This is a genomic window from Austwickia chelonae, assembly GCF_003391095.1.
GTDB lineage: Bacteria > Actinomycetota > Actinomycetes > Actinomycetales > Dermatophilaceae > Austwickia > Austwickia chelonae_A.
On sequence record NZ_CP031447.1, the window covers coordinates 1,612,598 to 2,535,343 of the forward strand.

At 64.0% G+C, this 922,746-nt stretch carries 803 protein-coding genes, 19 tRNA genes, 2 other RNA genes, 10 pseudogenes, 2 CRISPR repeat arrays and 6 riboswitches (2 of these 842 only partly in view); of the genes and pseudogenes, 340 read left to right on the forward strand and 494 right to left on the reverse strand.

Annotation, left to right across the window (positions count from 1 at the left end; genetic code table 11):
• The 4 genes from DX923_RS07040 to DX923_RS07055 all read right to left on the reverse strand — a co-directional run.
• Positions 1–111: the beginning of a carbon starvation CstA family protein gene (locus DX923_RS07040; RefSeq protein WP_116113698.1), read on the reverse strand. 2,166 nt of this gene lie to the left of the window's left edge; only the first 111 of its 2,277 coding nucleotides appear in the window; it begins with the start codon at positions 109–111; the stop codon falls past the left edge of the window.
• Between the two features lie 326 nt (positions 112–437).
• Complete coding sequence (locus DX923_RS07045; protein ID WP_116113700.1) at positions 438–1,040, reverse strand: GNAT family N-acetyltransferase; 603 nt, start codon at positions 1,038–1,040, stop codon at positions 438–440.
• Complete coding sequence (locus tag DX923_RS07050) at positions 1,037–1,561, reverse strand: dihydrofolate reductase (protein ID WP_116113701.1); 525 nt, start codon at positions 1,559–1,561, stop codon at positions 1,037–1,039. Before DX923_RS07050 ends, DX923_RS07045 begins: the two co-directional genes overlap by 4 nt.
• Positions 1,558–2,349, reverse strand: a complete 792-nt coding sequence (locus DX923_RS07055; protein WP_116113703.1) for a thymidylate synthase — start codon at positions 2,347–2,349, stop codon at positions 1,558–1,560. Before DX923_RS07055 ends, DX923_RS07050 begins: the two co-directional genes overlap by 4 nt.
• A 413-nt stretch (positions 2,350–2,762) precedes the next feature.
• Here DX923_RS07055 and DX923_RS07060 point away from each other — a divergent pair, with 413 nt between their 5' ends.
• From DX923_RS07060 to DX923_RS07085, 6 genes are all read left to right on the forward strand, one after another.
• Positions 2,763–4,448 carry a ribonuclease J gene (locus DX923_RS07060; RefSeq protein WP_116116206.1) on the forward strand — a complete coding sequence of 562 codons (1,686 nt, stop codon included), beginning with the start codon at positions 2,763–2,765 and terminating at the stop codon, positions 4,446–4,448.
• 409 nt (positions 4,449–4,857) lie between these two features.
• Positions 4,858–7,392, forward strand: coding sequence for an FtsK/SpoIIIE family DNA translocase (locus tag DX923_RS07065; RefSeq protein WP_116116207.1), 2,535 nt, complete (start codon positions 4,858–4,860; stop codon positions 7,390–7,392).
• Between the two features lie 103 nt (positions 7,393–7,495).
• Positions 7,496–8,947, forward strand: coding sequence for a 30S ribosomal protein S12 methylthiotransferase RimO (gene rimO / locus DX923_RS07070; RefSeq protein WP_116113704.1), 1,452 nt, complete (start codon positions 7,496–7,498; stop codon positions 8,945–8,947).
• Positions 8,944–9,606 (forward strand): CDP-diacylglycerol--glycerol-3-phosphate 3-phosphatidyltransferase, encoded by a 663-nt coding sequence (pgsA, locus tag DX923_RS07075; protein WP_116113706.1) that lies wholly within the window; start codon positions 8,944–8,946, stop codon positions 9,604–9,606. Before rimO ends, pgsA begins: the two co-directional genes overlap by 4 nt.
• The gene (locus tag DX923_RS07080) at positions 9,603–10,097 is read left to right on the forward strand and encodes a CinA family protein (protein WP_116113708.1); all 495 of its coding nucleotides are present in this window, start codon (positions 9,603–9,605) and stop codon (positions 10,095–10,097) included. Before pgsA ends, DX923_RS07080 begins: the two co-directional genes overlap by 4 nt.
• A 156-nt stretch (positions 10,098–10,253) precedes the next feature.
• Complete coding sequence (locus tag DX923_RS07085) at positions 10,254–10,553, forward strand: helix-turn-helix domain-containing protein (protein WP_116113709.1); 300 nt, start codon at positions 10,254–10,256, stop codon at positions 10,551–10,553.
• 57 nt (positions 10,554–10,610) lie between these two features.
• On the opposite strand, the gene DX923_RS07090 is transcribed toward DX923_RS07085, so the two are convergent.
• The 3 genes and pseudogenes from DX923_RS07090 to DX923_RS07095 form a co-directional block, all read right to left on the reverse strand.
• Positions 10,611–12,437, reverse strand: a complete 1,827-nt coding sequence (locus DX923_RS07090; protein ID WP_116113711.1) for a S8 family serine peptidase — start codon at positions 12,435–12,437, stop codon at positions 10,611–10,613.
• Between the two features lie 204 nt (positions 12,438–12,641).
• Positions 12,642–13,160: an Lhr family helicase gene (locus DX923_RS17130; protein WP_430732301.1), complete on the reverse strand. Its 519-nt coding sequence runs from the start codon at positions 13,158–13,160 to the stop codon at positions 12,642–12,644.
• A 655-nt stretch (positions 13,161–13,815) separates the two neighbouring features.
• Positions 13,816–17,421 (reverse strand): annotated as a pseudogene (locus DX923_RS07095) (DNA glycosylase AlkZ-like family protein); the annotation flags it as partial.
• 24 nt (positions 17,422–17,445) lie between these two features.
• Here DX923_RS07095 and DX923_RS07100 point away from each other — a divergent pair.
• The 6 genes from DX923_RS07100 (at position 17,446) to dapF (ending at position 23,370) form a co-directional block, all read left to right on the forward strand.
• Positions 17,446–17,667, forward strand: a complete 222-nt coding sequence (locus DX923_RS07100; RefSeq protein ID WP_116113713.1) for a DUF3046 domain-containing protein — start codon at positions 17,446–17,448, stop codon at positions 17,665–17,667.
• 238 nt (positions 17,668–17,905) lie between these two features.
• Positions 17,906–19,030: a recombinase RecA gene (gene recA, locus DX923_RS07105; protein WP_162873108.1), complete on the forward strand. Its 1,125-nt coding sequence runs from the start codon at positions 17,906–17,908 to the stop codon at positions 19,028–19,030.
• Between the two features lie 175 nt (positions 19,031–19,205).
• On the forward strand, positions 19,206–19,706 hold the full coding sequence (locus DX923_RS07110; RefSeq protein WP_205413115.1) for a regulatory protein RecX: 501 nt from the start codon (positions 19,206–19,208) through the stop codon (positions 19,704–19,706).
• Positions 19,707–19,905: 199 nt separating this feature from the next.
• Positions 19,906–21,387 (forward strand): tRNA (N6-isopentenyl adenosine(37)-C2)-methylthiotransferase MiaB, encoded by a 1,482-nt coding sequence (gene miaB / locus DX923_RS07115; RefSeq protein WP_240322823.1) that lies wholly within the window; start codon positions 19,906–19,908, stop codon positions 21,385–21,387.
• Positions 21,388–21,473: 86 nt separating this feature from the next.
• Complete coding sequence (gene miaA, locus DX923_RS07120) at positions 21,474–22,382, forward strand: tRNA (adenosine(37)-N6)-dimethylallyltransferase MiaA (protein ID WP_116113718.1); 909 nt, start codon at positions 21,474–21,476, stop codon at positions 22,380–22,382.
• Positions 22,383–22,491: 109 nt separating this feature from the next.
• Complete coding sequence (gene dapF / locus DX923_RS07125; RefSeq protein WP_240322789.1) at positions 22,492–23,370, forward strand: diaminopimelate epimerase; 879 nt, start codon at positions 22,492–22,494, stop codon at positions 23,368–23,370.
• 33 nt (positions 23,371–23,403) lie between these two features.
• On the opposite strand, the gene DX923_RS07130 is transcribed toward dapF, so the two are convergent.
• Positions 23,404–24,150: a class I SAM-dependent methyltransferase gene (locus DX923_RS07130; RefSeq protein ID WP_240322790.1), complete on the reverse strand. Its 747-nt coding sequence runs from the start codon at positions 24,148–24,150 to the stop codon at positions 23,404–23,406.
• A gap of 169 nt (positions 24,151–24,319) precedes the next feature.
• Here DX923_RS07130 and hflX point away from each other — a divergent pair, with 169 nt between their 5' ends.
• The 9 genes from hflX (at position 24,320) to DX923_RS07175 (ending at position 37,674) form a co-directional block, all read left to right on the forward strand.
• Positions 24,320–25,900, forward strand: coding sequence for a GTPase HflX (gene hflX / locus DX923_RS07135; protein ID WP_116113721.1), 1,581 nt, complete (start codon positions 24,320–24,322; stop codon positions 25,898–25,900).
• A gap of 108 nt (positions 25,901–26,008) precedes the next feature.
• Positions 26,009–27,991, forward strand: a complete 1,983-nt coding sequence (locus tag DX923_RS07140; RefSeq protein ID WP_116113722.1) for an ATP-dependent DNA helicase — start codon at positions 26,009–26,011, stop codon at positions 27,989–27,991.
• Positions 27,992–28,018: 27 nt separating this feature from the next.
• A complete protein-coding gene (holA, locus tag DX923_RS07145; protein WP_116113724.1) occupies positions 28,019–28,996 on the forward strand; it encodes a DNA polymerase III subunit delta in 978 nt (325 codons plus the stop codon).
• Positions 28,997–29,219: 223 nt separating this feature from the next.
• Positions 29,220–29,480 (forward strand): 30S ribosomal protein S20, encoded by a 261-nt coding sequence (gene rpsT / locus DX923_RS07150; protein WP_116113725.1) that lies wholly within the window; start codon positions 29,220–29,222, stop codon positions 29,478–29,480.
• 146 nt (positions 29,481–29,626) lie between these two features.
• Positions 29,627–30,265 (forward strand): lysoplasmalogenase, encoded by a 639-nt coding sequence (locus DX923_RS07155; RefSeq protein ID WP_162872834.1) that lies wholly within the window; start codon positions 29,627–29,629, stop codon positions 30,263–30,265.
• A 218-nt stretch (positions 30,266–30,483) separates the two neighbouring features.
• Positions 30,484–33,423, forward strand: a complete 2,940-nt coding sequence (gene leuS, locus DX923_RS07160) for a leucine--tRNA ligase (protein WP_116113728.1) — start codon at positions 30,484–30,486, stop codon at positions 33,421–33,423.
• A 52-nt stretch (positions 33,424–33,475) separates the two neighbouring features.
• Positions 33,476–34,327, forward strand: a complete 852-nt coding sequence (locus DX923_RS07165; RefSeq protein ID WP_240322824.1) for a DegV family protein — start codon at positions 33,476–33,478, stop codon at positions 34,325–34,327.
• 220 nt (positions 34,328–34,547) lie between these two features.
• Positions 34,548–35,327, forward strand: coding sequence for a helix-hairpin-helix domain-containing protein (locus DX923_RS16675; RefSeq protein ID WP_240322791.1), 780 nt, complete (start codon positions 34,548–34,550; stop codon positions 35,325–35,327).
• A 1-nt stretch (position 35,328) separates the two neighbouring features.
• On the forward strand, positions 35,329–37,674 hold the full coding sequence (locus tag DX923_RS07175; RefSeq protein ID WP_116113731.1) for a ComEC/Rec2 family competence protein: 2,346 nt from the start codon (positions 35,329–35,331) through the stop codon (positions 37,672–37,674).
• Positions 37,675–37,685: 11 nt separating this feature from the next.
• Here the strand turns inward: DX923_RS07175 and DX923_RS07180 are convergent, their stop codons facing one another.
• From DX923_RS07180 to DX923_RS16465, 4 genes are all read right to left on the reverse strand, one after another.
• Positions 37,686–38,624: a LysR family transcriptional regulator gene (locus DX923_RS07180; RefSeq protein ID WP_116113733.1), complete on the reverse strand. Its 939-nt coding sequence runs from the start codon at positions 38,622–38,624 to the stop codon at positions 37,686–37,688.
• Between the two features lie 92 nt (positions 38,625–38,716).
• On the reverse strand, positions 38,717–39,412 hold the full coding sequence (gene lexA / locus DX923_RS07185) for a transcriptional repressor LexA (protein WP_116113734.1): 696 nt from the start codon (positions 39,410–39,412) through the stop codon (positions 38,717–38,719).
• Positions 39,413–39,560: 148 nt separating this feature from the next.
• Complete coding sequence (locus tag DX923_RS16150) at positions 39,561–40,103, reverse strand: hypothetical protein (RefSeq protein WP_162872836.1); 543 nt, start codon at positions 40,101–40,103, stop codon at positions 39,561–39,563.
• A gap of 332 nt (positions 40,104–40,435) precedes the next feature.
• The gene (locus DX923_RS16465; RefSeq protein WP_205413116.1) at positions 40,436–41,152 is read right to left on the reverse strand and encodes a DUF6318 family protein; all 717 of its coding nucleotides are present in this window, start codon (positions 41,150–41,152) and stop codon (positions 40,436–40,438) included.
• Between the two features lie 488 nt (positions 41,153–41,640).
• On the opposite strand from DX923_RS16465, the gene nrdR reads away from it, so the two are divergent.
• The 3 genes from nrdR to DX923_RS07215 all read left to right on the forward strand — a co-directional run bounded on the left by nrdR (position 41,641) and on the right by DX923_RS07215 (position 45,967).
• Positions 41,641–42,105: a transcriptional regulator NrdR gene (gene nrdR / locus DX923_RS07205; RefSeq protein WP_116113742.1), complete on the forward strand. Its 465-nt coding sequence runs from the start codon at positions 41,641–41,643 to the stop codon at positions 42,103–42,105.
• Positions 42,106–42,182: 77 nt separating this feature from the next.
• Positions 42,183–45,077 (forward strand): vitamin B12-dependent ribonucleotide reductase, encoded by a 2,895-nt coding sequence (locus tag DX923_RS07210; RefSeq protein WP_116113744.1) that lies wholly within the window; start codon positions 42,183–42,185, stop codon positions 45,075–45,077.
• A 179-nt stretch (positions 45,078–45,256) separates the two neighbouring features.
• Complete coding sequence (locus DX923_RS07215; RefSeq protein ID WP_116113745.1) at positions 45,257–45,967, forward strand: DUF6308 family protein; 711 nt, start codon at positions 45,257–45,259, stop codon at positions 45,965–45,967.
• A gap of 88 nt (positions 45,968–46,055) precedes the next feature.
• Here DX923_RS07215 and DX923_RS07220 read toward each other — a convergent pair whose 3' ends face one another.
• Positions 46,056–47,354, reverse strand: a complete 1,299-nt coding sequence (locus DX923_RS07220) for an FUSC family protein (protein WP_162872838.1) — start codon at positions 47,352–47,354, stop codon at positions 46,056–46,058.
• 37 nt (positions 47,355–47,391) lie between these two features.
• Here DX923_RS07220 and DX923_RS07225 point away from each other — a divergent pair, with 37 nt between their 5' ends.
• On the forward strand, positions 47,392–48,645 hold the full coding sequence (locus tag DX923_RS07225) for a DUF445 domain-containing protein (RefSeq protein WP_116113748.1): 1,254 nt from the start codon (positions 47,392–47,394) through the stop codon (positions 48,643–48,645).
• A gap of 60 nt (positions 48,646–48,705) precedes the next feature.
• Here the strand turns inward: DX923_RS07225 and DX923_RS07230 are convergent, their stop codons facing one another.
• Positions 48,706–50,514 carry an AMP-dependent synthetase/ligase gene (locus DX923_RS07230; RefSeq protein ID WP_116113750.1) on the reverse strand — a complete coding sequence of 603 codons (1,809 nt, stop codon included), beginning with the start codon at positions 50,512–50,514 and terminating at the stop codon, positions 48,706–48,708.
• A 207-nt stretch (positions 50,515–50,721) separates the two neighbouring features.
• On the opposite strand from DX923_RS07230, the gene DX923_RS07235 reads away from it, so the two are divergent.
• The 6 genes from DX923_RS07235 to DX923_RS07260 all read left to right on the forward strand — a co-directional run bounded on the left by DX923_RS07235 (position 50,722) and on the right by DX923_RS07260 (position 60,650).
• Positions 50,722–52,248, forward strand: a complete 1,527-nt coding sequence (locus DX923_RS07235; RefSeq protein WP_116113751.1) for an ABC transporter substrate-binding protein — start codon at positions 50,722–50,724, stop codon at positions 52,246–52,248.
• Positions 52,249–52,255: 7 nt separating this feature from the next.
• A complete protein-coding gene (locus DX923_RS07240; protein ID WP_116113753.1) occupies positions 52,256–53,206 on the forward strand; it encodes an ABC transporter permease in 951 nt (316 codons plus the stop codon).
• Positions 53,203–54,084, forward strand: coding sequence for an ABC transporter permease (locus tag DX923_RS07245; RefSeq protein ID WP_240322792.1), 882 nt, complete (start codon positions 53,203–53,205; stop codon positions 54,082–54,084). Before DX923_RS07240 ends, DX923_RS07245 begins: the two co-directional genes overlap by 4 nt.
• Entirely contained in the window at positions 54,081–55,868 is a 1,788-nt protein-coding gene (locus DX923_RS07250) for a dipeptide ABC transporter ATP-binding protein (RefSeq protein WP_116113754.1), read from the forward strand. Before DX923_RS07245 ends, DX923_RS07250 begins: the two co-directional genes overlap by 4 nt.
• Positions 55,852–59,220, forward strand: coding sequence for a TM0106 family RecB-like putative nuclease (locus DX923_RS07255; RefSeq protein ID WP_116113756.1), 3,369 nt, complete (start codon positions 55,852–55,854; stop codon positions 59,218–59,220). Before DX923_RS07250 ends, DX923_RS07255 begins: the two co-directional genes overlap by 17 nt.
• 119 nt (positions 59,221–59,339) lie before the next feature.
• On the forward strand, positions 59,340–60,650 hold the full coding sequence (locus tag DX923_RS07260; protein WP_116113758.1) for a bifunctional o-acetylhomoserine/o-acetylserine sulfhydrylase: 1,311 nt from the start codon (positions 59,340–59,342) through the stop codon (positions 60,648–60,650).
• 56 nt (positions 60,651–60,706) lie between these two features.
• Here the strand turns inward: DX923_RS07260 and DX923_RS07265 are convergent, their stop codons facing one another.
• The gene (locus DX923_RS07265) at positions 60,707–62,581 is read right to left on the reverse strand and encodes an AMP-dependent synthetase/ligase (RefSeq protein ID WP_116113759.1); all 1,875 of its coding nucleotides are present in this window, start codon (positions 62,579–62,581) and stop codon (positions 60,707–60,709) included.
• Positions 62,582–63,022: 441 nt separating this feature from the next.
• Between DX923_RS07265 and DX923_RS07270 the strand changes: the two genes are divergently transcribed.
• On the forward strand, positions 63,023–64,381 hold the full coding sequence (locus DX923_RS07270) for an FAD-dependent oxidoreductase (protein WP_116116212.1): 1,359 nt from the start codon (positions 63,023–63,025) through the stop codon (positions 64,379–64,381).
• A gap of 40 nt (positions 64,382–64,421) precedes the next feature.
• Here DX923_RS07270 and DX923_RS07275 read toward each other — a convergent pair whose 3' ends face one another.
• Positions 64,422–64,742: a putative quinol monooxygenase gene (locus DX923_RS07275; RefSeq protein ID WP_116116213.1), complete on the reverse strand. Its 321-nt coding sequence runs from the start codon at positions 64,740–64,742 to the stop codon at positions 64,422–64,424.
• Between the two features lie 179 nt (positions 64,743–64,921).
• Between DX923_RS07275 and hrpA the strand changes: the two genes are divergently transcribed.
• Positions 64,922–69,070 carry an ATP-dependent RNA helicase HrpA gene (hrpA, locus tag DX923_RS07280; protein WP_116116214.1) on the forward strand — a complete coding sequence of 1,383 codons (4,149 nt, stop codon included), beginning with the start codon at positions 64,922–64,924 and terminating at the stop codon, positions 69,068–69,070.
• A 37-nt stretch (positions 69,071–69,107) separates the two neighbouring features.
• On the opposite strand, the gene DX923_RS07285 is transcribed toward hrpA, so the two are convergent.
• Entirely contained in the window at positions 69,108–69,539 is a 432-nt protein-coding gene (locus tag DX923_RS07285) for an HIT family protein (protein ID WP_116113761.1), read from the reverse strand.
• A 224-nt stretch (positions 69,540–69,763) separates the two neighbouring features.
• Here DX923_RS07285 and dxs point away from each other — a divergent pair, with 224 nt between their 5' ends.
• On the forward strand, positions 69,764–71,626 hold the full coding sequence (gene dxs / locus DX923_RS07290) for a 1-deoxy-D-xylulose-5-phosphate synthase (protein ID WP_116113763.1): 1,863 nt from the start codon (positions 69,764–69,766) through the stop codon (positions 71,624–71,626).
• Between the two features lie 104 nt (positions 71,627–71,730).
• Here dxs and DX923_RS07295 read toward each other — a convergent pair whose 3' ends face one another.
• The 5 genes from DX923_RS07295 to DX923_RS07315 all read right to left on the reverse strand — a co-directional run bounded on the left by DX923_RS07295 (position 71,731) and on the right by DX923_RS07315 (position 79,123).
• Positions 71,731–73,260 (reverse strand): helix-turn-helix domain-containing protein, encoded by a 1,530-nt coding sequence (locus tag DX923_RS07295; RefSeq protein ID WP_116113764.1) that lies wholly within the window; start codon positions 73,258–73,260, stop codon positions 71,731–71,733.
• A 294-nt stretch (positions 73,261–73,554) separates the two neighbouring features.
• Positions 73,555–75,669 (reverse strand): 3-hydroxyacyl-CoA dehydrogenase NAD-binding domain-containing protein, encoded by a 2,115-nt coding sequence (locus tag DX923_RS07300; RefSeq protein ID WP_116113766.1) that lies wholly within the window; start codon positions 75,667–75,669, stop codon positions 73,555–73,557.
• Complete coding sequence (locus DX923_RS07305) at positions 75,666–76,886, reverse strand: thiolase family protein (RefSeq protein ID WP_430732302.1); 1,221 nt, start codon at positions 76,884–76,886, stop codon at positions 75,666–75,668. Before DX923_RS07305 ends, DX923_RS07300 begins: the two co-directional genes overlap by 4 nt.
• Before the next feature lie 203 nt (positions 76,887–77,089).
• Complete coding sequence (locus DX923_RS07310; RefSeq protein WP_240322793.1) at positions 77,090–78,514, reverse strand: HRDC domain-containing protein; 1,425 nt, start codon at positions 78,512–78,514, stop codon at positions 77,090–77,092.
• A 27-nt stretch (positions 78,515–78,541) separates the two neighbouring features.
• Positions 78,542–79,123 carry a DUF3000 domain-containing protein gene (locus tag DX923_RS07315; protein WP_116113771.1) on the reverse strand — a complete coding sequence of 194 codons (582 nt, stop codon included), beginning with the start codon at positions 79,121–79,123 and terminating at the stop codon, positions 78,542–78,544.
• 155 nt (positions 79,124–79,278) lie between these two features.
• On the opposite strand from DX923_RS07315, the gene hemE reads away from it, so the two are divergent.
• Entirely contained in the window at positions 79,279–80,310 is a 1,032-nt protein-coding gene (hemE, locus tag DX923_RS07320) for a uroporphyrinogen decarboxylase (RefSeq protein ID WP_116116215.1), read from the forward strand.
• A 90-nt stretch (positions 80,311–80,400) separates the two neighbouring features.
• The gene (gene hemQ / locus DX923_RS07325) at positions 80,401–81,105 is read left to right on the forward strand and encodes a hydrogen peroxide-dependent heme synthase (RefSeq protein WP_116113773.1); all 705 of its coding nucleotides are present in this window, start codon (positions 80,401–80,403) and stop codon (positions 81,103–81,105) included.
• A 136-nt stretch (positions 81,106–81,241) separates the two neighbouring features.
• Here the strand turns inward: hemQ and DX923_RS07330 are convergent, their stop codons facing one another.
• The 3 genes from DX923_RS07330 to DX923_RS07340 all read right to left on the reverse strand — a co-directional run bounded on the left by DX923_RS07330 (position 81,242) and on the right by DX923_RS07340 (position 84,659).
• Positions 81,242–81,523: a hypothetical protein gene (locus DX923_RS07330; protein WP_116113774.1), complete on the reverse strand. Its 282-nt coding sequence runs from the start codon at positions 81,521–81,523 to the stop codon at positions 81,242–81,244.
• A 145-nt stretch (positions 81,524–81,668) separates the two neighbouring features.
• Positions 81,669–82,088 carry a peptide-methionine (R)-S-oxide reductase MsrB gene (gene msrB, locus DX923_RS07335; RefSeq protein WP_116116216.1) on the reverse strand — a complete coding sequence of 140 codons (420 nt, stop codon included), beginning with the start codon at positions 82,086–82,088 and terminating at the stop codon, positions 81,669–81,671.
• Between the two features lie 129 nt (positions 82,089–82,217).
• Entirely contained in the window at positions 82,218–84,659 is a 2,442-nt protein-coding gene (locus tag DX923_RS07340) for a lamin tail domain-containing protein (RefSeq protein WP_116113776.1), read from the reverse strand.
• A gap of 208 nt (positions 84,660–84,867) precedes the next feature.
• Here DX923_RS07340 and DX923_RS07345 point away from each other — a divergent pair, with 208 nt between their 5' ends.
• Positions 84,868–86,064, forward strand: coding sequence for an alpha/beta hydrolase family protein (locus DX923_RS07345; RefSeq protein ID WP_116113777.1), 1,197 nt, complete (start codon positions 84,868–84,870; stop codon positions 86,062–86,064).
• Between the two features lie 100 nt (positions 86,065–86,164).
• Here DX923_RS07345 and glgX read toward each other — a convergent pair whose 3' ends face one another.
• A complete protein-coding gene (glgX, locus tag DX923_RS07350) occupies positions 86,165–88,402 on the reverse strand; it encodes a glycogen debranching protein GlgX (protein ID WP_116116217.1) in 2,238 nt (745 codons plus the stop codon).
• 452 nt (positions 88,403–88,854) lie between these two features.
• Between glgX and DX923_RS07355 the strand changes: the two genes are divergently transcribed.
• From DX923_RS07355 to DX923_RS07370, 4 genes are all read left to right on the forward strand, one after another.
• Positions 88,855–88,927, forward strand: a tRNA-Gly gene (locus DX923_RS07355).
• Between the two features lie 42 nt (positions 88,928–88,969).
• Positions 88,970–89,043, forward strand: a tRNA-Cys gene (locus DX923_RS07360).
• An 11-nt stretch (positions 89,044–89,054) separates the two neighbouring features.
• Positions 89,055–89,131, forward strand: a tRNA-Val gene (locus DX923_RS07365).
• A gap of 135 nt (positions 89,132–89,266) precedes the next feature.
• Positions 89,267–89,340: transfer RNA gene (locus DX923_RS07370), tRNA-Val, on the forward strand.
• A gap of 111 nt (positions 89,341–89,451) precedes the next feature.
• Here the strand turns inward: DX923_RS07370 and DX923_RS07375 are convergent.
• Positions 89,452–90,405 carry a DMT family transporter gene (locus DX923_RS07375; protein ID WP_116113779.1) on the reverse strand — a complete coding sequence of 318 codons (954 nt, stop codon included), beginning with the start codon at positions 90,403–90,405 and terminating at the stop codon, positions 89,452–89,454.
• 60 nt (positions 90,406–90,465) lie between these two features.
• Between DX923_RS07375 and DX923_RS07380 the strand changes: the two genes are divergently transcribed.
• Positions 90,466–90,972: a MarR family winged helix-turn-helix transcriptional regulator gene (locus DX923_RS07380; protein WP_116113781.1), complete on the forward strand. Its 507-nt coding sequence runs from the start codon at positions 90,466–90,468 to the stop codon at positions 90,970–90,972.
• A gap of 90 nt (positions 90,973–91,062) precedes the next feature.
• Here the strand turns inward: DX923_RS07380 and DX923_RS07385 are convergent.
• Positions 91,063–91,136: transfer RNA gene (locus DX923_RS07385), tRNA-Ile, on the reverse strand.
• 185 nt (positions 91,137–91,321) lie between these two features.
• Complete coding sequence (locus DX923_RS07390) at positions 91,322–91,588, reverse strand: hypothetical protein (RefSeq protein WP_006502042.1); 267 nt, start codon at positions 91,586–91,588, stop codon at positions 91,322–91,324.
• A gap of 456 nt (positions 91,589–92,044) precedes the next feature.
• Here DX923_RS07390 and DX923_RS07395 point away from each other — a divergent pair, with 456 nt between their 5' ends.
• Positions 92,045–92,554 (forward strand): DUF3145 domain-containing protein, encoded by a 510-nt coding sequence (locus DX923_RS07395; RefSeq protein ID WP_116113783.1) that lies wholly within the window; start codon positions 92,045–92,047, stop codon positions 92,552–92,554.
• 111 nt (positions 92,555–92,665) lie between these two features.
• Here DX923_RS07395 and DX923_RS07400 read toward each other — a convergent pair whose 3' ends face one another.
• The 6 genes from DX923_RS07400 to aceE all read right to left on the reverse strand — a co-directional run bounded on the left by DX923_RS07400 (position 92,666) and on the right by aceE (position 100,582).
• Positions 92,666–93,919 (reverse strand): beta-ketoacyl-[acyl-carrier-protein] synthase family protein, encoded by a 1,254-nt coding sequence (locus DX923_RS07400; RefSeq protein ID WP_116113785.1) that lies wholly within the window; start codon positions 93,917–93,919, stop codon positions 92,666–92,668.
• Positions 93,920–94,070: 151 nt separating this feature from the next.
• Positions 94,071–94,319, reverse strand: coding sequence for an acyl carrier protein (locus DX923_RS07405; RefSeq protein ID WP_116113786.1), 249 nt, complete (start codon positions 94,317–94,319; stop codon positions 94,071–94,073).
• 106 nt (positions 94,320–94,425) lie between these two features.
• Positions 94,426–95,490, reverse strand: a complete 1,065-nt coding sequence (locus tag DX923_RS07410; RefSeq protein WP_116113788.1) for a beta-ketoacyl-ACP synthase III — start codon at positions 95,488–95,490, stop codon at positions 94,426–94,428.
• A complete protein-coding gene (locus DX923_RS07415; protein ID WP_162872839.1) occupies positions 95,487–96,440 on the reverse strand; it encodes an ACP S-malonyltransferase in 954 nt (317 codons plus the stop codon). The genes DX923_RS07410 and DX923_RS07415 overlap by 4 nt, the downstream gene beginning before the upstream one ends.
• Positions 96,441–96,519: 79 nt before the next feature.
• Positions 96,520–97,704 carry a PucR family transcriptional regulator gene (locus tag DX923_RS07420; protein WP_240322794.1) on the reverse strand — a complete coding sequence of 395 codons (1,185 nt, stop codon included), beginning with the start codon at positions 97,702–97,704 and terminating at the stop codon, positions 96,520–96,522.
• 109 nt (positions 97,705–97,813) lie between these two features.
• The gene (aceE, locus tag DX923_RS07425; protein ID WP_116113792.1) at positions 97,814–100,582 is read right to left on the reverse strand and encodes a pyruvate dehydrogenase (acetyl-transferring), homodimeric type; all 2,769 of its coding nucleotides are present in this window, start codon (positions 100,580–100,582) and stop codon (positions 97,814–97,816) included.
• A gap of 225 nt (positions 100,583–100,807) precedes the next feature.
• On the opposite strand from aceE, the gene DX923_RS07430 reads away from it, so the two are divergent.
• The 7 genes from DX923_RS07430 to DX923_RS07460 all read left to right on the forward strand — a co-directional run bounded on the left by DX923_RS07430 (position 100,808) and on the right by DX923_RS07460 (position 106,041).
• A complete protein-coding gene (locus DX923_RS07430; protein WP_116113794.1) occupies positions 100,808–101,227 on the forward strand; it encodes a DUF3052 domain-containing protein in 420 nt (139 codons plus the stop codon).
• Positions 101,228–101,306: 79 nt separating this feature from the next.
• Positions 101,307–101,786, forward strand: a complete 480-nt coding sequence (locus DX923_RS07435; protein WP_116113796.1) for a redoxin domain-containing protein — start codon at positions 101,307–101,309, stop codon at positions 101,784–101,786.
• 97 nt (positions 101,787–101,883) lie between these two features.
• A complete protein-coding gene (locus DX923_RS07440) occupies positions 101,884–102,927 on the forward strand; it encodes a zinc-binding dehydrogenase (RefSeq protein ID WP_116113797.1) in 1,044 nt (347 codons plus the stop codon).
• A gap of 177 nt (positions 102,928–103,104) precedes the next feature.
• Positions 103,105–103,177, forward strand: a tRNA-Val gene (locus DX923_RS07445).
• A 1-nt stretch (position 103,178) separates the two neighbouring features.
• Complete coding sequence (locus tag DX923_RS07450) at positions 103,179–104,087, forward strand: Nif3-like dinuclear metal center hexameric protein (protein WP_116113799.1); 909 nt, start codon at positions 103,179–103,181, stop codon at positions 104,085–104,087.
• Positions 104,084–104,821: a zinc ribbon domain-containing protein gene (locus tag DX923_RS07455; RefSeq protein WP_116113801.1), complete on the forward strand. Its 738-nt coding sequence runs from the start codon at positions 104,084–104,086 to the stop codon at positions 104,819–104,821. The genes DX923_RS07450 and DX923_RS07455 overlap by 4 nt, the downstream gene beginning before the upstream one ends.
• An 8-nt stretch (positions 104,822–104,829) precedes the next feature.
• Positions 104,830–106,041, forward strand: a complete 1,212-nt coding sequence (locus DX923_RS07460; protein ID WP_116113803.1) for a bifunctional RNase H/acid phosphatase — start codon at positions 104,830–104,832, stop codon at positions 106,039–106,041.
• 44 nt (positions 106,042–106,085) lie between these two features.
• Here the strand turns inward: DX923_RS07460 and DX923_RS07465 are convergent, their stop codons facing one another.
• Complete coding sequence (locus DX923_RS07465; protein ID WP_240322796.1) at positions 106,086–106,778, reverse strand: peroxide stress protein YaaA; 693 nt, start codon at positions 106,776–106,778, stop codon at positions 106,086–106,088.
• 220 nt (positions 106,779–106,998) lie between these two features.
• Here DX923_RS07465 and DX923_RS07470 point away from each other — a divergent pair, with 220 nt between their 5' ends.
• Both DX923_RS07470 and rnpB read left to right on the forward strand, forming a co-directional pair.
• Entirely contained in the window at positions 106,999–107,877 is an 879-nt protein-coding gene (locus DX923_RS07470; protein ID WP_162872840.1) for an HAD family hydrolase, read from the forward strand.
• 26 nt (positions 107,878–107,903) lie between these two features.
• An RNA gene (gene rnpB / locus DX923_RS07475) (RNase P RNA component class A) lies at positions 107,904–108,293 on the forward strand.
• 57 nt (positions 108,294–108,350) lie between these two features.
• Here rnpB and DX923_RS07480 read toward each other — a convergent pair.
• Positions 108,351–109,808, reverse strand: coding sequence for a GuaB1 family IMP dehydrogenase-related protein (locus DX923_RS07480; protein WP_116113807.1), 1,458 nt, complete (start codon positions 109,806–109,808; stop codon positions 108,351–108,353).
• 119 nt (positions 109,809–109,927) lie between these two features.
• On the opposite strand from DX923_RS07480, the gene DX923_RS07485 reads away from it, so the two are divergent.
• Positions 109,928–110,590, forward strand: a complete 663-nt coding sequence (locus DX923_RS07485; protein WP_116113809.1) for an MBL fold metallo-hydrolase — start codon at positions 109,928–109,930, stop codon at positions 110,588–110,590.
• A gap of 16 nt (positions 110,591–110,606) precedes the next feature.
• On the opposite strand, the gene ppgK is transcribed toward DX923_RS07485, so the two are convergent.
• The gene (gene ppgK / locus DX923_RS07490) at positions 110,607–111,380 is read right to left on the reverse strand and encodes a polyphosphate--glucose phosphotransferase (RefSeq protein WP_116113811.1); all 774 of its coding nucleotides are present in this window, start codon (positions 111,378–111,380) and stop codon (positions 110,607–110,609) included.
• 51 nt (positions 111,381–111,431) lie between these two features.
• Entirely contained in the window at positions 111,432–112,301 is an 870-nt protein-coding gene (gene map / locus DX923_RS07495; protein ID WP_116116219.1) for a type I methionyl aminopeptidase, read from the reverse strand.
• 166 nt (positions 112,302–112,467) lie between these two features.
• Here map (DX923_RS07495) and DX923_RS07500 point away from each other — a divergent pair, with 166 nt between their 5' ends.
• Positions 112,468–112,689, forward strand: coding sequence for a methionine aminopeptidase (locus tag DX923_RS07500; protein WP_116113812.1), 222 nt, complete (start codon positions 112,468–112,470; stop codon positions 112,687–112,689).
• 66 nt (positions 112,690–112,755) lie between these two features.
• Here DX923_RS07500 and DX923_RS07505 read toward each other — a convergent pair whose 3' ends face one another.
• Entirely contained in the window at positions 112,756–113,163 is a 408-nt protein-coding gene (locus tag DX923_RS07505) for an SRPBCC domain-containing protein (RefSeq protein ID WP_116113814.1), read from the reverse strand.
• Between the two features lie 242 nt (positions 113,164–113,405).
• Here DX923_RS07505 and DX923_RS07510 point away from each other — a divergent pair, with 242 nt between their 5' ends.
• From DX923_RS07510 to DX923_RS07530, 5 genes are all read left to right on the forward strand, one after another.
• Entirely contained in the window at positions 113,406–114,743 is a 1,338-nt protein-coding gene (locus tag DX923_RS07510) for a glutamine synthetase family protein (protein WP_116116220.1), read from the forward strand.
• Between the two features lie 10 nt (positions 114,744–114,753).
• Entirely contained in the window at positions 114,754–117,747 is a 2,994-nt protein-coding gene (locus DX923_RS07515; RefSeq protein WP_116113815.1) for a bifunctional [glutamine synthetase] adenylyltransferase/[glutamine synthetase]-adenylyl-L-tyrosine phosphorylase, read from the forward strand.
• Between the two features lie 124 nt (positions 117,748–117,871).
• Positions 117,872–118,522, forward strand: coding sequence for a response regulator (locus DX923_RS07520; RefSeq protein WP_006502018.1), 651 nt, complete (start codon positions 117,872–117,874; stop codon positions 118,520–118,522).
• Between the two features lie 163 nt (positions 118,523–118,685).
• On the forward strand, positions 118,686–119,129 hold the full coding sequence (locus DX923_RS17135) for a universal stress protein (protein WP_116113817.1): 444 nt from the start codon (positions 118,686–118,688) through the stop codon (positions 119,127–119,129).
• 99 nt (positions 119,130–119,228) lie between these two features.
• Positions 119,229–120,989 (forward strand): GAF domain-containing sensor histidine kinase, encoded by a 1,761-nt coding sequence (locus DX923_RS07530; protein ID WP_116113819.1) that lies wholly within the window; start codon positions 119,229–119,231, stop codon positions 120,987–120,989.
• A gap of 25 nt (positions 120,990–121,014) precedes the next feature.
• Here the strand turns inward: DX923_RS07530 and DX923_RS07535 are convergent, their stop codons facing one another.
• Positions 121,015–121,992: a 3-oxoacyl-ACP synthase III family protein gene (locus tag DX923_RS07535; protein ID WP_116113820.1), complete on the reverse strand. Its 978-nt coding sequence runs from the start codon at positions 121,990–121,992 to the stop codon at positions 121,015–121,017.
• Between the two features lie 100 nt (positions 121,993–122,092).
• On the opposite strand from DX923_RS07535, the gene DX923_RS16680 reads away from it, so the two are divergent.
• On the forward strand, positions 122,093–122,617 hold the full coding sequence (locus tag DX923_RS16680; RefSeq protein WP_240322798.1) for a site-specific integrase: 525 nt from the start codon (positions 122,093–122,095) through the stop codon (positions 122,615–122,617).
• A 234-nt stretch (positions 122,618–122,851) separates the two neighbouring features.
• Positions 122,852–123,028 carry a hypothetical protein gene (locus DX923_RS16685; protein ID WP_240322825.1) on the forward strand — a complete coding sequence of 59 codons (177 nt, stop codon included), beginning with the start codon at positions 122,852–122,854 and terminating at the stop codon, positions 123,026–123,028.
• A 22-nt stretch (positions 123,029–123,050) separates the two neighbouring features.
• On the opposite strand, the gene glnA is transcribed toward DX923_RS16685, so the two are convergent.
• Positions 123,051–124,475, reverse strand: a complete 1,425-nt coding sequence (gene glnA / locus DX923_RS07545) for a type I glutamate--ammonia ligase (RefSeq protein WP_116113822.1) — start codon at positions 124,473–124,475, stop codon at positions 123,051–123,053.
• 193 nt (positions 124,476–124,668) lie between these two features.
• Between glnA and DX923_RS07550 the strand changes: the two genes are divergently transcribed.
• Positions 124,669–125,130 (forward strand): RDD family protein, encoded by a 462-nt coding sequence (locus DX923_RS07550; RefSeq protein WP_116113824.1) that lies wholly within the window; start codon positions 124,669–124,671, stop codon positions 125,128–125,130.
• A 306-nt stretch (positions 125,131–125,436) separates the two neighbouring features.
• Here DX923_RS07550 and DX923_RS07555 read toward each other — a convergent pair whose 3' ends face one another.
• The 3 genes from DX923_RS07555 to lipB form a co-directional block, all read right to left on the reverse strand.
• Complete coding sequence (locus DX923_RS07555) at positions 125,437–126,171, reverse strand: DUF4191 domain-containing protein (RefSeq protein ID WP_116113825.1); 735 nt, start codon at positions 126,169–126,171, stop codon at positions 125,437–125,439.
• Between the two features lie 66 nt (positions 126,172–126,237).
• On the reverse strand, positions 126,238–127,260 hold the full coding sequence (gene lipA, locus DX923_RS07560; RefSeq protein WP_116113827.1) for a lipoyl synthase: 1,023 nt from the start codon (positions 127,258–127,260) through the stop codon (positions 126,238–126,240).
• Positions 127,261–127,417: 157 nt separating this feature from the next.
• Entirely contained in the window at positions 127,418–128,050 is a 633-nt protein-coding gene (gene lipB, locus DX923_RS07565; RefSeq protein WP_116116221.1) for a lipoyl(octanoyl) transferase LipB, read from the reverse strand.
• A 138-nt stretch (positions 128,051–128,188) separates the two neighbouring features.
• Here lipB and DX923_RS17140 point away from each other — a divergent pair, with 138 nt between their 5' ends.
• On the forward strand, positions 128,189–129,865 hold the full coding sequence (locus tag DX923_RS17140; RefSeq protein ID WP_116113829.1) for a serine/threonine-protein kinase: 1,677 nt from the start codon (positions 128,189–128,191) through the stop codon (positions 129,863–129,865).
• Positions 129,866–129,945: 80 nt separating this feature from the next.
• Here the strand turns inward: DX923_RS17140 and sucB are convergent, their stop codons facing one another.
• The 4 genes from sucB to DX923_RS07590 all read right to left on the reverse strand — a co-directional run bounded on the left by sucB (position 129,946) and on the right by DX923_RS07590 (position 136,909).
• Positions 129,946–131,613: a 2-oxoglutarate dehydrogenase, E2 component, dihydrolipoamide succinyltransferase gene (sucB, locus tag DX923_RS07575; protein WP_116113830.1), complete on the reverse strand. Its 1,668-nt coding sequence runs from the start codon at positions 131,611–131,613 to the stop codon at positions 129,946–129,948.
• Positions 131,614–131,672: 59 nt separating this feature from the next.
• On the reverse strand, positions 131,673–133,055 hold the full coding sequence (gene lpdA / locus DX923_RS07580; RefSeq protein WP_116113832.1) for a dihydrolipoyl dehydrogenase: 1,383 nt from the start codon (positions 133,053–133,055) through the stop codon (positions 131,673–131,675).
• Positions 133,056–133,188: 133 nt separating this feature from the next.
• Positions 133,189–135,351, reverse strand: a complete 2,163-nt coding sequence (locus tag DX923_RS07585; RefSeq protein ID WP_162872842.1) for an acyltransferase family protein — start codon at positions 135,349–135,351, stop codon at positions 133,189–133,191.
• A gap of 49 nt (positions 135,352–135,400) precedes the next feature.
• Positions 135,401–136,909, reverse strand: coding sequence for a leucyl aminopeptidase (locus DX923_RS07590; RefSeq protein WP_162872843.1), 1,509 nt, complete (start codon positions 136,907–136,909; stop codon positions 135,401–135,403).
• 147 nt (positions 136,910–137,056) lie between these two features.
• Between DX923_RS07590 and gcvT the strand changes: the two genes are divergently transcribed.
• Positions 137,057–138,166 (forward strand): glycine cleavage system aminomethyltransferase GcvT, encoded by a 1,110-nt coding sequence (gene gcvT, locus DX923_RS07595; protein WP_116113837.1) that lies wholly within the window; start codon positions 137,057–137,059, stop codon positions 138,164–138,166.
• 29 nt (positions 138,167–138,195) lie between these two features.
• Here gcvT and DX923_RS07600 read toward each other — a convergent pair whose 3' ends face one another.
• From DX923_RS07600 to DX923_RS07610, 3 genes are all read right to left on the reverse strand, one after another.
• A complete protein-coding gene (locus tag DX923_RS07600) occupies positions 138,196–138,801 on the reverse strand; it encodes a bifunctional adenosylcobinamide kinase/adenosylcobinamide-phosphate guanylyltransferase (RefSeq protein ID WP_116113839.1) in 606 nt (201 codons plus the stop codon).
• A 21-nt stretch (positions 138,802–138,822) separates the two neighbouring features.
• Positions 138,823–139,608: an SCO2322 family protein gene (locus DX923_RS07605; RefSeq protein WP_116113840.1), complete on the reverse strand. Its 786-nt coding sequence runs from the start codon at positions 139,606–139,608 to the stop codon at positions 138,823–138,825.
• Positions 139,609–139,884: 276 nt separating this feature from the next.
• Positions 139,885–140,532 (reverse strand): TIGR03085 family metal-binding protein, encoded by a 648-nt coding sequence (locus DX923_RS07610; protein ID WP_116113842.1) that lies wholly within the window; start codon positions 140,530–140,532, stop codon positions 139,885–139,887.
• A 72-nt stretch (positions 140,533–140,604) separates the two neighbouring features.
• Here DX923_RS07610 and hisI point away from each other — a divergent pair, with 72 nt between their 5' ends.
• The 15 genes from hisI to DX923_RS07685 all read left to right on the forward strand — a co-directional run bounded on the left by hisI (position 140,605) and on the right by DX923_RS07685 (position 157,843).
• Positions 140,605–140,991, forward strand: coding sequence for a phosphoribosyl-AMP cyclohydrolase (hisI, locus tag DX923_RS07615; RefSeq protein ID WP_116113843.1), 387 nt, complete (start codon positions 140,605–140,607; stop codon positions 140,989–140,991).
• The gene (locus DX923_RS07620; RefSeq protein WP_116113845.1) at positions 140,925–142,526 is read left to right on the forward strand and encodes an anthranilate synthase component I; all 1,602 of its coding nucleotides are present in this window, start codon (positions 140,925–140,927) and stop codon (positions 142,524–142,526) included. The genes hisI and DX923_RS07620 overlap by 67 nt, the downstream gene beginning before the upstream one ends.
• A complete protein-coding gene (locus tag DX923_RS07625; RefSeq protein ID WP_116113847.1) occupies positions 142,523–143,098 on the forward strand; it encodes a Trp biosynthesis-associated membrane protein in 576 nt (191 codons plus the stop codon). Before DX923_RS07620 ends, DX923_RS07625 begins: the two co-directional genes overlap by 4 nt.
• Before the next feature lie 244 nt (positions 143,099–143,342).
• Positions 143,343–143,543, forward strand: a complete 201-nt coding sequence (locus DX923_RS07630) for an HGxxPAAW family protein (RefSeq protein WP_116113848.1) — start codon at positions 143,343–143,345, stop codon at positions 143,541–143,543.
• A 174-nt stretch (positions 143,544–143,717) separates the two neighbouring features.
• A complete protein-coding gene (gene trpC, locus DX923_RS07635) occupies positions 143,718–144,539 on the forward strand; it encodes an indole-3-glycerol phosphate synthase TrpC (RefSeq protein ID WP_116113850.1) in 822 nt (273 codons plus the stop codon).
• Positions 144,536–145,786 (forward strand): tryptophan synthase subunit beta, encoded by a 1,251-nt coding sequence (gene trpB / locus DX923_RS07640; RefSeq protein WP_116113852.1) that lies wholly within the window; start codon positions 144,536–144,538, stop codon positions 145,784–145,786. The genes trpC and trpB overlap by 4 nt, the downstream gene beginning before the upstream one ends.
• Positions 145,783–146,607 carry a tryptophan synthase subunit alpha gene (gene trpA, locus DX923_RS07645; protein ID WP_116113854.1) on the forward strand — a complete coding sequence of 275 codons (825 nt, stop codon included), beginning with the start codon at positions 145,783–145,785 and terminating at the stop codon, positions 146,605–146,607. Before trpB ends, trpA begins: the two co-directional genes overlap by 4 nt.
• Positions 146,607–147,098 (forward strand): MauE/DoxX family redox-associated membrane protein, encoded by a 492-nt coding sequence (locus tag DX923_RS07650; RefSeq protein WP_116113855.1) that lies wholly within the window; start codon positions 146,607–146,609, stop codon positions 147,096–147,098. The genes trpA and DX923_RS07650 overlap by 1 nt, the downstream gene beginning before the upstream one ends.
• 237 nt (positions 147,099–147,335) lie before the next feature.
• Positions 147,336–148,118, forward strand: a complete 783-nt coding sequence (locus DX923_RS07655) for a DsbA family protein (RefSeq protein WP_116113857.1) — start codon at positions 147,336–147,338, stop codon at positions 148,116–148,118.
• Positions 148,118–148,990, forward strand: a complete 873-nt coding sequence (gene lgt, locus DX923_RS07660) for a prolipoprotein diacylglyceryl transferase (protein ID WP_116113859.1) — start codon at positions 148,118–148,120, stop codon at positions 148,988–148,990. Before DX923_RS07655 ends, lgt begins: the two co-directional genes overlap by 1 nt.
• A 302-nt stretch (positions 148,991–149,292) precedes the next feature.
• Positions 149,293–153,840 carry a glutamate synthase large subunit gene (gltB, locus tag DX923_RS07665; protein WP_116113861.1) on the forward strand — a complete coding sequence of 1,516 codons (4,548 nt, stop codon included), beginning with the start codon at positions 149,293–149,295 and terminating at the stop codon, positions 153,838–153,840.
• A complete protein-coding gene (locus DX923_RS07670) occupies positions 153,833–155,290 on the forward strand; it encodes a glutamate synthase subunit beta (protein ID WP_116113862.1) in 1,458 nt (485 codons plus the stop codon). The genes gltB and DX923_RS07670 overlap by 8 nt, the downstream gene beginning before the upstream one ends.
• 131 nt (positions 155,291–155,421) lie before the next feature.
• Complete coding sequence (gene pyk / locus DX923_RS07675; RefSeq protein WP_116116222.1) at positions 155,422–156,840, forward strand: pyruvate kinase; 1,419 nt, start codon at positions 155,422–155,424, stop codon at positions 156,838–156,840.
• 104 nt (positions 156,841–156,944) lie between these two features.
• Positions 156,945–157,027: transfer RNA gene (locus tag DX923_RS07680), tRNA-Leu, on the forward strand.
• 144 nt (positions 157,028–157,171) lie between these two features.
• Positions 157,172–157,843: a response regulator gene (locus tag DX923_RS07685; RefSeq protein ID WP_116113864.1), complete on the forward strand. Its 672-nt coding sequence runs from the start codon at positions 157,172–157,174 to the stop codon at positions 157,841–157,843.
• Positions 157,844–157,936: 93 nt separating this feature from the next.
• On the opposite strand, the gene DX923_RS07690 is transcribed toward DX923_RS07685, so the two are convergent.
• A complete protein-coding gene (locus DX923_RS07690) occupies positions 157,937–158,380 on the reverse strand; it encodes a PaaI family thioesterase (protein WP_116113865.1) in 444 nt (147 codons plus the stop codon).
• Positions 158,381–158,484: 104 nt separating this feature from the next.
• On the opposite strand from DX923_RS07690, the gene polA reads away from it, so the two are divergent.
• Entirely contained in the window at positions 158,485–161,157 is a 2,673-nt protein-coding gene (gene polA / locus DX923_RS07695) for a DNA polymerase I (RefSeq protein ID WP_116113867.1), read from the forward strand.
• Positions 161,158–161,211: 54 nt separating this feature from the next.
• Here the strand turns inward: polA and DX923_RS07700 are convergent, their stop codons facing one another.
• The 3 genes from DX923_RS07700 to DX923_RS07710 form a co-directional block, all read right to left on the reverse strand.
• Positions 161,212–162,246 (reverse strand): alpha/beta hydrolase, encoded by a 1,035-nt coding sequence (locus DX923_RS07700; RefSeq protein ID WP_116113869.1) that lies wholly within the window; start codon positions 162,244–162,246, stop codon positions 161,212–161,214.
• Between the two features lie 74 nt (positions 162,247–162,320).
• A complete protein-coding gene (locus DX923_RS07705) occupies positions 162,321–164,024 on the reverse strand; it encodes a formate--tetrahydrofolate ligase (RefSeq protein WP_116113870.1) in 1,704 nt (567 codons plus the stop codon).
• 68 nt (positions 164,025–164,092) lie between these two features.
• Positions 164,093–164,941 (reverse strand): class I SAM-dependent methyltransferase, encoded by an 849-nt coding sequence (locus DX923_RS07710; protein WP_116113872.1) that lies wholly within the window; start codon positions 164,939–164,941, stop codon positions 164,093–164,095.
• Between the two features lie 284 nt (positions 164,942–165,225).
• On the opposite strand from DX923_RS07710, the gene rpsA reads away from it, so the two are divergent.
• The 3 genes from rpsA (at position 165,226) to coaE (ending at position 169,175) form a co-directional block, all read left to right on the forward strand.
• Complete coding sequence (gene rpsA / locus DX923_RS07715; RefSeq protein WP_116116223.1) at positions 165,226–166,683, forward strand: 30S ribosomal protein S1; 1,458 nt, start codon at positions 165,226–165,228, stop codon at positions 166,681–166,683.
• 341 nt (positions 166,684–167,024) lie between these two features.
• The gene (locus DX923_RS07720) at positions 167,025–167,936 is read left to right on the forward strand and encodes a glycerophosphodiester phosphodiesterase family protein (protein WP_116113873.1); all 912 of its coding nucleotides are present in this window, start codon (positions 167,025–167,027) and stop codon (positions 167,934–167,936) included.
• 45 nt (positions 167,937–167,981) lie between these two features.
• Complete coding sequence (gene coaE / locus DX923_RS07725) at positions 167,982–169,175, forward strand: dephospho-CoA kinase (protein ID WP_116113875.1); 1,194 nt, start codon at positions 167,982–167,984, stop codon at positions 169,173–169,175.
• Positions 169,176–169,230: 55 nt separating this feature from the next.
• On the opposite strand, the gene DX923_RS07730 is transcribed toward coaE, so the two are convergent.
• Together DX923_RS07730 and DX923_RS07735 are read right to left on the reverse strand one after the other, a co-directional pair.
• Positions 169,231–169,746 (reverse strand): hypothetical protein, encoded by a 516-nt coding sequence (locus DX923_RS07730; RefSeq protein WP_116113876.1) that lies wholly within the window; start codon positions 169,744–169,746, stop codon positions 169,231–169,233.
• Between the two features lie 11 nt (positions 169,747–169,757).
• Positions 169,758–170,252 carry a hypothetical protein gene (locus DX923_RS07735; RefSeq protein ID WP_240322799.1) on the reverse strand — a complete coding sequence of 165 codons (495 nt, stop codon included), beginning with the start codon at positions 170,250–170,252 and terminating at the stop codon, positions 169,758–169,760.
• 331 nt (positions 170,253–170,583) lie between these two features.
• Here DX923_RS07735 and DX923_RS07740 point away from each other — a divergent pair, with 331 nt between their 5' ends.
• The 8 genes from DX923_RS07740 to DX923_RS07775 all read left to right on the forward strand — a co-directional run bounded on the left by DX923_RS07740 (position 170,584) and on the right by DX923_RS07775 (position 180,492).
• Complete coding sequence (locus DX923_RS07740) at positions 170,584–170,958, forward strand: hypothetical protein (protein ID WP_162872845.1); 375 nt, start codon at positions 170,584–170,586, stop codon at positions 170,956–170,958.
• A 128-nt stretch (positions 170,959–171,086) separates the two neighbouring features.
• Positions 171,087–173,156: an excinuclease ABC subunit UvrB gene (uvrB, locus tag DX923_RS07745; RefSeq protein WP_116113881.1), complete on the forward strand. Its 2,070-nt coding sequence runs from the start codon at positions 171,087–171,089 to the stop codon at positions 173,154–173,156.
• Positions 173,157–173,275: 119 nt separating this feature from the next.
• Positions 173,276–174,259, forward strand: a complete 984-nt coding sequence (locus tag DX923_RS07750; protein ID WP_116113885.1) for a TerC/Alx family metal homeostasis membrane protein — start codon at positions 173,276–173,278, stop codon at positions 174,257–174,259.
• Positions 174,260–174,703: 444 nt separating this feature from the next.
• Positions 174,704–175,858: an acyl-CoA dehydrogenase family protein gene (locus DX923_RS07755; protein WP_116113887.1), complete on the forward strand. Its 1,155-nt coding sequence runs from the start codon at positions 174,704–174,706 to the stop codon at positions 175,856–175,858.
• A 39-nt stretch (positions 175,859–175,897) separates the two neighbouring features.
• Positions 175,898–176,653: an SDR family oxidoreductase gene (locus DX923_RS07760; RefSeq protein WP_116113888.1), complete on the forward strand. Its 756-nt coding sequence runs from the start codon at positions 175,898–175,900 to the stop codon at positions 176,651–176,653.
• Positions 176,650–177,678 (forward strand): phosphotransferase family protein, encoded by a 1,029-nt coding sequence (locus tag DX923_RS07765; protein ID WP_116113890.1) that lies wholly within the window; start codon positions 176,650–176,652, stop codon positions 177,676–177,678. Before DX923_RS07760 ends, DX923_RS07765 begins: the two co-directional genes overlap by 4 nt.
• A 37-nt stretch (positions 177,679–177,715) precedes the next feature.
• Positions 177,716–178,966, forward strand: a complete 1,251-nt coding sequence (locus tag DX923_RS07770; RefSeq protein WP_116113892.1) for an acyl-CoA dehydrogenase family protein — start codon at positions 177,716–177,718, stop codon at positions 178,964–178,966.
• Positions 178,963–180,492 (forward strand): long-chain-fatty-acid--CoA ligase, encoded by a 1,530-nt coding sequence (locus DX923_RS07775; RefSeq protein ID WP_116113893.1) that lies wholly within the window; start codon positions 178,963–178,965, stop codon positions 180,490–180,492. The genes DX923_RS07770 and DX923_RS07775 overlap by 4 nt, the downstream gene beginning before the upstream one ends.
• Before the next feature lie 55 nt (positions 180,493–180,547).
• Here the strand turns inward: DX923_RS07775 and DX923_RS07780 are convergent, their stop codons facing one another.
• The 4 genes from DX923_RS07780 to DX923_RS07795 form a co-directional block, all read right to left on the reverse strand.
• Positions 180,548–182,056 carry an acetyl-CoA hydrolase/transferase family protein gene (locus DX923_RS07780; RefSeq protein ID WP_116113895.1) on the reverse strand — a complete coding sequence of 503 codons (1,509 nt, stop codon included), beginning with the start codon at positions 182,054–182,056 and terminating at the stop codon, positions 180,548–180,550.
• A gap of 134 nt (positions 182,057–182,190) precedes the next feature.
• Positions 182,191–183,084 (reverse strand): EamA family transporter, encoded by an 894-nt coding sequence (locus DX923_RS07785; RefSeq protein ID WP_430732294.1) that lies wholly within the window; start codon positions 183,082–183,084, stop codon positions 182,191–182,193.
• On the reverse strand, positions 183,078–183,752 hold the full coding sequence (locus DX923_RS07790) for an MBL fold metallo-hydrolase (protein ID WP_116113896.1): 675 nt from the start codon (positions 183,750–183,752) through the stop codon (positions 183,078–183,080). The genes DX923_RS07785 and DX923_RS07790 overlap by 7 nt, the downstream gene beginning before the upstream one ends.
• Before the next feature lie 33 nt (positions 183,753–183,785).
• Positions 183,786–184,517, reverse strand: a complete 732-nt coding sequence (locus DX923_RS07795) for a maleylpyruvate isomerase N-terminal domain-containing protein (RefSeq protein WP_162872847.1) — start codon at positions 184,515–184,517, stop codon at positions 183,786–183,788.
• A gap of 62 nt (positions 184,518–184,579) precedes the next feature.
• Between DX923_RS07795 and uvrA the strand changes: the two genes are divergently transcribed.
• From uvrA to DX923_RS07850, 11 genes are all read left to right on the forward strand, one after another.
• Positions 184,580–187,621: an excinuclease ABC subunit UvrA gene (gene uvrA, locus DX923_RS07800; protein ID WP_116113900.1), complete on the forward strand. Its 3,042-nt coding sequence runs from the start codon at positions 184,580–184,582 to the stop codon at positions 187,619–187,621.
• Between the two features lie 52 nt (positions 187,622–187,673).
• A complete protein-coding gene (locus DX923_RS07805) occupies positions 187,674–188,147 on the forward strand; it encodes a Rieske (2Fe-2S) protein (protein ID WP_116113901.1) in 474 nt (157 codons plus the stop codon).
• A 42-nt stretch (positions 188,148–188,189) separates the two neighbouring features.
• On the forward strand, positions 188,190–190,145 hold the full coding sequence (gene uvrC, locus DX923_RS07810) for an excinuclease ABC subunit UvrC (RefSeq protein WP_116113903.1): 1,956 nt from the start codon (positions 188,190–188,192) through the stop codon (positions 190,143–190,145).
• Positions 190,146–190,165: 20 nt separating this feature from the next.
• The gene (rapZ, locus tag DX923_RS07815) at positions 190,166–191,092 is read left to right on the forward strand and encodes an RNase adapter RapZ (RefSeq protein WP_116113904.1); all 927 of its coding nucleotides are present in this window, start codon (positions 190,166–190,168) and stop codon (positions 191,090–191,092) included.
• 1 nt (position 191,093) lies between these two features.
• Positions 191,094–192,038, forward strand: coding sequence for a gluconeogenesis factor YvcK family protein (locus tag DX923_RS07820; protein WP_116113906.1), 945 nt, complete (start codon positions 191,094–191,096; stop codon positions 192,036–192,038).
• A 56-nt stretch (positions 192,039–192,094) separates the two neighbouring features.
• The gene (gene whiA / locus DX923_RS07825; protein ID WP_116116225.1) at positions 192,095–193,075 is read left to right on the forward strand and encodes a DNA-binding protein WhiA; all 981 of its coding nucleotides are present in this window, start codon (positions 192,095–192,097) and stop codon (positions 193,073–193,075) included.
• Between the two features lie 275 nt (positions 193,076–193,350).
• A complete protein-coding gene (gene gap, locus DX923_RS07830; RefSeq protein ID WP_116113907.1) occupies positions 193,351–194,355 on the forward strand; it encodes a type I glyceraldehyde-3-phosphate dehydrogenase in 1,005 nt (334 codons plus the stop codon).
• A gap of 103 nt (positions 194,356–194,458) precedes the next feature.
• Positions 194,459–195,667: a phosphoglycerate kinase gene (locus tag DX923_RS07835; protein WP_116113909.1), complete on the forward strand. Its 1,209-nt coding sequence runs from the start codon at positions 194,459–194,461 to the stop codon at positions 195,665–195,667.
• A gap of 3 nt (positions 195,668–195,670) precedes the next feature.
• Positions 195,671–196,459: a triose-phosphate isomerase gene (gene tpiA / locus DX923_RS07840; protein WP_116113910.1), complete on the forward strand. Its 789-nt coding sequence runs from the start codon at positions 195,671–195,673 to the stop codon at positions 196,457–196,459.
• Between the two features lie 186 nt (positions 196,460–196,645).
• Positions 196,646–196,891: a preprotein translocase subunit SecG gene (gene secG / locus DX923_RS07845; RefSeq protein ID WP_116113913.1), complete on the forward strand. Its 246-nt coding sequence runs from the start codon at positions 196,646–196,648 to the stop codon at positions 196,889–196,891.
• A 62-nt stretch (positions 196,892–196,953) separates the two neighbouring features.
• The gene (locus DX923_RS07850) at positions 196,954–197,304 is read left to right on the forward strand and encodes an RNA polymerase-binding protein RbpA (protein ID WP_116113915.1); all 351 of its coding nucleotides are present in this window, start codon (positions 196,954–196,956) and stop codon (positions 197,302–197,304) included.
• Between the two features lie 96 nt (positions 197,305–197,400).
• Here the strand turns inward: DX923_RS07850 and DX923_RS07855 are convergent, their stop codons facing one another.
• From DX923_RS07855 to tkt, 4 genes are read right to left on the reverse strand one after another with little or no spacing between them, the layout of a single operon-like run.
• The gene (locus tag DX923_RS07855; RefSeq protein ID WP_116113916.1) at positions 197,401–198,330 is read right to left on the reverse strand and encodes a glucose-6-phosphate dehydrogenase assembly protein OpcA; all 930 of its coding nucleotides are present in this window, start codon (positions 198,328–198,330) and stop codon (positions 197,401–197,403) included.
• Positions 198,327–199,871 (reverse strand): glucose-6-phosphate dehydrogenase, encoded by a 1,545-nt coding sequence (gene zwf / locus DX923_RS07860; RefSeq protein WP_116113918.1) that lies wholly within the window; start codon positions 199,869–199,871, stop codon positions 198,327–198,329. The genes DX923_RS07855 and zwf overlap by 4 nt, the downstream gene beginning before the upstream one ends.
• Complete coding sequence (gene tal / locus DX923_RS07865) at positions 199,872–200,978, reverse strand: transaldolase (RefSeq protein ID WP_116113920.1); 1,107 nt, start codon at positions 200,976–200,978, stop codon at positions 199,872–199,874.
• Entirely contained in the window at positions 200,975–203,125 is a 2,151-nt protein-coding gene (tkt, locus tag DX923_RS07870) for a transketolase (protein ID WP_116113921.1), read from the reverse strand. The genes tal and tkt overlap by 4 nt, the downstream gene beginning before the upstream one ends.
• A gap of 272 nt (positions 203,126–203,397) precedes the next feature.
• Here tkt and DX923_RS07875 point away from each other — a divergent pair, with 272 nt between their 5' ends.
• Positions 203,398–204,369 carry a heme o synthase gene (locus DX923_RS07875; RefSeq protein WP_116113923.1) on the forward strand — a complete coding sequence of 324 codons (972 nt, stop codon included), beginning with the start codon at positions 203,398–203,400 and terminating at the stop codon, positions 204,367–204,369.
• A 46-nt stretch (positions 204,370–204,415) separates the two neighbouring features.
• Here the strand turns inward: DX923_RS07875 and DX923_RS07880 are convergent, their stop codons facing one another.
• Positions 204,416–205,411 (reverse strand): COX15/CtaA family protein, encoded by a 996-nt coding sequence (locus DX923_RS07880; protein ID WP_116113924.1) that lies wholly within the window; start codon positions 205,409–205,411, stop codon positions 204,416–204,418.
• A 275-nt stretch (positions 205,412–205,686) separates the two neighbouring features.
• On the opposite strand from DX923_RS07880, the gene DX923_RS07885 reads away from it, so the two are divergent.
• On the forward strand, positions 205,687–210,918 hold the full coding sequence (locus DX923_RS07885; RefSeq protein ID WP_116113926.1) for a carboxyl transferase domain-containing protein: 5,232 nt from the start codon (positions 205,687–205,689) through the stop codon (positions 210,916–210,918).
• A gap of 84 nt (positions 210,919–211,002) precedes the next feature.
• Here the strand turns inward: DX923_RS07885 and DX923_RS07890 are convergent, their stop codons facing one another.
• Together DX923_RS07890 and DX923_RS07895 are read right to left on the reverse strand one after the other, a co-directional pair.
• Complete coding sequence (locus tag DX923_RS07890) at positions 211,003–211,809, reverse strand: ABC transporter permease (protein WP_205413007.1); 807 nt, start codon at positions 211,807–211,809, stop codon at positions 211,003–211,005.
• The gene (locus DX923_RS07895; protein ID WP_116113927.1) at positions 211,806–212,504 is read right to left on the reverse strand and encodes an ABC transporter ATP-binding protein; all 699 of its coding nucleotides are present in this window, start codon (positions 212,502–212,504) and stop codon (positions 211,806–211,808) included. Before DX923_RS07895 ends, DX923_RS07890 begins: the two co-directional genes overlap by 4 nt.
• Before the next feature lie 151 nt (positions 212,505–212,655).
• On the opposite strand from DX923_RS07895, the gene DX923_RS07900 reads away from it, so the two are divergent.
• From DX923_RS07900 to panC, 15 genes are all read left to right on the forward strand, one after another.
• Positions 212,656–213,438 carry a helix-turn-helix transcriptional regulator gene (locus DX923_RS07900; protein ID WP_240322552.1) on the forward strand — a complete coding sequence of 261 codons (783 nt, stop codon included), beginning with the start codon at positions 212,656–212,658 and terminating at the stop codon, positions 213,436–213,438.
• A complete protein-coding gene (sufB, locus tag DX923_RS07905; RefSeq protein WP_116113929.1) occupies positions 213,435–214,850 on the forward strand; it encodes a Fe-S cluster assembly protein SufB in 1,416 nt (471 codons plus the stop codon). The genes DX923_RS07900 and sufB overlap by 4 nt, the downstream gene beginning before the upstream one ends.
• Complete coding sequence (gene sufD / locus DX923_RS07910) at positions 214,850–216,040, forward strand: Fe-S cluster assembly protein SufD (protein WP_116113930.1); 1,191 nt, start codon at positions 214,850–214,852, stop codon at positions 216,038–216,040. The genes sufB and sufD overlap by 1 nt, the downstream gene beginning before the upstream one ends.
• Entirely contained in the window at positions 216,037–216,369 is a 333-nt protein-coding gene (locus tag DX923_RS07915; RefSeq protein ID WP_116113932.1) for a non-heme iron oxygenase ferredoxin subunit, read from the forward strand. Before sufD ends, DX923_RS07915 begins: the two co-directional genes overlap by 4 nt.
• A gap of 40 nt (positions 216,370–216,409) precedes the next feature.
• Positions 216,410–217,168, forward strand: coding sequence for a Fe-S cluster assembly ATPase SufC (sufC, locus tag DX923_RS07920; protein ID WP_116116228.1), 759 nt, complete (start codon positions 216,410–216,412; stop codon positions 217,166–217,168).
• Positions 217,168–218,526 carry a SufS family cysteine desulfurase gene (locus DX923_RS07925; RefSeq protein ID WP_116113933.1) on the forward strand — a complete coding sequence of 453 codons (1,359 nt, stop codon included), beginning with the start codon at positions 217,168–217,170 and terminating at the stop codon, positions 218,524–218,526. The genes sufC and DX923_RS07925 overlap by 1 nt, the downstream gene beginning before the upstream one ends.
• Positions 218,526–219,002, forward strand: a complete 477-nt coding sequence (gene sufU, locus DX923_RS07930; RefSeq protein WP_116113935.1) for a Fe-S cluster assembly sulfur transfer protein SufU — start codon at positions 218,526–218,528, stop codon at positions 219,000–219,002. Before DX923_RS07925 ends, sufU begins: the two co-directional genes overlap by 1 nt.
• A complete protein-coding gene (locus DX923_RS07935; RefSeq protein WP_116113937.1) occupies positions 218,999–219,367 on the forward strand; it encodes a metal-sulfur cluster assembly factor in 369 nt (122 codons plus the stop codon). The genes sufU and DX923_RS07935 overlap by 4 nt, the downstream gene beginning before the upstream one ends.
• A 126-nt stretch (positions 219,368–219,493) precedes the next feature.
• Complete coding sequence (locus DX923_RS07940) at positions 219,494–220,072, forward strand: TIGR03086 family metal-binding protein (protein ID WP_116113939.1); 579 nt, start codon at positions 219,494–219,496, stop codon at positions 220,070–220,072.
• A 319-nt stretch (positions 220,073–220,391) separates the two neighbouring features.
• A complete protein-coding gene (locus DX923_RS07945; RefSeq protein ID WP_116113941.1) occupies positions 220,392–220,778 on the forward strand; it encodes a hypothetical protein in 387 nt (128 codons plus the stop codon).
• Between the two features lie 655 nt (positions 220,779–221,433).
• Positions 221,434–222,645, forward strand: coding sequence for a tyrosine-type recombinase/integrase (locus DX923_RS07950; protein ID WP_116113942.1), 1,212 nt, complete (start codon positions 221,434–221,436; stop codon positions 222,643–222,645).
• 15 nt (positions 222,646–222,660) lie between these two features.
• Positions 222,661–223,542: a Rossmann-like and DUF2520 domain-containing protein gene (locus tag DX923_RS07955; protein WP_162872849.1), complete on the forward strand. Its 882-nt coding sequence runs from the start codon at positions 222,661–222,663 to the stop codon at positions 223,540–223,542.
• 119 nt (positions 223,543–223,661) lie between these two features.
• A complete protein-coding gene (gene panD, locus DX923_RS07960) occupies positions 223,662–224,075 on the forward strand; it encodes an aspartate 1-decarboxylase (RefSeq protein WP_116113945.1) in 414 nt (137 codons plus the stop codon).
• Complete coding sequence (gene panB / locus DX923_RS07965; protein WP_116113947.1) at positions 224,075–224,938, forward strand: 3-methyl-2-oxobutanoate hydroxymethyltransferase; 864 nt, start codon at positions 224,075–224,077, stop codon at positions 224,936–224,938. The genes panD and panB overlap by 1 nt, the downstream gene beginning before the upstream one ends.
• Before the next feature lies 1 nt (position 224,939).
• The gene (panC, locus tag DX923_RS07970; protein WP_116113948.1) at positions 224,940–225,800 is read left to right on the forward strand and encodes a pantoate--beta-alanine ligase; all 861 of its coding nucleotides are present in this window, start codon (positions 224,940–224,942) and stop codon (positions 225,798–225,800) included.
• On the opposite strand, the gene DX923_RS07975 is transcribed toward panC, so the two are convergent.
• Genes DX923_RS07975 through DX923_RS08000 form a run of 6 tightly spaced genes read right to left on the reverse strand, consistent with a single transcriptional unit; the run spans position 225,789 to position 231,597 of the window.
• Positions 225,789–226,367: an HhH-GPD-type base excision DNA repair protein gene (locus DX923_RS07975; RefSeq protein WP_116113950.1), complete on the reverse strand. Its 579-nt coding sequence runs from the start codon at positions 226,365–226,367 to the stop codon at positions 225,789–225,791. The two genes, panC and DX923_RS07975, sit on opposite strands and share 12 nt — an antisense overlap.
• Positions 226,368–226,384: 17 nt before the next feature.
• Entirely contained in the window at positions 226,385–227,506 is a 1,122-nt protein-coding gene (locus tag DX923_RS07980; protein ID WP_116113952.1) for an ATP-binding protein, read from the reverse strand.
• Between the two features lie 60 nt (positions 227,507–227,566).
• Positions 227,567–228,400: a hypothetical protein gene (locus tag DX923_RS07985; protein ID WP_116113953.1), complete on the reverse strand. Its 834-nt coding sequence runs from the start codon at positions 228,398–228,400 to the stop codon at positions 227,567–227,569.
• Positions 228,400–229,410, reverse strand: a complete 1,011-nt coding sequence (locus DX923_RS07990; protein WP_116116229.1) for a transketolase family protein — start codon at positions 229,408–229,410, stop codon at positions 228,400–228,402. The genes DX923_RS07985 and DX923_RS07990 overlap by 1 nt, the downstream gene beginning before the upstream one ends.
• A 1-nt stretch (position 229,411) precedes the next feature.
• The gene (locus DX923_RS07995; RefSeq protein ID WP_116113955.1) at positions 229,412–230,314 is read right to left on the reverse strand and encodes a transketolase; all 903 of its coding nucleotides are present in this window, start codon (positions 230,312–230,314) and stop codon (positions 229,412–229,414) included.
• Positions 230,311–231,597 carry an aminotransferase class III-fold pyridoxal phosphate-dependent enzyme gene (locus tag DX923_RS08000; protein WP_116113957.1) on the reverse strand — a complete coding sequence of 429 codons (1,287 nt, stop codon included), beginning with the start codon at positions 231,595–231,597 and terminating at the stop codon, positions 230,311–230,313. The genes DX923_RS07995 and DX923_RS08000 overlap by 4 nt, the downstream gene beginning before the upstream one ends.
• An 830-nt stretch (positions 231,598–232,427) precedes the next feature.
• Between DX923_RS08000 and DX923_RS08005 the strand changes: the two genes are divergently transcribed.
• The gene (locus DX923_RS08005; RefSeq protein WP_162872850.1) at positions 232,428–233,657 is read left to right on the forward strand and encodes a glycosyltransferase 87 family protein; all 1,230 of its coding nucleotides are present in this window, start codon (positions 232,428–232,430) and stop codon (positions 233,655–233,657) included.
• A 51-nt stretch (positions 233,658–233,708) separates the two neighbouring features.
• On the opposite strand, the gene DX923_RS08010 is transcribed toward DX923_RS08005, so the two are convergent.
• The gene (locus DX923_RS08010; RefSeq protein ID WP_116113961.1) at positions 233,709–233,882 is read right to left on the reverse strand and encodes a CsbD family protein; all 174 of its coding nucleotides are present in this window, start codon (positions 233,880–233,882) and stop codon (positions 233,709–233,711) included.
• A 323-nt stretch (positions 233,883–234,205) separates the two neighbouring features.
• Between DX923_RS08010 and DX923_RS08015 the strand changes: the two genes are divergently transcribed.
• Positions 234,206–234,562 carry an RNA polymerase-binding protein RbpA gene (locus tag DX923_RS08015; RefSeq protein WP_116113962.1) on the forward strand — a complete coding sequence of 119 codons (357 nt, stop codon included), beginning with the start codon at positions 234,206–234,208 and terminating at the stop codon, positions 234,560–234,562.
• A gap of 74 nt (positions 234,563–234,636) precedes the next feature.
• Here DX923_RS08015 and DX923_RS08020 read toward each other — a convergent pair whose 3' ends face one another.
• The 3 genes from DX923_RS08020 to lnt are packed head-to-tail and all read right to left on the reverse strand — an operon-like array spanning position 234,637 to position 237,599.
• On the reverse strand, positions 234,637–235,146 hold the full coding sequence (locus tag DX923_RS08020) for an FxsA family protein (protein WP_240322554.1): 510 nt from the start codon (positions 235,144–235,146) through the stop codon (positions 234,637–234,639).
• On the reverse strand, positions 235,143–235,973 hold the full coding sequence (locus tag DX923_RS08025; protein ID WP_116113965.1) for a polyprenol monophosphomannose synthase: 831 nt from the start codon (positions 235,971–235,973) through the stop codon (positions 235,143–235,145). The genes DX923_RS08020 and DX923_RS08025 overlap by 4 nt, the downstream gene beginning before the upstream one ends.
• 27 nt (positions 235,974–236,000) lie before the next feature.
• Positions 236,001–237,599, reverse strand: a complete 1,599-nt coding sequence (gene lnt / locus DX923_RS08030) for an apolipoprotein N-acyltransferase (RefSeq protein ID WP_116113966.1) — start codon at positions 237,597–237,599, stop codon at positions 236,001–236,003.
• A gap of 378 nt (positions 237,600–237,977) precedes the next feature.
• On the opposite strand from lnt, the gene DX923_RS08035 reads away from it, so the two are divergent.
• Entirely contained in the window at positions 237,978–238,901 is a 924-nt protein-coding gene (locus DX923_RS08035; protein ID WP_116113968.1) for a 5'-3' exonuclease, read from the forward strand.
• A gap of 2 nt (positions 238,902–238,903) precedes the next feature.
• Here the strand turns inward: DX923_RS08035 and DX923_RS08040 are convergent, their stop codons facing one another.
• The 12 genes from DX923_RS08040 to dop all read right to left on the reverse strand — a co-directional run bounded on the left by DX923_RS08040 (position 238,904) and on the right by dop (position 251,454).
• Complete coding sequence (locus tag DX923_RS08040) at positions 238,904–241,732, reverse strand: DEAD/DEAH box helicase (RefSeq protein ID WP_116113970.1); 2,829 nt, start codon at positions 241,730–241,732, stop codon at positions 238,904–238,906.
• Between the two features lie 69 nt (positions 241,733–241,801).
• On the reverse strand, positions 241,802–242,554 hold the full coding sequence (gene tatC / locus DX923_RS08045; protein ID WP_162872851.1) for a twin-arginine translocase subunit TatC: 753 nt from the start codon (positions 242,552–242,554) through the stop codon (positions 241,802–241,804).
• Between the two features lie 59 nt (positions 242,555–242,613).
• Positions 242,614–243,030 carry a Sec-independent protein translocase subunit TatA gene (gene tatA, locus DX923_RS08050; RefSeq protein ID WP_116113973.1) on the reverse strand — a complete coding sequence of 139 codons (417 nt, stop codon included), beginning with the start codon at positions 243,028–243,030 and terminating at the stop codon, positions 242,614–242,616.
• Positions 243,031–243,095: 65 nt separating this feature from the next.
• Entirely contained in the window at positions 243,096–244,121 is a 1,026-nt protein-coding gene (locus DX923_RS08055; protein ID WP_116113974.1) for a helix-turn-helix transcriptional regulator, read from the reverse strand.
• Positions 244,118–245,119, reverse strand: coding sequence for a helix-turn-helix transcriptional regulator (locus tag DX923_RS08060; RefSeq protein WP_240322555.1), 1,002 nt, complete (start codon positions 245,117–245,119; stop codon positions 244,118–244,120). The genes DX923_RS08055 and DX923_RS08060 overlap by 4 nt, the downstream gene beginning before the upstream one ends.
• Before the next feature lie 69 nt (positions 245,120–245,188).
• Positions 245,189–245,572: an FKBP-type peptidyl-prolyl cis-trans isomerase gene (locus tag DX923_RS08065; RefSeq protein ID WP_116113978.1), complete on the reverse strand. Its 384-nt coding sequence runs from the start codon at positions 245,570–245,572 to the stop codon at positions 245,189–245,191.
• Positions 245,573–245,622: 50 nt separating this feature from the next.
• A complete protein-coding gene (locus tag DX923_RS08070; RefSeq protein ID WP_162872852.1) occupies positions 245,623–246,618 on the reverse strand; it encodes an FKBP-type peptidyl-prolyl cis-trans isomerase in 996 nt (331 codons plus the stop codon).
• A 129-nt stretch (positions 246,619–246,747) separates the two neighbouring features.
• Positions 246,748–248,115, reverse strand: coding sequence for a Pup--protein ligase (gene pafA / locus DX923_RS08075; RefSeq protein WP_116113981.1), 1,368 nt, complete (start codon positions 248,113–248,115; stop codon positions 246,748–246,750).
• 3 nt (positions 248,116–248,118) lie between these two features.
• On the reverse strand, positions 248,119–248,841 hold the full coding sequence (gene prcA / locus DX923_RS08080) for a proteasome subunit alpha (RefSeq protein ID WP_116113983.1): 723 nt from the start codon (positions 248,839–248,841) through the stop codon (positions 248,119–248,121).
• Complete coding sequence (gene prcB, locus DX923_RS08085) at positions 248,838–249,656, reverse strand: proteasome subunit beta (RefSeq protein WP_116113984.1); 819 nt, start codon at positions 249,654–249,656, stop codon at positions 248,838–248,840. Before prcB ends, prcA begins: the two co-directional genes overlap by 4 nt.
• Positions 249,653–249,847, reverse strand: coding sequence for a ubiquitin-like protein Pup (locus DX923_RS08090; protein WP_116113986.1), 195 nt, complete (start codon positions 249,845–249,847; stop codon positions 249,653–249,655). Before DX923_RS08090 ends, prcB begins: the two co-directional genes overlap by 4 nt.
• A 32-nt stretch (positions 249,848–249,879) precedes the next feature.
• A complete protein-coding gene (gene dop / locus DX923_RS08095; protein WP_116113987.1) occupies positions 249,880–251,454 on the reverse strand; it encodes a depupylase/deamidase Dop in 1,575 nt (524 codons plus the stop codon).
• Between the two features lie 80 nt (positions 251,455–251,534).
• Between dop and DX923_RS08100 the strand changes: the two genes are divergently transcribed.
• Positions 251,535–252,149: a class I SAM-dependent methyltransferase gene (locus DX923_RS08100; RefSeq protein ID WP_116113989.1), complete on the forward strand. Its 615-nt coding sequence runs from the start codon at positions 251,535–251,537 to the stop codon at positions 252,147–252,149.
• A gap of 47 nt (positions 252,150–252,196) precedes the next feature.
• On the opposite strand, the gene DX923_RS08105 is transcribed toward DX923_RS08100, so the two are convergent.
• Positions 252,197–252,775: a TetR/AcrR family transcriptional regulator gene (locus tag DX923_RS08105; protein ID WP_116113991.1), complete on the reverse strand. Its 579-nt coding sequence runs from the start codon at positions 252,773–252,775 to the stop codon at positions 252,197–252,199.
• Between the two features lie 183 nt (positions 252,776–252,958).
• Here DX923_RS08105 and DX923_RS08110 point away from each other — a divergent pair, with 183 nt between their 5' ends.
• A complete protein-coding gene (locus DX923_RS08110) occupies positions 252,959–253,978 on the forward strand; it encodes a ribose-phosphate diphosphokinase (RefSeq protein WP_116113992.1) in 1,020 nt (339 codons plus the stop codon).
• An 8-nt stretch (positions 253,979–253,986) separates the two neighbouring features.
• Entirely contained in the window at positions 253,987–254,403 is a 417-nt protein-coding gene (locus DX923_RS08115) for a DUF3054 domain-containing protein (RefSeq protein ID WP_116116231.1), read from the forward strand.
• Between the two features lie 81 nt (positions 254,404–254,484).
• On the opposite strand, the gene DX923_RS08120 is transcribed toward DX923_RS08115, so the two are convergent.
• From DX923_RS08120 to DX923_RS08135, 4 genes are read right to left on the reverse strand one after another with little or no spacing between them, the layout of a single operon-like run.
• Complete coding sequence (locus tag DX923_RS08120) at positions 254,485–255,195, reverse strand: peptidyl-tRNA hydrolase (protein ID WP_240322556.1); 711 nt, start codon at positions 255,193–255,195, stop codon at positions 254,485–254,487.
• The gene (arc, locus tag DX923_RS08125; protein ID WP_116113994.1) at positions 255,192–256,904 is read right to left on the reverse strand and encodes a proteasome ATPase; all 1,713 of its coding nucleotides are present in this window, start codon (positions 256,902–256,904) and stop codon (positions 255,192–255,194) included. The genes DX923_RS08120 and arc overlap by 4 nt, the downstream gene beginning before the upstream one ends.
• Positions 256,901–257,992, reverse strand: coding sequence for a tRNA (adenine-N1)-methyltransferase (locus DX923_RS08130; protein ID WP_116113996.1), 1,092 nt, complete (start codon positions 257,990–257,992; stop codon positions 256,901–256,903). Before DX923_RS08130 ends, arc begins: the two co-directional genes overlap by 4 nt.
• Positions 257,993–258,003: 11 nt before the next feature.
• Positions 258,004–259,197: a M50 family metallopeptidase gene (locus tag DX923_RS08135; RefSeq protein WP_162872853.1), complete on the reverse strand. Its 1,194-nt coding sequence runs from the start codon at positions 259,195–259,197 to the stop codon at positions 258,004–258,006.
• 124 nt (positions 259,198–259,321) lie between these two features.
• Between DX923_RS08135 and DX923_RS08140 the strand changes: the two genes are divergently transcribed.
• Positions 259,322–260,134: a RecB family exonuclease gene (locus DX923_RS08140; RefSeq protein WP_116113999.1), complete on the forward strand. Its 813-nt coding sequence runs from the start codon at positions 259,322–259,324 to the stop codon at positions 260,132–260,134.
• Here the strand turns inward: DX923_RS08140 and DX923_RS08145 are convergent.
• Together DX923_RS08145 and metH are read right to left on the reverse strand one after the other, a co-directional pair.
• Positions 260,077–260,829: an HAD family hydrolase gene (locus DX923_RS08145; RefSeq protein ID WP_116114000.1), complete on the reverse strand. Its 753-nt coding sequence runs from the start codon at positions 260,827–260,829 to the stop codon at positions 260,077–260,079. The two genes, DX923_RS08140 and DX923_RS08145, sit on opposite strands and share 58 nt — an antisense overlap.
• Positions 260,826–264,386, reverse strand: a complete 3,561-nt coding sequence (gene metH, locus DX923_RS08150; RefSeq protein ID WP_116114002.1) for a methionine synthase — start codon at positions 264,384–264,386, stop codon at positions 260,826–260,828. Before metH ends, DX923_RS08145 begins: the two co-directional genes overlap by 4 nt.
• A 154-nt stretch (positions 264,387–264,540) precedes the next feature.
• Here metH and DX923_RS08155 point away from each other — a divergent pair, with 154 nt between their 5' ends.
• Positions 264,541–265,389, forward strand: a complete 849-nt coding sequence (locus DX923_RS08155) for a PAC2 family protein (RefSeq protein ID WP_116114004.1) — start codon at positions 264,541–264,543, stop codon at positions 265,387–265,389.
• Positions 265,390–265,420: 31 nt separating this feature from the next.
• Here DX923_RS08155 and mshC read toward each other — a convergent pair whose 3' ends face one another.
• From mshC to DX923_RS08175, 4 genes are all read right to left on the reverse strand, one after another.
• Positions 265,421–266,689: a cysteine--1-D-myo-inosityl 2-amino-2-deoxy-alpha-D-glucopyranoside ligase gene (gene mshC, locus DX923_RS08160; protein WP_116114005.1), complete on the reverse strand. Its 1,269-nt coding sequence runs from the start codon at positions 266,687–266,689 to the stop codon at positions 265,421–265,423.
• Between the two features lie 35 nt (positions 266,690–266,724).
• The gene (locus tag DX923_RS08165; protein ID WP_116114007.1) at positions 266,725–267,639 is read right to left on the reverse strand and encodes an SCO1664 family protein; all 915 of its coding nucleotides are present in this window, start codon (positions 267,637–267,639) and stop codon (positions 266,725–266,727) included.
• Entirely contained in the window at positions 267,567–268,136 is a 570-nt protein-coding gene (locus DX923_RS08170; RefSeq protein WP_116114008.1) for a DUF3090 family protein, read from the reverse strand. Before DX923_RS08170 ends, DX923_RS08165 begins: the two co-directional genes overlap by 73 nt.
• A gap of 102 nt (positions 268,137–268,238) precedes the next feature.
• Complete coding sequence (locus DX923_RS08175) at positions 268,239–268,928, reverse strand: MSMEG_4193 family putative phosphomutase (protein ID WP_116116233.1); 690 nt, start codon at positions 268,926–268,928, stop codon at positions 268,239–268,241.
• An 80-nt stretch (positions 268,929–269,008) separates the two neighbouring features.
• Between DX923_RS08175 and DX923_RS08180 the strand changes: the two genes are divergently transcribed.
• Positions 269,009–269,983, forward strand: coding sequence for a magnesium and cobalt transport protein CorA (locus DX923_RS08180; RefSeq protein ID WP_116114010.1), 975 nt, complete (start codon positions 269,009–269,011; stop codon positions 269,981–269,983).
• A gap of 88 nt (positions 269,984–270,071) precedes the next feature.
• Here the strand turns inward: DX923_RS08180 and DX923_RS08185 are convergent, their stop codons facing one another.
• Together DX923_RS08185 and DX923_RS08190 are read right to left on the reverse strand one after the other, a co-directional pair.
• Positions 270,072–270,923 (reverse strand): undecaprenyl-diphosphate phosphatase, encoded by an 852-nt coding sequence (locus DX923_RS08185; protein WP_116114011.1) that lies wholly within the window; start codon positions 270,921–270,923, stop codon positions 270,072–270,074.
• A gap of 181 nt (positions 270,924–271,104) precedes the next feature.
• Positions 271,105–271,428 carry a primosomal protein gene (locus DX923_RS08190; protein WP_116114013.1) on the reverse strand — a complete coding sequence of 108 codons (324 nt, stop codon included), beginning with the start codon at positions 271,426–271,428 and terminating at the stop codon, positions 271,105–271,107.
• Between the two features lie 252 nt (positions 271,429–271,680).
• Here DX923_RS08190 and DX923_RS08200 point away from each other — a divergent pair, with 252 nt between their 5' ends.
• The 10 genes and pseudogenes from DX923_RS08200 to DX923_RS08245 all read left to right on the forward strand — a co-directional run bounded on the left by DX923_RS08200 (position 271,681) and on the right by DX923_RS08245 (position 282,174).
• The gene (locus tag DX923_RS08200; protein WP_162872854.1) at positions 271,681–272,274 is read left to right on the forward strand and encodes a hypothetical protein; all 594 of its coding nucleotides are present in this window, start codon (positions 271,681–271,683) and stop codon (positions 272,272–272,274) included.
• A complete protein-coding gene (locus DX923_RS08205; RefSeq protein WP_116114018.1) occupies positions 272,274–273,641 on the forward strand; it encodes a glutathionylspermidine synthase family protein in 1,368 nt (455 codons plus the stop codon). Before DX923_RS08200 ends, DX923_RS08205 begins: the two co-directional genes overlap by 1 nt.
• Complete coding sequence (locus DX923_RS08210) at positions 273,641–274,057, forward strand: DUF350 domain-containing protein (RefSeq protein ID WP_116114019.1); 417 nt, start codon at positions 273,641–273,643, stop codon at positions 274,055–274,057. The genes DX923_RS08205 and DX923_RS08210 overlap by 1 nt, the downstream gene beginning before the upstream one ends.
• Before the next feature lie 118 nt (positions 274,058–274,175).
• Positions 274,176–274,814, forward strand: coding sequence for a copper resistance CopC family protein (locus tag DX923_RS08215; RefSeq protein WP_162872855.1), 639 nt, complete (start codon positions 274,176–274,178; stop codon positions 274,812–274,814).
• A gap of 51 nt (positions 274,815–274,865) precedes the next feature.
• Entirely contained in the window at positions 274,866–275,408 is a 543-nt protein-coding gene (locus tag DX923_RS08220) for a DUF1707 SHOCT-like domain-containing protein (RefSeq protein ID WP_116114023.1), read from the forward strand.
• Positions 275,409–275,527: 119 nt separating this feature from the next.
• On the forward strand, positions 275,528–277,915 hold the full coding sequence (locus DX923_RS08225; protein WP_116114024.1) for an ATP-binding cassette domain-containing protein: 2,388 nt from the start codon (positions 275,528–275,530) through the stop codon (positions 277,913–277,915).
• Between the two features lie 186 nt (positions 277,916–278,101).
• On the forward strand, positions 278,102–279,742 hold the full coding sequence (locus tag DX923_RS08230) for an ABC-F family ATP-binding cassette domain-containing protein (RefSeq protein ID WP_116114026.1): 1,641 nt from the start codon (positions 278,102–278,104) through the stop codon (positions 279,740–279,742).
• Between the two features lie 15 nt (positions 279,743–279,757).
• Positions 279,758–280,843: an MFS transporter gene (locus DX923_RS08235; protein WP_240322557.1), complete on the forward strand. Its 1,086-nt coding sequence runs from the start codon at positions 279,758–279,760 to the stop codon at positions 280,841–280,843.
• A gap of 132 nt (positions 280,844–280,975) precedes the next feature.
• Positions 280,976–281,089 (forward strand): annotated as a pseudogene (locus DX923_RS08240) (IS481 family transposase); the annotation flags it as partial.
• A gap of 572 nt (positions 281,090–281,661) precedes the next feature.
• The gene (locus tag DX923_RS08245) at positions 281,662–282,174 is read left to right on the forward strand and encodes a hypothetical protein (protein WP_116114027.1); all 513 of its coding nucleotides are present in this window, start codon (positions 281,662–281,664) and stop codon (positions 282,172–282,174) included.
• A gap of 25 nt (positions 282,175–282,199) precedes the next feature.
• Here the strand turns inward: DX923_RS08245 and DX923_RS16160 are convergent, their stop codons facing one another.
• Complete coding sequence (locus tag DX923_RS16160; RefSeq protein WP_162872856.1) at positions 282,200–282,367, reverse strand: hypothetical protein; 168 nt, start codon at positions 282,365–282,367, stop codon at positions 282,200–282,202.
• Positions 282,368–282,608: 241 nt separating this feature from the next.
• On the opposite strand from DX923_RS16160, the gene DX923_RS08250 reads away from it, so the two are divergent.
• Positions 282,609–283,241, forward strand: coding sequence for a TetR/AcrR family transcriptional regulator (locus DX923_RS08250; RefSeq protein WP_162872857.1), 633 nt, complete (start codon positions 282,609–282,611; stop codon positions 283,239–283,241).
• 24 nt (positions 283,242–283,265) lie between these two features.
• Entirely contained in the window at positions 283,266–283,823 is a 558-nt protein-coding gene (locus DX923_RS08255) for a hypothetical protein (protein WP_116114031.1), read from the forward strand.
• Here the strand turns inward: DX923_RS08255 and DX923_RS08260 are convergent.
• Positions 283,817–285,328: a DUF6297 family protein gene (locus tag DX923_RS08260; RefSeq protein WP_116114032.1), complete on the reverse strand. Its 1,512-nt coding sequence runs from the start codon at positions 285,326–285,328 to the stop codon at positions 283,817–283,819. The two genes, DX923_RS08255 and DX923_RS08260, sit on opposite strands and share 7 nt — an antisense overlap.
• Positions 285,325–285,975, reverse strand: a complete 651-nt coding sequence (ccmA, locus tag DX923_RS08265) for a heme ABC exporter ATP-binding protein CcmA (RefSeq protein WP_116114034.1) — start codon at positions 285,973–285,975, stop codon at positions 285,325–285,327. The genes DX923_RS08260 and ccmA overlap by 4 nt, the downstream gene beginning before the upstream one ends.
• Before the next feature lie 111 nt (positions 285,976–286,086).
• On the opposite strand from ccmA, the gene DX923_RS08270 reads away from it, so the two are divergent.
• The 4 genes and pseudogenes from DX923_RS08270 to DX923_RS08280 all read left to right on the forward strand — a co-directional run bounded on the left by DX923_RS08270 (position 286,087) and on the right by DX923_RS08280 (position 292,406).
• Positions 286,087–289,293 carry a DEAD/DEAH box helicase gene (locus tag DX923_RS08270; RefSeq protein WP_116114035.1) on the forward strand — a complete coding sequence of 1,069 codons (3,207 nt, stop codon included), beginning with the start codon at positions 286,087–286,089 and terminating at the stop codon, positions 289,291–289,293.
• Positions 289,294–290,175: 882 nt separating this feature from the next.
• A pseudogene (locus DX923_RS17145) lies at positions 290,176–290,382 on the forward strand (hypothetical protein); the annotation flags it as partial.
• 258 nt (positions 290,383–290,640) lie between these two features.
• On the forward strand, positions 290,641–291,063 hold the full coding sequence (locus tag DX923_RS16690; protein WP_240322558.1) for a hypothetical protein: 423 nt from the start codon (positions 290,641–290,643) through the stop codon (positions 291,061–291,063).
• 253 nt (positions 291,064–291,316) lie between these two features.
• A pseudogene (locus DX923_RS08280) lies at positions 291,317–292,406 on the forward strand (IS630 family transposase).
• Between the two features lie 101 nt (positions 292,407–292,507).
• Here DX923_RS08280 and DX923_RS08285 read toward each other — a convergent pair.
• Positions 292,508–292,583: transfer RNA gene (locus DX923_RS08285), tRNA-Lys, on the reverse strand.
• A gap of 294 nt (positions 292,584–292,877) precedes the next feature.
• Between DX923_RS08285 and tdh the strand changes: the two genes are divergently transcribed.
• Entirely contained in the window at positions 292,878–293,927 is a 1,050-nt protein-coding gene (gene tdh / locus DX923_RS08290; RefSeq protein ID WP_116114038.1) for an L-threonine 3-dehydrogenase, read from the forward strand.
• A 42-nt stretch (positions 293,928–293,969) separates the two neighbouring features.
• Positions 293,970–295,181, forward strand: coding sequence for a glycine C-acetyltransferase (locus DX923_RS08295; protein WP_116114040.1), 1,212 nt, complete (start codon positions 293,970–293,972; stop codon positions 295,179–295,181).
• Between the two features lie 88 nt (positions 295,182–295,269).
• Here DX923_RS08295 and DX923_RS08300 read toward each other — a convergent pair whose 3' ends face one another.
• Together DX923_RS08300 and DX923_RS08305 are read right to left on the reverse strand one after the other, a co-directional pair.
• Positions 295,270–295,680, reverse strand: a complete 411-nt coding sequence (locus DX923_RS08300) for a GroES family chaperonin (protein WP_205413008.1) — start codon at positions 295,678–295,680, stop codon at positions 295,270–295,272.
• Positions 295,673–295,936: a DUF3618 domain-containing protein gene (locus tag DX923_RS08305; RefSeq protein ID WP_116114042.1), complete on the reverse strand. Its 264-nt coding sequence runs from the start codon at positions 295,934–295,936 to the stop codon at positions 295,673–295,675. The genes DX923_RS08300 and DX923_RS08305 overlap by 8 nt, the downstream gene beginning before the upstream one ends.
• A 96-nt stretch (positions 295,937–296,032) precedes the next feature.
• Here DX923_RS08305 and bcp point away from each other — a divergent pair, with 96 nt between their 5' ends.
• Complete coding sequence (gene bcp / locus DX923_RS08310) at positions 296,033–296,497, forward strand: thioredoxin-dependent thiol peroxidase (protein ID WP_116114043.1); 465 nt, start codon at positions 296,033–296,035, stop codon at positions 296,495–296,497.
• Between the two features lie 170 nt (positions 296,498–296,667).
• Positions 296,668–296,749 (forward strand) — tRNA-Leu (locus DX923_RS08315).
• A 131-nt stretch (positions 296,750–296,880) separates the two neighbouring features.
• On the opposite strand, the gene rdgB is transcribed toward DX923_RS08315, so the two are convergent.
• From rdgB to clpS, 5 genes are read right to left on the reverse strand one after another with little or no spacing between them, the layout of a single operon-like run.
• Positions 296,881–297,534: an RdgB/HAM1 family non-canonical purine NTP pyrophosphatase gene (rdgB, locus tag DX923_RS08320; protein ID WP_116114045.1), complete on the reverse strand. Its 654-nt coding sequence runs from the start codon at positions 297,532–297,534 to the stop codon at positions 296,881–296,883.
• Complete coding sequence (gene rph / locus DX923_RS08325; protein WP_116114046.1) at positions 297,531–298,280, reverse strand: ribonuclease PH; 750 nt, start codon at positions 298,278–298,280, stop codon at positions 297,531–297,533. The genes rdgB and rph overlap by 4 nt, the downstream gene beginning before the upstream one ends.
• Before the next feature lie 48 nt (positions 298,281–298,328).
• Positions 298,329–299,135: a glutamate racemase gene (gene murI, locus DX923_RS08330; protein ID WP_116114048.1), complete on the reverse strand. Its 807-nt coding sequence runs from the start codon at positions 299,133–299,135 to the stop codon at positions 298,329–298,331.
• A gap of 49 nt (positions 299,136–299,184) precedes the next feature.
• Positions 299,185–299,832 (reverse strand): DUF2017 family protein, encoded by a 648-nt coding sequence (locus tag DX923_RS08335; RefSeq protein ID WP_116114049.1) that lies wholly within the window; start codon positions 299,830–299,832, stop codon positions 299,185–299,187.
• Positions 299,833–300,123 carry an ATP-dependent Clp protease adapter ClpS gene (clpS, locus tag DX923_RS08340; protein ID WP_205413009.1) on the reverse strand — a complete coding sequence of 97 codons (291 nt, stop codon included), beginning with the start codon at positions 300,121–300,123 and terminating at the stop codon, positions 299,833–299,835.
• 64 nt (positions 300,124–300,187) lie between these two features.
• Here clpS and DX923_RS08345 point away from each other — a divergent pair, with 64 nt between their 5' ends.
• Positions 300,188–301,444 carry a nicotinate phosphoribosyltransferase gene (locus DX923_RS08345; protein ID WP_240322829.1) on the forward strand — a complete coding sequence of 419 codons (1,257 nt, stop codon included), beginning with the start codon at positions 300,188–300,190 and terminating at the stop codon, positions 301,442–301,444.
• A 23-nt stretch (positions 301,445–301,467) separates the two neighbouring features.
• Positions 301,468–302,064 (forward strand): isochorismatase family protein, encoded by a 597-nt coding sequence (locus tag DX923_RS08350; protein WP_116114053.1) that lies wholly within the window; start codon positions 301,468–301,470, stop codon positions 302,062–302,064.
• A 28-nt stretch (positions 302,065–302,092) separates the two neighbouring features.
• On the opposite strand, the gene DX923_RS08355 is transcribed toward DX923_RS08350, so the two are convergent.
• The 4 genes and pseudogenes from DX923_RS08355 to DX923_RS16165 all read right to left on the reverse strand — a co-directional run.
• On the reverse strand, positions 302,093–303,343 hold the full coding sequence (locus tag DX923_RS08355) for an acetyl-CoA hydrolase/transferase family protein (RefSeq protein WP_346218080.1): 1,251 nt from the start codon (positions 303,341–303,343) through the stop codon (positions 302,093–302,095).
• A gap of 73 nt (positions 303,344–303,416) precedes the next feature.
• Positions 303,417–305,408, reverse strand: coding sequence for an acyltransferase family protein (locus DX923_RS08360; RefSeq protein ID WP_162872859.1), 1,992 nt, complete (start codon positions 305,406–305,408; stop codon positions 303,417–303,419).
• Between the two features lie 126 nt (positions 305,409–305,534).
• Positions 305,535–306,350 (reverse strand): RDD family protein, encoded by an 816-nt coding sequence (locus DX923_RS08365; protein WP_162872654.1) that lies wholly within the window; start codon positions 306,348–306,350, stop codon positions 305,535–305,537.
• 279 nt (positions 306,351–306,629) lie between these two features.
• A pseudogene (locus tag DX923_RS16165) lies at positions 306,630–306,698 on the reverse strand (DUF2510 domain-containing protein); the annotation flags it as partial.
• A gap of 83 nt (positions 306,699–306,781) precedes the next feature.
• Here DX923_RS16165 and DX923_RS08370 point away from each other — a divergent pair.
• The gene (locus DX923_RS08370; protein ID WP_116114058.1) at positions 306,782–307,327 is read left to right on the forward strand and encodes an Lrp/AsnC family transcriptional regulator; all 546 of its coding nucleotides are present in this window, start codon (positions 306,782–306,784) and stop codon (positions 307,325–307,327) included.
• 33 nt (positions 307,328–307,360) lie between these two features.
• Here the strand turns inward: DX923_RS08370 and DX923_RS08375 are convergent, their stop codons facing one another.
• The 6 genes from DX923_RS08375 to DX923_RS08395 form a co-directional block, all read right to left on the reverse strand.
• Positions 307,361–309,115 (reverse strand): DEAD/DEAH box helicase, encoded by a 1,755-nt coding sequence (locus DX923_RS08375; RefSeq protein ID WP_116114059.1) that lies wholly within the window; start codon positions 309,113–309,115, stop codon positions 307,361–307,363.
• Between the two features lie 121 nt (positions 309,116–309,236).
• Positions 309,237–309,578, reverse strand: coding sequence for a DUF3039 domain-containing protein (locus tag DX923_RS08380; protein ID WP_116114061.1), 342 nt, complete (start codon positions 309,576–309,578; stop codon positions 309,237–309,239).
• 53 nt (positions 309,579–309,631) lie between these two features.
• On the reverse strand, positions 309,632–310,186 hold the full coding sequence (locus tag DX923_RS08385) for a YqgE/AlgH family protein (protein ID WP_116114063.1): 555 nt from the start codon (positions 310,184–310,186) through the stop codon (positions 309,632–309,634).
• A gap of 9 nt (positions 310,187–310,195) precedes the next feature.
• Positions 310,196–312,526, reverse strand: a complete 2,331-nt coding sequence (locus DX923_RS16695; protein WP_240322559.1) for a DEAD/DEAH box helicase — start codon at positions 312,524–312,526, stop codon at positions 310,196–310,198.
• A 42-nt stretch (positions 312,527–312,568) separates the two neighbouring features.
• A complete protein-coding gene (locus DX923_RS16925) occupies positions 312,569–312,691 on the reverse strand; it encodes a hypothetical protein (RefSeq protein ID WP_275895828.1) in 123 nt (40 codons plus the stop codon).
• Between the two features lie 80 nt (positions 312,692–312,771).
• A complete protein-coding gene (locus DX923_RS08395; protein WP_205413010.1) occupies positions 312,772–313,152 on the reverse strand; it encodes a VanZ family protein in 381 nt (126 codons plus the stop codon).
• 135 nt (positions 313,153–313,287) lie between these two features.
• Between DX923_RS08395 and DX923_RS08400 the strand changes: the two genes are divergently transcribed.
• On the forward strand, positions 313,288–313,668 hold the full coding sequence (locus DX923_RS08400; RefSeq protein WP_116114064.1) for a thioredoxin family protein: 381 nt from the start codon (positions 313,288–313,290) through the stop codon (positions 313,666–313,668).
• An 88-nt stretch (positions 313,669–313,756) separates the two neighbouring features.
• Here the strand turns inward: DX923_RS08400 and ssrA are convergent.
• The 6 genes from ssrA to ftsE all read right to left on the reverse strand — a co-directional run bounded on the left by ssrA (position 313,757) and on the right by ftsE (position 318,671).
• Positions 313,757–314,124, reverse strand: a transfer-messenger RNA (tmRNA) gene (gene ssrA / locus DX923_RS08405).
• A 135-nt stretch (positions 314,125–314,259) separates the two neighbouring features.
• Entirely contained in the window at positions 314,260–314,673 is a 414-nt protein-coding gene (locus tag DX923_RS08410; RefSeq protein WP_116114066.1) for a pyridoxamine 5'-phosphate oxidase family protein, read from the reverse strand.
• Positions 314,674–314,813: 140 nt separating this feature from the next.
• Positions 314,814–315,284: an SsrA-binding protein SmpB gene (gene smpB / locus DX923_RS08415; protein WP_116114067.1), complete on the reverse strand. Its 471-nt coding sequence runs from the start codon at positions 315,282–315,284 to the stop codon at positions 314,814–314,816.
• A 146-nt stretch (positions 315,285–315,430) separates the two neighbouring features.
• The gene (locus DX923_RS08420) at positions 315,431–316,684 is read right to left on the reverse strand and encodes a M23 family metallopeptidase (protein ID WP_162872860.1); all 1,254 of its coding nucleotides are present in this window, start codon (positions 316,682–316,684) and stop codon (positions 315,431–315,433) included.
• Between the two features lie 315 nt (positions 316,685–316,999).
• Positions 317,000–317,902, reverse strand: coding sequence for a permease-like cell division protein FtsX (gene ftsX / locus DX923_RS08425; protein WP_240322561.1), 903 nt, complete (start codon positions 317,900–317,902; stop codon positions 317,000–317,002).
• A gap of 76 nt (positions 317,903–317,978) precedes the next feature.
• Positions 317,979–318,671: a cell division ATP-binding protein FtsE gene (gene ftsE / locus DX923_RS08430; RefSeq protein ID WP_116114072.1), complete on the reverse strand. Its 693-nt coding sequence runs from the start codon at positions 318,669–318,671 to the stop codon at positions 317,979–317,981.
• A 367-nt stretch (positions 318,672–319,038) separates the two neighbouring features.
• Between ftsE and DX923_RS08435 the strand changes: the two genes are divergently transcribed.
• From DX923_RS08435 to DX923_RS08450, 4 genes are read left to right on the forward strand one after another with little or no spacing between them, the layout of a single operon-like run.
• Positions 319,039–320,535, forward strand: a complete 1,497-nt coding sequence (locus DX923_RS08435) for a methylmalonyl-CoA carboxytransferase subunit 5S (protein ID WP_116114074.1) — start codon at positions 319,039–319,041, stop codon at positions 320,533–320,535.
• Between the two features lie 34 nt (positions 320,536–320,569).
• The gene (locus DX923_RS08440; protein ID WP_116114075.1) at positions 320,570–322,126 is read left to right on the forward strand and encodes an acyl-CoA carboxylase subunit beta; all 1,557 of its coding nucleotides are present in this window, start codon (positions 320,570–320,572) and stop codon (positions 322,124–322,126) included.
• 31 nt (positions 322,127–322,157) lie between these two features.
• Positions 322,158–322,442, forward strand: a complete 285-nt coding sequence (locus DX923_RS08445; RefSeq protein ID WP_116114077.1) for a hypothetical protein — start codon at positions 322,158–322,160, stop codon at positions 322,440–322,442.
• 12 nt (positions 322,443–322,454) lie between these two features.
• Positions 322,455–322,817, forward strand: a complete 363-nt coding sequence (locus DX923_RS08450; RefSeq protein WP_116114079.1) for a biotin/lipoyl-containing protein — start codon at positions 322,455–322,457, stop codon at positions 322,815–322,817.
• A 96-nt stretch (positions 322,818–322,913) separates the two neighbouring features.
• Here DX923_RS08450 and DX923_RS08455 read toward each other — a convergent pair whose 3' ends face one another.
• From DX923_RS08455 to DX923_RS08525, 15 genes are all read right to left on the reverse strand, one after another.
• Positions 322,914–323,789 (reverse strand): CPBP family intramembrane glutamic endopeptidase, encoded by an 876-nt coding sequence (locus DX923_RS08455; RefSeq protein ID WP_162872861.1) that lies wholly within the window; start codon positions 323,787–323,789, stop codon positions 322,914–322,916.
• Between the two features lie 177 nt (positions 323,790–323,966).
• A complete protein-coding gene (gene dgoD, locus DX923_RS08460) occupies positions 323,967–325,115 on the reverse strand; it encodes a galactonate dehydratase (RefSeq protein ID WP_116114082.1) in 1,149 nt (382 codons plus the stop codon).
• Positions 325,116–325,132: 17 nt separating this feature from the next.
• Positions 325,133–325,945 (reverse strand): carbohydrate ABC transporter permease, encoded by an 813-nt coding sequence (locus DX923_RS08465; protein WP_116114084.1) that lies wholly within the window; start codon positions 325,943–325,945, stop codon positions 325,133–325,135.
• Position 325,946: 1 nt separating this feature from the next.
• Positions 325,947–326,942 (reverse strand): carbohydrate ABC transporter permease, encoded by a 996-nt coding sequence (locus DX923_RS08470; RefSeq protein ID WP_240322562.1) that lies wholly within the window; start codon positions 326,940–326,942, stop codon positions 325,947–325,949.
• Between the two features lie 5 nt (positions 326,943–326,947).
• Positions 326,948–328,228 carry an ABC transporter substrate-binding protein gene (locus tag DX923_RS08475; protein WP_205413011.1) on the reverse strand — a complete coding sequence of 427 codons (1,281 nt, stop codon included), beginning with the start codon at positions 328,226–328,228 and terminating at the stop codon, positions 326,948–326,950.
• A 243-nt stretch (positions 328,229–328,471) separates the two neighbouring features.
• Positions 328,472–329,593 carry a peptide chain release factor 2 gene (gene prfB / locus DX923_RS08480; protein WP_116116240.1) on the reverse strand — a complete coding sequence of 374 codons (1,122 nt, stop codon included), beginning with the start codon at positions 329,591–329,593 and terminating at the stop codon, positions 328,472–328,474.
• A 26-nt stretch (positions 329,594–329,619) separates the two neighbouring features.
• Positions 329,620–330,873: a phospholipase D-like domain-containing protein gene (locus DX923_RS08485; RefSeq protein WP_116114085.1), complete on the reverse strand. Its 1,254-nt coding sequence runs from the start codon at positions 330,871–330,873 to the stop codon at positions 329,620–329,622.
• Positions 330,874–330,969: 96 nt separating this feature from the next.
• Complete coding sequence (locus DX923_RS08490) at positions 330,970–331,233, reverse strand: hypothetical protein (RefSeq protein ID WP_162872862.1); 264 nt, start codon at positions 331,231–331,233, stop codon at positions 330,970–330,972.
• A 306-nt stretch (positions 331,234–331,539) separates the two neighbouring features.
• Positions 331,540–332,076 (reverse strand): pilus assembly protein TadG-related protein, encoded by a 537-nt coding sequence (locus DX923_RS08495; RefSeq protein WP_162872863.1) that lies wholly within the window; start codon positions 332,074–332,076, stop codon positions 331,540–331,542.
• Positions 332,077–332,078: 2 nt separating this feature from the next.
• A complete protein-coding gene (locus tag DX923_RS08500; protein WP_240322564.1) occupies positions 332,079–332,507 on the reverse strand; it encodes a pilus assembly protein in 429 nt (142 codons plus the stop codon).
• Positions 332,507–332,926: a TadE family protein gene (locus DX923_RS08505; RefSeq protein ID WP_205413147.1), complete on the reverse strand. Its 420-nt coding sequence runs from the start codon at positions 332,924–332,926 to the stop codon at positions 332,507–332,509. The genes DX923_RS08500 and DX923_RS08505 overlap by 1 nt, the downstream gene beginning before the upstream one ends.
• Complete coding sequence (locus DX923_RS08510) at positions 332,926–333,126, reverse strand: hypothetical protein (protein WP_116116241.1); 201 nt, start codon at positions 333,124–333,126, stop codon at positions 332,926–332,928. The genes DX923_RS08505 and DX923_RS08510 overlap by 1 nt, the downstream gene beginning before the upstream one ends.
• Before the next feature lie 132 nt (positions 333,127–333,258).
• Positions 333,259–334,194 carry a type II secretion system F family protein gene (locus DX923_RS08515; protein ID WP_116114095.1) on the reverse strand — a complete coding sequence of 312 codons (936 nt, stop codon included), beginning with the start codon at positions 334,192–334,194 and terminating at the stop codon, positions 333,259–333,261.
• Entirely contained in the window at positions 334,191–335,051 is an 861-nt protein-coding gene (locus DX923_RS08520; protein ID WP_116114097.1) for a type II secretion system F family protein, read from the reverse strand. The genes DX923_RS08515 and DX923_RS08520 overlap by 4 nt, the downstream gene beginning before the upstream one ends.
• Positions 335,048–336,280: a CpaF family protein gene (locus tag DX923_RS08525; RefSeq protein ID WP_116114098.1), complete on the reverse strand. Its 1,233-nt coding sequence runs from the start codon at positions 336,278–336,280 to the stop codon at positions 335,048–335,050. The genes DX923_RS08520 and DX923_RS08525 overlap by 4 nt, the downstream gene beginning before the upstream one ends.
• A gap of 205 nt (positions 336,281–336,485) precedes the next feature.
• Between DX923_RS08525 and DX923_RS17150 the strand changes: the two genes are divergently transcribed.
• A complete protein-coding gene (locus DX923_RS17150) occupies positions 336,486–336,740 on the forward strand; it encodes a hypothetical protein (RefSeq protein ID WP_430732266.1) in 255 nt (84 codons plus the stop codon).
• On the opposite strand, the gene DX923_RS08535 is transcribed toward DX923_RS17150, so the two are convergent.
• The 3 genes from DX923_RS08535 to DX923_RS08545 form a co-directional block, all read right to left on the reverse strand.
• Positions 336,718–337,464: a pentapeptide repeat-containing protein gene (locus tag DX923_RS08535; protein WP_240322566.1), complete on the reverse strand. Its 747-nt coding sequence runs from the start codon at positions 337,462–337,464 to the stop codon at positions 336,718–336,720. The two genes, DX923_RS17150 and DX923_RS08535, sit on opposite strands and share 23 nt — an antisense overlap.
• Positions 337,465–338,091: 627 nt before the next feature.
• Entirely contained in the window at positions 338,092–338,691 is a 600-nt protein-coding gene (locus DX923_RS08540; protein ID WP_116114102.1) for a CHAP domain-containing protein, read from the reverse strand.
• Positions 338,692–339,247: 556 nt separating this feature from the next.
• Entirely contained in the window at positions 339,248–340,822 is a 1,575-nt protein-coding gene (locus DX923_RS08545; protein WP_240322567.1) for a nitronate monooxygenase, read from the reverse strand.
• A 207-nt stretch (positions 340,823–341,029) separates the two neighbouring features.
• Between DX923_RS08545 and DX923_RS08550 the strand changes: the two genes are divergently transcribed.
• The gene (locus DX923_RS08550) at positions 341,030–345,457 is read left to right on the forward strand and encodes an FtsK/SpoIIIE domain-containing protein (RefSeq protein ID WP_162872864.1); all 4,428 of its coding nucleotides are present in this window, start codon (positions 341,030–341,032) and stop codon (positions 345,455–345,457) included.
• Here the strand turns inward: DX923_RS08550 and DX923_RS16170 are convergent.
• Positions 345,367–345,762, reverse strand: coding sequence for a hypothetical protein (locus DX923_RS16170; protein ID WP_162872865.1), 396 nt, complete (start codon positions 345,760–345,762; stop codon positions 345,367–345,369). The two genes, DX923_RS08550 and DX923_RS16170, sit on opposite strands and share 91 nt — an antisense overlap.
• 546 nt (positions 345,763–346,308) lie before the next feature.
• On the opposite strand from DX923_RS16170, the gene DX923_RS08560 reads away from it, so the two are divergent.
• Entirely contained in the window at positions 346,309–346,557 is a 249-nt protein-coding gene (locus DX923_RS08560; protein WP_006503122.1) for a WhiB family transcriptional regulator, read from the forward strand.
• A 71-nt stretch (positions 346,558–346,628) separates the two neighbouring features.
• On the opposite strand, the gene DX923_RS08565 is transcribed toward DX923_RS08560, so the two are convergent.
• Both DX923_RS08565 and DX923_RS08570 read right to left on the reverse strand, forming a co-directional pair.
• On the reverse strand, positions 346,629–348,119 hold the full coding sequence (locus DX923_RS08565) for a sensor histidine kinase (RefSeq protein WP_116114108.1): 1,491 nt from the start codon (positions 348,117–348,119) through the stop codon (positions 346,629–346,631).
• Positions 348,120–348,298: 179 nt separating this feature from the next.
• Positions 348,299–353,197 (reverse strand): NAD-glutamate dehydrogenase, encoded by a 4,899-nt coding sequence (locus tag DX923_RS08570; protein WP_162872866.1) that lies wholly within the window; start codon positions 353,195–353,197, stop codon positions 348,299–348,301.
• Positions 353,198–353,391: 194 nt separating this feature from the next.
• Between DX923_RS08570 and DX923_RS08575 the strand changes: the two genes are divergently transcribed.
• From DX923_RS08575 to DX923_RS08585, 3 genes are read left to right on the forward strand one after another with little or no spacing between them, the layout of a single operon-like run.
• The gene (locus tag DX923_RS08575; protein WP_162872867.1) at positions 353,392–353,589 is read left to right on the forward strand and encodes a hypothetical protein; all 198 of its coding nucleotides are present in this window, start codon (positions 353,392–353,394) and stop codon (positions 353,587–353,589) included.
• Positions 353,579–353,977 (forward strand): hypothetical protein, encoded by a 399-nt coding sequence (locus DX923_RS08580; RefSeq protein WP_116114113.1) that lies wholly within the window; start codon positions 353,579–353,581, stop codon positions 353,975–353,977. Before DX923_RS08575 ends, DX923_RS08580 begins: the two co-directional genes overlap by 11 nt.
• Before the next feature lie 9 nt (positions 353,978–353,986).
• On the forward strand, positions 353,987–354,490 hold the full coding sequence (locus DX923_RS08585; protein ID WP_116114114.1) for a DUF2505 domain-containing protein: 504 nt from the start codon (positions 353,987–353,989) through the stop codon (positions 354,488–354,490).
• Positions 354,491–354,508: 18 nt separating this feature from the next.
• Here the strand turns inward: DX923_RS08585 and DX923_RS08590 are convergent, their stop codons facing one another.
• The 3 genes from DX923_RS08590 to DX923_RS08600 are packed head-to-tail and all read right to left on the reverse strand — an operon-like array spanning position 354,509 to position 358,562.
• On the reverse strand, positions 354,509–356,386 hold the full coding sequence (locus DX923_RS08590) for a wax ester/triacylglycerol synthase family O-acyltransferase (RefSeq protein ID WP_116114116.1): 1,878 nt from the start codon (positions 356,384–356,386) through the stop codon (positions 354,509–354,511).
• Between the two features lie 47 nt (positions 356,387–356,433).
• Positions 356,434–357,909 (reverse strand): AAA family ATPase, encoded by a 1,476-nt coding sequence (locus DX923_RS08595; protein WP_116114117.1) that lies wholly within the window; start codon positions 357,907–357,909, stop codon positions 356,434–356,436.
• Positions 357,909–358,562: a hypothetical protein gene (locus DX923_RS08600; RefSeq protein ID WP_116114119.1), complete on the reverse strand. Its 654-nt coding sequence runs from the start codon at positions 358,560–358,562 to the stop codon at positions 357,909–357,911. Before DX923_RS08600 ends, DX923_RS08595 begins: the two co-directional genes overlap by 1 nt.
• Before the next feature lie 234 nt (positions 358,563–358,796).
• On the opposite strand from DX923_RS08600, the gene DX923_RS08605 reads away from it, so the two are divergent.
• Positions 358,797–359,015, forward strand: coding sequence for a helix-turn-helix transcriptional regulator (locus DX923_RS08605; protein WP_116114121.1), 219 nt, complete (start codon positions 358,797–358,799; stop codon positions 359,013–359,015).
• Positions 359,016–359,028: 13 nt separating this feature from the next.
• Here DX923_RS08605 and DX923_RS08610 read toward each other — a convergent pair whose 3' ends face one another.
• Positions 359,029–359,679 carry a hypothetical protein gene (locus DX923_RS08610; protein ID WP_240322568.1) on the reverse strand — a complete coding sequence of 217 codons (651 nt, stop codon included), beginning with the start codon at positions 359,677–359,679 and terminating at the stop codon, positions 359,029–359,031.
• A 155-nt stretch (positions 359,680–359,834) separates the two neighbouring features.
• Here DX923_RS08610 and DX923_RS08615 point away from each other — a divergent pair, with 155 nt between their 5' ends.
• Together DX923_RS08615 and DX923_RS08620 are read left to right on the forward strand one after the other, a co-directional pair.
• Positions 359,835–360,497 (forward strand): LysM peptidoglycan-binding domain-containing protein, encoded by a 663-nt coding sequence (locus DX923_RS08615; RefSeq protein WP_116114124.1) that lies wholly within the window; start codon positions 359,835–359,837, stop codon positions 360,495–360,497.
• Positions 360,494–361,036, forward strand: a complete 543-nt coding sequence (locus tag DX923_RS08620; RefSeq protein WP_116114126.1) for an Rv3235 family protein — start codon at positions 360,494–360,496, stop codon at positions 361,034–361,036. Before DX923_RS08615 ends, DX923_RS08620 begins: the two co-directional genes overlap by 4 nt.
• Before the next feature lie 42 nt (positions 361,037–361,078).
• Here the strand turns inward: DX923_RS08620 and secA are convergent, their stop codons facing one another.
• The 10 genes from secA to ahcY form a co-directional block, all read right to left on the reverse strand.
• Positions 361,079–363,820 (reverse strand): preprotein translocase subunit SecA, encoded by a 2,742-nt coding sequence (secA, locus tag DX923_RS08625; protein ID WP_116114127.1) that lies wholly within the window; start codon positions 363,818–363,820, stop codon positions 361,079–361,081.
• Positions 363,821–364,036: 216 nt separating this feature from the next.
• A complete protein-coding gene (locus DX923_RS08630) occupies positions 364,037–364,339 on the reverse strand; it encodes a GNAT family N-acetyltransferase (protein ID WP_116114129.1) in 303 nt (100 codons plus the stop codon).
• A 61-nt stretch (positions 364,340–364,400) separates the two neighbouring features.
• On the reverse strand, positions 364,401–365,639 hold the full coding sequence (locus DX923_RS08635) for a winged helix-turn-helix domain-containing protein (RefSeq protein ID WP_240322569.1): 1,239 nt from the start codon (positions 365,637–365,639) through the stop codon (positions 364,401–364,403).
• On the reverse strand, positions 365,626–366,378 hold the full coding sequence (locus DX923_RS08640; protein WP_116114132.1) for a response regulator: 753 nt from the start codon (positions 366,376–366,378) through the stop codon (positions 365,626–365,628). Before DX923_RS08640 ends, DX923_RS08635 begins: the two co-directional genes overlap by 14 nt.
• Positions 366,379–366,552: 174 nt before the next feature.
• On the reverse strand, positions 366,553–367,188 hold the full coding sequence (hpf, locus tag DX923_RS08645) for a ribosome hibernation-promoting factor, HPF/YfiA family (RefSeq protein WP_116114134.1): 636 nt from the start codon (positions 367,186–367,188) through the stop codon (positions 366,553–366,555).
• Positions 367,189–367,389: 201 nt separating this feature from the next.
• Positions 367,390–368,184 carry a ComF family protein gene (locus DX923_RS08650; protein ID WP_116114136.1) on the reverse strand — a complete coding sequence of 265 codons (795 nt, stop codon included), beginning with the start codon at positions 368,182–368,184 and terminating at the stop codon, positions 367,390–367,392.
• Between the two features lie 56 nt (positions 368,185–368,240).
• The gene (locus DX923_RS08655) at positions 368,241–370,052 is read right to left on the reverse strand and encodes a GerMN domain-containing protein (protein WP_116114137.1); all 1,812 of its coding nucleotides are present in this window, start codon (positions 370,050–370,052) and stop codon (positions 368,241–368,243) included.
• On the reverse strand, positions 370,049–372,058 hold the full coding sequence (gene mtrB / locus DX923_RS08660) for an MtrAB system histidine kinase MtrB (protein WP_240322570.1): 2,010 nt from the start codon (positions 372,056–372,058) through the stop codon (positions 370,049–370,051). The genes DX923_RS08655 and mtrB overlap by 4 nt, the downstream gene beginning before the upstream one ends.
• A gap of 5 nt (positions 372,059–372,063) precedes the next feature.
• Positions 372,064–372,741: an MtrAB system response regulator MtrA gene (mtrA, locus tag DX923_RS08665; RefSeq protein ID WP_116114141.1), complete on the reverse strand. Its 678-nt coding sequence runs from the start codon at positions 372,739–372,741 to the stop codon at positions 372,064–372,066.
• Positions 372,742–372,912: 171 nt separating this feature from the next.
• Entirely contained in the window at positions 372,913–374,379 is a 1,467-nt protein-coding gene (gene ahcY / locus DX923_RS08670; protein ID WP_116116243.1) for an adenosylhomocysteinase, read from the reverse strand.
• Between the two features lie 201 nt (positions 374,380–374,580).
• Between ahcY and DX923_RS08675 the strand changes: the two genes are divergently transcribed.
• Positions 374,581–375,516, forward strand: a complete 936-nt coding sequence (locus DX923_RS08675; protein ID WP_116116244.1) for a DUF808 domain-containing protein — start codon at positions 374,581–374,583, stop codon at positions 375,514–375,516.
• Positions 375,517–375,577: 61 nt separating this feature from the next.
• Here DX923_RS08675 and DX923_RS08680 read toward each other — a convergent pair whose 3' ends face one another.
• Together DX923_RS08680 and DX923_RS16700 are read right to left on the reverse strand one after the other, a co-directional pair.
• Positions 375,578–376,228 (reverse strand): class F sortase, encoded by a 651-nt coding sequence (locus DX923_RS08680; protein WP_162872868.1) that lies wholly within the window; start codon positions 376,226–376,228, stop codon positions 375,578–375,580.
• A 31-nt stretch (positions 376,229–376,259) separates the two neighbouring features.
• Positions 376,260–376,430, reverse strand: a complete 171-nt coding sequence (locus DX923_RS16700) for a hypothetical protein (protein ID WP_240322571.1) — start codon at positions 376,428–376,430, stop codon at positions 376,260–376,262.
• A 13-nt stretch (positions 376,431–376,443) separates the two neighbouring features.
• On the opposite strand from DX923_RS16700, the gene DX923_RS16705 reads away from it, so the two are divergent.
• Positions 376,444–377,115: a hypothetical protein gene (locus DX923_RS16705; RefSeq protein ID WP_116114147.1), complete on the forward strand. Its 672-nt coding sequence runs from the start codon at positions 376,444–376,446 to the stop codon at positions 377,113–377,115.
• 461 nt (positions 377,116–377,576) lie between these two features.
• Here DX923_RS16705 and DX923_RS17155 read toward each other — a convergent pair.
• The 5 genes and pseudogenes from DX923_RS17155 to DX923_RS08725 form a co-directional block, all read right to left on the reverse strand.
• Positions 377,577–377,939, reverse strand: a pseudogene (locus DX923_RS17155) (Ig-like domain-containing protein); the annotation flags it as partial.
• Between the two features lie 279 nt (positions 377,940–378,218).
• Complete coding sequence (locus DX923_RS08705; RefSeq protein ID WP_116114152.1) at positions 378,219–379,598, reverse strand: mycothione reductase; 1,380 nt, start codon at positions 379,596–379,598, stop codon at positions 378,219–378,221.
• 52 nt (positions 379,599–379,650) lie between these two features.
• Complete coding sequence (locus DX923_RS08710; protein WP_162872870.1) at positions 379,651–380,829, reverse strand: SIS domain-containing protein; 1,179 nt, start codon at positions 380,827–380,829, stop codon at positions 379,651–379,653.
• 267 nt (positions 380,830–381,096) lie between these two features.
• The gene (locus DX923_RS08720) at positions 381,097–382,509 is read right to left on the reverse strand and encodes a phosphomannomutase/phosphoglucomutase (protein ID WP_116114155.1); all 1,413 of its coding nucleotides are present in this window, start codon (positions 382,507–382,509) and stop codon (positions 381,097–381,099) included.
• A 71-nt stretch (positions 382,510–382,580) separates the two neighbouring features.
• A complete protein-coding gene (locus DX923_RS08725) occupies positions 382,581–382,976 on the reverse strand; it encodes a DUF3499 domain-containing protein (protein ID WP_116114157.1) in 396 nt (131 codons plus the stop codon).
• A 191-nt stretch (positions 382,977–383,167) separates the two neighbouring features.
• On the opposite strand from DX923_RS08725, the gene DX923_RS08730 reads away from it, so the two are divergent.
• A complete protein-coding gene (locus DX923_RS08730) occupies positions 383,168–383,548 on the forward strand; it encodes a metallopeptidase family protein (protein WP_116114159.1) in 381 nt (126 codons plus the stop codon).
• A 15-nt stretch (positions 383,549–383,563) separates the two neighbouring features.
• On the opposite strand, the gene DX923_RS08735 is transcribed toward DX923_RS08730, so the two are convergent.
• A complete protein-coding gene (locus tag DX923_RS08735) occupies positions 383,564–383,833 on the reverse strand; it encodes a WhiB family transcriptional regulator (RefSeq protein ID WP_116114160.1) in 270 nt (89 codons plus the stop codon).
• A 324-nt stretch (positions 383,834–384,157) separates the two neighbouring features.
• Between DX923_RS08735 and DX923_RS08740 the strand changes: the two genes are divergently transcribed.
• Together DX923_RS08740 and DX923_RS08745 are read left to right on the forward strand one after the other, a co-directional pair.
• A complete protein-coding gene (locus DX923_RS08740) occupies positions 384,158–385,150 on the forward strand; it encodes a 2-phospho-L-lactate transferase CofD family protein (protein ID WP_116114162.1) in 993 nt (330 codons plus the stop codon).
• A gap of 4 nt (positions 385,151–385,154) precedes the next feature.
• A complete protein-coding gene (locus tag DX923_RS08745) occupies positions 385,155–385,847 on the forward strand; it encodes a TIGR03089 family protein (protein WP_116114163.1) in 693 nt (230 codons plus the stop codon).
• Between the two features lie 42 nt (positions 385,848–385,889).
• Here the strand turns inward: DX923_RS08745 and DX923_RS08750 are convergent, their stop codons facing one another.
• Complete coding sequence (locus tag DX923_RS08750) at positions 385,890–386,153, reverse strand: peptidoglycan-binding domain-containing protein (RefSeq protein WP_116114165.1); 264 nt, start codon at positions 386,151–386,153, stop codon at positions 385,890–385,892.
• Positions 386,154–386,328: 175 nt separating this feature from the next.
• On the opposite strand from DX923_RS08750, the gene DX923_RS08755 reads away from it, so the two are divergent.
• The gene (locus DX923_RS08755) at positions 386,329–387,105 is read left to right on the forward strand and encodes a CoA transferase subunit A (RefSeq protein WP_116114167.1); all 777 of its coding nucleotides are present in this window, start codon (positions 386,329–386,331) and stop codon (positions 387,103–387,105) included.
• Positions 387,106–387,108: 3 nt separating this feature from the next.
• Complete coding sequence (locus DX923_RS08760) at positions 387,109–387,750, forward strand: CoA transferase subunit B (protein ID WP_116114168.1); 642 nt, start codon at positions 387,109–387,111, stop codon at positions 387,748–387,750.
• A gap of 63 nt (positions 387,751–387,813) precedes the next feature.
• On the opposite strand, the gene DX923_RS08765 is transcribed toward DX923_RS08760, so the two are convergent.
• Positions 387,814–389,817, reverse strand: coding sequence for a SpoIID/LytB domain-containing protein (locus DX923_RS08765; RefSeq protein WP_116114170.1), 2,004 nt, complete (start codon positions 389,815–389,817; stop codon positions 387,814–387,816).
• A gap of 275 nt (positions 389,818–390,092) precedes the next feature.
• On the opposite strand from DX923_RS08765, the gene DX923_RS08770 reads away from it, so the two are divergent.
• Positions 390,093–391,607, forward strand: coding sequence for an FG-GAP repeat domain-containing protein (locus tag DX923_RS08770; RefSeq protein WP_116114172.1), 1,515 nt, complete (start codon positions 390,093–390,095; stop codon positions 391,605–391,607).
• Positions 391,608–391,719: 112 nt separating this feature from the next.
• Here the strand turns inward: DX923_RS08770 and DX923_RS08775 are convergent, their stop codons facing one another.
• From DX923_RS08775 to DX923_RS08795, 5 genes are all read right to left on the reverse strand, one after another.
• Positions 391,720–392,706: a Gfo/Idh/MocA family protein gene (locus DX923_RS08775; protein ID WP_116114173.1), complete on the reverse strand. Its 987-nt coding sequence runs from the start codon at positions 392,704–392,706 to the stop codon at positions 391,720–391,722.
• Positions 392,706–393,794, reverse strand: coding sequence for a DegT/DnrJ/EryC1/StrS family aminotransferase (locus DX923_RS08780; RefSeq protein ID WP_116114175.1), 1,089 nt, complete (start codon positions 393,792–393,794; stop codon positions 392,706–392,708). Before DX923_RS08780 ends, DX923_RS08775 begins: the two co-directional genes overlap by 1 nt.
• A gap of 344 nt (positions 393,795–394,138) precedes the next feature.
• Positions 394,139–395,428, reverse strand: a complete 1,290-nt coding sequence (locus DX923_RS08785; protein WP_116114177.1) for a nucleotide sugar dehydrogenase — start codon at positions 395,426–395,428, stop codon at positions 394,139–394,141.
• Between the two features lie 180 nt (positions 395,429–395,608).
• Entirely contained in the window at positions 395,609–396,925 is a 1,317-nt protein-coding gene (locus tag DX923_RS08790) for an HD-GYP domain-containing protein (RefSeq protein ID WP_116114179.1), read from the reverse strand.
• On the reverse strand, positions 396,922–398,592 hold the full coding sequence (locus tag DX923_RS08795; RefSeq protein WP_162872872.1) for an HD-GYP domain-containing protein: 1,671 nt from the start codon (positions 398,590–398,592) through the stop codon (positions 396,922–396,924). The genes DX923_RS08790 and DX923_RS08795 overlap by 4 nt, the downstream gene beginning before the upstream one ends.
• 552 nt (positions 398,593–399,144) lie before the next feature.
• On the opposite strand from DX923_RS08795, the gene DX923_RS17160 reads away from it, so the two are divergent.
• Positions 399,145–399,219, forward strand: coding sequence for a 50S ribosomal protein bL37 (locus tag DX923_RS17160; RefSeq protein WP_370626381.1), 75 nt, complete (start codon positions 399,145–399,147; stop codon positions 399,217–399,219).
• 70 nt (positions 399,220–399,289) lie between these two features.
• Here the strand turns inward: DX923_RS17160 and rsrA are convergent, their stop codons facing one another.
• On the reverse strand, positions 399,290–399,598 hold the full coding sequence (rsrA, locus tag DX923_RS08805) for a mycothiol system anti-sigma-R factor (RefSeq protein ID WP_116114183.1): 309 nt from the start codon (positions 399,596–399,598) through the stop codon (positions 399,290–399,292).
• Entirely contained in the window at positions 399,595–400,263 is a 669-nt protein-coding gene (locus tag DX923_RS08810) for a sigma-70 family RNA polymerase sigma factor (RefSeq protein WP_430732267.1), read from the reverse strand. The genes rsrA and DX923_RS08810 overlap by 4 nt, the downstream gene beginning before the upstream one ends.
• Positions 400,264–400,596: 333 nt before the next feature.
• Here DX923_RS08810 and DX923_RS08815 point away from each other — a divergent pair, with 333 nt between their 5' ends.
• From DX923_RS08815 to ppk2, 4 genes are all read left to right on the forward strand, one after another.
• The gene (locus tag DX923_RS08815; protein WP_116114185.1) at positions 400,597–401,088 is read left to right on the forward strand and encodes a DoxX family protein; all 492 of its coding nucleotides are present in this window, start codon (positions 400,597–400,599) and stop codon (positions 401,086–401,088) included.
• Positions 401,089–401,098: 10 nt separating this feature from the next.
• On the forward strand, positions 401,099–402,583 hold the full coding sequence (gene aroA / locus DX923_RS08820) for a 3-phosphoshikimate 1-carboxyvinyltransferase (RefSeq protein ID WP_116114187.1): 1,485 nt from the start codon (positions 401,099–401,101) through the stop codon (positions 402,581–402,583).
• Complete coding sequence (gene rsgA / locus DX923_RS08825) at positions 402,583–403,614, forward strand: ribosome small subunit-dependent GTPase A (RefSeq protein WP_116114188.1); 1,032 nt, start codon at positions 402,583–402,585, stop codon at positions 403,612–403,614. Before aroA ends, rsgA begins: the two co-directional genes overlap by 1 nt.
• Positions 403,615–403,690: 76 nt before the next feature.
• Positions 403,691–404,581, forward strand: coding sequence for a polyphosphate kinase 2 (gene ppk2, locus DX923_RS08830; RefSeq protein WP_116114190.1), 891 nt, complete (start codon positions 403,691–403,693; stop codon positions 404,579–404,581).
• Between the two features lie 21 nt (positions 404,582–404,602).
• Here ppk2 and DX923_RS08835 read toward each other — a convergent pair whose 3' ends face one another.
• Entirely contained in the window at positions 404,603–405,112 is a 510-nt protein-coding gene (locus DX923_RS08835; protein WP_162872873.1) for a DUF2231 domain-containing protein, read from the reverse strand.
• A 78-nt stretch (positions 405,113–405,190) separates the two neighbouring features.
• Between DX923_RS08835 and hisN the strand changes: the two genes are divergently transcribed.
• Positions 405,191–405,982, forward strand: a complete 792-nt coding sequence (hisN, locus tag DX923_RS08840) for a histidinol-phosphatase (RefSeq protein ID WP_116116247.1) — start codon at positions 405,191–405,193, stop codon at positions 405,980–405,982.
• Between the two features lie 24 nt (positions 405,983–406,006).
• Here the strand turns inward: hisN and DX923_RS08845 are convergent, their stop codons facing one another.
• The 4 genes from DX923_RS08845 to DX923_RS08860 form a co-directional block, all read right to left on the reverse strand.
• The gene (locus DX923_RS08845; protein WP_116114193.1) at positions 406,007–407,227 is read right to left on the reverse strand and encodes a pyridoxal phosphate-dependent aminotransferase; all 1,221 of its coding nucleotides are present in this window, start codon (positions 407,225–407,227) and stop codon (positions 406,007–406,009) included.
• A gap of 70 nt (positions 407,228–407,297) precedes the next feature.
• On the reverse strand, positions 407,298–408,650 hold the full coding sequence (locus tag DX923_RS08850; RefSeq protein ID WP_116114195.1) for a M16 family metallopeptidase: 1,353 nt from the start codon (positions 408,648–408,650) through the stop codon (positions 407,298–407,300).
• Complete coding sequence (locus DX923_RS08855) at positions 408,647–409,924, reverse strand: M16 family metallopeptidase (protein WP_116114196.1); 1,278 nt, start codon at positions 409,922–409,924, stop codon at positions 408,647–408,649. Before DX923_RS08855 ends, DX923_RS08850 begins: the two co-directional genes overlap by 4 nt.
• 89 nt (positions 409,925–410,013) lie before the next feature.
• Entirely contained in the window at positions 410,014–411,429 is a 1,416-nt protein-coding gene (locus DX923_RS08860) for an NAD(P)/FAD-dependent oxidoreductase (RefSeq protein ID WP_116114198.1), read from the reverse strand.
• Between the two features lie 1,005 nt (positions 411,430–412,434).
• Between DX923_RS08860 and DX923_RS16180 the strand changes: the two genes are divergently transcribed.
• From DX923_RS16180 to DX923_RS08880, 3 genes are all read left to right on the forward strand, one after another.
• Complete coding sequence (locus DX923_RS16180; protein ID WP_162872874.1) at positions 412,435–412,617, forward strand: hypothetical protein; 183 nt, start codon at positions 412,435–412,437, stop codon at positions 412,615–412,617.
• A 497-nt stretch (positions 412,618–413,114) separates the two neighbouring features.
• Entirely contained in the window at positions 413,115–413,714 is a 600-nt protein-coding gene (locus tag DX923_RS08875) for an AAA family ATPase (RefSeq protein WP_116114203.1), read from the forward strand.
• A complete protein-coding gene (locus tag DX923_RS08880) occupies positions 413,711–414,814 on the forward strand; it encodes a hypothetical protein (RefSeq protein WP_116114205.1) in 1,104 nt (367 codons plus the stop codon). Before DX923_RS08875 ends, DX923_RS08880 begins: the two co-directional genes overlap by 4 nt.
• Positions 414,815–415,050: 236 nt before the next feature.
• On the opposite strand, the gene DX923_RS08885 is transcribed toward DX923_RS08880, so the two are convergent.
• From DX923_RS08885 to DX923_RS08895, 3 genes are read right to left on the reverse strand one after another with little or no spacing between them, the layout of a single operon-like run.
• Positions 415,051–415,839: an FAD:protein FMN transferase gene (locus DX923_RS08885; RefSeq protein WP_116114207.1), complete on the reverse strand. Its 789-nt coding sequence runs from the start codon at positions 415,837–415,839 to the stop codon at positions 415,051–415,053.
• A complete protein-coding gene (locus DX923_RS08890; RefSeq protein ID WP_116114208.1) occupies positions 415,836–416,345 on the reverse strand; it encodes an FMN-binding protein in 510 nt (169 codons plus the stop codon). Before DX923_RS08890 ends, DX923_RS08885 begins: the two co-directional genes overlap by 4 nt.
• A 14-nt stretch (positions 416,346–416,359) precedes the next feature.
• Positions 416,360–417,811, reverse strand: coding sequence for a ferredoxin reductase family protein (locus DX923_RS08895; RefSeq protein ID WP_240322574.1), 1,452 nt, complete (start codon positions 417,809–417,811; stop codon positions 416,360–416,362).
• Positions 417,812–418,059: 248 nt separating this feature from the next.
• Here DX923_RS08895 and DX923_RS08900 point away from each other — a divergent pair, with 248 nt between their 5' ends.
• Positions 418,060–418,497, forward strand: coding sequence for a hypothetical protein (locus DX923_RS08900; protein WP_162872876.1), 438 nt, complete (start codon positions 418,060–418,062; stop codon positions 418,495–418,497).
• A 44-nt stretch (positions 418,498–418,541) separates the two neighbouring features.
• On the opposite strand, the gene DX923_RS08905 is transcribed toward DX923_RS08900, so the two are convergent.
• From DX923_RS08905 to DX923_RS08915, 3 genes are all read right to left on the reverse strand, one after another.
• On the reverse strand, positions 418,542–419,090 hold the full coding sequence (locus tag DX923_RS08905; RefSeq protein WP_162872877.1) for a L,D-transpeptidase: 549 nt from the start codon (positions 419,088–419,090) through the stop codon (positions 418,542–418,544).
• Positions 419,091–419,402: 312 nt separating this feature from the next.
• Positions 419,403–419,476, reverse strand: a tRNA-Met gene (locus DX923_RS08910).
• A gap of 194 nt (positions 419,477–419,670) precedes the next feature.
• A complete protein-coding gene (locus DX923_RS08915; protein WP_240322575.1) occupies positions 419,671–422,832 on the reverse strand; it encodes a UPF0182 family membrane protein in 3,162 nt (1,053 codons plus the stop codon).
• A 135-nt stretch (positions 422,833–422,967) separates the two neighbouring features.
• On the opposite strand from DX923_RS08915, the gene DX923_RS08920 reads away from it, so the two are divergent.
• Positions 422,968–423,498 (forward strand): PPA1309 family protein, encoded by a 531-nt coding sequence (locus DX923_RS08920; protein WP_116116248.1) that lies wholly within the window; start codon positions 422,968–422,970, stop codon positions 423,496–423,498.
• A gap of 4 nt (positions 423,499–423,502) precedes the next feature.
• On the opposite strand, the gene DX923_RS08925 is transcribed toward DX923_RS08920, so the two are convergent.
• Both DX923_RS08925 and DX923_RS08930 read right to left on the reverse strand, forming a co-directional pair.
• The gene (locus DX923_RS08925; RefSeq protein ID WP_116114216.1) at positions 423,503–424,585 is read right to left on the reverse strand and encodes a YlbL family protein; all 1,083 of its coding nucleotides are present in this window, start codon (positions 424,583–424,585) and stop codon (positions 423,503–423,505) included.
• On the reverse strand, positions 424,582–425,019 hold the full coding sequence (locus tag DX923_RS08930) for a molybdenum cofactor biosynthesis protein MoaE (RefSeq protein ID WP_240322576.1): 438 nt from the start codon (positions 425,017–425,019) through the stop codon (positions 424,582–424,584). The genes DX923_RS08925 and DX923_RS08930 overlap by 4 nt, the downstream gene beginning before the upstream one ends.
• Positions 425,020–425,120: 101 nt before the next feature.
• On the opposite strand from DX923_RS08930, the gene DX923_RS08935 reads away from it, so the two are divergent.
• From DX923_RS08935 to DX923_RS08945, 3 genes are read left to right on the forward strand one after another with little or no spacing between them, the layout of a single operon-like run.
• Complete coding sequence (locus DX923_RS08935; protein WP_240322577.1) at positions 425,121–426,662, forward strand: zinc-dependent metalloprotease; 1,542 nt, start codon at positions 425,121–425,123, stop codon at positions 426,660–426,662.
• 14 nt (positions 426,663–426,676) lie between these two features.
• Positions 426,677–427,240, forward strand: coding sequence for an NUDIX hydrolase (locus DX923_RS08940; RefSeq protein WP_116114220.1), 564 nt, complete (start codon positions 426,677–426,679; stop codon positions 427,238–427,240).
• A 3-nt stretch (positions 427,241–427,243) separates the two neighbouring features.
• Positions 427,244–428,050, forward strand: a complete 807-nt coding sequence (locus DX923_RS08945) for a YwiC-like family protein (RefSeq protein ID WP_116114222.1) — start codon at positions 427,244–427,246, stop codon at positions 428,048–428,050.
• Positions 428,051–428,092: 42 nt separating this feature from the next.
• Here DX923_RS08945 and DX923_RS08950 read toward each other — a convergent pair whose 3' ends face one another.
• The 5 genes from DX923_RS08950 to DX923_RS08970 form a co-directional block, all read right to left on the reverse strand.
• The gene (locus DX923_RS08950) at positions 428,093–429,169 is read right to left on the reverse strand and encodes an ABC transporter substrate-binding protein (protein ID WP_116114224.1); all 1,077 of its coding nucleotides are present in this window, start codon (positions 429,167–429,169) and stop codon (positions 428,093–428,095) included.
• Complete coding sequence (locus tag DX923_RS08955) at positions 429,166–430,047, reverse strand: ABC transporter ATP-binding protein (RefSeq protein WP_240322578.1); 882 nt, start codon at positions 430,045–430,047, stop codon at positions 429,166–429,168. Before DX923_RS08955 ends, DX923_RS08950 begins: the two co-directional genes overlap by 4 nt.
• A 17-nt stretch (positions 430,048–430,064) precedes the next feature.
• Positions 430,065–431,222, reverse strand: coding sequence for a FecCD family ABC transporter permease (locus DX923_RS08960; protein WP_116114227.1), 1,158 nt, complete (start codon positions 431,220–431,222; stop codon positions 430,065–430,067).
• Between the two features lie 15 nt (positions 431,223–431,237).
• The gene (locus DX923_RS08965) at positions 431,238–432,074 is read right to left on the reverse strand and encodes a (2Fe-2S)-binding protein (RefSeq protein WP_116114229.1); all 837 of its coding nucleotides are present in this window, start codon (positions 432,072–432,074) and stop codon (positions 431,238–431,240) included.
• 42 nt (positions 432,075–432,116) lie between these two features.
• Positions 432,117–432,298, reverse strand: a riboswitch (cobalamin riboswitch).
• A gap of 38 nt (positions 432,299–432,336) precedes the next feature.
• On the reverse strand, positions 432,337–432,894 hold the full coding sequence (locus DX923_RS08970) for a M48 metallopeptidase family protein (RefSeq protein WP_116114231.1): 558 nt from the start codon (positions 432,892–432,894) through the stop codon (positions 432,337–432,339).
• 170 nt (positions 432,895–433,064) lie between these two features.
• On the opposite strand from DX923_RS08970, the gene DX923_RS08975 reads away from it, so the two are divergent.
• Positions 433,065–433,724 carry a hypothetical protein gene (locus tag DX923_RS08975; protein ID WP_116114233.1) on the forward strand — a complete coding sequence of 220 codons (660 nt, stop codon included), beginning with the start codon at positions 433,065–433,067 and terminating at the stop codon, positions 433,722–433,724.
• A 14-nt stretch (positions 433,725–433,738) separates the two neighbouring features.
• Positions 433,739–435,106 (forward strand): ABC1 kinase family protein, encoded by a 1,368-nt coding sequence (locus DX923_RS08980; RefSeq protein WP_116114235.1) that lies wholly within the window; start codon positions 433,739–433,741, stop codon positions 435,104–435,106.
• A 92-nt stretch (positions 435,107–435,198) separates the two neighbouring features.
• On the opposite strand, the gene DX923_RS16190 is transcribed toward DX923_RS08980, so the two are convergent.
• From DX923_RS16190 to DX923_RS08995, 4 genes are all read right to left on the reverse strand, one after another.
• Positions 435,199–435,351: a hypothetical protein gene (locus tag DX923_RS16190; protein ID WP_162872878.1), complete on the reverse strand. Its 153-nt coding sequence runs from the start codon at positions 435,349–435,351 to the stop codon at positions 435,199–435,201.
• 255 nt (positions 435,352–435,606) lie between these two features.
• On the reverse strand, positions 435,607–435,876 hold the full coding sequence (locus tag DX923_RS08985) for a WhiB family transcriptional regulator (protein ID WP_116114236.1): 270 nt from the start codon (positions 435,874–435,876) through the stop codon (positions 435,607–435,609).
• Between the two features lie 111 nt (positions 435,877–435,987).
• The gene (locus DX923_RS08990; protein WP_162872879.1) at positions 435,988–436,179 is read right to left on the reverse strand and encodes a hypothetical protein; all 192 of its coding nucleotides are present in this window, start codon (positions 436,177–436,179) and stop codon (positions 435,988–435,990) included.
• Positions 436,180–436,307: 128 nt separating this feature from the next.
• A complete protein-coding gene (locus tag DX923_RS08995) occupies positions 436,308–438,482 on the reverse strand; it encodes an ATP-dependent DNA helicase UvrD2 (protein ID WP_116114240.1) in 2,175 nt (724 codons plus the stop codon).
• A gap of 414 nt (positions 438,483–438,896) precedes the next feature.
• On the opposite strand from DX923_RS08995, the gene DX923_RS09000 reads away from it, so the two are divergent.
• The 3 genes from DX923_RS09000 (at position 438,897) to DX923_RS09010 (ending at position 442,574) form a co-directional block, all read left to right on the forward strand.
• Positions 438,897–440,423, forward strand: coding sequence for an amidase family protein (locus tag DX923_RS09000; protein ID WP_162872880.1), 1,527 nt, complete (start codon positions 438,897–438,899; stop codon positions 440,421–440,423).
• Positions 440,424–440,685: 262 nt separating this feature from the next.
• Positions 440,686–440,949, forward strand: coding sequence for a mycoredoxin (locus DX923_RS09005; protein ID WP_116114244.1), 264 nt, complete (start codon positions 440,686–440,688; stop codon positions 440,947–440,949).
• Between the two features lie 80 nt (positions 440,950–441,029).
• Complete coding sequence (locus tag DX923_RS09010; RefSeq protein ID WP_116114246.1) at positions 441,030–442,574, forward strand: phosphotransferase; 1,545 nt, start codon at positions 441,030–441,032, stop codon at positions 442,572–442,574.
• Positions 442,575–442,600: 26 nt separating this feature from the next.
• Here the strand turns inward: DX923_RS09010 and DX923_RS09015 are convergent, their stop codons facing one another.
• From DX923_RS09015 to moeB, 3 genes are all read right to left on the reverse strand, one after another.
• Positions 442,601–446,113, reverse strand: coding sequence for an ATP-dependent DNA helicase (locus DX923_RS09015; RefSeq protein WP_116114248.1), 3,513 nt, complete (start codon positions 446,111–446,113; stop codon positions 442,601–442,603).
• 1 nt (position 446,114) lies between these two features.
• Positions 446,115–449,273 carry an ATP-dependent helicase gene (locus DX923_RS09020; protein ID WP_116114249.1) on the reverse strand — a complete coding sequence of 1,053 codons (3,159 nt, stop codon included), beginning with the start codon at positions 449,271–449,273 and terminating at the stop codon, positions 446,115–446,117.
• A gap of 104 nt (positions 449,274–449,377) precedes the next feature.
• Complete coding sequence (moeB, locus tag DX923_RS09025) at positions 449,378–450,649, reverse strand: molybdopterin-synthase adenylyltransferase MoeB (protein ID WP_240322579.1); 1,272 nt, start codon at positions 450,647–450,649, stop codon at positions 449,378–449,380.
• A 34-nt stretch (positions 450,650–450,683) separates the two neighbouring features.
• On the opposite strand from moeB, the gene DX923_RS09030 reads away from it, so the two are divergent.
• The 3 genes from DX923_RS09030 to DX923_RS09040 all read left to right on the forward strand — a co-directional run bounded on the left by DX923_RS09030 (position 450,684) and on the right by DX923_RS09040 (position 453,532).
• Entirely contained in the window at positions 450,684–451,376 is a 693-nt protein-coding gene (locus tag DX923_RS09030) for a TetR/AcrR family transcriptional regulator (protein ID WP_346218081.1), read from the forward strand.
• Positions 451,377–451,405: 29 nt separating this feature from the next.
• The gene (locus DX923_RS09035; RefSeq protein ID WP_116114251.1) at positions 451,406–451,630 is read left to right on the forward strand and encodes a DUF3107 domain-containing protein; all 225 of its coding nucleotides are present in this window, start codon (positions 451,406–451,408) and stop codon (positions 451,628–451,630) included.
• Positions 451,631–451,990: 360 nt separating this feature from the next.
• Entirely contained in the window at positions 451,991–453,532 is a 1,542-nt protein-coding gene (locus DX923_RS09040; protein ID WP_116114253.1) for a DEAD/DEAH box helicase, read from the forward strand.
• Positions 453,533–453,661: 129 nt separating this feature from the next.
• Here DX923_RS09040 and DX923_RS09045 read toward each other — a convergent pair whose 3' ends face one another.
• Together DX923_RS09045 and DX923_RS09050 are read right to left on the reverse strand one after the other, a co-directional pair.
• Entirely contained in the window at positions 453,662–454,273 is a 612-nt protein-coding gene (locus DX923_RS09045) for a MarC family protein (RefSeq protein WP_116114255.1), read from the reverse strand.
• Positions 454,270–455,115, reverse strand: coding sequence for a PHP domain-containing protein (locus DX923_RS09050; RefSeq protein WP_116114257.1), 846 nt, complete (start codon positions 455,113–455,115; stop codon positions 454,270–454,272). Before DX923_RS09050 ends, DX923_RS09045 begins: the two co-directional genes overlap by 4 nt.
• Before the next feature lie 50 nt (positions 455,116–455,165).
• On the opposite strand from DX923_RS09050, the gene DX923_RS09055 reads away from it, so the two are divergent.
• Entirely contained in the window at positions 455,166–455,786 is a 621-nt protein-coding gene (locus DX923_RS09055; protein WP_116114259.1) for a class I SAM-dependent methyltransferase, read from the forward strand.
• 315 nt (positions 455,787–456,101) lie between these two features.
• Here DX923_RS09055 and DX923_RS09060 read toward each other — a convergent pair whose 3' ends face one another.
• On the reverse strand, positions 456,102–457,010 hold the full coding sequence (locus tag DX923_RS09060) for a type IV toxin-antitoxin system AbiEi family antitoxin domain-containing protein (protein ID WP_116114261.1): 909 nt from the start codon (positions 457,008–457,010) through the stop codon (positions 456,102–456,104).
• 244 nt (positions 457,011–457,254) lie between these two features.
• Positions 457,255–458,310 (reverse strand): MaoC family dehydratase, encoded by a 1,056-nt coding sequence (locus tag DX923_RS09065; protein ID WP_116114263.1) that lies wholly within the window; start codon positions 458,308–458,310, stop codon positions 457,255–457,257.
• Positions 458,311–458,670: 360 nt separating this feature from the next.
• Here DX923_RS09065 and DX923_RS09070 point away from each other — a divergent pair, with 360 nt between their 5' ends.
• The 5 genes from DX923_RS09070 to lpdA (DX923_RS09090) all read left to right on the forward strand — a co-directional run bounded on the left by DX923_RS09070 (position 458,671) and on the right by lpdA (DX923_RS09090) (position 463,477).
• Positions 458,671–459,309, forward strand: coding sequence for a GNAT family N-acetyltransferase (locus DX923_RS09070; RefSeq protein WP_162872881.1), 639 nt, complete (start codon positions 458,671–458,673; stop codon positions 459,307–459,309).
• Between the two features lie 27 nt (positions 459,310–459,336).
• Entirely contained in the window at positions 459,337–459,729 is a 393-nt protein-coding gene (locus DX923_RS09075) for a GntR family transcriptional regulator (RefSeq protein WP_116114267.1), read from the forward strand.
• A complete protein-coding gene (locus DX923_RS09080) occupies positions 459,726–460,592 on the forward strand; it encodes an ABC transporter ATP-binding protein (protein WP_116114269.1) in 867 nt (288 codons plus the stop codon). Before DX923_RS09075 ends, DX923_RS09080 begins: the two co-directional genes overlap by 4 nt.
• Positions 460,585–461,958 carry an ABC-2 transporter permease gene (locus DX923_RS09085; protein ID WP_162872882.1) on the forward strand — a complete coding sequence of 458 codons (1,374 nt, stop codon included), beginning with the start codon at positions 460,585–460,587 and terminating at the stop codon, positions 461,956–461,958. Before DX923_RS09080 ends, DX923_RS09085 begins: the two co-directional genes overlap by 8 nt.
• A gap of 121 nt (positions 461,959–462,079) precedes the next feature.
• Positions 462,080–463,477: a dihydrolipoyl dehydrogenase gene (gene lpdA / locus DX923_RS09090; protein ID WP_116114273.1), complete on the forward strand. Its 1,398-nt coding sequence runs from the start codon at positions 462,080–462,082 to the stop codon at positions 463,475–463,477.
• Positions 463,478–463,989: 512 nt separating this feature from the next.
• Here the strand turns inward: lpdA (DX923_RS09090) and DX923_RS09095 are convergent.
• From DX923_RS09095 to DX923_RS09125, 7 genes are all read right to left on the reverse strand, one after another.
• The gene (locus DX923_RS09095; protein WP_162872883.1) at positions 463,990–464,712 is read right to left on the reverse strand and encodes a tRNA-dependent cyclodipeptide synthase; all 723 of its coding nucleotides are present in this window, start codon (positions 464,710–464,712) and stop codon (positions 463,990–463,992) included.
• A complete protein-coding gene (locus tag DX923_RS09100; protein ID WP_116114277.1) occupies positions 464,705–465,553 on the reverse strand; it encodes a DUF1684 domain-containing protein in 849 nt (282 codons plus the stop codon). The genes DX923_RS09095 and DX923_RS09100 overlap by 8 nt, the downstream gene beginning before the upstream one ends.
• Positions 465,554–465,644: 91 nt before the next feature.
• Entirely contained in the window at positions 465,645–467,399 is a 1,755-nt protein-coding gene (locus DX923_RS09105; RefSeq protein WP_116114280.1) for a thioredoxin family protein, read from the reverse strand.
• Between the two features lie 329 nt (positions 467,400–467,728).
• A complete protein-coding gene (locus DX923_RS09110; RefSeq protein ID WP_205413012.1) occupies positions 467,729–469,129 on the reverse strand; it encodes a purine-cytosine permease family protein in 1,401 nt (466 codons plus the stop codon).
• Between the two features lie 24 nt (positions 469,130–469,153).
• Positions 469,154–469,573 (reverse strand): hypothetical protein, encoded by a 420-nt coding sequence (locus tag DX923_RS09115; RefSeq protein ID WP_116114282.1) that lies wholly within the window; start codon positions 469,571–469,573, stop codon positions 469,154–469,156.
• An 806-nt stretch (positions 469,574–470,379) separates the two neighbouring features.
• Entirely contained in the window at positions 470,380–473,103 is a 2,724-nt protein-coding gene (locus DX923_RS09120; RefSeq protein ID WP_116116253.1) for a phosphoenolpyruvate carboxylase, read from the reverse strand.
• A 160-nt stretch (positions 473,104–473,263) separates the two neighbouring features.
• Entirely contained in the window at positions 473,264–474,976 is a 1,713-nt protein-coding gene (locus DX923_RS09125) for a threonine/serine ThrE exporter family protein (protein ID WP_116114284.1), read from the reverse strand.
• A gap of 152 nt (positions 474,977–475,128) precedes the next feature.
• Between DX923_RS09125 and DX923_RS09130 the strand changes: the two genes are divergently transcribed.
• Positions 475,129–476,634 carry an aminopeptidase P family protein gene (locus DX923_RS09130; protein WP_162872884.1) on the forward strand — a complete coding sequence of 502 codons (1,506 nt, stop codon included), beginning with the start codon at positions 475,129–475,131 and terminating at the stop codon, positions 476,632–476,634.
• A gap of 97 nt (positions 476,635–476,731) precedes the next feature.
• On the opposite strand, the gene DX923_RS09135 is transcribed toward DX923_RS09130, so the two are convergent.
• From DX923_RS09135 to DX923_RS09190, 12 genes are all read right to left on the reverse strand, one after another.
• Positions 476,732–479,188, reverse strand: coding sequence for an ABC transporter permease (locus tag DX923_RS09135; protein WP_162872885.1), 2,457 nt, complete (start codon positions 479,186–479,188; stop codon positions 476,732–476,734).
• Between the two features lies 1 nt (position 479,189).
• A complete protein-coding gene (locus DX923_RS09140) occupies positions 479,190–479,906 on the reverse strand; it encodes an ABC transporter ATP-binding protein (RefSeq protein ID WP_116114290.1) in 717 nt (238 codons plus the stop codon).
• A 152-nt stretch (positions 479,907–480,058) separates the two neighbouring features.
• The gene (locus DX923_RS16470; RefSeq protein ID WP_205413013.1) at positions 480,059–480,910 is read right to left on the reverse strand and encodes a general stress protein; all 852 of its coding nucleotides are present in this window, start codon (positions 480,908–480,910) and stop codon (positions 480,059–480,061) included.
• Between the two features lie 297 nt (positions 480,911–481,207).
• Positions 481,208–481,618 (reverse strand): META domain-containing protein, encoded by a 411-nt coding sequence (locus tag DX923_RS09150; RefSeq protein ID WP_116114291.1) that lies wholly within the window; start codon positions 481,616–481,618, stop codon positions 481,208–481,210.
• A 259-nt stretch (positions 481,619–481,877) separates the two neighbouring features.
• Positions 481,878–483,074: an acyl-CoA dehydrogenase family protein gene (locus DX923_RS09155; RefSeq protein ID WP_116114293.1), complete on the reverse strand. Its 1,197-nt coding sequence runs from the start codon at positions 483,072–483,074 to the stop codon at positions 481,878–481,880.
• A gap of 262 nt (positions 483,075–483,336) precedes the next feature.
• Complete coding sequence (locus tag DX923_RS09160) at positions 483,337–484,257, reverse strand: CPBP family intramembrane glutamic endopeptidase (protein WP_162872886.1); 921 nt, start codon at positions 484,255–484,257, stop codon at positions 483,337–483,339.
• A 280-nt stretch (positions 484,258–484,537) separates the two neighbouring features.
• Complete coding sequence (locus DX923_RS09165; protein ID WP_116114297.1) at positions 484,538–485,536, reverse strand: ornithine cyclodeaminase family protein; 999 nt, start codon at positions 485,534–485,536, stop codon at positions 484,538–484,540.
• A complete protein-coding gene (locus DX923_RS09170) occupies positions 485,533–486,468 on the reverse strand; it encodes a sulfite exporter TauE/SafE family protein (RefSeq protein ID WP_116114299.1) in 936 nt (311 codons plus the stop codon). Before DX923_RS09170 ends, DX923_RS09165 begins: the two co-directional genes overlap by 4 nt.
• 436 nt (positions 486,469–486,904) lie before the next feature.
• Positions 486,905–487,318 carry a GntR family transcriptional regulator gene (locus tag DX923_RS09175; RefSeq protein ID WP_240322580.1) on the reverse strand — a complete coding sequence of 138 codons (414 nt, stop codon included), beginning with the start codon at positions 487,316–487,318 and terminating at the stop codon, positions 486,905–486,907.
• 93 nt (positions 487,319–487,411) lie between these two features.
• The gene (locus DX923_RS09180) at positions 487,412–489,079 is read right to left on the reverse strand and encodes a CocE/NonD family hydrolase (protein WP_116114303.1); all 1,668 of its coding nucleotides are present in this window, start codon (positions 489,077–489,079) and stop codon (positions 487,412–487,414) included.
• A gap of 295 nt (positions 489,080–489,374) precedes the next feature.
• Positions 489,375–490,247 (reverse strand): HpcH/HpaI aldolase/citrate lyase family protein, encoded by an 873-nt coding sequence (locus DX923_RS09185; protein ID WP_205413014.1) that lies wholly within the window; start codon positions 490,245–490,247, stop codon positions 489,375–489,377.
• A gap of 5 nt (positions 490,248–490,252) precedes the next feature.
• Positions 490,253–491,362: an HpcH/HpaI aldolase/citrate lyase family protein gene (locus DX923_RS09190; protein ID WP_116114305.1), complete on the reverse strand. Its 1,110-nt coding sequence runs from the start codon at positions 491,360–491,362 to the stop codon at positions 490,253–490,255.
• A 207-nt stretch (positions 491,363–491,569) separates the two neighbouring features.
• Between DX923_RS09190 and DX923_RS09195 the strand changes: the two genes are divergently transcribed.
• Genes DX923_RS09195 through DX923_RS09205 form a run of 3 tightly spaced genes read left to right on the forward strand, consistent with a single transcriptional unit; the run spans position 491,570 to position 494,676 of the window.
• Complete coding sequence (locus tag DX923_RS09195; protein ID WP_240322581.1) at positions 491,570–492,838, forward strand: magnesium transporter MgtE N-terminal domain-containing protein; 1,269 nt, start codon at positions 491,570–491,572, stop codon at positions 492,836–492,838.
• Positions 492,831–493,541 (forward strand): DUF1003 domain-containing protein, encoded by a 711-nt coding sequence (locus tag DX923_RS09200; RefSeq protein WP_116114308.1) that lies wholly within the window; start codon positions 492,831–492,833, stop codon positions 493,539–493,541. The genes DX923_RS09195 and DX923_RS09200 overlap by 8 nt, the downstream gene beginning before the upstream one ends.
• A gap of 10 nt (positions 493,542–493,551) precedes the next feature.
• Positions 493,552–494,676, forward strand: coding sequence for an Mrp/NBP35 family ATP-binding protein (locus DX923_RS09205; protein WP_162872887.1), 1,125 nt, complete (start codon positions 493,552–493,554; stop codon positions 494,674–494,676).
• Between the two features lie 82 nt (positions 494,677–494,758).
• Here the strand turns inward: DX923_RS09205 and DX923_RS09210 are convergent, their stop codons facing one another.
• Together DX923_RS09210 and sigE are read right to left on the reverse strand one after the other, a co-directional pair.
• Positions 494,759–495,130 carry a twin-arginine translocase TatA/TatE family subunit gene (locus tag DX923_RS09210; RefSeq protein WP_116114313.1) on the reverse strand — a complete coding sequence of 124 codons (372 nt, stop codon included), beginning with the start codon at positions 495,128–495,130 and terminating at the stop codon, positions 494,759–494,761.
• 101 nt (positions 495,131–495,231) lie between these two features.
• On the reverse strand, positions 495,232–495,840 hold the full coding sequence (sigE, locus tag DX923_RS09215; protein WP_116114315.1) for an RNA polymerase sigma factor SigE: 609 nt from the start codon (positions 495,838–495,840) through the stop codon (positions 495,232–495,234).
• Between the two features lie 248 nt (positions 495,841–496,088).
• Here sigE and DX923_RS09220 point away from each other — a divergent pair, with 248 nt between their 5' ends.
• Complete coding sequence (locus DX923_RS09220; RefSeq protein WP_116114316.1) at positions 496,089–496,721, forward strand: O-methyltransferase; 633 nt, start codon at positions 496,089–496,091, stop codon at positions 496,719–496,721.
• A gap of 99 nt (positions 496,722–496,820) precedes the next feature.
• On the opposite strand, the gene DX923_RS09225 is transcribed toward DX923_RS09220, so the two are convergent.
• On the reverse strand, positions 496,821–496,997 hold the full coding sequence (locus tag DX923_RS09225; protein WP_006502999.1) for a DUF3117 domain-containing protein: 177 nt from the start codon (positions 496,995–496,997) through the stop codon (positions 496,821–496,823).
• Positions 496,998–497,304: 307 nt separating this feature from the next.
• On the opposite strand from DX923_RS09225, the gene DX923_RS09230 reads away from it, so the two are divergent.
• Positions 497,305–498,024 (forward strand): enoyl-CoA hydratase-related protein, encoded by a 720-nt coding sequence (locus DX923_RS09230; protein ID WP_430732268.1) that lies wholly within the window; start codon positions 497,305–497,307, stop codon positions 498,022–498,024.
• A gap of 12 nt (positions 498,025–498,036) precedes the next feature.
• Here DX923_RS09230 and DX923_RS09235 read toward each other — a convergent pair whose 3' ends face one another.
• The 7 genes from DX923_RS09235 to dapE form a co-directional block, all read right to left on the reverse strand.
• On the reverse strand, positions 498,037–499,338 hold the full coding sequence (locus DX923_RS09235; RefSeq protein ID WP_240322582.1) for a hypothetical protein: 1,302 nt from the start codon (positions 499,336–499,338) through the stop codon (positions 498,037–498,039).
• Positions 499,335–499,691 carry a DivIVA domain-containing protein gene (locus DX923_RS09240; RefSeq protein ID WP_116114320.1) on the reverse strand — a complete coding sequence of 119 codons (357 nt, stop codon included), beginning with the start codon at positions 499,689–499,691 and terminating at the stop codon, positions 499,335–499,337. The genes DX923_RS09235 and DX923_RS09240 overlap by 4 nt, the downstream gene beginning before the upstream one ends.
• Before the next feature lie 90 nt (positions 499,692–499,781).
• Positions 499,782–500,534 (reverse strand): TIGR00730 family Rossman fold protein, encoded by a 753-nt coding sequence (locus tag DX923_RS09245; RefSeq protein ID WP_116114322.1) that lies wholly within the window; start codon positions 500,532–500,534, stop codon positions 499,782–499,784.
• Between the two features lie 70 nt (positions 500,535–500,604).
• Positions 500,605–501,507: a LysR substrate-binding domain-containing protein gene (locus DX923_RS09250; protein ID WP_116114324.1), complete on the reverse strand. Its 903-nt coding sequence runs from the start codon at positions 501,505–501,507 to the stop codon at positions 500,605–500,607.
• Positions 501,508–501,683: 176 nt separating this feature from the next.
• A complete protein-coding gene (gene ahpF, locus DX923_RS09255) occupies positions 501,684–503,255 on the reverse strand; it encodes an alkyl hydroperoxide reductase subunit F (RefSeq protein WP_116114326.1) in 1,572 nt (523 codons plus the stop codon).
• Between the two features lie 231 nt (positions 503,256–503,486).
• Positions 503,487–504,050: an alkyl hydroperoxide reductase subunit C gene (gene ahpC, locus DX923_RS09260; RefSeq protein ID WP_116114328.1), complete on the reverse strand. Its 564-nt coding sequence runs from the start codon at positions 504,048–504,050 to the stop codon at positions 503,487–503,489.
• Positions 504,051–504,270: 220 nt separating this feature from the next.
• Positions 504,271–505,365, reverse strand: coding sequence for a succinyl-diaminopimelate desuccinylase (gene dapE, locus DX923_RS09265; protein WP_116114330.1), 1,095 nt, complete (start codon positions 505,363–505,365; stop codon positions 504,271–504,273).
• 77 nt (positions 505,366–505,442) lie between these two features.
• Between dapE and dapD the strand changes: the two genes are divergently transcribed.
• Together dapD and DX923_RS09275 are read left to right on the forward strand one after the other, a co-directional pair.
• Complete coding sequence (gene dapD / locus DX923_RS09270; protein ID WP_116114332.1) at positions 505,443–506,381, forward strand: 2,3,4,5-tetrahydropyridine-2,6-dicarboxylate N-succinyltransferase; 939 nt, start codon at positions 505,443–505,445, stop codon at positions 506,379–506,381.
• 82 nt (positions 506,382–506,463) lie between these two features.
• Positions 506,464–507,276 (forward strand): hypothetical protein, encoded by an 813-nt coding sequence (locus DX923_RS09275; RefSeq protein WP_162872888.1) that lies wholly within the window; start codon positions 506,464–506,466, stop codon positions 507,274–507,276.
• 18 nt (positions 507,277–507,294) lie between these two features.
• Here DX923_RS09275 and dapC read toward each other — a convergent pair whose 3' ends face one another.
• From dapC to DX923_RS09310, 7 genes are all read right to left on the reverse strand, one after another.
• Entirely contained in the window at positions 507,295–508,461 is a 1,167-nt protein-coding gene (gene dapC / locus DX923_RS09280) for a succinyldiaminopimelate transaminase (protein WP_240322831.1), read from the reverse strand.
• A gap of 32 nt (positions 508,462–508,493) precedes the next feature.
• A complete protein-coding gene (fdxA, locus tag DX923_RS09285) occupies positions 508,494–508,814 on the reverse strand; it encodes a ferredoxin (protein WP_116114338.1) in 321 nt (106 codons plus the stop codon).
• Positions 508,815–508,961: 147 nt separating this feature from the next.
• Complete coding sequence (locus DX923_RS16930; protein WP_116114340.1) at positions 508,962–510,872, reverse strand: VanW family protein; 1,911 nt, start codon at positions 510,870–510,872, stop codon at positions 508,962–508,964.
• On the reverse strand, positions 510,869–511,426 hold the full coding sequence (locus tag DX923_RS09295; RefSeq protein ID WP_240322584.1) for a flavin reductase family protein: 558 nt from the start codon (positions 511,424–511,426) through the stop codon (positions 510,869–510,871). Before DX923_RS09295 ends, DX923_RS16930 begins: the two co-directional genes overlap by 4 nt.
• Entirely contained in the window at positions 511,423–512,316 is an 894-nt protein-coding gene (gene mshB, locus DX923_RS09300; RefSeq protein WP_116114342.1) for an N-acetyl-1-D-myo-inositol-2-amino-2-deoxy-alpha-D-glucopyranoside deacetylase, read from the reverse strand. Before mshB ends, DX923_RS09295 begins: the two co-directional genes overlap by 4 nt.
• A 163-nt stretch (positions 512,317–512,479) precedes the next feature.
• The gene (locus DX923_RS09305; protein WP_240322585.1) at positions 512,480–514,960 is read right to left on the reverse strand and encodes a sodium-translocating pyrophosphatase; all 2,481 of its coding nucleotides are present in this window, start codon (positions 514,958–514,960) and stop codon (positions 512,480–512,482) included.
• Positions 514,961–515,189: 229 nt separating this feature from the next.
• On the reverse strand, positions 515,190–516,455 hold the full coding sequence (locus tag DX923_RS09310; protein ID WP_116114344.1) for an aminotransferase class I/II-fold pyridoxal phosphate-dependent enzyme: 1,266 nt from the start codon (positions 516,453–516,455) through the stop codon (positions 515,190–515,192).
• Between the two features lie 149 nt (positions 516,456–516,604).
• On the opposite strand from DX923_RS09310, the gene DX923_RS09315 reads away from it, so the two are divergent.
• The 5 genes from DX923_RS09315 (at position 516,605) to DX923_RS09335 (ending at position 521,559) form a co-directional block, all read left to right on the forward strand.
• Positions 516,605–518,011, forward strand: coding sequence for an amidase family protein (locus tag DX923_RS09315; protein ID WP_116114346.1), 1,407 nt, complete (start codon positions 516,605–516,607; stop codon positions 518,009–518,011).
• 89 nt (positions 518,012–518,100) lie between these two features.
• Complete coding sequence (locus DX923_RS09320) at positions 518,101–519,009, forward strand: ABC transporter ATP-binding protein (protein ID WP_116114348.1); 909 nt, start codon at positions 518,101–518,103, stop codon at positions 519,007–519,009.
• A gap of 2 nt (positions 519,010–519,011) precedes the next feature.
• On the forward strand, positions 519,012–519,803 hold the full coding sequence (locus tag DX923_RS09325; protein ID WP_116114350.1) for an ABC transporter permease: 792 nt from the start codon (positions 519,012–519,014) through the stop codon (positions 519,801–519,803).
• A gap of 20 nt (positions 519,804–519,823) precedes the next feature.
• Positions 519,824–520,954, forward strand: a complete 1,131-nt coding sequence (locus DX923_RS09330) for a sensor histidine kinase (protein ID WP_205413015.1) — start codon at positions 519,824–519,826, stop codon at positions 520,952–520,954.
• On the forward strand, positions 520,951–521,559 hold the full coding sequence (locus tag DX923_RS09335) for a response regulator transcription factor (RefSeq protein WP_116114354.1): 609 nt from the start codon (positions 520,951–520,953) through the stop codon (positions 521,557–521,559). Before DX923_RS09330 ends, DX923_RS09335 begins: the two co-directional genes overlap by 4 nt.
• A gap of 6 nt (positions 521,560–521,565) precedes the next feature.
• On the opposite strand, the gene DX923_RS09340 is transcribed toward DX923_RS09335, so the two are convergent.
• The 4 genes from DX923_RS09340 to DX923_RS09355 form a co-directional block, all read right to left on the reverse strand.
• The gene (locus tag DX923_RS09340) at positions 521,566–522,918 is read right to left on the reverse strand and encodes a pyroglutamyl peptidase (protein WP_116114356.1); all 1,353 of its coding nucleotides are present in this window, start codon (positions 522,916–522,918) and stop codon (positions 521,566–521,568) included.
• A 142-nt stretch (positions 522,919–523,060) separates the two neighbouring features.
• Entirely contained in the window at positions 523,061–523,732 is a 672-nt protein-coding gene (locus tag DX923_RS09345) for a methionine ABC transporter permease (protein ID WP_116114358.1), read from the reverse strand.
• The gene (locus DX923_RS09350) at positions 523,729–524,709 is read right to left on the reverse strand and encodes a methionine ABC transporter ATP-binding protein (protein ID WP_116114360.1); all 981 of its coding nucleotides are present in this window, start codon (positions 524,707–524,709) and stop codon (positions 523,729–523,731) included. Before DX923_RS09350 ends, DX923_RS09345 begins: the two co-directional genes overlap by 4 nt.
• A 3-nt stretch (positions 524,710–524,712) precedes the next feature.
• On the reverse strand, positions 524,713–525,558 hold the full coding sequence (locus DX923_RS09355; RefSeq protein WP_116114362.1) for a MetQ/NlpA family ABC transporter substrate-binding protein: 846 nt from the start codon (positions 525,556–525,558) through the stop codon (positions 524,713–524,715).
• A 264-nt stretch (positions 525,559–525,822) separates the two neighbouring features.
• Between DX923_RS09355 and DX923_RS09360 the strand changes: the two genes are divergently transcribed.
• The 3 genes from DX923_RS09360 to DX923_RS09370 all read left to right on the forward strand — a co-directional run bounded on the left by DX923_RS09360 (position 525,823) and on the right by DX923_RS09370 (position 529,137).
• Positions 525,823–526,989: a PucR family transcriptional regulator gene (locus DX923_RS09360; protein ID WP_116114364.1), complete on the forward strand. Its 1,167-nt coding sequence runs from the start codon at positions 525,823–525,825 to the stop codon at positions 526,987–526,989.
• Positions 526,990–527,189: 200 nt separating this feature from the next.
• Positions 527,190–527,951, forward strand: coding sequence for a 3-hydroxybutyrate dehydrogenase (locus DX923_RS09365; protein WP_116114366.1), 762 nt, complete (start codon positions 527,190–527,192; stop codon positions 527,949–527,951).
• A gap of 16 nt (positions 527,952–527,967) precedes the next feature.
• On the forward strand, positions 527,968–529,137 hold the full coding sequence (locus tag DX923_RS09370; protein WP_116114368.1) for a thiolase family protein: 1,170 nt from the start codon (positions 527,968–527,970) through the stop codon (positions 529,135–529,137).
• An 80-nt stretch (positions 529,138–529,217) separates the two neighbouring features.
• Here the strand turns inward: DX923_RS09370 and DX923_RS09375 are convergent, their stop codons facing one another.
• The 7 genes from DX923_RS09375 to DX923_RS09405 all read right to left on the reverse strand — a co-directional run bounded on the left by DX923_RS09375 (position 529,218) and on the right by DX923_RS09405 (position 537,008).
• Positions 529,218–529,844, reverse strand: coding sequence for a TetR/AcrR family transcriptional regulator (locus DX923_RS09375; protein ID WP_116114370.1), 627 nt, complete (start codon positions 529,842–529,844; stop codon positions 529,218–529,220).
• 129 nt (positions 529,845–529,973) lie between these two features.
• Entirely contained in the window at positions 529,974–531,383 is a 1,410-nt protein-coding gene (locus DX923_RS09380; protein WP_205413016.1) for a GntP family permease, read from the reverse strand.
• Positions 531,384–531,449: 66 nt separating this feature from the next.
• Positions 531,450–532,643, reverse strand: a complete 1,194-nt coding sequence (locus DX923_RS09385) for a thiolase family protein (RefSeq protein ID WP_116114372.1) — start codon at positions 532,641–532,643, stop codon at positions 531,450–531,452.
• A gap of 88 nt (positions 532,644–532,731) precedes the next feature.
• The gene (locus DX923_RS09390) at positions 532,732–533,391 is read right to left on the reverse strand and encodes a 3-oxoacid CoA-transferase subunit B (protein WP_116114374.1); all 660 of its coding nucleotides are present in this window, start codon (positions 533,389–533,391) and stop codon (positions 532,732–532,734) included.
• Between the two features lie 2 nt (positions 533,392–533,393).
• Positions 533,394–534,047, reverse strand: a complete 654-nt coding sequence (locus DX923_RS09395) for a CoA transferase subunit A (RefSeq protein ID WP_116114376.1) — start codon at positions 534,045–534,047, stop codon at positions 533,394–533,396.
• 321 nt (positions 534,048–534,368) lie between these two features.
• Positions 534,369–536,285 carry a translational GTPase TypA gene (gene typA, locus DX923_RS09400; protein ID WP_116114378.1) on the reverse strand — a complete coding sequence of 639 codons (1,917 nt, stop codon included), beginning with the start codon at positions 536,283–536,285 and terminating at the stop codon, positions 534,369–534,371.
• A gap of 231 nt (positions 536,286–536,516) precedes the next feature.
• Positions 536,517–537,008: a (deoxy)nucleoside triphosphate pyrophosphohydrolase gene (locus DX923_RS09405; RefSeq protein ID WP_116114380.1), complete on the reverse strand. Its 492-nt coding sequence runs from the start codon at positions 537,006–537,008 to the stop codon at positions 536,517–536,519.
• Between the two features lie 163 nt (positions 537,009–537,171).
• On the opposite strand from DX923_RS09405, the gene DX923_RS09410 reads away from it, so the two are divergent.
• Positions 537,172–539,613 (forward strand): sodium-translocating pyrophosphatase, encoded by a 2,442-nt coding sequence (locus tag DX923_RS09410; protein WP_116114382.1) that lies wholly within the window; start codon positions 537,172–537,174, stop codon positions 539,611–539,613.
• Between the two features lie 93 nt (positions 539,614–539,706).
• Here DX923_RS09410 and DX923_RS09415 read toward each other — a convergent pair whose 3' ends face one another.
• Positions 539,707–540,537: an LppX_LprAFG lipoprotein gene (locus DX923_RS09415; protein ID WP_116114384.1), complete on the reverse strand. Its 831-nt coding sequence runs from the start codon at positions 540,535–540,537 to the stop codon at positions 539,707–539,709.
• Positions 540,538–540,781: 244 nt separating this feature from the next.
• On the opposite strand from DX923_RS09415, the gene DX923_RS09420 reads away from it, so the two are divergent.
• From DX923_RS09420 to DX923_RS09435, 4 genes are all read left to right on the forward strand, one after another.
• Positions 540,782–541,210, forward strand: a complete 429-nt coding sequence (locus tag DX923_RS09420; RefSeq protein ID WP_116114386.1) for a CBS domain-containing protein — start codon at positions 540,782–540,784, stop codon at positions 541,208–541,210.
• A 111-nt stretch (positions 541,211–541,321) separates the two neighbouring features.
• Positions 541,322–541,900 (forward strand): TetR/AcrR family transcriptional regulator, encoded by a 579-nt coding sequence (locus DX923_RS09425; protein ID WP_162872889.1) that lies wholly within the window; start codon positions 541,322–541,324, stop codon positions 541,898–541,900.
• Between the two features lie 175 nt (positions 541,901–542,075).
• A complete protein-coding gene (locus DX923_RS09430; protein ID WP_116114390.1) occupies positions 542,076–543,773 on the forward strand; it encodes an oleate hydratase in 1,698 nt (565 codons plus the stop codon).
• A gap of 348 nt (positions 543,774–544,121) precedes the next feature.
• Complete coding sequence (locus DX923_RS09435; protein ID WP_116114392.1) at positions 544,122–544,925, forward strand: type 1 glutamine amidotransferase; 804 nt, start codon at positions 544,122–544,124, stop codon at positions 544,923–544,925.
• A 43-nt stretch (positions 544,926–544,968) separates the two neighbouring features.
• Here the strand turns inward: DX923_RS09435 and DX923_RS09440 are convergent, their stop codons facing one another.
• The 6 genes from DX923_RS09440 to DX923_RS09465 all read right to left on the reverse strand — a co-directional run bounded on the left by DX923_RS09440 (position 544,969) and on the right by DX923_RS09465 (position 553,019).
• Positions 544,969–547,512, reverse strand: coding sequence for an NAD(P)-binding protein (locus tag DX923_RS09440; RefSeq protein WP_116114394.1), 2,544 nt, complete (start codon positions 547,510–547,512; stop codon positions 544,969–544,971).
• Positions 547,513–547,643: 131 nt separating this feature from the next.
• Positions 547,644–548,090 carry a deoxycytidylate deaminase gene (locus DX923_RS09445; protein WP_116114396.1) on the reverse strand — a complete coding sequence of 149 codons (447 nt, stop codon included), beginning with the start codon at positions 548,088–548,090 and terminating at the stop codon, positions 547,644–547,646.
• Between the two features lie 49 nt (positions 548,091–548,139).
• Positions 548,140–549,576: an FG-GAP repeat domain-containing protein gene (locus DX923_RS09450; RefSeq protein ID WP_116114398.1), complete on the reverse strand. Its 1,437-nt coding sequence runs from the start codon at positions 549,574–549,576 to the stop codon at positions 548,140–548,142.
• Between the two features lie 327 nt (positions 549,577–549,903).
• Positions 549,904–550,683, reverse strand: coding sequence for an alpha/beta fold hydrolase (locus DX923_RS09455; RefSeq protein WP_116114400.1), 780 nt, complete (start codon positions 550,681–550,683; stop codon positions 549,904–549,906).
• 104 nt (positions 550,684–550,787) lie between these two features.
• A complete protein-coding gene (locus tag DX923_RS09460; protein WP_162872890.1) occupies positions 550,788–552,197 on the reverse strand; it encodes an MFS transporter in 1,410 nt (469 codons plus the stop codon).
• 225 nt (positions 552,198–552,422) lie between these two features.
• Positions 552,423–553,019: a TetR family transcriptional regulator gene (locus DX923_RS09465; RefSeq protein WP_116114404.1), complete on the reverse strand. Its 597-nt coding sequence runs from the start codon at positions 553,017–553,019 to the stop codon at positions 552,423–552,425.
• Between the two features lie 276 nt (positions 553,020–553,295).
• Here DX923_RS09465 and DX923_RS09470 point away from each other — a divergent pair, with 276 nt between their 5' ends.
• From DX923_RS09470 to DX923_RS09485, 4 genes are all read left to right on the forward strand, one after another.
• Positions 553,296–554,162 carry a hypothetical protein gene (locus DX923_RS09470; protein ID WP_116114406.1) on the forward strand — a complete coding sequence of 289 codons (867 nt, stop codon included), beginning with the start codon at positions 553,296–553,298 and terminating at the stop codon, positions 554,160–554,162.
• Positions 554,163–554,173: 11 nt separating this feature from the next.
• The gene (gene recQ / locus DX923_RS09475; RefSeq protein WP_116114408.1) at positions 554,174–556,102 is read left to right on the forward strand and encodes a DNA helicase RecQ; all 1,929 of its coding nucleotides are present in this window, start codon (positions 554,174–554,176) and stop codon (positions 556,100–556,102) included.
• Positions 556,103–556,185: 83 nt separating this feature from the next.
• A complete protein-coding gene (locus tag DX923_RS16475) occupies positions 556,186–556,659 on the forward strand; it encodes a DUF2812 domain-containing protein (protein WP_205413017.1) in 474 nt (157 codons plus the stop codon).
• A 54-nt stretch (positions 556,660–556,713) separates the two neighbouring features.
• Positions 556,714–557,262 carry a hypothetical protein gene (locus DX923_RS09485; protein ID WP_116114410.1) on the forward strand — a complete coding sequence of 183 codons (549 nt, stop codon included), beginning with the start codon at positions 556,714–556,716 and terminating at the stop codon, positions 557,260–557,262.
• A gap of 354 nt (positions 557,263–557,616) precedes the next feature.
• Here DX923_RS09485 and DX923_RS09495 read toward each other — a convergent pair whose 3' ends face one another.
• From DX923_RS09495 to ychF, 6 genes and pseudogenes are all read right to left on the reverse strand, one after another.
• Positions 557,617–558,054 (reverse strand): hypothetical protein, encoded by a 438-nt coding sequence (locus DX923_RS09495; RefSeq protein WP_205413018.1) that lies wholly within the window; start codon positions 558,052–558,054, stop codon positions 557,617–557,619.
• Positions 558,055–558,209: 155 nt separating this feature from the next.
• A complete protein-coding gene (locus DX923_RS16720) occupies positions 558,210–558,623 on the reverse strand; it encodes an Abi family protein (RefSeq protein ID WP_346218102.1) in 414 nt (137 codons plus the stop codon).
• Positions 558,608–558,733 carry an Abi family protein gene (locus tag DX923_RS16725; RefSeq protein ID WP_240322586.1) on the reverse strand — a complete coding sequence of 42 codons (126 nt, stop codon included), beginning with the start codon at positions 558,731–558,733 and terminating at the stop codon, positions 558,608–558,610. The genes DX923_RS16720 and DX923_RS16725 overlap by 16 nt, the downstream gene beginning before the upstream one ends.
• A 12-nt stretch (positions 558,734–558,745) precedes the next feature.
• Entirely contained in the window at positions 558,746–558,934 is a 189-nt protein-coding gene (locus DX923_RS16730; RefSeq protein ID WP_240322855.1) for a hypothetical protein, read from the reverse strand.
• Positions 558,930–559,040, reverse strand: a pseudogene (locus DX923_RS17015) (Abi family protein); the annotation flags it as partial. The gene DX923_RS16730 and the pseudogene DX923_RS17015, both read right to left, overlap by 5 nt.
• Positions 559,041–559,343: 303 nt before the next feature.
• Entirely contained in the window at positions 559,344–560,423 is a 1,080-nt protein-coding gene (ychF, locus tag DX923_RS09505; protein WP_116114412.1) for a redox-regulated ATPase YchF, read from the reverse strand.
• A 117-nt stretch (positions 560,424–560,540) separates the two neighbouring features.
• On the opposite strand from ychF, the gene rmuC reads away from it, so the two are divergent.
• Positions 560,541–561,776 carry a DNA recombination protein RmuC gene (rmuC, locus tag DX923_RS09510; protein ID WP_116114414.1) on the forward strand — a complete coding sequence of 412 codons (1,236 nt, stop codon included), beginning with the start codon at positions 560,541–560,543 and terminating at the stop codon, positions 561,774–561,776.
• Between the two features lie 27 nt (positions 561,777–561,803).
• Here the strand turns inward: rmuC and DX923_RS09515 are convergent, their stop codons facing one another.
• The 4 genes from DX923_RS09515 to DX923_RS09530 form a co-directional block, all read right to left on the reverse strand.
• Positions 561,804–563,093, reverse strand: coding sequence for a glycosyltransferase (locus DX923_RS09515; protein ID WP_116114416.1), 1,290 nt, complete (start codon positions 563,091–563,093; stop codon positions 561,804–561,806).
• A gap of 25 nt (positions 563,094–563,118) precedes the next feature.
• Positions 563,119–564,591 carry an oligosaccharide flippase family protein gene (locus DX923_RS09520; protein WP_116114418.1) on the reverse strand — a complete coding sequence of 491 codons (1,473 nt, stop codon included), beginning with the start codon at positions 564,589–564,591 and terminating at the stop codon, positions 563,119–563,121.
• Between the two features lie 68 nt (positions 564,592–564,659).
• Positions 564,660–565,340: a sugar transferase gene (locus tag DX923_RS09525; protein ID WP_116114420.1), complete on the reverse strand. Its 681-nt coding sequence runs from the start codon at positions 565,338–565,340 to the stop codon at positions 564,660–564,662.
• Positions 565,337–566,497 carry a DegT/DnrJ/EryC1/StrS family aminotransferase gene (locus DX923_RS09530; protein ID WP_116114422.1) on the reverse strand — a complete coding sequence of 387 codons (1,161 nt, stop codon included), beginning with the start codon at positions 566,495–566,497 and terminating at the stop codon, positions 565,337–565,339. Before DX923_RS09530 ends, DX923_RS09525 begins: the two co-directional genes overlap by 4 nt.
• Positions 566,498–566,681: 184 nt before the next feature.
• On the opposite strand from DX923_RS09530, the gene DX923_RS09535 reads away from it, so the two are divergent.
• From DX923_RS09535 to DX923_RS09545, 3 genes are read left to right on the forward strand one after another with little or no spacing between them, the layout of a single operon-like run.
• On the forward strand, positions 566,682–568,199 hold the full coding sequence (locus tag DX923_RS09535) for an O-antigen ligase family protein (RefSeq protein WP_116114423.1): 1,518 nt from the start codon (positions 566,682–566,684) through the stop codon (positions 568,197–568,199).
• Between the two features lie 7 nt (positions 568,200–568,206).
• Complete coding sequence (locus DX923_RS09540; protein WP_162872891.1) at positions 568,207–569,100, forward strand: glycosyltransferase family 2 protein; 894 nt, start codon at positions 568,207–568,209, stop codon at positions 569,098–569,100.
• A gap of 10 nt (positions 569,101–569,110) precedes the next feature.
• Positions 569,111–570,235, forward strand: a complete 1,125-nt coding sequence (locus DX923_RS09545; protein ID WP_162872892.1) for a glycosyltransferase — start codon at positions 569,111–569,113, stop codon at positions 570,233–570,235.
• A gap of 52 nt (positions 570,236–570,287) precedes the next feature.
• On the opposite strand, the gene DX923_RS09550 is transcribed toward DX923_RS09545, so the two are convergent.
• The gene (locus DX923_RS09550; RefSeq protein ID WP_116114428.1) at positions 570,288–571,289 is read right to left on the reverse strand and encodes a 4-hydroxy-3-methylbut-2-enyl diphosphate reductase; all 1,002 of its coding nucleotides are present in this window, start codon (positions 571,287–571,289) and stop codon (positions 570,288–570,290) included.
• Between the two features lie 132 nt (positions 571,290–571,421).
• Between DX923_RS09550 and xseA the strand changes: the two genes are divergently transcribed.
• On the forward strand, positions 571,422–572,708 hold the full coding sequence (gene xseA, locus DX923_RS09555; RefSeq protein WP_116116261.1) for an exodeoxyribonuclease VII large subunit: 1,287 nt from the start codon (positions 571,422–571,424) through the stop codon (positions 572,706–572,708).
• A gap of 5 nt (positions 572,709–572,713) precedes the next feature.
• Positions 572,714–572,971 (forward strand): exodeoxyribonuclease VII small subunit, encoded by a 258-nt coding sequence (locus tag DX923_RS09560; RefSeq protein WP_116116262.1) that lies wholly within the window; start codon positions 572,714–572,716, stop codon positions 572,969–572,971.
• A gap of 34 nt (positions 572,972–573,005) precedes the next feature.
• Here the strand turns inward: DX923_RS09560 and DX923_RS09565 are convergent, their stop codons facing one another.
• The 5 genes from DX923_RS09565 to DX923_RS09585 form a co-directional block, all read right to left on the reverse strand.
• Positions 573,006–573,716 (reverse strand): DUF4245 family protein, encoded by a 711-nt coding sequence (locus DX923_RS09565; RefSeq protein ID WP_162872893.1) that lies wholly within the window; start codon positions 573,714–573,716, stop codon positions 573,006–573,008.
• Between the two features lie 68 nt (positions 573,717–573,784).
• A complete protein-coding gene (locus DX923_RS09570; RefSeq protein WP_116114432.1) occupies positions 573,785–575,038 on the reverse strand; it encodes an ABC transporter ATP-binding protein in 1,254 nt (417 codons plus the stop codon).
• Positions 575,039–575,070: 32 nt separating this feature from the next.
• Positions 575,071–575,934 carry a carbohydrate ABC transporter permease gene (locus tag DX923_RS09575; RefSeq protein WP_116114434.1) on the reverse strand — a complete coding sequence of 288 codons (864 nt, stop codon included), beginning with the start codon at positions 575,932–575,934 and terminating at the stop codon, positions 575,071–575,073.
• A 3-nt stretch (positions 575,935–575,937) separates the two neighbouring features.
• A complete protein-coding gene (locus tag DX923_RS09580) occupies positions 575,938–576,879 on the reverse strand; it encodes a carbohydrate ABC transporter permease (protein ID WP_116116263.1) in 942 nt (313 codons plus the stop codon).
• 26 nt (positions 576,880–576,905) lie between these two features.
• Positions 576,906–578,213: an extracellular solute-binding protein gene (locus DX923_RS09585; protein WP_116114436.1), complete on the reverse strand. Its 1,308-nt coding sequence runs from the start codon at positions 578,211–578,213 to the stop codon at positions 576,906–576,908.
• Between the two features lie 412 nt (positions 578,214–578,625).
• Here DX923_RS09585 and DX923_RS09590 point away from each other — a divergent pair, with 412 nt between their 5' ends.
• On the forward strand, positions 578,626–580,347 hold the full coding sequence (locus DX923_RS09590) for a fumarate hydratase (RefSeq protein ID WP_116114438.1): 1,722 nt from the start codon (positions 578,626–578,628) through the stop codon (positions 580,345–580,347).
• Positions 580,344–581,009: a carbonic anhydrase gene (locus DX923_RS09595; protein ID WP_116114440.1), complete on the forward strand. Its 666-nt coding sequence runs from the start codon at positions 580,344–580,346 to the stop codon at positions 581,007–581,009. Before DX923_RS09590 ends, DX923_RS09595 begins: the two co-directional genes overlap by 4 nt.
• A gap of 83 nt (positions 581,010–581,092) precedes the next feature.
• On the opposite strand, the gene glmM is transcribed toward DX923_RS09595, so the two are convergent.
• From glmM to rplM, 3 genes are all read right to left on the reverse strand, one after another.
• Positions 581,093–582,451: a phosphoglucosamine mutase gene (gene glmM / locus DX923_RS09600; protein ID WP_116114442.1), complete on the reverse strand. Its 1,359-nt coding sequence runs from the start codon at positions 582,449–582,451 to the stop codon at positions 581,093–581,095.
• A 335-nt stretch (positions 582,452–582,786) separates the two neighbouring features.
• On the reverse strand, positions 582,787–583,281 hold the full coding sequence (rpsI, locus tag DX923_RS09605) for a 30S ribosomal protein S9 (RefSeq protein WP_116114444.1): 495 nt from the start codon (positions 583,279–583,281) through the stop codon (positions 582,787–582,789).
• A gap of 42 nt (positions 583,282–583,323) precedes the next feature.
• Positions 583,324–583,767 carry a 50S ribosomal protein L13 gene (gene rplM / locus DX923_RS09610; protein ID WP_116114446.1) on the reverse strand — a complete coding sequence of 148 codons (444 nt, stop codon included), beginning with the start codon at positions 583,765–583,767 and terminating at the stop codon, positions 583,324–583,326.
• Positions 583,768–584,010: 243 nt separating this feature from the next.
• Between rplM and DX923_RS09615 the strand changes: the two genes are divergently transcribed.
• Complete coding sequence (locus DX923_RS09615) at positions 584,011–584,613, forward strand: ArsR/SmtB family transcription factor (RefSeq protein WP_116114448.1); 603 nt, start codon at positions 584,011–584,013, stop codon at positions 584,611–584,613.
• Positions 584,614–584,752: 139 nt separating this feature from the next.
• Here the strand turns inward: DX923_RS09615 and DX923_RS09620 are convergent.
• The 33 genes and pseudogenes from DX923_RS09620 to rpsJ form a co-directional block, all read right to left on the reverse strand.
• Positions 584,753–585,738 (reverse strand): annotated as a pseudogene (locus DX923_RS09620) (IS481 family transposase).
• A gap of 119 nt (positions 585,739–585,857) precedes the next feature.
• The gene (gene truA / locus DX923_RS09625; RefSeq protein WP_116114450.1) at positions 585,858–586,742 is read right to left on the reverse strand and encodes a tRNA pseudouridine(38-40) synthase TruA; all 885 of its coding nucleotides are present in this window, start codon (positions 586,740–586,742) and stop codon (positions 585,858–585,860) included.
• Positions 586,743–586,874: 132 nt separating this feature from the next.
• Positions 586,875–587,309: a 50S ribosomal protein L17 gene (gene rplQ, locus DX923_RS09630; protein ID WP_116114452.1), complete on the reverse strand. Its 435-nt coding sequence runs from the start codon at positions 587,307–587,309 to the stop codon at positions 586,875–586,877.
• A gap of 59 nt (positions 587,310–587,368) precedes the next feature.
• The gene (locus DX923_RS09635) at positions 587,369–588,385 is read right to left on the reverse strand and encodes a DNA-directed RNA polymerase subunit alpha (protein WP_116114454.1); all 1,017 of its coding nucleotides are present in this window, start codon (positions 588,383–588,385) and stop codon (positions 587,369–587,371) included.
• Positions 588,386–588,723: 338 nt separating this feature from the next.
• On the reverse strand, positions 588,724–589,332 hold the full coding sequence (rpsD, locus tag DX923_RS09640) for a 30S ribosomal protein S4 (protein WP_006502880.1): 609 nt from the start codon (positions 589,330–589,332) through the stop codon (positions 588,724–588,726).
• Between the two features lie 35 nt (positions 589,333–589,367).
• Entirely contained in the window at positions 589,368–589,775 is a 408-nt protein-coding gene (rpsK, locus tag DX923_RS09645; protein ID WP_006502879.1) for a 30S ribosomal protein S11, read from the reverse strand.
• A gap of 209 nt (positions 589,776–589,984) precedes the next feature.
• Positions 589,985–590,362 carry a 30S ribosomal protein S13 gene (gene rpsM, locus DX923_RS09650; protein WP_006502878.1) on the reverse strand — a complete coding sequence of 126 codons (378 nt, stop codon included), beginning with the start codon at positions 590,360–590,362 and terminating at the stop codon, positions 589,985–589,987.
• 184 nt (positions 590,363–590,546) lie between these two features.
• On the reverse strand, positions 590,547–590,660 hold the full coding sequence (gene rpmJ, locus DX923_RS09655) for a 50S ribosomal protein L36 (RefSeq protein ID WP_006592630.1): 114 nt from the start codon (positions 590,658–590,660) through the stop codon (positions 590,547–590,549).
• 135 nt (positions 590,661–590,795) lie between these two features.
• Positions 590,796–591,017 (reverse strand): translation initiation factor IF-1, encoded by a 222-nt coding sequence (gene infA, locus DX923_RS09660; RefSeq protein WP_006502877.1) that lies wholly within the window; start codon positions 591,015–591,017, stop codon positions 590,796–590,798.
• Positions 591,018–591,276: 259 nt separating this feature from the next.
• Entirely contained in the window at positions 591,277–592,122 is an 846-nt protein-coding gene (gene map, locus DX923_RS09665) for a type I methionyl aminopeptidase (RefSeq protein WP_116114456.1), read from the reverse strand.
• A complete protein-coding gene (locus DX923_RS09670) occupies positions 592,122–592,727 on the reverse strand; it encodes an adenylate kinase (RefSeq protein WP_116114458.1) in 606 nt (201 codons plus the stop codon). The genes map (DX923_RS09665) and DX923_RS09670 overlap by 1 nt, the downstream gene beginning before the upstream one ends.
• A gap of 169 nt (positions 592,728–592,896) precedes the next feature.
• The gene (secY, locus tag DX923_RS09675; protein WP_116114460.1) at positions 592,897–594,207 is read right to left on the reverse strand and encodes a preprotein translocase subunit SecY; all 1,311 of its coding nucleotides are present in this window, start codon (positions 594,205–594,207) and stop codon (positions 592,897–592,899) included.
• Between the two features lie 140 nt (positions 594,208–594,347).
• Positions 594,348–594,830, reverse strand: a complete 483-nt coding sequence (rplO, locus tag DX923_RS09680) for a 50S ribosomal protein L15 (RefSeq protein WP_116114462.1) — start codon at positions 594,828–594,830, stop codon at positions 594,348–594,350.
• 2 nt (positions 594,831–594,832) lie between these two features.
• Positions 594,833–595,015 (reverse strand): 50S ribosomal protein L30, encoded by a 183-nt coding sequence (rpmD, locus tag DX923_RS09685; protein ID WP_040321845.1) that lies wholly within the window; start codon positions 595,013–595,015, stop codon positions 594,833–594,835.
• A complete protein-coding gene (gene rpsE, locus DX923_RS09690) occupies positions 595,015–595,668 on the reverse strand; it encodes a 30S ribosomal protein S5 (RefSeq protein WP_006502871.1) in 654 nt (217 codons plus the stop codon). Before rpsE ends, rpmD begins: the two co-directional genes overlap by 1 nt.
• A gap of 40 nt (positions 595,669–595,708) precedes the next feature.
• Positions 595,709–596,083 (reverse strand): 50S ribosomal protein L18, encoded by a 375-nt coding sequence (gene rplR / locus DX923_RS09695; RefSeq protein WP_116114464.1) that lies wholly within the window; start codon positions 596,081–596,083, stop codon positions 595,709–595,711.
• A gap of 3 nt (positions 596,084–596,086) precedes the next feature.
• The gene (gene rplF / locus DX923_RS09700) at positions 596,087–596,626 is read right to left on the reverse strand and encodes a 50S ribosomal protein L6 (protein ID WP_116114466.1); all 540 of its coding nucleotides are present in this window, start codon (positions 596,624–596,626) and stop codon (positions 596,087–596,089) included.
• 22 nt (positions 596,627–596,648) lie between these two features.
• A complete protein-coding gene (gene rpsH / locus DX923_RS09705; protein WP_006502868.1) occupies positions 596,649–597,047 on the reverse strand; it encodes a 30S ribosomal protein S8 in 399 nt (132 codons plus the stop codon).
• An 85-nt stretch (positions 597,048–597,132) separates the two neighbouring features.
• Positions 597,133–597,318, reverse strand: coding sequence for a type Z 30S ribosomal protein S14 (locus DX923_RS09710; protein WP_006502867.1), 186 nt, complete (start codon positions 597,316–597,318; stop codon positions 597,133–597,135).
• Between the two features lie 2 nt (positions 597,319–597,320).
• Positions 597,321–597,890: a 50S ribosomal protein L5 gene (gene rplE / locus DX923_RS09715; RefSeq protein ID WP_205413019.1), complete on the reverse strand. Its 570-nt coding sequence runs from the start codon at positions 597,888–597,890 to the stop codon at positions 597,321–597,323.
• Entirely contained in the window at positions 597,890–598,255 is a 366-nt protein-coding gene (gene rplX, locus DX923_RS09720) for a 50S ribosomal protein L24 (protein ID WP_116114468.1), read from the reverse strand. The genes rplE and rplX overlap by 1 nt, the downstream gene beginning before the upstream one ends.
• Before the next feature lie 4 nt (positions 598,256–598,259).
• Positions 598,260–598,628, reverse strand: coding sequence for a 50S ribosomal protein L14 (gene rplN / locus DX923_RS09725; RefSeq protein ID WP_006502864.1), 369 nt, complete (start codon positions 598,626–598,628; stop codon positions 598,260–598,262).
• Positions 598,629–598,745: 117 nt separating this feature from the next.
• A complete protein-coding gene (rpsQ, locus tag DX923_RS09730) occupies positions 598,746–599,033 on the reverse strand; it encodes a 30S ribosomal protein S17 (protein ID WP_006502863.1) in 288 nt (95 codons plus the stop codon).
• Positions 599,033–599,260: a 50S ribosomal protein L29 gene (gene rpmC / locus DX923_RS09735; protein ID WP_116114470.1), complete on the reverse strand. Its 228-nt coding sequence runs from the start codon at positions 599,258–599,260 to the stop codon at positions 599,033–599,035. The genes rpsQ and rpmC overlap by 1 nt, the downstream gene beginning before the upstream one ends.
• Positions 599,260–599,679, reverse strand: a complete 420-nt coding sequence (gene rplP, locus DX923_RS09740) for a 50S ribosomal protein L16 (RefSeq protein ID WP_116114472.1) — start codon at positions 599,677–599,679, stop codon at positions 599,260–599,262. Before rplP ends, rpmC begins: the two co-directional genes overlap by 1 nt.
• On the reverse strand, positions 599,679–600,515 hold the full coding sequence (rpsC, locus tag DX923_RS09745) for a 30S ribosomal protein S3 (RefSeq protein ID WP_116114474.1): 837 nt from the start codon (positions 600,513–600,515) through the stop codon (positions 599,679–599,681). Before rpsC ends, rplP begins: the two co-directional genes overlap by 1 nt.
• Entirely contained in the window at positions 600,515–600,883 is a 369-nt protein-coding gene (gene rplV / locus DX923_RS09750) for a 50S ribosomal protein L22 (RefSeq protein WP_116116265.1), read from the reverse strand. Before rplV ends, rpsC begins: the two co-directional genes overlap by 1 nt.
• 26 nt (positions 600,884–600,909) lie before the next feature.
• Positions 600,910–601,191 carry a 30S ribosomal protein S19 gene (gene rpsS, locus DX923_RS09755; RefSeq protein ID WP_116114476.1) on the reverse strand — a complete coding sequence of 94 codons (282 nt, stop codon included), beginning with the start codon at positions 601,189–601,191 and terminating at the stop codon, positions 600,910–600,912.
• A 15-nt stretch (positions 601,192–601,206) separates the two neighbouring features.
• Complete coding sequence (rplB, locus tag DX923_RS09760; protein ID WP_006502857.1) at positions 601,207–602,043, reverse strand: 50S ribosomal protein L2; 837 nt, start codon at positions 602,041–602,043, stop codon at positions 601,207–601,209.
• Positions 602,044–602,067: 24 nt separating this feature from the next.
• Positions 602,068–602,370, reverse strand: coding sequence for a 50S ribosomal protein L23 (gene rplW, locus DX923_RS09765; RefSeq protein ID WP_116114478.1), 303 nt, complete (start codon positions 602,368–602,370; stop codon positions 602,068–602,070).
• Positions 602,367–603,023 carry a 50S ribosomal protein L4 gene (gene rplD, locus DX923_RS09770; protein WP_116116266.1) on the reverse strand — a complete coding sequence of 219 codons (657 nt, stop codon included), beginning with the start codon at positions 603,021–603,023 and terminating at the stop codon, positions 602,367–602,369. The genes rplW and rplD overlap by 4 nt, the downstream gene beginning before the upstream one ends.
• A 4-nt stretch (positions 603,024–603,027) precedes the next feature.
• Positions 603,028–603,684, reverse strand: coding sequence for a 50S ribosomal protein L3 (gene rplC / locus DX923_RS09775; protein ID WP_205413020.1), 657 nt, complete (start codon positions 603,682–603,684; stop codon positions 603,028–603,030).
• Between the two features lie 11 nt (positions 603,685–603,695).
• Entirely contained in the window at positions 603,696–604,004 is a 309-nt protein-coding gene (gene rpsJ, locus DX923_RS09780; RefSeq protein WP_006502853.1) for a 30S ribosomal protein S10, read from the reverse strand.
• 382 nt (positions 604,005–604,386) lie between these two features.
• Here rpsJ and DX923_RS09785 point away from each other — a divergent pair, with 382 nt between their 5' ends.
• Positions 604,387–605,631 carry a glycosyltransferase family 4 protein gene (locus tag DX923_RS09785; RefSeq protein WP_162872894.1) on the forward strand — a complete coding sequence of 415 codons (1,245 nt, stop codon included), beginning with the start codon at positions 604,387–604,389 and terminating at the stop codon, positions 605,629–605,631.
• A 96-nt stretch (positions 605,632–605,727) separates the two neighbouring features.
• On the opposite strand, the gene tuf is transcribed toward DX923_RS09785, so the two are convergent.
• The 22 genes from tuf to DX923_RS09895 all read right to left on the reverse strand — a co-directional run bounded on the left by tuf (position 605,728) and on the right by DX923_RS09895 (position 627,371).
• Positions 605,728–606,921 (reverse strand): elongation factor Tu, encoded by a 1,194-nt coding sequence (gene tuf, locus DX923_RS09790; protein WP_116114482.1) that lies wholly within the window; start codon positions 606,919–606,921, stop codon positions 605,728–605,730.
• A gap of 124 nt (positions 606,922–607,045) precedes the next feature.
• Entirely contained in the window at positions 607,046–609,148 is a 2,103-nt protein-coding gene (fusA, locus tag DX923_RS09795) for an elongation factor G (protein ID WP_116114485.1), read from the reverse strand.
• Positions 609,149–609,266: 118 nt separating this feature from the next.
• The gene (gene rpsG / locus DX923_RS09800) at positions 609,267–609,737 is read right to left on the reverse strand and encodes a 30S ribosomal protein S7 (protein WP_116114487.1); all 471 of its coding nucleotides are present in this window, start codon (positions 609,735–609,737) and stop codon (positions 609,267–609,269) included.
• The gene (rpsL, locus tag DX923_RS09805) at positions 609,737–610,111 is read right to left on the reverse strand and encodes a 30S ribosomal protein S12 (protein ID WP_006502848.1); all 375 of its coding nucleotides are present in this window, start codon (positions 610,109–610,111) and stop codon (positions 609,737–609,739) included. Before rpsL ends, rpsG begins: the two co-directional genes overlap by 1 nt.
• A 386-nt stretch (positions 610,112–610,497) precedes the next feature.
• The gene (locus tag DX923_RS09810) at positions 610,498–614,388 is read right to left on the reverse strand and encodes a DNA-directed RNA polymerase subunit beta' (RefSeq protein ID WP_116114489.1); all 3,891 of its coding nucleotides are present in this window, start codon (positions 614,386–614,388) and stop codon (positions 610,498–610,500) included.
• A 177-nt stretch (positions 614,389–614,565) separates the two neighbouring features.
• The gene (gene rpoB, locus DX923_RS09815) at positions 614,566–618,051 is read right to left on the reverse strand and encodes a DNA-directed RNA polymerase subunit beta (protein ID WP_116116268.1); all 3,486 of its coding nucleotides are present in this window, start codon (positions 618,049–618,051) and stop codon (positions 614,566–614,568) included.
• A 450-nt stretch (positions 618,052–618,501) separates the two neighbouring features.
• Positions 618,502–618,891 (reverse strand): 50S ribosomal protein L7/L12, encoded by a 390-nt coding sequence (rplL, locus tag DX923_RS09820; protein ID WP_006502845.1) that lies wholly within the window; start codon positions 618,889–618,891, stop codon positions 618,502–618,504.
• 67 nt (positions 618,892–618,958) lie between these two features.
• Positions 618,959–619,576, reverse strand: a complete 618-nt coding sequence (gene rplJ / locus DX923_RS09825; protein ID WP_116114491.1) for a 50S ribosomal protein L10 — start codon at positions 619,574–619,576, stop codon at positions 618,959–618,961.
• A gap of 330 nt (positions 619,577–619,906) precedes the next feature.
• Positions 619,907–620,626, reverse strand: coding sequence for a 50S ribosomal protein L1 (gene rplA, locus DX923_RS09830; protein ID WP_116114493.1), 720 nt, complete (start codon positions 620,624–620,626; stop codon positions 619,907–619,909).
• 213 nt (positions 620,627–620,839) lie between these two features.
• A complete protein-coding gene (rplK, locus tag DX923_RS09835) occupies positions 620,840–621,268 on the reverse strand; it encodes a 50S ribosomal protein L11 (protein ID WP_116114495.1) in 429 nt (142 codons plus the stop codon).
• Positions 621,269–621,366: 98 nt separating this feature from the next.
• On the reverse strand, positions 621,367–622,134 hold the full coding sequence (nusG, locus tag DX923_RS09840; RefSeq protein WP_116114497.1) for a transcription termination/antitermination protein NusG: 768 nt from the start codon (positions 622,132–622,134) through the stop codon (positions 621,367–621,369).
• A gap of 68 nt (positions 622,135–622,202) precedes the next feature.
• Positions 622,203–622,481 carry a preprotein translocase subunit SecE gene (gene secE, locus DX923_RS09845; RefSeq protein ID WP_240322587.1) on the reverse strand — a complete coding sequence of 93 codons (279 nt, stop codon included), beginning with the start codon at positions 622,479–622,481 and terminating at the stop codon, positions 622,203–622,205.
• A gap of 131 nt (positions 622,482–622,612) precedes the next feature.
• Positions 622,613–622,685 (reverse strand) — tRNA-Trp (locus tag DX923_RS09850).
• Positions 622,686–622,841: 156 nt separating this feature from the next.
• Entirely contained in the window at positions 622,842–623,906 is a 1,065-nt protein-coding gene (locus DX923_RS09855) for a UDP-N-acetylmuramate dehydrogenase (protein WP_116114501.1), read from the reverse strand.
• Positions 623,906–624,343 carry a MaoC/PaaZ C-terminal domain-containing protein gene (locus tag DX923_RS09860; RefSeq protein WP_116114503.1) on the reverse strand — a complete coding sequence of 146 codons (438 nt, stop codon included), beginning with the start codon at positions 624,341–624,343 and terminating at the stop codon, positions 623,906–623,908. The genes DX923_RS09855 and DX923_RS09860 overlap by 1 nt, the downstream gene beginning before the upstream one ends.
• Positions 624,340–624,789, reverse strand: coding sequence for an FAS1-like dehydratase domain-containing protein (locus tag DX923_RS09865; RefSeq protein ID WP_116114505.1), 450 nt, complete (start codon positions 624,787–624,789; stop codon positions 624,340–624,342). The genes DX923_RS09860 and DX923_RS09865 overlap by 4 nt, the downstream gene beginning before the upstream one ends.
• Positions 624,790–624,873: 84 nt before the next feature.
• Positions 624,874–625,044 (reverse strand): 50S ribosomal protein L33, encoded by a 171-nt coding sequence (rpmG, locus tag DX923_RS09870; RefSeq protein WP_006502836.1) that lies wholly within the window; start codon positions 625,042–625,044, stop codon positions 624,874–624,876.
• A 111-nt stretch (positions 625,045–625,155) separates the two neighbouring features.
• Positions 625,156–625,229: transfer RNA gene (locus DX923_RS09875), tRNA-Met, on the reverse strand.
• A 53-nt stretch (positions 625,230–625,282) separates the two neighbouring features.
• Positions 625,283–625,355 (reverse strand) — tRNA-Thr (locus DX923_RS09880).
• 87 nt (positions 625,356–625,442) lie between these two features.
• Complete coding sequence (locus tag DX923_RS09885) at positions 625,443–626,042, reverse strand: energy-coupling factor transporter transmembrane component T family protein (protein WP_116114507.1); 600 nt, start codon at positions 626,040–626,042, stop codon at positions 625,443–625,445.
• A complete protein-coding gene (locus DX923_RS09890) occupies positions 626,036–626,734 on the reverse strand; it encodes an energy-coupling factor ABC transporter ATP-binding protein (protein ID WP_116114509.1) in 699 nt (232 codons plus the stop codon). The genes DX923_RS09885 and DX923_RS09890 overlap by 7 nt, the downstream gene beginning before the upstream one ends.
• Positions 626,735–626,738: 4 nt before the next feature.
• A complete protein-coding gene (locus DX923_RS09895; protein WP_116114511.1) occupies positions 626,739–627,371 on the reverse strand; it encodes a biotin transporter BioY in 633 nt (210 codons plus the stop codon).
• Between the two features lie 313 nt (positions 627,372–627,684).
• Here DX923_RS09895 and DX923_RS09900 point away from each other — a divergent pair, with 313 nt between their 5' ends.
• Complete coding sequence (locus tag DX923_RS09900) at positions 627,685–629,226, forward strand: Re/Si-specific NAD(P)(+) transhydrogenase subunit alpha (RefSeq protein ID WP_116114513.1); 1,542 nt, start codon at positions 627,685–627,687, stop codon at positions 629,224–629,226.
• 5 nt (positions 629,227–629,231) lie between these two features.
• Entirely contained in the window at positions 629,232–630,719 is a 1,488-nt protein-coding gene (pntB, locus tag DX923_RS09905) for a Re/Si-specific NAD(P)(+) transhydrogenase subunit beta (protein WP_116114515.1), read from the forward strand.
• 95 nt (positions 630,720–630,814) lie between these two features.
• Here the strand turns inward: pntB and aroQ are convergent, their stop codons facing one another.
• The 5 genes from aroQ to DX923_RS09930 form a co-directional block, all read right to left on the reverse strand.
• The gene (aroQ, locus tag DX923_RS09910) at positions 630,815–631,273 is read right to left on the reverse strand and encodes a type II 3-dehydroquinate dehydratase (RefSeq protein ID WP_116114517.1); all 459 of its coding nucleotides are present in this window, start codon (positions 631,271–631,273) and stop codon (positions 630,815–630,817) included.
• Positions 631,270–633,069 (reverse strand): NAD-dependent malic enzyme, encoded by a 1,800-nt coding sequence (locus DX923_RS09915; protein WP_240322588.1) that lies wholly within the window; start codon positions 633,067–633,069, stop codon positions 631,270–631,272. The genes aroQ and DX923_RS09915 overlap by 4 nt, the downstream gene beginning before the upstream one ends.
• A gap of 84 nt (positions 633,070–633,153) precedes the next feature.
• Positions 633,154–633,957, reverse strand: coding sequence for an enoyl-CoA hydratase (locus DX923_RS09920; protein ID WP_116114519.1), 804 nt, complete (start codon positions 633,955–633,957; stop codon positions 633,154–633,156).
• Positions 633,958–634,006: 49 nt separating this feature from the next.
• Positions 634,007–634,804 carry a helical backbone metal receptor gene (locus tag DX923_RS09925; RefSeq protein ID WP_116114521.1) on the reverse strand — a complete coding sequence of 266 codons (798 nt, stop codon included), beginning with the start codon at positions 634,802–634,804 and terminating at the stop codon, positions 634,007–634,009.
• A gap of 65 nt (positions 634,805–634,869) precedes the next feature.
• A tRNA-Tyr gene (locus tag DX923_RS09930) sits at positions 634,870–634,953 on the reverse strand.
• A 172-nt stretch (positions 634,954–635,125) separates the two neighbouring features.
• On the opposite strand from DX923_RS09930, the gene DX923_RS09935 reads away from it, so the two are divergent.
• The 3 genes from DX923_RS09935 (at position 635,126) to DX923_RS09945 (ending at position 638,281) form a co-directional block, all read left to right on the forward strand.
• Entirely contained in the window at positions 635,126–635,623 is a 498-nt protein-coding gene (locus tag DX923_RS09935) for a YajQ family cyclic di-GMP-binding protein (RefSeq protein ID WP_116114523.1), read from the forward strand.
• A gap of 83 nt (positions 635,624–635,706) precedes the next feature.
• Positions 635,707–637,209 (forward strand): amino acid permease, encoded by a 1,503-nt coding sequence (locus DX923_RS09940; RefSeq protein WP_205413021.1) that lies wholly within the window; start codon positions 635,707–635,709, stop codon positions 637,207–637,209.
• Positions 637,210–637,261: 52 nt separating this feature from the next.
• Complete coding sequence (locus tag DX923_RS09945; RefSeq protein ID WP_116114525.1) at positions 637,262–638,281, forward strand: asparaginase; 1,020 nt, start codon at positions 637,262–637,264, stop codon at positions 638,279–638,281.
• A 38-nt stretch (positions 638,282–638,319) separates the two neighbouring features.
• On the opposite strand, the gene pepN is transcribed toward DX923_RS09945, so the two are convergent.
• The 5 genes from pepN to DX923_RS09970 form a co-directional block, all read right to left on the reverse strand.
• Positions 638,320–640,818, reverse strand: coding sequence for an aminopeptidase N (gene pepN / locus DX923_RS09950; protein ID WP_116114527.1), 2,499 nt, complete (start codon positions 640,816–640,818; stop codon positions 638,320–638,322).
• Positions 640,819–640,883: 65 nt separating this feature from the next.
• On the reverse strand, positions 640,884–641,738 hold the full coding sequence (htpX, locus tag DX923_RS09955; protein ID WP_116114529.1) for a zinc metalloprotease HtpX: 855 nt from the start codon (positions 641,736–641,738) through the stop codon (positions 640,884–640,886).
• A 57-nt stretch (positions 641,739–641,795) separates the two neighbouring features.
• Positions 641,796–642,248, reverse strand: coding sequence for a 4Fe-4S binding protein (locus tag DX923_RS09960; protein ID WP_116116270.1), 453 nt, complete (start codon positions 642,246–642,248; stop codon positions 641,796–641,798).
• On the reverse strand, positions 642,245–642,745 hold the full coding sequence (locus DX923_RS09965; protein ID WP_162872895.1) for an NADH-quinone oxidoreductase subunit C: 501 nt from the start codon (positions 642,743–642,745) through the stop codon (positions 642,245–642,247). Before DX923_RS09965 ends, DX923_RS09960 begins: the two co-directional genes overlap by 4 nt.
• Entirely contained in the window at positions 642,742–643,146 is a 405-nt protein-coding gene (locus DX923_RS09970; protein ID WP_116114533.1) for an NADH-quinone oxidoreductase subunit B, read from the reverse strand. The genes DX923_RS09965 and DX923_RS09970 overlap by 4 nt, the downstream gene beginning before the upstream one ends.
• 203 nt (positions 643,147–643,349) lie before the next feature.
• Between DX923_RS09970 and DX923_RS09975 the strand changes: the two genes are divergently transcribed.
• Both DX923_RS09975 and DX923_RS09980 read left to right on the forward strand, forming a co-directional pair.
• Entirely contained in the window at positions 643,350–645,263 is a 1,914-nt protein-coding gene (locus tag DX923_RS09975) for a 2-oxoacid:acceptor oxidoreductase subunit alpha (protein WP_116116271.1), read from the forward strand.
• Between the two features lies 1 nt (position 645,264).
• Complete coding sequence (locus DX923_RS09980) at positions 645,265–646,332, forward strand: 2-oxoacid:ferredoxin oxidoreductase subunit beta (RefSeq protein WP_116114535.1); 1,068 nt, start codon at positions 645,265–645,267, stop codon at positions 646,330–646,332.
• Positions 646,333–646,391: 59 nt separating this feature from the next.
• On the opposite strand, the gene DX923_RS09985 is transcribed toward DX923_RS09980, so the two are convergent.
• The 18 genes from DX923_RS09985 to DX923_RS10070 form a co-directional block, all read right to left on the reverse strand.
• Positions 646,392–647,027, reverse strand: a complete 636-nt coding sequence (locus DX923_RS09985) for a TetR/AcrR family transcriptional regulator (protein ID WP_116114537.1) — start codon at positions 647,025–647,027, stop codon at positions 646,392–646,394.
• Positions 647,028–647,439: 412 nt separating this feature from the next.
• Positions 647,440–648,441 carry a polyprenyl synthetase family protein gene (locus DX923_RS09990; RefSeq protein ID WP_116114539.1) on the reverse strand — a complete coding sequence of 334 codons (1,002 nt, stop codon included), beginning with the start codon at positions 648,439–648,441 and terminating at the stop codon, positions 647,440–647,442.
• On the reverse strand, positions 648,438–650,018 hold the full coding sequence (gene nuoN, locus DX923_RS09995) for an NADH-quinone oxidoreductase subunit NuoN (RefSeq protein WP_116114541.1): 1,581 nt from the start codon (positions 650,016–650,018) through the stop codon (positions 648,438–648,440). The genes DX923_RS09990 and nuoN overlap by 4 nt, the downstream gene beginning before the upstream one ends.
• Positions 650,015–651,604 (reverse strand): NADH-quinone oxidoreductase subunit M, encoded by a 1,590-nt coding sequence (locus tag DX923_RS10000; RefSeq protein WP_116114543.1) that lies wholly within the window; start codon positions 651,602–651,604, stop codon positions 650,015–650,017. The genes nuoN and DX923_RS10000 overlap by 4 nt, the downstream gene beginning before the upstream one ends.
• Positions 651,604–653,556: an NADH-quinone oxidoreductase subunit L gene (gene nuoL / locus DX923_RS10005; RefSeq protein WP_116114545.1), complete on the reverse strand. Its 1,953-nt coding sequence runs from the start codon at positions 653,554–653,556 to the stop codon at positions 651,604–651,606. Before nuoL ends, DX923_RS10000 begins: the two co-directional genes overlap by 1 nt.
• Positions 653,557–653,569: 13 nt before the next feature.
• On the reverse strand, positions 653,570–653,869 hold the full coding sequence (gene nuoK / locus DX923_RS10010) for an NADH-quinone oxidoreductase subunit NuoK (protein ID WP_006502811.1): 300 nt from the start codon (positions 653,867–653,869) through the stop codon (positions 653,570–653,572).
• Complete coding sequence (locus DX923_RS10015; RefSeq protein WP_162873119.1) at positions 653,866–654,633, reverse strand: NADH-quinone oxidoreductase subunit J; 768 nt, start codon at positions 654,631–654,633, stop codon at positions 653,866–653,868. Before DX923_RS10015 ends, nuoK begins: the two co-directional genes overlap by 4 nt.
• A gap of 14 nt (positions 654,634–654,647) precedes the next feature.
• Complete coding sequence (gene nuoI / locus DX923_RS10020; RefSeq protein ID WP_116114549.1) at positions 654,648–655,295, reverse strand: NADH-quinone oxidoreductase subunit NuoI; 648 nt, start codon at positions 655,293–655,295, stop codon at positions 654,648–654,650.
• The gene (gene nuoH, locus DX923_RS10025; RefSeq protein ID WP_116114551.1) at positions 655,292–656,704 is read right to left on the reverse strand and encodes an NADH-quinone oxidoreductase subunit NuoH; all 1,413 of its coding nucleotides are present in this window, start codon (positions 656,702–656,704) and stop codon (positions 655,292–655,294) included. The genes nuoI and nuoH overlap by 4 nt, the downstream gene beginning before the upstream one ends.
• Positions 656,701–659,172 (reverse strand): NADH-quinone oxidoreductase subunit G, encoded by a 2,472-nt coding sequence (locus DX923_RS10030; RefSeq protein ID WP_116114553.1) that lies wholly within the window; start codon positions 659,170–659,172, stop codon positions 656,701–656,703. The genes nuoH and DX923_RS10030 overlap by 4 nt, the downstream gene beginning before the upstream one ends.
• Positions 659,169–660,479 (reverse strand): NADH-quinone oxidoreductase subunit NuoF, encoded by a 1,311-nt coding sequence (nuoF, locus tag DX923_RS10035; RefSeq protein WP_116114555.1) that lies wholly within the window; start codon positions 660,477–660,479, stop codon positions 659,169–659,171. The genes DX923_RS10030 and nuoF overlap by 4 nt, the downstream gene beginning before the upstream one ends.
• Positions 660,476–661,342, reverse strand: coding sequence for an NADH-quinone oxidoreductase subunit NuoE (gene nuoE, locus DX923_RS10040; protein WP_116114557.1), 867 nt, complete (start codon positions 661,340–661,342; stop codon positions 660,476–660,478). Before nuoE ends, nuoF begins: the two co-directional genes overlap by 4 nt.
• Positions 661,342–662,697, reverse strand: a complete 1,356-nt coding sequence (locus DX923_RS10045; protein ID WP_116114559.1) for an NADH-quinone oxidoreductase subunit D — start codon at positions 662,695–662,697, stop codon at positions 661,342–661,344. Before DX923_RS10045 ends, nuoE begins: the two co-directional genes overlap by 1 nt.
• Positions 662,697–663,446 carry an NADH-quinone oxidoreductase subunit C gene (locus DX923_RS10050; RefSeq protein ID WP_116114561.1) on the reverse strand — a complete coding sequence of 250 codons (750 nt, stop codon included), beginning with the start codon at positions 663,444–663,446 and terminating at the stop codon, positions 662,697–662,699. The genes DX923_RS10045 and DX923_RS10050 overlap by 1 nt, the downstream gene beginning before the upstream one ends.
• Entirely contained in the window at positions 663,443–664,000 is a 558-nt protein-coding gene (locus DX923_RS10055) for an NADH-quinone oxidoreductase subunit B (RefSeq protein ID WP_116114563.1), read from the reverse strand. Before DX923_RS10055 ends, DX923_RS10050 begins: the two co-directional genes overlap by 4 nt.
• Position 664,001: 1 nt before the next feature.
• Positions 664,002–664,364, reverse strand: a complete 363-nt coding sequence (locus DX923_RS10060; protein WP_116114565.1) for an NADH-quinone oxidoreductase subunit A — start codon at positions 664,362–664,364, stop codon at positions 664,002–664,004.
• A gap of 144 nt (positions 664,365–664,508) precedes the next feature.
• Positions 664,509–665,864: a geranylgeranyl reductase family protein gene (locus DX923_RS10065; RefSeq protein ID WP_116114567.1), complete on the reverse strand. Its 1,356-nt coding sequence runs from the start codon at positions 665,862–665,864 to the stop codon at positions 664,509–664,511.
• A 167-nt stretch (positions 665,865–666,031) separates the two neighbouring features.
• Entirely contained in the window at positions 666,032–666,724 is a 693-nt protein-coding gene (locus DX923_RS10070; RefSeq protein ID WP_116116272.1) for a demethylmenaquinone methyltransferase, read from the reverse strand.
• A gap of 126 nt (positions 666,725–666,850) precedes the next feature.
• On the opposite strand from DX923_RS10070, the gene DX923_RS10075 reads away from it, so the two are divergent.
• Positions 666,851–668,230, forward strand: a complete 1,380-nt coding sequence (locus tag DX923_RS10075) for an isochorismate synthase (RefSeq protein WP_116114569.1) — start codon at positions 666,851–666,853, stop codon at positions 668,228–668,230.
• A gap of 66 nt (positions 668,231–668,296) precedes the next feature.
• On the opposite strand, the gene menD is transcribed toward DX923_RS10075, so the two are convergent.
• The 11 genes from menD to glmS form a co-directional block, all read right to left on the reverse strand.
• The gene (gene menD / locus DX923_RS10080) at positions 668,297–670,048 is read right to left on the reverse strand and encodes a 2-succinyl-5-enolpyruvyl-6-hydroxy-3-cyclohexene-1-carboxylic-acid synthase (RefSeq protein ID WP_116114571.1); all 1,752 of its coding nucleotides are present in this window, start codon (positions 670,046–670,048) and stop codon (positions 668,297–668,299) included.
• Positions 670,045–671,025 (reverse strand): hypothetical protein, encoded by a 981-nt coding sequence (locus DX923_RS10085; protein WP_116114573.1) that lies wholly within the window; start codon positions 671,023–671,025, stop codon positions 670,045–670,047. The genes menD and DX923_RS10085 overlap by 4 nt, the downstream gene beginning before the upstream one ends.
• Before the next feature lie 53 nt (positions 671,026–671,078).
• The gene (tsaD, locus tag DX923_RS10090; protein ID WP_116114575.1) at positions 671,079–672,164 is read right to left on the reverse strand and encodes a tRNA (adenosine(37)-N6)-threonylcarbamoyltransferase complex transferase subunit TsaD; all 1,086 of its coding nucleotides are present in this window, start codon (positions 672,162–672,164) and stop codon (positions 671,079–671,081) included.
• Complete coding sequence (gene rimI / locus DX923_RS10095; RefSeq protein WP_116114577.1) at positions 672,154–672,675, reverse strand: ribosomal protein S18-alanine N-acetyltransferase; 522 nt, start codon at positions 672,673–672,675, stop codon at positions 672,154–672,156. Before rimI ends, tsaD begins: the two co-directional genes overlap by 11 nt.
• Positions 672,672–673,355 carry a tRNA (adenosine(37)-N6)-threonylcarbamoyltransferase complex dimerization subunit type 1 TsaB gene (gene tsaB, locus DX923_RS10100; protein WP_116114579.1) on the reverse strand — a complete coding sequence of 228 codons (684 nt, stop codon included), beginning with the start codon at positions 673,353–673,355 and terminating at the stop codon, positions 672,672–672,674. Before tsaB ends, rimI begins: the two co-directional genes overlap by 4 nt.
• 66 nt (positions 673,356–673,421) lie before the next feature.
• Positions 673,422–673,946: a tRNA (adenosine(37)-N6)-threonylcarbamoyltransferase complex ATPase subunit type 1 TsaE gene (tsaE, locus tag DX923_RS10105; RefSeq protein ID WP_116114581.1), complete on the reverse strand. Its 525-nt coding sequence runs from the start codon at positions 673,944–673,946 to the stop codon at positions 673,422–673,424.
• Between the two features lie 113 nt (positions 673,947–674,059).
• Entirely contained in the window at positions 674,060–675,289 is a 1,230-nt protein-coding gene (locus DX923_RS10110; protein WP_116114583.1) for an alpha/beta fold hydrolase, read from the reverse strand.
• A complete protein-coding gene (gene alr / locus DX923_RS10115) occupies positions 675,286–676,440 on the reverse strand; it encodes an alanine racemase (protein ID WP_162872896.1) in 1,155 nt (384 codons plus the stop codon). Before alr ends, DX923_RS10110 begins: the two co-directional genes overlap by 4 nt.
• Positions 676,441–676,551: 111 nt before the next feature.
• On the reverse strand, positions 676,552–678,072 hold the full coding sequence (locus DX923_RS10120; RefSeq protein ID WP_116114586.1) for an NAD(P)H-hydrate dehydratase: 1,521 nt from the start codon (positions 678,070–678,072) through the stop codon (positions 676,552–676,554).
• A gap of 38 nt (positions 678,073–678,110) precedes the next feature.
• Positions 678,111–678,461 (reverse strand): holo-ACP synthase, encoded by a 351-nt coding sequence (locus tag DX923_RS10125; protein ID WP_116114588.1) that lies wholly within the window; start codon positions 678,459–678,461, stop codon positions 678,111–678,113.
• Positions 678,462–678,570: 109 nt separating this feature from the next.
• Complete coding sequence (gene glmS / locus DX923_RS10130; protein WP_116114590.1) at positions 678,571–680,424, reverse strand: glutamine--fructose-6-phosphate transaminase (isomerizing); 1,854 nt, start codon at positions 680,422–680,424, stop codon at positions 678,571–678,573.
• A 76-nt stretch (positions 680,425–680,500) separates the two neighbouring features.
• Here glmS and coaA point away from each other — a divergent pair, with 76 nt between their 5' ends.
• On the forward strand, positions 680,501–681,454 hold the full coding sequence (gene coaA / locus DX923_RS10135) for a type I pantothenate kinase (RefSeq protein WP_116116273.1): 954 nt from the start codon (positions 680,501–680,503) through the stop codon (positions 681,452–681,454).
• Positions 681,455–681,616: 162 nt separating this feature from the next.
• Here coaA and DX923_RS16740 read toward each other — a convergent pair whose 3' ends face one another.
• From DX923_RS16740 to mca, 6 genes are all read right to left on the reverse strand, one after another.
• Positions 681,617–682,360: a hypothetical protein gene (locus tag DX923_RS16740; protein ID WP_240322589.1), complete on the reverse strand. Its 744-nt coding sequence runs from the start codon at positions 682,358–682,360 to the stop codon at positions 681,617–681,619.
• A gap of 177 nt (positions 682,361–682,537) precedes the next feature.
• On the reverse strand, positions 682,538–683,851 hold the full coding sequence (locus tag DX923_RS10145; RefSeq protein ID WP_116114592.1) for a PhoH family protein: 1,314 nt from the start codon (positions 683,849–683,851) through the stop codon (positions 682,538–682,540).
• Between the two features lie 181 nt (positions 683,852–684,032).
• Complete coding sequence (gene mptB, locus DX923_RS10150; protein ID WP_240322590.1) at positions 684,033–685,694, reverse strand: polyprenol phosphomannose-dependent alpha 1,6 mannosyltransferase MptB; 1,662 nt, start codon at positions 685,692–685,694, stop codon at positions 684,033–684,035.
• Positions 685,695–685,791: 97 nt separating this feature from the next.
• Positions 685,792–686,553 carry an isoprenyl transferase gene (locus DX923_RS10155; RefSeq protein WP_116116275.1) on the reverse strand — a complete coding sequence of 254 codons (762 nt, stop codon included), beginning with the start codon at positions 686,551–686,553 and terminating at the stop codon, positions 685,792–685,794.
• A 13-nt stretch (positions 686,554–686,566) separates the two neighbouring features.
• Positions 686,567–686,854, reverse strand: a complete 288-nt coding sequence (locus DX923_RS10160; RefSeq protein ID WP_116114594.1) for a hypothetical protein — start codon at positions 686,852–686,854, stop codon at positions 686,567–686,569.
• Complete coding sequence (mca, locus tag DX923_RS10165; protein ID WP_162873121.1) at positions 686,851–687,774, reverse strand: mycothiol conjugate amidase Mca; 924 nt, start codon at positions 687,772–687,774, stop codon at positions 686,851–686,853. Before mca ends, DX923_RS10160 begins: the two co-directional genes overlap by 4 nt.
• Before the next feature lie 351 nt (positions 687,775–688,125).
• Here mca and DX923_RS10170 point away from each other — a divergent pair, with 351 nt between their 5' ends.
• From DX923_RS10170 to msrA, 3 genes are all read left to right on the forward strand, one after another.
• Positions 688,126–688,500 (forward strand): DUF4307 domain-containing protein, encoded by a 375-nt coding sequence (locus tag DX923_RS10170; RefSeq protein WP_116114596.1) that lies wholly within the window; start codon positions 688,126–688,128, stop codon positions 688,498–688,500.
• 281 nt (positions 688,501–688,781) lie between these two features.
• Entirely contained in the window at positions 688,782–689,273 is a 492-nt protein-coding gene (gene greA / locus DX923_RS10175; RefSeq protein WP_006502778.1) for a transcription elongation factor GreA, read from the forward strand.
• A gap of 152 nt (positions 689,274–689,425) precedes the next feature.
• Positions 689,426–690,133: a peptide-methionine (S)-S-oxide reductase MsrA gene (gene msrA, locus DX923_RS10180; protein WP_116116277.1), complete on the forward strand. Its 708-nt coding sequence runs from the start codon at positions 689,426–689,428 to the stop codon at positions 690,131–690,133.
• A gap of 19 nt (positions 690,134–690,152) precedes the next feature.
• Here the strand turns inward: msrA and DX923_RS10185 are convergent, their stop codons facing one another.
• From DX923_RS10185 to DX923_RS10265, 17 genes are all read right to left on the reverse strand, one after another.
• Entirely contained in the window at positions 690,153–692,735 is a 2,583-nt protein-coding gene (locus DX923_RS10185; protein ID WP_162872897.1) for a FlgK family flagellar hook-associated protein, read from the reverse strand.
• A 244-nt stretch (positions 692,736–692,979) separates the two neighbouring features.
• Positions 692,980–694,509, reverse strand: coding sequence for an amino acid permease (locus tag DX923_RS10190; protein ID WP_116114600.1), 1,530 nt, complete (start codon positions 694,507–694,509; stop codon positions 692,980–692,982).
• 236 nt (positions 694,510–694,745) lie between these two features.
• Positions 694,746–695,075 (reverse strand): hypothetical protein, encoded by a 330-nt coding sequence (locus DX923_RS10195; RefSeq protein ID WP_162872898.1) that lies wholly within the window; start codon positions 695,073–695,075, stop codon positions 694,746–694,748.
• A gap of 31 nt (positions 695,076–695,106) precedes the next feature.
• Positions 695,107–695,946 carry a Bax inhibitor-1/YccA family protein gene (locus DX923_RS10200; RefSeq protein WP_116114604.1) on the reverse strand — a complete coding sequence of 280 codons (840 nt, stop codon included), beginning with the start codon at positions 695,944–695,946 and terminating at the stop codon, positions 695,107–695,109.
• A 170-nt stretch (positions 695,947–696,116) separates the two neighbouring features.
• Positions 696,117–696,190, reverse strand: a tRNA-Leu gene (locus DX923_RS10205).
• A gap of 91 nt (positions 696,191–696,281) precedes the next feature.
• Positions 696,282–697,256 (reverse strand): exopolyphosphatase, encoded by a 975-nt coding sequence (locus DX923_RS10210; protein WP_116114606.1) that lies wholly within the window; start codon positions 697,254–697,256, stop codon positions 696,282–696,284.
• Positions 697,253–697,783: a DUF501 domain-containing protein gene (locus DX923_RS10215; protein WP_116114608.1), complete on the reverse strand. Its 531-nt coding sequence runs from the start codon at positions 697,781–697,783 to the stop codon at positions 697,253–697,255. The genes DX923_RS10210 and DX923_RS10215 overlap by 4 nt, the downstream gene beginning before the upstream one ends.
• Before the next feature lie 47 nt (positions 697,784–697,830).
• Positions 697,831–698,475: an FtsB family cell division protein gene (locus DX923_RS10220; RefSeq protein ID WP_116114610.1), complete on the reverse strand. Its 645-nt coding sequence runs from the start codon at positions 698,473–698,475 to the stop codon at positions 697,831–697,833.
• A 161-nt stretch (positions 698,476–698,636) separates the two neighbouring features.
• On the reverse strand, positions 698,637–699,926 hold the full coding sequence (gene eno / locus DX923_RS10225) for a phosphopyruvate hydratase (protein ID WP_116116278.1): 1,290 nt from the start codon (positions 699,924–699,926) through the stop codon (positions 698,637–698,639).
• Positions 699,927–700,117: 191 nt separating this feature from the next.
• Positions 700,118–700,783, reverse strand: a complete 666-nt coding sequence (locus DX923_RS10230) for a MazG family protein (protein ID WP_116114612.1) — start codon at positions 700,781–700,783, stop codon at positions 700,118–700,120.
• On the reverse strand, positions 700,780–701,475 hold the full coding sequence (locus DX923_RS10235; RefSeq protein WP_116114614.1) for a hypothetical protein: 696 nt from the start codon (positions 701,473–701,475) through the stop codon (positions 700,780–700,782). Before DX923_RS10235 ends, DX923_RS10230 begins: the two co-directional genes overlap by 4 nt.
• Positions 701,476–701,664: 189 nt before the next feature.
• Complete coding sequence (locus DX923_RS10240; protein WP_116114616.1) at positions 701,665–702,675, reverse strand: SDR family NAD(P)-dependent oxidoreductase; 1,011 nt, start codon at positions 702,673–702,675, stop codon at positions 701,665–701,667.
• 57 nt (positions 702,676–702,732) lie between these two features.
• The gene (mfd, locus tag DX923_RS10245; protein WP_116114618.1) at positions 702,733–706,350 is read right to left on the reverse strand and encodes a transcription-repair coupling factor; all 3,618 of its coding nucleotides are present in this window, start codon (positions 706,348–706,350) and stop codon (positions 702,733–702,735) included.
• Between the two features lie 48 nt (positions 706,351–706,398).
• The gene (locus DX923_RS10250; protein WP_116114620.1) at positions 706,399–707,586 is read right to left on the reverse strand and encodes a glycosyltransferase; all 1,188 of its coding nucleotides are present in this window, start codon (positions 707,584–707,586) and stop codon (positions 706,399–706,401) included.
• Between the two features lie 115 nt (positions 707,587–707,701).
• The gene (locus DX923_RS10255) at positions 707,702–709,033 is read right to left on the reverse strand and encodes a sugar transferase (RefSeq protein ID WP_240322591.1); all 1,332 of its coding nucleotides are present in this window, start codon (positions 709,031–709,033) and stop codon (positions 707,702–707,704) included.
• Positions 709,034–709,642: 609 nt separating this feature from the next.
• On the reverse strand, positions 709,643–710,302 hold the full coding sequence (gene pth / locus DX923_RS10260; RefSeq protein WP_430732271.1) for an aminoacyl-tRNA hydrolase: 660 nt from the start codon (positions 710,300–710,302) through the stop codon (positions 709,643–709,645).
• A gap of 7 nt (positions 710,303–710,309) precedes the next feature.
• On the reverse strand, positions 710,310–710,930 hold the full coding sequence (locus DX923_RS10265) for a 50S ribosomal protein L25/general stress protein Ctc (RefSeq protein ID WP_116116281.1): 621 nt from the start codon (positions 710,928–710,930) through the stop codon (positions 710,310–710,312).
• Between the two features lie 560 nt (positions 710,931–711,490).
• On the opposite strand from DX923_RS10265, the gene DX923_RS10270 reads away from it, so the two are divergent.
• On the forward strand, positions 711,491–713,302 hold the full coding sequence (locus DX923_RS10270; RefSeq protein ID WP_116114622.1) for an alpha/beta fold hydrolase: 1,812 nt from the start codon (positions 711,491–711,493) through the stop codon (positions 713,300–713,302).
• A 75-nt stretch (positions 713,303–713,377) separates the two neighbouring features.
• Here the strand turns inward: DX923_RS10270 and DX923_RS10275 are convergent, their stop codons facing one another.
• The 3 genes from DX923_RS10275 to DX923_RS10290 form a co-directional block, all read right to left on the reverse strand.
• Positions 713,378–714,358: a ribose-phosphate diphosphokinase gene (locus DX923_RS10275; RefSeq protein WP_116114624.1), complete on the reverse strand. Its 981-nt coding sequence runs from the start codon at positions 714,356–714,358 to the stop codon at positions 713,378–713,380.
• A complete protein-coding gene (glmU, locus tag DX923_RS10280; protein WP_116114626.1) occupies positions 714,355–715,830 on the reverse strand; it encodes a bifunctional UDP-N-acetylglucosamine diphosphorylase/glucosamine-1-phosphate N-acetyltransferase GlmU in 1,476 nt (491 codons plus the stop codon). The genes DX923_RS10275 and glmU overlap by 4 nt, the downstream gene beginning before the upstream one ends.
• 281 nt (positions 715,831–716,111) lie before the next feature.
• Positions 716,112–716,193: transfer RNA gene (locus DX923_RS10290), tRNA-Gln, on the reverse strand.
• Between the two features lie 145 nt (positions 716,194–716,338).
• On the opposite strand from DX923_RS10290, the gene DX923_RS10295 reads away from it, so the two are divergent.
• A complete protein-coding gene (locus tag DX923_RS10295) occupies positions 716,339–716,971 on the forward strand; it encodes a TetR/AcrR family transcriptional regulator (protein WP_116114630.1) in 633 nt (210 codons plus the stop codon).
• A gap of 146 nt (positions 716,972–717,117) precedes the next feature.
• A complete protein-coding gene (locus DX923_RS10300; protein ID WP_116114632.1) occupies positions 717,118–717,639 on the forward strand; it encodes a MarR family winged helix-turn-helix transcriptional regulator in 522 nt (173 codons plus the stop codon).
• Positions 717,640–717,690: 51 nt separating this feature from the next.
• Here the strand turns inward: DX923_RS10300 and DX923_RS10305 are convergent, their stop codons facing one another.
• The 15 genes from DX923_RS10305 to rsmI all read right to left on the reverse strand — a co-directional run bounded on the left by DX923_RS10305 (position 717,691) and on the right by rsmI (position 736,028).
• A complete protein-coding gene (locus DX923_RS10305; RefSeq protein ID WP_116114634.1) occupies positions 717,691–719,520 on the reverse strand; it encodes an ABC-F family ATP-binding cassette domain-containing protein in 1,830 nt (609 codons plus the stop codon).
• Between the two features lie 50 nt (positions 719,521–719,570).
• Positions 719,571–720,509, reverse strand: a complete 939-nt coding sequence (locus DX923_RS10310) for a 4-(cytidine 5'-diphospho)-2-C-methyl-D-erythritol kinase (protein ID WP_116114636.1) — start codon at positions 720,507–720,509, stop codon at positions 719,571–719,573.
• Positions 720,510–720,513: 4 nt separating this feature from the next.
• Positions 720,514–721,455, reverse strand: coding sequence for a 16S rRNA (adenine(1518)-N(6)/adenine(1519)-N(6))-dimethyltransferase RsmA (gene rsmA, locus DX923_RS10315; protein ID WP_116114638.1), 942 nt, complete (start codon positions 721,453–721,455; stop codon positions 720,514–720,516).
• Positions 721,456–721,597: 142 nt separating this feature from the next.
• Complete coding sequence (locus DX923_RS10320) at positions 721,598–722,455, reverse strand: TIM barrel protein (RefSeq protein WP_116114640.1); 858 nt, start codon at positions 722,453–722,455, stop codon at positions 721,598–721,600.
• Between the two features lie 138 nt (positions 722,456–722,593).
• Complete coding sequence (iolG, locus tag DX923_RS10325) at positions 722,594–723,583, reverse strand: inositol 2-dehydrogenase (protein WP_116114642.1); 990 nt, start codon at positions 723,581–723,583, stop codon at positions 722,594–722,596.
• Between the two features lie 92 nt (positions 723,584–723,675).
• Positions 723,676–724,692, reverse strand: a complete 1,017-nt coding sequence (locus tag DX923_RS10330; RefSeq protein WP_116114644.1) for a Gfo/Idh/MocA family protein — start codon at positions 724,690–724,692, stop codon at positions 723,676–723,678.
• Between the two features lie 357 nt (positions 724,693–725,049).
• Positions 725,050–725,892 (reverse strand): TatD family hydrolase, encoded by an 843-nt coding sequence (locus DX923_RS10335; protein WP_116114646.1) that lies wholly within the window; start codon positions 725,890–725,892, stop codon positions 725,050–725,052.
• Positions 725,889–727,727, reverse strand: coding sequence for a methionine--tRNA ligase (gene metG / locus DX923_RS10340; RefSeq protein ID WP_116114648.1), 1,839 nt, complete (start codon positions 727,725–727,727; stop codon positions 725,889–725,891). The genes DX923_RS10335 and metG overlap by 4 nt, the downstream gene beginning before the upstream one ends.
• A 118-nt stretch (positions 727,728–727,845) precedes the next feature.
• Positions 727,846–728,589 carry an SIMPL domain-containing protein gene (locus DX923_RS10345; protein ID WP_116114650.1) on the reverse strand — a complete coding sequence of 248 codons (744 nt, stop codon included), beginning with the start codon at positions 728,587–728,589 and terminating at the stop codon, positions 727,846–727,848.
• Between the two features lie 121 nt (positions 728,590–728,710).
• Positions 728,711–729,448, reverse strand: a complete 738-nt coding sequence (locus DX923_RS10350) for a succinate dehydrogenase/fumarate reductase iron-sulfur subunit (RefSeq protein WP_116114651.1) — start codon at positions 729,446–729,448, stop codon at positions 728,711–728,713.
• Positions 729,445–731,454 (reverse strand): fumarate reductase/succinate dehydrogenase flavoprotein subunit, encoded by a 2,010-nt coding sequence (locus tag DX923_RS10355; protein WP_116114653.1) that lies wholly within the window; start codon positions 731,452–731,454, stop codon positions 729,445–729,447. The genes DX923_RS10350 and DX923_RS10355 overlap by 4 nt, the downstream gene beginning before the upstream one ends.
• 16 nt (positions 731,455–731,470) lie before the next feature.
• Positions 731,471–732,196 carry a succinate dehydrogenase cytochrome b subunit gene (locus DX923_RS10360; RefSeq protein ID WP_116114655.1) on the reverse strand — a complete coding sequence of 242 codons (726 nt, stop codon included), beginning with the start codon at positions 732,194–732,196 and terminating at the stop codon, positions 731,471–731,473.
• Positions 732,197–732,524: 328 nt separating this feature from the next.
• Positions 732,525–733,751, reverse strand: coding sequence for an ornithine--oxo-acid transaminase (gene rocD / locus DX923_RS10365; RefSeq protein WP_205413023.1), 1,227 nt, complete (start codon positions 733,749–733,751; stop codon positions 732,525–732,527).
• Positions 733,752–733,885: 134 nt separating this feature from the next.
• Positions 733,886–735,001 carry an alanine dehydrogenase gene (gene ald, locus DX923_RS10370; protein ID WP_116114657.1) on the reverse strand — a complete coding sequence of 372 codons (1,116 nt, stop codon included), beginning with the start codon at positions 734,999–735,001 and terminating at the stop codon, positions 733,886–733,888.
• Positions 735,002–735,194: 193 nt separating this feature from the next.
• On the reverse strand, positions 735,195–736,028 hold the full coding sequence (gene rsmI / locus DX923_RS10375; protein ID WP_116114659.1) for a 16S rRNA (cytidine(1402)-2'-O)-methyltransferase: 834 nt from the start codon (positions 736,026–736,028) through the stop codon (positions 735,195–735,197).
• Between the two features lie 55 nt (positions 736,029–736,083).
• Here rsmI and DX923_RS10380 point away from each other — a divergent pair, with 55 nt between their 5' ends.
• Positions 736,084–737,739, forward strand: a complete 1,656-nt coding sequence (locus tag DX923_RS10380; RefSeq protein ID WP_240322592.1) for a dolichyl-phosphate-mannose--protein mannosyltransferase — start codon at positions 736,084–736,086, stop codon at positions 737,737–737,739.
• Between the two features lie 57 nt (positions 737,740–737,796).
• On the opposite strand, the gene DX923_RS10385 is transcribed toward DX923_RS10380, so the two are convergent.
• Positions 737,797–738,183, reverse strand: a complete 387-nt coding sequence (locus DX923_RS10385) for a hypothetical protein (RefSeq protein ID WP_116114662.1) — start codon at positions 738,181–738,183, stop codon at positions 737,797–737,799.
• A 153-nt stretch (positions 738,184–738,336) separates the two neighbouring features.
• Between DX923_RS10385 and DX923_RS10390 the strand changes: the two genes are divergently transcribed.
• Both DX923_RS10390 and DX923_RS10395 read left to right on the forward strand, forming a co-directional pair.
• The gene (locus DX923_RS10390) at positions 738,337–740,022 is read left to right on the forward strand and encodes a right-handed parallel beta-helix repeat-containing protein (RefSeq protein ID WP_116114664.1); all 1,686 of its coding nucleotides are present in this window, start codon (positions 738,337–738,339) and stop codon (positions 740,020–740,022) included.
• A gap of 160 nt (positions 740,023–740,182) precedes the next feature.
• Complete coding sequence (locus DX923_RS10395; RefSeq protein ID WP_116114666.1) at positions 740,183–740,599, forward strand: hypothetical protein; 417 nt, start codon at positions 740,183–740,185, stop codon at positions 740,597–740,599.
• A gap of 40 nt (positions 740,600–740,639) precedes the next feature.
• Here the strand turns inward: DX923_RS10395 and DX923_RS16195 are convergent, their stop codons facing one another.
• The gene (locus DX923_RS16195) at positions 740,640–740,966 is read right to left on the reverse strand and encodes a hypothetical protein (protein ID WP_162872899.1); all 327 of its coding nucleotides are present in this window, start codon (positions 740,964–740,966) and stop codon (positions 740,640–740,642) included.
• A 1,416-nt stretch (positions 740,967–742,382) separates the two neighbouring features.
• Here DX923_RS16195 and DX923_RS10400 point away from each other — a divergent pair.
• Both DX923_RS10400 and DX923_RS10405 read left to right on the forward strand, forming a co-directional pair.
• Positions 742,383–743,255 carry a serine hydrolase domain-containing protein gene (locus tag DX923_RS10400; RefSeq protein WP_162872900.1) on the forward strand — a complete coding sequence of 291 codons (873 nt, stop codon included), beginning with the start codon at positions 742,383–742,385 and terminating at the stop codon, positions 743,253–743,255.
• Positions 743,256–743,631: 376 nt separating this feature from the next.
• Positions 743,632–743,814: a hypothetical protein gene (locus tag DX923_RS10405; protein WP_162872901.1), complete on the forward strand. Its 183-nt coding sequence runs from the start codon at positions 743,632–743,634 to the stop codon at positions 743,812–743,814.
• 305 nt (positions 743,815–744,119) lie between these two features.
• Here the strand turns inward: DX923_RS10405 and DX923_RS10410 are convergent.
• The 6 genes from DX923_RS10410 to glp form a co-directional block, all read right to left on the reverse strand.
• Positions 744,120–744,192 (reverse strand) — tRNA-Ala (locus tag DX923_RS10410).
• Positions 744,193–744,289: 97 nt separating this feature from the next.
• Positions 744,290–745,117, reverse strand: coding sequence for a hypothetical protein (locus DX923_RS10415; RefSeq protein WP_116114672.1), 828 nt, complete (start codon positions 745,115–745,117; stop codon positions 744,290–744,292).
• Between the two features lie 169 nt (positions 745,118–745,286).
• Positions 745,287–745,913, reverse strand: coding sequence for a GNAT family N-acetyltransferase (locus DX923_RS10420; protein WP_116114674.1), 627 nt, complete (start codon positions 745,911–745,913; stop codon positions 745,287–745,289).
• Positions 745,910–746,416: a MogA/MoaB family molybdenum cofactor biosynthesis protein gene (locus tag DX923_RS10425; RefSeq protein WP_116114676.1), complete on the reverse strand. Its 507-nt coding sequence runs from the start codon at positions 746,414–746,416 to the stop codon at positions 745,910–745,912. The genes DX923_RS10420 and DX923_RS10425 overlap by 4 nt, the downstream gene beginning before the upstream one ends.
• On the reverse strand, positions 746,413–746,844 hold the full coding sequence (gene moaC / locus DX923_RS10430; protein ID WP_240322835.1) for a cyclic pyranopterin monophosphate synthase MoaC: 432 nt from the start codon (positions 746,842–746,844) through the stop codon (positions 746,413–746,415). Before moaC ends, DX923_RS10425 begins: the two co-directional genes overlap by 4 nt.
• Before the next feature lie 47 nt (positions 746,845–746,891).
• Positions 746,892–748,142: a molybdotransferase-like divisome protein Glp gene (gene glp / locus DX923_RS10435; RefSeq protein ID WP_116114679.1), complete on the reverse strand. Its 1,251-nt coding sequence runs from the start codon at positions 748,140–748,142 to the stop codon at positions 746,892–746,894.
• Between the two features lie 90 nt (positions 748,143–748,232).
• On the opposite strand from glp, the gene DX923_RS10440 reads away from it, so the two are divergent.
• The 3 genes and pseudogenes from DX923_RS10440 to DX923_RS17020 all read left to right on the forward strand — a co-directional run.
• Positions 748,233–748,886, forward strand: coding sequence for a 5-formyltetrahydrofolate cyclo-ligase (locus DX923_RS10440; RefSeq protein WP_162872902.1), 654 nt, complete (start codon positions 748,233–748,235; stop codon positions 748,884–748,886).
• Between the two features lie 30 nt (positions 748,887–748,916).
• Positions 748,917–750,536 (forward strand): potassium/proton antiporter, encoded by a 1,620-nt coding sequence (locus DX923_RS10445; RefSeq protein WP_240322593.1) that lies wholly within the window; start codon positions 748,917–748,919, stop codon positions 750,534–750,536.
• A 109-nt stretch (positions 750,537–750,645) separates the two neighbouring features.
• A pseudogene (locus DX923_RS17020) lies at positions 750,646–750,738 on the forward strand (FmdB family zinc ribbon protein); the annotation flags it as partial.
• 62 nt (positions 750,739–750,800) lie between these two features.
• Here DX923_RS17020 and DX923_RS17025 read toward each other — a convergent pair.
• Positions 750,801–751,172 carry a hypothetical protein gene (locus tag DX923_RS17025; RefSeq protein WP_346218105.1) on the reverse strand — a complete coding sequence of 124 codons (372 nt, stop codon included), beginning with the start codon at positions 751,170–751,172 and terminating at the stop codon, positions 750,801–750,803.
• Between DX923_RS17025 and cpaB the strand changes: the two genes are divergently transcribed.
• Together cpaB and mscL are read left to right on the forward strand one after the other, a co-directional pair.
• Positions 751,171–751,896: a Flp pilus assembly protein CpaB gene (gene cpaB / locus DX923_RS10455; protein ID WP_205413024.1), complete on the forward strand. Its 726-nt coding sequence runs from the start codon at positions 751,171–751,173 to the stop codon at positions 751,894–751,896. The two genes, DX923_RS17025 and cpaB, sit on opposite strands and share 2 nt — an antisense overlap.
• 152 nt (positions 751,897–752,048) lie before the next feature.
• Positions 752,049–752,441 (forward strand): large conductance mechanosensitive channel protein MscL, encoded by a 393-nt coding sequence (mscL, locus tag DX923_RS10460; protein ID WP_006502728.1) that lies wholly within the window; start codon positions 752,049–752,051, stop codon positions 752,439–752,441.
• A 120-nt stretch (positions 752,442–752,561) separates the two neighbouring features.
• Here mscL and DX923_RS16200 read toward each other — a convergent pair whose 3' ends face one another.
• Together DX923_RS16200 and DX923_RS10465 are read right to left on the reverse strand one after the other, a co-directional pair.
• A complete protein-coding gene (locus DX923_RS16200) occupies positions 752,562–752,789 on the reverse strand; it encodes a hypothetical protein (RefSeq protein ID WP_162872903.1) in 228 nt (75 codons plus the stop codon).
• 14 nt (positions 752,790–752,803) lie between these two features.
• Entirely contained in the window at positions 752,804–757,054 is a 4,251-nt protein-coding gene (locus DX923_RS10465) for a hypothetical protein (protein WP_116114687.1), read from the reverse strand.
• Between the two features lie 234 nt (positions 757,055–757,288).
• Between DX923_RS10465 and DX923_RS10470 the strand changes: the two genes are divergently transcribed.
• The 3 genes from DX923_RS10470 (at position 757,289) to DX923_RS10480 (ending at position 759,622) form a co-directional block, all read left to right on the forward strand.
• Positions 757,289–757,361: transfer RNA gene (locus DX923_RS10470), tRNA-Arg, on the forward strand.
• 361 nt (positions 757,362–757,722) lie between these two features.
• Positions 757,723–758,547, forward strand: a complete 825-nt coding sequence (locus tag DX923_RS10475) for a transposase family protein (protein ID WP_116114689.1) — start codon at positions 757,723–757,725, stop codon at positions 758,545–758,547.
• A 394-nt stretch (positions 758,548–758,941) separates the two neighbouring features.
• Positions 758,942–759,622 carry an endonuclease III domain-containing protein gene (locus DX923_RS10480; RefSeq protein WP_240322594.1) on the forward strand — a complete coding sequence of 227 codons (681 nt, stop codon included), beginning with the start codon at positions 758,942–758,944 and terminating at the stop codon, positions 759,620–759,622.
• Here DX923_RS10480 and DX923_RS10485 read toward each other — a convergent pair.
• Complete coding sequence (locus DX923_RS10485) at positions 759,590–760,108, reverse strand: methylated-DNA--[protein]-cysteine S-methyltransferase (RefSeq protein ID WP_116116284.1); 519 nt, start codon at positions 760,106–760,108, stop codon at positions 759,590–759,592. The genes DX923_RS10480 and DX923_RS10485 overlap by 33 nt on opposite strands.
• Before the next feature lie 156 nt (positions 760,109–760,264).
• Here DX923_RS10485 and DX923_RS10490 point away from each other — a divergent pair, with 156 nt between their 5' ends.
• A complete protein-coding gene (locus tag DX923_RS10490) occupies positions 760,265–760,672 on the forward strand; it encodes a VOC family protein (protein ID WP_116114693.1) in 408 nt (135 codons plus the stop codon).
• A gap of 81 nt (positions 760,673–760,753) precedes the next feature.
• Here DX923_RS10490 and DX923_RS10495 read toward each other — a convergent pair whose 3' ends face one another.
• Positions 760,754–761,872: a type I restriction endonuclease gene (locus tag DX923_RS10495; protein WP_116114695.1), complete on the reverse strand. Its 1,119-nt coding sequence runs from the start codon at positions 761,870–761,872 to the stop codon at positions 760,754–760,756.
• A gap of 277 nt (positions 761,873–762,149) precedes the next feature.
• On the opposite strand from DX923_RS10495, the gene DX923_RS10500 reads away from it, so the two are divergent.
• From DX923_RS10500 to DX923_RS10520, 5 genes are all read left to right on the forward strand, one after another.
• Positions 762,150–762,545, forward strand: coding sequence for an Rrf2 family transcriptional regulator (locus DX923_RS10500; protein ID WP_116114697.1), 396 nt, complete (start codon positions 762,150–762,152; stop codon positions 762,543–762,545).
• A gap of 40 nt (positions 762,546–762,585) precedes the next feature.
• On the forward strand, positions 762,586–763,278 hold the full coding sequence (ric, locus tag DX923_RS10505) for an iron-sulfur cluster repair di-iron protein (RefSeq protein ID WP_116114699.1): 693 nt from the start codon (positions 762,586–762,588) through the stop codon (positions 763,276–763,278).
• Entirely contained in the window at positions 763,275–764,012 is a 738-nt protein-coding gene (locus DX923_RS10510; protein WP_116114701.1) for an amino acid ABC transporter ATP-binding protein, read from the forward strand. Before ric ends, DX923_RS10510 begins: the two co-directional genes overlap by 4 nt.
• 321 nt (positions 764,013–764,333) lie before the next feature.
• The gene (locus DX923_RS10515; RefSeq protein WP_116114703.1) at positions 764,334–765,599 is read left to right on the forward strand and encodes a hypothetical protein; all 1,266 of its coding nucleotides are present in this window, start codon (positions 764,334–764,336) and stop codon (positions 765,597–765,599) included.
• An 83-nt stretch (positions 765,600–765,682) separates the two neighbouring features.
• Complete coding sequence (locus tag DX923_RS10520; RefSeq protein ID WP_116114705.1) at positions 765,683–767,722, forward strand: NAD(+) synthase; 2,040 nt, start codon at positions 765,683–765,685, stop codon at positions 767,720–767,722.
• 12 nt (positions 767,723–767,734) lie between these two features.
• Here DX923_RS10520 and hutG read toward each other — a convergent pair whose 3' ends face one another.
• On the reverse strand, positions 767,735–768,784 hold the full coding sequence (hutG, locus tag DX923_RS10525; RefSeq protein WP_116114707.1) for a formimidoylglutamase: 1,050 nt from the start codon (positions 768,782–768,784) through the stop codon (positions 767,735–767,737).
• 176 nt (positions 768,785–768,960) lie between these two features.
• Between hutG and hutU the strand changes: the two genes are divergently transcribed.
• The 4 genes from hutU to DX923_RS10545 all read left to right on the forward strand — a co-directional run bounded on the left by hutU (position 768,961) and on the right by DX923_RS10545 (position 775,894).
• Positions 768,961–770,652 (forward strand): urocanate hydratase, encoded by a 1,692-nt coding sequence (gene hutU, locus DX923_RS10530; RefSeq protein WP_116114709.1) that lies wholly within the window; start codon positions 768,961–768,963, stop codon positions 770,650–770,652.
• Between the two features lies 1 nt (position 770,653).
• The gene (hutI, locus tag DX923_RS10535; protein WP_116114711.1) at positions 770,654–771,934 is read left to right on the forward strand and encodes an imidazolonepropionase; all 1,281 of its coding nucleotides are present in this window, start codon (positions 770,654–770,656) and stop codon (positions 771,932–771,934) included.
• A gap of 213 nt (positions 771,935–772,147) precedes the next feature.
• Positions 772,148–774,136 (forward strand): PhoX family protein, encoded by a 1,989-nt coding sequence (locus tag DX923_RS10540; RefSeq protein WP_240322595.1) that lies wholly within the window; start codon positions 772,148–772,150, stop codon positions 774,134–774,136.
• A 108-nt stretch (positions 774,137–774,244) separates the two neighbouring features.
• Positions 774,245–775,894, forward strand: a complete 1,650-nt coding sequence (locus DX923_RS10545) for an AMP-binding protein (protein WP_116114715.1) — start codon at positions 774,245–774,247, stop codon at positions 775,892–775,894.
• Between the two features lie 51 nt (positions 775,895–775,945).
• Here DX923_RS10545 and DX923_RS10550 read toward each other — a convergent pair whose 3' ends face one another.
• Together DX923_RS10550 and DX923_RS10555 are read right to left on the reverse strand one after the other, a co-directional pair.
• The gene (locus tag DX923_RS10550; RefSeq protein WP_116114717.1) at positions 775,946–778,600 is read right to left on the reverse strand and encodes an AAA family ATPase; all 2,655 of its coding nucleotides are present in this window, start codon (positions 778,598–778,600) and stop codon (positions 775,946–775,948) included.
• Positions 778,597–779,745 (reverse strand): metallophosphoesterase family protein, encoded by a 1,149-nt coding sequence (locus DX923_RS10555; protein ID WP_116114719.1) that lies wholly within the window; start codon positions 779,743–779,745, stop codon positions 778,597–778,599. Before DX923_RS10555 ends, DX923_RS10550 begins: the two co-directional genes overlap by 4 nt.
• A gap of 114 nt (positions 779,746–779,859) precedes the next feature.
• Between DX923_RS10555 and DX923_RS10560 the strand changes: the two genes are divergently transcribed.
• Entirely contained in the window at positions 779,860–780,309 is a 450-nt protein-coding gene (locus tag DX923_RS10560) for a fluoride efflux transporter FluC (RefSeq protein WP_116114721.1), read from the forward strand.
• The gene (locus DX923_RS10565; protein ID WP_116114723.1) at positions 780,306–780,677 is read left to right on the forward strand and encodes a fluoride efflux transporter FluC; all 372 of its coding nucleotides are present in this window, start codon (positions 780,306–780,308) and stop codon (positions 780,675–780,677) included. Before DX923_RS10560 ends, DX923_RS10565 begins: the two co-directional genes overlap by 4 nt.
• Before the next feature lie 164 nt (positions 780,678–780,841).
• Here DX923_RS10565 and DX923_RS16935 read toward each other — a convergent pair whose 3' ends face one another.
• Positions 780,842–781,606 carry a C40 family peptidase gene (locus tag DX923_RS16935; RefSeq protein ID WP_275895829.1) on the reverse strand — a complete coding sequence of 255 codons (765 nt, stop codon included), beginning with the start codon at positions 781,604–781,606 and terminating at the stop codon, positions 780,842–780,844.
• A gap of 5 nt (positions 781,607–781,611) precedes the next feature.
• Positions 781,612–781,755, reverse strand: a riboswitch (cyclic di-AMP (ydaO/yuaA leader).
• 442 nt (positions 781,756–782,197) lie between these two features.
• Entirely contained in the window at positions 782,198–782,905 is a 708-nt protein-coding gene (locus DX923_RS10575; RefSeq protein WP_116114727.1) for a metal-dependent transcriptional regulator, read from the reverse strand.
• Positions 782,906–783,440: 535 nt separating this feature from the next.
• Between DX923_RS10575 and DX923_RS10580 the strand changes: the two genes are divergently transcribed.
• Positions 783,441–784,550 (forward strand): citrate synthase 2, encoded by a 1,110-nt coding sequence (locus tag DX923_RS10580; RefSeq protein ID WP_205413025.1) that lies wholly within the window; start codon positions 783,441–783,443, stop codon positions 784,548–784,550.
• 58 nt (positions 784,551–784,608) lie between these two features.
• Complete coding sequence (gene serC / locus DX923_RS10585; protein WP_240322596.1) at positions 784,609–785,736, forward strand: phosphoserine transaminase; 1,128 nt, start codon at positions 784,609–784,611, stop codon at positions 785,734–785,736.
• A gap of 268 nt (positions 785,737–786,004) precedes the next feature.
• Here the strand turns inward: serC and DX923_RS10590 are convergent, their stop codons facing one another.
• The 3 genes from DX923_RS10590 to DX923_RS10600 all read right to left on the reverse strand — a co-directional run bounded on the left by DX923_RS10590 (position 786,005) and on the right by DX923_RS10600 (position 787,828).
• The gene (locus tag DX923_RS10590; RefSeq protein WP_116114733.1) at positions 786,005–786,529 is read right to left on the reverse strand and encodes a MarR family winged helix-turn-helix transcriptional regulator; all 525 of its coding nucleotides are present in this window, start codon (positions 786,527–786,529) and stop codon (positions 786,005–786,007) included.
• Between the two features lie 142 nt (positions 786,530–786,671).
• Complete coding sequence (locus DX923_RS10595; protein ID WP_116114735.1) at positions 786,672–787,430, reverse strand: DUF3027 domain-containing protein; 759 nt, start codon at positions 787,428–787,430, stop codon at positions 786,672–786,674.
• Complete coding sequence (locus DX923_RS10600; RefSeq protein ID WP_006502690.1) at positions 787,427–787,828, reverse strand: cold-shock protein; 402 nt, start codon at positions 787,826–787,828, stop codon at positions 787,427–787,429. Before DX923_RS10600 ends, DX923_RS10595 begins: the two co-directional genes overlap by 4 nt.
• A gap of 421 nt (positions 787,829–788,249) precedes the next feature.
• On the opposite strand from DX923_RS10600, the gene DX923_RS10605 reads away from it, so the two are divergent.
• Positions 788,250–788,600 (forward strand): VOC family protein, encoded by a 351-nt coding sequence (locus DX923_RS10605; RefSeq protein ID WP_116114737.1) that lies wholly within the window; start codon positions 788,250–788,252, stop codon positions 788,598–788,600.
• Positions 788,601–788,633: 33 nt separating this feature from the next.
• Here DX923_RS10605 and DX923_RS10610 read toward each other — a convergent pair whose 3' ends face one another.
• Entirely contained in the window at positions 788,634–789,584 is a 951-nt protein-coding gene (locus DX923_RS10610; protein ID WP_162872904.1) for an endonuclease/exonuclease/phosphatase family protein, read from the reverse strand.
• On the reverse strand, positions 789,581–791,551 hold the full coding sequence (locus DX923_RS10615) for a M13 family metallopeptidase (RefSeq protein ID WP_116114741.1): 1,971 nt from the start codon (positions 791,549–791,551) through the stop codon (positions 789,581–789,583). Before DX923_RS10615 ends, DX923_RS10610 begins: the two co-directional genes overlap by 4 nt.
• Before the next feature lie 283 nt (positions 791,552–791,834).
• Between DX923_RS10615 and DX923_RS10620 the strand changes: the two genes are divergently transcribed.
• Positions 791,835–793,415 (forward strand): methyl-accepting chemotaxis protein, encoded by a 1,581-nt coding sequence (locus DX923_RS10620; RefSeq protein ID WP_162872905.1) that lies wholly within the window; start codon positions 791,835–791,837, stop codon positions 793,413–793,415.
• 74 nt (positions 793,416–793,489) lie between these two features.
• On the opposite strand, the gene DX923_RS10625 is transcribed toward DX923_RS10620, so the two are convergent.
• The gene (locus DX923_RS10625; RefSeq protein ID WP_116114745.1) at positions 793,490–794,419 is read right to left on the reverse strand and encodes a hydroxymethylglutaryl-CoA lyase; all 930 of its coding nucleotides are present in this window, start codon (positions 794,417–794,419) and stop codon (positions 793,490–793,492) included.
• 171 nt (positions 794,420–794,590) lie between these two features.
• Here DX923_RS10625 and DX923_RS10630 point away from each other — a divergent pair, with 171 nt between their 5' ends.
• The 8 genes from DX923_RS10630 (at position 794,591) to DX923_RS10665 (ending at position 801,952) form a co-directional block, all read left to right on the forward strand.
• Complete coding sequence (locus DX923_RS10630) at positions 794,591–795,298, forward strand: response regulator transcription factor (RefSeq protein ID WP_006502684.1); 708 nt, start codon at positions 794,591–794,593, stop codon at positions 795,296–795,298.
• 41 nt (positions 795,299–795,339) lie between these two features.
• Positions 795,340–797,094, forward strand: coding sequence for a sensor histidine kinase (locus DX923_RS10635; RefSeq protein ID WP_240322597.1), 1,755 nt, complete (start codon positions 795,340–795,342; stop codon positions 797,092–797,094).
• A gap of 359 nt (positions 797,095–797,453) precedes the next feature.
• Positions 797,454–798,599: a S1C family serine protease gene (locus tag DX923_RS10640; RefSeq protein ID WP_240322598.1), complete on the forward strand. Its 1,146-nt coding sequence runs from the start codon at positions 797,454–797,456 to the stop codon at positions 798,597–798,599.
• 164 nt (positions 798,600–798,763) lie between these two features.
• Complete coding sequence (locus tag DX923_RS10645) at positions 798,764–799,057, forward strand: WXG100 family type VII secretion target (RefSeq protein WP_116114751.1); 294 nt, start codon at positions 798,764–798,766, stop codon at positions 799,055–799,057.
• Between the two features lie 225 nt (positions 799,058–799,282).
• The gene (locus tag DX923_RS10650; RefSeq protein ID WP_116114752.1) at positions 799,283–800,596 is read left to right on the forward strand and encodes an inorganic phosphate transporter; all 1,314 of its coding nucleotides are present in this window, start codon (positions 799,283–799,285) and stop codon (positions 800,594–800,596) included.
• Positions 800,597–800,611: 15 nt separating this feature from the next.
• Complete coding sequence (locus DX923_RS10655; protein WP_116114753.1) at positions 800,612–800,902, forward strand: hypothetical protein; 291 nt, start codon at positions 800,612–800,614, stop codon at positions 800,900–800,902.
• A 157-nt stretch (positions 800,903–801,059) separates the two neighbouring features.
• Positions 801,060–801,482, forward strand: a complete 423-nt coding sequence (locus DX923_RS10660; protein ID WP_116114755.1) for a DUF3349 domain-containing protein — start codon at positions 801,060–801,062, stop codon at positions 801,480–801,482.
• A 185-nt stretch (positions 801,483–801,667) separates the two neighbouring features.
• Entirely contained in the window at positions 801,668–801,952 is a 285-nt protein-coding gene (locus tag DX923_RS10665; protein ID WP_116114757.1) for a DUF3349 domain-containing protein, read from the forward strand.
• Between the two features lie 116 nt (positions 801,953–802,068).
• Here the strand turns inward: DX923_RS10665 and groL are convergent, their stop codons facing one another.
• A complete protein-coding gene (gene groL, locus DX923_RS10670) occupies positions 802,069–803,700 on the reverse strand; it encodes a chaperonin GroEL (RefSeq protein WP_116114759.1) in 1,632 nt (543 codons plus the stop codon).
• A gap of 444 nt (positions 803,701–804,144) precedes the next feature.
• Between groL and DX923_RS10680 the strand changes: the two genes are divergently transcribed.
• A complete protein-coding gene (locus DX923_RS10680; protein WP_116114763.1) occupies positions 804,145–806,436 on the forward strand; it encodes a 2,4-dienoyl-CoA reductase FMN-binding domain-containing protein in 2,292 nt (763 codons plus the stop codon).
• Positions 806,437–806,479: 43 nt separating this feature from the next.
• Here the strand turns inward: DX923_RS10680 and DX923_RS10685 are convergent, their stop codons facing one another.
• The 3 genes from DX923_RS10685 to DX923_RS10695 all read right to left on the reverse strand — a co-directional run bounded on the left by DX923_RS10685 (position 806,480) and on the right by DX923_RS10695 (position 810,326).
• Entirely contained in the window at positions 806,480–806,764 is a 285-nt protein-coding gene (locus DX923_RS10685) for a DUF3263 domain-containing protein (protein WP_430732303.1), read from the reverse strand.
• A 181-nt stretch (positions 806,765–806,945) separates the two neighbouring features.
• Positions 806,946–809,501: an ABC transporter permease gene (locus DX923_RS10690; RefSeq protein ID WP_116114767.1), complete on the reverse strand. Its 2,556-nt coding sequence runs from the start codon at positions 809,499–809,501 to the stop codon at positions 806,946–806,948.
• Between the two features lie 3 nt (positions 809,502–809,504).
• The gene (locus DX923_RS10695) at positions 809,505–810,326 is read right to left on the reverse strand and encodes an ABC transporter ATP-binding protein (RefSeq protein WP_240322599.1); all 822 of its coding nucleotides are present in this window, start codon (positions 810,324–810,326) and stop codon (positions 809,505–809,507) included.
• A gap of 323 nt (positions 810,327–810,649) precedes the next feature.
• Here DX923_RS10695 and DX923_RS10700 point away from each other — a divergent pair, with 323 nt between their 5' ends.
• The gene (locus tag DX923_RS10700) at positions 810,650–811,339 is read left to right on the forward strand and encodes a uracil-DNA glycosylase (protein ID WP_116114770.1); all 690 of its coding nucleotides are present in this window, start codon (positions 810,650–810,652) and stop codon (positions 811,337–811,339) included.
• The gene (locus tag DX923_RS10705; RefSeq protein WP_116114772.1) at positions 811,336–812,166 is read left to right on the forward strand and encodes an SGNH/GDSL hydrolase family protein; all 831 of its coding nucleotides are present in this window, start codon (positions 811,336–811,338) and stop codon (positions 812,164–812,166) included. The genes DX923_RS10700 and DX923_RS10705 overlap by 4 nt, the downstream gene beginning before the upstream one ends.
• 11 nt (positions 812,167–812,177) lie before the next feature.
• Here the strand turns inward: DX923_RS10705 and DX923_RS10710 are convergent, their stop codons facing one another.
• Positions 812,178–813,233 carry a threonine aldolase family protein gene (locus DX923_RS10710; RefSeq protein WP_116114774.1) on the reverse strand — a complete coding sequence of 352 codons (1,056 nt, stop codon included), beginning with the start codon at positions 813,231–813,233 and terminating at the stop codon, positions 812,178–812,180.
• A gap of 108 nt (positions 813,234–813,341) precedes the next feature.
• Here DX923_RS10710 and DX923_RS10715 point away from each other — a divergent pair, with 108 nt between their 5' ends.
• Together DX923_RS10715 and DX923_RS10720 are read left to right on the forward strand one after the other, a co-directional pair.
• A complete protein-coding gene (locus DX923_RS10715) occupies positions 813,342–813,875 on the forward strand; it encodes a hypothetical protein (RefSeq protein WP_116114776.1) in 534 nt (177 codons plus the stop codon).
• A gap of 233 nt (positions 813,876–814,108) precedes the next feature.
• On the forward strand, positions 814,109–815,455 hold the full coding sequence (locus DX923_RS10720) for an L-lactate MFS transporter (RefSeq protein ID WP_116114779.1): 1,347 nt from the start codon (positions 814,109–814,111) through the stop codon (positions 815,453–815,455).
• Between the two features lie 72 nt (positions 815,456–815,527).
• Here the strand turns inward: DX923_RS10720 and selD are convergent, their stop codons facing one another.
• On the reverse strand, positions 815,528–816,556 hold the full coding sequence (gene selD / locus DX923_RS10725; protein WP_116116287.1) for a selenide, water dikinase SelD: 1,029 nt from the start codon (positions 816,554–816,556) through the stop codon (positions 815,528–815,530).
• Between the two features lie 497 nt (positions 816,557–817,053).
• Between selD and mutA the strand changes: the two genes are divergently transcribed.
• The 4 genes from mutA to DX923_RS10745 all read left to right on the forward strand — a co-directional run bounded on the left by mutA (position 817,054) and on the right by DX923_RS10745 (position 824,136).
• Positions 817,054–818,964 (forward strand): methylmalonyl-CoA mutase small subunit, encoded by a 1,911-nt coding sequence (gene mutA / locus DX923_RS10730; protein WP_116114781.1) that lies wholly within the window; start codon positions 817,054–817,056, stop codon positions 818,962–818,964.
• Positions 818,964–821,207: a methylmalonyl-CoA mutase gene (scpA, locus tag DX923_RS10735; protein ID WP_116114782.1), complete on the forward strand. Its 2,244-nt coding sequence runs from the start codon at positions 818,964–818,966 to the stop codon at positions 821,205–821,207. The genes mutA and scpA overlap by 1 nt, the downstream gene beginning before the upstream one ends.
• Complete coding sequence (gene meaB, locus DX923_RS10740; protein ID WP_116114784.1) at positions 821,200–822,240, forward strand: methylmalonyl Co-A mutase-associated GTPase MeaB; 1,041 nt, start codon at positions 821,200–821,202, stop codon at positions 822,238–822,240. The genes scpA and meaB overlap by 8 nt, the downstream gene beginning before the upstream one ends.
• A 210-nt stretch (positions 822,241–822,450) precedes the next feature.
• Positions 822,451–824,136: a phytoene desaturase family protein gene (locus DX923_RS10745; protein ID WP_116114786.1), complete on the forward strand. Its 1,686-nt coding sequence runs from the start codon at positions 822,451–822,453 to the stop codon at positions 824,134–824,136.
• Positions 824,137–824,168: 32 nt separating this feature from the next.
• Here the strand turns inward: DX923_RS10745 and DX923_RS10750 are convergent, their stop codons facing one another.
• Positions 824,169–824,486: a hypothetical protein gene (locus DX923_RS10750; protein ID WP_116114788.1), complete on the reverse strand. Its 318-nt coding sequence runs from the start codon at positions 824,484–824,486 to the stop codon at positions 824,169–824,171.
• Between the two features lie 180 nt (positions 824,487–824,666).
• On the opposite strand from DX923_RS10750, the gene DX923_RS10755 reads away from it, so the two are divergent.
• Positions 824,667–825,455 carry a cobalt-precorrin-6A reductase gene (locus tag DX923_RS10755; RefSeq protein ID WP_116116288.1) on the forward strand — a complete coding sequence of 263 codons (789 nt, stop codon included), beginning with the start codon at positions 824,667–824,669 and terminating at the stop codon, positions 825,453–825,455.
• A gap of 22 nt (positions 825,456–825,477) precedes the next feature.
• On the opposite strand, the gene cobA is transcribed toward DX923_RS10755, so the two are convergent.
• The 4 genes from cobA to DX923_RS10775 form a co-directional block, all read right to left on the reverse strand.
• Positions 825,478–826,497, reverse strand: a complete 1,020-nt coding sequence (gene cobA / locus DX923_RS10760; protein WP_346218085.1) for a uroporphyrinogen-III C-methyltransferase — start codon at positions 826,495–826,497, stop codon at positions 825,478–825,480.
• Positions 826,494–827,105, reverse strand: coding sequence for a cob(I)yrinic acid a,c-diamide adenosyltransferase (gene cobO, locus DX923_RS10765; protein ID WP_116114792.1), 612 nt, complete (start codon positions 827,103–827,105; stop codon positions 826,494–826,496). The genes cobA and cobO overlap by 4 nt, the downstream gene beginning before the upstream one ends.
• On the reverse strand, positions 827,105–829,324 hold the full coding sequence (locus DX923_RS10770; protein WP_116114794.1) for a putative cobaltochelatase: 2,220 nt from the start codon (positions 829,322–829,324) through the stop codon (positions 827,105–827,107). Before DX923_RS10770 ends, cobO begins: the two co-directional genes overlap by 1 nt.
• A gap of 68 nt (positions 829,325–829,392) precedes the next feature.
• Positions 829,393–829,474, reverse strand: a riboswitch (adenosylcobalamin (AdoCbl) riboswitch).
• 134 nt (positions 829,475–829,608) lie between these two features.
• Positions 829,609–830,040 (reverse strand): MarR family winged helix-turn-helix transcriptional regulator, encoded by a 432-nt coding sequence (locus tag DX923_RS10775; RefSeq protein ID WP_116114796.1) that lies wholly within the window; start codon positions 830,038–830,040, stop codon positions 829,609–829,611.
• A 189-nt stretch (positions 830,041–830,229) separates the two neighbouring features.
• On the opposite strand from DX923_RS10775, the gene DX923_RS10780 reads away from it, so the two are divergent.
• The 7 genes from DX923_RS10780 (at position 830,230) to cobM (ending at position 840,185) form a co-directional block, all read left to right on the forward strand.
• Entirely contained in the window at positions 830,230–832,479 is a 2,250-nt protein-coding gene (locus tag DX923_RS10780; protein WP_116114798.1) for an alpha-amylase family glycosyl hydrolase, read from the forward strand.
• 68 nt (positions 832,480–832,547) lie between these two features.
• Positions 832,548–833,846, forward strand: a complete 1,299-nt coding sequence (locus tag DX923_RS10785) for a sugar ABC transporter substrate-binding protein (RefSeq protein WP_116114800.1) — start codon at positions 832,548–832,550, stop codon at positions 833,844–833,846.
• Entirely contained in the window at positions 833,846–835,378 is a 1,533-nt protein-coding gene (locus DX923_RS10790; protein ID WP_116114802.1) for an ABC transporter permease subunit, read from the forward strand. The genes DX923_RS10785 and DX923_RS10790 overlap by 1 nt, the downstream gene beginning before the upstream one ends.
• Positions 835,375–836,250: a sugar ABC transporter permease gene (locus tag DX923_RS10795; protein WP_116114804.1), complete on the forward strand. Its 876-nt coding sequence runs from the start codon at positions 835,375–835,377 to the stop codon at positions 836,248–836,250. Before DX923_RS10790 ends, DX923_RS10795 begins: the two co-directional genes overlap by 4 nt.
• Positions 836,247–838,103, forward strand: coding sequence for a glycoside hydrolase family 13 protein (locus tag DX923_RS10800; RefSeq protein WP_116114806.1), 1,857 nt, complete (start codon positions 836,247–836,249; stop codon positions 838,101–838,103). Before DX923_RS10795 ends, DX923_RS10800 begins: the two co-directional genes overlap by 4 nt.
• Positions 838,104–838,143: 40 nt before the next feature.
• Complete coding sequence (gene cbiE, locus DX923_RS10805; RefSeq protein WP_116114808.1) at positions 838,144–839,421, forward strand: precorrin-6y C5,15-methyltransferase (decarboxylating) subunit CbiE; 1,278 nt, start codon at positions 838,144–838,146, stop codon at positions 839,419–839,421.
• Positions 839,418–840,185 carry a precorrin-4 C(11)-methyltransferase gene (cobM, locus tag DX923_RS10810; protein ID WP_116114810.1) on the forward strand — a complete coding sequence of 256 codons (768 nt, stop codon included), beginning with the start codon at positions 839,418–839,420 and terminating at the stop codon, positions 840,183–840,185. Before cbiE ends, cobM begins: the two co-directional genes overlap by 4 nt.
• Before the next feature lie 41 nt (positions 840,186–840,226).
• Here the strand turns inward: cobM and DX923_RS10815 are convergent, their stop codons facing one another.
• Complete coding sequence (locus DX923_RS10815) at positions 840,227–840,709, reverse strand: GNAT family N-acetyltransferase (protein WP_116114812.1); 483 nt, start codon at positions 840,707–840,709, stop codon at positions 840,227–840,229.
• A 126-nt stretch (positions 840,710–840,835) separates the two neighbouring features.
• Between DX923_RS10815 and DX923_RS10820 the strand changes: the two genes are divergently transcribed.
• Positions 840,836–841,414: a GNAT family N-acetyltransferase gene (locus tag DX923_RS10820; protein ID WP_116114815.1), complete on the forward strand. Its 579-nt coding sequence runs from the start codon at positions 840,836–840,838 to the stop codon at positions 841,412–841,414.
• Positions 841,415–841,596: 182 nt separating this feature from the next.
• The gene (locus DX923_RS10825; protein ID WP_116114817.1) at positions 841,597–843,111 is read left to right on the forward strand and encodes a glycoside hydrolase family 5 protein; all 1,515 of its coding nucleotides are present in this window, start codon (positions 841,597–841,599) and stop codon (positions 843,109–843,111) included.
• A gap of 43 nt (positions 843,112–843,154) precedes the next feature.
• Here DX923_RS10825 and DX923_RS10830 read toward each other — a convergent pair whose 3' ends face one another.
• Together DX923_RS10830 and DX923_RS10835 are read right to left on the reverse strand one after the other, a co-directional pair.
• On the reverse strand, positions 843,155–843,691 hold the full coding sequence (locus DX923_RS10830) for a DUF4870 domain-containing protein (protein ID WP_240322600.1): 537 nt from the start codon (positions 843,689–843,691) through the stop codon (positions 843,155–843,157).
• Positions 843,692–843,799: 108 nt separating this feature from the next.
• Positions 843,800–844,222 carry a DUF4870 domain-containing protein gene (locus DX923_RS10835; protein ID WP_116114819.1) on the reverse strand — a complete coding sequence of 141 codons (423 nt, stop codon included), beginning with the start codon at positions 844,220–844,222 and terminating at the stop codon, positions 843,800–843,802.
• Between the two features lie 566 nt (positions 844,223–844,788).
• Between DX923_RS10835 and DX923_RS10840 the strand changes: the two genes are divergently transcribed.
• The 3 genes from DX923_RS10840 to DX923_RS10850 all read left to right on the forward strand — a co-directional run bounded on the left by DX923_RS10840 (position 844,789) and on the right by DX923_RS10850 (position 847,658).
• On the forward strand, positions 844,789–845,691 hold the full coding sequence (locus DX923_RS10840; RefSeq protein ID WP_116114821.1) for a DsbA family protein: 903 nt from the start codon (positions 844,789–844,791) through the stop codon (positions 845,689–845,691).
• A 108-nt stretch (positions 845,692–845,799) separates the two neighbouring features.
• Entirely contained in the window at positions 845,800–846,402 is a 603-nt protein-coding gene (locus DX923_RS10845; RefSeq protein WP_162872906.1) for a hypothetical protein, read from the forward strand.
• Positions 846,399–847,658 (forward strand): MFS transporter, encoded by a 1,260-nt coding sequence (locus DX923_RS10850; protein ID WP_116114824.1) that lies wholly within the window; start codon positions 846,399–846,401, stop codon positions 847,656–847,658. The genes DX923_RS10845 and DX923_RS10850 overlap by 4 nt, the downstream gene beginning before the upstream one ends.
• A gap of 156 nt (positions 847,659–847,814) precedes the next feature.
• Here the strand turns inward: DX923_RS10850 and DX923_RS16940 are convergent, their stop codons facing one another.
• The 13 genes and pseudogenes from DX923_RS16940 to DX923_RS10910 form a co-directional block, all read right to left on the reverse strand.
• A complete protein-coding gene (locus DX923_RS16940) occupies positions 847,815–847,949 on the reverse strand; it encodes a hypothetical protein (RefSeq protein WP_275895830.1) in 135 nt (44 codons plus the stop codon).
• A 76-nt stretch (positions 847,950–848,025) separates the two neighbouring features.
• Positions 848,026–848,855: direct repeats of the CRISPR family, unit length 28 nt; unit sequence GGCTCATCCCCGCAGGTGCGGGGCTCAC.
• Positions 848,856–848,859: 4 nt separating this feature from the next.
• Positions 848,860–849,858, reverse strand: a pseudogene (locus tag DX923_RS10855) (IS481 family transposase); the annotation flags it as partial.
• Between the two features lie 169 nt (positions 849,859–850,027).
• A CRISPR array of direct repeats spans positions 850,028–855,548; the repeat unit is 28 nt; unit sequence GGCTCATCCCCGCAGGTGCGGGGCTCAC.
• Positions 855,549–855,613: 65 nt separating this feature from the next.
• Positions 855,614–855,979 carry a type I-E CRISPR-associated endoribonuclease Cas2e gene (gene cas2e, locus DX923_RS10860; RefSeq protein ID WP_116116290.1) on the reverse strand — a complete coding sequence of 122 codons (366 nt, stop codon included), beginning with the start codon at positions 855,977–855,979 and terminating at the stop codon, positions 855,614–855,616.
• Positions 855,980–855,987: 8 nt separating this feature from the next.
• A complete protein-coding gene (cas1e, locus tag DX923_RS10865) occupies positions 855,988–856,887 on the reverse strand; it encodes a type I-E CRISPR-associated endonuclease Cas1e (RefSeq protein WP_240322601.1) in 900 nt (299 codons plus the stop codon).
• Positions 856,888–856,928: 41 nt separating this feature from the next.
• A complete protein-coding gene (gene cas6e / locus DX923_RS10870; RefSeq protein WP_116114828.1) occupies positions 856,929–857,603 on the reverse strand; it encodes a type I-E CRISPR-associated protein Cas6/Cse3/CasE in 675 nt (224 codons plus the stop codon).
• Entirely contained in the window at positions 857,594–858,337 is a 744-nt protein-coding gene (gene cas5e, locus DX923_RS10875) for a type I-E CRISPR-associated protein Cas5/CasD (protein WP_116114830.1), read from the reverse strand. The genes cas6e and cas5e overlap by 10 nt, the downstream gene beginning before the upstream one ends.
• Entirely contained in the window at positions 858,337–859,467 is a 1,131-nt protein-coding gene (gene cas7e / locus DX923_RS10880) for a type I-E CRISPR-associated protein Cas7/Cse4/CasC (protein WP_116114832.1), read from the reverse strand. The genes cas5e and cas7e overlap by 1 nt, the downstream gene beginning before the upstream one ends.
• 62 nt (positions 859,468–859,529) lie before the next feature.
• Positions 859,530–860,159 carry a type I-E CRISPR-associated protein Cse2/CasB gene (casB, locus tag DX923_RS10885; RefSeq protein ID WP_116114834.1) on the reverse strand — a complete coding sequence of 210 codons (630 nt, stop codon included), beginning with the start codon at positions 860,157–860,159 and terminating at the stop codon, positions 859,530–859,532.
• On the reverse strand, positions 860,156–861,814 hold the full coding sequence (gene casA, locus DX923_RS10890) for a type I-E CRISPR-associated protein Cse1/CasA (protein WP_116114836.1): 1,659 nt from the start codon (positions 861,812–861,814) through the stop codon (positions 860,156–860,158). The genes casB and casA overlap by 4 nt, the downstream gene beginning before the upstream one ends.
• A 1-nt stretch (position 861,815) precedes the next feature.
• Positions 861,816–864,692 carry a CRISPR-associated helicase Cas3' gene (gene cas3, locus DX923_RS10895; RefSeq protein WP_162872907.1) on the reverse strand — a complete coding sequence of 959 codons (2,877 nt, stop codon included), beginning with the start codon at positions 864,690–864,692 and terminating at the stop codon, positions 861,816–861,818.
• A gap of 458 nt (positions 864,693–865,150) precedes the next feature.
• Positions 865,151–866,701, reverse strand: coding sequence for a precorrin-2 C(20)-methyltransferase (locus tag DX923_RS10900; RefSeq protein WP_116114840.1), 1,551 nt, complete (start codon positions 866,699–866,701; stop codon positions 865,151–865,153).
• Entirely contained in the window at positions 866,698–867,366 is a 669-nt protein-coding gene (locus DX923_RS10905) for a precorrin-8X methylmutase (protein WP_116114842.1), read from the reverse strand. The genes DX923_RS10900 and DX923_RS10905 overlap by 4 nt, the downstream gene beginning before the upstream one ends.
• Positions 867,367–867,399: 33 nt before the next feature.
• A complete protein-coding gene (locus tag DX923_RS10910; RefSeq protein WP_162872908.1) occupies positions 867,400–868,623 on the reverse strand; it encodes a precorrin-3B synthase in 1,224 nt (407 codons plus the stop codon).
• A 99-nt stretch (positions 868,624–868,722) separates the two neighbouring features.
• Positions 868,723–868,855: riboswitch (cobalamin riboswitch) on the forward strand.
• Positions 868,856–868,911: 56 nt separating this feature from the next.
• On the opposite strand from DX923_RS10910, the gene cobN reads away from it, so the two are divergent.
• Positions 868,912–872,667: a cobaltochelatase subunit CobN gene (gene cobN / locus DX923_RS10915; protein ID WP_116114846.1), complete on the forward strand. Its 3,756-nt coding sequence runs from the start codon at positions 868,912–868,914 to the stop codon at positions 872,665–872,667.
• A gap of 84 nt (positions 872,668–872,751) precedes the next feature.
• Here cobN and DX923_RS10920 read toward each other — a convergent pair whose 3' ends face one another.
• On the reverse strand, positions 872,752–873,390 hold the full coding sequence (locus DX923_RS10920; RefSeq protein ID WP_162872909.1) for a DUF4282 domain-containing protein: 639 nt from the start codon (positions 873,388–873,390) through the stop codon (positions 872,752–872,754).
• A gap of 242 nt (positions 873,391–873,632) precedes the next feature.
• A riboswitch (cobalamin riboswitch) is annotated at positions 873,633–873,802 on the forward strand.
• Positions 873,803–873,880: 78 nt separating this feature from the next.
• Between DX923_RS10920 and DX923_RS10925 the strand changes: the two genes are divergently transcribed.
• The 11 genes from DX923_RS10925 (at position 873,881) to DX923_RS16205 (ending at position 883,641) form a co-directional block, all read left to right on the forward strand.
• A complete protein-coding gene (locus DX923_RS10925) occupies positions 873,881–874,906 on the forward strand; it encodes a FecCD family ABC transporter permease (protein ID WP_240322602.1) in 1,026 nt (341 codons plus the stop codon).
• The gene (locus DX923_RS10930; protein WP_116114852.1) at positions 874,903–875,739 is read left to right on the forward strand and encodes an ABC transporter ATP-binding protein; all 837 of its coding nucleotides are present in this window, start codon (positions 874,903–874,905) and stop codon (positions 875,737–875,739) included. The genes DX923_RS10925 and DX923_RS10930 overlap by 4 nt, the downstream gene beginning before the upstream one ends.
• Positions 875,736–876,734: an ABC transporter substrate-binding protein gene (locus tag DX923_RS10935; protein ID WP_162872911.1), complete on the forward strand. Its 999-nt coding sequence runs from the start codon at positions 875,736–875,738 to the stop codon at positions 876,732–876,734. The genes DX923_RS10930 and DX923_RS10935 overlap by 4 nt, the downstream gene beginning before the upstream one ends.
• 26 nt (positions 876,735–876,760) lie before the next feature.
• Positions 876,761–877,234, forward strand: a complete 474-nt coding sequence (locus tag DX923_RS10940) for an FMN-binding protein (protein WP_116114856.1) — start codon at positions 876,761–876,763, stop codon at positions 877,232–877,234.
• On the forward strand, positions 877,231–877,962 hold the full coding sequence (locus DX923_RS10945; protein WP_240322603.1) for an FAD:protein FMN transferase: 732 nt from the start codon (positions 877,231–877,233) through the stop codon (positions 877,960–877,962). The genes DX923_RS10940 and DX923_RS10945 overlap by 4 nt, the downstream gene beginning before the upstream one ends.
• 102 nt (positions 877,963–878,064) lie before the next feature.
• Complete coding sequence (locus DX923_RS10950; protein WP_116114858.1) at positions 878,065–879,210, forward strand: acyl-CoA dehydrogenase family protein; 1,146 nt, start codon at positions 878,065–878,067, stop codon at positions 879,208–879,210.
• Positions 879,211–879,246: 36 nt separating this feature from the next.
• The gene (locus DX923_RS10955) at positions 879,247–880,413 is read left to right on the forward strand and encodes an MFS transporter (RefSeq protein ID WP_116114860.1); all 1,167 of its coding nucleotides are present in this window, start codon (positions 879,247–879,249) and stop codon (positions 880,411–880,413) included.
• Positions 880,414–880,761: 348 nt separating this feature from the next.
• Positions 880,762–881,229: a hypothetical protein gene (locus DX923_RS10960; protein WP_116114862.1), complete on the forward strand. Its 468-nt coding sequence runs from the start codon at positions 880,762–880,764 to the stop codon at positions 881,227–881,229.
• On the forward strand, positions 881,226–881,519 hold the full coding sequence (locus tag DX923_RS10965) for a winged helix-turn-helix domain-containing protein (protein ID WP_116114864.1): 294 nt from the start codon (positions 881,226–881,228) through the stop codon (positions 881,517–881,519). Before DX923_RS10960 ends, DX923_RS10965 begins: the two co-directional genes overlap by 4 nt.
• A 794-nt stretch (positions 881,520–882,313) precedes the next feature.
• Positions 882,314–883,174, forward strand: a complete 861-nt coding sequence (locus DX923_RS10970) for an alpha/beta fold hydrolase (RefSeq protein ID WP_116114866.1) — start codon at positions 882,314–882,316, stop codon at positions 883,172–883,174.
• 104 nt (positions 883,175–883,278) lie between these two features.
• Complete coding sequence (locus DX923_RS16205; RefSeq protein ID WP_162872912.1) at positions 883,279–883,641, forward strand: hypothetical protein; 363 nt, start codon at positions 883,279–883,281, stop codon at positions 883,639–883,641.
• 220 nt (positions 883,642–883,861) lie between these two features.
• Here the strand turns inward: DX923_RS16205 and DX923_RS10975 are convergent, their stop codons facing one another.
• The 3 genes from DX923_RS10975 to DX923_RS10985 all read right to left on the reverse strand — a co-directional run bounded on the left by DX923_RS10975 (position 883,862) and on the right by DX923_RS10985 (position 886,697).
• The gene (locus DX923_RS10975) at positions 883,862–884,218 is read right to left on the reverse strand and encodes a hypothetical protein (RefSeq protein ID WP_116114868.1); all 357 of its coding nucleotides are present in this window, start codon (positions 884,216–884,218) and stop codon (positions 883,862–883,864) included.
• Between the two features lie 246 nt (positions 884,219–884,464).
• Positions 884,465–885,706, reverse strand: a complete 1,242-nt coding sequence (locus DX923_RS10980; protein ID WP_116114870.1) for a methyl-accepting chemotaxis protein — start codon at positions 885,704–885,706, stop codon at positions 884,465–884,467.
• A 76-nt stretch (positions 885,707–885,782) separates the two neighbouring features.
• Positions 885,783–886,697 carry an SHOCT domain-containing protein gene (locus DX923_RS10985; RefSeq protein ID WP_162872913.1) on the reverse strand — a complete coding sequence of 305 codons (915 nt, stop codon included), beginning with the start codon at positions 886,695–886,697 and terminating at the stop codon, positions 885,783–885,785.
• 134 nt (positions 886,698–886,831) lie between these two features.
• On the opposite strand from DX923_RS10985, the gene DX923_RS10990 reads away from it, so the two are divergent.
• Positions 886,832–888,043 carry a glycoside hydrolase family 76 protein gene (locus DX923_RS10990; RefSeq protein WP_116114874.1) on the forward strand — a complete coding sequence of 404 codons (1,212 nt, stop codon included), beginning with the start codon at positions 886,832–886,834 and terminating at the stop codon, positions 888,041–888,043.
• Here the strand turns inward: DX923_RS10990 and DX923_RS10995 are convergent.
• The 4 genes from DX923_RS10995 to DX923_RS11010 form a co-directional block, all read right to left on the reverse strand.
• Positions 888,034–888,219 (reverse strand): hypothetical protein, encoded by a 186-nt coding sequence (locus tag DX923_RS10995; RefSeq protein ID WP_162872914.1) that lies wholly within the window; start codon positions 888,217–888,219, stop codon positions 888,034–888,036. The genes DX923_RS10990 and DX923_RS10995 overlap by 10 nt on opposite strands.
• A gap of 206 nt (positions 888,220–888,425) precedes the next feature.
• A complete protein-coding gene (locus DX923_RS11000; RefSeq protein WP_205413026.1) occupies positions 888,426–890,066 on the reverse strand; it encodes a solute symporter family protein in 1,641 nt (546 codons plus the stop codon).
• Positions 890,067–890,068: 2 nt separating this feature from the next.
• Positions 890,069–890,431, reverse strand: coding sequence for a DUF485 domain-containing protein (locus DX923_RS11005; protein ID WP_430732275.1), 363 nt, complete (start codon positions 890,429–890,431; stop codon positions 890,069–890,071).
• 244 nt (positions 890,432–890,675) lie between these two features.
• On the reverse strand, positions 890,676–891,143 hold the full coding sequence (locus tag DX923_RS11010) for an NUDIX domain-containing protein (RefSeq protein WP_116114882.1): 468 nt from the start codon (positions 891,141–891,143) through the stop codon (positions 890,676–890,678).
• Positions 891,144–891,348: 205 nt separating this feature from the next.
• On the opposite strand from DX923_RS11010, the gene DX923_RS11015 reads away from it, so the two are divergent.
• The gene (locus tag DX923_RS11015) at positions 891,349–892,596 is read left to right on the forward strand and encodes a S1 family peptidase (protein ID WP_116114884.1); all 1,248 of its coding nucleotides are present in this window, start codon (positions 891,349–891,351) and stop codon (positions 892,594–892,596) included.
• 168 nt (positions 892,597–892,764) lie between these two features.
• Here DX923_RS11015 and DX923_RS11020 read toward each other — a convergent pair whose 3' ends face one another.
• Positions 892,765–893,988 (reverse strand): helix-turn-helix domain-containing protein, encoded by a 1,224-nt coding sequence (locus DX923_RS11020; protein ID WP_162872915.1) that lies wholly within the window; start codon positions 893,986–893,988, stop codon positions 892,765–892,767.
• Positions 893,989–894,344: 356 nt separating this feature from the next.
• On the opposite strand from DX923_RS11020, the gene DX923_RS16210 reads away from it, so the two are divergent.
• Positions 894,345–894,596, forward strand: coding sequence for a hypothetical protein (locus DX923_RS16210; protein ID WP_162872916.1), 252 nt, complete (start codon positions 894,345–894,347; stop codon positions 894,594–894,596).
• Positions 894,597–894,894: 298 nt separating this feature from the next.
• Here DX923_RS16210 and DX923_RS11025 read toward each other — a convergent pair whose 3' ends face one another.
• From DX923_RS11025 to DX923_RS11055, 8 genes are all read right to left on the reverse strand, one after another.
• Complete coding sequence (locus tag DX923_RS11025) at positions 894,895–895,086, reverse strand: hypothetical protein (protein WP_116114889.1); 192 nt, start codon at positions 895,084–895,086, stop codon at positions 894,895–894,897.
• A gap of 167 nt (positions 895,087–895,253) precedes the next feature.
• A complete protein-coding gene (locus tag DX923_RS11030) occupies positions 895,254–895,823 on the reverse strand; it encodes an NADPH-dependent FMN reductase (protein ID WP_162872917.1) in 570 nt (189 codons plus the stop codon).
• A 184-nt stretch (positions 895,824–896,007) separates the two neighbouring features.
• Entirely contained in the window at positions 896,008–896,349 is a 342-nt protein-coding gene (locus tag DX923_RS11035) for a hypothetical protein (RefSeq protein ID WP_162872918.1), read from the reverse strand.
• A gap of 912 nt (positions 896,350–897,261) precedes the next feature.
• Complete coding sequence (locus DX923_RS16215; RefSeq protein ID WP_162872919.1) at positions 897,262–897,402, reverse strand: hypothetical protein; 141 nt, start codon at positions 897,400–897,402, stop codon at positions 897,262–897,264.
• Between the two features lie 1,487 nt (positions 897,403–898,889).
• On the reverse strand, positions 898,890–899,294 hold the full coding sequence (locus tag DX923_RS11040; RefSeq protein WP_240322604.1) for an antitoxin HicB: 405 nt from the start codon (positions 899,292–899,294) through the stop codon (positions 898,890–898,892).
• 316 nt (positions 899,295–899,610) lie between these two features.
• Positions 899,611–899,683: transfer RNA gene (locus tag DX923_RS11045), tRNA-Thr, on the reverse strand.
• Between the two features lie 241 nt (positions 899,684–899,924).
• Positions 899,925–900,797 (reverse strand): transglycosylase family protein, encoded by an 873-nt coding sequence (locus DX923_RS16945; protein WP_116114898.1) that lies wholly within the window; start codon positions 900,795–900,797, stop codon positions 899,925–899,927.
• 10 nt (positions 900,798–900,807) lie between these two features.
• Positions 900,808–900,962, reverse strand: a riboswitch (cyclic di-AMP (ydaO/yuaA leader).
• Between the two features lie 598 nt (positions 900,963–901,560).
• Positions 901,561–903,213, reverse strand: coding sequence for a serine/threonine-protein kinase (locus DX923_RS11055; RefSeq protein ID WP_116114900.1), 1,653 nt, complete (start codon positions 903,211–903,213; stop codon positions 901,561–901,563).
• Positions 903,214–903,500: 287 nt separating this feature from the next.
• On the opposite strand from DX923_RS11055, the gene DX923_RS11060 reads away from it, so the two are divergent.
• Together DX923_RS11060 and otsB are read left to right on the forward strand one after the other, a co-directional pair.
• A complete protein-coding gene (locus DX923_RS11060; protein WP_116114902.1) occupies positions 903,501–904,997 on the forward strand; it encodes an alpha,alpha-trehalose-phosphate synthase (UDP-forming) in 1,497 nt (498 codons plus the stop codon).
• Positions 904,998–905,001: 4 nt separating this feature from the next.
• A complete protein-coding gene (gene otsB / locus DX923_RS11065) occupies positions 905,002–905,799 on the forward strand; it encodes a trehalose-phosphatase (protein ID WP_240322605.1) in 798 nt (265 codons plus the stop codon).
• On the opposite strand, the gene DX923_RS11070 is transcribed toward otsB, so the two are convergent.
• Positions 905,781–906,848: a LacI family DNA-binding transcriptional regulator gene (locus tag DX923_RS11070; protein WP_116114906.1), complete on the reverse strand. Its 1,068-nt coding sequence runs from the start codon at positions 906,846–906,848 to the stop codon at positions 905,781–905,783. The genes otsB and DX923_RS11070 overlap by 19 nt on opposite strands.
• 174 nt (positions 906,849–907,022) lie before the next feature.
• On the opposite strand from DX923_RS11070, the gene DX923_RS11075 reads away from it, so the two are divergent.
• From DX923_RS11075 to DX923_RS11125, 13 genes are all read left to right on the forward strand, one after another.
• The gene (locus DX923_RS11075) at positions 907,023–908,312 is read left to right on the forward strand and encodes an extracellular solute-binding protein (RefSeq protein ID WP_116116292.1); all 1,290 of its coding nucleotides are present in this window, start codon (positions 907,023–907,025) and stop codon (positions 908,310–908,312) included.
• The gene (locus tag DX923_RS16220; protein ID WP_162872920.1) at positions 908,309–908,455 is read left to right on the forward strand and encodes a hypothetical protein; all 147 of its coding nucleotides are present in this window, start codon (positions 908,309–908,311) and stop codon (positions 908,453–908,455) included. Before DX923_RS11075 ends, DX923_RS16220 begins: the two co-directional genes overlap by 4 nt.
• Positions 908,452–909,408, forward strand: a complete 957-nt coding sequence (locus DX923_RS11080; RefSeq protein ID WP_116114908.1) for a carbohydrate ABC transporter permease — start codon at positions 908,452–908,454, stop codon at positions 909,406–909,408. The genes DX923_RS16220 and DX923_RS11080 overlap by 4 nt, the downstream gene beginning before the upstream one ends.
• Before the next feature lies 1 nt (position 909,409).
• Positions 909,410–910,321 (forward strand): sugar ABC transporter permease, encoded by a 912-nt coding sequence (locus DX923_RS11085; RefSeq protein WP_116114910.1) that lies wholly within the window; start codon positions 909,410–909,412, stop codon positions 910,319–910,321.
• Between the two features lie 149 nt (positions 910,322–910,470).
• Complete coding sequence (locus DX923_RS11090) at positions 910,471–911,547, forward strand: ABC transporter ATP-binding protein (RefSeq protein WP_116114912.1); 1,077 nt, start codon at positions 910,471–910,473, stop codon at positions 911,545–911,547.
• Positions 911,548–911,654: 107 nt separating this feature from the next.
• Positions 911,655–912,902, forward strand: a complete 1,248-nt coding sequence (locus DX923_RS11095) for a DUF4032 domain-containing protein (RefSeq protein ID WP_116114914.1) — start codon at positions 911,655–911,657, stop codon at positions 912,900–912,902.
• Positions 912,903–913,086: 184 nt separating this feature from the next.
• Complete coding sequence (locus DX923_RS16950; protein WP_275895831.1) at positions 913,087–913,209, forward strand: hypothetical protein; 123 nt, start codon at positions 913,087–913,089, stop codon at positions 913,207–913,209.
• Positions 913,210–913,420: 211 nt separating this feature from the next.
• Positions 913,421–913,975 carry a DUF4242 domain-containing protein gene (locus DX923_RS11100; protein ID WP_116114916.1) on the forward strand — a complete coding sequence of 185 codons (555 nt, stop codon included), beginning with the start codon at positions 913,421–913,423 and terminating at the stop codon, positions 913,973–913,975.
• Entirely contained in the window at positions 913,972–915,075 is a 1,104-nt protein-coding gene (locus tag DX923_RS11105; RefSeq protein ID WP_116114918.1) for a hypothetical protein, read from the forward strand. Before DX923_RS11100 ends, DX923_RS11105 begins: the two co-directional genes overlap by 4 nt.
• A complete protein-coding gene (locus DX923_RS11110) occupies positions 915,051–915,785 on the forward strand; it encodes an ATP-binding cassette domain-containing protein (protein ID WP_116114920.1) in 735 nt (244 codons plus the stop codon). The genes DX923_RS11105 and DX923_RS11110 overlap by 25 nt, the downstream gene beginning before the upstream one ends.
• Positions 915,778–916,968 carry an ABC transporter substrate-binding protein gene (locus DX923_RS11115; protein ID WP_162872921.1) on the forward strand — a complete coding sequence of 397 codons (1,191 nt, stop codon included), beginning with the start codon at positions 915,778–915,780 and terminating at the stop codon, positions 916,966–916,968. Before DX923_RS11110 ends, DX923_RS11115 begins: the two co-directional genes overlap by 8 nt.
• Positions 916,965–917,750 (forward strand): ABC transporter permease, encoded by a 786-nt coding sequence (locus DX923_RS11120; RefSeq protein ID WP_205413027.1) that lies wholly within the window; start codon positions 916,965–916,967, stop codon positions 917,748–917,750. The genes DX923_RS11115 and DX923_RS11120 overlap by 4 nt, the downstream gene beginning before the upstream one ends.
• The gene (locus DX923_RS11125; protein WP_116114924.1) at positions 917,747–918,337 is read left to right on the forward strand and encodes an NAD(P)H-dependent oxidoreductase; all 591 of its coding nucleotides are present in this window, start codon (positions 917,747–917,749) and stop codon (positions 918,335–918,337) included. Before DX923_RS11120 ends, DX923_RS11125 begins: the two co-directional genes overlap by 4 nt.
• 46 nt (positions 918,338–918,383) lie before the next feature.
• Here the strand turns inward: DX923_RS11125 and rlmB are convergent, their stop codons facing one another.
• The 5 genes from rlmB to ispF all read right to left on the reverse strand — a co-directional run.
• Positions 918,384–919,352 (reverse strand): 23S rRNA (guanosine(2251)-2'-O)-methyltransferase RlmB, encoded by a 969-nt coding sequence (gene rlmB, locus DX923_RS11130; protein WP_116114926.1) that lies wholly within the window; start codon positions 919,350–919,352, stop codon positions 918,384–918,386.
• A gap of 1 nt (position 919,353) precedes the next feature.
• Positions 919,354–920,802, reverse strand: a complete 1,449-nt coding sequence (gene cysS / locus DX923_RS11135; RefSeq protein WP_116114928.1) for a cysteine--tRNA ligase — start codon at positions 920,800–920,802, stop codon at positions 919,354–919,356.
• 97 nt (positions 920,803–920,899) lie between these two features.
• Complete coding sequence (locus DX923_RS11140; RefSeq protein ID WP_116114930.1) at positions 920,900–921,604, reverse strand: hypothetical protein; 705 nt, start codon at positions 921,602–921,604, stop codon at positions 920,900–920,902.
• The gene (locus DX923_RS11145) at positions 921,601–922,086 is read right to left on the reverse strand and encodes a hypothetical protein (protein ID WP_162872922.1); all 486 of its coding nucleotides are present in this window, start codon (positions 922,084–922,086) and stop codon (positions 921,601–921,603) included. The genes DX923_RS11140 and DX923_RS11145 overlap by 4 nt, the downstream gene beginning before the upstream one ends.
• 370 nt (positions 922,087–922,456) lie before the next feature.
• Positions 922,457–922,746: the 3' portion of a 2-C-methyl-D-erythritol 2,4-cyclodiphosphate synthase gene (gene ispF, locus DX923_RS11150; RefSeq protein WP_116114934.1), read on the reverse strand. The gene runs 241 nt beyond the window's last position; only the last 290 of its 531 coding nucleotides appear in the window; its start codon lies beyond the right edge, outside the window — the gene reads right to left on this strand; it ends in the stop codon at positions 922,457–922,459.

Below are 922,746 nucleotides of genomic sequence, written 5' to 3' on the forward strand. Positions count from 1 at the left end.
GGCTAGGTAGATTCGGGTCTTCCGCGTCAGACGCGAAGGCTCGTTCACAGCGATCGGAGGTAGCGCAGGGTCGTTCCGGACCTTGGCCTCCGTCACGGTGTCGACGCTCATTGTCGGCTCCTCGATGGGTGCTAGAACACGGGCAAGTTACCCATGGGTGTCAGCCCCGGGAAGCGCATCGCGCAAAGAATCGCCGACCGTTAGACGGTGGTGACCTGCACGAATACTCTCCCCTGAGTAGTTATGGGAGTGTATTCGACTCAGGGAGAATGATTCTGGCCTGTCCACCATGGACCGGAAGTACCGCTACATCGGGAATCTTTTCATGGTGATTCTTTCCGCGAGAAGGTCAGTAGTGATATACGCGGGCTTGACGTGAAGCACAGGCAAAGCGGAGAGCAGCATCGGCTCCGTCGAGCCTGACGCGCGGCAAGGCCTCACCGAAGGGGAGAACCTGTCCGCAGGGACACCACGAGACGCACCTCGGTCACCGTCCGTCCCTCGGGGTCGACCACGCGTTCCCGGCGGGCGCCATCGGCAACGAAACCCGCTCCCTGGAGGTGGGCCCGCATCTCCTCATGTCCGATCAGAACCCAGCTGATGAGTAGATCACCGCCCCGCTGCTCGACACTCTCTGCCACGGCAGCCATCAGCCGGCTGGCGTGGCCCCGGCACCGATGACGTTCGACGACGCCGAACAGGAGCAACTCGGTGGCATCCAGGTCCGGTTCGTCGCCCGGCGCCACCGCCGCTAGACCGACGATGCTCTCGTCCTCCGCTGCGATCAGGAGCAGGTGGTCGGCCGACGGCGGGGCGGACAATGAGGAGCGCCAGGCCTGAGCGAAGGACTCAGGGGTGCACAGGGCGAGGGCTTCGGCCGGCAGGACATCGGTGAAGGCGCCAACCCACAGATCTGCCTGGACCGCTCCGACCGCCTCGGCGTCGTCCGGGTTGGCTTGCCGAACAGTCGAACGAGAAGCCACGAGCCCGGTCGGTTCTGCGGTGGCGCGACGGCGGGGGAAGGGGAGCGGAACACTCATCGACAAGGCCTCGCTATACGTTGATAAGTGACGAAAGCGAAGGCGAAACGATCATCACGATCGGTCTCCGCCCATTGGGATGGTTCGAGCACGGGGAAATGGATCTCACCGGAGGCTTCCGCATCGACCTCGGTTACTTCGGCATGGGTCGCGAGGGGGAGGAAAGCTTCGTAGATCTCCCCACCTCCGATCACCATGATGTGATCGGATCCGGGCAGCGCACGGGCAGCCTCCAGCGCCGCCACCGGGTCATGGGCGACAGTAGCGCCTTCGGCGGACCACTCGGTGTCCCTGCTCAGGACGACGGCGGGGCGACCGGGCAAAGGGCGGCCGATCGCCGCCCAGGTGCGTCGGCCCATGATCAGCGGGTGCCCCATCGTCAACCGACGAAAACGCTGCTGGTCCTCACGCAGATGCCAGGGCTGGTCCTGCCCGTCTCCGATCACCCGGTTCGCGGCGATCATCGCGACCAGCACGATCTGCTCGCCGTCGAGGGCCTGGGGAGTCCTGGTGTGGGTCATACCGCGATCGGTGCCTTGATCGTCGGGTGTGGGTCGTAGCCGACCAGGCGGACATCCTCGATCAAGTGGTCCTCCAGTCGTTCCCGAGGAGCGAGCTCCAGCGTGGGCAGGGGTCGGGGTTCACGTGCGAGCTGGGTCCGGGCCTGATCCAGATGATTCAGGTACAGATGGGCATCTCCCAGGGTGTGGACGAAATCACCGGCTTCCAACCCGGTGGCTTGGGCGACCATGTGGGTCAACAACGCGTAAGAAGCGATGTTGAAGGGCACGCCGAGGAAGACGTCTGCGCTGCGCTGGTAGAGCTGACAGGACAATCGCCCTCTGTCGACGTGGAACTGGAAGAGGACATGGCATGGGGGGAGCGCCATCGAGTCGACTTCGGCGACATTCCAGGCGGACACGATGTGTCGTCGGCTGTACGGATCGGACCGGATGGCGGAGATCACCTTCGTGATCTGATCGATGCTGTTCCCGTCCGGGGTGGGCCAGGAGCGCCACTGATGTCCGTAGACCGGGCCGAGCTCGCCGTCGACGTCCGCCCACTCGTCCCAGATCGTGATGCCCTGCTCCTGGAGCCAGCGCACATTGGTGTCGCCGCGCAAGAACCAGATGAGCTCACCCACGATCGAACGCAGATGTAGTTTCTTGGTGGTCAGTACGGGAAACCCTGCGGACAGGTCGAAACGCATCTGGTGTCCGAAGACTCCGAGCGTCCCGGTTCCGGTCCGGTCGTCGCGGGGCGTTCCCTCATCGAGGATGCGTCGAAGGAGATCGTGGTAGGCCTGCACAGGGAAGAAGCCTAGGGCCTTCGGTCGGCAGGTTGTTCAGGCTTGCCGGGGCGGGCCGGTTCCGAGCTACGGGGGTGAGTTGTGATGCCCATCACAGTGGCGTGGCGTTGTCTGCGAATCGCCCGCTCGTCGATTCAGGATGGATCAGGTGGTCGTGGCGCCATCCGGACCCCCGAGCGGGTGACGCCACGGCTGCCGTCCACGTCAGAAAGCCTGAGGCTCGTGGCGCTGCTATCGCGCGGACAGCGTCGACGGGCCCTGCGCAGCGAACTTCCGGACACTTCTCCTCGACGAGGGTCTGTGGAAGAGGAACCAGGTCGATCCATGGGCGGCAGTGCCCTGAGGTGCCCATCGGCGATACCGTGAAGGGGAATGTCCTGTTCCTCCGCCACATCCTCAGGAGCCCGAATCACGTGAGCCATCCCCACCCCGAACTGACTGCACCCGAACCGCTTGCGCCGTCGGGCGTCCGAATCGTCGCCCTCGGTGGTCTGGGCGAGGTCGGACGCAATATGACAGTCGTGGAGTACAACTCCAAACTTCTCATCGTCGACTGCGGAGTTCTCTTCCCCGACGACCACCAGCCCGGAGTGGATTTGATCCTGCCGGACTTCGGTTACATCGAGGAACGAGTCGACGACATCGAGGCCGTCGTTCTCACCCACGGGCACGAAGACCATATCGGCGCAGTGCCCTACCTCCTGCGCCTGCGCAAGGACATCCCTCTGCTGGGGTCGAATCTGACGCTTGCGCTCCTGGAGGCCAAGCTCCGGGAGCACCGCATCAAACCGGTGCTGCGGAAGGTCGTCGAGGGAGAACGGGCCACGGTCGGCGGGTTCGACCTGGAGTTCCTCGCGGTGAACCACTCGATTCCCGATGCCTTGGCCGTGGCGATCCGTACCGAGGCAGGTCTCATACTGCACACCGGTGACTTCAAGATGGACCAGCTGCCGCTCGACAAGCGGGTCACGGACCTTCGGGGGTTCGCCCGGCTCGGCGAAGAGGGGGTGGACCTCTTCCTCACCGATTCCACCAATGCCGAGGTGCCCGGATTCACCATGCCGGAGAAGGACATCTACCCGGCGCTGGAAACTGTTTTCGAGAAAGCGGATCGGCGGATCATCGTCGCCTCGTTCGCTTCCCATGTCCATCGTGTCCAGCAGGTGCTCGATGCGGCAGAAGAATTCGGCCGCAAAGTAGCTTTCGTCGGTCGATCGATGGTGCGCAATATGACCATCGCCGAAGAACTCGGCTATCTCCGCGTTCCCGGTCGCACCGTGGTCGACGTTCGTAAGCTTCGCGACTTCCCTGACGATGAACAGGTGCTCATCTGCACCGGATCGCAGGGAGAGCCGATGGCGGCGCTTTCCCGTATGGCCAACCGGGATCACGCTATCGAGGTCGGGGAAGGGGACACCGTCATCCTTGCCTCCTCCTTGATTCCTGGAAATGAAAATGCCGTTTATCGGGTGATCAACGGATTGATGAGACTCGGTGCCACGGTGGTGCATCGCGGGAATGCCAAGGTGCATGTCTCCGGGCACGCCAGCGCCGGTGAGCTTCTTTACTGTTACAACGTCGTCCGTCCGACAAATGTCATGCCCGTCCACGGGGAGTGGCGGCATCTCGTGGCAAATGGTGCACTGGCCATCGCCACGGGGGTTCCCCGCGACCGGGTCGTTCTGGCCGAGAACGGTGTCGTTGTCGACCTGGTCGACGGCCTGGCCCGTATCGCCGGTGCGGTGGACTGCGGATATGTCTACGTCGACGGCTCCTCAGTCGGTGCGACCGACGAAGCCCTGTTGAAGGACCGTCGAATTCTGCGGGATGAGGGTTTCGTCACCGTCATCGTCGCCGTCGATGCCAGCAGGGGAAAGGTCTCCTCGGAACCGGAGATCCTGTCGCGCGGTGTCGCCGAGGATCAGGAGACCTTCCGCAAAGTGTCCCCCTTGATCGTGGAGGCCGTCGAGGACGCCATGGGTAAGGGTGTCGTGGACACCTACCAGTTGCAGCAGCTGATTCGACGAACGGTCGGTTCGTTTGTCGGCGGAAAATTGCGTCGTCGCCCGATGATCATCCCCGTCGTCGTCGAGGTCTGATCCATCCCCGGGTGCACCCGAGTCGTCCAGGTAATTTCCAGGTGCATCCGGGGTGGTCTGCAGAATTCCCATCTGTTTTGAGCAATCTGAACAACGATGTTTAATGTGGATTCTTTATATGGTCGTCGTTGCGATGAAAACGCAGGTCGAGGCTTTGGACGAAGGATCGGGGCGAACTTTGTCGGCGCGCCGACACGGCGATGTCCCTCTTCTCACCTAGCCTTCGATCGTGGTGAAGCGTGCCTCGTCCCCGAACCGTTCCCGGTCCGCCCACGACCCGTCGGGCAGACCCCGGGCCGGCCGTGGACCGGGAGCGAAGAACCGTACGTCCGGACGACCCACCTCGCACAGCGGGGGCTCCTCGACTCGGAGGAGTAGCGCGGCAGTGCCTGTCCGGGTGCTGCGTGGGATGTGGACGGGAGTAGCACAGGTGGCGGGGAAGACCGTGCGACGCACGGGCAACAAGACACAGAGTTCGACAGGCCGGGCTTCCGGGACGAATGCGAGGGCAAGCGCCAAACCCGCCGCATTGGAGCCGGAATACCGCAGGGACGGCGGAGGGCTGCTGCTCATCGCGCTGGCTGTTGTCGTCGCGGCACGGGAGTGGTGGGGGCTGCCAGGAGGGCTCGGCGATCTCATTCATGCCGTGGTCGCGGGCACCTTCGGCCGGGTTGCCTTCGTCCTGCCGGTCCTCTTCGTCGGTATGGGGGTCCGGGTGCTACGTCGCCCGGACGACATCCACGGAACCAACAGGATCGGCATCGGTATCGGCGCACTCGGGCTCTCCGCCTGTGGCATCGTGCATGCCAGCTTTGGAGTTCCGGTGCCCACGACCGGGTTCGAGCCAGTCCGTGACGCCGGCGGGATGCTCGGCTACATCGTCTCCGCCCCCCTGGTGGTAGGCCTCACGACCTGGGGTGCAGTGCTGCTGCTCCTGCTGCTGGGTTTCTTCGGCATGTTGGTCGTCACCGCGACTCCGGTACATCGGATTCCTGAACGTTTGAACACCGCCTATCACCGGTTGTTCGGGCTGCCCATCGAAGAAGTCTCTCGTCGTCCGCACCCGGCCGGAGTTCGACTCGGAGGTCGGCGTCGTGGCGAACCCGACCCTGATCTTCCCGGCGGACGGGACGGCGACGAGGCTTTCCTCCAAGCAGCCGAGGTCCACCGTGACCGTTCAGCACGTCTTCTCCGGAACCGGCGTCGTGCCGAGGAGGACCAGGAAGTTCCAGAGTCTGACCAGAACGTCAGCCGTCCTGAACGACGTCGTCCCGCAGCCGGCACCCCGGCCACTGCAGCCAGCCAGGCACCTGCGGTGCCTCCGGAGCAGCCTCGACCGCAGGTTCCTGCGGAGAAGACGGAGCTGCCCGCGCCGATCACCGCGCCCTTGCCCCAGCGGGTAGAACAGCTCGCCCTGGCGGGGGACGTGACCTACACACTCCCGGACCCTGCCGTCCTGGAACCAGGGACCCCACCGAAGTCACGTAGCGCGGCCAACGACCGGGTCGTCGAAGCGCTCACCGGTGTCCTCGACCAGTTCGGGGTCGACGCCCGGGTCACCGGGTTCACCCGGGGCCCGACGGTCACCCGATATGAAGTCGAACTGGGCGGGGGCGTCAAGGTCGAGCGAGTCACCGCATTGTCCAAGAACATCGCTTATGCGGTGGCTTCAGCCGATGTGCGCATCCTTTCCCCGATTCCAGGCAAGTCGGCGATCGGGATCGAGATTCCCAACACCGACCGCGAAAAGGTGAGCCTCGGCGACGTCCTGCGCAGTCAGGTGGCGCACAACAACCAGCACGCCATGGTGATGGGTGTCGGCAAGGACGTCGAGGGCGGCTACGTGATCGCCAATCTCGCCAAGATGCCCCACCTTCTCGTGGCGGGTGCCACCGGGGCGGGAAAGTCCAGTTTCGTCAACTCGATGATCACGTCACTGCTCATGAGGTCCACCCCTGACGAGGTCCGCATGATCCTGGTCGACCCCAAACGGGTCGAGCTGACGGCCTACGACGGCATCCCGCACCTGATCACCCCGATCATCACCAACCCGAAGAAGGCCGCGGAGGCTTTGCAATGGGTGGTACGGGAGATGGACGCCCGGTACGACGATCTGGCGGCCTTCGGCTACAAGCACATCGACGACTTCAACAAGGCCGTCAGATCTGGCAAGGTCAAGCCCCTACCAGGATCGGAGCGGGTCATCCAGCCCTATCCGTACCTCCTGGTGGTGGTCGACGAGCTCGCAGATCTGATGATGGTGGCGCCTCGTGACGTCGAGGAGTCCATCGTCCGGATCACTCAGCTCGCTCGAGCCGCAGGAATCCACCTCGTGCTGGCGACCCAGCGGCCGTCCGTCGACGTCGTCACCGGTCTCATCAAGGCGAATGTGCCTTCACGTATGGCCTTCGCGACCTCATCGCTGGCCGACAGCAGAGTCGTGCTGGACCAGCCCGGCGCGGAGAAACTCATCGGGCAAGGAGATGCCCTGTTCCTGCCGATGGGAGCCAGCAAGCCGATGCGAGTGCAAGGTGCCTGGGTCACCGAGTCCGAGATCCACCAGGTCGTTCGCCATGTCACGGAACAGCTGAAGCCGACGTACCGCGAGGACGTCACGGTGCAGGCCGAACGTAAACAGATCGATGAAGAGATCGGTGACGACCTCGAACTGCTCCTGCAGGCGACCGAGCTCATCGTGAACAGCCAGTTCGGGTCGACTTCGATGCTGCAACGCAAATTGCGGGTCGGTTTCGCCAAGGCCGGACGGCTCATGGATCTCTTGGAGACCCGCGGGGTCGTCGGCCCCTCCGAAGGCAGCAAAGCCCGTGACGTGCTGATCAAACCGGATGATCTCCCCGCGACCGTAGCGATGATCAAGGGGGAGGAGATTCCGGCGTCCAATGCTGCCCAGCCCGAGCCTGTCCCCCAGAGCGGGGGGCTCTGATCCGTCGAGGGAGCAGGCTCAGGGGTCCTGATCCGCGGCTCGGCGGGTTCACCCTGCGAGAGGCGCTCCTGTGGCACCCTGCGGTGACCCGTAAAGTGGAGTCATGACCGAATCAGCACAGCTGCGCGATCGTGCGCCCCAGCACGGATCAGTGGCCGTGGTGACCCTCGGGTGCGCCCGCAACGACGTGGACTCCGAAGAACTTGCCGGACGACTGGCTTCAGAAGGATGGCAGCTCGTCACCGATCCGGCCGAAGCCGACGTGGCCGTGGTCAACACCTGTGGTTTTGTCGAGCAAGCCAAGAAGGACTCCATCGACGCGCTGCTGGAAGCTGCCGACCTGAAGCAGTCCGGACGGACCAGGGCCGTGGTCGCCGTGGGTTGTCTGGCCGAACGTTACGGAGAGAAACTCGCGGACGAGCTCCCCGAAGCCGACGCGGTGCTCGGCTTCGACACCTATCGGGACATGTCCAGTCATCTCACGTCGATCCTGGCCGGTGAGCGTCCGGTGGCCCATGTGCCGGTGGATCGTCGGCGCCTGCTCCCGCTGACTCCGGCAGAACGGCAGTCTGCGGCGGCCGAGGTCTTCGTGCCAGGGCATGGCGAAGTCGGCAAAGAGGGGTTGGGTGGCCCGCGGGTACAGCGCGCCCGGCTGGACGGACGGCCGTGGGCCCCGTTGAAGATCGCCAGCGGGTGCGACCGCCGATGCGCGTTCTGCGCGATCCCCAGCTTCCGTGGCTCTTTCGTCTCCCGTCGGCCTTCCGACATCCTGATGGAAGCCGCCTGGTTGGCCGAGCAAGGGGTGAAAGAGCTCTTCTTGGTCAGCGAGAACTCAACTTCCTATGGCAAGGACCTGGGCGATCTACGTCTGTTGGAGTCGCTCCTCCCCGAGCTGGTCGAGGTGGCTGGTGTCGAACGGGTCAGGGTGAGTTATCTGCAGCCGGCCGAGACCCGGCCCGGTCTGATCGAAGCGGTCGTGAACACACCTGGAGTGGCCAACTACTTCGACCTCTCCTTCCAGCACTCCAGCGAGACCGTCCTGCGCCGGATGCGCCGCTTCGGGTCGACAGATTCTTTCCTGTCCTTGATCGAGCAGATTCGTTCGCTCGATCCGACCGCCGGTATCCGCTCGAATGTCATCGTCGGTTTCCCCGGGGAAACCGACGACGACGTCGACGAGTTGATGGGCTTCCTGGAGTCGGCCAGGCTCGATGTGGCCGGAGTCTTCGCCTACTCGGACGAAGACGGCACCGAAGCCGAGACCTATGAGGGAAAGGTCGATCCGGAGCTTGTCGCCGAACGGTACGAGCGGGTGCGTGCGCTCGCTGAAGAGCTCACCGCACAACGCGCCGAGGAGCGGGTGGGCGAACGGGTGACCGTCATGGTCGAAGGCGAGGAAGACGGCGAACTGGTGGGGCGGGCTGCGCACCAGGGGCCGGAAGTGGACGGAATGTGCCTGCTCAGCGGGGAGACCATTGGTCTGAGCGCAGGCGACTTCGTCGAGGGGGAGGTCATCGGATCAGATGGAGTCGACCTCGTCGTGGAGTTGATGTGAACCCTCAGGCCTCGAACACATCGCCGACAGGCGAACCCTCGGCAAGCCAGTCCTCGGTGGCGTCCGGTCCGCAAAATGTCCCACCCAGTCCGTGGAACCTGCCGAATGCGCTGACCGTTCTGCGCATCCTCATGGTTCCGCTCTACGGATGGTTGTTGCTCAGTGAGGGAGGCACGGACACCACTCTGCGATGGTGGGCTTGTGCAGTCTTCGTCCTTGCGATGATCACCGACCGGCTCGACGGCGAGATCGCTCGTGCGAAAGGGTTGATCACCGACTTCGGCAAGATGGCCGACCCTATCGCCGACAAGGCTCTGACCGGGATGGGCTTTATCGGGCTCTCTCTCATCGGTGACTTGTGGTGGTGGGTGACCGGGCTGATCCTCGCCCGGGAGCTCGGCGTCACCCTGCTGCGTTTCGTGGTGATCCGGTACGGGGTCATGGCGGCCAGTAAAGGCGGCAAGTTGAAGACCTTCCTCCAAGCAGTTGCTTTGGGAATGCTCACTGCCCCGGGTGGAGATTGGTGGTTGTGGCTGGCCTACGCGGTCACAGCGGCTGCCACAGTGGTAACCGTCGGCACGGGTGTCGATTACGTGCTCAAGGCGCGAGCCTTGGTCGTGGGGCAATCTCGCGACCGGAAAGTGGGAAGACAGGAATGACGACAGCCGGTGTGGATCGCTCCTCGAATGTGGTCGATGATCTCTGCCTCGCGGCACAGACTGTTGCCACAGCTGAATCCCTCACCGGCGGCTTGGTGGTCGCCAGCCTGATCGATGTCCCAGGCGCATCTGCTGTGGTTCGGGGCGGAATGGTCGTTTACCATCCCGACCTGAAGGTGTCGTTGGCGGGTGTCGACGACATGTTGCTCGCAGTGGGAGGGTCGGTTCAATCCGAGGTGGCCGCGCAGCTGGCGAGAGGAGCCCGTACCCGTTTTCGTGCGACCTGGGGGGTGGGCACCACCGGGGTCGCCGGTCCTGGAGTCTCGGACGGTAACCCTGCGGGGACGGTCTTCATCGCTGTGGACGGGCCAGGAGGAACCACCGTTCGCAGGCTGGAGTTGACCGGAGGTAGGCACCGGGTACGGTTGGCTGCTGTCGACGAGGTCCTGGACCTCCTACGTGAGTGCATCCGTCAGGCGAATGTCCGTTGACAGGCACCCTTGCACATCAACTGAGCGGCGCTCTGGGAACGGGCCGGTTATCCTGACAGTGGCGACATCGACACAGGTCGCTCCCAGCGCCTGCATGAAGCCGATATCCGGTTCCACGGATGATCCGATGATCAAGAGGTACAGGGAGGTAAGCGCATGATCCTGCTCAGGCGGGAGATGGGGGACGCGCTGCGGGAGTGCCGCACCTCCCAAGGGCGGACCCTCAGGGACATCTCCTCCGCTGCTTCGGTCTCTTTGGGATATCTCAGCGAGATAGAACGCGGCGAGAAGGAAGCTTCCTCGGAGCTATTGGCGGCGATCTGTGCGGCATTGTCGTTGCCGATGTCTCAGCTGCTGATCCGGGTCGCCGAGCGCGCAGAGGTGGCTGAACGGTCCTCCGCTCCTGTCGCCTTGCCGCTACCCCGCGAGAGTAACCTCAGGGCTTCTGCGGCGTGAGAACAGCCGTGCCTGGTCACCCCCGGAATGGCGGATCAGACAGGGGAGGGCCTGCGTTCAGGCCCGGGGAACAAGAGGGACGCCTGGTCTTCCGATGACCTGACGGGTGTCGTAGAAGAAAGGAACGGAAATGCTCCCCCCTGCCGTGGTGATCACCATGATGGTGTGGCCAAGAGCTCCGGGCGGGGTCTGGATCACCAACGAATTCTCCGAGGACGACAGCGTGGACGCTTGGCGCCCGCCGATCGTCACCCGGCCTCCGGCGAGGCCGTTGCCGCTCACGGCGATCACGTCTCCTCCTGCGGATCGTGCACCAGCAGGGTTCACCGATTCCACGGTGGGCGGGGCTGTCTGTGTGGGGCGGACGGCGTCCACCGCGCGCCATGCATCCACGATGCCTGCGCCGAAACCGCTGCCTCCTGAGGCGAAGGGCGTGACGCTGGAGACCAGGGCTGAACGGACCTGGGCAGGGGTCAAAGAGGGGTTCACCGACCACATCAGGCTGGCTATCGCTGACACATGAGGTGTGGCCATTGACGTGCCATAGCGGGAGGTATACGTCCATCCAGCAGGATCGAACGAACGGCCGGACGTATTGCCCAGCCCCCAGATAGCGGTTCCCGGTGCAGACAGGGCGACGGCACTTCCGGAGTTGGAGAAAGTGGCTCCGGTCCGCTCTTGGTTCGAGGCCGCTACGGTGAGCACTCCACGACAGTTGGCGGGGCTGTACCGGGAGACGTCGCTCCCGTCATTGCCTGCTGCGACGACCACCAGTGCACCTCGTGCCGTTGCCAGGTCGATCGCGCTCTGTTCGGTGGGGCTGCACACGCCAATCCCACCGAGGGAGAGGTTGATGATCTTCGCCGGGTGTGCATTGGCCGGGACCCCTGGAACCGGGCCGCCTGCTGACCAGACGATCGCATCGGCCACATCGCTGTCAGTACCACCGCATCGACCCAATGCGCGCACCGGCAGTATCCGTGCTCCTGGGGCGACCGAGGCCACTCCGAGGCCGTTGCCGGTGAGCGCGGCGATGGTGCCTGAGACGTGCAGACCGTGCCACGAAGACGATGTGGGGTTGGGGTCGTCGCACATTCCCCAGCTGTTCCAATCCCCGGAGTCGGTCGGGTCGGCGTCCCGCCCGTTGCCGTCGAGGGAGTAAGCGGCATCGCTGATGAAGTCGTAGCCGGGGAGGAAACGACCTTGGATATCGGGGTGGGGCAGAGACCCGGTGTCGATGACTGCCACGGTCGTCCCACTGCCGTCGCTGATCTTCCACGCGTCGGGTACCCGGATGGCCGGAAGGTCCCACTGTGCAGGGTAATAGGGATCGTCGGGGTCCGCTGAGATGGTGAACCTGCGCTCGGGCACGGCGTATTCGACTCCGGGTCGGGAGGCCAGCGCTCGAGCTGCGGAGGCCGCCTCCCCGTCGACCTCGATGACCATCGCTCCGGTTGCTGTGCGGCGAGCGATATCGACCTTGGTGCCGACCTCAGCGGCCGCAGCCATGAGTCGAGACTTCTCCTCGACTGCGGTACCTGCCGACCGGGTCAGTTTGAGGACGACACGGCCGGTGTACTTCGGCTTGTCGACCGGGCGCGTCGACGCTCGAGGTCGGTTTGTGGAAGATGAGGCGATGCCTGTCGCGAGATTTTCTCCGTCGTACCCATTCGCTTCCTCCCCATTCGTTTCCTCGGGGGCTTGGACCAAGGGGAAATCGACCTGCTGCGGTCGTGCGGGCCCTGCGGAAACTGGTGCGGACAGGACAGCCTGCCCGAGCGCGGGAGAAGGAATTTCTGCTGCATCCCCGGCAACCCAGAACACGGGGACGACCAGGAGGGTGCTCCCCAGCGCCGCCGAGGTGAGTGATCGACGCAGCGACATGACCGCTCCTTCCGCGGCGCAGGCCGCCAGGACTACCCGTGGTGGGCCTCACCCGGTGCCGTGCTCCCATCGTCCTGAGCGTGACGAAACTGAGCGACAAACCCCGTGATCAGTCACATTGTGATCGATCTCATGGCTGATTAGTCGGATATTTTCGGATGTGTCGTCGCTCCTGCCCGCTCTGGAGAAGACATGAATGCCGGATCAGCGGCGTAGCCGCAATCCTTTCGGCGTGGCTCGAAAACCGGCCTCCAGGAGTACCTGGACCATGACGTGGTCAGAGCCCAGCGCAGGCCGGCCGTCCACGTGCTCGACCTGCCCCAACTCGAACCGGCCGGAGCGCACAAGGGCGGCCAGGGCCCGGGCCGCAGCAGTCAGCGCAGAGGACCGTGCCGTATAGGTGATGAGCTGCTGCCCTGCTCGTTCGACATACAGCACCAACTCGCCCTCGATGAGCACGACCGAAGAACCTGCCTTGCGTGGCGATCTGACAGCCACCCCTGGATCGGCAGGTCTTGGCCACGGCAGAAATGTCCCGTAAGGATTCGCCGGATCGGTGGCTGCCAGGACGAGGACCTCCTGGGGGTGGGCGACCCGGTCTGTTCGCCGAGCGATTGCTCGCAAACGCTCTACCGCTGCAATCACTGCGAACTGCGAAGCGCCTAAACCGTCGACGAAGTATCCACGCCTCACCTGCCCGGCTTCCTCCGCTGCGGACAACACCCGATAGATCGGAGCGAAACCACCGACTGTTCCCTCCGCGCGCGCGGAAGCGCTTCACTGACGGTGACCCTACGGTGTCGGTACCGTCTGTTCCCTCCGCGCGCGCGGAAGCGCTGGTGACCAGGCCGTAGCGGGCCAGGAGCATCTCGGTAGTGGCATAGGCGCGACGAGTGGGATCGGGATCGGTCTCGGGCAGTGCCGTCCAGTGGCCGACCCCGGTGGCTGGAACCGGTGCGGTCGGTGGCCGATGGTACGCCCCGACGCGGGAATACCCGCCCGATAGCTCACCGAACGGGCGGCGTCCTCGCCGCATCGTGCGGACCTTGTTCGCCTGCCGGGAAGTCCTTGTCGCTGGCGGCTTGGCTCGAAGGCGGGCGCGTATCGGTGCGAAGCTGTCGTTGGTGACTTTCCCGGACCAGACCAGGTGCCACAGCGTCTCCAGGAGTTCTTGGTCCGAGGCTTCGCCGAGTTGTGAGGACAAGGCACGGAAAGGGAAGGACCCTCCTCCGGACAGAATGCGGAGCACGCGGTCGCCGAGGACGGCTCCATCGTTCTGCGGTGTCGCCGGGGGCAGAGCCAGGGTGAGCGGGGCCACCTCTGAGGGGTGCCAGGAGACCCATCCGTTCCGGGAAGCTCCGCCGTGGCCTTGCCAGAGCACCTGGCGTGAGGTCGCTACTTCCTCGAGATCCTCGGAACGGTATCCGGACACCCGGGACGGGAAGATCCAGTCCTCCCAGACGGCTGAGGGGAGGGCTAAGCCGGCAAGTTGGTCGATGACCTGCAGTACGCCCTCAGGGCCGTGTGTCTTCCCGCCGACCGACTGCCAGGCGGGGAGGAAGCGCCCCATCGTGTGCTGAGGTAGCGGGGCCACTTCGGCGCGCAGTGCGGCTGCGGAGCGGCGACGGAGCACACCGATGACCTCGATATCGGCATAGTCCGGTGGCATCGGTTCAGCTGAAGACCGTTGGCCTTTCTCCTGGGGGTGGAGTTTGCCTCGACGTAGCCGACCTTCGGCGACCAGCCGGTCCAGGACCTCGGCCGCGGCGGCGGCGCCGATCCCGAGCCAGGCGGAGGCCTCTGCGGCGGTGAATAGTGCGCGGGACCGGGCGTAGCGGGACATCAGGTCGCCGAGTGGGTCGTCGACGGGGCTCAGGAGCGTCGGTGGTAACCAGTCGGGCAGAGCGGTGCCGAGTGCATCGCGGAGGCGTGCCGCATCTTCCACGACGATCCACCGCGGTCCGTCGACCAACCGGATCTGTACCGTTCGGTGGGCTGTCGCCAATTCTTCGAGCCAACGCTCGACTCGGTGTCGAGCTGTGGGCGTGGTCCGGTTGCGGAGCCAGTCGCTGGTGACCGGACCGAATCTGCGGATCGTTTCGGCGATGTCCTCCAGGCCGCGGCAGTGTCGTTCCGGGGTCGCCTGTTGGCGTTCCTGGTCAACGGCGGAGACCACCGTAGGGTCGAGCAGGTCGGACAGCGGGATCGGCTGTTCTCCGCCGAGAAGGTCGGACAGCAGCTCGCTGTCGAGCCCGGATGCGGCCATTCTGCGTTCGGCTGAGGGGGCATCGCTCTCGTAGAGCGAACTGGCGACTCGGTCGAAGAGCAGGTTCCTGGCGTAGGGGGAGGCCGAGCGGGTCTGTACTTGATGGAGGACGATCGTCCCCGCTTTGATGCCATTCATCACGTCGATCAGTGCCGGGACGTCGAAGACATCCTGGACGCATTCTCTGACGGCCTCGGAGATGATGGGAAAGTCAATGAACCTACTGGCGATGTCGAGTAATTGGCTCGATCGGTGACGTTGCTGCCATAGTGCTTGGCGTCGTCCGGGAAGTGGCTTGGGCAGCAGCAGGGAACGCGCTGCGCATTCCCGGAACCTCGCGGCGAAGAGTGCAGATCCTTCGACCTGATTGGCGACCGACTCCATCACCTCCTCCGGTTCGATGATCAGGAAGGGGAGAAGATCGAAGCGATCCGTTCGCTCCGGGAGCAGACCCGAGGCGCCAGGATCACTGTCGGGCAATCGCAGGACGATACCGTCGTCATGATGGGTCAGGTGGGCGTCGACCCCGAAGTGCGAGCGGAGACGATCTGCGATCAGCAGAGCCCACGGGGCGTGCACCTGAGCCCCGTAGGGGGTGTGTACGACGACCTGTCGGTCCCCGAGTTCGTCCTGGAAGTGTTCGACGACGACGGTGTGATCGTCGGGTAACAGACCAGTGGCCTGCTGCTGTTCCTCCAGGTAGGAGACGAGGTTCTCCGCGGCGTAGATGTCCAGGCCCCCTTCCCGGACCTGGCGGAGTGCCGTGTCGCGGTCGAGGTTCGAGATCTCCCGGGCATAAGCACCGATCGCGGCGCCGAGTTCCGCAGGACGCCCGGCGGAGTCGCCCTTCCAGAAAGGAAGTCGTCCGGTCGATCCCGGTGACGGTGAGACGACCACCTGGTCATGGGTGATCTTCTCGATCCGCCAGGTCGAGGTGCCGAGGGTGAGGAGGTCGCCGACGTGGGACTCGTGGACCATCTCTTCGTCGAGTTCTCCGACCCGCCTCCCGCTGCCCTCTCCGGCGAGGAAGACGCCGTACGTTCCCCGGTCGGGGATCGTGCCGCCGCTGGTGACCGCGATCCGCTGGGCGCCTGGCCGAGCTGTGAGTCGGTCAGTGGTGCGGTCCCAGGTCAATCTGGGGCGTAAGGTGGCGAAGTCCTCGGCCGGATAGCGTCCGGAGAGCATGTCCAAGACTGCGGTGAGTGCGTGGCGGGACAAGGTGCGATAGGGCGCAGACCTGGACAGCAGAGCATGCGCGTCCTCGACGGACCAGTCGTCCATGCAGACCATGGCGACCAGCTGCTGCGACAGGACGTCCAAGGAATTGCGCACGATGCGCAGGGTTTCGATCCGACCGCTGAGCATCAAGGAAACGACGACCGCACTCTGCAGGAGGTCGCCGCGATGGCGGGGGAGGACGACCCCGGTGGAAATCGCACCAGCCCGGTGTCCTGCTCGACCGATGCGTTGGAGTCCTCCGGCGACACTGGGTGGCGATTCGACGTGGACGACCAGGTCGACCGCGCCCATGTCGATGCCGAGCTCGAGACTGCTGGTCGCCACGACGGCAGGGAGCTTCCCCGATTTCAGGTCGGTTTCGATGGCTGCGCGAAGCTCTTTGCTGACCGATCCATGATGTGCCCGAGCAAGGAGCGGAGCCGCGCCACGGGAGACGTTGGTGGGGGAGGAGACCGTGTGCAACCCCGCTGGGGGAAGCTCGGAGGCGACATCGGCTTGATCTTCGCCCAGTTCGTTGATCCGGGCGGTGAGACGCTCCGCCTGACGGCGACTGTTGGTGAAGACGATGGTGGAACGGTGTGCGGCGATGAGTTCGACGAGGCGGTTCTCCACATGCGGCCAGACTGAGGTACGCCGAGGATCGGCGGGGCCTGAGGTGACCTGGTCCGGCCCGGGTTCTCCGGGGTCGGACAGACGAGGAACCGGGACGACGATGCTCAGATCCCATCGCTTGCGTTCCTCCGAGCAGATGATCCGTACCGGTCGATCACCGGCCAGGAAACGGCCGACTTCTTCCGCCGGACGTGCCGTGGCGGAGAGTCCGATGCGTTGTGCAGGCGTCTCGAGGAGGGCATCGAGCCTTTCGAGGGTCAGCGCCAGATGCGCACCTCGTTTAGTTCCTGCGACGGCATGGATCTCGTCGATGATCACGGTGCTGACCCCACGTAGTCGGTCCCGCGCCTGCGAGGTCAGGAGAAGGAAGAGGGACTCGGGGGTGGTGATCAGGACGTCAGCGCCTTTCTTCACGAAGGCACGTCGCTCGGATCCCGGCGTGTCCCCGGAGCGGACGCAGACGCGAACGTCGGCTCGGGGGAGGCCGAGCTTTTCGCTGTGCTGGCCGATTCCGGTCAGCGGAACACGGAGATTGCGTTCGATGTCGGCGGCAAGGGCTTTCAACGGCGAGACGTAGAGGACACGGCATTGTCGCGTCGAATCATGTCGAGGAGGATTCCGTTGCAGATCGTCCAGGGACCACAGGAAAGCCGAGAGCGTCTTGCCTGATCCGGTTGGCGCGATCACCAGGGTGTGCGTACCGGTACGGATGGCCGACCAGGCCTGGGTCTGTACGGAGGTGTGCGCGGCGAAGGTTTCGCGGAACCATCTCGTGGTCGCAGGGGAGAACCCGCTCAAGGGATCGGGGTCGGCGTCCATGGCGTTCTTCAGCCTGGCACAGGACTGCGGTCGTGTACAGGAAGCCATCGCAGCGCATGTTTGACTGGACGGGTGCGACTCTCTGATTTCTGGCGACTCATGGACGACGAGTTCGGCTCGGCGCGGGGGCGGATGTTGGCCGAGAACCAGGCCTTGTCCGCCTTGGGCAGCTTGACTGGCTCCGCAGCGCTGGAACAGGGGGTCCCGGTGCGGGATGTCTGGACTGCGGTCTGCGAGGAGATGCAGGTTCCTCCGGAGCGTCGGTGGGGCAAGGAGCGCCCTCGTCGTCGATAGTTGTCCCGGAGGACGGCCACGGCGCATGTCCACGACCTCAATCGATCGAACACCTGTTCGGTTAAGCTGTGTCCACAGGGGTGGGGTTGTCGGCGTATTCGTACACAGGTGATTCCTGGGTGTGCAGCTGTGTCGGAGCCTGCCTCTAACGTCTGACCGGATGGTGACGCCTGGGTGTGTCCCCTCACGGTCGAAGGTAGACGGCCGAATCGATGATGAGCAGATGGGTGGGTGTGAGATGGCTGCTGCGGCAGACCAGAAGTTGAAGTCACTCGACACGGTGATGGCGCAGATCGAGAAATCGCACGGCAAGGGCGCAGTGATGCGGCTGGGTGACGACGTCCGCCCGCCGATCGAGGTCATTCCCACCGGGTCGATCTCGTTGGACGTGGCCCTCGGTATCGGAGGCCTTCCGCGGGGCCGGATCGTGGAGATCTACGGTCCGGAGTCGTCGGGCAAGACGACGGTGGCTCTGCACGCTGTGGCGAATGCGCAGAAGAACGGCGGCATCGCGGCCTTCATCGACGCCGAGCACGCCCTCGACCCGGAATATGCGAAGAAGCTCGGGGTCGACACGGACGCTCTCCTGGTCAGCCAGCCGGACACCGGCGAACAGGCTCTGGAGATCGCTGACATGCTGATTCGCTCCGGCGCTCTGGACATCATCGTGATCGACTCGGTGGCGGCGCTGGTCCCTCGAGCCGAGATCGAGGGCGAGATGGGTGATTCCCACGTCGGGCTGCAGGCTCGGTTGATGAGCCAGGCCCTGCGGAAGATCACCGGTGCCTTGAACAGCACCGGAACCACTGCGATTTTCATCAACCAGTTGCGCGAGAAGATCGGTGTGATGTTCGGCTCGCCGGAGACCACCACCGGTGGTAAGGCCTTGAAATTCTATGCTTCGGTGCGCTTGGACGTCCGTCGCATCGAAACCTTGAAGGATGGTTCGGAGCCGGTCGGTAACCGGACCCGCTGCAAGGTGGTCAAGAACAAGGTCTCGCCCCCCTTCAAACAAGCCGAATTCGACATCATCTATGGCCAGGGCATCTCTCGTGAGGGTGGTCTGATCGACATGGGCGTGGAGCACGGATTCGTCCGTAAGTCGGGGGCCTGGTACACCTACGACGGCGATCAGCTGGGCCAGGGCAAGGAGAACGCCCGCAACTTCCTCCGCGACAACCCGCAGTTGACTGACGAGCTGGAGCGCAAGATCAAGGGCAAACTCGGTATCGGTCCGGTTCTGACCCAGGAAGCACCGCAGGCCGCTCCTGCTGAACGGCAGAACACGTCCCCGGCTCGCGGCGCAGGCCGTGGCCGTCGCAAGGCTGAGAACTCGATGGCAGATGCCCCTGTCTCCTTCTGAGGAAGACGATCTGACCACGCGTCAGGAGATCGCTCGGCGTGTTCTGGCTGAGGCAGAGGCTTCGGCCAGAACACGCCGATCCGCGCTTCGCCCGGTCCTACCGGAATCCGACGCAACTGTTTTCGGCGAGCCGGATATGTCGCCGGACGAGGGCAGTGCCGACAGCGGAGGAGGCATGTTCTCTTCCGGCGGCCGGTCACCGGAGGAGAACGCGCGGAGCATCGTTCTACGTCAGCTGAACAGCGCGCCGCGCACCCGGGCGCAACTCGAACAGGCACTGAGCCGTCGAGGTTGTGACGAGGACGTGGCCAGACGGGTCCTGGACCGTTTCCAAGAAGTCGGTTTGATCGACGACGAGGCCTACGCGGGCATGTTGGTACGTAGCCAACGGTCGAACCGCAGCCTCGCCCGGCGAGCATTGCGGGTCGAGCTGCGCAAGAAAGGGGTTCCAGACGCCTTCGTCGAATCGGCGTTGGCAGAGGTCAGTGACAGCGACGAACAGGACGAAGCAAGGAAGGTCGTCGAGAAGCGGCTACGGACGATGCGAGGACTCCCTCGGGAGACCCAGGCTCGACGACTGGCCGGGGTACTTGCCCGTAAGGGGTATCCGGGCGAGATCGCTTACAGCGTGATTCGCCGAGCCCTTGAAGACCTGCCTGAACACCGACGCGACTAGGGAAAGCTCCGGGGCCCCTATGAGATGGTCGCTGTCGGACGAGCAGGATAAGACGGCAGCGGGGCCCACACCGTACTCTGGATAGTCGTCGCCGCGCTGCCCCATCGAGTGCCGTCGACGTACCCGCCCATAGTCCACACGCCTCCTTCGGAAAGTAGCCGTGACGAAGACCTACGACGTACGTACCCACGGGTGCCAGATGAATGTCCACGACTCCGAGCGACTCGCCGGTCTCCTCGAGACGGCCGGTTATGTCGACCTCGCCAGTTTGCCTGATCAGGACCGACCAGAAGTCGCCGACGTCGTGGTGTTCAACACCTGTGCCGTACGAGAGAACGCCGACAACAAGTTGTACGGCAACTTGGGGCAACTGCGCCCTGCCAAGCAGCGTAATCCGCAGATGCAGATCGCCGTCGGTGGATGCATGGCGCAGAAGGACCGGGAACTCATCGTCCAGCGTGCGCCGTGGGTCGACGTCGTCTTCGGCACACACAACATCGGGAGCCTGCCTGCGCTCCTCGATCGTGCTCGCCACAACAAACGCGCCGAGGTGGAGATCTTCGAGGCTCTGCAGGCCTTTCCCTCGACGCTGCCGACCCGACGGGATTCCACCTACTCGGGTTGGGTCTCGATCAGCGTGGGCTGCAACAACACCTGCACCTATTGCATCGTTCCTGCCCTACGTGGCAAGGAACAGGACCGGCGCCCAGGGGACATCCTGGCGGAGGTACGGGCCCTGGTGGAACAGGGGGTGATCGAGGTCACGCTGCTGGGACAGAATGTCAACACCTACGGTGTCGAATTCGGGGATCGTGGGGCCTTCGGCAAGCTGTTGAGGTCCTGTGGGCAGATCGAGGGTCTGGAGAGGCTCCGGTTCACCAGTCCGCATCCGGCGGCCTTCACCGACGATGTGATCGAGGCGATGGCCGAGACGCCCACGGTGATGCCTCAGCTGCACATGCCGCTCCAGGCTGGGTCGGACAGCGTTCTGCGGGCGATGAGGCGTAGCTATCGCAGCGACCGTTTTCTGCGGATCCTCGACCGGGTCCGGGAACAGATCCCGGAAGCAGCTATCACGACCGACATTATCGTGGGCTTTCCTGGGGAGACGGACGCAGACTTCGACGAGACCATGCGGGTGGTTGAGCAAGCGCGCTTCGCCAGCGCTTTCACCTTCCAGTACTCGATCCGTCCGGGAACTCCAGCGGCGACGATGGACGGTCAGGTTCCCAAAGCGGTCGTGCAGGAACGCTTCGAACGTCTGGTCGCTCTACAGGACGAGATCTCCTGGCAGGAGAATCGCAAGGTGGAGGGACGAACTGTTTCCGTCCTGGTCGCGCCCGGAGAAGGGCGCAAGGACGGGCAGACGGATCGGATGTCCGGCCGGGCAGAGGACAACCGTCTGGTGCACTTCTCGGTACCGCAGGAAGCGCGGGAGGCCGGCGATCTGGCACGCCCGGGTGACATCGTGGAGGTCGATGTCACCTATGGTGCGCCGCACCATCTCGTGGCTGACGGGGCCTTGTCCGGTGGCACCTACCGGGTGCGGCGGACCCGCGGCGGCCAGGCTTGGGCGGATTCGCAGGAAAACCCGGTCAGCGGCCGACCCATGGTCTCGTTGGGGATCCCACGCATCGGTGCCCCGCCGAAGGCTGAGGCCACTCCGTGCGGGTGCGACTGACTTTCGGGAACGGGGCCCGAGGCCGGTGTCCTGAAAGACATCGGTCGGTCTCGGTGCACAGAATCGAAGGGTGAGGAGTCATCGGCATGTCCGAGAAGGTGATCGCCGTAGTGGGTGCTACGGCGACGGGCAAGTCCGATCTGGCAGTGGCCTTGTCGCTCCATCTGGGTGGTGAGGTCGTCAACGCCGATGCCTCGCAGCTGTACCGGGGCATGGATATCGGCACGGCGAAGCTTCCCTTCCCCGCGCGTCGAGGCATTCCTCACCATCAGATCGATGTTCTGGAGATCACTCAGGACGCTGCTGTCGCCGCATACCAGAGCGCGGCCCGGGCCGATATCGAGAGTGTGCTTGCCCGCGGCCGGATACCGGTGGTCTGTGGGGGGTCTGGGCTGTACGTACGAGCAGCACTGGATGTCCTGGAGATCCCACCGACCGATGCCGCTGTCAGGGCGAGATGGGAAGAACGACTCGACGACGAGGGCGTCGAGTTCCTCTTCTCTGTCCTCGCAGTTCAAGACCCGACGGCCGCAGCGAAGATCGACCCCCGCAACGGGCGGAGGATCGTTCGGGCCTTGGAAGTCATCGAGCTCACCGGCCGGCCTTTCTCAGCCACGATGCCGCGACGTGAGTACGTGTTGCCGACGATCCAACTGGGATTGCGTGCTGCGCGTCCGGTTCTGGATGAACGTATCGAGCGGCGTACTCGCCGGATGTGGGCTGACGGATTGCTCGAGGAGGTCGAAGCCCTGGAGAGGGCCGGTTTGTCCGGCACTCGGACGGCTTCCCGGGCAGTGGGCTATGCCCAGGCCGCAGCGCAGCTCGCAGGCGACCTTTCCGAACAGGAAGCGATCGAGGACACCGTCCGCGCGACCAGGCGGCTGGTCCGTCGGCAGGAGTCGTGGTTCGGGGCCGATCCGCGGATCGCCTGGGTGGACGCCTGCGGCTCCGATGTGCTCGCGTCGGCGCTTGAAGCGATCGACTCAGCTTCCTGAATCACCAGGACATCGGCATCCACTCACCAGGCTTCCGGAGAGAGCGGCTTCGCAGACCGGGATACGGCCGTCGACAACGTTGTCGCGGGCTGCACGTCAGAATGGGACGGTGACGAAGAATGCGCAGTCGACCCTTCCCTTCACGAAGGGACATGGCACGGAGAACGATTTCGTGGTGGTGCCTGATTTCACCGGCGAGCGAGACCTCGATACGGAGCTGGTACGCAAACTGGCCGACCGGAGAGCAGGGATCGGCGCGGACGGGGTCATCCGAGTGGTTCGTACAGAGCAGGCCGCCGAGGCTCTGGTGCGGGCGCAGGCCGCTGAGGCCGAATGGTTCATGGACTACCGCAATGCGGATGGCAGCATCGCGGAGATGTGTGGCAATGGCACCAGGGTCTTCGCTGCTTACCTCATCAGAGAAGGTCTGGTTGAGGAGTCGGAATTTGCGATCGCGACGCGGGCCGGGGTCAAGAAGGTCAGCGTGGTGGGAGACCGGATCGCCGTGAATCTCGGCCCCTGGCGGGTGCTGGATCAGGAGCGGTTCGCTACGGACGGACATGACGCCGTTGTCGCGCTGCACCAGTCTGAGCCGTGGCCGGGCCTGTCGATGGACCTGGGAAATCCGCATACGGTCGTCGCGCTTCCTGATGACATCGATCTGTCCGCCTTGGACCTCTCGGTGATGCCTTCGGTGATCCCGGTTCCACCGCACGGCACCAATGTGGAACTAGCGCAGGTGACCGGCTCGAATCGGCTGCAGATGAGGGTCTTCGAGCGCGGGGTCGGCGAGACCAGGTCGTGCGGTACCGGGGCATGTGCCACAGCGCTCGCATTCATGCTGTGGAGTGGTGAGCCGCATGCGCACGAGCAGTGGCAGGTCGATCTGCCGGGTGGTTCGGTGCAGGTGACGGCGCTGCCTGGTGGGGAAGTGGAGTTGGCAGGTCCTGCGGAACTGGTGGCAGACGGGGTCTTCGTTCTCGGCTGAGCCGGGCCGGGGTCAGCGGCCCAGCGATTCTGCTCAGGCCGGATCTATCCAGGAGTCGTTCGGCTCCCGACGTACCCGCAGAACCCGGAATCCCTTCGCCGAGGCGTATCTGTCGACGTGGTAGCTCGAGGAGAGGGTGCCGTTCAGCCAGGATTGGAGAGAGTCGGCGCCGAGATTCTTCTGCACCACCAGGTAGGCCGTTCCACCAGGAGCGAGTCGCGGTAACCAGGTGGACAGCAAAGTGTGGAGCGCGGCTTTGCCGATCCGGATCGGAGGATTCGACCAGATCACGTCGAAGGTGGCTTCTTTATCCACCTGTTCCGGGAGGGCTGTTCGGACGTGGGTGAGTCCGAGCGATTGCGCATTGTCTGAGGTCAGAGCCAGCGCACGCTCGTTGACGTCGACGGCCCACACCGTCGCTTCGGGGGAGTGCATGGCGAGGGTCAGCGCAATCGGTCCCCATCCGCAGCCCAGGTCGAGGAAGGTGCCTTCCCGCGGTGGCTGAGGAGCTTCACGCAAGAGGACAGAGGTGCCCAGGTCGAGTCGATCGGTGGAGAAGACGCCGTTGGCGGTCCAGACGGAGACCTCGTGGCCTGCTAGACGGATGCGTAGTTGCCTACGTTCTTCGGTCACCTCCGGGCGGGCGGAGAAATAGTGCTGGGCAACGGCTTTCGGCGGAGTGCTCGGCTCTGGCCGGTTCTGCGGTCGGGTGGGGGTGATGTCGTTCACGGCCGTGTCCTGATCCGGGGAGACGAGAGGAGACATGCGGTCTGCTCGCATGCCGATGACAGTGGCTGACCTTCGTCCGGCGAAGGCCACACGAGTCCCATGCTAGTGCTGCTCAACGCCGAAAACGTGAGGCAGGCTGACGGCACCGTTGTCTTTGAGTGGCTGCCCGGAAGAAATCGAGTGGCTGTGTACGAGGTGGTCATGACACCCTGGAGTCACCATGACGCAACCCGATGACATCTTCTCCACCCGTGCCAGCGCTCTTGCCGATGACGACGACTGGCATCGTCACGACCCTGACTTCGTGTCCTACGACGGTGATCAGCTTGAACGTGAAGAACGAGCTGCGATGCGCCGAGTGGGTGGGTTGTCCACCGAGCTGGAAGACATCACAGAGGTCGAGTATCGCGAACTCCGCTTGGAGAAGGTGGTCCTGGCTGGGGTGTGGTCATCTGGGTCCGTTGAGGACGCAGAGAATTCGCTCCGGGAGCTCGCTGCTTTGGCTGAGACGGCCGGTTCTCAGGTGATGGCAGGGCTCCTCCAGCGACGACAGCGTCCGGACGCGGCGACGTTCTTGGGCTCGGGCAAGGCCGAGGAACTGCGGGATGTCGTCGTGAACGAGGGCGCCGACACGGTGGTCTGTGACGCCGAGCTGTCGCCCAGCCAACGTCGCGCGCTGGAGGACATCGTCAAGGTCAAGGTCATCGACCGGACCGCACTGATTCTGGACATCTTTGCCCAGCATGCGAAGTCGCGGGAAGGTAAAGCACAGGTCGAGTTGGCCCAGCTGCAGTATCTTCTCCCTCGACTGCGCGGCTGGGGTGAGTCGATGTCCAGACAGGCCGGAGGCCAGGCCGCTGGCGGTATGGGCATGGGGTCACGTGGTCCTGGTGAGACAAAGATCGAACTCGACCGGCGCCGTATCAACTCGAGGATGGCGAAACTCCGCCGGGAGATCCGGCACATGAAGACCACCCGAGACGTGAAACGTGGTGCGCGACGGGGAAACCAGGTTCCTGCCGTGGTTCTCGCCGGTTACACCAATGCTGGTAAGTCCTCGCTGCTGAACCGGCTGACCGGAGCAGGCGTCCTTGTCGAAAATGCTTTGTTCGCAACTTTGGATCCCACCGTGCGTAAAGCGGTCACGCCGGACGGGCGCCCTTATACCCTCTCCGACACGGTGGGTTTCGTCCGGTCGCTGCCCCACCAGCTGGTGGAGGCCTTCAGATCGACGTTGGAGGAGGTCGCCGACGCAGACGTTCTTCTCCATGTGGTGGACGGATCGCACCCGGATCCCTTTGCGCAGGTTGCTGCGGTCCGTGAAGTGCTGGCCGAGGTGATGGCCTCCGGCGCGGAAAAGGCCAGGCTGAACGCCGACGAGGAATCAGACACGGTGGCCAAGGACGCATGGTCCTCCGATCCTCGTGACCGGGCGGCGCGCAAGGACGGTGCCGAGATACGCACTGGGCCTCGGGAGATCGTGGTGGTGAACAAGGCTGACCTGGCGGACAGCGAGACCCTTCAGCAGCTGGTCCGTCGTGAACGTGACTGTCTGGTGGTCTCGGCGCGCACCGGCGAAGGCATGGAAGCTCTGATCGAGCGGATCGCGGCAGAGATCCCGCGTCCTCAGATCGATCTGACAGTGCTGATTCCTTACGATCGCGGAGAACTGGTCCATCGGGTGCATGAGCAGGCTGATGTCCTCCGTGAGGAACACATCGCCGAGGGCACCCGTTTGCAGGTCCGGGTATTGCCGGATCTGGCGGGTGAACTGTCACCTTTTGTGACAACCAGCTCCTGAACATCGCACGTCGTGACGGTGAGGCGGCCCCACCCGGCGGTAGGGCCGCCTCTTCCTGCCGGTTTTCGTCGTGTCGGCAGGGGCCCGGTCGCCCATTAGGGTGGTCCGGTGTCCACGCCTCCTGATTGCCGAATGCTGCTGAACACCGTCGTTTCCACGATGGGTGGGCGGGAACGCGCTGGTCAGCTGCAGATGGCGCAGGCAGTCGAAGCCGCCGTGGACACCCAACGGCATCTTCTGGTCCAGGCAGGAACCGGGACCGGTAAGTCCTTGGCTTACCTGGTCCCTGCTGTCGCACATGCCTTCGCTACGGGGAAACCCGCAGTGGTGGCGACGGCGACTTTGGCCTTGCAGTCGCAGATCGTCGACGGGGATCTTCCCCGGCTTGCCGAAGCACTCCGTCCGACGCTGGGGCGTGAACCCACCTGCGTCCTCGTCAAGGGGCGGCGGAACTACGTGTGCAGGTACAAGACCGATGGAGGTCTGCCTGACGATGACGAGGGGACGCTGCTGTCGGTAGGGGAGGTCGACAAGCAGTCGTCCTGGTTGGGTAAAGAAGTCCTCCGCCTGCGGGAGTGGGCGGGGCAGACTGATTCGGGTGACCGGGACGAACTGGTCCCCGGTGTGTCCGAACGTGCTTGGCATCAGGTATCGGTGAGTGCCCGCGAATGTCTCGGCGGGGCCTGCCCGGTCCGGGACGATTGTTTCGTTGAGATAGCCCGGGCTCGCGCCCAGGACGTCGATGTCGTCGTGACCAATCACTCCTTCATGGCGATCGACGCCTTCGAAGGCCGGCAGCTGTTGCCCGAGCACGATCTGCTCGTCGTCGATGAGGCGCATGAGCTGGTGGACCGGGTGACTGCCACCATCACCGACGAACTGACCTCCGGCATGGTGGAGAGCGCGGCCCGCAAAGCGGGACGGTTGGCCGATACTGCTGAACTCGTCGAAAGCGCAGAGGCGTTGCGGCAGGCTTTGGAGTCGCTGCCGGAAGGACGCCTGCGAATACTTCCTGAGGAGCTGGCCCAAGCCCTGGGCAGCGTGTTGGAGAGCTCGAGGGATGTCCAGTCCCAATTGAAAGCGGACGGCAGCGGGAAGAACGACCCCGGAAGTAATAGCGACCGGTTGTTGGCCCGGTCCGCAGTCGAAGAGATCTTCGAGGTGTGCGACCGCATTCTCGCCGGGCGTGAGATCGATGTTCTCTGGTCAGGCGAGGACCTGCGCAGAGGAATGGTCCTCCGAGTAGCTCCGTTGAGCGTGGCGATGATGATGAGGGAAAAGGTCTTCCAGGAACGGACCGTCGTCCTCACCTCGGCGACCTTGGAGCTCGGTGGCTCTTTCGACAGCGTGGCAGGCGTTCTCGGTCTGCAGGGGGAGGACGCACCTCATTGGGACGGGCTCGATGTCGGGAGCCCCTTCGACTATCGGCGACAGGCCATGGCTTATGTGGCTCGACACGTACCTGCGCCTACCCGGGAAGGCGCATCCCCGGTCGCGATGGACGAGATCGAGGCTTTGATCCGCTCTGCAGGGGGACGCACCCTAGGGTTGTTCTCCTCGATGAGGGCTGCCAGAGCGACCACCGAGGAGATGCGTGAACGACTGGGAGAGGACTATCCGATCCTCTGCCAAGGAGACGATCAGACCCCCACTCTGGTAAGGGAGTTCGCCTCCGATGCGCGGACCTGCCTGTTTGGCACGCTTTCCCTCTGGCAGGGAGTCGATGTCCCGGGGTCGGCCTGCCAACTGGTGATCATCGACCGGATTCCTTTTCCTCGCCCTGACGACCCTTTGGCGAGCGCACGCAGTGAGGAGGTGAGCCGTCGGGGCGGCAACGGTTTCATGGCGGTTTCGGCGACACATGCTGCGCTCCGCCTTGCACAGGGGGTGGGTCGTCTGATCCGACGTGATGACGACCGAGGGGTGGTGGCTTTCCTCGATTCACGCATGCTGACCGCGCGTTACGCAGGCTTTCTGCAAAGTTCGCTCCCTCCTTTCTGGGCAACGACCGACCGCGAGCTGGTGCTGGGAGCCTTGGACCGTCTGGACCGGACGGCCGCTCCGGTGGTGCCGCTACGGGAGCGGTCCTAGCCGGGCAGGACATGGCAGGCTGGGAGGATGCCTGCTGTTGTCTCTCCACCGCCGACCGTTCCGCCTTGTGTGCTGGTCCTGGGTCCTGAGGAATTATTGGCCCGGCGTGCGGTGTCCGATACCTTGGCGGTCCTTCGCGCTGAGGATCCGCAGATCGATGTGGTTCGGCTCTCGGCCATCACCTACGAACCGGGGCAGCTGTCAGTTCATGTCAGTCCGTCCTTGTTCGGGGGTCGTACCGCGGTGGTCATTCCCGATGCGGACGAGGCCAGGGAGGATCTGCAGAAAGAGCTGCTGTCCTATCTGGAGTGTCCTGCCGAACATGTGACTCTTGTGGTGGGGCACCGGGGAGGCAACCGGGGCAAAAAGATCGTGGACACCATGAAGAAGCGCAAAGCTCGGGTGTTGGAGGCCCCGGCAGTCAAGTCAGATCGAGACAAATCAGACTTCGTGGTGAACGAATTCCGCAGCAACCGGCGAAAAATCACCTCGGAGGCCGTGCGGGCGCTGGTGGAGGCGGTGGGCAAGGACCTTTCAGAGCTGGCTTCGGCCTGCGCTCAGCTGATCGCGGACACCCAAGGGACGGTCGATGAGTCCGTGGTGGAGACCTATCACGGGGGGAAGGTCGAAGCCACAGGGTTCAGAGTGGCTGATGCGGCTGTCGCCGGGCAGCAGGGAGAGGCCCTGGCACTGGCCAGGCACGCCATGGCTGCGGGAGTCGACCCGGTACCGATCGTTGCTGTGCTGGCGTTGCAGCTTCGACAACTGGTGAAAGTGGCAGGCGCACCCCGTGGATCGGGGGCTTCCCTGGCCAAGGACTTGGGTATGGCACCTTGGCAGATCGATCGAGCGCGTCGCTCATTGTCGGGGTGGGATGCCCACGGCTTGGGAGTGGCGATTCAGGCGGTGGCTGCTGCCGACTACGCGGTCAAAGGTGGCGGGCGTGACCCGCGCTATGCCGTGGAGCGTTGCCTCGTCCAGATCTGCCAGGCACGTCGAGGGTGAGTGGCGGGGATCCGCGCTGTCAGCAGCGGATCCCCGCCAGGAACCAGCTTTTTCCCTGGTGGCTTGGGGCATGCCGCTCGACGCTGGTAACGTTGAAGGTCGCGTGTGCGCCCAGGTCGTGTGCATCACGCAATCCGTAGCTCGTCCTTGGCCGGAGGTGACCACCCTCCGGAGGTGAGGCCGGGCCTGCCGCAGGCGGCAGTCGATCGACCAGGAGAGATTCGTGGCCAATATCAAGTCCCAGATGAAGCGCATCAAGACCAACGCCAAGCGCACCGAGCGCAACAAGGCGTACAAGTCCGAGCTGCGCACGTGGATCCGCAAGTTCCGTGAGGCTGCCGCCGCAGGCGACAAGGAAACCGCCACGGAAGCGCTGCGCCTGGCGAGCAAGAAGCTCGACAAGGCCGTGAGCAAGGGCGTCATCCACAAGAACCAGGCCGCCAACAAGAAGTCGGCGATGGCCAAGGTTCACGCCAAGCTGTGACCTGAGCTGCCTTCGTGGCAGTTCTCACGATGGTCGTACGCCCCAGAGGCGTGCGGCCATCGGCTTTTCTCCGCCCGACTCGTCGCAGGGTTCCAGCCTGCGGGAGGAAGACCGAATCCTCGGAGGACGGTAGAGTCCTCGCCATCATGAGCACCACTTACCTCGTCGGCTCTCTCGCCGCTGTGTCTGCTCTCGCCTGTTGGTATTCCGCGGCGAAGGGTGTCCAAATCATCTACCGCCCTACAAAGGTCGGAACCTTGGTTCTGCTCGTCGCGCTCGCGGCGAGTATGGGAGCTGCGGACAGTCTCCACGGGTGGGCCTTGCTGGTGGGATTGTCCTGTGGGCTGGTCGGCGACGTTCTTCTCCTGAGGAAGGACAACAGAGCTTTCCTCGCCGGGCTGTCCGCTTTTCTCCTCGGCCATCTGTGTTACGTGGTGGTGTTCGCGGTCTCGTGGTTGCATCCGGTGAACGCTCTTCTGGCTGCTGTGCTGGTCTCGCCTTTCGCGGTGCTCTCGTTGACTCGGGTGCGGAGCGGCGCCGGGCAGCGGTCCGGTTCGGTGATGGCTTATGCGACGCTCGGTTACGGCTCGATCCTGTCGGTGATGGCGATCGCGGCGGGGGCCACCGGCCAGCCGTTGACCTTGGCGGGCGGGGTGCTCTTCGTCGTTTCTGACACTGTCCTGGCTCTGGACCGCTTCGATGCGCCGCGTCCATATGCCGGGGTGGTGGTGATCATGACCTATCAGTTGGCGCAGGCGTTCATCGTGCTGGGCTCCTTGTCGTGACCACAAGGAGAAAGGCGCGTGTTCGCTTGAGGGTGGCTGCGCTAGCCTGGGCTCATGCGTAGCCTGCTGCTCCTTAGGTAGCCGCGTCGACTTTCCCGGGTCTCGACGCGGCTGGCCCCCTGGGCGGGGGTCTTTTCCATGTCAGAAGGTCGTACCCGGCGTCGGTGGCGACATGAGGTGTCGCACGCATCCGCACGAGCGAGCGAGGACGAAGAGCGATGAATGAGACCCCCTTCCGGTACACAGCTCAGCTGGCCGGTCAGATCGAGACGGCTTGGCAGGACCGCTGGGAGGAGGAACGGATCTTCCATGCTCCGAACCCGTCGGGTCCCTGGGCCGATCCTGACGGTGTAGCCGGACGGGACAAGCTCTTCGTGATGGACATGTTCCCGTATCCCTCCGGTGCCGGGCTGCATGTCGGACATCCTCTGGGCTACATCGCGACGGATGTCTTTTCCCGTTACCAGCGGATGACCGGGAAAAATGTGCTGCATTGCCTGGGCTATGACGCCTTCGGTCTGCCTGCGGAACAGTACGCGGTCCAGACCGGACAGCACCCTCGGATCACGACCGAGGAGAACATCGGGACGATGAAGCGACAGCTGCGGCGGCTGGGCCTGGGCCATGACGACCGGCGTTCGGTGTCGACCATCGATGAGGACTTCTACCGGTGGACCCAGTGGATCTTCCTGCAGGTGTACAACAGCTGGTACGACGAGCATGCTCCTCGACGGTCCGGTGAGGGCACCGGTCGCGCGCGTCCTATCTCTGATCTGGTGGAGAAATACAGCCAAGGTGAGCTGCCGACCCCGGATGGGCGCAGCTGGGCAGATCTGACTCCTCAGGAGAAACACGAGATCATCGACGACCACAGGCTGGCCTATGTCTCGGCAGCCCCGGTCAACTGGTGTCCGGGGTTGGGGACGGTGCTCTCCAACGAGGAGGTCACCAACGACGGACGCTCTGAGCGGGGAAACTTCCCGGTGTTCAAGCGGAGCCTGTCGCAGTGGATGATGCGGATCACTGCTTACGCCGACCGCCTGGTGGACGACCTGGATCGGATGGACTGGCCGGAGCCGGTCAAGCTGATGCAGCGCAACTGGATCGGCCGGAGCAATGGCGCCCAGGTGACTTTCCGCGCTGAGTCCGCAGACGGAAGCTCCCGGCCGGTCGAGGTGTTCACCACCCGGCCGGATACCTTGTTCGGCGCAACTTTCATGGTGCTGGCCCCTGAACATCCGCTGGTCGACGAGCTGACCCCGTCCGGTTCTTGGCCCGAAGGGATTCCCGCGGTCTGGACTGGGGGTGCTAGCGGACCTGCGGAGGCTGTGGCGGCCTATCGTCGAGCGGCTTCCCGCAAGAGCGATGTCGAGCGCCAGTTGGACAGCAGTCAGAAGACCGGCGTCTTCACCGGCGCTTATGCGGTCAACCCGGTGGACGGCCGACAGGTACCCGTCTTCATCGCCGACTATGTCCTGATGGGATATGGCACCGGGGCGATCATGGCCGTGCCTGCTCACGACGAGCGAGATTTCGCTTATGCCCAGGCTTTCGAGCTGCCGGTCATCGATGTCGTCAGCCCGACGGTCGATGGCATCGCAGATCCGTCCTGGCCCGGTTCAGCTGCATCCGGTGCGGCATTCTGCGGTGACGGCGTGGCGGTGAACAGTTCCTGTGGCGACCTGACGGTCGACGGGCTGACCGTCGGGGAAGCCAAAGCGCGGACGATTGACTGGTTGGAGAAGAACGAGCTCGGTCACGGGACTGTGACCTACCGTTTGCGTGACTGGCTGTTCAGCCGTCAGCGGTACTGGGGCGAGCCTTTCCCGATCGTCTATGACGAGGACGGGCAGGCGCACGCATTGCCGGAGTCGATGTTGCCGGTGCTGCTGCCTGAGGTCCCCGACTACAGCCCGAAGACTTTTGCCGCGGATGACGCCGATTCCTCCCCGGAGCCGCCGTTGTCCCGTGCCCAGGAATGGGTCGACGTCGAACTCGACCTCGGTGACGGTCCTCGCCGCTACCATCGGGAGACGAACACCATGCCCAACTGGGCCGGTTCCTGCTGGTACGAACTGCGTTATCTGGACCCGGCCAATGACTCGATGCTGGTGGATCCGCAGGTCGAGGAATATTGGATGGGACCGCGTTCGACCACGGTGGTCGGAGCACCCGCCGGGGCCTGCGATCCCGGTGGCGTCGACCTCTACGTCGGCGGTGTCGAGCACGCGGTACTGCATCTGCTGTACAGCCGTTTCTGGCACAAGGTTCTTTTCGATCTGGGCCATGTCAGCAGCGAAGAACCCTTCCGCCGGTTGTTCAACCAGGGCTACATCCAGGCCTTCGCCTACACCGACGAACGAGGCCAGTATGTCCCGGCAGCAGAGGTGGAGGAGGTTCCCTCTGCGGACGGTAACGACGAGCCGTCCTACTTCTGGCAGGGGCAGCCGGTGAACCGTGAGTACGGGAAGATGGGCAAGTCGCTGAAAAATGTGACCACCCCGGACGACATGTACGAACGGTACGGGGCAGACACCTTCCGGGTGTATGAGATGAGCATGGGTCCTTTGGAGGTCTCTCGGCCTTGGGAGACCCGAGCGGTGGTCGGCGCACAACGTTTCCTCCAGCGGCTGTGGCGCAATGTGATCGACGAGGTGACCGGCGAGGTTCGGGTCGTCGACCAGCCGATGGGCGAGGCCACGGCCAGGTTGGTCGCACGGACCGCTGACGGGGTCGCCGCCGACTACGCGGCTCTGCGGTTCAACACTGCCATCGCCAAGTTGATCGAGCTGAACAATGGTTTGACCCGGCTCGGTGAGGTGCCTCGGGAGGCTGCTGAACAGCTGGTGTTGATGGTGGCCCCGGTGGCTCCGCATATCGCAGAGGAGCTGTGGTCTCGCTTGGGCCATGCAGAATCGCTGACTTTCGTCTCCTTCCCGCAGGCAGATCCGAAAATGCTGGTCGAAGACACCGTGACCTGTGTGATTCAGATCCAGGGGAAGGTCCGGGACCGGATCGAGGTCCCGGCAGACATCACGGCTGACGCACTCGAAGAGCTCGCTCTGGCCACGGAACGAATCTCCGGCATACTCGAGGGCAGAACAGTGCGCAAGGTCATCGTGCGGGCTCCTCAGCTGGTCAACATCGTCGCCAGCTGACCCGGCTCACGCCTTGGGCCGTATCGCAGTTGTCACCGACTCGACGGCCTGCTTGCCGCAGGAAGCAACACGGCAAGCAGGCCTGACAGTTGTACCGCTCACCGCTTCGGTGGGGGTCGACAGCTATGTCGATGGTATCGATCGTCCTGGGGAGGAACTGAACCGAGATCTGGGAAGGAGCGGTCGAGTCATGACCTCTCGTCCGTCCCCTCAGGTTTTTCTGGACCATTACGAACGGTTGGCGGAGGCCGGAGCGTCCGAGGTCCTCAGCATTCACCTCTCCTCGGCTTTGTCCGGTACCTATGATTCGGCACGGATCGCTGGTCAGGTCGCTTCCCTGCCTGTCCATACCGTCGATTCGGCGACGATGGGCGCAGGGCTGGGGAATGCGGTGATGGACGCGCTTGCTTGCGTCTCCGCCGGGGGGAGTTCTTCAGAAGCGGCTGCGGTGGCAACCGAGTCGGGGAGAACTACTCGAGTTCTCTTCTGCGTGGCTTCTTTGGACTTTCTGCATCGTGGGGGACGCATTGGCGCTGCCTCGGCCTTCCTCGGCGCTGCCTTGTCGATCCGTCCGGTGCTGGAGCTGTCCGCGGGGCGGATCATGCCCCTGGAGAAGACTCGGACCATGAAGCAGGCCGTGGCGCGGTTGACTGATCTGGTCGACCTCCAGCTGGGCAGAGACACAGCAGTGTATTCGCTGTTCGGGCCGCCACGAGTGGTTGTGCATCATGTGGCAGCTCCAGATCGGGCACGCATATTGGCGGATGCTTTATCTGCCAGATGTGCTGATCATGTGGCGGAGCCTCCGATGGTGCAGGAGCTGGGTCTGGTCGCTGCCGCCCATCTCGGACCGGGAGCTGTGGGGGTCGTCATCTCTCCGCCGAGACACCGATCAGGAAGATAGTCGTCCACAACCTCGCCCTGGGTGAACGGTCGGTCCCCAGGATTCTGGCGCTATCCGGTGGGTAGCGCCTCTCCTTGGCACCCTGACGGGCATGCGTTCGACCTCTCCTGCACCCCCGTCGACAGATCGTGTTCTTGCCCTGGTTCGGCGAGGCCGGCCGAAGCCTGCCGACGACCCTGTGGAAATAGTTCTTCAGCCGAACAGCGGTCCGGATCAGCCCATGGCAGGTGGTTCGACCGTGCCCGGTCCGGGCGAAGAACGAACGGTGACGAGATCCGGATCTCGGGTGCGTTTGCTGACTCTTCCCCCGATGTTGCAGAGTTCCCGAGTACGGCCTGCCTGGGGTGCGATAGGGGGATTGGCCGTGCTGGGCGTCCTCGTTGCTGTGGTGTTCGGGGTACGCGTATTCATGACCTCGTCCGCGGCAACGCCGACCCCGGTGGTCGCATCGAATAGACCTGGTGATCTGCGACAGCAGCAGAAGTCCATCCCTGAAGGGAAACAATCCGCGGCATCACCGGTGACGACGCCCACCTCCACCGGTTCGACGGCGGGGACACTGGTCGTCCATGTCGTCGGACAGGTGAAGAAACCCGGTGTGGTGCGTGCAGCGTCCGGGGCGCGGGTCGAGGAAGTGATCGCAGCCTCCGGCGGGTTGACCGCTCAAGCGGACACCCGACAGGTGAACCTGGCCAGGGTGGTGTCCGACGGCGAGCAGGTGGTGGTCCCTGCTCACGGTGAGCTTCTCCCTCCGGGTCAAGGTGGGGGCGCATCTGGGGGGCCGGGAGGAAAGAGCTCCGCAGCACCAGGAAAGATCAACGTGAACACCGCCGATGCCACCGCCTTGGACGCTCTGCCTGGAGTAGGTCCGGTGACCGCTCGACGCATCGTGGAATGGCGGCAGTCCCACGGCAGGTTCAGTTCCTTGAAAGAGCTGCAGGAGATCCCGGGAATAGGGCCCAAGCTCGTCGAACAGATCATGCCGCTTGTCAGCCTCTGACATGGGGTCCTCGACCTCTCCAGAGGCACTGGATCTTCGGCTGGTGTTTCCTGCCGCAGTGGGCTGGCTGTCACTGGTCATCATGCTGCCCCATCGCCCAGCCACCATGTGGGTCGGCGCGGCGGCTGCGTCCTGTCTGGGCTTATCGATGTGGTGGTGGCGTCGCGGCGGTGCCTGGTCGGCACCGGCGACATCGGCTGCTGTCGTCACCGCCGTGTTGCTGACAGCTGGTGCGGCAGGAAGCGCCATCCGGGAAAGCGGAGGGATGGTGGATCTGGCCGCGCAGAAAGCTGTGGTCACTCTTGAGGGAAAGTTGGTCACCGATCCTCGAAGAACCAGTGACCAGGGCGGAGATCGGCCTGCGCGGTGGACGGCTCGAGTGCAGGTCGACCAGGTGGAAGCTCGGGGGAGCCGCCACCAGCTGAACGCTACAGTCCTGGCGATCGGGTCAACGCAATGGTCCGAGCGTCGTTGGCAGGAGAGAGTGCGTCTGTCCGGTCGGCTGATGCCGGCCGATCCCGGCCAGGATGTCATCGCCTTGGTCACCGTTCATGAGGGCGTGGAGCGGTTGTCCGCTCCAGGAGTGATTGCTGACCTGGCCGAGCACGTCCGTTCTGCCCTCCGGTCTGCCTCCAGTGCTCTGCCTGGAGATGCACCTGGGCTCCTGCCTGGTCTGGTGATCGGCGACACGGGGCAGGCTTCAGAACGACTGATCGCTGACATGAAGACCACGGGGATGACCCATCTTTCCGCGGTGAGTGGGTCGAATGTGGCTATCGTGTTGGCAGCAGCGCTGGCTGTTGCTCGCCAGGCTCGCCTTCCTCGACGGTTCAGGCCGATGATCGCTGCCTTGTTATTGGCTGTTTTCGTCGTCATGGCGCGCCCTGAGCCCAGCGTGATCCGAGCTGCGGTCATGGGCGCAGTCGGCCTGGTCGGGATGCAGACGTCCCGGAAAGGCGGCGGATTGCCGGCCTTGGGCACGGCGATGATCCTGTTGCTCCTGATCGACCCGTGGCTGGCGAGATCCTATGGGTTCGCATTGAGCGTGACCGCCACGGCAGGTTTGCTCGTGTTCGCCGGTCCGTGGAGCAGAGGGATCGCTCGTCGCCTGCCTGATCGGCTGTCTTTCCTCGGCGAGATGATCGCCATTCCGGTCGCGGCCCAGTTGGTCTGTGCCCCGTTGATCGTTCTGTTGTCCGGTTCGATCAGCACGGTCGGCATCATCGCCAATATGGTGGTGGCACCATTGGTGGCTCCGGCTACCGTCTTGGGCGTGGCCTCGGCGGTGGTTTCTTCCTTCCATGTCGGGGCAGGAACCGTGATCGCCTGGGGAGCTGCGGTGCCGGTTCTCGGCATCGCCGAAGTGGCCCATCGATGCGCCCGAGTCCCGTTCGCATCGGTGCCTTGGCCTGGGGGAATATCCGGGGCCTTGCTTTTGGGTGGGTTGACCGTCGTCGGGGTCGCCCTCTTTCCCTGGCTTCGACAGTTCGGATCTCGGTGTCCACTTGCCGTGATCGGTGTAGTGGCGCTGGTAGCAGCCGGATCGTTCCCGGTCGGTTCCAGCTCCTGGCCGCATCCGCAGTGGTCTTTCGTGGCCTGTGACGTAGGCCAAGGTGATGCCTTGCTTATCCGTTCGGGGGAGAGCTCTGCGGTACTGGTCGATGCGGGTCCGGTAGACAGCAGGGTGGGTGACTGCCTGACCCGGTTGAAGATCGACAGATTGGACGCCGTCGTCCTGACCCATCTGGACCGGGACCACAGCGGAGGGATCGAGCAAGTGCTCCAGGGATGGGAGGTGCAGGAAATCCTGCTGGGAGTGGTCGATGATCCGGAGCAGGAAACTCGTCGGATCGTGGCGCTGTCCGAGGGTCACGGAGTAGCTCTCCGGCGCGTCTCGCCGGACGAGCAGCTCCATTGGAGTAGGGCCCGAGCACAAGTACGTCTCCCTGCGGCGCCTTTGACCGCGGGTTCTGTCACGAACAACAACTCTGTCGTCTTAGACGTTCGCGTGGATCATCTGCGGTTGGTGCTCTTGGCGGATGTCGAGCGAGAGGCTGCTGCAGCGCTACGCCGCAGGATCAGCAAAGAGGGGGTGGGAGAGCCTGTCGATGTGGTGAAAGTGGCGCACCATGGTTCGGCGAACCATGACCCGGAACTGTTGGAGCAGTTGTCGCCCAAGTCTTTCGTGCTCTCCGTAGGTGCCCGTAATACTTTTGGTCACCCTGCCCCGTCCTTGATGGGGACCTTGGCCAAGGTGGGCGCGCCGATCTACCGGACAGACCAGGGTGGTGACATCCTGTTCTGCGTTTCCGAGGGTGAACTCACCGTACTACGGCCCGGATCGTGACCGAGACCGGATCAGACGGGCATGGACGGTGGGCCGAGGCGCAGAAGACGGCCGGCGCTATCCGCCAGCGCTTGGACGGTGGCCTCGACGGCGGGGACTCGTTTGAGATCCGGTGTGGTCACGGCCATGACGGTCCGTTTCGACGGGGGGTCAATCGGCAGGATGTGCACACCCGGGTTGGAGGCGCTACGCAGGATCAGGTCCGGGATAAGCGCGACGCCCAATCCCGCAGCCACGAATCCGAGAACTGCTACGTAGTCGTCGGTCTCGAAGGTGACTTTCGGAGCGAACCCGGCTCTCGAGCAGACTTGGACCAGATGGCCACGGCACCGAGGGCATCCCGCAATCCACGTGTCATCAGCCAGCTGAGCTATGTGCGCCACGGATTCCTGGGCCAGGGGGTGATCGGTGGGAACGACGAGGCGGACCTCGTCTTCCAAGAGCACCTCGGTCTCGAAGAGGTCGAGGTCCTCTTCTCCTCGCCCCAGGTCGGTTCCTTCATAGGTGAAGGCCACCGCGATATCGCAGTCGCCGGCGCGCAGCGCGGCCAGGGACTCAGGTGGTTCGGCCTCGGCGAACCGGACGTGGACGTCCGGGTAGCGTTCTCGGACGAGGGCCAGGGCCTGCGGAACCAGAGTGGCTGAGCTGGATGGAAAGGCCATGAGCCGGACCCGGCCGGCGCGCAGGCCGGCAATCGCTGCCACCTCCTCTTCGGCGGACTCGAGGGCGGCGAGGACCCCGACAGCGTGCCGGGAGAGCACCTGGCCTGCTTCGGTGAGTCGAACGCTGCGTCCGACCCGCTCGACCAGAACCGTTCCGGTACGTTGCTCGAGCCGACGTACCATCTGGGAAATGGCGGGCTGGGAATATCCCAGGGCAGTGGCAGCGGCAGTGAAACTGCCTTCGTCGGCGATTGCTTTCATCACCCGTAAGCCAGCAGCGTCGATCATGAAAAGAGGATAACGCAGCGTTATCGACGGTGGGTTATCCGGAATCGCTGTCGACGAGCGGTATGCCGCCGAAATAGAACCCTGTCGACGGATCAGATGCGGCGCAGGACAGCTGTCACCCGTCCTAGGATCACGACGTCGTCAGCAAGGATCGGCTCATGGACGTCGTTGTGGGGAAGCAACCAGATGTGGCCATCGCGTCGACGGAAGGTCTTCACTGTGGCTTCGCCGTCAACCAAGGCAGCCACGATCTCCCCGCTCTCCGCAGAAGGCTGTTTCCGGACCACCACCCAGTCGCCATGGCAGATAGCGGCGTCGACCATGGAATCGCCGTCGACCTGGAGCAGGAATAGCTCTCCACTGCCGACGACTTGCCGGGGCAGGGCAAAAATGTCTTCCACGCTTTGTTCGGCGACAACGGGTGGACCTGCGGAGATTCTGCCCAGAAGGGGAGCGTAGACAGGCCGTGGCTGTGCTTCTGGAACGGCGGAGTGCAGCGTGGGTGGCGGGGAAGACCGCCGGGTCTGAGATGTCGGTGCGACGTCGACCACTTCGATTGCCCTAGGCCGGTTCTGATCTCGTTTCAGATAACCTTTGCGTTCCAGCCTGGAAAGTTGATGGGCAACGCTGCTGGGGCTGGTCAGGCCGACGGCTTCCCCGATCTCACGCAGACTGGGCGGGTATCCGCGCTGATGAACCGCGCTGCGGATAACTTCGAGGATGTCTTTCTGCCGGGGAGTCAGGGTGACCAGATGGCTGGCCTGTAGAGGACGACGGACCGGAGTGATGGGTTTCCCCTCCTCTGCGTCAGCAGCTCATCTGTACCAGCTGTGTCCGGGATCATCGGGGGTGCTCGAATAGTTTTCCTGAGCGCCCCGTAGCGGACACGCCTTCTCCAGCGGTACATAGTACTGGTGTTCGAGAAGAAGGGGTGGGTCAGTCGCGTAGCCGGTTGCTCGCCGTGTGCACGGTGAGGCTGGGAAAAGAGGTCACTCTGGAGGAAATGCCGGGTAGGGCCGTCCACGGTCCGCCATCGATGCGATAGTTCGCGCCGAGAGCGACGGTGACCGAGGGCACGTAGACACCTGCACTGCGATAGGCATGGCGGATATCACCGGAGGGATAGGTGCCGCCGAGCGAGAGGGTCGGGCCGCTGGAGTCGCCGTCTCCGAAGGCGTATTCGATCTGTTGCAATGTCACTGCGATATCAACCTGGTGTCCCAGGATGGACGCGGAATGGGTACTTCCTGGTCGGTGCCCTTGCGAAGGCCAGGCCATCTGGAAATAGACCGGCAGGTTGACGAGGCTCTGGTTGTCTACCGGCTGCATCGAGGGGACAGGGGTGGCGAAGGAAAGATTCGTGAAAGCGCGTTGGACATCGGCGACAGTGAGTTCTTTCCGAGGAGGCTCTCCGGTGAGCTCCTCCGGTGCGCAGGCCGAGCCGAGGTAGGTCCAACTGGTTTCCCCCTGTCTGCGCATGTAGACCCGCGAGAGATAACCCCGCCCATTTTTGCGTTTTGCACAGGGCTCCACGGCTGCGAGACAGAAGACAACCTCAGGGTTGGACGGTGAATTTTCCGGGCAGCTGGGAATATCTCGATATTCTGTGGGTGGAGTCCATTCGGTCGGGACTTCCGTACCGGGTACGGTCCGATTCCTCGGCGTGGACGGTCGGGGTGAGGTTTGCTTTCCAGAGCCGTGGACCGAGGCGCCGTCGCGGTCGACCGAGCCGTTGAAGTGCTCATCTGCTGCATGTGAGACGAGGGGGAGGAACAGGAGGAATCCGACAAGGGCGGAGCTCATGCCCCTTCTCATGGCGTGGCCTTCCACGGAAGTATCTTGATCGACTCGATTCGCCAGCTCCCTGAAACCCACTGCAGGTGGGCCAGGTACTGGCGGGTTTCAGGGGAGCTCCATTCTCCGATCTTCAGTCCGTTTCGGTCGATCTTTTGGGTCGCGGTAAATTTCACTTTCACCACGACTTGGGTGTCGATCTGAGTATTGCTCTTGTATGCCACACATTCTGCGCTGAGGACGTCGAGTTCCGGCCCTGAGATCCGATGTCCTTCCTTGGCCAGCATGGCGACGTCCTCGTCCTGACGGAGACAGCTCTTGACATCCGGCAGGCACAAGCGGGGGAGCTGGCCAGGTGCTGGATTCTCCAAGGTCCTACTTACCGAGAGAAAGAAATGTCGAGCGAATTCTTCAGCTCCTCGCTTGTTCTCTTCTTTCGCTCCGGAAGGCATGGAGGTGAGCGTGTCGTAGCTTTCCGTCGTGGAGCTCGCCACAGGCGTCCTGCTCGTCTCCCGAGTGGCGGTTGGGGTTTTTTCTGCAGTGCCGCAGGAGGCAGCGAAGCACAGCGCGAGTCCGGCAACTCCTGCCATGAACATGTGCGGGTGACGACGGCCTTTCAGTCGTAGTCTTTTTGGGTCCGATCCCGCGCATTTTCCCTGATGATGCGAGGCTTTCCAGCAGGTCGCAACAGATCGCATATATCCGTTTTCCCACGTTTTAAGTCGATTGTCCAAGTCGGTTCCGTGCGTCCGTCATATGGTCGGAGCTGATCTCGCGACACGACATGTCGATCCGGGCCTTGGGTGGTTTTTCTGCGCCACGCCGGCCCCTGAGATCGATGGAGGATGCCGCGGTGCCTGGTGCAGCCCTCGGATGTCCCGTGGCGGGCCGGGATTGCCGGATGGAGCTTCCGCTGGCAGTTGGTGTCACATCTTCTCCGATACGGAAGCGCGCGCATCCGGAGTGTGGGTGAGAGCTTTGAGATGGCGAGACGACTCGGCGCGTCGCAGTTTGGTCCCCAGGGGTGCGCGGCCTTACGATCCCTACATCTAGTGGTGATCAACATGCTTTCCATCCACATGTAGTCCTCAGGCTATGGCGACTTCTCCACAGTCTGTCCACAGGGTCATCCACAGACGGCCTCCTCCACGGAGGAGCCCATGGCACGGAAGCCGCCCGAGCATCCGGCCCTCGACCGGGAACCATCGAAAGGAGAGGCGCTTTGCACTGCCCGTTTTGTCGACACACCGACAGCCGCGTGATCGACAGCCGGACATCCGATGACGGCACCGTGATCAGACGCCGTCGTCAGTGCCCTTCCTGCGAGCGCCGCTTCACCACCATCGAGACCGCCAGCCTGACTGTTCTCAAACGGTCCGGTGTCGGCGAGCCCTTCAGCCGCGCCAAGATCGTCGTCGGCCTACGCAAGGCCTGCCAAGGCCGACCGGTCAACGAAGACGACCTGGCTCGTCTGGCTCAGCGGGTCGAGGAGACCGTGCGGGCCCAGGGGCACGCCGAGATCGACGCCCACGAGATCGGGTTGGCCATCCTCCCGCCGCTACGTGAACTGGACGAAGTTGCTTACCTGCGCTTTGCGTCCGTCTACCAGGCCTTCGACTCGCTCGAAGACTTCGAAGGAGCCATCGCTCTGCTGCGTGCGGAGAAGCTCCCCGTCGAAGACGCCTGACCCGTCATTCAACGAACTTCAGATCGGCGGAATCCTGCGTCGATCACCACAGCGAATCCGCACCGGAAGGAACAGCCATGACGAAGACCACGGACGCGTGCGCCCGAGCGGAAGGCAGCTCGGCGAAGGGTGTGCGCGTGAAGCGGATCTTCACCACTCCCGGAGTGCATCCCTATGACGCGGTGACCTGGGAGCGGCGTGACGTCGTCCAGACGAACTGGAAAACTGGCGAGACGATCTTCGAGCAGCATGCCGTGGAATTCCCTGACTCCTGGTCGGTCAACGCCAGCACGATTGTCACCACGAAGTACTTTCGCGGTGCCGTGGGCACGTCCCAGCGCGAGTCCTCGCTGAAGACTCTGATCGACCGGGTCGTGCTGACCTATGTCCTGGCCGGCAAGGAGCATGGGTACTTCGCCGACGACGAATCAGCCGAGATCTTCGAGCACGAGCTGACTTACTGCTTGCTGCACCAGATCTTCAGCTTCAATTCGCCGGTCTGGTTCAACGTCGGCACTTCCAGCCCCCAACAGGTCAGCGCCTGCTTCATCCTGTCCGTCGACGACTCCATGGACTCGATCCTGAACTGGTACAAGGAAGAGGGGTTCATCTTCAAGGGTGGTTCCGGGGCTGGGCTCAACCTTTCTCGGATCCGTTCCAGCAAGGAACTGCTGTCCTCCGGCGGCACAGCTTCAGGCCCGGTCAGCTTCATGCGCGGTGCCGATGCCTCCGCAGGCACCATCAAGTCCGGTGGAGCTACTCGGCGGGCGGCCAAGATGGTCGTCCTGGACATCGATCACCCCGACATCGAGGAATTCGTCGAGACGAAGGCCCGTGAGGAGCACAAGATCCGTGCCCTGCGCGATGCCGGTTTCGACATGGACCTCGGCGGTCGGGACATCGTGTCCGTTCAGTATCAGAACGCGAACAACTCGGTGCGGGTCTCGGACACCTTCATGAAGGCCGTGGAAGAGGGCAGCTCCTTCGGCCTGACTTCTCGGATGACCGGTGAAGTGATCGAGAAGATCGATGCTCGTGGACTCTTCCGTAAGGTCGCCAAAGCGGCCTGGGAATGCGCCGACCCCGGCATCCAGTACGACGACGCGATCAACACCTGGCACACCAACCCTGAGGCCGGGCGGATCACGGCGAGCAACCCGTGCTCGGAGTACATGTCCCTGGACAACTCCAGCTGCAACCTGGCCAGCCTCAACCTGCTGAAATTCCTCCGGTCGGACGACACCTTCGACGCAGCCACCTTCGCGGAGGTCGTCGAGCTGGTCATCACCGCGATGGACATCTCGATCTGCTTCGCCGACTTCCCGACCGAGTCGATCGGCAAGACGACGGTCGACTACCGCCAGCTGGGTATCGGTTACGCCAACCTGGGCGCCCTGCTCATGGCCACGGGGCACGGTTACGACTCCGAAGGGGGCCGAAGCCTGGCCGCGGCGATCACCAGCCTGCTCACCGGGGCGGCCTACCGTCGCTCTGCGCAGATGGCCGGGATCGTCGGCCCGTATGCCGGCTACACCCGTGATACGGAGGCACACCAGCGGGTCATGCAGATGCACCGGGCGGCGAATGCCGAGATCCGGACCCTGGACGACATGGACCGGAGCATCCACGCCGAGGCTACGAAGGCCTGGGACGACGTGGTCGCGATCGGCGCGGAGCACGGCTTCCGTAACGCCCAGGCTTCGGTGCTGGCACCGACCGGGACCATCGGTTTCATGATGGATTGCGACACCACCGGCATCGAGCCCGACTTCTCCCTGGTGAAGTTCAAGAAACTGGTCGGCGGCGGCTCCATGCAGATCGTCAACCTGACCATCCCTCGGGCGCTGCGCAAGCTGGGGTACCAGGAGGAGCAGATCGAGGCGATCGTCGAGTACATCGCCGATCACGGTCACGTCATCGACGCTCCTGGTCTGAAGACGGAACACTACGAGGTCTTCGACTGCGCGATGGGCGTGCGAGCGATCTCCCCGATGGGACACGTCCGCATGATGGCCGCCTGTCAGCCCTTCCTTTCCGGTGCCATCAGCAAGACGGTGAACCTTCCGGAGAGCGCCACCGTCGAGGACATCGAGGACGTCTACCTTCAGGGCTGGAAGATGGGCCTGAAGGCGCTGGCCGTCTACCGGGACAACTGCAAGGTCGGGCAGCCGTTGTCCGATGCCAAGGCATCCAAGAAGGACGCCGTGGCGGAGGAGACGATTCCTGTGGTGGAGAAGGTGATCGAGTATCGTCCAGTGCGTAAGCGTCTGCCCAAGCGTCGCGAATCGATGACCACCTCGTTCACCGTGGGTGGTGCCGAGGGATATCTCACGGCTTCGACCTACCCCGATGGCGGGCTCGGCGAGATCTTCCTGAAGTTCGGTAAGCAGGGCTCGACCCTGGCCGGTTTGATGGACGCTTTCTCTTTGGCGGTCTCGGTCGCCGTGCAGTACGGCGTGCCGCTGGAGACCTACGTCGAGAAGTTCACCAACCTGCGCTTCGAGCCGGCCGGTTTGACCGATGACCCGGACGTGCGGATGGCCCAGTCGATCATGGACTACGTCTTCCGCAGGCTGGCGCTGGACTATCTGGACTTCGAGTCGCGCTCCTTCATGGGGATCCACACTGCGGAGGAACGGGCCCGTCAGCTGGAGACCGGTTCCTATGCGCCGGCCGCCGACGCCGAGGAAGAGATCGAGGAGGAGATCGAGAACTTCTCCCAGAGCGCGGGCGAGAGCCTGCGTCGGGATCTTGCCCGGCGGGAGAATCGCAAGATCGAGGTCTCCTCGGACAGCGGCGCGGCTGCGGCTCGTGAGGTCGATGTGAAGGTTCACAGTTCCGCCGAGCTCATGGAACAGTTCCAGGGCAAAGTCGCTGACGCCCCGATGTGCATGACTTGTGGGACGAAGATGCGTCCGGCAGGAAGCTGCTATGTCTGCGAAGGATGCGGCAGCACTTCCGGTTGTAGCTGATCTCGAGCTAATACCGGTGGGGTGACGACACGGACAGTCGTCACCCCACCGGCGTGTCGCCAGCTGCACTCAAGGGACCCTGCGGTGCGCCTTCCGTCATAGGACGTGGCTATGCTGGCCCTGGGCAGCGCAGCTCAGATGTTGTGCCGCCGTTGGATACGTCCGCGAAAGGTAGCGACATGGCGAACGATCGGTTGCCGGTCACCGAGGGTTGGCGAAATGCAGACCTGTACCTAGAACCTGCTCTGGACCGCGTCTGGACTGCACTGCGAGATCCGCGGACACCAGAACGTCTAGCCCGGTATTACACCCCGGATGCCAACTTCGCCGGTGCCACCTTCGTGGGCACTTGCCGCTCCGACCCTGAGAGCATCGACTGCGAAGATCTACTCGCGGTCACCCTGCTCGACGTGAAGATCCCCCCACGTGCGGTGCGTGCGCTCCTGGAGCCCGGCCCCACCCGGGAGAAGATCTGCGAGCTGCTCTCGACCGATCGACTTCCGATGGACGCCCGCCTGGAGGAAGCGACTCCCGAGATCCTGGCCAATATGGTCGAACTCTACGAATACCTCCGTGAACTGGTGCCCCCGACCCGTGAGCGTTACGAGGTCAACTGGGCTACGGCAGCGAAACTGTGTGCACGTAAACGGCCTGATCTCTTCCCGGTTCGCGATGAAGTCGTCTGTCGTTATCTGCGACTGTGGCCTTCGCGTTACCAGGTTGATTGGCAGGTCTTCGCTTGGATTCTCGGCCATGACGACGTGCGTGAGCAGCTGACCAGACTCGTCGAGCGCACTGCCGAAGAACCCGGGACAGTGGTGCCGGACCCGACGCATCTGCTGCGTCATCTCGACGTTGCTGTGTGGATGCACGCGCCACACCGCTTCTGAATCTCGTACGGCGGGGCCGGCCACGACTTTTCGAGGTGGTGGCCGGCCCCGCCGTTTCCGTGAGGCATTCGCAGATTGCTGCGGACGCTCAACGGCCGGTGGTGTCTGTTCCCGGTGGTGGCTGGCCGTTCTTCGCGGAGCGCACCACGCCCGGGATCCGCGGAAGATTCGGCATGACGTGGACCTTGCGGGCTCGTTCGCTCTCCGCCCGACGGGCTCGTTGACGAGAGCGCTCCTCCACGTCCAAGTGGCGGAGGACCGCCTCGATGGAGGCCAGGACCGATCCTCGCAAGAGCCACGCCGAGGGATTGTCCCGCCCGTCGACGAAATAGAGGTCGGTGAGGATGGCCCGGGTCTCGCGCAGGATCTCCAAGGTCTCGGCAAGTGCCTCCTCGGCCTCAGCCTGCCGCCCTTCTGCCTCAGCCACCACCAAAGTACCGAAGGCAGCGATGGCATCGCCCATGTCGATCAGGACGACGGAGAAAGCGCCCCTGAGCTCGTCGTCGTAACCCACCCCCCGTGCGGAGGGATGCCCTGCAGTGACAGGGAGCTCGTCCTCCAAGGATTGGAACATCGCGCGCAGGGACAGGATCGTGCGGTCCAAGGTGGACACTCCGCTGCGCAGGATGGGAACCACATCGGCACGAACCAGTGCTCGCGGGTTGAGTCGTCGGTTCTCCTCGACCTGGGCCACGGATTCGGCGGCTACTTCGACCAGGGGTAACAGCGAGTGGGTTTCGTGCAGCCAGGAGGTCACGCGTCTCCGATCGAGCTGTTCGGCCATCTCCCTGCCGGAGCGACGTACCGCCTCTGCCGTTTCTTCTGCGACCTCCAAGAGGGCCTCCTCCGCACTGTGCGGTGCCACCGAGGGGGGAAGGAGCAAGGAGAAGGCCGCGCCGACGCCTGCCCCGATCAGGGTGTTCAGAACGCGGGTCTCTGCCGCGATGTCATGGGCGTAGACGCCAAGGATCAGCATGGCGCTGATGGGTGCTTCCAGGAGGTTGTCGCCGAGTCGGAGGATCGACCCGATGAGCAGGGAGGCCGCGATCACCAGCCCTAGGCTCCACCACGACAGACCTACCCAGGTGGAGACGGCGATCGCGACGAGGACCCCGGTCAGCACGGAGAGAATCCGGAAGACCCCCATCTTCAGTGTGGCGTAGAGGCTCGTCTGGACCACCAGGAGAGCGGTCAGTGGGCCTGTCAGGTCGGTCAGCCCGGGGTTCACTGCCACGGCCAGGAGGTAGGCCAGGACGGCGGCAGAGGTCAGGCGGGTGACCGTCCACAAGGTCGGCACCGAGCGTCTGCGCAGACGAGACGGCTCCAGAGCACGGAATCGGCTCCGGTACAGGGATTCCCGTAAGGACCTGAGATAAGCGGAGTGCACACGCGCAGGATGTCACGGTGCTTGGAAGAATGCCCGCATGCCCACCATCGCTTTGTCCGTCGCCGACGAGCAACGCCGTCGCGACTTCATTCGAATGCGGCGCATCGCCACCTCCCTGTTGGTGATCGCCGCACTGATCTTCCTGGCCACTTTGCACCAGGGCGGTTTCTGGGGTTACGTCAACGCGGCCGCTGAGGCCGCCATGGTAGGAGCGCTGGCCGACTGGTTCGCCGTGACTGCGCTCTTCCGTCATCCTTTGGGGGTTCCGATTCCCCACACGGCGTTGGTTCCGAAGAAGAAGGACACCTTCGCCCGAGGTCTGGAGGATTTCGTCACTGGCAATTTCTTGACCGGAGAAGCTGCTCGTGAACGTTTCATGTCTGCCGATGTGAGTCGGCGTCTCGGTGTCTGGCTCGACGACGAGGAGAACTCCCGGAAGCTTGCCGACGAGTCCGCGCAGGTTCTTTCCCACGCGTTGACCAGGATCGAGGTCGAGGACCTGCGTACCTTGATCGAACATTCCGTCGTCCCTCGGCTCGATGACGAGCCGCTGAGTCCGATCGCTGGGGCGTTATTGGCCGAGGTGGTCCGTGACGGTCTGCATCATTCCTTGGTCGATCTCGTGGTCATCGAAGCCCACGCCTGGCTGCGGGACAATCCCGAGACCTTCAACGCCATCGTGGGAGAGCGTGCGCCGGGCTGGGCGCCTGGCTGGGTGAACGGCATGATCGCCGACCGGGCTCATCTCGAAGCGCTGCGCTGGGTCTGCGCAGTCCGGGACGACCCGGGACACCGGGTCCGTGCTGCTTTGGATGACCTGCTGAGCGATCTTGCGCGTGACATGCAGCAGGATCCAGCCACGATGGAACGTCTTGAAACTCTCAAGAGTCGCTTGCTGACCCACCCACAGACCTCAGACGCGGCGTTAGCCATCGCCGAGGTTCTCCGGGCTGGTCTGCAGCGTGCGCTGGAGGACCCGGCAGGTCTGTTGCGTGCACGGATCGCCAAGGAATTGCGGCGTCTGGGGGAGCGGCTGACCACGGAGCAGGACCTGCGGGAGCAGGTTGATGCCCGGGCCGGCGACGCTATCGCCTTCATGGTCGACACCTACGGTGGGGAGCTGGCCCCGATCATCTCCCAGGTGATCGCCCGCTGGGATGGGCAAGAAGCTGCGGAGAAGATCGAGCTTCATGTGGGGCGTGATCTGCAGTTCATCCGGATCAACGGAACATTGGTCGGTGGGCTGGCCGGTCTGCTCATTCACGCCTTCAGCCAGCTGGTCGCAGGTTGACGCGGATCGGTCTTCCCTGGTTGCCTGACTGCCGTCAGGGAAGACCGATCGTGGTGAGCGTCAGACTCGGGCGCTCTCCGGCCCGTACATGTCTTCGATGAGATGGGCGAAATGCTCCGCGACTATCCGGCGTTTCACCTTCAACGTGGGTGTCATCTCACCGGAGTCGATGGACAGCTCGCCAGGAAGTAGCCGAAATTTCTGAATCTGCTCATGACGGGCCATTCCCTGGCCTGCCGCGGTGATCTTCTGTTCGTAGAGGGCCTGGACATCCGGGTGATGGACGAGGGCGTCCCGGTCGGTGACCGGCCATCCACGGCTGCTGCCGATCTCTTCCAGGCCGGCGAAGTTGGGTTGGAGCAGCGCCACGAGGTATTTGCGGTTGTCTCCGACGACCACTGCGGACTCGATCAACGGATCAGCGGAGAGATGGTTCTCCAAGGGCGCCGGCGCGATGTTCTTACCTTGCGCAGTGATGATGAGGTCTTTGAGTCGGTCGGTGACATACAGATAGCCGTCCTCGTCGAGATGGCCGATGTCTCCGGTGTGGAACCATCCCTCGGTGAAGGCCTCTTGGGTGAGTTCTGGGGCATTCCAGTAGCCGTTGAAGACGTTGACTCCGCGGACAAGGATCTCTCCGTTGTCTGCGATGCGTACCTCACAGCCTTCGATCGGGCGGCCGACCGATCCGATACGCACCTGACCAACGGCATTACAGCTGATCATGGGCGCGGTTTCGGTGAGCCCGTAGCCTTCGTAGATGTCGAGATCGGCCGCGAGGAAGAAGTCGATGACTTCGCTCCGGATAGCTGCTCCGCCGCTGGACATCAACCGTTTGGGTCCTCCCACAGCATCTCGGACCCGGTGCAGGACGAGCTTGTCGGCGAGAGCATTGGCCGCGAGGAGATAGGGGGGAACCGGTCTTCCTGCTCGCCTGCGGGTCTGCGTGGCATAGCCGGTCCGAACGGCCCAGTCAAAGATCTTCCGTTTGGCGCCGGTTCCAGCCTGCTCATGCGCGACGGCGTACACCTTCTCGTAGAGGCGGGGCACTGAGCAGAAGGCATCGGGCTGGATCTCCACCATGGCCTCGGCGACTTCCCGAGGGTTGGTGACGTAGATGTTCTCCATCCCGTTGGCGAGAACGACCAGGGTCCACCCTCGTTCGAAGACGTGGGAAAGCGGCAGGAAACACATGCTGCGCAGGCCAGGGCTCAGCTGGAAGCGCGCGATCATGACCATGACCTCGGAGAGGAGGTTTCCGTGGCTGATACACACGCCTTTGGGTTCGCCTGTGGTGCCGGAGGTGTAGACGATGGTGGCCAGGGTGTCGGGAGTCATCGTGTCGATCCGCTTTTCGACAGCCGTGGCCGTTTCGGGAGCGACTGGCTGGTCGAGCAGTTCGGTCAAGGTGCCGTCGATGAGCCCGGTCGGCGCGTTGGCCACGTCTTCGGCCGAGGTCGACAGGGAGAAGACCTTGTCCAAGGCGGGGAGTTCGTCTCGGACCTGGGCCAGCCGCCGGGCTTCGGCTGCGCTACCGATGAAGACGATCGTTGCGCCGGAGTCGGCCAGGATATGCCGGACCTGTTCGGGGCTGGACGTCTGATAGATCGTCACCGTGATGGCCCCGGCGGACATGATACCGAGATCCGCCAAGGTCCACTCCGGGCTGTTGCCCGCGAAGATGGCCACTCGATCGCCGGGGGAGATGCCCAGCGTGGCAAGTGCTGCGGCGATCTGTCGTGTCTGGTTCTTCAGCGCGGCGTAGGAGAGCCGTATCCACTGTTCGGACCGCTTGACGCTGAGCGCTGTGCGGTGTCCGTGGAGCGAGGCAGACTCGTCAATCAGGCCGATCAGATGTGGGTGTTCCATGGGCCCTCCTTCGTGGTGAACCACCTTACGCCACCGTAACCTACTGGACCGTAACTTGGGTGTCCTGGAAGATGAATCCACTTCGATACAAAGTTGCTCGGCGTTCGCGGTGCTCTTCTGCGGGTGCAGCGCGGCAAGAACACGATCTCGGACGGCATACGATCGAGCGAGCCCCGCGAAGCGGGGGCACACACACGGAGGACAGGAATGACGCACAAGCCCCGCCGCGTACGCAGCCTCGCGGCGGTCACGGCCGTAGCCGGTCTGATCGCCGGATGCAGCGCAGGATCGTCGCAGCCGGGTTCCGACGGCGCCAAGGGATCCGGAGGGAACGGACAATCGCTCACGGTCGGCATGGTGCTCCCGCCGGCTTCTCTCGATTTCACGAAGACCGACGGCGCCGCGATCCCTCAGGCCCTACTCACCAATGTTTACGAAGGCCTGGTCAAAGTCGATCAGCACGGGAAGATCACCTCAGGCCTTGCCCGGTCCTGGCGAGTTTCGCCCGACCGGTTGACCTATACCTTCGAGCTGCGTGATGACGCCAAATTCACCAATGGCGCCGCCTTCACCGCCGAAGACGTCAAATTCTCCGTCGAACGTGCCAAGAAGGAATGGACGACATCGGTCGCCAAGACGATGCAGGCTGTCAAAGAGGTCAAGGTCGCTGACTCCAAGACGGTCCAGATCTTCTTGCACAAACCCAGCAACGACTGGTTGTTCCGCATGGCAGCCACCCGCGTAGGCGCCATGTTCTCCCGCACCGGTGTCGGCGATCTTGCCAAGACACCGGTCGGCACCGGCCCGTACAAGGTCGAGAAATGGACGCCGGGAGACTCTCTCGTCCTGACCCGTAACAAAGACTATTGGGGCGCAAAACCCCATCACGACAAAGTCACCTTCAAGTACATGGCCGACACCTCGGCTCTGAACAATGCGATGCTCACCGGAAGCATCGACATCCTCTCCGTCGTCCAGCCCGATGCCGTCGATCGGTTCAAGGACACCGAGAAATACGTCACCGTGAGCGGGACGACCAACAGCGAAGTCGTCCTGTCCTTCAACAATGCGCGCGGGCCTTTCGCCGACAAGGTGGTTCGGCAAGCCGCCCGCTCGGCCATCGACCGCAAGAGCCTGATCGAGAAATGCTGGGGTGGCAAAGGCCAGACCATCGGCAGCATGGTCCCGCCCAGTGATCCGTGGTACGAAGACCTCACCGCGGTCACCCCCTACGACCCGGCCAAGGCCAAGAGTCTCCTGGCGCAGGCCAAGATGCCCACCGTCACCATCCGCCTACGTCTGCCCTCCGTGCCCTACGCGGTTTCCTGCGGACAGGTCGTGAAGAGTCAGCTCGAACAGGTCGGTTTTGTCGTCAAACTCGACCAGCTGGAATTCCCCGCGTGGCTCACCAACGTCCTCCAGAAGAGCGACTACGATGCGTCGATCGTGGCCCACGTCGAGCCTCGTGACCTGGCTCAGGTCTACGGAAACCCCGACTACTACATCCACTATCGCAACCCTGCTCTCACTGCGGCGCTCGAAGCCGCTGACACTGGTGACGAAGCCACCCAGATCGCCAAGATGAAAGAGGCCGCTCGCATGATCGCCGAGGACTCCGCCTCCGACTGGCTTTTCCTCATGCCCAACCTCATGGTGGCGAAGAAAGGCGTCGCGGGGCTCCCGGAAAATCTCCTCAGCGAATCCTTCGACGTGACGGCAGTCACTCGTTCGTGACGACCTGATGGTGCTGACGCTCGCCCGTCGAGGCGCGGTGCTGCTGGCGAGTCTCTTCGTCAGCAGCACCGTCGTCTTCGGGTTCATGCAGGTGCTTCCCGGGGACCCGGCACGTGTCGCCTTGGGGATCACCGCTTCTGAAGAATCCGTTGCCCGGCTGCGTCAGGACTACGGGTTGGAGGAACCCCTCCTCACTCAGTATCTCTCCTGGACGTCAGGCCTGCTCACCGGAAACTTAGGCACGAGCTATGTCTCCGGTGAACAGATCGCCCCCCGTCTGTTTGACGCCCTCGCCGTCACTGGGTGGCTTGTCGCTGCTGCTTTGGTCGTCGCGGTCCTGATCGCAGGGCCACTCGGGATCGTGATGGCCGTTCGGCACCGTCACCTGGACGGCATAGCGCTGACAGTGCTCTCGCAGGTAGGGATCGCTATCCCGGCTTTCCTCGCCGGGATGCTTCTGGTCGCTCTCGTCTCCGTGCGCTGGGAGCTACTTCCCTCCTCCGGGTGGGTCGCGCCAGCGCGTGATCCTGGCGACTTCCTCCGCCATCTGGCTCTTCCCGCGCTTTCTCTGGGATTGGTGCAGTCAGCGGTGCTTTCCCGGTATATCCGCAGCGCGGTGCTGGACGTCCTACGTGAGGACTACATGCGCACCGCCCGCTCTAAAGGATTCACCCCTGCCCGGGCGTTACTACGCCATGGGCTACGCAATGCAGGAGTGCCAGTGGTCACGATCCTGGGGTTGCAGGTCTCCGCGATGCTCGTCGGAGCCGTCGTCGTCGAACGAGTCTTCGTCGTCCACGGGTTGGGCAGCCTCCTGCTGGAGGCGGTCCGTCTACGCGACCTGATCGTCGTCCAGGACGTGGTGATGTTGCTGGTCGCCATCGTCCTGGTGATCTCCTTCCTCACCGACGCGCTCCATGTCCTCATCGATCCCAGAGCACGGGTGCCGCGGCAATGAACAGGGAGACTTCTTCGGCCTCCTCCACTCAGGAGGCGCCTGCCCGGAACACTCGCAAACTGCTGGCCCGAGGCTCACTCCTCGCAGGTCTTCTGCTTGTCGGCGCGCTGCTGATCACCACCGTGCTGTCCTTCCTCTGGACTCCCTACGACCCGGTGCTGATCGACGACACCCCTCGTCTGCTGCCTCCTGATGGAGAACATCTGTTCGGTACCGATGCCTTCGGGCGCGATGTCTTCTCCCGGATCCTTCACGGCAGCAGGACGACCCTCTTCGTCGGAGTGATCGCGGTCGGCGTAGCGGCAGGCATCGGTATACCTCTGGGACTGACTGCTGCGATGTCCTCCAGGCAGTGGCTGGACGAACTGGTCATGCGGACTTCGGACGTCCTTCTTGCCTTTCCCGCGCTGTTGCTCGCCATCATGTCGACAGCCGTCTTCGGCGCCAGCACAGGGATCGCCATGGTCTCGATCGGAATCGCCAATGTCCCGGCCTTCGCTCGAGTTGCCAGATCCGGTGCGCTCGCGGTACTGGCCAGTGACTATGTGTCTGCTGCCAGGGTGGCGGGTCGTTCGCCCCTGACGATCGCTCGCTATCACGTCCTGCCGAATATCGCCAGCCTGTTGATCGTCCAGGTTTCCGTATCCTTCGCGATGGCGGTCCTGGCCGAAGCTGCGTTGTCCTATTTGGGGCTCGGTACTCCTCCGCCGACTCCGTCCTGGGGGCGGATGCTCCAGGAGAGTCAAGATTTTCTGTCTACCGAGCCGCTCCTGGCTTTTTTCCCGGGTGTGGCGATCGCGGTGGCGGTCCTGGGGTTCAACCTGCTCGGTGACGGCCTGAGGGATCTGCTTGATCCTCGTCTGGAGAGTCGACGATGACGACACTTTTGCGGCAGACAGATGCCGGGGAGCCGGAGGACGACGCGCTCCTGCAGATCCGTGGACTTCGGATCGCCACCTCCCGTCGCGAGCTGGTCCACGGCATCGACCTGGCGGTCCGGCGCGGCGAGCGAGTCGGCCTCATCGGCGAATCCGGCTCCGGTAAGACCCTGACCGCCTTGGCGGTGATGGGCCTGCTCGAAGAGCATCTCAGCGTCACCGGCCAGATCCATCTCGCTGGTGTCGAGGGGAACCTGCTCGACAAGAGCGAGAAAGCGTTATGCGACCTTCGCGGCTCCCGGATGGGGATGGTCTTCCAAGAACCGATGACTGCGCTGAATCCCACGATGAGGGTCGGCGCCCAGGTCGCTGAGGCGATGATCTTGCATGGACGTACCGACCGGGCTCAAGCACAGCGTGAGGTGCTCCGATTGTTGGCAGAGATGAGATTGCCCGATCCTGCTCAGGCTGCTCGTGCCTACCCGCATCAGTTGTCCGGTGGGCAACGGCAACGGGTCGTCCTGGCCATGGCACTGGCGAATTCCACCGATCTGTTGATCTGCGACGAACCGACTACTGCGCTGGACGTGACCGTTCAGGCCAATGTGCTCGACCTCGTCGTGCGGGGCGTCTCCCGCCCCGGGGCAGGACTGCTCTTCATCAGCCACGATCTGGGAGTGATCGCCACGGTCTGCGACCGGGTCGCCGTCATGTACGACGGGCACATCGTGGAGAGCGGCGGCGTTCAAGAGGTCTTGTCTTCGCCTTCACACGAGTACACCCAACGACTCATCGCTGCATCAGAGCTACGCGGACTGGAGGACCGTAAGGGTCCTGAACAGCTGGGACCACGATCCTCGATCAGGCTCTCCCCGAAAACTCGGGTTCGTCCTCCTGAACCAGGCGAACCAGCCGAGGACATTCCGCTGATCCAGGTGCAGGAAGTCACCCGGGAGTATCGACGTCCTCGGAGTTCACTGCGGGAACCGCCTCCGGTGGTCGCCGCACTTCAAGGGATCGACCTGACCGTCCGCCAAGGAGAACGCCTCGGGATCGTCGGTGAGTCCGGTTGCGGGAAATCGACCTTGTTGAGGTTGATCGCAGGCCTGGACAGCCCTACCCGGGGAAGGATCCTGGTGAATGGACAACAAGTGTCCGGGGTACCGGAACGTGGCTTGCGTTTCCTGCGCGCCAGCCTGCAGATGGTCTTCCAAGATCCACTGGGTTCACTGGACCCGAGGATGCGCGTCTACTCCTCGGTGCGCGAGCCACTCCTGGCCACCGGGCACGAAGGCCATCGAGAACGTATCTGGTCCCTGCTGGAGTCGGTCGGGATCGAGCCGGAGAGTGCCGCGCGTTACCCCCACCAGTTCTCCGGAGGACAGCGACAAAGGATCTCCATAGCCCGGGCCATCGGACCGTCCCCGGACATCCTCCTGGCCGACGAACCGGTGAGCGCACTGGACGTCTCAGCCCGGGCCCAGGTGCTGGCCGTCCTGGATCATCTGGTCGATGATCTGGGACTGACCCTCGTCTTCGTGTCGCACGATCTCTCCGTCGTCCGACATGTCTGCGAACGTGTGATCGTGATGAAAGCAGGCCAGATCGTCGAGGAAGGACCGGTCGAACAGATCTACACCGCTCCTCGGCATCCGTACACCCGACGCCTCGTAGCCAGTATTCCGACCGTGGACCGTGCGCTGTCCGGCGTGACCGCTGCAGACCTGGCCGCTGCCCGCGCTCAGGAACATCCCCCGGAGAGCAGCGATGCATCGACACGATGACCGTATCGTTCTCTCACCGACCGACCTGACCACTTTTCTCGCTTGCCCTCATGCCACCAGACAGGACCTGGAGGTCGCCAGAGGACACCGGCCTCCGCCGCCTCGAAGCGTGGACGACCAGCTGATGCTGATCTCCGCCCGAGGGATGGCCCACGAACGGGAATACCTGCGTCGCCTCGAATCCGAAGGCCGCCGAATCGTCGAGATCGGTCGTCACCCCGACCTGAGGCTGGCCGAGATCCGGACGGTCGAGGCCATGCGCTCCGGTGCCGATGTCGTCTACCAGGGGACCTTGTACGACGGGACCTGGTTGGGCTACGCAGACTTCCTGATCAAGGACCCCCACGCTTCGTCGGACTTCGGTGAATGGGCCTACGACCTGGTCGACACGAAATTGTCCCGTCACCTGAGTACGGCAGCTCTGCTCCAGCTCTCCACCTACGCCCGCAGGTTGGAAACGCTACAGGGTGTACCCCCTCAGCGACTGATCGTGGTCACCGGGGACGGTGAAGAGCGAGTCTGGCGTCCCGACGACGTAGAAGCCTATGCGGCCCGTACCCGCGACAGCCTGGAGAGTTTCGTCGCGGCGGCGCTGAACGACGACCCGTCCGCGTGCACCGAAGGTCACCCAGTGGCCCAATGCGCTCGTTGTCATTGGTTTCCTGACTGTCAAAGGCACTGGGAGAAGACCGATGACCTGAGCCTGGTCGCCGGAATGAGACACCAGTACCGAACTGCTCTGCGCGCTGCCGGGATCACGACGGTCGCCGGGCTCGCCACCGCAACGGATCGCCAGATCCCCGGCATCGGTCGAGGCGTTCACGAACGACTTCGTCGTCAAGCCGGAATCCAGATCGCTGAACGCGAGGACGGGCGTCCCCGCTACGACCTGCTTCCCCACGTTCCGGGCAAAGGGCTTGCCTCGCTGCCGACCCCGGACGCAGGCGATGTCTACCTCGACTTCGAAGGAGATCCCTTCGCCGGGGACGGGGTGGGGCGGGAGTACCTCGCGGGGATCTACGACCGGGAGGGTGGATTCCACACCTGGTGGGCCCATGATGACGGAGCCGAAGGACAACTGACCGCAGATCTCCTGGAGTTCCTGATACGGCGATGGCAGCAGCACCCAGGCATGCACGTCTACCACTACGCGCCGTACGAGGAGAGCGCGCTGAAGAGGCTCACCGGCCGACATGGTGTCGGTGAATCCGAGCTGGACGCGCTGCTGCGCGGGGGACGGCTCGTCGACCTTTACGCCGTGGTCCGGCAGGGGTTGCTGGTGGGCAAGCCGTCATATTCGATCAAGAAGCTCGAAGACCTGTACTGGGGGCACACCCGGCATGGTGAGGGGGACGAGGTCGCCGACGCGATGAGTTCTGTCGTGGAGTACGAACGTTTCCTCGAGACAGGGGAAGAACAGATACTTCATCGCATAGCGGAGTACAACAAGGAGGACGTTCGCTCGACCCTGGCTCTGCACGACTGGCTGGAGGAACGCCGCAACGAGCTGATCGAGCGCCTCGTCGCCTCAGGGGAAGCCCCTCCCGAACGGCCTTCCTCGAGCGGATGGGAAGAGGTCTCGGAGAGCGAATCAGCTGCTGCTGAAAAAGCGCTGGCAGAAAGGCTCCTCGCCGCAGGACATGAGCTCCTCGCCGGGCTGGTCGGGTGGCACCGACGTGAGGATCGTCCGGACTGGTGGGACTTCTTCCGTCGAGCCGAGATGAGTGATGAAGAACTCCTGGAGGACAGCGCCGCCACCGGACGCCCCGGGCCACCCTCCCCGGCAGGGGAGCGAGCAGGGAAGAACGGGCGGGTGACCAGCCGTTTCTGGCGGTATTCCTTCCCTCCGCAGAACTGCAAATTCCAGATCGACTCGGCTGTGTACGACGTGGACACGAGAACATCCTGCGGGAAAGTCATCGAGATCGACACCGACCGGGGGGAGATCGTCCTCTCCCGAAAAGCCTCCCTCGAGCCAGCGGCACCACGAGGTCTGATGCCCTCCGGGCCGATCGACAACACGGTCCTGCGCGGCGCGCTCACCCGCCAGGCCGAAGCATTCCTCGCCGGAGGCTCTCCCACCGGGATGGCACTGGTGCACCGGAAAGTCCCCGAATGCCTGGCGCTACTCCCGGAGGAGAGCCCCGCCGACGCGGTTCGCCGGATCGGATTGTCCTTGGACGGCAACGTTCTCGCCGTTCAAGGACCGCCCGGAGCGGGAAAGACCTATGCCGCGTCCAGACTCGTCCGCGCACTTCTCAGCCACGGGTACAAGGTCGGGATCACCGCGCAATCCCATGCCGTGATCCGCAATCTCCTCGACGAGATCGGACGGCCTGCACTACACAAGGTCGGTACGGTCCGGCCCGGCGTTCAAGATCCGTCCGGGGTCGTGGAGGTCGCCGACAACACAACGATTGCTCACGCCCTTGTCGACGGGCAAGCACAACTCGTCGGCGGCACAGCTTGGCTGTGGGCCCGCGATGAGATGGCCGGCTCCGTCGACGTCCTGATCATCGACGAAGCAGGCCAGTTCTCACTGGCCAACGCCGTAGCCGTAGCAGGAGCGGCCCGTTCGGTGGTCCTGTTGGGCGACCCCCAACAATTGACCCAGCCCACCAAAGCCGACCACCCACACGGAGCCGGTATCTCCGCCTTGGCGCATCTCATCGGGGAATCTGACGTCATCCCGCCCGACCGCGGCCTCTTCCTCGATGTCACCTACCGGATGCATCCCCAGGTCACCGCATTCGTCTCCCGGATCAGCTATGACGGACGCCTGCGTTCGGCCCCTGACCGGGAACGACAGTCGGTGCAGGCACCAGGTCTGATCCACGGTTCAGGTTTACGACAAGTCCCGGTCACCCATCAGGGAAATGTCCAGGACAGTCCCGAGGAGGCCCAGGTCGTGGCCCGGTTGGTCAACGACCTGCTGCAGGGGAAGTTCATCGACGCCCAAGGAAGTTCCCACCCGATGTCCACCGCGGACATCCTTGTGGTCGCGCCGTACAACGCCCATGTCACCCGACTGAGAACACAGCTTCCCGAGGGTGTCCGGGTCGGCACCGTGGACGCCTTCCAAGGGCAGCAGGCTCCGGTCGTGATCTATTCGACAGGTAGTTCCAGCGCTCTTGACGCACCACGGGGCATTTCCTTCCTGTACGACGTCCACCGGTTGAATGTCGCGGTGTCCCGGGCGAAGGCGCTTGCGGTGTGGGTTGGTTCACCGTCATTGTTGGACGCTGCGGCTGCCACGCCGGAGCAGATCAGATTGGTCAATGCCCTGTGTCTGTTCGCCGAACAGGCCGAGAAGATCGATGGGGGTATCGCCGGGTCGACGGTAGATCGCTAACCGTGTGATGGCACACATCCTCGGGTGATGCTCTGGTGTCTGAGATGTTTTTCTCAAATACTAGATTTCTCTCGCCGTGGTACGCCTGCCGCGTGCCACTTCTCGTCCCAAGGAGCGACATGACCGACTGGGCCTTCGAAACCCGCCAGATCCATGCCGGGCAGAGGCCCGACCCGGCGACAGGCGCCCGAGCACTGCCGATCTTCCAGACCACGAGCTATGTCTTCGAGGACGCCGAGACCGCTGCCAACCGTTTCGCCTTGTCCGATCTGGGGCCGATCTACACCCGCTTGGGCAATCCCACCACCGAGGTCGTCGAGAACCGGCTGGCCTCCCTCGAAGGTGGTGTCGGAGCGCTTCTCCTGGCCAGTGGGACTGCCGCGACGACCTATGCGATCCTCAACGTCGCTCAGGCAGGGGACCATGTGGTGGCTAGTGCGGCGCTGTACGGCGGCACTTACAACCTGCTCAAGTACACCCTGCCGCGGTTCGGTATCGAGACGAGCTTTGTTCAGGACACCGCAGATCTGGACCAATGGCGAGCGGCATTGCGCCCGAACACCAAGATCCTCTTCGGTGAGACCATCTCGAATCCCGACCAGCAGGTCCTCGACATCGAAGCTGTGGCTGGCGTTGCCCACGAAGCAGGGATTCCGCTGTTCGTCGACAATACGGTCGCCACGCCGTACCTGATCCGTCCCATCGAACACGGTGCGGACGTCGTGATCCACTCGGCGACGAAGTACCTGGCTGGTCACGGCACATCGATCGTCGGCGTTCTGGTCGACGCAGGCACTTTCGACTACACACAGGATCCCGAGAAGTTCCCACAGTTCAACACCCCTGCGGAGAGCTACCACGGGCTGGTCTACGGTCGAGATCTCGGTGTCGGTTCGCCTTTCGGTGCCAACCTGTCCTTCATCCTCAAGGCGCGTGTCGACCTGCTGCGGGACACCGGCGCGGCGGTCTCACCGTTCAACTCCTTCCTGTTGGCCATCGGCGTGGAGACCTTGTCGCTACGCATGGAACGCCACCTCGAGAATGCTCGCAAGGTTGTCGACTACTTGAACGGGCACTCGCAGGTCAAGTCAGTGAATTACGCTTCGCTGAAAGGAAATCGGGATTTCGACCGGGCTGCGAAGTATTGCCCCAAGGGCTCTGGAGCGGTCTTCAGCTTTGAGATCTCCGGTGGATTGGATGCCGGGAAGCGTTTCGTCGACGCGCTCGAGCTGCACAGCCACGTCGCCAATATCGGGGATGTTCGTTCCTTGGTCATCCATCCCGCATCGACCACGCACAGCCAAGGAAGCGACGAGGACCGGGCTGGAGCGGGCATTACCCCAGGGCTGATCCGGCTGGCCGTCGGTATCGAACACATCGATGACATCCTGGCCGACCTCGACAAAGGTTTTGCTGCCGCATTGTCTTGATCTCGTCCCTGTGGCCTGGGTGAGCCCAGGCCACAGGGAAAGCAACGGACGATTCTTCACTTCGGGCGGTGAGATTCGTCGTACAGTCGCTCGACATGCTCAGGGAAATGCTCAAGAACCGCTCGGCGACGTAATTTCATGCTCGGCGTCAGTTCCTCGTGCTCGATCGACAGATCACGTTCGAGAATCGAGAACTGTTTGATGGTTTCCCACCTATTAAGATTCGCGTTGAGTTGATCGATGTATTCCTGAACGAGGTCTCGTGCGGCTGACGAGGTCACGATCTGCTCGTAAGGCTGGCCTGTCATCCCATTCTTGGCAGCCCATCCGGTGATCGACTCCTCATCGAGCGTGACCAGTGCGCTGGCAAATGGTTTGCCGGCGCCGATGACCAGGAATTGACTGACATAGGGGCACAGCCCTTTGAAATGGGCTTCGATCTGTGCTGGAGCGATGTATTTTCCGCCAGAAGTCTTGAAAAGGTCCTTCTTCCGGTCGGTGATGGTGATGAATCCACGTTCGTCGATCTCGCCGATGTCACCTGTACAGAAATAGCCGTCCTCGGTGAATACTTCTTCGGTGGCTTCAGGTTTGTTGTGATAGCCCAGCATGACTCCGGGGCCCTTGACCAGCACCTCCCCGTCGGGGGCGATCTTGACATCGGTACCCGGCGCAGGCCAGCCGATAGATCCGAATCGGAAGGTTCCGGTATGAGGTCGGTTGACGGTGGTGAGCGCTGCAGTTTCGGTCAGTCCATACCCCTCGCAGATGAGTAGGCCGAAAGCAGCGAACCACCAACCTACTTCGGGATCGAGCGGAGCCGAACCAGAGATGAAGAAGCGGATGCGTCCACCGAAGCGTTCTCGCACTTTTCGCAGCACAAGAGCATCCGCGGCGATGTACTGCAGCAGAAGATGAGGAGGCAGCTTCCGCCCGGCCTGTCGATGGACCGCGACCTGCTGGCCGATGCCGAGCGCCCATTTGATGAGAAGAGCTTTCACTCCGGTGGCTTCGTCGAAGGTCATACCGACTTTGGCCTTGACCTTCTCGAAGATGCGCGGCGCGGCTCCCATCCATGTGGGCTTGACCACCGCAAGGTTGTCGACGATCTTGTCCAACCTGCCGTCGACTGCGGTGGGGAAGCCGACCTGGAGCGGGATGGACAGCAAGATCTTGCCGAAGACATGGGAGAGCGGCAGCCACAAATACTGCAGGTCGTCCTCGGTCATCAAGTTGATCGAGGCTATGGAGGCTCCGGCCCAGACGAAGGCGTCATGGGGGAGCTCAGCACCTTTGGGAGGGCCGGTCGTCCCCGAGGTGTAGATGATGGTGGCCAGATGCCGAGAGGTAAGCGCATCGATGCGCTCATCGACCGCGGTAGGGCTCCGCCGGAGGAACTCGTCACCCATCTCGGAGAGCTCGGCCAAGGTGATGACCCAACCGTCGTCATTGTCGACGAGAGGCTCGTCCTCGAAGCAGATGACCTTGGAAACCGAGGGGATCTCATTCCTGCGGCCACGTAATTTCGCAACCTGTCCTGCATCTTCGGCGAAGACGATACGAGACCCCGAATCGGCCAGGAGGTAGGCGACGTCTCCGGCATTCGTCGTGGGATAAACCGTGGTGGTGGCGCATCCTGCACACATCACGGCAAGGTCCGCGACGATCCATTCGAAACGGGTCGTGGAAGCGATCGCGACCCGATCACCGATCTGGGCGTTCAGGGCAAGCAGGCCAGCAGCCCAGGACCAGACGAGGTCCTTGGTCTCCGCCCAGGTGATATCGACGAGGGTGTCCTCCCGGAAGTACTTGTAGGCGACCTGGTTCCCTGACGTCAGGACTCGGTCGCGGAAGACATGCGCGATGCTCGGCCTGCGGTTCTCCAAGATTTCTTGGTCGATTTTTTCTTGTGCCACTGCGGGGCTGCTCATGTCGACTCCTTCGCTCCGTACCGTGCCGGGCGGGGCGACGTGGTCGGCGACATCGTGTCCGTCCTCGGAAGGAACGACGCGGCGGTGCGTCGATGCATCCGCTCCAGGGCTGGCTTTCAGGCTCTCATCGATGGATGCGTGTTGGGGCTTTTGTCGGGGTGTGACTCGTCACGAAGTAGAGGTTTGCAGCGAACGGGTCTTCCGGAGCGACGAAGAGCCACCTGATTTGATCAGGCTTGCGCACGACCTCGGGAATGGTGTGGGGGCATGGTCCGTTGTTCACCGCGCAGCCCTGTCCGCTTCCCTGATATCGCGGAGGGGCCTGGTCACGGCAATGGTGTGGATCTGGCCGTGACCCGTGAAGGACATCGAGCGCGGCGGTATCGGCAGTCTGCAGGATCTGCTTCTCCGGGCTCGGGAACAGAGAGATGGGTGGGAGACGTGCGGGTCGACATACTGGTGATCGGGTGGGGCAAGGCCGGGAAGACCCTGGCTGCGAGGTTGGCCGCCTCCGGTCGTTCGGTGGTACTGGTGGAGAGGTCTCCGCAGATGTACGGCGGTACCTGCATCAATGTGGGGTGTGTCCCGACGAAGGACCTGGTCGTGAGCGCAGAGATGCGCCGGGCTTCGGACGACCCTGCTGCCTATTTCGCTGAGGCCGTCGCCGAACGGAATTCCCTGGTAGGCGCCTTGAACCGCGCAAACCATGCCATGTTGACCTCGGTGTCGTCGGTGACTGTCCTCGACGGGAGTGCCCACTTCATCGGGCCCAAGCAGGTCGTGGTGGAGCGGGGCGGTGACGAGATCACGGTGGAAGCCGAGACGATCATCATCGGTACCGGCACCGTTCCGCGGAAGCCGACGGTGCCGGGAGCAGACGGCCCCCGCATCTTCGATTCCACGACGATTCAGCAGGTGGAACCGGTTCCACAGCGGTTGGTGATCGTCGGCGGCGGTTTCATCGGGCTGGAGTTCGCGAATATGTTCGCGCACTTCGGCGCGGCGGTGACCGTTCTGGACTCGGGTGTCGAGTTCCTCCCGAGGGTGGACCGGGATGTCGCGGTGGAGGTCCGGGAGACGTTGACCGACCGAGGCATCGATATCCGGCAGGGGCTGCAGATCGGGGAATTCCGCGACCGGGGCGACTTCGTGGAAGTACGTTCCGGTGATGCCTCCTTCGATGCCGATGCGGTGCTGGTGGCGACAGGACGGATGCCGGCTACGTCCGGACTCGGCTTGGAGGCGGCGGGGATCACGATGGATGACCGAGGTTATGTCGTGGTCGACGACCAGTTGCGTACCACGGTCGACGGGGTTTTCGCGGTCGGCGACGTGAACGGTGGCCCGCAGTTCACCTACATCTCCTTCGACGATTTCCGCATCGTGTGGGATGCCGTGACCGGTGAGGGGAAGCGTCGACGCTCAGATCGCAGGGCGGTCCCGAACAGCACCTTCATCACGCCTCCTTTGTCGCAGGTGGGGATGACCGAGCAGGAAGCTCGGGAATCGGGCCGAACGGTCGTGGTGGCGAAGAAGAAGGTCGCTTCCATCGCGGCAATGCCTCGGCCGAAGATCCTGGGGGAGACCCATGGTCTGATCAAGTTCCTGATCGACGCTGAAGAACGCACCATCTTGGGAGCGACCGTCTTCTGCACCGATTCTCAGGAGCTGGTCAACATGGTGGCACTAGCGATTCGCCTGGGCGCCACGGTGGAGGACCTGCGGGACGGGATCTGGACGCATCCCTCCAGCACGGAGGCCTTCAACGAAGTGCTGGCTGCGACCACCCCGCTGGTCTGAACCACGCGGGGACAGGATGCCGTCCGGCTGTGGTTCTGGACTAGTCGACGTGTAGCTCGCCCATCGGGCCCCACCCGTCGGACTCGAACTGGGTGTTGATGATCTGCGGGGTTGCGGACAGGTACTGCGGGAAGTCCTGCTGCATCTGAGCGAAGTGAGCGCTTTTCACGTGGGGCTCGGCACCATCGTCCTCGAAGGCTTCGACGAGGACGTAGGTGTTGGGCTCCTCGACGCTGCGGCTCCACTCGAACCAGAGGTTCTTCGGCTCGGCGAGTGTGGCCTGGGTGAACTCCCGCGAGATCTCAGGCCACCGATCGGCGTACTCGGGCTTCACGGGGAATTTCACGTTGATCAGGATCATGCCGTCCACTCTAGGTGCGTGACCCCGCCTGAAGCCCTCATGCTCGCGGCCTCGCATGGTGAGCCAATCTGCGGCTGCTCAGAGAAGATCGGTGCAGAAGCCGATTCGCCCGAGACCAGCCGCATCGGCTCGGTAAAACGGTTTGGGCTGCGATGGGCTCGCTGTCTATCCTGGTCAGCGTGCCATACCAGCCTCCGCAGCCGCCCCGCGATGAACCGGTCGACCCGACCAGTCGCAAGACCGGCGGTGGGAAGGGGCGTAGACCACCGCGTCATCCCGGTCGTCGCCAGCAGCCAGACCCTACTGCGGCGAACAACCGGCTCGAAGGGCGCAACGAGCGTGAGGCTCATCGCGTAGAGGGCAGGTCGACTCGACGGTCAGATCAACGTCGCAGCGAGCGGAGCCCTCGCGATGGGGAGCGTCGTGAGCAGAGGCGACGAGGTCCGGAGACTCCCGAGCAGAAGGCCGAGCGCATTGCGCGACGGGAAGCTGCCCATCAGCGGCGGCGCGCCTCCGTTCCCGAGATTACATACCCCGATCTGCCCGTCTCGGCGCGCAAGGACGACATCGCTCAGGCTATCCGTGACCATCAGGTCGTGATCGTCGCCGGGGAGACCGGATCGGGCAAGACGACCCAACTCCCGAAGATCTGCCTCGAACTGGGCCGCGGCATCAAGGGGACCATCGGCCACACCCAGCCGCGCCGGATCGCGGCCCGCAGCGTCGCCGAGCGTATCGCCGAAGAGCTCGACGTCGAGATCGGTGCGGCCATCGGCTACCAGGTCCGGTTCACCGACCACACGACCCGGGACACGCTCGTGAAGGTGATGACGGACGGGGTCCTCCTCGCGGAGCTGCAACGTGATCGTGACCTACGTCGCTATGACACGATCGTCATCGACGAGGCACATGAGCGCAGTCTCAACATCGACTTCATCCTCGGCTATCTCAAGCAGCTCCTGCCCCGTCGTCCCGACCTGAAGGTCATCGTCACTTCCGCGACGATCGACCCCGAGAAGTTCGCTGCGCACTTCACCGATGCGCACGGCAGGCCCGCGCCGATCATCGAGGTGTCCGGCCGTACCTTCCCCGTCGAGGTCCGTTACCGGCCGCTGGTACGCACCGAACCCAACCCGAAGCCTGGCGGTGACCCCCTTGAGATCGAGATCGACCAGGTCACCGGCATTTGTGAAGCCGTCGAGGAGCTGTGGACAGAAGGCGGAGGAGCTGCCGGGTCCGGTGGTACCGGGGGAGAGGGCGGACATGACATCCTGGTTTTCCTGTCCGGTGAGCGAGAAATTCGTGATGCCGCTGACGCCCTGAACGGCATGGGCCTTCCCGACACAGAGGTCCTGCCGCTGTTCGCCCGGCTGTCCGCAGCCGAACAGCACCGGGTCTTCGCCCGTCACTCCGGCCGTCGGATCGTGCTCGCCACGAATGTCGCTGAGACCTCCTTGACCGTTCCAGGAATCCGGTACGTCGTCGATGCAGGCACCGCGCGGATCTCGCGTTACTCCCAGCGCACGAAGGTGCAACGACTGCCCATCGAACCGATCAGCCAGGCGAGCGCGAATCAGCGTTCGGGCCGTTGCGGCCGGGTCGCGGATGGTATCGCGATCCGCCTGTACACCGAGGAGGACTTCGCCGGGCGTAGCGAGTTCACCGATCCGGAGATCCTGCGCACGAACCTGGCCTCGGTCATCCTGCAGATGACGAGCCTCGGGCTGGGGGACATCTCCCGCTTCCCCTTCGTGGATCGTCCGGACAACCGGATGGTGACGGACGGGCTGCGGTTACTGCATGAACTGCACGCCGTCGACCCCGACGAACCGGATCCGCGCCGCCGACTCACTTCGGTCGGACGGCAGCTGGCGGCGGTACCGGTGGACCCGCGGATGGCGCGGATGATCCTTGCTGCGGCGCAAGAGGGCTCGCTGCGTGAGGTGTTGGTCATCGTCGCAGCCTTGTCGATCCAGGATGTCCGGGAACGCCCGGCGGACAAGCAGACCCAGGCCGACCAGGCGCATGCGCGGTTCAAGGAGGAGCACTCCGATTTCGTCACTCTGCTCAATCTGTGGCGGTACGTGAAGACGGCGCAGAAGGAGAAGTCCGGCAGCGCTTTCCGCAGGATGTGCCAGGCCGAATACCTGCATTACCTGCGGATCCGGGAATGGCAAGACCTGCACCGGGAGCTGCGTTCGGTGGCACGTGATCTCGGTCTGGTCGAGAACAGTGCGTCCGCATCAGCAGACCAGATCCATCGTGCGCTCCTGACCGGTCTGCTTTCCCACGTCGGTTTACGGGACGCGGAGAAACGCGACTATCTCGGAGCCCGAGGTGCCCGTTTCGCGATCCAGCCCGGTTCGACGCTCTTCCGCCGCCAGCCAGACTGGGTGATGTCGGCGGAGCTGGTTGAGACGACTCGGCTGTGGGCCCGCACCAATGCCATCACCGATCCGGAGTGGATCGAGCATGCCGCCCAACACCTGGTGAAACGTAGCTATTCGGAGCCGCGCTGGTCCACATCGACAGCATCGGCCGTCGCCACCGAACGGGTCACGCTCTACGGCATTCCTCTGGTCGCTGATCGGACGGTCCAGTACGGACGCATCGATCCCGAGACCAGTCGCGACCTGTTCATCCGGCATGCACTCGTCGAGGGTGACTGGACGACCCCGCACCGTTTCTTCCACGACAACCGCAAACTGGTCGACAAGCTGACCGAATGGGAATCCCGTGCTCGACGGCGGGACATCCTCGTGGAGGACGAGGACCTGGTCGAGTTCTACGATCACCGTATTCCGAAGGACGTCGTCTCCGGCGCACACTTCGACAGCTGGTGGAAGAAAGAACATCGACGCCACCCCGACCTGCTGACCTTCACCGAAGAGGTGCTGGTGGCGGAGGCTTCCGGGGGGATCGACGAAGCCCTTGCCCGTGACTATCCGCAGGTGTGGCATCAAGGAGACCTGTCTTTGCGGCTGACTTATCAGTTCGAGCCGGGTACCGACGCCGACGGCGTGACCTGCCATATCCCTCTGGACGTGCTCAATCAGGTCGACGACCTCGGTTTCGACTGGCTCGTGCCTGGCATGCGGGCCGAGCTGGCCACCGCACTGCTGAAAAGCCTTCCCAAATCAACCCGGAAACATTTCGTTCCCACTCCGGACCACGCGCAACGTGCGCTGAGTCAGGCAGACCCCGTAGAGGGCTCGCTCACCGACGAACTGGCCCGTGCTCTGTGGATCAACACCGGGGTCCGGGTCGACCCGGACGAGTTCGACCTGGAACGTCTCCCGGATCATCTACGGATGACCTTCCGGGTCGAGGACCGGCGTCGTCGTCGACTCGCCGAGGGAAAATCCCTGACCGCACTCCAGGAGCAGCTTGCGCCGAAGGTTCGGAACACCATGTCCCGAGCCGCAGGAGGCTTGGAGAAACACGGCCTGACGAGCTGGTCCTTCGGGCAGCTCCCCAACACCTTCGAAGCCGAACGGGGGCGCAGCACCATCCAAGGGTTCCCCGCCTTGGTCGACGAAGGAGACACGGTCGCCGTTCAGGTCCTGGCCAGCCTTGCGGAGCAGGAGAGCGCGACACGTCTGGGTATCCGGCGGCTGTTGCTGCTCAACACGACCGCGCCTTGGCAACGAATCCTTGGGCTGTTGAGCAATACACAGAAGCTGGCCTTGGGACACAACCCGCACGGGTCGGTCCCTGCGCTCTTGGACGATGTCCTGGCGTGCGCTGTCGATGCCATCGTTGCGAGACTCGTCGCAGCCAAACCTGGGCGGAAGATACGCACCGAACAGGATTTCCAGGACGCGCTCGCCGCGGTGCGGCGTGAGATCGTGCCCCAGGTCATCGAGATCGTGGAACTCGTGCATCCGGTACTCGATCGAGCGTTGGCCGTGCGGCTGAGCCTGGACCGGATGAGGTCACCTGCTGCGGCGGATCTGAAGGCAGACCTGACTGGGCAGCTCGATGCTTTGGTCTACGGGGGATTCGTCGCCGCGACCGGTTTTGACCAACTGCGGCATCTTCCTCGCTATCTTGCCGGGATGATCGAACGGATCGAGAAGGGATCGGTCGACCTGAGGAAGGACGCCGAGCGTGCCGCTCAGGTGGCTCGGGTCGATGCCGAGCGCATCAAGGTCGTGGAGTCCTTGCCCGCAGGCGAGCGGGAGGCTGCGGATGTCCGAGCCCTGCGGTGGATGCTCGAGGAACTGCGGGTCAGCTTGTTCGCTCAACGGCTGGGCACTGCTGGTCCGGTCTCGGAGAAACGGATCTACAAGGCGATGGACGCGGTGGAGGATGCTCACGCACGCTGAACCGTGGGTGGGCATCCTCTCCGTCCTCGTGGCTCGGTCAGCTCCCGTCAGGAACCTGGCTGCCGTGTCCCATGGAACGCAACCGTTGGCGCAGCCGAGCCGCGTCGTCGTCCATTCGTTCGGGGGAGGGGTCGTGGTCGGCCCGGTCGATGTCGAAATCGGCAGCGGAGCTGGCCGGCCAGACGTGGAGGTGAAGGTGGGGGACTTCGAATCCCTGCACGAGGAGCCCGATGCGAGGGGACTTCCATTCCTGTTGCTGCGCTTGGGCGATGATCTGGGCCACTTGGCTGAGATGGGTGAACAGTTCTGGAGAGGCGTCGGTCCACTGCGCGATCTCTTCCCTCGGCACGACCAGGGTGTGTCCGGGGGTCAGCGGGGCGATGGTGAGGAAGGCGACGCACTGCGGATCCTGCCAGACGAACCGTCCTGGGATGTCACCGGCGATGATGCGACTGAAGATACTGGCCATGGCTCCACCCTAGACAAGCAGCCGGCTTCGGTTCCGGGGTGAGTTCTTCCTCGAAGCACGTGGCGGAATCGTCCAGCAACCAGGAAAGTCAGGGTTATTCCTTCTCCAGGGCGATGTTGTTCTTTGTCTACGGCCTGTATGAGGGTGGCGCTGTGGCTACGGTTCTCCTGCGGACGGCGTAGGCTCTCTCAGGACGAAATGGACCGGATGAAAGCGCACGTGAAGTGTCCCTGCTGGATCAGATCAATAACCCCGCGGACCTGCGGAGTCTCGACCATGACCAACTCGAGGAGTTGGCGGAGGAGATCCGTGCGTTCCTGGTGCGGGCAGTGTCGGCCACCGGCGGGCATCTCGGTCCCAATCTTGGGGTCGTGGAGCTCACGATGGTTCTGCACAGAGTGTTCGACAGTCCCCATGACACCCTTGTTTTCGACACGGGGCACATCAGTTACGTGCACAAGTTGCTGACAGGACGTCAGGATTTCTCGCAGCTCCGTTCAAAGGGCGGTCTGTCGGGTTATCCGTCGAGAGCCGAGTCGGAACACGATGTGGTGGAGAACAGCCATGCCTCGACATCGTTGTCCTGGGCGACCGGTATCGCCCAAGCGCGCCGTATCCGGGGCGAGGACGACCGGCATACGGTCGCGGTGATCGGTGACGGTGCTTTGACCGGCGGGATGGCCTGGGAGGCCTTGAACAATCTCGCGAGTGTCAAGGACCTTCCCCTGGTGATCGTGGTGAACGACAACACCCGTAGCTATGCGCCGACGATCGGAGGATTGGCCGAGCATCTGGCCTGGCTGCGGACGACCCGTGAGTACGAGAAGCTGCTGAGCTGGGGCAAGGAGACCTTGTCCCGGACTCCGGTGGTGGGTCGTCCCGCTTTGGGCACCTTGCACGGGATGAAGAAGGGTCTGAAGGACATCGTGGCGCCTCAGGGGCTCTTCGAAGACCTCGGGTTGAAGTACGTCGGCCCGGTAGACGGTCACGACCTACAGGCTGTCGAGGTCGCCTTGAAACAGGCGAAGGGCTACGGCGCTCCGGTGATCGTGCACGTGATGACTCGTAAAGGAAATGGTTATGAGCATGCGTGCAACCACGACGACGACCGTTTCCATGCGGTGGGTGTGATCAATCCGGAGACAGGTCTGCCTCTGGAGGTGTCGGGTCGTTCCTGGACTGACGATTTCTCGGAGGCGATCGAGAAACTCGGTGAGGAACGGGACGATGTGGTGGCTTTGACAGCAGCCATGCTGATCCCTGTCGGACTGAAGGGTTTTGCGGAACGTTTTCCGGATCGTGTATTCGATGTCGGTATTGCGGAACAACACGCGGTGACCATGGCAGCTGGTTTGGCGTTCGGTGGTCTGCACCCTGTGGTGGCTGTCTATTCCACTTTCCTCAACCGTGCTTTCGATCAGATGTTGATGGACTGCGCCTTGCACCAAGCTGGGGTGACTTTTGTCCTCGACCGTGCCGGGATCACCGGCAGCGACGGGGCCTCCCACAACGGAATGTGGGATATGACCTTGGCAAATATTGTTCCGGGGCTGGCGCTGGCCGCACCGCGGGACGGTATACGGGTGGCCCAGGCGCTGCAGGAGGCAGCCGAGGTCGACGATGCACCGACGGTCATCCGTTTCTCCAAGGGGAATCCGCCGGCGCCGATCGACGAGATCCGCAGCATAGGTGTCGTGGATATCCTGGCCGAGCCTGATGAGTACGACGAGGTCGATGATCTGGTTGTCGCCTTGGGCTCCTTCGTCCCGCTCGCTGTGCAGGTAGCTGAGCAGCTGACGGCACGGGGTCGCAGAGTCAGGGTGATCGATCCTCGTTGGTGTCTGCCTGTGCCGGGCGAACTCATCGATATTGCCCGAGGAGCAGCGCGGATCGTGGTGATCGAGGACAATCTCGTCGGTGGTGGTATCGGTGCGGCTGTGACTTTGGCCTGCTCTGAGGCTGGCTTGACCGCGCCGGTGAAGCAGTTCGGAGTACCCAAACGCTTCCTCGATCACGCAAGTCGTGGCCAGATCCTCGCAGAGGTCGGTTTGACCGCCGACTGCATCATGCAGAGGCTGCCTGACTGATCTTTGCGCGGTCGGTAGCTGTCTCACCGCTGAAATACGAAGAAGCCTCTGGTGCGACCCTCGTGAGAGGCGGACACCGGAGGCTTCTTCGTGTTTCAGGCGGGTCAGATGTCCCGGAAGGTGGTGACGCTGGCGCCGAGTGCGTTGAGCCGCTCGGCGAGGTCCTCGTATCCACGGTTGATCACGTAGACATTGCGGAGCACGGAGGTGCCAGGGGTGGCCAGCATCGCAATGAGGATGACCACGCCGGGACGTAGCGCCGGCGGGCAGACGACCTCGGCTGCGCGCCAACGGGTCGGTCCGTCGATCAGTACCCGGTGGGGGTCGAGGAGCTGTACCTTCGCCCCGACCTTGGTGAGTTCGGTCAGGTAGATGGCACGGTTCTCGTAGACCCAGTCGTGGAGCATGGTGCGTCCTTGGGCGACGGCACCGATGAGCGCGAAGAAGGGCAGGTTGTCGATATTGAGCCCCGGGAAAGGCATCGGGTGGATCTTGTCGATGGGAGCGACCAATGGACCAGGCACGGTCGTCAGATCGGCCAGCCGGGTCTTCCCGTTGGCCGAGGCGTATTCCTCACTGAGTTCGTACTTCATGCCCATCTCGGTGAGCAGTGCGAGTTCGATCTCAAGGAATTCGACAGGGACTCGACGGATGGTGATCCGTGATTCGGTGACGACGGCGGCCGCCAGGAGGCTCATCGCCTCGATGGGGTCTTCGCTGGGGGCGTAGTCGACATCGACATCGATATGGGAGCGGCCACGCACCCGAAGAGTGGTGGTGCCGATCCCGTCGACCTCGACACCGAGCTTCTGGAGGAAGAAGCACAGATCCTGAACCATGTAGTTCGGGCTGGCGTTGCGGATGACGGTTTCGCCCTCGTAGCGGGCTGCCGCCATCAGGGCGTTCTCGGTCACCGTGTCCCCGCGTTCGGTGAGCACGATGGCGCGGGTCGGCCGGACGGACCGGTCGACGGTCGCCTCGTAGAAACCGTTCGTGGCCTGCACCATGAGGCCGAAGCTGCGGAGAGCCGTCATATGCGGCTCGATGGTCCGGGAGCCCAGGTCGCAGCCGCCGGAGAAGGGGAGGGAGAAAGAATCGAAGTCGTGCAGGAGAGGTGCGAAGAACATGATGATGGTTCGCGTGCGACGGGCGGCGGCGAGGTCCATCGCGGACAGGTCGACCCGTTCGGGGGGAATGATCTCGAGGTCACTGGTCCCGGGAAGCCATCTGGTTCGTACTCCGATGCTCTGGAGTACTTCGATGATCCGGTTGACCTCTTCGATCCGCGCGATGCTGCGCAGTGTGGTCCGCCCGCGGTTCAGCAGCGCGGCGCACAGGAGAGCGACCGCGGCGTTCTTACTGGTTTTGACATCGATCGCTCCGGAGAGCTTGGTGCCACCTTTGATGCGTAGATGTTGGGGCCCGGAGGAACCCAGCGACACGAACTCCGAATCGAGGGACTCGCCGATGCGTGCCAGCATCTCCAGGCTCAGATTTTGTTTGCCCTGCTCGATGCGGGCCACAGCGCTCTGGCTCGTGCCGAGGTTTTCGGCCAGTTCCGCCTGGGTCAGTCCCTTGTGGCGGCGGGCGTCTCGGATGAGGCCTCCGATACGTGCCAAGTAGTCCTCACTCATGTTTCTAGAATAGCTCACATATGAGATATGGGCCGGTCGCGGCGTGTTCCTGAACTATCCAGGCGCGACGGGGAGCCGTTCGTGGCAGGATCCACGAACGGGTCAGGACGATCGCCCAAGTCTTTCACACTGCGAGGGCTCTCGCGGACACGGACCTCAGAACTACTGAGACAGAAGATTGCCCGAAGTTAGGGGATATGCGATCGAGGCGCGCCCGTTGGGCGCGCCTCGATGAGCTGGCATATGACAGCAAGCTGAGAATCAGCTGGTTGATTCCCGTACTGACGAGCGCTTTCAGGCAGGAACGTCGGCCACGCCCTGCGGCAGGAACCGGCCTCCAGCCGCACGCTCCGACATCCCGGACCGGTCCAGCAAGGGGGTGAGACCCCCGTTCCAGAACTGGAAACCCGCACCGGTGATCATGCCGAGGTCGATATCCATCGGAGCAGCGACCACGCCTTCGTCGAGCATGAGCCGTGCTTCTTCGGCCAAGCCGGCCAAGACCTTCTCCCGCACTTCCTCGACCGTAAGCACCACCGGATCCGCGGGAACCTCGTGCAAGGCCAGGATCTCCGGATCCACGACCATTCCTGAGGACCCGAAGGTGTAGTAGCTGCTCTTCCCCGCCTTCACGACGCGGCGCAGGTTGTCCGATACGTAGAACCGGTCGGGAAAGGCCTTCGCAAGACTCTCGTTGTTGTGCAAGGCGATCGCCGGACCGACCAGACCCATCAGGACGAATGGCGGCATCGGCGCCACTCCGGAAAAGCCTTGGTCGGCCACCTCCACCGGTGTCCCGGCATCGACGATGCGAGCCATGTCCGACATGAACCTGCCCAGTAGTCGATTGACGATGAAAGAGGGGCTGTCCTTCACCCGGATCGTGGTCTTGCCCAAGGAACGGCCGGTCGCGAAAGCTGTCGCCAAGGTCGCCTCGTCCGTCTTCTCACCTTCGACGACTTCCAACAACGGCATCACCGCCACAGGGTTGAAGAAGTGGAAACCGACGACCCGTTCGGGGTGTTCCAGACCGGAAGCCATTTCGGTGACCGACAGCGACGAGGTGTTGGTCGCCAGGACGCATTCAGGCCCGACGACTTCTTCCACCTCTCGCCAGACCTGCTGCTTGACGCCCATCTCCTCGAAGACGGCCTCGATGACGAACTCGGCGTCGGCGAAATCAGATTTCTCGGTGGAACCGGTGATCAAGGCTTTGAAACGAGTGCACTTATCCGTGCTGAGTCGACCCTTGACGACGAGCTTGTCGAGCTCGCCGTGGACGTAGGCCACGCCCTTGGCTACTCGCTCGGCGTCCAAATCGGTGATCACCACTGGCACTTTCAACTTCCGTACGAACAGCAACGCCAGCTGGCTCGCCATCAGTCCCGCTCCCACGACCCCCACTTTGGTGACCCTTCGGGACAAAGCGCGGTCTGGAGCGCCAGCAGGCCGTTTCGCGCGTTTCTGCACCAAGTCGAAGGCATAGAGTCCGGCTCGGAGCTCATCGCTCATGATGAGATCCGCCAGAGCCTCGTTCTCCGCTTCGAAGCCTTCGGCTCGCGTATTCGTCCTGGCAGCGGACAACAGCTCCAAGGCGCGGTACGGAGCGGGAGCACGGCCTCCCGTCTTCATGTCGACAAAAGCTTTGGCCGCATCGATCGCCGCACCCCAGGCTGATTCGTCCCGGGCGACCGGCGCCCGTTCAACCGTGACCTGACCGTTGAGCACTTGCGCAGACCAGACCAGTGACTGGGCCAAGAAATCGGCAGGTTCGAAGATCGCATCGGCGATACCCAGGTCGAAGGCCTGCGGGCCTTTCAACATCTTGTTCATCGACAACGGGTTCTCGATCACGATCTTGACGGCACGTTCGATGCCGATGAGGTTCGGCAACAGCCATGTTCCGCCCCATCCCGGCAGCAGTCCTAGAAAACACTCCGGCAATGCGAGCGCGGGCACTCCGGCGGAGATGGTCCGGTAGGTGCAGTAGAGGTTGACCTCCACACCCCCGCCCAGGGCGAGACCATTCATGAAAGCGAAGGTCGGCACACTCATGTCGGTGAGCTTGGAGAAGGTGTGGTGCCCCAACTCGGCGATGGCCCGGCCCTGCTCGCGTTGTGACACCTTTGCCACGCCGGACAGATCGGCCCCAGCTGCGAGAATGAAGGGCTTTCCGGTGATGCCGACCGATGTGATCTCGTCGGTAGCGGCTCGTGCCGCGAGACCGTCCAGCACCTCGCCCAGCAAGGTCAAGGTCTGTGGCCCGAACGTATTCGGGCGGGTGTGGTCCATGCCGTTGTCGAGGGTCACCAGGGCCATGGTCCCGGCGCCCTCGGGGAGTTCGATGTCCCGGACCAGGGCGTGGGTAACGACCTCGTCCGGGAAGACCTCGGTGAAGTCGATGCTCATCGGGCATTCTCCTCGCTGTACGCGACGTAATCGCTGTGGTGGGGGTTCTCCCAAATGACGGCGGCACCCATGCCGATACCGATGCACATCGCGGTCATTCCGTAACGGACCTGTGGGTTCTCGGTGAATTGACGGGCAAGCTGGACCATCAGACGTACGCCTGAGGAAGCCAGGGGATGTCCGCAGGCGATGGCTCCGCCGTATTTGTTGACCCGGGGGTCGTCGTCGGCGATGCCGTAGTGATCGAGGAAACTGAGAACCTGGACGGCGAAGGCCTCATTGATCTCGAACAGACCGATGTCTGCGACCTCCAGACCGGCCTGGGCGAGTGCTTTCTCCGCTGCGGGTACCGGCCCGTACCCCATGATCTCCGGCTCGACGCCGGCGAAAGCGAAGGAGGTCAGACGCATCTTCACCGGAAGACCCAGTTCAGCTGCGGCCTTCTCCGAAGCGAGCAGGCATGCGGTGGCTCCGTCGTTGAGCCCGGCGGCATTTCCGGCGGTGACTCGACCATGCGGGCGGAACGGGGTCTTCAGCTCGGCCAGTGCCTCCATCGTCACTCCTGGACGGGGCGGCTCATCCTTGGTGGCCAGCCCCCACCCGAGCTCAGCATGCCTGGTGGCTATCGGGACGAGGTCGGGCTGGATCTGACCGGAGGCGTAGGCAGCCTGCATCTTGTGCTGACTGGCCATCGCGTAACGGTCGGCACGTTCCTTGGTCAACTGCGGAAAACGGTCGTGCAGGTTTTCGGCAGTATTGCCCATGTTGAGGGCTTCAGGGTCGACGAGTTTCTCCGAGACGAAACGTGGGTTCGGGTCGACGCCGGCCCCCATCGGATGGTGGCCCATGTGTTCGACACCGCCGGCCAGAGCCAGGTCGTAGGCGCCGTAGGAGATCGAGGCGGACACCGTGGTCACTGCCGTCAGGGCCCCGGCGCACATGCGATCGATGGCATAGCCCGGAACGGTGTGGGGAAGCCCGGCCAGGAGCGCGGCCGTTCTACCGATGGTCAACCCTTGGTCGCCGGTCTGGGTGGTAGCAGCCACGGCGACGTCGCCGATGCGTTCGGCCGGGACCTCCGGGTGGCGGCGCATGAGTTCTCGCAGACAGGCCACGACGAGGTCGTCAGCGCGTGTCTGGGCGTAGAGGCCTTTGTCACCTGCCTTACCGAAGGGGGTGCGGACGCCGTCGACGAAGACGACCTCATGGCGTGGAATGGACACAGAATCTCCCTGGGTCGGAAGGACGGGGAATCACCCACCGCTGTGGTCGATTCCTGTCATTCTTACCGAGGGGTAATGGCCGTACCACCGTTCTTGGGCGTGGCGTAGATCTCAGCCGACAACAGATAGAACGGGCCAATCGAAGAACTACAGCTCGATTCCGGAGCAATCAACGAGCGAACCCGACCAACACTGAGTCAGTCGGCCTTCAGGGAATCCACGATCATCGGTGCCACGATGTCGATCTGCCAAGAACGCGCACCTCGTGCGGCCAATGCGGCACCGACGGCCTTCTCAGTGGCCTCCGGAGGCGACCACAGCACCCGACGCAAGGTGTCCGGCGTGAGAACATTCTCGACCGGTACGGAATGTCGGACACCGAAAGCCTGGAGCTGCTCTCGTACAGCAGCCAGCCTGGCCGCTGCATCCGGTGCTCGGTCGGTCCAGGCCCGCTGAGGTGGCGGGGCATCGGACGGAAGAGCCAAGGGCGGTAACTGATCTTCTGGAATCTCCCTGCCCGCAGTCACTGCAGCGAGCCACGCGCTCGCATGGCGGCGTGCGGCTCGGTTCGTGGTGGAGGTTCCTACTTCGGAGAGGGACTTCGGAGTGGCATGTGCGATGTCCAAGAGGGCCGAATCGGGGATGACCCGGCTCGGTGAGATATCTCGGGATCGGGCCACGTCATCTCTGGCGAACCACAGTTCACGGGCGATGGCCATCGTCCGGCGATCGCGGATCTTGTGCAATCCGGACAGCCTCCGCCACGGGTCCACCCGGCGTACCGGGCCGGCGAAGGAGGTCAGCGCATGGAACTCTTGTTCGGCCCAGACCGATTTTCCTTGCGCATGGAGATCAGTCTCTACGGCGTCGCGAAGGTCGACGAGGACCTCGACGTCGAGCACGGCGTAGCGCAGCCAGGGCTCGGGTAGCGGCCGGGTCGACCAGTCGACCGCCGAGTGTTCCTTGGCGAGGGTGACGCCAAGATAATGCTCCAACACCGCAGCCAGTCCCACCCGTGGTTGGCCGGCGAGCCTCGCTCCCAGCTCGGTGTCGAAAAGTCGGCTGGGGCGGATACCGAGCTCGGCCAGGCAGGGGAGGTCCTGAGTGGCGGCGTGGAGAACCCACTCTGCTTCGCTCAACGTAGAACTCAATGGCGTCAGGTCTGGGCAGGCGATGGGGTCGATCAGGAAGCTGCCTGCTCCTTCACGACGGAGCTGAACCAGATAGGCACGTTGCCCGTAGCGGTATCCGGAAGCCCGCTCGGCATCGATGGCCACTGGGCCGGACCCGTTGCGGAGCGCTAGAGCTGCTTCGGACAGGCCATGTTCGTCGTCGACGATCTCGGGTATTCCCTCGGAAGGGAAATCGATCAGCCGGGGCATACCCAGGTCTTCGGGTGTCGTCGACTCGGTGACCACGACGGGTGGTCGTTCTTCGAGTTTCTTCTCCCGTCGGCGGGTGAGTTCGTCTCGGAAGAGGGCACGCCCGGCGCGGGTGCGTCGCCTGAGCGTTCCCTGTTTTTCCGTGCGCGATGCTGCCCCCGCGGGGGTGACCGGGGGGAGTTCGGTGGTTCGGCTCGTCGTGTCGGCGCCGCTGGACTCGTCTTCAGGCTTCGTGCTCATACCAGCTAACAGCATGTCATGCCGAGCTCATCGGCGCGCACCCGGGAAACTGACCACGCCGTCGGGCAACGGAGGCAACCCTGCCAAGGTGCAGAGCAGGTCGGTCCAGATCTGCAGATGCCGCCGTAAATCTTTGCCGTCGACGGTCCAGGAGGCACGCAGCTCTATTTCGACGGTGCCAGGACGTGTCTCCAGGCTGCCGAAACTTCGGGAGATGACGCGGGTGACTGTTCCGCCCAGGGCTCGGTGGCCGACGCCGGCACCGTTCAGCGCATCGCACAGCCACGACCAGCCCACTTCGCTGAGCAGAGGGTCTGCGCCCAATTCGGGTTCGATCTGAGCTGTGGACAAAGTGACGACGCGCCAGCTGCCTTCCCATACGTCCGGCGGATCCGGGTCGTGCAGGACGACGAATCGTCCTTGTGCGGATTCGTCCTCTTCGCCGGGGAGGACGACTTCGGCGCCCAATGCGGTGGTGAAGGGGGCGATTCGTCGAGGCGCCGGCAGGTCGCTCAAGGTGACCTCTGGTCGTACCCGGACGCTCGCCAGCGCACCGATGCACGCGGTGAAGTGCTCCGGTATTCCTTGGTGGGCGTGGCGACTGGTCACTGTGGCACCTTACGGGTGCGTGCCGTTCGCGGATGACGAGCCACGCCGTAAGGGTGGCCGGCGATGGTATCGGTTCCACCGCTGCACAGGGCTGCTGATCGTCGGTCTGGGGAAGTCCGTGGGAGGATGCCCTGGTGAGCGACTCTTCGAACAATATGTCCAGGGAGAGCCTGCTTGTCCGGGCTGCACGCCGTCGACCGGGTTCGCGTCCTCCGGTGTGGTTCATGCGTCAGGCGGGCAGGTCTTTGCCGGAATACCGCGCTGTGCGCGAGGGCGTGCCGATGTTGGACTCGTGTCGACGTCCTGACCTGGTTACGGAGATCACCTTGCAGCCGGTGCATCGTCATGGTGTCGATGCTGCGATCTTCTTCAGTGACATCGTGGTCCCTCTTTCCGCTGTGGGTATCGACGTGGACATCGTGCCGGGGACCGGGCCGGTGGTCCCTGAACCGATTCGTTCCCGTGCGGATCTGGACCGGCTGGTCCCACTCACTCCGGAGCATGTTCCCGACATCACGGAATCGGTGAGGCTGCTTGTGTCCGAGCTGGGCGAGACCCCCTTGATCGGTTTCGCGGGGGCTCCGTTCACTTTGGCTTCCTACCTGGTCGAGGGCGGGCCGAGCCGACATCACGAGCGGACGAAAGCGCTGATGTACGGCGACCCTGAACTCTGGCACGATCTGTGTGCCCGGCTTGCCCAGATCGCAGGCGCCTTCCTGAACGTCCAGATCGAGGCAGGCGCCTCCGCGATCCAGCTCTTCGACTCCTGGGTGGGTGCTCTGCCACTGCACGACTACAACCGATTCGTCGCCCCTCATTCCGCCGCGGTGCTGTCCTCGGTGGAGCACACCGGCGTCCCTCGGATCCATTTCGGTGTGGGAACCAGCGAGCTCCTTCCCGCGATGGGCCAGGCCGGCGCTGATGTGGTGGGAGTCGATTTCCGTGTCCCGCTGAGCGAAGCGAACTCCCGGTTGGAAGGGAAATACCCTGTTCAGGGGAACCTCGACCCCGCTTATCTTTTCGCGCCCTGGGAGGCCTTGGAAGCTGAGGTCCGGCGAATCGTCGAAGAGGGAAGATCCACGCCCGGGCATATTTTCAACCTGGGACATGGTGTCTTGCCGAATACGGATCCGGAGGTCATTACCAGAGTGGTCGATCTGGTGCGTTCCCTGGGCAAGGAGGACTGACCCTCGGCAGGTACCGCGCAGCTGCCGTCCTGAGCCTTTGCCCTCTAGACGGCAGCTGCCCTTGTCGGGACCATGGTCCACAATGGCGGCATGAACAGTCGCCCTTCTCCGAGCCAGATTCGCGCCATCAATGACACGGTGCGCTATGCCATGTGGTCTGTCTTCGCCTCGGCGGTTCCTCTGCCTGAAGAGGAACGTGACCACATGGCCGAGGAGGCCGAGGCCTTTTTCGCCGGGTTGGAGGACGAAGATGTTGTCGTCCGCGGCTGCTACGACATCTCTGGGTTGAGGGCGGAAGCCGACCTGATGATCTGGTGGCATGCCGAGACGATCGAGCAGCTGCAAGCCGCTTATCAGGCTTTTCGCCGTACTGAGCTGGGGCGTTGTCTCGACCCGGTCTGGTCGTCGGCTGCGCTGCACCGTCCGGCCGAGTTCAACAAAGGACACATCCCGGCATTCCTCGCTGGTGAAGAGCCCCGCGCCTATGTCTGCGTGTACCCCTTCGTGCGCAGCTACGACTGGTACTTGCTGGACGACGCCCAGCGCCGTGAGCTCCTGTCCGAGCACGGGCAGATGGCTCGTGGGTTCCCGGACGTGCGGGCCAACACCATCGCTTCCTTCGCGCTCAACGACTACGAATGGGTGCTGGCCTTCGAAGCGGACGAGCTGCACCGGATCGTCGACCTGATGCGGCACCTGCGGGGGTCGCGTGCGCGGATGCACGTGCGTGAGGAGGTTCCGTTCTTCACTGGTCCTCGTCGGTCTCCGGCTCAGATCGTGGCTTCCTTGCCCTGAGAGGTCAGCGATCCGTGCCGGTTGTTTCGTACGGTCGGTGCCCTCCGGAGAAGAGTTGGTGTCCCACCGCTGTGGAAACGTGGTGGGACACTTCTTCTGGATGCTCGGCTGAGGGGGAAGCACGGCGATCGGCTGATCAGTACTGGCGGGCCATCAACCTGAGTGCGTCGGCGGCAACGTTTTTGCCGTCGTGGAAGCCCATGTTCCAGGGGGCTCCGCCGAAGAGGTGTTCTTCTGGGGAGGGGCTGATCCGTTCGGCTGCAGTGTGCAGGATTTCGCGGCGGATCTCGTCGGCTTCGGCCTGAAAAAGGTTGAGACAACTGTCGGCGATCCTGCAGGCTTCGTCATAAGCGATGCGAGGCTCTCCTTCGTCATCAGCCCCGGAAAGCATCGCCACCAGCAGGTCTCGCGTGATCATGGCTATCGTCCTCTCTGCTTGCAGCGACCACTGGCCTGGCTGCGCTTCCCCGTCTCGTGGGGCTTATCGGCAGCCATCCTCACCTTGTGAGGATGGCTCGGAGAGGGAGGTCCGGTCCTGTCCGAATCGTGAAAATATCTGATGTTCAGTCCTGGTCGCTCTTGTTGAACTGGAGGCTGATCGAATTGACGCAGTATCGACGGTCGGTCGGGGTGCCATAGCCTTCGCCGACAAAGACATGGCCGAGATGGGAGCCGCATGATGCGCATCTGACCTCGGTGCGGGTCATGCCGTGGCTGATGTCCTCGAGGTATTCCACCGAGTTTCCATCGGATGGCGCATAGAAGGATGGCCACCCGCAGTGGCTGGAGAACTTGGTCGTACTCGTGAAGAGTTCAGCGCCACAGCCTTTGCAGTGGTAGGCGCCGTTCTCGGTGTTGTCGGTGTACTCACCGGTGCCCGGAGGCTCGGTGCCACCTCGACGCAGGACCTGGAACTCCTGCGGGGACAGGATGCGTGCCCACTCGTCCTCGCTGTGCCGCACGGGATAGTCGTACTCACTCATCGGGGAGCCTTCCGTGATCGACGTCTGCGGGCAGTGGCGGTACCGCAGATCACACACCGTGCCTAACACCGTGGTGGCGTTCTTCCTTCCCAGAAGGACGCCACCACGATGTTCAATGGTTCAGATCCGTCACCAGCCGCGTGTGTTCAGCCGCACGACCTGCGGGTCGTGGTCGCTGTCCTGATCGGCGAATTCAGAATTGGTATGGACGATGTCGTAGGCCAATGCCGGTACTTGTCCAGCGGTCTTCTGCAGGCCACGACTCACCAGGATCTGGTCGAGGATCTGGCTGTTCCCTTGGAAGATGTAGCTGTACCTGTCGTTGACGGGCAGGGTCTTCGTCAGGGAGAGGAGGGCTCCCTCACCTTGGCCTTCGAGGATTCGAGCGGTCTGGCTGTACTCGAAGTCGTTCATGTCTCCCAGGACCACGACTCGCGCATCCGGACGCCCGGAGACCAGTTTGTCCACGAAGCCACGGACCAGGCGGGCCTGGGCATGACGTGAGCTTTCGCTCCGGCGCTGAGGCTGCTGGACCCGGCCGAACTGGGGGTCGTCGCCTCCTTTACTGCCGAAGTGGTTGGCGATCACGATCAGCGACTTGTCCTTGATCCGGAATTCCGCGGCCAGCGGTTTGCGGGAACGGCTCCAGGCCTTGTCAGCGGGGGCGATCCGTCCAGGGTTGTGGGTGAGGTGAGGTTGTCCGTCCTCGCCGGAGACGATTCCGACAGAGGTGACGGCGTCCCCGGCTTGACCGGGAGCAGGGGCCAGCCCTCGATCGGCGCGGTAGAAGAAGACCTGCCGGATGTTCCCGCCGGGCTTGCCCCCGTCGACGTTGTTCTGCGGGTCGATCCACAGCCCGCGGTATTCGGGTCCGCCTTGGGCCTTGACCGCATCCGCCAAGCGTTGCACCGTCCTGGTGGAGGTGACCGTGCCGTCATCGGCCGGGCCTGAGTCGTCCTGGATTTCTTCCAAGGCGACGACGTCGGGACTGTGCAGGTTGGCGACGATCTGGGCGGCAAGCCGGTCGAACTTCTCCTGAGGAGAGGACATGGAGAGGTTCTCGACGTTGAAGGTGGAGACAGCGACCTCGTCGGGCGAGGCCGGTGTGGTGCTTTCCCGCTGGAGCCCGCCGCTGCGAACCTCGGGCTGACCGGTCAGCAGGATCTTCGGGACGCCGAAGTCGTAGTCCATGACGCCGGTGACCTCGCCGGGCAGGGTGTCGTTCACATTCGCCTTGGGCATCGAGTTCGAGGGCAGCAGAGACCCCTTCAGATGGACCCGGGCACTATTGGGCTTGTCGTACCCGGAGTAGACGACTCCTCCTCGTGCGCTGTCGACCTGCCCTTTGGCCTGCCCCGGAACGACCACCATCTCCCCGTAGGACGTCGTGGCACCGACCACGCGAGCGTCCCGCACGGTGACTCTCATCCCCTCGAGGGATTCGTAGAAGTCGAGGGCATTGCTCTGCGGGCGCAGCGGAGGGTTGGCCTTGTCGAGATCTCCGACATTCCCGCTGTAGACACTCTGAGCCGGGGCAATCCGGTCGACACCGATGACGACCGGTGGAGGAAGCTCATTGCCGGAGGACAGGGTTCGAACGGTTGAGGCGGCGAGCTGGGTGGTACTCAGATTCCTCGGGGCATTCTTCGGCCGGAATTCGTTGACCTTCCCGGTGACTTCCACCGCATCACCGACCTTCACCCCGGGGGCCTGGTGGGTGAAGACGTAGATGCCATCGCTCGCGGCAGGGTTATTGGCGGAACGCGCCGACTGCATCCAGAAACCCCGCTTGTTCAGGGCGGTCACGATGCCCGGAACATTGGCGACTCCCTTTCCCGCATAAGGGGAGACGTGGGTGCCACCTTGGATCTGGGCGATGCTCAGTGCGGTCTTGCCCGGTTGCGAGGGTGCCGGGTTGGTCGGCTTGCCAGGTGTGGGAGAGACCGGAGGGCGAGGGACTGGCGTGGCCCGGCAGGAGACGCTGGGCGCAGAGCTGTTCAGGGGGGAGGGAACGGTGCGGTGGAAGTCGACGGCGTTGTCGTCGGTGTCCGTGCAGACATGACGACGGGACACCGAGGTCGCATTGGTGGTCGTCGGCGCCGGGCGACCTTCGGCACCTTGGGTTTTAGCGCCCCACCCCAGCAGATCGACGATCTGTCCGTGGGGGTCGACGACCGCGATCCGTCCACCGGTCGCAGAGATGGCGATCCTGCCGACAGCATCCGGCGTGGGCAATGGGCGACCGTTGTCATCGGTACGTCCGGCAGCCTGCTGGACCAGGAAATGTCGCCCAGGTGCGATCTGCCCGGACAGCTGTGTCAGCGCCGGACGATCACCGGTGGCGGACCAGTACTGCAGGCTCCAACCGTGGAGGTCGACGGGTTGTGCCCCACGGTTGAAGAGTTCGACGAAATCGTGGGTGTGGGTGGATCCGGTGTTTCCGCCGCCGCCGTAGGCCTCGGAGATGACGAGGGTGCGGCTGGCGGCGGACGCGCTGGCAGGCAGCATGACGAGGGGGCTCATCGCGAGGGGAAGCGTGAGTGCGAGCAGCTTGACTGAGTAGCGTTGCATTGCTTCGACTTTCAGACGAAAAGTTGAGCGGTGAACCGAAGGTATATGCCGTGAACTGCTGCGGGGGAGATGTTGCTCAAAACCTGCGACCAACTTCTGGTGACTGGTCCGTTTCGAGAAATAACTGCCCGTCGCCCCGAGGTGGAGACCTAGAGCGGACAACAGGATCCGATGTATGCACCACAGAGCTCTTTGGCAGGATGGGAGGGTGCAATCACCTGTTCAACACAAGCATCTTGCGGTCTACGCAGCCGGCGTCATGACCGGCGTCGGAGCCGTCGCCATGGGAGTCGTCGCGGTGGCCTCCTACGCACTGCGTCTCATGCTCACCCCGGACAGGGACAGACCCGACAACATCGAGATCCTCGCCGTCGAAGACGACGAGGTCACCTTGCGGGCCAATGTCGACACCGTGGTCCCCGGCCGGTACGGCCTCTGGCTGGACCGTGGACGAGGACACGCCCGGGTCGGAGAAATCATCGAACACCACCAGGAAACCGGCACCGTCCGCCGTGTACTGGAAGGCGTCGACTCAGGAACCCTGAAGCCGGGACCAGCCCGTTGGAACGGTTACTACCACGGCGGAAACCCTGCCAGCTCTCTCGGACTGCAATACCACGAGGTATGCGTCCAAGGCCCTCTCGGTCACCTGCCGGCCTGGCACGTCCCACCCGAGGACGGGGCCGAATCGAGTGACAAATGGGCAGTCCTCGTCCACGGCCGTAGCGCCTTCCGCACCGAATGCCTCCGCGCGGTGCCCGCCTTACGACGACTGGGATGGAACTGCCTGATCGTCGGCTATCGCAATGACGACGACGCCCCGGCGAGCCGAGACCGCCTGTACGCCTTGGGTTTGTCCGAGTGGGCCGATGTGGACGCAGCCCTCGAATACGCCCGCGGGCGGGGAGCACGACGGATCTGCCTAGCCGGATGGTCCATGGGGGGCGCGATCGTCTTCCAGACCTTGGCCCGCTCCTCCCGGGCGAACCTGGTCACCGACGTGATCCTCGACGGGCCCGTCGTCGACTGGCGCGACGTGATCTCCCACCATTCCCGGCTGGGTGGGCTGCCCGAAGCCGTGGCCCGCTCCGCGCCACATGTCTTGCGTTCCCGCGGCGCGAAACAGTTGATCGGTATCTCCCGCCCGCTGGACATCGCTGAAGCAGACTGGTCATCCCGCGCCGACGAACTCACTCACCGGATCCTGCTGATCCATTCGGTGGAGGACGACTTCGTCCCGATCGGCCCTTCCCGCGCGCTCGCGGAGGCCCGGCCGGACCTGGTGACCTTCGTGGAATGGCCTACGGCCCGGCACACCAAGGAGTGGAACACCGACCCGGAGCGGTGGGAGCAGGTCGTCGAGGACTTCCTGGCCGAGGGTGAAGAGAGCCCCCGCTGTCCGTGAGTCGTGGATGGAGCTGACGACCCGGCGGAGGTCGGGGACGTGATGCCGAGGGGCCCGGGAAGCAGAACTTCCCGGGCCCCTCAAGGTTGTTCCAGAACACTCAGTCCTGGTTGTCCACCCGCGTGGGTGCCGGGGCCTCAGGTGCTCCGGGAAGCGATGACGAGGTGGCATTGGCGGTAGCTAGCTCTTCGATGTCATCCGGCTCTTCGGGCATCGGAACGCTGTGCAGCACGAGGACCGACCGGCCAGCGACCGGCACGGAGTCACCGGGGGAGAGCAAAGCAGCATTGGGGTCGGGGAGCCCGGTGGCCAAGGCTGTATTGATCGCGACCTGCCACCGTAGGTCAGCGTGTTCCAACGGGTCTGGGATGGTGAACTCGACGGCTTCGCTGTGTGCGTTGAACATGAGGATGAAGTCGTCGTCGAGGACTCGCCGGCCGAGCGCGTCGGGAGCCTGGATGCCGTCTCCGTTCAGGAAGACGCCCAAGGTGCGGGCGTAACCGGTCTGCCAGTCCTCCTCCCGCATCTCCTCGCCGTTGACTCCCATCCAGACGATGTCTCTCAGTTCTGATTCGCCGCCGTGGTCGGCATTGCCCCGGAAGAAACGACGACGACGGAAAACCGGATGGTCTTGACGGAGTTGGATCAATGATCGGGTGAACTGCAGAAGGCTCTCTTGTTCGCGGGAGAGCTCCCAGTCGATCCAGGACAGTTCGTTGTCCTGGCAGTAGACATTGTTGTTACCTTGCTGGGTGCGGCCGAGCTCGTCACCATGTGCCAGCATCGGCACACCCTGGCTGAGTAGCAAGGTGGTCAGCATATTGCGTACCTGTTGACGCCGTAGCGCCAGGATGTCGGCGTTCTCGGTGTCGCCTTCTTCGCCACAGTTCCAGGAACGGTTATGGTTTTCGCCGTCGGCGCCGCCCTCTCCGTTGGCCTCATTGTGTTTTTCGTTGTAGGAGACGAGATCACGCAGGGTGAATCCGTCATGGGCGACGACGAAGTTCACGGAGGCGATGGGAAAACGACCTGAATGTGCGTAGAGGTCGCTGCTGCCGGTGAGCCGCGAGGCGAACTCCGAAAGGGCTGCGGCTTCTCCTCGCCAGTAGTCGCGCACGGTGTCACGGTATTTTCCGTTCCATTCTGTCCACAATGGAGGAAAATTGCCGACCTGGTATCCGCCGTCGCCGAGATCCCAGGGTTCGGCGATGAGCTTCACCTGGCTGATGATCGGATCCTGTTGGATGAGATCGAAGAAGGCAGAGAGCTTGTCGACCTCGTGGAACTGCCGCGCCAGGGTGGCGGCCAGGTCGAAACGGAAGCCGTCGACATGCATTTCTGTCACCCAGTAGCGCAGCGAATCCATGATCAGCTGCAGGACGTGGGGGTGCCTCATGAGAAGGCTGTTCCCTGTTCCTGTGGTGTCGTAGTAGTGCTCTTTGTTGTCGTCGACCAGGCGGTAGTACGCGGAGTTGTCGATACCGCGGAAACAGATGGTCGGCCCGAATTCGTTGCCTTCTGCCGTGTGGTTGTAGACCACGTCGAGAATGACTTCGATATCAGCCTCGTGCAGGGCTTTCACCATCGATTTGAACTCGGTGACCTGTTGGCCGAGTGTGCCGGTCGCCGAGTATTCGTTGTGGGGGGCGAGGAACCCGATGGTGTTGTATCCCCAGTAGTTGCGCAGGCCTTTTTCCTGCAGATGGGTGTCCTGGACGAATTGGTGCACCGGGAGCAGCTCGATGGCGGTGACACCGAGGTCTTGCAGATACCCGATGACTGCCGGATGGGCGATCGCGGCATAGGTGCCGCGGATGTCCTCGGGGACCTCCGGGTGGGTCATCGTCAACCCTTTGACGTGGGCTTCGTAGAGCACCGTCTCGTGGTATTCGTGCCGTGGCGGACGGTCATGACCCCAGTCGAAGAAGGGATTGATGACCACGGACAACATGGTGTGCCCGAGGGAATCTGTGTCGTTGAAAGTCTCCGGGGAGCCGAACTTGTAGGAGAAGAGCGACTCGTCACCGCTGCCGGACCCGTGGACGGCCTTGGCGTAGGGGTCGAGCAGAAGCTTGCTCGGATTGCACCGGTGCCCCTTCTCCGGCTCGTAGGGGCCGTGGACGCGGTATCCGTAGCGTTGGCCGGGCTGCAGGTTGGGCACGTATCCATGCCAGACATACCCGTCGACTTCGGTGAGCTCCAGCCGCTCTTCTGTCCCAGAACCGTCGATCAGGCAGAGCTCGACCTTGTCGGCGACCTCGGAGAAGAGAGCGAAGTTGACGCCGGAGCCGTCGTAGGTGGCTCCCAGGGGGTATGCCTTGCCGGGCCAGATGTCCATGTGTCCCACTTCGTCGATCCTGCCGGCCGGAGTGCCCGTCCGGTGCCGCGCGTAGACGAAGCCACGCGAGCGGCAACGATACTCCGCTTTGGGGGTTCGGACCTCGCTGTGAATGGGCTTTGTCGCCGGGGTGACATGTGCGGCTGGGCACTGGCTGCTCGCGGGTGCGCAGCGGGGGCAGGAGAAGGGGATGTTCGCTTCTTGGTCGGGCGGCCCGGGGGTACTTCTCCTTGGGAGACACCAGTGAAGGATCGGAGTGCTTTGAAGTGCTCACGGGCGAACCCAATGCGGGGGCAAAGGCCGTCCTATCTGTGAATTCCCTTTTTCTGTAAGTGTTTTAGGGGGGTGTCGAGGGTATGGGCGGCGGGGTGGTCTGCGCCGAGTTGGACGAGGTGCACCCAATGCGTTAGTGTCATGGGGCACCCGGGGACAGCAAGTCAGCGGGGAAGCAAGCGGACGTGGCTCAGTTGGTAGAGCATCACCTTGCCAAGGTGAGGGTCGCGGGTTCGAGTCCCGTCGTCCGCTCGAAGGCCCCAGGCCTTTAAAAGAGGGTATTGGAGCTCTCACGGTGGAGTGGCCGAGAGGCGAGGCAACGGCCTGCAAAGCCGTGTACACGGGTTCAAATCCCGTCTCCACCTCCACTCTTTAACTTGGGCGATTGGCGCAGGTGGCTAGCGCGCTTCCTTGACACGGAAGAGGTCACAGGTTCAAGTCCTGTATCGCCCACCAGCAGTACTTCGAGAGGGGCTCGCATCTACGGATGTGAGTCCCTCTCGAAGTTCGGATTGCTGTGAGTTTCCTTCAAGGTCACTCAAACTGACAGTTTGATAGAGTCGCTTCTGCGCTCGTCGAAGTGTCGGGTACGGACGTATAGCTCAGTTGGTTAGAGCGTTCGCTTCACACGCGAAAGGTCAGGGGTTCGAGTCCCTTTACGTCCACTTCACTAGCAAAGTACGCGACTGGCCCCACCTCATGGTGGGGCTTTTTCGTTTGCTGTGCCAAGCACTGGCCCGCGGTTGCGGGGTGGCTTCACCGGTTTCCCGATGTCGCTACCGTCGAGAACAGGACAGTTCTCGTCCCGGGGTGGCGCGCTTGGCATCTGAAATCGAGGGTTCTTCTTCCGTGTTTTCCGCTGCGGTCCTCTCGAGGGAACGTGGCTTGCGGTCGAGCCCTGCTGCCACTCCGGCGAGGATGATGACGGTGCCGATGATCTGGGGGGCGCTCAGTGTCTCGTGGGCGGCCAGGAGTCCGATGAGCGTGCCTGAAAGTGGGTTCAGCAGCCCGATGAGGCCGACGGTGCCGGCAGGGAGTCGTTGGAGGCCGTGGAACCAGGCTGCATAGGCCAGAGCTGTCGCGATGATGACGAGGTAGGTGAAAGCGACGACGGCGTTCATTTCCAAGGGCGGTGGGCTGCCTTCGATCATCAGGGCGATCGGCGTGATCATGAGCCCGCCTGCGGTGAGCTGCCAGGCTGCGAAGGTCAAGGGGGTGACCGGTGGCTGCCACCGTTTGGTGAGGACGAAGCCCAGTGACGACGAGGTCATCGCGAGCAGGGATGCGGCCACGCCGATCAGGTCGAGGCCGAAGGAGGCTCCGCTGACGAGGAGTGCCACGCCGATGATGCCGCCGAAGCCGCCCACGTATTTGCGTAGCGGCGCTTTCTCGCCGAGCAAGACACGGCCCATCAGGAGCAGTACGACTGCAGAACTGGCCATCAGTGTGGCTGCGACCCCTGAGGGGAGCCGTTGGCCGGCGACGTAGATCAGGGCGAAGAAGCCGCCGACGGTGAGTGCGCTGATCACTGCGGTGCGCCACCACCAGGATCCGCGGGGGAGTTGCCGGGCGAGGAGCATCAGCAGGAGCCCCGCAGGTAGGGCGCGTAGCGCCGCGCCGGTCAGCGGGATGTCGGAGGGAAGCCAGTGGCGGATGACGAAATAGGTGGACCCCCAGGCGATGGGCGCGATGGCCGTGATGAGGACATCGCGCAGACGTATTGCTTCCATGGAAGCAATATAGCTTCCTTGGAAGCTATGACGCTTCCTGGGAAGTGATATTTTGAGACGGTGACCTCCGGACCGGACCACGTCGATCGCATCCAAGCCGAATGGCGTCGGGAGCGTCCCGATATCGACGCTTCGCCGCAAGGCGTCTTCGGGCGCCTTTTCCGGCTCACCGCCGCCCTTTCCGCGCAGATCGTGGCGGTCTACGAATCACATGGACTCACCGAAGGCGAATTCGACGTGCTGTGTGCATTGCGGCGAGCCGGCGCACCCTATGAGCGGCAACCCGCCGAGCTGGCTCGGACCACCATGATCACCACGGGAGGGCTGACCAAGCGCCTGGACCGACTCGAAGCGGCCGGACTCGTCGAGCGCGCTCCCGCCACCTCCGGCGACGGGCGAGCCAAGACAGCGCGCCTGACCGCGGCCGGACTCTCCGTGATCGATGCAGCTTTCACTGATCACATGGCCAACGAAGTGAGGCTCATCGCCCTGCTCGAGCCCGAGGACCGGGCAGCTCTGGAAAAGGCGCTGCGAAATTGGTCGGCCGTGCTCGACGGCAACTCTTGAGCCGCCACATGCTGCGATAAACTGATCTGCTGTCGTGAGCTGCGGCTCCACGACAACTTCTACACCCGGTGATTCCTGCCGGATGATAGGTAGGCCAGGTGGGGCTTGAACCCACGACCGACGGATTATGAGTCCGCTGCTCTGACCGGCTGAGCTACTGGCCCCTACGAGAGCTGAGCCGATGGCCCCGTGTCTCGTTTCTCGCAGAGTGTAACCGGCCAGCTCCACAGAGCTGTCGACCGACCCCCGGTCTGGAGTGTGAAGACGGCCAAAGAATGGGGAAGGCCCGGGATCCACAGGGTGATTCCGGGCCTTCCTTCGGCCGCAACCACGGCCGACTGTCACACGATCACGCGTCTGCCAGGGTTAGACCGATCGTTGACAGCAGTTCATAAGGGGGGATCTTCGTCCCTCCCGATGCGATGGCGAGCAAGGCCGACGCGAGGCTGGCCATGGCGCTGGCCAGGATCAGTGGATCCTGGCCACTCATCTCACTGCGGAGTACGTCGACGTACTCGTTCACGCTGCAGCCACCATCCATGCTCTGCACGCGAGCCGTGAGAATGGCCATGGCGCTCTGCATGCCAGGAGCAGGCAGGTGTACGTGTTCGTTCATGAAATTTCCCCCAAAAGAAATCTTTACGCCGATCTGTCACGCGAATGCGTCCCACCGCATCGCAAGCAACCGGCTGTCTTCCCCAGTGGGAACAGTGAACTTTATTTGTTGGGCGTATGTCCAATTGCTTGTAGGACAGTCGTATTCGTCGAAGGAAGCGATTTCTCGAGGCGGATTGGATCGACGAGGGCCGTCCTGAGCAGGGGAAGGCTTCAAGTACGAGACCATGGGTGGAAAGTAAAGATGTGCGTAAAGTTCTTGTCAGGATTTCTTGGCGAGAGGGGTCGGCTGCGGCAGAATGGCCGCAAAACGCTTCTGGCTCAAGTGGAAGAGAGATCCAGCAAGCCAACTCATAAATGTATTTAAGAGCGAAGTCGACTTGGACATACGATCACCTATGTGGGAATTGCTCGGGCGTTGGGGAAGACGTCCTTCAGCAATACACAGGAGGTTCGGATGTCTATGAAGACGCGCTCTGCGCTGACCCAGGGCGTGGTGTACATCCACTCGACGCCGTCGTCGCTGTGCCCGCACATCGGATGGGCGATCGAGGCTGTTTTCGAGCAGCAGGTCGACATCGGATGGACGACACAGCCGCTAGGACGTCATCTCGTGCGGATGGAGCTGTCCTGGTCCGCTCCTGCTGGGACCGGCGCCCATCTCGCCAGCGCGTTACGCCGCTTCCGGACGATCCGTTTCGAGGTCGTCGAAGAACCCAGTGACGGGATCGACGGTTCGCGCTGGGCATACACCCCGTCGCTGGGGGTGCACCACACCATCGTCTCGACCACCGGGGACGTACTGGTCAGCGAGAACCGCCTACGAGCTGCACTCAGCTCCGGAGGACACGCCATGGTGCGTCGAGAGATCGAGATTGCCCTGGGGGAGCCCTGGGACCGCGAACTGGAGCCCTTCCGACACGCCGGTGACACCGGCTCGGTCAGGTGGCTGCACCGAGTGGGATAACCAGATCATCGACCGGGGAAAACCTGCCGAGCCGACGTTTCTAGGACGAGAAGCGAGGACGTGGGGCACCGGCGCCGACCACCGATGCCCCACAGCCTGCAGGTGCAGAGGTCAGCTGCACCGTCGGAAAGCGAGGACCACGTTGTGGCCTCCGAATCCGAAGCTGTTGTCCAAGGCGACGATCTCACCGGCAGGAAGCTCCCGGGGAGCGCCGGAGACAATGTCCAGACCGATCGCCGGGTCGGGATCGTCCAGGTTGAGCTGGGCGGGTGCTTTGCCGTCACGCAACGCGAGCACGGTGAAGAGCGCTTCCAGGGATCCAGCGGCTCCCAAGAGATGCCCGGTCATCGATTTGGTGGCGCTCACCGGGATCTGGGACGCAGCCGACCCCAACGCGGTGCGGATGGCGTTGGCCTCGGCGAGGTCACCCACCGGGGTCGAGGTGGCATGGGCATTGATGTGGGCCACATCGTCGGGGGAGATGTTTCCGGCGGTGAGCGCCCAGGAGATGGCTGCGGCGGCGCCGGCGCCCTCCGGTTCCGGTGCGGCCACGTGGTGGGCGTCGGTGGAGATCCCGGCGCTGACCAGTTCGGCGTAGATCGTGGCCCCACGGGCGACTGCCGATTCGTAGGACTCCAGAACCACCAAGGCAGCACCTTCACCGATCAGGAAACCGTCCCGGTTCAGGTCGTAAGGGCGTGAGGCTCTCTCAGGGTCGTCATTGCGGGTGGACAGTGCTTGCATGGCGGCGAACCCGCCGATGGGAAGGGGATGGATCGCTGCTTCCGTGCCTCCGGCGATGACCACGTCGGCACGCCCCTGACGAATCATGTCCAACCCCATGGCGATGCCTTCAGCGCCGGAAGCGCAAGCACTGACCGGAGTGTGACCTCCGCCTCGAGCGTTGAGTTCCAGGGAGACCGTCGCCGTGGGGCTGTTCACCAACAGCATGGGCACCGACAAGGGGAACACCCGTCGCGGCCCTTTGGTGCGCAGATTTTCCCACTGATCCACCAAGGTCTGGACTCCACCCACTCCCGAACCGATCGACACGGCAAGGCGTTCCGGAGCGACCTCGGGGCTTCCCGCATCGGCCCAGGCCTCTCGAGCCGCGATCAAGGCGTACTGGGCGCACGGGTCCTGCCTACGTTGCTCGACCTTCGTCAGCTTCTCCGAAGCCGGGACGGCCAAGGGCGCGCCGATCTTGACCGGTAGGTCGTACTCCGCCACCCACTCGTAGGGAAGCCGACGGGCGCCGGAACGGCCGGACAACAGCGCCTCCCAGGTGGACGGGGCGTCTCCCCCGAGAGGAGTGGTGGCGCCGATACCGGTGATGACGACGCGTTTGAGTGCGTGGACGGTCATGGATGACTCCTGCAGGGGCGAGCGGTCTCGGACAAGGGTCCGGGGCGGACGAAAGAAGAAGACGTGTCAGATTCGCATTCACGGCGGGCACCCGGAGTCGCGCAATCGTGTCGTCCGGGCGGCCCTGCTGCCGTTGTCGCTTGCCGCAGTCTCAGCCCTGTGCGGCGGTGATGAAGGAGACGGCGTCTCCCACCGTGCGCATGTTCTTGACCTCGTCGTCAGGGATGGTCACCCCGAACTTCTCCTCGGCGTTGACCACGATGGTCATCATCGACAGCGAATCGATGTCGAGATCCTCGATGAAGGACTTGTCCAATTGGACGTCGGCGGTGTCCACGCCGGTCTCCTCGTTGACAATGTCGGCCAGACCGGCGAGGACGTCCTGTGTGCTGATGGCCATGATGCGGTGCTCCTTAGTGGTGAGCGCATGTCCCCAGGAGGGGAGCGCTAGGGGATTCAAAAATATTGTCGAAGCGGCCGAATCACCCGTCGGCCAGCGGGGAGTCTCAAGGGAGGACGACCACCTGAGCCGCCCAACTCAGGCCAGCTCCGAAGCCGACCTGAAGAGCCAGGTCTCCACTTTTGGCCCGGCCATCCCGCAGGAGTGCCGCAGTGGCCAAGGGCACTGACGCCGCCGACGTATTCGCCATGTCGGTGATGTCGTCGGCGACGACGACCTTGTCCGGAAGGCCGATCCGTTTGGCCATCGCCTCGATGATCCGCGTATTGGCTTGATGCGGGATGAAGACGTCGAGGTCGTCGACCTGGACGCCGGCATTGGCCAAGGCCTGCTCACACACCGGACCCATCCGGGACACTGCCCAGCGGAAGACCGAGGGGCCTTGCATGTCGATGAACGGCCAGGGAGAAATATCGGTGCTTTCTGCTTCCGGCTCGTCTCCCGCGCTCGACGAGAGGCCGAGCGATGTCGGCGCATGGCGACGTTGAGTTTCCGTCCAGCTGACCGACTGAGTGATCAGCTGGTGCCCGCTTCCGTCGGAACCCCAAGTGGTCACACTGATTCCTGGAGTCTCCGAGGGGCCTACGACGGCGGCACCAGCGCCGTCTCCGAAGACGAAGGCCGTGCTTCGGTCGGAGAGATTTCGGTAATCGGAGAGCTTCTCGACCCCGACGACCACTACATGCCGGGCCCGGCCTGCACGAATCAGATCATCGGCATTGGCGATGCCATAGCAATACCCTGCACAGGCTGCCGACAGATCGTAGGCACCGGCCTCACTGGCACCCAGCCGGTGAGCGATCAATGGTGCGGCAGCAGGTGTCTGCCATGGATGAGTGATGGTCGCGCAGATGACGGCGTCGACATCATCGCCGGACAGCCCCGCCTGCTCGAGGGCAACTTGCGCAGCTGCTGTCCCCATGTCCACCGCGGACTCATGAGCCTCGGCCTGACGCCGCTGCCGGATACCCGACCGAGACCGGATCCACTCGTCAGAGGAATCGATGTGTTCACACAACTCGACATTGCTGATGACCCGGTCCGGGCGGTAGTCGCCGACTCCGAGAATCCGGGTGAATTCAGGACCACGTACGGTGCGAACCGTCCTCACGCCATCGCCTTCGCCCGGTGGCGAGCAATGAGAGCTCGGGCGTCGTCGAGATCCTCAGGAGATTTCACCGCGACACATTCCACGCCCTTCATAGCCCGCTTGGCCAGGCCGGTGAGCGTACCCGCTGGAGCCAGCTCGACGAGCCCGGTCACCCCAGCAGCGAGCAAATTCTCCATCACCTTGTCCCAACGCACCGGGCGCACAACCTGCCCCACGATGAGATCGAGGATCTCAGCCCCATCCCGCACCGGTTGACCGGCACGATTCGACAGGAAAGTGAGTCGAGCATTCTGCGGGGTGATTGCTGCTGCGGCCTCTTCCAGCGCAGTGAGCGCCGGCCTCATCCACTCGGTGTGGAAAGCTCCCGCGACATCGAGTGGAATGACCCGGGAACGTGCCGGAGGCTGCCCCGCCAATTCCGCAAGCTGTTCCGCTGTGCCGGCCGCGACCACCTGGCCAGCGCCATTGATATTTGCCGGGGTCAGCTCGCACCGACCCAAAGCTGCGGACACCTCCTCCGGGGCACCGCCGAGCACAGCGCTCATCGAGGTCTTTCGCAATACAGCAGCCGCAGCCATGGCGCGGCCCCGCGTGCGGACCAGATGCATGGCCTGGGCAGAGGAGAGCACCCCGGCCACGGCAGCCGCCGTCAGCTCACCCACAGAGTGCCCGGCCACCACATCGGCAACCTCGAACAGTGCAGAAAAGCTTTCCTGGCCTTGGTCGACCAGAAGCGGAGCAATCAACAAACCGGCCGCGACGATCAATGGTTGAGCCACCGCAGTGTCCCGGATAGTGGCCGCATCGGACACCGTGCCGTGCAGCCTCAGATCAAGTCCGGCTTCCGACGAAAGTCGATCCAGACGCGCCGCCACGCCAGGCATCTCCAACCACGGAGTCAGGAAACCGGGGGACTGGGAGCCCTGTCCAGGGCAGACGATTGCGAGCACGGGCACCAGCCTGTCGCAGAGAGCACATTGTCTGCAGCCAGGACACCAACAGGAAGCAACTGAACTTTTTGTTGCCTTCCTACAAGGGTGTGGTGGTGAGATCTCCACTTTCCGCGAGTCTGCCTACGGCAAGAGCCATCTGCACCACCTGGGCCTCACGTGGATGCGTCAGGTCGTACCCGGTGATCTGAGCGACCCGGCCAAGACGGTAACGAACCGTATTCGGATGCACGAAAAGCGATCTCGCAGCAGCTTCTAGGGCTCGGCCGCAGGCGAGATAAGCGGTGCACGTTTCTAACAGTGCCCCTCCACCGGAATGGGCCAACGGCTCGTAGACCCGGCACACCAGTTCATCCCGAGCCTTGTCGTCACCGATGAGCACTCGCTCTGGCAGCAGCTCAGCGCTCGAGACCGGGCGCGGAACTTCAGCCCAGGCCGGAGCAGCCCGTAGCCCTGCCGCAGCGGAACCCGCGGATACACCTGCCAGATGCAGCCCCGCGACGATCGGACCGACGACCACCGGGCCGGGTCCGAAGGCTTCGACCAAAGCCATCGTTACCAGGTCGATCTCGCGGATTGCTCCGATGAAGAGCACCAGCCGATTCCCCTGGGTCGACACCAGGAGCTCGACCTCTAACCTAGCCGCCAACACCCGCAGCCGTTCGATGTCATGTCCATCACGGTCGAAAGGAACCGACCCCATCATGACGGCGACATTCTCGACCTGGTCCCAGCCCAGAGCGGCGGCTCGGCTGGTGACCAGATCGCTGCCCTCATCGCGTAGGACGGCATCGACGATCAAGGATTCCAGGCGTGCATCCCAGGCGCCTCGAGCCTCTGCCGCACCGGCGTAGACCTGCGCTGCCGCAAAAGCGATGTCTCTGCTGTAGCGCAGGACCTCTTCCCTCAGCGCGCCTTCTTCGCCGGGCATCGCCAATTCGGGGATGTGGTCCTCGACCACGTCCACCACAGTGCGTAGCAGGTCCAGTGTCTGGCGCAGGGACATCGCTCTGGTCAACGCGCGAGGAGCCGTGGTGAAGATATCCGCAGTCGCGTCCTCCCCCCGCTCAGCGTTGACATACCAGGAGACGAAAGCTGCGAAACCAGCTTGGACGGCAGTCCCGACCCACGCCTTCTCCTTGGCGGAGAGCGCTTTGTACCAGGAGAGGTTCTCCTCCATGTGTCGGTAGGCAGCAGTGGTCAACCAGCCTGCTGACCGTTCGACCGCTCGGATGGTTCCTTCACTCGCACGTTCCAAGCTCACCGCATGAGTTTAGGCAGAGTGTTGTGCGAACACTACAAGGCCGGGTTCTCCGTACGGAGAACCCGGCCTTGGTTCGTGCTGTCACTTCAGCTCAGCGTCATAGCTGAACTCAAGCGTCGCCGCCTGCGTTACCGGAAGTGCCTGCGGTGACATCGAGCAGACGGTACTTCTCGGCTGCGGCCTGAGGCAGCTGCGGGTCGACCTTGCCCTGCTCGGCGAGGAGCTGGAGCGCGCGCACTGCCATCGACGGACCGTCGATGTGGAAGTAGCGGCGAGCAGCCGGTCGGGTGTCGGAGAAACCGAAACCGTCAGCACCGAGAGCAGCGAAGTCACCGGGAACCCATGGTGCGATCTGGTCCTGGACCTGAGTCATGTAGTCGCTGGTGGCGACCACCGGACCGGACCGGTCGGCCAGACACTGGGTCACGTAGGGAACCTGCGGGGAATCCGACGGCGTGAGGAAGTTGACCTCGTCGCAGGCCAAGGCTTCGCGACGCAACTCGTTCCAGCTGGTCACCGACCAGACATCGGCTGCTACTCCCCAGTCGCTGCGCAGCAGATCCTGTGCTTCCAGCGCCCACGGCACACCGATACCTGAGGCGAGCAGCTGTGCCCGGGGGGTCTGCGACTCGTCTGCGCCATCGGGGACCTGGCCCTCCTTCAGGAGGTACATGCCCTTGAGGATGCCGTCGACATCGACGTTCTCCGGCTCGGCCGGCTGGACGATCGGCTCGTTGTAGACCGTCAGGTAGTAGATGACGTCCTCGGCGTTCTCGCCGTACATGCGACGCAGGCCGTCCTGAACGATGTGGGCGATCTCGTAGCCGTAGGCCGGGTCGTAGTGGACGATGGCCGGGTTGGTCCCTGCCAGGACGGGGGAGTGCCCGTCCATGTGCTGCAATCCCTCACCGGCCAGCGTCGTACGACCAGCCGTGGCACCGATCAGGAAGCCGCGGCTCATCTGGTCGGCAGCGGCCCAGATCGCGTCGGCCGTGCGCTGGAAACCGAACATCGAGTAGAAGACGTACACCGGGAGCATGGGCTCCCCGTGCGTCGCGTACGAGGAACCGACTGCGGTGAACGCGGCCACCGATCCGGCCTCGTTGATGCCCAGGTGCAGCATCTGGCCCTGGGGCGATTCCTTGTAGGCCAGCATCAGCTCGGCGTCGACCGAGGTGTAGTTCTGCCCGTGCGGGTTGTAGATCTTGCTGGTCGGGAAGAAGGAGTCCATCCCGAAGGTCCGCGCTTCGTCCGGGATGATCGGGACGACTCGCTTGCCGAACTCCTTGTCCCGCATGAGCTCCTTGAGGAGGCGGACGAAGGCCATCGTGGTGGCGACCTGCTGCTTGCCGGAACCCTTCTTCACCGCAGCGTAGGCGGAGGCGTCGGGCAGATGGATGGTCTCCTTCTTGACCCGGCGCTCCGGCACGGAACCGCCGAGCTTCTGCCGCAGCTCCATCATGTAGTCGATGCGCTCGTCGTCCATCCCGGGGTGGTAGAACGGCGGGCGGTACGGGTCTGCTTCGAGCTGTTCGTCGCTGATCGGGATGTGGAGAGTGTCGCGCAGGTCCTTGAGGTCCTGGATGGCGAGCTTCTTCATCTGGTGGGTGGCATTACGCCCGGCAAAGTGCTCGCCGAGGGTGTACCCCTTGATGGTCTTGGCCAGGATGACCGTCGGCTGCCCGGTGTGCCGGACGGCGCGGTCGTAGGCAGCGTAAACCTTGCGGTAGTCGTGTCCACCGCGCTTGAGCTTCCACCAGATGTCCTCGTCGGACCATTTGTCGACCATTTTGAGGGTGCGACGGTCGCGTCCGAAGAAGTTGTCCCGGACGAACTTACCGTTGTTGGCGCGGAAGGTCTGGTAATCCCCGTCAGGGGTGTTGTTCATGAGGTGCACCAATGCGCCCTGCACATCGGCGGCGAGCAGTTCGTCCCAGCCCCGGCCCCAGACGCACTTGATGACATTCCATCCGGCGCCGCGGAAGTAGGCCTCGAGCTCCTGGATGATCTTGCCATTGCCTCGGACCGGTCCGTCGAGACGCTGCAGGTTGCAGTTGACGACGAAGGTCAGGTTGTCGAGCTCCTCGTTGGCGGCCCACTGCAGGGCGCCGCGGCTCTCGACCTCGTCCATCTCGCCGTCACCGAGGAAGGCCCACACACGCTGTTCGCTGGTGTCCTTGATCCCGCGGTTGTGCAGGTACTTGTTGAACTGCGCCTGGTAGATCGCATTGATCGGGCCCAAGCCCATCGAAACCGTCGGGAACTGCCAGAACTCCGGCATCAAGCGGGGGTGCGGGTAGCTCGGTACCGCCTGGACCTTGCCGTCGACGACGTGGCTGTGTTCCTGGCGGAAGCCGTCGAGCTGGGCTTCGCTCAGCCGTCCTTCCAGGAAGGCGCGCGCATACATTCCAGGCGAGGCGTGCCCTTGGAAGAAGACCTGATCGCCGCCGCCGGGGTGGTCCTGCCCGCGGAAGAAGTGGTTCAAGCCCACTTCGTACAGGGTCGCAGCAGAGGCATAGGTCGAGATGTGTCCGCCGACGCCGACGCCGGGTCGCTGCGCGCGGTGCACGAGGACCGCGGCATTCCAGCGGATGAGACGACGGAAAGCACGTTCTTGGTCTTCGTCGCCGGGGAACCAGGGCTCGGCTTCGACGGGAATCGTGTTCACGTAGTCGGTCGTGGTCAAGGAGGGCACGCCGACATGCTGCTCACGCGAATGCTGCAGCAGACTGAGCATGATGTATCGGGCTCGCTGCTCACCCTTTTCCTTGATGAGCAGGTCGAGTGCCTCAAGCCATTCCTGCGTTTCCTCGGGGTCGATGTCCGGGAAACGACTGGGCAGGCCGTTGATAATAGGGCCGGCGTCCTCGATCGGCACGTGGGGTCCTTCCTCCAGCAAGATTGGCGTCAACCCATCCTCGCACCTATTGAGGACAAAGGTCACATGCGGGTTGGGCGACGGACGTGCTTGAAGTCGTCCGATGAGGGCACGACGCGCCACTATGAACCTAGTGGTGCTTGCAGAATTGGCTGTGAACAGATGAACTTAACGTCACGACAGAGACCGGCATCGACAGATGCCGCAGGTGAGGGAGGTGTCCGCGTGGGCCAGACCGCGGCCAATGCCAGTGCGGTGGCCAAGCTCGGCTTTGCGCCGAAGCAGGTGGTGCTGGAGTTGGGTTACGACGACGACGTTGACGACGAGCTGAGAGATCAGATCGAAGACGTTCTCGGAGTGCCCTTGGAGGACGAGGACTACGGTGACGTGGTGGACGCCGTCCTCTTGTGGTGGAGGGATGACGACGGCGATCTGACGGATGCGCTGGTCGATGCCCTCACGACGTTGGAGGACGAAGGTTTCATCACATTGCTCACCCCGAAAGTGGGTTTGCCCGGGGAGGTCGATGCGAGCGATGTCGCAGAAGCGGCCTCGACCGCAGGCCTACAGGCAGCTGCCAGCCTGAACCTCACTCAGCATTGGTCGGCAACACGACTGGTGACCCCCAAATCCGGGCGGCGCTGACTACGTTCCCCCTGATGAGGCCGGGTGACTCCTTGACGGTGTCCCCTGTCTCGTCCGGGGTTTCTGGCACAGTGGACTTATGACCGTGGTGCCTTTCCGGGCTGGTGCGCATGCACCGGATTTCGTGCTCCCTGATCAGTTCGGGCGCCCGACGAGTTTGTCGCGTCTGGTATCTGATCGAGCGGTGCTCCTGGTCTTCTTCCCTTTCGCTTTCTCCGGGATATGTACTGGTGAACTTCGCGAATTACGGGACGAACGTGATCGATTTGACAACGATCTGGTTCACCCTGTGGGTCTTTCCTGCGACCCTGTGCATGCTTTACGTGCCTGGGACGACGCAGAGGCCTTCTTCTTCCCGCTGTTGAGCGATTTCTGGCCGCATGGGGCGGTTGCTGATGCCTATCAGGTGTTCGACGCACTCTCCGGATCCCCCTGCCGGGGTACTTTCCTGATCGATCAGGATCTGCGGATCCGGTGGTCCAGCATCCAGGAGATCGCTTCCCGCCGGGATTTCTCCATGGTCGATGTCGCCGTGGAGCAGCTCGTCCACGAGCGTTGACCGGTCCGACCCCACCGGTCTGATAGTGACTGGGATCACTTCTACCCGAGTATTATTCGTTCTGGACGACTGTTGCAGTCCACGCCAGGATGGGGCAATGGTCGATTCGATGTTGGCAGCGCGTTTCCATGCGGCGGAGAAGGTCACCCGGCTCGAGGAGGTACCTATCCCCAGGCCTGGTCCCGGGGAAGTTCTCATCGAGGTCGCCTACTGCGGCATCTGCCATTCGGATATTTCTCTGATCGATGGTCATTTCCCGGCGTTGCTGCCAGTGGTGACGCAGGGGCATGAGGCGTCCGGGACGATCGTCGAGGTCGGCACCCAGGTCTTCGGGTGGTCGGTGGGGGATAAGGTCATCCCGGCCGCAGGCCAGGCCTGTCTGCGCTGTCGCGCTTGTCTGCGTGGGGCGTTGGCGAGCTGTTTGGACAAACGGCTGATGGCCTTTGCCTACGACGGTGCCTGGGCCAAATATCACGTCGCCAAGGCGCCTGGTCTGACCCGAATCCCGGAGGGCGTGCCCATGGAGCACGCGGCGCTTCTCGCGGATGCTGTGTCGACTCCGTATGCGGCGGTGGTCCGCACCGCCCAGGTCAGCCTGGGCGAGTCGGTGGGGATCTGGGGGCTGGGTGGAGTGGGCAGCCATCTGGTGCAGCTGGCCAAGCTTGCTGGAGCCATGCCGATCATCGCGGTCGATATCGACGACCATGCGCTGGAGCGGGCTCTGCGGCTCGGCGCAGATGCGGCACTGCGTAGTGACGACCCCCAGCTGGGCAGCCAGATCGCCGAGCTGACCGGCGGGCGGATGCTGGATGTCGCTTTCGATGCTGTCGGGATTCCGGCGACCTTGCGGCAAAGTGTGGCCTGGCTGGACACAGAGGGACGCGCGGTCAGCGTGGGGATGAGCGACGCGGAGATCGAGATCGGTCCGATCCTGGACTTCAACCTTCGGCGTAAGCGGCTTCTGGGGCACCTGGGATATCAGACCCAGGATGTCGCGGTGCTGGCTGAGATGGTGCGCCGTGGACGCCTCGACCTCAGCGAGTCGGTCAGCTCGATCATTGCCCTGTCTGACATCCAGGACGGGATCACCGCTTTGCGGGAGAGGAAGGGAAACCCCATCCGGATACTCGTCCAGCCATGACCAGTGCTTCCTGAAAAGTCTTCTCGAAGTAACTTATTGGAGTTACGAACTCGGGCTTTTGCGGCGTCGCGGCAGACACGGAACCTGGACTGAGACACCCGCGCGAGGTGGGCGACTTCGCAGTGGAGGCCGATGGCTGGCACAATGGGCCCACCCGCCGGAGCAGTTCGCCGGCAAGGGCCTGTAGCTCAGTTGGTAGAGCACCGCGTTTACACCGCGGGTGTCGTCGGTTCGAACCCGGCCGGGCCCACATGAACGACACACCGGGTTTTTCCCTAGGAGTGCCGGATGATGAAGCGGATGTTCTGCTGTGTGACGTTCTGAAAGTTCTGGAACGTCTCTACCCGGCGGAGACCGCTCAGTCCTGGGACCATGTCGGTCTCGTTACCGGGGACCTTCAGCAGCCGATCCGTTGTATCCATTTCGCGGTCGACCCGACGACGGCGGTGATCCAAGAGGCGCAGGAAGCGGGTGCCGATCTGATCGTCACCCACCACCCCCTGCTGATGCGAGGAATCCACGGCGTAGGGACGAATACGGCCAAGGGGGCTGCGATCACCTCGCTGATCGTCTCGGACATCGCTCTCTTCGCCGCGCACACCAATGCCGATGTCGCCGAGCCTGGTGTGTGCACCGCACTGGCCCAAGCCTGCGGCCTGCTCGAGAGCGAGCCGTTGACCTTCGAGGAAGGTCGCGCGATGGGACGTTTCGGGCGTCTCAACGAATCGGTCTCATTGCGTGACTTCGCAGCGAGACTGTCCTCGGCGTTGCCCAGCACACCTGTCGGAATCCGTGTGGCCGGCCGACCAGAGGCACCGGTGACCTCGGTGGCAGTACTGGGCGGCGCAGGAGATTCCTTGATCGAGGCGGCACGGCGGCGAGGAGCTGACGTCTACGTCACGGCTGACCTGCGTCACCATCCCGTCTTGGAAAGTCGTGAAGAATCACGTGGGGGTACGCCCTATCTCATCGACGCAGGCCATTTCGCCACGGAATGGCTGTGGCTCGAAGAAGCAGCCCGTCGTGTCACTGCCGGGTTGGGAGACCGTGGCAGGAACGTCGAGACCTATGTCAGCAGGATCGTGACGGACCCATGGACCTTCGTGATCGGAAGCAGCGAGCCCGAGGCCGTCCCGGGCCAGGAGGGAATGAGCGAGTGAAAGCCGACCATACACACCAGATGCGTCTGTTGGATCTGCAGGCACTGGACACACGGTTGGCTCAGATAGCGCATCGCCGTGCGCGGCTGCCCGAGCAGCAGGTGCTCGCTGCCGCATCGGCCGAGAAAGCCTCCGCAGATTCCGATCTGGTGCGCGCTCGCATGCAGCAGTCAGACGTTCGGCGCGATGTTACGAAGGCTGAGGAAGACGTACAGCTCGTTCGGGACAGGGCTGCTCGCAACCAGGCTCGCCTGGACAGCGGCAATGGTTCACCCAAAGAGCTGCAATCACTTCAGCATGAGCTCGACTCCCTGAGTCGGCGTCAGAACGTCCTCGAGGAGGAACAGCTCGAAATCATGGAGCGGGCTGAAGCCGTCGATCTCATGGTGGCTTCCCTCGAAGCTGAATCCGCTCGTTTCGAGCATTCTGTTCGCGAAGCCACTCGGGTGCGGGACGCTGCCTTGTCGGTCCTGTCCGTCGAGGCGGACGAGCTGGAACAGAAACGGTCCGCGATCGTACCGACCGTCGATCCGGCCCTGATCAAGCTCTACGAGAAAGTTCGGGCACAGACCGGAATGGGGGCCGCAGCTGTGGTCCATCGTCGTTGCGAAGGATGCCGGTTGGAGCTTCTCGGAGCGGACATCGAGAGGGTTGCCTCTGCTGCGGCAGATGATGTGATCCGATGCGAAGAGTGCGGGCGCATCATGGTGCGTACAGCTGATTCTGGTCTGTGACACGCTGCATGCTCATCGTCGAAGCGGACGGAGGGTCCCGCGGTAACCCTGGAACTGCGGGCTATGGGGCCTTGGTTCGAGAGGCGGAAACCGGGCGCCTTCTTCGGGAACGTGCAGAACCACTGGGTAGAGCCAGTAACAATGTTGCTGAGTACTCTGGTCTCATCGCTGGCCTGCAGGCTGCCGAGGACGTGGACCCATCTGCTGACGTCGATGTCAGGATGGATTCCAAGCTGGTCGTAGAGCAGATGTCCGGCCGGTGGAAGATCAAACACGAGGACATGCGTCGACTCGCCGATGAAGCGCGCAAGCTGGTTAGCGCACGAAAATCTGCGGGAGGGACAGTCCGGTTTATCTGGATCCCTCGGGAGAAGAACAAAGCTGCAGACGCCTTGTCGAATGTGGCCATGGACGGGAAGAGCGTCGACCGCTCCTACTCCTCCCACGAGCAGCTCGAGGAGGACCTTCTGCTCGAAGGCTCTCCAGCTATCGAAGATGTTGCTGTGCCACAGGCTGAAGGTCGGAGCTCTGCGGCTCAGTCGGCCCGGGACGCCGTTCGCGCACGCAGGTTCGCTGAACCCGATCTGGCTTCTCCAACTCGCGTTCTTCTGGTGCGGCACGGAGTCACAGAATCGACCCGTCAAGGGCTCCTTGACGGTCGGGGCGGTAGCGATACTCCGCTGACCGCTGAAGGCAGACAGCAAGCTGCGCTCCTTGCCAAGACCTTGCACAATCTGTTTTCCGGCGAGCCTGTGCAGGTCGTATCGTCCTCGTTGGCTCGTGCTCAGCAGACCGGAGCTGTGATCGCTGCGGAGCTCGGTGCATCTCTGAACGTCGATAACCGCTGGGACGAACAGCACTTCGGCGACTGGGAAGGATATAGCGTCGCGAAGGCTTGCGGTGAGGACGGTGCAGCCTACGAAGCTCTACGCTGCGATCCCGGCTATGCACGTCCTGGTGGAGAATCCCGATCCCAGCTGTCGGCTCGAGTCGTCGAGTCCTTCGAGGAACTTGTGTCTGACGAAGGTGCGCAGGGCCAAATCCTGATCGTGGTCAGTCACCGTGCAGCCATCCTGACCATGCTCGACCACATCCTGGGTCTGAGCTCACCTTGGTCGTTGACCTTGGCCCCGGCCTCGCTGACGAGTCTGCGTCATTGGCAGGACGGCGGGTGCGCCGTCGACATCGTCAACGACACCCACCATCTGCATCTTCCTTGATCGAGGAAACGACGTCGACCGCTCTGCGTTCTTCCTGAAAGATTTCAGACTGGTCGGTGTACGTCCAAGGTCCAGGACTGTCGAGGCCGCGCCTGCGAGATCAGCTCTACGTCGAAATCGCCCGCCAGCTGGGCTGCCAGATCGATCGGCGTCTTAGCATCGATCCCGGATGCACAGATCGTTCGGGCTACGAGGCCACGGGTGTGTTTGGCTTGGTGGGAAGCTCCTGGCACGCGAACATGAACCCACCTTTCTGCGAGTTCTGCGGTGACCGGCCACGCGGTCTGGTAGATCGCTGATCTGCAGTCCACGATGACACCTCGAGCAGCGACAGGCGTCAGGGCTTCTTGCAACGGGGTCCGCCACAGCTTGGCGAGTTTTGGCATCCCTGGCAGCGCGACTCCCATAGACAAGCGATACGGAGCAACCTTGTCGGTCAGCCGCAGAGCCCCGTAAAGAGCTGAGGCGATGACAATCCATCGTGTTGCACGGTTTCGACCCGCCGTGTCGAGAGATTTCAGGTCCAACGCGTCGTACAGCACCCCGGAATACAACTCCGAGACCAGCGAGGCAGGGGCTTCTCCGAGCCGAAGGTTACGTGTCAATTCGTCCTTGAGCGATATTCCTAGCTTCAACAAGGACAAGGCATCAGGTCGTGCACTGGCTTCAGCCAGTGTGGCAAGGACGTTCTCTCGGGTATGCGTGAGTGAGGGAAAGGACAGCTTGGCGAGGTCCATGGGTTCTCCTCGCAGTCTCTCGGTCTTCCCTTCCGAAGGCGGTAGCAGGATGAGCACGTCGGACATGCTACGTCGTGGTACGGGGGTGTTTTTCCGGGCTGCAAGGATGGGCCTTATGACAGCGGGACGACAAGAAGATGAGAAGGGTTCCACGACCGGTCGCATCAACCGCGCAAGACAGCGACGTCCTCAAGGTCTCGTCCGCGCGACTCATGAGCCGATGGCGTCCCGTATAGCGCGACAGGCTTCGCCTCGTTGGCGGGAGACGATCGCAGAGCTGGCTTTTCCTGCGGTGGTGGCTACTGACCTGGACGGAACATTGCTCAACTCTCAAGGGGTGGTTTCGCCCTTCACCCGGCGGATCTTCGAACAATACGTCGCTGCTGGTGGCACCCATGTGATGGTGACCGCGCGTCCGCCGCGGTGGCTGTCCGCAGTGGTGGACATGGTTGAGCCCGATGGAGTCATCTTGTCGGGTAATGGAGCTTTCGTCGTCCATGCAGGCTCGGGCGAGGTGGTCGATGCACAGGTTTTTTCACCGGAGGAAGCTGGACAGGTCGTCCGTTCGCTTCGTCACGCTTTGCCTGGGGTCAGTTTGGCCGCCGAGACAGCCGAGAACATCGTGCGTGACGCCGCCTTTATCACTGACATCGGTGATGACTCAGGCACAGCGGTAGATGAACTTGGCAGGTGGCTTGCTTCGGGACAGGCGCGTTCCGTCGGGAAAATCATCGGCCGATGCCCTGGCCTTGACCAGGAGACCCTGTACCGTACGGCGGGGGAAGCTGTCGGTACCGATGGCTGTCTTGCTTATTCGGGAGCTGTCGGACTGTTGGAAATCACCGCGCCGGAAGCCACGAAGTCTCGAGCTCTACGTGAATGGTGCGATCAGAGGGGGTTTTCAGCTCCGCAGGTGTGGGCCTTCGGGGATATGCCCAACGATCTGTCGATGCTGACCTGGGCAGGGCAAGCTTTCGCTCCTGCCAACGCCCACCGGAAGGTGACCGAATGCGTGACAACCATAGTCCCTCATCATGATGATGATGGTGTGGCGCAGGCAGTGGCTGAGGCGTTGCGGACACGGTCGTCCGTGGGGTGACCGTACGCGTACACTGGTGACGCGGATGAGTCGGCCAGGCGGTCGCGTCGGCAGCCACCCCCGACCATGGTCGGTAGGGTCTGCCGCCGAGGAACGTCCGGGCTCCACAGGGCAGGGTGGTGGCTAACAGCCACCCGGGGTGACCCGCGGGACAGTGCCACAGAGAACAGACCGCCTGTTCTCCTCCGGTGGTCCGGAGAAGAACAGGTAAGGGTGAAACGGTGCGTGTAAGAGACCACCAGCACGCCAGGTGACTGGCGTGGCTAGGTAAACCCCACCCGGAGCAAGACCAGACAGTGCGCATTTGAGGGCTGCCCGCCCGAGTGCACGGGTAGGTCGCTAGAGGTGTCTGGCAACAGCCACCCGAGATGGATGACCGCTCACGACAGAACCCGGCGTACAGGCCGACTCATCCGCCTGGCCTGCACGCCGGTTCCTCAAGTCCATGGGAACTGAACCTTTTATCGGACGCATCACCACGAGGTGTGACGCGGACGCCCTTCGTCGTAGCCAGCAGCTCCCTGAAGCCCGACGACTGCCTGGTTATGGAAATCTCCGATTGAAGTGGCCCCGGCATAGGTGAAGGCGCTACGTACTCCGGAGACGATCTGGTCCAGGACGTCCTCGACTCCAGGACGTTGTGGATCCAAATACATCTTGGAGCTGGAGATGCCTTCCTCGAAGAGCGCCGAGCGTGCCCGGGAGAAAGCATCGGCTTCCCTCGTCCGGTTACGCACCGCTCGTGCAGAAGCCATCCCGAAGCTTTCTTTGTACAGGCGGCCGTTGGCGTCACGGATCAGATCCCCGGGTGATTCGTAGGTTCCTGCGAACCACGATCCGATCATGACGCTGGCTGCCCCTGCTGCCAGCCCAAGGGCGACATCGCGGGGGTATTTGACACCGCCGTCGGCCCACACGGTGGCACCGCATTCCTTGGCAGCGGCTGCACACTCCAGCACAGCAGAGAATTGCGGCCGCCCCACTCCGGTCATCATGCGAGTGGTGCACATCGCGCCGGGCCCTACCCCGACCTTGATGATGTCGGCACCGGTCTCCGCGAGATCCCGCGCTCCCTGCGCGGCTACCACGTTCCCTGCTGCGATCGGAATACGACGGCTGGTCTGCGCGGCGTGTTCGTCCCTGGCCTGCCGCGTGAGAGCCAGAGCTTCCAACATGCGGCCTTGGTGGCCGTGAGCTGTGTCCACGACCAGGACATCGACGCCGTAGGAGAGCAGACGGGAGGCTTTCTCGGCCACGTCGCCATTGATACCTACCGCTGCTCCGACCATGAGGCGACCCTCTGGGTCAAGCGCAGGGGAGTAGATCGTGGACCGGAGGATGCCCTTCCGGGTGAGAACACCGAGGAGTTGGTCGTTCTCGACGACAGGCGCCAGGTCGAGATGACGGACGCTGAGTTCGTCGAAAGCAGCACGCAGATCCGTATCGGGGGAGAGCGTCACCAGGTCATGGCTCATGACCTCGCCGACCGTGGCGAATCGATCCACGTCTTCGCAGTCGCTTTCGGTGACGACACCCACCGGACGTCCGTCGTCGACGACAACAGCCGCGCCGTGTGAACGTTTACCGATCAGAGCCAGCACCTCCGCAACAGGTGCTTGGGATGTGATGACGATCGGGGATTCGAAGACGTGATGTGCAGCCTTGACCTCGGTCACGGTCTGTTCCACCGCTGACGAGGCAATGTCCTGGGGAATGATCGCGATTGCGCCGCGTCGTGCCACTGTCTCGGCCATGCGCCGCCCGGCGACTGCCGTCATGTTCGCGACGACGACGGGAACCGAGGTGCCTACTCCATCAGGAGTGGTCAGGTCGACATCGAGCCGCGAGGCCACCTCCGATCGAGAGGGAACCATGAAGACATCGTTGTAGGTCAGGTCGTGCTCAGGCTTCTGCCCGTTGAGGAAATCCACCTGATCATGGTAAAGGCTTACCCGAGTAGCGTTCCTTTTAACGCAGGTCAGAAGCTTCTTCTCCGGCGAGAGCGGTTTCTTTCTTCCGTTGGATGTTTCCGCCGCTTTAGGCTGAGGGGATGCTGGTGACACATCTGGGGCACTCATGCCTGCTCGTGGAGATAGCGGATCAGCGCATTCTGATAGATCCGGGGACCTTCACATCCGGTTTCGAAGAGCTCACCGACCTTGATGCCGTGCTGGTGACCCATCAGCATCCAGATCATCTGGATCAGGAACGCCTCCCTCAGCTGCTCCGAAGGAATCCTGATGCGAAGCTCCTGACCGACCCGGAGACTGCGGCCCAACTTCGTGAGCACAAGTTCGATGTCGAAGAGCTTCCTTCTCGTCAGTCGTGGGGATTCGGCGACGCCCAGGTGGAAGCTCATCTCGGCGCCCACGCCGTGATCCATGAGGACATCCCCCGGATCGGCAACACCGGGCTCAAGATTTTCGTACCGGGAGAAATATCGCTCTTCCATCCGGGAGATGCATTGGACATCGACCCTGGTGCGGTTGATGTCGTCGCACTTCCTGTCAACGCTCCCTGGTGCGCGATGAAGGAGAGTATTGATTTCGTGCGGAGGCTTGCACCGAAAGCTTTCGTTCCCATCCATGACGGATTGCTTGCGCAGCGGGGACGGCAACTGTATGTCGGACAGATCGACCGGTTGGCCGGTGAAGAAATCTCCCTCTGTGATCTGGCCGAACGTGGCCCGGTCGACCTGGCCGTTCTGAGCTGATCGACCGGGCCACGGCTCATGCCGTGGCCCGGCTCCGTTGGACAGCGAACCACGCAGCACCCACGATTCCAGCTGAATTACGCAATGCAGCCGGAACAACAGGGGCTTTCAGCTCGAGACGGGGCAGGAACTTGTCTGCACGGCGGCTGACTCCTCCTCCTACGACGATGAGGTCGGGGGAGAGAAGCATCTCGATATGGGAGAAGTACCGCTGCAACCGTTCCGACCACTCAGGCCAGTCGAGATCCTCCCGGTCCCGGATGGCTGCGGAAGCCCGGGTCTCCGCATCATGCCCGTCGATTTCCAGATGCCCCAGTTCAGTGTTGGGCACGAGGCGGCCGTCGACCATCAGCGCGGTACCGATGCCGGTTCCCAACGTAGCGAGAAATACCGTGCCAGGAGCATCTTTGGCGGCCCCGTAGTGCATCTCGGCGACTCCGGCAGCGTCGGCGTCGTTCAGGACACAGACAGGCCGTTTCAGCCGCTCACTGAAGAGGCGCTCGACATCGACGCCGATCCATGACTTGTCGATATTCGCAGCTGAGTGCATGACCCCGCGACGCACGATTCCGGGGATGGTGACCCCGACCGGAGAATCCCCGGTCTGTGCTTCGAATGCTTCCGCGACCTGAGCCACTACTTCGGCGACAGCGTCCGGGACGGCCGGCTGAGGGGTGTCGATCCGGAGGCGCTCGATTGTCAGCGCGCCTGTCTCAAGATCCACCGGCGCACCTTTGACCCCGCTGCCACCGATGTCGATACCGAGAGGGTGTGTGAGCATGACCATCATTGGTCCTTTCTACGGCGCCGGCCGAAGCCGAGCAGGGTGGGGCGAGCAGGATCAGGACAAGGTGAGGACCTCGGCCCCGCCTCCGGTCACCAAGATGGTGTGTTCGAACTGTGCCGAACGGCGCAGGTCAGCAGTGACGACGGTCCAGTCGTCCTCCCACAGGTTCCAATCCGGTGTTCCGAGGTTCAGCATCGGTTCGATCGTAAAGGTCATCCCCTCTTCGAGCACCGTTGCATACTCGGGAGCTGCGTCATAGTGCGGAACGATCAAGCCGGAATGGAAGACCTCTCCGATGCCGTGACCGGTGTAGTCACGGACGACGCCGTACCCAAAACGTTTGGCATAGCTCTCGATAACCCGGCCGATGACATTGAGTTCCCTGCCCGGTCGAACAGCCTTGATCCCTCGACGCAAGGCCTCCTGGGTGACTTCGATGAGCTTGGTCGACTCATCATCGATCTCCCCCACGGCGAAGGTGGCATTCGTATCGCCGTGGACGCCATGGATGAAGCAGGTGACGTCGAGGTTGACGATGTCTCCTTCTTCGAGGGGGCGATCGTCCGGGATGCCGTGACAGACGACCTCGTTGACCGAAGTACACAATGACTTGGGGAAACCCCGATAGTGCAGGGGAGACGGATAAGCGCCGTGATCGCACAGGAACTCGTGGACGATCCTGTCCAATTCGTCGGTAGTCACACCGGGAGCGACCGCAGCACCCCCAGTTTGAAGCGCCTGAGCGGCCAGACGACCCGCGAGACGCATCTTCTCGATGGTCTCCGCATCCTTGATCTCATTTCCTTCGAAAGGAGCTGGAGCAGGCTTGCCGACATATTCGGGTCGGGCGATCTGGGCCGGTACTGGACGCGTGGCTCCGACTCGTCCAGGCTGTAAGGGGGAGAATTCGGGGGTGCTGGGCATGGTGGCGATTGTGCCAAAGAACATGCCGGGCTCGTGCATCGTGAGGTCTGCCGTGCACGCAGGATCAGGGGGACTCTCCGGCTAGCGTGAGTCCGATCTGCCATATCTGCAGCGAAAATGACGGCCGACGCACGCCATTGGACGCCCGCTGTCACGAGGAGGATACATGTCGTACTGGTACAACCTGAGGACAGGTCAGGTCGAACAGGACCCGAACACCTCTCGGAAAGCTGACCTGATGGGGCCCTATGGGGATGCCCAGTCGGCTGCGCGCGCCTTGGAAAAGGCTCGTGAGCGCACTGCGGCCTGGGACGAGGAAGATCGTAGAGCCGCAGAACGGGACGGCGAAGAGGGGCCCGAGGGCCTGCTGGGCAAGCTCTGGCGTTGAGAACGACTTGAAAGCCGGAGGAAGGCACCGGCTACGAACCGGCGCCTTCCTCTCCGGACGGTTATCTCAGATCTGAGTGAGACGGTGCATCGCAGCGTCCCAGCGCCGGGTCAGGTCGTCTCGATCCATCTCGCTGGTGAGCTGCTCATGGCGCAGGGTCAGGAGAGTTCCCTCACCCTCAGGCTCCATCTGAAGGTCGACCATGGTTTTCGGTGCGTCCGCGTCAGCATGCCAGGAGACACGGACCTGCTGCTCTGGATGATAGCTACGGGTGACGCCGTATGTTCCGTCGGTGGCATGCCAGGAATCTCCTTTGCCGCCCAACATGGCACCTTCGCCCAGGAAGGCCTCGACACCTTCCTTCTGGGTCAGCCGTTCCCACACTTCTCCAATAGGGCGGGGGACGTGCTGGACGACCTGGATGGAATCGGTCGGCTTGGCGTCGGCCTCGGCGATCTCGTTCGGAAGAGTCATGTCGTCTCCTCAGATCAATGTCCGCCGGGCAGGTCGCCACGGCGGGAACTGCGCGTGTGATCACCTCATCACTTTCCGGGCTCAGGCACAACGGGTTCGGCGAGTTCTGCTGTCGAACGGCATGTTTTCGAGTGCGCTTGTCACCGAATCATGTCCGCATCGTGGCGGAGTCATCGGAAAGTTCTGCCGATGAGGCGACCTCGCTGATGCCCTGGCAGGTCTGGATGGGGCAGGATCGAGTCATGGATCGTCAGGAGGAGTTCGTCCTGCGCACCCTCGAGGAGCGCGACATCCGCTTCGTGCGGTTGTGGTTCACCGATGTCCTGGGGACGTTGAAGTCGGTGGCAGTGGCACCAGCCGAGCTGGAAGGCGCTTTCGAGGAAGGCCTGGGCTTTGACGGGAGTGCTATCCAGGGATTCGCCCGAGTCACCGAGTCCGATATGCTGGTCAAACCGGATCCTGGGACTTTTCAGATCCTTCCTTGGCGGGACAGCCCTCCTGGAACTGCGCGTATGTTCTGCGATGTTCTTCTCCCTGATGGCTCACCCAGCCTGGCCGATCCGCGGTATGTCCTGCGTCGAACCTTGGCCAAGGCTGCTGACATGGGGTTCAGCTTCTACACCCATCCAGAGATCGAATTCTTCCTCTTCCGCGCAGACACCGACCCGGGGCATCCTCCGGTACCGATCGACCACGCAGGCTACTTCGATCACGCAGCTCACGCCGCAGGGCAGGACTTCCGTAGGCGAGCCATCACCATGTTGGAATCGATGGGGATCTCGGTCGAGTTCAGCCACCATGAGGCGGCACCTGGGCAGAATGAGATCGACCTGCGGTATGCCGACGCGTTGTCGACTGCGGACAACATCATGACCTTCCGCACCGTGATCAAAGAGGTCGCGCTTGAGCAGGGAGTCTTCGCCTCTTTCATGCCCAAACCTCTGCAGGATGTTCCTGGCTCCGGGATGCACACCCACCTGTCGCTTTTCGAGGGAGACAAGAACGTCTTCTACGAGGCTGGATCCCGTTATCAGCTGAGTAAGGTCGCCAGGCAGTTCATCGCCGGGATCCTCCGACACGGCGCTGAGATCACTGCGGTGACCAATCAATGGGTCAACAGTTACAAGCGGCTCTGGGCCGGAGATGAGGCGCCCGCCTACTTGTGTTGGGGGCACAACAACGGCAGCGCCATGGTCCGAGTGCCCATGTACAAGCCGATGAAGGGCAACAGCACCCGGATCGAGGTGCGTTCTCTCGATCCGGCTTGCAACCCTTACCTCGCTTTCTCTGTCCTCCTGGCCGCCGGGCTGAAGGGAATCGAGAACGAGTACGAACTCGGAGAAGAGGCTGAGGACGATGTCTGGAGTTTGACCTCGGCGGAGAGAGCCGCTCTGGGGATCGAACCGCTGCCGACATCGCTCCATTCAGCGATCTCGGTGATGGAACGCAGTGAATTGGTCGCGGAAACCTTGGGTGAGCAGATCTTCGAGGTCTTTCTGCGTAACAAGCACGCGGAGTGGAAGGAGTATCGGGCCCAGGTCACCCCGGTGGAGTTGAACCGTCTGCTGCCTGTGCTGTGAGTCCGCACTGATGGAGAGACAGAATTCACCGACAGCCCATCTGGCGAGGCTTGGCTTTCGTGAACCTCGGAGAGTAGCGGGCATGTTGTCCGGGTCTCCTTGGCTCGCAGCGTCTCTTGACGAAGAACATGACGATCTGCTGCGTGCGGTAGCTCGTACTGCGGATCCTGACTTGGCCATGCTTGGCGCGCTCACCGTGTTGGAATCTGCAGCTGCGGACCCGACCGTGCAGGCAGAGATACTCGAGACGCTCCGTTCTCCGGGGATGCCTCGCGATCGGCTTCTAGGAGTACTGGGCTTTTCCAGCGCATTGGCTCACCATCTGGCTCGCCACCCCGCGCAGTGGAGATATGCCGCGCATGCTGGTTTGCCGACTCCGCGAGACTGCATCGACCTGTTGCTCGACGCGGTCTCGGAAGAAAACCGGGGCAGTCACACCACTTATGACTCTTTGAGGGTCGCCTACCGTGGTCAGCTACTGACCATCGCAGCCCATGACGTGATTTGCCCGGAACCGGGAGATGCTCTTCCCTCGACCGCTGCGGCCTTGGCAGACCTGGCTTCGGCTGCGCTCGAAGCGGCACTGGCGGTTGCGCGTCAGGAACACCCTGAAGCGTCGGACGTCCGGCTCGCGGTGATCGGGATGGGCAAGTGCGGCGGACGTGAGCTGAACTACATCTCCGATGTCGATGTGATCTTTGTCGCAGAGCCGGGGGAGGGTATGTCGGAGGAGTACGCCCTGTCTGCTGCCACTGCGTTGGCTTCCACCCTGATGAGGGTGTGCTCCTCGTCGACCGCTGAGGGCAGTCTCTGGCAAGTCGATGCAGCTCTGCGCCCGGAGGGGAAGCAAGGGCCGCTGGTACGAACGCTCGCGAGCCATGTGCGCTACTACCGTCGTTGGGCGAAGACGTGGGAATTCCAGGCGCTGTTGAAAGCGCGTCCTGTGGCAGGTGACTCCGAACTAGGGCGCTCCTATGTGAGCGCCTTGTCGCCATTGGTCTGGGAAGCTGCCGGTCGACCGAATTTTGTCGATGACGTCCAGGCGATGCGTCGACGGGTGGAACGCCACGTTCCGGCTGCAGAGGCTCGACGTCAGCTGAAACTTGGCCCTGGCGGGCTACGTGACATCGAGTTCTGTGTCCAGCTGCTGCAGCTGGTCCACGGTCGTACCGATGAGTCCTTGCGCTCCCCCTGCACGCTGTCCGCCTTGTCTGCTTTGTCTGCCGGGGGATATGTCGGCCGGGAGGATGCAGCCCGACTGGACTCGGCTTATCGTTTTCTACGCTCCTTGGAGCATCGGGTGCAGGTCCATCGGATGCGGCGTACTCACCTGATGCCGACCGGTGAGGCGGATCTCCGACGTCTGGGGCGCTCGGTCGGGATGCGTTCAGATCCGGTCAGGGAAGTGACCGCAGCCTGGCAGGACGAGGCGCGAGAAGTCCGGCGGATCCATGAGAAACTCTTCTACCGTCCCCTGCTGGCTGCTGCAGCGAGATTGTCCTCCGACGATGTTCGGTTGACTCCTGAGGCGGCGAACGAACGCCTGAAGGCTTTGGGCTTCAGCGATCCCGCGGGTGCGATGCGTCACCTGCAGGCTTTGACCCAGGGAGTGAGCCGAACCGCCGCCATCCATCGTCAGTTGTTGCCGGTGATGTTGGGCTGGTTTGCTGACGAGGCAGATCCGGATGCAGGCCTGCTGGCTTTTCGGCGGGTGAGTGAATCTCTCGGTGCGACTCCGTGGTACGCGAAGATGCTGCGGGATTCGGGAGAGGCCGCCGAACGGCTGGCCCATGTCCTTGCACGAAGTCGCTTCGCCGGGGATCTGCTGGTTCGCATTCCGGAGGCTGTGCGCCTGCTGGGAGAGCCGGAGGGGCTTCTTCCTCGACGTCGTGATTCTCTTGCTGCGACGATGCACTCAGCGATCGCTCGTAAAGACGATGTCACCGCCGCAGTCGAAGCAGTGAGGACTATTCGTAGGCTTGAGTTGTTCCGGATTGCGGCTGCAGATTTGTCCGGGATGATCGACCCGGATGCCGTAGGGACGGCATTAACCGAGCTGACCGAGGCCTTCCTCGAAGCAACATTGGCGGCAGTAGTGCTCTGGTGGCGGGATGAACACCATGCGCCATTTCCTGCAGACATCGCAGTAGTGGGAATGGGCAGGCTGGGCGGCTACGAGATGGGTTACGGCTCCGATGCCGATGTTCTCTTCGTCCACCGGGCGCTTTCAGGGGTGTCGGACCAGGAAGCTCATGACGCGGTTTCCGCCGTGGTCGTCGAGTTGCGCAGGGCGCTGGGTCGTCCTGGTCCAGACCCGAGCCTGGAGGTTGATGCGGACCTGCGGCCGGAGGGGAAGGCCGGCCCGCTGTCCCGCACCTTGGAGGGCTACCAGGGCTACTACTCCCGGTGGGCGCAGCCGTGGGAATTCCACGCTCTCCTGCGGGCTCGGGTCGTCGCTGGTGATGACGGGCTCGGGAAGAGCTTCCTTTCCTTGGTGAACCCGTTGCGTTACCGGCCGGAGGGGCTCTCCGGGGCTGCTCTGCGTGACATTCGTAGGTTGAAGGCCCGGATGGAGTCTGAGCGTCTTCCTCGAGGTGCAGACCCGAGGACCCATGTGAAGCTGGGGCCGGGTGGTCTGTCCGATGTGGAGTGGACTGTGCAATGCCTGCAACTGATCCATGCCGGAGAGATACAGGCGCTGCGGACCACCCGTACGAAAGAGGCTTTGTCGGCGGAGGTGGCTGCTGGCGTGTTGTCTGCTGAGGATGCTGAAGTACTCGAACAGGCCTGGGCTGCGGCTTCGCGGATGCGAGATGCGAATCTGCTCTGGCGGGGGCGTGCCAGTGATGTGATTCCTGCGGATATTCGTGACTGCGAAGGTGTCTCGCGAATCTTGGGGCGGGACGCCGATCAAGGGTTCGCGCTTCGGGACGACCATGTCCGGGCTGCGCGTCGGGCGCGTACGGTGACAGAACGAATCTTCTACGGACGTGACGACAGCTGAGAGCGTGGAGCCAACGTCAAGTGAAATCCCTTGGAGCGGAGCGCATTCGGTGTGTGGCTCACGGCCACGTAACCTTGGGGACCATGGACGGGGGCTCTCCCGTCGGTGCGACTGGAGGTAGGCCATGACCGTGCGCGTATATCTGCTGGATGATCACGAGATCGTACGGCGAGGTCTACGTGAACTCTTGGAACTCGAGCAGGACATCGAGATCGTGGGTGAGTCGAGTTCCGCAGAAGAAGCCGAGCGGCGCATCCCCGCCTTGCGGCCCGACGTGGCCATCCTGGATGCGAGACTTCCCGATGGCTCAGGAATCGAAGTCTGTCGACACGTTCGCGCAGTGGATCCCACCATCGCAGGGCTGATCCTGACGTCGTTCGACGACGAGCGTGCTTTGGCTTCGGCGGTCCTGGCCGGAGCAGCTGGGTACCTGTTGAAAGATATCCATGGTTCTGATCTGGTCGAGGTCGTTCGAGCGGTGGCGCGTGGGGAGCGTCTGCTCAGTGACGAGGACATCGCAGGATTCCAGGAATCGTTGAGCCTGCCGGTCACGACCGATCCGAGACTCCGCAGTCTGACGCCTCAGGAGCGCCGGATCCTCCTGCATGTCGCGCAAGGCATGACCAACCGTCAGATCGGGCAAGAACTCTTCCTCGCCGAGAAGACTGTGAAGAATTACATCACTGCGGTGCTGGCCAAGCTGGGAATGGAGCGACGGACCCAGGCGGCGGTCTTCGCCGCGACCCACGCCGATCAACTTCAGGAACGACCCTGAGGTCGTTGATCAGCCACCGCACGACGCGAATCAATGCTATTGAACGTGCAAAACGACCGTTCGTCGTGGATATGTGGGTCGCTCGGCGCATGCGCCCAGAGTCCTTTCCGTCAGGGGACTTTGGGCCTTGCCCAGGCCTTCTGCCGCGACCAATCATGTTCCCATGACGACGACTAGGTGGCCGCATCATTCGGCCAGGAGGCCCTCAGTGGGCGATGTCGTCGCCGGCCTACTCGCGGGCGATGGATCAACGTCTGCAGTAGCACGTGCCGCTGTGCGAGAAGCAGTCTCACGGGGTGCGCGCGTACGTTTTCTTCAAGTGCTGCCCAGTGGGCTGACTCCGGAAGAACGTGCTGCCTGTGACGAATCGACCTTTGCCGCTGCGTTGAGAGCCCTTCGTGAAGCTCCTCGACTTCCAGTGACATTCGAAGTGGTCGATGGTGATCCAGGAGAAATTCTGTGTTCGCGCAGTGCCAGCGCTAGCGTCCTTGTCGTGGCGCATGACCTGCCTGGGGAGGAACAGGGCGTCGCGAACTACTGTTTCACCCACGCCGAATGCGATGTACTGACCGTTCACCCTGAAACAGCGAGCCGTATACCCCGATGAATATGTTGAGAACGTGCTGCTCAGCTAGCCGAAGAAGCGCAAGATCGGGCCACGTCCGCCGAAGCGGGGAAGCGCTCGACGGTTCGTTACCATCGACAGGTGAGTGATCCTGAGGAGGCCAGGCCGGCCCATGCCTTGGCGCGTGCCGCAGCTCTCGACATCGATGATCTGCTGGCGGAGATCAGGGCTCGCGCTGCGGGTGCGCAGGAGTCCCGGGAACGCCTGGCTGGTCTCCTCGACGCTGTCGTCGCGGTGAGTTCCAATCTGGACCTCCCTACAGTGCTCGCCCAAATCGTCGCTTCGGCATGTTCGCTGGTCGACGCCAGCTATGGAGCTCTAGGGATTATCGACGAGTCAGGGCAGCATCTGGTCGAATTCATCACCTATGGAGATATCCCGGGTGGCGTTCAGGGCGATCTCCCCACTGGACACGGAATCTTGGGTTTGTTGCTGCAAGATCCTCGCCCCCAGCGGATCGCGAATGTCTCCGAACACCCGTTGGCTGTCGATGTCCTTCCCCCAGGGCACCCGCCGGTAGATTCTTTTGTCGGTTCTCCGATCCGGGTCCGTGACCATATTTTCGGCAATCTCTATCTCACCCAGAAACGGGGCGCCTCGACTTTCAGCGAAGAGGACGAACAGCTGATCGTCGCGCTGGCGGCTGCAGCGGGCATCGCTATCGAGAACGCGCAGCTGTACCGACGTGCTAGCCGAAATCGTGACTGGGCCCGGGCGGTCGGTGAGTTGACCCAAACCCTTCTGGAGGGGCGAAACGAGCGCGGAGCACTGGCTCGTATGGTGAAACGGGCCCGCGATCTGGGCGAGGCTCAGCTCGCTGTCTTCGCCACGGTGGAAGAAGAGAGCGGGAATCTGGTGATCCAGGCCGCCGACAACGACGGGGAGGGGTCTCCGACTCTCATCGGTTCGATGCTGAGCAGCCCTCGGTGGCGGCTGGTCCTGGCCAACAAGGTGCCCTTGCTGTTGATGATCGACCCGGAAGACCGACATGTCGGTGAGCTGTCCGCTGATCTGCGGATGAGGGCGGACCTCAGTCCAGACGGCGTGACGGCCATCGTGCCGCTGACGGTCGGTGAGGTCGAGGTCGGCATCATCGTGCTGTGTTGGTCAGGAGAGCATCTTCGGAATGCTCTGGACACGATGGAGGTCCTGACGCCGTTCGCCGAACAGATGGGGTTGGCAGTCGAGGCTGCCCGTGCGCAGCGGGCACGCTCACGGACGGCGCTGCTCGAAGACCGCGATCGTATCGCCCGCGATATGCACGATCACGTCATCCAACGGTTGTACGCAACAGGTCTGTCCCTGCAGTCTGCTGCGCGTCGCGCCGATGGCCCGGTGCGCGACAAGATCGATGTAGCGGTCGACGAATTGGATGCTGCGGTGAAGGACATCCGACATGCCATCTTCGAACTGCACCATCAGATTCCCGAAGGTGGACTTGGTCCGGAGCTGGAAGCCATCGTGGAGAGTGCCAGCGAAGGATTCGGTTTCGTACCGGACGTGAGTTTCGAGGCATTGGGGGATATCCCCTTCGAATACGAAGCCGATGTCTTGGCTGTAGTGCGCGAGGCGCTGTCGAATATTGTTCGCCATGCCTGCGCGACAGATGCGCATGTATCGGTCGCGGCCATGGACGATATCGTCATCACCGTACGTGACAACGGAATCGGCATCCCCGAAGGCGCTGGACGCTCCGGATTGGTCAACCTGAGAGAACGCGCAGAAGCTCGTGGGGGCACCTGCTTCGCAAGCCCCCTGGACCCCAACGGTACTGAAGTGCTTTGGCGGGTACCGCTTCCTGGACGCTACGTTCCGGCTTCGGAACATGCAGTGACAGTCTGAAGAGCAGGAAAGCGATCCGCGCCGGTTACCAGGTGAGCAACGCCAGCCCTGCTGCCATTCCACCGCCGAAGCCGGCGAGGAAGATCCGATCACCGGAGCACAGTTCCCCTTGCCTGGCCGCTTGGTCCAAAGTGATACCCACTGATGCTGCGCCGGTGTTTCCGTACTTCTCGAGAGTGCGATGGGTCCGGGCCTGATCCAACCCAAGGGCAGGAACGAGTTCGTCCAACATCATGCCGTTGGCCTGATGCGGGATGAAATGATCGATGTCCTGAGGGGAGACCCCCGCTTCGGTGAAGAAAGAGGAAACGAGCGGAGGGAGCTCTTGGAGGACGAATTCCTTCACCGCACGTCCTTCCATGGTGAAGTACGCCAACCCGGTTTCATAATGAGTGTCCTCAGCAGGGAGACGGCTTCCGCCTGCAGGAACCATGATCTTGTCGTTCAAGGCGCCGAAAGTATGAAGACTGGTGGCGAGTACGCCATGTTCGCTGCCGTCGCTCGGTCCGAGTACTACTGCCCCTGCGCCGTCACCGAACAGGATCACTGTGCGTCGATCCTGTGGATTGAGGATCCTGCTGTAGACATCGGCCCCTATCACCAAGCCGTAGCCGCCGGTGGCAGCGATCAGGCGAGCCACCGTCGAGCCTGCGAAGACGAAACCGCTGCAGACTGCATTCATGTCGAACCCTGCAGCACGATGCGCCTGCAGGTTGTGCTGCACATAAGCAGCTGTCGGCGGCTGCGGACGGTCCGGGGTAGAGGTGGCTACCACGATGTAGGAGAGGTCGTCCGAGGTGATCCCGGCTGATTCGAGGGCTCGACGGCCTGCCTCGGTCGCCATATCAGAGGTTGCTTCGTCTTCGGCGACCCAGCGGCGTTCCCGGATCATGGTCTTGGAACGGATCCAGGCATCGTCCACGCCAGCGGGAGCACCGACCTCGTCATTGGTGACGATGCGCTCAGGGACATAAGCGCCCGTTCCCCACACGGCCACACCCATGATCGTCCTCCTCGGTCTCGGGATTATGTCGACCACTGTTGCACTGAGGAACCTGGACGGTTCCGGAGTCGTGGTGCGGCGGCGGTCACAATTTTCAGGGGTGATCGGGTCCTACCTCGATCCTCGGACAGCGAAGATGACGGTCGGGCAGTGGTGCGACGGCTGGCTGGAAGGTTATGTAACTCGGCGTCCGTCGACGGTGCGTCAAGCTCGCGTTCACATCAAGGCCATCAAACAGGAGTTCGCCGACAAGGAGCTCTCCGCAGTCCGGCCTTCAGACGCCAGGTCATGGACAGTCCGTCTGTCCGGGGAGTACGCGCCCAGTACGACTTACACGGTATATCGCCGTTTTGCGCAGATCATGGGGGACGCTGTCCATGACGGAATGATCCCCAGATCTTCGTGCTCTCGACGTACGTCACCTGGGCAAGCCCGTCCTCGCCCGTATGTTGCCACCACAGAGCAGGTATGGCGTCTGTATGACTCTCTTCCAGAGGGCCTTCGTCCAGCGATTCTGCTGGGTGCGTTTGTCGGGCTTCGGGTAGCTGAAGCGGATGCATTGCGGGTGTCGGACGTCGACTTCATGCGAGGCGTGGTGAACCCGACCATCCAGTACCCAGAGTAACCGTTGAAGACGGAGAGCAGCAGGACTCCGATTCCGATTCCGCAGGAGCTGTCACTGATGCTCTCTGCCGAGATCTCTAGGACCGGCGCCGATGTCCTGGTGACTAATCGGCGAGGAGAGCCGGCCACTCCCTGGGCCATCGAGCGAGCAGTCCGTGCAGTGTGAGGAGACGTTCAAGGGTTACCTGAAGGTTTTCGTTTCCATGACCTGAGGCATTATCTGGCTTCGCTGCTGATCGGGCGAGGTCGGGACGTGAAGGTTGTGCAGAGCCGTATGCGGCATGCCAACGCGATGACCATATTGAACACCTATGGTCATTTGTGGCCGGATGCAGACGAATCCGCACGATCTGCCATTGCCTCGGTGTTGACAGCTCGTGCGGACTCTCTGCGGACCAGGCATGCGATATAAGCGCTTTGACCTGCTCCTTCTCCTAGAGGTCGTAGTACATCTCGAACTCGTGGGGGTGCGGACGGAACCGGATCGGATCCACCTCGTTCAGGGTTTTCCATTCGATCCAGGTCTGGATGAGGTCTTCGGTGAAGACATCTCCTTCGAGGAGGTAGTCGTGGTCCTCGCTGAGCGCCTTCAGGACTTCGGGCAGGGAGCCAGGCACCTGCTGGATCGCGCTGTGCTCCTCCGGGGGGAGCTCGTAGAGATCCTTGTCCACCGGCTCTGGCGGCTCGATCCGGTTGCGGATCCCATCGAGACCAGCCATGAGCTGCGCAGCGAACGCCAGGTAGGGATTGGCTGAGGGGTCGGGGACTCGGAATTCGATCCGTTTGGCCTTGGGGCTGGTTCCGGCGATAGGAATCCTGATGCAGGCCGATCGGTTGCGTGCTGAGTACACCAGGTTGACCGGTGCTTCGTATCCAGGAACAAGCCTGTGGTAGCTGTTGACCGTAGGGTTGGTGAAAGCCAACAGGCTCGGCGCGTGGGCCAGAAGTCCGCCGATGTACCAGCGAGCCAGGTCGGACAGGCCGCCATATCCTTGCTCGTCGTAGAAGAGTGGCTTTCCGTCCTTCCAGAGGCTCTGATGAGTATGCATTCCGGAACCATTGTCACCGAAAACTGGTTTCGGCATGAAAGTCGCCGACTTGCCGCCTTCCCAGGCGACATTCTTGATGACGTACTTGAACTTCATCATGTCGTCGCCGCTGTGCAACAGCGTGTTGAACTTGTAGTTGATCTCCTGCTGACCAGCGCTACCGACCTCATGGTGGGAGCGCTCGACATCGAGGCCTACCTGGTCAAGGACGAGGCACATCTTGTCGCGCATGTCTGCGAAGTGGTCGACCGGCGGGACCGGGAAATATCCACCCTTTTGGCGAGTTTTGTACCCTTTGTTTCCTTCTGGATATTCTCGGCCGGTGTTCCAGTCTGCTTCTACTGCATCGATGTAGTAGAAACTGGCTTGAGCGCTGGTCTGGAAACGAATGTCATCGAAGACAAAGAACTCAGCTTCAGCTCCGAAGTAGGCAGTATCCGCGATTCCTGTGCTCTGGAGATAAGCCTCAGCTTTTGCCGCGATATTCCGAGGGTCTCGACTGTAAGGCTCATCGGTGAACGGGTCCACGATAGAGAAGTTCATGATGAGCGTCTTCTCCGCACGGAATGGGTCCAGATAAGCAGTTCCGATATCGGGAAGGAGCTTCATATCCGACTCATGGATGGCCTGGAAGCCACGGATGGAGCTGCCGTCGAAAGCTTGCCCCACGGTGAAGAAGTCTTCATCCACAGACTGAGCTGGAACGTTGAAGTGTTGCATGACGCCGGGGAGGTCGCAGAAGCGGATGTCGACGAATTTGACGTCTTCCGCCGCGATGTAGTCAAGAACCTCTTGCGGTGTGGTGAACAAAACCGGCCTCCTCGTCGGCGTGCTCTCAGAGCCTGCCGTCAGCTGCTTGCTGCATGTATCACCCCACACTAGGGGATGGGGATTTCTCGATCGTCACTCGGATGTTTCCCGAGTGTTACGGACGACAGGTTGCTCGTGTGAACGGGTCAGCTTTCGAGGAAGATCTACCGGTCACGCCGATTAGGCTGTTCAGGTGGTCAATCGTGAGGACATCGGATCCTGGCTCAACGGCCCCCAGCTGGGGGGTGATCCTGAAGATTATCCGGGGCAGCGGCTCGGGCTCCCGCAGAGTGGTCCGGGGTCGATTGGCAGATTATCTCGGCGAGTTCCCGCCCTGCTGATTGACTGGGGATTATGTCAATTAATCGCTGTGGGACTGCTGGAACACCGAATCGGCCAGGGAGGGATCAGCTCCTTCGCTCCGCTGCTGGTATTTCTGCTTGAGAACCTACTTCTGGTAGGGACGCTCGGCTGCACGATCGGCCATCGGATATGCGGACTCCGCGTAGTGCCACTGAGCGGAACATATACCGGTCCAGTGCGTGCACTCTGGCGAACCGTGCTTCTTTGCCTGGTTATCCCTGCCGTGGTCTGGGATCGAGACAGCAGAGGCATGCATGATCGGTGGGCTGGGACTTTGATCATTCGTACGTAGGCATCAGGGCCTACTTATTAGCCTGCTGATCAGCAGCTTTGCGGTAGAAGGCGACTGGAGTAATTCTCTCGGAGCCCTGCAAAATCCTTCTCCACGAATTTCAGCGTTGAGGCCCTCTGCCATTTTTATATAAATATGCGCATAGCGGACAATCTGTCGACTGGGCGTGTCAATGAAGCTGAAGAAAATTCGCCAGGAAGCCTTGAGACCCGATCGACTGACCGGTCGTCACCATAACAAGAGTGGCGGGTCAGCACATTGCATACTGACCCGCCACTCAGAGGCCTGCTCTGTCCAAGGGAGACCCTAACGCCGCTGCCCCTTCATGCCTCGCATTCGCTGAGGGTCGATGCCCTGCGGAACAGGAGGACGCATTCCGCCCATGGAGCGGAGCCGCTTGTCGATCGCTGGAACCTCATGCTTGGTCAAGACTTTCTTCAGGCTGTTCATCTTTTTGAGCAGGTTCTGAGAACTGGTCACCTCCGGGCCCTTTCCTGCGCCCACCCGAAAGACATGGATAGGAACATTGGGTGCGAGACGAGCGGTTCGCTTCTGCTCGCTGACCAAAAGCTTCGACGCTCGGCCAGCGGGCCCCTCGGCAATGAGGACAACTCCTGGCCGCCCAATCGCCCGGTATATCAGCGCTGCATGGCGGGGATCCCGAGAGCCACCGGCATCAGCGGCCACAGGCTCCTGCTGATAGGACCATCCCCGGCGGATACCGCTTAGCGCTGCACCTACCTCGCCAGGCTGACCGGCGATCTGTTTGTACACGCCTTTCTCAGCCTTTTTGGCCACCATCCACACGCAGGCCAGAAGCCCTAGCATCAGAACGAGAAAAGCGACATAAATGGGCTGCCCAATCGCCAGTCCCACAGCATATCCGACAGCTATAGAACCGAGGATAATAGCCGCAAGATATAGAGGAAGGCGCGGCTCAGCAGATTTGGCGAGGCTGAAGACCTGCTTGAACTGACTGAAACGCGTTTTCATCTTTGCGATGAAGCCGGGTGAATTAGGGTCCTTCGCTGCGCGCGCCATGGTCTGCGGTCATTCCTTCTGTGACATTGATGCGGTGGAGCAGGTGTGGTCAAAAGTTCTTGTGATTTAAGAAGCGGCAGGGTTGTTGCGGAGCAGGCTGGCGGCCTCCTGCCTAGGCGCCGCATGGTCCCTTTCGGAAAGATGTGCCAGGTGGGCAGGCACTTCACGGCCTGCTCTGCGCATCGCCTGCGCCCAGAGGCGCCCTGCGCGGTATGAGGAGCGGACCAGCGGTCCGGCCATCACGCCCACAAAGCCTTGCTCCGTGGCGTACTCGGACCAATGGACGAATTCTTGTGGTTTCACCCAGCGATCTACCGGATGATGCAAGGGTGAAGGACGAAGGTACTGAGTGATGGTAAGAATATCGCATCCTGATGATGCGAGATCTTTGATTGCCTGTTCAATCTCGGACTCTTCTTCACCCATGCCCAGAATGAGGTTAGATTTTGTGACGAGGTCGTCTTCCTTTGCCATACTGATAACTTTCAAAGAAGTTTCATAGCCAAAGGCGGGTCTGATCCGTTTGAAGATTCGCGGAACAGTTTCCAGATTATGTGCGAAGACTTCTGGCCGAGCATCGAAAACTTGACTCACCAGTTCGGGCCGTGCACCGAAGTCAGGGGGGAGGATCTCTACGCCTGTCGTCGGATTGGCCTCATGGATGGCTCGCACGGTATCGGCGTAGAGTTTTGCCGCCCCGTCAGGAAGGTCATCCCGGGCCACCCCGGTGACCGTGGCGTAGCGTAACCCGAGCTGCAGGACGGATTCAGCCACACGGCGTGGCTCGTCGAGATCCAAGGGTGCGGGTTTGCCCGAAGCGATATCGCAGAAGTCGCATCGACGAGTGCAGACGTCACCGCCGATGAGGAAGGTAGCCTCCCGGTCCTCCCAACACTCGAAGATGTTGGGGCATCCCGCTTCCTGGCAAACCGTGTGGAGCCCACCCTTCTTGACGAGCCCGTTCATCGCTGTGTACTCGGGGCCCATCTTCGCTGTCGTGCGAATCCAGGACGGCTTGCGCTCGATGGGCGTCTCAGCGTTGCGTGCCTCGATTCGAAGCAACCGCCGGCCGTCAGGCCCTGCACTCACGAGCTCTCCTTATTAGATGGTGACGTGTCCGTTCAAGAGTACGCCGCGACGAGGGGTGCACATGGCGTGCTGTGAGGCTTCGCGTCATCACAGAGTAGGCACAATCGCCCGGTGCGCCTATAGATGAGTAAAGACCTGCCGCGAAATCAACTTGAGGTCAAGAACTCAGTATGCGCGCGAGATGTTTTTCGATTGACGGCAGAACTTCCTGAACGGTCATCTCGCGTCCGACCTCTCTGGAGAGAGTCGTCACCCCAGCGTCCGTGATACCGCAAGGAATGATGACCTCACCCCAGCTCAGGTCACAGTTCACGTTGAGCGCAAAGCCATGCATGGTTACTTCTTGGCTCACTCGAATGCCGATCTGCCCGATCTTCCGCTCCGGACGGCTACCGTCAGCTGCGAGCCAGACACCGCTGCGCCCTTCGACTCGGATCGTCTCCACGCCGAAATCACCACAGGTCGAAGCCATCACCTCTTCCAAACGGCGTACATGCGCTACGACATCGACCGGATTACCTAGACGCACGATGGGATATCCCACCAATTGGCCCGGCCCATGCCAAGTGATCTTTCCGCCTCTGTCAACATCCACGACAGGAGTTCCGTCGGAGGGACGTTCGTGGGGTTCGGTGCGTTTTCCTGCTGTGTACACGGCAGCGTGTTCCAGGAGCAGGACCGTATCAGGTGCACGTCTGGCAACAACGTCTCCGTGCAGGGCCTTCTGGCGGTCCCAGGCGTAGAGGTAATCGACGTAGTCCGGCGCGAAACCTAGATGCTCGAAGCGCATGTGGATCACCTTAAGGGCCGTCGCATCGACCGACGAATCTCCCACCCATATCGGCATCTCATCTGCCTGTGGATAACTTTGCGCACCCTGCTGGGGAGGACGTCATAGTGGTCGAGCCGTCCGGCCGAAAGGGACAAGATGGACAATAGTCAGACGCCGACCCTCCCCGGGTTCACGCTTCATGCGCTACGAGGCCATGGAGCCACCAGCACCGTGTACTCCGCACGTCGTGATCTTGATGGTTGGGTTTGTGCGATCAAGGTTTTCGCTCACACCAGTGATGCACAAGATGCGGCTGCCCGAGAGGTGACTGCGCTTTCGGGAGTTCGGGTCTCTGGGCTGATCCGATTGCACGACGTCGTGACTACGACAGACGGACGTACCGCACTGGTCCTGGATCTGGCCGAGGGAGGCCCTCTTCGCGAGTTCGTTGAAGAGCGAGGCAAATTGACGCCACGCGAAGTTCTCGGAGTGGCCCGATCCGTTTTGGCTGTCCTGGTTGCGGTGCACTCGCGGAAGATCGTTCATGCGGATCTCTCCCCGAGCAACATTCTGATTTCGGCAGATGGGCGAGCTGTCGTGGGTGACCTCGGCAGCTCCCGGTTCGTGGAAGAATCTGGACATTCTTCGACAGGCTCCGGGACTAGAGGCTTCATTGCTCCTGAAGTCCTGTTGGGTATGCCTGTGTCTGCTGCTAGCGACATTTACGCTTTCGGTGCATCCATGTGGACGATACTCACCGGACAGATTCCCGGAGGCCTCCTTGAAGATACGCAAGGAGTACCCGAACACCCCACTGAACTGTTCGATCTTCTCCGATCCTGTCTTGCCGCAGAACCGGAACGCAGACCTACTGCGCAAGAAGCTCAGGCGATGTGTGAAACGCTGGGGCCGGACGAGCCGTTAAGTCTGCCGGACGGACCTGATCTCGGAGGGCGACTCACTCACCGGCTGCAGTGGCAGTCCGAGGAAATGGATCGCACAGAACATACAGGTACCTTGGCCGCTACGCTGAGCACCAGTAGAACAACGGCCAGACTGTCAGAAGCCAGACAAGTAGGCCGACACCGGGACGGACGGAACCCGCACCCTGCGGTCGTTCTTGCTGCGACCTGTGCACGTATGGCGACCTGCTACCAGATGCGCATTGCAGCATCAGCAGTATTGGGAATCTCGGCCGGGCTGGGTCTGTGGTGGGGGACTGCTGGCCCGGACACCATCGAAACCGCATCGATCACGCGTCCTGTACCAACGACGTCGACAACGAATCCGTCAACAGCAGGGGCGCGAGCGACGTCGACGCTGCCGACACAGCGGTCTTCCCCGCAGCCAAAAAATGAAGTGGCCACGGTTACCAAGCCTTCTGCAGGAGCGTCGACCACTGTTCCTCATTCAGCAGGTGCCGCTGATAAAGCTCTATCAGGAAAGTCTGCGTCGGAACCGGCTCAGATCCTGTCTGGGGTTCTGAACGCCAGGGCCTCAGCTTATGCTACCGCGGAGGTCACCGCCCTTGCGAACTGCTACGCACCGGATGCGCCTGGATACGACACTGCCACGTCTGATGTTGAACGACTGCGCAGGGCAGGAATCCAGTACAGAGGGTTGGCATATGTCGTTCGAGACGCTTCTCCGATCACTGGCGTCGGGACGGATCGACTTGCGGTGCAAGCCACAGTGGACACCAAGCCCTATCAGATCGTTCCGCAGGAGAAAGGTGACGGAGGAGTTCAGGTCCCTGCAGAACAGGGCATCCAACTGACCTATCAGCTTCAGCGCACCCCATTCGGTTGGCGCCTTGCTGGGATCGATCGTTGAGAGCTTCTCCGCAGGGAGCAGTGTGATGGGGGCGATGTCCGCAGGACACGCCCCCATCACACTCAGATCATGGCTTTCGCTCAGAGCTCGAAAGCGCCGCCTTCAAGGCGAGCCTTCAGCGCAGAGAGGAATCGCCCGGCATCTGCTCCATCGACCACACGGTGGTCGTAGGTCAGACAGAGGTACATCATCGACCGAATCGCGATGGACTCTCCACCCAGAGCATCCTTCACCACGACAGGACGCTTGGTGATGGCACCGGTGCCCAAAATCGCGACCTGGGGCTGGTTGATGATCGGGGTGTCCTGAAGCGAACCGTTGCTCCCGATGTTGCTGATGGTGAAGGTTCCTCCACCGAGCTCGTCCGGGCCGACCTTATTGGTGCGGGTGCGTTCGGCCAGATCCGCGATCTTGCGAGCCAATCCTGCGATGTTCAGGTCTCCTGCATCCTTGATCACCGGAACCAGGAGCCCACGCTCGGTGTCGACAGCGATGCCCAGGTGCTCTGCTCCATGGAAGACGATCTCGTCGCCGTCGATACTGGCGTTCAGGTGGGGGAACTGCTTCAGCGTCTCTACGGTGGCCAGCGAGATGAAGGGCAAGAAGGACAGCTTGGCGCCTTCACGCTTCTCGAACTCGCCCTTCGACCGCGCACGCAGTGCAGCAACCTGGGACATGTCGACCTCAACGACCGCTGTCAGCTGGGCCGAAGTCTGGAGGGACTCGACCATGCGCTGCGCGATGATCTTGCGTAGACGAGACATCTTCTCGGTGGTGCCTCGCTTCGAGGACACCTCAGGTGCCGAGGGTACCGGTGCTGCAGGGGCGGCTGGTGCCGCAGGAGTGTTCTGAGCGGCGGGAGCTGCGGCCTGTTGTTTCGCCGAGGCCGCCTCCAGGACGTCCTGCTTACGAATGCGGCCACCGACACCGGTTCCCTTTAGGGAAGAAAGGTCGACGCCGTGCTCGGTGGCGAGTTTACGGACCAGCGGGGTGACATATGCGGCTTGGTCGCTCTCGGAGCTGTCCTTCTTCTCCGGCTCAGGAGCAGGTGCCGACTTTTCGGGCTCCTGCTGCGCCTCGGACGGTACTGGGGCAGTCTCGGCCTTTTGAGCGACGGGCTCCGGGTCTTTCTCAGGAGCGGTCTCCGTGGCCCCGACGCTTTCTCCGCCGATCACGGCCAGGTCGGCGCCGACGGGTGCGGTCTCGTCCTCCTGGACCAGAATCTCCTGAAGGATGCCCGCGACAGGTGACGGGATCTCCGTGTCCACCTTGTCGGTCGAAACCTCCAGCAGGGGCTCGTCCACCTCGATGGTGTCACCCACGTTCTTGAGCCACCGGGTGACAGTCCCCTCGGTGACGGATTCCCCCAGCGCGGGCATAACCACTTTCTCGCCCCCGGACACCTGTCCTGTAGCAGGTGAAGTTTTAGTTTCAGGAGCTGCCGGTGCAGGTTCTTCAGCTTCAGGCTCCTCGACGGGAGCCGCCTGAGATGCGGCCGGCGTCGAGGGGGTGCCATCTCCGATCACGGCCAGGTCGGCGCCGACGGGTGCGGTCTCGTCCTCCTGGACCAGAATCTCCTGAAGGATGCCCGCGACAGGTGACGGGATCTCCGTGTCCACCTTGTCGGTCGAAACCTCCAGCAGGGGCTCGTCCACCTCGATGGTGTCACCCACGTTCTTGAGCCACCGGGTGACAGTCCCCTCGGTGACGGATTCCCCCAGGGCTGGCATGGTCACGCGCTCGGACATTGACAAGCCTCTCCTCATTGTGCGGTCGTGTCGATCAGTGTAGAGGGCGGCCCCACAGTTCAACTGTGGGCATGCAGCGGCATACCGGCAAGAGCTAGATGTGCTTCGCCGAGCGCCTCATTCTGCGTCGGATGCGCGTGGATGAACGCAGCAACCTCCTCAGGCATAGCTTCCCATCCCACGACCAACATTGCCTCTCCGACCTGTTCTCCCATACGCGCACCCACCATGTGGACACCCACGACGGGCCCGTCGATCTGCCTGATGACCTTCACGAACCCGCCAGTGGCAAGAATCTGGCTCTTGCCATTTCCCCCTAAGTTGTATTCATAGGAGGAAACTGAATCTGAGCCGAAGCGATCTCTCGCCTGAGTTTCCGTCAAGCCGACTGATGCTATTTCTGGATCGCAATAGGTGACGCGGGGGATAGCTGTGCTGTTCACCGGTTCTGGATCGTTTCCAGCAATAATCTCGGCCACCATCAAACCCTGAGCGAACCCTCGGTGTGCAAGCTGCAGACCTGGCACTATGTCACCGACGGCGTAGACGCCAGGGACGTTGGTCCGGCAATATTCATCGGCCAGAACGAAACCTCGCTCCATCGTCACACCGACTTCCTCGTAGCCGAGGTTATCGGTGGCTGGGCCGCGCCCTACCGAAACCAGAAGCAAATCAGCAGAAATCACCTCTTGCGATTGCAAAACAACCCTGACAGACGCTTCGTCCTGCTCGACCTCAGCAACTGCGCAGGATGTACGCACTGAAATTCTACGTCGTCGGAAAGCGCGCTCCAACTGATTCGAGACCGACTCGTCCTCTGCTGCAACCAGCCGGGGGAGCGCTTCCACCACAGTGACTTCACACCCGAAGCTGCGGAAGACCGAAGCGAACTCCACGCCGATGACGCCTCCACCGAGCACGATGACGTGCTCCGGTAACTCGGTGAGCTTCAAAGCCTGGTCGCTTGTCATCACACGACCGCCGACTGTCACTCCGGCTATCTCCCGTGGACGAGAACCCGTGGCGAGAACAACAGCACTACCCACGAGCTGGCGAGAACCTACCTGGACGGTGTCCTTGGCGCTCAGCCTGCCTTCGCCTTCCACCAGGCACACCCCGGACGAATGGACCAATCCCTGCAAACCTTTGTAGAGGCGTCCCACCACCTTGTCCCGATAACGCTGGACTGCGGGAAGATCCACTCCCTCGAATACGGCACCGATACCGAAGGTCGAACTGCTCCGAACGGTGTCAGCTACTTCAGCTGCGTGCAACAAAGCTTTCGTAGGTACACATCCCCGATGAAGACAGGTACCTCCGAGCTCGGCCTTTTCCACCAGAGCCACCGACATGCCCAGTTGGGATGATCGCAAAGCACAGGCATAGCCGCCACTGCCACCGCCGAGGATCACCAGGTCGAAACGGTCGGTACTTGCACCCATGGCGGCATCTCCTTCGATGTTCCGGAACCACTGGGCCTGTCGCTCTCGTGAAGCAGACCGGCCCGCCGTGCGCATCCTCTCAGAAGAACGGGCTCTTCGTCCGCCTATCGCTACGGACGAAGAGCCCGAGTCGTCAGCTCTCCCGCCGAGAGGGCAGAGAGCCCATCACCCGTTCCAGGAGTACATCGGCTACCCGGTCGCGGGCTGCGGCGGCGAAGTGTGAGCCATCGGGTCTCGCGACCGCCTCTTCCGGCGGTGGGAAACTTCCACCGGAAGACAACGGCAGTCGATCGTCACACGGATTGTTGTCTGAACGGCAGAAGACATCGGAGATCGAGACCATCCGGAGCCGTGTGTCGTAGAGGACCTTCTCCTCCAACAGGTCGATCCACTGGCGGCGGACCTCGTCCTGGAAGCGAAGACGAACCAGGAAAGCTGCGCACAACCCTTCCATGTCGTTCTGGTCCGGTGAGCATCCTTGCGCAGTGCGTTCCCCCGTCGGCTCAGGACGCACGATCACCACAGTGGCACCACCCGCGGTCAGCCGATCAACAGCCGAGTCGAGAACAGCCTTCTGCGCTTCCCGATAACCCGGGTCCTTAGCCCGTAGCGGTTTCCCGTCCTGGCCGATGAAATCGGCGTACTCATAGCGGGACCACCAGACCACGACAGTCGGTTTTTCCTTCTCGAGCTGTTGTTTCTGGTCGTCCTTCACACTGACGCATGTCGGGTCCTCGTCTCCACCGAGGGCTGCGACTCCAGGGTTGAACGGTGACCCATCAGGGTTCGCAGTGATAGCTCCAGAGGCTCCGCAGCCACCGTGCGAACCATTGATCACCGGGACCTGGCGTTTCTCCCCAGCCTCTGCAAGAGCACCGAACAACTGCATCGGCACGCTGTCGCCCACCACCATCATCTTGGTGGATCCAGAGGCCACGACCACTCCATGTCCGATGTACCAAGGGGTGCCGCCCAAGATCACTGGTAGTGCGCAGGTCGCTGCCATCGCTGTGGCGCCCACGCTCAGGACCGACGCGGAACGAGCCTCTCGACAGCGTCCGGAGCGCAAAGGCATTTCGACAAGATGGTAGGAGAGCATGGCTGAAACCAAAGTTGCTGCGACCACGATCAGAGCCCGCTGAGCGTCGAACGTTCCGTGAGGGAGCAGCCAGACCGTCCAGGGCCAGTGCCACAGGTAGATCCCGTATGAAATCCGACCCAGATAGGTCATGACTGGGTTGGTGAACATCTTGGCCAGTTTGCTGTCTTGGTCCACCCTGCTGGCACCTACCACCAGCGAGGCCACCGCCGCTGCAGTCAGGACGGCACCACCGAAGAAGTAGGCAGGGTGCGGGCCGTGTCTGCCGCCGAGGAAGCACACCGCCAAGACCAAGCCCCCCAGCCCTGCCCACATGAGTTTGCGGGCGTGCTTTGTCACGAAGTTGTTCACGGCAGGGCGCAGCAGTGCAGCAGCGCACAACGCGCCGATCAAAGGCTCGAAGACCTTTGCATCGGTGCCCATGTACGCCCGATCAGCGCCTGCCCGAAGGAAGACGTACACCATCACAGATGCGGAGAGCACCGCAAAAACTGCAGCGATCGCCACGACAGAGACAGAACTGGCACGTTGCGCCCCTGGAAGATCCCGTCGGGCGTGTCTCCCCGGACTCATACTCGCCAGAAGCACGGCAAGGAGCTGCAGGACCAACGGCCAGAAAACGTAGAACTGTTCTTCGACCGCCAAAGACCACAGGTGCATCAGCGGCGAGGTGGTTCCGTCAAACGCGAAATAACTCGTTGACGTGATGAAGTGCCAGTTCCCCACGTAGAAGAGGCTCCACAGCAGGTCAGCGCCCAACGCCGGACGACGATAAGCCGGTGCCAGGACCGCCGCCCACACTCCCACCACGATCAGGAGCAACAACGCCGCCGGAATGAGCCGGGACATCCGTCTCGCCCAGAACCGCGGAAGGTCCACTTTCCCGTGCAGGATGATCTCCTGCAGGAGAAGAGTCGTGATCAAGAAACCGGAGAGGACGAAGAAGACGTCCACGCCGAGATAGCCACCAGAAAAAATGGGGATACCCAGGTGGAAGAGGAAGACCAACGAGACAGCGATCGTACGGATACCGTCGAGTGCAGCAACTCTTCCCACCAGGGAATGCACACCTTCCGTCGAAGCAGGACGCTCCGACCGACCATCCGTTTCAGGAGGTGCCGACTCCGGCACCTCCTTCTGGACCACATCTACATCGGCTGAGGACGACATCACGGTTCCGGCCGGGCGTGCACTCACGGGACGTGAACACCCGTCGACACGGACAGGCAACAGATCTGAAACGCTTTCACGAGCGAGATTGTGCCAGGCTCACCAGAGTCCTCGTCCCGAAGCCCGTGCCTCCCTTGAGGGTGTACCCGTAAGGGGAGCCTTCGTGGAAAGCCGGGCCGGCGATGTCCAAGTGGACCCAGGGGATCGGTGTCTCGTCCTCGGGAGACTCTCCGACGTATTCCCGAAGGAAGGCAGCAGCGAACAAAGAGCCGCCTTCCCGTGCTCCGGTGTGCTTTCGGTCCGCGACATCGGAGTCCAGGTCCTTCATCACTTCGTCAGGAATGGGCATCGGCCAGATGCACTCACCACAGGACTCCGCCACCGTGACGACCTCCTGTCGTAGATCATCACGATTCGACATCGCTGCAGCTGTCCGATGGCCCAAAGCGATGACTGCAGCACCGGTGAGAGTGGCTATGTCGATCAGTACGTCCGGTTGCCGACGGGAGGCCAGGACCAACCCGTCCGCCAGCACCAGCCGACCTTCCGCATCGGTGTTGATCACCTCACATGTCGTGCCATCCGCCATGGTCACGACATCACCTGGACGGACAGCATTTCCGTCGGGCATGTTCTCGGCGAGACACAGCCACCCCTCGACGGCCACGGGAAGGTCCAGTTCCGCGATCACTGTCACTGCCGCTGCTACAGCTGCCGCACCGGCCATATCCCCCTTCATCCCGACCATCGAAGCTGCAGGCTTGATGCTCAGCCCTCCGGAATCGAAGGTGATGCCCTTGCCGACGAAGGAGAGCCGTTGCTTCGCGCCGTCCGGGGCGTATTCCAGATGGACGATCACCGGCGGATGCGCCGATCCCTGACCGACTCCGAGAATGCCTCCGCAACCGGCTTCGGACAGGTCATCTCGGCGGTACATCTTGACCGTGACTTCCTCGGGCACACTCGCCTGGACCTGCTGGGCGAAGGACTCCGGAAACAACTCGTTCGGGCAAGCGTTCACCAGGTCTCGAGCCCAGCAGACGCCCTTGGACACGATCTCGGCCTGACGTACCGCTGCTCGGGCGGTCTCCTCGGCCTCGGTACTGCGAGGAACCCCAGACAGAGAGATCTGCGCTACAGGTGCGCGTTTTGCCTTTTCTGCGCGCACTTTCTCACCGTGATATCCCTCGAACGAATACGCGCCCATGGCCAGGCCCTCTGTCACCTGACCAATCCATTCCGGTCCGGGAAGAACTACGGTGGCTGCCCGACGTCCGGCCAGGGCGCGTCCTGCGGTGCCCGCAGCCTGTCGTACTCGTTCGCCGTCGAGCTCCGTTGCGACTGCGCCCACCCCGACCACCGCGACCAGCGGGGAACGCGCGCCGTCCACGCCGGTGAGCCACGTCGTCTCGTCTGCTTTTCCCCGAGCTCGGAATATCTCCATCGACGACCTGATGTGCTGACTCAGCGCGTCGTCCACTTCTCCCAAGAGCACAGCCCCTTCCTCGGCGGGAGCAGCGAAGAGGACCAAGACGTCGGTCTCCTCATCGGGCACGGGACCGGTGGACAGCGTGAAGGTCGTCACCGAACAGCCTTTCGACAGATTGGATTCGAGATGACAAGGCTTACACGAGCATGTTCGGGAGTCGAAGTCGACACGAGATATTGACGGCTTCACTCCATACTCCGAACCACCTGATTATCCCTACCTCGGCCCGATAGCGTGGGGAACATGAGCGATTCGCAGCTGCAGACCTCTCCGTTGCACGACCGCCACCGTCAGCTCGGAGCGAAGATGGCCGACTTCGGTGGTTGGGAGATGCCCATCGAGTACCCCCACGGTGGTGTTCTGCGCGAGCACCAGGCAGTGCGGAAGGCCGTGGGGGTCTTCGACGTCTCCCACCTTGGCAAGGTCTCGGTCCGAGGCCCTGGCGCCGCAGATTTCGTCAACCGCTGCTTCACCAATGACTTACGTAAGATCACGCCTCCGAAGGCCCAGTACACGATGTGTTGTGATCCGCGGACCGGGGGAGTCGTCGATGACCTCATTCAGTATTTCAAGTCCGAGGAAGACATTTTCCTGATTCCGAACTGCGCCAACACCGCTGAAGTCGTTCGGCGGATGCGTCAGGAGCTCCCCGAACAGATTGAGATCACCGATCTCCACCGCGACTTCGGTGTCATCGCCGTGCAGGGCCCATGTTCGGAAGATCTCCTGGAGTCCATAGGACTCCCCACTCGTCTCGAATACATGTCCTTCGCCGAGACCGTCTGGCACGGGATCTCGCTCACAGTCTGCCGAACGGGCTACACCGGTGAAAAAGGGTACGAACTGGTCATGCCCTGGGACGATGCGGAACAGCTTTGGGATGCCTTGACCGACGGACTGTACCGCTACGAAGGGCTTCCCTGCGGGCTGGGGGCCCGTGACACCTTGCGTACTGAAATGGGGTACGCGCTTCATGGTCATGAACTGAGCCCCGAGATCACTCCGAATATGGCCCGGGCAGGCTGGGCGGTCGGGTGGAACAAGGACGATTTCTGGGGCAAGAGCGTTCTCACCGAGCAACGGGCAGCTAAGGAATGTCGTCTCTCCTGGGGACTCCTCGTCGAGGGACGCGGAATTCCCCGTAAGGGCTGTTTGGTGAAGGACGCTCAAGGGCAGGAAATCGGCGTCGTCACCTCCGGCACCATGTCACCGAGTCTGAGGCAAGGCATCGCGTTGTGTTTGCTCGACCGTGGCTGTGCCGCTGGAGACCGTGCTGTCATCGACGTCCGAGGCCGCGACATCGTCGCCACCGTGGTGAAGCCACCCTTTGTCGCCACCCAGGTGGCGGACTGAGCGGGTACTCAAGGGCAACGGTGGGGAGGTCAACTCAACGGATGACTCCCCACCGTTCCACTGTCGAAGAGCTGCGTCGACGCTTCCTCAACCCGAGGGTGCTTCCCCAGGTCGATCACACGTCCGGCACACACCAGGTGCACATGGTCGCACCGGCTGGCGGTCTCCGCATTTGCCCGCCCGATCAGGTCGCGGAAAAGACGACCGGAAGGATGCCCCGGCACGACGCCTAGCCCTACCTCGTTCGAAACGATGACGACAGGATGGATCGCGGACTCCAGAGCAGAGTAAAGCCGCTCACAGGATTCCACGACGGACTCCTTTGCCAACACTGGCTTTTCCCATGCTCCGGCATCGTCGACGACTCTGGAGATCCAGGTGCCGAGGCAGTCCACCATGACCGGCCCCTGGGCATCACGAACGGCAGCCGGGACATCGGATGTCTCGACTGTGCGCCAGGTGGAAGGCCTGGACATCTGGTGCTCCCTGACCCGAGCCGCCCACTCGGGATCCCTGATCGGATCAGGGACCGGTCCTGGAGCCACGTAGGTCACCGAGGGAAAGCCGCTCACCAAACGTTCGGCATATCGGCTCTTACCACTGCGGACGCCCCCGAGCACCAGAACCCTGTTCATGCTGGAGAACCTACCTGGACGTCAAGATGCGGCTGACGGCTGATCGCCTGGTGCCTGCTTCTCCCGACGTTTCTTCATCAGGTAGAAAATCCCGAACCCGGTCCCGACCACGACGACGGCCACACCCGTCAGAACAGTCTTGGAAGGGCTCTGCGCCGTTTCGCCATGCACGGCTGCCGCATCCTGCGGCTTCGGCTGCTCCCGAGGTGCGGAGACCGCGATGCCGACCCGCTCATCCGGCGCCTTCGCCTCCTCGGGAACCGCAGTCAACGGTTCACCACAAACATTTCCGCCAGGATAGTTGTCGATGGAGCAGACTCGCCCGGAGGCGTCACGGGGCATCGCAACGGCAGTCAGCACCTCACTACTGGAGGCACCGCTGGGCACCTGGGCACATCGTGAGATCGGGGCAGGCGGGTTCGCACCCTCTGCTCCATCGGCCTTGCGGCCGTAATCAATGACCACACCGATACGTTTCTTGCCGGCTTCGGCCACTACCTTGCTGCAAATATCCTCGAAAGAGGGCATCGCCCGTGGCATCCGCGGCGTAGCAGTCTCTGCCGCCGCATACCGCCAGCCGTCGACGGCTCCTTCGGAGGGAACGACTGAATAGGGGCCGGTCGCTGCTTTCGCCCAAGAATTGTCTTTCAAGTGCGCGAAAGTCCATGCGCGTTCCGCCGTCGCGCTCGCACTGGGGGTCGGGGCAGGCTTACTCATGGTGGCGCTCTCCGACGAAGGAGAGCCAGACAGGAGGCCGGCCAGCGCCAGGAGTAGGCCTCCTGCGGTCCGGCAGATATTGCGTTGCATTGACGACAAGGGGACGACCTCCTCAATCGGGTCGGTGGAAGGTTCTTACGGGGAGAACCTTCCACCGCCTACTGTCTGCGACGACGACTTCCAAAGGACCTGAACCGTACTGGCGTATGACGTTCGGGTTTCATCGGCCCTCACTATCGGCATCCGAATCCATCGCACGTCAGCGGCGTTGGCTCCGACCCTTGCACCCACCCAGAACTCTGTCAAAGGTCCGACTGCGATGCGGCGTGTCTGTGACCGTCCACGACGGCAGAAGCTGAGCGTTGCTCAGAAACCGAAACGGGTCTTGGCGAAAGCCTCGATCGCGCCAAGGCTTCCCTCGACCTCTACGTGTGCGACCGCGCTACGCCCGAAGGCGTACAGGAGGACTTCGCCCGGGCCTCCATGAAGAATGACCTCACCTTCCCTGGTCGGCGCTTTGACCATCTTCTCCCCGTGCCCCTGGCAGAAAAGAGTCACCCCGACCGGGGAACGTCGTAGAAGTAATTGCCCGGCCTGGCGAAGACGTAGCCACAAGGCCTCGGACTCGTCCTGTTCCAGCTGCCGGCTCCGCCCTGGAGTCCAGTCCTCTTGAGCCCGCAGCACATCTTCGTGGTGCACGAAGAACTCTGCGAGATTGACGGCATCGTCCACGCTGGGGACACGCAGGGGCGACCAACCTCGAGGACCTTGTCTGACCATGTCCACCAGGGAAGCCCACGGCTGATCGGCATACTGCTCCTGCACCCGGTGAGTGTGCTCGGCCAAAGCCGGGACGATGACCCCGGCAATCGTGTCGGGCCTACGCTCGCGGATGACGAGGTGGGCAGCCAGATCCCGCGTTCGCCACCCCTCGCAGAGGGTGGGCGCGTCGGGGCCGAGCCGGGTGAGCGTGGAGCAGAGGGCGGCGCGTTCGAGCTGCGCAAGTCCGGTCATGGCTGTCAGTCTTCCAGGAACCGGAAATGTTCGTGCACGGGAAGACCGTGTCGGAGCAGGTATACATGCACAATGTCTGGCGTGACCGATGCCTCCGTACCGAACAGCCCGCTGGACCCGGCTATCGCCCGGCGACTCAAACGAGATTCCGCAGGATTGGTGGCAGCCGTTGTTCAGGAGTACTCGACTTCCCAGGTGCTGATGTTGGGATGGATGAACGACGAAGCCTTGCACCGTACGTTGACGACCGGGCGAGTCACCTTCTGGTCCAGGAGTCGTCAGGAGTACTGGCGTAAAGGGGACTCCTCTGGCCATGCGCAGTACGTGCGCACGGTTGCCCTGGATTGCGACGGGGATGCGCTTCTTGTCAGTGTCGATCAGGTCGGTGCGGCATGCCATACCGGAGAACGGACCTGTTTCTTCACCGATTTGGGAGCACGGACGGGGGAGGCGCCGTGATTGTGGCGGATCTGGGATATGGCCAAGTTTGGCCGACTCCGGAAGACTTCAAAGAGCTGTGTCGACGGCGACCTGTGGTTCCTGTCGTCCGGCGGCTTCTCGCGGACGCCGAGACCCCGGTGGGGGTCTATCGCAAACTCGCCGGCTCCCGAACAGGTACTTTTCTGCTGGAGTCTGCAGAGCACGGTGGCACATGGTCGAGGTATTCCATCGTGGGAGTTCGGAGCCGAACTCAACTCTTCGAGGTCGGCGGGCGCACCTGCTGGGTGGGCGGAACCACTGCAGACATAGTGGTTGAAGACCGCTCACCGGTGACCGCTCTGCAAGAAGCCCTGGCGAAACTGTCTACCGATCCGATCTCGGGGTTGCCCCCGCTGACTGCGGGATTCGTAGGGTATGTCGGATACGACGCAGTGCGACATTGGGAGAAGGTCCCGGCACAGGCACCGGACGAGTTGGGGCTTCCCGAGATGGCCATGATGTTGGCCGCAGATCTTGCCGTGATGGATCATACCGATGCGTCCCTTTACCTGGTGGCGAACGTCTTTTCCCGAGAACTCGACACGGAGGACGTCGACCTCGCCTACACAGAGGCGGTCGGACGGCTCGACGAGATGACCCGCTCCTTGTCGGCACCGACACCGAGCACCATCTCGATAGTCGGTTCCGCTGTCGAGGACGAGCAACCGTCGAGCACCTGCACCAAGCCTGAGTTCCTCCAGATGGTGCAGTCGGGGAAAGAGGCTATTCGGGCAGGCGAAGTCTTCCAGGTGGTGCTTTCACAACGGTTCTCCACGCCCTGCTCGGCGGACGCCCTTGACGTCTACCGGGTGTTACGCACCAGCAATCCCAGCCCGTACATGTACCTCCTGCGAATGCGGGACGGAAACGGCAGAACTTTCGAGGTCGTCGGTTCTAGCCCGGAGGCCTTGGTCAAGGTCGAGGGGCGGCGGGTGATCACGCACCCCATCGCTGGTTCCCGGCCACGCGGAAATAGCCCGCAAGAAGATGAGCATTTGGCTTGTGAACTGGCCTGCGACCCGAAGGAACGGGCGGAACACGTGATGCTCGTCGATCTGTCCCGCAATGATCTTCAGAAGGTGTGTAAGCCGGGAACAGTGGAGGTCGTGGACCTGATGAGTATCCGTCGCTATAGCCACATCATGCATCTGGAGTCGACGGTGGTCGGCCAGTTGCGCGAATCTTGCACTGCTTATGACGTGTTGGCCGCTGCTTTTCCGGCAGGCACTCTCTCCGGCGCACCCAAGCCCAGAGCTATGGCCCTGATCGATGAATTGGAACCCGTCGCGCGCGGTGTTTACGGAGGAGTCGTGGGCTATTTGGACGTACACGGTGACATGGATGCGGCCATTGCCATCAGGACAGCAGTCATTCTGGAGGGGCGTGCCTACGTACAAGCAGGCGCCGGAGTCGTGGCTGACTCCGATCCCGACACGGAATACGCTGAAACCGTCTCCAAGGCTGCGGCAGCCTTACGTGCGGTCTCCCGGGCGATGAACCTGCGTGAGCCATGAACCTGCGAGAACTCGCCGGGCAACGCGCCACCGCTGTCCTCCTGGGCTTGGCAGGGGCAGGAATCGGGATAGTGGCCTCTTCAAGATCGGTCATTTCCGGGACGTCCATGCATGCCGGCCTGGGAACCCGTTCCACCTTTGTCCTCGCTGGCACGACAGCGGTACCGGCATATCCAGCTCTCCTGCTCGCTGCTGCCGCAGGGACAATGATCTGGGCCTTCGCTCGGCCCGTGCTGTGCCGTGTCGTCGCGGCGATGGTCGGAACGGCAGGGTTAAGCGCAGGGGTCGCCTGGCGATGGGGGATCGTCCAAGCAAGCCAGTCCCAGACACTACCTGGAGGTCATGTCGTCCAGGACATATCGGTTCTACGGTGGTCATTCGCTGGCGATCTGGCGGCGCTGACGATTTTTATCTCGGCAACCCTTGTCCTGTGTATGACGACGCAATGGCCGATGCCGGGCGCCGAGAGGTCGGTGCCCGAATCAAAAAGCACTCAGGCTTCAGCCGGACCCGCGAGAACAACGTCGGACCAGTGGGATCGGATGAGCCGTGGTGAGGATCCCACCGTGTGACGATGCGTATTCCCCGGTGCATCTCTGGGTAGCGTCCCGGTTGCCATGACGCCGCCAACGACCGGCTGGCGCAGGGAGCCCCCGCCTAACTTCCGAAAGCACAAGCGACTGTCCGCTAATCACCGTCGGAGCACCCCTTGCTGGCACACTGTGCACAAGGCTGTCTTGTGCATTGACGATGGCCTTGTGCGCGTGCTGTTCAGAAGCGCGCTGACGGATCGAAGTCCAACGAAAGAAGTTCCAGATGTCCGGCACGGTTTCCCACGGGAACACTCCCGCCGCATGGGTGGGCACCGCATTCTTGCTGCTCGGCTCCGCTGTGGTGAGTGTGGGTGTGATCGTCAATGTCTCCTGGCTATGGATCATCGGCACGATCCTCTGCGTAGTGGGCGTGGTGGCGTGGGTTGGCATGAACCGAGCTGGAATGAATCAGGATATGTTCTGATAAACGTACAAATCAGATTTCGGCTCGCACCGTTAACGACAACAGAAAGCCTGGACCTTTTCCCGGTCCAGGCTTCTTCGTTTCCTGAATAAACCAAGGTGCTCCCCCCTGACACTCTCAACGCGGGCCAGGGCGATTCGAGTTGAAACGACATCGGTGGTTAGTCTGAGGACCGTGCCTACTGTTCTGGACGAGATCATCACCGGCGTCCGTGAGGACCTCGTCGAGCGCCGAGCGCAAACGAGCCTGTCCGAGCTCAAGGACCGGGTTGCCCGAATGCCGGGAGCACGTGACGTGGTCGCGGCTCTGCGCCAAGGCGAGACCGGAGTCAAGGTCATCGCCGAGGTGAAACGTTCCAGCCCCAGCAAGGGCGCGCTCGCCATGATCGCTGACCCGGCGGGCCTTGCCAGGGATTACGAAGCAGGGGGGGCAACGATCATCAGTGTGCTCACTGAACGGCGGCGGTTCGGCGGAAGCCTGGAAGACCTCGTCGCTGTACGAGCTGCTGTGGACGTTCCTGTCCTGCGCAAGGACTTCGTCGTCGATCCTTATCAGATCTGGGAAGCGCGTGCTCATGGAGCGGACCTGGTGCTCCTGCTTGCGGTAGCACTACCGCAGGACGTCCTCATCGGCATGTTGGAACGCACCCGGTCTTTGGGCATGTCCGCGCTCGTCGAGGTCCATGACGAACATGAAGCTGTCCGCGCAGTGGAGGCGGGAGCCCGGATCATCGGTGTCAATAACCGTGATCTACGCACCTTGGACGTGGACAGAAGTACCTTCGCCCGGATCGTTCCGCATCTGCCATCGTCTGCGGTGAAGGTGGCAGAGTCCGGCGTGCGAGGGCCGCATGACGTCTTTGAGTTCGCCAGGCATGGTGCCGACGCGGTTCTCGTGGGAGAAGCACTTGTGACCGGAGGGCAGCCTCGCCATGCCGTCCATGAACTGGTGACAGCCGGGGCTCACCCCTGTCTACGACACACCGGAGAATCATGAGCTCGTTGACGAAATCCGGACGGTTCGGTGATTTTGGTGGGCGTTACGTTCCTGAAGCGCTCATTGCCGCTTTGGAGCAGCTGGACAGAGAGCGCCTTCTGGCTGCCTCGGACCCAGATTTTCGAGCGGAGCTAAGAGCCCTTCAGGAGAGATATACCGGCCGCCCGAATCCCCTCACCGAGGTTCCGCGATTTGCCGAGCACTGCGGCGGAGCAAGGGTCTTCCTTAAACGTGAAGATCTCAATCACACCGGATCCCACAAGATCAACAACGTCTTGGGTCAGGCGCTACTCACCGTTCGTGTGGGCAAGAAGCGAGTGATCGCTGAGACCGGGGCGGGGCAACACGGAGTGGCTACGGCTACGGCGGCAGCGCTCATGGGGCTTGAATGCGTGGTCTACATGGGCGAACGCGATACTCTCAGGCAAGCGCTCAACGTGGCGAGGATGCGCTTGCTCGGCGCCACCGTGGTTCCGGTCACTCACGGAAGCCGTACGTTGAAGGACGCCGTCAACGAGGCCTTGCGTGACTGGGTCGCCAACGTCGAGGACACTCATTACATCCTCGGGACGGTGACTGGTCCGCACCCGTTCCCCGAGATGGTTCGCGATTTCCACGCGGTGATCGGCGAGGAGGCTCGTGAACAAATCCTGTCCTACGCGGGCCGTCTTCCGGACGCGGTGGTGGCCTGTGTAGGGGGCGGGTCCAACGCGATCGGGATCTTTCATCGTTTCCGAACCGACCCCGAGGTCAGGCTGATCGGCGTGGAAGCGGGAGGACAAGGCATCGGGAGCGGGAAACATGCCGCTCGTTTCGCAGGAGGGTCGCCAGGGGTCTTGCACGGCGCCTCGACCTACGTTCTTCAGGACAACGACGGCCAGACCATCGAAAGCCATTCGATCTCTGCGGGGCTGGATTACCCCAGCGTGGGTCCGGAACATGCTCATCTGCACGAATCCGGACGTGCTGAATATCGCCATGCCACCGATGACGAGGCGATGAGAGCTTTCCAGCTGCTTGCGCGAACCGAAGGAATTCTGCCGGCGATCGAGAGCGCCCATGCGCTGGCCGGCGCGATGAGCCTGGGACAAGAGCTAGGACCGCAAGGGCTGATCGTGGTCAACCTGTCCGGGCGCGGTGACAAGGATGTGGACACCGCTGCTCATTATTTCGGTCTGCTCGACGAGAAGTCGGACAACAGCCTGGACGCAGATACCGGGAAGAATTCCGAAGGAGGAAGCCGGTGAGTCCGAGCTTGCCAGGTGCTGAGAGGCTCGAGGGTGTGCTGGCGTCCGCGCGATCTGAGGGACGAGCTGCCCTGATCGGTTATCTTCCTGTCGGATTCCCCGACGTAGACCGTTCACTGGAAGCGATGACCGCTCTGGTCGAGAGTGGTTGCGACATCGTCGAGGTGGGCTTCCCCTATAGCGACCCGGTGCTGGACGGTCCTGTGATCCAGGACGCTGCCGCTCGAGCATTGCAGGCCGGGGTCAGGACAACGGACATCTTCCGTGCTGTGCGTGCTGTTGTAGATGCAGGCGGAACCGCTGTGGTGATGAGTTACTGGAACCCGATTCTGCGGTATGGAATCGAACGATTTGCCGCAGATCTAGCCGTAGCAGGAGGGTCTGGGGTCATTACTCCAGACCTGATCCCGGACGAAGGTGACAGCTGGTCCGCAGCCGCTGAACGCCACGGAGTGTGCCCGATCTTTCTGATCGCTCCGTCATCCACGGATCAGCGTATTGCCGCCACGGCTGCTCGTTGTCGTGGTTTCGTCTATGTCGCCTCGGTCATGGGGGTCACCGGAACAAGGTCTGCTGTCGGCGCCGTCGCCGGTGAACTCGTGACCCGGGCGCGACGGTTCACCGATCTTCCGCTCTGCGTGGGACTGGGCGTCAGCAACGGTGCACAGGCCGCTGAGATGGCTTCTTATGCCGACGGGGTGATCGTCGGCTCAGCGCTGGTGAAGAAAATTACCTCAGAGGCTCCCTGGTCGGAGCGGCTGGCAGCGCTGCGGGAACTGACCGGCGAGTTGAGTGCCGGAGTGAGAGAGGGAAATCGTTGATGGTTGCTCGTCTCGCCGATCGGCAGTGGCAGGACTGGCTGGGGCTGGTCTCCAGGTTGGTTTTGGCTTTTGTCTGGATCTATGCAGCGGTCACCAAGATTGGACGACCACTGACGAGCGCGAGAGCGGTCCAGGCCTACGATCTGATGCCTTTCGACGTGGCTGCCGTCGTGGGACAGGTGCTGCCGATCATCGAGCTCGCTTTGGGTCTTCTCCTACTGGTCGGGCTCTTCAGCCGTTTCTCCGGGATTTTTTCCTCAGCGCTCCTCATCGTCTTCATCATCGGCATCGCCTCGGCCTGGGTGCGCGGACTGGAAATCGATTGTGGTTGCTTCGGGGGTGACGGATCTCTTGAAGCCGGGCGTAAACCGCAGTACTTGCAGGAAATCTTGCGTGACCTCGTCTTCCTTGGTTTCGCGGGCTGGCTGTCCTGGCGGCCCGGCAGCGTCTTCTCAGTTGACGCGCGGTTGGACCGCGGAACCACGGCCTGAGGGCGCCCGTTCTCTGAGTAAGAGCTCGGGACACAGAAGGCAAGTCCTTTCAGTGGCTCGGCCTAACCGGTGAGTGCTCTATGCCTTGTCAAGGGTGTTCGGTCTTCTAGAGGACACTTGCGATGGGGCTGAGCGAAATGACCTGATCATGCATCTAGTCTTGAGGCGCTACAGGAACGCGCTGATGTACTCGGCAGCCCGTCCGGGCACCGTACTTGCCGCAAGGAGATAAATCGCATGGCACCGCCCCAGAACTCACGCCAGGCCAAGATCAGCGCAGCTGCGCCGGCGCAGGGCAAAAACATCAAAGGCCTACTGGCTGTGATCATTTCTGTTGTTGTCGTAGCAGCAGCTCTCTTCGTTCTGTTCTTCAACGGGAAAGACGAACCGTCGACCCTGCCGGACGGTAGCTCTGCGTCCTCCGGTGGAGACATCAAGCTGCCCAAGGGGGTGTCTGGTAAAGACGAGCCTGTGGTGGCCACCAACGGCGGGGTCCTGAAGGAGGGTGTTCCGACCCTGCAGATCTTCGAAGATTTCCAGTGCCCGTGGTGCCAGAAGTTCGACCAGATGTTCGGGCCGAAGATCGGTGAGCTGGGCGCGGCTGGGAAGATCAACGTCGTCTACTACCAGAAGACCTTCCTGGACGACAGCCTGCAGAACAAGAGCTCGTCCAAAGCTGCCAATGCGGCATTGTGTGCATCTGATGCTGGAAAGTTCTTCCAGGTTCACGAGAAGATTTTCGCGAAGCAGCCGAAGGAAGAGGGCAAAGGCTACAGCGATGAGGACATCCAGAAGTCCGCGGTCGAAGCAGGCTTGTCCGGTGAACAGCTGGAGACGTGGAAGTCCTGTGTCGCCAAGGAGACCTACAAGCCTTACCTGAAGAATCTAGAGACCTACACCTCGAAGACCCTGAAGGTCAGCAGCACTCCTTCCTATTATGTCGACCGGAAGAAGATCGACACCAGCGGCATCAGCAACGCTGAAGAGTTCGAGAAGAAGCTGTTCGAGACGGCAAAGTGATGCTGCCGTCCGGTCTGCCCAGCCCAGAGGTTGCTGTCTGGCACATCGGCCCGATCGCGTTGCGGGCCTATGCCTTCTGTCTGTTGGCCGGGATTGCGCTGGCCACCTGGGTGACAGCGCGACGGCTTCCTGCCCGGGGAATCGACCCTGACCGAGCGCTGGACGTGGCGTTGTGGGCAGTACCTTTCGGGATCGTCGGTGGGCGTCTCTACCATGTGATCTCCAGCCCGCAGGCCTATTTCGGCCCTGGCGGCGACCCTGTTCGGGCCTTGTTCATCTGGGAAGGTGGCTTGGGGATCTGGGGCGCGGTGGCATTAGGCGCTCTCGGGGTATGGCTGGCCTGTCGACATTACGGCGTGCCCTTCCTCTCTTTCGGGGACGCCGTCGCACCTGGGCTTGCTCTGGCGCAGGCTGTGGGCCGCTGGGGAAACTGGTTCAACAACGAGCTCTACGGCGGACCCACCGATCTGCCTTGGGCCCTGCAGATCCATCAGTGGAATCATGCTGAAGGCCGAGCTGTTCTTGACAGCAAGGGTGAAGCTGTCGTTCTAGGAAGTTTCCATCCGACTTTCCTTTACGAGTCGCTGTGGTGTCTGCTGATTGCCGGGATGCTCTTCGCAGCGGGTCGATTCTGTCGGAACAGGTTCGTGTGGAAACCGGGTCAGCTCTTCGCCGCTTACACCATGCTGTACACCCTGGGCAGGGTCGTGATCGAAAACGTTCGGATCGATGCGGCCAACCATATTCTCGGCCTGAGGCTGAACGTGTGGACCTCGATCGTGGTTTTCCTGTTCGGGTTGTGGTGGTTCTGGTGGTTGTCCCGCAGGGAAGCCGTCGGGGCTGACGACTCTGCGGAGAGAACCGCTTCCTAGCAGAGACAGTAAAATTTCGCAGGAAAATGCCTCCTCCAGAGAGCGCGTGTCAGACTCTGGCGGAGGCATTTTTGCTGTTCAGAACTTTTTAGATCCCTCGGAAGCCTTAAGTTTTCATCGCAATGCGGACTTTCTGTCCCAAAATCTGGGATAACTTGGGGCGCGCAGTGGTCTACGTGCCGGTAGAGTTCCGCCACCGGACAACGTCGTCCGCCAGAGCGCGCGTGTCACTACTCGTGCTTCTCTCTCCTTTTCGAACCGACCTTCCTGGTCCCCTTGCACCTCAAGGACGGTGAACCCACATGACATCACGCGCCTTCTCCGCCATGCCGGCGCCTACAGGCTTGTACGACCCGAGTTACGAACACGACGCATGCGGCGTAGCCATGGTCGCCACCCTACGGGGCACTCCTGGCCACGACATCGTTGAACAAGCTTTGGTGGCGCTCCGTAATCTCGATCATCGAGGAGCCACCGGAGCTGACCCATTGGTCGGCGACGGAGCCGGGATCCTGATCCAGGTTCCTGACGCTTTCCTCCGTGAATCTGTCACTTTTGAGCTTCCTCCTGCTGGCCATTACGCCGTGGGAACCGCTTTTCTGCCTGCTGCTGAGGCTGAGCGCTCCCGGACCATTCAGCAGATCGAGAAGATCGCGGCAGAAGAAGGACTCCACGTACTGGGGTGGCGTGATGTCCCCGTGCGAGAGGAGATCATCGGCAAGGTTGCCCGCGAGGTCATGCCTCATTTTGCGCAGCTTTTCGTCGAGCCTGCAGGCTCAGACGAAGAACTCACCGGTATCGCCGTGGACCGGCTTGCTTTCTGTCTGCGTAAACGCTCAGAGCACGAGGCGAGCGTCTACTTTCCCTCGCTGTCAGCGCGCACCCTCGTCTACAAGGGCATGCTGACGACTGAACAACTCGACGACTTCTACCCGGATCTGCACGATCAACGAGTGGTGACAGAGCTGGCACTCGTGCACAGTCGTTTTTCCACGAACACTTTTCCCAGCTGGCCGCTGGCGCACCCCTACCGCTTGATTGCACATAACGGCGAGATCAACACCGTCCGCGGTAATCGGAACTGGATGGCTGCACGTGAATCTGTGCTCGCCAGTGATGTGATCCCTGGAGATCTCTCCCGGCTCTTTCCGATTTGCGACCCGAACGGCTCGGACTCGGCATCCTTCGATGAAGCCCTGGAGCTCCTACATCTGGGTGGACGCAGTCTTCCTCACGCGGTGCTGATGATGATCCCGGAAGCCTGGGAGAACCACACCGAGATGAGCCCCCAGCTCAAAGCCTTCTACGAGTTCCACAGCTGCTTCATGGAGCCATGGGACGGGCCAGCGTGTGTCACTTTCACCGATGGCACCCTGATCGGCGCAGTCCTCGACCGCAACGGGCTTCGCCCAGGACGCTACTGGGTGACTGACGACGGCCTCGTTGTTCTGGGCAGTGAGGCCGGGGTCTTGGAGATCGAACCGGAACACATCGTGGAGAAAGGACGCCTTTCTCCGGGACGGATGTTTCTGGTCGATACCGGTGCCGGGCGCATCATTCCCGATGCCGAGATCAAATCTGCGCTGGCCGCAGAACATCCGTACAGCCAATGGCTGGAAGCGGGGATGGTTAATCTTGCAGACCTCCCCGAGCGCGAGCACATCCTCCATACTCCTAGCTCGGTCGCTCGACGACAGCAGACCTTCGGCTACACCGCAGAGGAACTCAGGCTGATTCTCGGCCCGATGGCCATCACTGGTGCAGAGGCTCTGGGATCCATGGGAACTGACACCCCTATTGCGGTGCTGTCCTCCCGCCCGAGGCTGCTCTTCGACTACTTCACGCAGTTGTTCGCCCAGGTGACGAACCCGCCGTTGGACGGTATTCGCGAAGAGTTGGTCACCTCGGTATCGACCACGGTTGGACCCGAGCTGAATGCGCTCGATGCGACTTCGCGGCATTGTCGACAGATTGTCTTGCCCTTCCCGGTTATCGACAACGACGAGCTGGCCAAAATCGTCCATATCGACGCCGAATACGACGAACCGGGTACGAAGACCGTGGTGGTCTCCGGGCTCTACGACGTGGCGGGCGGAGCGGGCGCGATGCGACAACGTCTGGAGATGATCTTCAAAGAGGTGTCCAGTGCCATCCGCCGAGGGGCCCGGTACGTCGTGCTCTCGGACCGGGATTCCACTGCTGAACGGGCTCCGATACCGTCGCTGCTCCTGACCGCAGCCGTCCACCACCATCTCATTCGGGAGAAAACTCGGACTCAGGTGGGCCTGGTGGTCGAAGCCGGAGACGTCCGAGAGGTGCACCACATCGCGTTGTTGATCGGCTATGGCGCCGCAGCGGTCAATCCTTATTTGGCCATGGAGACCGTGGAGGACATGGTCCGTTCTCGGGCCATTACCGAGATAACCAGCGAAAAGGCTGTGGCTAACCTTATTAAGGCGCTCGGAAAAGGCGTGCTGAAGGTCATGTCCAAGATGGGTATCTCGACGGTGGCGAGTTATCGTGGAGCCCAGGTCTTCGAATGTCTCGGTGTGTCTGATGAGGTCATTGATGTGTACTTCACCGGGACCACGAGCCGACTGGGCGGTATAGGCCTGGAGACAATTGCGCAGGAGGTAGCTGCCCGTCACCGAGTTGCTTATCCAGTCTCAGGTGTGGCGAATGCGCACCGAGAATTGGCGGTCGGAGGCGAGTATCAATGGCGGCGTGAAGGCGAACCGCACCTTTTCGACCCTGAGACGGTCTTCAGGTTGCAACATGCCACTCGAAGCCGTCGATACGATCTTTTCCGGCAGTACACCGCTCGGGTGAACGATCAATCGACTCGGCTGATGACCCTGCGGGGTCTCTTCGAGTTCGTCACCGACGGACGCCCTCCGGTTCCGATTGAAGAGGTCGAGCCAGTCGAGTCGATCGTACGGCGGTTCAGTACTGGCGCCATGAGCTACGGATCGATCAGCAAAGAGGCCCACGAAACTCTGGCTGTGGCGATGAACCGCATAGGCGGGAAGTCCAACACCGGTGAAGGCGGTGAAGACGTCGACCGTCTGCTCGACCCGGTACGCCGCAGCGCCATCAAACAGGTCGCATCAGGTCGCTTCGGAGTCACCAGCCACTATCTGACCGAGTCAGACGACATCCAGATCAAGATGGCACAAGGTGCTAAACCGGGTGAAGGCGGTCAGCTGCCGGGGCAGAAGGTGTATCCCTGGGTGGCCAGGACTCGGCACAGCACACCTGGCGTCGGTCTGATCAGCCCTCCTCCGCATCACGACATCTATTCGATCGAGGACCTTGCGCAGCTGATCCATGACCTGAAGAATGCAAATCCTCAAGCGAGAATCCATGTCAAGTTGGTTTCCGAGGTCGGTGTCGGAACAGTGGCCACCGGAGTCAGTAAAGCTCATGCTGACGTAGTGTTGATCTCTGGGCATGACGGCGGCACTGGAGCTTCTCCACTGACCTCCCTCAAACATGCGGGAGCACCCTGGGAGATCGGGCTCGCGGAGACTCAGCAGACCCTTGTTCTGAATGGTTTACGTGACCGCATAGTCGTGCAGACCGACGGACAATTGAAGACGGGTAGGGATGTCGTTGTTGCGGCACTTCTTGGAGCTGAAGAATTCGGTTTCGCAACAGCGCCGCTGGTCGTATCCGGCTGCATCATGATGCGGGTATGCCATAAGGATACCTGTCCGGTCGGAATAGCAACACAGAACCCGGAACTTCGGCAGCGATATTCCGGAAAACCTGAATTCGTAGAGACCTTCTTCGAATATATCGCCGAAGAGGTTCGGGAAATACTGGCCGAACTGGGATTCCGGACTCTCGAAGAGGCCATCGGCCAGACCTCAGTTCTTGACGTTCGTCGCGCTGTAGGGCACTGGAAGGCATCTGGCCTGGACCTGAGCGCTGTACTCGCCGAGGCCGTGCCGCAGGAGGGGCAGTCCCGTCATTGCACGCAAAGTCAGGATCACGGCTTGGAACAAGCTCTTGACAATGCATTTATTGAACAGGCCTGGGAGGCCATCGAGCATGGTAATCCAGTTCGTATCGAATCCCGAGTGCGGAATGTGAACCGGACTGTGGGCACGATGCTAGGCCATCGGATCACCAGAGCTCATCACAAAGGACTCCCGGAGGATACTGTCCAGCTCCATTTGACCGGAGAAGCAGGGCAGTCGCTGGGTGCTTTCTTGCCGGCAGGCGTGACACTTTCTCTTCATGGAGAGGCAAATGACTATGTCGGGAAGGGTCTTTCTGGGGGGCGGATCGTGGTGCGCCCACCTGAGGAGACGACATTTCTGGCTGAAGATAACGTGATCGCAGGAAATGTTATCGGTTACGGGGCCACCAGCGGAGAGATCCTCTTGTGCGGGCAAGCCGGAGAACGTTTCTGTGTGCGCAACTCAGGTGCAGTCGCAGTCGTTGAAGGTATCGGTGACCACGGTTGTGAATACATGACCGGGGGAACCGTCCTCGTCCTTGGCCCTATCGGACGTAATTTCGCTGCCGGAATGTCCGGCGGAAAAGCCTACGTCCTTGACCTGATGGTTGAACGAGTGAACTGTGAACTCGTCGATGTCCTACCGCTGAGGACAGAGGACCAGGCCTGCGTGGAAGATCTGCTCCGACGTCACGCTGTAGCCACCGGATCATCGGTCGCCACCATGCTCCTCAAGAACTGGCCCGACGTTCAGAGTCGTTTCTCATTGGTTCTTCCTCGTTCTTACCAACGAGTCCTCGACGTACGTCACGCAGCGGAACTGGAAGGTCTCGACCCCGACGGCTCTCTCGTGTGGGAGCGAATCATGGAGGTATCCCATGGCTGACCCCCAGGGCTTTCTGACCCATCGTGAACGTAAGCTCCCTCTACGTCGCCCAGTTCCTATCCGCCTGATGGACTGGCGCGAGGTCTATGAGCCGCAGGACGCGGAGGAGCTCAAGACGCAAGCAGGGCGCTGCATGGACTGCGGTATTCCGTTCTGTCACAGCGGATGCCCCCTGGGAAACATCATCCCGGAGTGGAACGACCTGGCCTGGCGTGGGCGCTGGGGCGACGGCATCGAACGTCTCCATGCCACGAACAACTTCCCCGAGTTCACCGGCCGACTATGTCCTGCGCCTTGTGAGAGCTCCTGTGTCCTAGGCATCAATCAACCTGCCGTGACCATCAAACAGGTCGAAGTCACCACTATCGAACGTGCTTTCGACGACGGTCGAGTCACGCCGCTTCCACCGGAAAGGCTGTCCGGGCGTACTGTCGCAGTCATCGGATCCGGCCCGGCAGGATTGGCTGTGGCGCAGCAGCTGACCCGGGCGGGACACACCGTCGCCGTCTTCGAGCGGGCCGACAAGGCAGGGGGACTGCTGCGCTATGGCATTCCTGAGTTCAAGATGGAGAAGAGCGTCCTCGATCGTCGGTTGGCGCAGATGCGAGCCGAGGGAACCCGTTTCCGTACGGGCGTGAACATCGGAGAGGACATCACCGGGCAAGAACTCCGCAAGCGTTATGACGCAGTCGTCCTGGCGACAGGATCTACGATCCCCAGGGATCTGGACATCCCAGGCAGACAGAGCCAAGGGGTGGTCCAAGCGATGGCCTACCTTCCCCAGGCCAACCGGGCTGCACTCGGTCAACCAGTCGAGGGCCAGATCGTCGCCACCGGCAAGGACGTGGTCGTGATCGGAGGAGGCGACACCGGAGCGGACTGCATCGGCACTGCGCTGCGGCAGGGGGCCAGATCGGTGACCAGCTTGGAGATCATGCCGCAGCCCCCGGTGGAACGAGCATCCGCCCATCCCTGGCCGACCTACCCCGTTCTCTTCCGGGTCGCCAGCGCACACGAAGAAGGTGGCGAACGTCTCTACGCCGTGAACACCAAGGAGTTCGTGAACGACGAAGACGGCGAACTCCGAGCCCTCAAGCTGAGCGAGGTGCAGCTGGAGAACGGTGTCTTCCATGAGGTCGCTGGGACGGAAAGGGAGATCCCGGCCCAACTGGTTCTGTTGGCGATGGGGTTCACCGGGCCGGAAACGGACAGTGTGGTCGCCCAGCTCGCTCTCGATGTCGACGCCCGTGGGCAGGTGCTCAGAGATCGGAACTACATGAGTACTGTGCCCGGGGTCTTCGTCGCCGGGGACTGTGGCCGCGGACAATCCCTCATCGTGTGGGCCATCGCCGAAGGTCGCGCCTGCGCTCATGGGGTCGACGAATGGTTGACCGGTTCATCGGTGCTCCCGCGTCCGGTCGAACCCACGGACCGCCCGTTGACAGTATGACCGTAGAAGTAGGCCGTTAAGCGCTCGCCAGGAGGGACTTCGCCTGTCGGCGTAGCACTTTCAAGGGGATCGACGGCCTCGTCCGGTCCGTTGGTCAGAACGATCTACGGAGCAGTCGTAGAATGGAATTCATGCGTCGCGCCAAAATCGTTTGCACCATCGGACCTGCCGTCGATTCCCCTGAGAAAATCCGTGCCCTCGTCGACGCGGGCATGGATGTTGCCCGCATCAACCGGTCTCACGGCTCCTACGAAGACGCCGAACGTCACATCGCCTTGGTGCGACGTGCGGCAGAGCAGGCCGGCCGTCAGGTCGGCGTGCTTGTAGACCTGCAAGGCCCCAAGATCCGTACTGGTCGGTTCGCCACCGGACCGGTCCTGCTGAACGAAGGTGATCAGTTCACGATCACCATCGATGACATTGAAGGTGATGGAGAGCGCGTCTCCACCACGTTCAAAGGCTTGACCGGGGACGTGCGGGCAGGTGACACACTCCTCGTCGATGACGGCAAGATCACGCTTCGTGCTGTCGAGGTCACCCCGACCGACGTCGTGACCGAGGTGGTCGAGGGCGGCACCATCTCCAACAACAAGGGCATCAACCTGCCTGGCGTTCCAGTCAGCGTTCCTGCTCTCTCGGAGAAGGACGAAGAAGACCTTCGGTGGGCGCTGCGCATCGGCGCTGACTGGATCGCGCTCTCCTTCGTCCGTGACGCCCGCGATGTCATCCGCTGCCACGAGATCATGGAAGACGAACAGGTACGTCGTCCGGTTCTCGCCAAGGTTGAGAAACCTCAGGCTGTCGCTAATTTGGCGGAGATCATCCGTGCTTTCGACGGCATCATGGTCGCTCGAGGCGACCTCGGTGTGGAGATGCCGCTGGAAGAAGTGCCGCTCGTCCAGAAGCAAGCCATCGCGTTGGCTCGTCGCGAGGCCAAGCCGGTCATCGTCGCCACTCAGGTGCTCGAGTCGATGATCGACAACAGTCGCCCGACCCGCGCAGAAGCGAGCGACTGCGCCAATGCCGTGCTCGACGGTGCGGACGCGATCATGCTTTCCGGCGAGACCAGCGTGGGATCTTGGCCGATCAACGCGGTCAAGACCATGGCCAGGATCATCGAGAACACAGAGGACCACGGGCTTTCCCGCATCCCTCCGCTGGGTACTGAGCCCTCCACGGTAGGCGGCGCTGTGACGGCGGCCGCAGCACGGATCGGGAATTCCCTTCAGGCCAAGTACCTGGTCTGTTTCACCTCGTCCGGTGACTCGGCCCGACGGATGTCTCGGGTACGTTCCGGTCTGCCGATGCTCGCTTTCACCACTGATGCGGAGACAGCACGTCGTCTGACCCTGACGTGGGGCATTCGGGCTTTCATCGTTCCACAGTTCAGCCACATGTCGACCATGGTCGAAGCTGTCGACCAGGCGCTCCTCGCAGAAGGGGTCGTAACTCAAGGGGACGTCCTCGTTGTGGTCGCAGGTCGCCCTTTCGGTGTGAGCGGCACCACGAACTCCTTGCGGGTGCATGTCGTGGGAAGCCTCGATAGCTGATCGATGTCATGAGGTAACGGCCCGGTCGATGAGGCCCGGGCCGTTGCCCAGACATCGACCTCGTGCACGCGGCACCGTAAGAGTGACGTATAGTGGGCGGGCACGCCGGGATGGTGGAATGGCAGACACGGAGCACTCAAAATGCTTTGACCGAAAGGTCGTGCGGGTTCAAGTCCCGCTCCCGGCACTCTTCAAGCTTTAACGGCACGCTTTGTGGGTGCGCTCTTTACCCCTACGGGACTGTTTTCCGAACGCCGTTCGGCAGGAAGTTTCCTGCCCTGAGAGGCGATGCCGGTCTTGATGCCTGGCCGGACGCCTCTAGGATGTTTTCGTGACCGACACACCTTCCAATCCCATCCCCACACCACCGCCGTCTGCTGCAGCCACTACAGAGCCTGCAGCAGAGAAACCATCCGGACTGCTGCGAGTCGTCGTCGCCGAAGACGAGGCACTCATCCGGCTGGATCTGGCAGAAATGCTCACCGACAGCGGGTACGAGGTAGTCGGTCAAGCCAGCGACGGAGAGCATGCACTCGAGCTATCTCGTCAGCATCGTCCAGATCTTGTCATCTTGGACGTCAAGATGCCTGTCATGGACGGCATCACTGCTGCTGAGGTCATCGGTAAGGAACGGATCGCTCCTTGCGTCATGTTGACCGCGTTCAGCGACCGTGACCTGGTTGAGCGCGCTCGTGACGCTGGAGTCATGGCTTACGTGGTGAAGCCCTTCACCATTGACGATCTGCGTCCTGCTCTCGACATCGCGCGCTCACGTTGGGTCGAGCTCCATGCACTCGAAGCTGAGATCGCAGACCTCGGAGAGCGACTGGAGACCCGGAAGGCTGTCGACCGCGCCAAAGGCGTGTTGATGGAGCAAATGGGGCTCACAGAGTCGGAGGCCTTCCGATGGATCCAGAAGACGGCCATGGACCGCAGGCTTGGAATGCGTGAGGTCGCTCAGCTGGTCGTCGACGGTCTGCCCGGCGGTAAGAAGAAGCGCTGACCGGACATCGCTTTTCCTGGTGTGTGTCGGGCCTACGCCGGTAGGTCCGACACACACCTACCGCGCATACCAGAAGAGGCACCCCCGGGCAGGTCAACCCTTTTGGTCCTTCTCCGTCCGCGGTTGAACAAGCATGCAGGACAGTCTGGCTGTACACACCAAATGTTGGAGGTCGTCCTCGATCTGGATGGCATAGGTCGCGAGGCTGCTACCGGCATGAAGCGGAGTTGCGACCGCGCGCACCGACCCTGACTTGACGGCGCGATGATGAGAACAGCTCAGCTCCACCCCGACAGCGATTCGCCGGTGTCTGGAAGCGTGATGAGCGGCTGCGATGGACCCGACCGTCTCCGCGAGAGCCGCATTGGCACCCCCGTGCAACAACCCGTAAGGCTGTCGGTTGGGAGCAACCGGCATCGTGGCGACACATCGTTCTGATGAGGCCTCGACGATTTCGATACCCATCGCTCCGAGAAGTGTCTCCTCCAAGGGGAGGAGCTCCTGCGAACCCTCAGATCGTGGTGAGGAAGCACTCATCCTGTCTCCTCCGTCATGAGCGAACACCCCACAGAACAGATTCGCCGGTCGGCGCCTCAGAAGGACCTTCGCAGTTGTCAGCTGGTAGGCCTAGGCTGCCACATGTGAACCGACTCCTTCTCCTCGACGGACATTCGCTCGCCTACCGAGCTTTCTTCGCGCTGCCCGCAGAGAACTTCGCCACCAGCACAGGGCAACACACCAATGCTGTCTACGGGTTCACCTCGATGCTGATCAACCTGCTTCGCACAGAGGAACCCTCGCATCTCGCGGTCGCCTTCGACCTGTCCCGGGAGACCTTCCGGGCGAAGGAGTATCCGGAATACAAAGCCGGACGTGCGCAGACTCCCGAAGAATTCCGCGGCCAGGTCGAGTTGATCCAGGAAGTCTTGGATGCCCTGGGCGTTCCTCATATCCAGGTCGAAGCTTTCGAAGCCGACGACATCATCGCCACCTTGGCCGCCTCCGCGTCGACGCAGAGCATGGAGACGCTGATCGTCTCCGGTGACCGAGACGCGCTGCAGCTGGTCGATGAGAGCACCACGCTGCTCTACCCGATCAAGGGAGTTTCTGAACTAGCCCGAATGACTCCTCAAGCGGTCACCGAGAAATATGGGGTTGCACCCGATCGGTACAGCGACCTGGCGGCATTGGTCGGCGAATCAGCTGACAACCTTCCGGGTGTTCCCGGAGTAGGACCCAAAACCGCTGCGAAATGGTTGGGAAAGTACGGGGATCTCACCGGGGTCCTCGACGCGGCACAGGCTGGACAGATCAAGGGAAAGGTCGCAGACAGCCTTCGTGCGCACCTGGACGAGGTCCGGAGGAACCGTCGGCTGAACCAGTTGGTCCGTGAAGTGGCACTTCCAGTGAGCCTCGACCAGACGGTCCGCCGTCCTTGGGACCGGGAAAAGGTACACCAGGTCTTCGACAGTCTCGAGTTCAGAGTGCTGCGGGACCGGCTTTTCGCCACACTTCCAGGCTCTGAACCTGTCAGTGAGAAAGCCGCGGAAGTCAAGGGAAAAGCTCTTGACAGTGCCGAGGTGGCCTCTTGGCTGGCGCGCCATGGGAACGCGGAACGTATCGGTGTCGTCGTAGTCGGTTCCTGGGCCAGAGGGCAAGGAGACGCGGACGCCATAGCTTTGTCCACCTCTACCGAAGCGGCCTATATCGACCTGACCACTTTGGACCCGGACGGTGACGCAGCTCTGGCCAACTGGCTGGCGGATCAGGTCAAAGCCAAGTGCCTGCACGAGGCGAAACCTCAGATTCATGCGCTCGCTTCACGCGGGTACGAGTTGGCCGGAATCGTCCACGACACTGCGCTGGCCGCCTATCTCGTCCGACCGGACCAGCGCTCGTACGATCTCGCAGACCTGGTAGTGCGTCATCTCCAGCGGGAGCTACATACAGAAGAGAAAACGGCGCAACAGGGGATGCTCGACTTCGTCACGGATCAGGGGGAGGCCGTGCAGGAGACGATGCAACGAGCCAGGGCAGTCTTGGACCTCGCCTCAGCGTTGGACACTGTCCTGGCCGAGACCGAGAGTCTTCAGCTGCTGTCGGACATCGAGCTACCTACGGTTCCGGTCTTGACCCGGATGGAGTCGATCGGCATCGCCGTTGACCGGTCTGTCCTGTCCGATCTCGAATCCGAGTTCGCCGAGAAACTTGCTGCAGCTCAAGGGGACGCCTGGTCCGCCAATGATGGAGAAGAAGTCAACCTGGGGTCACCCAAGCAGCTTCAGGTGGTGCTCTTCGAGAAGAAGGGGCTTCCTCGAACCCGGAAGACCAAAACCGGTTATACGACAGACGCAGAAGCGCTCACCGATCTTTTCGCTAAGACCGGTGACCCTTTCCTTGAGGCGCTCCTTCGGCACCGTGATGCAGCGAAGCTTCGAGTCACTGTCGAAGGGCTGCTCAAAGCAGTTGCCGATGATGGCCGGATCCATACCACCTACATGCAGACGATCGCCGCGACCGGCCGGCTCTCTTCGACAGATCCGAATCTGCAGAACATCCCGATCCGGACCGAGGAAGGGCGCCGTATCAGGTCGGCTTTCGTGGTCGGAGAGGGATTCGCCTCGTTGATGTCTGCGGATTACAGCCAGATCGAGATGCGGATCATGGCACATATGTCCCAGGACGAAGGTTTGATCACAGCCTATCGGTCGGGGGAAGACCTGCATCGTTTCGTCGGGGCTCGAGTCTTCGACGTCCGACCTGAGCAGGTGACCAGCGCCATGCGTGCCAAGGTGAAGGCGATGAGTTACGGGCTTGCCTACGGTCTGTCGGCCTTTGGGCTGTCCAAACAGCTGTCGATCTCCACGGTCGAGGCGAACTCCCTGATGGATGCCTATTTCTCCCGTTTCGGGGGAGTGCGCGACTATCTGCAGTCGGTGGTCGACACCGCTCGTAGACAGGGATATACCGAAACGATGATGGGCCGCCGACGGTACCTTCCAGATCTGATGTCCACGAACCGACAACGTCGGGAGATGGCAGAACGGATGGCGTTGAACGCGCCTATCCAGGGATCAGCCGCCGATGTCATGAAATCAGCCATGCTCAAGGTCGACAGCGCGCTCCGACAGGAGGAGCTGTCCTCACGCATTCTGCTGCAGGTGCACGACGAACTCGTCCTGGAAGTGGCGGCAGGGGAGGAGCGCAAGGTCGAAGAGCTGGTCCGCCGTGAGATGGGCTCGGCGGCTGCACTTGATGTGCCCTTGGAGGTCAACGTCGGATCAGGGCGGAGCTGGTTCGATGCTGAGCACTGATTCCGGGACGGCGCACCGGCAGAGATCAGGGCGGAAGAGAACCTTTGCTGCCAGTCACACTCCGATGGCTGCCAATCGGCGGGCGAGGAAACGGGTACGTGTCTCATTGGCGTCCTGAGCCAGCCTCGTGTGCGGAGCCATCTCGGAGAATCCGTGCCAACCGCCGGCCCATAGGTGCATCTCGGTGGGGACACCCGCTCCGATGAGGGCGGTTCCAAAAGCCAGGACGTCATCCCGGAAGAGGTCTTCAGTACCGACATCGAGAAAAGTGGGAGGGAGCCCCCGGAGAACCTCGGGTCGGTCTACAGCCCTGCCTGGTGCCGCATAAAAGGAGATCTCGTCGCGGGGTGCTCCCGACCCGAGGTAGGACTCCCACGCCGTACATGAGCTCACTCGGTCCCAAACTCCGGAGTCCATGTGTTCGAAGGTGGACGGTCGATGATGCCGATCGTCCAGCATCGCATCTTGCAAGATTTGGCATCCGGGTGGTGGAAGACCCAAGTCCCGAACCTGTAGCGAGAAGGAGGCCGCTAGGCAGGCACCAGCGCTCACCCCGAAGACACCGGAACGAGAACGGCTGATGCCGAGGTCGTCGGCATGTTCGTGCATCCATGACCAGACAGCGGTCACATCTTCCAATGCGGCCGGGTGGCGATACTCAGGCGCCAGCCGGTATCCGACGGAGACCACGACCACGCCGAGCCGCTCGACCCATCGGGCAAGCGCCGGAGTTCCGCTGTAAGCGGTGCCGGTGACCATGCCTCCACCGTGACATGCCAGGACCACCGGTCTGGGGCCGGTGTACGGGGTCGTCGGCCAGAGAATGACGACAGGGACTTCAGGGTGATCTCCACAGGCTGGGACAAGTCGTTCTTCCGGCCACACATGTCCGGAACGTCGAAGACTCTCCGGTTCAGGACGCCATTGATCGCTCAGCATGCGTAGACGCGGGATGTCCTCAGGACGGAGGCTGTGTTCGTCGACCGATCCTTGAGCGGCCAAGGGTGCCAGCTCAGGGTCGTAACACGGGGCGCGCCGGGCAGCCAACTGTTCGGAGCTGAGTTCCTGTGATGCCCGCGTGGTCGTCATCCGTCCATGCTGCCGCAGACCTGGGTCGAGGCCACGGCAGCGAGTCCGTGACAGCGCGGATCTGCGGCAGATGGTCAGAACAAACCGACGACCTGGCCGTCCGCGTCGATGTCGATGCGCTCGGCTGCGGGGCTCTTGGAGAGCCCCGGCATGGTCCGCATTTCTCCGCAGATGGCGTAGACGTAGCCTGCTCCTGCGGCGAGTCGGACCTCCCGGACGGGGAGTGTCCATCCTGTGGGTGCGCCACGCAACGTCGGATCGTGGGAGATGGACAGGTGGGTCTTCGCCATCACGACAGGCATGTTGCCGTAACCAAGCCGTTCGAACTCGGCAAGGTGCTTCTCCGCCTCCGGCGCGTAGGCGACGTGGTCTGCGCCGTACACCTTCGTAGCCACCGCTGTGAGCTTGTCCTTCAACGGAGCATCGAGTTCGTAGGTGTAGCGGAAGTCATGAGGTTCGTCACAGGCGGCCGTGACGGCTTGAGCGAGGGCGACTGCTCCTACGCCGCCATCGACGACATGGGTGCTGGTGGCGACCCGTGCGCCGGCTTCCCTCGCGATTTCACGGATCACTTCGTGTTCGCTCTCGTGGTCGTCCGGGAACACGTTGATGGCCACGACGGGGGAAATACCGAACCCGGAGAGGATCTGCAGATGTTTGCGGAGGTTGTCGGCTCCGGCCCGGACGTCGTCGGGGTTCTCCTGGAGCATGGCCGGCGGCAGCGGTTTACCCGCAGACACCTTGTAACGGCCGGAGTGGGTCTTCAATGCTCGTACGGTCACCACGAGGACGGCGGCGTCGGGTTGTAGCCCAGATTCGCGGCATTTGACGTTGAAGAAGCGCTCGGCACCCATGTCGGAACCGAACCCGGCTTCGGTGATCAAGTAGTCACCCATCCGGATCCCGACGAGGTCAGCGATGATCGAGCTGTTGCCGGTAGCGATATTGCCGAAAGGTCCGGCATGGATCAGCACCGGTGTGTGTTCGATGGTCTGCATGAGATTCGGCTTGATGGCCTCGCGCATGATCACGGTCATGGCCCCGGCGGCTTTGAGGTCTTCGGCGGTGACCGGGTCACCACAGAAGGTGTATCCCACCACGATCCGCCCGAGCCTGCGGCGCAGGTCCTGAAGTGATGTCGCGAGTGCGAGTGCGACACCGACCTCGGAAGCAGCAGTGATATCGAAACCGGACTGTCTGGGGACACCGTCGATCCGGGCACCGAGCCCGAGGACGACGTTACGGAGGGAACGATCGTTGATGTCGACGACGCGCCGCCAAGAGATTCGGCGGGGGTCGATGCCGAGTTCATTTCCGTGGTGCAGGTGGTTGTCGAGCATCGCGGACAGCATGTTGTGTGCTGCTGTAATGGCGTGGAAGTCTCCGGTGAGATGCAGGTTCAGCGTTTCCATGGGGACGACCTGGCTGTACCCTGCGCCGGCGGCCCCTCCCTTGATCCCGAAAGTCGGTCCCATGGAGGGTTGACGCAATGCGAGGGTGGCGCGTTTGCCCAAGTGTTTGAAGCCTTGAGCCAGGCCGACGGCGGTGGTGGTCTTACCCTCTCCGAGCGGTGTCGGGGTGATGGCGGTCACGACCACATATTTAGCTCGTGGCTGATCTGACATGGCGTTGACGGCGGTGTCGGCGATCTTGGCCACGGCGTTTCCGTAGGGTTCCAGATGATCGGCGGCGATGCCTGCGTCCAGAGCGATCTGACCGAGTGGAGCCAGAGTGGTTCGTCGCGCTATTTCCAGGTCTGAAGGCAGTGATGTGCTCACGTGGGCATCGTGACAAGTCCAGTAGAGGTCGCGCAGCTGTTTTCTGTAATTCGCTGGTGGTGGGTTTGTCACTTGTGGTGTACATCAGACTCGAGGCGTTCTGCACTCAGGATGAGCGTTCCTGGGATGAGCCGTCCTCGAAGGGGTGACCAGCCACCCCAAGTTCGTTCGTTTCCCTCTGGCCATTCCGGTTCGAGGACCCCGGTCAGGGAAAATCCTGCTTGGAGAAGTTCGGCGACCCGGTCTGCCAGGGTGCGGTGATGCTCGGCGTACACCACTTTCGAATCAAGGCGTTCCACATAAGGGGTGCGGTCGAAGTAAGAACGATGGACGGTGAGTCCGGCTACGTCTGGAGAGTCCGGGAAAGCCCAACGTAAGGGGTGCGTCACGGAAAAGACCCATCGTCCACCTGGCCGGAGGACACGAGCGACTTCGTGCATGAGGATCGCGCTGTCCGCGACGAAAGGGACTGCCCCATAGGCGGAGAAGGCGATGTCGAAGGATCCGTCGGCGAAGGGGAGCGCGCAGGCGTCACACTGCACGTAGACCGGGCGTGGCGAGTCGGAGCCTGCGTCAATGGCATGGGCTTGGGTCAGCATCCCGCTGGAGAGGTCCGTGGCCACGACGCGTCCTCCGGCGGAAGCCACCCATCGGGCACCTTGTGCTGCTCCACATCCGATCTCGAGGACGTCCTGTCCTTCGACCTCGCCGAGCAGATGTGCTTCGGACTCCTGGAGGCCCTCGGGTCCCCAGACAAGTTCGTGATCGCCCAGGAAAGACCCGTGCTCTTCGTAATATCCGGCGGCTTCGCTGTCCCACCACTGCCTGTTCCCTGCGATGCTCTCGGCTTGGCCTGCAGGTCCGTATCCAGCGTCCTGCAGGGAAAATCCGTCGAGTTGACGGTCGTCGGTCGTCATATCTCCAGTCTCGGTCAGAAGGAGCAGGGGAACACACATGGCGAGGAAAGGCCGACTCCGCTTTGCTCGGATGGGCCCCACCCGATAGGGTGGATCAGCGGATACGCGTGCGCGCGTGTCACTTCATGTGTTTGTCACTCGCTGCTACCAACCGAACTACCGGAATGGCGGGGTTCTCTTGGGCACGCGAAGTGGCAGGCACAACGAACATCCCTGTAAGCCGGGGTACGGGTCCGATATCCGTGCCCCTTGACGTCCTGTCCACCAATCGGAGCCCCGACTACATGACTGCCAGCCCGGCCACCAACGAGATCGCGATCAACGACATCGGTTCGGAAGAGGACCTGCTCGCGGCGATCGACGCCACCATCAAGCACTTCAACGACGGAGACATCGTCGAAGGAGTGATCGTCAAGGTCGACCGCGATGAGGTCCTCCTTGACATTGGCTACAAGACAGAGGGCGTCATCCCCTCTCGTGAGCTGTCCATCAAGCACGATGTCGACCCGGGCGAGGTCGTCACCGTCGGTGACGAGGTAGAGGCCCTCGTTCTCCAGAAGGAGGACAAGGAAGGTCGTCTGATCCTCTCCAAGAAGCGCGCCCAGTACGAGCGCGCTTGGGGCACGATCGAAAAGATCAAGGAAGAGGACGGGGTCGTCACCGGTACCGTCATCGAGGTCGTCAAGGGTGGTCTCATCCTGGACATCGGCCTCCGCGGCTTCCTCCCCGCTTCGCTCGTCGAGATGCGTCGCGTCCGCGACCTCCAGCCCTACGTCGGCAAGGAGATCGAGGCCAAGATCATCGAGCTGGACAAGAACCGCAACAACGTGGTCCTGTCTCGCCGTGCATGGCTGGAGCAGACCCAGTCCGAGGTGCGTACCACCTTCCTCAAGGAGCTCCAGAAGGGCCAGGTCCGCACGGGACAGGTCTCTTCGATCGTCAACTTCGGTGCCTTCGTAGACCTGGGCGGCGTCGACGGCCTCGTTCACGTCTCCGAGCTCTCCTGGAAGCACATCGACCACCCCTCGGAGGTTGTCGAGGTCGGTCAGGAAGTCACCGTCGAGGTTCTCGACGTCGACATGGACCGCGAGCGCGTCTCCCTGTCCCTCAAGGCGACTCAGGAAGACCCGTGGCAGCACTTCGCCCGCACCCACGCCATCGGACAGGTCGTCCCGGGTAAGGTCACCAAGCTCGTTCCGTTCGGTGCCTTCGTCCGCGTCGACGACGGAATCGAGGGCCTGGTCCACATCTCGGAGCTGGCCGAGCGCCACGTGGAGCTGCCGGAGCAGGTCGTTACCGTCGGAACCGACATCTTCGTCAAGGTCATCGACATCGACCTCGAGCGTCGTCGTATCTCTCTCTCGCTCAAGCAGGCCAACGACGCTGCTGTCGCGACGAACGAGTTCGACCCCACGCTGTACGGCATGGCTGCCGAGTACGACGAGCAGGGCAACTACAAGTACCCCGAGGGCTTCGACCCGGAGACCAACGAGTGGCTGCCGGGCCACGAGGCGGCTCGCGAGCGCTGGGAGAAGCAGTACGCCGATGCCCACGCTCGTTGGGAAGCACACCGCACCCAGGTCGAAGAAGCACTCAAGGCGGACGCCGACGCGGCAGTCGCAGGGGAAGCAGCTCCGGCTTCCTACTCCTCCAGCGCGGCTGCCACTGCGGCTCCCGCCGAGGGGACGCTTGCTTCCGACGAGGCGCTCGCCGCTCTCCGCGAGAAGCTGACCGGCAACTGAGCTTCTGTTGCCAATGTCTCCAACGAAATAGTGTGCTGAAGGCTTAGCTCTGCAGCATTCGCAGAAAGGGGTCTTTCCCGGTGATCACCGGGAAAGACCCCTTTCGTGTAGATATGTACAACGCGGCCGAACAACATCTTGTTGATCTCGATGTGGGCAGATCTGCACCGTCTTTTCTCCTCGCCCGTCACCCTGAGTGAGAAGACCATGCCCCTTCGGTAAAGAGCGCTCCTGGGGTCGCACGGATTCTTGATGCAGAAAGTCTGCCCGGTCAACGGGTTCCCCTCAGTGTTGGTCGGAATACCTGACCTTGGAGAGCTACTTTCATTACCCTCAGTCGAATGGAGAGTGTTATCGGCATGTCAGTGCAAAAACCTTGGCAGCGAGAATCTCTTGACGTTCAAGCTCATGCTGGAGCGCAGGGATACTACGTAGGAAACACCTGGTCGGCTTTTGAAGAAGCAGTTCGTTGCGGCGCATCGAACATGGAACTCGATGTTCGGGTCACCGAAGATGGAGTTCCGGTGATCTGGCACGACATGGAGATCACACCACGAGAAGTCCGGGCCCAGGATAAGCGCCTCTACGGATGTCGAATCGACGAGTTATCCTTTGATCGCTTACGCCAGGTTGAAGTTGGTGGGGTCCTTGACCCTCAATTTCCTGGGCAGCGCCGTGGCCAGGACCTGAATATATTGAAGTTGTCAGATCTTTTTATCAGGCTTTCGCGGATCTCCCCCGAGGTCTGGTTTACCGTCGAGGTCAAATTGGAGTCCTTTGACTCTCGTCAAACAGATCGACGACGAATGATCGTGGATGCGGTCTTGGCTGCCATCGATGCCGGAGGTGTTCAGGAGCGAGTAACCATGCACAGCTTCGACTGGGAGTGTTTGACAGTCGTGGCTGAACGGGCACCGGACCTTCCCCGGTCGGCTTTAGTCGCTCATGGCGAGACCTGGATCCCGGGAAGTCCTCACGTCGGAGAACGCGTTTACGAGCTGAACGGAGGCGATGCCGCTTTGGCTGCTTATCGGCTCGGAGCGCAGGTGATCGCGCCTCGATTCCGCGCCGAGGACGGACGAATCGTTGTCGATAAGGCTCTGGTCGACCGGGCACATTCGTTGGGATTAGCGGTGGTCCCCTGGACCGTAGACGCAGCAGGGGAACAGACTTCCCTGATCAGGGCCGGCGTCGACGGGATCGTGACCAACTATCCAGATCGGCTTTGCGGAATCACAATCGAACCACGCTGATACGCAAAGCTCCCATGATCGGTTCGTCGGACCTAGAGTGATGTCATGTTGCACGTAGGGCTTACCGGCGGAATCGGTTCAGGGAAATCGACGGTCGCACGGCGGCTTGCGCAGCATGGCGCGGTGGTGATAGACGCCGACGCCCTGGCACGTGAGGTCGTCGCACCGGGGACACCCGGTCTGGAAAAGGTGCGCTTGCGGTTCGGTGACGATGTCGTCGGGCCTCGTGGGGAGTTGGACAGGCGAGCCTTGGCCAGCATCGTTTTTGACGACGAGAAGGCTCGTGTCGACCTGGAGTCGATCACCCATCCGCTGGTAGCCGCACGAAGCGCTGAACTGCTCGCTCAGGCGGGCGAGCAGAGCATCGTGGTCCATGACGTCCCGTTGCTCGTGGAAAATCACCTGGGGCCGGACTATCACCTCGTGGTAGTTGTTGAAGCATCCGCTGAGGTCAGAGTGCAGCGGTTAACCGGACAGCGCGGAATGCCTGAGGCAGACGCGGTTGCTCGGATGGCACACCAGGCTGGAGATGAACAGCGTACGGCTTGCGCTGATGCCGTTCTCAGCAATGATGGGACCCTCGAACAGTTGGAGTCCATGGTCGACCGGCTCTGGGCTGAGCGCCTTGCGCCTTTCGAAGAGAATCTGCGATATGACCGTCTGCATGTCCAATCAGATCTCCCGGTCACCAGCGCGTATAAGGAAGACTGGCCGCAGCAAGCAGAGCGGATCATCGAAAGATTAAGCCGGATCCTTGGTGTGCGGGCGCCCGAGTTGGAGCACGTTGGGTCAACCTCGGTACCCGGAATGCCTGGAAAGGATGTCATCGACATCCAGATCGGGGTCACTGATCTGCGGAGCGCTGACGATCCCGAGTTCATCGAGGCTTTGGCTCGAGGGGGTTTCCCGAGGGTCGACAAGATTCGGATGGATCATCCGACCGGTGAACTCCTGGATCCGTCATTGTGGGTGAAGCGCTTCCACGGGTCCTGCGATCCTGGCCGGATCGTGCACATCCACGTCCGTGAGGCAGACAGCCCAGGATGGCAGTCCGCATTGCTCTTCCGGGACTGGCTGTGTGCGAACCCAGATGCAGCTGACGAGTACGTGCAGGTCAAAAACGAGCTTGCCGCTCGACATGACTCTGCGCGAGCTTATGCGGAGGCCAAAGAGCCCTGGTTCGAGGAAGTGTGGCCTCGCATTACCGCCTGGGCGCAGAGGTCAGGGTGGCGATCCTGAAAAGCCATGGATCTCATGCTTTCAGCGCCTGAGCACAACACCTAAGCTTGAGAATTCAGCCTGCGCTGAGCCATGTTCGGATGTCGTCCGCGGCATTACGGACATTGACCACGACAGTTCCCAGTGGAACGTCTCGGGCGCTCACCGCCAGCAGCAGGTGTCCCAGAGGCTCTTGGACGAGGCTCACCATCACGGTGTGGGTGGTCTCAGAGGTCAGGTGCACCAAGGTCTTCATAGGCGATGCGCCATCACCCTGCACGATTTCTGTTTGTGCTGAAGAGACCGCGAACATGGAGCTGTTCAAGGCAGCCAACCGGCCAACGTCTTCCGGGGCGATACCAACCGCACACAGGTTCAGCCCGTCAGCAGTGCTGAGGATCGCTGAAGTCATCGTCGGGAGGTGCTCCCGGAGCTGTTCGAGCCGGGGTAGCGCCGTTTTGCCGATAATGGTCGACCACAGCTCCCACTGGGTGGCGATCCCCTCATGCATGTGTACTTCGTGATGGGCATCGTCGTCATTTGCCAGAGACGAGCCGAGCTGTGCGTCGTCATCGGCCGTTTCGGTGCTCACGTGCTGCTCCTTCATGAGGCGGCGGGCGGCAGATCTGCCGAAGCTGTGGGAAGTTGGAGCGCGGCCAAGATGACTTCGACGACGTCAGCGGACTGGCGCGGATCTGCGTCGAGCACGACGATATTCGGGCTGTAGTCACGGACGCGAGCCCGATACGCATCGAGCGGAGGTGCTTGAGGAGCTCCTTCTCGTCTGGTTATCGCGATGACCAGACGACCCCACACCGAGGCATCGCCGATGCGTTCGATCCATTCGGCAGCTTCTTGGACTCCGTTGGTGTGGTCTCCATAGAGCCACAGCACGATGCTGCCTCGACGCGCGACGACTGATGCCCGGGTTGAGGAGAAGCGTACTTGTCCGGGCGTGCCGATGAGACTTACCCGGATCCCTGAGGGGGCCGTCCATTCGCCATAGTCGATGCCGACCGTGGTCGTCTTCTTGTCGTTGAAGCTGTCAGCGCGGACGGCGATCGCTGCACGCATAACTTCGGTGCTGATGACAGGCACCTGGGAAACCGATCGGACGGCAGTCGTTTTGCCCACCCCGAGCGGCCCTATGAATGCCACTTGCTGTTGTGTCGTCGGCCCCAGGACGATAGGCATTCCACTGCTTCCACTTGCACTCACAGTATTCAGCTTGCCATGCTCAAGGGACACCAAATGACGATAATCCGCATTTGGCCAGGTCACAGGCGTTGTATTCTTGCGCATGAGTGGGTCGGACGTCTGACCATCTACTATTGGACCAGATGGCTGCGACGAGATGTGTATCGCAGCTACTTCGTCGGGCTTCGTCAGAGCAGCCCAAAGCGAGCACATCGACATCGAAAGGGAACTCATGGTCAACCAGGACCAGATGACGGAGATCATCAACGCCATCGAGGCCGACACCAATGGCTTCATGGGTGCTTCGATCGTGGACGCCGAGACAGGGATGCCGTTGGCTGGTAAGTCTCGTCTCGCCGACTTCGACCTCGAAGCTGCCAGCGCCTACAACACCGAGATGGTCAAAGCCAAGCAGAAGACCATTCGCGTCCTCAACATCCAGAGCGAGCTCGAGGACATGCTGCTCACCCTCGGTGACCAGCTGCACCTGATCAAGATGATCACCCCCACCACTTTCCTCTACCTCGCGGCTTCGCGTCAGGACACCAACCTGGCGCTGCTTCGCGCTTCCGTGAACCGCCACGTGGCTCGCCTGATCAACAAGTGAGTTGATCCCGCACGGAGATCAATCGACTGTCGCCCTCCGGACCTGAAATGAGTCCGGAGGGCGACGTCATTCTGTGATGCAGTCTCCTGAGGAAGCGGAAGACTTTCGCCCCACTGTAGCCTGCAGTCATGCGGCCCATCACCGACCTGCAGCGTCGAGTCGCCCCTTTCCACGTGACTTCCCAGTTCTCTCCGTCAGGGGACCAGCCGGCGGCAATCGCCGACCTGTCTGCCCGCATCGGGGCGGGGGAGAAGGACATCGTTCTTCTGGGAGCTACCGGGACCGGCAAATCCGCCACCTCGGCATGGCTGATCGAGCAGATCCAACGACCGACCCTGATGCTGGCGCCGAATAAGACTTTGGCAGCCCAGCTGGCTAACGAGCTCCGGGAACTATTTCCCCACAATGCTGTCGAATATTTTGTCAGTTACTATGATTATTACCAGCCAGAAGCCTACGTTCCGCAGACTGACACCTACATTGAGAAGGATTCATCGATCAATGATGAGGTTGAGCGCCTGCGGCATAGTGCGACGAATTCGCTACTGACGCGTCGTGACGTCATCGTAGTGGCTTCAGTTTCTTGCATCTACGGCCTCGGCACACCGCAAGAATATGTAGATCGAATGGTCACCTTGAAGGTCGGGCAGCACATCGATCGTGACCAGCTCCTCCGGCATTTTGTCGAGAATCAATACGTCCGAAATGATATCTCTTTCACCCGGGGGACCTTCCGGGTGAGAGGGGATACGATCGAGATTATCCCGGTATACGAGCAACTAGCCATTCGGATTGAATTATTCGGCGATGAGATCGAATCTCTCTACACTCTTCATCCTTTGACTGGTGAAGTAATCAGAGAGGAAGAGGAGATCTACGTATTCCCTGCCACTCACTATGTCGCAGGCCCAGAAAGAATGGAACGGGCGATTTCAGGCATAGAAGCAGAACTGGATTTACAACTGGCAGGTTTTGAACGGCAAGGGAAGCTTCTCGAGGCACAGCGCCTGCGCATGCGAACAACCTATGACATCGAGATGATGCGCCAGGTGGGCGCGTGTTCGGGAATCGAGAACTATTCGATGCATATCGATGGGCGAAATCCCGGAAGCGCGCCGAACTGTCTTCTCGACTACTTCCCTGAAGACTTCCTGTTGATCATCGACGAATCCCATGTGACTGTTCCACAAATCGGCGCCATGTATGAGGGCGACATGTCGCGCAAGCGAACTCTTGTGGACCATGGCTTCCGACTTCCGAGCGCGATGGATAATCGCCCACTGAAGTGGGAGGAGTTCCTCGACCGGATCGGACAGACGGTATACCTCTCGGCCACCCCAGGGCCCTACGAGCTGGCACAGTCCGATGGCGTCGTCGAGCAGATCATCCGACCAACTGGGCTCGTCGACCCGCAGATCGTGGTCAAACCGACCTCCGGGCAGGTCGACGACCTCCTGGCGGAGATCCGGATTCGTGCTGAGCGCGATGAACGGGTCCTGGTTACGACACTCACCAAGAAGATGGCTGAGGATCTGACCGACTACCTGCTGGAACGTGGTGTACGTGTGCGTTATCTGCACAGCGAGGTCGACACTCTGCGCCGTGTGGAGCTGCTTCGCGAGCTGCGGTTGGGCGAGTTCGACGTCCTGGTGGGGATTAACTTGCTCCGTGAGGGACTTGATCTGCCAGAGGTTGCCCTTGTCAGCATCCTCGATGCGGACAAGGAGGGCTTCCTGCGGTCTGCTCGTAGTCTGATCCAGACCATTGGGCGTGCTGCTCGCAATGTCTCAGGGGAAGTGCACATGTATGCGGATGCAGTGACGCCCTCGATGAGGGAAGCAATCGAGGAGACCGCACGACGTCGCGATAAACAGATGAAATACAATGCCGACCATGACATCGACCCGCAGCCTCTGCGTAAACGCATAGCCGACATCACCGATATGCTGCACCGGGAGGATGCAGACACGGCGACGTTGTTGAATTCGCAACGTTCGAAGGGTCGAGGAGAGACGCGTTCGACGCGAGGCGACAGCATTTCGCGTCCAGCGTCGGAGCTATCAGAGCTCATCGACGAGCTGACTGCACAGATGCACCAAGCTGCTACCGATCTGCGTTTCGAGCTCGCAGCTCGTCTGAGGGACGAGCTGTCCGAGCTGAAGAAGGAACTGAGGCAGATGCAACAAGCGAGCAGGTGACGCTCCGCGGGCAGGCCCCTGGCTCGAGGAGTGCATCCTTCCATGTGGGGGAGGAGTGACGCCCGTAGGCCTGGCAATGCAAAACTACGGGTTCTGCTATCAGCTGGAAGGATCCTGGTGTGACTATCCCCTTGTGGGTCTGGATTTCGGTCACGGCGACCACCGTCGCCGTCCTGCTTTTCGACATCCTTATCGTGGCACGGCGTCCGCGTGTCCCCTCGACCAAGGAATGCGCAGCCTACTTAGCTTGCTACGTGCTGGGGGCAGTGTTTTTCGGTATCGGTGTCTGGATTTTTGCTGGCCATCGTTACGGGGCGGAATTCTTCGCAGGATGGCTGACAGAATATTCGCTGTCCGTCGACAATCTTTTCGTTTTCCTTGTTATCATGGCAAAATTCAAGGTTCCCGAAAGGTTCCAACAGACGGCCTTGATGGTCGGCATCGTGATCGCCTTGATTCTGCGTGCGATATTTATTGCAGCAGGTGCCGCGGTCATCAACCGATTCTCTTGGATGTTCTACATCTTCGGCATATTTCTGATTATCACGGCTTATAAGCTGTTTCGCGAAGCCCTCGCAGACGATGAGGAGGAAGATTTCGAAGAGAATGCCTTCCTTCGCTGGGTGGAGCATCGGTTCCCGGCGACCCAATCGTGGGATGCAGCTCCCCGGCTTCTCACCAACATCGACGGTTCCCGGGTGATGACTCCGATGCTCATCGTGATCCTGGCGCTAGGTACTACCGACCTGCTGTTCGCGCTGGATTCGATTCCTGCGATCTATGGGTTGACCAGCGAGCCCTTCCTCGTGCTGACCGCAAATATCTTCGCCTTGATGGGCTTGCGGCAGTTGTACTTCCTGATCGGCGACCTGCTGAAGCGCCTTGAATACCTAGGGATCGGGCTCTCAGTTCTGCTCGGTTTCATCGGCGTCAAATTGATCCTGCACGCCCTTCACGAGAACACTCTGTTCTTCATCAACGGGGGGCAGGGAGTTCATGCCATTCCCGAAATTCCGATCAGCATCTCCTTGGGGATGATCATCCTCATTCTTGCCGTGACCACGGTCGCCAGCTTGATACGCACGCGCAATACTGCTCGCTGAGGCAGTCCGACGTGACATTCAGAAGATAGCTGTCTCGTCCAGCATCTGAAGCGCCGTTGGCAGGAGACTTCTTTCTCCTGCCAACGGCGCTTTTCTGCGTCGACGGTTGACATTACGACTTGCTCTTGCCGAGGTGCTCCTCGACCACCGGATGTCCATGCCTGCTCGAGGGTCGTCACTCATCTCTCGACGTGATGCGCCAGGGAGAACGCCTCCTGGACAATCGCCCAGTCAGCGCACGAAACGACTTGAAGTCCCTCGCATCTCACATGTCAGCCCATCATGGGCTCCGCTCACCGACGCGCCTTTGTCCATCCTTGACGCTTGCACCCTTACCCGCGAGTATCGTCACCATCGTCGGAGCTGACGACTATTGCGCTCCGGCCTTCCCCGGATTCCGTCGACCGACCATTCCCCTGCGGCCGACAACTAAGAGGAGCAGGCATGCCGCGTAATATCTACAGCGAGGACCACGAAGCCTTTCGCCAGTCCTGTCGAGAATTCGTCGAACGGACTCTGGCCCCTCGTGCCGAGGAGATGATCAACCAGAAACTGATACCTCGGGAAATCTGGGAAGAGGCCGGCAGGCAGGGATTCTTCGGCCTCTGCATCCCTGAAGAATACGGTGGAGCAGGCATCGACGATTACCGGTTCAATGCCGTTCTGGGGGAGGAGCTGGGTAAATTCACCGCCGCTGTTTCTTCGTGCTTCGGGATTCACTCAGATATCACCGCACCTTATCTGGTTCACCTGGGCACCGACGAGCAGAAGAAGAGATGGCTTCCCGGAGTGGCTTCCGGTAAAAAAATCATGTCCATCGGGATGACCGAGCCCTCAGGAGGATCGGATCTCGCTGCCTTGAAAACGACAGCCGTCCTGGCAGATGACGGATCAGGTGACTGGATCATCAACGGTTCAAAAACATTCATCACGAATGGTCATCAGTGCGACCTAGCGGTTGTCGCAGCACGGACAGATCCCGCCAAGGGTGCTCGTGGAATATCATTATTCGTCCTCGAAGCAGGAACCCAGGGATACACCAAGGGAAATAAGCTCGATAAAGTAGGCCAGCCTGAATCTGATACGGCAGAGTTGTTCTTCGACAATGTTCGAGTCACTTCAGGTCATCTTCTCGGCGAAGCCGGGTCCGGGTTCATTGCAATGATGCAACATCTCCCTCAAGAACGCGTTGGAAATGCAATCGCCAATATTGCAAATGCCAAACAGATCCTCCTCGAAACGATCCAGTACACCAAGGATCGCAAAGCCTTCGGGCAACCGATCGGGAGCTTCCAACACAACAAGTTCAAGATCGCCGAGATGGTCACCGCAGTCGAGGTCGCCGAAGCTTATATCGACGACTGCGTCGTCGCGCACGCTGAAGGAAAGCTCACACCCATCGATGCCGCCAAAGCCAAATGGTGGGCATCCCAAGTGCAATGCGACGTTCTCGACGAGTGTGTCCAACTCCACGGCGGATACGGGTTCATGAATGAATATCGGGTCGCTCGTGCCTGGAAGGATGCTCGAGTACACAAGATCTGGGCCGGATCGAACGAGATCATGAAGGAACTCATCGGACGAGACCTCGGGCTGTAAAAACCTCGACCTGCCCCACCACTCTCGACGAGGAGAGCCATGAACCCGCGATTCGCCGACCGAGTAGTACTCGTCACCGGTGCCAGCCGCGGCATAGGCCTGGCTATCGCCCACCGGCTCGTGGACGAAGGTGCCAAGGTATGCCTCACCGCACGAGGACAAGAACAACTCGACCTCGCCGTGGAAGAGCTTGGCGGACCCCAACATGCCTTCGGTGTCCCCGGTCGAGCCGATGACCCAGAGCACCATCAACGAACTGTGAACGCCGTCCTCGACAAGTGGGGAAGGCTGGACCATCTGGTCAACAATGCTGGGATCAACCCCGCCTACGGTCCCTTGACCAGCATCGATACCGGAGCAGCTCGAAAACTCCTCGAGGTCAACATCCTGGGGACCCTCGGATGGGTCCAGAACGTGCACCAGGCCTGGATGTCCGAACACGGAGGCAGCATCGTCAATATCGCCTCCGTTGCCGGCATCCGGCCTGCACCAGGAATCGCCATGTACGGCGCCAGCAAATCCGCCGTCATCCACCTCACCGAAGAACTGGCCCTCGAACTGGCACCCACTACTCGGGTCAACGCCGTCGCACCCGGCGTCATCAAAACGCACTTCGCCGAAGCCCTCTACCGCAACCGGGAAGAACACCTCAGCACCCACTACCCCCTAGGACGACTCGGCACCCCCACCGATGTCGGCGGAGCCGTGGCCTTCCTCCTCTCCGACGACGCCACCTGGATCACCGGACACACCATCGTGATCGACGGTGGACTCACCCTCCGCGGTGGCGAATGAGCCCCCACCCCCCAGGGCTCGACCTGCAAGCACTCCGGGAGCACCTTGACCGCCACCTACCCGAAGAACTGACCGGGCCCCTACACGCCGAAATCCTCACCGGAGGCCGGTCGAACCTGACCTACCGGATCTCCACAGCAACACAGACCGCCGTCCTGCGCAGACCACCCCTAGGACATGTCCTCGCCAGCGCCCACGACATGAGCCGCGAACACCGGGTCATGACCGCTCTCGCCACCACTCCGGTACCCGTCCCGAAAACCCTCCTACTCGTCGAAGACCCCACACCGCTCGGCGCGCCTTTCTACCTGATGGAACACATCACCGGAACGACCTACCGCGAAGCAACCCAGCTGGTAGAGATCGGACCCACCCGCACCACCCGCATCGTCGAACAGCTCCTCACCACTCTGGCCGAATTGCACAAGGTCAACCCGCACGAGATCGACCTAGACGACTTCGGCCGACCCCGCGGATTCTGCGCCCGCCAGGTCCAACGATGGCGCGGACAATGGGAACAGTCACATACCCGAGACCTTCCCGATGCCGACGAGCTCCACCGTCGACTGGCCGCAACGATTCCCCCCGAGCAACCCCCTGCCATCGTCCACGGTGACTATCGCCTCGACAACGTTCTCGTCGACGACCACGACCACATCGTCGCCGTCATCGACTGGGAGATGGCCACTCTCGGCGATCCGCTGACCGACCTCGGACTCCTCTGCGTCTACCACCACCTGGCGACCCTCGTCCCACCAGGAAGCACGCTCGTCCTCGACGTACCGCTCGCCCCCGGCTATCCGGACCTCGATCACCAGCTCGAGCTCTACACGCACGCCAGCGGACGAGACCTCGACCACCTCGGATGGTACGAAGCCCTGGCCTTCTACAAACTCGCCGTCATCCTCGAAGGCATCCACCACCGTCACCTCGCCGGACAGACCGTCGGAGAAGGCTTCGCCCACATCGGCGGCTACGTCGCACCCTTGCTCGCCCGCGGTCTGGACGCGCTCACCACCGGCTGACACCCGTACCAGGGCAGAGGAAAGGAGAACACCGCCCATGGACTTCGCCTTCGACCAGATCACCGAAGAACACTGCGAACGACTCCGCTCCTTCATGACCAACCACATCGAACCAGCCCGCACCGTCTTCGTCGACCAACTGGCGCAGAACAAGGCACAAGGTGAACCCTGGAGCTGGAACACCACCCCGATCATGAAAAAGCTGCAAGAAGAGGCCCGTGCCCGCGGGCTATGGAACCTCTTCCTCCCCGGAGAACAGGGAGCAGGGCTGACAAACCTGCAATATGCCCCCTTGGCGGAGCTCAGCGGACACGCCATCCACCTGGCGCCGCCCGCCATGAACTGCGCAGCGCCGGACAGTGGGAACATCGAAGTCCTTGCCGCCTACGGCAACCAGGAACAACAGGAACGCTGGCTGAACCCTCTCCTGGCAGGACGGACCAGATCCGCCTTCGCGATGACCGAACCCGATGTCGCCAGCAGCGACGCCACCAATATCGAGACACGTATCACCGCCCACGGCGATCGATATCTCATCAACGGACGCAAATGGTGGGTCACCGGAGCCCTCAACCCCGACTGCAGCGTCTTCATCGTGATGGGGAAAACCGACCCCAGCGCTGAAAGACACCGCCAACAGAGCATGATCCTCATCCCGCGGCACACCCCAGGAGTGCAGATCCTCCGCCCGCTACACGTTCTCGGATTCGACGACCACGAACACGGAGGACACGCCGAGATCACCTTCACCGATGTAGAAGTGCCGGCCAGCCACCTCATCGCCGGTGAAGGAGACGGCTTCGCCATCGCCCAGGCACGACTCGGCCCCGGACGGATCCACCACTGCATGCGGGCCATCGGACTGGGCGAAATGGCCCTCGAAACGATGAACCGTAGAGCCAACCGACGAGTCTCCTTCGGCAGCCCCCTGTCCACCCGAGGAACCATCCAGAACTGGATCGCCGAAGCACGCGTACAGCTCGAACAACTCCGGCTGCTGGTCCTCAAAACAGCCTGGCTCATGGACAAATACGGCAACAAAGCCGCACACACCGAGATCCAAGCCATCAAGATCGCCGTCCCCCGGACGGTCCAGACAATCATCGACCACGCCATCCAGGTCCACGGCGCTGCAGGACTCTGCCAGGACCACCCCCTGGCCGAGGCGCTCGCCGGAGTCCGTAGCCTCCGGATCGCCGATGGCCCGGACGAAGTGCACAAGAGTTCGCTGGCGCGCCACGAGATCCGTCGCCACGACGACCACAGTACGAAGGGAAACCGCCCATGACCGCGACACTGTCCGTCGCCGCGATCCTCGCCGAATCCGCGCGCCGTCGCCCCGATCAGATCGCACTCGTCCAGGACGACCACCGGCTCACCTACACCCAGCTGTGGGAACTCGCCCGCCGCTATGGTCAAGCGCTGCTCGAGCGCGGTATCGCCCCCGGCAGCAGAGTCGCGCTCATGGCCCCCAATACGATCGGTTTCGTCGCCGGCTACTACGGAGCGCTCGCGATCGGTGCCACCGTCGTACCTGTCCCGGCAATGCTCCAACCCCGCGAGATGTCCTTCCTGCTCCAGCACAGCGGCGCACACATCGTCCTGGCCGACCCCACGCTCCTAGCCCAAGCCACCCGAGCTGGAGAACTGACCGGTGGTGTCGCAGTCCTCGACCTGAACAGCCTCGCCGAGGGTGTCGCACCGATCAGCACCTATAGGCCCTGCAAACCCGAGGACGTCGCCGTCATCTTCTACACCAGCGGCACCACAGGTCTCCCCAAAGGGGCACGCCTCACCCATCTCAACCTCGTCATGAATGCGACCTGCGCAGCCTTCGACTGCTTCGATTTCACCGCCGAGGACACCATGTTCGGCTGTCTTCCGCTCTTCCACGTCTTCGGGCAGTCCTGCGCGATGACCGCGACCTTCCGAGTCGGTGGCCGACTCGTCCTCCAACCCCGTTTCGAACCGACCAGCGCCCTGCAGACCCTCCTACGGGAACAGGTCACGATCATGCTCGGCGTTCCCACCATGTTCGTCTACCTCAACCGCGTAGCCGAGAACCTCCAGGGTCCGCCCACCGAACCGGCGCCGAAACCGATCACCCCCCAGCTGCGCTTCGCTGTCTCCGGCGGCGCTGCGATGCCCATGGCCGTCTCTGCCCGCTTCGAAGAGCTCTTCGGCGCACCCGTCTACGAAGGCTACGGACTCTCCGAGACCAGCCCCGTGGCCAGTGCCAACCAGCCATCCCTGGGCGTCCATCCCGGTACGATCGGACATCCACTGTGGGGGGTGGAACTCGCTATCGCAGACCCCACCCAAGGAGACCGGACCGTCCTCCTACCGGACGGAGAACCCGGAGAGATCGTCATCCGAGGACATAATGTCTTCGACGGATACCTGAACGACCCCGAGGCCACGTCGGCGGCCTTCGCCGACGGATGGTTCCGCACCGGTGACATCGGCACCCGCCATCCCGACGGCTACATCACGGTCGTGGACCGCACGAAAGACCTCATCATCCGAGGCGGCTACAACATCTACCCCCGCGAAGTCGAAGAACTGCTTATCACCCACCCAGCCGTACAACAGGTAGCGGTGATCGGCCTGCCCGATCCCGCCGTCGGCGAAGAGGTCTGCGCCGTCGTCACCCCCACACCAGGCGTCGACATCGACCCGGAAACGCTCATCACCTGGGCCAGGGAACGACTCGCCCACCACAAATGCCCCCGCCGGATCGAGATCATCGACCAGATGCCTCTCGGCCCCAGCCAGAAGATCCTCAAACGACAGCTTCGCGCACAGCTCGCCTGAATACGACGGGTGGGAAGCCCCTTTGGGGCTTCCCACCCGTCAAGGAACATCGCGCTCAGCGCATCGTGCCCTCGCTGAGGAACTTACGGTGCCAGCTGTGCGCCAACGCCAGATCGTGCGGAGTATGCATCCCGTTGGCGACCTTCTGCGACCGCTCGAAGTACTCCTCGAGCATCGGTTTGTAATCCGGGTGAGCGCAGTTGTCGATGATCGCCCGGGCCCGTTTGCGCGGCGCCAGCCCACGTAGGTCGGCCAGACCTTGCTCAGTGACGATGACATGGGTGTCGTGCTCGGTGTGATCGACGTGTGACACGAAAGGCACGATCGCCGAGATAGCGCCACCCTTCGCGACCGACGGTGTCACGAAACAAGACAGATACGCATTGCGGGCGAAGTCGCCCGACCCACCGATGCCGTTCTGCATCTTGCTGCCCATGATGTGCGTGGAATTCACATTGCCGTAGATGTCGGCTTCGATCAGACCATTCGTCGCGATGACTCCCAGACGTCGAATCAGCTCCGGATGGTTCGAGATCTCCTGCGCGCGCAGGATGATGTTCTTCCGGTACTTGGCCGCCTCGTTGTTCATCCGGTCGGCGTACTCGGGGGAGAGGCTGAACGCTGTCGCCGAGGCCACCGACACCTTGCCCGCGTCGATCAGGTCGATCATGCCGTCCTGGATGACTTCGGTGTAGGAGGTGAGGTTCTCGAAGGGTGCGTCCAACAACCCGGCGAGAACGGCGTTGGCGATATTGCCGACGCCGGACTGCAAGGGGAGCAGCTCCTTGGGAACCCGCCCGACCTTGACCTCGTGCATGAGGAACTCGAGGAGATGACCGGCGATGGCCTTGCTGTCCGCATCGAGAGGTTTGAACGCCGTATTGCGGTCGGGTGAGTCGGTCTCCACGATTGCGACGATCTTGTCCGGGTCGACCCGCAGATGTGGTTCACCGATCCGGTCGGCGGGGCTGGTCATCATGACCGGGCGCCGATGCGGCGGTAGCGCGGTTCCGTAGTAGATGTCGTGCATGCCGTTGAGTTCGAGGGACTGCCACTCGTTGACCTCGAGGATGACTTTGTCGGCCTGATCGATCCAGGTCTTGTTGTTGCCGATGGAGGACGCCGGGATGAGGTTGCCGTCCTCGGTGACTCCGGTGACCTCGATGACGGCGACATCGAGCTTGCCGAAGAAGCCTTCCCACACCAGCGGAGCCACATGGCTCAGATGGACGTCGATGTAGTCCATCGTTCCTGCGTTGATCTTCGAACGGGTCACCGGGTCGGACTGGTACGGGAGTCGCAGGTCGACGCCGTCGGCCTCGGCAAGTGCCCCGTCCAGTTCAGGTGCCGTGGAGGCCCCGGTCCAGACCCCGACCCGGAAGGACTCGCCGTCGGCGGTCGCTTCGCGGATGCGTTGGGCGAGTGCCACTGGCACTTCCTTGGGGTACCCCGCTCCGGTGAACCCACTCATGCCGACGTTGTCGCCGGGGTTGATCTTCGCGGCGGCTTCGCCGGCCGTCATGACCTTCTTGCGAAGCTCGGCGTTCGCGATGCGGGTGCCCATTGCTCCTCCAGGGATGTGCTGCGGACTCTGCGACGACTACGGTAGTCGCCTGCAAACAGGATGTATTGGGACCTTCGGGCATGAGACGGCGAGTCGCGTCTTTGCGCGGCCGGCCGGACGAGGACGATCTTCGATCAGTCGACCGGGTCGGAAGCCCGCCGGGTGACCCCGACGGAGGCTGCGGTCACCAGAAGCATGCCGAGAAGTTGCGTGTTCTCCAGCCCCTGCCCAAGAACCAGGAACCCGGCGAGTGCCGCAGCAGCCGGTTCCACGCTCAGAAGTACACCGAAGACGTGCGCCGACATCCGTCGTAGGGCCACCAGTTCCAGGGAATAGGGCAAGACGGAGGAGAGTACCGCGATCCCCAGACCCTTGACCAGAGCTTCCCCACCGAAGAGGGATGTCCCCTCGAGCCAGAGTCCCGCCGGCACGGTGCACATGGCGCCGATCACCATCGCCCAGGCCAGCCCTTCCGTGCCGCGGAACCGACGTCCGGTGCGGGCGGACAGCACGATGTAGACCGCCCATGCCGCACCGGCCGTGGCGGCCAGGAGCAGGCCGACCAGGTCGATTCGGGACCACGGCGTGGTGAGGACCCCGGACACCAGGACCACTCCGGCTGCCGCCGTCATCACCGCAAGTCCGTCGCGCAGATGGCGGGACAGTGCCGCAGCCAGCAGCAAAGGTCCGACGAACTCGACAGTGACCGCCACCCCGATCGGTAGTCGGGACAGAGAGGCATAGAAGGCGGTATTCATCGCGGCCAAGGCCAATCCGAAGGCTCCGACCGTGGCCCAGTCCTGCCATTGGTGACCGCGTGGGCCCGGACGAACCAGGACCAGCATGATCAGCGCGCCCAACCCCAGCCTGATCGCCACCGCACCGACGACGCCCACCACCGGGATCAAGGTCGCGCCGAGCGCGCCGCCGAACTGGACCGACAGCACCGCAGCCAGAACCAGGAGGACCGGGAAGGACGACGAGGACCTCAGATCGGCGCACCGGCCTCGGAGGAGGGAGGTCACCATCCACGTTCTCGCCACTGGGGCAGGTTTTCACGTTCCGCGCCCACAGTGGTGTCCTTGCCGTGTCCGGGGTAGACCCAGGTGTCATCGCCGTACTCGGCGAAGATGCGTTCCTCGACGTCGTCCATCAAACTTCGGAAGTCCTCCGGGGTGGGTGTCTTCCCCACACCTCCGGGGAAGAGACTGTCGCCGGTGAAGACGTGGGTGCGTCCGGCGGGTTCTCGCCACACCAGGGCGATCCCTCCGGGGGTGTGTCCCCGCAGCTCGACGGCCCGTAGGACCTGGCGGCCCAGCTCGATCTCGTCTCCCTGTGCCAGCCGGCGTCCAGGCAGCAGCGGAAGGGCATCGGCGTCGTACCGTCCGGCCATCGTGGTGGCACCGGTCATCGAGGCCAGGTCGTTCAAGGCCCGGACATGGTCGTGGTGGCGGTGCGTCGTCACAATCGTCGACAGCCGACCGGTCCCCTCCTCGACCAGTCGGAGCAACCGCTTCGGATCGTCCGCAGCATCGACCAGGAGCTGTTCGCCGGTTCCGGTACAGGTCAGCAGGTAGCAGTTGTTGTCGAGGTCCCCGACGCTGCATTTGCGGATCTGCAACCCCGGGAGCTCCCGCAGATCGCTGGGCCCGCCAGGAACCACCTCACCGGTGTACATCGTGCTCGGCATGTTCATCATCGTTCCTCTCGTGGCAATGGAAACAACGGATCAGACCGTCCTCGGCAAGGGGAGTCCGTCGTCGCAACGGGGCACACCGTCGACACCCCGGGACAGCCAGGTCAACAGCACATCGGCCGGGCCGCGCACCGTACACGCGCCGTCACCGACGACGAAACGATCTCCCTCGTCAGTGATCATGGTGATCCCCGGTTCGGGAGCAGAAGCTCCGAGACGGTCGACTGCCATCGACAACAGGTCGGCCACCGCCAGTGGATGCGCAGCAGCAAGCCCCCACCCGCAATCCAGGTCAAGATGTCCCAGAACCACCTGTTGCAACCGCAGACGAGGCAGATCCCGCGCGGGCACCACTCCCTCCGGAGTGTCGAGCACCGGACACACCAACGGGAGCCCCAGAGCACGGAAAGCATCACCGATCAAGTCACAGGACGCGACGAGATCGGTTTCCGCCGCTTCCTCCTCGACCCGCGACGACGCACCGCTACTCAGATCGGCTGGCTCGTCCGACCCCGATGACGGCTCATGGATGCGGATCCCGGTGCGGGCCCAGACAACCAGACGGACCAGGTCCTCGGCCTCACGTGCCAGATGAGCCACCACCTGCCCGCGGGTCAGCCCAGGACGACCCGATGGCTCCGCGAGCTCAGCATCGGTCAGCTGGGCCACGGACTGCAGCAGGGACCGGGTCTCCAGATCGAGGAGCTCCAGGTCGGCATGGAGCTCCGAAGAACTCCCGGACACATTGTTCGCCGTGTCGGTCATCATCCCATCCTCACCCACTCGGCTCAGGATGCGTTGTCGGAGCGTCGCTCTAGCATGATCAGGTGCCCGAAAACACTTCCTTCCCCGCACAACACGACCCCGACCGTCTCGTCGTGCGTGGTGCCCGCGAGCACAACCTGAAGAATGTCTCCATCTCCATCCCGAGAAATGCTCTCTGCGTGTTCACCGGGCTGTCCGGCTCGGGAAAATCCTCACTGGCCTTCGACACGATCTTCGCCGAAGGACAACGCCGCTACGTGGAATCGCTTTCCGCGTACGCCCGGCAGTTCCTCGGACAGATGGACAAACCTGATGTCGACTTCATCGAGGGGCTCTCCCCGGCGGTGTCCATCGACCAGAAGTCCACGAACCGGAACCCCCGATCCACCGCCGGGACCATCACCGAGGTCTACGACTACCTCCGGCTCCTCTTCGCCCGCATCGGCATGCCACACTGCCCCGTCTGCGCTGAACAGATCATGCGACAGAGCCCCCAACAGATCGTCGACAAGGTCCTCACCCTGCCCGTCCGAACCCGCTTCCAGGTCCTCGCCCCGGTGGTTCGAGGACGCAAGGGCGAATTCGTCGAACTGTTCACGGAGCTTCGTACCAAAGGGTTCTCCCGTGTTCAGGTAGACGGCCAGACCTACTCCCTCCACGACGTACCTCCGCTGGAGAAACAGAAGAAACACCACATCGACGTCGTGGTCGACCGGCTCGTCGCCAAAGGCGAAGACACCTCCGCGCAACGACGACTCACCGACTCGGTGGAGACCGCGCTGCACCTCTCCGGTGGCCTGGTCGTCATCGACCTGGTCGACGCCGACCACGACTCCACCGACCAGATCCCCGGCTGGGGCCGCCAACGACGGTTCTCCGAACTGATGGCCTGCCCCAACGAGCATCCGCTGTCCGTCGACGAGATCGAACCACGCACCTTCTCCTTCAACAGCCCCTACGGCGCCTGTCCGACCTGCACCGGCATCGGCACCCGCCTCGAGGTCGACGCCGAACTGCTCGTCCCCGACGAAGAACTCACTCTTCGTGAAGGCGCGATCGCCCCCTGGGCCCAGGGCAAAACCATGCAGGAATACCAGCTCCGCGTGGTCACCGCGCTCGCCGAAGAACTCTCCTTCTCGCTCGACAAGCCCTGGAAAGCACTGCCCGAACGTGTCAAGGACGCGCTCCTGCACGGTCGGGACTATCGCGTCCACGTGAAGTACCGCAACCGGTACGGACGGGAACGGGCCTACACCACAGGTTTCGAGGGCGCCGTCGCCATGGTGAAACGCAGGCATGCCGAAACCGACTCCGACTACTCCCGGGACAAGTACGAGGCGTACATGCGCGAGATCCCTTGTTCCGACTGCCGAGGAGCCAGGCTCAAACCCGAAGCGTTGTCCGTGCTCATCGCCGGGAAGAACATCGCCGACGTCTCGGCGATGTCCATCGACGAAGGCGCCGCCTTCCTGTCCTCGCTCTCCCTGACCGCCCGTGAAGCGCAGATCGCCGAACGTGTCCTGAAGGAGATCGAGGCACGGATCGGTTTCCTCCTCGACGTAGGCCTCGACTACCTCTCGCTGGACCGTCCCACCGCGACCCTGTCCGGTGGCGAGGCACAACGCATCCGGCTGGCAACCCAGATCGGCTCAGGACTCGTGGGCGTGCTCTACGTCCTGGACGAACCCTCCATCGGACTGCATCAACGCGACAACCACCGACTCATCCAAACCCTCACCAGGCTGCGTGACCTGGGCAATACGCTGATCGTCGTCGAACACGACGAGGACACCATCGCTGCTGCCGACTGGATCGTCGATATCGGCCCACACGCCGGTGAGCACGGTGGGCAAGTCGTGTACTCCGGGGATCTTCCCGGCCTACTCACCAGCCACGACTCCATCACCGGCGCCTACCTGGCCGGACGCAGATCCATCGCCATGCCCGCCGCCCGCCGCCCGGTGTCCGCCGACAGGCAGGTCACCGTCCGTGGTGCCCGCCAGAACAACCTGCGCGATGTCGATGTCAGTTTCCCGCTGGGGCTGTTCGTCGCCGTCACCGGGGTCTCCGGCTCCGGAAAGTCCACCCTCGTCAACGACATCCTCTACAACGTGATGGCCAACCGTCTCAACGGGGCACGTCATGTCCCAGGCCGTCATCGCACCATCACCGGGCTGGAACATCTCGACAAGGTCGTCCACGTCGATCAGAGCCCCATCGGGCGCACTCCACGCAGCAATCCGGCCACCTACACCGGGGTCTTCGACCACGTACGCAAACTCTTCGCCGAGACCACCGAAGCCAAGATCCGCGGATATCAACCAGGCCGGTTCTCCTTCAACGTCAAAGGCGGCCGATGCGACGCCTGCTCGGGCGACGGGACCCTCAAGATCGAGATGAATTTCCTCCCGGACGTCTACGTGCCCTGCGAGGTCTGCCACGGCGCCCGCTACAACCGGGAAACCCTCGAAGTCCACTTCAAAGGCAAAACCATCGCCGACGTACTGGACATGCCCATCGAAGAAGCCGCCGAGTTCTTCGCCGCCGTCCCCGCGATCGCCCGGCACCTGACCACACTGAACGCCGTCGGCCTGGGATACGTGCGACTGGGCCAGAGCGCGACCACCCTCTCCGGCGGCGAAGCTCAACGCGTCAAACTGGCCTCCGAACTCCAGAAACGTTCCACCGGACGCACGATCTACGTCCTGGACGAACCCACCACCGGCCTCCACTTCGACGACATCAGCAAACTGCTGGAAGTCCTGCAAGGACTGGTCGACAAAGGCAATACGGTCATCGTCATCGAACACAACCTCGACGTCGTCAAGAGCGCCGACTGGATCATCGACATGGGCCCTGAAGGTGGCGACAAAGGCGGCACCGTCGTCGCTGAAGGCACCCCCGAGGAGATCCTCTCCGTCAAAGCCAGCTACACCGGACGTTTCCTCGCCCCCTTGCTCGCTGCACGCGCCCCCGTTCCCGTCGCAACGCCTCAGCAAGCCGACACCGCGCTCGAGGACACCCAGAAGCCAATGCAACGAAAAACCGCGAAAACCACGACCCGAGCAACCGGTTCCGCCGTCCGCCGAGCCCGGAAAGCTTAGGCTGAAGGCCTGATCAGCCGCCCGCTCGAGCCCAGACCACAAGGAACGGAACATGACCGCCACCAGTTCCCACACCGCCACCGCCATGAGCCGCCGGGACATGCTCCGGGCCGGGACGACCCTGACCATCGCCGGAGCCACTGTCACCCTCCTGGCCGGTTGCGGCGGCAAAGGTGGTTCCACCGCCAGCACCCAGCCGAGCGCGCCCAGCTCGTTGTCCTCCGCCGCCACCCAGAAGATCGCCGAAGCGGTCAAGGCCAACAAAGTCGAGGTCGGTAAAGCCGCAGTCCTCGGCGAAGGCATCATCCTCGCCCAACCCGAGTCAGGAAATTACGTCGTCTTCAGCGACATCTGCCCCCACCAAGGAGCCCGGATCACCGACATCTCCAGCCGGGGCAACCTCCGCTGCGCACTCCACGGCAGCGAATTCGACCCCAAGGACGGCAAGGTCAAAGTAGGGCCTGCGAACACCGGACTGGTTCCCCGCAAGGCCACCGTCGACGGCGACAAGGTCACCCTGGCCTGATCAGCCGGCTCACACACGTACCACCGTCGTACGCTGTGGCTCGTGGCCGACCCATCGACATACCGACCGCGACCCGGCGAGATACCCACCGACCCCGGTGTCTACCGTTTCCTCGACGAGAACGGCCAGGTCATCTACGTCGGCAAGGCCAAGAACCTGCGCGCACGGTTGTCGTCCTACTTCCAGGACGTGGCACGGCTCCATCCGCGTACCCGACGTATGGTCTGCACCGGCGCAGGAATCGAATGGACGACAGTGTCGACCGAGATCGAAGCGCTGCAACTGGAATACAGCTGGATCAAGGAATTCGACCCGAACTTCAACGTCAAGTACCGGGATGACAAGTCCTACCCCTACCTGGCCATCACCGTCTCGGACGAATTCCCTCGCGCCCAGGTGTTCCGCGGAGCCAAGAAACCCGGGACCCGCTACTTCGGCCCCTACGCTCATGTGTGGGCCCTGCGGGAAAGCCTGGACGAGCTTCTCCGCGTCTTCCCCCTACGCACGTGCACCGCGACCGTCTTCCGTCGGGCCCATCTGTCGGGGAGACCTTGCCTGCTGGGGTACATCGACAAATGCACGGCTCCGTGCGTGGGACGGATCAGCGCGTCCGACCACCGAGCCATCGCCGACGACCTGTGTTCCTTCCTGACGGGAGACACCGGACGTTTCATCCGTGAACTCGAACAACAGATGCGATCAGCCGCTGCTGACCTGCGCTTCGAGGAAGCTGCCCGCCTTCGTGACCGACGAGCCGCACTGCAGAAGACGATGGAACGGTCTGCAGTGGTCTTCACCGATGCCACCGATGCCGACGTCTTCGGTTTCGCCGGTGACGAGCTCGAAGCCTCGGTCCAGGTCTTCCACGTCCGTGGAGGACGCATTCGAGGACAGCGGGGCTGGATCACCGAACGGGAGGACGAGGACGACTCCGCGCTCATCGGGCATCTGCTGCAGCAGGTCTACGGTGGTGAATCAGGTGAAACGGTACCTCGTGAAGTGCTCGTTCCTCAGCTCCCAGACCGGCCCACCGTCTTCGAGGACTGGCTCTCCGAACTCAGAGGCGGACGAGTCACGCTGCGTATCCCCCACCGAGGGGACAAAGCTGCTCTTTCCACCACGGTCACGCGTAACGCAGAGCAAGCTCTCAGCAGACACAAGATCACTAGATCAGGTGATCTCACCGCACGAGGACAGGCGCTCGCCGAACTGCAAGAAGCGCTCGGCCTGGACGCGGCGCCTCTACGCATCGAGTGTTTCGACGTGTCCCACATCCAAGGGACCGACGTGGTGGCCTCGATGGTCGTCTTCGAGGACGGATTGCCGCGCAAGAGTGAATACCGCAGGTTCGTCGTCCATGGTGATGGTGCTACCGGACACAATGACGACACCGCGGCCATGCACGAGGTCCTCACCCGCCGTTTCCGTCGTCTCCACCCGTCTGATCGTGATGAACCCACCGGAGTCTCCTCGGCCGTCGACCCGGACACGGGACGTCCACGCAAATTCGCCTATGCGCCTCAACTCGTCGTGGTCGACGGGGGACTGCCCCAGGTCAACGCGGCACATCGAGCGCTCACGGACGTCGGAGTCGTCGACATCCCGGTCGTGGGCCTGGCCAAACGACTTGAAGAGATCTGGCTGCCCGGCGAAGAGTTCCCCGTGATCCTTCCCCGCAACAGCGACGGACTCTTCCTACTGCAACGGGTCCGGGACGAGGCTCACCGCTTCGCAATCACCTTCCACCGGAAACGGCGCTCGAAAACCATGACCACCAGTGATCTCGACGGCATCCCCGGGCTAGGGCCTTCACGCCGCAAAGCTCTCCTCGAAACTTTCGGCACCGTCCGCGCCCTCCGCGAAGCCACCACCGAGGAACTGTCGTCCGTACCAGGCATAGGCCCGCACCTGGCCCGGACAGTGTCCGAACACTTGGCTGCAGCGGATCAGAAGCGAGTTCCTTCGGTTCATGCAGAAACCGGTGAGATCCTGGAGTGAACACAACGGGAGGGGACCACATGACCGACTCGACGACGACACGACCAGATGCTCCGCAGGTGCCGACACCGAGCGACGATTCCCCTGCAGAGCTGGAACTGACCATCGTCACCGGAATGAGCGGCGCCGGACGCTCGACCGCTGCCCACGCCCTGGAAGACCTGGGCTGGTATGTGGTCGACAACCTGCCCGCATCGATGCTCCCACAGCTCGCGCAGCTCAGCGCAAGCCCGGCCTCCACCGTGACCAGACTGGCCGCCGTGGTCGACGCCCGCTCACGAGGATTCTTCAACGACTTCCGAGAAGCCTTGTCCTCACTGCGCTCAATGGGCGTGCAACCTCGAGTGATCTTCATCGACGCCAACGACGAATCCCTGATCCGCCGCTTCGAGAGCGTCCGTCGACCCCACCCTTTACAAGGCGATGGCCGACTCCTCGACGGAATCCAGGCCGAGCGGGAAAAACTGGCCGACCTCCGCGCAGACTCCGACCTGGTCGTCGACACCTCAGGGCTGAACGTGCATCAGCTATCGGCAAAGGTCCGCGACGTGATGGGCGGAACCAGCAGCACCCGCCTGCGAATCGCCCTGGTCTCATTCGGATTCAAATACGGCGTCCCCCTGGATGCAGACCTCGTCTTCGACATGCGCTTCCTCCCCAACCCGTACTGGATTCCCGAGCTCCGTAGCTCGACCGGACGAGACGAGGCCGTCGCCGCCTACGTCCTGTCCCAACCGTGTGCACTCGAGTTCGTGGACCGCCTCGTCTCCCTGATGGAACCGATGCTGGCCGGCTATCTCCACGAAGGACGCCGGTACATCACCGTCGCCATCGGATGCACCGGAGGTAAACACCGTTCGGTCGCTGTGGCCGAAAGATTGGCGCTCCGCTTGCACACCCCGGAGATCGCCACCATTCTCTTCCATCGTGACCTCGGACGGGAATGACATGCCAGGACGGCCATCTGTCGTCGCTTTGGGAGGAGGACATGGGTTAGCAGCCTCTCTCGCAGCATTACGCCACGTATCGGACAACATCACCGCCGTAGTGACCGTCGCCGACGACGGCGGCTCCAGCGGCCGACTCCGCCGCGAATACGACATCCCACCACCCGGCGACCTCCGCATGGCACTCGCCGCACTCTGCGACGACTCGGCCTGGGGCCAGCTCTGGGGCGACGTCCTACAGCACCGCTTCGAAGGCAACGGCCCGCTGGGAGGACATGCGCTCGGAAACCTCCTGATCGTGGCGCTCTGGGACCTGCTCGATGACACCGTCCAAGGCCTCGACGTCGTAGCCCGTCTCCTCAACGCCAGAGGGCGTGTGCTCCCCATGGCCGCCACCCCCTTGACCATCTCCGCCCACGTCCAAGGACTCGACCCCACCGCGCCGGACACCGTCACGACCATCCACGGACAAGCCGCCGTCGCCAAAGCCCCCGGCAAAGTTCTCGACATCAGCCTCGAACCCGCCGAACCACCTGCCCACCCCGAAGCCCTCGCCGCCGTCCACGCCGCCGAATGGGTAGTCCTGGGCCCAGGATCCTGGTTCACCTCCGTGATGCCCCACCTTCTCGTACCCGACCTCGCCCGAGCACTCACCGAGACCACAGCCCACCGGCTACTCACCTTGAACGTAGAAATGAACACCACCGAGACCCAAGGATTCACCGCAGCCCACCACCTGGAAGTCCTGGCCTCCTACGCCCCTGACCTCCGCCTCGACGTCGTCCTGGCCGACCCCCGCGTCATCGACGACCGTGACCGAGTCGAATCCGCAGCAGCACTCCTCGGCGCAGAACTGGTCATCGCCGGCGTCGCAGCCACCGACCGACCGTCCGTCCACGACGTCCTCCGACTGGCCGCCGCCTACCGCGACGTTTTCGGAGGATAACTCTCGATCCCGCATCTCGGACCGAAGGTCCCTGTCACAGTGGCACTATGGACGGCATGGCCATGACCGCGAATGTCAAGGACGAACTCAGCCGACTGCCGGTGACCAAACCCAGCTGCCGCAAAGCCGAGGTCTCGGCCATACTGCGATTCGCCGGAGGACTGCACCTCATCGCCGGACGAATCGTGGTCGAGGCCGAACTCGACACCGCCTCTGCGGCACGCAGACTCCGCAAAGACATCACCGAGGTCTACGGACACACCTCGGAACTCGTCGTCGTCTCCGAATCCGGACTCCGCAAAGGCAACCGATATGTGGTGCGCGTCGACGCCGACGGCGAAGCTTTGGCCCGCCAGAGCGGCCTCGTCGACCAACGAGGACGTCCCGTCCGAGGGCTCCCGCCACGCGTCGTCAACGGAGCCGCTGCCGACGCCGAAGCCGCCTGGCGCGGAGCCTTCCTCGCCCATGGATCCCTCACCGAACCCGGCCGCTCCAGCTCCCTGGAAGTCACCTGCCCAGGCCCAGAGGCCGCGCTCGCGTTGGTGGGTGCTGCCCGCAGGCTGGGTATCCAGGCCAAGGCCCGTGAGGTCCGTGGCGTGGACCGTGTGGTGATCCGTGACGGTGATGCCATCGGCGCCATCCTGACCAGGATGGGGGCCCATGACGCCGTCCTGGCGTGGGAGGAACGGCGAATGCGGCGGGAGGTCCGGGCCACCGCGAACCGTCTGGCCAATTTCGACGATGCGAACCTGCGTCGCTCTGCTCGAGCTGCCGTGACCGCTGGTGCCAGGGTCAGCCGGGCTTTGGAGATCCTGGGGGAGGAGGTTCCGGAGCACCTGCGGGAGGCTGGGCAACTGCGTCTCGAACACAAACAGGCCAGCCTCGAGGAATTGGGTTCATTGGCTCAACCTCCGATGACCAAGGACGCTGTTGCCGGCCGGATCCGGCGTCTCCTGGCGATGGCCGACAAGCGGGCAGCCGAGCTGGGGATCCCCGGCACGGAAGCCAGCCTCTCCGAGGAGCTATTGGACGCCTGATCCATTGAGGCAGAAGCCAACCGGGCTGATATCAGCGCAGAGGAACCGGTGGCTTCTGAGCGTTCCACGACGACAGTTCAGCGCAGCGAACCCCAACATGGGCCTTTCGTCCTGGCCCCCGAGGTGTGAACTCCTGCAGGAAACAGTTAGGGTCGGTCTTGTCGTACGACGGCGTATCGGCTCGACGTCCACTGTCTGAGCGCCATAGACGCCCTCCATGGATGGACGCCAGGCCCCTCGCCGGACCGTGAAAGGCACACCAGGAAGGCAAGAACGTGACTGTTCGCGTTGGTATCAATGGCTTTGGCCGCATCGGCCGCAACTTCTTCCGCGCTGTCGTGGCGTCCGGCGCGGACATCGAGATCGTGGCGGTCAACGACCTGACCGACAACAAGACGCTCGCACACCTGCTCAAGTACGACTCGATCCTGGGTCGCTTCCCCGGCGAAGTCACCTTCGACGAGACCTCCATCACCGTGGACGGCAAGAAGATCCTCGCCTTCGAAGAACGCGACCCGGCACAGCTGCCCTGGGGCGCCAACAACGTCGACATCGTGATCGAGTCCACCGGATTCTTCACCGACGCCACCAAGGCCAAGGCCCACATCGAAGCCGGCGCCAAGAAGGTCATCATCTCCGCTCCGGCGAAGAACGAGGACCTCACCGTGGTCATGGGCGTCAACGAGGACCAGTACGACGGCTCCCAGACGATCATCTCCAACGCCTCCTGCACCACCAACTGCCTCGCGCCGATGGCCAAGGTGCTCAACGACGGCCTGGGCATCGTCAAGGGCCTCATGACCACCATCCACGCCTACACGCAGGACCAGAACCTGCAGGACGGCCCGCACAAGGACCTGCGCCGTAGCCGCGCCGCCGCGCTGAACATGGTGCCCACCACCACCGGAGCGGCTAAGGCCGTCGCCCTCGTCCTGCCCGAGCTGAAGGGCAAGCTCGACGGCTACGCGATGCGGGTTCCCACACCGACCGGTTCCGCGACCGACCTCACCTTCGAGGCCGCCCGTGAGACCACCGTCGAAGAGGTCAACGCTCTCATTAAGGCCGCTGCCGAGGGTGGACGCCTTCAGGGCATCCTCAAGTACACCGAGGACCCGATCGTCTCCAAGGACATCGAGACCGACCCGGCCGCCTGCATCTTCGATGCACAGCTGACCAAGGTCATCGGGAACCAGGTCAAGGTCGTCGGCTGGTACGACAACGAGTGGGGCTACAGCAACCAGCTCGTCAACCTCACCTCGCTGGTCGCCAGCAAGCTCTGATCACGCGACTGCGCTGAACGACCCCGTGCGCCGGGTGGCCCCCCGGCCACCCGGCGCACGGCCGTATTCCCACGACATCCACCGCCTTTTCGCGAGGAGAACCATGAAGACCACGGAGGACCTGCTCCGGCAGGACCTGCACGGCAAGCGCGTGCTCGTCCGCAGTGACCTGAACGTCCCGCTCGACGACGCCAAGAACATCACGGACGACGGGCGCCTGCGCGCTTCCGTCCCGACGATCAAGGCCCTGGCCGATGCTGGTGCTGCTGTCGTCGTCGTCGCGCATCTGGGACGCCCCAAGGGCGCACCTGAAGCAAAGTACTCCCTGGCCCCGGTTGTAGACCGTTTCTCCGAGTTGCTTGACACCACAGTGCAGTTCGCCACCGACACAGTGGGGGAATCCGCGAAGAAGGTTGTCGGCGGACTCCAGGACGGTGAGATCGCGCTCCTGGAGAACCTGCGCTTCAACGCCGGGGAGACCAGCAAGGACGAGACCGAGCGCGGCGCCTTCGCCGACGAGCTCGCAGCCTTCGCCGACTTCTTCGTCTCCGACGGCTTCGGCGTGGTCCACCGCAAGCAGGCCAGCGTCTACGACGTGGCGACCCGGCTGCCCCATTTCGCCGGAGGGCTGGTGGGCGCCGAGGTCGAGGTGCTCAAGCGACTGACCCAGGAGCCCCGGCGCCCCTACGCGGTCGTGCTCGGCGGCGCGAAGGTGGCCGACAAACTGGCCGTCATCGCCAACCTCATGAAGACTGCCGACCGCCTCGTCATCGGTGGCGGCATGGCCTACACCTTCCTCAAGGCCAAGGGATACGAGGTCGGAACTTCGCTGCTGGACCCGGAGAAGGTCGAGGTCTGCGCGGCTTATCTCGCCGAGGCCGAAGCCAAAGGCGTGGAAATCGTGTTGCCGGTCGACACCGTGATCGCTCCGGAGTTCTCCGATCAGGTCGAGACCAAGGTCGTCGACTCCGGCCAGATCCCCGCCGACTGGATGGGTCTGGACATCGGTCCGAGGTCCCGTGAGCTGTTCGCGAGCAAGATCGTCGACTGCAAGACCGTTTTCTGGAACGGACCGATGGGCGCCTTCGAGATGGCTCCTTACTCCGGCGGCACCAAGGCCGTGGGGCAGGCGCTCGTCGATGCGACCGCCTCTGGCGCATTGACCGTGGTCGGCGGCGGCGACTCCGCAGCAGCGGTACGCCAACTGGGCTTCACCGACGGCCAGTTCGGTCACATCTCCACCGGTGGTGGAGCGAGCCTTGAGTACTTGGAGGGGAAGACCCTCCCCGGCATCGAGATCCTGGAGAGCTGAACTGTGACGAGCCGTATCCCGCTCATGGCGGGCAACTGGAAGATGAACCTCGACCACCTGCAGGCGACGCACCTGGTGCAGAAGCTGGACTGGTCGCTGAAGGACGCCAAGCACGACTTCGCCAAGGTGGAGGTGGCCGTGTGCCCACCGTTCACCGACCTGCGGACGGTGCAGACGCTGGTGGAGGGCGACAAGCTCGAGCTGCGTTACGGCGCACAGGACCTCTCGCGGTACACCGAAGGCGCCTACACCGGTGAGATCTCCGGCCCGATGCTGGCCAAGCTGGGTTGCACCTACGTGATCATCGGCCACAGCGAGCGCCGCGAGTACCACGGTGAGACCGATGAGCTGCTCAATGCGAAGGTGAAAGCTGCCTACGAGCACGGATTGACCCCGATCCTGTGCTGTGGCGAAGGCCTGGACATCCGTCAAGCCGGAGGACAGGTCGATCACGTTCTTGCTCAGATCGAAGCTGACCTGCAGGGCGTCGCTGCCGAACAGGTCGCCTCGATCGTGGTGGCCTACGAGCCCGTCTGGGCGATCGGCACCGGCGAGGTCGCTACGCCCGAGGACGCCCAGGAAGTGTGCAGCGCCATCCGGGTGAAGCTCGCCGAGCTGTACAGCCAGGAGATCGCGGACAGCGTTCGAGTGCTCTATGGCGGCTCGGTGAAGTCCGGCAATGTCAGTGCGATCATGGCCAAGCCGGATGTCGACGGCGCCCTGGTCGGTGGGGCTTCCCTGCAGCCTGAAGAGTTCGCCGCTATCTGTGGTTTCGACAGCAGCAAGAACTGACCGGGAGATCGACCCCGCTCGTCGAGACGGCCCGAGGTGGCTCGCTGTGTTCAGCAGACCGGTCTCGGGCCGTCTCGCCCGATCAGCGACCGGGTCGGCGACGGCGGGGGAGTCCGGTAAGCTCTGCAGCGGTCGGGGTGTTCCCCGAGACAAGTTCTCCGTGCTAAGGGCAAAGGTGGCGCACGAGTGGATGTTTTGAAGATCGCGCTCCAGGTCTTCCTGGTGGTGGGTTGCATCTTCCTGACCTTCCTGATCCTCTTGCATAAGGGCAAAGGTGGAGGAATGTCCGACATGTTCGGTGGTGGTTTCTCCAACACCATGGGCGGATCCTCTGTTGCCGAGCGCAACCTGAACCGCATCACCATCGCGATCGCCCTGATGTGGTTCGTCTGCATCGTGGGCCTCGGGCTTCTGGAACGTTTCAAAGGATGATCCATCCCTGTCCGGCACGGCCTCGAGCAAGGCTGTGCCGGACTTTTTCTTGAGGAGCTCCGATGACCGGTGCGAGTGCGATCCGAGGCAGCAGAGTCGGCGCAGGACCTATGGGGGAGAGCGAAAGGGGAGAAGCCGCACCCCGGGTGGAGATCACCTACTGGTGCGCCAATGGGCACGAGACCCGGCTGAGTTTCTCCTCCGAAGCAGGCAGTAATACGCCGACGACCTGGGATTGCCCTCGATGCGGCTTCCCCGCAGGTACAGATCGGGAATCTCCTCCCGACGCGCTGCATCATGCGCCGTACAAGACCCATCTGGCCTACGTGAAAGAACGACGTACCGACGCCGACGGGGCAGCCATCCTCGAAGAAGCACTCGCTGCGCTGCGTAAACGTACGGCCGGTCAGTGAGTTTTTCTCAGCCGTGCTGAGCACACTGAGGGCGCTGGGGGTGTGGTGCCTGCTCAAGCAGGCACCACACCCCCAGCGCCTTTCTGGCTTTGCGCGTCAGCTCTCCGAAGAACCCTTGACCAAGGGTATCCCCTTCACCAAGGTCTCCTCGTAGACCTCGTCCGGGTCCAAACGGGCGAGTTCGTCAGCAAGGCATTCCTCATCAGTGCGACGTGCTAGGGCGATCCGACGCACCGGTTGCCCTGGCTGGGACAGGACAGCTACCAGGCCATCTGGACGGATCAGTTCCAGCGACCCACTCTCTCGTTCCAGAACGACCGACAGAAGGCCGCTTCCAGCAGCGGCGCGATCACGGGTGACCGTGCAGGCCAAACGATGGGCCAGCCAACCTGCGATGAGGTCTGTCGATGCGGAGTCCTCCCCGCCGCAGACAGTCACGTGGGTCACGGCTTCGAAAGGCGGCTGTTCCAATGCTGCGGCAAGAATTCCCCGCCACCGGGTGACTCGGGTCCAGGCCAGATCGGTGTCGCCGGCCGCATAGGTGCGTGGCCGGGAGAAGATCGTCTTCAACGGGTCGGACGAATGCTCCGCGTCGGTGATCCGGCGACGGGCCAAGGCCCCGACCGGGTCCTGGGCCGGGTTCTTCGGCGCATTCTGTGGCCACCAGGCCACGACCGGTGAGTCCGGCAGCAGGAAAGGCAGTACCACTGACTCGGCGTGACTGTTCACTTCACCGAAAAGCCTCAGGACAACGATCTCCGAAGCGCCGGCGTCACCCCCCACTCTGATCTGACCATCGATCCGGTTCTTGCCTCGTCGGGTGCTGTTGACCACGCAGACGATCCGGCTCGGATGTTGATGGGTGGCCTGAGTCGCGACCTGCAGAGTGTCCTCGGCGTGTTCGTCATCGACGACGATCACCAAGGTCAGGACCCGACTCAGGGCCATGGCGCCGGTGTCCTCGCGCAGACCCTGCAGCCTGGAGGCCAGCGCACCGACCGTGGTACCTGGAAGATCGACGATCATGGCATCCTCCAGGCGCGTCCGTCACGGGACAGCATGTCGTGGGCGCTCTGCGGGCCCCATTGTCCCGCAGGATAGGTCTGCGGTCGATCAGGGGAGAGAGCCCAGGCCTTGGTCACCGGGTCGAGGATCTGCCAGGACAGTTCGACTTCCTCATGGCGGGGGAACAGTGGTGGGTCGCCCAGGAGGACGTCGAGGATCAACCGTTCGTAGGCTTCCGGGCTGGACTCGGTGAATGAGCGTCCGTACCCGAAGTCCATGGATACCTCGCGGACTTCCATCTGCGCGCCGGGCACTTTCGCTCCGAAACGCATGGTCACTCCTTCGTCGGGCTGGACCCGGATGACGATGGCGTTCTGCCCGAGTTCTTCGGCATCGGTCTCGTCGAACGGCAGGTGCGGGGCTCGTTTGAAGACCAGGGCGATCTCGGTGACCCGTTTGGCCAGCCGCTTCCCGGTCCGCAGGTAGAAAGGCACCCCGGCCCACCTGCGGGTTTCTACGACGAGTTTCAAAGCGGCGAAGGTCTCTGTGGTCGAATTCGTGTCGACGCCCTGTTCATCGGCGTAGCTCCCGACCGGGACACCCCCTTGCCATCCTGCTCCGTAACGGCCACGAGCGGTGGCCTCTGCCACCGGACCGGCGAGACGGACGGCGGAGAGCACTTTCTCCTTCTCGGCGCGCAGATGGTGTGCAGCGAAGGAGATCGGTTCCTCCATCGCGGTTAACGCGAGCAGCTGAAGGAGATGGTTCTGGATGACGTCCCGGGCTGCGCCGATCCCGTCGTAGTATCCGGCCCGTCCGCCGATACCGATGTCTTCAGCCATGGTGATCTGGACATGGTCGATGTGGTTGCTGTTCCAGATTGGTTCGAACAGTTCGTTGGCGAAACGCAGCGCCAACAGGTTCTGTACGGTTTCCTTCCCGAGGTAATGATCGATCCGGAAGACCGAGTCGGCGGGAAAGACGTTCTCGACGATCTCATTCAGCGTTCTGGCACTGGCGAGGTCATCACCGAAAGGTTTTTCGATGATCACCCGACGCCAGGCTTCCTCCTGAGAAGACGCCAAGCCCGAACGCTGCAACTGCTGGCACACCGGACCGAAATAGGACGGGGGGATCGACAGGTAGAAGGCGTGATTGCCCCCGGTACCTCGTTGTTCGTCGAGTTCTTTCACCGTGGCGCTGAGCCGGTCGAAAGCCTCGTCGTCGTCGAAGGCCCCGGACACGAACCGGACGCCTTCGAGGAGCTGGCGCCACACCTCTTCCCGGAAAGCAGTACGAGCATGTGCTCGCACTGCTTCGTGCACGACAGCGGCGAAGTCCTCGTCCCGCCAATCCCGGCGGCCGAAACCCACCAGGGAGAACCCCGGCGGCAGCAGCCCCCGATTTGCCAGGTCGTAGATCGCCGGAAGGAGTTTCTTCCGAGCGAGGTCACCGGTGACTCCGAACATCACCATCGCGCACGGCCCGGCGATCCGCGGGAGACGTTTGTCCCGCGGATCCCGGAGCGGGTTGACGCCGGGAGCGATCTGAACAGGGCTCATTCAGTCACGCACTTCCTTGAGCCCGGACTCCACTGATGCCAACAGCTCAGCCCAGGAATCTTCAAACTTCACCAGGCCTTCGGCCTCCAGCTTCTCCACGACTTCCGCGTAGGAGATCCCCAACCTTTCCACATCGTCAAGGATGGTCGCTGCGGCTTCGTACGAACCGGTGACCAGGTCACCGAGGACTTCAGCGTGATCGGCCACCGCGGTCAACGTTGCTCGCGGCATCGTGTTCACCGTTCCTGGTGCCACCAGGCCGACCACGTACATCGTGTCCGGATAGGACGGGTCCTTCACACCGGTGGAGGCCCACAACGGACGCTGGCGCAGGGCACCGTCGTCGGCGAGATTCGCCCATCGAGGTGTGCTGAAGGTCTCCTCGTAGGCCTGGTAGGCCAGGCAGGCATTGGCGATACCGGCCCGGCCACGCAGTGCAGCGGACTCCGGCTCCTTCAACCGGGGATCGATCTCGCCATCGACCCGACTGATGAAGAAGGACGCCACCGAATGGATCCGGTTCAACGGGCGACCCGCCTCACGGGCCTGCTCGAGGCCCGTGAGGTAGGCGTTCATGACTGCCCGATAACGATCCAGCGAGAAGATCAAGGTGACATTCACATCGATGCCCTCGGCGATGAGGGTAGAAATGGCGGGAAGCCCCTCCACCGTCGCCGGAACCTTGATCATCACATTCGGCCGGTCGATGACGGACCACAGTCTGCGGGCCATCTCGACCGTCCCGGAGGTGTCCCGGGCCAGGCGGGGGTCGACCTCGATCGACACCCGTCCGTCCTGACCCTGTGTCCGGTCGTACACCGGGCGCAACACGTCGCACGCCTGCTGGACATCCGCAGTCGTGATCGTGAAGACCGCTTCGTCGATTTCCACGCCTTGACCAGCGAGTTCAGCGAGCTGGGGAGCATAGGCATCCCCGTCCCTGAGCGCCCCGGCGAAGATCGTCGGATTCGTGGTGACCCCCACCACGTGCTGTTCGTCCACGAGTGAGGCCAGCTCACCCGTGGTGATCATCGCCCGGTTCAGGTCGTCGAGCCAGATGGACACGCCTTCGTCGGCGAGTCGTTCCAGCCGTGGGTTCTGAGTCATCTGGTCCCTTCCACCGCGGACAAGGTCTCCTTGGCGGCAGCGACGACGCGCTCCGCCGTGAACCCGTACTCTTCGAACAGTTTTGCACCTGAAGCGGATTCTCCGAAGTGGTCGATGCTCACGATGACACCGGCGTCACCGACGAACTCCCGCCACTGACCGGAGTGCGCTGCCTCCACGGCGACCCGGGCCCGGATCTGCGAAGGCAAGACCGACTCACGGTATTCCGCGCTCTGAGCAGCGAACCACTCCCAGCAGGGCATCGAGACGACCCGGGCTCGCACCCCCTCAGCGGACAAGGTCTCGTAAGCGGCCAGCGCCAGCTGTACTTCCGAACCGGTGGCCATCAGGACGACCTCCGCTTCACCCTCGGAGTCAGCCAGGACGTACGCCCCCTTGGCGACGCCCTCCGCGGAGGCATAACGCTCCCGATCGACGGTGGGCACTGCTTGACGGGTCAACAGGATCGCTTTCGGGTTCTCCCAGCTACGCAGGATCGTCCGCCATGCCACCGCCGTCTCATTGGCATCAGCCGGCCGCACGACTTCCAGGTTCGGGATGAGCCGCAGGCTCGGGATGTGCTCGATCGGCTGGTGAGTGGGACCGTCCTCACCCAGACCGACCGAGTCGTGCGTCCACACGAAGACCGCGGGCATCTTCTGCAGGGCAGCCAGGCGCACTGCAGGCCGCATGAAGTCGGAGAAGGTCAAGAAGGTGCCACCGTACGGACGGGTCAGCCCCTCCAGTGCAATCCCGTTGAGGATCATGCCCATGGCGTTCTCACGGATCCCGAAGTGCAAAGTGCGGCCGTACGGTCCGCCCTTCCACGCGCGAGTCTGGTGCTCGGCAGGGATGAAGCTGGGCTGACCTTCCATCGTCGTGTTGTTCGATTCGGCCAGGTCAGCGGACCCACCCCACAACTCCGGCATGACATCGGCCAGGGCCGACAGGATCTTGCCCGACGCAGCCCGAGTCGCGACACCCTTGGCATCTGCAGGGAAGACCGGGAACGCCTCGTCGAAACCTACAGGTGTCTCGTGAGCCAGGACCCGGTCGAGCAGTGCCGCACGCTCCGGGTTCGCAGCCCTCCAGGACTCGAAACGCGCATCCCACTGAGCGCGTTCGGCCCGAGCCCGCTCGGCCAGACCACCACGGGTGTGCGCGATGACCGCATCGTCGACCGCGAAATCTGCCTCAGGGTCGAAACCGAGCAACTTCTTCGTGGCCTGGATCTCCTCCGCACCCAGCGCGGCGCCGTGCGACTTACCGGTGTCCTGCAGCGTCGGTGCAGGCCAGGCGATGATCGTGTCGAGGACGACGATGGTCGGTTTATCGGTGACCTGTCGGCCCTCGTCGATAGCAGCATGCAAGGCGTCGATGTCCTCGACGTAGACGTCACCAGTGGAGTCCTGACGCCAGTCGACGTGGCGCACATCCCACCCGTAGGACGCGAACCGGGCAGCGACATCCTCACTGAAGGAAATGTCGGTCTGATCCTCGATGGAGATGTAGTTCGAGTCGTAGACCAGAGTCAGATTGCCCAACTGCTGGTGACCGGCCAACGAGCAGGCCTCGGACGCGACCCCCTCCTGAAGACACCCGTCACCGGCGATGACATAGACGTGGTGATCGAAGGGGCTCTCCCCGGCAGGAGCCTCAGGGTCGAAAATCCCACGCTGGCGACGCTGCGCCATCGCCATCCCCACCGCACTGGCCAGCCCCGAGCCCAAGGGGCCCGTCGTGATCTCCACACCAGTGGTGTGATGTACCTCGGGGTGACCAGGAGTCCTGCTCTTCCAGGTGCGCAGAGCCTTCAGATCATCGAGCTCCAAGCCAATACCGGCCAGGTACAGCTGTACGTACTGCGTGAGACTGGAATGCCCGTTGGACAGCACGAACCGGTCCCTGCCCAGCCACATCGCATCGGACGGATCGAGCTTCATCACGTTCTGATACAGCAGGTAGGCCACCGGCGCCAGACTCATCGCAGTACCAGGGTGACCGTTACCGACCTTCTGCACCGCGTCAGCAGCCAAGAGGCGCGCGGTGTCCACGGCCCGGACATCGAGATCACTCCACCCGACCGACTCCGCCACCGGGGCGGTAAGAGACTGGTCACGATGAGCGAAGGGGCGTAGCTGGGACACTGATTCTCCTCACTGGGCGAGATCACAGGCGGACCTGCGGGCGCACTCGTCGGCGCTGTTCGGCGTACCGGGCAGCACTGACCGGAACATCCACACTCGAGCGTACTCATCACTCGAGACACTGGAAATCAGGGGTTCAGAGCGCTGCCCTGCGTACCCACTGCGCCGTAGACTGGCGATACCTCGTTCAACGGAAGAATGGGGAAAAAGCTTCCCGACAGTCCCCGAACCCCACGGAAGCTGTCGACTGGATCCGGCACTCGAAGGACACCGTGACCACGCTGCACCCTCGCCGCCACAGCGCACCGACCGAGGACCACCACGCCACCGGACCGGTCCCTGCCGCCACTTTCGGCGACTACATGTCACTGGTGAAACCACGAATCATCGAGCTGCTTCTCGTCACCACCTTCCCGGTCATGTTCCTCGCCCAACGAGGCCTCCCTTCCCCCTGGCTGATCGCCGCCACCCTGATCGGCGGAACCCTCTCCGCAGCCAGTGCCAACATCCTCAACTGCTACCTCGACCGAGACATCGACCGGCTGATGCACCGCACCGAGAACCGCCCCCTGGTCACCGGCGTGATCTCCCCCCGGCGCGCCCTCACCCTCGGCATCACCGTCGGCCTGTCCTCCGTGGCCGTACTAGGGCTCTGCGTGAACTGGCTATCGGCCTGGCTGTCCCTCGCAGCCATCTTCCTCTACGTCGGCTTCTACACCGCGCTCCTCAAAAGACGCACCTCCCAGAACATCGTCTGGGGAGGAGCCGCCGGCTGCATGCCCGTCCTCATCGGCTGGGCAGCCGTCACCAACAGCCTCGCCTGGGCACCAGTGATCCTCTTCCTCGTCGTCTTCTTCTGGACACCACCGCACTACTGGCCACTGTCCATGCGCTTCAAAGACGACTACGCCGCTGCAGGCGTCCCCATGCTCCCCGTCGTCGCCCAAGACCTCCAGGTCGCCCGCCAGATCGTCATCTACTCCTGGGCCACCGTCGCCATCTCCCTGGCACTCATCCCCATCGCATCCATGGGCTGGATCTACACCCTGACCGCAGCCACCTCCGGCGTCGTCTTCCTCATCGAGGCCCACCGCCTGTGGTCACGGGCGAAGAACCCCGCCAACGACTCCCTGGCCTCCCTCAAGCCCATGCGGCTCTTCCACTACTCGATCAGCTACCTGACCATCCTCTTCGCCGCCGTAGCCATCGACCCCCTCGTCCACCTGCCCCTCCCGCTGCACTGACCGCTCCCGGGAACAAGCACTGCAGAACGACCAGGCAACCCCACGATCAGGCCGAATGCGCTCGCGGGTGTTCAAGGGTTCCGCGGGGCTGATCCGGTACGGCGGGGGAGCGCCCTGCCATCATGGCGAAGGTCACCACGGCGGTCAGGAGGGCCGACAGGCCCATGTGGATCGCGACCAGGGCGATGGGAAGTCCGGTGAAGTACTGCAGATAGCCGATGGCACCTTCGACGATGACCAACAGCAGGGTGAACGACCACCAGCGTGTCGATTGAGCCCGGACTCCGTCGGGACACCCGGTTTCACGGCGAGAAAGCAGGACCAGTGCGAGGACCCCGCCGGTGAAGATCCACACCGACAGGGCGTGCACACGAGAAGTCAGCAGAGGGTCGAATCCGAAACGGACGTTCTCGACCGAGTCCCCGGAGTGGGGCCCGGATCCGGTGACTGCGGTGCCCAGGGTCACCACGACCGCGAAAGCCAAGGCCACAGTCGTCGTCAGTCGACGAATCAGCGGGCTGGCGGCTGCAGTGCTGGGGTGGCCCCCGTTGTCGTGGTGGGCGAGCAGCCACGCGGAATAAGCGACCAAGGCGATCGACAGGAGGAAATGGGGCGAGACCGTCCGGGGGTCGAGTTTGGTGAGCACGATGATTCCACCGACGACGGCCTGACCGAGGACTCCGGCCAGGGGGATCCAAGCCCATTTCCTGAAGCTCCGCGTCTGCGCGCTGTCCACGGCCCGGTGCCGGCGCCAGGCAGCCATCACCACCCAGACCGCAGCTGCAGTCAGGACGAAGGTCATCAACCGGTTGCCGAATTCGACGTAGACATGCCACCCCTGGGCCTGCTTGGCCACCGGGGTGAACGAACCGGGAGTGCACTGGGGCCATGTCGGGCAGCCCAGTCCTGATCCGGTCAGCCGGACCAGACCCCCGGAGACGATGATCGTGCCTTGCAGGACGAGATTGGCGATCAGTGCCGCCCGCAGGCGAAAGGGGTCGACCTGCCGGGTAGAGGGTGCATCGGGGCTCACGGGCGTCATCGTACGTGCCGAGCAGGGGCGGAAGGTGGACTTGGGGAACCTGGTCGCCGACCGGTTCCACCGAGCGAGTTGGTGGACCTCCCCAAAAGTCGACGAATAAATTTATAAGAGGTCCACATAAAGGTTACTGATGAGTCAAGTGATTTGAATCTCATTTATTCCTGCAAGCCTCTGATCTGCAATTACTTGCCAGTCAACCCATTAAGGTCCCATGCAATGTGGCGCGGCTCACAGCCCGCTGATTGATATGGACAACCCGAGGGACGGACCTGAACATGGCGTCGACGACGCAGCAGCACACCTACCGCATCGCCATCCTCGACGGCGGCGACACCGCACAACGGATCATCGCCGCCGTCGACACCCTGCACCGCGACCACGGCACCCCCAGCAAATCCTTGGCCGCTCACCCCGAACATGAGCAGAGCCCCTGGTACACCCGCGACGCCGATGCCACCATCCCTCTCCCCACACGCCACAGCCCACAAGCACTCGCCGAACTACTCGCCGACCACGGAACAACTCACGCCTGGTGCCCCGACCCCGAAGACCATTATCTCGCCGAAGCCCTCACCACACACGGCATCACCCCGCTGTCCCCACCCAGAACACACCTCGACGCCCTCGCCGACCCCGCCTGGATCAACACCCAACTCACCGGCCTCGACCTGGCACACCACCTGCCCGACCAACCACAGCCCGGCCGCGTCCTGGAAACCGTCCTCCTACGCGACCACACCGGTCACGTCTGCATCCTCGGACCCGCCGAACACCTCCACCACGACGGAGAACACCCCACCCTCAGCGAACTACCCGCCATGGGACTCACCGACGACACCGCACGCCTGACCCACACCGCAGCACTTCGCCTCGCCGAAGCCCTCGACCTACGAGGAACACTCACCCTCCGATTCACCCTCGACCCGGACCAGCGACTCACCTGCCACGGGATCGACGCCACCGGACGCCCCGAACACTCCCTGTGGAACAGCGCCACCGGAACCGACCTCACCGCACTCCACCTCCACACCACCCTCGGCGGAGAACTACCCGCACACCTGAGCACCCACCCCCACACCGTGCAACTCCGGCTCCTCACCACCCCGGACAGCCCACCAGCCACCGTCCTCGCTCACACCCCCGCCACCGGGCTAGGCATCCACCATGAACCAGGCCCCCGCCCCACCGACCGGATCGACCCCGCCACCGACCGAACCCTGAGCACCATCACCGCCTGGGGACACCATCGCGACCACGCACTCCACCGGGCACAGAACGCCCTCGACCGAACCCACATCTCCCTCACCCGCGGCGACACCAACCGACACGACCTCCGCACCGCACTGCACACCCTGCACACACCCGCCCGCCACCCCGAAACCGACTCGAACTCCGACCTGGCCGCACTCCTCATCGCCGCCACCGAATTCCACACCGCCGACCTCCGCCGCACCTGCCAGGAATTCCGCACCGGAGCCGACCGCGGCCGACCCACCCAACCCGCACCACTCCCACCGATCACCCTCACCCACCACGGACACCAGTACCGACTCCACGTCCGCCACATCGCCCCCAGAACCTTCCACATCCACGACCTGACCACCCACGACGGAGGCAGAACCACCGTCGTCGTCGACACCATCGACGAACACCACCGCCGCATCACCCACCACGGCCACACCCACCGAGCCACCACCACCGTCCACGACGACCACATCCGACTCGACCTCGACGGCCACGCCCACACCCTCACCCGACAAGACGGCATCCTCATCCGAGCCACCGCCCCCGCCCTGGTCACCGCGATCCTCGTCGACCCCGGAACACAGATCCACCCCGGACAACCCCTCGCCATCGTCGAATCGATGAAGATGTCCACCACCATCCACAGCGAGTTCGCCGGCGAAGTCACCACCATCGACGCCCACCCACACCAACAGATCACCACCGGAAGCGCCCTCATGCGCATCCGCCCCCACGGACCCATCCCACCCACCCCCGACACAGACCCCACCCACCCCCGACTACACCTGACCGACACCCCCACCACCCACCCCCTCGACCGAGCCCACACCTACCTCCTCGGCTACGACCTCGACACCACCCCGGCACAACTCCTCACCGAATACCAAAACAACACCACCGAACCCACCACCCACACCCTCACCGCAGAAGACACCTTCCTCGACCTCTTCGCCGACATCGCCTCACTTCACCGACCACGCACCGACCACGAACCCACCGACACCACACCACTCACCCAGACCGACACCCAGGAATACTTCACCTCCTACCTGACCTGGCTCGACACCCACCAAGCAGGACTACCCCCGCGCTACCGCGAACGCCTCGACCGCGCGCTCACCCGATACGGCACCCACACCCACGACAACCGGACAACCCTCGAAAACGCCACCCTGTGGCTCTTCCGCTCATTCACCCGCATCCCCTCCACCGCAGACCTCACCCGCGCCATCCTCCGCCGACGCCTCAACCACACCCGAACACAACCCCACCTCGCCGACCACCACCTCAAAAAACGCCTCGAAAAACTCACCCACGCCACCGACACCCGCCAACCAGACATCGCCGACCTCGCCAGAGACCTCCTCTTCCACCTCTACGACGAACCCCTCCTGCACCACGCCGAACAACAAGCCACCACCCACGCCCACACCCATCTCGCCGCGCTCGCCGACCACCACGAAACCGACCAGCACATCGACGCACTCGTCGCACACCCCTACCCGCTCACCCAACTCCTCGTCGACAGCTGGCGACAGGCCGCTGAACAGGTGGTCCTCGGCCAACCAGCCCCCCATATCCCCGCAACAGACCCCCGCCCCGGCATCCTGCTGACCCACCTACGCCGCACACACCGAACCCACACCAATGCCACCACCTCCACCACCGAAGGCGTCCTGTTCGCCCGCGCCACCCACCACCACAGCGACACGACCAGCCACGTCCTCACCGCCTTCACCCCCCACCACCACATCCACCCCACCCTGACCGCCCTCAACCACCACCTGGACCACCACGCCACTCCCGGCGAAAAAACCACCATCGAACTCGTCACCTGGGAAGACCACCCCACACCCACCGCACTCGACCTCACCCGACACCACCCGCACCCCACCCTGCACCGCCTCAACATCACCCACCTCACCGACCACACCACCCACCACCACAGCTACACCGTCACCGACACCCACCTCACCGAAGACCCCGCCCACCACGACCTCCACCCCTGCCTCGCCGCACACCTCCACCTGTGGCGACTCCAGAACTTCACCCTCCGACGACTCCCCGCACCCCCCGACGTCCACCTCTTCGACGCCACCGCCAAAGACAACCCCCAAGACCACCGACTCATCGCTCTCGCCGACGTCCGCGACCTCACCCCCACCCACGACGCCCACGGCAACACCACCTACCCCCACCTCGGCCGCCTCGGAGCACAAGCCCTCGCCGCGATCCGCGCCGAACTAGCCACCTACCCCGCCAGACACCGCCCCCACGGCAACCTCCTCATGATGATGGTCCGCCCCCGCTGGGACATCCCCACCGACCAATGGACCACCCTCGCCAACACCTACGCCACCCTCGCCCGCGGCGCCGAACTAGAAAAAGTCACCCTCCACGTCGACCTCCCCCACCAACCCGACACCACCATCACCGTCGAAGGCCTCGCCCCCGACTCATCACCCCGCATCCGACTCACCCACCACAACCCCGACCCCATCCCCACCCGCAGCACCTACGCCCAAAAAGTCCACACCGCAGCCCGCTTCGGATCCCCCTACCCCTACGAAATCATCCGCATGCTCACCCCCGACCCCCAAGACAGCTCAGCCTTCCCCACCGGAACCTTCACCGAGATGGACCTCGGCCCCCACGACGAACTCACCCCAACCCCCCGCGACCCCGGACACAACCAAGCCCACCTCGTCGTCGGAACCCTCACCAACATCACCGACACCCACCCCGAAGGCATGACCCGCGTCGCCATCCTCTCCGACCCCACCAACGGCCTGGGCAACCTCGCCGAACCCGAATGCCGACGCATCAACGCCGCCCTCGCCTACGCCACCCAACACCACCTCCCCGTCGAGTGGTACGCCGTCTCCTCCGGCGCGCTCATCGCCATGGACTCCGGCACCGAAAACATGGACTGGATCAGCCTCACCCTCCGCCGAATCATCGAATTCACCCAATCCGGCGGAGAAATCAACATCATCGTCACCGGCATCAACGTCGGCGGACAGCCCTACTGGAACGCCGAAGCCACCATGCTCATGCACACCCGCGGCATCCTCATCATGACCCCCGCCTCCCAAATGGTCCTCACCGGAAAACAAGCCCTCGAATACTCCGGAGCCATGTCAGCCGAAGACAACCACGGCATCGGCGGATACCACCGCATCATGGGACCCAACGGCCAAGCCCAATACTGGGCACCCACCTTCGCCGACGCCTGCCACATCCTCCTCCGCCACTACGACCACACCTACCTCACCCCAGGCGAACACTTCCCCCGCCGCCGACCCACCCAAGACCCCACCACCCGAGACATCCGCACATCCCCCCACCACCTCCACAACTCCACCCTCAACACCATCGGCGACATCTTCGACCCCACCCACAACGCCGACCGAAAAACCCCCTTCGACATGCGCTCCGTCATGAAAGCCCTCAGCGACACCGACCACCAACCCCTCGAACGCTGGCGCGACTGGCACGGCGCAGACACCGTCATCACCTGGGACACCACCATCGGAGGCATCCCCGTCTGCCTCCTCGGACTCGAATCCCACCCCATCACCCGCACCGGATACATCCCCGCCGACGGACCCCCCTCCTGGACCGCAGGAACCCTCTTCCCCCAGGCCTCCCGCAAATGCGCCCGCACCATCAACGCCACCTCCGGAAACCGCCCCCTCGTCGTCCTCGCCAACCTCTCCGGATTCGACGGCTCACCCGAATCCATGCGCAACTGGCAACTCGAATACGGTGCCGAAATCGGCCGCGCCATCACCAACTTCCGCGGACCCATCATCTTCGTCGTCGTCTCCCGCTACCACGGAGGAGCCTTCGTCGTCTTCTCCAAACAACTCAACCCCTTCATGGAAATCGCCGCCATCACCGGCTCCTACGCCTCAGTCATCGGCGGAGCCCCCGCCGCCGCCACCGTCTTCGTCCGCGACGTCAAAAAACGCACCGAACAAGACCCCCGCGTCCTCAACGCCCGCCACACCGCCGACCAAGCCACCGGCCCCCACGCACACCAAGCCCGCCTCAACGCCCAACACATCACCGACACAGTGCGCTCGCAGCGGCTCCGTGAAGTCGCCGACGAATTCGACGCCGTGCACACCGTCGAGCGGGCGCTTCGGGTCGGATCGGTCGACCGGATCATCGCACCCCAGGAACTGCGCCCCTATGTCATCGACGCTCTCGAACGCGGGATGGCTGCCTACACGGTCCACCACGAGAACCTGAGCTGATCCGCACGATTCCCACCGAACGTTGGGTGGTCCCGACGGTCATGTCGCCGGGACCACCCAAGGCTTCTTCTCCGACAGCAACCCTCAGTCTGACCAGCGGAAGAAACGAACTGTCGCCGCGGTGAATCCGACACCCCAGACCGTCAGGACCAACAACGGAAGGACAGCCACCGAACCTTGAGCAGCCGTTCGTAATCCCTCACTCAGAGCGCCGGGCGGCAGCAAAGGGACCATGGATGCCCACCACTGCGGGTAGCCCTGAGCAGGAAGGAGTACCGCGCCACCGAAAGCCATCACCACCCACAGCAGATTCGCCAAAGCGAGCACCGCTTCGGCGCGCAGCGTTCCGGCCAGTAGCAGCGCCATTGCCACGAATGTCGTCGTCCCCATCAGCCAGAACACCCCGAATCCAGGGAGCAGTGGCCACGAAGGACGCCACCCCAGGAGGACACCGACCGCCGCCAGCACAGCGAACTGCACCACCTGGATGAACAACACTGCCAAGACGCGCCCGTACAAAAACCCGTCTCGGCCCAGGGGAGTGGTCCCCATCAGCCGTAACACCCCGTACCGCCGGTCGAACCCGGTCCCGATGGCCTGGCCGGTGAACGCCGAGGAGAGCAAAGCCAGAGCCAGCACACCCGGCATCACGACATCGATCCGCGGCCCACCCCCCAGATCCGGATAAGGAGAGAACGCCAAACCCACCAAAGCCAGCACCGGCAAGACGACGGAGACCAGAAGCTGCTCACCGTTACCCAGAATGGTGACCATGTCGAACCGGGCCTGAGCCAGAACCCGTCGTAACGGCGCCGCCGCACCACCACTCACACCGGACGACCTACGGCCACTCTGCACAGGCGCACCCTCTCCGCTCGCCGTACCGTTCATCGCCGTGTCCTTCCCGTGAACGTGAAATATGCCTCGGAGAGAGCGCCGCCCCCACAGATCTCCGACAGCGCACCCTGCGCCACCGCACGTCCACCATTAACGATCACCACCTGGTCGGCCAGTTCCTCGGCCTCCTCGAAGGAATGGGTGGTCAACACCACACACGCCCCTCGATCACGATGCTCCCGCACGATGTCGTAGACATCCAACCGAGCATGCGGGTCAAGCCCGGAGGTCGGCTCGTCGAGAAAAACCACATCCGGCGAACCGATCAACGCCGCAGCGAAAGCCACCCGCCGACGCTGCCCACCGGACAACCGACGGACAACAGTCCGGGCATAACCGTCGATCCCCAGCCGCCGCACCACACCATCGACATCAACAGGCTGCTCGTAGAACTGAGCCAGATGCTCCAAGACCGCTACCGGACGAGCCCCATTCGGCAACCCCCCGTCCTGAAGCATCACCCCGACACGGGCTCGATGAGAAGCAGACGCCCGCCACGGATCACTACCCAACACCTCAACCCGTCCACCATCCGGACGAATCAGCCCCTCCAAGCACTCCATCGTGGTGGTCTTCCCTGCACCATTCGACCCCAGCACCACGGCCACCTCACCGGGACGCGCAGACCAACTCATCTTCTCCACAGCGACAGTGGATCCAAAACGCTTGCAGAGATTTTCGACGATCACAACGGGCACGCCCCGAAGTCTAGGCGGCAGAACACCCCAGCAGGCGCGCCTCGACCAGGGCAACTACGGAGAGAAACGGTCCGTCCACACCGACACCACCCCTTCCAGACAGGGTGACGAAGCACCCAAATAATTAGGTAAGGTTTGTGTTGTGTTTTTCGCCCCGCTCCACGGTCAAGACGCCACACGCGTCCGACACCAGGACGCACGCACCCGAGAGAAGGTCCTGCGTGCAGTAGTGGAATACGGCCCCGTCACCGCCGGAACCCTCGCCGAAGAACTCGGACTCACCCCCGCCGGCGTCCGCCGACATCTCGACACCCTCGAAGACGCCGGACAAATCCGACTAGCACCCACACCCGAAACCCGACGCGGACCAGGACGCCCCGCCCGCACCTACGTCGCCGGCGACGTCAGCCAAGCCGGACTCACCACCGAGTACGACAACGTCGCCACCCAGGCACTCCGCTTCCTCGCCGAACAAGCAGGCCCCCAAGCCATCACCCTCTTCGCCCGCCGCCGCGTCGCCAACCTCGAAGAACGCTACGGACCCACCGTCGCCGCCGCAGGACCCGACATCGCCCGCCGCACCGAAGCGCTCGCCGCCGCATTGTCCGCCGACGGTTTCGCCGCCACCGCCCGACCCATCGGCCACCCCACCGGAAACACCTGCCCAGCCACCGGAGCACTCGGCCTCCAACTCTGCCAAGGGCATTGCCCCGTACAACATGTCGCCGCCGAATTCCCCCAATTCTGCGAAGCCGAAACCGAAGCCTTCGCCCGCCTCCTGGGCGTCCACGTCCAACGCCTGGCCACCCTGGCCTGCGGAGGACACGCCTGCACGACGTACATTCCGGCAGGCACCCCCGAAACGACCGCCGCCCACCAACCCCGCCAGAGTGGCGACGAAGAGACCGAGAGGAGCGAAGGATGAGCATCGACGAGCTCAACCCGGGCTTGAAAGACTTAGGCCGCTACGAATACGGCTGGAGCGACAGCGATATCGCTGGCGCATCCGCTCGCCGAGGCCTGAACAACGACGTCGTCACCGACATCTCCCGCCGCAAGAACGAACCGGAATGGATGACCAAACTCCGCCTCAAATCACTGCGGCTCTTCGACAAGAAACCCATGCCCAACTGGGGCAGCGACCTCTCCGGCATCGACTTCCAAAACATCAAGTACTTCGTGAAGTCCACCGAGAAACAAGCCACCACCTGGGAAGAACTCCCCGAAGACATCAAAGCGACCTACGACAAACTAGGCATCCCCGAAGCCGAGAAACAACGACTGATCGCCGGAGTCGCCGCCCAATACGAATCCGAAGTCGTCTACCACCAGATCCGAGAGGACCTGGAGGAGAAAGGCGTCATTTTCGTCGACACCGACACCGGACTCCGCGAACACGCAGAACTCTTCAAAGAATACTTCGGCACCGTCATCCCCCCCGGCGACAACAAATTCGCCGCCCTCAACACCGCAGTCTGGTCCGGCGGCTCCTTCATCTACGTCCCCCCAGGCATCCACGTCGACATCCCCCTCCAGGCCTACTTCCGGATCAACACCGAGAACATGGGCCAGTTCGAGCGGACGCTGATCATCGCCGACGAAGACTCCTACGTGCACTACGTCGAGGGCTGCACCGCCCCGATCTACAAGTCCGACTCCCTGCACTCGGCCGTCGTCGAAATCATCGTGAAGAAGGGCGCCCGCGTCCGCTACACCACCATCCAGAACTGGTCGAACAACGTCTTCAACCTGGTCACCAAACGTGCCACCTGCGAAGCCGGCGCCACCATGGAATGGATCGACGGCAACATCGGCTCCAAAGTCACCATGAAATACCCCGCCGTCTTCCTCATGGGCGAACACGCCAAAGGCGAAACCCTCTCCATCGCCTTCGCCGGCGAAGACCAGCACCAGGACGCCGGCGCCAAAATGGTCCACGCCGCCCCCCACACCTCCAGCTCCATCGTCTCCAAATCAGTAGCCCGAGGCGGCGGACGCACCAGCTACCGAGGACTCATCCAGATCCTCGACGGCGCCGAAGGCTCCAAGAGCACAGTCCGCTGCGATGCACTCCTCGTCGACAACATCAGCCGCTCCGACACCTACCCCTACGTCGACGTCCGCGAAGACGACGTCCAAATGGGACACGAAGCCACCGTCTCCAAAGTCAGCGACGACCAACTCTTCTACCTCATGTCCCGCGGCATGTCAGAAGAAGAAGCCATGGCCATGATCGTGCGCGGCTTCGTCGAACCCATCGCACGCGAACTACCCATGGAATACGCGCTCGAACTGAACCGCCTCATCGAGCTGCAGATGGAAGGAGCCGTCGGCTGATGCCGATCGAGACCACGACCGAAACCACGACGAACACCCCGAACGTCGTCACCGCCTCCAACGGGCACACCATCCCCGAACAATCCCGAGCAGACCGACGCACCTCCTACGCCCCCGAAGACTTCGCCGTACCCCACGGACGCGAAGAGGAATGGCGATTCACCCCCCTCGACCGACTCCGCGGACTCCTCACCACCACACCGACCCCCCACCACGACCACACCGCCAACGGCGACCACCACGTACGCCACGACATCGTCACCCGTGAAGACGCCCGAGCACGCGCCGCCGCCGGACTCCCCGCAGACCGCGCCGCCGCACTCGCCGAGGATGCCTGCACGCAGGTCGCGCTGCTGACCATTCCCGCAGAAACCGAACTGGCCGAGCCTTTCTACCTACGCCATGAAGGACCCGGAGTTGAGGGGCCCGTCGCCGGGCACACCGTCATCCACGCCGAACGCTTCAGCACCGGCACCATCGTCCTCCAGTTCACCGGGTCGGCCGCACTCACCGACCGAGTCGAAATCGTCGCCGAGGACGGTGCCCAGCTGACCGTCGTCACCATCCACGAATGGGACGACACCAGCGTCCACCTGAGTGAACACGACGTCCTCCTCGGCCGCGACGCCACGGTCAAGCACATCACCGCCACTCTCGGAGGACACCTCGTCCGCCAATGCACCAATGCCCGGTACACCGGTCCCGGGGGCACCTTCGAAGGGCTCGGCGTCTACTTCGCCGACGACGGACAGCACATCGAACACCGACTCTTCGTCGACCACTCCGTGCCCCGATGCACCAGCAATGTCGTCTACAAAGGCGCGCTCCAAGGAGACACCGCCCACACCGTATGGGTCGGCGACGTCCTCATCCGGGCCGCAGCCGAAGACACCGATACCTACGAACTCAACCGCAACCTCGTCCTCACCGACGGTGCACGCGCTGATTCGGTGCCCAACCTGGAGATCGAGACCGGCGAGATCGTCGGTGCCGGGCATGCCAGCGCCACAGGTCGTTTCGACGACGAACAACTCTTCTACCTGATGGCCCGCGGCATCCCCGAGGCAGAAGCCCGCAAACTCGTCGTCCGGGCCTTCTTCGGTGAGATCGTGCAGAAGATCGGCGTCCCGGAGATCAGCGAACATCTGATGTCCGCCGTCGACGACGAGCTCGCCAAGGCCGGATCATGAGTTTCCAGCGTGCCTGTAGCGTCGACGACATCCCGGACACCGGTGCGTTCAAGGTCGACATCGACGGTGCCCGGAGCGCCATCGCCATCGTCCGTGACGAAGAAGGAACCATTCACGCCGTCGAGGACGAATGCAGCCACGGCAGTGTGAGTCTCTCCGAAGGAGAGGTCGACGGCAGTTGCATCGAATGCTGGCTGCACGGCTCCGCCTTCGACCTGAGAACCGGGGAACCGCAAAGCCCGCCAGCTACTGCGGCCATCCTCGTCTACCCCGTGCGTCTGGAAGGCGATGACATCTTCGTCGACGTCTCCGCACCCACCAATGCCTGAGCGGTCCCACCCCGCAGCCTGACCACAAGGAGTAATGGACGTGTCCACCCTCGAAATCCGCGATCTGCACGTCAGCGTGGAGACCGACGCCGGCGCCAAGGAGATCCTGCGCGGCGTCAACCTGACCATCCGATCCGGAGAGACCCACGCCATCATGGGTCCCAACGGTTCCGGGAAATCGACCCTGGCCTACAGCATCGCGGGACACCCCAAATACACCGTGACCTCCGGAACCGTCACCCTCGACGGTGAGGACCTGCTCGCCATGAGCGTCGACGAGCGAGCCCGAGCCGGGCTCTTCCTCGCCATGCAGTACCCCGTGGAGGTTCCCGGGGTCTCGGTGTCGAACTTCCTGCGCACCGCCAAGACCGCCATCGACGGTGAAGCACCGAAGCTGCGGACCTGGGTCAAGGACGTGAAGTCGGCCATGACCGACCTGAAGATGGACCCGGCTTTTGCCGAGCGCGATGTCAATGCCGGCTTCTCCGGTGGCGAGAAGAAGCGCCACGAGATTCTGCAGCTGGAACTGCTGAAGCCGAAGATGGCTGTGCTCGACGAGACGGACTCCGGCTTGGACGTCGACGCGCTACGCGTCGTCTCCGAGGGCGTCAACCGGGCCAAGACCGCCAACGACCTGGGCGTCCTGCTGATCACGCACTACACCCGGATTCTTCGGTACATCAAGCCTGACTACGTCCACGTCTTCGCCGGCGGACGCATCGTCGAGGAAGGCGGCCCGGAGCTGGCCGACCAGCTCGAGGAGAACGGCTACGACCGGTACCTGGCGGCGAACTCCTGATGTCGGTCAGCGGCACCGCCGCGGCGCAGGGGAGTGCACAGAACGGCAGCATCCCCACAGCCGCGCCCTTCACGGCCGACGAGCTGACCCGGATCCGTGCTGATTTCCCGATCTTGACCCGTACCCTGCGCGGCGGCCGTCCGCTGATCTACCTGGACTCCGGGGCCACCTCGCAGAAGCCGCGTCCGGTCCTGGACGCCGAACGGCATTTCTACGAGACCTTGAACTCCGCCGTACACCGTGGCGCTCACCAGCTCTCCGAGGAGGGCACCACGGTGTACGAGGACTCCAGGTCCCGCATCGGCCGGTTCATCGGCGCGCCTGCCCGAGAGGTCGTTTTCACCAAGAGCGCGACCGAATCGTTGAACCTGGTGGCCTACGCGCTGGGCAATGCCCAAGCGCAGGGTGCTCTCGATGGCGTTCCCGAGGAACGGGCCCGTCAGCTCGCTCTCGGTCCAGGTGACGAGATCTGCGTCACCGAGATGGAACATCACGCGAACCTGGTCCCTTGGCAAGAACTCGCCAGACGGACCGGTGCCACGCTGCGTTGGATCCCCTTGGGCGCGGACGGCCGACTGGACCTGTCCACCCTGGACGAGGTGGTCAACCAGCGGACGAAGGTGCTGTCTTTCACCCATGTCAGCAATGTGCTGGGAACGGTGAACCCTGTCGCGGAGCTGGCTGCCCGGGCCCGTCAGGTCGGTGCGCTGATCGTGATGGATGCATGCCAGTCCGTGCCACATCTGCCGATGGACGTGGCAACACTCGATGTCGACTTCGTGGCTTTCTCCGGGCACAAGATGCTCGGCCCGATGGGGCTGGGGGTCTTGTGGGGCAGGTTTGACCTGCTGTCGGTGTTACCTCCTTATCTGACCGGCGGTTCCATGATCGAAGTGGTCCGTATGGAAGGGTCGACGTATCTGCCGCCTCCGGAGAAGTTCGAGCCAGGAGTGCCGGCAGCAGCTCAGGTGGCTGGTCTCGCCGCAGCCTGCGACTACCTGGAAGAGCTGGGCATGTCCAGGGTTGCGGCACATACGCACGCATTGGCCGGTCTGCTCCTGGCCGAGCTGGCTGAACGTCCCTGGGTCCGTGTCCTCGGACCAGGGGGTGGGCCAGATCGCTCCGGAGCGGTTTCTTGGGTCGTGGACGGGGTACACCCTCACGATGTTGGTCAGATCCTGGACGATGCAGGCATCGCGGTCCGTGTCGGCCATCATTGTGCTGCGCCTCTGCACCGGGCGCTGCGGGTCGTGGCCTCGACCCGTGCCTCTTTCGCGCCGTACAACACTCCGGAGGAGGTGGCTGCTCTGGTGGCTGCCCTCGACCGGATTCCGGCCATCTTCCGATTGGAGACGTGATGGATCTCTATCAGGAATTGATCCTCGACCACAGCAAGCACCCTCAGCATGCAGGCCTTCGTGAGCCGTTCGGCGCAGAGGTGCATCACGTCAACACGACTTGCGGCGACGAGATCACTCTCCGGGTTGACCTGGACGATCCGGCCAAGGGCGCGGATGCGGTCGTGCAGGACATCAGTTATGACGCTCTGGGGTGTTCGATCTCGACCGCTTCGGTCTCGATCCTCGCCCAGGAATGTCGGGGTCATACTTTGGCCGAGGCCATGGAGACCTATTCAGCCATGCGTACCATGCTCACCTCGCGTGGTCAGGACGGCGGCGACGAGGAGATCATCGGTGATGGTGTCGCCCTGGCCGGAGTAGCGCAGTACCCGGCACGGGTGAAATGCGCCTTGCTCGGTTGGAGCGCACTGACCGATGCCCTTGCCCGCGCCGGAGCCGACCTGACGACCTTCACCTCGGAGGAAGACCGATGACCGAACCCACTCAGAGCTCGTCCCCGGAGGCCCCTCAGGGAGCTGCCTCTTCGATGCCGACCAATGTCGCTGACATCGAGGAGGCCTTGCGTGATGTCGTCGACCCGGAGCTGGGTATCAACGTGGTCGATCTGGGGCTCATCTACGGTGTTCACCTCGACGGTGGAACACATGCCGTGATCGACATGACCTTGACCTCCGCTGCCTGCCCGCTGACCGATGTCATCGAGGATCAGACTGCGCAGGCTTTGGAGGGTCTCGTCGAGAGTCATCGCATCAACTGGGTGTGGATGCCTCCGTGGGGGCCGGACAAGATCACCCCGGACGGCCGTGAGCAGTTGCGAGCTCTCGGGTTCAACGTCTGAGCTCTGCGAAGATCATGCAGGGCACCCTCACTGTTGGCTGAGAGGCCCCGAAGCGTAAGGTCGGCTAGCGTCGATCCAGGACACTGTCTTGGATCGATCGGGCCGACCTTTGAGGAGCGATGACCTATGGGTTCTTCTGCCACGATTGCTTTGCTTCCTGAGGCTGCCCGGGCGATGAATGAGGTCTTGGGTCAGGTGTCCGAGTCGGCGTGGTTCGACCCGTCACCTTGCCGAGGATGGAGAGTCGGCGATGTCGCCAATCATGTGGTGGCCGAGCATTTATGGGTGCCGCATCTGTTGCGAGGGGAGACTTTGGCTCAGGTCGGGGATCGTTATTCCGGGGATGTGCTGGGCGTTGATCCGGTGTCCTCTTGGCGTCGGGCTATGACATCGTCGTTGATGGCGTGGGCCCAAGCGGATCTGGGCGGGCAGGTTCATACCGGTCAAGGTGTGATCCCGGTTGCTGAATATGCCCATCAGATGCTTCTCGATCTGGTGGTTCACGCTTGGGATATTGCTGCTGGGGCAGGGGTGGACTACGTTCCGGTCGACGATGCGGTGGAGGATTCCATCGCCTATGAGAAGCCTCGAATATCGGCGCAGGGTATCCCTGGGGTCTTCGGCCCGCCGTCGGCGTATGCGGGGGAGAACCGGTTGGGCGTCTTGTTGGCGATGACGGGACGTATGCCTTTCCGGCGCGGGTGAGGGATTTTCGCCGGATTTCATCAGTAACGATGCCACAGGGGAGCGGTTGCTCCGAGGGCATCGCGATTCTCAACGAGGAAGTGTGCTTTGCCTGATCGCCCGGTGAATCCGGTGTGCTGTTGATGCTCGTGGGGTGGGAGAGCGCAAAGAGTTTTGAACCGATTTTTTCGGTGGTATTTGGCCATCCATAACCATTTTCCGATAACGATGGTTATGTCATTTTAATAAAAAGACTCTATCTCGTCCCAAAAACAGCAAAGACACAATGAAGCCACATGCCGACTGGTTGTACGACAGAAGTCTCGGGGGAGGACTCGGCATGTCGATTGGTAGTGTCGCCGCGGTTGGAAGCCCGTTCATGGCCGGCGCGACCCAACCACAATGCGGCACCCAGAACGACGAGGTGTGCGAATGCAACGGACACCTTTACTTCAAAAAAGACGAGGAGTTCTTCGCCCAGGCCTACGGCCGCGAACTCAGATGGCCGATCACCGGTTCAAAGGGTCTGATGCCCTACGCCGAGGCATTCGTGCAACTGGCCCACGAACAGACGTACAAAGCCGGACAGACTTTCGACACCGGAAAGTTCATCCAGAACACATCGCGCTGGTACCCAGACGTCTTCAGCACAGACGTGGTTCACAAAGCAGCGTCCTACTTCGGCGGATCCTCCCCGCAGAAAAACCATGCCTCTTTGTGGGCGTGATTCCTCGCCAAGCCGTGGGTCACCCGCTGAACTTCAGCGGGTGACCCACGGCTTGGCTTGCGGACCGATCCCCGTGCGATGCACCCGCGTATCGGTCCGCACGGCGACCGCTGCCGGATCGGCATCACCGCCATCCCTTCGTATCGAGTGTCGGAGTACTGCTGCACCCGGCTAGGGGTGTCAACGATGAGGTCATTGGATGCCCCGGCGAGTTCGTCGCCAATAGTTCGATATGGAGAGAGTTTGTCAGGAGCAATTCTCCGGGGAGTCCTTCTTGGCTGCGCATCCTGAAGGTTGGCATTGCGCCACTCGGAACGCTCTCCTGATGACTCGCCCAGTCAACCTGGCTGGCTCGCTGATCAGCGGAGACGACCTGATGACCGACGGATATCGTATCCGGCCGCCAATAAGCCTTCTACCTGCATTGATCTGCGAGCGCGAAGGTGTCAGTCCGCGCTCAGTCCGTCTGAGATCGAGGCCCGGTGGGCTTTTTCCTGGTGAGTGATCTGGTCCCGTGGCAAATGGGCCTGGTTGGTCTGAGAAAGCGTGCGCATCTGCAGTCGCTGCCTGTATAGGGTTGATACCTGGTGTAGGAGAAGGACAGTCGTACTGTCAGGCGGCGTCGTCCTCCCTGCACGATCGACGTGAGGGATCGATGGGATCAGTCAAGAAAAGGAAAGACACCGGCCGGTGGCGGGGGCGTTATCGTGATGCTTCGGGGCGGGAACATGCCAAGGATTTCGATCGACAGACGGATGCTCGACGTTGGGTCGCCGAAGAGGAGCTCAAGGTCCATCGTGGTGATTGGACCGATCCCCGGCGGGCTACTGTCACGGTGGGGGAGCTGTGGCCGGATTGGTTCGCCGCGCAGCGGCTTAAACCGTCTACCCGAGCTTCCTATGATTCGTTGTGGAGGACGGTCGTTGCTCCTGTCTGGGGGCAGACCTCCTTGTCGAAGGTGACCACTGCTGGGGTGCGGCGTTGGGTGAACAATGCTGAGGGGCCTCGTGGTCCGGTGTCGGCTTCTCGTGCCAGGCAAGCGCACCATGTGTTGTCGGCGCTGTTGGATTCTGCGGTGGAGGACGGTCGGATCCCGCAGAATCCAGCCCGTCCGGCTACTGCGGGCCGGAGAGGTTTTCTGCCTCCGCTGCCCAGGCAGGAGATGCATTGTTTGAGTCGAGCTCAGCTGCTTGCTTTGGCGGAGGCCATTCCGGAGCATCGGCCGGCCGTCTATCTTCTCGGGTTTTGTGCGTTGCGTTCCGGGGAAGTGGCGGGTTTGCGGGTCGGTGACATCGATCTGCTTCGGCAGCGTCTCCATGTTCGCCGGAATGTCGTCGAGATCTCCGGTCACCTTGTCGAGGGTGAACCTAAGTCGGCGCGAGGGCGGCGGACGCTTCCGTTGCCGGGTTTTGTCGTCGAGGTCGTCGCTCCTTTGGTCGAGGGGCGTGCTCCGGATATGCCGTTGCTGACCTCACCGCAAGGGCGTCCGTGGCGGGCTACCAACTTCCGTCGTTCTTTCGACCGTGGCATTGTCGCGGCCGGTATCGCGACTCAGAAAGGTCAGGACACTATTCGGGTCCATGACCTGCGGCATTCCGGGGTGTCTCTCTGGCTGTCGGAGGGTGTTCCGTTGGTCACTGCTTCTCGGATGGCCGGGCATGCTTCGGTCTCCATCACTGGTGACACCTATGCTCACGTTCTGCCTGATCAGCTGGATGAGATTGCGCAGACTTTGGATGCTGCCCATGAAGCGCGGATACCGATGCCGGTCGATCTGGCTGCGCGACGGTCGGCTTCGCGCCAGCGGGTGTCCGCTACGGCGGTCTCTGCGGCCACTGGCACCGATCATGTCCGTCCGCGTGGCTGAGCTGCGATGTTGCCGGTGCCGCTGTTTCCGTCGTCTGCGGGTCGACGTATCGGGATTTATGGCACCGGGCGGCTCGCCGGAGCTCTCGCTGAGGCGATCGGTGCGCTGCCCGATGCGCCTCTGATCGGTGTCAGTGGGCGTGCGCCTGGACGGGCTCAGGAATTGGCTCGCCGGGTGCACGTCCGGGTGTGGTCGCCGCGCGAGCTCCTGCAGCAGGTCGATCTGCTTCTCCTCGTGGTCGCCGATGATGCTCTCGTCGAGGTTTCTGCCGGTCTGGCAGCTCTGCCGGTGCGGGTTCCTGGTTCGGTTGTGCATTGTTCTGGCGCGCTGGGTCCTTCCGTCTTGGCCGCTTTTGCTGCGCGAGGGTGCCGTACTGCGGCATGGCATCCGTTGTGGTGTTTTCCCCCCGAAGGGCGGGTGGAGCCGTGTGCCTGGACGATCGCCGGGGGAGCGGAGCCGTTGAGAGTTGATCTCATCGAGCTCACTCGTCGGCTGGGTGGCTCGCCGCGTGTCATGACGGAGGGCGACCGTGGCACATATCATGCGGCGGCTGTCCTCGCGTCCAATCTGCCCATGGCGCTTCTTGCCCAGGCCTGTGTGCTTCTCGAGGAGAACGGTTTCACCGGTGACGAAGCAGCCGAGGCTTTGCTGCCACTGACCAGGAGTGCTTGCGCTGCAGTTGAGCGTGTCGGTCTTCCTGCGGGGATCACTGGTCCCGTCGTTCGAGGTGATGTCGGTACGCTCCGTCGGCATCTGGAAGCGCTTCACGGGCACCCGGAGACCGACCGTCTTTACCGGTTGTTGAGCTTGTCCGTCCTTGACCTCCTGCCGGGTCTCGGTGAAGAGGCCCGGCGGGAGGTCCGCCGTGTCTTTTTCGACGAAAAACACTGTTGCTGAGACCCCGTGAGCCGTTCTTCCTCGCTTAGGATCGGGCCTCGGCGACAAGCACGGAGGGCGCCATCGTTTGAGGCCTTTCTCTCTCACGGACACGGAGACGACCCTTGCCCTACAGGACCATGGTGAGCGGCAAGATCCACCGCGCACGCATCACCGCCGCAGATCTCCACTACATCGGTTCCGTCACCGTCGATGAGGATCTCCTCGAGGCGGCCGGCATTTTGTCTTACGAGCAGGTGCAGGTCGTCGACATCGACAATGGGGCCCGATTGGAGACGTACACCATTCCGGGTGCCAGAGGGTCGGGGGAGATTCAACTCAACGGTGCCGCTGCGCGGCTGGTGGCACCAGGTGACCTGGTCATCATCATGGCCTATCAGCAGGTCGAGACGCCGGTGCCGTCGGATTGGCATCCTCGGGTGGTCTTGGTCGATCCCGTGGACAATTCCATCGAGCGGGTGGTCACCCGACGTGATGACCCGGATGCTCTCGTCGGTGCCACTCTCCTGAATGCTCCGGAACGGATGATCTGATGCGTTTGTCCATCGCAGATCTGCATGCTCGTCACCGTGATGGCGATCGTCTCACCATGGTCACGGCTTATGACTACACCGCTGCTCGGATCGTGGACCGCACTGATATCCCGCTGATCCTGGTCGGTGATTCACTCGGGATGGTCATGCAGGGCCATGACACGACCCTCCCGGTGACGGTTGAGGACATCCTGTACCACACCCGTGCCGTCATCCGTGGTGCGAGTCGTGCATTGGTTGTCGCTGACCTGCCTTTTCTTAGCTATACCACCCCTCAGGATGCGCTTCGGCACAGTGGGCGGCTCCTCGCCGAAGGCGGTGCCGGATCGGTCAAACTCGAAGGTGGTACGACTGCTACGGACACCATCCGGCAGCTCGTCGACGCCGGTATCCCGGTGATGGGGCACATCGGTTTCACCCCGCAATCGGTCCATCACCTCGGGTTGCGGGTTCAGGGCAAGGATTTTGCCCGGGCCACCCAGATCTACCGGGATGCTCTGGCTGTCGAGGAGGCTGGGGCGTGGGCTGTCGTCCTCGAGCTGATCCCTGCTCCGCTGGCGCAGGCCATCACCGAACGTCTGAGTATCCCCACCATCGGGATCGGCGCTGGGGAGCATTGTGACGGCCAGGTCCAGGTCTGGCACGATGTGCTCGGTCTCTACGACGATTTCCTTCCTCGGCACAGCCGCCGTTTCGCTGATCTTGCGGACACGGCGGCCCTCGCGCTCACCGAATACCACCAGGGTGTAGTCAACCGGAGTTTCCCTACCAGGGAGAACAGTTCGTCTCTCGACGAGGACACCTTGGCTGAGGTGTTGGCTGAGGTCGGTCACCCCTCGGGTTCTGAGTCCACGGCGGGTTGACATGCAGATCGTGACGACTCGGGGCGAGATGAGGGCTGCGAGAGCTGGTTTTTCCGCCCTCGGGTTTGTCCCCACCATGGGCTATCTCCACGAGGGGCATCTTTCGCTGGTCCGCCGGGCCAAAGCCGAGTGCGGTTCCGTGGCGGTGTCGATCTTCGTCAATCCGACTCAGTTCGGCCCCGGTGAGGACCTGGACGCCTACCCCCGTGACCTCGACCGTGACGTGGAGCTTCTCAGCCGGGTCGGTGCTGATGTCGTCTGGATCCCGCAGGCTCAGGACATCTACCCGCCGGGTTCGATGACCTATGTCGAGGTCGGAGAGCTTGCTGTGCCTTTGGAAGGTGCCAGGCGCACCGGGCATTTCCGCGGAGTGGCCACCGTCGTGACGGTCTTGCTCGCGGTGACCACGCCGACACGCCTGTACGTAGGGCAGAAAGACGCTCAACAGGCGGCAGTGTTGCGGCGGCTGGTCACCGACCTGGGGTTCGCCGCTGAGGTGGTCGTCGCGCCGACTGTGCGGGAACCTGATGGTTTGGCTCTGAGCAGCCGAAATGCCTACTTGGCCGGTGCTGAACGGCAGGCTGCGCTGTGTCTGTCCCGTGCGCTGTGGGCTGTCGACGAGGCATGGCGGGCAGGGGAGCGCGGTGCCGAGTGTTTGCGGCGGCTGGGGGAGTCCGTCATCTCTGCCGAACCCTTGGCTGATTTGTCCTATTTCTCCGTCGCCGATCCGGACACTCTCGTCGAAATCCCCGATGGTGTCATGGTCGACGCGGATCGCGGCGCATTGGTCTCCACGGCGGTGCGGATAGGTGCACCTACTCTTCTCGACAATGTCGTCCTGGCGCCGGGTCTACCGGGTTGATCCTTTCGCGGCTTTTGCTGCTGCTTTCATCTGCTGTTTGTAGGCTCTGACCCGGGACAGGCTCTGGTCGTCGACGACATCGGCGACTGAGCGGAACCCCTCGGTGCCGTAGTCACCGGCGGCTTCGGCCCAACCGGTCGGACGGATATCCCGTTGCTTTCCGAGCAGCGCCACGAAGATCTTGGCTTTCTGTTCGCCGAAGCCTGGCAGAGCCCGTAACCGCTTCAACAGATCTTTCCCGTCCGTGGCATCCGACCAGATCCGCGCTGGGTCTCCTTGGTAGGAGGCGACCAGCTCGGCGCACAAAGCCTGGGTGCGTTGCGCCATCGAACCTGGGTAGCGGTGCAGCGCCGGGGGAGTGCGGAACCATTCTTCGAGGGTGTCCACGGGGGTCGCGGCGATCTCCTGTGCGTCCAGGCGCTCCACGCCCATCCGTTCTGCCAGCAGCACAGGAGAGGTGAAAGCTTTCTCCATGGGGATCTGCTGGTCGAGGAGCATCCCGATCAGCAAGGCCAGCGGGTCTCGGTCGAGCAGGCGGTTCGCGGCATCAGTGGTGGCAAGGTGCATGCCTTCACGTTAACGGTCTAGCCCGGGAGTTCTCCGTTGCGACTGCGCAGATAGGCCCCCAGGTAAGGAACTGAGAAACGTACCAGCCCGTATCCGGCGGGTTCGATCGTTCCGTTGCTGATCAGACGGTCCCGGTACACCCCGGCATACTGTGCGGACACGTGCATCCGTGCGGCGACTTCGCCGGTCTTCGAAGGGCCTTCGCCGTCCTGGGCCATCGCTCGCAGGTAGACCTTGTCGATGTCGGACAGCTTGGCCACGGCAGGTTCGTGCACCAAGGTCCCCAACCGTTGGGTTGCCTGGGCGATGCCTGCTTCGACATCGGCGTGAACGACTTCTTCTGCTTGTGGACTGCGTAGCCAGATGCGGTGTCCGACGAGCTGGACCAGGAAGGGGTAACCGTAGGTTGCCCGGGCTGCGAAAGCCGCATCCTTCTCACCGATCTGTCTTCCGGCGTCTCCGAAGGTCTGCACGAAAGCTGTCGCGACATCCGCGATGGGTACCTCGCCCAGCGAATACCGTTCGGCGCGGCGGAGAAAAGTCACCACGTCGTCGTTCAGGAGATCTTCTACCGCCCATCGCAGCCCGGCTGCCGCAAATGCCAGGTCCCGCTGTTCCCGGCGAGCCACCTGCACCAACTCACCGAGTTTGCGTAGCTCTTCCCGGTCAGCGCTCTGCACCTCGTCGACCGTGATCATCAGGCCGGTCTCCCGCGGACGCAGGAGGTCGGTCAACTCCATCACCTGCGATCTCAGGGTGGATTCTGCGGGAAAACGATCAGCCACTGTGCCGCCACCGCCGCCGAAGGGGGTCGTCACCGACAGCTGGGTCAGCCTGCCCCTGGGATATTCGCTGTGTTCTGCCAACAAGCGCGGAAGATGGTCCCGGGTCAACCGGTCCAGGAGGCCTTTCGATGCCGTCTCCCGGACCACCAGCCAGCCCAGGGATGCTGCGAGATCTTCGTAGGCATTGAGCATCACCGTCTTCCCCGTACCCCTCGCACCTACGAAAAGTACTGTACGAGTGGGGGACTGAGGGCCATCTTCGAAGGTGTCCCGGATCTCGTCGAGAATCTGGTCCCGCCCGATGAGGATGTGCGGGCTAGCGCCGAAGGTGGGAGCGAAGGGGTTCCGAGCCATGCCCGAAATATAAAGGCTTTCGCTCAGATATAAAAGGTTCTCAACGGGCGCGCCCACAAACTACTTCGCATACTCCCCAACAGCCACCATGAACCCGCCGATCTGAGCCCCGAACTCCGGAGCCCCCTCCATGATCAGCTTCCCCGCCGCCGTCGACTCCAACATGTCATCGGTACCCAGCAAAATCCCCAACGCCGAATCCAACGAATCAAAACGCAACGTGAAAAAGGGCTTACTCCGCCGATAAAGACCCCGCGCAGCCTTCGTCCGACCCGCCTTCACCCGCACATACGCAGCAACCTCCGGATGCCCGTCCACCGACCAGGCATACACCCGATCCGGGCTACGCGCCGCCCACCGCGCAATCTCCGGATGCCCCGCCCGGTTCAACCCACTGATCCCCGACGACAACAGACCGAAATACAACCGGACCACCAAAGCCTTCGTCGCCTCATCCCGCGGCGGACCCTGCGCACCCAACAGCGCCGACAAGGCCAACAACGCCCTCATGAACGCGACGAACAGCCCCAACCTGCGCAGACTCCACACCCCACGAACCCGCGGCAAACGCTTCGTCCGCCCCTTGAAGAAACCATTGAAATGCGCCAAAGAACCAAAAGCCAGCTCGACATCCGGAGCCTCACACACCTCAAGACAGACCTCGAGACCCCCACCGGACACGACGTAGTGCACAGCCTGCACACCCTCCGGAGTCACCACCGACACCTGAACGATGCCCTCCCGACCCCTGAAAGCCCGCCGCAACTCCTCACGCTCCGCTACCACGACCTTCACCAACGGAAGCACACCACGCACAAAAACAACCGAGGTCAACACCTCACCAGAAGGCGCCGGCCGAACCGCAGCAGCAACACCCTCCCCGACGCCGCCCATCAGAACTCGTCATCCCAGTCATCGGTGTCCTCGAAGTCCAAACTCATCACCTCACGGACAACAGCAACGATCCCCGCCGTGTCGAAACCGTGATGCGACATCAAATCCTCATGCAACCCGATGGGGGAGAAGCAGTCCTGAAGACCCAACCGACGGAAAGCACACGCCCGCCCACCCTCAGCCACGACCTCAGCCACCGCACCACCCAATCCACCGACCACCGTATGGTCCTCCACCGTGATGATCCGCCGCGTCTCCTGCACTGCAGCCCGCACCGCCTCGACATCCAACGGCTTGATCGTGTGCATGTCCAACACCCGCACCGACACACCATCGATGTCAGCCAACTCCCGCGCAGCCTGCACCGCCTGGAAAACCGCAGAACCACAAGCAATCACCGTCAGATCCGTCCCCTCATGCAGACGCACGGCCCGCCCGATCCCGAAACCGTAATCCATCCGCTCATGAACGACCTGGTCAAACCCACGATTGATCCGCAGATACACCGGCCCCGGACGCGCATAAGCCGCCACCACCGCATTCGCCGTCTCCACCCCATCAGCAGGACACAACACCGTCAGATTCGCCATCGACCGCATGATCGCCAAATCCTCCGTGCAATGGTGCGTCGACCCCGCCTGCCCAAAACTCAACCCCGCATGCGAACCGATCATTTTCACACCCAAGTTCGGATAACAAATATCCGTATGCACCTGATCCAACGCCCGCATCGAATTAAAAATCGCAAAACTCGACGTAAACGGCACCAAACCACACGCCGCCATCCCCGCCGCCGCCCCGATCATGTTCGCCTCGGCAATACCGAAGTTGTAGAACCGCTCAGGAAAACGCTCCGCGAACACCCCCACCTTCGTCGACTTCGCCAAATCCGGAGTCAACGTCACAATCTCCGGATGCACCTCCGCCAGATCCGCCAACACCGTCGCATAGATCTCCGCCGTCGACAGCCTCGTCGTCTGATCAACCGTGTACGTCAGCCCACCCGCCATCTCAACCCTCCCGACCACTCAACACATCCACCGGCTGCGACGACCCCAGATCCACCATCTCCCGCCGCAACACGTCATACCGACCAAGCGCCTCCACACACCGAGCACGCACCTCATCATTGATCGCCCCGTAATGCCACCGATAATCCCCAGCCATGAAATCAACCCCACACGCCTTCACCGTGTCCGCCACAATGCAGAACGGCCGCCCCTTCGTCGACTTCGCCTCCTCAAAAACACCATGGATCGCGTCATAGTCATGACCATCAATCCGACGCACCTCAAACCCAAAAGCAGCAAACTTCTCATCCACCGGCTCCAACGCCATCACCGACTCCGTCGGACCGTCAATCATGCACTGATTCCGATCAACCACGACCACCACGTTGTCCAACCGAAAATGCGCCATCGACATCGCCGCCTCCCAGTTCGACCCCTCGTTCAACTCACCGTCACCCACCACCACATACGTCCGCCACCCCTCCCTCAACTGACGCGCAGCCAACGCAAAACCCACCGCGATCGACATCCCATGCCCCAACGAACCCGTCGACGCCTCCACCCCCGGCACCTTCTTCGCATCCAGATGCATCCCCAACCTGCTCCCCGTCAGGTTGAACTCCTTCAACTCCTCAGCAGGAAGCCACCCCAGATCCGCCAACACCCCCACATACGCCACCCCACAATGCCCCTTCGACAACAGAAAACGATCCCGCCCCGGCGCTCGCGGATCCGACCGGTCGATGTTCATCCCGTGGTAGTAGAGGTAGGTCATCAGGTCGTTCACCGACAGACCTCCGCCGATATGAGCACTTCCCGCCCAGTAGGTGGTGTCCACGGTCTGTCGTCGCAGCTGGGCTGCCTTCTTCTCCAAGGCGAGTCGTTCTTCTCTGGTCAACCTCATGACATCCCCTTTCCGACGGTGTGGATCTCTTGACGTTCCGGGTGGCGTGCACGCACCACGGCGAAGGCTTCGTGCGCGACGTCGACGGTGTAGGCAATGTCTTCCTCGGTGATCGCCGTGTTCAGGAACAGGTTGTGATGGCTGGTGAAGAAGACCCCGCGCCGAACACACTCGGCCACCCATTCCTGGTGGAGCATCAGATTGTCGTCGTCGGTGATCCGCATGAACCACATGGCAGGTTCGCCGCTGATCTTCAGGTCGAAGCCGTGCGCAGAACCGGCTGCCCGTAGCCCGTCGGTGAGGAGACGTCCCATCTGTGCCATCCGGCCGGGCGCGTCGATCCGTTGAAGTTTGCGCAGGCAAGCGATGGCTGCTGCGAAGGGCACGGAGCTGAGCCAGTACGACCCCGTGTACATGACTGACCCGGCTGCAGCTTTGAGCGCGTCGGTGCCGACCAGCGCGGAGACATTCCAGCCGTTGGCCAGGGCTTTGCAGAAACATTGCAGGTCGGCCTGCAGCCCGTAGTGCGCCGAGGAGCCCCGCAGATCGAGCCGGAATCCGGCTCGTACATCGTCGACAGCCAGCACGATGCCGTGTTCGGTACACAGTTTCCGGACCGCCGGCCACCAGGAGGGATCCGGCAGCTCGTTGTCGGCAAAGACCGGATGGTGGTAGGGCGTGGCCATCAGGACAGCGATCTGCCCTCGGTGAGTTTCCACGGTGTTACGCAGTGCTTCGAGCTCGCCCCAGGTGCAGTACAGGTTGTTGGCGACATCGTGATCGGTGATGCCGGGGGAGCCGTACTGCTGTGTCCAGGGCGCGACACCGTGGTAGTGCCCGCGGAAGAGGATGGCTTTGTCCCGGCCGGTTGCTGCCCGAGCGATCAGCATGGCCAGTGACGTGGTGTCGCCACCGTTCTTGGCGAAGAAGGCCCAGTCAGCGCCGTCGATGGTGGACACCATCAACTCAGCCAGTTCGACCATCGTGGAGGTCGGCAGAGTCGTGCAGTTTCCGGTGTCGATCTGTGCTCGCGCAGCTGCGTCGACATCCGGGTCACCGTAGCCGAGAATGTTCGGACCGTAGGCGCACATGTAGTCGATGTAGCGGTTTCCGTCGACATCCCAGACGTAGGCGCCGTGGGCCCGAGCTGCGTAGAAGGGATAAGCGGAGACCGGTATATAACATCCCTCGCTGGGGCCGAGATGCCCGTAGATCCCACTGGGAATCACTTTCAGAGCTCGCTCGAAGAGTGCTCGACTCCGGGGGTGTTCGTAGGCCTGCACCGACCTCACCTCGATTGTGTTCTCAGGGTGCGCCTCGATACACGGGAGGCTAACCCGAAGAACCTGAAAACCGTTGTATCTCAGTTGTTTTCATGAGTGATCTTGGCCATTTTCCGAGGTGTACGCCGGGATGGGCTCGACACGTTTTCGTGCAGCAGGGCGGGTCGCACGAAAACGTGCGAAAAAACAGTCAGAGGAGATACAGGGACGCCAGCCCAGGAAGCAGCCCGGGGGCATCACCAGCCGGCGGCCGGGGCGAATAATGTCAAGAGGTTCAGGCAAGCCCTCGATGCGGCAGAAAATGTCAGGCAGCGGTTGTCTCTATGAAGAAAAGTGAGTTGGTGGTGAGTAGCAGCTTGAGGGGAGTGGCTCGTTTTTAAAAGTGACATAATGAAGATTATCGGCAGCGCTTCCACCTCCACATTCGCTGCTTCGTGAGCTCTTCTCGCACGATCACAGGAAAATCTGTGCCACACCGCCGAGCACCCAACGGGTGCCGTCTACCGCCTCACTCACGGCGTCGACGAACCTGGGACCTGCAGTCATAGGTCGGTGACCAGCGATGGAGAACCTCCAGACGAGTGACCGAAGACTCTCCGTCTTCGGCCGGCGGAGCACCGTCGATCAAGAACGGCACTGAGGGTGGGAGGAGGATGTTACCGCCCCCAGCGCAAGGCCCGCTCCACGAAACTTCCTGCGGACCCCCGGATCACTCCCCCAGAATCAGATTCGCTCCGAAGCTTTTTCGCCCAGAGGTAGCGAAGGAGAACCTGCCAACGGACACGCCGAGGGCCCGAATAAAGTGGTGCCGTGGACGACGGCAAGACCTCATGACGAGCCCATCAACCCATCTGGGGTCGCGATATCGCTCTCTCTATCTCGCGCCGCTGGTCATGGCTATATCTCATGCCCTGATTCAGGCTTTCTGGAAAATTTACCCTCCTGATCTTGAGGTCTACATCCGCGGCGGTCGGGCCTTGATTGAAAGAGCCGATATCTATCGCGCTTCCGACCACCTGCTCCCCTTCACCTATCCCCCATTTGCGGCTTTTCTTTTTCAAGGGCTTACCCATGCATCATGGGCTGCACCTACACTGCTGACCTTCTTGTCAGGAATGGCGCTTGCCCGGATCATTATCCTCTCCTTCTGTCATGTCGAGATCGACGGATGCCTTGACCGAAAATTTCTCTTTCTCATCTTTGCTGTTGCGCTTTTTCTAGAACCAATATCCATGACTTTCACCTTGGGTCAGGTGAATTTAATACTCCTGTGGATGGTCTTCGAGTCAACGACAGGCGACAGTAAGTGGAGATATGTTGGGATCGGAATTGCTGGAGGTATTAAACTCACTCCCCTCATCTTCCTGCTTCCCCTGACGAGGCGCGACCGCTGGGGAGAATTGACTGGCAATCTACTTTCACTTTGTGGAACATTGATGATCGGATGGATAGCCGCCCCTACCGGAACGATCGACTTCTTCGCGGATAAGATCCGTGACCCTAAGAGGGTTGGTGGCGTCGAATACATCAGCAATCAATCGCTGAACGGTTTCCTCTGGCGCTCCCTCGGCGCCGGCGGGGACTTTACCATCTGGTTGACCTGCTCAGTCATCGTGATTGCGGTGGCCAGCACAATCACATGGACCACCCACTCCAGGCTCTCTCAGTTCTTTGTCTGCGCGGGCGCAGGAGTGCTCGTGTCACCCATATCATGGATCCATCATTGGGCCTGGACCCTCCCCCTGATCATCTTCCTCCATAGAGGAAGGACCACCTCAACCAAAAGCTATAGAAAAATTCTGTCTTGGGCTTTCATCTGCTTAGAGATTTCTCGCATCACATGGCTGACGCCCCACGAAAACCACGCAGAGTTCTCCGCCCCTCTCCCCTTCCATCTGACCGGGAGCCTCTATACAGCACTCGCCCTGTGCTTACTTTTCCTGCTCTTATATGAGACATACATGCAGGGCGCCTCGGTCAGCCCATCCACATCGATGAACTCGCGCCCCGACGACCCTCAAGGGATATCCAGGGAAAAGTCTGCGAAGCTTTCGACATGACGAGGACTCAGAGAGTGCGCCCTGCATGCAAAATGCCGTCAGGCAGATAATTCAGCCCTTGAAAGCATCCTTGATCTTCTCACCAGCCTGCTTGAGGTCAGAGGAAATCTGATCGACACGACCTTCAGCTTCGAGGTCCTGGTCCCCCGTCGCACGACCGGTCATTTCCTTGGCTTTCCCTTGCATTCCTTCTGCTGCATTGCGCATCTTGTCGTCCATCCCCATGACCCAGACACAACCTTTCCTCTCGACTATTCAGACGATGGACTTGTACCCAGCTCGACCGCACTTAAACCGCATCACCTGCCCGCGGAGGAAAATTTTCCTGGGAAAATAATGTGCGCAAACCGGAAACACCCTGTGGGGCAGGTCGTTCGCCCTGAGTGTGCTTTCGCCGGTAGAGTTCCGTGGTCGCCCACTGGTGCGGAGGTGCCGAACACAGGGGCACGGACGCCGCAGCAAGACAGGTGGGGAACAAGGCTTCGGCCCAGGGCGTTGTGGCCGATTGAGCACGCAGAGCGAGTCAGGCAGCTGACGGAGGACAAGAGATGGCAGAACGGTCGCTTAGAGGGACCAACCTATCGGCGTTGAGTATGGAGACCGACGAGAACGTCGTCCTCTCCGAACGCCAGATCACCCGGTACGTCTGCGCCAACAACCACGTCAGCGAGCTTCCCTTCTCCGTCGAAGCGGACATCCCCCCCACCTGGGAATGCCGTTGCGGCCAGGAGGCCAAGCTCGTCGACGGACCTACCCCTGAGGAGAAACCCACCAAAGTGGCACGAACCCACTGGGACATGCTCCTCGAACGACGTTCCATCGCCGAGCTCGAAGAGCTCCTCGAAGAGCGGCTGACCTTGCTACGCGCCTCCCGAGGAGAGCCCACGGGCAAGCAGACCGCCTGAAGTACGTCGGAAGGGGCCTGGGTGACAAGATTTCTTGTCACCCAGGCCCCTTCCGACGTACCTGTCACAACGGGTTAAAGCACTTTCCCCTGCACGACGTCTGGGCCGTCCTCCCCCACCGACGACCCAGGGCCCTGCCTCCGGTCGGTCGAAGGGTCGCTGACGAACAACCGGCGCTCCACCGTTCCTTGCAAAATACGGCGAGCGATCGGCCGGGTCGGTGGAGCGACCGCGAAAAACCCGATGGCATCAGTAATGAAACCCGGAGCGAGTAGCAGCGCCCCGCCGACCAGCACAAGGGCGCTGTCGGTGAGTTCTTTACCGGGCATCCGCCCGGTTCGCAGGGCCTCGGAGAGTTTGCCCCACGTGCTGCGGCCCTCCCGTTTCATCAGCCATGCGCCGAACAACGATTCGGCGAGCAGAAGCGCAAAGGTCGGCCACCCACCGATAGTCCGCCCCACGGCAAGGATCACAGCGATCTCGGCGAGCGGCATGACCATCAATAGAATCAGCAGGAACGGGAAGACCTTGATGCGCCTCCGACGCTTGGCCCGCGCCGGAGTGCGAGGAGGCAGGTCGGTCATCGATCGAGGGAGTTCCACCGTCCGGAACGGACTCGCCCGAAGGCCGACTTCACTTGGGAAGCGCGATACTTCAGACCCCAGGTGGTCACATTGATCAACGACTCACGCACGATGTCACCGCTCATCTTGGAGTCGCCGATCTCTCGCTCGACGAACATGATCGGCACTTCGACGATCTCCAGCCCTGCCTTGACAGCCTTCCAGGTCAAGTCCGTCTGGAAGCAGTACCCGTGGGACTCCACCTGCTCCAAGCCCATCATCCGCAAGGAGTCGGTCCGGTAGACCCGGAAACCCGCCGTGGCGTCACGCACCGGCATCCCCAACAGGACGGCGATGTACAAGTTGCCGTACACGGAGAGCGCCTTACGGTGTGCAGGCCAGTTGACCACCGATCCCCCGGGAACCCACCGGGATCCGATCACGACATCGGCATTGGCCGCAGCAGCGAGCAGCGAGGGCAGGTGTTCCGGACGATGCGATCCATCTGCGTCCAGTTCCACGACCGCGTCGTAGCCCTGCTCCATCGCCCATTCGAAACCTGCGAGATAAGCCTTGCCGAGGCCTTCTTTGCCCTGACGGTGCATGACCTTGATCTTGTCGTCCTCAGCAGCCAGCGCGTCGGCCACCTCACCGGTTCCGTCCGGAGAGTTGTCCTCGAGGACAAGGATGTCGCACTCCGGAACAGCTTCACGGACGCGTTTGGCGATGATGGGGAGGTTTTCCCGCTCGTTGTACGTCGGGATCAGTACGACCACCTTCTCCAGGGGTGGGCGCATCCGCTCGGGGAGCTGGGGGGCGGCCTGACGGAAGCGTGAGAAGACGGACATGTGATCCTCGGCTCGTGAACGGACTGGTCACGCCATCCTACGGCGCTGACGGCCTACCGCCACTATCACAGCCAGGATTGTCAGGACACTTGTCCCATATGCCGGGAGATCGCCCAGTTCTGTGGCGATCGTCCGCTGATGACGCAGTGGGAGATCCTCGGTCAGCACTGCCTCCTCGAACAGCCCCGTCCATCCGTGGGTGACCCCGTCAGGGGTGATCAGGGAGCTGACCCCGACATTGCTGATGTGAGCCACGCTGCGTCCGTGCTCGATGGCACGCAGCCGGGAGATCGCCAGCTGTTGCACTGATTCGTCGGTGTACCCGAAGGTCGCATTGTTCGTGGGCACCATGATGATGTTCGCGCCTTCACGAACCCCGTCCCGTACGAGATCGTCGTAGGCGACCTCGAAGCAGATATTGGCTCCAATGGCCAGGCCTGGATCACCGCCCTGCCGTGGAAGGCGGAAGACGCCGACGTCGCGTCCACCCACGAAGTCACGACGGACCAGGTCGACCTTGTCGGTCAACGTACGGAAGAAACTGCGGTAGGGGATGTACTCCCCGAAAGGAACGGGGTGCCTCTTGTCGTACCGCTGGCTGGGCCGTTCCTCACCGGGTAGGTAGACCAAGGCCGCATTGGTGAGTTTGTCGGCCGGCTCGGAAAGCACCGCGCCCACGACGACCGGGGCGCCGATGGCCTCAGCCGCGCTGTGGATCCGTCGAGCGGCGTCCTCATGCCGAAGCGGATCGATGTCCGAGGAATTCTCCGGCCAGAGCACCACATCCGGTGTCTGTTCACCCTTGGCGCGGATCTTCAGCGCGGCTCGCTCGGTCAACGTCGCGTGGTTGTCCAGGATCGCACGGCGTTGGGCATTGAAGTCGAGCCCGGCCTGCGGGACATTGCCTTGGATCGCCATGATCCGAGCCGTGGGCCCGTCAACAGGCAGAGGGATGGCCAAGGGCATCAGGGCGAGGCTCAGCGCAGCAAGCATCGGCCAGGCGAGCTGAGGGAAGACCGCGAGGCGTGTAGCGGGCAGGTCCTCAGGAGCCTCAGCGGACGGCGGACGCAGACGGGCCGGGATCCTGGCCATGACAGGGCCTTGGACACGCCGCACGAGCTGCGCCAGCGCCACAGCGAGGAAACCGCCACACACAGCGACGACGAAGGTCACCCCCGGCGCCCCCGCGAGGCTCGCCACTCTGGCGAACGGGGCATCGGCCTGACCGAAGGCCACCCGCGCCCAGGGGAAGCCACCGAACGGCGTGGTACTCCGCAGCAACTCCATGAGAACCCAGGAGCCCCCGACCAGCCAAGGAAACGTTCGGTCACGCCAGTCGACGATGCCGGCGCAGACCCCGAGAACGAGGAAGTAGAGCCCTTCGAGCAGGCTCAACGCCATCCACGGACCAAGGCCGGTGTACACGCCTGCCCAGGAAAGCAGCGGAATCATGAAAGCCATGCCACCGAAAAATGCCGCGAGTGCGCCGCGGGCGGGTCCGGTTCCCCTGGCGCTCAGGGCGATGAGGGCGATTCCGAGGGGTGCTGCGTACCAGAGGTCGATGCCGGGTTGGGCGCACCACAGGAGCAGCCCGCCGGTGATTGCGAGGAGGGAGCGAGCTAGCACGTCGGGAAGAGTACCTGTCGTGGCTGGGATGTGGCTGCCTGGCAGGTTGACCTACGTCATTGCCCGGGAAAGGGGTGTGGCCTTTCCCGGGCAATGACGCGCCCACCGCCGTTGGGTCCTTCCCCGTGTGGAGGGGTGTTTTCTACTAGGCGTATGGAGCTTGGTCGGGCCGTTCGTCGCAGGGTTCGACGTGCAACGGCTCGTTTCAACATAGTCCCTGCAGGGATGCTGTCAATATCGCTGCGTCCTGGGGCGTTGGTGGAACTGTCCTGTTCATGAGCTGGTTTCTCGACGAATATTCAACTGGGGGGATTTAATTCACACTTCGTTGGGGGTTCTTTGGTGATGGTGGTTGGTGTGGGCTGACAGGGTGGGTGCATGTCTTCTCTGATGTTGGTGGATGCGGCGGGTTTGTATTACCGGGCGTTCTATGGGGTTCCTGCGGGTCGAGGGGGCTCTGACCAGCCTGGAAATAATGCGGTGCGGGGTTTTTTGGACATGTTGGCGTCTTTGGTGGGCCGGTGGCGTCCGGGTGGGCTGGTGGCCTGTTGGGATGCTGATTGGCGGCCCGCATTCCGGGTGTCGGCGGTCTCGTCATATAAGACTCATCGGTGCCATCCGGATGGTTCAGGGCGTGAAGATGTCCCTGAGGGGCTCGCTGAGCAGGTACCGGTGATCGCTGCGGCACTTGATGCGGTGGGGGTCGCTCGGGTGGGTGTCCCTGGTTTTGAGGCCGACGATGTGATCGGCAGTTTTGTGTCGGCGTTCCGGGGTCGGCCGATCGATATCGTGACTGGTGATCGGGATCTTTTCCAGCTGGTGAGTGACGAGCAGCGTGTCCGGGTCGTGTATATCGCCCGTGGTGGTGTGCGGGATGCTCAGGTGGTGGATGAGGCGTGGCTGGCGGAGCACTGTGGGGTGTCTTCGGGTGCGGCCTATGCCGATCTGGCGGTTTTGCGTGGTGATCCCTCTGATGGTCTGCCTGGTGTCGTTGGCGTGGGCGAGAAGACTGCGGTGTCTCTGCTTTCGACTTTTGGGGATCTGGCTGGGGTGGTGGCGGCGGTGGATGCTGCGGATATCCGGTTGAAGGGTGCTCAGGCCCGACGTCTGAGGGAGGCGCGGGCTTATCTCGATGTAGCGCCCACCGTGGTTCGGGTGGTCGCTGATTGTCCGTTGCCCTCTGGGGTTGATGGGGCGATTCCCCGGCAGGTTGCGGATCCTCGGCTGGTTTCGGAGTTGGCGGTCTCTTACCGGTTGACGTCAAGTTTCTCGCGGTTGATGTCTGCGTTGCAGATTGCTTGACCTCAGTCGAGTCTGTCTGCTGCGACGACGCCTCTCAGGATGGCCTGTGTGGCTTTTCGGGCGGTCTGGGCGAGCTCGGGCTGGGGAGCGGCTTGGGCGATCTGGTCGAGGAGGTCGACGACTTGTTTGCAGCGTCGGACGAAATCTCCGGGAGCTAGGTCGTTCCCGTCCAGGACGCGTTCGAGTCTTGCTCCGGTGGCCCATCGGTACATGGTGACGCTCAGCCCTGCATCAGGTGGGGTGGTCGTGGTGAGGCCTCTTGTGGTGAGTCGGTCATCGAGGGCGGACCACAAGTCTATCATGGCGTCGTAGGCCTGGGAGACCGCTGGTGTGGGCATCGTGGGGAAGGTGTTGTTTTCTTCTCTGCGGGGCTCGTGGACCAGGGTGGAGATGATTGCGGCGAATTCTTCTGGTGCGAGGGGGGTCCAGAGGTCGTGTCGGAGGCATTCGGCGACGAGTAGGTCGCGTTCGTTGTAGATCCTGCGCAGTTGTTCCCCTGCCGGTGTGACGGTGGTTCCGTTGTCGGTCAGGTATCCGAGGTCGGTGAGTACGTCGCACAGCCGGTCGAAGGTGCGTGCAATCGAATTTGTACGGCCTGCGACTTTTCTGCGTAGTGCGGCTGTTTCGCGTTCCAGGCGCCACCATCGTTCGGCCCATCTGGCGTGATGTTCACGGTCTGGGCAGCCGTGGCAGGGGTGTCGTCGTAATTGGGCTCGGAGGGCGTCGATACGCCGTTCGGTGCTGTGTGTCGGGGAGGCGTGATGCGGTTCGGTGGGGTGACTCGGAGGGGCGTCGATCGGGATGCGGGCACGAACAGTGGCTGCCAGGTCTTTGCGGTCTTTGACCACTCTGCTGTGGAAGTTCTTCGGGATCTTCAGCGTGGCCACGGCATGCGCCGGGCCGGTGAGTTCTCGCGGTCCGATACGGATGGAACGGGCGTCCTCGGTCAGAACGGTGACCAGGGGTTCGTGTCCGCGTGCACTGGCGGCTGCGAGGACGATCGCTCGTCCGTGGTGTCGCCCTTCGGTGAGGTGGATGACGTCGCCGGGGCGGAGGTTTTCGAGGCTGTGGGCGATGTGGGCGCGCTGAGCGGTGTGGCGTGCTCGTACAGCGTCCTTTTCGAGGTCGGAGATCTGTCGGCGAAGTGCTGCGTATTCGGTGAAATCTCCGAGGTGGCAGGTCATGGATTGGGCGTAGCCGTCGAGGGCTTCTTGGTTCTGGTGGATGGTGCGGTTCATGCCGACGACGGAGCGGTCTGCTTGGTATTGGGCGAAGCTGGTTTCGAGGACGTTGCGGGCTCGGTCTCGCCCGAAGGTGGCCACGAGGTTGACGGCCATATTGGGATTGGGTCGGAAGCTGCTGCGTAGTGGGTAGGTTCGGGTGGAAGCGAGACCGCCTACGGTGTCGGGGTCGGTGTGGGGATTCCAGAGGACGACGGCGTGTCCTTCGATGTCGACGCCTCGGCGTCCGGCACGTCCGGTGAGCTGGGTGTATTCGGCCGGGGTGATGTTGACGTGGGCTTCGCCGTTGAATTTGACGAGTTTTTCGAGGATGACGCTGCGGGCGGGCATGTTGATGCCCAGGGCGAGGGTTTCCGTGGCGAAGACGGCTCGGATTCGCCCGGCGGTGAAGAGCTCTTCGACGATTTCTCGGAAGGTGGGGAGCATTCCTGCGTGGTGGGCGGCGAATCCTCGGGTGAGGCCGTCGAGGAAGGAGTGGTAGCCGAGGACGGTGAGGTCGTCGGTGGCCAGCGCGGCGACGCGTTCTTCCACGAGTCGGTGGATGTAGTGGGCTTGGTCGTCGGGGACGAGGTTGGTGCCGGCGTGGAGGAGCTGTTGGACTGCGGCGTCGCATCCTGCTCGGCTGAAGATGAAGGTGATGGCGGGGAGCAGCCCTGCTTTGTCGAGGCTCTCGATGGCGGCGGCGCGGGAGTAGGGGCGCGTGGACGGCCGGTTTCGGTTGTCCATGTTGCCGGGGTGTGCCGTTCGAGTGGGTTTGTGCCGGATCTTTCCGCGACGGCCCCGGGGCCCGCCGATGTCTTCGAGTCGTCCTCGACGGTCGGTGGATCGGTGGTGTCCAGCGATGGCATCGCGGAGGTCGGGGTTGATGACCAGGTCGGTTTTCGTGGGTGTCGAGTTCTTGCTCTGAGTGGGTGTGCTCTCGGCGAAGAGGTCGTAGAGGCAGTTGCCGATCATCATGTGTTGCCAGAGCGGGACCGGACGGAATTCTTCGACGATGATGTCGGTCTGTCCTCGTACTTCGCCCAGCCAGGCGCCGAATTCCTCCGCATTGCTGACGGTGGCGGACAGGGAGATCACCTTGACGTGTTCGGGGAGATGGATGATGACTTCTTCCCACACGGCTCCGCGGAATCGGTCGGCGAGGTAGTGGACTTCGTCCATCACCACATAGCCGAGGCCGTCGAGGTCGGGGCTCTCCACATAGAGCATGTTGCGGAGCACCTCGGTTGTCATCACGACGACCGGGGCGTGTCCGTTGATCACCGAATCACCGGTGAGGAGCCCGACGTGTTCGGAGCCGTGCCGCCGGCACAGGTCGATGTATTTCTGGTTGGACAGAGCTTTGATCGGGGTCGTGTAGAAGGCTTTTCTGCCGTGGGCCAGTGCCAGGTGTACCGCGAACTCACCGACGACGGTCTTCCCTGCCCCGGTGGGTGCCGCGACCAGAACACCACGGTCGGCCTCCACGGCCTGGCAGGCCTTGATCTGGAAGTCGTCGAGAGGAAAATCGTAGCTCGCGGCGAAAGCCTGGGTCTGGGAGAAACGACGCTGCTCTCGAGCGGCCGCGAACCGTTCTGCAGGTGACGACATGAGGTCAGGCTACGGCAGCGACCTCGGCTGGCCATCGGTTGTCCGGTGCGGTGGGCTACGCAGCCTTGGTCACAGCGGGCTGGCTTCGTCGTCGGAGGCCTGAGTACTCCAGTCAGGTCGGCGCCGGGCGCGGCGTCGATCGTTGAGCGCCGCGATACCGCAGGCCAAGAAATAGAGCGCCACCATGGGTAGGGCGAGGGTGAACATGGTGAAAGGGTCTGGGGTCGGGGTCATCACGGCAGCGAAGACGAAGATACCGACGACGGCGAAACGCCAGACGGTGAGCATCGACGAGGCCGGGAGTATCCCGATCAGGTTGAGCGCCACGAGGAAGACCGGGAGCAGGAAAGCCAGCCCGAAGGCGATGATGAAACGGGTCACGAAGCGGATGTAGTCCGGGGCCTGCACGATGTTGTCGGCCTCGGCCGGCGTGAATTCGAGAAGGATCTGGACGGCTTTGGGCAGGGTGATGTAGGCCAGGTAGCAGCCGGCGCCGAAGAGCGGGACCGCGCAGAAGAAGAAGGACAGCGCAGTACGTTTCTCACGGCTGGTCAGGCCAGGAACGATGAAGGCCCAGATCTGATAGATCCACATCGGCGCAGAGATGATCAACGCGATGAAGATGGCGACCTGCAGCTGGATGGCGAAGGGGTCGGTCAGCCCCCCGAAGTTGACCTGACCACCTTGTCGTTTGATCGGCTGGATCAGCAAGGTCAACGCGGGGTGGTAAAGCTTCCATCCTGGGATGACCGCAACCAGGATGGTCACTGCGGCGATCAGGAACCGGTTGCGCAGTTCACGGAGGTGATCGACCAGGGACATGTGCCCCTCGGGGTCACGTTTCGGTCCCCCTGGAAGAGAGAGTCTCACCGGAGGGAAGATCAGCGGGTCGGGCCATAGCCGGGGCCCTCGGGCTTGACCTCGGCCTGACGCTTCGCCTCGAACTCTGCACGGACCTGCGCTTCGATACGGGCCCGGTCGGCTTTCTCCGCCTCTTCCTGACGGATCTTGGTCTCGACCTCGCTACGAATCCGTGCTTCGCGCTGTTCCGCAGTCTCAGCGGGCGCGGTTCCCTCAGCGCTCTTCGGAGCCGTCTGCGGGACGGTCTGACCAGGCACGGTCGTCTGGCTGGCCGCGCTCGGTTTGTCGTCGCTACGCATCTCCTCGACCTCAGCTTTGAGGATGCGCATGGAACGTCCCAGGCTGCGGGCAGCGTCAGGCAGCTTCTTCCACCCGAAGAGAATCACGACGATCAGGACGATCACGATGAACTCAGGACCGCCTAGCCAGTGTGGCATATGTCACGCCTTCCGCTGAGAACTTGACTTGCGCACCGTCGCGAAGGAAAAGGCTCCGGCGCCGGTCAGTGTACGTCCTCCACCGGAGAGTAAGCCGCGAGCGCCTCGCGGGCGCCTTGGGCGATCTCGTCGGCGAGCCAGGTGGGTTCTAGTACTCGGGCTGTGCCGCCGGTGCTCCAGAGGAGTCGTCTGAGCCAGGCGACGTCGGCGGTGTGGAGGGAGAGGATGGATTTTCCGTTGGGTAGTCGTTCGAAGGAGACGTGGGGGTAGTAGTCGCGCATCCATTCTGTGGTGGGGGTGAGTTCTAGGCGGATGAGGAGGTCGTCTGGTCCTGGTTGGAAGATGCCGTTGTCGACGTCGCGGGGGCGGGCGTGTTGGGGGGGTGTTCCGGGTTGGTTGAGGAGGGTGATTTCTTCGACTCTGTCGAGGCGGAAGAGTCGTACGGCGTCGGAGCGGTGGCACCAGCCTTCGAGGTATGCGCGGCCGTCGACGCTGGTGATGCGCATGGGGTCGACGTCGCGTTCGGTGGTTTCGTCGCGGGCGGCGACGAGGTAGCGCAGGTGGATGCGTTGTTGGGTGTGGAGGGCTTGTCGTGCGGTGGCGAGGATGTGTTCTTGGGTGCCTTCGGTGATGTTGATTTGGATGCGGTTTTGGGCGGCTTCGACGGTGGGGGCGGCGGCTGAGGAGATGGCTTCTTCGAGTTTGGCGAGGGTGCGGTTGAGGGGGTCTCGTTCTCCTGGTCCGGGGATTTCGGCGAGGGTGCGGAGGGCGATGATGAGGGTGAGTGCTTCGTCTCGGCTGAGGCGTAGTGGGCGGGAGATGGTGTCTGCGTTGCTGAGGTAGATGCGGCCTTCTTCCCATTCGGCTTCGATGAGGTCGTCGGGCATGCCGCCGGGTGTGCCGCAGAGGAAGAGTAGTGCGAGGTCGGCTTCGAGTTGTTGTCGTGTGATGTGGAGTTCTTTGGCGGCTTGGTTGATTTCGATGCCGGGGCGGTGGAGGAGCCAGGGGACCATGGTGAGGAGGCGTGCGAGGCGGTCGCTGGCTGATTCGTGGGGTTGGCGTGTGGGTTTTTTGTGTTGTCGGTCGTTCATTGGGGTCTTCTTGGGGTGTGGGTGTCGGCTGCGCCTTGGAGTCTGTGGGTGACGGCTTGGACGATGTCGGGTGGGGTGAGTGCGATGACGTCGGGGCCGTAGGAGGCGAGTTCTTCGGCGAGGGTTTCGGTGTTTTGGGCGTGGAGGGTGAGGGTGTCCCATCCGGGGTGGTGGGGGGTGGGGGTGGTGGTGGTGGCTCGTCGGCGTAGTGCTCGTCCGGTGTTGGGGCGTACGGCGATCTGGGCGAGGAAGGGTGTGGCTGAGGTGATGCGTTGTTGGACGAAGGTGCGGGGGCGGTGTCCGGTGGGGACGTTGTAGCTTCCGGGTTTGCCGGTGCGTTGGATGTTGTTAGTGATGCGGCTGAGTCGGAAGATTCGGGGTTCGTTGAGTTCGGTGTCCAGGGCGGTGAGGTACCAGTGTCCGCTCCAGCTGGTGAGTCCCCAGGGGTGGACGTTGCGGGTGCGGGTTTGTCCGGTGTGGGCTGAGGTGTAGGTGAAGGTGATGGGGCAGGTGTCGATGACGGCTGCGCGGATGGGTTCGAAGGTGGGTTCGGGGGTGCGGATGCGTGCTTCGATGCCGATGATGGAGCTGTCGTCGCGTTCTACGCCGTCGGCGGCGAGTTTGCGTAGTGCTGTGGCGGCGGGTCCGCTGAGTGAGGCTTGTGCCCAGGTGCGGTTGGCGAGTGCGAGGACTGCGAGTTCGTCGGGGGTGAAGTGGAGTTCGGGGAGGTCGTATTCGCGGCGGTCGATGCGGTATCCGGGTTCGTCGCCGAAGAAGGAGTCGAGGTGTTCGGTGATGAGGGGGATGCCGAGGTCGCGTAGTTCTCCTTTGTCGCGTTCGAACATGCGTTCGAAGGCTTCGTCGGAGGTGGTAGACGCGTAGGCCGCGACCGAGGACCTGATTTGGTCCCGGGTCAGCGGCCTACGCGTGTATAACAGGCAGATCACCACGTTGAGCAACCGTTCGGTCTTCGCGGCGACCATCGGCTGGGAACTCATGGGGTTGACGCTACCTGTCCGGTAGCTGTCTGGTGGCGGGTGGTGATGGGTGCCCTGTGTATATGGGGGTTAGCGCACGCCCATGAGGTCGACGACGAAGATGAGGGTCTCTCCTGGTTTGATGACGGCGCCGGCGCCTCGGTCTCCGTAGCCGAGGTGCGGGGGGATCACCAGTCGGCGTCGTCCGCCGACTTTCATGCCTGCGATGCCTTCGTCCCAGCCGCGGATGACTCGGCCTGTGCCCAGGGGGAAGGAGAGGGTTTCTCCTCGGTTCCAGGAGGCGTCGAATTCCTCGCCGGTGGACCAGGCGACTCCTACGTAGTGGGCTTCGACGAGGGATCCGGGGCGGGCTTCGACGCCGTCGCCTTCGATGAGGTCTTCTACGGTCAGTTCGGCTGGGGGGTTGTCTCCGGGGAAGTCGATCTCCGGTTTGGTGCGATTCGTCTCGGACATGTGACTCACTCCTTGTTCAGGTCGTCGGGATGTGGGTGGAGCTGGGTGGTTCAGGCGTCGTAGGCGTCCAGGATGTCCAGGACGAAGATGAGGACGTCGTCGGGTTTGATGTCCGCTTTCGGTTCGCCTTTGTCGCCGTAGGCGTCTTCGGGTTGAGCCACGATGAGGAGGCGGGAGCCGACTGTGTGTCCGGGGATCGCGTTGTCCCAGGCTTTGATGAGGTTGCCCTCCCCCACGGGGAAGTCGACGTAGTTGGGGTCGTGGTTGCCGGAGTAGTCGAAGGGTTTGCCCGGGTCACGCCAGGTCACGCCGGTGTACCGGAAGCGGACGACCTGGCCTTTCTCGACCTTCTTGCCCGTCCCGGTGATGAGTGGCTGTACGACCTTGTCCTTCGTCGCCTGTGGTGAGGGGACGGTGATTTTGGCTGGTTTCTTCAGGTCGTCGGGTACTTCGGCGGTGGGGAGACCGGCTTTGGGTGGGACGGGGGTTCCGGTGGCGCGTTCCAGTACCGGGCGTGCAGCGACCACGTCGATCACGAAGAGCAGTGAGTCGTCCAGGGACATACCCTCGGGCAGCTGGGCGTCGTTCATCATTTTGGAGGCCGGGACCGCGGCGAGTACCTGCGCGCCGATCTTCTGTCCCTTGACCGCTTTGTTGAAGACGTCGACGACGCCTTCCTCACCGACTTTCAATGATGTGGGCCGCCCGGCGTAGGACGAGCTGATCAGTTTGCCGTCGGCGCCCGAGTAACGGGCGTGGTGGACGTCCAGCCACGCTTTGTCGCCGATCTGTTCGCCGGTGCCCTCTTTGATCACTCGAGTGTGTGAATCCTTGGACCGTACGGGCTTCTCCACCAGCTGCAGGGTGGGAGGCGTGGTGGCATTCGCTCCTGGGGTGACCGTGATCTTGTCGAAGGCCGCGTTATTCGCGGGCGCATTTGACGAGGACGACGATCCTGGTGAGTCCGCTGGTCCGTCGGCGCATCCCGTCACGAGCACTGCGGGGAGGATGGCCAGGCTGAACAGGCGTAATGTCACAGAGCGCACAGGCAGAACCTAACTTCGCTGGAGACTCGAGCACGGTGGAAGGCGCAGTGGGAAATCGGGCGCCGGACCGCTGACCAGCCTAACCCGGCTGCCCCTCGCCGGAGGAGGAGCACCTTACACCGGGACCGCTCATCCCCGCATGGAGGAGATCAACCGGTCGACACGTTCGTCGACGTGCGCGAAGGGATCTTTGCAGATCACCGTGCAGCCCTCGTCCCCGTCGATCCTCAGATGGGTCCAGTCGACCCGGACAGGCCTGTCCATTTCCTCGGCGGCTTCCACCAGTGCACCGCGCAGGCGGGCACGGGTCGTCTGCGGCGGGCGGGTCATCGCGGCGGTGACATCTTCGTCGGTGGTCCACCGGTGCAGCTGTCCGGCGTTTTCCAGCTTGGCCGCCAGCCCGCGGTGGGGGTCGATGTCGTGGTAGAGCAGGTCGAGCTGGGCCAGCCGCGGGTCGGACCAGCTGAGTCCGTGCCGTTCGGCTTGCCGGGTGATGAGGGCGTATTTGGCGGCCCAGTCGACATGGCGGGCTATTCGGTGGGTCGTCTGCATTTCCATCGCGTCGAGGACCTCGTCCCACAACGCCAAGGTTTCTTCGTCCCAGGGTCGGGCCGGGCCGTGTTCGGTCAGATGGTCGGCGGCGAGCGTGTAGTAGACGCGCTGGATGTCAAGGGCGTTGACATGGCCGGTGACGGTGGGAAAAGTGGCACGGCCGGTGAGGTCGTTCCCTACGGTGCGGATGGCTGAGGCGGTGTCGCTGGGAGTGTGGTCCGGTGGGATACTCCCGGCTTCGAGAGCACGCAGGACGAGATCGAAGGTGGCGGTCTTCAGGAGGGTGGAGGACTCGGCCATATTGCTGTCGCCGACGATGACGTGGAGTCGACGGTGACGGCTGGCGTCGGCGTGGGGTTCGTCGCGGGTGTTGATCATCGGGCGCGCGCGGGTAGTGGCACTGGAGGCGCCCTCCCAGATGACTTCGGCGCGTTGGGAGAGGCAGTAACGAGCCTTCCCGTCAGGTGTGGTGATGAGTCTTCCTGCCCCGCAGATGAGCTGGCGGGTCACGAGGAAGGGGGTGAGTGTTCTGGTGAGGGTGTTGAGGTCGGTGTTCCGGCAGATGAGGTAGTTCTCGTGGCAGCCGTAGGAGTTGCCCGCGGAGTCGACGTTGTTACGGAGGAGGAAGATCTTCGTGTTCGGGTTTTCCTCGACGAGATGCTCCTCAGCGCGGATGACCAGGTCCTGGAGGATGCGGGTCCCGGCGCGGTCCTGGGCGAGGAGATCCGGGAGGGTGTCGCACTCGGCGGTGGCATATTCAGGGTGATTGCCGACGTCCAGGTAGAGGCGCCCGCCGTTGCGGAGAAAAACATTGCTGCTGCGGTGACGTCGGACGATGTCACGGAACAGACACCGGACGATGTCATCGGCTCCGGGTCGGTGTTCTCCTCCGGCGTGGCAGGTGACTCCGTATTCGGTCTCGAGGCCGAGGATGCGCCGGTCCATGAGTCAGCGGCCGGTTCCGCGAAGATCGCTGTGCTGGGTCTGCGGGTTGGTGGAACGGGGACGCAGGTCGGGAAGGTCGACGTCGTCGAGTCTGCGGAAGGTTCGTCGCGGACGGGTCCGGTCGAGCAGGGCGATCTCGAGGGGCGCCGGTGGGATGTCTTCGCGGCGCAAGGCGACAGAGGCTTGGGAGATGACCTCGGCCACCGTCAGGGTGTGGCTCAACTGCGGGCGCAGTGCTGCGGTGACTCGTTCGGCCGCTCCCCCCGACACGGCGTAAAAGGGCTCGTCGCGGACCGACCCGTCGTAGGAGATGCGGTAGATCTCGTCCCGGGCCGGTTCGGCACCGACCTGGGCGAGGAGGATCTCCACTTCGAAAGGTTTGGAGTCCTGCGCGAAAGTAGCCCCCAAGGTCTGGGCATAGGTCCCGGCGAGCGCGCGGGCGGTGACATCGGTGCGGTCGTAGGCGTAGCCGCGGAGGTCTGCGTAGCGGATGCCGGCGACGCGGAGGGTTTCGAATTCGTGGTATTTGCCGACTCCGGCGAAGCCGATGCGGTCGTGGATCTCGGCGATTTTGTGGAGGGTGGGGCTGGGGTTCTCGGCGATGAAGAGGATGCCTTCTTGGCAGCTGGCGGCGAGGACGGAGCGTCCGCGGGAGATGCCTTTGCGGGCGAATTCGGCTCGGTCTTTGGTGAGTTGTTCGGGTGAGACGTAGAAGGGTGTGCTCATCGGGCGCCTCCGGGGTTGTGTCGGCGGTCGGCGACGAGGTTTTCGACGATGGTGGCGATGTCGGTGTCGGCGACGAGTCGGGCGCCGTTGGTGTCGGCGAGTGCACAGGTGGGCCAGAGTCTGCGGGCGATGTCGGGGCCGCCGGTGGCGGTGTCGTCGTCGGCGGCGTCGTAGAGGGCTTCGATGGCGATGTGGAGTGCGGTGTCGGCGTCGAGGGCGGGGTGCCAGAGTTTTTTGAGGGCTCCGCGGGCGAAGAGGGATCCTGATCCGACGCCGGCGTAGTCGTGTTCTTCGTAGCATCCGCCGGCGATGTCGTAGCTGAAGATGCGGCCGGTGTGGCCGTCGTGGCCGGCGTAGAGGGGGATGACGCCGAGTCCGCGTAGGGCGAGGGGGAGGTTTCCTCGGATCATGGTGCGGAGGCGGTTGGCGCGGCCTTCCAGGGAGAGGGGGGTGCCTTCGATTTTTTCGTAGTGTTCGAGTTCGACTTGGAAGAGGGAGACCATTTCGGTGGCGACGCCGGCGACGCCGGAGATGCCGACGAGGGAGCTTTCGTCGGCGACGAAGACTTTGTCGATGGTGCGGTTGGCGATGAGGTTTCCGCTGGTGGCGCGTCGGTCTCCGGCCATGACGACGCCGCCTTCGAAGGCGACGGCGACGATGGTGGTGCCGTGTGGGAGTGCGGTGTCGGTCTGGGTGGGCAGGGTGGTTGGTGCGGTGGGGAGGAGTTCGGGGGCGTGTTCGGTGAGGAAGGTGGAGAAGGAGGATGTTGAGGCGGTGAGGAAAGCGGGGTCGAATCCGCGGGTGTGGGAGGTCACTGGCCGCCTTTCTGGATGAATCCGCGGACGAATTCTTCGGCGTTGGATTCCAGGAGGCTGTCGATGTCGTCGAGGACGGCGTCGATGTCGGCGTCGAGTTCGGTTTTGCGGGTGGTGGTCTGGGGTGCGGCCGGGGGTGGGTCCTCTGCGGGGCCGGTGTGTGGGGGGGTGATTCTTTCCTGGCCTGGCATCGTGTCCTCCTGGTGGGGTGGTGTCTTTCAGACTAGATGTTCCCGGTGAGTTCGTTCAGGAGTGTGTCGGCGTCCGGGCTGCGTTCCAGGAGTGCGTGGGTGCGTTGGCGGGTGCCTCTGGTCGGGTCGAGGGTGTCGATGCGTTGGAGTGCGGGGCGTCCGGGGATGTCGAAGACGAGGCTGTCCCAGGACGCGGCGATGATCTGGTCGGGGTAGCGGCGGAGGCATTCTCCGCGGAACCAGGCGCGGGTGTCCGGTGGGGGGTTGGTGGTGGCGTGGTGGACGTCGCTGGGGTCGGTGAGTCTTTCGAGGGAGCCGCGTTCTTCGAGCCGTCGGGCGAGGCCTCGTCCGGGGCGCAGGTCTGACCATTGGATGTCGACGGCGGTCAGTAGTGGGGCGTCCCAGTTCAGGCCGTCGCGGTGGCGGTATCCCTCCAGGAGGGTCATTTTGGCGACCCAGTCGATGTGGGCTGCAGCGGAAGCCGGGTCGTGTTCCAGTCGGTTGAGGACGTCTTCCCAGCGGAGCAGGACTTCGGCGGTGTCTGGGTCGAGGTCGTCGCCGACGGTGACGGCGAGATGGCGGTGGACCAGTTCGAGGTAGGTCCATTGGAGTTGTAGGCCTGTCAGGGTACGTCCGGTCTCGGTGCGGACGGTGGTACGCAGGGTCGGGTCGTGGGAGACGGCGTGCATCGCGGTGACAGGGTCTGCGGGGGTGATCTCGGCGGGGTCGACGCCGAGGCCGGTGAGTCCGCCGTGTTCGATCATGCTCAGGACGAGGCTGGTGGTGCCGGTCTTGAGGAGACCGGCGACCTCGGCGAAGGTCGCGTCCCCGACGATCACGTGCAGTCGGCGGTGTCGGCGAGGGTCGGCGTGGGGTTCGTCGCGGGTGTTGATGATGGGGCGACGGAATGTGGTCTCCAGGCCGACGCGGTTCTCGAAGAAGTCTGCTCTGGCGGAGATCTGGTAGCCGGAGGTTTGGGATCGGGTTCCCAGGCCGACGCGTCCGGCTCCGCAGATGACGGGACGGGACACGAAGAAGGGGGTCAGGTCGGAGACGATCCGCTCGAAGGGGGTCTCTCTGGTGACGAGGTAGTTCTCGTGGAAGCCGTAGGAGGCGCCTTTGCCGTCGGTGTTGTTCTTGTAGAGGTTGACCGGTGGTCCGTGGCGCGGGTCGGTGGCGGGTACACCTTCTGGTACGTCTTCGTCGAGCAGTTCGATGGCGCGCGCCATGGCGAGTTCACCGGCGCGTTCCCACAGGAGGGTGTCGCGGGGGGTGCTGGTCTCGGGGGCGCTGTATTCGGGGTGTGCGTGGTCGACGTAGAGGCGGGCGCCGTTGGTGAGGACGGTGTTGGCGACGGTGGGGTCGTCGGCCCATTCGTCGGTGAGTTGGCTGGGGTGGGCGTGTCTGCGGGGGGCGGTCCATCCGCGGGCGTCGGTCAGGGGGTCTTCGCCGGTGTAGTCCCAGTGGTGGTTGAGGTGGCGGTGTCCGCGGTCTTGGGCGTAGGCCTGTACGACGCGTCCGGAGGCGACCATGGGGTTGGCGTCGGGGTGTCCGGTGACGGTGATGCCGTATTCGGTCTCGGTGCCCATGATTCGTCGGACGGTCATGCCTGCAGCCTACGCAGGGTCGGGGATCGGTTCGTGGGGGTTGGCGGTGGGGGTGGGTGTCCGGTTCTAGAGTGGCGGGCATGGTCGAGGGTTGTGCGGGTCCGGTCGGCGGGTGCCCGTCGGAGGGTTCTCCGGGTCGGGATGAGGAAGTGGCGGCGTTGGTGCACGGGGTCACCGGTGCGGGGTCAAGGATCCTGGATGCTGGGTGCGGCCCGGGTGGGGTCGCAGCTGTTCTGGCCGGCTTGGGGCATCGGGTGATGGGGGTGGATGCTGATCTGGAGGTGCTACGTGCCGCGGCGGAGAAGGTTCCTCAGGTGCCTTTCTGGATGTCGGATCTGGCCGAGTTGGATGTGCCTCAGGCTGCGGTGGCCGGCGGGTTCGATGTGGTGTTGTTGGCGGATGTGGTGCCTCGACTACAGCCGGGGAGCGTGGGCGCTGTGATGGGTCAGTTGAGGGGGGTCTGTCGTCCGGGTGGGTTGATCGTGGCGGGTCTTGCAGCGGATCCAGGGACGGTGGCCGAGTACGAGGGTGCGTGCCGGGCGGCGGGTTTGGTGTCCCAAGAGCGGTGGTCGGGGTGGTCCGGGGCGGCTTTCGGCCCAGGTTCTCGGTATCTGGTGTCGATGCACAGTCGTCCGGTGCCGCAGGATCGGGTCCTGCGCTCGGGGTGGTGGTCCCGGCTGTTCGGGCCGAGGTGACTGTTCTTGGTCTTGGCTGGTTCTCCGTCAGGAGACCTGGTCATCGGTCAGGATGTGGGGGTGCCGTCAGGGGTGGGGGGCGGGTGCCCTTCCAGTACTGCTTGGACGAGGGCGACGTAGCGGTCGATGAAGGGCTGCTGGGCTGGCTCGTCGAGGTCGTCGCGCAGCGCCATGGGACGTAATGCCAGTGCCAGTCCGATCAGCAGGCAGGCGACGGTGTCGGCCCGGTCGCGCCCATCGAGGTCGTCGGGTAGGTGTGCTCTGACGTGGGAGAGCACCTGGTCGAGGAAACGGTCTCGTTCCAGGCGAGGGTCCGGGGACTGCCAGGTCAGGAAGACACCTTGGGCCCAGGGGTCCTTCTCTCCGGTGCGGGCCCGGGCGACGACCCGGCCGACGAGGTAGTGGCCGAGTTCGTCGAGGGGTACTTCAGCGGTGGTGGGCTCCCCGACCTGTGGGGTGGAGATGGTGTAGAGGGCAGCTTTGGAACCGAAAAGTTTCATGACCAGGGCTGGTGAGACCCCGGCGTCTTCGGCGATGCCTCGGATGGTGACTCCGGCGTATCCGTATTGATGGAACAGGTTGGCTGCGCTGTCCTGGATACGTTGCCGTGTGGTGCTCTCTCCCATGTGATTTCCCTTCCAGCACTGAAGCTACCCTCTGCGGCGTCTCCGGAAGGGCGGAGTGCTTCCGTCAGGTCGGGCAGCCTGCTTCGGTGTCGAGAAGATCGACTGTCGTTTTCGGCATGGCGCAGGAGCTTACGGTCGATATGCTGACTTTACGTTTTTCGCCGATGCCGAAGGACTTGCCCCGTGCGTGACGTCATTGTCTTCTCCGGCTCAGCCCATGAACCTCTGGCACGACGGATCTGCAGCCACCTGGGTGTGCCTTTGTCGCAGGTCGACATCAAGAGATTCAGCAACGACTGTCTTCAGGCCCAGCTGTTGGCGAACTGCCGCCAACGAGACGTGTACATCGTCCAACCGTTGGTGCCGCCCACCCAGGATCATCTCGTCGAACTGTTGATGATGGTGGATGCCGCTCGGGGTGCTTCGGCCTCGCAGATCACCGCGGTGATCCCCCACTATGCGTACGCCCGGTCGGACAAGAAGGACGCCTCCCGGATCTCCTTGGGCGGCCGGCTCGTGGCAGACATGCTGGTCACGGCAGGAGTGCATCGGGTGCTGACCATGGCCCTGCACGCCCCGCAGGTGCATGGTTTCTTCTCGGTCCCGGTGGACCATCTCACCGCGATCGGGGTCCTGGCCGACCATTTCCACGGTCGTTCCTTGGAGAACCATGTCGTGGTCTCCCCCGATCTGGGCAATGCCAAGCAGGCCACGTTGTTCGCCCGGCTGTTAGGTCTGCCGGTGGCTGCCGGGAGCAAGCAGCGGGTCTCCGACGAGAAAGTCGTCATCGATTCGATCGTGGGAGACGTGGCCGGGCGGCGAGCTATCGTCCTGGACGACGAGATCGCCACCGGGGGGTCGATCGTCGAGCTGCTGGACCGGTTGTCCGATGCGGGCTGCCCGCAGGCCTCGGTGGCGTGCACCCACGGCTTGTTCGTCGGGCAAGCCGTGGAACGTTTGACAGGACACCCGATGATTTCCGAAGTGGTGACCACCGATACGGTGCCACGGCCTGATAGTTTCGCCACGCTCCAAGTCCGCTCCGTGTCACGTCTGTTCGCCGAAGCCATCGCCCGTATCCACGTCGGTGAATCTGTGAGCAGCCTGTTCGACGGAGTCGACCCGGCACATGCATCTCCACAACGCCAGCTCCCCCTCTACGACGATGCGGACGACGCGACGTTGTGCACGACGGAAGGATGAAGCACATCATGGAGGACTACGCCGTGTACGAGGCCCACAGCCCCGAGGCGACCCACGCGCCCCGAGTACCGTGGGCGGGTTTCGGGGTGGATATCGTCCTCATCCTGTTGTTCGCCGCGATCGGGCGGATCAGCCATGCCGAGACCATGAGCCTGCCTGGTTTCCTGATCACCGCATCCCCTTTCCTCGCCGGAACGGTCGCGGCCTGGGCCGTCTTGGTCGGCCGGGGTCATCCACGGCCTGGGTCCCTGCTCGGAGGCACCATCATCTGGATCTCCACTGTGGCAGTGGGTATGGCCTTGCGGGCCCTGACCGGGCTGGGCGTCCAGCCCAGCTTCGTGGTGGTCTCCTTGCTGTTCACCGGGTCTTTCCTGCTGGGATGGCGCGCGCTCGGAGACATTCTGGTGCGCCGTTATTCGCGTTGAAGGTTTGTTCGAGGGGCTGTTGACGACCGGTGGTGGTCGTCAACAGCCCCTCGTCTGCTGTCGCCCCTCAGGTCGCTGCGGTCACCAGAAGGCGCGTGCGGTCTCCGTCGGCCCGTCGACTTCGGTCAGCCCGGCGTCGACGACCCGTACCGGCGCATCTTCGAGTGTGGACCACCTTGCAGGAGTAGGGGCGTCGAGGACCAGGACGCGCCACCCCTGGTCGAACCAGGCGCGCAGTTTCGCTGATTCGTGGTCCAGGACGAGTCGTTCCCAGGCGAGTTGGGCGGCATGCCCACATTGGGCTGCCGCTTTACCGCTGCTGAGCTTCACCGCCGGGTTCAAGGCGATGACGACCTGTGCTGCGGATTCGTCGATCGAGCTGTCGTCTTCTCGAGGGAAATCTGTTCCGGCGACCTGGAGGTCGTCGAGGATCTTGGGGAGCGGCCTGGCCGGCATGGGGACGAAGGCCCGGACCTGGGCGCCATGGTGGTCGACGGTGACTCCGGGGATTTCCTGGGCGCGTTCCCAGCGGATCCCGCGGGCGCGACGGACCAGTTTTCGGATACGTCCACGTCGCCAATGATGTACGTCTGCGGCCCAGGCGCCCTCGCCGCGGGCACGTTCGTCAGCGAGGAGGCTGACCACGGCCTGGGCTGCTGCTTCGCATACCGCGCGGTGGCTGGACAGGTCGTTCTTGTCGTAGCGCACGGCCAGTTGCATGCCCCAGGGTTCGTCGGGATCGCGGGGTGTGGGGGAAGCAGGTGCGGTCTCGGCGGGGTGGGTTTCGTTCACAAATATTCTCCAGTCACCGGTACGTCTTCCACCGGGCGGTGACGAGCGTGACCGGGGTATCCGTTGTCTGCCCCGTCCGGGGTCCCGGCGGATGTCCCGGTGGGTAGATGGTGGTCCTTGAGCCTGATGATCTGAGTGACCCGTTCTGCTTTGCGTCCGGAGATCCGCATCCATTCATCAGGGTCGGCGGTATTGGGCAAGGTTTCGTTCTCGGCGAATTCTGCAGCGAGCGCGTCCAGGAGCAGGTCGACGGTCAGTCCTTTTTCTCCTCCGGAGAGGACCTGTTTGACGGCGGCGCGTTTGGCGCGGTCGACGATATTGCGGATCATCGCGCCGGAGGCGAGGTCGGCGTAGTCGAGGATCTCTTCGCGTCCGGAGGCGAAGGTGACGTGGAGGAAGGCGTTCTGGGGGGTGTGCGCGTACATGGCGTCGACGACGGTGTTGATCATCCGGAGGGTGGTGCGTTGGGGGTCGTGGTCGTCCTTGGCGAGTTCGCTGTGGCCGATCGGTAGGTCGGCGGTGAGATATTTCGCGAAGATCTCTTGGGCTCCGGTGTGGTCGGGGCGGTCGATGTGGATCTTCGCGTCGAGTCTTCCGGGACGCAGGATTGCCGGGTCGATCATGTCTTCCCGGTTGGAGGCTCCGATGATGATGACGTTGTCGAGGCGTTCCACGCCGTCGATCTCGGCGAGGAGTTGCGGGACGATGGTGGTTTCCACGTCGCTGGAGCGGCCGGAGCCTCGGGTGCGGAACAGGCTGTCCATCTCGTCGAAGAAGATGACGACGGGGGTGCCGCTGGAGGCGTGTTCCCGGGCTCGGGCGAAGATCGTGCGGATGTGTCTTTCGGTTTCCCCGACGTATTTGTTGAGTAGTTCGGGGCCTTTGATGTTCAGGAAGTAGCCGGTGGGTTTCTCGTCGGGTCCGATGGCGGCGGCGCTCTGGCGGGCCAGGGATGCGGCCACGGCTTTGGCGATGAGGGTCTTGCCGCAGCCTGGGGGGCCGTACAGCAGGACGCCTTTCGGGGGGCGGAGGTGGTGTTCTCGGAAGAGTTCTGGGTGCAGGTAGGGCAGTTCGATCGCGTCTCGGATCTGTTCGATCTGTCCGGACAGTCCCCCGATGTCGGTGTAGGACAGGTCGGGTACTTCTTCGAGGAGGACGTCTTGGACTTCGGCGCGGGGGATGATCTCGTGGACGAAGCCGGTCCGGAGGTCGAGGAGGACCTGGTCGCCTTGGCGTAGTGGGCTCTCGGTCAGGGCTGCGGCGCGGAGCACGACCCGGTGGTCGGTGTCGGTGACCGTGACCACGAGTCGGCCGCCGGGCAGGGTTTCGTGGACGGTCACCACGGTGCCTGCGCGGGGGTCGTCGACGACTTCGACCACTGCGAGGGCTTCGTTGACTCGGACTTCGGTGCCGGGGGTGAGTGCGTCGGCCTGGACGTCGGGGCTGACGGTGACTCGCATCTTGCGTCCGCTGTGGACGAGGTCGACCGAGCCGTCCGGGTGGGTGGAGAGCACGCTGGCGAAGGTCGATGGCGGGGTGGAGAGCGCTTGGACCTGGTTCTTCAGGTCGACCAGTTGGGCGCGTACCGTGCCCAAGGCCTGTGCGAGCTCGGAGTTCTTCCTCGACAGGCGGGTCACCGTCGTCCGTAGCCCTGCCGTGGAGGTCTGGTCGGGGTCGGGTGACGCTGCGCCTGTCGAGCTGTGGGTCATACCTGTCCTTGACCTGACGTTGACGTGTCGGAGGGTGTGCCCGTGGTTTCGCGGGCGTTCCGGGCGAGTCGCCGCAGTTTCTTGTCGGACAGGGGGCGTTCGCCCATCGTCTCGGGCGTCCATTCCTCGGCGGACGTGGCGGATTCGCTTGCGTGCGCGGTGTCCTCGGTCACTGCAGAGCTCTCGGTGTCTCCACCATAGGCTCCTTTGGCCGGGCGACGCTTACGAAGCGGCGGGGTCACTCCTGGGGCAAGGCGTCGGGTGGTGATCAGGAAGCCGGTGTGTCCGTGCATGCGGTGCTCCGGGCGGACCGCGAGGCCCTCGAGGTGCCACCCCCGGACCATCGATTCCCAAGCGGCCGGTTCGGTGAACCCGCCGTGCGAACGGGCGGTCTCAGCGACGCGGGACAGCTGGGTCGCGGTGGCCACGTAGCAGATGAGCACTCCCCCGGGCACGAGTGCGTCGGCGACGACGTCCAAGCATTCCCACGGGGCCAGCATGTCCAGGACGACACGGTCGACGGTGCCCGGTTCGATGTGCTGGGGCAGCTGCTCGACCAGATCGCCGACGGTGACCGTCCAGGCCGGGTGCGGGCTGCCGAAGAAGGATTCGACGTTGGCGCGGGCGATGTCTGCGAACTCGGGGCGACGTTCGAAGCTGTGGAGGCGGCCGGCGTCGCCGACGGCGCGCAGCAAGGACATGGACAAGGCTCCGGAGCCTACTCCGGCCTCGACGACGTGGGCTCCGGGGAAGATGTCCGCCATCTGCACGATCTGGCCGGCGTCCTTGGGGTAGACCACTGCGGCGCCGCGCGGCATCGACATGACGTAGTCGGAGAGCAGGGGCCGCAACGCCAGGTATTCGACGCCGCTGGTGTTCGTGGCGGTGGACCCGTCGGGGCGGCCGATCAGGTCGTCATGGGCGAGGCTGCCCCGGTGGGTGAAGAACTGTCCCCCGGTTTGCAGGGTGATGGTGTGCATCCGACCCTTGGGGTCGGTCAGTTGTACCCGGTCCCCCGCGGCGAAGGGGCCGCGACAACGAGTCGCTCCCGTCGGAATCGGCGGCGTGGCATCGGGCTGAAGGCTCATGGGCACCAAGTCTAGGTGCCGTTTTCGGCAGGTTCGGACACGGCCTGCTCGACGTCACCAGAGGTCAGCACCCCCACGCATCGCCCGTTCGCATCCTGCAACACGATCACTCCGTACGGGGAGGAGACCAGCGCGGGCAGGAAAGCCGCGACACGACCGTTCTGGTCGGCGTCATAGCGGGCCAGCCACCCTGCAGGTTGTGCGAGCAGCAGCGCACCGGCCGGGACGGTGGCCGTCTCTTCCGGTGAGAGTCGGCTGAAGGCTTCAGGGTCGACGAGCCCGGCAGGGGTCCCGTCGGTTCCCAGGAGAACCGGCACGGCATATCCTCCGGGACTCGCGCCCACCCGCTCGGGAACGGCCGCGGCCGGTTCCCCCATCCCGACCAGGGCTACCGGACGGACCACGTCGGTCAGAGCGACCCTCTCCGCAGCTGCGAGTGCTTTTCCTGTGACGATCGAGGAGGAGGCTCCGGCCCAGAGGAAGGCGCCGATGAAGGCCAGCCAGGCCACATTCCACAGGTTGACGTCTTCTCCGGAGATCAGGGGGCGGGCCACCAGCCAGAGGACCGCGAGTGCGGTGACTGCGCGGCCGGCCCATCCTGCGGTGATGAGCCCTGCGCTGCGGCGGCCGGTGTATCGCCATATTGCGGCGTCGACGAGGAAACCTCCGTCGAGTGGGAGCCCGGGGAGCATGTTGAACAGGGCGACGAAGGCGTTGGAGAAGGTCCAGGCGTAGCCGAGGAGGAGTGGGATCCCGGGTGGGAGAAGTGGGAGGAGCGCCCATCCTCCTGCGGCGAGGAGGGCGTTGGCGGCTGGTCCGCTGATGGCGACGAGTGCGCTGCCCCGTGGGGAGGGTTGGGCGGTGGTATAGGTGGTGTGTCCACCCCAGAGGTTGACCACGATCTGCTCGACGTTGTATCCGCACCGGCCTGCGGCGAGAGCGTGTGCTGCTTCGTGGCAGAGGACGCTGATCGCGAGGAGGAGAGCGTAGGCGAGGGCGACCAGGTAGGCGGTGGCGGCGCCGATGCCGGGGAGGACTCGGTCGACGTCTGGTCCGAAGACGAGGACGACGGCTGCGGTGATGATGAACCAGCTGGTGGAGAGGTAGACCGGGACTCCGCCGACGGCGCCCAGGCGGAGTCGGTGGGTGGCGGTGGGTTCATCGAGGGTTCCCGGGCCGCCGTTCGTCTCGGGGCTGGTGGACATGGGTCTGAGAGTACGGCACGGGTGGCTGGTCGTTCTGGGCATGATCATGTCTGGACGGGCCGCTTCGGATGAGCGGAGGTCTGCGCTGGTGAGCGTTGTCGGACATTCTTCTTAGGGTGGGCGTATGCCTGTAGCTCTGTCTCCGAGTCGCGCGAGCGACTTCATGCAGTGTCCCTTGTTGTACCGATTTCGGGCCATTGACAAGTTGCCGGAGGCGCCGTCGGCTGCGGCGGCTCGGGGGACGCTGGTGCATGCGGTCCTGGAGCGGCTTTTCGATCTACCGGCGTCACGTCGGACGGTGGAGGAGGCCTGTGGTCTGCTTCCTGGCGAGTGGACGCGTCTGGTCGCCGAGCGGCCTGAGCTCGGGATCTTGGTCGATGCTGGTGCGGAGTCCGCGGACGGTCCGGTGGCGGGGGTGTCCGAGCAGGTCTGGTTCGATACGGCTCGGGTGTTGGTCGAGCGGTGGTTCACGTTGGAAGATCCGTCGCGGCTCGAGCCTGCGGAACGTGAGCTGTACGTGGAGGCAGACCTGGACGGGCTCGTCCTGCGCGGGTACGTCGACCGGTTGGATGTTGCGCCGGACGGGCGGATGCGGGTGGTCGATTACAAGACGGGCCGGTCCCCCAGCCCGCTTTTCGAGGGCAAGGCGCTCTTTCAGATGAAGTTCTACGCCTTGGTGTTATGGCGTATGTACGGCCGGTTGCCGACGTTGTTGCAGTTGGTCTACCTGGGAAATGGGGAGATCGTGCGTTATGAGCCCAGGGAGGAGGATCTGCGCGCGGTGGAACGGAAGGTGAAGGCGTTGTGCGTCGCCATCGACCGGGCGGCCGAGATCGGTGACTTCCGGCCGAACCCGAGTCGACTGTGCGACTGGTGTGATCATCGGGCGTTGTGCCCGGCGTGGGGTGGCACGCCTCCTCCGTTCCCTTCGCGGTGAGCTCGGGCCGCGGGGCCGGCCAAGGCCAGGAGGTCGGTGGCTCGTACCCCGGCGAGGGAGTCCAGGACGACCAGGCCGGGGCGGTCCGGCACTTCTTCGACGGAGGGGGTGACGAGAGTGGGGACGCCTGCGGCGGCGGCAGAGGTCGAGCCGGTGATCGAGTCTTCGATGGCGACGCAGGCCAGTTTTGCGGTGGTGGGGACGCCCAGCATGTCCAATGCCGTCAGATAGGGCTCAGGGTGGGGTTTCCCTCGGGTGACACTGTCACCGGTGACGATCGCCGGGAAGATCCCCGGTGGGAGTTCGCCCAGGACGACGTCGAGGACGGGCCGCCAGGACATGGTCACCAGGGCTTGCGGGATCTGGGCGTCGTGGAGTTCGTTCAGCAGTTCGCGGGCTCCAGGGCGCCAAGGGACGTGGCCTCTGATACGTTCGACGACGCCGTTCTGGAGCCTGTCCACGATCTGCGGTACGGACAGGGTGACCGGCGAGTGCGCGCGCAGGAGGGCTGCGGAGTCGGGGAGGGCTTTGCCGACGAGGGTGAGCGCGTCGTCCATGGTCCAGGTGCCGCCGTATTCTTCGACGAGGCAGCGTTCTTCCTCGTACCAGTACGGTTCGGTGTGCATCACCGTTCCGTCGAAGTCCCAGAGGACCGCGGTCGGGAGGCCCGGTGCGGGGTCGTTCGTACTGTTCATACCTTGAAGTACTTCGCTTCCGTGTGGTGGACGACGAGGGCGTCGGTGGATTGCTCGGGGTGGAGTTGGAGTTCTTCGGAGAGTTCGACGCCGATGCGGCCTGGTTCGAGGAGGCGGACGAGGGTCGCGCGGTCCTCCAGGTCGGGGCAGGCGGGGTATCCGAAGCTGTATCGGCAGCCGTGGAAGCGGACGTCGAGGACTTGGTCGAGGGGTAGCTCCCCCATTTTTTCCAGGCCGAGTTCTTCGCGGACGCGGGCGTGCCACATCTCGGCGAGTGCTTCGGTCAGTTGGACGGACAGTCCGTGGAGTTCGAGGTATTCGCGGTAGGCGTGCCGGGCGTAGAGCTCGGCGGTGACTGCGGAGACGTGCGTGCCCATGGTGACCAGTTGGAGGGGAAGCACGTCTGGTCCGTGGGTGCGGGCCTCGTCGTGGTCTCGGAAGAAGTCGGAGAGGCAGAGCCGTCGGTCGCGTTGTTGGCGGGGGAAGGAGAAGCGGGCGATCTCGGTGAAGGATGTCCCGGCGTCGGCGGGGTCGAGGACGACGAGGTCGTTCTCGGTGGAGTAGCAGGGGAAGTAGCCGTAGACGACGGCGGGTTCCATGATTTTCTCTGCGGTGATCCGGTCGAGCCACATGCGTAGCCGGGGTCGGCCTTCGGTGTCGACGAGTTCTTCGTAGGTGGCGCTTTCTCGTCCTTGGCCTTCGCCGCGTCCGGGTTTGAGCCCCCACTGTCCGAGGAAGGTCGCTCGTTCGTCGAGGTAGGCGGCGTAGTCGGCGAGTTTGATGCCTTTGACGACGCGGGTTCCCCAGAAGGGTGGCGTGGTGGGGCGGGTGGGGCGGGCGACGTCGGAGCGGGTGGTGTCCGGGGTGTGGCCAGGCGTCTGTGGATGGGGGTCACGCCGGGGCACTCGGCGGGGGCGGAGCGCGGGCAGGGCGTCGGCGAGGGTGGTGGCCGGGTCGGTGCGGGCGGTGGCGATGGCGTCCATGAGCCGTAGCCCTTCGAAGGCGTCGCGGGCGTAGCGGACTTCGCCGGCGTAGATTTCGGCGAGGTCGGTTTCGACGTAGGCGCGGGTCAGGGCGGCGCCGCCCAGGAGGACGGGCCAGCGGGTGGCCAGGCCTCGGGTGTTGAGCTCTTCGAGGTTCTCCTTCATGATGACGGTCGATTTCACCAGTAGGCCGGACATGCCGATGGCGTCGACCTGGTGTTCTTCGGCTGCGGAGATGATCTCGTTGATGGGTTGTTTGATGCCCAGGTTGACGACCTCGTAGCCGTTGTTCGACAGGATGATGTCGACGAGGTTCTTCCCGATGTCGTGGACGTCGCCTTTGACGGTGGCCAGGAGGATCTTCGCTTTGGCCTGGCGAGTCGTGCCTGTCTCGGCGGCCTCGGCCTCGATGGCTGGTTCCAGGTGCGCGACGGCGGTTTTCATCGTCTCCGCCGATTGCAGGACGAAGGGCAGCTGCATCCGCCCGGAGCCGAAGAGCTCACCGACGGTCTTCATCCCGGTGAGCAGGTGGTCGTTGATGATCTCCAGGGGGCCGGTGCCCGAGGCGAGCGCTTCGTCGAGGTCGGTTTCCAGCCCGGTCCGTTCACCGTCGACGATGCGCTGGGCGAGTCGTTCCCCCAGCGGTAGTGCGGCGAGTGCGGCGGCACGGGACTCTTTGACGGAGGCGGAGTCGACGCCTTCGAAGAGTTCGAGCATGCGGGCCAGTGGGTCGTAGACGAGTCGGCCGTCGGCGTCGTATTCGCGTCGGTCGTAGACCAGGTCGAGGGCGACTTTCAGTTGCTCCTCGGGGATGCGGGCGACGGGAAGGATCTTCGCGGAGTTGACGATGGCGCTGGACAGGCCGGCTTTGGCGCATTCGGCGAGGAACACGGAGTTGAGGACGACCCGGGCGGCAGGTTTGAGCCCGAAGCTGACGTTGGAGACGCCCAGGGTGGTGCTGATGCCGGGGTGGCGGCGGTTGATCTCGCGGATGGCTTCGATGGTTTCGATGCCGTCGCGGCGGGTTTCTTCCTGGCCGGTGGCGATGGGGAAGGTGAGGCAGTCGACGATGATGTCTTCGACGGCCATGCCCCACTCCTGGGTGAGGGCGTTGATCAGGCGATCGGCGACGTCGACCTTGTGCGCGGTGGTGCGGGCCTGTCCGGTTTCGTCGATGGTGAGTGCGACGACGGCTGCGCCGTGCTCGGCGACAAGTCTCATCATCCGGACGAAGCGGCTGTTCGCGCCGTCGCCGTCCTCGTAGTTGACCGAGTTGATGACGGCTCGTCCGCCGATGCGTTCGAGTCCGGCCTGGACGACGCCCGGTTCGGTGGAGTCCAGGACGAGGGGCAAGGTGCTGGTGGTGGCGAGCCGGAAGGCCAGCAGGCTCATGTCGTCGCGGCCGTCACGGCCGACGTAGTCGACGCAGACGTCGAGCAGGTGGGCGCCGTCTCGGATCTGTTCGCGGGCGATGTCGAGGCAGTCGTCCCATCGTCCGTCGAGCATCGCTTCGCGGAAGGCTTTGGAACCGTTGGCATTGGTGCGTTCGCCGATGGACAGGAAGGAGGCGTCCTGGTGGAGGGGGACGGCGGTGTACAGGCTGGCGACAGAGGGTTCGCGGGCGATCTGACGGACCGGGACGTCCATCCCGGAGACGGCGTCGACGACGGCAGCCATGTGGGCGGGGGTGCTACCGCAGCATCCCCCGACGATCGCTACCCCGTAGTCGGTGACGAAGCGGCGATGGGATTCGGCGAGTTCGTCCGGGGTGAGCGGGTAGCGGGCACCGTCCTTGGTGAGTTCGGGGAGCCCTGCATTGGGCATCACGCTCAACGGGATCGGTGAATAGGTGGACAGGTGGCGTAGGTGTTCGCTCATCTCCGCGGGGCCGGTCGCGCAGTTCAGGCCGATGGCGTCGATTCCCAGGGGGGTCAGCGCGGACAGTGCAGCACCGATCTCGGATCCCATCAGCATGGTGCCGGTGGTTTCGACGGTGACCTGCACGATGATGGGCAGGCTTGCGCCGGTGTCGGTCAGCGCCCGGCGGCATCCGGCGGCGGCGGCTTTGGCTTGGAGGAGATCCTGGCAGGTCTCGACGAGGAGGGCGTCGGCGCCGCCGTCGATCAGCCCGGCGGCGCAGGTCTGGTAGGCGTCGCGGAGTTCGGCGTAGGTGGCGTGGCCCAAGCTGGGGAGTTTAGTGCCTGGCCCGATGGATCCCAGGACGAAGCGGGGATGGTTCTCGGTAGAGTGGGCGTCTGCGGCTTCGCGGGCGATGGCGGCACCGGCGCGGGCGAGTTCGTAGATCCGCTCGGGGATGTCGTATTCGCCGAGGTTCGCCAGGTTGGCACCGAAGGTATTCGTCTCGATGGCATCACAGCCCACGTCGAGGTAGGCGTCGTGGACGGCCCGGACGATATCCGGACGGGTGACATTGAGGATCTCGTTGCAGCCCTCGTAGCCTTGGAAGTCGTCCAATGTCGGGTCCTGTGCCTGCAGCATGGTGCCCATACCGCCGTCGGCGACGATGACTTTGCGGCCCAGGAGGGCCCGGAATGCTTCGGAGCGGCTGCTCACGTGATTCTCCTCGCAGCTGGACGACGACCTCGGCCTCGGCCTGGCAGGTCAGGGGCTTGCCATCGTATCGGCGCCAGGCTCACCGCGGGGCGCTTCGTCCGTCGGGCGGGACTGGGCTTCTGATCGGGTTCTGCCTACTGCGTAGGCTGGTCGAGTGATCGACTTCGACGACGTACCTGAGCTGCGCTCCCCTGTCGTGCTTGCTGCCTTCGAAGGGTGGAATGACGCCGCGGAGGCTGCGTCATCGGTGATCGGTCATCTCGCTCAGCAGTGGGAGGCCACCGGAGTGGCCGGTCTCGACCCGGAGGAGTACTACGACCTGCAGGTCAACCGACCGAGGATCACTCGGGCGGAAGGCGTTCGTCAGATCGTGTGGCCAGGGACGGCAGTACTGGTGGCGACTCCCCCGGAGCTGGAACATGACATCGTGCTGATCGACGGGGTAGAGCCGTCGATGCGTTGGCGTACGTTCAGCGCCGAGTTGGTGGACTTCATGGAGGAAGTCGGCGCGCAGTCGTTGTTCTCCTTGGGTGCACTCCTGGCCGAATCGCCGCATCGCCGCCCACTCCCGGTGACGGTGGCCTCCGAGAACGCAGACCTGCGGGAACGTTTCGACCTGCCACGAAGCACCTACGAAGGCCCGACCGGAATCGTCGGAATCTTGGGTGATGCAGCTGCGGCACAGGGCATCCCCTCGGCGTCGCTGTGGGTATCGGTGCCGCATTACGCAGCAGCACCACCAGCACCGAAAGCCACCTGGGCGTTGATCCGTAAATTGGAAGAACTGTTGTCCTGCACGCTTCCCCACGGAGACCTCACCGAAGCGTCCCGGTCATGGGAAGAGAACATCGACCAGCTGGTCGAAGGCGACGAAGACGTCACCCGGTATGTCCGCCACCTGGAAACCTCAGCGGACGCGGCAGATTCCTTAGCAGCATCCGGCGACGCCATCGCTCGCGATTTCGAACGCTACCTGCGTGGGCGAGGCGGACAGGAGTCCTGACCCTCCCCGCCCACACACGCACGAACGCTGCTCAGAGCGCGATACCGAGCAGCGCGTCGACGAGGTCCCGGACCGTCCGAGCCTGGTCCGCGGCATCCTGACCGGCGTAATCGCCGCTCAGGGCCTGCTCGGCCCAGGCATCGACGACACCCACAGCCCGGGGCGTGGCCAGATCATCGGCGAGCGCCTGACGCACACCGTCCAGGACCTTGGTGGCATCCGGCCCGCCAGCAGCCACAGCAGCACGCCAGGTCGTGAGCCGTTCCTGAGCCTGGTGCAGGTCGCTGTCCTGCCATTCCCATTCGGTGGCGTAATGGTGGTTGAGCAGGACCAGGCGGACAGCCATCGGGTCGATGCCCTGCGCGCGCAGGGTGGAGACGAGCACGAGATTGCCTCGTGATTTGCTCATCTTGTGTCCTTCGTAGCCGATCATTGCCTGGTGCACGAAGGCGGTGGCGAAGGTGTCCTGTCCGGTGAGTGCGGTGGCTTGGACTGCGCTGATCTCGTGGTGGGGGAAGACGAGGTCGGTTCCTCCGCCTTGGACGTCGAAGCCCATGCCGAGGTAGTGCAGTGCGATGGCGGTGCATTCGATGTGCCATCCGGGGCGTCCGGGTCCGAGTGCGTCGGAGGGCCAGAAGGGTTCTTCGCCGCGGGCACCGCGCCAGAGGAGCGGGTCGAAGCGTCCGCGTTTACCGGCCCGGTCGGGGTCGCCGCCGCGGTCGGCGAAGACGCCGTCCATGCGCTGTTCGTCCCATCCGCAGGTGGCACCGAAGTCGGGGCAGGCGGTGAGGTCGAGGTAGATGTCGCCGTGGGTGCCGGGGCGGGTTTTCTCCCCTGCGGGGATGTCGACCCGGTAGGCCTGTCCGTTGGCCAGGAGTGTCGCGACCTGTTCTTCGATGAGTGGGATGGATTCGACGACGCCGATGTAGTGGTCCGGGGGGATGACGCGTAGGGCGTTCATGTCGTCCCGGAAGAGTTGGGTCTCGGTCAGGGCGAGTTCCTGCCAGTCGACGCCGTCGCGGTGTGCGCGTTCCAGGAGGGGGTCGTCGACGTCGGTGACATTTTGGACGTAGGTGACCTGGTGTCCGGCGTCGCGTAGGGCCCGGTTGAGGATGTCGAAGGTGACATAGGTGGCGGCATGCCCCATGTGAGTGGCGTCGTAGGGGGTGATTCCGCAGACGTACATGCGGGCCACCGGGCCGGGTTGGAGGGTGACGGCGCCGCGGCGGCTGTCCGTCACTGTCGGTTCGCTGCCTTTTCCGGCGAGTACGGGCAGGTGCGGGATGTCCCAGGCGATCACGGGGAAAGCCTACCGGCCTGTTGCGGAGGCGGTGTTCACAGCGGAGGCCAGGGGACGGGGTGGCGGTGGGTGGGCGGGGTCGGGTAGACGGCTTGGCTGAGGAGGGTGTCGACCCGGGTGGTCAGGGCGTGGATCTCGCCGGTGGTGATCAGGGTGGACAGGGTGTGGCGTAGCCCGGTGGGGTTGGTGTCGTGCAGGCTGTCGCGGAGACGTCGTAGATGTTCCTGATGGCTTGCCGGCAGGGGTTTCCCTTGCCATCCCCACAGGATGGTGCGCAATTTGTCCTCTTGGTGGAGGCTGAGTCCGTGGTCGACGGCCCAGATGTGGCCCTGTCGGTCGGTGAGGATGTGGCTGCCTTTGCGGTCGGCGTTGTTCAGGACGGCGTCGAGGACGGCCATGGCGGCCAGTCGGGGGTGGTCGTGGTGGCCGATGATCAGCGGGGTGCCGTCTTCCAGGGTGGCGTGGAGGACTGGGTGCCATCCCCGGTCGGGGAAAGCCTGCTCGGGGAAGACTTTCACCGGGGTGGGTTCGGCTGCTGTCGTGGGGTGGTCGTCTTCGGTAGGGAGGGGCCCGATCCATCGTTGGACGGATCCGGGGCCTGCTGGCCCGTCCCGGAGCGCGGTCTCGGGGATCAGCCCCCAGCCTGCGGCCTGGTCGACGAGGTAGGCAGCGGTTTCCCGTCCGGCGAGGGTGCCGTCGGGGAAGTCCCAGAGCGCTCGTTCTCCACGAATGGGTTTGTAGACGACGAAGCCGTGTCTGTCGGGGGTCTCCGGCGAGTCGAGTGCAGCCAGGTAGACCTCGTTGGAGGCCTCGGTGAGTCGCCCGATCAGGCGAATTTCGGCCTGGAGCAGCGTGGAGGCCTCTTCCGGGGCGGGGGTCAGCGTCGGTATCCGTTCGCGCGTGGGCAGATGTGTCCGTCGGGGTCGATGGGTCCGGCGCAGAAGGGGCATTGCGGCCGTCCTGCGGCGACGACCTTGCAGCCACGGCGGGCGAAGGCGCGCGCCATCGCGGCGGGCATTGACACCCGGAGGACGAGTTGGGTGGGGTCGAGGGCCGGGTCTTCTGCGAGTTCGCCTGTTTCGGCGAGTTCTTCGACGTCGGCGGTGTCGAAGGAGTCGCCGACGGCGTGCAGTTCCAGGACGAGTCTGCGGGTGTCGGTGTCCCAGGAGAGCCCCATGGTGCCGACGCGGAATTCTTCATCGACGGGGGTGATCAGCGGCCCGTCGTCGGTGAACAGCTGGGCGGCGTGTTCGCTGGCGGAGCTCCCGGCGAATTCGTCGAGCAGGTCGTTGACCCGGTCGGAGAGTACGGACACTTGGGTTTTCTCGACGCCGACGGAGGTGGTGCGTAGTCCGTCACTGGCTTGGAGGAAGAATTCGCGTTGTCCGGTGGGTCCGATCGTGCCCACGATGAATCGCTCGGGTGGATCGTAGGAGATGAGCGCCATAGGTCGACGATAACGGGCCGATGGTGGTGGTGTCTTATGGATGTGGGGTGCCTGGGGTCGTGCCGTCGGATGCGGGGTTGAGATTGTCGGTGTAGGTGGCGGTCAGCCGGCTCCCCCGCCGACGCTTGCGTCAGTGTTCGCGCTGGGGGCGGCCGGAGGCGTCCAGGGTCGGCCGGTGTCATTGGCGCGGACCAGGAAGGGCCGGTCAGGGGTGTAGCGGACGACGGAAAGCCCGGCCGGGTCGACCTGCCAGCGTTGGAAGAGGTCGAGGGGGCAGCCTGCGGCGTCGGCGAGGATCGCTTTGATGACGTCGCCATGACTGACGGCCGCCCAGATGGCGTGGGTGCCGTGTTCGCTCTCGACGAGGGCGTCGATCTCCCGGACGGCGGCCACCGCGCGGGCCGACATGTCTCGCAGGGATTCCCCTGCGTAGTCTTCCCCGTCGGGGAAGCGTGCCGCACTGGGGTGGTGTTGGACGGTGTGCCAGAGGGGTTCGCTGGTGAGTTCGTTCAGCGCGCGGCCGGTCCAGGCCCCGTATCGGCACTCCCCCAGGCGTTCGTCCGTCTGTCGAGGCGCCAGGTGCCCGGCGAAAGCCAGGTCAGCGGTCTGTCGGCAACGGGTCAACGGGCTGGTGACCACGAGAACCAGGGGAATGTCAGCGAGGCGGTCGGCCAGGGATCGAACCTGTCCACGGCCGTGGTCGTCGAGTTCCACGCCGGGTGACCAGCCGGCCAGGATGCCATCGGCGTTGGCCGTGGTGCGTCCATGCCGGACCAGCAGGACTGTCGCCATGGCTGCCATCGTACGGCCCGGCACCGGCGCTACGGGTTGATCCGGGGGCGCAGATACGACGAAGGGTCCAGAATGACCTGGTGATCGTGGATAAGGCCATCTATCGCGGGGGCATCAGGTACGAGTGCGGCGACCCCAGTGACGAACTGGAACGTTTACGGGCCTGCGGGTCCCCAGATTTCCTGTGGATCGGGTTGAAGGATCCCACCGATGAGGAGTTCGCCGAGTACGACGACGAGCTGAGCCTGCACCCCTTGGCGGTGGAGGACGCTCTGCACGGTCATCAGCGGCCCAAGATCGATGTCTACGAGACGTCGACCTTCGTGGTGTTGAAGACCTTGCGGTACATCGAACGCACCAGCGATGTCGAGACCGGGGAGCTGATGATGTTCGTCGGTGACCGGTTCGTCCTGACGGTGCGTTACGGGGAGGCCAATCCGCTGGCCGGGGTACGTCAACGATTAGAAGGACATCATGAACGGTTGGCGCTCGGCCCAGTGGCCGTCATGCATGCCGTGATCGACCACATCGTCGACACGTACCGCACGATCGACACCGAGCTGGAACGCGACCTGGAGGACATCGAAGAAGCGGTCTTCGCCCATGACGACACGGCCCTGGGGACACAGATCTACCGGTTGAAACGCGAGATCCTGGAGTTCAAACGGGGCGCTCTTCCCCTGGTGACACCGATGCGGAATCTCCTGGACAGTGGCAGGTCGTTCATTCCGAAGAAGCTGCGCCCCTTCTTCGCCGACGTCCTGGACCACTTGGTGCAGGTCTGTGAACATGCCGAATCCTATGACCGGCTGCTCGGCGACATCTTCTCCACCCATCTGGCGCAGCAGGGGCTACGGCAGAACGAGGACATGCGCCGTATCTCGGCGTGGGTGGCCATCGCTGCGGTGCCCACCATGATCGCGGGGATCTACGGCATGAACTTCAAGAACATGCCCGAGCTGGAAACCCATTACGGCTATCACATCGTGGTCGCCGTGATGATGACCTCCTGCCTGTTGATGTACGTCCGCTTCCGCAAGGCCAAATGGTTGTGAGCCGACGCCCGGCGACGAACGAACGGACACGACGGCGGCGCCACCCCTGATACCGGGATGGCGCCGCCGTCGAAACCGATGAACAGGATCAGGTCGCGGAGATCCACCCTGCGCCCACCGCGGCGGCCAGCAGCAGACCGGCCGGCACCCGGTAGTAGACGAAAGCTTTCAGAGAGTTAGACGCCACGAAGCGCAGCAGCCAGGCGATCGACGCATAGGCCACGAAGAAACTCACCACGATGCCGACGATCATCGGGCCGAGCGGCACCACCGCGAAATCGACATCCTTCAGACCGTACAGACCGGCCGCGGTCAACGCCGGGATCGCCATGAAGAAGGACAACTCGGTAGCCACGACGCGGTTCAGCCCGGTGAACAGACCTGCAGAGATCGTCGCCCCCGACCGGGACACCCCAGGAATCAGGGAGAAACACTGGGCGATACCCAGGATGATGCCGTCACGAATGGTCACATCGTCCTCGGCCCGCTGCGTTCCCTCACGAACATCCTGATCGTGCCGCATCTCGGCGACCCACATCACGATGCTCCACAACACCAGAGCAGCAGCCACGACCCACAGGGAACGCAGCGACCCCGAGATCGCCTTACGACCCAAGAATCCGACGATCCCGACCGGCAGTGAACCGATGATGACCGCCCAGGCCAACGTCCAGTCCTGATTGTCCCGGGCACGTTCGTCACGCAACCCGTCGATCCAGGCGAAGAACAGACGGGAGATCTTTCCCCAGAAGAAGACCAGGGTCGCCGCGATCGCACCGATCTGAATCGTCGCGGTGTAACCGGTGACCGCAGGGTCGTCGATCTTCAAGCCCATCATCTTCTCCACGACGGTGAGATGGCCGGTGGAGCTGATGGGCAGGTACTCGGTGATTCCTTCGACGATCCCCAGGATCACGGCATGGACATAGGTCAGTTCCACGAATGGCCTCTCGCTCGATTCTGCGGCACGCTCTCCACCCCGAGTGGGCGCCCGCCACGGGCGCTCGCTGCCGCCCGGCGGCGCTAGTTTAGGCGGTCATGAAGAACGCCCGCGCACGGGTAACCGTCAGCGGGCGTTCAGCCTGACCGGAGGTCGGGCACCAGGGCTCGACCGCGAGCGCTCAGCGGGGAGCAGGCTCCCCGGCGACCTCGACAACTTCGATGTCGTCGTCGAGGTCGAGGTCGTCCTCGTCGTCGTATTCGAGGTCGTCGTCGTCCAGATCGTCGTCATCATCCAGGTCGTCGTCGTTGTACACCTGCAGCGGGGTGACTTCTCCGAAGGCGTCCAGAAGGGCGTCGTCGTAGGCGTCAAAGGCCTCTGCAAGATCCTGATAGGCCGCGACGACGGCTGGGTCGTCCTCGCCACGACGCGATGAGGACGCCTCCAGGTGGCGTTCGAGGGCTGAGACGAACGTGGCCAGGGCGACTCGAGGATCTGAGCTCATGCCCTGAACGCTATCGCGTTCCAGCCGCCGGGTCATCCGGGTTGCAGTCAGATGTGACCTTTCCCGAGATGATCTGATTTCTGCCAGGGGTGTTGAACGGCAGGTCAGCTGGGCACACGTCGAGGGGTGACACGGAATCACTCGGCGGGGTCGAGGTCCGTCGACCGCACGGCAGCGGCATATCCTGCTGGCACGCCCCCGCGCGGAGAACACACTCGGGAGGACGACCCGCCTGTCGTCGAGGAGGAGATCATGGCTCGACGCCGGAGCAGGTTGGTGGCCCTCGGGGTCACCGCGGTGTTGGCTGCGTCGGCCACCGGGTGTGGCGCTCCTGAGGAGGAGTCGAACGCGCAACCCGATCACACCGGTATCTGCGTGGACCGATCGACCGGCATCCGGCTCGACGATGCCGTGTGCGCGGCGGATCGAGTGCCGCCGTCGGAAGGTTCCCCGAGCAGTCCTGCTGCGACGCCGAGTCCGTCTCCACGGTGTACTCCAACCACGGCAACGCCGACCCCTTCCTCGACCGGTGGCATGTCCCCGGAGGGCACGGCGACGCCTCCTTCGCCGTGCCCTCCGGGGCAGGCGCTCACCGATGGTTCTGGCAGCAACGGTTCCACGACGCACCGCTCCCACGGGTGGTATTTCATTCCGTGGGGTTCTTCGGCTCCTGCGGTGGGGGCGAGGGCCAGCGGTGGGAGTTACTCCGAGCCTCGGTCGGGGTCGTACAGCGTGGGCGGGGTCGCTGCCTCGGGTGGGCGGTTGTCTTCGTCGTCCTTCTCCAAGGCGAAGTCGACGATCGTGCGGGGTGGTTTCGGTAGCAGTGGAAGCAAGGGTGGCAGCTGATGCAGCGGCAGAGGGTGAGCCCTCGTCCGCGGTGGCGTGAGCGGGTACAGGCGCAGGGCATGGTCTATTCGACGACGACTTTGCCCGGTGGGGGCGAGGCGCCGTACTGGTACGAGGAGGCCTGTTACGTCCTGTCCGAGGACGAGGTCGACGTCCTGGAGTCGGCGACGCAGCGCCTGCACGAAATGTCGGTCGAGGCTGCGCATTTCCTGGCTTCGGGGGCGATGGGTGATCTGGGGTTGCCGGCCGGTTCGCTGCCGCGGGCGGCGGCGTCATTGGCGGCGGATCCACCGAGTTTGTACGGCCGTTTCGATCTGAGGTTCGACGGGTCGGGGCCGCCGAAGTTGTTGGAGTACAACGCGGATACTCCGACGGGGTTGTTGGAGTCCTCGGTGGTGCAGTGGTACTGGCTGGAGGACACCCATCCTGATCGGGATCAGTGGAATTCGTTGCATGAGCGTCTTGTCCTGGCATGGCAGCGGATCGCGCCCCAGCTCGGTGAGGGGCCGGTGTATTTCGCTCATCATGGGGACGAGCGGACCGGTGAGGAGCAGATGACGGTCACCTATCTGCGGGACACCGCCGATCAGGCCGGGTTGTCGACGGCGTCGATCACGGTGGGGCAGATCGGGTGGGATCCGGAGGGTCGGCGGTTCGTCGACCTGGACGGGGCTCCGATGGGTGCGGTGTTCAAGTTGTATCCGTGGGAGTTGATGTTGGCCGAGGAGTTCGGCCCGCAGGTGCGATCGGTTCCTCAGGGCCCGGGTTCGACGGTGTGGCTGGAGCCGTTGTGGAAGGTCTTGCTGTCGAACAAGGCGTTGCTGGCCGCGTTGTGGCATCTGTATCCGGAGCACGAGTTGTTGTTGCCGGCGTATCTGCACGAGCCGGGTCCGTTGACGCAGTGGGTGGCCAAGCCGTTGCACGGGCGTGAAGGTGACAACATTCGGGTGCATGCTCCGGGGGTCGAGGTGGAGCAGCCCGGCAGCTATGGCTCCGAGGGGTGGTGCTACCAGCAGTGGTGTCCTTTGCCGGAGTTCGACGGCAACAAGGCGGTCATGGGCTGTTGGGTGGTCGACGGCCTGCCCGCCGGTCTGGGTGTGCGGGAGAGCGACGGCTGGGTGACCGACTACCAGGCCCGTTTCGTGCCCCATGTGATGACCTCGAGCCGGCCTGATGCTGCGGTGCAGCAGGCGTGGTTGGCGGACGCCGGCGCCGATGTGCAGGACGCCGTCGTGCAGGATGTGCTGCCGGGGGACGGCGGCCCCGGGGCGTCGGCATCGCACCCGATGTTGACTTTGGGTGGGCCCTCTGGTCTGCCTTCAGATGTGCAGGATGACACCTACCGTGACCGGCGAAGGGCACCGTGATGTTGATCAGTTTGTTCCATGGGGCCGTCTACTCCCTGTTGGGGGTGGCTCTCCTCGTGTTGGGGTTCTTCACTTTGGACCTGTTGACTCCGGGCCGGTTGGGTAAGCGGATCTACGAGGATCGTTCGGTGAACGCCGCGATCGTGGTGAGCTCGTCCTTCTTGGGGTTGGGGGCTGTGCAGGCCACGGCGATCTTCACGAACGGTGCCGCCGATCTGGGGCGGGCTTTCGCGTGGACGGCTGGTTTCGGTGTGTTGGGGATCATCCTGCAGGCGGTCAGTTTCCTGGTGTTGGACGCGGTGACTCCTGGTTCGTTGCGGCGGATCACGGTGGACGAGGGCTTCCACCCGGGTGCCGTGGTGGCAGCGGCCTCGATGCTCGCGGTGAGTGCGGTGGTCTGCGCGTCGATCTCCTGATGTCGCCCGACGGAAAAGGCGCTGCGCGTCGGGCCTCGCACGGCACGGGGTGCGGCAGGATGATCTGGTCGGGGTCTTGTGCCCGTGGCCTGTCGGGCTGATCCGAAGGAGCGTGCCTGTGCTGTCGTCCTGCCAGCTGCCGGTGTTCTCGCTGCGCCGTGGACGGAGGCTTCCCGGAGCGTTGGTGTTGTTCGCGGTGACAGCGTGGCTGGGTGTCCTCGGGGTGTGGGGGCCGGTGTCACCGGCAGGTGCTCATTCGCAGTTGGTGTCCTCCTCCCCCGCCGATGGTTCGACGGTGGATGCGCTGCCGGCAAACGCCACTTTGACCTTCAACGAAGAGGTGCATCCCAAGTTCGTGCAGGCGGTGGTCGCACCGGCATCGGGTGAGGCCAGACCGGCCGAGGCTGTTGCCCAAGGCCCGAAAGTGGTGGTCACCCTGCCGCAGGACCTGGGCGGAGGGAAGATCGCGGTGCGTTACCGGGTGGTGAGCAAGGACGGGCACCCCATCTCCGGGGAGATCTCGTTCACCGTTCCCGGCGGACAGCCCCCGGGACAATCCGGCCGGGATGCTTCGTCTGGCACACCCGGTTCGTCGGCACCGACTGGTACGACGTCCTCTGAGCAGGGCCGCCCGGTGACCACGCCGAACGGGGGCAGCCCGGTCGCCGTGTACCTGTTGACCGGGGGCGCCGCAGTGTTATTGCTGGTCCTGGGGATTCTGGTCTACCGGTGGGATCGGCAACGCGAACCTCAGTGATCGAACTGCCCCTCCTGTCCCGGTGAGTCGCCCTTGAGGCAGGATGATTCCATGGAGGGCGTGGAAGATCCCGGGAAGATCGGTTCTGACGATCGGGAGCAGGCTCGGACCCTTTTGCGTCGACATTGGGAAGCCCACACCCTCGACCCGGACGAGCACGAACACCGAACGACGATGGTGCGCAACGCCAGGACACTCAGTGAACTGGAAGCTGCGACAGCTGATCTCCCTGCCCTACCGGCCGAGCTAGGTGTGGTCTTGGCCAGCTATGACGACCCCTCTGCGCCGGGCAATCCCCCTCTGCTCCCTGCCGCCGACAGTGGCCCGACCTCCGAGAAGAATGTACCCTCCACGTCGGCCAGATCCCAGGGGATCATCTCGTTGCCGATCGCGCTGTCCACGACGATCACAGCGCTCACACCTTTTCTGGCCTTCCTACTCTTCTTCAATACGGGGAATTTCCTGTACTTCTTCCTCATCCCGGTCGTAGGGATCCTCTTGAACGGCACCGGGAGCGGCACCTCGACGAAGAAAAACAAGAAGAAAAAGAAGAAGCGCAAGAAGAAAAAAGAGGGTGCGGACGCCTCGGAGTGAGCTTCTACGGGCAGCTGACCCCACCCCAGAGCGACAGGCATCGGACACAAAGCAGACATACCCTGGTCTGAGGTGAGGACGTCCGGGTCTTCGCCACTCGCCCACCTCGGGAGACCTCGATGACGATGCCCGCTGTCCATCCTGCCGACCGCCATGACGTCATCCGAGTCCGGGGCGCACACGGGAACAACCTGCGCTCGGTGGACCTGGACCTGCCCAAACGTCGCCTCACCGTCTTCACCGGGGTCTCCGGCTCAGGAAAGAGCTCGCTGGTGTTCGGCACGATCGCCGCGGAATCGCAGCGCATGATCAACGAGACCTACAGCACCTTCGTGCAGGGGTTCATGCCTGCCCTGACCCGCCCGGAAGTCGACCGTCTCGAAGGGCTGACCACGGCGATCGTCGTCGATCAGGAACGCTTGGGCGCGAATCCGAGATCGACCGTCGGTACCGTCACCGACGCCCACGCCGTCCTACGTGTGCTGTTCAGCCGGATCGGCGACCCTCATGTCGGACCGGCGAGTGCTTTCTCGTTCAACACTGCGACGGTGCGCGGCGCCGGGGCGATCACCGTGGAGAAGGGTGATCGCCCGACGAAGGAGAAACGGTCGTACGAGCGGCTCGGGGGAATGTGTCCACGATGTGAAGGCACAGGCCTGGTCACTCAGATCGACGTGTCTGCCTTGTTCGACAAGACGCTTTCGCTCAGCGGCGGGGCGCTGACCGTCCCGGGGTATTCGATGGACGGCTGGTACGGGCGAGTCTTCAGCGGCAGTGGTTATTTCGACATGGACAAACCCTTGGACGAGTTCACCGAGCAGGAGATGCACGATCTGTTGCACCGTGAACCCACCAAGATCCGGGTGGACGGAGTCAACCTCACCTATGAGGGGCTACTCCCCCGGCTGCGTAAATCGATGCTGTCGAAGGACCGGGAGGCGATGCAACCACACATCCGAGCCTTCGTGGACCGGGCTGTCGTCTTCGAGATGTGCCCTGACTGTGCGGGAACCAGGCTGAACGAGCGGGCCTTGTCCTCACGGATCGAGGGAAAGAACATCGCCGACCTGTGCGCCATGCAGGTCAGTGATCTCGCCGAGTGGATAGCTGTGCTCGAGGCGCCTTCGGTGACACCGTTGTTGGTCTCCTTACGGGAGACCTTGGAAGCTTTCGTGCACATCGGGTTGGGATATCTGTCGCTGGATCGGGCGACAGGAAGTCTGTCCGGCGGAGAGTCGCAACGGACGAAGATGATCCGACACCTGGGGTCGGCGCTCACGGAGGTGACCTATGTCTTCGACGAGCCGACGACGGGGATGCACCCGCATGACATCACCCGGATGAACGAGCTGCTGCTGCGCCTGCGGGACAAGGGCAATACGGTACTGGTCGTCGAGCATGCGCAGGAGACGATCGCGATCGCAGACCATGTGGTCGAGCTGGGACCAGGTGCGGGAGCTGCGGGCGGCCGGGTCGTCTTCGCCGGGAGCATCGAGGAATTGCGAACCGCAGACACGTTGACGGCGCGACATCTGGACGACCGGGCTCAGCTGAAGGGCTCGGTGCGGACACCGACGGGGATGCTGTCGGTGCGGGGTGCTTCGCGGCACAATCTGCAGGATGTCGACGTGGACATCCCGCTGGGCGTGTTCACCGTCGTCACCGGGGTTGCCGGGTCGGGAAAGAGTTCATTGATCCACGGGTCGGTGTCTCCCCTGGAAGGCGTGGTCGCGGTGGATCAGTCACCGATCCGGGGTTCGCGACGCAGCAATCCGGCGACATACACCGGGCTGCTCGATCCGATCCGTAAGGCGTTCGCGAAGGCGAATGGCGTCAAGCCGTCGTTGTTCAGCTCGAATTCGGAAGGCGCCTGTCCGTCGTGCAAGGGCGCCGGGGTGGTGTACACCGACCTGGCGGTGATGGCCGGGGTGTCCACGGTCTGCGAGGACTGCGAGGGCCGCCGTTTCGATGCGTCGGTGCTCGAGCTTCGGCTGGGTGAGTTGAATATCGCCGAGGTCTTGGAACTGCCGGTGTCCGAAGCAACGGGTTTCTTCGCGGAAGGGCCGGCCCGCTCACCGGCTGCCGGCGCCGTGCTGGGGAGGCTGGGCGATGTCGGCCTGGGTTATCTGCGGCTCGGGCAGCCGTTGACCACGCTGTCCGGCGGGGAGCGACAACGGTTGAAATTGGCGGCGCGTATGGCGGAGAAGGGCGAGGTCTATGTCTTGGACGAGCCGACGACAGGCCTGCACCCGGCCGATGTGACGCACCTGCTGGCCATGGTGGACCGGCTGGTCGATGCGGGGCGCACCGTGATCGTGATCGAGCATCATGAAGCAGTGATGGCGCATGCTGATTGGTTGATCGACCTGGGGCCGGGTGCCGGTCATGACGGTGGACGCGTCGTCTTCGAAGGCGTTCCTGCCGATCTGGTGGGTTCGGCGTCGACATTGACCGGTGAACATCTGGCGGCAGCGGTCGGCTCTCGCCGTGATGGCTGGGGACGTTAATCGACTCGCAGAGTGACCGCCCGACTGTGTAGCCTCGGTGTCATGTACTTGGGTATTGCCTCGATGAGGCTGCGGTCCGCCCGCTGACGGCGGCGGGACCTCTTCTTTTCTCTCGTCTGCCGTCCTGGCCATCTGCCGGGCGGCTGCCTTGTGGTGCCCGGCTCCATGACGAGCTGAGAGTACGCAATGCCCACTTCACAACCTTTGTCATCGTGCGTGTGGGACGGGTCGCCTCACGGGGCTGCCGCACACATCCGCGCTGAATCCATCCACGTCACCTTCGGGGACCGAGCGCTCCTCAACGGGGTGTCCGCCGGGTCACGCCTGGCGATCGTTGGTGATAACGGCCGGGGAAAGACCACCCTGCTGCACGTTCTGGCCGGCACCCTGAAGCCGGACTCGGGCGTGGTGCGTCGTCTAGGGTCCCTGGCCCTGGTCAAACAGGGCATGGCCGCCGAGGGTGGTCGCACGGTCGGCGACCTCGTCGCCGAGGCAACCGCCCCAGCCAGGGCGGCGCTATCTGCCCTGGACTCGGCGAGCCGTGCACTGGCGGCTGGTCAGGACGCCGCCGATGCCTACTCCGACGCGTTGGAAGCAGCCACTGCCCTCGACGCCTGGGATGCCGAGCGCCGGGTCGACATCGCCCTGGCGGGCCTTAACGCCTGCGGCGACCGCGACCGGGTCTTGTCGACGTTGTCGGTGGGCCAGCGGTACCGGGTGCGTCTGGCCGTCGCGCTCGGATCACACCCTGATCTCCTCCTGCTGGACGAGCCGACCAACCACCTGGACGCGGCAGGGCTGTCCTTCCTGACCCAGCAGCTGCAGGGCCATGCCGGTGGCATGGCCCTGGTCAGTCACGACCGGGCGCTCCTGCGTGACGTGGCCACGAGCTTCCTCGATCTCGACCCGACCCGGGACGGCTTGCCTCGGATCTACGTCGGTGACTACCAAGGCTGGGTCGAGGGTCGCCAGCGGGAGCGGCTCGCGTGGGAGCAGGATCACGCCGCCCAACGTGCCCAGCACGCAGAGCTGACGCGCGCCGCGGCCGAGGCACGTTCCCGCCTGTCGCAGGGCGGTTGGAAGCCGGACAAGGGCACAGGCAAGCATCAGCGGGCCACTCGGGCTGCGGGTGTGGTCCAGGCCTTCAACCGGCGGGTCGAAGACGTGGAACGTCATGAGATCAGCGTGCCTGAGCCGCCCCTGCGCCTGTCGTGGCCCGCATCGTCCACTCGCTCGGACCGGGCCATCCTGAACGCCTCCATGCTCACCGTCGAGGGTCGGCTGTCCACGCCGGTCTCCCTGGACATGAGCGGCGGTGACCGGTTGCTGATCACCGGGCCGAACGGCACCGGGAAGTCCACGTTACTGGCGGTTCTCGCCCAACGACTCATGCCAAGCACGGGACATCTGCGGGTGAGTCCGAAGGCGCGCGTCTCGCTGTTGTCGCAGGAGGTCCCTCGCTGGGACCACGACCAGCCCGCCCACGTCGCCTACGAAACGCACCTGGCGCGGATCGGCCGGCGCGGGCAGGCACCTTCTCTCGGTTCTCTCGGACTGCTCGAAGCCTCCGCTCACCACACCCGGGTGGGGCGCATGTCCCAGGGTCAGCAACGTCGGCTGCATCTGGCCATGTGCCTGGCCGAGGACCCTGGACTGCTGCTGCTGGACGAACCCACCAACCACCTGTCCTCGAGCCTCGTCGACGACACCACCACCGAGCTTCTTCGCACCTCCTGCGCCGTGGTCGTGGCCACGCACGACCGGCAGATGCTCATCGACCTGGCCCATTGGCCCCAGCTCCACCTCGCCCCGAAGGACCTTCGATGAACCCCCCTGCGTCCCTTGACCATCCCTGCCTACCGCTCTCTCTTCGCAGCCTTGACACTGGCGATCTTCGCCCAAGGAGCGTGGGCCCTCTACCTGGCGATGCAGACCCTCGTCCTGGGTGCCACGCCGGCAACCTTGGCGAGCGTGGTCGCGTGGAGCGGAATCGGCCTGCTCGCCGGTTCCCTGCCTGCTGGAGTAGCCGCCGACCGGCTGCCCAGCAGATCGATCCTGGTGGGCGCGCTCACCCTGAACCTGACAGTGGCGACGGTGACCTCCACCGCCGCCGCCACCGGCACGGTCAGATTCTGGATGCTCGGACTGTCGGCCTTCGTCATCGGGGCCTCCACCGCGTTCTTCTTCCCCGCCTACACAGCCCTCGTGCCGGTGCTCGTCGCGGCCGACGACCTCATGGCCGTCAACGGACTCGAGGGCGCCACGCGTCCCCTGGTCGGCCAGGCCCTGGCTCCCGCCGTCGTCGGAGCCGTGATCGGCGCGACCATGCCCGCCGCCGGCGGATACCTCATCGCCAGCACGCTAGGCATCGCCCTCGTCGCCGCGCTGCGACTGCCCCCACCTACCCCGGCCGAGACGCAAGCAGGCAGCTCAGCCACCTCACCGGTCAGGGACCTGATCGACGGCTTCGGCTACGTCGCCCGCACTCGCTGGATCCGCTCCAGCGTCCTGTTCGCCGCCTTCATGGGTCTCGCCGTCACCGGGCCGCTGGAAGTACTCCTGCCCGCCCTCATGCGCTCCTCGCACCACAACGGCCCAGCACTCTACGGAGCCGTCCTCGCGGCCCTTGGTGCCGGTGGGCTGGCCGGGTCTCTGATCGCCGGGTCCTGGAGAACGCCGACACATTTCCTACCAGCCCTGATCGGCGCCTGGGCTCTCGGCTGCCTGCCCCTGTCCATCCCAGCGGTCATGGGTCATCGGCTCGGGGCTGATCTTCTACGGAGCCCTGATCGGCCTCGGGATGGTCATCTGGGGCACCGTCTTGCAGGAACACGTTCCCCTGGAGATGCTCGGCCGGGTCGCCAGCCTCGACTTCTTCATCTCCGTCGCCTTCATGCCCCTGTCCGTCGCGCTCACAGGGCTCCTTAGCCGCCACATGGAAGCGCAGAGCCTGTTCGTCGCAGCAGGCCTAGCGCCATTTGCCGTCGCTGCCGTCCTTGCGGCCCTGGGTCAGCTTCGAGCCCCTGGTGGCCTTCCGATGCGGGAGGAGGGACGGTGACGCACGACCATCCAGGCGCGATGTTCCACGCTGACGTGAAGAAACTCGGCAACATCCCAGACGGCGGAGGCTGGCGATACGTCGGCCGCCAGCACGGTGAGAAGAACCGCGCCGCGGCCACCCAACTACTGCAGCCACCACCGACCCCACACGGTCTGCGGGGACCAGCCGCCGTTCTCAAGATTGAGAGAGGTCCCCGGTCAGTACAGCTAGCAGGTGACGGCGCGCCCGAGGTATTCAGCCGTGCCCGCGGCTGTGCCCGTCCGTCATCAGCACGGACGGGCACAGTTCCGGCCTCGGGCCAGGGTGTTGTCTCAGGTTCAGACGGTGTCCTTGCCGGCCCAGGCTGGATCAGGCGTGGCATAGGTCATGTCTCGGCCGGGGTTCTCGAATTTCCCTGCGTGGTTCCGAGAGAGGTGCTTCGCCGACATGAACAGCGGGTTTGTCCTTCTGGGATTGTGTGAAGCTTTGGGGGATTTTTGATGGTGGTGGTGATTTGAGTTGTTTTTAAAAGTGACATAAGTATTGTTATCGGTGCTGATCAATTATCGATCACATCTCGAGTTTCGGCCAGAAGGGGTCGCCGGGGCGACAGTGGCTGCCGACCATCCCCCACCGGGAAAGCGCCGATACACCGGCCGCTGCGTGTCGAGCCAAGGAATCAGGTACTGAGATATAACCTCAAAAAATGCCGCACCCCCGAGTCCGGATTTATTACATCGTGGCGATCTTCGCGTGGACACTCGTCCTGACTTGGGCTTATCAGCAGCTGCCGGAACAGGTGGTCCACGAGTTCTCCATTCGCGGGTCCGCTGAACAGCAGGGGATGCGCAGCACGCACCTCACTGTGATGGCGTCGATGAGCATATTGGTAGTGATCGTCCTACCCGCGGCGTTCTGGCTCCTCTTGCGGAGAAGCCCTTCCTCGGCCTTCCCCCTTCCTCGCGAAGCTCGTAGCTATTGGTACGCGATCGAACGACTCGAGGAGTTCCGCCAGAAGGCGTTCTCCACCGTAATGAACTTGTCATCAACCGTGCTCTGGCTTCTCACCATCATGGAATTTGGTGTCATCATTGCCAACCGCCGCTCCCCTGCCCAGGTCGGCCCAGAACTCTGGATTCTGCTGACGTTCTGGGCAGCTTTATTCGGGTGGCAGGCGCTCACTGCCGTGCGTTCTTTCCTGGTTCCGGCCAAATCCTGAACCAGGCGAACACCACCTCGGAATATTATTTTTGCCCTTTCCCCTCCCATTTCTCAGCGACGAAGTTGAACAGCTTTGCGTATCCGGCCACGAATATAGCGCTGAGCAGGAAGGTCAATATCACCAAGAGGATGGTTCTCACGTTTATCTTCTCGGCATCCAGGCCCGAGGCCCACAGGATACCCAGGGTCATCAGGATCGTTACGGCGACCTACTCCCCCGCCGAGACTCTCCAAGGATTCTTCATCCCCATACGTTACGAAATTCTTCGAAGCACGGGGGGGCAGATGCCGGAGGAATAAATATCCCTCCACGAAATCCTTGTAAGGATACAATCTCTTTCTCTTCGTTTACTTCACTCTGACACCGACTCTCCATGGGTCATCAACCGGATGATCATCACTAACTAGCACGCCCGTGCTAGCGTTGTGATCATGGCACGGGTAGACCATCAGGAACGGCGACGTGAGATCGCTGAGGCGGTGTGGCGACTACTGGAAAACGGTGGAGTCGAGTCGGCCTCGGTGCGCGGTGTCATCGCCGAGACCGGGCTGTCATCGGGGTCCATCAGGTTCTTCTTCTCCACACAGGCCGCGCTGCACGAGTTCGCTATGTCCAGCCTCACTGAGCGGGTGCAGGAGCGCGTCCGCCGAGCGGCGTCCGAGCCAGACCCGGAGCAGCGAGCGGTGGCGATGGTCAGTGAGCTGATGCCGCTGCGTGATGACACCGAGCGAGAACTGGGCGTCTGGCTGGCATTCGTCGCCAAAGCTCGCTACGACCCGGCACTGGCGCGCATTGTCGGCGAGCAGGCCACAGCAGTCAGGGAGTTCCTGACCACTGTCCTGGTTGACCTGGCCGCCCTGGGGCTCGGACCGTCCGACACCGACATCGAAGCTGAAGTGATCCGTCTCAACGCCATCATCGATGGCATCACCTTCGAGCTCCTGACCGCACCGAATCTGATCAGCCGTGAACAGGCCACGGCTGCGCTGCGAAGCGCATTACTTCCCGAGCGCGAACAGTCCCACAGCGAGAAGGAAGACCGCCATGGCCGTGGCAAGAGCTAAACGCTACAGGCAGGACACGGCGTCGTGATCGCAGCGATCGTTTCCGCAGAGGTCATGTTCTGGGTGCTCCTGTTCGGTGGGCTCGGGTTGCGCTATCTCCTCCGAGCCCACCGGCTCAGCACCCTCGTCCTCGCCGGGGTACCGCTGGTCGACCTCGCGCTCCTCGTCCTCGTCGCGATCGACGTGATGCGTGGCGCGGAACCGACCCGCCCCCACGCCTTCGCGGCCCTCTATCTGGGCGTCACCATTGCGTTCGGTCACCACATCATCCAAGCGACCGACGCCTGGTTCCGGTACCGCTTCGCCGACGGCCCCAAACCGTTCAAACCGCCCAAGGGCTCCACCGCGGAAGTGCGCGCGATCTGGCACGAATGGTTGCGCGTCGTTCTCGCTGCCGCCATCGGCGCAGTCTGTCTGCTGGTCATGATTGCCCTCGAAGGGTGGCATGTTCCCACCAGCATCGACAGCGCCACCCAGCACCCCTACTGGGCCACTTTGCTGCTCCTGCCCACCATCACGGCAGGCTGGTTCCTGGCCGGACCCGCCTTCGCCGGGCGAGGCGATCCCACCCTTGATCAGTAACCGGAGATCTGGCTCAGGTCCTGCCACAGACAGAACCCGGCGATCAGGACGCCCACTGCGGCGGCGACCATCATCATCGGCCCCGGCATGACCAGGCCCGGCGCCAGCACCAGCGCCGGCAAAGAAGACCCACGCAGCACCCGTTTGACCACGCCCACCGGCAGCGCGCCAGCCGGGGTCGACACGACCAGGCCGACATCGGCCAGGTCAGGAGCTGAGGCCGTATGCGTCATCGCGACCAATGCCGCACCGACCAGTAAAGGTGTCGACCATACCGACAGGTGCGCTGCCGTCTGCGCGACCGCCGCCACGGCCGTCGCCACCACCGCTGGAACCACCAGAAAGGCGAGCGCCAGCGACCGGTTGGTGCCGGGGAGGGATCGGCGGAGCCCTGTCGAACGCACCCATGCGCGTAGGCCTGCGGCGTAGGGCGTGGAGGTAGGGATGACGACCAGTGCCGCTAACAGGAGTCCGGCCCAGGATCCCTGTGCGGGGGTGAACAGCCATAGCCAGGGCAGGGTGCAAGTGGCTGCGAGCAAGGGGCCGGGACGTCGTGGCACCCGCCGTGCGTCAGCGGCAACGAGGGCCCACAGGCCGTGGCCGGTCAGGGTGCGGCTTCGTCGCCGTCCGTGTCGGGCCAGGTTCCGTCGCGCGGTGGCTTGTAGGACGGCGGCGCTGTCCAGCATTGCCATGCTTTGTTCGGTGGCGTCGGTGAAGTCGCCTCCGCGGGCGATCTCACTCATCGGCAACCGGTGTGCTTGCCGGGCGACCAGCAGCAGGGTCACCGTGCCTGCTGAGGTGACTGCTGCTGCCGTGAGTGCGATCACCGTGGTGTCGGTCGAGGGCGGTGTAGGTGGGGCCAGGCCGATGGTCGGTAGTGCCGCGAGGGCTGTGGCGGCGAGGGTGGCAGCCACCAGCAGTGATGTACCGAACAGGGAAGTCCGGTCTGCTGCCGTGGTTGTCGGGGAGGCTGTCTGCCGCCAGGCTGCGGCGGCGACCACCCATAGCGTCAGCCCGGCCCCAGCTGTTGTGCGTGCCGTCCAGTCGCTGAGTGTGCTTTCCGCGCCGGCTGCGGCGGCGGCGATGCCGGTGAGGACGGCGCCGACGAACCAGGCCAGTACGCCTGTGCTGACGACCCGGCTTCGCAGCAGTACGCCTCGATCTGCTGGTGCTGCGAACAGCCAGGTCCGCTCTGCGGAGGGTGCGCCTAAGGGCCCTGCTGTCGCCGCTGCCCACAGAGCTGCCCCGGCCAGGGCGACCGGCAGGATCATCGGCAGCAGAGCGGCCACGTCACTGCGCAGGGTGTTCTCGAGTGCGAGGCTGGAGCCGCGCAGTAGCCCCGCGGCCATCGAGGCGAACACCAGCGCAGCCAAGACGAGCATGTACCCGGTGTTCGCCGCGGAGTCGGTGAATTTTTGGTCGGAGGTGCGTCGCCACCGCAGTTCTCGTAGGACTGTGCGGGCTCGGCGGCGCTCTTCGACGAGGTGGTCCGGCGTGGTGTTCATGCAGCGCTGCCGTCGATGGGCATGATCGTTACGATCCGCGCGCCGACTCGTTCGAGCAGTTGTGGGTCGTGGCTGGCCAGCAGGATCGCTGCGCCGGCCTTTTTCGCTTGGGTCAGGTGGTCGGCCAGCCAGTCGCGGCCGACGACGTCGAGTCGTTGTTCCGGCTCGTCGAGGATCAACAGGTCGTACGGGCGGATCAGAGTGGTGGCCAACGCGAGTCGTCGCCGCTGCCCGGAGCTGAGGCTGTCGGGGAGTTGGTCGGCGGCGTCGGTGAGTTGCACTGCTTCCAGTGCGGTGTCCACGGCGTCGAAGGGGTCGTTGCTGCCATGTGCGCGGGCGAACAGGTCGAGATGTTCCGCTGCGGTCAGGTCGGGGAACCATCCCATGTCGTCCAGCACGGTCGCGACCCGAGCGCGTACCTTCGGGTCGCGTTCGTCCAGGGGTGTTCCGTCGAGGAAGACCTGACCGCTGTCGGGTTCGACGGTGCCCAGCAGGCAATGCAAGGTGGTTGTCTTACCGACACCGTTCGGTCCGGTCAGTGCGATGGCTTCTCCTGCCTTCACGGTGAAGGAGAGATCTCTGACGATCGGCCTGCCTCCATATGTTTTCGACAGTTGAGAGACTTCGAGGCAGGTGGAACTCCGCACGCCGATGCTCCATTCGAGGTGTGTGGCTTGTCTTCAACCAGGCCTTTGAAGAAAGTACTTCATTGCCGACCGGGACAACAGCACTTCCTGCGCCGGGGCAGGATGGGGCCCATGCGCGGTGAACGGAGTGAAGACGAACGGATTCGGATTCTGAAGTTCTGGTGGATGTTGGAGCTGTTCAGCCCACAAAAGATTCCAGCCCTGACCCGCAAAGCGACGCAGCCTTCGGACCACCAGGTATGTATCTGGCAGCCCGAGGACCCGCTGCCATGGGAGTCCTTGGCCCCACCTGACCCGGTGGGGTCGACCACCCGGGTCTGGCGCCACACTGTCTATCTGGGCGTCTACCAGCTGAAAGCAACCTACGAGGCGTTGAGCCAGGTATTCGCGGAAGATCCTGACGCCTACGACCAGAGCCCCGACGGACAGAGCGCGTGCGCGGGACTGGTCATCGCGCAGGACGGCCGTTTGGTCCCCGATTCGGTCGTGCTTTCCTCAGCGTTGTGGGCGGCAGGCCGAACCCGCTCCCCCGGGCCGGAGAATCCACATTGGATGGAAGGATTCGGTCAGGCCCAGGCCCAACTCACCAAAGAAGTCGACGACAGCGAAGGCGAACGCCGTCAGGAAGATGGCGGTGAACAGCCCCCTCCCCACAACCGGGCCTCCATGCTGGAATTGCTACGAATTGCCCATGGCGTTGCCGGTGTCACCGATTTCGACGACTTGGCCAGCAATTCCGTGATCATCGACAGCGTCGCTGTCTCCGAACGCCGGGCGCTGGACGGCGCGACCACCGATTTCCTGAACAGCTTCTACCTGGACGATCTGAAAGCTGTCCGAGAACACGTGACGCGCGGCAACCTGGGCGCTGCTCTCAGCAGCTATCTCACCGGCGATTCGTCGTTGCCAGTGGCCGAACGGATCGACATCGTGGCGCATCCTGACATCATCGACGCAGCCACCAGTGTCGAACGACTTCCCAAAGGACGATGGCCTTCCTCCCCTCAGCATTCGCTGGCGTTGAGCCAGCAGTACGCCGTCAACCGGGCCCTGGGAGACCTCGCCCCGAGCAGCGGAATCATGGGGGTAAACGGCCCGCCTGGCACCGGCAAGACGACGATGTTACGCGACATCCTCGCGGGGAATGTCGTCGAACGAGCTCGACGTCTCGCTGCTCTCGCCACTCCTGCGGATGCTTTCACCAAAGTGACCCACCGATGGTCCGATGCTGCTGGCCATTCTCGGGCTGTCCCTCAGCTCCGACCCGAACTGACCGGTTTCGAAATGGTCGTCGCCTCGGCGAACAATGCCGCCGTCGAAAATGTGACCGCTGAGATCCCCGCCCACAACGCCATCGCCGATCCGTGGCGCGGCAACATCGACTACTTCGGTGACATCGCCACCAAGGTCCTGCAGGCCTGCGCCGACAAGGAAGACGCCTCTTCGAGCGACTCGCCCCCTTCGGCTTGGGGACTTGTCGCCGCCAGGCTGGGGCGGAAACGCAACCGTACTGCTTTCCAATCGGCGTTCTGGTTCGACGAGAAGACACCCCGGAACCGATCGGTGCCGCAGGACAATGTGCCGCGAATGCAGACCACGCTGACGCGATGGCGTGACGGTGACGCCGAGTACACCCCGTGGGCTCAGGCCAAAGCCGACTTCCGTGCTGCCGAGCGGCGGGTCGACCGTCTCATCAGCGAGCGGGCACAAGCCCAGGAACGTCTCCGCCGGCACCCACTGCTGACCAACCGTGAACGATCTCTCCACAAAGTAGCCGATCAGGCACGACGACACCTCGAAAAATCCAACCAGGCGCTGACCCGTCACCTAGCCGTCGAGCAGAGCAACGAAGCCGCTCTGGATCTCGCCACCGCGAACCACGAACGCCACCTCGCTGCGAAACCCGGCGTATTGGAAACGATTTTCTCCCTCGGTAGAGCAGTGCGGGACTGGCGCGAACAACTCGACACACTCACCACCGAACTCGACCTCGCCGCACGACAGCAACAGGAAACCCTCGAGCACGGCCGCCGGATCCGACAGACACTGCAGGAATCCCAGGACCGGATGGCATCAGTCCAATCCGTCTTGGACCACACCCAGCAGGAACAAGCACAGCTCAGCACCGCCTGCGCACACGACCAGGCACGATTCGGCAAGGCCTACCCCGGTTCAAAGGGAGACCAACGCGAGCTGCGCGCGCCGTGGCTCGATGAAGAGCTCGACTCCGCACGGTCGGATCTGTTCGTCGCCGCGTTGACATTGCACCAGCGTTTTCTCGCCAATGCCGCTCATGACATGCTTCACGGTTTGCGCGCCGCTATGGATGTGGTTGCCGGTCACCACCCACATGATCTGGCACCGCAGAAAATCTTGGCAGCTTGGCAGTTGTTCTTCCTCACCGTCCCGTTGATTTCGACGACATTCGCCTCAGCTGGTCGGATGTTCGACGGTCTGGGGCAGGAATCCATCGGTTGGTTGCTCATCGACGAAGCGGGGCAGTCCTCACCCCAGTACGCAGTCGGCTCCATATGGCGTGCTCGGCGCGTCATCGCCGTCGGCGATCCGCTCCAGATCGAACCGGTGGTCACGCTTCCGAAGAAGGCCCAACGCAATATTGCCCTCAGTTATGGGATCGGGTCGACGTGGATCCCGCCTCGCGCGTCCGTGCAGACGTTGGCCGACCGGGTGTCCCGGTTCGGTACGGTGCTGGACCAGGGCGAGGAGAAGGTCTGGGTGAGCGCGCCGCTGCGGGTTCACCGGCGCTGCGATGACCCCATGTTCACGCTGTGCAACCGGATCGCTTACAACGATTTGATGATCAGCGGTGTGCACCGCACGGTGGACGATCCGGCCCATCCAGACCGTTTCGATGGCCCGGACGGGCCGATCATCGCGGTGAGCCACTGGGCCGACGAACCTGCGTCGGCCCGTGGCAGTCACCTGCAGCCCAATCAGATCCTGCGTTTCAAGAAGGCCCTCAACTATCTTGCCGGGCAAGATGTTCCGCCTTCCGATGTCATCGCCATCTCTCCTTTTTGCGCGATGGCGGATCGATTGCATGGCCTCACCACCGAGTATCGCGGCTTGCGCGCGGGGACGATCCATACAGCGCAAGGTCGTGAGGCTCCGGTGGTGATCCTGGTGCTGGGCGGCGACCCGGATAAGCCTGGAGCTGCCGTGAATTGGGCTAGAACCCCCAACTTGGTCAATGTTGCTGCAAGCCGGGTGCAACGTCGCTTGTACGTGATCGGCGACCGCGCTTTCTGGTCCAGGCACAACTATTTCCGTGATCTTGCCAGGGCGCTCGGCCGATAGCTGGTCTTTGACTGTCCAAAGCTGATTTCTTCAACGACGCCGACGCCAAGGACGTAGCGTCGACAGACGCCAGCGCGTTCACTCAAGGAAGGGATCACCGCCATTTTCATCCCAATACAGTGGTCATCCTGCCTAATTGTGAGAGTAATCTGACTCTTCTGGCTCGGGTCTCTCGCTCCAGGCAAGGTTGAGCGCATGACATTTGTGTTGTTGTCCTTGTGCGAGGGCACCCCTTGGCCCGGAACCACGGAGTACGCCAACAGCATGTCCTCCACCAGAAAACACGGTGATACCGAACTCATAGATCTTCTCTCTTCTGTGTTTAGTGCGTTATCAGTGGGCTTGCCCCCGAACCCAGTGAACTCCGGCTGAGGCCCCCGAGACATGGTGTCCTCGCAGGTCAGCCGCCAAATGTTGCGCGACGATTGTCGCCGTTTCGAGACGATTCTGAGCGCTTCGAGTGCCCGCGTGAGTGCCGACCTGGGCTGGCCAGACTGAGCCACCGATCCGATAGCGGAGCACGAGAGGACGACGGAGGTACGGGTCAAGGGTGGCGTAGCCATCACGCAGCGACGCGACGCAGGAGCGCCCTTGACGCAGGCCGGAGTCGGCCGGAGTCGGCCGGATGCTCGGCATCGGGTCGGCGGCCCCAAGTGGCTTCTCATGACCAGCGCGTCAGGGACACCGCGTCTCGCGTTCACGTTCTATCGTGGTCGGAACACAGTCGGGAGACGGAGGGGCATGTCCAACCATTGGGTGACAGATGGGTGGGGATATCGCATCTCATCGGTTGATCAACTGATGCGCGCAATTTCACGGATTGGCACACTCCAGACAGGCGAGCAGTTTGTATGGCGGGGCGTTTCAAACGCCCGATACAAGATGCAATCCTCACTGCAGCGAGCCCTAACGCAGTCACGCCCTTACTTCACGAATGGATTTCGCGGTTCTCCCGGCGAAGGTGAGATGCTATATGCAGAACGGCGCATCCTGCTTTCCGCGCGAGGTTGGGGCCTAGGCACACATCGGGGCACTCACCTGGAAGATCTTCAATTACTAGCAAACCTGCAGCACCACGGCGCACCGACTCGCCTGCTGGACTTCACAGAAGATCCGATGACCGCCCTATGGTTCGCGTGCCAACCGAACTCCGGGACCAGGGATGCGAGCGGCGTGCTGTTCGCCATGAACGTAACGAGACTGAGCCGAATCCTGTCAACCGACGTTCCTGAGAATTCTTTGGGACGTATCGAAGATCCACTTGGGTGGGGCTTAAGCCAGGGGCTAGAGGAGTCCCGGAAGTCCCGAATGCCGATTCTGGTCGAGCCATCTGCGAAGGACGCTCGCATGATCGCACAGCAGGGATTGTTCTTGATGGGCTCAACCGACCACCCCTCAGAAGTGCAGGGCATAGAGGCGTTCAATTTCACACCGAGGGGCGGCCCGCCGACACAGTCGGGCCTCGCAAGCCTGTTCAGCCCTGGCGAGCGAAGCCGCGGTCGGCCGCCCTATATCGACTTCTGCGCCATTGTCATTCCGACGCCAGTGAAGGGGCGCATGCTTCGACACCTTGCGGGGACCTACAATAAGACGGAGGCGAGAATTTACCCGGACTTGGCGGGATTCTCGTCGGCGCTGCATCGGCTCTCCGTGGAGCTAGAGGGGGCGCCCCGCCGATCCAGGACAGTCCGGCAAGACCTCGAAGAGCAACAGCTGCGTGAATTTCAGTCGAGCCCCGTCTGGCACGAGCTGCAAAGACCTTTGGCTTGAATATCAACGTAAACGCAGATCGCGGCGGGGTGCCCGGAGGGCGGGGTCCCGCCGCGGCGCCGGCGCAGCCGGCGCTCTTGAGGCAGTAGAGATATTCCTCACGGAGGCGCGAAGGCACCGGCAGGACCGCGTCGAGGATTAAGCGGCGCGCCAGCGGTCGCGTGAATCCCCGGTGGCGCGGGTGCAGACCATCGGCACACCGTTGCTAGTGTCCTGAGTCGGTAATAAGTTGGTTGTTTAGTAGGCTTAGGGTATGCCGGGTCCTGCCGCGAAACCTCTTGTCCTGACTGATCACGAACGGTCCGTGCTCTTGGGGCGGGCGCGTCGCCCGACGTCACCGGCGCGACTGGTGCAGCGCTCGAGAATCGTGTTGGCCTACGCCGATGACCCGTCGGTGGCGGGCGTAGCGCGCCAGCTCGGGGTGAGCGCCCCGACGGTGACGAAGTAGCGCGACCACTTCCTGACAGGGCGCTTGGACGGCCTGGAGGACGCCCCACGGCCGGGACAGCCCCGCAAGCTGACCGACGAGCAGATCGAGACGCTGATCAGCCGCACACTGGAGGGGGCTCCGCCGAACGGAGATACTCGCTGGTCGACCCGGTCGATGGCTGCCGATCAGGGGTTGAATCAGACCCAGGTGTCGCGGATCTGGCGGGCCTTCGGTCTCAAACCACACGCGGTAGACTCCACCGAAGTCGTCCAAGGACCCGGCGTTCGTGGACAAGGTCCGCGACATCGTCGGCCTGTACATGTCCCCGCCTCAGAACGCCCTGGTCCTGGTGGTGGATAAGAAGTCCCAGGTCCAAGCCCTCGACCGGACCGCGCCGATCCTGCCGATGATGCCCGGCACACCCGCGCGGGCCACCCACGACTACGTCCACCACGGCACGACCACGGTCTTCGCGGCGATGGCCATCATCTCCGGGGCAGTCATCGCCCGGAACTACCGCCGACACCACTCGGTCGAGTTCCTCCGATTCCTCACAGAAGCCGACGCCGCCACCCCCACAGACCTCGAACTGCACCTGGTCCTCGACAACTTCCCCCGCGAGCGGGAGGTGCCCCCAGTCACGCACAAAACCCCAGCCGTCAAGACATGGCTACTCAAACACCCCCGCGTCATACTGCACTTCACCCCCACCAACGCGTCCTGCCTCAACCTCGTCGAACGCTGGTTCGCCGAACTCACCCACCATTCCGTGACCGAACTCGAACGCGACATCATCACCTGGACCCAGAACTGGAACAACGACCCCAAACCCTTCGTCTAGACCAAGACCGCCGACCAGATCCTCAAAACCCTCACCAGCTACTGCCAACGAACCAACGACTCACGACACTAGACGTCGGTAAGGATGTCGAGTCTTTGGGGGCACCATTGGACGAGCGCCGCCGGGAAAACACAATGAGGCGAAACCCGAAGGTTCCGCCTCATTTCTGTGTTTGGTGCGCCATCAGGGACTCGAACCCCGAACCCAGTGATTAAGAGTCACTTGCTCTGCCAATTGAGCTAATGGCGCCTGCCGAACGAGTACGACTGTACATGAATTCGAGTTTCAACATGAAATCCGCTGGTCAGCGACCTGAAGCTCGGGCAGCACCCGATGCACGACACGCCGAAGAACCAGAAAAAGTCCCCAAAAAACTTCCGAACGTCTGATCCTGCCCCCGATCAGCCCTCCCACCGGCTCCCCCGGCGTAACGTCTGACATGTCTGCGCCCGCGGCGGCGCATCGTGACCACCCCGCCGACACACCCCCGACCGCCACCACCCCCGGCGACGGACACGGTGTGCCACACGAAGGAGGACAATCATGCGGGCACTCGTCAAGCCCACAGCCGGGCCAGGCCTGGAACTCCGCGACGTCCCCGAGCCCGAATGCGGGCCCACCGACGTCAAGATCCGGGTCCTGCGCGCAGGGCTGTGCGGCACCGACCTGCACCTCGAGCAGTGGGACGACTGGGCCGCCGCCACCGTCAAACCCCCGATGACCATCGGGCACGAGTTCTTCGGTGAGATCGTCGAGGTCGGCCACGAGGTCGAAGGAGTCATGCCACTGAAAGTCGGCATGAAGGCCTCCGGTGAAGGCCACGTCGTCTGCGGGTTCTGCCGCAACTGCCGCGCAGGGCGCCGCCACGTCTGCATCAACACCAAAGGCATCGGCGTCAACCGCGACGGCGCTTTCGCCGACTACGTCGTCATCCCCGCGAGCAACGCCTGGGTGCAACCCGACGACATGGACCCCGACGTCGGTGCCCTCTTCGACCCGCTCGGCAATGCCACCCACACCGCCCTGCAATGGCCCATGGTCGGCGAGGACGTCCTCATCACCGGCGCCGGCCCGATCGGCGTGATGGCGGCCGCCATCGCCCGCCACGCAGGAGCCCGCCACGTCGTCGTCACCGACCTGTCCGACTACCGTCTCGCCCTGGCCGAGAAAGCCGGTGCCGACCTCGTCGTCAACACCACCCGTAAAACCATCCGGGAAGCACAACACGAACTGGGTATGCGGGAAGGTTTCGACATCGGCCTGGAAATGTCCGGCGCGCCCATCGCCGTCAACGACATGATCGACAACATGAACCACGGCGGACGCGTCGCCATGCTCGGCCTCCCCAAAGACCCCTACCCCATCGACTGGGGCAAGGTCATCACCCACATGATCACGATCAAAGGCATCTACGGCCGGGAAATGTACGACACCTGGTATGCGATGAGCTCCATGCTGCAAACCTCCGAGAACCTCCGCGACGCCGTGAAATCGGTCATCACCCACCGGGTCGACTTCGAGGACTGGCCCGACGCCTGGGCCGCCGCCCGCAGCGGACAGTGCGGCAAGGTCGTCATGGACCTCACCCGCTGACCCCACGCAGCCACCTGAAGATCCACGAAAGGAACCACCACCATGTACGGCGAGATGCGTGAGCGTCTGACATCGACCCTCGCGGAAATCGACGCAGCGGGCCTGTACAAGCACGAACGCCGCCTGGCGACCCCCCAGTCGGCGCACATCGAAACCACCACCGCCGACGGCCGTGCCCCCTCCCTCAACTTCTGCGCCAACAACTACCTCGGCCTGGCCGACCACCCCGAGGTCGTCGCCGCCGCCAAGGAGTCCTACGACACCTGGGGCTTCGGCATGGCCAGCGTCCGCTTCATCTGCGGCACCCAAGAGCTCCACAAACAGCTCGAAGCGAGTCTCAGCGACTTCCTCGGCATGGAGGACACCATCCTGTTCTCCAGCTGTTTCGACGCCAACGGCGGCGTCTTCGAAGTGCTCTTCTCCGAAGAGGACGCCATCGTCTCCGACGAACTCAACCACGCCTCCCTCATCGACGGGATCCGGCTGTGCAAAGCCCGCCGGTTCCGCTACCGCAACCGCGACCTGGACGACCTGCGCGCCCAACTCGACGCGGCCCGCGACGGCGGCGCCCGACAGACGGTGATCGTCACCGACGGCGTCTTCTCCATGGACGGCTACTACGCGCCCCTCCCCCAGATCTGCGACCTGGCCGAGGAATACGGCGCGCTGGTCCTGGTCGACGATTCACATGCCGTCGGTTTCGTCGGCGAACACGGCCGCGGCACCCACGAACTCTTCGACGTGATGGGACGGGTCGACATCATCACCGGAACCCTCGGCAAAGCCCTCGGCGGGGCCTCCGGCGGTTACGTGTCCGGCCCGCAGGAAGTCATCGACCTGCTGCGCCAACGTGCCCGCCCCTACCTGTTCAGCAATGCGGTCGCCCCCGCCGTCGCCGCCGGATCCCTCACAGCGATCGACCTGGCGCGGTCCTCCGACGAACTGCGCACCGCACTGGAGACCAACAAGACGCTCTTCCGCTCCCTCATGACCGAGGCCGGCTTCGACCTGCTGCCCGGCGAGCACGCCATCGTCCCGGTGATGTTCCCCGGTGAGGACGGCGCGCGCCTCGCCGGTCGGATCGCCGAGTCGATGCTCGCCGACGGGGTGTACGTGATCCCGTTCTCCTACCCGGTGGTGCCCAAGGGCAAGGCTCGTATCCGGGTGCAGTTGTCCGCGGCCCATTCCGCCGAGGACGTCCGTACGTGCGTGGCGGCTTTCGTGGCAGCCCGTGACAAGGCCGCTGTCGGCTGATCGACTTCGCCGCGGCACACAGATGAAGGCCGCCTGCCCGGTGGACGGGTAGGCGGCCTTCACGGTGGTTCCGACCATGACGAGCGGGTCAGAGATAGAGCCCTGCGTCGGGGTCCTTCTCCGGGGTGGAGACGGCGTGGAGATCACGTTCCCGGAGGAGGACGTATTCTCGTCCGTCGAGTTCCACGGTGGCCCGTTCCGAGGGGTCGTACAGCGCCCGGTCGGCGAGGCGTACCTGCCGCACATTGGCACCGACCGCGACGACGGTGGCCCAGGCCAGGCGTTTGCCCAGCTGGGCGGTGGCCGGAATGATCAGCCCACCGCCGGTCTGTCGTTCGCCCTTCTCCCCTTCGTCGGAGAGCAGGACGCGGTCGTGCAACATGCGGAGGGCGAGCCCGCCCTCGGAGACGGCCTGTCGGCGCGGTGATGCGTCGGCTGGTTCGTCGGTGTTGGTCGGCTCGTCGTAGGCCCCGTCGTCGGGAAGTTCTGGATCAGCCACGGGAGCGGCGCATGATGCCGATGCCGACGAGCAGGATGACCGCAGCGGCCACGATGGCGACTCGTTCCATACGGAAGTCGCCCTTGGGGGTCATGAAGGTCTCTTGCAGTTTCGCGACGGTGGCGTCCTTCTGCCGCTGTGCGATGACACCCGGTTTGGCTCGATAGGCCAGCTCGTCGATCGTGGTCGCCAAGCGGGTACGAGTGGCTTCGATGTCCGCTTCGATCTGGTTCGGGTTGCGAGCTTCTTGGCTCATCTGTTGTCCTTTCCTGCGCGGCCCCGGCGGGCCGGTGGCGTCCTGAACTAACCTACCGTGGAACACGCCTCGTCGTAGCCCTCCAAGGAGCAACCCATGACCCGTCTGGAACCTGGCGAACTCGCCCCAACCTGGACACTCACCAGCGACTCGGGGACGACGGTGAGTCTGGCCGATTACGCCGGGCGCACACTGATCATCTTCTTCTACCCCGCAGCGATGACACCGGGGTGTACCAAGCAGGCCTGCGACTTCCGGGACTCCTTGGAGCCTCTTCTGGCGGCGGGCTACGACGTGGTGGGGATCTCCCCGGACAGCCCGGAGAAACTGGCGGCCTTCGTCGACAAGGAATCCCTGACGTACCCCTTGCTGTCCGACCCGGACAAGGCCGTCCTGACCGCTTATGGCGCGTACGGGGAGAAGAAGCTGTACGGCAAGACGGTGACCGGAGTGATCCGTTCGACCATGGTGATCGACGGCGAGGGTCGGATCTCCCTGGCCCGGTACAACGTGAAAGCCACCGGTCATGTCGCTTCACTGCGTAAAGCGTTGAAGGTCTGACCTGCACGGACGGGCGTATAGTCTGGTGTTCGGACAGGCCGTCGGGTGTCCCGGTCAAGGGCGACGAAATGTCTTAGTGCACCCGAATGCCTACTTCTCGTCGAACAGGCCGTAAACTTCACGCTTGCGCGGCCATGATCACCGACGTGATGTCGGTCGTCTCCGTGCGCGCGGGAGTGGTGAAATTGGCAGACACGCAGGATTTAGGTTCCTGTGCCGCAAGGCGTGAGGGTTCAAGTCCCTTCTCCCGCACCCAGTGCATTGCCGAACGGCCAGGTCCGGGACGCCCCAGGGCACAGGCTGTGGGCCGTCCGATCACCCGCTGGTGACCGGACGGCCGCCGTTGGTTCCGACGTCGGCCTCCGGGCGCGACATCGCCCCGTTCAGTGCCGGCCCAAGCGCTCCCGCAGGTCCGCGGACAACACCCGGAAGGCCTGACCCCGGTGGCTGATCGCGTTCTTCTCCGCCGAGGACAGCTGCGCTGCGGTCCGCTCGTCGCCCTCCACCAGGAGGATCGGGTCGTACCCGAAACCGTTCTCCCCACGAGGCTCACGGGTCAATGTTCCAGGGAAACGCCCCTTCCGGACCACCGTGGTGCACCCCTCGACGGTGCCGCTTCCGTCCGGGATCGCCAAGGCCGCTGCACAGACGAAGGCTGCGCCACGCTCCTCGTCGGGCACATCGGCCAGTTGAGCGAGCAGAAGCTCCAGGTTGGCCCGGTCGTCACCGTGCCGGCCCGACCAGCGCGCGCTGAAGACGCCCGGAGCGCCGCCCAAGACATCCACCGCCAGGCCCGAATCATCCGCCAGGGCAGGTAGCCCGGTGGCTGCGGCCACCGTGGTCGCCTTCAACGTGGCATTCGCCGCGAAGGTCACCCCGGTCTCGACGACATCGGCGACCTCGGGGAAATCCCCGACGCCCACCAGTTCGGCACCGATCTCGGCGAGGACGTCGGCGAGGATCACCCGTAGCTCAGCGACCTTGCCCTCATTGCGGGTCGCCAGGACGATCCGGCGGTCGGTCGACGAGGCATTCATCGGGTGCGCTCCCGGGCCGGGGCGTCCAGTGCAGCCTGCTGTAGGGCCGTCAAACGGGCGCAACCGATCTCGGCCAGCGACAGCAGCCCGTCGAGCAGAGCGCGGTCGAAAGGCTCACCTTCCGCTGTGCCCTGCACCTCCACGAAACGTCCGTCCCCGGTCATCACGACATTCATGTCGGTGTCGGCGTCGACATCCTCCACATAGTCCAGGTCCAGCACCGGCTCACCCTTGACGACACCGACACTGACCGCGGACACCGAACCGGTGAGCACCGTCGCGGAAGAACGGATTGCCCGGGAGGCCTTCCCCGCGGCCACCGCGTCAGCGAGCGCCACATAGGCTCCGGTGATGGCTGCGGTGCGGGTGCCGCCGTCGGCCTGGAGGACGTCGCAGTCCAGGACGACGGTGTTCTCCCCCAGGGCTTTCATGTCGACGACGGCGCGGAGGGATCGGCCGACGAGCCGGGAGATCTCGTGGGTGCGGCCGCCGATCTTGCCTTTGACCGACTCGCGGTCGTTGCGGGTGTTGGTGGAGCGGGGAAGCATCGCGTACTCGGCGGTGACCCACCCTTTGCCCTGGCCTTTCAGCCAGCGCGGTACGCCTTCGGTGAAGCTGGCTGCGCAGAGCACCCTGGTGCGGCCGAATTCCACCAGGACGCTGCCTTCGGCGTGGTCGAGCCAGTTACGGGTGATGCGGATGTCGCGGAGCTGGTCCGCGGTGCGGCCGTCGTGTCGGGTCGTCATGGTCGAAACCCTATCGGGATCGGAAGCGGTCCGTTCCCGGTCGACAGCTCAGTTGTCCTGGGCGCTGCCTCGGTAGACGCCGGTGACCTCGGGGCCGAGGAAGCGTTTGGCCAGCTGCGCGAATTCAGCGGGGTCGCCGGTGGTCGTGAAGCGGTGTTCCGGTGCGGCGAGGGTGTCGGCGCGGAGTTCGCCGCGGTCGGCCAGGACGCGGTAGACGTCTTTCGCGGTTTCTTCGGCTGAGGAGACGAGGGTCACCAGGTCGCCGACGACATAGCTGATCACCCCGGTGAGGAGCGGATAGTGGGTGCAGCCCAGGATCAGGGTGTCGACCCCTGCGGCGACGACCGGGTCCAGGTATTCGTGGGCGGCGGCGAGGAGGTCGTCTCCTCCGGTGATGCCTTGCTCCACGAAGTCCACGAAGCGGGGGCAGGGCTGGCTGAGGACGTCGATCTGCGGTGCGGCCGCGAAGGCGTCGGGGTAGGCCCGGCTCTGGTGGGTGCCACGGGTGGAGATCACGCCGACCTTCTGGTTGCGGGTCGCGGCGGCGGCTCGGCGGACTGCTGGGCGGATCACTTCGACGACGGGGACGTCATAGCGTTCCCGGGCGTCGTGCAGGACGGCGGCGCTGGCCGTATTGCAGGCGATGACGAGGACCTTGACTCCGCGGTCGACCAGCCCGTCGAGGCATTCCAGGGCGTACTGGCGGGTCTGCGCGATGGGCCGCGGTCCGTAGGGTGCGCGCGCAGTGTCGCCGAAGTATTCGACGGCTTCGTGCGGGAGCTGGTCCAGGACGGCTCGTGCGACGGTCAGGCCGCCGTAGCCGGAGTCGAAGATACCGATCGGAGCGTCCACCACGACGACGACTATAGAGGGCGGCGGGGTGTGGCTTTCTCCCAGGTGTGTCTCAGGTCGGGTCGTCCAGGGCGTGGAGGAGTGCTTCGGAGAGGGATTCCTGTAGCCAGGTGAGGAAGTCGTAGATCATCACGAGTTCGAGGGTCTTCTCGTCGAGGGTGTCCTCGGCGACGGCCTGTTCGAGTCGGTCGCCGTCGTCGTCCGTGCGCAGGTCGAGTCGGTCGCCCAGGACGAGTCGTACGTCGGTGAGCGCCATGGCGAGTGCTTGTGCGTCGTCCTGGTCGAGGAGGAGTTCGTCGGTTTCTTCGGTGCTGTCTTTCCCGGTGGGGTCGGCGCTGAGCAGGGCGATCGCGGTTTCCAGGTTGGCGGCTTTGCGATCGCGGAGGCCTGGGGCCACCATGCGTCGGAATTCGGCGGCTGCCAGGGGGTCTTCCCGGTGTGCATCCGGGAGGAGCCTGTCCAGGGCCGGGTCTCGGCCGGGGTCGTCCAGGTCGTCGTCATGCAGACGCCCCGTGGCTTCGCTCAGGTCGGCGAGTCCGGCTCCGCGCATCAGGTCCTCGAAGTCGTCACCGGTGCTCGGGGTGACGGGGCGGGAGACGAGGCGGTGCACCTGTCCCATGAGGGCGATCAGCAGCGCCCGTTCGTCGCTGTCGAGGCGGGTGACGAAATGTCCTTGTCGGAAGCGGAAGGCGTGGGCCATCTACTCGTCCTTCTGGTAGGTCGCCCACAGGCCGTAGCCCTGGAGCGCTTCGGTGTGCCGTTCCATCTGCTCGCGGGGACCGCTGGCCACGACCGCGCGGCCCTTGTGGTGCACGTCGAGCATCAGGGAATGGGCTTTTTCCTGGGAGAATCCGAAGTAGCTACGGAAGACCCAGGTCACGTAACTCATCAGGTTGACCGGGTCGTTCCAGACGATGGTCACCCAGGGAACGTCCACGTCCACCGTGGTCTCTTCGAGCTGGAGCAGCTGGTCCGTGGGGGCAGTCGACACGGCACCACAATAGAGTGTGCCCGTGACCAGCACCGCACTCCTGACCGACCACTACGAGTTGACCATGCTGCAGGCTGCTCTTCATTCGGGCGCCGCGCATCGTCACAGCATCTTCGAGCTCTTCGGGCGGCGGCTGCCTGACGGGCGGCGCTACGGAGTGGTCGCCGGAGTGGGCAGAATGTTGGATTCCTTGCGGGAGTTCCGTTTTCAGGAAGCAGAGCTCGACTTCCTCGCGGCGCGCAAAGTCGTCGATACCAAGACCATCGACTTCCTCAGCGATTACGCCTTCACCGGGAACATGTGGGGTTATCGGGAAGGTGAGATCTACTTCCCCGGTTCGCCGCTGCTCGTGGTCGAAGGCACTTTCGCCGAGGCCTGCATCCTGGAAACGCTCCTGCTGTCGATCTACAACCACGACTGCGCGGTCGCCTCGGCGGCTTCCCGGATGGCGACCGCCGCCGGGGGGCGTCCACTGATCGAGATGGGGTCACGGCGCACCCATGAGGAAGCGGCGGTCGCAGCTGCTCATGCCGCCTACGTGTGTGGTTTCTCCACGACGTCCAACCTGGAGGCGGCCCGGCGGTTCGGGATCCCCAGCGCCGGCACGTCGGCGCACAGTTTCACTCTCCTGCACGACGGCGAAGAGGCTGCCTTCCAGGCGCAGGTGGACAGTTTGGGCGCCTCCACGACCCTCCTGGTCGACACCTATGACGTCGTCCGGGCGGTGACCCGCGCCGTGGACATCGCCGGTCCGGAGCTCGGCGCGGTACGCATCGACTCCGGCGATCTCGTCACCCAGGCCTACGACGTCCGAGCCCTGCTCGACTCGCTCGGTGCGACGAAGACCCGCATCGTGGTCACCTCCGACCTGGACGAACATGCCATCGCTGCCCTGGCGGCCGCCCCGGTCGACGCCTACGGTGTCGGCACCTCCCTGGTGACCGGGTCGGGGCACCCCACTGCGGGGCTCGTCTACAAGCTGGTCTCGCGGGCCGACGAGGACGGAGATCTGGTCGATGTCGCCAAACGCAGCAAGGACAAGGCCTCGGTCGGCGGACGCAAGCACGCGCTGCGTCGAATAGGACCTTCCGGCGATGCCGAAGCCGAGGTCATCGGCATCGGTGAAGAGCCTGCTGCTCAGGAGCACGACCGATCCCTGCTCGTCGAGCTCGTCCGCCACGGTGAGATCGTGGCGGACACCGGGGCGGACATCGCTCGCGCCCACCACAAGAGAGCTCTGGCCGAATTGCCGGCCGGTGCGCGTCGTCTCTCTCGTGGCGAGCCCGTCATCCCTACGATCTTTCAGGACGACATCCGCTGACCCCTACGCCCTCAGGAGGAGAAATGACCGCAGACGACCGAGCGTTGATCGTCGTGGACGTGCAGAACGACTTCTGCGAAGGAGGAAGTCTGCCTGTCCCAGGAGGGGCCAAAGTCGCCGTCGACATCGCTGACTACCTCCGATGCCACACCCCGGACTATGTGGCGGTGGTCGCCAGTGCCGACTGGCATGTCGATCCTGGATCGCATTGGTCGGACAAGCCGGATTTCGTTGACGGCTGGCCCCGGCACTGTGCGGCGGGCTCCGCTGGGGCCCAGTTCCATCCGGCGTGGGACGATCAGGCACAGAAAGTGGATGCGATCTTCCGTAAGGGTGAGCACAGCGCCGCCTACAGCGCTTTCGAAGGTTCCACCGTGGAAGACGGCCAGCAGGTGGCCTTGGCCGACTGGCTACGGGCGAATGGCGTCCATGCTGTCGACATCGCGGGGCTGGCCACCGACTACTGTGTGCGCGCCACAGCTCTGGACGCTGCCGCTGCCGGTTTCCCGGTGCGTCTGCTACTCGACCTGACCGCAGGCGTCGCCAAGGAGAGCACCATCCGTGCTCTTGCCGAGCTTCGCGAAGCAGGAGTGGAACTCGCGGGGACATTCACCGGCTGAGCCTGCACGGCTCAACCGGTGAACGACGTCAGGCCAGGCCCAGGTTGCGGGCCTCGTCCCACAGTTCGTCCCGCACTCGGGGGTGTGCGGCTCGTTCGATGAGGTTCGCAGCCTGCCGCTTCTCCGAACAGCCAGCCATTTCAGCGACACCGTTCTCGGTGATCACGCAGGTGTGCTGGAAAGAGGTCACCGGTTCGTCCAGCAAAGGGACGATCGTCGACACATCGGCTTTGGGATGCCAACTGCGCAATGCCATGATCGCCTGCCCACCGGGGGCATGCATCGCACCGACCGTGAAATCGGTTTGTCCACCGAAACCGGAATGGATGCGCGCCTTGATCCGAGAAGCATTGGCCTGGTCGAGCAGATCCACCTGAAGAGCGGTGTTGATGCTGACCATCGCCGGATTCTGACTGATCCGGCTGGGCGAGTTCACCGTCTCCGTCCGCAGTACCCGGACCCGAGGGTTCCGGTCGATCCACCGGTACAACTCGGCCGAACCATAGACGAAGGAAGCTGTGATCACCCGGCTGGTGTCCAATGACCCGGCTTCGTCCAAGGCAAGGACCCCGTCGGAGAGCATCTCCGTCCAGATGCCCAGATCCCGGCGCTCAGCCAGGAAAGGCAGAGTGGCGTCAGGGATCTCCCCGATACCCAGTTGGAGAGTGGCCCCGTCGGTGACCCGTTCGGAGACCAGGGCCCCAATCGTCCGGGCGGAGGCCGCACGGTCGACGACACCGCTCGTAGCCGCCGGGGCGGCATGCCGCAGCGGCTCCAGAGGAATGTCGGACTCGACCAGAGCATCGAAGACGTCGACCTCGTACTCGCCGTCGCCGAAGGTGTAGGGCATCGACGGGTTGGTCTGCGCGATCAGGACAGCGCCCTGGCTACGCGCAGCATCGATGACCCCACAGAGGATATTGATCTCACAGCCGAGGCTGACCTTGCCCTCGTGCGGCTCCGACGTGTGTACGACGACGGCATCGACCGGAAGATGCCCCTTGAGGAAGAGATGGGGCACGTGGCTGAGCCGAGAGGGGTAGTAGTCGAGACGCGGGCTACGGCGCATCCCCGCACCGACAAAAGCCGACTCGAGAGCCACCCCTTCCCGATCAGGAACCCCAGGAGGGGCGTTGAGGATGAAGAGCCGGTATTCGGCGAGGGCCTGGTCGAGGGCCTGCGCCATGGTCCAGGGAACAGCTCCATTGCCGCTCATCACGATGCGGGGGTTCGCCCCGCGTGCTGCGACCAGCGCACACGCTTGATCTGGTGTCATCATTCGCACGTCCCCACTGTGCCAAAAACAGGCAGTCCGACGCAGCAGGTCGACCGAAGACGTCCGAACGCCACGCTCAGGGCTGGGGCGGGACAGCAGTAGTCGGTCTGACTGGTGGCCGACTGGTCGGCCGCCCTGGCCCTCCGGTTCTTCCCGGAGCACCCGCAGGCTTGGACGGCCCAGTGGCGGTCGGAGTCGGTGAGGAGGTCGTCGGCGTCGGCTTCGGCAAAGACCCCTCGGAGTCGGGGATCGTGACCTGCGACAGGATCAACCGGGTATAGGCCTCTTTGCCCGGCTCGGCCAGGTGAATCCCGTCGGAGACGAACCAGCTGGGTTTGTTCTGGGCGTAGGTGTGCCAATCCGCAATCGTGGCATTGGCATATCCAGGGGTGATGGAACGGACCGACTGGACAGCCCGACGCTCCCAGCTGCGGGGAACCTTCGGAGTGACCACAATGACTGATCGGATGTTCTTCACCGAGTCCAGCGCACGTTTCAGTTCTGCGTCGGGGATGATCCCGTTGTCGCCGGTGTGGATGAGCAGGACATCGGCACGGATCTTCCCGGCGGCGGCATCTGCGGATAACTCCGGGAGAAGCTTCCAGCTGTGTTCGGCCACCTTGGCCCGGTTGTCCACCTTGCCGAAGAACTTCTGCAGGGCGCTCTGCGCACCCACCGGCACGGAGTCCCCGTAGACCACCAGGGAAAGATCCAAGCGGGGAGTCACTTGTTCTGGACTCAAGCTCGGAGTCGGTTTGGATGGCGTGGGAGTCGACGGAGCCACTGCGGTGGGCAGCTGCGGCTGCGGGACATCGACCCGTGCCGGGATCGCGAAGGCCACCGCCATCCCGGCCACCAACTGGATGATCGACAGCCGGAAGACCGGGAAGGACCACCGCATATTGCTCCAGGGGTTACGCCAACCGTGCAGACGCACCGGCTGCTCCACCAACTGGTAGGACAGCTCCGCCAGGACAAAAGTCAGCACGAAGCGCAACACCATGACCCGCGCGCCGCTGAACGGAAGGTCGAGATCGGGCCGGGTGAACGCAGCTACCGGCCAATGCCACAGGTACAGGCCGTAGGAGCGTTGCCCGATGTAACGCAGGAGCGGGATGGAGAAGAGTTCCTCGAGAATGCCCGGCCTCGACACGACCGCCACCAGAAACACCGTGATCACCGAGATGATCGGGAAGCCGAAGCGATACAGCGGGACGGAGAACTCGTCGATCATGACCACCGCGGACACCAAGAGCCCCAGACAGGCGACACCGATCCCGGTGTGGACACGGGTCGCCGGTCGGATCGTCGGCATCAGTGAGCCGAAGCCGGCCCCACCGCGGTGAAAAGCCAGCGCAGCACCGAGCAGGAGGCCGATGGCGTGGCTGTCCGTGCCGAAATACCACCGGCTGGGGTCGCCCGCATCAGGCACTCGGGCCATCGCAGAACCGAATCCCATGATGAGTGCGGAGATGATCGCCAGCGTGAGGCTGACGATGGTCAGGATCTGCCGACGGGCCCGCTGCCGTGGCACCTTGTTGAGGACCAGGAGGACCAACAACGGCCAGACGACATAGAACTGTTCCTCGACCGCCAGACTCCACAGATGCTGAAGGACCGGAGGTCGTCCGCTGGCCTCGAAGTAGGAACGCTGGTGGAAGATGTACCACCAGTTCGAGGTGTAGGTCGCGGCGGCACCGACATCCCCGAAGAAGACCCCCAGTTGATCACGCCCACCGATCAGCATCGCGACGGTACAGGCCAGAATGAGCGCGAAGACCGCGGGGAAAAGCCTGCGCATCCGCGCGAGCCAGAACATCTTCAGGTCCGGCCCGTGTACCGCCCATCTGGACCACAGCTGGCTGCTGATCAGATAACCGGACAAGACGAAGAAGATGTCGACCCCGAGGAAACCGCCGGTGGAGAAGGGGACATGGAAGTGATAAGCCAGCACTGCCAGTACTGCGAACGCGCGTACGCCGTCCAGACCGGTCAGGTAGTGAGCTTTCTTGTTCCTTCTCGTACTAGCACGCGTCTCGAGCTCTGAACCGAAAATGCCTGTCCGCACTCCTGTCCCTTCATGACTGCTCGGGCAAGGGAAATCTTCACCCTGTATTTATATCGAGCCTGTCACAAGCCGCTGCGCTCTTGTGCGCCGACCCCGTCAAGGGGCTCGGTGAGTCATGCTCCCGGATTAGCGGCCCGTTCCTGGGCCACCGAATCTGTTCGGCTGCTGAGCCATGGTCCGTGGTGCGGCCATGACCACCTGGGTACTACCCAAAACATCATGGATGGTGCAACGGTTCCGGTCGATGAGGCCACGCCCGAAATCGAACAGCGTGAGGAAAAGTCCAACCCCTGCGAGGAAAGGTGACCCGGTCAGCAGACGACCGATGACCTTCATCGCACTGCGGCGTGAAATCATATCGAATGTCAACGGCGCTCCTGTACGGGAGACGACTTTGATACCGAGCATCTGCCTCCCCAGGGTCGTTCCGAACTTCCCGAGGCCGATCAGCTCATAGCTGAAGTAGACGAGCACTGTCACAACGGTGATGACGTCGGTGAGGGCAAGCACGCTTTCCGGGGTCACCGGCAGCTTCCCTCGCCCGAGGAGAGACCGCTGAACGTCCGCTGACCACGACTCCACTTCTGACCACCGGGTCAACAGAATCATGGTGGTGAACGGCAAGGCCATCATGACGGACAGCATCAGGTCGGCCAGGAAAGCAAGAATCCGCCGCCACCAGGGAGCCAAGGAATGCGTCTGCTGTGCAGGAGCAGACGTGGGTGCAACAGGAATGTGCTGCGGCAGGCCGTGCCGAGGGTCCACCTGCGGAAGCGGTGAGGAGACCGGCGGTGTGGGCGCGGTCGGCGGAGCTGACGGAGCCGGCGGATGCACCGGGGCCGGAGCGTCAGCAGGTGACGCAGGAGCCGAGGTGGCGCCTGATGTCGTCTCGGCAGCGCCAGGGTCGGAATGTCCGGCAGATTTCTTCGTTTCCTCGTTCATCGCCGGTGCAGGCTGATTCGGCGGCGCAGGCCGCTCACCTCCCCAACTAGACCCAAAAGGCCAAAATTCTTGCGCACCAGAGCCACTCGGCTTTCCTTCAGGGCTAGTGGAACTGCCTGTCGTCGAGACGTCACCGGTCGGTGCCGCTGATGACCCGCTCACCGTCTGACCTGCAGAACTGCCTGCCGGTGGCATCCCCTTCGACGGGCTTCCCCCGTCCGTCGTCGGTGCTTGCGGTGCATTCTCAGCCCGATCCGCCAACTGATCAGTCCAGGCAGACCCGTCCCAATAGCGCAGGCGGCCGCTGTTAGCGGGATCGTCGTACCAACCGGGAGGAGGAGAAACCATGAAGACATCCTGTCAGACCATCGGCCAAGCGCCTGCACCGGAAAGCCTCCAGGAGCAGCTATCGGCGGATTACGCTCCTGAACATGATCAGCGGAGTGGACCAGCTCGATGCCCGGATCATCGATCTCTTCACCGAACAGCCTCATATCGGAGTCCTCGGCGCCTCCAGAGCATTGGGTATCGCCCGAGGAACAGTCCAAGCCAGACTGGATCGCCTTCAAGAACGCGGTGTCATCACCTCGATGGCGCCCACCGTCGATCCTCGAGCGCTGGGCTACCCGGTGACTGCTTTCTGCAGCCTGCAGATACGACAGACCTCCGGACAGTCGACCGTCGTACGACATCTCTCGCAGATTCCAGAAGTCATCGAGACACACACCATCACCGGAAGCTTCGATCTCTTCGTCAAAGTCGTCGCCCGGAGCAACCACGACCTGCAGCGGGTGATCGACACCATCGTCGACCATGACGACGTCCAACGTGCTTCCACCCAGATCGCGCTGGCCACCCATATCGGCAGGCGGACCCTGCCACTGGTCCATGCCGCTGCTCACCGGCGCGAGACCCGGTCCGAGCCAGCAGAGAGTCTCGTCAAGCCGGTGGAGCATCCCAGAACACAGCGACGATGACGCCCACCCGACGAAGGCCCCGACCCGATCGGTTCAACGTCGCCCTACGAACCATTCCCTGATCAACGTGATCCGAGCCGTGACCTGCTCATAGGTCGCGTGATCGAGTGTCGGCCCGCCACATTGACGGCGTAGATCCGAATGGACCATCGCATGAGGATGACCCGTTTTACGCGCATAGGCGGCGACCAAAGAGTTGAGTTCTTTGCGTGTCGCTGCCAATGCCCGGTGTCCGGCCACTTGTGCTGTTTCCGACGCAGGACGTCGCCGGGCATGCCGTCGCTGCTTCTCAGCCAACAGTCGCGCCACCTGATCGGGTTCAAGCAGCCCTGGCAGACCGAGGAAGTCCTGTTCATCGTCCGAGCCCGCCTCGGAGACGAAGCCGTACTGTTCGGCATCGAAAAGCACATGGTCGAAGGAGGCATCGGACTCCAAGGCCTCGAAGGACAGCTGCTCATCGCCCAGGTCAGCGGTCTTCTGCGTCCGGTTGGCCTCGGCGAGGAGTTCCTCTTCAGGAGCCCACAAATCATCGGCTCCAGGCTGCTTCGGCCGGTCCAGAGCATGATCGCGTTCGTCCTCCAGCCTGGCCGCGTGTTCGAGAATGATCGGCACGCTCGGCAGGAAGACACTGGCGGTCTCCCCCCGACGTCGTGCCCGGACAAAACGGCCGACAGCCTGTGCGAAGAACAACGGGGTCGAGGTCGAGGTGGCGTAGACGCCCACAGCAAGTCGAGGAACGTCGACGCCTTCGGACACCATGCGGACAGCGACCATCCATCGTTGTTCCCCCGCCGAGAAGTCCTCGATACTCCGCGACGCCTTGGGATCGTCGGAGAGCACCACGGTCGGCGACTCCCCGGTGATCTGTTTCAGGATGCCCGCATAGGCTCTGGCCTGGCTCTGGTTGGTGGCGATCACCAACGCCCCGGCATCGGGAACATGCCTGCGGACCTCGGTGAGCCGCCGGTCAGCTGCCGCCAGCACCGAAGGGATCCACTCCCCTCTCGGATCCAATGCGGTACGCCAGGCGTGAGCGATGAGATCCTTCGTCATCGGCTCGCCCAGCCGTGCCGCCACCTCATCCCCGGCCTTGGTACGCCAACGCATATTGCCGCTGTAGGCCAGGAAGATCACCGGGCGGACCACCCCGTCCGACAGCGCCTCGGCGTAACCGTAGGTGTAATCGCTGGCCGAACGGCGAATGCCGTGCTCGTCCGGTTCGTAACGGACGAACGGGATGGGAGCGGTGTCCGACCTGAACGGAGTACCGGTCAACGCCAGACGCCGCGTGGCCGGTTCGAAAGCCTCCCTGATGGCGTCTCCCCAGGCTTTCGTGTCACCTCCATGGTGAATCTCGTCGAGGATCACCAAGGTGCGCCACCGTTCGGTACGTGCCCGATGGAGCAACGGCTTGGTGGCGACTCCTGCGTAGGTCAAGGCCACGCCCTGGAAGTCTGCGCTGGTGCCGCCTGCGCCATTGGTGAAGCCCGGGTCGATGTGGATGCCGACCCGGGCGGCGGCATCCGCCCACTGGGTCTTCAGATGTTCGGTGGGAGCGACGATGGTGACCTTCTGCACCACGCCCCGGTCCAACAGCTCGGTCGCGACCCGCAGGGCGTACGTCGTCTTACCGGCCCCTGGGGTGGCCACCGCCAGGAAGTCACGAGGCTCCACAGCCAAGTAGCGGTCGAGCGCCTCCGCTTGCCAGGCACGCAGCTTCGAGGCGGTACCCCAAGCCGCACGTTTCGGGAACGCTGGGGACAGGTGGGAGGCAGCCGAGGTACTCATCGCCCCGACACGGTACCCGAATCGGCCGGGCTACAGCTGCACGCTTCGATGCATCACCGTGTCTCCGCCGCTGAAGCGTCACCACTCGGCGTGCGTAGCCCGAAACGCACCGCTGTCGTTCTCAGTCCTGGCCGTCCTGAGGCTCCCGCAGCCCCTCGTAGATCTCCTTGCAGACCGGACACACCGGGAAACGCTGGGGATCGCGCCCCGGCACCCACACCTTGCCGCACAAGGCGACGACCGGCTGTCCGGACAGAGCACTCTCCAGGATTTTCTCCTTGCGCACATAGTGGGAGAAACGTTCGTGATCGCCAGGTTCGGACAGCTGTTGCTCAGTCGAGGTCTCTTCGCGCTCGAGGACGCTGGTGGCGGTCGACGGCCCGAGCGGCCCGCCAGGACCGTAGGGGTCGAAGGGATCGCTCCCGGGACCGGCTGGGCTCGACTGTGCGAACGGGAAGATCATGTCGCCAAGTGTAGTGGCGACCGGTCAGCGTGCTCCTTACGGGCGGGGCGTGCTCAGTTCCACTCCGGATCATCCGGATAGTGGGCGACGAAGGCCAGTCGACCTGGTTGACGTCGGAGGACAGCCCGCCACAATACTGCCGGATCGAGACAGAAGACGTCCTCTGGCGTGGAATCCACCACGTACCAGCTGCCCTCGTCGATCTCCTCCTCCAATTGGTTTTCGGACCATCCCGAATAGCCGGCGAAGACCCGCATCCCAGCAGCTCCGGGCAGGGCGTCTTCGGGCCGAACATCCAGATCTACGACGCCCACTGCTCCGAACAGCAGATGAACCGACGAGGGCGGCTGCCCGCCGGGTAGCCACGCCAGGCCCAAGGCGGTGTCCAGGGAGACGGGCCCGCCCTGGAAGAGCTCGCGAGGAGAACACACCTGCTCGCCCCACCCGGGCAGGACCCGGTCCACGTCCACACCGATCGGCTTGTTCAACAACAACCCGTGGGCCCCCGCGGTGTCGTGGTGCAGAAGCAACACGACACCGCGACGGAACACCTGAGTCGTGATCTGCGGCGTGGCCACCAGCAGCCGACCGGCCAGACTCGTCTCCACAGTGGCGAATTACCCCCGGTCGTACCCGTTCATGCGCTCCCCGCCCTCACGGCGACGGCCGTTGTCGCGTCCGCGGTAGCCGCCGCCACCACGTCCGGGGCGCCCGCCCTGGCGCGGACCACCACGGAAGGACCGCTTCGGTCGTCCTTCCACGATTCGCTGGTAGGACTCCTCCGGAACCGGGATACCTGAAGTACGCCGAGCGCCGGTCGCAGCCAACAGGGAGTCGTCTCCGGGACCGACCTCCACGGGACTGGCTTCGACACCGGCGGTACGCAGCAGCCGTTCCGTGGAGCGACGCTGATGAGGCAACGCCAAAGTCACCACGGCGCCGCGCTCACCGGCGCGAGCGGTCCGACCTGCCCGGTGTAGATAGTCTTTGTGATCCCGTGGCGGGTCGACCTGGAGGACGACCGAGACCTCGTCGACGTGGATACCCCGGGCAGCTACATCGGTGGCCACCAGGACCGGCATCCGGCCGTCCTTGAACGCCGCCAGCACCCGGTTACGGGCTCCCTGGTTCAGGCCTCCGTGCAGGGCGGCTGCCAGCACTCCCTGGTCACGGATCTCCCGGGCGACCCGGTCCGCGCCAAGCTTGGTCCGGACGAAGACGATGGTCCGTCCCTCCCGGTTCGCGACCTGAGCTGTCACGATCTTCTTGTGCTGCGGCTGGATCAGCAGGACGTGGTGGTCCATCGTGGTGACGCTGGCCGTGGGCTCATCGGTGGAGTGGATCGACGGGTCATTCAGGTAACGCTCGACCAGTTCGTCGATGCCGTTGTCGAGGGTCGCGGAGAAGAGCAGCCGCTGCCCGCCTGCTGGGACCTGGTCGAGGATCGCGGTCACATCGGGCAGGAAGCCCATGTCTGCCATGTGGTCGGCCTCGTCGAGCACCGCGATCGTGACACCATCCAGCCGGACAGCTCCTCGGTCCAACAGATCCATCAGACGCCCCGGTGTGGCGATCAACAGGTCGACGCCGCGTTCCAGTGCGGAGATCTGAGTGGTGTACGCAAGCCCACCTGCGACGAGCTTGTGACGCAGGCCGAGTACGTGAGCGATCGGTTCGAGCGCGTCGCTGACCTGCATGGCCAGCTCTCGCGTCGGCACCAGGACCAAAGCGCGGGGACGCTTGGGCTCGGACGGCTTCCCCTCGGCGAGACGCGCCAGGGTCGGCAGTCCGAAGGCCATGGTCTTACCTGATCCGGTCTGTCCACGCCCCAGGACGTCTCGGCCGGCCAGCGCGTCGGGGATGGTCGCAGCCTGGATCGGGAAGGGCTGGGTGATCCCACCTCTGGCGAGACGACGCACCGCCGCGTCAGGCAGCCCCAGCGCAGCGAAGCCGTTGTCCGCTGCCACCGGCGCGTCCTCGACCGGGCCACGGTCGGCGAGCTCCTGCGGCGGGTTGTCCTGGCGACGCAGCTTCTCGACATGGTGATCTGCCCGGTGTCCACGCTCGTACCCACCGCGCGGACGATCTCCCCGGTGCTCGCCACGGGCCGGGCGGAAGTCCGAACGGTAGGAGCTCCGTGCTCCGCGCTCGGAACGCTCCCGACGATCCCCCTCACGACGCTCGAAACGATCGGACGACGGACGGCCACGACGCTCGTCACGATCCCGGTCGCCGCGGTACCCACGGTCGCCGCGATTCTCCTCCGGACGACGGAAGCCGCCACGGTTGTCCCGGTCACCACGGTTGTCCCGGTCACCACGGAAACCGCGCTCCGGACGCCCCTGGTCCTCGAAACGACGCGGGCCCCGGTCACCGAAATCACGACCACGACGGAAATCCCGGTCCCCCTCACGCCCATCGCCACGCTCCGGACGACGGTCACTCCACCGCTGCTCCCGACGATCCCCCTCACGACGCTCGAAACGATCGGACGACGGACGGCCACGACGCTCGTCACGATCCCGGTCGCCGCGGTACCCACGGTCGCCGCGATTCTCCTCCGGACGACGGAAGCCGCCACGGTTGTCCCGGTCACCACGGAAACCGCGCTCTGGACGCCCCTGGTCCTCGAAACGACGCGGGCCCCGGTCACCGAAATCACGACCACGACGGAAATCCCGGTCCCCCTCACGCCCATCGCCACGCTCCGGACGACGGTCACTCCACCGCTGCTCCCGACGATCCCCCTCACGACGCTCGAAACGATCGGAGCGCTCCGAGCCCCGGTCGTAGGACGAACGGTGGTCAGGGCGTTCTCCCCGCGAGGGACGCCCGGCTCCTGGCGCCCCGGTGCGCTGAGGAGACCTGGTCTTTTTCCGTGCTTCTGCTTTCTGGACAGCGGTCCATCGCGCCTTCTTCGCCGCCGCAGCTGGCTTCTGGGGTGTCATCGTCTTAGTCCTCGACGGTGCGGGCACGACCGACCGTCACCGTCATCCGACGTCCATGAGCAGGTCGCGCTTGTCGCCGGAATCGGCGACACGGGCCGGGGGGCGGAGCGCCGACCCGGCAGGTCCCCCGTCGATCACGAAGTACGAAGCACGACGAGGAGTCAAAGTGTCCTGTTAAAAACGACCCGCCGTGGCAGCGCGCACACGGCGGGAAAAGCCTGCACAAGACAGGCGACATTATTTTATCAGCGTCTCTCAATAGCGACATGTCCGGTGTCATCGGACGGACGGCTTCGACGACGCACGACCCATGCCGCCCCAGCGACCCCCATGAGATCCGCCACGACATCCCAGGGGTCACCGCTCCGCGTCGGGAGAAACAGGTGCTGGACGATCTCACTGATCGGAGCATGCACCACCATCGTCCAAGCCACCCAGTGCCACCATCTCCCGGCAGAACCTGCCGCCAGGACCGGCAGGGCAAAGACCAACGCGTGGACAACCTTGTCCGTCCCCGGAAGAGCACCACCCCCACCCGGTGAAGGGGTGTAGAGCACGACCAGCTGGACCGCGACGAAGACGACGCAGACCACAGCCCAAGGACAACCGCTGTTGCGGATCCGCACGCGTGCAACCTCCTGAGGACACCGTCCGCGCCTCGGGCGGAGAACGATCAGCTCCGCAGGGTCTTCGGAGCAGCGAATACCGTGAATGTCGATCCGATCGAGGAATAGTCTGCCTGGCGTCGATGTTCTTCGTCCATGAGCACGATCGCACTCACTTCCGATACCTTCGAGAAGACGGTCACGCAGGACGGCATCGTCCTGGTCGACTGCTGGGCCGCCTGGTGCGGTCCGTGTCGCCAGTTCGGCCCGATCTTCGAGGCCGCCTCCGAGAAACACTCCGACGTCGTCTTCGCCAAACTCGACACCGAGGCGGAGCCCGAATTGGCCGCCGCGCTGGAGATCACCTCGATCCCCACCGTCTTCGGTTTCCGGGACGGGATACTTCTCTTCAGCCAGCCCGGAGCCCTGCCCGGGGCAGCACTGGACCAGGTGATCTCCCAGATCCAGGGAATCGACATGGATGCTGTCCGAGCCGAGATCGCCAAACAACAGGGCCAGGAAGCAGTCGACTCCTGAGCACCCGTCCTTCTGATCGACGAAGGGGGCACCTCCTGGTGGAGGTGCCCCCTTCGCGGCAGTTCGAGAAGCGACATGCCCGACCGGGTGGTGGAGGTGGCGGGAATCGAACCCGCGTCCGTTGATACCGAACCAGGACTTCTCCGGGTGCAGTACGTAACAGGATTTTCTCGGCCCCGACGCTCGTACGCACACGTCCGTCGACAGGCCCAGTCGAGTAAAAGTCCCGCGTCACCCCCCGACAAGATGACGCAGCGAGCTACCTAGCTGACGCCAGGAACTGAGTCGGCAGCGAACTCAGGCTGACGGACTTCGAGGCTCGCTCAGGCGGCGAGGGCGAAGTCGGTGCGCTTGGAATCGGCACCTATTGGTTTGCTGGGAGCGTTAACGAGATAACCCAACATCCTCGACCCGCTTCCCCTGGAATGATCGTCAACGTCGAAACCGATCACCCCCCTGAAGCGGGCATGTCACTCTGTTCAGTTCTCAACTGGCAAGGTCCACAGCCAACAAGCTGGGGACACACCATGCTATCGCACCGCGGCGCAGCATCGCCACGAGTTTTCGCCCCCGACGGTGCTGCGACACCGATCACGCTGCGGGTTCTCCACCCAGCCGGAACCGTCGCCCGCTGATCTCGTCCCCAGAGATCTCCAGATAGTGATACTTCTCGGTGGCCACCCAGGGACGGAGCGGCAAGCTTTCGAAGAACTCACGTTCCTCGGGGGACTCCAGTTCCCGCACTGTGCCGTAGAGGATGACACTGACCGCCTCCTGCGGACGGATCTGGTCGAACTCGAAGGCGATCTTGTGATTGATCGTGACGCCCAGGAGTTTCGACCCCGCCGATGTACACACGTAGAGCTTGCGGCCCTGGGCGTGATAGTTCACCGGACAGATATCGGGGTCGTTCGCCACCGCGAAGGCCAGCCGACCGTATTCGTGCGCCTCGAGCAATTCCCAACAACGGTCCTCATCGAGGATCTCCAAGGTCTGTTCGCTCATGAGCGGTTCTCCTCTTCCCTCGCTCCACCATCGACCCCGAATCATCACGGGCCCACTGCTGATGGCAGCGTACGCCGGTGCCGACCAGAAGGGAGTGGATAGCCCCCACTGATCGGATCCGGTCCCATCAGGGTCGTCGGTTACCGAGCCTGCCGCAGAGACATGGCACGCTCGGCCTCACGGCGGTCCTGCCGCTCCCGCAGCGCGTGCCTCTTGTCGTACTCGCGTTTCCCCTTGGCCAACGCGATCTCGGCTTTTGCCCGTCCGTCCTTGAAGTACAACGAGAGAGGAACCAGGGTGTAACCGGTCTCCCGGCTCTTCGCCGTGAGTTTGTCGATCTCGATGCGATGCATCAGGAGCTTGCGTTTGCGCCGAGCCGCATGGTTCGTCCAGGTGCCCTGGCTGTACTCAGGGATGTGGACCCCTTCCAGCCAGATCTCGCCATCAGAGATAGAGGCGAAACCATCGACCAAGGAAGCTCTCCCCATGCGGAGCGATTTGACCTCAGTGCCCTGCAGAACGATGCCTGCCTCCACCGTGGACTCGATGTGGTAGTCATGGCGCGCTTTACGGTTACGCGCAATCACGTGGGTGCCTTTTTCCTTGGCCACCGGTTCTCCTCGTTCTTCGCTGAGCGGCCGAGGGGACCGGTCGCGTCACCCCCGCTGCGAAGGAACAGCCTAGTCGCACCGCTCCTTGGACTGCGACGGATTATCAGAGCAGGCCCGGCGCGGCCCGGGTAGGCAACTCACCCCGTTCAGAACCAACCGCGCGGGTTCACCGGGGCCCCGTTCACCCGAACTTCCCAGTGCATGTGGCAGCCGGTGGACAAGCCGGTGGTCCCGACGTAACCGATGAGGTCGCCCCGGTTGACGCTCCCGCTCTTGCGAACGTAGCCCGACATGTGGTTGTAAGTGGTGACCAGTCCGCCACCGTGGTCGACCCAGATGGCGTTCCCGTATCCGCCCATCACCCCGGCGCGGATCACGTTGCCACTCTCCGATGCGTGGACCGGTGCACCGCAAGGAGCGCCGATGTCCATACCGGTGTGCAGCTCGGAGGTTCCCAGGACCGGGTTGACCCGAGGACCGAACTCCGAGGTGACCGGCCCGGCCACCGGAACCTGCAATCGACCCGAACCTCGAGGCGGCGACACCGGCGCCGAGCCTCCGCCGCCTCCCCCGCTGCTGCGAGCGGCCAACTCGGCCTGGATGCGGCTGCTCTCGGCCTGCAGCTGGGCGACCCGCTCCTCCTCCTCGCCACGCTGGGCCGCGACCGCAGCGGCGGCAGCCTGTTGCTTGGATTCCAGCGCGGCCAGCTGTACTCGAGTCTGTTCTGCCGCCCGGTGCGCTTCTGCTGCCTGAGCGACCGCAGCCTCAGCTTGGAGCTGCAAGGAAGCGATCCGGCGACGGGTCTCGGCCAATTTGGCCTGCTCGGCGTCGGCGATGGCCTTCTGTTTGGCCAGCTCGTCAAGGAGCGCGTTCTGGCTGTCGTTGACCTTCTCAGCGACGTACATATTGTCTGCGAGCTCCTGGGCCTTACCCGTGTTGAGCACCGCTGCGATCCGCTCCAGCCCGGTCCCTTCATAGGCCTGGCGAGCGATGTTGTTACGGATGTCGGTATTACGGGACTGTTCTGCTTGGATCGCCGCAATTCGAGCAAGCCCGTCGGCTTCTTCCTGCTTGGCGGTCACCAGATCGGCATCGATCTGGGCCTTCCTGGTGACGGCTGCGGCTTCTTGGGCCTGGGCAGCAGCCAGTTCCCCTTGCGCTGCAGCGAGCCCAGCTTGGGTCTCCTGCAATGCCAGGACGGCCTGTTGCGACCGGGCGGAGAGGTTCGCCAACTTCGAACGGGATGCTTCGAGCTGGTTCTGCACCTGGCCGGCGTCATCGGCATGTGCGCCTGGAACCGTGATCCCGATCGTCAGGCCGAGAACAGCCACGCAGGCCAGGCGAGAAACACGAGAAGGAGAGGGAGACATTCTGCTGGCCCGAGTAGTACGACTGTTCACCAGACAACCACCTTCGTAGGGTTTAATTTCGGGCATCCAGAATGGATATTATCGACATCTCAGAAAATGTCGCACAAGCAGATGAAGAGCTTTTATTTATTCGGACGTCCGACTTGTTCGACTCTTTCAAGTCTCGTTACACCATACGAAAATAAAAGCGTTCATCAACGCAAGCGCAGCCAGCGTTTCATGTCGGCCGAATCCGACCTTTGTTGAGCAGGCAACCTGTGAGGATACTCACGCACGACCCCCAAAAAAATCGGCCTGCCATGCGCAGACATATGCACATGGCAGGCCGAATTTCCGGCACAGGAATCAGACTCGCACGTACCGGATCAAAGCCAGCCAGGAGACCACGAAGCCCACAGCCACACCGAGAACCAGCATCCAGGGCGCGACCACCCACGCATCCCCCACGTCGACCCACCGGAAGTCCTGGAACCGCGTGGCGAGCTGGACGACCCCGAAGCGCACCACGGCCCACAGGCTGACGACCGCCAGAGCGACACCGGCCAGGACAGCCGAGACCGTCTCCAACATGAAGGGCAGCTGGATGGCAGCCTTACTCGCCCCGACGACCCGCTTGATCGCCACCTCACGTCGCCGACTCCAGGCCACTTGCCGGATGGTGGTCGCCGTCAGCAGGACTGTGCAGACCATCATCAGACCTGAGAGCGCCCAGGCCCCGTACCGGAGCATGTCCATCACCCGGAACAACGGCTGGAGTATGGCCCGGATGTCTTTCACCGATGCCACGCCCGGCGCACCATTGAAGGCCTCGTAGACCTTGTCGTAATAGCTGGGATCGGAGAGCTTCACGCGAAAAGCCGGGGGAATAGCCTCTTTGGGAGTGTCCGCGAAAGCGGGATTGGTGAACTGCTCCTTAAAGCGCAGGTAAGCCTCGTCCTGGCTCTCGAAGGTCACTTCCTTGACCACCGGTTTCATCGCCGCCAGATCGGCACCTATACGGTTCGCCTCCTCCTGAGTCACGGCCTCCCGCTTGCAATTCTGCTCACTGGAGTTCTTCGTGCACAAGAAGATCGAGACCTCGACTTTGTCGTACCAATATCCTTTGGCGGTCTCCACCTGACGTTGAGCGAGCAGACCCACCCCGAAGAACAGTAGAGAAACCGCCGTCACGATCATGATCGAAATGGCCATCGAAGCACTACGACGGATCCCCGTCCATGCCTCACCCAACAGGAACATCGGCCTCATGTTCGCCCCTCCGCACAGTTCGGTCGACCTGCCGTCGCCACATCCGTCATCGCTTCGCGCCACCGGCTGTCCACCGTCACCGGGAACCGCCCCCGTAAACCCCTCGGTCCTGGTCTCGGACAAGCGCTCCACGATCGAGCTCCAACACCCGTTTGCGCAGCTGGTTGACGATCTCGTCGTCATGGGTGGCCATCACGACCGTCGTACCGGAACGATTGATCTCGTCAAGCAGCGAAACAATGTCCAGACTCGTCGTCGGATCCAAGTTCCCGGTGGGCTCGTCCGCCAACACCAAGGTCGGTTTCTTCACCACGGCACGGGCGATCGCGACACGTTGCTGCTCCCCGCCGGACAGTTCGTGCGGGAGCCGCTTGTGCATCGCCGACAACCCCACCAGCTCCAGCGCTTCAGGGACCCGACGCCTCACGTCCTCCCGACGCACACCCAGAACGTGCATGACATAGGCAACGTTCTGGTAGACGGTCTTGTCGGGAAGCAGTCGGAAGTCCTGGAACACCATGCCGATATCACGACGCAGCGACGGGACATGTCGCCTACGCAGGGTATGCAGATCACGTCCGGTGACCCGGATGGTGCCCGACGAGGGTTTCTCCTCACAGAGGATCAACCGCATGAGAGTGGACTTCCCCGACCCTGAGGCACCGACCAGGAAGACGAACTCCCCTTTCTCGATCCTCAAGGTCACATCCATGAGTGCAGGGCTCTGTTGGCGTCCATAGACCTTGGAGACGCCGGCGAAGTCGATCATGTGCTGAGGTGTCCTTGTTCGAATCATTCGGAGCAGGTAGGGGTTCCGGCGATCCGAGTCGGTCGCCCAGTGCGCCCGGCCAGACTACGGCGAGAAGACGCCGCGACAGGGGATCCACGGACAGGCGGCGTTGCGCACCCGCCACCACCACAGATGCTCGCGCCATGAACGGTGAACGCCCCACAGCTTCCCGAAGATCCGGAACGGTTCCTACCAGCGGACAGCTCCTCTCCGACATCACCCTGATTCTCGACATGCGAGACAAAATATGTCTCATCGTGAAAATGAGACGCCTCCGACGATGACCAAGGTCCCCAAAACATGGCGAGTCATCGAAAGCTCGTGACCTGAATGGAAGGATGACCCCATGACGCGACAGATCGGTGTGACAGAGCTCGCCCTCCGGGACGCGCACCAGAGCCTGATGGCGACTCGCATGGCCATGGAAGACATGGTCGATGCCTGCGCCGACATCGACCAGGCCGGGTACTGGAGTGTGGAATGTTGGGGCGGGGCAACCTTCGACGCCTGCATCCGCTTCCTCAACGAAGACCCGTGGGAACGCTTGAGGACCTTCCGCAAACTCATGCCCAACAGCAAGCTGCAGATGCTGCTCCGCGGGCAGAACCTCCTGGGATATCGCCACTACGGTGACGATGTCGTCGACCACTTCGTGGAGAAGGCCGCCGAAAACGGCATGGACGTCTTCCGGGTCTTCGACGCCCTCAACGACCCCCGCAACCTCGAACGAGCGATGGCTGCGGTCAAGAAAACCGGCAAGCACGCCCAAGGCACCATCTGCTACACCACCAGCCCGCTGCACAACGTCGAGGGATACGTTCAGCTCGCCCGCGAACTGCGCGACATGGGCGCCGACTCCCTGGCGCTGAAGGACATGGCCGCGCTGCTCAAGCCGCAGCCCGCCTACGACATCGTCAAGGCCATCAAGGCCGAGATGCCGGACATGCAGATCAACATCCACTGCCATGCCACCACCGGCGTCACCCTCGTCTCCCTGATGAAGGGTATCGAGGCCGGTGCGGATGTGGTCGACGCAGCGATCAGCTCCCTCTCCCTGGGCCCGGGGCACAACCCGACCGAATCCGTCCAGGAGATGCTCGAAGGCACCGGCTACATCGCGGACCTCGACAAGGAACTGCTGCGCCGGATCAAGGATCACTTCGCAGAGGTCAAGCCGAAGTACCAGCACTTCATGTCGTCCTTCAACGTCGAGACCGACATCTTCGACAGCCAGATCCCCGGCGGCATGATCTCCAACATGGAGTCCCAGCTGAAGCAGCAGGGCGCAGGTGACAAACTCCGCGAAGTCCTCGAAGAGGTCCCGCGAGTCCGCGAAGCAGCCGGATTCCCTCCTCTGGTCACCCCATCCAGCCAGATCGTCGGCACCCAGGCCGTCTTCAACGTCCTCATGGGTGAGTACAAGGTACTCACCGCCGAATTCGCCGACCTGATGCTCGGCTACTACGGCCACACCCTGGGTGATTACGACCCCGCGGTCGTCGAGAAGGCCAAGGCCCAGACCGGCAAGGAGCCGATCGAGGTCCGCCCCGCCGACCTGATTCCCGCCGAGTGGGACGCCCTGAAGGAAGAGGCAGCCGGCGTCGAAGGATTCGACGGCACCGACGAAGACGTCCTGACCTACGCCATGTTCCCCAAGGTGGCGCCCGGGTTCTTCAAGACCCGCCCCGAAGGACCCAAGTCGGTCGCCAAGGACCCCGCCGAGATCGAGGCCGAGAAGCTGGCAGCGGCCGGTGACGGCAAGACCGGCCCCGTCCGCGGGCCCATCAAGTACGAGATCACCGTCGACGGCCGCAAGCACTCCGTCGGCGTCAAGCCCGCCTGAGCACCCTCGATCCATCAACGGAGGAACACCGACCATGGCTACTCCCAAGACCATGCAGGACCGCATCGAGGAGCTGCGCCAGCGGCGTGCTGAAGTCGAAGCTGGCGGTGGCGAGAAACGCCACGCCAAGCAGCACGAAGCCGGAAAGATGACGGCTCGCGAGCGTATCAACGACCTGCTCGACCCCGGCAGCTTCGAAGAGATCGGTCTCTTCGCACAACACCGCACCACCCTCTTCGGCATGGACAAGGCCGTCATGCCCGCCGATGGTGTCGTCACCGGCACCGGCAGCGTCCTCGGCCGCCCCGTCCACTTCGCCAGCCAGGACTTCTCCGTGGCCGGTGGATCCGCCGGGGAGATGCACTCCACGAAGGTCGCCAACTCCCTGCACTCCGCATTGGAGAATGGCACCCCCTTCATCTTCATCAACGACTCCGGCGGCGCCCGCGTCCAGGAGGGTATCGACTCTCTCTCGGGCTACGGCAAGGTGTTCTTCCAGAACGTCGCGCTCTCCGGCGTGGTCCCCCAGATCTCGATCATCGCCGGACCGTGCGCCGGTGGCGCGGTCTACTCCCCCGCCTTGACCGACTTCATCATCCAGACACAGGCCTCCCGGATGTTCATCACCGGGCCCGATGTCATCAAGCAGGTCACCGGCGAGCAGGTCAGCGCCGAAGACCTCGGCGGGCCGGCCGCGCACATGGCCCGCTCCGGGGTGACCCACTTCGTCGCCGACAACGACGAGCAGGCCATGCTGATCGCGAAGAAACTGCTCAGCTTCCTGCCCAGCAACAACACCGAAGAACCGCCCTTCGTCGAGGGCTACGACACCGTCGAGCCCGACGAGTCGTTGAACACGATCATCCCTGAAGACCCCAAGAAGGCGTACGACGTCCGTGAGGTCATCACCAAGCTCGTCGACGCCGGAGACTTCCTGGAGGTCCAGGCCGGCTACGCGATGAACATCGTGATCGGATTCGGCCGGATCACCGGTCGCACTGTCGGCTTCATCGCCAACCAGTGCAACCAGATGTCCGGTGTCCTCGACATCAACTCCTCGGACAAGGCCGCCCGGTTCATCCGCTTCTGCAATGCCTTCAACATTCCCGTGGTGAACCTGGTCGACGTGCCCGGCTTCCTCCCCGGAACCCAGCAGGAGTACGGCGGCATCATCCGCCATGGCGCGAAGATGCTCTTCGCCTACTCCTCGGCCACCGTGCCGAAGATCACCGTCGTGCTCCGCAAGGCGTACGGTGGCGCCTACCTGGCCATGTGTTCCAAGGACCTGGGCGCCGACCGTGTCTTCGCCTGGCCCACCGCCGAGATCGCCGTCATGGGTGCCGAGGGTGCTGCAGGCGTCGTCTTCCGTCGGGAGATCGCCGCTGCGGAAGACCCGGAAGCCAAACGCGCCGAGTTGGTCTCGCTCTACCGTGAAGCGTTCAGCACCCCGTACGTTTCTGCGGCACGCGGGCTCGTCGATGACATCATCGAGCCGGCCGAGACGCGGATGTACCTCGCTCGTGCGCTGGAAGCGCTGCAGAACAAGCGCGATCAGCGTCCGCCGAAGAAGCACGGACTCATCCCGCTCTGATCGAGCCTTACCAACCCAGGAAGGAAACGTCATGAGCGAAGTCACCGGCGAGCAGATCGCCGAGTTGATCGAGGCCGTCAAGGGATTGACCGCCCGCGTCGAAGCTCTGGAAGACAGGTTCGAACAATTCCACCCCACCGGTGAGCTGCCTGAGGAGGTCGTCCTCGCCATCAGTGCCGCTTGTGCGGCCTACCTCGGCCACCGTGCGAAGGTGAAGCAGGTCCGCCTGCGCCGCCACACCACGTGGGCCAAGCAGGGACGCTCCGATGTCCAGCACTCACACGTCATTACGCACACCCCCCGGATGAGCCGGTAGGAGAGGCAGATCATGAAACTCAAGGTGACCGTCAACGGCATCGAGTACGACGTCGACGTCGAGGTCGAAGAGGATCCGCTGCCCACTCTCGGGTCGATCATGGTGGGGAGCACCTCCGCCTACGGTGTCACGCCCACCGCGGCGAAGACGCCGGCGTCCAGCACGAACGGGTTGACCGCACCCATCTCCGGAACGGTCGTGAAGATCCTGGTGGACGAGGGCGCCGAGGTGAAGGGCGGCGAGACCCTGATGGTCCTCGAAGCCATGAAGATGGAGACCGAGATCACTGCGCCGAGCGATGGGACCGTCGCGGCCATCGATGTGGCTGTCGGTGAAGCGGTCCAGGGCGGCCAGGTCCTGATCGAATGGGCGTGATCGTCCTGAGCTGATCCAGCTCAACAGACAGCGGTGGAGGGGGTGTCCCGACCGGGACACCCCCTCCACCGCTGTCTACGGTTTTTCAGCCCGATCTCACAGCGCGACGGCGCGACGCGCTGCACGGTCGCGGCGGTAGGCCCGATAAGCGATGGCTGTTCCAGCTGCCAGCACCAGCGTGGTGATCAAGCTGCCTTCAGCACCGAAAGCACCCCCGGTCAGCAAGTCACTGGCTCCTTCAGTCGGGCGGAATTGCAGAAAAGCGGTCTGGATCTCTTGCCCGGAGACCTTCGACCCCCAGAAGTTACCCAGTGACCAGTTCCAGAAGCCGTGGAAGGCGCAGACCCCCCACAAGCTGTTCTCCGCCAGCGCCCAGAATCCCAGGAAGACCCCGACCAGGATCAGGTTGACCAACGGGATCAATCCGACGCCGGGGTTGGCACCGTGCATCAAGGAGAAGTAGATGGTCTGGACGGTCATCGCGATCGGGACACCCCATTTGAGGGCGACGCCCTGCAGGACCAGGCCACGTCCGAAAATCTCTTCGGTGCTTCCCTGGATCAGGAAGCCGATGAGGAGGAGACCAGTCGGGAGCAATGCCGAGAAATTCGCCGAGCCGAAGGTCGCCTGCCCCACGAGCGCTGTGGAAAGGACCACAACGGAAGTCATCGCGATCCCGATGAGCATGCCTCGCCCGATCCGGTAGCCCACCTGATCGTTCCAGAACCCCAGGTTGATGAACGAGCGCCGCTCACGATATTTCATCCACAGGAAGAGTGCTGCGGCTCCGAAGGCAAAGGTGTAAGTACCTGCGAACTGTGCCGCGAAGTTCTGCGATCCACCGGAGTCGCCCTTGCCGACCCCGGTCATCACGCTGATGACTCCTCCGAAGAGCCCGATTGCGGCCATCAGGAGAACAACGCCGAGCACGACCGAGAGAACAGGCCCGGTGGGGCGTTCGGCCGTGCTCATCTGCTCCTCGAGCAGAGGGGATTGGGGACGTCGTCGAGACATGAGGGATCTCCGATAGTTCGATGAGGCGCTCTTCCGCGCCGGTCCACAGAAGAACAACGCACAACAACGCCGCTAGTTCCTATATGACCTGATGATACGCTGTGACTTTGCCGAAGATCAGCTGGTGCCAGGCCCTCACCACTCGGCGAACTCTCCCGTCGGGTGACGCCAGATCGGGCCACGCCATGAATGGCCCCGCTCCGCAGCCCTCCGCACAGCCGATTCATCCACGTCGATGCCCAACCCCGGAGCCGTCGTCCTCTCCACATACCCATTGCGATGCTGCACCACCGAGGCATCCAACAGATAGTCGAACAGATCCGCATCGGCGTTGTAGTGGATACCCAGGCTCTGCTCCTGGATCAGATGGTTCTGGGTAGCGAAACCGACCTGCAGGCAAGCAGCGAAGGCCAAGGGCCCGAGCGGACAGTGCGGCGCCAGGAAGGCATCGAAAGTCTCTGCCAGCGCTGCAACCTTCCGGACCTCGGTGATACCGCCGGCATGGGACAGGTCCGGTTGGACCACGGCAACCCCCGCTTGCAGCACCGGCAGGAATTCCTGCCTGCAGTAGAGCCGCTCCCCGGTGGCGACAGGGGTGCTCGTCGTCTCCACGAATCGACCGATGAGATGCTGGTTCTCCGGGGTGGTGGGTTCCTCCAGGAAAAGCGGACGCAGCGGTTCGAGAAGGGGCGCCACCCGGCGGGAACTGGCCAGGGAGAAGCGTCCATGGAAATCGACCGCGACATCACGATGGTCACCGAGTACTTCACGGGCCACCGCCACCCGTGCGATGACACCGTCCAGTTCAGCGGCGCTCGCCAGCGGTGCGATGCGTCCGCTCGCATTCATCTTCACCGCAGTGAGTCCGTTGTCGACGGCTTGGGCGATAGAGTCACGTACTTGTGAGGGTTCGTCGCCACCGACCCAGCCATAGACGCGGATCCGGTCGCGTAGCGGTCCGCCGAGAAGCTGGTGGACCGGCGCATTCCAATGTTTTCCGGCGATATCCCACAGTGCTTGGTCGAGCCCGGCCACGGCGCTGGCAAGGATAGGTCCACCGCGGTAGAAGGACCCTTTCGTCAGGACCTGCCAGTGGTCCTCGATCCGCAGGGCATCGGTACCGATCATCAGCTCGGAAAGTTGGTCGATCGCGGTGGCGACCGTCTCGCTACGCCCTTCGCAGGTGGCTTCGCCCCAGCCGATCAGTCCACCTTCGGTTTCCACCCGGACGAACAGCCATCGAGGGGCCACGAGGAAGGTCTCGACACGGGAGATCGTGGTCATGTGGGTTCGTCCTCGTTTCAGCCTTTGGTGGCACCTGCGGTCAGACCGGACACGATGTGTTTCTGGGTGAACAGCGCGATGATCACGATCGGGAGAGTCACGATGGTGGCTGCCGCCATGAGCCCGCCCCAGTCGGTCGAGGCGTAGCCGACGAAGTCGAAGATCGCGACGGGCAGGGTCTTCGTCCGCTGTCCGGAGAGCACCAGCGCGAACATGAAGTTGTTCCAGCTGAAGATGAAGGACAGGATTCCGGCGGTGGCCATCCCTGCTCTGGCCAGAGGCAGCGTGATGCGCCAGAAGACCCCGATGTGGGTCAACCCGTCGACCAGTCCGGCTTCTTCCAGTTCGAGAGGGATGGATTCGAAGTAGCCGGTCATGATGTAGACGATCAGGGGCAGGGCGACGAACATGTGCGAGAGGATCATCACGGTGTAGGTGTTGACCATCTGCAGGTTCGAGAAGACGTAGTACCAGGGGACGAGCAGCGATACGCCGGGGATGATCCGGGCCATGAGGACGACCAGCGCTTCGCGGTGCATCGCGAAACGGGCCATCGCGTAGGCCGCGGGGACACCCAGGACCGAAGAGAACACTGTCGAGATCGCGGCGATGAGGAAGCTGTTCCAGATGAACGCGGTGTAGTCGGTCTGGTGCAGGACCTTGGTGTAGTTGTCGAGCGTCGGAGCGAAGGAGAAGGTCCGTTCCGCGTCGTGGATGTCGACGTTCGTCTTCAGCGAGGCCATCACCATCCAGAGCAGTGGGCCCACCAGGACGAGTACGACGAGGCACAGTGCCAGGGCACGGAAGAGGCGATATCCGCGGCTGCTCATGTCAGCTGTCCGCCTTCCTGCGGGTGACCAGCCACATCGCGCCGACGATGATCAGGAAGAAGATCATCAGCACCGCACTGGATCTACCGTATTCGTTGTAGTCGAAGCTCAATCCGTAGGCATAGACGTTCAGGGTCTCGACCTCGTGGAAAGATCCGCCGCCCTTGCCCTTGGTGGCATAGAGGATGTCGAAGGTCTTCAGGGCGTCGATGCCACGGAGCAGGACACCCACGACGACCGTCGGCATCATCAGTGGCAAGGTGACATGCCAGAAACGCTGCCAGGCGTTCGCTCCGTCGATCTTGGCGGCCTCCTGGGGCTCCTCCGGGAGGCTGGTCAGGCCGGCCAGGAGGATCAGCACCATCATCGGTGTCCACTGCCAGATGTCGATGAGCATCGTGGTCGGTAACGCGGTGTGCTCCCCGGCCAGCCAGGACCCGGTCGGTAGCCCGAGTTGACGGAGCGCGGTGTTGGCCAGACCGATGTTCGGGTCGAAGATCAGCCGCCACATCATGCCGACGGCGACCGGTGTCGCCACCAGAGGTAGCAGGATGGCGACGCGGACGAAACGGTCTCCGGTGAAAGGCCGCCAGAGCAGCAGTGCGATGGCCATGCCCAGCAGCAACTCTGCGGCCAGCGTGACTCCGGTGAAGAGCGCCGTACGCCAGACCGCAGGCCAGAAGCGTGCAGTGTCGGTCAAAACACTCACATAGTTCTCGACCCCGACGAAGGTCGATTCAGCTCTCACCGACCCCTGGGCATCAGTGAGACTCAGGTAAATGGTCCAGGCCAGAGGGAAGACGATCAACCCGGCGACGAAGACCATCGCCGGCGCGGCAAAGAGCCATTGACGATGTTGGTTCGCCCACCGGGAGAGGGCCGAGTCGCCGACGTCGGTGGATAGGCCTGAGGACGCGGTGGGTCGGTCTACCTTCCGTGGCATCTCAGCTGTCGTAGCTGCCCCGGGCATCGGCGACGGGCGCTCTCCGGAGGTCATCGGGTCTACTTCTCCGCAGCGAGGAAACTCGTGTAATCCCCTTGAGCTTTCGTCGTCAGGCCGGGAAGGTCTTCGCCAGTGATCGCTCCGACGATCGGGCGTCCGACGATCTCCCGCGCCTTGGCGACCTTGGTCACCACCGGCCGATCATGTCCCACCCCGCCTTCAGCGCTCTTCTTGATGGCTTCGGCCAGGTCTTGCGGATAGGTCGAGACACCATCGGCGCTGGCCCACACCGAGTCGCGCGGGCCGGGGTTGCCGGCTTGTTGCATCGTGGTGACCATCGCTTTACTGGTGGCCCACTGGATGAATTTCCAGGCGTTCTCGCTGTTCTTGCTGGCGGCGTTGACGCCCAAGGCCCACGACGGGATGTTGTAGGGCTTGCTTCCTGCGGGCCCTGCGGGGAAGGGAGCGAAGCCGATCTGATCGGCGACCTTCGACTTGCTCGGGTCGATCGCGTTCTTGTAGAGCGAGTCCGCCTCGGTGTACAACGCTGCTTTGCCCTGGGTGAAGATCGCCATCGCTTCCGGCCAGCTCATGTCGGTGCTGATGTCGCTGGGACCGTGGTTCTTGAGGATTCCGCCGTAGTAGGCGTAGGCCTTCTTGGCGGCGTCGGTGTCGAGAGCTGCTTTGCCGTCGGTGTCGAAGTCGCCACCGAAGCTGTAGAGGTAGCTGGAGAACTGGGTCACTGCGGCAGAACGTCCGGTACGGGCCACGAAACCGGCCGTGCCGGGGTTGTCCTCTTTGAGTTTCTTGGCTGCGGCTTCCATCTCCTCGAGCGTGGTGGGCACTTGGAGCCCGGATTTGGCCAGCAGATCCTTGCGGTAGTAGAGGACCTCACGCTCGGTGATGATCGGCACACCGACCACTGCATCCTTGGAGGTGACGGCTTCGACCGTGGGCTTCTGGAAGTCCTTGAAATCCCAGGCGTTGTCATTCTTCATCCGGTCGGGCAACTTCGCCAGGTACCGGTTCTTCGCGAAGAGCTTGCCTTCCTGCAACGGGCGGTACATCATCACGTCGATCTCGTCGGTGCCCGCGTTGAGTTTGACGTTGTACTGGTCGGAGAGCTGATCCTCCCCGAGCTGGTTGATCTGGACCTTCAGCCCGGATTCTTTCTCGAAGTCAGCCAATTTCTTCGTGATGGTCTCGGACCATACGTGGTTGGCCAGGGAGACCCGGAGGGTCCTGGATCCGCCGTCGGTACTTCCTGATCCGCCACACCCCCCGAGAGACAAGGCCAGAGGCATCGCCACTACCAGCAGGAAAGGAAGGGTACGGCGCATCTCAACTCCATCGTCGATGACACTTGGGCAGGGGTCATCGATCGGTAGACATCAGAGCCCCTGACGGGGCACCTGGCGCCCGCGCCGTCTCACAGTACACGCCCTTCACGTTGGTTTTCCGTGTCGGGTATCCCTTGTCGTCCGGGCGGACCCGGACGTCGAACCTGCGGCCATGGTCATCGGTCGTCGTGGCTGTGACGGGCGCTGAAATCCCTCGGCCACGACGACCCTGCGCTAGCGCGCTCAGGAGTTGGCGGCTTCTCGCTCCAGGGAACGCTTCCAACGGATACCTGCCTCCAGGAAGGCGTCGATATCGCCGTCGAAGACCCCTGCGGTATTGCCCACCTCGTGTTCGGTGCGCAGGTCCTTGACCATCTGATAAGGGTGCAGAACATAGCTGCGCATCTGGTCGCCCCAGCTGGCCTTCACGTCACCGGCCAGTTCCTTCTTCTTCGCGTCCTCTTCCTGCTTCTTCAACAGGAGCAGTCGGGACTGCAGGACTCGCAAGGCGGCCGCTCGGTTCTGAATCTGAGATTTCTCGTTCTGCATCGACACCACGATGCCGGTGGGCAGGTGGGTCATCCGCACTGCGGAGTCGGTCGTGTTGACGCTCTGCCCGCCGGGGCCGGAAGACCGGAAGACGTCGATCTTCAACTCGGACTCGGGGATGTCGACGGTGTCCGTCGACTCGATGAGCGGGATGACCTCGACAGCAGCGAAGGACGTCTGTCGTCGTCCCTGGTTGTCGAACGGGCTGATCCGGACCAGGCGGTGTGTTCCGGCCTCCACGGCCAGGTTGCCGTAGGCATAAGGAACCTTCACCTCGAAGGTGGCGGACTTCAGCCCGGCCTCCTCTGCATAGGAGGTGTCCAGCACTGAGGTCGGATAACCATGCCGTTCGGCCCAACGCAGGTACATGCGCATCAACATCTCGGCGAAGTCTGCGGCGTCGACCCCACCCGCACCCGAGCGAATGGTGACCACGGCCTCACGTTCGTCGTACTCACCGTTCAACAGGGTGCGTACCTCGAGTTCACCGACCGCTTTGCGCAGCGAGGCCAGCTCGGCCTCAGCCTCGGCAAGGGTGTCAGCATCCCCGCCGTCCTCGGTGGCCATCTCGACGAGGACCTCGAGATCCTCGATCCGAGAGTCCATTCCCTCGATCCGCTCCAATTCTGCGTTCGCTCGGGAGAGTCGGCTGGTGACAGCCTGCGCATTCTCCTGATCGTCCCACAGGTCAGGCGCACTGGCTGCCTTCTCCAGATCGACGATCTGAGCCTTCAATTTGTCGACATCGGTCACCTGGCGAACCGATGTCATCGTCGCGCGAAGGTTCTTGATCTCTGCTGCAAAGTCGGTGGCCACGAGGACCGAGTCTACGGCACGACCACTCACAGAAGAGGCTGCATATTCGCCAACGCCCGCTCACCGACACGGGCCATGACCCCACGTGCCTGCCAGTCGTCCAGATGGAGCTGTCTGCAGTTGGTGAGATCCCGGGCGAAGATCTCCTCCATATGGGCAGCCTGCTCGTCGCTGAACAACTCGAGATTCACCTCGTAGTTGCCCAGCAGGCTCAACCGGTCGATGTTGGCAGTGCCGACCGTCGACCAACGCCCGTCGACCGTGGCCGTTTTCGCATGCACCATCGCGTCCTGGTAGAGCCATATCGTGACCCCGCCCTTGAGGAGAGTCGTGAAATAACCACGAGCAACCCAGTCGGCGACGATGTGGTTGCTGTACTCCGGCATGAGGATCCGTACGTCGACCCCACGTCGAGCAGCGGCCAGCAAGGCAGCGAGGATCTCCCGGTCCGGAAGGAAATAGGCCTGGGTGATGTAAATCCGCTCCGCTGCCCGGTCGATAGCCTCAAGATAGAGGCCCCGGACGGGGAAGAGCATCCGGTTGGGTGCATTACGGGAGGCACGAATGCGGGCTTCCCATTCCCTCGCGCCCCGGTCAGGGATCTCCGGATGCTCCGGATCACGGTATTCATTCCAGAAATCGACGAAAGTGTTCTCGATCTCCCAGACGGCTGATCCGGTGACCCGCAAATGGGTGTCCCGCCAAGTCGTCGCGTAGAGATCACCGATGTTGTACCCGCCGATGAACCCGACTCCCCGGTCGACCACCATGATCTTGCGGTGGTCACGACCGAAGTACCTCAGGTTGAGCATGAGCATCCCGGCCCGGACCGCAGGAAAACGCAGCACGTGCATGTGCTCGGGAAAGCGGAAGAATCGAGGGTCCACCACGAGGTTGGCGAACCCGTCGTAGACCACGAAAACCTGGACTCCCCGATCCGCCGCCGCGATCAGGGCCTCTTTGAACTTCTCCCCGATAGCGTCGTTCTTCCAGATGAAGGTCTCGAGGAAGATGTGCTCCTGCGCGGAGTCGATCGCGGCGAGCATGTCCGCATAGACGTCTTCCCCGTAGGTGTACGTGGTCACTTCCGAACCAGCGATCCGGGTCGTCGTCGGAGAGCTGCGAGGAAAGATACCCAGCGGCGGTTCTCGCCGTTTACGTACAGCGTCGACAGCCAGCACCGCCGCAACCGCGGCAGCCTGCGCAGCAGCACCCACGCCCAAGGCCCACAGCCCGGCGCGGAGAACGGCTGCACGGCTGGGAAGGTGCGGACGAGACATGCGCCGAGCCTACAAGCAGCGGCTGTGATGTCCCTGGAACAACGCTCCACGACCTCGGTCGATACGGTGCCTGAAGCACCGCACCGACCTGAACGCTCAGGCGGCCAATGCCGCAGTCACTAACCCAAGAACCTTGATTCGGACGCGTTCTTCCACATCGGAACGCCGAGCATCCACCAGCCCGAGTTCATCACCCATCACGGCGATGTCGTCCGCCGCCAACCGCCGCAGAACTCCCGAAACGTGCGCCTCGACATCCGCAGAGACCGACTCCCAGGAACCATCGCGCCCGGCCTGCTGCGCCTCAGCCACCCCGTTCACGGCCGCCACCAACGCTTCCACCATGACGTCATTCATCATCGCGACCATCCCTTTCACACCATTGACCCACTACGCCGTCCGTGGACGCGATCGCGAGCGAGTTCTGTGTTCGTTTGCCCAGTGGGAGAGGCTCCTGTGGCTCCCTCACCAGCGAGCTCAAGCTTTTCAAGGCACCATCTGCCAGCTCTCGAGGCCTCCGGAAAGCTCAGAGATCGCTTGACACCGACCACGTCCTCAGGTCACAACATCTTCCGAGCGACAAGTAAACACTAAGCCCGATAATTGTCACCAATTAAGACGACTTGTCCGACTCTTGAGGGTCCGTAGCAGCCCCAGCACCACTCATCACGGGAGGGGCGTGGACAAGTTGTCCAGGCGGCTTTCGGCAGTAGACGCCACCGTGATTCTCACAGGCCCGAAAACTGACGTCAAGAGCAGATTGCCCAAGGGCATCTCCACCACACCACTCACTGCGACCGTTGCCGAGCGACCGTCACTGCTCCCCGTCTCCTCGACCAGCGACAATGTGCTGACATGTTCGGGAAGCGGGCGAGAAGAAAGGAATTTCTCGGCTTGCGCGCGCACCGATGCGTCGGTCACCGGGACTCTCGCACCCAAGCCTTGCCGGTAGACCACCGACTCGTTCAACGCGTCGGCGGCATCGAGTGCTGCACCGTCCGCCATGTCGTACAAGCGTGCGCGCGCCAGCTGCAGTGCTGTCACATTGACGACGCCGACCACCAGGGTGAGGGCGAGCACGCAGCATCCGAGGACGAACAGCCCGATCTGGCCTGCTTCCCCGGAGTCCGGGCGGGGGCCTTGGCGCAGCGGCTTTGTCTTCGTCTGCGGCAGGGCATGTTTCCTGCTGCGGTTGTTTCCCATCGTCAACGTTCCCGGAAGCGGTCGACTGTCGCGCCGTAGCTGCCGTCGACCCGTACCGTCAACGGCCATGCGTCAGAGAGGAATGCCGGCAGGAGCGGCAGGGGCACGTCGACCGCGGCGTGCACCTCGATTCGGGCATCTGGTGTCAGGCAAGGGTTGGCCGCGCACCGGACAGTGACCTTTCCGCTGTCGAAACCGTGGTCGGCGTAGGCCATACGGGCGGCTGTTTCTGCGCGCGCCTGCGGCGATACCTGTTTCGGTGCAGTGACGAAGGCCCGTCCGGCTTCCCTGGATGCGGTCGAGACCGCGAAGGAGGCGGCTTGCAGACGAGCCACCGTCAGCACCAGGTAGATCAAGGGGATCAGCAGGAGCACTCCGAGGAAGACGAATTCGACGACTGCCGAGCCTTCTTCTCCACGACGTCCGTTCATCACTGCTCCTCCGCGAAAGCTCGGCCTCGTGTGGTGATCGCGCCGGGTGGGCCCCACAGTGCGATCACCGGCAGCGGGGCTGTGACCTGGACTTCTACCACGGCCAGTCCGTTTTCGACCCGGCGAAGCACCCGGACGTCCTGGGCATAGCTCGTGGACAGGGTCTGTGTCACCAGGTCTCGGGTACGTCCGGCGCCCTGCTCAGGGGTCATCCCGGTACGCGCTCCCGCGCGAGCACCCTCGGAGGCTGCCCAGGTGAGGGTATTCCGCACGTGCAAGGTGAATCCCAGTTGCAAGAGCGACAGGGTGATCGCGCACACCAGGATGGAGACCAGGACGAAGTCGACGACTGCCGAACCTTCCTCGGCATTTTTGGTGGGCTCCGCCCGACCGGTCCTTCGCGCTGACCCGTTCAGCACTATTTCTTGCCGGGCCCGGTCACTCCGGCGATCGCGGTGCTGAAGATCTGCGCCAACTGGTCGCCGGCCACCGCCCAGATCGTGGTGACCAGCCCTGCGGTCATCAACGTGATCAGCACCCATCCCGGGACGTCGCCCCGTTCCTGCTCGCGGGATCGGCTTCCGGCACGCAGACCGGCCACGATGACGAAGGAGACCATTGCGGTGGTCACCGCCGGGAGCGGCCAGAGTGCCGCCTTCTGTGTCCCTGCTCGTCCGAAATGCCGCCACATCGATGGGATCCTCATCTATCTTCCTTTCACGAACAGAGTCGTTCGACGTTCCCGAAGAGTTCATGGGGTCAACCGCAGATAGATCAACCCCGGATAGACCGCGAAGAGCACCGTCACCGGCAACACGAGGAAGACCACGGGAAGCAGCATCAAGATCTCCTTGCGGCCAGCCGTCTCCATCACCTCCCGGCGTCCTTCCTCGCGAGCATCCTGGGCCTGCGCGCGCAGCACGTCAGCCAACGGGGTGCCGCGTTCCAAGGCGATGACAACGCCGTCGATGAATCGGCCCAGGGCAGGCAGTCCGGTGCGTCGTGCCATGCCTTGGAGTGCGACGGGCAGGGTGGCTCCAGCTCTGGCGTCCGCCAGGCAGCGGCGGAGTTCATCGGCCAGCTCTCCGGAGGAAAGCCGACAGACCCGTTCCAAGGCGGCTGCCGTCCCTTCTCCTGCGCTGACAGAGAGCGCGAGGAGTTCTGCCACGGTGGGGAATTCAGCGATGATTCGCTGTTCACGCCGGTTGACCGCCCGAGAGAGTTCATGATCACGCAGCAGGATCCCGCCCAGGGTTCCGAGGAGCAGTGCCATCAGAGGGAGCAGCAGCGAGCCGGGCCTGCGCGCCCAGAGGAGGGCGGCCATGCCGAGTCCGGCGAAAGCACCGGCGGCGCCCCAGACGACCTGTTCCACGCGGAAGGCGGCCACATCTGCGAGTTGACCGGACCGAGTGAGCCTGCGGGCCACCGAGTGGGAACCGCCGAGTGCTGTGTCGATCGCCTGGGCGGCGCGGGTCAGCAGCGGTTCCGTCCAGGCCCAGGGCTGAGTGTCCTGGGGGTGTCGGCGCGCTTGCAGAAGAGTGCTCGTCGGAGCAGCGTCCCTGACGTAGGGCGCCAGCCGGTCGGTCAGGGTAGGGGTACGGCGGAAGGGCAGCCGTGCCCAGACGAGCAGGATCCCCGCGGCCAGGGTGAGTCCACAGAGTGCGCCGAGCGCAATGATGCCATTCATCTGAGCACCCGTTCTTCCTCAGGCAGCCTGCCCAGGACCGTCATCAGTCGGTAGGCGGCCAGCGAGACCACCGCGCCGACGAGTAGGACGAGGCTTCCACCTGTTCCGGCATAAGCGCGGACCGAGTCGGGGCGGGTGCACAGCATCGCCAGGACCGCCCAGGGCGCTATCACCGCCAGGCGTGCCGCATTCACCGTCCATCCTTGTCTGGTCTCCAGTTCTGCGCGGGTCCGGGCATCGTCGCGGAGGAAACCCGACAAGGTCCGCAGCAGTCGTCCCAGGTCGCTTCCGCCGACGTCGCGGGCGATCCTCAAGGATTCGATGAGTCGGTCGCCGACCGGATCGGCGAGGCGTTCTTTGAGGTCGTCCAGGCAGACGCTGAATCGGCCTGTCGCGCGGTAGTCGTCGGCGAAGGCGGTGAAGGCCGGTCGGAGTTCGGCCGGTCCGCGGGTGCCCACCTGCGCCAGCGCTTCGGGTAGAGAGAGCCCTGCGCGAACCCCTGAGGCGATGTTGTCGACGACGTCGGGCCAGACCTCACGCAAGGCGAGGCGTCGATGCCGGGCACGAGAGCGGACGAAGAGCACCGGTGCGTAGCCGGAGAGCGTGGCGAAGGAGACCCCGATGGGAAACACTTCGGTGGCGCTGTACACCAACAGCAGGACGACGAGAGCGATGCCTGCGCAGACGGCCAGGAGATGCCGCGGGCGGTACCGGGTGAATCCGGCCTGAACGAGATCGTCCTGGATCCGAAGTATCCAGGCAGGCCGCCGACGGTTCCGGTTCTCCTGCGGCCACAACGAGTTCCACAGGCAGAAGAGCCCCGCGCCGAAGAGAAGCCCCACCGCGGCGCCGCTCATGCGTGCCCTCCGCCGAGGAGAGTGGCGAGATCGTATCCGGCTCGTTCGAAGCGGTCGTGGTGGGGCGGATAGCCGTCGGCGCGGGTGAGCACCCCGTGGTGGCGCACGAAGAGGTCGGCGACCTCGACGACATCTCCTTCGACCCGCCCGGGTAAAGCGACGATCTCGCGGACTCTTCGGCGCCCGCCTGGGTCGACTCCCAGGTGGACGACGAGGTCGATGGCGTTGGCGACGGTGGGCACCACGAAGCGGGACCCCACGTTCTCCCCCGCGAGCAGGGGCAGGGTGCACATCTTGGTGATCGCTTCGCGTGCCGAGTTGGCGTGCAGGGTACACATCCCGGGGACGCCACTGTTGAGGGCGAGGAGTAGGTCGAGGCTCTCGGCCTGCCGGACCTCGCCGACGATGATGCGGTTGGGACGCATCCGCAGGGCTTCGACGACGAGCCTGCGCAACGGGATCTCGCCGGTGCCTTCCAGGCTGGCCTGGCGGCATTGCATGGCGGCCCAGTCACGGCACTGCAATTTCAGCTCGAAGACTTCTTCGCAGGTGACGACGCGCTCTCGGGCCGGTATTGCGCTGGAGAGACAGTTGAGCATGGTGGTCTTGCCTGCCTGGGTTCCGCCGGCGACCAGAATGTTCAGCCCGGCGGCGACGGCGGCTTCGAGGAAGTGTGCCGCCGGGGCGGGGAGAGATCCCAAGCGGACGAGGTCGTCGAGTCGCTCCGCGCGGGCGACGAATTTGCGGATGTTGACGAGCCAGTGCCGCCGGGAGACGTCAGGGATGACGACGTGGAGCCGGCTGCCGTCCGGGAGGGTGGCGTCGACGAAGGGGCAGGACAGGTCGACCCGACGCCCAGAGGTCTTCAGCATGCGTTCGACGAGGTCGCGGACGCTCTCGTCGGTGAGCACGACGGTGGTGAGTTCGGCGACTCCACCACGAGCGACGAACACCTGGTGGGGTCCGTTGATCCAGATCTCCTCGACAGCGGGATCGTCGAGATAACGCTGGAGAGGACCGTAGCCGGCGATGGCGTCCATGACCTGACGGATGGTGCCCTGCGGGTCGGTGAGCCGAGGAAGGCTGCTGGTCAAACACCTGAGTTCGTAGTCTTCGATCGCAGCTTCGACGAGCTCGAGGAAGGCCGCCCGTTGCGTAAGGGGATCCACCCCTTCACGACGTACGAGTTCCCGCACCTCGTTCTCGACCAGCTCCCCCGCCGGTGTCATCGTCTGTCCCCCGATATGTCAGCCCTCAACCTGGACGAATGTCCGGAAAGAACCTTAGGTGGAGTTCAGGACCTTTGTTCCCGGCCTGAGATACCAGCACGACCCGCAGCAGGAATTCGTCCGCCACAGGCCGTGAACCTTCATCACAACACGGTTGATTCACCGGCCCGTCTCCGTGATGTGAGGCCCGTCACACCCCTCGGCAGTGAGGGTCGGCCACCCGCTCAGCGCACCCTTTCAGGTCGTCCTCCGGGCAGACACTGAATCGGCCCGCGGGATACCACGTTGGCCGGAGGGCGTCGTCGGCAGCGTGACCCGCTGCGCCGGATACCACGCGGCCGCCGTAGTACCCGTCGCGTCCATCGTGTTACTCGGCGTGGGCGGAGAGTGGCGCGTCCGACAGGGGCTGGTCGTTACCGCCGTGGCGCTCTCCGCGTCTACCAGTGAACGGGCCGACTGAGCGCCGGCGGCAGTACGGTAGCCGCGTCGCCCTTGGCCGCATTCAGCTGCGCTTGGGTGAGGAACAGCACGCCGGTGAGGTCCGCGCCGCACAGATCGGCGTCCCGCAGATCGGCCCCGATCAGGTCGGCGCCGCGCAGATCGGCCCCGCTGAGGTCGGCCGCGACGAGGAGAGCGCCGCGCAAGCTCGCCTTGCTGAGGTCGGCACCGGACAGCTTCGCACCGATCAGATCGGCTCCACGGTAGCTCTTCTTACGGCCCGAAACCTGAGCCCTGGCCAGCTCGCTGGCGCGCAGCAACAGTGTGTTGACCTCGCTGCGTAGCGTATTCACGTTCAGCGCACTGATCGACTCGACACTGCCGCGGGTCACACCGTCGATGTGGGCCAGCGCCTTCCGCAGCTCCTTGTGCACGGGGCGGGCCGACGGGAGGTCGAGGGCCTCGGTGATATACCAAAGCAGCTCGTGCAACTGTCGAATCACGGAGAAGACCTCAAACATGGAGCCCGCTGTCTTCGGCACCTGACGCCAGTCAATCCTTCCAAAGGTGATCTGGGACACCTTCTGCCCGGCGCCGAAGCAGTCGAACACGGTGCAGCCCTGATAGCCCTTGTCGCGCAGCTGCACATGGATGCCGCAGCGGAAGTCCTGCTGGAGGTTCGAGCACGGCTTGCCGGCGGGCTTGTCGACAGCGAAGTCGGCGGAGCGGGCGAAGGGCAGGGCCACGCAGCACAGGCCGAAGCAGTTGCCGCAGTCCGACTGGAGGTCCTTGCGGTCGTTCCTCGGGGGTCTGCGATCCGGGCCAGCTCTGCCGCCGTGTCGGTCCTTGTCCGCGGACAGACGCTTACGCTCGCCCGCCGCGGACAGGTGGCTCTGCTTGTCCGAGGTAGGCGACCGTCGGCGTCTCCCTGCGGAGGAGGACTGTTTACGACCTCCGACCGCTGAGGGGCCCTTGCCCCCCGAAGAAGTGGAGTCTCCGTACTCTGACAACACCGTGCGTGCTCCTGCTGGTCGACGAACGCGGCATGCCGCGACGCTCCTGGAACGGCTTTTATTCTCGCAGATGGTGCATAGTGCCCGACAGAGCCCACACATACCGGTCCCAGTGACCGGTTTCAGTCCACCGGGCAAAGATGCAGCGCAGCCAGGAGCGCGCGCTCCTGGCCGGGGACGTCATAGGCCAGAGCGCCGTGCAGCGCCGGAACGGCAGCCAGGGTCGGGGCGACCAGCACAGGTCGTGGTCGAGGAAGAAACGCCCCACAGGCCGGGTCACGCGGTCCTGGGCCTCCAATGCCGACAGCACGTCGAACGCGGTAAATGCCTCGATCTCGGCAGCGACGGTCGGCCACCCGTTCAGCGCACCCCGAACCCGATGATCGCCAGCTCCGGCCCCCGTCGATGCCGAGTGACCGCGATCTTGCCCTCCTCATTGCCCCCGACCGTGGTGAGCACCCCGTCCTTCTCCTCCAGCACGAAATTGGTGTGATGCCCGAAGGGCGAGGACTCCCGGTACATCACGATGTCGCCCAACTTCGGCCGGTAACCGGAGTCAGCCGACCGGAAAGCACCCTTCTTCACCAAGGAATCCTGCAAGGTCCACACGCCAGGTATACGCCACCCACCAGAGTGCGGATTGGCCAGTGGCGCACCGGATTCTTTCGCCACCCAGGACACGAAGTTGGCGCACCACGGCTCATCCGCGCCTTGGGAATACTCCGTCCCCTGACGTGGCGACCGGTACTCCGCACGTACCACGGCCAAGAAACGCTGCTGGGCAGGAGTCAACGAGGACTCACTGATCGGCGGAAATTCCTCCCGGGCCGCACCGGTCGCAGACAGCCCGGGGACCGACCCGGCCACCAGCGACGGCACCCCGCAACCTCCGACGAGACCGATCGATGCCGCAACCGACACCCCGAGCAAGACATGTCTGACTCTCATCACGAGCGACATCGTGGCATCCTGAGAACACGCTTGTCAGCGGATATCTGGCAAGCCGACCCGGATCAAGAGTCGGCGACTTCAGCGCCCACTCTGCGAGGCGACTCCGGCATCCCCCCTCAGCCGACAAGAATATTCTTGGTGCGGAAGGGAGTCGCCGTTCTCCTCGTTTTCGGACATGCCACCCTAATGTAGGTTCATGGTCGATGACATGAACATCCCCCATGGCACCGGGACCCTTCCCCCACCCGAGTACGACTGGGCCAACGACCCCGACGGGCTCACCCCAGCGGATTTCGATACCAGGGATTGGCTGCTCGACTCCCTGCTCTCGGCGATCCCCGGAGAAAGCGACACCGACAAGGCCATCAGCATCGGTCTGTCCGTGAACGGAACGGTCCTTTCAGGCAGAGCCGTCTCCTTCGCCCGATGGACGAAATTATGGACCGCCTATCTCGCAGAGTCCGGCGGGCGGAACGGACAAGAACTCGGCGAGGGGTTCCAGATCGTCCTCCCCGATGCTGTCCAACACCGGACCGATTTCCGCAGCCGCCGAGAAGCCCGCCATCTACCGGTTCCTAGCCCCGAATATCTCAATTTGACCCACGTCAAGGTGATCGTCGGCGGCCAGCTGGTCAACATCCGGTTCACCCGCGTACGGATAAGCCAGATCGACGCGTGGTGGGTCGGTGAGTTCGGGGAGGAAGAAGCCTGACGCCTCCTGGTCGGACAGGAGCCAGCGCACCGCTTCCGCCGCCGACCAGCCCTGCGGGTACAGCTCCAACAGGCGCCGTGCCCCCCGTAGGTCCTGCCCCAGGGTCACCCCGGGGACTTCCACGTAACCGTCCTTGCGAGTCTGCCCCAGTCCGATGTTGGCCATCAGCGCATTACACAGACAACGCCGTCCGACGGTGTCCGCCTCTGCCCCACCCTTGCGCAGGTAGAGATCCACCGGCTCGCTCGGGCAGCGATAGCCCAGCGAACCGTCCGGCCGCTCGTAGGGCTCCCGAAGGTAGGACAGATCGCACAGTCGCGGACGTTGCGCGTAGATCCCCTCCTGAGAGGCCGAGTCGGTCAATTCGGCCAACTTGAAGGGAAAACCCGTCGGCGAAGCCCTCGGATCGTTCCGCACCCGCAGACTGCCCGAACGCACCTCGGCCAATAAACGTTCGCGCAGCGGAGCTGCCAGACCCGACTCGGTGGACAAGGCGAAGACCGTTCCGCACTGCACCCCGGCCGCGCCCTCGGCCAGCGCGGCGGCCACCCCTTCGGGATCAGCTTGAGCGCCGGCCACCCAGAAAGGCACCCCCAGCCCCTCGAACTTCGTCAGATCAGCGAGATCCCTCGGACCGTAGACCGGCCCACCGTCCTCTCCCAGCTGCAAAGCGCCACGCGGTGGTGCGCTGTGCCCGCCGGCCAATGGACCTTCGACCACAAACCCGTCCGGGCGGATCCGGTCGTCACGACACAGATAGGTCGCCAAGGAGTGCACCGACACGATCGCCAGGAACTCCGGTTTCGACAGGGTCGGCACCGGTACCCCCAACGCGGTCTGAGGGTCGAGACGCGTCACATGTCGACGGGTGGCACCGGCCACGTCAAGCGTCAGTTCCCCCGCACGACCTGCCGTGAGATCTCTGATCAGTTGAGGAATCTCACGGGGAATGCCCGCCCCCATCAGCACTGCGTCGACCCCGGCCAGCAGAGCGCCGAGAAGTGCTGCCGGTGTCCCCATCTGGATTTTCTCCAGAAGATTGATCCCGACGAGCCCCTGATGCCCTTCCTTGGCCAGCCAGACCTCGACGAAGTTCCCGGTGATCGCCAGATCCAGGGCGTCTTGACCGGGTGAGGCAGTCAGCCGCGGCTGCGGACGATAGGGCGTGCCGGACGCGCGACCGTCCGGACGGTGATACTTCGTCAGCACCCGCTCGGCCATCCCCTGATCGGGGAAGTCTGCGAGCGCCCTGCGACAGTGCCCGGCCAGGTCTCCGTCCTGGAGACGCCGTGCCAGGACCGAGTCCAGGGCCGTCCCGGAGACCACTCCGAGCTGTCCTGTGGAGGCTACTGCGCGGGCCATCTGCCAGGAGGAAACAGCGACGCCCATTCCGCCCTGGATGATCGTGGGAAGCACGGGGAAGGTCATCGGCCGACTCCGTTCGGTAGAGGACGGAAGAGACCTCGGCAACTGAACTTACGCTCCCGAAGGTTTCGCCACCGTAACTTACGGAAGCGAAAGTTACGGTAGCGAAGGTTTGCGCTACCGGGAAGTACCTCCGGCCTGTCGCCACTTATCCACAGGCTCAGCTCTCCGAGCCACCCGACCGGACCCCCAACGCCCAGGATGCTCCGCATGGAGCTCACGATCACCCTGCGCCACGGCGCCGCCGACTGCTCCGAGCTGAACCTGCTCGTCACCGCCCCCGAGGACACCCCCTTCTCCGCGCTACGTGCCGTCTTCGAACACGAACTCGGAATCAACCGCTCCGCCGACTCCCTCTCCCCGAGCGATGCGCTTCCCCATTGCGCAGGAACTCTGGTCGAGGACACCGACCTCTTCGGACATCCCCCGCTCCTCGATGGGTCCGTCATCGTCTGGGAGGCCTCCCGGCCTGCCGCACCGACGGGTCAGGCCGCCGTGGTCGATCTACGGATCGTCTCCGGTCCTGACGCCGGACGTCGGGTCGCGTTGCCCTACGGTGATCATCTGATCGGTCGGAGCCCGGACGCCGACATCCCCCTGAGCGATCGCACCGCCTCACGTCGACATGCCACCTTGCGGGTCTCCCCGACCGGGGTCACCGCCCACGACCATGGCGCCAGCAACGGGGTACATCTCGACGGCCGCCCCATGGAGGGCACCAGCATCCAGGTCCGGGCGCAAGACGTCCTGAACCTGGGTGCCACCGGGATCGTCGTCCGTCCCCTGAGCGCGATTTCTCCGACAGCAGGTCGGCCCCGCGGAGACGGAACGGTCTCGTTTCATCCGGCACCGAGAGAGGTCACTCAGCCTGTGTCTGGGACCATCCGCCGGCCCACGCCACCGGTAGGAGGCGAACAGCCCCGACTCTCCTGGATCCTCCTCCTGCTGCCTCTGGCATTCTCCGCCGGAGCAGCCTTCCTCCTGCACAGTCCCACGCTCCTCCTCTTCGGCCTGCTGGGACCGGTCCTGTCCTTGGCCCAACATCTCACCGACAGACGGCACCGCCGCGGACACCGGCAGAAGGAGGCGGAGAAGTATCGGACCCTCCTACAGGAATCCCAGCGGAGAACCGCGGTGCTCCTGGCAGAAGAAGCCTCGATACGCAGACTCTCCTGCCCCGACCTGGCCACCGTCGTCGAGGTCTGTCTCCTCCGAGACCACCGACTATGGGCCCGTCGCCACCAGGACTACGACTGGATGCAGCTCAGTGTGGGACGTGGTAGCACCCCGAGCACATTGGCCGTCCACGACGGAGAGCATGTCGAGCACCCATCCCTGACCGACGTCCCGGTCACCGTGGCGATTGACGCCGTGACCGGACTCGCCCCTGACACCTCGAGCATCGAGGACCACCACGCCGCCGAGGGACTGCTCCGTGCCTTCCTGACACAGATCGCCACATGGCACAGTCCTCGGGCGCTCCGGCTGTGGGTCGTCGGCGAGGATCTGTCTTCTCTGGCCGACTGGGCATGGCTCGGCCGGTTACCCCACGTCCGCGCCGTGGACGATCCGGCCAGCGTCCAGGTTCTCCACATCGACGACTGCGGCCTGCTGCGCCGAGGACTGGCACCCCTGTTGAGCGAGTTACAGACCCGCCGTTCCTCGCCACGAGCACCCCTCAGAACAGGCCACCGCAACGGGCCCGACCAGTTGGTGGTCCTGATCGGCGGGCCTCGTCTCCGGGAGAACCCCGACCTGTCGATCCTGCTCCAGGAAGGCCCAGCACACGGCATCGCGGTACTGTGTCTCGCCACAGATCGTCGGGATCTCCCCGCCGAGTGCGCCACCACCGTGCTGGTCGGCCACCACACAGGCCTAGGCCATCAGGCGCAGATCCGCACTCCGGCCGGGTCACGAAGTGTCCGGCCGGATCTCTGTCCGCTGGAGGTCGCCGAGGAGGTCGCCCACGCGCTCGCTCCACTACGGGATGCCACCCCGTCCGCAGGTCATGAGCTACCGGAGGCCGTCCGGATCAGTGAACTCGTCGAGGATGCTTTCGACCCTGAGTCGATCGTCCGCGGATGGCTGCAGTCACCGGCGAGTACTGCCGTCGCCATCGGACGAGGTGCCGACGGAGCTGTGCGCATCGACCTGTGCACGGACGGCCCGCACATCCTGGTCGGCGGGACCACAGGATCGGGCAAGTCGGAGCTGCTCCGTTCCCTCGTCGCCGGCCTTGCCCGGGTGAATCGCCCAGACCGGTTGGCTTTCGTGCTGATCGACTACAAGGGTGGTTCCGCCTTCGATGCTTGTACCGCTCTGCCCCATGTGGTGGGCCTGGTCACCGACCTCGACGACGCACAGACTCGTCGGGCGCTGGCGGGGCTCGATGCGGAGCTCCGCCGACGCGAGTCTCTGCTGCGGGCGGCAGGTGCGAGTGATCTGGAGGAGTACCACCGGATGGTCGATGCCGGACGTCTCGGTCCGGACGGTCACCCGCTGACCCATATCGCACGGCTTGTGGTCGTGATCGATGAATTCCGTTCGCTGGCGGACGAGCTTCCCGACTTTGTCTCCGGGCTGGTGCGTCTGGCCGCCCTGGGGCGTTCCCTGGGCCTGCACCTGGTCCTGGCGACCCAGCGCCCTGCCGGCATCGTTTCGGCCGATATGCGTGCCAATATCTCGCTGCGGATCGCGCTGCGCGTTCGTGACCCTCATGATTCCCTCGACCTGGTCGAGACCGAATCGGCCGCCCGGATCAGCCCCCGCCGACCGGGGCGCGCGGTGATCCGTGGCGCCGATCAGGAGCCGATCACCGTACAGACCGCTTATCTGGGAAGCCGCCGGGGACGGCGAGTCGTCCCGTTGGAGGTCCGCCGTGTCCTTGCTCCGGGAGCCTGTCCCGGTGTTCAGGAGTCTCCGCTGGTCCACTCTGCTTCCCCACCAGCTGGGTCTCCGGCCTCTGCTGAAGAAGCGGACGAAGAATCCACCGATCTACACCGCCTTGTCTCGGCTGTCGCCAAAGCCGGTGTACTCGCCGGTGCCCCGACGCCGGAACCGCCGTGGCTTCCGCCTCTGCCGACCATGATCACGGCGGAGGAGGTCGCCACGACCTCGACAGCCGTGCACGATCTGTTCGATGGCTTCCATGACTCCGACCTCGGGAGCGTCCCGGAGGTTCCGGATTGTGCAGGCGTTCTCCGCCCGGTGCTTCTCGTCGACGAGCTTTCGACCAGGCGGCGGGTCGGCGCCGTCTGGCATCCGGCCCACGGTCACCTGGCTGTCGTCGGCGGAGCCCGGAGCGGCCGGACCACTGCAGCGTCCTCATTCGTCAGATCGGCGATGGAGGCCTCCTGCCCGGCGGATCTCTCCGTGTACGTCGTCGATGCCTCTGGTGGGCTCTCCGGCCTGCGCCGTTATCCACATGTCGGTGCTTATCTGCGGCTGAGCGAGATCGGTGCCGTCCAGCGGCTCATCGCCTTGTTCCACGAGTTGGGCCGTCTCAGCGAACCCTCTTCCCAGAGAAAGCTGCTCGTGATCGATGCCTGGGAGGACCTGCGAGATGCCCTGGACCGGGCCGATCACGGAATCGGCACCGAATCCTTGATCCAGGCCCTTCGAGCTGGCGCTGCTGTCGGGATCACGGTGGTGGCCACGGGAGGCCGTGGCCTGTTGAGCGGCCCGATCTCCTCGGTCCTCACCCGCCGGATGGTCCTGCCTCTGGCCGATCAGACCGATGCCTACCTGGCCGGCGTAGAAGCAGCTCCTGGTCGGCAGACCCCGGGGCGTGTCCAGTTCTCGTGGAACGATGCGGAGGCTCAGGTGGCACTCTTCGATGCCGGGGGCGAAGGCGCTGGCGATGCGCCCTCCGCGAAACGAACTCCCCATCTGAGCTGCCCCGGGCCACAGCTGCGCATTCGGGCGCTTCCCGCTCAGGTCGACGAGGAAGATCACCGGTCGGCAGCACCGGTTGTCGTCGGCCACTCGGTCACCGTCCCTTTCGGCATCGACCACGAAGGTGCGGTCACGAGCCTGATCCTGGACGGTCGGAGCGTGTTGATCGCCGGACCTCGTGGGAGCGGACGCACCCATGCGCTGGAGCTCTTGGCCGAAGGACTTGCCGAGGCCCAGGTGCCTCATGTCCGTTGCGGTCCCGCCCTGGGAAGGTCACCGGACACAACTGCCCTCCCCAGCACGAAGACAGCTTTCGGTCCGGAGCATGCTGAAGAACTCTTGTCCGTACTTCAGGAGCAGCCCCGCACGGTTTGCCTGGTCGACGACGTGGAGCAGATCGACGGCCGCCTCGAGGAGATCTTGACCGCCTACGCTGCTGCTCGGCACACCGGTTCGGTCATCGCTTCAGGGGCTTTCGCCGATCTGGTGGATTCCTATCGAGGTCTGGTCGGCAGACTACGTCGGTCTTCGTACGGGGTGGTCCTGAACCCAGGACCACGAGCCGGCGATCTCTACGGGACGGTCGTGTCCGTTCACGAACCAGCGGTTCCCGGACGGGCTGCCGTGCTGGACAACGGCGAGTCCCGGGTGATTCAGGTGTTCCGCACCTCTCGGCCGGCGAGGACGACGCAGGAGGTTCCTACTACACAGAGCGCGGCCACCGCTGCAGCAAGCAGCCATTGACCGGCTTCGAGCATCGTCGGGCACAGCAGGAGCACGAGGACGTTCCACAGTACGGCTGGTGTCCGAGGCCAGTCCGCGCCTCTCCACAAAGCCCTCGCGAGAGCAAGGAGGCCGGCCACCCCGAGGAGGAAGACGACCATCGACATGGCCACCCGCATACGGTCGGAACCTTCCCCGCGGGCGAGCTCGACAGCGTAGAAAACGGTGAAGCCGAGGATGATCGCCGCTTGGAGGACGAGGACGCCTACCGCGACCTTGGTGACGATGCCAGGAGCATCCTTCGGGAAGGTGAGAACTCGGGTCACCTCGCCAACGTACCGACCCGGCCCGGCGCAAGGAGTTCTGGGAGCTTCGCACTGTCGCACACCGCCAGAAAGTTCACGATGTGAGACCTTTGTTGAAATATCAATTTCACGTCGAAGAGCTCACAGACGATCGTTCAAGACGTACGACCTGCCGACACGCCCGTGGACACCTGAAGCAATCAGGTTGTTTTCAGGCTAACCTGGGGCAGTTATGCGCAAAACTCTTCCCCTGTGACCGGCCATGCCCGTAGACTGGATCAACCGAGCAGAGCCTGACGTCTCACCGGAAACCACCACGTGAACTGCACGTGATCTTCCGCGGACAAGTGAGGCACTGAACGCGTGGAACAATCCGGCCACCACCGACGTTGGCCTGGTCGCGCTGGCGTCGTCGCACGAGACGAGACCCGACGCACACGCTTAATAGTGGCCGATCGTCGCCACGTCGCTTTCCCCATCAACGACCGATAGGGAAAAGGCGTGACGTCTTTCCGGGGATGTTCCCGCCCGTAACCGGAAAACCCGCACACACACAGGAGCTTGATGATGGATTGGCGCAACCGCGCTGCGTGCCTGGAGGAGGACCCCGAACTCTTCTTCCCCATCGGCAACACCGGCCCTGCCCTGCTGCAGATCGAAGAGGCCAAGGCCGTCTGCCGACGCTGCGATGTACAGGACACCTGCCTGAAGTGGGCTCTCGAGTCCGGCCAGGACGCAGGCGTCTGGGGAGGCCTCTCCGAGGACGAACGCCGCGCCCTCAAACGTCGCAACGCCCGCGCACGCCGCGCCAGCTGAGGACGAAAAGACAGACTTCACAGATGCGGGTGGTACCGACCGTGACGGTCGGTACCACCCGCATCTGCGTGTCACATCCCGGCCGTCGCCCTACGCAACCTGGCCCGGAAAATCACTTGCGTTCCTCGCGGCTCGTACGGGCGCCACTCGATCGTCCCGCGCAGGTCCTGCACCAATGCGCTCACGATCTGGGTACCCAGGCCTGAGCTCCCCGGCCGGAAATCGTCCGGAAGCCCCGACCCGTCGTCGGCCACCACCACCGTCACGTACTCGTCATCACCTTCACGCTTTCGCTGGGCATCGATCGTGACCGTCCCCCCGCCAGGCCGTAACCCGTGCTCGACCGCATTGTGCACCAGCTCAGTGACGATCATCGCCATCGACGTAGCATCCTCCGCGCTGATCATCCCGAAGCTCCCTGTCCGCTTCCAGGAGATGTCGTCGTCCTGATTGGCGACCTCCACCACCGCGTTCAACGCCCGAGCGACGATGTCGTCGAAATTGACGACCTCTTCCAACCCCTGGCTGAGGGTCTCATGCACCAACGCGATCGTTGCCACTCGACGCACGGCCTCCTGCAGCGCCGCTTTGGCATGGTCATCGGTCACTCGCCGAGACTGCAGGCGCAACAGCGCAGCCACCGTCTGCAGGTTGTTCTTCACCCGGTGATGGATCTCCCGGATCGTGGCGTCCTTCGTCAACAACTCACGCTCACGACGCCGTAACTCACTGACATCGCGGAGCAGGACCACCGCACCGATCCGCGCACCGCCCTCCGTCAGCGGAATTGCGCGCAAGGACAAGGTCGCATACCTCGACTCCACCTCGGTGCGCCAAGGCGCCCGTCCCGTCACCACCACGGCCAAGGACTCGTCGACCTGGGTGTGTCCCGGAATCAACGCCGTCGTGATCTCGCTCAACGAGACCCCGTCCACACCCCCGTGGTGCCCCAACCGGTGAAGCGCCGAAATCGCATTAGGGCTGGCGTAGGTCATCACGCCCTCGATGTCCAACCGGACCACGCCGTCCCCTACCCGGGGAGCACCACGCCGCATCCCCGTCGGCGCGCCAGCCATCGGGAACTCCCCCGAGGCGATCATCCGGGCCAAGGTATCGGCGATCCCCCGGAAGGTCAGTTCCAACCGGTTGGGCGAACGCATCGTCGCCAGATTGCTGTGTCGGGTGATGACCGCGATCACCCGGCCACCGTGCACCACCGGAATCGCATCCTCACGCACGGGAACTTCGTCCCGCCACTCCGGAACCCGATCACGGATGACCCGCCCCCGGCTCGCGCACAGCTCCAGGAGCGCCTGGCGTGCAGCACCGGCCACCGAACCCACGATGTCATCGAAGAAAACCAGCGGTCCGGTGTTCGGCCGCACATGCATAGCCGCCACCCAGCTGCCCGGCGCCAACCTGGTGTCATAGACCCAGAGCACCAGGTCTGCGAAGGACAGATCCGACAGGATCTGCCAGTCGCCTACGAGAAGATGCAGCCAATCGACATCGGCCGCCCCGAGACCGGGGTGCTCCTGAAGAACATCGTTGAGTGTCGGCACGGCCTGAGCGTACCCGGATCACTTCGGAACACGCTCTCTGCCGTACCAGAAGGACGCTGCTCGAAGCAGGCCCACGGCACCGCACTTTCGACCATTCACCTCCAGAACCGCGAGATGTCCCGCCCCTGCGCGAGCAGAAAGGCGGGACATCGTCGACGGACAGGCCCCGAGGACCTGGCTCAGCCAGCGCCGCTACCAGCCCGCGCCACCCCACGAAGAGTGCGCAAAGCCACCGACAAAGGCGCCAGCCCCGGCTGTTCCAGGTCGTCGATCCCGCTCAACGCGGCACGGGTCCGTTCCATCGCCGCCGCGTTGGCCTCCAGCCAGGACGCCAATCGCTGCGGAGCTTCCTGCGAGACCTCCGTCGAGGTCACGATCGATCGGGTGAGCGACTCCAGGACCGAATAGAGATCGTCTCGCATCGCCCCACGGGCCAAGGCATCCCACCGGTTCTTCCGCGGCAGATCGGCCACCCGGCCGAGCATCCCGTCCACACCGAAATGCTCCGAGGTCGCAAAGTAGACCTTCGCCACCTCAACGACCGGCTGATCGAGGTCTTGCGCCAGTTCCACGATGTCCAGGCAGGCGTACAAATCGAGAAGCCCGGCCCACCGGACAGCCAAAGGCTCAGGAACCCCTGCCTCCATCATCTGCTGGGCACTGGCCCGCTGACGCTCCGCCTCCTCACCGACGAGCAGCTCAGGAAGCTGCGCGCCCAGGTCGGCGATCGGGGCACTGAACCGCTCGATCTCCGCAGCCACATCCACCCGTCCGGGGCGACGCTGCAACAACCAGCGCACCGAACGATCCAGCAAGCGGCGGAACTGCAAGTACATTCGTGTCTGGATATCGGTCGAGACCACATTGTCCAGCTGCTCGACCGCCTCGACGAACGACCTCAGGTCGAAGATCTCCCGGGCGATCACGAAGGCCGTTGCAATCTGCTCGGGGCTTCCGCCGGTCTCCTCGGCTGCACGGAACATGAAGGTGATCCCACCTCGGTTGACCACCGAGTTCGCGACCGAGTTGATGATGATCTCCCGCCGCAACGGATGCTCATCCAGATGTCCCACGTAGGACTCCCGCACCGCAGGCGGGAAGTATTCCGCCAAAGTGCTCCGGAACCACGGCTCGTCGGCCAGCCCGCTCTCGCTCAGATCGGACTTGAGCGCCAATTTCGCGTAGGCCACCAGCACGGAGAGCTCCGGCGACTCCAGCCCGTCACCATTCTGCTTACGACGGTTGACCTCCGCCTCGTCGGGCAGGAACTCCAGTGCACGATCCAGCTCACCACGCTCCTCCAACCACCGGATGAAACGCTCGTGTACGGCCAACATCACCGAGTTCTGGCTCCGGGCATTGCCCAACAGCACGTTCTGCTCGTAGTTGTCCCGCAGCACCTGGGAAGCCACATCGTCCGTCATCGACGCGAGCAGGATATTGCGCTGTTTGAGGGTCATGTCGCCCTCCCGGGTCATCCCGGTGAGCAGGATCTTGATGTTCACCTCGTGGTCGGAGGTGTCCACACCGGCCGAGTTGTCGATGGCATCGGTATTGATCCGCACCCCTGCGGTTGCCGCCTCGATCCGGCCCAACTGGCTGCATCCCAGGTTGCCGCCCTCGCCGACCACCCGGCACCGCAGATCCCGGCCGTCCACCCGGATGGCGTCATTCGCACGGTCGCCGATCTGGGCGGAGGTCTCCGTGGAGGCCTTCACATAGGTACCGATGCCGCCGTTCCACACCAGATCCACCGGTGCCAGCAGGATCGCCTTCATCAGCTCAGCAGGAGTCATCGAGGTCACCGAACCTGCGATGCCCAGACGTTCCCGGACCTGGGGAGTCAACGGGATCGACTTCGCCGTCCGCGGATGGACCCCACCGCCCTCACTGATCAACGACCGGTCGTAGTCGTCCCAGGACGACCTCGGCAGATCGAAGATCCGCCGACGCTCGGTGTAGGACACAGCGGCATCAGGGTTCGGATCGAGGAAGATGTGCCGATGGTCGAAAGCCGCGACCAAACGGGTGCACGGCGACAACAGCATGCCGTTGCCGAAGACGTCACCACTCATGTCTCCGACACCGACCGCGGTGAACTCCTCGGTCTGGACATCGATGCCCAACTCACGGAAGTGCCTCTTGACCGACTCCCAGGCTCCTCGAGCCGTGATGCCCATGCCCTTGTGGTCGTAGCCGGCCGAGCCACCGGAGGCGAAGGCGTCGTCCAACCAGAACCCATAACTCTGGGCGACCCCGTTGGCGATATCGCTGAACTTCGCGGTGCCCTTGTCCGCCGCGACCACCAGGTAGGGGTCCTCCGGGTCATGACGTACGACCCGCTCGGGCGGCACGATCTCCCCGCCGACCCGGTTGTCGGTCACGTCCAGCAAGGACGAGATGAAGAGCTTGTAGGAGGCGATACCTTCCCCCAGCCAAGCATCTCGGTCCGCTGCGGGGTCGGGCAGCTGCTTCGCGAAGAAACCACCTTTGCTTCCCGTGGGAACGATGACCGCATTCTTGACCATCTGAGCCTTGACCAAACCCAGGATCTCGGTCCGGAAGTCCTCCCGCCGGTCGCTCCACCGCAGACCACCACGGGCGACCTTCCCGAAACGCAGATGCACACCCTCGACCCGGGGGCTGTACACCCAGATCTCGAACATCGGCCGCGGCGCAGGAATATTCGGCACCTGTTTCGGATCGAGCTTGAAACAGACCGTCGGTTTCACATCCGGGACGAAACCGTCCTCCCCCGCGCGCGGAGTCTGGTAGTAGTTCGTCCGCAACGTAGCTTGGATGACGCCCAGGAAAGAGCGAAGAATGCGATCTTGGTCGAGGCTGGCCACGTCGTCGAGAGCAGTCATGATCCGCTCGATGACCGCGTCCTGCGCAGCTTGGCGCCCCGAAGAAGCCAGGCCGTCGAACAGATCCGGGTCGAAACGCGTCTCGAACAGCTCGACCAGATGGCGAGCCAAAGTCGAGTGCGTGGTGAGGGTCCCCTCCTGGTACGACTGGGTGAACGGGGTCCCGGTCTGCCGCTGGTACTTGGCCACAGCACGCAAGATCACGACCTGCCGCCAGTCCAGGCCCGCAGACAGCACCAAGGCGTTGAACCCGTCGCTCTCGGCCTCCCCAGACCAGATCGCCTTGAAAGCCTCCTGGAACCTGTTCCGAGCACCCTCCGGGCCACGGGTCCAGGACTCCTCCTGGTCGGCTCGGATCCCGAAGTCGTAGATGTGGACGACGGTGCCATCGGCGCTCTGCAGGCGGTAAGGACGCTCGTCGGTGACCTCCAGCCCCATGTCGGTGAAGATCGGCAGGATCGACGTCAATGACAACGATCCCTGACGGTAGAGCTTCAGCCGGCGCTCCCCCGTCGGTGCACCCGGTACGTGGTAGACGTTGAGTCGCAGATCAGCACTGTCGCTGAGCTGTTCGGCATGGCGTAGGTCAGCGATCGCCACCCGGGCCTGGAAGTCCTCCTTGTAAGCCTCGGGGAAGGCGTCACCCCAACGCGACAGCAGACGGGACGCAGCTTCCTCGCCGCATTCGGCCCGGCCCGCCTCGCTGAGATCCTCCGCCCAGGTGCGAGCGGCCTCGGTCACCTGACGTTGCAGCTCGTCCAAGTGAGCATCGGGCACCTCGGTGCCCTGCTTGACCCGGACCACGAAATGCAGTCGGGCCAGAGAGGATTCCGAAACCCTGGTCGTGTACTCGACGCTCTCGCCGTTGAAAGCCCTCTTCAACAGGGACTCCAGGCGCAGACGCACCGTCGTGTTGTACCGGTCCCGGGGGATGTAGACCAGACAGCTCATGTAACGGCCGTAGTCGTCCTTACGCAGGAAGAGCCGTGCCTGGCGTCGCTCGTGGAGGTGGACGACCGCCGTGGAGATCTCGGAGAGTACGTCCACATCGGACTGGAAGAGCTCATCACGAGGGTAGGTCTCCAAGACCTCCAGGAGGTCCTTGGCCAGGTGGCTGTCCGGGGCAAAGCCACTCTGGTTGATGATCCGTTGCACCTTCTGCGCGATGAAGGGGACCTGAGTCACCGAATGCGTGTAGGCCCCAGCGGTGAACAGCCCGATGAAACGGCGCTCCCCGGTGACCTCACCGGACGGCGAGAAGGTTTTCACCCCGACATAGTCGAGATAGACCGGGCGATGGACCGTGGAGATCGTATTCGCCTTGGTGACCACCAGGACCTTCTTCTCCCGGGCCTTCTGGGCCACAGGTCCGGTCAGCCGATTGAAACCGGATGCAGCCGGGCTCTCGGCGTCGTAGCGCATCAGGCCCAGGCCGGTCCCGGGAACCGGCTCCAGAAGGTCGCTCTCGGCGTCCGACCCCAGGGTGTACTCCCGATAACCCAGGAAAGTGAAACGCCCCTCGGAGAGCCATCCGAGCAGTGCGCGCGCGTCCTCGATCTCTTCGTGGTCGATCCCCATCGGAGGGGCCTGTACGAGTTCCTCGGCGAGTTCCTGCGCCCGCAAGGTCATCCGGGGCCAGTCCTCGACGGCTACTCGGACATCGGCCAGGATCCGACGCAGCCCGGCAGCGAGGTCTTCGCGGGCCTGGGGGTCGCTCTCTCGGTCGATCTGCAGATGCATCCACGACTCGACGCCGACACCGAATTCATCGGGGACTTCATGGCCCCGGACGTCCAGCACTTCCTGTAGCACGCCGGCGGCGTCGCGCCGAACGACGAGCTGTGGGTGGACGAGCAGATGCACGGACCGGTTCTCCCGGGCCAGATAGGCCGAGACCGAGTCGACCAGGAAGGGCATGTCGTCGGTGACGATCTCGACGACCGTGTGGCCGGTGGTCCATCCCTCCTGTTCGACGGTAGGGGTGAATACACGCACATTGGCCGAGCCGACCGGGCGTTGCCCGGCCAGGGAACGGTGGGACAGTGCCGCGCCCACGAGGTCTTCGGGGCGACGCGCCAGCAGGTCCTCGGTGACGACGTGCCGGTAGTAACGCTGCAGGAGGCGCTCGGCAGGCTCCCCGGGCGAACGCCCGACGAGTTGGGCTGCCGAGTGCAGCAGCTGGTGACGAGACTCTTCCAGGGTCAAACTCATGACGGGACTCACCTTCAGGTCCATCGGACACACCGATCTGCGGTGGTTTCCTCAGGCTAGCCACGCTTTCCTCGCTGCTCACGCACCTTTGGTCTGGTTTCGCATTTTTCGCTCGGATGGGCTATCCGGGACTAGTCCACAGGAACCATCACGGTGGCGTCCCAGGGACCGTTCGAAGACCTACCCTGGTGCCCGTGACCCCCTCAGACGTCCTGCCTCACTCGTCCGGGCATTCCGCCCCTGATTTTTCTCCCGGCCACCGGATCGCCGATGTTCTCGGCGATCTGCCGGTGGACGTCGGTCGGCAGACTGAGCAACGGGCGGTTCGGGACGCCCTCGCTGCCTTGGTCGGGCTCGCGCTGGCTCTTGAGGGGTCCGTCGATGCGGGATGACCACGATGACATCGATCCACGGCTGTACACCGACCGGGCCTCCGTGCAGGCTGCTGCCGCGGTCATCGGGCAAGAGGTTCTGCGATGGCGGGCGACTTCTCCCGGTCAGGCGAACAGCGACGCCGGGGTCCTTCTCCAGGACTCGACCAGAGCTTTGTCCACCGCATTGACGGGGTATGCGGAAGCGATGGCTGCGGCAGGGTCTCTCTGGCGGCGCGCCGAGTCGGACGAGCTGCGCCACGAAGCGGTCGCGGCGGCCGGGCGGGCGAGAAGCCGACTACGGAAATCGTGTAGCGAGATCACAGCTTCCTGTCTCGCGTCGGCCGAGCGTATTCGATCGGAGACACCCGGCCTCCGGGATTCAGGAGGGGTGAGCACCGACAGTTAGCGTGAACACATGAGACTTTCTGTCCGTCTGACGTACCCGGCCCCACCGGAGACCGTGTCCGTGATGTTCGCCGATGCCGAGTTCCACCGTGCCCTGTGCACCGCGACCGGTGACGCCCAGGCCACGGTCACCGTTGCCGAATGTCACCGGATGCTGTCGGTGACCACGGCGCGGAAGCTGCCGACCGAGGGTCTGCCCGACATGATGAAGTCTTTCGTGGGGTCGACGGTCACCGCGGTACAGCGGACCGTCTGGTCCGTTCCGTCCGCTGACGGCCGTCGAGAAGGCGAGGTCGAAGTAGTGGTCCAGGGGACCCCCGTCCGGTTGTCGGCGAAGGCGAGCCTGTTCCCCGAGGGGGAGAACACCTGCGTCTCCTACGTCGGTGAGCTGACCGCAAGAGTTCCGTTGATGGGAGCGGCTGTCGAGCGGGCGACCGAACCCTTGGTGCGTTCAGCCTTGGAATCCGAGCAGCGTATCGGCGAGACCTGGCTCCAGGAACACGCCCAGGGCTGATCCTGCGGGGAGGCCCGCTCAGATCTCCCCGCGAGCGAGCCGTCCCAGTTCGCTGACGTCGTACCACAGGAGTTCGTCGTCTGGTTCAGCGCCGATCTCTGCTGCGTGCACAGCGACGAGGTCGGCAGCCTGGACCGAGCAACGCAGGACGACTTCGAAACCGACCCAGCCTTCTCCGTCCTCCACGATGCTCAGGGAGCGTGCAGGCAGGTCGACGGCGGCGACGACGGCTCTGCTTCCAGGCGCTTCCTCGGTCACGATTTCGGCGGCGACCAGGAGCGCGTCGTACTCCAGGTCTTCTTCGTCGTCCTCCGGGAAAGCTTGACGCACCTGAGCGGTGACGGCGCTGGCCCGGACCGTTCCTGCGTCCAGGGAGTGTCCTTCGGCGAGCTGTCGCAGCTTGCTCTCGTCCAGCGCCAGGTAGACCCGGATGTCACGCACGTGTCTCTCCTCCTTCGGTGTCCTCGATGTCGATCGGTCCGCAGCGAGGGCTGTTGTCAGTTCGTTCAGAGATTCTCGGGTGAAGGTCGGGAAGCTTCCGAGATCCTGCATCGTGCCACGATCCCCGTTGAAACCGATACCGACCGTCCCGGCATAGGAGGTCAGCCCGACGGAGAGTGACTGCCCTTGGGCCAGAGGGATGATCGGGTAACAGATGCTCATCCGGGCCTCTGCCGCCCACAGGGTGTGTTGCGGACCCGGCACATTGGTGACGACCAGGTTGAAGAAGCGGCGGGCAGCAGCATTCCCGAGTTGTGCGCCCACGTGGTGCAGGGTCGAGGGCGCGAAACCTGCGATCTGGGCCAGCGCACGGCCCCGAACGGCTCTGCCCTCGCTGACCTGCCGACGCATCTGGAAGGCGATCTGATCCAATCTCATCAAGGGGTCAGGCTCTCCCACAGGGAGATCCACGAAACAAGCTTGGACAGAAGGTCCCATACCGACCGCTGTTTCCGAGTCGACGACACTCACCGGAACCAACGCCCGGACCCGGGCAGCATCGTGGACGGGCTCCCCCCTGCTCTGCAGCCAGGACCGCAGCGCACCGGTGAGTACCGTCAGCATCACATCGGTGACCGTGCATTCCCGTGCATGGCTGAGACGGTGATAGTTGTCCCGTATCTCTCGGAAGTCGGCCAGCGGGATCTGTGTGAAGCCGACTCGGCGAGCGATACCCACGGACGTGTTCAACGGGCTGGGTGGCGCAGGGTCGGCCGCAGTACGGGCCATGGCGCCAGCGAGTTCGCCGAGATGTCCGAGGACCCGGCCTGCGACATCGGTGAGTTCGCTGACGCCACCGGCCGCCAGGCCGAACCAGCGTTGAGGGCGAGCGGCCAACGCCATCAGCGATGAGGTGAACAGCTCGGCATCGCTGGGTTCCCGGGAAGGCGGCGGCTCGGGGTTGCGTCCGGTGTCAGGGGCCGGGTCGGTGTCGAGGAGGAGCTGGGGGATGTCCACCGCCGCAGTCCCGTCGACCAATGCCTGATGCGTCTTGGTGACCAGTGCTATCTGCCCGTCCCCGAGCCCCTCGACGATGTAGGCCTCCCACAGCGGATGGGAGCGGTCGAGAGGCCTGGACATGATCCGGGCCACGAACTCCTCGAGCTGTTCCTGGGTCCCCGGACGGGGTAAGGCCGCATAGCGGATGTGATAGGTCGGGTCGAAATCGGCGGCGTTGACCCAGATCGGCGCAGCGATCCGTCCGGGGATCTCTCGCACCTTCTGTCGATATCGCCGCACGCCTGCGGTTCGTGAGACGACCAGGTCAGCGAGCTGTTCCCGATCCAGGCCGCCCGGCTCTGCGTCAAGGAGCAACACCGAGCCAACGTGCATGGCCGTGGTCGGGCTTTCCAGATAGAGGAAGGAAGCGCCCAGAGGGCTGAGGTGATCCGCCACTGTCCCATGCTCACACAGGCCGGCTTTCCCGCAGCGCCGAAGTGCGGTCAGCGGCGAGGCCTACGGAGCCATCTCAGACTGTTCTCTGCTCGCCGTCGGGCGCCCACCGATGGCGCTGCCCGACCGGACAAGGCGTGGGCGAGAGCCCTGATCGGCTCTCGGGCCGGGGAATGGGGAGCGCACTCGGCAAGCGTGCGCCCTTCGAGTGCCGCCAAGTCGAAGGCAGCCCGGTCGTCCGGCACGTAGACGGCTCCACGGAGCCCGACGAAACGGCTCAACGCCGCAGCAAGTGCCTGGGTGGGGTCCGGACCGACCGCTCCTGACCGCACTCGGTTGATCAGGACGGTGCGTGTCGGCGGGGTCTCCACGGTGTCAAGGCCCTGAAGCCCACGGACGAGACGTTGGAGGCCCACTGGTTCGGCCGCGCCGACGACGAGAAGGTGGTCGGACTGGGCGAGCGTTGTCAGCGTGGTCGCATTGCGACGAGGTGCTGCGGTGTCATAGCTGAGTTCTTCGTCGTCCTCGAGGCAGAAGCCGCAGTCGACGACGACGAGTTCGAAGGCGAGCGCGGCCAACCGTAGGACGTCCTCGAAAGGTGCCGGCCGCAGTTCCGGCCACCGGTCGGACCGGGTGATGCCGGTGAGCACGGAGAGGCGTGTGGAGACGGGTGAGCAGTACTTCTCCAGGCCGGGACGATCGAGGTGGCCTTGGTTCGCCGCCCGGATGGCTCCGGCGAGTCCGGGTGATTCGTCGAGGAGTCCCAGGAGCTGCGCCTGGACACCCCCGTAGGGGTCGGCGTCGACGAGGAGGGTGCGAGCGCCGGCGAGAGCGGCTTCTTCGGCGAGGTTCAGGGCAATGGTGCTGCGACCGGGGGCTCCGGCTGGGCCCCAGACGGCGATGACACGGCCAGTCGTCATTTCTTCGGCTGCCATGTCTGCTCCGGCCTCGACGGCGGAGGCCGACCCCGGGGCGCCGTCGAGCATGACAGTAGCCAGTTCGGTGTGGTCGCTAGGTGGTTCAGCGGTATATCGGGCAAGGTGACTGGCCAGGTCAGGCAGCATCTGCGGGATGTCCGGGTCCTGGCCGGCGGGTCGATCTGTCGGAGGTTCTGGATGGCCGGTCTTCATCGGGTTTCGCTCCGAGGCCGGTGGAAGAAGGCTGGTTTCTTCAGTCAGTGGTTGCCCTAGGAGCGCAGCTTGCAGTCGATCGGTGGGCGTGTCGGCCGGGAGGACGGTGTCGATGCCGAGCTGGCGGAGGAGGCGTTCATCGCCTTCGTTGCCGGGGCTGGTCATCCCGACGATACGGACTCCGTTGCTGCGCAGCTCGGACACGGCGGTGCGATCCAGTCCGGGAAGGGTGCTCCCGACGAGTACGCATTCACCGAGTTGTGCCGCGACGGCGGAGAGAAGTTCTGGCAGGTCGGCGCAGCGACGGACGAGTTCGACCCGGGTGCAGGCGGTGAGTGCTTCGACGACGTCGGTCTCCCAGGCCTGAGGGACCGCGAGCAGCAGGGTGATGCGCATCAGCGTTCCCGTTGCGCGGAACCTGCGGTGGGGACCAGGGTGATCTTGGCGCCCTGGTCCATGGCTCCGACAAGTCTTTCGACGTCGGCGTGGGGCACATGGACCTGGACCGCGGTGGTGCCCAGTCCGGCCAGCCGCCCTTCGTCGGGATCTGGGACCCGTCCGACCGGGGCAGCTTTGACGGCCTTGCGTGGGGTGCCGAACTGGGAGGTCCCGGAGGTGAGCTGCTTGTCATTGACCCAGATGTCGACGGTGGACCCGACCGTGAGGATCCGGGCGGTCTCGGCTGGCACGGGGATGACGATGGGGATCCGTCCGCCATGGTCTCCTGGTGCGATGGCGGTGTCCGCGAGCAGTTCGCCTGCGCGAACCTCTCGCACGATGACGGCGTCGGGAAGGGGCTCGGCGGCGGACAGGTATTTTTCGGAGGTCTGCCCGAGTGCGACATCGACCCGGGTAAGCCGATCAGCGGTGAGTCGTTCGCCCGGGATGAGTGCTTGAGTCGCTGCGTAGATGGGGGTGGTCTGTCCGGCTGCGGCGACGACGCGGGCTCCGGTGGCCACGGAGGCGACGATGAGGAGGAGCCCGACGAGCAGTCGGCTGTCACGCCAGTGTGGTCGTCGAAGCCTCCGGGCGTGGGTGTTCTCGGGCATGGCGGATCTCCCCCTGGTCCTGCGTCTTCTGGGTGGCGCGCGGTAGCAATGGCTGCGGCGCCCTCCTGTACGGCCGTCCATTATGCCATTTATCTGTTTTGTGCCGATATTTCTGCCGTCCGGCCCTGTGGACGAGGAGGGGACTCCCCTGGCCACCATGTGATAAACAAACCAGAGGCCGGGTCACCCACCCCGCTTTCGCCGTCGATATCCGACCCACACAGAGGCAGAGCCATGTCACGCCGTTTCCTCCCGCTCTCAGAGGTCTGCGAGATGCTGGCGATCTCATCCGCCCAGGGGTACGCCCTGGTCCGCTCCGGCGAGTTGCCCGCCATTCAGATCGGCGGACGTGGGCAGTGGCGGGTCGACACCGAGGTGCTCGAGGACTTCATCCAAGGCAAGTACGCCGAACAACAAGCTGCCGCGAAGGAACATCGCGAAGCTCGCTTCTAAGTCGACTCCCCCATCAAGCCGGCCCCGACCAACCGACGCTCACACACACCACCGCAGACAGCGGCAAGGTGCGCCGCGCCCGCACGTACTCCCCTCGCCGTGGGAGATCAAGCGGATGCTCAGCCAGGTCGAGATGATCGACCCCGACGATGTCCACGGTTCCGGTAAGGCTACGGCCGGAAACATCTTGAAGGACAACGGCCGCCCGATCTCGCGCCAATATGCGCAGGGCGTAGCCCAAACCGAAACGTCGAACCCGGGCGACCTTCTGCGGCCCTGCACTCCGCGACCCCAGCCCAGTGACTTGGACGACTGCGGCCAGCGGCACCAGATGGCTCCGTCCTCCACCGACGAGCAGGACGAAGTCCGCCCCGAGTTCTTGCGGCTCACCCACGATCCGCCGCCCACCGGTCAGGAGGATCTCCAGTTCCCCTCGATGAGCGACCAATCGGTCCACGAGGGCGACCGTGGCACGCTCCCGCCTCGTCCGATCGGCGACCTCCGCAGACCGATGCGCAAGCTCGTCGGCCTCCCATAGAGCTTCTAAGTCTTCGAACAGCCGTTCCCAACGCATCTTGCACCGCCTCCTTCCCGATCCCGCCTGATCGTCTTCGACACCCCCGGGCCGACGACGGGCCAGGTTGAGCCATGCACCCATCGGCATCAACACGGACCACCTTGACCTGCTTCACCTTTCGAAGAACACCAAAAAACATGGACAAGTGAGATCTAAACGAAACGAAGCAGGCCTTAGAGCATCAATTGACATCAAACAGCATCAAACGCCATATTTAAGGGGTGAAGCACACCAAAACGGACATGGCTCGTCCGGGCGTGACCATCGGCCGACTCGTCATTCCCGGCCTGCTCGCCTTAGCCACGCAATGGTTTGCCCAGGACGCCTGGCAGGCTGTTCAGTCCCCGACGATGACCCCCTCAACCGCGGTGCAATGCTTCACCGCCGCCACCACTGCCGGCCTCACCGGCTGGCTGCTGTGCATCCATCTCGCCTACGCCATCGCCCGAATACCGGGGGCGACCGGCGCCATCGCCCGAACGCTCGTGGAGCGGACCACTCCCGCCACCATGCGTCGGCTCGCTGCCCTCACTCTGGCCACCACCGCATGGGCTCCCCAAGCCCAGGCAGCCACAGCAATATCCAGCCCAGGCATCACTACGGCAGTGTCCTCTCAGGAAACCCTTCAGGGACCCAATGGCGACCGTCCCCTGCCCGACCCCGGGCTACACCCCGACGACCGCGCCCGAAAACAGGCAGCCAGAGCCAAGACCGTCACGGTGCGCCCGGGGGACACCCTCTGGCAGATCACCGCACGCCATCTCGGCGATCAAGCCACCCCAGCCGAGATCGCCGTCGAGTGGCCGCGCTGGCTCGCCGCCAACAGAACAGAACTCCCCAACCCTCATCGCCTACGCCCCGGACAGACCCTCACCTCTCCACTCAGCCCGAAAGCCCCACGATGACCGCCACCGCGCTCCCCCCGACGCCTCTCTGCCCACGACCGGAGATTGCCCCACCACCCATCACCGATGCTGCTTGGGTCCCCTTGGCGGTCACCCGCTCCTCGACCCGCTCCGTTCAAGACGAGCTCCCCCTCGAGGAACAGCCCAAACGCCTACGGCATCGCCCCTCCGCCACCACCGATCGGCTCTTCGAACGCCGCCCCACCGCTACGGCGGACCTCCCTCCGGCGCCTCAGTTCGTCGCCCGCATGGCAGTCGCTCTCAGTGAGATCGCCGCCGGGGCACGCCCCGCGACCCAGGTGATGCGGCACTGCTCACCGAAGGTCTTCGAATCCCTCCTCCGCAGGCAGTCACACCAGGCCGGACGCGCTCCGGCACGCCGCGCCGTGGTGGTCCGTCGAGTACGAGTGTGCGACGTCCGCGATGGCATCGTCGAAGCCGTCGTCGTCCTGGCAGACAAATACCGGGTGCGACCCCTGGCCCTCCGGATCGAAGGGCTCGACGGCAGGTGGATCATCACCGCCCTCGACATGGGGTAGCACCCGGCAGAGTTGTCGTTCCGACCAACTGGAACCCAGCTGTCAGGCCTTGCGGCGCTTCCGCGAAGCCCGCCGCTCAGCGCGACTCATCTGGTCCCCGGAGTCCGACCAACCGCCTCCGAGGGTCTCGTCGTGCTCCTCGATCGACCCGTCGTCCGACGGAGCGCTGTAGTGCAAGGAGGTGGACTTGTGCGCTTCCAGACCCTTGGCGTGCACCTCGGGGGTCTCTTCAGCGGCAGCCGCCGCGACCATCGACGCGTCGACCTCGATGTTGAACAGGAAGCCGACGGACTCCTCCTTGATGCCGTCGAGCATCGCGTTGAACATCTGGTAGCCCTCACGGGAGTACTCGACCACCGGATCGCGCTGGGCCATCGCACGCAGACCGATGCCCTCCTGCAGGTAGTCCATCTCGTACAGGTGTTCCCGCCACTTCCGGTCGAGAACGGCCAGCACGACACGCCTTTCCACCTGCTGCATGACCGGTTCGGTCAGTTCTTCCGTCCGCCGGTCGAAGGCATGCAGCGCGTCCGAGGCCAGCTCCTCACGGAGGATCTCGGCCGTGATACCAGGACGCCCACCGACAGCGTCCTCCAGTTCCTCCAGCGTCAGCGTCATCGGGTAAAGCTGCCCCAGAGCGTCCCACAAGGTGTCCAGGTCCCAGTCCTCTGCAAAGCCTTCGGCCGTCGCGAGGTCCACATAGGAGTCGATCGTGTCGGTGATGAAATGCACCATCTGGCTGTGCATCTCTTCGCCCTCGAGCACTCGGCGACGCTCTCCGTAGATCACCTTGCGCTGAGTGTTCAACACGTCGTCGTACTTGAGGACGTTCTTACGAATATCGAAGTTACGTCCCTCAATTTGGCTTTGAGCACTTTGGATAGAGCGTGTGACCAACTTAGATTCGATCGGTACAGAATCTTCTAAGCCAGTCTTAGACATCATTCGCTCTACCAAACCTCCGTTAAACATCCGCATCAGCTCGTCCTGCAAGGACAGGTAGAAGCGGGACTCACCCGGGTCGCCCTGTCGCCCCGAACGACCACGCAGCTGGTTGTCGATCCGGCGGGACTCGTGCCGTTCGGTACCCAGGACGTAGAGGCCACCCAGCCCCATCACATCCTGATGTTCGGCCTTGACCTCTTCCTCGGCACGGAGCAGGGCCTGGTCCCAGGCCGCTTCGTACTCCTCCGGAGTCTCCTCCGGAGAGAGCCCCCGCGCCTTCAGCGCGCTGACCGCGATGAACTCGGGGTTACCGCCCAACATGATGTCGGTACCACGACCGGCCATGTTGGTGGCCACCGTGACCGCCCCGCGACGCCCCGCGTCGGCGACGATAGCGGCCTCACGCTCGTGCTGCTTCGCGTTCAGGACGCTGTGACGCACCTTGTTCTTCGACAACTCCTGGGAGAGATACTCGCTCTTCTCCACCGAGGTCGTGCCCACCAGCACCGGCTGGCCCTTCTTGTGCTTCGCGACGATGTCCTCGACCACCGCGTCGAACTTGGCCTTCTCCGTGCGGTAGATCAGGTCCGGCTGGTCGCGGCGGGCCATCGGCCGGTTTGTCGGGATCGGCACCACGCCCAGTTTGTAGATCTGGTGCAGTTCGGCAGCCTCGGTCTGCGCGGTACCGGTCATCCCGGACAGCTTGGTGTACAGCCGGAAGTAGTTCTGCAGGGTGATCGTGGCCAGGGTCTGGTTCTCGTTCTGGATCTCGACGCCTTCCTTGGCCTCGATCGCCTGGTGCATCCCCTCGTTGTACCGACGCCCGGGGAGGATACGGCCGGTGTGCTCGTCGACGATGAGCACCTCGCCCTCGATGACGACGTAGTCCTTGTCCAGCTTGAAGAGTTCCTTCGCCTTGATGGCGTTGTTCAGGTAACCGACCAGGGGGGTGTTCACGCTCTCGTAGAGATTGTCGATCCCCAGCAGGTCCTCGACCTTCTCGATGCCCTGCTCGAGAACACCGACGACCCGCTTCTTCTCGTCGATCTCGTAGTCACCGGTCGGCAGGATCCCCCGGACCCGGTCTCCCGGGCGTCCCCGGTGCAGATGCTCCACGATCTTGGCGAACTCGCTGTACCACTTCGTGGCCTGGTCGCTGGGACCGGAGATGATCAGCGGCGTCCGGGCCTCGTCGATGAGGATCGAGTCGACCTCGTCGACGATCGCGAAGTTGTGCCCACGCTGCACCATCTCCTCGGTCGCCCACGCCATGTTGTCACGCAGGTAGTCGAAGCCGAACTCGTTGTTGGTGCCATAGGTGATGTCCTTGGCGTATTCGGCCCGACGCTCCGCCGGAGTCATCTTGGCCAGGATGCACCCGGTCTCCAGGCCGAGCATGCGATGGACACGCCCCATCAGATCCGACTGGTACTGCGCCAGGTAGTCGTTGACGGTGATGACGTGGACGCCGCGGCCTTCCAGGGCGTTCAGGTAGCTCGGCAGCGTCGCGACCAGGGTCTTTCCCTCACCAGTCTTCATCTCGGCGACATTCCCGAAATGCAGTGCTGCGCCGCCGACAAGCTGCACGTCGAAGTGCCGCTTGCCAAGAGTGCGCTTGGCCGCTTCCCGGACCGCAGCGAAGGCCTCCGGCAGGAGGCTGTCCAAGGTCTCTCCGTCAGCGAGGCGCTTCCGGAAACGGTCGGTCTCTTCCTTCAGCTCCGCGTCCGACAGCGTTTCGAAGTCGTCCTCGATAGCATTGACCTGGGCTGCGAAGCCCTGTAAGCGCCGGAGTTCGCGTCCCTCACCGGCGCGCAGGATGCGATCGACGATCTTCGCCACGACATACTCTCCCAAGGGATACAGGTCACGTTCTCACAGAGGCAGACGCCTGGCAGGCGACTGCGCGACGACAAGAACGTGTCGGACAGTGACACCGATGTGCGACCCGGAGAAAAGCACGGTCGCACGACATACGGCGGGCACCAGCCTAGACGACGCAGCAGAAGCCCATCCACAGGTCTGGCGATGAGTCCGCCGATACCCCCGCCGTGTTCGTCAGTTCCCTGGTTCCTGACCGGTCACCAAGAGGTCTTTCTCATCAGGATGTTTGTCGAACCACCTGGCGTAGAAGGAGCACTGTGGATCTACCAGCAGCCCTCGGGCACGGGCATCAGCCAGCGAAGCCTGCGCGAGCATCCCCGCGATCCCTCGTCCACCGAAACGCGCAGGCACCTCGGTATGAGTGAAAGTCAGCACATGTCCGGTCAGCAGGTAGTCGACCCGCCCGGCAACTTCTTCCCCTTCCAGCGCTTCCCAGCAGGATTCCTGTTCACGATGTTCGACCCTGATCTGCGACATGGGCGCAGCATGGCACACCAACCTGCCTGAAGCGCAGGCGAGTGCTGCGGCCAGGGGCAGCTCAGCGCACGATCACTCGGCCCATCTGGACCTCGGTCAGATTCAGGAAGGAGGCCAACGAACAGAGCTCAGCGTCCAGTGCCTCCGCTGCGCCGTCGTCGTACCTCCCCGGCTCCCAGTAGATCGATTTCACCCGTAGTGCTCCGGCCCGACGATCAGAGCGCACATCGACTCTGGCCACCAGGCTCTCGCCCCACAGGAAAGGCATCACGTAATAGCCGTAGACCCGTTGGGGTTCCGGGGTGTAGAACTCCAGGCGATAGTCGAACCCGAACAGTGAGCGAACCCGATCACGCTGCCAGATCAAAGAATCGAACGGACTGAGCAGTGCCTGTGCCTGCACCGGACGCGTCAGCAGCCGTGCTTCCCGATGGATGTAGAGCTGTTTGCGCCACCCCTCGACCCGCACGGGGAGCAGGACTCCCTCGTCACACAGCGTGCGGATCGCCGGGCGAGCCCGATCGGCGGACAGTCGGGCGTAATCCCGCAAGCACAATTCGCTCCCCACCCCGTGGGCACGGGCAGCGAGTTCCACCAGGGCGCATACCGCCTCGTCCTCGGGAAAAGGGTCGGCGCCGTCCGGGCCCCGGCGTCGCACCTGGTCCGACAGCACCGTCTCCACCGGTGCATATCGCCGTTCGAACTGGCGGCTCCGCCCTGAGCTGGTCACCTTCCCCGCCCAGAACAGATGTTCCAGCGCTGATTTCACCAAAGACCAGTTCCAGCCCCAGCCCTTCTCGGCCGGCATCGCCTCCTCGTGGAGCAAAGCCGCCTCCACCTCACGAGAGGTCGACCCCGGGTAGCGCGTCACCTCGCGGTACACCATGTCCACCAGGTCCGGATGCTCCTGAGCGACATTGCGCATCCCCGACCATGAGTCCGTCCCTGCTTGACGCATCCGGAAACCGAACAGTGGCCAGATCTCCGGGGAGATCAACGAGGCCTCGTGCGCCCAGTACTCCACCAGATGACGCTGCCCCCGACTGTCCCCGTCACGCAGTTCGTCCACCAGAGCCGGGTCGTAGGGGCCCAATCTGGAGTAGAACGGCAGGTAATGGCTGCGGGTCAGGGCCGTCACGCTGTCCAGCTGAACGACATGCAACCGGTCAGCGACTGCTCGGACGTGCTTGGCCCGGACCGCTCCCCGAGGACGGTGACGCGCTCCGAACCCCTGTGAATCCACCGCGATCCGACGCGCCTGAGTCAGGCTCAGCGTGCGGGTCCCCTCAGCTGTACTCACCAGGTCTCCGGTCACCGTTGGCATATCGAGGGCGAGCTTCTCTCCCGTGATCGTCCACCAGGTGCTCTCGCACCGCGTACATGGCAGCTTCCACTCTACTGTGCAACTGCAGCTTCTCCAGGATCGAACGCACGTGGTTCTTCACGGTGTTCTCCGAGATGAACAGCGCCTTCGCGATTTCGCGATTTCCCAGGCCCCGGGCGACGTGCACCAGGACCTCACGTTCCCGGTCCGTCAACCGAGCGCCCCCGCCGCCGGACGCCTCGTCCTGCCGCGCCAGGCTCGCGAACTGACGCATCAAGCTCGCAGCCATCGTCGGGGACACCAAGGAACCGCCCCAGCGCAATGTCCTGATTCCGGCGACGACCTCCTCAGGAGGAACATCTTTCAACAGGTACCCGTTGGCCCCCGCGCGCACGGCATCGAAAAGATCCTGCTCGTCATCGCTGGTGGTCAGCATGATGATCTGGGTCTCCGGATGAGCGCGTTTAATGTGTTCGCACGCTTCGATCCCGTTCATACGGGGCATCCGCACATCCATCACGACGACATCAGGGCGGTGCTCGCTGACCGCCACGATCGCGGCCCTTCCCCCATCGGCTTCCGCCACGACCTCAATGTCCTCCTCCTGGGAGAGCACCAGGTCGAGACCGCGCCGGTAGAGGACATGGTCATCCACGATGACGACCCGGGTCAGGCCGGGAGAAGACAGCGAGGAGTCATCCGCGACAAAGCTCACCCGGTCATCATGGCATGAGCGTCCAGGACGCTCGGGTCAGGCCGCCTCCCCCCCCCCGAATCCCGAGTTGTCCTCCTCCCGGAGAAGAACCGTCGCACAAAGGCGTGGGGTGTACCGGACCTCTGACCGGTACACCCCACGGAAGAATCACTCAGCGGCGAATCACCGCAGAACTCACACCTCGGCCGAAGCGTCCAAAGCGATCACGCCATAGTCCCAGCCCCTGCGCCGGTACACGACACAAGGACGCTGCGAATCACGGTCGATGAAGAGGTAGAAGTCGTGGCCGACCAGCTCCATCTCGTACAAGGCCTGGTCCAGTGCCATAGGAACGGCCTGATGGACCTTCTCCCTCACCTGAACAGGAAGATCTCCCTGCGCGCCGAGCTTCTCTTCCAGGGGGCTCCGCTCGTCGAGTTCCTCGGCGAGGTGAAGGGCACCCCCCGCGTCAAGAGTGACCACGTCGAGATCCGCAGTCGCACCGTCGAGATCCGGCCCTCCCCTACGGCGGACCTTCCGTTTGTCCCCCGCTCGACGCAGCCGCTCGGTGAGCTTCTGCAGAGCCAGATCCATCGCTGAGTACTTGTCGTCGGCATAAGCCTCGGCCCGGATCACCGGACCTTTGGCGATACAGGTGATCTCGACACGCTCGCTGCCTTTCGGTGCAGCTTTGCTGGTCTCGTGACTCACCACGACGTCGATCCGTTGGGTACGCGGGGCGTACTGCTCGACTTTGGTCAGCTTCTCGCTGAGGATCTGGCGGAAACGATCCGAGATCTGGACGTGGCGGCCGGTGACAGTGATCTCCATGGTGACCTCCTGGTGAGGCGTGAGTTGCTACGACGACAACAGAGAAGAACAGGGGCAGGCATTCCCCCTCTCGGCACCCCGGAAAATGACGAACGCCCCGGACCTCCGGCTACTGCCGACGGCGGGACGTCCTTCCATACGGGGATTCTAGGCCACCGAGCACCCGACGACCAGGACCTTCACCATACTGATGGAGGATCTTCAGCTAATTCCCAGCCGAGACGGAGTCGTTGCCACACAGGCCGCAGAGACAGCTATCGCCCCCGCTGACCGAGCCGCCCGGGCCGCCTCAGCCAAGGTCGCCCCAGTCGTGACGATGTCGTCGACCACGATCACCGTCGCCGCAGCGAGTACCTCGCTCCCGGCAAAAGCGCCGGACACATTGCCCGCCCTCGCCCGCGCCGAAAGTCCCGCTTGGTCCGAGACGGTGCGGCACACACGTAGCCCCCTCGCCGCATATCCGCCGTCCTCCTGCCCGAGCCTGAACCGTAGCTCCGGGGTAAGGAGCCGCACGGCACGATCCATCAAGGTGAGCAGCGGCTCGTCCCCACGGACACGCCGGGCGTGGGCCCCGGAAGGAACCGGAACCACCACGATCCGACCAGCCGAGGGACTCCTCGCGATGGCCCTGGACAGTGGAGAGACCAGCAGCTCCGACAACGGCCCGGCCAGATCACGACGGCCACCGTCCTTGTAGGCGGACAACGCTCGGCGCAACGGCCCGGTGTACTCCGCCGCTGCCCAGCACTGTGGACACCCGATGGAGGGCTCCCTCTCGACCAGGAGCCAGGAAGCACCCGCCCCGGAACGCAGAACCTCCCCTCGGCACAGCGCACACCAACCCGATTCGCCACGTCCGCATCCGGCGCAGGACTGAGGAAGAGCCAGATCCCACGCCATTCGCATCGCTTCACGCACCTTCACGCAGGCCAGGCTGTGCTCCCAGGTCTTCGGGCGAGCCGCACCCGCCGCCACCTGTGGACAGTCGACGAGCACGAAACACCCTTGTGGGCAGAAAACCGCCCTTTCGGTTCACCCCAGCGCGAGGAAACTCACGGAGCCATGACGTCGGTAGCCGCCGTGGCTTCCTGCCATCGACCGGCGATCGACAAATGCAGCCGCCCGTCGCCACCCACTATCCCGAGCTGCCCCGATCCCAACGCCACGATGCTCTTCGCTCCTGGAACTGGCGGAAGCTCCAACACCTCGGTACGGCCTTCCAGCCCGACCGAGAGCGCCCGCAGATCCTGACCCTGCCCAGCTCTACCGAGAACAGCTAGCTGGTAGGGCGAGGACCAGGTCACATCGACGGCATCGACGATTCGCCCTCCCAGGAACACCGGCGCAGTCAGGCTCTGGGGGCGTTCGTCCTGTCCTCTGACCACCCCACTCACGGCAATCCGCACCCGGCCGTCCCGTTCCCTCAGCACCATCGCCAGACGTTGCGAATCGGTCGAGACCGACAGGTTCAGGATCGTCGCACCGGCGAGCCAAGGTGCCTCGATCTGCCGTGCCGGTGTCTTCTCCACCTCACCGCGGGTGTCGATCACCCAGATACCTGCACCTCCGGAGGGCAGCGCGCCCCCCACCCACAGTCCGTGATGGCTGTCATAGGTCGGGCGGGTCATCCCGACCGCAAAAGGTGGCTGGGTTGCCGACTGACCAGGGCTGCTCGGATCACCGTTCTGCCGCCAACGGAGCAAAGCCCGCCCGTCGGCAGAGACCGCAGCGATGTCGTGCATATCCGAGGAAACGGCCAGCTTGCTGTAGGCCGGATCGATCGAAGGAAGGTAAGGCCCTTGTGCACTCGATTTCCCCGACCGCAGATCACCGGAGTGCATCGGCATCAGCCGAGCTCCTTGCCGGACCACCACCCATCCCGGATTCGGTCCCGGAGCCGTCTGGTAGCCCAGCTGACTCAACTCGTTCGGTGGGGCAGCCACCCCGATCACTTCCAATGGCCGGTCGTCCACCTGAAGGGACACCCCTGCCACTGCAGTGACCTGGGTCATCGTGGTGATCGCCTGGGCCAAGGCCGCCCGCCGTTCCTCCGCACGGCTGTCCAATGCCGCCGACGTCAGATCCAGTCTGGCCAGTCCGTCCTGCACGGTCACCGCGTCGACAGACAACTTGGTCAGCGTCGGGAAACCGGTGGTGACCGCCCCCTGGAGATACGGCGGGATGGGGTCGAGCTGAGCCCGGGCGAGCGCCGTGAGCAGGGCACCGGACACCGGGAAGAACCGACGATCGGGGATGATCGTCCGGCCGATCGGGGAGGAATATCCCACGGTGAAAGGCTGGTGGGAACGATCGAAGTAGAAAGTGTCCAGCCAGACTCCGAAGTCCTCCGGAAGCTGGGAGATCCGCCATTGCCCGCTGACCTGGGTCAGGTGGAACTCGACAGAACGTTTCTCCGGGGTGACGTACTCGGTGTACCGGCCGTCCGCCCCGAGCATCGCCGTGACTTCCGCGCTCACCCGCACGGTGAGTCGGCCCTGTGTCTCGGCGCCAGGCTGGATCGTCAACGCGCGCTTCCCCGAGTACAGGTAGGAGGGGTGTGCGCGAGGGACCCACCGTTCAGCAGTACCGGCAGCCAGGTACTCCCTGGCTGCCCGATAGTCCTCGCTCTGGGCCGACCCGTCCAGTAAGAAGCCGGAGACGATGCTCTGCGGGTCAGCGCCCTTCTGCGGTCCTGCGGGATGCTGCCGGACCGGGGGTACCAATGGTTGGGAGACATTGTCTCCGGGCATGACTTCGCTGCTGACCGGGAGCCCTCCACAGGCCGAGGCGCCCAGGAGCATACCCGTTGTCAGGACAGCTCCCAGGAGAGCGCGTCGACGGCGTGCCTGCCCCCGAGCGGTCACTCCTTCACCTCCGGAGTCTCCTGGCGCATCGTGCGTGCGTGAGCTTCCAGTTCGGCGAGGCCTTCGATCTCGGCGAGCTCTTCCGGAGGTGGCATGCGGTCGAGGTCGTCGATCTCGTCATCGGGCTGTTCGGTCGTATTCTCTGGAGGCATCGTTGGATCCGGGACGGCATCGGCCGGTTTCCCCTCTGTGGGAGAAGCCTCCGTTGTCGTCGGTTCGGGGGTTGCCCCTTCGGCACTCGCCTCCGGTGCCGCCACGGCGGTGGCGCCCAAGGCGCTGGCCGCTGGCGCGGTGGCGGCAGGGGTCTCCTCGGTGGAGCGGATGGGCTCACCGACCGGTTGGCCGTCTGCGATCTTCTGTGGTTTGGGGTCGGTGAGGGGCAGCGGTGAGTAACCGATGGGACGTCCTGCGACACGAGGAAGGGTCAGCCGGAAACGGGATCCTTCACCGGGTTCGCCCCAGGCCTGCAACCATCCGTCGTGAAGTCGGGCGTCCTCCATGGCGATGGCCAGCCCGAGGCCGGTGCCTCCGGTGGTGCGTTTCCGTGAGGGGTCGGCGCGCCAGAACCGGGTGAAGACCAGATCTGCTTCTCCGGGACGCAGCCCGATGCCGAAGTCGCGTACGGCGATGGCGACGGCGCTGTCGTTCCCCGCGATCTCGACCCGCAGCGGACGTCCTTCTCCATGTTCGAGGGCGTTGGAGACGAGATTGCGGATGATGCGTTCGACCCGGCGGGGGTCCATCTCAGCGCGCAGTGGTTCGTCGGCACCGACCAGGAGGACGCTGCTTCCTTTATGTTTGGCCAGTTCTGCGGTGCCGGCGAGCACCCGGTGCACGACATCCCGGATATCGGCGTTGTCTCGGTCGAGGTTCGCCGCACCGGCGTCGAAGCGGCTGATCTCCAGGAGGTCGGCCAGCAGGTCGCCGAAGCGTTCGACTTCTGCGTAGAGGATCTCCGTGGATCGGGAGGAAACCGGAGGGAAAGCTTCCCGATCGTCGTGGATGACCTCGGCAGCCATCCGGATCGTGGTCAGCGGAGTACGGAGTTCGTGGGAAACGTCCGAGACGAAGCGTTGCTGAACCGCGGAGAGATCTTCGAGCCTGGAGATCTGCGCCTGCAAGGTGTCGGCCATGTCGTTGAAGGCTGCAGCGAGCTTGGCCAGGTCGTCCTCTCCCTTGATGTCCAAGCGTTCGTTCAATCTCCCGTTGGCGAGTCGACCGGCCACCACCGCCGCTTCCCTGACCGGGTCGACGACCAGCCTGGTGACCACGTGCGAGATCAGTCCGACCAGTACGGCGAAGATGACGACGCCGAGGAGGAATGTGCGTTCCACCATGTTCAGGATCTGTTCCTGACGGTCCATGGGGTACACGTAGTACAGCTCGTAGTCCCCGGCTTCGGGGATACGCACGATCGCCCCGATGAGGACCGCGGAGACCTGGTCCTCGCCCCGGGGGATGCTGATGATCTTGACCTGCTGACGGGAGGGGTCCTTCGAGATCGCTTCCCGGATGTCGTCAGGGACGACCTTGGGGTCGATCCCTGTCTCGAGCGTAGGCAGGTTCATGTCGCGGGAGGAATTGCTCCTGGCCTTCGTGAGGATCAAGTCGCGAGTGCTCTCCCCCCGCTGTGATTCCTGCTGTCGGATCAGGTCGTACGCCGTTTGACGCAGACTTTCGCTGTCCAGTTTGTCGGTGTTCGCCAGTTTTGCCTGGATCTCTCGGGTTCCGGCAGCCGCTTCCTCTCGAGTGCTGACGATGCGGTCTTGGACGAGGCCGTCCGCGATCCGCTGGTAGAGGTAGGTCTGCAGCAGGCCCATGACCACCAGGCAGAGCACCACGGTGGCGGTCACCACTCGGAACTGCAGGCTGGAACGCCATTGATGAGCCACCCAGGAGGAGCAGCCCCGCGCACCTGCGGTGGTCAGGTGCACAGCTCTGCGGGCGGCACCGGCCACCCAGGTCGTCCGCGAGGGGGTCGTGACCGACGGTGGAGTGTCCGACATCACGATCAGCTAGGGCCCGCCTTGTAACCGACACCGCGCACCGTGACCACGATCTCGGGGTGCTCGGGGTCCTTCTCGATTTTGCTGCGCAGACGCTGTACGTGCACGTTGACCAGCCGGGTGTCACCGGCGTGCCGGTATCCCCAGACCTGTTCCAGAAGCACCTCACGGGTGAACACCTGCCAGGGTTTGCGGGCCAGTGCCACCAGAAGCTCGAATTCCAGAGGAGTCAGCGGGACGATCTCCTCGCCCCGTTTGACACTGTGGCCGGCGACATCGATGACCAGGTCTCCGATGGTGAGACGCTCGGGTTCGGGGTCTTCACCGCGGCGCAGCCGGGCACGCACCCGAGCGATGAGTTCCTGAGGTTTGAAGGGTTTGAGGACGTAGTCGTCGGCGCCGGACTCCAGCCCGACGACCACATCGATGGTGTCGGTCCGGGCCGAGAGCATGACGATCGGAACGCCATTGTCGGCACGGATCCGTCGGCACACTTCGATGCCGTCCATGCCCGGCAGCATGACGTCGAGCAGCACCAGGTCGGGTTTGAGTTCTCGTGCGGCGTCCAGGCCGGACGGACCGTCTGCGCGGTGGACGACCTCCAGGCCCTCCGCTCGCAGAATGATCCCGAGCATCTCTGCCAGTGCCAGGTCGTCGTCGACGACGAGCACGCGTGCTTTCATGCCTGTTCCCTTCTCCCCTGCGGTCCCGGGTCGAATAGTACCTGCTCACAAGCACTCTGATCGGATATGCCGAGGTCAGCAGCAAAATACGGGTCGACTTCCGAGGCTCCTGACCGATGAAGCCTCGACCTCCTGTGGTCGTCTCGCCCGAATTCGACGGGTGTGCTTCGTTCAGTAGCGGTAGTGCTCGGGCTTGTACGGTCCGTCGACCGGCACACCCAAGTAGTCCGCTTGGCCGGCGGTGAGGAGGGTCAAGTGCGCCCCCAGCGCATCGAGGTGGAGCCGGGCGACCTTCTCGTCGAGGCTCTTGGGCAGGGCGTGCACACCCAGTGGATATTCCTGCAGTCGGCCGAACAGCTCGATCTGCGCAATGGTCTGGTTGGCGAAGCTGTTGCTCATGACGAAGCTGGGGTGGCCGGTGGCATTGCCGAGGTTGAGCAGTCGCCCTTCGGAGAGGACCACGATGGACCGGTGTGGTCCGTGTTCATCGGCCTCGAAAACCCATTCGTGGACCTGGGGTTTGATCTCGACCTTGGACACCCCGGGAATGGCTGCCAGACCAGCCATGTCGATCTCATGATCGAAGTGGCCGATGTTACCCACGACGGCTTTGTTCTTCATCCTGAGCAGATGTTCGGTACGGATGACGTCTCGGCAGCCGGTGGTGGTGACGAAGATGTCGCCGTGACCGACGACATCCTCCAGCCGTGCTACCTGGTAGCCCTCCATCGCTGCTTGGAGTGCACAGATGGGGTCGATCTCGGTGACGACGACCCGGGCACCTTGGCCACGTAAGGAGTCGGCACATCCTTTGCCGACGTCACCGTAGCCGCACACGACGGCGGTCTTGCCGCCGATGAGGATGTCGGTGGCGCGGTTGAGGCCGTCGATGAGGGAGTGCCGACAGCCATATTTGTTGTCGAACTTCGATTTGGTGACCGAGTCGTTGACATTGATGGCGGGGAAAAGGAGTTCACCACGTTCGAAGAGCTGGTAGAGCCGGTGTACCCCGGTCGTGGTCTCTTCGGTGACCCCCCGGATATGGTCGGCGACACGGTGCCAACGACGGTCATCAGCATCGAGGGATTTCCGAAGAAGCTCTTTGACCACGGTGAATTCGACTGAGTCCTCTGGCCCGGTCGGGGGCACGCCCCCGACTTCTTCCCAGGCGCGCCCCTGATGGACGAGCAAGGTGGCATCACCGCCGTCGTCGAGGATCATGTTGGCATAGACCTCAGCGCCGTCCTGGTCCTGCGGCCAGGTGAAGATTTTCTCGGCACAGTGCCAGTACTCCTCGAGGGTTTCTCCCTTCCAGGCGAAGACCGGGACCCCACGAGGGTTCTCGACATCGCCGTCCGGACCGACGACGACCGCCGCTGCGGCCTCGTCCTGGGTGGAGTAGATATTGCAGGACGCCCAACGGACCTGCGCGCCCAAGGCCACGAGCGTTTCGATCAGGACCGCTGTCTGCACTGTCATGTGCAAGGAGCCGGCGATGCGAGCACCGTGGAGGGGACGCTGATCGGCGAATTCGGCACGGATCGCCATCAGGCCCGGCATCTCGTGTTCCGCGAGGCGGATCTGATGCCGCCCGGCAGGTGCGAGCCTGAGGTCTTTGACCTGGTGTTCTGGGGCCATCGGTGCGTCTCCCGACATGAGGTGAGGCCTGCGCATCATCGCGAATCAGACTTGCTCCCAATATAATCCGGACAAGGGTCTCTATTCGGGGTTATCCGGTCGGGCCAGATGTACACCGGTGATCTGTCATCAGGGTCGCCCACTGCCCTACAGTCTCTGCATGCTTCCCGATCCTGTCCCGACTCCTGCGCAGGCCCACCGGTGAGCGGCGGGCTCGTCGCTCTCCTGGACGACATCGCCGTCCTGGCCAAAGCGGCGGCAGCCTCCGTGGACGATGTCAGCGCCGCCGCTGCCCGAGCCAGCGCCAAAGCAGCAGGTGTGGTCGTCGACGATGCTGCGGTGACCCCCCGCTATGTCACCGGTTTCACCCCTGACCGCGAGCTGCCGATGATCAAGCGGATCGCGATCGGATCGCTGCGGAACAAGCTTCTGCTCATCCTCCCGATGGCGTTGCTGCTGAGCCAGTTCGCGCCTTCCCTGCTCACTCCGCTGCTGATGGCCGGTGGCACTTATCTGTGCTTCGAGGGTGCGGAGAAGATCTGGGAGAAAGTGTCCGGGCACGGAGAGTTACCCGAGGCGACCGTCGGGCAACGCGGAGCGGAGGCCGAGGAGGAGATGGTGACCGGAGCGATCCGCACCGACTTCATCCTGTCGGCGGAGATCATGGTGATCGCCTTGAACGAGGTCGCCACCCAGCCGTTGATCTCCCGAGCGATCATCCTGACCGTCGTGGGTGTACTGATCACCGTCGGTGTCTACGGCGTGGTGGCGCTCATCGTGAAGATGGACGACATCGGGTTGTACCTGGCGGGCAGGAGGTCCCGACCTTCACAACGCGTGGGCCAGGCCCTGGTGCAGGGGATGCCTTATCTGCTGGCCGGTTTGGCTTCCTTGGGCACTCTGGCCATGTTGTGGGTAGGCGGACACATCCTGCTGTCCGGCACCAATACGCTGGGCTGGCACGCTCCTTATGGCCTGCTTCACCACGCTGAAGAAGCGGTACGGCAGGCCACCGGGCCGCTGGCCGGTTTGTTGGGCTGGCTGACGAACACTCTGGGGTCGGCCGCCGTGGGATTGGCCGCCGGCGCTGTGGTGGTGGCAGCGCTCCATCTGCGTCCAGGATCTTCGGAGCACTGATCGGGGCGGCCCGGCTCTCCTGCGGAAGTGCCCTTCCCAGGTGGCAGGGACGACGGTCCGGTCAGGGGATCGGATCGGCGTAGACGAGGATGTTGTCCCGGTAGCTGTGTCCCTTCCCGGTCTGCAGAACTGGCCCTCCGCAGGTGACCAGGGCCAGCTGCCTCCGGCCACTGCGCTCGAAGGCAGGCAGGGCATCCTTGTGATGGACGGAGGCCGCACTGACTCGCCATCGGTAGACGTGCCCGGAGGCGTCGGTGGTCACGACCAGTTCCCGAGGGCGGATACGGTGCAGCTCGGCCAGCGCTCCCCTGCCCACCCCGGAGAAGTTGACGTGCCCGGCCAGAAGGGTGGTTCCGGCGGTGGCTGACAGGTCAGGGCCATCACGCCAACGTCCCACTGTCGCGGGGTCGCCAGGGATGACGAGTTCTCCTGTTCCGGTGAGTTCCTCGTCCTCGACCGGCGCATCGACCCCCAGGGAGGGAATCCCCAGGCGTCGGGGTCCGTAGAGCTTCGACGGCACCGACTCCTGCTGGTCGTGAGCGGAGGGATGTTCAACGGTCCTTTCGTCGAAGGTCGACGCAGGCAGGGGTGCTGCTTCCGGCTCGCCACCGATCCCTCGGAAGAGCAGCACGGCACCGATGACGGCCACCGTCAGGGCGAGCAGTCGCAGCACCTGACGGTGGCCGTGCCCTGCGTTCTCTGCAGGAGTCACCGCAGTGACCGGTAGGAGACTTGACCCCTGGTCAGCGTCGTTGCCGCCGACCAGCGACGACCAGGACCAGACCAGAGGCGGCCATCAGGCCCAGGCCACCTGCGACCAGGCGCCATTCCGGCCCACCTTCGTCAGGCACACCGGTGTCGACATAACGGGGTGAGCCCAGGTTCTGCCGTGTCACAGGAACCGGAGTGGCCACGCCTGGACGATAGGTGGTCGCTGACGCCACAGGATTGGTCGGCAGTCCGCCGCTCGTGGGTGCGGCCGTCGCTCCGGAGGTGGTCGTCGTGCTGGCGGTGCCGGGCGGCACCGAGGCCGAGGCTGTCGGCAGAGGCGGGCGGCTTGCGCTGGACGATGAAGTTGTGGAGGTGGTCGTCGACATCGTGTCGGTGCTCGGGGGAACCGTGGTAGGCGCTGATGCGGAAGCGGTCGGCAGTGGCTCCCTGGACGTCGTCGTGGTGGATGTCGTGGCGGTCGTCGTGGTTGAGGACGAGGTGGTCGGCCGCGGTGGGCGAGGCTTGACCACGGTCGAGGTCACCGTCACCGTCTTGGTGACCGTCACCGTCCCAGTGGTCGAGGTGACCGGCGTGGTGGAGCTTGCCGGGGCTGTCGGCGTGGCTGTACCACTGGCTGTCGGTGGGGTGGCCGAGGTCGCCGGGGCCGTCGGTGTGGCCGTCCCGCTGGCCGTCGGTGAAGTGGTCGTACTCGATGTCGTCGTGCTAGACGTGGTCGGAGGCATTGTTCCGGTGGCGGTACCGCCTGCGGAGGCCAGCTCGGTCTTCACCGGGATCGCACCGCTGCCGACCAGAACCGACCCCGTGTTGCTGTACGAGGGCAGGGCTCCGTCAGTCATCGTGGAGAAACCCAGCAGCATCGGTATGTAGCCGATGTGCTCAGCTGTCGGCTTGAGAGTGACCACCATCTTCTTCGGCTCGCAGGAAGTGATGTCGTAGTGAGTGGGCTTGTGGAAGCCAGGCCCGTGCCCTTCAAGCCTTCCACCGACATTGTTCTGGCCGGTGACGATCACCGCGTAGGTACAGATGACTTCTTGGCCCGGCCCCGGAGTGTCGACAAAAGTGATCGGAGCAGTCGAGGTGATCCGGGGACCGATGATCCCCCAGAAGAATTTGGCACCCGGCGGAGTAGTAGGCCCTGGCTTCACTACCCAGCTGGCCCATTTGGTCGCGGTTCGCGAGAGGTCATCGGGGTTCTTGTTCCCGACCTCGATCGAGTCCTTGAAAAGGGTGCTTCCCACCTGGAAGATCAGATCATTCGGCCCTGGCTTCACTTCTGCCGCAAGGGTCACTGTGAAATATGCCGAACCGCTGACGTTGATATGGGCATGAGCATATTCGGTCATGGTAAAGGTCACCACCTGGCCTTGGACGACGGCCCGGGCGACAACCTCCTGCGCGGAATCCTTCAAATCGAATCCAGTACCGCCCAATGGCTTGAGCTGCTCAGGAAGGGTCAAGGAGAAGGTGTCTCCAGCACGTGTCCCATTGGGGACGCTCCAGGTGAGTTCGAGGGTGAGGCTTTCCCCTTGAACCGCGTGCGTCTGCCGGATGGACACTCCGGTGATGGCCTTGTCGATAATTCCCGCATGAGACCACAGCGCCGGCGAGGCCAACACCAGGAAGAGTGCCAGTACTCCGGCAAGCACCCGGGGAAGGAAAGGAATTTTCTTCACTGAAGGATAAGTGACCATTTTCGAGTTCTTTCCTGAAAACCGGTCAGCACTGCCGGAAATTAATTTCCATGGCCGGAGGGCATTGGCCACCACTCATCATCGATTCGCAGAGACCCTGACCGGGTCATCATAACCACCTGAAAACAGTATGAAAACTATAACATTCGTTCAATACGCACAGGCGACAAGAAAGAGATATATTGCATTCCACATTCCAAGGCAATGAAGTGGGATTAAATGCATAAAGTCCCCTGCCTCTAGATGCCGAGACAGGGGACTTCAGAATCGATAAATCGATCAGATCCGAGTTTCTTCCACTCCGAGAAGCGCGTTCTCCAGAACTTCGGTGAGCGCCGGATGAATCCAGTACTGACCGCGGGCGATCTCAGCGACCGTCTGCCCGAAGGACATCGCCTGGATCAAGGGCTGAATCAATGTCGAGGCCTCGATCCCCAGGATGTGCGCGCCGAGCAACTTCCCGGTGGACGGATCAGCCAACACCTTGCAGAAGCTCTCGGTGTCCTCCATGGCCCACCCGTAAGCGGTATCCCCGTACCGTTGAACTTTCGCCACAAAAGGTGTCCCTTGCGCCCGAAGCTGTTGCTCGGTAGCACCCACCGAGGCGATCTGCGGAATGGTGAAGACCGCAGAAGGCACTGCTTGGTGGTTGAAAGGCCGCAGGTCGTCCGGATGCGCCAGATTATGAGCGACCACCCGCGCTTCATGGTTAGCCACATGCTTGAGCTGGTAGGGCGAGCTGACATCCCCCAACGCCCACACCCCCGGCACCGTGGTTCGCCCGAACTGGTCGACGACCACCCTTCCGTCCGAGCGCATGCCCAGCCCGGCCGCAGACACGTCCAGGTCTGCGCTGCTCGGAGCCCGGCCCGTCGCCACCAGCAGAACCTCTCCGCAGGCAGTCGACCCGTCAGCCAACCCCACCTCGATCTGCTTCCCGTCCTGACGAACCGAGGCCAACGGGGAGTTCAACCGGACATCCCATCGCTCCCCCGCGATCCGCGTGAAGGCAGCGGAGATCTCCTCGTCCTCCTTACGCAGCAGGGCAGGGCCCCGCACCACAAGGGTGACCTTCACACCCAGGTCGGAGAAGACGTGAGCGAACTCTGCGGCGATGAAACCACCACCCAGGATCACCATGGACTCAGGCAGATCAGGCAGCCGCATCACATCGTCGGAGGTGTGATAACGCACCCCGGACTCCTCGACGACCCGAGGAACCATCGGATGTGACCCGGTCGCCACCACGATCTGGTCGGCGGACAGAGCAACCTCGCCACCCTCGTTCAACGAGATCGCCAACTCTTTCGGACCGGTGAAACGCGCCCGACCGGCATAAGCTCTGGTGTTCGCGCCTTGTCGGCGGTATTCGTATCCACCCTCGGAAATCGGGTCGATACGCCCGAACACCCGATCACGAATGTCAGGCCACCGCACCCCGTCCACCCGCGCGTCCACCCCGTACCGCGAAGACTCGCGGGCGACATGAGCCACATGAGCGGCGTAGACGAACATCTTCGTGGGAATACAACCCACATTGAGACAGGTCCCTCCGAAGGCTCCTGATTCGATGACAGCAACCTGCTTGTCAGCGAAGTCAGGAGTGATCAGGGAGTTACCCGATCCGGAGCCGATGATGGCAAGGTCGACATGATCCACACCATCCAGGGTAACGGGGCCGAAGGAACCAGCAGAAAAGCAGAATCTGCTGTCACCGTCGGGTGTGATCACGCAGCTCTGCGATATGTCGTGAGATCGCCGGGTCGATACCCAGCCCGAGGGCCAGATAGGTGGAAGCAAAATCGGTCGTCGCCATCAGCTCAGCGAGCCGGGCCAGCGGCGGCCCCGGCTCAGGCGATACCGTCAGCACCCGAACCCCAGCGTCCTCCGCAGTGGCCACCACCCCGTCGACCAAAGCAGTCCGATCTGCGATCTCCGGAGTCTCGATGCGCTCCGGCTCGTCCCGCAAGAGCAAGAGCCCCAGCTGAGGCTGCGCCGGCCCGTCCAGGAAAGGATCGGCGAAGATGTTCCGCTCCTGCGCAAAGGTGACCCCGTCGCCTCCCCCAGCGGTGAAGGGACCGTCAAAGGTGGCCACCACCTGCGACGCCGCGTCGGGAAGCGCACCGTGAGTTGCCGGGAGCCGAGCCGTCCGCGCCAGCATCGACGCCGCGCGGTGAGCTGCCACCCCTCCGAGGTCCCCTTCGCCCAGAACGACCGGAACGGTTTCGGCCAGTTGGAGAGCCAAGACCTTTGCTGGGTTGACGAAAGCCTCGGACGACGGCCGGCAGGTCTCCGCGCACTCGTCCAAGCGGTCGGCGACCTGTCTGAGGAGCGCGTCAGGGACATCCACGATGCCTAGGCGATCAGCGGCCATCAGGACCGGCGTCACCATCGACCACAGAGCGGTCCGGCTGGAGATCCGGTTCCGTCCGGAGTCGATGTGCACCCCTCTGGCTTGGGCGCAGACCGCCGCCAACGGTGATTCAGCAGCGCCGACCGTGACCAAGGCAGCACCTCGCCGCGCGGCCTCAGCCGCCACGGCAAGCGGCCCCGGCGCGCGTCCGGACAACGAGACCGCCACCACCAGATCCAGCGACCCCACCCAGCCAGGCAGAGGAACATTCCGTCGGATGGTCACCGGCACCGGGGAGCCCGGCTCAGCGAGCAGATCGAGGATGTCACCGACGACAGCCGAACCACCCAGGGAAGCCACCAACACAGAACGCGGGCGCTCCTGGCCTGCCAAGCGATCGATGCCGGCCTCAGCTGCCAGGGTCATCCCCTCTCGAACCTGAGCGCCAGCTGTTGCCAAAGCCCGCAAGGTATCTCGCGAATCCAGCTCCGCCACTCGCCTCACATCGTCCAGCGCGGCTTCGTCGATCATCGGCATCAGCGACCTCCCTGCCTGAATACTGAGCTACGGACGTGGCCGTCTCGGGGATCCCGGGCGGTCAAAGCTGCCGGGCGACGGCTTCGTCGGGCAGGAGCACGGGGATACCTTCTTCGATCCGATAGCAGCAGCCGACCTCACTCTGCTCGCAGGGCCCGGCACAGATCAATATCGGTGACCCGTCAGAAGCTTCTCCGCCAGCGAGAACGCCCCGGCACCGTGGGCAGCGCAAGATCTCCCGCAGCCAGCCCTCGACGGAGGCGGACATCAGCCCTGCCCCCGCACGATACGCAGGACCTCATCACGGACTGTCGTCATCGTGGCAACGTCCTGGGCTTCGACGTTCAACCGCAGCAACGGTTCCGTGTTGCTCGGACGCAAAGAGAACCACCACTTCGGCGTGCCCTGGTACTCCACGGTGACCCCGTCGAGACGGTCGACCTCGACCCCTTGCGGCTCGGCCCAGTCCAGGACTGCCTGAGTCGCCATGGCGGTGTCGGACACCGTCGAGTTGATCTCACCGGAGGCCGCGTACCGGTCGAACTCGGCGACGAAACGAGACATCGGCAGATCCTGCTCGCCCAAGGCCGCCAGGACGTGCATCGCCGCCAGCATCCCGGTGTCCGCGAACCAGAAATCTTGGAAATAGTAGTGAGCCGAGTGCTCGCCACCGAAGACAGCGGTCTCATCAGCCATCGTCTTCTTGATGAAGCTGTGCCCCACCCTGGTACGTACGCCGCGCGCACCCTGCTCAGCGATGACTTCACGGACCGCGTGACTACAGATGACGTTGTAGACCACCGCGACCTCTTCTGCAGGCACCCCGAGGGCAACCTGCTTGGCGATCTCCCGGGCCGCGACCAACCCCGTGATCGCAGACGGGCTGACCGGCTCGCCTCGCTCGTCGACGACGAAACATCGATCTGCATCGCCATCGAAAGCGAGCCCCAGATCAGCACCCTGCTCCACCACCGCGCGCTGGAGATCCCGCAGGTTCTCCGGCTCCAGAGGGTTGGCCTCGTGGTTGGGGAAAGTGCCATCCAGCTCGAAGTACAAGGGGACGATCTCCAGGGGGAGATCGCTCAACACGGCAGGCACCGTGTGACCACCCATGCCATTTCCGGCGTCCACGACGACCTTCAACGGGCGGATCTGCCGCAAGTCGACCAGATCTCTCAGGAAGCCTGCGTACTCGGACAGCAGATCACGTTCGGTGACCGCGCCTGGCTCGCTCGGCGTGGGAATCGACTGCTCACCGTCGACGATGGCCTGCGCGATCCGGGTGATCTCGGACAGGCCGGTGTCCTGACCGACCGGGCGAGCCTGGGCACGACACATCTTGATGCCGTTGTACTGGGCAGGGTTGTGGCTGGCGGTGAACATCGCGCCGGGGCATCCCTGCGAACCCGAGGCGAAATACAACCCGTCCGTGGAGCACAGACCGATCAGCGTGACGGGGACCCCGAAGGCTGCGACACCCTCGGCGAACGCCCTGGACAGCTCCGGGGAGGAAGGCCGCATGTCGTGGCCCACCACCACACCCGGTGCGCCGTCAGGAAGCACCGCTACCTGCGCGAAAGCTGCCCCTATGGCCCGTGCCACGTCGGCGTCCAACTGGTCGGGGACGGTGCCGCGCACGTCATATGCCTTGATGAAATCCGAAAGCCTGCGATGGGTCACACCGAAAGCCTATCCGGAAGGAACGCCTCAAGGAGCAACGGGATGTATCGCGGACCCCGCGCAGACATCCCTCAGATGTCGCGGAGGACTCGCAGCTGAGGACGTCCCAACGGCGCCGGCTTAGTTGCCGGACGTCCGCCGGCAGCACCGGAGAGCCGGTCTTCCTCGTCCGGTTCGGTCGGCTGACGTCGGGGCTCCGTGCCTCGGACAGGGGGGCGGGCACTGACCGCATCAGCCACGGCCAAGAGGTCGTCGACCTCCCCACGCTCCACCAGATCGCCCACCAGGCGCACGACCTCCCACCCCTGAGGCACGGTCAACCGCATTGCATGCGTAGCGCACAGGTCGTAGGTGTGCGGTTCGGCGAAGGTGGCCAAAGGGCCGAGCACCGCTGTCTGCTCGGCGTAGTTGTACGTCAGTGTGGCGACAGCCGCCCTGGAACAAGCGGTCTTCGAACACCGACGCATGACAGTCACGCTTAGGAGGGTAACCCCATGCGGCCCTCTGCGCCGACGCGGGCCCACGGGGCGTGTCGTCAGGACGCTCGTCCTTAGAAGGTCAGACCCCATCCGGACGTTAGAGTGGAAACATGCTGCGACCGTCCTCAGCGCACCCGGCACGCGCCCCGCGTGTCAGTCGAGACCGGCACGGTCGCGGCATGCGCGGCCCTCTGGCCTGGCCACCTGTACCTGCCATCCGTTCGCGTTCGGACACCTTCGACGAGCTGGTGCTCGACGCCGTGGACCGGATCGAACGTCGGCTACCTCGCGGGCTGGGAAATATCGAACTGGCCGTGGAACTGGTTCCTCCCTCGGACCCGGCTCCGTGGGAACCCCAACAGGTTCCGTTGTCCCGCCTTTTCCCGTCAGACCGTGGGCTGCCCACCCGGATCGTGATCTATCGCAGGCCGGTGGAGAGCAGGATCGAAGATCCTCGCGATCTGGCCTTGGTGATCAACGACATCGTGGTCGAGCAGCTTGCTGCCGCTTTGGACGTCGATCCCACGGATCTGGATCCCTCGTACAACGACCGAGGGTGACTCACCAGGTGTTCCTTACACCGCGCGGCGCTTGAGCTTACGTCTTTCCCGCTCCGAGAGCCCGCCCCAGATCCCGAAACGCTCATCGTTCGAGAGCGCGTACTCGAGGCATTCGCCCCGGACCTCGCATCCCACGCACACGCGCTTGGCTTCTCGGGTGGACCCGCCCTTCTCCGGGAAGAAAGCCTCCGGATCGGTCTGTGCGCACAAGGCGCGGTCCTGCCAGGAAAGCTCACTTTCCTCGATGTCGGTGTCATTGCCGTACACCAACCGCAGCTCCTGCATGGCCCCTCCTCCATGTTCCAGATGCTCTCCGAGACCCGGGGACACAGCAGGGCACACAGCGGTACGTACCTCCGCCGACCGGGTGGCCGTGAGAGCGACAACAGTGGAATTACACGTGTGCCATACAGCTTGAGTCAAGCGGAAAATCCTTATCGGACCTGGGCTTTCGTCCAAGACGGACGCCCGCATCCATGGCCCGTCAGCGGCTTTTCCCGCTCCGGCGGATCACCCGGGGTGAAAGCTCACACGGACGACGGTGACAGCAGATCACTCCCTGGACGAAAACAGCCCGCGACACCCCCTGTCGATGGTTGACTGACGGCCATGCGCATCACCGCACTCGCCGGGGGAACCGGTGCCGCAGGTCTTCTACTGGAGCTGCGAGACCGTCTCTACTGCACCGGGCAGAGCGAGAGCGAACTCACGGTCATCGCCAACACCGGGAGCGACATCACCCTTCACGGGTTGCGCATCTGCCCCGATGTCGACGCTCTCGCCCGGGACCTCGGAAGCCCCGACGACGAACGGGACATCCGTCGGAACGGCCAAGAAAGTTACAGCGCGGCCGAAGAGTTCTCAGCCTTCGGCGCGGAGCACGAATGGTTCTTCTTGAGCGACCGCGAACTGGCCCTACAGGTGCTGCGCAGCCACCGACTCAGCCGAGGAGAGACCCTCAGCACAGTCACCTCCGATATCGCCCGCCGCTTCGGGCTCCCCGAACGAGGGATCCGCCTTCTACCGATGAGCGATGACCCCGTGGAGACCCACGTCGTGGTCGACCTCGGCGAAGGACCCACCGCAGTGCACTACCTGGAGTGGTGTCGACGCCATCCCGCGACGTCCCCTCCCCAACGACTTGTCGCCGTGGGCATGGACCGTGCTCGACCGGCGCCCGGTACGTCCGCCGCGCTGGAGCAGGCCGATCTGATTCTGCTGTGCCCGTCGGACCCGGTGACCAGCATCGGGACCATCCTGCTGGTCCCCGGCCTACGGGAACAGATCCGCCGGAGCAAGGCCCCCGTCATCGGAATCTGCCCGGCTCTGAACGGCGGCGGCGCCCACGCCCAGGCCGTGCTCGCTCACGTCTGCGGATCGACCCGTGCTGCACAAGTCGCAGATCTGTACGCCGATCTGCTCGACGGGTGGATCATCGACCGGGCGGAAAGCTCCCTCCCAGACTCGTCCGACGGCCCTGCGCTGGCCCGGGCCCGCCTGAGCTCCACCGACCCGGAAGATGTCCAAGAACTCGCCCAGACGGTTCTCGATCTGTCAGCACGATGCAGCCACGAACGACGGCGGAAGCCCACGGTAGCGTGACCCGATGACCACGCCTCGCGACATCCTTGACGCCCTCCTGGCCGATGATGCCACAGCTCCACGGTTGACCTGGTACGGCACCGAAGGAGAACGCATCGAGCTCTCGGCCCGCGTACTCGACAACTGGGTGTCAAAGGCTGCGAACCTCCTGGTCGAAGAGGCCGATCTACGCCCAGGAGATCCGGTGCTCCTCGATCTGCCCGCAGGGCATTGGCGCGCTTTCTACTGGGCCTTGGCGATCTGGACCTGCGGAGGAAATCTCCGCCTCGACGAAGAAGATGCTGAAGTCGCCGTCAGTGCAGAACCGACAGCGCTCTCCGCCGGCAAGGCCCCGGTACAAATCCTGGTGAGCCTACCCGTGCTGGCCCGCTCCGCCGCGGGAAGAGTTCCCGAAGGAGCCCTGGACGAGGCCGCAGACCTGGCCACCTACGGAGACGTCTTCGTCTCTGCAGAAGAGACGGATTCAGCCGAGACCGCGCTGACCGCTCCTGACGGACAGGACTGGTCCTTCACAGAACTGCCTGTTGCGCCGCCGACGGCCGGGCACCGGTTCCACCTCGACGCCCGGCACATCGGACAGCATGATCTGCTTCGCCGCGCCCTGGGGATCTGGGCGATCCACGGTTCTGTGGTGATCACCCGGATCGAGGACAACGCCCTCCCGCGCATCCTCGCCTCCGAAGGAGTCGACGGCTGACCAGCAAACCCGGTCAGGGCATCAAGCCCGACCTGGCACCGGTCAACAGATTCGACCAGGGTCCAACAAGGCCCAGTTGTGCTGGTCGAGGACCCCGGTGATGTCGACTCCGCCCCGCTCCTGCCAACGCTGTACAGCAACCCAGGTCTCGTAGTCGAAAACTCCGGTCTCCCCGACACCCAGCAGGCGCTGGGCCTCAGCCACGTGCGCCCCCTTGGTGCCCAGTACAAGACTGGGATGACCGGTATGGGGCCCATTGGGGCAGAGATCAGACACGAGTCCGGTGGCGCCAGAAGTCCCGTCCATGGTCCTCTCCTCACGTCGTCGGCAGGAGGCAACCGGGCGGGCCGTCCTGGAGACCGCCCGATGCCTCGGCACCCCATGCCATCGGAAAAAGACACGGGGTTGTACCCGAACCCATCGACCAGGAGCCGCAACATGTGAGTGCCTTGACCCCACCGACCCGGGTAGATTGCCCGATATGGACAAAGTCGTCTCACATGCCACCGAAGCCGTCCAGGACATTCCCGACGGCGCTTCCCTCGCCGTGGGCGGCTTCGGATTGTGCGGGATCCCGAGCGCCCTCATCCAAGCCCTGTACGACCGAGGAACCACCGACCTGGAAGTCGTGAGCAACAACTGCGGCATCGACGACTGGGGGCTAGGCATCCTCTTGATGGATGGGCGAATCCGACGTATTCAAGCGAGCTATGTCGGGGAGAACAAGGAGTTCGAACGGCAGTACCTGCACGGAGAACTCGAGGTCGAACTGACCCCCCAGGGAACTCTTGCCGAGAAAATGCGCTGCGGCGGCGCCGGTATCGCCGGCTTCTACACCCTCACCGGCTTCGGCACCCAGGTCGCGGACGGCGGCCTCCCCCTCATGCACGACGCCGACGGCAATGTCGTCAAGACCTCCGCGCCCAAGGACACCCGCGTCTTCACGGTCGACGGCGAGGACAAGACCTACGTGCTCGAGGAGGCCATCCGCACCGACTTCGCCCTCGTCCGAGCATGGAAGGGCGACCGCCTCGGCAACCTCGTCTTCCGAGCGGCCGCCCGCAATTTCAACCCGCCGGCCGCGATGGCGGGCAAGGTCACCATCGCCGAGGTCGAAGAACTCGTCGAGACCGGCGAGATCGACCCGAACGACGTCCAGCTGCCGGGCATCTTCGTGCAGCGCGTCATCGCGCTCGCCCCGGGACAGGCCGCAGAGAAGCGCATCGAACGGCGCACCGTGCGCCAGAAGGAGGCCTGAGTCATGGCACTGACCCGCCAGGAGATGGCCGCCCGCGCGGCCAAGGAACTCAACGACGGCGACTACGTCAACCTGGGCATCGGGCTGCCGACACTGGTACCCAACTATGTGCCCGAAGGCATCGAGCTGGTGCTCCAGTCGGAAAACGGCATCCTGGGCACCGGCCCTTATCCCTTCGAGGGCGAGGAGGACGCCGACCTCATCAACGCCGGCAAGGAGACCGTGACGGTCCTGCCCGGCGCGGCCTTCTTCGACTCGGCGACCAGTTTCGGCATGATCCGCTGCGGCAAGGTCGACGCGGCCGTCCTCGGCGCGATGCAGGTCAGCGAGGCCGGAGACATCGCCAACTGGATGATCCCCGGCAAGATGGTCAAGGGTATGGGTGGCGCGATGGACCTCGTCCACGGCGCCAAGAAGGTCATCGTCCTCATGGAGCACACCGCCCGGGACGGGAGCCCCAAGATCTTGACCTCCTGTGATCTCCCCCTCACCGGGAAAGGCGTCGTGCAGCGGATCATCACCGACCTCGCCGTCATCGATGTCACCGAGCACGGGCTGGTCCTGCGGGAACTCGCTCCCGGCGTCACCGCGGAGGAGGTGCAGCAGAAGACCGATCCGCCGCTCACCCTCGCCCTCGACAGTTGATCGCGGACGGGTACGGCCGGGACGAGAGCCGCTGATCTCCCCGCCCTGTCCGTCGTGGACTGTTCAGTTGGCCGGGGTCCGCCCCGTCCATCCGCTCCCGGAGATCTTCGCAGCCGCGAATCCACCCTGACCGTCGCCGGGATACAACCGTAGCGTCCCGGAACGGTCCACGGCCAGGACATCGGACTTGCCATCACCGTCGGCGTCACCGATCGACCACACCGCGGTCATCCCGCCCCATCCCCATCCGATCTGGCGCTGTGCGCGGAAACCTCCCTGACCGTTACCGGAGTAGAGATAAAGCCCTCCGTTGGCGGATTGACCGATGAGATCGGCTTTGCCGTCACCGTCGAAGTCGCCAGGGGCGATCAGCTTCTCGACGAGCTGCCAGCCCGAACCGATCGGCACAGGATTGCTCAGCCCCGAGCCCACCCCCGCGGAGAGCACCAGGCTTCCGGTCTGGGCATGTACGGCCAGGACATCGGGTACTCCGTCGCCATTCCAGTCGCCTGGAGAGACCAGATGCCGGAATCCGGTCCAGCCGTGGCCGATCTGGCGCTGACCTGACCAGCTGCCCTGTCCGTCGCCGATGTAGAAGAACAACCGCCCGTCCTGATGGCGCGCGATCAGATTCTGCCTCCCGTCAGAACCTGAGTTACCGATCGCGAAGACCTCGACCATGGATCCCCAGCCGGTGCCGACCTGACGTGCCTCGGCAAAGGCGCCTCGCCCGTCACCGACGTGAAGCGTCAGGTTCCCGTTCTGGTCACGGGCGATGATGTCGGCCTTGCCATCGCTCGTCCAGTCCCGAGAACTCGAGGAAGGTGCTGAGACGTCGGCGACGAACCAGGAGGAACGCAAGCCAAGTTTGGATCGGATCCGTTCTCCGGTGATCTCGGTGGTGCCCCGATCACCCTCCAGCCGCGCCGTCAGAACCCGTCCACCCCATTCGCCGCGCCCGTCACGTTTGGTGATGACCATCCGGCGGAACTGTCCGATGCCGTCGACTCCATCGAGGTCACTCGCGTCGAAAGTGCCTTTCCAGTCATGTGGCGAGTTGGGGGTCAGCCCGTCGTAAGGATCAGCTTTGGCGACCTGGTAAGGCACTGGCCCAGCCACAGTCCAGCCTCCGTTGGAGCTGGAGAATTCGGCATGCACCAGAGGTGAGGTCGGAGAGCTGCCGCTGCGGAGTACCGCACCAGCAGTCTCGACGATCGCGGCGTCGCTACGGGCGTCTTCTTTCGGGGTACGCACGCCGTTGACGTAGTGCGCCGCGCCGGAGAACACCTGACAGGTCGTGGTATCACAGATGTCGTACCAGGATCCTGCCGCCCGCTGCCTCTCCCGATAGGCCGCCGCATAGGTGCGGGCAGCCACGGCCTGCGCCGCGAGTGCCTGTCGATGCCAGGAGGCAGGCATCTCGTTGGGGACCACCCCTCGCAGATAGGTCTCCATCGGGGTGTGCAGGACGGTGCGGGACCGTCCACTGACCGCGGTGGCATGTACCGATCCGCGCATCTCCTGCCAGGTCCCGGTCGGCAGCAAGACTCTGACCAACCCGGATCCGGAGGTGAAGACGACATCCGCACCGAAGTTGATCCCACTGCTGCTGAACGGTTTCCACGTTCCCGCGGGGTCACGGTATTCCACGGTGACGCTGGTCGTTCCCTTGGCCCGCCAGCGGGTGTATTCCGCTCCTGTCGGCAGAGTCACGCTGCCGGAGGTCCCGGAGACGGTCAGACCTTCGGTGGGCTCCACCACGGTGTCACCGTCGTTGTCATTGATCGCGACCCGGATGGTGTCCTGGGCCAGTTTCTGCAGAACGGTGCCTGGATAGTAGAAGGAAAGGATTGCTCGGTGGTCGAGGCCCGCGACCTGTGCCGCGCCATAGGCCCCGTACTGGCTCATCCCCCGGCCATGGCCGAAACCGTGCCCTTTCAGCCCCAGCTGCCCTGATGCGGGTCTCGCGATGCTCTCCTCGGCCTGCGCCGACTGCGAAGGGACAAAAACCAGGCAGAGGGTGCCTGCCAGAAGTATGGAAAATGATCGCTGCCAAGTCCTGGTCATCTGTTGCCCTCCTAGAAGTTCTCCATATGTGGGCCACTCTCTCCAGAGTTACATCTCCAGCCCTGAATGACACATAGATTCAAGTTGACTCGCAGACTCCCCCTTCACGGGAGCAGACTTTCCCGTCAGAGTAGGACCTACCCGGATCTCTGTCGACACCCCCGAAAAACCCCATTTCATTTCCACATCGGCTGCTTCTTCATAAAAGTTCAGACATGAGGAAAAACATTTCCTCATGACCCTTGTCGACCCCATGCCGTCGAAGGAGAAACGTCATGAGTTCTGTCTCCCGCACCCCTCGTCGACATACCTTCAGCGTTGTCACAACAGCGCTGAGTGTGTGCCTGGTCGGCGGCTCGCTCTGCGCTGCACAAGCGGTACCCCAACCCACCCCGAGCACATCACAGATCGCCGCCCAGGAGACGGAGACACCCCGGTTCCTCCCGGAGACGCAGCGAACCCTTCACGAAGGACGTCGGCTGACCACCCAGCGGGCGTCCGAACAGCGGCCAGCAGCCGGTGAAGCCCTCCAACAGCTCCCCTTCGGTCAGGACTGCCCGGCAGGCACCAGCCGGAAATCGACTCTGTTCACTCACGGATTCGAGAACAACACCCTGCCCTCCCCCAGTGATTCCGATGGCTGGTCCGTCGTCACCGGTGCTGCGCGCACCGGCACCTTCTCCGCACGCTCCGTGATCCGGGCGAACGACCCCAGCACACAGCCCACGACGCGTCCCTATTGGCAGCTGGCTCTACCGATCCTGAAAAGTGCCGGAGATCGCACCGTCGTGAAGTTCGCGATCAAGGGCGACTATCCCAGCGAAACCGCCATGATCGCGGTGAATTCCGCCTCTGGATGGGCGGTTCCCACCTCCAGCTGGGGAACGGTATCCCTCGACGTGACCGAAGCACTCACCGCTGCTGACGCAGGGAATCTCGACATCCGCTTCGGGAACTACCCCAAGGTCAAGGCCACGGATTCCACCATCGACATCGACGACATCGAGGTGTATTCCTGCGAGAAGGCGGCCTCGGTCCGCGGCGACTACACCGGTGACGGCATCGCCGACCTGCTCACCGTCAATGCCTCGGGCATCCTCCAGATCTGGCCCGGAACAGGTGACCTCCACTTGAGTTCACCGCTGACCGCTGGAACCGGATGGGGTCTGGTCAACTATCTGGGGTCAGCAGGCGACCTCAACGGCGACGGACGTGCCGACGTCCTCGCCCGCTTCACCAACGGCGACCTGATCGTCTACTACGGCAACGGCCAAGCCGGGTTCACCGGCAGCCAGCGAATCGGCAACGGCTGGGGCGGCATCAACAGCATCACCCCGATGGGTGACATCAACGGCGACGGCCTCCCCGATTTCCTGGCCCGTGACACCGCAGGCAATATGCGGCGCTACTGGCTGACCAGTCTCGGAGGCACCCTCACCGGAGGAAATATCGTCGGCGTCGGGTTCAACGGGTTCACCTCGCTCTTCTCGATGGGCGATTTCGACGGCGACGGCCGTTTCGACCTCACCGGGATCCTCACCAATGGTGATATGCGCGTCTACACGACCCTGGCCACTGGCGCCCTGTGGGGAACCGGGCAGAAAATCGGCAATGGCTGGGGATTCCGCCAGGTCACCAGCCCCGGAGACCTCAACCGCGACGGGCGGCCGGACATCCTCGGGCTGGACTCCGCAGGCAATATTCTCGGTTACCCGGTACTCGGCGGTGGCCGCTGGGGAACGACCACCCTGACCGGAACCGGTTTCGGTGCATTCCGTCTGATCGGCTGATCCTCCCGGAGAACGCCAGCGCGGGTCCGTCCCCGATCGGGGACGGACCCGCGCTGGCGCAGCCGATCTTCTCGTTACTGTTCGACGGCTGTCTGTTGCCGAATCGGCGTCCTCACAGCTCCACTGTCTTAGCAGTGCTCGCGGACTGCAGGACAGCCTGCGCGACCTTGACCGTGGCCAGGCCCTGAGCCATGGTGACGATGTCCGATTCCTTGCCCAGAACGGCGTCGCGGAAAGCCTCGTGCTCCAGCAGCAGGGGCTCCTTCTTCGCGAAGCCGTAGCGAATGCTGTCGCCTTCGGTGACGCCACGGAACTGGGCGACACCCTCCCACGGCGTCTCGACCGAACCGTTCGCGTGGAAGGTCAGATCAGCCGTGAGAGTGTCGACGACGAAAGCACCTCGTTCTCCGGTGATGACCGTGACCCGCTCCTTGAACGGCGTCAACCAGTTCACCAGGTGGCTGGTCACCGCGCCATCGGACAGGCGACCGGTCACCGCGACCAGGTCCTCGTACTTGCGCCCGCTCTTGTACGCGGTGTGCGCCGCGACCTGGGTGAAGGACTGCTGTGTAACCCACGCAGTCAGATCGATATCGTGCGTGGCCAGGTCCATCACCACGCCCACGTCGGCGATCCTCGCGGGGAAAGGGCTCTGGCGACGGGTGACCACCTGGTACACCTGTCCGAGCTCGCCGTCGGCCAGGCGCTTGCGGGCCTGCTGCAAAGCCGGGTTGAACCGCTCGATGTGACCGACCGCGCCGACCAGACCGGCCTTCTCGAAGGCTGCCGTCAACCGTTCGGCGGCCGGGGTGTCCTGAGCCAGGGGCTTCTCGACCATCGCGTGGACGCCAGCTGCAGCCAGCTTGGTGCCGATCTCCTCGTGAAGCGCAGTAGGCACAGCAACCATGCAGTAGTCGATGCCCTGCTCGATGAGCTCCTCGACGCTGGAGAGCACCGGACGCCCCTTGGCCACGCCGTGGGGGTCGCCATGAGCGTCCGCCACCGCGACCAGATCGACACCTTCCAGCCCAGCGAGCACCCGGCCGTGGTGACGGCCCATCATGCCCAGCCCGATCAGACCTGCGCGCAGGTTCGCCATCACGCACCTGCCTTCGCGAGAGTGTTGACGGCGGAGACGATGCGCTCCAGATCACTCTGGGACAAGCTCGGGTGAACCGGCAGTGACAGGCACTCCTGAGCGGCCAGCTCGGTCTCGGGCAGGTCGACCTCGACCTGGAAGGGCGTCAACCGGTGGTTGGGCACGGGGTAGAACATCCCCGAACCGATGTTGAACTCCTCGCGCAGCGCCTTGGCCAGGCCGTCACGGTCCTGGGCGACACGCACGGTGTACTGGTGGTACACGTGCACCGCACCTTCCGCGACCGGAGGCGGGGTGACGCCTTCGAGGTGGGCCGACAGGAAGGCAGCGTTCTCCTGACGTTTGGCCGTCCAGGCGTCGACCTTGGTCAGCTGCACGCGGCCGATGGCAGCGTGGATGTCGGTCATCCGGTTGTTCAGGCCGACGACCTCGTTGTGGTACTGCATCTCCATGCCCTGGTTGCGGTACAGCTTCACCAGGCGGGCGAACTCGTCGTCCGCACAGGAGACCATGCCGCCTTCACCGGAGGTCATGTTCTTCGTGGGGTAGAGGGAGAACATCGCGAAAGTACCGAAGGCGCCCACCGGGGTGCCGTTCAGGCTCGCGCCATGGGCCTGGGCTGCATCCTCGAAGAGTTTGATGCCCTTGTCGGCGCAGACCTTGGCCAGCTCCGGCATGTTCGCCGGGTGCCCGTACAGGTGAACGGGGAGGACACCGACGGTCTTGTCGGTGACGGCAGCGGCGACAGCCTTCGGGTCCAGGCAGAAGGTGTCCCGTTCGATGTCGACGAACACCGGGGTCGCCCCCGTGAGCGCGACCGAGTTCGCGGTGGCCGCGAAGGTGAAGGAGGGAACGATGACCTCGGTCCCCGGCCCGACGCCTGCGGAAAGCAGACCCAGGTGGAGACCGGAGGTACCGGAGTTCACGGCCACACACGGCCGGTCGAGGCGGAAGTGCGCCGAGAACTCCCCTTCGAAGGCTTTGACCTCCGGACCCTGCGCCAGCATGCCGCTGCGCATGACGCGGGTCACGGCCTCGATCTCCTCCTCGCCTATCAGTGGCTTCGCGGGTGGGATGAAGTCATTCATGTCGGCAGGTGCCCCTTTCGGCGATCGACGCGTCGAGCTCGGCAGGGGGACTGAACCGCCACCGAAGGCTCAAGCCCGGAGCCGCCGAGACCAGCGTTCCGGACGGTGTCGCGCATCTGCGCGCGGCGTTCCATGCCGACTCTATCGAAAGCGGACCGGCTTGACGGAACCGGCCATGGCCATGGCTTCCGCAGGCCCGTCGGCCATCGGCCCGGTTCGGGGCGGAGCTCCCTCGGTGTCTGGGCATGCCGAAGGTGCGGGGATATCCGCAGGACAGCCGGATATCCCCGCACCTTCGGGGAATTCATCGTGCGAGATTTCCTCGCCTCGACGAGGGGACCCGGTCAGCCCTTGCCGACGACCAGGAAAGTGGTCCCTGCGAAACGTGCCGGGTCCAAGGCCCGACGCCCGTCGACGACAACCTGAACGCCGGGAAGGTCCTCGGAACCGTACCCGCGATAGACAGCGTGGTCGGCCTGCAGGACGGCTACGTCGACGCTCTCCCCCTCCTGCCAAGGGGTGAAGCCGAGCGCGGTGAGTTCTTCGGCCGAGAACATCGGGTCGTGTACCAGGACCTGCGCTCCACGAGAGCGGAGGGCTTCGACGGTCGGGAAGATCCCGGAGAAGGCGGTTTCCTTGACTCCTCCCCGATAGGACGCGCCCAGAACCAGGACCCGCGCTCCGGCAAGATCGCCATAGGCCGCCGCAGCTAGTCCGACGGTGTAGTCGGGCATCTGCACATTGGCCTCGCGGGCGGCTCGCACCACGGTGGCCGACGGGTCGGTGTGCAGATAAAGCCGTGGGTAGATCGGGATGCAGTGTCCGCCCACCGCGATACCCGGACGATGGATGTGGCTGTACGGCTGGGAGTTAGAGGCCTCGATCACCTGGTAGATGTCGATGCCCCGGCTGGCGGCGAACCTGCCGAACTGATTCGCCAAGCCGATGTTGACATCGCGATAGGTGGTCTCGGCGAGCTTGGCCATTTCTGCGGCCTCAGCCGTTCCCAGGCCCCAGACGCCGTTGCCCCGCTCCAGATCGGGACGCTCGTCGAAATCGAGCACCTCTTCGTAGAAGGCGGTGGCCTGTGCCTCACCCAGCGAGGAGAGCCCACCCACCAGCTTGGGGTACTTGCGCAGATCGGCGAAGACCCGACCGGTGAGAACCCGTTCCGGGGAGAAGACCAGGTGGAAGTCCGTTCCTTCGACCAGCCCGGACTCCGCCTCGAGCAGAGGCTTCCAACGGTCACGGGTGGTCCCCACGGGCAAGGTGGTCTCGTAGGCCACCAAGGTGCCCGGCTTCAGACCACGGCCGATGTCTTTCGTCGCCGATTCCATCGCACGGAAGTCGGGGACTCCGTCACCGTCGACGAAGAGCGGGACCACTACGACGACCGCTTCGCTCTGCGCCACTGCATCGGCGGTGTCGGTGGAGGCACGCAGGCGACCTGAGGGCACCAACTCGGCCAGGTACTCGCCGAGATGAGCTTCACCAGGGAAAGGCTCACGACCCTCGTTGACCGTCCGGACCAGGTCGGCGTTGACATCGGCGCCGATCACGTCATGCCCCTTCGAGGCAAACTGTGCGGCCAGGGGAAGACCGATCTTGCCCAAGCCGACGACGGTGATCTTCACAGTACTTTCCTCGTTCTTCCGATCGAGGGGCGCGGCGATCGCACCCCGTCTCCGCGGCAAGCCGCGCCTATCGGCGCCTGCTTCCTCGGCGATCTTAGAGGTTCCCCAGGGTGTCCCCGGACTCAGCTCCCACCGCGTCCTCGCCGCTGTCCCCGTCGGAAGGACGAATCGCCGAACGGCTCAGATCTGTACGTCGGTCGCCGGGTGGAATTCCCGCAGTACCCCGGTCAGAGCGTCCACCACCCGCGGGTCGTACTCGTACCCCAGGCCCAGGTAAATCCGTTCCAGCCCGACCCGGCACTCTTCGACCCGAGTAAGGTCGAGCCGCCCTCCATAGTCGTCAAAAGCATTCGCAACTTTGATGATCCGTGCTTCCAACGGCGTATCGTGCTGCCCCGACATGACGCGGTGATAGGGAACGGCCTGATGCCGGACGAACTCCGCCAAAGGCATCGGTGGTCCACCCCGTCGCAGTACTTCCGCACCGTCGTCGGCGATGCGCTGCTGGTCGTTCGTGGCCGCCTGAACGGTGGCACCGCGGGGCAGCGGCCTGCGCAGGCCCAACTGCCCGACGTCGTGCACCAGCGCGGCTTCGGTCAACAGTTCGACGTCATGCTCGGGCAGCCGCATCTTTCGGCCGATGGCCCGGGACAATTCACTGACTCTGGCACCGTGCCCGGCCGCTACGAATCCCAGTTCCTCCGGCATACGGGACAGGGCCTGAACCGACTGGGAATAGGTCTCCTGGACCTGCACATATCGGCTGACCCCGAAATCGGTCATCGCCAGCAAGGCCAGCACCAGCGGGATCCCGATGAGTCCGCATACCGAGACGGTCAGCGCCACGAGAGCCCCGGTCGCGGTCAGCGCCGCTCCCATGGGCACCGCCGATCGCATCTCGGCGGAAACGAACCTGCGCCAGCTCACCCCCGCACCGTCGATCGAGCGCCCGGCCGATCGCAGTGGCGCCTCGAAGACACCGGTGAGCGCTCCGATGACCACCAGCACGGAAGCGAGCAACCACCCCGGCCAGGTGTAACTGGCGATCTCCAGGGTCCGCCCCCCGAAGATCGGCATCTCTCTGGCGACAGTCGCCGCCAAGGCAACAGAGAACAACCGGGTCGCCCCGTCGAAAGCGGTCGCGCTGTCGCCCAGGGACGCGCATCCGCGCCACGCCCGGACGAGAAGACCGAGGAGCTGCCCAGCTGCCACCGTGATGAGGACTTCTGCGCTGGAACACAGGAAGAGCTCATCCGGCAACCTGGTGGTCACGGCCAAGGCCATCCCGGCTGCGGCAGATGTCGCCGAGGTCGGCAGACGCCCCGGGATCTCCAGTCGAAACTGTTCTGCGATCACGATGACCACCAGGAAAGTCAGCAGAACCGGAGCCCCACCCGACTCGATCCCCCGAAAGACGTTCCCCGGCATCAGGACACATAGAATCACCACAGCCGCCACGAAGAAGGCGACGATCGACCGGATCCGACGAGCACTCACCGGAAACGCTCCCCATGCCGTGGTGCCACGGTGAATGCACCCTCAGATCGGTTTAACACGCCCGAGTTCTGCGCAGCAGCTGGGCGGACCGCACCTCGCCGTCGACTCGCCGCCCCCGGCAGTTCCACCTGATCCGTGCCCGGCATGGTCGGCGGCTCCCCATCTCGCTGCACCGCTGCTGCGGTGGGAGCCATGCTGTTCGCACCCATGACCGGAGAAAGCCCGTCCGCCCTCCTCACCAGCTGAATTCGCTCGTCCGCGTTCTCATCAGGGCCGGAAACGGAATCGACCAGCTCGTCCGCGATGACATCAGACATGGCCGGCAAGGTGTGCTGATCCCACAGCCAGGCCCCTTCGTCAGCTGGATCGACACAGGGCGACCAGCTACGGCCCCGCATCACCTGCGCGAGCACCTCGATGATCTCCGGATCCAGGTGTGTTCCGGCAGACAGCCTGAGCTCGGCGATCGCATCAGCTGCACCGACCGCTTCCCTGACACCTTTCGTGGTGGTCAGAGCGTCGAAGGCGTCCGCAACAGCCAGTATTCGCGCGAGCAGCGGGATCTGCATGCCTCGCAGGCCGTCCGGATAGCCACGGCCGTCCATCCGTTCGTGATGAGCTCGAATGATCGGTGCGGCCTCGGCGAGGAAATCGATCTGCCGGACGATCTCAGCAGCTGTCACCGGGTGGGGGATCAACGCCCGCACGTTGGTGTACGGGCCAGAGCCACCACGTCTGGTGTCTGTCGCACAGAGCACACCTTTCATGCCCAGGTCATGCAATTTCGCTGCATGAGTAAGCACCTGACGTTCGTTCTCTCCCAACGCGAGATGGGCTGCGATCAGCTGACAGACACGGTCCACCCTGCGGGCGTGCGCAGCCAGCCGTCCGTCGTGGCTGTCGGCGGAGGTCGTGAGCAAGGTCAGGATCCGGGCGTGGGCGCGCACCTCGTCGCCGTATTGCACGTACACGAAACGCACGATGGCCAGGGGTGCTGCCATGAGGAGGGCACTCAACGGACCGACACCGGCTGCGCCCCAGAGCAAGACGAAGACAAAGGCGATGATCCCGTAACCGAGGTAGAGAGGAACCAACTCCCGCACGCTGCCCAGCAGCATCGACCGCAGGGACCCCCCGGTGATGGCCACCATGCCGCCCAGCACGAGAACGTTCAGCAGACACATCACGAGATCTGCGATGAAGAGCGGTAGGGCCACCTGCCACCCCAGGAGTTCTGGGGCCATGCCAGGCGCAAGATCGTGGATCCCGCCTGCTGCCAGGTAGGCGATACCGCCGGCCAGTGACATCAGGCCCATCATCAGGCCGTTGAAAGCCGAGACGATGGACAAGCCATAGGTCCGGTCCGCGAAGGCGGTGACGACGCCAAGGATCCCTGCCGCGATCGGCCCGTAAAGAACCAGGCAGGCCAACAGGATCGCGGTGGTGAAGGAGTTGGCCGCCGCCCCTGTGGGAGTGTCCCGGGTGAGTGCGCTGATCAAGGCCATCAGTGCAAGGACGAGGATCCCGGGCAGTTCCTCGAGACGAACCGCACCTCTGGTGCCGATGTACAAGGCCAGCGCGCACCAGGTCAATGCCAGGAGGAGAACATACGCAAAAGGCCCCCGCGACGAACGCGGGGACCTCCCAGTGGGGGCGGGTTCTGACACGAACGACCTCCCTGGGGCGTATTTCGATCGGTTACATCAACGAGCAGCGGGGGTCCACCACCAGGTGCGGCGGCCGGTGTGCGTTGCGTGTGTCATGGTCTATCTCCTTGCCCCCGGGGCTGACGGGGTCGAATGAAGGGGATTATTCATGCTTGCGTATGGCTGGGGTCCGTGCGACCGCTGCGCAAAGTTCTTCGCACGAAAGAACTTCCAAGAGCGGCTGGCCCCTTCTTGCCACAACTCAATATTGACACTCTTCCGCCCTTGAGTCGACCACATATTCGAATTCGCCAATAAGTCAGACTAAAGATCGCCGCAGGAGTACCGAAGAGATTTATTCTCTCAACAATTGTCCAGAACGCACGTCCAAGAATCGCATCCCGGTTGATTCTTCCCGGCACAGGAAAAACGTACGCCTGCTGTCCCCCACTCCGACCTGGCAGCTTGGCCCAGGTCATATGCGACACTAGGTCGACGTATGTTCGCCCACCCGGCCGTCCTGAGCCGGGCACGGAGGACGACGAGCACCACCACGACGAGGAGACGAGCACCATGAGCAAGCGCGCCCGCAAACGTCGCGACCGCAAGAAGAACAAGGCGAACCACGGCCGCAAGCCCAACGCCTGAACCGCTCTTGCACACGAGGAGGGGCTCCCCCCGGATCGGGTGGAGCCCCTCCTCGCATTTCATGTCGGGCTCAGCGCTCCGTACGCTCCACACGCACGCTCGTGATCCGCGTCATGATCGACATCCGCAAAGCTTGAGGAGCGGCCTCCCCCTGGCAGGACCGACGGATCAAAGCCTTCAGCAGGACATCCCGCTCGTAGGCGCTCATGCACTCCCCGCAGTCGTCCAGGTGCGCCCTGACCCGCTCGCACTCCTCAGGTGTCATCTCCTTGTCGATGTACTCGAACACCCGCAACAGCACCTCCGAACAGTCGGCATGACCGCGGTGCGCCCCACTCTGTTCCCGGGATGGCCCCGAACCCTGCGCGAACACGCTCATACCTCGCTCCCCAGGAAGCCCCGTTCGCGGGCGTAATCCGTGAGGAGCTCCCGCAACTGCCGCCGCCCCCGGTGCAACCGCGACATCACCGTCCCGATCGGGGTCTCCATGATGTCGGCGATCTCCTTGTAGGAGAACCCCTCGACATCGGCCAGGTAGACCGCCAGGCGGAAATCCTCACCGATCGTGGCGAGGGCCCGCTTCACATCGGTGTCCGGCAGGTGGTCCAAGGCCTCCATCTCAGCGCTGCGTAACCCCCTCGACGTATGGGACTCCGCGCGCGCCAACTGGTAGTCCTGCACTTCGGCAGCATCGGATTCCAGCGGCTGGCGTTGTTTCTTCCGGTAGGTGTTGATGTAGGTGTTCGTGAGGATCCGGTACAGCCAGGCCTTCACGTTGGTGCCCGGCTTGTACTGGTGGAAGGCCGCGAAAGCCTTCGCATAGGTCTCCTGGACGAGGTCCTCGGCGTCGGCCGGGTTGCGCGTGGTCCGCAAGGCGGCCGAGTACAGCTGGTCGAGATAAGGCATGGCCTCCCGCTCGAACCGCTCTGCTCGCTCAGCAGTGGTTTCCTTCGCCACGTCCACAGCATCGGCTGCTGCGCCGAGACCGCCAGGACCCGTCGCCGTCGACGCCGGACCACCGGCAACTTGTGTCGTGTCATTCATCGCTGTCCAGCGTAACGGGGTATTCGTCGGTCCACTTCCCGACCCGGACAGGAGAGCGGGTGAATCAGGAAGACCCGCATGCGAAAGAAACACCGATGCTCCTCACCAGATTGACCGTCGGCCTGGGAGGAGAACACCGACCGGACGCTCGACATTCCCACCGATGCGGGCCACCACGAGAAGCTCACCTTCCGCGACGACCATGACGCTTCGACGTCCGGGGCCATTGACACGGTTGCAGCCCGCTCTCCGGCCGATACGGTAGGTGGCAGAGCGGCACCCGCATCGTCGCGGGCACGCCGTCCGCACCATCCGACATCGTCAGGAGGAGCCATGACACTGGTACGCCGCGTCGCCCGGCCTGCTTTGGCAGCGATCTTCGTCACAGGTGGTATCGACGCTCTGCGGAACCCCGGGACGCGTAGCGAACTCGCCCGGCCAGTGGTCGAGACCCTGTCCGGTCTCACCGGGCTGCCCAATGACCCGGCCCTGATGGTGCGCGTCAACGGAGCCATCATGGCCATCGCGGGGCTGGCTCTGGCCACCGGCCGGATGCCCCGAGCCGCAGGCGGCCTGCTCGCTGCCTCACTCATCCCGACGACCTATGCGGCCCACGCCTTCTGGAAGGAAGAAGATCCCGCCACCCGTAGACAACAGAGCCTGCATTTCCAGAAGAACCTCGGCTTGCTCGGCGGCGTGCTCCTCGCCGCCGTCGACACCTCCGGAAAACCCGGACTGGTGTGGAGAGCCCGCCAAGCGGCCCGGTCCGCGAAACGAGAAGCCCGGCTGGCCGCCGCCGAAGCCAAACTCAAAGTCACCCATTGAGGAAACCGTCGTGACAGACCCTTCTTTCAGACCCTCGTCCTGTGACGCCGACATCCTGGCCCGCCAGGTCGGCGTCACAGGCGCCTTCGAACCCACCGGAACAGCGAGCACACGTCTGACGCATGCTCCCACCGGATGGTCGGCACCTCATTCCCCTACGCCGGTCGATGCCCAGGTGAGCCTGCCCGGCAGTAAATCCCTCACCAACCGTTATCTGGTTCTGGCAGCACTGGCCGGGTCCGAGTCCCGCTTACGTCGCCCGCTGCGCAGCCGGGACACCTTACTGATGGCCGAGGCACTGCGGTCCCTCGGCGCCCGGATCGAGGACCTGGGCGGCGAGGACACGGAAAACGCCGACTGGCTGGTCACCCCCGGACCGCTCCGTGGCAGCGCCCACGTGGACTGCGGCCTCGCCGGCACCATCATGCGTTTCCTACCTCCGGTGGCGGCGCTCGCCAACGGCCCGGTGCACTTCGACGGTGACACCCAGGCCCACGGCCGTCCGATGGGTCCGGGGCTACGCGCGCTGCGCGACCTCGGGGTGTCCGTCGAGGGGGATTCGCTCCCCTTCACCATCGGCGGCCTCGGCGCGGTCAACGGTGGCCGGGTCGTTCTGGACGCTTCCAGCAGCTCCCAGTTCGTCTCCGGGCTGCTCCTGGCCGGGGCTTGTTTCGACCACGGGCTCACCGTCGTCCATGACGGCCCCCCGCTGCCTTCGGTACCGCACATCTCGATGACTGTCGAAGTCCTGCGGGATGCCGGCGTCGACGTCGACGACTCGACTCCCCACCAGTGGCGGGTCGAACCCACCGAGATCCATGCCTTGGACGTCCAGGTCGAACCGGACCTGTCCAATGCTGCAGCCTTCCTCGCCGCCGCGATGGTCACCCGAGGCCGGGTCGAGATCCCGGGGTGGCCCCGACACACCACCCAGGCCGGGGACACCATCCGGGAGATCTTCGCGGCCATGGGCGGAGAGGTCGACCTCGGCCGGGACTCCTTGGTCGTCACCGGGCCGGAGCATCCGCTCGGCGTCGACCTCGACCTGCACGACGTCGGCGAGCTGACTCCGGTGGTCGCCGCAGTCGCGGCTCTCGCCTCGACGCCCTCGACGCTGCGCGGGATCGCCCACCTGCGGGGGCATGAGACCGACCGGTTGGCTGCCCTGGCTGCGGAGATCGGCGCGCTGGGCGGGCAGGTCGACATCCTCGAGGACGGCTTGTCCATCACGCCCCGGCCACTACGTGGAGCCCGGCTACGCACTTACGCCGACCACCGTATGGTCATGGCCGGAGCCGTGCTGGGCCTGGCGGTACCCGGCGTCGTCCTCGACGATGTCGCGACCGTCGCGAAGACCATGCCGGACTTCCCTCAGCGGTGGGCCCAGATGGTCGGCAGCGATACCGCGAGCCCGAATGCGAGTTCCTCGTCAGAACAGCCCTCCGGACTCCGGCACGATTCCCTTGCCGTTCCCGGCAGCAGACAGGAGCTTTGATGGCGCGCGGCGCCGATCGGTACGAACACTACGAGGACCGGGTACGTTCTCGGCCGAACCGTCGAGGATCTCGCCCACGCACCAAGGACCGTCCCCGTCATGCGGACGCCGTCCTGGGACGGGTCGTCGCCATCGACCGCGGTCGATACACCACCCTGGTCGAAGAACGCTTGGTCATGGCGATGAAAGCCCGAGAGCTGGGGCGTAAGAGCGTGGTCGTGGGTGACGAGGTCGGTCTGGTCGGCGACATCTCCGGGTCGCCGGATGCCCTGGCCCGGATCGTCCGGGTGCAGGAACGTCGCAGTGTCTTGCGCCGGACCGCCGATGACACCGACCCGGTCGAGCGGGTCATCGTGGCGAATGCGGACCAGCTGGCGATCGTGACCGCCTTGGCCGATCCGGAGCCGCGCCCCCGGATGGTCGACCGTTGCCTGGTGGCCGCCTACGACGCGGGTCTGGATCCTCTGCTGGTCCTCACCAAGTCGGATCTGGCTGATCCTGCGGATTTCCTGGCCCGGTATTCAGAGCTGGGTGTGCGAGCGGTGGTGACCTGCCTCGACGAGGAGACTGCCGGCACGGTGAACGGCGCCGAAGGTGTCCTCCACCATCTGGTGGACCGGGTCACGGTGATGGTGGGACATTCCGGCGTAGGTAAATCGACGCTGGTGAATGCCCTGGTGCCAGGGGCCGGGCGGGCCACGGGTCAGGTCAACGATGTCACCGGCCGGGGGCGACACACCTCGACCTCAGCAGTCGCTCTGGCACTGCCCGAAGGCGGGTGGGTCATCGACACACCCGGAGTGCGTTCCTTCGGGTTGGCGCATGTGCCACTTGCCGAGATCGTCGGTTTCTTCGACGACCTGGCTCCGGGCACCGAGGGCTGCCCCCGCGGCTGTTCGCACGACGAGACGGAGTGTGGTTTGGACGTCTTCGTCGCCGACGGTGGCGCCGGGGACGGGGGCTCGGCCAGATTGGACTCGTTACGGCGGCTGCTCCGCGCCCGTTCCGGGGAGTCCGACCGGGACGACTGAGCCAGCACGACATCTGTTCCGGGACAGCTCTGCCCTTCTCCCCTTCCGGGCAGAGCTCCCGGTCTACCCTGAGCCGATGACGAAGAGCGAGAAGAAGACCTCGACCGGTGCGTCGCCACGTGCCCCCAAGATGGACAAACGGGTGTACGAGGCCGAGCTGCTACGGCTCCAGGAACAACTCGTCGAGATGCAGGAGTGGGTGCGCTCCTCCGGTCAGCGGCTCGTCGTCGTCTTCGAGGGCCGGGACGCAGCAGGCAAGGGCGGCGCGATCAAACGGGTCACCGAATTCCTGAATCCGCGGGTCGCTCAAGTGGTGGCCTTGCCCGCACCGACCGAGCGGCAACGCACCCAGTGGTACTTCCAACGCTATGTGGAACATCTGCCTGCCGCCGGAGAGATCCGTCTGTTCGACCGGTCCTGGTACAACCGGGGCGGGGTGGAACGGGTGATGGGCTATTGCACCGCTGACGAACACCGTCGTTTCCTGCGGCAGTGTCCGATCTTCGAGCGGATGCTCATCGAAGACGGCATCATCCTGCGTAAGTACTGGTTCAGCGTATCCGACGCCGAACAGGAACGCCGGTTCCGCAGCAGACTGACCGACCCGATGCGCCGTTGGAAGCTCTCCCCCACCGATCTGGAGTCCCTGACCAGGTGGGAGGCGTACAGCCGCGCCAAGGACGAGATGTTCGTGCACACCGATATCCCCGAAGCCCGGTGGCGGGTCGTGGAGTCGGAGGACAAGAGACGGGGACGGATCAACATGATCGCCGACCTGCTCTCCTCGGTGCCTTACGAGCCGGTGGAACGCGCCGAGCTGGCCCTGCCCGCCCGGCCTGCTTCGACCGGGTACCAGCGCACCGACCGCAGCCTGCAGTGGGAGGTGCCCGATCACGCCTCGACGGTCACCCGTGACAGCAGAACGCCGAAGGAGAGCACCCCGTATCAGGATCCCGAGGAGAGCTGATTCCCCGGCCGCAGATCAACGTCACCGGGACAGCTCGTGCCACACCGCGAAGGCGCCGCTGTGCCCGACCTTCACCGTCATCCAGATCGCTCCCATCGCGATCAGGGTCGCGAAGACAGCAGTGACCACGCTTGCCGCCGGGGGAAGCAGCGGCGTCGCCGGATAGGCCTCACCTGCCCCTGCCGGTCGACGACGAGCGGCCCGCCGGGACCAGAGCGTGGCCGCCATCGGGACCAAGGCACAGACCAGGAGCAACAGCGCCACGAGCGGAAGAACCTCCCCCGCCTCGGCATGTTCGCGCACCAGGTCGCTCCGAGGAACCCGACGCTCGAGTTTCTCCCCGCTCTCCTTGGCGGCCACGGTCAGTCCCACGACGACCAGGTCCAAGAGGACCACCGGGAACGACCAAGCGACCCATCTGCCCGGACGCCACAGCAGCACCGCCGTGGCCACAGCAGCCAGGGGGAGCAGGACGACGACCCCATGGACCAGCAACGGGTGCGCGGGTAACCCTGCGATCGAATCGAACATGGCATCCATACTGCTCAAAATCCGCACACGACCACCCGAATCACGTTCCAACACGCCGGACGGGATACGTTGGTGGACATGCCGACGTACGACGACGACCTGCGCCTCGCCCATGTTCTGGCCGACGCCGCCGAACGGGTCACCATGGAACGATTCAAGGCCGCCGACCTCCACGTCGACACCAAACCCGATCTCACCCCGGTCAGCGACGCCGACCGGGCCGCAGAAGAGCTCATCCGCAACCAGCTCGGACGCACCCGCCCCCGGGACAGCGTCCTGGGTGAGGAGTTCGGCGAGACCGGCACTTCCCCCCGTCGATGGGTCATCGACCCCATCGACGGCACCAAGAACTTCGTCCGCGGGGTTCCCGTCTGGGCGACGCTCATCGCACTCGTCGACGACGACGACCCTGTCGTCGGCCTCGTCGCAGCCCCGGCGCTCAACCGTCGCTGGTGGGCGGCGAAAGGGACCGGGGCGCGCACCGGGCGGAGCCTGTTCAGCTCCACTCCCCTTGCGGTGAGCGGCGTGCAAAGGGTCGAGGATGCTTCCCTGTCGTACTCCAGCCTCACCGGATGGCGGACGAGCGGACGCCAGGAAGGCTTCCTCGGTCTCGCCGAGACCTGTTGGCGGACCCGGGCCTACGGCGACTTCTGGTCGTACATGCTCGTCGCCGAAGGCGCCTGTGACATCGCTTGCGAACCCGAGCTCGAGCTGTACGACATGGCTGCCCTTGCGCCCATCGTGACGGAGGCCGGTGGCCTGTTCACCTCGTTGGAAGGCACGCCCGGCCCGTGGGGACCCGGTGCGGTCGCCAGCAACGGGCCCCTGCACGACGAGGTCCTCGCCCGGTTGGCTGTTCCGGCCAGCTGACCGGAGCAGCCTCCTCGGGGGCGTTCAGGCCCGTTTCGTCTCCAGGAACTCACTGATCCGTTCGATCGCTTCGGCCAGCATCTCCACCGCGGGCAGGGTGACCAGGCGGAAGTGGTCGGGAGCGAACCAGTTGAAGCCGGTACCGTGGGTCACCAGGATCTTCTTGGCCCGCAGCATCTCGATCACGAAGGCTTCGTCGTCGTCGATCCGGTAGACCTGCGGGTCCAACCGGGGGAAGCAGTACAGCGCCCCGCGCGGCTCGACGCAGGAGACGCCAGGGATCTCGTTCAGCATCCGCGAGGCGAGCTTCGCCTGTTCGTAGAACCGTCCGCCGGGGACGATCAACTCGTTGATCGACTGGTAGCCGCCCAGTGCGGTCTGAATGGCGTGCTGGGCCGGCACATTCGCGCACATACGCATGTTGGCCAGGAGGTTCAGACCCTCCAGGTAGTCCTCGGCCAGATCCTTCGGCCCGGTGACCACGACCCACCCGGATCGATAACCGCACACCCGGTAAGCCTTCGAGAGACCGCTGAAGGTCAGGCAGAGCACGTCCTCACCGGCGTACCGGGCAGTGTGATGGTGCACCGCATCGTCGAAGAGGATCTTCTCGTAGATCTCGTCGCTCAGGACGACCAGGTCATGACGTCGCGCGATGTCGACCAGGCCTTTCACGGTATCTTCGCTGTACACCGCCCCGGTCGGGTTGTTCGGGTTGATGATGACCAGGGCGTGGGTGTTCTCGGTGATCTTCGCCTCGATATCGGCCAGATCCGGGTTCCACCCGTTGGTTTCGTCGCAGCGGTAGTGCACCGGGGTGCCCCCGGACAGGCTGACCGCGGCCGTCCACAGCGGATAGTCCGGCGCCGGGACGAGGATCTCGTTGCCATCGTCCACGAAGGCTTGCAGGACCATCGTGATCAGCTCGGACACACCGTTCCCGATGAAGACGTCATCGACCCCGACCGCGGTGAGCCCCTTGTCCTGGTAGTACTGGGCCACTGCGGTACGAGCCGAGTAGATCCCCCGGCCGTCGCTGTATCCCTGCGCCTGCGGCAGGTGGTGGATCATATCGGCCAGGACGGCATCCGGTGCCTCGAAACCGAACGGTGCCGGGTTGCCGATGTTCAACTTCAGGATGGTGTGGCCTTCGGCCTCGAGTCGCTGCGCCTCGGTGAGGATCGGGCCCCTCACGTCGTAACGGACATGCTGCAACTTCTTGCTCTGGCGGATCCGACGCGTCATACCGGGCAGTCTTTCATCCCCGTGCCTTGTCGATTCACCCCAGATCCACCCCGGAACCGCAGGAACCGGATCATCCAGCCAGGATCTCCACGTCGCCCAGGCCCAGTTCTTCCAAGGGCCCGGTCAGGACAGAAGCGTCCCCCACGATCACCGCAGTCCAGAGACCATCGACATGAGCGAGATAGGCCCCGGTCAACCGTTCGGGAGTCAGCGTGCGCATGTCCTGCAACACCTCGGTGGTGTGCGCGGTGGTCAGCCCTTCCATGGCCCGTGAGGCCGCCTCGTCCGCGACGGCGTCAGCCGTGGCATACCGCCCCGGAGCCGTCCGGCACAGATAGTCCACCCCGGACTGGACCTCGTCCGCCTCGAAGCCCTCCTGTCCGGCGTCGAGGATACCGATGAGCAGGTGCAGGGCGTCAGCGGTGACTTCGGTACGCACCGACCCGCTGGCGACGAAGAGTCCCGATCCCCGACGGGGACGGAAAGCACACCTCATCCCGTAGGTGTACCCCTTCTCCTCCCGCAGCAGTGCGTCGATCCGTGCGTGGGGGCTTCCGCCCAGGACATAGCTCAGCACCGGATACGGTGCCCATCCCCCGGCCACCGTACGGGTAGGGCCTGAGCAGCCGACGTACAGCTCGCTCTGCACACTGCCGGGCCGGTCCACCAGGACGATCCGGCTGCGTTCCGGTCGCGGCACGGAAGAAACAGGAACCGGCGCAGCGCTCTCCCCCGACCAGCCGCCCAAGGCCGATCTGACTTCGTCCTCGATCGCGAAATCCGTCATATCGCCGGCGACGACGACCACTGCCCCGGCAGGTCGCACGACCGCCGCATGATAGGCGATGACATCTTCCCGAGTGATCCGGGAAACGGTCTGCGCGCTTCCGCCGGTCGGTCGGGAAAGCCGATCGTCCTCAGCGTAGAAGGAGTTGGCGAAGGCCAGCGCAGCTCGCTGCCCCGGGTGGTTCAGCTCCTGTTCGACCTCCGAGAGCCGGGTGCGTACATGCCGACGGACCTGCTGTTCGGGGAAGGTCGGCGAGGTCAGGACCTCGGCGAGCAGCTCCAGGGCAGGGCGGGCGTGCCGACGGGTGACGTCCATCTCGACGATCAGCCCGCGCTCCCCCACTCCGGCAGCCAAGGCGATGCCGTGCCTTTCCAGGAGTTCGGCCATCTGCTCGGCGTCATGGGCGTGGGTTCCCTCGTCGAGCACCCGCGCCATGATGGTGCCGACGCCTTCGATGTGTCGTGGCTCCCCTGCGAGGGGAGCCGGAACGACGACGCGGATCGACCAGACATGTTGTCCGGGGGTGTCGTAGACCAGGAGCCTGGCACCGTTGTCGAGGTCGGCGCTCTGCGGCACCGGGAAGGTCCAGGCAGCTGCCGGGGCGACAGATGGACGGGGCGGTCCTTGGACGGTCATGCGTCTTCTCCCTGCGGTCGGACGGCCACGACGGCGCGGCATTCGGGGCGCAACCAGGCCCGGGCGGCATCTCGGACCTGGTCTGCGGTGACGGAGGAGAGCCGGTCGAGGTAGGTGTTCACGGCGTGGGGGTCGTCGTGGAGGCAGGTGTACTGGCCGATGGTGTCGGCTCGTTCCTCCAACGAGGCCAGCCCGGACAGCCAGCTACGTTCGCTCTGGGCCAGGACCGCTTCCATGTCGATCGGAGTGGGCCCCTGCTCGGCGAAGTCGGCGACCAGCTCGCACAGACGGGCCTCGAGGCGGTCGAGGTCGACCCCCTCCGCAGCCTGGACGACCAGATACCCCAGGGAGACCCCGTCGAGGAGGCCCAGGCTGCCTGCCGAGACGAAATCGGCGAATTCTTCGTCGCGGACCAGTGCTCGTTCCAGCCGGGAGATACTCAGCCCGCCCAGACAGTCCATCGCACAAGAGGCAGCGAGGTACTCGGCGGTGTGATCAGGGGGCAGCCTGAACCCGATGTACAACCGCTCGGAAGGCACGGCCTCGGTCCATTCACCCCGGACCGGGGCGGACAGCGGGCCGAGCGGGTCGGCGACCGGCTGTTCAGGGATCTCTCCGGAGGGGATGACCCCGAAGTAGCGTTCCGCAGCGTGGAAGGCCTCGTCAGCGGTGACATCACCGGCGATGGTGAGCACCGTATTCCCCGGAACGTACCAGTGCCGGTAGAAGGCGTGGACGTCCTCGAGGGTGGCCGCGTCCAGGTCGGCCATCGACCCGATGGTCGGATGCTGATAGGGGTGGCCGTCGGGGAAGATCAGACCGTACAGGTGGTTCAACGCATTGCCGTAGGGAGCATTGTCGTACCGCTGGCGTTTCTCCTCCTTGACGACATCGCGCTGGTTGTCCAGGTTCTCCTGGTTCACCGCGTCGAGCAACCATCCGTGGCGGTCGGCTTCCATCCACAAAGCCAGTTCGAAGGCTCCGCTGGGGACGGTGTCGAAATAGTTCGTCCGGTCGAACCAGGTGGTGGCATTGAGTCGCGCACCGTGCGCCATGAGCGTGGCGAAGTGTTCTCCGCAGGACACCTGCCGGGACCCCTGGAACATGAGGTGTTCGAAGAGATGCGCGAAGCCTGTCTTACCCGGTGGTTCGTGACGTGAGCCCACTCTCACCCAGATGTTCACCGCCACCGTGGGAACGCTGTGATCCTCGTTGACGACGACGCGGAGCCCGTTGGGGAGTGTCCGGTCGACGATGTCATAGGCGAGCGGCATTCCCTCACCCTAACCTCAGAGGGGTGAGTGATCCGTCACCCGGTGGGGTGGTGGATCACCGGAGTCCTCCGATCCACCACCCCGAGGCTTCAGGAGCGGTCGGTCCTGTCCTGCGGAGCAGGTGCCGGGATCTCTTCCCCGCGGATGAGCCGTCCGCTGGTCCGGGAGCCCAGACGCCCCATCGCGAGCCGGCCGACCATCTGCTGGTTGGTGGTGGCCCGTTCAGCACGGCCGCTGCCGATGAAGGTGATGAACCAGCGCAGCAGCGTCGCCAGCTGCTGTTTGAAGCCGGTGATGTAGAGCAGGTGGAGCACCAGCCACGCGACCCAGGCCGGGAATCCCCACAGACGGAGGTGCCCCACGGAGACCACGGCCTTGTACTTGCTGATCGTGGCCATGGAACCTTTGTCGTGATAGGAGAAGGTCGCCGGGCGCGGGTCACGGCCCGCGCCGGCCGCGGCGAGGTACTCGCGGATACGGTCGGCGGCGAATCGGCCGGACTGGATGGCCCCTTGGGCGACGCCGGGCACATCGGGGACGGACATCAGGTCACCGACGACGAAGATCTCGGGGTGTCCGGCCAGCGTCAGGTCGGGCTGTACGAGGACCCGGCCGGAACGGTCGGTCTGCGCACCGACCTGTTCGGCGACATGTCGACCCAGCGGGTTCCCTTGGACTCCGGCTGCCCACACCTTGCAGATACTCTCGATGCGTTCGAGCCTGCCGTCCTGGTGTTTGACGACGACACCGGTGGCATCGACATCGGTGACCATGACGCCGAGTTGCACCTGGACCCCGAGTTTCTCCAGCTCCTTCCGGGTGACCTGGCCGAGCCGGTCACCGAAGGTAGGCAGCACCTGCGCTGCGCCGTCGACGAGCAGCACGCGGGCGTCGGAGGGATTGATGCGGCGGAAGTTCCCGGCGAGGGTGGTGCTCGCCAACTCCCGGATCTGCCCGGCCATCTCGACCCCCGTCGGGCCGGCACCGACGACCACGAAGGTCATCAGGCGCTCGCGGACCTCCGGGTCTTCTTCGAGTTCGGCTTGTTCGAAGGCGCCGAAGATCCGGCTGCGCAGTTCGAGGGCGTCGTCGAGGGTCTTCATGCCGGGGGCATAGGTGGCGAAGTGGTCATTGCCGAAGTAGCTCTGCCCGGCCCCGGCTGCCAGGATCAGGACGTCGTAGGGAGTGCGGGTCTCCTTGTCGTGGAACCGGGAGGAGACGACCCGGTTCTCGACGTCGATCTCGGTGACCAACCCGTGCAGCACGGTCGCATTGCGCTGACGACGCAGGATCGCCCGGGTGGGCGGTGCGATCTGTCCTTCGGACAGGATCCCGGTGGCCACCTGGTACAGCAAGGGCTGGAAGAGGTGCTGGCCGGTGTCCGCGATCATCGTGATCTCGACGTCCGCAGTCTTCAAAGCCTTGGTCGAGAACAGCCCGGCAAAGCCTGAGCCGATGACGACAACCCGCTGCTTGGCAGTGGTGCGGTCACGTCCGTCGCGCATGGTTCTCCTCGTCGGGAAAATCTGGTGATGCCGCTCTCACCACAGAAGTTTCGGAAGAGATGAGCGCAGCCGCAGTGATCCACACGGCCCTGTGCGCTCTGCGGTCGGCTTCGTCTCCGTGCGGTGGCGTTCATCCCCACCCCGGTGAGCGCGACAAGAGGCAAGGCCCAGTCTATGCGCGTGATTCAGGACGTCTTACCCCTGGTGCCGCTTTGTGTCCAGGGACCTTGGGGTCCCATCTGACCTAGCTACGTGGACAGGTCGATTCGACGGATCTTCCGTCGCCTCGTCCCCCGGGGCGGGCGCGGGCACCATCGGTCCGCGGGGCAGCCCCGCGAGGGTTTCGAGGGTCTGGCCAGCAAAGTCAGCCCAGAAGACCTGGATTGTGGTCGACAACGAAGCTTGATGCGAGGACCGCATTTCTTTCACTGCGACACGCCGTCTCCTTTCGCTATGACACGCCTTCTCTGCTGGTCACGGAAAGTCAACGAAAACCGAGCCGCCAACCCACAAAAAATATCATTCCTCCACCAATCCGGTCATAAAGGGTGTAAATTTCTGATCGACGACGGCCAATCGCAAGCACATCAACCCGGTGTTCCCGTAAGTTTCTCGCCAAAGGAGATGATTAACGATGCTGTTGGCTTAAACCGCCCTTAGCTTGTCTTGGCGATGACTCTTGCTGCGGGCGCCATCCTATTCTGCATGAGCAAGGGTTGCAGCTTCGAGTGGATAACCACGAACGGCTGGAGGGTTTGGGAGCAGAAGGTTGCCTGCCGGATTCCATAACCCCTGCTGACGGCGGTGGGGGCCCTCCAGCAGGCCTGGTCCGAGCGCCCTGGAACGGCCCCCACCCCCGTGGCTCACCTACAGGAATCGGCGATAGTGTCAATGGTCACCGCATAGATCATGAACTTACTTATGGAAGTGTGCGCAATGAAGAAAAGTGTTGTGATGGCCCTTATTATGGGCCTTATCACAGGATTCATAATAACCGCGCTTGCTATGGGCTTCACCTTGATGGTGGCTCTCGGGCGCGAAGGAGCGACTTCCATCCCTGGGCTCATCGGCATCACCAATGGTGCGCACGGGTTCGAGGCATCGACCGGGATCGGAATCCTCGTGGTGCCTCTCGTGGTGTCGGCGGTGTTTGTCGCGGCGGCCGCAGCCCGCTCTGCCCGCTCGTAGTGTCTAAGTCTGCCGCTACTCGTGCCCTCGTTTACGAGGTACTGAGGCAATGGGGCCCCTTATGCGCTGCTACCTCGCTGACATTCTTCATCGCGACGTTACCGTTCCGCGCACTGGGCGTGCCAGAGGTCGCGCTCGTGGCCGCACTCCTGCCGTGGTGCGGCGTGTTCTCGGTGCTGACGCATGAGTTCGGGCACGTGTGGGCGATGCCTTCGAACAGGATTCGGGGAGTCGAGGTGCGGACGTTGGGAGTTGCCATCGTCAGTGATCTGTATCCCGGACTGCGTGGGGCGTTCGTTAGCCTGGCTGGACCGTTGGGTGCAACCTTGACGGGCTGCGTGATCATGTTCGCGGCACCCTTGCCCTTCCGGCTTCTTGGGCTCCCGTTCCTGGTCCATTGTGCAGCGCTTCTACCACCCTGCCGGGACCATCAAAATCTCGTAGAAGGCATCAGGAGCATCACAGCCCGGGGTGCTGATCAAGGGTGAGGAGAGATCGTGCTGAAGCTTTCGCTTGAAAGCGTCTCGAAGATGTATGGAAAAACTCTCGGCGTCGATGCCGTGGACGTCGAGATCCGGGGCGGCCGGGTGCTCGGTCTTCTGGGCCCGAACGGCTCGAAGTCATGGCCGAGGCAGTGCGTCTCAGGGAGGCCTTGGACCGTCTGCTGGGAGCAGTATTCCCACGGGATGCGTCGCAAGATCTCTCTTCTGGGGGCACTCCTGCGTTCCCCGGAGGTACTCGTCCTCGACGAACCGCTGCGCGGGCTGGACCCCGAGAGCAGCTCGCTGATCACCCGGCTCATCCAGCACCAGCGGGCAGCGGGCAGAATCGTCATTCTCTCCACGCACGACCTGCTGGTGGCGGAACGCTATTGCGACGATCTCCTCATCCTTGACCACGGACGGGTGGTTGCGTCTGGCCCCGTCCAGCAGCTCGTATCGGCAGGCGAGACGCTTGAGGACTCATTCCTGCGCATCACGGGCCTGGAGGAGTCGACACGCGCGGCGAGCGAAGCCCTTGCCGGGCTGCTAGGCCTGGCACCGCAGGAGCTACAGCTCATCGCGGACGACGCGGGCCGGAGCGAGGTTGTCCGATGAGTCCTGGCCGGTGGGTCGTCAAAGCCCTCGTCCTGCAGTGGCGGAACGCCATTCGGCTGCGCACCGGGCTGCACGGTTGGCGGCTCGCTGTGGTCCTTTCCGGGGCCGGGGCCGTCGCCTGGAACGTCGGCATCACCGGAGGACGCCGCTCGACAGTCACCATGGCGTTCGATGCGACGGTAGCGGTTGTGACGATGGTGGGTGCCCTCGCCCTCGGGGGCTGGGCGGTCCCTTTGGCCGCTGTGTTGAGCGGCAGCCTCCCGGACCCGGTCGCGTTCGTGGCAGCCTGCGCGCTGTCGTCACTCGTAGGTCTTGTCGTGACCGTCGCATGCTGGCGTTGGGCAGAGACTCTGACCGAGCTGGCGACCCGAGGCAACGGTTCCGCCGCGCGGAGCGCGGCCGTCAATGCGCGCCGCCCGGTCGGGATGACGTCAGTCGGATTCCACTGGGGACGTGTACCTGACGGCCTCCCCCTGAGTGGCCAGATGGCGGCGCTGGCTATGGCCGAGGTCATGAGCACGTTGCGGCATCCCGTCGTCGTGGCCAATGTCGTCCTATTCCTCGTGCTCGTCCCCGCGGCTGCCCTCCTACCTGAGATGGCACGGCTATCGGTGGGCCCCCTCCTGGCGATGGTCCTCGCCTGTCTTCTCGCGGTGCTCTCCGAGAGCAGCTATGGCCGGAGTCTGTCGACACAGTGGATGAGCCGTTCCACGACTCGCACGAGAGGAGCGTGGATCCTGCCCCAGCTCGCCGCAACAGCTGTCTTGACCTTGCCCCTCGCGATGATCGCTCCGCTGGTCATCTCCCACGGTTCGGCATCGGGCCCCGTCTACGCATCGACGCTGCTGACCGTGCTGGTTGCAGGGTCCAACGGGTGGCTCGGTGGTGTTCTCGTCCCCTATTCCGACTCGTCACCCGGCTCGATGTGGATCTCGACGTCCGTCGCCATCTTCCTCACCGGGCTGTGGGGATTCGTCGGGGACAACGCAGGCTGGTTCGAGCAGCCGCCGCTCTTCGCGCTAGCCGCCATCTGCTGGGCGGCCGTGGCGGTGATGGCAGGCAGCGTCATCGGAAGGAGTCGTGAAGCACTGCGGGCGTAGGGCTTTACCATGCCGGATGAGTCTCCCGCTCAGCAGGTTGCTGCGCCGTGGTCGGCGTCCGATGGCCAGCACACCACCTTCCGGGCCGAAGGGTTCGCCGATATCAAGCGGTCCAACCTGGGGTGACCGGCGCTAAATATCTACGCGGTCCGCGCTCTGATGTCCCTGTTCTGGGAGTCCGCCTGAGTGTCTTTTCCCCGGCGGCGGCGAAGGCCCCCATCGGGGACTCGGCCAGGTCACTGCCAGATGACCTGACGACCTGGCATAGCGAGCAGTTCCCTCTCCAGACCCGCCGGACCCACGAAAAGAGCGGTCGCCCAGGCATCGGCCTCGACGATGTCCGGCGAGATGACACTCACCGACCCACGACGCCATGGCCTGTTCCCGGTCACAGGATCCACCAGGTGCGCCCCTCGCGCGGAACAGCCGGACGTGGCCACAGCACCGGCGTAGAGCTCGACGACCTCGACGAGCTGTCCGGAAACGTCCGGGTCCGCGATCCCGAGCCGCCAGGGGCGCCCGCCTCCGAGCGACTCATCGGTCCCGCCCACCATGAGATCGCCACCCGCGTTGAGACAGTAGGCGTGACCTTCCACAGCAGCGAGATGTGCTGCAGCTCGGGCGACTGCCCAACCCTTGACCAGCCCAGTCGGGTCGTAGGACAGTTCTCCGGTCGTCTCCTCGGGGAGGAGCGCGGAGAAAAACCCCGCAGTGGCTTGGCGGTAGTGCTCGCACAGCGCCGCCACCTCGTGCATCTGCGGACTGCAGTCATCCCAGACCAGCTCCCCACGACGCAGCCGGGACAGTTCGCTGTCGACGCGCCACACGCTGAAGGTTGCTTCGATCCTGGCCAATTCTGCGTAGGCCTCGTCGACAGCTGTGCTCACGCGTGGAGAGCGCGGATCCGGCCCGCGCATGTGGATACTCACCGGCATTCCCATGAGCCGACGTACCTGCGCGGCGACATACGGATGCGGCGACCCCGGGACGGGCAGAACCGGCAGATCCGCAGGGTCGGTTCTCATGCCCGAGCCTGGTCGATCGCTGATTGGAGCGACCCCCGGTAGCCGTCCCAGGTGACCGTCGCTCCGGATACTGCGTCGATCTCCGCAGACTGGGCTCGCACTACGGCCGCGTCGTACTGCGGGACGGCCCGAGAATTGATCCGTTGGTCCTTCGCGCTGCTGTTCGGGTGGGCCAAGGTCTTCGAGCTGGTGATCTTCCCGCCGGACACGACGATCTGCACCTGGACGTCCCCGTACCTGGTCCGGTTGGCACCGCCCGTGTAGGTCCCGTCCTTCAACGTGACCGGAGGCGCTGTTGCCGAGGCTCCGGAACCGGGCAACCGCGGACCGGTCGGTCCTCCCCCGGAACCTGCAGCGCCTGCGCTGCGCGCTTCAAGGCTGGTGTGATAGCCGAAAGCCAGGGCCACGGCGGACAGCGTACTCACTCCGACAAACAGGTTGCGACGTAATCTTCCCGGTTCGGCTACCGCGGCGGGATTCCGCAGATTCGGGTCCCATCGGTTCATGGCTGAGGTCCTCGTCAGTCGGTGAAACGTTCGCTGTGGATATGGGCGGATGGAACCCCGGCTTGGAGAGCTGCCTTCTCCACAGCGTCCATCCAGGCCTTTGCACCGCAGACAAAGATGTCGTGCGCGGCAACCTGCGGGACCAGACGGGTCAGGGCGTCTACGTCGGAGATCTCCTGCCAACTCTCGGGAAGCCATGAGCGCCGCCCATGAACCCTATTGCCTTCCAGAAGGAACAGCTCTGCCCCGGCCTCGGTCACCGCTGCGTGCAGCTGTGGCAGAAGAGCCGCGGAGCCCAGATCGCCGACCCGGTAGATCACCGTGGCTTCCCCAGGCTGCAAGGACAACGACTCCAACAGGGAGAGCATCGGGGCGATACCGATTCCGGCAGCCATCAACAACGCCGGCCGGCGACGACGTACACCTTCGTGAAGGCGACCGTAGGGACCTTCGATCAGGACCCGAGTGCCTGTTCGCAGAGTCGCCAGACGTCTGGCGCCGTCACCTACGCCTGCCACAGTGATCTGCAGGGAGCGCCCGTCAGGTGCAGCGGACAACGAGTAGGGGTGCGCGCGGGTCCACCCGGGCCCGTCGAGGAACCGCCACAGGAAGAACTGCCCGCCGACGACAGGCAACCGTTCCAGCTCTCGGCCGGTCATGGTCACCGTGGTCACTCCTCCCGCTGAAGCACTCACCTCGGTGACGACCAGCCGGTGACGCAGATTACGCATGACCGGCAGCCCTACCCGGAACAGGAGCACGGAGAGCGCCGCAACTACCCAGAGAGTCCACCAGTACACGGTGGCCACCGGGGAGGACAGGAAATCCGCTCCGGCCCACAGTTGATGCGGCAACGCGAGAAAACACCCGAGGTAGGCATACAGGTGAATCAGATGCCATGATTCGTAACGCATCCGGCGGCGAGCAGCCCGCACCGAGGACAGAACCACCAGGCACAGGGCCACCGTCCCGAGCGTTGCCAACAGCATCGCCGGCATCTCGACGACCACGTCGACCGTGGTCTTCCAGAGCAGTGACCAGGACGCCCCCGCATACCCGAAGAGGATCATCCCTAGATGAGCCATCATCAAGGCGAAGGAACCGAGACCGACCACCCGGTGGCCCCGGGTCAGCACATCCTGACCGAAAGCTTTTTCCACCGCAGGTATCCGAGCGATCATCAGTAGCTGAATGAGCAGGAGATCTGCGGAGAGCAACCCGGTGAGCCGTCCCATGGAGGTCCAGCCTTCGGCTGCTGAGGTTGCTCTGCCGACCCCGCCGTTCGCCCACCACAGCCACAGGACGAACGCCAGACTTACCCATATCGCTGCTACTGCGCAGGCCGACCACCATCGAGGGATGTGCGGGGTCGATAGCCGGGTCGCCGAACGGCCGGCATTGACCGGGAACACGCCGAGCAGGTTCTCCCCCGGTTGCCCCGCGGTGACGGCTGTCGTCTCATTCACGAGCGGAGGTGCCATGGGGGTCATGTCAACAGAATCGGTCGGATCCCCGTCAGGAGTTTTTTCTCTGGCTGTGGTGCGCCTGTGAAAGTGGGGCGGCAGCTCAAGTGAGCCTGCCCTCGACATCCCAACGACATCGTCGATCTCACCACGACATCGAAAATAGTTCCCTAGACTCATGATTCGCCGGTCTGAGCTAGACCGCGAGCGAGCTCCCCGGCCTTCCCCGGGCAGCCCCGAACGGACAGGTCGTGGAAAGGCCCCAGATGCAGAAGAAACAGCTCGTCGGCCGGGCGGTGACCACTGCGGTCGTCGTCGTCCTCGGGATGCACCTGACCGGGTGCGGGAACGGTAAGCCTCCGGAGGCGGCCGCACCGGGCACCACGTCCAGCAGTACCTCGGCCACCTCATCGGCCAGTCCGTCCACCTCGGCCACCAGCACACCGGCGATCGAGCCGGGGACGATCCCGGGGACCGGCCGTTTCCAGGTCGGTGTCGACATCCAGCCCGGAACGTACGTCTCGGAGACCGCTCCGGGAACGATGTGTTACGCGGCCCGGCTCACTGGAAAAGATTCACCGGACCCGCTCATCACCAATCATGTGAAGAAGGGGCGCACTGTCGTCACCATTCAGAAGACGGATGCTTTCTTCGAGACCCGGGACTGTGCCACCTGGAAGAAGCGCTGAGATCAGGTCGTTCTGCCCTTCGTCGGGGCAGGACGACCGACCGCTCAGTAGACGTGCACCGTGGTACCCACTACGGCCCGGTCGTACAGCTTTTTGGTGACTTCCCAGTCTCGCGTCTGGATACACCCATGGCTGCCGACATAGCTGTCGCTGTTCAGGGCGAAACCCGAGGAGTAGTGGATGTAGAGCCCGACCTTCGGGTCGAACTTCATTCCCCAGGGCATGTAGACCTTGTACGGGTAGGACCACCATTGGTCAGGTGTCTTCGCCGTGATCTGCCAGGTGCCCTTCGGGGTCTCGTAACCCGGGCGGCCGTAGATGACCGGGGTGGACAGTTGCTCCTCGCCGTTCTCGAAGTAGCGCAGCGTTCGTTCGGCCAAGGACGCACAGACGATGTTCTTCTTCTGCTTGCAGATCGCCGGGATCTCACTGGCCGGTGCAGCGGGTGCCACCGGCCGGTCGACGGAAAGCGCCCGGACATCGTGCTGTCCGAGCTCGGGCGCTGCAGCTCGGGAGGAGCCGGCACCGAGTCCGCTGATGGCGATGGTCAGTCCGGCGACAGCGAGTGTGCGCAACGCGGTACGAATGGTCATGACGCCCCTCATGATCGTGTGCCGTGCCGGCGGACCGGCCTCTGTCACTGGTTGCGGATGGAGATCACCTCGTGCTTCGACGGTAACACCTGCGCGCCATCGCCCAAGGAGCGACCAGGACTCGTATCCCTTTTGAAATACGTTGCCAATCAAGGTTGTCCGCATTTCATGGGTCAGTGCGGGTCATCAGGGTCGACGGTTGCACGCATCCGGGAAGCCTGGGCCCTGCTCCCCAGGACCAGAGGCACCCCTCTGAAATAGACGAAGGGCCCCCAGCTATAAGCTGGGGGCCCTTCGTCACTACTCACTGAGTAGCGGGGGCAGGATTTGAACCTGCGACCTCCGGGTTATGAGCCCGGCGAGCTACCGAGCTGCTCCACCCCGCGTCGGTATGTTCATTAGCTTAGCAAAGGTCGGGGCGCCCGTCCAAATTGACGGAGAATTGCTGTCTACCAAGGAAATTCAACATCACTCCTAGTGCGGGCATCGCCCCTGCTCTGACCCAAAACCCCGAAAAAAGCCCGAACAACAGGACGGGCCGGGTGGTAAAACACCACCCGGCCCGAAACCTGCCTGTCTGTCACTTGCCCGCAGGCGGAGTCCCCTCAGGCGTGCTCGGGAGCTGGCCCGAGGTCTTCGTCGCCTTCTCGATCGCCTCCTGCAGCTTCTTCTGCGCGGTGCCATAGGCCGTGAAGTCGCCCTTCTTCAGCGCCTCCTGGCCCTCCGAATAGGCCTTCTGAGCTTCAGCCAGCAGAGCCTTCAACTCCGCAGACGGATTCGGCGGCGTATTGTCGGTCGGCGGCTTACCCGGGGTCGACGGCGCCGGCTGGTCCGTCTTCGCCCCCGAATCACCACCGAACAGCTGGTTCAACGCCGACTCCAAGGTCGCGCCCCAAGCCAACTTGTCCCCGAAGGAGACCACGATCGCCTGGTTCAACGGATACGACGTCCCCGCTTTGCCGCTGATGTAGATCGGCTGCACGTAGAGCAGACCGCCACCGACCGGCAAGGTCAGCAGGTTGCCCTTCTGCGCCGTCGAACCACCCTGGTTCAGGTTGATGAACTGACTCAAGGTCACCGAGAAGTCCGTCGAGTTCTGATTACTCGTCGAAATCTGGTTCTGCACCTGCGCCGGGCCCATGATGTTCGTATTCGCCGGCAGCTCCAGCAGCCGCATCTTGCCGTAGCCGTCCCGACGTTTACCCTTCTCGTCCCCGGCATCGGAATCGACTGCCAGGAACCCGGTGAGGAACTGACGGTTCTCACCTGCCGGAGTGAACGAGGTCGTCAACGAGAACGCCGGATCCTTCTGCCCCGGCATCCCGATCGACAGGTAGTACGGCGGCTGACCCGCTTTCTGGTCCGCAGCGGTCGGGTCCGTCGGCACCTTCCAGTAGTCGCTACCCGAGTAGAAGGCCGAGGCATCGGTCACGTGATAGCGGGACAACAGCTCACGCTGGACCTTGAACATGTCCTCCGGGTAACGCAAGTGGCTCATCAGCGCACCCGAGATCTCGTTCATCGGCTTGACCGTCCCGCCGAAAGCCGACGACCACGCCTTCAACATCGGGTCCTGGTCGTCCCAGGCGTACAGCTTCACCGAACCGTCGTAGGCATCGACAGTGGCCTTCACCGAGTTACGGATGTAGTTCACCTGCCCGGCCCGGATCTCCTGCACCGACTGCCGCGACCGAGTCACCGCATCCGTGGTGGCCGTGTCAATCGACTGCAACTGGCTGTACGGGTAGTGCGCACTCGTCGTGTACCCGTCGACGATCCACTGCACGCGACCGTCGACCACGGCCGGATAGGGGTTGCCGTCCAGGGTCAGCCACGGAGCGACCCGCTCGATGCGCTCCTTCGGCGTGCGATGGTCCAACATCACCGAATGGTCACCCACCTGCTCGGAGAGCAGGATGTTGTACTCGCGGTATTTCACCGCGTAGGCCAGACGCTTGAAGATGTTGTCCATCTTCACCCCGCCGTTGCCGGAGAAGGTCGTCCGGGACTCTCCCTGGTCCGACTGGTAGTCCAGCTCCCGCGGCTGCACACCCGGAGCTTCACCCACGATCGAGTACGTATGGGTCTTCTCACCGAAGTAGATCCGCGGCTCGAACTCGCCCAACTTGCCGACCATCGGAATGTCCTTGGCGAAGAACACCGGCTCGCCACGAGCATCCCGCTGCGTGCCATAGGCCGCCACCAGCCCGTACCCGTGGGTGTACACCGTGTGGTCGTTCACCCAACTCCGCGAGGGCGCGCTGGCCAGGTCCAACTCGCGGGCCGCGATCACCGTGTCCTGACGCTTGCCGTCGATCGTGTACCGGTCGACGTCCAGGACGTCCGGGAACTGGTAGTACCGGCGCAGACCCTGCAACTGCATGAAGGTCGAACTGACCACCATCGGGTCGACCACCCGGACGCCGGGGATTGTCGCGGCATCGCCGGAAAGACCACCCTTGTCCGGCACCTTCTTGGCCTCGTAAGGCTTCCGGTCGATCTGGTCCAGCCCGTAGGCCGCCCGGGTCGCATTGATGTTGTGCTGCAGGTAAGGAGCCTCCAACGACTGCTCGCTCGGTTTGACCTTGAACGCCTGGATCGCCGCCGGGTAGGCATTGCCCACGACCAGGGAGACCACCACCAGGATCCCCAGACCGGTCATCGGATACCGCCACGAACGCGTCCAGATGGAGGACAGGAAGAGCAGCGCACAGATCACCGCGGCCCCTGCCAGGATGCCCTTCGTCCACAGCACCGCATTCGCCTCGGTGTACTGCAAACCGGTGATCCGACTCGAGGAGGTCACCGCGAGCTGATAACGATCCAACCAGTAACCCACCGCACGTACCAGCACGAAGGCACCGGCCAAGACGGCCAAATGGACCCGCGCCGACTTCGAGGTGTGCACACCATTGGCGCCAACGGCCAGGCCGCCGTACACATAGTGCGTCACGACAGCCGCCATCACTGCCAGCACCAAGGACATCGTGAAGAAGGACTCCAGGAAGAGGTACCAGGGCAGGTCGAAGACGAAGAAGCCCACGTCCTTGCCGAAGGTCGGGTCGGTCTTCCCGAAGGGCTGCCCGTTCAGATACAGCAACAAGACCTTCCACTGGCTGGCCGCGGCCAACCCCCCGAAAGCGCCCAGCACCAAGGGCACCGCCACGATGGCGGCCTTGCGCACCGGGTCGAGCATTTCCCGGTAGCGGTCCAAGACCTGCTCACGCTGCGAAGCCGGTGCATAGACCGGTCGCATCCGGTAGCCCAGCACCAGACTGGAGGCCACCACAGCGCCTGCGATCACCATCCCGCCGAGGAAGAGCGCTACCTGAGAACCTATTTGGGTCCAGAACACGCTGCTGTACCCGAGGCTCTGGAACCACATCAACTGCGTCCACACGAACGAGCCGAAGACGGCCAGAGCCATCACCACGACCAGCACCAGACCGGTGACCGCCAGCGGAGAAGGCCGCCACGGTTTCATCTGTGGATGCGGCATCCGCGGACCGCCCGAACCCGGCTTACGTGGGCCCTGCGGCCCGCCGGAACCGGAGCCACCGGCTCCCGGCCCACCGGCGAAACCACCGAAGCCGAAACGGAAGCCACCGCCTCCACCACTCTTGTCGCCATCGCCCGGACGTCCCGAGCCGCCCTGGTCACCACCCGACGGTCCACCGGGTGAAGCCGACCCGCTCGCACGCGGCACGAAGCCGCGTTCGCCGTCGAAACCCTGCTGACTCACGCCCACCGCCATCCTGATCAGTCAAACCTGCACAAAACGGGCACTCAACCCCGACCTTACGGGGCTCACGTGCTCAACGTACATATACGACAGTGAGTTTCCCACCGAGCTGTGATCATCCGGCACGATGAAGGGGTGACCCCCTCTCTACGACACGTGCATCCGCCCCTCGTCCAATGCGCCATCGAGACCGAGCGCTATGTCGCCGGCGCAGGCTGGGACCAACCGGTCCGCCTCTTCGCTCTCGTCGACACCGCCAAGCTCCTCGCCGCCGAGCCCGCCCTCGCCCATCAGCTCAAAAACCTGGACGACGAAGCCCTCTCCGCCATCGAACAGGAGGACCTCCCTCCGGCCGACCCACTGGAGGACTTCCTCGCCATGCTCGCCTGGCCCGCCGATGTCGATGGGGTCGCCATGGCCGTCGAGCGACTCGTAGTCCCACCCGAGGCCGAAGTCGATCTCCCCGAAGACCCCGACGAAGCCGCGCAAGCACTCGCCGAACACCCTGACCGCGTCGACGTACGGCTACTCGTCGCCGTCACCCGGGACGGCGAGTCCACCTGCCTGCTGCGCCAACGCCCCCATGACAGCGACGACAAGGTCGCCATCGGTCAGGACATCGCCCCCGAGCTGGTCACCGCGCTCGCCGCGACCCTCCAGGTCTGACCCCTCAGCATCCGGGAAGAGCATCGCCGCGGCCTGCGGCGATCTCTTCCACGGCATGTTTGGCCGCCTCGAAGGTCGCCACCTTCACCACCCGCAGCCCGTCAGGGATATTTCCCTGTACCGCAGAGCAGTTCGCTTCCGGGGACAGGAACCACTCCGCATCCTTGGCCTGGCGTGCGCCACGCATCTTGTGCTGGATGCCACCGATCGCGCCGACCGTCCCGTTCTCGGCGATCGTGCCCGTTCCCGCGATCCGCTTGCCACCGGTGAGCTCACCCGGCGTCAACCGGTCGTACAGACCCAAACTGAACATCAACCCGGCCGAGGGACCACCCACGTCATCCGCATGGATCGACACCTCGACCGGGAAGTCGAAGATGGAGGACAAGCCCACCCCGATCAACCGACGTCCGTCCTTCGCCACCGAGGACACCGACACCGGCACTTCCTTACCCGCCCTGAGGACGACCAAGGAAAGCGCCTCGTCGTCCTTCAGCTCCTGGATCCGAGCCCGTAGAGCTGCTCCGCCGGACAGCGCCTTTCCCTCCAGCGAAACGATCTGGTCCCCCTTGACCAGAGTCTTCGCCGACGGCCCGTCCTCCAGGACGGCCGCCACCGTGACCTTCTCCGGAACCTGCAGACCTGCCGCACGCAGCGCCACCACCTTGGCCTCCGCCTGTGCATCGGCCATCTGAGCCTGCGTCTGTTGACGGATCTGCTTGCGCGTCACATCACGCGGATAGACCTCATCCACCGGACGGATCTCCGTCCCCGGCTGGAATCGGGCCACCAGGTAATCCCACAACGTGATCTCCCGCTCGCGCCCCCCGTAGAGCGCCACCGTGGTGAACGACAGTTCGCCCGAGGTCCTATAGGTCTGTCTGCCCTTGACCTCGATCACCGGTTTGCCATTGATCTCACCCAAGGTGTCGTACACCGGGCCTGGGCGGAAGAGCACGTACGGCGGATGGATCAGGCTGCCCCCGGCCACGACCACGATCGCGGTCACCACCGCGGCCAGGAAGGTCCACGTCCGGGACGACAGCCCCCTGACCCGACGCTCTTCACCCTGGAGCCACCGGCTCATGGAATACCCACCCACTCGTCATCACCGTCGGTGAAGATCTGGTGCTTCCAGATCGGCACCTCTGCCTTCAACCGATCGACCAGCAGATGGCAGGCCTCAAAAGCCTGCCCCCGGTGCTCGGCGGACACCGCAGCCACCACGGCGACACCCCCGATCTGCAGATCGCCGACGGCATGCTGCACCGAGATCGCCACCAGGCCAGGCCGCTGAGCCACCTCGGCAGCGAGTTCGGCCAAACGCAGCGAAGCGGACGGATGCGCCGAATACTCCAGACGCTCCACCTCACGACCATGATCGTGGTCACGGACCCAACCGACGAAAGTCGCCACGCAACCGGCTCGGGGATCGGCCACCTCGGCAACCGACTCGGCCAGCGACGGTTCCGGACCGACAGTCGCGCGCACCACACGGGCGGACAGGGACGAGCTACTCACGGATGAAGTATTCCTTCCGGGCGGACGCCCCAAGGGAACGTCACGAGGCCGAGCGTGGTTATCTGGAGACAACCATCTTCTCAGGTGCGTCAGGAGACATCGTGTCCGATACCCCCCGCCGCCCGGGCGGCGATGACCAGCCGGACTTCGCTCAGCTGTTCCAACAGTTCCTCGGCGACCCCAACAACCCCGCCATGTCCGAGGCGATGCGCTCCATGGGGATGGACCAGTCCAATCCCGCCATGATGGGTGCCCTCGCCGCACAGCTACGGTCCTTCTTCGAAGAGGCCCCCGCCGACGGCATCAACACCCAGTTGTGCGCCGACATGGCCCGCCAAACCGCTGCCGCCGACGGCGACCCGGTCGTAGGAGACGTCGAACGACGGGAGGTCATCGACGCCGTTCAGATCGCCGAACTCTGGCTCTCCCAGGCCACCACTCTGGACTCCCCCTGCGCCCCGGCCCAGGCCTGGAGCCGCAGTGAATGGGTCACCCGGACCCTCGACCGCTGGATCAAGATCGTCTCCCCCGTCGCTCAGGGGGTCAACACGGCCGTCGTCACCGCCACCCGAGGGCAGCTCGAACAGTTCTCCGGAGAGAATCCCCCCACGGTCCCCGGTATGCCTCCCGGTTTCGATCTGAGCGCCATGATCTCCCAGTTCGAACCGATGCTGACCCGGATGAGCAGTTCCATGTTCGGCGTCCAGACCGGACAGGCGATCGGCACGCTCGCCGCCGACGTCGTCTCCGCCACCGAGGTCGGACTCCCCCTGCTCAGCACGCCGACCGTGGCCCTCATCCCTGCCAATGTGGCAGCCCTCGCGGAAGGGCTGGAGGTCGACATCGCCCAGGTACGCCTCTACCTGGCCCTGCGTGAATGCGCCCGGACCCGGCTGTTCAGCGGGGTCCCCTGGCTGGAGTCCCAGCTTCTGGCCGCGGTGGAGGCCTACGCCCGAGACATCACCATCGACACCGAGGGCATCGAACGCAAACTCGCCGAGATCGACCCGCGTGACCCCCAGGCCATGCAGCAGGCGCTTTCCAAGACGCTCTTCTCCCCCGACCCCAGCGAAGCCCAGAAAGCAGCACTGGCACGCCTGGAGACCTTGCTGGCCCTCACCGAAGGATGGGTGGACGTCGTCACCGGGAAAGCCTGCGAAGGTCGGCTGCCCCAGGCGGCAGCTCTCTCGGAATCCATCCGTCGACGCCGAGCCACCGGCGGACCCGCCGAAGCGATCTTCGGCGAACTCGTCGGCCTGCATCTGCGCCCGCGCCGTCTCCGCGACGCGGCGAACCTTTTCTCCGCATTGGAGAGCACCGGCGGACAGAGCGTCCGCGACAGCGTCTGGGCCCACCCCGACGTAGCTCCGACCGCTGCGGACCTCGACGACATCCTCGGCTTCGTGGGACGCACCTGCGGCGGAGGGAACACCGAAGGCGACGACGGTCTCGGTGGGCTCGGTGGGGAGATCGACGCCGCACTCGCCCAGATCCTCGGTGCCGCCGAGGCCGACACAACAACGGCTGCCGAGGGAAAACCCTCGACGGGACAGGCGTCGACGCCCCAGGACAAACCGGAGAAGGATGACAGGCCTTCCCAGGGAGAAGACCCGGGCAGCGGAAACACCCCGCCACGCTCCTGACCTGCGTACCGCCGATGGACTCCCTGCCTGCACACGGCGATGCCCTGCGGGTCCTCCGTTCCTGGTCTGCCCCTGAGGCAGACCAGGAACGGCTTCGGCGTCGTTTCCTCGACCAGCTCCACCGTCATCCCCGGGCGACGGCCAAGGACGGCCCGCCCGTCCACCTCACGGTCGGATGTCTCGTACTCGATCCGACCGGGCAACGCATCCTGCTCACCCACCACCGCAAGGCCGACGCCTGGTTCCAGTTCGGCGGACATATCGACGCCGACGACCCGAGCCTGCGGGCCGCAGCGCACCGCGAACTCCTCGAAGAATCAGGGATTCCCGACCTGACCCTCTCCGAAACCCCCTGCCATCTGGACGCGCACACCCTCGCTGCCGCGTTCGGACGGTGCAGGGAACATCTCGACGTCCGGTACGCCGCCGTGGCTCCCGCCGATGCCCGGCCGCTCACCAGCAGCGAATCGCACGATGTCCGCTGGTTCGACGTCGACCACCTCCCACCCGCAGCAGCAGCCGACCTGTCCGAGCTCATCCGAGCCGGCCGGAAGATGTTGCCCCACCTGGATCGATGACCCATGAGCTCTCCCCTCGGCGCTGTCACCACCCCCCGGAAGAAACGACGGAGAAGCATCCCCGCCTACTGGCTGCCCCGCCAGCACGGCGCGTGGGCGATGCTCGCCGTGCCGGCCCTCGTCGGCGGGCTACGCCACGGATGGGGTCTCCTCCAGACCCTCCTCCTCCTGCTGCTGTTCAGCGGCTACTTCCTGTTCAATGCCACCGGGCTGGCCCTGCGCAGCCGCAAAGGGGCCCGGCATCGGGCCGCGATGGTGACCTACACGGCGATCAGCGCCCCCTTCGCGGTGGCCCTGCTCGTCCTCGACCCCGGCCTGCTGCGCTGGTTACCGATCTATCTCCCGCTCGCGCTGGGCAGCCTGTTCTTCTCCTGGAAACGCCGGGACCGCGCCCTGGCCAATGACGCCATCACCATCCTCGCCGCCTGTCTGTACGCCGCAGTAATGGCGTGCGCGCACGACCGTCCGGGTGATCCGGTCCAGGTGACCGCCTGGGTCGTGACCGTCCTCTTCGCCTATTTCTTCGGTACTGCCCTGTACGTGAAGACCCTGATCCGTGAGCGCACCAATCCGGGATTCCACCGGGTATCCATCGGATACCACGCGCTGTGCCCGCTGCTCTTCTGGACGATCTCACAGGTGTTGGCCATCCCCGCGTCAGCTCTTCTCCAAGGGCTCACCACGGCCTTCTTCGTCGCCTTGGCCGTGCGGGCCTGGGCCATGGCCGGGCGGCGGGTTCGGCCGATGTTCGTGGGGCTCGGAGAGATCGGCGCGTCCGCCGTCCTGCTGGCTCTTCTGCTGTGCTGGTGAGCCCGGCGCGGTGGTGCTGTCCGCCGCGCCGGACGGCCCAGGTCAGTCCAACCAAGCATTTCCGCCGAGCTTGAGCGGGCGAATGTCCAGAGCCGGGGTGATACCGCTGGCCGGTTGCAACCCCCATTTCTCCATCGCGGCCCGGACCGACTCTGCCGCATCGATATTCATGGGGCCAGAGGTCCACATCGCATAAGGAAGGTTGATGAAGCGTCCCTCTTTGACGGCTCTGAGCTGAGAACTCGCCGGATTCGACTTGAGGGCTTCAACCTTCGCGGAGAACTCCTGTGCCGGATAGTCCACGAAGGCAATGAAGTCGGGGTCGGCTGTGGTGATCCGTTCCCAGCTGACCCGGGTCCAGGTGTTCTTCACGTCGGCCAGAGCATGACCGGCCCCTGCGGTGTCGAAGACAGCTTGGGGAGCGCCGAAACTCCCACTGGAGAGAATCTGATCGCTGGAACTGTCGAAAAGGAAGGCCACCGGTTTCTTCGCTGCTTTCGGTGCCTTCTCCAAGGCTTCACGTCGACGGGTGATGTCGTCGACGACACCCTTGGCGATGTCGTCGTGCCCGGTGATCTTGCCGATGTTGAGCAGGTCTTGCCGCAGAGCCTCCCAGGGCGGGATCGTACCCCGGGTCTTCCCGTCGTTCTGCAGACAGGTCTCGCTGAGGAGGTAGGAGCCGATGCCGCGCTCCTTGAGCGTGTCCGGAGTGAGATTCTTCGCCTCGCTGAAACCGTAGTTCCATCCGGCGAAGGCCACCTGCGGGCGAGCCGCGACGATATTTTCCATCGTCGGCCCCTTGGGAGAGACCTGCTTCAGGCTGTCGACCTGATCACCGTACTTCAGCCGCAACAGGTCCTGATGATTCTTCAAGCCGCTGACCGCGACGAGTTCGGGATGCGCACCGACAGCCAGAGCGATCGAGATGATGCTCCCGTCGTACGCGAAAAGTCTTTTCACCGGGGCGTCGTAGGTGACATCACGTCCGCAGTTGTTCACGGTCACCTTGGCACCACCGGGGCCCGCAGCAGAAGTGCTCTTCGGCGACCCGCAGGCGGTACAGACGGTCAGCGCGCCCACCGCGAGAAAGGAAATGGCCAGTCTGGTGCGAGGTCTCATGATTCCTTCCCTGGCGCCTCGTCCGGCGCCGGCACGGGTGAACGGGTCAGTACGTCATCGATGAGCAGGCGTGTCCCCTGCGTGTGCGGGTCGTAGACGGTGTGGGCACGAACCCCGAAGGCTTCAGCGATCACCTCAGGGGTCAAGGAATCCACCGGATCGCCGGCAGCGACGACCCTGCCCTGAGCCAGAACGATCACGGCATCGAAATGGCGAAGCACGATGTCGATGTCGTGCACAGCGGCGACGACGGTGCCGGAGAGCTCGCCCAAGAGGTACCAGAGACGGAGCTGCCAGGCGATGTCCAGATGGTTGGTGGGTTCGTCCAACACGAGGATCCCGGCGTCCTGGACCAGCCCCCGGGCGAGGACCAGCCGCCGTCGTTCCCCACCGGAGAGCCGGTCACAGGGGTCATCGATGCGATGTGCCATACCCACAGCGGTGAGTGCACCCATCACGAGGCGACGTTCCCCCGTACCTCCACCTTGCCAGGGCCGCCGGTGCGGCGTTCTGCCCAAAGCCACGGCTTCCCGGACGCACAGGTCAGCCGCAGGGACGTCCTCCTGCCCGACGAAGGCGATCTGCCGGGCGCGGGACGCCGCAGGGACAGCACGAAGATCAACACCGTCGAGGCTGACCTGGCCGCTGGTCGGTGGACGCAATCCTGCAAGGATCTTGAGCAGGGTCGACTTTCCAGCACCATTGGTACCGACCACCGCCGTACGCCGACCTCGAGGTATGTACAGGTCGACCTCTTCGAGGAGCTGAGCGCGGCCGATCCGGAAACCGACCCGGCGCAAACGAAGACCGTCATCGTCCGCCGCGGAAGTACTCGTCCCCAGGTCTGGGGTCTGTGATCGGCGGGTCGCCTCTGACACGACCTGAGTCTCCGCGTTCACGACTGTCCCCCGAACCGGTAGCCGCGTCGTCCCATCAGCAGCAGGAAGAGCGGCGCCCCGATGGCCCCGGTGACCACGCCGAGCGGAACCTCCTGGGGTGGGGCGACCATCCGGGCCAGCACATCCACCCAGAGCAGGAAGAAGGCCCCGGCGAGTGCAGCGACCGGGATCATCCGCCGATGGGTCGCGCCGACGAGCATCCTGGCCAGGTGGGGCAGGATCAGGCCGACGAAGCCGATTCCCCCGCTGACGGCTACTACGACACCGACCAGGATGCTCAAGGTCAGGAAAACGGCAGTACGCAGTGCGCCGACCGGGACGCCCAGCGCAGTGGCGGTCTCCTCACCGGCGGCCAGGGCGTCCAGCCAGCCGTGGACGGCGATGGCGGCGGCGAGGACGAGTGCGACGACGACGGCCGGTGGCGCGAGGATCGCCCATTTGGCACCGCCGAGGCTGCCCAGAAGCCAGAAGAGCACGGAGGTGGTGGCGCGGCTGTCGTCGCTGAGGAAGACGAGGAAGGAGGCTATGGCGGAGAAAGCCGAGGAGAGCACCACTCCGGAGAGCACCAGGCGTAGCGGGGTGAGTCCGCCTTGGCCGAGTGCGACCAGGTAGACGGCGATCGATGCGCCGAGCGCCCCGAGGAGGGCGCCGACCATCAGGGCGTTGCTGCCCCAGGCCGCGAGGACGCCCAGGGTGATCACCATGGTGGCTCCGACGGAGGCGCCTGAGGAGATGCCGAGCAGGTAGGGGTCTGCGAGGGGGTTGCGGACGAGCGTCTGCATCCCGCATCCGGCGATGGCCAGCCCGGCGCCGACGATCAGGGCCAGGAGTGCCCGGGGCATCCGTAGTTCCCAGACGATGGTGTCGGCGACGGTGTCGGTGGAGTTCTGGCCTCGCAGGTGGGCGGAGACGACTTCCCAGACGCGGTCGACGCCGATGTGTTCGGAGCCGAAGGCCAGTGAGAGGACGACGCTGCTTGCGGTGAGCACGGTCAGCGTCAACAGGATCGGCGCGAGGCGGAGTCGCCCTCGTGGCCCGGTCCTGTTCGTCGGGGCGGGGAGGCCGCTGCCGGTGCGGTTGTCCGCAGGCCGGCCGTTCGGTGTGCTTTCCGGCGGGGATGTGGCGGGTGGCGCCGGAACGCGTAGGTCGGTCATCGCTCTTCCGTCCGATCAGGTGTACAGCCGGTCGGCCCAGGTCAGGCCGGGGATCGTGGTGGTGGGCGGGTCCTGTTGGCGGTGAAGCCATTCCTCGTCCGAGAGTCGGGGGCAGCTGCCGCAGTGTCCGTGTCCTCGGCCGGTGTGGACGAGGCAGCAGGTGTGTCTGCGCTGGTGGAGTGGCCCGGCGGGGGTGTCGGCTCCAACGGTGACCAGGGGTCGTCCGGTGAGTCGTGCGATGGCAGCGAGGCTTTCCTGTGCTCGGGTGGCGACCGATGGCCGCGCGGCGGTGTCGACCGATCGGTGGATGAGGGCGAAGGCTGCTGCACAGGAGGCTGCGAGGCTTCCCCAGCCGAGTCGTCGGGGAAGACGGTTTCCTTCTTCGGAGGCGTGGACCAGCGGCGTGCAGTGGTCGATGAGCGCGGTAGTGACCCCGGTGATCTCGGCGGTACCGAGTGTGGCCCGGTCGGGGGCGCAGACGGCGGTGGTCGCATATCGGGTGTCGGTCCTGAACCACCAGGATCGGTGGTCGAGGTCGAGGAGGAGACCGGAGTGCGCCCAGGCGATGAGGACCACGCCGGCGAGTCGTCCGGTGTAATGCTGCAAGGCGCATGCTGCTCCGGCCCGGGTACGGGGGCTGTCGAGGCCTTGGGCGTAGGCGGGCGCGGCGGCCGCCCACCAGGACGGATCGGTGAGGGTCGTAGCCGGTCGCCAGCATTCGTCCGGCCCGGTCCGTTCGGTATCCGCCGACCAGAGCAGCGGCGCTTCAGCCAGCACGTGAAGGGTCTCTTCGGGGAGCGTGCCGGGTGCTTCCGGCCTGACGGCAGGACAGGGTGTGTCGGCGACCGACATGAATCACTTCCGTGGATCCGGGGCCCTGTGCGCGAGGACCGCATGCTCTGGAGCGAATCAGCAGGTCTTCGGGCTGGGGATCACTTGACGGACGGTACCTTCCCGGGGCTCCCCAGTGGTTCGTCACCGCCGTCATCACCCTCACCGCTGCGCGCCAGCTCCGGATTCTCACCGGATTCCCTGGCACCCGAGAAGTGGGTGCGACTGATTCTTCGCGAATCTATCACGGGCTCGAACAGGCTGGTTCCTTCGGTTGGCCGTGTTATTCCTCGTCTGCTGCGCAGTGATGACGGGTCGGGTCCTGGGCGATGGACCGGCCAGCGGTGTATCCGTCGAGATAGCCTCGTGCGCGTTCCACGAAGGGCACCTCGCGTAGCAAAGCCCAGAAGGCTGGTCCGTGATCAGCTTCGAGGAGATGTGCGAGTTCGTGCAGGAGCACGTAGTCGATGACGTAGTCGGGCATCCCCACCAGGGTTCGACTCAGCCGGATACTTCCTCGGGAAGGCGTTGCCGATCCCCAGCGAGTGTGCTGGTTGTCCACCCAGCGCACCGAAGCGGGAACGGCTCGTCCTCCCAGGTAACGAGCTGACAGTGCGTGGGCTCGCGCGCGCAGGGCTTCGTCGCTGCTGCTGGGGCCCCGTCGCTGCCGGGCGGCCAGTCGGATCCGCATCGTGGCGACCCATTCGGATTCCTGTTGGGTGGTGAAGACGTCCGGGATCAGGACGACCAGTCGGCCGGCTTCCACCCGTGCGGAGACGGTCCGTCGGCGGCGTGCAGAGCGGCGCACGTCCACCGGCAGCTGTGCCCAGGGATCGGTCATGTCCCGAGCATAGGGAACCCGGAAGGTCGCGTCTCATCGCTCGTGGAGGTCACGAGTCCGGTACGGGCGCAGCCTTCCTCCTCGGCCCTGTGGACAACTCCTCGGCATGCGCCTGGGCTGGTCGCAGACTGTGTGGCGTGATGGCCGGTGGCGTGGAAGGACTCTCTGAAATGAGAAATTTGGTAGCAGGACGGAATGTCCAGGCTTGTACCGCCGACACGAGGAATTCCCTGCTGGTTCGTCCGGGAGACATCGGTGCGGACAGCGAGAGAGCACGGATCCTCTTCGACGGGGAGGGGGAGATCGCTCATCAGCTGGCCGGACTTCTCCGACGTGAACTCGCCGAAGACGTCATGATCGGTCGCTGCGCGGCGGACGAGCTCGATCTGGAGCTGCGAGGCGGCGAGTTCCGGAGAGTGCCGGGTTTGGTCGTCCTGTTTTCCCCGGTGGCGGCATCGTCGATCCGCGCCGGGCTCTGGCGCAACGCGAGGGTGCCGCATCTGCCGGTCGTGTACGACACCAATCGGGTGACCGTAGGGCCGGTCGTCGTCCCCGGTGCGCCTTGTCTGCGTTGTCTGGATCTACATCGGTGCGACAAGGATCCGTCGTGGCCTTTGTTCCTCGCTCGCCTCGATCACGGCATCCCTTCGCCGCAGGTGGAGCCGACCGCATGCGCTCTCGGGGCCGGGCTGGCCGCCTTGATGATCCGTAACCTGTGGTTGGAGGAACGTCATCTCCCCGGAGTCAGCTTGGAAGTCGCTTTACCGGAACCAACGGTGATCCAACGTCGTTGGTCTTTTCATGCACGATGCGACTGTGTGCAGAGCTGACCGACAATAGTGTCGTGAGCGAGCTCCCCCGACGGGCGATGGCCCGCACCGCCAAGCTCGCCGGGCTGCCGCTCAGCCTGGCAGGTCGCGCAGCCATGGGCGGTGTCAAGAGGCTCGGCGGGAGACCTGCCGAGGAGATCGCGCTGGAGCTTCAGCAACGCACTGCGGAGCACGTCTTCCAGGTATTGGGTGAGCTCAAGGGCGGGGCGATGAAGGTGGGGCAGGCGTTGTCCGTCCTGGAACCGGCTCTTCCTGAGGAGCTCGTCGGGCCGTACCGGGCGGCTTTCACCCGGTTACAGGAGGGCGCCCCTCCGATGCCGCCGTCTTCTGTGCATCGCATCTTGGTCCGGGAGTTCGGTGAGGACTGGCGGGACCTGTTCGCCGAGTTCGAGGATCGTCCTCGGGCAGCAGCTTCCATCGGGCAGGTGCATCATGCCCGGTTGGCCGAGGGCACCGAGGTCGCGGTGAAGGTGCAGTATCCCGGCGCAGGCGCTGCGCTTCTGGGTGATTTTCGCCGGTTGGGGCGGTTGACGAAGATGACCACCGGTTGGATCCCCGGGTTGGATCTGGGGCCGCTGCTGGCCGAGTTCGAGGACCGGCTGGCCGAGGAGCTCGACTACTCCTTGGAGGCCGAACGACAGCGTGTCTTCGCCGAGGTCTTCGACCAGGACGAGTCGGTGTTCGCGCCACGGGTCCATCTTCAGCAGGGCACCGTTCTGGTCAGCGACTGGGTCGAGGGGCGTCCGCTCGCCGAGATCATCGCGCAGGGCACCCCGCAGGAAAGAGACCACGCCGCGGATCGTTATCTGGAGTTCTTGTTCTCCGGGCCGCAACTGGCTCGGCTGCTCCATGCCGACCCTCACCCGGGGAACTTCCGGATCCTTCCGGACGGACGTCTGGGGGTGCTGGATTTCGGCGCGGTGGGGGCACTCCCCGGCGGTATGCCGCTGGCGATGGGGCGCGCTTTGCGTTCCGCCCTGGAAGGGGATGCAGCGGGGGTTCTTCGGGTACTGTCCGAGGAAGGTTTCGTCCAGGACGGCGCTGAGGTGGACGCCGGCCAGTTGCTGAACTATCTGGCACCGTTCACCGAGCCGATCGCGGTGGAAAGCTTCACGTTCACCCGGGAGTGGATGTCTGGGCAAGCTGAGCGGTTGCGGGACCCCCGGGAGAAGGACTTCGGGTTAGGTCTTCGCTTGAATCTGCCGCCCGAGTACCTGTTGATCCACCGGGTGTGGGCCGGTGGCCTGGGAGTGCTCTGCCAGCTGGGCGGGACGGTACAAGCGGCGGAGATCGCCTACAGCTGGCTGCCCGGCCTGGACCCGGACTGGTCCTCCAGGGTCGCGGAGGACGACTCTGCAGAGGGGGATCCTCGGGGCGGATGACTCACCCGAGGGTGCCACGAACTTCTCTGCACGATATATGGGTCGGGGGCGACAGATCATGTCTGTCGCCCCCGACCCATATCGGCCTTCCGTCAGCGGAGGCCGACCACGTCCCGCAGGATCGTGGCGTTATACGCATAGCTCATGTTGTCTTCTTCCTGGCCATCGCGCTTCTTGGTCATCTCGTTACGAGTGACGGCCAAGCGCAGCCGGTCGAGAGTCAACAGGGCACCGTTCGGCTTCATGAATTTTCCCCCTCCATGGGCATCACATGTGCTTGAGATACGGATATGAAACCCGCTTACCCAGGGATTAACTTTACCTTCACAGTAAAGAGATGGCAAATTAGCAGGTCAAAATCCTTGACGTCAAGGGAATTGAGAGCAATAATTCGCCCCTCTTGGACGACCGTCCTTTTTACTGAAAAGAGCACAAGGCCTGCGAGTTCACCGAAAAATCGCCTGAAGAAGAACCGACCAGAAGCCGGACAAATGGTTCACTCAGGCAGCAATCTCGGCCTTGCGCGGACGCCCCCGTGGCCGTTTGCGTGCCACCACCTTTCCGTGGAGCACCAATTCACCACCCCAGACACCCCAGGGCTCAGCACGATCCAGAGCACCTTGTAAGCACTCCACCCGCAACGGACAACCCTGGCACTGGACCTTGGCCGTCTCGACCTCAGACGGATTCTCGGCGAACCACAATTCGCCATGACCCTCCTGGCAGGGCAAAACCATGGAAGGCGGAAAACAACTGCTAACAACACTCATCAGTACGAACTTCCTGATAGCAAAGGAACGCGCCCTACGGCCGCAACGCCGACGAAAAAAGCCGCAGGACCCGTCAGGGTTCCGCGGCCAGTAAGGTGCCTGATCCGATGCTCAGATCATGGCGCCCCATGCAGGCGGACCACTGACGGAAGACAGAGAGGTGGGAGTGAGTAGACGATCACCGGAACGCGCCACGACGAAGGCATCAGCAGGCGCGGCCACCGCGAGGGAAACACCGGAGCCATCTCCGGGAACGCCCAGGGGGGCATCGGGAAAAGCCAGTTTTGTCATCAGCTTGATCATCGTCGCCACCTCCTGTCGGTCTCGCGCGGGCACACCAGGCATGAAGAACATTCGCTCAACAGCCAGGTCAAGAGTAAGAACTCCGCCCCCCGAGCGCAATCATTTTTTGACCTGCGTGTTCAACGGATTCAGTTGACGTCTGGACGCTTCTCGCTCGACTCCGTGCCGACCAGGGCCACCGCCTTGCCCACATCTCCGCCGGCGACCACGGTCAAGACCGCCAAACCGTAACGCGTCACCTTCCGTGCGCCCACCCCCGGCACCCGCCCCAATGTCGCCAGATCGTGCGGCTCCCGCTCTGCGATCACCGTCAATGTCGCATCGGTGAAAACCACGAAAGTCGGAACCCGGTCACGCTCGGCCACTACCGATCGCCACTGTTCCAAACGCTCGAAGATCTCCGGGTCGTAGGAGGGCGGGCACTGACCGCAACGCCCCATCTTCCGTTCTGCCGCCGAGTCCAAAGAAGCCCCGCACACCCGACATCTCGACAGCAACGGAGGTTTCCGTGGCCGATCCTTCTCGGACGCGACCCCACCTGCCGGACGCCCACCCGCACCCGGCGTACTCTGCGAACCGACCAGTGGAGACACATCGGCCAAGAAACGGGAAGGACGACGGTTCTGCCGTCCCCCCGACGCCCGCGCACCGGCCCACGACAGACGAAGTTCCCTGCGGGCCCGCGTCAACCCCACGTACATGAGACGACGTTCTTCCTCCACCGCATCCGGGCCCTCAGCCATCATGATCGGCATATATCCGTCGCTGCAGCCCGCAAGAAAGACCACGTCCCACTCCAGCCCCTTCGCCGCATGCAAGGACGCCAAGGTCACCCCCTGCATCGACGGAGGATGCTCAGCTGCGCTCCGCTCGTCCAGCTCCCCCACCAGGTCACGCAGTCGCGCCCGCGGCGACAGGGTCACCAAGTCGTCAGCGACCTGCACGAGCGCGGTCAAGGACTCCCAGCGCTCACGGACAGCGCCACCTCCCGCAGGGGGCTGCGGGCTCCACCCCGCTCCGGCAAGCACATCACGCACCAGCTCAGGCAGCGGACAAGTTCCGTCGTCGGACACCGCGGCGCCCCGCAGTAGAACCAGAGCCCGTTTGACCTCGTCCCGACGGAAGAAACGTTCGCCACCTTTCACCAGATAAGGCACCTCTGCCGCCGAAAGCGCCTGTTCGAAGACCACCGACTGGGCATTGGTCCGGAAGAGGATCGCCATCTCCCCCGCCTGGACTCCAGCAGCGATCCGCGAACGGATCTGCGACACCACCCCGGCCGCTTCGCTCTCCTCGTCGGAGTAAGCGGTCAGTACCGGAGGCGGCCCCGAAGCGCCCTGAGCCTCCAAGCGCAAGGGAGCAGCCACGCCCTCGGCACGAGCCCGCTCCCCCCACACCGCATTGGCCAAGGCGACGATCTGCGGGGACGACCGGTAGTTACGGACCAGTCGCACCAAGGAAGCCTGCGGACGACGCCGGGTGAACTCCAACAGATGACGTGGGTCGGCCCCGGTGAAGCTGTAAATCGTCTGATTGGGGTCACCGACCACACAGAGATCCTCGCGCTCCCCCACCCACAGGTCGAGAAGGCGTTGCTGTACGGCGTTGACGTCCTGGTACTCGTCGACCACGAAGTGTCGGTACTGCCCGCGCACCTCACGCGCAATATCCGGGCGATCGGCGAGAATGCCACACAGGATGAGCAGGACGTCCTCGAAATCGATGACCCCACGCCCGGTCTTCACCATCTCGTAGGCGTCCAGCAAACGGGCGACGGTGGTCAGATCCACCCCGGCCGGATCGCGGTGCGACTTGCGGGCCACCGCGGCATAGGTCTCAGCCGTCACCCCCGAGACCTTCGCCCACTCGACCTCCGCCGACAGATCCCGGACCGCTGCCCGATCCGCCTGGATCCCCAGATGCTGACAGGCCTCGGAGACCGCCCCGGCCTTCTGCGGCAGCAATTGCGGAGGTGGCCCCCCGATGGCCTTCGGCCAGAAGTAGGCCAGCTGACGTAGCGCCGCCGCGTGGAAGGTCCGCGCCTGCACGCCACCCACACCGAGGGAGCGCAACCGGGTCCGCATCTCCCCCGCGGCCCGCGCGGTGAAAGTCACCGCCAGAACCCGGCCCGGCACATAAGCTCCGGCATGGACGCCGTAGGCGATCCGATGGGTGATCGCCCGCGTCTTGCCGGTGCCCGCACCCGCCAGGACGCACATCGACCCCAACGGCTGCGAAGCCACTTCCCGCTGTTGCGGGTCCAAGTTCGCCAGCACCGCATCGGCATCCGCTACAGGTCTCATCCCTGGCATCCTCCCAGGAAGAGCCCGTCATCGCGCAAAATATTTCAATCCAGATCTCGCCAAGAGCATCCTCGGCAGCCTGCCCGGCACGTCTCGTCGAGGCCACGCGTACCTGTCCACGCGGGGGCGAGTCCCTCAGGTCGTACCGGCCAGACCACCGGCGAGGGAACCTGGAGCATCACTCGCTGTGTTTTCACGTAGTTCTCCCAGCTACCTTCTAACCAGCGGTGTTTAAATGCGTCCGTGGGAGCATTAACACTTATTATGGAAGCATATGGCGCATCTTTTGCCACGGTGGCCGTTGTGGTCTCAGCCATCGCCGCTACCGCCTTTTTAGGCCTTTACGCTCTAAATCAGAAACGGCGCGGCCGCACGTGGGGCAAGGCGGTCCCCGCCCTACTCGTCGGTACAGCCGTGATCGTCGGAATCGTCAGCAGTGGGGCGCGGGTTCTGCAGCAACTGACCGGGCTCCAGCGGCAGGAGGGCAAGGTCCTCACACTGGACGAGAACACCAACCATTTCCCCCGGCAGACCGAAGTCAACATGGCTGCCTTCGACCGCCTCATCGACCGGGTGGGCGAAAGCCGCCTGAAAGAGATGAAGACGCAGTTCGCCGACGCCGACATGATGGCCCGCCACCAGCTGCGCGTCAAGCACGGTTACACCTCGTCGGACATGCTCGCTTACTACGCCTGGCGGATGAAGGGACAGGACGCGAAGGGCAATGTCTACTACCGCGCCGTGATGGAACTCGACCAGCGCGCCATCGAGGCCGCCGAGAAAGCTGGAAAAGCAGATCCGAATAACCCGATGCACGGCGCGATCGCCCTGGTGAAAGGCAATATCGCCGTCAGCGGATTGGTCAACGACTCCGGCAGTTGGGCGCTGGCCGACTCCACCGCGGCCTCCGATGCCGACGTCGTCCAACGCCTCCGCGACGGCGGGGCCATCATCGCCGGGCGGGCGAACCTGTCGGAGTTCGCGAACTACCTCACCTTCGGCGGCCCCAACGGCTTTACCGGCAGATCAGGTCAGACACTGAGCCCGCAAGGACCGTTGACCGTCGACCCGTTGGGTTCGTCGACAGGCTCGGCCACCGCCATCGCACTGGACTACGCCGACTTCACCGTCGGCACCGAGACCTCCGGCTCCGTCCTCGCACCCGCCGGAGCCGCCGGGGTGGTGGGCCTCAAGTCATCGCATGACGGCTGCTCGATCTCCGGGATCGTTCCCATCGACGACCGCATCGACTCCGTCGGTTTCCTGGGCCGCAGCACCCGCGACGTGCAGCTCGCCCACGGTATCGCGTGCCATCCCGCGAAGGAGTCGGGCGCCGCGACGCCCACCATTGCTCCCGCGCCCACCAAGATCATGGTGCTCGGAGAGGTCCCTCAGTCACTGAAGGATCTCGCCAAGAAGGGAAATATCAACATCGTCGAGGCACCGGAGAAGATCTCCGAACTAGTTTCGAAAGTGGATGAAACGAACGCGGAAACCATTTTGAAAGCCGGGTTCGGTCCCTCGCTGGAAAAGCATTTTCGGAGCTCTACAGGGAAAGCGAAAAAAGCGGCTGATGTCGCAAAGTATTACGAGGACAACCCCGAGACCGCTCCCTACGGTTACATCATGCTGCGCAATGCCGTCGAAATCGACGACGAAGGGCGCGCCGCCGGTCAGAAGGAGCTGGACCAGGCGAAGCAGGCCATGGCCAAGGTCGATGCCGAACTGCGCGCAGCCAAGGTCGACGCGCTCGTGACCTCGACGACCGACCTGGCCGCCTTCTCATTGGCCGGCGCACCACGGATCTCGGTGCCGCTGGAGAAGAAGACCGATCCTGTCGGCAAGGAATCGCCGGAAGTCGCTTTCCAGGTCACCGCTGCCAGGCAGGACGCACTGCCCCAGGTCATCGCCATCGCAGCAGCACTCAAGCCCGCGAAGTAGCCGCGATCGACGACACCCCAGCGACGCTCTGGAGTAGACGACCCTGCCGAACCACTTCGTCGTCACCAGAGATGCCCCGTCGACGGCCCTCCCTCCGCGCCCGACCTCACCCTCGAGGTCGGGCGCGGAACCGTCTTCCGCCTGAACGTCATCGATGCCGGCTCCTGGCCTGGCACGGCAACCGTCCTTCCCTGCCCTTTGGGTTCGCCGATATTTTTACGGCACACTCGGCTGACACCGATCGCCCGTTTGAGGAGAGTCCATGACCAAGGGGCACCTGCCTACCCCCGGGGCCGTCACCGTCTATGCCACCGGTTGGTGTCCCTTCTGCACCAGACTGCGCCGGAACCTGGACGACCTCGGCGTGGACTACGACCTCATCGACATCGACACCGATACCCAGGCAGCCGCTTTCGTCGAGCACGTCAATGGCGGCAACCGGACGGTACCCACGGTGCTCTTCGCCGACGGCGGAACCCTGACCAACCCGATCGCCGAAGCCGTTCAGGCCCGCGCCACCCGCTGAGCCGCAAGGGCCGGGTCGCGCACCTGCGCCCGGCGCTGCGGAACACGACCTCGGCGACGCGCCGTCGTACCGTGTCTGTCGTGACCTCCGAAGCGCTCGTCCTCGCCGCCATGGCCAGTGCCGCCATGCCCGGGTTGCGTCCCGTCAAAGCCGAGGCCGTCCTCGGTCGGGTCGGAGAGCGTTTCCAGGTGGCCTTCGTCGAGGACGTCGAACATCGGCGCTGGGTGATCAGGCTTCCCGTGGACGCGGTCGCTGCCGCCCAGCAGGACGCCTCGGTAGCTCTCCTGGGGATGCTGGCGCGCAGGCTGCCCTTCGCCGTACCTGCGCCGAAGGGCTTCGCCGAACTGGACGACGGACGACGCGCGATGGTGTATCCGATGATCAGCGGACAGCCGTTGTCCTTCTACTCCCTGCCGCCGGGGCGCGGGCTGGCCGCCGAACTGGGCCGGGCCATGGCTTCCTTGCACAATGTGGACCGCGGGCTCTTCGACGAGGCCTCCGTCCCGGTGTACGACGCAGAGGACTGCCGACGACGTCATTTCGCGACCCTCGACCGGGCTGCCCAGACCGGTCGAGTGCCATCAGGACTGCTCTCACGCTGGGAGAACTTCCTGGACACCATCAACCTGTGGCGGTTCGCTCCCACACCGGTGCACGGACGCCTGGACGGCTCACGCATCCTGGCCTCCTTCTCCAGCGCGGAGGACGCCACCAGCGGACGCATCCGGGCAGTGGTCGGCTGGGAAGACGCCCGGATCGGTGACCCGGCAGAGGATTTCGCCTCCCTGGTGGCTTCGGCGGCGCCGGATTCCATCGAAACGGCCTTCGATGCCTACACGATGAGCCGGATCGAGCACCCGGACGCCCACCTGGAACAACGCGCGCGTCTACTCGCAGAACTGCGCCTGGTGGAGGACCTCCTCGCGGCGGTGAACCTCAAGGACCGCCGCGAGATCGCCGCCACGATGCTGGCCCTGCAACGGCTGGACGAAGAAGTCGGGGAGCCGGGCACTCCTCTGGAGCCGCTGCGTACCGGCAGCCCCTCGGATTCCACAGCAGACACGGAAGCCCCCGACGAACAGCCGGGCCCCGCCGAATCCACCGACCAGATATCGGCGCAGATGGCGCACGCAGACCCGGGAATCCCGCCGAGGAGACCTGAACGCCCGGCCCGGCCCCCGCGGGTGTCCACGCCGGACCGGATCTACCGCAGGGATGAGGTCGGCGGCGCCGGTATGAACTCCTGGATGAGCGACGTTCGGATGGTGGACTCCGGAGAGACCATATATCGAGCATCCTCGGGGAATTCGACCGCCGCAGAAAACACCTCCGACGCCACCGACCCGAGTGGGCCCAAAGCCCCCCACACCGAACCCCTACCGCTCGACGAGAACGCTCTCGACACCACACCTATCGCCTACCCGACGTCCCCCTCGACCCACCAAGACGACGTACCCGCCGCCCCCACCGCCGCACCCCCGACTGAAGAACTCCCGCTCCGTGCCGGTACCGCCGCCACCCCCGCAGAGCCCGCCACCCCCGCAGAGCCCGCCTCGCCCGGAGAACACCAGACCATCGCCGACTCCCTACGAGGCCTCGGACGGCGCCTCTTCGGCAACCGCTGAACCCGCCCCTCAGCCACCCGCCCGACTCAGGACCGTCGGTCACCCCGCACGATCCGCGCCAGTTCCGCAGGTCCCGGCAAAGGCGGGAAAACCGTCTCCCCCGACGAGACGTAGTAGAAGGCACCCCGTACCGACTCCAGTTCCAGCCCCCGCAGCCGCGCATAAGCCAAGCGATACACCGCCAATTGCACCGCAGCAGCTCGTGCCCGATGACCCGTCGGCCGATGCCCCGTCTTCCAATCGACCACCACCGCACCGGTGCGTGAATCTACCGGCCCGACACCGGTCTCCGGGAAAACCGCATCGATCCGCCCGCGCACCGCCACACCCTCGATATAGGTCTCCACCGCCAATTCGATCTCCGAAGGAACCCGCCCCGCCCACTCGCTGGCCAAGAACCGTTCCTTCGCCTCACCGATGTCCACCACGTCCTCGTCGGCATCGACCCCCGGCCAGATCTCCTCGACGTCGACCATCGCCGGATGCCGGAAGAACTCCTCCACCCAGGCATGGAAAGCCGTCCCTGCCCGCGCCTGCGTCGCCGGCGGCATCGGCATCGGACGCCGCAATCGAGCCGTGAACTCCTCCTCGTCCACGAACCAGGAGACCAAGGAGGATGTCGACACATGATCAGGAAGAACCACCGACGCCGGTAACGCGGACGACGCGATCCGCTCCCGACGTTCCCGCACCACCGCCAACAGCTCAGCGTCCGCCGACACCCCCGCAGCGGCTGAAGCCGCCACCTCTGCCTCCACCACAGCCACCGCTTCACGCGGATGTACCGGCAAGGCCGCCGTCTGCTCCCGCCAGACCGTCACCCCCGGCTCCACCAAGACACGACGTCGCGCCAACAGATCCACCGGCCAGACGACCTCCTCGACACGCCCACTCCCCGGACGTGCCACTTCCTCCCCCGGATCCGGCGCCGGCATCTGCGCCCAAGGCCCGACCCGGATCTGCTCACCGTCAGCCCCCGAGACGACAGTTTCACTCTCGAACGGTTCCACCCCACCCACCAACTCCAGCAGAAAACGCGAAGTCACCCGCGGTGACACACCCTGCGTCCACACCGAAGCACTGGCCAAGACCAGATGACGTGCCCGGGTGAACGCCACATAGGCCAACCGCCGCTCCTCCTCGACCACCCGCTCCCCACCCGCCACGAAGAAATCCTCGACCGCATCCTTCAACACCGTCAGGTCCTCCGCCTCCCGCCAACGGAGAACAGGCAATCCTTCAGCGTCTCCCCGCAACTCGTACGGAAGACGCTCCACCCCCACGCACCAGCCCTTGTCCCGCACCTCAGGCAGTCGCCAGCCACCCTCCCGCCACGTCGGTGCCGACGCCGACGTACTGGGAAAAGCGCCCTCGACCAGACCCGGCACCGCGACGACATCCCACTCCAGCCCCTTGGCCGCATGCACGGTCAACACCTGCACCGCCGCGTGCGACACCTCCGCCACCGGCATGTCCAAGCCTCGCTCCTCATCCACCGCGATCTCCAACCAGGCCAGAAAAGCCCCCAACGTCGGATGCTCCGTCGCCGACTGGAAAGAGGCCGCCGCATCAGTGAAAGCGTCCAGATGGATCCGCGCACTCTCCACCGGACGATCCGGACGGGACAACACCTCCACATCGACCCGGAGCAGACGAGCCGCTTCCATGACCGTCTCCGCCAAGCCAGCCCCCGTCATCGCCCGCAGCCGAGCGATCACCTCCGCCAGCTGCGCCACCCGCAACCGAGCCACATCACCGACGGTCTCCCCCTGCGGACCGACCCACCCCGACGGAGGGGGCACCGACAAGGCCTCGACCAACCCCGGACGGTCCTCCGACCCGGCATCGCCGAGCCGGACCGGACCGGATGCCGACGCCTCCGCCCCCGATGTCCCCGGCTCGGAAACACCACGCGCCTGCCCACCCGAAACCGTCTCCCCGGACACGGCGGCCGATCGGCGCTTCTCCTGATGCCACAGCTGCCGGGACCAAGCAGCCAAACCGTCCAGATCCGCCGCCCCCAAACGGAAAGCAGGCCCGGTCAACAGCCTCATCAACCGGTCGCCCCGACCCGGATCGGCCACCACCGACAACACCGCCACGACATCCATCACCTCAGGCATCGACAGCAGACCCCCCAGGCCCACCACCTCCACCGGAAGCCCCCGAGCCCGCAAGGCTTCGACCACCGAAACGAACTGCGCCCGGCGACGACACAGCACCGCAGCGCTGACCCCCGAATGCACCCCCTCCACGTCGAACCAATACCCAGCGATCCGACCAGCCACATAAGCGGCCTCCTCGTCATCGGTGACGAACCTGGCCACCTCGACCTCACCAGAACCCGCACCAGGTGCCGCCACCAGACGACGCACCGGCACCGCAGACGCCTCGGTGAGCGGTGCCGCAGCACAGTTCGCCACCGCCAGGATCCGCTGAGCATTACGCCAGCTGACCGACAGATGGCGCACCGATGCGGCCCCCCCTGCCAGTACCGGGAACTGCTCAGGAAAATGCGCCAAAGTCGTAGCACTCGCACCACGCCACCCGTAGATCGACTGATGAGGATCCCCCACCGCCATCACCGGGACCGGTGCCCCCGCCGCCGACCTCACCTCCGCGAACAGCGCGCGCAACAGCACCATCTGTGCCTCACTGGTGTCCTGGAACTCGTCCAGGAGGACCACCCGGTACCGGGAACGTTCCTGCCGGGCCACCTCGGTGAAATCACGTGCCAACCGGGCGGCCAAGGCGACCTGGTCGGAGAAATCCAGACAGTCCCGCTCCCGCTTCGCCGCGGCATAGGCCGTGACCAGAGGCAGGAGCTGTCTGCGGGCTCCGACGACCTCCAGGAGGTCCCGCACCGGTTTCGGTGCTCCCCGGGCGCGGCTGCTCCCCAACGGAAGCGCGGTGATCCGCTCGACGAGGTCGGCGTAGAAGGCCTCGGTCTCCTCGACGGTGCGCAGATGCTCGGCGAGTTCCCCGGAAAGCAGGACCACAGCTTTGGTGACCGTCGACTCGGCCTGTGTGACCTCGTCCATCGGCCCGTCATAGGCGGTGACGACTTCGTGCGCGAGCTGCCAGGCCGCAGCCTCGGTCAGCAGCCGGGCGTCCGGCTCCACCCCCAGGCGCAGGCCGTGCTCCTCGACCACCCGTCCGGCATAGGCGTGATAGGTGGAGACCGTCGTCGCATTCTCGTCGGTGACGACAGCCGGGTCCTCTCCGTCGTCGGTGTCCTCGCCACCAGGCCGCCACAGACCGACCTCGTGCAGAGCGCGTAGCCGGGAGGAGATCCGGGCGGCGAGCTCCCCGGCAGCCTTACGGGTGAAGGTCAGTCCGAGCACTTCCTCCGGGGTCACCAGGTCGTTCGCGACCAGCCACACCACTCGGGCCGCCATGGTCTCGGTCTTGCCCGAGCCTGCCCCGGCGACGACCAGCATCGACTCCAACGGCGTCTCGATGACCTCACGCTGCTCAGGAGTCGGGCACGGCCTGCCCAGGGCCACCGCGATCTGATCGGCGCTGAACCGGGGTGTCATGTCAGATGGCCTCTCCGTCGCCGCTCACCGGGCAGCTCCCCCGCACCGGACACGACCGGCACCAGGTTCCCACGCAGGCACGATAGTGGGCAGCCGCCATGCCCTGCGCGCTCTCCTCCAGGAGTCGGTGCGCCCACGCCGGGTCCTCGTCCTCCTGCAACGGAGGCTGCTCCTGCAAGGCGGCCCGGGCTCCGCTCCCGATCTGGAGGAGCGCGGCACCCGCCGAACGGCTCGGTCCGTCGCTGCCCTGTGCCTCCAGCGCCTCGTCGAAGGCACCCTCCTCGACCAGCACCTGGTAGACCCCCAGCTGAGGAAGCCGTGGCAGATCGCCCTGACGTCTTTTCGTCGCCCCGGTCTTCAGATCGACGATGCGTAGACCGCCGTCCGGGGCACGCTCGATCCGATCGACCCGGCCACGGACCTCGGCCCGGCCCACGGTGATCCGACCGGCCAACTCGCACCCGGCGATATGCCAACCCGCTCTCTCGGCAGCAACCTGATATCCCGCCAGACGAGCGAGCATGTTCCGCGCCTGTACCCGTCGCCGTTCGCTGATCCACCCCGGAGGCAGCCCCAGCTCGGGCCACCGCCGGTCCAGCTCGTCCTGCATAGCCGCCGCATCGGTGTTGTCGGACTCCGCGGCGATGTCGTGTACGAGCGAACCCACCGCATCGGCGCCGCCGGTCCGCGGCCGTTCCCCACCGGCAGAGGTCAACAACCAGCGCAGCCCGCACTCACCGAAAGCCTCCACCCGAGAAGGCGAGACCTCCACAGTGGCCTCCGCCGGACGACGTTCCCGGTCGTCGCTGAGCTCGGTCAACGCCCACCACTGCGCCGGATCCGCACCCGGGAAACCTTCTGCAGCCAGCAGGATCAGCCGTCGGGCGACCGCCGCAGCATCTTCCGGGCCCGCCGCACAGGCCAACTCCCGGCGTAGCCGGGCCACCACCCCGGCCGGTGTGGTGCTCTCCTGCACGGCGGTGACCTGTCGCCCCCTCAGATCACCGGACGGAGCCGGGTCGACCAGATCCACGAAGCCAGAGGGCTGCTCCTCGTCATTGCTCACTGCGGTGACCAGCAGACGACGGCGCGCGCGGCTGACCGCGACGTGGAAGAGCCGTGTCTCGTCGTACCGGACGGCGGCCAGTGCTTGTCGGTGGCCTGTCGGACGCCCGGACAGGAGGTCGGAGAGTTGTTGGGATCCCAGGACGGATCCGCGCAGGCGCAGGTCGGGCCAGACCCCTTCCTGGACTCCGCAGATCGCGACGAGATCCCATTCCTGTCCGGCAGCCCCGGCCGGAGTGGTCAGGTGGACGGCGTCATCGCTGGGTGCCCGGTCGGTGAGCATGTCTCCGGCGACGTCCTGGCCGGTGATGTGGTCGAGGAAACCGTCCGGTCCTCGTCCGGGGAGCCGGTCCACATAGGTGGCGGCGGAGCCGAAGAGTGCGACCATGGCGTCGAGCTCCCGGTCTGCACGAGCACCGGCAGGGCCGCCGTCCAAAGCGATTGAACGCCAGGTGTCGGCCAGGTCGAGGCCCTGCCAGAGCGCCCAGAGAACGGTTTCTGCGGTGACCCCTGGTGCCCATCCGGAACGGCTGCGGATGGCGGCTTCTCTGCCGGCGGCGAGGGCACGGGCGAGGCGGCGGGCCTGCGCCCCGTCCGATCCGGTGGCATCGAGGGTTCCGTCGCCGAGGATTCCCCGGACGAGAGCTTCGTCAGTGGGTCGTCCACGCCCCGAGCTGATCTCCTGGGAACGCAGCGTGCGGCGCAGCCGTCTCAGGGCGACGGCGTCCATCCCGCACAGGGGAGAAGCCAGCAGATCGACGACCTGCTGGGGCCGGTATCCCTCGCTGCCTTGGACATCAGCCAGGCAGATCCGCAGCAATGTCAGCATCGCAGCGACCGGGGGTTCCTCCGCCAAAGGGATGTGCGCGCCGGGAACGACCACGGGGATCCGGGCGGAGGACAGGACACGGCGCAATGTCGCGGTCCGGGCCGAGCCGCGGACCAATACGGCCATCTGCGACCAGGGAACGCCGTCCAGCAGATGTGCGCGGCGAAGCTCTTCGGCGACGAGCCGGGCTTCCTGTGCAGCGGAATGAGCCAGCAGGACCTCGACTCGCCCGCTGCCTGCAGCAGGTGGAGAGCCGTCGGGCCGACGGTGCACGGTCCCGCCGACCGCTCCGATCCGGCCAGTGACCCGGTGCGTGACCGCGGCGAGTTCTGGGAACTGACGCCAACGACGACTCAAGACATATCGCGGGCCGTCCCCGACCAGGTCGAGGAACAGCCGTGGATCACCACCGCGGAAACCTTCGGTCCCCGCGTCGGGGTCACCGATCAGCAGCAGATCGACGCCGCGGCGGGCCAGGGCGGACAGCAGTCGCGCGCCGGGCGGGGTGAGCTCTTGGGCGTCGTCGACGATGACCGCTCGGAGGCCGGGCAGAAGGGTGTCGATCAGCATCGGGTCGTGGTCGAGGACGTCCACGGCGGTGGCGAGCAGCGCGGCCGGGTCGAAGGCGCCCGCCCTGGAGAGCGCGGTGACATGGTCGTATTCATCGGCGACCCGGGCGGCCGCGACCCACTCGGGTCGGTGGTGTCGGTGGCCCAGATCAGCCAGACCTGCGGGTCCGATGCCACCTTCGGCTGCGCGCATGAGCAGGTCGCGCAGCTCGGTGCGGAAGCCGCGGGTGGTCAGGGCCTCGGCGAGCTCGACAGGCCATCCCGGGTCGGAGCCGACGCCTTGGACATGCCCGGTGAGCAGTTCACGCAGGACGGCGTCCTGCTCCGGGCCGCTGAGCAGCCGGGGTGGCGGTTCTCCCTGAGCTACTGCTTCGGCGCGCAGAATGGCGAAGGCCAAGGAGGCGATCGTGCGTGCCGTCGGCGTGGTCGAAGTCAGTCCGGCAACGGCAGAGATACGTTCGCGGAGCTGCGTAGCTGCGATACGCGAGTGTGCCAGGACGAGGCACTGGTCGGCGGAGTGTCCTTCGGCGATCCGGGAGAGGACGGCGGCCTCGGCGGTGGTGGTCTTACCGGTGCCTGCTGCACCGAGAACGGCAGCGATCCCCCCTCGGTGCGCGGCGGCAGCCTGCTGGGAGGGGTCTGTTGCCGGCCGGGGGGCGGGACGCTCGGGGCGCGCAGGGCGCTGCAACTGGACCATGACTTGATTCCACCATCTGCGGGAGACACCCGTCGCCACGCTCGTCGGGGCCCTCCCAGCGCAGCGGCCCGATCGGACGCGCCCGCGAGAGCCTCCGACAGCCGTCAGTAGCCGGGCAGGCTGGGGTCGATCTCAGCTCGCCAGCGCAGGATTCCCCCTGCCAGGTGGGTGGCGCGGTGGTAGCCCGCTTCCCGGAGCAGCATGAGCGCTTCGGCGGAGCGTACCCCGGACCGGCAGTACACCAGGATCTCCCGGTCGAACGAGATCCCCGGAAGCTGCGCACCCTGGCGTAGCTCTCCCAAGGGGATCCAGAGTTCCTCCGTGTCGGGCAGCCGGACGATCTCCCGTTCTCCTGACTCACGGACGTCGACGACCAGGGGCGGATCGTCGCCGGCCAACCATCCGGCAGCCGCTGCGGGGTCGATCTCACCAGCAGAGGCGAGCCGCACATCACCTGCCCGTGGGTCGTCGTCCGGCCCGGTGAGGCACCCGTCGGGCAGATCGGTCAGGACGATCGGTGCCGCCTCGCCCGAACAGAGCACACACCGGGGATGGCGACGCACCGGCAGCGTGTCGATGGCAGCGCTCAGCGCGTCGTAGACGAGCATTCGACCGACCAGGGGTTCGCCGACACCGACGAGGATCTTGATGACCTCAACGGCTTGGAGAGTGCCGATCACCCCGGGAAGAACGCCGAGGACGCCGCCCTCCGCGCAGGAAGGCACCGCCCCTGGCGCTGGGGGCTCGGGGAAGACGCACCGGTAACAAGGTCCCCGGCCCGGCCACCACACGCTGACCTGCCCGTCGAAACGGGAGATTGCCCCCCAGACCAAGGGAATTCCGGTGAGTACAGAGGCATCCGCCAGGAGATAGCGAGTGGGGAAATTGTCGGTGGCATCGACCACGACGTCGTACCCGCGCAGGAGATCCTCGGCCGTCTCCGCCGTCAATCGGCCGGGATGGGTCTCCACCCGGACGTACGGGTTCAGCTCGATGATCCGGTCACGAGCCGAATCGACCTTCGGGCGACCGACGTCCGGGGTGCCGTGCAACACCTGACGTTGCAGATTGGACGGATCGACCCGGTCGTCGTCCACGACACCGAGAGTGCCCACCCCCGCAGCGGCGAGATAGGTCAGCACCGGGCTGCCCAGTCCCCCGGCGCCGACCACGAGCACACGGGCCTCGCGCAGCCGCAGTTGCCCGGGGGTGCCGACGCCCGGCAGGAGAAGATGACGCGCGTACCGTTCGCGTTCGGTGTCGTCCAGTCCGGCGGTCATCCCGGTCGCCGGACGGACGTCACCGGTCCTGACAGGATGTTCGTGGCCTGCGGCCGGGCCGGCCGACACGGCATCGCTGCTCGACGAGGTCTGCATGTCGTGAGGCTACCTGGCTAGGATGTTCGCCACCGTGAGTGACCGAGCCCACGAGGACCTGAGGAGCGGCTTGATGATCTACGACGAGGACGCACCCTTGCCACGTGGTGGTCGTCTGTCCCGTCAAGAACGGCGTGCCCAACTGTTGGAGGCCGCACAGGACGTCTTTGTCAGCTCGGGGTACCACGCTGCGGCGATGGACGAGATCGCCGAACGGGCAGGAGTGAGCAAACCTGTCCTCTACCAGCACTTCCCCGGGAAGATGGAGCTGTACCTGGCGCTGCTCGACGACGCCAACGACCAGCTCACCGACACCGTGCTGAGCGCCCTGGCCGAGGCACCCACGCTCGCCGAGCGGGTCGTCGCCACCATCGAAGCTTATTTCGAGTTCGTCGCCCGGGACCGCACCCCTTACCGGCTGGTCTTCGAATCCGACCTGGTCAACGACCCGTCCGTCCGGGAGCGTCTCGAATCGGTCGAATATGCGATCGCCGAAGCCGTCGCCCCGCTGATGCAGGTCAACACTGATTTCTCCGATGCCGAGGCCCGGCTGCTGGCCACGGCGATGGTGGGCATGGCTCAGCAATCAGCCCGACTGTGGCAGGAAGAGGGCCGGCAGATCCCCCGCGTCCACGCCGCCCGCCTGGTCGCGGCCTTGGCCTTCACCGGGGTGAAACGGTTGCCTCTCACGTCCGCCGAGGTGGACGACTTCTTCATCGAGCACTGAGCGACCTACCAAAGGAAAGGAAAGACACTGTGGAGATCCGCATCGGCGTCCAGCATTGCAGCCGTGAAGTGGCCTTCGAGAGCGATATGACCCCCGAGGAGGTTGAGGCCCAGGTGGTGAAGGCCACCGGGACCGGCGTGGCCCTGCGTCTGGTCGACACGAAGGGCGGCGTCGTGGTCGTTCCGGGGGCACACATCGGCTATGTCGAGATCGGCGCCCCGCGTAAAGCCGGCGTAGGTTTCGGGAAGATCTGAAGCAACGACCTTCCAGGGGCGTCACCTTGACGGTGGCGCCCCTGCGCTTGCCCGTAGAAGACGGGCCTTCAGATCGCCGTCCGCCGACGACGGACCCGGTAGTTCGGGGCGTTCCCCTGCCCCTGTCACAGGTGCCATGAGCAGGTTCAGTAGGGATTTCGGGAAGAGGGCTCTACCATGGAGGCACTGATGTGTGCCCGATCGGCCCGAAACATTTGCCCGCGCGGGGAGAGCGCGAGCCATCGCTGAAAACTTCCGATCGGCTCAGGTACGTCCGCCCATTCTCCCGATGTCGCCGCTCATATCCGATGGCGCGACACGACCCAGAGGTCTTTGCGGCGGACCCGATCGAGAGACGACATGAACACGAAAACCTCTGCTGAACTGCGCTCCGACGTCGAACACGACCTACCGACGATCGATGCGGACAGCGCACCGGAGATCACTCCGGACACCACCTTCGGCAGCTTCGGTATCCACCCGGAGATCGCCGAGGCCCTCGCCGAACACGGCATCGTCACTCCCTTCCCCATCCAGGCGATGACCCTTCCGGTGGCCCTCGGTGGTCACGACATCATCGGCCAGGCGAAGACCGGGACCGGTAAGACCCTCGGCTTCGGTGTCCCCCTGCTGAACAAGGTCATCGCTCCGCAGGATCCGGGCTATGCCGACCTGGACTACCCGAATCGGCCGCAAGCCCTGGTCGTCGTGCCCACCCGTGAGCTGGCCGTCCAGGTCGCCGCAGATCTCACCCGGGCCGGAAAGCGCCGCGGCATCCGCGTCGAATGCATCTACGGCGGCCGGGCCTTCGAACCTCAGATCAATGCGCTGACCCGCGGGGTCGAAGTAGTGGTCGGCACCCCGGGGCGCCTCATCGACCTGAACCAACAGCGGCACCTGAACCTGCACTCGATCCGCACGGTGGTCCTCGACGAAGCCGACGAGATGCTCGACCTGGGCTTCCTGCCCGATGTGGAACGCATCCTCGGTGAGACGCCCACCTCCCGCCAGACGATGCTCTTCTCCGCCACGATGCCCGGCGCGGTCGTAGCCCTGGCCCGCCGGTACATGACCCAGCCGACGCACATCCGAGCCATCGCCACCGGTGACGACAGCCACACGGTGCAGGCCATCGAACAGTTCGTCTACCGGGCGCATGCCATGGACAAGACGGAAATGCTCAGCCGGATCCTGCAGGCCAAGGGGCGTGGGCTGACCATCGTCTTCACCCGTACCAAACGGACCGCGGCCAAGGTCGCCGACGAACTCACCGACCGTGGGTTCGCAGCTGCTTCCTTGCACGGAGACCTCGGTCAAGGCGCCCGTGAGCAGGCGATGCGCGCCTTCCGTAAGGGCAAGGTCGACGTCCTGGTCGCCACCGACGTCGCCGCGCGCGGTATCGACGTCGAGAATGTCACCCACGTGGTGAACTACCAGTGCCCCGAGGACGAGAAGACGTATCTCCACCGGACGGGACGCACCGGACGCGCCGGGCAGACCGGCGTCGCGATCACCCTCGTCGACTGGGACGACTTCCCCCGGTGGAGCCTCATCAACAAAGCCTTGGACCTGGGGATCACCGAACCCATCGAGACGTACTCCAGCAGCGAACACCTCTACACCGACCTGGAGATCGACCCCTCCGCCACCGGTCGGCTGCCCAAAGCAGCCCGGGTGCGGGTCGGCCTGAACGCCGAAGAGTTGGAGGACCTGGGCGAGACCGGAGGCAAGTCCGGACGGCGCGGGCCCAGCCGTGGGCGTACCTCCGGCGGAAGCCGTCGCCGGAGCGGCGAGTCCTCCGGGAATGCGTCCTCCGCGACCGGTGAGGGGCAACCGTCACGTCCGGCGCGTCGGCGGCGGCGCACCCGCGGTGGCGGAGCCGCCGTGCCGAAGAGCGAGTGACAACGACCGCGAAGAACGAGCGGGGAGGCGGGCCGTCCGGAAAGACCGGACGGCCCGCCTCCCTGTCTCCACCGATGTCGTCCACGGACGCCGACGACGGCTTCGCCGAGAGGCAGCAACACCGACTGGTCAGGCGATCCGGACGAAACCAATCACTCCGTCGGCCATCATCTGCACGGCGATCGCCGAGCACAGCAAGCCTGCGATCCTGCTGACCAGGATCGTCCCTCCTTCGCGGAGCACCCGGTGGATGGCGCCGGCATAGCGCATCGACAGGTAGACCACTCCCATCGCAGCGGCCAACGCCAGGATGATCGCTCCGCGTTGTTCCGACGTACTCGCGTGCTGCATCGACACCATGATGGTGACGATGACCCCGGGCCCGGCGAAGAGCGGAACGGCCAAGGGGACGAGCGCGACATGGGTACGCCCGATCTCGGTGGGGTCAGTTTCCTTCCCCATCAGGAGTTCCAGCCCGATGATCAACAGCAGCAGGCCACCGGAGATCTGCAACGCAGGAACCGAGATCTTCAGGTAGTCGAGGATCTCCTTGCCGATGAGCGCGAAGGTCAGCAGCAAGCCGAAGGCGACTCCGGCGGCACGGGCGGCGACGGCGAGCCTTTCCTGGCGGGTGTAGGACTTCGTCAAGCTGATGAACACCGGCAGCGCACCGGGCGGGTCGAGGATGACCAGGAGGCTGATGAACACCGATCCGAAAACCGCGCCGTCGATGACGTTCATGGTCGGACCACCTCGATGGCGGTCTCCCGGTCCAGCAGCGCACGGAACTGCGCCGGGTCGGTGGTGCGATCGGCCAGCCGGTTGGTTTTACCGGTGCCGTGGTAGTCGCTGGACCCGGTGACGACGAGCCGGTGGCGGTCTGCCACGTCGAGGGCCTGCCGAGTCTGGGCGGCAGTGTGATCGAGGTGGTGGGCTTCGATCCCGACGAGTCCGGCATCTGCCAGATCGGCGATGACCTCCTCACCGATGACACGTCCGCGGCGGGCAGCGAAGGGGTGAGCGATGACGGGGATCCCGCCCGCGGCGAGGATCAATCGGACTCCGTCGGCCACGTCGGGCGAGTAGTGCGGACGGTAGTAGGGGGAACCGTCGTGCAGGTACCGGGTGAAGGCTTCCGCCCGGTCGACGACATGGCCACGAGCCACCAGGGCGTCGGCGATATGGGGTCGACCGACGGTGGCTCCGGGAGCGACCTGAGCGAGGACGTCCTCGTAGGTTATCTGGAGGTCCGTGGCGAGCGCTTCGGTGATGGTTTCGGCGCGTCGTTCACGGCTGGTGCGGGCCTGCGCCATCTCGGCCAGGAGCGTCTGGTCGGTGGGGTCGTGGAGGTAGCCGAGCAGGTGGACGGTGATATCGCCGTGGGAGCAGGTGAGTTCGATCCCTCGGACGAGAGTGATGCTGTGGCGGTGCGCGGCAGCTGCCGCTTCGGCCCATCCGCCAGTGGTGTCGTGGTCGGTGATGGCGAGGACGTCCAGCCCGCAGCTATGGGCTTGAGCGACGAGTTCGCTGGGAGTGTCGCTGCCGTCGCTGGCCTGGCTGTGGGCGTGGAGGTCGATGAGCACGATTTCCAGCGTATGGGATTCGTCTCAGCTGCCGGGCTAGGCTGATCGGCATGGATTTCGGCGAGGAGGCTGCCGGGTGGGACGAGCGTCCTGACCGCGTGGCGCGCAGCCGTGCGATCGCTGCGTCGATCCGAGAGGCCGTGGATCTGTCGGGTCGTCCGGAGACGATCGAGCTGGGTGCGGGCACGGGTCTGTTGTCGCGTCAGCTCGCCGATGCGCTCGGAGCGGTGACGCTCACCGATGCGGCGGCGGGGATGGTCGAGGTCGCGGCCGAGCGGATTGCGGTCGAGTGCCGGGACGGGTGGCGTGCCGAGCTGGTGGTCCATGATGCGTCGGTGCTGCCCGGTGGCCCGTACGGCCTGGTGTTGTCACAGTTGGCTTTGCATCACATGGGGGATGTCCCTGCGGTACTGCGCTCCGCTTTTGAGGTTCTGGCTCCGGGTGGACGGATCGCCGTGGTGGATCTGGACCATGACCCGGATGGCGCCTTCCACGCTGAGCATGCTGATTTCGAGGGACCGCACGGTTTTCGGCGTTCTGAGATCGAGTCGTGGATGTGTGCTGCCGGGTTCGTGGAAGTCCAGGTGACGACGGCGACCTCGATCGACAAGGAGGTCCGGGACGAGACGCGGAATTTCACGTTGTTCCTTGCGACGGGGCACCGCCCCTGACCCGGGTCTGAGCTTCTCCACCTCTGACCCGGCCGCAGCTCCTCCGCCTCTGGCCAGCTCATCAAGCGGTCATCTATCTTCCGGTCGCCTCGCCCCGGCCATCTGCCCACGGAAAGCTCCTCCAGTCACCTCGCTCCCCCGCCGCTTGACCTCCCAGAACTCCGCTTTCAGCACTGCGATGGCCTTGTGGGACTGGGGTGAGTTTTGGTGACTGCGGTGGTGACAGGACGCCACCGCAGTCGTGTCCTACCACCTCAGTCGTGCCCCGCTGATCACTCATGGTCTATCGCCGTTGTCGCCACAAGGTCCCCACCGTCATGACACGCGGGCAGTCCGACGCGAGCGATGTACCGCGGCCTGGACCAGCTGTGCGACCCGACCTGGATCGCGAAGATCCGCCCAGATCAGGCGCACGACCTCCCATCCTGCCGTCCGAAGATCGGCTTCACGTCGTTTCTCTGCAGCCAACGCCCCACGTTCGGCGTACTTGCCCATCCCGTCGAATTCCACCAGCACCCGCCCGTCGACGACGCGTAGGTCGGCCCGGTAACGACGTCCAGCCACCTCGACCGGGTACTGCGATGTCGTCGCCCACCCCAAGTGCCCCAGCAGATCCCTGGCGACGCTCTCCCCGACCGATTCCGCGCGGGGATCGAGGCGATGCACTGCTGCGCGGACCGGGGCGATCCCCGGGGTACGGCGCATCAGGTCGAGGGCTTCTCCGATGTCCTCCAGGTGCACGAGCCCTTGTCGCAGCGCGGCATCGGCGGAGGCCAGGAAGGATGTGGGTCCTGCCACGAGCCCGGTCTGGGCCAGGGCGACCGCGATCGGGACCATGCGCTGTTCCGGCCGCACCCCGCGGGGCAGGGCGTGGACGACGGCGCCTCTCCTGCGCCATCGACCGCCGGGTCGGTCGGTCGCCAGGTGCACCACGTCGAGGTCGCAGCGGTACGTCGGGATCCCCGCGCAGGCCAGCACACTGTAGTGGCTCAGACTGATGTGATCGCCCTGTCTGCGGAGCACCGCAGTGCATCTTGCTGCGTGGGCCGCTTCCGGAGTGGGATGGGCGGTGGTCGTCAGGTACGTCCCGGGGGCGGCGCGGACCAGCTCACCGGCCCGCAGCGCCCGGCGTACCTGCGTGTCGTGGACCCCTGCGCGCAGGGCCTCGGCTCGGGTCAGCACTCCTCCACCGGCCACGACAAGGGCCCCTACGACGTCATCCATGGCTCCAGCCTGTCCCGACTTCCCGGAATGCCGACGACCTGTGCGGCCAGGTCTGGGGACGAGGAGAATCCGCCGGGGGGTTGGGGACGAACACCTGACGCTGCCATCACGGTGACTGCGGTGGGGATTGATGTCTCAGGTGGGAAATTGTGGCTGCGGTGGTGACAGGACGCCACCGCAGCCACGCCGGAACACCGCTGAGCCAGTTCGCCACCGCAGTCCAGGCAGAACCTTCCACGAATGATCAGCGGCGCGGCATCAGCACCGTGTAGTCGAAGTCCAGCGTGACCTCGGGCAGATAGGTGCCGTCGTCCCCCTTGTACGGGAAGTCCACACAGGCCCGGTCCTTCGTCGCGACCGTGCGCAGTCGCAGCGCCCCGATGTCGTCACGGCCGGGGACCGTCATCCGGTCCAGAACCTCGGACCAGGCGTAGACGGTGTGCCCGGCGAAGGTCGGGTTGGTGTGCGACCCCGCGTTGATCGCAGCGACCGACAGCGCATTGCCCAGTCCGTTGAAGCTCAGAGCTCTCGCCAGGGAGATCACGTTGCCGCCGTAGACGATCCGGCGACCGTTGCGACCCTGCGCTTCGGTGTGTTGGTTGAAGTGGACCTTGGCGGTGTTCTGGTAGAGGCGGGTCGCCATCATGTGGTCGGCCTCTTCGAGGGTGTTGCCGTCGACGTGGTCGATGCGCTCCCCCACCTCGTAGTCCTCCCAGAGGTACGGCGATCCGGCGAGCTCCACGTCGTAGGAGCCTTTTTCGATTCTCCACGGGATCTGCAGCGACTCGACCGGCACCGCTGACGGCAGCGAAGGAATCACGGCTTCGGGGGCGGGCGAACCCGCATCGCGTTTATTGACCATGACCCATCGGTGGTAGTCGAGGACGACCTCGTCGCGCTGGTTGACGCCGGTGGAGTGGACGTAGACGACACCGGTCCTGCCGTTGGAGTTCTCCTTGAGGCCCTCGACCTGGGATGTGGTGGTGAGGGTGTCGCCGGGGTGGACCGGCGCGCCGAAGACGCCGCCCGCGTAGCCGAGGTTGGCCACCGCGTTGATCGACACGTCGGGCACGGTCTTGCCGAAGACGATGTGGAAGACGAGCAGGGAGTCGACCGGCATGCGTTCCTGCCCGCAGGCCGCCGCGAAGGTTGCCCCGCTCGTGGCGGCGAACCGCGGCCCGTAGAGCGCCTGGTAGAGCGCCACGTCGCCGTCGGTCACGGTGCGCGGGGTCGCGTGCCGCAGCTGCTGCCCGATCTCGAAGTCCTCGAAATAGTTGCCGCTCATCACCTTCGCGCTCATGGTTCGCCATCCTGCCTTGCGTGGAGTGATTGGTCGCCTGATCCGACACGTGGGAATGCTCACGTCGTACGACGCCTCTGGGCCGGACGGCGACTCCCGTCGTACGACGCGAGGGCTGGCGACTGCGAGGGTGACTCGTGACTGCGAGGGTGACTCGTGACTGCGAGGGTGACTCGTGACTGCGGGGGTGACAGGACACCACCGCAGTCGCGTCGAAGCACCGCAGAGTCCGGGGGCCACCGGAGTCGAAGCGCCCTGCTCCTTTGGTGTCCGCTGCCTCTGTGTCGAAGACGTTCACTCACCTGGCCGGACGCCCACCAGTCGAGACCGTGGTGAGCGCGGAGCGGGAGGATGGCGGTCATGAGCGATGTGCGTACGGCGTCCGTCCCGGAGTATCCGGCAGTGGCGATGCTCCTGGGCCAGGTCTTCCGGGACGACCCCACCCTGGGTGCCGTGGTCCGGGACGCGCAGGATCCGGCGTCCAGGCTGGCGCGGATGTTCACGGTGCAGATCGGGGAGATCTTCGCCCCGTCCGGCGCGGTGGACGTCCTCCCGGATGCCGAGGGTGGGCTGGCTGGTGCTGCGCTGTGGGCGGAGCCGGGCGCGTGGCACCGGTCGAGGTGGGCCGAGTTGCGGGGGATGCCGGCCCTGGCGAGGGCGTTGGGTCGGTCTTTCCCGGCGTCGGTGCGCAGTGAGCGTGCCTGTCTGGACAGGCATCCGACCTTTCCGCATTGGTATCTGTACGTGGTCGGTTCGGCGACGCGGTCCCGGGGCAGAGGGGTGGGGTCGGCGTTATTGCGTCATGGGCTGGCCAGGGCGGAGGCGCAGGGGGTCCCGGTGTATCTGGAGGCGACGACGCCTCGTAGTGCGCGCTTGTACCAGCGGTGGGATTTCGTGGAGCTGGGGCCGGTGCCCAATCCGCTGGGGGATCAGGATGCGGTGGGGATGTGGCGTCCGTCCGGAGGAAAGGGAGCCTTGGAACACCCCGACCGTCTATAGTGCATATAGACAGTAGGAGGTGGCCTCTTGCCGCTCAGCATCACCCTCTCCAGAACCACCGGACAACCCATCTACGAACAGATCCGGGCCCAGACCCAGGCCGCGATCCTGAACGGGGACCTCCCCCCAGGCGCACAGCTGCCCTCCATCCGCGGGCTCGCCAAGGACCTCCAGGTCAGCGTCATCACCACCACCCGTGCCTACAGCGACCTGGCCGCCCTCGGCCTGATCGCCAATGTCCCGGGCAAAGGCAGCTACGTCCTCGACATCGACACCGCCACCTGGCAAGGCCAGATCCGCGATCTCGTGCACGCCAGCTTCCTCGACGGCGTACTCCATGCCGCTCGGGCCGATCTCTCCCCCGCCGAGCTGCACCGCCTGCTCGACGACGCCATCACCGCCGCGAAGGAGCGCCGATGAACACCGCGCGGAACCCCGACGACCAGCCGCTGCTGTCCCTGAACGGACTGGGCAAGAGCTTCGACCCCTTCCACCTGGAAGACCTCGACCTAGAGGTGCGAGCCGGTCAGGTCGTCGGCCTGGTCGGCGCCAATGGAGCCGGCAAGACCACCGCCATCGGCTGCGCCCTCGGCATGCTCCGCCCGGACCGGGGGACGGTCCACCTGATCGACAAGCAGTGGATCGGTGTCGTCCTGGACACTCCCCCGTACCTGCCCACCTGGACCGTCGCCGAGGTGGAACTGGCCCTGGCGCCCTTCTACCCGCGCTGGAACCGGAGCACCTTCGCCCGCCTGGCCGACCGGGCCGGTCTGAGCACCTCCTCCCAGGTCGGATCGCTCAGCCGTGGGATGGCGCTGCGCCTGCAGCTGGCCGTCGCGCTCAGCCACGACGCCCGGCTCCTGATCCTGGACGAACCGACCAGCGGCGTCGACCCGGTCGGACGCTGCGAGCTTCTCGACGAACTCGCCGGGTTCATGTTGCACGAGGACCACGGCATCCTGTTCTCCACCCACATCACCGCCGACCTGGAACGCATCGCCGACCGGGTGGTCGTCCTCGCCCACGGTCGGATGGTCGCCGCCGGGGACACCCCGGAGATCCTGGACGCCTTCCGGATGGTGCACGGCGGTCTGGGTGAACTGCCGGATCCGTTGCGCGGAATGGTCCACGGGCTACGGGAGCATTCGGTCGGTTGGGCAGGTGTCATGGCCACGCCGGACACCGTCCATCTGTCCGGCGCCTGCGTCGTGGAAGAGCCGACCCTGGACGAGCTGGTGAGGCATCTGTCCTCACTCGATGCACCGGTGGCCAGCCATGGCTGAGCGACCACTGCTGGCGATGTTCCGGTTGGACCTGCGGGTCCTGCATTCTTTCCTCCTGCCCGCCGCGGGCTTCACCGTGCTCGCTGCTTTCGCCTACGCGACCCTGGGGCTCGGCCTGGCGCTGGTCACCGTGATGTTCATCCCGCTGATGGCGATCAGTCTTCTGGCCCAGGCCGAGGAGTCTGCGCACCTGCCGCGGCTTCAGGCCTGCCTTCCGGTCTCTGCTCGCATCGTCGCCGCCGCGCATCATCTGGTGACCGTGGCGGTCTTGGGCTACGCGACGGTGGCGGCCTTGTCGCTGGTGATGGTGGACGCGCGGCTGCGTGACATCGGTGCTGGCGCCGGGACGACCGGGGCGATGCTGCTCCTGCTACTGGTCGGCGCGGCTTCGTCGTTGTTCTGGCCGGTCGCCGATCGTTATGGCACCGACCGGGCCTGGTGGGTGGCCGTGCCGGCGGTCGTCCTGTTGCTGGCGATCCAAGCGGTCCTGATGGCTCAGCACTGGCTGTCGTTCAGGGGTGGTGCTGTTCTTCCCCGCTGGGAGGTCCTCCGGCCGCTGTGGTCGCCTTCCGTCCTGGTTCCGTCCGTCGTCGGCGCGGTCCTGCTTGCATTGTGGGCCTCCTACCGTCGCTGCGTGATTCTGCGGTGTGGAACGCGGTCCGACGCGCCGTGGTCCTCGGCGGTTCTCTGCCGAGACCGATCCGGTGGCTGCCTGTCCGGTCTGCCATGGTCTCCCGTGCTCCGGCTGCAGCTGCTCGCGCTACGCGAGCTCAGGCCGGTCGTCGCCCTTCTCCTGATCCCGACGGTGCTCGCCGCGGTGGCTGTCGATGCCCTGTCCAGCACGCTTTTCCTGGTGCCGCTCGCGCTGACGGTCTCGTTGAATGTCGTTCACCTGGCGGGTGGCACGGGCTTGGGCCGGTTGTACGACGCATTGCCGGTGGGTCGGCGTGAGGTGGTCGCCGCGCAGTATCTGGTCGTGTCCGGCGTGGTGGCGGTCGTGACGGCGGTCCTGGCCGTACTGGTGGGCTTCGACCTGTTCCGTGGTCGCGGGTCGGGCACGGATGCTCTTCTCGGGGTGGCTGCGGTGGCGGTGGCCTTGTCCGCCGTCCTGGGTCTGGCGATTCCGCTCTCGACCCGCTGGGGTGCGTGGAGGGGTGTCATGGCTGTTCTCGCGACGGTGATGCTGCTCACCACTGGGCTCATCGCCGTGGCGTTCACGGCACCCGACGCCTGGGCCGATACGAAGTTCTTGCTGGCTCAGGCGCCGTGGTGGGGAACACTCAGTGCCTCGGTATCGGTGGCCGCTGTCGCCCTGACGTCGTCCTACGGGGTCACGACTCGGATCTACGAGCGTCAGGACCTATGAGCCCCCGTGGACGGTGCTCTCGGTGTCGACCCTGGAGCCTCGCGACGACGGGGGCGCTGATCGACCGGGCACTACGACACCGTGACCGACAGTGCTGAAAGTCCCGGATAGGCTTATCCCCATGGCTGACTTCGATGTGGTGGTCCTGGGCGCCGGCCCGGGTGGATATGTGGCGGCGATCCGGGCAGCGCAGCTCGGCAAGCGCGTCGCCGTGGTGGAGAAGAAGTACTGGGGTGGAGTTTGCCTCAACGTGGGTTGCATCCCCAGCAAAGCACTGCTGAAGAACGCCGAGCTGGCCCACACGTTGACGCACGAGAAGGCCAAGTACGGCATCGAGGGCGACGCCACGATGTCCTACGGTCCGACCCACAAGCGGTCTCGCCAGGTCAGCGCGGGCATCGTCAAGGGCGTCCACTTCCTGATGAAGAAGAACAAGATCACCGAAATCGACGGATGGGGAACCCTCACCGGGGCGAACTCCATGGATGTCGCCCTGAACAACGGGGAGACTAAGTCGATCAGCTTCGACAACCTGATCATCGCCGCCGGTGCGGTCACCCGGATGCTCCCGGGCGTGGAGGTCAGCAAGAATGTCGTGACCTATGAGGAGCAGATCCTCGACGAGAACCTCCCCCGCTCGATCATCATCGCCGGATCCGGCGCCATCGGTGTCGAGTTCGCTTATGTGATGGCCAACTTCGGCGTCGATGTGACGATCGTGGAATTCCTGGACCGGATGGTGCCCACCGAGGACGCCGACGTCTCCAAGGAACTCCTGAAGCACTACAAGAAACTCGGCGTGAAGGTCATGGTCGGCACGAAGGTCGACTCCGTCGAGGACACCGGCTCCGGCGTCAAGGTCACGGTCACCCCGGCCGCCGGCGGCGAAAGCACCGTCCTGGAAGCCGACCGTCTCCTCTCCGCCATCGGTTTCGCTCCGCGCACGCGGGGCTACGGCTTGGAGAACATCGGCGTCGAAATGACCGAGCGGGGCGCGATCAAGGTCGACGGCTTCTGCCGCACCTCGGTGCCGAATGTGTACGCCATCGGTGATGTCACCGCGAAGATGATGCTGGCCCACGTCGCTGAGGCCATGGGCATCGTCGCCGCCGAGACCATCGCCGGCGCGGAGACCATGCCGGTGGATTACGCCAATATTCCTCGGGCGACCTACTGCCACCCGCAGATCGCTTCGATGGGCCTGTCCGAGCAGCAGGCGAAGGACGCCGGCCACGAGGTGAAGACCTCGTCGTTCCCCTTCGCAGCGAACGGCAAGGCCCAGGGTCTGGGCGAGGCCGCCGGTTTCGTGAAGGTCGTCGCCGACGCGAAGTACAACGAGATCCTCGGCGTCCACATGATCGGCCCGGATGTCACCGAGCTGCTCCCGGCCGCGAATGTCGCCAAGCAGTGGGACCTCACCGCCGACGAGGTCAGCCGCACGGTCTTCGCGCACCCGACCTTGGGCGAGGCGCTCAAGGAGGCCATGCACGGCATCAGCGGCCACATGATCAACTTCTGACCAAGGGGTCGTAGCACCGACATCGGATCCGGCCCGGTCACCTTCCATGGCGACCGGGCCGGATGTACTCCTTGATCCCGTCCTTGTCTGCGTAGATAAGAACGGCGGGCAAACCAGATCGCCCAGGAAGCAGGGATTGATCCGGGCGAAGATCGGACGAGAGCCGACGATCTCCGTACGTCCTCGGATGTCGTGGACCAGCCGCCCCAGATTGGGGGTGCGGGACGGGTTCAGGTGATTCATCGCCGACAGATGGCGGAGGACACGACGCCGTAGGCGTCTTGTCCTCGCCGACGGCAGTGGACGCGGCACCGCCTCCTAGAAGGTTCTCAACCCCGAGAAGGCTCCTCTTGATACCGGTCATCTTGATACCGAAGAGCCGCTGTTTCCATAGGCCTCCAAAGAAATTCAACCAATATTCTGTTGAGGGACGTTCTACGTCCACGGCGAAGATGGGGCTCGTGCCTCCTCGGCACGAACCCCACCCAAGTCACCGCTTGAAGCGCTCACCTCTACAGGGCCGGACCACCCCTCGGGCGCTCGTCGACGGTGACCAGCGCAAACCCTTGACGTTCGGCAGGACGCCAGCTCAGCTCCCGATCGTAGAGCCGCCTCAGGTAAGGGATTTCCCGGTGATAGACGAACACCGAGGAATCGACCCCGACGATGCCAGGAGTGTCGATGAACATCGGCAGCTCCTCCAGGAAATACTGAACAGCCTGCTCTTCCTGGTTCTCCTGAGGAGGATTGCCCTCCTCCTCCCAGGCCTGCAGGATCCCCCGCGATGTCGCCAAGGTGGCCTCCTGGAAGTCCGGATCCTGCGCATAGCGCCGCCGTCCTTCGTCAAGAAGTTCCAGATAGCGAGGGTTCACCGAAAGGCTCTCGTGACAGAGCACCATTCCCGGCGTCTCCTCCACGCCCACCTGCGCCAAGGCCGTACGCACCTTGTTGAGCACGTACTTGCCCTGTTTACGAGCCTTGGACTCCGCCTTGGCCTCGGCATATCCCAGGGCGCGCAGGGTGTGCGCCGCTGACTTGTCCGGCACGAAGAAACTCGCCTGCGGGTAGGTCTCGAACGCCCAACACACCAGTTCGGTGATCCGGGACTGGTTGAAGTAACCGTTGAACGGGCTGACCCCGACGCAGACGTGACCAGCCTCGGACACGATCTGCGCGCAGGACTCGGTCAGCGGCTCACGTCGGAAGACGACATCGCGGAGAAGAGGATCAGTCACGGTGGCCATCCACCTCATCAGCCCATAGAACGTGCTGTTCCCCGCCCCGGACCGGCGCTTCGATCCGGTTCTCGGCCGGGGGCAGCGGACAGTTGAAGTAGTCGGAGAAACCGCACGGCGGAATGAAGGCCCGGTTGAAGTCGACCTCGATCGGCCCGACTCCGGTGACCCCGGACAGTTTCAGGAAACGACCGGGGGCATGGCTCTCCCGGCCGGTCGTCCCGTCGGCGAAGACGATCACCAGCACCTCGTGGTCGAGGAAGGCCACCAGGTCGTAGCGTTTCCCGCCGACCTCGACCTCCACGACGCCGGGAACCTTCTTGTCGTGCCCGTCATCGGACTCTCGTGAGAATCCCCAGGACACGTCGGTGGCCTGGTCATAGGGGCGGAACTCACCCTGCACGACCAGTTCCGGGTCGAAAGGATAGACCTCGATGCCGGCGAACCGTTGCGCTTGTTCGTTCTCGGCCCGGTAGATCCGCAGCTCCACGGAGTCACCGTCCAGGCTGAAAGCATCGACGACGGTGTCGCCGCAGGTCAACAAGGGGGTCCCGTCCCCACGCAGCAGAGACATCACAGTCGGGCCGGTCACTGGCACCCCGTCGATGTCCAGCTGAGCGCCCTCGTCGGGAACGATCAGCACGCCCTGGCCGTCAGGGCCGGGGGCAGCCGACAGCGGCAGACCGATGACCTGTTCGTGACCGCTGACCTCGTGGAAATCCACCAAGGCCAGCGGTCCGTGCGCGCCGGTCACAGCAGCCAGCCGTTCCTGTGCCCATTCTCGGTGGGCAAGCTCTTCCGGGGACAGGACGACTTCGGTTTCTCCGACACCAGTGGGCATTTCTCTCCTCAACAGGGGTTGTACGACGACAACGGGGCCGGGTACGAAGACCTTCTCGTACCCGGCCCCGTCGATCAGGAAATGATGAGACTTACTTGGTGGGGTACTGGGTGCTGAGCATCTTGCTGACCCAGGCCTCCATGTGCGGCTTGCCCTGCGGGCCCTGCATCGCAGGAACCGACGACTGCAGCTTGCCGTTGTAGATCACGACCATGGCGGGCAGACCACCGGGAAGCGTCACACCGTTCTTGGCGAGAATCTTCCGAACGGCGGAGTCGTTGGACGCCACATTGGCCAGGGTCCATTTGCCACCGCTGGCCTTGGCCAGTTCGGCAGCGACCTGTCCGTGACGCTTCGAGGACTGCGAGTAGTTGTCCAGGTGCAGGCGCAACGCGACCGGGTGACGCTTGGAGATCGCGACGACCTTCTTCCAGGACTCCTCGTCGCTGATGTTCACCGTGGCCGGGTCGGCCACGGCCTTGCCGCCCTTGACCGCCTGGTCGATCCAGGTGTTCACCGCAGCCTTGTCGCCGTCGTATCCGCTACGACGCGAGGTTTCCTTGCCGTCGATGATGGAGATCAACGTCGGGAACCACGGCTTGTCGAAGCGCTCCCAGATCTTCGGGTACTTCGTCCCGTCGATCTTGCCGATGACGTACGCGCCGTTGCTGGCCTTGGCCTTCTCGGCCAGCACCGGTGCCAGCTTCTCGCAGGGGTCGCAGCCCTCCTTGGAGAAGTCGAGGATGAAGGGCACCTTCTTCGAGCCAGCCATCAGCTGATCGAAGTTCTTGTCGGTGACCTCGACGATCTTGCCGGGTGCTCCGGGCTTGACCGGGGTCTGTCCCTCACCGGGGCCACCCGGCTTGACGGGCTTCTGGCCATCGCCAGGTCCACCAGGCTGTCCCGGCTTGACGGGCTTCTGGCCGTCACCAGGTCCACCAGGCTGACCGGGCTGACCGGGGCGAACCGGCTTCTGGCCACCGTCTTCGATCGGAATGTCACCGGCCGGAGGCTGTCCCGGCTTGACGGGCTTCTGGCCGTCACCAGGTCCACCAGGCTGTCCCGGCTGTCCCGGCTGACCGGGGCGAACCGGCTTCTGGCCGTCACCAGGTCCACCAGGCTGACCCGGCTGACCGGGCTGACCGGGGCGAACCGGCTTCTGGCCGTCACCAGGTCCACCAGGCTGACCCGGCTGACCCGGCTGACCGGGGCGAACCGGCTTCTGGCCACCGTCTTCGATCGGAATGTCACCGGCCGGAGGCTGACCCGGACGACCAGGCTGACCAGGCTGACCGGGCTGACCGGGCTGACCCGGACGACCAGGCTGACCCGGACGACCCGGCTCCTCGGGCTTGTTCGGCGGGTTCGAGTCGACCGGCCCGAAACCACTGACCGTCTTGTCGATGAAGGACTTCAGCCCTGCCTCACCGGGGAACCCGGACAGGTGCGAGCCTTCCTTGCCCTTGGCGTAGGGCACGATCGTCGGGTAGCCACGCACCTGGAAGGCCCGCTTGGCGTCGGACCGGTCGGCGTCGATGACGGCCAGGGTCCACTTACCCTGAGCCTGTTCGGCCATCCGGCGGATGACCGGGTCCATGGTCCGGCAGGCGCCGCACCAGGCAGGAGCGGTGATCAGGAAGAAGACAGGGCGCTGGCTGCTCTGCTTCTTCAGCTGCTCAAGGTTGCTCATGTTCACGTCGACGATCGACGCGCCGCCCTGCACCGCGGACACCTCGGCCCCGAAGGGGGAGGTGGTGACGGCATTGGACACTCCGGTACCGACTCCGGTGAGGAGCAGAACGCTCGCAGTCACCAGGCCCACGGAACGCCGTGAAATCGAATTCATAAAATCTTTCCCTTTCGATGTGTGGTCGACAGTCGAGTTCGTCTACCTGTTCAGTGGGTCTCCGCGTAATCGGAAAATACAGATCACTCAGCCACCTCCATCTCTTCGGATCATCCGCGTCGCGTCCTCTTATGAGGACACGAAATCTTTGGTATCCGGGCAGGGCCGATCGAGATATCGCAGGTAGACGGCCCCGGGCTTGCATCATGTTCCGGAATGACTCCGAAGATGCCGCCCCACATATTCAGATCAGCTCAGAGATCACGCCGGTTGAATTCACCGGATTCGTCTGCGGAAAACTGATCATTCATGGGTTCAGAAGACCCGATTCAGCTGATCTTGCGAATTCCAGCCCCGCGGGCCAGCCCGAATCGAGCAGCGATCAGGTAGCAGATGAATGCCGCGATCATCGAGGTCAAGGCCGGAATATTCCAGCCCCACAGAAGATCGGGCACCATGGCGGACGCTCTGGCGACGAGATATCCGACAACCCAGGCGATCACCCCAGCAGGAACGTAAGTCGGTGCTTCAGAAGGGAGTTCGCCTCGAAGCCGCGATTCGTCAAGCTCTTTTCGCCACGAGCGACAGACGAAGTAGTCCGCGATCATGATCGCTGCGATCGGCGGACACAGAATGCCCAGTTCGAACAGGAAGGGCTGGAAGAGTTTGGCGAAACCGAGCGCCGACATCAGCGAGCCGATCAGGCCCAATGCCACGGCGACGGTCGCTCGGGAGAGGTTGATCCCGCCGAGAGCATGTGCCGCGTTCACCACACCCAAGCTGGAGGGGTAGAGGTTCCAGTCGTTCACCTTGACGATCGACAGGACCAGGATGATGACGCCCAGCACACCGGAGGTGCTCTGGATGATCTCGATGACCACTCCAGCGTCGTCCGGGGTGGTGACCTTCAGGGCGTGAGCCAGCAGGACCCCGATGACTCCGACGAAGTACTCGCCGAAGGTGACTCCGAGAACAGTCTGTTTCACCACGTCGGCGACATTGCGGTTGTAGCGCGCCATATCAGGGGTGAAGATCGCACCGATGATGAAACCACCGGCGACGAAGGTGGTCGCCGCAGCCAACGAGATCGGCTGTCCTGGAGGAGGAGTGGAGAAAAGTTCTGTTCCGTGCTGGGAGAGAACCTGGGCGACGGACCACACACACACCAAGAGGAATGCCGGTACGGCGACCCAGGCGACCCAGGACATCGCGGCGAACCCGAGGGTCACGATCGCGGTGACCCCCAGCCCACCGAGCACGGCCCAGACCCAGATCGGCAGGAAGGGCATCAAGGTGTGAAGGCCTTCGGCGAAGACGGCGTTCTGGATCGCGAACCATCCCACCAGGGTGATCGCAACGACCAGGCCGACCACGGCAGAACCTGCGGTACCGAATCCTGACCACCGAGCCAGGACAGAGGTTGACAGGCCCTCGCGAACTCCGGCCACTCCCAACATGATCGAGACCACTTCGAGGATCACCGAGCCCAGGGTGATCGCGATCATCGCGTCCCAGAAGCTCAGACCGATGCCGATCGAGGCGGACAAGAGGAACTGGGCCAGAGCCGACAACATGCCGAAACGTTGGACCGCGACGGTCAACCATCCGTAACGAGCATCGTCCGGCACCCTGACCAGGGCGTAGTCATCGTGTTCAGGAATCGACGACGAATTGTCTGCCGGAGTTTTCTCCGCAGTAGCTGCACTCTGGGCAACAGGGGATGTAGCCATGATGTCCTTCCAGCTCAGCCAGGATCAGGGGCACAGATGCTGCTTCGCGGCCGCGACGACGACCTCGGGTTTCTGCGCAGCCTGGGGGACCTTGCGCTCCTTGGCTTCGGTGCGGATCTGCTCAGCCATCGCATCGTCCTTGACCTCGGACTGCTTGACGACGCAGGCAAGCTTCATCAGAGCTTCGACGTCATCGGCCTGAGCCGGCTTGGCTCCGAGCTTGGCGACCGCGTCCTTCACTCCTTCTTCCACCTTGGAGACCGGGTGGGCCGACACCGCCGGGGCCGGCGGAGTGTTTTCGGAGCTTCCTGCGGAGCCGCCTTCCTTGGCATCTCCACCGCAGGCGGACAGCGACAGCATGGACAGGCAGATCATGGCGACGCTCACCGACTTGGTGATCGTCTTCGCGCCTCCCGGACCGATCCCAGATCGATCGTTATACATCAACAACCCCTCGCTGACCTCGAGAAACGTTGCAGCACTAAGGCGTTCAAGAGCCCGGCCGCACGACAGGTGAGATTCAACTACGTAGGCCACGAAGATGTAAAGCCCTGAAGACAATTCACTTACATTTTGGCTCCATTTTTCACCCAAAACGAGGGGGAGAAATCGCCCAGATCGAATCTGACCAGCAGATTTACTGCCGAAAATCCGAAATTGAGCGTTATGAAACCGAGTTGCTGGCAGGTAGGAACAGGCGTAGGGTGCCGACCGCCAGAAGTCTGAGGCAGAAGATAGGCCTCATTGCACCCTTTTCCATGGAGACTGCTGTCTGAATCGTTGAAATTTCATCAACATTCCGCGTCCGAATTATGTTCAATTCGGAGCAATTCCCCATACGTCGCATTGATTCGATAAATTCAATGCGGAGACTGTCTATGTTTGATGATCGAAAGACTCTCCGAGCAGCTAAAGAACGCGCTGCCCGAAGGCCCTGCTTCCGCGCAGAGCGCATCGCCGCCTGCTCCGGCCCGAAGAGGCCGCCATCCACCGTGATCGGCCAGGGGTGGTCAGTCCCCCGTCAACAGCGCTGCCACGCGGTCAGGCTCCTCCCCCACACGAAGAAGAAGCACGCGCAACGCTGCTACCGCCGATCACGCTCGGTATCAGAACACACCTTCTCGACCGTCAGCTGAGAGTCTCAGCACCGTTTCCTCAAAGGTGCCCTGGACATGACAAGGCCTCGGCAGGCCCAGCCCGCTCAGAGGGGCTGGGCCTGCCGAGGCCTTGTCATGCACCGGTAAAAAAGGTCAGCCAGTGTTCTGCAGGCCGGCTGCGGCCCCGTTCATGGTCAGCAGCAGCACAGTCCGCCACCGCTTGACCATCTCCTCATCGGTCTGCCCCTCCTCGTCCAGCACGCCCTCACGCACCATCCGAAGAGCCCGGATCTGCAAGTGCGACAAGGCATTGATGTACGGGCGCCGCATGTCGATGGCATGGCGCAGATGAGGTTTACGTTCCAAGAGCTCATCCTGATCCAGGACCGCCAGCACAAGACGGCGAGTCAGGTCGTACTCCTCCAGGATCGTCGCCACCAGCTCAGGGCGCTCCCCCAGGTCCAGGAAAGCCTCGGCGAGCGCGCGATCAGCCTTGGCCAGACTCATCTCCGCGACGTCGATCAGCGACGCGAACAAGGTCCATTCCCGGTAGGCCTGCCTCAGCGAGTCCAGATCGTCGACTGCGGCGAGGCCCGATCCGAGCCCGTACCAGCCGGGAATGTTGACCCGGGCCTGTGCCCAGGCGAAGACCCAGGGGATGGCCCTCAGGTCGGCCAGTGAACGTCCGGTCTCACCCCCGCTGCGCCGGGAGGGCCGGGAGCCCAGCCGTAGCTCACCCAACTCGTCCAATGGGCTGGCCTGAGCCAGCAGGTCTGCGATCCCTGGAGATTCCACCAAGGCCCGGTAGGCACGCTGAGAGGCCTCGTCGATGGTCGAGGACAGATCGGCATAGGAGCGGCACGTCTCCCCCCGGCGTCTGGCACGCTCCGGCTCATCGGTCAACAGGACCGCGCTGGTCAATCGTTCCAGGTGCCGTTGGGCGATCATCACATCGCCGTAGCGGGCCGCGATCACTTCACCTTGTTCGGTCACTTTGAAACGGCCGTCGACCGACCCCGTCGGTTGGGCCAGGATCGCCCGGTGCAATGGGCCACCGCCCCGCCCGAGGGAGCCTCCTCGACCGTGGAAGAGCGTCATCCGCACGTCATGGCGGCGGGCCCAGGCCGACAGTCTCGACTGTGCCCGGTCGAGGGTGAGCGTCGCACTGGCGGGGCCGACGTCCTTCGCCGAGTCCGAGTAGCCGAGCATGATCTCCACATGACGTCCGGTGGACTGCAGCCAGGCGATCGTGCTGGGTAGTTCGATCCATTCGTGGAGAGTCACTTCTGCGCACCGCAGGTCCTCGCCGGTCTCGAAGAGGGGAACCACGTCGAGCCGGAGTGGTCGGTCGCCCACGGCGAGCCGGGCCAGGGCACGGACGGCCACCAGGTGGGCTGCGCACTGGCTGAAGCTGACGATGTACCGACCGCAGCTGCGTTCCCCCCAGCGTTCCTGCAGATAAGCCATCACCCGCAAGGTGTCGAGCAGCTCGGTGGTGCGCTCGGACAGTTCGGCCATCCGCCGCCCGGAGACACCTTCGGGCCAGCCCCGGGTGGCCAGCTCGTCCAGGAAGATCGGGTTCTGGGCCGCGCTCTCGGGGTCTTCCACGGAGTCCAGACCGCTGAGCAGCTCCACCAGCGCAGCCTGATGGACCTCGCTGTGCTGACGGACCTCCAGCTCGGCCAAGTGGAATCCGAAGGTCTCGACCAGCCAGATGAGCTGTTGCAGTTCGCCACGGGCTGCGCGGGTATCGCCGGCTGCGATCAGGCTGTCCTGCACCAGTGCCAGGTCGGCCAGCATCTCCTGCGGCCCGGTGTAGGCCATTCCGGTCTTCTCGCGGCGGGTCAGATCCAATCGGGCCACTACCACGAGCATCTTCTGGCGGTGTGGCTCTCCGGGGGAATCCTTCACGATCTGGGCGATCACATCAGGTAGCCGGACCGCGTCATTGGCCAGCGCTTCCATCAGCGCGTCCGAGGGAGGGGTGCTGATCTCGTCCACGGTCAGGGTACGAGCGATCCGGTCGGCGTGCTGGGCCAGTGCGGCCAAGGCGTGTTGGGCCTGCGCGGCCATGGTGCGCCGGGTCACTTCGGCGGTGACATACGGATTGCCGTCGCGGTCGCCGCCGACCCAGCTACCGAATCGGACGAAAGCCGGGGGCATCTCCTGAGCTCCCAGGCCTTCGTGCACGGCCCGGTAGAGCCTGGGCACCGCCCGGAACAAGGTCTGGTCGAAGACCGTCAAGATCGACTTGACCTCGTCACCCGGCTCGGGTCTGGTCCGACGCAGGGTCGACGTACGTTGCAGGATGTCGATGTCCTCCAGCATCCGCCGACGCGCGAAATCGCGTTCCAGGCTGCCGGACCACGGGTCGTCGAAACGGTCGAGCTGTTCAGAGATCCGTACCAGCGCCGTGGTCACCGCACGACGTCGGGCCTCAGTCGGATGCGCCGTCAATACCGGATGGATCCTCAGGTCGGCGACCTGACGAGCTGCGGACTCGCCGATCTCGGCGATAGCTGCGCCCACGCCGCCGGCTTCGACGCCGGTCCCGAAATCCCGGGCCTCGGCGCGCAAGGACCGCGCACGTAGTCGTTCGTCGGCCAAGTTCGTCAGGTGCAGGTGAACAGTCACCGTCCGGGCGAGCAAGGCTGCGGTGTCGTCGTCCATCCCGGCCACGACCTCCCGAGCCCGGGTGAAGGCCCCCGCGTCACCGGTGTCGGCCGATGCCTCCACCAGGGTCTGCATGAGGTCGACGAGATCGGACAGACCGGCCTCACGCAACACCGTGGCATGCAAAGAGGTCAACAGATCCAGATCACGAGAAACCCGCGGCAGGTCGGACGAAGCCGGTGCCGCGGAAGAAGCTCCGCTCATACCCACCATGCTAGGAAAATTCGCGCCCCCGCTCTCCTGCAGGTTCGCCGTATGGACGCTCCTGTCCCGCTACCCGTGGACTGAACAACCGACGTAGACCCGTTGTGGCAAGCTCAGGTCCAGGTGCGTCCCTGACGCTGATCAAGACGCCGCCGACTCTTCATCGCGTGGTCCGCCGCCGCCGAAGAACCCGCTTCAGGGCCTTCGTGTGTTCCTTGGAAGCCCGCGCCTCCCCCATCGGTCGGCCCACATAGGTGCCGAGGCTGACCCCGGCAGCCAGAGCGAGGCCCACTGTTCCGGCCGACATCAGCGTCACGAGCCCCTCGTCGGAGGCCGTGCCCACATAGTCGTACAACCCGCGATAGACCATGCCGCCGGGCAGCAGGGTCACCAATCCGGCAGTCGTGATCGCCAGGGAAGGCACCCGGCAGAAGCGTCCCAACGCCGGAGCGAAGAGACCCACCGCGAAAGCACCGATAGCGCTGGCCGGAGCGATCGACAGCTGGAGAAAAACGCCCACCAGATAAGCGGACCATCCCAAAGCTCCGGTCACCAGGGACACCAGGACGGTACGCGGCCCCGAGTAGGTCGTGATCGCGAAGGCCGCCGAGACCAATGCCGCCAAACTGATCTGCGAAGTGACCGAAGGTGCGAAACCGAGGGTCGGTGAGATGTAGGCCGGGACCCCGGCCCGGTTACCCAGGCCCAGCACTATCAAGATCCCCACCACGACCCCCAAGGTCATCAGCAGGACCTCGAAACCGCGACCGGTGGCTGTCACATAATAACCGTCGATGGCGTCCTGAGCTGCTCCGACGAGTTGCAACCCGGCGAGGAGCACCACGATCCCCGCGGTCACGACCACCGAGGGGGACATCGACCCGAGGCCGACGACATCATGAGCACGCGCATACATCAGGACCATGGCGACCCCGGTGGGGATCGCTCCTCCGATGATCTGCGCGAAGAAGGCAGCAAGCCCTCGACGGGAGACCCACAACAGAGCACGGTCGATGAAGGCCGCCGTCACCAGGGTGAGGACGATCTCCTGCCGGCTTCCGTCGAGCAGAGCCGCGATCGCCCCGGCCAGACCAGCATTGGCAGCGGTGACCACATCACGGTGGTAAAGATGCGGGCGCCGCATGATCTCGGTGAACCGTTCGCGGGCTTCCTCGATGGGAATCGGGTCCTGGGCGAGCGCAGCCACCAGTTTCTGGATGCGTCGCAGCCGGTCGAAGTCGGAGGTCCGGTTGGACACGACCCGCATCACGGTGACCGGGTCATGCCGCTCTCCTCGATGGTGGGAGACGGTGATCGAGGTGAAGGTGACGTCGACGTGCACGGAACGCAGGCCGTAGGCGTGAGTCAGCTGGATCGCCGTGGCCGTGACATCGGCGGCGGAAGAACCCGTGGTGAGCAGAGCCTCGGCGATCCGCATCGCCAGGTCGATCACTGCGCGGGCGCGGGCTTCTTCGACACCGTCGTCCGCTGGCTGTATCCGCATACCCCAGGTGGGCGGGGCTCCTTCGACAGCGTGCAGGAAGCGGTTCCGCAGCCGGGTGCGACGTTCGGCGTCCAAAGGCCACCGTTGGATGGCTGCTCGGCTGCGGAAAACCGATTTGGCAGCGGCGCTTTCCGCAGCAGGAGCGGCATCGTCCAGGGGGCTGCGCAGCTCTGGTTGCGCCGAGGCGAGCGGGAGTGGCGAGGTCACCGATTTGGTAGCGATAGGACCGGTCTCGTGGATGCTCGGTACCGGATGTGCTTGGTCTTTTCCGGCGGGTTGGATCGCGCCGTCGTTCTTGTCGCCGCCTGCGGTGCCGGACCTCTCGGAGTTCCGGTCCTGGCCGTCCTCCGGCGTGTCGTCATGCGCCATGTCCCACCCTGTCCCCGCTTTCACCCCGCCCAGTGTGCGACCAGATTCAGCGACGCCGGGCACCTATCGCAAATCACCTGTTCAAAGAACACTTCCGGGCGTTTCGCCGCGTCTGGTGCGGCCATGGATATGGCCATGGCAGAGTGGCGTTCGTGAGTGAGAAACAGACGAAGGCAGAGCACCGGGGCATCCCTTCCACCGAAGCATTCCGTCGTTATATCTCTTCGGGTTGGGCCTCTTCGCAGGACCCCCTGCCCGAACGGGCCGAGGTCGCCGACCATGCTGCGCGACGACGCGCACGATTGTCCGATTTCTTCCCCGGCGAACGGCTCGTGATCCCGGCTGGAGGTCTGAAGGTCCGCAGCAACGACTGCGACTACATGTTCCGACCGCACAGCGCCTTCGCCCATCTGACCGGGCTGGGTGCCGACCGGGAGCCGGACGCGGTGCTGGTGTTGGAGCCGACCGAGAACGGACATGAGTCGATCCTGTACTTTCGTCCGTCGGCCGGCCGGGACAGCGAAGAATTCTTCACCGACAGCAGGTACGGAGAGTACTGGGTCGGTTCACGTCCGACCTTGGCCTCGACACAGGCCGAGCTGGGCCTGGAATGCCGTGACCTGTCCTGCTTCGAGAACGAGGTCGGCAAAGACGTCGGTAGCGTCCAGGTCAGGGTCGTCCGGGATGCCGACGACCAGGTGGCGGTCCAGGTCGATGCGGTCCGGGCCACCGCGCTCACCGAGGGCGTCTCCGCGGAGGAGGCGGCACAGAGCACGCAGGAGTCCGACCTGGAGTTGGCCCGGGTGCTGTCGACGATGCGTCTGGTGAAGGATTCCTGGGAGATCGATCAGATGCGTCAGGCCTGCGCGGCCACGGCCCGTGCCTTCGAAGCCGTGGTCGCCGAATTCCCCGAGGCGATCCGTCGAGGACGCGGTGAGCGGTGGATCGAGGGCACCTTCAACCGGACAGCCCGCCACGAAGGAAATGGCGTCGGCTACGAGTCGATCTGCGCCGCCGCCGATCACGCGAACACCCTCCATTGGATCCGCAATACCGGAGACGTCAAGGAAGGCGATCTGCTGTTACTGGACGCCGGCGTCGAGATGGACTCGCTGTTCACTGCGGACATCACCCGCACGATGCCGGTGTCGGGCACCTTCACACCCGCTCAACGCCGCGTGTACGAAGCGGTCCATGCCGCACAAGCCGCCGGTTTCGCCGCGATCCGACCAGGCAACCGCTTCAAGGACATCCATGCCGCGGCGATCCGGGTGATCGCCGAACATCTGCACCAGTGGGGTCTGCTGCCCGCAGGCACCACGGTGGAAGATTCCCTCGACCAGGAGCACGGTCAGTGGCACCGCCGATGGATGGTGCACGGTACCAGCCACCATCTCGGCCTGGACGTCCACGACTGCGCCCGAGCTCTCCGGGAGGACTACATGGACGCCGAGCTACGTCCCGGGATGATCCTCACCGTGGAACCCGGTCTGTACTTCAAGGAGGACGACCTGCTGGTTCCCGAAGAGCTGCGGGGTATCGGTGTCCGGATCGAGGATGACGTCCTGGTCACCGAGGAGGGATGCGAGATACTCAGCCCGCACCTGCCCTCGCAGGTCGACGAGGTGGAGGCCTGGCTGGCGAAACTCCTGCCTTGAAACTACCTTGATCGATTCCCCCAAGTCCCCACCGGGGAATCAACCGCGTCGGGGCGACCTGAGCTGTCCACAGCCCGGTCACCCCGACGCAGCTTGCTCATTCGGTGGCCAGCGCCGAACTCGGGGAGATCTTCGCCGAACGACGGCCAGGAACCACCGATGCCGTCCATCCGGCCACCAAAGCCACCGCCGTGACCAGTACTAATCTCTCCCAGGGCACGACAACCACGATCGAGGCGATGTTCTTGCCCAGCATGGCCTCAACCGCAGCCGCTCCGTAGCCGATTCCGACAGCGATACCCAAGGTCGTTCCGACGGCGGCAAGGATCAAGGCCTCGATACCGAGCATCCTCCTCGCCTGCCGACGGGTCACCCCGAGCGCCCGCAACAGCCCTGATTCACGAGTCCGCTCCAGAACAGAGAGCCCCAGGGTGTTCCCGACACCGACCAGCGCGATGACCACGGCCACTGCGAGTAGACCGGTCACAACGTAAAGCACCTTCTGCGTCGTCCTCTCCATCTCGGCCCGCGCCGCTATGGCTCCACCCACCTGGGCTTGAACACCGGACACCGAAGACGAGAGTGTCCCGACTGACTTGGCCGGGTTCTGCCCATCGGCCAGCCGCACAGCAATCGCGTTCCGGGCCGTGGGGTCGACCTTGCGCAGGTTCTCCAGGGTGAGGGTCGGCGTTGGGGGGCCGTCCGGCCTGGCCACCGCGCGCAGGCTGATCTTGGCTCCTCCTGGGCCGGTCACGACGACTTTCGCGCCGTCGCGCACCTCCGGATGATCCTTCGCGTTGAGCAGCACCGTGTCCTGGTTGAGCCCTTCGACGAAACCGCGGTAGCGGATCGCCTTCTCGGCGTCAGGCCCCAGCCCGTCAGCTTCACGTTTGAGCTCGAAGGTCTGTGCCGGGTCCGCCGAGGTCACCGTCACCTGCCCCCGGCCTTGACGGCCTACCGCCGCGACCCCTGAGGTCTGTTTCACCTTGTCGAGGACCTGACCGGTCAGGTCTCCTTCAAAGGTGATCAGCGCGTCGACGGGAGCGCGGCGGTCGAGTTCCTGGGCGATGCTGGCCTGCCCGCTCTCGGCCGCGACACTCATCATGGTGATCAGGGTGACCCCTACGAACAGGGCGCTCGCGGTGGATCCGGCCCGGGCCGGGTTCCGGCGGGAGTTCTCGACGGCGAGCCGACCGGGTAGTCCCGCGATCCGAGCTGGCAGAACACCGAGCAGGCCGGCCAGCGGCGGGACGATCACGCTGCCCAGCATGACAACTCCGATGACGGACAGAGCGCCACCGGCCATCGCCGGAACGACGGTATGTGCCAGGGAGAAGAGCACCAGCGCGGTGGTTCCGACCAGGAAGGTGAGCGAGCCGAGCAGGATCCGGACCCGCCCGGCCCGGGTCTTCGTCAACGGAGCGAATTCGGGACGTAATGCGGCCATCGGTGCCACGCGGGTGGCCCGACGGGCCGGCACGATCGCAGCGAAAGTGGTGACCACCGTGCCGACCAGCATCGGAACGATGATCGCGGTCGGTGTCACCCACTGGGAGCCCAAGGCCATCGAGGTTCCTTCGCTCAGTGCGGCGAGGAGCGTGACGAGAGCCGCACCGAGGGCGACTCCCCCGGCGGAGGCCACGAGGGAGAGGACCACGGCCTCGCGGAGTACCGATCGGAAAACCTGTCGGCGGGTCGCGCCCACGCAGCGTAGGAGCGCCAGTTCACGCACCCGTTGGAGCACCAGGATGGAGAAGGTGTTGGCGATGACGATTCCACTGACGACCACCGAGATGCCGGCGAAACCCAGGAACAGGTTCGTGGCCACCCCGACCATGGCCTTCGATTCACCGATCCGATGCGCGCTCTCGCCTTCCTTGGTCCGAACGGTCAGGGCTTGCCCGCCTGGCAACGCTGCTGCACCGGCCCGCAGGGTCTCGGCATCGGTGCCAGGCGCGACGAGGTGGACTTCGTCCACGCCGCTGTTGCCTGTCCACTCAGCGATATCGGTGCCGAGCGCGAAGACCATTTCACGGGCCGATCCGGAACCGCTCGGGTCGGGGTCGACCACGCCGACGACCTTGCCCCGGACCGTAGGGGCATCCCCTCCGTGGCTGAAGCGGATCTCCTGCCCCACCCCGATGGACCGGGCTGAAGCCATCGCTGCGGTCATCACGATCTCGCCGGACTTCTGAGGTTGCCGTCCTGCAGAAATCCGGCCGGTGCTCTCGGGAAGGAAGGTACGCACTGTGATCGATTGACGATGTCCGCCGAGGTCCTGGAAGAAAATCTGTTCAGCAGTCGCTTTCACCCCGGTGACCCCGGGAAGACTGCGGACGGCGGTGACATAGGACTCGGGGATCGACGAACTGCTCGATCCCCCACCGCGGTCTTTCTTGGTGATCACGACGGTGGCCTCGGAGAGGTCGCCGACGATCCCTCGTTCCATGGAGAAGCGGATCCCGTTGCCCAGGAAGAGTGCCACCGCTACGAAGGTGACCCCGAGGACGACGGCCAGGGCCGCAGAAGCGAGCCGACGGGGCTGGGTCAGCATCTCAACCTCCGATCCGAGTACGAAGGTCGTCGGCGACGATCCGCCCGTCGGTGAGGGTGATGACCCGGTCGGCATAGGACGCGGCATGGTCGTCGTGGGTGACCATGACCACGGTCTGTCCCAGCTCACGGACGCTGTGCGACAGGAAGTCGAGAATCGCGTCGCCGGAAGCGGAGTCGAGTGCACCGGTGGGCTCGTCGGCGAAGATCACCGCGGGTTTGCTGACGAGGGCACGGGCGATCGCGATGCGTTGCTGCTGTCCTCCGGACATCTCTGCAGGCCGGTGCCGCAGCCGGTCCCCGACACCCAGGACGGTGACCACCTGATCGAACCACTCCTGGTCCACCGGGCGTCCGGCCAGTTTGAGCGGGAGGAGGATGTTGGCACGCGCGTCGAGGGTCGGCATCAGGTTGAAGGCTTGGAAGACGAATCCGATCCGGTCGCGGCGTAGCCGGGTCAGTTCGTTGTCGGACAGCCGGGTGATGTCGACGTCGCCGATCCAGGACCGCCCGGAGGTGGCTTCGTCGAGGCCTGCGGTGACGTGCATGAGGGTCGACTTGCCCGATCCTGAAGGGCCCATGATGGCGGTGAAGTCGCCTGCGTAGATCTCGACGTCGATCCGGTCGAGCGCGGTGACGCTCATCTGTCCGGTGCCGTACAGCTTGGTGAGCTGCACGGCGCGGACGGCTGGCCGACTGCCTAGCAGGGCGGGATCCATGGTCAAGTTCTCCTCCGTAGCGTCAAGGGCTGCGAAAATCGCCCTACATGACGCTACGGAGTGGCCTGCTCCGGCGAATCTGGCGGCAGGATGATCCTGAGGTACACCCGGCGATGTACCCCCTCGTCCTCGCGATGGATCAAGAGGCCCGGTCAGGCGTCCTTCTTATCCGTTTTCCCTTCGGGTGCCGCTGCTCCGGAGCTTTCCTGTCCGTCGGCGTTCTGGGGTAGCGCGGTGGTCGGTGGAGCCGGGGGTTTCTGCGGCATGAGGGTCGTCGCGGTGGGCGGCTGTTTCCCGGCTTGTTCACGGGCCTCGCGTTCGGCGCGTTGAGCGTCCAGCGCCTCGCCGTAGGTCCGGTATTTCGGTTGGGTCGCAGGTTCCGGTTCGGGTGTAGGCGCTGCTGGGGAAGCCTGCGGCGCGCCCCAAGCATGCTGTGCTGGGTGCTGGGTGTTGTCAGCGTCCTGGGTCGGTTGTTGCCCGGATCCCCAAGGCCCGGGTGCTTGCGGGGCATTCGGAGAAACCGGGGGTGTTCCAGTACCGCCGGGCACACCTTGGCGCATTTCTTCCATCAGCCGGCGGGCGTCTTCGATGAGGTGATGTTCTACCAGCACCTCGTACCGGGTGGCGACCACTTGGGAGACCGAGGTGAAGTCGCGGGCTCCGCCGCTGAAACGGTAGGCGATGACGGCCCAGATCATCCCGAAGACCGCGCCGACGAGGACGGCGGTGAGGAACTGCCCGGGTCCGGCTCCCTCGACGAAGAGCCACATCAAGGAGCCGAAGAACATGCCCATCCAGGCTCCGGATCCGGCTCCGGAGGCCAGGACCCTGCCGCCGGTGAGTCGTCCGGTGACCCGTTCGACCTGTTTGAGATCAGTGCCGACGATCATCATGTTCTCGACGGGGAATTCCCGGTCGGACAGGTAGTCGACCGCGCGTTGGGCTTGTTCGTACTCTTCGAACACCTGGAGGCTGACCGGATGTTGCAGTTGCAGACTGCTCATCGGGATCCTCGGCTGCCCACCGGGCTGGGTCATGTCGGTTCACTTCCTCGACTGGTATACCGGACTCGCGGTGCGACCCGCTGGAGCGCATCACGCTAGTCGATGGACAACGTCATCGGCTGTGTGAGCATTCCTGCTCGATGTCGGGTGTTCTTCTCGGCGGCGGCGCTCGTGTCCGGTGATGATGCCGGGGCAGGGCTGTGCCCCGGTCGGTGTGGACCATCGTCGCACCGACCGGGGCACAGTGGGTCATCGGAATGGATCTGTGCCGATGATCTCAGCGAGGGATGACGTCGTTCAGCGGGCGACGAAGGCCGTTGTTCCGCTGTCGCGGGTGAGGGTCAGGGTGTTGCCGTTGAGTCGGTATTGGGCCTGCCCTTCGGAAAGTGCTCTGAAAAGCTGCTGTTCGGCCTGGGCTTCGGCGCCATGGCAGGCGGCCCGGGTGGTGACCACGGTGTCGAAGGTGATCCGGTCGTCTTGGACGACAGCGCGGGCGTTGATGGTATTGCACGGGCCTGCTCCGCTGAGCTGGTCGCCACTGATCTGGAAGTAGGCGGGCTGGGCGGCAGCGTTCTGCAGGTTCCACTGCGGTCCGGCGATACCGGGTTGGGCAGCGGTCGCTGCGGGGGCCAGGGCCATGGTGAGCGCAGCGAATGTGGCGATAGCACCGGTGAGGACCCCACCGCCGGTACGGGTACGAAGACGCATCGGTCTTTTCCCTTTCTGTCTTTGGTGTCGACTGGCGACGAGAAGGACGGCAGGAGATCACTATCGGCACTGACCTGCTGCCCTTCCGCCGTGGCCATGTCTATCACCGCCACCACGAGAAACTTGGGAAATATGTTGCAGTAGAAGCTAATTCGAGAAAGCAGCCAGCTCTTGGCGATCTGTTGTATCTATCGTGCGTGTTCAGGAGCACCGGGTGCCCACATCTCGAGTGTCTCGGCCGACACGGCCGACACGCCGGTCATCCCCTGAGCTTGTAGTCCTTCACCAGGGAACGTCCGATGATCATCTTCTGGATCTCGGCGGTGCCTTCGCCGATGAGCAGCATCGGCGCTTCGCGGTAGAGCCGCTCGATCTCGTACTCCTTGGAGTAGCCGTAGCCACCGTGGATGCGGAAGGACTGCTCGACGACGTCGGCGCAGTATTCGGCGGCGAGGTACTTGGCCATCCCGGCTTCGACGTCATTGCGCTGGCCGGAGTCCTTGAGCTTGGCAGCCATGACCATCATCTGGTGAGCGGCCTCGACCTTGGTGGCCATGTCGGCCAGCCGGAAGAGCACGGCCTGGTGATCGACGAGTTTCTTGCCGAAGGTCTCCCGCTGCTGGGCGTAGGCGATGCCCAACTCGAAGGCGCGCCGAGCCACTCCACAGGCCCGGGCGGCGACGTTGACCCGGCCGACCTCGACGCCGTCCATCATCTGGTAGAAGCCCTTGCCTGGTTCGCCGCCGAGGATCTGGGCGTCGGTGGTCCGATAGTTCTCCAGGACGAGTTCGGTGGTGTCGACGCCCTTGTAGCCCATCTTCTCGATCTTGCCGGGCACGGTGACCCCGGGGGCGGTCTGCCCGAAGCCGGGTTCCTTCTCCACCAGGAAGGTGGTCATGTTCTTGTAGACGCTGTCGGCTCCGGTGTCCGTCTTGACCAGGACGGCGGTGAGATTGGACGATCCGCCGTTGGTGAGCCACATCTTCTGGGCGTCGATCGTCCACCCGTCGCCGTCCTTGACGGCCTTGGACTTGATGGCGGAGACGTCCGAGCCGCAGCCCGGCTCCGACATCGAGAACGATCCCCGGATCTCACCGGTGGCCATCTTCGGCAGGTAGCGCTGTTTCTGCTCCTCGGTGCCGTGCTGCAGGAGCATGTAGGCCACGATGAAGTGGGTGTTGATGATCCCGGAGACGCTCATCCAGCCGCGCGCGATCTCCTCGACGGACAGGGCGTAGGTCAGCAGGGACTCCCCCAGTCCGCCGTACTCCTCGGGGATCATCAGGCCGAAGATCCCGATCTCCTTCATCGCGTCGACGATGGCCTGGGGGTATTCGTCGCGGTGTTCCATCTCGGTGGCGACCGGGATGATCCGGTCGTCGACGAATTCGCGGACCAGCTTGATCAGCTCGCCCTGTTCCTCGGTGAGGCCTTCGGTACGTTGCAGTCGGGACATGGTCATCCTCTCGTACACCGGTCCACCCGGCGGGTCGATTCACGCTGCGGCTACGTCCGTCTCGTCCGCCGTACGACGTCTGCGCACGGTGACGTACGGCGCGAGTATGCCGCTCCACCAGGTACTCTCGACCCGCTGTGCTCCGTGATGATCGACACGTACCGCCCGGCCTCCCTTGGCCCCTCGAAGGGCCCTGCCGGTACCACGAACCACGAAGAGCCGGGTGGGCTGCACCGTCCCGCACCGCCCACCCGGGATCACTTCAGTCGACGGAACGATGTGCGGGCTGTCCCGCGATCCGTCCGACAGGCCGCTCCCGTCGACGGTGGATCACCCAGGCACCGGCGGTCATGACCAGGAAGGCGACGGTGGTCAAGATGCTGGCCTCCGGGCCGAAGACACCACCGGTGAGGAAATCGGATCCTTCATCGACGGTGACCTTGAAGAAGAAGTCACCGTCGAAGGTGGCTCCTGAGGTGGGAAGCCCGAAGAAGCTGGCCTGGAACCAGTTCCAGGTGATGTGGAATCCGATCGCCAGGTAGAGGTTCTTCGTGATCCAGGTGACCACGGCGAAGAACACTCCGACCAGAATGATGTTGATGACGGCGAAGACGGTGATATTCGGGTTGGGGAGGTGGATCAGACCGAAGAGCACCGAGGGGAGCAGGATCACGAAGACCAGTGGCACGATCTTGGCGAGCGTGTGCTGGAGGGTGCCGCGGACGAACACCTCTTCCTCGTAGGCGACGCTCAGGAGGTAGATCAACATGGTCAAGGAGGTCAGCCTGGGAGTGATGACGTTGATCGTCGCCACGCCGATGACCACCATCGTGCCCACGACGATGATCATCGACACCGCGCCGGCGACCAGCCCGACGATCAGGTCACGACGGTGACGGACAAATCCGGGCAGGCCCGGGCCGCGTTCCTCCGCGGGGTTCAAGCGCCGGTAGGTGTAGATCAGCGCCAAGGCGGTCAGGACATTGGCGGCGAAGTCCCCGAGCTGGTTCATCGCATTGTCGTAGACCTCGGACGACTTGGGTCGGGCGCCGAACAACTGCCCCACCACGTGGTTGCCGATGATGATTTCCATCGCCCCGGTCATGGCCAGGTAGACCAGAAGATAGATGAAGATGTGCTTCAGATACTTCAGGTACTGCTTTCGCGGGGGGGAGGCCTTCATGCGAAATCTCAGTTCTCTCTTCATCGTTGTTTATGCGAGCTGCGCGGCACAGAAATTAAAGCTGCTTACGCCAGGGCAGTGCTCATAGTACTGGGACACGCGGGCCGAAGCACGAGTGATGCGACAAAGAGCAGCAGCGCTGACTGCGGCCACACCAAAAAGTCACCGATTCAGACAATGGCCTGAAATCACCCTGCTATATGCGAAATAATTCGTATTCACGCTATGTCCCCTCATCGTGCGACCGAGCACCCGCAAATGTCCCGGTCGCACGATTCGGTCACAGGTCGATGGCGCAACCTCGCCCTTGGGCGATGGCCTCGGCGTAGATCCGCTGAGCGACCACGACGTCGAGCACCGCATTACCGGTGCTCTCGAAGTAGGTGATCTCGTCGTCGGACTCACGGCCCGGCGCCGACCCCAGGAGAACCTCCCCGAGCTCCCCGGTCACCTTGGCGAGGTCGAAACGGCCGTCCTGCAGTGGGATCTGAATATCCCCGGATTCGACGAGTGCATCCGGGGTGTCACAGTAGACCTTGTCTGCAGCCAACAACACCACCGGATCCATCTCGCACATCTGTGGGGTGTAGGAACCCACGGCGTTGACATGGGTGCCCGCTTCGACCAGGGAACCGTCGAAGACCGGCTCATTGGCCGTGGTGACCGTGGTGATGATGTCAGCACCGGTGACGGCCGCTGCCGGGCTGTCGACCCGACGAATCGTGGCCGGGAACCGATCCGCGCAACACTCGGTCATCCGACGGACGAAGTCGTCGGCACGCTCAGCAGACAGGTCGTAGACCCTCACGTCCGTGATACCAGGCCGCACGGTGAGGACCGCTTCCAACTGCGATTCGGCCTGCCCTCCCGTGCCGAAGAGTGCAAAGACCGTGGCGTCCTCCCTCGCCAACACCTCGGTAGCCGCCCCTGCCACAGCGCCGGTGCGCTGTTGGGTGAGCCAGGTGCCGTCGAGCAGCCCGCAGACCATTCCGGTGCTGGCGTCGAGGACCACCATGGTGGCCGGGACATTGGTCAGACCTCGTTCGATGTTCCGCGGGTAGACCGAGACGATCTTGATCCCCAATGCCGATTCCGGGGCCACGTATCCCGGCATGTAAAGACTGCGCCCCTCGTGCTCGGGAACCCCCAGGTTCATCCGCAGGGGAATCACGCACTCCTTCGCCGAATAGGCCTTCAGCGCTTCTTTGTCAGCGTCAATAGCCGCACGCATGTCGAAGATGCTCTGCATGTCGGCGGCGTTGAGCGCGGTGATCTTCATGCGTGGACCTTCGTCTCGTTCGTCTCAAGGGCAGGAGATGTCACCGCAGCGACTTCTTCATCAGAGGATTCCTTCTTGCGCAGGAGGTCCAACAGCATGGTTGTCGCAGTGTAGGCAATCACGACGATGACGACCCATTGCAGCGCCGACACGTCCAGGCTCTTCACCAGGAAGACCGCGATCAGCACGCCCACGCTGCCGAAGACCGCCGAGAAAAGGGTCAATTTGCGAGCGTAAGCATCATGTCGGATGAATTGCACCGATCCGATCGGCACCGAGAAGGTACATGCGGCCATCATGATCGGCAGAGCAACCCGCGCATCCATCCCCAGGGAGTGGACGGTGGCCATGGTGAGCGCGAAAGACCCGATACCGATGTTGTTGAGCGCACCGTAGAGCAGGGAGAGAACTCCCAGGGCGAAGAGTTTCCCCCCGGTGAGGCCGGTCGCCTCACCTCCGGTCGGGGAGAGCCCGAACTTGCCCATGAGGATGAACCCAGCAGCAACCAGCAGGCCGACGACGATGCCCCCTTTGATGACCCGCGAAGGAAGCTTCGCGACCACAGGAGCACCGAAGAAGGCGCCGATGACCTGGGCGACAACCGCCAGGCCGAGAGTCATCAGATCGACCTCGATGGAGGTGATGTACGCCAAGGCCATCACTGCGACCGGGATCACGCAGGCCGCATTCAACGTTCCGGGGAGCTTCCGATCAGCAATCCATTTCGCCTTGGGATAGAGCGCGGAGCCGATGGCGAAGTCAGAGATCCCGAAGGACGCGAAGAAGTAGATGACCGCCTGGGACACCGCCATGGCAGGCCGGCTACCCGGCTCTTCCCACACTTGATGACGGTGCCGATGAAGGTCCTTGATCAGCGCCAGGACGAAAACAAGATTGACCAGGACAATCAACGTCAAGATGACAGTGAGCATGGTAATTCTCCAGTAAAGAGAAAGGATATGCACGAATATCCCCAAGCGCACTCACCATTGCCCCAAAAATCATATGGACGAGGCATTTGATAGGCCTCATTGCCATTCCGGTTTGGGGATCACTGAGCAAAAATTAACATGAGACAAAAGACTTGACGGTTGAACGCGAAAGGCAGGCCTCTCCCGACGCCGCGCGACATTCCATCACATATATGAATCATCAACGGTGCAGAGAAATCCGACCGGCAAAAACATCTCACCCGCAAGCCTCCCCTAAATCGTACATGACTCAGATCACCTGATTCTCGGGGCCCGGCAGGAAACATGAACACTCACTCAGCTCGCTCAACCCGAGAAAAATGCACACATTAAGGCCCAAAGTCCTGACCGGAACATTCGACCGACGCAGCAATCAATAGCAAAGAATCCGTCGACATCACCACAGCTGACGCAGCAACCCGATCGTCTCCGACAGGCTCAGCCCCTGCCTTTGGGCAGCTCGAGCAAGATTCCCTGCAGCCACGTGGACTTCGCCGCTGCCGCCGGCCCCTCCACCGACCACCGGTGCGCCCCTCACACCCACTCTGCACGGCAAGACCACCGTGCCATTGCGCCCTCGGGTCACGACATGCCCCTCGGCCTCCAGCTGTTTGTACGCTTTGGCCACCGTGTTCACCGCCAGGCCAAGTTCAGCTGCCAGCCCTCGCACGGTGGGAAGGCGCGCACCAGCGCACAGCTCTCCACCAGTGATTCCCTCGACCACCTGATCCCGGATCTGCGCATAGGGAGCGACCGACGATTCGGGATCGAAGGTGATCATCACATCCGACAATCTATCCTGGGCGCTCACCGGACCCGCGGATCCCACCTCGGCCGACCCGAGAGACAGCAGCGTCCGCCCGTTCCGGCCGAACAGCGGAACGGGCGGACGTCATCCGAGGAGTCAGCCCAGCGGGACCGTCAACGACGACTCCGCACCCTTGGGTGAAGAGAAGGTCACCGCTCCGCCCTCGACCGACGAGGAATGCCAACGTGGGTCCTTGGTGTCCACGACCAGACCGAAACGATGACCGTTCTTGATCTCCCAGTGCTCTGCGGACATGCGCACCGTGATCGTCTGCGGCTTACCCGGAGTTGCTCCCCACAAGGTGTACGGATGTGCTGTGATCAGCCCGCCCATCCCCGCTTTGTCGACGTCGTACAAGTAGAAGAAGAGCGTCGTATTCGGCTTCGTCGGAGTGACGGTCATTTTCACCGTCGGAGCCCCGGCCACCACGGCCCCCTTCTGCAGAGGCTCCCCGAGCCACACACCACCGGCCGTGCGATCGACCAAGGGCATCGACGCCAGCGGAGGCAACTGGGCAATGCCCTGAAGAGCCCCGCTGATCAGCAGCGTGCCGGAGTCCGCCACCGTTCCTTTGCCGGTGTAGATCGAGGAGTTCCAACCGCTCGACGGCTTGCCGACCAGCGCCCCGGTGGGTTGGCGATCGTCCCCGTTCACTCCGGTCAGATAACTCACCGATTGCTGACGAACCAGCCCCTTCACCGTCTTCGCAGACCTCCCCTTGCGCGTATTGGCCAGGATTGCTTCTGCAGGCGGCTCGGTGTTCACCCCGTTGGCGACTCCACGAAGGTGGTGATCCATCCACGCCAAGGTGGTCTCCCAGGAATCACTCGGCAAGCCGATCAGCCCAGGGATATCAGGGATCGCGTGATCACCGCCGGCCAGCAACATGCGCTTGGGCACTGTCAGCCGGTCGTAGAAGTCGGTCATCGTGTTGACCGGGAAGAAGCTGTCATCGGTGCCATGGGCAATCAGGATCGCCGCACCATTGGCATTGATCTCCTTGACCTTGTTGGACGCCGACCTGGTCGCAGACAGCTTCTCCAGGAAGGCCTCGGCCGCCGGGATGTCGAGAGCCTCCAGCTTCGCTTGCGCCTCTTTCAGGACCGGTGCGGGCCGGCCCGTCATACTTCCGAGCTTCACGAGCAGGCTCATCGCGGACGAGCTGATCGTCTTGTTCGGGTAGAAGGACTCCTTCAGGTCGGCGAAGCCGGACATCGAGGACACCGCCTTGACCCGACGATCACGGGCGGCGGCCAGCAGCCCTGCGCCTCCACCGTAGGAAATACCCACCACACCGACCTTGGCGCTGTCGGCTCCGGGTTGTTTAAGGGCATAGTCGATGACGTCGCTGACGTCCCGTTGGGTGTCCTCGCCCATGATGTCGATCTGGCCGCCGGACTCCCAGAATCCCCGGCTGGTGTACGAGACCACGATGAACCCTCGCGCAGCCATCTCCTTGGCCTTGACGAGGTATTCGGAGCGGTTCATGCTCCAGCTGCCAGGCATCACCACGACCGGGAATTTCCCCTTGGTCGTCGGTCTGAGCAGGTATGCGGACAGTTTGACACCGTCGTGGGCGGTGATGCTCACCGGTTCCTTGCTGGTGGGCAGCGCACCTTCGTGCTTCGCCACCACATCGACCGCGGCTCCAGCCGGGAAGCTCTTCTCCTGAAGAGGGGCCGCTGTGGCGACAGCGGGCGTGGTGAGAGCCACGACAGCGGCGATGGTGGTGATGATGCCGACAGACGCAGAGCGATTCGACACTAAATATTCCCTTCGATAGAGACGGGGGTGTCAAGGACGCTACTGCTCGATCAACTCACGCAGATCCCCGAGGCCGTAACAATGCGGACGAAGGTCGGTGAACATCCACCCGAAGGCGGATTTTCACACCCAAAGCAACAGAAAACACGTGACTACCTGCGCTTTCAACAACTTTTCATTATGTTAATACCCTGTACTCAAGATGGCTTCGCCCCGAATTTCCTTGCCTCACAAACGTCCAGGGGTCGCCCGTCAGTGAAGACGGGCGACCCCTGGACATCGGCTGCAGCCCGACTCAGTCCCCCAAAGCCCGGATCGCCTCATGCATCGCGAGCGCCCGCTGCGCCGACTCGACATGCAGGTTCTCGATCATCCGCCCCCGATAGGTGACGACTCCCGACCCCTGACCGTCCTCCCAGGCCTCAAGGATTCCCCGAGCCTCCTCGACGGCCGATTCGCTCGGCGCGAAGACAGCATTCGCCCCCGCAACCTGGCCGGGATGGATCAGGGTCTTCCCGTCGAAACCCCATTGACGTCCCTGCGCACATTCCTCCTCGAACCCTGCGAGGTCCTTCACCTCGTTGTAGACACCGTCCAGGACGATTTTCCCTGCCGCCCGAGCCGCCAGCAGGCACAGCTGCAAGCCGGCACGAAGAGGCTCACGGCCCGGAACATGCTCGGCACGCAACTCTTTGACCAGATCGTTCGTGCCCATGACCAGGACGGTCAACCGGTCGGACGCAGCAGCGATGTCCGCGCAGCTGGTGACCCCCACGGGAGTCTCGATCATCGCCCACAACATCATTCGTTCCGGAGCGCCGTATTTCTCCATCGTCGCCACCAGAGCGAGGACCTCCTGAGCGGAGGAGACCTTCGGCACCGCGATAGCATCCGGCCCGGCCTGGCAGGCTGCCGCCATGTCCTCGTCGTGCCACCGGGTCTCCAGACCGTTGACCCGGATGATCAACTCACGACGTCCGTATTCTCCGGAACGTACTGCGGCGCAGGCCGCAGCACGCGCCTCTTCCTTCGTCTCGGGGGCGACGGCATCCTCCAGGTCGAGGATGATCCCGTCGCAGGGGATCGACTTGGCCTTCTCCAGTGCGCGAGCATTCGAACTCGGCATGTAGAGCACGGAACGGCGAGGGCGGAACTGTTCGTCGATCATCGTCGTCACTTCCCTGCGGTCTTGTCCTGGGCAGCCTGCCTGGCCGCGGCGTACGTCTCCTGCAGCTCCGGATCGATCCGCGCCAGCTGCTCAGCGAGTTCGACCACCACGAGGCACTGCTTGCAGGAGGCGTCGTCCTCCATCTTGCCGTCCACCATCACCGCCCCGGTGCCGTCCCCCATCGCGGTGACGACCTCGTAGGCATGTTCTACGTCCGCAGCGGCCGGGCTGAACACACGGCGAGCGATCTCGATCTGTGTGGGGTGCAAGGTCCAGGTGCCGACGCAGCCGAGAAGGAAGGCATTGCGGAACTGGTCCTCGCAGCCGACGACATCGGTGATGTCGCCATAGGGGCCGTAGTAGGCGTAGATACCGTGCATGGCGCAGGCATCGACCATACGGGCGATGGTGTAATGCCACAGATCCTGCTGGTAGGTCGTCCGCGGCCGGTCCTCCCCCTGGATGTCGTACCTGCCGTCCGCGCCCCTGTCCGCGTCCTGACGGACCAGGTAGCCGGGATGTCCGCCACCGACCCTGGTGGTCTTCATCCGCCGGTCGGCGGCAAGATCGGCGGGCCCCAGGGAGATGCCCTGCATCCGCGGAGAGGCCCCGCAGATCTGTTCGACATTGGCCACGCCGCGAGCCGTCTCCAGAATGGCGTGCACCAGGACAGGGCGGGTCAATCCGGCCTTGGCCTCCAGCTGGGCGAGCAACCGGTCGACATAGTGGATGTCCTCGGCGCCCTGCACCTTCGGGATCATGACGACGTCGAGTTTGTCGCCGATCCGTGCGATCAGAGTGGTGATGTCGTCGAGGAACCACGGGCTGTCCAGAGCATTGAGCCTGGTCCACAGCTGGGTCGCACCGAAGTCGATGTCCCGGGCGATCCGGACCAGACCTTCACGAGCTTTCTCCTTGTTCTCCGCCTTGACCGCGTCCTCGAGGTTACCGAGCAGGACATCGACCGTGCCGACCATGCCCGGGACCTTGGCAACCATTTTCTCGTTGGACGGATCGAAGAAGTGGATCGCTCGGCTCGGCCGGGCCGGGATCGTCCGCGAAGGAGCCGGCGCTCCGACGGCGAGCGGGGCGAAGAAATCCTTGGCGCTGCGCACGGCAACCTCCTGGGAGACGTGGTTCGAACGACCCTGGGACCAGGTCTCGTCCGTGTCGACGCTAGCAACGCAGGCTCCCTCGTTCGCGGCTGCAGATTGTGACGGCCTTCACGCTGTGTGCTGGACGCTCACCCGCAGAAGATGACTCCACGGAAAACGGACGATTCCTCCCAGTCCGTTCACAATCCTGGACGGTAGCCTCATCCCGTGACGAGTCGTGTGTTCGTAAGCCGCCTGGCCAATCTCAGCGTCTTCGACCCGCTCGGTGATCAAGTGGGTCGGGTTCGGGACGTCGTCGTCACCATCAGCCCGACCCGCCGCCGCCCCCGTGTCATCGGTCTGGCCGTGGAGGTTCCCGGCCGTCGGCGGGTCTTCGTTCCGATGACCCGGGTGACCAGTGTCGAAGGCGGACAAGTGGTCACCACGGGCCTGGTCAACATGCGTCGTTTCGAGCAACGTCCCAATGAGACCCTCGTGTTGGCCGAGGTCTTCGATCGGGCGATCACGGTGCGCGATCCCGAGGGCGACTACCGTGCGATCGTCGAGGACATCGCCGTGCAGCGGGAAGGTGCCCGCGACTGGTCGGTGGTGAAGGCCTTCGTCCGTAAGGGAGAACCGGAGTACCACCGTTTCGGTCTACGGCGACGTCGTGGAGAGACGTTGATGGTGCCGATCGAGGACGTCGTCGGCCTGCTGACGGTCGATTCCGCGCAAGGCGCGGACAAACTCCTGGAGAACTACGACGACCTGAAGGCCGCCGACCTCGCCGAGCTCATCCACGATCTGCAACCGACCCGCCGGGTACAGGTCGCTGCTGCCCTCGACGACGAGAAACTCGCCGACATCCTCGAAGAACTGCCTGAGGACGACCAGGTGGAGATCCTGGCGGCGCTGGAGTCCGACCGGGCCGCAGACGTCCTGGAGGCGATGCAACCCGATGACGCCGCCGATCTGCTCTCCGAGCTGACCCCGGAGGCCCAGGAGCGTTACCTCCAACTGATGGAACCCGACGAGGCCGCCGACCTACGGCGTTTGTTGGAGTACGACGAGGACACTGCCGGCGGGCTCATGACCACCGAACCGGTCGTTCTCCCCCCTGAAGCCACCATCGCCGAAGCCTTGGCCGTCGTCCGCAGAGCAGAGATCTCACCGGCCACCGCGGCCACCGTCTTCGTCTGTCGTTCCCCGTTGGAGACACCGACCGGACGATATCTGGGGATGGTCCATATCCAACGGCTGTTACGCGAACCACCTCACGGCGCGGTGGGTTCCATCCTCGACAAGAGCGTCGAGCCGATCCGACCGGATGCTTCCATCGGCACGATCACCCGTGAGATGGCGACGTACAACAATGTGTCGGTCCCGGTGGTGGACGAGGAAGGACATCTCCTCGGCGCAGTGACCGTCGACGACCTGCTGGATCATCTGCTACCGGATGACTGGCGCGAAGAACGCCACGAGGTGACCGATGACTGAGAGCCGCCGCGACCCCTTCCGTCTCGACCAGCCCCGTGAAGTGGGCTCCCGGTCCTTCCCCTGGCCGCGGTTATCCCTGGACAGCGACCGGTTCGGCGTCTTCGCCGAGAAGTTCGCCCGCTTCATGGGTACGGCCCGCTTCCTGGTGTGGATGACGATCTTCGTGATCGCCTGGGTCATCATCAACCTGGTCGGGATCTTCGGTCTGCAGTTCGACCCCTATCCCTTCATCCTGCTGAATCTCTTCTTCTCCACCCAGGCCTCCTACGCTGCGCCGTTGATCCTGCTGGCGCAGAACCGGCAGGACGACCGCGACCGAGTCGCGCTCGAACAGGACCGCGCCCGCGACGAACGTAATCTCGCCGACACCGAATATCTGACCCGTGAAGTCGCGGCCCTACGGATCGCCATGCGGGACATTGCCACTCGCGACTACCTCCGCTCAGAGCTACGCGACCTCCTCGAAGAGCTCAAGGAGCAACCCTCAGCCTCGAACCCAGAGCCGACCCCGGCACCGCCACCTCCGCCGCCTGTCGTCCCCCGTCGAGCGCGACAGCTGAAGTCCTCGACCAGGGAGAAACAGCGTCGCAGCAAGCTGTCCTCCGCCCGATCGTCGGAGCACGACCCGATGGCCGATCAGGCACGGGCACTCCTCGCAGGAGAGCGTCGGCCCGGGCAGGAGGACAGCCCCGATGGCCGATAAGGTGGGCGGCATGTCAGCCCCGTCCCATGAAGCTCTTCTCGCAGCTCTGGCCACGGTCGAGGATCCCGAGATCCACCGACCCATCACCGAGCTGGAGATGGTGCAATCCCTCAGCGCCGACGACGACGGTTCCGTCCGGGTCGAGGTGCTCCTGACCGTCGCGGGATGTCCTCTCCGCGACAAGATCACGGCAGATGTCACTGCTGCCTTGAAAAGCGTCGAAGGGGTCACCGAGGTCGAGGTCGTCCTCGGTGTGATGACCGATGAGCAACGCACCAACCTGCGTAAATCCTTACGTGGCGGTGCCGCCGAACGGGAGATTCGTTTCGCCCGCACCGACTCGCTCACCCGTGTCTACGCGATCGCTTCCGGGAAGGGCGGAGTCGGAAAATCCTCCATCACGGCGAATCTCGCGGCCGCATTGGCCGCCGAGGGCCTGAAGGTGGGTGTCGTCGACGCCGATATCTACGGCTTCTCCATCCCCCGCATGCTGGGGGTCGACCAACAGCCAGCACAGGTCGAGAACATGATCATGCCCCCCAAAGCACATGGCGTGAAGGTCATCTCCGTGGGCATGTTCGTTCCGGACAACCAGCCGGTCGTCTGGCGCGGCCCGATGCTGCACCGGGCCCTGCAGCAGTTTCTCGCCGATGTTTACTGGGGCGATCTGGACATCCTGCTGCTGGACCTTCCCCCGGGCACCGGTGACGTGGCCATTTCGATCGCACAGCTCATCCCGGGCTCGGAAATCATCGTGGTCACCACCCCTCAGCAGGCTGCTGCAGAGGTCGCCGAGCGCGCCGGATCGATCTCCACCCAGACCCACCAACGGCTGATCGGCGTCATCGAGAACATGTCCTGGCTGGAGATGCCGGACGGATCCCGCCAGGAGATCTTCGGTACCGGTGGCGGGCAGGCTGTCGCAGACTCGTTGAGCACCATCAGCGGCGCCACTGTTCCGCTGCTGGGCCAGGTGCCTCTCGACCCGGCGCTGCGTGAGGGCGCCGACGCCGGTGTCCCCGCAGTGCTCGACCCGGAGAACTCTCCTGCAGGCGCAGCACTGCGAGAGGTGGCCCGCCAGCTGGCGTCACGAGGTCGCGGACTGGCTGGACGCCGTCTGGGTGTCACCTTCTGACCGAGAACCCCTTGAGAGCAATGGCGAAGGCCCCGAACGATGATCCGTTCGGGGCCTTCGCCTTCGGTCTCTGGTGCCGCGCTCAGGTGGCCTCGTCGTCGTACGGGGTAGGCAAGGCCGGGTCATAGACGATCGGCGACGGATAGGCCATCGCAGCGGCGGCCGGAGAAGCCGCCTCTGCCGCAGAGGTACTCCCCGCGTCCTCCAGGAGCGCATCCCGAACGATCTTGCGCGGATCGTACTGTCGGGGGTCGTAGGCCTTCCAGTCGACGGAGTCGAACTCAGGACCGACCTGCTCCCGGAGCTGCTGCTTCGCCCCTTCAGCAGTCTCCTTCACCCCACGAACAAAGTTCTTCAGACGAGAGGCATACTCGGGCAAGCGCTCCGGGCCGATCAGAACCAGGGCGAGAACAACGATGAAGATGAACTCCCAGCCGTTGATGTCCAACAACACCGCAGGCCTCCTCATCGTCCGAAACGGCCGCCCGTGCTGGCGGCCGACCTCATCCTGCCATGAACCAGCCCTGGGAGTGGACGGCCACCGACCCGGACGGATCAGGCCGGGCTGGCGGCCGAACGCAGCATCGGGACCCGAGTCGCCCGGGAACGCTTTGAGGTCGGCGCCCGGTGCGCCAGCGCTTGACGCAGCTGGGAACGACCGCGGTGGATCCGCGAGCGCACGGTACCGAGCTTGATCCCCAGGGCAGCAGCGACCTCCTCGTAGGAGAGCCCTTCGATATCGCAGAGCACGACAGCTGCACGGAACTCCGGAGCCATGGCATCCAGCGCGCGCTGCACGTCGTCGTCGAAGGTGCGCTCTTCGTAACGCTGTTCCGGTCCGGCCTCACGGCTGGGCAGCCTGGCGGCCGATTCCTCGGCAAGGGCGTCGAACCGGATACGTTGCTTGCGGCGCATCCGGTCCAGGAAAAGGTTCGTGGTGATGCGGTGCAGCCAGCCCTCGAAGGTACCTGGCTGGTAACTGTCCAAGGAGCGGAAGACGCGTACGAACACGTCGTGGGTCAGGTCCTCGGCGTCATGGGGGTTACCGGTGAGACGGTAGGCGAGGCGGTAAACGCGAGACGAGTGCTCCCGCACGACCTCTTCCCAGGTCGGCGCGACCCACCCCGCAGCGTCAGCGGAGTCGACAGTGACGGGTGCCTTCACGGGTCAATCCTTGGGTTCGGGGATGGTGGCGCCACCAGGTGCATCGGCGCCGTCTGGTCACATGGTGCCCGCTCTGTCTGTGAAAGCGCTGAACGATGCCAGGACGTTCTCCCCCAGTTCAGAGGCCTGAAAAGACCAGAACACCGCTGATCGTAGGGGTTCCGGCAGCACCTGCTCGGTGACGGTGACAGGCCAGGCCGGCCGCCACCGCGACGGCAGATCGGGCCGGGGCAACTAGGCTGATCGCCATGAGCGCGCAAAAGGTGGCTTCCTGGGCTTACAGCGAGGACTTCGTCGGCGAGACCATAGCCCAGGAAAACGCGCGCGCACGCGGGGAACAGCTGGGGGCGCCACCGGTTCTTCCGGGAACCGGAGCCGCCCTGCGGTTGCTGGCCGCGGCCTGTCATGCCCGCGCGATCGTGGAGATCGGCTCGGGAGCGGGGGTCTCCGGTCTGTGGATCCTGGAGGGGATGCCCGCTGACGGCGTGCTCACCACCATCGACATCGAGGCTGAGCACGGTAGGGCCGCGAAGCAGGCTTTCCTCCAGGCCGGGGTTCCTCCACAACGCACCCGGGTGATCACCGGGGATGCTTTGGATGTTCTGCCCCGGCTCACCGACGGCGCTTACGACATGGTGCATGTCGACGGAGAGAAAGCGGATTACCCGGAGTATGTCGAGCAGTCCATTCGTATTCTTCGGAAAGGCGGGGTGCTGGCCATCGACAACATGCTCTGGCATGACAAGGTCGCTGATCCCGCAGACCGCGATGAGGTGACGACGATTGTCCGCGATCTGGGAAAACGTTTACGTGACGACGAGCGATTGATGCCGACGCTTTTGCCGGTCGGTGATGGTCTCTTCGTGGCAGTGAAACGGTGATCTTCGCCATATAAAGCCTAGGGGCCACGCCCATTGGACGTAGCCCCTGCTCACTGCCTCGGGCTGCGGTGACCACAGCCCTGACCTCTTTTCACCTCGTCACATGGGGACGTTCTCGCACCCCTGGATGGCGCGTCCGAGGTCGGCTGCCTCGTCGGGGGTCATCTCGACGACCAAGCGTCCGCCACCTTCGATCGGCATGCGCACGATGATCGCGCGCCCCTCCTTGGTGACCTCGAGCGGCCCGTCACCGGTGCGCGGCTTCATCGCGGCCATGTCTGCCCCTTTCGTCGAATTGCGGTGTGCTGCTCTGGCATCTCGGCGCTGTGGACCCCGTACGCTGCCTTCGAGGCGACACGGTCGACGCCCCTACGCCGATGACGCACACCTGTCCTTGTCATTATCTCTTGTCACGGCAGTCTTGCGAAATCGGGGGCGGAATTCATCTGTGTTTCCAGACGTTTGACGAGGCTTCCCCGAGCGAAGGAGCTTGGCCGTGGTCAAGGAGAACCCGCAGAACCCTGCAGCGACCGTGAATTGTACGGACGGAGTTGCCACTGTGCGCTTCAATCGCCCGGAGGCAATGAATGCGATCGATCTGGCGACAAAGGAATCACTTCTGAAGATTTTGCGTCAGGTCGCCCAGGATCCGGACATACGTTGTGTGCTCCTCACCGGCTCAGGGCGAGCCTTCTGCGTAGGACAGGATCTGAAGGAGCATGTCGTCGGGCTCGCCTCAGGCTCTGACGAGTTGGCCGCCACGGTGACCGCCCACTACAACCCGGTCGCAGAACTGATCGCCACGATGGACAAACCGGTGATCGCCGCAGTCAACGGGGTCGCCGCCGGTGCAGGAGCCGCCTTCGTCATGGCCTGTGATCTGCGGATCTTCTCGGCCGAGGCCGGAGTGAACCTGGCCTTCGCCGGAATCGCACTCTCCTGCGATTCCGGTACCTCTTTCTGGCTCCCCCGGCTGGTGGGCCCGGCCAGAGCTCACGAGTTGCTGTACTTCCCCCGTACGTTGCCTGCCGAGGAATGTCTCGCTCTGGGGTTGGCGACCAGTGTCGTCGCCGGTGACGAGCTGGAAGCGGTTGCTACGAGGACCGCGCGCACCTTGGCGAACGGCCCGACCCGCTCCTATGGAGCCATGCGACGTTCACTGGCCTTCGCCCAGGGGCACGATCTATCAGCGTCCTTGGCCTTCGAAGCCGAGCAGATGCGTTCCACCGGACGCTCAGCCGATCATCGCTCAGCGGTGGAGGCCTTCCTCGCCAAGGAAAATCCGGAATTCACCGGCCGCTGACCGTCGGGCGTGTCACGGCGGGAAATCGCTGGGTGGGACGAAACGCCACAGCTCGTAGAGCCACCACCACTGGGTCGTCAATCCGAAGACGACCCAGCCAGTGGCCAGGGACCACAACTTCACCCGGCCGGGGAATTCCACCGCGTCTGCAGGTTCCCTCTCATCAACGTATTCCGTTTTCTCCTCGATCTTCTTCCTACGCCGAGAACGCCATGCCGCGTCCACGGCGATCGCCGCCCAGGGAAAACAAGGCAATAGGTATCGGAAGACGCTGGTGCCCGGGTCCAGGACCAACGCCAGGTAGAGCGGATAAGCCAGAATCCAGGCCCGCATGACCGGACCCAGCCGGGATGCCCACGGACCGGCTGCGACCCCGACGACGAGCACCACCAGGGCGATCAAGGCCACGGGGCCGGCTTCCCCGAAAACATAATGCGAGATCCCCACCCAGGGCTCCAGAGGAACGATGTCCTGCCCCTGCCGCCAGGTCGCCATCGTGTCGGTGTAAGCGCTCCGGATACTGGTCCCCCACCACGCGATCATCGGCCAGGTCAACCCGGCCAGTCCGCACCCGCCCAGTGCCCCCAGCATGCCGAGGTACTCCTGCCGGGAGATCGGCCGTGCTCTCCTGGCACGCCAGCGGATCACGACAGCCACCAAGGCGACCAGTCCCAACGGGACTGCGATCGGCCGGGCCAACCCGGTCATAAAAGCGGTTCCGGCGGCCCACCACCATCGTTCCCGGTCCAGATGCCGTAGGACCAGAACGAGCAACAGGATTGCCAGGCTCTCGGTGTACGCGACCTGGAGCACCGGCGAAGGCGCACATGTCGCCCAGACAGCCACCGCCGCCGTCGCCGCACTCCTACCCAGCCGATCCCGCAGCAACAGCGCCATCGCTACCGCTGCCGCACCGCCCAGGACGAAGGCCAGCACGGCCCCAGTGATCGGAAAAGGCGCTCCGCTCAGGGCCATCAACAGCTTGGTCATCATCGGAAAAAGCGGATAGAACGCCCAGGGGTTCTGTTGGAGTTCCCCGGTGACCGGATCACGCGGCAGGGTAACCGGATACCCCTTCGTCGCGATCTCCTGATACCACCCGGCGTCCCACAGCCCGACGATGGTGCCGTAGTTCACCTCTGGACCGGTCCAGGCCACGGCTGCTTGATACCGCGTCAGGATCACCAGCAGCACAGCGCTGAAAGTCCGTGCAGCGATGTAGATCGACAGCACGTTAACGATGAAAGGATCACGTTCTCCGAACCACCGGCCCAGCACGTCCAGGGGCCGGGAGAGGGCCTTGGCTGTTGTCACGCCGGGGAGTCCGTGGTGCTGGGCAGTGGATCGGATCCACCCGAACCTGCCGCTTCGAGCTCTTCGATCCTGGCCTGCAAGCGGTCGATCAGCTGGTCACGATCGGCCAGTTCGACGGCCAGACGGTCCAGGACGACATCGACCTGGTCCATTCGATAGCCCCGTAGCGCGCGGTCCAGGAAGAGGCGGTCGAGATCCTCGGAACGCAGGGTCTCGACCCCTTCGTAGGGATCATGTCCACTGGCCCGGACAGGGCCGTCCGCGGCCACGCTCATCCCGGTACCTATCCGCCCGGCGGCGAGTGCGGCGACAGCACCGGCGAGCAGCACGACGAGAACGCTGAGGAGCACCATCACGCCCTCGATGGTGCCATGTCCGAAGCCCTCTGGAGGAAAGCACGCCTCATCGGAGTGCTCACGTCGGCGTCCTGCCGGGACGGTCGATCATTCAGGGTGTCGGCGGGGCTCGGTGTCACCACTGGACCGAATGATCCGTACGGCTTTGTCCACATCGTCGGTGAGATGCAGCAGGTCGACGTCACCTGCGGACATCGTCCCGGCCGGGACGGCCACTTCTCGCAGCCAATCCAACATGCCGCCCCAGTAGTCACTACCCAGCAGAACGATCGGAAAAGATGTCACCTTGCGGGTCTGTACCAGGGTCACCGCCTCGAAAAGTTCGTCCAAGGTGCCCATCCCGCCGGGAAGGACGACGAACCCCTGGGAGTATTTGACGAACATCGTCTTGCGGGTGAAGAAGTATCGGAAGTTGACCCCGAGGTTCACGAAGTCGTTCAGACCGTGCTCGAAGGGCAACTCGATACCCAGACCGACAGATATTCCTCCTGCCTGGGATGCACCGGCATTCGCCGCTTCCATGGCGCCTGGTCCCCCGCCGGTGATGACGGCATATCCGGCTTCCACCAAGGCTCGTCCCAGCTCCACCCCAGTTCGATACACCGGGTCTTCAGGGTGGGTACGAGCTGAGCCGAAGACACTGACCGCTGCGCCCAGTTCAGCCAGGCTGCCGAAACCTTCGACGAATTCCGCCTGGATGCGCAGCACCCGCCAGGGGTCGGCGTGTAGCCAGTCGGAGCGGTTCGCGGAATCGAGCAGACGCTGGTCCGCCGTGACATCCGGAATCTGATGACCTCGCAGGATCACCGAGCCGCGTTGGTACACCTCTTCGTTGCCCATCTACTCACGGTAACTCTGTGTCGATGGGCGAAACCGGCGTTCTGTCCTCCGCGTCTCCGAAAGGTCAGGTTCAGAGCGACGTCACATAAGGCAGATCCCTCAGGACCTCAGCAACGCCCTTGAGCAGCGCGACGTCCACATGGCTGGCTCGGCGCACCAACGCGATGTCCCGGTGAGGTGCGGGTGAGGCCATCCGTTTGACGACGATCCCGGCGTGATCAGCCACCGGCGGGCTGACGGCCAGTTCCGGCAGCAGGGTCATACCTGCTCCGGTGGCGACCATGTGCCGGAGGGTCTCCAGGCTGGTCGCCCGGAAACCGTCCCGCTCCTGCCCCCCGGATCGGGAGCAGACATCGAGCGCCTGGTCCCGCAAGCAATGTCCGTCCTCGAGCAGGAGAAGTTCCTGCCCGGCGAGAACGGCTGGCGACAGGGGCTCGGCATATTCGGCCACGGCGTGACCGTAGGGCACCGCCAGGAGGAAATCCTCTCGGAAAAGCGGCTCCCAGGCCAAGGACTCCTCGTGCAGAGGGAGTGCCAGCACCGCCGCGTCGAGAGATCCGGCCCGCAGCCGAGTGACCAGTTCGTTGGATTTCTCCTCCACCAGCTGCAGGTCGAGGCGAGGAAAACGTTCGTGCAGAGCCGGGATGACGTGGGGCAGGAGATACGGAGCAATCGTCGGGAAGAAACCGATGCGCAGGGTGCCGGACTCCGGGTCAGCCACGGCACGGGCGATCCTGCGAATCTGGTCGACCTCGTCGAGGAGATGACGAGCTCGAACGACGACCTCATGTCCGGCCGGGGTGAGAAGTACATTGCGCGCGCCTCGCTCGACCAGCGGGGTTCCCAGCTCTGATTCCAGTTTCTTGATCTGGGTGGACAAGGTCGGCTGGCTGACGAAGCAGGATGCGGCTGCACGGCCGAAGTGCCTGTGGTCGGCCAAGGCCACCAAATACTCCAGGTCCCGCAGGTTCATTCGTCCGTCTCCTCAGCTAGTGCGTCCCGCCGTCCGGCCGTACCCCTCAGCATCTCCCTGGCAGCTGTACGACCGATCGGCGGGGTGGGTCGACCCTCTCCGGGGAGTGGACCGAGTCTGCATACGGTGGCAGCCGGGGCCAGAACCGGCTGCCACCGCAGGTGTTGGCGCGATACTCAGCTCTGAGCGGCAGGTGAGCTCGTGCGGATGAGGTGGTCGAAGGCCGACAAGGCGGCGGTGGCTCCGGTCCCCTCCGCGATGAGAATCTGCTTGTACGGGACGGTGGTGCAGTCACCTGCGCCGAAGATTCCAGGAACATTGGTCGCGCCACGGACGTCGGTGACGATCTCACCACGCTCGGACAGTTCCACAGCGTCCTTGAGCCATTCGGTGTTGGGGAGCAGGCCGATCTGCACGAAGATGCCCTGCAGGTCCAGGGTGCGGGTCTCCCCGGTCGTGCGGTCCTCGTAGGTGAGTCCGGTGACCTGGGTGCCGTCGCCCAGGACCTCGGTCGTCCGGGCGCTCATGATGATGTCGACATTGGGCAGGCTCTTGAGCTTCTCGACCAGCACTTCATCGGCGCGCAGAACGTCGAGGAACTCGATGACGGTGACATGGCCGACGACTCCGGCCAGGTCGATAGCAGCTTCGATCCCGGAGTTGCCCCCGCCGATGACAGCGATCCGCTTGCCCTTGAACAGGGGGCCGTCGCAGTGCGGGCAGAAGGTGACGCCCTTGTTGCGGTACTCCTCTTCGCCGGGGACGCCCATGTGACGCCAGCGTGCGCCGGTGGCCAGGACAACGGTCTTGGCTTTCAAGGCGCCGGTGCCGAATTCGACGGTGTGCAGACCGCCGGTCTCACTGGCGGGGATCAGCTTCGTCGCAACTGGCCCCTTGACGAGGTCGACCTCGTACTGGGTGACGTGCTGTTCGAGGTTGGCTGCGAAAGTGGGCCCTTCGGTGTAGGGCACCGAGACGAAGTTCTCGATCGCCATCGTGTCCAGGACCTGTCCGCCGAAACGTTCGGCGACGAGTCCGGTACGGATGCCCTTGCGCGCGGTGTACACCGCGGCCGAAGCTCCGGCAGGGCCACCTCCGACGACGAGGACCTCGAAGGGCTCCTTCTCGTTGAGTTTGGCGGCGGCTCGTTCAGCAGCACCGGAGTCGAGCTTGGCGACGATCTGAGCGGCGTCCATGCGCCCCTGGCCGAAGAGTTCGCCGTTGAGGTAGATCGCGGGCACGGCGAGGATGTTCTTCTCGGTGACCTCGTCCTGGAAGAGCGACCCCTCGACGGCGGTGTGCCGGATGTTGGGGTTGAGCACGGCCATCGTGTTCAATGCCTGGACCACGGCCGGGCAGTTCTGGCACTCGAGGGACATGTAGGTCGTGAACTCGTAGGTGCCTTCGAGGGATTCGATGGCAGCGATGGTGTCCGCGTCCTCTTTGATGGTGTGGCCGCCAACGTGCAGCAGGGCCAGCACCAGGGAGGTGAACTCGTGCCCCAGCGGAAGGCCTGCGAAGGTCACCTTGATGTCCGTTCCGGCACGGACGATGTCGAAGCTGGGGTGGCGCAGGTCGGTGCCGTCGTACCGAGCAGTGACCTTGTCGGAGAGCGCAGCGATCTCCTCGAGCATGGCGCGTAGGTCCGCCGACTTGGGTCCTTCGCCGAGTGTGGCGACCAGTTCGATGGGCTCTTTCACCATCTCCAGGTAGGTCTTCAGTTGATCCTGCAGGTCCTTGTCCAGCATGACTCTCCTCGGTCGGGACGGCGGTGCGCGGGCAGGGGTCATCGCCCGTCGGCGGGTATCCGCAGCGGTGAAAGGTAGGTGGTCAGGTGATGCGATCGTCAGTCGTCGTGAGGTTCCGGGAAGGACCCGGCCCGACAGGGCGGATGACGAGGCGTAGGTGGCCGCGGCGAGCGTTGCGTCGGGACGCTCGCCGCGGCAGGTGGCCACGAGGGCCGGTGGGAAGCTCTCGGGTCAGATCTTGCCGACGAGGTCGATCGAGGGCTTGAGGGTGGTCTCACCCTCCTGCCACTTGGCCGGGCAGACCTCGCCCGGGTGTGCGGCGACGTACTGGGCGGCCTTGACCTTGCGCATGAGCGCGTCGGCCTCGCGACCGATGCCCTCGGCGGTGGTCTCGATGTACTGGATGATGCCCTCGGGGTCGACCAGGAAGGTGGCGCGGTCGGCCAGGCCTGCGCCCGGGCGCATGTTCTGGAAGTTGTTGGTGATCTCACCGTTGGCGTCACCGAGCATGTAGTACTTGATCTTGCCGATGGTCTCGGTGGTGTCGGCCCACGCCTTGTGCACGAAGTGGGTGTCGGTGGAGACCGAGTAGACCTCGACGCCGAGCTTCTGCAGCTCTTCGTAGTGGTCGGCCAGGTCGCCCAGCTCGGTGGGGCAGACGAAGGTGAAGTCGGCCGGGTAGAAGAAGAAGATGGCCCACTTGCCCTTGACGTCGGCGTCGGAGACCTCGACGAATTCACCGGCCTTGTAGGCAGTGGTCTTGAACGGCAGGATCTGGGTGTTCATGAGCGACATGGGTAGTGCTGCTCCTTCGTGGTCTCGGGTGAGCTTTCGATAAGAACTTTATATCGAAAGAAACGCAAATGCTAGGCAGCATCGATCGTTTGTGTGGATACGGACCATAGGGGAAAGCTATGATCCGCAACCTTGCACACCGCAATCTTTCCCCCATGACGACCGATCCATGCCCTCACGGATCTCTCGACTCGACGAGCGGTCAACGGGGACCTACCCATCACCCCTCCTGATCCCCACCCAACCAGCGAACCAAGGAGGATTCAGCAGTTCTCAACTGGGACAGCGGAACTCGCTCATCATCCTTATGAGCCAACAGCGGATCGCCCGGACCGAAGTTCACCGCAGGAACCCCCAGCGCCGAGAACCGCGCGACGTCCGTCCACCCCTGCTTCGCCGAGACCCGCACTCCCAGGGCCTCCACGAAAGCCTGCGCCACCGGACGATCCAGCCCAGGGCGAGCACCCTCGGCCAAGTCGACCACGTCCAAGGCATACTCCGGGAAACACTCCCGAAGGTGGGCCACCGCTTGCTCTCCCGACAGATCGGGCGCGAAACGGTAATTCACCAACAAAGACGCCTCATCGGGAATCACATTGTTCCCCGAGCCGCCGGAAATACCCACCGCAGACAGCCCCTCCCGATAGATCAGACCGTCCACCTCCACCGTCCGGGCCTCGTAGGACGACAGGAAGGACAACGCCGGAGCCAACTTGTGCACCGCGTTCTCCCCCGTCCATGGGCGCCCCGAGTGCGCAGCGACTCCCGAAGCGGTCAGCCGCACCCGAAGCGTTCCCTTGCACCCACCTTCGACCTCGGCACACGTCGGCTCCAACAACACTGCAAAATCTGCCTTCAACAGATCCGGGTGCGTCAGCGCCATTCTCCTCAAGCCGTTCCGCTCCGACTCCACTTCCTCACAGTCGTAGAAGATATAAGTGACATCCCGATTCGGCTCGATGAGCGTAGCGGCCACACGCAGCTGCACCGCGACCCCGCCCTTCATGTCGACGGTCCCCCGGCCCCACATCTGCGGGGCGCCCTCCTCATCCGCACAGATCCGGGTCGGCAGATTGGGCGGATCGGTCAAGGGCACCGTGTCCAGATGTCCTGCCAAGATCACCCGTTCTGCCCGCCCTGCCTCCGTGCGCGCCACCACCACATTCCCCGACCGGGTCACCACAAGATGGTCGTACTTGCGCAGTGCCACCTCCACCGCATCCGCCAAAGGCCCCTCCTGGCCACTGACAGAAGCGATATCGCAGATCGCAGCGGTCAGATCCACCACATCGACTTCAAGATCCAGATCTGTCATACCGGTCAACCTAGCCCGATGTCCGCACTGATCAAGCCTCAGCGCGAGTGCAGACAACTCCTCTACGCTTGGGCGTCATGACTACGCAGCGCGCCGCGTGGGGCTGGGGCCTCGCGACCACTACAGAATCAGGCACGATCCTCGACACCTGGTACCCCGCACCCGAGCTCGGTGAAGCACCCGAGGACAGCCCTCACGCTGCACCGGTAGAACTCGCCGCCCTGGAGAAGACCGACCCCCGACGCGGGGTGCACACCACCGTCGTTCAGACCCGTATCGACCTGGACACACCCCCGGCCGACACCTCCGACGCCTACTTGCGGCTGCACCTCATCTCCCACCGCTTGGTCGAGCCGAACAGCATCAACCTGGAGGGTATTTTCGGAAAACTTCCGAATGTCGTCTGGACCTCGGCCGGCCCCTGCTCCCCCGAGGGCTTCGAGACGACCCGCGCTCGGCTGCGCGCCGACGGGCCGGTAGCCGTCTACGGTGTCGACAAATTCCCCCGCATGGTCGACTACGTACTACCCACCGGGGTCCGCATCGCCGATGCCGACCGGGTCCGCCTGGGCGCTTACCTCGCCGAAGGCACGACCGTCATGCATGAAGGCTTCATCAACTTCAACGCAGGCACTCTCGGGCATTCCATGGTCGAAGGTCGCATCAGCCAAGGCGTAGTCGTCGAGGACGGCTCCGACATCGGTGGCGGCGCCTCCACCATGGGCACACTCTCCGGCGGAGGAACCCAACGCGTCCGCATCGGGAAACGTTGCCTGCTGGGCGCTGAATCAGGGTTGGGTATCGCACTGGGCGACGACTGCGTCGTCGAAGCCGGTCTCTACGTGACCGCAGGCACGAAGGTCACCTTGTCCGACGGTCGCATCGTCAAAGCCCGTGAGCTCTCCGGCCAGTCCGGGCTGTTGTTCATCCGCAATTCCGTCTCCGGCACCGTGGAGGTCCGTTCCCGGAATGGTCACGGCATCCAGCTGAACTCCGCACTACATGCGAACGACTGACTCCTGGGGGTCTCCCGGCTGGGGGGTCGCTGAACCGCAGCGGCCCTCCCGCCGGTCCCGCCGTCACCGGTTCATCGCAGGGATGGGTGTCCTTGTGCTGACTGCCACCGGCGGGGTCTTCGTCTACCACCTGCTGGACAGTGGATTCATCGGGCCGCCCCGATGCACCTTCACCAACCAGCGAGGCGCCGAGTTCGACCTGACTACCGAACAAGCCCGACATGCCTCGACGATCTCAGCCGCCGCCAGCCGCCGCCAGATGCCCCCCAGAGCAGCCACCATCGCTATCGCCACCGCGATGCAGGAATCGAAATTACGCAATCTCACCGGAGGCGACAGAGACTCCGTCGGACTTTTTCAACAGCGGCCCAGCCAGGGGTGGGGAACCATCGCCCAGATCCGCGACCCCGTCTACTCCACCGACAAGTTCTACGACGGCCTGGTCAAAGTCCCCGGCTGGCAAGAAATGCCCCTGACCAAAGCAGCCCAGAAAGTGCAGCTCAGCGGGTTTCCCAATGCTTATGCACAGCATGAGACCCCGGCAGAGGCCTATGCCGCCCCACTCACCGGTGTCCGCCCGCTCAGCATGACCTGTTCGCTGGGCAAAGCCGAAACCGGAGCATCAGCCGACGACGTCCAGAAACAGCTCCTGCGGGAGACCGGGCTCCGCGCTCAGATCAAGAACAACGCCTTGGTCCTCGAGCCAGGAAGCAAACGGGCTGCCGGCACAGCAGCTACCTGGGCGCTGGCAGGAGCCGACGAATTCGGGATCTCCGAAGTCAGGCTCGGCAAGAAGATCTGGAAACGAGAGGCGTCCTCGGATGCTCCGGCCTGGTCTGATCATGGTGATCCGGCCTCGGAGAACGCTGTCCGGATCACCATGATCAAGCGCTGACTGCCAGAGCACCCACGGTCAAGTCCTGACGGAGCCGACGAGTCGAGAAGCCGCAGCAGCGATCCGCTCGTCGGTAGCCGTCAGGGCGATCCGCACATGCTGCGACCCACCTGCACCGTAGAAGGACCCCGGCGCTGCCAAGACGCCCATCCCGGCGAGAAAGTCCACCGTCTTCCAGCAGTCCTCGCCACGCGTGACCCAGAAGTACAGCCCGGCTTCGGAAGCCTCGATCTCGAAACCCGCTTCGAGCAGAGCAGGTAGAAGCACCGAACGACGCAACGCATAGCGTTCCCGCTGCTCAGCCACATGGGTGTCATCGGACAAGGCGACCCGCATCGCTTCCTGGACCGGAGAAGGCATCATCATCCCTGAGTGACGGCGCACCTCCAGCAGTCCTGCGACCAGAGCTCGGTCGCCAGCGACAAAAGCAGCCCGATAACCACCCAAGTTGCTTTGTTTGCTCAGCGAATAGCACACCAACAGCCCGGTGTGGTCACCGCCGCAGACCCGAGGGTCGAGCAGGCTCGGCACCGCCGTCGGCGCACCCACGACCGCATCAGGCAGGTCTTCCCTCCAGTCGAGCTCGGCGTAACACTCATCGCCGACCACGACTGCACCCCGACGCCGAGCCCAGGCCACCATCTCAGCCAGCTCTTCGACACCGGTCACTTTTCCAGTGGGATTACCCGGGCTGTTCACCCAGATCAACGAGGGAGCGTCAGCAGCCTCTGCCGGCCCGAGCTCAGCGACCCCGTCGAAAGGGAAAGGCGTCGCCCCGGCCAAACGGGCACCCACGTCATAGGTCGGATAAGCAATCGACGGGAAGGCGACAGCATCACCAGGTCCGAGCCCCAGCAGCGTCGGCAGCCAGGCCACCATCTCCTTGCTCCCGATCGTGGGCAGCACACCTGCCGGATCGAGCCCAGCCACCCCCCGGCGCCGCTCGAACCATTCCACGACCGCTGCCCGCAAGGCAGCAGTGCCATGCGTCTGTGGATACCCGTGCGCGTCAGCAGCCTCGGCCAGAGCCCTCCGGATCACCTCCGGAGTGGGGTCGACCGGGGTTCCCATCGACAGGTCGACGATGCCCTCAGGGTGCGCTGACGCCTGCCGTTTGGCAGGAGCAAGCGTGTCCCACGGGAAATCAGGTAGACCGAAGCGCTGAGCGGGCGAGAGACCACCCAAGGTCTTCCCGCCCGCCCGCTGCGATGCCGCGCTCACTCGCCCTGAGGGGGCAGAGCCGAGATCAGCGGGTGGTCCTTGCCGATCTTTCCGAGCTTAGCCGCACCACCAGGGCTGCCGAGGTCGTCGAAGAACTCGGCGTTCGCACCGGTGTAGTCGGTCCACTCGTCCGGGACGTCGTCCTCGTAGAAGATCGCTTCGGTCGGGCATACGGGTTCACAGGCCCCGCAGTCCACGCATTCGTCCGGGTGGATATACAGCGAACGTTCGCCCTCGTAGATGCAGTCGACGGGACATTCCTCGATGCAAGCCTTGTCCTTGATATCGACGCAAGGCTGAGCGATGACGTACGTCATGGGATAGGTCCTCCTGAACTGGTATGACGCCAGACACAGTATCCCCCCCAAGGGCCCTGTTGTGGAACGGGCCCGTGATCAGGAAACACCGATTCGTCACAAATACTCTTGCAAGACCTCATCGGCGAATCCTTCCACCAGGAAAGATCAGCCGCAGGTCACCGCAGGCACCGGCGCATAACGCGTGAAGATCTCGTCACGACGTTCCTCCCGCCCCTGCACCATCAGCACCCGCCGCACCGTGATGTCGAAACCGGGCTGTAGAGCCCTCGCCCGGCATCCCGCAGAACGGTCCCGGACAGCCTCCGGCCGCGTCACCTTCGTCGGCCGTAATGCCGTCACCGTCGTCTCGGTGTCCGGAGGACCCCATAAGACGACATCGACCGAGGTTCCACTCGTCCGAGCGGTGACCAACACGCCGCCCGCCGCGTCCGCGGAGAACGAGACGTCCGGGCCGTCCGAGCCGACCCTGGCGTCCAAACCAGCGGACAGCCCCGGCACATAGGAGGAGAACGCCGTCCGCGGTCCCATCAGCAACCCCGCGCGAAAAGCCGCCTCGTGGACCGCCGAAGCCACCTGCCCGACTCCACCGTCGTCCTGTTTGCCGATGCCCGGAAGCGTCCCGGCCGTCGCGACAAAACCTCGATCTGCTGTCCGAGCGCCCACCGTCGCATTGAACGAGAACGGCTTGCCCGGAGCGAGTACCGTACCGTCCAACAACTTCACGGCCTGCCCCGCATTGGCCAGCTTCCCGCTCTCCGTATCAGCGGAGAAACGCACCGATGCCCGGCCGATCTCCGAAGAAATCCGATAACCGGAGACCTCCCCCGCGGTCAACGTGGGAGCCAAGGGCACCGACTTCACCTCGGCTCGACGCGGCGACCCCGTCAACGCCTTCGTGATCTCGGCCACCGCGGAAAGACCCTCGATCTGCGAACCCGCCCGTTCCGGCACCACCACGGGACGTAGCCCATCCACCCGGACCGTCGCATTCACCGGCGGACGTTCCAGAGCCGGACCGACCGACCGCAGAATATCCACGATCTCCTTTTCCCCCACCTTCAAGGACAGCGCACCGCCCTCCTCGGCCATGCTCAACGCCGGTGCGAACTGCACCGGTTGCACCGTGACCGTTCCCCCCGCAGCCACCACCTCCACCGGCCCGGCCACAGCCTTACGCGCCACCGCCTCCACCGCCTGGTCGAACACCTCCACCGGCACCCGGGGCGCCTGCTCCTGCACCACTCCACGCACCGCAGGGGCCTGCGGCCACCGTTCCTCTACCGCGCGCGCCGTCGCCGCGAAATCCACCGTTCGTCCCGCCACCGGACGATCAGCGACGACTGCGGCGGCAGGAAAGGTCACCGATCCTTCCTTCACCGGCCGTTCCACCTGGGCTGCGGCCGAGGCCAAAGCAGTTCGCAGCACCGCTTGATCGACGCTTGAACGCACCGGGACGTCGAAGCCGCCCCGCAGTCGTCGCCATACGGTCGTGGGATTCAGCTGAAGTCCGGTGACCTGAGAAACCGTCGCGATGCTGTCGATACGGACGCCGGACTGCCGCGGTGAAAGCATCACCGTCTGGTCCGCCAGCCGTACGCTCAACGGCCGACGCTCCCATCGGGGGGATGCGCTCTCGATCCGTTGCCGAGCACTCTCCGGGTCCAGGCCTCCGATCTCGATGCCTCCTGCGGAGACCCGGTCCGGCACATCACGTCCGGCATACCAGGCCAGCAGTACGTAGGCGGCGCTCAGGGCTGCTACAGCGATGGAGACCCAGGCCACTACTTTCATCCATGGCCTCAGCGGGTCCTCCTGTCCGTCCTCACGGGGGCGGAGCCGTCGTTCGGTGAAGAAAGCGACCGGACCCCGAGCAGGAAAACGTGGTCGGCCTCCCTTCGTCATCTCTGACGGGTCCGGGGTGATTCGAGCTGTGCCGGCGCTTGGCGTCTCGACCGGGGTGTTCGCGGCCACAGGCGTCTGTGCGGGGCCGCCGACCGCTTCCCGCTCAGGCAGTGGCTCCTGGGCGTCGGGGCTGGGTCGACGGCCTTCAGTCATCTCAAGCTCCGATATTCCCCGCGATAGAAGACCAGTGCCTCATCCGGATCGTCCGGAGCGGACAGGGAAACGACCTCGCCCACCACGATGGTGTGGTCCCCGGCCGGATGGGTCGCGGTGGTTCGGCACTCCAGATGGGCCAGGGCGTTCGTCAGCAGAGGAACCCCGGTGGACTCCCCCGCGTGGTGCGGGATCCGGTCGAGTTGCCCGGCCAAAGGCCTCCCGGGAGAAGCCAACCAGTCGGCTACTGCCCGGGAGTGATCGGCCAGCACGCTGACCCCCCACACCCCGGAGGAAAGGATGGCGTCGTGGAACCGCGAGTCCTGATGCACACACACCAAGATCTGCAAGGGTTCCAAGGACACCGAGGTCACCGAATTCGCCGTGATCGCGTGCTCGTGACCAGCGCATCGGGTGGTGACGACGGTGACGCCCGTGGCGAAGCGACCGAAGACACGTCGGAAAAGACCGACATCGACGAAAGCAGGACCGTCGCTGCTCTCGATCGGTGGCTGGACGCCGCTGGGTCCTGGCATCAGACCAGCACCGTTCATGGCGCCATCCGTGGGTCGACGTCCTCGTCCAACCCGGCCCGGGCCAGGAAGGCCCCGGTTCCGGCGTCCAGTGGCGTGAACGACTCGATATCGCTCAGCCGAGCGGCGATGTCATTCGACAGGGCGTACCAGCCTTGCCCGACACGGACCTGCGTCTCATGGCAGCGCAGCGCCTCATTGCGTCTGCGCAGCGCCTCGGTGCTGCCGCGTACGTCCCAAGCCACCAGTCCATCGTCCACCACTCCTGGCGGAAATGCTTCTCGAGATCCGGGAACGATCAGACCAGCATCCGTGGGAGTGTGTTTCGCGACCCAGGCACGATCTGCGCTGGCCTGGCTGCGGCGGACCACGACGGCCCACAACGCCGGGCGTTCCTTCGGTGGCAGAGTGGTGACCGCAGCGCAGGTCGCCTCGTAGACCCGGACGTGGTCCGGATGGGAGTACCCTCCGTGTGGGTCGTAGGTCACGACCACCTGGGGACGCAGCGCCCGAAGGTGGTCGGCGACGGCAGCGGACACTTCAGGAAGGGGCGCCCGGCACAGTGCCCGAGGGTGTTCCATCGACGGGCTGCCGGCCATCCCCGAGTCACGGTATTTGGCTCGCCCAGGTCCGAGGACCGATTCCCCCAGGACGTGTTCGATGACGCCCAGCTTGTCCATCGCCGCCCTGAGTTCGACCCGCCGACGGGCTTCCAGCCCGCCCTCCTTGTCGGCGGTGAGATGGGCCAGGTCAGGGGGGATGACCTCACCCTCGTCGCCCAAGGTACAGGTCAGGACGTGGACATCGTCTCCGTCGATCACACGTTGGGCCAGGGTGACGCCGGTGGCGAGAGTCTCGTCGTCGGGATGGGCATGCACGAAGAGGAGCGTGCGCCGGGTCTGTTCGCTCATGATCTCACCACGGTAGCGGGATCGTGCCCGATCCGCCCACGCCCTCGCCCTTACACGCTTCCTGGGCAAACCGTTCGCCCCTCCTGGCCCCGTCCCGCAGTCGATGCGTCGTCCGGAGAAGGAAGTCGACACGGCCGGTGGGCACGACCCCGCATCTGCGGGTTCAGTCCCTCTGGCCCCGATCTGACGGCGTCCCGGGACGTTCGTGCGGTGGCGCCGGGAAATCAGTGGGTCCGGAAGGACCGTCGATCACGGTCCGACCCTTCGACGAGGCACCGGCCGAGACGGATCTGCCGCTCTGGAATCCGCGGTGCCCTTGTCTGGGATGCGGCAGGTGGGGCACCCGCGGCTGCAACAGTGGCCGGTCGTGGACCGGGTGCGCCGGTGGGACATTCGGTCCGATCTCGTCGACTGCGCTCTCGACCTGCGGCAAATTGTGGGTTGCCCGGAAGCGTGACCGGTCAACCGCCAGAATCACCACGAAAGCGGCCGCCGCCGCGATGGCGAAACGCCACCAGGGTGAGATGTCCGGTCCGGTCGACAGCTGGACCACCGCCGGAGCGATGAGCACGGCCACCAGGTTCATCACCTTGAGCAGCGGGTTGATCGCCGGCCCGGCGGTGTCCTTGAAGGGGTCGCCCACGGTGTCCCCGATCACAGTGGCCGCATGGGCATCCGACCCCTTGCCGCCGTGTGCGCCGTCTTCCACGATCTTCTTGGCATTGTCCCAGGCTCCGCCGGCATTCGCCAGGAAGACCGCCATCAGCACGCCCGCACCGATCGCTCCGGCCAAGAAGCCGGCCAGGGCACCGAAGCCCAGCGAAAAACCGATCACCACCGGGGACAGCGCTGCCAGCAGCCCCGGAGTGGTCAGCTCCCGCAGGGAGTCCCGGGTGCAGATGTCCACCACTCGCCCGTACTCCGGTTTCTCGGTACCGGCCATGATCCCCGGATGCTCCCGGAACTGACGACGTACCTCCAGCACGATCGCCCCGGCCGCCCGGGTCACCGCGTCGATCGCCAACCCGGAGAACAGGAAAACTACAGCGGCACCGGCCATCAGCCCGACCAGTGTCGGCGGCTCGACCACCGAATACGCCGCGAGGCTGCCGACGGTCTCCACCCCGGAGGCCCGCAGCGCGGTGATCACTGCGTCGTTGTAGGAGCCGAAGAGTGCAGTGGCTGCCAGCACCGCAGTCGCGATGGCGATGCCCTTGGTGATGGCCTTCGTCGTATTACCCACGGCGTCGAGGTCGGTCAGCACTCGAGCCCCGGCCTCGTCGACATCCCCGGACATCTCGGCGATGCCCTGGGCGTTGTCGCTGACCGGACCGAAGGTGTCCATCGCGACGATGACCCCGACGGTGGTGAGCAGGCCGCATCCGGCCAGCGCGATCAGGAAGAGGGAGACCACGATCGATCCGCCGCCGAGCAGATAGGCCGCGTAGACCGCGATCCCGATGATCGCTGCGGTGTACACCGCGGACTCCAGACCGACCCCGATCCCGGCGAGGACCACAGTGGCCGGTCCGGTCACCGAGGTCCGGGCGACATTCCGGGTGGGTTCGCTCTGGGTGCCGGTGAAGTGGCCGGTGATCGCCAGGATCACCGCCGCCAGGACGATGCCCAGCAGGACCGCCAGGAAGGACACCAGTCGTGGGTCCCTTCCCAGCACGGCAACCTCGGCCGAGACTCCCGCCAGCTCGCTGAAACTGCCCGGCAGATACACATAGGCGGCGATGCCGCAGGTGACCGCGGACACCGATGCTGCGATCAGGAAACCCCGGTTGATGGCGGTCAGTCCGTTCTCCCCCGGCCGGGAACGCGTCGCCAGCACTCCCAACACCGCGGTCAAGGCCCCGATCGCGGGGACCATCAAGGGGAAGACCAGGCCCTGCTCGCCGAAAGCCGCCCGTCCCAGGATGAGGGCAGCCACCAAGGTCACCGCGTAGCTCTCGAAGAGGTCAGCGGCCATACCGGCACAGTCGCCCACATTGTCACCGACGTTGTCGGCGATGGTCGCGGCGTTGCGGGGGTCGTCCTCCGGAATACCCTGTTCGACCTTCCCGACCAGGTCGGCACCGACATCGGCGGCCTTGGTGAAGATCCCTCCGCCGACCCGCATGAACATCGCCAGCAGCGCCGCGCCGAAGCCGAAACCTTCCAGGACAGCAGGCGCCTGGGTCCGGTAAAGCAGCACCACCAGCGCCGCACCGAGCAGCCCCAGCCCGACGGTGGCCATCCCTACCGCTCCTCCGGTGCGCACGGCGATCCGGAAACCCGGTGCACGTTCACCGTCGCGGGCGGCAGCGGCGACCCGGACATTGGCCTGCACGGCCAAGGTCATTCCCAGATACCCGATCGCAGCGGAGAAACCGGCCCCGATGACGAAGAAGACGCTGCGTCCGGCTCTGATCGACCAGTCATCCGCCGGAAGCAGGAACAACAGGGCAAACACCAGGACGACGAAACCGGCCAAGGTGCGCATCTGACGATTCAGATAAGCAGAAGCACCTTCTTGGACGGCACGGGCGATCTCGCCCATACGTTCCGTTCCGGTATCACATTTGAGGACTTGCCCTCGAAAAACTGCACCCACGATCAACGAAGCAGCGGCCATCACCGCCACGACACCGATGATCATCGAGCTTTCCGCCCCGAAAGAAATAGTCGACGCCATTGTCGCCTGGAACATCATGCCCCCTCTGCATCATGTGAATTTCTGCACGATACCCGGCTTGGCCGCATTGCCCTGTCATTGAAAGATGAGCGGCACTTTTCCCTCGGAGGAACGGCATGAAAAAAGAGCCTGCCGTCAGGCCGAGTCGTTGAAAACGATCTCCGGCCCGACGGCAGGACCCCTCAGCGTGTCGTCACAGCACCTTCTCGGCAGCGGCGACGATCACGCAGGTGGTCAGCACCTTCATCGCCGCAGTGAGGTCTTCGACGGTGGGGAAGCTCGGCGCGATCCGGATATTGGTGTCCTGAGGATCGACCCCGCCGGGGAAGGTGGAGCCGGCCGGGGTGAGCGCCACGCCGGCTTCCTTCGCGAGCGCAACGACGCGGGCGGCGGTCCCGGGGAGGACGTCCAGGCTGACGAAGTAGCCTCCGCGGGGTTCGGTCCAGGTGGCCACGCCCAGAGCCGACAGGTCCTCGGCGAGCGCTTTGTCCACGATGTCGAACTTCGGAGCCAGGATCTCCTGGTGCTTCTTCATGTGTGCGATGACCCCGTCAGCATTCTGGAAGAAACGCAGGTGTCGGAGCTGGTTGATCTTGTCCGGGCCGATGGCCCGCATCTCGTCCCGAGCGAGGAACCAGCTGACATTCGCCGGGGACGACCCGAAGAACGAGATTCCAGAGCCAGCGAAAGTCACCTTCGACGTCGACCCGAAGACGAATGCCCGGTCGGGATTACCTACGTCTGCACAGGCCTGAATGATCGGTGTCAAATGATCGTGCTCGTCGCTGAGGTGGTGGATCGCATAAGCATTGTCCCAGTAGATCCGGAAGTCGTCGGCCGCTGTCGGCATCGAGGCCAGCCGGCGCACCGTCTCCTCCGAATAGGTGACACCGGTCGGGTTGCTGTACTTAGGGACGCACCAGATGCCCTTGATCGTGGGATCCGCAGCGACGAGCCGCTCGACCTCGTCCATGTCCGGGCCGTGGTCGGTCATCTCGACGGTGTGCAGCTTCACGCCGAGTTCGTCACAGACCGCGAAATGGCGGTCGTAGCCTGGCGACGGTGCCAGGAAGGTCATCTCGCCGAAGCGCCACGGTCCACTCCCACCAGGCAGGGCGTGGAAGAAGGAGGAGGAGATGCACTGGTACATCAGCGCCAAGGAGGCATTGTCACGCACGACCATCTGGTCGGCCGGGATGTCGAGCAGAGGGCCGAAGATCTCGCGCAGCTCGGCCAGGCCTCGCGGGACGCCCCCGTAGTTGCGCAGGTCGCCCTCGACCGAGGTGGAGTAATCCCCCGCACCTGGCAGGGAGAGCAGTGCCTCGGAGAGATCGAGCTGGTCCGTGCACGGCTTTCCTCGGGTGATGTCGAGTTTGAGCCCGGCCGTCGCATATTCCTCATAGCGACGGCGCGCGTCCTGCGCGACCGCAGCCAGGGCTGCTACGTCAACCTGTGACATGGTCTTCCTCCCAAGGGTTCGAATGCACTACCGGGTCCAACGCTACTCATCTCTGAGCCGCACCCCCAGCTGATGCCCCCGTTCGGGCGACGCGATGACATCCGGTGGGAGACTGGGGCCCACCACCGGCACGGAGGAGGACCCCCGAGATGGCGGACGCACAGGACGTCCCGGATGCCACCGAGATCTCCCGGGCAGTACGTTCGGGTGGATGGACCGCCCGGGAGGTCGCCGAGGCAGCGCTGGTCCGGATCGGCGAGCGAGACCAGCGCCTCAATGCCGTCGAACAGATCCTCACCGCACGGGCCCGCGCCGATGCCTGTGCGGTCGACGCCCAGGAAGCAGCTGCACGAGGGCCACTGGCCGGGGTGCCGGTCGCGGTCAAGGCCGAGAACTCCATTGCCGGTGTCGTCACCACCTGCGGTGGACTGACCGGGGAGTCCCCGGCCGAGAGCGATTCCGAGGTGGTCCGTCGGCTACGTCGTTCCGGAGCTGTCCTGGTGGCGACCACCCGGATGCCGGAGTTCGGTCTCTTCCCCTTCACCGAAGGCGCCTGGGGTGCCACGGCGAACCCCTGGTTGCGGACCCATTCGCCTGGCGGAAGCAGCGGCGGCTCAGCGGCGGTGGTCGCCTCCGGAATGGTCCCGGCTGCGATCGGCGGGGACGGCGGCGGCTCGCTGAGAATCCCTGCGTCTGCGTGCGGCCTTGTCGGCCTGAAACCGGTCCGTGGTCGGATCAGTACGTCGCCTTCGCCGGACCTATGGGGCGCATTGGGCACGCTCGGCGTGTTGACCCGTACGGTCGCCGACAGCGCGCTGCTCCATGATGCTCTGCGAGGTGAGACCCCCCTCGACCGCTATGCGGCAGTAGATCCGGCGGAGTCCTTCGTGCAGGCTGCAGCCAGGGAGCCCGGGTCGCTCCGTATCGGGTGGTTCACCCGGTCTCCTTGGCCGGGGGTTCCGGTGGACCCGCGCATTTGTCGGCTGCTGTCGGCAGTGGTCGATGTCTTGTCGGCGGCGGGGCATCGCCTGGTCCACCTGGGCGGGCATTGGCCGGACAGCTCTGGTCCCTTCATGGCCCTTTACTACGCGGGAATGCGGGCAGCGCTACGCCGAGCAGATCGTCCGGATCTGGCAGAGGCCCGCACGCGTGCGGTCGCTCGTTCCGGCGCTTGGGTGCGCCCGCTGGTACGGCTCTCGGCGATCAAGTCGGCAGGCAGGCTGGAGAAGGAGGTCCGCCGCGAGTTCGCCGAGTACGACCTTCTGCTCACTCCGACTCTGGCCGCATTGCCTCCCCGGCTCGGGCAGTTGGGTTCGGCGGGCGCCGCGAGGTCGTGGCAACGTTCGCTGCCTTTCGTCGCCTTCACCACCTTGGCGAATGTGACTGGACATGCAGCGATGTCCTTGCCTGCTGGGATGGTGGACGGACTTCCTGTCGGCGTACAGCTCTACGCCCCCGATGGCGATGAGACCCGGTTGTTCCCGATCGCCAGGCAGTGGGAATGGCTACGTCCTTGGCCGAGAACGGCTTCCGATGGCGGGGGTCCGTTGCTGTGACCGTGTGGTTGCACCCCTGACATCCGTCACGGGCAGACCGTGCGAAATCTCAGCGGTGTCAAGACGCTCTGACGGGCAGGCTGTGGCCCATGGAGAATTCCACCGACGCAGTCACCGTGACCGGGCTGTACAAGACTTTCCGGCGACGCAGAGAAACCCCTGTCGAGGCGGTGCGCGGCGTCGACCTACGGATCGCCTGCGGCGAGATCGTCGCTCTGCTCGGGCCAAATGGTGCCGGGAAGTCCACCCTGTTGGACATGATCCTCGGCTTTGCCCGCCCTACCGGCGGGACGGTGTCTGTCCTGGGCGGTTCTCCGGCTTCCGCAGCTGCGTCCGGACGGGTCGGCGCGCTCTTGCAGAACGGCGGCTTGTTGAAGCAGTTGACTGTCGGCGACACCCTCGCGATGGTCGCGTCCTTGTACGGCCGGGCCGGGGAGATCCGTTCGGTTGCCGAGCGGGCTGGGGTCGACGGGTTGCTACGGCGTAAGGTCGGATCGTGCTCGGGGGGTGAAAGACAGCGGGTGCATTTCGCTCTGGCGCTACTGCCTGATCCCGATCTGATCGTTCTCGACGAGCCGACTGTCGGGCTTGATGTCGCGGCGAGGAAGAAGTTCTGGGCTGTATTCAGGTCCGAGGCCGAACGGGGTCGGACCGTGGTCTTCGCGACCCACTATCTCGCCGAGGCCGACGCAGAGGCACGACGCATCGTTCTGATGAAGGCGGGGCGGATCATCGCCGATGGCACCCCGGCCCAGGTCAAGGCCACGGCATTGGGCCGTACCGTCCGGTGCACGGTGGGCCGCGATACCGATACGCACCTGGCCACATTGCCTTTCGTTCATTCACTTGACCGCCGCGGGCAGGTGCTCACGGTGCGTACCGGCGATTCGGATGCTCTGGCCCGGTATCTGTTCCTCCACTGCGATGCCCACGATGTGGAGATCCTTCCGTCCTCGCTCGATGACGCTTTCCTCACCCTGACCGGAACGGAGCAGTGACGATGCTTGCAGCGACCTCTGCTCTCGCCATGTCGGAACAGGGCCGTCCGGGGCGTCTCAACTGGACCTATCTGCGGGTCGAGACAGCCCGCGCACTCCGCGACCCGTGGATGCTCTCGTTCTCACTCGTGATGCCGGTCGTGCTGTATCTGTTGTTCGGTGTCGGTCCGGCATATGCCCATCTAGATGTCGGTCGGGGTGATGGAGCTGGCCTGGTCGCGGCGAATATGGCTCTTTTCGGGTCGATGAGCGCCGCGGTGAATGTTGCCGGTGCCGTCGCCGCTGAACGTGGCATCGGATGGCATCGCCAGCTACGACTCACTCCTCTGCGTGGATTTTCTTATGTGACAGCAAAATTCATAAGCGCATCAGTGGTGAGCCTGGGCGTCGTCACCGGAGTGCTGGTGACAGCATTCGCCACCGGCGCCCGGCTTGATCTGGCGGTCACTCCGACAGTGTTCGTCATCGCCTGGGTGGGCGGCAGCTCCCTCTTCGCTGCTTTCGGCTTGGCAGCGGGTTTCTGCTTCACCGGAGAGTCGGTTCTCAGCATCATCGGCATGTTGACGAGCGTCCTCGCCTTCCTCGGCGGCCTCCTCGTCCCACTTTCGCTGCTGAGCGACTTCGTGCAGGAGCTCTCCCCGTTCACCCCGATGTACGGTCTGCATGACATGATCGAATGCAGTGTTCGGGGAGTTCCTTGGGAGTCCGTCTCCGTGCTCAATGTCCTGGTCTGGTTCAGTTTTTTCACCGGGATCGCGATATGGCGTTACAGGTCCATCGCCGCCCGCCCCTGACGGCACCTTACGGTGGGCTCATGAGCACCGGCATGGCGAAGAACACCGACCTCGCCCTGTTCAGGAAACGTCGTGACCGCATCCAGGCCGTTTACGCCTGTGCTTTCCTCATCTTCCTTCTTTTCCCCTTGTCATCGGCCTGGCGTCTCGGCGGTCTACGCGGATATTCCGCATGTTTACTCCTGGGTGTCTTCACGGTCTGGTACGCCGGTGGATATCTCGGAGCATCCGGCCGAGGGTGGGCGACGGCCAGGTGTGGGACCACGCTCTGGCTTGTCGGACTAGCCGCCCTATGTCTGGGAATCACTGCTCTGATCGGTGCGTCCGGGCTGAACACCACCCCGTTCATCACCTGTGGAGCTGCCGCATTGCTACCGACCCGGCCAGCTGTCTGGGCCACCGCGGCAACCGGGACGACAGCCTTCGTCATCTTCCTGTTGTTGGGCGTCGCCCCGCAATGGGCTGCGGCTCACACCGCCTGGACGATCTTCCTGGCCTTCACGGTCTGGGGGTCGACACTGATGTTCCGTCGTCAAGAGGCCTTGATGAGCCTCCGGGAGGAGAAGGCCTCGCTCGCGGTCGAGCTCGAAAGGCACCGGATGGCACGTGACCTTCACGACATCCTGGGACACAGTTTGACCGTCGTTGTCGTCAAGACCGAGCTCGCCGGTCGTCTGGTCGAAGCGGACCCGGCCCGGGCTCGTCGTGAGCTGGCCGACGTCGAGCGACTCTCTCGAGAAGCGCTTGCCGAGGTGCGCAGCACCGTGGCGGGCTACCGGACACTCTCACTCGCCACCGAGTTGTCCCGAGCCAGAAAGACCTTGGTCTCCGTGGGCATCGGCACGGAGATCTCTGGTTCGCCGGACGATGTCCCGATCGGCTTACAGGACGTTTTCGCGTGGACGGTCCGGGAGGGAGTCACCAATGTGGTCCGACACTCGGGTGCCCGAAGCTGCCGGATCGCTGTGGGCCTTTCCTCGATCACCGTTCACGACGACGGTCACGGCGTGAGCGGTGACACCGTGGTGAAAGGCAACGGTCTGACCGGTTTGAGTGAGCGAGCCCGTCAGGTCAGCGGCCAGGTAACCGCCGATTCCGGCGGACCAGGATTCACCTTGTGCCTGTCCGCCACGACCGAGGAGCCATCATGACGGTCCGTCTGTTATTGGCCGACGACCAAGCTCTGGTCCGGGGAGCGATGGCCGCACTGTTGTCGATGGAGTCCGATCTGGAGGTCGTCGCAGAGGTGGGTCGCGGCGATGATGTTGTCGACGCGGCCCGGGAGCATCTGGTGGATGTCGCCGTTCTCGACATCGAGATGCCGGGGTTGGACGGGTTGAGCGCGACGGCCCTGCTGCGGGAAGCTTTACCGGAGGTTCGCGTACTGATTGTGACGACTTTCGGCCGTCCGGGTTATGTACGCCGCGGCCTGCTGGCCGGTGCGGGTGGTTTCGTGGTGAAGGACACCCCTGCCCGTGAGCTGGCCGATGCGGTACGTCGGGTGCACGCCGGTCTGCGGGTCATTGATCCGGGACTCGCGATGGACTCGATGATCGCCGGGGAATCTCCGCTCACCGCGAGAGAAACCGATGTTCTTCGAGTCGCTACAGCCGGGGGCTCGGTCTCCGATATCGCCCGTTCCTTGTTCCTTTCGGAGGGGACGGTACGCAATCACCTGTCAGCGGCCATCGGTAAGACCGGTGCCCGTAACCGTGCCGAGGCGATCCGGATCGCGGTAGACAACGGGTGGCTGTGAGGATTCCTATCTCGTCCTCTTCGAAGCCCCCTGCCCGGAGGCTTCGGCCGCGGCGAGGACCAGCGCTCGGATCTGCGCAGTGATTGCTGTGCGATTGGCCTCGAAGGTGGGATTGCTCAGTTCGTCGCGGTCGGTGTCGCTCAGCCCGTCCAGGATCGGGGTGTGCAGGTGTCCGCCAGGAAGTTCGAGACCTAGGGCGTCCCGCAGCAGAGTCGCCCGGTAGGCGATCTCATTGGACAAGTAGTCACCTCCTGCACCGGATCGGGCTATGGATCCCGGAGTGGGACCCTTCGGTCGCGTGGCGCCGGTGCTGGGTGGCGCCGGGCAGTTCTTGGTGACCGGCTCAGCCGGGGTTTTTCCGGGGAGCTCGACGACCTCGGTGTGGTCGTAGACGGGAAAAGGTCCGGTCTTCGCGGCGATCATCCGGTCGATCGGGAGGGTCGACCAGGTCCACTGCGGCTGCGGTCGCATCGTCGGCAGACCGGAGGCGATCGGGGCCATTCCTCGATAGCAGGCGTCTTCGTTGTCCGGGAATCCTCCACGCCAGGCTCCGTTGTAGCGTTCGAGGTCGATTCGTCCCTCGCGCCCTTGGCTGGTGGTCATCCACAGGTCGATCTGGTTGCGCTGCGTCTTCAGATGAGGGAGGAGTGCGTTCTCGACCATGCCGTCGCTGAAGTCGCGCCAGCGCACGGGGAAGATCGCGGCTTCGATGCGCACCGGTCCGGTCGGGGTCTGCAGAGTCTGACCGTCGAGAGCGAGGGCGCTGGCTCCGGAGGGATTGGCCTGTCGGATGTCATTCCAGAGCATGAAGGGGTCGAATCCGGTGACCAGGACTTTCTTGGTTCCTGGGGTGCGCGGGAAGGCGAGATCTGCTTGTCCTCGGCCGATCCGGTCGACGGCAGCGATCAGGGCCTCCCGCTTCGTGTCTTCAAGCGGAATGGCCGGTGCCCATCGACGTAGATGGGCGGTCATCGACAATCTGGTCCAGTAGAGCGGGCGGTCGTCTCCTGCGCTGAGCGCGCCTGCAGCAATCCTTCCCTGGGCCCGGTCGACGGCTCGACGCCACAGCTCGCGGGAGGCTGCGGTGGTGATCCGAGTGGCAGCAGCCGGATTTGTCGTCCGGCAGATGTCGGTGGTGAATCGCCGGAGCAGCTCGTCGAAACCGCCGCCGCTGATGAGTCGTGCGGCTTCAGGTCGGTTCAGGAATTTTTCTTCGGCGGTGAGAGGCTTGGTCGCGTCCAGGCAAGCCGATTGTTCGACGGCGGCGGAAACCTGGCTGATCGGCCCGAGAGCCGGGCTTGCCCCGGTCAGCCCGAGTGCTCCGGCGAGTAGCACCCTCAGAGCGGCATGTACAGTCATGTCCGAACCCCTCATTGACTCGAAACCTGTTCTATAACAGGATTTTTCATCGAAACCTGAGGAATTCGGGCCCTGCGCGGCAGGCAATGTACGAAATCGGCGTGGAAATTTTTCCGTCACCGCGCCGCCGCGTTCGACCGGGTCAGCCTCGCTTGTGGTTCATGGATCGCACGACCGCGTCACCGATCATCTGCACGGCCTGCACCACCACGATGAGCACCACCACGGACGCGAGCAGTACCGGCCCGTTGAACCGTTGATAGCCGTAGCGGATCGCGAAGTCACCGACTCCTCCCCCACCGATGGCCCCCGCCATCGTCGAATACCCGATGAGGGTGACCAAGGTGAGGGTTCCCCCGGCGACAAGCCCTGGCATGGCCTCCGGGATCAGCACCTTCCGCACGATCTGCCAGGTACTGGCACCCATCGACTGCGCCGCTTCGATCTTTCCCTGGGCCACCTCCCTGACCGCTGATTCCACGACGCGGGCGTAGAACGGGATCGCGCCCACCGCCAAGGGCACGATCGCGGCGGTCGCCCCGTAGGCAGTCCCGACCACGAAACGGGTGAACGGGATCAACACGATCAACAGGATCAAGAAGGGAAGGCTACGGGTGAGGTTCACGACCGCTCCGAAGACCTGATGGAAGATCCGACGGGGAGTCATGCCGTCGGGGGCTGTCAATCGCAGCCCGATCCCGGCGACCATACCGAGGACGAGAGTGATCAGGAAGGCCCACAACGACATCCAGGCGGTCTCGCCCAGCGCGGCGATCAGTTCGGGCAGGGCCTCGGTCCACGAGGTCGACTTCATGCTGGCTTCACCGTGACTCCCCGGTCGCGAAGGTACGTGGTGACGGTCTCGTCAGGGACCTTTCCCGGGCGATAGACGACCCTGAGGCGCCCCACCTGGTGGCCGGCCACCCGCTCAAGGGTCCCACCCAGGACGGACAGCTCGACCCCCAGGTCGGTGGACAGCCGGGACAGGGTCGGCTCCACCGCCCGCTCATCGGCGAAAGCGAGGGTGAGATGTCGACCTGGAACGGACAGATCGTGCTCACCGGTCGGCAACAGGAATTCCGCGAGACGCGAGTCGGGGTCGGCCACGAGCTCCAACAGCGGTCCTTGTTCGACGAAGCGGCCGGCTTCCATCAGCGCTGCCGAGTCACAGATCCGACGAACGACCTCGGCTTCATGGGTGATCAGGACGACGGTGACACCGGTGGCCTCGTTGACCGCTTTGAACAGATCGAGGATCTGTTCGGTGGTCGCCGGGTCGAGCGCACTCGTCGCTTCGTCGGAGAGCAGCACCGACGGACGAGCGGCGAGTGCACGCGCGATACCGACCCGCTGTTTCTGCCCGCCGGACAGCTCGGAAGGGTATTTGTCACCACGGTCGGCGAGCCCGACCAGGTCGAGAAGTTCGGCGACACGTGCAGCGCACTCGGCCCTGCCCGTCCCGGTGACTTCGAGGGGAAAGGCGATGTTCTGTGCCGCGGTCCGGCTGGACATCAGGTTGAAGTGTTGGAAGACGGTGCCGATACGTTGCCGGGCGACCCGCAGGTCGCGGTTGTTCGTCGAGGTGAGGTCGAGACCGTCGACGGTGATGCTGCCCGAAGTGGGGCGTTCGAGCAGGTTCAGGCAGCGCAGAAGGGTGGTCTTCCCTGCTCCGCTGCGTCCGAGGATGCCGAAGATCTGGCCGGATTCGACGGTGAGGGAGATGTCGTCAACGGCGGTGACGGCTGTTCCTCGGTCGGAGTAGATCTTGGTGACATGGTCGAGAGTGATCATCGATCAGCCCTGGGCGGGCAGGACGGAGCCCTTGTAGGTGTCCTGGATGAAGGTCTTGGTCTTGACGTCGCGCAGCGCTTGGGCGAGCTTGACGACCCGAGGGTCTTTCTCGAGTGCGGCACGGGTGACCAGGATGTTGACGTACGGGTTGTCGGCTGCCTTCTCCAGGACGAGGGCGTCCTTGCCGGGGTTGAGCCCGCCTTCCAGGGCGTAGTTGCCGTTGACCACGGAGAGCGTGATCTTCGGGTCGGACAGCGAGGCGAAGAGCTGGGGGCGGTCGATCTTGGTGAAGGTGATCTGCTTGGGGTTGTCCTTGATGTTCTTCTCGGTGATCTTGGCGAAGTCCAGGCCGGGATCGTTGGCTTTGACGTCCATCGTGAGCAGACCTGCGTCGGCGAGCAGGAAGAGCGCGCGGGCCTGGTTGGTGGGATCGGCCGGGATGGCGATATTCGCCGACTGCGGAACCTCGTCGACCTTGCTGACTTTCTTGCTGTACAGGCCGAGGGGTTCGATGTGCACGGGACCGGCGTTGACCAGGTCGGTCTTGTGCTCGGCATTCCAGTTCTTCAAGTAGGGGGTGTGCTGGAAGAAGTTGATGTCGACGTCGCCGGAGGACACGAGCTGGTTGGGGTCGACCCCGCCGGAGATCTCTCGGATCTGGAGTTTCACGTCGCCGAGCAGTCCGTCCTTCTGGACCTGCTTGAGCAGAGTGCTGTGCGGTTCGGCGTCGGCGATGACGGTCAACGGTTTTCCGGGGTCGGCGGAGCCTCCGTTCTGGAAGGCACCGCAGGCGGACATGCTCAGTGTCGCGAGTGCAGTCAGGGAGATGGCGGCGCGTCGACTCAGCATGGTGTTCCTTCGATTCTTAGGGGTGGCCTGCCAGATTCGTCGGCTGAACCGGCAGATATTTTAGCATTCAATCGAATGAAGTAAAACTTTTGGTTATGGAACACTCGTGGGGTACATGAGGTATTTCCTGATCTTGTCGCCATGAACGGCAGATACGTTGCACCGCAGAAGAGCTCACACTTTCTGCACATAACGCGAGGTCACCGACGTATCATACCGAAGAACAATTCCTGCTACGACACCGATCCGACCTAAACTCCCCCTGTGACCTCCGACTCCGGTGCCACTTCTGCATCCGCCTTCTCGGACGTACTGGATGCCCTGGCCGCCGAGCTCGACCCCCTGTGCGACCAGGTGTGCAGCGACATCTGGAGCGAGCTAGGCACCTATGCTTCAGTCGGACGCGATCCGCTCGACGCCTCCATCCAGCGAGACCTCGAGATCGCCCTGGCCGCCCTCAGAACAGGGCGACCACCAACAGCGGCGACCCTGGCGGGGGCCGCCCAGACCGCAACCGAGCGCTTCCACGCGCATGTACCCGTCGAGGACATCGTCCGCGCCTATCGAATCTGCAATGCCGCAATCCTCGAACGGTTCGTACGGATGTGCACCGACTACGGCGTGCGTCCGGAATGCACCGTCCAGGGAATGCGTGTCCTCTGGGACGTCGGGGATGCCTTCTCCTCCCGCGTCGTCACCACCTATCACGCCCTCAAACTGAATGCAGCGCTCCGTGATTCCCAGCAGCGGGCCAGCGCAGCCCGCTCGCTGCTCGCCGGACGTGCCAGGGCCATCGACATCGCCCACTACTGCCTCGACCCTGATGCCCCCTATGCTGCGGTCCGCGCCTCGGTCACCGCCGGAGCAGATGCCGAACAGCTCCGCCACCGACTCGAGAGCTCAGGCAGCACCCCGCGTTCCCGTGCCTTCGTCGCCATCGACAACGGAATATGCCTCGGCATGGTCGCCCGGACCCCCGACTCGGGCGATATCCCCGTCGGCATCGGCCCTTTCGTCCCCCTGGACGAACTCGGCACCTCCGATGCCGTCGCCGTCGTCGCCCTGAGAGTCGCCCAACAGATCGGACGACGTGGCGTCCAAGGAGTCGCCGAATTGGGCTGGCGCATGGCCGCCAGCGAACACCCCGAGATCACCCAGCTCTACACCGACCGGTATCTGACCCCCGTGCTCGCTCAAGGTGCTTACGGGGAAGAGATGCTGTCCGCCGTCCACGCCCATCTCGCCAACGGACTCAGCATCAGAAATACGGCAGAGGCGCTGCACGTCCACATCAACACTGCCCGGTACCGGATCAACCGTTTCGAGGAATCGACCGGAGCCGACCTCTCCGATCCCCACACCTTGGTGGAGCTCGTCTGGGCCCTGGAACTGCGAGGAACCGCCTCCGCACCGACGATCGATTCTCGCTGATCTCGCGAAAATCCAGCCGCTTTTGTTCGACCGTACAAGTAGGACGACCAGGTGTTGTTGTCATGAACCTGGTCTCACCACCCGCAGAGCCGCACAGTGGGATAGGGGGTCGTCAACGGTCGCATCTGGCGCGCCCGCGCGCAGACCCCCCGCCCGTGACGGGCCGGAGCAGCCCCGTCATCAACGCGAGAGGACCATCGATGAGCATTTACCCCCACTGCCACGACGGACGCCGAGCCATGGTGACCGGCGCCGCATCCGGGATCGGTCGCGCAGCTGCGGTCAGCCTCGCGGCCACCGGAGCCCACGTACTCGCGGTGGACATGAACCAAGAAGGCCTCGACGCCTTGTCCGCCGAAGTGCCCAACATCGAAGGAGTCCGCTGCGACCTGTCGAGCGTCGAGCAGATCCAGCAGCTGCCCACCGACATCGACATCCTGGTCAACAACGCAGGGATCCAGACCGTCAGCCCGATCGAGGAGTTCCCGGTCGAGCGGTTCGAACTCATCATGCGTGTCATGCTGCACGCTCCCTGGTACCTGATCCGGCAGTCCTTGCCGCACATGTACGAGAAGGGCTGGGGTCGGGTCATCAACGTCTCCAGCGCCCACGGCCTGCGCGCGAGCGAGTTCAAGTCCGCCTATGTGACGGCCAAGCACGGCCTCGAAGGACTGTCGAAGGTCGTCGCCCTCGAGGGCGGCCCCCACGGCGTCACCAGCGTGACGATCAACCCGGCCTACGTGCGTACCGCACTGGTCGAGAAGCAGATCGCCGAGCAGGCCAAGGCCCACGGCATGAGCGAGGACGAGGTCGTCGCCAAGATCATGCTCGACCGCGTCCACGTCAAGCGACTGATCGAGCCCGAAGAGGTCGGCGAGCTGGTGGCCTTCCTGACCGGTCCTGCATCGGCGTCCATGTCGGGAACCTCCTACCCGATCGATGGCGCCTGGTCCGCTTACTGATCCGGCGCTCACAGCGATGGACGCAGCGCACGACCCGATCGTGGTCGTCGGTTACGCACGCACCCCTGTGTGTGAATTCGGCGAATCTTTCGCCGATGTGCCGGCCGAAAGCCTGGGCGCGGTCGCCGCAGAGGCAGCACTGGAACGTGCAGGGCTGTCACCGGTCGACGTCGACGAGTGGATCATCGGCACCGTTGGCCCTTCGGCCTCGGGCCGATGCATGTCCCGACTGGTCGCGGTCGAAGCCGGTGGGCTGCCCTCCTCGACCGCCATCGATGTGAGTCGCCAATGCGGGGCTTCCATGCACGCGGTGATGATCGGCGCCCACGAACTCCTGGGCGGCGGCGTCGACGTCGTCGTGACCGGAGGTGTCGAAAATATGACCCGGGAGGCCTTGCACGACGAGGCTTCCCGGGTCAGCCCGTCTCGGAGCGGCCGGCTTTCGCCGGTACTCGACCGGGCCTTCCACACCACCGCCATGGGGCTCTCTGCCGAGCAGATCGCCGAACGTTACCGCCTCTCCCGGCAGGACCAGGACGTCTACGCGGCAGAATCACAACGTCGCGCCCAAGAAGCCTTGGACGACGGCACCGTCGAGAAGGAGATCGTCCCCCTGCTGTTGCCCTTCGAGGGCGAAGGCGAGCTGCTGGTCGACACCGATGAACACCCTCGAGCAGACATCACGGTGGAAAAGCTCTCTGCGCTCGAACCGATCTACGCCACGGATGGCACCGTCACCTCGGGCAACACCTGCGGGGTGAACGACGCCGGTAGCGCGCTGGTCCTGATGAGATCATCTGCTGCACGTCGGCGCAGGCTGCAGCCGCTGGCCGAGCTGATCGACTTCGCACGCGTCTCACAGGATCCGGAACGGATGGCCTGGCTGCCCTCTCCTGCGGTCGACACCGTGCTAGGCCGCAACGGAATCCGCCCCCAGGAACTCGCCTGGGTCGAATTGCACGAGTCGTTCGCAGCATCGGCCCTTGCCACGATCCGAGAGTCTCGACTGGACGATCACACGGTCAACCCACTGGGCGGTGCAATCGCCTGGGGTCATCCGGTAGGCGCTACCGGAGCGATCATCACCGCCCGAACCATCGCCAACCTCGACTCCGGCCAGCTTGGACTAGCCACCATGCCCCTGGATACGGCCACTGGCGTGGCAGGCCTGTGGCGCGGTCTCTGAACAGCCGGAACAAGAACGTGCGGGTGGGGGCGGCTCCCAAGGAGCCGCCCCCACCCGCACGTCCATCTGATCTCTTCCGGTCAGACAGCACGCCCAACCGTCAGCCACGGATCGACGACGTGTTCGACAACCTGCTGCGCCCACGACTCGACATCGTCCAACGCCGAGGAATGTTCACCCACAGGAACAGCCACCGCGCGCGCGAGACAGACGCCATCGAGCACCTCCGCGATCACAGCCGTGGGTGCATCCTCCACGAGCTCGCCCTTCGCCGAAGCAGTGACAAGAAGCTTCCGCGTCGCTTCCAAACTGGCGCCGATGACGGTGCGCCACAGAGAGTCGAACTGTTCAGGGTCGGCCTCGTACTCGACCTGCAAGCGCATCAAGGCCAGGCCGACCGGCGTGAAATACACGGTCATCCGTTGCACGAGATGCGCTGCCACCGCCTCACGGACAGAGCTGGTATCGCGGGGTGTCTCCTCAAATGGTCGGATCTCGCGAAAAGCATCCAGCAGGAGTTGCTCGCGACTCCCCCAACGCAAATAAATAGCTGACTTGCCGACCTTGGCGCGCTGGGCCACCGCGCCGATCGTGAATCCGAACCAGCCCTTACGGCTGAAGATCTCCAGCGCTGTCTCCAAAGCACGGCACTCGACGTCAGGGTCGCGGGGGCGCCCTACTGCCGTCGGATTGTCGCCTTTAGCCACCTTTGTCCCCCGCAGTTCTCATCCGTCTTTTTCGCAAGGCTATCCCCTCGTCCATCACGCCGAAGACATTCCCTTCCGGCGGACGAAGAGTGGCGCCGTTCCGGGTCGGCGCCACTCTTCGTCAACGACTCAGTAGAGCCCCGTGGCGTAGTAGACGCCGATGACGACGAAGACTGCCAGGGTCTTCAACAGGGTCATCGCGAAGATGTCCTTGTAGGAAGACTTGTGGGTCAGCCCGGTCACCATGAGCAGGGTGATGACTGCGCCATTGTGCGGGAGGGTATCCATACCACCGGAGGCCATGGAGGCCACCCGGTGCAGCACCTCCATGGGGATACCCGAGGCATTGGCCCCGCTGATGAACTGCTCCGACATGGCGCCCAGCGCGATGGACATACCGCCTGACGCGCTGCCGGTCACACCGGCCAGCAGGTTGACCGTCACCGCCTCGTTGATGAGCGGGTTCGGAATCACCGCCAGCCCCTTGGCCACCACGGCGAATCCGGGCAAGGAGGCGATCACGCCACCGAAGCCGTACTCGGACGCGGTGTTCAACGAGGCCAGCAGCGCACCGGCCACCGCTTCCTTGGATCCTGCGGTGAAATGCTCCTTGACCGGCTTCCACGCGAAGATCAGCACACACAGGATGCCGGCGATGAGCGCACCTTCGACCGCCCAGATACCGAGGTTGTCCTTGGTCACAACGATGACCTCGTGCGGCTTACCGACCACGGTGCCGGCGATGACCGTCTTCTCGCCCAGGATCCCGGGAAGGACCCGGGTGAACACTGCGTTGAGAACACCCACGAGGACCAGCGGAAGCAAGGCCAGCAACGGGTGCGGCATCTTCTCGCCCTCGACGTAGACCGTCGGCTCGTTGGTGTGCCCTTCGCCGTAGCCTTCACCCTTGGCCGCCGCAACGCGGCGACGCCACTCCAGGTAGGCCAGACCTGTCGTCAGGACGAAGATCGCACCGATGATGCCGAGGATCGGCGCAGCGTAGGCGGTGGTCTTGAAGAAAGTCGTCGGGATGATGTTCTGAATCTGCGGGGTTCCCGGCAGAGCGTCCATGGTGAAGGTGAATGCGCCCAAGGCGATCGTGGCCGGGATCAGCCTCTTGGGGATATCCGCCTGGCGGAACATCTCGGCCGCGAACGGATAGACCGCGAACACGACGACGAACAACGAGACACCGCCGTAGGTCAGCAAGGAGCAGACCAGAACGATGGCGAGCATGGCGCGCTTGGCGCCGACGAACCCGATCACGGTCTTCACGATCGATCGGGCGAAGCCCGACATCTCGATCACTTTGCCGAACAATGCGCCCAGCAGGAAGACCATGAAGTAGTTCTTGATGAAACCGACGGCCTTGTCCATGAAGAGCCCGGTGAAAGCCGGGGCTACATCAAGCGGGTTGGTCAGGAGGACCGCACCCATGGCGGCGATCGGTGCGAACAGGATGACGCTGTGGCCTTTGTAGGCCATATACATGAGGAAGGCCAAGGCGGCGAGTACCACCGCGAGGGCGTAGAAGTCCACTGAAGCTCTCTTCTGTTTCGGGGCAACAGATCAGCTGCCTGAGCTATAGAGGTGAGATGGCGAGGCTCAGGCTGTGCAGCGACGCAGGAGGATGGCCACGGCCTGACCGCCACCGATGCACATGGACGCCACGCCCAAGTTCAGTTCGTGACGCAGCAGGTTGTTCGCCACACGCGCAGTGATGATCGCGCCGGTGGCACCGATGGGGTGTCCCCACGCGATGGCCCCGCCGAGCGGGTTCACCTTGGCCAGGTCGAGCCCGAGATCGCGGGAGCAGGCGACCGCCTGGGCCGCGAAGGCTTCGTTGAGCTCGTACCAGTCGACGTCGTCCGCTTCGAGGGAGTTGCGCTCCAGGATCTTCTGTACCGCCGGGACCGGGCCGTATCCCATGATGTCGGGGTCGACGCCGACCTTCGTGAAGTCCACGATCTCGGCCAGCGGCGTCAATCCGCGCTCCTCGGCGACCGAACGCCGGGTGAGGACCAAGGCAGCTCCGGCGTCGTTGATCCCGGAGGCGTTGCCTGCAGTCACGGTGCCGTCCTTGGCGAAGACCGTCCGCATACCGGCGAGCTTCTCCAGGGTGAGCCCGGCCCGCGGGTGCTCGTCGGTGTCGACGACGACCTCGCCCTTGCGGGTCGCGACGGTGACCGGGGTGATCTCGCCAGCCATGGCGTCAGCAGCCAGAGCCTCCTGCGCGCGCCGCTGCGACTCGAGAGCGAAGACGTCCTGCTGCTCACGCGTCACGTCGAAACGGGCCGCGACATTCTCGGCAGTGACCCCCATCGGCACCTGCGAGAAGGGGTCGGTCACGAGGATGCTCGTGCCATCGACGAGGGTCCGCGCCCCGAGGCTGTAACCGTCCTTGGCCTGGAAGTCGAGGTAGGGCTGAGCGGACATGTTCTCGCAACCTGCTGCCACGACGATGTCGGCTTCCCCGACCATCAGTTCGTAGGCCGCCGACCCGACCGCCTGCATCGAGGAACCGCACAACCGGTTGATCGTCAGCGCTGTCGACTCGTGGCTGGCTCCGGCTTCGATGGCCACCCGGCGGGAGACGTAGGCGTCGCTACCGACGGTGCCGACGCAGCCGACGATCCACTCGTCGACATCGGTGGCTGCCACACCGGCCCGCTCGAGAGCCGCCTTCGCTGCGGTCGCGCCCAGCACGTGTGCGGGCACCTTCGCCAGGGACTTTCCGAAACCGCCCACGGGGGTACGGGCGTAGCCCACTACCACGATCGGGTCGTCGGTCTTCTTCATGATTACTCCTTTGTAAATGCAGGACGGACCCGACGCCGACCCGGCGGGGTCGGTGGCAGGGCACAGTAGGGGGGAGCCGAGGCCTCGTTCAGGCGATCGGCAGCAGGTCGGGGCTGATGATCAGTTCGGCCTCAGTGGCCGCCTGGATCTGCTCGACCGTGAACTCGGGGTTGTACTCGGTGAGCACCAGGCCTTCGTCGGTCACCTTGATCACCGCCATCTCGGTGATGATCAGATCGACGCAGCGGGCCGCTGTCAGTGGAAGAGAGCAGCGCGTCTTGATCTTCGGCGCGCCCTTCTGGGTGTGTTCCATGGCCACGATCACGCGCTTGGCTCCGACGACGAGGTCCATGGCACCGCCCATACCGGGGACCATCTTCCCGGGGATGATCCAGTTGGCCAGGTTTCCTTCGGCGTCGACCTCGAGGGCACCCAGCACGGTCGCATCCATATGACCACCGCGGATCAGTGCGAAGGACATGACCGAGGAGATGAAGGATCCGCCAGGAACGCATGTCGCCGGGCTGCCGCCAGCGTCCACCAGGTAACGCGGGTCCTCTTCACCGGCCGGCGGGCGGGGTCCTGCCCCGACGATGCCGTCCTCGGCCTCGATGGTGACGTGGACATCCGATGACAGGTAGGCCGGGATCAGCGTGGGGACGCCGATGCCCAGGTTGACGAAGTCACCGTCCGAGAACTCACGGGCCGCCCGGCGTGCGATGTAGTGCTTGATCTCGTTGCGGTCCATGCTCAGTTCCTGCCTTCCACCACGTAGTCCACGAGAACGTTGGGAGTCACGACGCTCTCGGGCTCGATCGCGCCGACCTCGACCACGTGGTCCGCTTCCACGATCACGGTGGTGGCGGCGAGGGCCATCACGTCGTTGAAGTTGCGGGCCGTGCCCTTGTACCAGACGTTCCCGGAACGGTCGACGGTGTGTCCGCAGATCAGCGCAAGGTCAGCTTTCAACGGCGTCTCGAGGAGATATTCCACCCCGTCCACCGTGACGGTCTGCTTGCCGTCGGCGACGAGGGTTCCCAGCCCTGTCCTGGTGAGGACGCCGCCCAGGCCTGCACCACCGGATCGGATGCGCTCCGCCAATGTGCCCTGAGGAACGAGTTCGACCTCGAGAGTGCCCTCGTTCATCTGGGCAGCGACCTCGGGGTTCATCCCGATGTGGCTGGCCACGACCTTGCGAACCTGCCGCTTGGCGACCAGCTGGCCCAGGCCCGCGGTGGGGCGGGCCATGTCGTTAGCGATCAGGGTGAGGTCTTTCGTGCCCTTGGCCACCAAAGCGTCCATGAGCATGTTGGGTCCGCCGCACGCGAGGAACCCACCCACCATGACGGTCATCCCGTCCTCGACGAGCTCGACGAATCTGTCGAGCCCGATCACCTTGTCCATCTCAACTGCCTCCTTGCAGATGTGTCCCAAGCGTCCCTAGCGGTTCTCCGAGGAGCACACCGCACCAAAATCGGACTTGATCGGTCCGATTCTGACATGCCAGGCCAGGAAGGTGAGCATCGGCGGTAGATAAATCGGACCAAGTAGGTCTGAATTTTGAAGAAGCCCTCCTGAGAGCACCTCTCCAGGAGCAGATTTCAGGCTCTCCGAGAAAACAACCTCTCGAAAGAACTCGCCTCCCCGACGAAGAACCACCCCACACCCACAGCGAAGGGCCCCGACCGGTGACCGGATCGGGGCCCTCAGCAGCAGGACTACACGTCAGTTGTCCCGCCGTGCCTCACTCCGCGCCCGAGCCGCCGTACGGGCCCGCTCGGTGGAGTCCAGAACCACCTTGCGGATCCGCACCGCCTCCGGGGTCACTTCAACGCACTCGTCCTCACGGCAGAACTCCAGGCACTGCTCCAAGGAGAGCCTCTTCGGCGGGATCAGGCGCTCCAGGACATCAGCGGTCGAGCTGCGCACGTTGGTGAGCTTCTTCTCCTTGGTGATGTTGACATCCATGTCGTCGGCGCGGGAGTTCTCCCCGACGATCATGCCCTCGTACACCTCGGTGGTCGGCTCGACGAACATCGTGCCGCGCTCCTGAAGGTTGAACATGGCGTAGGTCGTCGCTGCGCCGGACCGGTCCGCCACCAAAGAACCGGTCATCCGGGTGACGATCGGACCGTGCCACGGCTCGTAGCCCTCGAAGACGTGATGGGCGATACCGGTGCCACGCGTCTCGGTGAGGAATTCGGTGCGGAAACCGATCATGCCGCGCGAGGGCACCAAGAATTCCATCCGCACCCAGCCGGTGCCGTGGTTGACCATCTGCTCCATCCGGCCCTTGCGCGCCGCCATCAACTGGGTCACCGAACCCAGGAATTCCTCCGGGGTGTCAATGGTCAGGCGTTCCACCGGCTCGTGGACCTTGCCGTTGACCTCACGCGTGACGACCTGCGGCTTACCGACGGTCAGTTCGTAGCCCTCGCGCCGCATCTGCTCGACCAGGATCGCCAGCGCCAACTCGCCACGCCCCTGGACCTCCCAGGCATCGGGACGTTCCGTCGGAAGGATGTTGAGCGAGACATTGCCGATCAGCTCACGGTCGAGCCGGTCCTTCACCAGGCGTGCGGTAACCTTCGCTCCACGCACCCGGCCGGCCAGCGGTGAGGTGTTGGTACCGATCGTCATCGAGATGGCCGGTTCGTCGACCTTGATCAGAGGCAGCTGGCGGGGGTCGTCGACATCGGCGATGGTGTCGCCGATCATGATCTCCGGGATACCGGCGATGGCGATGATGTCTCCGGGGCGGGCCGACCCGCTCTCGAGAGGCTTACGTTCCAGGCCTTCGGTGATCAGCAGCTCGCTGATCTTCACCCGCTCGACACTGCGGTCGTGCTTCATCCAGGCCACCTGCTGGCCCTTGCGGATCTCCCCGTTGAAGACACGCAGCAGGGCGAGCCGGCCGAGGAAGTTCGAGGAGTCCAGGTTGGTGACATGCGCCTGGAGCGGAGCCTCGTCGTCGTAGGTCGGCGCCGGGATCGTCTCCATGATCGTCTTGAACAACGGCTCGAGGTCGGGGCTCTCCGGCAGACCGCCGTCCGCAGGACGCTCGGTGGAGGCCTTGCCGGCCTTCGCCGAGGCATAGACGATCGGGAACTCGAGTTGATCCGCGTGGTGATCGGCGTCCTCGATCAGGTCCATGAAGAGTTCGTAGACCTCGTCCTCGACCTCCTCGATACGGCTGTCGGGCCGGTCGACCTTGTTGATGCACAGCACGACCGGCATTTTCGCCGCAAGCGCCTTGCGCAGCACGAAACGTGTCTGGGGAAGCGGGCCCTCAGAGGCGTCGACGAGCAGGACGACGCCGTCGACCATCGACAGACCACGTTCGACTTCGCCACCGAAGTCGGCGTGCCCGGGGGTGTCGATGATGTTGATCGTCACGCCGTCGGTGCAGCCTGCAGCGCGAGCGGAAGGTCCGTTGTAGTGGATCGCGGTGTTCTTCGCGAGGATCGTGATGCCCTTCTCACGTTCCAGGTCGCCGGAGTCCATCGCGCGTTCCTGGACATGGTCGTGTTCGCCGAAGGCACCCCCTTGCCAGAGCATCTTGTCCACCAGGGTGGTTTTTCCGTGGTCGACGTGGGCGACGATCGCGACATTCCTGATGTCGGTGCGGGTCTGAAGGGCCATATGGCCTATTGTCTCAGGTCGCCGGGGGTGCCTGCGACGTCTCGGTCCCGAAGGCCGCTGCACCGTCTGTTCCGGAGGGGTGTCCGGGTGCGTGCCAGCGTCGGTCCCGGCCTTGCTGAGGGGTGTCGAGTCTCGGATGGGGCGGGCTGGTTCTCCCCTGTCATCGGGCCGTTCCCTCGGCTTCGGACACCGCCGATCCTGGCAGCACCTTTCCGTCAACCGTACGACGGTTCACCCCCGGAGCCGATCCTTCAGCGTGCCGACGACCGGCAGGTCCCCTTCCAGCCAATCGATGTCATGAAGGCACGCTCGGTCGAGCCAGCGGATCTCGTCGTGGTCCTGGCGTGCGCATGGGGTGCCACAGGTCGTCTCGGCGAGCCATACCCCCATGACATGCCGGGGGCCGAGCCGCCAGAGGTGTCCGAGGCCCGGTCCGGGCAGGAAGTCACCGAGCCGGATGTCCACACCGAGTTCTTCGCGGATCTCCCGTTGAGCGGCTTCGGTCCAGCTTTCGCCGGCTTCGACCTTGCCGCCGGGCAGCTCCCAACGTCCGGCGAGCGCAGGTGGCCCGTTCCGCCTGGCTGCGAGGAGCTGTGTGGGCCGGGCGAGGGAGTCGACGAGCGCGACGCCGACCACTCCGATGTGTTGATCATCACCGTGGGGGCGGTATCCAGGGACCGTGGGTCCGGTGGCGAGTGCGTGGTGGTCCTGGTCCCGAGTCATCGGGTCAGTCTGCCAGGAGGGTGATGGCTGTCTGCCGAGCGAACGGACGGCGGGGACTTTGGTCCTTTACCGGGATCCCCGGGCAGGTCTGGAATAAGGGTTGTACCGCGAAATACACGGCACTTTCCTTTGTACGCAGGAAAATTCGCGAGGACGGACTGTCATGTCTCTTCTATCGCTGCTCCCGTCGCCTGCCGTCGAGGCCCTGCCTGCCAGCAGCGAGGCGGACTTGCGGCTTCCTGATCTGAGCTCAGCCGATTTCCTGTCGGGTGCAGTGGGTGGACGCACCCTGCTTGCTCTCGGATTGGTCGTCTGCCTGTTCGGCCTCGTCTTCGGAGTCGCGGCCTACCGTCAGCTGAGACAGATGCCGGTACACCCCTCGATGCAGGAGATCTCCGAGCTGATCTACGAGACCTGCAAGGCGTATCTGGTGCAGCAGGGCAAGTTCCTGATGATCTTGTGGGCCTTCATCGCCGTGGTCATCGGGGTCTACTTCGGGGTGCTGATGCACTTCTCCCCCGAGCGGGTCGCGATCGTCCTGTTGTTCAGCCTCATCGGTATGGCCGGTTCGTACGCGGTGGCCTGGTTCGGCATCCGGGTGAACACCTTCGCCAACAGCAGGACGGCCTTCGCCGCACTACCGGGGAAACCCTTCCCCGTGTATGCGATCCCGATGAAGTCGGGGATGAGCATCGGCATGGTCCTGATCAGCGTCGAACTGCTGATGATGTTGGTGATCATGCTCTTTCTGCCCGGGGAGATCGCCGGTTCGTGTTTCATCGGGTTCGCGATCGGCGAGTCCTTGGGAGCCTCCGCTCTACGGATCGCCGGAGGCATCTTCACCAAGATCGCCGACATCGGCTCGGACCTGATGAAGATCGTCTTCAAGATCAAGGAGGACGATGCCCGGAACCCCGGAGTCATCGCGGACTGCACCGGGGACAACGCCGGAGACTCGGTCGGCCCGTCCGCCGACGGATTCGAAACCTACGGAGTGACCGGTGTCGCCCTGATCACCTTCATCCTGTTGGCCGTTCCCGATCCGAAGGTCCAGGTGCAGCTGTTGGTGTGGATCTTCGTGATCCGCGCGGTCATGGTCATCGCTTCCGGATTGTCCTACTTGGGCCACGAGATCATGGCCCATCGCAGGTACGGCAACTGCGAGACGATGGATTTCGAGAGGCCCTTGTCCGCTCTGGTCTGGTTGACCAGCGTCGTCTGTATCGCGATGACCTTCGCGACCTCGGCCCTGTTGATCGGGCCGCTGGGTGATGGCACGTTGTGGTGGAAACTGTCGATCATCATCAGTTGCGGCACTCTCGCCGGGGCTTTGATCCCCGAGCTGGTGAAGGTCTTCACCTCCACCCATTCACGACATGTGCGTGAGGTCGTGATCTCGTCCCGCCAGGGTGGGGCTTCCTTGGACATCCTGTCCGGCCTGGTCGCCGGGAATTTCTCCGGCTACTGGCTGGGGATGGCGATCATCGCCTTGATGGGCACCGCTTACGGCATCAGCGGCCTGGGACTGGACGCTCTGATGATCGCGCCGGCGGTCTTCGCCTTCGGGCTGGTGGCTTTCGGTTTCCTCGGCATGGGCCCGGTCACCATCGCGGTCGATTCCTACGGTCCGGTGACCGACAATGCCCAGTCGGTCTTCGAGTTGTCGGTGATCGAGGAGATCCCGGAGATCGACCGGCAGATCGAACAGCAGTACGGTTTCACCCCGCGATGGGACCGGGCGAAGACCCTTCTGGAGGACAACGACGGCGCGGGAAACACCTTCAAGGCGACGGCGAAACCCGTGCTGATCGGCACAGCGGTCGTGGGTGCGACGACGATGATCTTCTCGATCATCATGGCGTTGACCGGGGGCATGAAGCACGATGTCGACAAGTTGTCGCTTCTGCATCCACCGTTCCTGCTCGGCTTGGTCACCGGCGGCGCCATCATCTACTGGTTCACCGGGGCTTCCATCCAAGCGGTCACCACCGGCGCCTATCGAGCAGTGGAGTTCATCAAGGGGAACATCCGGCTCGACGGGGTCACCAAGGCCAGTGTCGAGGATTCCAAGAAAGTCGTGGAGATCTGTACCCAGTACGCGCAGAAGGGCATGTTGAACATGTTCCTGGGGGTGTTCTTCTCCACATTGGCCTTCGCTTTCGTCGAGCCCTTCTTCTTCATCGGGTACCTGATCTCGATCGCCCTGTTCGGGCTCTACCAGGCGATCTTCATGGCGAATGCCGGTGGTGCCTGGGACAATGCGAAGAAGATCGTCGAGGTGGACCTGCATGCCAAGGGCACGGCGCTGCACGATGCCACGATCGTGGGGGACACCGTCGGCGACCCCTACAAGGACACCAGTTCGGTGGCCTTGAACCCGGTGATCAAGTTCACGACCCTGTTCGGCCTACTGGCCGTGGAACTCGCCGTACAGATGAGTGAACAAGCCGGTTCGACCCTGTTGACCAGGTTGTTGTCCGTCGACTTCTTCCTCGTCTCGGCCTACTTCGTCTACCGATCCTTCTACGGGATGCGTATCGGTGCCGATGACGATTCAGCCATGCTCGCCGAGGCCCGACCTGCGCAGACAGTGCCTACTCCCTGAGCGCAGGCCGGGGCCGGGTCTGTCAGCGGCGTGGGTATCGCTGACCGACCCGGCCCCGAAGGTCCGCTTCGTGCTGACGACAGCAGACGAAGGCTAGGCCGGCATCGGCATGGTCATGTCGGCAGGAGGAGCGGTGATCGAGACCGGCTCGTTCCATTTGCTGTAAGTCATCGACATTTTCGTGGCGCCGCTACCGGTGTCGATCTTCAGCAGTCGCCCCTTCTCGTCGAACCACTGGTCGCCTTCGATGCTCTGTGGGGTCGACCCGGGAGTGCTCTTCGCCGAGCTGCTCGAGGAGCCACCCGGGTTGAGCAGCGCGGCGCTCTTCTCGGCATCGATGGTCACTCGGACATGGACGGCCTTGTTCCCGGAGACGTCCTCACGTCCGACGCAGGACACCTTGGTGATGGCGTCCCTGCTCTTCTCCAACTGTGCCGCCGGGTTCGTCATCGCTTGCATGTCGAAGCCGCCCTTGCTCGCCATCTCCTCCACCGAGGCCTTCATGTACTTGCCATTGGTCAACGAACCCATCTTCATGTAGACGAGCTTGTCGAGGAGAATCACGTCGATGTCATTGCCTTGAACAGAAACCTTCATGGAGGTCTTCGGGTTGCTCGCGTCGGTGACATCGACATCACCGGTGAAGCTTCCGCTCTGGGCTGCTCCCGCGGAGCCGGCCGAGACCTGCGCCGTTGCCTCCATCTTTCCTTCGAGGTGAGCAGTCTTCGCCATGTCGCTCGACTTCTTGAACGCGTCGAAATAAGCGGCCTTGTCGAGGTCACCGGCTTTGGCGCAGACCTCGTAGATGTTTCCAACAGCCTGGGCCGAGCTTGTTCCCGCTGCCTTTTCACCACCCCCCATGCAACCGGTCAAGCCGAGTGGAAGCAGAACGACGAACAGAGCAATACCGCGGCGACATGCCATCTCAAAAATCCTTCCATAGGCGTGTGTCCCGGAGGTTTCACCTCAGGACCGGACACCACATGCCCGTGGTCGCGCGATCCGTGATGTCGTGCTGTGGCGCCATTACCCCGCCATTCTGCTCTCACTGGACATTTCCGTCACTCCACGGGGGCACTTATCGCCAATAACCTTGGGATACATATCATTTGTCCACTCCGTGGAATGACCCTTCCACAGCGAGGAATCGCCCCACTAGCGTCTATCCATGCTGATATCAGACGTCCTCAAAGCGAAAGAACACCCGTTCGTGACGACCATCCGGGAGGATGCCAGCGTCACCGCACTCATCGCCCTGCTGGCCGAGCATCGCATCGGCGCCGTGGTCGTCAGCAATGACGGCACCACCATCGCCGGCATCGTCAGCGAACGGGATATCGTCCGGCGGCTCGCCACCAACCCCGAGATCCTCGGTGCAGCAGTGCGCGACATCATGACCGCCGAGGTCCACACCTGTCCACCGCAGACCCCGGTCGCCGAGCTCTCCCGCGAGATGACCGAACGACGGATCCGACACGTCCCGGTCGTCCGCAACAACCAGATGATCGGACTGGTCAGCATCGGCGACGTGGTGAAACAGCGCATCGGGCAGCTCCAGGACGAAGCCGATCACCTGGCCGAGTACATCCAGCAGTGAGCGCCCGGGTGGAGAACAGCGCCCGTCATTCCTCAGAATCAGGAAACCTGTTGGTGCGCAGCATTCTACGATCGGGGTGTCCTGTCCCCGATGCCATGCCCAGGAGCACAGGTGACCGTGTCCGAACTCACCGACCGGGCCCTGGCCGCCTCACTGCGTGAACTTCTCCTGACCCACCGTCTGCCGAAGATCACCGTCCGGATGATCACCGAGCACTGCGGCGTCTCCCGGCACACCTTCTACAACCACTTCTGCGATATCCACGACCTGCTCGTCTACCTCTTCAGGACCGAGATCGGACACGAGCTGTCCCGGCACAGCCACGAGAACACCTGGCCCATCGGCGTGGGACGACTCCTCGACTACACCGTCTCGAACCGAGAACTCTGCCTGGGCATCCACCAATCCGTGGCCCGGATACGCCTGGAAAGAATGCTGTTGGACATCTTCAGCATCCTCCTGGAAAGGGTGATCGACGAGTTACCCACCAGCGTCCACGAACACGTCACTGCCGAAATCCGCGGCCGAACTGCACGCTTCTTCGGGCATGCGCTCCTGGGTGTCTACCTCGACTGGCTCGACGACGATCTCGTCGAACCCGCCGCCGAGATCCACCGCCGGGTCTGCGTCATGTTGACCGGGACAGTGCGCCACGTCCTGAGCAACCAGCGAGCCGAGGACGCGGCCTGACCACAGGCCCTCGACACCGTCTTCCCCGAGCTGTCCGATGACACAACTGCGCCGAGCTGTGCAGATCTGACACAACCACCGCGAGTTGTCCATTGCCCCCGCCCCACAGGTCACGAAAAGTGAAGGCCTACGAGACAGAACGGCTGTCTCCTCCGCTACGGAAGGCCGATACCCCATGGGCAACTACGACCTGATATCTCCTCGCCCGCCGCACGATGTCCACCAGCGTCGCGCCTACCTGGTCGGAGGCGGCATCGCCGGCCTGTCCGCCGCCACCTTCCTGATCCGCGACGCCAAGATGCCCGGCGAGAACATCCTCGTCCTCGAATCCCTGGAACGTCCCGGAGGATCGCTCGACGGAGCAGGCAGCCCACAACAGGGTTACGTCGTCCGAGGCGGCCGAGAAATCGAAGCCCATTTCGAATGCTTCATGGACCTCTTCCGCTCCATCCCGTCCTTGGCCGACCCCGACCGCTCCGTCCTGGACGATTTCCACGAGCTGAACCTGGCCGAGCCCATCGAATCGCACTGCCGACTCACCGAAAACCAAGGACAGGTCGCTGATTTCTCCGAACTCGGGTTGTCCTCCGCCCAGGCGATGACCCTGGCACGACTCCACTTGACCACCGAGGAAGCACTCGGCGCGACGACCACCGAAGAATTCTTCCCCGCAGACTTCTTCGAGACGAACTTCTGGTACTTCTGGGCCTCGATGTTCGCCTTCCAGCCCTGGCACTCAGTGGTCGAATTCAAGCGGTACATGGAACGATTCATGCACCTCATCAGCGGCATGAACCAACTCAAAGGCATCCTGCACACCGAATACAACCAGTACGACTCCCTGGTACTCCCCCTGGTGCGCTGGCTTCAGGCCAAAGGCGTGCAGATCCAGCTCGGAACCACCGTCACCGACATCGAGGTCGACACCGGTGACGACCAGATCACTGCGACCGCAGTGCATTACCGAGCCGACGGCGAAGAACACACCATCACCCCCGCCCCCACGGACCTGGTCCTCTTCACCAATGGCTCCATGACACAGAACAGCACCTACGGCGACCTCGATCACCCAGCCGTGATCGACCGCAGCGACGACAAGGGCTGCTTCAGCGTGTGGCAGAAGATGGCTCCACGATCCCCACACTTCGGACGGCCCGATGTCTTCTGCGAAGACATCGACCACACCAAATGGTTGTCCTTCACCGTCACCCTCGCCGACGACGACCTGCTCTTCCCCTACCTCGAGAAGATGACCGACAACCCCTCCGGCATGGGCGGGGTCACCGCCGTCAAAGATTCCTCCTGGCTGCTGAACTGGGGACTGCCCAAGAACCCGCACTTCGCCGACCAACCGGACCATGTGAAAGTGCTGTGGGCCTACGCCCTCAACATGGACACCCCTGGCGACTACGTCCAGAAGAGCATCTCCGAATGCACCGGGCGGGAGATGTTCAGCGAGCTGCTCTACCACGTGGGCATGAAGGACCGGATCGAAGAGGTCCTGGCGCACACCGTCAATGTGATACCGGCGATGATGCCCTACATCACCTCGCAATTCATGCCCCGCATCCTCGGTGACCGCCCCCAGGTGATCCCGCAGGGAAGCCGCAACCTTGCTTTCCTTGGGCAGTTCGCCGAGGTCCCGGACGACTGTGTCTTCACCGTCGAGTACTCGATCCGCACCGCGATGACAGCGGTCTACGGCCTGCTGGGCCTCACCCGACCGGTGATCCCCGTCCACCCGAGCCGCTACGACATCCGAGTACTGACCGAGGCCGCTCAAGTACTGCTCGGGCTGGACAAGATCCCGATGAAAGACCTGCCGTTGAGTGCTCTACTCGCCCGGACCGAGCTGGCTCGCCTGCTGGGCTGAGAACTCCGGGGCCGAGGAACGGTCCGTGGCGGGCGGCGGCCCCTCCTCCGCCGCCCGCCACGTTCCGCAGTCCTTATCGACGCTTCACGCAATTTCACGAGTCTTTTGCCATCGAACAGTGCTGCCCGCTGACCCGATCGACCTGCGACGAAGCTCCACACGTTCTCACGCCGACCACGCCCGGCTCATCGCACCGACGTGCTGATTTTCACTTTTCGTTGCCTCAAGGCTGTGAACTGCATGGATGCGCCTCCTGTGGACACACCTCCTTAACAGTATGGCCGTAAGTGAACGTCGAGTCGATCCCAGGTCCACCGTCACCGACCACAGATTCCCTAAGGTGCTCCTATGCAGTCACTCCCCGTCCTCGTCATCGAGCACGAGGAGGAATGTCCTCCTGGACGACTCGTCACCTGGGCAGGACAGGCGCACACCGACCTCGACATCCGACGCTGCCACGCCGGCGATCAAGTGCCTACGCACCTGAGCGAACACAGCGGATACATCGTCCTCGGCGGAGCCATGAGTGCGCATGACGACCTTCACTACCCATGGCTGAAGGACACCAAACATCTCATCGTGCAAGCCGTCGCCCACGCGATTCCCTTCCTCGGCATCTGCTTGGGCCACCAACTGGCAGCACTTGCCCTGGGCGGCCAGGTCTCCGCCCACCCGCAAGGGCCACGGCGCGGCATCCACCCGATAGCACTCACCCCAGCCGCAGCCGACGACCCCCTGTCCCAGACGCTCCATCAAGGCACGCAGCTTCTGCACTGGAACAAGGACACCGTCACCGACGCCCCCGAGCACACCGTCGTCCTCGCCATCGATGACACCGGACAGATCCAGATCGCTCGTTATCGCGATACCGCCTGGGGCGTCCAAGGACACCCCGAAGCTGATGGCTCCGTCGTCGAACGGTGGGGCCGCGACGAAGAACAACCACCAGTCGAGGGGCTACCCACTCCCGAAGAGGTCACCCGGGCGGCCCAACACCACGACCACGAGCTCGCTGCCGACTGGGCCCCCTTCGCTGCCCGATTCTTCGCCCTCACCCAGGACGAACACCGTCCGCAACGTGTGGTCTTCCCCCGCACCCCATCGACTCCTCGACGAAGCCCCGCCGGTATCTCCCGCATCGCCCGACACTGAGCCCTGCCGCCCAGCACGCTCCCGGCCACGACAAATACCGGTGTCACCCCCGAGGGCACCGGAGCAGGTAACGGTCCCAGTCGATCAGATGCCCGTCCATCTCCAGGCCATCGATGCAAGCCCGACGCCAGGCCGGTTGCCCTTCCTGCGACAGCGGCACCAAGCAGGCACCACAAGAACCAGTCGCATCCACCACGGTCGAGTTCACCACCACCGAGCACGCCACCCCCCGAGATCGACACTGTTCAGCCACCGAGCGCAAGAAGAACGACGGCCCAGCGACCACCACCGCGGCCACCGGCTCGTCACCACACAGCAAAGAATCCACCGTCGCCCGCCGCGAGGCTCCCGCCACCCCGCCACACGGCCATGCACACAGCAGTTCCGGGAACTCCTGACGCAACAGGTCGAACGGCCCGCCCGGATCCGTCCACGCAGTCTCCCCCTCCTCCGAGGACACCACCAGATGCGCCCGCCGCCCCGCCCGCAGACAGGCCCGCACCAACGCATGTACCCGAGGGGCCCCGCCACCGGCCACCACGAAGAGCACCCCACCGACGCCCGCCCGGGAGACGAACCTGCTGACCTTGCCCAACGGGCCGGCCACACCCGCCAGCACATCCCCCACCCGCAGCTCGGCAAGCTCCCCCTCGCCGTCCGCCCCCCGGTGAACGACCACGGTGATCGTGCCCCGCCGCACCCCCCAGTCCGCCAAACACAAGGGGATGAACTGTCCCTCCGCCACCTGAACCCGGACGAACTGTCCCGGACCGGCAGCCTCGGCCACCAACGGAGCCGTCAACTCCATCTCGACGAAACCACCGGCCAGCGCACGCCGGCCGACCACCCGGTGAGGACTGCGCGCCACATCGGTGAACGCACCGGCCCGGGCCACCCGGTCAGCGATGTCATCGACCAGGTCAGCGGCCACACCCGTGAGATCTCCCACCGTGGCAAGGGCCGCCCCGACAGCCGCCGCAGCGTCCGGAATCGTGTCATCCCGCGACGCCACGACGACCAGATCAGTCGGAATCACCTGTTCCTCCGTCTCAGACCCGCTCGCCACGACCTCGACACCGACCACCGAGCCGTCCGTTCCCTGGACGAACCCGGTCACCCTGGCCTCTGTGCGCAGCCCGACCCCTTCCTCCTGGGCGTACCTCAGCTCGGTGTCCCAGGCCTGGGGCACACGGTGCAGCTCCTCACGAACCACCGTCGCCTCACCGCCGAGGCGACGAACCGTCCGAGCGACGTCCCACATGGTGCCCCCGTCCCCGACCACCACCACTTTCTTTCCCGACAGGTCGCTTCCTTCCCAGGACCCCGGCCCGCCTCGCCCCACCAGATTCGTCCGCAGCAGGAATTCGTCGGCACCCAGCACACCGGGAAGCCGATCCCCGGACAGCTCCGGCAGTTCCGGGCGCACCGAGGGGTGGCTCAGGAAGACCTTCCAGAAACCGGCCTCCTGCAAATCCTGCACGGAAGCAGAGCCGCCCACCACGAAGTCCGGGACGAAGCGGACCCCCCAGCCGGTGATCCGCCCGACGACGTCGTCGATCAGACGCCGGGGCAGCCTGAACTCCGGGACCCGGTACCGGAGGGAGCCCCCGAAATCCGGCAAAGCTTCGAAGATCGCGACCGGATATCCCTGTGTCGCGAGCAGATAGGCCATGACCAATCCGGACGGACCCGACCCGACCACCGCGATCGGCGGGCGGCGGGCCTCCACCCACGGATCAGCGGGGGGCCGCTCACGCCCGGATGCTCCCTGAGACTCGCGCAGACGCGCCCGAGCGGGGAGGAAGGCCTCCACCTGACCGATCGGGATCGGCGCACCGTAGATACAAGCCCCGCGGCAGTACTCGTCCTGCGGGCAGGCCAGCCCCGTGAGATCCGGTAGCGGATGGCAGGACTCGACCAGTTCGAAGGCCTCCTGGAAGCAGCCCCGACCGACGAGTGCCAAGACCTCGGGGATGTGCACCTGCAAGGGGCAGCCTCCGCTGTCCGACTCACCACCCCTGCCGTACCCGAGGCCGGCGGCCCGTCGACCCACCTGGCACGGCCGATCACTGCACTGCCGATCGCGTAGAGCTTCCAACCACACCAGCAGTTCGACCTCACGCTCGGTGTATCCCGCCTTCAAATACCCCAAGTACCCCTGATCGACCAACCCGAAGTCGCCGACCCGTTCAGCGGCATCGCGCACATAAGGGGGGATGGAGTTCCCGCCCGGCCATTTCCGTGAAAGACCGGCGAACATGGGGTACGGATCGGACAGATACCGTTCCAGACCTTTGACGAACCGTTTCTTGCACGGCAAAGTAGCCACCCACAAGAAGTGCATGAGCGCACGACTGTTCGCGTCGTCGGCCAACAGGACGTCCCACAACCGGCAGGTCAGCTCCTGCCCGATGTCGTCCTGCTGCAGGGCCTCGACCAGGGACTCACAGCCAGGGATCGCTGCCACCTGGGTGAACAGGTCGGGTTCGAGACGCAGACGGCGACGGAGCAACTCGTACTCGGTGACGAACGGATCGACCGATCCGCCGCCCTCCGCCGAGGCTCCCGGATCTTCAGGATCGGTCATGCCCTATCCAGGGGCTGGGCCGTCGCGGTTCAAGGCCGACGGCAGGGGGATACGAACCCGGTCAGACTATGCCGCCCGTCTCCCCCGACGGCATGACCAAGGTCCTCCCTCCGGCTGGAAGACGTCTCCGGTCAGGAGGACCAGGAGGTCAGCCCGGGCCGGTCGTACTGCCCCTCGGGCCAGACCGCACGGACGATCCCGGCCGCAGCAAGCGCTTTACGGCAGCCTGGACAGGGAGGGTCGGTGATGTACGCGGTGGCCCCCTTGGTATCCCGGGTCGCGAAGAGCAAAGCGTTGACCTCGGCGTGGATGGCGATGCAGAAACCCGGGGTGCCCGGGCGGTCGTAATCGCCCAGCCCGGGCACCTCGTCGTATCCCAGTTGCCCTCTGGGACAGGCGCCGTCGAGGCAGTCGTCCTCACCAGGTGCGGCCCCGTTGTAGCCGGTGGCGATGATGCGGCGATCGATCACCAGCACCGCGCCGACCTTGCGCCGACGGCATTTGGCCCGCGCGGAGACGGCGTCGGCGATACCGAGGAAGTAGTCGTCCCAGTCGGGGACCAGCGAATGCGGTGCCATGACGGGTCACCCTACTTCGCGTCGGTGCCAAGCCGGTGACCGCTGGAGATCAGCCGATCAGTTTGGCCCCGTTCCAGATCTTCTCGGGGATCTTCCGGATCGGTTTCCACAGTCCGTCACCCTGGGTCGGGTAGACGTAGGCGGTACCGTCGTCAGCAACGGCGAGGACGTCATCGAGGCCGTCACCGTCGAAGTCGCCCATGCTGGTGATGGCGCGGAAGCCCCATCCATTGCCGACACGTTTACCCCAGCCGGTCATCGCGCCTGAGGCGGACACGGTGTAGGACTTCAGGTCTCCGTTGGCAGCCACGGCGTACAGCCTGGTGGGAACCCCGGGCGTGGTGGAGGTGCGGATGCCGATGACGTCTTTGAAACTGTTCCATCCGGAGCCGACGACCTTGCCGCCCTCGAGTCCGCCATCGGCACGGAAGGAGTAGAGTCGCATCGTTCCGGCCTGGTCACGGGCGATGAGGTCTTGGCGTCCGTCGCCGTTGACGTCACCGACCGGGATGATGGAGGTCATCGATTGCCATCCGTTGCCGACTTTGCGTGATCCGGTGAAGCTACGGACACCGTCGCCGTAGTAGACGAGCAGGTCACCTGCTGCGGTACGGGCCAACAGGTCGGTGAAGCGGTCTCCATTGGTGTCGCCGACCGATCCGATCCAGGTCATCGTGTTCCAACCGACTCCGCCGAGCCACAACGAGTTCGGGGTGGACGGCGTCCCTGCACCCAGGATCAGTTCGCCGCCGTGCATGGCGAAGACCGCATCGGCGAAGCCGTCACCGTTGAAATCGCCCGGCTCGCCGACCGGCGCCGGTGTGCACTGGTAGATCTCGACGTTATCGATGTCGACCGAGGTCGAGGTCTGCTTCTTACGGAGCCATTCGATCTTCAGGTCGTTCTTCCAGGCACCCTCGTTGGCCCCGTCGGTGAGGTCCATCCGGACGGTACGCCAGGTGTCGGGAGTGACCGGAGGGTTGGCCGAATCTGAGGGCGCGGTGAACCATCCGCCGGACGCATTGTTCGGGGCCACGGCGATCTCCCGGGGGCCGAAGTCTCCGCGGACGTCGAATTTCACGTAGATCCGGTTGTGGCCGGTGGTCAGGACCCGGGTGCGCAGCAGCGTGGCGTCGGCGGCCCCGGCCTGTCCGATGTGGCGTTGGTGATGTCCGCCGGTAGCTCCCGTGGTGGTGGTCATCCCGGTGACCTCGAACAGGCTGGAGGTGGGGTTCTCGAAGTTCTCCGCCCCGATCAGCGTCGGCAGCTTGGCGGAATTGGCCGGGCAGTCCTTTCCTGGTGCCGGGGTCACACCCCAGCGGGGGTGGAGTCCGCCGTCCTCCTTCCCGCCGGCCTGGTCCTGAAGGATCCGTGGCCTGTCCTGTGGAGGTCCGGGTTCGGCCTGTGCAGCGGGGGCTGGCAGTCCTGCGATGAGAAGTGCGAAGGCGCCGAAGGGGACGGCTGCTCTGCGGCTGCGTCTGTTCACGGGTTTCTCCAGGGATGGGCGTGGTGCGCGGCGCTACCTGGGCGGTGGCCTCGGCCCCCCGTGTGTTGTTGTCGGCAGGCTCCGTCCTGAAGGTGGGCAGGCGGCGACGCGGGTCGGTCATGGCCAGTGTCCGTCCGGGGCGTGGGGCTTCTCAGCTACGCCACGCCCACCAGGACGAACAGAAAAAATAGGATCACTCTTGGGCGGCGGCCGTCGACAGGGCTCGCAGAGGGAGTTCCTCGTGATCCAGCACGATGTCTCGGCGCCGCCTGTGCCGTCTTGGGTTCCGCACCCAAGCACACACCACGATCAGATAGTGGCCCTGGCTCAGCTCGCCCACTTGCTCGACGCGAAATGACTTCCTAGCCACCGGTCCACGATGCTGTAGAAGTTCGCGGGGTCGTCGCGCCGGATGCAGTGGCCGACGCCGTCGAGATATTCGAGGTGTACCAACGGGTTGTCGATGCCGTGGCGGGGCACGGTGAGCGCTCCGTCGGCGTCGTAGACGACCAGCGTCGGAACAGTGAGGGCGTTGTACGCGGTCGCAGCGTCGAGGTCTCCGAGGTCGAGGCGATCGATCATGCGCAGGTCGACCCTGGTCTTGCATTCGGCCCAGGCCTCGGTCTCCACGGTGGACCAGCCAGCGGCTTCCTGGCTCCGTACCTGCTCGGCGGCACTGTCCACGTCGGTGAAGGAGGCGAGGAAGCGTCGCTGATCGCGAGTGAGTCGTGCGGAGGTGACCGGGCCGTCGGTCAGGGCGGGGTCTTCCAGGACCAGGCCGGTCACGAGGTCCGGTCGGCGCAGCGCGGTGGCCGCCGCGATCCGTCCGCCCAGGGAGTGCCCGACCACGACTCCGGGTCCTTCTTCCTCCAATACGCCGATCAGGTCGTCGATGAAGGTGGTGAACATGGTGGCCAGGGAGTCGGTGTCGAAGCGCGGCGATCGGCCATGGCCGCGTTGGTCGACCGCGATCACCTGCCATGTCTGCGCCCAATGGGCCGCTGCGTCGGGCCAGCATGTCCCGGCATCTGTCAAACCGTGCATCAGGAAAAGGTTCGGGTTCTCCTGCAGGCCATATACATAGCGGCTCAAAGCTGCATCGCTCACCGCCGGACAGTAGCACCCGGCACCGGCTGTATTTCCATGACCTGGCTCGAAGGCGGTCGGATGTCCTCCATCTCGGTCGGGCAGAACTCCGGTCCTGGCGTGTGTCACCTCGTTGCGACGGAAGGCTTTCTGCTTTCCCGTGGGAAAGTCCGCCACCCCACGATGACGGCCCCTGCGCCGATCAGCGCAGCGACGGCGAAGTTGAGCTGAAGCCCGAGCAGCGCGCCTGCTGTACCGCCGTGCGCGGTGGAAGCTGCCTCGAAAAGCATTCCCACCAGGGGTGTTCCGGTCACGAAGCCCAGATTGCGGGCCACGTTGAGCAGACCTGCCACGGCACCTTGGTGTTCGCGTCCGGTCTGCATCATGATCGCAGTGTTGTTGGCCGCCATGAACAGCTGGTTGCCCGGGGTGAGGGTGATAGCGAGGAGCAGGAACCCGGCCAGGCCGATCAGTGCTGGGGCGACGATGAAGCCCATCGAGGCGACGGTGATCAGCCCGAGTCCGACCAGCACCACTGATGCCGGGCCTCGCCGGTCGACGATCCGGCCGGCCGGTACTCCCGACAGGATGGCGGCGATCGGCCCAACGGCCATCGACAAGCCCATGGCCGTGTTGTCGAGCCCTAGACCGCGGGTCAGGTAGAAGGGCGGGACGATCGTGAAGGTCATCATGATGATGGCGACGGCGCAGGCCAGCACGAGTTGAGGCAGGATATTCGCCGTACGCAGTACGGCGAAGTCGACGAGGGGTGCGGTGCTGCGCAGTTCGACCCGGACGAAGGCTATCGCCGCAGCCAGGGCGATACCGAGGAGTGCGAGTATGCCGAAGATGCCGCCGGGCCGGAGGGTCACTGCGGCGGAGTAGGTCCCCAGGAAGGTGGAGAGTAGGGCGATTCCCAACACGTCGAAGGTTCTGCTTCCAGCTGGGTCAGGTCGGGGGTGCCGCAGTGCTGACGCCACGAGAAGCAGGTTCGCGGCGGCCAATGCTGTCAACAGGATGAAGACGCTTCGCCACCCCCAGGCGGCTACGGCGAAGCCGCCTACCGCGGGCCCCAGCGCCATGCCTGCGGCCATCGACGAGCCGAGCAGGCCCATCGTGCGGCCGGCTTTCTCCGGGTGGACGGATTCTCTGACCAGGGCCATGGGCAGGGTGGTCATCGCAGCCGCGCCGAGGCCTTGGAGTGTGCGGGAGGCGACCAGCATCCCGAAGTTCATGCTGAGCCCCGCCATGATCGTGGCGGCGGCGAAGAAGCCGATCCCGGCGATCAGGACACGCCCTCGCCCCCATTGGTCGCCGAGCCTGCCGATCAGTACGACCAGGACGGTGCTCGACAGCAGGTAGGACAGGGTGACCCATTGGCTGGTCTCCATGGAGATCCCGAAGTCGGTGGTCACTTCGGGCAGCGCGACATTGGGCATGCTCATCGCGAGCGCGGCTACGGCGGTGGTCAGTGCGAGGGCTGGTACGGCGTTCGGCGGTGCTGGTTGTCCGTTGTCGTCGGCTTTCCTTGCCATCGGGTTGCGACCTTCCGCTGTCAGGATCGGGTTCGCACCACCCCACCTCCAGATGCGAATCATTCTCATTTGCGCTGAGGGTATCCGCCCCCGACATCGACGAGCAAATGCCCTTCCGACGATCAATACCCCAGATATGCAGCAGACGACGGCAACCCCGAACCGCACATCACCCCAGCAAGGCACAGCCCCGGACGGACCACTCGCCGGAAAGCACCTCACCGGTCACGATTCAGCGCTCAGATGAAGTTGCACGGCCGGCGACAAGTGCGCGACGAGCACTTCGAAATCCACCTCGGCGAGCAGAGGAAGCTCGATGAGATACCTCACGAAGGCGACACCAATCAGATGTGTCATCGCGAGAATCAGATCTGCTCGGCGGCCATCAACGACCGCCGCCACCTCCGGATCGGACAGCACCCCGTCGATGAAGGAGCTCAGCTGCGCGGCAGCAGCTTCATTGGTCAGCGCCGACCGACCGAGTGCCTTCATCCGGGCACCTGTTTCCGCACTCTCCCACAGCCAGAGGTACCCGCGCGCAAGACGCTCCCCCTGCTCCCCCTCGGGAGCGGACAGTGCTTCCAGGACGACGAGACGAGCCTCATCCGGAAAGCCAATGGCTGCAGCGAACAAGGCTTCCTTACTGCCGAAATAGTGCGCAATGAGCGCCACGTCAACACCCGCTTGAGCTGCGATGGCACGCAGGGTGGTGCCGCGAAAACCGCTCACTCCGAAAAGCCCACGCGCAGCATTCAGGATGCGATCTTTATTTCCTCCGTCGCCGCCAGTCGGACGTCCACTACTTTCACTGCGCATTGACATGCGTCCAGAATATCGCGATCTCAACAACCGTTGACTTCAACAAGCGTTGAGATAATACTTCAAGTGATTTGCCGTATCTGTCGGAGCTCGCATCAAGGATGCATCATGACCAGATCATCATCGACTACACGCCAAAACTGGGCAGCCGCCATAGCTTTGAGCATCAGTGGATCCATTGGCATTGCATTACTTGTTCTCGCATTCCTCTGGCCGAGCAAGACCTCCTCTCCGCAGAATATTCCACTTGTCGTCGTCGGCCCAGAAAAAGCAGCAACCATGGCCATCGACACCCTGGAGAAGAACGCACCAGGAGTTTTCCTGCCCTCTCGAGCCTCCCAGCGCGCAGATGCCGTGGACACCATCAAGACCCGTGAAGCGTACGGCGCACTCATCCTTCAGGCACCACCGGGGAAACCCGAGGTCCTGAAAGCGACAGCCGCGAGTCCAGCTGTTGCACAAGCACTTACCGGGATCTCTGCGCAGATGCAGGCCCAACTGCAAGCACAAGCCGCCGCGACAGGAGCACCGTCCACCATGGCGACGGTGACCGTCACCGATGTTGTCCCTCTCGCCAAAGAGGACTCCACCGGGGCAGGCTTGGCAGCTTCAGCATTTCCCTTAGCCATCGGTGGAACAGTTGGCGGGGTCCTGGTCCTACTTCTCGTTACCGGAGCTGCTCGACGAATAACTGCCCTGATGGGTTTTTCTACTTCTTCTGGGATACTCCTCGCCGGAATATTGCACCCGTGGTTCGGATATCTGTCCGGAAACTATGGCCTCAATGCACTTGCCATCAGCGCAGCACTCTTTGCCATGTCAAGTTTCATCGTCGGAGGTGGCGCACTCTTCGGTCGAGCCGGAATGGCTGCGACCGCAGCTTTCACGGTTCTTTTCGCCAATCCCATCGCTTCTGCGGCGGCTCCCTGGGAATTCCTGCCGACTCCTTGGGGCACCATCGGGCAGTACCTCGTCCCTGGGGCAGCGAATCGGCTGCTCCGTTCCCTGAGTTATTTCCCCGAGGCTGCCACCCATGCCCAATGGGTCACCTTGCTCGTCTGGGCTGCAGCCGGAACAACCCTTGTCCTGTGGGGGTCGACTCGAACGATCGACAACGATGAGGTCGGGGCAGCCGCCGAGCACTAGCGTGGACTCCCATGAGCGGACTCCTTCCTTCCCCGTCGACCCCGACCGACAGCAGGAGCGAGGACGCCTCCATCGGTGACCGCGCACAGGAGATCCTCGCCAGAATCTTCGGTTACGACACCTTCCGCGGGGAACAGGCGCAGATCATCGAGCATGTCTCCTCCGGCGGAGATGCCGTCGTTCTCATGCCGACCGGTGGCGGAAAATCGCTCTGCTACCAGATCCCCGCGCTACTACGTCCGGGCACCGGCATCGTCGTCTCCCCGCTCATCGCACTCATGGCCGACCAGGTCGCCGCACTCGATGCCGTGGGAATCCGGGCAGCATTCCTCAACTCGACCCTGAGCGCCGGCGAAGAACGCAACGTCGAGAACAAGCTCCTGGCAGGACAGCTCGACCTGCTCTACCTGGCGCCAGAACGCCTCGTCCTCCCCCGCACGGTCGACCTTCTCCAGCGGGCCGACATCGGATTGTTCGCCATCGATGAGGCCCACTGCGTCTCCCAATGGGGGCACGACTTCCGCCCCGACTATCTCGGCCTGTCGATCCTCGCCGATCTCTTCCCCACCGTCCCACGCATCGCGCTCACCGCCACCGCGACCCGAGCCACTCACCAGGAGATCACCGAGAACCTGCGCCTCGACCAGGCCGCACATTTCGTTTCCTGCTTCGACCGGCCGAACATCCAGTACCGCATCGAGCCCAAGGACCGGCCCCGCGATCAGCTGTTGGCCTTGATCCGCAACGAACACGCCGGCGAATCGGGGATCGTCTACTGCCTGTCGCGAAAGAGCGTCGAGCAGACCGCGACCTGGCTCGCTGACCACGGCATCCCCGCGGTGCCCTATCACGCAGGGCTGGACGCCGCCGTCCGCCGCGACCACCAAGAACGGTTCCTCCGGGAGGACGGCCTCGTCGTCGTGGCGACGATCGCCTTCGGCATGGGTATCGACAAACCCGACGTGCGTTTCGTCGCCCACCTGGATCTACCGAAGTCCATCGAGGGCTACTACCAGGAGACCGGCCGCGCAGGCCGGGACGGGCAACCGGCGACGGCCTGGATGGCCTACGGGCTGGGCGATGTGGTGAGCCAGCGGCGATTCATCGACGCCGGCGAAGGCGACGACACCTTCAAACGCCATGCCCGCGCCCATCTCGACGCGATGCTCGCCCTGTGCGAAAGCGTCACCTGCCGCCGGGTCCAGCTGCTGCGTTATTTCGGTCAGGAATCGACGCCGTGCGGCAACTGCGACGTCTGCCTGAATCCGCCGCAGACCTGGGATGGGACGATCGCCGCCCAGAAGCTGCTGTCGACCCTGATCCGCCTCGATCGAGAACGCCACCAGCGGTTCGGCGCCGGACAAGTGATCGACGTCCTCCTCGGACGGGCATCGGACCGGTCGCGCCGGTCACGACATGACGAGCTGAGCGTGTGGGGCATCGGCGCAGACCTCTCGGAACACGAGTGGCGCTCTGTACTCAGGCAGTTGGTCGCACGCAGCATCGTCGAAGCAGTGGGTGAGTACGGCGTCCTCACTCCCGGACCAGGCGCAGAGCCCGTCTTGCGAGGCGAGGCAGCCGTCGAACTCGCTGTCCACCGTTCCGCGACGAAGACACGACGTGCGCGTCGCCAGAACACCGCCCAGGGCAAGGCGACCACGCCACGCGCAGCCGAATCCCTCGATCAGGCCGCCCGGGAGATCTTCGAGCGCCTCCGCACCTGGCGCACCTCGGTGGCCCGGGAGAAGAAGATCGCCCCCTACATGGTGTTCTCCGATGCGACGCTGGTCGGCATCATCGATGCACGTCCGACGAGCACGGCCGACCTCGCCGCGGTCAGTGGTGTCGGTGCCAAGAAACTTGCCGAGTACGGCGAGGCCCTCCTGGCCGTACTGGAGGACCGTCCGGCTGTCGAGGGTCACTGCGGCAGTCTTCCCTGACCGGTTCCGAGAGCGGCGTCCTGGCCAACGCCGCCGTCCACGTCCTCCTGGCCCTGGTCCAGCCCCGACACGGCTACGCCGTGATGCAGTTCCTCGAGGCCGAGAGCGGCGGCACCATCACGATGGGGCACGGCTGGACCTTCACCGACGCCCCACCGGAGGAGGCCATCTTCGACCTCGCCTACGAGGCGGCCCCCTCCGCCGACTACTTCGACATCTTCATCGCTGCCGGCTGGACCCCCGTCCTGTCCGTCGCCGACTTGCATATCTTCAAGGCCGCGCCCGGCACTCCCCCGGTCCACACCGCCTATGACTCCCGACGTGACGAACTCGTGCGTCAGCGAGACAACTACATTCGCTACAGCGCCATGGGGATAGCGATCTTCGCCCTGACCGCTCTGATCACGGCGACAATCTCCTGGTACTTCGAACACGAGAAGCCCGTCCTGCTCATGTCGGGAATCCTGAGCTTCGGATGCATCCCAGTCGTCTACACCGTGCTGCCCCTTCTCGGTTATATGACTCAACTCCGCAGACTCACCCCCGACACGCAGTAGCGCTTCGTTCAACACCCCCATCGCTATCCGGCACGCCAAGGAGTCTCCGGCGAGATGCGATTGAATGACGCCATGGAACCGGACCACAACGCTCCCTCAGCCGCCTTCGAACGGCAGGTACGCCAAGGCTGCCTGCGGGCCGAACGTCTGGCTTCCCAGCTGACGGGCGGCGACAGCGACACCGCGCTGCGTCAGGTGCGCAAGACGTGGAACGAGACCGAGTTACCCTCCCGCTGCGCCCAGGCCTGGCAGACGATCTGGGACGCCGTCAAGGCCGCCGGCCCGACATCGCCGGTCATGACCGCGGCAGAGCGTCGCCGCTACACCGCCCTGCCCGACCCGGTCACCCTCTTCCGCGGATGCGGCCCCGGCGGTGAACACGGCTGGTCATGGACGGTGGATAGATCCATCGCGATCGACTTCGCGCTCCGGTACGGAGACGAAGCGGCGTCAGACTACGTACCGCTGCTGTGCACCGCGACCGTGCCTAAGTCCGCAGTGCTCGCCTACCTCCTCATCGGCGGGGAGGACGAGGTGATCATCGACCCGCACGTCCTCTCCCCCGCCACCCTGGCGACGGAGCCACTCCCGCGGAGTCGATGACCCCGCGGACCATGCCTACGTTGCGACCCCAGAGACCTGGGATCGACCCTCACCCAGCGGAACAACGTTCCACGTCGTTCGCGCTCATCTCTCGAGCGAGGACCCACTCGATGGCCCGAGCCTCGAACCGCAGGGTCGAAATCGAAGATTCGGAATGACTTGAATACTCCCGCGTTCTGAACGCGAATGACGTCCGATCAATCCGACAGCAATCGACGAGGTCCTGTCGCCTCAGTTCGATCGAGGCGCGCGCCAGCGGGCGAAACCGCCCTCGGTGTTGAGGACCTGACCGGTCATCCAAGACCCGTCATCGGCGAATAGGTCGTCGGAATCCCCGGCTCTCGCACCCATGGGCTAGACCTCTGACCCGCGCACCCCAAGGAGGGCGACGGCATCCGCGACAGCAGTCGCGTACTGATCGCGGTCGAAGACGAAAGGGCCGAACCCACGACCAGGCCGGAAGGGCTGAGAGAAGTTCGACCACATGACATGGGTTGGGCGCGTGTCTACCGTGGCCTCCAACGGCCAGCAGCCGACTTCTCCGCAGTCGCAGCCGAGCAGCCAAGCAGTGCCTGGGCGTGGCCACTCATGGTTGTCGAGGCCGAGCAGGTAGGTTCGAAGGTCCCCGAAGTTGAAGAAGGCTGGCACCAGCCCCCCATAGCCGCCGTGAGGATCGTGGTTGCGAGTGACCTCGAACTCGGTCACCAGATCGATCAGGGTGCACCCGTTGATGACCGGGACCATGCTCGCCGGTGTCTCCTCCGACACCTGAAAACTGATCTCGTCCATCACGAGAACAGCATCTCACCCACGACCCGTCTGCTGTCGAGGCGTCAGTTCCCGCCTCGACAGCCGCAGCCAGTCAGGCCCCTGCCGGACCGGAACTACACATCGAATCTAAATTCAGCCGCGTTCCGGCACGTACAGCCATCTGGCTCAGGCCGCTCTCAGCCCGTCGCCCAGAGCGGGTTATCGCACCAGCCGTCGGGGACCCCCATGCGGGAGATCGGGACGATCGTCACCGCAGGGAAGCTCTTCACTACAGCAGGGAGCATCCTGCTTCGACCCACGCCGAGCTGGTCCGACAGGAACGGGATGAGGGTGAGCCGGGCGAAAGTGCGGTTCTGCTCCTTCGACGCCACATCGAGGTCCGGATGAATCCCCGCGTTCGGCAGTTTCGGCGTGATCGTGTGGACGCGGTTGAAGAGGCGTCCGTGGTGGGCACATGTGTTGCGGACGAGATTGAGCGCCTTAAGCCAGCTCGTCAACTGCGGCGCTCTCAGCCCGCACGCACCGGCAACAGCGTCCTGAACTTTCCGGGGGGGAGAGAAGCCGTAGAGGTAGGTCAGGCTCCCCCCCAGTCCATGAGCTCAGTCGCCGCCCAAACGGGCAGCCGTCCGCCGTACTTCTGACGATGGTGGTGGACGAAGTCCTCGCGTGATTGTCTCAATTCGTTCTCGTAGCGACGCACCCACTTCGAGTACTAGTCGCCTTGTCGGGCGGTGGGGCCGAGCTTCGACGAATTGAGGTGCGCGCACGGGTCGATGTGCCCGAGCTTGTCCCCGAGCAGTGCACGGATGGCCAGTTCGACCGTGGCCAGAGCCGCGAACGTCGAACTCGTACAGCGCGACGACGTCGCTAAAGTGCGCGCCGTCGCAGAAATCGTCCTCACGCCCAGAAGACTTCTGCTTCCGGAACGGGTACCAGTAGTCACTGAGACGGTAGTAGTTCATCCTGCAGAGCGTCTTTGCCGCGACCTCCCGGTCGCCGATGTCCATGCCGCGGCCAGCCAGGATGTCCACCTGTTCGGCATACGACTTGTACGCCTTGACGTCGTCGTCCACGAACACCGCCTGAGAAAAATGAAGACCGGCCCTGGACCTACTGAGGTAGGCGGAACCGGTCGTAGTTCGTCGAGTCTACGTAGTCGCTCGAGCGCTCGCAAGGAAGCCGTAGCCAACGTGGTTGCGATCCGCTTCGTCGAAGATATGTGCCCTTGAGATCCACGCAGGTCACCATGCATCGACACGTGGCCGGACGCTCCACGAGACGAGACGAGGCGGCACTCGTCGTCTCGCTGATCAGACGTTGAACCTGAACTCGACCACGTCACCGTCGGCCATCACGTAGTCCTTGCCCTCCATCCGGACCTTGCCCGCAGCTTTCGCCTCGGCCATCGATCCGGCCGCGAGCAGGTCTTCGAAGCCGACGACCTCGGCCTTGATGAAGCCGCGCTGGAAGTCGGTGTGGATGACACCGGCCGCCTGCGGGGCAGTCCATCCCTGCCGGATCGTCCAGGCGCGGGCCTCTTTCGGTCCGGCCGTCAGATAGGTCTGCAGACCCAAGGTGCGGAATCCGGTGTGCGCCAGCTTGTCCAGCCCGGGCTCGTCCACCCCGACCGACTCCAGCAGCTCCTGGGCCTCTTCGGGCTCCAGCTCGGTCAGTTCCATCTCCAGCTTCGCGTTCAGGAAGACCGCTTCCACCGGAGCCACCAGCGCCTGCAAGCGCGTCTTCTCCTCCTCGTCGACCAGCTGGTCCTCGTCGACGTTGAAGACGTACAGGAAGGGCTTGGTCGTCATCAGGCCCAGTTCACGCAGCTCGGCCAGATCGATCCGGTCCTTCTTGCTGAACAGGGTGTCCCCGGCCTCAAGGATCTTCCGAGCCGCGAGCGCCGCATCCAACAGGGCCTTGTCTGCCTTCTTGGCCTTGACCTCTTTCTCCAACCGCGGGACGGCTTTCTCCAGGGTCTGCAGGTCGGCGAGGATCAGCTCGGTGTTGATGGTCTCGATGTCCGAACTCGGGTCGACCTTGCCGTCGACGTGGGTGACATCGTCGTCGACGAAAGCCCGGATGACCTGGCAGATGGCGTCGGCCTCGCGGATGTTCGCGAGGAACTTGTTGCCCAGCCCCTCGCCTTCGCTGGCGCCGCGCACGATGCCGGCGATGTCGACGAAGGACACCGTTGCGGGGATCGTCCGCTCGCTGCCGAAGACCCCGGCGAGCTGATCGAGCCGCGGGTCAGGCAGGGGGACCACGCCGACATTCGGTTCGATGGTCGCAAAGGGGTAGTTCGCGGCGAGCACGTTGTTCTTCGTCAATGCGTTGAACATAGTGCTCTTGCCGACGTTGGGGAGTCCGACGATGCCGATGGTGAGAGCCACGAGGTGGGAGTCTACCGGTCGGGCGTCGATGCCTCGGTCGGCTGTCCGGCCGGGCCGGGTCGACGGAAGTTCCGATATGCCTGAGGTGTGTCGGTACGTTCTGCCACAGTGGGCGACATGACCGGTTCGCCTTTGGGTTCCTTCATCGCGCTGGTGTGTACAGCGGCATTGGGCGCTGTCATCGCCTGGCTGCTCGCGACCCGCCGGCAGGCCGCGCAGATCGCAGCGTTGACGACGGAGCGGAACATCCTGCACGAACGGGAGGCCCACTACGCAGAGCGGCTCGCTCAGGTCCAGTCCACCGTCGACGAGGACAATGCCACGGCGGCCGCTCTGGCCCCCCTGCGAGATGCCATGTTGCGGGTGGAACGCCAGGTCGGTGTCCTCGAACGCGATCGGGTCGAACAGTACGGTCAGGTGGCCGAACGACTCGCCGAGGTCAGCACCCAGACCCACGCCTTGCGACGGCAGACGGCCGGTCTGGCCGGCGCGTTGAACTCCTCCCAGGTGCGTGGCGCCTGGGGCGAGACCCAGTTGCGTCGGGTGTGCGAACACTCCGGGATGCTGCCGCACTGCGATTTCGACGAGCAGGTCAGTGCGGTCTCCGACCATGAGGCGACAGTGCGCCCGGATCTGCTGGTGCGGCTGCCGGGGGAGCGGTGCCTCGTCGTGGACGCCAAGGCCCCGTTGACAGCTTTTCTGGCCGCCCAGGCCGATGATCTACCCGGCTCTCGACGGTCCGAGCTCCTCACCGACCACGCCAAGGCGTTACGCGCGCACGTCGAAACGCTTTCCGCGAAGAGATATTGGTCGGCTTTCTCCACGTCACCGGAGATGGTGATCTGTTTCGTCCCGGCGGACGCGATGCTCGCCGCGGCGCTTTCCGCCGACCCCGGCCTGTACGACACGGCCCAGTCACGCAAGGTCGTCCTGGCCAGCCCGGCGACCTTGTTGGCGCTGCTACGCAGCGTGGCCTTCGCCTGGCGGCAAGATGCTCTGGCGACCAGTGCCCGTGACCTGTTGGCCCTCGGGGAAGAGCTCTACGAAAGGCTCTCCACCCTGCACGAACATCTGTCGAAGATGGGGGGCAGCCTGCGGCGCTCCGTCGATCACTACAACGGTCTCGTCGGCGCCTTGGAGGGGCGGGTCTTCGTGACGGCTCGACGCATGCATGACATGGGGCTGGCCGGGAAACCCCTGGCAGAGGTCTCCCCGGTGGAGGCAACACCGCGGCCGATCACCGCAGCAGAGCTGCTGTCAGCGCAGGAGTCGGGGCAGGCCCCGGAGAAGCCTCAAGGGCTGCCCCGGCTCACCAGCCCGGACAGCCCCTCAGCTCAGCGGAGCACTGCCTGACCTTTCGGCCAGGGCAAGCACCCCAGATCAGGGAAGCGCGCTCCGGTAGATCTTCTCCAATGAGGAAGCGATCGCCGTCGGCCCGAAGCGGGAGACCGCCGAAGCCCGGCGGGCTTCGTCCGCAGAACGGTCGGCCGGCGAAGTCAACGCTTCCTCGATGACCCGCGCCACTTCGGTCGGGTCGGTCGACTCGACCAGGTGCCCCAGCCCGGGCTGCCAGATGTCGCGAGGGCCACCGCTGTCGGTGGCGACAAAAGGTACCCCGGCGGCGAGCGCCTCGATCATGGTCACCCCGAAGGTCTCCACCTCGCTGGTAGAGACGAGCAGCGCAGCCCCGGCCATCTCCTCAATGATCTGAGAACGGCTGCGCTGGCCGACGAGCACCCCCGATCCGAGGCCCAAGGAGAGAGCGATGCCGGTCAACCTGGCCTGGTCCGGGCCGGATCCGATGATCCGCAGCGAGTGCGCGGCCCGCACCTCTTCAGGCAGTTCGGCGTAGGCCCGCATCATCAGGTCCATGCGCTTGTGCGGGGTGAGTTTGCCGATACAGACCACCGGTCCGCGGGCATGTGCCTGGACATCTCGGAGCCGGAAGTCGTCGACAGCGACGACATTGGGCACCACCGTGACCCGTTCCTTCGACACCGGAAGCGCCTTCGCCTGGGTGGAGCTGACAGCGACGACCCACCAGGAATGGTCGAGCACCCACCCGGCCAACGCAAGCTCACCGGCGGAGTACTGACCACGCAGATAGGCGGTCATGTGCTCGGTCATGATGAAGGGGATGTAGTTGTCCTGCGCGAAACGCTCCGTCGCCACCCCGGCCGGGAAAACATTGTGGGCGTGAATGATGTCCGGTTTGCCTTCCCGGGCCATGAGCGCCTTCATCTGCGAGATCATGCGGGCGACAGCGACCTTCGTCCCGACAGCGTCGTGCACGATACGGCCGGCGCCGGTCGCGGAACGAGCAGCAGAAGCAGCAGCACCTTTCAACGGGACCGGGCGTAGTTTCCGTCGCGCCTGCCCTGGCAGGGTCGACGCGGCAGGCAGCGCCGTCACGGCAGCCTTCACCGGCATGCGACGTGCGCGGCCCCGGCGAGGACGCGGGTGACGTTTCGGCTTGGGGACTTTGGAGAGCACGGCACGTGCCGCAGGTTTGGCCTTGTTCGCCAGCGGGCGCAAGGACGGCGGCAGGGATTCGATCACCCGTACCTGGTGCCCCGCTGCGGTGAGGGCAGCCACCTGATCCGCGACGAATGTGCCGTGTCCTGGATGTGCGGGCGTCGGGTACTCCCCGGCCACGACCCAGACCTTCATGCAGTTCTCCTCGTGTGATCGCTGTTCATGCACGTAGAGCCTTCACGACGCTCAAACCGCCGACCCCGGCTGCGATGACCGAGACAGCCAAGGACACCCCTACATATGCCATCTGGTCGACCAGGACACGGCCTTCGAACGACCATACCGAGGACAGCAATGCGACGACGAGAGGGATGGTGACTGCGCCCCATGCGCGGGCCAGCCCGGCCCCGGAAAGGGTCATCACCCACAGGGTCCAGTAGAGACAGATCAACAGGCCGGCGACGCTGTAGGCCAGGATCCCCAGGTAGGGGCCACCCCACCAGAGCCCGAGCGCCAACGCGGGGATCCGCAGTCCGGCCTCGATCCAGGACAGCAGGAACTGTCGTCGAACCTCGTTCTTCACCGCGGCATATCCTGACAAGGGGGAAGAGACGAAGTTGACCATCAGATAGGGGGCCATGATTCCGCAGATGAATCCGGCGGTCTCCCATTTGCCGTCGGACCAGATCAGGTTGAAGGCCTCCCGCCCGAGCAGGGTGACCGGGACGAAGATCATCAGGGCGATCCCCATCAGCACCGTGGCGAGTCGCACCATCGCCTGGGAGGTGTCCTGGGAGTCGCGTTGCATCGCGGCGAAACGCACGTAGAAGACGCTGGCGACGGCCTGTCCGAGCATCGCCACAGGGACGGCCAGCAGCATCTGGGCGAAACCGAACTGGCCGGCGAAGTTCGGTCCGTAGAGCATCGTCACCAGCGGAGACACTGCTCCGACGGTGACCGCGTTGAGCACTGCTGGTAGCAACATCCACGTGGGGAACTGTTTCCATGCGCGAATGAGACCGAAGTCGACCCGACCTCTCAACGGCAGGGTGCTGCGCCGAATCATCATCGACACAGCAGCGAGCCGGCCCAGCCCGTAACCCAGCCCCAGTCCGGTGGAGGTGAACCCCACACCACCGAGGCCGACCTGGGTGCCTGCGGTGAAGACTGTTCCGGCGATATTGGCGTCGCTCATCTGCCGGAACTGCTTTTTGCGACTCTGGTAGGCCCGCAACGCGGTGAAACAGGCGCTGGCCCACACCACGAGAGGCGCGATCAGCACGGAGAGCCGGTACTCCTCCGGGACGGCCCATCCCCCGACGGCCAGGGCGACCGCGATCGGGAGGCACAGCAGGGAGGCTCCCGTGGCGAGGACAATGACCAACCGGGTGATGTCATCGGCGCCTTTTTCGTCCTCTGCCAGCGGAATCGTCATTTCCAGGCGCAGGGTCGCGACCATGGCGACGATCGTGGCGAAGGCGACGAGGTTACGGAAGGTGGCGAATTCGGCGTCCGAATACCAATGACCGAGGAGGACCTGCGCTCCCAGCTGGATGGCCATGACGACGGCAGTGCCACCGCCGAGCTGGGCGACATGGCGCCCAGCACCACCGTCCCCGAGTCGAGCCAGGGACGACAGGCGGGCGAGCCTCCCCGGTGAAGGGGGGCTCTGTGAATGAGCGGGTTCGGTCACAGGCCTGATCCTAAGCCGACTCGGTCGGACGTCCGTCCACGAGCATCCAGCCCCGTGTTCATCACGCTTCAGCCCTTGGCCACGACCTTCACCGTGGATCCGATGAGGCGGAGATCCCCGAGGAAACTGCGGTTACGCACATATTCGGCGTAGAGCCGCGCCTTCCGAGGAAGGATCGAATCGACATAGTGACGTTCGGGATCCTCTGCCGCAGCCAGTTCCTCGGCCTCGTTGCGGAAGACGATACTTCCGGGGTCGGTGATCCCCGGCCGTACCGAGAGGATCAACGGACGTAGCTCCTCGGGCCACTGCCGCACGAAAACAGGCACTTCCGGGCGGGGACCGACCAGGCTCATCTCGCCACGCAGCACATCGATGAGCTGAGGCAGTTCGTCGAGCTTGCTGGCCCGCAGCACCCGACCGACCTTGGTGACTCGGGCGTCACCACTGGCGCTGACCAGCTTCCCGTCGTGAGAGGCCGCCATCGTCCGGAATTTATGGATCCGGAAGGTCTTACCGTTCAAGCCGACTCGTTCCTGGCGGAAGAGCACTCCCCCAGGGCTCTCGACCGCTACTGCCACCGCGATCGCCGCCATCACCGGCGAACTCACGATGAGCCCCACCGTGGCGCAGGCTGCATCGAAAGCGCGCTTCGTACTGGGCGAGTCGAGCGAGGTCACGTGGCTGCCGTGCGGTGGCACCGGACCCATGTCGTCCCGAGGCGGGCGTGCTCCGCGGGGCATCGTCATGACAGGACCTCCCGTACGGCGTCGACCACTCTCTCCCGTTGATCCTCGGTCATCGAGGAGAACAACGGCAGGCTGACCGCTCGAGCGAATTCACCTTCAGCAACGGGGAACTGCTCCGCAGTCAAGGAATAACGTTCACGGTAGTACGGCTGCCGGTGCAACGGAATGAAGTGAACACTGCACCCCACCCCCGCCTCAGCCATTCTGGCGATGAAGGTGTCCCTGTCGATCGGCGCATCGCCCCGCAGCTTCATCACGAACAGATGCCAGGCGTGGGTGCTCCCCGGAACATCCGGCTCGGCCGGCAGATCCACCGGAAGATCCGCGAAAGCCTCCAGATAGCGTTCGGCCAGCGCTTTACGAGCTGCCGCCATCTGCGGCTGCCGGCGCAACTGCACCCGCCCCATCGCTGCGGCCGGGTCGGTCAGGTTGTACTTGTACCCCGCCTCGACCACCTCGTAGAACCAGCTGGGTTTCGTACTGCGATACCGGTCGAAGACATCACGGTTGATACCGTGCAGACGCATCGTGCGGATACGACGGGCCACGTCCTCGTCCCGGACGACGACCATCCCGCCTTCACCGGTGGTCATGGTCTTCGTGGCGTAGAAACTGAAGACCACGGCATCGGACTCGCCTTGTCCGACGAGCTGCCCCTGGGAATACGTCGGCAAGGAGTGAGCGGCGTCCTCGATCACCTTCAGACCGTGCTCCCGCGCGAAGGCCGCCGTCGCCTTCCGGTCGACCGGAAGCCCGGCGAAATGCACCGGCATGACGGCTTTCGTCCGCTCGGTCACCGCAGCGGCAGCCGCCGCATAATCGATGCACAGCGTGTCCGGATCGACATCAACCATCACCGGGTCGGCGTCGAGATAGCGGACAACCTCTGCGGTGGACGTAAAGGTCCAGTCGGGCACAATGACTTCGTCCCCAGGACCGATCCCACACGCCTCCAGGGCGAGATGCAGACCTGCCGTCGCCGAGTTGACTGCGATCGCCGTGACCCCGCCACCAAGGAAATCAGCGAATTCCCGCTCGAAAGCAGCGGCATTCGGTCCGGTGGTCAGCCATCCGGAACGCATGGCCGTCACCACGGCCTCGATCTCCTCTTCGCCGATGTCCGGCAGAGCGAAGGGGATGAACGAATCCTGGCTCACCGTTTTCCTCCTTGATCCTGGGCAGTGCGGACGCCTGTCGTCCTACCCGCTCGGTAGGCTACCCCCTAGGGGGCTGGCGCCATGCTGCGACTGCAGCGATGGGCTGGAACGACGTTCACCACGATTGACGTTGTCCACGCATGACTATGTGGACTGATCCCTATAGGGGGAGGCTGACCTTTAGATGATCAGCAAAGACATGACTCAGCTCGATGGCACCACCGACTTGACCGGAAAGATCATGAACCGTTACCCGACAGCCCAGAAGGCTTTGGTGGCGGTCCCCCTCCTGGCCTTCGCAGGACCTTTCGCTTCCGTCATGCCCGGAGCTTCCGGATTTCCGTACTTCTACCGGATCCTGTGGGCCATCGGCCTGATCATCGCCATCCCCCTGTTCCTCAGAGAAGTCCGGCGGCGCACGCTGCCGATGGTCTACTCGGTGATGGTGCTCTGTTGGACGGTGTGGGCACCCATCACCCTGCTGTGGTCCCCCGCTCCGAGCACCGGACGCACCGAGATCCTCGCCGGAACCCTGGCCATGTGGGGCTCCTGGGTCGTGCTCGTCCTCACCCGAGGCAGCTCACGCAGCGTACGGCTCCTTCGGCACGGCTGGGTGCTCGCTTTCGCCGTCACCATGCTCTTCGTCACCTGGGAGTTCTTCACCGGCCGCCACCTCGGCGAGATCACCGGCGTCCAGGAATGGACCTACTCGGTCTACTCCGTCGCCGGGCTCGACACCAACCCCAACGGCCTGTCCAATTTCATGGTCGCCGTCGTCGCCGTCCTTTGCGCCCAACTCGTCCGCGAGGTCGGGGGCCACCGACCCCACCGGAAGCACATCGACGCCGCCGAGAACGACACCGACATCCCGCCACCGGTCGCACCCCGCACCCGCACCTGGCGGATCATCGCCATCTTCGGATGCCTTGTCCTCGCCAGTTACACGGTCTACCTGACCGGCAGCCGCGCAGGCGCGCTCGCCTTGATGATGCTCTTCGTCGGCACCGCTGTCTGGTGTCTACCCACCCGGCGGTTCCTGGTCCCGGTCGCCCTGATCGTCCTCACAGTCGGCATGCCGATCCTCCAAGACACCCAGCTCAACCAGGTCCGGCCTGCCCGGGTCACCGACCAGGCGTCGCGACCCAACAAATCAGGCCGTTACCAGGACAACATCAGCGCTGACAAAAAACAGGCCGATGTCGCTTCAGCTGACAAACTCCGCCTCGATCTCACCCGCCTGGGCCTGCGCTACGTAGAGCAGAACCCTGTCCACGGCGCCGGAGCCGGAGCCGCACTGACCCTGGTCGCCCAAGACCCTGACTATCAGCCCGGCGTCCCCGCAGCGAAGAAACATGTCCTGAACCTGCACAACACCTATCTCGAGATCGCCGTCAACTACGGCCTGCTCGGTCTGCTCCCCATCATCGCCGTGATCCTGCTGACTCTGCAGCGTCTGCTCAGGTTCCGCCCCCTACGCCGGTGGTGGCCGGATCCGCTGGTCTTCGAAGGCCTCGGCATCCTGTTGGCACTCGCGGTGACCAGCGTGATCACCAGTTCCTCGATCGGGACGCCAACGTTCTGGCTCCTGGGCGCCTATGCTGCCGCCTTGGCGTGGAACTATGAGCAGGTCACTCGTCAGGCCGACGCTGCGCCAGAAGCTGCGCCTGCAGTCCTGGCGCACCCCGAACCCACAGAAAGGTGATCGGTCGGTGAAGATCTCCGTCCTCTCCCCGGTCTACAACGAGCAGACCCATCTTCCGGAGATGCTCAATTCCTTGAAGGCACAGACACACGAGGACTGGGAGGTCCTGTTCGTCGACGACGGTTCCACCGACGACACGGTCCAGCTGATTCGGAAAGCGGCGGACGAAGACCCGCGGGTCCGGCTGGTGGCACACGGTGAGAAATTCGGCAAAGCCAAGGCTTTCAACATGGCTTTCGAGGCCGCCACCGGAGAAGCGGTCGTCCTGCTCGCCGGGGACGACCGGCTCCCGGCAGGTTCCTTGGCAGTACGAGCTGCTGATATCGCCACCTGCACGCCCGGTGACCTGGGATTGTCCGCGTACAAACTCCGTTCCTTCTCGGACGACCCCGAATTCGACGGGATGGAGTTGCCTCGAGGTGACGCCACCAGCGCTTCCGGCGGAGTACTGACCTTCACCCGGGAGCTGGCGGAGTTGGTCTTCCCCGTCCCGGAGAGCCTGCCCAGCGAAGACATCTGGTTGGGCTTCGCCGGCCCCGCGCTGACCCGACGGTACATCCGTAATCCGGTGGTCGTTCTCGAATATCGAATCCATGGGGGCAACTCGAACCCCCGCGGACGTGACTTCGACACGATGAGCGCTTCGATCGCCCCTCGACACGAGGCCTGGCGTCTGCTGCTGGAACAGGAGCGTTTCCTGCTCCCGGCAGAGGACCGAGCCCACCTGGACGCCTTGTACCAGGCGGAGAAGTCCCGCCGTGAGGGGAAGGTCCTGAACATCCTTACTCAGCGCGGGCTGTCCAAGGCTGAGCGTGGCTCTCTCGCAGCCATGTCGGATGCCCGGTTGTGGTCACTGCGTCAGCGGTTCTACAAGATTCTCTCCGGACGCCAGGGCCGGTGAGACGCGAGCTGTGAAGGTCCTCGTTCTGGGCCGGGGTGTTCCCGGACCGCGGCAGCCGCTCCTGGGCATTTTCGAATTCCAGCAGGCCAAGGCCTTGGCCGCTGCTGGGCATCAGGTCGTGTATGGAGCACTCGACATCCGTTTCGTCCAGCACCGCCGACCGTGGGGTGTCCGACGCCGCGAGGTGGACGGCATTCCTGTGGTGGAGGTGAGTCTTCCGCTGGGTCGTCTCCAGTACCGGTGGGGATACCGGTGGGTGGCAGCGGCCTGGGAACTGCTGTATCGGTCAGCGGTGCGGGCGCATGGCGCTCCGGATCTGGTCCACAGTCATTTCATCGGGTGGTCGGCCGCTGCTGCTCGGGGGCGGCGGCGGCACGACTACCGTTTGGTCGTCACCGAGCACACCTCTGGTCTGATGGCCGATCAAGTGGAGCCGGCCATGCTGGAAGGCGCACATATCGCTTATGCGGAAGCCGATGCCGTGATCACGGTCAGTCCCGGACTCCAGGCCCGGGTCGCTGCTTTGACCGGCCGTGATTCGGTGTACATCCCGAACCTGGTGGACGCTGAGAACTTCACCCGGTTGCCGTGGAAGGAGCACTCCCCCCGGCGGATCGTCACTGTGGGAAATCTGATTGCGCGCAAGCGTGTCGACGCCCTCATCGAAGCACTTGCGATGTCCTGTTTGGACGATGTGCATCTGAGCGTGATCGGGCGTGGGCCGCAGCTGGAGGAATGGAAGGCCAAGGCTGTCGAGTTGGGGATCCAGGACCGGGTCGTCTTCGAAGGTTCGTTGTCCCATGCCGAGATCGCCGAGCATTTCGCCTCGGCCGATCTGTTCGCTCTCGTCTCCCGGGCGGAAACCTTCGGAGTGGTCCTCATCGAAGCCATGGCTGCGGGACTTCCAGTGCTGAGTACCAGGTCAGGCGGCCCGGAAGGCTTTGTCGCCGAGGAAACCGGGGTGCTGACCGGGCATGAGGTGTCGCAGATCGCAGCAGGCTTGGAGGAGGCCTTCGGGCGCGGCTGGGACCGGACAGCGATCCGTTCCTATGCCGTCGATCACCATTCACCTCAGGTCATCGCAGCACGGCTGACCGAGGTCTATGAACAGGTCAGCGGCGCACGCTCCGCCTGAGACCGGGGCCCTCCCTGCTGCCGGATCGCGTCAGCAAGGAGGGCCGCTCCGGTCAGTGCAGATGTCCACCGATGTCGGACCGGTGGATCTTCGAGGAGCCACCCCGGGCTTTGATCTCCCGACGTAACTCATTGGGCAGCGCGAAGAGCAAGCTCTCTTCTGCGGAGACGACCGTGTCGACGTCCACATATCCCCGATCGGCGAGCGCAGCCAGTACATCGCGGACGAGGATCTCCGGCACAGATGCTCCGGAGGTCACCCCGATAGTGCGTACGTCATCGAACCAGGCATCGTCGATCTCGGCGGCGTAGTCGACGAGATACCCGGCTTTGGCGCCGTGTTCGACAGCGACTTCGACGAGTCGTACGGAATTCGAGGAGTTGCGTGATCCGACCACGATCATCAGGTCGCATTCGGCAGCCATCTGTTTGACGGCGTGTTGCCGGTTCTGGGTGGCGTAGCAGATGTCGTCGCTGGGCGGGTCGATCATCTGGGGGAAGCGTTCCCGGAGGCGGCGTACCGTCTCCATCGTCTCGTCGACGCTCAGGGTGGTCTGGGAGAGCCAGACCACTTTCTCGGGGTCGCGGACCTGGACGTTGTCGACGTCGTCAGGGCCGTCGACGATCGTGATGTGTTCGGGCGCCTCGCCGGAGGTGCCGACGACTTCTTCGTGTCCTTCGTGGCCGATGAGCAAGATGTCGTAGTCGCTACCGGCGAACCTGCGAGCTTCCCGGTGCACTTTGGTCACCAGCGGGCAGGTCGCGTCGATCGTCTTCAGCGATCGGGAGGCGGCTTCCTCGTGGACGATCGGGGAGACACCGTGCGCGGAGAAGACGACGGTCGCGCCTTCAGGAACCTGTTCGGTCTCGTCGACGAAGACCGCTCCACGTCGGGCCAGGGTGTCCACGACGTGTTTGTTGTGCACGATCTCTTTACGCACATAGACCGGGGGACCGTACAGCTCCAGGGCTTTCTCGACGGTGACGACGGCACGATCGACGCCGGCGCAGTATCCACGGGGCGCTGCCAACAGCACACGCTTGCTCTCGCTCACCGAACCATCGTAGGAGCAGCCGTGGAGATTACGCTGATCCGTGTGGTCCCCTCTCCTGCGCAGAACAGCCCTTCCCGCTCTGAAAACGTCCGAGGTGGCCCCGCGCGTGACGGCGAAAATGCGGCGAAGTCCCTGCCGGAGAAGGCTGCGTTGACCACTGCCGAGGATCCGTGGCCGGTGCATCTGCTGTCGACGAAGATCACCGAGTACGTCGGCCGGATGAGCCCGCTGTGGGTCGAAGGGCAGGTCGTGCAGTTCAACAGAAGGTCAGGTCGGCTGTGTTTCCTGACCTTGCGGGACCCGGATGTCGACATGTCGTTGACCGTGACTCTGCCCGGCACGGTCGTCGATGCGCTGCCTTCCCCGTTGACGAGTGGTTCTCGGGTGGTGGTCCAGGCTCGGCCCACATTCTGGGCAAAACGGGGGACTCTTCAGCTGGAAGGTCGACAGATCCAGCCGATCGGTGAGGGCGATCTCCTGGCTCGGATCGAGCAGTTGAAACGTCGGCTCAGCGACGAGGGTCTTTTCGCCCCTCAGCGGAAACGCTCGCTGCCTTTTCTTCCACGCGTGGTCGGTCTGATCTGCGGACGGGCCAGTGCCGCCGAACAGGATGTCCTGGAGAATGCTCGGCGCAGGTGGCCTGCAGTCCGTTTCGAGGTCCGTGAGGTACCCGTCCAAGGTGTCGATGCCGTCTCGGCCGTCCGTGGTGCGCTGTCCGAACTGGACGGACACGATCAGGTCGACGTCATCGTGATTGCTCGTGGCGGTGGGTCCTTCGAGGATCTGCTCCCCTTCAGCAGCGAGGAACTCGTGCGCGCGGTCGCGGCCGCTGCTACCCCGGTGGTCAGCGCCATCGGTCATGACGTGGACACTCCCCTGTTGGATTTTGTCGCCGATCTACGAGCCTCCACGCCCACCGATGCCGCCAAACAGGTCGTCCCCGACGTCGCAGAGGAACGGACCGGGCTGGCCACCGTACGCACTCGCCTGGGGCAGGGAATCCGTGTGCGGCTGGCTGCCGAACGACGCCACTTGGACGGATTACGTACCCGACCGGTGCTCGCCGATCCCGCGACGATGCTCGCACCGCACCGCCAGGAAACGGCATCATTGCGTTCTCGGATGCAGCTCCGGTTGACTTCGCAGATCCATCGCGAGCGGGACACCGTCCATCATCTGCAAGCCAGGGTGCGCGCGCTCAGCCCGTTGTCGACTCTCCAACGCGGATATGCGGTGGTGGAGAATCCCGATGGTGGGCTTCTGGCACACAGCGCGATGCTCACCCCTGAGCAGACCGTGCGGGTGAAGATGGCCGACGGCTCTTTCGACGCCCGCGTCGTGGCAGTGGCTCAGGGTCACCGACATGTCGCCGTCGGTGGCCCTGATTCGTCCACACCTGCTGACACGAGCGTAGGGTGACCTCCGTGGACGATGAGCAGATCGACAACAGTGACCGGCCGGATGCGTCGTCGGCGCAGGCCGATGTGTCAGGGCTGTCCTACGAAGTTGCCCGCGACGAGCTGGTTTCCATTGTGGGTCGGTTGGAGGGCGGTCACGTCGGCCTGGAGGAGAGCATGCGCCTGTGGGAGCGCGGCGAAGCCCTGGCTGACCGTTGTGAGTCCTGGTTGAAGGGCGCCGAGCATCGTCTGCGCGGCGCCGAGGACGCAGCTGTCCCGGAGTGAGACCAGCGCGACTCCGTTCTTCACACCTCTCTTTTCACCGCGATGTCGATGGGGCCTCTGCCGGTTTCGGCATACGCAATGCCGCAGCGAAGACCGACAGCGTGGCTTCGTCGACCTCTCCACTCAGCACGGTGACCAGTTCTCCTGACCCCGGTCCGGCGTCAGCGACGAGGCTACGCCGGATGCGTTCCCCGGTGCCGCTCTCGATCGAGGCATTGCGTCGCTGCCAATACCGGCCGGCGATCTCGACGTTGTCCCGGGTCTCAGACCCCAGGGTCTCTCGTTCCAGCCAGGCTTCCAGCCCTTCCCGACCAGCTAAATCTGCGCTCTTGGCCTGGCTGAGCACAACATAACGGTCGTCACCGGGTCGGCGATGGTATCCGACCCGCCAGGTCATGATCCCTTTGTCGTCGGCCGAGTGCCGGACGAGCGTGGCATGCCATTGATCCCCTGTTTCCACGAGCGCGACCGGCCAGGTCGGGTCGGTACGGATCTGACCGACGGTGCGTTGAACGTCGACCGTGGCGCGTTCGCGGGCGACCGGCCGCGGCATCAGGGCGACGACGGCGAAGACGAACAGACTCATCACGATCATGGAGACGACCAGGCTGCGCCAGTTCCCCCGTCCGTGTGTACTCGTGGGCCGAGCCCCGGTGGATTCTCCAGCAGGAGAAGGCGCGCGGTCGCCACCGGGATGGCTTCCCCCGCCCGAGGCAGAGGTCTGCGTGGAGTCGATGCCGGTCACCCGGCCCATGCTAAGCGTCGGAGCAGACCCTTCAGCTTGTTCGCCCATCCCCTTCTGCGAAGATCAGGTCAGGCCGTCGTACGCTGACGCTCCTGCGCACGCTCGAGCGCGCGTTTCCGATCTTCTTCGCTCTCCTTGGCGATCCGTTCGGCCTGGGCTTCGTCTCGGCTGAGGCAGGCCCCGCTCTCCGGGTCGAAGACGTGCATATTGCCGGGTTCGAAGAACAGTTCGGCGTTCTCTCCTTCACGGACTCTGCTGCGAGCATCCAGGTTGACGACCATCTGGGTGCGCAGTCCTTCCCCGTCGAGCTCACGGTCGAGTTCGGTCAGCCTGTTCTGCACTTGAGGGTCTGATTCATAGGGCACGTAGGCGTACTGTTCGTTGCCCAACCATTCGGTGACATCGATGGGAACGCTGAAGTGCACAGCTTCGGGAGAGGGTCGTTCGTGCAGATTCCGATCTTTGAGGTGTTCGGGGCGGATGCCGACGATGACCACCGACTTGTCGAGGAGTGCACCCTTCAGCTGGCCCGGTACGGGCACCTCTCCGAAGGGGAGCTTCATCCGACCTCCAGCGATCTGTGCAGGCAGGAAGTTCATCGGAGGCGATCCAATGAATCCGGCGACGAAGAGGTTGACCGGCTGCTCGTAGAGTTCGCGGGGGCTGGCGCACTGTTGCAGAACGCCTTTCTTCAGCACGGCGACCCGGTCCCCCAGAGTCATCGCCTCGGTCTGGTCATGGGTCACGTAGATAGTGGTCATCTGCATGGATCGTTGCATCCGTGCGATCTCGGTGCGCATCTGTCCACGGAGCTTCGCATCGAGGTTCGACAGTGGTTCGTCGAAGAGAAAGGCATCTGCGTCCCGGACGATGGCCCGCCCCATGGCTACCCTTTGCCGTTGCCCACCGGACAGGTTCCCTGGTTTTCGGGAAAGATGTTCGGTGAGCTCAAGCATGGCAGCAGCACGTTCGACGCGATCACGGATCGAGGCTTCGTTGAGCCCTCCTTTGCTCAGCCTCAGGGGGAAAGCGATGTTCTCGTAAACCGTCAGATGCGGATAGAGCGCATAGTTCTGGAACACCATGGCGAGATTGCGTTCCCTAGGTGCCAGGTCGTTGATGCGCTGGCCATCGACTCGCAGGTCACCCCCGGTGATCTCCTCCAAGCCCACGATCATCCTCAACAGGGTCGATTTCCCGCAGCCGGAAGGCCCGACGAGGATCATGAGCTCCCCGTCCTTGATATCGAGGGTCACATCGTTGACCGCGGGGTATCCGTCGCCGTACTTCTTGACCAGGTTGACGAGCTCTATGTAGGACATCGAGGCTCTCCTCCGTCTTTCTTCGTCGTTTCCTACCCCTTGACAGCACCTGATGTCAGGCCGGCCACGATGCGTTGTTGGAAGATCAGTACCAGCAGGATCACCGGGATGGTGACGACGACCGAAGCCGCCATGATGGCCCCGGTGGGCTGTTCGAACTGTGATGAACCAGTGAAAAAGGCCAGCGCAGCCGGCACCGTCCTGGCCTTCTCCGATGAGGTCAGCGAGATAGCGAAGACGAAGTCGTTCCAGGCGGTGAAGAACGTGATGATCGCGGTGGTAAACACTCCCGGCATCGCCAGAGGAATGATCACCTTCCGGAAGGCTTCCCAACTGGTCGCCCCGTCTACTTGAGCCGCTTGTTCCATCTCCCAGGGAATCTGTTTGAAGAAGGCCGTCATAATCCAGATGGACAGCGGCAGGGTCAAGGAGAGATAGGGCAGGACCAGTCCGGGGATGGTGTCGAACAGACCGATTCGACGCCACAGGTCGTACAGCGGGGTCACCAGGGAGATCACCGGGAAGAAGGAGACCACCAGAGCCGTTCCGAGGATCAGCCGCCGACCGGGAAAGGCCAATCGGCTGATGGCGTAGGCGCAGAACATCGCCAGGATCACCGAGATCAAAGTCGCGCTAAGACAGACGATCAGGGAATTGCGCAGCGCTGGCAGGAAGAGCTCACGCGCGCCACCGTTGAAGATCAGGTCGTAGTTCTCCAGGCTCGGTTCCTTAGGCCAGAAATTACCGAACAGATTCTTCTCGACATCGGACTGCGACTGGGAATCTTTCAAGGACAGAGAAAGCATCCACAGCAGCGGGACCATGGTCCACAACATGATCGGGACGGCCAGGGCAAGCATGCCCCATGTCTTCTTCCTACTGGCCTCGGCTGACATGGGTCACCCTTTCCCTTCGACCAGGTCGACCTTGAAGAATCTGATGAAGACATAGGCGATGAACAGAACGCACAGGAAGAGCAGGACAGACAGAGTTGAGCCCATGCCGACCTCGACACGGCTGATGGTCTGGTCGTAGGCGAGCAGAGAGAAGGACCTGGTCCCGTCGGCACCGCCGGTCATGATGAAGATGTTGTCGAAGATGCGGAAGGCGTCCAACGTCCGGAAGAGCAGCGCAACCATGATCGCCGCCTTCATGTTGGGAAGGATGACGCGGGTGAGTACCTGGAGGAAGGTCGCACCGTCGACCTTCGCGGCTTCCTCCAGGGTGGAGTCGACCTGGGCAAGACCGGCCAGCAGGAGCAGTGACATGAATGGAGTCGTCTTCCAGATCTCCGACAGGCAGATGACCGCGAGCGCGCTCCAGGTGTCCCCGAACCAGTCGTAGGCGAGTGGGAACCGCCCGGCTGAGAGGAAGTTCAGCCAGTGGTTCGTGAATCCAGTGGTGACTCTGAATCCGTAGAGCCAGGCGAACCCGGAGACGACGGTGATGATCGAGTAGGGAAGGAGCACGATGGTACGTAGTGCTTTGCGAGGAAAGACGATCCGGTGCATGACCATCGCGATGATCATGCCGAGAACGAGTTCCACGATAACGGTGACAGCAGTAATGGCCAGGGTGACCATGATCGCTTTTCCGAATTCGACATCGGTCAGCGCTGTGAAGTAATTGTTCGCCCCGATGAATTCACGACTTTGAGGGTCGGTGAGCCGGTAGGAGAAGAAAGAAGTCCATATCGCTTGCAGGATGGGATAGGCAGTGACGGCCACCATGATGACAAAAGCCGGTCCGGCAAGCTTCCACCCCAGAAGATATTCCTCTCGTTTCCGTTTCGCTCGTTTCACCGACGGCTGGGCGTTCTTCCCTTTGCCGGAGGGCTCCATTCCGGCAGGGGTTTCGGTTTCGGCAGTCATAGGAGAGCCCTTCCCTGCAGAACCGCTTTGATCTTCTCTTCGGCCTTCGCTCCGATGACCTCCGGGTCAATGGCGTGAGGCGGACTGTACGTCCGATAGATGGCGGTGGAGATGTCCCCGTAGTACTGGGATCGGGGTCGTGCTGCGGCAGCGTCCAACGAGTCACGGATCATCGAGGCCATCGGGTATTTCTCGAGGATCTCCGGGTCCAAGTAGACGGCGCGTCGTGCTGCAGGGTTGCCGCTGCCCGACATGTAGAGCTTCTGCCGTGGCGCATCGGTCAGGCAGCTGATGGCTTTCCAGGCTTTCTGTTGCTTCGTGCTGGCCCTGTTGACGCCCAGGACGATACCGCCCAGCGGTGGCTTCGATTCCTTGTCCGCAACGGTCCTGGGATATCTGGCCCAGCCCAGATCTTGCGCAGCTTGCGGGTTCTTCTCCTGAAGCGCAGTCCACACATAAGGCCAGTTGACGAGGAAGCCGCCGTTCTTGTCATCGGAGAAGAGGTCGAGGGAGACCGGTTCGTCGTTCGCGCCCATGGCGGGTCCCCCCACATCACGCTCGTCGATCTTCTTGATGATCTTCGCGGCTTTCTTTCCTGCTTCTCCACCAAGCCCCAGCTCCATGTTCTTGGGATCGGCGGGATATTTCTCGATGATCCGTCCACCCGCTCCTTCGATGAGGGAGTTCACCCAGACGGTGTAGCCCTCGTAGGGTTTGCTCTGCACTGCCACGGTTCGGCGTTGTTCCGCTGCTACGTCGATCAATTGGTCCCAGGTCACGGGTTTGGTGAGATCCAATCCCGCTTTCAGCGCCACCGATTTTCGGTACCACAACAGTTGCGTGTTCGCCCATAGCGGTACGCCGACGAGCTCGTTCTTCCAGGTGGAGGAGTCGACAGCCGAGGTGACGACGTCTTCGGTGAACCCGGCCCGTAATGATTCAGGGACCCGTTCCAAATAGCCCGGCTCGGCGAATTCAGAAACGAAGGCCGGATCTACGGACATGATGTCCATGGAGGCGTCGTCGGCAGCCAATCTTCTGAGCAGTTGTTGGCGTTGATCGCTGGCACTGTTGGGAAGCATCACGACTTTGATCGAGTACTCCCCGCCCGAGGCTTGTGAGCATTCCTTGGCAAGTTGGGCCTGGCCACCTCGCGTCGGGTCGGTGTTCCCTCGATCAGGGTTGATGTACCAGACGAGTTCATGCGCCGGCGGTGCGCTTGAACACGCAACTGCATTGACGCCCACCAAGAGGGCAACGGTGGCGACGGCTGTCGCTCGCCCGGTCAGGTGGCTTCTACGCATCACGTCTCCTCGGACCTGGCAGCACGGTCCGGGAGCGGGTCGTGCTGGATCGCCTCTTTCGCGGATCAGCTCTACGGCAGCTCGGGCACCCCACTGTGCGCGACGCTCCCCTTCACCCTGCCATCGCCGAAGCCCCGACGCACGAGACCCGCCGCATCCGGCGCGTCGGAGATTCTCCATGACCTTGCGAAGCAGGCTTCCGGGGTGCAGTGCTCCCGGCATGAGAGCCGAAGGTCCCACATCGGACGACCTGCGGGGAAGCGTTCTGAGGCACCTCGGAGCGGCATACCCTGAAGGGGTACGGCGGCTGATATCGGGCCTCTCGTGAGGCTGCGCATCAGTTGTCCCGCCACCCCGGTGGTGCCGCCCGCCTGCGGCACCGATCCGGGCCCCGAAGGCAGAGGAGAAGATGATGAGCGACTTCGTGTACGAAGATCTATTGCCGATCGGCGACGATCCGACCCCTTATCGGAAGTTGAGCGACGACGGAGTTCGAACGATTTCCGGCCCAGATGGGCGAACCTTCCTTCAGATCGCCCCGGAGGCGCTCACTCTGTTGGCTCAGACCGCCATGCATGACATCGCCCACTATCTGCGTCCGGCTCATCTCCAGCAGCTACGGACCATCATGGACGACCCTGAGGCCAGCGACAATGACAAGTTCGTCGCTCTCGATCTGCTGAAGAACGCCAATATCTCGGCCGGTGATGTCCTGCCGATGTGTCAGGACACCGGGACAGCGATCGTGATGGGCAAGCGTGGACAGCACGTTCTGACCGAAGGCACGGACGAAGAGCCGATCAGCCGTGGGGTGTACGAGGCCTACACCAAGCTCAATCTGCGCTATTCGCAGAACGCACCGGTGACCATGTTCGAGGAGAAGAACACCGGGAACAACCTTCCGGCCCAGATCGAGTTGTATGCCGACACCGCGCCAGGACACGAGAACACTTACAAGTTCCTGTTCATGGCCAAGGGCGGCGGCAGCGCCAATAAGTCCTATCTCTTCCAGGAGACCAAGGCCATTCTCAACCCTGAAGCAATCAGGAGCTTCCTCAGGGAGAAGATTTCTTCACTCGGCACAGCAGCCTGCCCGCCGTATCATCTGGCCATCGTCATCGGTGGCACATCTGCCGAATTTGCTTTGAAGAGTGCAAAATATGCATCAGCAAAATATCTCGATGAATTGCCTACCAAAGGAAATGCCGCCACCGGACGAGGCTTCCGGGATCTCGATATGGAACACAAGGTTCTCGAGCTGACTCGAGAACTAGGAATCGGAGCCCAGTTCGGCGGTAAGTACTTCTGTCACGATGTACGCGTGATCCGCCTTCCTCGTCATGGCGCTTCCCTGCCGGTGGCAATCGCCGTGTCCTGCTCCGCAGACCGACAGTGCCGGGGGAAGATCACGCCTGAGGGGGTCTTCATCGAGCAGCTCGAGTTCGAACCTGCGAAGTACCTACCTGAAGTCATCGACGATGATCTGCCCGATCAAGGCGATGACGTAGTCCGGATCGATCTGTCTCGTCCGATGCCGGAAATCCTGCACGAGCTCTCACAGCATCCCATCAGGACAAGGGTCTCCCTCACCGGAACCTTGGTCGTGGGCAGGGATATCGCCCACGCCAAGATCAAGGAGCGGTTGGACGCCGGCGAAGAGATGCCTCAGTACATGAAGGACCACCCGGTGTACTACGCCGGCCCCGCCAAGACACCGGAGGGCATGCCCTCTGGCTCTTTCGGACCGACCACGGCAGGCCGGATGGACTCATATGTGGATCAGTTCCAGGCAGCAGGCGGTTCGATGATCATGCTGGCCAAGGGAAACAGGTCGAAGCAGGTCACGGATGCCTGCGCCAACCACGGCGGTTTCTACCTGGGATCGATCGGTGGGCCGGCAGCGCGCCTTGCCCAGGATTGCATCAAGAAGGTAGAGGTGTTGGAATATCCCGAGCTCGGCATGGAAGCTGTCTGGAAGATTGAAGTCGAAGATTTCCCTGCTTTCATCGTCGTTGATGACAAGGGAAATGACTTCTTCGCCACGGTTGGCCCGAAAAGCATTCAGCGCACCATCCCCACCCGGCCAGGCCTGGAAGATCAGGGCCGTGGCCCCGACTCCGGAACGGTGAAGTGACTTCAAGGATTCCTCAGAAGCTGGCCGGCAGCGCCGCTGCAACAAGCCGGCCAGCTTCTCCTGCCCAGGCTTGGGCAGCTCTGCGTGCTGGCAACGATCGTTTCGTCGCAGGCACACCGGAACGTCCTAATCAGAATGCAGCCAGACGAGGCGAGATCGTAGGGGGGCAGGCCCCCTTCGCGGTTTTCTTCGGCTGCGGGGATTCCCGTGTCGCTGCGGAAGTGATCTTCGACCAGGGGCTGGGCGATCTCTTCGTCGTCCGCACAGCTGGACACATCTTGAGTGATGGCGTGCTCGGGTCCCTCGAATTCGCTGTCGAGGAACTCTCCGTACCGCTCATCGTGGTTCTCGGCCACGACTCCTGCGGCGCGGTCAAGGCAGCCATCAGGCATTACAACGATGCGTCGATGCCCAAGGGGTACATCCGAGACATCGTCGAAAGAGTTACGCCCAGCGTGATCGCTGCGCACCGCGCGGGTGCCACCACCACTGACGAGGTGGAGGTCGAGCATGTGCGTCAGACGCTGCACCTCATCTATGAACGTTCGCAACTCATCAGGAACACCGTTGATCGAGGCCAATGCGCCATCATCGGGTTGACCTACGCGCTGGCCGAGGGACATGCCACCGTTGTGGACTATCTCGGAGTGATCACCGAGTGATTCCTGGATCTCGGCCGTCGCCCTCCGGTGATTCCAGAGTGGGGACGACCGAAATCTGCTTGACCTGAAGAGGTTCGCGCGGTTCAGGAGGAGAGCGTCAGCCGGGCGCGCACCACACTTGCGAGCTGATCAGCTGCTTCTTGAGCACGTTCCTGAGTATCAGCTTCGACCATCACCCTCACCAAGGGCTCGGTTCCCGACTTACGTAGGAGAACCCTGCCCGAGCTACCGAACTGGGCCTCGATCTCCCGAACGGCTTGCTGTACTCCTTCGTCGCTCTGGACCCGGTCCTTGTCGACGCCCTTGACGTTGATGAGCACCTGGGGAAGACGGTGCATCACCGAAGCCAGATCGGCAAGGCTACGTCCTGACTCCACTACCCGTGCGGCGATCGCCAACGCGGTGAGGACGCCATCGCCGGTCGTCCCGTGGTCAGACATGATGACGTGTCCGGACTGTTCTCCACCCAGGGAGTAGCTCCCGGACCGCATGTCCTCCAGCACATAGCGGTCGCCGACTGCCGTCTGACGGATCACGATCTGTTCGCGCTCCATCGCCTGGATGAGACCGAGGTTGCTCATCACGGTGATGACCAGAGTGTCGTCGACGAGTCGGCCTTGTTCACGAAGGCTCAACGCCAGGATCGCCATGATCTGATCGCCGTCGACGATGCTGCCTTCAGCATCGACGGCCAGGCACCGGTCGGCGTCGCCGTCCCAGGCGAACCCGAGGTCCGCTCCTCGAGCGACAACAGCTTCTTGGAGCCGTTCGAGGTGGGTCGAACCGTATCCATCGTTGATGTTCAGACCGTCAGGAGAGGTCCCGATCTCGTCCACCGTGGCGCCGGCACGCTTGAAGACCTCCGGCCCGACCTCGCTGGCAGCTCCATGTGCGGCGTCGACGACGACGTGCAATCCGTCCAAGCGGGTGGAGACGCTGGTGAGTAGGTGCTCAATATAGAATTCCGTGCCTTCTGGGAAAGGTCTGATCCGCCCAACACCAGCCCCGAGAGGGCGTTCCACCCAAGGCTCCCCCATACGCGTGCTGATCGCGTCCTCGGTGGCATCGCTGAGTTTGTGCCCACCCTTGCCGAGGAATTTGATGCCATTGTCCGGCATTGCGTTGTGAGAGGCCGACAGGACTGCGCCCATAGAAGCACTCATCCGAGCGGTCAGGTAGGCGATGGCCGGTGTCGGCAGAACGCCTGCATCAAGGACATCGACCCCAGCAGAAGCGAAACCTGCACAGACAGCAGCCCCCAGGAATTCACCTGAAGCCCGGGTGTCCCGGCCTACGACAGCGACGGCCCGATGCCCACCGAAAGCTCCGCGGTCTCCCAGGGCTCGTGCAGCTGCTACGGACAGGTTCAGTGCCAGATCAGCGGTCAGGTCCTTATTAGCGAGGCCACGAACCCCGTCGGTACCGAACAGACGTGCTCCCATTAGCAGCGTTTCCCCTTCTTGTCCCAGTGAGGCGCGCGATTTACTGCACCAATCTAGCGGGCTGTTCGGAAAAGTGACCGGCCGGTACTCTTCCGCCTGCGAAAAAACTTGAGTTGCAACAGGGGTCGCGTCCGCACCATGGTGCGGACGCGACCCCTGAGACGAGAACGCGCACTATTAATGAAGCGTAGCTCTTCCCCGAAATCGGGATATCGACCAACATCTTCTCGACGAGCAGGCTGCTTCTGATTTCGCGTGAGCAGCCGCACGGCACGGACACGTGAAATCGAATATTCTGCCCGGGATATCCTGTTGTCGATCTGCGGTTGCGGAAATCAGCGCTTGGAGTACTGAGGTGCCTTACGCGCCTTCTTGAGACCGGCCTTCTTGCGCTCGGGAACGCGAGCGTCCCGGGTCAGGAAGCCGGCCTTCTTCAGCGCCGGACGGTTCAGCTCGGCGTCGACCTCGTTCAGGCTGCGAGCCACACCGAGACGGACTGCCCCGGCCTGTCCGGAGGGCCCACCACCGTGGACGCGCACGAGCACATCGTACGAGCCATCGAGTTCGAGCACCTTCAGAGGCTCGTTAACGATCTGCTGGTGGACCTTGTTCGGGAAGTAGTCTTCCAGGGAACGGCCGTTGATCTTCCATTCCCCAGTACCCGGGACGATACGAACGCGAGCAATGGCCTGCTTGCGACGCCCGGTCGCAGAGCCCGGCGCGGATGCAGACGGACGCTGCACCGGAGCTTCAAGGTTGGCATCGGACTCAGTGGTGTATTCGGACAGCGCGGGCTCGTCGAGCTCGAGCTCAGTGGTGATGTCGGACACGGTTCTCCTCGTGTTCTGGGCGTCAGGTCAGCGCAAAGCTGATTACTGCGCGACCTGCGAAATCTCGAAGGGCACCGGCTTCTGAGCCTGGTGAGGGTGGGTGGTGCCCGCGTACACCTTCAGCTTGCTCAGCTGCTGACGCGCGAGGGAGTTCTTGGGGAGCATTCCCCGAATCGCCTTCTCGACAGCGCGCTCCGGCGACTTGGCCATGAGCTCGGTGTAGGAGGTGGAGCGGAGTCCGCCCGGGTAACCCGAGTGGTGGTAAGCCTTCTTCTGCGCCAGCTTTGAGCCGGTCAGCGCGACCTTGTCAGCGTTGATGATGATGACGAAGTCGCCGGTGTCGATGTGCGGCGCGAAGGTCGGCTTGTGCTTGCCGCGCAGCAGAACCGCGGCCTGCGACGCGAGACGGCCGAGAACTACGTCCGTCGCGTCGATGACATGCCAGGCCCGGTCGACGTCGCCCGGCTTAGGGGTGTAAGTACGCACGGAACAGCCTTGCTTTCTCTCGTGATTGCTCAGCGTGGGGTCGTGCGGGCGTCGCTCTCGCGTCCGGCCCTGCGCGACCGTGAGGCCGCAAATGCACAACATGTCAAGAATACCGGCGCTCAAGGAATGACCAAAACTTCACCCATAAAGCCCTGACATTGCCATTCGTCATAACTACAGCTCCCGCGCGAGCATCTGCACAGGTTTTATGCAGAGAAATTGTGCAGCACGCTACGCTTAATCATGCTTCCTTCCACGGACTCCCCCACTGTTCTCCCCGAGGAACCCAACACCCAGCCCCCGGTCGATACTCAAGCGCTACGCGTCCTAGCGCACCCGTTACGTTCCCGTTTACTTTCGGAGCTACGTGCGTTAGGCCCGTCGACCTCCGCCGAACTCGCCAGAACCCTCAAGACCAACACCGGAGCGACCAGTTACCACCTGCGCAGACTCGAAAAGGCAGGCTTGGTGGTCGATACCGGTGATGGCGTTGGACGACAACGCATGTGGCGCGCACAGACTGAAGGCCGCGCCGTAGAGACCCCCACCGACGACGAGAACGTCGAGGCAGCCATGGATTGGTTGGCACGTGACTACGTCCAACACTTCTCGGACAAAGCGCAGGAATGGATCACACACTCGTCCGAGTGGTCCCCCGATTGGCAGGAGTCCACCGGACTCGATGACCATCTCGTCCTGGTCAGCAGTGAACAGTTAGCTTCGTTACGTGAAGAAATCTCGGAATTGCTGGCACGGCACCGGAGAGTCGGTGCAGGAAATCCTCAAGCTAAACGTGTCGTGGTCTACGTAGCGGCTTTGCCAGTCGACCGGCCCAACCGCTTCTAGGCATGAGGCTTAGCCCAAATACCGTTCAGTTAGTGTCGTCGAACGGTGATGGTGGTGTCGTCGTCGGGCTGAGGCGGGGTGGTCTTCGTGATCAGGCGTGTTGTGGCAAAGAGGGAAAAGCGCCCTGGCTGGCAATGGTCTAGCTGTACTGATCGGGGGCGTTGGTCAACTGGCTGATCGGTGGTTGGTTCTTGCAGGCTGGGTGTGGTCGGTGGTGATTGTAGTAGTGGATCCAGCCAGCCAGTGCTTGGCGGCGTTCGTGTTCAGATGAGTAGCAGCGGGTGTAGACCCGGCCGTCGGCCAGGGTGTGGTGGAAGTGTTCGATTTTGCCGTTGGTTTGGGACCGGTAGAGGCGGGTTTTCCTCGCGGTGATGCCGAGCTGGTCGCAGACCGTGGCCCAGAGGTCGGATCTGTAGGCCGAGCCGTTGTCGGACAGGACACCTTCGATGGTGACGCCGCGGGCTGTAACCCAGTCGACTGCTCTGGCAAGGACCCCGGTTGCGGTCATCGCGGTTTCGTCGTCGTGGACCTCGGAGTAGACCAGCCGGGAGTGGTCGTCGACGAGCGCAGGGGACGAAGGCGTAGCCGAGGATCGGCTCGTAACGCTCTTTCCTGGGCCGGCCGGAGGCGGCCCAGTTCCGGCCGCCCTGCTGCTTGCCCAGGAACCGCCAGCCGCCGCCGTCGGGAATGTTGCCCAACTTCTTCACATCGACATGAACCAACGATCCGGGGTGGTCGTGCTCGTAAATGTCTCACCGGCTCACCAGTGGCCCGGTCAACACCTGACAATCGATTCAACCCGCCAGCGGCGAGGACCCGGTAGACCCGCCAGGGTGCGACCCGACCCTGGCGGCGAGCTGGACAGAGCCTTGGGGCAACCACAGTCGCAGCGACACAACCCGGGAGGTGACCTGCTTGCTGGTCCTTGTTCGGCGAGGAGTACGGACGCGATGACCCATCCGGCATCGGCTCCCCGGCCCGGTCACGATCAGCCCAGCGTTTGACCGTTGGCCACGAGCACTGGAACCTTGCGGCGACCTCGAAGATCGGAACATGCTGCTCGACCACCAACCGGGCAACCGGCAAACGGGCGCGCGGAGTCAGGGCTGCGTTAACGTGAGACACCAGAGGGCCTTCCCGGACGGTGAGAGATGTCGCAATCCCCACTCAACCAGCAAGATCCTCCCTCGCGTCATCACACGCTCGGACCACACTCGATCAACCAACGCGTCCGATCAGTACAACTAGTCAGCGTCTGCGGGCAATGTGCGTACTGATCTAGCCGTCTGGGCCCTCGCCGCAAGTTCGTGGTCATCGGGATAGAGCACCTCTTCCAATACCAGCCCGTAAGGGGGCATGACAGTCACCTCGGAATTCCGCTCGCCAGATGTCAACACCGACTTGGCCCAACCGAGCTCTTTTCGGCCTTCGGCTGCCGGGATGACCGCTCCAACCAAAGAACGCACCATTGAATGGCAGAAAGCATCGGCGATGACCGTCGCTTCAAGAACGTTATCGGCAGTTCGCGTCCAGGAGTATTTCTTCAGATGCCGGATAGTGGTAGCGCCTTCACGTTTCTTACAGAAAGCAGCGAAATCAGCTAGCCCCTCCAGCGACCGCGCCTCGTTCTCAAGCCTACTGAGATCCAGCTCTCGACGGTAGAACACCGTGTCATGCCGGCGTAACGGATCCCTGCTACTTGAGAGATCTGCTATCCGGTATGAGTACCGCCGTTGTATCGCCGAGAATCTGGCATCGAAACCGGGTGGTGCGACCTTGACGGAGTGAATGACGATATCTGTAGGAAGAACCCCTGCCAGCCTGGTCAGGGCAGCTTCAGCTGGATTCCGTTCCGAACGTCCGGGGAGCTTCTCATAAGATTTACGAGGGATATCTACGTGTGCTACGGCACCTCGTGCATGCACTCCAGCATCGGTACGCCCTGCGATGGTGAGTTTCGATACCTCTGCGCGAAGAATCGTGTTCAACGCGCGACTCAATTCGCCCTGTACGGTACGTAGACCGGGTTGCACAGCCCAACCAGAGAAGTCAGTACCGTCATAGGCGAAGTCCAATCGCAATCTCACAGCTGAGAAACTTCCTTCCTGAAGCTCACCTTCAACATTCATGCTTTCCTCCGTCTGTATTTCTCTCGCGTCCGTCTCCTCAAAAACGTTCAGGGGCGTTATTGCACTGGCCAGTGCAATAACGCCCCTGAACGGAGAACAGGGCGAGCCTGTCATACAGGCTCGATACGAAGGTCAGGCCTTCTCCTCATCCTTAGCTGCACGCTTCGTCGCAGCCTCGGCTTCCTTCACCGTGGCTACCTTCGGCGAGTAGGGCTCACGGACGAGCTCGATCACAGCCATCGGTGCGTTGTCACCCTTGCGGGGTCCAATCTTGGTGATACGGGTGTAACCGCCCGGGCGCTCAGCCATGTCCGGCGCGATCTCGGTGAAGAGTCGGTGTACAACGCTCTTGTCCCGAACCACGGTCAGCACACGGCGGCGTGCGTGCAGGTCACCGCGCTTGGAGAAGGTGATCATCCTCTCCGCGAGCGGACGCAGCCGCTTGGCTTTGGCCTCGGTGGTCGTGATCTTGTCGTGCTCGAACAATGCTGTAGCCAGGTTCGCCAGCATGAGCCGTTCGTGCGCAGGACCGCCGCCGAGGCGAGGTCCCTTCGTGGGGGTAGGCATGAGATCTCCTGTGGGTCTGCTGACCGACCCGCATGACTGCGGTCAGTCGCTGATATCGGTCAGTACTGCTCGTCCTCGGCAAAAGCCGAGTCCTCGTCGTCGTCGTAACGATCGACGATTGCTGCAGGGTCGAATCCGGGCGGACTGTCTTTGAGAGCCAGTCCCATCCCGACGAGCTTGGCTTTTACCTCGTCGATCGATTTCGCACCGAAGTTACGAATGTCGAGCAGGTCGGCTTCGCTGCGCCCGACAAGCTCTCCTACGGTATGAATGCCCTCACGTTTGAGGCAGTTGTATGAGCGCACCGTGAGATCGAGGTCTTCGATCGGCAATGCGAGATCTGCTGCCAGAGCTGCATCTGTGGGCGAGGGGCCCATGTCGATGCCTTCGGCTTCAACATTCAGTTCCCTTGCCAACCCAAAGAGCTCCACAAGAGTCTTTCCGGCAGAAGCCAGAGCATCCCTGGGTGCCATCGAGTTCTTCGTTTCGACATCGACTACCAGCTTGTCGAAGTCCGTACGCTGCTCGACACGAGTGGCTTCCACTCGGTAGGTCACGGTCAACACCGGCGAATAGATCGAGTCCACCGGGATACGGCCGATCTCTTGGTCCCCGGACTTATTCTGATGAGCCGAGACGTAGCCGCGACCGCGTTCAACGGTGAGCTCCATCTCGATCTTGGCTTTCTCATTGAGCGTGGCCAAGTGCAGATCCGGGTTGTGCACCTCGACCCCAGCAGGGGGCGCAATGTCAGCAGCCGTCACGGCTCCAGGTCCCTGCTTACGCAGGTACATGACGACAGGCTCGTCATGTTCGCTAGAGACGACGAGCCCCTTGATGTTCAAGATGAGCTCAGTGACATCTTCTTTCACACCCGGAATAGTGGTGAACTCATGCAGCACACCATCAATCCGAATACTTGTCACTGCAGCACCCGGGATGCTGGAGAGCAACGTCCGGCGAAGCGAGTTGCCAAGCGTGTAACCGAATCCCGGCTCAAGTGGCTCGATGACGAACCTGGAGCGCGAGTCTGAGAGGACCTCCTCAGAGAGGATGGGCCGCTGTGCAATAAGCACGTCCGTATCCTTCCCGTGAACCACCGCTATATGAAGTTCACGCATGCCGGGCCCTGCCCCCGGCGCTGCGCCGCGTCTCTGTCCACGCAACGCACCTGTAAGTCACGCACAGAGATCTACTGGTTATCCGTCTGTGAACCTCTGAGCTCTTCTGACCCAGAAATTCTCGCTGTATAAAGCCAGGTCTCTGCTGTTAGCGATGTCACTGCTCAAGGGATGGGCACATGCCTGAAGGCCTGTGCCCATCCCTTGTCAGTCAAGACAGTTCGCGCACTGGTCCTGCCCAGGATCTGAGCAGTGTTCAGATGAAGAACAGTCCATGTCGAACTCGCCGATGATCAGTTCTTCGAGTAGAGCTCGACGATCAGCTGCTCAGTGAGCACCGTGTCGATCTGTTCCCGAACAGGAAGCTGATGGATGAGAATCTGCAGTGTCCCAGGAACAACCTTCATCCAAGCAGGAACCGGACGCTCGCCGTAAGTCTGTCGCGCCAGCTCGATCGGGAAGGTCTCCCTACTCTTGGGACGAACATCAATGATGTCGTACTGGCTGACCCGGTAACTCGGGACATCAACGCGGGTCCCGTTGACCAGGAAGTGCCCGTGAGTCACTAGCTGTCGTGCCGCTCGACGGGTGCGGGCAAGCCCCGCACGGTAAATCACGTTGTCGAGCCGAGACTCAAGGATCTGCAGGAGGTTCTCGCCGGTCTTACCGGACTTCCGTACTGCTTCCTCGTAGTAACCGCGGAACTGCTTCTCCATCACGCCGTAAGTGAAGCGAGCTTTCTGCTTCTCCTGGAGCTGGTGAAGATATTCCTTCTCCTGGATACGGCCACGTCCGTGCTGTCCAGGGGGGAAGGGGCGGTTCTCAAAGTTCTTGTCGCCACCGACAAGGTCGGTCTTCAGGCGGCGAGACTTCTTGGTGATTGGGCCGGTGTAACGAGCCATGGTGTCGTTCTCTCCTTGTCTTCGCTACTCGCAGCTCAAACGCGGCGACGCTTGGGCGGGCGGACACCGTTATGGGGAGTCGGCGTGACATCGCTGATGGCACCGACTTCCAGGCCAGTCGCGGTCAGCGACCGAATCGCTGTCTCACGTCCCGAGCCAGGGCCCTTCACGAAGACGTCCACCTTCCGCATTCCGTGCTCCATAGCGCGACGCGCAGCTGCTTCAGCTGCCATCTGCGCGGCAAAGGGCGTGGACTTACGGGATCCCTTGAAGCCGACCTGCCCGGCAGAGGCCCAGGAGATAACAGCTCCCGTGGGATCGGTGATAGACACGATCGTGTTGTTGAACGTGCTCTTGATGTGAGCGTGCCCGTGGGCAACGTTTTTCTTCTCCTTGCGGCGCACCTTTTTGGCGCCCGCGGCCATGCGGCTCTTCGGAGGCATGTAGTGATCTCCTGCGTGCGAAGTGTGTGATCTAGCTGTTGCGCGTGGTCTTCGAAAAGGCCGACCTGGCTTGCTTACTGTTGTCTAACGACTTCAGCCAGGGCTTTCTGTCGGCTCCAGTCCGGTTGAGGCAAGATGTCTCAGCCCCAGATCCCAAAGACGACGTATCGGTAGGTTTACTCTTCAGTCCACATGAGTGGCACGAAGAATTACCTACCAGCCTTCTTCTTTCCGGCGACGGTGCGCTTCGGGCCCTTGCGCGTACGCGCGTTGGTCTTCGTGCGCTGTCCACGCACCGGAAGCCCTCGGCGGTGCCGAAGTCCCTGGTAGCTTCCGATCTCCACCTTGCGACGGATGTCAGCCGCCACTTCACGGCGCAGGTCTCCCTCGAGCTTGAAGTTACCTTCGAGGAAGTCACGCAGATTGACGAGATCGGTCTCGGTGAGGTCCTTCACGCGAGTGGACGGATCCACCCCAGCAGCTTCAACAGCCTGCTTTGCGCGAGTACGCCCCACGCCGAAGATGTAAGTGAGTGCGATCTCCACGCGCTTTTCGCGCGGCAGGTCGACTCCTACAAGACGTGCCATTCGGTACGAATCTCCTGATCAGTACGGAGGTCTGGAGCAACACCGTCCCAACTACTGTTGGTCCTCAGCCTCCGCGCCAAGGGTGACATCCGGAATCGTAGCTCCGGGGCCGGGTGTTGCAGATGTGCGATTTTGTCGCGTCACTTGAGTAGATCAAACGACGACGCGCAAGAAATCTGGTAGATCAGCCCTGACGCTGCTTGTGACGCAGGTTCTCGCAGATCACCATGACTCGCCCGTTACGGCGGATCACCTTGCACTTGTCGCAGATCTTCTTGACGCTGGGCTGAACCTTCATCTGCCTGCTGTCTTCAGATCTGGGTCCAGAGAGACTCACTAGCCACTTGGGAAACGAGTCCTTTGAACCTGGTGGTTTGGAATTGGCGCTTGCTCCGTCACCAAGATGACGATGCAAACAACTAACGGGTGCCGCTCAACGGTAACGGAACACGATACGGCCCCGAGACAGGTCGTAGGGGCTCAACTCGACGACCACCCGGTCCTCAGGAAGGATCCGGATGTAGTGCTGACGCATCTTGCCCGAGATGTGAGCGAGAACCTTGTGACCGTTGGAAAGCTCCACCCGAAACATTGCGTTCGGCAGAGCTTCGACGATCGTTCCCTCGATCTCGATGACACCGTCCTTCTTGGCCATGTCCTCCGCAATCCGTTTAGCTCATCGTTCAGTGCTGAACGATCAAGCACCGTCCGGGCAAACCCGGCTGTCTGGTAGCTCCTGACTACAAGCTGGACTCTAGGCTGACGCCGTTGTCATTCCTTGAACCGCCCCATGGAGAGGCTGGCAGCTTGAAGACATAAAGGTACCGAAGGTTCAGTCTAGTGCAGCTGCCCAGGAAGATGAAATCACCACGCAACTCGCTGGTTTGCACCTCGACTCGACTGATCGCTAGCGATCAGTCGAGTCCTCCGAACCTCACGCCCATCGATTCAAGTCTGGATTTTCCGCCGTCCTCAGCAGTGAGAACCCATACTCCTGCACTTGTCACAGCAACGGTGTGCTCCCAATGTGCAGCGAGTCCACCGTCTCTGGTCACGACTGTCCAACCATCACCCAGAACGACAGTCTCAGCCGACCCAACAGCAACCATGGGCTCAATAGCGATTGTGGCTCCTTCGCAGATTTTCGGAGTCCGCCCCTTGATCCGATAGTTGTACACATCGGGAGCCATGTGCATTTCTCGCCCGATACCGTGACCGGTATACCCGTCAACGATGGAGAGATCTAGATCATGCAGATCAGAGAGGCGGTCCACCTCGTCTTCGATTGCGCCCCCCACATCGTTCAGAACGCCGCCAACCTTCAGCGCTGCGATTCCAGCCCATAAAGATGACTCCGTTGAATCCATCAAAGCCAGCGATTGCTCTGAAGCAGAAGCTTTTCCGCCCACAATAAAAGTTACCGCAGAGTCACCGTGCCAACCATCCAGAATCGCGCCACAGTCGACTGAGACCAGGTCACCTTCTGCAAGCAGAGTATTACTCGGTATGCCGTGAACAACGGCTTCATTCACGCTGACACAAAGCGTGTGCCTATAACCAGGAACTCCAGGAAAAGATGGCGTAGCCCCCTTGGATAAGATTACTGAACGCGCAAGTTCATCTAGCTCGATTATCGCCATGCCCGCGCGAGCCTGTTGTTGGACAGCAGCCAAGGCAGATTGCACGACAAGTCCAGCACGTCGCATTGATCTAATCTGGTCTACGCTCTTGGCTTCTAGCACTTCACGTCGCCCGAACATTAGCGTTCCACCTCTCTTTGAGGGCGAGGTGGCCGAGGAGACTCGACAGCCAAAACCTCCATGCACCTGCTGAATACGTCGTCCACACTTCCCATGCCATCGACTTCCCTCAGCAGACCACGCGATCGAGCCATCTCCGAGATCGGGATAGTCTCAGACTTATAGACCTTCATTCTCTCTCTGATGACATCCTCATTGTCATCTGCGCGCCCCTCAATCTGAGATCGCTTCAACAGTCTCGATACCAAGATGTCATCAGGGACGACAAGCTCAATCACATGATCTAGATCAAGATCCTGCTGCCAATGAAATTCACGAAGAGCCCATGTCTGCTCCACAGTACGAGGATATCCATCTAGAAGGTATCCCTGTCTCGCATCTTCTTTCTGGAGTCGATCGAAAACGATCTCATTTGTTACCTCATCGGGAACAAAATGGCCAGATTCAATAATTGACTGAACCCTTTTCCCTAGAGAGGTCTGCTCTCTAATATGAGTTCGAAAGATATCGCCTGTTGAAATTGCTGGAATCCTCAAGGCCGCTGAGATTCGGGCGGCCTGGGTGCCCTTACCAGCCCCCGGGGGTCCAAGAAGCAATAGTCGCAACGCTGAGTCTCCTTCCGAAAGCGCCGATCAGCATCCACTGATCCCGCACATCTCGACGGGAATCCTAGTACGTTCTTCAGATGCTCCGCGCTCATACACACGCAATAGTGCGGAACGCCACGGGCAGGATCCTCTTCATGAAGAGAACCCTGCCCGGAGAGCAAGCGCCTCAGCGCAAGAAACCTTCGTAGTGTCGCTGTTGCAGTTGAGATTCAATCTGCTTCACCGTTTCGAGCCCAACACCCACGATGATCAACAGGGAAGTTCCCCCGAAAGGAAAATTCTGATCCGCATTGAGCATCACAAAAGCCACGATCGGTATCAGTGAGATGATCGCCAAATACAGAGCGCCAGGAACTGTGATCCGATTCAGAACGTAGCGAAGATACTCTGCAGTGGGACGACCTGCCCTATACCCAGGTATGAAACCACCATAACGCTTCATATTGTCTGCGACCTCGTCAGGATTAAACGAGATCGAAACATAAAAGAACGTGAATAGGATAATCAAAGCAGTATAGAGACCGATGTGGATCGGACTATGCTGAGAGACAACATTTGCCTCCAGCCAGTTCACCCAGTCCGGACGCTCCGCACTTGCCCTCTGGAACTGAACAATCAATCCAGGGATAGCGAGCAGGGAGGAAGCGAAAATCACAGGAATAACTCCAGCTTGATTCACCTTAAGCGGAATGTACGTAGTAGTTCCACCGTACATTCGCCTTCCGACCATGCGCTTGGCATAAGTGACTGGAACTCTTCGCTGGCATTGCTCAACGAAAACGACAGCAGCGATGATGGCCAATCCGATGATAATCACCAGAAGGAAGGTACCCCATTTACCATCACGCTCTTTGATCGACCAAAGAGAGCTTGGGAAACGTGCCGCAATCGAGGTGAAGATAAGCAAAGACATCCCGTTGCCGATGCCTCGCTCAGTGATGAGCTCACCCATCCACATGATCAGACCGGTCCCCGCCGCCATCGTAAGAACCATGATGACCGGCGTCCACCAGTTACTGTCAGCCATGATGTTGAGACAGTTCCCCCCGAAGAGCGCCTGGGGGTTGTGCGCAAAAGTGACGAACGTGGATGCTTGAAGAAAAGCTAGCGCAATAGTCAGATAGCGCGTGTACTGAGTAAGCTTCGACTGCCCCGACTGCCCTTCCTGCTTAAGGGTTTCGAATCGAGGGATCACAACAGTGAGAAGCTGAACGATAATACTCGCAGTGATATACGGCATAATGCCGAGTGCGAAAATTGAGAGCTGCAACAGCGCGCCACCGCTGAACAAGTCAGCTAGGCCGAGAAGCTGGTTTGCTCCCCCACCATGGTCCTGACATTTTTGCACTTCTTTATAGCTAATTCCCGGCGTTGGCACGAAAGAGCCGAGCCTGAAGATAGCCATGATGAAGAACGTGAAAAGGAGCTTCTTACGCAGATCGGGCGTTTTGAACGCTCGGGCGAAGGCCGTGAGCACGAATCCTCCTGGTGAGGGGTGCGCGCCATCCATCCGTAGAAAGCTGGCGTGCTTAACATCTCTGGGGACGATAACACCCCGGGTCCGGTCTACCCGGCACCCGGGGTGTTATGTGGCAGTCGCTTCCTGTCCCGGGCTCGTCAGAGCTGCGTTACGGTTCCGCCAGCTGCCTCGATCTTTTCCTTCGCAGACGCAGAGAACTTGTGCGCCGAGATGTTCACCTTCACACTGATCTCGCCGTCACCGAGAACCTTGACCAGGTGACCGGAACGCACTGCGCCCTTGTCGACAAGGTTCGCAACTGTGATGTCTCCGCCCTCAGGGAAGAGCATCGAGAGGCGGTCGAGGTTGACCACCTGGTACTCGGTGCGGAAGGGGTTCTTGAACCCCCGCAGCTTCGGCAAACGCATATGAAGGGGCATCTGCCCACCTTCGAAGCGCTCCGGAACCTGGTAACGGGCCTTCGTACCCTTTGTTCCTCGACCAGCAGTCTTACCCTTGCTTCCCTCACCGCGCCCGACACGAGTCTTAGCGGTCTTGGCACCAGGAGCAGGACGCAGGTGGTGCACCTTAAGCGTGTGGCCGGTCGCCTTCTCTTCGGAAGGCTTGTCATGAGCTGCCATGGTCAGTCAACCTCCTCGACGGTCACCAGGTGCATGACCGTCCGGACCATTCCACGAATTTCGGGACGGTCTTCCTTGACGACGCAGTCTCCGATGCGCTTCAGGCCCAGAGTGCGCAAGGTCTCACGCTGGTTCTGTTTTCCACCGATCTCAGAACGAATCTGAGTCACCTTCAGACGAGCCATCACGCACCAGCTCCAGCAGCACGAGCCCTGAGCAACGCTGCCGGGGCAACGTCCTCAAGAGGAAGACCGCGGCGGGCGGCTACGCTCTCGGGGCGCTCAAGACCCTTAAGCGCCTCAACTGTCGCATGAACGATGTTAATCGCATTGTCAGAGCCCAAAGACTTAGACAACACATCGCTGATTCCGGCGCATTCCAACACTGCACGAACCGGGCCACCAGCAATGACACCAGTACCAGGTGCCGCAGGACGCAGCAAAACCACACCTGCAGCTGCTTCTCCCTGGACAGGGTGAGGAATAGTTCCTTGAATACGAGGAACCTTGAAGAAAGCCTTCTTAGCTTCCTCTACACCCTTGGCAATAGCTGCAGGAACTTCCTTGGCCTTGCCGTAACCGACGCCAACGGTTCCTTCACCGTCTCCTACCACGACTAGCGCGGTGAAGCTGAAGCGACGTCCACCTTTGACAACCTTCGAGACACGGTTAATCGTGACGACTCGCTCGACGTACTGGTTACGGGCGTCATCCTGCCCGCCCCGGCGGTTGTCACGGTCGCGACCACGACGGTCGCCTCGCTCGTTGCGGTCGCCGCCGGCACGGTCGGAGCCACCGGCGGCACCGGCGCCAGTGCCTCGGCGCTGGGGTCCAGCCATCAGTCGATCCTCTTCTCGTAGTTCATAGTCATGACAGCCATCACAACGCCAGCCCGCCCTCGCGCGCACCGTCAGCGATAGCTGCGATACGTCCGTGGTATTTGTTGCCACCGCGGTCGAAGACCACCGATGAGATGCCAGCGTCCTTCGCACGCTGAGCAAGCAACTCGCCGACCTTCTTAGCCTTGGCGGTCTTGTCACCATCCATGGCGCGCAAGTCAGCTTCCATCGTCGAAGCCGATGCCAACGTTTTGCCGACGACGTCATCAACAATCTGAACGAAGACGTGACGCGATGAACGAGTCACTACCATACGCGGCTGCTGAGCAGTACCGGAGATCTTCTTCCGCAAACGGAAGTGACGCCGGGTGCGTGCAGCGGCCTTGCTTTTTCCGCGCTTGACGATCATGGCCATGACTTACTTACCAGCCTTTCCGACCTTGCGGCGGATAACCTCGCCGGCGTAACGCACACCCTTACCCTTGTAGGGATCAGGCTTGCGCAGCTTGCGAATGTTGGCCGCGATTTCACCCACAAGCTGTTTGTCGATGCCAGCAACGCTAAATTTCGTCGGGCCCTCAACAGCAAAGGTGATACCGGCCGGCGGCTCCACAACAATGGGGTGGCTGTACCCCAATGCAAACTCAAGGTTTGAGCCCTTTGCCAGCACGCGATAACCCGTGCCCTGAATCTCCAGCTTCTTTTCATAGCCACTCGTGACGCCAATGATCATGTTATTGATCAGCGTACGAGTCAGCCCATGCAAAGAACGTGACATCCGCTCGTCGTTGGGACGTGAGACCTGCACGGTCCCATCGTCGCCACGCGCCACCGTAATCGGCTCGCGCACATGAATGCTGAGCTCGCCCTTGGGCCCTTTGACGCGTACGTCCTGGCCTTCGATGGTCACTTCGACGCCGGATGGCACGGAGACAGGGAGTCGTCCGATTCGGGACATGTCTTCTCCTCCTTGGTTTCCGTCACCAGACGTAGGCGAGGACTTCCCCGCCAACGCCCTTAGCCGCCGCCTGCTTGTCCGTCAGAAGACCTGAGGACGTGGAGATGATCGCCACGCCGAGGCCACCGAGAACCTTGGGCAGATTCGTCGACTTCGCGTAGACCCGAAGCCCGGGTTTACTCACGCGGCGCACGCCAGCGATAGAGCGTTCCCGGTTCGGGCCGTACTTAAGGTCAATGATGAGCGTCTTGCCCACCGTCGCCTCTTCTACACGCCAACTTGCGATATATCCCTCTTTTTGAAGGATTTCCGCAATGTTGGACTTCAACTTTGAAAACGGCATCGACACAGTGTCGTGGTGTGCCGAATTGGCGTTCCGGACGCGCGTCAGCATGTCCGCGATCGGGTCGGTCATGGTCATTGGGCTTCTCCGCCCTTCCTCACCGGGGTTTCACCTTCCGCACTGAGCGCGGAGCGACCTACGGTGTAGAAGCTTGTTGTCTCGATTACCAGCTGCTCTTGGTGACGCCGGGCAGCTCACCACGGTGTGCCATCTCCCGAAGGCAGACACGGCACAGGCCGAACTTCCGGTACACCGAGTGAGGGCGTCCACACTTCTGGCATCGGGTGTAGGCACGTACCTTGAACTTAGGCTTGGCGTTCGCTTTGTTGATCAGCGCAGTCTTAGCCACGATCAGTTCTCCTTGAACGGGAAGCCGAGGTGGCGAAGCAACGCACGGCCTTCGTCGTCATTCGTTGCGGTAGTGACGATGGTGATATCCATCCCACGCACGCGATCGATTCGGTCCTGGTCGATCTCGTAGAACATCGACTGTTCGTTGAGACCGAAGGTGTAGTTACCACGACCGTCGAACTGCTTAGGCGACAAGCCGCGGAAGTCACGGATCCGGGGCAATGCCACGGTGACCAGTCGGTCCAAGAATTCCCACATGCGGTCACCACGCAGAGTTGCATGGCATCCGATAGGCATTCCCTCACGCAGTTTGAACTGAGCAATCGATTTGCGAGCTTTAGTGACCAGAGGCTTCTGACCAGTGATAGCAGTCAGATCCCGAACTGCACCCTCAATCAGCTTGCTGTCACGGGCCGCTTCGCCGACACCCATGTTGACAACAACCTTGGTCACGCCCGGAACCTGCATTACGTTTCCGTAAGCAAACTCCTGCTGGAGTGCCGTCCGGATTTCCTCGCGGTAGCGCAGCTTAAGACGAGCCTGAGGAACAGAAATCATGTTCTCGGACATCACAGGTCCTTCCCGGAACGCACCGACATCCGCACACGCTGCGTCTTGGTACGCCCGTTACGCTCAACCGTCTCGACGCGCATCTTGATCCGGGTCGGAGACTTTGTCTCAGGGTCCACAATCGCAACATTGCTCACGTGGATAGGCGCTTCCGCGTGGATGATTCCACCAGCTCGTGATCCACTGGCGGTAGCTCCAGGCTTCACATGCTTAGTCATTCGGTTGACTCCCTCGACCAATACTCGATTGGTCTCAGGAAAAACCTCGATAACCTTGCCCTGCTTGCCTCGGTCGCCACCCTTGTCCTGTTTGCGACCAGTGATGACCTGAACCAGGTCACCCTTCTTAATCTTCATCTTGGCCATGGCCTCAGAGCACCTCCGGGGCGAGCGAGATGATCTTCATGAACTTCTTCTCACGCAGCTCTCGCCCTACCGGGCCGAAAATACGCGTGCCTCTCGGATCGCCGTCGTTCTTGAGAATGACAGCTGCATTCTCATCGAATTTGATGTAGGAACCATCGGGCCGGCGGCGTTCTTTCTTCGTGCGAACGATAACGGCCTTGACAACGTCACCCTTTTTGACGTTTCCACCCGGAATGGCGTCTTTCACCGTGGCAACGATGACGTCTCCCACACCGGCGTACCGCCGACCAGAGCCTCCGAGAACACGGATGCAGAGAATCTCCTTTGCACCCGTGTTGTCGGCGACACGCAGTCGCGACTCCTGCTGAATCACTTCTCACTCCTGTCGTCGCGCTGGTTCTCTCCGCCTTAATACGGTCGAGCCTTGCGGAACGGATCTTGGGGTTCGTGGTGGGGCCAGAAATATTCTTCTCGCCCCACCACGGGAGGCTTACTTAGCGCGCTCGAGAATCTCCACAACCCGCCACCTCTTGGTAGCGGACAGCGGACGAGTCTCCATCAACAGCACGCGGTCACCGACACCACATTCATTCTGGGCATCGTGCGCCTTCAACTTGCTGGTTCGACGCATGACCTTGCCGTAGAGAGGATGCTTCACACGGTCTTCAACTTCAACGACGACAGTCTTGTCCATCTTGTCGCTGACCACATAGCCCTGGGCCGTCTTACGAGCGCTGCGCTCCAAGGCCTCCACCGTGCTCTCCTTGTTCTCAGCCATTACTCGGCCCCTCCGATGTTCAGCTCACGCTCGCGCATGATCGTGTAGATCCGGGCGATGTCGCGCCGCACTGCACGCAACCGGCCGTGGCTTTCGAGCTGCCCGGTCGCCGACTGGAACCGAAGGTTGAAAAGCTCTTCCTTCGCTTTGCGAAGTTCATCAACCAACTTCTCGTCCGAGAGCTCACGCAGGGCTTCAGGAGCAAGGTCCTTGGAACCGATCGCCATCAGTTGTCACCACCCTCACGCCGAACGAAACGGCACTTCATCGGGAGCTTATGCATCGCAAGACGCATGGCCTCCCGTGCAACCTCCTCGGACACACCAGAAAGCTCGAACATGACTCGGCCTGGCTTCACATTGGCCACCCACCACTCAGGAGATCCTTTACCAGATCCCATCCGAGTTTCTGCGGGCTTTTTCGTCAGCGGACGGTCCGGGTAGATATTGATCCAGACCTTTCCGCCACGCTTGATGTATCGCGTCATAGCGATACGAGCAGACTCGATCTGTCGATTGGTGACATACGCAGGTTCCATAGCCTGGATGCCAAACTCACCGAAGGCGATCGTGGTTCCGCCCTTGGCTTTCCCGTGTCGATCCGGGTGGTGCTGCTTACGGTGTTTGACTCGACGCGGAATCAGCATCAGGATTCAGCCCCTTCAGAAACAGGCGCCGGAGCCTCCGCAGCAGCGGAAGCGTTGGCAGCTGCAGACTCATTGCTTTGACGCTGGCCGCGGTCGCCGCCCTGACGACGTCCTCGAGACGGACGATCCCCACGGTCGCCGCGTGCTCCACGCGACGGGCGTCCAGGAGCGGCAGCCTGCTGAGCCGCGAGCTCCTTAGCGGTCATGTCGCCCTTGTAAATCCACACCTTCACGCCAATACGACCGAAAGTGGTTTTTGCTTCATAGAAGCCGTAGTCGATCTGAGCCCGCAACGTGTGAAGCGGAACCCGCCCTTCGCGGTAGAACTCGGAACGGCTCATTTCCGCGCCGCCCAGACGACCGGAACACTGAACTCGGATGCCCTTCGCCCCAGCTCGCAGCGAAGACTGCATTCCCTTACGCATAGCGCGACGGAAAGAGACTCGGGCTGACAGCTGTTCAGCGATCCCCTGAGCAACGAGCTGAGCATCCATCTCAGGGTTCTTCACCTCGAGGATGTTTAGCTGAACCTGCTTTCCGGTGAGCTTCTCGAGCTCGCTCCGGATACGGTCAGCCTCTGCTCCACGACGCCCAATGACGATTCCAGGGCGCGCAGTATGGATATCGACTCGTACTCGATCACGAGTACGCTCGATTTCCACCTTGCTGATACCAGCGCGCTCCATACCGGTGGACATCAGACGACGAATAGCTACGTCTTCCTTGACATAGTCACGGTAACGCTGACCGTTCTTCGTGCTGTCCGCGAACCAACGGCTCTTGTGGTCAGTCGTGATACCAAGCCGGAAGCCGTGCGGGTTAACTTTCTGACCCATCAGCGGGCACCTCCCTTGTTCTCCAACTGGCTCACGACAAGCGTGATATGACAGGTCCGCTTATTGATCCGGTAAGCACGCCCCTGAGCTCGAGGCTGAAATCGCTTCATTGTGGGGCCCTCATCGACATAAGCCGAGCTGATGAAGAGCTGGCCCTCATCGAAGGTCATCGCAGACTTATCCGCCTGGAAGCGTGCATTGGCAATCGCCGATGCAAGCAGCTTGCGAACAGGCTCGCTCGCCGACTGAGGCGCGAACTGCAGCACTGCCAGTGCTTCTACCGCTCGCTTTCCACGAACGAGGTCCACGACACGGCGTGCCTTCATGGGCGTGACGCGCACATTGCGCGCCTGCGCCTTGGCTTCCATCACGTTGTCCTTGCTGTCAGTAGGCATCAGCGACGACGCCCCTTCTTGTCGTCCTTCACGTGACCCTTGAACGTCCGGGTCGGTGCAAACTCGCCGAGCTTGTGTCCGACCATGGACTCAGTCACAAACACCGGAACGTGCTTACGTCCGTCGTGCACCGCAAACGTGTGTCCAAGAAAATCTGGTGCAATCACAGAGCGACGCGACCACGTCTTAATGACGTTCTTACTTCCGGTCTCGTTAGCGACATCCACCTTCTTCTGCAGGTGGTCATCGATGAAAGGGCCCTTCTTCAGGCTACGCGGCATGTCTCCAGGCTCCTATCAGCGCTTCTTGCCGGTCCGGCGACGACGGACTATCAGTTTGTCGCTTTCCTTCTTCGGGTGCCGGGTACGACCCTCAGGCTGACCCCACGGGCTCACCGGGTTACGGCCACCGGAAGTACGACCCTCACCACCACCGTGCGGGTGGTCGACCGGGTTCATAACCACGCCTCGGACGGTGGGTCGCTTACCCTTCCAACGCATACGGCCAGCTTTACCCCAGTTGATGTTGCTCTGCTCGGCGTTGCCGACCTCGCCAACAGTGGCACGGCAACGGACATCAACGTTACGGATTTCACCGGACGGCATACGCAGCTGAGCGTACGGTCCGTCCTTCGCCACAAGCTGCACACGCGCACCAGCACTACGTGCGATCTTGGCACCGCCTCCAGGACGAAGCTCAATCGCGTGAATAACCGTACCGACAGGGATGTTGCGCATCGGCATGTTGTTGCCAGGCTTGATGTCTGCGCCGGGACCGTTTTCGATCCGGTCGCCCTGCTGCAGCTTGTTCGGCGCCAAGATGTATCGCTTTTCACCGTCTGCGTAGTGCAGCAACGCAATACGAGCGGTGCGGTTGGGGTCGTACTCGATGTGTGCGACCTTGGCAGGAATGCCGTCCTTATCGTGACGGCGGAAGTCGATCACCCGGTAGGCACGTTTGTGCCCACCTCCAATGTGACGTGTCGTGATACGCCCCTGGTTGTTGCGGCCACCGGTCTTTGCCAGCGGGCGAACAAGGGACTTCTCCGGCGTGGAGCGTGTGATCTCGACAAAGTCGGCCACGCTCGCGCCGCGACGCCCCGGGGTCGTCGGCTTGTATTTGCGGATACCCATTGTCTAGTCCTTCGTCCTCGTAGCTTAGGCGCTCGCCGTGCCGAAGATGTCGATCGAGCCTTCCCTAAGCGTGACGATTGCGCGCTTTGTGTCCTTGCGACGACCGACTCCGAACCGCGTACGACGGGCTTTACCCTGACGGTTCAAGGTGTTCACCGAAGCGACCTTGACATTGAATACACGCTCGACAGCGATCTTGATCTCAGTTTTGTTGGCACGAGGGTCAACGACAAACGTGTATTTGCCTTCGTCCATCAGGCCGTATGACTTCTCAGAAACGACCGGCGCGATGAGGATGTCGTGCGGGTCCTTGTTCAGGATGCTCACTTGCTCTGCTCCTCGTCCTTAACGACCTTGACCGGGCCAGTGATGAAGGAACGGAGAGCGGCTTCCGAGAAGACGATGTCGTCCGCACACAGCACGTCATAGGTGTTCAGCTGGTCAGCAGCCAGGCAGTGCACCGCAGCGATGTTCCGGACGCTACGGAGCGAGACCTCTTCGTCGCGGCCAAGGACCACGAGGAGGTTGCGGCGCTCTGTCAACTTGTTGAGGAGAGCAACGGCGACCTTGGTCGACGGCGCCTCTCCCTCAACGAAACTGCTCACGCAGTGGATCCGGCCATGACGTGCACGGTCAGAAAGGGCTCCACGAAGAGCAGCAGCCTTCATCTTCTTGGGGGTGCGCTGAGAGTAATCCCGCGGCTGGGGCCCGTGGACAGTGCCACCGCCAGCAAACTGCGGTGCACGAGTCGATCCCTGGCGAGCCCGACCAGTTCCCTTCTGGCGGTAGGGCTTCTTACCGCCACCCCGCACCTCGCCACGCGTTTTTGTAGCGTGCGTTCCCTGGCGAGCCGCCGCAAGCTGGGCAACTACAACCTGATGGATCAGAGGAACATTCGTCTGGGCGTCGAAAAGCTCAGAAGGGAGCTCGATTGAGCCGTTCTTCTGGCCGTCGGCGTTAAGGATATCGATGGTCGTCATGTCGTCAGGCTCCCTTGGCAGCCGTGCGAACGAGGACGACGCCGCCACGGGGCCCAGGAACGGCACCCTTGATGAGCAGCAGGCCCTTCTCGGCGTCCACGGCGTGGATCGTCAGGTTCTGCGTGGTCTGGCGGACTCCACCCATGCGACCAGCCATCCGGACGCCCTTGAAGACACGTGCCGGAGTAGCACAGGCGCCGATCGAGCCCGGCTTGCGGTGGTTACGGTGGGCACCGTGTGAAGCGCTGACACCGGCAAAGCCGTGACGCTTCATCACACCGGCGAAGCCCTTACCCTTGGTCGTCCCAGAAACGTCGACCTTGGCGCCAGCTTCAAAAGCTTCGACCGTCAACTCTTGGCCAAGGGTGTATTCGTCTGCGTTCGCAGTGCGGATTTCCACCAGATAACGACGGGGAGTAACTCCCGCCTTGGTGAAGTGCCCCGTCTCCGGCTTGTTGACCTTACGAGGGTCAATTGCGCCGAAGCCGAGCTGGACAGCGCCGTAGCCATCGGTCTCGGGAGTGCGGACCTGGGTCACGACGCACGGACCGGCCTTGATGACGGTCACGGGCACGAGGCGGTTCTCGGCGTCCCAGACCTGGGTCATCCCGAGCTTCTCGCCCAGCACGCCGGTGACGGTGCGCTCAGCAGCGTTAGTCATGGGTGCGTCCTTCAGAGCTTGATCTCGATGTTCACGTCAGCCGGCAGGTCGAGACGCATCAGCGAGTCGACTGCCTTGGGCGTCGGATCGACGATGTCGATCAGACGCTTGTGCGTGCGCATCTCGAAGTGCTCGCGGCTGTCCTTGTACTTGTGTGGTGACCGGATGACGACGAAGACGTTCTTCTCCGTCGGGAGCGGCACTGGGCCCACCACCGTGGCGCCGGCGCGGGTGACCGTGTCGACAATCTTGCGCGCCGAGCTGTCGATGACCTCGTGGTCGTACGACTTCAGCCGGATGCGGATCTTCTGTCCCGCCATCGCTTCGTCTGACTCTCTCTCGTCGTTCCACTTATTCTGTGTTCGATGTGGATATCGATCCGACCCCCGCGGTCGGGCGTGTCGCCCTACCGACAGAGAGCACAGAACACCCACTTGGGGCTCCGTTGTCATCTCAATACCACTGGTCCTGACCCAGCCCTCGGCTCAGGACCAGCGCACGAACAAAATTCGTGGCAGCTAGTAACCTCTGTTCGAGGGACCGCGGCACAGCCTTAGAGGCGGCCCACGTGTCAAGCAACCTGTCTATAGTGCCAGAAGTGAACCCCTTAGGACAAATCGCGTCCCACAAATCAATATGGAGCGCAGCGCAACCTGCTCGGGCGCCCCGTCCGATTATTTTTCGTCACCCCTGGAGGATCCCTTGAAGGTCGGGTTTGTCACCCAGTACTACACACCCGAGCGAGGCGCCGCAGCACTGCCAGGCGTCATAGCGTCTGCGCTCGCTCGCCGCGGCCATGAAGTGAAAGTAGTAACCGCTTTCCCGAATTACCCCGATTCTCAAGTATATGCGGGATATCAGCAAAGCTGGCACCGCCAAGAAGAGATCGAGGGAGTCATCGTCCATCGAGCCCCGCACTACTTAAGCCACGACGACCGCGCCCTACGACGCATCGGCACCTACAGCACATTCGCTGCCACTGCCACTGTCCACGCACTCCGACACCTCAAAGATGTGGACGCAGTCTGGGTGCACTCCAGCCCCGCCACTGCTGCAGCACCAGCGATGGCTCTACGAGCGCGATTCGGCATCCCGTACGTGCTGCACATCCAGGACATATGGCCAGAAACAGTGACTGCGAGCGGGTTCGTCTCGGAAGGGACTTCACGGAAACTGGAAGCTGGCATACATCCCTTTACGGACCGCACTTATCGTCTCGCTTCTTCCGTTCAAGTTACTTCTCCAGGAATGATAAATAGGGTCAGGCTACGAGGAATACCCGAAGAAAAAATTGGATTCATACCGAATTGGTGCAATGAAGGGGCTTTCCGGCCTCTCCCCTGCAGCGCATCAATAAAAGATGAGCTCGGAATCGACAGGCCTTTCACCGTCATGTACGCCGGAGCAATGGGCGAAGTGCAAGGACTAGATACCGTTCTAGACGCCGCGAGCCTTCTTCGAGACCAGACAGAGATCGGCTTCGCCCTGATTGGCACAGGAGTCGCCCGACCCCGGCTCGAAGAAAGAGTCCATACAGAAGACATTCCCAACGTTCGCTTCATCGATCCTCAGCCCTTCGAGCAAATGGCCGAGGTAATGTCAGCTGCCGAGATGCAGCTGATCATCCTCAAAGATCTCCCCGTCTACCGACTGACTCTGCCCAGCAAAACTCAGGCAACCATGTCGGCAGGGCAACCCATGTTGGTGTCTGCCGCTGGTGATATTGCAGATATCGTGGATAGATACGCCACAGGCATCACATGCACCCCAGGTTCAGCACAAGCCCTGGCAGACGCGGTTATGCGCTCGTACAACGCTACTCCTGAGACCAGAGCCCTGTGGGCCAGCAACGCACGACGCGCATATGAAGAGCACTTCTGCGAAGAACGTGGTGTCGCCGCTATTGAAAGCGCGCTAGAAGCGGCTGTCACCAAAAGCCTGAACTAGTAGCCGCAAACATATGAGTGAGGGTCGAGGCTAACAGCCTCGACCCTCACTCATATCACTACGCAAGGTCACTTGCGCAGAAAAAGACCCATCAAATCACTTGATGATCTTGGTGACGCGGCCAGCACCCACGGTACGTCCACCCTCACGGATAGCGAACTTCAGGCCCTCTTCCATAGCGATGGGCTGGATGAGGTCGACTTTCATCTCAGTGTTGTCGCCAGGCATAACCATCTCTGTGCCCTCAGGAAGATGCACAACACCAGTCACGTCCGTGGTACGGAAGTAGAACTGAGGACGGTAGTTGTCGTAGAACGGCGTGTGCCGACCGCCCTCATCCTTGGACAGGATGTAGACGTTGCCTTCAAACTCCGTGTGCGGTGTGATCGAAGCAGGCTTGCACACAACCTGACCACGCTCGACCTCTTCACGCTTGATACCGCGAAGCAGCAGACCGACGTTCTCACCCGCACGACCCTCGTCCAGCAACTTACGGAACATCTCGATGCCCGTAACAGTGGTCTTGTGGGTCTTGTCATGGATACCGACGATCTCGACCTCCTCGTTCACCTTGAGGATGCCACGCTCGATACGGCCAGTAACGACCGTACCGCGACCGGTGATCGTGAAAACGTCCTCGATCGGCATGAGGAACGGCTTCTCGGTCTCACGCTGCGGCTCAGGGATGTAATCGTCAACCGCAGTCATGAGCTCAACGATGGCCTTGCCCCACTCAGCATCGCCCTCGAGCGCCTTCAGAGCGGAAACCTTGACAACCGGGAGGTCGTCGCCGGGGAACTCGTAGGACGAGAGGAGCTCACGAACCTCCATCTCGACAAGCTCAAGGATTTCCTCGTCGTCGACCATGTCGGTCTTGTTGAGAGCCACGACGATGTAGGGAACGCCAACCTGGCGAGCCAGGAGAACGTGTTCCTTCGTCTGAGGCATCGGACCGTCGGTCGCCGCGACCACGAGGATCGCGCCGTCCATCTGGGCCGCACCGGTGATCATGTTCTTCACGTAGTCGGCGTGACCGGGGCAGTCGACGTGAGCGTAGTGGCGCGTCTCGGTCTGGTACTCAACGTGAGCGATCGAGATCGTGATACCGCGCTGCCGCTCCTCAGGCGCCTTGTCGATCTCGTCGAACGGCGTGAAGGGGTTCAGTTCCGGGTACTGGTCGTGCAGAACCTTGGTAATAGCCGCCGTCAGCGTCGTCTTGCCGTGGTCGATGTGACCAATGGTGCCGATGTTGACGTGCGGCTTGGTCCGCTCGAACTTCGCCTTCGCCACTGGGGTCCTCCTGTTGGACTTGGTGTTCTAACGCCGTACGCCAGGGTGGACGTGGCGACGTATTACTTCGGGGGGAAATACTGCTGTTTGACGCAAAGGTCGTCAGCGGGTCAGTCTACCCGCCTCACTCGCCCCGCATCTTCTTGATGATCTCATCCGCCACGTTCCGCGGAACCTCCGCGTACGAGTCGAACTGCATGGTGTAGTTGGCCCTGCCCTGCGTCTTTGAACGGAGGTCTCCGACGTAACCGAACATCTCCGACAAGGGCACAAGAGCGCGTACCGACTTAGCACCACTGATGTCGTCCATGGACTGGATATGTCCACGGCGGCTGTTCAAGTCACCGATGACGTCGCCCATGTAATCCTCAGGCGTACGAACCTCGACAGCCATCATCGGCTCGAGCAGAACCGGCTCTGCCTTACGCACGGCTTCCTTCAAGACCATAGATCCCGCGATCTTGAAGGCCATTTCCGAGGAGTCGACGTCATGGTAGGCGCCGTCCAGCAGCGTAGCTTTGATACCCACCAACGGATAACCAGCAAGTACGCCCACCTGCATAGCGTCCTTGATTCCGTGGTCGACGCTCGGAATGTACTCGCGAGGAATACGGCCACCAGTGACCGCATTCTTGAACTCGTACATCTCGCCCTCGGTGGTCTCGAGAGGCTCGATGGTCACCTGAACCTTGGCATACTGACCAGATCCACCGGTCTGCTTCTTGTGCGTGTACTCAGCCTTCTCCACCTTGCGGCGAATAGTCTCACGGTAAGCCACCTGCGGTTTACCGACGTTGGCCTCAACCTTAAACTCGCGCCGCATACGGTCAACAAGGATATCTAGGTGGAGTTCCCCCATACCCTTAATAATCGTCTGGCCGGTCTCTTGATCCAACTCGACCTGGAAGGTCGGGTCTTCTTCTGCGAGCTTCTGGATAGCCGTAGAGAGCTTTTCCTGGTCGCCCTTGGTCTTCGGCTCAATCGCAACGTTGATAACCGGGTCCGGGAACGTCATCGACTCAAGAACGACATGATCATTCAAGTCACACAGAGTGTCGCCGGTCGTGGTGTCCTTAAGACCGATCATCGCGTAAATATGGCCAGCGGAGACCGAGTCGACAGGGTTCTCTTTGTTCGCATGCATCTGGAAGAGCTTCCCGATGCGTTCCTTCTTCTGCTTTGTCGAGTTGTAAACAGGCTGCCCGCCAGCAATGTGACCGGAATAAACCCGCACATAGGTCAAGCGGCCAAAGAAGGGGTGGCTGACAACTTTGAATGCCAGCGCTGCGAATGGCTCAGAAGCATCCGAGTGTCGGATAACTTCCTTCGTCTCGTCTTTCGGGTCGTGGCCGACCATTGCCGGAACATCCAAGGGCGCAGGCAGGTAATCAACGACCGCATCAAGCATGGGCTGTACGCCCTTGTTCTTGAACGCCGAACCACAGAATACGGGGTACGCCTCACCAGCGATCGTCAGCTTCCGGATGCCGGCTTTCAGTTCTTCAACTGTCAGCTCTTCGCCCTCAAGGTACTTCTCCATGAGAGAGTCATCGGACTCGGCAACCTTTTCAACGAGTTCCTGACGGTACTGCTCCGCCTGCTCGAGGAGATCCTCGGGAATCTCCTCAATGCTGTAGTCCTCGCCCTTCTGCACGTCACCGTGCCAGACGAAGGCCTTCATGCTCATGAGGTCGACCATGCCAGCAAAAGTGCTCTCAGCACCGATGGGGATCTGCATCACCAACGGGGTTGCCCCAAGACGATCGATAATCGTCCTGACCGTGAAGAAGAAGTCAGCGCCAAGCTTGTCCATCTTGTTCACGAAACAGATGCGCGGAACGTTGTACTTGTCCGCCTGCCGCCACACCGTCTCGGACTGAGGCTCGACACCCTCCTTCCCGTCGAAAACTGCTACCGCGCCGTCCAGAACACGCAGTGACCGCTCCACTTCGACAGTGAAGTCGACGTGGCCAGGTGTGTCGATGATGTTGACCTGGTGGTCTTTCCAGAAACAGGTGGTGGCAGCCGAGGTAATGGTGATACCTCGTTCTGCTTCCTGCTCCATCCAGTCCATCGTCGACGCACCATCGTGCGTCTCACCGATCTTGTAGTTGATACCGGTGTAGAACAGGATGCGCTCGGTGACAGTCGTCTTGCCGGCGTCGATGTGCGCCATGATGCCGATATTGCGAACCTTCGAAAGGTTCGTGAGGACATCCAGTGCCACTAGATCTCTCGTCTCGTCTCGTTGCGATAGTGGTCGTCGTTTCGGTGCCGCTTTTTACTGCCTGGCACCGAGAGCGCCCTGCGGCTCACAAGGAGCGAGCCGCAGGGCCTCGAGGTACTTACCAGCGGTAGTGCGCAAAAGCCTTGTTGGATTCGGCCATCTTGTGCGTGTCCTCACGCTTCTTCACGGATGCACCCAAGCCGTTGCTGGCGTCGAGGATCTCGTTCATGAGTCGTTCGGTCATGGTCTTCTCACGACGCTGACGGCTGTAGCCAACGAGCCAACGAAGAGCCAACGTCGTGGAGCGTCCCTGCCGCACCTCGACAGGAACCTGATAGGTCGCACCACCAACACGACGGCTACGAACCTCAAGTGTCGGCTTCACATTGTCGAGCGCACGCTTCAACGTGACAACCGGATCAGTACCGGTCTTCTCACGGCAACCTTCGAGTGCGCCGTATACGATTCGTTCGGCGATCGACTTCTTACCGTCGAGGAGAATCTTGTTCACAAGCTGGGTAACCAGCGGCGACCCGTAAACCGGGTCCACGACCAGGGGACGTTTCGGAGCGGGGCCTTTGCGAGGCATTACTTCTTCTCCCTCTTCGCGCCGTAACGGCTGCGGGCCTGCTGCCGATTCTTCACACCCTGGGTATCAAGCGACCCACGGATAATGCGGTAGCGGACACCCGGGAGATCCTTCACACGTCCGCCACGCACGAGCACGATCGAGTGCTCCTGCAGATTGTGACCAACGCCGGGAATGTAAGCCGTAACCTCGATGCCAGAGGTCAGCTTGACACGAGCGACCTTCCGCAGTGCCGAGTTCGGCTTCTTAGGTGTGGTGGTGTAGACGCGGGTGCAAACGCCGCGTCGCTGAGGACTGCCCTTCAGCGCAGGAGTCTTGGCCTTACTGGCCTTGTCCTGCCGTCCCTTGCGGACGAGCTGGTTGATGGTAGGCACAAACTCTCCGTGATCAATTCGTCGCGGCCAGCAGAAAGACTGCGTGACCTTCCTAGTAATCCTGTGTAGATGAAATCATCTAGACAGGTGCTCTCCCCTGCACTTTCGACATCTCCACGACTGTGCACAAAGGCTGCGTAGATAAGCCTCGGAGTACTGTCGACTGCCCGGCGAGAGGACAGCCCGGATCGCCTTTGGACCCGGTACATGCCTTTTCAGCGTACCGGGTGCACCTCTGCACTCCAAATCGCAGACTGGAAAACTTAACATTCGCTGCTTCCAGCCAGCGGCAAGCGAGTGCACCTGGCGCTGTCATCGTTGACAAGGAAATCGGTGATGTCCGGGATGAACATCTCAAACGCACATCCCGGACATCATCCGGTCGTTCAGTCCCTGTCCAACCCCAGCGAAGCATCGTCCAAGCGAACGGCTTCGCCAGTTCCCGGGCCAAAGACCGGGTAGTCGTACTGCTGGTAATCCGGCATCGCATACATCTCGGCCTTGGCCTCTTCAGTCGGCTCCACCTTGACATTGCGATACCTCGGAAGACCCGTTCCTGCGGGGATCAACTTACCGAGGATCACGTTTTCCTTCAGGCCCAACAGCGGATCGCTCTTGCCGTGGATCGCGGCGTCGGTGAGAACCCGGGTCGTCTCTTGGAACGAAGCCGCGGACAACCAGCTGTCTGTAGCCAGAGAGGCCTTCGTGATACCCATCAGTTCAGGACGCCCTGAAGCCGGTCGCCCGCCTTCAGTGACCACCCGACGGTTCTCTGTCTCGAAAGCGCCACGCTCAGCCATTGAACCCGGCAGAAGCTCAGCATCGCCAGCCTCGATGATGGTGACCCGACGGAGCATCTGACGAACGATGACCTCAATGTGTTTGTCGTGGATCGACACACCCTGTTGGCGATACACGTTCTGGACTTCGTCAACCAAGTGCATCTGCACCGCACGCGGGCCCTGGATACGCAGTACCTGTTTCGGGTCCACAGCTCCTTGGACCAGCTTGGTGCCTACAGCGACATGTTCGTCGTCAGTCACCAGAAGCCGCGCACGTTTGCTCACCGGGTAAGCGTGCTGTTCCGATCCGTCGTCAGGCGTCAACAGAATTCGACGTGCCTTATCGGTCTCTTCGATCTGGATCCGCCCGTTCGCTTCAGCGATCGGTGCCACTCCCTTCGGGGTACGTGCTTCGAAGAGCTCGACCACACGCGGAAGACCCTGCGTGATGTCGTCACCCGCGACACCACCGGTGTGGAAGGTACGCATCGTCAGCTGCGTGCCAGGCTCACCGATCGACTGAGCAGCGATGATCCCGACGGCTTCGCCGATGTCGACCAGCTTCCCGGTTGCCAGGCTCCGACCGTAACAACGCGCACATGTGCCGACATGGCTGTCACAGGTCAAGACCGAACGGACCTTCACCTTCTCCACACCCGCAGCAATCAGCTCTGCAATGACGACATCGCCCAGGTCAATGCCTGCTTCCGCCAACACCACGCCCTCTGCATCGACGATGTCCTCAGCCAGAGTCCGGGCGTACACGCTGGTTTCGACATCATCATGAATCGACAACGTGCCATCGGAGTTCTTCGTCGCGATCGGCATCGCCAATCCACGCTCAGTGCCACAGTCCTCCTCACGGATGATCACATCCTGCGAGACATCGACCAGACGACGGGTCAGGTAACCGGAGTCCGCAGTTCGCAGTGCGGTATCGGCCAATCCCTTACGAGCACCGTGAGTCGAGATGAAGAACTCGAGGACCGAAAGACCCTCACGGAAGTTCGACTTAATCGGACGCGGGATGATGTCGCCCTTCGGGTTAGACACTAGGCCTCGCATACCAGCGATCTGTCGCAGCTGCATCCAGTTACCACGCGCACCAGAGGACACCATGCGGAAGATCGGGTTTGTGCGAGGAAGATTAGTCTCCATCTCCTTAGCAACCTCGTTGGTCGCCTGGGTCCAGATCTCAATCAATTCTTGGCGACGCTCGTCATCGGTGATCAGGCCGCGTTCGTACTGAACCTGGACCTTTTCTGCCTTGGCTTCGTACCCCGCAAGGATCTCCCCCTTACGCGGCGGAGTAACCACGTCCGAGACGGACACCGTAGTACCCGAGCGCGTGGCCCAGTGGAAACCGGTCTCTTTCAAGGCGTCCAGGCTCGCGGCAACCTGCACCTTGCTGTACCGCTCAGCGAGGTCATTCACGATCGTTGACAGCCGCTTCTTGTCGACCGGGGCATCCACGAAGGAGTAGTCCAGCGGAAGCGTCCGGTTGAAGATCGCACGACCCAACGTCGTTTTCAGAGTCAGGTTGGCGACACGACCATCCTCGTCGGCCTCAGTTCCCTCAGGAAGTTCAACGCCAGCCGGCGGCACGGTGTCCATGACACGCAAAGTAATCGGCGAACCGATCTCCAGCTCACCTGCGTCAAAGGCCATCCTTGCCTCAGACTCGGTGCGGAAAGCACGCCCTGCGCCCTTACCTTCAGGCACTTCGCAGGTCAGGTGGAACAGACCGATGATCATGTCCTGTGTGGGCATGGTCACCGGACGTCCATCTGCCGGCTTAAGGATGTTGTTGCTGGACAACATGAGAATGCGCGCTTCAGCTTGCGCCTCCGAAGACAACGGCACGTGAACAGCCATCTGGTCGCCGTCGAAGTCCGCGTTGAACGCAGAACAGACCAACGGGTGAATCTGAACGGCTTTTCCTTCAACCAGTTGAGGTTCAAAGGCCTGGATACCGAGTCGGTGCAGAGTGGGAGCACGGTTGAGCAGGACCGGGTGTTCGGTGATGACCTCTTCGAGGACATCCCACACCACCGGCCGTGCCCGCTCAACCATGCGCTTAGCACTCTTGATGTTCTGCGCGTGGTCGAGGTCGACCAATCGCTTCATCACGAACGGCTTGAAGAGTTCCAAAGCCATCTGCTTAGGCAGACCGCACTGGTGCAACTTCAGCTGGGGGCCGACCACGATGACCGAACGACCTGAGTAGTCAACGCGCTTACCGAGCAGGTTCTGACGGAAACGCCCCTGCTTACCCTTCAGCATGTCGGACAAGGACTTCAGAGGCCTGTTGCCCGGTCCTGTCACCGGACGCCCACGACGTCCGTTGTCGAAGAGCGCGTCGACAGCTTCCTGAAGCATCCGCTTCTCATTGTTCACGATGATCTCAGGCGCGCCGAGATCCAAAAGGCGCTTCAGCCGGTTGTTCCGGTTGATAACCCGCCGGTAAAGGTCGTTGAGATCCGATGTGGCAAAGCGTCCGCCATCAAGCTGGACCATAGGACGCAGGTCCGGAGGAATCACAGGAACGCAATCGAGCACCATCGACACCGGGGAGTTTCCCGTCGTCTGGAAAGCAGTGACCACCCGCAGCCGCTTCAGCGCCCGAGTCTTACGCTGTCCTTTACCTGTGGCAATGATCTCCCTCAGCAGCTGCGCTTCGAGCTCGAGGTCGAAGGTCTCGAGCCGCTTCTGAAGTGCGGCTGCTCCCATCCCACCCTCGAAGTACATGCCATAGCGATCGCGCATTTCACGGTAGAGGATCTCGTCGCCCTCCAGGTCTTGGACCTTGAGGTTCTTGAACCTGTCCCACACCTGCTCGAGCCGCTCGACCTGGGCGTCCGCGCGCTTGCGGAGATTATTCATCTCACGTTCCGCACCCTCGCGAACCTTTCGACGAACGTCTCCCTTAGCGCCCTCTGCCTCCAGCTCGGCCAGGTCACTCTCCAGTTTCCGAGCGCGGTTCTCGATATCGGCGTCACGCTGATTCTCGATGACCTTCTTCTCGGACTGCAGCTGAGCTTCAAGGCTGGGCAGATCACGATGCCGCCCCTCCTCGTCAACCGAGGTGATCATGTAGGCAGCGAAGTAGATGACCTTTTCCAGGTCCTTCGGTGCCAGGTCGAGAAGATAACCCAACCGGCTCGGTACACCCTTGAAGTACCAGATATGAGTCACCGGAGCAGCGAGCTCAATATGTCCCATCCGCTCACGACGTACGCCGGAGCGGGTCACTTCCACGCCACAGCGTTCACAGATGATGCCTTTGAAGCGGACACGCTTGTACTTACCGCAGTAGCACTCCCAGTCCCGGGTCGGGCCGAAGATCTTCTCGCAGAAGAGCCCGTCCTTCTCCGGCTTCAGAGTGCGGTAGTTGATGGTCTCCGGCTTCTTGACCTCACCGTGGCTCCAGGCCCGGATGTCGTCGGCGCTTGCCAGCCCGATGCGCAACTCGTCGAAGAAGTTAACGTCCAGCACTTAGTGCTCCTCGCTTACGTTCCGTAAGTTCGTCTAGATGTCTTGTGATGCAGAGCTACTCAGACTTAGCTGAGCTAACCCCGCATATTCCGGGAACCGGATAACATTCCGGCTCCCTCGCTGCGGTCGGAAGCATTTTCAGCTACCGACCGCAGCTGGACGCGAGGGCAAACCGCCCTATACCTCTTCGACGCTGCTAGGTTCACGCCGGGACAAGTCGATGCCAAGCTCTTCAGCAGCTCGGAACACCTCCTGGTCAGGCTCACGCAGGTCGATGTGGGAACCATCGGAGGACAGAACCTCTACGTTCAAACAGAGGCTCTGCATTTCCTTGATCAGCACCTTGAACGACTCGGGGATACCCGGCTCGGGGATGTTCTCCCCCTTGACGATGGCTTCGTAGACCTTCACACGGCCAGTCACGTCATCAGACTTGATCGTCAAAAGCTCCTGCAGGGCGTAAGCGGCCCCATAAGCTTCCAACGCCCAGACTTCCATCTCACCGAAACGCTGGCCACCGAACTGGGCCTTTCCTCCGAGAGGCTGCTGAGTGATCATCGAGTACGGACCCGTGCTGCGTGCGTGGATCTTGTCATCCACCAGGTGGTGCAACTTCAGGATGTACATGTAGCCGACTGAGATCGGAGCAGGGAAAGGCTCGCCGGAGCGCCCGTCGAACAAACGCGCTTTCCCGGAAGCGCCGATGAGTCGCACGCCATCACGCGTCGGCAGCGTCGAGTCGAGTAGGCCAGTGATCTCATCTTCACGGGCGCCGTCGAACACTGGCGTCGCGACCCGGGTACCGGGTGCAACTTCCCGGACCTCATCCGCGATGTTCATAGCCCACTCGGGCTCGCCCTCGATCTTCCAGCCCCTGCTGGCAGCCCACCCCAGGTGAAGCTCCATGACCTGCCCGATATTCATTCGGCCAGGAACACCCAGCGGGTTCAGGATCACGTCAACCGATGTTCCGTCCTCAAGGAACGGCATATCTTCCACCGGGACGATCTTCGAGATAACGCCCTTGTTCCCGTGACGGCCTGCGAGCTTGTCCCCATCGGTGATCTTGCGACGGTTCGCCACATAGACCCGTACCAGCTGGTTGACGCCCGGAGGAAGTTCGTCCCCATCTTCACGGTCGAAGACCTTGACGTGGATAACGGTCCCGGTCTCTCCGTGAGGGACCTTCAACGAGGTGTCACGCACCTCGCGAGCTTTCTCACCGAAGATGGCGCGCAACAGGCGCTCTTCCGGAGTCAGCTCAGTTTCTCCCTTGGGAGTGACCTTGCCAACCAGCAGGTCTCCGTCCCGGACCTCTGCACCGATACGGATAATGCCGCGTTCATCGAGATCAGCCAGAACATCCTCGGAAACGTTCGGAATATCACGAGTGATCTCCTCTGGCCCCAGCTTGGTGTCGCGAGCATCGATCTCGTGCTCCTCGATGTGAATCGAGGACAGGACATCGTCCTGCACCAGTCGCTGCGAAAGGATAATCGCGTCTTCGTAGTTGAGACCTTCCCAGGGCATGAAGGCCACGAGGAGGTTCCGTCCGAGGCTCATCTCGCCACCATCAGTGGCCGGGCCATCAGCGACAACAGCGCCGGCTTCGAGCCGCTGGCCCTCGCTGACCACCACGCGCTGGTTGTAACACGTGCCCTGGTTAGAACGCATGAACTTCGCAATGCGATAGGTCTGGTGGGTGCCGTCGTCATTGGCCACGGTCACCATGTCCGCAGCAACCGACTCGACCACGCAGCCCTGCTTCACCCGGACGACGTCCCCGGAGTCAAGAGCCGCTCGGAACTCCATTCCTGTACCAACCAGTGGCGCCTCGCTACGGACGAGCGGAACCGCCTGGCGCTGCATGTTCGCTCCCATGAGCGCGCGGTTCGCATCGTCGTGCTCGAGGAAGGGAATCAGGGCTGTGGCGGCGGAAACCATCTGACGTGCAGAAACATCCATGTAGTCGACTTCCCCGCCCGGGACGTCGATTGCTTCTCCACCCTTAGTCCGGACGAGAACCCGTTCCTCCGCGAAGTGCCCGTCCTCCGTGAGCGGCGCATTCGCCTGCGCGATGACGAACTCGTCCTCCTCGTCTGCAGACAGGTAATGCACCTCGTCGCTGACCTGTCCTTCGACCACCTTGCGGTACGGCGTCTCGATAAATCCAAAGGGATTGATCCGCCCGTAGGAAGCAAGAGAACCGATCAGACCGATGTTCGGACCTTCAGGGGTCTCGATCGGGCACATACGGCCGTAGTGCGAGGAGTGGACGTCACGGACCTCCATACCCGCGCGGTCACGTGACAGACCGCCCGGACCCAGCGCAGAAAGACGACGCTTGTGGGTGAGCCCAGCCAAGGGATTGTTCTGGTCCATGAACTGCGACAACTGGCTGGTTCCGAAGAACTCCTTGATGGAGGCGACGACCGGCCGAATGTTGATCAGGGTCTGCGGCGTGATCGCTTCGACGTCCTGCGTCGTCATACGCTCACGCACAACCCGCTCCATACGGGAAAGTCCCGTACGAACCTGGTTCTGGATCAACTCGCCAACGTTGCGCAGACGACGGTTTCCGAAGTGGTCAATGTCGTCGACCTCAACACGGACGTCAACTTCAGCGCCATGCCGAACACCCTTCAGGGACGTCTCTCCCGCGTGCAATGCGACGAGGTAGCGGATGGTCGCCACCACGTCGTCCACGGTCAAGGTAGACGAAGACAGGTCAGCGTCGATCCCGAGCTTCTTGCTGAGCTTGTACCGCCCGACCTTGGCAAGGTCATAACGCTTCGGGTTGAAGTAGAGATTGTCCAGAAGAGCCTGAGCCGCTTCCCGTGTCGGGGGCTCACCCGGCCGCAGCTTGCGGTAGATGTCAAGCAGAGCCTCGTCCTGGCCTGCGGTGTGGTCCTTCTCCAGAGTGAGTCGCATCGACTCGTATTCTCCGAAGGTCTCCAGAATCTGAGCATCTGTCCAGCCCAGGGCTTTCAACAAGACCGTGACCGATTGCTTACGCTTCCGGTCCACGCGTACACCGACCATGTCGCGTTTGTCGATCTCGAACTCAAGCCAAGCACCCCTGCTCGGGATGACCTTGGCAGAGAAGATGTCCTTGTCTGAGGTCTTGTCGACAGATTGCTCGAAATAGACGCCAGGGCTACGCACCAGCTGGCTGACCACCACTCGTTCAGTGCCATTGATCACGAAAGTTCCGCGATCTGTCATGAGCGGGAAGTCGCCCATGAACACCGTCTGGCTCTTGATCTCGCCAGTGTTGTTATTCATGAACTCAGCAGTGACGAACAGCGGTGCGCTGTAAGTCATGTCGCGTTCTTTGCACTCTTCAATGGAGTACTTCTGCTCTTCGAAACGATGGTCCCGGAAGGACAGGGACATCGATCCTGCGAAGTCTTCGATCGGGGAGATCTCCTCGAAGATCTCCTCCAGTCCAGAACGCTCAGGCACGTCGTTACGGCCAGCTTCGATCGCGTCCTCGACACGTGCCTGCCACCGCTCGTTCCCGAGCAGCCAGTCAAAGCTCTCGGTCTGCAGGGCCAAGAGGTCAGGGACCTCGAGCGGCTCACGGATCTTGGCGAACGACACCCGGCCGGAAGCGGTGAGTGCGGTGGACATCTTCTGGTTCGCAATGCGCGAGGCAGCCAAGGAGGGTCCTTCCACGGGCCTTTGTCACGATAGGCGGTTTCCACGCTCACCCCGACACGCCACGTGAACCTGCTTCGACCTGGCATAAGCCACTGCTCAAGGCTCTTGCCTGAATCGGTCACAGGATCGCACGCGCATCGTCAACCATATAGAAATGGGCAGCGCAAATCAACAGCATACCGATACAGAAGCCGCAAGTCTAATCCATTCACAGGCAACCGATCCCGCTGGCTACTACAGGCCGCCAAGCCCACGCAGAGCATGGACCTGACAGGAGATGACTGCAAGCCATTGTGCTCATGAGAATGCACTGCAGTTGGTCACACGTCAAGATCCACCACAAAGGCGGGCCAGATCTCCGAAGAGATCTGGCCCGCCTTTGATATCACAAACTAACGTTCGCTGATACCAGCGAACTGTGCTCACAGCCCCGCTTCTACGGGGCCGCGATCACTTGAGCTCGACGGAGGCGCCAGCGCCCTCAAGGGCAGCCTTGGCCTTCTCCGCAGCGTCCTTGTCAACCTTCTCCAGAACCGGCTTCGGCGCACCGTCAACGAGGTCCTTGGCTTCCTTCAGGCCGAGGCTCGTCAGGGCGCGCACCTCCTTGATGACCTGGATCTTCTTGTCACCAGCGGCGGTCAGGATGACGTCGAACTCATCCTTCTCCTCCTCTGCAGCAGCGCCAGCGTCGCCTCCAGCAGCGGGGGCCATTGCCATCGCCATCGGAGCGGCTGCGGTGACCTCGAAGGTCTCCTCGAAGGCCTTGACGAACTCAGAGAGCTCGATCAGGGTCATCTCCTTGAACGCGTCGAGGAGCTCTTCAGTGCTGAGCTTGGCCATGATGGCTTCCTTCCTTGCTTCTGCCGTGAGTGGCTATGTGTGGAAATGAACTGCGACCCGAATGGGTTCAGCTCGCGTCGCCACCCTCGGCGACGTCGGCGGTGGCCTCTACATCTGCAGAGGCCGGGGTGTCCTGCGTCTCCCCTGCCGCAGCCGAGGAGACAGGCCCCTCGGCCTCGACCTTCGCGCGCAGCGCGTCGACAGTACGTGCAGCCTGCGACAGCGGTGCGGCGAAGAGGTAGACAGCCTGGCTGAGCGACGCCTTCATGGCGCCTGCCAGCTTGGCCAGCAGCACCTCGCGGGACTCGAGGTCCGCGAGCTTATTGATCTCCTCGGCCGAGAGCGTCTTACCGTCGAGGTAACCGCCCTTGATGACGAGGAGAGGGTTCGCCTTGGCGAAGTCACGCAGACTCTTGGCAGCTTCCACCGGGTCGCCCGTGATGAAGGCGATCGCAGAGGGCCCCGTCATCTTGCCCTCGAACGCCGTGACCCCGGCTTCCTTGGCAGCGATGTCGGTGAGCGTGTTCTTCACCACGGAGTACGTTCCGTTTTCACGCAGCGAGTTCCGCAGCTCCTTGAGCTGGGCCACGGTCAGACCGCGGTACTCCGTGAGAACGGCCGCATCGGACTCACGGAACTTGTCCCTGAGTTCGGCGATGGCTGCCTGCTTCTGCGGCGTTGCCATGGGGCCTCCTTCTCCTGGTGTGCCGGCACCCAGCAGCCCCACGAAAAAAGGCTCCCGGCGCAAGTCACGGGAGCCTAAAGGAACGCAAAAACGTCACCTTCGCATATCGTGGCCTGCGCCGGACACCCTAAATCGCTGTTCAGGGGCCTTCGGCTGCCTTCAGAATTAACCTGAAAGGCAGCAACCGGCGGTCATGGGTCGAAATGAATTCTACTAAGAACAGTCCCAGCAACCAAATCTGATCTAGCTAAAGAGCTCTCCACTTACTGTTGGAGGGGCTCGCTCATCGGATCCGATGAGCGAGCCCCTCCAACAATCAAGAAAAACAGATCAGCCGTTGGACTGGTCCTCGTCCATCAAGCTACGAGTCTTCGACGAGTCCAGCGGGATGCCCGGGCCCATCGTGGTCGACATCGTGGCCTTGGTGATGTAACGGCCCTTGCTGGCGGAAGGCTTCAGACGAAGAATCTCCTCCATCGCCGCAGCGTAGTTCTCGACCAGGGCCTCCTCGGAGAAAGAGGTCTTTCCGATGATGAAGTGGAGGTTACTGTGCTTGTCCACGCGGAACTCGATCTTTCCGCCCTTGATGTCGGTCACAGCCTTGGCAACATCCATCGTCACCGTTCCGGTCTTCGGGTTAGGCATCAAGCCGCGCGGGCCCAGAACCTTACCGAGGCGACCGACCTTACCCATGAGGTCCGGGGTCGCGACCACCGCGTCGAAATCAAGCCAGCCACCCTGGATCTTGGTAAGCAGCTCGTCTGATCCGACGTAGTCTGCTCCAGCTTCCTTGGCTGCTTCTGCGTTCGCGCCAGTGGCGAAAACGAGAACCCGAGCGGTCTTACCCGTCCCGTGAGGCAGGTTGACCGTGCCTCGCACCATCTGGTCAGCCTTACGAGGGTCGACACCCAACCGAAGTGCAACCTCGACAGTGGCGTCGTACTTGGTCGTGCTGGTCTCCTTGGCCAGACGCACAGCTGCCAGCGGTGCGTACAGCCGATCAGCCGAGATCTTTTCCGCTGCTGCGCGGTAAGACTTGCTGCGCTTCATGACTTCTCCTTGGATCATTTCGAAAGGAAAACGTGGTGCGGGCTAGCGCTGCCCTTCCACTGGTGTGGGCTGATCCGCGATAAACCAGAGTTCCTACAACGACAATTTCTGTCGAGGTAGCCTCAGAAGCTCTACTAACGGCGGTCAGCTCCAAAGCAGTGTTTCCTTGCCTCACACCGCAGATGACGAGAGAAGCAAGGGAACACTAAGAGGTCATTCGACCGTGACGCCCATAGAACGAGCTGTACCTGCGATGATCTTCATAGCCTGATCAATGTCGTTCGCGTTGAGATCGACCATCTTCTGTTGAGCGATCTCCCTGACCTGGTCCTGCGTCAGGTTGGCAACCTTGTTCTTGTGCGGCTCTCCAGAGCCCTTCGCAATGCCAGCAGCCTTCTTGATCATCTCAGCGGCCGGAGGCGTCTTGGTGACGAAGGTGAAGGAGCGGTCTTCGTAGACGGTGATCTCAACGGGGATCACGCTGCCACGCTGGGCCTCCGTCGCAGCATTGTACGCCTTGACGAACTCCATGATGTTGACACCATGCTGACCCAACGCCGGACCCACCGGGGGCGCCGGGGTGGCCTGGCCAGCCTGGATCTGAAGCTTGATGTAACCGGATACCTTCTTCTTGGGAGGCATATCGATCTGTCCTTCTCAGTGTTGTAGGCCTACGCCGTGGGCGATGACCTGGTTGCATGAAGGTACGGCGGTACCGCACCTGTGTTCTTCGTCCTCTATCAGATCTTCGCGACCTGGTTGAACGAAAGCTCGACGGGAGTTTCACGACCGAAGATCGAAACCAGAACCTTTAGTTTTTGTGTCTCCGGAATGACCTCGGAAATGGTGGCAGGCATCGTCTCGAAGGGACCCTCCATCACCGTGACGGATTCCCCGACCTCGAAGTCCACAGCGCTCGCGTCTGTCACGACCTTCGGCGCAGGTTTGGCAGCCCCGACCTTGGGCTCTTCCTCGATCGAGGGAGCCAGCATCGAGAAGACTTCGTCCAGGCTGAGCGGCACCGGAGAATAAGCATTTCCAACGAACCCAGTTACCCCAGGGGTGTGCCGGACTGTGCCCCAGCTCTCATCGGTGAGATCCATCCGGACGAGCACGTAACCGGGCATACGTACCCGACGCACCAGCTTCTTCTGTCCGTTTTTAATCTCGGTGACCTGTTCCATCGGCACCTCGACCTGGAAGATGTAGTCCTCCATGTTGAGGGACTGAGCTCGCTGCTCGAGGTTGGCCTTCACCCGGTTCTCATAACCAGCGTAGCTGTGGACCACATACCAATCGCCGGCCTGTCCTCGCAGCATGGCACGTAGCTCGTCCATGGCTTGGCTCTCGTCAGAGTCGACAGGAGCATCTACCGAGTCGGTCTCCGTTGCAGCTACTGCATCGGTCCCAGCCGCTGATTGTGCGAGAGCGGGCTCCTCGGCATCGGAGGTGACCCTGATGGGGTCGGCCCGGTCTTCCGAAACGTCGGAAGTCCACTGATCAGACACGTCGATGACCTTTCCTGTGCTAGCGGCCGACATCAAATGCCGGGGTCGTAACAGAGCTGGGGAAACAGCTAAGAATCTTTACCCGCAAACACCCAGAAGACAAGCTTGGTGAAGAGCGTGTCCATCCCGAAGACGAAAAGCATGATCACCACGACAAAAATGATGACCACAGTCGTGTAGGTAGCCCATTCCGAACGAGTAGGTCTGACAACCTTGCTCAGTTCGTCCAGGATCTGCCGGATGAAGAGGCCGATCGCTGCGAACACACCTCTACGCTGACCCGATTTCCGCTTATCAGAACGCGAAGAAGCGGAGCGCGAGGCGCCTGTCAGGCTGTCGTCGGCCACCGTTCTCATCTCCTGCGCTGATCGGCGCCACAGCGCATGCAGTGCTGTGGCGCCGGTGGCGGGTACTTATGTGAAGTGTTGTCCTGAATCAGTGCCGGATCCACCAAGATGATCGACTCGACACGTCACCGCAGGGCAGGAGGGACTCGAACCCCCAACCGCCGGTTTTGGAGACCGGTGCTCTGCCAATTGAGCCACTGCCCTATGGACTTTCTTACCCCACCATCCAGCGGCTCCTACAAGATGTCAAATACCTTGAAGGAGCACTTGGAAAAGCTTCGTAAGTGCGTCCGAGGGTAGAGCATACGTGAACACATGCCTGACTGGCCAACCAGGCACCCCGTAACCGGGTTCAAGAGGTCACAGAGACAGCCCCACCATGATCGGTTCGTTCACGAGCGTGACTCCGAAGGCGCCCTGGACCCCTTCCCGGACCTGCCTAGCGAGTGCAATCACATCCGCGGCTCGCGCCTGCCCACGGTTCGTCACCGCCAGCACATGTTTGGTCGATAGTGCAGCGGGCCCAGGAAGCCCGTGTCCCTTACCGAATCCGGCCTGAGCAATCAACCACGCCGCGCTAGTTTTGATCTGCCCTGCCCCTGACGGAAAACGCGGCACAGAGGAGTAGCGCTCCGATCCCGCGGCTTTTCGGGACAGAGCCTCGAACTCGTCCTCGGAGAGCACCGGATTCATGAAGAACGAACCACAGCTCCACGTGTCATGGTCTGCGAGATCGAGCAACATACCGCGCATCCGACGCTGCGCCAGCACGGCCTCACGCACCTCGGTGAGATCCCGCCGGTCCCCTTGGACCGCGTCCAGACCTTTAGTCAGGTCTGCATAGGCCAGCGGCTGAGACAGGCGACTCCGCTCCAGTCTGAAAAATACGTCCAAAACCACGTATCGGTCCGAGTGTTTAAACCGACTGTTTCGATAGCTGAAGTTGCACTCCTCGTTGGAGAGTTCTTCAACCTTCCCCGAGCGTCGGTCCCATGCCCGCACTTTCTCGATGGTCTGCGACACATCCTGGCCATAGGCGCCAACGTTCTGCACCGGAGTCGCACCCACCATCCCCGGAATGCCAGCCAAGGATTCAACCCCGGACCATCCTTCGGTGACAGCGCGGTCCACAAAGGTCCCCCAGGACTCACCTGCAGCTACTTGGACCAGGACCGTGTCGGCGTCCGCTTCCTCCACAGATACCCCGTTTGAAAGAACCCTGACGACTGTGCCGTCGAATCCGGCGTCCCCGATCAACAGATTTGAGCCGCCAGAAAGTAGCAGGACACGCTCGGAATCCCGATCTGCTTTCTGTACTGCGGAAATGATCTCCTCCGCTGACCGAGCCGAGACGAGCCTGCGAGCAGGACCACCCACCCGCATTGTCGTCAGAAGCGCCAGCTCGACATCGGCTTGTGCATCCATCAGTTCCCAGCCTTCTCCTGGTCGGAAGCCAATACCACTCTCGTCCTCGAGAGCACTTTCTCCTGGCCACACCGGACTTCGAGCTCAATCACCACGCCACACGCAGTGACCTCCTTCACCTGTCCAGTCGCCACGATCTCTACAACGCCTGAGGGCGGAACGACGACAGGAGCCACGAACTTCGTGCTGTAACTCCTGACCACAGACGGATCGACCATCAGCGTACTGAGCACCTCGACGGCAGCTCCCATGGTCCACATGCCGTGAGCGATCACATCCGGTAAGCCCACCGACCGTGCGAACTGTTCATCCCAATGAATGCGATTATGGTCACCACTTGCCGCAGCGTAGGCGACCAGTCGTTCACGATCGACAGTGACCTTCAGCGGCCCTAGACAATCCCCCACTGTCAGCTGTGACACCTTCGACAACGTCATGAGGTTTCCTCCGCTCGGACAAGCATCATGGAAACGACATCTCCTACACGGATGCCTTCGACAAATAGCTCACAACGGGTCGTGACCATCCCATTCCCCCGAACCATGCGCGCTCGATCAACGTGGAGAACCGCTGTCACCTCATCTCCAGCGACCAGTGGGGAAGACATCTCAAAACGCTCTTCGGCGTGGACCACTCTGGAGAAATCGATCCCGGCCTGCGGATCGGTGATGTATTGCGCTTCGCATCGCTGCGCGATGACCACGGCATAAGTGGGAGGCGCGACCACGTCTCGATAACCAGCTGCTCGGGCGGCTTCTACCTCATGATGCAAAGGGGATCGCGCGCCGACTGCACGAGCAAAATCTCGTACGGCCTCCCGCCCGATGAGGAAAGGCGGGCTCGGGTCGTAGGTCCGGCCCTCGAAATCGGAGTTCACAGCCATATCGGTCAGCCTAGAACACCCGAAGAATGTCTTTGGCGGTCGCACCAGAAGGTGCGACCGCCAAAGACGTTTAGCTGAAGTGGTTCAGCGGGTCTCTCGGTGTGCCGTGTGCTTGTGGCACTTCGGGCAGTACTTGTTCATCTCAAGACGGTCGGGGTCGTTCCGACGGTTCTTCTTAGTGATGTAATTCCGGTCCTTGCAGTCCACACAAGCAAGCGTGATCTTCGGACGGACGTCAGTGGACTTGCTGGCCACGGGGCTACCTGACTTTCAGCTCGAGATATGCGCAGATACGAGGTCTCCGGGGCGAGACGCATCGAGACAAAAGAATACGCGATTTCAGGCGGCTACCTGAAATCGCGTCAGTAGCGAGGGCGGGACTCGAACCCGCGACACCACGATTATGAGTCGTGTGCTCTAACCACCTGAGCTACCCCGCTAAGGGACCAAAGCAGGTGGTCACTGATCAGTGACCACCTCGCCTCAGAACCAGAGCCCCGATAGGGAATCGAACCCTAGACCTTCTCCTTACCATGGAGACGCTCTGCCGACTGAGCTATCGGGGCTTGCTTCCGCAACTCGCTTGCGGCTGCTCGGTAACTGTACAAGGTGAACCCAGGAAGCGCGAAATCGGCGCTTCGCCGAGCCGCTCCTCAGTCATCCACACCTCTCGCGGCCAGTGCATCACCGACATGTCCCGCATGGTGAATGGTCCGGATCACCGTCGGAGTCGCCAACGCTCGCAGGCTGCGCTCCAACCCTCTCGCACGCCTCGCGTCACGGGTCTCTTCCAACAATCGCCTTACCACCGGGATGGAACGCACGGTCAAGGCACAAAGCAAGCCCCAGCGCTCGGCATCGACCACTCGATCGGGAAGTCGTTCTGCCAGCGACACCGTCGTCTCCAACATGTCCTGGACTCGGGTCGTCAACGTGACCAAGCTGGCACCAGCCACCGCGACGATGAGGTTCGCACACATCACAGTGGCGAATACCCAGTCCTTCGACCACCACTGATAAGCAAAAAGCGCAACGACGAACCAGCGAAGGGGCCACACCTGGGCCAGCGCAACTCGCGCAGGAACACGAGCCAACAGGTAAAGGAGTCCGACGACGACCGAGATCGCTATTACTACTCGGAGATCTGCGATCACGAAGAGCAGCAGCGTCATCACGATGAGGAAGAGCATCTTGACCGACGGACGCACCCGGTGCACCAGCGTGTCGCCTGGCAAGTAGAGGCCGGTCAACATGACATGAGCTCCCGATAGAAAGCCACCGATTCGCGCCCTGGCCCGTCATGAACGACTTTGCCACCATCGATCACCACGACCCGACCCCAGTCCATGAGCAGGTCCAGTTGATGAGTGACAAGGATCACCTGCTGGGAGAGCCCGGCGAGAAGGTCCGCGACCTGTCGTGAATGTCTCAGGTCGAGCAAGGTCGTCGGCTCGTCGCAGACCAGAACCGACGGCTCGGTGACCATGATCGCCGCGATAGCCAGAAGCTGTTTCTGCCCGCTCGACAGAAGGTGTGCCGGATGATCTCGATGGCCCGCCAGCCCGAACCTGGCCAATACCTCCCCCACCAGGTGATCGACCTGATCTCGGGGAAGTTTGCGCCGACGTAAGGAGAAGGCGACGTCCTCGGCGACTGTCGGCATCACGATCTGCGCATCAGGGTTAGGGAAGACGAAACCGACATGGCGCCGCACCTCTGCACCCTGTTTCGCCACATCGAGCCCGTTGACCACGATTTTTCCCCAAGAGGGGGTGACCAGTCCGTTGATCATCCGGGCCAGGGACGACTTACCTGATCCGTTTGCCCCGATAACGCCCACCCGCGACTCGGAAAGAGTCAGATCAATCCCGTCCAGGACCGTGCGTTCCCCGTAAGAATGACTGACCCCGGAAAAAACGATCCCGTTGTGACCAGCGAGGCTCACCGATTCACCGGCCCCGACGCAGCGGAGGAGTCAAACCAGGTACTCCTCGGTGCACGGCAGTGGCAACCGCAGTCGCGATCGCAGCCTTGATCAGATCACCAGGGATGAAAGCAAGGTGCAATACGAGCTGCGCCCACAAGCTCGTCCTGGTGCGCATCGCCGCATACGGGATACCCAGGGCGTGCATCACCACGATCCCACCGATCACGCAGGAAAGTCCGATCCACCATGGCTCTACCTTGGGGAGACGGAACTGGACCATGACGCCAATGACTGCCGCTCCGATGACAAAGCCCACAAGATATCCGACAGTCGGACCAGCCAACGCAGCAACCGTGGAACGCCCTCCGGCCAGCACCGGAACACCCAGCATTCCCACTGCCAGCATCAAGGCGATAGCCGCAGAGCCTCGTTTCCAGCCGAGAATCGCACCGCACAACGAAACACCGAGATGCTGAAAAGTAAAGGGGACCGGGGTTCCCGGAATACTCACCGGAGGAGCTAGTCCCAACACCACAGTCAGCGCAGCGAAAGCTGCGATGAGCGCGAGATCCCGCGCGGAGAAGAAGCGAGCCGAAGACCGCCTCGAAGAATTGGAATTCGCCACGTCGGTGGCGACCTGGGCTTGCTCAGACATCCCTCTACTCCTGTGACCGACCCGCTGCGAAGAGGAAGGTTCTCCCTCTCGGCGGCTGAGCCTAGCACCGACTTGAACACCGTTCAGTCAACAGAATCCAGGCGCTGGAAGTCCATGGGGAGAACGTCCTCAGCAGAACGCCGAAAGACTCCAGCGAGAAAAACCCGGGAGCTCCCACATTCCACCTCCCTCCCCTTTACTATTCCCAAGGTCGATATCAGGACCTTTGGCCTTGACCATCTTTCCTTCCCACCATGAACGTGGGTCCTGCCTGCGCCTCCCAAGGCGCGCCTCGCTGCGAAGGAGCCCTGCCGTGCGCATCGGCATACCCAAGGAGACGAACGCGGGTGAGACCCGCGTCGCCGCCACACCGCAGACCGTCGCACAGCTGCTGAAACTCGGATACGAAGTCACCGTCGAAGCCGATGCAGGACAGCGCTCCGCCCTGTCCGACACCGCTTTCACTGACTCCGGCGCCACGATCAGCACTGTCGAAGACGTCTGGTCCGCCGACATCGTCATCAAGGTCAACGAGCCGCATGACGACGAACTTGCTCGCCTCTGCGACGGAGCAACCCTCATAGCGCTCCTGGCGCCCAGGCTCAACCAGGAACTCGTCGACAAACTCACCACCCGCAAGATCACCGCGTTATCCATGGATGCAGTCCCCCGCATCTCCCGCGCTCAAGCACTCGATGTCCTCAGCTCGATGGCCAATATCGCCGGCTACCGCGCCATCGTCGAAGCAGCCCACGAATTCGGACGATTCTTCACCGGCCAAGTCACGGCTGCAGGGAAGGTTCCTCCGGCCAAGGTCTTCGTTGCCGGAGCCGGCGTCGCAGGCCTCGCCGCTATCGGCGCCGCCAACGCCCTCGGAGCGATCGTCCGAGCCAATGACGTCCGCCCCGAAGTCGCCGAACAGGTCGAATCCATGGGCGCTGAATTCGTTCACGTCGACGACCCCGGCGCACAAGTCAGCTCAGACGGATACGCCAAAGAAATGGGCGAGGAATATCAGCGCCGCCAAGCCGCCATGTACGCCGAGCAGTGCCGAGACGTCGACATCATCGTCACCACAGCGCTCATCCCCGGCCGCCCCGCACCCCGGCTCATCACCGCCGAGATGATCGCGACCATGAAAGCCGGCAGCGTGATCGTCGACATGGCCGCCGCCACCGGCGGCAATGTCGAAGGAAGCGTCGCAGGGGAGAAGGTCGTCACCGACAACGGGGTGACCCTGATCGGCTACACCGACCTCGCTGGGCGTCTCCCGACCCAGGCCAGCCAGCTCTACGGCCAGAACATGGTCAATTTCCTGAAACTCGCCACTCCGGGCAAGGACGGCGAGCTCTGCCTCGACATGGACGACATCGTCATGCGCGGCATGACCGTGGTGAAGGACGGCGAACTGATGTGGCCGCCGCCTCCCGTCCAGGTGTCTGCCGCACCACCACCGACAGCACCTGCACCCGAGGTCACGGAACCAGCACCCCCGAAGAAGACCTCGCCTGCTGCCAAAGCAGCGATCTTCACCGGAATCGGAGCTCTGTCACTACTCCTCTTCGCGTTCTCCCCTGAACCCTTCCTCGGGCACTTCATGGTCTTCATGCTCTCGGTGGTCATCGGCTACTACGTGATCGGCAATGTCCACCATGCGCTGCACACCCCCTTGATGAGCGTCACCAACGCCATCTCGGGGATCATCATCGTGGGTGTCCTGCTCCAAATCGGAAGAGATAGTTCCCCTGTCTTCGTCGACGTCCTCGCCTTCATCGGCGTCCTACTGGCGAGCATCAACATCTTCGGTGGTTTCACCGTCACCCAACGCATGCTCGGCATGTTCCGGAAGGACTGAGCGCCATGACTATCACCCTGGTGCAAGGCTCATACATCATTGCCGGGCTGCTCTTCATCCTCAGTCTCGCCGGACTGTCCAAACACGAAACCGCTGAAGGCGGCAACCGCAACGGCATCCTCGGTATGGGCGTCGCGCTGCTCATCACCATCCTCGCCGCCGTCATCGGCGTCGACGCAGCCGGAGAGGCCAACGACCGCGACGGCAGTGGCAGCACAGGTCTGGGGTTGATGCTCCTCGCCATGGCCATCGGAGCTGTCATCGGCATCTGGAAGGCACGCAAGGTCGAAATGACCGGCATGCCTGAACTCATCGCGCTACTGCACAGTTTCGTCGGGCTGGCTGCTGTCCTCGTCGGATACAACAGCTTTTTCGAAGCCGAACACCGCATCCAGGAAGCTGGCGGAGTCGCAGACCGGATCCCGGACCTCGCCGGAGCACTCGGCCCCATCCACAGCGCGGAAGTCTTCATCGGCGTCTTCATCGGCGCAGTTACCTTCACCGGCTCCGTGGTGGCCTACCTCAAGCTCAGCGCCAAGATGAAGTCGGCCCCGCTGATGCTCCCCGCCCACAACTGGATCAATCTGGGCATCCTCGCCGTTTCCACAGTGCTCACCGTCTTCTTCGTCCGGACACCCGGCCTGCCCTTCCTGGCCGCCATGACTGTGCTTGCGCTAGCCCTGGGATTCCACCTCGTCGCTTCCATCGGTGGCGGAGACATGCCCGTCGTAGTCTCCATGCTGAACAGCTACTCCGGGTGGGCTGCAGCCGCTGCCGGATTCATGCTCAACAACGATCTGCTCATCATCACCGGAGCACTCGTCGGATCTTCTGGTGCCTTCCTGTCCTACGTGATGTGCAAAGGCATGGGACGCTCCTTCATCAACGTGATCGCTGGCGGATTCGGATCCGACGGCGCAGTGGTCGGTGAAGCCAAGGACTACGGTGAACACCGTGAGGTCGACGCCGAGGCAGTGGCCGACCTACTCCTGGATGCCAAGAGCGTCGTCATCACCCCGGGATACGGCATGGCCGTTGCCCAGGCCCAGTACCCGGTCGCCGAGATCACCGATACCCTGCGCAAAAGGGGAATCACCGTTCGTTTCGGCATCCATCCCGTCGCAGGACGTCTCCCCGGACATATGAACGTTCTACTCGCCGAGGCCAAGGTGCCTTATGACATCGTCCTGGAAATGGATGAGATCAACGACGACCTCGCCCACACCGATGTGGTCCTGGTGATCGGTGCCAATGACACCGTCAACCCAGCGGCCCTCGACGACCCCCACTCCCCCATCGCCGGGATGCCGGTCCTCTCGGTCTGGGAAGCCGAACAGGTCATCGTCTTCAAACGATCCATGGCCACCGGATACGCCGGAGTTCAGAATCCGCTGTTCTTCAAGGAGAACACCGCCATGCTTTTCGGTGACGCCAAGCAAAGAGTGGACGACATCCTGCGTGTCCTGCACACCCGAGCTGCCACCGGCGCCTGAATCGACGCGATCCCGCGGCCGGCCCTTTTCTCGAGGCGAACCCCACGGTGGCCCGCCCCCCTTGACCGGGGACGGGTCACCGTTCGTTCTCCTGCTCAAGCCTGAACGTCGAAGTCCCCCACCTGACGGATCAATGCCGAGAGGGCCAACTCGTATCCGAGGGTCCCGCAACCGACTACCACGCCCATCGCCACGTCCGACAGATAAGAATGAGCCCGAAAATCTTCCCTGGCATGCACATTAGTGATGTGCACCTCGATAAAGGGCAGCGCCGAACTGACCAGCGCATCCCGCAATGCCACCGAGGTATGAGTGAACGCTCCCGCATTGACCACGACTCCGACGACACCCTCGTCCGTCCACGTTTCGATCCGATCGATCAGAGCGCCTTCATGGTTCGACTGGAAATCCACCAAGGTCACCCCATGGTGAGCCGCGAGTGCCCGACAGCGAACAACCACATCTTCCAAGGTGTCGGTGCCGTATTTCTCTGGCTCCCGGGTTCCCAGTCGTCCCAGGTTGGGCCCGTTGAGGACAGCGATCGTCCTGCTCATGCGGACGTCTTCGCGTTCTCATCGCCGGCTTCGGCCAGCGCCTGGTCAACGCTTTCAGTAGGCGTCGAAGACACTTCCTGGCCGGGCAGGACGATCTGTGGGTAGACCGGCTGCCACATCGACTCGTAAACCTGTTGAACGGGATCTTTCATCTCGATCTTCGACAGGCCCTCTGCGTAAGCCGTCTGGGCTACCCGGATGGCGACTGTTCCGGACACCCTCCGTAGGTGTGAGATCGACGGAAGCAGCGCTTTCCCTGGGGGGACGACATCCACGATCTCGGCCACTGCTTCGGCGGCTGCCGAGATCATGCGGTCAGAGACTCGTTCAGCTCTGCTCACGACGACGCCCAGTCCGATCCCGGGAAACACCAGAGCATTGTTGGCTTGTGCGATCTGATAGGTCTTCCCTCCGTGGACGACCGGGGCGAAGGGGGATCCGGTGGCGACCAGTGCTCTGCCGTCCGTCCAGGCCACGATGTCCGCAGGAACTGCTTCAGCACGGGAGGTCGGGTTCGACAGCGGCATGATGATCGGCCGGTCGACATGGGCAGTCATCTCGCGGACGATTTTCTCGGTGAAGGCTCCTGCTCTGGCCGAGGTGCCGATCAGCATGGTGGGATGCACATTACGGACGACATCGGCCAAGGAGATATGGCGCGGGTCGTCGAGATCCCAGGCGTCGATCTCCTCCTCAGGTCGGGCGTAGGGCCGTTGGAAGGGTCGTACCGCGTCGCCCAGCCCGGTGGTGATCAGGCCCTTGGAACCCAAGCACCAAAACTGTCGGTTTGCTTCCTCCGGCGTCAGACCTTCTCTGATCATCCGGTCGCGCATCAGGTCGGCGATACCCACACCTGCCGTGCCTGCTCCGAAGATGACGACCCGTTGCTCGCTCATCCGGCTACCGGTGGTCCTCACCCCGGCGATCGCGGCTGCAGTGACGACAGCGGCGGTCCCTTGGATGTCGTCGTTGAAGGTGCAGCACCGGTCGCGGTACTTCTCCAAGATGCGGTGCGCATTGCCTGCGCCGAAGTCCTCCCAGTGGATCATGGCGTGGGGGAACAGCCGGGTGGCGGTCTCCACGAAATGTTCGATGAACAGGTCGTATTTCTGTCCGCGGGTTCTGCTGTGTCGAGTGCCCAGGTAGAAGTCGTCGTTGAGCAGCTCCATGTTGTCGGTGCCGACGTCCACGACGACCGGGATCACACGACGCGGATCGATGCCGGCAGCGGCCGTGTAGACCGACAGTTTGCCCACGCAGATCTGGACCCCGCCGATTCCTTGGTCACCGATGCCGAGGATCCCTTCGGAGTCGGTCACGACGATCAGGTCGCAGTGTTCAGGGTCGAGTCCGTAATTGAGCAGTGACTCCTCGACCTCTCCAGGGTAGTCGACGGAGGTGAAGACGCCACGCATCCGGTGGTACCCATGGCTGAATCGCTCGATCACATCACCGATGGTGGGGGTGTACACAATCGGAAGCATCTCTTCGAGGTGTTCGGCGAGCACCCGGTAGAAGAGCACTTCGTTACGGTCCCGTACGGCGGCGAGATAGGCGTACTTGGTGATCTCCGTGGGCTGTTCCGAATACTGCTCGTAGCAACGGCGCACCTGCTCCGCCAGGGTGTTCACTCCCGGCGGGAGAAGGCCCGCGAGCCCCAGGGCGTGACGCTCCGGCCAGGTGAAGGCCGTCCCTCGGTTGATCGTCGGATTCGCCAGGATCGTATTGCCCCGCACGTTGATCTTCAGCCGTGGGGTGCCCCGGCCAGACACGAACTCGTAATTGGGGATCGGCATGCCTCTCAGACTAATCCGCTCGAGCTATCGGGATCTGTCCGATTCTGCCGAACGCGGTCTCAGCGAACTCACCGAGCATGCCGGTCAAGGCAGGCTGCGAAAATCAGGTCGTTCCTTCGCCAGGAAGGCCCGCACCCCTTCCCGGAAGGCTTCGCTACCGTAAGCCGACTCCAGAAGAGACTCGTCGAGCGCCGGATCCTCAGGGGAGGCCTTGATCCGCCGCAGTTGTTCCTTCGTCGTCCGCACGGTGACCGGGGCCGCGTGCAGGAGACCTTCGACAAGTTCTTCGAGTTCCCGATCAAGTTCTGCCCTGCTCTCGCAGAGGGAGACCAGAACGCCGAGTTCGTAGGCACGACGCGCATCGAACAGCCTGCTCGCCAGGAGCATCTGCCGGGTCGTCGACTCACCGAAGATGTGCACGCACCGTTCCAACAACGGGCGGGAGAGAGCGTTACCCAAGGTGCGGGCGATCGGGTACCCGAAACGCGATGACGTGGTCGCCACCCGTAGGTCGCAGTAGGTCGCCACCGCAAGCCCGCCGCCCACGCACAGCCCGTCGATCGCCGCAATCGTGACCTGGGGCAGCTCGGCCAGCTTGGTGAGCATCGACCGCACCCGACGTTCGTAGGACACGGCTTGCGCGCCCTCCGTCATCTCCGCGAACTCGGCGATGTCATTGCCTGCCGCGAAAGCCAGGGCTCCGGCTCCCCGAAACAGCACCACTCGTGCGGTGTTGTCCCCGGACAGCTCCTCGAAGACCTCCGTCAACCGTTCGTACATCACTGCGGTAAAAGCATTGTGCCGATGGGGCCGGTTGAAGACGATCTCGGTCAGTTCCCCGCCGTGGCTGCGTGTCACGATCAGTTCGTCACCGTGATGGGTACTCATCGTGTGTGCCTCTCCTGTCGGGTTGCCGTCCTCCCATCCTGGCCCTCGATCAGATCGATACCGCCCGTAAAGAACGCACGATCTCCTGAGGTGCCTCGATCATCGCCGGCCCATACCAGGTCAACGCACGACCTGCCACGAAAGCGACCGGCAGAGAAAAAGCCTCCGGACCGTCATGCGCTGAGAAGGGATAAGGCTCATCGGGCAGGAGCGCCACCTCGGCGGGGTATGCCGTGCCGACTTCCTCCGGGGAGAAAACCGGGTAACGACCGGGGTGTGGAGGAGAGACGAGTTGTACGCCCAAGCGTCGGAGAACGTCCGCAGCGTAGGTCTTCGGCCCGAGACACATCCAAGGGCGGCGCCAGATCGGTACCAGCACCTGCACCGGCGGGCCGGGGCGGACCTGCGTAGGAGAAGACCAGGCCCGTTGGGCTTCGGTCAGCCAACGACACGCCCGAGAGGGCACAGACAAAACCTCAAGAATCCGGCCCAGCGAACACAACGCTCCAGGAACGTCCTCAATATCCGTCACCCACACCGGAAGCCCGGCCTCCTGCAGCCTGCCCACGTCGCACTGCCGGTTCTCCTCCTTGCTGGCGATCACCAGGTGGACGTTCAAGCTCAGGATCTGATCGATATCCGGGCTCTTCGTCCCTCCCACCCGAGGCACCCCGAGTTCTGCAGGATGGGTGCACCAGTCGGTGGCGCCGACCAGCAACTCGGGTTCGGAATACGCGATCGCCTCCGTCAGCGAAGGCACCAGGCTCACCACACGTTCAATCGGATGATCGAAGCTCAGCTGTCGACCAAGATCATCATGAGTGGTCAAGGCTTGGGGAGAGGCCATGGGCCCATTCTCAACCCGGGCAAAGGAGTGGGGCCCAACTGATCAGTTGGGCCCCACTCTTACGCTGGTGGCAGGTGAAGGATTCGAACCTTCGTAGCTTTCGCGACGGATTTACAGTCCGCTCCCATTGGCCGCTCGGGCAACCTGCCGTGGTGCGCCCGCACAGCATAGCAACGATCCCCCAGGGTGAGTCCAATCCGCTGCCCACAGGGGGCAGAATGGTGCGTCGAGATACGGCTACGGGAAGACTCGAAGTCACCTCGTCGCCGTGGGACCCCTTATTCCCTCGTCGTCAGAACCACATCCCGACCCAGGAGAGACATGGCCGACAGCTCATTCGACATCGTCAGCAAGGTCGACCGTCAAGAGGTCGCCAACGCCCTCAACCAGAGCCAGAAGGAGATCTCTCAGCGGTACGACTTCAAAGGCGTCGGTGCCAGCATCGACTTCAGCGGCGAAGACACCATCGTCATGAAGGCCAACAGCGAAGAACGCTGCCTCGCCGTCCTCGACGTCTTCCAGACCAAACTGGTCAAGCGCGGCGTCTCCCTGAAGTCCTTGGACACCGGCGAAGGCCAGCCCAAGGCCTCCGGCAAGGAGTACCGCCTGGAAGGCCAGCTGAAGAACGGCATCAGCCAGGAGAACGCCAAGAAGATCTCCAAATTGATCCGCGACGAGTTCCCCAAGACCGTCAAATCCCAGATCCAGGGCGACGAGCTGCGAGTCACCAGCAAGAGCCGCGACGAGCTTCAAGCGGTCATGCAGATGCTCCGTGAATCAGACCTGGACGTCGCGCTGCAGTTCACCAACTACCGTTGACCCTTCGCGCCGGGAGGGGCTCGTGTTCCTCCCGGCGCTTCCTCCCCCATCGGCGCTTTTCCCCTCATGAGCCGAGGCCCATCATGAAACCTGTCTCGTCCGACTCCGGTGCGCTTCCACAGAACACCCGTCAACCCGCTGAAGGGGATGACCGCGCGTACGACAGAGCGACGACGCAGACCGGTACATCTGACGGCAATCCCTCTTCCGTACAGAGCGGCGGGTTGCACCGGACACTGAAGAACCGGCACATCCAGATGATCGCGCTGGGTGGTGCAATCGGCACCGGGCTCTTCTACGGCTCCAGTGCCAGCATCAAGATGGCAGGCCCTGCCATCATCCTGGCCTATCTCGTCGGTGGACTGATGATCTTCCTGATCATGCGGGCCCTCGGAGAGATGTCCGTCCAGAATCCCGTCTCCGGCGCTTTCGCCCATTACGCGCACGAGAACGTCGGCCCCTTCGCCGGGTTCTTCTCCGGCTGGAACTACTGGTTCAACTACGTCACGGTGAGCATGGCCGAGCTCGCAGTGGTCGGCATCTACGTCAACTTCTGGTTCCCGGATATCCCCAAGTGGGTGAGCAGCGCAGTCTTCCTGGTCCTGATCACTGCGATCAACCTGGTGAGTGTCAGCGCCTACGGTGAATTCGAATTCTGGTTCGCGCTGATCAAAGTGGTGGCCATCATCGCCATGATCCTCTTCGGGTTGGCGATGATCCTGTTCGGCCTGGGCAACGGCGGTGACCCCGTCGGGCTGAGCAATCTGACCGAGCACGGCGGCTTCTTCCCCCACGGCTGGTGGGGGGTGACCACCGCGCTGGTGATCGTCATGTTCTCCTTCGGCGGGGTGGAACTCATCGGAATCACCGCAGGTGAAGCCGCTGACCCTGCCCGGAGCATCCCCAAGGCCATCAACGAAGTCGTCCTGCGGATCTTCGTGTTCTACGTGGGTGCAATCTTCGTGATCCTGTGCATCTTCCCCTGGGAGCGGGTCGGCGACGAGGGAAGTCCTTTCGTGACCGTCTTCGCCAAGATCGGTATCCCCGCCGCAGCCAGCCTGCTCAACATGGTGGTTCTGACCGCAGCCGTCTCTGCGTACAACAGCGGTCTCTACAGCAACGGACGCATGCTGCTCTCACTGGCCAAGCAGGGAAATGCACCGAGTTTCCTACAACGGGTCAGCGCGCAGGGCTCACCCTATGCCGGGATCCTGGTCTCCTCCGCTGTCACCGGCATCGCTGTCCTCCTCACCTATCTGCTCCCGGGAAAGGTCTTCCTGTACCTGATCTCCGTGGCCTTGACCGCCGCCAACCTCAACTGGATCCTGATCGTGTTCACCCAGTTGAAGTTCCGTCAGCGCATCGGGGTGGAGGAAGCGGGCAAACTGAAATTCCCCATGCCTCTCCACCCCTTCTCGAACTATCTCGTACTGGCGTTCCTCGGTCTTGTCACCGTTTTGATGTGGTTCCTCCCCGATTTCAGATATGCGCTCTACGTCGCTCCGATCTGGGTCGGCACCCTCAGCCTCGGATATGTCCTCAAATGCCGAGCAGAGAAACGCCGCGGCATGACCCCCGTCCCATAACAGCGCCCCGCCTGTGCCGGGCGTATTCCTCGGCAGAGGTCAGAATTGAGCCATGATCTCTGCTGACGCTCCCCTTCCGCGCCCACACGTCCTGGTCCTGGCCACCGGGGGAACCATTGCCGGATCGACCAGCGCCACCGAGACGGTGAACTATGCCGCCGGCGTGGTCGACGTGGACAAGCTCATCGACGCAGTCCCCGGCCTGGACACCTTGGCCGAGATCTCCCACCGCCAGCTCTGGCAAGTGGACTCGGTCGACATGGACCCGGACCGTCAGCTGGAACTGGTTCGTCAGGTGCGCTCACAGGTGGCCCGGCCTGATATCGACGGAATCGTCATCACCCACGGAACAGACACGCTGGAGGAAAGTGCCTACCTTCTTGATCTCCTCGTAGGCTCACCGAAACCAGTGGTGCTCGTCGGCTCGATGCGACCGGCCGACGCGCTCAGCGCAGACGGGCCTGCGAATCTACGCCATGCCGTGCTCGTGGCAGCGTCCCCGCTCTCTCGCGATCTGGGCGTCCTGGTCGTCATCGGCGAGGAGATCCACGCCGCCAGGTCCACCCGTAAGGTCCACGCCACCCGGACTCATGCCTTCGACTCCCCGTACGGCCCTCTGGGCGAGATCGTCGCCGAAGAACCTCACTACTCACGGGCTCTTCACCGCTGCTCCGCCGTCGACCCCACATCCGCAGCAACGATCTCAGCGGTCGGCGCTGAGCTCCCTCCGGTCGAGGTCGTGCAGGGACGCGCCGGACTGCCCCAGCCGATACTGCAAGCTGTCCTCGACTCCGGTGCCGCCGGGGTGGTCTACGTCGGACATGGCGCAGGCAATATTCCCGCCGACGTGCTCCCCCGGCTACAGACTTTGGTCGAGGCCGGTGTCGTGGTCATGCGAGCGTCCCGAGTCGGTTCCGGCACGGTGTCCCGCAAGGGGGCGGTCGACGACGACCAGTACGGTTTCGTGGCCGCCGGCGATCTGACTCCGCAACAGGGCAGGATCGCACTCTCCGTCGCGCTGACCCAGTCCCGCGATCCACGGCAGGTACAACAATTCATCGACTCACATTGAGCTCGACGTAGCCGTACCTGCCGCCAGAGACGAGGTCTTCACGGCGCCGGGCGGAAGCGCTCCTGGGAAGCAATCGCCTGCCGGATCCGAGCTGCGCCGTCGATCATCGCCCTGCGGACCGGTTCACTCATCGGAGTGCGTGCCAAGGCCTGCTCCACCTTCGCAAGAGTTTCAGCCTCGACAAGTTCCCGAGGGAAAGCGGCCGAGGCGAGGCCTCCCAGCGCGTAGTCACCCATCTTCCCTGAAAGAGCTGGAATATCGGTGATATACCGTTCGGCGTAGGGGCTGAGCGTTTCGCTGTCGGTAAAACGCCAGAAGCCGATGGCCAGGGCTTCGAGCTCGTAATAGGACCGTTCTCCCTTGGCGATCTCCGACCAGACCCAGGCCTTGTTCTCAGCCCCTGGCAAGGCCGCCCGCGCCCGTAGGTGCGCCATCTGCCCCGAGAGAGTCCGGTCCTGTGCTGCCAGCCGATCCAGATACGCGCGATCGACACCGCCCTGTTCAGCGAGAGTGGCAGCAGCTTCCCACCGAAGATCCGAATCATGCGCCAACGGCTCTCGGGTGGTGTCACCCTCGGCCAGCGCACGCAAGAAGTCCTTGTCGACGCTCCATCGGGCTCGACCGCTGACAGCAGCCGGATAGGCGGGACTGTCCGGCCCGGACCGCGCGGCGACCCGTCCGCACATCTCGGCCAGAGCCCGACGGGCAGCAGGCTGCTCATCGAGCGGAAGGAAGTACCGCACCAACGGCTTCAAGATCTGCAGGAAGGCTCCTCTCAGGACGAGAGGCTCCGTCTCCTCCGGCAACGCCCGAATAGCGATGTCGAGCACCTGCCTCGGATCAATCAGTGCGTCGACCATCCCGGCGTACAACGCAGACCAGATCATCGCGCGCGCAACAGGGTCATCGATGAGTGGGAGCTCCTCGAGGAGGGAGTCCAGGGTGGACTTGCTGAGTCGTGGAGTGGCCCAGGTGTATGAGCCGACGTCAGGGACGACCACTGCAGGCAGCGGCTGTCCGGCCAGCTCCTCCACGACGGTCTGGTGGCTGTCGATCGCCACCGGAATGCGCCAGATCTCCTTACCCCCGGTGAACCCTGCGATCTCGATGGCATGCGGCCGGTCCGCTGGTGACTCGGCAGGTGATTCTCTGCGCACCGTCGCTGCCGTCATGCGGCCGCCCTCAGCGTCGATGTCCACGGCGAGCGCGTCCATCCGCGAGGTCCGTAGCCATTCCTGGGACCAGTCCGCTAGTGAACGTCCGGACTCTGTTTCCATCGCACCGATGAAGTCCGCGAGGTCGGCATTGCTGAACAGGTGGTCGTTCAGGTAGCGGCGTACCCCCGCGTCGAAGGTGTCCTGCCCCAGGTAATGGACCAGCTGAGCGAGAACAGCCGCACCTTTCGCGTAGGAGATGCCGTCGAAGTTCTGCAGCGCGCTTGGTGCGTCGCGTGGGGTCTGCCCGGCGACAGGGTGGGTGGAGGGGCTGCGTTCGGCGGTGGATCCCCACAGCTTCCGCGCGATGGTGAAACCAGTCCATGCCGAGGTGAATTCGGTAGCTTCCAGGCAGGCTCTGTGTGCCATGTACTCCGCGAAGGACTCGTTCAGCCACAGGTCGCCCCACCACCGCATGGTGACCAGGTCGCCGAACCACATGTGGGCCATCTCGTGCAGGATCGTGTTCGCCCGTCCGGCGAGTTCGGCTCCGTCGGGGACGCCTCGGAAGATCATCTGGTCGCGTAGGGTCACGCAGCCGGGGTTCTCCATCGCGCCTGCGTTGAACTCCGGAACGAAGACCTGATGGTAGGCGCCGAAGGGATATCTGATGCCGAAGAGCCGGTGGTAATGGTCGAAGCCGGCCTTGGTGAGTTCCATCAACTCATCGCTTTGTTCTTTCAGCCGTTCTGCCAGTGAAGCCCGAGCGTGCAGCCCTAGAGGAATCCCGTCGTGGACATCGGTGATGCTGGCATAGGGACCGGCACAGACGGTGACGAAATAGGTGGACAGAGGTTTGGTCTCGGCCAGTCGCCAGATGCCTTCGTCGTCTTGGCTGGCTTCTCCGTTGCCCAGCACGATCCAGTTCTGGGGCGCCCGCACGGAGATCTCGTGGATGGCTTTCATATCGGGTTGGTCGAAGCAGGCGTACACCTGTGGCGCTGCATCCAGGAAGAGCTGTCCGTAGACGTAATGCTGTTCGTCGGCCGGGTCCACAGCGCGGTGGAGCCCCTGGCCGTCTCGCCCGTAGGCCATGGTGGCTTCGACGATCAGTTCGTTGTCCGCCACCAAACCGCCCAGTGGGAGACGTCCCTGGTCGGCCTGCGCCGGGTCCAGGTCGTCCCCGTTCAGGGTGAGTCGGTGCACCTCGTGAGCCTTCAGGTCGATGAAGGTCTGTGCTCCTGGCTCAGCGCAGGAGAAGCGCACGATGGTCCGCGACCCGAAGAACTGTTCACCACGGTCCAGGTCCAGGTCGACGGTGTAACGGGACACCTCGATCAGACGGGAGCGTTGCTCGGCCTCGGTGTATAGCAAACCTGTCATTTGCCCACTGTGTCATGTGTCCTGGTCCGATCGGCTGCTTTTCGGCCGTGCCGCGACACTCGAGATCAGAGCTGCCTGGACATGGCCTCCAGCCGTGCAATCCGCTGATCCATCGGCGGATGGGTGCTGAACAGCGTCGACACGTCTTGCGGGCGGAACGGGTTGGCGATCATGAGATGGCTGGCGTTCACCAGGTCTTGTTCCGGTTCCAGCGGTGCCCGTGAGGTCCCCGCTTCCAGCTTGCGCAGCGCGCTGGCCAAGGCCAGTGGGTCGCCGGTCAGCAATGCACCGTCCTGATCAGCGTCGTACTCCCGGGTGCGGGAGATCGCGAACTGGATCACCGTGGCTGCCAACGGCGCAAGCAGGGCCAAAGCAATCATCGCGATGGGATTCGGCCGCTCCTCGTCCTTGCCTCCACCGACGAACATCATCATCTGAGCCACGCTCGTGATGACTCCCGCCAGTGCTGCGGCCACCGAGGAGGTCAGGATGTCCCGGTTGTAGACGTGCATCAGCTCATGGCCCAGCACTCCGCGCAGTTCACGTTCGTCCAGCAGGTGAAGGATTCCCTCGGTGCAGCACACTGCGGCATTCTTCGGGTTCCGTCCCGTCGCAAAGGCATTCGGCGCTTCGGTGGGAGAGACGTACAACGTCGGCATCGGTTTGCCTGCTTTGGCACTCAGCTCGGAGACAATCCGGTACATGACGGGCTGTTGTTCAGGAGTGACCGGGTAGGCCCGCATCGAGCGGATAGCGATCTTATGGCTGTTCCAGTACCCGTAGAAGGTCACCGCCACGCCGATGAGCGCGAAGAGCCAGATGAATCGACCACGCCCCACCAGGGCACCGATGCCGAGCAGCAGTGCCCAGATCACGCCGAAGAGGACGGCGGTCTTGAGTCCGTTGTGATGCCGATGCATACCTCGAGCAACGATCTCCTCGGACGACCTTGTTCCCGCAACGAGGTGGTCTTGTGTTCATCGGGTCCTTCGGCCGCCTCCATGCCCTCGCCCTGAGTCCTTCGACCGCGGTGGCAATGCACCTGATTCGAGTTCCTCAAGCGGCTCGATCTGCGCGCGCCACTGCTCCAGGCGCGGGCTCTCCGCAAGGAGGTCATGCACCCCGCCCGCTCGTGCTGTGGCCGGCGACCAGAACAGGGCGTCAAAAGGGCACACCTCGACGCAGATACCGCAGAAGAGACACAGGCCGAAGTCGATGGCGAAGCGGTCGAGCCGGTGGACTGTCCTGGTTCGGCTGGTCGGCCCGGCTCCCGGTGGGGGAAGTTCCTCGGCGTGAGCGGAGATGTGGATGCACCAGTCGGGGCATTCCCGTGCGCACAGCATGCAGCTGGTGCAAGCTTGCGTGTCGAGGGCGATCACGCCACGGCTGCGGGCCGGCGCTGCCACCGGGTCACTACTCGTTCCCGTCATGAGGGCCACCCGGTAGGGACTCCGGGAGGGCTGAGCCTGCGTCGTGAGCTCCGGCGACCGCCAGCCGAGCTCTCCCCTGGTTCGACCGCTCCTGGCCACGGGGTGCTTCCTCGTGCTGCCAGGGGCGTGGTCCTCGACAGTGGCGGCGGGCCTTCGTAACTGGCCGACAGCAGTAGTCGATCGGTACAGCCTGCGATGTCGACTCCGGTCATCTCGACAGCAACCCTTTCCTGCCAGGTCGCTCCCGGCCAGAGACCGCCCAACCCTGCCAGCTGTGCGGTCGGCGGGACCCTGGTCCAGATCTCACGACGGCGCGGCGTCGACATCGAGTGCAGGTCGACCAGGTGGATCATCACATCGATCCCCGGATCGTGGTCGTCCTGGCTCTCGTCGACGGCGGCGAGGATTTCGAGGACGGTGTAGCCATCTTCGTACGCCGAACTGGCCGTATCGACCCATTGGGTGACCGGCACCGTCAGGACTTCGGCCTGATTCATTCCAGCCCCTCCACCGCTGCCAGCAGCGCTTCCGGTCGTGGCGGACATCCGGGGACATAGGCATCCACGGGAAGGAGCTGATCGACTCCCTTGGTCACTGCGTACGAATCCCAGTAGGGTCCTCCGGTGTTGGCGCACGAGCCGAAAGAGATGACTCGTAGACCCTCGCCTGCTTCTGCGGAGAGCTCCGCATACTGGGCCGCGATCAGCGGCGCCATCGCATCGGTCACCGTTCCGGCTACGACGAGCACATCCGTCGGGCCGCTGTCGTGCGGTGGCGGAGCATCTGCCTCCTGCTTCGCGCATCCGGCTTTGGCCGCCGCGACCTCGACCGCGCAACACGCCAGTCCGGCATCGAGACCGTGGACACGTAAACCCGGTCGGAGGGGAAGAAGACACATAGGTTCAGAGTAACGAGAACGAAAGAACCCGATTTTTCACATGTCTCCCGGAACTCTCAGCGAAGTCAAATCCACTCCTACCAGAGTCGACCTTGACATCGTCATATCCACGAGCTTTCCCTATGATGGCCGAGTTCACGGGCACCATCAGCCTCGGAACCACACCACCCTCCCCCCAGTAAAGAGGTTCGGTGACACTGCTCATGAACACGAGCGACACCACGCAGATCCGATCCGTCGACCGCGTCGTCATCCGTTTCGCAGGTGACTCCGGCGACGGCATGCAGCTCACAGGCGACCGGTTCACCTCGGACACCGCAGGCCTGGGCAACGACCTGGCCACCCTGCCTAATTTCCCCGCCGAGATCCGGGCCCCACAAGGCACCCTTCTGGGCGTGAGCAGCTTTCAGCTGCACTTCGCCAGCTTCGACGTCCTCACCCCCGGTGACGCCCCCGACGTCCTTGTCGCGATGAACCCTGCCGCACTCAAGTCCAATCTCCGCGATCTACCCCGCGGCGGCATGATCCTCGCCAACCGGGACGACTTCACCAAACGTAACCTCGCCAAGGTCGGTTACACCCAGAGCCCGCTCGAAGACGGCAGCCTCGAGGCCTACCGTGTCCATGCCGTCCCGTTGACCTCGATCACGGTCGAAGCACTCGCCGACTCTCCGTTGACCCGCAAGGAGAAGGAACGCGCGAAGAACATGTTCGCGCTCGGCCTGCTCTCCTGGATGTACAGCCGCAATATCGAAGGAACCAAGGCCTTTCTCGCCGCGAAATTCGGGAAGAAGCCCGACATCCTGGCTGCCAATCTCACGGCACTGGAGGCTGGATGGAGCTACGGCGAGACCACGGAGTCCTTCGATGTGAGATACACCGTGGATCCTGCCCCGATGGCGCCCGGCCGCTATCGCAATATCACTGGCAATGTGGCCACCGCCTACGGCCTGGTCGCGGCTGCACACCGATCAGGGCTGCCACTGTTCCTCGGTTCCTACCCGATCACTCCCGCCTCGGACATCCTGCACACCTTGTCCGGGATGAAGAAGTACGGGGTGACCACGGTCCAAGCCGAGGACGAGATCGCCGGTGCCGGGATCGCCTTGGGCGCCAGCTTCGGCGGAGCTCTCGGAGTGACCACTACCAGCGGTCCGGGTCTCTGTCTGAAGAGCGAGACCATCGGTCTAGCCGTCGCAACCGAACTCCCCTTGGTCATCGTTGACGTACAGCGCGGCGGCCCGTCCACCGGCCTTCCCACCAAGACAGAACAAGCCGACCTGCTGCAGGCCCTCTACGGGCGCAATGGCGAGTCTCCGGTCGCCGTGATCGCGGCGAAATCCCCCATCGACTGTTTCGACGCAGCCTACGAAGCGTGTCGGCTGGCCGTGACCTACCGCCACCCGGTGATGCTGCTCACCGACGGCTATCTCGCCAACGGGTCCGAGCCATGGCGGCTCCCGGCGATGAGCGAACTCCCTGAGATCGACCCCGACTTCGCCCGGGAGCCCAATGCTACGGACGCCTCCGGGACACCGGCTTTCCACCCGTACGCCCGAGACGAAGAGACCCTGGCCCGCCCTTGGGCAATACCCGGGACGCCAGGGTTGGCACACCGCATCGGCGGGATCGAAAAGGCCGACGGACACGGCGCGATCTCCTACGACCCTGCGAACCACGAACTCATGACCAAGCTAAGGGCCGAGAAAATCGAACGGATGGCCCGGACGATCCCGCCGTTGGACGTCGACGATCCCACCGGCGACGCCGAGATGCTGGTTCTGGGATGGGGTTCGACCTACGGACCGATCACCGCTGCCGTACGTAATCTGCGTCGAAGTGGCATCCGGGTGGCCCAGGCACATCTGCGCCATCTGAACCCCTTCCCCGAGAACACCGGTGAAGTGCTCCGCGCCTACCAACGAGTCTTGCTGCCCGAGATGAACAGCGGCCAGCTCGCTCTGGTCCTGCGTGGCCGCTACCTCGTCGACATCCGCTCGGTGACCCAGGTTCGAGGTCTGCCTTTCCTGCCCGGTCAAATGAGGCAGATCATCAAGGACGAACTCGCCGACCTGCTCGGTTCCACCGCTGTGCACACCGGACGACAGGAGGCATGAGATGAGCCCGATCGACCTGGGAATGCCGATTCACGGACTCAGCGGGGTCCCCCGGATCCCCGAAGACCAACCGGCCCTGAAACGGAAGGACTTCGTCTCCGACCAAGAGGTGCGCTGGTGCCCTGGATGCGGTGATTACTCGATCCTGGCGACCTTCCAGTCCGTCCTTCCCGAGCTGGGTGTCCCGCGGGAGAACATCGTTGTCATCTCCGGTATCGGATGCAGTTCCCGTTTTCCGTATTACGTCGACACGTACGGCATGCACTCCATCCACGGACGGGCCCCTGCTATTGCCACGGGTCTGGCCACCGCCCGTGAAGATCTGTCGGTGTGGGTGATCACCGGCGACGGTGATGCCTTGTCCATCGGCGGTAACCATCTGATCCACACCCTGCGTCGCAACGTGAACCTGAAGATCCTGATGTTCAACAACCGGATCTACGGGTTGACCAAAGGCCAGTACTCGCCGACCTCACCTGAAGGATTGGTCACTAAGTCCTCCCCTGCGGGCGCATTGGACGCTCCGTTCAATCCGATCGCTTTGGCGCTGGGCGCAGGCGGGACTTTCGTGGCCCGGACCATGGCCAGCGACCGTGAGCATCTGTCCGGTGTTCTGCGGCAGGCCGCAGAACACCGCGGATCAGCCTTCGTGGAGATCTACCAGAACTGTCCTATCTTCAACGACGGCGCCTTCGACACGCTCAGAGACGCGCACCAGAGCGAAAGCCGCCTGTTGCGCATGGTGGAGGGGGAGCCCCTTCAGGTCGGGGATCAAGGGGTTCAAACGGACGGGCGAGGCGGGCTGCAACTCGCTGAGATCGTCGACGACAACATGGTCCTCGAGCATGAGCCGTCCTCACCGGACAGCTCCCGTGCTTTCGCACTGGCCAATCTCGACGACCCTGCCATGTCCTGTGTCCCGGTAGGAGTCTTCCGGAAGGTTTCTCGAGTGGCTTACGACGATCAGGTACGTATCCAGGTCGCCCACGCCATGGGTGAGTCGACCGCACCGACCGACGAGCAGATCGAGCAGATGCTGGCCGGCAACGACCCGTGGATCGTGGAGTAACCCTCTGGTGAGGAGTCCCGGGGTGCCTCCCTGTCAGGGGACAGCACTCCCGGGGCCGGTCACGCCGTGGCGGACTGATCCGAGACGGTCACCAGACCAGCGCCTCGCGCCTGCTCCACAACGGCGAGCAGAACACCGATGAACCCTTGCAGGACATCAAAAGTCGCTTCGTCGTCGCGGTCGACCAACCAGTTGAGCATGACTCCGTCAGTCACGGCGAGCACCATCCGGGCCAGGGTGCGGGTGGGCAACCCCTCGCTCCCGGTGATCCCCATAGAACTGGTGATCATCCGCTCAATGGCGTCCTGATAAGTCTTGTACAGCAGCCGAGCGGACTCTCCGTCACCCCTGATCGACCATGCGGCCAACTCGTAGGAGAGGAGCTGGCGCCCGGGCTGATTCTGGGTGTGCTCCCAGAAGGCCTTGAACGCCGCATAGGCCTTCTCCTCGAAGGTCCCGGTGTGCCCGTCCAGGGCCAGTGATACCGCAGCGATGATCGGTTTGATGAATGATTCGGCGACGGCGTTCAGCAGGGCCTCTTTACTGCTGAAGCAGTAATGGACCACACCCAGCGAGACATTGGCCTCATCTGCGATACGACGCACCGACGCTGCTGCCAGACCCTCGCGGATGGCCAGCTCGATCGTTGCCTCGATGAGCTGCTCACGACGCTGATCTGCAGGCACCCGTGACATATGACCACCTCACGACCAAAGTCCTTGCGACAACCGGATGTCACCGTGTCGCCCCCAACAGTAGCCAGAATGTCACGTTATGAAAGGCGCTGCACGGAATGCAATCGATAAAGCATTCCAATGACGCCGCTTCGTGACATACCGATGAACTTCTGACATCAGACTCCACCCCTCGATTTCAGTCATCCTTGACCCGAGGAGAGCAGACCGACGCGTGCCATCGTACTCGGTTGATGTTCAGGACATTTGGCCTGACTCGCCACAATATTCAGGAGTTGATCCATTCGAGAGGCCCCGGCACGACGAACGGGCCCCAGCAAGAAGGCACTTGCTGGGGCCCGTCCTGAACGCCTCATAAGTATCTCGTAGAGGCCTGCTCTCTGCGGAAACATCCGCCACTAACGACAGCAGATCACACCTCGCGATCCACCACCCCTGCAGCCACCTGCTGCAATGCACAGACCGCTGGGCCATCGCCGAGCGGTCCCAACAATTCCTGAGCTTCCCGAGCCACCGCCCAGGTGTGCTCCCGAGCGCGGTCCAAAGACGGGTGCTCCCTCAACAGCTCCAACGCTCGAGAGACGCCAGCGTCATCCGTCCGAAGATCACGACCCAGCAGTTCCAAGAGCTCGGTGTCCTCAGGCCGGCCTTCAGCCTGGGCATAGATCACCGGCAAAGTCGCGACCCCCTCCCGGAGGTCGGTACCCGGCGTCTTGCCTGATGCCTCACCCTCGGAAGCGATATCGAGCAGATCATCGGCAAGCTGAAAAGCAATGCCCAGCTTCTCCCCGTACTGCCGCAGAATCTCCACCTGCTCCGCATCACATCCAGAGAACATCGCCCCGAAACGTGCTGCCGTGGCGATGAGGACCCCGGTCTTGTCCGCCAGAACACCCAAGTAGTAATCCACCGGATCTTGCCCCACTGGGCACGGACGAGTGTCCCTGATCTGCCCTGAACAGAGACGAACGAACGTCTCCGCCTGGATCTTGACAGCTTCCGCTCCCAGATCAGCCACAATCGAACTGGCCGTGCCGAAAAGAAGGTCGCCCACCAGGATCGCCGTCGAATTGCCATATGCGGCGTTGGCGCTCACCACATGACGACGCATTTCAGCCTCATCCATGACGTCATCGTGATACAGCGACGCCAAATGAGTCAGCTCCACTGCTGACGCGGCACTGACGACCTCGTGGTTAACCCCCGAACCGACGTGGGCGGCCAACAAGGTCAACAACGGGCGAAAACGCTTACCTCCAGCTGCAAGCAGATGGCCGTTCGCCTCGGAGACAAAAGGATCCTCGTGATCCACTTTCTCCCGCAAAAAAACATCGACCTGCCCCAACCCAGCCTGTAAGGAATCGGCCAGAGCCGGATCCACATCCGGGAACACAGGCAACGGCTGTGCGCTCATGGCAGGAACTGCGTGGTCGACTCGAACACCCGCAACAACGGCGAGGGGAAGATGCCCAAGGCCACGGTGACGAGCACGCCTACCCCGATCGCGAAGACAGTCGTCGTCGAGGCCACCGCCACCTCAGTTCCTTCGCCCTGCGCGATCTCCTCCTTGTCCGGAGTACGGAACATCAACCCGGCCAGACGGAAGTACGCGAACGCAGTCACCAAGCTGCACAACACACCGATCACGACGAGCACCACCCCAGGGATGCCACCATGAGCGACCGCCGGCACAAAAGCCGCCACCTTCGCCGTGAAGCCACTGGTCAACGGGATACCCGCAAAAGCCAACAACAAGAAGAAGAAGACTGCTGCAAACACTGGATGTGCGCGGCCCAGACCGCTCCACTGCGAAAGTGTCGTCGCCTCCGAACCACCGGCCCGTACCAGGAAAACCATGCCGAACGCCGCCACCGTCGTGAACCCGTAGGCCACCAGGTAGAAGAGGACACCCCCGATCGCGCTGCGGTCAAATGCGAGAAAACCCACCAGGATGAAACCGGCGTGCGCCACCGAGCTGTAAGCCAGCATCCGCTTGACATCCGTCTGGGTGACCGTCAGCACAGAACCGACCACCATCGTCATTCCTGCCACCACCCACAGGGCCATGGACCAGTCCCAACGAGTGGCGCCAACACCCACGTACACCAGTCGGAGAAGCGCGCCAAAAGCAGCAACCTTCGTACACGCACCCATGAACCCGGTGACCGGGGTCGGAGCACCTTGGTAGACGTCCGGAACCCAGTTGTGGAAAGGCCAAGCACCGATCTTGAAGAGGATTCCCAGCAGGACCAACAACACTCCGGGGACCAACAGGCCAGGGTTCACCGTCATCGGGATCGTCCGTGCAATGCCGCTCAACGAGAGCGTGCCTGCGAACCCGTACAGAAGGGCCGCCCCGAAAAGGAAGAAGGCCGAGCTGAACGAACCCAACAGGAAGTACTTCAGCGCCGCTTCCTGGCTGAGCAGCCTCCGGCGCCGAGCCAGTGCGGTCATCACGTACAGCGGAAGGGAGAGCGCCTCCAAAGCGACGAACATCGACAGCAGGTCCCCTGCTGTCACGAACATCATCATGCCGCCGGTGGCGAACAAGGCCAACGGGAAGACTTCAGTGGTCGCCGCCCCAACCCGCTGAGCAATCTCTTCCTGTTTGCTCCCCGGAACCGAGGAACCTGACGGGGTGAAGGCATCAGCGGACTGACCGGACATCCGATCACCCATGATCAGGATCGACGCCAAGGCCAAAAGGATCAACAGGCCCTGAAGGACGACCGCGACCCCATCCATGACGACAGCGCCGGACATGGTCGAAACCATGTTCTTTCTCGCCAGCAGCAGAAGCGCCGCGAAGGAGCCGAGAAGAGCCACCACCGAAACCCCGAGCTGGGTCTCGTGCCGGGTATGGCGGGCGGCGAAAGCCTCGACCAGCACCCCGATCAAGGCGCCACCGAAGACCACCAGCATCGGAGCGATGCTCCCATAGTTGATATCGATCTTGCTCAGCGGTTCGGCCGCTGTCAGCACCGGAATCACTTGGCACTTCCCTTCGCAGCATCAGCAGCCGGCTCCGGGTCCTGTACGCCGACGATGCTCAGTGTCTTGTCGACGGACGGATTGATCGCCTGCAACGCAAGATTCGGATAGAAACCCAACACCACGAAGATCGCGATCAGCGGGGCCATCACCAGCTTTTCACGAACTACCAGGTCAGCGACCTTCACAGGAACAGACTCGGCATCCTTCTCCAAGGTCGCATGGCCATGGTCAGAAACCTTCTGCCCAGGCGGAGGGCCGGTGAAGACGCGCTGGTAGAGCAAGAGAATGTACAACGCGGCCAGGATGATCCCCACCGAGGAGATCGCTCCCACCCACGGATAACGCTGGAAAGTCCCCATCATCACCAAGAACTCGGAGACGAAGCTGGACAGACCCGGCAATGCCAGACCCGACATCCCAGCCACGAGGAAACATCCGGCAAGAACCGGAGTGACCCGCTGCCAACCGCCGTAGTCCCGGATCAACGCGCTGCCATTGCGTTTCACGAGCATCCCGGCCACCAGGAAAAGCGCAGCCGTGGAGAACCCGTGGTTGAGCATGTACAGCACCGAGCCCTGCCCAGCCATGCGGGTAAAGGCGAAAATACCGAGCACGATGAACCCGAAGTGACTCACCGAGGTGAATGCCACCAGACGCATCATGTTCTGCTGCCCGATCGCGGCCACCCCGCCGTAGATGATCGACAGCAGAGCCAGCCCGATGACGACCGGAGTCGCCCACTGACTCGCGTTCGGGAAGAACTGGAGGCAGAAACGGATCATCCCGAAAGTACCGACCTTGTCCAGCACGCCGACCAGCAAAGTGCTGGTTGCCGGAGTAGCGGCCTCAGCCGCATCAGGCAGCCAGGTATGCACCGGCACCATCGGCGCTTTGATCGCGAAGGCGATGAAGAAGCCGATGAAGAGCAGCCGTTCGGTGTTCGTATCCATGGACAGCCCGGTCAACGACGAGACCAGGAACCCGGTGCTGCCGCCCTTGCCCTGCACGTAGAGCCCGATCACCGCGGCCAACATCACCAGACCGCCGGCCAGCGAGAAAAGCAGGAACTTCAAAGCGGCTCGACGGCGATCTGCGCCCACACCGTAGGAGGCGATGAGGAAGTAGACCGGAATCAGCATGCCTTCGAAGAAGACGTAGAAGAGGAAGACGTCCACGGCGGAGAACACGCCGATCATAAAGGTCTCCAACGCCAGGATCCAGGCGAAATAGCCGTTGTCCCGGCTGCCGTCCGCAGGCATGTCGTCCCAGGCCGCGAGAATGCAGATCGGTACCAGCAAGGCCGACATCACGATCATGGCCAGCGCCATCCCGTCGGCCCCGACCGCGTAGCTGACCCCCCACTGCGGGATCCACTCGTGCGTCGCCCTCATCTGGAACTGCTCCGTCGAGCCCAGATCGTAAGAAGTCACCGCTGCGACCCCAGTAAGCACCAGGACCAGAAGGGACACCGCCAGCGATACCGGCCGCGCCAGCCGCAGGCCGCCTCGCGGCAGGAACGCCACGATGAGCGCACCCACCAGGGGGACGACCATCATGACGGTCAACCAGTCAACGTTCTTCATCACTGCACCACCCAGACGGCACCGAGGAGGACGACGATGCCAACGAGCATCGTCAGGGCGTAGGAACGGACGAACCCGTTCTGGAGTTTGCGCAGACCGCCGCTCGCCGCCATCACAGCGGCGCCCAGGCCTGTGACCGAACGGTCGACGCCACCACTGTCTGTGAGCACAGTGGCTCGCACCAGCAGGTTGCACGGTTGGACCAGCGCGACATCGTTGACATCGTCCTGGAAGAAGTCATTGCGGGCGATCTTCGCAGCGAGATGCTCAGCAGGAGCACCCACCCGCTTCTTCGCGTACTGCATCCACGCAAAACCTGCGCCTGCGAGCACCATCGCGAGGGTACCCACCTGGATGGCGACCTCAGGAATCACCGGATGCGGATGATCACCATGCCCGGTCAATCCCAACGCCGGGCTCAGCCACTCCACGAAGCCGAGCAAGGACAGCCCGAGCCCGAGGAAAGCCGAGCCGAAGGCCAGCACCACCATGGGCACCGTCATCGTCAGGGGCGACTCGTGAGGGTGGTCCTCCTTGGTCCAACGACGCTCCCCGTGGAAGGTCATGAAGAACAGACGTGACATGTAGAAGGCGGTCAGCCCAGCGACCAACATGGTCAATCCGCCGAAGACCCAAGGACGCCATCCTTCACCGACGAAGGCAGCTTCGATGATCTTGTCCTTGCTCCAGAAACCTGCAAAGGGAGGAACACCCAGGATGGCCAGCCACCCGAGCATGAACGTTCCCCAGGTCGCCTTCATGACCGTCGACAACCCACCGAAGGTACGCATATCGACCCGGTTGTTCATGCCATGCATGACCGAACCCGCGCCGAGGAACATCCCCGCTTTGAAGAAGCCGTGGGTGATCAGGTGGAAGATCGCGAAGGCGTAGCCGACCGGGCCGAGGCCTGCGGCCAACATCATGTACCCGATCTGGCTCATCGTGGAGGCCGCGAGGGCCTTCTTGATGTCGTCCTTGGCGCAGCCGATGACCGCACCCATGGTCAACGTGATCGCACCCACGACCGTGACGGCCAGCTGCGCGTTCGGAGCCAGGTTGTAGATCGCGTGGCTACGCACGACCAAGTAGACACCTGCGGTGACCATGGTCGCCGCGTGGATCAGCGCCGAGACCGGCGTCGGACCGGCCATCGCATCCCCCAACCAGCTCTGAAGAGGGAACTGAGCCGATTTACCACAGGCTGCCAACAACAGGAAGAGACCGATCGCGGTCAGCGTCTTCTCGTCCGCTTGGGCAGCAGCACCATGGACGCCAGCGAAATCGATGCGGCCAAAGGAGAAGAACATCAGCATGATCGCCAAGCCCAGGCCGAAGTCACCGACCCGGTTGGCGATGAAGGCCTTGTTCGCGGCCGAGGCATACGGCGGGTTCCAGTTCCAGAAGCCGATCAGCAGGTATGAGGCCAAACCGACGCCTTCCCAACCCACGTACAACATCAGGTAGGAGTCCGCCAGGACCAGGGTCAACATCGCTGCGACGAAGAGATTCAGGTAGGCGAAGAAGCGTCGCTTATCCGGATCGTGCTCCATGTACCCCAAGGAATACACGTGGATCAGCGAGCCCACGAAAGTCACCAGCAGGACGAAACTGATGGACAGCTGATCGATGAGCATCCCGGCAGACAGGTCCAAGGACGATGTCCGGATCCACGTGAACAAGGTCAGGTGGTGAGCCCGCTCCCCCGGTGCCTGGCCCAGCATCTGCATCAGGATGGCGGCCCCGACACCGAAACTGCTCCAGGAGAACACCGTGGCCAGCAAAGGGCCGAACTTGTCGGTGGCCCGGCCACCGATCAGCAGGAGTGCCGCACCCAAGAGCGGTAGCGCCACCAAAAGCCAACCGAAAGCAGCAGTGCCGGAAGCGACGGCTGCTCCTGTCGACGAGGACGAAGCCGCGATCGCATCGACGGCTGAGGGAAAGAATTGCACGCCTTCTCGCTCCTTACAGCTTCAGCAGGTTGGCGTCGTCGACCGAGGCCGAGCGGCGAGCACGGAAGATAGCCATGATGATCGCCAACCCGACGACCACTTCGGCGGCTGCCACGACCATGACGATCAGGGAGATGACCTGACCGTCCAAGGAACCGTGCAGGCGCGAGAAGGTCACGAAGACCAGATTCACCGCGTTGAGCATCAACTCGATGCCCATGAACACGACGATGGCATTCCTACGGGTCAGCACGGTGGCCGCACCGATGGAGAAGAGCACCGCCGCAAGATAGATGTAGCTCATCAGGCTCATCGCTGCGAACCCTCCTCGATCTCCTTGTTCATCCCGTCCACCGCATCCGTGAACTGCTTCGGCTCCTCGATCTGCTGACGTGCTGTCAGTACCCGGCTCACTGAGAGCTCACTCGGCGTTCCATCAGGCAGGAGAGCCGGGGTGTCGACCGAATTGTGCCTGGCGTATACGCCAGGTGCCGGCAGTCCAGCCACGTAACGGTTCTCCCGGACACGTCGGATGGACCACTCCCGCTGGCTGGCCTTGGGAAGCAGACGTTCACGGTGGGCCAACACCATGGCCGCCATAGCAGCGGTGATGAGCAGCGCACTCGTGATCTCGAAGACCCAGACGTACTGCCCGAAGATGAGGCCGGCCACACCAGCCACATTGCCGTGCTTGTTCGCAGCTTCCAGACCTTCGCCACGTTTGACGAAGGTGGCATCGGCGATCGTGCTCAACAGCAGACCTCCGAGTCCGATCGCGAACAACAAGGAGAACCAACGGTGCCCCTTGATGGTGTCGACCATGGACTCGCTGGCCTCCACACCGATCAACATGATGACGAACAGGAAGAGCATCATCACGGCCCCGGTGTATACGAAGACGTGGACGACGCCCAGGAAGTCGGCGCCCTGTGCCAGGTAGACGACTCCCAGCATCACCATGACCAAAGCCATGGACATCGCCGCGTAAACAGCTTTCTTGGCGAACAACAACCCCAGTGCTCCGAGCACCATCGGAATGGCGACGACCCAGAAGAACACCGATTCGCCGGTGGACATGACTGGATTCTCAGTCACTTCCGGTCACCACCTTTCACGGCTTCGTCCTTGTCACGAGCACCTACGTACTCGCGCTGCTCAGGCGTAGCCTTGTCAACCTTGCCCTGGTAGTAGTCGCGTTCTTCCATGCCTTCCACCATCGGGTGAGGCGGAGAAAGCATGTCGTCCCCGAGCGGGGCCAACAGCTGATGCTTCTCGAAGATCAGAGCCGACCGAGAATGATCCGCCAACTCGTAGAAATTCGTCATCGTCAACGCTCTGGTAGGACAGGCTTCAATGCACAATCCGCAGAAAATGCAGCGCAGATAGTTGATCTGATAGACCCGGCCGTAGCGCTCGCCCGGCGAGAAACGACCTTTCCCGCCCTGGTCGAGCGGGGTGTCGTCATTGTCCGCGCCCTCGACGAAGATGGCATCTGCGGGACAGGCCCAGGCGCACAGCTCACAGCCGACGCACTTCTCCAGACCATCCGGATGCCGGTTCAGCTGGTGGCGGCCGTGGTATCGCGGAGCCGTCGGAGCTTTCACCTCCGGGTACTCCACGGTCGCGACCTTGCGGAACTGTGTCTTGAACGAGACACCGAAACCTGCGACCGGTGCGAATATGTCAGCGAAAAAACCGCTCGGCTTCTCCGCTGCGCTCTCCTTGCGCTCTTCGCTCACTTGTCGTTCTCCTCACGCTCGGCTCGGCCGGGTTCGCCGTTGTCGAGGACCACGGACTTACCTCCGGTTCCGGTGGGTACAGCGGCCGCAGCCGACACCGTCGGCCGTGCAGTACCGGGATCCTCTGCGGTCGGTTCAAGAAGGGTCTGCCCCGGCAACGGCGGCACAGGGTAGCCACCGGCAAAGGGATCGATCTCGGACGGAACCACCGTGGCGACATCCCGTTCGGTCATAGCCCGGTCCCAGGCCATGATCGCCAGGAAGGAAATACCCAGGATCACCACCAGGACGACGATGAGTGACGCATTGAACGGTCCCACGAAGACATTGCCGAGGAAGCCGATCTGCGCACCTTTGATGAAGGCCGCGGCGATCACCCAGAACAGGGTCACCGGGATCAGGAATTTCCAGCCGAACTTCATGAACTGGTCATAGCGAGTACGAGGCAGGGTTCCACGCAGCCACACGAAGAACCACATGAACACCCACAGCTTCGCGGTGAACCACAGCAGCCCCCACCAGCCGGCGCTGAACTGCCCGTCGGCGATGTAATGCAAGCCGAAGGGCGCCTGGTAACCGCCGAGGAAGAGTGTCGTCGCCAAGGCGGCGACCGTGAACATGTTCACGTACTCACCTAGGAAGAACATCCCGAACCGCATACCGGAGTACTCGGTGTGGAAACCTGCGACCAGCTCACCCTCGCCCTCGGCGAGGTCGAACGGAAGTCGGTTGGTCTCGCCCACCATCGTGATGATGTACACCACGAAGCTCACCGCCAAGGGGAACATGTACCACAACCGGTCCTGAGCAGCCACGATCTGCCAGGTGGACATCGACCCCGAGTAGAGGAAGACCGCCACCAGTGACAGACCCATCGCAATCTCATAGCTGATGACCTGAGCGGTCGAGCGCAGCCCACCCAACAGCGGGTAGGTGGAACCGGAGGACCATCCCGCCAGCACGATGCCGTAGGCGCCCACCCCAGCAGCGGCGAGCACCAACAGCGCTGAGACCGGAGTGTCGGTCAGCTGCAGGGGTGTCCGGTAGCCGAAGACGTCCACCATGCCGCCCATCGGGATGATCCCGAAGCTGATGAAGGCCACTGAACCGGCGATGATCGGGGCCACCAGGTACATCACCTTGTCTGCCTGGCGGGGGATGAAAGTCTCCTTCCAGATCAGCTTGAAGGCGTCGGCGATCTCCTGGAAGATGCCCCACGGTCCGAATCTGTTGGGACCAGGGCGTTGCTGCATCCGGCCGATGACTCGACGTTCGAACCAGATCACGATGACGACCTGGATCATCAGGTAGGCGAAGATCAGCACCGCCTTGATCAGCGAGAGCCACCACGGGGTCTGGGTGAAGTCCGGGGCTTCGATCTTCCCCGGTAGGACCATGAGCGCGTTCACGCCGCACCACCCTTCGTGACAGTCACGACGTCACCGGCGTCTGCGCCCAGGATGGCGCGGACACGGGACCCCGCAGAATTCGTCGGCAGCCACACGACGTGGTCCACCATCGCTGTGATCTGCGCCGGAAGAGTGATCGACCCCCTCATCGTGGAGACGGTCACCGCCATCCCGTCGACGATGTCCAGCGCTGCAGCAGTAGCTGCGGAAAGCCGCGCCACTGCCAAAGGCGCCGTACCGGCCAGGTAGGGCTCGCCGTCCTGCATCCGTCCGGCATCCAGCAGCTGGTGCCAGGTGGCCAGAACCGCCTGCCCCATCGCCAGCGAAGGCACCGATTGCGGGTCGGCGGTCGGTGGCGCCTGACGACGGCCGGACCAGACCGGGAGGCAGTCGATCTCGGCCCGGATCTGATCGACCGATCGAGTCCCCAGGTAGCTACCCATCTCGACTGCGAGCAGATCGAGAACTCGGTAGTCCGCCATCGCATTGGAGTTCAGCGCCGCGGTGAAAGGCGTGACACGGCCTTCCCAGTTGAGGAAGGCTCCGGTCTTCTCCGCAACCGGCGCCACCGGGAGCACCACGTCGGCGGACTCGGTGGCCAAGCTGTCCCGGATCTCCAAGGAAACCACGAAAGCACGCTGCAAAGCCTCGGTCACGGTGCCTTGATCGGGGAGGTCGCTGATCTCCACCGCCCCGATGACCAGGCCGCCGAGCTGTCCAACCGCAGCGGACGTCATCATCGCGCCCGCGTCGCGGCCGGTGGCCGAGGGCACCTCGTCGATCTCCCACAGCTTCTGCAGCTCTGCGCGAGCTTCGCTGTCTCGCAGAGGCCTGCCCCCGGGGAGCAGGTCTGGAAGACAACCGGCTTCGAGCGCGCCCCGTTCCCCCGCACGGCGAGGGATCCAGGCCAGCTTCGCTCCGCAGGACTGCGCCAGGACAGCCGCAGCCGAAAGCGCTCCAGGCACACCGGCAAGCCGCTCACCGACAAGAAGGATCGCTCCTTCGCCGAGAGCATCTCCGGCAGCACTCAGTTCAGGACGCTTCTCCCGCAGCGCGTGCAGCAGTTCGGTCTCCGTACCGGGTGCCGCGGGGATGAGCGTGCCCCCCAGCTTGCTCAGACCCCGCGTCGCGAAAGGCGCGATGCCGAAGATCGGTGTGCCCTTCTTCCGCCACGCCTTGCGCAGGCGCAGGAAGATCATCGGCGACTCTTCTTCGGGCTCCAGTCCGACGAGGAAGATCGCCGATGCCTGCTCGAGGTCGGCGTAGGTCACTCCTGTCGTAGCATCTGCGCCGGCGACGCAGGCTGCCAGGAAAGAGGCTTCTTCTCCGGAATGCGGGCGGGCGCGGAAGTCGATGTCATTCGTTCCGAGAACCGTCCGGGCGAACTTGCTGTAGGCGTAGGAATCCTCGACGGAGAGTCGTCCGCCGGTGAGGACACCCACGCCTCCGTTGACCTTCGCCTTGGCCAGACCATCGGCGGCAAAAGCCAGGGCCTCCGGCCAACTGGCTGCCCGCAGTTCGCCATTCTCCCTGATCATCGGAGTAGGAACCCGGTTCGGCTGCGTGGCATAGGTGAAGGCCCAGCGGCCTTTGTCGCAGTTCCATTCCTCGTTGACTTCGGGGTTGTTGGTCGCCATCCGTCGCAGCACGGTGCCACGTCGGTGATCGACCCGCAGACCGCAGCCACCAGCGCAGTGCTCACAGGCGCTCGGCGTGGAGACCAAGTCGAATGGACGGGAACGGAAACGATAGGCCGCTCCGGTCAAGGCTCCCACCGGGCAGATCTGCACGGTATTCCCCGAGAAGTAGCTCTCGAAGGGGTCTTCCTGGTAGATGCCGATCTGCTGCTGAGCGCCTCGCTCGACCAAGGCGATGAAAGGGTCACCAGCAATCTGATCGGAGAACCTGGTGCACCGCTGACAGAGCACGCACCGTTCCCGGTCGAGCAGAACCTGCGTGGAGATGTTGATCGGCTTGGTGAAGGTGCGTTTGACGTCGTTGAACCGACTCGCCGCATGACCATGCGAGAGAGCCTGGTTCTGCAAGGGACATTCGCCGCCTTTGTCGCAGACCGGACAGTCCAACGGGTGGTTGATCAGGAGGAACTCCAGGACACCCTTCTGTGCCTTGTCCGCGGCCTCAGAAGTGTGTTGGGTCTCCACACTCATGCCTTCGGAGACCATCGTCGTGCAGGCGGCCTGGGGCTTGGGCATCTTCCGCAAAGAACCGTCCGGACCAGCGGTCGCGACATCGACCAGACATTGCCGGCAGGCACCCACAGGATCGAGCAGGGGGTGATCGCAGAACCGAGGGATCTCGACGCCGAGTTTCTCGGCTGCTCGGATGACGAGCGACCCCTTCGGTACTGACACCGGGACACCATCGATGGTCAGCGTGACCATCTCCACAGGTGGCTCCACGTGGACGCTGCCCACATCGCCGGAGCTCGGACTCTTCTGGACCGTCATCGGGTCACGCTCTCCTTCGCGAACAAGGTGGACGCCTCCGGCGGGAAGAGCACGTGGGCAGGAGTGTGATAACCCTGCTCGAACTCTTCACGGAAATGTTTGATCCCGGACTGCACCGGGGTCGCGGCTGCATCACCCAGGGCGCAGAACGACCGTCCCAGGATCTGCCCTGCCACATCGAGCAGTTTGTCAACATCACCTTCCTGCCCTTGCCCGTCCACGAGACGTTGCAGGACCTGACGCATCCACCAGTTGCCCTCGCGACAGGGAGTGCATTTTCCACAGGACTCGTGAGCGTAGAACTCGATCCACCGGGAGACCGCTCGGACCACCGAGACCGTTTCGTCGAAGACCTGCAAGGCGCGGGTACCCAGCATCGATCCGGCTGCGGCCACCGACTCGTAGTCGAGGGGCACGTCCAGGTGCTCCTCGGTGAAGAGCGGGGTACTGGAACCACCCGGAGTCCAGAACTTCAGGGTGTGGCCCTTCCGGATTCCTCCGGCCATCTCGAGGAGCTCACGCATCGTGACCCCATAGGGGGCCTCGTACTGACCGGGACGCTCCACGTGACCGGACAGGCTGAACAGGCCGACACCCTTCGACTTCTCGGTTCCCAGAGAGGCGAACCAGTCCGCACCGTGCAGGAAGATCGGCGCGACCTGCGAGATGGTTTCCACGTTGTTCACCACGGTCGGACGGGCGTACAGACCCGCCACTGCAGGGAACGGAGGCTTCAGCCGCGGCTGTCCTCGACGACCTTCCAGCGAGTCCAGGAGCGCAGTTTCTTCGCCGCAGATGTATGCCCCGGCACCGGCGTGCACGGTGATGTCCAGGTCGAATCCGCTGCCCATGATGTTCTTACCCAGGTATCCGGCGTCGTAGGCTTCCCGGACCGCATGGAGAAGCCGCCGGTAGACGTGGACGACCTCGCCCCGCAGATAGATGAACGCGTGATTGCACCGGATCGCATAGCTGGTGATGATCATGCCCTCGATCAGAAAATGCGGGGCATTGAACATGAGCGGGACGTCCTTGCAGGTACCAGGCTCGGATTCGTCCGCATTGACCACGAGGTAACGAGGGTTACCGTCGTCTGGCGGGAGGAAACCCCACTTCATACCGGTGGGGAATCCTGCACCACCACGCCCACGCAGTCCGGAGTCCTTGGCCTGCTGAACGAGGTCGGCCCGATCGAGCCGGATGGCGTGACGCAGAGCCCGGTAACCGTCGTGGCGTTCGTAGGTCTCGAGAGTGAACGACTTGGGCTCGTCCCAGAACCGGGAGAGCAACGGAGTCAACTGAGTCATCGGTTCGCCTTTCCGACATTCCCGGAAGCGCCGGGCTTCTCACCCGGAGCATTGGACGGGGTGTCCTGGCTTCCGGTTGACCGCGCAGACCGCTGCCCGGTCTCGGCTGACGAGGGGTACGTCGTGGTGGTCAGGCCGGAGCTTTCCCCGGCCGAAGTCGCCGCCGGAGCGTGCCATCCCTTTTCCTTCGCGTGACGCAGTCCACGAACCGTCGCCGGCCCACCGGTGTCCCCCTCGACGGCCCGGCCGTCGTGGAAACCGGCCAGGACCCTGCTGACCTCTTTGAAGGTGGCCACGGTCGCCGCACCACGAGTAGGGCTGATCACTTTGCCCTCGCGAAGCGCGTCGACCGTCCGGATCACGGATTCAGGCGTCTGGTTGTCGAAGAACTCCCAGTTGGCCATCACCACCGGGGCGTAGTCACAACCGGCGTTGCACTCGATCCGCTCCAGGGTGATCCGACCGTCAGGGGTCGTCTCGTCGTGCCCGATCGCGAGATGTTCGCTGACTGCGTCCCAGATGGCGTCGCCACCCATGACGGCGCACAGCGTGTTGGTGCAGACCCCGATGGTGTAGTCCCCATTGGGGTGTCGCTTGTACTGCGTGTAGAAGGTCGCGACCCCGCTGACCTCGGCGGCGGTCAGTTCGACCGTCTCGGCGCAGAACTCGATACCACGGGTACTCACGTAGCCGTCGACGCTCTGCACCAGGTGCAACAACGGCAGCAGAGCGGATCTCTTCTGCGGATAGCGTCCGACGACCTCTGCCGCGTCGATACGCAGCTTCGCGAGGACATCGTCGGAATACGGCTCGGTCGCGGCATTGGGCTGGGAGCCGTAATTGGGCTTGTCACCGTGCGACATCAGCGGTCCACACCTCCCAGGACGGGGTCGATCGAGGCCACGGCGACGACGGTGTCGGCGACGGCGCCGCCTTCCACCATCGCGGCGACGGCCTGCAGGTTGTTGAACGCCGGGTCACGGAAGTGGGCCCGGTAGGGACGGGTTCCTCCGTCAGACACCAGGTGACAGCCGAGCTCTCCCTTGGGAGACTCGACCGCGACATAGGCCTGCCCTGGCGGGACCCGGAAACCTTCGGTGACCAGCTTGAAGTGGTGGATCAGGGCCTCCATCGAGGTACCCATGATCTTCTTGATGTGCTCGAGGCTGTTGCCCTGGCCGTCCGCTCCGATCGCCAGCTGCGCGGGCCAGGCGATCTTCTTGTCCGCGACCATGACCGGCTCGCCTTCGCACTTCTCAAGGCGCTCGATGACCTGATCGATGATCTTCAGCGACTCCCAGATCTCCAGGAAACGCACCCGCATCCGCCCGTAGGCATCGGCGCTGTCCCAGGTAGGAACCTCGAAATCGTAGGTTTCGTAACCGCAGTAAGGCGCATTCTTACGAAGGTCGTAAGGCATTCCCGCCGACTTCAGAATCGGCCCGGTGACTCCCAGCGCCATACAACCAGTCAGGTCGAGGTAGCCGACGTCCATCATCCGACCCTTGAGGATCGGGTTCTCCAGGCAAAGCGCCTCGAGCTCTTTGACCCCCTGTTTCAGCAGTGGCCACTGCTCCTCGACGATGGCTTTCCAGTTGCTCGGCAAGTCGTTCGCGACTCCGCCAGGCCGGATGTAACCGTTGTTCATCCGCAGACCGGTGGTTGCTTCGATCAGTCGGAAGATGCGCTCACGCTCGCGGAAGCCGATCGTCATGACGGTGGTGGCGCCGAGCTCCATGCCGCCGGTACCCAGGCAGACCAAATGGCTGGAGATCCTGGTGCACTCCATCATGAGGACACGAATCAGCGTGGCTCGCTCGGGGATCTGGTCCTCGATGCCCAGGAGACGTTCGATGGCCAGGCAGTATGCGGTTTCCTGGAACATCGGCGTCAGGTAGTCCATGCGAGTACACAGAGTGACGCCCTGAACGAAGGTGCGATGCTCCATCGTCTTCTCGATCCCGGTGTGCAGGTAGCCAATACCGACACGAGCCTCGGTAACGGTTTCTCCGTCGAGCTCCAGGATCAGGCGGAGAACGCCGTGGGTCGAGGGATGCTGCGGACCCATGTTGACGACAATGCGCTCGTCGGAGTGCTCGATGGCCTCGGCCGCCAGGGAATCCCAGTCACCGCCTTCAGCATGCAGGTGATGGTCCCGGGGGCTCTCGTCGGTGCCTGCGCCAGCTGTGGCCTGCACCTTCTCATTCGACGTGGTCATCAGTTGTACGACCTCCGCTGATCGGGGGCAGGCACGGTGGCGCCCTTGAACTCCACAGGGATCCCTCCGAGGGGGTAGTCCTTGCGCTGAGGGTGGCCGGGCCAGTCGTCCGGCATCAGGATCCGGGTCAATGCCGGATGGTCGTCGAAGACGATGCCGAAGAAGTCCCAGGTCTCGCGCTCGTGCCAGGTCACCGACGGGTAGGTCTCCACGATGCTGGGAATGTGCGGGTCGCTGTCAGGACAGGTCACCTCGACCCGGATACGACGGCTGCCATGCGTGATCGACAGGAAGTGGTAGACGGCGTGCAGCTCCCGACCCGTGTCCTTGGGGTAGTGGACACCGGACACTCCGCTGCAGATCTCGAAGCGCAGAGCCGGGGCATCCCTGAGCGCCTGAGCCACGGCGGGCAGCGCTTTCCTGTCCACGAAGAGCGTCATCTCTCCGCGATCGACGACGACCTTCTCGACGGCGTCCTCATAGGAGGACGAACCATCCTGCAGCGCCAGGGCAAGTTGGTCAGCTACCTCGTCGAAGAAACTTCCGTACGGGCGAGAAGCCTGACCGGGGAAGAGGATCGGGCTGACCAGGCCGCCGTAGCCGGTGGTATCCGGGCCCTTGGTCGCGCCGAACATCCCACGTCGTTCGCCCCGGACCTCGGGGTTGGTTGTCGACTCGGTGGGCAGATTGGCCCCGCCGGTTTCCTGGGCGGCGGCTGTCTGTGACTTCACAGTGTTCTTGTCACTCATGCCAGCAGCCCCTTCTGCTCCACCAGCGGAGTTACCGACATCGCAGCTTCTTCTGCGGCCCGAGCCGCTTCACGGCGACGCCCAGGTGTGTACGGGGTGGCCATCATCTGGTCGTGCAAGGTGATGAGTGCGTTCAACAGCATCTCGGGGCGCGGCGGACAGCCCGGCAGGTAGACGTCGACCGGAACGATGTGGTCGACCCCTTGCACGATGGCGTAGTTGTTGAACATTCCACCAGAACTTGCGCAGACGCCCATGGAGATGACCCACTTCGGCTCAGCCATCTGGTCGTAGACCTGCCGCACCACAGGGGCAAATTTCTGGCTGACCCGTCCTGCGACGATCATGCAGTCCGCTTGACGAGGAGTCGCCGCAAAACGCTCGGAACCGAAACGGGCGATGTCGTAGTCGGGGGTGCCCGACGCCATCATCTCGATGGCACAACAGGCCAGTCCGAAGGTAGCCGGCCAGATCGAGGTCTTGAGAAGGAAACCAATGGCCTCACTGACCTTGGTCGTGTAGACCCCTTGCGGGTATTTCTCGATGTCGACCATGTCAGTCCCACTCCAATCCGCCACGACGCCACACGTAGGCGTAGGCGATGAACACCGTCATCACGAAGAGCACCATCTCCACCAGGGCGAACAGCCCTAAGCGGTCGAAAGCCACCGCAAAGGGGAAGAGGAAGACCGACTCGATGTCGAAGATGATGAAGAGCATGGCCGTGGTGTAGTACTTAACGGGCACACGGCCCCCAGCCTCGGCATGCGGTGAAGGCTGGATCCCGCACTCGTAGGCATCGAGTTTCACCTTGTTGTAGCGGCGGGGCCCAACGAAATCGAAGAGCAGAACCGACGCGGCGGCAAACCCGATGCCACACGCGAGGAAGAACAGAATCGGAAGATAGGGGCTGGTCATCTCGACGCGCTCCCCTTTCGGTGGATGTGGCGGCGGTGAATCATCTTGTCCGTCTCGTCTGCAGTTTCTCGCAGGGTGATCGCACCGGAACGCAGGAACTCCGGTGTCCTCCCCCTAGATATCCTAGTGAATGTCACAGGAAGCTCAGGCCGAAGGAGCAATTCGCGACAAGGCTGTGATGAGCCTGTCGTCAATTCCTCCACCTCGCGGCTGAGCCAAATTGGCCATCGTCTTGAGAAGAACTCTCATCAACGGCGTGACCGGAAGACCGTACTTCACACACAAACGCATGACCTCAGGTTTTCCGATGAGTGCGGCAAATCCTCGGCCCAAGGAGTAATAACCGCCGAGGTGTTCTTTCATCACCGAGTTGTATGACATGAGCACCCGCTCACGACCAGCGTCATCGGCCCGAGCCATCGCCTGCACGATGATCTCCGCAGCTGTTCTTCCGGCCTCCATCGCGTAGTCGATGCCCTCCCCGTTGAACGGGTTGACCATGCCTCCGGCGTCACCCACCAAAAGCAACCCGTCCGCATAGAGCGGCTGGCGGTTGAAGGCCATCGGCAGCGCCGCACCCCGGATGGGCTGGGCCAGGGTCTCCTCGGTGAAAGTCCATTCCGCAGGCAAGGTGGCCACCCATCGCCGCATCACATCCCGGTAGTCGACCCGACCGAATGCCGGCGAGGTATCGAGCATTCCCAGGCCCACATTCGCCGTGCCATCACCGCAGGCGAAGATCCATCCGTACCCCGGGAGCAGGATGTCTTTCCCCGATGTCGCTGTTCCCGGTGTGCTCCGAGAGCCTTCCCCCTCCGGAACCCACAGCTCCAGCCAGGACTCCATGTACTCGTCGTTCGTCCGCGCAGGCGACTCGTAGTAGGTACGGACCGCGACACCCATCGGCCGGTTGTCCCGTTTGGGGCGCCCCATCGACATGGACAGCCGCGAGGAAACTCCATCAGCAGCGACCACGATCGGAGCACGAAAAGTAGCGGTCTCGCCGGTGGCACGGCCATCGCGCCCCATGATCTTGGCCGTCACACCCTGGATCCGCCCGGAGGAATCGTCCCGGATCGCTTCCTGGACATTGACCCCCTCCAGCAGGCGCACTCCCCGCCCTGCCGCATACCGAGCCAAGATCTCATCGAGCTCCTGGCGCTTGCGCACCATCCCGTACGGCGGGAAGTAGTCGGTCTCGGGCCAGTCCAGCTCGAAACGGCGCCCACCACCGACGATACGCAGACCCTTATTGCGGATCCACCCGTCCTCCTCGGATGTGGGAACACCCAGCTGTGCCAGTTCGCGAACTGCACGCGGGGTCAGTCCGTCTCCGCAGATCTTGTCGCGGGGAAAATGTGCCTTCTCCAGCAGGAGGACATCCAGGCCGGCCATCGCCAAGTAGGCAGCGGTCGCGGAGCCACCCGGACCTGCGCCGACCACGATGACGTCAGCGGTTTCAGCGGAACCGACGGCCTGCGGCGGATGAGAGTCAGTCACGGCGTCCTTCAAGGGTCAGCTCGGAACGGGCTGGTCGGTATCCGACCACACCGTCCCTCGCGGATTCACGCGGGGGCAAACGACTTGACCTTACCGGACTCCGGAGTGAGCGAAGCCACGGCAGACCAGCCATATCGAGAACGGGAGAAGGCAATCGGAAGGGTCCTTCAGCCTCGCACCGCTCGATGCAAAGCGACGATTCCTCCATTCAGGTTGCGCCACTGCACATCTCGCCAACCCGACTCCTGAATCGCTTCCGCGAGTTCCTCTTGGCACGGCCAGGACTGAATGGATTCAGCCAAGTACACATAGGACTCCGGGTTCGAGGAGAACTTGGAGGCCATCGCGGGGAGGGCCCCCATCAGATATTCCTGATAGACCCGCCGGAAGATCGGATTGACCGGTTGGGAGAACTCGTTGACGACCAGCCGGCCTCCGGGCCGGGTGACTCTGGCGAACTCCGTCAGCGCGCCCCGGTAGTTCTGCACATTGCGCAACCCGTAGGACATCGTGACAGCGTCGAAGGAAGCCTCCGCGAAAGGCAGCCGGGTGGCATCAGCCGCAACGAAAGGCAGTTCAGGATGTTGGGCCCGCCCCTGTCGGAGCATGCCCAGCGAGAAATCAGCCGGTACCACCTGCACGCCTGCACGATGAAAAGGCATCGATGACGTGCCGGTTCCCGCCGCGATGTCCAACACCCGCTGGCCAGGACGTGCATCGACGGCAGCCACCAAAGCTCGGCGCCACAACCTGGCGATACCGCCAGTCATCACATCGTTCATCAGGTCGTAACGCGAAGCGACCTGATCGAACATCGACGCTACGTCACGGGGCTGCTTGTCGAGGCTGGCGCGATTCACAGTGGTCATCCTCGCAGAAGACCAGAGCTTCCTGCGCGCCCTGGCGAGGACGCCCCTGTCCGGTCGCCGCGAGCTTTTCCCACCGATGGCGGACAGACACCAGCCAGAGATTATTCTGAACAGGAGATGTACGACACCACTGACCACCCACCTCGCCAGCCGCTGCCCGAAGGCAGCGCAGCTGCCCTCTCCTTCCACACCCAGCCTCTACGACAGCCGGTAGACCTTCTGTCCGCCTTGCCCGGCCGAGTACCCGCCACGAAGAACCACGCCTGGGTCCGTGCAGGTCAGGGGAAGGTCGGCTGGGGCCAGGTCGCCTCACTCACCACGAGCGGGCCCGAACGGTTCAGCGAGGCGGAACAGTGGTGGCGTCAAGTGGTCACCCGCGCCGAGGTCACCTCGACAGAAGATCGCAGCCAGGCCCTGGAAGGCCCCCTGGCGTTCGGCTCCTTCGCCTTCGCCCATGACTCGAGACACGGTGGAATACTCAGCGTTCCCCAGGTGATCTTGCGCCGAGAAGGGGACAACTGCCTGCTGACCACGGTCGTCGATACCCTGACCGTACGCACAACCGCTGAGCTCCGGAATGCCCACTGCCGACTCGTCGAGTCATTCGCCGCAGGCCAAGGCAGCAACGACATGCCTCGGAATCCCCCATCACCCCCTGGCGAAACCGCGTTCTTCGACGGCGCCCTCTCTGGCCCCAGCTGGCAGGCCGTCGTCGCCCACGCCGTTGAACGTCTCTCCGATACCGACCTGGACAAGGTCGTCCTCGCCCGTGATCTACGGGTCGAGACCGAGAACCCGCTCTCCGTCCGATGGCTGCTCCGACGCTTGGCAGCCGACTACGCCCGTACGTGGGTCTTCGCCGTGGACGGACTCGTCGGAGCCACCCCAGAGATGCTCTGCCGGTTGGAAAAAGGCCTGATCACCTCGCGAGTGCTGGCCGGAACCATCCAACGTACCGGGGACGACGAGCGTGACCTGGCGTTGTCGGCATCCCTCGCTCGCAGCAGCAAAGATCTCGAAGAACATGAATACGCGGTGCGTTCCGTCGCCGAGTCACTGGCAGCGCACTGCACCTCATTGAATACCCCTGAGGCGCCGTTCGTGCTGCATCTGCCCAATGTCATGCACCTGGCCACCGATGTCACTGGACGAACCTCTCACGGCGCGACTTCGCTTTCTTTGGCAGCCTCCCTGCACCCCTCGGCAGCAGTATGTGGAACCCCAGGTCCCCTAGCCGCCCAGACGATCAGTGAACTGGAGAACATGGACCGCGGACGGTACAGCGGCCCGGTCGGCTGGATCGGAGCCTCTGGTGACGGCGAGTGGGGAGTCGCGCTGCGGTGCGGCGCGTTGGACACGGAAAACGCTCATCAAATGCGCATCTTCGCCGGCTGCGGAATCGTCTCTAGCTCGGATCCGGCTTCCGAGCTCGCCGAGTCCGACGCCAAACTGGTTCCTATGCGTTCAGCGCTCGCACCAGGCCAACTGGCTCCCTGACCTCGGTTGGAGAAAGAAAGACAGCTCACGAGGAGCTGAGACCGCTCCTGGAGGATCTGCTCTGGATCAACAGGTTGACAGGGACTGTTCTGCCACCGCGCGAAGCCGCCGACCGATCGTCCGGTGCTCCGAACGGTCCAGCTGTACTCGGATCACCCGTATCCCCTGTGGAGGCACCGACAACTCTTCGACCAGCGCTGATCTGTCCTGCACATCCACCGTGGAAACACCACTAGCCGCAGCGATCGCGGCGATATCTGCCCGAACCGGCGTGGCGAACACCCGGTCGAAGAAGCGTTCGCGGCCGGTTTCCCCATACTCCAAGGTCGCGAAGATACCTCCACCGGAATCATCGACCACGACGAAGGTGATATCCGGTTCTGGCTCATCAGGCCCCAGCAGCAAAGCATTCGCATCGTGCAGGAAAGTCAGATCACCCATCAGGGCATACGTCGGGGCTTCCCCCGCCAATGCCAGACCACAGGCCGTGGCGACATTGCCATCGATACCGGCCAACCCCCGTGAAGCGAAAACCACCAGTTCGTCTGCAGAACGAGCCAGATCGACGTCCCTGGCCGCATTCGACGAACCCACGAACAGCCGAGAGCCCGCAGGAAGCGCAGCGATCACCGCCCTGGCCAAAGCAGGTCCGCTCGGCCAGAGCTCCTCAGACTCCAAGAAATCTCCCAGCGCAACACCCAGTCTTCGACCGGCCTCGGCCCACGACAAGCTCCAGGCGCGGTCCTCCTCTGTCCGTGGGACATCGGGCCCGACCTGCCGACGTGCTTGCCAGGCAGACCACGGATAGACCCGGGACAGCACATGACCGGGATCGGGCCAGGCCTGCGAAGAAGCGACAGACTCGACCCGGACGCCGGAGATCCGTAGCAAAGCAGCCAGCGGACGCGTCAAAGTAGGCCGGCCGAACACCAGGATCCGTTCGGGAAGATGAGAGTTCAGGAATTCCGGGACCGTCGCTACCAGCGGTCCGTGAGGAATGACCCCCTGTGGGCTCCGACGCCCGAAAGGCTCAGCGACCACCGGCCACCCCATCGCCTGCGCGCTGTCGACCACATCAGCACAGACCTGCGGATCGTCCAGATCTCCCAGCACGACCAGGGTGCGTGGGACATCGAGCAACGGATCCACTGCGGCCGCCGCCTCGAACGCCGGGCTGCTCTTCGTCTCCGCGCCGGTCACGGTCCATGCTCTGCCGTCCGGCCGGCCGTCCAACGCTTCGGGCCACAGCTGGGGGGACTCCGAGAGATCCGGGAGGAGAGGATCCCGGAAGGGAATGTTGACGTGAACCGGTCCTGGCTGTCCTCCGAGATCACCGATAGCAGCCGACCATGCCCGGTCCAGACACGAACGCCAGACTGCTTGCTGCCCCACTCGACGCTCGGGAACTCCCAAATCATGAGCCCAGCGCACAGCAGCACCGAAAAGCTTCACCTGGTCCATGGTCTGGTTGGCTCCGGTACCGCGCAGCTCCGGAGGACGATCGGCGCTCAACACCAACAGAGGCACTCCGGCGGTGTCGGCTTCCAAGACAGCCGGATGCAGATTGGCCACAGCTGTCCCTGAGGTCGTCACCACGACCGCGGGGGTACGGGTCTCCTTCGCCAGCCCTACGGCGAGAAAAGCGGCGCTGCGTTCATCCACCCGCACGTGCAAGACCAGCCGTCCGGCAGCATCGGCGTCGGCCAAGGCGTAGGCGAGCGGTGCGGATCGAGATCCTGGGCAGAGCACAGCGTGCCGAAGCCCGAGCCTGATCAGCTCATCGACCATCACAGCGGCACAGGCCGTCGACGGATTCATCCCAGTTCCTCCACGTCCAGGCGCAGATGTGTCCACGGCCTGAGCGTCTGCCATGGTGCGCCGCCGGGGTCGGAGGCCGCCGAGTCGGCGTCCGTCCTTCCCGGATCGTCCGGTGCCGCGACGAGTTCTCCCACCGCGGCCAATGCAGCCTGTGCCGCCTGAGGTCGATCGTCGCCACAGGCGAGGCGCCCGGCGATCGTACCTGCCAGCACGGCATGTCCCCGCTCGTCGGAGATGATCCGGTCTGCAGTCCGATGATCTACCGATGGCGCCACATAGGTCTGCCCGTCCCAGGAAAGACCGTGTCCGGGAAGGGTCACGCACAACGAAGGCGGGAGCTCACCCGTCTCGGCCAGGAGCATCGCCCCTTGCCGATCCACCACAGCGACATCGACCAACCGCAGATCGAGCTGGTGGGGAGGTATCGGGTAGGGCGCAAGAAGAGCCACGATCTGCATGTCCAATTCGTAAGCGGTGCAGATCAACTGTTCAGCCACGGCGAGCGCCGACCATTCGACGAGAAGCACATCGCCCGGTTCGCATCGGTCAAGAGCACGGACTGTGGCTGCGGCCGGTACGGCCCAGCCCGCTCCGGGCAGGACCAACAGGGACGGTTCCCCCTTGCTGAAGCGGTGTTCAGGCGGAGCCGCAGGCCTTTCCGGGCAGTGTCCTTCGACGGTCGTCGAACGGATCAACCTGGCGGTAGGCCCGTTCAACGGCAGGACCCCGGTGACGTCGACATCAGCTCGTGCCAGGTGCTGTCGGCAGAGCGTACCGGCACGATCGCTGCCGACTGTGGCGATGCATCGGGATAGGGCGCCCGTCGCAGCGGCTGCCGCCGAAGACCAGGCAGCAGCTCCGCCGACAGCAACGCTGGCTCGTTCTGCGACGTCGACCGACCCGTCGACGACTATCCGACGTAGATGAACGGTCTCCTCGAGTCCGAGGCCACCGACCACGACGACCTGTCCGCTCATGACATGCTCCCTCGTCCCGCAGGTCTGCGGGGTGTTCGTGGATCAGCAGCCTCTCAGACGAGCACCTGGGCCACAGTCATCGAGGAATCTGCGGTCAGGTCCATCTGCGACGGCTGGTGGCCTTTCATGACCATCTGCGCTCCGAGGGCTGCGATCATGGCTCCGTTGTCCGTGCACAACCCAGGTCGAGGCACCCGCAGCCGGATCCCGGCTTGCTTGCACCGTTCTTCGGCCAAGGCCCGCAAACGGGAGTTGGCGGCCACTCCACCGCCGATCTGTAGGTCGGCGACTCCGTGTTCCCGACAGGCCAGGACGGCTTTCCTCGTCAACACGTCGGTCACCGCCTCCTGGAAGCTGGCTGCGACGTCGGCGACCGGGATGTGTTGCCCGCTGCCTTGGGCTTCCACCCACCGGGCCACGGCCGTTTTCAGCCCGGAGAAGCTGAAGTCGTACCGGTGTCTCTCCATGTCGCGTCCACTGGTCAGCCCGCGAGGGAAATGAACGAAGGCCGGGTTTCCCGGTCCTGCTTGCGGGTCGACACCGGGGACACCAGCCATCCCTCGAGCGGCCTTGTCGACCCAGGGACCTCCGGGGAAGGGTAGTCCGAGAACCCGGGCCACCTTGTCGAAGGCTTCCCCTGCTGCGTCGTCGATGGTGTCTCCCAGGCTGGTGATATCGCTGGTGACGTCCTTGACCAGGAGAAGGGACGAATGTCCTCCGGAGACCAGGAGCGCCACGGTGGGCTCCGGCAGCGGTCCGTGTTCCAAGATGTCCACAGCCACGTGACCGGCCAGGTGGTTCACCCCGTAGAGCGGCTTGTCGAGGGAGGCTGCCAGTGCTTTCGCCGCAGCTGTGCCCACCATGAGTGCTCCCGCAAGGCCCGGCCCTGCGGTCACCGCGATGGCGTCCAGGTCCGTCAGTCGGACGTCGGCTTCCCTGCAGGCCCGTTCGAGGGTCGGGACCATTGCCTCGACATGTGCCCGGCTGGCGACCTCGGGGACGACACCGCCATATCGTGCGTGTTGTTCGACGCTGCTGGCGACGGCGTCGCACAGAAGGGTCTCACCGCGGACGATCCCGATGCCGGTTTCGTCACAGCTACTCTCGATCCCGAGGACGAGCGGCCCATCAGACGTCATCGCACAGTTCCTTTCGCATGATGTAGGCGTCCACGTCACCGGGTTGGTAATACCGTCTCCGGACGGACAAGCGTGTGAATCCTGCTGTTCCGTACAAACCGATCGCGACGACGTTGTCTGCGCGTACCTCGAGCATCAGATACCGTGCCCCGGATTCCTGTGCCGTCGCCGTCATCCAGGCAAGGAGAGCCTGCCCGTACCCTTGGCCCTGCGATCCCGGGTCCACGGCCACGGTCATCACATCGGCGACCTCGCCGCCGAGGTCCAAGCCCGCATATCCGAGGATCGTTCCTGCAGACTCGATCACGGTATAAGCCCGTCGTGGCCGCCCGGCCAGCTCAGACCACCAGGTGCTCTCGCTCCAGGCATCGTCCTCGAAGAGGTCTGTGTCCAACTGGGCCAGGGTCGGGATGTCCTGCCAACGCATCGCCCGCAGGACTATCTCGGCAGAGTCTCCAGAGCCCCGAGGAAGAGCTGGTTGCGTCGCGCTGCCGGTCCTACCGGCATTCATCGCCCGGCCGGGGTCACCGGCTTGGCCTGGGTGGGCACCGCATCGGGACGACGAAGGTAGTCGGGGTCGGCAGCGCTCAACGTCCGCCCGGACTGGAGTAGACGGACCGCAAGATCGGCCATCGCTCCGCCGTCCACGTCGAGGACCTCCCATCCTTGACGGAGAACCTCCGGGTAGAGGAGTGGCCCTCGGCCCACACAAGGAAGCTCTCTGACCTGCTCAGGAAGCTCGGCAGGACGGGTCACGGCTGGCCCGTGGCAGCGCTCGGCCAGTCCCGAGACGACACGGTAGGTGGCCCAGTACACCTCTTTGCGACGGGCGTCCGTAGCGACGAGGAACTCCTGCCCCTCGTCGGCCGAACCGTCGAGGACCATCCGGTGTGCCAGAGCATCCAGGCTGCACACTCCTGCAGCGGTAAGGCCCACGGACCAGGCGAAGACCTGGGCCGTCACCAGCCCCACCCGCAGCCCGGTGAACGGCCCTGGTCCTGTTCCACCGACGACGTGGGTGACGTCCTGTGGCAGGGCACCGACCCTGCGGAGGACCTCGTTCACCGAAGGAGCGAGCCGTTCGGCATGTGCTCGGACGTCGATCGTGGATTCACTCGCCACGATGGACCGACCATCGTGCACACCCACGGTGATGGCACTCGTCGAGGTATCACAAGCCAGCAGAAGCACGTGTTCCAGGCTAGACCATCCTGGGACGAGCCCGGACCAGGATCGGTGGGGCCCACACCTCGCCTGTTACCTGATGGCGTCGGGCGATCCCTCCCAGCGCGGACCGTGACCGACCGCCCGCACGGTACGCGGATCGGTGACCTCGCCCTCTGATTCCTCGGCACCGCACAGTTCAGGGCCCTCATCGGCGAGCGCCCGCCGCAGGTCGACCTCAAGCCAGCTGTCAGCCAGGGTCTCGGCCATGCCGTGACCCCATTCGACGACGGTGATGCTTCGGTCGATGGAAGCGTCGAGGTCCAGGTCTTCCAGTTCGAGGGCTCCACCGATCCGGTAGGCGTCGACGTGTACCAGGTCCGGCCCGTCCACCAGGGAAGGATGGATGCGGGCGATCACGAAGGTGGGACTGGTGATGGGCCCACGCACCTGCAGCCCCTCGGCAAGCCCTTGGGTGAGGGTGGTCTTCCCTGCGCCTAGCTCCCCGGTGAGCAGAACGACGTCCCCGGCCTGCAGCAGAGCGGCCAGTTCACGTCCCCAGGACCTGGTGTCTTCCGCGTCGACCAGTGTTCGTCTTGCCGAGACCTCGACACTCACCGAGTTACCCCTCCGCTGTGTTCTCTCCCGGTCGCCGGATTCGAGTCGACCGGTGCGTGGCGTCCGTCCGTGGTCGGAGTCGGCCGTCTCACGCCGTCAGCTACCGTACGCGTTCACGTCCGAGGCCGGCGGATCCGGTTGCTCGCCCGACGGGTGGCACGGCGCCTGGCCATGTCGACGACGTGGACGGGCGGGGAGGACTCGGGGAGCTCGATGGACGGCGCTCCGGCCCGTTCAGCTCGACGGAGGAGCGCGAGGATCTGTTCGTTGAGGATTTCGGGGTGTTCGAGCATGATGACGTGGCCGGCGTCCTCGATCACGATGTGTTCGGCACCCGGCAGGAGTCGGACGATCTCATCGCTGTGCGAGGGCGGGGTCAGTCTGTCGCTGCTGCCGTTGAGCACCAGCGTCTCGATACCGCGGAAGGTCGACAGGGCCTCGCGTTTATCGTGGCGGTCGAAATGAGGCATGAACGCAGAGATGACTTCCATCCGGGTGGCGAAGATCATATCGGTGGTGAGTTCGGCGATGCTCATGGGTACCGGTGACCCGAATGATCCCCAGTCGACGACGAAGTTCATGACGTCCTTGCCTGCTCGGACGGCACCGTCAACAGCACCTTGGAAGCTGGCGAGGCGGCCTGCGGCAGCAGGGCCGAAGAGATGGACGGCTTTACCGGCCGCAGCGCCCAACCCGTAGGAGACGGTGGACAGCCCTCCGGTGCTCGTGGCGACGAAAGCGGCGCCGACGACTCGCTCCCTGACCAGTTCCGGATGGTCGAGGCCGAGCGCCATCAGCGTCATCCCGCCCATCGAGTGGCCGACCAGGACCAGGGGACCGTCCGGGGCGACCTCAGCGATGACTTTCTCGAGGTCCCTGCCCAATTGATCGATGTGGTAACTGTCCGTCTCCCCCGTACCGGACAGGCCGTGTCCACGTTGGTCCCAGAGGACGACCCGATATCCGGCCTCCCGTAAGGCCCTGCGCTGGAATACCCAGCATCGCCGGGAGAGACAGTATCCGTGGCTAAAGACGACAGTGGGTCGGCCGGCACGATCACGATCGGGGCCCCGTGCTTCATCGACCTCGACATGCAGAGGGACACCGTCACTGGCCAGGACGACAAACTGCCGGTCCGGTTCATCGTGATAAGCGGAGTCGCGGGCCATGCCTCGTTCTTCGTCGAGAGCCAGGGCGATCCGTCGGTCTCTGCTGAGTCGATCCGCAGCGACTCCTGCGGCGGCGGTGAGCCCGGCTGCGGTCAACCCCAAGGTCACTCCGGTCACCGTGCGTAAGGTGCCCAAACCCATCCGCCAGGGTAGTCGGCTCGGCTCGTCCTTCACGTCGTCTCCTTGCCCACGTATTCCCGAGGCAGACGAGTGCTCATCCTGGTGATGATCTCGTAGCTGATGGTGTCTGCGGCTTCGGCCCAGTCCTGCGCTGAGGGAACCCCGGATGCCGGGTCGCCGAAGAGGATCACCTCGTCGCCTGCTCGGCAGGTGCTGCCTGGGCCGAGGTCGACAACGTACTGGTCCATACAGACCCGGCCGGCGATCCGGAGTCGTTCCCCGGAAAGCTGTACAGGGCCGGTGTTGGAGGCACGGCGGGGTATTCCGTCGGCATATCCGACAGGGACAACGCCGATACATGTGTCCTGCCTCGGACGATAGTCGTGACCGTAGCTGACGCCTTGACCTGCTGGGATTCTCTTCACCAAGGCCAGGTCCGCAGAGCAGGTCATCGCTGGGCGCAGGCCGAAGTGCTCGGGCCCGCCGGTCTGCGGGACCGGGGACAGACCGTAGACGGCCAACCCTGGCCTGACCAGGTCAAAAGCACAATCCGGGTCGGTCAGAGTGGCTGCAGAGTTGGCCAGGTGTCGTACCTCGAGGTCGATCCCAGCACGTTCGCAGGAGTCCGCATACCTCCGGAAGGTCTCCTGCTGAGCTCGGACCGTGGGATGTCCCGGCGCATCGGCGTAGGCGAAATGGCTCATCAATCCCACGATCGACAGGATTCCTTCGCGTTCCAGTTCTGCAGCACGAGAAATCAGCGCGATGACGTCATCTCCGTAAGCGCCGTTACGCCCCAATCCGGTGTCCACCTTCAGGTGGACCCGCGCGGTTCGGCCGGTCCGCCGGGCAGCAGCGGCGATCTCCTCCACCGCCCATGTCCCGGCAGCAGCAAGGTCGATATCGGCCAGGACTGCGGCGTCGAAGGCTACCCCTGGGGTATGCAACCAGGACAGGATCCGGCCGCCTACTCCCTGTCGGCGCAGTTCGAGAGCTTCCTCCAACAGAGCCGTGCCCAGCCAGGTGGCCCCGCCGATGAGCGCAGCGTGAGCTGCGGGGATGAGTCCATGTCCGTAGCCGTCCGCCTTGACCACCGCCATCACTTGAGCGGCCCCGCTACGTCTGCAGAGTTCGCGGGTGTTCTCGGTGATGGCGTCGAGGTCGATGGTGAGCCTGGCGGGGCCCACCCGTTGATCTGCTGTCATTCTGCGGTGCTGGCTCTCGGACGTGGTCTTGGCGCGCTGAATCACCCTTCCATACTGGCGTAGGAAGACCTTGATCGAGAGCTGGAAGGCAGACTCCCGGCGACCAGGAGGTCAGCGGCGGGAAAGCAGAACAGCCAGAGTCGGAGCCAGCTCTTCAGCGAGATCTCGAGCACGTATCGGGCCACCGCGGCTGAGTCGTTCTGCAGCGACCCCGTGCACCAGGGAGGCAAGGCTTCCGGCATCGACCGCGGACAGCCCCGAACAGAGGAGCGTGCCGGCGAGCCCTGCGAGAACGTCCCCTGATCCTGCAGTCGCGGCCCAAGCCGGGGCATCGGACTGAGCTCGCACGGGTAGCCCGGAATCGGTCGGCGGAACCACGTAAGTGATCTGACCTTTGAGAAGGACCGTGCTGTCGAGGAGGTCAGCAGCCCGCCGCGCGTGGGTGACCGGAGCGTTCACGATGTCCTCCCGGTCGACCTTCTCACCGGTCAGCCTGCTGAGCAGCCGTGCCAGCTCGCCTGCGTGCGGTGTCAGCAGGGTCTTCTCATGCCCGATGTGGCTCGGAGTCTCCACGAGGTCGAGTCCCCCCGCGTCGACCACTCGTGGCATGTCCGACCTCAGCACCGTGCGAACTGCATCGGCCTGTCTTACCGCCGCACTCGAACGGTTGTCCTTGATGTCGATGCCTGGTCCGACCACCCAAGCATCGACGTGAGCGGCACCTGGAGTGGACGTGATCACCGCTTCTGGTGCCGCAGTACGAACGAGAGTTGATGGGGTGCCCGGTCCGATATATCGCACCATCCCTGCTCCGGAACAGACCGCCCCCAGCACGGTCAGGACGGCGGCGCCGGAGTAGACCTGGCTTCCCGCGACCACGCCGAGCACGCCGCGTGAGTACTTGTCGTCGCGAGGAAGGGGAACCGGCCAGAGCCTGGCCACATCGTCGTGTTCGAGGCGTTCCGCGGCAGGAAGGCTGTGGGGTACCAACCCGATGTCAACGACGGTCAACACACCGCAGCGTGGCTCGGTGGCCAAGATGTGCACCGGTTTAGGAACACCAAAAGCCACGGTCTCGTCGGCCCAGACGCTGGCAGAAGCGATGTGTTCACCTGCCGGATCCGCGCCACTGGGCAGGTCGACCGCGATGATACGCGCATCGGCCGGTACCGCTTCGAGGATCCCCTCGATCAGGTCGGCGACAGTGGGCTGCCAGCCAGGACGTCCACCGATGCCGGTGAGCCCGTCCACCAGGATGTCGGCCTCGGCGACGATGGCCAAGACGTCCCCCGCCTTGGCCACCAGCGCGTCGACCACCTGCACCCCGCATCGCCGTGCCATATCCAGTGCTGAGGGGTGAACTCCACTCTCGGAGAGCAGCAGCGCGGCAACGCCAGCGGCGGATTCCTTCCGCGCCAACCGGGCCAGCGCATACAGGGTGTCCCCTCCGTTGCCTCCCGAGCCGACGAGCCCGACCACTCGAGCAGCGCGAGGGCGCCCTTTGACGCGACTGCGCAGCACTTTGCTGAGCCCTTTGGCTGCCCGATGCATGAGCTCCCCCTCAGGGAGCCGTTCCATCAGTACGGCTTCGGCCGCCCGAACATCCGGCACGGACCACGCCTGCAGAACCACAGGTTCTCCTTCGCTGTCATTGCCCTGCGCGGAGGACGTCAGTGTTCGGCGACCACGAAGGCCGTCGCGATGCCTGCGTCATGGGAGAGCGACAGATGAACCCGTGTCACACCCAGTTGTTCGGCTCGTGCAGCCACGCTACCCCGCATCACGACGGTCGGCGCTCCATCCGCGCCGCGAAGCACCTCTGCATCCGACCAGCTCAACCCTGCAGGAGCACCCAACGCTTTGGCGAGGGCTTCCTTGGCCGCAAATCTGGCGGCCAAGGACTCCAGAGGAAGCTCCGCCTCGGTCTCGGTGAAGAGCCGATGACGGAGCTCTGGAGTGCGGGAAAGCGCTCTGCCCAACCTTGCGATCTCGCAGACATCGGTGCCGATCCCTACGATCATCGAAGGCTGCCTACTGCTGCGGAGCAGGGCTTTCCCATAACCAGCGGACCGGCCAGAGAAAACAGCGCTGGCAGGTGGCCAGGACGGTCCGCTCCGACCGGCTCCGACTTCATTCGACGGTGACGCTCTTGGCCAGGTTACGCGGCTGGTCGACGTCCAGCCCCTTGGCCGTGGCCAGCTCACAGGCGAAGACCTGCAGCGGAATGATCGTGAGCAGCGGCGCGAGCAGCGGGCTGCTAGCCGGTACCTCGATCACCTCGTCGGCGAAGGGCAGGACAGTTTCGTCGCCGTCCTCGGCGATGACCAAGGTGCGTGCACCCCGAGCCCGAATCTCCTGGATATTGGAGACGACCTTGTCGTGCAAGTGGTGCGGGGTCGACGGCGAGGGCACCACGATGAAGACAGGCTGCCCGGGCTCGATGAGCGCGATAGGACCGTGCTTCAGCTCACCTGCAGCGAAGCCCTCGGCATGGATATAGGCGATCTCCTTGAGCTTCAAGGCACCTTCGAGCGCAATCGGGTACCCGACGTGCCGCCCCAGGAAGAGCACCGAACGGGTGTCGGCCATGAAGTGGGCGATCTCCCGGATCCGCGCCATCCCACCGAGGACGGTCTCGACCTTGGCAGGGAGTTCAGCCAGCTCGGCCATCACTTCGCGGGCGGTCTCGCTGTCTCCACGCAGCTGCGCCAGGTAGAGACCGAAGAGGTAACAGGCTGCGATCTGAGCGGTGAAGGCCTTCGTCGAAGCCACCGCGATCTCTGGCCCGGCGTGGGTGTAGAGGGCGGCGTCGCTCTCCCTGGGGATCGTCGCGCCATGCGTATTACAGATCGACAGTGTGAGCGCGCCGAGTGCCCGGGCGTGTTTGACCGCCATCAAGGTGTCCATCGTCTCGCCGGACTGGCTGATGGACACCACCAGGGTGGAGTCATCGATCACGGGGTCGCAGTAGCGGAACTCGTGAGCCAGCTCGACCGCACAGGGAATCCGGGTCCAGTGCTCGATCGCGTATTTTGCGGTGAGACCGGAGTAGAAAGCGGTGCCACAGGCCACGATCACGATCTTGGAAACTGCCCGCAGTCGATCGGGATCGATCCGCATCTCGTCGAGGACGAGATCGCCTTCAGGGTTGCTCCGACCCAGCAAAGTGTCCGCCAGGGCGTGCGGCTGCTCCAGGATCTCTTTCTCCATGAAGGAGCGGTGCCCGCCCTTCTCCGCCTGCGCGGCGTCCCAGGTGACCTCGAAGCATTTGCCCTCAGCGGGTGTCCCGTCGAAGGAGATGACGCGGACGTCCTCAGCCGTGATCGTGACGATCTGGTCCTGGTCGACTTCCATCGCCATACGAGTGTGCCCGATGAAGGCCGCCACGTCGGACCCGAGGAAGTTCTCCCCCTCCCCCAGGCCGATGACCAGGGGAGAGTTGCGACGTGCCGCTACCACGGTGTCAGGCGAGTCGGCATGGACGGCCAACAAGGTGAAAGCGCCTTCCAGACGGTTCACCACCGCCTGCATGGCCGCGGTCAGGTCGCCGCTGGAGGCGTAGGCGCGCGCCAGCATCTGCGCAGCAACCTCGGTGTCCGTCTCGGAGCGGAAGACGACGCCTTCTGCGAGGAGCTCGGACTTCAGCACGTGAAAGTTCTCGATGATGCCGTTGTGGATGAGTGCCAGGCGGTCTTCGTCACCACCGAGGTGGGGGTGCGCATTCTCGTCGGTGGGCCCGCCATGGGTCGCCCAACGGGTGTGGCCGATCCCAGCACGGGCCGCAGGCATGGGATTGCGCTCGAGCTGAGAGCGCAGATTCACCAGTTTTCCGGATTTCTTCGCCGATACGATGCTTCGATCAGCCACCAGGGCAACTCCAGCCGAGTCGTATCCGCGATACTCGAGCCGCGCAAGGCCCTCCATGATGACTTCGAGCGCCCGCTGACCGGCCTCCGGCCCGACGTACCCCACGATTCCGCACATGAGGGGGAGTCTAACGGAGCCCGACGCGCCTGATCCTCAATGAGGGTGCGTCCCACTCGTGCGGGAGAATGCCCTGGTGTCTCATTCGCATGACTCCATCCCGTCACCGTACGTCGAACTCGACCGGTCGGCCTGGGCGCGGCTGCGGGAAGCCCATCCGCTACGTCTGACCGATGCTGACGTCGCCCGTATCGCCGGTCTGGGCGAGCAGATCGATCTACGGGAGGTGGAGGACGTCTACCTCCCGCTATCCCGGCTGCTCAGTTTCTATGTCGAGGGAACCGATTCCCTGCACACGATCACCAGCAACTTTCTGGGCGAACGTCCAGAACGGACACCTTTCGTGATCGGAGTCGCCGGTTCTGTCGCGGTCGGTAAGTCGACCACAGCACGCCTGCTGCGAGAGATGTTGGCCCGCTGGCCGAGCACGCCTCGGGTGGAGCTGGTGACCACCGATGGCTTCTTGTATCCGAATGCGGAGTTGGAAAGACGTGGTCTCCTGGAACGCAAGGGGTTCCCGGAGAGCTACGACCAACGTGCCCTGTTACGTTTCGTTGCCGAGGTGAAGGCCGGCGCCGATGTGGTCACAGCCCCGGTCTACAGCCACCTGGTCTACGACATCGTTCCGGACCGGCGGATCGAGGTCCGCAGACCCGATGTGTTGATCGTGGAGGGGCTCAATGTCCTGCAGAGTCCTCGGCTGCGCCCGGACGGTCGGTACGGGCTGGCGGTGTCCGACTTCTTCGATTTCTCGGTCTACGTCGATGCCCGGGTCGAGGACATCAAACGCTGGTACATCAACCGTTTCCTGACCTTGCGGCGCACTGCTTTTGCTGACCCCGGTAGCTATTTCCACCGGTATGCGGATCTGTCCGATGCTGAGGCGGTGTCCATGGCCTCAGGAATCTGGGAGGCGATCAACGGGCCGAACCTGCGTCAGAACGTACAGCTCACCCGGGCCCGCGCGACTTTGGTCTTGACCAAGGGCGCGGATCACAGTGTGCGGAATGTCAGGCTTCGCAAGTTGTGACGCTGCGCCGGACATGGGCGTCCGCCACGGCTCGGGGAACCGTGGCGGACGCGAGATGTCGACACCTGGATCGGAGGGGTATGTCCGGTGTCGGCACCGTCGTGGGCCAAGCCACGCTTTCGCGTCATGCCGTGGCGGCCGTTCTTCCCCCTGGGGAAAACGTTAGTACCAGTTGTGCGACTGGCTGTGCCCCCACGCCGCACAGGGGCTGCCGTAGCGTCCGGAGATATATCCCAGACCCCAGGTGATCTGGGTGCTCGGATTCACTTTCCAGTCGGCTCCGGCCGAGGCCATTTTGCTCGCGGGCAGCGACTGGGGAATGCCGTAGGCCCCGGAAGAGGCATTCGTAGCGTTGAACTGCCAGCGGCTCTCTTTATTCCACAGCTGGTCAAGGCACGCGAACTCCCCTGGTCCCCAACCGCGTTGTGCCACGAGAGCGCGGGCAACAGAACGGGGGTCCGCTTGGGCACGTGCCAGGGAGGCGGCTTTGGCGGCTTCAGCATCGGCCTTGGCCTTGGCTGCCGCCTTGGCCTTGGCTTCCTTCTCCGCAATAGCGCTCTGATACGCCTGCCCGGCTTGTCGGGCAATACCGATGTGGGCCTGGCCCATGCCCCAGTAGCTGTCGCGGACTCGCCCGTTGTCGTAGATGGCCGCGACATTCTGACCCGTGGGCTTCTGTGGTTCCAGAGGCTCTTCCTGGGAGACGGATACGAAACCGAGCGCCTTGCCGCCCCCCGTGTTCGGTGCAGCATGGAGCATGCCTGCTCCGACACCGAAGAGCGCAACGACGCCAGCACCTGCAGCCAGTGGCCCGCGGCGCTGTTTGGCGATACGTTCTGCGGCGCGACGCCTGGACTGGACGTCGCGGCGACGCATCCCCCGGTGGGATCCCTCATAGTTCGACACGGGACGACCTCCGCTGTAGAGCAACAGCGATCCGTGGCCATGGGCCCCCTGACCGCAGTGAGCGACGGGAGGTTCACATAACCTTTATCGGATCGATACCTTGCCCTAGCCTGCACTAGGTCGAACGATCGACAAAGTCCTTTCCCGTTATCGTCTCGATATCTGAGCGATGCGATATCAGATCTCTCCGCCCTCCAAGAGGCGAGTCACCAGAGCCGCAATCGGGCTCCGTTCACTCCGGGTCAGAGTGACATGCGCGAAAAGAGCGTTCCCCTTGAGCTTCTCGATCACGGCAGCAACGCCATCATGCCGACCCACCCGCAGGTTGTCCCGCTGGGCCACGTCATGGGTCAACACCACCCGAGAATTCTGCCCGATTCTCGACAGAACGGTCAGCAGAACGTTCCGTTCCAAGGACTGTGCTTCGTCCACCACGACGAAGGCATCATGCAGCGACCTCCCCCGGATATGGGTCAACGGCAGCACCTCCAGCAGGCCCCGGTCCAGAACCTCCTCCACCACTTCGTTACTCACCACAGCAGAGAGAGTGTCGAAAACCGCCTGCGCCCAAGGGCCCATCTTCTCGCTCTCGCTCCCGGGCAGATAGCCGAGCTCCTGACCACCCACCGCGTACAACGGGCGGAAGACGACCACCTTGCGGTGCTGTCTTCGCTCCAGCACTGCTTCCAAGCCCGCGCACAAGGCCAAGGCGCTCTTCCCGGTCCCTGCCCGTCCTCCCAGGCTGACGATCCCGATGTCCGGGTCCAGGAGCAGATCGATCGCGATCCGCTGCTCTGCGCTACGGCCATGCAGCCCGAAGACATCCCGTTCACCGCGGACCAGGCGTACCGAACCGTCCGCCATCACCCGTCCCAGCGCGTGCGAGTGCGGCGCAGACAGCACCAGCCCCGTATTCACCGGAAGCGGCCCAGACAGGGACATCGTCGTTCGACCCGCCTCGTACAACAGGTCCATCTCCTCGGCACCGACCTGGTGCTCGACCAGACCGGTCCACCCCGAATCGGCCACCAGCTCAGCCCGGTACTCCTGAGCGTCCAGGCCCATCGCGGATGCCTTGATCCGCATCGGAAGGTCTTTGCTGACCACCACCACAGATCGCCCGTCGAACGCCAGGTTGCGAGCTACCGCCAGGATCCGACTGTCGTTGTCCTCCAGTCGCAGCCCGTAAGGAAGGTGTTCCTTGCCCTGCCGGTTCAGCTCCACATGCACGGTGCCCCCGCACTCACCCACCGGAACCGGTTGATCCAGATGACCATGCTGTCTCCGCAGATCGTCCAGCAGGCGAAGGGCTTGACGGGCGAAATACCCCAGTTCGGGGTCATGTCGTTTTGCTTCCAGCTCCACGATCACCAGCACGGGGAGAACCACGTCATGCTCAGCGAAACGCAACATAGCTCTCGGGTCCGAAAGAAGGACCGAGGTGTCCAGGACGTAGGTCAACCGCTCCTGGTTATTCCTGGAGGACTCCATTCGAAGGGCTCCTCGACATACGGAGGGCCGGTAAGCGCCAACAACGCACCGGGCTGACAGATCTTCCTCCACACTAAGAAGATCTGTCAGCTTCCAGGCCGATCATGTCTGCCGGTCTCCGGTTGGTCAGGCGGAATTCATCTTGCGGCCATCAACTCCGTCTGCTTTATGCCCGGATCGATCAGCCTGATGAGGTCGAATGACGTTGTGAGGGTCGCGATGTAATCGCTTCGTCGGAGTCCTTCTTCTCCACGGCAGGCTCCGGAGCGGAGGCGTCGTTCAGGGGCGCCACCGCCCACGGAGTGGGACCCAACAGCCCACTCGGTTCGTCGGAGGCGACCCGCTTCGGCCCACGGAGCATTCCCTGGACGCTCCAGGTGACCAAGGCCAGAGCCGAGACGATCAGGGCCGATCGATCGTTGCTGAACGCTGCGTCGATCATCGAATAGGTGCAAAGGAACAAGGAGACGTAGACCGCGGCCTTGAAGGTCCATCGGTTCATCCGTGTTGCTGCCAGCAAGGTACCGCCCCACAGCATGTACCACGGGTGGATCACCGGACCACACAGGCAGAAGATGATCAAGGCCAAGGCAGAAGCCATGATCGGGCGGCGGGGAGCCAGGCTCCAGGTGAGCCACACCGCCACTGCAGCGAAGCTCACCATGCCGATGCTCTGCATGAGGGGAACAGGGATCATCTGTACGAGCTTCGGCAGGCCCATCAGATAGAAGGTGCCCTCAAAAATGCTTCCCACCAACGTCGGAGGAGAGAGCAAGGAACGAATCGATGCTGGGACTGTCAGGTTCGGGATCCATCCCCAACCTAGGCCGGTCGCCAGAGTCATCAGCTCGAAAGAGATCATCCAGATGACGCTGCCGACGAACAGCCCAATGACATAAGGCTTTTGTTTCACCTCGCCTTGGCGGTACCGGATAGCCAAGGCGACGACACCGATGATGGCCATCAAAGCGGTCTGTTTGAAACCTGCGGCGGCGGCGAGAGTGATGCACCCCAGAACCAGATGCCCCTGACTGGCCAGCAGCAGAGCCAACACCGTCAGCGCAATCATCATCGCGTCGTTGTGCATGCCACCCACGATGTGCAGCATCACCAGCGGATTAAGGACAGCCAGCCAGATCGCCTGCTGGCGGTTCACCCCGACCCGCCCAGCCAGCCTCGGCAAGGCGTAGGCGACCAGAGCCATCGACAACAGCGCAGGAACCCTCATCATCACAGCAGCCGCATAAGCGTTGTTGCCCACCAGGGCCACGATCAGATGCTGCAGTTGCAAGGCCAACGGCCCGTAAGGAGCTGGGGTGCCGAACCACATCGGGTCTACCTGGTCGCCGAAAGGGCCAGGAACGGCGATCGGGCCCGACTGATAAGGGTCGATGCCACGCATGACGACCAACCCTTGGGCGGCATAACTGTAGGCATCACGGCTGAACAGCGGCGGGCACAGAAGGACCGGAATCGACCAGATAGCCCAGGTGATCGCCGGTGCCGTCTTACTTCCCGCCACAGGACGCAAACGTAGCCAGGTGTCCAACAGAAGGATGACCCCAGCGGAAAGCACCATTGTCGCGGCGAACCGCCCTGGACCGTGCTGCAACCACTGCAGGTGCAGGAGCTCAACGATCCAGGCGCTCCTGCTCGAGCTGTACTGGTCCAATGGCAAGAAGGCCGGAGTCAGGGAACCTGCAGAGATCAGCAGCATCGACAAGAAACCCCGCCGGACCAAGGGCAGCGCCCAAGCTTCCGTCACGTCCCGCCGCAACTTCGACCACAACCGGCCGAGATCGAGACGGGGTCTCTGAAACACCCTGATACCCACGTCGCGCACGACTGTTGTCCTCCGTCCCCGAGCACTGCCCAGCATCGGCATGAGCCGAGCCGACGACGGCCCCCATGACGTCACCGGTCAGCACCTGTCAATATCTTCAGGTTCCGAAGCGCCGCTCCCGATCCGCGAACGACCGCAACGCCCGTAAGTAGTCCACCCGGCGGAAGTCCGGCCAGAACGCCTCACAGAAGTAAAGCTCACTGTGTGTGCTCTGCCACAGCAGGAAACCGCCGATACGCTGTTCTCCCGACGTGCGAATCACCAAGTCCGGATCGGGCTGACCTTTAGTGTACAAGTGGTCTGCGATGTCGGTGACGTCCAGTGTCTCGGCCACCTCGGCGAGGGTGCGCCCTTCTTCCTCGGCCTGACGCAGCAGTGAGCGCACCGCATCGGTGATCTCATGGCGTCCGCCGTAACCCACCGCAACGTTCACCACCAGCCCTTCCACCCCAGCAGTCATCGCCGAGCACTCCCCCAACCTGCTGGCTGTCTCAGCCGGAAGAAGACGAGTGGCTCCGACGATGTTGACCCGCCACCGACCGGTCGCACACAGATCAGCGACGACCCGCTCGATGATGCCCAACAGCGGACGTAGCTCCACCTCGGGGCGACTAAGATTGTCCGTCGACAACAGCCACAAAGTGACGACCTCAACGCCGACCTCTTCGCTCCAGGTCAAGAACGGGAGGATGTTGTCGGCCCCGGCCTGATGTCCGTGAGCTGTGTCCGCCCCCTTCTCCCGAGCCCACCTGCGGTTGCCGTCGAGCATCACTCCGACATGCCGTGGCACCCGTTCTGGCTGCAAACCCGCCGCCAACCGCCTCTCGTAGGAGGCATACAACAAACCGCGAAGACCCACCGACGCCCCCGTGTCACTTCCCGGACGGAGCAGCAGGCCTCGACCCGCTGCTGCCCACACGGGCTCCGCCCTGACCGTCTGTTCCTGACCTGCCGTCTGGTCTCGGCGACCCCGTCTCCACGTTTCCTGGTCCTTCCTCGTCCTGAGCCGCCTCGCGCTGATGCCGCAGCTCCTCGTCGTACTTGACGTTCTGCAGGCGTTTGTTCATGTTCATCATCAACAACCACAGCGCACAAGCCAAGAGGAAGAACGCCAGGAAACCGCCGATACCGCCGGACACGGCCTGGTTCGCGCCGTTCATGAGGCCTCCTTTACGACGTCGTAGACGGGCCGGGCAGCCTCGCGTGGAATCCGTACGGCGAACTCGTCGGCGGCGGCCGGATCATCCAGTCCCGCGAAGAGGTCGTCCTCCCCCGCTGCGATCTCGACGTAGCTGATCACAGCCTCGAAATCCTCGTGAGGCCACACCCTGCGCTCCACGTCCAGAGGCGCCGCGAACCACCAGCCGTCCGGGTCGATCTGCGTCGCATGAGCCATCAGCGCAGCATTGCGTTGTTCGAAGTACTCTCCGCAGGCTACTCGTGTTGTGACATCCCGTCGGGGCAACCCGGAACGACGTAGCAACCAATCGCCGTACGGGCTCTCCAGCCCTTCCGCCTCCAGAGCTTCGTGCAGAGCGCTCATCCGGTCGAGGGCGATCGTCTGGTTGTAGTAAAGCTTCAACGGTTGCCAAGGCTCCCCGGCGTGGGGGAAGGCCGCAGGATCTCCCGCCGCACGAAAGGCAGAAACCCCCACGAGATGAGTCATGACATGGTCAGGGTGCGGGTAACCGCCCCGCTCGTCATAGGTCGTCATCACATGCGGACGGAACTCGCGGATCACCCGCACCAAAGCCTCGGTCGTCACAGGCAAGGGCTCCGCCGCGAAACAGCCGTGCGGCAGCGGAGGCGGCGGGTCCCCCTCCGGATAGCCCGAGTCCACAAAGCCGAGCCAGGTGTGCTCCACGCCCAGAATCGCTTGTGCCCGAGCCATCTCCTGTCGCCGGAACTCAGGAAGGTCACGCAACAGGTCGGCGTCGTGCTGCAACCGTGGGTTCAGCACATCGCCTCGTTCACCCCCGGTGCAGGAGACCACCATGACGCGGGCGCCCTCCTCTACATAGCGCGCCGAGGTCGCCGCTCCCTTGCTCGATTCGTCATCAGGATGTGCGTGCACCGCCATGAGGCGCCATTCGGTCCGCTGGGTCACACCGCTCTCTTTCATCCGGCTGCCATAGTGCCTGAAAACCGCCTCGTAGATGTGGTGGTGGGCCGAGGAATATCGACCACACACGGGCACGGACCGGCCCGTCACGAAGGTCGGCACCACACCTCACATCGAGCATAGGCCCAACGCCCTCCACCCGACTCGCGCAGTCAGCCACCATCCGCTGCCCGTATGTATCAGGAACAGCGCGAGCGCTCAGTCACTTCCGGGGTGAAACCAGCACCCTCGACGGGTCACGTCCCGTGACTCCCGAAAGCACGACGAGAGGCGGGCCGAATTCGCCCTCCTCGGGAATAGGGTGGGACCGTGCCGATTCCTCGTCCTGCCCCCGGGCGCGCCAAGATCTGGATCGTTGCCACCCTCGGCCTGCTCGTCATGACGGTAGGAGCAGTCTGGTGGGGGCTCGCTGCGACCCTGGGTAAACCGGTCTGGGCAGATGTCGACTGGGACGTCAAGGACGAGCGCACCATCATCGTTCGTTACAGCATTACGAAACCCACCGACATGACCGTCCGATGCCTGGTGGAGGCCCAAGCAGTCGACTACTCCCTCGTCGGTTCCCGGGATGTGGAGATCGGGCCGCAGCCGGAGAAGGAACGCATCTACGAGACGACCGTCTCCACCACCTCCAAAGCGCTCCGGGGAAGGCTGCGTAACTGCCGGGAAGTGCCGACGTCCTGACCCGTCCCGAGCTCCCGACCGCCGCTGTTCCCTGGAGTAAAGAGCCAGCGACGCGGGAAAAAGCTGACGTAACACGCCGTGCCAGCGTATAGTTGATGACTTCCACGCACCCGGCGGCAGCCGCCGGGTGCCCTCGCGTCAGGGGCACTCCGGTCCCGTCGCAGACGAGGTGAACGTACCGGCACACCGCCGATGGCGTGACCCGTCAGCCACAGGACGGCGGGCTCGGGAGGTATGAACCGGAGCCCTGGACGCAACACCGACGCACAAGGAGTGTGACCGTGTCCGACACTACGACGCCGGCGGCGAGCTATCTGACCCAAGAGGCTTACGACCGCCTCAAAGGAGAGCTCGAACACCTCAGCGGCGAGGGACGCACCGAGATCTCCAAGCGCATCGAAGCAGCTCGGGAAGAGGGCGACCTGCGGGAGAACGGCGGCTACCACGCCGCCAAGGAGGAGCAGGGCAAGATGGAAGCCCGCATCCGCCAGCTCACGCAGCTGCTGGAGAACGCCATCGTGGGCGAGACCCCTCCCGATGACGGCATCGTCGAGCCCGGCATGGTCGTGACCATCGACATGTTCGGCGACGAGATGCGCTTCCTCCTAGGGAGCCGTGAGATCTCCGGCGAGGACATCGATGTGTACTCGGAGAAATCCCCCCTCGGTGAAGCCATCATGGGCAAGAAAGCCGGCGACGACGCGACCTATACCGCGCCCAATGGCAAGGAGATCACCGTGAAGATTCTCCAGGCGAAGCCTTACCAAGGCTGAGCCGTCGGCGCCGGGGCCGAGCACCCTGGAACGGACATGTCGAGGGGCACCACCTGCCAGGGGATGGTGCCCCTCGACATGTCCGCAGAGCTGTTTCCCTCCCGGCTCGACGATCTGGTGTGTCTGCACCAAGGCGTGTGAGACTGAACAGCATGTTCGGAGCCCGCGCGACAACGATGGTGGATCCCACGACAGCGCTTGCTGGACGCGCAGAGCCGCTCCCCGGCCTCCCGGAACGACATGCGGTGACCGGGACGTCGCTGCACGGTCCGTGGACATGCCCCGACGGCCGGGACTCCGAGACCTTGTACCTCGCCTTCGGCTGCTTCTGGGGCGCAGAACGCATCATGTGGTCCCAGCCAGGAGTCATCAGCACGGCAGCGGGATATATGGGCGGTTACACCCCGCATCCCACCTACGAAGAGGTGTGCACCGGAAGAACCGGGCACACCGAGACCGTCCTGGTCGTCTACGACCCCACCTCGACCTCTCCCGAGCAGCTGCTCAAGGTCTTCTGGGAAAACCACGACCCCACGCAGGGAATGCGCCAGGGAAATGATGTTGGTACGCAATACCGCTCGGCGGTCTACTGGACCACTCCGGAACAAGAGACCGCAGCCCGGGCTACCAGCGCCTCCTTCGCCGCGGTCCTCCACGATGCCGGCGTTGGCCGTCCCATCACCACCGAACTCCTGCCTTCTGGTGGAGACCGGCGCGAGGATGCAGCAACCGCAGGACCTTTCCACTTCGCTGAGTCGTACCACCAGCAGTATCTCCACAAGAATCCCGGAGGCTACTGCCAACATGGCCCCAACGGGCTGACCTGCCCGACGACGCAGGCCCCGCCCAATAGCAGATGAGATGTCACATCCCCATCGGTCACCGTCCGGAGTCGGTCATCTGTCTGCCCAACCACTCACCCTGATCGTGAAGCTTGGCCAAGACCGCGATCAAGGCTCGTTCCTGCCTGTTCAGGTCGAAGGTCGGTCGATGATCGTTACCGGAACGGTGCGTGTCCGGGGGCGCGTACAACCCCACGCCTGTCCCTCCCTGAGCCGCCCGCGCTGCCGCATAGGCCTCCCAGGTCGGAGTGTCCCGGTCTGCAGCCACCGCTCCGAGCGCACGCACCGCCAAGGAGACCTGCTGTCGGGTCCCTTCCAGGTCATGATCGTAGGCGGCAGACAGCTCCGCCCGGTTCAAGGCCGGAATGCCGTCCCGGTCTAGGTGGAGTCCAGGAAAGGCCGGACGTGGGCCAGGCCACGCTCCGCCCTCGGACGGCGCCGATATCGCCGCAAGTGCACCGATCACCGCAGGTATGCCGTTCTGGTCGTCCAAGCCCAGAGCAGTGAGAACATTGCCTGCCGTCCCGAGCGCATTCGCAGAATGCGCCGCCGAGAAGGTGCTTGCTGCCCGGCCTACCAGATCGCCGACCCGGTCCAGGACATCGTCCGGAGACCTTCTGACTCCCACGATGAAGGGACGAGTCTGATCTGCCCGGTGCACGTCGAGATCAACCCCAGGAAGCATCTGTTCGATGGCGGTGCCCGCGGTCTGGCGCACTTCAGCCGCTCTGCCCTCGGCCCGGATCTCGACCACGGTGTCCTGCGCAGCGTTCAACCGGACCACTCGGCCCAGGACGGAGGAGGCGCTAGGCGGCTGGCTGCCGTTGGTGATCGTGATGTTCTCTCCTCGGCCGGTGGCCAAGGACTCCAGACGTACCTGAACCGTCCCGCCGCCGAGCTGCGCCAAAGACGCCCGTACCCCGGCACTGGACTGGTTGATCATCGAGACCAGGTCCGTAGGCGTGGGATAGCTGCCGATGTCCACCAGGGTGGTGTGCTCCTGAGGAGTTCCTGCCCGTTCCACGATGCCGAGCACCCGTTCACGACCATCACCCAGAGGCGAGTCGGGGTGGAAGGTCTGCGCGCTGGCCACGACACCTCCGGAGGCCACCGAGACGACCCTGACCTCGGCCTGTCCGGCAGGCGCCAGTGGGTCGGCATGGACGCTGACCAGCCCCGGGGAACCATTGAGGATGCTCGTCGCAGGGGAAGTCGCCCCTGGGCCGCTCAGGGTCTGTGTCGCGGTCCACAGGCTGCTCAACGACGTGTTTAGAGGCCCTACGGAGTCCGTCGAGATCAACGGTTGAGGCTGCAGGTCTGCTTCGGTCAGCGCGCCGAGCACGAGGTCGGAGCCTCGCGCAGTCGCCGGGACGTCGCCATGCGACAACCTGAAAACCAGGTCTTCCACTCCGGCGGCCACCTGCGCATAGGCAGCACTGCTCTCTGCGGCTCGAGAGATCTCCCGTAGCGAGCCGGTCAACAGCGCCGAAGCTTGAGGACCGCCTGTCACCGGAACGCCCAGGGGGTCGAGTGCTTGCGCGGCCAGCCGGTCCAGGGCGACGGAGGTGCCCGCCGCCAGCCCGGGCAGGATCCGGTTCAAGGTGCCCAACCTGCTTGCCACCACCCCTGAGGCGATCGTCAGATTCCGGCCGTCGGGCAGGGTGATCCGGTGGTCTCCTTCGGGTCCTCGGGTGTTGACCACCGCAGAGGTCTCGGTTCCGGTCACCAGAGGGCGTCCGTCTACGAGAACGTCCACGCCTGTCCCGGCAGAAGGTTGAGCGGTAGCCCCGGTCAACCGAGCCAAGGCCACCACGAGTTGTTCACGGCGTCGGACCAGCTCCGGCGTGGTCTCTGTTCCGTTCCGACCTGCCGCTGCGATCTGGCCATTGGCCGCGGCGATCGCTCCGGACAGATCGTTGATCTCCGCAACCGACCGGGACAATGCTTCCTGGGCAGAGGAGTTCAGGCCGTCCACGACCTCCCGCAGCCGTCTGATGTCTTCGACCGCAGAAGCGACCCGTGCACGGGCCTCGACGATCGCGTCAGGCCCTTCGTCCGAGATCTGTTCCGGGCGGTCCCTGTCGACCGAGGAGGATCGACTCCGATCTCTGCGGTCACGTATTCCTTCTGCTCGGTCCTCGAGCGTCCGAGAGACGTCCTGGAGAGCCTGTTGCTGGATGAGCTCAGCCCTGCGGTCCGCTTCCCGGCGGGCACGTCGGGCCTTTTTCTCCTCGTCTTCCGATGAGGACGCCTCTGAAGCCGAGTTGCCACGCATCGTGGCAGCGGCGCGAGCGTCCGGACGGTCTCGGGTCTCCTCCGGCCAGACATTGGCCAGGCTCTTGTGGACGGCCGCTGCGGGCTCGGCGAGTTGCCGGTCGGCGCCGACCAGATCGGCCCGGCGGGTCTCCAACAGCCCGGTGACCGCTTGGGCTCTCAGGAAGGTCGGCGAGAGCGGCGGAACTTCTGGGGGTGCTGGCTGAGCAGGCGCGGGTGTGGTCGTGGGCAGGCTGGATCCGGCCGGGGCACGACCGTCACCCTCCAAGCGGGTGCCGACCCGTAGTGACGGCGAGACCGGCACGACCGGTGGCACCAGTCGGGTCCCGACAGGTGGTGTCCACATGCTTCCGTACGACATGGGCGTGTCTCATCCGTGAGAAGGACCGTATCGGTCCTGATTGGCTGTCCGATAGCACTGTCACCGGAGTGGAGGGACTCCTCCAGTACGTCGACCTATCGGACGGCTTCCCACGGACTTGAGATTTCTGCCAGAGACTCCGACTCCCTTTGCCGGACAAGACGATGCGGCGGGCCTGTCGAGCAGACCCACCGCATCGAAGGTGCCGGTCGTCTCACCGGCGGAGCCTTCAGGAACGTTTCTTCGTGACCTGCAGATCACATGCTGCGATCTCCCGCGTCAGAACACTGTCCTCAGGCTTGCCACGCGAGGCCTGGTCGGCGAAGAAGAAGCCGAGCAGGAGCACCAGAAGGTAAGGTCCACCGATCTTCCAGGCGATCGACAGGTCGGACACGAAGGGCAGAGCTGCTCCGACCGCAAGCAGAGCAATCAGCCCCACCACTGCCATCCGGGTACCCCCGATGAGCTGTACCGGCGAGTCAGGAAGCCCGAACCGCGCTCGGGTCTTCTTGAACGCCAGATAGGTGACGACCGTCAACAGCCAGGTTGCCCACAAACCGAAGATCAACACACCGAAGAGCAGCGTGAAGGCGTCGTCGGGGCGCCACAGGGCAAGCACCGAAGCGACGATCATGCCGACGGAGGCTGCCGCCACCGCAACCCGAGGCGAGCCGTCCTTGGTGGTCGTGCCGAAGGATCGTGGCGCCATCCCATCGGTGCCCAGGCTGTGCAACATGCGTGAGCTGGCATAGAGACAGCCATTTCCTGCTGAGAGCGCTGCGATGATGAGCACCAGGTTCATGAAGTCGGCTGCACCGGGAATCGCTGCTGCCGACAGCACCTTCACGAAGGGGCTGGACTGCACGCCGCTGCCCTCAGCGGCGACCGTCCACGGCTCGAGTGCCACGACGACCGCGATCGCGCCGACGTAGAAGATGATCAGACGGAAGATCATGGCCTTGGCCGCGTGCGGGATGTCATGCACCGGGTCCTTGGACTCCGCCGCCGTCACCGACACGTTCTCAGCCCCACCGAAGCTGAAAATTGCCATCACCGCTGCAACCAGGATTCCGCCGATACCTTGTGGCGCGAAGCCCCCGTGGGCGGTCAGGTTGTCCAGCCCGGCGGCAGGACGGCCGGGGAGTCCGACGAAGATCATGAAGGTCCCCAGCGCGATGAAGACGATCACCGTGACGACCTTCAGGATGGAGAACCAGTACTCGCTGGCGCCGTAGAGCTTCACCGTGGCAAGGTTGATCACCACGAGGACCACGCTGCAGATCACTGTGCCGATACCGGCGTTAAGGTCTGGGAACCACCGCTGGAGATATGTCGCCGAAGCAGTGACTTCGGCGCCTACCGCGATACACATCGTGACGGCGACATTCCACCGTGCGACGAAGCCCCCGACCGGCCCCAGGTAGGCGTGCGCGGAAGCACCGAAACCACCGGCTACCGGGTGCTGGGTCGTCATCTCCGCGAGAGCCCAGATCACGATCAACGCGAGGAGACCGGTGAGCGTATAGGAAACGATGATGCCGGGGCCTGCGGACTGGATCATCTTCCCGGAGCCGAGGAAGAGGCCGGTGCCCAGAGCACCTGACAGCCCGATCATGGAGATCTGGCGTGTAGTCAGCCCCTGCTGGAGACCGCCTGCTTCGTCTCGTTCCGTCGTCACGGTCGGCGCTGAGCCAGCACCGGCCCCTTCCGTTTTCGCCGCAGGACGAGTCCCCCGACGGTTCTTCTTCTTTGTACTCATTGTCAGCCTGCTTCGACAGTGGGGGACACCAGCGCCAGACCAGCGCTGTCCATGCCTTTCCCCAAGCCCTATGGACCGAAGTCCCGGAACCGGGAACAGAGCGCCCCGGCCATTGGCCATATTGCCCATCGCATCCCACAACCTGGCGTTGGCGTCTCATAAAATGAGAGCGGTCGAAAATATCGGTGAGCGGCCAGGGCTAGCTAAGCATCCCTGATTCCGACCGCGCCAGATTTTCAAGAAGTCCGTTGCCCTTCCTGGCCTGTGACCTGCCTACGGAGGAGGACGAGCCTGACCGCGAGTTCCCCCTTGTCCGTCGAGTCACGCAGATCGGACAGGTCGTAGGTGACGACCGTCACTTGGTCCCAGGTGGTCGCTGGCCCCAGATCAGGAAGCGTTTGCTGTGCCCGGCCCAGGAGCTGTGCACACTCATCCGCGCAACTCTGGGCGTAGGCCCGCAGTGCCGGAACATGAACGAGCGCCTGGGGTAGAGGCAGCGTCCGCCACCAACTCCCCAGGCGCTCGAGTTCGGTCCTGGTCGCTTCATCCATCGGGTGTGCTGTCACAAGCACAGCATCCGAAGGATGAGGCTGAAGATCAATCCCTGAACTGGGCGATCAGGCGCAGGATCTCCATGTACAGCCAGATGACGGTGACCATCAGGCCGTGGGCGAGCAACCAGGAGTACTTCTCAGGCATACCCGCATCGACCGCTTCCTGGATCGACTCGAAGTCGATCGCCAGGGTGTACGCGGCCAGGCCGACGACCAGCAGGGAGATACCGATCCCGAGAGGAGACCCGAAGGGGAAGAGGCCCCAGCTCTTACCACCGATCATGGCGACAAGGAGGCTGACGAAGCTGAAGAGCATGTAACCGACAAGAACCATGCCCACGATACGGCGGGAACGGGCCGTGACCTTGATGTAGCCGGCCTTCCAACCGATGAACATCGCACCGAAAACACACAGGGTCGCGAGAATAGCGGTGGACACGACGCCGGGGTACATCCGTTCGAACACCCGGCTGACCGCGCCAACGAACAGACCTTGCAGTGCGGCATAGGTGACGATGAGCGGCACATTGACACTCTTCATGAAGAAGAGCGCCAGACCGATGGCCAGCGTGCCGAACATGCCGACCATCCACATCAGCCCGCCGACAGCAGGGTTGACCGTCATGGTGAGCCAAGAGACCACGGAGCCCACGACCACCAAGCCGAAGAGGCAGAGCGCCTTCATGATCACGTCGTCGACGGTGACCCGTCCGGTCTGCACGGGGCCGGCGGGCGCCTGCTGGTACATCTCGTTGAGCTGATCTGCGCTAGGGGTCCCGTACCCCTGCGCAGGCTGGCCGTAGGAGGACTGCCCAGACCCGAAACCGGCGTAGCGTTTTTCCTCGACCTGCTTTTTCACTTGGTTGAAGACAGGGTTGCTCATGGGGAAGGAATCCTCCGAGTCGTTGCGCGCGTTTCGCGCTCCTCAGACGGGACTAACGTCACAGAAAGGCAGAACGTTCCCTCTGGGAATCACGAAAAAGGTCACAGTTCGATCACTGAAGGCGAGATCGCCAGGGCTCTGTCCTTCAGCTGGAAAGCGTAAAGAATAAGTGCCCTCGACGGGACTCGAACCCGCACTCGGGCCATTTTAAGTGGCCTGCCTCTGCCAATTGGGCTACGAGGGCGCCAACCAGCTTAGCCAGTCGCCCAGCGGATACGACGGCCACCCCGGCTGAATTCTTCGACAGACTCACCGATCAGCCGAAAAGTATGAGGTCACCGCTGTTGACCCTCGCCCATCAGGGTGTGGATCACCCCGTCGAGGATGTCATGCACGCTCGTGACGACCGAGTCCAGACCCGCCACAGCACCGACCCGTTCGACGATCCCCGCCCACACAAGAGCGCCGGAGACGATCACATCCACCCTCCCCGGATGCATGTACGGCAGCGCAGCCCTCTGCTCCCTACTCATCGAAGCCAGCTCCGCGCAGGCAGCCAGGACGTCATCCACCGACATCCGCGACAGATGGACCTGGTTCATGTCGGCTTCGGCGACTCCCAGAGCATGCGCCGCGATCGTCGTCACCGAACCCGCCGCCCCCACCAAGGTGTGCACTCCGGCGAATCCCACCAAGGACTCCACCCTGTCCAAGACGACCTGGGTCTCTCCCCGAATGGCTTTGACCGCAGCCAGACCCGGAGAATCTTCCTGCAGATAACGCTCAGCCAACCGAACGCAGCCGATATCGGCCGACAAAGCCTTACGGACCCCGGTCAGCCCTCGGACAAACTCTGTAGACCCTCCCCCCAGATCAACGACCAGGTAGTCCCCGGGGAAACCCGCCGCCGCGACAGCTGAGGTCGCGCCCCGGAAGGTCAATGCAGCTTCAGTCTGGCCATTGACCACCTCCGGGGCGACCTGCCACGCACGAAGACGATCAGCCACGCCCTGGAGGAAATCCTCGGTGTTACTCGCACCCCGGGCCGCCGAAGTGGCCACGAAATGAAGCCTCTCAACCCCCATCGCAGAGCACACCCGTGCATACTCCTCGGTCACCTCCCATGCCCGCATCATCGCTTGTGGGGTCAAGGAGAAACTCGAGTCCACGCCCTCCCCCAGCCGCACGACCTCCGCACGTCGCAGCAGCTCATGGACTACCGGAGGACCCGACGACCCGCAGCCGGAGCTGTCCGCCACCAAGAGCCGTAGGGAGTTCGTGCCACAATCGATCGCGGCGAACCGGGTCACGCAGATTCCTCGGAGACGGCCTCGTCAGCGGGGCAATGACATTCTTCCTGCCAAGAGTGCAGCAGCTCCAATGCCTCGTCCCCGAAAGGGTTGATCCCCGGGCCGACCGCCAGAGCATGCCCTACCAGAACGTGCAGGCATTTCACTCGGGTCGGCATGCCTCCAGCCGACACGCCTTCGATCTCCGGCACTTCACCAAGGCTGCGACGACGAGCCAGATAGTCCTCATGAGCGGCGATGTAGCGAGCCGCCAGCTCTTCGTCCTGAGCGAGCCGCTCGGTCATCTCCTTCATCAACCCGGTCGTCTCCAAAGTAGAGATCGCGCCGGTCAGCCGAGGACAGGTGACATAGAAGATCGTCGGAAACGGTGTCCCGTCCGGCAATCGAGGAGATGTCACCAGAACGTTCGGGCGGCCACAGACACAGCGATGAGCGACGCCGACGACCCCACGCACCTCTCGCCCCAACTGCTCCGCCGCAACCTTCAGGTCCTTCTCCGAAGCCGGCTCATACAGGGCAGCGCTCATCTTCGCATTTCTCTCTCTGCTCGTTCTCATCGGACCGGTCGGCCGGGTCAGCGTCCCTCACCGGCGGCGGGCTGCCCGCTCGTGGTCGATGCCGGCGCCGGTGTTCTTGAGGCACCAGAAGGCGTTGCCTGACGGCGAGACTCTTCCCCTCCTGCGCCAGGTACGGACTGCTTCGGTGAGGCCGGTGCCATCGGCGTCGTACTCGGGTTCAGGGTCGGCGTCGGTGGCTGTCCACCCTCCAGGCGAGTCCGCCCGCCGCGGATGCCGTCGGTGAGCTCCACGGACGCCCAGATCTTCGCGAACCACGACATCTGCTCGTCCTGCGCCGGAGCCACCAAAGAACCACGGATCTCTCCCTGACGTGCCTCGTCAACGCCGTCCGCTCCGATCACCGTGTAAGCGACCTCACCAGGCTTGACGAGTTTCAGCCGCTTGCGCGCCTGCTGTTCGACATAGGCCGGGTCCTCCCAGCGACCCTTCTCCTCGGTGAGCTCACGGACCGTCTGCTCCTGGGACGCGACCTTGGCACGCATCGCGTCCAGCTCATGCCGCTGTTCGTACCAAGCACGCAAGGTCGGCATAAGCATGAGCGCCAGAAAAAGCAGCACGGCGCCGAGCACGGCCAACCTACGAGTGGGCCCGGTCACCTTGATCAACGCTTCAGGCGTATTCGTGCGGGCCTGGCCCTCCACAGGAGGCGCCTTCACCCGAGGCCGTTCGACCTTAGCCGGACGAGTGGTCCCTTCCCCCCTGCTCGGGGAGGAACGACGCGGCGGAGAAGGGCGCGCCCCGGGGGCACGCCGGGACTTACCCGACGCGCCCCCGGGGCGACTATTGGCTGCAGCCACCTGGGTCAGCCCTGCGCGCCCTTAAAGCGCGGGAAAGCCGAAGCGCCCGCGTACACCGCGGCGTCGTCCAGGTCCTCTTCGATACGCAGCAGCTGGTTGTACTTCGCCACGCGCTCGGAACGCGCCGGAGCACCGGTCTTGATCTGGCCGCAGTTCGTCGCGACGGCCAGGTCGGCGATGGTGGTGTCCTCTGTTTCTCCGGAACGGTGGCTCATCATGCACTTGTACCCGGCGACCTGCGCCATCGTCACAGCGTCCAGCGTCTCGGTGAGCGAGCCGATCTGGTTCACCTTGACCAGGAGGGCGTTCGCCGTGTCGGACTCGATACCGCGAGCGAGGCGCTTCGGGTTGGTGACGAACAGGTCGTCCCCGACGAGCTGAACCTTGCTGCCCAGACGCTCGGTGATGGCTTTCCAGCCGTCCCAGTCGTCCTCGTTCAGCGGGTCCTCGATGGAGACCAGCGGGTAGGCCTCGACCAGCTCGGCGTAGTAGTCGATCATCTCGGCAGCGGTCTTGGTGCCACCCTCGAAGGCGTACCCACCGTCCTTGTAGAACTCGGACGCTGCGACGTCCAAGGCCACCGCGATGTCCTTGCCGAACTCGTACCCGGCAGCCTTGACAGCTTCACCGATCAGGTCGAGCGCAGCCCGGTTGCTCTCCAGGTTGGGAGCGAAGCCACCTTCGTCGCCCAGGCCGGTGGCCAGGCCCTTGTCGTGCAAAACCTTCTTCAGCGCGTGGTAGACCTCAGCACCCATCCGGAGCGCTTCCTTGAAGGAGGCTGCACCGATCGGCGCGATCATGAACTCCTGGATGTCGACATTCGAGTCGGCATGGGAGCCACCGTTGAGGATGTTCATCATCGGTACCGGCAGGACGTGGGCGTTCGGACCGCCCACGTAGCGGTACAGCGGGAGGCCTGCCGAGTCGGCAGCCGCCCGGGCCACGGCCAGCGAGACGCCCAGGATGGCGTTCGCCCCCATGGATCCCTTGTTGTCGGTTCCATCAACCGCCAGCATCTCGCTGTCGATCAAACGCTGGTCTGCGGCGTCATAGCCGAGCAGACGGGGCTGCAGGTCCTCGATGACGTGCTCGACGGCCTTCTCGACGCCCTTGCCGAGATAGCGTCCCTTGTCCCCGTCGCGCAGCTCAACTGCTTCGAACGCCCCGGTGGAGGCACCGCTGGGGACGGCCGCCCGGGCCATCGTCCCGTCCTCGAGCACGACCTCGACCTCGACGGTCGGGTTGCCACGCGAGTCCAGGATCTCGCGGGCGCCAATTGCCTCAATGCTTGCCACGGACATCTCCTTGCGACGGACCAAATCACTACCGGTCCGAGCCTACCGGCACCGGTGGGTGAACGGCGCGCCGGGCGCGCTCAGCGGTCATATCGGCCCAGGCACCGGACGCTCCGTCACATCTCGAAGCACGCCAGGCCCCTTAGCCCACCGGATCAGGACCGACCGACAACCACTTGAACGGCAGAGTCTCAGGCTCGCTCTGGCGCCTGGTCTGCCATTCCGGCAGAGATCTCCAGCTCACGCAAGGTCTCTCTGAGCGCTTCCGAAGGGTCTTCCCCCAGCTGCCTGGCCTCCAGGACCAGTTGAAGAATCCGAGCCCCGGTCCCATTTCCTCGCGCCAGCTCCCGGGCATGTTCCAACTGGCCGGCCCGGTCGAGTCGCGCCACGACCTTCATCGCTCGCTCGATCCCCGGCATTCCTGCCGGGATGCCGTCCAGGACACCTCTGCGTTCCGGCTTCTCCTCGGACTTCAGCTGGTCCCATCGAGTTTCCACCTGGTCCGGAGTCCTGGCATCCCCGTCAGCGAAGACATGTGGATGCCGTCGGCGCAGCTTGCTCACGATGCTCCGCGCAATGTCGTCGACATCGAACGGATCTCCGCCGTCCTCCTGAGCCACACGAGCATGGAAAACCACTTGAAGAAGAAGATCGCCGAGCTCTTCCCTCAGATGGCCACGGTCCGAGCTCAGCACCGCCTCGGAGAGTTCGTAGGCCTCCTCCACGGCATACGGAGCCAGTGATCGATGGGTCTGCTGTGCGTCCCACGGACACCCGCCCGGGGAACGCAGCCGGTCCATCACCTCGACCAGCTCACGTACCCCGGACAGGTCAGGCCGCGGGAGCTCAGAGATCATTCCGACTTGTTATCGGCAGGAGGCTGGTTCTCCGGAGCATCCCCCTGCGGCGCCGGCGCGCCAGGCAAGGTCTCCGGGGGTTTCTGCGGAGCCTCCTGCTGAGGCGGCTGCTGACCGCCATCGGGGTGTCCGGGCGGCATGGTGGGATGCCCGGGCGGAAGCTGCCCGGGGTCCGGGGTCTTCATCCAGTTCGGAGCAGATGGCACTGTCGAGAGGCTATTACGGTCGTACTTCCCGTACTTCGGGTTGACCGTGATCTCCGCCTTCTGGATGCGCTGGACCAGCTGAGCCTGAACAGGGCTCTGCTTCAACGCATTCGCCATCTGGATGCCCCGGATCGCATCGATCGTCGAGTCATGCCATCCCTCGATCTTCTGCCCGCTCTCGTTCGGAGCGCTCAACCGCTCACGCACGGTGTCCGCCGAGATCTGCGGAATCTTGAGTTCCTCGGCATGGACCAAGACTGCTTTGGCGATGACCAGGTTCGACAGAGCCTCCGCAGCCATCGGAGCCGTGCCGCCTGGAACCCGAGCGACATCCTTGACGAAGGCGTCGAGATCCGCCTCCTTGATGACATGACCATCGATGATGGCCGCTGCGGACGGGTCCATGTTCCCGCATCCGGCCAGACCTGCAGACATGGCAACGGCGGCAACCGTTGCGACCCCCACACGGGCGAGTCGAGACTTCACTGTGGATCCTTTCCAGCCAAACCACGGACATCGGCCACCAGGTCGCTTCCGGCCGACCTCACCCCGAACGAGACCCCGGACCTTCACGATCCGAGCGGGCACGGGCGACGGGGCATTCCATATCGAGCCTACCGTGTGCTGGACAGACAGCGGGTGTCCTCCGCGCCCTCGTCCTCCCGCTCCCCCGCCTCAGCCCACCGACGAAGACTTCTGCTCACCGAATCGAGAAGCAGCCTTGTCCCCTGCCCCGGTCAAGCGCTCCAGCCAGGGCGCGTCCGCCATAGCCCGAGCTGTCCGGCCGTCGACCGTCCCCGAGGCCGTCGGATCACCGGCCGGAGGACCAGGCAACAGTCGCCCACCCAGCCCAAGAACCGTCCCTGTCATCGACGGCAGAGCCCCTGCGACCCGCACCGCGACCTGCGCCAGCGGCGAGAGCACCACCATGCCGCGGCCAGTCAAGACGCCATCGGCGATCTTGGAAGCCGCGCGCTCCGCATCCATCGCGATCAACGGCAAGCACGCCCCCGGAGCGAACCAGGCGTACTCCTTGGCCTGATCCCCGGTGAACTGGGCCGCGAGATGGGACCCGGTACGCATCAAGCCCGGGACGATCGTCGTGGCAGTAACTCCCGAACCACTCAGGTCGGCGCGTAACCCCTCGGTGAAACCCAGAGCCCCGAACTTCGCCGTGGAATAAGGCAACAAATGCGGGACGGAGATCTTCCCTCCGATGGAGGTGACCACCCCGATCCGCCCTCGCCGACGAGCCCGCATCCCCGGCAACACCGCGAGCGCCAGGTTGATCGGCCCCCACAGCATGATGTCGATGCAGGTGGCGTAGTGCTCCCGCGTCATCGACTCGGCGGGTCCGACCTGGATCACACCGGCGACATGGATGGCGACCTCGATGTCGCCGATCTCTGCACCGACGCGAGCCACCACCGCGTTCAGCCCCTCGGCGTCGGTGACATCGGCGCGGTAGGTGTGCAGTTCGTGGCCCCATTCCGCCATCCGGTGACGGGCTTGGGCCAAGGACTCCTCCGACCGGGACAGCCCGACGACACGGCAACCTCGAACAGCCAGTTCTCGGCAGATGAGAAGTCCCAACCCGCGTGAGGCTCCGGCGACCACAGCGACCGGGGCAGCCGACAGCGGCCCTGGCCGAGCCAGTACAGCACTGAGCGAAGGAAGTCTCACCATGGCTCGGCCCTACCCCGGACGCGACGTCTCAAACCGGCTGATTCCACGACGTCCTGCTCACCGGGCCTTGCCGGTCAGGCTTCCGGTGCGGGTCAGATCCTCCAGCAGGACAGTCCGGATGAGTTGTGCAGCCCAGTCGAGGACGGCTTTGTCGCGCAGCGGGCGTCCACCGACCGGCGCGCTGGCGGGGGCCGGGACCAGGATGGTACACAAAGCCGCTTTGACGACGGTTCCCTTGTACAGGCGTTGCAGTCGCATGAGTCGGCTGTCCGGCAGGTCTACCGGGCCGAAGCGGATCTGTCGGCCTTGGACCCCGATGTCGGCGACCCCTGCGGCACGGGCGACCGTGCGCAGTCGGGCTACTTCCACGAGGTTCTCCGCGGGTGTGGGGAGTGGCCCGTAACGGTCGACGAGTTCGGCCACGATCTCGCCGAGCTCGGTTTCGTCGGATACCTGGGCCAGCTTCCGGTATGCCTCGAGACGTAGCCGTTCCCCGGGGACGTATTCGTGAGGCAGGTGCGCGTCGACCGGCAGCTCGATCTTGATCTCCGGTGGCTGCTCGACCCGGTCGGGATCCCGGAAATCGGCGACGGCCTCGCCGACCAGTCGAACATAGAGGTCGAAGCCGACGCCGGCGATATGTCCCGACTGCTCTCCACCGAGGAGGTTCCCTGCTCCGCGGATCTCAAGGTCCTTCATCGCCACGGCCATCCCGGCACCCAGGTCCGTGTGGCTGGCGATGGTGGCCAACCGGTCGTGCGCGGTCTCGGTGAGGGTTTGTCCTGCCGGGTACAGGAAGTAGGAGTAGGCCCGTTCTCGGCCTCGGCCGACTCGTCCACGCAACTGGTGGAGCTGGGAGAGACCGAGGACGTCGGCCCGGTCCACGACGAGGGTGTTGGCGTTGGAGACGTCCAAGCCCGTCTCGACGATGGTCGTACAGACCAGGACGTCGAAGCGACGTTCCCAGAAGTCGACGACGACCTGTTCCAGTTTGGCTTCGCTCATCTTGCCGTGTGCGGTTCCGATCCGGGCTTCCGGAACGAGTTCTCGTAGCCGGGCTGCCGTTTTCTCGATCGACTGGACCCGGTTGTGCACGAAGAAGACTTGTCCTTCGCGGAGGAGTTCGCGGCGGATCGCGGCAGTGACCTGTTTTTCGTCGTAGGCGCCGACGAAGGTCAGCACCGGGTGTCTCTCCTCGGGAGGGGTGGTCAGGGTCGACATCTCCCGGATGCCGGTCACCGCCATCTCCAGAGTGCGTGGGATCGGAGTGGCACTCATGGCCAGTACGTCGACATCGGTCCGTAGCGCTTTGAGCTGTTCCTTGTGTTCGACCCCGAAGCGCTGCTCCTCGTCGATGACGACGAGCCCCAGGTTCTTGAAACGGATCTGGGAGGACAGGAGACGGTGTGTTCCGATGACCAGGTCGACCGAGCCGTCCTGCAATCCGTCCATCACTGCGGTGATTTCCGATTCCGTCTGGAACCGGGACATGGCCTTGACCCGCACCGGGAACTGGGCGTACCGCTCGGAGAAAGTCACCAGATGTTGTTGGACCAGCAGCGTCGTCGGGACGAGAACAGCGACCTGTTTTCCGTCCTGGATCGCCTTGAAAGCAGCGCGTACCGCGATCTCCGTCTTGCCGTATCCGACGTCGCCACAGATCAGACGGTCCATGGGGACCTCTTTCTCCATGTCTGCCTTGACCTCGTCGATCGAGGACAGCTGGTCGGGGGTCTCGATGTAGGCGAAGGCCTCCTCGAGTTCCCGCTGCCAGGGGGTGTCAGGGGCGAAGGCATGTCCGCGGGTCGCCATCCGCGCTGAGTAGAGACGAATCAGTTCGCCGGCGATCTCCTTGACGTGTTTCTTCGCTCGGGACTTCGTCTTGGCCCAGTCAGAGCCCCCCAGTTTGTTCAGACTCGGCGCTTCGCCTCCGACGTATCGGGTGACCTGGTCGAGCTGGTCAGTGGGGACGAAGAGACGGTCGCCGGGCTGCCCACGTTTCGAGGAGGCATATTCCAACACCAGGTATTCGCGGGTGGCGCCTTGCACGGTGCGTTGGGTCATCTCCACGAAGCGACCCACCCCATGCTGTTCGTGGACCACGAAGTCACCCGGTCTGAGTTGAAGAGGGTCGACCTGGTTACGCCGCCGGGAGGGCATCTTGCGCATGTCCCGGGTGGAGCCGCCGCCGCTGGAAGAAGTCTGCCCGATCAGGTCCGTCTCGGTGACGACGACCAGATCTGCGCCGGGGACCACGAATCCTCGGGTCAGGCAGCCTTGCATGAAGAGCACGGTGCCCGGTACCGGATCCGAGTATTTGCCACTGTCGCAGGTCAGGGTCGGGATCGCGTCTTCGGCCAGGATCTCGGCCAAACGTTTACCCAGACCTGGCCCTTCGGTGACCACGACGACCCGCTGCTGTTCCTGCAGAGTCCACCGTTTCAGGTCTGCTCGGATGGCTTCGGGGTCGCCTCGGTAGGAAGCGGCGTCGTGGCTGACCAGGTTGACCACGACGGCGTCGTCTGCCCCGATGTCCTCGGTCAGTTCCTCGTCGGAAGCGAAAGAGGTGAAGGTCCACCAGGCCAGTCCACGTTCCAGGGCATGTTCCCGAGCACGGGCCAGCGTCCAGAAGGATCCTTCCCCCAGTACCGAGGCCAGATCGACCGGGACGGCGGCCCCGGCGGCGGCCCCCGACCAACTGGCCTCCAGGAATTCTTCGCTCGTGGCTACCAGGTCGTGTGCACGCGCGCTGACTTTCTCCGGGTCGGAGAGGACGACCTTCGTCCCGTCGGGGAGCAGGTCCAGGAGGGATTCCATGCCATCGACCAGCACCGGGCCGAGCGACTCCATCCCCTCGACGGCGACGCCTGCGGAGATCTTGCCCAGCATGTCGGCGACCCCGGGCAGCTGAGGTATCAGTTCTTCCGCTCTGGCGCGTACTGCGTCGGTGAGCAGGATCTCTCGGCATGGTGGTGCCCAGAGCCCGTGCGGAGCGATCTCCAGCGAACGTTGGTCCGCGACTTTGAAAGAGCGGATCTCCTCGACCTCGTCGCCGAAGAATTCGACCCGTAGGGGGTGGTCCTCGGTCGGCGGAAAGACGTCGAGAATCCCTCCTCGCACCGCGAATTCTCCTCGCCTTTCCACCAGGTCGGTGCGGATGTACGCCGCCCCGGCCAGTGCTTCGACCACATCGGACAGCGGCCTGTCGTCACCGGTGTGCAAGGCGACCGGTTCCAGGTCGGCCAGCCCGGTGGCGAGGGGCTGCAGGAGTGCTCGTACCGGTGACACGAGCACTCGGATCGGGCCGTAGAGCGGATCCGAAGGGTCCGGGTGTTTCAACCGCCGCAGCACAGCGAGACGGCGGCCTACGGTGTCGCTTCGTGGGCTCAGGCGCTCGTGCGGGAGTGTCTCCCAGCTGGGGATGTGAGCGATGCTGTCGACCGGCAGGAAGGAGCGCAGCGCCGTAGTCAGGTCTTCGGCTTCACGGCCGGTCGCGGCGACCAGGAGGATCGGCGCCTTATCGGACTGGTGCTCGGCCAGCGCAGCTACCAGAGCGGGTCTGGCTCCTCCGGCGACAGCGACGTCGACCAGGTTCTCACCCGCCCGGGCGTGGTCGAGAGCACGTCGTGCGGCGCCGTCGGCCGACAGTGCCGTCGCGAGAGAGCCAAGGTTCATCGGGATGCCTCCGGGGACAGTACGGACCGGTCGAACGCCAGGCAAAGCCTAGACGTGGCCGCGCTCGGACGCCTGTCCGCCCGACAGCTCGTCGTAACGGCTTTCGAGCAAGGCGGCACGTTCACGGAGGTCGAACTCCCGCCGGATCCGTTCCTGGCCTTGCTGTCCGAGCCGGATGGCCAGTTCGGGGTCGGCGAGCACCCGGGCCATCGCCTCGCTCAGCGCCGACTGATCACCAGGGGTGACCAGGAGCCCGCTGATGCCGTCGGCCACCGATTCCAACATCCCAGCAGCGGCGTAACCGACCTGGGGGGTACCTGCTCTGGCTGCCTCGAGGAAGGTCAGTCCGAAGGCTTCCCCGGCACCGTCCGCGTCCAGGATGGAAGGTCCGACGAAGAGACGTGCATGTGAAAGCGCTTCGGCGACCCGTTGGGGAGTGACCCGCCCTTCGAAATGAAATCTGGTGTCGGTGATCCGGGCTGCGCGTTCTTCGAGTTCAGCGCGCTGCGGGCCTTCTCCGAGGATCCGTACCTCATGCGACCTGCGGATATGCGGCGGTAGCGCTTCTACTGCGGAGATCAGGTCGACAGCACCTTTACGTGGCACCAGCCGACCGACGAAGACGACGTCGCTCCGAGGTGAGTCCGGTGGCGGGAGATCGTCGGGAACGGATATTCCCAGGTAATGCACATGGGTTTTCTCCGGAGGCGCGCCGAGGTCGACGAGTCGTCCGCGCAGATATTCCGAGACGGGCAGCAGCGCAGAGGCGTACTCGAAAAGTTCGGGGAGCCGACGTCGGTACCACGGGCTGGCCTGGTCGTAGTAAGGGAGGTGCACGACATCCCAGCCGTGGAAGGTCACGACGAGGGGCAGCCCCAGCCGTCGGGCGAGAGGGAGCACCTGAACGGCGTCCATCCCGAAATGGGCGTGGATGACACGTCCGTGGCCTCGTGCAATGGCGTGATCGTAGATTCCTCGGTATCCCAGGCGAGCGGCGAATCTCAGTGCCCACAACCCGGCGACACCGTGCGGAAAAGGCGCGACCTGTGGGCGGACGCCGAGTCTCTCGTCGTCACGGTAGAGCCCCAACGGAATGGGCTTGTACCGCTGCAAAGATGTCAGATGATCGGCGATGAAGGTCTCGGAAGGGGCCAGCCAGTGCGATCGCCAGACCACCACACCCGGTCGCACCGTTGACGACCCCGTCTCCGGCGACTTCTGTGTTCCGACGGTCATGTCATCGGCCCTCCCCTTCTCAGCGAGGTTAACGCGAGATGGCTGCCGTTCCCGGTTGTCAGAACGGCGTGCCCTGGGAAAACCGGACGGCTGACAAACTCCGGGGCCAGGCGGGTCAGTAGGCCCCGGAACTGTGGGTCACGGCTCGGAAGGTCCGGAAGAGGATGTGCAGGTCTCCGATGGGCGACCAGTTGTCGACATAGCGCAGGTCGAGACGGAGCGACTCCTCCCAGCTGAGGTCGCTGCGACCGGACACCTGCCACAGCCCGGTCATCCCAGGTCGTACGTGCAGGCGGCGAAGCGCGTCGGGTTCGTACTGTTCGACCTCGGCCGGCAGCGGAGGACGAGGTCCGACCAGGGACATGTCGCCGAAGAGGACATTGAACAGCTGGGGAAGTTCATCGAGCGAATAACGCCGGAGTACCTTGCCGATCCCGGTGATCCGAGGGTCGTCCTTCATCTTGAAGAGCACGCTGTTGCCGTCGCTCTTGGCTCGCAGCGCTTCGAGGCGTTTCTCTGCGTCGACAACCATCGTCCGGAACTTGAAGATGTAGAAGATCTCACCGCGTACTCCGACCCGCTTCTGTTTGAAGAAGACCGGCCCAGGGTCAGTGATCTTGACCGCGAGAGCGACCGTGATCAGCACCGGGGAGAGCATCAGGAGCAGCAGGAACGCCAGGCTTCGGTCCATGACGTCCTTGAGGAAGACCGATCTGGTCGCGTGAGCAGGTCGTTCGACGTGCAGCAGGGAAAGGTTGTTCGACGGCCGGATGGACATGCGAGGACCTGCCACGTCCAGGAGCCCCGGGGAGACGATCAGCTCGATGCCGCGTTCTTCCAGCGCCCAGGCCAACCGACGTAAAGCTTTACCGGCCAGGTCGGGGTGCGAGGCCACGGCAACGACCTCGGCGTCGTAGAGGTCCGCAGCGGCGATGGCGTCACGGGGAGTACCCATCACCGGGACACCTTCGATCGAGGACATGGTGTCGCAATCGGTGTCCATTCCGGAGGAACAGACCGCCACGGGCAGGAGGCCCTGGGTCGGTTCGGCCCGGATGCTGCGCAGGAGGGAGGCTGCCGCGTCTGCCCGTCCGACCACGATGGTGCGTTGCATGAGCTGGCCGGTGCACCGGTGCTTGCCGAGCCAATGACGCATGCCCTGTCTGGTGATCAGTCCGGCGAACAGGAGCATGGGAATGAGCACCAGCACATAAGCGCGGGCCAGCTGCCAGTTCAACAGGAAGGACGCCACCGCGAGCAATGCCAACATTCCGATGACAGCCCGTCCCACTGCTCGGTATTCCTCGCTGGAGACGCCCAGGAAACGACGTTCGTAGGCATTGGACATCCCCAGCGCGACGACCCAGACAATCCCGACCAGCGGCACGATCCAGTAATAGGCTGGTTCAGCGTAGGACTCGCTGAAACGCATCAAAGCTGCGGCCACGCTGCATAGCAGACCAGTGACCGCGTCAAGAACGAGAAGCTTTTTCAAATACCGACGCGACCAGGAATTCCGAGCCGACGGACGTGTGGCGGAGCTCCCCAGGGTGGGTGCGAATAGTTCGCTGCTATTTGTCGGAATCTCCAGTCTTTCGACAGGTATTCCACGGCGGTCGGTCCGATGCTGGACGCGATCACGTTTACGAGTGATCTCGCGCTCATGTATCGACACGTTGCCAACCCCTCCCAGTTGACGACAACAGATCTCGAAGTGTCCCCCCGGAAAAGAAACACCGCTTGGCCGATCCCCATTCGGCTCTGACAAGCGCAGACCTCGGCCTCATTGCCGCATCATCCGTGTTGACTCGCGCTCGCGCACCCCTCGACATCCCGCCCCTGGCGCCTTCAAGGCTTTCAGTGGAAATGGTCCGCCGAGCAAATGCCGCCTTAACTGTACTCTCACGGCTGGGTACGCGCAGGCACCGTCCGCGCCGGAGAACCGTGGGTGAAGACCTCAAGGCTTCTGGGCCTGCCCCCTGCCCGCACAGGGCAGGCCTTGATCCGAAATCCTCGCAGTCGGAAGGATATCCGCCCCATACAGATGCTCCCTGCGTCACTGGCTGCCTTCTCCGGGCACTCCGTGGAGAACGAGCTCTTCGATCACATCCACCGCATCACCCAGGACGAATGGCAATTCCTTGCGCTCAGCGGCATTGAAATCCCGGAGAACGAAATCCCCCGGAGATTGTTTCCCGGGCGGGCGTCCGATACCCACCCTGACCCGCACATAGTCGCGGGTACGCAAGGCCGAGGAAATCGACCGTAAACCGTTGTGCCCGGCTTCACTCCCGCCTCGCCGCAGACGCACCTGCCCGAAAGGGGTCTCCAAGTCGTCATGCACAACGATCACCGATGTCGGTGCAACGGAGAAGAAAGCGGCCAGCGCAGCCGTCGGCGCGCCGGACTCGTTCATATACGCCAACGGCCGAGCCGCAACGATCCGCGGACCTGGCTTCCCCCCAGGCAGTACCCCCAGCCGCGCTTCTGCCACCGAAGCACGCGCCTTGTGCGAACGGAAGGACACAGAACATCGGGAAGCAATCTCATCGATCACCATCGAACCGACGTTATGGCGATTCCCCACATACTCCCGGCCAGGATTCCCCAGCCCGATGATCAAAGCGGGATCCAGGATGGAATGGGATATCACCGAACCAGGGTAACGGTCGGGAATCTGCCCGCAGAACGCGGCCCGACCGTTACCCTCGAGCACTAAACGATCAGGCGTTCTCTCCGGCCTCGTCCTTTTCGATACCGGCTTCAGCCTCGGCCTCGGCCAGTTCGGCTTCCAGCGCCTCGGCGGAAATCGCCTGAGAAATGTTCACCACGAGGGTGTCCGCTTCGGAGACCAGGTTGACCCCGGCAGGCAGCGCGATGTCGGAAGCGTGGATCTGGGTTCCGGCAGCCAGGCCCTCGACAGAGACCTCGACAACGGTCGGGATGTGAGTGGCCTCGGCCTCGACCTGGAGGGTCTGGGCCTCCACGCTCACCAGGGTCTCCGGCGCGGCATTGCCGACCGTGGTGACGGTGACGTCTACGCCGACCTTCTCACCGCGCTGCACGACCACCAGGTCGATGTGCTCGATGATCGGCTTGAGGACGTCACGCTGCACGTCCTTGACCAGAACCATCTGGTCCTTGCCCTCGATGGAGAGGTTCAGCACAGCGTTCTGCACCTTGACCGCCAGCATGGTCTCGTGGCCGGGAAGGGTCAGGTGGACCGGCTCGGTGCCGTGGCCGTAGAGAACCGCGGGGATCTTGTGCGCGCGGCGCACCCGACGGGCAGCGCCCTTACCGAACTCGGTGCGCTTCTCAGCAATGATGGTGACGGCGTCGGACATCTTCTTCTCCTCGTTGGACAGGGGTTCGAAATAATCGAATCTTCCTGCCTCGACGCGGGAAAACGCGCGGACAACCGCAGCCGGAGAACGAACCGTCCAGACCACATCCCGCGTCGATCACGGATCACCGACGACTTCACAGTCCGCGCGGTATCCCTCGCCGAGGCAAGTCTTCATGATAGCGGGCTCCCGGAAGTGCGCCCATCGACACCGATGTCGCCCTCTGCCCCCGGCGATAGACAACAGATGAACCTGCTACCGGCTCAACAACGCACAGCCAGCTCCCACTTTTCGGGAAAGTGGCCAGGGTGCTGCCTCGACAACTAGACTGAGCGTTCGTTCTGAACGTTTGCCCATTTCTGATTCGGGCACGAGAACTTCCCGGCCACGTCCATCACTCCACCGCACCTGACGCTGCACCGTCACCCGTCGCAGGCGAGGGGATGACCTGTGAACCAACGCTCGAGACCGATACACGGCTCAGCATGTCCCCAAGATCGCCGTGCACACTGGCACATCCTCCCGTCCATGTCCCGACCCCGGAGCGGATCCGACAACGAATGAGCCTCGCCGCATTGCCTCGAGCCCGCGCTGAACTCCAGCCAGGCCAGATCGTCCCCACTTGGGTGCCATCTCCCAGCGGCGCGCTGTCCACCATCGTCCATCTTCCGCACAGCGACCGCGCCCGTGGCGCCGTGATCACTCTGCCCAGCCTCGGCGCGAGCCAGAACGATGCCTTCCCCGGTCTCTCCGAGCTCAGCGACGGACTGGCCCGAGCAGGCTACGTGGTGCTCTGTGCAGATTGGTCCGGAACCGGTGAATCCGCGACTCCCGACCCGACCAGTACCCCGTCGACCGGTCGGTGGCTCGACGACGTCGCGGCCCTGGCCCACTACGCCCGGGAGACCCTGCACCAGGACTCGGTCAGCCTGGTGGCCTGGGAGCTGGGCGCGATGATCGCTGCCCTCGCCGCCGGCGACCCGGTCAGTCGTCGATGGGCCCAGCCCGGCCGCTCCCCTTATTCGTCGGTGGTACTCATCGATCCCCCGGCCACCGGGGTCGAATGGTTGCAGGACCGTCTCCCCGGACACACCCGGGCCCTGGCCGGATCCGGGTCCGGCGTCGCGATCTCAGGAATCCAGCAGAGCGATATCGAGGCCATCGCCCGGCTCAGCCTGCCCACCGGACGATCGGACATGGCTCAGGACACCAGATTCTTGGTCGTCACCCGGCCTGACGAAGAACTCGCCCCCGGGCTGAGCCGCTATATCGACGGTGTCGGCGCGCTGACCCGCCCGAGCCCAGCCCTGATCCGCGAACCCGGCCAGGAGTCCAAGGCCGTGGTCACCCATTCAACGTGGTCGGCCATCGACGGATGGATCACCGCCGAACCTCTGGCCGAGAGCGTCGCACCCCGCTTCGACCCGGTCCGGTCGGCTCGGGTCACCCCTGCAGGAGTCGAAGAAGAGTACGTCGACGTCCAAGGCCTGCCCGGCGTCCTCACCCGGCCGCTGGGCCCCCCTCGCGGCGCCTTGGTCCTCCTCCCACCCGTCGGGGCACACCGAGTGGGCCCGGTCGGACACGGCTGGGTGAAGCTGGCCCGGAATGCCGCCGAGCACGGCATCGCCACCCTACGACTGGACTACGGGGTCGCCGGGGGCAAAGCAGCCGTCGTCGTCACCGATGTCGAATACGACCGAGGCGCTGGGGTCAAAGCCAATATCGCCGCCGCCGAATGGCTCGCCGAGCGCACTGGACGGACCCCCGTCATCGTCGGTCTCGGGGCCAGCGGTTGGGGCGCCTTGCAGGCAGCTCGCTGGGCGCCGGTCTCCCGGGTGGTCAGCCTTGCGCAGGACGACTGGTCCACCATGCCCCTGGATCTCCTCGACCCCACTGCTCCTCGTCAGATCCAGCCGCCTCCTGCGCCCCGCAGCTGGAAGCAGCGACTCTGGTCCTGGTTCGCAGCGATCGCCGACCCGCCCGGTTATGCCCGGCCCTACGAGCCTCCTCACCAAACCCCTCATCCCTTGCTGGAAGGAGCCACTCGCCGCGGGATCGCCTGTGACCTCTTCCTGACCCAGTCCGGGGCCGAGGAGTTCCGGCGCGCCTACGGGCATGACGCGGTACGCGTACTGCAAGGCCAGGGCGCCGAAGTCACCATGCGCGTCGTCTCCTGGTCCGACCAGCGTCTCCTGGAACCCACCGCGCTGGAGGACGCCCTGGACTACATCCTCGACTGCACGCTGGCCACCCGCGGCGAACCACGCATCGGCATGGACCGTCTGCCCCCGGTCTTTCCCGGCCCGCCGTACTCTTCTCCCCCAGCAGGCGGGCTACCGCCCATGCTCGGGTTGCCTGGCCCCCCATCGTGAACGAGCTCGGCCGCTGCCCCCAGGGATGTTCCCCGTGAGCAGCGGCCGAAGCAGGTTCTTCTCCCGCAGGACCGATCAGTTCGGCGGGTCGAACAGGCTGGTCACCGACCCGTCCTCGAAGACCTCATGGATCGCCTGGCTGATCAGCGGCGCGATCGAGAGGACCTGAAGCTTCTCGAACTGCTTCTCCGGCGGGATCGGCAGCGTGTTGGTGACGATCACCTCACGGGCCACCGAGCTCTTCAACCGTTCGACAGCCGGGTCGGAGAAGATCGCGTGGGTCGCGGCGATGACGACACTCTTCGCTCCGGCCTTCACCAAGGCATCTGCAGCCTGGCAGATGGTGCCGCCAGAGTCGATCATGTCGTCGACCAGGATGCAGGTGCGACCGGCGACATCCCCGACCACTCGGTTCGCGACCGACTGGTTGGGACGGGAGATGTCCCGCGTCTTGTGGATGAAGGCCAGCGGTGCTCCGCCGAGCTTCTTGCTCCACTGTTCGGCAACCTTGATCCGCCCGGCGTCCGGAGAGACGATCGCGAGGTCTTCCTGGCCGTAATGCTCCATCACGTAGTCCGACAGGAGCGGCAGCGCCTGGAGGTGGTCCACCGGGCCGTCGAAGAACCCCTGGATCTGAGCCGTGTGCAGGTCGACGCAGATCAGACGGTCGGCGCCCGCAGCTTTGAACAGGTCAGCCATCAACCGGGCAGAGATCGGTTCCCGCCCGCGGTGCTTCTTGTCCTGTCGGGCGTACCCGTAGAAGGGCAGTACCACGGTGATCCGCTTCGCCGAGGCACGCTTGAGTGCGTCGACCATGATCAGGTGCTCCATCATCCATTCGTTGATGGGAGCGGTGTGGCTCTGGATGCAGAAGGCGTCGCTGCCGCGGACCGACTGCTCGAAACGCACGTAGATCTCGGAGTTCGCGAACTCGTAGGCAGTGGTCGGTACGACGTGGATACCCAGCCCGGTGGCGACCTCTTCGGCCAGGGTGGGGTGGGCCCGTCCGGAGAGCACCATCAGGCTCTTCTCGGTGGTGCGTTTCAGGCTGGTCATCGCTGTTCGTCCTCTGCTCGCGCCGTCTCGGCCCCATGTTCTTGCGCCGTTCGGGCGGACTGTGCCGCCGCCGCGGATTTCGTACCGGCTCGCCGCCGTTCCACCCAGCCGTCGACATTTCGTTGACGGGAGCGGGCCACCGCGATCTGTCCGGGGTCGGTGTCATCGGTCAGCGCCGACCCGGCCGCGACATAGCAGCCATCGGCGACGGTCACCGGAGCGACCAGTACTGTCTGGCTACCGACGAAGGAGTGCTTACCGACGACGGTGGGGTGCTTGGCCACCCCGTCGTAATTGGCGAAGATCGTGCCGGCGCCGATGTTCGCGCCTTCTCCGATGGTCGCGTCACCGCAGTAGGTCAGATGCGGGACCTTCGCGCCTTCCCCGATCACGGCGTTCTTCGTCTCGACGAAACCACCGATCTTGCCCTTGGCGCCCAGCCTGGTGCCCGGGCGCAGGTAGCTGAACGGGCCGACGGTGGCGCCCGCACCGATCAGGGCGTGGTGGGCCTCGGTCCGCTTCACCTCGGCAGCGTCGCCGATCTCACAGGACTCGATGGTGCAGTCCGGGCCGATCACGGCATCGGCCCCGATGGTCGTCGCGCCCAGCAACTGGCAGTTGGGCCGCACGACCGTGTCCTGCCCGATCGTGACATCGGCGTCGATCCAGGTCGTGGCGGGGTCGACCACGGTCACACCGGCCCGCATCCAGCCTTCCACGATGCGCCGATTCAGCTCGGCTCCCATACGTGCCAGCTGTACCCGGTCGTTGACGCCCTCGGTCTGCCACAGGTCGTCGATCAGGTGGGCGCGCACACGCATACCCCGAGCACGGGCAATGGCCAGGACATCGGTGAGGTACTTCTCGCCCTGGGCGTTGTCGGTGCCCACCTCGGTGAGCGCCTCACGGAGCAGCGCGCCGTCGAAGGCATAGATCCCGGAGTTGATCTCGCAGATCTCCAATTGCCCTTGGGTAGCGTCCTTCTGCTCGACGATGCCGGCCACCGATCCATCGGCGTCGCGCAGGATACGCCCGTATCCGGTGGGGTCGGGCACGACCGCGGTGATGACGGAAGCGCCGCAGGAATCCGCCTCGTGGGCGGCGAGCATCTTTTCGAGGGTCTGAGAGGTCAGCATCGGGACGTCGCCGTAGGTCACCAGGACGGTGCCTTCGACGTCTCCAGGCAAAGCTGCCAGACCACATTCGGCGGCGCGGCCGGTTCCTTTGATCTCGTCCTGGTCTGCGACCACGGCCTGCGGCGCCACCTCTGCGACGTGGTCGGCGACCTTGTCACGTTCGTGGCGGACGACCACGGCCAGGTGGCAGGGGTCGAGCCCTTGGGCGGCGGTGATCGCGTGCCCGAGGAGCGTACGCCCCCCGATCGCGTGCAACACCTTGGGAGTTGCTGACTTCATCCGCGTCCCCTCGCCCGCGGCGAGGATGATGACGGCGGCTGGACGGCTGACGGTCACAGGTGTGCTCCGTGGGCTCGACGACGGGTGCGGGGGCGGTGGACGAGCCCCACGTAGACCGGACGAGTGGCCGCGGCCTGGCGGGGCGCCGACGCCGCCTGCCATGCTACCGCCGCCAGGTGTCCTCCGACTGCTCCGGGCGGGAAAGGCGCTCTCCGGGGCGGAATCGCCGTGGCTGCCTTGACGCACTCGAGGAGGCCTGAGCGGATGTTGTCGGTGCGATTGCTCGAGAAAGCAGACCGCCGCAGGTCACCAGGCCCAACCCATGTGACCTGAGTGGATGGCTCCCCGGGATGGAATCGAACCATCGTCGCTAGTCCTGATTCAAAGTCAGGCGGGCCCTGCCAGCAGACCAACCGGGGAATGCGCACTCCGGGAGACATGTCTCCCGACGTCCACCACAGCCTAGTCCAAGACAGACCGGACACCCGCAACCGAGGTGTAAGGACGCTGAGACAGAATAGGGCATGTGACGACGAGCAGGACCGATGGGACCCCCCGAGGGCGAATGACCGGCCGACAAAGACGAGAGCAACTCATCGGCATAGGCCGTGCTGCCTTCGCGCAAAAGGGATTCGAGGCGACGACCGTCGAGGAGATCGCCAACCGCGCAGGGGTCAGCAAACCTGTCGTCTACGAGCACTTCGGCGGCAAGGAGGGCCTCTACGCCGTGGTCGTCGACCGGGAGATCGAGATCCTCCTGGGCATGATCACCCGATCCCTGACCAGCTCGGGCAACCCTCATGTCCTCGTGGAACGCGCTGCTCTCGCCCTGCTGGACTACATCGAGAACAGCTCGGACGGATTCCGGATCCTGGTACGCGACTCGCCCACCGGTCAGACCACCGGCAACTTCGCCTCGCTCATGAGCGATGTCGCCAGCCAGGTCGAATATCTGCTGGCGGCCGAGTTCCGACGCCGGGATCTCGACCCGGACAATGCCCCGATGTACGCCCAGATGCTGGTGGGCATGGTGGCGCTGTGCGGACAGTGGTGGCTGGACTCTCCCCGGCAGGCCAAGGACGAGGTGGCCGCCCATGTCGTCAACCTGGCCTGGAACGGGCTGGCCGGGCTGGAGGCTACGCCTCATCTCCGCGACCGGGAACACCTCGCTCGCCGAAAAGGGGCTGCGACGGACTAGCACCGTCTTCAGCCCTCCCGCTGCCCCGCGCCGATGCGGCCACCCTGCCAGGCCGTACGGCTCTGTCGGTACCGCTGCAGTGCGTCGCAGAATCCACACCCACACACTAGTTCGATATCGAGAAACTCGCCGATAGGATGACACGCATGGCAGCACCGGGGATCCAGCCATCACGCACGGACGAGGTCGACCTCATCGTCGCAGCCTGGCAACGGGAGACACCCCATCTCGACGTCGAACCCCTCCAGGTCCTCTCGCGGCTAGCCAGGCTCTCCCGGCATCTCGACCGGGCCCGCAAAGCAGCCTTCGCGCAGCATCACCTCGAGGTCTGGGAATTCGACGTCATCTCCGCACTGCGACGCAGCGGGGACCCCTACGAGCTCTCCCCCGGAGATCTCGTCAAACAGACCCTCTCCACCAGCGGAACCATGACCAACCGGATCGACCGACTCGTCGACCGTGGCCTCGTCGAACGTTTCCCGGACCCCGAGGACCGTCGTGGAGTCCGAGTACGCCTGACCGAACACGGCCGTGCCCTCAGCGAGGACGCTCTCGCCGGGCTCCTCGACCACGAACGAGGAATTCTGGAGAGTCTCGGCGCCACAGAACGACAGGAGCTCGCGGAACTCCTGGCCCGCCTCATGGCACCCTTCGAGAACGGCCACTGACCCTCCCTGTGGCGGGGGCACGGCCCCACCGGGGCTGCCCCGCCACAGGGATCAGGGCTCAGCGATCTCCGCAGCGGTCAACCAGGCCAGCTCCAGTTCCTCCCGCTCATCGACCACGGCCCGCAGCTTGTCGTTCAGCTCCAACACCGCGGCATGGTCCGTCGCCTTCGTCACCATCTGCTGGTGCAGACGCTCCTCCACCTGGGCCAACTTCGACAGCTGCCGGTCGATCCGGTTCAGCTCCTTACGCGCTTCCCGGATCTGCGTCTGGCTGTACGTCGGCTCAGCGCCCCCACCGGCACCTCCCGCCACCGGGACCCCGGAAACCCCTGGCACGGACGCCACCGCGCTCTGCACCACCTGAGCCCGCAACTCCAAGTACTGCTCCACCCCACCGGGCAGATCGCGCACCTTGCCGTCACCCAACAGGGCCACCTGACGGTCACACATCCGCTCCAGCAGATACCGGTCGTGGCTGACCACCAGCAAACTGCCGGCCCAGCCGTCCAGAACATCCTCCATCGAGGTCAGCGTCTCGATATCCAGGTCGTTCGTCGGTTCATCGAGGATCAACACATTCGGTTCGGTCATCAACAGACGCAAGAACTGCAAGCGTCGGCGCTCACCTCCGGAGAGTTCAGACACCTTGCTCTGCTGACGCAACCCGGTGAACCCCAACCGCTGCGCCAGCTGCGACGCGCTGACCTCCCCCTTACCCAGAGCGATATAGCTGCGTACCTCGGTGATCGCGTCGATCACCCGGGCCTGCGCAAGACGTTCCAACTCCCGGACCTCCTGGGAGAGGAAAGCCGTCACCACCGTCTTGCCGACCTTGCGTCGTCCCCCGTCCAAGGCCAGTTCACCGAGAAAAGCCCGCAGAAGAGTCGACTTTCCGGCACCGTTCACCCCCACGATGCCGACCCGGTCACCAGGTGCCAACCGCCAGGTCACCCGGTCCAGGATTGTCCGCTCCCCCAAACGGACACTGGCATCGACCAGGTCGATGACGTCCTTGCCCAGACGTCGCGTCGCGAAACTCACCAGGGACACCTCATCCCGCAGCGGCGGCTCGTCCGCGATCAACGCCGAGGCCGCTTCCACCCGGAAACGAGGTTTGCTCGTCCGCGCTGGAGCCCCTCGACGTAGCCAGGCCAGCTCCTTCCGGAGCAGATTGTCCCGGCGTTCGGCCGTCACCGCAGCCACCCGAGCCCGTTCCGCCTTCGCCAGGACATAGGCCGCATAGCCGCCCTCGTACGACTCGACCTGCCCGTCGACGACCTCCCAGGTCGTCGTGGCCACCGCATCCAGGAACCAACGATCGTGCGTGACCACCACCAGAGCGGCGTCCGAACGGGTGCGTACCGACGCCAAGTAGTGGGCCAGCCAGGCCACGCCTTCCACGTCCAGATGGTTGGTGGGCTCGTCCAACAGGATGACGTCCGGATCCGCGACCAGGAGAGCCGCCAGAGCGATCCTGCGCCGCTCCCCACCCGACATCGGACCGACGACCGCATCGAGCCCGCCGACCCCACCGGCCTGGATGTCGCCGAGCAGCCCCACCATCACGTCGCGAACCCGCGGGTCCGAAGCCCACTCGTACTCAGCCATACCACCGAAAACGGCTTCCCGGACGGTCGCTTGCGGAAGCAGGTCGTCCACCTGGGTCAACATGCCCAACGAAACGGTGGAGGCCCGGGCGATCCGGCCGCTGTCGACCTGTTGGCTACCGGCGAGCACCCTCAGCAAGGTCGACTTGCCACCACCGTTACGACCCACGATGCCGATCCGATCACCGGTCAGGACCCCGAGCGACACCTCGTCGAGAAGATGCGTCGTCCCCAGGGACAGGTCGGCGCGTTCGACGGAAATCAGATTGGCCATGGTTCCTTCACAGTGGACGACGACGTGGGAAAAGCAGGACGAGAGCTGGTTCAGCGGGTGCGCGGATTCATGACGACATGGGCACCGTGTACCGGGCCGGTGACCCGTTTGACCTCGGAGGCCAGACCTGAAGCCGTCAGAGCGACCGCGAGATCCAAGGCATCTTCCGGCCCTTCGACCAGGAAAGCGACCGTCGGTCCCGAACCAGAGACCAGACCGCCACAAGCTCCGTATTCACAACCGAACGTGAGGATGTCCTGGAGGCGCGGTTGCAGAGAACAAGCTGCTTCCTGCAGGTCGTTGCGCAGCGCCGCACCCAGAGCGTGGGCATCCCCCGACCGAAGCGCCTGCACCATCGCCGTCCCCGGTTCAGGATCAGGAATCGGTGCGTCCCCCCGGAGACGATCGCATTCGGCGAAGACCTTCGGCGTGGACAAACCTTCGTCGCTGGGTACCAAAACCCAGTGGTACCGCCCTTTACCCAGCACCGGGGCCACCTGCTCGCCCCGCCCGGAACCTACCGCGGTACCTCCGACCAGGGCGAAGTTCACATCGCTCCCCAGTTCTGCAGCGCACTCGTGCAGGAGTTCGCGGTCACCGTCCAACCCCCAGAGTGCGTCGAGAGCCACCAGCGTCGCAGCAGCATCCGCCGACCCCCCGGCCATTCCGCCGGCGACCGGGATCTCCTTGTCGATGGTGATGGTGCACGGCGTGACCCGAGCGGATGAGCCGGCCCGCGATGCCAACAACCGACCGGCCCGCACGACCAGGTTGTCTTCCCCGACCGGGACCAGGTCGGCATACGGCCCCAGGACCTTGACCCGCCATTCGTCGGACGGAGACACGGTGACCTCGTCGAAGAGCCCGACAGCGTGGAAGATCGTCGACAACCCGTGGTAGCCGTCGGCCCGTGGGGGGCCCACGACGAGCTCCAGATTGATCTTGGCGGGAACCCGCACGACCACAGACTCCGGTTGCACGCTCGTCATACCTTCACCCTATGTCGGTGGCCGCAGTGCCCTGTTGCCGCTTCCACGCGGCAACGACCCGGGCGAAGTCCTCCACCCGCAGCTGCTCTCCTCGGGTTCGAGGGTCGATCCCGGCTTCCACCAGAGCAGCCTCCGCCCGGTCAGTGCCTCCGGCCCACCCCGACAGAGCCGCCCGCAAAGTCTTCCTCCGCTGCGCGAAAGCGGCATCGACACAAGCGAAGACAGCTTGGCGATCCACGCCGACCGGTTCCTGTCTACGCACCAATCTGACCAAGCCGGAGTCGACATTGGGCACCGGCCAGAAGATCGAGCGAGAAACGCTCCCCGCCAATCCCACGTCGGCGTACCAGGACGCCTTCACGCTCGGAACCCCGTAAACCTTGTTTCCGGGCGATGCAGCCAGCCGCTCGGCAACCTCCATCTGCACCATGACCAAGGCCCGCTGAATGCTGGGGAAACGCTCCAGAAAGGTCAACAGAACCGGCACGGAGACGTTGTAAGGCAGATTGGCGACCAGAGCGGTCGGCGCCGGGCCGGGAAGCTCCCGCACCGTCATGGCATCGGCATGCACCACCCTCAACCGGTCGGCACGTCCGGCCATCACCGCAGACACCGTCCGAGGCAGTTCACCGGCGAGCGTCGGGTCGATCTCCACCGCGGTCACACCCTCGGCCTGTTCCAGGATCGCCAGGGTCAGCGACCCCAGTCCTGGACCGATCTCGACCACGGTGTCCTGCGGCCCCACCTCGGAGAGCCGGACGATCCGACGGACCGTGTTGGCGTCGACCACGAAATTCTGGCCCCACTGTTTCGTGGGACGGATCCCTAGACGACCGGCGATCTCCCGGATGCGGCCAGCACCCAACAGCTCGACCGGTTCGACGCAGAGCTCAGTCAGATCGACGTCGGGTCGTTTGTCCGAAGACCCGGAAGAGGGGCATGTCATGAGCTGCAGCTTAACGATCCGCGGGCTCGGCCTGCAGGCGTGATCGCCCCGCGTCGTCATTCACGTCGTCGACCTGACGGACGGCCGTAGGGCGGGTTGGTCCGACCCACACCCCACGACCGCGACCCCGTCGCTGTCGGCTTCAGCCCAGGCTCTTCAGGAAGGCGATGGAGGACCGTACATCAGCGACAGGGCCCTCGCCCTCGGGCTCACCCGGAAGGATGGTGTCCTGCTCGAGGACGTACCAGCCGTCGAAGCCGACCTTGTTCAGATCCTTGATGATCGAGGAGAAGTCGACGTCTCCTTCTCCCAGCGGGACGTAGATGCCTTGACGGACTGCGTCGGTGTAGGTCAGCTCACCGGAGCGAACCTTGGCGACGACGTCCTGGCGGACGTCCTTGGTGTGTACGTGGTTGATCCGATCGGCATGGCGACGGACCAGGTCCACCGGGTCGGTGCCACCGATCATCAGGTGACCGGTGTCCAGGCACAGCCCGATCCGGGAGCCCTCCATGACCCGCTCGACCTCGTCGGCCTTCTCGATCATGGTGCCGACGTGCGGGTGCAGGCTGGCCTTGATCCCCCGGGACTCGGCGAGTGCCTTGAGCTTGTCCAGGTTGCTGAGCAGCGCGGTCCAGCCTGCGTCGTCCAGGACGGGTCGGTCGTCGTAGCCGTCCTGTCCGGTCGCGGCAGCCAGCACCAGGACGTCTCCGCCGGCTGCTTCGAAGGAGTCAAGTTCACGGCTGACCTCCTCGGAGGGGTCGTGTCCGGGGTCGTGCAGGACGACGGGGACGAAGGCGCCGACGGCGGCCAGGCCGTAGGGCTTCAGCGCTTCGGCGCGCTCTGCTGGGGCTTCGGGGAGCCAGCCCTGCGGGCCGAACTCGGTGGCGGTCAGCCCCACTGACTTCATCTCGGTGAGTACCCGCTCGGGAGTCAGCTGGAATCCCCACCCCGGGACCTCGCAGACACCCCAGGAAATCGGTGCACCGGCGATCTTCATGTCTTCTGCTCCTTCGTGATGTCGACCGGAGGTGCCGGTGGTGACATCTGCTGTCGTGATGGTGTGTTCGGGTTCTCCGGCGTCTGGGATCTCGAGGCCGGAAGTTCCGGGAAGAGCGGTGTGCCTTCCCGGGAGTCGTCAGGACAGCCGCACTCGTTCTCCGGTACGTGCGCTGTGGGTGGCGGCGTCGGCGATGACCAGAGCGGCCCGACCGTCGTGCACATTCGGGGTGATCGGGGTGTCGTGTTCCACTGCGGTGACGAAGGCCGACAGCTCGGCGGTGTACGCGGCGGTGTACCGCTCCAGGAAGAAGTTCAGGTAGGGCGCGGCGGCTTCGGTGTAGCCGGGTCCGGAGTATCGGACGAGGGTGGCCCTGTGGTTCGCGGCTTCCAGCATCCCCGTGGATCCGCAGACCTCGAGGCGCTGGTCGTATCCGGAGGCGCAGTGGCGGTTGTTGATGATGGTGGCCACGGCACCGGAGGCTGCGGTGAGGGTGATGACGGCGGCGTCGAAGTCACCGGCGGCTTCGATCTCCGGGTCGAGGTGCTGTCCGACGGCACTGACCTCGACGATGTCGCCGAGCAGGAAACGGGCCATGTCGAAGTCGTGGATGGTCATGTCGCGGAAGATCCCGCCGGACTGGGCGACGTAGCTGGCGGGGGGCGCGGCGGGGTCGCGGCTGATGATGGTGACCTGTTCGATGTCGCCGATCTCGCCGTTGGCTGCGCGGGTCCGGATCTCGGCGAATCCGGGGTCGAAGCGGCGGTTGAAGCCGATCATGACGCGGTCGGCGCGGTCGCCGAGTTGGGCGAGGCAGGCGTCGACGCGGGCGAGGTCGAGGTCGACCGGCTTCTCGCACATGACCTTCTTGCCTGCGGCGGTGGCGGCCAGGATGTGGTCGACGTGCAGAGGGGTCGGTGATCCGATGATGACGGCGTCGACATCCGGCGCGTGGAGGACTTCGTCGACGGCCAGTGTGGATTTCGCACCGTATTGTGCGGCCAGGCGTGCGGCGCCGTCGCCGAAGGGGTCGGCGATCCAGGCGAGTCGGGTTCCGGGGTGGGCGGCGACGGCGGCGGCGTGCACGGTGCCGATGCGGCCGGCTCCGATGACGGCGATATTGAGCATGGTGTCGGTTCCTTCTGGAGGTGTGCCGGTGTGGTGGCCGATGGCAGGTCGTGCCGTCGGGTCGTGCTCGGGTGGCGAAGCGGTGCCGGCGCTCAGGAGGTGCGGATCTCCTCGACCAGCACGGGGCGTCCTTCGCGGTAGGAGGTGGTGGCGGCCATGGCGACGTAGAGGGCTTCGAGGGCGTCGGCGGCGGTGCAGGGGCTGGGTGTGCCGTCGAGGACGGCGTCGACGAAGGCGCTGAGTTCTGCGGCGTAGCAGGGGGCGAAGCGTTCCAGGAAGTCTTTCCAGACCGGGCCGGGCAGGTCCTGGTGTCCGGGTTCGGCCGAGCGGAGTGGTGCCCGGTCGTCGAGGCCGACGATGACGCCGCCTTTGTCCCCGGCAAGTTCCATGCGGACGTCGTGGCCGGCACCGTTGTACCGGGAGGTGTGGGCGGTTCCGAGGGTGCCGTCTTCCAGGGTCAGCAGGAGCACTGCGTCGGAGGCGTCCTGGGAGGCTGCGTAGACGGGGTCGCCCTTGGCGGTGCCACAGGCGTAGACCTGGTGGACGCGTTGTCCGGTCATCCAGCGCAGGATGTCGAAGTCGTGGATCATGCAGTCACGGAAGATGCCCCCGGAGGTGGGGATGAAGGTCGGGTCCGGGGTCTCCATGTCGCAGCTGAGCAGGTGCACACGGCGCAGTTCTCCGAGTTCGCCTGCGGTCAGGCGCCGTTTGGCTTCGAGGTATCCGGCGTCGAACCGACGGTGGAAGCCGATGTGGTTGAGGTTGCCGGCGGTTTCGAGGGCCTCGATGGCGCGTCGTGCTTCGGCGATGTCCATGGCGACCGGTTTTTCGCAGAAGACGGGCATTCCCGCCTCGGCGGCTCGGACGAGCAGGTCGGCGTGGGTGTCGGTACCGGTGGCGATGACGAGGCAGTCGATCCGGTCTCGGTCGAAGAGGTCGTCGATCGTGGCGTGGGAGACGCCGAGTTCGCCTGCGACGGCAGCTGCACGCCCGGGGAGCGTGTCGGCCAGGACGAGTTCCCCGACGCGGGGAAGGTCACGCAGGACGACAGCATGTCCTAGGCCGATCCGTCCGATACCCAGCAGTCCGACACGCGCCTGGTCCTGCATATGACAACTCCTTCGTCGCCGTGAGCCGCCTGGGCTCCTCATCGTCGTGGACGGCGTCGGTCAGAGGGTTCGCCCGGACCTTGAGCGGTGGTGCTGCAGCCGCTGCGCCGTACATGCCAAGTCGACAGTTTGTGAGCATGTTCTGTCAAGGCCGTTAGTCACAGGGCGGCACTGATGACAAAGCGCGGAAAAGTCACCCCCTGCCAGCGAAAAGCCCTGCATCGGACCACGAAAAAAGCTGCGCATCACGGCGTAATCGACAACGCCGGAGCCGCCGACCCCGCCCACGGACACCCACCAGAACACTGCAAGTTCTCACATCATGAGACAGCAGGGGTGTCCGTGGGTCGGTCCAGGTCACCACGGACCGTAAAGACGCTCCGCATTCTCCGACAATGCTCCGCACAACGTCGGGACATCCACCCCGAGAACCCCGGCCATCACCCGCACCGTCAAAGGCACCAGAGCCGGAGCATTCGTCCGCCCACGGAAGGGCACCGGCGCCAGATAGGGCGCGTCCGTCTCCACGAGAAGCTGCCCCAGCGGCACCACCGACAAGGCATCACGCAGACCACGAGCATTCTTGAAGGTCGCTGTCCCCGAGAAGGACAGGTAATAGCCCCGGTCCACGCATTCACGAGCCATCGCCAGATCACCGGAGAAACAATGCAGCACCGTCCCCTCCGGCGCACCCTCCCGTGCAAGCACCGCCAGGACGTCCTCATGGGCGTCCCGGTCGTGGATCTGCATCGGCAGCCCCAGACGCTTCGCCATCGCGATGTGCGCGGCGAAGGCCTCCCGTTGCACCCCTCGACCCTCCGGAGGCGTCCGGAAATAATCCAGGCCGGTCTCCCCCACCGCACGCACCCGCGGATGCGCAGCCAAGGACTCGATCTCAGCCAGGGCATCCGCCAACTGCCCGGACTCGGCCAACACCGGCACCTCGTTGGGATGCAGTGCCACCCCTGCCAGGACAGCAGGATAAGCATCGGCCAGCGCAACCGCCGCCCTTGCCGCCTCCAGATCACAGGCGATGTGCACCACCCGGTCGACCCCCACGGCAGCAGCAGAACGCAGCAGATCCGCCACGTCCGGGGCGTCCTCCCCCGCCCGGGACATGTCCAAGTGGCAGTGGCCGTCGACCACTGGCAGAGGGAGCGGGTCGACCTGCGCCGACCCGCCCCCTACCTGAGCGGTCACGCCGGGCTTCCCCCGTCGTCGACCCGCAGCCGAGCCACCTCTTCGTCCACCACGCTCGGGTCGAGCTTCGTGAACACCGGGGACGGCTTCGCGATGGGAGTACCGGCTACCACCGGAGTCGAGGCCCACGCCGGGAAGTGGCTGTACTCACCGGTGATGATCGGATACGTGTGCAATTCCTCCCCGATGCCCTCGACCTCGTCGGCGAAGTCCTCGACCATCTCGATCCGAGGCATCGGTGTCATCGTTCCGTCACCACCCATGACCTGATGGACCGCATTGGAGGAATGGGGCAGGAAGGGGCTCAGCATGATGTTGAGATCGCAGACGCACTGAGCCAGCACATGGAGGATCGTGCCGAGCCGCTCACGCTGATCCTCGCCCTTCAACTTGAAGGGTTCGGTCCGGGAGATATAGGCGTTGACCTCACCGACGAGACGCATCGCTTCGGCGATGGCGGCGCGCTGACGGTGCTTCTCGATGAATGCACCGACCGTGGCGAAGCCTCCCCGCACCGCCGCGAGAACGTCCTCGTCACCGGCTTCCAGCGGACCACACGCTGGAATCTCCCCGAAGTTCTTGGCGATCATGTTCGCCGTACGGTTCACCAGGTTTCCCCAGCCCGCGACGAGTTCGGAGTTCGTCCGGATCACGAACTCCGACCAGGTGAAGTCGGAATCGCTGGACTCCGGGCCCGCCGCACAGATGAAGTACCTCAAGGCATCAGGCTGATAGCGCGACAGCATGTCACGCACATAGATCACGACGCCGCGCGAACTGGAGAACTGTTTGCCCTCCATCGTCATGAACTCACTCGCCACGACCTCGGTCGGCAAGTTCAACCGACCGTAGTGACCCGACTCGCCACCGTGTTCACCCTTACCCATGTAGCCCAGCAGCTCCGCCGGCCAGATCTGGGAGTGGAAGGTGATGTTGTCCTTGCCCTGGAAGTAATAGCTGACCGCTTCCGGGTCACCCCACCATTCACGCCACCGCTCCGGTTCCCCGATCCGGCGAGCCCATTCGATGGACGCCGACAAGTAGCCGACGACGGCGTCGAACCAGACGTAGAGACGTTTCCCGCTTTGTTCCCGCCAACCGTCCAACGGAATCGGGATGCCCCAGTCGATGTCCCGGGTCATCGCACGGGGGCGCATCCCCTCCAGGAGGCCTTTGCTGAACCGGATGACATTGGGTCGCCAGGTGCCGTTCTCCTCGCGATCGTCCAGCCACCGGGCGAGTGCTTCTGCGAGCGCAGGAAGGTCGAGGAAGAAATGCTGGGACTCGACGAACTGAGGAGTCTCTCCGTTGATCCGGCTCTTGGGGTCGATGAGATCGGTGGGATCGAGCTGATTGCCGCAGGCGTCGCACTGGTCGCCACGGGCGTCGGTGGCGCCGCAGATCGGGCAGGTTCCCTCGATGTACCGGTCGGGCAGGGTACGTCCGGTCGACGGGCTGACCGCGCCGAAGGTGGTCTTCTCCATCATGTAACCGTTCGCGTGGACCTGACGGAACAGATCTTGGACGACGGCGTAGTGGTTGCGGGTGGTGGTCCGGGTGAACAGGTCGTAGGACAGACCCAAGTTCACCAGGTCTTCGACGATGATCCGGTTGTTGGTGTCGGCGAGCTCACGAGGGGTGACTCCGGCCTGATCGGCCGCCACCAGGATCGGGGTTCCGTGCTCATCGGTACCACTCACCATCAGGACGTCATGCCCGGACATTCGCATGTAACGGCTGAAGACGTCGGAGGGCACGCCGAAACCTGCGACATGCCCGATGTGGCGGGGGCCGTTAGCGTACGGCCACGCGACAGCGGAGAGCACCTTGGTCATGCCGGAGAGTCTAGTCCTGGCCTCGGGGACCTCTGCGAACAGGCGGCGTCCCCCTCACGGAGGAACGACCGCTCCGTCCCGACAGCAGGAAGGAGCAGTGGAATAGCTCCGATTCCCCTCAGAGGGTGGTGAACCGAGCGTGGACGGTGGCCTCCACCGAGACGTCCTCAGGCATGATGTCAATGCCATTCTCCCCGCCGGTGGTCAACGCCAGTGCGGCATCCCGGGATTCACCGCCTTGGAAGGATTCTCCGGCCGTCGAGCTCACCCCGGAGAGCAGACCCTGATCGGCGATCTCGACGGCTTTGACATCGGCCGCACCGGCGGCTCTGGCCACCACCAGTGCGCGCTCCCGAGCCTCATCGACGGCCTGCCCCAGCACCCACCCCGTCACCTGACGCCGGTTGATCTCGGTGAGGCTCCATTCGACGTCGTGCAAGGTGACCCCCGCGATTGTCCCCACCTGGTGGGCGAACCTCGTGAGCACCTGGAAATCCCGGAACTTGACCTTGACCACGGCAGTGGCCGCATAACGCATCGGCAGAAGCGCCCGGGCGTCGGAATAAGGGCGCCACGATCGGGTGGTGATCGGGAGAACCGCGTGCCAGGTCACCGGCGAGACCCCGTTCCCCTCGAGGTCGTGGATGCACGCTGACACCTCGTGCACAGAGGCCGTGGCCCGGTTCAACGACTCGGTACGGTCGCCGGATTCGAAACTCACCGTGAGATGCAGGGTGGCGCGTTCCGGCGGAAGAGAAGTGCGCTTGTGCCCCACCACCGTGATGTCCATACAACCCCGTTCGTCCCCTTCGACGTGGCTGCCCGGACAGCCCGTCGACCAGTTGAAACACACGCTAGGCATACCTTATCCCGAGGCGGCCTCACCGTACTCCGGCCTGTCCATGCTCTGGCGTGGGCCGGATGCGGTGCTGGCCCGTCCCGATGCTTCGAGACGGGCCAGCACCGCAGAACTCCACCGGATGTCAGTGCAGGAAGACATTCCGGACGTCGTTGTTCAAGAAGGAGATGACGTCCATCGGGATCTCCTTCGGGCAGGCGTCGGCACACGCGCCGACGTTGGTGCACCCGCCGAAGCCCTCACCGTCATGCCGTTGAACCATGGCCTTGACCCGGGTCCATCGCTCCGGCTGTCCTTGCGGGAGCAGCCCGAGATGGGTGACCTTCGCGCCCATGAAGAGCATCCCGGCCGCATTGGGGCAGGCTGCCACGCAGGCACCGCAGCCGATGCAGGCCGCTGCTTCGAAGGCCTTGTCCGCCTTCTTCTTCTCCACCGGGGCTGCGTGGGCATCCGGAGCTGCACCGGTGTTGGCGGAAATGAAGCCCCCGGCTCCGATGATGCGGTCCAGCGCCGTGCGGTCGACCACCAGGTCGTGCAGGACGGGGAAGGCCGCCGCCCGCCACGGCTCGACGATGATCTCATCGCCGTCGTTGAAATTACGCATGTGCAACTGGCAGGTGGTGACGCCCTTCTTACCGTGCGGACGGCCGTTGATGACCACACCGCAGGTACCGCAGATGCCTTCACGACAGTCGCTGTCGAAAGCCACCGGCTCTTCGCCGCGGTCGTTCAGGTCCTCGTTGAGCACATCGAGCATCTCGAGGAAGGACATGTCGGGTGAGACATTGTCCACCTGGTAGGTCGACAGCTTGCCCTGGGCCTTCGGTCCGGCCTGACGCCAGATCTTCAGAGTGATTTTCACTTGTAGCTCCGCTGCTTCAACTCGATGAACTCGTACACGAGGTCTTCCTTGTGCAGGACCGGGGCTTCGTTCTCCCCGCCCCATTCCCAGGCGGCGACGTAGCAGAACTCGTCGTCGTGACGGAGCGCTTCGCCGTCCTCCGTCTGGCTCTCCCCGCGGAAGTGACCGCCGCAGGACTCACGACGGTGCAGTGCGTCGATACACATCAGCTCGCCCAGTTCGAGGAAGTCGGCCACTCGTCCGGCTTTCTCCAAGCTCTGGTTCATCTCATCGGCCTTGCCGAGGACCCGCAGGTTGGACCAGAACTCCTTGCGCAGCTCACGGATCTTCTCGATCGCGATCTTCAGACCTGCTTCGGTGCGCTCCATGCCGCAGTATTCCCACATGATCGCGCCGAGTTCCTTGTGGTAGCTGTCGACGGAGCGGGTGCCATTGCTGGACAGGAAGTGGTTGACGCGCGCCTTGACGTTCTCCGAGGCTTCGACCACAGCTGGGTGGCTCAGGTCCAGCGGCGAGTAGGGGCCGCTGGCGAGGTAGTCACGGATCGTGTTCGGCAGGACGAAGTAACCGTCGGAGAGCCCCTGCATGAGCGCGGAGGCACCCAGTCGGTTCGCCCCGTGGTCGGAGAAGTTCGCTTCACCGGTCACGAACAGCCCGGGGACGGAGGACTGCAGGTCGTAGTCGACCCAGAGGCCACCCATCGTGTAGTGCACGGCCGGGTAGATCCGCATCGGCGTCTCGTAGGGGTTCTCCCCGGTGATCTCCTCGTACATGTCGAAGAGGTTGCCGTAGGAGGCCGAGACCTTGTCCCGGCCCAGGCGCCCGATGGCGTCGGCGAAGTCGAGGTAGACCCCTCGACGGACGCGGCGCTCGTTGCCGTCGATGTCCCGTTCGAGGATCTCGGGGCCGACTCCACGTCCTTCGTCGCACATGTTCTTCGCCTGGCGGGAGGCGATGTCACGGGGGACGAGGTTACCGAAGGCCGGGTAGATGCGCTCCAGGTAGTAGTCGCGGTCCTCTTCGGGGATCTGTCGGGGGTCCTTGTCGCAGTCTTCGGCACGCTTGGGCACCCAGATGCGTCCGTCGTTACGCAGGGACTCCGACATCAGCGTCAGCTTGGACTGCTGGTCGCCATGGACCGGGATGCAGGTCGGGTGGATCTGCGTGAAGCACGGGTTGCCGAAGTAGGCGCCCTTGCGGTGGGCCCGCCAGATCGCGGTGGTGTTGCAGCCCATCGCATTGGTCGACAGGAAGAAGACGTTGCCGTAGCCGCCGGTGGCGAGGACGACCGCGTCGGCCAGGTGGGTCTCGATCTCACCGGTGACCATGTCGCGGGCGATGATGCCTCGTGCCCGTCCGTCGACGACGATCAGTTCGACCATCTCGTGCCGGGAGAACATCTCGACCGTTCCGGCCGGGTTGTCCGGCCCCTTCACCTGACGCTCCAGGGCCTGGTAGGCGCCGATCAGCAGCTGCTGGCCGGTCTGGCCACGGGCGTAGAAGGTCCGGGAGACCTGGACGCCACCGAAGGATCGGTTGTCGAGCAGGCCGCCGTACTCGCGGGCGAAGGGAACACCCTGGGCGACGCACTGGTCGATGATGTTCGCGCTGACCTCGGCGAGGCGGTAGACGTTGTTCTCACGGGCGCGGTAGTCGCCACCCTTGACCGTGTCGTAGAAGAGACGGTACGTCGAGTCGCCGTCCTCCTTGTAGTTCTTGGCGGCGTTGATGCCGCCCTGGGCGGCGATCGAGTGGGCGCGACGCGGGCTGTCCTGGTAGCAGAACGCCTTGACGTTGTAGCCCGCTTCGCCGAGCGTCGCGGCGGCGGCGCCACCGGCCAGCCCGGTACCGACCATGATGACGGTGAGCTTACGACGGTTGGCGGGGTTGACCAGCTTGGCGTCGAACTTGCGCTTCGTCCAACGCTGTTCGATCGGCCCGCTGGGGCACTTCGTGTCTTTGACCGGCTCACCTGCGCGGTAGAGGCCGTTGATCAGTTCAGTCATGATGTCGAATCAGCCCTTACTTGATGATGCCGACGAGGATGGCTACGGGGGTCAAGGCGAAGCCACCGGCCACGGCCACGGCCACGAAGACCGCGGCGAGCTTGGCGTTGGTGCGTGCCTTCACGCTGTTGGTCCATCCCAGGGTCTGGATCGCGCTCCAGGTCCCGTGGTGCAGGTGCATCGCCAGCGCGCACAGCGCCACCAGGTAGATCAACGTCACCCACCAGATCTGGAAGCTGGCCACCACCAGCTTGTACGGGCTCTCCACGCCGTCCACCAGGAAGTCCGAGCCCATCCGTCCGTCACCGGTGAACTTGATCACGGTGAAGTGGGCCAGGTGCCAGATGATGAAGACGAAAAGCGTGATGCCGCCCCAGCGCATGGCCTTGCTGGACAGGCTCCGCTGAACCGTCATCTTGGCGGAGTACTTGGTACCGCGTGCCGCATTAGCCCGCTTCCACAAAGTGCTGGCGGCATAGATGTGCAGGCCGACCGCAAGAATCAGGCTGAGCCGGAAAAGCCAGAGAAAACCTTCATGCGGAAGGATCGGCTCGAACATTGTCCGCAGGTGGTGTGCATAGTCATCGAAAGCGCGCTGACCGGCGAACAACTTGAGGTTGCCGTACATGTGGAAGAGAACGAAGAAGACGAGATAGAGACCGGAGATCGCCATCACGATCTTCAAGCCGATTGACGAGAGGGCCGGACTCGGCCGAGTAGGTGTCAGAGTCGAAGTAGCCACGAGCGCAGTCTGCCCTGTTCTAGTGGAGGAAAAGAGATTTGACGCCCACCTCGATCGATCGTGGATCGATCCTGAAAACCGGCCGACGGCGTGGGCTTCCTCCGGCCGGGCGGCGATCACCCGGTGTCGGCGCCGCACGGACCTCCGGCCTCAAGGGCGAGAGCATCGCGGCGGCGCCCTAAGTCACCCATGTCGCTTTCCTCTCTTCGCGGTTTACCGCAACAATCCTAATTCTTCACACCCCAAAACCCACCTTGTGAGCCAGGAATCGTGCCGAAGGTCCCAGGTCGTACGAGCCTGGAAGGAGGCTCGTACGACCTCGAGATGCCTACTTCAAAGCACCTTGAAGTGCCTCCAGGAGGAGGTCCAGTTCCTTTTCGGTGATCGTCAGCGGCGGTGCGAATCGTACCGTCGATCCGTGGGTCTCCTTGGCGAGAACGCCTGCCGACATGAGACGTTCGCAAATCTCTCGGCCGGTGCCCACTGCCGGGTCGATATCGACCCCGGCCCACAGTCCGCGGGTGCGCAACCCGACGAGTCCGTTCCCGACGAAAGTGGACAAGCCGTCCGTCAGATAACGGCCCCGCTCCTGCGCGGAAGACAGGATCTCCCCTTCGGCGAGGATGCTCACCACTTCATGGGCGATCGCGCAGGCCAGTGGGTTCCCGCCGAACGTGGAGCCGTGGGATCCCGGGGTGATGACCGACATGACGTCCTCGTCGGCGAGCACGGCACTGACCGGCATGATGCCGCCGCCGAGCGCCTTCCCCAGCAGGTAGAGATCCGGTACGACCTGTTCGTGATCGCAGGCGAAGAGCGTTCCGGTGCGTCCCAGACCGGACTGGATCTCGTCGGCGATCATCAGCATGCCGTGGGTGTCGCACAGTTCGCGCACGGCCTGGAGGAAGCCGTCCGGCGGGATGTTCACACCGCTCTCTCCCTGGATCGGTTCCAGGAGTACCGCGACGGTGTCCGGGGTGATCGCTGCCGCGAGCGCCTCGATGTCGCCGAAGGGGACCCCGCGGAATCCTTCGGTGAAGGGCCCGTAGTCGGCGCGGGCGGTGTCATCCGTGGAGAAGGAGACGATGGTGGTGGTCCGGCCGTGGAAGTTGCCGTCCATCGTCAGGATGACGCCAGCACCTTCTGCGACGCCTTTGACCCGGCGGCCCCACCTGCGGGCGATCTTCACGGCGGTCTCCACCGCTTCTGCGCCGGAGTTCATCGGCAGGACGTATTCCTTGCCGGCGAGCGCTGCCAGGTCGGTGACGAAGGGGCCGAGTTGGTCGTGGTAGAAGGCTCGTGACGTGAGGGTGAGCCGTTGTACCTGTTCGACGGCGCGGGCAACCAGTCGGGGGTGACCGTGTCCGAAGTTGAGGGCCGAGTAGCCGGCCAGGCAGTCGAGATAGCGTCGGCCTTCGACGTCCTCGACCCAGACTCCTTCGCCGGACCTGATGACGACTGGTAGCGGGTGGTAGTTGTGTGCTGCGTGGCTTTCGGTGAGGGCGATGTGCTGTGCGCTGTCCAGTGGTCTTGCCTCTGTCTGGTCCCCAGCCATGGGCCTGTCCTTCCCGTCGTCGCTTGTTCTGTCGAAAAACAGGATGTCAGAACGTAACTCACCCCGGTGGGGCGGCCTCGACGCGACATCGGGCCCCTACCGGGGTGAGCAGGAGAGGTCAGGAAAGCGCTCGGTCAGGCGAGCACCTTCTCCAGGGGGACGTAAGACATGCCGAAGGCTTCGGCGACGCCGGGGAAGACGACTTCTCCGCCGTAGGTGTTCAGCCCGAGTGCCAGCGGACGGCTGTCCCGGCAGGCTTCCTTCCATCCCTGGTCAGCGAGGCGGACGGCGTAGGGCAGGGTCGCATTGGTCAAGGCCCAGGTGGAGGTGTTGGGGACAGCTCCAGGCATATTGGCGACGCAGTAGAAGACCGAGTCGTGAACGGCGAAGGTCGGGTCGGCGTGGGTGGTCGGGTGGGAGTCCTCGAAGCAGCCGCCCTGGTCGATGGCGATGTCGACGAGCACACTTCCGGGTTTCATCTGCGAGACCAGCTCGTTGGAGACCAACTTGGGCGCTTTCGCCCCGGGGATCAGTACGGCGCCGATGACCATGTCGGCCTGCATGACCTGCTTTTTGACGGTCAGGGAGGACGAGGCCAGCCCGTGCACCCGGTTGCTGTACCGCCAGAAGCTCATCCGGAGCTTGTCGAGGTCGGTGTCGAGGATGGTGACATCGGCGCCCATGCCGAGGGCGATGTTCGCGGCATTCTGTCCGGCGACACCGCCCCCGAGGACGACGACCTTGGCGTTGGCGACACCACCGACGCCACCCATCAGGACTCCGCGCCCACCCTGGGCTTTCATGAGCGCGTGGGCACCGACCTGGGGTGCCAGGCATCCGGCGACCTCGGACATCGGGTAGAGCAGGGGGAGCATCCCGGAGGGCTGCTGCACCGTCTCGTAGGCGATGGAGGTGGTTCCGGCGGTGAGGAGGGCGTCGGTCTGGGGTTTGTCCGCTGCGAGGTGCAGATACGTGAAGAGCACGAGGTCGTCGCGCAGGAGCGGATACTCCTCGGCGATGGGTTCTTTGACCTTCATGACCATCTCGGACTCGCCCCACAGCTCGTCCGAGGTGTCGATGATCGTGGCACCTTCGGCGACGAATTCGTCGTCGGTGATCGAGGACCCCAGGCCTGCGCCTTTCTGGACGAGCACGGTGTGCCCGTGGTGGACGAGTTCGTGGACCCCGACGGGGGTGATGCCGACGCGGAACTCGTTGTTCTTGATCTCGGTCGGAATACCGATCTTCACTGCGACCCTCCTGACATGGAACGTCCCTGTGTTCCCCGGACGTGTCGTCCTGTGTGCGGCCTCTGTTGCCGCTCGTCACGAGCCTAGGAAGAAGCAGCCTTCGCGTCAGGCGAATTGCATTAATAAACAAAAGAACACAAGAATTTTGCCATTTGCTGACCTGGTTTTCGCCGGGTGAGGAGCCGATGTCGGTTCATCCTCGGGTGGTCGCTGCCGCGTAGAGCTCCTTGCTGGGAATCCCGCTCACCGCGGCGACTGCCTTGCAGGCGTCCTTGAGCCGTTCACCGGCGGCGACCCGCTCACGCACCTGTGCGAGGGCTTCGTCCGGGTCGACCCGTCGTTGCCCGGCGCCGTCGACGACGACGGTGATCTCACCGCGCACCTCGCCTTGCGCCCAGTCGGCGAGTTCGCCCAAGGTTCCGCGCCGGACCTCCTCGTAGGTCTTCGTCAGTTCGCGGCAGACCGCAGCTCGGCGGTCGGCGCCAAAGGCTTCGGCCAAGGCAGCGAGCATGGCACCCAAGCGGTGCGGCGCTTCGAAGAAGACCATGGTGCGTTGTTCGGCGTCGAGTTCGGCCAGAGCCCGGGCACGTTCTCCGGGCTTACGAGGCAGGAAACCTTCGAAGCAGAAACGTCGTACCGGGAGACCGGAGACCGCCAGTGCGCCCAGGACGGCGCTCGGACCGGGCACGCAGGTCACCCGGACGTCGTGGGCGACTGCGGCAGCGACCAAACGGTATCCGGGGTCGGAGACACTGGGCATCCCCGCATCGGTCACCACGAGGATCTTTGCCCCGGAGTGGAGTTCTTCGACGAAATCTTCGGCGCGCCCGGCCTCGTTGTGCTCGTGGTACGACACGATGCGCCCAGCCGGTTTCACGTCCAGTGCGGCGAGCAGACGCTGCAGACGCCGGGTGTCCTCAGCGGCGATGACATCGGCAGATGCCAGCTCGGCGGCCAGCCGGGGTGAGGCGTCACGGGGGTCGCCGATCGGGGTGGCTGCGAGGACGAGAAGGCCGGTGTCGGTCATAGGACGATCCTGCCAGGAAGTGGCGCGGGCACCTGGGCCGCCTACCATGTCGCCCATGACGTCAGTGAGCGCGGCGCCCCCCGAGACGCTCGGCAGACAGGCCGGTGACGACCGGCTGTCGGCCACGATGATCGGCCGGGACACGGACCTCGCCGGCCGGGTGGCCATCCTGCGCAGGCGCCTCTTGGGCTCGCCTCCCTCGGATCGACTACTCGGCTGGCTCGGCCCTTTGTTCGCTGCGCTGGTCGGCGGCATCATCCGCTTCTGGGAACTGGGCCGGATCAACACGCTCATCTTCGATGAGACCTACTACGTCAAGCAGGGCTATTCGATGCTGCTGCACGGCGTGGAGATGCGGGACAACCAGGTCAACAAGGAGAACGTCCTGTGGAATGCCGGGACCTTCGATCCGGCGAAGATCTTCATCGACGAAGCCGACTTCGTGGTGCATCCTCCGGTCGGGAAATGGGTCATCGCCGCAGGTGAATATCTCTTCGGGATCTCCGACCCCTTCGGATGGCGTTTCTCCGTGGCCTTGTTGGGAACCTTGTCGATCCTGATGTTGGGCAGGGCTGCCTTCCGTCTGTTCGGTTCGACCTATCTGGCGACCTGCGCGGCGCTGCTGTTGGCCTTCGACGGGCACCATTTCACCCACAGCCGCACCGGGCTGCTCGATCTGATCGTCATGTTCTTCGCACTGGGCGCTTTCTGTGCGCTCCTGATCGATCGGGACCACACACGGGAGAGGTTGGCGCACAAGGTCGCTCGGGGCGCTTCCCTCACGGGGACAGGCCCGTGGCTGTGGGGTCGGCCGTGGCGTTGGGTCGCAGCGGTGTGCCTGGGCCTGTGCATCGGCACGAAGTGGTCCGGGTTGTGGTTCCTGGCGGTCTTCGGCCTGATGACGGTGGCCTGGGATCTGGGTGCCCGCCGTACTGTCGGTGTCCGTCGTTGGGTGAGCGGAACCTTCGTGAAGGACGCTGTTCCTGCCGGGATCAGCATGGTCGGCACGGCCTTGGTCATCTACGTGGCGAGCTGGGTCGGCTGGTTGACGGGCAGTACCGGTTGGGGCCGTCATTGGGCTGCGGAGAATCCGCCGCAGACGGCCCTGGACGGGATCCTTCCGGATGCCTTACGCGCGCTGTGGAACTATCACCAGCAGGCGTGGAGCTTCCATGTCGGCCTGAACTCGGGGCACCCGTACGCCTCGAATCCGTGGTCGTGGATCATCATGTGGCGGCCGACCAGCTTCTACTACGAGGGGCCGAAGCTGGCCGAGCAGGGGTGCACCGTCGACCAGTGCAGCAAGGCCATCACCAATATCGGCACGGTCTCGATCTGGTGGGCAGCCGCGGCGATGATCCCGGTCCTGCTCTTCTGCTGGGCGATGCGTCGTGATTGGCGTGCCGGAGCTGTTCTGGCGGGCCTCCTGGCGGGGTGGTTCCCGTGGTTCCTCTTCCAGGAACGCACCATCTACACCTTCTACGCGGTGGCCTTCGTGCCGTGGGTGGTCCTGGCTGTGGTCTACGGGATGTCGCTGGTGTTGGTTCCGAGGACGGCCGGCGTGGGCCGTTTCCAGGTGGGGGTGCTGGTGACCGGTGGCTTCGTGGTGCTCACGATGGCGCTGTTCATCTTCTGGTGGCCGGTGCTCACCGGGCAGGTCATCCCTTATCCGCAGTGGCAGTGGCGGATGTGGTTCCCCTCCTGGGTCTGATCCGGGCAGCGGCGTGCTTCCGGCAACGTTCCGGACAGTTTGCTTTGGCTGTCCTGTTCAGCGTCTTTGCCGGTATCCGGCGAGGACGAGCAGCCCGAGTACCAACACCGAGACAGTGAGCAGGGTGGCCATCTGCAGCGCACGGTGGTCGGGGTCGATGGACGCCCAGACCGCGACCAGGATGAAGAGGATCACCGCGGCTACAGCAGGGAAGAGAATCGCGGCCACTCTGCTGGGTCGACGCCGGGCCGGGGCAGCGCCTGCAGGATTCTTCGGCCGTCGGAGCTTCTTCTGCGGACCTGCGCCGGGCCAGGAGTCGACGCCTTGAACGGTCGCAGCGCCGGGCCAGGAGGGAACCAGCGGAGCGACGGAACGCGCGCCGCCTGCTCCCGGCCAGGAGTCCGGTGGAGGCGGAGTGGCTGTGTCATGGCTCGACTCGGGCACCGTGCCAGTGTCACACGTTATGAGTGTGATGTCCGCTATTGACATCAGCCCCGGAGGGACGGCCGAAAATCGGCCGAAGTCGCCGATCCATCACTCCAACAAGAAAATTTGCGTATTCTTCGGGCAGGCCCGGAAAAAGTAAGATATTCCCCCATGGGGGCGTCTCGTGGTAGGGCTGTCGTGGCTGGTGCGGCCCCGTTGGGGTCGACGTCCTATCCGGTGCCTTCCGGGGCGTTGTGGGTGTCTCCGGTCGGGTCGGACTCGGCCCATGGCACCCAGGCCGCGCCGCTACGGACCATCGAGCGGGCTATCGCGGTCGCTCCCGAGGGCGGCACGATCGTGTTGCGCGCGGGGGTCTATCACGAGGGCCGGGCCTTGGACCTGGCCATGTCGTCCACGGTCAGCAGCTCACAGGCCGGGGCGGTGTTCACCGGCCTGCACATCACCAAGGGCCTGACGATCCAGGCCTGCGCTGGTGAGGTCGTCTGGCTCGACGGGTCGACACAGGTCACCTCGTGGACGGCCGAGACCGGGAAATGGTGGACGCCGTGGACGCTCAAGCTGCGCCGCGACCCGACCTACTCCTTCAACGTTCCCGATGGCACCCAGCCCGGTTGGGCTTTCGTGAACCCGGCCTATCCGACGGCGGCCTGGCCCGACACGGTTTTCCTCGACGGGCAGCCGCTGGCCCAGGTCGACGCCCTGTCCAAGGTGGCTGCCGGGACCTATTTCATCGACCATGCCACCGGGCGGGCCTGGATCGGGTCCGACCCGGGCGGCCACGAGGTACGGGTCACCGACCTGCAGACCGCGCTGGGCTGGTGGAACAAGCCCGGGAAACTATTGGGCGTCGGCATCCGCCGGTATGCGACCTCGATGCCTTCGCAGGCGGCGGTCAAGGCCTATGACGCGCCGGGCACCGTTGTGGAGAACTGCCATTTCGAGGACTGCACGGCCGCCGGGTTCGGGTTCTTCAACTCCACCGGGTCCCGGGCATCGGCCTGCACGATCACCCGCGCGGGGAACATCGGTGCCATGGCCACGACCAGTGATGACGTGACCATGGAGAACCTACGGATCATCCAGGCCAACTACCGCCGGTTCAACTACGCGCCCTCGGCCGGGGGGATCAAGGTCACCCGGCTACGCCGGTTCACGCTACGTGAGTCGATCATCGAACAGGCCTATGGCACCGGGTTCTGGGCGGACGAATCCGCCTGGGATGTCACCGTCCACAGCTGCGATATCACCGACGCCGACGACAAGGCGGTCATCCTGGAACTCGGTGGGAAGGGTCTGGTCTGTAACAACGTCCTGACCGGGGCAGGCGGCGACGCGATCCTGGTGTTGAACTTCGACCAGGTGCGGATCATCGGGAACACCATCGTCGGTGCGGGACGGCTGCGGAACCCGACGACCGGGCCGAAGCACACCCGGGGTGTCAATGTCATGACTGATTCCCGGGCACCGATGACCGGTTCCTCGGTCGGGCTCGATCCCCGGTACGGGACGAACTGGCCGACCTCGGACCCGTGGGTCATCAAGGCCGTCACGGTCGGGGGGAATGTCATCACCGGCTCGGACCTGCAGGCCTTCCTCGCCGTGGAAGAACTCGATCGGGACAAGACCCCGGCACGCGGCTGGCAAGCCCTGGGCCTGCACGCGGTCGGGAATGTCTACGCCCGCCGTTCCTCGTCGGAAACGGCGTGGGCGTGGGTCCTGTCCACCGCCGGCGGCCCGTCGGCGAACCCCACCGTCGACACCAGCCTGGCATCGGTGCAGGCCAAGGGATTGGAAGCCAGATCCCTTCTGCGCGATCCCGGGCCGACAGCGGGCTGAGGCAGATAACTCGACAACGAAAAGAGCCCCGCCAGTAGGCTGGGCTCGTCACACATATCTCACAGTGAGTGGAGTTCAGAGGGCATCTGTCGATGCCTCTGCGGCAGTTGCTCATCAAGCACGTCCACCACTTCCGGCAGAGGCGCCTGAAGGAACCGTCATGAAGCGCTACATCACTGTCGCCAGGATGACCTTCGGCGTGATCTTCCTGCTCGGAGGGGTGGTCCATCTGGTGCTGGGTCGCCTGGCACCCCAGGGCTATGAGGCATTCGGTCGGACCGCGGTTCTCGACGATCTTTCGCATCTTTGGGTGGTATTCGTGATGCCCAATATCGGCTGGCTCACCGTGGCCTGCGCAGTCTTTGAATGTGGGGTGGGGGCTGCGCTCCTCCGGGGTGGCGACACGGCCCGGGCCGCCGCCTTCGGTGCCCTCGGATTCTTCGCCTTCTTGCTGATTCTGGGGTACGGGTTCCCCGTGGAGTCCGTGGCCGAGGACCTTCTCAAGAACCGCGCCGGCACACCCGTCATGGCCGGGCTGCTCGCGCCGGTCGCCTTCTGCGACAGCTCCCGGCGCTGAACGGCCTGCGACCGGGGGGCCTTGATCTCTTTACACCATTTTATTGATTAGAAGGATTTCTAGTCCTGAAGGCAACCACTCCCGCAAATGAGAGCCCAATAAAAAACCAGTTATCTAAATAATATGACAGGAAAAACACGGCCAGTACACCCATGACGTCAATCACCCTGTTCGCCGTTTCATATTTCGGGACATACCCGGTATCCTCATTGGGCTTACTGAAGTAAATCACTGTGGCGAATATTTCAATAACGCCAAGAAAAGTGAGTGCAAAGCCAACAGTTTTAAAACCGAATAGATGAAGAAGTCCACCACAGACAATTAGCGCAGCGGCAGCGCCATAGATGAGCCGTTGGATTTTTTTCAAGACGAGCCCCTCATGCTTCCAGCTCCCAAATTGGGCCCAATAGCATTTCCTATTGGACCCAACAAAACTTTACCTGCAATGGGTGATATTCCGGATTCAGGTTGTTCGATCAGATTTACAGGGAATTCTGAGCTACAGTGAGATTTTCCCATCAGGCGGACGGTCCGGGGCTCATTGTAGGTCTGTCACCTGTAGGTACGGCATGTCGAGTGAAAGGTATAGGGCCCTGCCGCCAGGTTCGCTTTCGACCGAAAAAACGGACCAGCTCAGGACCCCACGTGATCACCTATCGTGGCCACCCCGCCCGTGCCTCGCGAAACCGTCGCCCGCGCGTCTCGATGGCTACGCGCCCACCGGGCCCGCTACGACCTTCGACCCCACCCAACGGGCGGCGACCGACTGGGGGAATCCTGACTGGTGAGAAAGACTTCACCGAAACCACCGAACTCGCTCGCAACGGGATCATGCACGGAACGCTCGCGAGCTTCGACAACGAAAACTTCGCGACAAAGGCACTGAACAGGCTGTTCGCAGTCACCAACTGGGCTGATGCCCGGATACGTCAAACAGTCCCGGTCGAGCCCACGCCAACGCTTCACCAGCCGCGTGGACGCTGGCGTGAAGTACAAAGCCGACGTACGACTGACTGTCCATGGCGAAACCCGCCAGATGGATCTGCATTGGGTCCAAATCGACGAAAACGGAACAACCGCGACAGAATTAGCAACCGGACCGCTGGTTACTATCACTCTACGGACCCAGACACTTCCTCAAACTTGAGGCCAAGTAGGCATGCAGCACAACTAAGTGGAGCCACTCGGGTGCCCCACAGTCGCCCAGGATTGTGCACACGCTGGCGATGGCGCGATACGGGATACCGACGAGCATTGACGGCACACCCCACTTCAAATTTCGCCGGGCTCGCTGCCTACGCTCGGTCTCGAGGTTGCGATGACGACGCGATCGCTCGTCAACTCTCCCACCGTTCGGCCGACCCGACCGCCGCGTGGGAATGCAATGCCATCACCAGCCTTCTCCAGGGATGATTCTCCCAGCATCACCCGCCAACCCTCTTTGGAAGACAGCCACCTGATGACCATCACCCTCGGCGAGCCCTACCCCCACTCCGAGCTGATCGAACGGGCCGTTTTCCAGTGTTGGCAGTCTTTCGCCAGACCAGACTATTGGCGATAGTCATCATGAGCGCCTTCCGCGCTGCGATTGAAATCTTCATGGGGCTGACTTCATTTGCACTAATAATGGTAGCCTGTGACCTTATTTTCGTGGACAGACATGTTGTTGCGGCGCACGAACGCGCAGCTCGAACTCTTATAGGGGCCTGGCCGCACGTGGTGCGGGTGCCCATAAGAGAGTGAGACAGTTTGTGGATATTCATAGGAGTGAAAAGTAATGTTCATGAACTTCTGCAAGAAGCGGCGAGCTTACGTGATGGTGAAGAGTGGTGAGCTCGTGAAATCATCTTACGGAAAGAACTATCGGGCAGACTTTTTCGTGGAGTGGGGTTCGGTCACAAAGCTGGTAACTGCGCATTTGATAGCACGGCTTGTGGAGGAGGGGTTTCTTGATTGGGGGACGCCCGCTTGTGAACTTGTAGAAGTTCTGCCTTCGCGCGTGACGGTCCACTCGTTGGTGACGCACTCTTCGGGCCTTCCAAGAGTGCATCCAGGGATGTCTTCGGGAGTCTTCTCCGACCCCTATAAGGGCGCCGACGAAGCGTTCATCATGCAAGCGCTGCGACAAATAGATGAGGATAGCCTTGATTCTGTTGGTTCGGTGGAATATTCAAACCTGGGCTATGCTGTTTTAGCCTTGCTAGTCGAGAGGGCTACTGGGAGGTCCTGGTTTGACGCTGCGCGGGGATTCGTGCTCGAGCCGGCCGGACTGGGTGATGTCAGCACGCTCCCGCCGACAGAAATGCGGGCGCACATCAACGGGTTTGATGGTCGACCCCACCAGCCATGGGACCTGGGGTCGTCACCTTACGTTGCGGCTGGCGGACTATGGAGCGATCTGCAGACCATGGCTAACTACGGTGCCGCTGCAATGGAAAAAGGTCTTTTCATGGCTGCCGAAAGCGGCTGGCAGAGGCGTCGAGACGTCTATTGGCATAATGGTCAGACGCGGGACTCTGGCGCTTTCCTCGCCCTTATTCCTGAGTGCGACGTGGTTGTCGCATCGCACACGTTGGCAGGATTGCCAGGCGCCGCGGATCGTCTTGGTTGGGAGTTGGTAGAGGGGTGGCCTGGTGGACAGCCTGCTCATTCATGATGGATCATGCAGGTTTTACTCGGCCACTGTCCGCGCCCTAAAGGGGTGTTTTTCTCCTCGGAGCGACTCTCGCCCATGGCAGGGCGTTGATCTGAATATGCTTAGGGTTAAACAAGCCAACATACATGGAATCATGCGCCACGTAGCTCCCCCAGGCAGGCCGGGGACCCGCCTGGTACACCAGATCGCCGTCCTCGGCGACGATCTTGGCATGAGCGCATTCCACAGCTCGAGGGGTGCGGGTGCGACTGGTGCGGGTCAGGTCTGAGGTAGCAGGGCACGACGAACGTCGGCCAGAACGTTACGCATCACTGTGGACCCGCGATGGCGCGGTCCTCACCTCAGCGACGCCCGTACCCTCGCGGACAGTTGTGACATGCGACGCGCCCACATGCACTTTGGTTACTACCAGATGAGCCGACCTGACGTCATCGACAGCGACAACCTGACAGAACTCGACCTCATCTCCATGGACCCGGTCGAAATCCTGGCGGAAGCGTCACTGGCGCAGCTGCCCGATCTGCAGGACGACCCGATGGTTCTGCTGTATCACCCCTGACAGTTACGCGGCCACGTACCAGGGGCTGGGGCTCTGGACGCAACTGTTGCGCGCAATGGATGCTGACCGTATGCCTGCGGCGGAGAATCACTGAAGACAAGATGGCACTTAGACCGTGCGAGCGGCAGACCCAGCCTTCTTCACCAAGGTCTACATCGATAAAGACGACCAAGGAACAACCGCTCCTTCGAGATTCTCCTCGACCCCGAGCCCATCTCGCCAACGCCCTCACCTGGGCCCAGGACAGCAATAAGGCCCGAACCGAAACCATCGAAGATGGCAAGGATTTGAGCCTTGTGCGTGGGTGGAGCTGAGGGGACTCGAACCCCTGACCCCCTCGTTGCGAACGAGGTGCGCTACCAGCTGCGCCACAGCCCCTTAATGCGAGAACCAACCATAGCACCCGGGAAGTCATCCTAGAAATCAGCCGATCGCCCACCGCCCCAAGCGGCCCCAGGCCTGATCACGACGCTCTTCACTCCCCCACGGCGACCTGACGATCCGGCCTGTCGCTGTGCTCCCAGGCACGAACGGCAGGGAGCACCGGGATCTCCTCGGTATCCGGCTCGATCGCAGGAGCTTGCGCCTTCATCGCATACAACGGACGCGGCACCGGCATCGGCTGCCAGCCGCTCCCGGCCACGCCGCGGGCACGGTCACGAACAGCAAGCCTTTCGACACGCTCTTTCCGATCGACAGACTCCTCCGGAAGAGCTCGGGTCTGCGACGACGGGCCCTCGACCTCGACGGGCTGCGTCATCGCGCGCTCCCCCGTTATGGCGGCATCGACGGCAGCCGCTGATTCGACGGCCATGGAGTCGAAGCCGTTCTCCCCGTAGTCAGCCCCGGCAGAGACTCTTCTGACAGCAGTCATCTGGTGTTCCCACCAGACCCGACCGAACAAGGAGAGCGCTGCCGCCGCCGTGGAAACCGGCACCCACCAGGACAAGGCGCCGACAAAAGCCGTTGAGGCACCGAGCAGGGTCGACCCGGAAGCTGCCAGAAAGGCATAGGCCCGTATCCGTCGACGACGAATCTCACTCCGTCCCGTCATCGAGGAGGACGAGGCAGCCTGCAGATCAGCGGTCATCGCCTCCTGGACATCCGCGCCCTGATCGGCAGCCGTGCGACGGGCCAAGGCCCCAGCGGCAAGGAGCGACGCACCGCCCCCGCTGGAGGACGAGCTCCCGCCCCCTGGCCCCGTCGGCCTCGAGGAACGCCGATCCAACACCCGGATGTGCTCGGAGAACCGGTCCACCGTGCGGGCGGTGACGAGCTGCTCACGACGGCGGACGACACGCACCCAGCCATATCCGGTCCAGGTAACGAGAAGAACGAAAAAGACCAAACCACTTACTGCCACAGCACAAAATTACGGCGGAGAACAGCCAGTCATCAGACATATCGCCGGTGTGTCGAATATCTGAATGACAGAGCTGTAATTACAGCCCGGTATATCACGAAACCGCTGATCAAGTCGGACGTCCGCCGTGGCTCACGTCATTCCATCGATCGACCCAGGAGCGGCCCCGAACATCTTCGCGAGTCAGCGAGAAACAACGATGGTCACGCCATTCGCCATTCACGAAAAGCGCCCCTCTGGCGATGCCTTCATCCACGAAACCAAGTTTTTCCATCACCCGCGCACTAGGCCGGTTGTCCACTTGTACATAGGCCACCAGACGGTGCAAGCACAACGACCCGAAAGCACGGTCCACCACCGCCGACACCGCCGCCGGAGCGACGCCCTGCCCCGCCCATTCCTGCGCCACCCAGTAGCCCACGACCGCCGACCGTGAAGATCCCCAGATCATCTGGCTCAACTGCACCTGCCCGACGATCCGGCCGGCCACCTCCACCACGAAAGACTGCGCGCGCCCCGCCCGACCCTCCGCGTCGTAGTAGCGCACCAGGCGTCTGAAGGACGCTCTCTTGCCCGGCCGGGGGTTACCGGCCTCCCACGGGCGCAACCAATCCTTCTGCGTCTCCCGAAGGGCTTCCCACTCAGCACGGTCCCGGCGCCGCAGCGGACGCAGAATCATCTCAGGGCTCGCGCCGGCGCCAGGAACGTGCAGTGCAACGGGCCAGATCCCGCTCACACGTGGTCTCCCCCACCCACCTGGTCCAGCACATGGGCCAGGACCGGCTCCAGGGCAGCGAGCGCGTCCTTGACCCCACCGGTGGAGCCCGGCATGTTGACCACCAGGGTTCGCCCGGCGATACCGACGATTCCCCGGGAGAGCACGGCATTGGCGATGCCATGGTCGATACCGACCCGGCGGATCGCCTCGGCCAGGCCAGGGATCTGCTTGTCCAGCAGGGGCGCCGTCATCTCAGGGGTCAGGTCGGTGGGGGTGACGCCGGTCCCGCCGGAGGTGAGCACGAGGTCTGCGCCGACCGCGATGGCTTCTTCGAGCGAACGACGGACCGGTTCGCCGTCGGCGACGATCACCGCATCGGGGCAGATGAGACCCCACTCCCGGAGACGTTCGACTGCCAGTTTTCCGCTGCGGTCCTCGTAGACCCCCGCTGCGGCGCGCGTCGAGGCCACGACGACCACGGCCGTCCGCCCGGTGAGCGGAACCGCCTCAGTGGAGGTCATGCCTCTTCCGTCCAGTCACCGGAGCGGCCACCCGATTTGGCGGTGACGCGGATGTCGGTGATCCGGGCGTGCTTGTCGACAGCCTTGATCATGTCGACCAGGGCGAGCGCGGCCACGCTCACACAGGTCAGGGCTTCCATCTCGATGCCCGTGCGATCCGCGGTGCGACAGGTCGCACGGATGTCGACGCCGGTATCGGTCACCGTCAGGTCGACCTCGACACCGTGCACGGCGATCGGATGCGCCAGGGGCACCAGGTCGGGACACTTCTTGGCGGCCTGGATGCCGGCGATCCGCGCCACGGCGAGCGCATCTCCCTTGGGCACCGTGCCGGAACGTAGCGCAGACACCGCGGCTGTGTTCAGGAGTACCCGGCCGGCGGCACCGGCCTGACGTGCGGTGACCGCTTTGGCGGTGACGTCGACCATGTGTGCGGTGCCATCGGCCCGCACATGGGTCAACCCTGAGTTCTCGTTCACGCGCTGCTCCCGTGTTCTTCGCCGATGACCTCGACCGGCCCGATGGACAGGCAGGACAAGGTATCGCCTGGGGACACCGTGGTCACATCGGCGGGGACGACGGCGAGGGCGTTGGCCGCGGCCAGTCCGCCGAGGATGTGGCTGCCCTGGGCGCCGGCCAGTCGGACGGTGTACCGGGAGGGGGACCGGGTGAGTTGCACCCGGGTGTACTGGACCTTGCTCTGCGGGGAGGTCCATCCGTCGGTGACGACGGCGCGGATGGGTTCTTGTTCGCGTGCCGGACGCCCGGCCATCACCCGCAGGGCGGGGGCGACGAAGGCTTCGAAGGAGACGAGTGCGCTGACCGGGTTGCCGGGGAGGGTGAACACGGGGGTCTGGTCAGGGCCGATCACGCCGAAGCCCTGGGGTTTGCCCGGTTGCATGGCGACCTTGTGGAAGTCGACGGTTCCCAGGGTGTTCAACGCTTCCTTGACCACGTCGAAGGCTCCCATGGATACTCCGCCGGTGGTGATGATCGCGTCGGCGCGGACGAGCTGTGACTGCAGGGTGTGCAGGAAGGTGTCGACGTCGTCGGGCACCCCGGAGACCCGGTACGGGAGGGCACCCAGTTCGCGGACGGCTGCGACGAGCATCGGTGAGTTGCTGTCGACGATCTGGCCGCGGCCGGGCATCTGTCCGGGGTCGACGAGTTCGTCACCGGTGCTGATGACGACGACCCGTGGCGGGGGGACGGCGACGACCTCGCCGTAGCCGACTGCGGCGATGACCGCGATCTGTCTGGGCCCCAACCTGGTACCGCTGCGAACGACGACTTCCCCGGGGGACACGTCCTCGGCTTCGCGGCGGATGTGCCGACCGGGAGGCGGTGCTGCCCGCACGACGACGGTGTCGGCGCCGCCGTCGGTGTCCTCGACCGGGACGATCGTGTCGGCGCCTTCGGGCACCGGCGCGCCGGTCATGATGCGATAGGCCCGCCCGGGCGGCAGGGTCAGTTGCCGGGTCTCCCCTGCGGGGATGTCCCCGACGACGTCGAGGGTCACCGGGGTCTGCGGGGAGGCCGCCTCGACGTCAGTGGCGCGCAGCGCGTATCCGTCCATGGCTGAGTTGTCGAAGCCGGGCAGCCCGGTGAGCGCGGTGATGTCCTCCGCCAGGACACACCCCTGGGCGTCGAGCAGGTGCATCCGGCTCGCTTGCAGACGAGAGACCTGTGCGAGGATCCGCTCCAGGTGCTGTTCCACGCTGATCATGGTCTTCCTCTCGCTCCAGGGCGGATCCGGGCGATATCGCCGTGAGCTGAACGCATGGATGCACCCTATCGGCGCGGGCACACTTGCCCCATGAGCCCACACCCGGCGGAGCCGTCCTTGTCCGAGATCGCTGCTGCCAAGAAGGAGTTGCGAGCTCGGGTGCGGGCCGGACGGACAGCTCGGGCCGCCCAGGACGGTCACGCGCAGCGACGCGACCGGGAGGCCGAACTCATCGCCCACGCCGTGCTGGACGCGCCCGGTCTTCCTGTCGGGAGTTGGTCGGGCCTCACCGTCGCGTCCTATCTGGACATGCCTACGGAACCAGCCACCGGTGCCCTGCATCGGGCCTTGCTCGAACGCGGTGCCCGGGTCATCGTTCCGGTGCTCCTGCCCGACATGGATCTCGACTGGACCGACGCCGGGCACGGACGTCCTGGAAGCCGTGAGGACCCCGAACGGCCGAGCCCTCGACACGGGGTCGACGCCATCGCGGCCGCCGACCTGGTGATCGTGCCGGCCCTGCTGATCGACGAGCAGGGGTGGCGGCTGGGGCAGGGCGGCGGATGTTACGACCGGGCGCTACGACGTAGACCCGATCACGCTCTGGTCGCGGCGCTGATCGACGATGATGCACTCGTCCCCCAGGTTCCCCACGCCACTCATGACCGACCCGTGGATGCGGTGATCCGCCCGGCCACGGGATGGACTCACCTTCCGAGAAAAACATCCGATTTGCGAAAATAGCCCCACCGCAGATCGAATCAGAGGAGCGCCGTGTCCCTACTGGAGTCCTTCACCGTGTGGGACCTGGGGATGTGGCTGGCGATCGCCTCCGCCGTCCTCGTCGTCGCCGTCGCTGCCGTACGACTGTCCACCCGGACCGGGCTGCCGTCTCTGCTGATCTATCTGCTCCTCGGCGTCGCCTTGGGCCCCGAGGGGCTCGGCCTCGAGTTCGAATCCATGTCCCTGACCCGGGTCCTGGGCTATCTCGCGCTCGCGCTGATCCTCGCCGAAGGTGGGCTCACCACCGACTGGTCGGAGATTCGTTCCTCGGTGGCCCCAGCCGCACTGCTGTCCACGGCAGGGGTCGGCGTCTCCATCGTGATCGTCGCCGTCGCCGCTCACCTCCTCATCGGGATCGACTGGCAGATCTCTCTCCTACTGGGTGCCGTCCTCGCCTCCACCGACGCCGCCGCAGTCTTCTCCGTCCTACGATCGGTTCCTCTGCCGCGGCGGCTCACCGGCATCCTCGAAGCCGAATCCGGTTTCAACGACGCGCCGGTCGTCCTCGTGGTGGTGGCCCTCTCCGCGCAGGCCGCAGGGCAGGTCTCCGCCGGCTCCCTCGGCGACACCGCCGCGCTGTTGATCCTGTCGATCCTCGGAGAACTCGGCGGCGGCGCACTCATCGGCATGACGGCCGGATGGGTCGGTGCCCGAGTCATGCGACTGCTGGTCTCCGGGCACTCGGGAATCTTCCCGATCGGGGTGTATGCCTGGGCCATGCTGGCCTACGGTCTGGCCTCGGTCCTGCACACCTCTGGATTCATCGCCGTCTACCTGGCCGGGTTGCTACTGGGCAACCAGCAGTTACCTCACCGCGCAGCGACCCGCGGCTTCGCACAAGCGTCGGGGTGGCTCGCCCAGATCGGCCTCTTCGTCATGCTGGGCATGCTGACCACCCCCACGGAGCTCATCGACCAGTTGGTGCCTGCCGTCGTCCTGGGGCTGGTCCTGCTCGTGGTCGCCCGGCCGGCCTCGGTCTTCGCGACCTGCGTCTTCTTCGGGTTGTCCTGGCGGGAAAAACTCTTCCTGTCCTGGGCCGGGCTCCGGGGGGCAGTACCGATCGTGCTGGCCACGGTGCCCTTCATCGCCGGAGTACCTGGAGTCAGCTGGCTCTTCGACCTCGTCTTCGTACTCGTCCTCGTCTTCACCGCTGTTCAAGGACCCACCCTTCCCTGGGTGGCTCGCAGGCTCGGTGTCACCGAGCGCGACCGAGCGCACACCCTCCAGGTGGAGACCACCCCTCTGGAAGAGGTCGGTGCAGATCTGTTAGAGGTCAGCATCGGTGAAAACTCTCGGCTCCACGGGGTCGAGCTCTTCGAGCTACGGCTGCCCACCGGTGCCCAGATCGCCCTTGTCGTCCGCGACCGGGCTTCCTTCGTACCGACCTCCCACACAGCATTACGCAGTGGCGACCGGATCATCGTGGTCACCGCGCCTGGCACCAGGGAAGCCACCGAAGATCGGCTGCACGCCGTCGACGTCCAAGGACGGCTCGCGGGCTGGCAACGCCCGCCGGTAGAACAGGACGGGCCGTTGCCCCCGGCTCCGGCCGACCGCAAGAGGCCGGGCGAAGCGACCGGTCACGATGACCTCGGCGTCTTTCCAAGGTGAAGGACATCGCCCCTGGACAGCGCTGTGACCAGCAACGGCGTGGAATGGTACGGGCCCTGGCAGAGTTAGAATCATGGCTGAACCCACTTTTCCCTGCTGGAGATGATGCATGCCCACCTATGCCTATGCCTGCACCGACTGCGGTCACAATTTCGAGGTGCGCCAGTCTTTTTCCGATAACGCCCTGACCGATTGCCCGGAGTGCACCGGGCGGCTGCGCAAACTGTTCAACGCGGTTGGCGTCGTCTTCAAGGGCAGCGGTTTCTACCGCACCGACTCACGCGGGTCGTCCTCCAGCTCGACGGCGGCGTCCTCGTCGTCCTCTTCTGCCCCATCGACCGGTTCGCCCTCCTCCGGCTCGTCCAGCGACTCGAGCAGCAGCTCCTCGGCGAGCAGCACTTCCTCGGCGAGCAACAGCTCCTCGACAAACAGCTCGAGTTCCGCGAACTGACCGACCCGCCGCCTCGGCGCCCCTACGACAGCCCTGTCGCCCACCACCAACGTGAGTGGATGACAGGGCTGCGGTGCCTCCCGAGTGGCTTTCGTCCACATCCCCACCGTCGAAAACCTCGCTGTCCCCACCTCGACGGCACGACAGCATCTCTTGCCGGCCACCGACCTAGGCTGCCTGGCCATGGCTCTCCCCACCCGCGCCTCCAGTCTTGCCCCTTCCCCAGAGGATGCCCCGTACCCCCTCCGGCGGGGGGCCACGATGCCGCGCACCTCGTCCCGGTCACGCACCTGGAAACGGGCCACCGCGCGCCGCGTCATCGCAGGATCCTGCGCCCTGGCCGCCTGCTGGCTGACAGTGCATCAAGTCGAAGCCCGTTCCGCGCCCGAAGAACACACCACCCTGGTCGCCACCCGGGATCTACCCGTCGGGCATGTTCTGACCCTTGATGACCTGAGCCGGGTACCGGTCCCCCGCCGGATCATGCCGACCTCGGCCCTCGACGACCTCGCAACAGCCGTCGGCCGCACCACCACCGCGAGCATCACCCGCGGTGAAATCCTCACCTCACCTCGGGTACGGGCCGAAGCCCTGGCCCTGCCCGAAGGCCGCCGCGCGCTGCACCTTCCCCTGGGCGACAGCGGCGCGCTGGTCCGGCTCAGCCCCGGCGACCATGTGGATGTCGTAGCCGTCCGCGACGGAAGCGTCCTCGCCGCAGACGCAGTGGTCCTCGACGTCGACAAAGCCTCTTCCGGTCCCTTCGGGGCAGCACCGCAGAGCGACCGCGGGCTCACGGTCTCTGTCTCGACAGCCCAAGTAGGACCAGTCATCAATGCTGGACTGGGTGGAAGTACCCGAGGTGTTCACATCGTCTCCCGAGGCGTGACGACGGACGCAGGAAAAAACTGAAGAAATCTTTCTCCATGACACTCGAATGGGATGAATAAGCAGGAGGCCCAACATGAGTAAGATGTCCGGCGGTCGTTCCGCCTCGCACGACGACGTGTCCTTGATCTCGCGGGCGAACCTGTCCCCATAAAAACTCCATCGACAGGACCACCATGCTCAAAGGCTTCAAAGAATTCATCATGCGCGGCAATGTCGTCGATCTGGCGATCGCCGTGGTCATCGGTGCGGCATTCCAGAAGGTCGTCGACACTTTCGTCTCGGCCATCGTGACCCCCATCCTGAACGCGATGCCCGGAGCAAAGGTCGAGGGGTGGGGCTTCCAGCTTCTCGCCGACAAGCCCAACACCTTGATCAATTTCTCCACGATCATCAACTCGGTGATCGTCTTCCTCATGACGGCGGCAGTGGTCTACTTCATCTTCGTCGTCCCGATGAACAAGCTCGCCGAGCGGCGGGCCCGCGGCAAGGAGCCGGAGCCCAAGGCCGTCTCCGAAGAGGTTCTTCTCCTGCAGGAGATCCGCGACGAGCTGCGCAAGCGCGCCTGAGTCTCATGAGTCGCCGCTGAACGCTGAACAGCGTCCAGCCTGCGTGGGGGCGGGCCACCACATGGTGGCCCGCCCCCACGCAGGTCCAGGGCATGTCATTCGTCGAAAAAAGGTCCTCGGTCATCCCCAATGGGGAGGTCGCTGCTCCAAGATCCACCGATCACGCGCACTCAACGGCGCGCCGCCTTCGCCGGTTTTCGCACGGGCAGCGGCGATACCGCCCAGCGACGCAGAAGGCTCCGGGCGATCGTCCGATGTCGGATCCTGTCGCGGCACCACCCCTGACACCTCGTCGGTACGCACCCGCCGACGCCCGACCCGTCTGATCTCGGGCCTGTGCTGCTCCACCGATTCCCTCACTCCTATTCGCGGACGATCTCCACGATACGGGCCACATCGCGGGCCGGATCACGGAAGATGTCCGTGCTCCACACCCTCACGCACCGCCATCCCCGCAAGGCCAGCTGCTCAGGAATCAACCGTTCACGTTCACGCACCGTCGGCACCGCAGCAGTTCTGTCGCCGTCGGAGATGACCGCGACCGCCATGTTTCCAGGGCGATGCGGGTCCTCGACCACGAGGTCCAAACGCATCCGCCCGAAGCCGAACCCCTCATGGACGGTCAGGCCTTCCGTGCGCAGCCTGGTGGCCAATTCAGTGATCAGAGCATGCCGACCAGCCAGCTGAAGGCGTTCCTCCGCGGTGCGTTCGTCAGTTTTCTCCTCCGGCTCGTCCGCCGACTCCGCAGCCTGGTCCTTCACGTCCTCAGGCTTCTCCTGACCGGAGGGGGACGCGCCCGACGTCGACGCAGGCGCCGGTCCGATAGCCGCACATCCACCGGACGAACCGCCCTGTTCTGCATAGGCCAGCAGTTCAGCCAGCCGCCGCTGCCCCGGCCCACCGTCGGCGACCCGCGCCATATCAGCCGGGGTCACCGCGGTGACGATGTCCAACCGGTGCCGGGCCATATTGACCACCGTGTCGACCACGCGGTCGCCGTCGTCACGGACGAGTCTTTCCGGAAGGTGCATCTGACCGTCGGCGCCAGGCACCAAACCACTGGCCAGCACCACCGTGTCCCTGCTGTGGCCTGCGGCGTCGTCGACCGTGGTGATCAACAGACGCTCGGGATGCTTCTCCACCAGGCAGGCCGCCGACGCCGCCTGCGCGTCCTGGGTGAAGGCATACCGGATGTCCCGGTCCAACGCCTGAGCCTGCTCCGGGGACAAGGCGACCACCGCGATGCTGTCGCCAGGTCGACGACGGGCATGCTCCACGACCAGCTCGACGACCCGGCTGTTCTCCCGCCCTTCAGCTGCCTGGCCCTCGTCATCGGCCGACGACAGGACCACCCCGGTACGCAGCAGCCGCACCGGAACCGAACGTCCAGCATTGGGCCACACCTCAACGGGTTCGTCGCGGCGGGCATGAGCGAAGGACACCAGCTGGGCGTCCCGGTCACCGTAGACCCGGTCGAGCCTCCGCGGAGGCAACAGCGTCGCCAACTCGGTCAGCACCGACGCGAGACCTTGCCCGTCCGCTTCTGGAAGATAGGTCTCCCCCGTCGCCAGGGTGTCGAACTGCATCGGCTCCAGACAACGCAGGTCGCCCACGGCGACCACATGAGCGGCCCGGGTCAACGCCGAAATCGCGTGGGAGAGCGGAAGCCGTCCGGCGTCGTCGATCAACACCACGTCGAAGGCCAGGTGAGTGGGTACGACGGAAGCCACCGTCAACGGACTCATCACCCAGATCGGCGCAGCTGCCGCAGCGACCTCACCGGTCTCTGCCAGCAGGGTACGGATCGGGCGTGGCTGTTCCTCGTCGACCGCAGCCCGCAGCACCGTCACCTGGTCAGGGCGGGTGGAGGCTTCCACCCGGGCGTGGGCTCTGGCCCGGTCCAGGACATGTGCGGCCCGGCCGGCCAGCAGAGCGCGATCGTTGTCGGCGAAATGCCTCGACAGCGAACGCAGCCCGGCGCCGTCATGCTGACCGTACGCACTGTCCTCCCGGGCGATGTGGTCGAGCAGGGAAAGCCACCACACGAATTCGACCTCTGCCGCGACCCGATCCACCGGCACCTTGCGGCAGGCCAGATCGTCGAGAAGTTCACCCAAGCCCGCCGAGGTCAACCGGTCGAGCCGCTCGGCGGTCTTCGGCAGGACCCGCACCCGGTTGCCTTGCTCGGTGAGCCGGATCAACCGCTGGTGCACCTCGTCGAGAGGCTGGGTGAGCAGACCACCGCCCTGTCGGCTCCCCACCAGGGCCTGGTCGAGCCAATGCAGGTCGGCGACCAACGAATCCCACCGGGAACAGGCGTCGTCGTATCCCTCGGGGACGCACGGCTCTGCGTCACGCCCGGAGAGCGCCGACCACCGGTCGACCTGGTCCTGCGCGCGGATCATCCCCTCGTGGAGCGAATCGATCCGGGCGTGCGGCAGCACCAGCGAGCGGGCCGTTTTCTTCCCGACGCTGCGTGTCCACCAGCGAGCGTGGCCGTCGTTGTTCGGCGAGGTCGCTGCGATGAGCGGTTGCAGGGGCGTCGAGAAGATCTCGTGGCGGTAATCGCTGAGTGTCTCTCGGACATCAGCGATCAGTTCGAGAGCCACCCCCCAGTCCTCCACGGTGTGCGCCGGCGGTAGCCCCGCCGCGGACAAGGTCGCATTCAGCGCGTCCCGGTCTTCGGCAAGGCGTCGCTTCGCGAGCTGTCGGACGAGCACGAGCCCTCGCTCGTAATCACCAACTCCGGGGAAACGCACTCCCCACCAAGGATCGTCGGCACCCTTCGCCGTCCAGGCGCCCTCTGCGGCGACTTCGGCCGCCTCGGCGGCAAAACGCTCCATCGTCGGCCGGGTCAACTGGTGCAGAGGTGCTGGGGCGATCCTGATCCGGGAGGTCGGCGCATTCTCCCTCGCGGAGAGCACCGCGAGCGCGGTCTGGGCGTCGAAGACGCTGACATTCCAGGGTTGGCGGCGGGTGTGCAGGGAGTCGACGTGGGCGGCCAGCCGTCCTCGGGTGCGGGAGAGCGCCGCTTCGGGGGTGTCCGTGTCGGCGCGGGGGTTCTCGGTGGCGTCGGTGAAACGGAAACGGGTGGGCTGTCGTCCGTTCTCCGGGACCGACCGTAGGTCGTACGCCTCGTCGTGGGCGTCGATGCGTTCGACGACGCGGCGGGCCAGGGTTCGGCGCAGCTCTTGGGGGTCGCGGGCGTCGAGCAGCAGTTCGGAGAGCCCTGCTTTGTCGAGGTACTTGGTGAAGTCGTCGAGTTGTCTGGCGCTTTCGCTGATGACCAGGACTCTTTGGTCGTTGCCGACGAGTGCGGCGGCGACATTCACCAGGGTTTGGGTGGCGCCGGAGCCGCGGGGGGCGTCGACGACGACGTGGTGTCCGCTGCGGGCGGCGTCGACGACTTCGGCTTGGCGGGGGTCGGCGTCCAGGACCAGCAGTTCTCGGCTCAGGTCTGGTTCGGCTGGTCGGCGTGCCCGGTCGGCGAGGCCGCTGGCGCCGTCGGAGCGGAGGGCTTCCCGTCCGCCGGGGTCCCCGGCGAGCGCGGCGACGACGTCGTTCGCGGAGGCCATCCCGGCGAAGGCTGCCAGGTCGGCGACCATCGCCATCTTGCCCAAGGCGAAGGTGGACAGGACCCGCCGGTCGTCGATGGTGAACCCGGGGACCTGCACGAGGAGCCGACGAAGTTCCCGGTACACCGGTAGAGGGTCGAATCGTCCGGTGGAGTGGGCCAGTTCGGCCAAGGCGTCTCCGTCGAGGCGTACGCCCTGTTCGGAGGACATGTAGTGCATGAGGACGGGGTTGATCTCGATCCGGGAGGACAGTTCGAGTTCGACGTCGGTCTCACCGGCGTCGACGGCGTGGAGACGGACCGAACGCAACATGATCGGTGCTTGCGGGCAGCGCAGGGTGCCGGGCAGTTCCCAGGTCGCCATCCCTACGCAGACGTAGGTGGAGGAGATGCCGTGTTCTTCCCACAGTTCCAACGATTTGGCCCGGATACGTCGCGCGGTGACCAGGACGTCACGGAAAGCTGCGGATTCGCGCACCAGGTGGGACAGCCGCACCACGTTGCCGGCCATCAGCATGGACAGCCCGGTCGGGTGTGCCTTGGTGAGATCGAGCGCTCCGTCGATGCTGTCCCGGTACCACAGCAGGGCGTTGGGGCCGCCGGTCTCGGCGAGCTCTCCCCGCCACGTCCGTAGGGCCACGCCGACCCGTTCGCTACGGGAGGGGGCAGCACCTGGTTCCCAGCCGACGTCGGCGACGGGCACCCGCCGGTCGCGGCGGCTCACCGGGCGGTCCTCGCCGACTGCTGCTTGCGCGCTTGCGGTGTCAGCGCCTTTAACCTCCATGTCCGATGTTCTCTGTCCTTGAGATGTCGTGTCGACGGGAGCGACCTGTCCGATCGGTCCGCCCTGTTCTGCGTGATCTTCTTCGATGTGTTCCGAACGGTCGACGGCGACCTCGCCCGAGGTGTCGTCCTGCGGCGGTGCAGGCGGGTGCACGCGTCGGCGGGGTCCGGCGGTGCGTCCACCGGGGGCCGTCGACGTGCGACGGGCCGTGTCGCCACCGGTGCCGGCGGCAGGCCGCTTTGGGGTCGGATTCACGCCCCCAGGCTACGTGTTCACCTGCAGTACCCCCGGCCTGGACACGCGCGCCCTGGTCGGCGTGTCCGCTTCCTCTCCCCTTGCACCCGGATGGTCCGGGAATGACACCGACCCGGCAGGTCAGATGCTTGTCGATATGTCCTTGCCCGCCGTGACGAACCGGGGTGGTAGGCGAGTGGGACACACAACCAAACGCATGAGAGACTATGCGAGTGCCTGCCCCTGGCAGGTCACGCCCTCGTAGCTCAGGGGATAGAGCACCGCTCTCCTAAAGCGGGTGTCGGCAGTTCGAATCTGCCCGGGGGCACAGAGTGAATCCAGTGGCCACACTGCATACGCAACCCGTTTTCCAGAGGCTCCGGAACCCGGTTGTGGCACATTTGTGGCACAACCTGAGCGTGCATGAGGGCGTCCAGGGAGCGGCCCGCCCTTGGTCGAGGCGAACACGAGATCTTCACCGCTCTATCCCGAGCAGGCGTCGGCCAAGTAGCCCATGAGCACCTCGAGACCGTGACCACCGGCAGCCTCGAAGATCATCGACGTCACCGGGAGCCTTTTCCATCCTGTGTGACGGTTGGGTCTCGTGTGGCGTGTGATCCGGGGAGATAACGAAGCTCCTGGTAGGAGCGGTGATTGTCAGTTCAGTCACCCCTGCCAGGAGCCCCGTCATGCTTGTCTACCCCGTCGGTCTGGCCATGTCCACCACCACCCTGGATCTGCTCACCAACGCGCTGCACCGGCATCGGGCCGCGGCCAAAGTGATCTGGCGTCGGCTCTCAGCCCGCGATCAAGCCCTGCTGGTGCTGGCCTATCTGCATGACAATCCGACCTACACCGCCCTGGCAGCCGGGTTCAGAATCGGCGTTGCGACCGTCTTCTGGTACATCCGCGAGGCCTGCCAGGTATTGGCCGCGATAGCTCCCACCCTCGATCAGGCCCTGGTCGTGGCGCAAGCGAAGGCCTACCTCGTCCTGGACGACACCGTCATCCCCACCGACCGGGTCAGGATGACCAAGCACGGCACCGACCGCGAGTACTTCTCCGGTAAGGTCCACCACCACGGCATGAACGTCCAGGTCATCGCCGGCCCCCTCGGAGAACTGCTGTGGACCTCAGCAGCCCTACCCGGCGCCCGGCACGACATCACGGCCGCCCGGCAGCATCAACTCCCCGAGAAACTAGCGACCTTGACCACCGCCAGGAAAGCGGTCCTGACCGACCGTGGCTACCTCGGTATCGGCTCCGGGATCCCCGTCCCGATCCGCGCCGTCCGCCGCAACCAGGCCACCGGCCACTTCGAACGACGCGACCTCGCGCGCAACAAGAAGGCCTACAACGCCGCCCACGGACGGCTGCGCGCCTGCAGCGAACGCAGCAACACCCAACTCAAGTCTTGGCACGTGCTCCGACGCCTACGCTCCTCACCCGAACAGGCCACGCCCATCGTCACCGCCGTCACCACCCTCATCACCACAGGTCAACCCGCCAGATGAAAAAGGCTCCTGCTTTCCACACCAATTCAGGAAGGTAGGGACGTCCCGAAGCGCAGACTTGAGACCCCATGTTTAGAGGACTAATACTTAAGTTAACGTGAACAGGCCGGACAATTCATAAATTAGCGGTCAAGTACTGCTCATGAAAAAGCATGAGGGCAGATTCCGGGCTGAGCGTCCTTTCTCGCAGCCCCGGGAGTTATGCGACTCTGTGGGGTGCGCGGGTAGAACAGTCGTCAGCGCTGGGATCCGCTGATGTTATTTTCCGGACGGCTTTGCCGGTTGATAGCCATCGCCCAGGCACAGCTTCCCCTCCCCGAATCGGTGGAGAAAGGCGAGCGCCAGGCACCCAGCTCTCCCCTCCGGCATGGCAGGGGTTGGTAGCGTGCGGGATGTGGACGGTGTCCCGTTGCGTTCTTTGTACGAGCTTCTTCGAGCTGCCACGGTGAAGGGCGAGTGGTGGCCGGCGGAGACGCGATTCGAGATCTTCGTGGGTGCTGTCCTGACGCAGAATGTGTCGTGGATCAATGTGGGTTATTCGCTCGCGAAGCTCCGTACGGCAAGGCTGCTCGACGCAGAACCGCTGGCGAACGCCGACCCGACTGTCCTGCGAGAGCTCATCAGGCCGTCGGGTTATATGCGGGCCAAATCGCGATGTCTCATCGACACTGCGAACTGGTATCTCGCCACCGATGATCTGACACACGGCTACTCGGACGAAGAGTTGCGTGCCAGTCTGCTCGAGGTCAAAGGCATCGGCCCGGAGACGGCGGATGACATCCTGCTCTACGCCTACCGCAGGCCTGTCTTCATCTGGGACATCTACGCCCGCCGGCTCCTGGCCGCGGCCGGGCACGAGGTCCCGTCGTCGTACGAGTCGACTCGTCGGCAGTTGGGACATCTCGTCACCGACGGCGGGTTCACCACGGAGCAGCTGGCCGAATTCCACGGGTTCATCGTCGATGCCGGGAAGCAGGCACGGCGAGCCGGTGGCTGGGAGGCCTACCTGCGGACGCTTCGGTGCTCTACATCCCGGATCAGCTCAGAACAACCGGCCCGCCCGGTCAGCTCCTGACTCCTCCAGCCCCAGCAGGAAACGTTTTCGATCGAGCCCCCCGGCGAAACCGGTCAACGACCCGTCCGCACCGACCACTCGATGACAGGGGACGACGATGCTCAAGGGATTACGCCCGACGGCCTGCCCCACTCGCTGCGCAAAGGCCTTATTGCCCAACTCCTCGGCCAACGCCCCATAGGTCGTCGTCGCCCCGTAAGGGATCTCCCGGAGCAGGGCCCACACCCGTTCGGAGAATTCGTTCCCGGCAGCAGCGGTCGGGATGTCGAAGACACGACGTTCTCCGCTCAGATATTCACGCAACTCCCGCGCAGTCCAGGCGATCACCTCGTCCGCTTCTTCGTCGGTCCGCTCACCGATCTCGGTGGCCGAAGGCGGATGGCGGTGGTCGGGAAAGTAGACCCCGACCAGATTCTCCGCGTCGGTGACGAGCAGGAGCTCGCCGAGAACGGTCGCGACATGAGCATGCCTGCGCGTCGTCGTCATGAGATGTCCTTTCCCGATCATCCATTCTCACCGATCTGCGGACAGCCAGACCGGCAGCAGCGCGAACACCATTGTCACGCCATGTCGTTCCGCCTAATCTGACAAATACGGCATAACTCTCCATCTGCCGTGAACTTCTTCCGAGAGGGTCTACCCATGGCGCAGCAGCTCAATCCGTATCTGACCTTCGACGGCAATTGCGCCGAGGCAATGGACTTCTACGCCCGCGCCCTGGGCGGCGACGTCCGGGTCATGACCTTCCGAGAATCCGGGATGGAGCTGGACGGCGTCATGCATGCCGCGCTGGAAACCCCGGCAGGCTTCCATCTCTACGCCAGCGACACGGCCGAGGGCATGGGCCTGCCCTACCAGCCAGGTAACAACGTGCAGATCAGCATCTCCGGTCAGGACGGGGACGCCTTGCGCGGCTACTGGGCCGCACTCTCCGAAGGCGGCCGCACCCTGATGCCCTTGGAACGTCAGATGTGGGGCGACGACTACGGTCTCCTGGCCGACCGGTTCGGCATCCTCTGGCATGTCAACATCTCCGGCGAACAAGGCTGAGCAGCCCTCTCAGCAGACGCCTATCAACTGGTCCGGCCTCTTCGATGCGGCAGAGGCCGGACCAGTTGATACTGCCAGCGATCAGAGACTGACGTAATGCGCGACGATCTGCCGGATCACCTCGGCATGCCCGTAGATGTCCTCGAGCGTCTCGATATCGACCTTCACCTGGTCCTTGTTCGCGTCGAATACTCCGAGGCGCTTGATTCGGCCGTTGAAGTAGAGCCGCACGATCGGTTTCCGATTGTTGTCGTCGAGAAAAACTGAGCAATAACTCTGTGCGTCTCTGATGAAGACCCGCTGAGCTGGCACGATTCCGGCCACGATCGCTCTGACGATCCGGAAGGCTTCGAGCTCTTCTTCGGTCGTGGAAATGTCAGGCTTCTTCTCCTGAGGGTTCTCGCCCGGCGCATTCGTTCCTTCCGAAGGAATGACAGAGGTGGTGGCTTCGACTTCAGGAGAGACCCCGATCAAAGGCGCCTGGTCGGCGAGTGCAGTCTTGAGCCGGGCATTAACACGGTCGTTGATGTACTGCTTAGCAGCTTTCTCGGTCAGCACGGTGAACTGTTCAACAGCTCGGGCGTTAAGGTAGCCGTGGTAAACACGCTTGGTAAAGAGCCGAACGAAATCTTCACTTGGAGAAGATATTTCATCGGCTATTTCTCGCTTGATCGCTGAGACGTACTTGAGTTCTTCTGCCGCAGCGATGACTGAGTCCAGATCGAAAGCTGCCTTGGTCATCTTCGTCAGATGAGGAAGCGTGGAAGGATCGATGTCATTGAGGTCCAATTGCAGGAAAGGACGCTCGTCCATGATGTTCGGCTTGTCAAGATCGGTGTAGAACCGCCAGTCGAGGCCATTGGTCAGGACCCCTATCCGAGCGTCAGAGGTATGGAAGTAACGAACGAGCTGACTGGCATGTGCCAGCGAGAGCTCCTCCCCTACTTTCTTGACCTCGATGAGCATGTGCACCCGATCTGCATGCTTGATCGCATAGTCAATTTTTTCACCCTTTTTCAATCCCAGATCAGCGACGAACTCAGGAATGACCTCTTCAGGGTTGAAGACGTCGTACCCGAGCACCTGAGAGATGAACGGCATGACGATGGCGTTCTTCGTGGCTTCCTCTGTTGCCAGGCTCGCACCATATCCGCGCGCTCTCTTTGCGAGTTGCCCGAGTGATTCTTCAACGCCAGCCATGGTCGGCCCCTCTCAGATACGGACACCACCAGGATCGGGACGAGAAGAGATTTTTTTCCCGCGCATCGACGGCGATGTCGCATTTGGTGATCCTTCAGGATGATGATCACACCAGATCCAGAGGTTTGGGACGTTTGCTCAGGAAAATTTTTTGCACTATTTCTGCCAACCCGAATCATCTGCGATGCCGAAGTGGCCCAGATGACCGCCGACGACGACGAACTCCCTTCGAGGCAAGCCGGTTCGACAAACTGAAGCAATCCATTAGTCTGTGACTATGCGACTTGAAGTTACGCGGCGAGCCGGGCTGGCCGTACGCGCGCTCGCCGCACTCGCGCCGCCGGGAACCCGCCTCAAGGCCGGCGATCTCGCCACCGCGCTCGACACCACCGCCGGCTTCATACCCCAGGTCATCGGACCCCTCGTCAGAGCAGGATGGGTCCACTCGATCCCGGGGCCCACCGGCGGATATGTCCTGAGTGAGGCCGCCACCCACCTCAGCGTCCTGGATGTCGTCGAAGCCGTCGACGGGCCGACCGACACCGGAAGGTGCGTCGTCGAAGACCACCCCTGTGGCAGCACAGGGGCCCCCTGTGCCCTCCACCGGGCCTGGTCGACCGCCCGCGCCACCCTGCTCGACGAACTGGCCACGACCCCTGCTCTCTCAGCCTGACTCCCGCACCGCCGCTAGCCCAACCCCGAAGGAGCCCCCGATGCCCGTCGACCCCACCGCAACCCTCGGCACCCTGGTCACCGACGACCCGCGCCGCAGCCGCGTCCTCGAAGAACAGGGCCTCGACTACTGCTGCAATGGCGGCCGGAGCCTTGAAGAGGCCTGTGCTGCTGCAGAACTCGACCCGGTCCAGATCGCCGCGCTGCTCGACCTGCCCGACCCCGAACCGGCACCGGCCTGGCAGTCCTTCGGCATCGCCGAACTCGCCCAGCACATCCTGCTCGTCCACCACCAGTACCTGTGGGACGAGATGCCCCGCCTCGGTGAACTCGTCGACAAGGTCGTTCGCGTCCACGGGGAGAACCACCCCGAGCTGGCCCAGGTCGGCGCCGACTACGCGGCGCTGGTCGCCGATCTGTCCAGCCACTTGACCAAGGAGGAGCGAATTCTCTTCCCCGCCATCATCGCCCTGGGCACACCGGGAGCCCCTGCACCTCTGGGATGTGGGCTGCGCGGACCGATCACCCAGATGATGTACGAACACGACGTGGCCGGAGACCTGCTCCGCTCCATCAGGGCCACCACCCAGGACTACACCCTCCCCGAGGATGCCTGTGGCTCGTACCGGATGATGTTCTCCCGCCTGGAACAGATGGAAGCAGACCTGCACGAGCACATCCACAAGGAGAACAATGTGCTCTTCCCCCGGGTATTGGAGATGGAAGAAGCGTGAGCAGACCACTCCTGGAGATCACCGGGGTCGACAAACACTTCGGCGACCTGCACGTTCTCAGAGCCATCGATCTCAGCGTCGCCCCCGGTGAGGTGGTCGCCCTGCTCGGGCCGTCCGGCTCAGGCAAGTCGACCCTGTGCCGCACGATCAACGGCTTGGAGGCCATCCAGGCCGGGACGATCATCATCGACGGGCAGGCTCTACCGATCGAACCCAGAGCGCTGGCCGAGCTCCGAGCCGAGATCGGCATGGTCTTCCAGTCGTTCAACCTGTTCACCGACCTGACCGTCCTGGAGAATGTCACTCTCGGGCCGCTGCGCGTCCGTAAGATCCCGGCCGCGCAGGCCCATAAGTCAGCCCGCGAGATTCTCGATCGAGTAGGCCTCGGGGACCAAGCCGACAAGTCGCCCGCTCAGCTCTCCGGCGGGCAACAGCAACGAGTCGCCATCGCCCGTGCACTGGCGATGCACCCGAAACTGATGCTCTTCGACGAGCCGACGTCAGCGCTGGACCCGGAGATGACCGCCGAGGTCCTGGAGGTCATGACCGACCTCGCCAGGACAGGTATGACCATGCTGGTCGTCACGCACGAGATGGGATTTGCGCGGAAAGTCGCCGACCGAGTGATCTTCATGGCCAACGGCCAGATCCTTGAGGACACCACCCCGGAAGCCTTCTTCGAGAAGCCCCGCACAGAGCGGGCAAAAGAATTCTTGGAGAAGACACTCGACTGAGCGAAGCCCCGATAGAGGGTCTCATGGTGAGATCGACGCCTCGCGATGAATGTGACAGCGGACACATTATTGATCTGACGTCATCACATTGTAATCTGTTTGTGACCTGGTCGCAGGCGGGACAACCCGAAAGCACCCTTCCTGAAGCCCCTCAGCAGGAAGGGCCGACGTCCCACCACAAGAGTCGACCAGGCTACTGTCAGGGCCTGACCATACAGTAGGCCCGAACAGCCCTTGCATGCGATGACGCGCCGTCCGAGAATGCGGCCCTCAACGGGGCGAAGAACATCGGCGGCGGCGCGCCGCGACCCAGGAGATTGCATGACCCCCCGGCACGTTCCTTCGCCGTCAGACCCGACAGGCCGCTTCGGCCCGCCCCAGCACGACGATGCCCGAGAGGCTCGCCAGCGCCCCGAGGCCGATGCCACGGCGGTCTCCCCCGTCATCGGGCGCGACCCCTACACCGGAGCGCCCCCGCAACAGCACCATGTGCCCGCAGCACAGGCCTACGGTCACCAACATCCCGGAGGCCACCACCGCGGCACCGGACACGACGAACCCCACACCCAGGCCTACCCCGGCGGGCCGCTCCCCCACGAGCACGCCACACCCCGCACCCAGACCTTCCCCGGCGTCTCCGGACCAGGCTTCGACGGTGGGCACCCCGGCCCTGGGCACCCCCGCACCGAAGTCGTCCCGGCCGCCCTCGCGCTCCAGTCCCCGCCACGGACCTCCCAACTCCCCGCCGGCGAGGAGAAGCCGGAGAAAGAAGAGGAGAAGAAGTCCAGTTCCGGCCTGTCCATCCCCCAGGTGATGGGCGGTGCCTGCGCCGCAGTCAGCGCAGCCCTGGTGTCGTCCAAACTCGGTGTCGCCGGAACACTGATCGGTGCCGCCATCGCCTCCGTGGTCTCCTCCGTGTGCGCGTCCTACTTCACCAACGCGATGGCCTCCTTCCGAGACCTGTTCATCAAGGGCAAGAAGGGCACCGACCCCGATAAGACCCGAGCACTCACCAGCGGACCCGCAGGAGCCGACGGAGTCGCCGCCACCAAACGACAAATGCTCGGCAACGACGGGCACGGCAGCTTCGTCGAAGGCCGAGCCAAAGGCACCGCCAACTTCAAGATGAACCGCAGCGTCTGGATCGGTGCCGGCCTCATCATGGCCGTCACCATCGGCGTGGTCACCACCATCGAACTCGGACTGGGCCACCCGGTCTCCTCCAACAACAAGGAGGGCACCAGCATCAGCAACGTCCTCCACCCCGTCCCGGCCAAGGTCGTCGACACCCCCGCACCGGTACCGAAGACTCCTGCAGCGACAGTGCCCACGGCCACCGCCACCAAGACGGGCATCCCCACCACCAGCGGCACCGCCAAGCCGACCGCGACCGGAAGCAACCAGCCCACCGCAACCGGAAGCAACCAGCCCACCGCAACCGGAAGCAACCAGCCCACCGCCGGGCAGCCCACCGCAGGCCGCCCGGCTCCTACCCGGGCTCCTGGCGCCCCTGGCGCACCGGCCGTTCCCGGGCAGCCAGGCCAGCCCGGTGGCGGCGGAGCCCCCCAGCTCGTCGCACCCCGCTGACCCCACTCTTCGTCCGACCCGTCGGCGCCGCTCACCTCACCGAGGAGAGCGGCGCCGACGTATACCCCGCATAGACTGCGAAAGTGAACTTCGCCTCGGCCTACGACCAAGGATTCCTCCGCGTCGCCACCGTGACCCTCCCGGTCGCCCAGGCCCGCCCCCAAGCCAACGCCGATGCGGTCCTGACCACTGCCCACGAGCTGTCCGCCCAGGGCGTCGGCCTCGCCGTCTACCCCGAACTCGGCCTCAGCGGATACGCCCTCGACGACATCCTGCTGACCAGCAGCCTCCTCGACGATGTCGACCGCGCGCTGACCCGCCTCGTCGAACACAGCACCGAACTCGTCCCCGTCCTGATCGTGGGAGCCCCCCTGGCCTGGCGACACCGGGTATACAACTGCGCCGTGATCATCCACCGCGGCAGGATCCTCGGCGTCGCACCGAAGTCCTACCTACCGAACTACCGCGAGTTCTACGAGAAAAGGCACTTCGCCCCGGGCGACGACATCTCCGGAGAGGTCACCGTCGCCCGCCAACGGGTCCCCTTCGGCCCAGACCTGCTCTTCCGGGCCACCGACCTGCCCGGCATGGTCCTGCACGTCGAGATCTGCGAAGACATGTGGGTTCCCATCCCGCCCAGCTCCGAAGCCGCCCTCGCCGGAGCAACCGTCCTGGCCAACCTCTCCGGGTCCCCCATCACCGTCGCCCGGGCCGAGGAACGCAAACTGCTCGCCCGCGCGACCTCCGCACGTTGCATCGCCGCCTACCTGTACGCCGCCGCAGGCCAAGGTGAATCCAGCACCGACCTCTCCTGGGACGGGCAGACCTTCGTCTACGAGAACGGCGAGCTCCTCGGAGAGTCCGAACGCTTCCCCGACGGCCCCCGTAGCACCGTCGTCGACGTCGACCTCGACGCGCTGACCGCGGAACGCCGACGGCAGGGCAGCTATGACGACAACCGACGTACCCACGCCACACGCACCGACCGGTTCCGCACCGTCGAATTCACCCTGGAGCCGCCCCGCACCGACCTCGGGCTCCGCCGGGAGATCAGCCGTTTCCCCTTCGTCCCCGATGACGCCGACCGGCTGGCCCTCGACTGCTACGAGGCCTACCACATCCAAGTCAGCGGGCTGGTACAACGCCTACGCGCCATCGGCTCCCCCACCGCCGTCATCGGTGTCAGCGGGGGGCTCGACTCCACCCATGCCCTCATCGTGTGCGCACGGGCCATGGATCTCCTCGGCCGACCCCGCAGCGACGTCCTGGCCTACACCATGCCCGGATTCGCCACCTCCGCGCAGACCCGCCACAACGCTGAAGCACTATGCCGCGGTCTCGGGGTCTCCTTCGAGGAGATCGACATTCGACCGGCAGCTCGCCAAATGCTCAGCGATATGCGGCATCCCTTCGCCCGAGGTGAAGAGGTCTACGACGTCACCTTCGAGAACGTCCAGGCCGGGCTGCGCTACGACTACCTGTTCCGTCTCGCGAATGCTCACCACGGCATCGTGGTCGGCACCGGAGACCTGTCCGAACTCGCCCTCGGCTGGTGCACCTACGGCGTGGGCGACCAGATGTCCCACTACGCCGTCAACACCGGGGTACCCAAGACCTTGATCCAGCACCTCATCCGATGGGTCATCGACTCCGAGGAATTCGGCAGCGAGGTCACCGACGTCCTCCACTCGGTGTTGAACACCGAAATCAGCCCCGAGCTGATCCCAGCAGGCCAGGACGGCAAGGTCCAATCCACCCAGGACTCCATCGGCCCCTACGCCCTGCACGACTTCACCCTCTACTACCTCCTGCGGCGCGGCTACGCCCCGCACAAGATCGCCTTCCTCGCCTGGCATGCCTGGTCCGACGCCGAAGCCGGGCAGTGGCCCCCCGGCTTCCTCGAAGAAGATCGGGAAGCCTACGACCTGGCGACGATCCGCCACTGGCTCCACGTCTTCGTCCGCCGTTTCGCCACCAACCAGTTCAAACGTTCTGCCCTGCCCAACGGGCCCAAGGTGATGGCCGGAGGCGCGCTCTCCCCACGCGGAGACTGGCGGATGCCCTCCGACATGAGCCCACACCTGTGGACCTCCGATATCGACAGCCACATCCCAGCCGAGTGACGACCCCGTCGACTACCCGGCCGACGACGCTCCCACGAGGTCGCTGATCAGTCTGGCCGCCGCCCGGCTGGTGCGATTGTCCACGTCGAACCGAGGTGCCACCTCCACCACGTCCACCAGGATCAGTTTCCCACTGGCGGCCACCAGCTCGCACACCGCGATCAAGGACTCCAAGGGCACTCCGTAGGCGGCCGGTGCGCTCACCCCCGGAGCCGTCGCGGCAGGCAGAACATCCATGTCGATCGACAGGTGCACCAGATCGCATCCCGCAAGCCAGAACTCGACCGCAGCCGACATCTGTGCAACCCGGCCCGGCGCGCAGTCCACATCGCGAAGGTAACGCACGCCCCAACGTGCCGCCTCCGCGAAGAGCGCAGGAGTGTTACCGGTCGCGCTGATCCCGAGTACCGCGTAGTCGAAGACCCTCCCTGCGACCTGCTCGGCCCTGGCCATCTGCAGAAAAGGCGTGCCGGAGGTCGATATCGAGTGATCACGCAGATCGAAGTGGGCGTCGAGATTGAGCACGCCCACCCGCGCGTCGGCGCACCTTCGGGCTGCGGACCACCCCAGGTAGGAGCCGTAGGCCGTGTCATGTCCGCCACCCAGCACGACGACCAGTTCGTGCCGATCGAGCAGATGAGCGGTGTGCGCGCCGAGTCGCCGCTGGGCGTCCTCCAAGTCGTCACCCACCACGGTGAGAGTCCCGGCGTCGTGAATGACCGGCCGTTTCGGTTCAGCAATCTCCCCGGCATCGACCGTACGTCGGTGGACGGGACGGGTCCACTCGGCGAAAGCCCTGGACCGGGGCTGCCTCGGGTGCCAGGCCAAGGGCGCGAGCGCACGCCGCAGAGCGTCGGGGGCCTCTGCTGCGCCGGGACGTCCGTGGTTGCGGCGGACTCCTTCGTCGGAGGCGAATCCGATCAGTGCGAGATCTCCGGTGGCCTCGTCGTGCGGGTCCAGTGGGGTCACCAGTTGGTGCCAACGGGTGTGTTCGGGGCCGGGGCCGTCGAGCCGTCCGGTCCAGACGTCATCGGGTGTCGGCTGCCACGAGGAATCGTCCATATGTCGAATCCTGGTCGCTGCGCAGGCTCGTCGCACAGTCAGCTGAGCCCGGGTATGTCTCGGATATGAGACGCTCAGCCACGGTTCCGGCTGGCAGCGTCCGTCACCGACCGTTTCGATGGAGGACGACACAGGTCGTCGCGGGCTCCGCTGAGAGCGGGCAGGAAGGAACCACCATGGCATTCCCCGGCGCACGCGAGGTCCGCGCCCCACGCGGAACCGAGATCTCCACGAAGTCCTGGCAGACCGAGGCACCCCTGCGCATGCTCATGAACAATCTCGATCCCGAGGTCGCCGAGCGTCCGGACGACCTGGTGGTCTACGGCGGCACCGGGCGAGCGGCACGCTCCTGGGAGGCCTTCGAGGCGATTGTCTCTGCCCTGCGTGACCTGGAAAGCGATGAGACCCTGCTGGTGCAGAGCGGAAAACCGGTCGGGATCTTCCGAACCCACGAATGGGCTCCGCGTGTCCTCATCGCCAATTCCAATCTGGTGGGTGACTGGGCGAACTGGCCAGAATTCCGGCGCCTGGAGGCCGAAGGCCTGATGATGTACGGGCAGATGACCGCCGGTTCCTGGATCTATATCGCCACCCAGGGCATCCTGCAGGGCACCTACGAGACCTTCTACGCCGTGGCCCGAAAACTGCACGAAGCCGGCCGGCTGACCGAACCGTCCTTGGCCGGCACCCTGACACTCACCGGCGGCTGCGGCGGCATGGGCGGCGCTCAGCCTTTGGCGGTCACGCTCAACGGCGGGGTGGCACTGGTCGTCGACGTCGACCGGCACCATCTCGAACGACGGGTCTCGAAACGCTATCTGCACGAGGTCGCGGACGATCTCGACGACGCCGTACGTCGGGTGAATGCGGCGAAGTCCGAACGCCGTCCGTTGTCCGTCGGCCTCCTGGGCAATGCTGCTGATGTCTTCCCCGAGATGCTGAGGCGTCACCGCTCCGGTGAGGTCACCGTCGACATCGTCACCGACCAGACCAGCGCGCACGACCCGCTGTCCTATCTGCCTTCCGAGATCCCCTTCGTCCAGTGGCCCGACGAGGCCCAGGCCGACCCGGAGGTCTTCACGAAGAAGGCCCGCGAGTCCATGGCGGCGCAGGTGCAGGCGATGGTGGAATTCCAGGACGCCGGGGCCGAGGTCTTCGACTACGGCAACTCGATCCGCGACGAGGCCCGGCACGCCGGTTACTCCCGTGCTTTCGAGTTCCCCGGTTTCGTCCCGGCGTACATTCGTCCGCTGTTCTGCGAAGGTCTGGGCCCCTTCCGGTGGGCTGCCTTGTCCGGAGATCCCCAGGACATCGCGGTCACCGATGCCGCGATCAAGGAGCTCTTCCCCGAGAACACCCACCTGCACCAGTGGATCGATGCCGCCGGAGAGTACGTCGAGTTCGAGGGTCTTCCCGCCCGGATCTGCTGGCTGGGTTACGGCGAGCGTCACCTGGCCGGCGTACGGTTCAACGAGCTGGTCCGCGAAGGCAAGGTCAAAGCACCGATCGTGATCGGCCGGGACCACCTCGATTCTGGGTCGGTGGCCTCCCCCTACCGGGAGACCGAAGACATGCTCGACGGTTCCGATGCGATCGCAGACTGGCCGCTGCTCAACGCGCTGACGGCGACCAGCTCCGGTGCCACCTGGGTGTCCATCCATCATGGTGGCGGTGTCGGTATCGGCCGGTCGATCCATGCCGGCCAGGTTGGGGTCGCCGATGGCACCGATCTGGCCGAGGCGAAGCTGAGTCGTCTGCTCACCAACGACCCTGGCATGGGGGTCATCCGGCATGTCGATGCCGGTTATGCACGGGCTGCTGAGGTGGCTCGCGAGCGCGGCGTACGCATCCCGATGCAGGAGTCCTGAGATGTCGGTTCTTCCCGATGCGGAGGTCATCACTGGTATCGGCGAGTTGTGGACGGTTGACGACCGACAGGGTGAGGACCCTCGGTTGGGTTACGGCTGTGGCGTCCTGGCTGATGCAGCTGTCGTGGTCGAGGGTGGGGTGATCGTCTGGGTCGGCCCGTCGAAGCAGGCTCCGGCTGCGGATCGGTGCACCGATGTCGACGGACGGGCGGTTCTTCCGGGCTGGGTCGACTCGCACTCGCACCTGGTGTTCGCCGGGGACCGCTCAGCAGAGTTCGCGGCACGGATGGCCGGCCAGTCGTATGCGGCCGGGGGGATCGGGGTGACCACTACGGCGACCCGGGAGGCCTCCGATGAGGAGCTGCGGGCGTTGATCGCGGGCCGGGTCCGTGACGCGGTGCGCGGCGGGACGACCTATCTGGAGACGAAGACCGGTTACGGTCTGTCGGTGGAGCAGGAGGCCCGGTCGGCACGGTTGGCGGCTGAGGCGGTGGACGAGGTCACTTTCCTGGGTGCTCATCTGGTGCCGGGTGAGTTCTCCGGCGGCGGGCCGGGCCGTGACCGGGCGGACTATGTCGACCTGGTGTGCGGTCCGATGTTGGAGGCTGTCCGTGGCCTGGCGTCCTGGGCCGATGTCTTCTGCGAGGAAGGAGCTTTCGACGTCGAGGAATCCCGTCGGATTCTGTTGGCCTGCCGGGACGTCGGGCTGGGGTTGCGGGTGCACGGCAACCAGCTCGGGCGGAGCGGAGGAGTCGCGATGGCGGTGGAGGTCGGTGCCGCCAGTGTCGACCACTGCAACTTCCTGTCCACGCAGGATCTCGATGATTTGGCGCAGTCCGACACCGTGGCAACCGTGCTGCCTGCCTGTGATCTGTCGACGAGGGCTCCGCTGGCTCCCGCGCGGGCGTTGTTGGACGCCGGGGCCGTGGTGGCTTTGGCTTCCAATTGCAATCCGGGAACCAGTTACACGACGTCGATGAACTTCTGTGTCGCCACGGCAGTTCTGCAGATGAACCTGTCGGTGGCCGAGGCGGTGCGGGCGGCGACCTCGGGTGGTGCTCGTGCGCTGCGGCGGGATGCGGACCTCCCGTCGTCCAACGGGATCGACGGGGAGTGCGGCGTCGAATTCTTTACAGGCGCACGGGCTCCGGTGGGCTCGGTGCGGGTCGGGGCGCGGGCGGATCTGCAGGTGTTGGCTGCGCCGTCGGCTACCCATCTGGCGTATCGGCCGGGGATGCCGTTGACCTGGGCTGTGTGGCGGGAAGGTTGCCGGGTCGTCTGACGTCGACCATCGAAAGGCTCTCTCGGTGAGGCCTCCTGGCCCGGTGTTGTTCATATGACATTGGGCCGGGCGACATCCGTAGGTCCACGGGGCGGCTTTGGGTGGTCAGCAGGGGGTCGGCGGGCTGCGCGTCCGCCGGTTCTCGTCGCCTGCCACCGCCACTCGAAAGCGAGCCGCCCCGTGTCCCCGATGCCCTCCTCACAGCGGAGTCTCTTGTCCGTCGTTGGCCACCCCGGTGGTCGCAGCGCTATGACCTGTCATTACCGGTGCGGTAACGCCTGTGCTCAGGAGGCACCCAATGCCGAGGGCGGTCAGCATTTCGGGCTGGTCGCGGCGCAGGCGGTCAGTCGTCGCGGTTTCTTGCGGCTGGGTGGAACGACCGCAGTGGTCGGGTTGTTGGCGGCGTCCGGTTCCCGGGTTCCGGTCGCTGCGGCCGCTGAGGAAACCGACCGGGGACTGGTCGATGCCCTGTCCGGTGGGGCTGTTTTCGATTTCCGGGGGATCGCCCCGGTGCCGGCGACGACGGACATGGTCGTGGTGCCGCCGGGGTTCACCTGGGCTCCGCTCATCCGGTGGGGAGACCCGATCCTGCGTGGGGCGCCGGCTTTCGATTTCGACCGGCAGAGCGTTCGGGCCCAGGAACGACAGTTCGGGTACAACAACGATTTCACGGCACTTATCCGGGAGAGCGATCTGCGCGGGCTGCTGGTGTGCAATCACGAGTACACCAACGACGAGTTGATGTTCCGCAGGATCAAGAGCAGTAAGGACCTCAGTGTCGAGCAGATCCGTGTCGTGATGGCGGCGCACGGCATGTCCGTCGTCGAGGTGGCTCGGAAGAATGTGCGTTCTCCGTGGCGGTATCTGCCGACCGGTCGGCGCAATCGTCGGATCACCGCGAGCACGCCGTTCGCGGTGACGGGGCCTGCGTCCGGGTCGGCGCTGCTGCGTACCTCGGCCGACCCGCAGGGGCGTCGCATCCTGGGAACCTTGAACAACTGTTCCGGCGGGGTCACTCCATGGGGGACGGTGCTGTCCGGGGAGGAGAACTTCAACCAGTACTTCAAGGCGGACGCAGTCCCTCCTGCTCGGCGGGCCATGCTGAAGCGGTACGGCATCGACAGCGGAGGACGGGGGTGGGAACGCGCCGACCGGCGGTTCGACCTGGTGCAGGAGCCGCAGGAGGCGAATCGTTTCGGGTGGGTGGTGGAGGTCGACCCGTACGATCCGACTGCTGTCCCACGCAAACACACTGCTCTAGGACGGTTGAAACATGAGGCGGCCACGGTGGCGGTTGACGACGACGGCACAGTGGCCTGTTACACGGGGGACGACGAACGGTTCGAGTACCTCTACAAGTTCGTTTCACATTTCCCTTATCGGGAGGGCGATTCCGCAGAGGTCAAAGCACACAATGCCCGCATCCTGACCTCGGGGGACCTTTTTGTCGCCGCGTTCACCGCTGCGGAGGACGTGGACATGCCGCATGCCGGGGTCGGCACCTGGTTGCCCCTGGTGAAAGACGGACGGTCGGCGGTGCCGGGGATGTCCTTGGACGAGGTCCTGGTCTTCACCAGAGCGGCTGCGGACAAGGTGGGAGCCACGAAGATGGACCGGCCCGAGGACGTGGAGACCAACCCGGTGAACGGCAAGGTCTACATGGTCTGCACCAACAACACGAAACGTCGGCCTGGGCAGGTCGATCCGGCGAACCCTCGCCCGGCGAACAAGCACGGGCACATCATCGAAATCACGCCGGACAGCTCCCGTCATGCCTCAGACGGCTTCACCTGGGATCTGGTCCTGGTCGCCGGAGACCCCTCCGACCCGGACACCTACTTCGCCGGGATGTCCCCCTCGGATGTGACACCGATCTCCTGCCCCGACAACATCACCTTCGACTCGGCCGGCCATCTGTGGATCGCGACGGACGGGCAACCCGGCACGTTGAACCACTGCGATGGCCTCTACATGATGACGGTGGACGGCCCGGAACGTGGCAAGCTGCGCCGCTTCCTCACCGTCCCGGTCGGAGCGGAGACCTGCGGCCCGGTGGTCAGCTGGGACGACCGGACCGTGATCGTGGCCGTACAGCATCCGGGCGAGGTCGACGGTGCTTCTCCTGATCGTCCGGCCAGCACCTTCCCTTACGACGGGCCACGTCAGCCCCGTCCCTCGGTGATCCAGGTCCACCGGACGTAAGGCGACTCCCGCCCCGCGAGGGCTCCCCCGCCGACGTAGATGACATGTCAGAGCACTCCACTGCCGCAGCTACCATGGATTTGAACGCCTGCTCAAGTGGAGGGTCGCATGGAATACCCCAGCTCTGACCCCGACATCGAGTACCCGGATCTTCGCCTGGACCAGTTCGTGCTCGCTGCCCTGGCCGAGCACGAGGCAGACCGGGCCGCTCTGATCGACGGAGTGACCGGCCGGAGCCTCACCTACGGGGAGCTGATCGCTCAGGTCCATCGGGCTGCTGCCGGATTCGCTCGGCTCGGTATCGGCTCCGGCGACGTGGTGGCCGTCCATCTGCCGAACTGTCCGGAGTTCGCGGTTCTTCTCCTGGCGATCTCGGCGGTAGGCGCGACGACGAGCCCGGTGTCGACCTCGTCGGTGGCCGAGGAGGTCATCGGCCACGTCGAGACATCAGGGGCCACGATGCTGGTCGCGCACGCATCCTTGTGGCCTGCAGCAGGTCCCTGCGCCTCGTCGATGGCGGTGGCCGGTTCCCCGGTGGTGGTCGTCGCCATGGACGAGCTGTCGCGTCCTGTCCACGACGGATTCACCTCCTACACGGACTTCTTGGCCTCCTCCCCCGAAGGCATGGAGATCGATCCGACCGCCCCTGATCTCGATCTGGCCACCCACCCGGTGTGTCTTCCGTTCTCCAGCGGAACGACGGGATTGCCCAAACCGGTGATGCTCAGCCATCGGGCGGTCACGGCGAATGTTCTACAGTTCAACGCCGCTGTCCATTTTCCCGGCCCGCAGAAGACCTTGGCCTTCCTTCCCTTCAGCCACGTCTACGCCCTGTCAGCCACCTTGCTCGGTGGGCTCGTCCGCGGGGACACCCTGGTCACGATGCCGTCGTTCCAGATCTGCGAGGCCCTGCGGCTGCTCCGTGAGGAAGAGATCACGCTCGTCTTCGTCGTCCCACCGGTGGCCACACTCCTGGCGACCCACCCTCAGGTCGTCCCCAGCGACCTTTCCACCGTGACCACGATGATCTGTGGCGCTGCCGCTCTCGACCCGTCGGTGGCCCGGGCGATAACGGCCCGTCTTGGAGTGGAAGTTCTTCAGGGGTACGGCCTTTCGGAGATGGCCCCGGTCACGCACGTGATGCGTCGCGGAGCCGACATGCCGGTCGAGTCGGTCGGCACCGCGCTATCCGGCATCCGTTTCCGGGTCGTGGACCCCGAGACCGGTGCGGATGTCCGCCCACCTATCCAGGACACCGTTGCCGGCCCTGGCGAGCTCCTGATCACCGGCCCCAATGCGATGGTCGGTTATCTGGGTGACCCTGCTGCCACCGCTGAGATGATCGACGACGAGGGGTGGGTGCACACCGGTGATCTGGTGACCGTCGACGCCCAGGGATGTCTGTGGGTCGTCGACCGGATGAAAGAGGTCCTGAAGAACCGCGGGTACCAGGTATCGCCCACGCAGCTGGAACAGCTGCTCCACGAATATCCCGGCGTCCGCGATGTCGCGGTCACCGGTGTCCGGGGCGATGACATCGACGACGAGCGTCCGTTCGCGCTGATCGTGCGCCATGTCGGAGCCGGCGTCGGACCCAGCGAAGAAGGCCTGCTGTGTTATGTCGCTGACCGCACCGCAGCGCACCGGCATCTGGCCGGGGTGGCCTTCGTCGAACAGATTCCCCGCTCGTCATCGGGCAAGATCCTGCGCCGTCGACTTCCGGACCTTCTCCCCGAAGGTGTCGCCGCTGCCCGGTGACGCTCTGTGCTCCCCCGCCCGTCGAGGAAGCCCGAACAGCCCGTCGCATCATCATCTGCCGATACGCGCCTGACCTGCTACGGCAATTCCGGCGTAGCGGGTCGGCGAACTCGTCAGCAGCAGGATCTGGACGTCATCGGCCAGACCGAATGCCGCCACGACCCTGCGTAGCCGTTCCGGATCGGAATAGCCCAGTGCATCGTCGATGACGACGGGTACCCCTTGGTCCCGATCAACCAGGGTGGAGACCGCCAAACGGGTGAGGATCGCCAATTGTTCCTTCGCCCCGGTGGACAGGCATTCGAAGGGCACCCGCTGTCCGTCGACGACACGGGCCACCACCCGTAGCGATTCGTCGACCTCGAGTTCGAGACCAGGTCCGAAGACCACCGCGCCGAAATGGCGCAAGGCCTCGGCGAAGGGCCTGGCATAGGCGCGCTGGGCGTTCTGGCGGTGTGTCTGCAAAGTCTCGTGTAGATGTCGGGCCGCCTCGGCCCGGCGGGTGACCGAGGTGAGTCTGCGCTCAGCCTGTTCGAGCTCGCTTTCCGCCTTCTCCAAGGCGTCGTAGCGTCCTTGGCGCCCGGCCTGTTCCAGGCGTGCTTCGACGCGGACCAGGTCCTCCCGCAGGCTTGTTGCGTGCCGTTCCACCCCGGCCAGGGCCTCCCGCCCGGAGTCGCGTAGTCGCCGGTTGCTGTCTGCGTCCAGTTCCGTGAGTTTCTGCTCCAGCTGTCGGCTCCGGTCGCTGCTGCGCTGCCGCACGTCTTCAGCCTGTTCAACCGCTCGAGCGAGCTCGTCGTCCTGGACCTGTTCACGTGCCGTGCCCAATCGCGCTTCGGCAGCCGTCAGCTCCTGATGCGCGGCTCCGAGCAGCGAATCCGCACGGGCGTGACGATCCCGAAGGTCGGAGGCCTCCTCCTGGGCAGCTTTCAGCTGTACCTCGTGCAAGTTCAGCTGTTCTTCGACCTCGGCAAGTTCTGCCCGTAGTGCGGCTAGGTCCGTGGGTTCTTCGGTATCGGCGTCGATGAGATCGGTCTCGTCCTGGTTGCTCGGCTCGTGTTCAGCCAGGGCGGCCAGGCGTCCTTCGGCTTCGACGAGACGATCACGTAGATCGGCGACGCTCTTGCCCTCGAGGAGGTCCTCGAGTCGTTCTCGGGCCCGGGCCAGGGTGTTCGAGGCCTCGCCGTGCCGCCGACAGGAATCACGAGCTGCTTCGAGGGTGTGAACACCCACCCGGTCCAAGGCTCGTTGCAGTGCGCTTTCGGCCGCGGCCACCGCATCAGCGCGTTCCTGTGCCGCGCTTTCGGGTGTCCAGCGGAGTCGGAGCTGTCCGGGGATCTCGACGATGAGTTCTTGGTCGACGGTGAGCACGACTTCTTCGTCGCGGTCGAGCCGATGGGAGGTGGTTCCGGCCATGACCTCCTGGCCGTCTGCTGAAGCGGTCACGATGAGATGTGCACTGTCGGCGTCGCGTCGAGCCCGAGCGAGGCCGAGCTGGACCGCGCATTGTTCGACCTCCTGCAGGGCCTCCTCGTCGACCCGGCATTCGGCGAGTTCTCTGGCCGCGCCCAATCTGACCCGGTCGGCGTCTTCGGCTCGCGTGACCGCATTCGTCAAAGCAAGGACGTCCTCCGAGGCGCGGTTGTATTCGTGGGTACGCACGATGCTGTCCAGGGTCCGCGTCAGATCACGTACGCGTTGGGTGAGCTCGGTTTTCCTCCGTTGTCCTTCCGCCTGACGTTCTTGTGACTGCGCCAGCTCTTCTCCCAGCTCGCGTAGAACTTGCTCCTGCTCCTCGTAGGTCGATCGTCGTTGGGCCACCTCGGCGAGTAGCGCGTCACGGTCCTGGAGGCGTTCTCGGGCGTGGCGGCATTCTCGAGCCGCCTCATCGACACGCGCAGCGGCCTCGACGAATTCTTCTTCGACGGAAGCGATCTCGACCCAAACCTGCTCGCTGGAATCGAGTTCGTCCCGGGCTGCCTGCCACCGGGCCGTGGTCTCCTCGATCTCTCGTGCGATCCGTTCGTGGTGCGCGACGTCCTCTTCCACCTCCCGCACGGCGTCTGCTGCAGCGCTCCTGATATCGCGGGCCTGTTCGATCTTCCGCTGTTCACGGGCTAGTTCACCGGTGGGTCGGGCCTTCTCCGGAGTGAAGTAACGGGCGTACTCGGCTGCCACGGCCGAGACAAGAGTATCTGCGTCTCCGCCTGTCTCGGTGGTCGTTCCTGATGCCCGGTCCAATGCTGCGGTCAGCGCAGCGCTACCGGTGAGATCAAGCTGATCAGGCACGCTTCCTTGCATGAAGCGCAAGGCCTTCCACAACGCCATGTCCGTGGTCTCGGCAAGGATCTGCTGCACCCGCTCGTGAGCTTCCTGCCCAGTGAGATGCTCGGTGCGGGGGCTGATCACCTGCAGTTCGGTCGCGGCCCGTTTGAACCATTGTTTGCGGTAGACGAAGCGGTACTCCCCTGCGCTGAATTCTGCTTCGATCGTGGTGGGAACGTCCTGGCCGATCGGCCGAACCGCACGAACCTTCGCCTTCGCGCTGCTGTCCTTCTCGTCGAGCAGAAGGTCGATCGCTTCGACAAGGGTCGATTTCCCGGCTTCGTTGGCGCCGGTCAACAGGTAACACCCGTTGTCCGGGAAGGCCAGGGGCTCCGGGTCCTGAAGCCCCCTGAGATGGGAGACCTTCAGCCGGTGGATCCTCATCGTTCCCCTGCCTTGGCGAGTCGGTAGAGCAGCGCGAGGGCGTCTCCGGCCACAGCTGCCTCTGCGCCTTGGGTCTCGGCCTGCGCAGCCAGCTCGTTGACGGCTGCGGTGACAAAACCTCCGACTCCGATGTCGGTGAGTTCGGTACCGTCGACGTAGACCGCGAGGTGAGCGTGCCTTTCCCAGGCGTAGCAGCCGGCGAGCCTGTCGGTGTGACGTGCCAGCAGATCCTGGAGACGAGCATGCTCGGAGAGGCTCAAGGTGCCGGTCAGTGCATATCTGACGACGGTTCGGTCGGCGTCGGGCAGGCCCGAGAGCTCACTGTCCAGGTCGTCCAGGTCGTCACTTCCGTTGACCTCACGGGCTAGATCTTGGAAAGCCCATCGACCCACGTGGATCTCCTCGACCTGGCCCGTTCCTTGAGGGGAAAGCTCGACCAGAAGCACGTCGCCGGGGAGCTGCTCGCGGAAGTCGGTCACTTCCGGTGTCCCGCTGTAATGAACCATGCCGGTCGCGCCCACGGAGAGCCGGGAGTGGCGGTCGCCCAGAGCCACATAGTGGATGCTGCCCTCGGACAGCGCCTGTTCGAGGGCAGCGAGTCTGATCGCGGAGACATCACGTCGATCCGGGTTGATCGCATCGACCTGACCGTGCGCTACCAGGATCCGTCGGACACCGTCGGGCTGGGCGGCCTCCAGCGCCTTGGTGGTGGGGTCGCTGATAGGGGCATTCGAGGTCAAGGGCGCGGCGAGCAGCTCCACCCCAGGCGCGACCGGGTACGGTCCGACGTGGTCAAGGACATGCACGTGTTCCGGGCGTTCTCGGAGGAAGATCTCGGAGCGGTATATCGTGGCCGCGTTATGGGCGTCGTGATTTCCCGGAAGCAGGTAGACCGGGACCTCGATAGTGCGTAGCGCGTCCAGAGACCGCCGTAGGGTCTGGGAAGCAAGGAAGTTGGAGTCGAAAACGTCACCGGCAACGACTACGAAATCGCATCGGTGTTCACGGGCGGTCTGTCCGATACCTCGGACCGCGTCCAGCCGCGCTCCTGCGTATCGTGACTGTGCTTCTCCCTCCAGGAAGTGCCGAGTCATGCCGAGCTGCCAGTCGCTGGTGTGCAGGAAACGTACAGAGCCGGGTTCCATACTCGCGCTCTCCTCACCTCAGGGCACTGCTCGTCAGGCCGGTCTTCTCGCTATGAGGCTAACCGGTCGAATCTCCGTGCAGAGCACGACATTCTCGGCACGGAGGAGGGTGTGATGCTTGCTACGCCGTCGCCTGTCGCCTACCGGCAGTGGCCCCTTCTGCTGTGTGTCGGTGCAGGAGGTGCCTTGGGCACGGCAGCACGGGCGTCGATTGCCCAGACCTTCCCGATGTCTCCTGCCGGTTTTCCGTGGGCCACATTGGGAGTGAACTTATGTGGCGCATTGGCTCTGGGATGGCTCATCGGGTTTCTGTCCGACTTCCCTGACGTCGGCATCCGCCGGGTGCTCCGACTCACTTTCGGTACCGGATTTCTGGGCGGGTTCACCACATACAGCACCTTCGTGGTGGAGAGTCTCCTGCTGGGTGCCGATGCGAGGTGGCTGACGGCGCTGCTGTATGTCGCTGTCACTCTTTCCGGAGGATTAGTCGCTGCCGGAGTCGGGTTCTCAGTACTTCCCCGGGGGCGAGCGGTCGGAGCAGATCACGGAGGACATGAGTCATGATCGTCGCGGTGGCTCTCGCCGGCGGTGCAGGAGCGATAGTTCGCTTCGTGATCGACGGCGTCGTGTCCTCTCGGTCACGCCTAACCGTTCCGGTGGGGACTTTGTGTATCAACGTCACCGGATCAGGTGCGCTCGGCTTTCTCATAGCCTGCTACGGCTGGGGAAGCGGCTCAGCTGGCGAAGAACTACGGCTGTTGCTCGGAGTCGGCTTCCTGGGCGGATACACCACGTTCTCGACTGCTTGTGTGGAGTCGGTGCGATTGGCGGCCGCTGAGCAGAAAAAGAAAGCCCTTTTTCTGGCTCTCGGCTCTTATGCAGCAAGTCTCCTTGCCGCAGCATTAGGATTCGTTGCCGGCGGCATGTGCTAACTGCCGGACAGTGCAGGAAGACGCCCCTGTGCATCTTCCACACCATCCGGCAGTGAGCCGCTCAAGAAGGCGTCTCCCATCGAAGAGCCTTTTTTGAACGTGGTGGTGGCCCGACAGATAAGGCTGCCGAGCCACCACCGTTCACATTATGTGAAGACTTAGAGTCAGCCCACGCGTCCGTAGCTGACGTTGTTGCTCCAGATCTTGTGGAGACCCGTGCTCTGGCCAGCGGTGGGTGCGTCGTACATCATCCCGTTACCGGCGTAGATTCCCACGTGCCAGGTCCCGAAGAAGACCAGGTCACCGGGCTGCGGGTTGGAGACCGGCGTGGTGGCTGCACGCTGCGCGCCAGAAGTACGAGGGAGGGAGATCCCAGCCTGACGGAAGACGTACTGCACGTAGCCAGAGCAGTCGAATCCGGAAGGAGTGGTTCCGCCCCAGAGGTAAGGGATGCCAGAGAGGCTGGCGGCAACACCAAGGACGCTGCCCTTGGGCGCCGGGTTCATCGCACCCTTGGCCTTGGCTCCGGAGTAGGACTTGACCGCGCCGGAGCGTCCCTTGGACTGGCCCTGAGAGTCGTAAGCGCTCTCCGCGACCTCGGCCTTCGGCTTGGCGCGGTTCGAGAGCGCGACCGAAGCGAAGTTGCTGGAGGCATCGCTGGCTTCATCAGCAGCAGCCATGACCGGGAGGCCGTAGGAAACGGTGGTGTCAACAGCACCACCGGTGAGGACGACAGCCTCAGCAGCTACAGCGTTAGGGGCCGTCGGCGACGCATTCGCAGTGCCTGCCAGAGCCATGCTTCCGGCGGCAGCAACCGTTGCGGTAGCGGCAACAGCAGGACGGGCACCTCGCGCCACGGCGGATGAGAAGGACGAGACCGGGTTGAGACGACCGGGGGCGCGGTGGCGCCCGACAGTGTACTTAGACACGGGGTATAACCTCTCCAGCCGCCTGCGAGGTGAGCTGTCGGGTTCGGGCAGGAGAATGCCCGGTCGCAATCGAAGGGTTTGCGACTTCACCCCAAGGCCTCTTCGAGACCACTATGGGTCCCCCGCTCCTGCCAAGGCGTAGTGACGTGCGAACCCCTCAACGGCTGGCAGGACTCGGCGCTCCGTCGTGAGGGTCACCCCAGGGGTGGGCGACGAGACGAAGTTACAGGGACAGACGCCCGAATGTCACGCTCGGATCACAACACGATCAAGGAACTACCGGAACACTCAGGTTCGTCACGGTATTTTCGCAGCTCATCCCCGGGCCTTGCGAGAATGTGAACTGCGTCACAAGGCGGCTCCGCGGAGCTAAAAAATGGTTCAACGGCCAGCCCTCCGACGCCTTCACTCCCTTATCACCCGCGCCGGAAGATGCCCCCTCGAAGGCACCTTCCCGGAAGGGAGGCCCAGCCCCTACCTGCACTCCGGCCCACGTCCAGGACGTACGTGCGCTCTATATATAACGTCGCTCGGAGGTAACCCTCCGAGCGACGTTATATATAGAGCGCAGGCATCAGCGTGGCCGGGCGGTCACTCCTCGTTCAAGTAGCGCTGAGGAAGTGTCACCCAGATCTGAGCAGCCACATCCCGGGAGATCACGAGATCAGACTCCGCCGAGGAACCGATCCGCCACCCCTCGTCCGTCCAGGAGACGCGTACGTGCGCCTCGGGGACCACACCAACATCCTGGAGCATCCCCAGGATCTCGGCGTCGTCCTGCAAGGCCTCACCCAAGCGCCGAACCTCGACATGCCCCCCGCGACGATCGTGCAGGCTCGCGAGCGGGACGACAACGGCCCGGACCTCCTTCCCCGGCTCGACCCCCAACTCGTCCAACCCAGGGATCGGATTTCCGTAGGGGCTCTGAGTACTGCTGTCGAGCAGCGCCAAGATCTTGCGCTCGACCCGGTCACTCATGACATGTTCCCAGCGGCAGGCTTCCGCATGGACGTACTCGTACTCCAGCCCGATGACGTCCACCAACAGCCGCTCCGCGAGCCGATGCTTTCGCATGACCCTCGTTGCGCGACGCCGCCCCTCCTCCGAGAGCAACAAACTCCGGTCCGGCTGCACGGCCAGCAGGCCGTCACGCTCCATGCGCGCCACCGTCTGTGAAACCGTCGGGCCGGAGTGCCCCAGACGGTCCACGATGCGGGCACGAAGGACAGCCGTCCCCTCTTCCTCTAATTCGAAGATGATCCGCAGATACATCTCCGTGGTGTCGATCAGCTCGGTCACCCTGCCATCCTCTCAGGTTGGGCGGCCGATTCCGACCTCATGTTCATTTCCCGGCGCCCGGACCGGTCGTGGCGTCACCACCGGTCGTGAAGTCTCAACCCTGTCTGGGATACAACAGAACCCGTTCTCGAGCCTACAGAGGGCGGATTGACCTTCCACACCCTGGGAAAATGCAGCTCATGGCACCGAAAAGGCTGAGCCACACCCGTTTTGGGCAAAGACTTGATTCGTCTTTCTTGCCTGTTTTAGATTTCAATCACACCGCTTGGTCGTGGCCTAGGACCCCCGAGCTGGGTCACGACCAACGGTGGCGGCGCTGGCGCACCCCCTGGCAGCCAGCGCCCGGACCGGATCACACCTGGCACCGGTCCACGAAGGGCCGGGTCCTCCACTGGACCCGGCCCTTCGTCTTGCCCCAGCCCCTCACCACACCGGCATCTCCCGACAGAGTGCTCCCTCCTCGGCGCGACGCATCTCATCACAACCTGAGCACAGCCCCCGGAGGCCCGGTCCCCCATCAGGAAGAATGGCCTCCATGGTCACCCTTCCAGAGACCCCGCCCGCCTTCACCACGGCGATCGCCGAAGCCGACCACAACTCGGGATGCCTGCGCTACCGCGGCGTCGACATCCGTGAACTCGTCGACAAAGTCACCTTCGGCGAGGTCTGGGGGCTGCTCGTCAGCGGGAACTTCGGAGCAGGTCTTCCGCCTGCTGAACAGTTCCCCTTGCCGGTACGGACCGGAGATGTCCGAGTGGACGTCCAGAGCGCACTGGCCCAACTCGCCCCGATCTGGGGCTTCCGCCCACTGCACGACATCGACATCGACCAAGCCCGAGAGCAACTCGGACGCGCTTCCACGATGGCCATGTCCTTCATCGCCCAATCTGCCCGAGGCGCAAATGTCCCCGTCGTCCCAGAACACCAGATCGGCAAGGCCGAAACAGTCGTAGGACGCTTCATGACCCGATGGCGCGGGGAGCCGGATCCCCGCCACGTGGCAGCTCTCGACGGTTACTTCACCGTCGCAGCCGAACACGGGCTCAACCCCTCGACCATGACCGCCCGGCTCATCGCCTCCACCGGAGCCGACGTCGCAGCCTGCCTCTCAGGCGCGGTCGGCGCCATCAGCGGTCCCCTCCACGGCGGAGCACCCTCCCGCGCGCTCCGCATGATCCTGGAAGCCGAAGCACATGGCGACCCCCAGGCCTACGTACGAAGGCTCCTCGATCGGGGAATCAGGCTGATGGGATTCGGACACCGTGTCTACGGCGGGGAGGACCCTCGGGCCACCGCCATCCGCGAGCTCGCCCGCCGTTTCAAGGCACCGCTGTTCGAGGTCGCCTCTCAACTCGAAGCTGCTGCGCTGGATGTCCTCGCAGAACGTCACCCCGGCCAAGGCATCGGGGTCAACATGGAGTACTGGGTCGCCGTCCTCCTCCATGGCGCTGAGGTACCGCCACGCCTGTTCACCCCCATGTTCGCCTGTGCCCGTTCAGCCGGATGGTCCGCCCACGTCCTGGAGCAGAAGGCCCTGGAACGTCCGATTCGACCGATAGCCCACTATGCAGGCCCGTCCCCCCGCTCCGCAGAGGCAGTTCCCGGCTGGGACACGCTTCCACCCGCGCATCGTTTCGACCGTTGACCGGAGAAGGACGACCCACTCCGGCGCTCTGCGCTCACGATCAGGAGAGGATGGCGAGGTGAACGAGGGCACCCACATCAGCATCCCCGGGCATCTCTTGCCCCAGGACGGACGGTTCGGCTGCGGCCCCTCCTTGGTCCCTGCCGAACACGTCCGTGAGCTGACCTCCTCCCGCCTACTGGGAACATCCCATCGTCAGCCCCCGGTACTCGACCTGGTCAAAGAATTGCGTCACGGATTGGGCGAGCTATTCGGGCTACCCGCCGGATACCTGGTCGCACTCGGCAATGGCGGCACCACGAGTTTCTGGGATGCCGCCGCCTTCTCCCTGGTTCGCCGCCAGGCCCGCCACGGCGTCTTCGGGGAGTTCTCCGCAAAGTTCGCCGCGGTGACCGGAGGGGCGCCTTTTCTCTCCGCTCCCGTGATCGACAGCGCTGCACCCGGCTCAGTCGCACTCCCCCAGGCCGACGGAGTCTGTGACGTCCTGGCCTGGCCACAGAACGAAACCTCCACCGGAGCCTCGGCTCCGGTGATCCGACCACCCGGGCTCGACGAAGAGACCCTCGTCCTCGTGGATGCCACCAGTGCAGCGGGCGGGCTGGACGTCGACCTCTCGCAGACAGACGCGTACTACTTCGCACCGCAAAAGAATTTCGCTGCCGACGGCGGTCTGTGGTTCGCCGTCCTCTCCCCCCGTGCCCTGGACCGGATCGCCCAGATCGAGGCCTCCACCGAGCGCTGGATACCAGCTTCACTGCGTCTGGCCACCGCAGTAGAACTCTCTGCACAGAACCAGACCCTCAACACCCCTGCCCTGACGACCCTGCTGCTCATGAACGCACAGATCCGTAGCCTTCTCCAGCGTGGCGGCCTGCTCTGGGCCGTCAACCGCACTGCGGAGAACGCCCGCCGGCTGTACAGCTGGGTGGAGCAGACCTCGTACACCACCTGTTTCGTCACGAGACCGGAGCACCGGAGCCAGGTCGTCGCCACCGTCGACCTCGACCCAGCGGTCGATGCGGCCACGGTGAGCGCGGTACTGCGCCGCCACGGCGTCGTCGACACCGAGCCCTATCGCAAGCTCGGTCGCAATCAGCTACGCGTCGCGCTCTTCCCGTCGATCGAGCCTGACGACATCAGTGCGCTGACCTGCTGCATCGACCATGTGGTCAGCGAACTGAGCTGAAAGGTCGGGACAAGGAGCAGCCGTCGTTCACCGAGGAAGGGCCGGGCCGATCACCGCAACGGCCAACAAACCGGCCAAAGCCAGCCACACAATCACTCGTCGGGTTGAAGGGCTCATGACCTGCACCCATCCTCATCATGTTCGCAGCGCTTCAGCGCCGAAGTCCTGTCATTTCAGAGCGAACCCTAGCCGCGATGCCACCGGAACGACATCACGCTCTCAGAGCAAGGGACTGAAGACCCGGGCTCACGAATCTGGCTGAGCAGACTCACAGAGAGGCGACGCGACCGAGAATACGGGCCAGCTCAGGAACCAACGCTATGTCCTTCTCGTCGAGCTGACGCAGCCGCGAAGTCATCCACAGGTCACGACGATGACGTGCCTCGTCCAGCAGGGCCTGACCCGCATCGGTCAACCCCACCAACACAATGCGTCGATCCGTCGGATGCTGTGTGCGATGCACATAACCCTCGCCCACGAGCTTCTTCACCGTGCGGGTCATGCTGGGTGCGCTCACCCGCTCCAGTTCGGCGATCTCACTTGGAGGAAGGTCGCCCTCCTCCAGCCGGGCAAGAACAGCGAAATGGTGAGGTGCCACTGAACCAGCCTGAGCTTCGTACCGCACCCGACGTGCTATCTGCTGACAAGCCAGGCGGAGCTCAAGCCCTTGTCTGGCCAAACCGTCGAGTTCACCGGCTCGTGACTCGTCATGCAGGATCTCCGCCATCGGTTCCAGGTGGAGGTCATCGACGTCCACCTCCGGCAGGGAGTCGTCCTTGCGTGATAACGGCATCGTTTTCCTCGTCTCAGCAGGACGATCAGCTCTCAATACACCAGAGTAGTCCGGTTCGCGGCGCAATGGACGCCTGCTCCGTACATTCGTCCGGGAGACCAATGACTCCGGCAGGATGCTGTCCCGCCACCTTCAGAGTTCTTCAGACCCGTTCTTCGGTGAGTGCATCCCAGAGCATCTCATCGGCCAGAGGGCGACTCACCGGAACAGGGTGGCCGGCCACGACGTCCGTCTCGCTATGAGCGCCACAACCGTGGTCAAGGCTCACCACGCGACCATCGCTCGGCGACCAGGCATTCGCGCACACCCCGAAGACCGCCCGCATCGTCCCTGCCATGGGCAGGTAGTACCCGCAGCTGGAACATTTCTCAGGGGCTTTCTCCGCCACGGATGCGTACGGACCGTGATCTCCGTCATACCAACGCTGCGCCGCTGCTTCCCGCCCCTCCGCGGAAAGCACTCGGCGCCGACCCAATCCCAGCTCGTGGAAAGCCGTCCGGTCGACGTCCTCTTCCCCCGTGGCTTCAAACCCCTGCTCGAGATGCTGGTCTTCCTCGATGTACGGAAGTTCGTCACCGACCCCGAGATCACCCGGCTCGAGACGCTGGGCATAAGGGATCCAGTCCGGAGCCAGCAGAGCTTCCTCCCCCGGGACAAGATGGGTCTCACAGATCGTGACATGACGGCTACGAGCGATCCGAGCCACCGTGACCGCCCAGGCCCACCCGCGATAGGCCGGAGCAGTACAGACGAAGAGGTGAGTGGCCAGACGCTCCGAATCCATACGCATACCCAGGTGGTCCCCCACGGTCCCGGGATCGGCCATATCGGACGCCGCCGACCTCGCCTGGTCCACCGCAGAGGCCAGGATCGTGTCATGCCTGACGGCCACAGCTCTCACGCTCCATCCAGATGCGTGGCCACGGCTCGCAGCACGGCAGCCACCTTCTGAGCTTCCTTACGATCCGGGTGATGTCCGCGGCGGAAGCCATTGCTCATCCGATCCAGCATCTTGATCAGGTCTTCCGTGATGACCGTCATTTCCTCGGCCGAGCGCCGGTGCTTGGCGTGCTGTGCCGCGGCCACCGACGGAGCCGGGTCGAGCACGCGAACCTGCATCGCCTGAGTGCCCCGTTTTCCGGCAGCGATGCTGTATTCCAGACGCATCCCTGCCTTCAGGCCTGTCACGCCACTTGGTAGAGACTTCGCTGGGACGAAAACGTCATCACCGCCGTCGTCGCAGGACACGAAGCCGAAGCCCTTCTGCTCGTCGAAGAACTTCACCTTGCCAGTAGGCACTTTATGAATCACACCTTCACAGGAGCTCGCGAAAACCGACCGCTGATGCGAGCGGACACCTCCAGGCTAGCCCGTACCGCTGCCCTGACCGAACAGGATTCACCAGACATCCTTCTCCGGTCCGCAGGCAGACACCCCCTCGGGTGGCACAAAACGGGAAGACCACCCGTCCCCAGCACGGAAGAAGCCCCATATCCGGCATTCAAGCGGAGGAAAACCGCCCTCCCTGTGACCGAGAAAACCATGGAAAGCCGCGCGGCCCGTCCACTCTACGGACAGAGGCAGAAAACACATCACGGAGCAAGAACGGAGCCCAGCACAAAGCACCGTCTAGCCGAAGAGAGACATATTTCTACCGAAAAGGTTGATGGGCAAGACAACTCCTGGCAGCAGAAGTATCAGCCTCACTACCCTGAAGTACATGGTGTCCATCGCCTCTATCGCTATCGACTGCTACGACGCCCAAAACCTCGCCGAGTTCTGGAGCGCGGTGCTACACGCTGACGTCCTCCACGACGCAGACGAATACGTCGTTCTCGACTACTCCCCCCGGCTGTCCTTCCAGAACGTACCCGAGCCGACCCCCGGAAAGAATCGCGTGCACATCGACATCGAGAGCGAAGACCTCGCCTCCGACACCGAACGCATCATCGCCCTCGGCGCCACGATGATCGAGCAGGTCCGGATGAACGGCGGCCGGTGGAACGTCCTCGCCGACCCAGAAGGCAACCACTTCTGCCTCGCCGGGCCTTTCGACCACGAACATCCCTGACCACCGGCCGCCGAACTCGCCCCTTCCCTCAGCTCAGGGCACCGTCAGCTCAACGGCAACCGCCAGATGATCCGTTCGAGGGATCCGCAACACCTGGGCGTCACGCACCCCCAGCCCGCGCGAGAGAACATGATCGATCTGCGCGAACGCCGGAATCAGATGATGCACCGGCCACGTCGGCTCCCACGCCTGCCCTGTGACCCGAAGAGCGTCGTCGAAGCCCTCGGCCACCTCCCGGAAAGCAGGATGTGCCCAACTGGAATTGAAATCACCGACCATGACCACCGCGCCCTGCTGACCGCGCTGCCACTGCGCCAGCCCAGCCAGATCGGCGCGCCATTGCGGAAGCTTCGTCGCCGAACTCGGTGAACGCGGATGAATTCCCCGGAGCGTCACCGGCCGGCCTCCGACATCAAGACGTACTACAGGCTGCTGCGGTTTGCTGTGATCGGTGTTGTCCGCATCCAATACTTTCATCGGAAAGCGGGAGAACACGATGGTCCCACCGGCACCGCCCAAAGTTGGGCCTGAGTCATGCGGAAGGCGAACCTTCAAAGCCTGACGCGCATGAGGAACGAACTGGGGACCGGCCTCGGTCAGCACGACCACATCTGTCTGTTTCGACTCCACGAGATGCTTCAGAGCCGTCACATCGATCTGACCGAACTCGGTGTTGGCTGCCAGGATCCGCAAGGGCTTGGCGCCGGTCGACGACGGATCCGCAGCAATATCCCCCGTCAGGGGGAGCACCGTCGGACCCATCGCCGTCGCGTACAGGATCAAGGACAACATGACAGCCGCTGCCGACCGCCAGTACCGCAGACCGGCACAGACCGCCAACACCATCACTGCCAGGGGACCCACCACCGGGTACAAAGGCTGCACCATCGGCACCGGACCGGTCAGATCCCACCACCACACCGTCGAGGCCAGCAGCACCATGGCTGCCGAGATTCCCAACAGCCAGGACCGCACTTTCCTCACCAGATACGCACCCGCTCCGACTCCGGCAGCCACAGGGCGTCGCCCTCACGGACGTCGAAGGCCTCGTAGAACTCGGTGAGATTCCGCACGATGTTCGCCCGGAACTCGCCGGGAGAGTGCGGGTCGATCGACAGCAGACGTTTGGCCTCTTCCGGACGGCACAAGGTCCGCCAGATCCGGGCCCAGCCCATGAAGAAACGCTGATCGCCGGTGAACCCGTCCAGCTCCGGAGCGTCTTCGTCGCCCAGAGAGAGCCGATAGGCCAAGTACGCGACGGTCACTCCACCGAGATCTCCGATGTTCTCCCCGACAGTCAGGGCACCATTCACCTTCTCATCGGGGAGACCGCGCGGGCTGAAGGCGTCGTACTGGGCGATGAGCGCGGTGGCCTTGACGTCAAAAGCCTCCCGGTCTGCTTCCGTCCACCAGTCGATCAGCTGGCCGTGGCCGTCGTATCGGCTGCCCTGATCGTCGAAACCATGCCCGATCTCATGCCCGATGACCGAACCGATCGCCCCGTAGTTGACCGCGTCGTCGGCCTCGGCGTCGAAGAACGGCGGCTGAAGGATCGCAGCAGGGAAGACGATCTCGTTCATCCCCGGGTTGTAGTACGCGTTGACCGTCTGCGCGTTCATGAACCACTCGTCACGATCGATCGGACCACCGAGTTTGGCCCACATACGATCCGTCTCGAACATCTGGGCCCGGCGCACATTCCCCAGCAGGTCATCGCGTTCGATCCGCAGGCCGGTGTAATCACGCCACCGATCGGGAAAACCGATCTTCGGGGTGAACAGGTCCAGCTTCGCCAGAGCTTTCTGCCTGGTCTGCGGTGTCATCCAGTCCAACCGGTTGATGTCATGTCGGTAAGCAGCCACCAGATTGTCCACCAGAACGGTCATCCGCTCCTTGGCCTCTGCCGGGAAATGCCTTTCGACATAGAGACGTCCCGCGTCTTCCCCGAGCAACTGGTCGACCAGGGCAGCGCCTCTCTTCCAACGTGCTCGCTGCTCCGGGACACCTGACAGCGCACGTCCGTAGAAGTCGAAATGCTCGGCCACGACCTCCGCCGGGAGATAAGGAGCATAGGCGTGGAGGACGGAGGCCCTCAGCCAAGAACGCCACACGGTGACAGGCGTCGAAGTCAGCTCGTGCGCCAAGGTCTGAAGATAAGCAGGCTGACGCATCACCAAGGCGCCGAAGGCCTCCTGCGGCGCGCCGGCAGCGGTCAGCCACTGCTCCCACGGCACTCCCGGAGCGTGCTCGACCAGGCCTTTGCTGTCGGTGAGGTTGTAACTCTTCACCGCGTCACGACAAGACACTCGGTCCAGGTGCCCGGCCGCCAGCCTGCTCTCCAGGCCCATGACCTCTGCCGCACGCTGCCGGGCTTCCTGCTCGGCGTCACCAGCCAGGGTGAACAGGCGAGCCAGGTGGGAGACATAACTCTCCCGCAGGTCGGCATAGGACTCTTCCCGGTAGTACGCCTCGTCGGGCAGGCCCAGGCCTGACTGTTCCACATAGACGACATAGCGATCGGGCTGTCCTGCGTCGGTGTTCACGTAGGGCTCCAACGCGCCACCGACCCCCTCGCGCTGCAGGCTGCCGAGGAGAACCATCAATTCTGCGCTGTCCGCAACCGTGTCAACACGTTCCAGAACTGCAGCGACCGTCGAGAGCCCGGCCTCTTCCACGGCACTCTCGTCCAGGAAACTGGCATACAGGTCTTTGGCCAGGTCACCTGGGCGGCGTGAGGCCCCCGATGTGTCCTCCCTCGAAGCGCTCTCTTCCTCCAGGAGCGCCCGCATATTCTCCTCAGCACGATCTCTCAGATCATCGAACGCGCCGAAACGACTTCTGTCGTGAGGAATCTCGGCCGTCGATAGCCAGCCTGCGCTGACATGTCCGTAAAGGTCGTCCTGGGGACGGATCGTCGGTTCCATCGCGGCTCGATCAATTCCTGAACGCATGAAGTCTCCTGTCTGGCGTGTGTGAGCCCACGCTACGTGTTGGTCCTGACAGTCACCGCCCATACCACCACAGCCCGCCCTCCAGCGGAGAAGACCGACATCTTCGACGGCACAGGAGTCCCGGCCGCCCTGCCCCTGTTGAAAACTACAGCGAAAGGGATTCCAGCCGATCTTCCAGGGGACAGCTGCGCACGCCGATGTCGGCCGCGCGTACATCAACCGTCAGATCGGACAAGAGATGTCTACAGAGTTCTCCCGTCAGGGAACTGCACGATCAGGAGGGATGAGTGGTGCCATCGGCCGACTGAGCATTAAGAGCCGCCTCGGTGGCGTCGTCGGAATCGTCCTGTTGATCGCCATCGCTCTCGGCACCTTCGCGGTGGTCTCGCTCGGACGAGTCGCTGCGGCCTCTGCTGAGATCTACGACAAGTCCCTGGTTCCGATCAGCCAGTTGGGCGCGATGCGCGCCGATATGAAGGACGTTCGGATCGGCACCCTGAACTACGTCACCTCGACCGATGCCACGGCCAAGGCCAATCACAAGAAGCGCAAGGAAGCCGCCCAGGCCCAGTTCGAGAAGGATCTCGAGGCCTACCGTCCCAACACCGTCGACACGGCAGCCTTGAAAACACTCGAGGACTCCTGGAAGAGCTACCTCCCAGTGCTCGACCCCCTGATGGCCTACGGCGACAAGATGGACTTCACCGGATACGGCCAGTACCGGGACCAGAATGCGATCGGCCCGTCCGGTGCGGCGGATTCCGCCGTCATGAAACTCGTCGACGCAGAACGCAAGGCAGCGGACGAACGCCGCGCGGAAGCCACCGCAGAATACGAAAAGAGCCGAAACACTCTGATCATCGTACTCATCGTGTCGATCGCCCTGGCCGTCGGCGGAGTCGCCTTGGTCGCCATCTCCATCATCCGTCCGATCGAAACCATGAAGAACACCGTCGACAAGGTCGGGCACGGCGATCTGACCGCCCGCACGAACCTGGACGGAACGGATGAGCTGTCGCAGCTCAGCTCCGGCCTGGACGACATGATCGCAGCCTTGAACAAGACCGTTGCCGGCGTCCGGGAAAATGCCGCTCAGGTGCAAACCACCTCAGGAGTCATCGGCGGTGCCGCTCAGGATCTGCAACGCAGCGCAGACCAGACAGCAGGCACCTTGACCACGGTGTCGGCCTCGGCGGACGAAGTCTCCTCCAACGTCCAGACCGTCGCAGCCGGTACCGAGGAGATGACCGCGTCCATCCGGGAAATCGCCAAGAACGCTCAGGACGCTGCCGGCGTGGCAGCCAGCGCAGTCTCCGTGGCGAGCACGACGAATGCGACCGTCGCCAAACTCGGCGACAGTTCGGCGAAGATCGGGGAAGTGGTCAAAGCCATCACCTCGATCGCGGAGCAGACGAACCTGCTGGCGCTCAACGCCACTATCGAAGCGGCCCGAGCCGGAGAAGCAGGAAAGGGCTTCGCCGTCGTGGCGAACGAGGTCAAGGATCTGGCTCAGGAGACCAGCAAGGCCACCGAGGACATCGCACACCGGGTGGAGGCCATCCAGGTCGACACCCAGGCCGCTGTCGCAGCGATCAGCGAGATCTCGGCCATCATCTCCCAGATCAACGACACCCAGGCCACTATCGCCTCGGCCGTGGAGGAACAGACCGCCACCACCAACGAGATGGGACGCAATGTCAACGACGCCGCCAATGGCGCCTCCCGTATCGCCGGTGAGGTCGGGGAGATCTCCGAGACCGCCAATGCGAACCGTGAAGCAGCAAAGGTCACTGCGGGAGCAGCCAATGAGCTCTCAGAACGTGCCTCGGCATTGATGACGATGGTGCAGAACTACTCACTGTGAACCGCACTGCGCGCTTCGGCCCCTGGGTCTTCAGGGTCGAAGCGCGCAGCTTGCATGCCGTGGTCGGTGGAAGGTCAGCTGCTCAGCGCCTGCACTACTCGACTCACCGGCGTCCGTCCGAGGAGATCGGCCATCCACCGGCTCGTCGACACCAGTGGTTCCAGGTCGACACCGGTATGGACGCCCATGCCGTCCAGGGCCCAGACCAGGTCCTCGGTAGCCAGATTCCCGGTGGCGGATCCTGCATAGGGACATCCGCCCAGCCCACCGGCAGAAGCATCGACGGTGGTGATCCCCCAGCGGATCGCTTCCAGCGAGTTCGCCAGTGCCTGACCGTAGGTGTCGTGAAAATGCACGGCAAGACGTTCCGGTCCGATGCCAGCTGCGTACAACGCGTCGAGGAGCCGCACGACATGCCCGGGAGTCGCCACTCCGATGGTGTCCCCCAGGGACAGTTCGTCGACGCCCAGCTCCAGGAAGCGAAGGGCGACCTCGACCACCTGGTTCACCGGCACATCCCCTTCCCAGGGGTCCCCGAAGCACATCGAGACATAGGCCCGCACCCAGGCATCGGCAGCGTCGGCTCTGCGGACGACCGGCCGGAACATCTCGAAGGACTCGTCGACAGATCTGTTGAGGTTCTTCCGGGAGAAGGCCTCGGTCGCACTGCCGAAGACGGAGACGGCGCTCACCCCGAGGTCGAGCGCACGGTCGAGCCCCTTCTCGTTCGGAGTCAGCACGGGACGTCCCCGGCCCAGCCCGTCCTTCCCCAGGAGGACAAGGAGATCGGCGGCATCAGCCAGCTGCGGAACCCAGGAGGCAGGAACGAAGCTGGTGATCTCGACGACTTCCAGCCCTGCCTCGACGAGCCGACGGACGAAGGCGGCCTTCGCTTCGGTCGGAACCGTGCTCTTCTCGTTCTGAAGGCCGTCCCGGGGGCCGACCTCGTAGATCCGGACATGGTCAGGCATCCCTGACAACGGTTCGTGCTGCGGACGGCGCATCGTGGGTTTCTCCTCACGGGGCGAGCTAGCTGACCTCCCTGTCCGAACGCCCTGCGCCCATCATGCCGTCCACTCAGCCAAGATCCTTGGAACATGCACCCCGAGAAGATAACTCGCGACGTACGGCAGTCTCACAGCTAACATCCAGAAAGCCACCGCACACTGGCTGCTGTGAGCAGCACACCTCCTGAAGCCCGACTTCTCGTCGTCGAGGATGAGCCCAATATCCGTGAGCTCCTAGCCACCTCCCTGCGTTTCGCCGGGTTCGAGGTATTCACCGCAGGTGATGGCGCCACTGCCATCACCATCGCCGAGCGAGAACAGCCCGATCTCCTCGTCCTCGACGTGATGCTCCCCGACATGGACGGATTCGACGTCACCCGTCGACTACGCGAGAACGGTCGTCACATGCCGATCGTGTTCGTCACCGCCCGGGACTCGGTGGAGGACAAGGTCAAAGGCCTCACCGTCGGCGGGGACGACTATGTCACCAAACCCTTCAGCTTGGAAGAAGTCGTCGCCCGGATCAGGGCCGTCCTGCGCCGTACCCGCGGAGAAGCCGACGAGGACCAGGTGCTGCGTTTCCACGACCTGGAGCTGAACGAAGACTCCCACGAGGTACGCCGAGGCAAACGAGTCATCGACGTTTCCCCCACCGAGTTCAAACTTCTGCGTTACCTGCTGCTCAACCCCAACCGGGTGCTGTCCAAAGCACAGATCCTCGACCACGTCTGGGACTACGACTTCCGCGGTGAAGCCGGCATCGTCGAGTCCTACATCTCCTACCTGCGACGCAAGATCGACGTGGAAGAACCCCATCTCATCCACACCAGACGCGGAGTGGGTTACGTGTTGCGACTCCCCCCGGAACAGGTTTGAGCCCGCTTGCAGCACTCCCTCGGCTTGCACAGAAGCCGAGGATGTGTGTCGTCCGGAGCCGTGATCGCGCTGTTCGGGCTCTGAAGGCATGGCCACTACGCTGGCGACTCGTCGCCGTCCTGGTCGTGCTCCTGGTGACAGCCCTCTTCCTGACGAATCTCGCGACGCAGCTCCTGCTGCGTTCGTACCTGATGGACCGCACCAGCGACGAGCTCCGCTCGGCCAGTAACTCGGCCGCGTCGAACTCGCTGCCGCAGATCATGGCAACCGGCCATGTCTTCACCCCGGGGCTGCCCACCACCTACACCGTGATCTACATGGACCCGAAGGGCCGCAGCCCCTATCTGCAGCCATCCTCGGACGAACATGTCCTTCCCGATATCCCCCGCCTTCCTCTGGACGACCCCCGAGTCCGCAGCGGTGAGCCCTTCACGACCGACTCGATCAAGGTCGATCCCTCCTCAGGCAACACCCGGACGGACAACCCGCAGTGGCGAGTGGTGGCCGGCCCCTTGTCGGATCGCAGCGGAACCTACGCCGTGGCCACCTCGCTCCGTGGGGTCGACGAGACGATGTCCCGCCTCCACGTGGTCTCCCTGGCCATCGGCCTGCTCGTCGTGGCGATCTGTGTCCACGTCGGATTCCTCGGGGTCAACCGAGCTTTCCGGCCACTACGTCAGATCGAGGACACGGCAGCCGCGATCGCCGACGGAGACCTGACCCAACGCGTTCCTGAACATGCAGCCCAGGACGAGGTCGCCAGCCTCTCCCGTTCGCTGAATACGATGCTTTCCCAGATCGAGAATTCGTTCGCCGTCCGCGAAGCCTCCGAAGACCGGATGAGGCGGTTCGTCACCGACGCCTCTCACGAACTGCGCACCCCTCTGGCCACCGTCCGCGGCTACGCCGAGCTGTACCGGCAAGGCGCCGCTTCCAGCCCTGAGGCGACGGCCGGTGCCATGCGCCGCATCGAGGACGAGGCCACCCGGATGAGCGGACTCGTCGAAGACCTCCTCACCCTGGCCCGGCTCGACAACCGCCGACCGATGACCTTCGACGAGGTCGACCTCACCGTCCTGGTCGGCGACGCCGTCCAGGATGCCAAGGCCCGCGACCCGCAACGGCCCATCCGCCTGGTCGGGCTCGGTGACGGATCGCTCGGTCCCACCATGATCTGCGGCGACGAAGCACGACTCCGCCAAGTCGTGACCAACCTGGTGGCCAATGCCCTTCAACACACACCTTCGGGCTCCCCCGTGGAGGTCGCCGTCGGCACCGTAGGCAGCGACGCCACGGATCTACCCGGTGCAGGGGAAGCCCGCCGTATCTACCGACTCGAGGTCCGGGACCACGGATCTGGTATCGCCGAGGCCGATATCGACCGGGTCTTCCAACGCTTCTTCCGAGGCGATCCCTCTCGAGGGCGCTCTTCCGGTGGAAGTGGCCTCGGTCTGGCCATCGTCATGGCGATCGTCAACGCCCATGGTGGACGCGTCGGCGTGCGAGCCACCTGCGGCGGAGGTGCCACCTTTGTCGTGGAGATCCCCTCGGACTGTCGCCCTCAGGCCAGCGTCACCTCCGGACCTGAAAAGGCCTCGACGCCCAAGGTCAAGGTCTCCGCCTCCAAACTCCGCTGGGCACGGTCCAAACGAGTCCAAGACTCTCCTGTTGTGGCCGCAGCGGCCACGCCCCCCGGCCTTGACGGCCAAGGTAAACACGCTGTAGCCGGGACGGTCTCTCCCTCTACGCCCCCTACAGCCGTCCGTACCGACGACGACCACGAAGGAGTGCGATGAGCCAGCCTGACAACCCCGGAAGCCGGGGCCCCTCTTCGCAGCTCGATACCACCCCCCCTGTCGGCCCGACAAGGACGGACGGAGGCACGCAAGGAGCTGCCCCCGCACCTACAGCTCCGACCTCTGCTGTTTCGCCGTCCCAGGCCACCGTTCCTGGGCAGGTCCTGACTCCACCCGGCGCGCCGATTCCGGGAGCGGCTGCCATGCCACCGCCCGGCGGACCAACTGCCGCGCCCCCCACCAGCGGAGAAGCTTCTTCGGAGAACACCACCTGGGCGACCGGGGACGGTCACGGGCAGGGTTATCCGCCTCCCGCCGGATGGACTGGCCAACAGCCGCCTCCTGGGCAGCAGTGGCTTATGTCTCCCGGCGCCCCGCAACCGACCCCCGAGCCTGCCGGCGTCTCCCAGCAGAGGGCGCGCCGTCTGCTCGAGATCGGTGTCGCCGCCACCTTGGCCGCCGTCCTAGCTTCCGGCGGCACCTGGGCGCTGCTCCGCTCTTCTGCCGGAATTCCTCGCACCGGGGAATCAGCACGTCAAGTGGAGCAGACCGACCCGAACAATCCGAACTGGACGGCCACGGCCAAGGCCGTTACGTCCAGTGTCGTCTCCATCCAAGTCTCGTCCGGCTCCCGCAGCGGCGACGGATCAGGCGTCATCATCGATGACAAGGGCCGTGTCGTCACCAACAACCACGTTGTGATGGCTGGCGGTGAGTCAGCCAAGATCACGGTCGCGTTGGATGACAAACGGGTCTACGCCGCCGAGGTCGTGGGCACCGACCCGGCGACAGACCTCGCGGTGCTACAGATCAACGAGGCGCCCAAGGACCTACGCCCGGTCAGCCTGGGCGATGACACCAAGTTGCGGGTCGGCGATCCGGTAATGGCGGTCGGCAACCCGCTGGGATTGGCTGGTACGGTCACCACCGGCATCGTGAGCGCTTTGAACCGCCCTGTCACCACCCGAGACAAGCCGACGGCGCCCGGCAGCGCCAACCCCGTTCCTGTCGTGACGAATGCCATCCAGACCAGCGCCGCCATCAATCCAGGTAACTCCGGTGGCGCGCTGGTCAACGGCGCTGGTCAACTGGTGGGCATCAACTCCTCCATCGCCTCGTTGTCCCAGAGCTCCGGCAATATCGGTATCGGCTTCGCCATTCCGGTGAACGAAGTGAAGAGCGTGGCGGATCAGCTGATCAACCACGGCAAGGCCCGGCACGCTTTCCTCGGCGTCACTTTGGACGACAAGGTCGTTCCAGATGGCAACGACCAGCGAGCGGCAGCAAAGATCCAGCAGGTCACCCCAGGTTCAGCAGCAGAGAAAGCCTCCATACGTGCGGGCGATGCGGTGGTCGCCGTCGACAGCGAGGTCGTCGATGGCCGGTTGAGCTTGCAGGCTCAGATCCGTGAGCGCAAGGCCGGCGATCAGGTGACACTGACCATCATCCGTGAGGGCAAGCGCCAGGACATACGGGTGACCTTGGACGAAGACACCCGTAACTGAGCTGAGGCCGAAGGGTCTGACATGTGCGCAGGCTCCGTCATCCACAACCTCGTGGACGACCGAGCCTGCGCACATGTGTCTGTGGAACGTCCGGGGAAGAACAGCTGCCCTTTTTAACGTGGTCTGGTCGCGGCAGGAGCGCCGCCCGGACGAAAGGTCTTCCCATGAGTACTCAATTCCACGTCGACACCGCTCAGATCTCCTCAGCGGCGACAGACATCCGCAGGATCAGCGCCGATCTGGAATCGAACGTGGCGGGAATGAGCTCCCGTCTCTCGGCCTTGCAGGGTGCCTGGCAGGGCTCTGCCTCGGCTCAGTTCCAGGAAGCGGTCGGCTCGTGGACCACGACTCAGCGACAAGTTCGAGAATCTTTGGACCGCATTGAAACTGCATTGTCACGCGCGGGCGCCCAGTACGCCGAGGTCGAGGCTGCAAACACGCAGTTGTTCGGTCGCTGACTGGCGTTTCCCTTTCCAGGACGGTCACCCTTCCATGCCCCCTTCCTCCGCGTCGAGAGAGGCCTCAACACTGAAAATGAATGCATATAACTAGGGTCTTGCGCGAACGTCTAAGACGAATTTTTGCTGAACAGTTTGGACAAACGCCCTGGTCACACGTTCTGTCCAGGTTAACGAGCGGAAGCTGGTTCACAGGAGGGTCACTTCTGGCCCCACAATTGCGGTGTGGACGTAGCTCTTCTGCTCCTGGCCCTCGTAGTCATTACGGCCCTGGCCTTCGATTTCACCAACGGCTTCCATGACACCGGAAACGCGATGGCCACTTCCATCGCCACCGGTGCACTCAAACCGAAGACGGCGGTGGCACTCTCTGCCATCCTCAACCTGATCGGCGCTTTCCTGTCGGTCGAGGTTGCGCTGACCGTGACCAACGCGGTTATCAACATCCAGGACAAGTCCGGCGCACCCAAGGCCGAGTTCCTGGCGAATCACGGCGAAGCGTTGCTCCTCATCGTGCTGTGCGGCCTCGTCGGTGGAATCGTCTGGAACCTGTTGACCTGGCTGCTCGGCCTCCCGTCGAGTTCGTCCCACGCGCTTTTCGGAGGTCTGATCGGATCGACCGTCGCCGGGATCGGCTGGGGCGGGGTCAACTGGTCCGGAGACGGCTCCAAGCTCGACGGCGTCTTCGGCAAGGTGATCATGCCCGCGCTGGTCTCCCCGGTCGTGGCAGGTCTGGTGGCCGCGCTCGGCACCTGGCTGATCTTCCGGATCACCAAGGGAGTCGCCGAACGCTACAAAGAGGCCGGATTCCGCTGGGGGCAGATCGGCACCGCATCCCTGGTCTCACTGGCGCATGGCACCAATGACGCCCAGAAAACCATGGGTGTGATCACCTTGGCCCTCATCGCTCATGGCTCATGGACCGACACCCATAACATCCCCCTCTGGGTGAAGGTCACCTGCGCGGTTGCGATCGCGCTGGGCACCTACCTCGGCGGATGGCGGATCATCCGCACCCTCGGCAAAGGACTGGTGGAGATCTCCTCCCCGCAGGGCATGGCCGCTGAATCTGCATCGGCTGCCGTGATCCTGACGTCCAGCCACCTGGGCTTCGCCCTGTCCACCACCCATGTCGCCACCGGCTCGATCCTGGGCACCGGCCTCGGCAAACCTGGCGCCGAGGTCCGTTGGGGCGTCGCCGGTCGCATGGTCGCAGCCTGGCTGATCACGCTCCCCTGCGCCGGCATCGTCGGTGCCATCACCTGGTACATCGGTCATGCCTTCGGCGGGTACGCCGGGCCGCTCATCGTCTTCGCGATCCTGGTGGCACTCTCCGGGTACATGTGGCTCCGCTCCCGTCAGGCGCCCATCGACCACAACAATGTCAACGACGAGTGGGAGCACGCCCCGGCTGTCGAAGGCGCGGAGAGCGTCGCTTTCACCGCTGCCGTCCAGGACGAGCGCGCCGCATCGATGGTCCCCGCCGGACAGCTGCACACCAGCACGACGGCACCCCGCCAGCCCGACTCCCAGGCCTAAGGACAGCTCACCACCATGTTCGGTCTTCTGATCAGCGCCGCATCCAAGGTGTTCTTCGTCTCCCTGATCATCGGAGCAGGACTACCCGCGCTCTTCGCCCTGGGCGTGAAAAGCCTCGCCCACGGCACGGGCCCCGACGGGACCGCCACTGCGCCGAACCCGGCAGGCAAGATCGTAGCCATCGCGATCTTCTCCCTCGTCCTCTTCACCATCGGGATCGGCATTGCGATCGTCGTGGCTTCGGGGTTGGGACAGAGCGTCAGTTTCGAGAACATCTACCCGACTTTCGTCCCGAAGCACAAGTAAGCGGTCAGCGACTGCTCCGGAAGGCATCCACCTCGACGGATGCCTTCCCGCAGCATTCATCACACGGAGTGGGGCTCCCCCCTTCGATACGATGCCTTGATCACGTGTTCCCGGAAGATCCCGGGCAGGGCCATATGTCACATCGCGAAGGGCACCGATGAGTTTTACGTTTCGTGCGATCCTCGACTGGCTACGCGCCGGTTACCCCCACGGCATCCCCCGTGAGGACTACATCGCCCTATTGGGGGTCTTGCAGAGGCACCTGACCGAGCAGGAGATCGTCGAGGTCGTGGACCACCTCCAACGGCAACGCGGCCTTGAACCGGTCTCCACCGCTCAGATCCGCGAAGCCATCGAAAACCTCCTCAAGGGGCAGGCCACCGAGGAAGACGTGCAACGGGTCACCGCCAAGCTGGCCACCGCAGGCTGGCCCACGACACAAGGTGGGAGCAGCCCGACGGCTGACGAGGACGGAACCGAGAAACCCGAGGTCGAACCGTCCGCCGGCCCGGGGGTCCCCCAGATCGGCGTGGAACCGCTGAACCAGTACTCATCAGCCCCTGAACGCCGTACTGCCTGAGCCTCGATTTTTCGGAGAAGACGCCCTGTACCGTAACGATCTCGGGTAAGACAACTTCTCAGAAGAATCCGGAGCTTCGAGAGCACACCGCGAAAACAGCTTCAGAGGCCCCAGCACCACACAACATCATCACCAGAGTCACGCCGCACCATGGTCACCGATATGGCCGATGAGGGGAGGGGACAGTGAACGCACTGGACCGATTCATCAGCTGGGTGCGCGCCGGATATCCCAACGGCGTCCCCGACCAGGACTATGTCCCGCTGATGGCGCTCCTCCGCCGAAGGCTGACCGATGAAGAGGTCGAGGACCTCGGGCACGAGCTGGTCCGGAAAGGGGTCATTCCCGCCGACCGGATCGATGTCGGCGCCGGCATCATGAAGCGGACCGATCAGGTGCCGAGCCCCGACGAGATGGTGCGGGTCGGCCAACGACTACGCAGCGGCGGCTGGCCTGTCGACCCGACCTGAGAAGTATCGCCTTCCCCCCCCGTCGTCTCTCGACGGCTCCCGGCAGACCGAGGGGCGGCTGTCCTAACCGGACAGCCGCCCCTCGTTTGCTCACTGACGAGCCTGGGTTTCCAGGATCAGAAGCCCATGCCGCCCATGTCGCCGCCCATGTCGCCGCCGGGCGCAGGAGCTGTCTTCTCCGGCTTGTCAGCGATGACGGCCTCGGTGGTGAGGAAGAGCGCCGCGATGGAAGCCGCGTTCTGCAGAGCCGAACGGGTCACCTTGGCCGGGTCGATGATGCCGGCCTCGATGAGGTCGACGTAGTCACCGGAGGCCGCGTTCAGGCCGTGTCCGGCGGGAAGGTTGCGCACCTTCTCCGCCACGACGCCGCCTTCGAGGCCGGCGTTGATCGCGATCTGCTTCAGCGGGGCCTCGATGGCCACCTTGACGATGTTCGCACCGGTGGCCTCGTCGCCCTCCAGGGCGAGCTTGCCGAACGCTGCGTCGCCGGCCTGGATGAGCGCCACGCCACCACCGGCGATGATGCCCTCCTCGACAGCTGCCTTCGCGTTGCGGACAGCGTCCTCGATGCGGTGCTTGCGCTCCTTGAGCTCGACCTCGGTCGCTGCGCCGGCCTTGATGACGGCCACGCCACCGGCGAGCTTCGCCAGGCGCTCCTGCAGCTTCTCACGGTCGTAGTCGCTGTCGGAGCGCTCGATCTCGACGCGGATCTGGTTCACCCGGCCGGCGATCTGGTCGGCGTCGCCGCCGCCCTCGACGATGGTCGTCTCGTCCTTGGTGACGACGACCTTACGGGCGGTGCCCAGCATGTCGAGCTCGGTGGACTCCAGCTTGAGGCCCACTTCCTCGGAAATGACCTGGCCACCGGTGAGGATGGCGATGTCACCGAGCATGGCTTTGCGGCGGTCGCCGAAGCCCGGGGCCTTCACGGCGCAGACCGAGATGTTGCGACGCAGGTGGTTCAGCACCAGGGTGGCCAGGGCCTCGCCCTCGACGTCCTCGGCGATGATCAGCAGCGGCTTGCCGGCCTGCTTGGTCTTGTCCAGAACCGGGATGAGGTCCTTGATGGAGCCGATCTTGGAGTTGGCGATGAGGACGTACGGGTCTTCCATCACCGCTTCCATGCGCTCGGGGTCGGTGACGAAGTAACCCGAGATGTAGCCCTTGTCGAAGCGCATACCCTCGGTGAGCTCCAGCTCGAGACCGAAGGTGTTCGACTCCTCGACGGTGATGACGCCTTCCTTGCCGACCTTGTCCATGGCCTCGGCGATCATCTCGCCGATCTGGGTGTCAGCAGCGGAGATCGACGCAGTCGCGGCGATCTGCTCCTTGGTCTCGACGTCCTTGGCCATGTCGAGCAGCTCGTCGGAGACAGCCTGGGTGGCCTTCTCGATGCCACGCTTGAGCGCCATCGGGTTGGCGCCGGCGGCCACATTGCGCAGCCCCTCACGCACGAGAGCCTGAGCGAGGACGGTAGCGGTCGTCGTGCCGTCACCGGCGACGTCGTCCGTCTTCTTGGCGACCTCCTTGACCAGCTCGGCGCCGATCTTCTCGTAGGGGTCGTCGAGTTCGATCTCCTTGGCGATCGAGACACCGTCGTTCGTGATGGTGGGTGCGCCCCACTTCTTCTCGAGGACGACATTGCGGCCCTTCGGGCCCAGGGTGACCTTCACGGCGTCTGCGAGCTGGTTCATACCGCGCTCGAGGCCGCGACGGGCCTCCTCGTCGAAGGCGATGATCTTGGCCATTGTCGGTGGTTTCCTCCCACGCGAACGGAATCTGGCGACCGGGGCACGGCGCCCGCGACGGACGGTCCGGGAGGCCGACGCGCCGTTCGCGCCGCCCGACCCCGGGCCTCACCGGCACCGGTCAGGACTGTGGTGTTCTCACGTCTCGATGCCCGGCCTGTTATCACTCGGACACTGAGAGTGCTAAGTCCATGATTAGCACTCGACCAGGGCGAGTGCAAATGACCAGGCGACCTTCCGGCGCGCCCGAGGAGAATGCCACCCGATCCGAATTCATTCGGAATCCGACTCTGTTCCTGGACAGCCCAGGTTCGGCTCTGCCCCAGACCCTCGGTGACGATGTCTCCGGAGTCGGCGTGGCCCAGTTCACGCCGCGACACCGTCGCAGAGCGATCCCCCGGTGTTAGCGTCCTCGCGAACCCGTTTCACTCAGGAGAGACGCCGATGACGCCGTACCCGCATCTCCTCGCCCCGCTCGATCTCGGATTCACCACCCTGCGGAACCGGGTGGTGATGGGCTCCATGCACACCGGCCTCGAGGACTCCCCGACCACCTTCGACGACCTCGCCGAGCTCTATGCCGAACGAGCGATCGGCGGCGTCGGGCTCATCGTCACCGGAGGTTTTGCCCCGACACCCGAAGGATCGCTCTACCCCGGCGCCGGAGCCATGTACGCCCCCCGGCACATCGCACGGCACCGGACCATCACCGATGCCGTGCACGCCCACGACGCCAAAATCCTGCTGCAAGTGCTCCACTCCGGACGGTACGGACACCATCCGTTGATCGTCTCCTCGTCCCGGATCAAGGCACCCATCTCGGCTTTCACCCCCCTCGCACTGTCCGAGACCGGCATCCGCCGTCAGATATCCGGGTTCGCCACCGCCGCAGAATGCGCGCGAGAGGCCGGATACGACGGCATCGAGATCATGGGTAGCGAGGGCTACCTGTTGAACCAGTTCCTCGCCGAACGCACCAACCACCGCCAGGACGACTGGGGCGGCGATCCACGCCGACGACGACGCCTCGTCGAAGAGGTCGTCGCCGCAGCTCGCACAGCAGCAGGGCCCGACTTCATCATCCAGTACCGACTCTCCATGGTGGACCTGGTGGAAGGCGGACAGAGCTGGGAAGAAGTCGTCGAGACCGCCCAAGCGGTGGAAGCCGCCGGAGCCACCCTGATCAACACCGGCATCGGCTGGCACGAAGCCCGTATACCCACCATCGTGACTTCCGTACCGCGGGCAGCCTTCGCAGAGGTCACCGCCGATCTGCGCCAGCAGGTCCACATCCCGGTCATTGCCTCGAACCGCATCAATGACCCCGATGTGGCCGAACACATCCTGGCCAGCGGTCAAGCCGACCTGGTCTCCATGGCCAGGCCGTTCCTGGCCGACCCCCACTGGGTGGCCAAAGCCGCCACTGACCGCGCCCAGGAGATCAACACCTGCATCGCCTGCAACCAGGCCTGCCTCGATCACACCTTCGTCGGCAAACCGGTCTCCTGCCTGGTGAACCCCCGAGCAGGGCGTGAGCGCAGCCTGCGGATCATCCCGACCATCCGCCGTAAGAAGATCGCTGTCGTCGGGGCAGGGGTGGCTGGGCTCGCTGCTGCCACCACGCTGGCCGAACGCGGACATCAGGTCGATCTCTACGAGTCCTCCGAACGGGTCGGTGGCCAGTTCGAGCTGGCCGCGCAGATCCCCGGGAAAGAAGAGTTCGCCGAGACCATCCGCTATTTCAACCGTCGGCTCGAGAGCACTGGTGTCCGGCTGCGGTTGAACACCCGGGCCGAGACGACGTCCCTCATCGGGAACGGGTACGACGATGTCGTTCTCGCCACTGGGGTGAGTCCGAGAGTTCCCCAGATCCCGGGTATCGACCGGGTCGATGTCATCACCTACGCCCAGCTGTTGTCCGGCGAGCGCACCGCAGGGCGCCGGGTGGCCGTCCTGGGCGCTGGGGGCATCGGTGTGGACGTCAGCGAGTACCTCACCCATCGGGAGTCGACTGCGCTGGATCTCACCGCGTGGCGGCGGGAATGGGGGGTGGGCGACCATCGCACCGTCCCGGGTGGCCTACAGCAGCCTCAGCCTTCGTCCAGTCCTCGCGAGGTCTATCTCCTGCAGCGCAAGGTCACTCCGATCGGCCGGGGGCTGGGCAAGACCACCGGTTGGGTGCATCGGGCTTCGCTGCGTGCCAAGAAGGTGACCTTGATTCCCGGGGTCACCTATGAACGGATCGACGATCAGGGGCTGCACATCACGGTGCCCGGGCCTCGGCCTGCCGGGGCACAGCCGGGCGGCGTCCCCGGGCTGTGGGCCGGGGCCACGACGGCAGTGGCCGGGGTGGCCTCCGCCGTACGCCCGGCGCTGACTGCCGCCGGTCAGCTCGGTGGGCTGGCGTTGGCTCGTCTGCCCCGTGTTCCTCGGTCCTACGCCGAGAAAGGGATCGACCGAGTGTCCTCTCTCGGTAGCGATCTATCCGGCCGGGTCGAGAGCACCCGGTCACGTTGGGGGTTGGTCGCCCCTGTTCCGGAAGTGCCTCGGAAGGCGCAGACCCTCAAGGTGGACACCGTGGTGATCTGCACCGGACAGGAGTCGGTACGTGAGCTCGTGGACCCGCTCGTCGAAGCAGGGGTGAGGGTCCATGTCATCGGAGGTGCCGATGTGGCCGCCGAGCTGGATGCGAAGCGGGCCATCGATCAGGCCGTGCGTCTCGCGGCAGAGCTGTGATCGGGTGGGCCGGAGCATTTCCGGCCCACCTCGTCCGGGTTGGTCAGGCCTGCATTCCCAACCGCCGGGCGGTGCGCTGGCGTTGCCGAGATGCGCGCACCCTCCGCAGCCTTTTCACCAGCATGGGGTCGTGTGCCAAGGCCTGCGGGGTATCGATCAGGGCGTTCAAGGTCTGGTAGTACCGCGTGGCGCTCATGTCGAAGATCTCCCGGATGGCTTGTTCCTTCGACCCGGCATATTTCCACCACTGCCGCTCGAAAGCCAGGAGTCTCGTCTCCTGCTCGGTCAGTGTTTCGACGCCCGGTTCGTCCGCCTCACGGGGCACCATCTCCATCAAGGGCTCCTCCTTAGCAACCGCCGATCCGCCCTTCACTCTGCCAGGAAAGCACAGCCGTGTCATTCGCCTGCCCGGGATGTCCGCAGCAGCAAGAAAACCGAAGGGGGACGACGACGGGAGCCGCCCGAGGACAGCTCCCGCCGAAAGGGCCGGAACGGCCGGAAACCGGCTTTCAGTCCGCAGCGATCGCTTTCAGGACGTCGAGTTTGTTGGCCCGCATCGCCGGCCACAGACCCGCCAGGACGCCGACCATCAGAGCCACTATCAGGGAGATCGCGATCTGTCCCCAGGGAAGGACGAGCTGTTTCAGGCCTTCGTCGGCCAGCCCTTGCTGGATACCCACCCCGAAGGCCAGCCCGAGGACGATCCCGAGCACCGACCCCAGCAAGGCGATCGTGACGGATTCGAGGGTGACCATCGTGCGGATCTGTCCCTTGTTGAGTCCGACCGCTCGCAACAGGCCGATCTCACGGGTGCGCTCGATGATCGACAGTCCCAGGGTGTTCACGATCCCGAAGATGGCGATCACGATGGCCAGGCCGAGCAGGGCGTAGAGCAGGTAGAGCAGCTGGTCAATCCCTGCGCTCTGGGCCTTCGCGTACTCCTCCTGGTCGGCGACGGTGACCATCGGCAGATCGGCCACGGCCTTGTCCAGGGCCTCCCGTACCTTCTGTTTGTCGGCGCCTCCAGCCACGTTGACCGTGACCATGCTGTCCTGCAGGAGAAGTCCCGTCTTTTGCAGGGTCTCTCGCGTCAGGATGCGGTGGCCGATGCCGGCGTTCTTCTCCGTGGCGAAGACCCCGACCACCTTGACCGGGATGTCCCGGCCGTTGAGGTGAACGGTCACGGTGTCGCCGACCTTGTTCTTCGCCTTTTCGGCGCTGCCCTCGTCGACGAGCATGGCGTCGCCCCGGAAGTCGGCCAGGTTTCCCCGGACCATGGTCTGCTTGATGATCTTGTCGAAGGAGCCTGCGTCGATCGCCGCGAAATAGGCGTCGTCCCCGTCCAGCCGTCCTGGAGCGTGCGAGACCCGATGTGCTGCGGCGACGCCGGAGACCTTCGCTATCGCATCTCCTGCTGCGGACGTGAACGGCATCTGGGTGGGATTCTGCACGACGAAGTCACCTCGCAGCGCCTTGGTGACGGTTTCCTGCGTACTCGCTTTCATCGATGCGCCCAAGGTGCCCAGCGAGGTGACCAAGGCGAGGCCGATCATCAACGCCGAGGCCGTGACCGCCGTACGGCGCGGATTACGTGCCGCATTGACCTCGGCGAGTCGACCCACCGTCCCGAAGAGTGCTTTGTTCACCTGACCGACACCCCAGATGACCGGGGCCCCGAGGATCGGACTCAATGCCGCCACTCCGAGGAAGGTGAGCAGAGCACCGACACCGAGGAAGCCCATCCGGTTGTCCAGACTGTCCTTGAACAGTGCGAGCAGGAAGAGGACCACCCCGGCGGACAGCACGATGCCGCCGCCGACGATCCGCCAACCCAGCCCGGTCTTGCCGGTCATCATGTCACCGCTCATCGCCGCCACCGGCGGAACCCGACCAGCACGCACCGCCGGCACCATCGCCGCCACCAGCGTCACCAGGAGACCTACGGCGAAAGTGGCGATCACCGCCGACCAGGTCAGTCGCATCCCGACGCCGGAGATGTCCAGACCGAGCGTGCCGAACAGCTGGGAGATCCCGAAGGCCAGGACGAACCCGAAGAACAGCCCACCGATGGAACCGATCAGCCCCATGAAAACTGCTTCGAAGAACACGCTGCCAGTGATCTGTCCTCGGCTGGCCCCCATGGCCCGCATCAGTGCCATCTCCCGTCCGCGTTGCGCGACCAGGATGGAGAAGGTGTTGAAGATCAGGAACGATCCGACCAGCAAGGCGATCGCGGCGAAGATCAGCAGGAAGTACGTGATGAACTTCATCTGCCCGGCCATGGCCTTGTTCAAGTTGTCCGAGACGTCCTGGCCCGTCTTGGCCTCGAAACCGTCCGGCATCAACGCTGCCATCCGGTCGGCCACCTGTTTGGGGTCCGCGCCAGGTTCCACCGTCACCCACACCCCGTGGAAGGCGTCGGCACCCTCGAGGTAGATCTTCTGCGCATACGGCGTGTCGAAGATCGCGTACGAGGCTCCGCCCGTGGACCCCTTGGCCCCGTAGACGGCCGTGCCCACGACCGTCGGCTCGATCGTGCCGACCTTACCCGGGGTCACGATCTTCACCTTGTCCCCGAGGGCATAACCGCCCTTGCTCAACGACTGCGGGTCGATCATCACCTCGCCCTCGCCCTTGGGCGCCCGGCCCGTTTTCACGACGAGCCCCGGCTGTCCGCCCATGGCCGGCGCGTCGATGTAGTTGAGACCCATACCTGGAGCCCCCATCGACATGCTCTTGCCCTTCTTGTCCAGGACGAAGGTGCTGATGGGGTCTGCGATCAAGCCGTAGGCCGACTGCACGCCCTCCACCCGGCTGACCTTGTCCACGTCCTGGGCCCTCAGCTGACGATTTGTACCACCCATCGCCAAGGAGGTATCGGCTCCTTTGGTCTGCACGTTGACATCGGAGACGGCGCCGCTGAAGATGCCCTTGAAAGCGCTGTCGAGCATGTCGGTGAAGGTGTAGGCACCGGCCACGAAAGCCGTTCCCAGGACGATCGCCACCGTCGAGAGCATCAGCGCGAGTTTGCGGGCCCACAAGCTCTTCCACGAGGCCTTCAACATGGGTCAGTCCCCCGCACGGTCGCCGAGCACCGACGCCGCCGCCCGACGGTCCAGCGAGGTCATCGTCTCCAGAACCTTTTCCGGAGTGGGTCGGCGCAGTTCGGAGACGATCCGGCCGTCCGACAGGAAGATCACCCGGTCGGTGTAGCCGGCCGCTGTCGGATCGTGGGTGACCATCACCAAGGTCTGCCGGTACTTGTCGACGCTGTGCCGCAGGAAAGCCAACACCTCGGCACCAGAACGGGAATCCAGGTTGCCGGTGGGTTCGTCCGCGAAGACGATGTCCGGGCGAGAGACCAGCGCCCGAGCACAGGCCACCCGCTGCTGCTGCCCCCCGGAAAGCTCCGAAGGCTTGTGCGACAGCCTGTCGGCCAGCCCCGTCGTCTCGATGACCGTGTCGTACCAGCCCTGGTCCGGTTTCCGGCCGGCGATCGACATCGGCAACAGAATGTTCTCCTTCGCCGTCAACGTCGGGATCAGATTGAAGGATTGGAAGATGAAACCGATGTTGTCCCGGCGTAGCGCGGTGAGTTTCTTGTCGCTCAACGTCGACAAGGAGACACCGCCAATGGTGACCTCACCCTGAGTGACGTAGTCCAGGCCTGCCATGCAATGCATCAGAGTCGATTTTCCCGAACCGGAAGGGCCCATGATCGCGGTGAACTCTCCGCTGTAGATATCGACATCCACGCGGTCCAGAGCCACCACCTGCGCCGATCCGGTCCCATAGACCTTGACCAACTGTCGTGTTGCTGCAGCGACCCCGGCCCCGGGACCTGCCTGGGCCGAGTCCTCGCCCTGGGCCGTTCCGTCGAATTGCGTCATCGGTTTCCTCTGCTCTCGGTCGCGGTCCGGAAAACCGCCGATCAATCGAATGCGGCTACGGACCGGCTCGCCCGGCGACATTCGCCTCCCAACTTAAGAAGAATATCCATTCCATGCGGAATTAGACATATGCCGAAGAACCGGAGGATATTCCTTATAAAGCCCTTTTGTTCCGCTTCACGGAATGGCCTTCTTCGCCCCCTATCCAGAACCCCAACCTCCTGGGACAATTACCCGCCGCAAATCACCCCGCCCCACCAGCCGGAACTTTCGCGTACCGACCGGACCACCACCGCCCGTGACGGACTCGCTAAGGTGAGGCCGTGTCCGCACCACGACCACTCGCCGAGCTCGTCCACCCCACCTGGGCCGAAGCCCTCGAACCGGTCGCCGACCGGATCAGCTCCATGGGAACCTTCCTCCGGGAAGAAGTCGCCGCCGGACGCGGCTACCTCCCCGCCGGGGAAAACGTCCTACGAGCCTTCACCCGACCACTGCCCGACGTTCGAGCCCTCGTCGTCGGCCAGGACCCCTACCCCACCCCGGGCCATGCCGTCGGCCTCTCCTTCAGCGTCGCCCCCGACGTCCGCCCCGTCCCGAAGAGCCTGGTCAACATCTTCCAGGAGATGACCACCGACCTCGGCGTCGAACGTCCCACCTGCGGAGACCTCACCCCCTGGGCCGACCGAGGCGTCATGCTGCTCAACAGAGTGCTCACCGTACGCCCCGGCGCCGCCGCCAGCCATCGCGGAAAAGGATGGGAAGCCGTCACCGACCGAGCGATCACCGTCCTCGCCGAACGCGCCGCCGCCGGACAACCACTCGTCGCGATCCTCTGGGGACGGGACGCACGCTCCCTCGCCCCAGCGCTCACCGGTATCCCCCTCATCGAGTCGGCCCACCCCTCGCCACTGTCTGCCCGATCCGGATTCTTCGGATCACGCCCCTTCAGCCGAGCCAACGAGCTCCTCGTCCGAGCCGGGGCCGACCCGATCGACTGGAGCCTGCCGTGACCCTCGCCCGCGTGACTCCCCCGGAACAGCCCTGGCAGCGTTATGTCGCCATCGGCGACTCCTACACCGAGGGAATGTGCGACCCGGACCCCGAGAACCCCGGCGAATATCTCGGCTGGGCAGACCGGCTGGCCGCCATGCTCGCCCAGGTGGCACGCCGGGAGGGCACCGAGCTCGGCTACGCCAATCTCGCCGTCCGCGGACGCCTCCTGACCGACATCACCGACCGGCAACTGCCCGTCGCCCTCGCCCTGGAACCAGACCTGATCTCCATCGTCGGCGGCGGCAACGACATCCTCCGGCCCCGCGCAGACATGGACGCCCTCGCCGCCCGACTGGAAGAAGCCGTCGTCCTCGCCCGCGCCGCCGGCGCCGACGTCCTGCTCGCCACCCCCACCGACCCCGCCGGAGCTCCCCTGCTCAGACACGTCCGCGGACGCCACGCCATCCACACGGCGAACATCTGGACCATCGCCCGCCGCCACGGATGCCATGTCATCGACCAATGGGGCATGGAATCCATCAAGGACTGGCGGATGTGGGCCGAAGACCGCATCCACATGACCGACGAAGGCCACCGCCGCGTAGCCCTCAATGCCTTCGCCGCGCTCGGCTACTCTCCCGAAGACACCTCCTGGGAGACCCCGCTACCACCGGCACCCCCGCCGGGCATGGCCGAACGGATCCGCGCCGAACGCGAATGGGTCAACGTCCATCTGCGCCCCTGGGTGCACCGTCGCCTCACCGGACGCAGCTCCGGGGACCATCGGACCGCCAAACGTGCCGAACTGACCCACTACCGGGACCGGACAGAACCGACCAGCTGACCCCAGAAGGTTCAGGCCGGCATCACCTCACGCACCGCAGCCACGAAATCGTCGACATCCCGCTCCGAGGTGTCGAAAGAACACATCCACCGCACCTCACCGGTCGACTCGTCCCAGTCGTAGAAGGCATAACGCTCCCGCAGCCGCTCCGCCGCAGGACGAGGCATCACCGCGAACACCGCATTGACCTGTACGTCCTGAGTGACCCGGACACCCGGGACCGAAGCAACCCGATCCGCCAACCGAGCGGCCATCTCATTGGCGTGCGCCGCCGACGAACGCCACAGGTCCCCCTCGTACAAGGCGACGAGCTGCGCCGAGAGAAAGCGCATCTTGCTGGCCAGCTGCATCGTCAACTTGCGTAGGTACAGCGGCCCAGGCATCACCTCGGGGGAAAGCACCACCACTGCTTCCGCCCCCAACAGTCCGTTCTTCGTGCCGCCCAAGCTGAGCAGGTCGACCCCGAGATCAGTCGTCAACGCCCGCAAGGGAACCCCCAAGGATGCCGCTGCATTGGCCAGCCTGCTGCCATCCAGGTGAACCACCATCCCGTGCGACTTCGCCCGATCCACCACCGCAGCCAGCTCCTCGACCGTGTACACGGTGCCCGCCTCGGTGGCCTGGGTCAACGAGAGCACCCGCGGCTGAGCTGCATGCTCGAAACCGTAATGACGCGCCTTCGTGTCCAGCAGCTCCGGCGTCATCTTGCCGTCCACGGTGTCCACCGGAACCAGCTTGAGACCGCCGGTCTTCTCCGGCGCACCGCACTCGTCGTTGTTGATATGCGCCACGTCCGTGCAGACCACCGCATCCCAGGGCCGGGCCATCCCCATCAGCGCAAGGACATTGGCTCCCGTGCCATTGAACACCGGATACACCTCGGCCTCCGGCCCGAAATGTCCCCGCATGACCTCGGCGAGCCGCCCGGTGTACGGATCCGCGCCATAACTGACCACATGCCCGCCGTTGGCAACGGCCAGAGCCTCCAGAATCTCGGGATGCACCCCGGAATAATTGTCGGAAGCAAAAGCGACCCGAACCGGATCGTGCAGACGCTCGAAACTCATGAGTGCAGATTACTGTGCGACCGGATTGCTTGAGGCACCTTCAGGTTCGTCCTTGTCACCACCGGGATAGTGTGGGGCATCCCCCTCCGACCCACCCCAGGAGTCCACATGCCCGAGAACCCCACCCTCCCGGCCTGGTCGGCGGCGGAGAACCGCCGCTCGTGCTGCACCCTCGAGAAGTTGAACTGTTCGCCCACCACCTTGAAGGTCGGCGCAGCCGTCGGCAGCGGTCTCCTCGTCTTCCTCTGGGAAGCCATGCCCGAATGGATCCCCTCACGGACCGCCCGCATCGCCGCCAAGACCACCCTGGTCGTCGGAGCCACCGCCGCATCGGTGCTCCTGGGCGAACTCCACGTCCGCGAGGAGGAGAAGGAAAACCAGCAGGAAGGCGCAGAGCAGGAGGAAGACCCCCGTGAAGCCATCCCCCAGAAGCTCTCCGAAATGGCCGAGCCGACCCAATGGTTCCTCGTCGCCGGCGGCGTCTGCCTGATGGTGGCGAGCAGCGTCGGCGGACGCAAGGTCAGCAATGCCATCACCCAACGTCTGTCCGACCGCGGCTGCTCCCACCCCCGGACCGTGCTCGCCGCCGGTTCAGGCGTCCTGGCCGCGCTCACCACGTACGCCGACTCCCGTAAGTCCTGATTCCAGGGCGACCACCTCGACCCGATCGGTCCCCCGCGACGTGGGGCCGGGATCTTGTCCCGGCCCCACGTCGCGTCTTGTCCCCGACCAGAGATGCACCAAATGCACCTACCGTCGAAAAGGCCGCTCACCTGGTTGGGTATCGTCGAATCCGGCCCCCGACGCGATGCCCGTCGGGGAGGGGCCTCGGCCCACACCACCGACTCGAGGCAGCACCGCAGGAAAGGCCGGTCATGACGAACACCTCCTCCCCCGCCTTCTCTGGCCCACAGGAGGACGTCCCGAAAAGATCCCTGCAGATACCCGTCAACCGGTGGCTCATCCTGATCGGCGGCGTGATGGTGCAGCTGGCCATCGGCGCCGTCTACGCCTGGAGCACCTTCAGTAAGGCCTTCCAGTCCCCTGAATCACGGATGCAGCTCACCCCCTTCGAGGCCTCGATCCCCTTCGAGACCTGCATCGCCATGATCTTCGTGGGCTCCTTCATCGGCGGCCGGGTCCAGGACCGCCACGGGCCACGCCCGGTCGCATTGGCCGGAGTCCTGCTGTACTCCGTCGGCAATATGATCAGCTCCTTCGCGCAGGAACCAGGTCAGCTGTGGCTACTGGTCATTTCCTACGGCGTCCTCGGCGGATTCGGGCTCGGTCTGGCCTACATCGTGCCGATCGCCCTGCTGCAGAAATGGTTCCCCGACCGCGCCGGCGTCATCACCGGTATCGCCGTGGGTGGCTTCGGCTTCGGCGCGATGATCGCCTCCCCGGTGGCCCAATTCCTCATCCAGCTCGACCGGACCAATCCCGCCAAACCCTTCCTGATCCTCGGCGTCGTCTACCTGGTCATCGGAGTGCTCGGTGCCATGGTGTTCACCAACCCCCCGCAAGGATGGCTCCCCGCCGGGATGGCCGCCCGCCGGGCCACACAGCCGGTCGCCGCAAGCGGAAACCGCGACTTCACGCAGAAAGAAGCCCTGCTCACCCCGCAGTGGTACCTGCTGACGCTCATCCTCACCCTCTGTGTCACCGCCGGGATCTCCTTGGTCTCCGTGGCAGCTGACTCCGCCTCCTCCATCGCCCAGTACGACGCCGCCAGCGCAGCAGGGCTCGTCGGCATCATGGGGCTGTTCAACGGAGCCGGGCGCATCCTGTGGGCAGCCGCCTCGGACAAACTGGGCAAGATGCCGACCTTCGCCGCCATCCTCGGCATCCAGGGGGTCTGCCTCATCCTGCTGCCCCGCGTCGGTGCCTCCCCCGCCGTCTTCGCGATGCTCGCCGCGATCATCTACACCTGCTACGGCGGCAGCTTCGGCGCGCTGCCCTCCACCGCAGGCAAGTTCTTCGGCGTGCGCAATGCCGGTGGCATCTACGGGCTGATGCTGGTCGGTTGGTCCATCGGCGGAGTCAGCGGACCGCTGTTGACCTCCGCACTACTGGGTAACGGTGATCAGAAGAACTACCTGCTGGCCTACACCGTCATCGGAACGATCGCTCTCGTCGGATCGCTGATCCCGATGATCACCAAGCCGCCGCGTCCCAAGTCCGTGGCAGCCGAACCCAAGACCCAGGAGACCACCTCCGTCTGAACCACGGCAGAACGAGCACAGAAGGGGCGGGCAGCCGGGAAGCTGCCCGCCCTTCCTCGTCCCCATCCCCGGTCAGCGGCGTACCCGCACCGTCGCGCCCCCATCAGCCGGAACGACCTGGCCGATCACCGGGCACCCCGGGATCTCCCCGACCACCAGCAGTCCACCAGAGGTCTGCGCATCGGCCAACACCAGCAGATCCTCCTCGTCAACCCCCGACCCCACCTCCAGCTGAGGCCGAACCCAATCCAGATTGCGCCGGGAACCACCCGGGACGAAACCGTCCCGGAAAGCCTCCCGGGCCCCGGCCAGCACCGGAACCGCCGAAGCCTCCAGTTCGGCCACCGTCCCCGAGGCCCGCATCATCTTGAACAAATGACCGAGCAGCCCGAAACCCGTGACATCGGTGCAGGCCTGCACCCCGGCCGTCAACGCTGCTTCGGAAGCCGTGGCATTCAGCGTGGTCATCGACGCCACCGCCTGTGGGAAGCTCTCCCCGGTCGCCTTGTGCCGGTTGTTCAGCAGGCCGACCCCCACCGGTTTCGTCAACGTCAACGGCAGCCCCGGCCGGGCCGCATCATTGCGCAGAAGCCGAGCCGGATCGGCGACCCCGGTCACCGCCATGCCGTACAGAGGCTCCGGCGCCGAGATCGAATGACCTCCGGCGAGGGGACACCCTGCCTGCGCCGCGACGTCCAGCCCTCCCCGGAGCACCTCACGTAACAGGTCGTCCGGCAGCAGATCCACCGGCCACCCCACCAGGTTGATCGCCGCGATCGGCCGACCACCCATCGCATAGACATCGGAGAGCGCATTCGCCGCAGCCACCCGCCCCCAGTCGTACGGATCGTCGACCATCGGCGTGAAGAAATCCGCCGTGGACAGGATCGCCCTGTCCGCCCCGTCCGGTCCCGCGGCCAGGCGCACCGCACATGCGTCGTCCCCGTCATCGAGACCGACGATCAGATCCGGGTGCGACACCCCTTGCAAACCGGCCACCAAGGCTTCCAGCTGACCGGCCGGAAGCTTGCACGCGCACCCACCCCCAGCGGCATATCTCGTCAATCGAACATCGTTGTCCACGACGCCGACCTTAGCCATCAACAGCACTTCCACCGGGGCAGATCGTCCCGAACCGGGCGAAGACGCCCTGCGTCGGAGGCACAATCCACCGCGAACCGGGACTGAAGGCCGTATTGGCGCACCCGGTCGACGGATACAGTGGAAACGCTGGTTCTCCCAGCCCCGGTTGGGAGGTGTAGAGGTATCCGGTCCCCGGAGACCGCCAGTGCGCCACGCGACGTGGCGCGCCCGTGTTCACCGCCTTCACAGGCAGGTGCCGCCGAGACGGCCCGGTCCGCGGCCGGGACGCCCCGACGGCATCCGCTGCGGAGGCACGATTCGGGGAGGACCCGCTTCGTGATGCCCGTTCCCAACTGGACCACCGGAGCGTTGCCGCGCCCCGGATGGCACGACATGGGCGATCCTGCCTGCGTCGACGATCATGCGCACCCTTCACACCATTCAAGGACAGCCATGCCCGACAACCCCATCGTGGGTCCGCTGTCCTGTGCTCCCTCCGGAAAGGAGGCCCGCCCATGACCTCCGTCGACGAGACATTCCTCCCCCTCGCGGACGGATTCGACACGCTCAGCCACGACCAGTGGCAGGGCCTGGTCGCCAAGGTCCTCAACCGTGGACGCCCCGAGGACAAACGCCTCGACGGGGCCACGGCCGAAGCCAAGCTGCACACCACCACCGTGGACGGCATCGGCATCCCCTGCCTGTACGAAGCAGGTGACGCCCCCCTTGCCCTCGGCCATCCCGGAGTGATGCCCTTCACCCGAGGTAGCGGATACCGGCCGGCCGACGTGCCCTGGGGAGTCCGCTCCCTGCACGACGACCCCGACTCCGCGATCACCCGCAAAGCCGTCATGACCGACCTCGAGCGCGGAGCGACCTCCCTGTGGTTCGAGATCGGTGAGCATGCCGTGCACGCCGAAGACCTCGGCACCGTCCTCGAAGACGTCCTGCTCGACCTGGCACCCGTCTGTGTGACCAGCGCCACCGATCAGGAAGCCGCCGCCCAGACCCTGCGCGACGTCTGGCGCCAACGTGGCCTGGTCACCCGTCAGGCCCGCGGCAACCTCGGGCTCGACCCGCTCGGTGCCGCCGCCCGCACCGGGGAAGAACCCCGCACGGAGGGCATGGTCGCCGCGGTCCGCGACTGCCTCGCCGACTACCCGCAGGTACGGGCCATCTCGGTGGACATGCGGCCGTACCATGACGCCGGAGCCGGAGACGTCGACGAGATCGCCTTCGCCGTCGCCACCGGAGTCGACTACCTGCGTATTCTCGCCGACGCCGGGATCAGCCCGGCCGAATCCTTCTCACAGATCGAGTTCCGGCTCAATGCGACCGCCGACGAATTCCTCACCATCGCCAAGATGCGCGCGCTGCGTCGGGCCTGGGCCCGGGTGGGCGAGGAGTGCGGAGTCCCGGAGAAGGAACGCGGTGCCCGTCTGCACGTGGTCACCTCCTGGCGGATGATGAGCCGGGACGATCCGTACGTCAATATGCTGCGCACCACGATGGCCTGCTTCGGCGCCGCCGTCGGTGCTGCCGAAGCCATCACCGTGCTTCCCTTCGACACCGTGGCCGGGCTGCCCGACGAGTTCAGCCGCCGTGTCGCCCGCAACACCCAGGTCCTGCTCGCCGAGGAGAGCAATGTCGGCCGGGTCCTCGACCCCGCCGGTGGCAGCTGGTACGTGGAACAGCTCACCGATGAGATGAGCCAGAGCGCATGGGCCGCTTTCCAGGAGGTCGAGGCCGCAGGCGGGATGACCCGCGCCCTGGCCGACCTGCTGGTGCGTGACCGTATCGGTGCCACCGTCGCCGAGCGGGCCAAGCGGCTCGCGAAGCGTCAGCTCCCGCTCACCGGGGTCAGCATGTTCCCCCAGGTGGCGGAAAAACCGCTGGAACGTCGGCCTCGCCCTGCGGTTCCGGCCTCGTCCGGGGGTCTCGAGCCGCACCGGGACTCGGAGGTCTTCGAGGCCCTGCGCGACCGCTCCCTGGCCCATGAGCAGGAAACAGGGTCGGCTCCGCCGGTCTTCCTGGCCTGTTTGGGTGCCCGCCGTGACTTCGGCGCCCGGGAGACCTTCACCAGCGCACTGCTCGCCGTGGGCGGTCTGGCCACTCCGCGTAGCGAAGGCGGTACCCCGGAGGAGATCGCCGCGCAGGCGAAGGAACTCGGTGCACGGGTGGCGGTGCTCTGCTCCTCTGCCGACCGTTATGCCGAGCAAGGCGTCGCCGTGGCGAAGGCCCTGCGTGACGTCGGCGTGGACAAGATCTACATCGCAGGTCGTCCCGGCGAACTCGGCGAAGGTGCCGACACCGTCGACGACTCGATCTTCGCCGGTATGGATGTGGTGACTGCGTTGTCGTCGATCCTCGACCTCATCGGAGCACCGGCCACTGCCTCCGCCGATGCGACCCGGAAGGACCGCTGATGAGTACCATTCCCCGTTTCGACGGCATCGACCTGGGTGCAGGTCGTCCGGCTGAGGACTCGGCCGAACGCTGGCAGTCGCTGGTGTCCTCCAATGCGTCGTACAGCGCGGGCTGGCAGACGCCGGAGCAGATCCTGGTGCCGCCGCTGTACACCGAAGCCGACACCGCCCAGCTCGACTTCCTGCACACCGTGCCAGGCGCTCCGCCTTTCCTGCGCGGGCCGTACGCCACCATGTACGCCAACCAGCCGTGGACGATCCGCCAGTACGCCGGGTTCTCCACTGCGGAGGAGTCCAACGCCTTCTACCGGCGTAACCTCGCCGCGGGCCAGAAGGGTCTGTCGGTCGCCTTCGACCTGGCGACCCACCGTGGTTACGACTCCGACCACCCGCGCGTCGAAGGCGACGTGGGTATGGCCGGGGTGGCCATCGATTCGATCTACGACATGCGCACCCTGTTCGACGGCATCCCGTTGGACAAGATGAGTGTGTCAATGACGATGAACGGCGCCGTGCTGCCCGTGCTGGCGCTGTACGTCATCGCTGCCGAGGAGCAGGGTGTCACCCCTGCGCAGCTGTCCGGAACCATCCAGAACGACATCCTCAAGGAGTTCATGGTCCGGAACACGTACATCTACCCGCCGGCGCCGTCGATGCGGATCATCTCCGACATCTTCGCGTTCACCTCGCAGAACATGCCGCGGTTCAACTCGATCTCGATCTCCGGCTATCACATGCAGGAGGCCGGGGCCACTGCCGACCTGGAGCTGGCGTACACCCTCGCCGACGGTGTCGAGTACATCCGGGCCGGACGCGCGGTCGGCCTGGACGTCGACGCCTTCGCGCCGCGGCTGTCCTTCTTCTGGGCGATCGGGATGAACTTCTTCATGGAGGTCGCCAAGATGCGTGCGGCCCGGCTCCTCTGGGCCAGGCTGGTGCGCCAGTTCGACCCGAAGAACGACAAGTCGATGTCGCTGCGCACACACAGCCAGACCTCCGGGTGGTCCTTGACCGCGCAGGACGTCTTCAACAACGTGGTGCGTACCTGCATCGAGGCGATGGCCGCGACCCAGGGGCACACCCAGTCTTTGCACACCAACGCCCTCGACGAGGCCATCGCCCTGCCGACCGACTTCTCCGCCCGGATCGCGCGGAACACCCAGCTGTTCATCCAGCAGGAGTCGGGCACCTGCCGAGTCATCGACCCGTGGGGTGGCAGCGCCTATGTGGAGAAGCTGACCTACGACCTGGCGCGGCGCGCCTGGGCGCACATCGAAGAGGTCGAGGCGGCCGGCGGTATGGCCAAGGCCATCGAAGCCGGTATTCCGAAACTGCGTATCGAAGAAGCGGCCGCTCGCACCCAGGCCCGGATCGACGCCGGACGGCAGCCGGTCATCGGAGTCAACAAGTACCTGGTCGAGGGCGAGGAGCCCATCGAGGTCCTCAAGGTCGACAATGCGTCGGTGCGGGCCAGCCAGATCGAGAAGCTGCGTCGTCTCCGCGAAGAACGGGACGAGGACGAGACCCGCGCCGCTCTGGAGAAGCTGGCCAATGCGGCTGCGGACAGCAGCGGTTCGGCCGGTGGCGGCGCGAACCTGCTCGCGCTGACCATCGACGCGGCCCGAGCCAAGGCCACCGTCGGCGAGATGTCCTCCGCTCTGGAGAAGCAGTTCGGTCGGTACACCGCGCAGATCCGCACCATCAGCGGCGTCTACCGGAAGGAGGCCGGCGGGGTGGAATCCGTCGCCCGCGCGCAGGAACTGGTCGCCGCCTTCGAGAAGGCCGAAGGCCGTCGCCCACGTATCCTCGTCGCCAAGATGGGACAGGACGGCCACGACCGAGGGCAGAAGGTGATCTCCACCGCCTTCGCCGACCTCGGCTTCGACGTCGACGTGGGCCCGCTCTTCCAGACCCCCGCCGAGGTCGCTCGGCAGGCTCTGGAGGCCGACGTCCACGTCGTGGGCGTCTCCTCCCTGGCCGCCGGACATCTCACGCTCGTGCCTGCGCTGCGACGTGAGCTGGACTCCGCGGGTCTGGACGACATGATGATCGTGGTCGGCGGGGTCATCCCCTCGCAGGACTTCGACGAGCTGCGCGCAGCCGGTGCCGACGACATCTACCCGCCCGGAACGGTCATCACCGAAGCCGCGGCCGGTCTGCTGGAAAAGCTGCTCACGCGGCTCGGCGCCGACATCCCCGCCCGATCCGCTGCTGCTGCGCAGGGTGAGGAGACGCATGGCTGAGCCGTACGACGCCGTACGGGCCGCTGAACGGGTCAGGTCGGGGCGCCGGTTGGACGTGGCGAGGGCCATCACCCTCGTCGAGTCCTCCCGCCCCGACCACCGGGCACAGGCCCGGGAATTACTCCGCGAGCTCACCCCACACACCGGTGCGGCGATGCGGGTGGGCATCTCGGGTGTACCAGGAGCCGGTAAGTCGACCTTCATCGACGCCCTGGGCACCCGCCTCATCGAAGCGGGTCATCGGGTCGCCGTGGTCGCCGTCGACCCCAGCAGTTCCCGCACCGGCGGCAGCATCCTGGGTGACCGGACCCGGATGGCCCAACTCTCTGCCAGCGACGACGCCTTCGTGCGCCCGTCACCGTCGGGTGGGCACCTGGGCGGCGTCGCCCGGGCAACCCGGGAGTCGATGGTCGTGCTCGAAGCCGCCGGGTACGACGTGGTCCTCGTGGAGACCGTCGGCGTGGGCCAGTCAGAAGTGGCCGTCGCCGAAATGGTCGACACCTTCCTCATGTTGGCGCTGGCCCGCAGCGGCGACCAGCTCCAGGGCATCAAGCGAGGCATCCTCGAACGTGTCGACGTCATCGCGGTCAACAAGGCCGACGGCGACAACGAGGGCGAGGCCCGGGTGTGTGCCCGTGAGCTGCGCGGCGCGATGCGCCTGATGGCCGGCGATTCGGCCTCCGCGCCGGAGGTGCTGACCTGCAGTGCGCGCACAGGTGCCGGGCTGGACGAGGTGTGGTCCGCGGTAACGGCCCACCGGGACCGGCTCGATCAGGAAGGCTCCCTGCAGGAGCGGCGCGCCGAACAGCAGCGTTCCTGGTTGTGGGCACTCACGGAGACCGAAGCCCTGGACAGCCTGCACCATTCGCCTCAGGTGCTCGCAGTGCGGGAGAACATCGAACACCAGGTGATGACCGGCCGGATGGCCGCCCCCGAGGGCAGCCGCACCCTGTTGGAGGCCTTCGTCGCCGGGATGCTCGCCGCCCAGGAACAGACGGCGAACGAACCTTCCTCGGCAGGAAACCCACGCTGAGTCGGCCGACATCAGGCTGAGCGTTACGACCGCCAGGGGCGGGCACCCGGACATCGGGCGGCCCGCCCCTGGCGCGTCCGGTGCGCGCTCGTCCTCCCTCGGACCAGCCCAGGTTGTTCCTGCGCCCGGTTCCGGTCAGGCTGGGAACGAACATCGGGGCGAGCTGCCCCGGACGACCGCATCCCCGACCGAGTCCGCAGCGAGGTCCCTGTGTCCACCGATCTGCCCACCGAAGACCGGGCCTTCTCCCCCGGCACCCTCCGGAGGAGCCCCGGAGTCGACGAGACCGTCGACGCCGTCGTCATCGGGGCCGGCCATCACGGTCTGGTCACCGCAGCCGTCCTGGCCGACGCAGGCTGGGACGTCCTCGTCCTGGAGGCACGGCCCACCGTCGGCGGTGCGGTGAATTCCGTCGTCCGGGGAGGGTGGACGACGGACGAGTTCAGCGCCTGTCATCCGCTGGCATTGGCCTCCCCCGTCCTGCGCGCGCTGGAGCTGGAGAATCACGGGCTGCGCTGGGCCAGGGCCCGCGTCCAGGTCGCACATCTGTCCCGTCCGCAGGAAAGCGACGTCCCGGCGATCTGTCGTCAGGCCGCCGATACGGCTGAGATCCTGGGCCAGGACGATCCTCGGGATGCTCGGACCTGGCTGCGCTTGGCGGAGCAGTACGACGCGGTGAAGGGGCCTTTCCTGGAGGCTTTGCTCACTGCCTGGCCACCGGTGAGCGCGACCCGGCGTCTGGTCTCCGCGGTCGGGGCCCGGCATATGCCGGATTTCGTCCGTTTCATGATGTTGCCCAGTTCGCGGATGGGTGAGGAGCTCTTCCGGGGGAAAGCTGCTCGGGACCTCTTGGCCGGCAATGCGATGCATGCCGATGTACCGCCGACCGCGCCGGTCAGTGGCGTCTTCGGCTGGTTGATGGCCATGTTGGCCCAGGACGTGGGTTTCCCTTCGCCGGTGGGTGGCACCGGGGAATTGGCCCGGGCCTTGGCGCACCGTGCGCAGGCCGCCGGGGCCCGGGTGGACACGGGTTCTGCGGTGACCCGGGTCGTCGTGCGCGGCCGTCGGGTCCATGGGGTGGAGGTCGCCGACGGTCGACGGATCGTTGTTCGCCGTGCGGTGGTCGCCGATACCAGCGCACAGGCCTTGTACGGTCGGCTGCTCGATCCGGAAGTGGTCCCGGCCGGGGTCCGTACCCGGTTGACGAACTTCTTGTGGGATCTGCCGACGGTGAAGCTCAACTACCGGTTGTCCGGGCCGGTGCCGTGGACCGCCGGGCAGGCTCGTGGCGCGGGTGTGGTGCATGTCGGGCTCGACGCTCCGGGGATGGTCCGCTGGACCTCCCAGTTGGAGACCGGTGTCCTCCCCGAGGAGCCTTTCGCCCTGGTCGGGCAGATGACCAGCATCGATTCTTCACGTTCCCCGTCCGGAACGGAGACGCTCTGGTTGTACACCCATCTGCCGCGAGGGATGACCCATGAGGGCGCGGTCCGGCAGGTGGTGCAGTCGAGCGAACGCATGATGGACCGGTTCGCGCCCGACTGGCGTGACCTGATCGTGGATCGTTGGGAGCAGACCCCGTCGGGGATGGAGGCGGCGGATGCGAACCTGGGCGAGGGCGCGGTCGGTGGCGGGACGCAGCAGCTCTTTCAGCAAGCACTCTGGCGGCCGTTCACCGGTGCGGGCGGCCCGCGGACACATGTCGGGGGGCTCTATCTGGGCAGTGCGGCCGTCCATCCTGGTGGTGGGGTGCATGGGGCGTGCGGTTACCTGGCTGCCCGGGCTGCATTGACGGATTCCGGCCCGGTCGGACGGCGGATCGACGGCCTGCGCGTGTCCGCGCTGCGTCGGTGGTATGCCGATCCTGCGCCGATCTGGGCCGGTCTGCACGACTGAGGCCGTTCCCGTCGTCTGGTGGGGTCCGGTCTTCAGGAACGGGGGATGGCTTCGTCCGGTCCCACCTGTTTCACGGTGCATTCCGAGCGGTGGATCTGGTCGGCGAAACTGTTCACCTCCACATCGGTGACGGTGACTCCCAGCGCGTCGAGCTGGTCACGTAGTTCTTTCTCGATCTCGTCGACCGGTCGTCCGCCGTGGGTGCGGGAGACGCCGTGGAGGAGGTCGAGGAAACGGGTGGCGGTGGTGTGGCCGACGGCTTCGACGAAGGCGTCGTTCAGGTGGAAGTCGGTGGTGATCCGTCCGCTCGGCTGGCGGGTTCCCGCTCTGACCTCTGGCTCGTCGCCCATCGGTGGTGCCTCTCAGCTCGCATGTCTCGCATGTCGGTGGTCTTATTTCTGTGCCGCCGGTGCCTCCCGAAATCGATCGACCGACGCAGAACATTCAGATTCAATTGAGCCACAAGAGAATTGATGATGCATGCCGAATGGGGTCCCGAGTTCACCCCCACTCTCCGTACGATGGGGCCCATGCCCCAGGCCGCCCCCACCGGAACCGTGCTCCTCATCGGCGGCACCGGCGAGGCACGCCGACTCGCCGACCTCCTCCACGACTCCGGCATCCCCTTCCTGTCCTCCTTGGCCGGCGTGGTCTCCGACCCCCGTCTGCCGGTGGGCCAGGTCCGTCTCGGCGGCTTCGGTGGCGCCGACGGTCTGACCGAATACCTTCGCGAGCAGCACATCAGCGCCGTCGTCGACGCCACTCATCCCTTCGCCTCGACCATCACCCGGAATGCCACCACCGCCTGCTCCGCCACAGGAATCCCCTTCCTGCGGCTCCAACGACCCAGCTGGGTCGGCTACCCCGGCGCACCCGGGTGGACCTGGGTGGCCGACCACCCCGGCGCAGCCGAGGAACTCTCCCGGATCACCGGTCCGATCTTCCTGACCACCGGGCGAAACACCCTGCGGCACTTCGTTTCCTGTCCGCCGATCGCTGCGGCACCGGTTCTGGTGCGTCTCGTCGAACCCCCGGACATCGACCTACCCGCCAGCTGGACGGTGCTGCGCAACCGCGGACCCTTCACCTACCAGGACGAGGTCGACCTCATGCAGGAACACCAGATCGCCGTGCTGGCCACCAAGGACTCCGGCGGACAGCTCACCGCAGCCAAACTCGACGCCGCCGACCACCTGGGCATCCCCGTGGTCATCGTGCATCGGCCGGCCCTGCCCCCCGAGGTGGACGTCGTCGACGACGTCGCCGCAGCCCAGGAGTGGCTCTTCCGAGCTACGGCGCCCCGCACCGCCAGCAGATGAACCTCCGCTCACGCGCCCGGCCTCATCCCTGAGCGGCAACGGCCTCCACAGCCACGGACAGCAGGTCCATCCCGGCCACCTCACCGATCACCGTCACGGCAGGAGCGCCCAGTCCGGCTTCAGCCACTGCTGCGGCCAGACCAGCCACCGTGGAACGCACCACTCGCATCGTCGGCAGCGCGGCATCGGCGATGGTCGCCGCCGGAGTGTCCGCAGACATCCCTGCTCGTACCAACTCGTCGGTGATCTGCGGCAAGGCGTGCATCCCCATCAGGATCACCAGGGTGGTACCGCACCGAGCCAATGCCGCCCAGTCCACGGAGGAACGCACGTCACCGGGCGGAACATGCCCGGAGACCACTGTCACCCCTTGAGAGAGCGAACGGTGGGTCACCGGCACTCCGGCCAACGCCGGACCGGCGATCGCCGAGGACACTCCCGGTACGATCCGCACCGGCACCCCCCGCTCGCGGCAGGCCAGGGCTTCTTCCCCGCCGCGGCCGAAGACGAAGTTGTCACCTCCCTTGAAACGCACCACCCTGCGGCCGGCCTGGGCGTGCTCGATCAGCAATTCGTTGATCCGCTCCTGCGGGGTGTACTCCCCCCGCGGGATCTTGCCGACGTCGATCAGCACGGCCTCCGGTGGTGCTTCCGCGAGTGCGGCCAGCGGAGCCAGCCGGTCGTAGATCACGACGTCGGCGGCTCGCAGCTCGGCCAGGGCGGCTACGGTCAGCAGGTCGGGGTCACCGGGTCCGCCACCCACCAGGACCACTTCGCCGTGGGTCCGCGGCGCAGGTTCCGTCTCTTGTGCTCGTTCGCGGCAGGAGATCACCAGGTCGTAGGCGGCGTGGTCTGCGTGGGTGCACAGGGTGACGAGCCCCCGTTGGGCGAGGTCCCTCAGAGAGGTCGTCGCGTCATCGGCAGCCACCTCGACCTGGGCTCCGGCAGCCAGGAGTCGGTGTGCCATGGCGGGGAGTTCGGGCCCCGACCCGGTGAGGAGTACCCGCCTTCCGGAGACTTCCAGGTGAAGTGAGCCGGTCACCACTCGATCCCCTTCTGGCCTTTCTGCCCTTCGTCGAAGGGGTGTTTGATCTTGGTCATCTCCGTCACGAGTTGCGCGATCTCCAGGACGGGTTCGGGGCAGCGACGGCCGGTGATGACGACATGTTGGTGGCCGGGGCGTTCCTGCAGGGTGGTGACCACGTCGTCGACGTCGATCCATCCCCAGGCCATGGGGTAGGTGAATTCGTCGAGGACGTACAGCTGGTGGGTCTGGGCGGCGATCCGGCGTTTCACTTCCGTCCAGCCTTCTGCGGCAGCGGCGGCGTGGTCGACCTCGCTGCCTTCTTTACGGGTCCAGGACCAACCCGAGCCCATCTTGTGCCATTCGACAGGGCCACCTTCGCCGGTCTGTTCGTGTACCCGGTGCAGGGTCTCGAAGACGCTCTGTTCGCCGATCCGCCATTTCGCGCTCTTCACGAACTGGAAGATCCCGATCGACCATCCTTGGTTCCAGCCACGCATCGCCATGCCGAAAGCGGCGGTCGATTTGCCTTTTCCCTCGCCGGTGTTCACGGCCAGGATCGGGCGGTGGCGCCTCTCCCGCGTCGTCAACCCGTCCTTGGGGTCGACGACGATCTGCCCCTTCATCAGGCGACATCCTTTCTACTGACGTGGCTCCGTGGAGCCCCCGGGTGACGCTGCTCGTCGGCCCGGGCATGACGGTCACGAGTGTGTTCGTGGACCACGTTCACGATGGCATTCGCCGCGACCTCGTCGAGGCGCAGGTATTGCGCGTCCAGGTGGGCGGCGAGGCTGGCTGCCATTCCCAGGCGGACCCGTCCCGATTCGCAGTCGACCACCACGGTGTCGATCTGGGCGGCGCGTAGCTGGTCGGCGACGGCTTGGGCTCGGGGGCGGGCGTCTCGTCCGGAGGTGGCCCGGCCGTCGGTGACGACGACCAGCAGTGGGCGTCGGTGCGGGTCGCGGAGCCGTTCGAGGGCCAGGACCCGTCCGGCTTCGAGGAGCCCTTCGGCGAGGGGGGTCCGTCCGCCGTGGGGAAGGTCGGCCAGGCGGCGGGCGGCGATGTCGACCGACGAGGTGGGTGGCAGGACGAGTTCTGCGTCGTCGCCGCGGAAGGTGATCAGACCGACCTTGTCGCGGCGCTGGTAGGCGTCGAGCAGGAGCGCGAGAACGGCACCTTTGACGGCGCTCATCCGTTTCCGGGCCGCCATCGATCCCGAGGCGTCGACGGCGAGGAGGACCAGGTTCGATTCGCGGCCTTCGGTGCGGGACCGGCGGACGTCCTCACGGTGGAGGACGAGGGCGTCGCCTTCGCCGCGGCCTCGGCGGGGTTGGTGGGGTGCGGCGGCCCGGATCGTGGCGGGCAGGTGGATGCCTCCGACACCGGGAGCTTGCCGGGCCTGGTCGCCTGAGCCCGGGGCCACACCGATCACTTTGCCGACGCCGGTCAGGGCGCGGCTTCGTTTTCCGGCGGTTCCTCGTCCGGTGCCGCGGGCGGTCATCAGGCGGGCGCGGAAGGGGGCGTCGGGGACGGCGGTGCCCTGCGCGGTAGCGGCGCCCGGGACCGGGGTGTCCGTGGCGGGGGTCTCGGTGTCGCCGGGGTTCTCGGCGGTCGCGGAGGCTGGTTCGACGGACGGGTTTTCCTGGTGGGAGGCGTCCGTGCTCTGGGGTCCGTCTCCGGCGCGGGGCGCGGCCGGGGCGGGGTTCTTCTCCGCGTTGTCGGCTTCCGGTCCGGTGTCGGCTTCCGGTCCGGTGTCGGCGGGGTCGTCCTGCGGAGGTTGCGGGCCATGGCCGTCGGGGTCGTCCTGCGGGTCTTCGGGCTCGTCCGGTCCCAAGAGTTGTTCGAGGAGGTCTTCGTCCAGGCCGGGGGCGTCGAAGGGGTTGCGGCGGCGACGGTGTGGGAGTGCCAGCCGGGCAGCAGCCCGAATGTCCTCTCTGGTCACGGTGTCTCGTCCGGCCCAGGCTGCATGAGCGATCGCGGCACGGGCGGTGACCAGATCGGCACGCATCCCGTCGACGTCGAAGCCGGAACAGACCCGGGCGATGGTCAGGAGGGCGCTGTCGCCGAGACGGACTCGGGCGACGGCTTGTTGGGCGGTGGCGATCCGGTGGCGCAAGTCCGTCTGGGCGTCGGCGTAGCGGCGGGTGAAGCCGTCGGGGTCGGCGTCGAAGGCCATCCGTCGGCGGACGACCTCGACCCGGACGGCGGGTTCCCGGGGTGCGCTGACCTCGGCGGTGAGCCCGAAGCGGTCGAGCAGTTGGGGTCGCAGTTCGCCTTCTTCTGGATTCATCGTGCCGATGAGCATGAGGCGGGCGGCGTGGCTGAGGGATACACCTTCGCGTTCGACGGTGCAGCGGCCCATGGCAGCGGCGTCGAGGAGGAGGTCGACCAGGTGGTCGTGCAGCAGGTTGACCTCGTCGACGTAGAGGATGCCGCGGTGGGCGGCGGCCAGCAGACCTGGTTCGAAGGCGGTGCGGCCTTCACCGAGTGCTTGTTCGAGGTCGAGGGAGCCCAGGACGCGGTCCTCGGTGGCGCCGACGGGTAGTTCGACGAGCCGGGCGGGTCGGGTGGTGGTGCGGTCGGGGGCATCGGGCCCGGTGTGCGCCGGGTGGGGGCCGTCCGGGCATCGCGGATCGGGTTCCGCGGGGTCGCAGGCGAATCGGCAACCGGTGATGACGTCCTGGTCTGGCAGGAGGGCGGCGAGCCCGCGGACGGCGGTGGATTTCGCGGTGCCCTTTTCGCCGCGGACGAGGACCCCGCCGATCTCCGGGGAGATCGCGCACAGGGTCAGGGCCAGGGTCATGTCGTCGGCGCCGACGACGGCGGCGAAGGGGTAGGTCGTCATACCGGGCCTCCTGCGGGTGCCTCGCCCGCTCTGGTTCGGGCCGGAGACGGGTGACATCTCCGGCAGCGGGATAGACGTCCTGACTCACGGCGTCGAGCTACCGTTCACAGTGGCGGGACCGTTCCGGATTCGCACCGGATTCCTCCACCCTCGCCGTGGCGATTCTCGCATGACGCCGACAGGTTGTCGGCATCGTCAGTGGCAGCGGGCCCGTGGTCGGGTCGGTGGCTGCCGGTCGGGTCGTGTTCTGCGTTGTCGATCGGGGGCGTGTCCGCTCGGGGTGGTCACTCGGCGAGGTCGGCGGCCAGGACGATGGCGAGGCGGTCGACCAGGCCGGTCAGGGTGCGCAGCTCGTCCGGGTCCATCCCGGTGAACCGGCGACGGTCGGCGGCGGTGACGGCTTCGCGGGCGCGGCCCAGGGTGGCGCGCCCTTCGTCGGTCAGTTGGACGAGGACGAGTCGTTGGTCGTCGCCGTGGCTGCCGGTACGGATCATTCCGACGTTCTCCAGGCGGGCGACAACCCGCGAGGTGTTGCCCCGGGTGCAGAGCATCCGTTCGGCGAGTCGGCTGACGGGCAGTCCCTCGTCCGGCCCGTCGTCGAGGGTGCGGAGCATGGCGTACTGGGTGGTGGTGACGGCTTGGGCGGACAGGGCCCGTCGTTCTCCGTCGTCGAGGAGGACGTACACCCGTTGCAGTTGTCGGGCCAGATCGGTCATGGGCCGCTCCTGGATGCGTGGGGGGACGGCCGACGCGCGGATCCGGTGAGCGCGAAATCGTGGACGGGACGGGCCGGTCGTGCCTATCGTGCTTTTGGTGACTAGTAATCAAACTAGCATCACGGCATTTCCGCCGACACGGCAGCGACCGAGTCCCCACCGGCCGCCCTCCTCCGAGGAGCAGCTCCCATGCCTCACCGTCGCGTCCCCCACCTCCTGATCACCCTCTGTCTCGGCGCGACCGGGCTGACCGCCGTCACCACACAGGCCGCCCAACCCGCCACGGACGGGCCCGACCGCAGCGCTTCCGCGCGCGCCACCGAAAGCCACCGTCGCATCGGCGACACCCTCGCCGACGACCTGACCGGGTCGGTCATCTACCAGGTCGTCACCGACCGCTTCGCCAATGCCGACCCCACCAACGACGCCCCGGCCGCCAGCCCCGGCACCGCCAGCCCCGACAGATCCAACTGGCGGCTCTACTGGGGCGGCGACTTCGCCGGAGTCGCCGCGCGCATCCCCTACCTGAAAGGGCTCGGAGTCGGCGCCCTGTGGATCTCACCGCCGGTCCAGAACATCCCGGTGTCCGTGCCCGCCAAACCGACCCCGATGGCCGGCTACCACGGCTACTGGGGCATGGACTTCTTCGCCCCCGACCCCCACTTCGGCTCCTGGCAGGACTTCGACCGGATGGTCGCCACCGCCCACGACGCCGGGATCAAGATCATCATGGACTGGGCCCCCAATCACACCAGCCCCGCCGATGTCGCCGACAGCTCGTACGGCGTCGCCGGACGCCTCCAACGCGCAGGGCAGACCCTGGCCACGTACCACGACGACCCCGAAGGGTACTTCCACCACCACGGTGGCATCACCGACTACCAGGACCTCTACCAGGCCCAGTACCGCAATCTTTTCGACCTGGCCGACCTCGCGCAGGAAAAACCCCAGGTGACCACCTACCTGAAGGAGGCCGTCGACACCTGGCTGGCCCACGGCGTCGACGCCATCCGGATGGACGCCGTCAAACACATGCCCAGCGGATGGCTCACCGGATACACCAACCACATCCAGTCGCACCGAGGCACCTTCGTCTTCGGCGAATGGGCCGACCCGTCCTCCTCCCCCTTGTGGAAGGACCAGGTCACCTTCGCGAACACCAGCGGGATGTCCCTGCAGAACTTCGACCTCAACTCCGCCCTGCGTGCCGGTTTCGCCGAGGGACGATCCCTACGGGCACTGGACGCGACCGTCTCCCGACAGCAGTCGTCCTTCACCTATCCGCACACCCTGATCAACTTCGTCGACAGTCAGGACATCCCCCGTTTCCTGTCGATCAATCCGGACACCTCGCTGCTCGACCAGGCCACCGTCGCCGCGATGACCCTGCCGGGTATCCCGTCGATCTACTACGGCGACGAGTCCTATCTCCATGACGACGCCACGAACCCCTTCGGCCAGGTCGGTGGCGACCCGTACAACCGGCCCATGATGGCCGGGTTCGACCAGGGCACCCGCAATGCTGCGATCGTCCGGAAGCTGTCCGAACTCCGCCGGAACAACCCCGCACTCCGTTTCGGGCGCTCGACCCAACGATGGCTGGACGACGACATCTACGTCTACGAACGACGCTTCGCCGGGAACACCGCCCTCGTCGCCGTCAACAAGAGCCGGACCGAAGAACGACTGCTCTCCGGGCTACGCACCGCACTACCGCCCGGGCAGCACCCCGACCGTCTCGGCGGACAGCTCGGCGGAGGCACCCTCACCGTCATCGGCGACGGCGACGGCGACGGCGACCAGGACCATCCCACCGGTGAATACGTCCTGCGCCCCGGGCAAGCCGCCGTCTGGGCCGTCACCGCGCAGGACCCCGACGGCCCGCAGATCGGCAGCATCGGCCCCACCGCCGGGCACGCCGGCAGCCGCACCGCCCTGACCGGGATCGGTTTCGGCCAGGACCACGGCCAGGTCACCGTCGGTGGACGCCCCGCCACCGTGAACTCGTGGGCCCCCCACCGGATCGAGGTCGTCCTGCCCGACGGGGTCGCTCCCGGGCAGAGCACGGTCGAGGTCAAGGATACTCAGGGCCGCGGCGGGAACAGCATCCCGTATCTCGTCCGCACCGGACCACTCACCCCGGTGACCGTCACCGTGACCGGTGCGCCCCTCGGCCCCGGCGACCAGCTCTTCCTCACCGGTGATGTCGCCGAGCTGGGCTCCTGGAGCACCGACCCTCCGGCCTGCCCCGGGCCGATGCTCTCCCCCGGTGACGGCAGCCGGACGCTGATGGTCGCGCTGCCTGCCGGACGCCATGTCGAGTTCAAAGCCGTCGTCCGCCGCCCGGACGGCTCCCTCACCTGGGAGAGCGGGGAGAACCACCGCTACGACGTGCCGACGAGCGCGACCGGAAGCAGCACCATCGCCTTCCGGCGTTGAGCACCACCGCCCCACACCGCACGACGAACGGAACAGCACAGCACACCACCCCTCGAAGGACGAAAACCATGCATGCACGCAGCAGCGCCGCTGCCATCACCCTGACCGCTCTGATCCTGGGCGTCTCCGCCTGCGGCGGAAACAGCCGGCAATCTGCCGGTGGGAACGAGACCCACACCGGGTCGACCACGCCCGCCCAGCTGTCCACCAAGGACCCTGCCCGGGACGCCGACGCCGACCTGGTCATCTGGTGCGACAACCAACGCGCCCCCGTGATCGCCGGCTTCGCCAAGAAGTTCGCCGACGAGCAGAAGATCAAGGTCGCCGTGCAGGTCGCCACCGACGTCCGCCAGGCCTTCACCGACGCCACCAAGGTCGGCAAAGGCCCCGACATCGTCGTCGGCCCGCACGACCTGGTCGGCCCCTTCGTCCAGAATGCCGTCGTCAAACCGGTGAACCTCTCCCCCGACACGGTGCGCAGGTTCAACCCCGACGCCATCGCCGGGGCCACCTTCGGCGGCCAGCTCTACGGCACGCCGTACGCCGTGGAGAACATCGCCCTGGTCCGCAACACCACCCTGGCGCCGGAGGCCCCGGCCACCGTCGACGACCTGGTCGCCCACGGCAAGAAAGTCGTCGCCGACGGTCGGGCCAAGATGCCGCTGATCCACGTGGTCGGCAAGGTCGGTGACGCCTACTACGTCTACCCGTGGCTCGCCGCGTACGGCGGTGGCTTCTTCGAACGCAAGGACAACGGCGAGTACGACCCGGCCAAGCTGACCGTCGCCAGCCCGGGTGCGATCAAGGGTGCCCAGCTCCTGGCCCGCCTGGGGCAGGAGAAGGTCCTGTCCACCAATGTCGCCGGGGAGAACGCCGACGCCCTCTTCGACGCCGGCGACGCGCCGTACTTCATCACCGGCCCCTGGTCGATCGACAAGGCGAAGAAAGCCGGCATCAAGTACGCCATCAGTAACCTTCCGGTCGCTCCCGGCGGAGAATCCCTGAAATCGCTGCTCGGCGTCCAGCTGTTCTACGTCTCGGCCAAGGCGAAGAACTCCGCCGTCGCCGAAGAGTTCGTGACCTCCTTCGTGCCCCGCAAGGAGACCCAGATCGGGCTCTTCGACGCCGGGCGACGCCCGCCGGCCCTGACCGAGGCCTACGAGGAGATCGCCCGACGTGACCCCGACGTCAAGGCCTGGCACGAGGCCGCCCGTGGCGGAGCCCCCATGCCGAACATCCCTGCCATGAACGCCGTCTGGGGCCCGCTCGGCCAGGCCTCGGCCGATGTCATCTCCGGCGCGGCCCAGCCCGCGGAACGCTTCGCCGCCGCCGCCACGGAGATCAGCACCGCGATCGCCCCACGCTGATGACCCCCCGCCGGTACCTCGTGCGCGGGCTGATCTGGCTCGCGATCGTCGCCGTCCTGCTGCTGCTCGCCAGGATCGCCCACTCCTTCGTCGCCTCCGGGCGCTGGATCGGGGTCGTCCTCGCCGCGACCCTGGCCGTGGCCGTCCTGGCGGTCTACGGCACGCGGCGGGCCGTCCCGCTGAAATATCTGCTGCCCGGCCTGGTGCTGATGCTGGCCCTGCAGATCTGGCCGATCGCCTACACCGTGGTCACCTCGGCCACGAATGCCGGTGACGGTCACGCCCTGACGAAGGCGCAGTCGATCGACACGATCGTGGCCGGCTCCGTGCACGAGGTGCCCGGCTCACCCCGCTACCGGCTCAGCGTCGCCGTCCGCTCCGGGCAGGACCCGGCGAGTGCTGCCCCGACCTATCTGCTGGTCGCCCCGGACGGCGGGCTCTTCACGGGGACATCTTCCGGGCTGAGTCCGTTGGCGGCCGATCAGGTTTCCCTCTCCGGTGGCCGGATCACCGCGGCCGAGGGCTATCACCTGCTCGATGTGCGCACGGTCAATGCGCGCAAGGATCTGGCCTCGTTCGCCGTACCGACGTCTTCGGGAGGGGGGATCAAACGGGTCGGTCTGTCCGAGGCTTTCGAGGGGCGGCCCACGATCCGGTACGACGAGGCTGCCGACGCTCTGGTGGACACGGAGAAGGGCACCGTCTATCGGGCGCGGGACGCCCGTTGGGTCGGTGACGACGGCCAGGCGCTGCCGCAGGGGTGGAAGGAGTACGTCGGGGCCGCCAATTTCACCACGATCGCGACCGACCCGGTGCTGCGTGGCGGTTTCCTGGGGATCCTGGTCTGGAATATCGCGTTCGCGGCGTTGTCGGTGGTCCTGCAGTTCGGGGTGGGGATGCTCATCGCCCTGTTGTTGGACGACGAGCGGATCCGCGGTCGGGGGGTGATCCGTTCGATCCTGATCCTGCCGTACGCGCTGCCCGGCTTCGTCACGGCTTTGGTCTGGTTGTCCTTGTTCAACCAGGACTACGGGCTGGTCAACGGTTTGTCGGGATGGCAGGTCGACTGGTTGGGCGATCCTGGGTGGGCGCGGGTCGCCGTCCTGGTCGCCAGCACGTGGATGGGGTTCCCCTACATGTTCCTGATCTGCACGGGGGCTTTGCAGTCGATCTCCGGGGAGGTGCTCGATGCGGCCCGGGTGGACGGTGCTTCGGGTTGGCGCACGTTGACGTCGGTGCGGCTGCCGTTGTTGTTGGTGTCGACCGGGCCGCTGTTGTTGGCCTCGTTCAGCTTCAATTTCAACAATTTCGGGTTGATCTATCTGCTCACCGGGGGTGGCCCGTTCCGGTCGGGCAATACCACCGTTGGTTCGACCGATCTGCTCATCACCTATGCCTTCCGGTTGGCCTTCGGCGGGAGTTCGCCGAACTACGGTCTGGCGTCGGCGATCTCGCTGGTGATCTTCGCGCTGGTGGCGGCGCTGTCCTGGTTCGGTTTCCGTCGTACTGCGGCTTTGGAGGAGATCTCGTGACCACGTCGACTGCCCGTCCCCGCCGCCGGCACCGTTTCCGTGGGCTGTGGTGGCGTTATCTGCTGATCGTGCTCGTCCTGGCGTGGACGCTCTTCCCGGTGGTCTTCATCGTCTCGGCGGCGGTCGATCCGGCGGGGAACCTGGTGACCAGTTCGTTGTGGCCGTCGGCGGTGTCGGCGGGCAATCTGCGTGACCTGTTGTCGAATCCGCATCATCCGTTCCTGGCGTGGTATCGCACGTCCTTGCTGGTGGCCGGGGTGGCGAGTGTGGTGACGGTGTTCTTGTCGGCGTGTGCGGCCTATGCCTTCTCCCGGTTGCGTTTCCCGGGGAGGCGTCCGGGGTTGTTCGGGCTGTTGTTGGTGCAGATGTTCCCGGCGATCCTGTCCTTCGTGGCCTTGTACGGCACCTTCGCGGCCTTGGGCGATGCGGTCCCGGCGTTGGGGCTGGGCACTCCGGCCGGGTTGATCCTGGCCTATCTGGGTGGGGCGATGGGCGCCAATGTGTGGCTGTTGAAGGGTTATTTCGACACCCTGCCGCGGGAGCTCGACGAGGCCGCGGTGCTGGACGGTTGTTCCCATCTGCGGATCTTCCTCGACATCACGTTGCGCTTGGCCCGGCCGATCCTGGTCACCGTGCTGATGGTGTCCTTCGTGTCGGTGTACAGCGAGTTCCTCCTGGCCGGGATCTTCCTGACCGACCCGGACCGGCAGACCCTCGCCGTGGGGCTGAATGCGATGTTGCGCGCCGACCGCAACCAGTACCTGGGCCAGTTCGCCGCCGGGGCCCTGTTGGCTTCGGCGCCGGTGGTCCTGATCTATCTCGCTTTCCAGAGGCAGCTCGTCTCCGGTCTGACCCAAGGGAGCACCAAATGAGTCGGGAATCCGTGCTCGATCTGCCGCACCACGACGGGTCGATGTTGTACGTCGACGACCCGCATCCGGTGATCGGAGGCCGGGTGACGGTGCGGCTGCGGGTGCCTCGTCCAGTCGGCGGGGAGCCCGAGGTCGCGGAGGTGCATGTGCGGACCACCCGGGATGCCGAGCCCTTCTTCGTGACGGCGTCGGTGGCTCTGCGTACCGACACCGATGTCTGGTGGTCGGTGACCCTGCCGGTGGTGAACCCGGTCACCCATTACCGTTTCCTGGTCCACGGTGGGCGTTGGGGGTATGCCTGGGTGAATGGCACCGGTGTGCATCGGCGGGATGTGCCGGATGTCGCCGACTTCCGGGTGGTCGCCGCGAGCGCGCCACCGTCGTGGGCGCGGGAGGCCGTGGTGTACCAGATCTTTCCCGACCGGTACGCCCGTTCCCCCGGGGCCGACCTTCGCGGTGCGCCGTCGTGGGCCGAGCCGGCCGGTTGGGGCGATCCGGTCGAGTCCGGTGAGCGGGCGTCGGCGCAGTTCTTCGGTGGTGATCTGGACGGGATCACCGCGCATCTGGACGATGTCGTCGAGTTGGGCGCCACTGTCCTCTATCTGACGCCGTTCTTCCCGGCGACCTCCTGTCACCGGTACGACGCGACCTCCTTCGACACGGTGGATCCGTTGTTGGGCGGGCCGGAGGCGCTGGCCCGGTTGACCCGGGCGGCCCACGACCGGGGGCTGCGGGTGATCGGTGATCTGACCACCAATCACACCGGTGATCGGCACGACTGGTTCCTCACGGCGTTGGAGCGGCCGGGCAGTCCCGAGCACGGCTTCTACCGGTTCGGCGCGGACGGCGCCCCGGTGTGCTGGTTGGACGTGCCGTCGTTGCCGAAGCTCGACCACGGCTCGCCCGAGCTGGCCCGGCGGTTCTTCGGCCCGGACGGGGTCGTGCAGCGGTGGTTGCGACCGCCGTACGAACTGGACGGGTGGCGGGTCGACGTCGCGAACATGACGGGTCGTCTGGGGGTGGAGGACCGTTACGACCAGGTGCAGCGGGCGATGCGGGCTGCGGTCGAGGCGGCCCGTCCGGACGGTTTGCTCGTCGCCGAGCACTGTCATGACCTGTCCGGTGACCTGTACGGCGACGGCTGGCACGGGGCGATGAACTATGCGGGGTTCACCCGGCCGTTGTGGACCTGGCTGCACGATCCGCAGCGGGCGCCTTCCTTCCTGGGGTTGCCGGTGGCGGTGCCTCGGTTGGGTGGGGCCGAGGTGGCGGCGACGATGGCCGATTTCGGGGCGCAGCTGCCCTGGGCGGCGCGGGCGGCGTCCTTCAATCTGGCCGGTTCGCACGACACCACCCGCATCCACACCCTGGTCGGGGGTGATCCTGCCCTGGTGGAGGTCGCGGTGGGGTTGGTGGTGGCGATGCCGGGGATCCCGATGATCACCTACGGTGACGAGGTCGGCATGCCGGGCCGTTTCGGGGAGGACGGGCGTCGTCCGATGCCCTGGGAGCAGGCAGAGCTGTGGTCGGCGGGTGTGCGGGAGGCCTTCCGTTCGCTCATCGCGGCCCGTCGTGCCAGTCGAGCTTTGCAGGTCGGCGGCCTGCGGGTGGTCCATGCCGAGGAGGATGCGCTGGTCTTCCTGCGGGAGAGCGACACCGAGTGTGCATTGGTGCATTGCGCGCGGGCCGGGCATGCGCCGGTGGAGTTGCCGGTGCACCGGCTGCCCGGTCTGGCCGAGGGTCGGGTGCTGCACGGGCGGGCACCGTCGTGGGAGGCGGGTCGGGTCTTCGTCGGGGCGGCCGGGCCGCAGGTCGACATCTGGGTATGGCCTGTCGCGCAGCAAGGCCGTTGACCTCTGTCGGAAGTTCTCCGGCACGGTAGGGTCGACCAGCGTGATCGATGTCGTGGGTGTGGGTGCCGGTGGGCTGCCCGGGGCGGGTTCCCCGGAGCGGGTCCTGATCGACGAGGCGGAGGTGGTCCTCGGCGGTCGACGTCACCTGGACCTGCTCCCGGAAGGCCATCGCGCGGTGCGTCGCCCGTGGCCGAGCCCGTTGCGGGCCGGGCTGCCCGGTCTGCTGCGTGAGGTCGAGGGTCGGCGGGTGGTGGTGCTGGCCAGTGGCGACCCACTGGTGTCTGGGGTGGGGAGCACCCTGGTCGACCTGGTGGGGGCGCAGTCGGTGCGGGTCCATCCGGCGGTGTCCTCGGCGACGCTGGCCCGGGCGCGTCACGGATGGTCGGCGGAGTCCTGTGACGTGGTGACCGTGGTGGGGCGTGGTGTGGGGCGTCTGCGCCGTGACCTGGCCCCCGGGGCCCGGCTGGTGGTGTTGCTGTCCGGCCCGGAGGATGTCGCGCGGGTCGCGCAGCTCGCGGTCGAGGAGGGCTACGGTCCGAGCCGGTTGACGGTGTGGGGGCGGTTGGGCAGCGCGGAGGAGTCCCGACACGAGGGCACCGCCGCGCAGTGGGCGTCGTCCCCGCCGGAGGGGCTTGCGGCATTGTGTCTGCTGACCGTCGAGGCGGCCGCCGCTGCCGGGGCTGCGGTGCGGTCGGTGGTGCCGGGCCTGCCGGACGATGTTTTCGAGAACGACGGCCAGCTGACGAAGCGGCACATCCGGGCGACGGCGATCGCGCATCTGGCGCCGACGCCGGGAGCCTTGTTGTGGGATCTGGGGGCCGGGGCCGGGTCGATCGGGATCGAGTGGGCCCGTCAGCATCCCCGCAACCGGGTGGTCTCGGTGGAACGTCATCCGGACCGGTTCGCCCGCATCGTGCGCAATGCGGACCGGCTCGGCGTGGGCTCGCAGGTGACGGTGCTGCAGGCGGCGGTCGCCGAGGTCCTGCTGGGTGACCCGGTCGCTGCCGAGCTGGCCGCTCGGGCACCGGAGGCGGTCTTCATCGGCGGGGGCGCCCGGGAGGAGATCGTCGAAGCGGCGTACGAGGCGCTGCTCCCCGGCGGGCGACTGGTGGTGCACGGCGTCACCGCGGAGACCGAGACCTTGGCCGTGGCGGCGTACCGGCGGTGGGGTGGGGATCTGGCTCGTATCGCCGTGGAGACCGCCGAACCGATCGGTGGTTACATCGGGTGGTCGCCGTCGCGCACCGTCGTGCAGTGGAGCACGGTGAAGTCCGTTCCGTCCGGGTCGGCCGACCCTGCTTCCGAGGAGATCGCATGACCGTCCATTTCATCGGCGCCGGGCCGGGCGCGGCCGACCTGTTGACCTTGCGGGCGGTGCGCCTGCTGGAGACCTCTCCGGTGTGTCTGTACGCCGGCACCTATGTCACCGAGGACGTGCTGAGCCACTGCCCCGACGGTGTCGAGCTGGTCGACACGCAGGGCTTGGACCTGGACCAGATCATCGGGTGCCTGGTGGACGCCCACGAGCGCGGCCTGGACGTGGCCCGGCTGTGTTCGGGTGACCCGTCGATCTATTCGGCGGTCGCCGAGCAGGGCCGGCGGTTGGACCGGGCCGGGGTGCCCTGGGATGTCACCCCGGGGGTACCGGCCTATGCGGCCGCCGCGGCGCTGCTGACCCGGGAGTTGACGGTCCCGGAGGTGACGCAGAGCGTGGTGCTCACCCGGACCCACCAGGTGTCCACGCAGATCCCCGAACGCGAATCGTTGGCCGCCTTCGCGGCGACCCGGGCGACCTTGGTGCTGCACCTGTCGATCCGGCACGTCCGTCGCCTCGCCGGAGAGCTGGTCGGCGACTACGGCGCGGGCTGCCCGGTGGCCGTGGTCTCCCGGGCGGAACAGCCCGACGAGCTGGTGCTGCGCGGCACCTTGGCCGATATCGCCGACCAGGTCGAGGCCGAGGGGCTGCGGCAGGCCGCCATCATCATCGTCGGCTGGGCGTTGGACGCCGAAGGGTTCGTGGAGTCACACCTGTACTCCGACCGCTGCCGGGCTGGGGCACCGACGGCTGCGCCGGGACAGTAGCCGCCGGACCCGGCGACACGGGCGCACGCCCGGGCGAGGAATCACCGACGGACCATGCGCCGTTCCCCACCGACCGGATCGGAACGGGACCCACCGTCGTACCGGAAACCTTGCCGCTCGTAGAAGCCAACAGCCCGTTCGTTACCGTCCAGCACCCACAGGTACGCCGGAGCCGCACCGATCGCCGTGTCGAGCAAGGCGTAGCCGACCCCCGTCCCGTACTTGGCGGCACGCACGTAGAGGGCGTGCACCTCACGCTCCGGCAGGTCCGGGGAACGGTCGTCGCGACCCGGGCCGACGCTGATGAAACCGGCCAGCGCGCCGTCGGGCTCCTGTGCGACGAAAATGGTGCTGGAGCTGCCCGTCAGGATCGTGCGCCACTTGTCGATCCGCGCGCTGCGTCCTTCCCGCCTCTCCGCCAGGACAGCGGCGTCGATGAGACCGGAATATGCCTCCTCCCATACCTTCAGATGAAGATCGGTCAGCGCCTCAGCATCCTCGGGAACCGCAGCTCGGACGTACATTTCGGGATCGTAACAGGGGTCTCCTTAGGCAAACTCCGTATGAGACGTCCACCAACTGTGCCCACCCCGTGCTTCGGAAGCACAGTCCCGGTGGCGGCGCGGCCCGGCGCATGTCTTGATGGGGGCATGTCCTTCGAGACCCACTCTTTGTCGCCGGAGCGGTTCGACGACTTCGCCGATGTGGTCAACCCGAACCGGCGGGCGACCCATTGCTGGTGCGTCCTGCACCGGTTGCGGTCCAGTGACATCGACATGCTCGGTGGGGGCGATCGGGAACAGGCGATGCGGGCCCTGTGCGAACAACCGACAGCGCCGGGCGTGGTCGGCTATGCCGACGGCACACCGGTGGGTTGGTGTCATGTCGGTCCGCGGGCGGCCATGCCGAAACTGGTCGCCTCGTCCCGGATCGTCGCCCTCGACGATCTGCCGGTGTGGAGCATCATCTGCACGGTGATCCGCGGTGGGCATCGGCGGCGCGGCTACACCACCGACCTGTTGGAGGGCGCGGTCGCGCATGCCTTCGAGCATGGGGCTCCCGCGGTGGAGGCCTATCCGGTGGACGCCGAGGGCGGTCGGATCGACGTGACGATGGCTTTCGTCGGCACTCGGGCGATGTTCGAGAAGGCCGATTTCGAGGTCGTCGGGCGGACGGCTGCCATCGCCTCGGGGCGTCCTCGGCTGGTGATGCGCCGGTTCCCGGAGTGATCTCCAGAACTTCGATTGGGGTCGTCGTGATCCACGGTGGAGTCCGTCGGCGTCTCCTGCTGGGCAGGGCGCGGCCGTCCACGCTGCAAGAACGTGAAGATCACCACAGTCTGAGGTCGTGAATGCCACACTGAGGCCCGTATTGCGTGGATGATCTTTTTTGACGCATTTCAGGAGGCCTCATGCTCCAACGTTCGTATGCGGTCGCGGCAGCCATCGCCGTCGTCATCCCTGTCTTGTCGACGACACCGTCCGCCGTGGCCGGGCCTGCCACAGCCCGGTCGGTCGCCGCATCAGGCACAGCGTCCGACGCCGATACGGCCGTCGAGCCGACTTCTGTCGTCGATGTCCTCGGCAAAGGTGCCGCCGGTGAATACCTCCGGGACACTTCCGGACGGCAGGTGATCCTGCGCGGTTTCAACACCGACGGCCGGGTGAAGGTCGCCGACGACTGCATGCCGCGCTACACGGAGAAGGACATCGCCAAAGAACGTCACGACATGGGCACGAACGCGGTGCGGCTCCTGCTGCAATGGCGGTGCGTCGAGCCCTCCCCGAATGTCTACGACGACACCTATCTCGACCGGGTCGAGAAACTCGTGGCCGCTTACAACGCCCACGGCATGACCGTGATGCTGGACATGCACCAGGACGTCTACAGTGTGGCCGCCACCCCGGGTAGCACCGCCGGGAACGGAGCCCCCGCCTGGGCGACCCACATGGACGGGCTTCCCGTGCCGGCGAAGAAACAGTGGTGGGAGTACTACGTCACCCCCGGTGTCACCCGCGCCTGGGACAATTTCTGGAACAAGTTCGACAACCACCCCGAACTCGCCGACCATTACGCGCGGATGTGGGGGAAGGTCGCTTCCCGTTTCGCGGGGAACAAGGGAGTCGTCGGCTACGACCTCATGAACGAGCCGTACACCGGGAATTCCCTACCGACCGTGGTCGAACGTGGCCCGTTGAGCACCCTGTACCAGAAATGCGTCGATGAGATCCGCAAGGCTGACCAGGACAGTTGGGTCTTCGTCGAACCGGTCGCCTTCGGCGCGAACTTCGGCCGGATCACCGCCTTGCAGAAGATCGTCGATCCTCGGGCTGCGAAACCGAAGATCGCCTACGCACCGCACTTGTACCCCCTCGGCAGTGAAGGCGGCCTGTCCGAGCTGTCGTTGCCTCTGACCGAATCCGTCCTGGCCACCTGGCAGGCTCAGGTGCGTGATCAGGCTCGCAGGCTCTCCCCGGACAACTCCACCGTGCCGATCATGCTGGGCGAATTCGGCCTGAACACCACGAAGTCCGGGTCGATCCAGTACGTGGAGAATGTTCTCGCGATGATCGGCGAGATGGGCGGCGGAGCGTTCTACTACTCCTCTGACCTAGGTCCTTGGGGTCCCTACGATGACGCCGGCCAGCCGCGGAATCTGCGCGACACCATGGCCAACTGCTACGTGCCGGTCGCGGCGGGCCGGATCGTTTTCCAGTCCACCGCACCGAAACGGTGCGTCATGGAGATCGATGCCACTACGGGCCTCAGCCAGGTCTACCTGCCGCGTGACACCTTCGAGAGCGTGCAGGTGACCGGCGCGACGATCCGTGGCTGGGACAAGAAGACCCGCACCCTGCTCATCGAGATCCCTCCAGGCGAAGGGCGGCGAGTCACGGTCGACGCCGGCGGAAAGTTCTTCCTCTGAGCCGCAGCCCGGAACGCAGGGGCGTCGGCTGCTGCGTCCGCGCTCAGGAGAGCACCTTCAGGAATTGCATCGGGTACCGGTAGATCTCGCCCTGGTTGGCGCGGACGGCGGCGACGATGTGCAGGATGAGCTGCACGAAGAAGGAGAACAGTACGAGCGGCACCCCGACGGGGATCAGGATCAGCGTGAAGATGCAGACCCAGCCGATGACGCCCAGCAGCCACATCGACAGGTTGAAGTTGAAGGCGGCAGCGGACGACCTGCGGACGAATTCGTTGCCGTCCTTGTGAACGGCCCACATGATCAGCGGGCCGACGAAGCTCAACCAGCCTGCGGTGAACAGCATGACCACCAGTGGCATCAGGTGGGCGATCGTCGCCATCGTCCGGTCCTGCGCCGTCACCTGCTGGGGAGCTCCGGGGCGGGGCGGCACGTAGTCCTGTGGGCCTTGCCCCGGCGGCCCGTAGGGGCCTGGCTGTCCGTACGAACCGTATGGTCCGGGCTGCATGTAGGGGTTGTAGGTGCCTGGTTGATGGTACGGGCCGGTCTGGCTGGGCTGGTCGGGGGTGGGTGCGCTCATGGTTCCTCCACTGATGCGGATCCCTTGAAAGAGGCAAAGCCCCTTTCCTTCCACAGTACGTGCCGTCGAGGGAGCCGTACATCCTCTGCTGCAGGCAGCCCCCCTGCTTCAGGAAAGCACCTTCAGGAATTGCATGGGGTACTGGTAGTTCGTGCCCTTGTGTGCTTTAACGGCGGCGATGATGTGCAGGATGATCTGGCCGAAGAAGGAGACCGCCAGGAGCAGCACACCGATCGGGATCAGTACCAGCGTCAAGACACAGATCCACCCGGCGATCGCCATCAGCCACATCGACAGGTTGAAGTTGAAGGACTCCGCGCTGGCACGACGTACGAAAGCGTTGTTGTCCTTGTAGATGAACCAGATCACCAAGGGGCCGACGAAACTCAGCCAGCCGGCGGTGAACACCATGGCGATCAACGCCGCCAGGTGAGCAAGCACCGCGATCGACCGGTCCTGCTCCGTCAACGACGGCATCGGCTCGTGAGAAGACGACGGGTTGTGCTGCGGGCCGGGTGACGGTGCGCTCATGTTTCCTCCAGCGGTCGGATGCCAGGGTCGTTCCTGGCTCTTCCCACTGTACGAATCGTCCGCTAAAGCGGTATCCGCTCTAAGTATGGAGAATCTGAGCTCGCACCCCGACCTTAGGCTCGGGGCGCCCTCGACCTGATAACCGGTCACGCCGCCCCGGCGAAGGATCTTCCTCGATGCCATCGTCTCGATGTTTGCTGGTCCTCACCGCACAAAACGTTTCGTCCACGCCCGTCCGGCAGCATCCACCAATCAACGGGCCGTTCATGCTGCTGTGGCGCGGGTCGCTCCCCAAGACAAGGCCCTTGAGCAGCACCCGGCCCCTGATCGGTTACTCAAACGCTCACTCAGCCATCGGTTCCCGAGGACGCACCGCAGCACCATCGCTCTAGAAATCCACGAAGCCCACCTGGGAGGAGAAAATCGCCGCACCCTGCTCTCCCCCCCTCCAAACCACCGAGGCGCGTCCTGCACGGCGCCTTCGAAGGGTCCTCCTTACCAAAAAGACCTCAATGAAATCGCACCAGATCAGCTCTAGATGACTTAAGTTGTTACTAGTTTGCGACGTGCACACCTACAGCAAGAGTACTGATTTTTTAATTCAGACTCATCGCCAGCCGATCGACAAAGACTGTCACTTATTGAAAAATCAGCTGCAAAAACCCGAGAAGGACGAGACGTTGATTTCCAACAATGAGCGAAAAGTGAAAATCCAGTCAGCCAATTCAACCTCTCGCATTACACCCAAGGCACTCATAGGCGCAGCCCTTGCTTTCATCGTCATAATTGCAGCAACGATTGCCGCAATCAAGGGCCATAATTCAAGTGGAAACCCTGAGCAGATGGTAGCCCAATCCCCTTCATCAAACCCCTCCGGTCAAGTAAAACTTCCCAAAGGAGCTAAAGGACCTCACTCTCCAATCGTGGCGACGAACGGAGGCACCTTGAAGGAAGAAATCCCCACATTACAGATCTTTGAAGATTTTCAGTGCCCCATGTGCAGGCAGACTGAAAGCAGCTTCGGAAGCAAGATTCGAGAAATGGGCGAATCGGGAAAAATAAATGTCGCATATTATATACTGACATTCCTTGACAAGAAGGCGGGAAATGAGGCTTCAATGACTGCCGCCGGAGCCTTGGGATGCGCTGCAGATGTTGGAAAATTCACTTCTTATCACGACAAACTTATGGCCAATAAGCCCGGAGAGGACGGTCACATTTTTGGCGGTGACCAGATTCAGAAAGCAGCGATGGAGGTAGGGATATCCGAACCCCTCCTCGACGAATGGAAAACTTGCGTTTCCAAAAAAACCTACAATCCTTATTTCAAGAGCATAAATAGCCATGCATTGGGCCCGATGGGACTGACGGGAACTCCTGCATTTTATCTGGATGGAACCATCCTTAAAGTGAGCCCAAAGATGTCACCCTCAGAGTTTGAGGAACTCATCTCTTCCGCGAAAAAATGAGCTCTAGCGGAGCCTTGGACTATCCGCCGATGAAGATCTCCCGGAGGCTGAAAGGCCCAGCAATTTATAGAGGCGATTATGGGTGGACCAGCATGGATCCAGTGTTACATGACCCAGGCACCAACAAGCGCATTTAACCTGCATAGCGACGATCATTCATTTCTCATTGCTCAGCTATACGGGCATAAACGCTGGGTGCACGACCCTGACCTGGATGAGACTCCCCGTGAGATCGTCTACAGCCCCGGAGATGTCGCCTTCTATCCACGCGGAACTTTGCACGATGTAACCGGACTTGGAGAACTATCCGTACACTTGATGATTGCTTTTGAGGGATACAGAGGCACCCCGCATGAAGAGCACCCTGCTGATTTCCTTGGCGCTGATCAACTCCGCCATATAGGCACAGGACTGCCTTACTCACTGAATCCGGAAGCCGTGCAAGAAGACACAGCAGCGCGACTCGCGCTCCGCCATACCCGATCCTGGAATATTAGAAATGACGGAAAGTTCGACATACATACAGGAAGCTCCACAATCCGGCTAGATAAACTCTTCCGGCCACCATTAGAGGCAATGGCTAAAACATCTTCAATGACACCATTCGAAGTGTCATCTTTGGGGATTCTGCCGCTCCCAGATGCATTAGCCTTTTTCCGGCTGGGTTTCGTTCACGGCCTACTTCTCACTGCCGCTCGGAGTCGTCTATGATCAAGTTCAGCAAAGCTAACAATGAAGAGCGGACGATAGGCATAACGTCGGGGCCAGGGCCCATCGTTGCTGGCGCGGTCATCTCGGCCTTTGGTGACGCCCTCATTCCAATCGCCTTCGCCATCGAATGCCATCGTGTTGAACCGCGCGGCTGGGGCATGGCTTCGGTCTTATTTCTTCTGTGGAGTGGGCGCTTCATGGGAGTCACACTTACGCGCAGGATGCGACCGAGTGAGCATCCTGTACGTACAATGATGATCGCGGACCTCACACGCGCTCTAGCGCAGCTTGGCCTCTTGGCTGCACTCGCCTTCACCACCATCTCTGGCAGCTTTCAGACCGTAGCAGCCATGAGCATTTCATCATTCATCTACGGCCTCGCTGCTGCTTTTTTTGCGCCCGCGCGCTTCATTTCCCTATCTAAGTTGAGCAGCGGAGGTCGTCTCAATCAAGTCAACTCGATTCTCTCGATGGTCGGTGACGTCTCCGCAATCCTGGGCCCCATTATTGGATCGTTAGCAGTGGTGTGGCTGGGGTTTGACCGCGTACTCCTCCTCGACGGAATAAGCTTCCTCATCGCGTTTGTATTGCTCCTGCCACTCAAGTCTCTCAGAGTGGTCAACGACCAAGATGACTCTCCTGAAGAAACAGTGACTCCTGGCCACCAAACACGCATGCCTCAATGGTTTATGTCAGGACTGGTTGCATGGGGTGTCCTCACAGTCACCATTGGCGTTCTCGGCGTTGCCGGGCCGACTGAGGCTCTCTCAAAGTTCGGCGTAACGGGATGGGCTACTGTCTCAGTATTCCTTGGTGTTGGCAGCCTTCTGGCTTCGACAACTACGCTGCTCGGCATAAGCGGCTCGACCAAGTGGAGAGTGCTACTTGTCGTGACCGCTAGCCTGATGGCTCTCCAGGTGGTGGCCTTTATCGCCGCGCCGAATGTATGGATTCTGGTGGTAGCCGGTCTAGCCGGTTCCATGGCCGTCACATTGTCTGGGATTCGCTGGGACACTATGGGGCAGTCGCTGCGTACCCCTTGGTCAGTACATGAGTTTGCAACCCTGGATCAGTTGGTGACAACAACAGCGATCCCACTCGGCATGGTGCTGTATGGCGTTGCTGGATTCTTCGATGCCACTGCCTCGCTGCTGTGGATATTGGCGCTGATGTGTTCCGGCATAGCCTTCTGGTCCCTTTTCGCTTCGCAACCGTCGAGTAGTGATTTCAGGTCTGACCATGAACTGCCAGTTTGAGAGCGGACCAGACAGCGCTTTCCTGCTTTTTCTACGCTACGCAATCCCATGCATTTCACCCCCGAAAGTGAGCTCCGTCTGGTCAGTGCATAGGTGCTACGTGAACCAGCCGGTCGATGTGACTACCCTCGGCAACGCTCGGTGAGGTGGGTTCGCTCAGGAAACGTCCGAACCACACCCACGCAGGTTGCCCTCGTGCATCGTGTAGGCGTGCTCGTTGTACTTGCCCGGCTTGTGCACATACCCCGAGAGACCCGAGAAGTTCGACCCCGTCGAAACCTCCGTGGTCATCGATATATCACGGCCATTGCCTGCTCAGCGTCAGCGTGGACGTCGACTCGACGATGACGCGGGGTTTCCACATCTGGGCTCGTCCCCGCAGGTGCGGGGCTCACAGGTACGCGCCGGTCAGGTACGCGTCGGTCAGGGGCTCGTCCCCGCAGGTGCGGGGCTCACCGGATCTCGTCCTCCTCCTCGGAGGGCAAGTCCTGATACCAGGCCGGCTCATCCCCGCAGGTGCGGGGCTCACGACCCAGAACTCGACGGTGCGCATCAGGCGGCCGGCTCATCCCCGCAGGTGCGGGGCTCACCCTGCAGGTCAGAACGTCCCCATCGTCGTGGAGGGCTCATCCCCGCAGGTGCGGGGCTCACCACGGATGATAGCGCGTCTCGGACGGATGCCGCGGCTCATCCCCGCAGGTGCGGGGCTCACCAGCGCAGCGGGGTGACGGTCAGCGCGCAGTAGGGCTCATCCCCGCAGGTGCGGGGCTCACACCACGGAGGTATCCTAGTAATGGCCGTAAACAGGCTCATCCCCGCAGGTGCGGGGCTCACCTAGCCTTGACGGCGAAGGCGGCTCGAAGTGAGGGCTCATCCCCGCAGGTGCGGGGCTCACTTCTGGCGGTTCTTCTTGGCCATGGCACGGGCCGGCTCATCCCCGCAGGTGCGGGGCTCACGGGGACGGCCATTACGCGCCTGCGATGGTGTACGGCTCATCCCCGCTGGTGCGGGGCTCACATGGTTCGTGGGGGTAGGTTGCTGGCGTGGGAGGGCTCATCCCCGCAGGTGCGGGGCTCACTGTGCAGGTGGTTTTCCGCGGACGCGGCCTCGGGGCTCATCCCCGCAGGTGCGGGGCTCACGGGGGGGTACGGCGAAAACGGCGCATGACGGCTCATCCCCGCAGGTGCGGGGCTCACTAGTTGTAGCTGGGCAGGACGTTGGTGACAGTGGCGTGGACGCGAGTGGCCGGGGGTTGGCCTCCGGCGGCGCTGTGGGGTCGATGGTAGTTGTAGTGCAGGTTCCAGATCGCGATGGCTGTGGCGCGGTCGGCCTCGCTTGAGTAGGCGCGGGCGTAGAGCACTTCTTCGGCGAGGATCCGGTTGTACCGCTCGACCTTGCCGTTGTGTCTGGGCGTGTAGGCCCGGGTGTACTGATGCCGGGTCAGCTTGCCGATGACGTGGTTGAACTCCTTGGCGCGGTAGCAGGACCCGTTGTCGGTGACGATCCGGTGGACGTGGCCGATGCCGTGCGCGGCGAACCAGACCTTGGCCCGGGCCAGGAAGGCGGCCGCGGTCGCGCCTTTCTCATCGGGCAGGTGCTCGGTGTAGGCCATCCTTGAGAACCCGTCCACGGCCGAATGCAAGAACACGTAGCCGCGTCGGGCGCCGTCGTTCTTGGCTCGTGCGACGGCTCGGTGCGCTTCGCTGTCGCGGCCGTGGATGCGCCACCCGCCGCCGTCGGGGATCCGACCGACCTTCTTCACATCGACGTGCAGCATGTGTCCTGGCCAGCGAGCCACGATCGGCTGTGCCTCGCGGATCGTGGCCCCGTTGGGGTCGAGGAACCGGCGACGTCCGATGCCCAGCCGGGTCAGGTGGCGGGTCACGGTCCGCCGGTTGATCCGCACGCCGCGTTCGGCCAGCTCGAACGTGATCCGCGCCGCGGTCCACTTCCTCTCCCGGCGCCACGTCTCGATCGTGGCGACCACCCGCGGCGGGGTCGCTGTCGGGGACGTGTGTGGGGTGCTGGGGCGATCGTGCAGGCCGGCCTCGCCGTAGCGGCGCCACCGGTTCACCCACTTCGAGGCGCACGCCCGGGAGATCCCCATCTCGGCGGCGACATGGCTGATAGGGCGGTCCTGGCAGCGGACGATGAGGCGGCGACGGCCCTCGAGGTTCAGCGGGGCGTTACGGTGCGTCATAGGGCAGGTTCTTTCGGCTGACTCGACGTGATGGATGGCTTCGACACCTCCATCCTGTCGCCGCAAGGACCTGCCCGTTCATCTACCCATCTACCCGCCCACTACCACCGTCAACAACCTCCTACCCCGCAACAACTAGTCGAGGATCTCCCGCGTCCTGCTCTCGATGGGCTCATCCCCGCAGGTGCGGGGCTCACCATCGGCAACAATTCGGACCGAAAGAATGGCTGGGCTCATCCCCGCAGGTGCGGGGCTCACCCAAAGGGCGGCCACATCCGCACGACGGTACGCGGCTCATCCCCGCAGGTGCGGGGCTCACCGTCTACCAAAGCGGGACAGCCCAGATCAACTAGGCTCATCCCCGCAGGTGCGGGGCTCACAAATCGATGGCCCGGCCGGAGTGGTGCTCGCCGGGCTCATCCCCGCAGGTGCGGGGCTCACCGGGCATTCGTCGACCTCCCCGGCGGCGTCGATGGCTCATCCCCGCAGGTACGGGGCTCACTTCGGCACCACAGACGGCCTGACGGAATGGCTGGGCTCATCCCCGCAGGTGCGGGGCTCACTTGGATACCCACCGGTCAATATTTCGGTCAGCGGGCTCATCCCCGCAGGTGCGGGGCTCACGCGGAAGACTTCCCAGCGCATGCCCCACTCGGCGGCTCATCCCCGCAGGTGCGGGGCTCACGTCAGCGTCGCGGCGAGGGTCTGCGCGGTGGTCGGCTCATCCCCGCAGGTGCGGGGCTCACCGATGAGGAGCTGCTCTGCAGGCTGCCCATGGGGGCTCATCCCCGCAGGTGCGGGGCTCACTATCGCCGCTCGGAGAGATCCGCGCGTATGGCGGGCTCATCCCCGCAGGTGCGGGGCTCACAAATCGATGGCCCGGCCGGAGTGGTGCTCGCCGGGCTCATCCCCGCAGGTGCGGGGCTCACAGTTGGTGGTGGTGTAGATCTGCCAGGGAGGGGGGCTCATCCCCGCAGGTGCGGGGCTCACGGCGGCGACGTCATGAAAAAAGCAAAGTCTGAAGGCTCATCCCCGCAGGTGCGGGGCTCACTCCTGGAGGGCTCGGCCGCCCAGCGCCTCACCGGGCTCATCCCCGCAGGTGCGGGGCTCACCGAGGAGAAGAGGGAGCGAGCCGTCAGGGGGTCGGCTCATCCCCGCAGGTGCGGGGCTCACTTTCTAATCCTTCTTCTCCACCGGCGCCTCCGCGGCTCATCCCCGCAGGTGCGGGGCTCACCCCGCCGCACGCCCAGCGCTGATGCGGAGGCCCGGCTCATCCCCGCAGGTGCGGGGCTCACCTCAAGGAGAAGGTGAAGGAGCAGACTCGCAAGGGCTCATCCCCGCAGGTGCGGGGCTCACCTCCCCGACAGCGGCGGAGTGACCCTTTCCTCCGGCTCATCCCCGCAGGTGCGGGGCTCACGAGGTAGTGCGATGAACAAGTACCGCGGCCAGGGGCTCATCCCCGCAGGTGCGGGGCTCACCGGCGGCTCCACCGGCCGGTGGGACGACGGATCGGCTCATCCCCGCAGGTGCGGGGCTCACTCGAGGCGTCCTGTCGCGATGACCTTGGCCCCCGGCTCATCCCCGCAGGTGCGGGGCTCACGGCTTCTGTGTGCCACGTCACACACGTTTAGTCGGCTCATCCCCGCAGGTGCGGGGCTCACATCGTGGAGATAGTGCGGGCAGCGCCAGTGTCGGGCTCATCCCCGCAGGTGCGGGGCTCACGCAGCCGGGTCACTCGGCGCGCTTGTCCTGGCCGGCTCATCCCCGCAGGTGCGGGGCTCACTAGCCGGAGCGGGGCGTCGCAGGGATGGTCGTCGGCTCATCCCCGCAGGTGCGGGGCTCACCTCTGAGAGCTTTCCGTGAGCGAGAGCGAAAGCGGCTCATCCCCGCAGGTGCGGGGCTCACGATGCCCTGCATGTAGACGTCGTTCCATCGGCCGGCTCATCCCCGCAGGTGCGGGGCTCACGAGGACTGCGCCCGCTGCCTAGCAGTCGCAGACGGCTCATCCCCGCAGGTGCGGGGCTCACCACCCGGTCCTGGTTATTCGTTTGCACCTCGTGGGCTCATCCCCGCAGGTGCGGGGCTCACCACAGGACGGCCCTGCGGGATGAATTTTGACGAGGCTCATCCCCGCAGGTGCGGGGCTCACGCGACGAGCTCTGAGGGCCTGTGGCTGCGTGCCGGCTCATCCCCGCAGGTGCGGGGCTCACTTCGGCACGACAGACGGCCTGACGGAATGGTTGGGCTCATCCCCGCAGGTGCGGGGCTCACGCGTTATGCGCGGCAGCGGTTTCGACGTTCATTGGCTCATCCCCGCAGGTGCGGGGCTCACTTGGGCGTCGGTGCGCCCATGCTGCGGGGTGAGGGCTCATCCCCGCAGGTGCGGGGCTCACGCCGGTGTCCTGACCAGCCTGAAAATGTACGGCGGCTCATCCCCGCAGGTGCGGGGCTCACCATTACTATGACACCTCCGTAGTGATTTCCGCTGGCTCATCCCCGCAGGTGCGGGGCTCACATTGTCACAGTTCCGTCTCTTCTCCGTCAGGTGGGCTCATCCCCGCAGGTGCGGGGCTCACCAGATGTGGCAGTCGCGGCAGAGCGGGATCGCGGGCTCATCCCCGCAGGTGCGGGGCTCACCGGTGCCTGCCGGCCGGGTCGGTGACGCGCTGGGGCTCATCCCCGCAGGTGCGGGGCTCACCTGGGGCGCTTGCTCTCCAGCCCGTTGAGCAGGGGCTCATCCCCGCAGGTGCGGGGCTCACGGCCGTTGGAGCGGGAGGGCGGGCAGCGGAGCGGGCTCATCCCCGCAGGTGCGGGGCTCACAACCCGCCGTCCTCTATCGCCTGGAGGATGCCCGGCTCATCCCCGCAGGTGCGGGGCTCACCTGTGCTCGTCCTATGGGCCGGCGGAGCGCTTGGGCTCATCCCCGCAGGTGCGGGGCTCACGCGCGCAGCAGCTCGGCGTATGTCGCGTCCGAGGGCTCATCCCCGCAGGTGCGGGGCTCACACGGGGGGAAACGGCTGTCCACTGTTCTGTTCGGGCTCATCCCCGCAGGTGCGGGGCTCACCACGCGCGACGACAGCGGCGTTGTCCGTCGTCGGGCTCATCCCCGCAGGTGCGGGGCTCACAGCATGGGGGCTTCGGTGACGCCGGGCCAGCCGGGCTCATCCCCGCAGGTGCGGGGCTCACCAGGCAGCCGCAGTATCCAAGTACGGCCTCGACGGCTCATCCCCGCAGGTGCGGGGCTCACGACTGGCCCCACAGTCACAACCTGGCCGCGATAGGCTCATCCCCGCAGGTGCGGGGCTCACGAAACGACACCTACCAGGTAGACCCGGCATGGGGGCTCATCCCCGCAGGTGCGGGGCTCACCGAGGACAGGATGGCCAGCTGGTCGAGCATTGCGGCTCATCCCCGCAGGTGCGGGGCTCACCGCCCAGTCGGGGACGTGCATGACGGCGGAGATGGCTCATCCCCGCAGGTGCGGGGCTCACACTCATCCCGTCTGGGCTTTGTATCGGAGTCTCGGCTCATCCCCGCAGGTGCGGGGCTCACCCTCGCCGCGCCGCGTCCCCGCTGGAGTCGTAGGGCTCATCCCCGCAGGTGCGGGGCTCACACAAAACCTCATACGCCACGGTGGATCGTGTAGGGCTCATCCCCGCAGGTGCGGGGCTCACCCGAGGAGCTGCCGGCCCCTGCGCTGGCCAGCAGGCTCATCCCCGCAGGTGCGGGGCTCACGGCGCAGCTGGGGACGCGGGCTGGGCCGGCCGAGGCTCATCCCCGCAGGTGCGGGGCTCACATCATGACACGCCCGGTCCGGTACCGGTCGCCGGGCTCATCCCCGCAGGTGCGGGGCTCACGGCGGCCCAGGCAGCCGCCCCTATTTCGTAGGCGGCTCATCCCCGCAGGTGCGGGGCTCACTCACTCTGAAGGAGGTTCTCTAGAACCACCGTCGGCTCATCCCCGCAGGTGCGGGGCTCACGACTCGATCCTCGCCCGGCTGTCGGATGGTGAGGGCTCATCCCCGCAGGTGCGGGGCTCACCTTGACCGCAACGCGCTCTGCTCTAGCTCGGACGGCTCATCCCCGCAGGTGCGGGGCTCACACGGGTCTGGACTTGTTCTAACATTTGGAGGTGGGCTCATCCCCGCAGGTGCGGGGCTCACAGGCCAGAGGCGTCCTTCGCCTCCTGGGGGTGCGGCTCATCCCCGCAGGTGCGGGGCTCACCAGGTCACGCGCGTCCCCCCGGAAATGGTGCCGGGCTCATCCCCGCAGGTGCGGGGCTCACCTCGCGCGCGGTGACACCTGCTCCTGCTACTACGGCTCATCCCCGCAGGTGCGGGGCTCACATCATGACGCGGCCGGTGCGGTATCGGTCACCAGGCTCATCCCCGCAGGTGCGGGGCTCACCCATTACTGGCATTGGGGTCGTAGCCCCACAGGGGCTCATCCCCGCAGGTGCGGGGCTCACTCTTCGTGACCATGCGTTGTGAAAATCAGCGACGGCTCATCCCCGCAGGTGCGGGGCTCACGGGTGATTGTTTTGTGGTGGTGTGGTACGGGGAGGCTCATCCCCGCAGGTGCGGGGCTCACGCGCTGGAGTCCGGCCGCCAGCTAGTGACCCGGGGCTCATCCCCGCAGGTGCGGGGCTCACGTTGGTGCCGCCTTGGCTGATGGGGGTGAGGTGGGCTCATCCCCGCAGGTGCGGGGCTCACGATTTACCCCAGCGCCGTTTCCAGGCGGCGATGGGCTCATCCCCGCAGGTGCGGGGCTCACTTGGAACAAGCTTCCCACGGGTCGTCGCCGGGCGGCTCATCCCCGCAGGTGCGGGGCTCACCGTCAGGGCCGATGTCGCTCACTGCTGTCACGCGGCTCATCCCCGCAGGTGCGGGGCTCACTCGACCTCTTCTGCGGTGCCGGCGGATGGGACGGGCTCATCCCCGCAGGTGCGGGGCTCACTCATCCAGAACCTCATACGACGCGAGGAGCTTCGGCTCATCCCCGCAGGTGCGGGGCTCACTGGTCCATGTTTCTTTGCGGTCGCCGGGGACGGAGGCTCATCCCCGCAGGTGCGGGGCTCACAGCCGAGTAGGAAATGGGTGCAGGTCACCCCCCGGCTCATCCCCGCAGGTGCGGGGCTCACGACGTCGAGAGCGACCGGTGGAACGCTGGACAGGGCTCATCCCCGCAGGTGCGGGGCTCACGACCTTTGACCCCTTGTGGAGGGACTGGGCGGAGGGCTCATCCCCGCAGGTGCGGGGCTCACCCTGACGCCGTCCCCGCCGCCAGCGACGACTGCGGCTCATCCCCGCAGGTGCGGGGCTCACTCCCCTGGTGCCCCGCCAGCACCGACAGCCCTGAGGCTCATCCCCGCAGGTGCGGGGCTCACGTTTACGGGACGCTCGGTCCGGCCGAGATCGAAGGCTCATCCCCGCAGGTGCGGGGCTCACACGGGGGGAAACGGCTGTCCACTGTTCTGTTCGGGCTCATCCCCGCAGGTGCGGGGCTCACTCGACCAGCTCAGAAGGGCTATGGCTGCGCGCCGGCTCATCCCCGCAGGTGCGGGGCTCACTCGACGTGGTCGGATGGGTCTGTGCTGCGCCGGGGCTCATCCCCGCAGGTGCGGGGCTCACCCACCCTGACGCTCATCCGCGACGGGCATAGAGGGCTCATCCCCGCAGGTGCGGGGCTCACACTTCCTGAACAGGAAGTCTACCAGCCAGTAACAACATTTACATTTAACTTCCAACGTGCCCTCATCACGCGCCACTCCTACCTCTCGATGACCGCCTCCCTCTTGAGGCCTTGCTCCAGCCCGGTCGTAGCCCTGAGCGAGACGCAGACTCAGAAGCCGACACCGGACGTAGCATCACACGCACCCCGTCGAGATCAACAGGTTCCCAATCATGTCGGTGCACCCGAAAATCCAGACCTTGCTCTGTGTTCACACCGAACACCATGATGGCCCGTCCATCCTGAACCATCTCCAAAACCCGATCCCAAAGCTCCTCCCTCACGCGAGCATTCACCTTGCCCACGAAAACCCCCGCGCTGATCTCCAGAAGCCAACGGGTCAAATAGCCTCGCAGCCCTGCCGGGCACGCCGTCAACACGATGACAACCATCACCCACCTCACCCATCGTCATAAGAGACCCCACCAGGAACAGTCCGCGCACCCCCATCCCACAACTCGAGGCTGTCCCACTCCACGACATCGACCTCATCACCCGCCTCGCTGTCAGCGAGCAGCGCTTGCACATCCTTGGCACACCGAGACAAAAGCTTCGCCGCATGGATCTCGTCCCGCATCGCGCGCCGCGTCTCCCCAGGAATGTCATCGCTCTCCGACGCCACCACGCGGAAAGCCACCGGCACCGCTAACTCCACCTTGTACAGATCAGCGATATCGAAGACGAACGACCGATCATTCCCGGTATGCACCACACCCAAACCCGGTGCGCACCCCAACGAGACAACCACCGCATGAACAGCCCCGTAAAGACACGTCGTAGCCGCTGACAAGGCCATGTTCACTGCATCCGAAGCCTCGAAATCATCCGTCCGATAATCACGACGTGACCAAGGAACCCCGGTCTCTTCCGACATCATTTTGTACGCCAGACGAACCCGAGCACCCTCCCGCCCACGCAGCTGCTGCATCGACAACCCCGACACGTCCTCCCCGGGGAAACGCATCTCGTACATCCGCCGAGCCACCGCCAACCGCAAACGTTGATGAGACACCACCTCCGCCTGACGGATCAACCACCTCGATGAACGAGCCATCGTGCGACCGTGCGCGTAATAACGCACCCCACGCTCCCCCACCCACACCGTGGTGGCCCCGCTCTCGGCAAGTACCACCATCGCCTGGTGAGTGACCCGAGTACCCGGGCCCAGTAACAACGCCCCGATCGTCGCCGACGGCACATGAACCGTGCCCCGCTCGTCGGTCACCGTGATGGCATTGCCATCACGATGCACCACTCCACGCTCGACGTAGACAAAGCTCAACCGGTCCTGGACCCGCACGAGCTCCTGGACATCACTGGGCCGGGCACCCGGGACCGGCTTCATCGCAGACGCGCCAAAGTCATCAGCCCGCACCCGTACGCCTTGGCCCGACCCATCCCACCGACCAAGGACTCGCGGAAACGATCCGCATCCGTGACCGTCAAAACTCCATCGAACTGGACGCGGCTGATCGTCACCCGACCGCGACGGTCCTTGTCACCAGGGTCACGCCGGGTAAACGCATCTGCGTGACGTCCGGTCACCGAGACCCCGCCTTCGTCAGAGCCCGGCGGATCAAGGACCTCGAAGCCCCACCCCTGGCCGTGCTCACGAAGCCACCGTTCCTGCTGATGAACAGTGACATGCGGAACCACCTTCCCGCGCCGTTCGCCCTCCTGCCGAAGCACATGCACCGGATTGGCAGCCAATCTGAAACGCCACGCCTGGCCCTCGGACAGCCGCGAAAGAAAAGGAGCATAGGTCGTGGTCTGCCAGGTCTGCGTCGTCGGCCAACCAGCCTGTTCCACCAGTGCAGTCATGTCCGGTTCTGCAGAACCCACCACGTAGAGACAGAGCTCATGACGTTGCGGCCGATCGACCCGCCACAACACCCGCCCCGTGGACGCCTCCGGCGGATAACAGGACAACACCGCAGCGTGCATCCGCTGAGGAGAGCCCAGCAGCTGACGAGTGCCTCGACGAGCCGTATTCAACGCGAACCTGCTCAGGTACACGGCACACCACCCACCTCGGCGAAGAAATCCGGTTCCGACGACGCAGACCTCCGGTCGGCCCGACCTATGGGGTTGTCGACCAACACCGGGTCCACAGAAACCACCGATCGCCACAAATACTCCCGACGCTCCGGATTCCAGCTCTGCGGAAGATCACGCACCTCCTCCGGGAAGATGTCCTGCGAACCTCCCGATGAATCCGCATCGACGAGGATCTCCAAACGGACCTCCCGCTGCAACTCCCGACGATGCCAAGACGCTGCCTGCCACGGCGCCTCCCGCAAAACCTCCACGAGGCTTCCGTCGAACACAGACATCGATACCGGCCGAGAAGGCGGACATGACCGCCGACCCAAATACAACGGGAACGCCGGCGAGCGCACCGCCTCGTCCAAGGACTGCACCAAGGAGTGGTCGCCCTCGACAGCTGCGGTGAAGACCGCATCTGCCAAGTAGTAGCGGTACGACAACGGCATCGGGGCAGGTTTCGGAGACGTCCACCGGATCGCTGTCTGGAAGTCGCGGACCAGACGTCCTGGCTGGTCGACCCGCACCCCGAAACGGAGACCCAACAAGTCCTCGATGGGGTCTGTTCTACGGCGTCCTTGTGCTGCGGCCAGGAGGCCGAACACCCCGCTCTTCGTCGGGGACGTCCGAGTGTTCCTGCGGGCGAATCTGCTCGAATCGCCCCACGATTGCAAGGGCCCCGCCAAACGGAGCAGAAGAACGGCCATCAGCGGGCCGCCGTCTCCGTCACGGCCTCCTGGAGACGGGTGACCAGGTCCTGCAATGTCACTCGCTCGCCCAATTGGTCGACGGCTTCTGCCGCTGACGGCCCGCGGGTCACCCACGTGTGCTGTGCCGACGCGCCGAACTGAGGCAATATCTCGTCGGCGTACTCGGTGAGGCGTTCGCATGATGCGCGCACGTATCCGGTGTCTCCGGGGACGATGGCTTCTTCGAAGGCGCCGACCAGGTTCACCGGTTGTCCTTGTCGCATCATGACCACCACGGCGTCGGGCAAGGTGCGGTTTCCGAAGGTGTTCTGCTTCCCGGTCGGCATGCTCGTGATGAAGCCCTGTGCGAAGGCTGCTGCTGCTCGTCCGGTGGCGTCGGCGTTCCCGAGGTTCTCCAGCAGGCCGTCCACATTGATCGTCGCGAAACGGTACAGGGTCGACGAGTTGAACTCGACGGTGCCGATCATGCCTGCGCCGGTGTCTGATTGGAGGTTTCGGTCGTCGACCGCGGTGTAGTAGTCGTCCTCGTTGTCGACTCGGTGGGTGCTCAAGGCGTGCGCGACCTGTACTGCGGCGTCCACGTTGAGGTCCGCGTCATTGGCGACCATCCTGCCGAATAGTGCGATGTCGACGCCGTGTCCTTCCTGCATGGCGGCTTTGATCGCTTTTTTGTCGAGTTTGTTTTCTCCGTAGGACAGATCGGCGAGTTTGTCGAGTTGGATCGAGCTGATGAAGACGAGGTACTCGGCTTGGGCGACCTTCGGCGGCAGGTCTTCCTCGCCTTTCTTCACGCGGGGTTTCTCCACTTTCAATCCGAGCTGAGTCAGGACTTCTTCGGCTCGTTTCTGTGCAGCCTGCACCGCTGTCATGTCGGTCGGGTCGTCGCCTCGCTGTTCGGCGATCCGACCTCCGAGGAGTTCCACGAGTCGTTTCGTCCGGTATCCCAGTTCGTTCTTGTCCACGTGGGCGGGGAAAGCAGCCCGGGTGGCTCTTTTCCAGGCTTGGCTGCTCACCCGGGCGCGGGTCACTCCGCCGTACACCGCTGATTTGGGCTGGCCGGTGTCATCCCGGTTGATATTGCTCGGCGGCAGGGTCTGGATGATGTGAATGTCGACATAGGTCGTCATGGGAGAACTCCTTTGATTCGAGAAGGTGGAAGCGCGAGGCGCCGAAAAGAGGGGAGGGCTGTTCAGGCCGAAGCGGTTTCGACGTCGCCCCGGCGGCGACGGAGATCGCGGCCCCAGGAGAGCCGGACCCGGGAAGCGCTCCGGGGAGAGGACAAGTCGTACAGGTCACAGGCCAGGAGCCCGTAGTCGAGGCCGATCCCTGCGGACCGTTCGGCGCGCATCAAGGTCAGCAGGGTGCGCATCACTGCGAGCCGACGACGCTCCGTCGCCGCGCTACCTGCTTGGTGGAATTTCGCGATCACCGAGCTGTCGAGTTCCTTCTTGTCGCCTCGTTCCCAGGCGAGTTGTCGCACTGCCTGGCCGAAGCGGGTACCCGGCCGGTGGACCCCGTCGGAACGTGATTGTTGGTGCACGGCGTAAAGACACAAAGCCGCGTGGATGGCCTTTTCAGCCTGCGAAGGTCGGTCATTTCTGGACGAGCCGGCAAGAGAGTCCGGGAGTTCGCCCAAGGTGATCTCCCATACGGCAGGTTCATTTCCTGGCATGTTCGGGTCGGCACGTCGGAGCGCGGCCATCGTCGATGCCCCATACGCGGTGGGTTGTTCGCCGCCACGGGCATACTCACGTTGTAGACGTGACACCTTGCTGTGCACGTACTGTGCGATGTCCTGCCGAAGATCTGCGCCGCTCATGACGTCTCCTCCACTGTAGAAACCAGCTTCTTGTCAGCTGTCGGATCCGGGTATGCGCGAGGAAGCGCTTTCCGCAGTGCAGACCGGAACCAGCCCTCTGCGATCGGCGCGTCAATGACATGTCCTTTGACTTCGCGTCCTCGCCACGCTTTATCGGCTGAGGCATCGACCAGTTCCGCACCGACCTCTCGGAGGAGTCGATCCGCGTTGCGGTGCCACGTGGTCAAGGCTTGTGCGGCGTCCTTCTCCGCAGTCAGCCCCCACGCCCACTCCCGGAAAGGACGGTCGAGCACATTCCAGGCCCGCTCGGCGGCCCGTTCCTGCACCCCTTCAGGCGCCCCGCCTGCTGCCTGTTGGAGATTGCCCGCGAAATGACGTACAGCGCTCACCGCTTCCTGAGTGGCTGCCACGGCATCGATCACCGTCGAGCGCAGCGCAGCGCTGGTCAGAACGCCTGCGTGCAGATGCATCGAATCGTCGATGACTCCCGAGATGACTGAGCTCTGCGAGCCGTACTCGATGCCGATGGCCCGGAACCTGATGGGGTGGTCACGGCCGAGGTATTCCTCTTCGGTCACGGTCGCCAACCATCGGAGCAAAGGTGGGGACAGCCGCGAAGCTTCCTCCGCTGGCCCGCCCGTCGAGGAGTTACCGGCGAGCAGGCTTTCCAGGCCGCGCCACACCGCACGCTCCGGCTGGTGGGTGACCGGCATGTAAACCACCGGACCGTGATCGCCTTTCTTCTCCTGGTTGGCGCTGCGCCGCCAGGCCACCATCGCTTCGTCTCCGTGGCGGTTCTGCAGGACAGCTCGGTCCCCGTAGCACACCAGCGCGTCGACGACGTACCCTTCGTCGTCGGTGAACAGCCGCAGCCGTCGACTCTGCCAGGCAAGGAGCTCCACCGGGCCTGTCTCGCGATCCGGGTCGGACAATCGGCGATCGACAGCGCTGCTCAAGAGGTCTTCGCGCTCCCAGACCGGAAGATCACCCTCCGGGGAAGGTTTCTCGTACACCAGGTTCAGCAGTAGGGTCTCGGCCAAGGTGTTCCCTTCGGCGATGATCATGCCGAGGTTCCCGCACCATCCGGTTCCTGACGGGTATCCTTTCCCACCTTTCACCCGCTCGTCACCAACAGCCCCCGACTTGATCCCAGCCGGATCATAGGCCTGACAGTGGATCAGCCACCGGGCTGCCTCCGCCGGGCCGATCCGGTCCAGGCCCCGACCGGCGCGCGTGGTGAAGAACTTCTCCCCGTCGGGGATCTCTGCGATCAGCTTCGTCAACCCGGACGTACTCCCCTTCTCCGTATGCAGGTCGGCCACCTGAAGAAAAGGCGCCCGCGCGTCGAAGAGCTCGAAGCGGTCCCGGAACCGCTCCAGGTAGGTGATCACCGCGGCGGTGGGAAACCCCTCCGACCACCATTCGCCCCACTGCTCGACAGCCTCATCGGGGTAAAGATCCTCCCGAAGCGCGCGATGGCAGATGGCCAGAAGAAGACGTAGGACCGCTGCCTGTTGTGTCGGCATCTCCCCCGCCAGGCCTCGCCAGCGCGAGATGTCGCGGAACAGCTCTTCCAAGGAGACCTCGTGACAGCGTTGTCCTTCATCGCGCGCCAAGATCCACGGGTCATGCACCAGATTGAATGTCGGAGTCATGTCACTTCCTGTCCGATGTTTCTGCAGAGACGAGCAAACCGAGCAACCTGTCGTAACGGACGCGACGACCACACAGGACCGTTTGCAGGGAGTCGTCCAAGGGCAGCACCAGCTGCCCGGCCAGCCAGCGGTTGTCCTGCCACCCAACAACCTCAGGAACCTGCTCCAATTCCGCGATGACCTGGTCGATCACCCCCGGATGAACCAATGTCCGAGGCAACCGGACCGTGCAGGAAGCAGCGGCACGAGCCACCCGGTCGTCATAGCTGCCGAGCACGGTCGGTAATGCTGCACCTGCTTCTTCGGGAACATCCGGCAGCACGTGGAGGAGGCCGTCCTGTTCGCTGCGGGACAAGAGGATCACTTCGAGGGAGTCGGAGCTGTCACGAACCTGCGCCTTCCCGCACCGATCCAGGTCGTCGCCCTCAGCACGCACCGGGGAGGTGAGCCAGTCGATCAACGTGAGAGAGCGCATCGGCTCCGTGACCTGGAAGTCCTCAGCCCTTTTCGTGGAGTCCGCTCTGATCGCGGCATACTTCCGTCGAGCTGCTTCCCATGCCTCCGACCAGCCCGGCGGTGGCTCCGCGTGCTCGACGTAACCCGACTGGACCAATGTCGGAATGTCCGGCGGCAATAGGATCTCCTGCCCGGAGCACAGCTGCGGCAGCAGAACTGCCACGGCACGCAGCAGCCGGTACTCGCCGTACACGGCCACACAGCCACGGTCGAACAGCGGAGGCCCGCCCTGTGGGTCGACGCCGCTGACACCGGTGAGATACAGGTGAGGACGACGCAAAGCTGCCGGCCGTTCCATCTCCGCACGACGGTGCCGGTGCAGACGCCCAGTCCGTTGGAGGAGAAGATCGATCGGGGCGATATCGCTGAACATCACATCGAAGTCGACATCGAGGCTCTGCTCCAACACTTGTGTCCCGACGACAATGCACCGCTGGGGACGGCTGACCACGCCCCCTGGCGGGCCGAGCAGCTCTCTGATCTTCCTCTCCAGGCGCATCCGGTCCGGCCCGATGAAACGGCTGTGTACGAGGAGGACTTCCTCCCCGAATTCCTCGCGTAATTCTTCGAAGGTGTTCTGGGCACGCCCGACGGTGTTCCGAATGACAGCGGCGCATCCTCCGTCGACGAGTTCCCTACGCAGAAGCGGGAGAAGCTCGTCATCAGGTACGACGGACAAGGCCACCGGAACCGGTTCGGCCGTGTCCGTGATCGCCACCGTTCGGACGTGGGTCGTCGCCACGGTGAGGCATGGATAGGTCGACGGTTCAGGGATCTCCACCCGCTCGGAGCGCTCAGACTTGGGCTGCCGTCCACGCCGCCCGCGGACGTAGGCGTCGACCAGTTGTCTGCGTTGCGCGGAAGGCAGCGTGGCCGAGAGCAGGACGACCGGCGCCCCGTAGGCTCCCAGCCAGGTCAGTACCCGGCACAGATAGGACCGCATGTAGTCATCCGCGGCATGAACCTCGTCGACGATAACGACCTTCCCGGACAGCGCCAGGTGCCGTAGTGCGAGATGTTTCGTCTGTAGACCGGCGAAGAGAACCTGGTCGACGGTGCCGATCACATGATTCGCGAGTACCCCTCGTTTTCGTCCTTGCAGCCAGGTGTCGGCGACAGGAGCAAGGCGTTCTGCCGAAGCGCTCCCCATGTTGAGGTCGTCGTCGTAGACACCGTTGAACCTCGCGTAACTGTCCCGGAGCAGCCCTCGGTAGTCGTCGTTGAGACCTGACTTCGAGTGGGCCAGGAAGACACTGGTCTCGGATTGTCCAGGCAGATGTCGTAGCCAGGTGAGGACACGGGTGAACATCGCATCGCTGGTAGCCATGGTGGGCAATGCGACGAAAACACCACCACATCCGAATTCAGCTGCGAGAATCTCTGCGGCTTGAAGCGCAGCTTCGGTCTTGCCCTGTCCCATCGCAGCTTCGACAACGATCAGGGGTGCTTCATCGACCTCAGCCGCAGCGGTCATCGCCTCCTGCTGAACCGGCCTGATCGGGTATCCCGCAAGATGTGGAAAGCGTGTGGCCAGCAGAGCTGCGGGGTCTCCGGTAGGGGGCGGAGGAGGATGCCACGGCGGAGGCAGTGTGAGTGAACCCAAGGCCATCGACCTACGCAGGTCACCGTCGTCAAGCCCATCGTAGGGAAAAGTCTTCTCGTCGCTGGCAATCCAATCTGCTGCGATCAACGCCGCGCTGAGGTCGACCTGTGCAACGGTCGAGAGCCCTTTGGGCGGAAGCGCAGCGAGGATCTCGTCGAGGTGATATTCGACGAACATCCGGGTAAGGATCTCGTGGCGGACGTCGTCCCAGGCAGGCCCACCCCATGCCCTGCTGCCTCGCCGGGGATCGCGGTTGTTCCTCAGCCTGCTGAGTGCCTCTCCGGTGGGCGGGGTCCCGTGATGACCCCCGATGACGGTGGCCAGGGACCGCGCGACAGGCCGGGAGACGGAGCGAGTTGTGGTCAACCATTCCTGGAGCAGGAAATGCCCCATGACTCCGTGGTGGGCGTAGTCGTCCCGAGGAACATCAGGACAAGACAGCCCTTGTTTTTCGAGGTGATAAACCACGTGCTCGGCTCCCACGAGGCGGGCTTTACCCGCAAAGGCCGGCGCCGCTTTACCCAGGTCATGGACCGAGGCAACCCAGGCAAAAAGAGACTTGGCCAGCCTTTCAGTACCGCCGAGTTCAGCAGCCACCCTTCTTCGCACGATCCGAGGAATCCAGTGATCCCATAAGTGATCGGCAACGGCGGCCGTGTCCTCCAGGTGGACCACCAACGGCAGATAGGAGCCATCCTCTCGGCTCAGCTTCCCCCACAAGGCCCAGGCCCTGTCAGACCATCCTGGAATCCTCGACATGAGGCCCTCCCCAGTCGTCGGCAATGCTTCGTCGCGCCGCCTCTCGCCTTCGACAATACCTGTCAACACACACCACATCAAACCCTCAAACTCCCCATCGAGAACACAATTTATATTTTTTTAAGGATCCAAGGAGTGCGGACAGCAAAATCTTCTCAGGCCCACACAGAGGAGAAGCTATCCCCGCAGGTGCGGGGCGCACATACTTTCAGGGGCTTCCCCATCGAGAACACAGGGTTCATCCCCGCCGATGCGGGGCATCATCGCGATGAGCCGACAGCGCAAGAAGCCATGACAGTCTACGCCCCCAGCAAACTCGAACAAATTTGTCCCACAGCCAAGTTCATGGAACGAGCCAATGACAAAACCCCTGTCGGCCACCACATATCCGGAATGCTCGGAACATGCACGACGGCTGGCCTCAGACCTGTAGAACCGCACCGCTCAACCGTCGCGCCTCACCGCACGTACCGTTTGGTCCACGCCCGTCCCGCAGCATCCACCACCGTTCCGCGCGCGCCCACGACGAGCAGGCACTTCATGTCGATGCTCCGCGGGTCCAGGGTGCCCAGCGTGGTCACCGTCAGCGATTCCTCGGCCCGGCCGACGTCCCGGCCGACCACCACCACGCACTCTGCGCCCCGCTCGGCCAGAAGCACCTCGTGGGCGCGCACGATCTGTTCGGTGCGGGTCCGTGACGCCGGGTTGTAGATCGCCACCACCAGGTCGGCACGGCTCACCGCCCGCAGCCGCTCCTCCACGACCTCCCACGGTTTGAGCCGGTCGGACAGTGAGATCACCGCGTAGTCCCCGCCCAGTGGGGCACCTGCTCGTGCCGCGACCGCCTGCGCAGCGGTCACCCCCGGCAGCACCCGCACCGGCACCCGGCTGTACGGCGTGCCGTCCGCGGCACGACCTTCGGCGGCCTCGAAGACCGCCGAGGCCATCCCGAAGACTCCCGCGTCCCCGCCGGAGACCACTGCGACCTTCTCTCCCGCCAATGCCAGGTCCAACGCCAGACGGGCCCGGTCGACCTCGACGGTGTTCCCGCTGGCGTGCCGGGTCAGCCCGGTCCGCTGCGGCACCCGGTCCACGTAGGGTGCATAACCGATCACGTGGGAGACCTCGGCCAGCGCGGCGGATGCCTCCGGGGTGAGCCACCGGTCCGGCCCCGGCCCCAACCCGACCACCAACAGTTCGGCCGGCCCCTGCTCCACCGCAGGCCGGCCTGCCGCTGCCAGGGCCAACTGTTCGGCCGCGCGCCCGGCGGCATCGGCGCGCACGTCGTGGCCGACCATCACCACCATCGCCATGTAGGGCACCTCGGCGGGGTCCACCGCGGAGACCGGCAGCACCCGCTGCGAATCCCGAGTCGCGAACTCCACGTACCAGGCGTCGTCGAGCCGCCCGGCCTGCCGCAGCGCCTCCACCACGCCGGGGAAAGTACGGCCCAGTTTCATGACGACCGCGGCGTCGGTGTCGGCCAGTCGGCGTGCCAGCTCAGGCACCGGCAGCGTGCCCGGCAGCACGGTCAGCACGTCCTCGTGACGGCACAACCCGGTCGCCACCGCCGCCGTCGACCCGGCCACCGAGGTCACCCCGGGAACCACCTGTGCGGTGAACCGGTCGGCGAGCCGATCGTGCAAGTACATGTACGAGCCGTAGAACATGGGGTCGCCTTCGGCGAGCACGACGACGTCACGGCCCGCAGCCAGATGCTCGCCCAGTCGGGCCGCCCAGGTGTCGTAGAAGTCCTCGATGGCGCCGTAGTACCCGCCGGGGTGATCTGTGGTGCCGGTGGTCACCGGGTACACCATCAGTTCTTCGATCTGCCCGTCACGCAGGTAGGGCCCGGCGATGGCCCGCGCCCCGGAGCGCCCGCTGGGCCCGGAATGGTAGGCGACGACATCGGCGTCGGAGATGATCCGGGCGGCTTTCACCGTGACCAGTTCGGGGTCGCCGGGGCCGACCCCGACCCCCCACAGACGACCGGGAACGACCGCGTTCACAGGATCTCCTCCGGACGAGCCAGGGCGTTGACGGCAGAAGCTGCCAGAGCCGAACCACCCCGACGGCCGTGCACGACCAGCCACGGCACCCCGTACGGGTTCTCGGCGAGCGCGATCTTGCTCTCCGCGGAGCCGATGAATCCGACGGGGATCCCGACGACGGCGGCGGGGCGGGGCCCACCGTCGGCGATCATCTCCAACAGGTGAAAGAGCGCGGTGGGCGCATTGCCGATGGCGACGACAGCTCCTTGGAGCCTGGGCCCCCACAGGGAGACGGCGGCGGCGGCGCGGGTGGTGCCCCATTCCTGCGCGAGCTGGGCGGTGCGGGGGTCACGCAGGGTACAGATCACCTGGTTGTCGCGAGGCAGTCGGGCGCGGGTGATCCCGGAGTCGACCATGTGGGAGTCGACGAAGATGGGGGCGCCTGCGGTGAGGGCGCCGCGGGCTGCGGCGACGACGTGGGGGTGGAAGGCGAGGTCACCGATGAGGTCGACGTCGCCGGAGGCGTGCATCATGCGGACGGCGACGGTGCGGGCGTTCTCGGGCAGCCCGTCGAGGGCGGCTTCGGCGCGGATGGTCGCGAAGGAGCGGGTGTAGATCTCCCGGCCGTCCCGGCAGTAGTCGTAGCGGGGTGTCGGTGGGGCGGGGGTCTCGGGCACGGTCATCGGTTCTTCTCCTGGGGTCGGCGGCTGGGTCGGTCAGCCGCGGGGGCCCACGCCGGGCCGGGTGAGTGCTTCTTCGACCGTGGCGGGTCGTAGTAGGTCGATGTGGTTCTCCGCCGGGGCTCCGCAGCGTCGTTCGCAGGCGCTGACGTAGACGAGGGGTCCGGGTCCGTCGAGTTCGTCGGCGAGTCGGCGGGTGAAGGTCTGGGTGTCCATGTCGGCGCGGGCGCAGCCGGGGGCGCCGGTGCAGGCGGCCAGTCGCGCCCACGGTGAGTTCTGGTCGACGGCGAGCCCGGCGGCGGCGAGGGTCTCCTGGTGGGCGGCGCCTTCGGGGACGACGATGCTGCGCCAGGGGGTGACGACGACCTGGCGGGTGCCGGTGGCGCGGGTGACGTCGGCGAGCGCCGTGTACTGGGCGCAGGTGAGCAGGCCGAGCGGAACACCGACGACGAGGTGGGTTCTGTTGGTGCCCAAGGGGGTGCGCCGGGTGGGTGCGGGTTCGGTCCCGTCTGGTGCGGGGTCGGTTGCGGCGGGTGTTCTGTCGATGGGGGCGAGCAGCGGGGTGGGGAGTTCGCGGATGTGCCAGGGGCGGGGGTCGAGGCTGGCGCGGGCGTGCAGGAAGGCTTCGGCGAGGTCGACCATCACGGTCGGGGCGTCGTCGGCGGCGACTTCCCGGCCGTGTTCCCGGTCGCCGGCGTGGACGATGCCCCGGGTGGGGCTGGTCGCCTGATAGGCCAGGTCGAACTGTTCGCCGAGGACGTCGTCGCGCCCGTCGTCGAAGGCGACGAGGAAACGTCCGGGAAGTCCGGAGGTGGCCGGTCTGGAGCGCAGGAGTTCGTCGTAGGTGGTGACCAGGGGGCGGATGTCGGCGTGTCCGTGGCCGTCGAGCCCGCTGAGTGGGCTGGCGATGATGTTGCGGACGAGTTCGTGGGCGGGGGCGGGGATGATGCCGGTGGCGGCGATCCGGTCGGCGAGTCGGCAGGGCAGCGGGTCGGGCAGGGCCCGGATCTGCAGGGCGCCCCGACTGGTCAACTGGACTGTGCCATCTCCGTATTCGCGTGCCAGCGCGACGATCTCACCCAGGATGTCGACGTCTACGGCGATCCCTCCGGTACGCAGTCGCACGATCAGCCCGTCGTTCGAGGCATAAGGGCGGACCAGGCCGGGGCAGCGGTCGACCGGCACCTCGTGACGGGGAGCAGCGGTGGCAGGCATCGGCGGTGGCCTCCAGGGGATCGGCATACGGGACGGCTCACTCACCCTAGTGTCCTCCGAAGGTCGTCACGGGACCCCACCCGCGGGATCACGCGGATACCAGACGCCTCGCACCCCGGTCGGGTGACACATCCCGAAGCCGATGCCGGGTAGCCTGACCCCGGCGTCGACGGTCGAGGAACCCCGGTGAAAACCCGGGACGGTCCCGCCACTGTGAACCTGCCGCCAGTTCTCCGGCCCAGGAAAGTCAGGAACTCGCCGCGACGTGACCTCCCTCGCGTGCACCCACCGGTGCGCGCCCGACCCAGGGGCGGACGACCCCGAAGGAGCACCATGACGCGCATCGCGCTGCTGTCCACGTCCGACACCGACCTGCTGTCCGCGCGCGCCTGCGGCGCCGACTACCTGTACGCCAACCCGGCCCGGCCCGGTGCCGACCCGACCCGGTCCGCCGACGCGATCCTGGCCGAAGCCGTGGAACAGGCCACGATCGTCGTCGTACGGATCCTGGGCACCCCGCCGGAGCTGTTGGAAGCTGTGCGGGCCACCCGGGAACGTCCGGGGGTGCAGCTGATCGTCCTGGGCGGCGAGCAGGCCCCTGACGCCGCTCTGATGGAGATGTCGACCGTCCCCGCCGGAGTGGTCCGCGAAGCCCACCGGTACCTGGCGTACGGCGGGCCGGAGAACCTCGGCCAGTTGCACACCTTCCTGTCCGACACCCTGTTGCTCACCGGGGAAGGTTTCGCCCCGCCGGCCGAACAAGCCTCCTGGGGTGCGCTCCCCCGCCCTGAGCTGCCCGCGCTGCCCGAGGGCGCATCCCGACCCCGGGTGGGCATCCTGTTCTACCGGGCTCAGTACGCCGCGGGGAACGACGCCTACGTCCACGCACTGGCCGATGCCGTCGACGCCGCAGGCGGGGTCGGCGTGCCGGTCTTCGTGACCTCGCTCCGGGAAGCTCCGGACGACCTGCTCTCCCATCTGAGCAGCTACGACACCCTGGTCACCACGGTATTGGCCGCAGGAGGAACCCGACCGGCCACCGCGAGCGCCGGCGGGGACGACGACGCCTGGGACGTCAAGGCCTTGGCCGCCCTGGACGTCCCCGTCGTCCAAGGTCTGTGCCTGACCTGGGACCGCTCGTCCTGGTCCGAAGCCGACGACGGCATGAGCCCGCTCGACGTGGCGACCCAGGTCGCCGTCCCCGAATTCGACGGGCGGATCATCTCGGTGGCGTTCTCCTTCAAAGAATTCGACGAGGACGACCTGCCCCGTTATGTGGCCGACCCCGAGCGGTGCGCCCGCGTCGCCGGCATCGCACTGGGCTACGCCCGGTTGCGTCACGTCCCCGTCGAACAGCGTCGGATCGCCGTCGTCCTGTCGGCCTACCCGACGAAGCACTCCCGCATCGGCAACGCCGTCGGCCTGGACACCCCGGTCTCGCTGGTACATCTGCTACGGGCCCTGCGTGACGCCGGATACGACCTCGGAGCCCCCGGCGACCTTCCTGGCGTCGACGAATCAACGTATGCCGACGTGCCGAGCCCCGACACCGCGGCAGGCAACGACCTGATCCATGCCCTCATCGCCGCCGGCGGGCAGGACGAAGACTGGCTGACCTCCGACCAGCTCGCCGGGCAGCCGGTCCGCGTCGACGCAGCCACCTACCGTCGCTGGTTCGCAGAACTGCCCGAAGAGCTGCGCAACGACATGGTCGAGGCGTGGGGCGAAGCTCCCGGAGACCTCTTCGTCGACCGCTCCCCCGCCGCGGTGGCCGCCGACCCCGACGGCCAGATCGTCTCGGCGACCCTCCAAGCCGGCAATGTCGTCGTCCTGGTGCAGCCGCCGCGTGGCTTCGGGGAGAACCCCATCGCGATCTACCACGACCCCGACCTCGCACCGACCCACCACTACATCGCCACCTACCGGTGGGTCGCGAAGGAATTCGGCGCGCACGCCGTCGTCCACCTGGGCAAGCACGGCAACCTGGAATGGCTGCCCGGTAAGACTCTCGCCCTGTCCTCCGGGTGCGGCCCGGACGCCGCGCTGGGCGACCTGCCCGTGATCTACCCCTTCCTCGTCAACGACCCCGGCGAAGGTTCACAGGCCAAACGGCGCGCGCACGCCACGATCATCGACCACCTGGTACCGCCGATGGCCCGGGCGGAGAGCTACGGCGACATCGCCCGCCTGGAGCAGCTCCTCGACGAGTACGGCAATGTGTCCGTGATGGACCCGGCGAAGGCCCCGGCCTTGCGCGCGCAGATCTGGACGCTGATCCAGGCCGCCAAGCTGCATCAGGATCTCGGGGTCGAGGACATGTCGGTCGACGACGGCGATGCCTTCGACGAGTTCGTGATGCACATCGACGGGTGGCTGTGCGAGGTGAAGGACGCCCAGATCCGCGACGGCCTGCATGTTCTGGGGCAGGAGCCTCAAGGGGAGGCGCTGGTCAATCTGGTGTTGGCGATCCTGCGCGCGCAGCAGGTGTTCACGGGGGGTACCGAGCCGGTGCCCGGTCTGCGGACGGCGTTGGGTCTGGACGAGTTCGGTGTGGGGCATGCCCTGTCCGACCGGGTGGAGTCCTTCGCCCGGCTGTTGGTCGGTGGTTTGGCTGCTCGAGGCTGGTCGGAGGAGGACCTGGGCGTCTATGTCCGGGAGCATCTGGCGGCGGCGTGTGCGTCCGATCCGATGGTGGCGGAGGCCTTCGCGGCGGCTGATCCGGCGGCGGTGGCGGCGTCGCTGCGTTTCGCCTGCCGGGAGGTGGTGCCCCGGTTGGCCGGTACGGCCGGTGAGATCCCGGCGGTCTTGCACGCTTTGGACGGTGGGTATGTCCCGGCCGGCCCGTCGGGGTCGCCTTTGCGTGGTCTGGTGAATGTGCTGCCTACGGGGCGTAACTTCTACACGGTGGATCCGAAGGCGATCCCGTCCCGGTTGGCGTGGGACACCGGTCAGGCCTTGGCTGACGACCTGTGTGCCCGGCATGTCCGGGAGACGGGTGCTCATCCGCGGTCGGTGGGTCTGTCGGTGTGGGGGACGTCGGCGATGCGGACCTCGGGTGACGATGTCGCCGAGGTGTTGGCCCTGTTGGGGGTACGCCCGGTGTGGGACGAGGCGTCACGGCGGGTCATCGGGGTGGAGCCGATCCCGTTGGCCGAGTTGGGTCGGCCCCGGATCGACGTGACCGTGCGGATCTCCGGTTTCTTCCGGGATGCTTTCCCCCATGTCATCGCATTGTTGGACGACGCGGTGCAATTGGTCGCCGGGTTGGAGGAGTCCGAGCAGGACAACTATGTGCGCGCCCATGTGGAGGCCGATCTGGCTGCGGAGGGTTCGCACGGCGATCGGCGGCGGGCCACGACGCGGGTCTTCGGCAGCAAACCGGGCACCTACGGTGCGGGGATCCTGCAGTTGGTCGAGTCGGGGAGTTGGCGTGGTGACGCCGATATCGCCGAGGTGTATGCCACGTGGGGCGGGTACGCCTACGGACGTGATCTGGACGGGGCGCCGGCGCGGGGTGACATGGAGACCGCGTATCGGCGGATCCAGGTCGCGGCGAAGAATGTGGACACCCGGGAGCATGACATCGCCGATTCGGACGACTACTTCCAGTACCACGGGGGCATGATCGCCACGGTGCGTTCGCTGACCGGGGAGAGCCCTCGCGCCTATGTCGGAGATTCCACAGCGCCGGAGGCGATTCGTACCCGTTCGTTGGCGGAGGAGACCGCGCGGGTGTTCCGGTCCCGGGTGGTGAATCCGCGGTGGTTGGCGGCGATGCGTCGCCACGGGTACAAGGGTGCTTTCGAGATGGCGGCCACGGTCGACTACCTGTTCGGTTTCGATGCGACCGCCGGGGTCGTGCAGGACTGGATGTACGAGTCCTTGGCGCAGGAGTACGTCCTGGACGAGACCAATCAGGAATTCCTGCGGGAGGCGAATCCGTGGGCATTGCATTCCATGGTGGAACGTCTGCACGAGGCGGCGGACCGTGGGCTGTGGGAGAAACCCGACCCGGAGGTCATGGACCAGCTGCGTGAGATCTACCTGGACGTGGAGGGCGAGATCGAGGACGGGCCCACCGGCCGGTGACCATCTGGCGGGTGTCTCCGGGGGGTGGATCCCGGAGACACCCGCCGGGGGTGGTCGTCACGTCGTGACCCGTCGCGGTGCGGGTCAGCGTCGGCTCAGTTCCTCACGTAGACGAGAGGTCTCCTCGGCGGTACGGCACATGGCGATGTACACCTCCAAGGTCATGCGGGCCATCGCGAGCTGAATCAGCCCGATGAAGGGGGCGACGAGCAGGATCACGATGCCCAAGCCGGCCTGTTTGTTGGCCATCAGGACGAAGGAGGAGAGCAGGGCGAGCAAGGTGAAGACGAGGACCAGGCTCATGAGCAGGATGTAGACGATCCGTACGATGTGCGGGGTCGCGAAATGCTGGAAGGACAGGTCGAACAGGGAACCCAGGAGACCTTTCTTGGTGTGCTGTTGCGGCATCTGCCCGGGATACATGGGGTTGGGTCCGGGGCCTTGCCCGTACTGCTGCTGGTGGGGGTATCCGCCGGTCTGCGGGTAGCCGGCGTTGTGCTGCTGGTAGCCGGTCCAGGCTTGGGGCTGGCCTTGGACGTGGCCTGCGTTCTGGGTGTTCCCGGGGTGTGCCCCTGGGGTGGCGGAGGCTCCGGCGGTCTGCTGTTGGGCGTACGGGGGCATCAGGGGCGTCCCTGGTGTCTGCTGATGCCCCGGCAGCGGCGGCGGAGCATAGCTGCCACCCTGCGCCTGTTCGTTCGACCCCTGTGGTGGCTGATGAGACATCAGGTTGTTTCCTTCTTCGTCGGTTCTTCCCCGAGGCGGGAAGGCACCGTTCACTTTAAGGCGGGAGTGGTCGTCGTGGTGGGCTTCGTCCGAACCCGCTGACATCGGTAGCGGCGCAGGTCATCGTCGAATCGGCGAACACCGAAGCGGCTGTTCCGATTCCGATGTCACAGCTCGTTCGCCACCGGTAGGCGCATACCTGCGCCGGGACACCAGGAAGAAGGACCTCTGTCCCACCTGTGGCGGCACAGGATGGCTATGGTCGAGCCGTTGATGAGGGAACCCGGTGAAAGGCCGGGACTGACACGCAGCGGTATGGCGGACAGGCGGACAAGACCACTGGCTTCGGCTGGGAAGGGTCCGACCCTGGATGAGGCCGAGTCCGAATACCTGTCAACGCTTTTCTGTCAATGTGCGTGCCGCGTGCCTCGGCCCACCGACGAACGGATCGCCAGTGCTCCGCCGCCTGCGCTCTCCGGAGCGTGCCCCTGTGTCCTGCCCTCGCCGACATCTTCACCGCCGGATGGCTCTCCTGACCATCGCTCTCGTGGTGACCCCGATCGTCTGTATGCACTTCGGGGCGGCGAAGGTCTCCGTCGCCCAGATCGCCCAGGTCATGTTGTCCCACCTACCCAGCTCTGGGATGTCCCCGCCCTCACCGATCGCTGACGCCCTGATCTGGGACAACCGGGCCCCACGGGTCCTGGCCGGGCTCGGGATCGGAGCGATCCTGGCCGTCGGGGGAACCGCGCTCCAGGCGATGACCCGCAACCCCCTGGCCGAGCCCTATGTCCTCGGTGTCAGCTCCGGGGCCTCCACCGGGGCCGCCGCCTCCGTGGTTCTCCTGGGCGTCGCCCACGGTGCGGGGCTGTCCGCGATGGCTTTCCTCGGCGCCGGGCTGGCGACCGTCCTCGTCCTCGCGGTCGGTGGCGGACGGAGCCAAGGCGTCCTCCATCTGGTCCTGGCAGGTCTCGCCTGCGGGTTCATCTTCCAGTCGGTGACCAATCTGATCGTCTTCTCCAGCGCCGACCCCGAGACAGCCCGCAGCGTCATGTTCTGGATGCTCGGATCGCTGTCGCACAGCACCTGGGACTCGGCCTGGGCCGCCACCCTCGTCGCCGTGGCACTGACCGTGCTCTTCTGGGTCACCGCCCCTCTGCTCGACGCCGTCTCCAGCGGCGACACCACCGCGTTGACCGTCGGCCTCGACCCGGTACGGATGCGCGTCGTCGTCACCCTCGTCGTCTCGTTCGCCGTCGCCGTCGCCGTGGCCGCCGCAGGCGGTATCGGTTTCGTCGGGCTGGTCGTCCCCCACCTGTGTCGGCATTTCCTGGCCCGTAACCACCGGGTGCTCGTGGTCGGAGCCGCGATGTCCGGAGGCATCTTCCTCGTCATCGCCGACACCTTCGCCCGAGTGGTCTTCGCCCCGTCGGAGATCCCCATCGGCGTCGTCACCGGCCTCGTCGGCGCTCCCATTCTGCTTGTCATGATCCGCGCCATGAAGACTCACCGATGAACAGCGCACCCGACGCCCTCTCCACCCACGAGGTCACCGTCCGTCGCGGCGGCCGGATCGTCGTCGACGGTGTCGGATTCACGGCCCGCGCCGGGAGCACGGTCGGCATCATCGGGCCCAACGGGGCCGGTAAGTCTTCTCTCCTGCTGGCTCTCCACCGGGCGCTCTCCCACGAATCGGGCACCATCGAGCTCGGGGCGACCGAGATCGGTGCGTTCTCCCGTCGGCAGATCGCCCAACAGATGGCCGTCGTCGCCCAGGAGAACGAAGCTGCGCTGCCGCTCACCGTGCGTGACAGCGTCAACCTCGGGCGTCTCCCCCACCGGCCGCTCCTGCGTTACGGCGACACCCAGGACCAGGAACGGATCAGCAAGGCCCTGGAACGGGTCGGGCTGGAGCCGCTCGCCGACCGGCTCGTCACCGAGCTGTCCGGCGGCGAGCGCCAACGCGTGCTGATAGCCCGAGCCATCGTCCAGAACGCGCCCTTCCTGTTGCTCGACGAGCCGACGAATCATCTGGACCTGCACCACCAGTTCCAACTCTTCGAGCTCGTGCGCACTCTCGACGCGACCACCGTGGTCGTCCTGCACGACCTGAACCTCGCCGGGCGGGTCTGTGACGAGCTGGTCCTGCTCGACAGGGGTCGGCCGGTGGTCTACGGGCCGCCCCGGGAGGTGCTGACCCCTCAGGTGGTCTCTGCCGTCTATCACGTGGATGTGGAGTGCATCGAGCACGGCGGTCAGCCGCACCTCCTGTTCTCGCCGAGCCACCACCACCGTAGCGAACCGCCATGTCAACGCACCGAATCGGTGCACTCGGGAGGAAAACCATGAGAAGCAGGACACGCAGTTCCCTGGTTGCCGTGACCGTGCTCGGCTGCCTGCTGACCACGGCGTGCAGCTCGTCGATCCCGTCGGTCCCGCCCTCCGACGGGGCGGGTGCCTCGTCCGGGGCCTATCCGAAGACGGTGAAGAGCTGCGACGAGCAACTCACCTTCACGAAGAGCCCGGAGAAGGTCCTGATCATGGATGACACGGATCTGTCGATCCTGGCCGAGATGGATCTGCTCGACAAGGTCGTCGGCCGCTCGGGCAAGCTCCGCACCGCCCCTTATGACGAGAGCACGCTGACCAGGATCAAGAAGATCCCGGAGATCGCCAGCTCGGTGCTGGACAGTGGCGGCACCCAGGTGGCCACGGAGACGGTCATCGCCAGCGGCGCCGACCTCGTCATCGGCTTCGACGCCGGCATCGACCGGGATGCCCTGCGCAAAGCTGGGATTCCGGTGTACGCGCCGGTGAGTTTCTGCCCCGACCTCAACCCGGAGAAGGCGGCTTTCGAGCTCGTCAACAACGAGATCACGAAAGTCGCCGACATCTTCGGGGTTCCGGAGAAGGGACGCGAGCTGACCGAGCGGATGAACAGCCGGATCGGCGGACTCACCAAGGAGGTCCGTACCCGTGGAAGCGTCGCCGTCCTGTACGTGATGCCCGGGAGCAGATCCTTCTACGCCTACGGCAGGTCGAGCATGGTGCAGCCGATCGTGGAGGTCAACGGTTTCACCAATGTCTACGGGCAGGATCCGCAGCGCGTCTTCGACGGGTCGATGGAAGACCTTCTCGCGAAGAATCCCGACCATCTCATCCTGTTGTACGGCGAGGGCAAGAGCGAGGAGGCCGAGCCGACGCTGATGAGTTTCCAGGGCGCGGAGAAGCTGTCGGCGGTGGTGAACAAGAAGGTCATCACGATGGCGTATTCACTGACCGATCCGCCGACACCGAATTCTGTCAAAGGGGCCACCGTCCTCGACGAGCTCGCCCGGCGTTGACCGTCCGGAGCAGAAAGGAGCCTTCGATGAACCCGACCCGTGCGATGTCGGTCTCCTTCGCCGTAGGTGCTGGGGTGGTCGTCGTCCTGTGCGCCGGGTGCGCCCAGCCACCCGACTCTCGTGGAGGTGCGCCGAGCACGTCGACCACGGTTGCCCCGTCGACCGCGTCCGCGGTGCCCTGCCAGCCGAATCCGTCCTACCGGGACGGCCAGTACTCCGGCGAACGTGCCGACTACAAGTACGGTGACACGACGGTGAAGATCACTGTCGCGGGCGGGTGCATCACCCAGGTGGAGGCCGCTCTCAACGCGAACAGCAGCTATTCCACGCAGTTGCAGGGCAAGGCCGGTCCCGTGTTGAAGGACCGGGTCGTCGCCGCGAATTCGGCGGAGATCAGTACGGTTTCCGGGGCGACCTATACCTCGCAGGCGTATCGGACGAGTCTGCAGGCCGCGGTGGACCAGGCCCGCCAGGCAGGAGCTTCCGGGAGCGGGCCGTGATCCTGCAGGCCATGGGCACCGTGTTGAGCCTGACCCTGTCGGTCCCGGAACCTGCGCGGCTGGCGGGGCAGGTCGCTGGCCTCCTGGACGAGATCGAGGGGCGGTTCTCGCTGCACCGCCCGGGTTCGGAGTCCTGTCGTCTCAACCGGGGCGAGATCGCCCTTGACGGAGTGAGCGAGACCTTCCGGTTCTGTCATGAGCTGGCGATGCAGTGGTGCAGGGCGACGGACGGCGCCTTCGCGCCGGTCGGTCCGGGTGGCTGCCTCGACCTGTCCGGGGTGGTCAAGGCCTATGCCATGCAACAGGTTGCCGATGAGTTGGCTGTCCAGGGGCTGGCCGACTGGTGTCTGAACGTGGGGGGTGACGTCCTCGTCGACGGGTCCGATCTGGGCGGCGGTGCCGAGCGGTCGTGGACGGCGGGGATCGTCGACCCGGACGATCGTTCTCGGTTGTTCAGCCAGTTCACGCTGTCACGTCGGTATCCCGCATTGGCTACTTCGGGCGTCGCGGAGCGTGGCGGGCACATCTGGTCGACGCCGGGTGCGGAGCCTTTCGTGCAGGTGAGCGTCGCCGGGCCGGACATCGTGTGCGCGGATGTCTTGGCGACGGCGGTCTTGGCCGGAGGGCGGCCTGTCCTCGATCTGGCGTGCGCCCGGTGGGATGTCGCGGTGCTGGCAGTTGCACAGGACGGTGGGCTTTTCGCGACACCGCATTTCCTGGCGGATTAGCGCGGGGCCGGTGGGCGCCGGATTCTGGTCCAGTTCGACCGTCTGCTGACCGACTGACCTCGAACATCCAATAACGACAAGCCTTCTCGTACTCTGCGCTTCATGCCAGCGATGCATTTCATGCCGACCGACGAAGGCCAGGACCTGATCGAGCTGACCCGCGAGATCTGCCAGGAAAAACTCCGCCCGCAGGCGGACGCGATGGAAGCGAAAGCAGAATTCCCCCGGGAGATCTTCACCCTGCTGGGGCGCTCGGGTCTGCTGACCTTGTCCTACCCGGAGGAGCTGGGCGGCGGCGGCCAACCCTACGAGGTCTACCTCCAGGTCGTCGAGGAGATCGCCTCGGCGTGGATGAGTGTGGCCGTCGGGGTCTCCGTACACAGCCTCACCTGCAATCCGATCGCGACCTTCGGCACCGACGAGCAGAAAGAGCGTCTGCTCACGACGATGCTCTCCGGGGAGATGCTGGGCGCCTACTGCTTGTCCGAACCGATGGCCGGTTCCGATGTCGCGAGCATCTCGACCCGGGCGACGAGAACCGACGACGGGTACCGCGTGAAGGGCACGAAGGCGTGGATCAGTCATGCCGGCCACGCCGACTTCTACACCCTTTTCGCCCGGACCAGCGACGACGGTCCGCGCGGGCTGTCCTGCTTCCATGTCCCGGCCGGGACGAGCGGGATGAGTTTCGCGCCACCGGAACGGAAGATGGGCCTGGACTGCGACACCGTCGGCCAGGTCATGTTCGACGGCGCCGAGCTACCCGCTCAAGCGCTGATCGGCAAGGAAGGGCAGGGCATGTCGATCGCGTTGTCCGCCTTGGACAGCGGACGACTCGGCATCGCCGCCGCCGCAACCGGGTTGGCCCAGGCAGCCCTGGACGTGGCCACGGCCTATGCGAAGGAACGGGAGCAGTTCGGCCGGAAGATCGCCGAATTCCAAGGGCTGGCTTTCCTGCTGGCCGATATGGAGGCCGCGGTGACCAGCGCGCGGGCGACCTATCTCCACGCCGCCCGGCTGAAGGACGCCGGCCGGCCGATGAGCAAAGAGGCCTCGGTCGCCAAACTCATCGCCACCGACGCCGCGATGAAAGTGACCACGGACGCAGTACAGGTCCTCGGCGGCGCCGGTTACACGAAGGACTTCCCCGTGGAACGGTACATGCGCGAAGCCAAGGTGACCCAGATCTTCGAGGGCACCAACCAGATCCAACGGCTGGTGATCAGCCGACAGCTCCTGGGCCGATGACTGGTGGGGAGAAGTTCTCCTCACCACGGGGTCCCCATGAAAATCTCGTCGACTCGCATCTCACTGCTTTTCGCCATAATGACCTCGTCGGCCTGTTTCTTCATGGCGATCCCTCTTCTCCCCCTGTACGTCGCCGAGCTAGATCCAAGCTCCCCGCTAGCGGGCCCCACCTTGGCCATCTCCTTCTTTCTGAGCGGCCTCTGCGCTCCTCTCTGGGGGCAACTTGCGTCGAACTACGGTTCGAAACCGATGCTGATCAGGTCTTCTGTTTTGATCTGCGCCGCGTACGGCCTCAGCGCCTATGCAACCGACGTGGAGACGCTGTTCTTCTCGCGATGTTTGGCCGGTATTGCTTCCGGTTTCGTTCCGGTTGCGTCAGGAGCTCTGGCTCAACTGAGCCCGGTTGAATCACGAAACCAGGACTTGGCGTGGATAACTTCCTCACGCACCGGGGGAGCCCTGGCCGGACCCGCAGTCGCTGCTGGGGTTGTATGGTTTTCGAACAGCTACCGAATTGCCTTTTTGGCTTCAGCTCTCCTCAGTCTTATCACCATCATGGCCGCGCTGCTGACACCAAATGTCAGATCGCGCTCCCAGCCCAGCTCTGAATCCCCTGATATTCATCCACAGCGGCGTACGATCTGGTTTAACATGCCCGTGCTCTCGATCTTTGTGCTCACTGCCGGATCTATGCTCGTGAACATTTGGCTCCCCTTCACCCTGGCACGCCTTGTAGGGGGCGTCCAGGCGGCGCCGCCACTCACGCTCATCACCACTCTGTCGGCTTTGATCACGATGTTCCTGGCCCCGTTGTGGGGCAAGCTGGCGGACAAGTACGGCGCGAAACTCGTCCTGATCGGCACGCTGACGGCCACTTTGCCTTTCGTTCTCGCACTGAGCCAGCCAGCGGGGATCGCAGGTTTGATCCTGTTGTTCGTCACCTTGGCGTTGTTCGGGGCTGACACGATAGGGCTGTTGTCGAGCGAAAGCAGCAAACGTTTGAATCCACACCAGATCGGACCATTCTTCGGATGGACGAATACGGCAACCCAATACGGCAATGCTCTCGGCGCTGCCATTTGTCCGATCCTCATAGGCCATGGGCAGAATGTCCCCATATTCGCCGCAGTAATCTGCGACCTCATAGCAATGGCCATCATCGCCGCACTCTATCGAGTATCCGAGGAAAAGAAACCGAGTTGAAGTGCAGTATCAACCCGTGAGCGCCTCGCCTGCTTGAGCGGGGATTGAATCGAGGGTTTCGGCGGGCGTGTCGAAGTTGGGGGTTCTCGTTACTGTCGCATTGCCAGGACGAGTGATTGGCGGCAAAGAACACGGGTACGCCGGTGTTGATGGTGAATATGGCGCACCGCGCCATCTCGCGGCCCCGACCCCAGGTCAAGGAGGGGCGTAGTAGGCCGGGCAGTCACGACCAGCCCCTGCTTTCGCAACGCCGCTACAGCTGGCGGCCCGCTTTCGCCGCGCTGAAGAGGCCCCATGCCGCCTCTCCCAATCCAGCTCCCGCCGCCAAGGTCAGACGATGGTTGGCCCATGCCCGACGCCTTTGACCCCCGTTCTGCACTCGATCTCGCTCAGGACGCACGCAACCGTCTCGCGAACCGTGTCACCACCCCATGGTGGTATCACCCTGCTCTCAGCCTCTTCTTCGTCCTGGCATGCCTGGGGATAGGGCTCCCCAAGGAAGCAGTGGGTGACGATGTCAGCACGATCATGACCGTCCTTTCCTGCGCCGGATCCCTGACGATCATGTCGGTGTATCGCCGCATCACCGGCCTGTGGATCCAGCGGACCACCGGCCCGCGCACTCACAAGCTTTTGGTCGGATTCGCTGTGGTCGTGACCATTTCATTGATCTTCTCGGCGGCGAACAGACTGTGGCTCGATTCCTGGTGGGTTCTGGTGGCTCTGAGCATCGGAGCCCTCATCGCAGTACCCCCGTTCGGTCGCCATTACGACAACGTCCTGCGAAGTGAGCTGCGGGCAGGAGGTTCGCGGTGAGTTCGCCACCCTTTGACGAGCTCATCCACCAGCCGCACCGGCTCCGCATCTGCGTACTGTTGGCAGGGGTCGAGGAGATGTCCTTCCAGGCTCTGTGTGACGAGTTGGACGTCACCATGCCCACCCTCAGCAAACAGCTCAAGATGCTCACCGAGGCCGGCTACGTTAAAACCAGAAAGTTCACCCTGAGTAAGCGTCAGTCGACCTGGGCGCATCTCACTCCAGCAGGATCAGCCGCCCTGAAAGCGCATCTCGCCGCTTTGCGTTCCATGGCGGACCAAGTCCTTTGAACTCCGTCAGAATTCGGGTGACATGCAGGGCGGGGGAGGATAGGCCAGCTGCCTTGCTTCACCAGGCTCGCATCAGAGGAGCGCGACGCCAATTACACACGGATCGAGTTCTTTTTACGGCAAGCGATCAACAACGATTTTACCTAGAATTCGCACAGCACTAGCCGACTTGCCGCAACCCAGGAGACTCGGCGCAAAAAACGACATATCTCGAACATCTCGAGGAAAACGATTTCTAGCACGAATAGTTTCGTCCATGACTGCCGCATGATTCTTCACATTCCGATGAGGCGACGCCCGGCAGAGCCGGGCCGTCAACTCGCCCTCCAGATTCAAACCAGACTCACCGGCAGAGCGGAGGCCATGAACCGCACCTACGCACCCAAGTAATTCGTGAGTCACTGCGTTTGCACCCTCCAACGTGACTTATCAATCGCTCCGTCCATACACATGAGGATCACGCGGGATGGCGGCTCCGCCGGCGCGACGAGGTTGTCATGTTGCCCTTAGTCAGCCATCAGACCGCAGACTTCTGGGACCGCCCGGAGCAGTTCAACCCGTCGCGTTGGAGTGCCACCTACCCTCCCCCGGAGTGTATTTTCCCTTCGGTGCTGACCCACGTCGGCGCATAACTGCTGGACTGTCAGAAACTGTGATCTCTGACTTCTTACCAGCAGTCGACAGAGGAACCTATAGCGTATCTTTATCTTCACCGCACGTAGCTCTAGCGACAGAGACGACACTATTCCCCATCGGACTCTCGCTGAAGATCACTAAAGGAAGAAACGCTCAATATGTACGTCGAGATTAATGACTCACGAATTTACTTCACAGCCACCAGCTGCCGCCCGTACGAGCACGATCGGATAACGCTCGTCGGTCTGCACGGGGGTCCGGGAATAGACGGAGACCAGCTTCGGTATTTCCTAGGTCCCTCGGCCGAGTGGGCCGATGTAGTGGTCCCAGATCAACGAGGACACGGACGAAGCGACCGGTCCTCAGCTGACTTCTGGACGTTGGCCCAGTGGTCTATGGATGTAGAGCAGTTTATTCTGAAGCTGGGGCTCACGAATGTAGTTTTAGTTGGCACTTCCTTTGGTGGATTTGTGACCCTAGACTATCTCTCCCGATTTCCAGGAACAGTTCTAGGCGGCGCCATTGTGGGATCATCTGCGCGCCGTGCAGACGGTGCTGAAATCGTGGAGCGCTACGGAGTGGTCGGCGGCACAGAAGCCGCCAATGTCATGCAGCGTTTGTTGAACTATCCTTCGGCAGACGCAGAGGCCGAATGGGGGCGGGTCTGTGCTCCTTTGTCGCGACTGAGAGCGCCAGATGGCGTATTGACGAGAATCATAGACTCACAACTTCACACCCCCGAGGTGAACGCACACTTCATGTCCACCTTCAGCGACCTAGACCTGCGCGAGAACCTTAGGCAAGTGCGCGAACCGTTGCTGGTTCTAGTAGGGGACGCTGACCCCCTTACGCCCCCAAGCGTGGCTGCAGAAGTGGAGAGCTACTCCGGGGGCGACGTTTTCTTTCACGAGGTTCCCGGATCGAGTCACCAACTCATTTGGGACAATCCCGATGCTTTCCAGTCAATGCTGCGAAGCTTCGTTGCACGGTTGGCTCCAGGAAAGCATGAGGTCATTTAATATTTTGGCCAATCCCACACAGACCGATCTCCAGATGGCATTTCGCGAGCTAGGGAGTTGCCCGCCTGATACTGTAGATAAACCAGTTCGTGACGGATCTATCCGTGAAAGAAAAGCTATTCCTTGCAGAATTGCGTATGACAGTCCAAGCTGTTGTAGACGAACTTAACACTATCCGGGGTATGATGCGTGAGGGCGGATTAGATCGCATGGGCAAGCTATGCCGGATCAGCGATAGCGATAAGGAGTTGATTCGACATCAGTTCTGGCAATATTGGTTTACGGCGTCACACCCTGACGTAATTGTTTCCTGGATTGGTCGCGTCGTTGAGTTCACGGATATTTACCTGCAAGACTCTTCAGTCTCCACTGATGCGATAGTCCGAGCACAGGCGCACTTATTTATTCGATTTATGCGGGGTTCCCGTGGAGGCTACAACTATTTCGGCAGTGGCGTTCCCGGTTGATATCCTTGATTTATAATAGGGAGACCTCGTGGCGACCTGTTTTTGGGCGAGCAAGATAGCCCACGAGCCGTCGATATAGCCCTACGAATCACTTGTTACAGCATTGAAGGCTTATGGCATTGACGCCGGGAGGCTCCCCGCAGGCGCTGCCGGTCCGGGTGCGAGCTGGCTTCCGGTCTGCACTGTGACCGTCATCGACGGGCTGCCGGCCGTCCAGGCGTTAGCAGTGGCTACCGCATCGGTACGTGGCGCGATGTCGCTGGAGTCGATGTGGTGGTAGAGCGCGTGAGGGGTAGGACACCGTGCTCAGCGGCGCTCTTCTGGTGTAACCGGTCATGATCTTGTTCATCTGGGCACTGGTCCCGGCAGTCGTGCTGGAAGCAAGGACTTGGAGATCACCCGCCCATCCGTATCCGCTTCCGCCGAAAGTCATCCCAGCCAGCCAGGTGCCATAACCGCGCCCACCGCTGGCGATGTAGAAGCCGTAGTCGACGTATCCGGAGCTTCTTCCGGTGAAGACCGTCCTCGTCGAGGAGTACCAGTCGGCAGGCACCGTCGAGAAGGCGTGGACATCCACCTGCCCGGTTAGGGACTGACCTGCGCCCCTGAAGGCGCAGCTTTCACGTTGACCGTCGCACGACGTCGCACACCTTGACCAGGTGAGGAGAAACGTTCAGGGATGCGGACCCCAAAGGTTTCGGGCCGTCAGGGGTCCACCGAGTCGCGGCGAAGTCGTACGGCCATTCCGGTGCGCTGGCATGGGCGGGGCCTGTCGGAGGTCAGAGAGCTCATCGTTCTTCCTGAGATATGTCCGGCGCAGTGATCAGTGGTGCGTCTCCACCTCGGCAGCCCACGCGGTCAGGTCGTCGGTGAGGCGCATGGCGATCCCGGCGTAGCCGTCGGTGTCGCACATGAGGGCGTCCGCTTCACGTCGACGTCCGGCGGCTGCTTCGGCGAGGATCTGGCCTGCAGCCTGGTGGAAACGGGCGTGGGCTTCTCTGGTCTCGGCAGCGCGGGTCCGGTCGAGGGCGTCGGCCTGTCCGGAGTGGAGCCATTTCCCGAAGGGGCAGACGTCGTCCCGGGAAGCCGATTGAACGGTGACCCCGGCAGGCAGGCTTCCGGTGTCGATGGCGGTGCGCAAGCGTTTCTTCCAGGCGGCGTGGGCCGAGATCCCCGCTCGCAGCGGATGGAGGACGATACCGTCTGCGATTCGGTCGATGGTGACCTGCTGCGCCTCGACGGCATGTTCCATCCTGGTCATCTGTTCACGGGCACGTTCGAGACTGGCGTGCGATGACTCCGTGGTGTCCACACAGGAGACGACATCGGCGCGCAGACTTGAGGTCGCTCCGGCGACATTGGCTGCGGATCGGGTGATCTCCGCGATGGTGGTGTTCTGTTCCTCGATCGCGGCGGCGATGGAGGCCTGATTCCGTTCGACCTGTTGGAGCATCTGATCGATGCGGAGGACCGCTTCGCGGACGGCTTCGCTGTGTTCCGCGAGCTGAGCGAGTTTGTCGGCGATCTCGGTGGTGGCCGAGGTGGTCTCGTCGGCGAGATTCTTGACCTCTTCGGCGACGACGGCGAACCCTTTCCCGGCTTCCCCTGCGCGAGCTGCTTCGATGGTCGCGTTGAGGGCGAGCAGTCTGGTCTGGTCGGAGATGCTGGAGACCGATTTGACGACGCCGTCGATCTGGCCGGTCGACTCGGTGAGTGATTCGACGGATCCACGGACTTCGTGGGCTGCTCTGCTGGCGTCGGTGACGGCGACCGTGGCCTGAGCTGCCGCCTGGGACACCTCGCGCATCGCTGCGGTCATCTCCTCGGTGGCAGAGGCCACCGATTGGGCTTCGTCGGCAACGGTTCCGGTGGCTGCCGACATGGAGTGGGCGGTGTGCGCGGTCTCTTCGGTGGCGACAGCGAGCCTGGCGAGACATTCGGTGAGATCGACTGAGGCCGTCTTGACCTGCTCTCCGCCGACTTTGAGTGTCCGAAGGGTCTCTTCGGAGGCGTGGCCTGTCGAGGCTCGCTCATTGGTGGCACGAGGAGAGAAACGCAGCAGCACGGGGAGGTCCTTACTCCTGGGGCGGTGGCAGATCACCAGTCGGCGTGATCGCCGTTCAGCTGAGTCTTTCCGCGACTCAGGGCTGGTTGACGATCTGGCGCACTTTCGCTGCGAATTCCTCTGCGGTGAGCACGCCTTGGGCGTGCAGATCGGCCAGGACGCCGAGCAGGATCTCCTTGTCGGTGGCCGGGCGCCCGGCGGCGCCTTGGGCGAGGCCGGGCGCGGGCATGGTCGCCTGGGATGCCGTGGCCGTCGGCGCGGCAGCACCTCCGACGCCGGGGGTGGACCCGGGCGGCCCGACGGGAGGAACCGTGGGTATCCCTGCGGTGACGGCTCCGGCTCCAGCTGCCCCTGCCTGGTGGCCCGGCTCCCCTGCGGCTGCGGGATTCGGTTGCGGGTTCACCGCTTGGCTGGCTGCTTGGGCGGCATTGGCCTGTGCGGCGATCGCCGGTGGGAGCTTCGGCGCGACCAAGGGGTCGGGGGTGGCTCCGGGTACGGCGCGTGGCTGTGCCCGGCCGGAATCGCCGGGGCGGATGCTCGCGGGTTTCCGGTGTCGGCCGAGTCGTTCCTGAGCATTGGCTGCGCCACCACCGGGCCGGGTGACGTGGACGACGATATGTGGCGCGCGGGTGAGCAGGGCGTCGACGAGGCGGTCGCCGTCTTCGCGGCGCATCTTGCGGACGACGAGCCTGCCGGAGGAACTGAAGAGGGCGAATCCGTCGTGGACGGTCGGGTCGTAGTCGACGGTGGCGACTTCGCGGATGAGCACGAACTGCACTTGGTGCTTGCTGTAGTCGTCGCGGATCGCGATGACCCGCTCGGTGGTGAGGGCGACGAGCCCTGCGGCTCCGGCGTAGGTGCAGGCAGCCAGTTCTACGACCTGTTCCTCGGCCCCGAGTTCTTCGGCGAGGTCGCGCATGGCTGAGCGCGTGCCGAAGGTCACGACCATTCGTGCGGCCGCCTCCGCGATATCTCGACGCAGTTCGCTCACGGCCTTTGATACGGACGGAATCGGCCAAACCTGAGTGTTGTTCGCGGGTTTGCCCGTTTCTGAGACGAGCTCACGACAGGCTTTCTGCCAGTCCTGGCCGAGCGTGGCGACCTTCTTGTCGGCAAGCTGGGTGCATGGACAGGTTCGTGGCTCCTCCTCCGTCGTCGGCACCTCATGGCTCTTCTGCCGACGGCCCCTTGACCGGCGGGTCGGAGATGCTGTCGTACCCGGGTGCTGCACAGCTGTGGGCAGGGCGTGCCGACGAGTCGGCACGCAGCGTGATCCCGAGGTTCGGTGCTCGGGCGTGGGGGCTGCCGGGCACTCATCTGGGGGCGATCTCGTCGCCGCGTCCGCCGCGCGGCGAGTGGACGTGGAACTACTGGTGGCAGGCTCACTATCTGGATGTCCTGGTCGATGCCGGACGGCGGCACATCCGCTCCGGCGACGAGCCCGGGGCCCGGGCCTACGAGCGGTTGGCTCGACGGCTGGTGGACACGATGTGGCTGCGCAATGGCGGGCGGTTCACGAATGACTTCTATGACGACATGGCGTGGTTGTGGTTGGCGGTGGGGCGTCTGGAGGGGTGGCGTCAGGAGGCGGGCTGGCCGTCATCGTGGCGGTCACGTCAGCTGCTCCGGGTGCTGTCCTCCCGAATGGGCCAGGGGCAGACCGGCGATCTGGGCGGTGGGGTCTTCTGGACTCGCCGTCATGACCGGAAGAATGTGCCGGCGTCGGCTCCAGCGGCGATCGGGTGGGCACGTTCCGGGGACGTGGAGCGGGCTCGGCAGGTGGTGGCGTGGGTCTTCGCGACCTTGTTCGACGAGGACCGGGGGCTGGCCTTGGACACCATCTGGTTGGACGGCCGGGTCGACGACACGGTGTATTCGTACAACCAGGGGGTGCTGCTGGGAGCCTTGTTGGCGATCGGGGACGAATGGGCGTTGTCGAGGGCTGCAGCGTTGGTGGGATCGGTGGCTCGTCATCTGTGTGTGCCCGGTTCTCCCGGTTCCACGGTCTTGCGGGCCTTCGGGGACGGTGACGCGGGCCTGTTCACGGGCATCCTGGCGCGTTATCTGGCGGAGGCCGCGTTGACACAGGCCCTTCCGGTGCCGGTGCGCGAACAGGCCGCTGCTCTGGTGGGGGCATCGGCCGAGTCGTGGTGGCAGGGCAGCGTACTGGTGGATGTTCCGCGGCGGGGGCGGGTCTTCCCGGTGGACCCGACGGCGCCACTCCAGGTGGAGGGCACACTGCCTTCGTCGCTGGAGTTCAGCCCTCAGGTCCAGGGGTGGACGATCGTGGAGGCCGCAGCGTCGGTGGCTGCGGGCTGGTACGGCCGTCAGTGCTGACGAGCCCATTTCCGAGCGCTGGGTTCGTTGACGAAGGGCGATCCCCAGCTACCGTTCTCCGAGCCGACGTACCATTCCCGACTGCCTTGTTCGGTACGGGTCTTGAGGTGGTACCTGCGCCCGGAGGCACCGCGGATGGTGGCGCGGACGGCGGCGTCGTGGCGTGTATTCATCATGTTCTCCCTCACCGATGGGCCGATACCGGGGCTGACGGCGATTCACCCTGGTATCAACCTCATCGGCGAGTAGGACGGTTGTCGTGACATTCTTGACGATCCCTTGACCTTTTCAGGTGGATCCTTATACCCGCCAAGAGTGGTCGCGGCTTCGTCCCTTATTAATAAGGAGTAGGTACGCCCGGGGTTCTGCGTCGCCGAGGTGTTCAGTGATTGACGACATCGGTGCTGGAGCCGGCAGCGGTCAGTGAACGGACTTCCATCTCGGCCCATTTGTCGGCGTCGTGCTCTCGACTGGTGATCGATCCGATCCAGCCGAGCAGGAATCCCAGGGGGATGGAGATGATGCCGGGATTCTCGAGGGGGAAGACCGCGAAGTCGATGGCCGGGTTGGTGATGATCGACAGTGATTTCCCGGTGGCATCGACTTTCCCGGAGGTGACGGGGCTGAGGAAGATGAGGAGTAGCGCGCTGCCGAGCCCGCCGTAGATGCTCCAGAGCGCGCCTGCGGTGTTGAAGCCTTTCCAGAAGAGGCTGTAGAGGATGGTGGGCAGATTGGCGCTGGCGGCGACGGCGAAGGCCAGGGCGACGAGGAAGGCGATGTTCTGGCCGTAGGCGGTGATCCCTCCGACGATGGCGATGGCGCCACCGGCGAGCGCTGACCATCGGGCGACGTTGACTTCTTGTTCGGGGGTGGCTCGCCCGCGTTTCCACACTTGGTTGTAGAGGTCGTGGGCGAAGGTCGCCGAGGTGGCGATGGTGAGTCCGGCGACGACGGCGAGGATGGTCGCAAAGGCTATTCCTGAGATGACGCCCAGCAGGATGGAGCCGCCGAGTTCGTAGGCGAGGAGTGGTGCTGCGGAATTGGCGCCTCCGGCGGCTCGGTGGATGCGTTCGGGCCCGACGAGTGCGCCGGCTCCGTATCCGATGACGAGGGTGAGCAGGTAGAAGGCGCCGATGAGCCAGATGGCCCATTCCACTGATGTGCGGGCCGCTTTTCGGGTGGGCACGGTGTAGAAGCGGATGAGGACGTGGGGAAGTCCGGCAGTGCCCAGGACGAGTGCCATCGACAGGGAGATGAAGTCGAGTTTGGTGATGTCGTTCTTGCCGTATTTCAGGCCGGGTTCGAGGAGTTTCTCGCCGGCTTTCGGTGCTTTGTCGACGGCGGCTTGCATGAGGGCGGAGAAGTCGAATCCGTGGCGTCCGAGTACCCAGAGGGTGATGAGTGCGGTGGCTCCGATGAGGAGTGCGGCTTTGATGATCTGCACCCAGGTGGTGCCTTTCATGCCGCCGATCATGACGTAGCCGACCATGATGACGCCGACGATGGCGATGACGATGCGGATGCTGGTCAGGCTGTCGAGGCCGAGCAGCAGGGAGACGAGTCCTCCGGCCCCGGCCATCTGGGCCAGGAGGTAGAAGAAGCTGACGGTGAGTGAGCTGATCGCGGCGGCCATCCGGACGGGTCGTTGGCGCAGCCGGAAGGACAGGACGTCGGCCATGGTGAATCTGCCGGTGTTCCGCATGGGTTCGGCGACGAGGAGCAGGGCGACGAGCCAGGCCACGAGAAAGCCGATGGAGTAGAGGAAGCCGTCGTAGCCCTGGATCGCGATCGCTCCGGCGATGCCGAGGAAGGATGCCGCCGAGAGGTAGTCGCCGGCGATGGCGAGTCCGTTCTGTCTGCCGGAGAAGGTTGCGCCGCCGGTGTAGAACTCGCTTGCGCTCTTCTTGCCCGAGGCGATCTTGATGACCACGACGAGGGTGACGACGACGAAGAGGGCGAAGATCCCGATGTTGAGCAGGGGGTTGCCGACGGTGTCCGCTGCGGTGGGTGCGGGGGTGGGCATCGTCATCGTCCTCCGCTGAGGTGCATGTGGTCACGGATGGCGTCGGCGCGGGGGTCGAAGGATCTTCCGGCCCAGCGGACGTAGGCGATGGTGAGGGCGAAGGTGGTGACGAACTGTCCTAGTCCGAGGAGGAGGCCGATGTTGACGGCACCGACGACCTTGATGGACATGAATCCGGGCGCATAGGCGGCCAGCAGGACGTAGAGGAAGTACCAGATGAGGAAGAAGGCGGTCGCGGGGAACGCGAATCGTCTGAACCTTCTGCGCAATTCACGAAATTCATCCGTATTTTGGACAGCCAGGTAGGTCACGGTTGGATCACTGCCTCGCTGGTTGCTTGACGGGGTGCCCTGGGGATGGTTCACGATGGCCTCCGAAGTGCTTTCGAGGTTCTGGGGATTAGCCACGCCCACCCCCGTCGCGTCGTGACTCAAATCACTATGCGCGACGAGCGGCATTCCATACTTCGGGACAACGCCGTCTCGCGACGGGAAGATTATTCACAGCGCCCAGCGGGGACTCGAATTTCGTTCAGCGGCAACACGGCCGGATGAACGGCTCAGACAGGAACCGCACAAGCCGGACAACTCCTCAGGGCTGTCGCGCTGGTCAACACACTCCCGGCACTCGATGCCCGTCCTCCAGGTAGACACAGTGCTCCGCATCCCACCCGATCTGCGCCCTTCTGGCCACCGGAGCGCGCAACATCGAGAGCGCATCGCTCCTGGTCACAAAACGAAAATCTGAGATCTCACCCTGCTGTACCCGCACTCGGTCCACCTCGTCGTCCGACAGCACCTCCCCGCGGAAGAGATACCGCAGACCCAGGGCACCACCGTGACGCTCCGGCCGGGTGTCGACACACACGAGCTTCCCTGCCAGCAGGGTTAATCCGGTTTCCTCTGCCACCTCGCGACGACAAGCCCCCCAGGGCGTCTCCCCGTATTCGGACATCCCACCGGGCAAGGTCCAGCCCGATTTGTACGTGGGCTTCAGGACGAGCAGTCTTCCCAGTCCGTCGAACAGGAGCGCGCTGGCCGATAACTGCAGCTCAGCTGATACCCAGAAGTTATTCATGGCTGTCACAGGACCAGCCTGCCCCACCCCTCCCCGTCCGTCGCGCCACCGAGGTGACACGGTTCCAGAGGGGGCGCAACTATATTCCTGAACCTGTGTCCAAGTCGAGGTTGTTGACAAAAAAAGTCAACAAAGGCATTCTTTCCGCCGGTTCATCGAGTCCTCGACGAACCACTCCCCTCACCCTCCGAGGAAGGCCCCCTCAATGAATAAGCGCATCGGAGCGACTCTCGCCCTGCTGTCCAGCGCGGCGCTTCTCCCTGCTGCCGCTCCCTTGACCGCCCAGGCCGCTGACGAGAAGAAGTCCGAAGAACTCTCCACCATCCAGGAGATGTCCGCCGAATGGCTGTCGAAGTCCTACGGGCTCGACGGCGAAGAAGCCAAGCGTCGCGTCAAGGACCAGGACGGACACGCACAGAAGGCGAAGGACATCGAGGGCGACCTCGGTGACAAGACCGCCGGAAGCTTCATCGACCAGAAGCGCGGCAAGCTCGTCGTCACCGTGACCGACGAGAAGGCTGTCGACAAGGTCAAGGAGAAGGACAAGAACGCCGACGTCCGCGTCGTCAAGAACTCCGCCTCCAAGCTGAGCGACTCCAAGAAGAACGCTGAGGACAAGGTCGGCGACAAGATGGCCGCCTCCTACGTCGACGTTGAGCGCAACGTCGTCGTCCTCACCGTCCCCAAGGACAAGGCCGAAGAGGCCAAGAAGCAGGTCAAGGACGTCCAGGGCGTTGAGGTCCAGGAAGTCGAAGCCACCATCGAGGCCCAGGCCAACCTCTACGGCGGCCAGGAGATCCAGTTCGGTCGTAGCGTCTGCTCCGTCGGCTTCCCTGCCAGCAAGGACGGCAAGAACGTCTTCATCACCGCTGGTCACTGTGCAGCTGGCGGCCAGGCCTTCCGCCGCAACGGCCAGAACCTGGGCAAGCCGGTGAAGTACAACTTCCCCGGACCTGACATGGCTTACAGCACCATGGAGAACGGCTGGAACGGCGTCGGCGCTGTCGACCACTGGAACGGCAAGGCCGTTGCGGTTTCCGGCAGCCAGGAGGCACCCGTGGGCGCCACCGTCTGCAAGTCCGGCCGCACCACCCGCTGGACCTGTGGCGTCATCCAGGCCAAGAACGTGACCGTGCGTTACGGCAAGCCCGGTGGCGGCCAGGACATCGTCCGCGGCATGACCCAGGCCAACGTCTGCTCCGAGGGTGGCGACTCCGGTGGCTCCTGGATCGCGGGCAACCAGGCTCAGGGTGTCACCAGTGGTGGCGCTGGCTACGGACCGAACAAGTCCTGTGGTGAGAAGGTCGGCCGCCCGAACGTGGCCTACTTCCAGCCGCTGAACCCGATCCTGAAGGACTACGGCCTGAAGCTCACCACCCACAACGGTAAAGGTGGCGGCGACAACGGTGGCGGCGACCGCAACCGCGACAACCGCAAGGGCGGCCGTTACTGATCCATTGATGGATCGCCTGACTCGTTGACGAGTTCTTCCCACTGGGTATGGCCCCCGGACCTCACGGTTCGGGGGCCATACCCATGGTGGGCTTCTTCAATGCAGGGCCTGCGCCACGACTCCGAGATGTCACCTGTCGCCAGCCTCGGCCTTGGCTAGGCCGGCTGTTCACCACGAGAGCTGTCGTTCCTCCCGGATCTGCGCGGCACGGGCATGTGCCCCCACTTGGGTGAACAAGGCCGTAGCTCGCGCGAAATGATCAGCGGCTTCGGCCACCCTTCCGCAGCGAGCAGTCACTTCGCCGAGCGTTTCATAGGCGTCAGCCCTGGTCTGCGGAGCGAGAGCTTCCGCGTCGATCAATCCGGCATGCAATGCGGTGAAGGCAGCATTCCATTCCTCGCGGGCGGCCCAGTACATCCCGCGAGCGATCGTCAGCTCGGCCATTCCGGTCGTGGTCGGACTGATCTGTTCCACCATGTCGGCTTTGGCAAGCAGGCCTGGGACGTCGTCGATCGGCCCGCCGGATTTGATCCGCATCGTCGCCGACGAGCGGTGGAGCCGCCCCCACAAGCGGAGGTGACGTACCGGGTCGATCAGCGGAATGGCCAGATCGTGTTCGCGGCATCCGGCGGCATGGTCTCCGTTGAGGAAATAGAGGTTCCCTCGCGCCCAGTGAGTTTTTCCCCAGTCGAGTTGACTCACCTTGTCCGGCGAGACCAGCCCGAGTGAATCAAGATGGCCGAGTGCTTCATCCGTGCGGCCGAGTTCTCCGAGGCAGGAAGCGAGCACCACCCGGGAGGAGATATACGCCGATTCGGTGGAATCCAGGCCGGAGAGCGCTCCCACGGCGGATTCGGCAGCGGCCACGGCTTCCTCGAGGTCGCCATTGGCCCGCAGAATCTGGGCGAGCAGGGAGTCGACCCGTCCGGACAACTGCGGCGAGAGCGAGCTGGAGATGTGCTGCCGTAGGGATTGAGCGGTCTCCTTCGCCGAGGAGTAGGCCCCTGCGGAGAAGTCGCACAAGATACGTACGTACGAGGAGACCCACCACAGTCCGAGCCGCTGCTCGTCATCGGTGAGCGCACGCAAGCGACCCGCCCAGGTACGCACATCGTCGAAGTCGTTCTCCACGAAGGCCGAGAGCACCTCGATCTGGGCTATGGCTACTTCGATGTCGAAGGCTTGCCCTTCCAGCGCGTGCCACTTCTCCAGGATGACCGGGTCGAGCCCGAGCCGTTCGGCGACGTGCACGATGACTTCGTGGGTCGGTGGCCGCTGCCCCGACTCGACCAGCGACATGTAGCTGCGGGAGAACAAGGGCGCACCCAGTTGTTCCTGCGACATCCCCTTTTCGAGGCGTGCCGCGCGCAGGCGACTGCCGAAGGACAACATGACAACCCCCAGAGACGAACAGAGAGAACCCGCTGTGGGTTCCTCTTTTGACAAACCGTTAGGCTGCATGACTAGTTCCGACCCCTACCCCAGGAACACGTCATGATCCCTATTTCTTCTTCTGCCATCGTAGTGACTGAAGAACCGGTGGCCTCGCCTCAACCAGCCGCCCGCGAGTCGTGTCCACATGATCAGCAGGGCGACGTTGAAGCACCTGCCGTTGTGGGCTCACCTCTGGCTCGTGGAGATTGGCCCTGACGAAGGGCTTTCGCCATGCTCAGACGGCGGGCCTGGCAGGTGTCTGCAGGACTGCGTGAGGGACGACCGGCGCAGGCACGGTCGGTGCCGGTGGTCTCGTGGTCGCCGGCGCGCTGGGCTTGGCCGGTGGTGCCGGCGCTGCGGGCGGATTGGGGTGGGTTGTGCGGATCGGCGCAGGTTTCACTGTGGCCGACTGGTTTCCTCCTGGGCGCGTCGCGCTGGGGCAGCCGGGCCCCGCGGTGGCTCCGCTCGAGCAAGCACCGCTGGGGTTGACACCGCGTTGGCCGGGGATCGAGCTGGCCGGTCGAGGCTCCTGTTTTCCTGACGCCCCTGGGTGGTGGCCGTCGTGAGCCGTGCGGGTCGCCCGCTTGCCCGGAGACGCGCCGGGTGCCGCGATCCCGTGCCTCGGCGATCCGGCTTCTCCAGGAATTTCGGCGACGGCGTCCTCGGTGGCCGTTGACATGGTGACGGTAGCCCTGACCGGTGTACGTGTCCGATTGAAGCTGCATCCAGTGGCGAGCACGATGCTGGCGGACCCGATACAGATGACCGCCAACGTTTTTCCAGTTCTCACGCCCCCGTACGTTACTCCTGCTGTCGCATGTCGGGAGGCCTGCTTGAATGCGTTTTTCACTGAAGCCCAGAGCGTCATCGCCCGATACCGCTTTCGTGTTCACGCAAGCCACGCTCGACCCTGAGGAGGATGAACGCACTGACCAGGTAGATCGCGAAGAGCGCCAGGGCAAGAGCCCAGGCCCACAGCGGAAGCATGTGGATCGTCAGGTCGACGGTCAGCAGGATGATCAGCGAGATCCCGAAGTGCATCAGCGGTTGGCGCATTTTCGCTTCCCTCGGCGGCCAGTGTTTCCGAGGTGCAGCCTAGGGCCAGCTGCGATTGCTCCGTCTCGCGGTCTCGTGAAAGACGGCCCTGGGGAGGGCCGTTCCTGTGGTTTGTACGTGCTGCGGCATATCGCTGGGGGCAGGGAGCCGCAGCACGCACCGGTGGTTCAGCTGGCTTGAGCGTGTTCTTCCTGGGCGAGGTACCCGAAGGCCTCGCCCAGCACTGCGGAGAGCTGCGCGAGAGCTTCAGGGGCGGTGTCCGCGACCGTTGTGGACAGGGCTTCAGCCGCGCCAGCGATCGCTGCGGTGGTCGGCAGCACGACAGCTCCGGAGATCTGGAGCGCTTGGATCAAGCCGGCTTGCGCGTCTTTTCCGCCGCGCGGACCGGGAGAAGCCGTGATCACGGCAATGGGGCGGCCGACGAGGCAGCTGCGGCCGTAGGGGCGGGAGAGCCAGTCGAGGGTGTTCTTCAGTACTCCGGGGGCCTGGCCGTTGTAGGAGGGGCTGGCGATGACGACGAGGTCGGCTTCGGCGACCAGGTTGCGGGCGGCGCGCACCGGTGCCGAGGTGTCGGCGGCGTCGAGCCCTTCTTCGTAATAGGGCAGCGCGGAGATGTCGATCCGGGAGATGCGGGTGTCGGGCTCCTGGGCCAGCACGAGGTCGGCGAAACGGTCCAGGGCGGCGGCATTGAACGATCCTGCACGGATGCTGCCGGGGATCAGCACGACGTGGGTCACTGTTGCTCCGATCGATGGTTCCGGCCTGGAGGCCGGGAGGTTGGCGCGATATTCCGGACGGGCCTGCACCCTCAGGGGGCGGCTCGTCGGGCACCATCCTGACAGATGCATGACATGTCACGCAAATGAGGTGCGAGCAGCCGGACTCAACGGCGGGCGAGCCAACGCTCGCGCAGCAGCCGAGTCAGCCAGCCAAGGGCTGCGGACGATTCCTGACCAGGAAAGCAACTGGGCCACCCATTGAATATCCGAGGAAGAACCAGTTCTCGGTCCAATACACCAGGAAGAACCCGCCCAGCACGATTGCCACATCAACCGCACGATGCGCAGTCTCGTGCTTCATATCCGGCGCCTCCCCGGGCACCGACGAAAGGCGCCGGGAGAACATGGAAGCAACAAGGACATCCGCAGCACCGAGCGCAGCCAGACACAACCCCACGAACTGCCACCCGCTCAGATAGAGCGCAATGCCCACGACGATCACGACAGCACCGGTGCCCAGGATCAACTTTCGAGGATTCTTCATCGCTACCCGTACCACCACTAGAAAGTCATCAACTTGACAGGACCCTCAAGATATTTCCCGAAAGAAACACCAAAGACAGATTAACAGATGTGATCGGCATTCACAGAATGTGAGACCGATAATCTATCATCTCAGAAACCTGAACCTACCTTTTGTGAATTTTTTCCGCTTTAAAAAATCGGAGCGTCGCCATCCACCTGCATATAAAATCGACAGTCTCCGCGTCATGGGGACAACAGCTGCCAATCTCAGCGCAATTTTGGCACTTCCTTTTCCTACCGAGGAAGGCGCGGCCACGGTCGTCTCGTTCAGGAGTAACATGCAGGCCGTGAGTGTGACATCTCGTTCGATAATGGCCTTGTCCATGGTGGCGACCCTAGCTTCCTTGACAGGGTGCTCCGCCGTTGAGCGAGTTCCCTCACGAGTCGTCACCGTGACCGCTGACCCATCTGCCGCACCAACGACAGCAGCTCCGTCGAGACTGAGCGAAGCGCCTGTTCCAGCAGGAGCCGCTCAGATTCCTGCCGAGAGCCGTTCCTACAACGACTCTCCGTTGCCAGACGGGACGGCGAGCTCCGAGGTCGGAGCAGATGAGTACGGAGCTCGTCTGATGGCCTGCCCGAATGGTGGCCTGCGTGTTTACGGGTGCAGGGATGCTCCACCACCCGGGTACGGTCCGCACTCAAAGGCGCCGACTCCCCCGCCAGTCAGGACACCGGAACTGATGCCTGTACCTTCGGACGCTGCGCCCATGCATCGACCGCCCGATCTATCTGGGCGCAAGCCACCTGCAGCTCCACCTGCTCCGCCTAAGCCTCCTGCCCCTAAACCCCCGGCGGCCAAGCCTCCTGCCGCTCCACCCGTGGCTCCACCTGCGCCCCCGGCCACGCCATGAGTGGCTGTCGATGACAGTCACACCACTTCCCGGTTGATCGTCAGCTCGCCGATCTCTACCCGTCTGAGCTTGATCGTGTAGTCACCCGCTGCTCCACCGCGCCAGGAGGCCACGACACGGCTGACATGTGCCTCGAAGATCGCGGGGGACACTGTCATTTCACGCGGTGCTGTCCCATCGGCCAGGGTGGGATTTATGACGCTCCTCTGACCGAATCGAGGCACTCTCTTCTCAGCAACTTCACAGCACCACCGCTGGTCAGAGGTAAACCTGGAGAAGGGATGCGAAGCACCCTTGATGCCGCACCCTCCAAAGCGCCCATCTGTCCTCGTCCGCGGTCACGACGCCAAACGCGATTTCACGGCTCTGCCTGCCATCGATCGAGCCAAACTAGACCCGCCGCAACCGCTGAAAGAAGTTCCCATCTTCTATAACGCTCCACAGGGCTCGAGCAAATGGATCGTCCACCGGCTGACTCGCGACCGGGAAGCCATAGCAGGTGCGGGTACGCACGCGATCCATTGGTGCACCCTCAGCACAGGCAGAATCCTCCCTGCCTACTGAACGACCCACTCTTTGCAGATAATTACCCAGGGGACATGAACCCGTGAAAGGCTTCCGACTTCCTCTCCGTGAGGAAGCGGAGAACCTTCATCCCTTTACCCAATTTTATTGGCTAGAAGGATTTCTAGTCCTCAAGGCAGCCACTCCCACAAATGAGAGCCCAATAAAAACCAGTTATCTAAATAATATGATAGGAAAAGACCGGCCAATACACCCATGGCGCCGACCGCCTTGTTGGCGGTTTCATATTTCGGGACGCACCCAGTGCCCCCATTGGTCTTACTGAAGTAAATCACTGTGGCGAATATTTCGATAACGCCAAGAAAATTGAGCGCAAAGCCAACAGTTTTAAAGCCGAATAGATGAAGAAGTTCACCGCAGACAATCTGCGCATTGGCGGCGCCGCAGATGAATCATTGGGATTTCTCAAGACGAGCCCCTAATGCTTCCAACTCTTGGGTTGGGCTCAACAGAATTTCCTATTGGTCCCAACAGAACTTTACCTGTAATTCTTCCCGACGAATGCCCAGAAGGCGAGCTCCACACCAAGAGTAATGGCCCTCACGGCAGGGTTTATCTTGGCCAAGGCCAGAGCCTTCTGTCATGCAGGTCCGCGCGCATGGCCCGTTGCAGTCACCAAAAGACTACAGACGTAAGCCATGTTGCGAGGAACGATGGCGGACCATTCGTAACATCTTCCATGTTGCTTCTTGTGCTGGACGTCTACTTCGCACCGCACGCCTCGAAGATTACGTCCATAACAGGAGTTTGCAAATACTGAAAGTCGATCATCTTCATGCCGGGGAAATGAAATTGTTTTCATGGAACGAACGGCAAGGCCTATGCGAATTAAACCCGCAATGGGTGATATTCTGAATTTAGATTGTTCTCGATCAGGATGGTTGGGGAATGGTGACCTCCAGCGGTCGCCTACTGTGCAGCCGCCCCCTATCCATGATGAAGCGAGGAGAGGGTCCGGGTTTTGTTTACTTACCGTTGATGATGGTTCCGACGTGGTGATCGGCGTATCCGGCAGTCTGGATGATCCGGTACTTCGTAGTGCTCATTGGACCCTGCTATGTCAGCCGACGAGCTGGGAGATTCGCCCCCTGGAGACGCCCATCACGACGGCGGAGTCTGTGACCGATAGGCCCATGCTCCGCAACTCCGAAGCAACGGCCCGAGCTTGTGCGGCAGCATCCTGGGACGCCTTGGCAGCCGCTTCGGTGGACTCTCGCGCAGCGGCAACTTTCGCTTCGTACCCGTCCAGGTCGATGGTGAGTGCGACCGGTGCAGTGCATTTATGGCCGGTCTCCAGGGTCATGTAATCGTGGACTTCACGCTCCACGGCCTTCTGGTCAAGCGTGCGGGACTGGGTGACTCCGTATCCGTCGATGTGGAGTTCCCAGCCCCCCTTCCCTCCTGACCGTCCTGGCGGCATCCGGGCGTCCTCCAAGGTGCTGCGACATTCAAACCCGACGATCACGGCGACGATCTACAGCCACATAACGCTGGGCAAGCAGGCCAGCTCTTCTCACACATCGACGCCGCGCTCGCGGGAGCACCACAATAGGAGCCTCAGACGGCATGAGGTCGCGACGGACGCCCCCACACGGGACCGTCCGTGTCAACTACGAGCAATGGAACGCCGCCACGATCGTCGTCACCGCAAGCATGACTGTGAAGAAGACCAGGGCCTCGCGTGGCGTTCACGGTCTGTGCGCATACTGTTGCACACAAGACCCCAGAAAACCGGCTAGAGGCGGCTCTCCCTGCAGGGGAAAACCGCCTCTGAGCTGCGGAGCTGGAGAAGGGACTCGAACCCTCAACCACCTGTTTACAAGACAGGTGCGCTGCCAATTGCGCCACTCCAGCAGTCGGCTTGCACTGGGCAAGCCTGGTTCAGACTAGACGATTTTTGTCGAGCAGCCGAAATCGCAGGCAGTCAGAGAGTGTTTCTCCTGTTGCTGTCGCTGCTCCGGACCCTGGAACGCCGTAGTGGGTGCGCCTCTCCCCTGGCTTGGAGGCGCACCCACTACGGGTAAAGCAGTCGACGGTCCGGTCGAGGTGAGGACCACGGTCAGCCGCGGTGACGACCGGAAGATGTCGAGCCAGTTCAGCTGTAAGCCACCGGGTCGGCGTTGAGGCCAACAGTCTCCGGGGAGATGTTGCCACCCTCAGCAGCCAGCATCAGCGACTGCAGGCTCGCCGCAGCCACCTCCGCACGAGCGTGCGCCGCGAGGGAGACCAGCATCGGCTGGGTGAAGTAGTCCAGCCCGGAAGCCTTCATCCCGAAGAGCTTCTCGGTGGCGGCGATCGTGGCGGCGTCGGTCTTGCCCGTCTCCGTCACGCCGAGGCGCGCCTGCAAGGCGGACAGGGCTGCCTTGTCCCAGGTTCCGGTCGTCTCGCCGCCGAGCCACTGCTGCACCATCTGCGTGTCCGCAGAGCTCAACTGGCCGTATGCCGGCTTCACCGGGGCAACAGCCTTCGGGGGTGTGGCGGCCACCGCGGCCGGCTTCGTCGCCGCAGCCGGCTTGGCGCTGGTCTGCGCGGGGTTGACCTGAGCGGCCGGCTTGGCGACGGCGCCGCCGCCCACCGAACCGGAGGCCTTGGTCAGACCGGCCTTGACCGAACACACCGGCCAGGCTCCGGGGCCCTGCATGGCAAGAAGCTTCTGCCCGACGGCGATCTGTGCCTCACGGCTGGCCAGATCCGGGCGTGCCGCATAAGCGGAGCCACCCGCACCCTGCCAGCTGCGCAAGGAGAACTGGAGGCCACCGTAGTAACCGTTGCCATTGTTGATGTGCCAGTTGCCGCCGGCCTCGCACTGGGCGAGACGGTCCCAGGCATTGCCACCGGCAGGGGCTGCCTGCGCAGGGATGGCGGCCATGCCCACGCCGACCGTGGCCGTGGCGACACCGAGGGCGCCAGCCTTGACGGTACGGCGGACTGAACGGCGAGGGGAAGCGTGCTTAGGGGTATAGGCCATGTGCTGCTCAATGTCCTTCCTGACGAGCGCCTACGGGGTCAGCTGTCGGGTTCGGGCTGCCAGGTGCCCGGCCGACCGGAGTCGGCTTCACCCCAAGCCGTCATAGCTACGGCGGTCCGGCGGGTGCCGGTGGGTTCCCCGTCATCGTCTCTGCCGACCCGGAGGCCGACCGTGTCCGCCGACGAATGTTGGGCGCACCGGACACGTGTAACGGTTGGTTGTGCAGTTTAGTTGTACTGGCTGAATACCGTACGTCGTTCGCCCGAGCCGTCCACGATCGGGTTGTGGAGCTCGGAAGTACGGCCACTCACACGCGGTTGAGACGACTTCAGCGTAACGACAGGGGCGCTGCTGAGTCTCAATTCCGCATCGTCGATCATCCGGATCCGCGGGCCTCTCGCCGCCCCCTTTGGCAATTCTGCAGGCAAGAGGCATGTTCCGTTCCGGATCCCCACTCGACCGCGAGACACCGAACCTGAAAATAATCTCAGAAAACGGCCGGAATTATGTCCGTATTTCGAGAGTCGCCCCGCTCTTCGCCGATCGTTTCGCGAGTTGATCCCAGCTGACATCCAGCGCAGGTGAAGTATCAACGAATCGACTTGCGTCCCGGCCAGATCCACAAAAGACCTGTTCGCGGCAGGGTTCCTCTCCAAAGATTACGATTCGGAATCGACCGAGGAGGTACCGACAAAGTTCAACGACTCCGCACCCACCCCGGACGAAAAAGAGGGCGGGAGCTCTCGGCCACCCGCCCGCCTCCTCAGCGGAAGGCCTTCCGCAACCACGCGAAGGGGTCACCGGACAAAGGCTCCCAAGAAGGTAAGAAACCCGTCGACTGCGAGATCAAGGCAATCACTGCGGCCAATCCCAACAACAGCACCGCCGCACACACCGACCCGTAACGCCATGCACCGACACTGTCCAGAACAGCACGCGTCCCCAACCGGACATGCTCACTCCCGGTGCCCCACCAGAAGACCACCATGGCCGTGACCGCACCCACGAACAACGGCCCCGGAGCACTTGGGTCGAACGGCGACCCCGGAAGAATCCCCGTCTTCTGCAAGGTGATACACCCCAGCACCGCGCAATAGGCCGCCACGGTCGGAGCCAAAGCCCCCACCAAGGCACTCACCACCGTCGACACCGCATGCAACGGCATGAGCAACAGCGCCTTCGTGGTGTCCCACCGACGCACACCGTGCGTACTGCGCTGACGGCCCAACAGCCGCCCCGCACGTTCCACCGACCTGGCCAACCACGTCCAAGCCACCGCCAACAACAAGGACTTCACCGGAGCAGCCAAGGTCAACGCGGCGAACAAAGCACCCAGACAGAGCACCAACCCGACACTGCGATGTTTCTGCGCCTTACCGAGAGTCTCCTCCCACAGCGGCTGCGCCCGATCGACCGCCTGCTTCCAGGCCTGAGCCGGAGCCGAGGGCGCTGCCACCGGTGCCTGCGGCTGCGGCTTGGACACGGTCGGCGCCACCGCGGTCGCGCCTGGAGCGACCACCGGTGCAGCCGCGGTCGGCGGAGCACCCGGAAGCGCCCGAGTCACCGGCATCGCCGGAATCGCCGCCGTCTTACGACCACCGGAGGCATAACGTTCCAGTTCGTACAAGATCTGCTCACGAGTCGGCCGAGCCCCCGGCCTCGGATCGAGCGCCGCCCGCAACAAAGGCGCCAACTCCGGATCCACCCCGGTCAGATCGCACTCCCCCGCACGGATCCGAGCCAACACCGCGTCCACCGGCTGATCGCCAAAAGGCACCCGGCCCGATGCCGCGAAAGCCAAGGTCGCCGCCCAAGCCCACCAATCGGTCGCCGGCGTGACATCGGCCCCGTCCAAAATCTCCGGAGCCAAGAACCCCGGCGTACCCATCACCAACCCGGTCGACGTCAACCGCACATCACCGGAACCATGCGCGATCCCGAAATCGATCAACACCCCGCGACCGTCATGGATCAGCACATTGCCCGGCTTCAGATCACGATGGACCACATCGGCGGTGTGCACCGCGGACAGAGCGGCGGACAGATCCCTCGCCAGGCCCAACAGCTTGGGCGCACTCAACGGCCCGTGCTGAGCGACGTACTGCTCCAAGGACGGGCCAGGGACATACCGAGTCACCACATAGGGGCGAGCCCCCTCCACATCGGCATCGATGATGCCGGCCACCCCGGGATGACGGATCCGGGAGAGATGATCAGCTTCACGAGACAGACGCGCACGAGCGGCAGGGTCGTCCAGCACATGATCACGCAGGACCTTGATGGCCACAGCCTGGCCTTCCTCGTCCAACGCGAGATGCACGACACCCATGCCACCGCGGCCCAGCTCGGAGCAGAGCCGATAACGGCCCAACCGACCTGCGCCGGGGCTCGGACCACGACCGACGGTCGCGCTCATGTCACCTCCCGATATGGACCGTGGACCCCTGCGGTCATCAGGACACTCGTATCAGAGTGCCAAACAGCCCAAGAGTACGTCTCTTCACTGTGCGCTCGCTGAGGGTGGTCCCCCTGTGGACCGTCGGCACCTTCGACGGACCGTGGCGCACTCCGCCGGAGTTTCGTCCTTCTCGTCCCCCGTCGACCTCACCCGCTCACCGTAGAGTGTCACTACCAGGGAGCAGGGGACACAAGGCCTTTCGAGCGAGCAGCGCTCGGCCGGTGTTCGGTGAGGAGTGGTTTCACGTGAAGGAGCATGCCGGGAAAATCCCCGGGAAAGTCGTTCGCACCTACGACTTCGTCGTAGCAGCGAACCGGCTTCCGGTGGACCGTCACGAAGAACCCGACGGCAGCTCGTCCTGGCAGCGCAGCCCCGGCGGCCTGGTGACGGCGATGGACTCGGTCATGCGCGGCCGCGAAGGCGCCTGGGTGGGTTGGGCCGGGGACGCCGGTCAAGCTCCGGAACCCTTCGAGGACGGCGGCATGTACCTGGTCCCGGTGGCCTTGACCGCCGAGGACGTCGCCGACTACTACGAGGGGCTGTCGAATGACACCCTCTGGCCGATCTACCACGACGTGATCGTGCCGGCGACCTTCCACCGACGCTGGTGGCAGGCTTATCGCCGGGTCAACGGGAAGTTCGCCGAGGCCTTGGCCGAGGTCGCCGCACCCGGCGCGACGGTGTGGATCCACGACTACCAACTCCAGCTGGTGCCCGCCTTGCTGCGTCAGCTGCGTCCTGATGTACGGATCGGCTGGTTCAACCACATCCCCTTCCCGCCGGTAGAACTCTTCGCTCAGCTGCCGTGGCGTGCCGAACTCATCGCCGGTCTCATCGGAGCAGACTTCCTCGGTTTCCAGAAGCCCAGCGATGCGGGCAACTTCATCCGAGCCTGCCGTCAGCTGGGTGGCCTGCCCACCAAGCGGGACACGGTGACCGCCACGGACGCCGACGGCAGTACCCGACTCGTGCGAGCCGCAGGAATTCCGATCTCGATCGACACCGAGCAGCTCGACCGGCTGGCCCGTAGCCCCGAGGTCATGGCCCGGGCCCAGGAGATCAGGGAGTCCCTGGGCAACCCGCGGGTGCTGATGCTGGGGGTCGATCGACTGGACTACACCAAGGGTCTGCGCCACCGGATGAAGGCCTACCAGGAGCTGCTCAAGGACGAGAAGATCGCTCCGCCGGACGTCTGCTTCATGCAGGTGGCCGTGCCCAGCCGTGAACGGGTGGACGCCTACCGGGATCTACGTGACCAGGTGGAGCTCACGGTCGGTCAGATCAACGGCGACTACTCGGGGATCGGGGCGACGGCGGTGCATTATCTGCACCAGAGCTTCGACCAGGCGGAGATGGCCGCGATGTACCAGGCCGCCGACGTGATGCTGGTCACGCCGCTGCGTGACGGGATGAATCTGGTCGCCAAAGAGTACGTGGCCTGTCACCACGACGGCAACGGAGCCTTGGTTCTTTCCGAATTCGCCGGAGCTGCCGACGAGCTCACCCATGCCTTCCTCTGCAATCCGCATGACATCCAGGGGTTGAAGAACACCATCATCCGGGCGGCCACGGCCACCGACCGGGAGAAAGGGCGCCGGATGCGGGCGCTGCGCAAGCGGGTGGCACAGCATGACGTCCAGCGCTGGGCCGGACGTTTCCTCGACGCCTTGGAATGTGCACCGCATCGTCCGTCGTCCGAGCAGCGGCGCCCGTCGGCCAGTCACCATCTGTCGAAGGCGTAGGGCTGTGTGCTCTTCGCTACCCTCGGCGTTGACCGACCATGTCCGCAGGCTGGCCGCTGCCAGAAAGGTGTTGCTGGCCACCGATTTCGACGGCACCCTGGCGCCTTTCGAGGACGACCCCATGCGGGTGAAGCCCGCCAGCGAGGGGATCGAGGCCCTGCAGGCGGCCGCCGCGCTGCCCGGGACGACGGTCGCGCTGGTGTCCGGCAGGGAGCTCGCCGTCCTGCAGCAGCTCTCCGGGATCGGCGACGACCCTCGGGTCGTCTTCATCGGCACCCACGGCGCCCAGTCGACCAGACATCCCGGCTCCGGGGAGTTGACCGGGGCGCAGCGGTCGCTCCTGGCCGAGGTCGACCGAGCCCTGCGCGAGGTCTGTTCCCTCCACGAGGGAAGCCGGGTCGAGGGCAAACCCGCTGCTGTGGTGCTGCACACGCGGGGGATGTCCGAGCCGGAGAACTCGCAGGCATTGGCCGCTGCGGCGCAGGTGCAATCGCTTTTCCCCGGAACGCACGGACTCCACGGCAAGGACGTCTTCGAGATCGGTGTCCTCCAGGCGGACAAGGGCAGTGCGCTGGTGTCCTTGGCGCAGGAGACAGGTTCGGAAGCCACCCTTTTCCTGGGTGACGATGTCACCGACGAGCGGGCCTTCGAAGCCTTGCGGCCCTCGGCCGGCGATCTGACCGTGAAGGTCGGCCCGGGTTCGACGGCAGCCTGTGCCCGGGTACCCGATGTCGCCGGCGCGGTCGCCGTTCTACAGGAATTCGTGACCGCCAGACGTTCCGTTCAGGAGCAGACCGGCTGAGTTCCGTTCTCGGGTGAGGCTGCTGTCGCATGCGGTGACATTCTTGCGGCAGCGGTCGACCCTCGTTCCACGAGTTCTGCGTGGAAGACGAGGTCGGCCCGGGGAGCGGGATGACCGTTGATCTCGCCGAGCAGTGCGCTGACCGCAGCCCGTCCCATCGCGTCAACATCCTGTCGCAGCGTGCTCAGCGGTGGGTCGGTGAACGCGATCAACGGGGAATCGTCGTGCCCGATGACGGAGATGTCGCCGGGGACCTCGAGGCCTCGGCGACGGATCTCCTGAATGGCGCCCAGGGCCATGATGTCGCTGCCGCAGATCAGTGCGGTGCATTCCTGGTCGACGAGGCGGGCGGCGGCTTCGGCTCCGCCTTCGACCGTGTACCAGGTGGTGGCGATCAACCGGTCGACCTCGTTGATCCCGGCCAGCTGCGCCATCGCTTGGCGGAAGCCGGTGACGGATCGCTGCACGGGGACGAAGCGTTCCTGTCCGGTCGCCAGGCCGATCCGGCGGTGGCCCTGGGCGGTCAGGTGGGTGACGGCACGGTGCATCGCGGCCACGTCGTCACAGCTGATGCAAGCCGCGTCGACATGCTCCCGATACCCGTTGACCAGGACGAAAGGCAGCCCGCGGGCGCGGAGTTCGCGGTACCGGTCGAGATCTGCGGTGGTGTCGGCGTGCAGACCCGAGATGAAGATGATGCCGGAGACACCCCGCTCGCACATCATTTGCACGTAATCGTCCTCGGCGATCCCGCCGGGGGTCTGGGTGCACAGGATCGGGGTGAAGGCGTGGGCGGCCAGGGCTCCTTCGATGACCTGGACGAACCCGGGAAAGACCGGATTGACCAGCTCTGGGACGATCAGGCCGACCAGGCCTGCGCTGGCTCTGCGTAGTTTGGCCGGTCGGTCGTAGCCCAGCATGTCGACGGCGGCGAGCACTGCGGTACGGGTGCTCTCGGCGACACCGGGTTTGCCGTTCAGGACGCGGCTGACGGTCGCTTCAGAGACTCCGGCGCGTTCTGCCACATCGGCGAGGCGGGGTGCACGCATAGTTGAGCTCCTACAGGCAGGCTCATGTCGGGCCACGAGCACCTGAGCAGCATGACCCATGACCGATATTCCCTGCAAGATCATTGCAAGTTCTTGTGCAATTTCTTGCAGGCTCGTAATCTGACTGGCGACGCGGGCATCGGAGCCCGATCTGATCAACGAGGAGCCAAGGACATGCGTCGCAGCATTCTGGTCACCGCCATGCTCACCACCACGCTCATCGCCGTCACGGCCTGCGGCGGCGGCAACTCCGGTTCCGGAGGTTCCGGCTCCTCAGCGAAAGCCGGTGACATCAAAGGCGAACTGACCTGGTGGGATACCTCCGACGCCACCAATGAGGGACCGGCCTACAAAGAGTTGATCGACGAATTCCAGAAGAAATACCCGAACGTCAAGATCAATTACCAGTCCGTGCCCTTCGCCGAAGCACAGAACAAGTTCAAGACCGCTGCCGCCGCCAAATCCGGAGCACCGGACATCTTCCGTTCCGACGTGGCCTGGGTCCCCGAACTCGCTTCTCTCGGATATCTCTACAAACTCAACGGAACCGCCCTCGACAAGGACACCGGCGACTTCCTCGAGGCCGCCCGAGGATCCACCCAGTGGAACAATGGCACCTACGGCGTCCCCCAGGTCACCGACACCCTCGCCCTCTTCTACAACAAGAAGCTCCTTCAGGAAGCCGGGGTCGAAGCCCCCAAGACCTGGGAGGAGATGAAGACCGCCGCCGCCACCGTCAAGACCAAGACCGGCAAGGACGGCGCCTATCTCAACCCGGTCGGCTACTACACCCTGCCCTTCATCTACGGCGAGGGCGGCGACCTCCTCGACACCAGCGCCAAGAAGATCACCGCGAACTCCACCGAGTCCGTGGCCGGTGTCGCCAAGATGCAGGAGCTCATGGGCTCCCCCGGGTTCGTCAAACCCCCGGCCTCCGAGGCCTACAAAGCCATGACCGACGCCTTCAACGGCGGCACCGTCGGCATGATCGTCCAAGGCCCCTGGGAAATCGCCGGCATCAAGAAGGCCGACACCTTCGGCGGGATCGACAACCTCGGCATCGCCCCCGTCCCCGCCGGGAGCAAGCAGGCAGCCGGGCCCATCGGCGGCCACGACTACGTCGTCTGGTCCGGCATGAGCGAGGACAAGGCGAAAGCCGCCATCGCCTTCGTCGAATTCATGACCTCCACCGAGACCCAGGCCAAGATCGCCGACAAGATCGGCGTCCTCCCCACCCGCAAGTCGGCCTACACCAAGGTGACCAACCCCGTGGTCAAGCAGTTCCAGCCCGCCATGGACGCCGCCAGGGCGCGCGCCTGGATCCCCGAAGCGGGCCAGCTGTTCACCCCGATGGACAAGACCATCACCTCCGTGGTGGTGAACTCCGCCGACCCGAAGACGGCGATGACCGAGCTAGCCCAGAAGTACAAGGCCGAGATCGTCAAGGACTACGCCGCCGAATGACCGACCGGGCGTCCGCCGACCGGTTCTACGGACTGGTCGGCGGACGCTCTCCGACCACCGAAGAAGACCGCCGTCAGGAGACGCAGCACATGCAGGTCCACGCTGTCCCCCTTCCGGGCCGACCCGCCGGGAACCCGCGATGAACAAGCTCCGGACCCTCTGGGAAAAACATTGGTATGCATGGGCTTTTGTCGCCCCTGTGGTGATCGTGCTCACCGTCCTCATCGGCTATCCGCTGATCCAGGGCATCGCTCAGTCCTTCACCAATCTCACCGAGGCCAATCAAGCCGCCGAGATCTGTCAGAAGACCCTCGGTGGAGGCCAGAACTGTGAACCCAACCCCAATCAGGCGCGATTCGTCGGACTGCAGAACTACACCGATCTGCTGACCGGCCGCGTCGGTGAATTCTGGCACCAACTGCTCATCACCCTGATCTGGACGGCAACCTGCGTCTTCCTGCATTACACGTTGGGTCTGGGGCTGGCCATCCTGCTGAACCGGGAGATGCGTTTCCGCAGCGTCTACCGTGTGCTGCTCATCCTGCCCTGGGCCATCCCGGCCTTCGTCTCCGCTTTCGGCTGGAAATTCATCTACGACCGGGATGCCGGGATCGTGAATGCGCTCATCCGCGGGCTGGGCGGGCAGAGCATCGACTTCTTCGACAGCACGCCCAAAGCGCTCCTGGCCGTCATCGTGGTCAACGTCTGGCTGGGGGTGCCCTTCATGATGGTGGCCTTGCTCGGCGGCCTGCAGTCCATCCCCGCCGAACTGCACGAAGCCGCCGAGATGGACGGAGCCTCCCCCTGGCAACGTTTCCTCCACGTCACCCTGCCGGGGCTGCGCCCGGTGTCCAACTCGGTGATCCTCCTGGGCACCATCTGGACCTTCAACATGTTCCCGATCATCTTCCTGGTCAGCCGCGGCGGCCCCTCCGGGGGAACCGAGATCCTGGTCACCGGCGCCTACCGGGCAGCCTTTGAAGGTGTCCGGAACTACGGATTCTCCGCGGCCTACGGGGTCGTGATCCTGTCCATCCTCATCGTCTACTCGATGGTGTACCGCCGTGTACTGCGCAAGCAGGGAGAGGTGTGGTGACATGAGCCATTCCCAGGCCCCGTCCGTCTCCCCCGCCGTTGGTCAGGCCCCAGCCGTCCCGGCTGCTACCGACCGTCGGGACAGGCCGGTTCGTTCCGTGCCTGCCTCGATCGCGCTGCACACGACCCTCGTCCTCGCGACCTCGATCGCGGTCTTCCCCATCCTGTGGATCGCCCTGGCATCCTTCCGCCCGGCGAACAAGGTGTCGTCGACCTCGATCCTGGTCGCTCCGACCCTGGAGAACTACCACAAGCTGCTTTTCTCCACGAATTTCTTGAGCTGGTTCGGCAATTCCCTCGTGGTGGCCTTGTTCACCATGCTCTTCGGGATCACGATGTCAGCGACGGCCGGCTATGCCATCTCCCGGTTCAACTTCCCGGGGAAACGTCCGTTGATGTGGACCTTCCTGATCACCCAGATGTTCCCCGTCTCGATCCTGATCGTGCCGATCTACACGATCATGAGCACGCTGGGCCTGATCAACACCCATCTCTCCTTGATCCTGGCCTACTGCACGATCGCCGTGCCCTTCTGCACCTGGATGCTCAAGGGGTACTTCGACTCGATCCCGACCGAATTGGACGAGGCCGCCCAAGTGGACGGGCTGAGCCCCTTCGGCACCTTCTGGCGGGTGATCCTGCCGCTGGCCAGGCCGGGCTTGGCCGTGACAGCCTTCTACACCTTCCTCACCGCGTGGGGCGAGGTCGCCTACGCCAGCGCCTTCATCAACACCGACGACCGGTTCACGCTTGCCTACGGCATGCAGGTGTTCGTCCCCCAAGCTCCTGCCCTACCCCACTGGGATCTGTTGGCCTCGGCTGCTGTACTGATCACGATCCCGGCCGCGATCGTCTTCTTCTTCGCCCAACGCCATCTCGTGGCCGGTCTGACTGCTGGCTCCACCAAGGGGTGAGAAAACCGACAAAACAGGCTGACCTGCGGCTACCGGTAGGGTGAAGACCGCAATGCTGCAACACTGTCCGGCCCATCCGGGTCGGAGCCAGCCTTTTACAACGGATCGTCCGGCACGTTCCTGCCGGTGAAAGGAAAGACAACGTCGTCATGGCCACCGTACGTTTCGAACAAGCCACCCGGACCTACCCGGGGAATGACAAGCCCAGCGTGGACGCCCTCGACCTCGATATCGCCGATGGTGAATTCCTGGTTCTCGTCGGCCCTTCCGGATGTGGAAAATCCACCAGCCTCCGCATGTTGGCCGGCCTCGAAGAGGTCAACTCCGGCCGTATCTACATCGACGACCGTGATGTCACCGAGCTGTCCCCCAAGGATCGCGATGTGGCCATGGTCTTCCAGAACTACGCCCTGTACCCGCACATGTCCGTGGCCGACAACATGGGCTTCGCCCTGAAGATCGCCGGCGTGGACAAGGCCGAGATCCGCAAGCGCGTCGAAGAGGCCGCGAAGATCCTCGACCTCACCGAATACTTGGAGCGCAAACCCAAGGCTCTCTCCGGCGGTCAGCGCCAGCGGGTCGCCATGGGACGAGCCATCGTCCGGGAGCCCAAGGTCTTCCTGATGGACGAGCCCCTGTCCAACCTGGACGCGAAGCTACGGGTACAGACCCGAACCCAGATCGCCTCCTTGCAGCGGCGCTTGGGCATCACGACGGTCTATGTCACCCACGACCAGGTCGAGGCCATGACGATGGGTGACCGGGTCGCCGTGCTCAAGGACGGCATCCTGCAGCAGTGCGACAGCCCACGGCAGATGTACGACCACCCGAACAATGTCTTCGTCGCCGGGTTCATCGGCTCTCCGGCGATGAACTTGTTCGACATGGACGTCGCCGGTGACGGCGTACGCTTCGGCAGCGCAACGCTCGCGGTCGATCTCGGGCCGTCCGCGCCGTCCTCCGGCCGGATCACCCTCGGAGTCCGTCCCGAGGACCTGGAGATCGCCGATTCTGGTCTTCCGGTGACCGTCGAGGTCGTCGAAGAGCTGGGCGCCGATGCCTATGTCTACGGTTCCCGAGAAGGCGCCGATCCCACGGACAAGCCGATCGTGGTGCGGGTCGATGGTCGGGTCCCCCCGGAGAAGGGCACGAAGATCCACTTGATGCCCAAGCCCGAACATGTGCACTGCTTCGACGCGACCACCGGGGCGCGCCTGGGCAGCTGAGCATCGCCGCCGACCTGTCGGCAGCGGACTCGAGGGCGGGGCGTCGTGCGACAACGGTGCCCCGCCCTCGCTGTCCGGACCGGTGCGCGCCGTGCGAGCATGGTTCTGTGCCTCTGCAGATCACTGCCGCCCGCCCTGATCCGGCCCTGCTCGACCTTCCTTGGTCGAGCCCCTTGGAGGAATGGCGCGGGCCGTACATGGCCAATCTGCCCCGGGGGATCTCCCGGCACGTGGTGCGTTTCGTGAAAGTCTCCGGCCGGGTGCTCGCGGTCAAGGAGATCAAGGAGGACATCGCCCGGCGTGAATATCACATGCTGCGTTCGCTGCGCCGCCTGGAACAGCCCACGGTCAAGCCCTTCGGTGTCATCAGCGGCCGCTGCACACCTGACGGGGAACCCCTGGATGCCTGCCTGCTCACCCGGCATTTGAAGTTCGCCCTGCCCTATCGGGCCCTCTTCAGCCAGCGGGTCCAACCGGACACGACCCGTCGACTGCTGGATGCGCTGGCGGTGCTGCTGGTACGTCTGCACCTGGGCGGTTTCTGGTGGGGCGACGTCTCGTTGTCGAATACGTTGTTCCGGCGTGACGCCGGGTCGTTCTCCGCCTACCTGGTCGATGCGGAGACCGGGCAGTTGCTGCCGTCGTTGAGCGATGGGCAACGCGCCCATGATCTGGACATCGCCCGGGTGAACATCGCCGGCGAATTCATGGATCTGGAAGCCCTGGGTTGCAACCTTGAAGACCTGGATCCGATCGCGATGTCGGACCGGGTCGTGCATCGTTACGAACAGCTCTGGGAAGAACTCACCGGGATCGAGACCCTCGAGCCTGGCGAGCGGTGGCGGATGGACGAACGGATCCGTCGGCTCAACAAGCTCGGTTTCGACGTCGACGAGCTGTCCTTGTCGACCAGCCCGGATGACACCACCATCCAGATCCAGCCCAAGGTGGTGGACGCCGGCCACCATTGTCGACGGCTAATGCGGCTCACCGGCTTGGACGTTCAGGAGAACCAGGCGCGGCGTCTGCTGAACGATCTCGACAGCTACCGGGTGAGCGAGGACAGACAGGGCGACAACGAGGAGCTGGTCGCTCACGACTGGATGGCTCGGGTGTACGAGCCGATCGTGTCGAATATTCCCCCGGACCTCCAGGCCAAGCTGGAGCCCGCCGAGGTCTTCCACGAGGTGCTCGAGCATCGTTGGTACATGTCGGAGCGGGCAGGGCACGATGTCACCACGCTGTGGGCTTTCGTCGATTACCTGAACACGGTCCTGCCCAAGAAACGGGACGAGGAGGCCATCGTGGGAGTGGACACGGTGGAGACTCCCGTGGTGGCCACTTTCGACGACTGATCCCGGAGCGGCGCGGAAATCCTTGACGGGAGAACACTTGACATGATTAATAATGTCATCTTATCTTTCTCATAAGAAAACCTGACGCATTGGGTGGGGCTGCCCCTCAGCAACGGCCTCTCGATCGCACCGCAGCGCCATCGCCCCACTCTGCCCACGCCGCCACCGGAGAGGACAGCAGTCCATGACCAGCCCCCGCCGGGCCACCCGGAGCCGACACGCCCTCAGCGTGCCCGGATTCCTGGCCGTCCGACGCGTCTGGATGGACACCTTCCAGTGGTGCGGCGCCGTCTGTCCCAGCCACTGAGCACCCTGACCTGAGACCGGGCAAGCGCGAATATCGCCCCCGGGACATATCGCTCAACAGCAGAAGGTCGCCCGGCCTCTTGACGACGCCAGACGAGCCTCCACCGAGCGGCATGCCCCCTCGCATCCCCGTCACACCTTGACCAGGTGTCCGCCGACCCTTCACCCCGTCGGCCGACCTGAGTACAGCCACCGACACCAGGAGATCCACCATGTCCTCGACCCTCCACCTCGTCGAAGCCGTCCCCACCCACCCCGGCCGTCAGAACGCACTCACCCTGATCGACGCCCTCTCGGCCGCGATCGCGCCAAGCGGGGCCGAGATCATCGAAGCCCAGGTCGCCGGAGACGGCGAACGTGTCTTCGTCATCGTGGAAACCACCAACGCCCTGGACCTGCTCGCCGCCATCACGGCCAAAGCCCTTCCCGAAGCCGATGAGATCCACGAGCCTGCGCCCGTCCGACTGGTCGGTGCCGACCTCGAAGAGATCAAAGCCACTCGGCCCCCAGCCGGCTACCTCGTCGAATGGGATCTGCCCGCAGGCCTGGACATGCCCACCTACCTGGCGCGCAAGAAGGAGAAATCCCCGAAATATGCCGAGGTCCCCGAAGTCTCCTTCCTGCGCACCTACGTCCGGGAAGACATGGAGAAGTGCCTCTGCCTCTACGATGCACCCGACGTGGACACCGTGATCCGGGCCCGCGAGGTCGTCAGCACCCCGATCGATCGGCTGCACACCCTGCTGAGCTTGAAGGATGTGCGATGACCACCGCCATCCGTCACCCCCCGGCCGCAGGCCACGACCTCCGAGAAGACATCGACACCCGGTTGTCGCCCCTACTCCCCCTGCTCCAGACCCGAGCCGAACCGATCGACCGCTCCCTGGAAGATCCTCGCCGGTTTCTCACCGAACTCGCCGCGCAGGGCATGCTCGCCCCCGACGAAGGCGACTCCGCCACACCAGACAGCTCTCTGAGCTCCACCGCACATCTCCTGTCGAGGATCGCCGAAGACTGCCTGACCAGTGCCTTCGCGGTGTGGGCACATCAGATGGTCATCGACTACCTGTCCCGTGCCCCCGACAACGCACAGAACTGGCAGCTGCTCTCGGAACTCCGCCACGGCCAGGCCGTGGGATCCACCGCGATGGCTGCCGGGATGAAAACCCTCGTCGGCGCAGGAGAGCTCACCGTCAACGGAAACCTCCGGCCCGACGGCTCACTCACCCTTCACGGCCGGATCCACTGGGCTTCCAATCTCGTCCCCGGAGCAATCATCGTCCTACCGGTACAGCTGGACGACGGCCGACAGCTCGTGGTCCGCATCGGACGCGACGATCCTGGGGTGCATATCCACCCGGTCACCGGTCTGCTGGCGCTGGACGCCACGGCCTCCGGGGGAATCGTCCTCGATGCGGCATCGGTCTCCCCGGACGCCGTCATCTCCCATGATCTCCGTTCCTTCGCCGCCGGTTTCCGGCCGACCTTCCTGATCGCACAGACTTCCCTGGCTGTCGGACTGGCTCGTAAATCCTTGGCGAGCAGCGCCACCTTCATCGACCGCCCGGGGAATGCCTCCTTGGAGCCTTTGCTGCAGGCCAGGACGACACATTTCAAAGACCTCGAGAACGCCTGGTGGGAATCTGCCCAGAGGCCGGCCCGCGCCCCACTGCACGACCTGCTTCGGACCCGGCTGGAGACGTCACTCCTCGTCGGCGAGATCACCCGCCTCGAGCTGACACTCGCCGGTGGCGGCGGCTACCACGCCCTGAGTGGGCCGGCCCGACGCTTCCGGGAAGCGGCCTTCTTCCCCGTCCAATCACCGAGCGAAGGACAACTGAGATGGGAACTGTCCTCGTCGAGCTGAGCGGCGTCCATCTCAGCCGAGGCGGGTACCCCGTCCTCGTCGACATGTCGTTGACCGTCCCTCAAGGCAGAACCGTGGCCCTCCTGGGTCACAGCGGAGTCGGAAAATCCACGATCCTGCGTCTCCTCGACGGAACGCTCTCCCCGGACAAGGGGACGCTGAGGTACCCCTGCGGAGAACCCCGCCGTGGTGCCGCTCGACAGTCACCAGCGCTTTTCCCCTGGGCGACCGTGGCGGAGAACATCGAGATCGGGAGTTCGTACACCGTTCACCGTCGACATCATGACCATACGCTCGTCGACGAACTCGTCCGGGTCTTCGGGCTATCAGACCTCCGGGATCGCTATCCGGATCAACTCTCCGGTGGCCAGGCCCAACGGGTCGCACTGGCTCGCGCCCTCGTCGTCCGTCCTGAGCTGCTCCTCCTGGACGAACCGCTGTCGGCTGCCGACCCGTCGACCCGAGCAGAGATCCAGAACTGGCTACGAGGCTTCGTGGCCAGGCATGACATGACGACGATTCTGGTCACCCACGATGTCGATGAAGCTCTGCACCTCGGCGACCTGATCCACCAGGTGGGGCCGGGCGGGCGGATCACTCACTCCTGGCAGCCGTCTCCGGACGGTTCGGACCGAGGAAAACTCGGCGAACAGGTACGGGCTGCCTACGACCGGATCGACTTCGCCACGGTAGGGGCCGATCGTGGCTGACTCCTTCTCCCGCAGGTCCTTCCTGACCTCATCCGGACGGATCCTGTCGGCAGGAGCCATCGCCGGATTCGCGGTCAGAGGTGCTGGCCGAGCGGTAGGCAGTGGTTCCGCAGAGGCGACAGGCCTGACCGGAACAGAGCCTGATCCGACGAGGCCGAGAAGGACGCTACGGGCCGGATACCTACCGATCACCGATGCCTCCTCGGTGCTCCTCGCACACGAACTCGGCGAGTTTGCCAGAGCTGGACTTCCATCAGCCCGGCCCCGACTCTTCCGCAGTTGGGAATCCCTCGCCCAAGCCCTCGTCACCGGTCAGATCGACCTCGCGCATCTCCTCCTGCCGACGGCACTACAGCTGCGGATGGAACACGGGTTACCGGTGAAGGTCGTCTCCTGGGCCCATACGAACGGCTCCGCGCTGACCGTCGCTCCTCAGATCCGAGCAGTTCGCGACCTGGCCGGAAGCCGGATCGCGGTCCCGGCCTGGTGGTCGGTGCACAACCTTCTCGCCCAAGCCGTACTGCGTGCAGAAGGGATGGTCCCGAAGATCCGCAGAGGCGACGGCGACGTCGAACTCGTCGTCATGCCCCCCGCAGAAATGCTCTCCGCGCTGGCGGCCGGGCACATCGCTGGCTTCGTGGTCGCCGACCCCTTCACCACGATGGCTGCCGCACGAGGCAGCGGCCACATCCTGCGTTTCCTCGGAGACATCTGGCACGATCACGGTTGCTGCGCCGTGGTCGTACATGACCGGTTGATCGACGAGCACCCCGAAATGGTCCAGGCCGCAGTCGATGCCATCGCCGCCGCCAGCCATTGGCTGGACACCCACCGCTCCACCGCGGCGGACCTGCTGACAGCCCATGCCTCCCCCTACCTTCCCCATCGAACCGAGATCGTCAGAGCTGTACACACCCGTGAGCAGGCTGCCGGGAACACACTCGTCCATCACCCGGAGTGGCGGGGCGAGCATTTCGGCACCGGGCTTTTCCCCTTCCCCTCAGCCACCAGCGCTCTCGTAGAACTGATGCGTTCTTCCCTGGTCGATGCCCCGACCGGTTTCCTGTCCGCGATCGACCCGCAGAGCGTTCACCACCGGCTCGTCGACGACCGGTTCATCAGGACGGCCTTGTCCGGACGAATCGACGCCGTCCTGCACCGCACCGAGGAGATCCGGCCATGACTCGAGCGACCCGCCCCGTCGGGGGGCTCTGCCTCGCCGTCCTGCTGTGGTGGGCCCTGACCGCAGCTGTCCCGGACGACCCAACCTTGTCCCGGATCACCCCGGCCCGCACCTTCGTCGGAGTGCAAGAGCTCTGGGGCATGTCTCTATTCGACGACGCCGCTTCCAGCATCTTCCGGCTGCTCACCGGATTGGTCCTCGCCACGGCGACCGGGACACTCATCGGTGTCGCTGTCGGCACCTCGTCGGCAGCAGAAGAGTCCAGCCGTCCGGTGCTGCTCTTCCTACGGATGGTTTCCCCCCTGTCATGGGCGCCGGTCGCGGTCGGGGTACTCGGAGTCGGTGACCCACCGGTGATCGCCTTGGTCGCGGCCACCGCCATCTGGCCGGTCCTGGCCGCAGCCTCCGACGGGGTGCGCTCCGTGGACCCGGAACATCTCCTGGTGGCACGTAGCTTCGGAGCCGACCGCTGGGAGCTCTGGCGGTCGGTGACCTGGCCGACCCTGCAACCACGTCTTCTGGGAGGAATCCGGGCATCGGTCGGAATCGCCTGGGTAGTCCTGGTCCCCGCTGAGATGCTCGGAGTCACCTCCGGTCTGGGGTATGCCGTTCTCAACGCCAAGGATCAGCTGGCTTATCACCACATCACGGCATTGATCCTGGTCATCGGCACCTTGGGTTATGTGATCGATGTCCTCGCCAGGTGGCTTCTACGAACTCCTCGTGAGCGGGCCGGGGAGCGGACGGTCAGGGCAACCACCGGTCGGGTGGCTGTCCGATGACACGGGTCGTCGTGGTCTCCGCAGGAACTCGCCCCGGATGCCTGACAGACCGGCTGGCCACGTGTCTTGGCTCCGAGGTACTCCGGTCGCTGAGCGAATTCCGAACAGGTCAGAGGTCTGATGAGATCGACGAAGAGGATTTCTGGTCGCTGGCCGAACACGGACCGGCCGTCGCAGCCGGGCTGCTCTCCTGCACACCGGATCGTCGGTTGTTTCCGCTGATCGATTCACTCGCTCAAGCCGACGTACTGGTCGCGGTCTCCCCCGTGCACAATGCGTCCTACAGCGCGCTCTTCAAAGCCTTCTTCGATCAGTTGCCGCGGGGCACGATCGCCGGAGTACCGACGGTGTCGGGCACCTCTGGTGGCTCGCCGCGGCAGGGGATGGTCTCCGACCTGGTGGTGCGACCGTATCTGTCGACCTTACGGGCGTTGGTCGTACCGACCGTGGTCGATGTCCACCGCGGTGACTGGCTCCCTCACGGAATGCCTCGGCCCGAGATCAGCCACCGGATCCGACGTGCAGCGGGTGAAGCCGCAGCTCTCACGGCCAGCTCTGGTCAGGCCACCGTCGAGACGGTCGCCTGACCAGAGACCCCGAAGACCGAGGAAGGAGATCGAGAGACTCGTCCGGTCAGCGCCCGGCACGGCGACAGGCCACCGCGTACAACGCCACTCCGGCTGCGATCCCTGCGTTCAGCGATTCGATCGCGGAGATCGGAATGGACACGACCTGGTCGCAGGTCTCCCGCACGAGCCGTGACAGGCCCTTGCCCTCTGAGCCGACCACGATCACCAAGGGCACATCGGTCAGCTGCAGGTCGGGGAGTTCGACCTCGCCCTCCATGTCGAGGCCGATGACGAAGAAGCCTGCCTTGCGGTAGCCCTCCAACGCCCGCGTGAGGTTCCCTGCCTGGGCGACCGGGATCCGGGCGGCGGCACCGGCCGAGGTCTTCCAGGCTGACGCGGTCATCCCTGCGGATCTGCGCTCGGGGACGACCACTCCATGCCCGCCGAAGGCCGCCACGGACCGGATGATGGCTCCCAGGTTGCGGGGATCGGTGATTCCGTCGAGCGCCACGATCAGCGGGGCGCCCGGCATCTCCATGTCCATGAGGTCGCGCGGATCCGCGTAGGAGTAAGGCGGAATCTGTAGGGCCAGCCCCTGGTGGATGGCACCGTCGGTGAGCCGGTCCAATTCGGTGCGGGGGGTCTCCAGAACAGGCAGCCCTCGCTCGTGAGCCAGCTTGAGTGCTTCTTTGACCCGGTCGTCGCTGTCGATCCGCGAAGCGACATACATCGTGGTGACCGGGACCTGAGCACGCAGTGCCTCCACGACGGAGTTACGCCCGGCGACCATCTCGGTCGACCCTTTGGTACGACGAGCAGGCCGTTGCTGGGTCCCGGTCGTCGTGCGTCGTGTCCCCTGGGTCGTCGCACGCTGGGCCGCTTTGTAGGCCTTGTGGTAGGGGCGGTCCTCGGCCTTGGGAGTGGGGCCTTTGCCCTCCAGCCCACGGCGGCGGTTGCCACCGGATCCGACGGTGGCTCCCTTCTTGCTTCCCGCTTTACGGATGGCGCCTTGGCGGCGCGAGTTACCGGCCATGTCAGTCCTTCGAGTTCTGTTCTGTGTCGCTACGACGTGCCAGCGACCAGCGAGCCCCGGAGGGGGTGTCCTCGACCGTGATCCCGACCTCGGTCAACTGATCACGGATCGCGTCTGCAGTGGCGAAATCGCGAGCCTTCCGAGCTACCGTACGCTCTTCGAGCCGTTGTGTGATGAGCGCGTCCAGCGCGGCGTAGGCGGAGTCCTCCGTGGAGACGGCTCCTTGGGACCAGGTCGGGTCCAGCGGGTTGACCCCGAGGACGGAGGTCATGGCCTGCACCGCGTCGGCGGCAGCTCGTGCTGCTTCCGGGTCGCCCTCGTCCAGTGCAGTGTTCCCGGCCCGTACGGTGTCGTGGATGACCGCGAGCGCCCCGGAGACGCCCAGGTCGTCGTCCATGGCGGCGCGGAAGGCTTCAGGCAGGTCGGTGCGATGGGTGTCAGGCTTCCAGGTGGCCTGGGTCCGGCGGAGGAAGCCTTCGATCCGGTCGACGGCGGATTCGGCTTCGGCGAGGCTGCCTTCGTGGTACTCGAGGGTCGATCGGTAATGCGAGGAGCCGATGTAGTAGCGGACGGCCAAGGGACGGGCGATCTTGGTGATCTCGGAGACAGTCATCCCGTTGCCCAGGGATTTGCTCATCTTCTCGCCTTGGACGGTGAGCCATCCGTTGTGCATCCAGTACTGGGCGAATCCGCAACCGGCGGCACGGGACTGGGCTTGCTCGTTCTCGTGGTGGGGGAAGCGTAGGTCGACTCCGCCGCCGTGGATGTCGAAGGTGTCTCCCAGGTATTTGCGGGCCATTCCCGAGCATTCCAGGTGCCATCCGGGGCGGCCTCGTCCGTATCGGGTGGGCCAGCTCGCGGTGAGTGGTTCGCCGTCCTTGTGGCCTTTCCAGAGCGCGAAGTCGCGGGGGTCGCGTTTGCCGCGGGGGTCGGCGTCGCCGGCGGCTTCCATGTCGTCGATGCCTTGGTGGGTGAGTTCGCCGTACTGCGGCCAGCTGCGCACGTCGAAGTAGACGTCGCCGCTGCCGTCGGGGGCCGGGTAGGCGTGTCCTCGTTCGACGAGGGTGTCCATCAGTTCGAGCATTTCGGGGATGTGCCCGGTGGCGCGGGGTTCATAGGTGGCGGGGAGGACGCCGAGGGTGTCCAGTGCGTGAGAGGTTTCCCGCTCGTGGCGGTAGCTCCAGGACCACCAGGGGGAGTTGTTGTCGGCGGACTTGCGCAGGATCTTGTCGTCGATGTCGGTGACATTGCGGACGAGAGTGACCTCGTAGTCGTGTCCGACGGTCAGCCAGCGGCGGAGGATGTCGAAGGAGACGGCGAATCTGAGGTGACCGATGTGTGGGGTGCCTTGGGTCGTGAGTCCACAGATGTACATTCCGACGCGGCCGGGTTCCAGCGGGACGAATTCGCGCAGTTCACGTGCAGAGGTGTCGTAGATATGCAGGCTCACGAGAAGCAAGGTTACCGGGCGCTCGGGGCCCGGTTCCTCTCCGGTTGCAGGGCATCGGGGTCGATCTTCGTGGGGCGGCCTTGTTGGTGGGCCGCGGTCACCAGTCGCACCCGCGGCGTCCACGGATAGCGGTGGAGGTGGCCAGCAGGTCTCCCCAGAGCAAGGAGCTGTGCCGTCCACGGATGGTCACCTGGCCTGCGTCGTGTCGGATTGCGTAGGTTCCACGTCCTTCGACGTCGAGATAGGCCAGCGAGACGCCGTGGGGGTCGCTCTGTACTCCCCATATCCGCCAGGGTGCGTTCCACAGCTCTTCCTGCGCACTGTCGAGGGCTAGCAGTGGCCCAGGGTCGGCGGTCGTGAGCAGTTGCCAGAAGTCGCTGGCGCAGATCGGTCCGTACTGTTCGTCGGTGGTCTCCTCGCTCGGATGCAATCCTCCCCATCTGGCCAGGACGATGGGCACTGCGTCGGCGGGGTAGATCAGGATGTCGGCCGTGTCCGGCGTATGTTCGGGGCCTGGGCCCCCGACGTAGAGCAGCCGTCGCCGCCCGACGTGGAGGCGTGCTCGGTGCACCCCCTCGGTGTCGACGGCGTAGAGCAGGACGACCGAGGAGCTGTGCAGGTCGTGGCGGAGGAGTTGGCCCGCAGCGGTGGGGCGTCCGTCGGCTTCCAGGAGCCCTCGCTCGTGGAGGAAGGTCTGGTCATGGTCGGGCAGCGTAGTGAGCCCGCCGAGTCCGCGGAGGGCATCGGCCGTTCTTCTGCTGACGCGGGCGGCGGGGGTCGCCGCGGTGCACTTCCAGCTCATCGGGGGTCGGCCTTGGGTCGTACATGGGACACGATGTCAGCCACCTCTTCTTCCACGGACAGTAGGTCAGCCAGTGCGCATTCGATCTCCACCCGGATGGTCCGGACGCCGTCCACGAAGATGTAGCAATCGTGGGCAACGGCGATACCGGCTTCTACCCGGGCGGTCTGGACGAGGCGTCCTTCGCCCCAGTACGGGTGCGGCCAGATGTCCTGACTCGCCAAGAGGGAGTGGGGGCAGCGTTCGCGAAGACCTTCCCAGATCCGGTGAGCTGCTTGGTCTATGTGTCCGGGTTCTTCTTCGAAGATGACCTGGAGACGAGGCACACGCCCCCAGCGGCTGCCGGGTCTGATGAGCAGGAGGTCGACGCCCTCGGCCCCGTCCGGGTGTGGTTCGGCGCACTGCCAGGTCGCGGGGACTTCCGCGTCGACCTCGGCCAAGCCTCGACAGCGTCGTAGTTCTCCGATGATCATCCACTCCACACAGTCAGCGTTACCCGTCTTCTCACGACATGGGTCTACCCCTGTCGGGGCAGCGGGAGTCGGCCGTCGAAGCGCTTGTTTCCATCATTTCTGTAGAAGGAGATGGAGATTTATCAGCACCGCAGGCGGAGTTCTGAGTTTAGGGCAACTTAACTCTTAGTGCGCGGATTAGAAGGTAGCACTCCAGATGATGAGGACACCAGATGATGTCTACCCCATCACCAGCGTTCTTTATCCGGACGAAAGGCTATCAATGGGGACAGCCACGCAGGCAGCCGGCCAAAGAAAACAGTTCTGCCATTTAACAGTTACATCAGTGACAGATGTGTTACATGCATTGGTTTTCTCTGTAGCTGTAGCTACTTCCACGTCATCCGACAGTGATCACCAAAGCAGTGGCGATCGCTGCGACCCCCTCTGCGCGACCGGTGAGTCCCAGGCCGTCGGTCGTGGTGCCGCTGATGCTCACCGGCGCTCCACAAGCCCGGGACATCATGTCCTCGGCCTCGGAACGACGCTTGCCGATCTTGGGTCGGTTGCCGACGACCTGGACCGCCACGTTACCGATGTGAAAACCGGCTTCACGCACCAGACGAGCAGCTTCAGCAAGCAGAGTCATCCCTGATGCGCCGGAAAGCTCGGGCCGCGAAGTACCGAAGT

Coding starts and splice junctions, on each gene's coding strand:
- DX923_RS16930 (WP_116114340.1), bottom strand. CDS start 510,872: ATGACTGAAGGCCGTCGACCCAGCCCCGACGCCCAGGAGCCACTGCCT.
- lpdA (WP_116113832.1), bottom strand. CDS start 133,055: ATGGGTGCAAGTACCGACCGTTTCGACCTGGTGATCCTCGGCGGTGGC.
- DX923_RS10145 (WP_116114592.1), bottom strand. CDS start 683,851: ATGGAGTCCTCCAGGAATAACCAGGAGCGGTTGACCTACGTCCTGGAC.
- DX923_RS11080 (WP_116114908.1), top strand. CDS start 908,452: ATGAACAAGCTCCGGACCCTCTGGGAAAAACATTGGTATGCATGGGCT.
- DX923_RS10715 (WP_116114776.1), top strand. CDS start 813,342: ATGCCCGAGAACCCCACCCTCCCGGCCTGGTCGGCGGCGGAGAACCGC.
- DX923_RS08440 (WP_116114075.1), top strand. CDS start 320,570: ATGGCTACTCCCAAGACCATGCAGGACCGCATCGAGGAGCTGCGCCAG.
- DX923_RS10515 (WP_116114703.1), top strand. CDS start 764,334: ATGACCCCCCGGCACGTTCCTTCGCCGTCAGACCCGACAGGCCGCTTC.
- DX923_RS09085 (WP_162872882.1), top strand. CDS start 460,585: ATGGCTGAGCGACCACTGCTGGCGATGTTCCGGTTGGACCTGCGGGTC.
- DX923_RS08270 (WP_116114035.1), top strand. CDS start 286,087: ATGCGCGGTGAACGGAGTGAAGACGAACGGATTCGGATTCTGAAGTTC.
- DX923_RS10645 (WP_116114751.1), top strand. CDS start 798,764: ATGAGTACTCAATTCCACGTCGACACCGCTCAGATCTCCTCAGCGGCG.
- DX923_RS09150 (WP_116114291.1), bottom strand. CDS start 481,618: ATGCGTCTTCGTACCCGTACCGGCGGTGGGGTCCTCACCGGTGCTATC.
- DX923_RS07175 (WP_116113731.1), top strand. CDS start 35,329: ATGGGGTCCTCGACCTCTCCAGAGGCACTGGATCTTCGGCTGGTGTTT.
- rpmC (WP_116114470.1), bottom strand. CDS start 599,260: ATGGCGATCGGTTCCAAGGACCTTGCTCCTGAAGCCCTGCGTGAGCTC.
- DX923_RS11125 (WP_116114924.1), top strand. CDS start 917,747: ATGACACGGGTCGTCGTGGTCTCCGCAGGAACTCGCCCCGGATGCCTG.
- DX923_RS08605 (WP_116114121.1), top strand. CDS start 358,797: ATGTCACGCCGTTTCCTCCCGCTCTCAGAGGTCTGCGAGATGCTGGCG.
- fdxA (WP_116114338.1), bottom strand. CDS start 508,814: ATGACGTACGTCATCGCTCAGCCTTGCGTCGATATCAAGGACAAGGCT.
- DX923_RS07405 (WP_116113786.1), bottom strand. CDS start 94,319: ATGGCCATCAGCACACAGGACGTCCTCGCCGGTCTGGCCGACATTGTC.
- DX923_RS10295 (WP_116114630.1), top strand. CDS start 716,339: ATGACCGGCCGACAAAGACGAGAGCAACTCATCGGCATAGGCCGTGCT.
- DX923_RS07770 (WP_116113892.1), top strand. CDS start 177,716: ATGGACTTCGCCTTCGACCAGATCACCGAAGAACACTGCGAACGACTC.
- DX923_RS09245 (WP_116114322.1), bottom strand. CDS start 500,534: ATGGGCAACGAAGAGGTGTACCAACGCGGCTCGGTGATCCTGCGAGGT.
- DX923_RS09160 (WP_162872886.1), bottom strand. CDS start 484,257: ATGAAGGCCTCCCCCCCGCGAAAGCAGTACCTGAAGTATCTGAAGCAC.
- DX923_RS09515 (WP_116114416.1), bottom strand. CDS start 563,093: ATGAAGGTCTGGGTCGTGGCCGGGGAGTACCCGACGCCCGCACATCCA.
- DX923_RS10835 (WP_116114819.1), bottom strand. CDS start 844,222: ATGAGCGCACCGTCACCCGGCCCGCAGCACAACCCGTCGTCTTCTCAC.
- rsmI (WP_116114659.1), bottom strand. CDS start 736,028: ATGACCGACACCGGCCTTCTCGTCCTCGCAGCCACCCCGATCGGCGAC.
- DX923_RS16150 (WP_162872836.1), bottom strand. CDS start 40,103: ATGCGCAGACAGGGGGAAACCAGTTGGACCTACCTCGGCTCGGCCTGC.
- holA (WP_116113724.1), top strand. CDS start 28,019: ATGCCTGCTGTTGTCTCTCCACCGCCGACCGTTCCGCCTTGTGTGCTG.
- rdgB (WP_116114045.1), bottom strand. CDS start 297,534: ATGAATGCCTCGTCGACCGACCGCCGGATCGTCCTGGCGACCCGCAAT.
- DX923_RS10390 (WP_116114664.1), top strand. CDS start 738,337: ATGGGGGCGTCTCGTGGTAGGGCTGTCGTGGCTGGTGCGGCCCCGTTG.
- DX923_RS10075 (WP_116114569.1), top strand. CDS start 666,851: ATGTACGACACCACTGACCACCCACCTCGCCAGCCGCTGCCCGAAGGC.
- rplR (WP_116114464.1), bottom strand. CDS start 596,083: ATGGCCATGATCGTCAAGCGCGGAAAAAGCAAGGCCGCTGCACGCACC.
- sufU (WP_116113935.1), top strand. CDS start 218,526: ATGGATCTCTATCAGGAATTGATCCTCGACCACAGCAAGCACCCTCAG.
- casA (WP_116114836.1), bottom strand. CDS start 861,814: ATGACTCCGACATTCAATCTGGTGCATGACCCGTGGATCTTGGCGCGC.
- rpmJ (WP_006592630.1), bottom strand. CDS start 590,660: ATGAAGGTTCAGCCCAGCGTCAAGAAGATCTGCGACAAGTGCAAGGTG.
- DX923_RS07670 (WP_116113862.1), top strand. CDS start 153,833: ATGGCTGACCCCCAGGGCTTTCTGACCCATCGTGAACGTAAGCTCCCT.
- map (WP_116116219.1), bottom strand. CDS start 112,301: ATGCCCAGCACCCCCGAATTCTCCCCCTTACAGCCTGGACGAGTCGGA.
- rsrA (WP_116114183.1), bottom strand. CDS start 399,598: ATGAGCGTGTTCGCGCAGGGTTCGGGGCCATCCCGGGAACAGAGTGGG.
- DX923_RS10440 (WP_162872902.1), top strand. CDS start 748,233: ATGAGCCCACACCCGGCGGAGCCGTCCTTGTCCGAGATCGCTGCTGCC.
- DX923_RS08135 (WP_162872853.1), bottom strand. CDS start 259,197: ATGTCCACCAGCCCCGAGACGAACGGCGGCCCGGGAACCCTCGATGAA.
- DX923_RS09345 (WP_116114358.1), bottom strand. CDS start 523,732: ATGAAGTCGACCTCGTGGACCGAGGCCCTGCCCGAACTGATCGCCGCG.
- DX923_RS08810 (WP_430732267.1), bottom strand. CDS start 400,263: ATGAATGACACGACACAAGTTGCCGGTGGTCCGGCGTCGACGGCGACG.
- DX923_RS09470 (WP_116114406.1), top strand. CDS start 553,296: ATGGCCATCGACACCCTGGAGAAGAACGCACCAGGAGTTTTCCTGCCC.
- DX923_RS07740 (WP_162872845.1), top strand. CDS start 170,584: ATGGTCAACCAGGACCAGATGACGGAGATCATCAACGCCATCGAGGCC.
- leuS (WP_116113728.1), top strand. CDS start 30,484: ATGAATGAGACCCCCTTCCGGTACACAGCTCAGCTGGCCGGTCAGATC.
- DX923_RS07605 (WP_116113840.1), bottom strand. CDS start 139,608: ATGCAACGCAATATCTGCCGGACCGCAGGAGGCCTACTCCTGGCGCTG.
- DX923_RS09230 (WP_430732268.1), top strand. CDS start 497,305: ATGAATGCGATCGATCTGGCGACAAAGGAATCACTTCTGAAGATTTTG.
- DX923_RS08455 (WP_162872861.1), bottom strand. CDS start 323,789: ATGAGCACGGCCGAACGCCCCACCGGGCCTGTTCTCTCGGTCGTGCTC.
- DX923_RS10305 (WP_116114634.1), bottom strand. CDS start 719,520: ATGGCCAATCTGATTTCCGTCGAACGCGCCGACCTGTCCCTGGGGACG.
- DX923_RS09020 (WP_116114249.1), bottom strand. CDS start 449,273: ATGGTCCAGTTGCAGCGCCCTGCGCGCCCCGAGCGTCCCGCCCCCCGG.
- DX923_RS07600 (WP_116113839.1), bottom strand. CDS start 138,801: ATGAACAGGGTTCTGGTGCTCGGGGGCGTCCGCAGTGGTAAGAGCCGA.
- DX923_RS07510 (WP_116116220.1), top strand. CDS start 113,406: ATGGATCGTCAGGAGGAGTTCGTCCTGCGCACCCTCGAGGAGCGCGAC.
- DX923_RS16215 (WP_162872919.1), bottom strand. CDS start 897,402: ATGACAGTGTCCCCCGCGATCTTCGAGGCACATGTCAGCCGTGTCGTG.
- DX923_RS08960 (WP_116114227.1), bottom strand. CDS start 431,222: ATGACCGACCTACGCGTTCCGGCGCCACCCGCCACATCCCCGCCGGAA.
- DX923_RS09165 (WP_116114297.1), bottom strand. CDS start 485,536: ATGAAGATCACCGCGCTCAACGCCGCCGACATGCAGAGCATCTTCGAC.
- DX923_RS16675 (WP_240322791.1), top strand. CDS start 34,548: ATGGCAGGTGGTTCGACCGTGCCCGGTCCGGGCGAAGAACGAACGGTG.
- moaC (WP_240322835.1), bottom strand. CDS start 746,844: ATGGTCGACGTCACCGCCAAAGCGGTCACCGCACGTCAGGCCGGTGCC.
- DX923_RS07400 (WP_116113785.1), bottom strand. CDS start 93,919: ATGACCGTCCACGCACTCAAACGCGTCGTCATCACCGGTATCGGCGCC.
- DX923_RS07330 (WP_116113774.1), bottom strand. CDS start 81,523: ATGATCACGCGAGACCTGCTGGTGGCGATGCTTTCCGGGGCTGATGAC.
- rpsJ (WP_006502853.1), bottom strand. CDS start 604,004: ATGGCGGGACAGAAGATCCGCATCCGGCTGAAGTCGTACGACCACGAG.
- DX923_RS08055 (WP_116113974.1), bottom strand. CDS start 244,121: ATGAACGACCGACAACACAAAAAACCCACACGCCAACCCCACGAATCA.
- DX923_RS07945 (WP_116113941.1), top strand. CDS start 220,392: ATGTCGATTGGTAGTGTCGCCGCGGTTGGAAGCCCGTTCATGGCCGGC.
- DX923_RS09385 (WP_116114372.1), bottom strand. CDS start 532,643: ATGAAGAAGACCGACGACCCGATCGTGGTAGTGGGCTACGCCCGTACC.
- DX923_RS08610 (WP_240322568.1), bottom strand. CDS start 359,679: ATGCCGATGGGTGCATGGCTCAACCTGGCCCGTCGTCGGCCCGGGGGT.
- DX923_RS09120 (WP_116116253.1), bottom strand. CDS start 473,103: ATGAGCGGAGCTTCTTCCGCGGCACCGGCTTCGTCCGACCTGCCGCGG.
- DX923_RS10085 (WP_116114573.1), bottom strand. CDS start 671,025: ATGAGCGGACAGGTCGTCGTGGTCGGTGGCCTCGGACTCGAGGAGACC.
- DX923_RS07255 (WP_116113756.1), top strand. CDS start 55,852: ATGCATCGACACGATGACCGTATCGTTCTCTCACCGACCGACCTGACC.
- rocD (WP_205413023.1), bottom strand. CDS start 733,751: ATGGCTGGGGACCAGACAGAGGCAAGACCACTGGACAGCGCACAGCAC.
- dapD (WP_116114332.1), top strand. CDS start 505,443: ATGACTACGCAGCGCGCCGCGTGGGGCTGGGGCCTCGCGACCACTACA.
- DX923_RS10995 (WP_162872914.1), bottom strand. CDS start 888,219: ATGATGAATACACGCCACGACGCCGCCGTCCGCGCCACCATCCGCGGT.
- DX923_RS09420 (WP_116114386.1), top strand. CDS start 540,782: ATGCTGATATCAGACGTCCTCAAAGCGAAAGAACACCCGTTCGTGACG.
- DX923_RS10565 (WP_116114723.1), top strand. CDS start 780,306: ATGATCGTCGCGGTGGCTCTCGCCGGCGGTGCAGGAGCGATAGTTCGC.
- DX923_RS10940 (WP_116114856.1), top strand. CDS start 876,761: ATGAACCCGACCCGTGCGATGTCGGTCTCCTTCGCCGTAGGTGCTGGG.
- DX923_RS10955 (WP_116114860.1), top strand. CDS start 879,247: ATGAAAATCTCGTCGACTCGCATCTCACTGCTTTTCGCCATAATGACC.
- DX923_RS08490 (WP_162872862.1), bottom strand. CDS start 331,233: ATGATGAATGACGTCATGGTGGAAGCGTTGGTGGCGGCCGTGAACGGG.
- DX923_RS09310 (WP_116114344.1), bottom strand. CDS start 516,455: ATGTCACAGGTTGACGTAGCAGCCCTGGCTGCGGTCGCGCAGGACGCG.
- DX923_RS11110 (WP_116114920.1), top strand. CDS start 915,051: ATGGGAACTGTCCTCGTCGAGCTGAGCGGCGTCCATCTCAGCCGAGGC.
- ric (WP_116114699.1), top strand. CDS start 762,586: ATGCCCGTCGACCCCACCGCAACCCTCGGCACCCTGGTCACCGACGAC.
- DX923_RS08130 (WP_116113996.1), bottom strand. CDS start 257,992: ATGAGCCTTCAGCCCGATGCCACGCCGCCGATTCCGACGGGAGCGACT.
- DX923_RS09250 (WP_116114324.1), bottom strand. CDS start 501,507: ATGAACCTGCGGGACCTGGAGTATTTGGTGGCCTTGGCCGACCACAGG.
- DX923_RS08560 (WP_006503122.1), top strand. CDS start 346,309: ATGGATTGGCGCAACCGCGCTGCGTGCCTGGAGGAGGACCCCGAACTC.
- DX923_RS10560 (WP_116114721.1), top strand. CDS start 779,860: ATGCTTGCTACGCCGTCGCCTGTCGCCTACCGGCAGTGGCCCCTTCTG.
- DX923_RS07310 (WP_240322793.1), bottom strand. CDS start 78,514: ATGAGCACGAAGCCTGAAGACGAGTCCAGCGGCGCCGACACGACGAGC.
- DX923_RS08990 (WP_162872879.1), bottom strand. CDS start 436,179: ATGATCAAGCTGATGACAAAACTGGCTTTTCCCGATGCCCCCCTGGGC.
- rpsC (WP_116114474.1), bottom strand. CDS start 600,515: ATGGGTCAGAAAGTTAACCCGCACGGCTTCCGGCTTGGTATCACGACT.
- tatC (WP_162872851.1), bottom strand. CDS start 242,554: ATGTCCCTGGTCGATCACCTCCGTGAACTGCGCAACCGGTTCCTGATC.
- DX923_RS07180 (WP_116113733.1), bottom strand. CDS start 38,624: ATGATCGACGCTGCTGGCTTACGGGTGATGAAAGCAATCGCCGACGAA.
- DX923_RS07755 (WP_116113887.1), top strand. CDS start 174,704: ATGCCGCGTAATATCTACAGCGAGGACCACGAAGCCTTTCGCCAGTCC.
- DX923_RS10785 (WP_116114800.1), top strand. CDS start 832,548: ATGCATGCACGCAGCAGCGCCGCTGCCATCACCCTGACCGCTCTGATC.
- DX923_RS07520 (WP_006502018.1), top strand. CDS start 117,872: ATGACCGTGCGCGTATATCTGCTGGATGATCACGAGATCGTACGGCGA.
- DX923_RS08755 (WP_116114167.1), top strand. CDS start 386,329: ATGGACAAAGTCGTCTCACATGCCACCGAAGCCGTCCAGGACATTCCC.
- casB (WP_116114834.1), bottom strand. CDS start 860,159: ATGAGCGGCGCAGATCTTCGGCAGGACATCGCACAGTACGTGCACAGC.
- mscL (WP_006502728.1), top strand. CDS start 752,049: ATGCTCAAAGGCTTCAAAGAATTCATCATGCGCGGCAATGTCGTCGAT.
- DX923_RS10555 (WP_116114719.1), bottom strand. CDS start 779,745: ATGGAACCCGGCTCTGTACGTTTCCTGCACACCAGCGACTGGCAGCTC.
- DX923_RS07265 (WP_116113759.1), bottom strand. CDS start 62,581: ATGAGCAGCCCCGCAGTGGCACAAGAAAAAATCGACCAAGAAATCTTG.
- DX923_RS07440 (WP_116113797.1), top strand. CDS start 101,884: ATGGTCGATTCGATGTTGGCAGCGCGTTTCCATGCGGCGGAGAAGGTC.
- DX923_RS10845 (WP_162872906.1), top strand. CDS start 845,800: ATGACCCAGGCACCAACAAGCGCATTTAACCTGCATAGCGACGATCAT.
- DX923_RS09970 (WP_116114533.1), bottom strand. CDS start 643,146: ATGTGTCTTCTTCCCCTCCGACCGGGTTTACGTGTCCACGGTCTCGAT.
- DX923_RS09040 (WP_116114253.1), top strand. CDS start 451,991: ATGAACACGAAAACCTCTGCTGAACTGCGCTCCGACGTCGAACACGAC.
- DX923_RS07515 (WP_116113815.1), top strand. CDS start 114,754: ATGGAGAGACAGAATTCACCGACAGCCCATCTGGCGAGGCTTGGCTTT.
- glp (WP_116114679.1), bottom strand. CDS start 748,142: ATGATCAGCGTGGAACAGCACCTGGAGCGGATCCTCGCACAGGTCTCT.
- DX923_RS10605 (WP_116114737.1), top strand. CDS start 788,250: ATGGTGTCCATCGCCTCTATCGCTATCGACTGCTACGACGCCCAAAAC.
- DX923_RS08470 (WP_240322562.1), bottom strand. CDS start 326,942: ATGACCTCCGGAGAGCGCCCGTCGCCGATGCCCGGGGCAGCTACGACA.
- aroQ (WP_116114517.1), bottom strand. CDS start 631,273: ATGAGCAGGACGATCGCTGTCCTCAACGGGCCCAACCTGGGACGACTG.
- DX923_RS07435 (WP_116113796.1), top strand. CDS start 101,307: ATGACCGTGGTGCCTTTCCGGGCTGGTGCGCATGCACCGGATTTCGTG.
- DX923_RS08020 (WP_240322554.1), bottom strand. CDS start 235,146: ATGACCGACCTGCCTCCTCGCACTCCGGCGCGGGCCAAGCGTCGGAGG.
- DX923_RS16945 (WP_116114898.1), bottom strand. CDS start 900,797: ATGGCCTATACCCCTAAGCACGCTTCCCCTCGCCGTTCAGTCCGCCGT.
- DX923_RS09940 (WP_205413021.1), top strand. CDS start 635,707: ATGAAACCTGTCTCGTCCGACTCCGGTGCGCTTCCACAGAACACCCGT.
- DX923_RS10030 (WP_116114553.1), bottom strand. CDS start 659,172: ATGACGGTCCAGAAGAGTCCGAGCTCCGGCGATGTGGGCAGCGTCCAC.
- DX923_RS08940 (WP_116114220.1), top strand. CDS start 426,677: ATGGACTCCCTGCCTGCACACGGCGATGCCCTGCGGGTCCTCCGTTCC.
- DX923_RS10475 (WP_116114689.1), top strand. CDS start 757,723: ATGCTTGTCTACCCCGTCGGTCTGGCCATGTCCACCACCACCCTGGAT.
- rplF (WP_116114466.1), bottom strand. CDS start 596,626: ATGTCCCGAATCGGACGACTCCCTGTCTCCGTGCCATCCGGCGTCGAA.
- DX923_RS10620 (WP_162872905.1), top strand. CDS start 791,835: ATGAGTGGTGCCATCGGCCGACTGAGCATTAAGAGCCGCCTCGGTGGC.
- rpsG (WP_116114487.1), bottom strand. CDS start 609,737: ATGCCTCGCAAAGGCCCCGCTCCGAAACGTCCCCTGGTCGTGGACCCG.
- glgX (WP_116116217.1), bottom strand. CDS start 88,402: ATGGACATCTGGCCCGGCAAGGCATACCCCCTGGGAGCCACCTACGAC.
- glmS (WP_116114590.1), bottom strand. CDS start 680,424: ATGTGCGGAATCGTGGGGTACGTCGGGCCGGAGGCCGGTCAGCGGGCG.
- DX923_RS08450 (WP_116114079.1), top strand. CDS start 322,455: ATGAAACTCAAGGTGACCGTCAACGGCATCGAGTACGACGTCGACGTC.
- DX923_RS16695 (WP_240322559.1), bottom strand. CDS start 312,526: ATGACACCCCAGAAGCCAGCTGCGGCGGCGAAGAAGGCGCGATGGACC.
- DX923_RS08200 (WP_162872854.1), top strand. CDS start 271,681: ATGGCTCGACGCCGGAGCAGGTTGGTGGCCCTCGGGGTCACCGCGGTG.
- rplQ (WP_116114452.1), bottom strand. CDS start 587,309: ATGCCTACCCCCACGAAGGGACCTCGCCTCGGCGGCGGTCCTGCGCAC.
- rimI (WP_116114577.1), bottom strand. CDS start 672,675: ATGAATGCCGGTAGGACCGGCAGCGCGACGCAACCAGCTCTTCCTCGG.
- DX923_RS08445 (WP_116114077.1), top strand. CDS start 322,158: ATGAGCGAAGTCACCGGCGAGCAGATCGCCGAGTTGATCGAGGCCGTC.
- DX923_RS09105 (WP_116114280.1), bottom strand. CDS start 467,399: ATGAATTCGATTTCACGGCGTTCCGTGGGCCTGGTGACTGCGAGCGTT.
- coaE (WP_116113875.1), top strand. CDS start 167,982: ATGTTGCACGTAGGGCTTACCGGCGGAATCGGTTCAGGGAAATCGACG.
- DX923_RS08435 (WP_116114074.1), top strand. CDS start 319,039: ATGACGCGACAGATCGGTGTGACAGAGCTCGCCCTCCGGGACGCGCAC.
- DX923_RS09320 (WP_116114348.1), top strand. CDS start 518,101: ATGGAGAATTCCACCGACGCAGTCACCGTGACCGGGCTGTACAAGACT.
- DX923_RS11035 (WP_162872918.1), bottom strand. CDS start 896,349: ATGAAGAATCCTCGAAAGTTGATCCTGGGCACCGGTGCTGTCGTGATC.
- DX923_RS07225 (WP_116113748.1), top strand. CDS start 47,392: ATGCCCACCATCGCTTTGTCCGTCGCCGACGAGCAACGCCGTCGCGAC.
- trpB (WP_116113852.1), top strand. CDS start 144,536: ATGAGCTCGTTGACGAAATCCGGACGGTTCGGTGATTTTGGTGGGCGT.
- DX923_RS10345 (WP_116114650.1), bottom strand. CDS start 728,589: ATGCCTAGCGTGTGTTTCAACTGGTCGACGGGCTGTCCGGGCAGCCAC.
- DX923_RS09960 (WP_116116270.1), bottom strand. CDS start 642,248: ATGACGGGAACGAGTAGTGACCCGGTGGCAGCGCCGGCCCGCAGCCGT.
- DX923_RS08860 (WP_116114198.1), bottom strand. CDS start 411,429: ATGCGCGACGGACGTGACCGCACCACTGCCAAGCAGCGGGTTGTCGTC.
- DX923_RS07260 (WP_116113758.1), top strand. CDS start 59,340: ATGACCGACTGGGCCTTCGAAACCCGCCAGATCCATGCCGGGCAGAGG.
- DX923_RS10275 (WP_116114624.1), bottom strand. CDS start 714,358: ATGACCAGCCTGAAACGCACCACCGAGAAGAGCCTGATGGTGCTCTCC.
- DX923_RS08370 (WP_116114058.1), top strand. CDS start 306,782: ATGATCAGCGGAGTGGACCAGCTCGATGCCCGGATCATCGATCTCTTC.
- DX923_RS11070 (WP_116114906.1), bottom strand. CDS start 906,848: ATGCGTGCACCCCGCCTCGCCGATGTGGCAGAACGCGCCGGAGTCTCT.
- rpsE (WP_006502871.1), bottom strand. CDS start 595,668: ATGGCTGGACCCCAGCGCCGAGGCACTGGCGCCGGTGCCGCCGGTGGC.
- hisN (WP_116116247.1), top strand. CDS start 405,191: ATGCCGACGTACGACGACGACCTGCGCCTCGCCCATGTTCTGGCCGAC.
- nuoE (WP_116114557.1), bottom strand. CDS start 661,342: ATGTCGCACGGTGACAAGCCCAATTACGGCTCCCAGCCCAATGCCGCG.
- DX923_RS08710 (WP_162872870.1), bottom strand. CDS start 380,829: ATGCCGATGATCGACGAAGCCGCGCTGGACGATGTGAGGCGAGTGGCG.
- DX923_RS08175 (WP_116116233.1), bottom strand. CDS start 268,928: ATGGCGACAGTCCTGCTGGTCCGGCATGGACGCACCACGGCCAACGCC.
- DX923_RS07240 (WP_116113753.1), top strand. CDS start 52,256: ATGGTGCTGACGCTCGCCCGTCGAGGCGCGGTGCTGCTGGCGAGTCTC.
- scpA (WP_116114782.1), top strand. CDS start 818,964: ATGAGTACCATTCCCCGTTTCGACGGCATCGACCTGGGTGCAGGTCGT.
- msrB (WP_116116216.1), bottom strand. CDS start 82,088: ATGAGTGAGTACGACTATCCCGTGCGGCACAGCGAGGACGAGTGGGCA.
- DX923_RS10660 (WP_116114755.1), top strand. CDS start 801,060: ATGAGTTTTACGTTTCGTGCGATCCTCGACTGGCTACGCGCCGGTTAC.
- DX923_RS10775 (WP_116114796.1), bottom strand. CDS start 830,040: ATGACCGATCTGGCCCGACAACTGCAACGGGTGTACGTCCTCCTCGAC.
- DX923_RS09140 (WP_116114290.1), bottom strand. CDS start 479,906: ATGGATCCCGCCCTGCTAGGCAGTCGGCCAGCCGTCCGCGCCGTGCAG.
- sucB (WP_116113830.1), bottom strand. CDS start 131,613: ATGTCCGAGCGCGTGACCATGCCAGCCCTGGGGGAATCCGTCACCGAG.
- DX923_RS11020 (WP_162872915.1), bottom strand. CDS start 893,988: ATGTTGTCCTTCGGCAGTCGCCTGCGCGCGGCACGCCTCGAAAAGGGG.
- rsgA (WP_116114188.1), top strand. CDS start 402,583: ATGGCGCGCGGCGCCGATCGGTACGAACACTACGAGGACCGGGTACGT.
- DX923_RS10310 (WP_116114636.1), bottom strand. CDS start 720,509: ATGACGAGCGTGCAACCGGAGTCTGTGGTCGTGCGGGTTCCCGCCAAG.
- DX923_RS16190 (WP_162872878.1), bottom strand. CDS start 435,351: ATGAAGCCGAACGGTGCCCTGTTGACTCTCGACCGGCTGCGCTTGGCC.
- DX923_RS07790 (WP_116113896.1), bottom strand. CDS start 183,752: ATGAACATGCCGAGCACGATGTACACCGGTGAGGTGGTTCCTGGCGGG.
- DX923_RS07885 (WP_116113926.1), top strand. CDS start 205,687: ATGGCGTCGACGACGCAGCAGCACACCTACCGCATCGCCATCCTCGAC.
- DX923_RS07835 (WP_116113909.1), top strand. CDS start 194,459: ATGAAGACCACGGAGGACCTGCTCCGGCAGGACCTGCACGGCAAGCGC.
- DX923_RS17135 (WP_116113817.1), top strand. CDS start 118,686: ATGACGACGACTAGGTGGCCGCATCATTCGGCCAGGAGGCCCTCAGTG.
- ahpC (WP_116114328.1), bottom strand. CDS start 504,050: ATGTCGCTCATGAACACCCAGATCCTGCCGTTCAAGACCACTGCCTAC.
- mutA (WP_116114781.1), top strand. CDS start 817,054: ATGACCTCCGTCGACGAGACATTCCTCCCCCTCGCGGACGGATTCGAC.
- DX923_RS08365 (WP_162872654.1), bottom strand. CDS start 306,350: ATGAACGAGGAAACGAAGAAATCTGCCGGACATTCCGACCCTGGCGCT.
- DX923_RS09590 (WP_116114438.1), top strand. CDS start 578,626: ATGAGCGACTTCGTGTACGAAGATCTATTGCCGATCGGCGACGATCCG.
- msrA (WP_116116277.1), top strand. CDS start 689,426: ATGTTCGGAGCCCGCGCGACAACGATGGTGGATCCCACGACAGCGCTT.
- DX923_RS10425 (WP_116114676.1), bottom strand. CDS start 746,416: ATGACCTCCACTGAGGCGGTTCCGCTCACCGGGCGGACGGCCGTGGTC.
- pyk (WP_116116222.1), top strand. CDS start 155,422: ATGCGTCGCGCCAAAATCGTTTGCACCATCGGACCTGCCGTCGATTCC.
- rpsM (WP_006502878.1), bottom strand. CDS start 590,362: ATGGCACGTCTTGTAGGAGTCGACCTGCCGCGCGAAAAGCGCGTGGAG.
- rlmB (WP_116114926.1), bottom strand. CDS start 919,352: ATGGCCGGTAACTCGCGCCGCCAAGGCGCCATCCGTAAAGCGGGAAGC.
- lgt (WP_116113859.1), top strand. CDS start 148,118: ATGCTGCCGTCCGGTCTGCCCAGCCCAGAGGTTGCTGTCTGGCACATC.
- DX923_RS07650 (WP_116113855.1), top strand. CDS start 146,607: ATGGTTGCTCGTCTCGCCGATCGGCAGTGGCAGGACTGGCTGGGGCTG.
- DX923_RS11010 (WP_116114882.1), bottom strand. CDS start 891,143: ATGAATAACTTCTGGGTATCAGCTGAGCTGCAGTTATCGGCCAGCGCG.
- DX923_RS08965 (WP_116114229.1), bottom strand. CDS start 432,074: ATGTCGGTCGCCGACACACCCTGTCCTGCCGTCAGGCCGGAAGCACCC.
- DX923_RS10750 (WP_116114788.1), bottom strand. CDS start 824,486: ATGGGCGACGAGCCAGAGGTCAGAGCGGGAACCCGCCAGCCGAGCGGA.
- mshB (WP_116114342.1), bottom strand. CDS start 512,316: ATGAGCGAACAGACCCGGCGCACGCTCCTCTTCGTGCATGCCCATCCC.
- mtrB (WP_240322570.1), bottom strand. CDS start 372,058: ATGTCGGACACTCCACCGTCGGTCACGACCCCCTCGCGGACGACCTGG.
- DX923_RS08210 (WP_116114019.1), top strand. CDS start 273,641: ATGTTGATCAGTTTGTTCCATGGGGCCGTCTACTCCCTGTTGGGGGTG.
- DX923_RS08295 (WP_116114040.1), top strand. CDS start 293,970: ATGTACGGCGAGATGCGTGAGCGTCTGACATCGACCCTCGCGGAAATC.
- DX923_RS08305 (WP_116114042.1), bottom strand. CDS start 295,936: ATGAGCCAAGAAGCTCGCAACCCGAACCAGATCGAAGCGGACATCGAA.
- DX923_RS08570 (WP_162872866.1), bottom strand. CDS start 353,197: ATGAGTTTGACCCTGGAAGAGTCTCGTCACCAGCTGCTGCACTCGGCA.
- DX923_RS09895 (WP_116114511.1), bottom strand. CDS start 627,371: ATGTCTGAGCAAGCCCAGGTCGCCACCGACGTGGCGAATTCCAATTCT.
- DX923_RS10500 (WP_116114697.1), top strand. CDS start 762,150: ATGCGACTTGAAGTTACGCGGCGAGCCGGGCTGGCCGTACGCGCGCTC.
- sufB (WP_116113929.1), top strand. CDS start 213,435: ATGAGCATCGACGAGCTCAACCCGGGCTTGAAAGACTTAGGCCGCTAC.
- DX923_RS11000 (WP_205413026.1), bottom strand. CDS start 890,066: ATGCCCACCCCCGCACCCACCGCAGCGGACACCGTCGGCAACCCCCTG.
- DX923_RS09410 (WP_116114382.1), top strand. CDS start 537,172: ATGTCTCTTCTATCGCTGCTCCCGTCGCCTGCCGTCGAGGCCCTGCCT.
- DX923_RS07850 (WP_116113915.1), top strand. CDS start 196,954: ATGACCGGTGCGAGTGCGATCCGAGGCAGCAGAGTCGGCGCAGGACCT.
- ftsE (WP_116114072.1), bottom strand. CDS start 318,671: ATGATCGACTTCGCCGGCGTCTCCAAGGTCTATGGACGCCAACAGAGC.
- DX923_RS10160 (WP_116114594.1), bottom strand. CDS start 686,854: ATGAACGGCGCGAACCAGGCCGTGTCCGGCGGTATCGGCGGTTTCCTG.
- DX923_RS08225 (WP_116114024.1), top strand. CDS start 275,528: ATGACGATGCCCGCTGTCCATCCTGCCGACCGCCATGACGTCATCCGA.
- DX923_RS10550 (WP_116114717.1), bottom strand. CDS start 778,600: ATGAGGATCCACCGGCTGAAGGTCTCCCATCTCAGGGGGCTTCAGGAC.
- DX923_RS10320 (WP_116114640.1), bottom strand. CDS start 722,455: ATGAAGATCGCCGGTGCACCGATTTCCTGGGGTGTCTGCGAGGTCCCG.
- DX923_RS08145 (WP_116114000.1), bottom strand. CDS start 260,829: ATGAACAGTACGAACGACCCCGCACCGGGCCTCCCGACCGCGGTCCTC.
- DX923_RS07990 (WP_116116229.1), bottom strand. CDS start 229,410: ATGGCGGGTGGGCTGACGTACACGGTTGATCAGACGACGAGGCTGTCG.
- DX923_RS09855 (WP_116114501.1), bottom strand. CDS start 623,906: ATGGATGCACAAGCCGATGTCGAGCTGGCGCTTCTGACGACAATGCGG.
- rpsS (WP_116114476.1), bottom strand. CDS start 601,191: ATGCCGCGTAGCCTGAAGAAGGGCCCTTTCATCGATGACCACCTGCAG.
- DX923_RS10190 (WP_116114600.1), bottom strand. CDS start 694,509: ATGAGTACAAAGAAGAAGAACCGTCGGGGGACTCGTCCTGCGGCGAAA.
- DX923_RS08525 (WP_116114098.1), bottom strand. CDS start 336,280: ATGACACCGGCGGGGGAGCTGGTCGAGAACGAGGTGCGGGAACTCGTA.
- DX923_RS08925 (WP_116114216.1), bottom strand. CDS start 424,585: ATGAGCCGGTGGCTCCAGGGTGAAGAGCGTCGGGTCAGGGGGCTGTCG.
- cobM (WP_116114810.1), top strand. CDS start 839,418: ATGACCGTCCATTTCATCGGCGCCGGGCCGGGCGCGGCCGACCTGTTG.
- DX923_RS07775 (WP_116113893.1), top strand. CDS start 178,963: ATGACCGCGACACTGTCCGTCGCCGCGATCCTCGCCGAATCCGCGCGC.
- iolG (WP_116114642.1), bottom strand. CDS start 723,583: ATGCTCAATATCGCCGTCATCGGAGCCGGCCGCATCGGCACCGTGCAC.
- DX923_RS09405 (WP_116114380.1), bottom strand. CDS start 537,008: ATGACTCGGGACCAGGACCACCACGCACTCGCCACCGGACCCACGGTC.
- DX923_RS10680 (WP_116114763.1), top strand. CDS start 804,145: ATGACGCCGTACCCGCATCTCCTCGCCCCGCTCGATCTCGGATTCACC.
- DX923_RS10685 (WP_430732303.1), bottom strand. CDS start 806,764: ATGGTGCCCCGTGAGGCGGACGAACCGGGCGTCGAAACACTGACCGAG.
- DX923_RS09440 (WP_116114394.1), bottom strand. CDS start 547,512: ATGACCGATCCTGAAGATCCGGGAGCCTCGGCGGAGGGCGGCGGATCG.
- DX923_RS08170 (WP_116114008.1), bottom strand. CDS start 268,136: ATGGCGCTCATCTCCTACGATCCACCCGAGCGATTCATCGTGGGCACG.
- ahpF (WP_116114326.1), bottom strand. CDS start 503,255: ATGCTGGACAAGGACCTGCAGGATCAACTGAAGACCTACCTGGAGATG.
- DX923_RS08585 (WP_116114114.1), top strand. CDS start 353,987: ATGAGACTTTCTGTCCGTCTGACGTACCCGGCCCCACCGGAGACCGTG.
- DX923_RS07235 (WP_116113751.1), top strand. CDS start 50,722: ATGACGCACAAGCCCCGCCGCGTACGCAGCCTCGCGGCGGTCACGGCC.
- DX923_RS08485 (WP_116114085.1), bottom strand. CDS start 330,873: ATGTCTCGTCCGCACCTTCCCAGCCGTGCAGCCGTTCTCCGCGCCGGG.
- hutI (WP_116114711.1), top strand. CDS start 770,654: ATGTCGGTTCTTCCCGATGCGGAGGTCATCACTGGTATCGGCGAGTTG.
- DX923_RS09390 (WP_116114374.1), bottom strand. CDS start 533,391: ATGGACCGCAACGAGATCAAGCACTACATCGCACGCCGGGCGGCCCGT.
- DX923_RS09275 (WP_162872888.1), top strand. CDS start 506,464: ATGGGTGTCCTTGTGCTGACTGCCACCGGCGGGGTCTTCGTCTACCAC.
- DX923_RS11025 (WP_116114889.1), bottom strand. CDS start 895,086: ATGCGCCAACCGCTGATGCACTTCGGGATCTCGCTGATCATCCTGCTG.
- hemQ (WP_116113773.1), top strand. CDS start 80,401: ATGAACAGTCGCCCTTCTCCGAGCCAGATTCGCGCCATCAATGACACG.
- rplB (WP_006502857.1), bottom strand. CDS start 602,043: ATGGGTATCCGCAAATACAAGCCGACGACCCCGGGGCGTCGCGGCGCG.
- mca (WP_162873121.1), bottom strand. CDS start 687,774: ATGGCGGTGCACGCACATCCTGATGACGAATCGAGCAAGGGAGCGGCG.
- DX923_RS11075 (WP_116116292.1), top strand. CDS start 907,023: ATGCGTCGCAGCATTCTGGTCACCGCCATGCTCACCACCACGCTCATC.
- DX923_RS09915 (WP_240322588.1), bottom strand. CDS start 633,069: ATGCCGATCCCCAATTACGAGTTCGTGTCTGGCCGGGGCACCCCACGG.
- DX923_RS08970 (WP_116114231.1), bottom strand. CDS start 432,894: ATGACCGATCCCTGGGCACAGCTGCCGGTGGACGTGCGCCGCTCTGCA.
- DX923_RS07760 (WP_116113888.1), top strand. CDS start 175,898: ATGAACCCGCGATTCGCCGACCGAGTAGTACTCGTCACCGGTGCCAGC.
- meaB (WP_116114784.1), top strand. CDS start 821,200: ATGGCTGAGCCGTACGACGCCGTACGGGCCGCTGAACGGGTCAGGTCG.
- DX923_RS08475 (WP_205413011.1), bottom strand. CDS start 328,228: ATGCGCCGTACCCTTCCTTTCCTGCTGGTAGTGGCGATGCCTCTGGCC.
- DX923_RS08580 (WP_116114113.1), top strand. CDS start 353,579: ATGCGGGATGACCACGATGACATCGATCCACGGCTGTACACCGACCGG.
- DX923_RS07215 (WP_116113745.1), top strand. CDS start 45,257: ATGGCGAACGATCGGTTGCCGGTCACCGAGGGTTGGCGAAATGCAGAC.
- glmM (WP_116114442.1), bottom strand. CDS start 582,451: ATGGGAGCACGTCTGTTCGGTACCGACGGGGTTCGTGGCCTCGCTAAT.
- DX923_RS10825 (WP_116114817.1), top strand. CDS start 841,597: ATGCTCCAACGTTCGTATGCGGTCGCGGCAGCCATCGCCGTCGTCATC.
- DX923_RS09860 (WP_116114503.1), bottom strand. CDS start 624,343: ATGACGTTGTCGAAGGTGTCACAGCTGACAGTGGGGGATTGTCTAGGG.
- DX923_RS10690 (WP_116114767.1), bottom strand. CDS start 809,501: ATGTTGAAGGCCTCGTGGAAGAGCTTGTGGGCCCGCAAACTCGCGCTG.
- DX923_RS09295 (WP_240322584.1), bottom strand. CDS start 511,426: ATGAACGGTGCTGGTCTGATGCCAGGACCCAGCGGCGTCCAGCCACCG.
- DX923_RS09225 (WP_006502999.1), bottom strand. CDS start 496,997: ATGGCCGCGATGAAGCCGCGCACCGGTGACGGGCCGCTCGAGGTCACC.
- DX923_RS10800 (WP_116114806.1), top strand. CDS start 836,247: ATGAGTCGGGAATCCGTGCTCGATCTGCCGCACCACGACGGGTCGATG.
- DX923_RS07045 (WP_116113700.1), bottom strand. CDS start 1,040: ATGAGTGTTCCGCTCCCCTTCCCCCGCCGTCGCGCCACCGCAGAACCG.
- sufD (WP_116113930.1), top strand. CDS start 214,850: ATGCCGATCGAGACCACGACCGAAACCACGACGAACACCCCGAACGTC.
- DX923_RS09435 (WP_116114392.1), top strand. CDS start 544,122: ATGCAGTCACTCCCCGTCCTCGTCATCGAGCACGAGGAGGAATGTCCT.
- DX923_RS09170 (WP_116114299.1), bottom strand. CDS start 486,468: ATGCTCACTGTCATCTTGACGTTGATTGTCCTGGTCAATCTTGTTTTC.
- DX923_RS09990 (WP_116114539.1), bottom strand. CDS start 648,441: ATGAGCGCACAGCCGTTGCCTGTGTTCCCGGATGTGGATCCGGCTCTG.
- DX923_RS08595 (WP_116114117.1), bottom strand. CDS start 357,909: ATGCGCATCACCCTGCTGCTCGCGGTCCCTCAGGCCTGGGAGACCGAC.
- DX923_RS09045 (WP_116114255.1), bottom strand. CDS start 454,273: ATGAACGTCATCGACGGCGCGGTTTTCGGATCGGTGTTCATCAGCCTC.
- DX923_RS09305 (WP_240322585.1), bottom strand. CDS start 514,960: ATGATCATCGGTGTCGTGGCGGTGATGGCCGCTGCTTCGTTGATCGTG.
- DX923_RS10000 (WP_116114543.1), bottom strand. CDS start 651,604: ATGAAGAACGTTGACTGGTTGACCGTCATGATGGTCGTCCCCCTGGTG.
- rimO (WP_116113704.1), top strand. CDS start 7,496: ATGACCGAATCAGCACAGCTGCGCGATCGTGCGCCCCAGCACGGATCA.
- DX923_RS08780 (WP_116114175.1), bottom strand. CDS start 393,794: ATGAATGACTTCATCCCACCCGCGAAGCCACTGATAGGCGAGGAGGAG.
- DX923_RS07470 (WP_162872840.1), top strand. CDS start 106,999: ATGGCGTCCCGTATAGCGCGACAGGCTTCGCCTCGTTGGCGGGAGACG.
- tsaD (WP_116114575.1), bottom strand. CDS start 672,164: ATGACGTCTGATGGGCCGCTCGTCCTCGGGATCGAGAGTAGCTGTGAC.
- DX923_RS08465 (WP_116114084.1), bottom strand. CDS start 325,945: ATGAGCAGCCGCGGATATCGCCTCTTCCGTGCCCTGGCACTGTGCCTC.
- DX923_RS16220 (WP_162872920.1), top strand. CDS start 908,309: ATGACCGACCGGGCGTCCGCCGACCGGTTCTACGGACTGGTCGGCGGA.
- metG (WP_116114648.1), bottom strand. CDS start 727,727: ATGACCAAGGTGCTCTCCGCTGTCGCGTGGCCGTACGCTAACGGCCCC.
- DX923_RS08520 (WP_116114097.1), bottom strand. CDS start 335,051: ATGAGCGGCGCCGCGGTGGGGCTTCTCTTCGGCGCGGGGCTCTTCTGC.
- DX923_RS10820 (WP_116114815.1), top strand. CDS start 840,836: ATGTCCTTCGAGACCCACTCTTTGTCGCCGGAGCGGTTCGACGACTTC.
- DX923_RS09460 (WP_162872890.1), bottom strand. CDS start 552,197: ATGGCAAGGAAAGCCGACGACAACGGACAACCAGCACCGCCGAACGCC.
- htpX (WP_116114529.1), bottom strand. CDS start 641,738: ATGCATCGGCATCACAACGGACTCAAGACCGCCGTCCTCTTCGGCGTG.
- DX923_RS07390 (WP_006502042.1), bottom strand. CDS start 91,588: ATGAACGAACACGTACACCTGCCTGCTCCTGGCATGCAGAGCGCCATG.
- DX923_RS10200 (WP_116114604.1), bottom strand. CDS start 695,946: ATGAGCAACCCTGTCTTCAACCAAGTGAAAAAGCAGGTCGAGGAAAAA.
- cas3 (WP_162872907.1), bottom strand. CDS start 864,692: ATGTCGAGGATTCCAGGATGGTCTGACAGGGCCTGGGCCTTGTGGGGG.
- DX923_RS07630 (WP_116113848.1), top strand. CDS start 143,343: ATGTCCGGCACGGTTTCCCACGGGAACACTCCCGCCGCATGGGTGGGC.
- DX923_RS08010 (WP_116113961.1), bottom strand. CDS start 233,882: ATGGGGATGGACGACAAGATGCGCAATGCAGCAGAAGGAATGCAAGGG.
- DX923_RS10125 (WP_116114588.1), bottom strand. CDS start 678,461: ATGATCGTAGGGATCGGCACCGATGTCTGCGAGATCGCAAGGTTGGGC.
- DX923_RS07295 (WP_116113764.1), bottom strand. CDS start 73,260: ATGAGTGAGGACTACTTGGCACGTATCGGAGGCCTCATCCGAGACGCC.
- DX923_RS07940 (WP_116113939.1), top strand. CDS start 219,494: ATGGGTTCTTCTGCCACGATTGCTTTGCTTCCTGAGGCTGCCCGGGCG.
- DX923_RS09330 (WP_205413015.1), top strand. CDS start 519,824: ATGAGCACCGGCATGGCGAAGAACACCGACCTCGCCCTGTTCAGGAAA.
- cas5e (WP_116114830.1), bottom strand. CDS start 858,337: ATGGCCGTTCTTCTGCTCCGTTTGGCGGGGCCCTTGCAATCGTGGGGC.
- DX923_RS07995 (WP_116113955.1), bottom strand. CDS start 230,314: ATGAGGTTGACCAGAGAAGAACGACTCGCCTTGGAGAAGAAGGCAGCC.
- ppgK (WP_116113811.1), bottom strand. CDS start 111,380: ATGATGGTCATGCTCACACACCCTCTCGGTATCGACATCGGTGGCAGC.
- DX923_RS09065 (WP_116114263.1), bottom strand. CDS start 458,310: ATGAGCGCGAAGGTGATGAGCGGCAACTATTTCGAGGACTTCGAGATC.
- DX923_RS08945 (WP_116114222.1), top strand. CDS start 427,244: ATGAGCTCTCCCCTCGGCGCTGTCACCACCCCCCGGAAGAAACGACGG.
- DX923_RS10050 (WP_116114561.1), bottom strand. CDS start 663,446: ATGAGTGACAAGAACACTGTGAAGTCACAGACAGCCGCCGCCCAGGAA.
- DX923_RS10485 (WP_116116284.1), bottom strand. CDS start 760,108: ATGACGACGACGCGCAGGCATGCTCATGTCGCGACCGTTCTCGGCGAG.
- DX923_RS07460 (WP_116113803.1), top strand. CDS start 104,830: ATGCTCATCGTCGAAGCGGACGGAGGGTCCCGCGGTAACCCTGGAACT.
- DX923_RS08230 (WP_116114026.1), top strand. CDS start 278,102: ATGCCCACTTCACAACCTTTGTCATCGTGCGTGTGGGACGGGTCGCCT.
- hpf (WP_116114134.1), bottom strand. CDS start 367,188: ATGGAGATCACTGTCACCGGCCGCCACGTCCAGATCTCGGATCGTTTC.
- map (WP_116114456.1), bottom strand. CDS start 592,122: ATGTTCGGGCGACGTGAAGTGCTAGAAGCCAAGAGCGTAGACCAGATT.
- DX923_RS10045 (WP_116114559.1), bottom strand. CDS start 662,697: ATGACCACGTCGAATGAGAAGGTGCAGGCCACAGCTGGCGCAGGCACC.
- DX923_RS07535 (WP_116113820.1), bottom strand. CDS start 121,992: ATGGGTGTGGCCGTGTGGGGAACGGGCGCTTATGTCCCTGAGCGCATC.
- DX923_RS09580 (WP_116116263.1), bottom strand. CDS start 576,879: ATGGAGCCCTCCGGCAAAGGGAAGAACGCCCAGCCGTCGGTGAAACGA.
- DX923_RS08885 (WP_116114207.1), bottom strand. CDS start 415,839: ATGAGAACCGACCCTGCGGATCTGCCGGTTCTGCCCGTCCCGGGGTCG.
- DX923_RS09055 (WP_116114259.1), top strand. CDS start 455,166: ATGGATTTCGGCGAGGAGGCTGCCGGGTGGGACGAGCGTCCTGACCGC.
- DX923_RS09885 (WP_116114507.1), bottom strand. CDS start 626,042: ATGTTGACCGGCCTCTACTTGCCAGGCGACACGCTGGTGCACCGGGTG.
- DX923_RS10185 (WP_162872897.1), bottom strand. CDS start 692,735: ATGTGGACACCACCTGTCGGGACCCGACTGGTGCCACCGGTCGTGCCG.
- DX923_RS08015 (WP_116113962.1), top strand. CDS start 234,206: ATGGCAGAACGGTCGCTTAGAGGGACCAACCTATCGGCGTTGAGTATG.
- rplV (WP_116116265.1), bottom strand. CDS start 600,883: ATGGAAGCCAAGGCGCAGGCGCGCAATGTGCGCGTCACGCCCATGAAG.
- DX923_RS08495 (WP_162872863.1), bottom strand. CDS start 332,076: ATGGGAAACAACCGCAGCAGGAAACATGCCCTGCCGCAGACGAAGACA.
- cobN (WP_116114846.1), top strand. CDS start 868,912: ATGACGCGCATCGCGCTGCTGTCCACGTCCGACACCGACCTGCTGTCC.
- DX923_RS10580 (WP_205413025.1), top strand. CDS start 783,441: ATGGTCACCCTTCCAGAGACCCCGCCCGCCTTCACCACGGCGATCGCC.
- DX923_RS08985 (WP_116114236.1), bottom strand. CDS start 435,876: ATGAGTGTTGTTAGCAGTTGTTTTCCGCCTTCCATGGTTTTGCCCTGC.
- DX923_RS09370 (WP_116114368.1), top strand. CDS start 527,968: ATGGACGCAGCGCACGACCCGATCGTGGTCGTCGGTTACGCACGCACC.
- DX923_RS09060 (WP_116114261.1), bottom strand. CDS start 457,010: ATGGATGACGTCGTAGGGGCCCTTGTCGTGGCCGGTGGAGGAGTGCTG.
- hisI (WP_116113843.1), top strand. CDS start 140,605: ATGTCTGGCGTGACCGATGCCTCCGTACCGAACAGCCCGCTGGACCCG.
- typA (WP_116114378.1), bottom strand. CDS start 536,285: ATGGCCCTTCAGACCCGCACCGACATCAGGAATGTCGCGATCGTCGCC.
- DX923_RS07050 (WP_116113701.1), bottom strand. CDS start 1,561: ATGACCCACACCAGGACTCCCCAGGCCCTCGACGGCGAGCAGATCGTG.
- DX923_RS07340 (WP_116113776.1), bottom strand. CDS start 84,659: ATGCAACGCTACTCAGTCAAGCTGCTCGCACTCACGCTTCCCCTCGCG.
- DX923_RS07210 (WP_116113744.1), top strand. CDS start 42,183: ATGACGAAGACCACGGACGCGTGCGCCCGAGCGGAAGGCAGCTCGGCG.
- DX923_RS09005 (WP_116114244.1), top strand. CDS start 440,686: ATGACCAAGGGGCACCTGCCTACCCCCGGGGCCGTCACCGTCTATGCC.
- DX923_RS08905 (WP_162872877.1), bottom strand. CDS start 419,090: ATGACCATTCGTACCGCGTTGCGCACACTCGCTGTCGCCGGACTGACC.
- DX923_RS07130 (WP_240322790.1), bottom strand. CDS start 24,150: ATGCGAGCAGACCGCATGTCTCCTCTCGTCTCCCCGGATCAGGACACG.
- DX923_RS09945 (WP_116114525.1), top strand. CDS start 637,262: ATGATCTCTGCTGACGCTCCCCTTCCGCGCCCACACGTCCTGGTCCTG.
- DX923_RS10905 (WP_116114842.1), bottom strand. CDS start 867,366: ATGACCGTGCCCGAGACCCCCGCCCCACCGACACCCCGCTACGACTAC.
- ftsX (WP_240322561.1), bottom strand. CDS start 317,902: ATGAGGCCGATGTTCCTGTTGGGTGAGGCATGGACGGGGATCCGTCGT.
- tdh (WP_116114038.1), top strand. CDS start 292,878: ATGCGGGCACTCGTCAAGCCCACAGCCGGGCCAGGCCTGGAACTCCGC.
- DX923_RS08140 (WP_116113999.1), top strand. CDS start 259,322: ATGCCTGTAGCTCTGTCTCCGAGTCGCGCGAGCGACTTCATGCAGTGT.
- rplP (WP_116114472.1), bottom strand. CDS start 599,679: ATGCTGATTCCGCGTCGAGTCAAACACCGTAAGCAGCACCACCCGGAT.
- DX923_RS10215 (WP_116114608.1), bottom strand. CDS start 697,783: ATGAGCGCTGCCCTGTATGAGCCGGCTTCGGAGAAGGACCTGAAGGTT.
- DX923_RS08060 (WP_240322555.1), bottom strand. CDS start 245,119: ATGAGTTCCCAGCCGATGGTCGCCGCGAAGACCGAACGGTTGCTCAAC.
- DX923_RS08190 (WP_116114013.1), bottom strand. CDS start 271,428: ATGAGCTCAGATCCTCGAGTCGCCCTGGCCACGTTCGTCTCAGCCCTC.
- DX923_RS09965 (WP_162872895.1), bottom strand. CDS start 642,745: ATGAATCAGGCCGAAGTCCTGACGGTGCCGGTCACCCAATGGGTCGAT.
- lipB (WP_116116221.1), bottom strand. CDS start 128,050: ATGCGCTTCGAGCATCTAGGTTTCGCGCCGGACTACGTCGATTACCTC.
- ahcY (WP_116116243.1), bottom strand. CDS start 374,379: ATGGCCCCAGAACACCAGGTCAAAGACCTCAGGCTCGCACCTGCCGGG.
- rpsA (WP_116116223.1), top strand. CDS start 165,226: ATGACTGCCAGCCCGGCCACCAACGAGATCGCGATCAACGACATCGGT.
- DX923_RS07880 (WP_116113924.1), bottom strand. CDS start 205,411: ATGACGCCCGTGAGCCCCGATGCACCCTCTACCCGGCAGGTCGACCCC.
- dgoD (WP_116114082.1), bottom strand. CDS start 325,115: ATGACCACGATCTCCCGTGTCGAGACCTTCCTCGTGGCCCCTCGATGG.
- DX923_RS16475 (WP_205413017.1), top strand. CDS start 556,186: ATGCAGTTCCTCGAGGCCGAGAGCGGCGGCACCATCACGATGGGGCAC.
- DX923_RS10055 (WP_116114563.1), bottom strand. CDS start 664,000: ATGGTCGACATCGAGAAATACCCGCAAGGGGTCTACACGACCAAGGTC.
- DX923_RS10780 (WP_116114798.1), top strand. CDS start 830,230: ATGCCTCACCGTCGCGTCCCCCACCTCCTGATCACCCTCTGTCTCGGC.
- DX923_RS10615 (WP_116114741.1), bottom strand. CDS start 791,551: ATGCGTTCAGGAATTGATCGAGCCGCGATGGAACCGACGATCCGTCCC.
- DX923_RS11015 (WP_116114884.1), top strand. CDS start 891,349: ATGAATAAGCGCATCGGAGCGACTCTCGCCCTGCTGTCCAGCGCGGCG.
- hutG (WP_116114707.1), bottom strand. CDS start 768,784: ATGGACGATTCCTCGTGGCAGCCGACACCCGATGACGTCTGGACCGGA.
- ppk2 (WP_116114190.1), top strand. CDS start 403,691: ATGACGAAGAGCGAGAAGAAGACCTCGACCGGTGCGTCGCCACGTGCC.
- DX923_RS08890 (WP_116114208.1), bottom strand. CDS start 416,345: ATGAACCGATGGGACCCGAATCTGCGGAATCCCGCCGCGGTAGCCGAA.
- DX923_RS10830 (WP_240322600.1), bottom strand. CDS start 843,691: ATGAGCGCACCCACCCCCGACCAGCCCAGCCAGACCGGCCCGTACCAT.
- DX923_RS08205 (WP_116114018.1), top strand. CDS start 272,274: ATGCAGCGGCAGAGGGTGAGCCCTCGTCCGCGGTGGCGTGAGCGGGTA.
- truA (WP_116114450.1), bottom strand. CDS start 586,742: ATGAATGTTGAAGGTGAGCTTCAGGAAGGAAGTTTCTCAGCTGTGAGA.
- DX923_RS10850 (WP_116114824.1), top strand. CDS start 846,399: ATGATCAAGTTCAGCAAAGCTAACAATGAAGAGCGGACGATAGGCATA.
- DX923_RS10330 (WP_116114644.1), bottom strand. CDS start 724,692: ATGCAGGACCAGGCGCGTGTCGGACTGCTGGGTATCGGACGGATCGGC.
- menD (WP_116114571.1), bottom strand. CDS start 670,048: ATGAATCCGTCGACGGCCTGTGCCGCTGTGATGGTCGATGAGCTGATC.
- DX923_RS08035 (WP_116113968.1), top strand. CDS start 237,978: ATGTCTTCTCTGATGTTGGTGGATGCGGCGGGTTTGTATTACCGGGCG.
- DX923_RS10380 (WP_240322592.1), top strand. CDS start 736,084: ATGACGTCAGTGAGCGCGGCGCCCCCCGAGACGCTCGGCAGACAGGCC.
- DX923_RS10815 (WP_116114812.1), bottom strand. CDS start 840,709: ATGTACGTCCGAGCTGCGGTTCCCGAGGATGCTGAGGCGCTGACCGAT.
- hemE (WP_116116215.1), top strand. CDS start 79,279: ATGTCCAGGGAGAGCCTGCTTGTCCGGGCTGCACGCCGTCGACCGGGT.
- rplA (WP_116114493.1), bottom strand. CDS start 620,626: ATGAAGCGCAGCAAGTCTTACCGCGCAGCAGCGGAAAAGATCTCGGCT.
- mfd (WP_116114618.1), bottom strand. CDS start 706,350: ATGAACCTTGGCTCTCTCGCGACGGCACTGTCGGCCGACGGCGCCGCA.
- DX923_RS09220 (WP_116114316.1), top strand. CDS start 496,089: ATGAGCGCGCAAAAGGTGGCTTCCTGGGCTTACAGCGAGGACTTCGTC.
- DX923_RS16160 (WP_162872856.1), bottom strand. CDS start 282,367: ATGACCCTGGGTATCCTGTGGGCCTCGGGCCTGGATGCCGAGAAGATA.
- DX923_RS08250 (WP_162872857.1), top strand. CDS start 282,609: ATGGCACGGGTAGACCATCAGGAACGGCGACGTGAGATCGCTGAGGCG.
- DX923_RS08005 (WP_162872850.1), top strand. CDS start 232,428: ATGACGAGCCCATCAACCCATCTGGGGTCGCGATATCGCTCTCTCTAT.
- DX923_RS08040 (WP_116113970.1), bottom strand. CDS start 241,732: ATGTCGTCACCTGCAGAACGGTTCGCGGCCGCTCGAGAGCAGCGTCGT.
- DX923_RS10930 (WP_116114852.1), top strand. CDS start 874,903: ATGAACAGCGCACCCGACGCCCTCTCCACCCACGAGGTCACCGTCCGT.
- DX923_RS07300 (WP_116113766.1), bottom strand. CDS start 75,669: ATGAGCATCGACTTCACCGAGGTCTTCCCGGACGAGGTCGTTACCCAC.
- gcvT (WP_116113837.1), top strand. CDS start 137,057: ATGAGCGATTCGCAGCTGCAGACCTCTCCGTTGCACGACCGCCACCGT.
- DX923_RS11105 (WP_116114918.1), top strand. CDS start 913,972: ATGACCACCGCCATCCGTCACCCCCCGGCCGCAGGCCACGACCTCCGA.
- DX923_RS09080 (WP_116114269.1), top strand. CDS start 459,726: ATGAACACCGCGCGGAACCCCGACGACCAGCCGCTGCTGTCCCTGAAC.
- DX923_RS10755 (WP_116116288.1), top strand. CDS start 824,667: ATGCCCCAGGCCGCCCCCACCGGAACCGTGCTCCTCATCGGCGGCACC.
- DX923_RS08995 (WP_116114240.1), bottom strand. CDS start 438,482: ATGAGACCTGTAGCGGATGCCGATGCGGTGCTGGCGAACTTGGACCCG.
- nuoF (WP_116114555.1), bottom strand. CDS start 660,479: ATGACTCAGTTGACTCCGTTGCTCTCCCGGTTCTGGGACGAGCCCAAG.
- DX923_RS07975 (WP_116113950.1), bottom strand. CDS start 226,367: ATGCACCTTGCCACCACTGATGCCGCGAACCGCCTGCTCGACCGAGAC.
- DX923_RS07780 (WP_116113895.1), bottom strand. CDS start 182,056: ATGGGCACCCGCATCGCGAACGCCGAGCTTCGCAAGAAGGTCATGACG.
- DX923_RS10250 (WP_116114620.1), bottom strand. CDS start 707,586: ATGACCGTCGGAACACAGAAGTCGCCGGAGACGGGGTCGTCAACGGTG.
- DX923_RS09325 (WP_116114350.1), top strand. CDS start 519,012: ATGCTTGCAGCGACCTCTGCTCTCGCCATGTCGGAACAGGGCCGTCCG.
- DX923_RS09315 (WP_116114346.1), top strand. CDS start 516,605: ATGGCGGACGCACAGGACGTCCCGGATGCCACCGAGATCTCCCGGGCA.
- rplK (WP_116114495.1), bottom strand. CDS start 621,268: ATGCCTCCCAAGAAGAAGGTATCCGGTTACATCAAGCTTCAGATCCAG.
- DX923_RS09985 (WP_116114537.1), bottom strand. CDS start 647,027: ATGTCACGGGTGCCTGCAGATCAGCGTCGTGAGCAGCTCATCGAGGCA.
- rph (WP_116114046.1), bottom strand. CDS start 298,280: ATGACGACCCGACACGACGGCCGCACCGCGGACCAGCTCCGCGACATC.
- DX923_RS09135 (WP_162872885.1), bottom strand. CDS start 479,188: ATGCTGACCCAGCCCCGTCGGCTCGCTTCTGCGGCCCTGGCCGTCGTC.
- DX923_RS10405 (WP_162872901.1), top strand. CDS start 743,632: ATGCGACGCGCCCACATGCACTTTGGTTACTACCAGATGAGCCGACCT.
- DX923_RS07795 (WP_162872847.1), bottom strand. CDS start 184,517: ATGACCGACACGGCGAACAATGTGTCCGGGAGTTCTTCGGAGCTCCAT.
- DX923_RS10790 (WP_116114802.1), top strand. CDS start 833,846: ATGACCCCCCGCCGGTACCTCGTGCGCGGGCTGATCTGGCTCGCGATC.
- DX923_RS10265 (WP_116116281.1), bottom strand. CDS start 710,930: ATGTCCGACGCCGTCACCATCATTGCTGAGAAGCGCACCGAGTTCGGT.
- DX923_RS08220 (WP_116114023.1), top strand. CDS start 274,866: ATGGAGGGCGTGGAAGATCCCGGGAAGATCGGTTCTGACGATCGGGAG.
- DX923_RS07655 (WP_116113857.1), top strand. CDS start 147,336: ATGGCACCGCCCCAGAACTCACGCCAGGCCAAGATCAGCGCAGCTGCG.
- DX923_RS08410 (WP_116114066.1), bottom strand. CDS start 314,673: ATGAGCGAACAGACCTTGGAGATCCTCGATGAGGACCGTTGTTGGGAA.
- DX923_RS08615 (WP_116114124.1), top strand. CDS start 359,835: ATGGCTCGTCCGGGCGTGACCATCGGCCGACTCGTCATTCCCGGCCTG.
- DX923_RS09575 (WP_116114434.1), bottom strand. CDS start 575,934: ATGTCAGCCGAGGCCAGTAGGAAGAAGACATGGGGCATGCTTGCCCTG.
- DX923_RS07700 (WP_116113869.1), bottom strand. CDS start 162,246: ATGACGACCACGCGGGCATCACAGGAACTCAGCTCCGAACAGTTGGCT.
- DX923_RS07890 (WP_205413007.1), bottom strand. CDS start 211,809: ATGAACGGTACGGCGAGCGGAGAGGGTGCGCCTGTGCAGAGTGGCCGT.
- DX923_RS07065 (WP_116116207.1), top strand. CDS start 4,858: ATGTGGACGGGAGTAGCACAGGTGGCGGGGAAGACCGTGCGACGCACG.
- DX923_RS11100 (WP_116114916.1), top strand. CDS start 913,421: ATGTCCTCGACCCTCCACCTCGTCGAAGCCGTCCCCACCCACCCCGGC.
- whiA (WP_116116225.1), top strand. CDS start 192,095: ATGGCCATGACCGCGAATGTCAAGGACGAACTCAGCCGACTGCCGGTG.
- recQ (WP_116114408.1), top strand. CDS start 554,174: ATGAGCGGACTCCTTCCTTCCCCGTCGACCCCGACCGACAGCAGGAGC.
- DX923_RS07980 (WP_116113952.1), bottom strand. CDS start 227,506: ATGGCTCGGAACCCCTTCGCTCCCACCTTCGGCGCTAGCCCGCACATC.
- DX923_RS07250 (WP_116113754.1), top strand. CDS start 54,081: ATGACGACACTTTTGCGGCAGACAGATGCCGGGGAGCCGGAGGACGAC.
- DX923_RS10060 (WP_116114565.1), bottom strand. CDS start 664,364: ATGACCAGCCCCTATCTTCCGATTCTGTTCTTCCTCGCGTGTGGCATC.
- cobO (WP_116114792.1), bottom strand. CDS start 827,105: ATGAAGGGGCAGATCGTCGTCGACCCCAAGGACGGGTTGACGACGCGG.
- infA (WP_006502877.1), bottom strand. CDS start 591,017: ATGGCCAAGAAGGACGGTGTCATCGAGATCGAGGGAACGATCGTCGAA.
- DX923_RS07505 (WP_116113814.1), bottom strand. CDS start 113,163: ATGACTCTTCCGAACGAGATCGCCGAGGCCGACGCCAAGCCGACCGAT.
- DX923_RS08760 (WP_116114168.1), top strand. CDS start 387,109: ATGGCACTGACCCGCCAGGAGATGGCCGCCCGCGCGGCCAAGGAACTC.
- rpmD (WP_040321845.1), bottom strand. CDS start 595,015: ATGGCTCGTCTGAAGGTGACTCAGATTCGTTCTGAGATCGGTGGAAAA.
- DX923_RS08025 (WP_116113965.1), bottom strand. CDS start 235,973: ATGTCCGTCTTCTCACGCTTCCGTCAGGCCGCCCCCCAGCTCCCCGAG.
- cas7e (WP_116114832.1), bottom strand. CDS start 859,467: ATGACGACCTATGTCGACATTCACATCATCCAGACCCTGCCGCCGAGC.
- gltB (WP_116113861.1), top strand. CDS start 149,293: ATGACATCACGCGCCTTCTCCGCCATGCCGGCGCCTACAGGCTTGTAC.
- DX923_RS08745 (WP_116114163.1), top strand. CDS start 385,155: ATGACCACGCCTCGCGACATCCTTGACGCCCTCCTGGCCGATGATGCC.
- DX923_RS07080 (WP_116113708.1), top strand. CDS start 9,603: ATGACGACAGCCGGTGTGGATCGCTCCTCGAATGTGGTCGATGATCTC.
- DX923_RS08350 (WP_116114053.1), top strand. CDS start 301,468: ATGACCGCAGACGACCGAGCGTTGATCGTCGTGGACGTGCAGAACGAC.
- rplC (WP_205413020.1), bottom strand. CDS start 603,684: ATGACTAACGCTGCTGAGCGCACCGTCACCGGCGTGCTGGGCGAGAAG.
- DX923_RS16180 (WP_162872874.1), top strand. CDS start 412,435: ATGGGCTTCACCTTGATGGTGGCTCTCGGGCGCGAAGGAGCGACTTCC.
- DX923_RS09395 (WP_116114376.1), bottom strand. CDS start 534,047: ATGGACAAGGTGATCGGGCTCGACAGATTCGTCGAGCTCGTCGAGGAC.
- DX923_RS08600 (WP_116114119.1), bottom strand. CDS start 358,562: ATGCCCGAGAACACCCACGCCCGGAGGCTTCGACGACCACACTGGCGT.
- panB (WP_116113947.1), top strand. CDS start 224,075: ATGCGTTTGTCCATCGCAGATCTGCATGCTCGTCACCGTGATGGCGAT.
- cpaB (WP_205413024.1), top strand. CDS start 751,171: ATGGCTCTCCCCACCCGCGCCTCCAGTCTTGCCCCTTCCCCAGAGGAT.
- DX923_RS09125 (WP_116114284.1), bottom strand. CDS start 474,976: ATGGCGCATGACGACACGCCGGAGGACGGCCAGGACCGGAACTCCGAG.
- arc (WP_116113994.1), bottom strand. CDS start 256,904: ATGACCCACAGCTCGACAGGCGCAGCGTCACCCGACCCCGACCAGACC.
- DX923_RS08260 (WP_116114032.1), bottom strand. CDS start 285,328: ATGAACACCACGCCGGACCACCTCGTCGAAGAGCGCCGCCGAGCCCGC.
- DX923_RS07720 (WP_116113873.1), top strand. CDS start 167,025: ATGGAGAGTGTTATCGGCATGTCAGTGCAAAAACCTTGGCAGCGAGAA.
- DX923_RS10950 (WP_116114858.1), top strand. CDS start 878,065: ATGCCAGCGATGCATTTCATGCCGACCGACGAAGGCCAGGACCTGATC.
- DX923_RS11085 (WP_116114910.1), top strand. CDS start 909,410: ATGAGCCATTCCCAGGCCCCGTCCGTCTCCCCCGCCGTTGGTCAGGCC.
- DX923_RS10920 (WP_162872909.1), bottom strand. CDS start 873,390: ATGTCTCATCAGCCACCACAGGGGTCGAACGAACAGGCGCAGGGTGGC.
- rplJ (WP_116114491.1), bottom strand. CDS start 619,576: ATGGCAACGCCGCAGAAGCAGGCAGCCATCGCCGAACTCAGGGACAAG.
- DX923_RS10970 (WP_116114866.1), top strand. CDS start 882,314: ATGTACGTCGAGATTAATGACTCACGAATTTACTTCACAGCCACCAGC.
- rmuC (WP_116114414.1), top strand. CDS start 560,541: ATGACCGGTTCGCCTTTGGGTTCCTTCATCGCGCTGGTGTGTACAGCG.
- DX923_RS10300 (WP_116114632.1), top strand. CDS start 717,118: ATGGCAGCACCGGGGATCCAGCCATCACGCACGGACGAGGTCGACCTC.
- miaA (WP_116113718.1), top strand. CDS start 21,474: ATGTCCGAGAAGGTGATCGCCGTAGTGGGTGCTACGGCGACGGGCAAG.
- rpsK (WP_006502879.1), bottom strand. CDS start 589,775: ATGCCTCCGAAGAGCCGCATGGCCGCGGGCGCCAAAAAGGTGCGCCGC.
- DX923_RS09205 (WP_162872887.1), top strand. CDS start 493,552: ATGTCAGCCCCGTCCCATGAAGCTCTTCTCGCAGCTCTGGCCACGGTC.
- DX923_RS08740 (WP_116114162.1), top strand. CDS start 384,158: ATGCGCATCACCGCACTCGCCGGGGGAACCGGTGCCGCAGGTCTTCTA.
- groL (WP_116114759.1), bottom strand. CDS start 803,700: ATGGCCAAGATCATCGCCTTCGACGAGGAGGCCCGTCGCGGCCTCGAG.
- DX923_RS08540 (WP_116114102.1), bottom strand. CDS start 338,691: ATGTCGCTCGTGATGAGAGTCAGACATGTCTTGCTCGGGGTGTCGGTT.
- DX923_RS08850 (WP_116114195.1), bottom strand. CDS start 408,650: ATGACCGTCCAAGGACCGCCCCGTCCATCTGTCGCCCCGGCAGCTGCC.
- DX923_RS09430 (WP_116114390.1), top strand. CDS start 542,076: ATGGGCAACTACGACCTGATATCTCCTCGCCCGCCGCACGATGTCCAC.
- DX923_RS09585 (WP_116114436.1), bottom strand. CDS start 578,213: ATGCGTAGAAGCCACCTGACCGGGCGAGCGACAGCCGTCGCCACCGTT.
- DX923_RS09100 (WP_116114277.1), bottom strand. CDS start 465,553: ATGCCCACTGGTGTCGGAGAAACCGAAGTCGTCCTGTCCCCGGAAGAG.
- DX923_RS08730 (WP_116114159.1), top strand. CDS start 383,168: ATGCGCGGCCCTCTGGCCTGGCCACCTGTACCTGCCATCCGTTCGCGT.
- tatA (WP_116113973.1), bottom strand. CDS start 243,030: ATGCCACACTGGCTAGGCGGTCCTGAGTTCATCGTGATCGTCCTGATC.
- DX923_RS11055 (WP_116114900.1), bottom strand. CDS start 903,213: ATGAGCGCGACCGTCGGTCGTGGTCCGAGCCCCGGCGCAGGTCGGTTG.
- pafA (WP_116113981.1), bottom strand. CDS start 248,115: ATGGACCGGCGCATCCTCGGCCTCGAGACCGAATACGGAGTCACCTGC.
- DX923_RS09570 (WP_116114432.1), bottom strand. CDS start 575,038: ATGTCCTACATAGAGCTCGTCAACCTGGTCAAGAAGTACGGCGACGGA.
- DX923_RS07855 (WP_116113916.1), bottom strand. CDS start 198,330: ATGATCGTCGATCTTCCAGGTACCACGGTCGGTGCGCTGGCCTCCAGG.
- DX923_RS07285 (WP_116113761.1), bottom strand. CDS start 69,539: ATGGCCAGTATCTTCAGTCGCATCATCGCCGGTGACATCCCAGGACGG.
- DX923_RS07935 (WP_116113937.1), top strand. CDS start 218,999: ATGACCGAACCCACTCAGAGCTCGTCCCCGGAGGCCCCTCAGGGAGCT.
- hutU (WP_116114709.1), top strand. CDS start 768,961: ATGGCATTCCCCGGCGCACGCGAGGTCCGCGCCCCACGCGGAACCGAG.
- DX923_RS10695 (WP_240322599.1), bottom strand. CDS start 810,326: ATGACGCAATTCGACGGAACGGCCCAGGGCGAGGACTCGGCCCAGGCA.
- uvrB (WP_116113881.1), top strand. CDS start 171,087: ATGCGGCCCATCACCGACCTGCAGCGTCGAGTCGCCCCTTTCCACGTG.
- DX923_RS08245 (WP_116114027.1), top strand. CDS start 281,662: ATGCCGCACCCCCGAGTCCGGATTTATTACATCGTGGCGATCTTCGCG.
- DX923_RS08510 (WP_116116241.1), bottom strand. CDS start 333,126: ATGGTCTCCTTCGTCATCGTGGCCGGTCTGCGTGCCGGAAGCCGATCC.
- DX923_RS10720 (WP_116114779.1), top strand. CDS start 814,109: ATGACGAACACCTCCTCCCCCGCCTTCTCTGGCCCACAGGAGGACGTC.
- DX923_RS09920 (WP_116114519.1), bottom strand. CDS start 633,957: ATGAGTACCCATCACGGTGACGAACTGATCGTGACACGCAGCCACGGC.
- DX923_RS10400 (WP_162872900.1), top strand. CDS start 742,383: ATGAACTTCTGCAAGAAGCGGCGAGCTTACGTGATGGTGAAGAGTGGT.
- DX923_RS10625 (WP_116114745.1), bottom strand. CDS start 794,419: ATGCGCCGTCCGCAGCACGAACCGTTGTCAGGGATGCCTGACCATGTC.
- panC (WP_116113948.1), top strand. CDS start 224,940: ATGCAGATCGTGACGACTCGGGGCGAGATGAGGGCTGCGAGAGCTGGT.
- DX923_RS07155 (WP_162872834.1), top strand. CDS start 29,627: ATGAGCACCACTTACCTCGTCGGCTCTCTCGCCGCTGTGTCTGCTCTC.
- DX923_RS10240 (WP_116114616.1), bottom strand. CDS start 702,675: ATGGTGAGACTTCCTTCGCTCAGTGCTGTACTGGCTCGGCCAGGGCCG.
- miaB (WP_240322823.1), top strand. CDS start 19,906: ATGAATGTCCACGACTCCGAGCGACTCGCCGGTCTCCTCGAGACGGCC.
- DX923_RS09865 (WP_116114505.1), bottom strand. CDS start 624,789: ATGGCTGTGAACTCCGATTTCGAGGGCCGGACCTACGACCCGAGCCCG.
- DX923_RS07915 (WP_116113932.1), top strand. CDS start 216,037: ATGAGTTTCCAGCGTGCCTGTAGCGTCGACGACATCCCGGACACCGGT.
- DX923_RS08515 (WP_116114095.1), bottom strand. CDS start 334,194: ATGAATGGCATCATTGCGCTCGGCGCACTCTGTGGACTCACCCTGGCC.
- DX923_RS07450 (WP_116113799.1), top strand. CDS start 103,179: ATGAACGACACACCGGGTTTTTCCCTAGGAGTGCCGGATGATGAAGCG.
- hflX (WP_116113721.1), top strand. CDS start 24,320: ATGACGCAACCCGATGACATCTTCTCCACCCGTGCCAGCGCTCTTGCC.
- moeB (WP_240322579.1), bottom strand. CDS start 450,649: ATGCAGACCTCGTCGAGCAGCGATGCCGTGTCGGCCGGCCCGGCCGCA.
- DX923_RS08835 (WP_162872873.1), bottom strand. CDS start 405,112: ATGTTCGATTCGATCGCAGGGTTACCCGCGCACCCGTTGCTGGTCCAT.
- DX923_RS07950 (WP_116113942.1), top strand. CDS start 221,434: ATGGGATCAGTCAAGAAAAGGAAAGACACCGGCCGGTGGCGGGGGCGT.
- DX923_RS10935 (WP_162872911.1), top strand. CDS start 875,736: ATGAGAAGCAGGACACGCAGTTCCCTGGTTGCCGTGACCGTGCTCGGC.
- nuoK (WP_006502811.1), bottom strand. CDS start 653,869: ATGAGCCTGATGAGCTACATCTATCTTGCGGCGGTGCTCTTCTCCATC.
- DX923_RS16950 (WP_275895831.1), top strand. CDS start 913,087: ATGACCAGCCCCCGCCGGGCCACCCGGAGCCGACACGCCCTCAGCGTG.
- rplO (WP_116114462.1), bottom strand. CDS start 594,830: ATGGCAGCTCATGACAAGCCTTCCGAAGAGAAGGCGACCGGCCACACG.
- DX923_RS16940 (WP_275895830.1), bottom strand. CDS start 847,949: ATGACCACGGAGGTTTCGACGGGGTCGAACTTCTCGGGTCTCTCGGGG.
- DX923_RS09015 (WP_116114248.1), bottom strand. CDS start 446,113: ATGACACCCCGGTTCAGCGCCGATCAGATCGCGGTGGCCCTGGGCAGG.
- DX923_RS10770 (WP_116114794.1), bottom strand. CDS start 829,324: ATGACGACCTACCCCTTCGCCGCCGTCGTCGGCGCCGACGACATGACC.
- DX923_RS08105 (WP_116113991.1), bottom strand. CDS start 252,775: ATGGGAGAGAGCACCACACGGCAACGTATCCAGGACAGCGCAGCCAAC.
- DX923_RS09115 (WP_116114282.1), bottom strand. CDS start 469,573: ATGTATAACGATCGATCTGGGATCGGTCCGGGAGGCGCGAAGACGATC.
- DX923_RS09340 (WP_116114356.1), bottom strand. CDS start 522,918: ATGACTGTACATGCCGCTCTGAGGGTGCTACTCGCCGGAGCACTCGGG.
- DX923_RS09365 (WP_116114366.1), top strand. CDS start 527,190: ATGAGCATTTACCCCCACTGCCACGACGGACGCCGAGCCATGGTGACC.
- DX923_RS08545 (WP_240322567.1), bottom strand. CDS start 340,822: ATGACCTTCCCCGTGCTTCCCACGATCATCCAGGGCGGAATGGGCGTC.
- DX923_RS07985 (WP_116113953.1), bottom strand. CDS start 228,400: ATGGGCGGCGTCGGGGAGGGTGTTGCTGCTGCGGTTCGGCCGGCGCCT.
- DX923_RS07500 (WP_116113812.1), top strand. CDS start 112,468: ATGTCGTACTGGTACAACCTGAGGACAGGTCAGGTCGAACAGGACCCG.
- dapE (WP_116114330.1), bottom strand. CDS start 505,365: ATGACAGATCTGGATCTTGAAGTCGATGTGGTGGATCTGACCGCTGCG.
- DX923_RS08100 (WP_116113989.1), top strand. CDS start 251,535: ATGGTCGAGGGTTGTGCGGGTCCGGTCGGCGGGTGCCCGTCGGAGGGT.
- DX923_RS07245 (WP_240322792.1), top strand. CDS start 53,203: ATGAACAGGGAGACTTCTTCGGCCTCCTCCACTCAGGAGGCGCCTGCC.
- DX923_RS10640 (WP_240322598.1), top strand. CDS start 797,454: ATGTCTCCCGGCGCCCCGCAACCGACCCCCGAGCCTGCCGGCGTCTCC.
- rplE (WP_205413019.1), bottom strand. CDS start 597,890: ATGTCCGAGAACATGATTTCTGTTCCTCAGGCTCGTCTTAAGCTGCGC.
- DX923_RS10655 (WP_116114753.1), top strand. CDS start 800,612: ATGTTCGGTCTTCTGATCAGCGCCGCATCCAAGGTGTTCTTCGTCTCC.
- DX923_RS08770 (WP_116114172.1), top strand. CDS start 390,093: ATGAGTTCTGTCTCCCGCACCCCTCGTCGACATACCTTCAGCGTTGTC.
- pepN (WP_116114527.1), bottom strand. CDS start 640,818: ATGACAGGTTTGCTATACACCGAGGCCGAGCAACGCTCCCGTCTGATC.
- DX923_RS07375 (WP_116113779.1), bottom strand. CDS start 90,405: ATGGAAGCAATACGTCTGCGCGATGTCCTCATCACGGCCATCGCGCCC.
- DX923_RS08500 (WP_240322564.1), bottom strand. CDS start 332,507: ATGAACGGACGTCGTGGAGAAGAAGGCTCGGCAGTCGTCGAATTCGTC.
- rapZ (WP_116113904.1), top strand. CDS start 190,166: ATGACCGACTCGACGACGACACGACCAGATGCTCCGCAGGTGCCGACA.
- pntB (WP_116114515.1), top strand. CDS start 629,232: ATGACTATCACCCTGGTGCAAGGCTCATACATCATTGCCGGGCTGCTC.
- DX923_RS17025 (WP_346218105.1), bottom strand. CDS start 751,172: ATGGCCAGGCAGCCTAGGTCGGTGGCCGGCAAGAGATGCTGTCGTGCC.
- DX923_RS07625 (WP_116113847.1), top strand. CDS start 142,523: ATGAACCTGCGAGAACTCGCCGGGCAACGCGCCACCGCTGTCCTCCTG.
- DX923_RS08880 (WP_116114205.1), top strand. CDS start 413,711: ATGAGTCCTGGCCGGTGGGTCGTCAAAGCCCTCGTCCTGCAGTGGCGG.
- DX923_RS10015 (WP_162873119.1), bottom strand. CDS start 654,633: ATGTCCACCGGCGAATCGGTGTTCTTCTGGGTCGTCGCCATTCCGATG.
- DX923_RS07110 (WP_205413115.1), top strand. CDS start 19,206: ATGTTCTCTTCCGGCGGCCGGTCACCGGAGGAGAACGCGCGGAGCATC.
- DX923_RS10635 (WP_240322597.1), top strand. CDS start 795,340: ATGTGTGTCGTCCGGAGCCGTGATCGCGCTGTTCGGGCTCTGAAGGCA.
- DX923_RS09110 (WP_205413012.1), bottom strand. CDS start 469,129: ATGGCTACATCCCCTGTTGCCCAGAGTGCAGCTACTGCGGAGAAAACT.
- tal (WP_116113920.1), bottom strand. CDS start 200,978: ATGACTCAGAACCCACGGCTGGAACGACTCGCCGACGAAGGCGTGTCC.
- rsmA (WP_116114638.1), bottom strand. CDS start 721,455: ATGACATGCCCCTCTTCCGGGTCTTCGGACAAACGACCCGACGTCGAT.
- selD (WP_116116287.1), bottom strand. CDS start 816,556: ATGGCTAAGGTCGGCGTCGTGGACAACGATGTTCGATTGACGAGATAT.
- DX923_RS09415 (WP_116114384.1), bottom strand. CDS start 540,537: ATGGCATGTCGCCGCGGTATTGCTCTGTTCGTCGTTCTGCTTCCACTC.
- DX923_RS07620 (WP_116113845.1), top strand. CDS start 140,925: ATGCCATACCGGAGAACGGACCTGTTTCTTCACCGATTTGGGAGCACG.
- DX923_RS09925 (WP_116114521.1), bottom strand. CDS start 634,804: ATGGCCTCTCCCCAAGCCTTGACCACTCATGATGATCTTGGTCGACAG.
- DX923_RS08735 (WP_116114160.1), bottom strand. CDS start 383,833: ATGCAGGAGCTGCGGTTGGTGTACGGCAATGACACCGACATCGAGGAA.
- DX923_RS09975 (WP_116116271.1), top strand. CDS start 643,350: ATGAACACGAGCGACACCACGCAGATCCGATCCGTCGACCGCGTCGTC.
- DX923_RS10590 (WP_116114733.1), bottom strand. CDS start 786,529: ATGCCGTTATCACGCAAGGACGACTCCCTGCCGGAGGTGGACGTCGAT.
- dop (WP_116113987.1), bottom strand. CDS start 251,454: ATGACCGTCCGACGAATCATGGGCACCGAGACCGAATACGGCATCACC.
- DX923_RS07785 (WP_430732294.1), bottom strand. CDS start 183,084: ATGGTGACCTCCCTCCTCCGAGGCCGGTGCGCCGATCTGAGGTCCTCG.
- DX923_RS09070 (WP_162872881.1), top strand. CDS start 458,671: ATGAGCGATGTGCGTACGGCGTCCGTCCCGGAGTATCCGGCAGTGGCG.
- DX923_RS08550 (WP_162872864.1), top strand. CDS start 341,030: ATGGAGCTCACGATCACCCTGCGCCACGGCGCCGCCGACTGCTCCGAG.
- DX923_RS08400 (WP_116114064.1), top strand. CDS start 313,288: ATGAGCACGATCGCACTCACTTCCGATACCTTCGAGAAGACGGTCACG.
- alr (WP_162872896.1), bottom strand. CDS start 676,440: ATGACAGCAGATCAACGGGTGGGCCCCGCCAGGCTCACCATCGACCTC.
- prcA (WP_116113983.1), bottom strand. CDS start 248,841: ATGAGCACACCCTTCTACGTCTCACCCGAACAACTCACCAAAGACCGA.
- DX923_RS07555 (WP_116113825.1), bottom strand. CDS start 126,171: ATGGCGCGCGCAGCGAAGGACCCTAATTCACCCGGCTTCATCGCAAAG.
- DX923_RS08750 (WP_116114165.1), bottom strand. CDS start 386,153: ATGGACGGGACTTCTGGCGCCACCGGACTCGTGTCTGATCTCTGCCCC.
- cas2e (WP_116116290.1), bottom strand. CDS start 855,979: ATGGTTGTCATCGTGTTGACGGCGTGCCCGGCAGGGCTGCGAGGCTAT.
- DX923_RS09200 (WP_116114308.1), top strand. CDS start 492,831: ATGACTGAGAGCCGCCGCGACCCCTTCCGTCTCGACCAGCCCCGTGAA.
- DX923_RS08065 (WP_116113978.1), bottom strand. CDS start 245,572: ATGTCCGAGACGAATCGCACCAAACCGGAGATCGACTTCCCCGGAGAC.
- DX923_RS07230 (WP_116113750.1), bottom strand. CDS start 50,514: ATGGAACACCCACATCTGATCGGCCTGATTGACGAGTCTGCCTCGCTC.
- DX923_RS08165 (WP_116114007.1), bottom strand. CDS start 267,639: ATGCCCCTTCTGCGCCGGACCCATCGACCCCGACGGACACATCTGCCC.
- DX923_RS09355 (WP_116114362.1), bottom strand. CDS start 525,558: ATGCTGAGTCGACGCGCCGCCATCTCCCTGACTGCACTCGCGACACTG.
- DX923_RS10495 (WP_116114695.1), bottom strand. CDS start 761,872: ATGGCTGGCGTTGAAGAATCACTCGGGCAACTCGCAAAGAGAGCGCGC.
- DX923_RS08355 (WP_346218080.1), bottom strand. CDS start 303,343: ATGATGACACCAGATCAAGCGTGTGCGCTGGTCGCAGCACGCGGGGCG.
- DX923_RS09535 (WP_116114423.1), top strand. CDS start 566,682: ATGATCAGCAAAGACATGACTCAGCTCGATGGCACCACCGACTTGACC.
- DX923_RS08335 (WP_116114049.1), bottom strand. CDS start 299,832: ATGGCCCACGCCTTCCGCTTCCGACAAGGACATTTCGTCACCCGCCTC.
- DX923_RS08845 (WP_116114193.1), bottom strand. CDS start 407,227: ATGACGCGTCGGATCCGCCAGAGCAAGAAGTTGCAGCATGTCCGTTAC.
- DX923_RS11140 (WP_116114930.1), bottom strand. CDS start 921,604: ATGAGCTGGAAGTGCACCGCGGCGACCCCCGCCGCCCGCGTCAGCAGA.
- DX923_RS10490 (WP_116114693.1), top strand. CDS start 760,265: ATGGCGCAGCAGCTCAATCCGTATCTGACCTTCGACGGCAATTGCGCC.
- DX923_RS09155 (WP_116114293.1), bottom strand. CDS start 483,074: ATGTCCCGACTGCAACGTACCGAAGGCCTCACCGAGGAACAGGGCGAG.
- DX923_RS10545 (WP_116114715.1), top strand. CDS start 774,245: ATGGAATACCCCAGCTCTGACCCCGACATCGAGTACCCGGATCTTCGC.
- DX923_RS10710 (WP_116114774.1), bottom strand. CDS start 813,233: ATGAGTTTCGAGCGTCTGCACGATCCGGTTCGGGTCGCTTTTGCTTCC.
- recA (WP_162873108.1), top strand. CDS start 17,906: ATGGCTGCTGCGGCAGACCAGAAGTTGAAGTCACTCGACACGGTGATG.
- DX923_RS07765 (WP_116113890.1), top strand. CDS start 176,650: ATGAGCCCCCACCCCCCAGGGCTCGACCTGCAAGCACTCCGGGAGCAC.
- DX923_RS10355 (WP_116114653.1), bottom strand. CDS start 731,454: ATGACTGAACTGATCAACGGCCTCTACCGCGCAGGTGAGCCGGTCAAA.
- DX923_RS08765 (WP_116114170.1), bottom strand. CDS start 389,817: ATGACCAGGACTTGGCAGCGATCATTTTCCATACTTCTGGCAGGCACC.
- rpsH (WP_006502868.1), bottom strand. CDS start 597,047: ATGACCATGACCGACCCGATCGCGGACATGCTGACGCGCGTCCGGAAC.
- DX923_RS17140 (WP_116113829.1), top strand. CDS start 128,189: ATGGACAATAGTCAGACGCCGACCCTCCCCGGGTTCACGCTTCATGCG.
- DX923_RS16690 (WP_240322558.1), top strand. CDS start 290,641: ATGATCGCACAGCAGGGATTGTTCTTGATGGGCTCAACCGACCACCCC.
- DX923_RS09935 (WP_116114523.1), top strand. CDS start 635,126: ATGGCCGACAGCTCATTCGACATCGTCAGCAAGGTCGACCGTCAAGAG.
- DX923_RS08380 (WP_116114061.1), bottom strand. CDS start 309,578: ATGATCTTCCCGTTCGCACAGTCGAGCCCAGCCGGTCCCGGGAGCGAT.
- DX923_RS08630 (WP_116114129.1), bottom strand. CDS start 364,339: ATGTCGCAGATCAGGGTCGAACATCGTGAACAGGAATCCTGCTGGGAA.
- DX923_RS08950 (WP_116114224.1), bottom strand. CDS start 429,169: ATGAGACCTCGCACCAGACTGGCCATTTCCTTTCTCGCGGTGGGCGCG.
- zwf (WP_116113918.1), bottom strand. CDS start 199,871: ATGAGCCCTGTTCAGATCGCTCCCGGCGTCAACCCGCTCCGGGATCCG.
- rplD (WP_116116266.1), bottom strand. CDS start 603,023: ATGACGACCATCGATATCCTTAACGCCGACGGCCAGAAGAACGGCTCA.
- DX923_RS07275 (WP_116116213.1), bottom strand. CDS start 64,742: ATGATCCTGATCAACGTGAAATTCCCCGTGAAGCCCGAGTACGCCGAT.
- DX923_RS16470 (WP_205413013.1), bottom strand. CDS start 480,910: ATGAGCAGTCTGCAACTGCAACATCCGGTCAGCCTCCAGGTGTTCGAA.
- DX923_RS08725 (WP_116114157.1), bottom strand. CDS start 382,976: ATGCGTCGGTGTTCGAAGACCGCTTGTTCCAGGGCGGCTGTCGCCACA.
- DX923_RS09335 (WP_116114354.1), top strand. CDS start 520,951: ATGACGGTCCGTCTGTTATTGGCCGACGACCAAGCTCTGGTCCGGGGA.
- DX923_RS10960 (WP_116114862.1), top strand. CDS start 880,762: ATGCCCGACGCCTTTGACCCCCGTTCTGCACTCGATCTCGCTCAGGAC.
- mtrA (WP_116114141.1), bottom strand. CDS start 372,741: ATGAAAGCACGCGTGCTCGTCGTCGACGACGACCTGGCACTGGCAGAG.
- DX923_RS07485 (WP_116113809.1), top strand. CDS start 109,928: ATGCTGGTGACACATCTGGGGCACTCATGCCTGCTCGTGGAGATAGCG.
- DX923_RS11090 (WP_116114912.1), top strand. CDS start 910,471: ATGGCCACCGTACGTTTCGAACAAGCCACCCGGACCTACCCGGGGAAT.
- DX923_RS09185 (WP_205413014.1), bottom strand. CDS start 490,247: ATGATCGACGAACAGTTCCGCCCTCGCCGTTCCGTGCTCTACATGCCG.
- DX923_RS08775 (WP_116114173.1), bottom strand. CDS start 392,706: ATGGCGAACCTGCGCGCAGGTCTGATCGGGCTGGGCATGATGGGCCGT.
- DX923_RS07085 (WP_116113709.1), top strand. CDS start 10,254: ATGATCCTGCTCAGGCGGGAGATGGGGGACGCGCTGCGGGAGTGCCGC.
- DX923_RS07820 (WP_116113906.1), top strand. CDS start 191,094: ATGCCAGGACGGCCATCTGTCGTCGCTTTGGGAGGAGGACATGGGTTA.
- rpsQ (WP_006502863.1), bottom strand. CDS start 599,033: ATGGCTGAGAACAAGGAGAGCACGGTGGAGGCCTTGGAGCGCAGCGCT.
- DX923_RS09525 (WP_116114420.1), bottom strand. CDS start 565,340: ATGACGATGCCCCGCGGAGCACGCCCGCCTCGGGACGACATGGGTCCG.
- DX923_RS08815 (WP_116114185.1), top strand. CDS start 400,597: ATGACACTGGTACGCCGCGTCGCCCGGCCTGCTTTGGCAGCGATCTTC.
- DX923_RS07090 (WP_116113711.1), bottom strand. CDS start 12,437: ATGTCGCTGCGTCGATCACTCACCTCGGCGGCGCTGGGGAGCACCCTC.
- DX923_RS09350 (WP_116114360.1), bottom strand. CDS start 524,709: ATGATCACTCTCGACCATGTCACCAAGATCTACTCCGACCGAGGAACA.
- panD (WP_116113945.1), top strand. CDS start 223,662: ATGGTGAGCGGCAAGATCCACCGCGCACGCATCACCGCCGCAGATCTC.
- DX923_RS07710 (WP_116113872.1), bottom strand. CDS start 164,941: ATGACGACCGACGACCGTCAACTCGACGGATTTTCCCTGCAGGACGCT.
- DX923_RS07395 (WP_116113783.1), top strand. CDS start 92,045: ATGTCTATGAAGACGCGCTCTGCGCTGACCCAGGGCGTGGTGTACATC.
- DX923_RS10395 (WP_116114666.1), top strand. CDS start 740,183: ATGAAGCGCTACATCACTGTCGCCAGGATGACCTTCGGCGTGATCTTC.
- DX923_RS09980 (WP_116114535.1), top strand. CDS start 645,265: ATGAGCCCGATCGACCTGGGAATGCCGATTCACGGACTCAGCGGGGTC.
- DX923_RS08620 (WP_116114126.1), top strand. CDS start 360,494: ATGACCGCCACCGCGCTCCCCCCGACGCCTCTCTGCCCACGACCGGAG.
- rplX (WP_116114468.1), bottom strand. CDS start 598,255: ATGGCCAAGATGAAGATTAAGAAGGGTGACCTGGTTCAGGTCATCACT.
- DX923_RS08855 (WP_116114196.1), bottom strand. CDS start 409,924: ATGCCGCTCGCCTATGACATCGTCGACCGGACACTCCCCAACGGGCTC.
- DX923_RS09465 (WP_116114404.1), bottom strand. CDS start 553,019: ATGTCAATGCGCAGTGAAAGTAGTGGACGTCCGACTGGCGGCGACGGA.
- DX923_RS07690 (WP_116113865.1), bottom strand. CDS start 158,380: ATGAGTGCTTCCTCACCACGATCTGAGGGTTCGCAGGAGCTCCTCCCC.
- DX923_RS09445 (WP_116114396.1), bottom strand. CDS start 548,090: ATGGCACCGCATTCGCTGGTCCCCGACTGGGACGACTACTTCCTCGGT.
- DX923_RS07610 (WP_116113842.1), bottom strand. CDS start 140,532: ATGACCGGACTTGCGCAGCTCGAACGCGCCGCCCTCTGCTCCACGCTC.
- DX923_RS11120 (WP_205413027.1), top strand. CDS start 916,965: ATGACTCGAGCGACCCGCCCCGTCGGGGGGCTCTGCCTCGCCGTCCTG.
- DX923_RS10990 (WP_116114874.1), top strand. CDS start 886,832: ATGGACAGGTTCGTGGCTCCTCCTCCGTCGTCGGCACCTCATGGCTCT.
- DX923_RS09240 (WP_116114320.1), bottom strand. CDS start 499,691: ATGGTGCTCCTCAGCGTTCTCGTCGTGCTGCTCGCCGGTGCTGTCGCC.
- DX923_RS09485 (WP_116114410.1), top strand. CDS start 556,714: ATGCGATTGAATGACGCCATGGAACCGGACCACAACGCTCCCTCAGCC.
- DX923_RS07925 (WP_116113933.1), top strand. CDS start 217,168: ATGTCGGTCAGCGGCACCGCCGCGGCGCAGGGGAGTGCACAGAACGGC.
- DX923_RS08975 (WP_116114233.1), top strand. CDS start 433,065: ATGAGAAATTTGGTAGCAGGACGGAATGTCCAGGCTTGTACCGCCGAC.
- DX923_RS10270 (WP_116114622.1), top strand. CDS start 711,491: ATGAGCCTCGCCGCATTGCCTCGAGCCCGCGCTGAACTCCAGCCAGGC.
- DX923_RS07805 (WP_116113901.1), top strand. CDS start 187,674: ATGACCGCCACCAGTTCCCACACCGCCACCGCCATGAGCCGCCGGGAC.
- DX923_RS09615 (WP_116114448.1), top strand. CDS start 584,011: ATGCTTCCTTCCACGGACTCCCCCACTGTTCTCCCCGAGGAACCCAAC.
- DX923_RS08345 (WP_240322829.1), top strand. CDS start 300,188: ATGCTGCAGGCTGCTCTTCATTCGGGCGCCGCGCATCGTCACAGCATC.
- bcp (WP_116114043.1), top strand. CDS start 296,033: ATGACCCGTCTGGAACCTGGCGAACTCGCCCCAACCTGGACACTCACC.
- DX923_RS10230 (WP_116114612.1), bottom strand. CDS start 700,783: ATGATCTCTGAGCTCCCGCGGCCTGACCTGTCCGGGGTACGTGAGCTG.
- DX923_RS08115 (WP_116116231.1), top strand. CDS start 253,987: ATGGAGGACTACGCCGTGTACGAGGCCCACAGCCCCGAGGCGACCCAC.
- rpsD (WP_006502880.1), bottom strand. CDS start 589,332: ATGGCTCGTTACACCGGCCCAATCACCAAGAAGTCTCGCCGCCTGAAG.
- rplL (WP_006502845.1), bottom strand. CDS start 618,891: ATGGCCAAGCTCAGCACTGAAGAGCTCCTCGACGCGTTCAAGGAGATG.
- lpdA (WP_116114273.1), top strand. CDS start 462,080: ATGGCTGACTTCGATGTGGTGGTCCTGGGCGCCGGCCCGGGTGGATAT.
- DX923_RS08375 (WP_116114059.1), bottom strand. CDS start 309,115: ATGAGTACCTCGGCTGCCTCCCACCTGTCCCCAGCGTTCCCGAAACGT.
- DX923_RS08090 (WP_116113986.1), bottom strand. CDS start 249,847: ATGCCAGGCCAGGAAAGAATCACCCCCCCACACACCGGCCCCGCAGAG.
- DX923_RS07465 (WP_240322796.1), bottom strand. CDS start 106,778: ATGGACCTCGCCAAGCTGTCCTTTCCCTCACTCACGCATACCCGAGAG.